At 37.6% G+C, this 807,836-nt stretch carries 756 protein-coding genes, 31 tRNA genes, 12 rRNA genes, 1 pseudogene, 10 riboswitches and 4 other annotated features (1 of these 814 running past the window's edge); of the genes and pseudogenes, 168 read left to right on the forward strand and 632 right to left on the reverse strand.

The features are described from left to right. On the forward strand, positions 1 to 442 hold the 3' portion of the coding sequence (gene clpP / locus MKY08_RS18270; RefSeq protein ID WP_024363901.1) for an ATP-dependent Clp endopeptidase proteolytic subunit ClpP. The gene continues 146 nt to the left of window position 1, outside the view; only the last 442 of its 588 coding nucleotides appear in the window; its start codon lies beyond the left edge, outside the window; the stop codon is at positions 440 to 442. 168 nt (positions 443 to 610) lie between these two features. On the opposite strand, the gene MKY08_RS18275 is transcribed toward clpP, so the two are convergent. The 29 genes from MKY08_RS18275 to MKY08_RS18415 form a co-directional block, all read right to left on the reverse strand. Further along, entirely contained in the window at positions 611 to 868 is a 258-nt protein-coding gene (locus tag MKY08_RS18275; RefSeq protein WP_024363900.1) for an HPr family phosphocarrier protein, read from the reverse strand. Between the two features lie 112 nt (positions 869 to 980). Further along, positions 981 to 1,928, reverse strand: a complete 948-nt coding sequence (gene whiA / locus MKY08_RS18280; protein ID WP_024363899.1) for a DNA-binding protein WhiA — start codon at positions 1,926 to 1,928, stop codon at positions 981 to 983. Positions 1,929 to 2,018: 90 nt separating this feature from the next. Beyond that, positions 2,019 to 2,990, reverse strand: coding sequence for a YvcK family protein (locus MKY08_RS18285; RefSeq protein ID WP_069514536.1), 972 nt, complete (start codon positions 2,988 to 2,990; stop codon positions 2,019 to 2,021). Between the two features lie 4 nt (positions 2,991 to 2,994). After that, on the reverse strand, positions 2,995 to 3,888 hold the full coding sequence (gene rapZ / locus MKY08_RS18290) for an RNase adapter RapZ (RefSeq protein WP_069514539.1): 894 nt from the start codon (positions 3,886 to 3,888) through the stop codon (positions 2,995 to 2,997). Positions 3,889 to 3,897: 9 nt separating this feature from the next. Continuing rightward, a complete protein-coding gene (locus MKY08_RS18295) occupies positions 3,898 to 4,365 on the reverse strand; it encodes an 8-oxo-dGTP diphosphatase (protein ID WP_069514543.1) in 468 nt (155 codons plus the stop codon). 581 nt (positions 4,366 to 4,946) lie between these two features. After that, positions 4,947 to 5,891 (reverse strand): thioredoxin-disulfide reductase, encoded by a 945-nt coding sequence (gene trxB, locus MKY08_RS18300; RefSeq protein WP_024363895.1) that lies wholly within the window; start codon positions 5,889 to 5,891, stop codon positions 4,947 to 4,949. Between the two features lie 105 nt (positions 5,892 to 5,996). Beyond that, positions 5,997 to 7,514 (reverse strand): tetratricopeptide repeat protein, encoded by a 1,518-nt coding sequence (locus MKY08_RS18305; protein WP_024363894.1) that lies wholly within the window; start codon positions 7,512 to 7,514, stop codon positions 5,997 to 5,999. A 90-nt stretch (positions 7,515 to 7,604) separates the two neighbouring features. Beyond that, complete coding sequence (gene hisIE, locus MKY08_RS18310; protein ID WP_069514546.1) at positions 7,605 to 8,222, reverse strand: bifunctional phosphoribosyl-AMP cyclohydrolase/phosphoribosyl-ATP diphosphatase HisIE; 618 nt, start codon at positions 8,220 to 8,222, stop codon at positions 7,605 to 7,607. Continuing rightward, on the reverse strand, positions 8,219 to 8,980 hold the full coding sequence (gene hisF, locus MKY08_RS18315) for an imidazole glycerol phosphate synthase subunit HisF (protein WP_069514549.1): 762 nt from the start codon (positions 8,978 to 8,980) through the stop codon (positions 8,219 to 8,221). Before hisF ends, hisIE begins: the two co-directional genes overlap by 4 nt. Beyond that, positions 8,974 to 9,606: an imidazole glycerol phosphate synthase subunit HisH gene (gene hisH / locus MKY08_RS18320; protein WP_069514552.1), complete on the reverse strand. Its 633-nt coding sequence runs from the start codon at positions 9,604 to 9,606 to the stop codon at positions 8,974 to 8,976. The genes hisF and hisH overlap by 7 nt, the downstream gene beginning before the upstream one ends. Continuing rightward, positions 9,603 to 10,202 (reverse strand): imidazoleglycerol-phosphate dehydratase HisB, encoded by a 600-nt coding sequence (gene hisB / locus MKY08_RS18325; RefSeq protein ID WP_069514555.1) that lies wholly within the window; start codon positions 10,200 to 10,202, stop codon positions 9,603 to 9,605. The genes hisH and hisB overlap by 4 nt, the downstream gene beginning before the upstream one ends. Positions 10,203 to 10,206: 4 nt before the next feature. Continuing rightward, the gene (hisD, locus tag MKY08_RS18330; RefSeq protein WP_069514558.1) at positions 10,207 to 11,481 is read right to left on the reverse strand and encodes a histidinol dehydrogenase; all 1,275 of its coding nucleotides are present in this window, start codon (positions 11,479 to 11,481) and stop codon (positions 10,207 to 10,209) included. An 89-nt stretch (positions 11,482 to 11,570) separates the two neighbouring features. Continuing rightward, positions 11,571 to 12,194: an ATP phosphoribosyltransferase gene (hisG, locus tag MKY08_RS18335; protein ID WP_024363888.1), complete on the reverse strand. Its 624-nt coding sequence runs from the start codon at positions 12,192 to 12,194 to the stop codon at positions 11,571 to 11,573. Continuing rightward, a complete protein-coding gene (locus MKY08_RS18340; protein ID WP_069514561.1) occupies positions 12,187 to 13,359 on the reverse strand; it encodes an ATP phosphoribosyltransferase regulatory subunit in 1,173 nt (390 codons plus the stop codon). Before MKY08_RS18340 ends, hisG begins: the two co-directional genes overlap by 8 nt. A gap of 667 nt (positions 13,360 to 14,026) precedes the next feature. After that, complete coding sequence (locus MKY08_RS18345; protein WP_024363886.1) at positions 14,027 to 14,569, reverse strand: acyltransferase; 543 nt, start codon at positions 14,567 to 14,569, stop codon at positions 14,027 to 14,029. 4 nt (positions 14,570 to 14,573) lie between these two features. Next, positions 14,574 to 15,215: a pyrophosphatase PpaX gene (gene ppaX / locus MKY08_RS18350; protein WP_069514564.1), complete on the reverse strand. Its 642-nt coding sequence runs from the start codon at positions 15,213 to 15,215 to the stop codon at positions 14,574 to 14,576. Between the two features lie 12 nt (positions 15,216 to 15,227). Further along, the gene (gene lgt, locus MKY08_RS18355; protein ID WP_069514567.1) at positions 15,228 to 16,049 is read right to left on the reverse strand and encodes a prolipoprotein diacylglyceryl transferase; all 822 of its coding nucleotides are present in this window, start codon (positions 16,047 to 16,049) and stop codon (positions 15,228 to 15,230) included. A 37-nt stretch (positions 16,050 to 16,086) separates the two neighbouring features. Next, positions 16,087 to 17,022: an HPr(Ser) kinase/phosphatase gene (gene hprK, locus MKY08_RS18360; protein ID WP_069514570.1), complete on the reverse strand. Its 936-nt coding sequence runs from the start codon at positions 17,020 to 17,022 to the stop codon at positions 16,087 to 16,089. 226 nt (positions 17,023 to 17,248) lie between these two features. After that, positions 17,249 to 17,575: a cytochrome c551 gene (gene cccB, locus MKY08_RS18365; protein WP_069514573.1), complete on the reverse strand. Its 327-nt coding sequence runs from the start codon at positions 17,573 to 17,575 to the stop codon at positions 17,249 to 17,251. Positions 17,576 to 17,625: 50 nt separating this feature from the next. Beyond that, positions 17,626 to 18,474, reverse strand: a complete 849-nt coding sequence (locus tag MKY08_RS18370; protein WP_069514576.1) for a YitT family protein — start codon at positions 18,472 to 18,474, stop codon at positions 17,626 to 17,628. A gap of 300 nt (positions 18,475 to 18,774) precedes the next feature. Next, complete coding sequence (locus MKY08_RS18375) at positions 18,775 to 20,004, reverse strand: HDOD domain-containing protein (RefSeq protein WP_069514579.1); 1,230 nt, start codon at positions 20,002 to 20,004, stop codon at positions 18,775 to 18,777. Positions 20,005 to 20,435: 431 nt separating this feature from the next. After that, on the reverse strand, positions 20,436 to 21,086 hold the full coding sequence (locus MKY08_RS18380) for a VTT domain-containing protein (protein WP_069514583.1): 651 nt from the start codon (positions 21,084 to 21,086) through the stop codon (positions 20,436 to 20,438). Between the two features lie 305 nt (positions 21,087 to 21,391). Continuing rightward, on the reverse strand, positions 21,392 to 22,939 hold the full coding sequence (locus tag MKY08_RS18385) for a fatty acid--CoA ligase family protein (RefSeq protein ID WP_069514586.1): 1,548 nt from the start codon (positions 22,937 to 22,939) through the stop codon (positions 21,392 to 21,394). Positions 22,940 to 23,080: 141 nt separating this feature from the next. Beyond that, the gene (locus MKY08_RS18390) at positions 23,081 to 25,021 is read right to left on the reverse strand and encodes an ABC transporter permease (protein ID WP_069514589.1); all 1,941 of its coding nucleotides are present in this window, start codon (positions 25,019 to 25,021) and stop codon (positions 23,081 to 23,083) included. Then, positions 24,993 to 25,769 carry an ABC transporter ATP-binding protein gene (locus MKY08_RS18395; protein ID WP_069514592.1) on the reverse strand — a complete coding sequence of 259 codons (777 nt, stop codon included), beginning with the start codon at positions 25,767 to 25,769 and terminating at the stop codon, positions 24,993 to 24,995. Before MKY08_RS18395 ends, MKY08_RS18390 begins: the two co-directional genes overlap by 29 nt. Before the next feature lie 12 nt (positions 25,770 to 25,781). Further along, positions 25,782 to 26,213, reverse strand: coding sequence for a hypothetical protein (locus MKY08_RS18400; protein WP_069514595.1), 432 nt, complete (start codon positions 26,211 to 26,213; stop codon positions 25,782 to 25,784). Between the two features lie 11 nt (positions 26,214 to 26,224). Further along, complete coding sequence (locus tag MKY08_RS18405) at positions 26,225 to 27,208, reverse strand: sensor histidine kinase (RefSeq protein WP_024363874.1); 984 nt, start codon at positions 27,206 to 27,208, stop codon at positions 26,225 to 26,227. After that, positions 27,208 to 27,912, reverse strand: coding sequence for a response regulator transcription factor (locus tag MKY08_RS18410; protein WP_069514598.1), 705 nt, complete (start codon positions 27,910 to 27,912; stop codon positions 27,208 to 27,210). Before MKY08_RS18410 ends, MKY08_RS18405 begins: the two co-directional genes overlap by 1 nt. 221 nt (positions 27,913 to 28,133) lie before the next feature. Beyond that, positions 28,134 to 29,126, reverse strand: a complete 993-nt coding sequence (locus tag MKY08_RS18415) for a lipoate--protein ligase (RefSeq protein WP_069514601.1) — start codon at positions 29,124 to 29,126, stop codon at positions 28,134 to 28,136. 142 nt (positions 29,127 to 29,268) lie between these two features. Here MKY08_RS18415 and yhfH point away from each other — a divergent pair, with 142 nt between their 5' ends. Continuing rightward, the gene (yhfH, locus tag MKY08_RS18420; RefSeq protein ID WP_069514604.1) at positions 29,269 to 29,394 is read left to right on the forward strand and encodes a protein YhfH; all 126 of its coding nucleotides are present in this window, start codon (positions 29,269 to 29,271) and stop codon (positions 29,392 to 29,394) included. Positions 29,395 to 29,771: 377 nt separating this feature from the next. Here the strand turns inward: yhfH and MKY08_RS18425 are convergent, their stop codons facing one another. The 6 genes from MKY08_RS18425 to MKY08_RS18450 all read right to left on the reverse strand — a co-directional run bounded on the left by MKY08_RS18425 (position 29,772) and on the right by MKY08_RS18450 (position 36,300). Next, positions 29,772 to 31,958, reverse strand: a complete 2,187-nt coding sequence (locus MKY08_RS18425) for a YhgE/Pip domain-containing protein (protein ID WP_069514607.1) — start codon at positions 31,956 to 31,958, stop codon at positions 29,772 to 29,774. Positions 31,959 to 32,060: 102 nt separating this feature from the next. Beyond that, positions 32,061 to 32,630 (reverse strand): TetR/AcrR family transcriptional regulator, encoded by a 570-nt coding sequence (locus tag MKY08_RS18430; protein WP_069514611.1) that lies wholly within the window; start codon positions 32,628 to 32,630, stop codon positions 32,061 to 32,063. A gap of 123 nt (positions 32,631 to 32,753) precedes the next feature. Beyond that, entirely contained in the window at positions 32,754 to 33,263 is a 510-nt protein-coding gene (locus MKY08_RS18435) for a FixH family protein (RefSeq protein ID WP_069514614.1), read from the reverse strand. Positions 33,264 to 33,266: 3 nt separating this feature from the next. Beyond that, on the reverse strand, positions 33,267 to 34,655 hold the full coding sequence (locus MKY08_RS18440) for a HAMP domain-containing sensor histidine kinase (RefSeq protein WP_069514617.1): 1,389 nt from the start codon (positions 34,653 to 34,655) through the stop codon (positions 33,267 to 33,269). Continuing rightward, a complete protein-coding gene (locus MKY08_RS18445) occupies positions 34,652 to 35,335 on the reverse strand; it encodes a response regulator transcription factor (protein ID WP_081328071.1) in 684 nt (227 codons plus the stop codon). Before MKY08_RS18445 ends, MKY08_RS18440 begins: the two co-directional genes overlap by 4 nt. Then, on the reverse strand, positions 35,332 to 36,300 hold the full coding sequence (locus MKY08_RS18450) for a YncE family protein (RefSeq protein ID WP_256093283.1): 969 nt from the start codon (positions 36,298 to 36,300) through the stop codon (positions 35,332 to 35,334). Before MKY08_RS18450 ends, MKY08_RS18445 begins: the two co-directional genes overlap by 4 nt. A 183-nt stretch (positions 36,301 to 36,483) precedes the next feature. Here MKY08_RS18450 and MKY08_RS18455 point away from each other — a divergent pair, with 183 nt between their 5' ends. Then, a complete protein-coding gene (locus MKY08_RS18455) occupies positions 36,484 to 37,569 on the forward strand; it encodes a glycosyltransferase family 2 protein (protein WP_069514619.1) in 1,086 nt (361 codons plus the stop codon). 914 nt (positions 37,570 to 38,483) lie between these two features. Here the strand turns inward: MKY08_RS18455 and hemY are convergent. From hemY to hemE, 3 genes are all read right to left on the reverse strand, one after another. Beyond that, a complete protein-coding gene (gene hemY, locus MKY08_RS18460) occupies positions 38,484 to 39,914 on the reverse strand; it encodes a protoporphyrinogen oxidase (RefSeq protein ID WP_069514622.1) in 1,431 nt (476 codons plus the stop codon). A gap of 14 nt (positions 39,915 to 39,928) precedes the next feature. Continuing rightward, entirely contained in the window at positions 39,929 to 40,849 is a 921-nt protein-coding gene (gene hemH, locus MKY08_RS18465) for a ferrochelatase (protein ID WP_069514625.1), read from the reverse strand. A gap of 122 nt (positions 40,850 to 40,971) precedes the next feature. Further along, positions 40,972 to 42,024, reverse strand: coding sequence for a uroporphyrinogen decarboxylase (gene hemE / locus MKY08_RS18470; protein WP_069514628.1), 1,053 nt, complete (start codon positions 42,022 to 42,024; stop codon positions 40,972 to 40,974). Positions 42,025 to 42,257: 233 nt separating this feature from the next. On the opposite strand from hemE, the gene MKY08_RS18475 reads away from it, so the two are divergent. Together MKY08_RS18475 and MKY08_RS18480 are read left to right on the forward strand one after the other, a co-directional pair. Further along, positions 42,258 to 42,773: an antibiotic biosynthesis monooxygenase gene (locus MKY08_RS18475; protein ID WP_069514631.1), complete on the forward strand. Its 516-nt coding sequence runs from the start codon at positions 42,258 to 42,260 to the stop codon at positions 42,771 to 42,773. A gap of 22 nt (positions 42,774 to 42,795) precedes the next feature. Beyond that, positions 42,796 to 43,956, forward strand: coding sequence for an amidohydrolase (locus tag MKY08_RS18480; protein WP_069514634.1), 1,161 nt, complete (start codon positions 42,796 to 42,798; stop codon positions 43,954 to 43,956). Positions 43,957 to 44,029: 73 nt separating this feature from the next. Here the strand turns inward: MKY08_RS18480 and MKY08_RS18485 are convergent, their stop codons facing one another. Together MKY08_RS18485 and MKY08_RS18490 are read right to left on the reverse strand one after the other, a co-directional pair. Then, positions 44,030 to 45,214 (reverse strand): ABC transporter permease, encoded by a 1,185-nt coding sequence (locus tag MKY08_RS18485; RefSeq protein ID WP_069514637.1) that lies wholly within the window; start codon positions 45,212 to 45,214, stop codon positions 44,030 to 44,032. Continuing rightward, positions 45,198 to 45,947, reverse strand: a complete 750-nt coding sequence (locus MKY08_RS18490) for an ABC transporter ATP-binding protein (RefSeq protein ID WP_069514640.1) — start codon at positions 45,945 to 45,947, stop codon at positions 45,198 to 45,200. The genes MKY08_RS18485 and MKY08_RS18490 overlap by 17 nt, the downstream gene beginning before the upstream one ends. A gap of 104 nt (positions 45,948 to 46,051) precedes the next feature. On the opposite strand from MKY08_RS18490, the gene MKY08_RS18495 reads away from it, so the two are divergent. From MKY08_RS18495 to MKY08_RS18520, 6 genes are all read left to right on the forward strand, one after another. Continuing rightward, complete coding sequence (locus MKY08_RS18495; RefSeq protein WP_069514643.1) at positions 46,052 to 46,465, forward strand: HIT family protein; 414 nt, start codon at positions 46,052 to 46,054, stop codon at positions 46,463 to 46,465. 179 nt (positions 46,466 to 46,644) lie between these two features. Beyond that, positions 46,645 to 47,181, forward strand: a complete 537-nt coding sequence (locus MKY08_RS18500; RefSeq protein WP_069514646.1) for a tryptophan transporter — start codon at positions 46,645 to 46,647, stop codon at positions 47,179 to 47,181. Positions 47,182 to 47,388: 207 nt separating this feature from the next. Beyond that, on the forward strand, positions 47,389 to 47,784 hold the full coding sequence (locus MKY08_RS18505) for a YtxH domain-containing protein (RefSeq protein WP_024362292.1): 396 nt from the start codon (positions 47,389 to 47,391) through the stop codon (positions 47,782 to 47,784). Positions 47,785 to 47,940: 156 nt separating this feature from the next. After that, positions 47,941 to 48,501 carry an HTH-type transcriptional regulator Hpr gene (locus MKY08_RS18510; protein ID WP_029747195.1) on the forward strand — a complete coding sequence of 187 codons (561 nt, stop codon included), beginning with the start codon at positions 47,941 to 47,943 and terminating at the stop codon, positions 48,499 to 48,501. A gap of 121 nt (positions 48,502 to 48,622) precedes the next feature. Continuing rightward, positions 48,623 to 49,168: a DUF3267 domain-containing protein gene (locus MKY08_RS18515; protein ID WP_069514649.1), complete on the forward strand. Its 546-nt coding sequence runs from the start codon at positions 48,623 to 48,625 to the stop codon at positions 49,166 to 49,168. Positions 49,169 to 49,238: 70 nt separating this feature from the next. Continuing rightward, on the forward strand, positions 49,239 to 49,424 hold the full coding sequence (locus tag MKY08_RS18520) for a hypothetical protein (RefSeq protein ID WP_010857338.1): 186 nt from the start codon (positions 49,239 to 49,241) through the stop codon (positions 49,422 to 49,424). A 181-nt stretch (positions 49,425 to 49,605) separates the two neighbouring features. Here MKY08_RS18520 and MKY08_RS18525 read toward each other — a convergent pair whose 3' ends face one another. Beyond that, the gene (locus tag MKY08_RS18525) at positions 49,606 to 49,713 is read right to left on the reverse strand and encodes a YjcZ family sporulation protein (RefSeq protein ID WP_080647610.1); all 108 of its coding nucleotides are present in this window, start codon (positions 49,711 to 49,713) and stop codon (positions 49,606 to 49,608) included. 142 nt (positions 49,714 to 49,855) lie between these two features. On the opposite strand from MKY08_RS18525, the gene MKY08_RS18530 reads away from it, so the two are divergent. Next, entirely contained in the window at positions 49,856 to 50,812 is a 957-nt protein-coding gene (locus MKY08_RS18530) for a peptidylprolyl isomerase (RefSeq protein ID WP_069514651.1), read from the forward strand. A 55-nt stretch (positions 50,813 to 50,867) separates the two neighbouring features. Here the strand turns inward: MKY08_RS18530 and yhaM are convergent, their stop codons facing one another. The 3 genes from yhaM to MKY08_RS18545 are packed head-to-tail and all read right to left on the reverse strand — an operon-like array spanning position 50,868 to position 55,914. After that, positions 50,868 to 51,806 carry a 3'-5' exoribonuclease YhaM gene (gene yhaM / locus MKY08_RS18535; RefSeq protein WP_069514654.1) on the reverse strand — a complete coding sequence of 313 codons (939 nt, stop codon included), beginning with the start codon at positions 51,804 to 51,806 and terminating at the stop codon, positions 50,868 to 50,870. After that, entirely contained in the window at positions 51,803 to 54,694 is a 2,892-nt protein-coding gene (locus MKY08_RS18540) for an AAA family ATPase (protein WP_069514656.1), read from the reverse strand. Before MKY08_RS18540 ends, yhaM begins: the two co-directional genes overlap by 4 nt. Positions 54,695 to 54,699: 5 nt before the next feature. Continuing rightward, positions 54,700 to 55,914 (reverse strand): DNA repair exonuclease, encoded by a 1,215-nt coding sequence (locus MKY08_RS18545; RefSeq protein WP_069514659.1) that lies wholly within the window; start codon positions 55,912 to 55,914, stop codon positions 54,700 to 54,702. 288 nt (positions 55,915 to 56,202) lie between these two features. Here MKY08_RS18545 and MKY08_RS18550 point away from each other — a divergent pair, with 288 nt between their 5' ends. Next, the gene (locus MKY08_RS18550; protein WP_024362299.1) at positions 56,203 to 56,388 is read left to right on the forward strand and encodes a YhzD family protein; all 186 of its coding nucleotides are present in this window, start codon (positions 56,203 to 56,205) and stop codon (positions 56,386 to 56,388) included. 224 nt (positions 56,389 to 56,612) lie between these two features. Here MKY08_RS18550 and MKY08_RS18555 read toward each other — a convergent pair whose 3' ends face one another. After that, on the reverse strand, positions 56,613 to 57,395 hold the full coding sequence (locus MKY08_RS18555) for an enoyl-CoA hydratase (RefSeq protein WP_069514662.1): 783 nt from the start codon (positions 57,393 to 57,395) through the stop codon (positions 56,613 to 56,615). Positions 57,396 to 57,533: 138 nt separating this feature from the next. On the opposite strand from MKY08_RS18555, the gene MKY08_RS18560 reads away from it, so the two are divergent. After that, the gene (locus MKY08_RS18560) at positions 57,534 to 58,496 is read left to right on the forward strand and encodes a rhodanese-related sulfurtransferase (protein WP_069514664.1); all 963 of its coding nucleotides are present in this window, start codon (positions 57,534 to 57,536) and stop codon (positions 58,494 to 58,496) included. 61 nt (positions 58,497 to 58,557) lie between these two features. Here the strand turns inward: MKY08_RS18560 and MKY08_RS18565 are convergent, their stop codons facing one another. Beyond that, on the reverse strand, positions 58,558 to 60,222 hold the full coding sequence (locus MKY08_RS18565; RefSeq protein ID WP_069514666.1) for an FAD-binding dehydrogenase: 1,665 nt from the start codon (positions 60,220 to 60,222) through the stop codon (positions 58,558 to 58,560). An 812-nt stretch (positions 60,223 to 61,034) separates the two neighbouring features. Here MKY08_RS18565 and serA point away from each other — a divergent pair. Next, positions 61,035 to 62,642 (forward strand): phosphoglycerate dehydrogenase, encoded by a 1,608-nt coding sequence (serA, locus tag MKY08_RS18570; protein ID WP_069514668.1) that lies wholly within the window; start codon positions 61,035 to 61,037, stop codon positions 62,640 to 62,642. Between the two features lie 454 nt (positions 62,643 to 63,096). On the opposite strand, the gene MKY08_RS18575 is transcribed toward serA, so the two are convergent. The 13 genes from MKY08_RS18575 to MKY08_RS18635 all read right to left on the reverse strand — a co-directional run bounded on the left by MKY08_RS18575 (position 63,097) and on the right by MKY08_RS18635 (position 77,505). Further along, on the reverse strand, positions 63,097 to 64,572 hold the full coding sequence (locus tag MKY08_RS18575) for an aldehyde dehydrogenase (RefSeq protein ID WP_081328072.1): 1,476 nt from the start codon (positions 64,570 to 64,572) through the stop codon (positions 63,097 to 63,099). 13 nt (positions 64,573 to 64,585) lie between these two features. Next, on the reverse strand, positions 64,586 to 64,783 hold the full coding sequence (locus tag MKY08_RS18580) for a 2-hydroxymuconate tautomerase family protein (RefSeq protein WP_069514674.1): 198 nt from the start codon (positions 64,781 to 64,783) through the stop codon (positions 64,586 to 64,588). Between the two features lie 16 nt (positions 64,784 to 64,799). Then, a complete protein-coding gene (locus MKY08_RS18585; protein ID WP_069514677.1) occupies positions 64,800 to 65,591 on the reverse strand; it encodes a fumarylacetoacetate hydrolase family protein in 792 nt (263 codons plus the stop codon). A 20-nt stretch (positions 65,592 to 65,611) separates the two neighbouring features. Then, the gene (dmpG, locus tag MKY08_RS18590; protein ID WP_069514680.1) at positions 65,612 to 66,625 is read right to left on the reverse strand and encodes a 4-hydroxy-2-oxovalerate aldolase; all 1,014 of its coding nucleotides are present in this window, start codon (positions 66,623 to 66,625) and stop codon (positions 65,612 to 65,614) included. 15 nt (positions 66,626 to 66,640) lie between these two features. Then, entirely contained in the window at positions 66,641 to 67,525 is an 885-nt protein-coding gene (locus tag MKY08_RS18595; protein WP_069514683.1) for an acetaldehyde dehydrogenase (acetylating), read from the reverse strand. Positions 67,526 to 67,527: 2 nt separating this feature from the next. Further along, positions 67,528 to 68,316 (reverse strand): fumarylacetoacetate hydrolase family protein, encoded by a 789-nt coding sequence (locus tag MKY08_RS18600; RefSeq protein WP_069514686.1) that lies wholly within the window; start codon positions 68,314 to 68,316, stop codon positions 67,528 to 67,530. A 10-nt stretch (positions 68,317 to 68,326) separates the two neighbouring features. Next, positions 68,327 to 68,806, reverse strand: coding sequence for a flavin reductase family protein (locus tag MKY08_RS18605; RefSeq protein ID WP_069514689.1), 480 nt, complete (start codon positions 68,804 to 68,806; stop codon positions 68,327 to 68,329). Between the two features lie 92 nt (positions 68,807 to 68,898). Next, positions 68,899 to 69,864, reverse strand: coding sequence for a catechol 2,3-dioxygenase (locus tag MKY08_RS18610; protein ID WP_024362311.1), 966 nt, complete (start codon positions 69,862 to 69,864; stop codon positions 68,899 to 68,901). Between the two features lie 20 nt (positions 69,865 to 69,884). After that, positions 69,885 to 71,423 carry a 4-hydroxyphenylacetate 3-hydroxylase N-terminal domain-containing protein gene (locus tag MKY08_RS18615; RefSeq protein WP_069514693.1) on the reverse strand — a complete coding sequence of 513 codons (1,539 nt, stop codon included), beginning with the start codon at positions 71,421 to 71,423 and terminating at the stop codon, positions 69,885 to 69,887. A 170-nt stretch (positions 71,424 to 71,593) separates the two neighbouring features. Then, on the reverse strand, positions 71,594 to 73,378 hold the full coding sequence (locus MKY08_RS18620) for a XylR N-terminal domain-containing protein (protein ID WP_069514696.1): 1,785 nt from the start codon (positions 73,376 to 73,378) through the stop codon (positions 71,594 to 71,596). Positions 73,379 to 73,673: 295 nt separating this feature from the next. Then, positions 73,674 to 74,462: an HAD family hydrolase gene (locus MKY08_RS18625; protein ID WP_069514698.1), complete on the reverse strand. Its 789-nt coding sequence runs from the start codon at positions 74,460 to 74,462 to the stop codon at positions 73,674 to 73,676. Positions 74,463 to 74,620: 158 nt separating this feature from the next. Further along, positions 74,621 to 75,757, reverse strand: coding sequence for a glycerate kinase (locus tag MKY08_RS18630; protein WP_069514702.1), 1,137 nt, complete (start codon positions 75,755 to 75,757; stop codon positions 74,621 to 74,623). Positions 75,758 to 75,999: 242 nt separating this feature from the next. Next, complete coding sequence (locus MKY08_RS18635) at positions 76,000 to 77,505, reverse strand: coproporphyrinogen III oxidase (RefSeq protein ID WP_069514705.1); 1,506 nt, start codon at positions 77,503 to 77,505, stop codon at positions 76,000 to 76,002. Between the two features lie 178 nt (positions 77,506 to 77,683). On the opposite strand from MKY08_RS18635, the gene MKY08_RS18640 reads away from it, so the two are divergent. Next, complete coding sequence (locus tag MKY08_RS18640) at positions 77,684 to 78,061, forward strand: hypothetical protein (RefSeq protein ID WP_141705618.1); 378 nt, start codon at positions 77,684 to 77,686, stop codon at positions 78,059 to 78,061. Positions 78,062 to 78,213: 152 nt separating this feature from the next. Here MKY08_RS18640 and MKY08_RS18645 read toward each other — a convergent pair whose 3' ends face one another. The 3 genes from MKY08_RS18645 to MKY08_RS18655 all read right to left on the reverse strand — a co-directional run bounded on the left by MKY08_RS18645 (position 78,214) and on the right by MKY08_RS18655 (position 80,542). Further along, positions 78,214 to 78,876 (reverse strand): ribonuclease H family protein, encoded by a 663-nt coding sequence (locus tag MKY08_RS18645; RefSeq protein ID WP_069514708.1) that lies wholly within the window; start codon positions 78,874 to 78,876, stop codon positions 78,214 to 78,216. 163 nt (positions 78,877 to 79,039) lie between these two features. Then, entirely contained in the window at positions 79,040 to 79,384 is a 345-nt protein-coding gene (locus tag MKY08_RS18650) for a YlbF family regulator (protein WP_024362319.1), read from the reverse strand. A 15-nt stretch (positions 79,385 to 79,399) separates the two neighbouring features. After that, a complete protein-coding gene (locus MKY08_RS18655) occupies positions 79,400 to 80,542 on the reverse strand; it encodes a DUF445 family protein (protein WP_069514712.1) in 1,143 nt (380 codons plus the stop codon). A gap of 221 nt (positions 80,543 to 80,763) precedes the next feature. On the opposite strand from MKY08_RS18655, the gene MKY08_RS18660 reads away from it, so the two are divergent. The 4 genes from MKY08_RS18660 to MKY08_RS18675 all read left to right on the forward strand — a co-directional run bounded on the left by MKY08_RS18660 (position 80,764) and on the right by MKY08_RS18675 (position 84,334). Then, the gene (locus MKY08_RS18660; RefSeq protein ID WP_024362321.1) at positions 80,764 to 80,967 is read left to right on the forward strand and encodes a YheE family protein; all 204 of its coding nucleotides are present in this window, start codon (positions 80,764 to 80,766) and stop codon (positions 80,965 to 80,967) included. A 170-nt stretch (positions 80,968 to 81,137) separates the two neighbouring features. After that, the gene (locus tag MKY08_RS18665; protein ID WP_069514715.1) at positions 81,138 to 81,548 is read left to right on the forward strand and encodes a hypothetical protein; all 411 of its coding nucleotides are present in this window, start codon (positions 81,138 to 81,140) and stop codon (positions 81,546 to 81,548) included. A 459-nt stretch (positions 81,549 to 82,007) separates the two neighbouring features. Further along, positions 82,008 to 83,351 carry a hemolysin family protein gene (locus tag MKY08_RS18670; protein WP_256093288.1) on the forward strand — a complete coding sequence of 448 codons (1,344 nt, stop codon included), beginning with the start codon at positions 82,008 to 82,010 and terminating at the stop codon, positions 83,349 to 83,351. 74 nt (positions 83,352 to 83,425) lie between these two features. After that, positions 83,426 to 84,334 carry a cation diffusion facilitator family transporter gene (locus tag MKY08_RS18675; protein WP_069514721.1) on the forward strand — a complete coding sequence of 303 codons (909 nt, stop codon included), beginning with the start codon at positions 83,426 to 83,428 and terminating at the stop codon, positions 84,332 to 84,334. A gap of 58 nt (positions 84,335 to 84,392) precedes the next feature. Here MKY08_RS18675 and MKY08_RS18680 read toward each other — a convergent pair whose 3' ends face one another. Next, positions 84,393 to 85,139: an effector binding domain-containing protein gene (locus MKY08_RS18680; RefSeq protein WP_069514724.1), complete on the reverse strand. Its 747-nt coding sequence runs from the start codon at positions 85,137 to 85,139 to the stop codon at positions 84,393 to 84,395. Positions 85,140 to 85,230: 91 nt separating this feature from the next. After that, on the reverse strand, positions 85,231 to 86,157 hold the full coding sequence (locus MKY08_RS18685; protein ID WP_069514727.1) for a YafY family protein: 927 nt from the start codon (positions 86,155 to 86,157) through the stop codon (positions 85,231 to 85,233). A gap of 409 nt (positions 86,158 to 86,566) precedes the next feature. Between MKY08_RS18685 and MKY08_RS18690 the strand changes: the two genes are divergently transcribed. After that, positions 86,567 to 87,688: a response regulator gene (locus MKY08_RS18690; RefSeq protein WP_069514730.1), complete on the forward strand. Its 1,122-nt coding sequence runs from the start codon at positions 86,567 to 86,569 to the stop codon at positions 87,686 to 87,688. Between the two features lie 109 nt (positions 87,689 to 87,797). On the opposite strand, the gene MKY08_RS18695 is transcribed toward MKY08_RS18690, so the two are convergent. Further along, positions 87,798 to 88,445, reverse strand: coding sequence for a response regulator transcription factor (locus MKY08_RS18695; protein ID WP_024362328.1), 648 nt, complete (start codon positions 88,443 to 88,445; stop codon positions 87,798 to 87,800). Between the two features lie 13 nt (positions 88,446 to 88,458). Further along, entirely contained in the window at positions 88,459 to 89,574 is a 1,116-nt protein-coding gene (locus MKY08_RS18700; protein WP_081328073.1) for a GAF domain-containing sensor histidine kinase, read from the reverse strand. Positions 89,575 to 89,788: 214 nt separating this feature from the next. Between MKY08_RS18700 and MKY08_RS18705 the strand changes: the two genes are divergently transcribed. From MKY08_RS18705 to MKY08_RS18715, 3 genes are all read left to right on the forward strand, one after another. Further along, the gene (locus MKY08_RS18705) at positions 89,789 to 90,214 is read left to right on the forward strand and encodes a disulfide oxidoreductase (protein ID WP_069514733.1); all 426 of its coding nucleotides are present in this window, start codon (positions 89,789 to 89,791) and stop codon (positions 90,212 to 90,214) included. Positions 90,215 to 90,434: 220 nt separating this feature from the next. After that, on the forward strand, positions 90,435 to 91,274 hold the full coding sequence (locus tag MKY08_RS18710; protein ID WP_069514736.1) for an RluA family pseudouridine synthase: 840 nt from the start codon (positions 90,435 to 90,437) through the stop codon (positions 91,272 to 91,274). A 257-nt stretch (positions 91,275 to 91,531) separates the two neighbouring features. Further along, positions 91,532 to 93,712, forward strand: a complete 2,181-nt coding sequence (locus tag MKY08_RS18715) for a 5'-nucleotidase C-terminal domain-containing protein (RefSeq protein WP_069514739.1) — start codon at positions 91,532 to 91,534, stop codon at positions 93,710 to 93,712. Between the two features lie 49 nt (positions 93,713 to 93,761). Here the strand turns inward: MKY08_RS18715 and MKY08_RS18720 are convergent, their stop codons facing one another. Next, entirely contained in the window at positions 93,762 to 94,592 is an 831-nt protein-coding gene (locus tag MKY08_RS18720; protein ID WP_069514743.1) for an aldo/keto reductase, read from the reverse strand. 327 nt (positions 94,593 to 94,919) lie between these two features. Beyond that, positions 94,920 to 95,090 carry a hypothetical protein gene (locus MKY08_RS18725; RefSeq protein ID WP_176723252.1) on the reverse strand — a complete coding sequence of 57 codons (171 nt, stop codon included), beginning with the start codon at positions 95,088 to 95,090 and terminating at the stop codon, positions 94,920 to 94,922. 427 nt (positions 95,091 to 95,517) lie between these two features. On the opposite strand from MKY08_RS18725, the gene MKY08_RS18730 reads away from it, so the two are divergent. Together MKY08_RS18730 and MKY08_RS18735 are read left to right on the forward strand one after the other, a co-directional pair. Further along, positions 95,518 to 96,363 (forward strand): VOC family protein, encoded by an 846-nt coding sequence (locus MKY08_RS18730; protein ID WP_069514746.1) that lies wholly within the window; start codon positions 95,518 to 95,520, stop codon positions 96,361 to 96,363. Positions 96,364 to 96,375: 12 nt separating this feature from the next. After that, positions 96,376 to 97,410 carry an LLM class flavin-dependent oxidoreductase gene (locus MKY08_RS18735; protein WP_069514749.1) on the forward strand — a complete coding sequence of 345 codons (1,035 nt, stop codon included), beginning with the start codon at positions 96,376 to 96,378 and terminating at the stop codon, positions 97,408 to 97,410. A gap of 100 nt (positions 97,411 to 97,510) precedes the next feature. Here MKY08_RS18735 and trmL read toward each other — a convergent pair whose 3' ends face one another. Both trmL and queG read right to left on the reverse strand, forming a co-directional pair. Continuing rightward, positions 97,511 to 97,984, reverse strand: coding sequence for a tRNA (uridine(34)/cytosine(34)/5-carboxymethylaminomethyluridine(34)-2'-O)-methyltransferase TrmL (gene trmL / locus MKY08_RS18740; protein ID WP_069514752.1), 474 nt, complete (start codon positions 97,982 to 97,984; stop codon positions 97,511 to 97,513). Positions 97,985 to 97,998: 14 nt separating this feature from the next. Next, positions 97,999 to 99,129, reverse strand: coding sequence for a tRNA epoxyqueuosine(34) reductase QueG (gene queG, locus MKY08_RS18745; protein ID WP_069514755.1), 1,131 nt, complete (start codon positions 99,127 to 99,129; stop codon positions 97,999 to 98,001). A gap of 59 nt (positions 99,130 to 99,188) precedes the next feature. Between queG and MKY08_RS18750 the strand changes: the two genes are divergently transcribed. From MKY08_RS18750 to MKY08_RS18760, 3 genes are all read left to right on the forward strand, one after another. Next, positions 99,189 to 99,878, forward strand: a complete 690-nt coding sequence (locus tag MKY08_RS18750) for a phenylalanine--tRNA ligase beta subunit-related protein (RefSeq protein ID WP_069514758.1) — start codon at positions 99,189 to 99,191, stop codon at positions 99,876 to 99,878. Between the two features lie 13 nt (positions 99,879 to 99,891). Further along, complete coding sequence (locus tag MKY08_RS18755) at positions 99,892 to 100,401, forward strand: hypothetical protein (protein WP_024362339.1); 510 nt, start codon at positions 99,892 to 99,894, stop codon at positions 100,399 to 100,401. A gap of 281 nt (positions 100,402 to 100,682) precedes the next feature. Further along, entirely contained in the window at positions 100,683 to 102,257 is a 1,575-nt protein-coding gene (locus MKY08_RS18760) for a catalase (RefSeq protein ID WP_069514760.1), read from the forward strand. Positions 102,258 to 102,384: 127 nt separating this feature from the next. Here the strand turns inward: MKY08_RS18760 and MKY08_RS18765 are convergent, their stop codons facing one another. Beyond that, the gene (locus MKY08_RS18765; RefSeq protein WP_081328074.1) at positions 102,385 to 103,287 is read right to left on the reverse strand and encodes an LD-carboxypeptidase; all 903 of its coding nucleotides are present in this window, start codon (positions 103,285 to 103,287) and stop codon (positions 102,385 to 102,387) included. A gap of 119 nt (positions 103,288 to 103,406) precedes the next feature. On the opposite strand from MKY08_RS18765, the gene MKY08_RS18770 reads away from it, so the two are divergent. Further along, positions 103,407 to 104,285, forward strand: a complete 879-nt coding sequence (locus MKY08_RS18770; RefSeq protein WP_069514766.1) for a DMT family transporter — start codon at positions 103,407 to 103,409, stop codon at positions 104,283 to 104,285. Between the two features lie 42 nt (positions 104,286 to 104,327). Here MKY08_RS18770 and nagB read toward each other — a convergent pair whose 3' ends face one another. Then, on the reverse strand, positions 104,328 to 105,041 hold the full coding sequence (gene nagB / locus MKY08_RS18775; RefSeq protein WP_081328075.1) for a glucosamine-6-phosphate deaminase: 714 nt from the start codon (positions 105,039 to 105,041) through the stop codon (positions 104,328 to 104,330). Between the two features lie 196 nt (positions 105,042 to 105,237). On the opposite strand from nagB, the gene MKY08_RS18780 reads away from it, so the two are divergent. Continuing rightward, positions 105,238 to 105,981, forward strand: a complete 744-nt coding sequence (locus tag MKY08_RS18780) for an arylamine N-acetyltransferase (RefSeq protein WP_069514772.1) — start codon at positions 105,238 to 105,240, stop codon at positions 105,979 to 105,981. A 36-nt stretch (positions 105,982 to 106,017) separates the two neighbouring features. On the opposite strand, the gene MKY08_RS18785 is transcribed toward MKY08_RS18780, so the two are convergent. Together MKY08_RS18785 and MKY08_RS18790 are read right to left on the reverse strand one after the other, a co-directional pair. Continuing rightward, entirely contained in the window at positions 106,018 to 107,115 is a 1,098-nt protein-coding gene (locus MKY08_RS18785; protein WP_069514775.1) for an S-layer homology domain-containing protein, read from the reverse strand. Positions 107,116 to 108,097: 982 nt separating this feature from the next. Beyond that, positions 108,098 to 109,318: a helix-turn-helix domain-containing protein gene (locus MKY08_RS18790; RefSeq protein WP_256093289.1), complete on the reverse strand. Its 1,221-nt coding sequence runs from the start codon at positions 109,316 to 109,318 to the stop codon at positions 108,098 to 108,100. 136 nt (positions 109,319 to 109,454) lie between these two features. On the opposite strand from MKY08_RS18790, the gene MKY08_RS18795 reads away from it, so the two are divergent. Next, on the forward strand, positions 109,455 to 110,750 hold the full coding sequence (locus MKY08_RS18795; protein WP_069514781.1) for a S8 family peptidase: 1,296 nt from the start codon (positions 109,455 to 109,457) through the stop codon (positions 110,748 to 110,750). 510 nt (positions 110,751 to 111,260) lie between these two features. On the opposite strand, the gene MKY08_RS18800 is transcribed toward MKY08_RS18795, so the two are convergent. The 20 genes from MKY08_RS18800 to MKY08_RS18895 all read right to left on the reverse strand — a co-directional run bounded on the left by MKY08_RS18800 (position 111,261) and on the right by MKY08_RS18895 (position 119,015). Continuing rightward, a tRNA-Leu gene (locus tag MKY08_RS18800) sits at positions 111,261 to 111,341 on the reverse strand. A gap of 51 nt (positions 111,342 to 111,392) precedes the next feature. Next, positions 111,393 to 111,466 (reverse strand) — tRNA-Cys (locus MKY08_RS18805). A 7-nt stretch (positions 111,467 to 111,473) separates the two neighbouring features. Next, a tRNA-Gly gene (locus tag MKY08_RS18810) sits at positions 111,474 to 111,548 on the reverse strand. Positions 111,549 to 111,553: 5 nt separating this feature from the next. Next, a tRNA-Gln gene (locus MKY08_RS18815) sits at positions 111,554 to 111,628 on the reverse strand. 4 nt (positions 111,629 to 111,632) lie between these two features. Beyond that, a tRNA-His gene (locus MKY08_RS18820) sits at positions 111,633 to 111,708 on the reverse strand. A gap of 36 nt (positions 111,709 to 111,744) precedes the next feature. Next, positions 111,745 to 111,820: transfer RNA gene (locus MKY08_RS18825), tRNA-His, on the reverse strand. Positions 111,821 to 111,832: 12 nt separating this feature from the next. Beyond that, positions 111,833 to 111,906: transfer RNA gene (locus MKY08_RS18830), tRNA-Trp, on the reverse strand. 10 nt (positions 111,907 to 111,916) lie between these two features. Next, positions 111,917 to 112,000: transfer RNA gene (locus tag MKY08_RS18835), tRNA-Tyr, on the reverse strand. A 9-nt stretch (positions 112,001 to 112,009) separates the two neighbouring features. Beyond that, positions 112,010 to 112,085 (reverse strand) — tRNA-Thr (locus tag MKY08_RS18840). A gap of 12 nt (positions 112,086 to 112,097) precedes the next feature. Beyond that, positions 112,098 to 112,170 (reverse strand) — tRNA-Phe (locus MKY08_RS18845). Positions 112,171 to 112,189: 19 nt separating this feature from the next. Further along, positions 112,190 to 112,265, reverse strand: a tRNA-Asp gene (locus tag MKY08_RS18850). 5 nt (positions 112,266 to 112,270) lie between these two features. After that, positions 112,271 to 112,345: transfer RNA gene (locus MKY08_RS18855), tRNA-Met, on the reverse strand. A gap of 25 nt (positions 112,346 to 112,370) precedes the next feature. After that, positions 112,371 to 112,446, reverse strand: a tRNA-Val gene (locus MKY08_RS18860). 20 nt (positions 112,447 to 112,466) lie between these two features. Beyond that, positions 112,467 to 112,541: transfer RNA gene (locus MKY08_RS18865), tRNA-Glu, on the reverse strand. A gap of 25 nt (positions 112,542 to 112,566) precedes the next feature. Next, positions 112,567 to 112,658, reverse strand: a tRNA-Ser gene (locus MKY08_RS18870). Positions 112,659 to 112,663: 5 nt separating this feature from the next. Continuing rightward, positions 112,664 to 112,740: transfer RNA gene (locus MKY08_RS18875), tRNA-Asn, on the reverse strand. A gap of 18 nt (positions 112,741 to 112,758) precedes the next feature. Beyond that, positions 112,759 to 112,874, reverse strand: a 5S ribosomal RNA gene (rrf, locus tag MKY08_RS18880). A 116-nt stretch (positions 112,875 to 112,990) separates the two neighbouring features. Next, a 23S ribosomal RNA gene (locus MKY08_RS18885) occupies positions 112,991 to 115,918 on the reverse strand. Between the two features lie 309 nt (positions 115,919 to 116,227). Then, positions 116,228 to 117,779, reverse strand: a 16S ribosomal RNA gene (locus MKY08_RS18890). Together the 16S, 23S and 5S rRNA genes with 16 tRNA genes alongside form the textbook arrangement of a ribosomal RNA operon. Before the next feature lie 351 nt (positions 117,780 to 118,130). Continuing rightward, the gene (locus MKY08_RS18895) at positions 118,131 to 119,015 is read right to left on the reverse strand and encodes a nucleotidyltransferase-like protein (RefSeq protein WP_069509412.1); all 885 of its coding nucleotides are present in this window, start codon (positions 119,013 to 119,015) and stop codon (positions 118,131 to 118,133) included. Between the two features lie 150 nt (positions 119,016 to 119,165). Here MKY08_RS18895 and MKY08_RS18900 point away from each other — a divergent pair, with 150 nt between their 5' ends. Further along, the gene (locus MKY08_RS18900) at positions 119,166 to 119,519 is read left to right on the forward strand and encodes a YgzB family protein (RefSeq protein ID WP_024364572.1); all 354 of its coding nucleotides are present in this window, start codon (positions 119,166 to 119,168) and stop codon (positions 119,517 to 119,519) included. A gap of 81 nt (positions 119,520 to 119,600) precedes the next feature. On the opposite strand, the gene MKY08_RS18905 is transcribed toward MKY08_RS18900, so the two are convergent. The 5 genes from MKY08_RS18905 to bcp form a co-directional block, all read right to left on the reverse strand. Beyond that, positions 119,601 to 119,939: a hypothetical protein gene (locus MKY08_RS18905; protein WP_069509415.1), complete on the reverse strand. Its 339-nt coding sequence runs from the start codon at positions 119,937 to 119,939 to the stop codon at positions 119,601 to 119,603. A 66-nt stretch (positions 119,940 to 120,005) separates the two neighbouring features. Then, positions 120,006 to 120,371: a hypothetical protein gene (locus MKY08_RS18910; protein WP_069509418.1), complete on the reverse strand. Its 366-nt coding sequence runs from the start codon at positions 120,369 to 120,371 to the stop codon at positions 120,006 to 120,008. Positions 120,372 to 120,935: 564 nt separating this feature from the next. Further along, positions 120,936 to 121,379 (reverse strand): peroxide-responsive transcriptional repressor PerR, encoded by a 444-nt coding sequence (perR, locus tag MKY08_RS18915; RefSeq protein WP_024364570.1) that lies wholly within the window; start codon positions 121,377 to 121,379, stop codon positions 120,936 to 120,938. Between the two features lie 115 nt (positions 121,380 to 121,494). Further along, complete coding sequence (locus tag MKY08_RS18920; RefSeq protein WP_069509421.1) at positions 121,495 to 122,439, reverse strand: D-2-hydroxyacid dehydrogenase; 945 nt, start codon at positions 122,437 to 122,439, stop codon at positions 121,495 to 121,497. Further along, positions 122,439 to 122,912, reverse strand: a complete 474-nt coding sequence (gene bcp / locus MKY08_RS18925; RefSeq protein ID WP_069509424.1) for a thioredoxin-dependent thiol peroxidase — start codon at positions 122,910 to 122,912, stop codon at positions 122,439 to 122,441. The genes MKY08_RS18920 and bcp overlap by 1 nt, the downstream gene beginning before the upstream one ends. A gap of 131 nt (positions 122,913 to 123,043) precedes the next feature. Here bcp and MKY08_RS18930 point away from each other — a divergent pair, with 131 nt between their 5' ends. Both MKY08_RS18930 and MKY08_RS18935 read left to right on the forward strand, forming a co-directional pair. Then, entirely contained in the window at positions 123,044 to 124,330 is a 1,287-nt protein-coding gene (locus MKY08_RS18930; protein ID WP_069509427.1) for a glutamate-1-semialdehyde 2,1-aminomutase, read from the forward strand. A 320-nt stretch (positions 124,331 to 124,650) separates the two neighbouring features. Further along, a complete protein-coding gene (locus MKY08_RS18935; protein ID WP_069509431.1) occupies positions 124,651 to 125,739 on the forward strand; it encodes an aromatic acid exporter family protein in 1,089 nt (362 codons plus the stop codon). A gap of 118 nt (positions 125,740 to 125,857) precedes the next feature. On the opposite strand, the gene MKY08_RS18940 is transcribed toward MKY08_RS18935, so the two are convergent. The 18 genes from MKY08_RS18940 to mutY all read right to left on the reverse strand — a co-directional run bounded on the left by MKY08_RS18940 (position 125,858) and on the right by mutY (position 145,608). Further along, positions 125,858 to 126,898: a toxic anion resistance protein gene (locus MKY08_RS18940; protein WP_069509434.1), complete on the reverse strand. Its 1,041-nt coding sequence runs from the start codon at positions 126,896 to 126,898 to the stop codon at positions 125,858 to 125,860. 22 nt (positions 126,899 to 126,920) lie between these two features. Further along, the gene (locus MKY08_RS18945) at positions 126,921 to 128,552 is read right to left on the reverse strand and encodes a YceG family protein (protein WP_069509437.1); all 1,632 of its coding nucleotides are present in this window, start codon (positions 128,550 to 128,552) and stop codon (positions 126,921 to 126,923) included. A 26-nt stretch (positions 128,553 to 128,578) separates the two neighbouring features. Continuing rightward, complete coding sequence (locus MKY08_RS18950; protein WP_069509439.1) at positions 128,579 to 129,391, reverse strand: HAD family hydrolase; 813 nt, start codon at positions 129,389 to 129,391, stop codon at positions 128,579 to 128,581. 12 nt (positions 129,392 to 129,403) lie between these two features. Continuing rightward, on the reverse strand, positions 129,404 to 130,504 hold the full coding sequence (locus MKY08_RS18955) for a cysteine protease StiP family protein (protein WP_069509442.1): 1,101 nt from the start codon (positions 130,502 to 130,504) through the stop codon (positions 129,404 to 129,406). Next, the gene (locus tag MKY08_RS18960; RefSeq protein ID WP_069509445.1) at positions 130,504 to 131,865 is read right to left on the reverse strand and encodes a phosphoribosyltransferase family protein; all 1,362 of its coding nucleotides are present in this window, start codon (positions 131,863 to 131,865) and stop codon (positions 130,504 to 130,506) included. Before MKY08_RS18960 ends, MKY08_RS18955 begins: the two co-directional genes overlap by 1 nt. Next, positions 131,822 to 133,039 (reverse strand): HpcH/HpaI aldolase/citrate lyase family protein, encoded by a 1,218-nt coding sequence (locus tag MKY08_RS18965; protein WP_069509448.1) that lies wholly within the window; start codon positions 133,037 to 133,039, stop codon positions 131,822 to 131,824. Before MKY08_RS18965 ends, MKY08_RS18960 begins: the two co-directional genes overlap by 44 nt. 145 nt (positions 133,040 to 133,184) lie before the next feature. Continuing rightward, the gene (locus tag MKY08_RS18970; protein WP_025220601.1) at positions 133,185 to 133,760 is read right to left on the reverse strand and encodes a TerD family protein; all 576 of its coding nucleotides are present in this window, start codon (positions 133,758 to 133,760) and stop codon (positions 133,185 to 133,187) included. Positions 133,761 to 133,796: 36 nt separating this feature from the next. Next, positions 133,797 to 134,378 (reverse strand): TerD family protein, encoded by a 582-nt coding sequence (locus MKY08_RS18975; RefSeq protein WP_069509451.1) that lies wholly within the window; start codon positions 134,376 to 134,378, stop codon positions 133,797 to 133,799. Between the two features lie 31 nt (positions 134,379 to 134,409). Beyond that, positions 134,410 to 135,024, reverse strand: coding sequence for a TerD family protein (locus MKY08_RS18980; protein WP_069509454.1), 615 nt, complete (start codon positions 135,022 to 135,024; stop codon positions 134,410 to 134,412). Between the two features lie 370 nt (positions 135,025 to 135,394). Then, on the reverse strand, positions 135,395 to 136,288 hold the full coding sequence (gene nikC / locus MKY08_RS18985) for a nickel transporter permease (RefSeq protein ID WP_069509457.1): 894 nt from the start codon (positions 136,286 to 136,288) through the stop codon (positions 135,395 to 135,397). 15 nt (positions 136,289 to 136,303) lie between these two features. Further along, entirely contained in the window at positions 136,304 to 137,308 is a 1,005-nt protein-coding gene (locus tag MKY08_RS18990; protein ID WP_069509459.1) for an ABC transporter permease, read from the reverse strand. A gap of 246 nt (positions 137,309 to 137,554) precedes the next feature. Then, positions 137,555 to 139,171, reverse strand: coding sequence for an ABC transporter substrate-binding protein (locus tag MKY08_RS18995; RefSeq protein WP_069509462.1), 1,617 nt, complete (start codon positions 139,169 to 139,171; stop codon positions 137,555 to 137,557). A gap of 31 nt (positions 139,172 to 139,202) precedes the next feature. Beyond that, positions 139,203 to 140,183: a dipeptide ABC transporter ATP-binding protein gene (locus tag MKY08_RS19000; RefSeq protein WP_069509465.1), complete on the reverse strand. Its 981-nt coding sequence runs from the start codon at positions 140,181 to 140,183 to the stop codon at positions 139,203 to 139,205. After that, positions 140,158 to 141,171 carry an ABC transporter ATP-binding protein gene (locus tag MKY08_RS19005; protein WP_069509468.1) on the reverse strand — a complete coding sequence of 338 codons (1,014 nt, stop codon included), beginning with the start codon at positions 141,169 to 141,171 and terminating at the stop codon, positions 140,158 to 140,160. Before MKY08_RS19005 ends, MKY08_RS19000 begins: the two co-directional genes overlap by 26 nt. A gap of 328 nt (positions 141,172 to 141,499) precedes the next feature. Continuing rightward, positions 141,500 to 143,245 (reverse strand): ABC transporter ATP-binding protein, encoded by a 1,746-nt coding sequence (locus MKY08_RS19010; RefSeq protein ID WP_069509471.1) that lies wholly within the window; start codon positions 143,243 to 143,245, stop codon positions 141,500 to 141,502. A gap of 226 nt (positions 143,246 to 143,471) precedes the next feature. Next, complete coding sequence (locus MKY08_RS19015) at positions 143,472 to 144,023, reverse strand: DUF402 domain-containing protein (protein WP_024364550.1); 552 nt, start codon at positions 144,021 to 144,023, stop codon at positions 143,472 to 143,474. Positions 144,024 to 144,319: 296 nt separating this feature from the next. Beyond that, complete coding sequence (locus MKY08_RS19020) at positions 144,320 to 144,496, reverse strand: gamma-type small acid-soluble spore protein (protein ID WP_080653394.1); 177 nt, start codon at positions 144,494 to 144,496, stop codon at positions 144,320 to 144,322. Positions 144,497 to 144,576: 80 nt separating this feature from the next. Next, positions 144,577 to 145,608 carry an A/G-specific adenine glycosylase gene (gene mutY, locus MKY08_RS19025; RefSeq protein WP_069509474.1) on the reverse strand — a complete coding sequence of 344 codons (1,032 nt, stop codon included), beginning with the start codon at positions 145,606 to 145,608 and terminating at the stop codon, positions 144,577 to 144,579. A 229-nt stretch (positions 145,609 to 145,837) separates the two neighbouring features. Here mutY and MKY08_RS19030 point away from each other — a divergent pair, with 229 nt between their 5' ends. Beyond that, entirely contained in the window at positions 145,838 to 146,824 is a 987-nt protein-coding gene (locus MKY08_RS19030) for a metal-dependent hydrolase (protein ID WP_069509477.1), read from the forward strand. An 85-nt stretch (positions 146,825 to 146,909) separates the two neighbouring features. Here the strand turns inward: MKY08_RS19030 and MKY08_RS19035 are convergent, their stop codons facing one another. The 3 genes from MKY08_RS19035 to recX are packed head-to-tail and all read right to left on the reverse strand — an operon-like array spanning position 146,910 to position 148,309. After that, positions 146,910 to 147,179, reverse strand: a complete 270-nt coding sequence (locus tag MKY08_RS19035) for a YfhJ family protein (RefSeq protein WP_025220610.1) — start codon at positions 147,177 to 147,179, stop codon at positions 146,910 to 146,912. Then, on the reverse strand, positions 147,180 to 147,509 hold the full coding sequence (locus MKY08_RS19040) for a YfhH family protein (protein ID WP_024364546.1): 330 nt from the start codon (positions 147,507 to 147,509) through the stop codon (positions 147,180 to 147,182). Further along, positions 147,506 to 148,309 carry a recombination regulator RecX gene (recX, locus tag MKY08_RS19045; RefSeq protein ID WP_069509479.1) on the reverse strand — a complete coding sequence of 268 codons (804 nt, stop codon included), beginning with the start codon at positions 148,307 to 148,309 and terminating at the stop codon, positions 147,506 to 147,508. The genes MKY08_RS19040 and recX overlap by 4 nt, the downstream gene beginning before the upstream one ends. A 100-nt stretch (positions 148,310 to 148,409) precedes the next feature. Between recX and MKY08_RS19050 the strand changes: the two genes are divergently transcribed. From MKY08_RS19050 to rlmD (MKY08_RS19060), 3 genes are all read left to right on the forward strand, one after another. Beyond that, positions 148,410 to 149,306 (forward strand): TIGR01777 family oxidoreductase, encoded by an 897-nt coding sequence (locus MKY08_RS19050; RefSeq protein ID WP_024364544.1) that lies wholly within the window; start codon positions 148,410 to 148,412, stop codon positions 149,304 to 149,306. Between the two features lie 84 nt (positions 149,307 to 149,390). Further along, positions 149,391 to 150,209: a polysaccharide deacetylase family protein gene (locus tag MKY08_RS19055; RefSeq protein WP_069509482.1), complete on the forward strand. Its 819-nt coding sequence runs from the start codon at positions 149,391 to 149,393 to the stop codon at positions 150,207 to 150,209. A gap of 72 nt (positions 150,210 to 150,281) precedes the next feature. Next, positions 150,282 to 151,658: a 23S rRNA (uracil(1939)-C(5))-methyltransferase RlmD gene (gene rlmD, locus MKY08_RS19060; protein ID WP_081327874.1), complete on the forward strand. Its 1,377-nt coding sequence runs from the start codon at positions 150,282 to 150,284 to the stop codon at positions 151,656 to 151,658. Between the two features lie 613 nt (positions 151,659 to 152,271). Here rlmD (MKY08_RS19060) and MKY08_RS19065 read toward each other — a convergent pair. After that, on the reverse strand, positions 152,272 to 152,610 hold the full coding sequence (locus tag MKY08_RS19065) for a hypothetical protein (protein WP_069509485.1): 339 nt from the start codon (positions 152,608 to 152,610) through the stop codon (positions 152,272 to 152,274). A 507-nt stretch (positions 152,611 to 153,117) separates the two neighbouring features. After that, positions 153,118 to 154,314: an MFS transporter gene (locus tag MKY08_RS19070; RefSeq protein ID WP_256093129.1), complete on the reverse strand. Its 1,197-nt coding sequence runs from the start codon at positions 154,312 to 154,314 to the stop codon at positions 153,118 to 153,120. Positions 154,315 to 154,664: 350 nt separating this feature from the next. On the opposite strand from MKY08_RS19070, the gene MKY08_RS19075 reads away from it, so the two are divergent. Beyond that, the gene (locus MKY08_RS19075) at positions 154,665 to 154,850 is read left to right on the forward strand and encodes an SE1561 family protein (protein WP_069509488.1); all 186 of its coding nucleotides are present in this window, start codon (positions 154,665 to 154,667) and stop codon (positions 154,848 to 154,850) included. A 44-nt stretch (positions 154,851 to 154,894) separates the two neighbouring features. Here MKY08_RS19075 and MKY08_RS19080 read toward each other — a convergent pair whose 3' ends face one another. Further along, positions 154,895 to 155,695 carry a YwqG family protein gene (locus MKY08_RS19080; RefSeq protein ID WP_069509492.1) on the reverse strand — a complete coding sequence of 267 codons (801 nt, stop codon included), beginning with the start codon at positions 155,693 to 155,695 and terminating at the stop codon, positions 154,895 to 154,897. Positions 155,696 to 155,917: 222 nt separating this feature from the next. Here MKY08_RS19080 and MKY08_RS19085 point away from each other — a divergent pair, with 222 nt between their 5' ends. Both MKY08_RS19085 and MKY08_RS19090 read left to right on the forward strand, forming a co-directional pair. After that, entirely contained in the window at positions 155,918 to 157,453 is a 1,536-nt protein-coding gene (locus tag MKY08_RS19085) for a fumarate hydratase (protein WP_069509494.1), read from the forward strand. 356 nt (positions 157,454 to 157,809) lie between these two features. Next, positions 157,810 to 159,714: a heavy metal translocating P-type ATPase gene (locus MKY08_RS19090; protein WP_069509497.1), complete on the forward strand. Its 1,905-nt coding sequence runs from the start codon at positions 157,810 to 157,812 to the stop codon at positions 159,712 to 159,714. Positions 159,715 to 160,377: 663 nt separating this feature from the next. On the opposite strand, the gene MKY08_RS19095 is transcribed toward MKY08_RS19090, so the two are convergent. Beyond that, on the reverse strand, positions 160,378 to 161,301 hold the full coding sequence (locus MKY08_RS19095; RefSeq protein WP_069509500.1) for a YihY/virulence factor BrkB family protein: 924 nt from the start codon (positions 161,299 to 161,301) through the stop codon (positions 160,378 to 160,380). A gap of 24 nt (positions 161,302 to 161,325) precedes the next feature. Next, positions 161,326 to 161,652, reverse strand: a complete 327-nt coding sequence (locus MKY08_RS19100) for a YtxH domain-containing protein (protein WP_024364532.1) — start codon at positions 161,650 to 161,652, stop codon at positions 161,326 to 161,328. A gap of 180 nt (positions 161,653 to 161,832) precedes the next feature. Between MKY08_RS19100 and MKY08_RS19105 the strand changes: the two genes are divergently transcribed. Continuing rightward, positions 161,833 to 162,054, forward strand: coding sequence for a DUF1128 domain-containing protein (locus MKY08_RS19105; protein ID WP_024364531.1), 222 nt, complete (start codon positions 161,833 to 161,835; stop codon positions 162,052 to 162,054). Between the two features lie 88 nt (positions 162,055 to 162,142). Here the strand turns inward: MKY08_RS19105 and motB are convergent, their stop codons facing one another. Continuing rightward, positions 162,143 to 162,919: a flagellar motor protein MotB gene (motB, locus tag MKY08_RS19110; RefSeq protein ID WP_069509502.1), complete on the reverse strand. Its 777-nt coding sequence runs from the start codon at positions 162,917 to 162,919 to the stop codon at positions 162,143 to 162,145. Continuing rightward, a complete protein-coding gene (gene motA / locus MKY08_RS19115) occupies positions 162,903 to 163,706 on the reverse strand; it encodes a flagellar motor stator protein MotA (RefSeq protein ID WP_025220619.1) in 804 nt (267 codons plus the stop codon). Before motA ends, motB begins: the two co-directional genes overlap by 17 nt. A gap of 199 nt (positions 163,707 to 163,905) precedes the next feature. Between motA and MKY08_RS19120 the strand changes: the two genes are divergently transcribed. The 4 genes from MKY08_RS19120 to MKY08_RS19135 all read left to right on the forward strand — a co-directional run bounded on the left by MKY08_RS19120 (position 163,906) and on the right by MKY08_RS19135 (position 167,151). Further along, positions 163,906 to 165,141: an aminopeptidase gene (locus tag MKY08_RS19120; protein ID WP_069509505.1), complete on the forward strand. Its 1,236-nt coding sequence runs from the start codon at positions 163,906 to 163,908 to the stop codon at positions 165,139 to 165,141. 143 nt (positions 165,142 to 165,284) lie between these two features. After that, the gene (locus tag MKY08_RS19125; protein WP_255313775.1) at positions 165,285 to 165,419 is read left to right on the forward strand and encodes a hypothetical protein; all 135 of its coding nucleotides are present in this window, start codon (positions 165,285 to 165,287) and stop codon (positions 165,417 to 165,419) included. A 183-nt stretch (positions 165,420 to 165,602) separates the two neighbouring features. Beyond that, positions 165,603 to 166,163 carry a carbonic anhydrase gene (locus tag MKY08_RS19130; RefSeq protein ID WP_069509507.1) on the forward strand — a complete coding sequence of 187 codons (561 nt, stop codon included), beginning with the start codon at positions 165,603 to 165,605 and terminating at the stop codon, positions 166,161 to 166,163. Positions 166,164 to 166,401: 238 nt separating this feature from the next. Beyond that, complete coding sequence (locus MKY08_RS19135; protein ID WP_069509509.1) at positions 166,402 to 167,151, forward strand: class I SAM-dependent methyltransferase; 750 nt, start codon at positions 166,402 to 166,404, stop codon at positions 167,149 to 167,151. A 300-nt stretch (positions 167,152 to 167,451) separates the two neighbouring features. On the opposite strand, the gene MKY08_RS19140 is transcribed toward MKY08_RS19135, so the two are convergent. Both MKY08_RS19140 and MKY08_RS19145 read right to left on the reverse strand, forming a co-directional pair. Beyond that, positions 167,452 to 168,042, reverse strand: a complete 591-nt coding sequence (locus MKY08_RS19140) for a GNAT family protein (protein WP_051147783.1) — start codon at positions 168,040 to 168,042, stop codon at positions 167,452 to 167,454. A gap of 113 nt (positions 168,043 to 168,155) precedes the next feature. Beyond that, on the reverse strand, positions 168,156 to 168,983 hold the full coding sequence (locus MKY08_RS19145; protein WP_069509513.1) for a polyphosphate kinase: 828 nt from the start codon (positions 168,981 to 168,983) through the stop codon (positions 168,156 to 168,158). Positions 168,984 to 169,189: 206 nt separating this feature from the next. Between MKY08_RS19145 and MKY08_RS19150 the strand changes: the two genes are divergently transcribed. Next, entirely contained in the window at positions 169,190 to 169,903 is a 714-nt protein-coding gene (locus tag MKY08_RS19150; RefSeq protein ID WP_069509516.1) for a hypothetical protein, read from the forward strand. 27 nt (positions 169,904 to 169,930) lie between these two features. Here the strand turns inward: MKY08_RS19150 and map are convergent, their stop codons facing one another. Further along, the gene (map, locus tag MKY08_RS19155) at positions 169,931 to 170,686 is read right to left on the reverse strand and encodes a type I methionyl aminopeptidase (RefSeq protein ID WP_024364522.1); all 756 of its coding nucleotides are present in this window, start codon (positions 170,684 to 170,686) and stop codon (positions 169,931 to 169,933) included. A 542-nt stretch (positions 170,687 to 171,228) separates the two neighbouring features. After that, positions 171,229 to 171,789: an energy-coupled thiamine transporter ThiT gene (gene thiT / locus MKY08_RS19160; protein WP_069509519.1), complete on the reverse strand. Its 561-nt coding sequence runs from the start codon at positions 171,787 to 171,789 to the stop codon at positions 171,229 to 171,231. Positions 171,790 to 171,914: 125 nt separating this feature from the next. Continuing rightward, positions 171,915 to 172,022: riboswitch (TPP riboswitch) on the reverse strand. Positions 172,023 to 172,149: 127 nt separating this feature from the next. Between thiT and MKY08_RS19165 the strand changes: the two genes are divergently transcribed. Together MKY08_RS19165 and MKY08_RS19170 are read left to right on the forward strand one after the other, a co-directional pair. After that, entirely contained in the window at positions 172,150 to 172,482 is a 333-nt protein-coding gene (locus tag MKY08_RS19165) for a DUF4870 domain-containing protein (RefSeq protein ID WP_069509522.1), read from the forward strand. A gap of 28 nt (positions 172,483 to 172,510) precedes the next feature. After that, positions 172,511 to 172,633 (forward strand): hypothetical protein, encoded by a 123-nt coding sequence (locus MKY08_RS19170; protein WP_255313776.1) that lies wholly within the window; start codon positions 172,511 to 172,513, stop codon positions 172,631 to 172,633. 103 nt (positions 172,634 to 172,736) lie between these two features. Here the strand turns inward: MKY08_RS19170 and MKY08_RS19175 are convergent, their stop codons facing one another. The 16 genes from MKY08_RS19175 to MKY08_RS19250 form a co-directional block, all read right to left on the reverse strand. Further along, positions 172,737 to 175,817 (reverse strand): SMC family ATPase, encoded by a 3,081-nt coding sequence (locus MKY08_RS19175; protein WP_069509526.1) that lies wholly within the window; start codon positions 175,815 to 175,817, stop codon positions 172,737 to 172,739. Next, the gene (locus MKY08_RS19180) at positions 175,814 to 176,971 is read right to left on the reverse strand and encodes an exonuclease SbcCD subunit D (RefSeq protein WP_069509528.1); all 1,158 of its coding nucleotides are present in this window, start codon (positions 176,969 to 176,971) and stop codon (positions 175,814 to 175,816) included. The genes MKY08_RS19175 and MKY08_RS19180 overlap by 4 nt, the downstream gene beginning before the upstream one ends. Positions 176,972 to 177,378: 407 nt before the next feature. Then, positions 177,379 to 178,311, reverse strand: coding sequence for an SGNH/GDSL hydrolase family protein (locus MKY08_RS19185; RefSeq protein WP_069509529.1), 933 nt, complete (start codon positions 178,309 to 178,311; stop codon positions 177,379 to 177,381). A gap of 32 nt (positions 178,312 to 178,343) precedes the next feature. Next, positions 178,344 to 179,573, reverse strand: a complete 1,230-nt coding sequence (locus tag MKY08_RS19190; protein WP_069509532.1) for an aminopeptidase — start codon at positions 179,571 to 179,573, stop codon at positions 178,344 to 178,346. Between the two features lies 1 nt (position 179,574). After that, on the reverse strand, positions 179,575 to 180,723 hold the full coding sequence (locus tag MKY08_RS19195) for a DEAD/DEAH box helicase (RefSeq protein WP_069509535.1): 1,149 nt from the start codon (positions 180,721 to 180,723) through the stop codon (positions 179,575 to 179,577). 147 nt (positions 180,724 to 180,870) lie between these two features. Next, on the reverse strand, positions 180,871 to 181,572 hold the full coding sequence (locus MKY08_RS19200) for an amino acid racemase (protein ID WP_069509538.1): 702 nt from the start codon (positions 181,570 to 181,572) through the stop codon (positions 180,871 to 180,873). After that, complete coding sequence (locus MKY08_RS19205; protein WP_069509540.1) at positions 181,569 to 182,798, reverse strand: ATP-grasp domain-containing protein; 1,230 nt, start codon at positions 182,796 to 182,798, stop codon at positions 181,569 to 181,571. The genes MKY08_RS19200 and MKY08_RS19205 overlap by 4 nt, the downstream gene beginning before the upstream one ends. 88 nt (positions 182,799 to 182,886) lie before the next feature. Further along, positions 182,887 to 183,873 carry a C39 family peptidase gene (locus MKY08_RS19210; RefSeq protein ID WP_069509544.1) on the reverse strand — a complete coding sequence of 329 codons (987 nt, stop codon included), beginning with the start codon at positions 183,871 to 183,873 and terminating at the stop codon, positions 182,887 to 182,889. Between the two features lie 155 nt (positions 183,874 to 184,028). Further along, entirely contained in the window at positions 184,029 to 185,525 is a 1,497-nt protein-coding gene (locus tag MKY08_RS19215) for a long-chain fatty acid--CoA ligase (RefSeq protein ID WP_081327873.1), read from the reverse strand. A gap of 457 nt (positions 185,526 to 185,982) precedes the next feature. Beyond that, positions 185,983 to 186,555 carry a DUF305 domain-containing protein gene (locus MKY08_RS19220; protein WP_069509546.1) on the reverse strand — a complete coding sequence of 191 codons (573 nt, stop codon included), beginning with the start codon at positions 186,553 to 186,555 and terminating at the stop codon, positions 185,983 to 185,985. A gap of 93 nt (positions 186,556 to 186,648) precedes the next feature. Then, a complete protein-coding gene (locus tag MKY08_RS19225) occupies positions 186,649 to 186,918 on the reverse strand; it encodes a cysteine-rich CWC family protein (protein ID WP_342534136.1) in 270 nt (89 codons plus the stop codon). Beyond that, on the reverse strand, positions 186,918 to 187,118 hold the full coding sequence (locus tag MKY08_RS19230) for a gamma-type small acid-soluble spore protein (protein WP_069509548.1): 201 nt from the start codon (positions 187,116 to 187,118) through the stop codon (positions 186,918 to 186,920). The genes MKY08_RS19225 and MKY08_RS19230 overlap by 1 nt, the downstream gene beginning before the upstream one ends. Before the next feature lie 15 nt (positions 187,119 to 187,133). Continuing rightward, complete coding sequence (locus tag MKY08_RS19235) at positions 187,134 to 187,343, reverse strand: hypothetical protein (RefSeq protein ID WP_069509549.1); 210 nt, start codon at positions 187,341 to 187,343, stop codon at positions 187,134 to 187,136. Between the two features lie 297 nt (positions 187,344 to 187,640). Next, positions 187,641 to 189,113 (reverse strand): helix-turn-helix domain-containing protein, encoded by a 1,473-nt coding sequence (locus tag MKY08_RS19240; RefSeq protein WP_069509553.1) that lies wholly within the window; start codon positions 189,111 to 189,113, stop codon positions 187,641 to 187,643. A 213-nt stretch (positions 189,114 to 189,326) separates the two neighbouring features. After that, a complete protein-coding gene (locus MKY08_RS19245) occupies positions 189,327 to 190,775 on the reverse strand; it encodes a hypothetical protein (RefSeq protein WP_342534137.1) in 1,449 nt (482 codons plus the stop codon). Positions 190,776 to 191,505: 730 nt separating this feature from the next. Continuing rightward, a complete protein-coding gene (locus tag MKY08_RS19250) occupies positions 191,506 to 191,730 on the reverse strand; it encodes a hypothetical protein (protein WP_069509701.1) in 225 nt (74 codons plus the stop codon). A 161-nt stretch (positions 191,731 to 191,891) separates the two neighbouring features. Here MKY08_RS19250 and MKY08_RS19255 point away from each other — a divergent pair, with 161 nt between their 5' ends. Beyond that, on the forward strand, positions 191,892 to 193,565 hold the full coding sequence (locus MKY08_RS19255) for a ribonuclease J (RefSeq protein WP_069509698.1): 1,674 nt from the start codon (positions 191,892 to 191,894) through the stop codon (positions 193,563 to 193,565). 67 nt (positions 193,566 to 193,632) lie between these two features. On the opposite strand, the gene MKY08_RS19260 is transcribed toward MKY08_RS19255, so the two are convergent. Continuing rightward, positions 193,633 to 194,280 (reverse strand): restriction endonuclease subunit S, encoded by a 648-nt coding sequence (locus tag MKY08_RS19260; RefSeq protein WP_176723140.1) that lies wholly within the window; start codon positions 194,278 to 194,280, stop codon positions 193,633 to 193,635. Positions 194,281 to 194,492: 212 nt separating this feature from the next. Here MKY08_RS19260 and MKY08_RS19265 point away from each other — a divergent pair, with 212 nt between their 5' ends. Then, on the forward strand, positions 194,493 to 194,882 hold the full coding sequence (locus MKY08_RS19265; RefSeq protein WP_024364503.1) for a helix-turn-helix transcriptional regulator: 390 nt from the start codon (positions 194,493 to 194,495) through the stop codon (positions 194,880 to 194,882). A gap of 500 nt (positions 194,883 to 195,382) precedes the next feature. Here MKY08_RS19265 and MKY08_RS19270 read toward each other — a convergent pair whose 3' ends face one another. Then, positions 195,383 to 196,267: a radical SAM/SPASM domain-containing protein gene (locus tag MKY08_RS19270; protein ID WP_069509692.1), complete on the reverse strand. Its 885-nt coding sequence runs from the start codon at positions 196,265 to 196,267 to the stop codon at positions 195,383 to 195,385. A gap of 252 nt (positions 196,268 to 196,519) precedes the next feature. On the opposite strand from MKY08_RS19270, the gene MKY08_RS19275 reads away from it, so the two are divergent. Further along, entirely contained in the window at positions 196,520 to 196,966 is a 447-nt protein-coding gene (locus MKY08_RS19275; RefSeq protein ID WP_069509689.1) for a hypothetical protein, read from the forward strand. A gap of 79 nt (positions 196,967 to 197,045) precedes the next feature. On the opposite strand, the gene MKY08_RS19280 is transcribed toward MKY08_RS19275, so the two are convergent. From MKY08_RS19280 to MKY08_RS19290, 3 genes are all read right to left on the reverse strand, one after another. Then, complete coding sequence (locus MKY08_RS19280; protein WP_069509686.1) at positions 197,046 to 198,446, reverse strand: SpoVR family protein; 1,401 nt, start codon at positions 198,444 to 198,446, stop codon at positions 197,046 to 197,048. Positions 198,447 to 198,492: 46 nt separating this feature from the next. Then, complete coding sequence (gene yhbH / locus MKY08_RS19285; protein ID WP_069509683.1) at positions 198,493 to 199,662, reverse strand: sporulation protein YhbH; 1,170 nt, start codon at positions 199,660 to 199,662, stop codon at positions 198,493 to 198,495. Positions 199,663 to 199,819: 157 nt separating this feature from the next. After that, a complete protein-coding gene (locus tag MKY08_RS19290) occupies positions 199,820 to 201,715 on the reverse strand; it encodes a PrkA family serine protein kinase (protein ID WP_069509680.1) in 1,896 nt (631 codons plus the stop codon). Between the two features lie 205 nt (positions 201,716 to 201,920). Between MKY08_RS19290 and MKY08_RS19295 the strand changes: the two genes are divergently transcribed. Together MKY08_RS19295 and MKY08_RS19300 are read left to right on the forward strand one after the other, a co-directional pair. Beyond that, positions 201,921 to 202,916: a M23 family metallopeptidase gene (locus tag MKY08_RS19295; protein ID WP_069509677.1), complete on the forward strand. Its 996-nt coding sequence runs from the start codon at positions 201,921 to 201,923 to the stop codon at positions 202,914 to 202,916. Between the two features lie 625 nt (positions 202,917 to 203,541). Continuing rightward, positions 203,542 to 205,236: a methyl-accepting chemotaxis protein gene (locus MKY08_RS19300; RefSeq protein ID WP_069509674.1), complete on the forward strand. Its 1,695-nt coding sequence runs from the start codon at positions 203,542 to 203,544 to the stop codon at positions 205,234 to 205,236. 70 nt (positions 205,237 to 205,306) lie between these two features. On the opposite strand, the gene MKY08_RS19305 is transcribed toward MKY08_RS19300, so the two are convergent. The 6 genes from MKY08_RS19305 to MKY08_RS19330 form a co-directional block, all read right to left on the reverse strand. Then, on the reverse strand, positions 205,307 to 205,999 hold the full coding sequence (locus tag MKY08_RS19305) for a hypothetical protein (protein ID WP_069509671.1): 693 nt from the start codon (positions 205,997 to 205,999) through the stop codon (positions 205,307 to 205,309). 172 nt (positions 206,000 to 206,171) lie between these two features. After that, positions 206,172 to 207,662 (reverse strand): sodium:solute symporter family protein, encoded by a 1,491-nt coding sequence (locus tag MKY08_RS19310; protein ID WP_069509669.1) that lies wholly within the window; start codon positions 207,660 to 207,662, stop codon positions 206,172 to 206,174. 24 nt (positions 207,663 to 207,686) lie between these two features. Further along, positions 207,687 to 208,439, reverse strand: coding sequence for a 3-oxoacyl-ACP reductase family protein (locus MKY08_RS19315; protein ID WP_069509668.1), 753 nt, complete (start codon positions 208,437 to 208,439; stop codon positions 207,687 to 207,689). Further along, positions 208,429 to 210,177, reverse strand: a complete 1,749-nt coding sequence (locus tag MKY08_RS19320) for a HAMP domain-containing methyl-accepting chemotaxis protein (protein WP_069509666.1) — start codon at positions 210,175 to 210,177, stop codon at positions 208,429 to 208,431. Before MKY08_RS19320 ends, MKY08_RS19315 begins: the two co-directional genes overlap by 11 nt. Positions 210,178 to 210,285: 108 nt before the next feature. Then, positions 210,286 to 210,371, reverse strand: a riboswitch (cyclic di-GMP riboswitch). Positions 210,372 to 210,584: 213 nt separating this feature from the next. Further along, positions 210,585 to 210,779 (reverse strand): hypothetical protein, encoded by a 195-nt coding sequence (locus MKY08_RS19325; RefSeq protein ID WP_069509664.1) that lies wholly within the window; start codon positions 210,777 to 210,779, stop codon positions 210,585 to 210,587. 238 nt (positions 210,780 to 211,017) lie between these two features. Beyond that, a complete protein-coding gene (locus MKY08_RS19330) occupies positions 211,018 to 211,515 on the reverse strand; it encodes a DUF1456 family protein (RefSeq protein WP_069509663.1) in 498 nt (165 codons plus the stop codon). 194 nt (positions 211,516 to 211,709) lie between these two features. Between MKY08_RS19330 and MKY08_RS19335 the strand changes: the two genes are divergently transcribed. Then, positions 211,710 to 211,904, forward strand: coding sequence for an alpha/beta-type small acid-soluble spore protein (locus tag MKY08_RS19335; protein ID WP_029747426.1), 195 nt, complete (start codon positions 211,710 to 211,712; stop codon positions 211,902 to 211,904). A gap of 381 nt (positions 211,905 to 212,285) precedes the next feature. On the opposite strand, the gene MKY08_RS19340 is transcribed toward MKY08_RS19335, so the two are convergent. From MKY08_RS19340 to MKY08_RS19375, 8 genes are all read right to left on the reverse strand, one after another. Beyond that, entirely contained in the window at positions 212,286 to 213,533 is a 1,248-nt protein-coding gene (locus MKY08_RS19340; protein ID WP_069509662.1) for an MFS transporter, read from the reverse strand. Positions 213,534 to 213,628: 95 nt separating this feature from the next. Beyond that, the gene (locus MKY08_RS19345; RefSeq protein ID WP_069509659.1) at positions 213,629 to 214,663 is read right to left on the reverse strand and encodes a methyl-accepting chemotaxis protein; all 1,035 of its coding nucleotides are present in this window, start codon (positions 214,661 to 214,663) and stop codon (positions 213,629 to 213,631) included. A 36-nt stretch (positions 214,664 to 214,699) separates the two neighbouring features. Continuing rightward, the gene (locus MKY08_RS19350; protein WP_069509656.1) at positions 214,700 to 215,413 is read right to left on the reverse strand and encodes a hypothetical protein; all 714 of its coding nucleotides are present in this window, start codon (positions 215,411 to 215,413) and stop codon (positions 214,700 to 214,702) included. Positions 215,414 to 215,453: 40 nt separating this feature from the next. Further along, the gene (locus tag MKY08_RS19355) at positions 215,454 to 215,828 is read right to left on the reverse strand and encodes a hypothetical protein (RefSeq protein WP_069509653.1); all 375 of its coding nucleotides are present in this window, start codon (positions 215,826 to 215,828) and stop codon (positions 215,454 to 215,456) included. A gap of 148 nt (positions 215,829 to 215,976) precedes the next feature. Then, positions 215,977 to 216,064, reverse strand: a riboswitch (cyclic di-GMP riboswitch). Between the two features lie 182 nt (positions 216,065 to 216,246). Further along, a complete protein-coding gene (locus MKY08_RS19360) occupies positions 216,247 to 217,200 on the reverse strand; it encodes a tRNA-dihydrouridine synthase (protein ID WP_069509650.1) in 954 nt (317 codons plus the stop codon). Between the two features lie 255 nt (positions 217,201 to 217,455). Beyond that, positions 217,456 to 219,408, reverse strand: coding sequence for an LTA synthase family protein (locus MKY08_RS19365; RefSeq protein WP_069509647.1), 1,953 nt, complete (start codon positions 219,406 to 219,408; stop codon positions 217,456 to 217,458). A gap of 426 nt (positions 219,409 to 219,834) precedes the next feature. Next, entirely contained in the window at positions 219,835 to 220,818 is a 984-nt protein-coding gene (locus MKY08_RS19370; protein WP_069509644.1) for a bile acid:sodium symporter family protein, read from the reverse strand. Between the two features lie 11 nt (positions 220,819 to 220,829). Continuing rightward, positions 220,830 to 222,221: an FAD-linked oxidase C-terminal domain-containing protein gene (locus MKY08_RS19375; protein WP_069509641.1), complete on the reverse strand. Its 1,392-nt coding sequence runs from the start codon at positions 222,219 to 222,221 to the stop codon at positions 220,830 to 220,832. A gap of 228 nt (positions 222,222 to 222,449) precedes the next feature. Here MKY08_RS19375 and MKY08_RS19380 point away from each other — a divergent pair, with 228 nt between their 5' ends. Continuing rightward, positions 222,450 to 223,175 carry a FadR/GntR family transcriptional regulator gene (locus MKY08_RS19380; RefSeq protein ID WP_024364482.1) on the forward strand — a complete coding sequence of 242 codons (726 nt, stop codon included), beginning with the start codon at positions 222,450 to 222,452 and terminating at the stop codon, positions 223,173 to 223,175. 205 nt (positions 223,176 to 223,380) lie between these two features. Here MKY08_RS19380 and MKY08_RS19385 read toward each other — a convergent pair whose 3' ends face one another. From MKY08_RS19385 to MKY08_RS19470, 18 genes are all read right to left on the reverse strand, one after another. Further along, the gene (locus MKY08_RS19385) at positions 223,381 to 224,235 is read right to left on the reverse strand and encodes a malate synthase (RefSeq protein ID WP_069509638.1); all 855 of its coding nucleotides are present in this window, start codon (positions 224,233 to 224,235) and stop codon (positions 223,381 to 223,383) included. A gap of 817 nt (positions 224,236 to 225,052) precedes the next feature. Continuing rightward, positions 225,053 to 229,705, reverse strand: coding sequence for an AAA domain-containing protein (locus MKY08_RS19390; RefSeq protein ID WP_069509635.1), 4,653 nt, complete (start codon positions 229,703 to 229,705; stop codon positions 225,053 to 225,055). Positions 229,706 to 229,876: 171 nt separating this feature from the next. After that, positions 229,877 to 231,241, reverse strand: a complete 1,365-nt coding sequence (rlmD, locus tag MKY08_RS19395) for a 23S rRNA (uracil(1939)-C(5))-methyltransferase RlmD (RefSeq protein ID WP_069509704.1) — start codon at positions 231,239 to 231,241, stop codon at positions 229,877 to 229,879. 107 nt (positions 231,242 to 231,348) lie between these two features. Then, positions 231,349 to 231,471 (reverse strand): hypothetical protein, encoded by a 123-nt coding sequence (locus MKY08_RS19400; protein ID WP_256093130.1) that lies wholly within the window; start codon positions 231,469 to 231,471, stop codon positions 231,349 to 231,351. A gap of 12 nt (positions 231,472 to 231,483) precedes the next feature. Next, the gene (locus tag MKY08_RS19405) at positions 231,484 to 232,509 is read right to left on the reverse strand and encodes a cytochrome d ubiquinol oxidase subunit II (RefSeq protein ID WP_069509632.1); all 1,026 of its coding nucleotides are present in this window, start codon (positions 232,507 to 232,509) and stop codon (positions 231,484 to 231,486) included. After that, the gene (locus MKY08_RS19410; RefSeq protein WP_069509629.1) at positions 232,506 to 233,852 is read right to left on the reverse strand and encodes a cytochrome ubiquinol oxidase subunit I; all 1,347 of its coding nucleotides are present in this window, start codon (positions 233,850 to 233,852) and stop codon (positions 232,506 to 232,508) included. Before MKY08_RS19410 ends, MKY08_RS19405 begins: the two co-directional genes overlap by 4 nt. 338 nt (positions 233,853 to 234,190) lie before the next feature. Continuing rightward, positions 234,191 to 235,105, reverse strand: coding sequence for a diacylglycerol kinase (locus MKY08_RS19415; protein ID WP_069509626.1), 915 nt, complete (start codon positions 235,103 to 235,105; stop codon positions 234,191 to 234,193). Positions 235,106 to 235,217: 112 nt separating this feature from the next. Then, the gene (locus MKY08_RS19420; protein ID WP_069509623.1) at positions 235,218 to 235,781 is read right to left on the reverse strand and encodes a thioredoxin family protein; all 564 of its coding nucleotides are present in this window, start codon (positions 235,779 to 235,781) and stop codon (positions 235,218 to 235,220) included. A gap of 167 nt (positions 235,782 to 235,948) precedes the next feature. Next, complete coding sequence (gene gatB / locus MKY08_RS19425) at positions 235,949 to 237,376, reverse strand: Asp-tRNA(Asn)/Glu-tRNA(Gln) amidotransferase subunit GatB (RefSeq protein WP_069509620.1); 1,428 nt, start codon at positions 237,374 to 237,376, stop codon at positions 235,949 to 235,951. A gap of 1 nt (position 237,377) precedes the next feature. After that, positions 237,378 to 238,841, reverse strand: coding sequence for an Asp-tRNA(Asn)/Glu-tRNA(Gln) amidotransferase subunit GatA (gatA, locus tag MKY08_RS19430; protein WP_025220652.1), 1,464 nt, complete (start codon positions 238,839 to 238,841; stop codon positions 237,378 to 237,380). A 24-nt stretch (positions 238,842 to 238,865) separates the two neighbouring features. Beyond that, positions 238,866 to 239,153, reverse strand: coding sequence for an Asp-tRNA(Asn)/Glu-tRNA(Gln) amidotransferase subunit GatC (gatC, locus tag MKY08_RS19435; RefSeq protein ID WP_024364473.1), 288 nt, complete (start codon positions 239,151 to 239,153; stop codon positions 238,866 to 238,868). Positions 239,154 to 239,453: 300 nt separating this feature from the next. After that, positions 239,454 to 240,590, reverse strand: coding sequence for a CamS family sex pheromone protein (locus MKY08_RS19440; RefSeq protein ID WP_069509617.1), 1,137 nt, complete (start codon positions 240,588 to 240,590; stop codon positions 239,454 to 239,456). Between the two features lie 131 nt (positions 240,591 to 240,721). Next, positions 240,722 to 242,719 (reverse strand): NAD-dependent DNA ligase LigA, encoded by a 1,998-nt coding sequence (gene ligA, locus MKY08_RS19445; protein ID WP_069509614.1) that lies wholly within the window; start codon positions 242,717 to 242,719, stop codon positions 240,722 to 240,724. Between the two features lie 14 nt (positions 242,720 to 242,733). Continuing rightward, positions 242,734 to 244,986 carry a DNA helicase PcrA gene (gene pcrA / locus MKY08_RS19450; RefSeq protein WP_069509610.1) on the reverse strand — a complete coding sequence of 751 codons (2,253 nt, stop codon included), beginning with the start codon at positions 244,984 to 244,986 and terminating at the stop codon, positions 242,734 to 242,736. A gap of 31 nt (positions 244,987 to 245,017) precedes the next feature. Next, positions 245,018 to 245,707: a heptaprenylglyceryl phosphate synthase gene (locus MKY08_RS19455; protein ID WP_069509607.1), complete on the reverse strand. Its 690-nt coding sequence runs from the start codon at positions 245,705 to 245,707 to the stop codon at positions 245,018 to 245,020. A gap of 109 nt (positions 245,708 to 245,816) precedes the next feature. After that, positions 245,817 to 246,137 (reverse strand): YerC/YecD family TrpR-related protein, encoded by a 321-nt coding sequence (locus MKY08_RS19460; protein ID WP_004225717.1) that lies wholly within the window; start codon positions 246,135 to 246,137, stop codon positions 245,817 to 245,819. A gap of 16 nt (positions 246,138 to 246,153) precedes the next feature. After that, complete coding sequence (locus MKY08_RS19465) at positions 246,154 to 247,206, reverse strand: DUF3048 domain-containing protein (protein ID WP_081327876.1); 1,053 nt, start codon at positions 247,204 to 247,206, stop codon at positions 246,154 to 246,156. 86 nt (positions 247,207 to 247,292) lie between these two features. Beyond that, a complete protein-coding gene (locus tag MKY08_RS19470; RefSeq protein ID WP_069509601.1) occupies positions 247,293 to 249,014 on the reverse strand; it encodes an adenine deaminase C-terminal domain-containing protein in 1,722 nt (573 codons plus the stop codon). A 311-nt stretch (positions 249,015 to 249,325) separates the two neighbouring features. On the opposite strand from MKY08_RS19470, the gene MKY08_RS19475 reads away from it, so the two are divergent. Next, entirely contained in the window at positions 249,326 to 249,769 is a 444-nt protein-coding gene (locus tag MKY08_RS19475; RefSeq protein ID WP_069509597.1) for a YgaP-like transmembrane domain, read from the forward strand. Positions 249,770 to 249,853: 84 nt separating this feature from the next. Here the strand turns inward: MKY08_RS19475 and purD are convergent, their stop codons facing one another. The 30 genes from purD to MKY08_RS19625 form a co-directional block, all read right to left on the reverse strand. Next, complete coding sequence (gene purD, locus MKY08_RS19480; RefSeq protein WP_069509594.1) at positions 249,854 to 251,110, reverse strand: phosphoribosylamine--glycine ligase; 1,257 nt, start codon at positions 251,108 to 251,110, stop codon at positions 249,854 to 249,856. Between the two features lie 193 nt (positions 251,111 to 251,303). Then, on the reverse strand, positions 251,304 to 252,830 hold the full coding sequence (gene purH / locus MKY08_RS19485) for a bifunctional phosphoribosylaminoimidazolecarboxamide formyltransferase/IMP cyclohydrolase (RefSeq protein WP_024364464.1): 1,527 nt from the start codon (positions 252,828 to 252,830) through the stop codon (positions 251,304 to 251,306). 187 nt (positions 252,831 to 253,017) lie between these two features. Further along, positions 253,018 to 253,587, reverse strand: a complete 570-nt coding sequence (gene purN, locus MKY08_RS19490; RefSeq protein ID WP_069509591.1) for a phosphoribosylglycinamide formyltransferase — start codon at positions 253,585 to 253,587, stop codon at positions 253,018 to 253,020. Next, positions 253,587 to 254,642 carry a phosphoribosylformylglycinamidine cyclo-ligase gene (gene purM / locus MKY08_RS19495; protein ID WP_069509589.1) on the reverse strand — a complete coding sequence of 352 codons (1,056 nt, stop codon included), beginning with the start codon at positions 254,640 to 254,642 and terminating at the stop codon, positions 253,587 to 253,589. The genes purN and purM overlap by 1 nt, the downstream gene beginning before the upstream one ends. Before the next feature lie 188 nt (positions 254,643 to 254,830). Continuing rightward, a complete protein-coding gene (gene purF / locus MKY08_RS19500; RefSeq protein ID WP_069509582.1) occupies positions 254,831 to 256,255 on the reverse strand; it encodes an amidophosphoribosyltransferase in 1,425 nt (474 codons plus the stop codon). Then, on the reverse strand, positions 256,231 to 258,465 hold the full coding sequence (purL, locus tag MKY08_RS19505; protein ID WP_069509580.1) for a phosphoribosylformylglycinamidine synthase subunit PurL: 2,235 nt from the start codon (positions 258,463 to 258,465) through the stop codon (positions 256,231 to 256,233). The genes purF and purL overlap by 25 nt, the downstream gene beginning before the upstream one ends. Then, entirely contained in the window at positions 258,452 to 259,135 is a 684-nt protein-coding gene (gene purQ, locus MKY08_RS19510; RefSeq protein ID WP_025220660.1) for a phosphoribosylformylglycinamidine synthase subunit PurQ, read from the reverse strand. The genes purL and purQ overlap by 14 nt, the downstream gene beginning before the upstream one ends. Before the next feature lie 2 nt (positions 259,136 to 259,137). Then, entirely contained in the window at positions 259,138 to 259,386 is a 249-nt protein-coding gene (gene purS, locus MKY08_RS19515) for a phosphoribosylformylglycinamidine synthase subunit PurS (RefSeq protein ID WP_024364458.1), read from the reverse strand. A gap of 2 nt (positions 259,387 to 259,388) precedes the next feature. Then, positions 259,389 to 260,099: a phosphoribosylaminoimidazolesuccinocarboxamide synthase gene (gene purC, locus MKY08_RS19520; protein ID WP_069509579.1), complete on the reverse strand. Its 711-nt coding sequence runs from the start codon at positions 260,097 to 260,099 to the stop codon at positions 259,389 to 259,391. Positions 260,100 to 260,227: 128 nt separating this feature from the next. Further along, on the reverse strand, positions 260,228 to 261,523 hold the full coding sequence (gene purB, locus MKY08_RS19525) for an adenylosuccinate lyase (protein ID WP_069509576.1): 1,296 nt from the start codon (positions 261,521 to 261,523) through the stop codon (positions 260,228 to 260,230). Between the two features lie 13 nt (positions 261,524 to 261,536). After that, a complete protein-coding gene (gene purK / locus MKY08_RS19530) occupies positions 261,537 to 262,661 on the reverse strand; it encodes a 5-(carboxyamino)imidazole ribonucleotide synthase (RefSeq protein WP_024364455.1) in 1,125 nt (374 codons plus the stop codon). Next, a complete protein-coding gene (gene purE / locus MKY08_RS19535; RefSeq protein ID WP_024364454.1) occupies positions 262,658 to 263,146 on the reverse strand; it encodes a 5-(carboxyamino)imidazole ribonucleotide mutase in 489 nt (162 codons plus the stop codon). The genes purK and purE overlap by 4 nt, the downstream gene beginning before the upstream one ends. A gap of 213 nt (positions 263,147 to 263,359) precedes the next feature. Next, positions 263,360 to 263,458: riboswitch (purine riboswitch) on the reverse strand. Between the two features lie 92 nt (positions 263,459 to 263,550). Next, entirely contained in the window at positions 263,551 to 263,745 is a 195-nt protein-coding gene (locus tag MKY08_RS19540) for an NETI motif-containing protein (protein WP_024364453.1), read from the reverse strand. Positions 263,746 to 263,968: 223 nt separating this feature from the next. Continuing rightward, positions 263,969 to 264,084 (reverse strand): 5S ribosomal RNA (rrf, locus tag MKY08_RS19545). Between the two features lie 185 nt (positions 264,085 to 264,269). Then, positions 264,270 to 267,197 (reverse strand): 23S ribosomal RNA (locus MKY08_RS19550). 304 nt (positions 267,198 to 267,501) lie between these two features. After that, a 16S ribosomal RNA gene (locus MKY08_RS19555) occupies positions 267,502 to 269,053 on the reverse strand. A 410-nt stretch (positions 269,054 to 269,463) separates the two neighbouring features. Continuing rightward, positions 269,464 to 270,768 carry an NCS2 family permease gene (locus MKY08_RS19560; protein ID WP_069511267.1) on the reverse strand — a complete coding sequence of 435 codons (1,305 nt, stop codon included), beginning with the start codon at positions 270,766 to 270,768 and terminating at the stop codon, positions 269,464 to 269,466. Between the two features lie 130 nt (positions 270,769 to 270,898). Further along, positions 270,899 to 271,000, reverse strand: a riboswitch (purine riboswitch). A 1,020-nt stretch (positions 271,001 to 272,020) separates the two neighbouring features. Continuing rightward, positions 272,021 to 272,689, reverse strand: a complete 669-nt coding sequence (locus MKY08_RS19565) for an MOSC domain-containing protein (protein WP_069511271.1) — start codon at positions 272,687 to 272,689, stop codon at positions 272,021 to 272,023. A 193-nt stretch (positions 272,690 to 272,882) separates the two neighbouring features. Then, positions 272,883 to 274,436, reverse strand: coding sequence for a glutamine-hydrolyzing GMP synthase (guaA, locus tag MKY08_RS19570; RefSeq protein ID WP_024363990.1), 1,554 nt, complete (start codon positions 274,434 to 274,436; stop codon positions 272,883 to 272,885). Positions 274,437 to 274,591: 155 nt separating this feature from the next. Beyond that, positions 274,592 to 274,693: riboswitch (purine riboswitch) on the reverse strand. A 35-nt stretch (positions 274,694 to 274,728) separates the two neighbouring features. Then, positions 274,729 to 276,936 carry a transglutaminaseTgpA domain-containing protein gene (locus tag MKY08_RS19575; protein ID WP_069511273.1) on the reverse strand — a complete coding sequence of 736 codons (2,208 nt, stop codon included), beginning with the start codon at positions 276,934 to 276,936 and terminating at the stop codon, positions 274,729 to 274,731. After that, positions 276,933 to 278,114: a DUF58 domain-containing protein gene (locus tag MKY08_RS19580; RefSeq protein WP_069511275.1), complete on the reverse strand. Its 1,182-nt coding sequence runs from the start codon at positions 278,112 to 278,114 to the stop codon at positions 276,933 to 276,935. Before MKY08_RS19580 ends, MKY08_RS19575 begins: the two co-directional genes overlap by 4 nt. Continuing rightward, positions 278,111 to 279,055, reverse strand: a complete 945-nt coding sequence (locus tag MKY08_RS19585) for a MoxR family ATPase (protein ID WP_069511277.1) — start codon at positions 279,053 to 279,055, stop codon at positions 278,111 to 278,113. The genes MKY08_RS19580 and MKY08_RS19585 overlap by 4 nt, the downstream gene beginning before the upstream one ends. Positions 279,056 to 279,273: 218 nt before the next feature. Then, on the reverse strand, positions 279,274 to 279,951 hold the full coding sequence (locus MKY08_RS19590; protein WP_069511279.1) for an ABC transporter ATP-binding protein: 678 nt from the start codon (positions 279,949 to 279,951) through the stop codon (positions 279,274 to 279,276). Further along, positions 279,951 to 280,760, reverse strand: coding sequence for an ABC transporter permease subunit (locus MKY08_RS19595; protein ID WP_256093174.1), 810 nt, complete (start codon positions 280,758 to 280,760; stop codon positions 279,951 to 279,953). The genes MKY08_RS19590 and MKY08_RS19595 overlap by 1 nt, the downstream gene beginning before the upstream one ends. Beyond that, complete coding sequence (locus MKY08_RS19600) at positions 280,760 to 281,212, reverse strand: nitrous oxide reductase accessory protein NosL (protein WP_069511281.1); 453 nt, start codon at positions 281,210 to 281,212, stop codon at positions 280,760 to 280,762. Before MKY08_RS19600 ends, MKY08_RS19595 begins: the two co-directional genes overlap by 1 nt. Further along, positions 281,209 to 282,477 carry a NosD domain-containing protein gene (locus MKY08_RS19605; protein WP_256093160.1) on the reverse strand — a complete coding sequence of 423 codons (1,269 nt, stop codon included), beginning with the start codon at positions 282,475 to 282,477 and terminating at the stop codon, positions 281,209 to 281,211. The genes MKY08_RS19600 and MKY08_RS19605 overlap by 4 nt, the downstream gene beginning before the upstream one ends. A 60-nt stretch (positions 282,478 to 282,537) precedes the next feature. Further along, positions 282,538 to 283,182, reverse strand: coding sequence for a nitrous oxide reductase accessory protein NosL (locus MKY08_RS19610; RefSeq protein ID WP_069511283.1), 645 nt, complete (start codon positions 283,180 to 283,182; stop codon positions 282,538 to 282,540). A gap of 326 nt (positions 283,183 to 283,508) precedes the next feature. Then, entirely contained in the window at positions 283,509 to 283,829 is a 321-nt protein-coding gene (locus tag MKY08_RS19615) for an NAD synthetase (RefSeq protein ID WP_069511285.1), read from the reverse strand. Positions 283,830 to 283,983: 154 nt separating this feature from the next. Further along, positions 283,984 to 284,808, reverse strand: coding sequence for an ammonia-dependent NAD(+) synthetase (gene nadE / locus MKY08_RS19620; RefSeq protein WP_069511287.1), 825 nt, complete (start codon positions 284,806 to 284,808; stop codon positions 283,984 to 283,986). A gap of 15 nt (positions 284,809 to 284,823) precedes the next feature. Then, on the reverse strand, positions 284,824 to 286,293 hold the full coding sequence (locus MKY08_RS19625) for a nicotinate phosphoribosyltransferase (RefSeq protein WP_069511295.1): 1,470 nt from the start codon (positions 286,291 to 286,293) through the stop codon (positions 284,824 to 284,826). A gap of 311 nt (positions 286,294 to 286,604) precedes the next feature. On the opposite strand from MKY08_RS19625, the gene MKY08_RS19630 reads away from it, so the two are divergent. Together MKY08_RS19630 and MKY08_RS19635 are read left to right on the forward strand one after the other, a co-directional pair. Beyond that, complete coding sequence (locus MKY08_RS19630) at positions 286,605 to 286,946, forward strand: P-II family nitrogen regulator (protein ID WP_024363978.1); 342 nt, start codon at positions 286,605 to 286,607, stop codon at positions 286,944 to 286,946. Between the two features lie 13 nt (positions 286,947 to 286,959). Beyond that, positions 286,960 to 288,255 (forward strand): ammonium transporter, encoded by a 1,296-nt coding sequence (locus MKY08_RS19635; protein WP_069511296.1) that lies wholly within the window; start codon positions 286,960 to 286,962, stop codon positions 288,253 to 288,255. 92 nt (positions 288,256 to 288,347) lie between these two features. Here the strand turns inward: MKY08_RS19635 and MKY08_RS19640 are convergent, their stop codons facing one another. Next, positions 288,348 to 288,848 carry a methylated-DNA--[protein]-cysteine S-methyltransferase gene (locus MKY08_RS19640; RefSeq protein WP_069511297.1) on the reverse strand — a complete coding sequence of 167 codons (501 nt, stop codon included), beginning with the start codon at positions 288,846 to 288,848 and terminating at the stop codon, positions 288,348 to 288,350. Between the two features lie 121 nt (positions 288,849 to 288,969). On the opposite strand from MKY08_RS19640, the gene MKY08_RS19645 reads away from it, so the two are divergent. The 3 genes from MKY08_RS19645 to MKY08_RS19655 all read left to right on the forward strand — a co-directional run bounded on the left by MKY08_RS19645 (position 288,970) and on the right by MKY08_RS19655 (position 291,500). Then, on the forward strand, positions 288,970 to 289,701 hold the full coding sequence (locus MKY08_RS19645) for a phosphate ABC transporter ATP-binding protein (RefSeq protein ID WP_069511299.1): 732 nt from the start codon (positions 288,970 to 288,972) through the stop codon (positions 289,699 to 289,701). Then, positions 289,698 to 290,450 (forward strand): iron export ABC transporter permease subunit FetB, encoded by a 753-nt coding sequence (gene fetB / locus MKY08_RS19650; RefSeq protein WP_069511301.1) that lies wholly within the window; start codon positions 289,698 to 289,700, stop codon positions 290,448 to 290,450. Before MKY08_RS19645 ends, fetB begins: the two co-directional genes overlap by 4 nt. A gap of 75 nt (positions 290,451 to 290,525) precedes the next feature. Next, positions 290,526 to 291,500, forward strand: a complete 975-nt coding sequence (locus tag MKY08_RS19655; RefSeq protein ID WP_069511302.1) for a proline dehydrogenase family protein — start codon at positions 290,526 to 290,528, stop codon at positions 291,498 to 291,500. A gap of 313 nt (positions 291,501 to 291,813) precedes the next feature. Here MKY08_RS19655 and MKY08_RS19660 read toward each other — a convergent pair whose 3' ends face one another. The 11 genes from MKY08_RS19660 to MKY08_RS19710 form a co-directional block, all read right to left on the reverse strand. Further along, positions 291,814 to 292,530 carry a 3-ketoacyl-ACP reductase gene (locus MKY08_RS19660; protein ID WP_069511303.1) on the reverse strand — a complete coding sequence of 239 codons (717 nt, stop codon included), beginning with the start codon at positions 292,528 to 292,530 and terminating at the stop codon, positions 291,814 to 291,816. A gap of 85 nt (positions 292,531 to 292,615) precedes the next feature. Then, positions 292,616 to 293,221 carry a response regulator transcription factor gene (locus tag MKY08_RS19665; RefSeq protein WP_069511304.1) on the reverse strand — a complete coding sequence of 202 codons (606 nt, stop codon included), beginning with the start codon at positions 293,219 to 293,221 and terminating at the stop codon, positions 292,616 to 292,618. Positions 293,222 to 293,237: 16 nt separating this feature from the next. Beyond that, positions 293,238 to 294,188 (reverse strand): sensor histidine kinase, encoded by a 951-nt coding sequence (locus MKY08_RS19670; protein ID WP_069511305.1) that lies wholly within the window; start codon positions 294,186 to 294,188, stop codon positions 293,238 to 293,240. A gap of 343 nt (positions 294,189 to 294,531) precedes the next feature. Then, complete coding sequence (locus MKY08_RS19675; RefSeq protein ID WP_069511308.1) at positions 294,532 to 295,563, reverse strand: fatty acid desaturase; 1,032 nt, start codon at positions 295,561 to 295,563, stop codon at positions 294,532 to 294,534. 192 nt (positions 295,564 to 295,755) lie between these two features. Beyond that, positions 295,756 to 296,256 carry a GNAT family N-acetyltransferase gene (locus MKY08_RS19680; RefSeq protein WP_069511310.1) on the reverse strand — a complete coding sequence of 167 codons (501 nt, stop codon included), beginning with the start codon at positions 296,254 to 296,256 and terminating at the stop codon, positions 295,756 to 295,758. 217 nt (positions 296,257 to 296,473) lie between these two features. Beyond that, a complete protein-coding gene (gene metH / locus MKY08_RS19685) occupies positions 296,474 to 299,905 on the reverse strand; it encodes a methionine synthase (RefSeq protein WP_069511311.1) in 3,432 nt (1,143 codons plus the stop codon). Beyond that, on the reverse strand, positions 299,898 to 301,745 hold the full coding sequence (locus MKY08_RS19690) for a bifunctional homocysteine S-methyltransferase/methylenetetrahydrofolate reductase (RefSeq protein ID WP_069511312.1): 1,848 nt from the start codon (positions 301,743 to 301,745) through the stop codon (positions 299,898 to 299,900). The genes metH and MKY08_RS19690 overlap by 8 nt, the downstream gene beginning before the upstream one ends. Positions 301,746 to 301,835: 90 nt before the next feature. After that, positions 301,836 to 301,935: riboswitch (SAM riboswitch) on the reverse strand. A 125-nt stretch (positions 301,936 to 302,060) separates the two neighbouring features. Further along, the gene (locus MKY08_RS19695; RefSeq protein WP_069511313.1) at positions 302,061 to 303,449 is read right to left on the reverse strand and encodes a protoporphyrinogen oxidase; all 1,389 of its coding nucleotides are present in this window, start codon (positions 303,447 to 303,449) and stop codon (positions 302,061 to 302,063) included. A gap of 144 nt (positions 303,450 to 303,593) precedes the next feature. Next, complete coding sequence (locus tag MKY08_RS19700; protein WP_069511317.1) at positions 303,594 to 304,883, reverse strand: globin-coupled sensor protein; 1,290 nt, start codon at positions 304,881 to 304,883, stop codon at positions 303,594 to 303,596. A gap of 674 nt (positions 304,884 to 305,557) precedes the next feature. Continuing rightward, entirely contained in the window at positions 305,558 to 306,844 is a 1,287-nt protein-coding gene (locus tag MKY08_RS19705) for a tetratricopeptide repeat protein (protein WP_069511323.1), read from the reverse strand. 73 nt (positions 306,845 to 306,917) lie between these two features. Then, positions 306,918 to 307,931: a YdcF family protein gene (locus MKY08_RS19710; protein WP_069511325.1), complete on the reverse strand. Its 1,014-nt coding sequence runs from the start codon at positions 307,929 to 307,931 to the stop codon at positions 306,918 to 306,920. Between the two features lie 185 nt (positions 307,932 to 308,116). On the opposite strand from MKY08_RS19710, the gene MKY08_RS19715 reads away from it, so the two are divergent. Both MKY08_RS19715 and MKY08_RS19720 read left to right on the forward strand, forming a co-directional pair. Beyond that, positions 308,117 to 308,593 (forward strand): hypothetical protein, encoded by a 477-nt coding sequence (locus MKY08_RS19715; protein ID WP_069511327.1) that lies wholly within the window; start codon positions 308,117 to 308,119, stop codon positions 308,591 to 308,593. Beyond that, entirely contained in the window at positions 308,581 to 308,868 is a 288-nt protein-coding gene (locus MKY08_RS19720) for a DUF2653 family protein (protein ID WP_069511328.1), read from the forward strand. The genes MKY08_RS19715 and MKY08_RS19720 overlap by 13 nt, the downstream gene beginning before the upstream one ends. A gap of 260 nt (positions 308,869 to 309,128) precedes the next feature. On the opposite strand, the gene MKY08_RS19725 is transcribed toward MKY08_RS19720, so the two are convergent. From MKY08_RS19725 to MKY08_RS19745, 5 genes are all read right to left on the reverse strand, one after another. Further along, complete coding sequence (locus MKY08_RS19725; protein ID WP_069511329.1) at positions 309,129 to 310,748, reverse strand: S-layer homology domain-containing protein; 1,620 nt, start codon at positions 310,746 to 310,748, stop codon at positions 309,129 to 309,131. Between the two features lie 104 nt (positions 310,749 to 310,852). Next, on the reverse strand, positions 310,853 to 311,974 hold the full coding sequence (locus tag MKY08_RS19730; RefSeq protein WP_256093175.1) for an endonuclease Q family protein: 1,122 nt from the start codon (positions 311,972 to 311,974) through the stop codon (positions 310,853 to 310,855). Between the two features lie 117 nt (positions 311,975 to 312,091). Continuing rightward, the gene (locus MKY08_RS19735; protein WP_176723185.1) at positions 312,092 to 312,262 is read right to left on the reverse strand and encodes a hypothetical protein; all 171 of its coding nucleotides are present in this window, start codon (positions 312,260 to 312,262) and stop codon (positions 312,092 to 312,094) included. 167 nt (positions 312,263 to 312,429) lie between these two features. Further along, a complete protein-coding gene (locus MKY08_RS19740) occupies positions 312,430 to 313,212 on the reverse strand; it encodes an ABC transporter ATP-binding protein (RefSeq protein WP_069511336.1) in 783 nt (260 codons plus the stop codon). A gap of 5 nt (positions 313,213 to 313,217) precedes the next feature. Continuing rightward, on the reverse strand, positions 313,218 to 314,264 hold the full coding sequence (locus MKY08_RS19745) for an iron chelate uptake ABC transporter family permease subunit (RefSeq protein ID WP_069511338.1): 1,047 nt from the start codon (positions 314,262 to 314,264) through the stop codon (positions 313,218 to 313,220). Positions 314,265 to 314,411: 147 nt separating this feature from the next. Next, positions 314,412 to 314,606, reverse strand: a riboswitch (cobalamin riboswitch). 151 nt (positions 314,607 to 314,757) lie between these two features. Here MKY08_RS19745 and MKY08_RS19750 point away from each other — a divergent pair. Then, positions 314,758 to 315,354 (forward strand): YdhK family protein, encoded by a 597-nt coding sequence (locus MKY08_RS19750; RefSeq protein WP_069511339.1) that lies wholly within the window; start codon positions 314,758 to 314,760, stop codon positions 315,352 to 315,354. Positions 315,355 to 315,672: 318 nt separating this feature from the next. Here MKY08_RS19750 and MKY08_RS19755 read toward each other — a convergent pair whose 3' ends face one another. The 14 genes from MKY08_RS19755 to MKY08_RS19820 all read right to left on the reverse strand — a co-directional run bounded on the left by MKY08_RS19755 (position 315,673) and on the right by MKY08_RS19820 (position 329,443). Next, positions 315,673 to 316,365 (reverse strand): response regulator transcription factor, encoded by a 693-nt coding sequence (locus tag MKY08_RS19755; RefSeq protein ID WP_069511340.1) that lies wholly within the window; start codon positions 316,363 to 316,365, stop codon positions 315,673 to 315,675. A gap of 6 nt (positions 316,366 to 316,371) precedes the next feature. Next, complete coding sequence (locus MKY08_RS19760) at positions 316,372 to 317,736, reverse strand: HAMP domain-containing sensor histidine kinase (RefSeq protein WP_141705578.1); 1,365 nt, start codon at positions 317,734 to 317,736, stop codon at positions 316,372 to 316,374. 574 nt (positions 317,737 to 318,310) lie between these two features. Continuing rightward, positions 318,311 to 318,853, reverse strand: coding sequence for an NADPH-dependent FMN reductase (locus MKY08_RS19765; protein ID WP_069510958.1), 543 nt, complete (start codon positions 318,851 to 318,853; stop codon positions 318,311 to 318,313). 63 nt (positions 318,854 to 318,916) lie between these two features. Continuing rightward, on the reverse strand, positions 318,917 to 319,534 hold the full coding sequence (locus tag MKY08_RS19770) for a nitroreductase family protein (RefSeq protein ID WP_069510960.1): 618 nt from the start codon (positions 319,532 to 319,534) through the stop codon (positions 318,917 to 318,919). A 108-nt stretch (positions 319,535 to 319,642) separates the two neighbouring features. Continuing rightward, on the reverse strand, positions 319,643 to 320,626 hold the full coding sequence (locus MKY08_RS19775) for a ring-cleaving dioxygenase (RefSeq protein WP_069510962.1): 984 nt from the start codon (positions 320,624 to 320,626) through the stop codon (positions 319,643 to 319,645). A 51-nt stretch (positions 320,627 to 320,677) separates the two neighbouring features. After that, positions 320,678 to 321,112, reverse strand: a complete 435-nt coding sequence (locus MKY08_RS19780) for a MarR family transcriptional regulator (protein WP_069510965.1) — start codon at positions 321,110 to 321,112, stop codon at positions 320,678 to 320,680. 193 nt (positions 321,113 to 321,305) lie between these two features. After that, positions 321,306 to 321,773: a YusW family protein gene (locus MKY08_RS19785; RefSeq protein ID WP_069510967.1), complete on the reverse strand. Its 468-nt coding sequence runs from the start codon at positions 321,771 to 321,773 to the stop codon at positions 321,306 to 321,308. Positions 321,774 to 321,906: 133 nt separating this feature from the next. Further along, a complete protein-coding gene (locus tag MKY08_RS19790; protein ID WP_069510969.1) occupies positions 321,907 to 324,135 on the reverse strand; it encodes a YcdB/YcdC domain-containing protein in 2,229 nt (742 codons plus the stop codon). Positions 324,136 to 324,260: 125 nt separating this feature from the next. After that, positions 324,261 to 325,550 carry a glycoside hydrolase family 18 protein gene (locus MKY08_RS19795; protein WP_069511007.1) on the reverse strand — a complete coding sequence of 430 codons (1,290 nt, stop codon included), beginning with the start codon at positions 325,548 to 325,550 and terminating at the stop codon, positions 324,261 to 324,263. 113 nt (positions 325,551 to 325,663) lie between these two features. After that, positions 325,664 to 326,203: a hypothetical protein gene (locus MKY08_RS19800; protein WP_069510971.1), complete on the reverse strand. Its 540-nt coding sequence runs from the start codon at positions 326,201 to 326,203 to the stop codon at positions 325,664 to 325,666. Then, complete coding sequence (locus MKY08_RS19805; protein ID WP_069510973.1) at positions 326,184 to 326,747, reverse strand: hypothetical protein; 564 nt, start codon at positions 326,745 to 326,747, stop codon at positions 326,184 to 326,186. Before MKY08_RS19805 ends, MKY08_RS19800 begins: the two co-directional genes overlap by 20 nt. Then, entirely contained in the window at positions 326,747 to 327,256 is a 510-nt protein-coding gene (locus MKY08_RS19810) for an RNA polymerase sigma factor (protein ID WP_069510975.1), read from the reverse strand. The genes MKY08_RS19805 and MKY08_RS19810 overlap by 1 nt, the downstream gene beginning before the upstream one ends. A gap of 122 nt (positions 327,257 to 327,378) precedes the next feature. Beyond that, positions 327,379 to 328,113, reverse strand: a complete 735-nt coding sequence (locus MKY08_RS19815) for a hypothetical protein (RefSeq protein ID WP_069510977.1) — start codon at positions 328,111 to 328,113, stop codon at positions 327,379 to 327,381. Next, positions 328,106 to 329,443 (reverse strand): ATP-binding protein, encoded by a 1,338-nt coding sequence (locus MKY08_RS19820; protein WP_069510979.1) that lies wholly within the window; start codon positions 329,441 to 329,443, stop codon positions 328,106 to 328,108. Before MKY08_RS19820 ends, MKY08_RS19815 begins: the two co-directional genes overlap by 8 nt. 170 nt (positions 329,444 to 329,613) lie before the next feature. Here MKY08_RS19820 and MKY08_RS19825 point away from each other — a divergent pair, with 170 nt between their 5' ends. The 4 genes from MKY08_RS19825 (at position 329,614) to MKY08_RS19840 (ending at position 336,712) form a co-directional block, all read left to right on the forward strand. After that, positions 329,614 to 330,102: a hypothetical protein gene (locus tag MKY08_RS19825; RefSeq protein WP_069510981.1), complete on the forward strand. Its 489-nt coding sequence runs from the start codon at positions 329,614 to 329,616 to the stop codon at positions 330,100 to 330,102. Positions 330,103 to 330,608: 506 nt separating this feature from the next. Next, positions 330,609 to 332,357 (forward strand): methyl-accepting chemotaxis protein, encoded by a 1,749-nt coding sequence (locus tag MKY08_RS19830; protein ID WP_069510983.1) that lies wholly within the window; start codon positions 330,609 to 330,611, stop codon positions 332,355 to 332,357. A 187-nt stretch (positions 332,358 to 332,544) separates the two neighbouring features. Then, on the forward strand, positions 332,545 to 335,715 hold the full coding sequence (locus MKY08_RS19835; protein WP_069510985.1) for a non-ribosomal peptide synthetase: 3,171 nt from the start codon (positions 332,545 to 332,547) through the stop codon (positions 335,713 to 335,715). A 241-nt stretch (positions 335,716 to 335,956) separates the two neighbouring features. After that, on the forward strand, positions 335,957 to 336,712 hold the full coding sequence (locus MKY08_RS19840; RefSeq protein WP_069510987.1) for a GNAT family N-acetyltransferase: 756 nt from the start codon (positions 335,957 to 335,959) through the stop codon (positions 336,710 to 336,712). A gap of 179 nt (positions 336,713 to 336,891) precedes the next feature. Here the strand turns inward: MKY08_RS19840 and MKY08_RS19845 are convergent, their stop codons facing one another. The 5 genes from MKY08_RS19845 to groES form a co-directional block, all read right to left on the reverse strand. Next, positions 336,892 to 338,370: an MDR family MFS transporter gene (locus MKY08_RS19845; RefSeq protein ID WP_069510989.1), complete on the reverse strand. Its 1,479-nt coding sequence runs from the start codon at positions 338,368 to 338,370 to the stop codon at positions 336,892 to 336,894. A 724-nt stretch (positions 338,371 to 339,094) separates the two neighbouring features. Then, a complete protein-coding gene (locus MKY08_RS19850) occupies positions 339,095 to 341,152 on the reverse strand; it encodes a HAMP domain-containing sensor histidine kinase (protein ID WP_256093148.1) in 2,058 nt (685 codons plus the stop codon). Next, the gene (locus MKY08_RS19855; protein ID WP_024363935.1) at positions 341,139 to 341,825 is read right to left on the reverse strand and encodes a response regulator transcription factor; all 687 of its coding nucleotides are present in this window, start codon (positions 341,823 to 341,825) and stop codon (positions 341,139 to 341,141) included. The genes MKY08_RS19850 and MKY08_RS19855 overlap by 14 nt, the downstream gene beginning before the upstream one ends. Before the next feature lie 268 nt (positions 341,826 to 342,093). Beyond that, positions 342,094 to 343,728 (reverse strand): chaperonin GroEL, encoded by a 1,635-nt coding sequence (gene groL / locus MKY08_RS19860; protein ID WP_069510993.1) that lies wholly within the window; start codon positions 343,726 to 343,728, stop codon positions 342,094 to 342,096. 56 nt (positions 343,729 to 343,784) lie between these two features. Then, positions 343,785 to 344,069, reverse strand: a complete 285-nt coding sequence (groES, locus tag MKY08_RS19865) for a co-chaperone GroES (protein WP_024363933.1) — start codon at positions 344,067 to 344,069, stop codon at positions 343,785 to 343,787. A 173-nt stretch (positions 344,070 to 344,242) separates the two neighbouring features. Between groES and MKY08_RS19870 the strand changes: the two genes are divergently transcribed. After that, positions 344,243 to 345,007, forward strand: coding sequence for a CPBP family intramembrane glutamic endopeptidase (locus tag MKY08_RS19870; RefSeq protein ID WP_069510995.1), 765 nt, complete (start codon positions 344,243 to 344,245; stop codon positions 345,005 to 345,007). 37 nt (positions 345,008 to 345,044) lie between these two features. Here the strand turns inward: MKY08_RS19870 and tatC are convergent, their stop codons facing one another. From tatC to MKY08_RS19885, 3 genes are all read right to left on the reverse strand, one after another. Then, positions 345,045 to 345,866 carry a twin-arginine translocase subunit TatC gene (gene tatC, locus MKY08_RS19875; RefSeq protein WP_069510997.1) on the reverse strand — a complete coding sequence of 274 codons (822 nt, stop codon included), beginning with the start codon at positions 345,864 to 345,866 and terminating at the stop codon, positions 345,045 to 345,047. 20 nt (positions 345,867 to 345,886) lie between these two features. Further along, positions 345,887 to 346,102, reverse strand: coding sequence for a twin-arginine translocase TatA/TatE family subunit (locus MKY08_RS19880; protein WP_069510999.1), 216 nt, complete (start codon positions 346,100 to 346,102; stop codon positions 345,887 to 345,889). A 114-nt stretch (positions 346,103 to 346,216) separates the two neighbouring features. Beyond that, complete coding sequence (locus MKY08_RS19885; RefSeq protein WP_024363929.1) at positions 346,217 to 346,852, reverse strand: redox-sensing transcriptional repressor Rex; 636 nt, start codon at positions 346,850 to 346,852, stop codon at positions 346,217 to 346,219. Positions 346,853 to 347,147: 295 nt separating this feature from the next. Here MKY08_RS19885 and MKY08_RS19890 point away from each other — a divergent pair, with 295 nt between their 5' ends. Then, positions 347,148 to 349,091 carry an ATP-binding cassette domain-containing protein gene (locus MKY08_RS19890; RefSeq protein ID WP_069511001.1) on the forward strand — a complete coding sequence of 648 codons (1,944 nt, stop codon included), beginning with the start codon at positions 347,148 to 347,150 and terminating at the stop codon, positions 349,089 to 349,091. A 613-nt stretch (positions 349,092 to 349,704) separates the two neighbouring features. Here MKY08_RS19890 and tsaD read toward each other — a convergent pair. The 27 genes from tsaD to acpS form a co-directional block, all read right to left on the reverse strand. Then, on the reverse strand, positions 349,705 to 350,724 hold the full coding sequence (tsaD, locus tag MKY08_RS19895) for a tRNA (adenosine(37)-N6)-threonylcarbamoyltransferase complex transferase subunit TsaD (protein ID WP_029747360.1): 1,020 nt from the start codon (positions 350,722 to 350,724) through the stop codon (positions 349,705 to 349,707). After that, complete coding sequence (rimI, locus tag MKY08_RS19900; protein WP_024363926.1) at positions 350,724 to 351,176, reverse strand: ribosomal protein S18-alanine N-acetyltransferase; 453 nt, start codon at positions 351,174 to 351,176, stop codon at positions 350,724 to 350,726. Before rimI ends, tsaD begins: the two co-directional genes overlap by 1 nt. Continuing rightward, positions 351,166 to 351,876, reverse strand: coding sequence for a tRNA (adenosine(37)-N6)-threonylcarbamoyltransferase complex dimerization subunit type 1 TsaB (tsaB, locus tag MKY08_RS19905; protein ID WP_069511003.1), 711 nt, complete (start codon positions 351,874 to 351,876; stop codon positions 351,166 to 351,168). Before tsaB ends, rimI begins: the two co-directional genes overlap by 11 nt. Beyond that, positions 351,873 to 352,325, reverse strand: a complete 453-nt coding sequence (gene tsaE / locus MKY08_RS19910; protein WP_024363924.1) for a tRNA (adenosine(37)-N6)-threonylcarbamoyltransferase complex ATPase subunit type 1 TsaE — start codon at positions 352,323 to 352,325, stop codon at positions 351,873 to 351,875. Before tsaE ends, tsaB begins: the two co-directional genes overlap by 4 nt. Positions 352,326 to 352,436: 111 nt before the next feature. Continuing rightward, complete coding sequence (locus tag MKY08_RS19915; RefSeq protein WP_069511005.1) at positions 352,437 to 352,766, reverse strand: hypothetical protein; 330 nt, start codon at positions 352,764 to 352,766, stop codon at positions 352,437 to 352,439. 194 nt (positions 352,767 to 352,960) lie between these two features. Then, a tRNA-Asp gene (locus tag MKY08_RS19920) sits at positions 352,961 to 353,036 on the reverse strand. A gap of 136 nt (positions 353,037 to 353,172) precedes the next feature. Beyond that, positions 353,173 to 353,288: ribosomal RNA gene (rrf, locus tag MKY08_RS19925) — 5S ribosomal RNA — on the reverse strand. A 67-nt stretch (positions 353,289 to 353,355) separates the two neighbouring features. Next, positions 353,356 to 356,283: ribosomal RNA gene (locus MKY08_RS19930) — 23S ribosomal RNA — on the reverse strand. Between the two features lie 181 nt (positions 356,284 to 356,464). Next, positions 356,465 to 358,016, reverse strand: a 16S ribosomal RNA gene (locus tag MKY08_RS19935). A 214-nt stretch (positions 358,017 to 358,230) separates the two neighbouring features. Then, positions 358,231 to 358,304: transfer RNA gene (locus MKY08_RS19940), tRNA-Gly, on the reverse strand. 18 nt (positions 358,305 to 358,322) lie between these two features. Beyond that, positions 358,323 to 358,399, reverse strand: a tRNA-Arg gene (locus tag MKY08_RS19945). 24 nt (positions 358,400 to 358,423) lie between these two features. Further along, positions 358,424 to 358,509: transfer RNA gene (locus tag MKY08_RS19950), tRNA-Leu, on the reverse strand. Between the two features lie 69 nt (positions 358,510 to 358,578). Next, positions 358,579 to 358,651, reverse strand: a tRNA-Lys gene (locus tag MKY08_RS19955). Between the two features lie 15 nt (positions 358,652 to 358,666). Further along, positions 358,667 to 358,741: transfer RNA gene (locus tag MKY08_RS19960), tRNA-Gln, on the reverse strand. A 5-nt stretch (positions 358,742 to 358,746) separates the two neighbouring features. Continuing rightward, positions 358,747 to 358,822 (reverse strand) — tRNA-Asp (locus MKY08_RS19965). Between the two features lie 27 nt (positions 358,823 to 358,849). Further along, positions 358,850 to 358,921 (reverse strand) — tRNA-Glu (locus MKY08_RS19970). Between the two features lies 1 nt (position 358,922). Then, positions 358,923 to 358,999: transfer RNA gene (locus tag MKY08_RS19975), tRNA-Asn, on the reverse strand. A 92-nt stretch (positions 359,000 to 359,091) separates the two neighbouring features. Beyond that, positions 359,092 to 359,553, reverse strand: coding sequence for a SprT family protein (locus MKY08_RS19980; RefSeq protein WP_069509004.1), 462 nt, complete (start codon positions 359,551 to 359,553; stop codon positions 359,092 to 359,094). Between the two features lie 63 nt (positions 359,554 to 359,616). Beyond that, positions 359,617 to 361,791 (reverse strand): Tex family protein, encoded by a 2,175-nt coding sequence (locus MKY08_RS19985; RefSeq protein ID WP_069509001.1) that lies wholly within the window; start codon positions 361,789 to 361,791, stop codon positions 359,617 to 359,619. Positions 361,792 to 361,944: 153 nt separating this feature from the next. Next, positions 361,945 to 362,730 carry an RNA polymerase sigma factor SigB gene (gene sigB / locus MKY08_RS19990; protein ID WP_069508998.1) on the reverse strand — a complete coding sequence of 262 codons (786 nt, stop codon included), beginning with the start codon at positions 362,728 to 362,730 and terminating at the stop codon, positions 361,945 to 361,947. Continuing rightward, the gene (gene rsbW, locus MKY08_RS19995) at positions 362,708 to 363,178 is read right to left on the reverse strand and encodes an anti-sigma B factor RsbW (RefSeq protein ID WP_024361306.1); all 471 of its coding nucleotides are present in this window, start codon (positions 363,176 to 363,178) and stop codon (positions 362,708 to 362,710) included. The genes sigB and rsbW overlap by 23 nt, the downstream gene beginning before the upstream one ends. Then, positions 363,165 to 363,509, reverse strand: a complete 345-nt coding sequence (locus MKY08_RS20000) for an STAS domain-containing protein (RefSeq protein WP_024361307.1) — start codon at positions 363,507 to 363,509, stop codon at positions 363,165 to 363,167. The genes rsbW and MKY08_RS20000 overlap by 14 nt, the downstream gene beginning before the upstream one ends. Before the next feature lie 224 nt (positions 363,510 to 363,733). Next, entirely contained in the window at positions 363,734 to 364,084 is a 351-nt protein-coding gene (locus MKY08_RS20005; protein WP_008177055.1) for a type II toxin-antitoxin system PemK/MazF family toxin, read from the reverse strand. 4 nt (positions 364,085 to 364,088) lie between these two features. Next, positions 364,089 to 364,352 carry a hypothetical protein gene (locus MKY08_RS20010; RefSeq protein ID WP_080653282.1) on the reverse strand — a complete coding sequence of 88 codons (264 nt, stop codon included), beginning with the start codon at positions 364,350 to 364,352 and terminating at the stop codon, positions 364,089 to 364,091. A gap of 437 nt (positions 364,353 to 364,789) precedes the next feature. Further along, entirely contained in the window at positions 364,790 to 365,911 is a 1,122-nt protein-coding gene (alr, locus tag MKY08_RS20015) for an alanine racemase (protein WP_069508995.1), read from the reverse strand. Positions 365,912 to 366,231: 320 nt separating this feature from the next. Then, positions 366,232 to 367,377, reverse strand: a complete 1,146-nt coding sequence (locus tag MKY08_RS20020; protein ID WP_069508992.1) for an outer membrane lipoprotein carrier protein LolA — start codon at positions 367,375 to 367,377, stop codon at positions 366,232 to 366,234. Between the two features lie 88 nt (positions 367,378 to 367,465). Beyond that, positions 367,466 to 367,822 carry a holo-ACP synthase gene (acpS, locus tag MKY08_RS20025; RefSeq protein ID WP_069508989.1) on the reverse strand — a complete coding sequence of 119 codons (357 nt, stop codon included), beginning with the start codon at positions 367,820 to 367,822 and terminating at the stop codon, positions 367,466 to 367,468. Positions 367,823 to 367,886: 64 nt separating this feature from the next. Between acpS and MKY08_RS20030 the strand changes: the two genes are divergently transcribed. Then, a complete protein-coding gene (locus tag MKY08_RS20030) occupies positions 367,887 to 368,507 on the forward strand; it encodes a rhomboid family intramembrane serine protease (RefSeq protein ID WP_024361312.1) in 621 nt (206 codons plus the stop codon). Positions 368,508 to 368,631: 124 nt separating this feature from the next. Here MKY08_RS20030 and MKY08_RS20035 read toward each other — a convergent pair whose 3' ends face one another. From MKY08_RS20035 to MKY08_RS20070, 8 genes are all read right to left on the reverse strand, one after another. After that, the gene (locus MKY08_RS20035) at positions 368,632 to 369,207 is read right to left on the reverse strand and encodes a GNAT family protein (RefSeq protein ID WP_024361313.1); all 576 of its coding nucleotides are present in this window, start codon (positions 369,205 to 369,207) and stop codon (positions 368,632 to 368,634) included. Between the two features lie 115 nt (positions 369,208 to 369,322). Next, positions 369,323 to 370,795 (reverse strand): PH domain-containing protein, encoded by a 1,473-nt coding sequence (locus tag MKY08_RS20040; RefSeq protein ID WP_069508986.1) that lies wholly within the window; start codon positions 370,793 to 370,795, stop codon positions 369,323 to 369,325. After that, positions 370,788 to 371,267, reverse strand: coding sequence for a PH domain-containing protein (locus MKY08_RS20045; protein WP_081327862.1), 480 nt, complete (start codon positions 371,265 to 371,267; stop codon positions 370,788 to 370,790). The genes MKY08_RS20040 and MKY08_RS20045 overlap by 8 nt, the downstream gene beginning before the upstream one ends. A 270-nt stretch (positions 371,268 to 371,537) precedes the next feature. Continuing rightward, positions 371,538 to 373,079 (reverse strand): DEAD/DEAH box helicase, encoded by a 1,542-nt coding sequence (locus MKY08_RS20050; RefSeq protein WP_069508980.1) that lies wholly within the window; start codon positions 373,077 to 373,079, stop codon positions 371,538 to 371,540. 349 nt (positions 373,080 to 373,428) lie between these two features. Next, positions 373,429 to 374,121: an alpha/beta fold hydrolase gene (locus tag MKY08_RS20055; RefSeq protein WP_069508977.1), complete on the reverse strand. Its 693-nt coding sequence runs from the start codon at positions 374,119 to 374,121 to the stop codon at positions 373,429 to 373,431. Positions 374,122 to 374,274: 153 nt separating this feature from the next. Further along, positions 374,275 to 375,642 (reverse strand): UDP-N-acetylmuramoyl-tripeptide--D-alanyl-D-alanine ligase, encoded by a 1,368-nt coding sequence (murF, locus tag MKY08_RS20060; RefSeq protein ID WP_069508974.1) that lies wholly within the window; start codon positions 375,640 to 375,642, stop codon positions 374,275 to 374,277. A gap of 11 nt (positions 375,643 to 375,653) precedes the next feature. Further along, entirely contained in the window at positions 375,654 to 376,733 is a 1,080-nt protein-coding gene (locus MKY08_RS20065; protein ID WP_069508971.1) for a D-alanine--D-alanine ligase, read from the reverse strand. A gap of 202 nt (positions 376,734 to 376,935) precedes the next feature. Further along, positions 376,936 to 377,688 carry a hypothetical protein gene (locus MKY08_RS20070; protein WP_081327861.1) on the reverse strand — a complete coding sequence of 251 codons (753 nt, stop codon included), beginning with the start codon at positions 377,686 to 377,688 and terminating at the stop codon, positions 376,936 to 376,938. 171 nt (positions 377,689 to 377,859) lie between these two features. Here MKY08_RS20070 and MKY08_RS20075 point away from each other — a divergent pair, with 171 nt between their 5' ends. Then, complete coding sequence (locus tag MKY08_RS20075) at positions 377,860 to 379,047, forward strand: FtsW/RodA/SpoVE family cell cycle protein (protein WP_069508965.1); 1,188 nt, start codon at positions 377,860 to 377,862, stop codon at positions 379,045 to 379,047. A gap of 82 nt (positions 379,048 to 379,129) precedes the next feature. Here MKY08_RS20075 and MKY08_RS20080 read toward each other — a convergent pair whose 3' ends face one another. After that, a complete protein-coding gene (locus MKY08_RS20080; protein WP_004232019.1) occupies positions 379,130 to 379,267 on the reverse strand; it encodes an Lmo0850 family protein in 138 nt (45 codons plus the stop codon). A gap of 478 nt (positions 379,268 to 379,745) precedes the next feature. Between MKY08_RS20080 and MKY08_RS20085 the strand changes: the two genes are divergently transcribed. The 3 genes from MKY08_RS20085 to cls all read left to right on the forward strand — a co-directional run bounded on the left by MKY08_RS20085 (position 379,746) and on the right by cls (position 383,510). Next, entirely contained in the window at positions 379,746 to 380,906 is a 1,161-nt protein-coding gene (locus MKY08_RS20085) for an MFS transporter (RefSeq protein ID WP_069508962.1), read from the forward strand. 94 nt (positions 380,907 to 381,000) lie between these two features. Next, positions 381,001 to 381,798 carry a YwqG family protein gene (locus MKY08_RS20090; protein ID WP_069508960.1) on the forward strand — a complete coding sequence of 266 codons (798 nt, stop codon included), beginning with the start codon at positions 381,001 to 381,003 and terminating at the stop codon, positions 381,796 to 381,798. Between the two features lie 254 nt (positions 381,799 to 382,052). Beyond that, a complete protein-coding gene (gene cls / locus MKY08_RS20095) occupies positions 382,053 to 383,510 on the forward strand; it encodes a cardiolipin synthase (protein WP_069508957.1) in 1,458 nt (485 codons plus the stop codon). Positions 383,511 to 383,701: 191 nt separating this feature from the next. Here cls and MKY08_RS20100 read toward each other — a convergent pair whose 3' ends face one another. From MKY08_RS20100 to MKY08_RS20115, 4 genes are all read right to left on the reverse strand, one after another. Continuing rightward, entirely contained in the window at positions 383,702 to 384,472 is a 771-nt protein-coding gene (locus tag MKY08_RS20100; RefSeq protein WP_069508954.1) for a M15 family metallopeptidase, read from the reverse strand. Positions 384,473 to 384,812: 340 nt separating this feature from the next. Beyond that, positions 384,813 to 385,061: a hypothetical protein gene (locus tag MKY08_RS20105; RefSeq protein WP_069508951.1), complete on the reverse strand. Its 249-nt coding sequence runs from the start codon at positions 385,059 to 385,061 to the stop codon at positions 384,813 to 384,815. A 55-nt stretch (positions 385,062 to 385,116) separates the two neighbouring features. Beyond that, positions 385,117 to 385,878, reverse strand: coding sequence for a membrane protein insertase YidC (yidC, locus tag MKY08_RS20110; protein ID WP_025220710.1), 762 nt, complete (start codon positions 385,876 to 385,878; stop codon positions 385,117 to 385,119). A 223-nt stretch (positions 385,879 to 386,101) separates the two neighbouring features. Further along, positions 386,102 to 386,896, reverse strand: coding sequence for a helix-turn-helix transcriptional regulator (locus MKY08_RS20115; protein ID WP_069508948.1), 795 nt, complete (start codon positions 386,894 to 386,896; stop codon positions 386,102 to 386,104). 503 nt (positions 386,897 to 387,399) lie between these two features. Here MKY08_RS20115 and MKY08_RS20120 point away from each other — a divergent pair. From MKY08_RS20120 to MKY08_RS20130, 3 genes are all read left to right on the forward strand, one after another. Further along, positions 387,400 to 388,050, forward strand: coding sequence for a LytTR family DNA-binding domain-containing protein (locus MKY08_RS20120; RefSeq protein ID WP_024361329.1), 651 nt, complete (start codon positions 387,400 to 387,402; stop codon positions 388,048 to 388,050). 295 nt (positions 388,051 to 388,345) lie between these two features. After that, complete coding sequence (locus MKY08_RS20125) at positions 388,346 to 389,866, forward strand: succinate CoA transferase (protein WP_069508945.1); 1,521 nt, start codon at positions 388,346 to 388,348, stop codon at positions 389,864 to 389,866. A 112-nt stretch (positions 389,867 to 389,978) separates the two neighbouring features. After that, positions 389,979 to 391,130: an MFS transporter gene (locus MKY08_RS20130; RefSeq protein ID WP_069508942.1), complete on the forward strand. Its 1,152-nt coding sequence runs from the start codon at positions 389,979 to 389,981 to the stop codon at positions 391,128 to 391,130. A gap of 240 nt (positions 391,131 to 391,370) precedes the next feature. Here MKY08_RS20130 and MKY08_RS20135 read toward each other — a convergent pair whose 3' ends face one another. From MKY08_RS20135 to MKY08_RS20195, 13 genes are all read right to left on the reverse strand, one after another. Continuing rightward, entirely contained in the window at positions 391,371 to 391,682 is a 312-nt protein-coding gene (locus MKY08_RS20135; RefSeq protein ID WP_069508939.1) for a hypothetical protein, read from the reverse strand. A gap of 72 nt (positions 391,683 to 391,754) precedes the next feature. After that, positions 391,755 to 392,204 carry a GNAT family N-acetyltransferase gene (locus MKY08_RS20140; protein ID WP_069508936.1) on the reverse strand — a complete coding sequence of 150 codons (450 nt, stop codon included), beginning with the start codon at positions 392,202 to 392,204 and terminating at the stop codon, positions 391,755 to 391,757. A 328-nt stretch (positions 392,205 to 392,532) separates the two neighbouring features. Then, positions 392,533 to 392,814, reverse strand: coding sequence for a GNAT family N-acetyltransferase (locus MKY08_RS20145; protein ID WP_069508933.1), 282 nt, complete (start codon positions 392,812 to 392,814; stop codon positions 392,533 to 392,535). 135 nt (positions 392,815 to 392,949) lie between these two features. Beyond that, complete coding sequence (locus MKY08_RS20150) at positions 392,950 to 393,879, reverse strand: DUF1002 domain-containing protein (RefSeq protein ID WP_069508930.1); 930 nt, start codon at positions 393,877 to 393,879, stop codon at positions 392,950 to 392,952. 137 nt (positions 393,880 to 394,016) lie between these two features. Continuing rightward, positions 394,017 to 394,874: a S1-like domain-containing RNA-binding protein gene (locus MKY08_RS20155; RefSeq protein ID WP_069508927.1), complete on the reverse strand. Its 858-nt coding sequence runs from the start codon at positions 394,872 to 394,874 to the stop codon at positions 394,017 to 394,019. A 135-nt stretch (positions 394,875 to 395,009) separates the two neighbouring features. Continuing rightward, positions 395,010 to 395,429, reverse strand: a complete 420-nt coding sequence (mntR, locus tag MKY08_RS20160) for a transcriptional regulator MntR (protein WP_024361337.1) — start codon at positions 395,427 to 395,429, stop codon at positions 395,010 to 395,012. Positions 395,430 to 395,569: 140 nt separating this feature from the next. Continuing rightward, complete coding sequence (locus MKY08_RS20165; RefSeq protein ID WP_024361338.1) at positions 395,570 to 395,848, reverse strand: late competence development ComFB family protein; 279 nt, start codon at positions 395,846 to 395,848, stop codon at positions 395,570 to 395,572. Positions 395,849 to 396,018: 170 nt separating this feature from the next. Continuing rightward, positions 396,019 to 398,142 carry a heavy metal translocating P-type ATPase gene (locus MKY08_RS20170; RefSeq protein WP_069508925.1) on the reverse strand — a complete coding sequence of 708 codons (2,124 nt, stop codon included), beginning with the start codon at positions 398,140 to 398,142 and terminating at the stop codon, positions 396,019 to 396,021. Continuing rightward, positions 398,123 to 398,494: a metalloregulator ArsR/SmtB family transcription factor gene (locus MKY08_RS20175; RefSeq protein ID WP_069508922.1), complete on the reverse strand. Its 372-nt coding sequence runs from the start codon at positions 398,492 to 398,494 to the stop codon at positions 398,123 to 398,125. The genes MKY08_RS20170 and MKY08_RS20175 overlap by 20 nt, the downstream gene beginning before the upstream one ends. A 182-nt stretch (positions 398,495 to 398,676) precedes the next feature. Beyond that, a complete protein-coding gene (locus MKY08_RS20180) occupies positions 398,677 to 401,010 on the reverse strand; it encodes a penicillin acylase family protein (RefSeq protein ID WP_069509018.1) in 2,334 nt (777 codons plus the stop codon). Positions 401,011 to 401,240: 230 nt separating this feature from the next. Continuing rightward, complete coding sequence (locus MKY08_RS20185; protein ID WP_069508919.1) at positions 401,241 to 401,996, reverse strand: exodeoxyribonuclease III; 756 nt, start codon at positions 401,994 to 401,996, stop codon at positions 401,241 to 401,243. Positions 401,997 to 402,053: 57 nt separating this feature from the next. Then, complete coding sequence (gene murB / locus MKY08_RS20190; protein WP_069508916.1) at positions 402,054 to 402,968, reverse strand: UDP-N-acetylmuramate dehydrogenase; 915 nt, start codon at positions 402,966 to 402,968, stop codon at positions 402,054 to 402,056. Between the two features lie 289 nt (positions 402,969 to 403,257). After that, positions 403,258 to 403,563 (reverse strand): winged helix-turn-helix transcriptional regulator, encoded by a 306-nt coding sequence (locus MKY08_RS20195; RefSeq protein WP_069508913.1) that lies wholly within the window; start codon positions 403,561 to 403,563, stop codon positions 403,258 to 403,260. Positions 403,564 to 403,705: 142 nt separating this feature from the next. On the opposite strand from MKY08_RS20195, the gene MKY08_RS20200 reads away from it, so the two are divergent. Next, positions 403,706 to 404,569, forward strand: coding sequence for a VOC family protein (locus MKY08_RS20200; protein ID WP_069508910.1), 864 nt, complete (start codon positions 403,706 to 403,708; stop codon positions 404,567 to 404,569). A 704-nt stretch (positions 404,570 to 405,273) separates the two neighbouring features. Further along, complete coding sequence (locus tag MKY08_RS20205) at positions 405,274 to 405,384, forward strand: DUF5839 family protein (RefSeq protein ID WP_256093114.1); 111 nt, start codon at positions 405,274 to 405,276, stop codon at positions 405,382 to 405,384. A 273-nt stretch (positions 405,385 to 405,657) separates the two neighbouring features. Here MKY08_RS20205 and MKY08_RS20210 read toward each other — a convergent pair whose 3' ends face one another. Next, the gene (locus tag MKY08_RS20210; protein ID WP_158497910.1) at positions 405,658 to 405,834 is read right to left on the reverse strand and encodes a hypothetical protein; all 177 of its coding nucleotides are present in this window, start codon (positions 405,832 to 405,834) and stop codon (positions 405,658 to 405,660) included. A gap of 9 nt (positions 405,835 to 405,843) precedes the next feature. Further along, entirely contained in the window at positions 405,844 to 406,533 is a 690-nt protein-coding gene (locus MKY08_RS20215; RefSeq protein ID WP_025220721.1) for a hypothetical protein, read from the reverse strand. Positions 406,534 to 407,052: 519 nt separating this feature from the next. Between MKY08_RS20215 and MKY08_RS20220 the strand changes: the two genes are divergently transcribed. Next, positions 407,053 to 407,352, forward strand: coding sequence for a DUF2500 domain-containing protein (locus tag MKY08_RS20220; protein ID WP_256093113.1), 300 nt, complete (start codon positions 407,053 to 407,055; stop codon positions 407,350 to 407,352). Here MKY08_RS20220 and MKY08_RS20225 read toward each other — a convergent pair. Then, positions 407,345 to 409,705: a bifunctional 2',3'-cyclic-nucleotide 2'-phosphodiesterase/3'-nucleotidase gene (locus tag MKY08_RS20225; RefSeq protein WP_069508907.1), complete on the reverse strand. Its 2,361-nt coding sequence runs from the start codon at positions 409,703 to 409,705 to the stop codon at positions 407,345 to 407,347. The two genes, MKY08_RS20220 and MKY08_RS20225, sit on opposite strands and share 8 nt — an antisense overlap. A gap of 142 nt (positions 409,706 to 409,847) precedes the next feature. Beyond that, positions 409,848 to 410,054 (reverse strand): hypothetical protein, encoded by a 207-nt coding sequence (locus MKY08_RS20230; RefSeq protein WP_069508904.1) that lies wholly within the window; start codon positions 410,052 to 410,054, stop codon positions 409,848 to 409,850. Between the two features lie 113 nt (positions 410,055 to 410,167). On the opposite strand from MKY08_RS20230, the gene MKY08_RS20235 reads away from it, so the two are divergent. Further along, positions 410,168 to 410,986: a hypothetical protein gene (locus MKY08_RS20235; RefSeq protein WP_069508902.1), complete on the forward strand. Its 819-nt coding sequence runs from the start codon at positions 410,168 to 410,170 to the stop codon at positions 410,984 to 410,986. Between the two features lie 102 nt (positions 410,987 to 411,088). On the opposite strand, the gene MKY08_RS20240 is transcribed toward MKY08_RS20235, so the two are convergent. Both MKY08_RS20240 and MKY08_RS20245 read right to left on the reverse strand, forming a co-directional pair. Next, positions 411,089 to 411,715: an FMN-dependent NADH-azoreductase gene (locus MKY08_RS20240; protein ID WP_024361348.1), complete on the reverse strand. Its 627-nt coding sequence runs from the start codon at positions 411,713 to 411,715 to the stop codon at positions 411,089 to 411,091. A 278-nt stretch (positions 411,716 to 411,993) separates the two neighbouring features. Next, positions 411,994 to 412,701 carry a DsbA family oxidoreductase gene (locus MKY08_RS20245; RefSeq protein ID WP_069508899.1) on the reverse strand — a complete coding sequence of 236 codons (708 nt, stop codon included), beginning with the start codon at positions 412,699 to 412,701 and terminating at the stop codon, positions 411,994 to 411,996. A 124-nt stretch (positions 412,702 to 412,825) separates the two neighbouring features. On the opposite strand from MKY08_RS20245, the gene MKY08_RS20250 reads away from it, so the two are divergent. Next, positions 412,826 to 414,205, forward strand: coding sequence for an FAD-dependent oxidoreductase (locus MKY08_RS20250; RefSeq protein ID WP_069508895.1), 1,380 nt, complete (start codon positions 412,826 to 412,828; stop codon positions 414,203 to 414,205). A 177-nt stretch (positions 414,206 to 414,382) separates the two neighbouring features. Here the strand turns inward: MKY08_RS20250 and MKY08_RS20255 are convergent, their stop codons facing one another. Continuing rightward, positions 414,383 to 415,309 carry a manganese-dependent inorganic pyrophosphatase gene (locus MKY08_RS20255; RefSeq protein ID WP_069508892.1) on the reverse strand — a complete coding sequence of 309 codons (927 nt, stop codon included), beginning with the start codon at positions 415,307 to 415,309 and terminating at the stop codon, positions 414,383 to 414,385. 330 nt (positions 415,310 to 415,639) lie between these two features. Between MKY08_RS20255 and MKY08_RS20260 the strand changes: the two genes are divergently transcribed. Next, the gene (locus MKY08_RS20260; protein ID WP_069509015.1) at positions 415,640 to 416,443 is read left to right on the forward strand and encodes a GNAT family N-acetyltransferase; all 804 of its coding nucleotides are present in this window, start codon (positions 415,640 to 415,642) and stop codon (positions 416,441 to 416,443) included. A gap of 113 nt (positions 416,444 to 416,556) precedes the next feature. Here MKY08_RS20260 and MKY08_RS20265 read toward each other — a convergent pair whose 3' ends face one another. Beyond that, positions 416,557 to 417,423 carry a MurR/RpiR family transcriptional regulator gene (locus MKY08_RS20265; protein ID WP_069508890.1) on the reverse strand — a complete coding sequence of 289 codons (867 nt, stop codon included), beginning with the start codon at positions 417,421 to 417,423 and terminating at the stop codon, positions 416,557 to 416,559. Between the two features lie 369 nt (positions 417,424 to 417,792). Then, positions 417,793 to 419,007, reverse strand: coding sequence for an MFS transporter (locus tag MKY08_RS20270; protein WP_069508888.1), 1,215 nt, complete (start codon positions 419,005 to 419,007; stop codon positions 417,793 to 417,795). 204 nt (positions 419,008 to 419,211) lie between these two features. Here MKY08_RS20270 and thrC point away from each other — a divergent pair, with 204 nt between their 5' ends. Genes thrC through MKY08_RS20285 form a run of 3 tightly spaced genes read left to right on the forward strand, consistent with a single transcriptional unit; the run spans position 419,212 to position 421,872 of the window. Continuing rightward, positions 419,212 to 420,264: a threonine synthase gene (thrC, locus tag MKY08_RS20275; protein WP_069508886.1), complete on the forward strand. Its 1,053-nt coding sequence runs from the start codon at positions 419,212 to 419,214 to the stop codon at positions 420,262 to 420,264. Further along, a complete protein-coding gene (thrB, locus tag MKY08_RS20280) occupies positions 420,261 to 421,154 on the forward strand; it encodes a homoserine kinase (protein ID WP_069508884.1) in 894 nt (297 codons plus the stop codon). The genes thrC and thrB overlap by 4 nt, the downstream gene beginning before the upstream one ends. A 52-nt stretch (positions 421,155 to 421,206) precedes the next feature. After that, positions 421,207 to 421,872 carry a 2-hydroxy-3-keto-5-methylthiopentenyl-1-phosphate phosphatase gene (locus MKY08_RS20285; RefSeq protein WP_069508882.1) on the forward strand — a complete coding sequence of 222 codons (666 nt, stop codon included), beginning with the start codon at positions 421,207 to 421,209 and terminating at the stop codon, positions 421,870 to 421,872. Between the two features lie 49 nt (positions 421,873 to 421,921). On the opposite strand, the gene zupT is transcribed toward MKY08_RS20285, so the two are convergent. The 7 genes from zupT to MKY08_RS20320 all read right to left on the reverse strand — a co-directional run bounded on the left by zupT (position 421,922) and on the right by MKY08_RS20320 (position 429,182). Continuing rightward, a complete protein-coding gene (gene zupT, locus MKY08_RS20290) occupies positions 421,922 to 422,731 on the reverse strand; it encodes a zinc transporter ZupT (protein WP_024361358.1) in 810 nt (269 codons plus the stop codon). Between the two features lie 273 nt (positions 422,732 to 423,004). Next, on the reverse strand, positions 423,005 to 423,619 hold the full coding sequence (locus MKY08_RS20295; RefSeq protein ID WP_069509013.1) for a phosphatase PAP2 family protein: 615 nt from the start codon (positions 423,617 to 423,619) through the stop codon (positions 423,005 to 423,007). A 266-nt stretch (positions 423,620 to 423,885) separates the two neighbouring features. After that, on the reverse strand, positions 423,886 to 424,785 hold the full coding sequence (locus MKY08_RS20300; protein WP_069508880.1) for a hypothetical protein: 900 nt from the start codon (positions 424,783 to 424,785) through the stop codon (positions 423,886 to 423,888). 434 nt (positions 424,786 to 425,219) lie between these two features. Next, a complete protein-coding gene (locus tag MKY08_RS20305; protein ID WP_256093115.1) occupies positions 425,220 to 425,834 on the reverse strand; it encodes a response regulator transcription factor in 615 nt (204 codons plus the stop codon). Further along, positions 425,818 to 428,085, reverse strand: a complete 2,268-nt coding sequence (locus MKY08_RS20310; protein ID WP_069509010.1) for an ATP-binding protein — start codon at positions 428,083 to 428,085, stop codon at positions 425,818 to 425,820. The genes MKY08_RS20305 and MKY08_RS20310 overlap by 17 nt, the downstream gene beginning before the upstream one ends. A 23-nt stretch (positions 428,086 to 428,108) precedes the next feature. Further along, a complete protein-coding gene (comX, locus tag MKY08_RS20315; RefSeq protein WP_069508875.1) occupies positions 428,109 to 428,267 on the reverse strand; it encodes a competence pheromone ComX in 159 nt (52 codons plus the stop codon). Between the two features lie 12 nt (positions 428,268 to 428,279). Beyond that, positions 428,280 to 429,182: a polyprenyl synthetase family protein gene (locus MKY08_RS20320; protein ID WP_069508872.1), complete on the reverse strand. Its 903-nt coding sequence runs from the start codon at positions 429,180 to 429,182 to the stop codon at positions 428,280 to 428,282. A gap of 315 nt (positions 429,183 to 429,497) precedes the next feature. On the opposite strand from MKY08_RS20320, the gene MKY08_RS20325 reads away from it, so the two are divergent. Beyond that, positions 429,498 to 430,142: a hypothetical protein gene (locus MKY08_RS20325; RefSeq protein WP_069508870.1), complete on the forward strand. Its 645-nt coding sequence runs from the start codon at positions 429,498 to 429,500 to the stop codon at positions 430,140 to 430,142. A gap of 212 nt (positions 430,143 to 430,354) precedes the next feature. On the opposite strand, the gene MKY08_RS20330 is transcribed toward MKY08_RS20325, so the two are convergent. The 12 genes from MKY08_RS20330 to putP form a co-directional block, all read right to left on the reverse strand. Then, positions 430,355 to 430,669 carry an antibiotic biosynthesis monooxygenase gene (locus MKY08_RS20330; protein ID WP_024361366.1) on the reverse strand — a complete coding sequence of 105 codons (315 nt, stop codon included), beginning with the start codon at positions 430,667 to 430,669 and terminating at the stop codon, positions 430,355 to 430,357. Between the two features lies 1 nt (position 430,670). Next, positions 430,671 to 431,678 carry a siderophore ABC transporter substrate-binding protein gene (locus MKY08_RS20335; RefSeq protein WP_069508868.1) on the reverse strand — a complete coding sequence of 336 codons (1,008 nt, stop codon included), beginning with the start codon at positions 431,676 to 431,678 and terminating at the stop codon, positions 430,671 to 430,673. A 59-nt stretch (positions 431,679 to 431,737) separates the two neighbouring features. Next, positions 431,738 to 432,499 (reverse strand): ABC transporter ATP-binding protein, encoded by a 762-nt coding sequence (locus MKY08_RS20340; RefSeq protein WP_069508866.1) that lies wholly within the window; start codon positions 432,497 to 432,499, stop codon positions 431,738 to 431,740. After that, complete coding sequence (locus MKY08_RS20345) at positions 432,496 to 433,449, reverse strand: iron chelate uptake ABC transporter family permease subunit (protein ID WP_069508864.1); 954 nt, start codon at positions 433,447 to 433,449, stop codon at positions 432,496 to 432,498. Before MKY08_RS20345 ends, MKY08_RS20340 begins: the two co-directional genes overlap by 4 nt. Next, positions 433,442 to 434,392: an ABC transporter permease gene (locus MKY08_RS20350; RefSeq protein WP_069508862.1), complete on the reverse strand. Its 951-nt coding sequence runs from the start codon at positions 434,390 to 434,392 to the stop codon at positions 433,442 to 433,444. Before MKY08_RS20350 ends, MKY08_RS20345 begins: the two co-directional genes overlap by 8 nt. Before the next feature lie 288 nt (positions 434,393 to 434,680). Next, positions 434,681 to 435,736 (reverse strand): hypothetical protein, encoded by a 1,056-nt coding sequence (locus tag MKY08_RS20355; RefSeq protein WP_069508860.1) that lies wholly within the window; start codon positions 435,734 to 435,736, stop codon positions 434,681 to 434,683. Positions 435,737 to 435,800: 64 nt separating this feature from the next. Then, positions 435,801 to 436,910: an o-succinylbenzoate synthase gene (gene menC / locus MKY08_RS20360; protein ID WP_069508858.1), complete on the reverse strand. Its 1,110-nt coding sequence runs from the start codon at positions 436,908 to 436,910 to the stop codon at positions 435,801 to 435,803. A 21-nt stretch (positions 436,911 to 436,931) separates the two neighbouring features. Continuing rightward, entirely contained in the window at positions 436,932 to 437,756 is an 825-nt protein-coding gene (locus MKY08_RS20365; RefSeq protein WP_069508856.1) for a GNAT family N-acetyltransferase, read from the reverse strand. A gap of 15 nt (positions 437,757 to 437,771) precedes the next feature. Next, positions 437,772 to 438,899, reverse strand: a complete 1,128-nt coding sequence (locus MKY08_RS20370) for a M20 peptidase aminoacylase family protein (protein WP_069508854.1) — start codon at positions 438,897 to 438,899, stop codon at positions 437,772 to 437,774. A gap of 468 nt (positions 438,900 to 439,367) precedes the next feature. Beyond that, a complete protein-coding gene (locus MKY08_RS20375; protein ID WP_069509007.1) occupies positions 439,368 to 440,855 on the reverse strand; it encodes a peptide MFS transporter in 1,488 nt (495 codons plus the stop codon). A gap of 483 nt (positions 440,856 to 441,338) precedes the next feature. Next, on the reverse strand, positions 441,339 to 442,625 hold the full coding sequence (gene hflX, locus MKY08_RS20380) for a GTPase HflX (protein WP_069507985.1): 1,287 nt from the start codon (positions 442,623 to 442,625) through the stop codon (positions 441,339 to 441,341). A 275-nt stretch (positions 442,626 to 442,900) separates the two neighbouring features. After that, positions 442,901 to 444,388, reverse strand: coding sequence for a sodium/proline symporter PutP (gene putP / locus MKY08_RS20385; RefSeq protein ID WP_069507987.1), 1,488 nt, complete (start codon positions 444,386 to 444,388; stop codon positions 442,901 to 442,903). A 187-nt stretch (positions 444,389 to 444,575) separates the two neighbouring features. On the opposite strand from putP, the gene MKY08_RS20390 reads away from it, so the two are divergent. After that, the gene (locus MKY08_RS20390) at positions 444,576 to 445,736 is read left to right on the forward strand and encodes an SAM-dependent methyltransferase (protein ID WP_069507989.1); all 1,161 of its coding nucleotides are present in this window, start codon (positions 444,576 to 444,578) and stop codon (positions 445,734 to 445,736) included. A gap of 41 nt (positions 445,737 to 445,777) precedes the next feature. Here MKY08_RS20390 and MKY08_RS20395 read toward each other — a convergent pair whose 3' ends face one another. Continuing rightward, entirely contained in the window at positions 445,778 to 447,097 is a 1,320-nt protein-coding gene (locus MKY08_RS20395) for an FtsX-like permease family protein (protein WP_069507991.1), read from the reverse strand. Between the two features lies 1 nt (position 447,098). Then, positions 447,099 to 447,785: an ABC transporter ATP-binding protein gene (locus MKY08_RS20400; RefSeq protein WP_069507993.1), complete on the reverse strand. Its 687-nt coding sequence runs from the start codon at positions 447,783 to 447,785 to the stop codon at positions 447,099 to 447,101. A gap of 427 nt (positions 447,786 to 448,212) precedes the next feature. Between MKY08_RS20400 and MKY08_RS20405 the strand changes: the two genes are divergently transcribed. The 3 genes from MKY08_RS20405 (at position 448,213) to MKY08_RS20415 (ending at position 452,150) form a co-directional block, all read left to right on the forward strand. Further along, positions 448,213 to 448,833 (forward strand): DUF47 domain-containing protein, encoded by a 621-nt coding sequence (locus MKY08_RS20405; protein WP_024361381.1) that lies wholly within the window; start codon positions 448,213 to 448,215, stop codon positions 448,831 to 448,833. A 20-nt stretch (positions 448,834 to 448,853) separates the two neighbouring features. Beyond that, complete coding sequence (locus MKY08_RS20410) at positions 448,854 to 449,870, forward strand: inorganic phosphate transporter (protein WP_024361382.1); 1,017 nt, start codon at positions 448,854 to 448,856, stop codon at positions 449,868 to 449,870. A gap of 171 nt (positions 449,871 to 450,041) precedes the next feature. Then, entirely contained in the window at positions 450,042 to 452,150 is a 2,109-nt protein-coding gene (locus MKY08_RS20415) for an MMPL family transporter (protein WP_069507995.1), read from the forward strand. 55 nt (positions 452,151 to 452,205) lie between these two features. On the opposite strand, the gene MKY08_RS20420 is transcribed toward MKY08_RS20415, so the two are convergent. The 20 genes from MKY08_RS20420 to MKY08_RS20515 form a co-directional block, all read right to left on the reverse strand. Continuing rightward, the gene (locus tag MKY08_RS20420; RefSeq protein ID WP_069507997.1) at positions 452,206 to 452,811 is read right to left on the reverse strand and encodes an alpha/beta hydrolase; all 606 of its coding nucleotides are present in this window, start codon (positions 452,809 to 452,811) and stop codon (positions 452,206 to 452,208) included. Between the two features lie 18 nt (positions 452,812 to 452,829). Continuing rightward, on the reverse strand, positions 452,830 to 453,021 hold the full coding sequence (locus tag MKY08_RS20425) for a hypothetical protein (protein ID WP_024361385.1): 192 nt from the start codon (positions 453,019 to 453,021) through the stop codon (positions 452,830 to 452,832). A 19-nt stretch (positions 453,022 to 453,040) separates the two neighbouring features. Further along, positions 453,041 to 453,505, reverse strand: coding sequence for a hypothetical protein (locus tag MKY08_RS20430; RefSeq protein ID WP_069507999.1), 465 nt, complete (start codon positions 453,503 to 453,505; stop codon positions 453,041 to 453,043). A gap of 195 nt (positions 453,506 to 453,700) precedes the next feature. After that, positions 453,701 to 454,318, reverse strand: coding sequence for an NUDIX domain-containing protein (locus MKY08_RS20435; protein ID WP_069508001.1), 618 nt, complete (start codon positions 454,316 to 454,318; stop codon positions 453,701 to 453,703). A gap of 13 nt (positions 454,319 to 454,331) precedes the next feature. Then, a complete protein-coding gene (locus tag MKY08_RS20440) occupies positions 454,332 to 455,420 on the reverse strand; it encodes an AI-2E family transporter (protein WP_069508003.1) in 1,089 nt (362 codons plus the stop codon). 385 nt (positions 455,421 to 455,805) lie between these two features. Continuing rightward, on the reverse strand, positions 455,806 to 457,503 hold the full coding sequence (locus tag MKY08_RS20445) for a M3 family oligoendopeptidase (protein ID WP_069508005.1): 1,698 nt from the start codon (positions 457,501 to 457,503) through the stop codon (positions 455,806 to 455,808). Between the two features lie 81 nt (positions 457,504 to 457,584). Continuing rightward, on the reverse strand, positions 457,585 to 458,160 hold the full coding sequence (locus MKY08_RS20450; RefSeq protein ID WP_069508007.1) for a YdcF family protein: 576 nt from the start codon (positions 458,158 to 458,160) through the stop codon (positions 457,585 to 457,587). An 82-nt stretch (positions 458,161 to 458,242) separates the two neighbouring features. Then, the gene (locus MKY08_RS20455) at positions 458,243 to 459,985 is read right to left on the reverse strand and encodes a methyl-accepting chemotaxis protein (protein WP_069508009.1); all 1,743 of its coding nucleotides are present in this window, start codon (positions 459,983 to 459,985) and stop codon (positions 458,243 to 458,245) included. Between the two features lie 215 nt (positions 459,986 to 460,200). Continuing rightward, positions 460,201 to 461,949: a methyl-accepting chemotaxis protein gene (locus tag MKY08_RS20460; RefSeq protein ID WP_069508012.1), complete on the reverse strand. Its 1,749-nt coding sequence runs from the start codon at positions 461,947 to 461,949 to the stop codon at positions 460,201 to 460,203. Between the two features lie 90 nt (positions 461,950 to 462,039). After that, the gene (locus MKY08_RS20465; RefSeq protein ID WP_176723122.1) at positions 462,040 to 463,338 is read right to left on the reverse strand and encodes an arsenic transporter; all 1,299 of its coding nucleotides are present in this window, start codon (positions 463,336 to 463,338) and stop codon (positions 462,040 to 462,042) included. Positions 463,339 to 463,541: 203 nt separating this feature from the next. Further along, complete coding sequence (locus MKY08_RS20470) at positions 463,542 to 464,261, reverse strand: YebC/PmpR family DNA-binding transcriptional regulator (protein WP_069508016.1); 720 nt, start codon at positions 464,259 to 464,261, stop codon at positions 463,542 to 463,544. 220 nt (positions 464,262 to 464,481) lie between these two features. Further along, complete coding sequence (locus tag MKY08_RS20475) at positions 464,482 to 464,946, reverse strand: low molecular weight protein-tyrosine-phosphatase (protein ID WP_069508018.1); 465 nt, start codon at positions 464,944 to 464,946, stop codon at positions 464,482 to 464,484. A 59-nt stretch (positions 464,947 to 465,005) separates the two neighbouring features. After that, on the reverse strand, positions 465,006 to 465,614 hold the full coding sequence (locus MKY08_RS20480; protein WP_069508020.1) for a 1-acyl-sn-glycerol-3-phosphate acyltransferase: 609 nt from the start codon (positions 465,612 to 465,614) through the stop codon (positions 465,006 to 465,008). Between the two features lie 88 nt (positions 465,615 to 465,702). Continuing rightward, on the reverse strand, positions 465,703 to 466,533 hold the full coding sequence (locus tag MKY08_RS20485; RefSeq protein WP_069508022.1) for a putative RNA methyltransferase: 831 nt from the start codon (positions 466,531 to 466,533) through the stop codon (positions 465,703 to 465,705). Beyond that, a complete protein-coding gene (locus tag MKY08_RS20490; RefSeq protein WP_069508283.1) occupies positions 466,534 to 467,901 on the reverse strand; it encodes an MATE family efflux transporter in 1,368 nt (455 codons plus the stop codon). A 156-nt stretch (positions 467,902 to 468,057) separates the two neighbouring features. Next, the gene (locus MKY08_RS20495; RefSeq protein ID WP_069508024.1) at positions 468,058 to 468,825 is read right to left on the reverse strand and encodes a tyrosine-protein phosphatase; all 768 of its coding nucleotides are present in this window, start codon (positions 468,823 to 468,825) and stop codon (positions 468,058 to 468,060) included. Positions 468,826 to 469,394: 569 nt separating this feature from the next. Then, positions 469,395 to 470,354, reverse strand: a complete 960-nt coding sequence (locus MKY08_RS20500) for a cobalamin-binding protein (protein WP_081327827.1) — start codon at positions 470,352 to 470,354, stop codon at positions 469,395 to 469,397. A 1-nt stretch (position 470,355) separates the two neighbouring features. Then, positions 470,356 to 470,898 carry a hypothetical protein gene (locus MKY08_RS20505; protein WP_069508028.1) on the reverse strand — a complete coding sequence of 181 codons (543 nt, stop codon included), beginning with the start codon at positions 470,896 to 470,898 and terminating at the stop codon, positions 470,356 to 470,358. 153 nt (positions 470,899 to 471,051) lie between these two features. Then, a riboswitch (cobalamin riboswitch) is annotated at positions 471,052 to 471,255 on the reverse strand. A gap of 154 nt (positions 471,256 to 471,409) precedes the next feature. After that, the gene (locus MKY08_RS20510; RefSeq protein WP_069508030.1) at positions 471,410 to 471,955 is read right to left on the reverse strand and encodes a glutathione peroxidase; all 546 of its coding nucleotides are present in this window, start codon (positions 471,953 to 471,955) and stop codon (positions 471,410 to 471,412) included. A 267-nt stretch (positions 471,956 to 472,222) separates the two neighbouring features. Beyond that, complete coding sequence (locus tag MKY08_RS20515; RefSeq protein ID WP_069508032.1) at positions 472,223 to 472,771, reverse strand: hypothetical protein; 549 nt, start codon at positions 472,769 to 472,771, stop codon at positions 472,223 to 472,225. Between the two features lie 94 nt (positions 472,772 to 472,865). On the opposite strand from MKY08_RS20515, the gene ytvI reads away from it, so the two are divergent. Further along, the gene (gene ytvI / locus MKY08_RS20520; protein WP_069508033.1) at positions 472,866 to 473,924 is read left to right on the forward strand and encodes a sporulation integral membrane protein YtvI; all 1,059 of its coding nucleotides are present in this window, start codon (positions 472,866 to 472,868) and stop codon (positions 473,922 to 473,924) included. Positions 473,925 to 474,097: 173 nt separating this feature from the next. Here ytvI and MKY08_RS20525 read toward each other — a convergent pair whose 3' ends face one another. The 14 genes from MKY08_RS20525 to hmpA all read right to left on the reverse strand — a co-directional run bounded on the left by MKY08_RS20525 (position 474,098) and on the right by hmpA (position 490,286). Then, the gene (locus tag MKY08_RS20525) at positions 474,098 to 478,312 is read right to left on the reverse strand and encodes an S-layer homology domain-containing protein (protein ID WP_069508034.1); all 4,215 of its coding nucleotides are present in this window, start codon (positions 478,310 to 478,312) and stop codon (positions 474,098 to 474,100) included. 286 nt (positions 478,313 to 478,598) lie between these two features. Further along, positions 478,599 to 479,726, reverse strand: a complete 1,128-nt coding sequence (locus MKY08_RS20530) for an NlpC/P60 family protein (protein WP_069508036.1) — start codon at positions 479,724 to 479,726, stop codon at positions 478,599 to 478,601. Positions 479,727 to 480,049: 323 nt separating this feature from the next. Then, positions 480,050 to 482,035, reverse strand: coding sequence for an AarF/UbiB family protein (locus MKY08_RS20535; RefSeq protein ID WP_069508038.1), 1,986 nt, complete (start codon positions 482,033 to 482,035; stop codon positions 480,050 to 480,052). Between the two features lie 282 nt (positions 482,036 to 482,317). Continuing rightward, complete coding sequence (locus tag MKY08_RS20540) at positions 482,318 to 483,268, reverse strand: c-type cytochrome (protein WP_069508040.1); 951 nt, start codon at positions 483,266 to 483,268, stop codon at positions 482,318 to 482,320. Between the two features lie 452 nt (positions 483,269 to 483,720). Next, positions 483,721 to 484,428, reverse strand: a complete 708-nt coding sequence (locus MKY08_RS20545; protein ID WP_069508042.1) for a DsbA family oxidoreductase — start codon at positions 484,426 to 484,428, stop codon at positions 483,721 to 483,723. Positions 484,429 to 484,438: 10 nt separating this feature from the next. After that, positions 484,439 to 485,215 carry a sulfite exporter TauE/SafE family protein gene (locus MKY08_RS20550; RefSeq protein ID WP_069508044.1) on the reverse strand — a complete coding sequence of 259 codons (777 nt, stop codon included), beginning with the start codon at positions 485,213 to 485,215 and terminating at the stop codon, positions 484,439 to 484,441. 143 nt (positions 485,216 to 485,358) lie between these two features. Then, complete coding sequence (locus MKY08_RS20555) at positions 485,359 to 485,586, reverse strand: sulfurtransferase TusA family protein (RefSeq protein WP_069508046.1); 228 nt, start codon at positions 485,584 to 485,586, stop codon at positions 485,359 to 485,361. Between the two features lie 47 nt (positions 485,587 to 485,633). Then, complete coding sequence (locus tag MKY08_RS20560; protein WP_069508048.1) at positions 485,634 to 486,761, reverse strand: MBL fold metallo-hydrolase; 1,128 nt, start codon at positions 486,759 to 486,761, stop codon at positions 485,634 to 485,636. 160 nt (positions 486,762 to 486,921) lie between these two features. Continuing rightward, entirely contained in the window at positions 486,922 to 487,317 is a 396-nt protein-coding gene (locus MKY08_RS20565) for a DsrE/DsrF/DrsH-like family protein (RefSeq protein ID WP_069508050.1), read from the reverse strand. Between the two features lie 16 nt (positions 487,318 to 487,333). Then, entirely contained in the window at positions 487,334 to 487,888 is a 555-nt protein-coding gene (locus tag MKY08_RS20570; protein ID WP_069508052.1) for a sulfurtransferase TusA family protein, read from the reverse strand. A 77-nt stretch (positions 487,889 to 487,965) separates the two neighbouring features. Continuing rightward, entirely contained in the window at positions 487,966 to 488,262 is a 297-nt protein-coding gene (locus MKY08_RS20575) for a rhodanese-like domain-containing protein (protein WP_069508054.1), read from the reverse strand. A 12-nt stretch (positions 488,263 to 488,274) separates the two neighbouring features. Further along, positions 488,275 to 488,616, reverse strand: a complete 342-nt coding sequence (locus tag MKY08_RS20580) for a rhodanese-like domain-containing protein (RefSeq protein WP_024364588.1) — start codon at positions 488,614 to 488,616, stop codon at positions 488,275 to 488,277. A 44-nt stretch (positions 488,617 to 488,660) separates the two neighbouring features. After that, entirely contained in the window at positions 488,661 to 488,921 is a 261-nt protein-coding gene (locus MKY08_RS20585) for a metal-sensitive transcriptional regulator (protein ID WP_024364589.1), read from the reverse strand. 198 nt (positions 488,922 to 489,119) lie between these two features. Continuing rightward, a complete protein-coding gene (gene hmpA, locus MKY08_RS20590; RefSeq protein WP_069508056.1) occupies positions 489,120 to 490,286 on the reverse strand; it encodes an NO-inducible flavohemoprotein in 1,167 nt (388 codons plus the stop codon). 193 nt (positions 490,287 to 490,479) lie between these two features. Between hmpA and MKY08_RS20595 the strand changes: the two genes are divergently transcribed. Then, positions 490,480 to 490,917, forward strand: coding sequence for an Rrf2 family transcriptional regulator (locus MKY08_RS20595; RefSeq protein WP_069508058.1), 438 nt, complete (start codon positions 490,480 to 490,482; stop codon positions 490,915 to 490,917). 66 nt (positions 490,918 to 490,983) lie between these two features. Here the strand turns inward: MKY08_RS20595 and MKY08_RS20600 are convergent, their stop codons facing one another. The 7 genes from MKY08_RS20600 to MKY08_RS20630 form a co-directional block, all read right to left on the reverse strand. Next, positions 490,984 to 491,964: a GNAT family N-acetyltransferase gene (locus tag MKY08_RS20600; RefSeq protein WP_069508060.1), complete on the reverse strand. Its 981-nt coding sequence runs from the start codon at positions 491,962 to 491,964 to the stop codon at positions 490,984 to 490,986. Between the two features lie 22 nt (positions 491,965 to 491,986). Next, positions 491,987 to 492,439 (reverse strand): nucleoside deaminase, encoded by a 453-nt coding sequence (locus MKY08_RS20605; protein ID WP_069508062.1) that lies wholly within the window; start codon positions 492,437 to 492,439, stop codon positions 491,987 to 491,989. Positions 492,440 to 492,457: 18 nt separating this feature from the next. Continuing rightward, a complete protein-coding gene (locus MKY08_RS20610; RefSeq protein ID WP_069508064.1) occupies positions 492,458 to 492,835 on the reverse strand; it encodes a VOC family protein in 378 nt (125 codons plus the stop codon). Beyond that, entirely contained in the window at positions 492,832 to 493,266 is a 435-nt protein-coding gene (locus tag MKY08_RS20615; protein ID WP_069508066.1) for a DUF1801 domain-containing protein, read from the reverse strand. The genes MKY08_RS20610 and MKY08_RS20615 overlap by 4 nt, the downstream gene beginning before the upstream one ends. Positions 493,267 to 493,425: 159 nt before the next feature. Continuing rightward, positions 493,426 to 493,635: a YdeI/OmpD-associated family protein gene (locus MKY08_RS20620; RefSeq protein WP_069508068.1), complete on the reverse strand. Its 210-nt coding sequence runs from the start codon at positions 493,633 to 493,635 to the stop codon at positions 493,426 to 493,428. A 192-nt stretch (positions 493,636 to 493,827) separates the two neighbouring features. Continuing rightward, on the reverse strand, positions 493,828 to 494,232 hold the full coding sequence (locus tag MKY08_RS20625) for a GNAT family N-acetyltransferase (protein ID WP_069508070.1): 405 nt from the start codon (positions 494,230 to 494,232) through the stop codon (positions 493,828 to 493,830). A 102-nt stretch (positions 494,233 to 494,334) separates the two neighbouring features. After that, positions 494,335 to 494,829: a DUF1648 domain-containing protein gene (locus tag MKY08_RS20630; protein WP_069508072.1), complete on the reverse strand. Its 495-nt coding sequence runs from the start codon at positions 494,827 to 494,829 to the stop codon at positions 494,335 to 494,337. Positions 494,830 to 495,148: 319 nt separating this feature from the next. Here MKY08_RS20630 and MKY08_RS20635 point away from each other — a divergent pair, with 319 nt between their 5' ends. Beyond that, entirely contained in the window at positions 495,149 to 496,843 is a 1,695-nt protein-coding gene (locus MKY08_RS20635; RefSeq protein WP_069508075.1) for a methyl-accepting chemotaxis protein, read from the forward strand. A gap of 85 nt (positions 496,844 to 496,928) precedes the next feature. Here MKY08_RS20635 and MKY08_RS20640 read toward each other — a convergent pair whose 3' ends face one another. Further along, positions 496,929 to 497,684 carry an HAD-IIB family hydrolase gene (locus MKY08_RS20640; protein ID WP_069508077.1) on the reverse strand — a complete coding sequence of 252 codons (756 nt, stop codon included), beginning with the start codon at positions 497,682 to 497,684 and terminating at the stop codon, positions 496,929 to 496,931. A gap of 199 nt (positions 497,685 to 497,883) precedes the next feature. Then, positions 497,884 to 498,166: a binding site (T-box leader), on the forward strand. Positions 498,167 to 498,230: 64 nt separating this feature from the next. Between MKY08_RS20640 and MKY08_RS20645 the strand changes: the two genes are divergently transcribed. Next, complete coding sequence (locus MKY08_RS20645) at positions 498,231 to 499,802, forward strand: 2-isopropylmalate synthase (RefSeq protein ID WP_069508079.1); 1,572 nt, start codon at positions 498,231 to 498,233, stop codon at positions 499,800 to 499,802. Between the two features lie 191 nt (positions 499,803 to 499,993). Here the strand turns inward: MKY08_RS20645 and metG are convergent, their stop codons facing one another. From metG to rsgA, 4 genes are all read right to left on the reverse strand, one after another. Further along, positions 499,994 to 501,628, reverse strand: coding sequence for a methionine--tRNA ligase (gene metG / locus MKY08_RS20650; RefSeq protein ID WP_069508081.1), 1,635 nt, complete (start codon positions 501,626 to 501,628; stop codon positions 499,994 to 499,996). Positions 501,629 to 501,787: 159 nt separating this feature from the next. After that, positions 501,788 to 502,048 (reverse strand) — a binding site (T-box leader). Positions 502,049 to 502,142: 94 nt separating this feature from the next. Next, a complete protein-coding gene (locus MKY08_RS20655) occupies positions 502,143 to 502,796 on the reverse strand; it encodes an HAD hydrolase-like protein (RefSeq protein ID WP_069508083.1) in 654 nt (217 codons plus the stop codon). Positions 502,797 to 502,811: 15 nt separating this feature from the next. Further along, positions 502,812 to 503,237: a metallothiol transferase FosB gene (fosB, locus tag MKY08_RS20660; RefSeq protein ID WP_069508085.1), complete on the reverse strand. Its 426-nt coding sequence runs from the start codon at positions 503,235 to 503,237 to the stop codon at positions 502,812 to 502,814. Between the two features lie 70 nt (positions 503,238 to 503,307). Beyond that, the gene (rsgA, locus tag MKY08_RS20665; protein WP_069508087.1) at positions 503,308 to 504,378 is read right to left on the reverse strand and encodes a ribosome small subunit-dependent GTPase A; all 1,071 of its coding nucleotides are present in this window, start codon (positions 504,376 to 504,378) and stop codon (positions 503,308 to 503,310) included. 383 nt (positions 504,379 to 504,761) lie between these two features. On the opposite strand from rsgA, the gene MKY08_RS20670 reads away from it, so the two are divergent. Continuing rightward, complete coding sequence (locus MKY08_RS20670) at positions 504,762 to 505,844, forward strand: 3-oxoacyl-[acyl-carrier-protein] synthase III C-terminal domain-containing protein (RefSeq protein WP_069508089.1); 1,083 nt, start codon at positions 504,762 to 504,764, stop codon at positions 505,842 to 505,844. A gap of 1 nt (position 505,845) precedes the next feature. Next, complete coding sequence (locus tag MKY08_RS20675; RefSeq protein ID WP_069508091.1) at positions 505,846 to 506,388, forward strand: isoprenylcysteine carboxylmethyltransferase family protein; 543 nt, start codon at positions 505,846 to 505,848, stop codon at positions 506,386 to 506,388. Between the two features lie 265 nt (positions 506,389 to 506,653). Here the strand turns inward: MKY08_RS20675 and MKY08_RS20680 are convergent, their stop codons facing one another. Continuing rightward, positions 506,654 to 507,847: a GTP-binding protein gene (locus tag MKY08_RS20680; protein ID WP_069508093.1), complete on the reverse strand. Its 1,194-nt coding sequence runs from the start codon at positions 507,845 to 507,847 to the stop codon at positions 506,654 to 506,656. A gap of 174 nt (positions 507,848 to 508,021) precedes the next feature. Here MKY08_RS20680 and rpmG (MKY08_RS20685) point away from each other — a divergent pair, with 174 nt between their 5' ends. Next, entirely contained in the window at positions 508,022 to 508,171 is a 150-nt protein-coding gene (rpmG, locus tag MKY08_RS20685) for a 50S ribosomal protein L33 (protein WP_004231780.1), read from the forward strand. A gap of 257 nt (positions 508,172 to 508,428) precedes the next feature. Here rpmG (MKY08_RS20685) and MKY08_RS20690 read toward each other — a convergent pair whose 3' ends face one another. The 4 genes from MKY08_RS20690 to MKY08_RS20705 all read right to left on the reverse strand — a co-directional run bounded on the left by MKY08_RS20690 (position 508,429) and on the right by MKY08_RS20705 (position 510,835). Then, positions 508,429 to 509,214 carry a hypothetical protein gene (locus tag MKY08_RS20690; RefSeq protein ID WP_069508095.1) on the reverse strand — a complete coding sequence of 262 codons (786 nt, stop codon included), beginning with the start codon at positions 509,212 to 509,214 and terminating at the stop codon, positions 508,429 to 508,431. A gap of 14 nt (positions 509,215 to 509,228) precedes the next feature. Beyond that, positions 509,229 to 509,531, reverse strand: a complete 303-nt coding sequence (locus tag MKY08_RS20695) for a hypothetical protein (RefSeq protein WP_069508097.1) — start codon at positions 509,529 to 509,531, stop codon at positions 509,229 to 509,231. Beyond that, complete coding sequence (locus MKY08_RS20700; RefSeq protein WP_069508099.1) at positions 509,524 to 510,099, reverse strand: hypothetical protein; 576 nt, start codon at positions 510,097 to 510,099, stop codon at positions 509,524 to 509,526. The genes MKY08_RS20695 and MKY08_RS20700 overlap by 8 nt, the downstream gene beginning before the upstream one ends. A gap of 97 nt (positions 510,100 to 510,196) precedes the next feature. Beyond that, positions 510,197 to 510,835, reverse strand: coding sequence for a hypothetical protein (locus MKY08_RS20705; RefSeq protein ID WP_069508101.1), 639 nt, complete (start codon positions 510,833 to 510,835; stop codon positions 510,197 to 510,199). A gap of 222 nt (positions 510,836 to 511,057) precedes the next feature. Between MKY08_RS20705 and MKY08_RS20710 the strand changes: the two genes are divergently transcribed. Both MKY08_RS20710 and MKY08_RS20715 read left to right on the forward strand, forming a co-directional pair. Beyond that, on the forward strand, positions 511,058 to 512,077 hold the full coding sequence (locus MKY08_RS20710) for a hypothetical protein (RefSeq protein WP_069508103.1): 1,020 nt from the start codon (positions 511,058 to 511,060) through the stop codon (positions 512,075 to 512,077). 306 nt (positions 512,078 to 512,383) lie between these two features. Next, entirely contained in the window at positions 512,384 to 513,016 is a 633-nt protein-coding gene (locus MKY08_RS20715) for an exosporium glycoprotein BclB-related protein (RefSeq protein ID WP_069508105.1), read from the forward strand. Between the two features lie 86 nt (positions 513,017 to 513,102). Here the strand turns inward: MKY08_RS20715 and MKY08_RS20720 are convergent, their stop codons facing one another. From MKY08_RS20720 to MKY08_RS20775, 12 genes are all read right to left on the reverse strand, one after another. Further along, positions 513,103 to 513,615: a YfiT family bacillithiol transferase gene (locus MKY08_RS20720; protein ID WP_069508109.1), complete on the reverse strand. Its 513-nt coding sequence runs from the start codon at positions 513,613 to 513,615 to the stop codon at positions 513,103 to 513,105. An 87-nt stretch (positions 513,616 to 513,702) separates the two neighbouring features. Next, on the reverse strand, positions 513,703 to 514,359 hold the full coding sequence (locus MKY08_RS20725) for a hypothetical protein (RefSeq protein WP_069508111.1): 657 nt from the start codon (positions 514,357 to 514,359) through the stop codon (positions 513,703 to 513,705). Positions 514,360 to 514,365: 6 nt separating this feature from the next. Next, complete coding sequence (locus MKY08_RS20730) at positions 514,366 to 514,833, reverse strand: GNAT family N-acetyltransferase (protein WP_256093093.1); 468 nt, start codon at positions 514,831 to 514,833, stop codon at positions 514,366 to 514,368. A 90-nt stretch (positions 514,834 to 514,923) separates the two neighbouring features. After that, on the reverse strand, positions 514,924 to 515,703 hold the full coding sequence (locus MKY08_RS20735; protein ID WP_069508113.1) for an alpha/beta hydrolase-fold protein: 780 nt from the start codon (positions 515,701 to 515,703) through the stop codon (positions 514,924 to 514,926). Continuing rightward, positions 515,700 to 516,482 carry an ABC transporter ATP-binding protein gene (locus MKY08_RS20740; RefSeq protein ID WP_069508287.1) on the reverse strand — a complete coding sequence of 261 codons (783 nt, stop codon included), beginning with the start codon at positions 516,480 to 516,482 and terminating at the stop codon, positions 515,700 to 515,702. The genes MKY08_RS20735 and MKY08_RS20740 overlap by 4 nt, the downstream gene beginning before the upstream one ends. A gap of 29 nt (positions 516,483 to 516,511) precedes the next feature. Continuing rightward, positions 516,512 to 517,543 carry an iron ABC transporter permease gene (locus MKY08_RS20745; RefSeq protein ID WP_069508115.1) on the reverse strand — a complete coding sequence of 344 codons (1,032 nt, stop codon included), beginning with the start codon at positions 517,541 to 517,543 and terminating at the stop codon, positions 516,512 to 516,514. Further along, on the reverse strand, positions 517,536 to 518,543 hold the full coding sequence (locus tag MKY08_RS20750) for an iron ABC transporter permease (protein WP_069508117.1): 1,008 nt from the start codon (positions 518,541 to 518,543) through the stop codon (positions 517,536 to 517,538). Before MKY08_RS20750 ends, MKY08_RS20745 begins: the two co-directional genes overlap by 8 nt. A gap of 90 nt (positions 518,544 to 518,633) precedes the next feature. After that, positions 518,634 to 519,614, reverse strand: coding sequence for an ABC transporter substrate-binding protein (locus MKY08_RS20755; protein WP_069508119.1), 981 nt, complete (start codon positions 519,612 to 519,614; stop codon positions 518,634 to 518,636). A 327-nt stretch (positions 519,615 to 519,941) separates the two neighbouring features. Next, positions 519,942 to 520,775 (reverse strand): AraC family transcriptional regulator, encoded by an 834-nt coding sequence (locus MKY08_RS20760; RefSeq protein WP_256093094.1) that lies wholly within the window; start codon positions 520,773 to 520,775, stop codon positions 519,942 to 519,944. Then, on the reverse strand, positions 520,766 to 521,248 hold the full coding sequence (locus MKY08_RS20765) for a DinB family protein (RefSeq protein ID WP_069508121.1): 483 nt from the start codon (positions 521,246 to 521,248) through the stop codon (positions 520,766 to 520,768). Before MKY08_RS20765 ends, MKY08_RS20760 begins: the two co-directional genes overlap by 10 nt. 20 nt (positions 521,249 to 521,268) lie before the next feature. Then, complete coding sequence (locus tag MKY08_RS20770) at positions 521,269 to 521,838, reverse strand: nucleotidyltransferase family protein (protein WP_069508122.1); 570 nt, start codon at positions 521,836 to 521,838, stop codon at positions 521,269 to 521,271. Between the two features lie 43 nt (positions 521,839 to 521,881). Then, a complete protein-coding gene (locus MKY08_RS20775) occupies positions 521,882 to 522,679 on the reverse strand; it encodes an alpha/beta fold hydrolase (RefSeq protein ID WP_069508124.1) in 798 nt (265 codons plus the stop codon). Between the two features lie 114 nt (positions 522,680 to 522,793). On the opposite strand from MKY08_RS20775, the gene MKY08_RS20780 reads away from it, so the two are divergent. Then, entirely contained in the window at positions 522,794 to 523,249 is a 456-nt protein-coding gene (locus MKY08_RS20780) for a GNAT family N-acetyltransferase (RefSeq protein WP_069508126.1), read from the forward strand. A 54-nt stretch (positions 523,250 to 523,303) separates the two neighbouring features. On the opposite strand, the gene MKY08_RS20785 is transcribed toward MKY08_RS20780, so the two are convergent. Continuing rightward, complete coding sequence (locus MKY08_RS20785; RefSeq protein ID WP_038510005.1) at positions 523,304 to 523,663, reverse strand: nuclear transport factor 2 family protein; 360 nt, start codon at positions 523,661 to 523,663, stop codon at positions 523,304 to 523,306. A 575-nt stretch (positions 523,664 to 524,238) separates the two neighbouring features. Between MKY08_RS20785 and MKY08_RS20790 the strand changes: the two genes are divergently transcribed. Further along, positions 524,239 to 524,622: a DUF805 domain-containing protein gene (locus MKY08_RS20790; RefSeq protein WP_024360822.1), complete on the forward strand. Its 384-nt coding sequence runs from the start codon at positions 524,239 to 524,241 to the stop codon at positions 524,620 to 524,622. A gap of 185 nt (positions 524,623 to 524,807) precedes the next feature. On the opposite strand, the gene MKY08_RS20795 is transcribed toward MKY08_RS20790, so the two are convergent. Next, positions 524,808 to 525,767 carry a proline dehydrogenase family protein gene (locus MKY08_RS20795; protein WP_069508128.1) on the reverse strand — a complete coding sequence of 320 codons (960 nt, stop codon included), beginning with the start codon at positions 525,765 to 525,767 and terminating at the stop codon, positions 524,808 to 524,810. Positions 525,768 to 525,881: 114 nt separating this feature from the next. Here MKY08_RS20795 and MKY08_RS20800 point away from each other — a divergent pair, with 114 nt between their 5' ends. Next, positions 525,882 to 527,273 (forward strand): PLP-dependent aminotransferase family protein, encoded by a 1,392-nt coding sequence (locus MKY08_RS20800; RefSeq protein ID WP_069508130.1) that lies wholly within the window; start codon positions 525,882 to 525,884, stop codon positions 527,271 to 527,273. 132 nt (positions 527,274 to 527,405) lie between these two features. On the opposite strand, the gene MKY08_RS20805 is transcribed toward MKY08_RS20800, so the two are convergent. From MKY08_RS20805 to MKY08_RS20820, 4 genes are all read right to left on the reverse strand, one after another. Then, positions 527,406 to 528,191: a hypothetical protein gene (locus tag MKY08_RS20805; protein ID WP_069508132.1), complete on the reverse strand. Its 786-nt coding sequence runs from the start codon at positions 528,189 to 528,191 to the stop codon at positions 527,406 to 527,408. Positions 528,192 to 528,352: 161 nt separating this feature from the next. Further along, on the reverse strand, positions 528,353 to 529,984 hold the full coding sequence (gene abc-f / locus MKY08_RS20810) for an ABC-F type ribosomal protection protein (RefSeq protein WP_069508134.1): 1,632 nt from the start codon (positions 529,982 to 529,984) through the stop codon (positions 528,353 to 528,355). Between the two features lie 482 nt (positions 529,985 to 530,466). Further along, positions 530,467 to 530,847 carry a hypothetical protein gene (locus MKY08_RS20815; RefSeq protein WP_025220782.1) on the reverse strand — a complete coding sequence of 127 codons (381 nt, stop codon included), beginning with the start codon at positions 530,845 to 530,847 and terminating at the stop codon, positions 530,467 to 530,469. Positions 530,848 to 530,930: 83 nt separating this feature from the next. Next, positions 530,931 to 531,440 (reverse strand): DNA-deoxyinosine glycosylase, encoded by a 510-nt coding sequence (locus tag MKY08_RS20820; RefSeq protein WP_069508137.1) that lies wholly within the window; start codon positions 531,438 to 531,440, stop codon positions 530,931 to 530,933. A gap of 155 nt (positions 531,441 to 531,595) precedes the next feature. On the opposite strand from MKY08_RS20820, the gene MKY08_RS20825 reads away from it, so the two are divergent. From MKY08_RS20825 to MKY08_RS20835, 3 genes are all read left to right on the forward strand, one after another. Further along, on the forward strand, positions 531,596 to 533,188 hold the full coding sequence (locus MKY08_RS20825; RefSeq protein WP_069508139.1) for a sensor histidine kinase: 1,593 nt from the start codon (positions 531,596 to 531,598) through the stop codon (positions 533,186 to 533,188). Continuing rightward, complete coding sequence (locus MKY08_RS20830; RefSeq protein WP_069508141.1) at positions 533,185 to 533,895, forward strand: response regulator; 711 nt, start codon at positions 533,185 to 533,187, stop codon at positions 533,893 to 533,895. Before MKY08_RS20825 ends, MKY08_RS20830 begins: the two co-directional genes overlap by 4 nt. Positions 533,896 to 533,993: 98 nt before the next feature. Then, a complete protein-coding gene (locus MKY08_RS20835) occupies positions 533,994 to 535,316 on the forward strand; it encodes a citrate:proton symporter (RefSeq protein ID WP_256093095.1) in 1,323 nt (440 codons plus the stop codon). Positions 535,317 to 535,364: 48 nt separating this feature from the next. Here MKY08_RS20835 and MKY08_RS20840 read toward each other — a convergent pair whose 3' ends face one another. Then, positions 535,365 to 536,156, reverse strand: a complete 792-nt coding sequence (locus MKY08_RS20840) for a DUF2268 domain-containing putative Zn-dependent protease (RefSeq protein WP_069508145.1) — start codon at positions 536,154 to 536,156, stop codon at positions 535,365 to 535,367. 108 nt (positions 536,157 to 536,264) lie between these two features. Here MKY08_RS20840 and MKY08_RS20845 point away from each other — a divergent pair, with 108 nt between their 5' ends. Beyond that, positions 536,265 to 536,531: a hypothetical protein gene (locus MKY08_RS20845; protein WP_069508147.1), complete on the forward strand. Its 267-nt coding sequence runs from the start codon at positions 536,265 to 536,267 to the stop codon at positions 536,529 to 536,531. 74 nt (positions 536,532 to 536,605) lie between these two features. On the opposite strand, the gene MKY08_RS20850 is transcribed toward MKY08_RS20845, so the two are convergent. Continuing rightward, positions 536,606 to 537,298: a polysaccharide deacetylase family protein gene (locus MKY08_RS20850; protein ID WP_256093098.1), complete on the reverse strand. Its 693-nt coding sequence runs from the start codon at positions 537,296 to 537,298 to the stop codon at positions 536,606 to 536,608. A 704-nt stretch (positions 537,299 to 538,002) separates the two neighbouring features. Here MKY08_RS20850 and MKY08_RS20855 point away from each other — a divergent pair. The 3 genes from MKY08_RS20855 to MKY08_RS20865 all read left to right on the forward strand — a co-directional run bounded on the left by MKY08_RS20855 (position 538,003) and on the right by MKY08_RS20865 (position 539,397). Continuing rightward, the gene (locus MKY08_RS20855) at positions 538,003 to 538,305 is read left to right on the forward strand and encodes a DUF1805 domain-containing protein (RefSeq protein WP_024364002.1); all 303 of its coding nucleotides are present in this window, start codon (positions 538,003 to 538,005) and stop codon (positions 538,303 to 538,305) included. Positions 538,306 to 538,340: 35 nt separating this feature from the next. After that, complete coding sequence (locus MKY08_RS20860; RefSeq protein ID WP_069508150.1) at positions 538,341 to 538,991, forward strand: SIMPL domain-containing protein; 651 nt, start codon at positions 538,341 to 538,343, stop codon at positions 538,989 to 538,991. A 151-nt stretch (positions 538,992 to 539,142) separates the two neighbouring features. Further along, on the forward strand, positions 539,143 to 539,397 hold the full coding sequence (locus tag MKY08_RS20865; RefSeq protein WP_069508152.1) for a group-specific protein: 255 nt from the start codon (positions 539,143 to 539,145) through the stop codon (positions 539,395 to 539,397). Between the two features lie 83 nt (positions 539,398 to 539,480). Here MKY08_RS20865 and MKY08_RS20870 read toward each other — a convergent pair whose 3' ends face one another. The 3 genes from MKY08_RS20870 to MKY08_RS20880 all read right to left on the reverse strand — a co-directional run bounded on the left by MKY08_RS20870 (position 539,481) and on the right by MKY08_RS20880 (position 540,844). Then, on the reverse strand, positions 539,481 to 539,639 hold the full coding sequence (locus MKY08_RS20870; protein ID WP_069508156.1) for a DUF1540 domain-containing protein: 159 nt from the start codon (positions 539,637 to 539,639) through the stop codon (positions 539,481 to 539,483). A 104-nt stretch (positions 539,640 to 539,743) separates the two neighbouring features. Beyond that, positions 539,744 to 540,355, reverse strand: a complete 612-nt coding sequence (locus MKY08_RS20875) for a methyltransferase domain-containing protein (RefSeq protein ID WP_176723120.1) — start codon at positions 540,353 to 540,355, stop codon at positions 539,744 to 539,746. Positions 540,356 to 540,403: 48 nt separating this feature from the next. Beyond that, entirely contained in the window at positions 540,404 to 540,844 is a 441-nt protein-coding gene (locus MKY08_RS20880) for a VOC family protein (protein ID WP_069508160.1), read from the reverse strand. 163 nt (positions 540,845 to 541,007) lie between these two features. On the opposite strand from MKY08_RS20880, the gene MKY08_RS20885 reads away from it, so the two are divergent. Further along, on the forward strand, positions 541,008 to 541,424 hold the full coding sequence (locus MKY08_RS20885; RefSeq protein ID WP_256093096.1) for a hypothetical protein: 417 nt from the start codon (positions 541,008 to 541,010) through the stop codon (positions 541,422 to 541,424). A 266-nt stretch (positions 541,425 to 541,690) separates the two neighbouring features. Here MKY08_RS20885 and MKY08_RS20890 read toward each other — a convergent pair whose 3' ends face one another. Beyond that, positions 541,691 to 541,849: a DUF1540 domain-containing protein gene (locus MKY08_RS20890; protein WP_069508162.1), complete on the reverse strand. Its 159-nt coding sequence runs from the start codon at positions 541,847 to 541,849 to the stop codon at positions 541,691 to 541,693. Positions 541,850 to 542,442: 593 nt separating this feature from the next. After that, positions 542,443 to 542,544, forward strand: a riboswitch (SAM riboswitch). Between the two features lie 93 nt (positions 542,545 to 542,637). Between MKY08_RS20890 and MKY08_RS20895 the strand changes: the two genes are divergently transcribed. Beyond that, positions 542,638 to 543,375 carry a cyclase family protein gene (locus tag MKY08_RS20895; protein ID WP_069508164.1) on the forward strand — a complete coding sequence of 246 codons (738 nt, stop codon included), beginning with the start codon at positions 542,638 to 542,640 and terminating at the stop codon, positions 543,373 to 543,375. A gap of 136 nt (positions 543,376 to 543,511) precedes the next feature. Here the strand turns inward: MKY08_RS20895 and MKY08_RS20900 are convergent, their stop codons facing one another. Then, a complete protein-coding gene (locus tag MKY08_RS20900) occupies positions 543,512 to 544,285 on the reverse strand; it encodes a Cof-type HAD-IIB family hydrolase (RefSeq protein ID WP_069508166.1) in 774 nt (257 codons plus the stop codon). Between the two features lie 474 nt (positions 544,286 to 544,759). Between MKY08_RS20900 and MKY08_RS20905 the strand changes: the two genes are divergently transcribed. Both MKY08_RS20905 and MKY08_RS20910 read left to right on the forward strand, forming a co-directional pair. After that, the gene (locus tag MKY08_RS20905) at positions 544,760 to 545,455 is read left to right on the forward strand and encodes a DUF2225 domain-containing protein (protein ID WP_069508168.1); all 696 of its coding nucleotides are present in this window, start codon (positions 544,760 to 544,762) and stop codon (positions 545,453 to 545,455) included. A gap of 22 nt (positions 545,456 to 545,477) precedes the next feature. Next, positions 545,478 to 545,831 (forward strand): hypothetical protein, encoded by a 354-nt coding sequence (locus MKY08_RS20910; RefSeq protein WP_024364010.1) that lies wholly within the window; start codon positions 545,478 to 545,480, stop codon positions 545,829 to 545,831. 106 nt (positions 545,832 to 545,937) lie between these two features. Here MKY08_RS20910 and MKY08_RS20915 read toward each other — a convergent pair whose 3' ends face one another. Further along, positions 545,938 to 546,771, reverse strand: a complete 834-nt coding sequence (locus tag MKY08_RS20915; RefSeq protein ID WP_069508170.1) for a MerR family transcriptional regulator — start codon at positions 546,769 to 546,771, stop codon at positions 545,938 to 545,940. Between the two features lie 85 nt (positions 546,772 to 546,856). Between MKY08_RS20915 and MKY08_RS20920 the strand changes: the two genes are divergently transcribed. Both MKY08_RS20920 and MKY08_RS20925 read left to right on the forward strand, forming a co-directional pair. Then, positions 546,857 to 547,324 (forward strand): GNAT family N-acetyltransferase, encoded by a 468-nt coding sequence (locus tag MKY08_RS20920; RefSeq protein WP_069508172.1) that lies wholly within the window; start codon positions 546,857 to 546,859, stop codon positions 547,322 to 547,324. Continuing rightward, entirely contained in the window at positions 547,311 to 548,645 is a 1,335-nt protein-coding gene (locus MKY08_RS20925; protein WP_069508174.1) for an MATE family efflux transporter, read from the forward strand. Before MKY08_RS20920 ends, MKY08_RS20925 begins: the two co-directional genes overlap by 14 nt. A gap of 69 nt (positions 548,646 to 548,714) precedes the next feature. On the opposite strand, the gene MKY08_RS20930 is transcribed toward MKY08_RS20925, so the two are convergent. After that, positions 548,715 to 549,758, reverse strand: a complete 1,044-nt coding sequence (locus tag MKY08_RS20930; protein ID WP_069508176.1) for an AI-2E family transporter — start codon at positions 549,756 to 549,758, stop codon at positions 548,715 to 548,717. 446 nt (positions 549,759 to 550,204) lie between these two features. On the opposite strand from MKY08_RS20930, the gene MKY08_RS20935 reads away from it, so the two are divergent. Beyond that, the gene (locus MKY08_RS20935; RefSeq protein ID WP_069508179.1) at positions 550,205 to 550,597 is read left to right on the forward strand and encodes a RidA family protein; all 393 of its coding nucleotides are present in this window, start codon (positions 550,205 to 550,207) and stop codon (positions 550,595 to 550,597) included. A gap of 118 nt (positions 550,598 to 550,715) precedes the next feature. On the opposite strand, the gene MKY08_RS20940 is transcribed toward MKY08_RS20935, so the two are convergent. From MKY08_RS20940 to MKY08_RS21060, 25 genes are all read right to left on the reverse strand, one after another. Next, positions 550,716 to 551,324 carry a flavin reductase family protein gene (locus MKY08_RS20940; protein WP_069508181.1) on the reverse strand — a complete coding sequence of 203 codons (609 nt, stop codon included), beginning with the start codon at positions 551,322 to 551,324 and terminating at the stop codon, positions 550,716 to 550,718. A gap of 18 nt (positions 551,325 to 551,342) precedes the next feature. After that, the gene (locus tag MKY08_RS20945; RefSeq protein WP_069508183.1) at positions 551,343 to 552,284 is read right to left on the reverse strand and encodes a ring-cleaving dioxygenase; all 942 of its coding nucleotides are present in this window, start codon (positions 552,282 to 552,284) and stop codon (positions 551,343 to 551,345) included. Positions 552,285 to 552,547: 263 nt separating this feature from the next. Continuing rightward, a complete protein-coding gene (locus MKY08_RS20950; protein ID WP_069508185.1) occupies positions 552,548 to 553,111 on the reverse strand; it encodes a cupin domain-containing protein in 564 nt (187 codons plus the stop codon). 114 nt (positions 553,112 to 553,225) lie between these two features. Next, entirely contained in the window at positions 553,226 to 555,049 is a 1,824-nt protein-coding gene (locus MKY08_RS20955) for an IucA/IucC family protein (RefSeq protein WP_069508187.1), read from the reverse strand. Further along, positions 555,046 to 556,263 carry a type III PLP-dependent enzyme gene (locus MKY08_RS20960; protein ID WP_069508189.1) on the reverse strand — a complete coding sequence of 406 codons (1,218 nt, stop codon included), beginning with the start codon at positions 556,261 to 556,263 and terminating at the stop codon, positions 555,046 to 555,048. The genes MKY08_RS20955 and MKY08_RS20960 overlap by 4 nt, the downstream gene beginning before the upstream one ends. Continuing rightward, positions 556,256 to 557,038, reverse strand: a complete 783-nt coding sequence (locus MKY08_RS20965; protein WP_069508191.1) for an aldolase/citrate lyase family protein — start codon at positions 557,036 to 557,038, stop codon at positions 556,256 to 556,258. Before MKY08_RS20965 ends, MKY08_RS20960 begins: the two co-directional genes overlap by 8 nt. Then, complete coding sequence (locus tag MKY08_RS20970; RefSeq protein ID WP_069508193.1) at positions 557,025 to 558,818, reverse strand: IucA/IucC family protein; 1,794 nt, start codon at positions 558,816 to 558,818, stop codon at positions 557,025 to 557,027. Before MKY08_RS20970 ends, MKY08_RS20965 begins: the two co-directional genes overlap by 14 nt. Further along, a complete protein-coding gene (locus tag MKY08_RS20975; protein ID WP_069508294.1) occupies positions 558,784 to 560,478 on the reverse strand; it encodes an IucA/IucC family protein in 1,695 nt (564 codons plus the stop codon). The genes MKY08_RS20970 and MKY08_RS20975 overlap by 35 nt, the downstream gene beginning before the upstream one ends. Further along, a complete protein-coding gene (locus MKY08_RS20980) occupies positions 560,468 to 561,880 on the reverse strand; it encodes an MFS transporter (protein WP_069508195.1) in 1,413 nt (470 codons plus the stop codon). The genes MKY08_RS20975 and MKY08_RS20980 overlap by 11 nt, the downstream gene beginning before the upstream one ends. Then, complete coding sequence (locus MKY08_RS20985) at positions 561,874 to 563,229, reverse strand: diaminobutyrate--2-oxoglutarate transaminase (RefSeq protein ID WP_069508197.1); 1,356 nt, start codon at positions 563,227 to 563,229, stop codon at positions 561,874 to 561,876. Before MKY08_RS20985 ends, MKY08_RS20980 begins: the two co-directional genes overlap by 7 nt. Positions 563,230 to 563,236: 7 nt before the next feature. Beyond that, the gene (locus MKY08_RS20990; RefSeq protein ID WP_069508199.1) at positions 563,237 to 564,238 is read right to left on the reverse strand and encodes a hypothetical protein; all 1,002 of its coding nucleotides are present in this window, start codon (positions 564,236 to 564,238) and stop codon (positions 563,237 to 563,239) included. A 302-nt stretch (positions 564,239 to 564,540) separates the two neighbouring features. Continuing rightward, complete coding sequence (locus MKY08_RS20995) at positions 564,541 to 565,317, reverse strand: IucA/IucC family C-terminal-domain containing protein (RefSeq protein ID WP_069508200.1); 777 nt, start codon at positions 565,315 to 565,317, stop codon at positions 564,541 to 564,543. Positions 565,318 to 565,332: 15 nt separating this feature from the next. After that, positions 565,333 to 566,139: an ABC transporter ATP-binding protein gene (locus MKY08_RS21000; protein ID WP_069508202.1), complete on the reverse strand. Its 807-nt coding sequence runs from the start codon at positions 566,137 to 566,139 to the stop codon at positions 565,333 to 565,335. Positions 566,140 to 566,225: 86 nt separating this feature from the next. Next, positions 566,226 to 567,266, reverse strand: coding sequence for an iron ABC transporter permease (locus tag MKY08_RS21005; RefSeq protein WP_069508203.1), 1,041 nt, complete (start codon positions 567,264 to 567,266; stop codon positions 566,226 to 566,228). After that, entirely contained in the window at positions 567,259 to 568,275 is a 1,017-nt protein-coding gene (locus tag MKY08_RS21010) for an iron ABC transporter permease (protein ID WP_069508205.1), read from the reverse strand. Before MKY08_RS21010 ends, MKY08_RS21005 begins: the two co-directional genes overlap by 8 nt. A 173-nt stretch (positions 568,276 to 568,448) precedes the next feature. Beyond that, entirely contained in the window at positions 568,449 to 569,438 is a 990-nt protein-coding gene (locus MKY08_RS21015; RefSeq protein ID WP_069508298.1) for an iron-siderophore ABC transporter substrate-binding protein, read from the reverse strand. A 605-nt stretch (positions 569,439 to 570,043) separates the two neighbouring features. After that, positions 570,044 to 570,925, reverse strand: a complete 882-nt coding sequence (locus MKY08_RS21020; protein WP_069508211.1) for a hypothetical protein — start codon at positions 570,923 to 570,925, stop codon at positions 570,044 to 570,046. 8 nt (positions 570,926 to 570,933) lie between these two features. Further along, positions 570,934 to 571,182: a hypothetical protein gene (locus MKY08_RS21025; RefSeq protein WP_069508213.1), complete on the reverse strand. Its 249-nt coding sequence runs from the start codon at positions 571,180 to 571,182 to the stop codon at positions 570,934 to 570,936. A 287-nt stretch (positions 571,183 to 571,469) separates the two neighbouring features. Beyond that, a complete protein-coding gene (locus MKY08_RS21030) occupies positions 571,470 to 571,595 on the reverse strand; it encodes a hypothetical protein (RefSeq protein ID WP_255702602.1) in 126 nt (41 codons plus the stop codon). Positions 571,596 to 571,627: 32 nt separating this feature from the next. After that, positions 571,628 to 571,753 (reverse strand): hypothetical protein, encoded by a 126-nt coding sequence (locus MKY08_RS21035; RefSeq protein ID WP_255702602.1) that lies wholly within the window; start codon positions 571,751 to 571,753, stop codon positions 571,628 to 571,630. A gap of 32 nt (positions 571,754 to 571,785) precedes the next feature. Beyond that, positions 571,786 to 571,911, reverse strand: a complete 126-nt coding sequence (locus MKY08_RS21040) for a hypothetical protein (protein ID WP_255702602.1) — start codon at positions 571,909 to 571,911, stop codon at positions 571,786 to 571,788. Positions 571,912 to 571,943: 32 nt separating this feature from the next. After that, on the reverse strand, positions 571,944 to 572,069 hold the full coding sequence (locus MKY08_RS21045; RefSeq protein WP_255702602.1) for a hypothetical protein: 126 nt from the start codon (positions 572,067 to 572,069) through the stop codon (positions 571,944 to 571,946). Between the two features lie 32 nt (positions 572,070 to 572,101). Further along, positions 572,102 to 572,227 carry a hypothetical protein gene (locus MKY08_RS21050; RefSeq protein WP_255702602.1) on the reverse strand — a complete coding sequence of 42 codons (126 nt, stop codon included), beginning with the start codon at positions 572,225 to 572,227 and terminating at the stop codon, positions 572,102 to 572,104. Positions 572,228 to 572,262: 35 nt separating this feature from the next. Continuing rightward, positions 572,263 to 573,006: a S41 family peptidase gene (locus tag MKY08_RS21055; protein ID WP_069508215.1), complete on the reverse strand. Its 744-nt coding sequence runs from the start codon at positions 573,004 to 573,006 to the stop codon at positions 572,263 to 572,265. Continuing rightward, positions 572,999 to 574,591 (reverse strand): ABC transporter ATP-binding protein, encoded by a 1,593-nt coding sequence (locus MKY08_RS21060; protein ID WP_069508217.1) that lies wholly within the window; start codon positions 574,589 to 574,591, stop codon positions 572,999 to 573,001. Before MKY08_RS21060 ends, MKY08_RS21055 begins: the two co-directional genes overlap by 8 nt. 212 nt (positions 574,592 to 574,803) lie before the next feature. Here MKY08_RS21060 and MKY08_RS21065 point away from each other — a divergent pair, with 212 nt between their 5' ends. The 3 genes from MKY08_RS21065 (at position 574,804) to abc-f (MKY08_RS21075) (ending at position 580,293) form a co-directional block, all read left to right on the forward strand. Then, a complete protein-coding gene (locus MKY08_RS21065; RefSeq protein WP_069508219.1) occupies positions 574,804 to 575,676 on the forward strand; it encodes a hypothetical protein in 873 nt (290 codons plus the stop codon). A gap of 46 nt (positions 575,677 to 575,722) precedes the next feature. Continuing rightward, the gene (locus MKY08_RS21070) at positions 575,723 to 578,692 is read left to right on the forward strand and encodes a lantibiotic dehydratase (RefSeq protein ID WP_069508221.1); all 2,970 of its coding nucleotides are present in this window, start codon (positions 575,723 to 575,725) and stop codon (positions 578,690 to 578,692) included. A gap of 125 nt (positions 578,693 to 578,817) precedes the next feature. Beyond that, complete coding sequence (gene abc-f, locus MKY08_RS21075; RefSeq protein WP_069508224.1) at positions 578,818 to 580,293, forward strand: ABC-F type ribosomal protection protein; 1,476 nt, start codon at positions 578,818 to 578,820, stop codon at positions 580,291 to 580,293. Between the two features lie 92 nt (positions 580,294 to 580,385). Here the strand turns inward: abc-f (MKY08_RS21075) and MKY08_RS21080 are convergent, their stop codons facing one another. From MKY08_RS21080 to MKY08_RS21090, 3 genes are all read right to left on the reverse strand, one after another. Next, positions 580,386 to 580,889: a GNAT family protein gene (locus tag MKY08_RS21080; protein ID WP_069508226.1), complete on the reverse strand. Its 504-nt coding sequence runs from the start codon at positions 580,887 to 580,889 to the stop codon at positions 580,386 to 580,388. 33 nt (positions 580,890 to 580,922) lie between these two features. Further along, the gene (locus MKY08_RS21085) at positions 580,923 to 582,188 is read right to left on the reverse strand and encodes a histidine--tRNA ligase (protein WP_176723123.1); all 1,266 of its coding nucleotides are present in this window, start codon (positions 582,186 to 582,188) and stop codon (positions 580,923 to 580,925) included. A 609-nt stretch (positions 582,189 to 582,797) separates the two neighbouring features. Further along, complete coding sequence (locus tag MKY08_RS21090; RefSeq protein ID WP_069508230.1) at positions 582,798 to 583,319, reverse strand: GNAT family N-acetyltransferase; 522 nt, start codon at positions 583,317 to 583,319, stop codon at positions 582,798 to 582,800. A 191-nt stretch (positions 583,320 to 583,510) separates the two neighbouring features. Here MKY08_RS21090 and MKY08_RS21095 point away from each other — a divergent pair, with 191 nt between their 5' ends. Together MKY08_RS21095 and MKY08_RS21100 are read left to right on the forward strand one after the other, a co-directional pair. Continuing rightward, positions 583,511 to 584,218, forward strand: coding sequence for a DUF421 domain-containing protein (locus MKY08_RS21095; protein WP_069508232.1), 708 nt, complete (start codon positions 583,511 to 583,513; stop codon positions 584,216 to 584,218). A 109-nt stretch (positions 584,219 to 584,327) separates the two neighbouring features. Beyond that, the gene (locus tag MKY08_RS21100) at positions 584,328 to 585,770 is read left to right on the forward strand and encodes an MDR family MFS transporter (RefSeq protein ID WP_069508234.1); all 1,443 of its coding nucleotides are present in this window, start codon (positions 584,328 to 584,330) and stop codon (positions 585,768 to 585,770) included. Positions 585,771 to 585,844: 74 nt separating this feature from the next. Here the strand turns inward: MKY08_RS21100 and MKY08_RS21105 are convergent, their stop codons facing one another. From MKY08_RS21105 to MKY08_RS21175, 15 genes are all read right to left on the reverse strand, one after another. Continuing rightward, positions 585,845 to 586,213, reverse strand: a complete 369-nt coding sequence (locus MKY08_RS21105) for a hypothetical protein (RefSeq protein ID WP_069508236.1) — start codon at positions 586,211 to 586,213, stop codon at positions 585,845 to 585,847. A gap of 28 nt (positions 586,214 to 586,241) precedes the next feature. Then, positions 586,242 to 586,706 carry a hypothetical protein gene (locus tag MKY08_RS21110; protein ID WP_141705556.1) on the reverse strand — a complete coding sequence of 155 codons (465 nt, stop codon included), beginning with the start codon at positions 586,704 to 586,706 and terminating at the stop codon, positions 586,242 to 586,244. 102 nt (positions 586,707 to 586,808) lie between these two features. Then, positions 586,809 to 588,161: a GHKL domain-containing protein gene (locus MKY08_RS21115; RefSeq protein ID WP_069508240.1), complete on the reverse strand. Its 1,353-nt coding sequence runs from the start codon at positions 588,159 to 588,161 to the stop codon at positions 586,809 to 586,811. After that, positions 588,158 to 588,865: a LytTR family DNA-binding domain-containing protein gene (locus MKY08_RS21120; protein WP_069508242.1), complete on the reverse strand. Its 708-nt coding sequence runs from the start codon at positions 588,863 to 588,865 to the stop codon at positions 588,158 to 588,160. The genes MKY08_RS21115 and MKY08_RS21120 overlap by 4 nt, the downstream gene beginning before the upstream one ends. Positions 588,866 to 589,308: 443 nt before the next feature. Then, on the reverse strand, positions 589,309 to 589,914 hold the full coding sequence (locus MKY08_RS21125; protein ID WP_069508244.1) for a CDP-alcohol phosphatidyltransferase family protein: 606 nt from the start codon (positions 589,912 to 589,914) through the stop codon (positions 589,309 to 589,311). A gap of 11 nt (positions 589,915 to 589,925) precedes the next feature. Continuing rightward, on the reverse strand, positions 589,926 to 591,758 hold the full coding sequence (locus MKY08_RS21130; protein WP_069508246.1) for an aminotransferase class I/II-fold pyridoxal phosphate-dependent enzyme: 1,833 nt from the start codon (positions 591,756 to 591,758) through the stop codon (positions 589,926 to 589,928). A 42-nt stretch (positions 591,759 to 591,800) separates the two neighbouring features. Beyond that, complete coding sequence (locus tag MKY08_RS21135; RefSeq protein ID WP_069508248.1) at positions 591,801 to 593,060, reverse strand: hypothetical protein; 1,260 nt, start codon at positions 593,058 to 593,060, stop codon at positions 591,801 to 591,803. After that, a complete protein-coding gene (locus tag MKY08_RS21140) occupies positions 593,061 to 594,272 on the reverse strand; it encodes an ATP-grasp domain-containing protein (RefSeq protein ID WP_069508250.1) in 1,212 nt (403 codons plus the stop codon). Then, positions 594,269 to 595,486: an ATP-grasp domain-containing protein gene (locus MKY08_RS21145; RefSeq protein WP_069508252.1), complete on the reverse strand. Its 1,218-nt coding sequence runs from the start codon at positions 595,484 to 595,486 to the stop codon at positions 594,269 to 594,271. Before MKY08_RS21145 ends, MKY08_RS21140 begins: the two co-directional genes overlap by 4 nt. A 19-nt stretch (positions 595,487 to 595,505) precedes the next feature. Continuing rightward, complete coding sequence (locus MKY08_RS21150; protein WP_069508254.1) at positions 595,506 to 596,270, reverse strand: ParB N-terminal domain-containing protein; 765 nt, start codon at positions 596,268 to 596,270, stop codon at positions 595,506 to 595,508. A 103-nt stretch (positions 596,271 to 596,373) separates the two neighbouring features. Beyond that, a complete protein-coding gene (locus MKY08_RS21155; RefSeq protein WP_069508256.1) occupies positions 596,374 to 597,045 on the reverse strand; it encodes a ribulose-phosphate 3-epimerase in 672 nt (223 codons plus the stop codon). 212 nt (positions 597,046 to 597,257) lie between these two features. Then, positions 597,258 to 598,805 (reverse strand): SDR family NAD(P)-dependent oxidoreductase, encoded by a 1,548-nt coding sequence (locus tag MKY08_RS21160; protein ID WP_069508258.1) that lies wholly within the window; start codon positions 598,803 to 598,805, stop codon positions 597,258 to 597,260. Between the two features lie 488 nt (positions 598,806 to 599,293). Beyond that, a complete protein-coding gene (locus tag MKY08_RS21165; protein WP_069508260.1) occupies positions 599,294 to 600,916 on the reverse strand; it encodes an HAD-IIIC family phosphatase in 1,623 nt (540 codons plus the stop codon). A 120-nt stretch (positions 600,917 to 601,036) separates the two neighbouring features. After that, the gene (locus MKY08_RS21170; protein ID WP_069508262.1) at positions 601,037 to 601,279 is read right to left on the reverse strand and encodes an acyl carrier protein; all 243 of its coding nucleotides are present in this window, start codon (positions 601,277 to 601,279) and stop codon (positions 601,037 to 601,039) included. Positions 601,280 to 601,509: 230 nt separating this feature from the next. Further along, positions 601,510 to 602,280, reverse strand: a complete 771-nt coding sequence (locus tag MKY08_RS21175) for an AAC(3) family N-acetyltransferase (protein ID WP_069508264.1) — start codon at positions 602,278 to 602,280, stop codon at positions 601,510 to 601,512. 357 nt (positions 602,281 to 602,637) lie between these two features. Between MKY08_RS21175 and MKY08_RS21180 the strand changes: the two genes are divergently transcribed. Both MKY08_RS21180 and MKY08_RS21185 read left to right on the forward strand, forming a co-directional pair. Continuing rightward, entirely contained in the window at positions 602,638 to 603,300 is a 663-nt protein-coding gene (locus MKY08_RS21180; RefSeq protein ID WP_069508266.1) for an HAD hydrolase-like protein, read from the forward strand. Positions 603,301 to 603,749: 449 nt separating this feature from the next. Beyond that, entirely contained in the window at positions 603,750 to 604,991 is a 1,242-nt protein-coding gene (locus tag MKY08_RS21185) for an MFS transporter (RefSeq protein ID WP_069508270.1), read from the forward strand. An 823-nt stretch (positions 604,992 to 605,814) separates the two neighbouring features. Here MKY08_RS21185 and MKY08_RS21190 read toward each other — a convergent pair. The 15 genes from MKY08_RS21190 to MKY08_RS21260 all read right to left on the reverse strand — a co-directional run bounded on the left by MKY08_RS21190 (position 605,815) and on the right by MKY08_RS21260 (position 617,163). Continuing rightward, entirely contained in the window at positions 605,815 to 606,219 is a 405-nt protein-coding gene (locus MKY08_RS21190; protein ID WP_069508272.1) for a hypothetical protein, read from the reverse strand. An 825-nt stretch (positions 606,220 to 607,044) separates the two neighbouring features. Continuing rightward, positions 607,045 to 608,847 carry a glutamine--fructose-6-phosphate transaminase (isomerizing) gene (glmS, locus tag MKY08_RS21195; protein WP_069508274.1) on the reverse strand — a complete coding sequence of 601 codons (1,803 nt, stop codon included), beginning with the start codon at positions 608,845 to 608,847 and terminating at the stop codon, positions 607,045 to 607,047. 871 nt (positions 608,848 to 609,718) lie between these two features. Beyond that, complete coding sequence (locus MKY08_RS21200; protein ID WP_069508276.1) at positions 609,719 to 610,240, reverse strand: type 1 glutamine amidotransferase domain-containing protein; 522 nt, start codon at positions 610,238 to 610,240, stop codon at positions 609,719 to 609,721. 108 nt (positions 610,241 to 610,348) lie between these two features. Beyond that, complete coding sequence (gene glmM, locus MKY08_RS21205; protein ID WP_024364060.1) at positions 610,349 to 611,701, reverse strand: phosphoglucosamine mutase; 1,353 nt, start codon at positions 611,699 to 611,701, stop codon at positions 610,349 to 610,351. Positions 611,702 to 612,029: 328 nt separating this feature from the next. Further along, positions 612,030 to 613,073 (reverse strand): CdaR family protein, encoded by a 1,044-nt coding sequence (locus MKY08_RS21210; protein ID WP_069508277.1) that lies wholly within the window; start codon positions 613,071 to 613,073, stop codon positions 612,030 to 612,032. Next, positions 613,066 to 613,902 (reverse strand): diadenylate cyclase CdaA, encoded by an 837-nt coding sequence (cdaA, locus tag MKY08_RS21215; protein ID WP_103977773.1) that lies wholly within the window; start codon positions 613,900 to 613,902, stop codon positions 613,066 to 613,068. The genes MKY08_RS21210 and cdaA overlap by 8 nt, the downstream gene beginning before the upstream one ends. Before the next feature lie 149 nt (positions 613,903 to 614,051). Continuing rightward, positions 614,052 to 614,675, reverse strand: coding sequence for an anti-sigma factor (locus tag MKY08_RS21220; protein ID WP_069508279.1), 624 nt, complete (start codon positions 614,673 to 614,675; stop codon positions 614,052 to 614,054). A 13-nt stretch (positions 614,676 to 614,688) separates the two neighbouring features. Then, on the reverse strand, positions 614,689 to 615,252 hold the full coding sequence (gene sigW, locus MKY08_RS21225) for an RNA polymerase sigma factor SigW (protein WP_004225410.1): 564 nt from the start codon (positions 615,250 to 615,252) through the stop codon (positions 614,689 to 614,691). Between the two features lie 133 nt (positions 615,253 to 615,385). Then, positions 615,386 to 616,291, reverse strand: coding sequence for an arginase (gene rocF, locus MKY08_RS21230; protein WP_069508281.1), 906 nt, complete (start codon positions 616,289 to 616,291; stop codon positions 615,386 to 615,388). Positions 616,292 to 616,467: 176 nt separating this feature from the next. Then, positions 616,468 to 616,540, reverse strand: a tRNA-Lys gene (locus MKY08_RS21235). A gap of 12 nt (positions 616,541 to 616,552) precedes the next feature. Further along, positions 616,553 to 616,627 (reverse strand) — tRNA-Gln (locus MKY08_RS21240). A 20-nt stretch (positions 616,628 to 616,647) separates the two neighbouring features. Continuing rightward, a tRNA-Tyr gene (locus MKY08_RS21245) sits at positions 616,648 to 616,731 on the reverse strand. A 15-nt stretch (positions 616,732 to 616,746) separates the two neighbouring features. Beyond that, a tRNA-Val gene (locus tag MKY08_RS21250) sits at positions 616,747 to 616,822 on the reverse strand. A gap of 73 nt (positions 616,823 to 616,895) precedes the next feature. Continuing rightward, positions 616,896 to 616,970: transfer RNA gene (locus MKY08_RS21255), tRNA-Glu, on the reverse strand. 116 nt (positions 616,971 to 617,086) lie between these two features. Then, positions 617,087 to 617,163: transfer RNA gene (locus tag MKY08_RS21260), tRNA-Asn, on the reverse strand. Between the two features lie 269 nt (positions 617,164 to 617,432). Between MKY08_RS21260 and MKY08_RS21265 the strand changes: the two genes are divergently transcribed. Further along, positions 617,433 to 619,010, forward strand: coding sequence for an AMP-binding protein (locus tag MKY08_RS21265; RefSeq protein ID WP_069512200.1), 1,578 nt, complete (start codon positions 617,433 to 617,435; stop codon positions 619,008 to 619,010). 125 nt (positions 619,011 to 619,135) lie between these two features. Here MKY08_RS21265 and rrf (MKY08_RS21270) read toward each other — a convergent pair. The 3 genes from rrf (MKY08_RS21270) to MKY08_RS21280 all read right to left on the reverse strand — a co-directional run bounded on the left by rrf (MKY08_RS21270) (position 619,136) and on the right by MKY08_RS21280 (position 624,021). Beyond that, positions 619,136 to 619,251: ribosomal RNA gene (gene rrf / locus MKY08_RS21270) — 5S ribosomal RNA — on the reverse strand. A gap of 109 nt (positions 619,252 to 619,360) precedes the next feature. Then, positions 619,361 to 622,288, reverse strand: a 23S ribosomal RNA gene (locus MKY08_RS21275). A gap of 181 nt (positions 622,289 to 622,469) precedes the next feature. Continuing rightward, positions 622,470 to 624,021 (reverse strand): 16S ribosomal RNA (locus MKY08_RS21280). 271 nt (positions 624,022 to 624,292) lie between these two features. Here MKY08_RS21280 and MKY08_RS21285 point away from each other — a divergent pair. Further along, positions 624,293 to 624,949, forward strand: a complete 657-nt coding sequence (locus MKY08_RS21285; protein ID WP_069514379.1) for a hypothetical protein — start codon at positions 624,293 to 624,295, stop codon at positions 624,947 to 624,949. 45 nt (positions 624,950 to 624,994) lie between these two features. Here MKY08_RS21285 and MKY08_RS21290 read toward each other — a convergent pair whose 3' ends face one another. Further along, positions 624,995 to 625,669 (reverse strand): KinB-signaling pathway activation protein, encoded by a 675-nt coding sequence (locus tag MKY08_RS21290; RefSeq protein ID WP_069514376.1) that lies wholly within the window; start codon positions 625,667 to 625,669, stop codon positions 624,995 to 624,997. Between the two features lie 151 nt (positions 625,670 to 625,820). On the opposite strand from MKY08_RS21290, the gene gerD reads away from it, so the two are divergent. Next, a complete protein-coding gene (gene gerD / locus MKY08_RS21295; protein WP_069514373.1) occupies positions 625,821 to 626,432 on the forward strand; it encodes a spore germination lipoprotein GerD in 612 nt (203 codons plus the stop codon). 50 nt (positions 626,433 to 626,482) lie between these two features. Here the strand turns inward: gerD and MKY08_RS21300 are convergent, their stop codons facing one another. From MKY08_RS21300 to MKY08_RS21700, 81 genes and pseudogenes are all read right to left on the reverse strand, one after another. Then, on the reverse strand, positions 626,483 to 627,538 hold the full coding sequence (locus MKY08_RS21300) for a P-loop NTPase (protein ID WP_024364340.1): 1,056 nt from the start codon (positions 627,536 to 627,538) through the stop codon (positions 626,483 to 626,485). Between the two features lie 72 nt (positions 627,539 to 627,610). Continuing rightward, the gene (locus tag MKY08_RS21305) at positions 627,611 to 628,324 is read right to left on the reverse strand and encodes an N-acetylmuramoyl-L-alanine amidase (RefSeq protein ID WP_024364341.1); all 714 of its coding nucleotides are present in this window, start codon (positions 628,322 to 628,324) and stop codon (positions 627,611 to 627,613) included. Positions 628,325 to 628,506: 182 nt separating this feature from the next. Further along, complete coding sequence (locus MKY08_RS21310; protein ID WP_176723246.1) at positions 628,507 to 628,677, reverse strand: hypothetical protein; 171 nt, start codon at positions 628,675 to 628,677, stop codon at positions 628,507 to 628,509. Between the two features lie 194 nt (positions 628,678 to 628,871). Beyond that, positions 628,872 to 629,975: a Gfo/Idh/MocA family oxidoreductase gene (locus MKY08_RS21315; RefSeq protein WP_069514370.1), complete on the reverse strand. Its 1,104-nt coding sequence runs from the start codon at positions 629,973 to 629,975 to the stop codon at positions 628,872 to 628,874. A 19-nt stretch (positions 629,976 to 629,994) separates the two neighbouring features. Beyond that, positions 629,995 to 630,222, reverse strand: a complete 228-nt coding sequence (locus tag MKY08_RS21320) for a hypothetical protein (protein ID WP_069514367.1) — start codon at positions 630,220 to 630,222, stop codon at positions 629,995 to 629,997. A gap of 21 nt (positions 630,223 to 630,243) precedes the next feature. Beyond that, the gene (locus MKY08_RS21325) at positions 630,244 to 631,080 is read right to left on the reverse strand and encodes a carbohydrate ABC transporter permease (protein WP_069514364.1); all 837 of its coding nucleotides are present in this window, start codon (positions 631,078 to 631,080) and stop codon (positions 630,244 to 630,246) included. 1 nt (position 631,081) lies between these two features. Then, positions 631,082 to 631,966 carry a sugar ABC transporter permease gene (locus tag MKY08_RS21330; protein WP_069514360.1) on the reverse strand — a complete coding sequence of 295 codons (885 nt, stop codon included), beginning with the start codon at positions 631,964 to 631,966 and terminating at the stop codon, positions 631,082 to 631,084. Between the two features lie 216 nt (positions 631,967 to 632,182). After that, on the reverse strand, positions 632,183 to 633,538 hold the full coding sequence (locus MKY08_RS21335) for a sugar ABC transporter substrate-binding protein (protein ID WP_069514357.1): 1,356 nt from the start codon (positions 633,536 to 633,538) through the stop codon (positions 632,183 to 632,185). Between the two features lie 140 nt (positions 633,539 to 633,678). Next, entirely contained in the window at positions 633,679 to 633,933 is a 255-nt protein-coding gene (locus tag MKY08_RS21340) for a MurR/RpiR family transcriptional regulator (protein ID WP_024364349.1), read from the reverse strand. A 627-nt stretch (positions 633,934 to 634,560) separates the two neighbouring features. Further along, on the reverse strand, positions 634,561 to 634,953 hold the full coding sequence (gene rpsI / locus MKY08_RS21345) for a 30S ribosomal protein S9 (protein WP_004233744.1): 393 nt from the start codon (positions 634,951 to 634,953) through the stop codon (positions 634,561 to 634,563). 25 nt (positions 634,954 to 634,978) lie between these two features. Beyond that, positions 634,979 to 635,416 (reverse strand): 50S ribosomal protein L13, encoded by a 438-nt coding sequence (gene rplM / locus MKY08_RS21350; RefSeq protein WP_024364352.1) that lies wholly within the window; start codon positions 635,414 to 635,416, stop codon positions 634,979 to 634,981. 268 nt (positions 635,417 to 635,684) lie between these two features. Further along, positions 635,685 to 636,425, reverse strand: a complete 741-nt coding sequence (gene truA / locus MKY08_RS21355; RefSeq protein ID WP_069514354.1) for a tRNA pseudouridine(38-40) synthase TruA — start codon at positions 636,423 to 636,425, stop codon at positions 635,685 to 635,687. A 12-nt stretch (positions 636,426 to 636,437) separates the two neighbouring features. Beyond that, on the reverse strand, positions 636,438 to 637,235 hold the full coding sequence (locus MKY08_RS21360) for an energy-coupling factor transporter transmembrane protein EcfT (protein WP_069514351.1): 798 nt from the start codon (positions 637,233 to 637,235) through the stop codon (positions 636,438 to 636,440). Next, positions 637,232 to 638,104, reverse strand: a complete 873-nt coding sequence (locus tag MKY08_RS21365; protein ID WP_069514348.1) for an energy-coupling factor ABC transporter ATP-binding protein — start codon at positions 638,102 to 638,104, stop codon at positions 637,232 to 637,234. Before MKY08_RS21365 ends, MKY08_RS21360 begins: the two co-directional genes overlap by 4 nt. Next, positions 638,080 to 638,925 (reverse strand): energy-coupling factor ABC transporter ATP-binding protein, encoded by an 846-nt coding sequence (locus tag MKY08_RS21370; RefSeq protein ID WP_069514345.1) that lies wholly within the window; start codon positions 638,923 to 638,925, stop codon positions 638,080 to 638,082. Before MKY08_RS21370 ends, MKY08_RS21365 begins: the two co-directional genes overlap by 25 nt. Positions 638,926 to 639,326: 401 nt before the next feature. Continuing rightward, positions 639,327 to 639,707, reverse strand: coding sequence for a 50S ribosomal protein L17 (rplQ, locus tag MKY08_RS21375; protein ID WP_010860588.1), 381 nt, complete (start codon positions 639,705 to 639,707; stop codon positions 639,327 to 639,329). Positions 639,708 to 639,763: 56 nt separating this feature from the next. After that, positions 639,764 to 640,708, reverse strand: a complete 945-nt coding sequence (locus tag MKY08_RS21380; protein WP_004233733.1) for a DNA-directed RNA polymerase subunit alpha — start codon at positions 640,706 to 640,708, stop codon at positions 639,764 to 639,766. 139 nt (positions 640,709 to 640,847) lie between these two features. Further along, positions 640,848 to 641,237 carry a 30S ribosomal protein S11 gene (rpsK, locus tag MKY08_RS21385; protein WP_004233731.1) on the reverse strand — a complete coding sequence of 130 codons (390 nt, stop codon included), beginning with the start codon at positions 641,235 to 641,237 and terminating at the stop codon, positions 640,848 to 640,850. 25 nt (positions 641,238 to 641,262) lie between these two features. After that, positions 641,263 to 641,628 (reverse strand): 30S ribosomal protein S13, encoded by a 366-nt coding sequence (rpsM, locus tag MKY08_RS21390; RefSeq protein ID WP_024364357.1) that lies wholly within the window; start codon positions 641,626 to 641,628, stop codon positions 641,263 to 641,265. A gap of 24 nt (positions 641,629 to 641,652) precedes the next feature. Continuing rightward, entirely contained in the window at positions 641,653 to 641,766 is a 114-nt protein-coding gene (gene rpmJ, locus MKY08_RS21395; protein ID WP_000868344.1) for a 50S ribosomal protein L36, read from the reverse strand. 37 nt (positions 641,767 to 641,803) lie between these two features. Beyond that, positions 641,804 to 642,022, reverse strand: a complete 219-nt coding sequence (gene infA / locus MKY08_RS21400; protein ID WP_004233690.1) for a translation initiation factor IF-1 — start codon at positions 642,020 to 642,022, stop codon at positions 641,804 to 641,806. Positions 642,023 to 642,110: 88 nt separating this feature from the next. Next, a pseudogene (locus tag MKY08_RS21405) lies at positions 642,111 to 642,188 on the reverse strand (type I methionyl aminopeptidase); the annotation flags it as partial. Positions 642,189 to 642,437: 249 nt separating this feature from the next. Next, positions 642,438 to 643,091, reverse strand: a complete 654-nt coding sequence (locus MKY08_RS21410) for an adenylate kinase (protein ID WP_069514342.1) — start codon at positions 643,089 to 643,091, stop codon at positions 642,438 to 642,440. A 68-nt stretch (positions 643,092 to 643,159) separates the two neighbouring features. Beyond that, the gene (gene secY, locus MKY08_RS21415; RefSeq protein ID WP_069514339.1) at positions 643,160 to 644,455 is read right to left on the reverse strand and encodes a preprotein translocase subunit SecY; all 1,296 of its coding nucleotides are present in this window, start codon (positions 644,453 to 644,455) and stop codon (positions 643,160 to 643,162) included. After that, positions 644,455 to 644,895 carry a 50S ribosomal protein L15 gene (rplO, locus tag MKY08_RS21420; protein WP_054771430.1) on the reverse strand — a complete coding sequence of 147 codons (441 nt, stop codon included), beginning with the start codon at positions 644,893 to 644,895 and terminating at the stop codon, positions 644,455 to 644,457. Before rplO ends, secY begins: the two co-directional genes overlap by 1 nt. A gap of 34 nt (positions 644,896 to 644,929) precedes the next feature. Next, positions 644,930 to 645,112: a 50S ribosomal protein L30 gene (gene rpmD, locus MKY08_RS21425; protein ID WP_024364361.1), complete on the reverse strand. Its 183-nt coding sequence runs from the start codon at positions 645,110 to 645,112 to the stop codon at positions 644,930 to 644,932. A gap of 13 nt (positions 645,113 to 645,125) precedes the next feature. After that, positions 645,126 to 645,629 (reverse strand): 30S ribosomal protein S5, encoded by a 504-nt coding sequence (rpsE, locus tag MKY08_RS21430; RefSeq protein WP_024364362.1) that lies wholly within the window; start codon positions 645,627 to 645,629, stop codon positions 645,126 to 645,128. Positions 645,630 to 645,650: 21 nt separating this feature from the next. Continuing rightward, a complete protein-coding gene (gene rplR / locus MKY08_RS21435; RefSeq protein WP_069514336.1) occupies positions 645,651 to 646,010 on the reverse strand; it encodes a 50S ribosomal protein L18 in 360 nt (119 codons plus the stop codon). Positions 646,011 to 646,042: 32 nt separating this feature from the next. Beyond that, entirely contained in the window at positions 646,043 to 646,582 is a 540-nt protein-coding gene (gene rplF, locus MKY08_RS21440) for a 50S ribosomal protein L6 (protein WP_024364364.1), read from the reverse strand. A gap of 30 nt (positions 646,583 to 646,612) precedes the next feature. Next, the gene (gene rpsH / locus MKY08_RS21445) at positions 646,613 to 647,011 is read right to left on the reverse strand and encodes a 30S ribosomal protein S8 (RefSeq protein ID WP_008181717.1); all 399 of its coding nucleotides are present in this window, start codon (positions 647,009 to 647,011) and stop codon (positions 646,613 to 646,615) included. A 29-nt stretch (positions 647,012 to 647,040) separates the two neighbouring features. Then, entirely contained in the window at positions 647,041 to 647,226 is a 186-nt protein-coding gene (locus tag MKY08_RS21450; RefSeq protein ID WP_004233656.1) for a type Z 30S ribosomal protein S14, read from the reverse strand. A gap of 21 nt (positions 647,227 to 647,247) precedes the next feature. After that, a complete protein-coding gene (rplE, locus tag MKY08_RS21455; protein ID WP_024364365.1) occupies positions 647,248 to 647,787 on the reverse strand; it encodes a 50S ribosomal protein L5 in 540 nt (179 codons plus the stop codon). A gap of 29 nt (positions 647,788 to 647,816) precedes the next feature. Next, entirely contained in the window at positions 647,817 to 648,125 is a 309-nt protein-coding gene (rplX, locus tag MKY08_RS21460; RefSeq protein ID WP_004233652.1) for a 50S ribosomal protein L24, read from the reverse strand. A gap of 35 nt (positions 648,126 to 648,160) precedes the next feature. Next, positions 648,161 to 648,529: a 50S ribosomal protein L14 gene (gene rplN, locus MKY08_RS21465; RefSeq protein ID WP_004233650.1), complete on the reverse strand. Its 369-nt coding sequence runs from the start codon at positions 648,527 to 648,529 to the stop codon at positions 648,161 to 648,163. Positions 648,530 to 648,572: 43 nt separating this feature from the next. Beyond that, complete coding sequence (gene rpsQ / locus MKY08_RS21470; protein WP_024364366.1) at positions 648,573 to 648,836, reverse strand: 30S ribosomal protein S17; 264 nt, start codon at positions 648,834 to 648,836, stop codon at positions 648,573 to 648,575. 18 nt (positions 648,837 to 648,854) lie between these two features. Beyond that, on the reverse strand, positions 648,855 to 649,055 hold the full coding sequence (rpmC, locus tag MKY08_RS21475) for a 50S ribosomal protein L29 (RefSeq protein WP_004233646.1): 201 nt from the start codon (positions 649,053 to 649,055) through the stop codon (positions 648,855 to 648,857). Next, complete coding sequence (gene rplP / locus MKY08_RS21480; protein WP_010860599.1) at positions 649,045 to 649,479, reverse strand: 50S ribosomal protein L16; 435 nt, start codon at positions 649,477 to 649,479, stop codon at positions 649,045 to 649,047. Before rplP ends, rpmC begins: the two co-directional genes overlap by 11 nt. 1 nt (position 649,480) lies before the next feature. Continuing rightward, positions 649,481 to 650,134, reverse strand: a complete 654-nt coding sequence (gene rpsC, locus MKY08_RS21485; RefSeq protein ID WP_069514333.1) for a 30S ribosomal protein S3 — start codon at positions 650,132 to 650,134, stop codon at positions 649,481 to 649,483. 3 nt (positions 650,135 to 650,137) lie between these two features. Next, positions 650,138 to 650,482 (reverse strand): 50S ribosomal protein L22, encoded by a 345-nt coding sequence (rplV, locus tag MKY08_RS21490; RefSeq protein WP_004233639.1) that lies wholly within the window; start codon positions 650,480 to 650,482, stop codon positions 650,138 to 650,140. Between the two features lie 22 nt (positions 650,483 to 650,504). Next, a complete protein-coding gene (rpsS, locus tag MKY08_RS21495; protein WP_004233637.1) occupies positions 650,505 to 650,783 on the reverse strand; it encodes a 30S ribosomal protein S19 in 279 nt (92 codons plus the stop codon). A 60-nt stretch (positions 650,784 to 650,843) separates the two neighbouring features. After that, complete coding sequence (gene rplB, locus MKY08_RS21500) at positions 650,844 to 651,674, reverse strand: 50S ribosomal protein L2 (protein ID WP_024364368.1); 831 nt, start codon at positions 651,672 to 651,674, stop codon at positions 650,844 to 650,846. A gap of 47 nt (positions 651,675 to 651,721) precedes the next feature. Further along, complete coding sequence (gene rplW, locus MKY08_RS21505; RefSeq protein WP_036205532.1) at positions 651,722 to 652,006, reverse strand: 50S ribosomal protein L23; 285 nt, start codon at positions 652,004 to 652,006, stop codon at positions 651,722 to 651,724. Continuing rightward, a complete protein-coding gene (gene rplD, locus MKY08_RS21510) occupies positions 652,006 to 652,629 on the reverse strand; it encodes a 50S ribosomal protein L4 (RefSeq protein WP_010860604.1) in 624 nt (207 codons plus the stop codon). Before rplD ends, rplW begins: the two co-directional genes overlap by 1 nt. 26 nt (positions 652,630 to 652,655) lie before the next feature. Continuing rightward, positions 652,656 to 653,285, reverse strand: coding sequence for a 50S ribosomal protein L3 (gene rplC, locus MKY08_RS21515; RefSeq protein WP_069514330.1), 630 nt, complete (start codon positions 653,283 to 653,285; stop codon positions 652,656 to 652,658). Positions 653,286 to 653,331: 46 nt separating this feature from the next. Beyond that, a complete protein-coding gene (gene rpsJ, locus MKY08_RS21520; protein ID WP_004233624.1) occupies positions 653,332 to 653,640 on the reverse strand; it encodes a 30S ribosomal protein S10 in 309 nt (102 codons plus the stop codon). 351 nt (positions 653,641 to 653,991) lie between these two features. Next, positions 653,992 to 655,308 (reverse strand): Na+/H+ antiporter NhaC family protein, encoded by a 1,317-nt coding sequence (locus MKY08_RS21525; protein WP_069514327.1) that lies wholly within the window; start codon positions 655,306 to 655,308, stop codon positions 653,992 to 653,994. A 166-nt stretch (positions 655,309 to 655,474) separates the two neighbouring features. Further along, a complete protein-coding gene (locus MKY08_RS21530; protein WP_069514325.1) occupies positions 655,475 to 657,454 on the reverse strand; it encodes an ABC transporter permease in 1,980 nt (659 codons plus the stop codon). Further along, entirely contained in the window at positions 657,444 to 658,205 is a 762-nt protein-coding gene (locus MKY08_RS21535) for an ABC transporter ATP-binding protein (RefSeq protein WP_024364373.1), read from the reverse strand. Before MKY08_RS21535 ends, MKY08_RS21530 begins: the two co-directional genes overlap by 11 nt. Positions 658,206 to 658,301: 96 nt before the next feature. Next, complete coding sequence (locus MKY08_RS21540; protein WP_069514391.1) at positions 658,302 to 659,318, reverse strand: sensor histidine kinase; 1,017 nt, start codon at positions 659,316 to 659,318, stop codon at positions 658,302 to 658,304. A 6-nt stretch (positions 659,319 to 659,324) separates the two neighbouring features. Further along, a complete protein-coding gene (locus MKY08_RS21545; RefSeq protein WP_069514389.1) occupies positions 659,325 to 660,008 on the reverse strand; it encodes a response regulator transcription factor in 684 nt (227 codons plus the stop codon). Between the two features lie 100 nt (positions 660,009 to 660,108). After that, entirely contained in the window at positions 660,109 to 661,296 is a 1,188-nt protein-coding gene (tuf, locus tag MKY08_RS21550) for an elongation factor Tu (RefSeq protein ID WP_024364376.1), read from the reverse strand. Positions 661,297 to 661,431: 135 nt separating this feature from the next. Then, a complete protein-coding gene (fusA, locus tag MKY08_RS21555) occupies positions 661,432 to 663,510 on the reverse strand; it encodes an elongation factor G (protein ID WP_025220845.1) in 2,079 nt (692 codons plus the stop codon). A 42-nt stretch (positions 663,511 to 663,552) separates the two neighbouring features. Further along, a complete protein-coding gene (rpsG, locus tag MKY08_RS21560) occupies positions 663,553 to 664,023 on the reverse strand; it encodes a 30S ribosomal protein S7 (RefSeq protein WP_024364378.1) in 471 nt (156 codons plus the stop codon). Between the two features lie 149 nt (positions 664,024 to 664,172). Continuing rightward, positions 664,173 to 664,592, reverse strand: a complete 420-nt coding sequence (rpsL, locus tag MKY08_RS21565) for a 30S ribosomal protein S12 (protein WP_010860613.1) — start codon at positions 664,590 to 664,592, stop codon at positions 664,173 to 664,175. A gap of 98 nt (positions 664,593 to 664,690) precedes the next feature. Further along, entirely contained in the window at positions 664,691 to 664,939 is a 249-nt protein-coding gene (locus tag MKY08_RS21570; RefSeq protein WP_024364379.1) for a ribosomal L7Ae/L30e/S12e/Gadd45 family protein, read from the reverse strand. Between the two features lie 135 nt (positions 664,940 to 665,074). Beyond that, positions 665,075 to 668,761, reverse strand: coding sequence for a DNA-directed RNA polymerase subunit beta' (gene rpoC / locus MKY08_RS21575; protein WP_069514322.1), 3,687 nt, complete (start codon positions 668,759 to 668,761; stop codon positions 665,075 to 665,077). A 199-nt stretch (positions 668,762 to 668,960) separates the two neighbouring features. Continuing rightward, entirely contained in the window at positions 668,961 to 672,536 is a 3,576-nt protein-coding gene (rpoB, locus tag MKY08_RS21580; protein ID WP_176723245.1) for a DNA-directed RNA polymerase subunit beta, read from the reverse strand. A gap of 241 nt (positions 672,537 to 672,777) precedes the next feature. Then, positions 672,778 to 673,380 (reverse strand): class I SAM-dependent methyltransferase, encoded by a 603-nt coding sequence (locus tag MKY08_RS21585; RefSeq protein WP_069514314.1) that lies wholly within the window; start codon positions 673,378 to 673,380, stop codon positions 672,778 to 672,780. Between the two features lie 74 nt (positions 673,381 to 673,454). After that, positions 673,455 to 673,814, reverse strand: coding sequence for a 50S ribosomal protein L7/L12 (gene rplL, locus MKY08_RS21590; RefSeq protein ID WP_010860618.1), 360 nt, complete (start codon positions 673,812 to 673,814; stop codon positions 673,455 to 673,457). 73 nt (positions 673,815 to 673,887) lie between these two features. Continuing rightward, complete coding sequence (gene rplJ, locus MKY08_RS21595) at positions 673,888 to 674,388, reverse strand: 50S ribosomal protein L10 (RefSeq protein WP_024364383.1); 501 nt, start codon at positions 674,386 to 674,388, stop codon at positions 673,888 to 673,890. A 32-nt stretch (positions 674,389 to 674,420) separates the two neighbouring features. Further along, positions 674,421 to 674,567, reverse strand: a sequence feature (ribosomal protein L10 leader region). A 57-nt stretch (positions 674,568 to 674,624) separates the two neighbouring features. After that, positions 674,625 to 675,323, reverse strand: coding sequence for a 50S ribosomal protein L1 (gene rplA, locus MKY08_RS21600; RefSeq protein ID WP_024364384.1), 699 nt, complete (start codon positions 675,321 to 675,323; stop codon positions 674,625 to 674,627). A gap of 118 nt (positions 675,324 to 675,441) precedes the next feature. Continuing rightward, positions 675,442 to 675,867, reverse strand: a complete 426-nt coding sequence (gene rplK, locus MKY08_RS21605; protein WP_004233593.1) for a 50S ribosomal protein L11 — start codon at positions 675,865 to 675,867, stop codon at positions 675,442 to 675,444. Between the two features lie 231 nt (positions 675,868 to 676,098). Beyond that, on the reverse strand, positions 676,099 to 676,632 hold the full coding sequence (gene nusG / locus MKY08_RS21610; protein ID WP_069514311.1) for a transcription termination/antitermination protein NusG: 534 nt from the start codon (positions 676,630 to 676,632) through the stop codon (positions 676,099 to 676,101). A 312-nt stretch (positions 676,633 to 676,944) separates the two neighbouring features. After that, positions 676,945 to 677,130 (reverse strand): preprotein translocase subunit SecE, encoded by a 186-nt coding sequence (gene secE / locus MKY08_RS21615; protein ID WP_004233589.1) that lies wholly within the window; start codon positions 677,128 to 677,130, stop codon positions 676,945 to 676,947. A gap of 48 nt (positions 677,131 to 677,178) precedes the next feature. Continuing rightward, complete coding sequence (rpmG, locus tag MKY08_RS21620) at positions 677,179 to 677,325, reverse strand: 50S ribosomal protein L33 (RefSeq protein ID WP_080653390.1); 147 nt, start codon at positions 677,323 to 677,325, stop codon at positions 677,179 to 677,181. Positions 677,326 to 677,402: 77 nt separating this feature from the next. Beyond that, positions 677,403 to 678,050 (reverse strand): RNA polymerase sporulation sigma factor SigH, encoded by a 648-nt coding sequence (sigH, locus tag MKY08_RS21625; protein WP_024364386.1) that lies wholly within the window; start codon positions 678,048 to 678,050, stop codon positions 677,403 to 677,405. Between the two features lie 68 nt (positions 678,051 to 678,118). Beyond that, a complete protein-coding gene (locus tag MKY08_RS21630) occupies positions 678,119 to 678,631 on the reverse strand; it encodes an NYN domain-containing protein (protein WP_024364387.1) in 513 nt (170 codons plus the stop codon). Positions 678,632 to 678,633: 2 nt separating this feature from the next. After that, entirely contained in the window at positions 678,634 to 679,386 is a 753-nt protein-coding gene (rlmB, locus tag MKY08_RS21635) for a 23S rRNA (guanosine(2251)-2'-O)-methyltransferase RlmB (RefSeq protein WP_069514308.1), read from the reverse strand. Further along, complete coding sequence (locus MKY08_RS21640; RefSeq protein WP_069514306.1) at positions 679,386 to 679,805, reverse strand: Mini-ribonuclease 3; 420 nt, start codon at positions 679,803 to 679,805, stop codon at positions 679,386 to 679,388. The genes rlmB and MKY08_RS21640 overlap by 1 nt, the downstream gene beginning before the upstream one ends. Before the next feature lie 5 nt (positions 679,806 to 679,810). Further along, positions 679,811 to 681,211, reverse strand: coding sequence for a cysteine--tRNA ligase (gene cysS, locus MKY08_RS21645; RefSeq protein WP_069514303.1), 1,401 nt, complete (start codon positions 681,209 to 681,211; stop codon positions 679,811 to 679,813). After that, positions 681,208 to 681,858, reverse strand: a complete 651-nt coding sequence (gene epsC, locus MKY08_RS21650) for a serine O-acetyltransferase EpsC (protein WP_069514301.1) — start codon at positions 681,856 to 681,858, stop codon at positions 681,208 to 681,210. Before epsC ends, cysS begins: the two co-directional genes overlap by 4 nt. A gap of 182 nt (positions 681,859 to 682,040) precedes the next feature. Next, positions 682,041 to 682,259 (reverse strand) — a binding site (T-box leader). Between the two features lie 49 nt (positions 682,260 to 682,308). Next, positions 682,309 to 683,769, reverse strand: a complete 1,461-nt coding sequence (gene gltX, locus MKY08_RS21655; protein ID WP_069514298.1) for a glutamate--tRNA ligase — start codon at positions 683,767 to 683,769, stop codon at positions 682,309 to 682,311. A gap of 124 nt (positions 683,770 to 683,893) precedes the next feature. Then, complete coding sequence (gene ispF, locus MKY08_RS21660) at positions 683,894 to 684,370, reverse strand: 2-C-methyl-D-erythritol 2,4-cyclodiphosphate synthase (RefSeq protein WP_024364393.1); 477 nt, start codon at positions 684,368 to 684,370, stop codon at positions 683,894 to 683,896. 423 nt (positions 684,371 to 684,793) lie between these two features. Then, positions 684,794 to 685,489: a 2-C-methyl-D-erythritol 4-phosphate cytidylyltransferase gene (gene ispD / locus MKY08_RS21665; protein ID WP_069514295.1), complete on the reverse strand. Its 696-nt coding sequence runs from the start codon at positions 685,487 to 685,489 to the stop codon at positions 684,794 to 684,796. A 12-nt stretch (positions 685,490 to 685,501) separates the two neighbouring features. After that, a complete protein-coding gene (locus MKY08_RS21670) occupies positions 685,502 to 686,587 on the reverse strand; it encodes a PIN/TRAM domain-containing protein (RefSeq protein ID WP_069514292.1) in 1,086 nt (361 codons plus the stop codon). 301 nt (positions 686,588 to 686,888) lie between these two features. Further along, positions 686,889 to 688,265 carry a DNA repair protein RadA gene (gene radA / locus MKY08_RS21675; protein ID WP_069514289.1) on the reverse strand — a complete coding sequence of 459 codons (1,377 nt, stop codon included), beginning with the start codon at positions 688,263 to 688,265 and terminating at the stop codon, positions 686,889 to 686,891. Between the two features lie 110 nt (positions 688,266 to 688,375). Continuing rightward, entirely contained in the window at positions 688,376 to 690,820 is a 2,445-nt protein-coding gene (locus MKY08_RS21680) for an ATP-dependent Clp protease ATP-binding subunit (RefSeq protein ID WP_069514286.1), read from the reverse strand. Further along, positions 690,810 to 691,919: a protein arginine kinase gene (locus tag MKY08_RS21685; RefSeq protein ID WP_069514283.1), complete on the reverse strand. Its 1,110-nt coding sequence runs from the start codon at positions 691,917 to 691,919 to the stop codon at positions 690,810 to 690,812. The genes MKY08_RS21680 and MKY08_RS21685 overlap by 11 nt, the downstream gene beginning before the upstream one ends. Next, positions 691,916 to 692,458, reverse strand: a complete 543-nt coding sequence (locus tag MKY08_RS21690; protein ID WP_069514281.1) for a UvrB/UvrC motif-containing protein — start codon at positions 692,456 to 692,458, stop codon at positions 691,916 to 691,918. Before MKY08_RS21690 ends, MKY08_RS21685 begins: the two co-directional genes overlap by 4 nt. 13 nt (positions 692,459 to 692,471) lie before the next feature. Further along, positions 692,472 to 692,942: a CtsR family transcriptional regulator gene (locus MKY08_RS21695; protein ID WP_024364400.1), complete on the reverse strand. Its 471-nt coding sequence runs from the start codon at positions 692,940 to 692,942 to the stop codon at positions 692,472 to 692,474. Positions 692,943 to 693,190: 248 nt separating this feature from the next. Then, positions 693,191 to 693,496 (reverse strand): DUF4870 domain-containing protein, encoded by a 306-nt coding sequence (locus tag MKY08_RS21700; RefSeq protein WP_069514277.1) that lies wholly within the window; start codon positions 693,494 to 693,496, stop codon positions 693,191 to 693,193. A 123-nt stretch (positions 693,497 to 693,619) separates the two neighbouring features. Between MKY08_RS21700 and MKY08_RS21705 the strand changes: the two genes are divergently transcribed. Continuing rightward, on the forward strand, positions 693,620 to 694,297 hold the full coding sequence (locus tag MKY08_RS21705) for a class I SAM-dependent methyltransferase (protein WP_069514274.1): 678 nt from the start codon (positions 693,620 to 693,622) through the stop codon (positions 694,295 to 694,297). A 161-nt stretch (positions 694,298 to 694,458) separates the two neighbouring features. Continuing rightward, positions 694,459 to 695,421 (forward strand): magnesium/cobalt transporter CorA, encoded by a 963-nt coding sequence (corA, locus tag MKY08_RS21710; RefSeq protein WP_069514272.1) that lies wholly within the window; start codon positions 694,459 to 694,461, stop codon positions 695,419 to 695,421. A 195-nt stretch (positions 695,422 to 695,616) separates the two neighbouring features. Here corA and MKY08_RS21715 read toward each other — a convergent pair whose 3' ends face one another. Then, on the reverse strand, positions 695,617 to 695,826 hold the full coding sequence (locus MKY08_RS21715; protein WP_024364404.1) for a hypothetical protein: 210 nt from the start codon (positions 695,824 to 695,826) through the stop codon (positions 695,617 to 695,619). Between the two features lie 320 nt (positions 695,827 to 696,146). On the opposite strand from MKY08_RS21715, the gene MKY08_RS21720 reads away from it, so the two are divergent. Further along, positions 696,147 to 697,457 carry a globin-coupled sensor protein gene (locus MKY08_RS21720; RefSeq protein WP_069514269.1) on the forward strand — a complete coding sequence of 437 codons (1,311 nt, stop codon included), beginning with the start codon at positions 696,147 to 696,149 and terminating at the stop codon, positions 697,455 to 697,457. Between the two features lie 50 nt (positions 697,458 to 697,507). Here the strand turns inward: MKY08_RS21720 and MKY08_RS21725 are convergent, their stop codons facing one another. From MKY08_RS21725 to adh, 5 genes are all read right to left on the reverse strand, one after another. Then, positions 697,508 to 697,987 carry an acyl-CoA thioesterase gene (locus tag MKY08_RS21725; protein WP_024364406.1) on the reverse strand — a complete coding sequence of 160 codons (480 nt, stop codon included), beginning with the start codon at positions 697,985 to 697,987 and terminating at the stop codon, positions 697,508 to 697,510. A gap of 69 nt (positions 697,988 to 698,056) precedes the next feature. After that, complete coding sequence (locus MKY08_RS21730) at positions 698,057 to 699,484, reverse strand: aldehyde dehydrogenase family protein (protein ID WP_069514265.1); 1,428 nt, start codon at positions 699,482 to 699,484, stop codon at positions 698,057 to 698,059. A 40-nt stretch (positions 699,485 to 699,524) separates the two neighbouring features. Beyond that, on the reverse strand, positions 699,525 to 700,493 hold the full coding sequence (locus tag MKY08_RS21735) for a DUF4003 family protein (RefSeq protein ID WP_069514262.1): 969 nt from the start codon (positions 700,491 to 700,493) through the stop codon (positions 699,525 to 699,527). A 326-nt stretch (positions 700,494 to 700,819) separates the two neighbouring features. Then, the gene (locus MKY08_RS21740) at positions 700,820 to 701,182 is read right to left on the reverse strand and encodes a DUF779 domain-containing protein (protein ID WP_069514259.1); all 363 of its coding nucleotides are present in this window, start codon (positions 701,180 to 701,182) and stop codon (positions 700,820 to 700,822) included. Between the two features lie 21 nt (positions 701,183 to 701,203). After that, entirely contained in the window at positions 701,204 to 702,724 is a 1,521-nt protein-coding gene (gene adh / locus MKY08_RS21745; RefSeq protein WP_024364412.1) for an aldehyde dehydrogenase, read from the reverse strand. A gap of 242 nt (positions 702,725 to 702,966) precedes the next feature. Here adh and rluF point away from each other — a divergent pair, with 242 nt between their 5' ends. Together rluF and MKY08_RS21755 are read left to right on the forward strand one after the other, a co-directional pair. Continuing rightward, the gene (rluF, locus tag MKY08_RS21750) at positions 702,967 to 703,668 is read left to right on the forward strand and encodes a 23S rRNA pseudouridine(2604) synthase RluF (protein WP_069514256.1); all 702 of its coding nucleotides are present in this window, start codon (positions 702,967 to 702,969) and stop codon (positions 703,666 to 703,668) included. A gap of 22 nt (positions 703,669 to 703,690) precedes the next feature. After that, positions 703,691 to 704,410 (forward strand): hypothetical protein, encoded by a 720-nt coding sequence (locus MKY08_RS21755; protein WP_069514253.1) that lies wholly within the window; start codon positions 703,691 to 703,693, stop codon positions 704,408 to 704,410. Positions 704,411 to 704,803: 393 nt separating this feature from the next. Here MKY08_RS21755 and MKY08_RS21760 read toward each other — a convergent pair whose 3' ends face one another. The 7 genes from MKY08_RS21760 to MKY08_RS21790 all read right to left on the reverse strand — a co-directional run bounded on the left by MKY08_RS21760 (position 704,804) and on the right by MKY08_RS21790 (position 710,909). Beyond that, entirely contained in the window at positions 704,804 to 705,301 is a 498-nt protein-coding gene (locus tag MKY08_RS21760; protein WP_069514250.1) for a cupin domain-containing protein, read from the reverse strand. Between the two features lie 124 nt (positions 705,302 to 705,425). Next, entirely contained in the window at positions 705,426 to 706,133 is a 708-nt protein-coding gene (locus MKY08_RS21765; RefSeq protein WP_024364416.1) for an ABC transporter ATP-binding protein, read from the reverse strand. Further along, the gene (locus MKY08_RS21770) at positions 706,133 to 706,912 is read right to left on the reverse strand and encodes an ABC transporter ATP-binding protein (RefSeq protein ID WP_069514247.1); all 780 of its coding nucleotides are present in this window, start codon (positions 706,910 to 706,912) and stop codon (positions 706,133 to 706,135) included. The genes MKY08_RS21765 and MKY08_RS21770 overlap by 1 nt, the downstream gene beginning before the upstream one ends. Further along, positions 706,912 to 707,847: a branched-chain amino acid ABC transporter permease gene (locus MKY08_RS21775; protein WP_024364418.1), complete on the reverse strand. Its 936-nt coding sequence runs from the start codon at positions 707,845 to 707,847 to the stop codon at positions 706,912 to 706,914. The genes MKY08_RS21770 and MKY08_RS21775 overlap by 1 nt, the downstream gene beginning before the upstream one ends. A 13-nt stretch (positions 707,848 to 707,860) precedes the next feature. Next, entirely contained in the window at positions 707,861 to 708,736 is an 876-nt protein-coding gene (locus tag MKY08_RS21780) for a branched-chain amino acid ABC transporter permease (protein WP_024364419.1), read from the reverse strand. 205 nt (positions 708,737 to 708,941) lie between these two features. Continuing rightward, complete coding sequence (locus MKY08_RS21785; RefSeq protein ID WP_024364420.1) at positions 708,942 to 710,162, reverse strand: ABC transporter substrate-binding protein; 1,221 nt, start codon at positions 710,160 to 710,162, stop codon at positions 708,942 to 708,944. A 318-nt stretch (positions 710,163 to 710,480) separates the two neighbouring features. Continuing rightward, the gene (locus tag MKY08_RS21790; RefSeq protein WP_069514244.1) at positions 710,481 to 710,909 is read right to left on the reverse strand and encodes a hypothetical protein; all 429 of its coding nucleotides are present in this window, start codon (positions 710,907 to 710,909) and stop codon (positions 710,481 to 710,483) included. 78 nt (positions 710,910 to 710,987) lie between these two features. Here MKY08_RS21790 and MKY08_RS21795 point away from each other — a divergent pair, with 78 nt between their 5' ends. Beyond that, entirely contained in the window at positions 710,988 to 712,415 is a 1,428-nt protein-coding gene (locus MKY08_RS21795) for a deoxyribodipyrimidine photo-lyase (protein WP_069514241.1), read from the forward strand. A 137-nt stretch (positions 712,416 to 712,552) separates the two neighbouring features. On the opposite strand, the gene MKY08_RS21800 is transcribed toward MKY08_RS21795, so the two are convergent. Beyond that, positions 712,553 to 713,149: an SAM-dependent methyltransferase gene (locus MKY08_RS21800; RefSeq protein ID WP_069514237.1), complete on the reverse strand. Its 597-nt coding sequence runs from the start codon at positions 713,147 to 713,149 to the stop codon at positions 712,553 to 712,555. Between the two features lie 455 nt (positions 713,150 to 713,604). Here MKY08_RS21800 and MKY08_RS21805 point away from each other — a divergent pair, with 455 nt between their 5' ends. After that, positions 713,605 to 713,940: a heme oxygenase gene (locus MKY08_RS21805; protein WP_024364429.1), complete on the forward strand. Its 336-nt coding sequence runs from the start codon at positions 713,605 to 713,607 to the stop codon at positions 713,938 to 713,940. Between the two features lie 126 nt (positions 713,941 to 714,066). On the opposite strand, the gene MKY08_RS21810 is transcribed toward MKY08_RS21805, so the two are convergent. Continuing rightward, positions 714,067 to 715,083, reverse strand: a complete 1,017-nt coding sequence (locus MKY08_RS21810) for a YeiH family protein (RefSeq protein ID WP_069514235.1) — start codon at positions 715,081 to 715,083, stop codon at positions 714,067 to 714,069. 113 nt (positions 715,084 to 715,196) lie between these two features. Here MKY08_RS21810 and MKY08_RS21815 point away from each other — a divergent pair, with 113 nt between their 5' ends. Continuing rightward, positions 715,197 to 716,084, forward strand: coding sequence for a LysR substrate-binding domain-containing protein (locus MKY08_RS21815; protein WP_069514232.1), 888 nt, complete (start codon positions 715,197 to 715,199; stop codon positions 716,082 to 716,084). 36 nt (positions 716,085 to 716,120) lie between these two features. On the opposite strand, the gene MKY08_RS21820 is transcribed toward MKY08_RS21815, so the two are convergent. Then, on the reverse strand, positions 716,121 to 717,041 hold the full coding sequence (locus MKY08_RS21820) for a LysR family transcriptional regulator (RefSeq protein WP_069514227.1): 921 nt from the start codon (positions 717,039 to 717,041) through the stop codon (positions 716,121 to 716,123). A 134-nt stretch (positions 717,042 to 717,175) separates the two neighbouring features. Here MKY08_RS21820 and MKY08_RS21825 point away from each other — a divergent pair, with 134 nt between their 5' ends. Further along, the gene (locus MKY08_RS21825; RefSeq protein WP_025220869.1) at positions 717,176 to 718,366 is read left to right on the forward strand and encodes a coenzyme F420-0:L-glutamate ligase; all 1,191 of its coding nucleotides are present in this window, start codon (positions 717,176 to 717,178) and stop codon (positions 718,364 to 718,366) included. A gap of 179 nt (positions 718,367 to 718,545) precedes the next feature. Here MKY08_RS21825 and MKY08_RS21830 read toward each other — a convergent pair whose 3' ends face one another. From MKY08_RS21830 to MKY08_RS21865, 8 genes are all read right to left on the reverse strand, one after another. Further along, complete coding sequence (locus MKY08_RS21830) at positions 718,546 to 719,715, reverse strand: amidohydrolase (protein ID WP_069514225.1); 1,170 nt, start codon at positions 719,713 to 719,715, stop codon at positions 718,546 to 718,548. A gap of 28 nt (positions 719,716 to 719,743) precedes the next feature. Then, positions 719,744 to 721,156, reverse strand: coding sequence for a TIGR00366 family protein (locus MKY08_RS21835; RefSeq protein WP_069514222.1), 1,413 nt, complete (start codon positions 721,154 to 721,156; stop codon positions 719,744 to 719,746). Between the two features lie 317 nt (positions 721,157 to 721,473). Beyond that, on the reverse strand, positions 721,474 to 722,211 hold the full coding sequence (locus MKY08_RS21840) for a DUF4184 family protein (RefSeq protein WP_069514219.1): 738 nt from the start codon (positions 722,209 to 722,211) through the stop codon (positions 721,474 to 721,476). 244 nt (positions 722,212 to 722,455) lie between these two features. Continuing rightward, positions 722,456 to 723,211 carry an amino acid ABC transporter ATP-binding protein gene (locus MKY08_RS21845; protein ID WP_069514216.1) on the reverse strand — a complete coding sequence of 252 codons (756 nt, stop codon included), beginning with the start codon at positions 723,209 to 723,211 and terminating at the stop codon, positions 722,456 to 722,458. A gap of 13 nt (positions 723,212 to 723,224) precedes the next feature. Continuing rightward, the gene (locus tag MKY08_RS21850; protein ID WP_069514213.1) at positions 723,225 to 723,926 is read right to left on the reverse strand and encodes an ABC transporter permease subunit; all 702 of its coding nucleotides are present in this window, start codon (positions 723,924 to 723,926) and stop codon (positions 723,225 to 723,227) included. Between the two features lie 12 nt (positions 723,927 to 723,938). Beyond that, positions 723,939 to 724,646 (reverse strand): amino acid ABC transporter permease, encoded by a 708-nt coding sequence (locus tag MKY08_RS21855; protein ID WP_069514209.1) that lies wholly within the window; start codon positions 724,644 to 724,646, stop codon positions 723,939 to 723,941. Positions 724,647 to 724,760: 114 nt separating this feature from the next. After that, positions 724,761 to 725,630, reverse strand: coding sequence for a transporter substrate-binding domain-containing protein (locus MKY08_RS21860; protein ID WP_024364439.1), 870 nt, complete (start codon positions 725,628 to 725,630; stop codon positions 724,761 to 724,763). 35 nt (positions 725,631 to 725,665) lie between these two features. Then, positions 725,666 to 726,832, reverse strand: coding sequence for an acyl-CoA dehydrogenase family protein (locus MKY08_RS21865; protein WP_069514206.1), 1,167 nt, complete (start codon positions 726,830 to 726,832; stop codon positions 725,666 to 725,668). 281 nt (positions 726,833 to 727,113) lie between these two features. On the opposite strand from MKY08_RS21865, the gene MKY08_RS21870 reads away from it, so the two are divergent. Further along, positions 727,114 to 727,863 (forward strand): hypothetical protein, encoded by a 750-nt coding sequence (locus MKY08_RS21870; RefSeq protein WP_069514203.1) that lies wholly within the window; start codon positions 727,114 to 727,116, stop codon positions 727,861 to 727,863. A 115-nt stretch (positions 727,864 to 727,978) separates the two neighbouring features. Here the strand turns inward: MKY08_RS21870 and MKY08_RS21875 are convergent, their stop codons facing one another. After that, complete coding sequence (locus MKY08_RS21875; protein ID WP_069514201.1) at positions 727,979 to 728,353, reverse strand: VOC family protein; 375 nt, start codon at positions 728,351 to 728,353, stop codon at positions 727,979 to 727,981. Positions 728,354 to 728,592: 239 nt separating this feature from the next. Here MKY08_RS21875 and MKY08_RS21880 point away from each other — a divergent pair, with 239 nt between their 5' ends. Then, positions 728,593 to 730,542: a methyl-accepting chemotaxis protein gene (locus tag MKY08_RS21880; protein ID WP_069514198.1), complete on the forward strand. Its 1,950-nt coding sequence runs from the start codon at positions 728,593 to 728,595 to the stop codon at positions 730,540 to 730,542. Positions 730,543 to 730,851: 309 nt separating this feature from the next. On the opposite strand, the gene MKY08_RS21885 is transcribed toward MKY08_RS21880, so the two are convergent. Further along, the gene (locus MKY08_RS21885) at positions 730,852 to 731,274 is read right to left on the reverse strand and encodes a VOC family protein (RefSeq protein ID WP_069514195.1); all 423 of its coding nucleotides are present in this window, start codon (positions 731,272 to 731,274) and stop codon (positions 730,852 to 730,854) included. 291 nt (positions 731,275 to 731,565) lie between these two features. Here MKY08_RS21885 and guaC point away from each other — a divergent pair, with 291 nt between their 5' ends. Continuing rightward, on the forward strand, positions 731,566 to 732,549 hold the full coding sequence (guaC, locus tag MKY08_RS21890; RefSeq protein WP_069514193.1) for a GMP reductase: 984 nt from the start codon (positions 731,566 to 731,568) through the stop codon (positions 732,547 to 732,549). A 216-nt stretch (positions 732,550 to 732,765) separates the two neighbouring features. Here guaC and MKY08_RS21895 read toward each other — a convergent pair whose 3' ends face one another. After that, a complete protein-coding gene (locus MKY08_RS21895) occupies positions 732,766 to 732,990 on the reverse strand; it encodes a phosphate-starvation-inducible protein PsiE (RefSeq protein WP_069514190.1) in 225 nt (74 codons plus the stop codon). A 263-nt stretch (positions 732,991 to 733,253) separates the two neighbouring features. Here MKY08_RS21895 and psiE point away from each other — a divergent pair, with 263 nt between their 5' ends. Further along, complete coding sequence (gene psiE, locus MKY08_RS21900; RefSeq protein ID WP_069514187.1) at positions 733,254 to 733,703, forward strand: phosphate-starvation-inducible protein PsiE; 450 nt, start codon at positions 733,254 to 733,256, stop codon at positions 733,701 to 733,703. Positions 733,704 to 733,722: 19 nt separating this feature from the next. Here psiE and MKY08_RS21905 read toward each other — a convergent pair whose 3' ends face one another. Then, complete coding sequence (locus MKY08_RS21905) at positions 733,723 to 734,976, reverse strand: GNAT family N-acetyltransferase (RefSeq protein WP_069514184.1); 1,254 nt, start codon at positions 734,974 to 734,976, stop codon at positions 733,723 to 733,725. A gap of 332 nt (positions 734,977 to 735,308) precedes the next feature. Between MKY08_RS21905 and MKY08_RS21910 the strand changes: the two genes are divergently transcribed. Next, the gene (locus tag MKY08_RS21910; RefSeq protein WP_069514181.1) at positions 735,309 to 736,319 is read left to right on the forward strand and encodes a hypothetical protein; all 1,011 of its coding nucleotides are present in this window, start codon (positions 735,309 to 735,311) and stop codon (positions 736,317 to 736,319) included. Between the two features lie 280 nt (positions 736,320 to 736,599). Beyond that, positions 736,600 to 737,742 (forward strand): fused response regulator/phosphatase, encoded by a 1,143-nt coding sequence (locus MKY08_RS21915; RefSeq protein ID WP_069514178.1) that lies wholly within the window; start codon positions 736,600 to 736,602, stop codon positions 737,740 to 737,742. A gap of 104 nt (positions 737,743 to 737,846) precedes the next feature. Here the strand turns inward: MKY08_RS21915 and MKY08_RS21920 are convergent, their stop codons facing one another. Both MKY08_RS21920 and MKY08_RS21925 read right to left on the reverse strand, forming a co-directional pair. Then, positions 737,847 to 738,701, reverse strand: a complete 855-nt coding sequence (locus MKY08_RS21920) for a protein-glutamate O-methyltransferase CheR (RefSeq protein WP_069514175.1) — start codon at positions 738,699 to 738,701, stop codon at positions 737,847 to 737,849. Between the two features lie 9 nt (positions 738,702 to 738,710). Further along, positions 738,711 to 741,458 (reverse strand): CHASE3 domain-containing protein, encoded by a 2,748-nt coding sequence (locus MKY08_RS21925; RefSeq protein WP_069514172.1) that lies wholly within the window; start codon positions 741,456 to 741,458, stop codon positions 738,711 to 738,713. A gap of 349 nt (positions 741,459 to 741,807) precedes the next feature. Here MKY08_RS21925 and MKY08_RS21930 point away from each other — a divergent pair, with 349 nt between their 5' ends. From MKY08_RS21930 to MKY08_RS21965, 8 genes are all read left to right on the forward strand, one after another. After that, positions 741,808 to 742,998: a M14 family metallopeptidase gene (locus tag MKY08_RS21930; protein WP_069514168.1), complete on the forward strand. Its 1,191-nt coding sequence runs from the start codon at positions 741,808 to 741,810 to the stop codon at positions 742,996 to 742,998. A 176-nt stretch (positions 742,999 to 743,174) separates the two neighbouring features. Next, positions 743,175 to 743,504 (forward strand): PadR family transcriptional regulator, encoded by a 330-nt coding sequence (locus MKY08_RS21935; protein ID WP_069514166.1) that lies wholly within the window; start codon positions 743,175 to 743,177, stop codon positions 743,502 to 743,504. Beyond that, on the forward strand, positions 743,501 to 743,908 hold the full coding sequence (locus MKY08_RS21940; protein WP_024364301.1) for a permease prefix domain 1-containing protein: 408 nt from the start codon (positions 743,501 to 743,503) through the stop codon (positions 743,906 to 743,908). Before MKY08_RS21935 ends, MKY08_RS21940 begins: the two co-directional genes overlap by 4 nt. A gap of 2 nt (positions 743,909 to 743,910) precedes the next feature. Next, positions 743,911 to 744,570, forward strand: coding sequence for a hypothetical protein (locus MKY08_RS21945; protein ID WP_069514163.1), 660 nt, complete (start codon positions 743,911 to 743,913; stop codon positions 744,568 to 744,570). 33 nt (positions 744,571 to 744,603) lie between these two features. Further along, positions 744,604 to 746,082, forward strand: coding sequence for a serine hydrolase domain-containing protein (locus MKY08_RS21950; RefSeq protein ID WP_069514159.1), 1,479 nt, complete (start codon positions 744,604 to 744,606; stop codon positions 746,080 to 746,082). A 93-nt stretch (positions 746,083 to 746,175) separates the two neighbouring features. Further along, entirely contained in the window at positions 746,176 to 746,589 is a 414-nt protein-coding gene (locus MKY08_RS21955; protein ID WP_069514156.1) for a MarR family transcriptional regulator, read from the forward strand. A gap of 174 nt (positions 746,590 to 746,763) precedes the next feature. Then, positions 746,764 to 747,429 (forward strand): hypothetical protein, encoded by a 666-nt coding sequence (locus MKY08_RS21960; protein WP_069514153.1) that lies wholly within the window; start codon positions 746,764 to 746,766, stop codon positions 747,427 to 747,429. After that, positions 747,429 to 747,701, forward strand: a complete 273-nt coding sequence (locus MKY08_RS21965; RefSeq protein WP_256093270.1) for a hypothetical protein — start codon at positions 747,429 to 747,431, stop codon at positions 747,699 to 747,701. Before MKY08_RS21960 ends, MKY08_RS21965 begins: the two co-directional genes overlap by 1 nt. Before the next feature lie 65 nt (positions 747,702 to 747,766). Here MKY08_RS21965 and MKY08_RS21970 read toward each other — a convergent pair whose 3' ends face one another. Then, positions 747,767 to 748,975: an MFS transporter gene (locus tag MKY08_RS21970; protein ID WP_069514148.1), complete on the reverse strand. Its 1,209-nt coding sequence runs from the start codon at positions 748,973 to 748,975 to the stop codon at positions 747,767 to 747,769. 209 nt (positions 748,976 to 749,184) lie between these two features. On the opposite strand from MKY08_RS21970, the gene MKY08_RS21975 reads away from it, so the two are divergent. The 5 genes from MKY08_RS21975 (at position 749,185) to MKY08_RS21995 (ending at position 754,330) form a co-directional block, all read left to right on the forward strand. Beyond that, entirely contained in the window at positions 749,185 to 749,901 is a 717-nt protein-coding gene (locus MKY08_RS21975; protein WP_256093269.1) for a cytochrome c biogenesis protein CcdA, read from the forward strand. A 14-nt stretch (positions 749,902 to 749,915) separates the two neighbouring features. Further along, positions 749,916 to 750,449, forward strand: coding sequence for a redoxin family protein (locus tag MKY08_RS21980; protein ID WP_069514142.1), 534 nt, complete (start codon positions 749,916 to 749,918; stop codon positions 750,447 to 750,449). Between the two features lie 18 nt (positions 750,450 to 750,467). Next, positions 750,468 to 751,580, forward strand: a complete 1,113-nt coding sequence (gene msrAB, locus MKY08_RS21985) for a bifunctional peptide-methionine (S)-S-oxide reductase MsrA/peptide-methionine (R)-S-oxide reductase MsrB (RefSeq protein ID WP_069514139.1) — start codon at positions 750,468 to 750,470, stop codon at positions 751,578 to 751,580. A gap of 249 nt (positions 751,581 to 751,829) precedes the next feature. Continuing rightward, positions 751,830 to 752,597 (forward strand): response regulator, encoded by a 768-nt coding sequence (locus MKY08_RS21990; RefSeq protein WP_069514136.1) that lies wholly within the window; start codon positions 751,830 to 751,832, stop codon positions 752,595 to 752,597. A gap of 2 nt (positions 752,598 to 752,599) precedes the next feature. Then, on the forward strand, positions 752,600 to 754,330 hold the full coding sequence (locus MKY08_RS21995) for a sensor histidine kinase (RefSeq protein WP_069514133.1): 1,731 nt from the start codon (positions 752,600 to 752,602) through the stop codon (positions 754,328 to 754,330). Positions 754,331 to 754,412: 82 nt separating this feature from the next. Here MKY08_RS21995 and MKY08_RS22000 read toward each other — a convergent pair whose 3' ends face one another. After that, complete coding sequence (locus MKY08_RS22000) at positions 754,413 to 754,631, reverse strand: hypothetical protein (RefSeq protein ID WP_069514130.1); 219 nt, start codon at positions 754,629 to 754,631, stop codon at positions 754,413 to 754,415. Positions 754,632 to 754,796: 165 nt separating this feature from the next. Further along, positions 754,797 to 754,946: a hypothetical protein gene (locus MKY08_RS22005; protein WP_235617058.1), complete on the reverse strand. Its 150-nt coding sequence runs from the start codon at positions 754,944 to 754,946 to the stop codon at positions 754,797 to 754,799. A gap of 232 nt (positions 754,947 to 755,178) precedes the next feature. Between MKY08_RS22005 and MKY08_RS22010 the strand changes: the two genes are divergently transcribed. After that, positions 755,179 to 755,670: a hypothetical protein gene (locus MKY08_RS22010; protein WP_069514125.1), complete on the forward strand. Its 492-nt coding sequence runs from the start codon at positions 755,179 to 755,181 to the stop codon at positions 755,668 to 755,670. A 151-nt stretch (positions 755,671 to 755,821) separates the two neighbouring features. Here MKY08_RS22010 and helD read toward each other — a convergent pair whose 3' ends face one another. Further along, on the reverse strand, positions 755,822 to 758,146 hold the full coding sequence (gene helD / locus MKY08_RS22015) for an RNA polymerase recycling motor HelD (protein ID WP_069514122.1): 2,325 nt from the start codon (positions 758,144 to 758,146) through the stop codon (positions 755,822 to 755,824). Between the two features lie 461 nt (positions 758,147 to 758,607). Here helD and MKY08_RS22020 point away from each other — a divergent pair, with 461 nt between their 5' ends. After that, on the forward strand, positions 758,608 to 759,240 hold the full coding sequence (locus MKY08_RS22020) for a TetR/AcrR family transcriptional regulator (protein WP_069514119.1): 633 nt from the start codon (positions 758,608 to 758,610) through the stop codon (positions 759,238 to 759,240). Positions 759,241 to 759,348: 108 nt separating this feature from the next. Further along, the gene (locus MKY08_RS22025; RefSeq protein ID WP_069514117.1) at positions 759,349 to 760,083 is read left to right on the forward strand and encodes a glucose 1-dehydrogenase; all 735 of its coding nucleotides are present in this window, start codon (positions 759,349 to 759,351) and stop codon (positions 760,081 to 760,083) included. A 168-nt stretch (positions 760,084 to 760,251) separates the two neighbouring features. On the opposite strand, the gene MKY08_RS22030 is transcribed toward MKY08_RS22025, so the two are convergent. Beyond that, the gene (locus MKY08_RS22030) at positions 760,252 to 761,322 is read right to left on the reverse strand and encodes a DUF2920 family protein (RefSeq protein WP_069514114.1); all 1,071 of its coding nucleotides are present in this window, start codon (positions 761,320 to 761,322) and stop codon (positions 760,252 to 760,254) included. Between the two features lie 309 nt (positions 761,323 to 761,631). On the opposite strand from MKY08_RS22030, the gene MKY08_RS22035 reads away from it, so the two are divergent. Genes MKY08_RS22035 through MKY08_RS22050 form a run of 4 tightly spaced genes read left to right on the forward strand, consistent with a single transcriptional unit; the run spans position 761,632 to position 763,077 of the window. Beyond that, complete coding sequence (locus MKY08_RS22035; protein ID WP_069514112.1) at positions 761,632 to 761,997, forward strand: DUF2085 domain-containing protein; 366 nt, start codon at positions 761,632 to 761,634, stop codon at positions 761,995 to 761,997. A gap of 18 nt (positions 761,998 to 762,015) precedes the next feature. Beyond that, positions 762,016 to 762,297, forward strand: a complete 282-nt coding sequence (locus MKY08_RS22040; RefSeq protein ID WP_069514109.1) for a zinc ribbon domain-containing protein — start codon at positions 762,016 to 762,018, stop codon at positions 762,295 to 762,297. A 15-nt stretch (positions 762,298 to 762,312) separates the two neighbouring features. After that, complete coding sequence (locus MKY08_RS22045; RefSeq protein WP_069514107.1) at positions 762,313 to 762,732, forward strand: hypothetical protein; 420 nt, start codon at positions 762,313 to 762,315, stop codon at positions 762,730 to 762,732. An 18-nt stretch (positions 762,733 to 762,750) separates the two neighbouring features. Beyond that, on the forward strand, positions 762,751 to 763,077 hold the full coding sequence (locus tag MKY08_RS22050; RefSeq protein ID WP_069514104.1) for a zinc ribbon domain-containing protein: 327 nt from the start codon (positions 762,751 to 762,753) through the stop codon (positions 763,075 to 763,077). Positions 763,078 to 763,232: 155 nt separating this feature from the next. Here the strand turns inward: MKY08_RS22050 and MKY08_RS22055 are convergent, their stop codons facing one another. The 13 genes from MKY08_RS22055 to MKY08_RS22115 all read right to left on the reverse strand — a co-directional run bounded on the left by MKY08_RS22055 (position 763,233) and on the right by MKY08_RS22115 (position 778,554). Then, positions 763,233 to 763,442 carry a TM2 domain-containing protein gene (locus tag MKY08_RS22055; protein WP_069514101.1) on the reverse strand — a complete coding sequence of 70 codons (210 nt, stop codon included), beginning with the start codon at positions 763,440 to 763,442 and terminating at the stop codon, positions 763,233 to 763,235. Between the two features lie 261 nt (positions 763,443 to 763,703). Beyond that, on the reverse strand, positions 763,704 to 765,413 hold the full coding sequence (locus MKY08_RS22060; RefSeq protein ID WP_069514098.1) for an ABC transporter ATP-binding protein: 1,710 nt from the start codon (positions 765,411 to 765,413) through the stop codon (positions 763,704 to 763,706). After that, positions 765,406 to 766,146 (reverse strand): MerR family transcriptional regulator, encoded by a 741-nt coding sequence (locus MKY08_RS22065; RefSeq protein ID WP_069514096.1) that lies wholly within the window; start codon positions 766,144 to 766,146, stop codon positions 765,406 to 765,408. The genes MKY08_RS22060 and MKY08_RS22065 overlap by 8 nt, the downstream gene beginning before the upstream one ends. Before the next feature lie 225 nt (positions 766,147 to 766,371). Further along, a complete protein-coding gene (locus MKY08_RS22070; protein ID WP_069514093.1) occupies positions 766,372 to 768,687 on the reverse strand; it encodes a hypothetical protein in 2,316 nt (771 codons plus the stop codon). Between the two features lie 209 nt (positions 768,688 to 768,896). Then, entirely contained in the window at positions 768,897 to 769,376 is a 480-nt protein-coding gene (gene rlmH / locus MKY08_RS22075; RefSeq protein WP_069514090.1) for a 23S rRNA (pseudouridine(1915)-N(3))-methyltransferase RlmH, read from the reverse strand. Between the two features lie 90 nt (positions 769,377 to 769,466). Beyond that, positions 769,467 to 769,631: a CxxH/CxxC protein gene (locus MKY08_RS22080; RefSeq protein ID WP_036205521.1), complete on the reverse strand. Its 165-nt coding sequence runs from the start codon at positions 769,629 to 769,631 to the stop codon at positions 769,467 to 769,469. Between the two features lie 262 nt (positions 769,632 to 769,893). Next, positions 769,894 to 771,192: a trypsin-like peptidase domain-containing protein gene (locus MKY08_RS22085; protein WP_069514087.1), complete on the reverse strand. Its 1,299-nt coding sequence runs from the start codon at positions 771,190 to 771,192 to the stop codon at positions 769,894 to 769,896. Positions 771,193 to 771,376: 184 nt separating this feature from the next. Then, positions 771,377 to 772,165, reverse strand: coding sequence for an MBL fold metallo-hydrolase (locus MKY08_RS22090; protein WP_069514084.1), 789 nt, complete (start codon positions 772,163 to 772,165; stop codon positions 771,377 to 771,379). 2 nt (positions 772,166 to 772,167) lie between these two features. After that, a complete protein-coding gene (yycI, locus tag MKY08_RS22095; RefSeq protein ID WP_069514081.1) occupies positions 772,168 to 773,001 on the reverse strand; it encodes a two-component system regulatory protein YycI in 834 nt (277 codons plus the stop codon). Then, positions 772,988 to 774,304: a two-component system activity regulator YycH gene (yycH, locus tag MKY08_RS22100; protein WP_069514079.1), complete on the reverse strand. Its 1,317-nt coding sequence runs from the start codon at positions 774,302 to 774,304 to the stop codon at positions 772,988 to 772,990. Before yycH ends, yycI begins: the two co-directional genes overlap by 14 nt. Next, entirely contained in the window at positions 774,301 to 776,166 is a 1,866-nt protein-coding gene (gene walK, locus MKY08_RS22105; RefSeq protein WP_069514076.1) for a cell wall metabolism sensor histidine kinase WalK, read from the reverse strand. Before walK ends, yycH begins: the two co-directional genes overlap by 4 nt. Positions 776,167 to 776,171: 5 nt before the next feature. Then, a complete protein-coding gene (gene yycF / locus MKY08_RS22110; protein WP_024364334.1) occupies positions 776,172 to 776,885 on the reverse strand; it encodes a response regulator YycF in 714 nt (237 codons plus the stop codon). 202 nt (positions 776,886 to 777,087) lie between these two features. Further along, entirely contained in the window at positions 777,088 to 778,554 is a 1,467-nt protein-coding gene (locus tag MKY08_RS22115; RefSeq protein WP_069514074.1) for a M23 family metallopeptidase, read from the reverse strand. A gap of 401 nt (positions 778,555 to 778,955) precedes the next feature. Between MKY08_RS22115 and MKY08_RS22120 the strand changes: the two genes are divergently transcribed. Continuing rightward, the gene (locus MKY08_RS22120; RefSeq protein ID WP_176723247.1) at positions 778,956 to 779,768 is read left to right on the forward strand and encodes a YitT family protein; all 813 of its coding nucleotides are present in this window, start codon (positions 778,956 to 778,958) and stop codon (positions 779,766 to 779,768) included. Positions 779,769 to 780,050: 282 nt separating this feature from the next. Here MKY08_RS22120 and MKY08_RS22125 read toward each other — a convergent pair whose 3' ends face one another. The 12 genes from MKY08_RS22125 to rpsF all read right to left on the reverse strand — a co-directional run bounded on the left by MKY08_RS22125 (position 780,051) and on the right by rpsF (position 791,563). Then, positions 780,051 to 781,340, reverse strand: coding sequence for an adenylosuccinate synthase (locus MKY08_RS22125; protein ID WP_069514068.1), 1,290 nt, complete (start codon positions 781,338 to 781,340; stop codon positions 780,051 to 780,053). Between the two features lie 189 nt (positions 781,341 to 781,529). Continuing rightward, the gene (gene dnaB / locus MKY08_RS22130) at positions 781,530 to 782,891 is read right to left on the reverse strand and encodes a replicative DNA helicase (protein ID WP_069514065.1); all 1,362 of its coding nucleotides are present in this window, start codon (positions 782,889 to 782,891) and stop codon (positions 781,530 to 781,532) included. Between the two features lie 13 nt (positions 782,892 to 782,904). Next, on the reverse strand, positions 782,905 to 783,351 hold the full coding sequence (gene rplI, locus MKY08_RS22135; protein WP_069514063.1) for a 50S ribosomal protein L9: 447 nt from the start codon (positions 783,349 to 783,351) through the stop codon (positions 782,905 to 782,907). After that, the gene (locus MKY08_RS22140) at positions 783,348 to 785,321 is read right to left on the reverse strand and encodes a DHH family phosphoesterase (RefSeq protein WP_069514061.1); all 1,974 of its coding nucleotides are present in this window, start codon (positions 785,319 to 785,321) and stop codon (positions 783,348 to 783,350) included. Before MKY08_RS22140 ends, rplI begins: the two co-directional genes overlap by 4 nt. Before the next feature lie 14 nt (positions 785,322 to 785,335). Continuing rightward, positions 785,336 to 786,277, reverse strand: a complete 942-nt coding sequence (locus MKY08_RS22145; protein ID WP_069514059.1) for a YybS family protein — start codon at positions 786,275 to 786,277, stop codon at positions 785,336 to 785,338. A gap of 259 nt (positions 786,278 to 786,536) precedes the next feature. Then, complete coding sequence (locus MKY08_RS22150) at positions 786,537 to 787,229, reverse strand: ATP-binding cassette domain-containing protein (RefSeq protein ID WP_081328063.1); 693 nt, start codon at positions 787,227 to 787,229, stop codon at positions 786,537 to 786,539. Next, positions 787,222 to 788,508, reverse strand: a complete 1,287-nt coding sequence (locus MKY08_RS22155; RefSeq protein WP_069514057.1) for a hypothetical protein — start codon at positions 788,506 to 788,508, stop codon at positions 787,222 to 787,224. Before MKY08_RS22155 ends, MKY08_RS22150 begins: the two co-directional genes overlap by 8 nt. Beyond that, positions 788,505 to 789,437, reverse strand: coding sequence for a hypothetical protein (locus MKY08_RS22160; protein ID WP_069514055.1), 933 nt, complete (start codon positions 789,435 to 789,437; stop codon positions 788,505 to 788,507). Before MKY08_RS22160 ends, MKY08_RS22155 begins: the two co-directional genes overlap by 4 nt. 290 nt (positions 789,438 to 789,727) lie before the next feature. After that, positions 789,728 to 790,147 carry a hypothetical protein gene (locus MKY08_RS22165; protein WP_081328062.1) on the reverse strand — a complete coding sequence of 140 codons (420 nt, stop codon included), beginning with the start codon at positions 790,145 to 790,147 and terminating at the stop codon, positions 789,728 to 789,730. Positions 790,148 to 790,379: 232 nt separating this feature from the next. After that, positions 790,380 to 790,616 carry a 30S ribosomal protein S18 gene (gene rpsR / locus MKY08_RS22170; protein WP_010860721.1) on the reverse strand — a complete coding sequence of 79 codons (237 nt, stop codon included), beginning with the start codon at positions 790,614 to 790,616 and terminating at the stop codon, positions 790,380 to 790,382. Positions 790,617 to 790,663: 47 nt separating this feature from the next. Beyond that, a complete protein-coding gene (ssb, locus tag MKY08_RS22175; protein WP_024364645.1) occupies positions 790,664 to 791,236 on the reverse strand; it encodes a single-stranded DNA-binding protein in 573 nt (190 codons plus the stop codon). A gap of 36 nt (positions 791,237 to 791,272) precedes the next feature. After that, entirely contained in the window at positions 791,273 to 791,563 is a 291-nt protein-coding gene (gene rpsF, locus MKY08_RS22180) for a 30S ribosomal protein S6 (RefSeq protein WP_024364644.1), read from the reverse strand. A 173-nt stretch (positions 791,564 to 791,736) separates the two neighbouring features. Between rpsF and MKY08_RS22185 the strand changes: the two genes are divergently transcribed. Continuing rightward, positions 791,737 to 792,300: a DUF3267 domain-containing protein gene (locus tag MKY08_RS22185; protein WP_069514053.1), complete on the forward strand. Its 564-nt coding sequence runs from the start codon at positions 791,737 to 791,739 to the stop codon at positions 792,298 to 792,300. Positions 792,301 to 792,325: 25 nt separating this feature from the next. On the opposite strand, the gene MKY08_RS22190 is transcribed toward MKY08_RS22185, so the two are convergent. From MKY08_RS22190 to MKY08_RS22205, 4 genes are all read right to left on the reverse strand, one after another. Continuing rightward, the gene (locus MKY08_RS22190; RefSeq protein WP_069514050.1) at positions 792,326 to 793,366 is read right to left on the reverse strand and encodes an acyl-CoA dehydrogenase family protein; all 1,041 of its coding nucleotides are present in this window, start codon (positions 793,364 to 793,366) and stop codon (positions 792,326 to 792,328) included. 170 nt (positions 793,367 to 793,536) lie between these two features. Then, positions 793,537 to 794,637, reverse strand: coding sequence for a redox-regulated ATPase YchF (gene ychF / locus MKY08_RS22195; RefSeq protein WP_024364641.1), 1,101 nt, complete (start codon positions 794,635 to 794,637; stop codon positions 793,537 to 793,539). 357 nt (positions 794,638 to 794,994) lie between these two features. Then, on the reverse strand, positions 794,995 to 795,195 hold the full coding sequence (locus tag MKY08_RS22200; protein ID WP_069514382.1) for a DUF951 domain-containing protein: 201 nt from the start codon (positions 795,193 to 795,195) through the stop codon (positions 794,995 to 794,997). A 1-nt stretch (position 795,196) separates the two neighbouring features. Continuing rightward, positions 795,197 to 796,078 carry a mechanosensitive ion channel family protein gene (locus MKY08_RS22205; protein ID WP_069514048.1) on the reverse strand — a complete coding sequence of 294 codons (882 nt, stop codon included), beginning with the start codon at positions 796,076 to 796,078 and terminating at the stop codon, positions 795,197 to 795,199. Between the two features lie 93 nt (positions 796,079 to 796,171). Here MKY08_RS22205 and yyaC point away from each other — a divergent pair, with 93 nt between their 5' ends. Next, positions 796,172 to 796,804, forward strand: a complete 633-nt coding sequence (yyaC, locus tag MKY08_RS22210) for a spore protease YyaC (protein WP_081328061.1) — start codon at positions 796,172 to 796,174, stop codon at positions 796,802 to 796,804. Here yyaC and MKY08_RS22215 read toward each other — a convergent pair. From MKY08_RS22215 to rpmH, 11 genes are all read right to left on the reverse strand, one after another. After that, positions 796,721 to 797,437, reverse strand: a complete 717-nt coding sequence (locus MKY08_RS22215) for a DUF554 domain-containing protein (protein WP_069514045.1) — start codon at positions 797,435 to 797,437, stop codon at positions 796,721 to 796,723. The two genes, yyaC and MKY08_RS22215, sit on opposite strands and share 84 nt — an antisense overlap. Positions 797,438 to 797,511: 74 nt before the next feature. Further along, a complete protein-coding gene (locus tag MKY08_RS22220; protein ID WP_069514042.1) occupies positions 797,512 to 798,363 on the reverse strand; it encodes a ParB/RepB/Spo0J family partition protein in 852 nt (283 codons plus the stop codon). After that, on the reverse strand, positions 798,356 to 799,117 hold the full coding sequence (locus MKY08_RS22225) for an AAA family ATPase (RefSeq protein ID WP_069514039.1): 762 nt from the start codon (positions 799,115 to 799,117) through the stop codon (positions 798,356 to 798,358). The genes MKY08_RS22220 and MKY08_RS22225 overlap by 8 nt, the downstream gene beginning before the upstream one ends. Positions 799,118 to 799,349: 232 nt before the next feature. Next, positions 799,350 to 800,249 carry a nucleoid occlusion protein gene (gene noc, locus MKY08_RS22230; protein ID WP_069514036.1) on the reverse strand — a complete coding sequence of 300 codons (900 nt, stop codon included), beginning with the start codon at positions 800,247 to 800,249 and terminating at the stop codon, positions 799,350 to 799,352. Positions 800,250 to 800,429: 180 nt separating this feature from the next. Continuing rightward, positions 800,430 to 801,146: a 16S rRNA (guanine(527)-N(7))-methyltransferase RsmG gene (rsmG, locus tag MKY08_RS22235; RefSeq protein WP_069514033.1), complete on the reverse strand. Its 717-nt coding sequence runs from the start codon at positions 801,144 to 801,146 to the stop codon at positions 800,430 to 800,432. A 135-nt stretch (positions 801,147 to 801,281) separates the two neighbouring features. Next, positions 801,282 to 803,177 carry a tRNA uridine-5-carboxymethylaminomethyl(34) synthesis enzyme MnmG gene (mnmG, locus tag MKY08_RS22240; protein WP_069514030.1) on the reverse strand — a complete coding sequence of 632 codons (1,896 nt, stop codon included), beginning with the start codon at positions 803,175 to 803,177 and terminating at the stop codon, positions 801,282 to 801,284. Between the two features lie 27 nt (positions 803,178 to 803,204). After that, positions 803,205 to 804,590 carry a tRNA uridine-5-carboxymethylaminomethyl(34) synthesis GTPase MnmE gene (mnmE, locus tag MKY08_RS22245; protein WP_069514027.1) on the reverse strand — a complete coding sequence of 462 codons (1,386 nt, stop codon included), beginning with the start codon at positions 804,588 to 804,590 and terminating at the stop codon, positions 803,205 to 803,207. A 301-nt stretch (positions 804,591 to 804,891) separates the two neighbouring features. Further along, a complete protein-coding gene (gene jag / locus MKY08_RS22250) occupies positions 804,892 to 805,701 on the reverse strand; it encodes an RNA-binding cell elongation regulator Jag/EloR (protein WP_069514025.1) in 810 nt (269 codons plus the stop codon). After that, the gene (gene yidC / locus MKY08_RS22255; RefSeq protein ID WP_024364630.1) at positions 805,698 to 806,468 is read right to left on the reverse strand and encodes a membrane protein insertase YidC; all 771 of its coding nucleotides are present in this window, start codon (positions 806,466 to 806,468) and stop codon (positions 805,698 to 805,700) included. The genes jag and yidC (MKY08_RS22255) overlap by 4 nt, the downstream gene beginning before the upstream one ends. Before the next feature lie 240 nt (positions 806,469 to 806,708). Beyond that, positions 806,709 to 807,053: a ribonuclease P protein component gene (gene rnpA, locus MKY08_RS22260; RefSeq protein ID WP_069514022.1), complete on the reverse strand. Its 345-nt coding sequence runs from the start codon at positions 807,051 to 807,053 to the stop codon at positions 806,709 to 806,711. Positions 807,054 to 807,147: 94 nt separating this feature from the next. After that, the gene (gene rpmH / locus MKY08_RS22265; RefSeq protein WP_004233310.1) at positions 807,148 to 807,282 is read right to left on the reverse strand and encodes a 50S ribosomal protein L34; all 135 of its coding nucleotides are present in this window, start codon (positions 807,280 to 807,282) and stop codon (positions 807,148 to 807,150) included. Positions 807,283 to 807,836: the final 554 nt, after the last annotated feature.

Genomic DNA, 807,836 nt, shown 5'->3' on the forward strand with positions numbered 1-807,836 from the left:
ATTCTTAGAAGCAGAAGATCCAGATAAAGATATTTCTCTTTATATTAACTCACCAGGTGGTTCGATTACAGCTGGTATGGCAATCTACGATACAATGCAATTCATCAAGCCAAAAGTACAAACAATTTGTATTGGTATGGCTGCATCTATGGGTGCTTTCCTGCTTGCTGCTGGTGAACCTGGTAAACGTTATGCATTACCAAATGCAGAAGTAATGATTCACCAACCACTTGGTGGTGCACAAGGTCAAGCGACTGAAATTGAAATTGCGGCAAAACGCATTTTATTCCTTCGCGAAAAATTAAATGGTATTTTATCTGAACGTACAGGTCAGCCATTAGAAGTCATTTCAAGAGATACTGACCGTGATAACTTCATGACAGCTGAACGTGCGAAAGAATACGGCTTAATCGACCATATTTTTGTACGTAACGAACGCTAATTAGAAAAACCGCTAAGCTCAAATGACTTAGCGGTTTTTTTAATGGGTGCTAGGCTCTCACGTAAGACATAAAACATCCGCTCACTAGCGAGAGTCGCAACTTTCATTTGTGTCCGCCCAACGGCAATATCAAAAACCTCTAAGCTCTTATGACTTAGAGGTTTTTGATTAGTCTTCCTTTTCAATAAGCGCAGCTAAGGATGAAACCGCTTGCTCTGCATCGCTACCTTCACTGCTTAAAACAACCTTCGTGCCTTTTGCAATGGCTAAGCTCATTACACCCATAATGGATTTGGCATTTACTTTTTTATCGTCTTTCTCAAGAAAAATATCAGCGCTGAAACGATTTGCTTCCTGTACAAACAACGCTGCTTGTCTAGCTTGAAGTCCTAATTTTAATTTTACCTGGACTGTTTTTTCAGTCATTCGCAATACTCCCCTTCACTACCGTTCATCTATTAGTATTATATTACCTCACTTAACAGCAGAAGAACAATAAGCGATTGTGCTTGCTTTCATATCAAATACGCATGAAAACTTAACCGCCTATCTTTTCACCTCTTCTTAATGCATCTGCTATTTCGTCTATTTTACGCAATCGATGATTGACTCCTGATTTACTAACCGTTCCACTTGATACCATTTCACCAAGTTCTTTTAACGTCACATCTTGGTATTCCACACGTAGGCGTGCAATTTCGCGCAGTTTTTCTGGCAACTGATCCAAGCCAATGGAATTTTCGATAAATCGAATATTTTCTACCTGACGCAGTGCAGCACCTATCGTTTTATTCAAGTTTGCTGTTTCACAGTTGACAATCCGATTCACACTATTGCGCATATCGCGTAATATACGAACATCTTCAAATTTCATCATGGCTTGATGGGCTCCGACAATATTTAAAAAGTCGGAAATCTTTTCCGCTTCCTTTAAGTATGTCACAAAGCCCTTCTTGCGTTCAATGGTTTTTGCATTCAATTCAAATTCGTTCATTAAATCCATTAATGCCTCACCATGCTCTTTATACAAAGAATAAATTTCTAAATGATAGGCAGACGTTTCTGGATTATTTACCGAGCCACCTGCTAAAAACGCTCCACGTAAGTAGGCTCTTTTATGACCACTCTTTTTAATCAGCTCTTTAGAAATCGTATGATTAAATTGAAAATCATCTGAAATAATAGCTAAATTAATGAGCAATTCACGTGCACCCTCACGTACACGACATATATATACATTATTTTTTTTCAATCGCATTTTCTTACGTACAAGTAGCTCCACATTATATGGATACAACTTCTTCATTATCGTATAAAGCCTTCGTGCGATTGCAGCGTTTTCGGTTTGCACGTCTAAGCTAAGTTGTTTGTTAGCAAAAGATAACGAACCATTCATACGAATTAACGCGGATACTTCCGCTTTCATACAGTAATCGTCCGCTTCTACCTGTGTAAGCTCTTTTTTTGTTTCTGAAGCAAATGACATAGCACGCCCCCCTTTCGACCTTTATTTCTATGTATATGTTCATCTTACCATATACAACAAGCATTCTTTAGGACTCTATTGTAGGCTTCCTTACTTTTTGGGTAAGATTTTTGCATAATCCACAAGCCATTTTGCAACATTTGCCGCATTATGGCGAACTGTCCCATCAGGTCGAATGGTTGCAATATCTCGTTTAATAACTTCTAATCCCATACTTTCAAGCTTTCCAACATCAAATGTTACGGGCTCTGCACATTCTTCTTTATACAGTTCTTTAACAGGATGTGGCAGTTGCTCATCATTGACTAAAATAGAATCGATAAAAGAATTACCAACATGCTTGTGTATTGCTTGCACATGGTCCCCTGCTGTATAGGAAATTGTCTCACCTTTTTGAGTCATTAAATTACATACATAAATTTTGCGGCCCCTTGCTTTTACAACAGCCTCCCCAATTGCTTTCACAAGCAAATTCGGAATAATACTCGTATATAAGCTTCCAGGTCCTATTAAAATATAGTCTGCCCGATGAATTGCCCGTATTGCTTCTGGTAGCGGTTGCACATTTTCAGGCACTAAAAAAACGCGGTTAATGCGTTTTGATGCTGTCGGGATTTTAGACTCACCTTCAATTATTACGCCATCTTCTAACTCGGCATGTAAAGTAATCTTTTTATTAGCAGCTGGAATCACTCGCCCATGTACTTTTAGCACTTTTCCCATCTCACTAATAGCATGGCTAAAATCCCCAGTGATATCTGTTAAAGCCGTTAACATTAAATTACCTAAAGAATGACCGTTCAAATCATCTGATACTGAAAAACGATATTGAAACATTTGCTCAACAAGTGGCTCCACGTCTGATAATGCAGCGATGACATTGCGGACATCCCCAGGTGGGGGAATATCATAGTCATCACGTAGACGTCCTGAGGAACCACCATCATCCGCAACTGTTACGATTGCAGTGATATCAAACGGGTGATGCTTTAAACCACGCAGTAACGTGGAAAGGCCAGTACCACCACCTATTACAACTAGCCTTGTATGCTTTTTCCCCATTCACTCAATCCTTTCTTCGATTGATGTCACGGTGCGATATCACAGCATTTTCATTTTTGGCTAAGCAAGCACCAAAATATTCTGCCAACGTCACCGAACGATGCTGTCCTCCTGTACAACCAAAAGCAATGACAAGTTGTGATTTCCCCTCTTGTTTATAAAGCGGTACCATAAATTCAAACAAATCCGTTAGTTTTTGAATTAGGATTTGTGTATCCTCTAACGCTAATACATAAGAAGAAACTTCTGTTTGCAAACCTGTTTTATGGCGCAATTCCTCCACATAATATGGATTTTTTAAAAAGCGCACATCAAATACTAAATCTGCATCTATTGGCATACCATGTTTAAATCCAAAGGACATAATATTAATTGAAAAAGTATGATCTGCATCGCTTGCAAATTCATTGACAATTTTCTCGCGTAACTCTTTTGGTTTCATGTTGGAGGTATTATAAACAAATTTAGCGCGGCCCTTCACTTCAGATAGAAGTATACGTTCTTGTTTAATACCATCTAAAGGTAAACCGGTTACAGCTAATGGGTGTGCACGTCTTGTTTCCTTATATCGTCTTACAAGCGTCTGATCATCAGCATCTAAAAATAAAATCCGCGCAACAATATCGCCTTCTTTTAATATATGGTCAAGCGCACCAATGAGCGAATCGAAAAAGTCACCGCCACGCATATCCATGACCGCGGCAATACGTGTAATATTTTTACCTGAATCTCTAAGTAAAGTTAAAAAAGTTGTGAGTAACGCTGGTGGTAAATTATCAATACAGTAATACCCTAAATCCTCAAAGCTTTGAATAGCTACGGTTTTTCCAGCTCCAGACATTCCTGTAATAATGACCAATTCATGTGTACATTGTTGACTTTCAACCACCACTGTCATGCAGCTCCTTTATTGTTCTATTGATATTTGTATTTTTTCATAAAGTAATTCAAAATCCTTCGTGTATTCGAATGTACCGTACTGAATGCCTGATTGTGATACAGCAAATTGTAAATTTGTTCGGTCACCTTCAGCCATTGGCAAATGTTTCAAATCCTCAATTGGGTGCCATGCAAGCTTACCTTCTCTTGTTTCTTCGAATGGTACACCTTCTATATCCTTCGCTACAAAAGTATACAACATCCATTCATCTACCTTAACGTTATCTTCTTTAATAACCATCGTATAGACACCTTTTAAATGCGCTTTCAATGGGATTACATTTGTTTCTTCCTGAAACTCACGTAATGCGGCCTCATAAATAGACTCACCGCTCTCCATTTTTCCGCCTGGTGCTACATACCAGCCACGTCTCGGCTTTTGAAGTAATAATACTTGGCCGTCTTTTACGGCGATCAAGTTTGCAATTCTTTGCATAGGCACACCTCTAATCTCTTTTGCATTCTATTTTTTATTATAGCAAGACCTATCAGAGTTTGTCCTCATTTCACAACTATGGAATCTTGCGCAAAAAAATGATTATATCAACTTAATCCAAAGGGTTTTGAATTCATGCAGAAAAGGTAAACACATCTTTCAATAACCATTATTTTACACTACCCCTTATACAACTAGTATACAGTTTTCTACTGTAAGACATGACATATCCAAAAATAATAAGCATTACTATTGCGTAAAAAACCACTTCGCTTCCCGCGGGTACGACCTAAGCCACAGGAGTCTAAGTGGATTTAGCTACTTGCAACGCTTTAAGAATTCAGAATTGTTTGGGTGTCTGGCACTAAAAATAGGTTGCTCCCACCTGATTTAGGCGGAAACAACCTACTAAAAAAATAAAAGGGGGATTGCTAATTACAGTATTTATATTACACCTTTTATATGTCATTCAAGTTACAGCAATATTAAAACCGTATTAAAAATTTGTATTTTTTTCCGGTAATAACGGCCAATTACAATACACTTTCACAATTGTTTAGACCGTCACTTGGTATAACTTATTATGCGTTAATTTTTTCTAATAACTCTTCAACATAATGTTGTGCTGCTTGCGCTGCAATACTGCCATCGCCAGTCGCAGTAACGATTTGACGAAGCGTTTTTTCACGCACATCCCCAGCAGCAAAAATACCTGGTACATTTGTTTCCATATTGTCGTTAGTCACAATATAACCAGCTTCATTTAAAATGCCTAGAGATTCAAAAGGTTTTGTTAATGGCAACATCCCAATGTAAATAAATACGCCATCAGCCGCAAATTCAGATTCTGTGCCATCGACAGTTGATTGCAATGTAACGCTGCCTACTTTACCATCAGCTTCGTTAATTTCTTTCACTGTTGCATTCCAAATGAAATCAATTTTGTCGTTTGCAAATGCACGATCTTGTAGAATTTTTTGTGCACGTAATTTATCACGACGGTGAACAATTGTTACTTTATCAGCAAAACGCGTTAAATACACACCTTCTTCAACAGCAGAATCTCCGCCACCTACGACAACGAGATTTTTTTGTTTAAAGAATGCACCATCACATACGGCACAGTAGCTGACACCACGTCCACCAAGCTCTTTTTCGCCAGGTACACCCATTTTTTTATATTCTGCACCAGTAGAAAGGATAATTGAGCGTGTTTTATATTCCTTAGCACCAGATTTTATCGTTTTATATTCTTCACCATCAATGATTTCTGAGACATCACCGTAAGCATATTCAGCACCAAATTTTTTCGCATGTTCGAACATTTTAGTAGATAGCTCAGGCCCTAAAATAGTATCAAATCCTGGATAGTTTTCTACTTCTTCCGTATTCGCCATTTGTCCACCAGGGATACCACGTTCAATCATTAATGTTGAAAGATTTGCACGTGATGTATAAACAGCCGCAGTCATTCCGGCAGGACCTGCACCAATAATTACAACATCATAAATTTTTTCTTCTGACATACTTACTTCCTCCTAAACTTGTAATACTTTTTTATAATAACGTTCAGTATGTTCATCGTATGTGAAAGCTTGAAGTTATTCAACTAAGTTGCTCACAACTTCAATTTAACTCGTTGGTAAGTACATTAATATTTCATCTATATATTTCGATAATGTTGCTACAGATATGCCATATTGCTCTGCGATTTCTTTTTTCGTCACCTTCAGCATGCGAGATGAGCGGAATAAAAAGTCATTTGCACCTGCAATAGCAGCCGGATTTGTAAAGCGATAATTTTGACTAAGTGCTTGTTCACAAAGCACGAACCACATTTGGAACATCGGTGCGACGATTGTCGTCAATTTTCCATAGTGCTCCAACAAAATCTCGGGTACACGTACGGCTCTTAAAAAACTTGCCTCTACTTTGTTTTTCTCATCAAACTGATGGCCTAGTGCATAAGCTAAAAAAAGCTTTTCAAAAGCACCAAATTGCTCTACATCTATCCATTTAGGATGCGCAATGATTTCCTGCTTATGCGCTGTTCCTCGTAATAAAAATAAGCCAAATAAACGATCACTTATATACTCACTTTCAAGCTTCGCTACAATGAAGTCACGATCATGCTCTAATGCGTCAAGCTCATATGTATTTTCCTGCTGACGCCAAGGTTCAAAACCTTCTTTATCTGGATCTAACTCAAGCAACTGCTCCCAAGCATTTTTGGCAATATCATCGTAACCAGAAAAGTAGGCCGCATGAGATAACCAAAAGTAAAACCCTGGATCACCTAAATAACCACGCTTCTGCATGCTTCGTAGCCATTTAAATGCAGTTTCATATTGACCAATCAGTGCAAGCGTTGCGCCCAATTTGTAACGATGATCCCAAGCATAAGGTTGAATTTTCACCAATACTTCTAAAAGAGCATTTAATTCCTCATCATTTTTCTCATAGTAGGCAATAACCGTTAGATTACACAATGCATGGAGATTCCCTTTATTCTCACGCAAAACCGTGTTCAAAATCGCTTTAGCCTGTTCCGCTTCACCTACATAAAAATAAGCTAAAGCTAAATTATTGTACGCTGACCAAAATTCCGGTCTATCTTCTACTAATTGTTCTAAAATATTGATTGCTTCTGGAAAGTCACCCTTTTCCATGCAACGACGTGCTTGCTCCTGACGATATAAATCCTCGCCACTGCCCTCAAGCTCTTCATATTCATTGTGCTCAAAAGCAACAAAGTCTAATATCTCTGCCGCTTCATCCGCATATGCACCCTCAGGTTCCATTTCTAAGTATTGCTCTGCAAAGCGTTTGGCATCTTGAATAATGCCCACACATCCTGATACCTCAGCCATATAAAAAATAATTTCCGGCTCATTTGGGTCTAATTGATAGGCACGACGAAGCAGATCATAGGCTTCCTCAAAACCTTGACCTTCTAACTCTACAATCGCTAATTGCAATAAAATCATTGGATCATCTGGACTTAAATCTACAGCACGTTGTAAGTATTTATAGGCTTTGTCCATTTGACCACTATTCATTGCTTGAATTGATTTTTTATAATAATAGTCGCCTGTTGGAATGAACGATACGACATTCGTTTGCTTCTCTTTTTGACGTTTCTTTTCCAAAATATTTCCTCCGAAACAAGAAATAAGGAACGCATTATACGTTCCTTTTTACAGTAACTTATATTATACCATACAATAAGCGATATGCTGTTATTTCTCCTCGTGACGTTTTTCCAACACATGTAATACGTCAAAAACATTTACTTTTTGTTCTTGCAGTAAAACTAATAAGTGGTAAATTAAATCAGCCGCTTCCCATTTCACTTCTTCTGCATCACGATTTTTTGCACCAATAACTACCTCTGTAGCTTCTTCCCCAACTTTTTTACAAATTTTATCGATGCCTTTATCGAATAAATATGTAGTATATGCACCCTCTGGCATTTCTTGCTCACGTTTTTCAATTACTTTAACTAGCTCAGGGATAATACTAACCGAACCAACTTTTGCTTTTTCTTGCAGTACCTTCGTAAAGCAAGATGTTGTGCCATTGTGGCATGCAGGACCAGCAGGAAGTACTTCTACAACTAATGCATCGCCATCACAGTCTGCTTTAATGGACACTACTTTTTGTACGTTACCACTCGTCTCTCCTTTATGCCAAAGCGCTTCACGAGAACGTGAGTAAAACCATGTTTCGCCTGATTCTAATGTTTTTTCTAATGATTCTTTATTCATATAGGCTACAGTTAATACTTCTTTTGTATTGGCATCTTGCACAACTGCTGTCACAAGACCTTTATCGTCAAATTTAATGTTCTCTATCATCTTACTGCCACTCCTTTTTCACGTAAGTATTGTTTTACTTGCGCTACACTCGTTTCTTTGTAATGAAAAATGGATGCTGCAAGTGCTGCATCAGCATCAACATCGTCCGCTAATACTTCGTAAAAATGTTCGGCATTCCCTGCACCACCACTTGCAATGACTGGGACTGTCACGGCCTGTCGTACAGCCTTCGTTAAAGCTAAATCAAAGCCAGATTTTTCACCGTCTTGATTCATACTTGTTAATAAAATCTCACCAGCACCTAAACGGACAGCTTCTTTTGCCCACTCTATTACTTGCCAAGATGTTTTGTTGCGACCACCGTGTGTATAGACCATCCACGTGCCATCTTCTTCACTATAGCGCGCATCAATGGCAACAACAATACATTGTGCACCGAAATAGTCAGAACCTTCTTTAATCAGCGCTGGGCGTTCTAAGGCAGAAGTATTAACAGATACTTTGTCAGCTCCAGCGCGTAAAATACGCTTCATATCCTCTAACGAGCGAATACCGCCACCAACAGTAAATGGTATAGCTAGTGTCGCCGCAGTTTGGCGCACTACATCGACCATTGTTTCACGGCCTTCATGCGATGCGGAGATATCTAGGAAAACAAGCTCATCTGCACCTTGTTCATCATAAAACTTTGCAAGTTCTACCGGATCTCCTGCATCACGTAATGATACGAACTGTACACCTTTAACAACTCGTCCTTCCTTCACATCAAGACATGGAATAATACGTTTCGTTAGCACGCCGCCACCCCTTTTAACCATTGTTCTAATAAGTACACGCCTAACTCACCCGATTTTTCAGGATGGAATTGCATACCTGTGATCGAGCCTTTGGCAACAATCCCTGGGACTTCAATGCCATGGTAGTCAGCATAGGCCACTAGTTCTGTCGGTTCAATATTCGTCGCATAAAAAGAATGAACAAAATAAACGTGCTCGGCAGGTGCCTCGTCTTTGAGCCATGCTGGTCGATTTGTCACAATTAATTCATTCCACCCCATATGAGGCACTCGATAAGACTGCTCCCCCTGAATGCCGCTAAAACGTTGAATGCTACCTTTGAAGAAACCTAGTCCCTTCGTAGGTGTCACCTCTACGCTTTCCTCAAATAATAACTGCATACCTAAACAAATACCGAGCAATGGTCGACTTTCTGCTTGTACTTTTTGTAAATAGCAATCTAATTTTGTTTCAGCTAAACGTTTCATAGCATCGGGGAAAGCGCCCACACCTGGCAGTAACAGGGCATCAGCTTTATCTAGTTCCTGTTCTTGTGCTGTTACAATGACTTCACAGCCAAGTCGTTTTAGTGCTTGTTCAACACTAAATAAATTACCCATCCCATAGTCAATGACACCTATTTTCACGTTAACAGCCCCTTTGTAGAAGGTACACCTTTAACGCGAGGATCAATTTCAACTGCCGCATCAATGGCACGAGCTAATGCTTTAAAAATAGCTTCGATAATGTGGTGTGTATTATGACCATACGGTACGATAACGTGGACATTCATTCTTGCTTCAAGTGCGAATTTCCATAAAAACTCATGCACTAGCTCAGTATCAAAAGTTCCTACTTTCTCTTTTAGTTCAGGCACACGATACTCTAAATGTGGACGATTTGAACAATCGACAACAACTTGTGCCAGTGCATCATCCATTGGTACAAAGGCATTACCATAACGTTTAATGCCTTTCTTATCGCCGAGCGCTTGACGAATGGCTTGTCCTAATACAATGCCAAGGTCTTCCGTTGTATGGTGATCGTCAATATGCGTATCACCGTTCGCTTGAATTGTGCCATTAAATAGACCATGTTTAATAAATAAATCCAGCATGTGATCCATAAAACCAACACCAGTTTTGATATCCGCTTTGCCCTCGCCATCTAAGTCAATGGCAACTGAAATTTGCGTTTCATTTGTTTTGCGTTCTACCTTTGCGTAGCGTTTCTGTTCTGTCATCGTATTACTCCTTTTCCCATCCACGAGATTCTACAGCACGAGCATGGCCCTCTAAGCCTTCCATCCGAGCTAAGCGTGCAATTTTCGGGGCGTTCATTGCCCAAGTTTTTTCAGTATAATAAACGATGCTCGATTTTTTTACGAAGTCATCTACATTTAAGCCACTTGCAAAACGCGCTGTGCTGTTTGTTGGTAGCACATGGTTTGTGCCAGCAAAATAATCTCCAACAGGCTCGGAGCTATATCGACCGATGAAAATACCACCTGCATGGCGCACTTGCTCTGCCACCGCTTCGGCATTTTTAGTCACGATTTCTAAATGTTCAGGGGCTAATGAATTAATTGCCTCCACTGCATCTGACATCGTTTCAGCAATATAAATCGCGCCAAAATTTTCGATTGAGGCACGCGCTACTTCTTCACGTGGTAAAGTCGCTAATTGTCTTTCCACTTCAAGTGCTACATCGTGAGCAAGTTGCTCAGACGTTGTCACTAAAATGGCGCAGGCCATCTTATCGTGTTCTGCCTGTGATAATAGGTCTGCAGCTACCTCATCTGCAAAAGCTGTTTCATCTGCGATTACGGCAATTTCACTTGGTCCGGCAATCATATCAATCGCGACCTCACCAAATACTTCGCGTTTAGCAAGTGCAACGTAAATATTACCTGGACCCGTTATTTTATCGACGGCTTGAATTGTTTCCGTTCCATAGGCAAGTGCTGCAATTGCCTGTGCCCCGCCAATTTTATATACTTCTTCCACACCTAAAATATGAGCTGCGGCCAGTACACCAGCAGGTAATTTCCCGTCACGCCCCGCAGGTGATGTGATAACAATTCGCTTAACCCCAGCTACTTGAGCAGGAATAACGTTCATCAACACGGAAGAAGGATAGGCCGCTGTTCCTCCTGGAACGTAAAGACCTACTGCATCGAGTGCAGTAATTCGTTGCCCAAGCCAAGAGCCATCCGCTAATTCCAAACGATAGCCAGAACGTTTTTGTTGCTCATGATAAACGCGAATATTGTGGGCAGCTTCTGTTAAATCTGCAAATAATTGCGCGTCGATTGCCCCTACTCCCTCTTCAATCTCTGCCTTTGTAACACGTAAATTGTCTGGAGCAAAGCCATCCCATTTTTCTGTATATGTACGTATTGCGCTGTCACCTTGTGCTCGAACATCTGCCAATACTTGTCGTACAATTTTTAATTGTTCTTCGTTGCCACCTTCAAGTGGTCGTTTCAAGGAAATACCTTTTGCTAACTTTGTGATTTTCATGGAAAAAGTCTCCTTTAAATTTCTAGCTATTCGTGCAGTTCCTTTTCGCAACTTGCGTCTTTGCAGTTATTACGATGAAACAACATTCATTAGTCGACACACTTCTTTAAACGTTTCACCAAATCGATTATGCGATCACCTTTCATGCGGTAACTTACTGGATTGGCAATTAAGCGTGATGACACTTCCGTAATATACTCATACTCAACTAAGCCATTTTCTTTCAACGTACGTCCAGTTGATACGATATCCACAATACGGTCCGCTAAACCAATCATTGGCGCAAGCTCAATCGACCCATTCAATTCAATAATTTCTACTTGTTCGCCAATTCCTTTATAATACTTCATGGCAATGTTCGGATACTTCGTCGCAATGCGTGGCGCAAGTTCGTTCATCGTCGTATTCGGTAAGCCAGCTGAAGCAATATAGCAAGTACTTATTTTCAAATCAAGAAGCTCATGTACCACGCGCTGTTGCTCCAGTAAAACATCTTTGCCAGCAATTCCAATATCGGCTACACCGTGCTCAACATAAACAGGCACATCCATAGGTTTCGCTAGAATAAAACGAATTTTCTCTTCTGGGATTTCGATCATTAATTTACGCGACATTTCAACCTCTTCTGGTAAATTAAAGCCCGCTTCAATAAGCATTTGGTATGCCTCTTCAAAAATGCGCCCTTTCGGCATAGCAATGGTTAATTCATTCACCGCGAATTTCCTCCTGTCCAACAACAACTACCTTTGTAAAATGCGTTAAAAAGGCTGCTTCATCAACTAAACTACTTCTCAACTGTAAAGTCGCTTGTGTACCCACTGCTCTTAAAGCTTGTATTTTTTCTAGAGCCTCTTCAAAATTTTCTTCCTCGAATAGCACCACAATGGCTTCTTCCTTGTCCGAAGCTTGTGCAGTAATCGTTTCTAATAATCTATCTACACGAATGCTAAAGCCTGTAGCACCGACCTTTGAACCAAATACTTCAAGCAAACCGTCGTAACGGCCACCATTTCCTAATGGGAAACCACTGCCTGAAGCAAATACTTCAAATAACATACCTGTGTAATAGCTCATATGGCTTGAAAGAGTAAAATCAAATGCGACATACTGTGCAAGATCAGCGACTTCTAATAGTTTTGCAAGTTGTTGCATATATTCTAATGCGTCATTTTTACGCACATATTTTTCAATATCGCGAATTTCCTTTAAGGTCATTGCCTCTTCAATAAACTGTAACAATGCATCTGATTTTGTTTTTGGTAAATCAAATGATGCAACCGCCTCCTCAAAGCCTACATAATTTCGTTGTACAAGCAGTGTACGCAGAACATCTTCTTGTTCGATGCTTTCTGTATAGTCCTGCAAAATACAATTCAAGACACCTGCATGGCCTATTGTGACTTTGAAATTTTCTAATCCAAATTGTTTTAATAACTCCATTGCTGTAACGATTACTTCAGCATCCGCAAACACGGAATGATCACCTATTAACTCAATGCCCATTTGCTCAAATTCTGCGGGACGTCCACCTTCTGTTTCCTGTGCACGAAATACACTTGCAAAGTAAGCTAAGCGCAGCGGTATCATTTCTTTTAATAATTTTGAAGTGGCTACTCGAGCAATCGGTGTTGTCATATCAGGACGTAGGACGAGCGTATTGCCCTGACTATCTACAAGCTTAAATAAATGCGCATCGGAAATTGCAGATGCTTTCCCTACCGTATCGAAATACTCTACTGTAGGCGTTTTAATAAATTCATAGCCTCTTGAGCGTAAAAAATTTCGACCTGTATGTCTTACAGCTTCTACTTTTTCATAAATTTGCGGAAATTTATCACGCATACCAAGTGGCTTTTCGAACATTTTAATCGACGACATGTGGACACTTCCTTACGTTTCACTTTAATTCACTAGAGTATTAGAGAATTAGAATATGAAAGTATTTTAACTCATTCCTTCAGTTCAGTCAATGTTTTACACATTAAATTCACAAATAATTTCAATACTTCTGTTAATTATACACCTATTTATATAAAGTGGAACTTTTATCGAGACTATTGCCTCACTTATTTAGGGGGACATCAAAGTGCGGACATCACTGTAAATTTAGCTCATCTTGCTTTGGCAAAAATATAATAATTGGAGGCGAAACGAGTTGAGGGTTGCAGCCTTATTGTGCTGAACAGAAAGCACCGCCATAGCGGACAATAACGGCATAGCAAAAAAAGAGGTTGGGACATTACTAAAAAAATTTAAAGAACAGAGGAAAGGTGTTCATAAATTTTTGCGATATGGAGAACTTAGCTTTTCTTGCTTTTGCAATAAATAAAAAATTAGAAGTGTTCACTAGTTGTTGGTAGCGAAGGCGTTGACTCCTGCTCAGAACGCGCACAGCGTAAGACGCTGGCATTCCGCGCGTTAGCGAGGGTTGCGGCTTACGTGTGTGCCCGCGGAAAGCACCGCCGTAGCGGACAACAACGAACGGCATAGCAAAAAAGTGTTAGATTGATTTGCAGTCAATCTAACACTTTTCATCTTCATTATTTTACTTTTTCGGCGTGCACCATTGAACAACTTCACTTCGTTTGCGCTCCGCCATCTGTTCCGCAGTGTAAATAATTTGCATCGGGTTGCCACCTGCTAGACAACCAGCTGGTACATCCTTATGTACGAGTGTTGCCGCAGACACAATAGCACCGTCCCCTATTGTCACTCCTGGTAAAATGGTCGAATTGGCACCAACCATTACTTCATTGCCAATATGGACATCTCCTAAACGATACTCTTCAATTAAGTATTCATGCGCTAAAATTGTCGTATTAAAGCCAATGACTGTATTATTGCCGACATGAATACGCTCTGGAAACATCGTATCTGGCATGACCATTAAAGCGAAAGACGTTTGGTCACCAATTTTCATTTTTAAAAAAGTACGATACAGCCAGTTCTTCACGCGTAAAAAAGGTGTGAAGCGTCCAATTTGAATGACAATGAAGCACTTCATCACCTTCCAAAAGGACACCGTATCATATACATTCCATAGCGAGTTTGCTCCTTCGACACGATATCTTTCCGTTTTACGCGCCATGCCATTACCCCTCTTTCACAATAGCAAGTAAATCCTTCATATGGTGCAATAGATATTCTGGCTTAAACTGCTGTAAATATTGCTCCCCTTTAATGGACCATGCGACACCCGCAGCTCTTACACCCGCATTGTGTGCAGCTTCAATATCATGCGAATTATCACCAATCATAATGGCGTCTTCCTTTGCGACACCAAGACGTGTAAGAGCAAGTAAAACTGGCTCTGGATCAGGCTTCACATGTTGGACATCATCGGTTCCCACTATCACCTCAAATAGATGACTAGCACCTAGGATGTTTAACCCTCGATCAATCATCGCATTGCGCTTTGTTGAGACGATGGCTAATTTAATCCCCATTGACTTTAATTGCTCTAAAGTTGACACAACATCAGGAAACTCTGTGACAAGCTCATCATGATGCGGTTCATTCCAAGCGCGGTATTTTGCTATCATTTCATCTTCTTCTCCTGGCGTTAAAACACTAAATGTCTGTTTTAATGACGGACCCATGAATTTCAAGCAATCTTTTGGCGAATATTGCCCGGGAAATCGTTCTTCTAACACGTGCATAAATGATTGAATGATTAAGTCATTTGTATTTAACAATGTACCATCAAAATCAAAAAGTAATGCTTTTACAGCCATATGACACACTCCTTACTTATTGTCCAAATATTTCACAGCAGGCTTTACTTTCAATCTTCGGTAAATAATTGCCCCAAGACCTATCACAATGCCGATAATGGAAACAACTTGTGCTGAACGTAAGTCTCCTACTAAATAAAGACTATCCGTACGTAAACCTTCTATATAGAAACGACCAATTGAATACCATATTAAATAGCTAAAGAAAATTTCACCACGATTTAAATTCACTTTTCGTAATACCAGTAATATTAATAAACCGATGAAATTCCAAACAGATTCATATAAAAATGTAGGATGTACATATGTGCCTAGTTCTTCAATGTACATTTGATTAATAATCCAATCAGGTAGCATCAGGTTTTCTAAAAATGAACGTGATACAGGTCCGCCAAATGCTTCTTGATTCATAAAGTTGCCCCAACGACCAATAATTTGACCAATCAAAATACTCGGTGCTGCAATATCAGCCACTCGTAAAAAGCTTACCCCTTTTATCCGCGTAAATATGTAAGCCGTCGCAAATGCACCTAATAGCGCACCATGAATCGCAATACCGCCATTCCAAATTTCAATAATATTGCCTGGATTTTCACTATAATAATCCCAACGCATAGAAACATAATAGATGCGCGCGCAGACGATGGAAATTGGTACTGCCCATAATAATAAGTCAGCTAGAAAATCCTCAGGTAATCCGCGTTTTACCGCCTCTCTTTGTCCAACAAAATATGCTAATATTATCCCCGATACAATTAAAAGTCCGTACCAACGCACAGGAATTGGCCCTAAATGAAAGGCGATCGGGTTAATATCTAATAGTAATAAATCCATCTTATGCTCCTCTCAATATGTTACAATCCATTTCCGATTAATCATCTAACTCATCTGATGAAGCAATAACTTCATCTAAGCGTCTTGAAAACTCTTCCGCTGCATTGACACCCATTTTCTTCAAACGGTAATTCATCGCCGCTACTTCGATAATTACGGATACATTTCGTCCAGGTCGTACTGGGATTGTGAGTTTTGTTAGTTCCGTATCAATGATTTTCATTTTTTCTTCTTCTAAACCTAAACGATCATAAACCTTGTCTGGATCCCATATTTCTAACTCAATAATTAAGGTAATACGTTTATATGGTCGTACGGCACTTGCCCCAAAAAGTGTCATGATATCGATAATACCAATACCTCGTATTTCCAATAAATGTTCTAATAGCGGTGGCGGACTCCCTATTAAAAAGTTCTCCGACTCTTGACGGATCTCCACACAATCATCTGCAACTAATCGATGCCCTTTTTTTACAAGTTCGAGAGCTGTTTCACTTTTCCCAACCCCGCTTTTTCCGATAATGAGCACACCAATGCCATATACATCGACTAACACACCGTGTGCCGCTGTCATAGGTGCTAAACGTCCCTCTAAATAATTGGTTAACCTACTCGAAAATTTCGTTGTTGTCATGTGAGTTTTAAATACGGGTACATGCTTTTCGTTTGATGCTTGTATAAGCTCCTCCGGTACTTCTAAATCACGCGAAATAATAATAGCAGGCGTATCCTGTGAACATAGCAAACGCATGCGTTCAAGTTTAACATTCGCTGGTAACATTTCAAAAAAGGAAAGCTCTGTTTTCCCTAGTAGCTGTACTCGATTAGCAGGATAATGCGTAAAATACCCAGCCATTTCAAGCCCCGGTCTAGAAATATCACTTGTGGTAATTGTTCTTCCTATACCTTCCTCGCCGCCTAATAACTCTAGCTTAAATTTTTCCATTACATCCCTTGTCAATACTACGACCAATATTTGCAGCCTCCATTCAAACGAATTGAATATTGTTTTATTTTAGCATGCCTATGTATAAAAGAAATGAATTTACACTTGCGTGCATGATTATTAGTAACACTATTATACTTAGTTCTAGTTAAAGGTGGTACATAACAAATGTAAAACTATTTCAGAAAGCTTATGCACATGATAAAAATAGAAAAACTAGCGGTCTCCAGAACCGCTAGTTTTTTTCATTCTATTATTTTTGTGTAGCTAACCATTTTGCAACGGCTTCAGCATCTGCACCTTTAATAAGTCCAGCTGGCATAGCCCCACGGCCATTGTTAATTACGTCTAAAATTTCTTGCTCAGATAAACGAGAACCTACATTGTTTAGTGCAGGTGTATTACCCATACCTTGTAGCTCGCCACCGTGACAAGAAACACATGATTTCATTGCGATTGCTTTACCGTCTGGTTCAGCAGCAGTATCTTTGTTACCTGTAGCTGCTTTATCTCCGCCACCACCACATGCTGCTAAGAAAATCGCTGAACCGAACACTAATGTTAACATTGCTTTTTTCATTAGTACCCCTCCTAAGTAAATGAATATCTTTCCAAGCTATTATACCAAAATTATGCACGTTTGAAACCTTCGCCTAACACCTCATAAGCATCAGAAACAATGACAAACGCTGATGGATCAACGTTTTTAATGAGTTGTTTCAGCTTTGTGAACTCTGTTTGATAGACAACGACCATCAGAACTGGTCGTGCTTCTCCTGTATAACCGCCAATTGCAGGTAACTTTGTCACACCACGATCAATTTCGGCATATATCGCATCACGCACTTCATCTTGTTTTAACGTAATAATATAAACCATTTTCGATTGACTAAAACCTAGCTGGATAATATCAATCGTCTTCGTTGTGACATACAGTCCGATTAACGCATAGAGCCCTTTTTCTAAGTCAAAAACAATTGCCGCACTAATTGCGATAATTCCATCAATTAACAGTACACTTGTACCAAGCGATAATCCGGTATACTTTGTAATAATTTGGGCTAGTAAATCAGTGCCACCAGTAGAAGCATTCCCCTTAAAGACAAGTCCTATTCCTAAGCCAACTACAATTCCGCCAAAAAGCGCACCAAGTAAAGGATTATCTGTCCACGGCTCCCAGTGATTTGTCAATAACACAATAAACGGTAATGTTATTGTCCCAATAAAAGATTTTACGCCAAACTTTTTACCCAGTATTATTACTCCTGCTAGAAACAATGGGATATTAAATGCATATTGTACAAGGCCAGGATTCCAACCAAATAAACCATGTAATATGGTACTTATGCCACTAACTCCACCTGACGCTACTTGATTTGGTAGTAAAAAGACATTAAAACCTATCGCCACAACTGCGGCACCAACAATCACATAAACATATTCCACAATACTTGCCCTTACATCTTGTGTTTGATTCATTTCCTCACGCCCACTCAACTATCAGATTTTTCTAAAGATGACGACATGATTATAGCAAATAGTTTTAACGTTGAGAACTTCATCATGATAAAGAGAAAGTAGTTGGAATAAATGAGAAAAAGTGCTAGATTGATTCCAATCAATCCAACACTTTTTCTAAGCCGTCGATGTCCGTTACAGGTGCACTTTCCGCTCCGCACCGTAATCCCTTCTTGTGGCGCAATACCTTCCAACAGGAGTCAACTCTTTGCTACAAGTAACTCCTATAAGGAAGAATGTTTTTTCTGTAGTTTGCCCTAATTATAATGATGTTTCAGCCCATTCTAGTGCTTCATTATATAAAAGATCGATGCTTGCCATTTCAATATTGATTTGTGGTGCTAATTCTTCTAATCGTTGCCAATCTAATTTTCCTAGTGCAATACTAAATTCAAGATAAGGTGTCATCTCTGTTTGACCACCTAATATTGTTTCTGTAATCGCCTCTGAAAAAGGTAATTGTTGCAAAATAACATTCATCGGTCTTTGTAAAATCGCATCGATCAATGAAAACATCCCAACTAAAAAGTATTCAGAAAAGTTTTGCTTATAGGATCGCTTTGCTAATTTTTCACAAACCTTTGCTCTGAACAAAGATGTTCGCATCAACTCTTGAAAAAGATCTGTATCCGCCCTGTCATCGAATTCACGCAGAGCTAGTAAATAAATCCACTTTCGAAGATTTGCTAAGCCAAGTAATAAAATGGCTTGCTTAATGGAGCGTATTTTCGATTTTGAACGTTTACTAGAATTATTGATCATTTGTAATAATTTATACGTCAACGATATATCCCGTTCAATATTTTCTGCTAACAGATGAACGTTCGGCTCTTCTTCCTTTAAGAGCGAAATTATATGAAAATATTGGATAGCATTTGCGGGAATATCCATCGCTTTAATGATTTGAGGTTGCTCAAAAAAGTAACCTTGAAAAAACTCATAGCCTGAATGCTTGGCGACTCTATATTGCTCTTGTGTTTCCACTTTTTCCGCAAGCAATTTAATATGGGGGAAATTTTCCTTTACCATATTTTCAATTTCCATTCTTTCAACTAAAGAAGATATTAAAAAATCCACTTTAATTAAATCAATATGCGGGAAAAGCTTATCATATATTGGTGCATTTTCTTTTAAAATAAAATCATCTAACGCTATTTTAAACCCATGCGACTTCAGCTCAATGACACGCTTAACTAGATTTGGTGTTAGTGGTACATCTTCTAAAATCTCGATTACTACTTGTGAAGGATCTAAAAATTCATCGATGGAACTCATAAGCAAGTTTTCCGTAAAATTAACAAAACAAGGCTTACCTTTCGTCACCTCATCAATACCAATTGATAAAAATGAGTTCACTAACACATCCACTGTTGCAGCATCTGAATCGACATCAGGAAATGAATTTACATTTTTGTTTCGATATAACAACTCATATGCAACGACCTGTTCGTGAAGATTAAAGATTGGCTGTCTTCCGATGAATACTTCCATTTCGTTGCCCCCAATTCACCATTTTCTAGTAATTATTATAGCACTTTTCATTACCTTACGCTTATTTTTTCAACACTATAATAAATTTTTCTTATCGATAAACTAGCATTTACCTATAAAATTGGAATTTTATTACTTAAAAAGATAAAGCAGTACTAATTTATGCATTTATATTAAAAATTTGCTTTCACTTTTCACTTGCATACCACTACTATTTTGCATTGTTATAGTAAATTTTTAAGATAATGTATTTTTTTATATTGGTTCTAAGAAGATGCACCCTTTATGTAACTAACTTCATTTTTCCTCCTGCTATGGAATATAACAAAAAGCCCTACCATCCAAAATAGTGGTAGGGCTAGCCGGTGTAAATAATGCTTCACATAAATTTCTTTTAGTGTCAGCTCGCAATTGTTATCTGAGGCATCTTTTTATTTTCCACCAAATTTAGATTTAAGAGCACCAATAACAGCCGGTACGACTGAGATAACTATGATTAAAATAAGAACTACCGAGAAGTTATCTTTAATAATTGGAATATTCCCAAAGAAATACCCAAGGAGTGTACAGCTGAATACCCATAAAACAGCTCCTACAATGTTGTACAGTAAAAAGTAGCTATAATGCATCTTACTTGCCCCTGCAACAAACGGAATAAACGTACGAATGAAAGGCATGAAACGAGCAATTACAATTGTTTTGCCACCATGCGTGTTAAAAAATTTCTCCGCTGCTTCCATACGTTCTTTTTTAACGATACGGCCTAAAAAACTTTTCGGAGGAATTGATGTCCCAACTTTATGACCGATATGGTAATTCATTGTATCGCCTAAAATTGCTGCTGCCAAAAATACAGGAATTAGTATCCATAAGTCAAAGGCGCCCATTGCGGCTGTTAATGTTCCACTGGCGAAAAGTAATGAGTCACCCGGTAAAAATGGGAAAATGACAACACCTGTTTCAACAAAGACAATGGCAAATAAAATAAGATAACTCCAATTACCAAAATCACGAATGATTTCTTCCAAATGCACATCAATATGCATTATAAAACTTATTAACTCTTGAATGAGTCCTATCATTGGTTTTGTATGCTCTCTTTCAATTTAATTTTTCTTAATAGCTTGGACGTTGTTGCGCACAAAAGGGTTCCAAAACAATACAACAAAGTATACAAGTTACTACTCCCCTACTATATGACAAGCCCTTTTAAAGTATGTAGAAGTATTACACATGACTGATTTTATCACTACGGCTCTATGCACTCAACTTATTTCGCCGTAAGTGCCAGACACCCAAACAATTCTGACAATTCAAAATGGTAGCTGTTCCAAAACCAACAAGCCCACCACAAACTTTCTGTGGTGGGCCTGACTTATCAATTCGTTTATACTTTTTCTTTTAAAGTACGACGCAAAATTTTACCTGTTGTATTTTTCGGTAGCTCATCCAATATTTCTACAACTTTTGGTACTTTATATTTCACCATATGCTTTGCACAATATGCCAAAATATCATCTGTTGTCGTTGCCGCTACTTCTTTGAGTACTATATACGCATGTACTGCTTCACCAAAATTAGGGTCTGGATAGCCAACAACTGCCGCCTCTACGATATTATCATGTGCAAACAATACTTCCTCTACTTCTCTCGGATAGACATTATAACCGCCAACAATAATCATATCCTTTTTACGATCGACGATATAGAAATAACCTTCGTCATCCACTTTTGCAAGATCCCCTGTATAAAGCCAACCATCACGAATGGCCATCGCCGTTTCTTCAGGCATTTTATAATAGCCTTTCATGACATTTGGACCACGAACGACTAACTCACCAACTTCACCGACAGGAACATCTATGCCATTAACATCGACCACTCTATTTTCAACGTTATTAATAGATGTACCGATAGAGCCAGCTTTTCGTTCACGGTCTAATGGATTAAAACATGTAACTGGTGAAGCTTCTGATAAGCCATAGCCCTCTGATACACGTACATTAAATTTCTTCTCGAAATTATGTAATAGTGCAACAGGTAATGATGCGCCTCCTGAAATGGCTAAACGAATGGTTGAAAAATCTTCCGGCTTGCCTTCTGGTAATAAATACAAAAAGTTATACATCGTAGGCACACCCGCAAAGACAGTTGCCTGTTGCTCTCTGGCCAATGTGAAAATTTCACTTGGGCTAAAGCGAGGTGTAAGCAAAACGGTTGCTCCACTAATTAATGGTGCATTGACTACAACTGTTAATGCAAACACATGGAAAACTGGTAATGTTGCAATAATCCGATCATCTGCTCGATACCCTAAATACGTTGAGACATCACGTGCATTTGAATAAACATTTCCGTGAGTCAGCATGGCTCCTTTTGGATTGCCTGTTGTTCCCGAAGTGTATAATATAATGGCCGTGTCATCTGGTGCTACGTCTGCCGGTTCTAACGATCCCGAAGCACTTGCAATAATATGTGAAAATAAATGTGTTTTCGCTTTTGCCGCTTCCGATAAAGCAGCTATTTTTTCAGCTACATCTGCTGTTGTTTCACAAACGACAAATGTCACTACTTCTGGGAATGCCTGTACACCTACTTCTACTAATGGAAGCAGTGCATCGAGTGCAATAACCGCTTTAACATCGCCATTTCGTAAAATATAAGATATCTCATCTGGCGTATAGATTGGATTCACAGGAATTGCTGTTGCTCCTAGACGCAGCGTTGCATATAAAGCGATTAAATAATGTGGCGTATTGCCGAGTAAAAACGCCACATGGTCCCCTTTTTGTACCCCTAAATCTTGTAACCCCTGTGCAAAGCGACCAACTGTGTGCTCAAATTCCCCATAGGAGGTATCTTTCCCCATAAAATGATACGCAATTTTTTCCGGCTGCTCTACTGCTTGTTGACGAACACATGAAACTAAATTCAATTACACCATCCCCTTATCGTATAAAATGAATCGTTATTCAGTAATATTATATAAGAAATATATCTAAAAAACAATGAAACTTTTTATTTCGTGTCAATATTACCTTTAAAAAAATCATTTTTTTCTCTTTTGTACGTATTTTTAAGAACGGATATGGGAGATGTAACGCCAACGAATTAAGTAAAAATAGATAACTTGTATTAGGACAAAGAAGCCAAATGCAAAGAACACTTCTTTCACAATTGAAATATTGGCAATGTCCTTTAAAATGCCCTGCACCATAAAGAAAGCAAAGCCACTGTGCATCATAGCAACGCCCCAAGGTAAGAAAAATTGTGGGAATAAATGACGGTTGACTAGCTTTTTCAACTCAATATCTGTTAAGCCCATGCGTTTTAACACATCAAATTTCCGCTTTTCTCGTTCAAGTGAGGTATGCAATTTAAAGTAAATAAAACTACCAGCAGCTAATAAAAATACAGTGGCCACTAAAACACCAACTAATGTAAATAATGAGTAGGTAGCTAATATATAAGAATAATTTAATCCTGCATTTTCAAAATAAAATGGACTATGCTTGCCCTTCTTTATACTATAAAAATATTCCGTTGAGGCAACATCCACTATGTCCTTGCCAATTTCCTTCGTCTCCATCCACTGTGGAATATCAAATGTAAATAAATGATAGACTGGTTGGACAACGCCCTTACTAGTAATCGGCTTTACAAGCTTCACAAAGTCTTCATCACTAATCACAATCGAGTTTACACTAACAATGGAACCTGGGAATACGATTTTAGGATAAACACTATCAATGGTAATAGGAATGTCGTTTTCTTCTAAAATTGTATGGACTACTATATTTTTAAGTTTTTTCAAAGACTCTTCGGAATATGGTATAAACACTGCCTCACCAGACGCCAAATCAATTAACGGATAGTTAAAAGAAGACAACAAGACATTCATATCAGATTCGCGAAACACTTCTACCTCATTATGTGTAAAGGAGGATGTTTGCTTCACAACAAGAAAACGGGATAAATGATAGGATAAGCCCTTATCTTCTAACTGCATACGCAAAGAATTAATATGTTCAGCCTCAAACGGATTATTAATATCCCCTTTATAAATAAGCCCCAATGGATTTAATCGGTCATATTGCGTCGTATAAGAAGACATTGTAGCTAAAACACCGACTGATAAAAATGCTAGTGTCGAAACCATTGTGACAACGAAAAACATTTTCACATTATCCATCATAATATGTGTCTGCTCGGCTAACGATAATAAGCGATAACGTCGCCAATGAAATTTACGTTTCCCTCGTGCAATTTCTAAAAAGAACGGTACTGAATCACTAAAAAAATAATACGTTCCAAAAGTTGCCGAGAAAGGTATCAATAACGTTAAACCTATCATCGTTGTATGGGAAACGATAACTGCCAATGCATACGTTGCTAAAATCAAAACAACTCCATATGCTGCGCGAATCTTTGAATAACTAGCTACACTAGTTAAATAATCATTTCCTTTGATAAGATCTCGCAATTTTCTCTCACGTGTAAAATATACGCTAATAAACGAAATAACCACAAAAGCACTAGTGAAGACCCCTATCGTTAGTAAAAAAGGTTGCCAAGATACATAGAGCGGCAAATTCTCTAAATGTAAAATTTCTCGAACAATCATAAAGAAAAACTTAGAAAATGAGAAGCCAAAAATAATGCCCACAATAATCGAACCAGAGCCAATAATCATTGTTTCTAAAAAGACAAGTTTGTTCATTTGGCGCTTTTCCATACCAAGATGCAATAAAATAGCAAACTCATGGGATCTCGCCTCTAAAAAGGCACTCATGGAATAATATAAAAAGAACAAAGTAAAGAGGACAAGTACGATTTCTGCACCAATCATGCCGACTAACGATACTTCTCCTAAAATACCTCGTTCAATATCTGGATGAAACATCAGCATTGAATAGATAAAAAATACAGCCACAGAAAAAAAGCTTGCCATAAAAAAGGCACCGTAAATACGGCTGTTCCGTACGACATTACGGTAAGCGAATTGTCGAAAGGTCACCTACTTGCCCTCCTCCTAGTAAGCTCAATACATTTAAAATCCGTTGGAAAAACATTTGACGTCGATCATCCCGATAAATCTCATTGAAAAATTCTCCATCCTTAATAAAGAGCACACGATCACAATAACTTGCGGCGATGGGATCATGTGTCACCATTACGATTGTCGTTTGTTTTTCCTTATTAATTTTGGTTAATATTTCAAGGACATCACGAGACGAATTCGAATCTAAATTCCCTGTTGGTTCATCCGCTAAAATAAGGCTTGGGTTGTGAATCAGCGCCCGTCCAATAGCGGTTCTCTGTGCTTGTCCACCTGAAATTTCATTTGGACGCTTATGCAAAAAGGACGTTAAATCAAGCTTTTCTACAATACCTGCAAGACGCTCCTCCATTACTTCTAATGGTTGCTGATCGAGCGTTAACGGCAATACAATATTTTCTTCAACCGTAAGCATATGCAATAGATTAAAATCTTGAAATACAAAGCCGAGCTGTCTTCTTCTAAAATAGGCAAGCTCTGTCGCATTTAACTTATGCGGGTTCATGCCATCTAAGATGATTTCCCCACTTGTTGGTTCATCAATTGTAGAAATCAAATTTAATAACGTCGTCTTGCCGCTTCCTGATGGACCCATTACCGCTAAAAACTCGCCTTGTTCAACTTCAAAGCTTAATTGATTGAGTGCACGATGCGTCACCTTGCCCTCATATACTTTCGTAACATCCTTTATTTCTAAAATAGGCATACTTTGTTCACCTTATTTCTCGATTAATTCCATAGATTTTGGTAAAAGCCAATTGAATACCACCTCAAAGCCAATTTGAAAGTGCGGTTCTATTACGGCTGAAGCATTCTTTCCTTCTTCTTGCACTAGACTAAAACAATGTTCTCCAACTACGACATCCCATGCATCTAACTCACCTTCAATTATTTCACCATAAACTGAATAGTGCCCACTATACATCACTTGCTCGCCTTCAACTGGAAAAGCATTTAGGAGACTTGGTTTATGTAAGTTTAGCCCAAGTGCATCGCAAAAATGCACAACTTCATCTTGTAGGAATAAGCTAGCCTGACGGAAATTTTCACAAAACAAACAGTCACAAAGTTCTGTGTGTGACGCGTACAACTCCTTCGTTTTTTCTAATTCAATATTTAATACCCAGTCTTCAATCCGTACTTCTCCCATTTCTGCTCCCCCTAATTTGTAAATGTCACGGTGACAATCGTACCTTTGCCTACTTCTGATGTAATGTCCAATTGATGCCCTAATTTTCCGCAGATTTCCTTTGCTAAATATAAGCCCATACCTGTGGATTCCCCAGTTTTACGCCCATTTTCACCCGTAAAAAAAGCTTTGGTCACACGTGAAAGGTCAGAAGCAGGAATACCAATTCCTTCATCACAAATCGCTAACTGAATATGATCATCTTGTTTAATGGCAGACATTACGATTTTTTTATTCTCTTCAAATGTATATTTCACTGCATTTGTTACAAATTGCCCGATGATAAATCGAAGCCACTTTGAATCACTTGCTACGATAATGTCGTCCTCAATATGGATTTCCGGAAAAACACGATTCGTAATAAATAAACGTTTATTTTCATTAACAGTTGCAGTGACAATTGTTTTTAACGGAATTTGTTCGACTTGCATATCCTCTTCAAAGTTTTCTAGACGTGCGTTAACAAGCACCATATCCAATCCTCTACGTAAACGATCTATTTCCTCTTGCACATTCTTTTTATCGAGAGGGCGCTCATCCTGCAACAGCATCTCAATGACAGAAATAGGCGTTTTCATTTGGTGTACCCATTGATTCATAAATTGATCGTGGCGCTTTTGACTAGCATACAAGGAATGAAGCTCATGCTGATAGAGTCGGTACAGTTCATGCATATATTTTTCAACTTGCACGGCTTCTGGTGTCTTGGCATTTTTTTGTAATACATCTTCCATTGATTTCGGAAGATGTAATATTTTACCCAAATAACTTTGGCGCATTAAATAACGAATAAGTAAAAATGAGCATAGTAATACCAAGCTTATACTTACAGAATAGATAGCCGTATCGACGTTACGAAAGCCATCGAGCCAGTACAACACCATAATAAAACCGACTAAAATCAGTTGAAAAATAAAAAATGTTGCATAATCACGTAAAAATAATTTCCAGCCCATTACAACTCACCCGCACTTAATATAAAACGATAGCCTGCTCCGCGAACCGTCTCAATTGTTGACGAAATATGATAATCAGCTAGCTTCTTGCGAACACGTGTCATGTTCACATTTAACGTATTTTCATCGACAAATGCTTGATCGTCCCATAGCTCCTCTAACAGTTGCTCACGCGTAACTACTTTAGGTGCATGGCCCATTAACAATTCTAAAATAATACATTCTTTTTTCTGTAATGGAATTTCTAACTCATTTTTGTGCAGCTCCATTCGCTCTAAATGCAGTATAAGCTGTCCTTGTTTAATCGTCCGTTCTTCTTGTCTAGCGGCATATTCTCCATATGTACGACGCAAGTGACTACGGATTTTAGCGAGAACGATTTCGTAATTAAATGGCTTTGTAATAAAATCGTCACCCCCATTTTCAAGCGCAAAAATTTGATCCATTTCGCCAGAGCGCGCTGAAATGAAAATGATGGGACATGTTGTATGTTGACGTAGCTGACGACACCAATAATAGCCGTCATACGCAGGTAAATTTATATCAAGCAATACCATATGTGGATTAAAAGCTGTAAATTCTTCTATTAAGTGGTCAAATTCTTGAATCGTTTCCACTTCGTATTGATATTTTCTTAGTGTTTCTGCAAGCAATGATGCAATCTTCACATCATCCTCGACAATAAATATTCGATGCTTCTCCATAATGACACTCCTTTCTATCATATATTGTACCAAAAAAAGGCTACGCGCCCTAATTGCGCGTGCCCTATTTATTGTGAATATATTGGTAACATCATTTTCAGTGATTTCATTATATTTAGCCTTGAAATTTTTCAGCAATATAACTGCCATCACATACGCCAAGTTAGGCTAAAATATCTTTTTTAGGAAAAGGCATTCGCCAACTATTTTTTGTCTACTGTTTAATAAATTAACTGTAAAAACTCTTCTGTAGCAATGCCACCAAAGTATGTTGGGATATTAATATCCGCTAAAGACTTCGCAATCGCAGCACGATCATAGTTTGTACCAACTAAGCGTTGCTCAACATCTGCAATATCGCCTACACCGAAGAAATCACCGAATATATGTGCTTCTTCAATTACACCGTGATTCACTTCTAAGCGAATGTCAATCCCACCTGAAGGGAAACGATGTGTTTTTTGAATATTAAAGCGAGGAGATTTACCGTAGTTCCATTCCCAAGTTTGATAGCGTTCAGCAGATAATTGATGAATATTTGCCCAGTCTTCCTCTGAAAGCTCATAATAGCGAATGTTTTCTTCTCCACCGAAAATGGATTTTAAAATTTCTAAGCGGAATGCTTCAACCGTCATTTTGTCCTCTAAAAACTCGGAAATATTGGCTACACGTGAACGAATGGATTTAATACCCTTTGATTCAATTTTATCTTTCTTTACTTTCAATGCAGATACAACTGCATCTATTTCTGTATCAAACAGTAATGTCCCATGACTAAACATACGGCCTTTAGTAGAAAACTGCGCATTACCAGATACTTTACGTCCTTCAGCTAAAATATCATTACGACCTGATAGTTCAGCATTTACGCCCATTTTTGCAAGCGCGTCGACAACTGGCTGTGTGAATTTCTTATAATTCATAAAGCTATCGCCATCGTCCTTTGTAATAAAGCTATAGTTCAAGTTTCCAAGGTCATGATACACCGCACCACCACCAGAAAGGCGGCGCACAACGATGATACCATTATCTTCAACATAATCTGTATTAATCTCTTCAATCGTATTTTGGTTCTTCCCAATAATAATAGATGGCTGATTTATGTAAAATAACAGCACCGGTTCCTTCTCTACATCCATTGTCTTTAGTAAATACTCCTCAATGGCAAGGTTAATGCGTGGATCATGAATCCCTTTATTATCAACGAAAATCATAGTCGTTTCCTCCTTCACAAAATATCCATATTTTATTTTAACGTAAATTAGGCATTTTGTGTTGACGAAACGCATCTGTTATAATACACTAGAAAATAATAAAACAGTAATAGTACAGATGAACTTAAAGGAGGAGTCCACAATGTTAGAAAACGTAGTTGAATTTTTCAAGAACTTACCTGCAAAACAATGCACAGAATGCGGTGAAAAGATCGAAGAACAAAGCGAATGCTACAGCAACACTTGTGAAAAATGTAACTGCCTATAAGCATTTGCCTATGCTGTAACGTCATTTCGTGCCCCACACGAACTAATAATGACACCACTCATCATACATTTATGATGAACCATTAATTAAATCTCTTACACTTACACAAAACAGCAGCTGATACGCTCATATCAGCTGCTGTTTTACTTTAAAATGAAATTGTTTGAGTGACTGGCGCTTTTACATTTTCCGTGGGTACGTTGTAAGCCGCAACCTTCGCTATCGCGCGGTTTGTTGCGTCTTACATTTCGTGCGTTCCCACAGGAGTCTTCGTGGATTTTTACGATTTAGGAGCCTATATTATGCTAGGTGCCAAATTGTTTGAGTGACTGGCACTAAAAAACACCCACCAAGTAAATGGTGGGTGCAAAGTGTTGTTAATCTTCCGCTACTTTTGAGTAACGTTTTGTGTGTAATAACATGAAATAACCAAAAGTAATGACTAAGAACACAATTAGGTAGCCAAATAACATACCGTAGTTTTGCCATAAATATGTCATGTCGCCTGTTGAGATGCTTGCTTTAAACGCTTGAACAGTATATGTCATTGGCAATAATTTATTGAATACTTGCAATGGTGATGGAATCAGTTCAAGTGGGAATGTACCCGCGCTTGTTGTAAGCTGTAAAATCAGTACAACAATGGCAATGAAACGACCTGGATCACCGAAAATAGAAACTAACATTTGAATTAGAGCTAAGAACACATAACTTGTTAGTAACGCCGTTAATACAAAGTAACCTAAATTTTGTACTTCAAGACCTAATCCCCATTTTACAATGGCAACTGTTAATAAAGTTTGCACTAAACCTACGAATGCAAGGACTGTCACTTTACTTGTAAACCATGATGCGCCATTTTTCGGACGAATTGCTGGTTCTACAAGTGGGAATACGATTGAAATTAGCAATGCTCCAACAAATAATCCAAGTGAAATAAAGTAAGGTGCGAAACCTGTACCATAGTTTGGAACATGGTTGATTGATTCTTTTTCTACTTCAACCGGACTACCGACCATATCATATGTGTCATTATTTGCATGTACTTCGTTTGCTTTTTCACTAGCTTCACCTAATTTGCTAGATAATGTCGCTGTACCATCGGCAAGTTCAGTTGAACCATCAGCAAGTGTTGCAGAGCCTTCTGCTAACTCGCCAGATTTTGAAGCAAGTGTTGAAGTACCTTTATTCAATGTTGTTGTACCACTCGCTAAGTCATTTAATCCTGAAGCTAATGTTTGTGAACCAGCAACAGCTGTGTTTACACCTGCATGTAATTCACCTAGTTTACTAGCAAGAGTTGCATTACCAGCTTGAAGGCTTTGTGCACCTTGCACTAGTTCATTGCTTTTTGCTGCTAATGCATTTGCACCAGCTAAAACATCTTTTTGACCTGCTGCTATTTGTGATGAACCACCGCTAACTTGGTTAGCACCAGCTTGTAATTTTTCAGTACCTGCTGCTAATGCATTTAAACCATTATGCACATTGGTACTACCAGCTTGTAGCTCAGCTAACGTTTGTTTTAAAGCAGCGGCTTGCTCTGCTGGCATTGCATCAATTGTACTTTTTAACTGTGCTGTTAAAGCCGCAATACCCGCTTCCACTTGTGCAGAACCAGTAGATAACTGATTTGCTGAACTGTTTAGCTTACCAGCATTTTCAGCAACTGATGTTGCACCGGCAATGATTTGCTGTTGTTTTTCAGTTATTGTTGTAAGACCTGCTTCTACTTTCGCTACACCTTGTGTGTATTGAGATAGACCTTGTTGAAGACTTGTTGCACCGTCAGCCGCCTGCTGTGCACCTTGCTGTAACTGCACTGTACCGTTTTCTAATTTCACAAGACCACTTGATAAGTCGTTAGCACCAGTAGCCGCTTTCGCTGCACCTTTGGTAATTTTATCTGTCCCATCAGAAAGTTCGATTGTGCTAGAAGCTAACTGCTCTAAGTATCCTTTTAAATCTTTTGCTCCATTTGCTACTTTTTGAGCGCCTTCGTCTAACTTAACAGAACCATCAGCTGCTTCTGTAAAGCCATCTCCCATTGTGGCAATAGAATCAAATAATTTTTCTGCATACGTAGCAGAAACTTGCGTATTTACTTCCGCACGAATGCGATCCATTGCTGTCTCGCCAATTTGTGCTCCTAAGAAGTTCAAGCCTTCATTCGGAATATAATTCATTACTAATTTAGAAGGTTTATCATCAAGTAAAGTCGTAGCATGTTCTGAGAAATTTGTTGGGATTTCTAAAATCATGTAATAGTCTCGACCATTTAAACCTTTTTCTGCTTCTTCTTTTGACACTTCTATAAAGTCAAATTGCTTACTATCGACGAGTTTGTCGACTAAGGTATTTCCTAAGTCTAACTTCACTCCATCCATTTCTGCACCCTTATCATCATTAACAATCGCTACCGGCAAATTAGACATACCTGCATATGGATCCCAAAACGCCCATAAAAACATGCCTGCATACATGACCGGAATAAATAGGACAGCGATTATTGAAACAAGCATTTTTCTTGTTTTAAGGATTTTCAGCCATTCAGCTTTAATCATATTTTTTCTCACTCCTATACTTGTTGACCGAAAACGTCATTTGGTCATTTTACTGCAAAAAAATCGCAAACTTCATCATGTGTAAAATTTGTAGATTTTTTCTTAAAGAACGAGCCCTCGAAAGATTGTCTCCTTGAAAAGATTGAGTATCTTTTCTTCTGGAATCATGTCGCCATGTAGCTCATGCCAATCTACTACGAACGCTAAATACGCTTTTAATAACAGGTAACTTACTAACTCTGCATCACAATCTCGAATTTCACCTTTATCAATTCGTCGTTGAATTAATGTTGCTACATAAGATAATATTTCAGACTCAATGCGAATTAGAACTTGTTTGACCGCTGGCGTACGTAATTCTTTTTCTTCTTCTATTAACTTTGCAAATAAAAGATGCTTCTCACGGAACTGTAGCATTTTCATCAAAGCATGATGCGCATTATCCATAAAGCTTGCTGATACATCCAACACTGCATCCGCTTCCGCCTTCATCTCACGTACAAGTGACATCGCAATCTCTTGAAATAAAATTTCTTTATTTGCAAAGAATGTATAAATCGTTCCTTTACCGACATTCGCAATTTTCGCCACTTGTTCCATCGTCGTTGCTTTGTAGCCAAACAACGTAAATGATTTTGCAGCTGCTTCAATAATTTCCTGCCTACGATCCATTTGTGACATCCTTTCCTGTTAAGTTATGTACACCTTTTGTACACTGAAATTAAATAATGACCAGAAAACCATTTCGGTCATCTGGTCATTATAATATTCCTATTTTAAAAATAATGCAAGCTTTTAATGATGATTTTTTTCATTTTCTTGTTGCTCTGTGCCCTCTGATGAATCTGTACCTTGATTTGGCATGTTCATATTGGCTTTTTCATCTTCTTGAATTACTTTTGTCATATCAGGTGTACCAGCAGTAATTTGCTGTTTCGGCATATTATGAATGCCATTAGCTGTAGTATGTGCAAACATATAATATACGCCGTCATGATCGAATGTTGTCTGGGCTTTATAGACGCCATCTTTCTCTAATTTACCTTCTAACATTTGACCTTCATCGCGTTTACCTGATTCCCACACTTCGAATTCTACGATTGCATCATCAATATTTTTATCACCTTGCGTAACGTGAGCAGCAAGCTCTATCGGAGCATTAATTGCTACTTCTTTTGACGTTAAAATGTCTACTTCCAACATTTGAGGCTCCTCTAATGCGGCAGGTGAAGCCGGTTCTTTCTTATCCCCACACCCAACTAATAATGCGGGTACAGCTAACAATGTCAAAATCCATTTCTTCATGTTCTATTCCTCCATTAACGGCATCGTAATCTTTACTGTTGTACCTTTATCTAATTCACTTTCGATTTCAATTTTACCATGTAACTGCTTTAATAATTGTTCCACTATAGATAGGCCTAAACCACTACCACCATCTGCACGACTGCGCGCTTTATTAACACGATAGAAACGCTCTGTCACATGTGATAAATCTTCCAGCGGTATACCAATGCCATCATCCTTTATCGTAATAAGTGCATTCCCATTATTTTCGACTGAGACAATGTCCACTTTTGACTGTTCATAAGAGTAATTAATAGCATTTTCGATAATGTTAATAAATATTTGCTTAAGCTTCACTTCATCCGCTTTGACAATTAGTTCATCATCTACATTAAGATGCAACGTAATATTCTTTTTTTGAGCTTGATGCATTAAAATTTTTCGTACTTCCCGTAATGTTTCTGCAAGTGGAATCGGATAAAGGGCAATATCCTTTTGTTCATTTTCCATTCGAGCAAGTTGAAGAAGCTCATTTGTTAAACGTTCCATACGATTTGCTTCTCGCACGATTAACTGAATGGTCTCTTGTTTTTGCTCTTCTGCAATAATACCATTTTGCATTGCTTCACTATACCCTTTTACATAGCTAATAGGTGTTCGTAATTCATGAGAAACAGTTGCTAAAAATGTTTTTTGTACTTCATCTTCACGTTGTATAGCCTCCGCCATGCCATTAAAAGTGCTGGATAGTTTACCTATTTCATCACTAGATTTAACAGGCACTCGTGTTTCATAATGTCCATACGACATTTGCTCCACTGCTGTTTGCAAGTTATTTAATGGGCGCATAATACGTTGAATTCCTTTAAATACAAAGAAGCTCATCACAATCAAAAAGACAAATGCGCTCAAAAATAAGAAAATGACTTCTTGGCTTGCTAACTCACTGATTTTTGCTAATGGGAAGTAAATATAAATAATGCCCTCTAGCCTGTTTTGATCTACTAAAGGTAGTACAACTGAAATAAGTTGCCGATCGAACCGAGGCTCATAGCCAATCTTTTGCACATAATTACCTTCTAGCAATTGTTGCCGTTCTTCTGCGCCTATCAATGTTTCATAATCAATATCAAACGGAACACATGCACTAAGTTCACGTGGATTTCTAACAGCAAAAATATTTAAATTAGAATAATTATTATAATGTTCAATATCAGCAATAAATTCATCTGTCACTTTGCCACTCGTATACATTGTTTGTAACTTTGTACCGACCTCGATCATCATGCTTTCTGTATCTTCCACATAAAGCTGTTCATATAAAAAATCAGTCAGAACATACATAAAAACAACTGTAATAATCAAAAATGCAAATATTAGTAGCCAAATACGTGTGGAAATCTTTTTCATTCGCCAGGGTCAAAGCGGTAGCCTACTCCCCAAACGGTTTGAATATACCCTGCCGCTTCCTTTCCAAGCTTCAAGCGTAATGTTTTAATATGGGTATCAACCGTTCTTGTTCCCCCTAAATAATCTATATCCCAAATACGCTCTAACAATTGTTCACGTGAATAGGCATTGCCTGGATTTTTCATAAATAAATGTAATAATTCAAATTCCTTTAAAGTTAACGGAATCACTTTTCCTTCAACAGAAACTTTCCGAGAAATTTCATCTAATTTAATGGACCCAAAGACAATAATTTTTTGCTGCAAATCGGTTATATTCGAACCACTTCTTCTTAATACAGCATGCATTCGTGCCACTAGTTCATCATTTGTAAACGGCTTTACGATATAATCATCTCCACCGAGTGTCAGACCCTTTACTTTATCCTCATTCGCATCTCTTGCCGTTAAGAAAATCACAGGGACATTCGACATCGCACGAATACTTTGACAAACTGTAAAACCATCTTCATGCGGCATCATTACATCTAATAGAACTAAGTCAATTTTTTCCCGCACAATAATATCGTACGCCTCAGTTCCATTTGCAGCTGTAAAGGTCTCGAACTTGGAATTATTGAGCATCATCTCGATTAAATTACGCATATCTTGCTCATCATCAACAATTAATACCGTTGTCACTTTTCTTCCTCCCTTACTAACAGTTGAAATGCACCTTTACCAACATCAACTGTTTTTTGTACCTGACCGTCTTTTATAAAATATAATGTGTGGTCGTCATAGCCAGCTACAACAATATAATTCTTAAATTGATTTACAACAAATGGATTAGCCCCTACCTCTTTATGCCATTTTACCGTTCCATTAAAATCAACGACATATAATTCATTATGACCATGGCTGACCACTAACACATTATCTTTCGTCTTTGTTAAACCTACTGGCATTAAAGGCATTTCTATTTCACCATGAACAGCACCCGTTGTAAGATCATAACGCTTCACCGAACTATTCGGTTTGCTGCCTTCACCATGTCCACCAATCCATAACTCATTTGTCTCTTCAATAATGACAATCCCATGTGACGATTTTTCTATTGGCCACTGTTGTTCTATCGTTAAATCCTTAATGGATAACACGGATAGTTTGGTGTCTTTATAGTTCACGACATAAAGCTTATCTTTATACGTTGCCATCGACATCGGATAGTTGCCAAGTCGCTGTGAAGCAAGTTCATTGCCTTCCACATCAAAGCTTGTCACTGTATTCATCTTACTATTCGTAATAAAAAATTGTTTGAACTTCGGCGCATAATACACATTGGTCGTGCCAATTTCTACTTTTTTTGAATAGAGCTTTTTACCTGTCGAAAGTGCAAAAACATCTATTTCATCTAATTGATGACCATATAGTAAAACTCGGTCCTTATCGAGGAGTATTGCGCCTGTATAGGCTTTGTCAAATGTCCAAGATGCAAAAACTCCACCCTGATCATCAATAAAATCAAGCGATGGTTCTTGAATATTGAGAGACGCAATAAAATGCTGATTACGTTCAATTGGCTCAAAAGATATCTCTGTACACCCTGCTAACCAAATAATTTGTATAAAAGAAAAAATGAAGAATGCCCATTTTTTCAAAATCATCACCTCTGCCCTCTAACTATACTTCACATTTGTGAAATCCGCGTGAAACTTGGAAGGTAAATTTATGACACATTCCCAGCTGATAACAGCGCGTGTTTCCTATCAATAGCAAAAGACTTAAGCATCGCAAAAAAGCCTATTCACACATATACTACAAAGATTATCGTAAGGAGGAATCACATTATGGTAACCATTAGTTTATGTATGATTGTGAAAAATGAAGAAGATGTTATTGCCAGATGTCTTGAATCAGTAAAGGATTTAGTTGATGAAATAAATATAGTAGATACTGGCTCCACCGACAATACAAAGAAAATTGTAAAACAGTTTACTAATCGTATTTTTGAATTTGAGTGGGTGCATCATTTTGCCCAAGCGCGAAATTTTTCATTCCAACAAGCTACACAGGACTATATTCTTTGGTTAGACGCTGATGATGTGTTATTAGCGGAAGATCAAGAGAAATTTAAAGCCTTAAAGGAATCTTTAACACCTGAAATTGATGCTGTCTCGATGAATTATTATTTAAGCTTTGATGCCGAAGGAAAAGTGAATTCTTTTTTAAGAAGATATCGATTAGTTAAAAGAGATAAGCAATTTAAATGGATTGGAGCAGTTCATGAATATTTAGAGGTTAGTGGACATCTTTACGAAAGTGATGTCGCTGTTAGCCACTTACCACTTCATCATGACCACCAGCGGAATATTACTATTTATAAGAAACTCCTTGAATCAGGTGAAGCATTAACTCCACGTGACACATTTTATTATGCCAATGAATTACTAGATCATAATGAAATTGAGGATGCAATCTTTTACTATGAACTTTTTTTAACATCAAAACGTGGTTGGGTAGAAGATAATATTCAATCTTGTTTTAAACTAGCAGACTGTTACACGACTTTAAATGATAAAGAAAATAATGTAAGTTCTATTTTAAGAAGCTTTGAATATGATATCCCACGTCCAGAGGCATGCTGTAGGCTTGGCCATCATTTTATGGAACAAGCGAAAAATCAGGAGGCAATCTTTTGGTATGAACAAGCATTGACAATAAAAACAAAACCAAACGCTCCATTTCTAAATACAACTTTTACCACGTGGTTACCTCATATACAACTTTGTGTCCTCTATGACCGTTTACAACAATACGAATTAGCCAATATCCATAATGAATTAGCACGAGCCTACTTACCGAACGATGAAAAAATCCTACACAACAAAAACTATTTTGAGCAGATGTTTAAAAAGATACATGATAACAATTAGATTAACTATTAATTCAGAAGTATATACCAAATTCAGGGGATTTCTAGTTTTATAAGAAAGTCTCTATTGGGCCGACTGGTCCTACGGGCGACACTGACGCTACGGGGGCGACGGGACCTACAGGGCCTGCTTTTACAGAAGGTTTCTCTGCATTTTTAAATACTCTATCTGTTAGTAACTCTGCTACCTTAACTAATTGGAGTGTAGCCTCACCTTATTTCACAACACCTGCATTTAACCCAACAACTGGTATATTCACGGTTCCAACAACTGGAAGGTATTGCTTTGAAGCAACAATTAACTACTCAACAGTAGCTGCCATCAGTCTGGGCATTGGCGCAGGTGTTAACCCCTCATTTACAATTCGTAGAAATACAACAACTAATTTAATAAGTGGTTTATTCCCAGTATTAAATTTAGCTGTTACCCTTTTAACTATTAGAGCAGTTCTCGGTAATGGTACTGTTACATTAGCTGGAGAAGTCAATTTGAATGCAGGCGATTTGATTGATCTATTTTATGATGCAAATGGATTAAGCATTGCATTGACCTTAGGGGGCGCTAACTCAGGTGGTATTGTTTGGTCATGCCACAGAATTTCTTAATTGCTAGACATAGTCTATTCTATGTTCAACAACTCCTATCACTTTTAAGAAAGATGGAAATATACTAATCCATCGTGCTCCCATCCTGATTAACATTCAGTTTCTTTTCAATAGATACTAATTTTTTGGCGCCTTAAAATTGCCATGCTAATTTTAAGGCGCCTTTCTTTATTTCAACATTTAAGTAATCCAACACTGTGAAGAACAAAAGAAATGCTTTCAATGATTGCTACTATGATTATTTAAACAAATACTTAAAAAAACATCCTATCAAAAAAAGTAGTACAAATGTAAATTTGCACTACTCTTTTACTGTTCCTGTTTAAACATATTACTTAAAACTTCATTTGCCACTTTACAGCCTTGCTCAACACATTCCGGAATTGAAATTCCCTCAAAAGAGCTACCTGCAAGTTTAACTGTTGGAAAGTGTTCATAAAGTTCTTCCTTTACACGAGCAATTTTCGCTTCATGTCCAACAGTATATTGTGGCATAGCGTTTTTCCAACGAGAGACAACGGTTGTCACGGGTTCACCGTCTAGCCCTATTGTATTCTTTAAATCTTGTAATACTGTCTTTTCAATCTCTGAATCAGATAAGGCAACTATTGTTTCATCACCGACACGACCAATATAACTACGTAATAATACATAGCCTTCAGGGGTAGCATTCGGCCATTTTCGGTTAATCCACGTACAAGATGTTATTGAAAAATCACTATTTCTAGAGACAAAAAACGAAAGTGCATCTAAGTCTCCAAGCTGCTCTTTTTTAAATGCCATTGTCACTGTAGCAATAGTTGCGGCTTTCATCGTATTTAACTCTGTCAAAAGCTGATGCTTATTAAACATCTTTTGTGCAACATTAAATGGTGTTGCGATAATAATTGCATCTGCTGTTATATGCGAAAAATTATTTAGTACGACTTGCACAGCACCATCTTTACCATGATCAATTTGTTCTACTTTCGCACCCTTCATAACTGTCCCTGGAAGTAGAGATTCTTCTAACTTTTCGATAAGTGTCTCAAGTCCATTTTCAAAGGTTTGAAAAATTCCCTTATCCTTCGTTATCTGATTGTAACTTAGAAAATTTGTCCCTGATTTCTTCATACCTAAAAGCAAACTACGATATTTTTGCTCCAATTCGTAAAGCTGTGGAAATATAGAGCGCATACTTAATTGTTCAATATCCCCCGCAAAGGTTCCTGCAAGTAAAGGTTCCACTAGGTTTTCTACAACCTCTGCGCCAAATCTTCTTCGAAAAAATTCCCCTAATGGCTGGTCGTCATCCCGTGCAGAACGCGGGAGAATAAAATCTCCCGCTGCACGAATTTTTCCACTAAGTGAAAACAAGCCAGATGTAATGAATGACGAGATATGTGGCGTTGCTCCTGACATCAGACTGCTCGGAATAGGGTACAATTTACTTCCTACAGCTACATAAGTAGGTCCCGAATCTCCGGTAATCATCTCATGTTCAATACTAAGCTCTTTTGCCAATGCTTGCACATGATTTTCACGATCGAAAAAGGATTCTGGTCCACGCTCGATAATAAAGCCGTCTTTTCTAAGCGTTTGGATTTTTCCGCCAAGACGTAATGACGACTCGACAAGTACGATATCTACCGGCAATTCTTTTGTACGCGCTTGTTTTTGCATATAGAACGCAGCTGTAAGGCCTGTAATGCCACCGCCAACAACAACTACCTTTCGTCTTTTTTGAGTCACCAACATCATCACTTTCTTTTCGCTTAGCTTAATTTTTTATGAATGGCATCTACCATCGCATCAATAAATAATGGATGTGTATTTGGCATTGCAGGACGATAATAGTTAGCACCTAACTCATCGCAAACAACTTTACATTCATAATCGTTATCGTAAAGTACCTCTAAATGTTCTGTTACAAATCCTACTGGTGTGTAAACAAATGAACGGTACCCCTTTTGCTCATAAAGATCACGTGTTAAATCTTGTACATCTGGACCAAACCATGGCTCTGGTGTTTGTCCTGCTGATTGCCAGCCCACTTCTACATTTTTCACACCCGTAGCTTCTTGAATTAAGCGAGCTGTTTCTATTAATTGGTCTTCGTAAGGATCGCCTAGTTCTTTAATTTTTACTGGAAGTGAATGCGCTGATACGATTAAGCAAGCCTTCTCGCGTTCTTCAGCAGACATAGCATCGAATGTTTCGTTCACTTTCTCCTTCCAATATTCAATAAACTTAGGCTCATCATACCAAGACTCAACAGACGTAATTGTTAGGCGTTCACCTGCTGTTTCCGCTGCGCGGCCATTGTATGATTTAATAGAGAATGTTGAAAAATGTGGTGCTAAGACGATTGATACGGCTTCTTTAATGCCCGCAGCGACCATTTCCTCCACAGCATCCTCAATAAATGGATGAATATGCTTTAAACCAATAAATAGCTTGTATTCTACCTCATCTTGCACTTCATTTAAACGTGCACATAAAGCTTCAGCCTGTGCTTCTGTTGCAGCAGCCAGTGGTGATAAACCACCAATTGCCTCATAGCGACTGCGTAAATCTTCTAAATGCTCGTCAGATGGTTTACGTCCATGACGAATATGTGTGTAGTACGGTTCAATATCTTCTTCTTTATAGGGTGTACCATATGCCATCACTAATAAACCTTTAACTTTTTTCATAGTCCTTTTCACCTCTAAATAATTGTTAAGCTATATTTTTTGTATGGTTTCTATACGTTAACAACAACTACATCAAAAGAAGTGTAATCGTTTAGTTAAATTTGCTTTTTACTTACACTACTTTACGAATGTGCTTGAATTTGTTGGGCACTATATTCATGAATAAGTGTTGTTAAACGTTTTAATACGGCTGGATCAACCTCTGGGAATACACCATGGCCTAAATTAAAGATATGACCTGGCACCTCTAAGCCTTGATCGATAATATCTTTTGTTCGTTTTTCAATTACTGACCAATCAGCCAGTAATAATGAAGGATCTAAGTTTCCTTGTACTGGTTTTGTTATACCTTTTGCGCGCGCTTCTTTAATCGGTAAGCGCCAATCTAAGCCTACTACGTCGATTGGTAAATCATGCCATTCTTTTACTAAATGGCTTGCACCTACACCGAATTGAATAAGTGGTACATTTTCTTTTTTTAACTCGCCGAAAATACGTGTCATTACAGGTTTAATAAAGACACGATAGTCTTCAACACTTAAAGCACCTACCCATGAGTCAAATATTTGGATCGCTTTAGCACCTGCTTCTACTTGTGCAGAAACGTCCGCAATAATCATATCTGCTAATTTATCCATTAGCGCAAACCATGCTTGTGGTTCTGAAACCATAAATGATTTTGTTTTATTATAGTTTTTAGAAGGTCCGCCTTCAATCATATAGCTCGCTAATGTAAATGGCGCTCCTGCAAAACATATTAATGGCACATGAAGTTGTTCTTCTGTTAGTAATTTTATTGTCTCTAATACGAAAGGTGTATGTTCCTTTGCATTGAACTCACCTAATTTTTCTACATCTGCTACTGAGCGAATTGGATTAGAAATAACTGGGCCTACACCCGCTTTAATTTTCACATCTATACCGATACCTGGTAGTGGCGTTACGATATCTTTATATAAAATTGCAGCGTCCACATTGTAGTTTTCTACCGGCAAACGTGTTACATACGCACAAAGCTCAGGTTGATGTGTAATTTCTTCTAATGAATATTTTTCTTTAATTGCACGATATTCTGGCTGAGAACGACCTGCTTGTCGCATATACCAGACTGGTGTATGTTCAGTCCTTTCTCCTTTTGCAGCACGTAAAAGTGTATCATTAAAATGTGTTGTCATTGATTATTTCCTTCCCCTCGATGAAATTCAAATCTTAAAAAATCACTTGTTTATTCCATTATTATTGATATCCGTTTTCAATAGTAAACGCTTCCTCTGCTATTGTATAGTTTTCCTCATGAAATGTCATAAAATTGTTCTTTCTACGCGCCTTCTTTTTTGACAAAGCGTTCGACTTGCACTTAAATGGAGTTAATCACGTAATTTTAGCTATTTATAAGGAGGGCAAAATAATGTATATTTATTTAACTTCTGGCACAGGAGAATTTATGGAACAGGTGAAAAATAAGTACCTTGATGAGCAAATGATTTTATTGCACGGAGAAGGAAATTCTGTGCTTATACATGAAACAGAAGGAAAATCTGTTTTTGCAACGCCACGTAAATTCGAAGTATTGGATTCTGTAAACAAATTAGAAGAACGCGGCTTCTTTGTCTTCAACAATATTCCTGTTACTGATGAAGGTCGTCCTGTTTTTGAACATCGTTTTTTAAATCGCGCACGTGCAATTGAGGACGAGCCTGGTTTTGTGGCATTCCGCCTACTACGCCCATTAAATGGTGACACGTATATTGTCATGACACAATGGAATGGACCACACTCATTCGAAGCATGGAAAAGCTCACAAGCTTATAAAACAGCTCATGCCCAACGTGAAGAGCCGACTGGCGTGCGACAACAAAATATTTTTTCTGCCGCTTCCTATGTTTCAACATATAGCGTTGCCCCTCAAGAAGAAGAGGCTTAATTTTTAAAAGGAGCACTTATTTATGAATCAACAATTACTCGAAAAAATTGATGCTCATTTTGAAGAAATGGTGGCGATTCGCCGCCATCTACATATGCATCCAGAACTAAGCTTCCAAGAACAAGAAACAGCCAATTATATTATGCAATATTATCAAAAGCTCGGTGTCCCTGTTGAACCAAATGTTAGCGGTTACGGACTAATCGCGCGCATTAAAGGGAACAAACCTGGTAAAAGAATTGCCTTACGTGCAGATTTTGATGCACTTCCTATCCAAGATGAAAAGGACGTTCCTTACAAATCGACAGTAGCTGGTGTTATGCATGCTTGTGGTCATGATGGGCATACCGCTACATTATTAATCATAGGGAAACTTTTATGGGAAATGCGCGATGACTTAGCAGGAGAATATGTGCTGATTCATCAACATGCTGAAGAAGCCGATCCAGGTGGTGCTATCGGTATGGTACAAGCAGGTGCACTGAACGGGGTTGATGCTATATTTGGAACACACCTATCATCAAATCATCCAACGGGTATGATTGGCTACAGGGTTGGTCCATTAATGGCGGCAGTTGATAGTTTTGAACTGAAAATTCAAGGTAAAGGTGGACATGGCGCACACCCTCATCAAACAAAAGACGCTATTGTGATTGGCTCACAACTTGTTATGAACTTGCAACAACTTGTGGCACGCCGTGTAGCGCCAACTGAGTCAGCAGTTCTTACAGTTGGCTCATTCGTTGCTTCGAATGCTGATAACATTATTGCAGATACAGCCTATTTAAATGGAACAATCCGTACTTTTGACAAAGAGGTACGTGAAACGATGGAGCGTGAATTTAAACGGGTTGTACATGGTACTGAAATTGCTCAAGATTGCACGATAGAACTTGATTACCGTCGAGGCTATCCAGCCATTGTCAATCATGAAAAAGAAACATGTTTTGTTCGAGATATCGCGCAAGATATTTGCGATGTTGTTGAAATACCAGCTACAATGGGCGGAGAAGATTTCGCGTACTATTTAGAGGAAAAGCCAGGGACATTTTTCTTCACAGGAGCTGCTCCTACTGAATATGCACCACATCATCATCCAAAATTTGATATTGATGAAAAAGGTATGCTTGTCGCAGCAAAAGTTATGTTAAACGCTGCGCTCGAATATCAATATGTAAAATAAACAAAAAGCTCATTTTACCTACGAAAAATAGGGAAAATGAGCTTTTTAACATTGCCACAAACAAACATCCTTTTTAAGACTTAGACATCTTGGCAGTCAATTCACTTATTACAAAGATAATGATTGGTGTCACATAAAACATCGGCTGTGTCACGCCACAAAGACCAACAATGACAGCTTGAGCAATCATAGTCAGGCGCACTAGTTGCTGAACGGCAACTTTACGTGCATTTTCTGGCAATGGATAAAGCATGTCCATACGGAATTCTCCGCTAGCTATTAAAGCTTGCTTTAACTGAATCGTCGTCGCAAAGCTAAGTGCACCCGCCACAATCCATGTTACCAATGGGATATTGACAAAGGCTGCAATTACGGCTGAGATAACCGTTAATCGAAGCCATAAATAAAAATGATCGTCTGTACGAATAAACGTACGGAACACTAAATACTTTTGAGCATTGCCCTTTTGGTAGGGAATAAAATTGTAAAACCAGTCAAGCCACGCTCTCCGTCGAATACTTCCATGCAGATGGGGTACATCTGTGAAATAATTTGCAAAACGGTAGAAACTCATCATGCGATTTTGTTCTAGTTTTACAAAATGTTCATACGGTACAGGCTCATTCGCACATTTTTTGCGAAACACCAATACATAGATACATCCGATGACCGCCACAACGAGTGCTAAAAGAAGCTGCATTTGAAGCCCCATATAAACGGTTACACCAAATACGATCGCGCGTACTAATCGATCGACCCATACATAGTGACCACGTTCACTATAACGATAACTAAATTCTCCCTGTACACTTACAAATTTCAAGGCGATGACAATAAAAAATATGGACCAAATATTAAAAGTTGTTAACTCTGTGACAGCTTTTATTAACGGAATACTAATGATATAAACAATTGCCACAATCCAAACTTGTGACCAAAATGTCCACGCTAGCGCCTTTTTAAAATACTGTGACATTTTTGATTCTAATGGCAATAAATATACTTGGTCTGGCTCGCGCAATAATGTTGTTGGGCGGCTAAATGCTAATAGTATACCGATTATTAAAGCAATGAGCCCTTCCGCCGGAAAATCTGTTTCTACGATTTTCAACCATTCACTATATTGATAGCCCCCGGCTCCAACAAGAAATACAAGTACAATCGCTATATGTCCAGTGAAAATAAACTGCATATATTTTTGTACTTCACTGATATAGTGCATGAAGCGCGAGGACCATACATCACGCATGTTCTTCATGGTCCCGCTCCTTCGTCATAGCAATATAGAGGTCATCTAACGTTGCATGAGGCATTGCAAATGCTTTACGTAAATCAGCCATCGTTCCTTGCGCTCGCACTCTTCCTTCATGCAATAAAATAATGCGGTCACAATGTTTTTCGGCCGTCGATAAAATGTGCGTAGACATTAAAATCGATGCCCCCTCTTTTTTCTTTGTATCCATTTGATCTAGCAATGATTGAATACCAAGCGGGTCGAGCCCAACAAACGGCTCGTCTATAATATAGAGGCTTGGATTAACTAAAAACGCACACATGATCATTACTTTTTGACGCATCCCTTTAGAGAAATGCGATGGAAACCAGTTTAAACGCTTTTCCATTCGAAATTCTTTTAACAATAGTTCAGAACGGGCCGCGAGTGTAGCCTCATCTAAACCATAGGCCATTGCTGTTAATGCCAGATGTTCACGCAATGTTAACTCATCATATAAAACTGGTGTTTCAGGAATATATGAAAATGCTGTTCGATACTTGTCCGTGTTTTCTTTTAACGTTACGCCATTTAGACGAATGTCGCCTTCTTTTGGAAGCATTGTACCTATGATATGTTTAATGGTCGTACTTTTACCTGCACCATTTAAACCTATTAGCCCGACAAGTTCTCCTTTACCTATTGTAAATGACAAATCTTTAATAACAGGCTTTTTCGTATAACCACCTGTCACATGTTGCACTTCTAATACCGACATACCCTCACTCCTCTTCTAGTTATTATTTTATCAAAAATTAGCAAATGATTCAGTTATGAGTATGATAGAATAAACTTACATATTAAATAAGGGGGATTTTACGAATGAGCGATTGCCTATTTTGCAAAATCATTGATGGAACAATTCCAAGCACAAAAGTATATGAAGATGAACAGGTCTATGCATTCACGGACATTGCACCTGTTGCAAAAGGTCATACTTTATTAATACCTAAACAGCACTGCCAAGACCTATTTGAAATGCCTGAAGATGTAGCGCGTAATTTATATGCGGTCGCACCTAAGCTAGCCAATGCCATTAAAGCAGCATTTAACCCAATTGGCATGAATACTATTAATAACAATGGTGCAGCAGCTGGACAAACTGTTTTCCACTACCACTTACATTTTATTCCGCGTTATGACGAAAAAGAAGGCTTAGGCTTAATTTGGCAAACACAAAAATATACCCCAGCGCAATTGACAGAAGTTGCCGACAGCATTAAAGCGAATCTTTAATGCATTCTTTGGTGCCAGGCACGCAAACAATTTGCATACATGAATGCTGGTTACAATTGGACATGAAACGCTATTGTCAAACGAACAATTTTAGCGTACAATCACTAGTAAGTTTCGCTAACGGTCAAGAGGACACGTTAGGAGATGACTAGATTAGCATAGTTGAGGAGAGATTAGAAATGAATACAAAAAATTTAGTGTTAATGGCACTCTTAGTTGGTGTCGGTGCTGCCCTTTATGTGGTCACACCAGGTATGGTTAATGGCATGAAACCTGACTTCATGTTAACAATGATGTTTATCGGTATTTTATTGTTCCCTACAATAAAAGAAACGTTTTTACTTTCCTTGTCAACAGGGGTACTATCAGGTTTGTTTACAACTTTCCCAGCAGGCTTTATCCCAAATATTATTGATAAAGCAGTTACTGGATTTGCGTTTTTAGCAATACTGATCGTGCTGAAAAAAGTCGTGAGTCATTTTGCTGTATCAGCTATTTTAGTTGGGTTAGGTACCATTTTATCAGGTACAGTCTTTTTATCCGTTGCCCTTTTTGTGTTTAACGCAAACGTCGGCGCAACATTCACAATGTTATTTGTTGGTGTTGTCATACCAGCTGTTGCATTTAACGTTGTAGCTTTTGTGATTATCTATCCAATCGTTGCAAAATTAGTGAAACGCTCTAAATTCAACACGGCCATTTCACAAGCTTTATAACAGCAGCAGCTATTGCTTGTTGCTACACTTTTTAAACGAACAATGAATACAGGTACGAACGTAAGACGTTTCAAGCCTAAATATAAGGGAAGAAGCTAAAATGTGAAGCAAAATCACTCGTTTAGCTTCTTTTTTCTTTTTGAATCTATAGATTTCATGGTTTAATAGAGGAAAAGATAACAAATATAGAAATGAGGGTACTTAATTATGAAAGCAAGACCATTTTTACTCGGATTAACAACAGGCATTATTGGTGGCGCCATTGCGGTCCTTTTTTCAACACCTCAATCAGGCCAACAATTACGCACTACTTTACTGTCCAACACAGATAGTGCAAAAGAAAAGCTTCAAGATGTAAAATATCAAGTCAACAACGTGAAACAATCTGTTAGCACATTAACAAATGAAGCGAAAAATAATATACCACAAATAATAAATGATCTAAAACAGTCGATTACTACTTTCTCACAGGAAATCGAACCGACAAAGAATAATTTACAACAAGAAATAGAAGCATTACAGAATTCAATTAACGAAATCGAGAAAAACATTGCACAATTTACCGACAAAAAGAAAAAACCACAAGAAAAAGTGCAGGCATAAAGTTTCATAAGCCGAAATAAAACCGCATTTTTTTATCAAAAATATTCATCAAAATATTATTTTTTAACCACTTTTCAATTTTTTAATTTTTCTAACTTTAAACTTTTTTTCTTTATTGCTATAATAATTTTAAAACGTTAAAGAAAGCAGCAGGTGATGGCTTTGTCAGAGGAATTATACACGCAAAAAGAAGCGATGCTTTACAGTCAAAGAATTGCACAGTTATCAAAGGCCTTATGGAAAGCAGTTGAAAAGGATTGGCAACAGTGGATTAAACCTTATGATCTAAACATTAACGAGCACCATATACTGTGGATTTCCTATCATTTAAAAGGGGCTTCCATTTCAGATGTAGCAAAATTTGGCGTAATGCACGTTTCAACCGCTTTTAACTTCTCTAAAAAACTAGAAGAACGTGGATTACTAAAGTTTTCGAAACGTGATGATGACAAACGTAATACTTATGTAGAGCTCACTGAAACAGGGACAGACCTTATTATTGAAATGAATAGCAATTATCATAACACATATCATTCTGTACTTGAGGGCTCGTTAGCGTTAAAAGACTTATATGGTCGCTTCCCGGAATTTTTAGATGTGATGGCTGTTATTCGTAATATTTATGGTGAAGACTTTATCGATATTTTTGAACGCTCATTTCAACACTTCCGTGATTCCTTTGACACGTTAGAAGAACGTTCAACTGTAAAAGGATAAATGTATGTTAAAAAGGAGGCGTTTCAGAAACATTTCTGAAATACCTCCTTTCTCTTGCATTCTGTTAGAAATCAATTTACATTAAATAGGACCCTTCCCTATTATGGAGTTGATATTGAACATGCATTGCTGGAAAATTTTAAACCTCGAACATCATTATGGCACGACACGTATCATCATGATGGCTGTAATCGTCTTTCTATCTGTCTTTTCAGTGTCCTATGTGACATTTAATTTATTCAATGATGAGTACTATACTGACCATTTATTCTGGCTATTTGTGGTTGCTGTACTTGCTCTTTACCCTATCCATAAATATATACACTTTCTCGCATTATTTGACTTACGCCAGCATCTCAAATTACGTGTCCGTACCCAATTTTACGTTATTCCTGTACTACACATGCGTATTCGAGAGCCCTTATCAAAAACTAGATATATTTTTGCATTGCTTGCACCCTTTATTGTGTTAAATACAAGTATCGTTATCGGTACATGGCTATTACCTGCCTATACACATTATGGAACATTACTTTTAGCGTATCATTGCAGTTTATGTTTAATTGATATTCTTTACGTGAAATATTTATTGAATTCACCTAAAGATGCCCAAATCGAAGAAACACCGAAGGGCTATGAAATTTTAGTACCACCTACGATTCATTGATTCGCTTGTACTTGTGTTTTATTGAAGTTTTTTGATATGCTAATAATACTGAAAGAGGGGAGGAATAGACTTGCTATTAATGATTGTAGTTCTATTCTCGGTATTCTATTTATTTCAAATTAACCGCATGACATACGCACTGTGCATGCGACGTGAAATTCCCGAAGAAAACCAACCAAAGATATTCCGAACTATCAATATACTTATTACAATTTTACTTGTATCATTTTATGTTGAAATTTTATTTGCTGTCTAATGAAGACGCATCCGCGCCCGTCCGCACGCGGGTCTTTATTTTTAAAATAGTGAAACAGCTATCGGTTTTAAGTGACGCCAAAATTCTTTTGGCCTCGACCCAAGCGTGCGGTGCGAATGCCTAGATATTGCTAAGAAAAGCTAAGGAAAAATATATCCTTAGCTTTTTGGCATTTTATTAATTAGTATAGGAACGCTGCACCAACAATAATTAATAAAATAAATAGCACAACTAATAAAGCAAAGCCTGAGCCGTAGCCACCGCCACCACCGTATCCTCCGTTGCTCATAACTTCACCCCCTTTCTTTTCTATATCCTATGCGCGTTGAAATTTGAAATTTAGGCTATACTCAAGGGGGAACCATTTTGTTTTTAAAACGTTTATGTTATAGTAAAAAATGGACGAAACGAAATAAGGAGAGAATATCCATATGAAAAAGACTGTATTATCTTTAACATTAGCAGCCTCAATTTTAGCTCTTGGTGCTTGTAGTGGAGCTGATAAAGCGTTAGTTACATCTAAAGTAGGCGATATTTCAGTATCTGATTTTAACGACAAAGCAAAGACTTTAACAGGCTCTTATGTATTACAACAGATGGTGACAGAAAAAGTATTAGCCGACAAATATGAAGTGACTGATAAAGAAATTAAAGAACAATACGACGCAACAGCATCACAGTTTGGTGATAGCTTCGCACAAGCACTTGCTGAAAACGGCTTAACAGAACAAGGCTTTAAAGATTCTTTACGTGTACAACTGCTTCAAGAAAAAGCTTTAAAAGACAAAGCGATTAAAGAAGAAGACGTAAAAAAATATTATGAACAAATGAAAACAGAATTAAATGGTCGTCATATCCTTGTAGCAGATGAAAAAACTGCGAAAGAAGCTATTGAGAAAATCAAAGGTGGCGCATCTTTTGCTGATGTTGCAAAAGAATACTCAACTGATACTGGTTCTGCAGCAAAAGGCGGCGAGTTAGGTTGGTTTACTGTTGGCTCTATGGTAGATGAGTTCAACGATGCTGCTTATGCACTTCCATTAAATACATTAAGCGAACCAGTTAAATCAAGCTACGGCTATCACGTAATTGAAATTACGGAAAAGCGCGATGTAAAAGGTGTTGGCTCATTTAAAGACGAAGAAGATAAAATTCGTACAACAATGATTAACAAATTAACACAATCTGGTGAAGCTCAAACATTGCTAAAAGACATTGTTGCAAAAATGGCAAAAGATGCAGACTTTAAAACTTCTGATAAAGAATTAAAAGATGCATTACAATCATTTACAACAACATCGGAAGAACAAGCAAAAGCGGCTGAAGAAGCTGCTAAAAAAGCTGAAGAAAAAAGCAAAGACGAGTCTACTGATAAAGAGTCTAAATAATCATGGATTTACGATAGAAAAAAGGGTTACGCTGATAAAGCGTAACCCTTTTTGTTTACTGAATACTTGGCTTGTAAAACGAACGATTATCGAGCGGGAATAGTCGCTCTGTAAATTCTCCAGGAGCCGTTTTACCCAATGCTCGCGTAAGCATATTCATTTTCGCATCAATATTATCAATATAATGTAAGATTTCTGCTTCTTGAATCATCGGTTTTTTCGGACTGCCCCATTCTTCTTTCCCGTGATGTGAAAGCACTAAATGTTGTAAAAGCATCACTTCTTCGCCTTCGATTCCAAGCTCACTTGCAATTTTAGCTATTTCATTGACCATAATGGTAATATGACCAAGTAAATTCCCTTCCACTGTGTACATTGTTGCCACAGGTCCAGATAATTCAACAACTTTTCCTATATCGTGTAAAATAATACCCGCGTATAATAAATCTCGATTTAACGTTGGATATAAATCAGCAATTGCTTTTCCTAGTCTCAGCATCGATACCATATGATCCAGCAAGCCAGAAGCATAATCATGATGGTTTTTTGTTGCTGCAGGATATACTAAAATAGCATCCTGGTGCTTTTTAATAGCTGCACGTGTAATACGGGAAATATTCGGGTTTTTAATATCAAAGAAAAATTGTGTTAATTCTTCGTAAAGCTGTTCTTTTGGAGTAGCTGCCGAAGGAACTAAATCATTAACTGCAATTCCCTCCTCTGGTTTTGCCACACGAATCGTTTTAATACGTAATTGATTTTTACCACGATAGTCGTGAATTTCTCCACCTACATGAACAATCGCCTCTGCATGATACATTTTTTCATGCTCTTCGTTTGTGTCCCATAGTTTCGCCTCAATATCTCCACTTTTATCTTGTAGTAATAGTGACATAAATGGCTTACCTACAGTAGTAACCCCTTTTGTCGACTGTTTAATTAATAAAAATTGATCAACTGATTCTCCTACTTGGAGCGTCGTAATACCTTTCATGTGGACGTCACTCCCCTTTCATTTGCTAGTGCTCCTAGATCGACAATTTGTTCTTTTTGCCAAAGTTCGAGCATCCCTTCATGGCAAGTAAAATATAAAATTTGACGTTCATATCCTACTTCTTTCATTAATTGTACCATTTTGTTTGTACGGTTTCGATCAAAATGGACAAAAGGGTCATCCATTATAAACGGAAATGGTGCTGAAGTTGCAAGGGTTTTCGCAAGTGCCATTCGCAGTGAAATATAAGCTTGCTCCTTTGTAGCTTGTGATAATTCTGCTACATGATAGCGTAAGCCAGAAACGGCTTGTGCTTCAAAATAGCCTTCTTCATGAATAAAGAGCTTATCGTAACGGCCAGCTGTTAAGGAATTGAAAATAGCATTTACCTGCGTAAGGACATGTGGCAATTTCTCCTCACGTAGGCGGAATAATGTTTCATGAATTGCGGTTGCTAACATTTTTTTACTAGCCCATTGTTCTATCAGTTGTTGCAATAGTGCTTTTTCTTGCTCAAATTGTTGCAGCAATAGTCCATATTTTTCGTCGTTGAGCAATTGTTCTTTTTCAATCTGCAATGTAGCTCGCTCTTCTAGACATTGATCAATTGTCACTTGAAGGGCATTGCGCTCTTCTTCTACAGCTTGTATTTTTTCATGAAGTTGTTCCCCATTTAGCAAATGCTCTTGCTGCTGTATCTCTAGAGAAGTTAACTGATTTTGAATCGTTTGTAATTGTCCTTGTAGCTTTTGTTGCTGCTGAAAGAGCTCAAACGTCTCATAAAAAGCATGTTCTGAATTGACGTTTGCGCTAGTAAATAACTGTTTTATTTGCGATTCATAGTTTTGCAAAAGTGATTGTGTCTCTTGCTTTTTTGAAAGTAGATGGGCAACTTGTTCTGTTGTTTGTAACATTTGTTGTTGTGCCTGCTGAATCGCTAAGTAGCTTGTGCGCAGATGCATAAAAATTTCCTGCTCACTATATTCATTTTTTAAAACTTGCTGTACCGCTTCATAAAGCTCGTTTTTTTCATTTTGTATCGCATGCAAAAGCTTGAATGTGCTCCTTTGCTTTACGTCCATTTCCTGTACAGCGCGAATGCGCATAAACAACTCCGGCAATAAAGTCCTTGGCACATTTCCTTCTAAATGAAAACGCCGCAAAAAGTTTTCCAGCATTTGATTTGCTTCAGCGCTTGTTTGTTCAGCTTGTTGAATTTTATGTTCGAGCTGTGCATACTGACGTTCTTTATCGCGTTGTTGTTCATTAGCTACTATCCACCGATCCTCAAGACGCTGTTTGTTCACAAGCAACTGTTGAACTACGTGTTCTTCTTGCTCTAATTCCTTTAGTAAGTGGCTATTACGCTCTAGCGGCTCTTCTTCCACTTGTTTAGCATGGTTTAAAAACAATAAGAATAATAAGCCTAAGATGGCTCCTATTACAATGACCGCCCAATTCTTTTCAACAACACCATAAACAACTGCCACAATACTTATAGCTAACACGAGATAAATAAAAAGTATTGGTTGCTTCGGTTTCGAGCGTTGTAACTGAACATGCCGTAATTGTTCCAAGCGCCTTTTTTTCTGGGGCCACTGTGCTAAAATATGTTCTTCTTCAGCGGTTAATGCCTCCTGTTGAAGCTGCTTTTTCTGTCGAGCAATGTTATCTAATTCCGCATGTATTTGCTCTAATGATTGTAAATAAAACTTCAGCTCTTCTTCTGTTGTATTTAAGACGGTCAATTGTCGTTGAAATTGTTCCTCTTGTTGTAATGATACAGTTCCCTCCAGAAGTATTGCTTGCGCCTCTTTTTCTTGCACACCTAATAAACGAAACTGGGCTTCGATGTCTTGCTGTAGGACAAATAGCTCGTCCTTTAAGTTCTGTTCTTTAACAACAAGCTGATTCCACGTTGCTTCTTTATGCATCAGCCTTGTTATTTCTTCAATGGTCTGTTCATCTGCGGTCAATTGTAGCTTACTTTGTAGTGCTTGATATTGGTCCTCTAGTTGCGTCAGTTGCAACGTTTCATGCGTCAGTCGATCTTTTAACTGTTCATAGCGTCTAATTCCTTCTGGAGGGAATTGAACAGGTGCATTGCTATTCAGTGACTGCTGTAGCTTATCTTGCTGTTCAATCAGTGGCAGCGCTTGTTTCATGATAGTGAGTTGTTGCCATTGATGTTGCAAAGTTTTTTGCTGGCCGTATAAATCCTTTAGCTGGTGTTCGAGGTGCTGTAATTTAAGCGATTTAGCTTCAAAGGTCTGAATGGTCGCCTGTTCTTTTTTAATGGTCTTTTCAAGCTGCTTTAAATGCTCAATCTTTTGATTTATAAGTGGCAGCTTACCAGATTTTTTAAAAAGCTCGCCAGCATCTTTGTCTACTTTCTTTTCAAGTGCAGATAGTTGATGAATACCGGTCGTTCCCGATGCGAGCAATAAATGCGTCAGTTCATCCTCCGACATTTTTTCAATGCCTTGTAGTTCATGAATGGAAAAAGAGAAAATAGCTTCGAATGATGCGCGTGAATAGCCATATAAAAGCTTCGCTAACAGTTCCTCATGCCCCTTTGTACCATCTGCTGTATAAACTGTGACATCGCCCGTTGCCTTTCCTTTTACACGTTCAATTGTACACTGACCATAGATTGGGTGTTGAATGGTCAACTGACCGCCAAATTTCGGTGATGTTTTCGGCTCATATTTCCGCTGGCTTTGCTGCTTTGTTGGAAAACCAAAAAGCATCTGCAGTATAAATTGCTGGATTGTCGTTTTCCCTGCTTCATTCATACCGTAAAAAATGGTCACACCGTCTTGGAGAGAGATGGTGATATTTTCATGTTTACCAAAGCCGTAAATGTGGATTTTCTGTATCGTTAACAAAGTTCTCACACCCTTTGAATTTCATCCGCTAATAACGCCTGCGCCTCAAGCTTCAAATGCTTAATTTCTCGTTCCGTTAAAGGTTCAACAAATCTCGCACCACTCGCATGTTGGTACAAATCCTTTAAAATATCCTTCCACTCCGTAATGTCCCATTGATCCATAACACTTATTACCGATTCTGTTATAGCTGTCGGTTCAGAAGATGCTGTACTCTTATGGATAAATAGTTTTTGCACCCACCCCATCGGTTCAATGCCATCCTCTGCTTCGCGAATGGTTTCTAGCCATTCATCTATTGTGGCATGTTCAAATAATGCTTCAGCCTCATCATCTATATGGTTTAGGTGCAAGTCAATAACAGAGGCACCATATTCCATACGATTAATGGCGATGGCCTCCTCGCATTTTTGCAGTAACTCGTTGGCATGCATTACATTTGTACAATCCACTTCTACGACGTTATAAACAACAGCAGAGGTTGGTACAAATGTTAAATTAGCAGAGGTTTGTGACAAGGTTACATCGTAAAATCCTTTTATGCCTTGTTCATTACGATGGCGGCTTTGAATATTGCCCGGATAAACTATTGGCGGTTCTTTGTGTAATAACTGTCGTTTATGAATATGCCCAAGCGCCCAATAATGATATCCTTTTGCAAGAAGTTGCTCTTTTTTAAATGGTGCATAGACCGCGTGAGTTGAATCACTAGCTTCACTGCCATGCAACATACCTATATGGATAGCATGCTGATCCTGCGCAACTGGATAATGGTGGATCATCGCTTCCTTTACATGACGCTGACCATAGCTGAAGCCATAAATATTTACCTGCTGACCACGAATTTTTAATTGCACAACACTCGTATCTGCTGGTAATTCGTAAACATTGCTCGGCAAGGCAAAGCGTGTCCAAGAACCGTTTAAATGATCGTGATTGCCATAGCTGACAATAACAGGGATGTTATGCTCAAAAAGTGTTTCCATTGCTGATTGAAAACGTCTTTGTGCCTGTAAACTGCGATTTTCTCCATCATAAATATCACCAACAATAAGCAAGAAATCCGGTCTTTCTTCGATTGCCCTATGAATAATTTTATTAAATGCTTCAAAGGTACTTGCTCTAATTTTCTTAAGATTATTGTCAGGTAATCCAAATAAGCCTTTAAAAGGACTATCTAAATGTAAATCTGCCATATGGAAAAAACGAATTGCGGACATCTAATCACCTCTATAAATAAATGGAATCTCATAATTAAGTCTAGATTTTGATTTTGCTTGTAGATTTGTGCTATCTACAGAAAGGATGAATCAAAAGCGAATATTTGTTCTATTTTATCATACTTCCTACAATATGAGAAACGAATTCATGTAACAGCCCTTCTTGAGGTTGTACTAAATTTTCCACAATTTTCGTAAATTATCGAAATATTCGCTAGATATACCGTGAAGTTTATATTTCTTCTATGTATAATAGAGATATAATTTAGTAAAGGGTGGGGTTTGTGTATGAATAATTATCGTTTTACAGCTTTTGAGAAAACTGGGGAAACTTTGTATGATGAAACTTGGACATTTGAAAACGATGAAGCAGCAAAAGTAAACGGTCAACAGCAAATCGAAGAAAAGGGAGTTGCGGAAAAAACACACCGCCTTGTGAACTCTTCAGGAAAATTAATATTATTCCATGTTTAATTGATGACGCATGTCACATTGTAATCAGCTATATTTGTGAAAATAGGTAAGCCCCGCCACTTCGCTTTTTGTGGTCGAGCAACGAGCATTCTCTCCTTGCATCATGCATGCAATGGAATCTCGTTGTCTCGCTACAGAAATGTTCGTGGCGGGGCTTACGTTGTATCATTTATTCTTTTCGAAAATGTTAAGCTGTGACCTATATCTTTGATTACATAAATGCCTTATTGTCCTACAAAGACAGGTGTTCTTTTTTCAACAAATGCATGAATGCCTTCTAAATGATCTGCCGTTTTTCGCATAGCAGATTGCCCTTGAGCTTCCATCGCTAAAACGCTCTCTAATTGAGGCATATTCTGACTATGCAAAATTCTTTTTGTCATAATCATTGACGCAATTGGTGAAGCAAGCATCTTTCCTACTAACTGATCAGCCACTGCAAAAACCGACCCTTCAGGTGCAACATAATCAATTAAGCCTACACTATGTGCTTCCTCGGCTGTTAGCACTTTTCCTTCCCAAATCATTTGTTTTGCCTTTACAGTGCCAATTCTTTCCTTCATAAAGAAATGACCTCCACCATCTGGTATTAAGCCAATCCCGATAAAGTTCATCGCCAGCTTGCTATTTTCACAAGCAACGATAATATCTGCACCAAGTGTTAAACTAAATCCTAACCCCGCTGAAGCACCATGAACTGCAGCTATCACAATCATTGGTAGTTGGTAATAAGCCTTAACAATTCGGGTTAAATAGCCCATTGCCTCATCAATATTTAACGGCTTATGAGGATCAAGCATTGCCTTAATATCCCCGCCCGCAGAAAAAACTTTACCTTCCCCGCGAATAACCAAAACCTGTATTTCCTGTTCTTGCTGTAATGCTTCAAAACACTCTGCTAATTCACGCATCATCACATCATCCATTGCATTCATCGCTTGTGGTCGATTGAGCGTTAATGTTGCACGACGCTCTAATTTTTCTAATGTAATTGTTGAAAATTCCATGTCCACACCCCCAAATATGAATAGTCATTCACTATGTACTATTCGGCTTTTTTTGGAAAACTCCTTCTGTTCTACGCAAAATAGCGGTTGTTATGCTATATTTAATGTCGAATAATGAAATTAAAGGTGGGTATTTTTGTGACACAAAAGGACTTTCGTGTATTACTTTATTATAAATATGTTGCTATCGAGGATCCTGAAGCATTTGCAGCAGAGCATTTAGCATTCTGTAAAGAACTTGGATTACTCGGTCGTATTTTAGTAGGATTAGAGGGCATTAACGGGACAGTTTCTGGTACGGTTGAACAAACGGAACAGTATATGAATCATATGGAGGCGGACCCTCGTTTTAAAGATATTATGTGGAAAATCGATGAAGCAGAAGGACATACCTTTAAAAAAATGCATGTACGTCCTCGCAAAGAGATTGTCCACCTAGGGCTAGAACAGGATATTAACCCATTAGAAATAACGGGCGATTATTTAACACCTAAGGAATTTATGACGCGTATGCAGAAAGATAATACCGTTATTATCGATGCACGAAATGATTATGAATTTGATTTAGGACATTTCCGCAATGCTGTGCGTCCAGATATCGAAAACTTCCGCGATCTTCCTGCTTGGATGGAGGAACATAAAGAGGATTTTGTTGGTAAAGACATTTTAACTTATTGCACAGGTGGCATTCGCTGCGAAAAGTTCTCTGGTTGGTTAAAGCGAGAGGGCTACGGTGAAAGTGTCGGTCAATTACATGGCGGTATTGCCACGTATGCTAAAGACCCTGACGTTCAGGGACAATTATGGGATGGACAGATGTTTGTTTTTGACCGCCGTCGCAGTGTGCCGATTAATCAGGTAGAGCATGTGATTGTTGGCAAAGACTATTTCACAGGAGAGCCAACAGAGCGTTATACAAATTGCGCTAATCCGGAATGTCATAAATTAATGCTATGCGAGGAAAAGCATGAGGCATTTTATATGCGCAGCTGTTCAGATGATTGTCGTCGCGCCAAACGGAATTTCTTTGTTGAAGAAAATGGCTGGACAGAAGAGCAAGTGGAAGAACAAATCGCAAAAATTGCACAAGTTCAACGTTAAATTGTTTGAGTGACTGGCACTGCGGGCAAGCGACTTACATTTCGTGCTTCCCGCAGAAGCCCTAATTGTGTGAGTGACTGGCACCGGCTAAATAACGTCCTACTTGCCGTCCAGTGAATAAACATCCGCCAACAAATGTGCCTTCCAACGCGCGGTATCCGTGTACCCCACCGCCACCGAAACCACTCACTTCTCCAGCTGCAAATAACCCTGGCACTGGCAGTCCGTCCATACCAATTACAGCTCCATCTAAATTGGTTTGTAATCCCCCTAATGTTTTACGGGTTAAAATATTTAAGCGCACTGCAATTAGTGGCCAATTTTTTGTATCTAACATTTTATGAGGCTTTGCAACGCGCACGATCTTATCACCAATATAATTTCTCGCTCCGTAAATAGCATTCACTTGTACATCCTTCGTAAATTTATTATCCATTTCGCGATCTCGTGCTAGAATTTGTTCCTTAATTTTTATAAAATCAAGCAAGTCATTACCTGCAAGTTTATTCATACCATCGACGAGTTGCTTTAAATCGTTCGCTATAACAAAGTCCTCACCATGATTTTTGAATGCTTGAATCGGCGCAGGTGGACCAGGCAATATACGTTTCAGCAACTGCGGGATGCTTCTATTTGTTAAATCTGGATTTTGCTCTGAACCCGATAAAGCAAACTCCTTTTCAATAATTTTCTCCGTTAAAATAAACCATGAATAATCATAACCTGTTTTTTGAATAGCCTCTAATGTGCTTAATGTATCAAACCCTGGAAAGTTGGGTGTCCCAAAGCGATTTCCCTCGGCATCAAACCACAAAGAAGATGGGCCTGGTAAAATACGAATACCGTGATTGGGCCAAATTGGATCCCAATTTTTCAATCCCTCTGTATAATGCCACATACGATCACGATTAACGATACGACCACCTACATGTTCAGTAATTTCTAGCATTCGGCCGTCTACATATGCTGGCACACCACATACCATATTTTTTGGTGGTGCCCCAAGTCGAGCTGGCCAATTTTTGCGCACTAAGTCAACATTGGCACCAATACCACCACTTGCTACAATAACCGCATCTGCTTCATAGGAAAATGCACCAATACCAAGACGCGAACTTTGCTCTCCACGTTGGGCAAAGCTTTCTGCTAAAATTGTGCCACTTATCCCTGCAATTTTGTCGCCTTTTTGTATAAATTCATCGACACGGTGCCTCGGCTTAAAGTCTACAAAGCCTACCTTAATCGCTTTTTTCACTTTATCGGCAAATGGCTTTACAATCCCTGGACCTGTGCCCCACACAATATGAAAACGCGGAACTGAATTACCGTGACCACCTGCTAATGAGCCCCCACGTTCAGCCCAACCAACAACAGGGAAAAACTTTATTCCGAACGATTTAAGCCAAGCGTATTTTTCTCCGGCAGCAAAATCTACATACGCCCGTGCCCATTTGTAAGCCCATGCATCCTCATCTTCCAATCGGTCGAAACCAGCAGTCCCTAGCCAATCCTGCCATGCAAGTTCTTTACTATCCTTAATGCCAAGCCTCTTTTGCTCTGGTGAATTTACTAAAAAGATGCCACCAAAAGACCAAAATGCCTGACCCCCCATCGAATTTTCCGGCTCCTGATCTACTAACAGTACACGCTTCTTCGCATCTATTAATTCACAGGCGGCAACAAGTCCAGCCAGTCCAGCACCAACAATCGCTACATCGTATTTCATGCCCACACCCCCTAAAATCTAAATCCACCTTTCTTTACATACATTCTTCTCTTGTGGTTGCTTTACCTCCTAACTTTTTATTAGTTTGTAAAAAATGTTTCAGCACAAAATTGTTCGCCTTCCGCATCAAAATAAAGAAAGTTTATTGGAAAAAATCTATTATATTCCAATAATTATTTATTGTTTTTTTATCATTTCATTCTCTAGAAATCCCCATGTCACCTGTCTTGACAGATTCGTTAGCGCTTACATTGTCCTCCGCAAAAAGACGAACGTTATTAAATTAAAAAGTTAATATAGTTCGCATTTAGGTATTTTTCAGACTTTTGAAGTGAAGAATTTTAATCTTTTTTCGATTTATTGTTGACAAAGGTGAACAATAAGGATTATGATGTTATCAAATTTAATCACACAAAAATATAACGACGGAGACACGCTAGTCGAAAGAAAATCCAAAGAGAGCTGATGGTTGGTGTAAATCAGTGATTTCTACGATATAGTTCCACTCCCGAATAGATAAGCCGAAACTGTCAAAGTAAGCCTATCCGTCACATGCACGTTACGCATATAGCTAAGACTGCAACGGAATCTTTTCGTTCAGTGATTAAGGGTGGTACCGCGAACCTATATTTATTCAGCCTTTCGCCCCTTACGACACAATACCTGTGTTTGTAAGGCGTGGAGGGCTTTTATATTGTTTCGAATAAAGAAAGGAGATTGTTTGCATGCTGTAAGATGCCGCAATATTACAAAATCCGGACTGTCCCATATAGACACCACTAATAATTTTATTTAAAAGGAGCTAATTACAAATGACAACTGCAACAAAAACTATTAACGTATTTATCGCTGACCCACTAAGTGAAGATGGTATTTTCCCACTACGCCAAGAGAAAGATTTAAACTTAAACGTTATTATTGATACTGGGCTAGCACCAGAGGAATTAATTGCAAAAATCGCTGATATCGACGTATTACTTGTGCGTTCTCAAACTACTGTGACACGTGAAGTAATCGAAGCTGCAAAAAATTTAAAATTAATCGGACGTGCCGGTGTAGGCGTTGACAACATTGACCTAGCTGCTGCAACAGAGCATGGTATTATCGTAGTAAATGCTCCAGATGGTAACACAAACTCTGCAGCTGAACATACAATCGCCATGATGACTTCTCTTGCTCGTCACATTCCACAAGCTTTCAACACACTGAAAAACGGTAAATGGGACCGTAAATCATATGTTGGGGTTGAGCTTAAAAATAAAACATTAGGTGTTGTTGGTTTCGGTCGTATCGGTGTAGAGGTAGCTTACCGTGCAAAAGGGCAACGTATGAATATTATGGCATACGATCCATTCTTAACTGATGAACGTGCAATTGAATTAGGTGTGACAAAATCTACTGTAGAAGAAATTTGTGCTGCTGCTGATTTCATTACAGTACACACACCATTACTTCCTGAAACACGTAACCTTATTAACAAAGAAAAATTCGCTATGATGAAAGATGGCGTACGCATCATTAACTGCGCACGTGGTGGTATCATCAATGAAGACGATTTATATGATGCGATTGTAGAAGGCAAAGTAGCAGGTGCAGCACTAGACGTATTCGTTTCTGAACCAGCAACTGATCATAAATTACTAACTTTACCACAAGTAATTGCAACACCTCACTTAGGTGCATCTACAATTGAGGCGCAAGAATCTGTAGCGGTTGACGTTTCTAATGACATTATTAAATTCTACAAAACAGGTACAGTGACAAACCCAGTTAATATGCCTTCAATTCCAAAAGAACTTCTTGCACAAGTAGAACCTTTCTTTGAATTAGCTGAAAAACTTGGTTCATTCTTATCACAAGTAACAGTAGAACCAGTAAAAGAGATTAACTTATCTTATGCTGGTGAAGTAGCAAATTACGACGTACGTCCATTAACTTCTAATGCTTTAAAAGGATTACTAGCTAAAAACCATGGTAACCACGTCAATGACGTTAATGCTCGCTACTTATCTGAACGTATCGGCATGAAAATTAACGAACATAAAACTACTACTGCTAAAGGCTTCACAAGCTTAATTACGATTGAAGTAAAAACAGCAAATGAAACACATACAGTAGCTGGTACATTACTAAATGGCCTTGGCGCACGTATTGTAAAAGTAGAAAACTACGTAGTAGACGTTGTACCAGAAGGTCACCTTCTTTACATTAAAAACACAGATAAACCAGGTGCAATTGGACGTGTGGCAACGAAGTTAGCTGAAAAAGACATTAACATCGCTACGATGCAAGTGGGACGCGCTGAAATTGGCGGAACAGCTGTTATGATGCTTACTATTGATAATGTTGTGACAGAAGAAGATTTAGCATTCGTTGCACAACTTGAAAACATCGACGAAGTAAAAGCAATTGATCTTTAATCATTAAAATACGTAGAAGCTGGGACAAAAGAGAAAAAGTGTTAGATTGAACCCAATCAATCTAACACTTTTTTGCTATGTCGTTGTTGTCCGCTTCGACGGTGCTTTCCGCGGGCACACCGTAAGCCGCAACCCTCGCTAACGCGCGGTCTGTTGCGTCTTACATTGCGTGCTGTTCCCACAGGAGTCACCGCCTCCGCTACCAACAACTAGTGAACACTTCTAATTTTTTATTTATTGCAAAAGCAAGAATAGCTAAGTTCTACATAATAGCAAAAATTTATGAACACCTTTCCTCTGTTCCTTAAATTATTTTAGTTATGTTCCAACCTCTTTCTAATTCACAAAAAAGCGTTTATTGTTGCGAACAGGTTTGGACAAAAAGAAAAAGTGTTAGATAATCTAACACTTTTGGCTATGCCGTTGTTGTCTGCCTTACTTTTTGTTTGGGATGTTATTTTAACGCAATACAAATATTTTTTGCTTCGGTGAAAAATTCTAGACTATGGTGACCACCTTCACGCCCTACGCCGCTCTTTTTAAAACCGCCAAACGGGGCACGTAAGTCGCGTACAAACCAGCAATTGACCCAAATTGTTCCCGCCCGCACATCATGTGAAATACGATGTGCACGTTGTAAATTTTCCGTCCAGACCACTGCATTCAATCCATATTCTGTGCCATTTGCAATCGCTAATGCTTCCACTTCTGTGTCAAATGGAATAATCGTAACGATTGGCCCGAAAATTTCCTCTTGGCAAATACGTGCTTGAGCATTTTCCTGCAAATATATAGTCGGTTGTAGGTAATAACCCGTGCTTAAATGTACTGGTAATTCAGGACGTTTGCCGCCATAAATAAGCGTCGAGTTTTCATATTCAGCAATGCTTAAATAGCTAGTTACTTTGTTGTAATGGGCTTGACTTACGACTGGCCCCATATTCGTTTTAGCATCTTGCGGATCGCCAACAACTAATGCTGCAGCCGCTTCTTTAAAGCGTGTGAGAAATTCATCTAAAATAGTACGCTGCACTAAAATACGTGATCCTGCTAAGCATACTTGACCCGAATTCATAAATGCTGCCTGAATGGAGACAGGAATGGCCTTATCTAAATTCGCATCTTCAAAAATAATATTAGCTGCCTTTCCACCTAATTCAAACGAAACCTTTTTTAATGAATCTGCACCATTTTTCATTATAGCTTTCCCTGTTGTTGTTTCCCCCGTAAAAGAAATTAAATCAACTTCAGGATGCGTCGTCATAAATTCTCCTGCTGACTGAACACCAAAGCCATGCACGACATTAACGACCCCATCTGGAATACCAGCCTGTTGTGCAATCTCTCCAAGTAACGATACGGTTAATGGAGTAATTTCTGCTGGTTTAATAACTGCCGTATTCCCTGAAGCTAAACAAGGCCCAAGCTTCCATGTTGTCAGCATAAAAGGTAAATTCCATGGAGTAATTAATGCAGCCACCCCAACTGGCTCATACCGCGTATAATTTAAATACGCATCGTCCATTGGATATACCTCACCACCTTGATGCTCCATAAAATCCGCAAAAAACTTTAAATTTTCTGCTGCCCGTGGTATTTCACGCTCTAACGCTACTTGGTAAGGCTTCCCTACGTCTAATGCCTCTAAGCGAGCTAACTCTTCTTTGCGTTCGATGATGATTTCAGCCATCCGACGAATTTTTGCACAACGTTCCGATAGTGGCATCGTGCGCCAAGGTCCTTCTTCAAAAGCTTGACGTGCAGCTTCACAAGCACGATCCACATCTTCAAAACTGGCTTCGTGAACTTTTGCAATAATTTCCTGAGTCGCTGGATTTTTCACCTCAAACAATGTTTGAGAAGAAGATTCTACATATTCTCCATTTATGAATAGTTTAACTTCCTTCAATTTCGTTTGTGTATTTGCCATGATAGACCACTCCTTACTCTTCATTTTGTCGACGTTGGATGGACTTTCCTGCAATCCCCCAATGAGAACTTGGGATTTCATTTAAACATACACGAACCGTTTCCAGTGGAGCATCAAGTACCGAAGAAACGGTTTTACTCATTTCTTCTATTAATAGTTCCTTCTGTTCTTTCGTTCGCCCCTCAATAAACGTTACTTGAATAAATGGCATCTCGGCTCCTCCTTATTTATCGCTCTACTTGAACGGATAATGATTCCATTCCGTCAAAACTGACAGTAAAGCTATCTCCTGCATGCATTGTGGCAGAACCTGTTAATGCGCCACTAAGTACAATATCTCCTGCTCGAATATGCTGACCACGGGCAATTAATTTATTCGCCATCCATGCAATGGCTCTTGCTGGATGCCCCATAACGGAACCTGCTGTACTCGTCGCAATCATTTCATCATTTTGTGTAAAAATACAGCCCATATTAACCAGATCCACTTCATTCACTGCATATTTTTGCGAACCCACTATGTAGCGAGAGGAAGAGGAATTATCAGCGATTACATCTGGCAATGTAAAATGGAAGTTTAAATAGCGACTATCAATTATTTCCATGGCAGGTGCAACATAGGCAGTTGCTATCAGTACGTGCGCGACAGTCACTACTGGGCCGACTAAATCTTCCTTAAACACGAAGGCAATCTCTGGCTCAATTTTGGGGTGAATAAGTGATTTTAATGATATTGGATGTTGGGCATTGACCGCCATATTCGCTAATAACACGCCATAAGTAGGCTCATGCACTCCCATCATTTGCTGTTTAGCTTTGCTTGTTAAACCGAGCTTAAGTCCCGAGATGGATGTTTGCTCATGTTTGCACTTTAGTTCAATAAGTTTGTCTTGAATATCATAAGCTGTTTCAACGGTTAATTCTGGATAGCGCTCGACAAACTTCGTAACCTCATACACATCCCGCTCTGCTAAATACAACGCATATGCAATTTGATCTAGCGTATCGGTTTTCATCATCGCTCGTTCCTCCATTCTCTTTATACTGACTGTTTCACATCTGCTATGTTACGTGCAATCTCTGCTATTAAATCTTCCTGACCACCTACTGCTTTCATTTTGCCAAGTTCTACTAAAATTTCGCGTTCATCTACGTTATATTTTTTCGCTGCTTCTTGAGTGAATAGTAAAAAGCTTGAGTAAACGCCTGCATAGCCCATCATTAAGCTAGACCCTGTTATTTCCTGTGGTCGTGGCATAAATGGCGCTACGACTTCATTGGCAACGTCGATTGTTCGATATAAATCAATGCCTGTTTCATAGCCTAGACGGTCGAAAACCGCTACCATTACTTCTGTTTGAGTATTTCCACTACCAGCACCTAAACAGCGTAAACTACCATCCACATACGTAGCACCTGCTTCGACTGCAGCCATCGTATTTGCCATAGCAAGTGATAAATTATTATGGGCATGGAAGCCAATTTCGCAAGAAACATGCGATTTTAGTGCAGCTACCCGCTCTTTCACCTCATGGGGGAGCATGGCACCTGCTGAATCTGTCACATAGATAATTTCAGCTCCATAACTTTCAAATAATTTCGCCTGCTCCACTATTACTGACGTCGGAGCCATATGTGCCATCATTAAAAAGCCGACTGTTTTCAATCCTAATTCTCGACTTAAATAAATATGTTGACCAGCAACATTTGCCTCCGTGACATGCGTTGCAACCCTCGCCATGGTAGCGCCCACCTTCACAGCATTTTTTAAATCTTCCTTTAGACCAATTCCAGGTAATATTAAGACTGAAATTGCCGAATCACCACATTCTTCTTTTGCCGCCGCTATTAACTTCAGTTCATCCACTTTCGAAAAACCGTATTGCAAAGAGGAACCACCTAATCCATCCCCATGGGAAACCTCAAAGTATTTCACTTTTGCTTCTCCTAAACCTCTTGCAACATCTCGCACTTGCTGCTCCGTAAATGCATGGCGCATTGAATGACTGCCATCCCTCAATGTCACGTCTAAAACGGTTAGTTGTTTTGTCATCATCCTCACCTCCAATTAGTTCGACTTGACTGTTCCATGTTGCAGCTTAGCCATTTGATTTCCGACTTGCACTGCTGCCGCTGTCATAATATCGAGGTTTCCTGAATACGGTGGGAAAAAGTCTCCCGCCCCCTCAACTTCCAAAAAAACTGATATTTGTTGACCTTCAAAAATAGGCGCACTCGTCATGCGATAACCCGGTACATATTGTTGTACAGCGTTCACAATCTCTTCAATAGCCTTTGTAATTTCCTCTTCCTTGCCACCTTCATTCACTAATACATGTACGGTGTCACGCATCATAATTGGCGGCTCTGCGGGATTTAATATAATAATGGCTTTCCCTTTGTTTGCACCGCCTACTTCCTCTAGCGCACTAGCTGTTGTGCGTGTAAATTCATCAATGTTAGCCCGTGTGCCAGGCCCTGCACTTTTACTCGCCACCGTTGCCACAATTTCTGCATACGTAACATCCACCACTTGATTAATGGCATACACAATAGGAATCGTCGCTTGCCCCCCACAAGTCACCATATTGACATTGTCAACCGCCACGTACTTTTCCAAGTTTGCACACGGCACAACAAATGGACCAATAGCCGCTGGTGTTAAATCGACTATCTTTTTGCCAAGTGCCAGTACTTGTTCACTGTGCGCAGTATGGGCATTAGCAGTTGTTGCATCAAACACAATATCGAAGAGCTCTGGGCATGCAACTAAACCCGCAATACCATTTGTAATGGTATGATAGCCACGATCCTTCGCACGCTGAATGCCATCCGATGTAGGGTCTATTCCCACCATTACACTCATCGTTAAATACTCACTGCGCTCAATTTTGTACATTAAATCTGTCCCAATATTTCCAGAGCCTAAAATGGCAACTTTCAATTTGACCACTTTTATTTCTCCTCCTTTCTTCGAAACGTGGCGGAAACAGCACCAAGATGAGCAAAGTCCGCTGTAAAACTATCTCCATCTTCTATCGTTACGGCTGATGTTAATGCGCCTGCTAAAACCATTTCCCCTGCTTGCAAGCCAATATGGTATTTACTTAGCTTATTAGCAAGCCATGCTACTGCCCGTAGTGGATTTCCCATTACAGCAGCCGCTGCTGCACTATCAAAAAGCTCGCCATTGCGATAAACATTCATACCAATATGCGGTAAATCTACCTCAGTCAATTTTGTTGGTGTGCCGCCAATAATAACCATTGCGGAAGAACCGTTATCTGCTACTGTATCTTCAAAATTAATTTTCCAATCGGTAATACGACTATCAATAATTTCTAAAGCTGGCACAATATAATCTGTCGCTTCGATAACATCCATCTCCGTAATAGAGGGCCCATATAAATCCTTCTTCAAGATAAATGCTATTTCAAATTCCAACTTTGGCTGAATAAAATGATTGAGAGAAATGGTTGCACCGTCCACCTCAACCATATCCGATAAAATATGACCGTAATCTGGTTCTGTTACTTGAAATTGTTGTTGCATCGCCTTGCTTGTTAAACCTATTTTTTTACCGATAATTTGTTTGCCCATTTGTTGCTTTGCTGCAATTTGAAGTAATTGAATCGTATAAGCGTCATCGACAGTAATATCTGGTACAGTGGACGTTAATGGGGCAATAGGTCGCTTTGCTTCTTCTGCTTCTAATAACTTCTTTGCATAAAGTTGTCTATCCATTGTCAACCTCCTAAGCCTGCATTGTTGTTTCCACTGCAAGTGAGCCGTATCTTCCATTGAAAAATAGTAACGGCTCTCCATCTTCTAGTTGAATGTCCTTTACACTGCCGATAAATAAAGTGTGGTCGCCTTCAACATATGTGCTCGCTACCTCACAGCTAATTTGTGCAAGCGCGCCCTCAATTGTCGGGGCCCCTTGTAAATCACTGAATTGGACCTCGCGCTTTTCTTTTATTTGGCCGGCAAATAACATAGATAATTCTTGCTGTTGTGCAGATAATATATTGACTGTAAATGTCCCACTTTGCTTGATATGCTCCAGCATTGAAGCCTTCTCCCCAATCGAGATCACTACTAGTTTTGGATTAAGTGAAACAGACATGAACGCATTTGCCGTCATGCCATGAATAGTGCCATTCACATTTGTTGTAATGACAGTTACACCTGTTGCAAATTTCCCCATTGCATTTCTAAAAAGACGATCATCCATTACATAACCTCCTCATCAATTAGTGCTGTCTCAAATACTAAAAAGTAGTAGTTAAGACAGCTATTTAGGCACGCTATTTATTACTCATCTATTTATTTCACTGGAACTTTCACTGCACGATCAGGTGTGCCATATAAGAAATACTCATTAGGTAGAGGTGAGCCATACCAAATAATCGCCTCGTCTAACTCATTTTCGCGCCAAGTGATTGGCTTCCAGTCAGGGTCGAAAATAAGATAACCAGAGTCACCAAATAATTCTACTCGGTTTCCACCAGGCTCCATTACATACATGAAATACGCTTGACTTACACCATGTTTTCCTGGGCCCGCTTCTATTTGAATTCCGTTTTCTACGAAAATATCCGCTGTATCCATTAAATGCTGTGGATAGCCATACCAAAATGCAATATGATGGAAGCGACCACTATTACCAGTTTGATCGTTCATTAATGCCACTTCATGTACTAATGGGCTCACACTCATCCACGCACCAATTTCTTCATTATTATTCAAGACAATTTGTTCACGTAGCTTAAAGCCTAAATGTTCAGACATAAATTCACGATTTTTTGCTACATCTCTACACATTAAGTTGATATGATCTAAACGTCGGGCAGGGACACCCATTAATGGTCGTTTTTGTGGACGGCTTTTTAATAATGTTTTTTGATCTTCCGCTGGCTGGAAATAATCTACTTCCCACAAAATTTCTTGTTTATGACCATCAGGTGTAACAAATTGATAAGCACGACCATGCCCTAAATCGCCATCAATCCAACCTTTTCCATAGCCGCTTTTCTCTAACGATGCAACCCTTCGTTCTAACGCTTCAGGTGAACTCGCACGCCATGCCGAATGTCCAAGACCTGCTTCTTTACCTTCTGTTAACTTTAATGTGTGATGATAAAAATCCTCGTACCCTCGTAAATAAACCGATTGCCCCTCACGCGCAGTAATTTGTAAGCCCATATAGTCGGTGAAAAATTTTAAAGATTCCTCTGGTTTCGGTGTAAAAAGCTCCACGTGCGCTAATTGTGCTACATCAAAATTTGTCATCCATCATTCCCCCTGATTTTTTATTTATTTGTAAAGTAATTCACATCATCCGGATTTACCCAAGTCGGGTCTGTCCAACCCGTTAAATCATAATCAGCCATACATTGCTCAGCAAAAGCGATAAACTCGTCTGTTTTCCCGCTTCCCTGTGCACCAAACAACGTTTGTAATCTTATGTCTTCATGGTTTCCAGCGTAATTTCGTTCATATAGCTCACTTCGACCACCGAATTCTGTACCAATGGCATCCCACAGTAGCTTGATTGTTTTAATTTTTTCAAGAGCCTCAATACCATTTGAACCACGATAAAGCTTATCCAATGTTGGACGGAATTCCTCATTTAAAAAGTCTCTAGCACTGGATGGCTGCACAATTAAATTCCCTGCTACGATTTGCTGGATGATGCCTTTAATCTTCGGCCAGCCTTCCTGCAAAAATACGCGATAGGCTAAGCCACCATTTAAATTTGGAATGACAATGCCATTCTCTTTTTTCTCTGGATTCAGCGCCATCGCATCGCTTAATGACCAGAACATATGACGCCATGCCATAATCTCACCAATATGCACTTGAACACCTCGGAATTGATCCGTACCTGCTGTCTTTAATGCCTTTAGCAAGACACCGATAATAAAATCTAATTTCACAGCTAAGCGTGTGACACCTTGGAACGTAAAGCGATTAATGAAACCGCTTTCTACAAAGAATGAAGTCGTCTTCTGCATATCTTCATAAATTAAAATATTTTCCCACGGAATAAGAGCTTGTTCGAATACAAGTACTGCGTCATTTTCATCGAAGCGGCTACTTAATGGGTAATCAAACGGACTTCCCATAATCGCAGACGTCATTTCATATGAAGCACGGCTTATAAGCTTCACTCCTGGTGCATCCATAGGTGCAATAAAAACCACCGCAAATTTTTTATCTTTGATAGGTAAACCATACGTACCAACGAAATTGTAGTTTGTGATTGCAGAGCCAGTAGCCACCATTTTTGAACCACTGACGATTAAGCCCTTATCCGTTTCACGCTCTACTTGAATAAATACATCGCCGACTTCATGCACGTCTTTATGGCGGTCCACTGGTGGATTGACAATGGCATGATTGAAAAACCAATTGCGCTCTTGTGACTCTTTATACCAACGCTTTGCATTTTCTTGAAAAGGTGAATAGTATTCGGGATTTCCTCCGAGCGTTGCAAGGAAGGATGCTTTATAATCTGGTGTGCGTCCCATTTGTCCATAAGTCAGTTTTGCCCAAGCAACAATTGCGTCTCGCCCTTGAATTAAATCATCTGCGCTCCGTGCTGCTCGGAAATACTTATGTGTATAACCCCCGCTCCCCGTATCCGTTTCACAAGTTAAAATATCTTTGTATTGCGGGTCATGCATGGCATCATATAAACGTGAAATCGATCGTGCTGAATTTCGAAAAGCTGGATGTGTCGTGACATCCTTCACACGTTCACCATGTAACCAAATTTCCCGACCATCCTTTAAACTTTCTAAATATTCCTGCCCTGTCAATGGCTTCGTACCTTGTTGAACAACCATTCTCTTCCCTCCTACAAATCTTTTTTCTTGTTTGACATGTCTATTTCAATTTAATACTTTTTGAATTTTTAGATAATTAACAAAAAGTATAGTCTTCTCTTTTTTTTCTTTAAAATTTGAAAGAAATTTTCGTATAAACTAGAAAAAGCCAGCAAAATCGCTGACTTTTCTCACTTTTTATTTTCTAAAGTTTTAATTGCATAATAAATTTTCAATGCCAAATGACAGCGAAAACGGCCATCCCCTGTACGCATGTCTTCCTGCAATAATGATTCAATTTTTTCCATTCGATAACGAAAACCAGGGATTGATAGATTCAAAGCTTTTGCAGTTTTATTGACGTTACCGCTATGGTTTAAAAAGACTTCTAACGTATGGACAAGTGTTGCATGATTTTGCTCATCATATTCTAATAACTGACCAAGTACCTCTTTGTAAAACTGTAAAAGCTCTCTTGGATTTGTCGTTTTTAAAAATAACATAATATGTTGGAAGTTTTCGTAAATGGCCGCTTGTGACTGTTGTGGCGCTGCGTAACGTAAAAATTGGCATATTAATTTCGCATCGTTATAGCTATTCCCGATTTCTTCTAACTTCTCTGCATTTTTTCCTACGCCTATTTGGAAAGTTGCTTGCTTAAAGCGCTCCATTACCCTTTTCGATAAGGCACTAAGGAAGTTCGACATATATTGAACATCTTTCTTGCAGTCTTCAAGAATAAGCAGTACTTCCTGATTTTTAATAAAGCACTCCACGTTTAAATACTCAGTCGCTAAAAAGCTATGCACTATTTCTGGTTCTTCATGTTCCATTGTTATAACGATAACACGATTATTTTTACTCGGATCAAAATAAAAAATATTTCGTGCTTTTTTAATAAGCTCCTCCGAGAGAGCTTGTTGACTCATAACTTCATCTAAAAAATCCGATTTTTTCTTCCACTGCGATTGTGCAATTTGTATTTGCGTATATAAATAAATCGAAAAAACCGTTACAGCACGTTCAATAATCATTTCCTGTTCACGTGTTAATGCTTTGTGACTTAAAATTACCAATGTACCCAATTGTTTTTTCATCGTCATAATATCATATTCATGGCGAAACTCTTTTTTCTTACGACTCGCTTCTATATAAACTCGTTCATCGTCTTCATGCATAAAATAGTAACCAATTGGTTTCATTAAGTATCTTCGTTCCACAGTTACACTGCATTGTAACGCATCACTTAACAGGTATAACAGCTGGTTTAATGTATATCCTTCAAGCATTGCATGTGTCATTTGTTTATGAATTGTGTCTGAATGCACAATGGAATTATTAAGACTTTTTAACTCATTAAATGTATTATCTAATTCATCAGCTAACGAAGTATCTTGAAAGTAGCGCAATATTTCCAACTGTTCTTCAGTAGCGTGCTCCTTTGTCCGTACAACAAATTTACAATAATCATCGCATTTCCCTCGACATTTCTCCTCAAAAACGACAATCTCTTTTGGATACGTTTTGGCTAAAAATCCTGCTACATAACCGATTAATGTCCAACAAACACTTTCATCACTAAAACCAAAATGGCGGACATGTTCCTCTGCCTCGTAAGAATGAAACCATTTCCCTTCCATTTCGAACTTATCATTAGTTATTTCCAATACATCAATTTGTACACTGACAACGCCCTCTAATGTATGAATGGCAGCCCCAGCCCTAATTAACTCTTTTAACTCTTTCCAGTTGTACATTTTCTCGATAGAGCCACCAGCACTGTAGCCACATGCCCAGCCATATCGTAATAAAAAACCTTTTGCACGCTCCATATTCAAGGTTTGAATAATATCACGTCTAAAAAAGCCAAGCGCTTCAGCTGACTTTAAAATCATTCGATTCCCATTGAATTTTATAATGCCTGAGCGTGGATTAATATCTATAGCATTTTCAAACACTAAACGATTTGCTTTCATGAATAGGCACCCCCATAAACATGCTGTTTTCTCCCATCATGTTTTTACTGTCTACACATTTTCCCTTACTACTACGATTTCCCATACGAATAAGTAAGCGTTTTCTTGACATTAAACAAAGAAGAGCACAAAAGCGTTGCCAGATAGATAATTCGAAGATTTAAAGTGTTTAAGTTTACTAACAATCATAGTATATTTTTAGTTTTCAGACAATTTAAATTACTAGACGCCAAAATGTTTGCATAAAAAAAGTACTGACCATTTAAGAATCAGTACTTAAAAAATAGTAAAGATATTAAAGTTCTTGTACAAGCTTTAATAAGGCTGTTAACGAATCTACCTCAAAGGTTGGTGTTACATTCCCAGTTAGTTTGTTGTTTTCACGGTTAATCCACACATTGCGCATGCCCACTCGAGAAGAACCTAAAATATCCGTATTTAAGTTATCGCCAACCATAATAGCATCGTTAGCAGTAATGCCCGCCGTTTCCATTACATGCTCAAAAATAGAGGCATCAGGCTTTCCTTTACCAAAGTCACCAGAAATAATGATATGGTCGAAGTACGGTGCGATTTCAGGTGTAATTTCAAGCTTTAAATTTTGTAAACTTGGTGCACCGTTCGTTAGTAATATCAGTTGATATTTGCCTTTTAGCTCATCTAAAACTGCAAACGTATCTTCGTATAAAAAAGGTGAAACTTTGCGTTCAGCTACAAAGCGTTCTCCTAGTTCAGCACCTAACTTTGCATCGTCTATACCAAGTGCCGCTAAACCCTTTGTCCATGCTTCAGTACGATAACCTGGCACAAGTTCTTTCATTTTTTGAAAAGAATCAGTAGGGTCATCAAACGTTCCCCAAAGCCCTTCAAAAGGGTTAATACCGATTAACACTGTATAATCATATGTTTCGTAGCCCTCATAAAGTGCACGTGCTTCTTTGCGCACAGCTTCCTCTAATGCTGCTGAATCCACATTATGTATTGTCGCTGCATATTCACATGTTTTTTCAAAAGCTGTTTTAACAGATTTTTTGTCCCATAACAACGTATCATCCAAATCAAAAATAATTGTATTAATTGACATAGTGTCAGCTCCTAGCTTCTTTTCTACTTGAACAAAAAGCATTCATATCGCTTATTTTAGCATATTTTCAAAATAGTTAGCATAGCTTTTTGAGCAGGTTCTCGCTCCTACAAACATCATAATTGTTTGCGTGACTGACACTGAAATACAACATCTACTCATCCGCCATTTTTCATGTAATGCTCAACTAGTTGTTTTGTTTTCATGCGAATGAAACGATATGGTTCTTGCATTGCCTGCACAACAGTAGTCGATTCATCTACTAGTGATTCCACAACGGTAAAATGCTCCAGCAAAGCAGGCTTATGTTCTTCATCAATAGCACCAGACAATAGCACGACATGTGCATTTGTTGATTTTGCAGCTAGTGCTACCCCCAATGGCGCCTTTCCATGTAATGTTTGACGATCCGATTTCCCCTCACCAGTAAAAACTATTTGAGCGTCTAGTAGATGCCTTTTTAACTGTACAGCCTCTAACACAATATCTATGCCTGCTTGGAAAGTGCCATTTAAAAAGGCAATTAATGCGCCACCAACGCCTCCTGCCGCACCAGCTCCTTTATAATCGTGTAAACGAATGTGAAATTGTCTTTCTACAATATCTGCAAAACGTTTCAAACACTCATCAAACAAAGCAATTTCATGCTCTTTGACACCCTTTTGCGGACCAAAAATTGCTGTAGCTCCGCGCTCTCCAACCAAAGGATTATCCACATCACAGGCAATAGTAAATGTTGCATCAGACAGACGTGCATCGAGTTGACTACTATCAATGGATGCTAAATCTAGTAATCCCGACACGCCATTAGCAATGGATGAACCATCACCTTTCCTAAATTGCAGCCCAAGTGCCTTTAATAGACCAATACCCGCATCGTTAGTAGCACTGCCACCAATACCGATAATAAACTGACGAAAACCTTTATCCAGTGCAGCCTTAATTAACTGCCCCGTGCCATACGTTGATGCGAGCTCTGGGTTTTTTTCGCTGTCCTGCAACAGCAGAATACCCGAAGCTTGTGCCATCTCAATAACACAGGTTTCATCATCCCCAAGCACTCCATAGTTTGCTTTAATCATTCTACCTAGCGGATCAAGTACACTTGCTGAAATATATCTCCCGCCCGTTGAAGCAATAAGTGATTCTAATGTACCCTCTCCTCCATCCGCTATTGGTAAAATAACGGTCTTAATTGTTTGATCTACATCCAAGACGCCTGCCTGCATTGCATTTGCAACCTCAAATGCAGATAATGTACCTTTATAAGAATCTGGACAAATAATGACTTTCATTTTATACCCCCACTCTGTTCATATTTTCCTTCGTGTTAGCAATCAGACAATCCTATAAAATATTAAGCGCTTACAAATTATTATAATGATAATAAATTCAGAAAACATTAAAATGACCTGCACATTTCGTTGATTCCTAAGGGAAGGTTGTGCAGCGATTTGTCCTGCCTTTGTGGCGATTCACAAACTTTTAAACAGCAAAAAGTGTTAGATTGGTCACAATCAATCTAACACTTTGCTCTTTATGCATGATATAAATCATTTAATAGCTCAATTTTTTTACCTATGGCTTCTTCAAACGTCATGATATAAGCCGCCGGATCTTTTGGATTATGGAACTGTGTAATCTTCCCTGTCTCAGGGTGAACAAATTTAGAAGATGCTCCGCAGCCAATACCTAAAATCGTCTGCACTTCCTCCATAATGACAATATTATAAATGCTTTCTTCGCCTGCTTTACTATAGCCTACATTTTCTAAATTACCTAAAATATTTTTTTGACGGTATAGATAATAGGGAACATAATCATTTTCCTTCGTCCATACTTGTGCCATCTGCATCATTTCTGCTACCGTATCGCGATCAGCTACTTTATATTTATCTTTATTACGCGTCATTTCTGAAGCACGCTTAAAGGATAGCGTGTGCACAGTTAACGACTCTGGTTGCATTTTTGCGGATTCCTCTAACGAATGTTGGAACTCCTCTGTCCCTTCATTGGGCAAGCCAATAATTAAATCCATATTAATATTATTCATACCGGATTCACGTGCTAACCAAAACTTATCAACCGTTTCTTGTACCGTATGATGGCGTCCGATTGCCTTCAGTGTTTCATCTGTATAAGACTGCGGATTAACACTAATTCGATCAATGCCCCATTTTTTTAAAACAGCTAATTTTTCTGGTGTAATCGTATCCGGGCGACCAGCTTCAACTGTTACCTCTCGAATCGTTTCAGGATGTGGGAAAGCGTCATACATCGTTTGATATAATGCGTCCATTTCATGTGCTTCGATTGAAGTTGGTGTACCCCCGCCCCAATAAATAGAAGTTATGGTCATATTATTTTCTGTCAGCCATCTACCCATTTCACGTAATTCAATGTGTAGTCCATCTAAAAACGTGGTTACACGCCCCTGCTTACGATTACTACCAATCGCATAGGCTGGGAAAGTACAATAAGCGCATTTGGTTGGGCAGAACGGAATGCCAATATAAACGCTAATCTCTTTCCCGATATGATCTAAGTCAGGAATTGTGACTAACTGTCGTTCAACAATGTTTTTCAACAATGCTACCTTTTCCTCTGACAATCGAAAATCACGAATTAACACTTCCGCAATTGCTGCGTCATCCATACCAGCCTTACGGAATTTATGATAGAGCTTTGTCGGACGGACACCTGTTAAAATACCCCATTGTTGATGCATCCCCGTATGTTGCTCGAGCACATCTAAAAATACATGCGATAATGCACGTTTCATACGTATATTTTGCTCACGTCCAACAGCTTCTGTCGCATATTCAATATGGTAATCATTTGTATAGCGTTTACCATCAACCTCTAATACCGCGCTTGTATAGACAGTAAAATTAGCATCAACGCGGTAACTGAATGCAACGGACATCTCGGCTTCTTGTGCATTTGTACTTAACTTCGAATCCTCAAAAAATAAATTCGCAATATGATTTAACACGCGAATCCAATCTTCAGGATACTTTTGATCTATTTGAATAATTTTCATCGTATTCGCTCTCTTCTTTCAATATTCCAATGTACTTTGTTCAATAAATGGATTGCCTCAATAGTTTAACAAATTTTATTAATGATAAGCAAAACTGCCATAATAACAGAATATTCCGTCTAATGATAGACATATTAAGTACTATTACTTATAATTTTTAAAAAAGGTGGTGTTGATAGTGGTTCTAGTTAAAGACAAGTATTCTCCTGTTTCTAGCTTCATTGAGCAATTAGAAGTGGCTTTCCATCATTTTGATTTACAACGCTGTGATGAAAAAACTCTGTATGTGACCATATTACTGAAATATCGTGGGCAAAAAGTTCTTTGTGATTTGATTTATCTTATCAATCAACAAGAAATGTACGGTGCTATCTCTATCAACGAGCATTATAAACACGCCCGAAACTTTATTCAACAACATTTTCGCCATATCCTTCTCTATTCGGATGAATTACGTTTAGCTAAAAACTTTATGCATACATTTCATTTCAAGCAAGCTTTACAGCAATTCGCCAAAAAGTATCCAAAGTATATAACAAATAAACAACTCGTATAGGGCAAGTAAGAAAGCACGAAAACTCCTACCTAAAAACATCCCAAGACTCAATATGTATGGTCAATAAAAAGACTGAAGACAATGTCAAATTTCTTTGACCTAATCTTCAGTCTTGAGAGCTATCAGTAATTTTGACACTGCTCTCTAGTGTGTTATTCCTTTATCATTTCACTCACTCCTGTAATATCAATACCGTTTAATGCTTGTGTAGCCAATCTGTCCGCTTCAGTATTTTCTTTTCTTGAAATAAGTTGATAGTCTGCTTGCAGACCAAGCTCGCTTAGTTTTGCATCAATTTTATCTGCCCAGCCTGACAAATCCTTTTCCAGAGCTGGCCACTCGCCAGTTAGCTGATTAATAACTACTTGCGAATCGCCTACAATCTGTATCGGTAAATGGTGAGCATTTAATAATTCAAGCTCTACTAAACCTAAATATAGCGCGGCATATTCTGCCTCATTATTTGATTTAAGTTCCGAAGAAAATGCATTTTTTCTTAATCTATAAGGCTTACCATTTTGCTCATAATAAATAGCACACCCAAGACCAGATTGTCTCGTTGCACGGTCAAAGCCCCCATCAAAATAAACAGTAATGTTATGAGGTTCTGTTTCAACTTCCTTTAAATATGCCTTAAGCTCCTTAATAGACCAGTTCGTATCCTGACGGTCAATAAATTGTAGTGATTTGACACGTCCAGTACGTTCCATATCCTCTGCCAACAATAAAGCTTGTGCTGCCGGCATTTCTTCTGACCTTAATACTGTTCCCGCACCCTTTGGTGTCTTATAAGCCCATTCAATTAAAACATGCATGACATTCCCTCCTTAATATATAACCTACGATTAGCTAAAGTGAAAACGTGTCCCGAATAGCCGAGACACGTTTTCCTACTTACTTTGTTATATGTGCAAATAACCGTTTATTTATTCGTCGCAACACGTAACAGACTATCGACAACTATTTTTTCTGACTTACTTACATGCCTTCATACAACGACTGTATCGGTTTTACTAAAATGCGATTTACTTCTTCGATTACACCACTAAGCTTCATCTCTGCCTCCAGCATCGCTACAATTTTCTCATTTTGTTGCGCAAGCTGAGCAGTTTTTTGTGCATAAATCAGTTCATCTTCTTGTAAATCCTCACCAGCCATTTGTTTTTTCTGTAAATCCACCTGAATTTTGCGGAAGTTTTGGAATAACTTTATCGCATCTTCATCTGCTTTCACGACAGCTACTGCCGCTTCCAATGCTTTAAACTCCTCTGTTTTACGGAAAGTAGCCTCCAAAGCATTAATTTCATTATAAATATTAACCATTCTTATTTCCCCTTTCTAAATCAAGTAGACAATTAAACCTTGCACAATACCAATTAAACCACCAAGAACTGCACCTAGCACTGTAATCATTTTAAATTCACGTTTGGAAATACCAAGTACAAGCTCTTCTAGTTTCGATACTGGGAATGAATCCACTTGTTCACGAACTACTTCTTGTAAATTTAAACGTTTTAGTACATCTTCTAATTTATCTTCCGCTCTAACAAATGCTTTATCAATTACTTGAGGTATTACCGTTTCCCTCATCCAAGAACTACCTGTTGGCCAATAATAGGAAATAGGATGCTGTAAGCGTTCTGTTACTGCTAATTGTTCTTTTACATAGCTTTGTAAATTTGCCAATATCGGTTCAAAGTCAATATCCCCTAAATAATCCATAGCTGGTCGATCCTTTAACTTCTCCCACTCTTGCGTAAAAATGTTTGTCAGAAGCGATGTTGTACCTGGGGCTTGTAAAAACTTTACAAGCTCGCGTTGTACTTTGCCGACAAGTGATGAGGAATCCCCTAAAAACATATTAATCATACCGCCAAGTGACCCTTTTGACGATAAAAAGTCATCAATCATTGCTTTTATCGTCATCTCGCCTGCGGGTGATAAAAAATACTCCTCACCCTTCTCTAAAATATGTCCCACTGCTAATGGAATTTTAGCATCAATCGTATTTTGGATGTCCTCCGATAACAGTGTACGAATTGATCTCGTAGATAATGTATTCTTTACTGATTCAAATTGTCCCGCTACAATTCGTTCTACCTTTTGTTCAATAGTGGCAGGCATATTGGAGAAGCCTGCTAAATCTAACCAGTCCTGAATTGTTTTATCGTTCGTGAAAAATGTCTCTTCCACTTTTACTTGTGCAAATTGTTCAACTTTATCTTGAATATCTTTAGAGAAAAATTTCTTTCTAAACGTCTCAGGTGTTAATAAATAATTTACAACTGTAAGACCAAGTTGTTTCGCTAGTTCATCACGTCTCTTTGGAATAAGACCCGGTGTAAATGGTACGCGCCAATTTTTAATATAGATCGCTTCGTGCGGTCGAAAAAGCATTTTAATCGCTAGATGATTTGTTATACCACCGATTGCGGCGCCGATAATTGCCATAAATAATAATGTCACTAAAAAATTGTCCATTAGCATCCTCTCATTTCAATCGTATTCACATTTGGCGTAATTTGTCGCCTATTGCACTCATTATAGCAGAGCAATGAAATCCAACGAAAGAAATACCCTCCATTTTATTACGACAAAGCATAATTGTTCCTATCAAAACATCATCCGATATTGTTTAGTTGCAATATTACCACTATCCTTGAATAATATTAAATACATATCATTAGAAGTGGGGTTTGTATATGATTCAGCATTTTAGCTTTAAACCTTTATTTGAAAATACACAGCTTCCTGGATGGGCCATTTCCTTTTTCTATCAACGTGAACGTTACGCGGCAGAATATTTAAAGGATGGCGTCATCCAATGGATTGGTCCTATTCCTCCACATGAAGAAGATGTTAAAAAAATGATTCATGAGTTAATGCTCTTCCATATTTATGACTAAAAAAACCAATATATTTTTGCCTTTGTCTAATTAAAAACGCCTAATTTTTACTATTAAAAACACTGCTATTATACGAAAAGTGTCTGTTTATATTGATATTCCTGTATTTTTCTTATACATTTAATAAATGAATTTAATTCTAAATGTTTTATATGCAGGGGGCTATTTCAATGAGTAAAGTCGCACTTTCTGATGACTTAAACAACTATAATACAAAAGCATTAATTCGCGCTAAAGTAAAAGAACTTTTTTCCGAATTTTCCGCAAAAATTTTCGAGTTAGTCGATGAGTCTAGTTCAATCGATAGTAAAAAATTTGAAGCACTATCTGGATACAGTAGTAATTTTTACAGTGAGTATTGCAGCCAACTAAAAGCTATTTTTGAATCTCCAAGTGCTATAGGAAAACGTTCCATTAAACATTTATACTTATCTTACAATGGGAAACAGTATATCCTAACACAACAAGGACTAACAGAAAAGGCTCCTATCACCATCTCCACACACTTAGACACGATTCCTTTAAAAGAAACTGTTCATGATGTGGAAAAAGCTTGTCTAAAGTTGCGCTTCCAACAGTAAATAATTATTGCCTTTTTAGAAATACATATTATAAAAGTGTCCGTACATGTGCTTCTCGTTCGCGCAAAAAAGGTTGCCTCATATGAGACAACCTTTTTTTGTTGCATATTAAAATAATTCATTTAAAAAAATCCGCAAGTAAAGCTCTCTTGAGATTTTTGACGTGTCGTTTTATATGAGATGCAAATGCTTCTTTCTCTAAACAAACTATCCTTGCTCCATTTAAAGTTAGCATAATGCCAATTGATTTTCAATCATTTGTCATCTGAAAGTATCCGTTTTCTTTATTCGCAAATTCATCTTAAAATAGTATAAAAAAGTCGTTGTCAATATTTGTGTTTTAGTTACAAATAACTTATGATTAAAACATCCAACAATTTTTTAAATCATAGGAGGTGTACACTTTGTTTACTTCCCTCATTTGGGCGGGGACAAAGGAATTATTTGGACGGAGACATATTGGAAATAACCATTAGGTTGGCGGCATTCGCCCTACTAATTATAATGACAGGATTTTTCGTTGCAACTGAATTTGCAATCGTAAAAGTGAGAACTACCCGCATCGATCAATTACTCGCAGAAGGACATAAAAAAGCGAAAAATGCAAAACGTGTTGTATCGGATTTAGACGAGTACTTATCTGCATGTCAGTTAGGTATTACCATTACAGCACTTGGACTTGGCTGGCTAGGTGAACCTACATTTGAAATCATTTTACATCCAGTGTTCGAGTTTCTAAATCTGAGCGGTAGCATAACATCTATCCTTTCATTTATACTTGCATTCTCAATCGTCACGTTTATGCATGTAGTTATTGGGGAATTGGCGCCAAAAACTTTAGCCATCCAAAAAGCAGAATTTGTAACATTAAACTTTTCTGGTGCATTAATTTTATTCCACAACATTACTTATCCAATCATTAAATTATTGAATGGCTCTGCACGTGGTTTAACAGGTCTATTCGGTCTTAAAATGATGTCAGAATCAGAAGTTGCACATACTGAAGAAGAATTGCGCATGATTTTGTCAGATAGTTTAAAAGGTGGAGAAATTAATAACGCAGAATATGAATATGTTAACAGTATCTTCGAGTTCTCAGATCGTCTTGCAAAAGAAATCATGGTGCCACGTACTGAAATCGTCGGTATTGAGAAAGAACTTACGATTAAAGAAGTATTTGATTTAATGGGTGTGGAGCAATATACTCGTTATCCAATTATCGACGGGGATAAAGACCATATTATTGGTTTAGTCAATATGAAGCACTTATTAACTGCTTATATTAAAGACCCTGCAAATGGTGATAAATTAGTAATTGACTATATGCAACCGATTATTCGCGTGATGGAAACTACGCAAATTAACGAATTGTTACTCAAGATTCAACGTGAACGTATTCATATGGCTATTTTAATGGATGAGTATGGTGGTACATCAGGTCTTGTAACCATTGAAGATATTATCGAGGAAATTGTCGGGGATATTCAAGATGAGTTTGATGAAGATGAAATTCCAGAAGTGCAGGAAATTGCAGAAAATCATTTTATTTTAGATGCAAAAATGCTACTAGAAAACGTCAATGATATGCTAGGTACTGACATAGAAGATGATGATATCGATACGATTGGTGGTTGGTTCATGACAAAGCGTTTTGATGCAATCGAAGGTGATAGCATTGAAGAGCAAGGTTATGAATTTACAGCAAAAGAATTAGATGGTCACCACATATTATACTTAGAAGTTCTGAAATTACCTGAACTTGATTTAACAAATGAAATCGAAGAATCGAAAGACGATAAATAAAAATGCAAAACGACTCCCTTTCATATAAGGGGGTCGTTTTATAATGCCCGAAAGTTTTGCGAGGAGGAAACAAAATGGAGCTCTATACAAATTTACGTCAAGGGGAAAAAGGAGCTTGGCTATCAATTGCCACTTACTTAATACTGAGCTCAGTAAAACTAACAATTGGCTATATCGGAACATCAGAAGCTTTAAAAGCAGATGGATTAAACAATACAACGGATATCATCGCATCCATTGCTGTTTTAATCGGCTTACGCATTGCTCAAAGACCTCCAGATTCAAATCACCAATATGGTCATTTACGAGCTGAAACTGTTGCGTCACTCGTTGCCTCATTTATTATGCTAATCGTCGGCTTACAAGTTTTAATTGCTTCTTTACAAGGACTATGGGAGCCATCTGGCACAACACCATCTTTGTTAACAGCATTTGTTGCAATCGGAAGTGCAGCCGTCATGTATGTTGTCTATCGTTATAATTTAGCGCTGGCAAAAAAAATACGAAGTGCGGCTGTAAAAGCTGCTGCCTATGATAATCGCTCGGATGCGCTGGTCAGTATCGGTACAGCCATCGGGATATTCGGAGCAATTTTTGGCTTTCCAATTATTGATACATTAACAGCCCTTGTTGTCGCTTTTCTAATAATTAAAACTGCTGTAGAAATATTTTGGGAAGCAGTTCAAAGTCTTACAGATGCCTTCGATATTGATGAAGTCGAGACATTATCGGTATTAATTCGCAATGTTAGTGGTGTTATTGAGCTTTTAGATTTCAAAGGGCGTGCGCATGGGAATATGTACTTTATCGATGTAACAGTGACTGTCAATCCTTATTTAAATGTCTTTGAAAGTCATCGTATTACAGAGGAAATAGAACATACCATTATGCGCGAAAATCGCTTTTGTCAGGTGCTTGTGCATATTGAACCGCATATCGAAGAACTACCTCCAACAAGCAAAAGCCAGTCACCTACCATTTGATGGTAGGTACTGGCTTTGTTGTATTATGTCACTCGCGTTTTAACTAGCAGTATTGTATTTACTTAATTGCAATATAAATATCCACCTGTGCCTCATGAGACTGGGCACATCGTTCATCATACAATTCAAAGTCTCCACTATACGTTCGTTCTACTTCCGTAGTATTGGCAAACCAAGCCCAAATATCTTGCCAAGCTTGGATTACAATATCCGGCATTAGCCCTTTTTCTGAAGTGAACACTAAATATTTTGATGCGGGAATTGTTTTTATCACCATACCTGTTGGAACTTCAACGTCAGCCGATACCTCCACTCCAAGCGTGAGTGTATATTCTCCGTTCACATCTGTTTCGTAATCTGAATACAGCCCATACATGCCGGCATTGTTTTGTGGACTTGGTAGTTGACCTGCAATATCTTGCTGGTAATAAGTGGTCCATAATTGCGGTATTTTCGCTTGTGTCGTGATTTCGTTCGCATTATTCGTTTTTGCTGAAATCCCAGCGATATGAAAGCTTTGTTTTTCTTTCATAACAGGTTGTTTGCCAGTATCTGTTCTCCATCTTTTTAAACGTGGTAAAAAGGAAGCTAACATTTGTCGTGCTTCTTCTTCTGCCATCCCATCTTCCTTTAAATGAGGTACACATATGTCAATCATTTCATGAATAGTTACATTCGGCTGTTTAAACGCTCCTAATTCGTAACAATATGTGCAATAGTCCCGACAAACTTGCCCTTCTTTTTCTGTTCCAAATAATTTTTCATGCACTAATGGCATCCCACAGCTTTGGCAATAACTTTGCATAGTTTACGTCCACCCTTCGTTTAATTTGTTATTACTATAACAAAGCAAACTTGACATCTGTATGTCATCTATTGAAAGGACAAAAATGATTTTACCTATTATTTGCTGTATATATTTCGACGATTTCTTGTGCCCGTTTTTGCACGATATCAACTAAGTAAGGTGGGTCAAGAAGCTTTATTCGATTACCAAAGCTTAGCAAAAAGCCATAGAGCCATTCATCTTCCGGCAATGCAACTTGCACGATGGACTTCTCATAATCTATCTGTTCCACACCAAATGTTTCCTCCATTAATGTTAAAATCTGTGCATCAAATGACAGTGTGAGCTCTACTAAATTTTCTGGTTGTTGCCATGCTTTATCCCAAGGAAGATTAGATAAATGTACTTCCTTTCGTTCAAAACTGCGTTGCTCCTCTTTAATTTGCTTCATTCTTGATATTTTGAATAAGCGAAAACCGTTTCTTAATGTGCAATAGCCGTAGATATACCACATTTTGCCCTTTTGCACTAAAGTGTGCGGCTCTATTATTCGATTGGTCATCGTACCATGAGTAGTCGAATACAAGAAGCTTACACAATGCTCGCCCTCGATTGCTTTTTTCAATAATGTGATTTGTTCTTTTAATAGTACATTTTGTCCCCATGGACTAAGATCAATAAAAAAATGATCAATGGATTGTTTTACTTGCTCATCTGCTACACCAGTTAATTTTTCTAAAACAGCTTTGGCGTGGGCATCCTCATAGGAGGTTAAAGCACTTTTAAGAGCAATTGAAAGAGAGGTTAGCTCTTCTTTTGTTAATACTTGTTTATCCATTCGATAGCCTTCCATTAAACTTATTCCGCCATTAACCCCTTGTTGGCTTAAGATTGGAACCCCCGCACAGCTCAGGGTTTCGACATCCCGATAAATGGTTCGAACAGATACGTCAAATAACTCGGCTAATTCCTGTGCTTTTACTTTTTTACGATTAATTAAAATCATTGTCATCGTGAGTAAACGATCTACTTTCATTTCTTCAACCCCTCAACTTTGTACATTTTTTTAAATCACACACTACTTTTCCACAACAAAGTAATTTTCAATTACTTATATCCTATTATTTTTAAGTATTTTTTAAGTACCTTTTGAGTTTTCTTTAAGTCAAATGTACTATAATAACGGCTATTACATAATACAAGCATTAAAAAGGTTTTATAAAATAAGAAAAAAAACAAACTTTAACCCTTCAATCAAATTTCTAGTTTAACTATTATATTTTTATTTTTTCAAAATAGTTTAATTATAAACGCTTATACAATTATTTCAATTCTCTTAACAGTACATAAAAAACTTCTATCCTCTATATAAGGGGAGACCTTTTCAAAAACAATGAACTAGAGTTTAATGGTTTTCAATTTAATTGTATAAAGGAGATTTTGATGTGATTCGAGCCGTTTTAATAGACAAAGAACCTCTAGCTTTACACTATTTTCAAAATAAGCTACAAAACTTTCAACAAATAGAGGTTACTAAAACCTTCACTAGTGTAAAGCTATTTTTAAATAGCCTTCCATCACTGGACTTTGAAGTCATATTTTTAGAAATAAAGCTTGATGAACTGAATGGGCTTGAAGTTGCTGATATTATCAAAAGCAATCGACCACATGTAATTGTTATCTTTATTACTTCGTATTCAGATTTTGCCATACAAGCATATGAAATTGGAGGACTTGATTATTTACTTAAACCGATTAGCCTAGCACGATTAGAAAAAACCGTATCACGTATTGAACATGAATTTTCTATGCAACAGTTGGTACATCAAACTTCTAATACTACGTTAAACGTCCAATGTTTTAATCAATTCGCTACCTATAGCAACAATAGTCTCGTTTCCTTTAAAACAGAAAAAACAAAGGAATTATTTGCTTATTTCATATTACATCCAAACATGCCCATTCATCGGGATGTTCTCATTGAAATTCTTTGGCCAAATTTAGATTATGTTCGCGCAAAATCGAATTTGCATACAGCCTTATCCTATTTAAGAAAAACGTTAAATAATTTGGGTTATTCCAATTGTATTATATTTTCAAATAAGTATTATGTTTTTGAAAAACCGAATATTATGTGTGATTTATATGACTTCCAAGATTATTTTAGTGATTTCAAGAAGTTAGATTGCCCCCCTCTGTCATTAATCAATCAATGCCTTACCATCTATAAAGATGGGCTACTCATTTTTGATGATTATGAATGGGCTACTGCAGACAGAGATAAGCTAACTAAATCCTACATAGAGTTATTGGAAAAAGGCTTTCAAATTAGCATAATGAATGAAACAGAAGTGGCCATAGATTATCTGAATCGCTTATTAGAGTTCGACCCTTATAATGATTATAAAATCGAACAATACTTACAACTGTTGATTGATGCAGGAATGCAAAAACAGGCTCACTCTGTTTTTTTAACCTACGAACAAAAATTAAATGAAGACTTGGCCCTTACACCTAGTACTACATTGCAAGAAATGTCGAACAAATTATTTAGTCATAATCAATAAACTTATATGAACGACATGGTGACTCTTTGCAAAATGCACATAGCAAAAAGTGTTAGATTGATTAACGGCAATCTAACACTTTTTCGCTTTTGTCCCATTTCTGGTTATTCTACTGACCACTGCCCTCTGTCAATCCATGCTTTACTGCATAAAGCGCAGCCTGCGTCCGATCTTGTACTTGTAGTTTTGTAAAAATATTTGAAATATGTGTTTTCACTGTTTTTTCCGTAACGAATAAAGATGATGCAATTTCTCGATTGCTTTTTCCCTTCGTCAGTTCAGCAAGTACATCTTGCTCACGCGGGGTTAGTGGATTTAAGACATGTAGTGCATTTTCTGATTGTTGTCGATCCATTTCAAGCGTCGATGTTGCTTCAGGGTGCAAAGTATGTTCCCCTTGCATAATGCGACGAATTGATAATACTAATTCATCGGGCTCAATATCCTTTAGCTGATAGCCTGCTGCTCCAGCTTCCATAGCTGGTACAACATGATCACGGTCAGAAAAACTCGTCAACATTAAAATTTCGATTTGTGGAAACTTAGCTTTTATACGTTTCGTTGCTTGAATACCATCCATTTCTGGCATTACTAAATCCATTAAGATAATATCCGGCTGTATACTTTCAGCAAGTGCGACCGCTTCCACACCATTTTTCGCTTCCCCTACCACTTCAATATCTTTCTGTGTCTTTAAAAAAAATAATAATCCTCGTCGGACTACATGATGGTCATCTGCAATTAGTACACGAATCATTTTCGTTCCCCCCTCAATACGGTAAACGAATTAGCAGTTCCGTTCCCTTGCCAATTTCGCTTACCCAGTCAGCAGTACCTCCTACCGATTTAGCCCGATCCTTTATCGATTGTAAGCCCATGGATAGAAGCTTCGTATTATGATCAATCACAAAGCCTCGTCCCTCATCACGAATAACTAATAATATATCCGTAGCTGTGACAGTAATATAAAGTGCCACCTCAAGTACTCCAGCATGGCGACGGACATTATTAAGTGCCTCTTGTGCCACACGAAATAATGTTTCTTCAATACGAGATGGAAATTGCAGTACGCCTGATACGGTAACATGAAGCTTTAAGCCAAGCATTTCTGCATACACTTTTATCGCTTCTAGTAACCCATTTTCCAAGCCTTTTGGTCGTAGCTGCCATATTAGTGCACGCATTTCAGTTAAAGCATCTTGTGTTAAATGTTGAATTTCCTTAAACGTTTCCTTTACTTCACTATCGTTGCTCATTTCAATGCCAGCCCTCGCCGTTAATGTCACGGAAAATAATAGCTGGTTGACAGAATCATGTAAGTCACGTGCTAATCGGTTACGTTCTTTCACAAGTGCCATTTCCTGCTCCTGTTTGGTCAATAATATCCGTTTAATAGCCGAGCCCATTTGAAAGGCAACTGATTCAAGTAAAGCGAGCTCCTCCTCTGAAAAACGCACCGTATTTTTGGATGCTACATTCAAGACACCAAAACGTTCCTGCCCCGATTGAAGAGGTACTGTTGCATGATGTGTGATACCATCGTGATCGCCAACATTCGCAGCAATTGCACTTTCAATACGTTGACATTCAATAATGTTCGAAGCCTTTTTTAACTCTTCATTGCGATAGCGGGAGACACACCAACAACCACCCTTTTTTAAATAGTGACAATTTTTATATTCAAGTGCCTCGGGCAAATTTTCATGGACAACGAGCTCTGATCGTCCCTTTTCGTCAATAAAGAATATCCAGCCTGTTTCGAAATTGGTGCCATTTAAAAACTTTACTAGTGCGCCTTTTAGTGTTGTGACGATTTCTGTTTCTTCGTTCAATAATTCAGCAATTTCCTTTAAAATACTAATATTGGAGTGCTCGTTCTCTCTCACAAAAACACCTCTTTTTATTGGCATTACTTCTAATAATGATAACATTTCCAAGTCGCAGGTGTCTGCCTAAGCCATTCATACTTTAGACTGAATTTCCAACGGATTTCGGAATGATATGAGCGTTTTGGCTGGTTATAATTGAAACATTTTACTTCTAAATTCAAAACACATATAATCTTAACAAGTACAGCGTTATAATAAAGGGAGTTTTGATATGTCTAAAAAAGAGGAAAATAGTTTATTATTTATTTGGATAGTGTCCGTCGTTGCAACACTCGGTTCTTTATATTTTTCTGAAATTCGTCATTACGAGCCTTGTAAAATGTGTTGGATTCAACGTATATTTATGTATCCAATTGTAATCATGACTACTATAGCCCTTATTCAAAAAAATACACGTATTGCGGTAACAACAGCCGTCTTTGCTATAATGGGAGGTACAGTATCACTTTATCATTATGGTATTCAGAAACTAAGCTTTTTAGCTGCATCTGCCCCATCTTGTGGTGCCGTATCTTGTACAGGTCAATACATAAACTGGCTTGGGTTCATTACAATCCCGTTTTTGGCCCTAACTGCATTTATTTTAATTGCAGGAGCTAGCTTCTATTTACTAAAGGCTTCTAAAGCTGCAAAGTAATCCAACTTAATGCGTAAAGCTCTCTTTCATGTAAGTATATTGTTTGAAAGACAGAACAACATAAGAAAATTCGCGCTATGCCTGCGGGACTGCGATTCAAGCTAGATTATCTAGCGGCTTTAACATTTGTTTCGTGTGAATCACCTGCGGAAATGGAGCGGATTTTTTTGTATCAAAAACAAGGGTATCTAAATAGACCCTATTCCACGGAGGAAAATCGATGTTTCAATATGAAATAAAAGACAGTAATATCACAGTTGAGGAGCTTTTGCGAAATCATTGGCGACTGGGAAAAAAGCTAGTACATGAATTACGTATGGCAAAGGCTGTCACAACAATAGATGGTGAGCCCTTACTTTGGAAGGAGCCACTTCCAGCAGGAACCATGTTAAAATTTACATTCCCAATCCCAGCTTCTAACTATAAACCAACACCTGTTTGTGCAATTGACGTTGTTTATGAAGATGATCACTGTTTAATTGTCTCTAAACCAAAGGGTATGTCCACCCATCCAAATGATGACTACGATACACATACTTGTATGAACCATGTAATGGCTCATATGAAAGAGCAAGGCCTTCACTATGCAGAGCATGTGCATCGTCTAGATAAGGGCACTGAAGGTTTATTATTAGTTGCAAAACATCCTCTAGCCAAATCCATTTTTGATCGGATGATTGAAGAAAAGACGATTATTCGTACGTATGCTGCCGAGGTACAAGGCAATCTTCGCTCCACATCTGGTACGATTGCTGAATCTATTGGGAAAGATCGTCATCACCCAACACGACGCGTCGTGTCAAATACAGGTCAACGTGCCGTCACACACTATGAAGTTGTAGCACGCTATAAACATTCTTGTGTTGTCCATCTTGTCCTAGAAACAGGTCGTACACATCAAATTCGTGTACATTTGGCGCATATCGGTCATCCTATTATTGGCGATACAATGTACGGTGCACGTGAAACGGCAAGTGGTGACTATGAACTACATGCTATCCAATTAGAATTTGAACACCCATTTTTAAATAAGCTCATTTTAGTGAAAGACGAATCATAGCAACCTCATCGTAGTACAAACCTGCTCAAGGTTTGTGCTATTTTTTTATGGAAAAATTCCAAAAATAAAAATATCCATTTTTAATATTTATTTCAAATTAAAATATGAATTTATGAATTAATAATTACTTCACCTATTTTTTACAATAATTTTAATATTTATTTTTCCAATATTGGTAATGACGATGAATTTCTTTCATGTTAGAATAGAGTAAATTGTCAGTCATCTGACATATACATGAGGGAGGAATTCATTATATGAAATGGGTTAAAAGTATTGCAGCAACAACTCTAGCTGCCAGTTTGCTAGCTTCACCAGGCTTTGCGGCACATGCAGCAGAAACAGCACCAGCTGCTACAAAGGAAGGCTTTAATTTAACAATTTTACATTCTAATGATACACATTCGCACGCTGAATATGCTCCGCAACGTACAACAAAAATTAAAGAGTTACGTGCAGCAAATCCAAATTCACTTCTATTAGATGCAGGTGACGCATTAACTGGTACGCTTTACTTCAACGAATTTACTGGAGAAGTAGAAATGAAGTTAATGAACCTAATGGGTTACGATGCGATGACTTTTGGTAACCATGAGTTCGATTTAGGGTCAAGCCCAGAAGGTCATGCTGCTCTTGCAAAATTTGTTAAAGGTGCTGAATTCCCATTACTTGGAGGCAACCTCGACTTCTCAAAAGACCCATTATTTGATGGCTTACAATTCCAAACAGTAACAAAAGACTTCCAAAACGGTAAAATCTATAACGGCATAATTAAAGATGTTGACGGTGAAAAAGTTGGTATTTTCGGTTTAACGACAGAGGAAACACCATCTATTTCAAGCGTAGCAAACGTACAATTTGCAAACTATATCGACTCTGCAAAAAAAGCAGTAGCTGAATTTGAAAAACAAGGTGTCAATAAAATTATTGCCCTTACTCATATAGGCTATGACGATTCTGCTGATTGGGATAATGATAAACTACTGGCATCAGCAGTAGAAGGTATCGACGTTATTGTAGGTGGACATACACATACAAAACTAGATAAAGCTGTGAAAGCAGATACTTCATTTAAAAATCCAACAATTATTGTACAAACAGGACAATTTAGCGAAAACTTAGGTGAGCTTGATTTAACTTTTGATGATAACGGAGCTGTTGTTGAATACTTCGGCCAATTACATGCTTTAAATAATAAAGAAAATCCTGTTGCCGAAGATGCTGATACAACTAAACTATTAGCGCCTTATACTGAAAAAATTGCAGCAGTTAAAGAACAATCCACAGGCAATACAGCAGTATCAGTACTTGATGGTAATGGTAAACGTGGACTTTGGGGTGTTCGTGCTGGTGAAACGAATCTAGGTAACGTTATTACGGACGGTATGCTTGCTGGCGCTAAAAAAATTGACCCAGAAGTACAATTCGCATTCCAAAATGGTGGCGGTATCCGTGCGAGCATTGACGCGGGAGATATCACTGTTGGTGAAGTAATGACGGTAATGCCTTTCGGTAATGCACTTGGTATCGTAAAATTAACAGGTGCTGAACTCTATAAAATTGCTGAACATAGCGTAAAAGAGTTCCCGAAAGAATCAGGTGGCTTCCTACATTTCTCTGGTCTACAAGTAGAGTTTGATGGAAAAGCACCTGCTGGCAAACGTGTTCAATCTATTAAATTAAACGGTAAAGAACTTGATAAAGCAGCTTACTATAAAGGTGCAACAAATACGTTCACTGCTAAAGGTGGCGATGGCTATGAAACACTTGCAAAAGCTTATGCAGACGGCCGTGTAAGTGAACCTGGTACAGTAGACTTTGAAATGTTCATCGATCACTTAAATTCACTTAAAACAGTAGACGCTAAAGTGGAAGGACGCATTATCGCAACAATTCCATTTACGGATATTGCTAAAGGTTCTGAAACAGAAGGTTACGTGCGTGATCTTTACTATCGTGATTTAACACAAGGTACATCGGCAACAACCTATTCGCCAAATGCTAACTTAACTCGTGCACAAGCTGCATCATTTATTGCGCGTGTCTTAAAACTAGAAGCAAAAGGTACAACAACATTCTCTGATATTACTAGTTTAGAAGCAGCGACTCAAAAAGAGATTACAGCACTTGCAGAAGCTGGCATTGTACAAGGTCAAAATGGCAAGTTCAACCCTACTGCAAAAGTAACGCGCTCTCAACTTGCATTAATGTTTGCACGTGCCTATAACTTACAACATGATGCAAAAACTGGTTTAACTGCTGGTTTCAGCGATATTTCTAAATACAATAAAGAAACACAAAATGCTATCGCACTTTTGCAAGATTTAAAGATTGCTAGCGGTTCAAATGGCAAATTCATGCCAAGTAACAATGCGACACGTGCGCATATGGCAAAAATGCTATCAAACTACATCCCTTATGTAAAAGAATCGAAATAACATGAACAAAATCCCGCTTCAACTAGTTTGATAGCGGGATTTTCTATAGTTAAAAATTAAATTTGAAATTATCTGGATCTTGACCAAAACGATGATCACGATTTAATGTTGTCATTTGATCCATCTGAGCCTGCGTTAATTCAAAATCGTATATTTGTGCATTTTCCTCAATACGACTGGCTGTTACAGATTTCGGAATAATCAATGTATCTTTTTGCAAATGCCAACGAAGTACGACTTGAGCCGCTGTCTTCCCTATTTCTTGAGCGATTTCAAGAATAGTAGGATTATCAAGCACACCCCCACGCCCTAGTGGTGACCATGCTGTGACTGCAATTCCATGCTCTGCACAAAATGCCTTTAATGCCTCTTGTTGTAAGTATGGATGTAATTCAACCTGATTGACCATTGGCGCGATATTGGCTTTTGATAATAATTTTTGCAAATGATGTTCATGGTGATTCGACACACCTGTTGCTCGTATTAACTTCTCATCATACAAACGCTCAATAGCTCTGTATGTTTCTTCAAATGTTTCAGGCACTGCCCAATGCGTTAAATATAAATCTAAATAATCCATATTTAATTTTTTTAGTGACACTTCAAAGGCACGCAGCGTTGCATCATAACCTTGGTCCGTATTCCAAACCTTTGTTGTGACAAAAATATCCTCGCGCTTAATGCCTGAGTAACGAATCGCCTCACCCACTTCTACCTCATTACCATATAACGAAGCAGTATCAATTGCACGATAACCCACTTTCAATGCCTTATCAATCGCCTGTAGCGTTTCATCGCGTTCCGTCATTTTGTATACGCCTAGACCAAAGCGAGGCATTTCAATACCATTTGTTAACGTTTTTGTTGATTGTATATTCAAAAACATCAGCCCCTTTCTTTTCCTAGTTTCATTATACAAAAAATTGGATTAAAAATAATACCATTCGTTTCTGTTGTAGAATTCTTTCTGCGTGCGCAAGGATTATTCTCATTCAGTGGGATTTACTCCTGCTTCGCGGGTATTCTCTCCTTTTCCGCGGGTATTTACCTCTATTTCGCGGGTATTCTCTCCCTTTCCGCGGGTATTTACCTCTGCTTCGCGGGTATTCTCTCTCATTCCGCGGGTATCTCACCTCAATCGCGGGGCTTTACCTCTATCCCGCGGGTAATCCCCCTACTCAAGCAGGTATTTCCTTTGATCTTCTACCTATTGTTTGTCTTCGGGTTCATCATCTACTTGAATTGGGTCTGCAATGCGTTCATCCTCGGCAAGTTCAAGACCATCTCGCAAATGCTCCATTTGTTTGCCTAGATCTTGCAACTCTTTAAAATTTCTAGCCATTGTCCCGTTTTCTATATTAGGAGCCTTCTTTTCCATTTTTATCACCTCTGTTATAGTTTTCCCGAAATATTAAAGTCTGAACCATTTCTGACATATTTTATTCAGCAAGGTCGTTTCATTTTTATAATAGATAGGCTATACTAAAAAGAGATTGCTTATAAACATGAGGAGGGTTCTTCCATGAAGTTATTATTAATTATTGGTGTAACTGTTGCTTTCCTAGCTGCTATTTTCACTGCTGGGTACGAAGGCGACTACAAAGCGGACAAATAATACTCCAAGAAAATCACTAAGTATATTTTAATACTTAGTGATTTTCTTATTTTAAAGAAGTAGCCATTGCGGTTACTTCTTTTTTTTCGATCAATTTAACTACTTGACTTCCATCACTTTATAAAATATACTTACTTACATTAAGTAACTTGATAATTAATGATAACTAAAGTATTGGAGGAATACTATCATGCATTTTCATGAACAACCGAACACATATGTCACAAATGTTGAAGTTAAAGTAAGTGATTTACAACAATCTTTAATATACTATCAAGACATTATTGGCTTTAAAGTTTTACAGCAAGAAGCGAATCGAGCTACATTAACTGCTGACGGTAAAACAGCATTGCTTACAATTGTTCAACTGGAAACAATTGAACAAAAAACGAGCTCAACAAGTGGACTTTATCACTTTGCACTACTATTACCTACACGCCGTGATTTAGCAAATATCATTACTCATTTCCGTCAATCAGGCGTTTACTTTGGTGCCTCTGATCACGATGTAAGTGAAGCACTTTATTTACGTGATCCAGATGAAAATGGTATTGAAATTTATGTAGATCGTCCTGAAAGTGACTGGACTTGGCGCTCAGACCAAGTGCATATGGTAACTGAGCCGCTTAATATTCCTTCTATATTGGCAGAAGATGATGGACAATGGCATGGTTTACCTGCTAATACGGTTATGGGGCATATTCATTTATCGGTTTCAAGCTTAGTTGCAGCCGAAACGTTCTATACAAAGGGCTTAGGCTTTGACATTGTCACTCGTTATGGTGAGCAAGCATTATTTATTTCTACTGGCCGTTATCACCATCATATCGGTTTAAATACTTGGTATTCTGAAGGTGCACCAAAACTTGGGGAAAATCAAATTGGTCTAAAATCTTTTACACTGCGTCTAGATAATGAAGAGCAGGCAAATACATTAAAAGCAAACTTGCGACAATTAGGTGCGCCTGTTACTGATATAGAGGGTGGTTTCCAAACAGAAGATCCTGCCGGGAATGTTATTTTGCTGAAATTTTAAGGAGGCTATCGTATGGAATTTGGTATTTACACATTGGCAGATATCGGACAAAATCCGGTGAATGGCTATATGCCAACTGCTAAAGAACGCCTCGATGAAGTAATGCAATACGGACAGCTAGCAGATGAAGCCGGTCTTCACGTATTTGGTGTGGGTGAACATCATCGTTTAGATTATGCTATTTCAGCCGTACCAGTGGTATTATCTGCACTTTCCCAGCGGACAAAAAACATTCAATTAATAAGTACGACGACTGTACTTAGCACGGTCGATCCAGTGCGCTTATACGAAGATTTCGCAACACTGGATTTACTGTCAAATGGTCGTGCAGAAATTGTTGCTGGACGAGGTGCATTTATCGAATCGTTCCCTTTGTTTGGTTATGATGTAGATGATTATGATGCACTATTTGAGGAACATTTAGCCTTACTGTTAAAGTTAAACCGAGAAGAGCGTGTAACGTGGAGTGGCAGCTATCGCAAACCGCTTCAACATGCTGACATTGCACCACGTGCTAGTCGTGAAATCCCCATTCATATCGGTGTGGGTGGAACGCCTGAAAGTGCTAGTCGAGCGGGTCGTTATGGCGTTGGCCTAAACTTAGCCATTTTAGGTGGGGATCCAAGACGTTTCAAACATTTGGTTGATATTTACCGCGAAGCATTGCTCACAGCAGGACACGATGAGAATAAAGCAAAAATCACTGTTTCAGGGCACGCATACTTTGCTGAAAATTTAGCACAGGCTAAGGATGAATTTTATCCACATTACTCAAATTATTGGCACTATGTTAATGCACAACGTGGTATGCGCTATCATTTATCTAAAGAAGGCTTTGACAATATGACAGCTGGTCAAAATGCGCTATTTGTTGGTAGTCCAAATGAAATTATTGAAAAAATATTAATGCAGCATGAAATATTCGGTCATTCACGTTTTATGGCACAGCTTGATATTGGCGCAGTACCATTCAAGCAGGTAGCGAAATCTATTGAGCTACTTGGCACTCATATTATGCCCGCAGTCAATAAAGCACTAAAAAAATAAAAGTGGTGCCAGGCACTAACACAATTTCCATGCAAAACGGGCATCTGCGACATAACAAAAAGCGTTCGAAACAATCGAACGCTTTTTTTCTCGCTTTTTATTAGTGTAACCCTGGGTAGCCCTGTTGTCGTAAAGCCTCGTAAATAACAATTGCGGCTGTATTCGATAAATTTAGTGAACGCACATGTTCACTTTGTGGAATGCGTAAACACATTTCTTTACGCTCATAGGCAAAATCCTTTGGCAAGCCTGTCGTTTCTTTTCCAAACATAAAGTAAATATCCCGATCCTTATCACTAAAATCATGCGTAGTAAACGGTTCTTCACTATACGTTTCAATTAAATAGACATCCCCATTTTTTGATACTTCTAAAAAATCCTCAAGGGAATCGTGGTACACCACGTTAACACTATGCCAATAATCCAAGCCAGCACGTTTTAGCATTTTATCGTCGGTTGAAAAGCCAAGCGGCCGTATTAAATGGAGTGAGGTATTCGTACCAGCACAAGTACGTGCAATATTGCCTGTATTTGCTGGTATTTCTGGTTGATATAAAACGATATGCAATGGCATAACGAAACACTTCCTTAGCTAAAAAATTGTAAACCTTTGTTTATTTCCACGAGGACTTCCTCATCTTGTTCTTGATCCTGCGCAGCGAGTAAAGCATTTTCCGCCTGCTCTCCACCAATCTTCCCCAATGCCCACGCCGCTGTCCCTCGAATAACTGGTCGCTCATCTTTTTCGAGAAGCTCAATTAAATCAGGTACTGCTGCGTCCTCTTTAAAATGCGCTAGCGCTAATATAGCATTGCGTTGAATTGGTTTTTTTCCTCGCCATGAGCCTGAAACATGACCAAACTTTGCTTTAAATTCTCGATTAGAAATCGTTAAAAGTGGTGTTAGTAAGGGTTTTGCAAGCTCTGGATCGGGTTTAAATTCCTCATGTATCCAATTGATTTTGCCTTTATTTTTTGGACAGACTGTTTGACAAGTATCACAGCCATATAGCCGGTTTCCTATATGTGAGCGGAATTCATCCGGGAGGTAACCTTTCGTTTGCGTTAAAAAGGCGATACAACGCTGTGAATTAAGTTGTCCCCCTTCGATTAACGCACCTGTTGGACAAACATCCAAACATAAACGGCACTCCCCACACTCGTCCTCCATTGGCTTGTCCGGTGCAAATGGGATATTTGTCACTAACTCGCCCAAATAAACATATGAACCAAACTCCGGTGTTATAATCGAGCAGTTTTTCCCGCTCCAGCCAATACCTGCACGCTCCGCCACCGCCCTATCTACAAGCGCACCTGTATCAACCATTGATTCAATCCGTACATTGCTCACTCGTTCCTCCAGCCAAGCTTTTAATAATGCTATACGCTGTCGTAATGCTGTATGGTAATCGACGCCCCAAGAAGCTCTGCAAAATATCCCACGTCGAGCCCCCTTTTTACCAGCAGGTGCGTCCTTCATCTTTGAAGGGTATGCGACGGCTATCGCAACAATACTTTCCGCACCTTCTAATAATTGAAGTGGCTCCGTACGTTTTTCAATATCGCTCTCTTCAAAACCTGATTGGAAACCAAGCTCCTGCTGGCGACGCAGTCTATTTTTTAATTCTGTAAAGGGAGCTGCCGTTGTGAAGCCAATCTTATCAACGCCAATGGACATTGCATACGCCACAAACTCTCGTTGTAGGTCATGTATGTTCATTTTATTTCCAACTCCTTACATGATATAATAATAAAAACAAATAAAGTAGGTGATTTTTTATGGAAGTCTCACTTAATCCATCGTTGTTAACGCAACTTCCAGAGCTGAAAATCGGCATTATTAATTATACCAAAATTGTCGTAGCAGAATCGCCCCAAATGATTAAAGGTCGCCTGCAATTATATCAGGAAAACCTCTATTTAGAAATGCAAGATCAACCTGTAACCGAACGTGAAGGTATTGCAGAATGGCGACAACTTTGGAAACAACTTGGCGCTGATCCGAACCGTTATCGTCACTCGGCAGAAAGCTTAATGCGTCGAGTGAGTAAGCAAAACTATTTAACACCGTTGCATTCTGGTGTTGATTTAAATAATTTTTTCTCCCTACAATACGAAATTCCAGTTGGTATTTATGATATAGCTCACCTAAAAGGAAACATCGAAATTGCACTTGGCAATGAGGAAACAGGCTATGAAGGTTTAAATGGGCGCTTCAATACGCTCAATCATATTCTGTTTAGTCGAGACGAGGAAGGGCCTTTTGGTTCACCATTCGTTGATTCACAACGTACAGCTGTCTCCGAAGCAACAACTGAAGCGCTCCATATTTTCTATCTTCGCCCTTCCCTTGCAACTGTGGATGCACAAAAGCTTCTTGCCTCTGCGGGAAAAATGTTCAACCAAATTCATGGTGGAGACTATCAAATTGCCCTTTTAACGAATGCAACACCATCTACTACACTATAAAGGAAGTGTTTTCATGATTAATCTTGCAGAAGCAGTTAAACTAAAAAGTATTTTAGCTAAGAAGGTTCAAGAACTTATTAATGAATTACATCGCAGTTCTTTTGTCACTGTTGAAAAAGGACAAGCTCCTAAAACGAGTAATCGCGCAATGGCTGTTATTGAAAGTGAGCTAGCGCAAGTACGCCTTGATATACGCACATTAGATCGCCTTGTCTATGAGGCGAATATTCAGAACAAAGTAGACTTTAAAGGCGAGCAACTTGCACTTGTAGAGGCAATTGAACTGGCTTCACAACTTCGCGCTGAAGCTGAACTTTGTAAACACTTGGGCACACATGAAAAAGAAACTGTACGTATGGGCTATGGTGAAGGTACGATGTTATATGAAATTGCCATGTTCGAGCCAGATGCATACCGTGAACGTTCGCTTCAACTAGAAAAAGATGCACATAAGCTCTCTAATTTGATTAATGCCAAAAACTATAGCGTTGAAATACAATTTGACGATTCTCGCTATTTCTAAACTCGGGGCGGTGAGACTCCAAACCGAGTCGGATGTGCTGTTTTCAAAACTACTTTAATGTAGACTTAAAACTTAGATCAACCAATGACATGTGACCAGTTACTTTATGACCGATGACCTATCACCAACTATTGGCAATGGCATGAAAAAACTCAATCAGATGAATTGGAAATCGCCATCCGAAACTCTCTTACACCTTGTGTGTAAGAGAGTTTTTTTATGTCTATTATGCCAATCAATTGGACAAACTTTGTTTAGTACAATTGGAAGGAGCAATAGTCATGAACCATTCTCATGAAAAAGATGATACATTAACCAATCGCCAAGGTCACCCAGTTACCAACAATCAAAATTTACGAACAGTCAGCAATCGAGGGCCAGCAACTCTTGAAAACTATGATTTCCTTGAAAAAATAAGTCATTTTGACCGAGAGAGAGTTCCTGAACGTGTTGTGCATGCTCGTGGTGCTGGAGCACATGGCTACTTCGAAACATATGGAGTTGTTGGCGATGAGCCTATTTCTAACTATACAAGAGCAAAAGTATTTCAGAATAAAGGCAAACAAACGCCTGTTTTCGTCCGCTTCTCTACGGTTATTCATGGTGGACATTCGCCGGAAACATTACGTGATCCGCGCGGCTTTGCTGTCAAGTTTTATACAGAAGACGGAAACTGGGATTTAGTTGGCAACAATTTAAAAATCTTCTTTATCCGTGATGCCATGAAATTTCCAGATATGATTCATGCTTTTAAGCCAGATCCTATTACAAATATTCAAGACGTCGAGCGCTTCTTTGATTTCTGTGCAAGTTCTCCTGAATCCTTCCATATGGTCACTTTTATTTATTCACCTTGGGGCATTCCTGCCAACTATCGCATGATGCAAGGTTCTGGAGTCAATACGTATAAATGGGTAAATAGTGAGGGCAAAGCAGTCCTTGTGAAGTACCATTGGGAGCCATTACAAGGCATTAAAAACTTAACACAAAAAGAAGCAGAAGAAATTCAACAAAAAAATTTCAACCATGCCACACAAGACTTATACGACGCTATTAAACGTGGAGATTATCCTGAATGGGAGTTAAATGTACAAATAATGGAGGATGGCCCTCATCCAGAGCTTGATTTTGACCCACTGGATGATACGAAGCTATGGCCGAATGACAAATTCCCTTGGTATCCAGTCGGAAAAATGGTATTAAATAAAAACCCTGAAGACTATTTTGCCGAGGTAGAACAAGCGACTTTCGGCACAGGTGTCCTCGTTGATGGGTTGGATTTCTCAGACGATAAAATGCTCCAAGGGCGTACTTTCTCTTATTCTGATACGCAACGTCATCGAGTGGGTGCCAACTATTTACAATTACCAATCAATGCTCCGAAGAAACGAGTAGCGACCAACCAAAGCGGTGGGCAAATGATGTATAAACGAGATTTAGCACCAGGACAAAATCCACATATTAACTATGAGCCATCAATGTTAAATGGTTTAAAAGAAGCTACCCAAACGGCGAAAGAATACACACCATATATTGAAGGCAATTTAGTGCGCGAATCCATTGATCGCCAAAGTAATACGAAGCAAGCTGGTGAAACTTATCGTAATTTTGAACAATGGGAACGTGACGAATTACTAGCAAATTTAATTCGGGATTTATCCGCATGTAATACAGCTATCCAAGAGGCGATGATTGCATTGGCTGCTGAAGCAGATGAGGAATATGGACGCTTACTAAAAGAAGGTTTACAAAAGGCACAGCAAAACGCTTCGTCTGCAAAGCCTCTTGGTAACATTAACGGTGATAATGCACCAAAAGACGCAGTCGATAAAGGCCACGATGCCGAACCTTACTAAGGAGTGCCAGTCACCCACAAAATTTTACGCACAAAAAAGTAGCCGCAACAAATCGCGTGTAGCGAGAGTTGCGGCTTTCATATTGCTCGAGTGCCAGTCACCCTCACAATTCGAACAATTCAAACACTTAATAGACGCCTGGTAAAATTCGAAGCACTTTTTCTTGTGCATCTAAAATGGCATCGACCCCTAATGGGATGGCAATATTCGTCGTTTCATGCCCTATTTTAAAACCAGCTACAACAGGTATTTCTAAATCACCAAAATATTCTTGCATTAACACTAGAAGAGCCTCATCACTTGCTCCTGTTTCTGTAAAGGAGCCAATTACTACCCCCGCTAATTGTTCCAGCTTTCTAGCTTGTTTTAACTGTTGCAACATCGAATCAATACGTGGAATTGTCTCTGCAATATCTTCTATTAATAAAATTCTGCCTTCAGTCCGAACCTCAAATTTTGTGCCTAAAGTGCTGACTATTCGACGTAAATTACCACCAATAATTGGTCCACGTGCAAAGCCAGGGGCAACTACATTTAATGGGGATATAGCCTCTGTATACTGTATTTCAATCGGAGAAAACAGCTGTAAAAACATTTTTTTCGATAACTCATCCATGCTATTGGCAGCCATTAGCATCGGCCCATGAAACGTCACGATATTTGCATACTCATTAATAGCACAATGCAAATAGGTAAGATCAGAAAAGCCCCAGAAAATTTTTGGATTTTCCGCTAGCAACTCATAATCAATCTTTCCAGCAATACGAGCAGAGCCATAGCCACCCTTTACGCAAAAGATGGCCTTCACGTCAGGATCTTGAACCATAGCATGAAAGTCCGCAAGTCTTACGTTATCACTACCTGCTAAATAGTCATGTTTTGCCGTTATCGTATCCCCTATTTTATAGCGGAGACCCAGCTCATCTAAAAAGGCTAAAGCATTTCCTAATTTCTCTGGCTCAACAAGGCTGGACAAACATACAATGCCAACTGTATCCCCTTTTTTTAAATGCGCTACTGTACTTATCACTTTACTTCCTCCTATTCTTTCTCTCATTCTAGCATATGGATATATGTAGCATTGATTATTCACTCCCTTAATGCCTATAATTGACATTAGTATTTTAAATTAAAAGGAGTTATCGCTTCATGAAAATCCCACCATATGCGTTATTATTACTTGCTACCGTTCTATGGGGTGGTAATTTTGTCATTGGCCGAGCCGTGAGTGGCAATATCCCACCCTTTACATTGGCTTTTCTTCGTTGGTGTGTCGCCTTTATCGTATTTTTACCGATTGCTTATCGCAGCGTAAAACGTGAGTGGCACATGCTCAAAGAACATTGGAAAATTGTCCTTATACTAGCCTTTACTGGTGTGGCAGCTTTTAATACGCTCGTCTATATTGCTCTCCACTATACAACTTCTATCAATGCATCATTGATGAATTCTTCGACACCCATTATGATTTACATACTATCCTTTATATTTTTGAAGGAAAAACTCTCGTCATTCCAAATTCTTGGAACTGCACTATCACTTAGCGGTGTCCTTTTTATTATTTCAGGAGGTTCGTTTGCAAGCTTAGTCGATTTTACGTTCAATAAAGGGGACTTAATTGTTGTCGTCGCCGTTTTCTGTTGGAGTATTTATTCACTTCTTGTAAAACATTACGCGGGTCGTTTACCAGGACAGTCAACATTTCTTGTCACAATCTTTATTGGTGCTGTCATGCTCTTGCCATTTTACCTATACGAAATCACAACAATGACCAACGCTATACACTGGCACTGGTCAACGATTGCCGCTATTCTATATGTAGGTATTTTTGCTTCTATTGTAGCATTTCTATGCTGGAATCATGGGGTCGTACAACTTGGCGCGAATAAAGCAGGTATTTATTTAAACTTTATTCCGGTCTTTGCCTCTATTTTTGCCGTGCTTTTTTTAGATGAGCAACTACATATTTTTCAAATTATCGGAGGACTTGCCGTCGTAGCAGGTGTCCTATTATCAAGTAAAAAATAAAATAAGCGTAGACTTCAAAAAAGGAGTCTACGCTTGTTTCTTTTATTTTGTACCGCCGTAAATAATCGTTACATTTGGATGATTTAATAATCTGCTAGCTGGAAAAGCTTCAGTCACTTCTCCACCTTTTAATTTTTCAATGGCTTCTAATTTTTTTTCACCAAATGCGATGAGCACAATCGCCCTTGCATTCATGATAGATTGAATACCCATTGTAATAGCATGAGTAGGCACAGCTTCTGGATTGTCAAAATAAATAGCATTTTCAGTTCGTGTTGATTCTGTAAGCTCTACAATGTTTGTCAGTGAATCAAATGATGTACCAGGCTCATTAAAACCTATATGTCCATTTACCCCTATTCCAAGCAACTGTAAATCAATCCCACCTGCTTCGGCAATTTGCGCATCATATGCCACACACTCGGCTTCTAAATCTGTTGCCTTGCCGTTTGGTAAATGTATCTTTTCTTCGTTAATATCCACATGAGTAAATAAATTTTCATGCATGAACGTCCAGTAGCTTGCTGGGCTATTTTGTTCTAAGCCCACATATTCATCTAGATTAAATGTTGTAACTTCCTTGAAAGAAATATCACCAGCTTGTTGACGCTTAACTAATTCCTTATACATCCCAACTGGTGAACCCCCTGTTGCAAGCCCTAGTATGCTAGCTGGTTTTGCTTGTAGTTGCTCAGTAAAAATATGTGCAGCTACGTTACTCATTTCATCATATGAATTTACTTCAATCCATTTTATTTCATTCTTCATTTATATACCTACCTTTAGAAACGTTATTTTTAACTAAAAATGGGAAATTCATTACGAACTAGTAGTGAATATATTAATTTTACAAGTTATTTAGCTCTATTTCTATTATTTTCTTTCTCTATTTTTCACGTGTATTCTAGTGCTATTTCGGTTATGTTAATTAGTAAGGAAGTGAGGCGATTTTATGAATGCTCAAATTCAACAATATTTAAAATTCATTCAATTTCAAGGATCTTTAGAGCCGTCTATCAAGCTACTTGGTCAATTACAAACGAAACATCTACATACCATTCCCTATGAAAATTTAGATGTTGCTTTGAAACGTGACATTTCCTTTGCTATCCCGGATATTTTTCAAAAAATTATTGTTCAACAACGCGGAGGCAATTGCTTTGAACTTAACATTTTATATAGTTGGCTACTTCGAGAACTCGGTTTTTCTGTAACAAATCGCTATGCGCAATTTTGGCGTAATACGGATGATAGTACACCGATTGAAGAAGTTCCCATGCATCAGCTACTCCTCGTTCAATTTGACGGCATAGCTTATATCTCGGACGTAGGTGTAGGTGCTTTAGCTCCGTGTAAACCAGTGCCTTTAATTGCACATCACGAACATCGCGAAGGCAATGAGCTTTACAAAATTGAATGGCATGACACATACGGTTGGATGCTGTATGAGCAAACATCACACAATTGGCGCCTACTGTACAATTTCACGGATAACGGGAACGATGCCAATTTTGCACCACGTCTTTCTCAACAAAAGAATAAAATCGCCATGATTCGCACCCCTACTGGTCGACATACGATGTTCAATAATGAATTTCGTATATACGAAGGGCAATCATTAACAACTTATACAACACAGACCGATAAAGAATGGCTACAAGCGCTTAAACGTTTTTTTCATATATCGCTTACTTAAAAAAGGATGCATTTTTCAATGCATCCTTTTCAATCTTTAATTTGCTGTTCGTTTTAGTAACTCATAAACAACTTCCCCATTGTGAAGTTCCTTAACTAAGCCAATACCATCTACAAAATAATACGTCTTCACTACATCAATATATTTAAAGCTTTCTTCTAATATTGCTACATTTTTATAGTTAACACCACCTGCTCGAACTGTTCCATCCGTCGTTTGGACGGTAATGCGATTGCCGTTTACAGGACGTTCATCGTCTTCATGAACTATCACGCCAATTCTTAGTGGTAGCCCTATATAAAAATCGTAATGTGAGCTATACTCCTGAGCGATTGCTTGCGCATATACTGAGCCATCATAATATAATAATTCATCATAAAACGGCTTATTATTAGTCATATTCGTAATTGTCCAAACATCATTTTTATTATCATTATGACTATATTGATAATTTAATGTATATCTTAGACCATCATCAGGTGAATAATAGGCATAAGTATAGGTATAGGTATAGGCAGGATCCTTTAATAAATTGGGATTTGAAAGAGTTAATGCACGAGCTACGAATGCTGAAAAATGGGCTCTTGTTAATGGCAATTTTGGTTTAAATGAGCCATCTTGATAACCGCTCGTAATATTATTGTTCGCTACCGCTAAAATTTCTTTATAGCCCGGTGTCTTTTCTGTAACATCTGTAAAATAATATGGGCTCGTCGTTCCCTTTAATTTAAAAGCTCGTTGCAAAACAATAGCCATATCTGCTCTCGTCAACGTGCCGTTTGGATTAAACTTTTTAGTTGCATCAAATATTCCAGCATTTTGTGTCGCAGCAATCTCCTTATAGTAAATATGAGATGTCGGTACATCTTGATACTTCGGATTTTTTACATTCGTTGTTTTTAAGGCTAACGCACGTGATATCATAACAGCTACCTGTGCCCTTGTGACATATTCATTTGGCTTAAAAGTACCATTAGGATACCCTTTAATAATCCCCCGCTCTACTAAATAATCTATTTCCGTACTTAACGTATTGTCTGATGATACATCTTTAAAACTAGCTGCATAAACAGGCTGAATCTGGAGTATCCCTAAAATTAAAACTACAATCAAAATCTTACTTATTTTTTTCATACTTTTCCCCCTATATTTACTTCCATCTTTGTTATCCTATTCATCAAGTAAAATAAATATTAACTAAAAGCTGTTTTGAAGAGTTGCATTGCATTAGTGTCCATATACCCAAGTCATCATATATTTACACTTCTAATTGCGTACATAGCTCTTCTAAAGCAAAATGCCCCTGCAATACGTTGCAAGGGGTGTTGATAGATCTATTAAGTTTTGTAGTTTTTATATAAATCAAAGCCTAGCAAATTATCACTCTAGCTTCCCTTATTAGTAAGAGAGATTATTTACTTCATCAACGCCATTCCCCATTTGCCTTAGCAGAACTACTCTCACTACTTCCACAAGCAGTTAGTAGAAATATCTCTTTTTATACATAATATACCTAAATAAACATTTAAAATATATTGTACCATAAAAACTAAATTCTTGTTTTGGAGTAAAATGATAAAATATGGATTTGCAATATCCGCTAACTAGCTATGTTCTAGCTAGCTTTATGCACTTAGTAATTTCTTGTAATTTTTTATACCATTTAAATGTGAGTTGCGTTTAATTCTTATAATCCCCTTGATGTTTAACTACCTCTTGTAATAAGACGATTCCTTATAAAACAAAAAAGAGTTCTCAAATTAATGAGAACCCTTAATACATATGCAATTTTTTGGCCCTAAGGCAATTGGCGTTTAATCCCGGTTGCTACGTCTTTAATACGAGAATTATACCCACTGAGGCTCAATATAAAGCCTACAAAGTACATGCTGCTACGTTTATCTTATCCAATAAAATGGCAATTTTTCAGTTGCGAAGTGCCTCACATTTCGAGTTTAAAAAACACTGTTCCTCAATCATAAGATAGAGCTACTACCTTCTACCACTCTTGCCTTTTATAAAACCGGTGGATGAATTGGAACAGATATAATTATTACTGCAGCACTCAGTATTAAGATTGATAATCCAACATTTTTCTTCATATTCACACTCTCCTTTAGATTTCAATAAATTGCATAGCTTTCTCAAACTGCTTTTCTTGTCGATAATACTCTCCCAATAAATTAGAAAATTGTTGGTGCATTTCTTTTAATTCTTCATTATCTGCTGTAAATGGAATTAACCTCCCTTCTAAAAAATCCATTGCTTTCTTTTTTTCTTCTCCTAGCAAATATAAATAAAAAGTAGCAAATAAATTAAAACTTAATTTTTTCTTATTTTTTGCTTCTTCCTTTAGAATAGTAAAGGTTTTTATACTTTTTTCCGTTTGTTCTAAGCGAAATTGTGTAACACCTAAATTATATAAGCAAAGCAGATAATGATCACAGTTCTTTGACATTAAAGAAGCGCTTTTTTCAAAGTAAATTAATGCATTTTCATATTCCCATCTCATTTGGTACAAATCCCCCAAATTGTGATATATAGCAGGTAATAGCTGCTGTTGCTGTAATAGCTCCGCATTTCTCACTAAATGTTCATAGATTTCGATTGCTTCGTGAAACACTTTTCCTCGAGAGTAATTGAGTGCCAGAGACATTAATGTAAAAACAATTCTCTTAAAATTAAATTGGTCCTTATAGAATTGAAGAGCTTTTTTCCCATAAATAATTGCTTGGCTTGGTTCTTCTAACCGCCCTTTTATTAAAGCGAAATGATAGTAAAACTCTCCTTCTAGTGACCCTAGTTCTGGATGTATTTGAAGTATTTGAGTTAGTTCTTTAGCTGCTTCCTCATATTTACCTTTTGTAATTAAAACTAATGCATAATAATATGAATGTAAATACCTTTCATGTTGGGAAAAATTTTGTCGGTGGGCATTTAGCCATCTTAATTGATTGTCTGCTAATTTGTGCTCTTTAACAAACACATAATAACGTAACTTATAAAGTTCATATAAATAAATAGATTCTGTAAAACCTATTATTTCTTCATATTCTTTTAATTTGCTCATTGTCTCTTTTACTTTCTCATTCTCTAGGTAATTTATATGTTTTTGTAAATCATTTAATAGGCAAATAATATTTTGTTCGTTATTCTCTACATCGTGAATACTAATATTTAATCGTTCTAGCAGTAGACGTATTGTCTCGCTATTTGCTTCTTTATTATTATTCTCAATTTTACTTAAATGAGGAATCGAGCAAATCCCCATCGCCACTGAATTCTGTGTCATTCCTAGCTTTGTACGATAGTACTTAATTAATGAACCTATCTTCATTTTCATAACCTCCCGTATCGAATGACTATATTTTACATTTATTATAATCATAATTTTCCCAATAATCAAAAAACCTAAATTATGGTAGATTCAAATTGTAGTACTATAACTTAAATTTGAAAAGGGGTTGGAATGAATGAAAAAAGTGAAAAGTACGTTGCTAAGTCTTTTGATTGCAGGATCAGTAATAAATCCGGTGTACGCAACAGCGATGGATAGCGAAGATAGCTCAGGAAACGACGGTGGTCAGGAGAAATTCCGTGTTTATGTTGAGACAAACAAAAAATCAGAAAAATCAACATTAAAAAATCAATATTCTGTTCGTTGGGAATTAACAGAGAACGGATTTTCAACTGATATGAATGAAAAACAATTCGAAGCATTACAGAAGAATAAAAATTACACAGTTACAAAAGTTCCTATCGTTACATTAGATACGATAGGTTTGGAAGACGATAGTATGGTAGAAAATGAAACCCTGGATTTGGTAACTTCTTTAAGAGCTTCTCAACAAATACCTTGGGGAATTAAAGCAATTTATAACAATGATACTTTAACATCGACAACTGGAGGAAGTGACATTAATATTGCTGTACTCGATACGGGTGTAAATACTTCTCATCCTGACCTTGTCAATAACGTAGAGCAATGTAAAGACTTTACAGGTGCGACAACACCCATTAACAACAGCTGTACAGACAGAAACGGACATGGTACACATGTTGCTGGTACGGCCTTAGCTGATGGTGGAAGCGATCAAGCAGGCGTTTACGGTGTAGCTCCAAATGCTGATCTTTGGGCTTACAAAGTGTTATTAGATAGCGGCTCTGGATACTCAGATGATATTGCTGCTGCTATTCGACATGCAGCAGATCAAGCAACAGCTACTGGTACCAAAACTATTATTAGTATGTCTCTAGGTTCTTCAGCGAATAATAGCCTCATTTCAAGTGCTGTCAATTACGCATACAGTAAAGGAGTTCTAATAGTAGCTGCAGCTGGTAATTCAGGCTATGCGCAAGGAACAATTGGTTATCCGGGGGCATTACCAAATGCAATCGCCGTTGCAGCTTTAGAAAATGTACAACAAAATGGGACTTATCGTGTAGCTGATTACTCTTCACGTGGTTATATATCTACAGCTGGAGATTATGTAATCCAGGAAGGTGATATTGAAATCTCAGCTCCTGGCTCATCCGTTTATTCTACATGGTATAATGGCGGTTATAATACAATTAGCGGCACATCAATGGCTACTCCTCATGTCTCTGGTTTAGCAGCAAAAATTTGGGCTGAAAATCCGTCATTGTCTAACACGCAACTACGTTCTAACTTACAAGCGAGAGCACAATCAGTAGATATTAAAGGTGGTTATGGAGCTGCTATAGGTGATGACTACGCTTCAGGATTTGGATTTGCTCGCGTTCAATAATTTTAAAAGGTGAAGCATACTAACATTAGTAATACAAACCATCGCTTTGGTTTGTATTACTATTTTCTTGGTTCTAAACGTATTCACCAGTACCCCTATGCACAATGAATCTTTGTGATACTTATGACGACGTATCTCCCATGTCTCTTTGCGTCATTTGCGCTTACATTCCTTTGTTCGGTCTATTCATAAGGCAGAGGCATGCTATGCTGCCGAATCAAACATACAATTATCCTCTTTTATTAAATCCAATTAAAAAGCCCATGTTTATTTTTCAAACATGAGCTTTTTTAGTTTGCTCTCCTTTATCGATCACATTTTCTCGGATTGCAGCTTGTGTAAAAACTTGTGTAAAATGAACCTGCCTGTGTGTAAAATGTGTGTAAAAAGATTTCGATTCTTATCGTTTCCTATCGTAACCCAAGAAATGTAAAAAGCTCACAAACCCTGTTCTATCAAGGTTTGTGAGCTTTCTAATCTTACTAAACGTAACGTATATGTACGTGATGATACCGGTGGTCGGGGTCGAACCGACACTCCAAAGGAACACGATTTTGAGTCGTGCGCGTCTGCCAATTCCGCCACACCGGCATAATACTTTAGAGATAAAAAAAATCGGAGTATCCGATTAAGAAAAAAATATGGAGGCGGCAACCGGATTTGAACCGGTGATAAAGGTGTTGCAGACCTGTGCCTTACCACTTGGCTATGCCGCCATATTATTGGAGCGGAAGACGAGGTTCGAACTCGCGACCCCCACCTTGGCAAGGTGGTGTTCTACCACTGAACTACTTCCGCATAAATGGCTGGGGTACTAGGATTCGAACCTAGGCATGACGGAATCAAAATCCGTTGCCTTACCGCTTGGCTATACCCCAACAATGGGGCGACTGATGGGAATCGAACCCACGAATGCCGGAACCACAATCCGGTGCGTTAACCACTTCGCCACAATCGCCATTGCTTTATAGTTATATTTTAATTTTATAGTAAATGGGGCGACTGATGGGAATCGAACCCACGAATGCCGGAACCACAATCCGGTGCGTTAACCACTTCGCCACAATCGCCATAAAATTAATTGGCAGGGGCAGTAGGAATCGAACCCACACCAAAGGTTTTGGAGACCTCTATTCTACCGTTGAACTATGCCCCTATAAAAAAACTGGTGGAGGGGGACGGATTCGAACCGCCGAACCCTAAGGAGCGGATTTACAGTCCGCCGCGTTTAGCCACTTCGCTACCCCTCCGGGAAAACATGGTGCCGGCTATAGGAATCGAACCCACGACCTACTGATTACAAGTCAGTTGCTCTACCTGCTGAGCTAAACCGGCAAAAAAACATGATGGGTCAGGACGGAATCGAACCGCCGACACTTAGAGCTTCAATCTAATGCTCTACCAACTGAGCTACTGACCCATGTTTATTATTTTAAAAATGGCGGTCCCGACCGGGATCGAACCGGCGATCTCCTGCGTGACAGGCAGGCATGTTAACCGCTACACCACGGGACCATTTTTGGTTGCGGAGACAGGATTTGAACCTGTGACCTTCGGGTTATGAGCCCGACGAGCTACCACTGCTCCACCCCGCGATAATGCTATTTTGATTTTTAAAAATGGTGGAGGATGACGGGCTCGAACCGCCGACCCTCTGCTTGTAAGGCAGATGCTCTCCCAGCTGAGCTAATCCTCCATCTGGGTATTCGTTATAAATGGTGACCCCTACGGGATTCGAACCCGTGTTACCGCCGTGAAAGGGCGGTGTCTTAACCGCTTGACCAAGGGGCCTTTAATGATTGGAATCCTAAAGTGCTGGCGGAGAGTAAGGGATTTGAACCCTTGAGACAGTGTTAACCGCCTACACGATTTCCAATCGTGCTCCTTCGGCCACTCGGACAACTCTCCAAGAATGGCTCCGAAGGCAGGACTCGAACCTGCGACAACCTGATTAACAGTCAGGTGCTACTACCAACTGAGCTACTTCGGAATAATTTTAGTATGTATAGCCTAGCGACGTCCTACTCTCACAGGGGGAAGCCCCCAACTACCATCGGCGCTAAAGAGCTTAACTTCCGTGTTCGGTATGGGAACGGGTGTGACCTCTTTGCCATCATCACTAGACTATTTGAAAGACATTACCTATTATAACATATATCATTATAATTACAAGTATTTAAGAAATACTTTTTTATTCTTTCAAAACTGGATAAACGGTGCATTGAAATGTTTCAAACTTTTTGGTTAAGTCCTCGATCGATTAGTATTCGTCAGCTCCATGTGTCACCACACTTCCACCTCGAACCTATCTACCTCATCGTCTTTGAGGGATCTTACTTACTTGCGTAATGGGAAATCTCATCTTGAGGGGGGCTTCATGCTTAGATGCTTTCAGCACTTATCCCGTCCACACATAGCTACCCAGCGATGCCTTTGGCAAGACAACTGGTACACCAGCGGTGTGTCCATCCCGGTCCTCTCGTACTAAGGACAGCTCCTCTCAAATTTCCTACGCCCACGACGGATAGGGACCGAACTGTCTCACGACGTTCTGAACCCAGCTCGCGTACCGCTTTAATGGGCGAACAGCCCAACCCTTGGGACCGACTACAGCCCCAGGATGCGATGAGCCGACATCGAGGTGCCAAACCTCCCCGTCGATGTGGACTCTTGGGGGAGATAAGCCTGTTATCCCCGGGGTAGCTTTTATCCGTTGAGCGATGGCCCTTCCATGCGGAACCACCGGATCACTAAGCCCGTCTTTCGACCCTGCTCGACTTGTAGGTCTCGCAGTCAAGCTCCCTTGTGCCTTTACACTCTACGAATGATTTCCAACCATTCTGAGGGAACCTTTGGGCGCCTCCGTTACCTTTTAGGAGGCGACCGCCCCAGTCAAACTGTCCGCCTGACACTGTCTCCTGCCCCGCTAAGGGGCATGGGTTAGAATTTCAATACAACCAGGGTAGTATCCCACCGACGCCTCCTTCGAAGCTGGCGCTCCGAGATCTCTGGCTCCTACCTATCCTGTACAAGTTGTACCAAAATTCAATATCAGGCTACAGTAAAGCTCCACGGGGTCTTTCCGTCCTGTCGCGGGTAACCTGCATCTTCACAGGTACTATAATTTCACCGAGTCTCTCGTTGAGACAGTGCCCAGATCGTTACGCCTTTCGTGCGGGTCGGAACTTACCCGACAAGGAATTTCGCTACCTTAGGACCGTTATAGTTACGGCCGCCGTTTACTGGGGCTTCAATTCGCAGCTTCGCTTGCGCTAACCACTCCTCTTAACCTTCCAGCACCGGGCAGGCGTCAGCCCCTATACGTCACCTTACGGTTTTGCAGAGACCTGTGTTTTTGCTAAACAGTCGCCTGGGCCTATTCACTGCGGCTCTCATGCGCTTGCACGCTCAAGAGCACCCCTTCTCCCGAAGTTACGGGGTCATTTTGCCGAGTTCCTTAACGAGAGTTCTCTCGCACACCTTAGGATTCTCTCCTCGACTACCTGTGTCGGTTTGCGGTACGGGCACCTCTCACCTCGATAGAGGCTTTTCTTGGCAGTGTGAAATCAGGAACTTCGTCCATACGGACTCGCCATCACAGCTCAACGTTACAGTGTGCGGATTTGCCTACACACACGCCTTACTGCTTGGACGCGCACAACCAACGGCGCGCTTACCCTATCCTACTGCGTCCCCCCATTTCTCAAACGGTGAGGAGGTGGTACAGGAATATCAACCTGTTGTCCATCGCCTACGCCTATCGGCCTCGGCTTAGGTCCCGACTAACCCTGAGCGGACGAGCCTTCCTCAGGAAACCTTAGTCATACGGTGGACGGGATTCTCACCCGTCTTTCGCTACTCATACCGGCATTCTCACTTCTAAGCGCTCCACCAGTCCTTCCGGTCTGACTTCAACGCACTTAGAACGCTCTCCTACCACTGACATCGTAGATGTCAATCCACAGCTTCGGTGAATCGTTTAGCCCCGATACATTTTCGGCGCAGCGTCACTCGACCAGTGAGCTATTACGCACTCTTTAAATGATGGCTGCTTCTAAGCCAACATCCTGGTTGTCTGTGCAACGCCACATCCTTTTCCACTTAACGATTACTTTGGGACCTTAGCTGGTGGTCTGGGCTGTTTCCCTTTTGACTACGGATCTTATCACTCGCAGTCTGACTCCCGTGTATAAATATCTGGCATTCGGAGTTTGTCTGAATTCGGTAAACCGGGATGGCCCCCTAGTCCAAACAGTGCTCTACCTCCAGTATTCTCATCACGAGGCTAGCCCTAAAGCTATTTCGGAGAGAACCAGCTATCTCCAAGTTCGATTGGAATTTCTCCGCTACCCACACCTCATCCCCGCACTTTTCAACGTGCGTGGGTTCGGGCCTCCAGTAAGTGTTACCTCACCTTCACCCTGGACATGGGTAGATCACCTGGTTTCGGGTCTACGACCACGTACTAATTCGCCCTATTCAGACTCGCTTTCGCTGCGGCTCCGCCTTCTAAAGCTTAACCTCGCACGTAATCGTAACTCGCCGGTTCATTCTACAAAAGGCACGCTATCACCCATTAACGGGCTCTAACTACTTGTAGGCACACGGTTTCAGGATCTCTTTCACTCCCCTCCCGGGGTGCTTTTCACCTTTCCCTCACGGTACTGGTTCACTATCGGTCACTAGGTAGTATTTAGCCTTGGGAGATGGTCCTCCCGGATTCCGACGGAATTTCACGTGTTCCGCCGTACTCAGGATCCACTCTGGAGGGAATAAACTTTCGACTACAGGGCTTTTACCTGCTCTGGCGGACCTTTCCAAGTCGCTTCATCTAACTCATTCCTTTGTAACTCCGTATAGAGTGTCCTACAACCCCAAGAGGCAAGCCTCTTGGTTTGGGCTCTTCCCGTTTCGCTCGCCGCTACTCAGGGAATCGATTTTTCTTTCTCTTCCTCCAGGTACTTAGATGTTTCAGTTCCCTGGGTCTGCCTTCAAGACGCTATGTATTCACGTCAAGATACTACGCGATTAAACGTAGTGGGTTCCCCCATTCGGAAATCTCCGGATCAAAGCTCACTTACAGCTCCCCGAAGCATATCGGTGTTAGTGCCGTCCTTCTTCGGCTCCTAGTGCCAAGGCATTCGCCGTGCGCCCTTAATAACTTAACCTATCGGCTTCCAATCCACTGCGCATTTCGTTGTCAGCTTCTCTCGTTCAATCAGTCACGTACGTAAGTACGCTCCTTCATTCACTCATTCGCTTCCTAGAACTGCTTGTGTCTTGAAACCCTATTATTAGTTATTAAGCCTAAAAAACTTAATTTAAAAAATAAATGTGTTTGTTACAATTTCAATGTCGTTTTATCCAGTTTTCAAAGAACAAGTTTTGAAGTATTTCATCGTAATGATGAACCTTCAAAACTGAACGCAAAACGTAATCTTACAAACCCAAGGTTTGTATTCCGAAAATATCCTTAGAAAGGAGGTGATCCAGCCGCACCTTCCGATACGGCTACCTTGTTACGACTTCACCCCAATCATCTATCCCACCTTCGGCGGCTGGCTCCAAAAGGTTACCTCACCGACTTCGGGTGTTACAAACTCTCGTGGTGTGACGGGCGGTGTGTACAAGGCCCGGGAACGTATTCACCGCGGCATGCTGATCCGCGATTACTAGCGATTCCGGCTTCATGTAGGCGAGTTGCAGCCTACAATCCGAACTGAGAACGACTTTATCGGATTAGCTCCCTCTCGCGAGTTGGCAACCGTTTGTATCGTCCATTGTAGCACGTGTGTAGCCCAGGTCATAAGGGGCATGATGATTTGACGTCATCCCCACCTTCCTCCGGTTTGTCACCGGCAGTCACCTTAGAGTGCCCAACTAAATGATGGCAACTAAGATCAAGGGTTGCGCTCGTTGCGGGACTTAACCCAACATCTCACGACACGAGCTGACGACAACCATGCACCACCTGTCACCGTTGTCCCCGAAGGGAAAACCATATCTCTACAGTGGTCAACGGGATGTCAAGACCTGGTAAGGTTCTTCGCGTTGCTTCGAATTAAACCACATGCTCCACCGCTTGTGCGGGCCCCCGTCAATTCCTTTGAGTTTCAGTCTTGCGACCGTACTCCCCAGGCGGAGTGCTTAATGCGTTAGCTGCAGCACTAAGGGGCGGAAACCCCCTAACACTTAGCACTCATCGTTTACGGCGTGGACTACCAGGGTATCTAATCCTGTTTGCTCCCCACGCTTTCGCGCCTCAGTGTCAGTTACAGACCAGATAGTCGCCTTCGCCACTGGTGTTCCTCCAAATCTCTACGCATTTCACCGCTACACTTGGAATTCCACTATCCTCTTCTGCACTCAAGTCTCCCAGTTTCCAATGACCCTCCACGGTTGAGCCGTGGGCTTTCACATCAGACTTAAGAAACCACCTGCGCGCGCTTTACGCCCAATAATTCCGGACAACGCTTGCCACCTACGTATTACCGCGGCTGCTGGCACGTAGTTAGCCGTGGCTTTCTAATAAGGTACCGTCAAGGTACAGCCAGTTACTACTGTACTTGTTCTTCCCTTACAACAGAGTTTTACGAACCGAAATCCTTCTTCACTCACGCGGCGTTGCTCCATCAGGCTTTCGCCCATTGTGGAAGATTCCCTACTGCTGCCTCCCGTAGGAGTCTGGGCCGTGTCTCAGTCCCAGTGTGGCCGATCACCCTCTCAGGTCGGCTACGCATCGTCGCCTTGGTGAGCCGTTACCTCACCAACTAGCTAATGCGCCGCGGGCCCATCCTATAGCGACAGCCGAAACCGTCTTTCAGTATTGTCCCATGAGGAACAATAGATTATTCGGTATTAGCCCCGGTTTCCCGGAGTTATCCCAAACTATAAGGTAGGTTGCCCACGTGTTACTCACCCGTCCGCCGCTAACGTCAAAGGAGCAAGCTCCTTCTCTGTTCGCTCGACTTGCATGTATTAGGCACGCCGCCAGCGTTCGTCCTGAGCTAGGATCAAACTCTCCATAAAAGAAATTTGATTAGCTCAAATTGTTTTGCTGGCATCAATTTTGATGTCCAAAATTTTGTTTCGTTCACTAACAAAGTTAGTTAGTAAAAACTATATTGATTACGTTTTGCTTGTTCAGTTTTCAAGGTTCATTTTGTTTCGTCGTTTTTCAGCGACTTCTTTATATTAACATCTCATTCAATTTGTGTCAACAACTTTTTAAAAGTTTTTTTCACTAATTTTCTCGGATGTTTCTGTTACGTCTTAGCGACAATTAATATAATACAATATCAGTATATTAAACGTCAACACTTTTTTCAAAAAAATATCGAGGTACATTTTTATACCTCGATTACTAGCATACTACAAGGTTTATTCAATTTCTATAGACTCTTTATTCACCTTATAATGTCGATGAAATATCATCTCACTTTTTGCAACGACAGGGTCAATCAAAATGTAGCCTTTCCCCACTAAATATTCTACGAATACTTCTAAGTCAACAGAATAGTTTACAAGCTCATGGTGATCATGTAATTCCTGAATAGTCCATGACTCTTTTGTTTGCATTACTTCTAATATATGTTGCGCTCCGTCATGTGTACGTGAATGAATTAAAAACTCACTTGCTAAAAATAGAAGCTCTAAACGCTTTTCAATTGGTTCACTGCTCATAACTAGTTCTTCGTAGAGCTTGTAAATGGCTGGTTCAATTTTTTTCACTTGTGCCCAGACTGTAACTTCTGGATATAACCCACTATCTATAATGGACAATCGCCCTAAATGATGCAAGGAATCCACTACATGATTGTATGCATCAAGGTAACTACCCTTATCAAAATATTCTTTTCCTTCTAAGTAACGTCGAATTAACTTTGAGAATTGAATACCCGTTTTAATTTTCCGACCACTAAACGGAAACTCTTGCAGTTCAATTTTTAGTTTATGAAGGAACTCATTGCGATCAAACAACACTCTGCCAAAGAAAATCCAATCAACGACTTTTTTATTAGAGCCGATTAGTAACCACTTCCGTAACAATTTTTCTGTAACAGTATGTAAGGCTACCTTATTTCCCTCATATAAGTAGTGCTTTGTATAAACAGGCTGATCCGCTTCCTTCACGATAATTAGTAATACCGTATCAAATGTGTCAGTAACATTACTTTGCTCTTCACGTTTCTCCATTAAAATAACACCTAATGTATTAGACTGACTCGCGCGTTCTTGATATATAGGACGCAATACTTGCTCCATGTTCAGCCCTCCTCTATTTATTGTAAGACCTTTATTTCGTTAAAATTTCGACATACTCTAAAACTATTCCTTCTTTGACTCCTACTCAAAGCTAAAATACTTCGTTCTTATATGTTATAGTAGATTTTAGATTGGGAGGCAAGATATTGTATGAAACCTTACAAAAGTAAAATTAATAAAATCCGTTCATTCGCATTAGCACTTATTTTTATCGGCTTTGTTGTTATGTATGGGGGGATATTCTTTAAAAACAATCCCATCCTTGTCTTAATCTTCATGACACTTGGTTTACTATGTATTATTGGTAGTACAGTTGTCTATGCTTGGATTGGTCTTCTGTCTACAAGAGCCGTTCAAGTAGAATGCCCAAATTGTCATAAACATACGAAAGTTTTAGGCCGTGTTGATATGTGCATGTACTGTAATGAACCGTTAACACTTGATCCTACACTTGAAGGAAAAGAGTTTGACCAATCTTATAATAACAAAGCAAAAAAATCCTAGCCCTCATTGAAGAGCTAGGATTTTTTATTTGTTCTAACTGAAAGCAACATGGGGAATACTTTCTCCACATCACTATTAACTTTATCCTCTACCAACAATGACAGTGATCGTATGATCTAGCTTACCATCACGATAGACAAAAACATTCGCTGTTGTTGAAAAATATGTAATTAACCTACCAGTGGATGTTACAGATATAGAATTATTACTAGTAACATAAGTCATACCAGGCTCATGATAAGTTAATTGGTAATTACTACTGTTAGTAGGTACTCTAACTGTATAATCTCTGATATTAAGTTTTATTACTGCTTGTACTGAGCGTTCGTTACTAGCAGCCTTGGCTTCCGGTATTCCAAAAGAAAGTCCTGAAATACTCACTAATGTAATCATTGATAAAAGAAATACTTTAAATTTCATTTAAAAACCTCCTATTCAATTAATCTTCCTTTTTAATTGATAGTGGATTGAGATTTTTAATGGGTATTATATGCTTACTATATATTTAGAAATTTGTTTCTCCTTTTGACCAGCTATACCAGTTTTGAAAAATTGCTGCTGGTTCTGCCTGTCATCGAATGATTTTATCATTTGCTCTACTAATTTTTGCGTAATCATAGCATTTACGTCACCAGAAGACTGTTCTTTTTCTTCATGTTTAGAAATCTTCACTTCTCTAACAATTACTTTTTCACCATTTTCCTTCGTTACTATATGTCGTACATAACCATTTTCTTTTTTTATTTCGTATGTTGCTTTTCTTTTTTTGTTTGTTAGAAATAAATCATCCGATAAACTTTCTTCTTTATTTAATGTACTAAGGTAATTACTACTCCCTAAATGTACATTCATTATATCCCTCCTACTAGCTTTCCTAACTCAAAATGGATGAGGTGCTAAAAATTTCAGTAACTTAGACTTTTGAACCCAACTTTATATAAAAATCTCAATCAACATAAAAAACCTTGCTTTAGTACTTTCTCATAGCAACTTTACACGTTGAAATAGTGTACTGCACAGCTAAGTATTATACTTGTGAAGTCAATACTCTTAACTACATATAACTCCAACTCCCTCCTTTTCAAAATAGAGTTCTTATTTTTGAATGTCACCAACTCCTTTTACTATTTCCTTAACTATTTTTTATCACAAAACATCAATATTGTAAATATTCAGTTTATTTAATTTGAAAATAATCGCTTTTTCCTATTCTTTATTAAACATCTAACTGTTTTTCCTATATACACTATTTTTTAATTGTTCTTTTATTCTACATCAATAGTTTTAATCCAATGATAAAAAGTGTATTAACATTCGGAATTATTCGCCCCATCATAACAAAAAAGCAAGCGAGCTATTGCCCACTTGCTTTTTAATCGTTCTCATCTATGAATTTATGTGAAATCCCAAGAAAACTTACTGTACTTTCGCTTCAACATCTTTACATGCTGGACATGTGCCGTATATTTCTAGACGGTGTGAATGCACATCAAAGTCTGTTACTTGAGAAGCGAAATGTTCGATTTCATCTAAACCTGGGTAATGGAAATCGACAATCTTACCACAGCATTCACAAATCATATGATAGTGATCGTTGGTCACAAAATCAAAACGGCTAGAAGCATCCCCATACGTCAACTCTTTCACTAATCCTACTTCCCTGAAAACTCGTAAATTATTGTAGACAGTTGCCACACTCATATTCGGAAATTTCCCTTCAAGTGCTTTATAAATTTCATCGGCAGTTGGATGTGTCATAGATTGAATTAAATATTCTAAAATAGCATGACGCTGAGGAGTAATGCGCACACCAGTTGTTTTTAACGTGTCAAGTGCATCCTGTAAATGCGGTATAGACATCGTCATGCACCCCTTTTCATAAGTATTATTAATTTATAATTGTTACAATTAGTGTATCGAATTAAGCTAACATCTGTCAACATTCGCCTATGCGTCATCTAAATTAAATTACAATTTAATAGCCCCTCGACAAATCCATAACATTTTCTAAAGCGGTATCTCCATCCAACCATTTCGTCAAACTTGGCTTAAAAATATCTAAGCTACGCTCTACATAACGTGAAGAATGACTTGAAACATGTGGTGAAACAATTACATTCGAGTATGACCATAAAGGATTGTTTGCACTAAGTGGTTCTTCTTCAAACACATCTAATACGGCATAACCAATCTCACCCGCTTCAATAGCACGAATAAGAACTTTCTCATCTACTAAATTTCCACGACCAAAATTCATGAAAATGGCATCGTTTTTCATAGCATTAAAATGCTCATCCTTCAATAAGTGCGTAGTATCCGGTGTTTTCGGTAAGACAGAAAGAACGATATCCGCCTTAGGCAAAGCTTCTGTTAACTCGGTGAAATTCACCATCTCATCCATATAAGGTGCTGCATTGCCTGAACGGTTACAGCCTATTGTTTTTACCCCAAACGCTTGTAGTAACCGACCTACTTCCGATCCAATGGCACCCGGTCCTAAAATAAGTGCTGTAGTATCTCGTAATTCCGTTTGCTTTCCTTTTTTCGACCATTCACTTTTCTTTTGTTGTTCATACATCCATGGCAATGCACGCTTAATGGCTAAAATATGAGCAAGTATTGACTCGGCCATCGGTGTTTTATGAATCCCTCGCACATTAGATACTAAAATATCGCGATCAATAATGGCTTGTGCTGGCATTTTCTCTACACCTGCCGAAGCAACAAAAATCCACTTTAGTTTTGTAGCATACTGTATATTGGCATCATTTAAATCTTCACCATATGTAACCAGTACATCTGCTTTTTGTAATTCATCCGTAGATAAACGATTTTCAAATACAAAATCACATTGTGGGAATTCCTCTACTAACGGTTTACGTAAATCTGGTCTTGGCTCAAACGTAAAATAGATTCTCATTAGTGCTCCTCCTGCTTAGCTAAAAAAGCGTAAACTTCTTCAATATGATTTTTCACACGCACTTTCCGCCATACCTTTACAAGCTTACCTTCCGTATCAATTAAAAAAGTAGAACGTTCGATCCCCATATATTCACGTCCATACATTTTTTTTAAGACCCATACACCATAAGCCTCAGCTACAGCGTGATCCTCATCCACTAAAAGAGAAAATGGCAGCCCATGCTTATCAATAAATTTCGTATGCTTTTGAGCATCATCAGGGCTCACACCTAATACAACTGCATTCAACTGACTAAAGTCATCGTGCTTATCACGGAAATCACAAGCCTCTGTCGTACAACCTGGTGTCATATCTTTCGGATAAAAATACAAAATAACATATTTGCCTCTGAAATCTGCTAATTGCACTTGCTCCCCCTTGTCATTAACAAGTGAAAAATCCGGTGCTTTCTGTCCTTCTACTAAAGTCATATTAAACTCCTCCTTTGCATGTCTTATTTTACTCTAAGTCACAAATCAAGTCATATCCCTTATTTTCTTTGGATTTCTTACACTGATAGGTCTACAATAGATTAAGTATAATGACTTAGGAGGCAATATTAATGAATCACTCAAAATCAGAAGCAGTACACGAAGAAGCGCTTTTGCATATCGTTGGTGGTGTGAACAGCCCTTCTCGTTCTTATAAAGCAGTAGGTGGTGGCTCCCCTGTTGCAATGGCCCGAGGAAAAGGAGCTTATTTCTGGGATGTTGACGGCAACCGTTATATTGACTATTTAGCTGCATACGGTCCAATTGTTACAGGGCATGGACATCCACATATTGCGAAAGCAATTTCTCATGCTGCTGAAAACGGTACATTATTTGGGACACCAACTGAATATGAAGTAACTTTCGCAAAAATGCTAAAAGAAGCCATTCCTTCAATGGATAAAGTACGTTTTAATAACTCTGGTACAGAAGCGGTCATGACAACGATTCGTGTTGCTCGTGCTTATACTGGCCGTACAAAAATTATGAAATTCGCTGGCTGTTACCACGGTCACTTTGACTTAGTATTAGTAGCTGCAGGTTCTGGCCCAGCTACATTAGGCACACCAGACTCAGCAGGTGTAACGACTGCGACTGCTGAAGAAGTGATTACCGTACCGTTTAATAATCCACAAGCTTTTACTGAAGCGATGGATGCATGGGGCGATGAAATCGCTGCTATTTTAATAGAGCCAATTGTCGGCAACTTCGGTATTGTTGAACCAAACCCTGGATTTTTGGAGTTAGTGCACGCTACAGCTAAAGAAAAAGGGGCACTTACGATTTATGATGAGGTTATTACTGCATTCCGTTTCCATTACGGTGGCGCACAAACGCTACTTGGATTAACACCTGACCTTACTGCATTAGGAAAAGTCATTGGTGGTGGTTTACCTATCGGTGCATATGGTGGTCGCAAAGAAATTATGGATACCGTTGCCCCACTTGGACCAGCATATCAAGCAGGGACAATGGCAGGAAATCCAGCATCGATGCAAGCAGGTATAGCATGCCTAGAAGTATTAGCAACTCCAGGCATTTACGATGAAATGGATCGTCTTGGTGCTATTTTAGAATATGGTATTTTAACTGCAGCCAAAAAACACGGTGTCACAATCACTTTAAATCGTCTAAAAGGTGCACTAACAATTTACTTTACAGATGTAAAAGTTGAAAACTATGAGCAAGCAGAAAGCAGTGACGGAGAAATTTTCGGTCGATTCTTTAAATTAATGCTTAACCAAGGTATTAACCTTGCTCCATCAAAATATGAAGCATGGTTTTTAACTACAGAGCATACAGAAGCAGATATTCGTGAAACAATCGAAGCTGTCGACTATGCATTTTCACAGCTTTAATAGAAACAAAAAAGGCGACACTCATTTGAGCGTCGTCTTTTTTTTATCCTGTTATACAAATCTATGTATTTTATAGAAACTTCCTTCTATAATGTAAAGAAGCATCCATTACCCTCGGCGTAAATACGTCCAGTTTTTTGAGTCTATCCCGAAAAGCTCAAGTAAAAATCTGCGACATCCGCGAGGTCTTTAACTTGATTGAGCAGATGTTTAAATTTACTGATGCCAGTGTATAGACATGATTGTCCACTGTTATTGAAGTGGTGAACTGCTGCTGAAGCAAGTTAAAAATTTTTGACAGAAAGGACATCGTTTTTTTTATGAAATTAGGTGCCCGCGTATTTAAAACTGGTGTAGCTATTGTCTTTGCGTTATTTGTTGCTGAGCTCCTGCAATTACCGTCTCCAGTTTTTGCTGGAATCGCAGCAATCTTTGCCATTCAACCGTCAATTTATCGCTCCTATCAAACGATTGTTGAGCAAGTTCAAGCCAACGTTATAGGAGCTACCATTGCAGTTATTTTTGGTTTACTTTTCGGCCATCACGTTGTGGCTGTTGGCATTGCAGTCATTACAGCAATCGGCATAATGTTAAAATTCAAGCTTGAAAAGTCTCTTTCCTTAGCACTTGTATCAGTTGTAGCTATTATGGAAATTCAAGGCGATGACTTTCTGACATTCGGTCTTATCCGCTTTCTTACCATTTTAGTTGGGGTTTTAGCAGCATTTGTCGTCAACCTTGTGTTTTTGCCACCTAAATACGAAGTAAAACTTTTCCGCAAAATTTACTTTTTACAGGATGACATTATCCGTTGGACGCGTTTAGCTGTTCGTCAAGCCTCTGAACATACGTCTACTAAAACTGCTTTAAGCAAATTTAAAGACCGTATGCTGCGAGTGGACACACTCTATGATTTTTTCAAGGAAGAACGCAATTACTTTAAAAATAAAAAATTTGTTAAAGCACGGAAATTAGTTGTCTATCGCCAAATGATTACAACTTCTAAAAAAAGTTTAGAATTGTTACAACGGTTGCATAAGCATGAAAATGAATTGGCACAACTGCCGACTCAATTTCATTTAATGATTCAAGAACGACTGGACTTCCTGCTTACCTACCATGAGCAACTGTTACTGAAATATACAGGGAAATTAAAGCCTGAGCATTCAGAATGGAGTAAGCATATCGACTACATTCAGCGCAATCAGTTAATGGAAATTTTCATCAATCAAATAACCTATGCACACGCAGAAGGAGATACGGAATTTTCTAGCTATCATCTCCTTTATATTTTATCGCGTATTCTAGATTACGAAGAAAACTTAGAACATTTGGATACGCTCATTGTGTCATACCAAAGCCATCATGGTGAAGAAATCAACTTAGAAATCGAAGAAGAATTTATTTAATTTAAGTGCCAGTCACTCACACAATTTCCCCGAACAACGCAAATAAAAGCCGCAACAATCCGCGTGACAGCGGAGGTTGCGGCTTTTTGCTAAGTGCCAGTCACTCACACAATTATTGTTAGGCTTCACTAGTTAAAGCCATTAGTTGCTGCTCTATTTGTTGGCGCTTTGTTGTGTGCTCGGCGCGTAGTTGACGGTAACTTGCAATACCAGTAATGATTGTCTCCCACATTTCTTCAAGCGTCAGTGTCGGCTCATTTTGTTGCGCATGCATTATACTCTGCGTAACAGTATTGCTGTTTGTTTCACCATATTGTTTCATACGTTTTTCAAAAGCGGCTGCCGATTTATCTTGTAGCTGTTGGCGTTTTTCATTTACTGCATTCATAATCCCCATCTTAAATACAGGAATGGTCGTGACAAAAGCTCCGTTTATTTGCTCCATTAATGCGCTATTGCCATTGCGTAACATATCAATTTGTGTTGCCCCTAAAATAGCTACCATACGCGATTTCTCAAGCTCATCAATTTTTTGGGCAAGTGTTTCGGCAATCGCTTGTAACGTTGTAAGCTCCATTTGAGAGATTTGATTTCCTGCTTCACTTTGTTTTTCATACATCGGAATTAATGTTGTCTTGATTTCCTCTAGCTTCATTTCTGCTGCTACAATGTATTTTTCAAGCTCCAGATAGTATGTCAAATTTTCGTTATACAAACGAGCAAGCATCCGATTATCATTCGCCAATGCTTCTTCCATTAGAACAAATTGATAATGGATTTTTTCGATATCTCTGCCAAGACGATTATATTTAGCATACAAATCTTCTTTATTTCTTGGTGCTCGTTTAAACAGTTTACTAAAGAAACTTTGTTGCTCCATCACTTCTTTTTTATCGAATTGCTCCATCAAGGCTTCAAGCTGCTTTAATAAGTCATTCGATTCATTTACTTTTGACTGGGCAATTGTTCTTAATATTTGATCGGAGAATCGCGAAAGCTTAATGGCAGGCTCTTTACCAAGCTCTGTTAGTTCTATTTTATTTTTCACATTAATATGATTGGCAATATGCTGAACTTCAGGACTTTGACATAGCTGTTGTTTTGTAAAATCTGCGGTTTCTGCTGTCAATCGTTCTATAGTTATTGCGCTATTTGACATCAAGTTCCTCCTTTCCAAGCAGTCAGAAGAAACGGTTAAACAATTTTTTAATCATTTTATCCGGTTTTGACTTTTGCTGCTTTGGCTCTTCAAATTGTAAGTCAAACACCATATGCTCTAAACGATGCCCATCAAACGTATCCTCTAGTAAGTGCTTTTCTATATCAAGCTTTCCTGTTGGGTTGTAGAAAATAATATCCACACCAAAGCGATTTAAAAATGCAAATAATGCAATATCTTCGCGGGACAATGCCGGTTGCTGAGGTGATTGATAAAGCACCAACTTTGGTACTTCCTGTGCATAATCAAAGCTTTGTAACAGGCGCAATATTTCCTTTGGGATCATCGTCATTTGCTTAAATAAAAATAATTGCAAATCATATGGCGACTCATTAGGTTGTCGTTTAAGCAATGGCTGTTCACAAGAAGTTTTAATCGTATGAGCAATGGCTTGTTGTAACTCCAGTGTTAACTCCCCGTATTGCCACCAATCACTTTGCAAGATGCGCTCCGTAGATAGCTCACCATTTACTAAACAATGTTTATAGTGAAAATGGAAATTCGCTCTGCTCGTTTTAGCATACGGAAATTCCTGTACAAATACAGTTTGCGGGCTAGCTAGCAACTGATGCATATTGGCCCAATACTCTTCACGTCTACTAGAAACACCGCTTATTTTGGCGAAAATAACAGGAATAATTACTTTATCTCGGAGAGCCTCAAATTTCGGACGAACCATTGCCTTTTCGTTAGCATAAATAAAAATATCATCATAGGTCATACGTAATGTTAATGATTGTGGCATATGATCTTTAAATTGCCAAGGTCGATAAACACCCGATTGATGGTCATGCATTAAATGCTCGTAATGTTGGCTAGAACTATAGCCAACAGTTGCTTGACGCTCTCGTAATTTATCAGGAAATGGTTGTAACGCTGTTTGACTGACGTAGGCGTACGAAACAGAAAATGCATCAGTAGGATCTACTGTTGCAAACTCATCAATCGCTGATGGATGGAAGATTAACACATCACAGCCCAGCTCCATTAGTAATAGAAGAAAATAGCACTGACTCATTGTTGTCTCACCATACCAAACAACCTTAGGAAAATCATCTGTCGGCTTCATCGTTTTTGTCCACTGAATCCAATGATTTTTTAGCCACTTGACCATATCTATTAAAAAGCGTCGGAAATCATTGGCAAGTAAACCGAGTGATTGCTGCTCTCGAAAGCGTTCCACTACACGCATCGTCACTAGCTGTAAATGGCGATTCATTGAAGCATCATCGTGCTTAGGAATGAGTTGATGACCATACATCATGGCAATCAGTCGATTTATAGACAAGCCTTTAGGGGATTGCTGATGTTGCTCTAAAATCGTTTGCAATGCTTGAAAATCCTTTTGCTCAATATGTTTATTTAATTCTTCACTTAATATATGAACATTGGGATTTTGGGACATTGTATATAAGGAATTAAAATAATCATCTTCTTCAATCGGTACGCCCAATATACGAACAGCGATACGACTAAAACGGACCTGCTGTGGTGTCACCTCGTAAACTGTTCGCACATTCGCTGAATCTTGGAAGGCTTGTAGCCAATCATAAGAATCTCTTTCTAAAACAGATTCAATTGTGACTGTTTGCATACAAGCGTCACCTCCTTACATCATACTTACACAATTGGTTGCTTATTAGCCAATTGTAAAACATCCTCGAGTAAATATTTCGTAAATGCTTCACCACTATGAGCCGAATACATTGTGTTCTTTAGTATTTGTGGTTGTTTGTCTTTTAAATCACCGTGATTTGGTGTATAGCCTTTATCAGCAATAGCGAGCATGCCGTAATCCATTATGGAATCGCCTGCCGCCACGTGCATATTATATGTACAATGCTCCTTCAAATACGAGATTGCAGCTTCTTTTGTAAGCACTTTTGGCAAAAAATATAATTTTCTTCCTTGCAGCAAGACGTGCCAACCATGGACTGCAAATTCATGAATCATTGCTTGCACTTCGACATCCTGTATAACATTGACATCGACATAATGGACATAAAATAGCTCATCAACATAAAACGATTGTTGAAGCCATTCATCTGATTGGTAGCTATTAAATTTGCGTACCAAATCCGCCTTTGGAATAGAGGAATCTTCTATTCTTTTACGTAATATTTTTGACCATTCCTTATTAGGATGTCCCTGTTCTATTATTGTACCGCCATTGCTCGTAATTGCAAAAGTAGGACGCAATTCCTTTATAACATGGATGCGTTCATATTGATGCACTGCTCGTGTTGTAACTGGTACGAATAAGGTTTGTTGGTGAACTTGCTGCAATAATGACATCGTAACTTCCGTCATCATACTAAGGCCCACTCCTTCTTTTCGTTCAGCTATAATCGGTGCTGTTTTCGATGGGAATTTCTCCATCATGCGCTGGGAGTAAATAAGCGTACGATCTAAATCTGATGTAAATAGTAGCATGTCTTCTCTCCTCTACACTTCTTTTATTAAACCACAGCATGCATAGGACATTTGTGGATATTCTTCAATTTGAACATTTTTTTCTTTCGCTAATAGTAAAATGTGCGCCAATTCCTGGACATATGTTGGGTTAACCAAAATTTTCCACGGGACTCTTCGAAGTAAGACGCGCGTTGTTTCGCCCACGCCTGGCTTTACAAGATGATGATTGGTAATGCCATACTGTTGTTGAATAGCCACAACCGATTCCATTCCTTGCCATGTAATAGCAGATGATTTTCGCTCACAAAGTTGTTGCGCTACATCCTTCTGCACTTGTGTAAAATGGGCACTAATACGGTCTATATAGAAATTGGATACGTCGGCATCTTGTAGTTCTTTATAATATTTCGCCCCATGAAAATCATTGACATCCATAAACTGCTCATTCCATACCGTACGGCTCACTAAACCTGAAACCGTTGAATTTAAACATGCGGAAGGTATTAAGAAATCTGCTCGCGTGCCATAAATGGCTGCACAATGTCCTGGATCAGCAAGCACAGCTAATGTAGCATCCAGTTGTTGAATATTTTGTTCATTATAGCTTGCACACGCTTGTTGTAATTCCCTTGTTATGGCCCCTTTCCCTGTCCAACCATCAATAAATTGGATGCGTGCATGTGGGTGCTGAGTAAATATATATCGAATAGCAGTCTCATCAATACCACGACCACGAAGAATCGATATCGTATAATGCGGAACACTGACGTTATAATGCATTTTTATATATCGTTTAATTAAAATACCTATTGGCGTTCCTGCTCTCGCTAAACTAACAAGCACTAAATGCTCTAAACCTTGACGTGCTACAATTTGCTGTGCCACCACACCAACAGCTAGTGCAATGCGTTCTGCATAGTCTTCCAATGTTTGATAAAACAACGTCATGTACGCTTCGGAAGGAAGATATTCTACAGGCAACATTTCTGAATAATGTGTCCCCGATTGAATAAGTCGTTCCCGCTGTTCATTATCTATTTCTAAGCTTATGTTACTAATATCTCGTAGCAAAAACACAACATCTTCTGAAGAATAGCTTCCCATTTTATCTGGTTGTTTTATTTCATGCATTATATAGTCCCCCAGTCGTGCATACAAATAACGTAAATATTTGCGTTACTCACTGCCTTCAATGCTTGCACTGTCCTTGCAACGACCTCTTGATTGGCTATACGTTCTATGACTAAAAAAAGTTCCGAATACGGATGACTATGTAAGTTGTATAAGTAATTTTCGACACCATTATTTTCTGGACTTTCGAAAGCTATTTTATCAGTAATTGTGTAGGAAGGGTCATCTGCACAATAAATAGGACTACGTGTTGTTGATTGGAAATATACTTCCTGTCCTAAACAAGTCGCTATTTGCATTGGCACATACATAAATTCACCTGTCCCAATGACAAGTGCTGGACCACCTGTACGAAGTGCTTGTAATTGAGCCGCGATGGCTTGCAGTGTTTGCTTTTGCGCAACATGCTGCTCGGCTGTTATCGTGAATCGACCTGTCGCTAACATGTATGGCGCTCTATTGATAACACCATTTTCAGCAATAGAATGGTACTGTTTTTGTTCGACTACCTCGTCCACCGACAGCAAAGTTATGTCAGCTGTTTGCGGTAATGTAGCTGCTACTTGGTTGCTTGTTAAAAGCGGTGTACCATCACAAGTAAAGTGCCCAGACATAATAGCTACAAAATCTATTGTTATCCCCCATTGCGTTTCTAGCTGAGCAAATATTGCTTGTTGTTTAGATGAACGCCAATCTAAAATTGATAATACCGAATAGCGTTGGACATGAGGGAATTTTCGGTGCAAGGTTTCGATAATATTTACTACGGTATTGCCCGTCGTTATTTCATCATCAATAAGCACAATCTGTTTTGCTTGTAGCAATTTTTCTGGTTGTTCGCAATATACTCGATGACTTGTGGCATGTGAATGTTCTTCTTCAAATGTAACAAATGGTTCAAGCTCTGGCACTAGTTCACGCGTCGTATGAATATACGTAGCATTAGACTTAAAAACATTAAATACTGCATGCCCTAACGCTGTTGCTGTTTCAGCAAAGCCAATAAATAAAACATCTTCTGCTAGTTCCAAACTTTGTTCTTCCACTTGCTGTAAAGTCTCTTGCACATTATGTCTATTTTGAATAGCCTGTACAACGGACTGTACTAACAAAGACTCTTTTCCTGTCAATCGCTCATAATACATCATAGCTAGTAAAGCCCCTGTCAGTACCGGTACTTGTGGCTGGACTGCTAAATGCTTACCAAGAACTGTACTAACAAATAAAAACTGTCTCTTTTTATTAATACGTGTCGCCATTTTAAATAAATCTGTTATGGCAAAATTATAAGGATTGTCGGTAATCTCAATTGCAATTTTATAATCCTGAATAATGTTCAACTTGTTGTCGAGCTTCGTCATCCGTCGTTCCCCCTACTGTTGTGTTCAATAAAAGAGAGGCAAAATTTGCAGATTCATTGTATACACCGTAAATATGTGCTTGGCGTAAAATTTGCTGCGCCCATCTCATATGTGGTTTCATTTCATTCATTTTATTGGCATAATGGCTTTTTAAAACACCCTTTTGCCCATTATTATTTTCAACAATACTGATGGCATCTAAATATTCCTCATACGAAACAACATATAAAGCATGAACAATTCGAATATGGCTAGGATGAATAATCGTTTTACCCAAAATACCATTTTGTTGATCTAATAGTACTTCCTTCATTAGGCCATCTAAATAATCATCGAGTAGTGCCTTACGGGCAAACAACGCTCCTTGTTCACTGAACGGAGTGGCTCTTAGCGTTGGCTTTAATACACGCTCATTGCTGAAATATTCCCAAACTGGACCGGAAATAACAAAGTCATCTTCTTCACGTCCAAGTACATTGATGATATCCGCAATGCAATCTCGAATTACCGCAATATCGTAAATGGTTGCGTCTACTCTGCGCCGAATTCCGTAAATTCCACAAAAATCGGTCGCACCAATACGGACATTTAGTACACGTTTTCTGTATTGACGAAGTACGTCTTTAATTGCAAATAATGCTGTCATGCGCGACTCCTTATATAAGATGTCCTGACTTTCCAAAATCGGCATCCCATATAACGTTAGTTGATGCTGTGCGATTGTTTGCTCTAGTATTTCAAAATAAGCTCTCCCTTGTACTGCTGTAAATTTAGGAAACACGTATCCTGTAATCACTTCTTGACGCTTTCCTAATTTAGAGGTTAAAAGCTTAAATTGCTCAACACTACGCACACGAATAAAAAGAAGCGGTAAATCTTCAAGTAAAATATTCTTTTGAAGATATAAAGTATAAAGCGTATTTATATCTTCTATAATTTTTTCTTCACAGCTTGTTAACTCTGCATCCCCAACGGCATCTTCTAAATCGATAACAAGTGACTTTAACTCTTGATATTTTTGCGATTGTATCATGTCAATAATGTTAGGCATAGACGCAGGCATATATAATGTTGCACCTAATGCATAGGACAAAATATTAGGTGAATCTAATTTCGTAAATTTGTGTGGTTGTTGATAAAAAATCGTCTCCGCTTCTGTTGCAAAATATTGCATCCAATTCTCTCCCCATTTAAGAATGATTTTGTAAAAAAGACACTGCATCAACCTGTTTTATACAGACTAATACAGTGCCTTCCATTACGTCGCTTTCCCTATTCAATTCACAATCGCAACCATCTAGTTATAAATGGTATTTTAATTATTGCAGTCCATAAGCATTAATTAATGCAGCTAAACCACCTTGATAGCCAGAGCCAACAGCAGCAAATTTCCACTCGCCATTATGTCGGTAAAGCTCACAAAATACGACCGCTGTCTCTATGCTGAAATCTTCACCTAAATCATAACGAAGTACTTCTGAACCGGATTCTTCGTTCGTTAATCGAACATAAGCGTTTAGTACTTGTCCAAAGTTTTGACGGCGACCTTCCGCATCATAAATTGTCACGGTTACAACAATTTTTTCGATTTGAGGAGACACTTGTTTTAAATTAACAAGAATTTTTTCATCGTCTCCATCACCTACACCAGTACGGTTATCACCCATATGCTGAACAGATTTGTCTGGACTTGTTAAATTATTATAGAAAATAAAGTCTTGTTCATTACGGCATTTTCCCGATGCATCTAACAAAAATACAGATGCATCTAAGTCAAAGTCATTTCCTCCATCGAATTGTTTAACATCCCAACCTAAACCAATACCTACATTATTTAAGCCTGGGTCTTGCTTCATTAAATCAATGCGTTGTCCTTTACTTAACTGAATACCCATTTAGAAGAAACTCCCTTTCTCATATAAAGTTAAAAGTTAGTTTACGCTTAAACCATAATCATTACAAAGTGCCGCTAAACCACCTTGGTATCCAGCACCAACTGCGTTGAATTTCCATTCACCATTGTGACGGTATAGTTCTCCGACAACAACAGCAGTTTCAATACTAAAGTCTTCACCTAAATCATAGCGCACGATTTCTTCATTCGTCGCAGCATTAATAATGCGGATAAATGCGTTCGATACCATACCAAAGTTTTGGCTACGTGCTTCTGCATCATGGATTGTAACGGTGAATGCTAGACGTTGCACATGGGCAGGTACTTCTTTTAACGAAACTTTAACGATTTCGTCATCCCCTTCACCAACCCCTGTTAAGTTATCGCCAGAGTGTTCAACAGAACCATTACCACCGATAGTATTGTTGTAGAAGACAAAATCATTTTGGTCTGCTACTTTCCCTGTATCAGCAAGTAAAAAAATAGAAGAGTCTAAATCGAAATCATGTCCGCCATCGTACTTATTCGTATCCCAGCCTAAACCTACAATAACATTTGATAATCCTGGATTTGTTTTTGTTAAATCAACTTTTTGACCTTTTTGTAATGAAATACCCATTTGTATTCCTCCTCAAATTTATTATTTATAATTATTGATATCTTCGAACTACATCACCAAGTTTTACATCATTTGTACCGTTACCAATAGCGGCAAATTTCCACTCGTTGCCGTGACGATAAATTTCACCACATACTAGTGTTGTTAAATTCGAATAATCATCACTTAAATTATAGCGAATTAATTCATTACCTGTCTTGTCATCGTATACGCGAATATACGCATTTTGAATCATACCGAAATGTTGATTACGACCAGCTGCATCATAGATGTTTACAACAAATACTAATTTATTGTATTGTGCAGGCACAGCTCCTAACTCCACTGTAATGACCTCATCATCACCTGCACCATCACCTGTTAAATTATCGCCAGAATGCTTAACTGATCCGCATTTACTTGATAATTTCCCGAAGTAAACGACGTCATCTCCTGCCACTATACGATCATCTTGCAACATTAAAACTGAAGAATCACAGTCAACATCTCTGCCTCCTGATCTACCACTAGAAAATAACCCTCCTAATAAGCCACCACTTTTTGTTTGGCCTACCGGATCCCATCCTAAGCCTACTTTAATTTTATTTAAACCAGCATTGCCTTTTGTTAAATCTACACGCTGTCCCTTTTGTAAATTAATCCCCATGTTAAAGCCCTCCTTAATTTGAATACTTGCTAAAAAATCGTGAATAGTATTTTAAATATGTTGATTAACAGGTTTTAGCAATTCCAATAATAGAAACGTTCAGTTACTGCTTTCTTGCGGAAGTCGAATAACTTTTCGATACATATCGTCATCGTACGATTCATTTTCTTAATCAACTGTTCAATACACTGCTTTAAATTCTTCAATTTAAAGCTATTACGTCAAATAGTATGTATATCAACATACATTAAGTCTAAAATAATATTACATAAAATTCAAATAATGGCTCCACATGAAAGTAGATTTTTGTATTTCCTTTTTTTGCTAAATAAAAACCTTCTAGCTTTTCAGTAGAAGGCTCTTTACCATATTAGCTTTTCATTTTCGGATCGAGCGCATCCCGCAGACCATCTCCCATTAAATTAAACCCTAATACCGTCAGCATTATAGCTAACCCTGGGAAAATCATCGTCCATGGTGCTTTAAGTAAGTAGATACGCGCATCGGCTAGCATTTTTCCCCATTCAGGTGCGGGTGCCTGTGCCCCTAATCCAAGGAAACCTAGAGCAGCCGCTTCAATAATTGCTGTCGCAATTGCAAGCGTCCCCTGCACAATAATCGGTGTCATCGAATTGGGTAAAATATGTGAGAATAAAATACGTGAATCACGCATCCCTATCGCTTTGGCAGCTACGATATATTCCTCTTCTTTTACACTCAATACTTTTGAGCGAATTAAGCGCCCAAAGTTTGGTACATTAATAATCGCAATGGCAATTAATGCATTTTGTAATGATGGTCCAAGTACAGCCACTACAGCAATCGCTAATAGAATACTAGGAAACGCCAACATAATATCAAAAATTCGAGAAATAATCGTATCAACCCATTTGCCATAATACCCTGCAAGAATTCCAAGTAAGCTCCCTACAATAACTGAAAGAATTACAGCAAAAAATCCAATTCTTAACGAAATACGGGCACCATGAATAATTCTGGAGAAAATATCTCGTCCAAAGTCATCTGTTCCAAACCAATGTGCACTGGAAGGTGCCAATAATCGCTTCGATAAGTCCTGTTCATTGATTCCTTGTGGCGCAATGGAAGGGCCAAAGACAGCAAGAACAATAAAAAATATGACAATACCAGCACCAACAAGGGAGATTTTGCTTTTTCTAAAGCTGCGCCAGCCCTCTCTCCAAGGACCTGCCGCCCGCTCTTGACTCGCCATTGCTTCTTTTTTTATATCTATCGCACCAGTCATTATTGCATCTCCCTCCTATTTGTATTTAATGCGTGGATCTATCACAGTGTAAAGCAGATCAACAATTAAATTAATCATAATGAAAATAAAAGCAACTACTAAAATACCTGATTGGATAACTGGATAGTCTCGGAACCCGATTGCATCATAAATATAACGACCAATGCCAGGCCAACTGAAAATTGTTTCTGTTAAAATGGCGCCACCAAGTAGCAGCCCTGTTTGTAAACCAATAACTGTTAACACTGGAATAACAGCATTTTTTAATGCATGTTTATAAACGACAATAAACATTTTTTGTCCTTTTGCTCTAGCTGTTCGAACATAATCAGAGCGCATGACCTCAAGCATAGACGAACGGGTAATCCTTGCAATAATCGCCATAGGAATCGTGGCAAGCGCCACCCCTGGTAAGATTAACCGCTTTACCACTTCTGTAAATTGGTCAAATCTGCCTTGTATCAATGTATCTAGCAAATAAAAATGCGTAATCGCGGTTATCGGGTCTCGTACATCATTACGTCCAGATGTAGGCAACCAACCAAGCTGAATGCTAAATGCCCATTGTTCCATCAAACCTAACCAAAATACCGGAACAGATACACCAATTAACGCAACAACCATAGCAATATAATCAAACCATGAATTTTGGAACCAAGCTGAAATAATACCTGCATTGACACCAATAATGACTGCTATAATCATTGCAAATATCGCTAATTCCGCTGTTGCCGCTAAATAAGGAAAAATCTCTTGTGACACAGGTAACTTTGTACGTAATGACACGCCTAAATCGCCCTGAAAAATACCACCCAAATAGCCAAAATATTGTGTGTACCAAGGCTTATCTAATCCTAAACTTGCGTTTAATGCCTCAACCGCCTCTTTCGTCGCCTGCTGCCCTAAAATAACTTGTGCAGGATTACCAGGAATTAGACGAATGAGCATAAAGACGATAAAAGTCATTCCAAGCAAAACTGGGATTAATTGAAATAAACGTCTTCCCATATAGTGAAGCATTTTCTTCACCTCTCTGTAATTTTCTAATTATACTTTTGCTACGAAAAGCATGGAGTCTATACACATACTGTAGAAAGGGACAGCTTTCAACAAACGATAGACGTTTAGATGGTTTGTCTGTCATACAGAAAAACGGGTTGCGACAAACATAGTCACAACCCGTTTTTACAACACTAGACAAAGTCCAAAGCTGTAAAAATCTTGTTACGTCACTATGAGTAGCGACAATTTTTATTTCTTAATTGTTTAATTCATATCTACTGCTTCTAAACGATCAGAACCAGTTGGATGTGCAAAGTAATTTGTCACTTTTGTACTTGCAGCTAAGATAGGAATAGAGTGTGCTAGTGGAACCCAAGGCGCATCTTCAGAAATAATTACCTGCGCTTGTTTGTAAAGCTCATTACGTTTGTCTTCATTCACTTCTGTTTGCGCAGCAACTAATAATTTGTGTAACTCAGGGTTGTCGTAGAATGTGTAGTTGTTTGAACCGATATTATCAGCGTCTAATAATGTGTAAATAAAGTTATCAGCATCGCCGTTATCACCTGTCCAACCAAGTAAGAACGCATCCGCTTCACCATTTTGAGCTTTTTCTAAATACGTAGCCCATTCGAATGAGACGATTTTAGATGGAATTCCGACATCAGCTAAATTCTTTTGAATCGCTTCTGCAATTTTTTGACCATCTGGCATATACGGACGTGGTACTGGCATTGCCCATAGCTCAATTTCTTTGCCATCATAACCTGCTTCTTTTAGCAATGCTTTTGCTTTTTCAGGGTCATAAGCATAGCCTGTAATATCATCATTATAGCCAGCAATAACTGGTGGCATTGGATTTTTCGCAGGCTCAGCTAGACCTTCATAGAACGCATCTACTAACGCTTGCTTATCAATAGCATAGTTTACAGCTTGACGAACTTTAACGTTATCGAAAGGTGGACGTGTTACTGTTAATCCAAGATAGCCTACGTTCATAGATGGACGCTCGATTAATTGTAAATCGCCATTTGTTTCAATCGACCCTTTATCTGATGGGCTTAAGCCATCTACTACATCTACCTCACCATTATTTAGCGCATTTAAGCGTGCTGAGTTATCAGGGATCGAACGGAAAATTACTTTATCTAATTTTGGTAACCCTGCAATACGATAATCAGGATTTTTTTCAATTGTAATAGAATCATTACGTGTCCAATTTACAAATTTGAATGGACCTGTTCCAACTGGTTTATCAATTAGTGCATCGTCATTTGCTTCAAATGCTTTTGGAGAAGCAATAGCAAATGGCGACATCGCAAGGTTTTTCAAGAATGGTGCTTGTGGTTGTTTCAACTTAAAGACAACTGTATAATCGCCTTCTGGTGTAATAGATTCAATGATTTGCTCCCCGCCCATCGTAAATTGAGACATAAAGTACGGGAACTTATCTGCACCAGCTTTCCAGCGCTCAAAGTTTTTTGCAACCGCTTCTGCATTAAAATCTGAACCGTCGTGGAACTTTACACCTTCTTCAAGCTGGAATGTGTAAGTTAAGCCATCATCTGAAGCTTCCCATGATTTTGCTAAACCAGGCTTTAAAGTAACATCTTGTTCTCCGAAATTAATAAGTGTTTCATAGATATTCACTGTTACTTTAAAAGATTCACCTTCTGTTACTGTTGCAGGGTCAAGAGCAGTGGAGTCACCACCACGACCATATACTAATGTTTTTTCACCGCTGCTAGCTGAATCGCCGCCAGTTGACGTATCTTTCGAACCTGTATCCTTGCCATCAGAGCCAGAATTACACGCAGCTAAGATTGTCGAGAGAACAAGGATTAGCATTACGCTTAAAGACCAAAGCTTCTTTTTCTTCATCTATTTTCCCCCTAAAACTTTTTTATATCATTCAATGTTGAATGGCATCATAAAGATGACAAGCAACATAATGACCCGGTTTCACTTCTTGCATGTTCGGTACAACGCTTGAGCATTGTGCTTTCTTAAACGGACATCTTGTATGGAATGCACAACCACTTGGCGGATTGGATGCACTCGGAATATCTCCAGCTATAATAAGCTGCTCACGTTCAAAAGTTGGGTCAGGCACAGGAACAGAAGATAATAATGCCTGCGTATATGGGTGGAGCGGCTCTGCATATAAATTTTCACTTGCGGTCAGTTCTACTAATTTACCTAAGTACATAACCCCCACACGATTACTAATATGGCGCACAACACCTAAGTCATGTGAGATAAAAATATAGGTAAGCTTTAGTTCCTTTTGCAAAGATTGCATTAGGTTTAAAACTTGAGCCTGAATCGATACATCTAACGCTGAAACAGGCTCGTCCGCAATAATTAAACGAGGGTTGGTCATCAGCGCTCGCGCAATGCCAATGCGTTGTCTCTGTCCTCCACTAAATTGATGGGGATAGCGTTTTACATGATATTCATTTAAGCCAACAATTTTAAGCAGCTCGATTACTTTCTGCCTGCGTTCTTTGGAATTGCCCATTCCATGCACAATAAGTGGCTCCTCTAAAATCTTGCCAATCGAATGACGTGGGTTAAGTGAAGCATATGGGTCTTGAAAAATCATTTGGATATCTCTTCGTGCTTTCCGCATTTCACTATTCGATAAGGAAGAAAGCATTTTGCCACCAAATTCAATGTTTCCAGCAGTCGGTTCAAGCAAGCGCATTAACAGGCGACCTGTCGTTGACTTACCACATCCTGATTCGCCCACAATCCCTAATGTTTCCCCTTCAAATACTTCAAAGGATACATTGTCCACCGCTTTTACATCCCCAACTTGCGTATTAAAGAATCCTTTGCGGATTGGAAAATATTTTTTTAACCCTTCAACTTTCAACAGCACTTTCGACATATTGGTTCACCTCCTGTTCTTCCATTAAAAAGCACCTTGCTCTATGTTGCTCTGTCGCTTCAAATAAAGGTGGTGTTTGTTGTAGGCAACGTTCCATTGCAAATTCACAGCGTGCTGCAAAACGACAGCCATCTTTTATCGTGCCTGGCCTAGGTACACTGCCAGGTATTGAGTACAGGCTATCTTTTTTGTAACGCATATCTGGTACAGATTTAATGAGTCCTTGTGTATAAGGATGCTTAGGATTTTTAAACATTTCTTGAATAGGTGCTTCTTCAACAATTTGCCCTGCGTACATAACAATAACGCGTTCGCAAGTTTCTGCTACGACCCCTAAATCGTGCGTAATTAATAAGACAGCCGTATTCATACGCTTGTTCAAATCTTTCATCAGTTGCAAAATTTGTGCCTGAATCGTCACATCAAGGGCAGTCGTCGGCTCATCGGCAATCAGTACCTTCGGGTCACAGACCAATGCCATAGCAATCATCACTCGTTGGCGCATCCCACCTGATAGTTGATGAGGATAATCCTTTAGTAGTTCCTCTGCACGTGGTAATCCAACTAGTTTCATAATTTCTACCGCCCGCGCAAAAGCCTTCTTTTTCGACCACTTGGGATTATGGATTAAAATAGCTTCTTTTAATTGCTCGCCAATTGTAAATAGAGGATTTAAGGAAGTCATTGGCTCTTGAAAAATCATCGCTACATCCTTACCACGCACTTTTTGCATTTGCTTATCCGTTAATTTCGCTAAATTTTTGCCATCTAACAGTACTTGTCCACCTGTAATTTTTCCAGGTGGTGAAGGAATCAATCCCATAATGGATAAAGATGTCACACTTTTCCCACTACCCGATTCCCCAACAATCCCTAAAATTTCCCCTTCATGGACTGAAAAATCAATATCGTCAACGGCAGGAATCTGTCCATCATCTGTGAAAAACGTTGTTTGTAAACCTTTTACTTCTAACAGCTTTTTTCGCATGTTCAACCGCTCCATCCTACCAATATTTTTAAAAAATACAAATTTATTGAATATTATATACTAACTATCTCTAAATTCTCTATTTTCAGATAATTCTAACCAAATATTTTCTCTCTTTCAATCATTATTATTCTGCAAATCACATATATTTTCTACATTTTTCTCCCCCTCCTCCAAAAACTTCTGTTAAATCGATAAATTTCCACAAAAAAAGACTTCCAGAGTATTAACAATGGAAGTCTCTTTTGAGGTGTCAGGCACGCAAACAATTCGGAACTTAAACCCAAACCAAAGGGAAAATCATCGGCATCCGTATATCGTTTAATCCTTAATCTAAATGTTGTACTTGGAATAAATTATAGTAAGTGCCTTGCTTCTTCATTAGTTGTTCATGATTACCTTTTTCTATTAATTGTCCATGATCAATAACAAATATATTATCAGCATGTGTAATGGTTGAAAGTCGGTGCGCAATAATAATCGTTGTGCGATCATGCACAAGGGCATCTAATGATTCTTGAATAAGTGCTTCACTTTCCAAATCTAGCGCTGATGTTGCTTCATCTAAAATTAAAATCGGTGGGTTTTTTAAAAATACACGGGCAATAGCAACACGTTGCTTTTGGCCACCCGATAATTTTACGCCACGCTCTCCTACCTTAGTGTTATAACCATTTGGTAAGTTCATAATAAAGTCATGTGCATTAGCCGCTTTGGCAGCTGCCATTACTTCCTCATCTGACGCTCCTGGTTTCCCCATCAAAATATTTTCCTTAACTGAATCGCTAAACAAAATATTATCTTGAAGCACAATGCCAATTTGAGCGCGCAATGAATGGATTGTGACATCTTTAACATTATGTCCATCTACAAAAACCGCTCCATCTGTTGCATCATAAAAACGAGGGATTAAACTAATAATGGTAGATTTCCCACCGCCACTCATCCCAACAAACGCAACCGTCTCCCCTGGTTTTATGGTGAAGTTCATGTTTTTTAAAATTGGCGAACCATCCACTTCATATTGAAAGGCTACATTTTCAAATCGCACTTCACCTGATGCTCGCGGTAATGTAAGGGCATTTTCCTTATTTTTCACTTCATAAGGCTCGTCTATTAGTTCAAACATACGATCCATCGAAGCGATAGATTGGGTTAACGTTGTAGATGAACTTACTAAACGACGAAGTGGTCCGTAGAGACGCTCAATATAAGCGATAAAAGCAACCATCGTTCCTAGTGATAATGGGCCATTTATCACTTGATAGCCAGCATAAGCAATAACAAGTAATGGTGCCACGTCCGTAATCGTATTGACTACCGCAAAGGACTTGGCATTCCATTTTGTATGATCAAGTGCTTTTTCAAAAAACTCGCCATTTGCTTCATTGAATAACTGTTGTTCATGTTTTTCTAGCGTAAAGCTTTTAATAATACTCATTCCAGCTACTCGCTCATGTAAATAACTTTGCACACCTGCAAGTGCCTGTGAACGGTTACGTGTTAAAGTTCGTAGTTTACCAAAGAAGAACTTTACACTAATTGCATAGAATGGGAATGCAATTAATGCGACAAGTGTCAGTTTGACATCCATTGCTAGCATAATACCTACCGCAATGACAATTGTTGCAAAATCAAGCCAAACATTCATTAAACCGGTCATAACAAAGTTTTTCGTTTGTTCCACATCATTAATAACACGTGAAATGACCTCGCCAGCTCTTGTATTTGCGTAATACTTCAGGCTTAGTCGCTGTAGATGCGCATAAATTTCTTTTCGGATATCAAAAAGTACCTTATTACTCACATGCTGTGCAAAGTATTGACGGTAGTATTCTATTGGTGGACGTATAACGAAAAATACAATAATTGTTCCACCTAGCCAATAAAACAATTCCTTTGTTTTTTCTGTATCCGTTAAATCCTCAGCACCAATAATATCATCAAGTACTATTTTTATAAGCAATGGAATAAATAACGGAATCGCAAATTTCACAATACCAATTAATACGGTTAAAAGTATTTCCCATGTATATGGTTTGACAAAACGCATATAACGCTTTACGCTACCCAATTATCATCACTTCCTTATTCGGAAACCACTTTTCAATGGCTTTCTACATTCAAAAAGAAACAGACATTCAATATTGAATGCCCTTACGTATTATAGCAATATTTAGCATGAAGTACAGTGAGTAAAACTTTTGCGCTAACTATTTTTCGCTTTCATCGCAATCTCTCTTTATAAAATACCCTTTACATGAAAAAAAACACCCATTAGTTAAACTAATAGGTGTTAGTTACTGACAATCATCTGCTTGCATATCGAGCTGAAACTTATAACGATTCGTCCAAGCATCGATAAAATCAGGTGCAAAAGGCCCTCTTTTTTGTTGTATCCAGCTAATTAATTTTTCGACATTGCGCTTTAAAATTTTATCGATTACATCTGGGTAAGACATTTCCTGTCGATGTTGTTCATATTCATCTTCATCTAAAAGGGTATACGACATATCCGGAAAAACCTTAATATCTAAATCGTAGTCAATATATTTAATGGCATTATTATCGAAAACAAATGGTGAGCTTAGATTACAATAATAATACACACCGTCCTCACGCAGCATGCAGATGATGTTGAACCAGTGCTCCGCATGGAAATAACAAATAGAAGGCTCTCTCGTTAGCCACGTACGACCATCGGATTCTGTCACAAGTGTTCGTTCATTCGCACCGATTATAATGTTTTTCGTCCCTTTTAAAACCATTGTTTCTTGCCAAACACGGTGGATGCGGCCGTTGTGCTTATAACTATGTATTTGTATCGTTTCTCCTTCTACCGGTATTGCCATTTTTGAAGCCCACCTTTTCGTCTATGCTACCTAAATCTAGCAGTCTCTAGTATATTATAGCAATCTGTACGCGAAAGGTGTAGTTGAAAACTACAAATTTCACTGTGTCATGTTATTTATGTACAAATTTTCGTAAATTAATAGCAATTTCCATCATAACAAAAACCTTTGGAATTTTTTATCTTTCTATATAAACGTTGTCATAAGGAATAGAAAAGGGCTGCCCTTTTCATCTTTTCGATTGTTAGACAGCCCCTTAGAAGGTAAATGCAATTATGCAGTTACAAAGTGAGAGATTACTCGCTCGCGTTTTGGTTATTCTTAGCGTATTTGCCTGAAGCTTGAGCTTTATTCTGCTCAGCTTTAGCATTTTGCTTTTGCACTTCGTTGAAGTCTGTTTCATAACCAAACTCTTCACTTTGGCGTTGCATGTTTTTATTTGCTTGTTGGTTGTTGTTTTGATTTTTCTTCATCAGTCATTCACCTCCACGCTAATTATTGTGTACAGAGGTGATTACTTTTATGCTCCTAATTTTTTTAATTTTCATTTCCACTATTTAATCGCTTGCCATATCTTCAGCATAGGTACAGGCATTGGTAATAATTCTATTTGCTCACGTGTCAGCCATTCACCCTTCTCACCTGTTTTACTCTTCATATAATAAGCATTCACATGCCAAGTTAAATGAGAGAAGATATGCTTAAATGTTAAAATTTGCTGGTGTGCTTGGACATTTAAATCATGATGGTGAGCAAATTTTATCAATGAATCATCTTCTTGTTCCACCATTGGAAACTGCCACATATTCGCGAGTAATCCTTCTTCCGGACGCTGCTCCATCAATATCCGTCCATCTTCATCCTCACAAACATAGACATCGTATGAGATATGCTTCATCTTTACTTTTTTAGATTTAATAGGCAGATTTTCGGGTTCACCCTCGTTAAAAGCTGTACAGTATTCTCGGACGGGACATAATAAACACTTTGGTGAAGTTGGGGAACAAATAAGTGCCCCAAGTTCCATTAAGCCTTGGTTAAAAGAAGATGCATTTTCAGGATCAATTAGTTCTGCAACAGCCGCTTCAAAAATTTTCTTTGTTTTTGGAAGTGCAATATCATCATGGATATTAAGGACACGACTTAAAACACGCATAACATTACCATCAACTGCATGCTCGGGCTTATTATAGGCAATACTTAATATAGCGCCTGCAGTATAGGGACCGATTCCTTTTAGTTTTGAAATTTCATGCCGATTATCAGGTACAATTCCCCCGTAACTTTCTAAAACCTCACGCACACCTGCTTGCAAATTCCGTGCTCGTGAGTAATAACCGAGGCCTTCCCAATGCTTTAATAAATATTCCTGTGGTGCCTCTGCTAATAATTCTAGCGTTGGAAAGCTTTCCATAAAGCGATTATAATAAGGAATTACTGTGTCAACTCGTGTTTGCTGTAGCATAACCTCAGAAACCCAAATTTTATAAGGGTCCTTTGTATGTCTCCATGGTAAATCTCGTTTTTCTTTTTCGAACCATTCGACTAAAGATTGTCGAAATTCTGTTACATATGGATAATTCACAGTGACCTCCCGTGTTTTTACGATTTAATTTATGATAAAAAGGGTATACAATTAAGAAAAGCTAATTCGCATAATATGACAAAAACGTATTTTTAATACGGTATCATTTACCGTATTATGTGAATGAATACTTAGCGATAGAAAGGTAAACTGTATAAAGCAATACCAATATTGAAATATACATGTATGCATTGTACGCCTTTTTCACGCATGCTAGGAGTGGATAATTTTGGATTCAGGTACACATTTCGTTATGGGCATAGCACTCGGAGGTCTCGCTTTAGCTGACCCAGTAGTTGCAAATCATTCAATGACCTTTACCGCCGTCATGGCTGGTACCATTATCGGCTCACAAGCACCTGATGTTGATACGGTCTTAAAGCTTCGCAATAATGCGATTTACATTCGACATCATCGCGGTATCACCCATTCAATTCCAGCTGTAGCCATCTGGCCAATTTTAATTACAATAGTGCTATCACTAATTATTCAAGACGCGAATGTGTTGCATTTATGGCTTTGGACATTTCTTGCAGTAGCCATTCACGTTTTCGTTGATATTTTTAATGCATATGGAACACAAGCCATTCGTCCATTCTCTAGAAAATGGGTTGCACTTGGTGTTATTAATACATTCGATCCGATAATATTCACTCTCCATTGCCTCGGTATATTACTATGGGCATTTGGGGCAAATCCAGTTTGGACATTTAGTGTCATGTATGGCATTATTATCGTCTATTATATTTTACGATTTGCTGTGCAAAAAGCGGTTAAAAAAGCCGTTCATAATACCATACAGGATGAAGATTATGTTATTGTAGCTCCTACAATGCGATTTTTTCACTGGCGCATCGCTGCAAAATCTAAAACGCATTACTATGTTGGTCGTGCGTATGGGCGAACAGTTAATATTTACGATAAATTTGAAATCAAACCATTACCGAAAACACCGACTGTTGAAGCTGCTATGAAAGACCCGAATCTCGATGCCTTTGTGTCATTCTCGCCATTATATCGATGGGAAATTTCAGAGCTTGAAAACGGCTTAACAGAAGTAAGGTTAATTGATCTTCGTTACCGTAGTGACAATCGCTATCCTTTCGTTGCAGTCGCTCATTTAAACGATGCCAATGAAATCATTACCTCTTACACTGGTTGGATTTTCACCGAAGATAAACTTCAGAAGAAATTACAAATTGGCGCTAGCAATTAAAGAGTCTACACAAAGCTAATAAAGCCGGGGTATCCTACTAAGGAACACCGGCTTTATTGCTTTTTTAACCTATTCCGTTTTCGATTTATTGTACGATATCGTCACTTGTATCCAGTAAATGAGCGTATTTAGGATTGCGCCCTGCAAATAGATGGAGCTTATCACCATAGCTGCCGATTAATTGGCGCACTAACGTTTCAGTATAGTCAGCCCCTCGGTAATTGTAGCCCGCTTTGGCAGACGAGGATTCAAAATCACTCCAAAGAAGCTCCACCCAAACTCGCGCACGACCTACAGACATTTCAGGGTTTTTTGCCAGTAATTCTGTTGTTAGTTTGTCAATTTTTTCTTGCATTTACTTGCCCACCTTTATTGGTGATAATATAGAAACGGGTAAGGCTTCCTGATATTTATCGCCGCCAAGACGATGCCCCCAAGCAAATCGTCCTTTTAAATAATCCACTTGAAAAAAGTTATTGTCAGAGCCGTCAATGCGGTACATTTCCCCTGGAACAATCGTATCTAAATCGACTAAATAAGCTGCTGCCATTAAAGCTTTACGTTCGTAAACTGCAAATTCATTGAGTATGCCTAGTTGTTCCGCTTTGCGAGCCTTTTCTTTAAGCTTAGCTACTTCTTCACGTAATTCATGTTCTGTCATTGCAGCATAGTTTTTGTCATTCATTCTTCATTCTCCTTCTCTTCAATAAAACGATCTATAATTTCTACAGGAAATCCCTTTTGATAAAGCGCCTGCTTCGTTTTCATTTTTAATTCATAACCAGTATACTTCGCGGCATATTTTTTCCAAACTTTTTCGCCTTGCACATCAAGCAATGCCTGCCATTCATCTTCTGCTTGTTCGATTTCTATCTGTCCAAGTACTTCATCTACAATAGTAAATGAATACCCTTTTCGCATTAAAAAATCTTGAATTTTGGCCTTTATTTGCGATGGTGTTTTCTTTTTTTCAGAACGAATTACTTTTTCAGCAAGCTGTGTGGCAAGCTTAACTTGTTCCTCATGGCTAAATGTTTCCAGTACTTCATCTTGCAAACTTTTATCGATTCCCTTTTTCATAAGATCTTGTCGAATAGCTCGCGGGCCTTTTTTCATGGTAGCTTTTTTGGTATTTAGCAATGCTTTTGAATAAGATTCATCATTTAAAAAGCCATATGATTTTAACTTTTGGATAGCTTCTAATATGACTGCTTCGCCGAACTCTAGTGAGCTTAACTTTTTCTTCACCTCATGCTCACTTCGCATTTGATAGGATAAATAATTCAGCCCTTTATTAAACGCCTTACGAATTTCATCTTCATAGGCAATTTCCTGAATATCAAATTCTTCGAGTACCTTCCCTTTTGTCAAACCAAATTGTATGAGAATTGCCTCATCTACTGGGAAAGCGTATTCCTCGTTCAAATATATATTATAACGTTCTGGATTGTTTTTTTGACGTGCAATTTTTGTAATAACACGCATATGAAACCACTCCTTTGCCTAAACATTATAACATCTTTTTCTTTTTTTCTATCTTTGTGTATAGTTGAGTTACATCTATTTGGAAAAAGGAGGGGTTCTTATGAAAATCGTTATTGCGGGCGGTACTGGTTTTGTTGGGAAAGCGCTAACCAAATTGTTACAAGAGCAAGGCCATGAACTATTTGTCTTGTCACGCAGCAATTCTAAATACGAAAATGGCATTCATTATGTCCAATGGCTACAAGATGGCGCACGACCAGAAAAAGAATTAGACAATATTGATGCATTCGTTAATTTGGCTGGTGTATCACTAAATGACGGCCGTTGGACAAAAAAACAAAAGAAGGCGATTTATACGAGTCGGATGGATGCTACATTAGAAATCGTTCGGATTATAGAGGAACTAGATAAAACGCCTGAAGTACTTGTAAATGCCAGTGCAGTTGGCATTTATCCACCTTCCATAGCGACAACCTATAGTGAAAATTTTAAGGATTATGCAACTGATTTTTTAGGATGGACCGTTCATGATTGGGAACGCCATGCTTTGCGAGCTGAAAAACTAGGCGTTCGTGTAGCACTCGCACGCTTTGGCGTTATTTTAGGTCGTGACAATGGCGCGTTGCCTTCCATGCTATTGCCTTATAAATTGCATATAGGCGGAACGATTGGTTCGGGTGAGCAATGGCTATCATGGGTCCATATCGAGGATGTGGCACGTGCCCTTTATTTTGCGATTACAAATGCGTCCATCAGCGGACCATTTAATGTCACAGCTCCTTATGCTACACGCATGAAGGAATTCGGACAAACTATCGCACAGGTAATGAATCGCCGTCATTGGTTGCCAGTCCCGAGTTTTGCCATGCGTTTAGCTCTTGGCGAACAAAGTATGCTTGTCTTAGAAGGCCAGCATGTATTACCAACAGTTTTACAAGCGCACAACTTCGAATTTCAATTCCCACATTTACAAGAAGCACTTGAAAATTTATTATAAAATCCGTGTGCAAAGTGCGACTTGAAGTAGGATAAATTTTAAAAAGTAACGCATCCTAAACGAAAAGGAAAGGATGCGTTTTTTATGTGGAAACAACATATTGTAGGTGCGGTAATTGCTACATTTATTATTGCCGCAGCAATTAGCTTTAATCCATACTTTGCTTCAGGCTCAGATGAATATCATTGGGGCATTAAAAAAGCACAGAATGGCGAACCAGCACAAGCAGGAGCACAACTTGACAAGCTACTCGACCAATATGGAGCAATTTATAAAGGAAAACCCGATAAAAAAGTTGTTTACTTAACATTCGATAATGGATACGAAAATGGCTTTACTGAAAGTATATTGGATACGTTAGAAAAAGAAAAAGCGCCAGCAACTTTCTTCTTAACCGGTCATTATTTAGAAAGTGCTAGTGACCTTGTTAAACGTATGGTACAAGATGGTCATACTATCGGCAACCATTCCTATGGTCATCCCAATATGGCTAGGTTAACGAGAGATGGTATGCGTGCAGAATGGCGTAAATTTGATGGGAAATTACGTGAATTAACCGGCATTGACCGTACAACATATGCCCGCCCACCAGAAGGCATTTTTAATGCGAAGTTGTTGGAAGTCGGCAATGCTGAAGGCTACCGTCATATTTTCTGGTCTGTCGCTTTTAAAGATTGGCTAAAGGATGAACGCCGTGGAGCAGATTATGCGTATAATTCGTTAATGGAGCAACTTCACCCTGGTGCTGTCATTTTAATGCATACAGTAGCGCAAGATAATGCAGAAGCACTTCCTTTATTTATTGCTGAAGCGAAAAAGCAGGGCTATACATTTTTATCGCTCGATGATTTAGTATTGGAGTATGAAGATTTCCCTGTCACTATGCAATCGTCCACTCCTTAGTTATAATGGGGAGATGATATCAGCATGTTATCAGTAACTACGTGCTGTACAAAGTTAAAGGACGTGGATCGCTTGACGCAACAAACAACGATGGAAGTGGGACAAAAATTCCCATTAACGATAAAGAGACTTGGTATTAATGGCGAAGGAGTGGGCTTTTACAAACGCAACGTTGTCTTCGTAAAAGGCGCAATTCCAGGAGAAGAAATTACTGCTCAAGTTACAAAAACACAACAAAATTTCGCAGAGGCTGAAATCCTGGCGATTCGCAAAGCATCACCGCATCGTCAGGAAGCACCTTGCCCTGTTTACAATGAATGCGGCGGTTGTCAGCTTCAACATATGACATACGAAAAACAACTTCTTGAAAAACGTGATATCGTGATGCAAGCTTTAGAACGCTATGCTAAGCCATTAGCTGCATCTGTAGAAGTTCGCCATACACTGGGTATGGATAACCCATGGCATTATCGCAACAAAAGCCAGTTCCAAGTTCGTAAAGAAGGTAAACGTGTTTATGCAGGTCTTTTTACTGAAGGCAGCAACAAGCTACTGAATATTAACGATTGTCTTGTACAACATCCAATCACATCGAAAATTACAGTGGCAACACGTAAAATCTTACAAAAACTAAATATTACGATTTACGATGGTCGTACGCTCGATGGTTTAGTGCGTACGATTGTTGTCCGTACAGGGATTCGTACAGGTGAAACGCAAGTCGTGCTTGTAACGACACGCAAAGAAATTCCCCACCTTGCTGAGCTTATAACACGCATTAAAAAAATCGACCCAAGTATTGTGTCGATTGCACAAAATATTAATCGTGAAAAAACTTCTCTAATTTTCGGTGATGAAACGATTGTGCTGGACGGCAAGGAAACAATTCATGAGGAGCTTGGGGAATTAGCCTTCGACCTTTCTGCTCGTGCATTCTTCCAATTGAATCCAACACAAACCGTACATTTATACAATGAAATTAAAAAAGCAGCTGCATTAACAGGTAAAGAAACGGTTGTTGATGCTTACTGTGGTGTGGGAACAATTGGTTTATGGTTAGCTGATCAAGCGAAAGAAGTTCGCGGTATGGATGTTATCCCAGAGAGCATTCAAGATGCTCGAACAAACGCGCGCAAGCATGGTTTTAAACATACGAAATACGCGGTGGGCACTGCCGAAAGTGTCTTAGCGAAATGGCGCAAAGAAGGCTTTACGCCGGATGTCATTACAGTCGATCCGCCGCGCACAGGCCTTGCTCCAGAATTTATTCGCACTGTTCTAAAACTAAAGCCAAAACGTTTTGTCTATACTTCTTGTAACCCCTCTACACTGGCTAAAGATTTACAGGAATTATCAAAACTTTATGATGTGGAATATATTCAGCCCGTTGACATGTTCGCACAAACTGCTCAAGTTGAGTGCGTTGCAAAGCTTGTGTTAAGAAAATAAACCAGTTAGAGCATCTCTAAGTTTTTTGAGATGCTCTTTTAGTTTAAATAAGAAAAAGGGCTTCTTTCGCAGAATTCAGGTCTCCCACCAGAGAATCAACTCTCCTTTCCCGATACCAAAAATGATTTCACTCCTTAAAACTATATAACAACTTCAGAAGGTAGGTGTAGACTGCCTCTTGTATAGATAATCTCTCCTCTAGGTTCCTAATTCTCTCCAAAAATCAACGCTGAAAAAAAACTAATCATTATGCAGTTTTCATAGATTGGCGTATTTTTTTACTCTCAACTATGTAATAGAGTATTTTTTTACTCTCAACTATGTAATAGAGTATTTTTTGACCTCAAGCATTAAAACTTCATATAACATTTCTTGCATTTTATTTTTCAATAAGTCAAAATATTTACAAACAAAAAAGGGAGGGTACATTAAACCATTCCTAGATAGAAAAATAGGATCTTATAATATCGCACATTATAAAAATAAAGCCTCATTTATGGCAGATTATGTAGTAAAGGAGCTCTAAAAGCTAAATGGACTGAATCTGAAATAGTTACACTTTTTAAGTGTCTTCTCTTCAGGATTCACTTCAAACAGTTTTTAGAGTTTCTTTTTATTTTAACAAGGTAAAAAAACCACTATCTTTTAAAGCATAATGCTCAGTCTCTTTATTACATTCAAAAGAATATGCAATAGAATTTTCATGATCAAACTCTAAATAAAATTTTAAGCTCTCAAAATTACACAATATATTGCTAAAGGTTTCAACACTTCCAAAATCTTTATTTTGTTTATATATTTCTATGGATTTTTCTAACGATTCTCTTAATATAGCCCTAGCTGCTTCTGTAAGTTCTTCTTTTTTTAAAGATTTAATCGTCCTTTGAGAATCATCTAATAAATCCATTATCTCACTGGCACTTAAAAGGTCTGAGTTACGCATAATTTTCAAGGAATATCCTCCTTATTCTTAATTAAATCTTTTAACCATAATATCACCAATTACTAGTTAATTCTTGTTACTATTATATTTCACACTCGCTTTCGCAAAATCACTTCCTGCATCTGCGGGTATTCACTCTGCTTTCGCGGGTATTTCGCTCCATTCCGCGGGTATTCACTCTGCTTTCGCGGATATTCCCTCTCACTCCGCGGGTATTCACTCTAATTTCGCGGGTACTCCACCCCATTCCGCGGGTATCACTATTTATCAAATGGATTCCCCCCACCACGCGGGAATTCCATTTAATTCCTTATATATCTATCAACTATCTAATTGCTTTTATAATAGCTTATCTGTATAATATATTGTTAGGTGCCAAACCTACGTGGCATGGACGGAACATCCGTGTCACACCGAAAAACGCCATTACAGCACGGATTTGCTGGGCGTTTTTTGTTTTATGAGCGGGAGATGAGCCCCGCTCTTTTATTTTTGCATATAAAAGCGACCATGACGTTAAACCGTCACTGGTCGCTTTTTTTTATGTTTCCCGAATATCATTAAAACGATTGCCACAGTTAGTAAGAGCAACGCCACAAGTAAAAGGAAGCTATAATTTTTTACAAACTCTAAATAAACCCCGCCTAAAAACGGTCCTGTTAAACTACCGATGCTTAAGGCAATTCCACAAAGTAAGTTGCCAGTCGGTAATAGTTCTTTCGGCGTTAAATCCGCCATGTATGTAATTCCAAGAGAAAACATCGAACCAACCAATGTACCTGCAAAGAAAAATACGATTGCTACCGCTAATGGTGAATGCTCTAAAAAACTGGCCACACTAAAAAGGATAGCTCCTCCAAATGCTCCAGTCATCAAGATATTTCGCCGTCCAATTTTATCGCCCAGTGCGCCAAGAGGAACTTGCGTTAAAATACCTCCAAAGGTAAAGACCGATAAAATAATGGGAATCATATCCACATCAAAACCTTTACGCAAGGCGTATACTGGAAATAAAGCATTTAACGACGATTCTAAAAAACCGTAAACAAAAGGGCCTAAAAATGCAATCCACCCAAATACAATAGCCACCTTATAGCGATTCCATCCTCTTGCATTCATATCACCGGTTAGACGCTCTGGCTTCTCGTTGCGTAATAAAAATACAAATGACCATGCAAATAAGCACATAATCGACGACACAATAAACGGCAATGGTTCAGCAATTTGTATAAGCTTTACCATCAATGGCCCTACCGCAAAACCTGTGCTAAAAGACAACCCATAAATAGCCATGCCTTTCCCTAAACTTTTATGATCAGCTGTGCTTGTAATCCATGTTTGAGTTGCATAATGTAGCGCATGATCGCCTACACCGATCAGCAAACGCAACACGAACCAAAATGTAACACTTTTCCATAAAGGAAATACAAGGAGTGAGACAAATACAAGTGCACCACCTATTAAAATAATTGGTTTGTAGCCCCATCTTCGTAAAGGTTGTTCGATAAACGGTGAGATTAATAAAGTTCCTATGTATAGACCTGTCGCATTTAAACCATTTAATGCAGAGGATACACCGTCACGTTCAAAAATAATAGAAATAAGTGGCAGTAGCATTCCTTGTGAAAACCCTGATATAGATACAATTAACACTAGGATTGCAAACCTTTTTTTGCTGTAATCTGAGAAGTAAGTCATTTTTTCCTCCAACATCAAGTCATCTTCCACATAACAGCATACCAAAAAGCCTTAGCGCTCACCACATGTGATTTTACGCTAAGGCTTAACTAACACTTATCTCCATTCAATTGTATAAACACGAATTTCGGCTTTTTATTTGCCGATTACTTGTTTAAACTCCCTCCTTTTCGAGTTAGAGTTCACCGTTTAGTACCATCAGCTCCTTTACTATTTCTTAAAACAACTTTAACATACAACATCAATATTGTAAATATTCTGTCTATTAATTTTTCAAAATAATCTCTAAGTCCTAGGTGTTTACCTAGGCATTGAAATTTAGTCCTAAATCAGCTACGATGTAAGGGACGAAATGAGGTGTATGTATGTCAAAGCCAATCACTGATAAAGAGCAACAAGTAACTTACTTAAAAGAACGTCTTGAAATGTTTTTAGAAGTATTAGATGCCATCGACCCAGAAACGACTGAATTACAGGATATTGATCGTCTAATTGAAATGATGGATGATTTAGAAGAGAAAATGGAGCAATTCAACGCTCGTGAACAATAATGACACGCAAAAGCAAGCGAGCAAATAATTTGCCCGCTTGCTTTTTAATGACAATCCCAATTATAAACAACCTGACTAAAATCTTTATTTTTAAGCTCTTCTTCTGTAATAAAGAAATTGCCAACACCGCAATCTCCCCACAATATATGATCTCCTTCACTATCTATTTGCAATAACAACGTTGTAGAATCGTTATAATCGCCATAAGCTCTAGGATCATCCTGTGTAAAGAATGGATATCCCCCCATTTTATGCCCTGCGCCAGATAATACATCATACAATACATCTGCTAATTCTTCGTCTTCTTCAATAGCCGCTAAGAGACTTGCGTACTTTTCATCGCTTCGAAAATCACCCATTGATAAAGGTTCAAATTTTGCTTTAAAGCTTAATGCCAGTTCTTTCTCTACAGGAAAATACATTTCTTCATCCTCATTTTCGATAAATGAGAAGTCTTGCACAAGTTGCGATTCATCATCAATGATTGTATCGTGGAAAATAACGCGAAAACCCGCTTGATTTTTCCCATTATCGAAATCCATCCCTAAGACATCATCATAACCGTCAATATAAAATTGCAATATCCCCTGCTCTGGGAAATGAGGCACGTGCTTAGGAACATCCGCAAAATTAATTTGTGCTAAAAGCTTTAATGGTTGTTGTTCCTCGTTTTTAGGATATTCCATAGTCAGTGGAAAATATGGATTCCCTGCTAATTTACTTGCAAATAAAGTCGTTTCCTTTTCATGCGCTTCCATTACAACAACAGGACTCATGGTTCCTTCTATTATATTTCGATATGATTCAACTTCCTTTGGTAACTTTAACGAAATTGTTTCTGACATGAAATATCCTCCTTGAATTAAAGTTAATTCCATTATAGAACAAACGTTCCCGATAAGCAATTACTCTCTTTGAACATTTAATGGCAAATTACGAAACATTAGAATTCTATAAAGTTATTCGCTAATTCCTACCACAATTACATGCACTCTTTTTTTCATTAGTGGAAAAGAGTATAATGGTTCGTGGAAATAATTAAATTTTCTATGGGGGGCAATACCAAAATGAATCTTCAAACTTTGGAGAAAAGTCTATACGATTTAATTACAGAAACGTCAACAAACTTACCAAAAGATGTACGTCGTGCCATTAAAAAAGCGAAAGAAGCTGAAAATGCAGGCACTCGTGCAGCAATGAGTTTAGAAACAATCTCTAATAATATTATTATGGCAGAAGACAATGTATCACCAATCTGTCAAGATACTGGTCTACCAACATTTAAAATCTACACTCCTGTAGGTGTAAACCAATTAGAGATTAAAGAAGCAATCAAAAAAGCAATTAACGATACAACAGCCGATGCAAAATTACGTCCAAATGCTGTTGATTCTTTAACTGGTGCAAACAGTGGCAACAACCTTGGTGATGGACTACCAGTTATGAAATTCGAGCAATGGGAAAAAGACTATATTACGATTAAATTAATTCTTAAAGGTGGCGGCTGTGAAAATAAAAACATCCAATACAGCTTACCATGTGAGTTAGAAGGTCTTGGTCGTGCTGGTCGTGACTTAGACGGTATCCGTAAATGTATTCTACACTCTGTTTACCAAGCACAAGGTCAAGGCTGTTCTGCAGGCTTCATCGGCGTAGGTATCGGTGGCGACCGCTCTTCTGGCTATGATTTAGCAAAAGAGCAATTATTCCGTCATGTGGAAGATACGAATGCAAATCCTGATCTTGCAAAATTAGAAGAATATGTTGTAAAAACTGCCAACACTTTCGGTATTGGTACAATGGGCTTCGGTGGTGAAGCAACTTTACTTGGTTGTAAAATTGGCGTTATGCACCGTATTCCTGCATCATTCTACGTATCAGTAGCCTATAACTGCTGGGCATACCGTCGTATGGCAGTTGATATTAATCCAGAAACTGGCGAAATCATTAACTGGCACTATCAAGAAGGCGAAAAAATTACATTTAAAGATGAAGTTGCTGCAACAGCAGAAGAGACTTCTACAAATGTTGTAGAACTAACTGCACCGATTACAGAAGAACAAATTCGTTCACTTAAAGTAGGTGACGTTGTGTCTATTACTGGTCGTATGTACACTGGTCGCGATGCAATTCACCATCACTTAATGAGTCACGATGCACCAGTTGATCTGAACGGACAAGTTATTTATCACTGTGGTCCTGTAATGGCTAAAGATGAAGAAGGTAACTGGACAGTGAAAGCTGCTGGTCCAACTACTTCTATCCGTGAGGAGCCATACCAAGGAGATATCATGAAAAAATTTGGTATCCGTGCTGTAATTGGTAAAGGCGGTATGGGTCCAAAAACACTTGCCGCTTTAGGTGAACACGGTGGGGTTTACTTAAATGCAATCGGTGGTGCCGCTCAATACTACGCAGACTGCATTAAAGGTGTAGATGGTGTAGACTTAATGGAATTCGGTATTCCAGAAGCTATGTGGCATTTAAACGTTGAAGGGTTCACAGCCGTTGTAACAATGGACTCTCACGGTAACTCGCTTCACGCTGATGTAGATAAATCTTCTCTAGAGAAACTTGCGCTACATGCAGAAAGAGTCTTCTAAGCTAATAGCACATTTTTAACGAAAAGATTTACCTGTAACGAACACAAAATATAGAGGCACAGAATATTCCTAGTGAATATACTGTGTCTTTTTTTGCGCTAGATAAACCCCTATTTTTTCTTGAACAAGCTCACTATTTTATCAGTATATTGATTTGTAACTCCCCTAAACCAAATATTTCAAAGGACTTTTTATTCTAATTTAAATTTATTCCTTTCTTTTTCCAAACAGCTTTGTTATAATAATTCTAAATTAAGAAGGACTTGATTGAAAGTGGTTATCAACTACAGAAACGCTTGTTTTTCTTTAATTTATAAGGTTTTTGATATTGATTTTCATTATCAGGGGGGATTTAGATGGAGTACTCTAATCGAGAAAATGTTGGATTAATTGAGAATATAAAAGTGCACGCTGAACTAATTGCTGCTATTATGGCAGGTTTATTTATCTTGCTTGCATGGCGTTTAGATACAAATGATCAAACAACTGCTTCAGTTCTTTTATATATTGTTGCTTTTTGTGTTGGAGGATTTGCAAAAGCAAAAGAAGGCATCGAAGAAACTATAAAAGAAAAAAAATTAAACGTAGAGTTACTAATGATTTTAGCTGCAATTGGCTCAGCAGCTATTGGCTATTGGACAGAGGGAGCCATTCTTATTTTTATCTTTGCTGTCAGTGGCGCTCTAGAAACATATGCTATGAACAAAAGTCACCGCGAAATATCTGCACTCATGAATTTACAACCTGAGGAAGCTTGGTTAGTACGCGGTGGGTTTGAACCGATGAAAGTCGCTGTCTCAACACTAAAAATTGGTGACCATTTACTGATTAAACCTGGTGAACGTGTCCCAGCAGACGGTATTATCTTTAAAGGACAGTCTTCTATCGATGAAGCTGCTATTAGTGGTGAGCCATTACCGATTGCCAAGTTCGAAGGTGACGAAGTATTTGCAGGGACAGTTAATTTAAATGGCGCGATTACTATGGAAATGACAAAACCAAATTCCGAAACATTATTCCAAAAAATTATTATGCTTGTTCAAAATGCTCAAAGTGAAAAATCACCTTCACAGCAATTTATCGAAAAATTTGAAGGTACTTATGTAAAATTCGTGTTACTATCTGTTGCACTTATGATGTTCCTTCCCCACTTTTTAATCGGTTGGGACTGGACGACAACGTTTTATCGAGCAATGGTACTTTTAGTAGTGGCATCTCCATGTGCACTGGTTGCATCCATTATGCCTGCCACATTAGCAGCTATTTCGAATGGCGCGAAAAACGGGATACTATTTAAAGGTGGCTTACACCTCGAGCACTTAAGTGCGTTACGTGCATTAGCAGTCGATAAAACAGGAACTTTAACACAAGGTAAACCAATCGTAACAGACTTCATCGTACGCGATGGTTTAAATCAAGAAGAAACATTAGCAATTCTTGCAGGTATTGAAGCTCAATCAAACCATCCTTTAGCACAAGCGATTACTACCTACGCTAAAGCACAACACATATCACAGTTTGCGCAAGCAACGATTGAAGATATCCCTGGCTGGGGCATGAAAGGCTTTGTTAATGGAACAGAGTATTTAATAGGTAAACCAGATTTTGTTGGAAGTGAAGAAGCTAACACATTCGCAAATAACGCATTATCAAAGCTTTCTGCTGAAGGTAAAACAGTAATTTTTATACGTGACAAGGAAGGTATTGTCGCACTTGCTGCATTAAAAGATACGGTTCGTGATGAGGCAAAAAAAGCTGTCGCATTGTTAAAAGAATTAGGAATCGATGTTATCATGCTGACTGGCGATAATGAGAAAACGGCTAAAGTTATTGCAAAAGAGGCAGGCGTTACTGAATTTGTGGCAGAATGTCTTCCTGAAACAAAAGTGACGGAAATGAAACGCCTCCTCGATCAACATAAATATGTAGGGATGGTTGGTGACGGTATCAATGACGCACCAGCATTAGCAACAGCCACTACTGGTATTGCAATGGGCGAAGGGACAGATGTTGCCTTAGAAACAGCAGATGTCGTGTTAATGAAAAATGATTTATCTAAAATTGCCTATGCGGTTCGTCTTTCTCGCAAAATGCAACGAATCGTGAAACAAAATATTTTCTTCTCTATCGGCATTATTGTTTTATTAATTGCCTCTAACTTTTTACAAGTTGTCGATTTACCACTAGGTGTGATCGGTCATGAAGGCAGTACAATTCTCGTTATTTTAAACGGCTTACGAATGCTTAATAAAAATGTATAGAAAAGGTGGTCTCAAACCGAGACCACCTTTTAAAGTGTCATCCAATTCATAAAAATAAACTACTGCCATTGATTTTCGTTACGGGTTGCTCGCTTTCCGCGGGCGTGGCTTAAGCCTCCTCCTCCACTGCGCTACGTGCGGGGTCTTAAGTCTCACGTTTGTCCCGCAGGAGTCGAGCAACCCTTCACTACAATCGCAAAGTTTGTATCTGCTAGCATATGTGGGTGCCAGTCACTCACACAATTTTACTAAGTAAAAATCCACGTAGACCCCTGCGGGAACGCACAGAACGTAAGACGCTGGCATTCCGCGCGTTAGCGATGGTTGCGGCTTACGTCGTGCCCGCGGAAAGCAAGTGGATTTTTGCACTTTAAGAAGACTCCCTAGTGCCAATCACTCACACAATTTTCTGCGATGCGTGATTAGTTGATTGGAGTGAAAGGCGCGACACTCCAGCAGGAACAGCACGAGCTGAAAATCCATTTTTGCGGCGACAGCCGCAAAAATTAGTTGAAGCCGTGCCTGCGGAAAGGAAGCGCATGGAACGGAAATCAACGGTGTGCCTACGGAAGCATCCATTGTATCTATATCCACGCATAGCAAAAAGTGTTAGATTGATTGCTGTCAATCTAACACTTTTTCTCTTTTGTGCTACTTTTACAGTTATTTAATAGCACCTTCAGCTTTAAGCAATGCTCTCTTTTGCATCGTGGCATTTAAGACACCACCAAAAATTAAAATCATCCCAGTAAAATACAGCCACAGCATTAATATAATAACGCCACCAATACTACCATATGTAGCAGAATAGTTTCCAAAATTACTAATATAGAAAGAAAAACCATATGTCACAAGCAACCATGCGAGCGTCGAAAACATTGCGCCTGGCCAAACACCCATTAATTTCAATCGAGGTGTCGTATTCGGTACTAACCAGTAAATTGCCATCAACACTACAAAAATAAGTAACGGTGGCATCGACCAGCGAATATTGCGCCAAAGGGATTCAAACTCATCTTCAATACTAACAATTGAAAATAAAAAATGACCAATTTGCTGTCCAAAAACAGGTAATAAAAGCGCGACTGCTATTACAATTACTAAAGCTATAGTAAATACAAGAGAGAGCCCTCGATCTATAAAGGTCACCCTATTTTCGGTATCGTACGCTTTATTTAAAGCTCTTAATAACGCATTGATTCCTTTTGACGCAGACCAAATCGTCCCAAGTACACCAATTGATAATAGGCTGCTATTACGGTTCGTTAGCACCTCATTTAATGTACTTTCTATCAACCTGTATACTTCATCAGGCATCAAATTAACTAAAAACGAATAAACTTGCGTTGTTTCTAAATTTAAATATGGCAAAAGCGTTACAAGGAAAATGAGTAGGGGGAAGAAAGATAGCAAAAAGAAATAAGCAAGTTGCGCCCCGAGCGCCGATATTTCAACGCGTTGTATGCGAAGCATTAAATCTTGGATAAAGCCTTTCGATGTCATCACATCTACCATATCTTCATTTGGCGAAAAAAATGCTTTTACTTCCGCAAATGAAGAACGTATGGATGCTTTTTTCTTTTCCATTTAATTCCCTCCTTGAACTACAGCCTATTCTTTTTCTGGTGAGGTAAAGGCTGTTTTTGTATCGCTAATCATGCCTTGAATAGTGGAAGGTAATTCTTTAAATTCATCAACTTTCTCAGCTATTGTATTGACATTTTCTGATACGCTATCACAAAGTACTTTAGCTGCGATTACTTTTTCCTCAATTAAATCTTGCAGTTCATTACGATGCGATGCGTAATATGATACTGCTTCCTTCATTTTTTTAGTAGTAGCGACAGTTTTCTCTCGTGTAGTACGATCAAACATGCTTAATGCAGCACCTACTGCAGCACCTACAACGATGGATGCTAATAATTTACTTTGTCCCATATTTTATATACCCCCTGCTTGTGTAATGTTTATTCCCTTTTTTATTATAATTAAACAGCTTACTGCCCTTATTCTACCCAATTACAGTCTATTTTTAAAGCAACGCACAATTACAGTGTTGACATTTTTTTTATTCAATGAAATGATATTGGCTAGGATTATGAAAGGTAGGTTAATTGAATGGATTTATCTATATCGTCAAAAGAAAACGTTATTTATATGGTCGATCAAATGAAAGATAAGCTTCGCATGGTCAATGTAGATGCCATGAAATCAGAGAATTTTGATGAAGCAAATTATGAAGATTTAGTCTATCTATACGAAATGGTTATGAAACGTGACACATTTAGCCCTAGTGAAATGCAGGCTATCGTTGCTGAATTGGGCTCTTTACGCAAATAATAGCAATGCCCTATAACCTTCCCTCTCTACACTAAAAAAGCTATTAGCAAGGACCTTTAAGTCATTTGCTAATAGCTTTTTCTTTTGACTACTGCGTATTTTTCGCAGCAGAGCCATCTTCAGCAACAAGTGGTTGAATTAATACTTCCACACGACGATTTTTCGCGCGCCCTTCAGCCGTATTATTTGGTGCAATGGCTTTATATTCCCCATACCCTTTTGCACTAAAATAAACCCGATCAAGTTCTGAATTACTATTCACTAAAACCTTTAAAAAATTCACCGCTCGCATTACCGATAATTCCCAGTTTGAAGCGAATTCAGGACCTGTTTGTGGTACGTTATCTGTATGACCAGTAATGACAACACTACGTGCTGGGTCAGACACTAATACTGCTGCAAGTTCACTAGCAATTTTGTTATACTCTGGCTTAATAGTAGCTTTACCTGGATCGAACAAAATGCTATCGCGAATTGTAACAAGTAAACCTTCATCTGTCATTTCTGTCGCGAATTGACCTTCCATCTCATTGACTGCAATAAAATTATCGACACTATCTTTAATTTCAGCTAGCTCCTGTTGATCTTTTAAATACGCTGAGTTTTGCTGTGGCTGTTGCGGTGTTTCATCATTCTTTGCATCTGGTGTTTGCATTGGAGATGGTTGTTCTAAAAAGCTCGACCCACCATCAAATATTTGATTAAACACTGCCGACATACGCTCTAATTTTTCTTGGTCAACTGAACTAGATGCAAAAAGTACGATAAATAACGCCAGTAATAACGTTAAAATATCAGCATATGGTACTAACCAAGACTCATCAACATGATCTTCATGCTTTTTTTTCTTAGCTTTCTTTGCCAAGGCCGCCCGCCCCGCTTTCACCCGTAATTTGACGACGCTCTTCCATCGTTAAATAAGAAGATAATTTTTGTTCAATAACACGTGGCGCTTCCCCCTCTAATACAGAAAGAATGCCTTCAATCATCATACGTTTTTGCTTTACTTCAACTGCTGATTTACGTTTTAACTTGTTGGCAAATGGATGCCATAACACGTAACCTGTAAAAATACCTAATAATGTTGCCATAAATGCACCTGATATAGCATGACCTAACTTATCAATATCATTCATATTTCCTAATGCTGCGATTAACCCTACTACCGCACCGAGTACCCCTAATGTCGGGGCATATGTACCTGCTTGTGTAAAAATAGCCGAACCACTTATATGTCGTTCTTCCATCGCTTCTACTTCTTCCGTTAATACATCACGGATATAATCTGCGTTTTGACCATCAATTGCTAATGTAAGACCATTTTTTAAAAATGGATCTTCAATTTCTGAAGCCTTACTTTCTAGCGCTAACAATCCTTCACGACGAGCTAAATCGGCCCATTGTGAAAACATCTTAATAATTTCAATATCATCTGCTAGTTTTGTTTCTTTAAAAAGAATTTTAAATAGCTTTGGTACCCGCTTTAGTTCCTTCATAGGAAAGGCAATTGTTACAGCAGATATTGTACCGAAGATGATAATTAAAATAGCCGCTGGATTGTAAAAGGCACTTAAACTTACTCCCTTTAACACCATCCCTGTTAATAGTGCAACTAGCGCTAAAATTATCCCTACTACTGACGATAAATCCATATTAGAACCTCCAAATCTTCTATACTTACTTATTTTCGTCCTATTTTCCATATTTTAAATAAACATATTATATAGTATAAATGTATTTCATTATTTTTTCGATGAAATAAATGCTTTTTATTCACATTTCGACCATATTTGATTATATTGAATTAAGAATAATACACTAAATTGTCTATTATCGAAAGGAGTTAAGAATTTGTTATTATCATTTGACACAAAATTACTAAGATATGCCGAATTAGCCGTGAAAATAGGAGTAAATATCCAGAAAAATCAATACCTTTATGTGAGTTGTTCGACCGATAACTTAAAATTAGCTGAAATAATTACTAAAATTGCTTATGAAAATGGTGCAAAACAGGTTTTTGTTGATTTATCAGATGATCGACTTGTGCGCACACGTTATGAAAAAGCTCCAAAAGACTCATTTGATTTTTATCCTCCATGGAAAATTCAAGAGCGTGAATGGCTTGCAGAGCAAGGTGCTGCCTTTTTAAGCATCGTTTCACAAAACCCAGACCTCTTAAAGGATATCGATCATGAAAAAATTATGACTTTCCAAAAAGCATCAGGTCAAGCACTCGCTAACTACTATACTATGATGCGAGCAGATAAATTTAGCTGGACAGTAATTGCTGCTCCTTCTAAACAATGGGCAGCCAAAGTATTTCCATATCTACCAGAAGAACAGCAAGTTGAGGCATTATGGGAAGCAATCTTTGCTGCTACACGCACAGACCAAGATGAACCGGTCAATGCTTGGAAAACTCACGACGAACAGCTACATAACAAAGCCGACTACCTAAATAAGAAACAATTTAAGTTCCTGCGCTATCAAGCTCCGGGAACAGATTTAACAATTGAGTTACCAAAGAAGCATATTTGGACAGGTGGCAGTAGTGTCAATATATATGGCAATACATTTATGGCAAATATGCCAACAGAAGAAGTTTTTACAGCCCCACTCAAAACAGGTGTCAATGGCTTTGTCTCAAGTACGAAACCTTTAAGCTATAGTGGCAATATTATCGACCAGTTTACATTAACATTTAAAGATGGTCGTATTATCGATATACAAGCACAGCAAGGACAAGATATTTTAGCATCACTTGTTGCAACAGATGAAGGTGCACAGTATCTTGGGGAAATAGCACTTGTTCCCCACCAATCGCCTATCTCACAATCCGGATTATTATTTTACAATACATTATTCGATGAAAATGCCTCTAACCATTTAGCTATAGGTAATGCCTATTCCTTTTGTATAGAAGGTGGCAAAGAAATGTCATCAAAAGAATTGCTGTCTCACGGTCTAAATCAAAGTTTAACGCATGTTGACTTTATGATTGGCTCTGCTAATATGGATATTGATGGCATCGCAGCTGATGGTCAAATTGAACCAATTTTCCGCAATGGCAACTGGGCCTTTTAAGTAAATAGTCAGTCCTAATAATATTATTCTAGGCTAGGTATCTTATGGATGTCATAAATTATCCTTACATTTTCCTAGCAACCTATTGTATAATTAGTGTAGTTCATATAGTAGATTATTGTAAGTAGAGAGGAGCTTTTATAATGTTCATTACAACTGTACTTGGCTTTTCAGCCGTATTATTAATTTCTATGGGATTCTTTATCCACTATCTACAAGTTGGCTTAGATAGCAAATCTTCTGTAACTGTAGATCCACAACCAAAAGAAAAATATTAATCATATAAAAACAGCTACTTCAAGTAGCTGTTTTTTTTATTTATAAATATGTCATATTAGATTAGCTAAATAATTTACCAAACTCCTTTTTTTTTCATGAAAATTGCGTGAATATTGTCATTATTATTTGCATATTTACATTTTTGCTCTAAAATATTTCATTAGGGAAGGGAGCAAACTTTCATGACAATGTTAAAAGAGATTTTAAAGTTTAATGAAGATTTCGTTCAAGAAAAAAAATATGAGCCTTTTATTACAACTAAGTACCCAGATAAGCGTATCGTTATTTTATCTTGTATGGACACTCGCCTTGTAGAACTATTACCAAAAGCGATGAATTTAAGAAACGGCGACGTTAAAATTGTAAAAAGTGCTGGTGCTTTAGTGAGTCACCCATTCGGTGCAGTAATGCGTAGTTTACTCGTTGCGGTTTATGGATTGCAAGCTGATGAAGTGTATGTAGTTGGGCATTATGACTGTGGTATGAGCGCAGTTGATCCAGATGCAATGCTTAACCAAATGGTAGACCGAGGTATTAAAGAAGAAACCATTAAGATGATGGAGTACTCTGGTATTGATTTAAAAGATTTCTTACGTGGTTTCGGCGATGTAGCAACAAGCGTGAAGAAAAGTGTCGATACAATTCGTAATCACCCGTTAATGGTTGATAGTGTCCCTGTTCACGGTTTAGTTATTGACCCAAATACTGGTCGCCTTGATTTAATTGACGACGGTAGTAAATAAAACGATAACGCCAAAGGCATAGTTTTTGGCAGAAAAGCTTTCTATATAATTAAAAAATGTGTCTATCGTTTCGAATTATCGAATGATAGACACATTTTTTATTGGCTTTTGTTATATTATATCGCTGTAAATAATGTAGTAGACATTCCTTTTATTGAACATATCTTGCGTTTCACACAATAATTAGGTAAATTTATGTAATAATACTATAAAAAGTAAACTATAATTGGAGGACAATATGTATACTTATCATTCGATTTCAGCAGAAGTTTATAATCTAGATAAACCAATCGGCACATCATTCGGTGATGTCGAATATTATAGCGACAGACTTCAGCATGTCAAAGGAAAAATATTAGAACCAGCTGTTGGAACAGGGCGTATTTTAATTCCTTTACTTGAACAAGGTTTTGCTATTGAAGGCTTTGATTTATCCGAAGAAATGTTAGACTACTGTCGAAGCAATCTACAAGAGGCACAGAAAGAAACAACTATTTATCAAGCAAATATGGAGACATTCCAATCTGATCAACTTTATGAAGCAATCATAATCCCTACTGGAACATTTTTATTAATTACTGATGATGAAAAAGCTATGACTAGTCTATCTAATTTTTATCATCATTTAGAACCAAATGGAAGATTGATAGTCGATATATTTTTGCAACCAGATTTTCATGAAGGCAGCTCTCAATATCGAACGTTTACAAATAAGCAAGATGAATTGATTACATTGCAAATAACACAATCTGCAATCAATTATATTGAACAAACGACAACTACCCACCATCGCTATGATAAATGGAAAGAAGGCAAATGTATCGAAAGCGAATTTGAAATATTCACCTTAAAATGGTATGGAATTCAAGAATTTAAAAGGCTTTTAATGCAAATTGGCTTTAAAGATATCGTTATTTCATCTGATTATTGTTATAAGCAATATCCTACAAATCGAAATCAAACCATCACCTTTGAAGCTGTTAAATGATTTTGCTAGTTTAGGTTCTAAAAAATAAAATGTAACAAAGGTGTTAGTACAATTAACGAAACCTTAGCTATTCATTCTTTAATTAGAAGTGAGCATTAGTTGTTGGTAGCAAAGGCGGTGACTCCTGCTCAGAACGCACACTGCGTAAGACGCGGGCATTCTGCGTGTTAGCGAGGGTTGAGGTTTACTGTGCTGAGCGGAAAGCACCGCCTAAGCGGACAACAATGGCGCAGCAAAAAAGTGTTAGATTGATAGCAGTCATCTAACACTTTTTGTACTTTATTATAACTTGTTGTGTGTTCATGATGATGGCTCTAGGCGAGCATACATATAGTGATCTACCCATTGCCCATTGATATACAGTAATTTTCTTAATAAGCCTTCTCGTTGAAATCCTGATTTCTCCAACACCCGAATCGAAGCGTTATTTTCAGTCGATACATACGCCTCCACACGATGTAGCCCTATTTGTTCAAAGGCAAATTGTACAACCAATTCTACCGCTTCTGTTACAATTCCTTTTCCTATATAGATTTCATCCATCGCATAACCAACAAAGGCGCTTGAATACGGTAAACGTTTGATAGCATACAACGCAATGTGACCTATTAAATTATTTGTACCTTGCTCATATATCCCGAAAGTAAATTCTCTCTTTGAGCTCATTAAATATAAACTTTCTTGGATTTTTTTATATTGTGCATCAACTGTATAGTATTCAGGACGCTGTAACGGTTCATATGTAGACCAAAAATATTTGTTTCGGCTTACAAGACCCGTTAAACTTTGTGCATCTTTTTCTTGGAATGTGCGAACGTAGCATTTCTCCCCCTGAATCGAGACCACATTTCCACCCTTTTTCCTTAATAAATTCCAAATTTTTAGCACCATTTCTCTCCACAAGCCTTCCGATAATTGTCAGTACATGTTCATTGTATGTAAAAAAAGATGCTGCTACAACCAAAACAGCTCCTGTCTTGTTATCACAGCATCAATCATATTATTTATTTATTTTTCACTTGTTTTTTTGGTTGAATTTGTAACAATTCAATACTGGACGATTCAGCATCCTCTAAATCGGACTTATCTAAAACATTTGTTAAATGTAAACCACGCTTTTGTGCCTCGCGTTCAATATGTGCAAGCGTTTCTTGTAGCACTTGTACACGTGCATGTTTTTTATCGTTTCCTGCTACCAAAACCCATGGCGCATTTTTCTTGTCTGTTTTTTCAAACATATCATTCGCTGCTGCGATATATTCTGGTGTTTTTTCGCGATTTCTCCAGTCCTCATCTGTTAACTTCCATGATTTATATGGATCTTGCGCACGCTCATTAAAACGCTTCAATTGCTCTTCGTCTGACACATGTAACCAGAATTTTATAACAATGTAATCTCCAGCCGTTAAAATTTTCTCAAAGTTGTTAATCTCTTCATACGCACGAGACCATTCTTCTTTATTTGCAAATCCTTCGATACGCTCTACTAGCACTCGTCCATACCAAGAGCGATCGAAAATGGCAATTTGGCCATGTTGCGGTAATTTTCTCCAAAAACGTTGCAAGTAGTTATAGCGTAATTCGTGAGGCTGTGGTGCTGAAATTGGATGAACAACGTAACCCCTAGGGTCTACCCGCTCAATAAGACGTTTAATGGCGCCTCCCTTACCAGCAGCATCCATTCCTTCAAATACTAGAATAAGGCCGATTTTATTATTTAGTAAAAATTGCTGTGCATTTAACATTTCATATTGAAGTACTTTTAATTTCTTTTTATACATTTTTTTATCTAGTTCAATCGATAGGTCAAGATTTTTTAGATTTTGAGTCATTAAAATTCCACTCCTTCAAATTGGATATTTCTATTGTACTAAAGAAGTATTTGGATGCATATCCAAATGGTAAATTGTAGATAATTTCAACAAATTCACTTGATACATTGTAAGGATTTTCCGCTATAATAAAATAGATATTCTGTGACAGTCCTATACTTATTTGTCTTTTCCCTATACAATTTAACACGAAGGGAGAGGAAACCTTGCCTAAGTTTATTTTAATGACAATAACGTATATTGTCTCACTCATCCTAACCTTTTCATCCTATTTTATAAAAATAAATGGTCAATCTTCGTTAGAAATCTCAAATCGTTTTCCCGTAATGTTTGCACCTATTAATATTAGTTATATGATATGGATAGTCATTTACATTTTGCTCGCTTATTGGTTAGTTATGAATTTTAAAAAGACAACTATAAAACAGACTGTTCTCTTTAGCAATGTATGTATATTACAAGCGATTTCTATTTTATTTTGGCATTATGAATTATTCATAGTATTTTTCATCTGTACAGTAATGTTAGTACTATACTTATTTTTCCTTTACAATACGTACTCACATTCCAATAATGCATTATCTGGCCGCCTACCGATTTCACTTTACTTTGCTTGGTCTACATTTTTATTGATGACAAATACGAGTTTTACGTTAACTTCATATGAATGGAATGGCTTCGGTCTTAGCAATCCACTTTGGGCAGTTATTTTACTGACAATTGGTGTCGTAATCGCCTTACATATACGTTATCATCATTTTGATATTGTCTATCCTAGCGTTTTTATCTGGGCATTCATTGGCATTGCATTTCATAATCATCTTGACGAGTTGCTTGTGACGACCGCAGCCTTATTTTTATGTGGTGTGCTTGTTGTTGGTATTCTATTCGTCAAAAAAAAACCTGCTTACCAAAAATAAATCGGTAAGCAGGTTTTTTATTTCGTCTTATTGCTCATCTAATGAAGTTAAAATGATTGGTTTGTCTTTTGTTACAATAATCGAATGCTCAATTTGGGCAACTAAAGATTTGTCAGGCGTAATAAATGTCCAGCCATCGCCAGCTTCAACGATATGCTCTGCTTTTGCTGAAATAAACGGCTCCACAGCTAACACCATGCCCTCTTTCATAATTGTTGAATCCCACGCATCGTAATAGTTTAAAATGTGGTTTGGCTCATCATGTAATGAACGACCTAATCCATGACCCGTTAAGTTCATAATAACTGTTAAGTCATTGGCATAAGCCTCACGCTCTACCGCTTTCCCAATTTGGTTTAATTTCGAACCAGCTTTTACTTTTGTCATTGCACGATCAAACGCGCTTTTTGCTACGCGACAAAGTTTTTCTTTATCCTCATAACCTTCCCCTACTACAAAAGAAATACCTGTATCTGCAAAGTAACCATTTAAAGAGCCGGATACATCAATATTAACAATATCCCCCTCTTTAATAATACGTTGTCCTGGGATACCATGGGCAACTTCTTCATTGACACTAATACAAGTGTAACCTGGGAAATCATACTCTCCCTTAGGACCTGAAATAGCTCCTGCTTCAGCAAACATGCGTCCTGCAATTTCATCTAATTCAAGTGTTGTCACACCAGGTTTTGTAGCTGCTTTCATCGCCTCACGAATTTCCGCACAAATGCGACCAATTTTTTTAAAGGCTTCAATTTCTTCTTGGGTTTTTACAATCATTTTTAACGTCCCTTTCATCTAATATCTACTCTTTAATATAACATAACTTTTTATGTGCATAACGCCAAAAGCTTTAATTATTCTATGCCAATAGGATTTCAATAGTGCTCCTCATAGAAAAAACAGACGATTTTAACAGTCTTTAGACCTTAAAACCGCCTTTCTCTAACGCGCTATCTACAGTTAAAACGGTAGTTCTCATTATAAAAAAATGTGGCTGAGACAAAAGAGAAAAAGTGTTAGATTGACTGCAATCAATCTAACACTTTTTTGCTATTCCGTTGTTGTCCGCTACGGCGTTGCTTTCCGCGGGCACACCGTAAGCCGCAACCCTCGCTAACGCGCGGAATGCCCGTGTCTTACATTGTGTGCTGTTCTGAGCAGGAGTCACCGTCTTCGCTACCAACAACTAGTGAACACTTCTAATTTTTTTTATTGCAAAAGCAAGAATAGCTAAGTTCTCCATATAGCAAAAAATTATGAACACCTTTCGTCTGTTTCTTAAATTTTTTTAGTTATGTCCAAGCCTCATTTCCATTCATTTATAATTTTCGTTGCATTAATTGTGGCGCCGCTGTAAATAATAGAACACCGACAATAGCGGTTAAAATAGTTGCTGGTAACATATATGTTCCATTATAGATAATTGAATAAATCCATGCATTTTGATCGCCCGCATACTCCGCAAAGAATACTGCACCTGCAATTGTGTGTGCAAGATAGCGTAAAAAACCAGCTAGCACCGTACCAATCACTATGTACAGAGCCATTTTCTTTTTGTTGAGTGCTGTTGCGGCTTTTAATACAGGTTCACGAACGATTGCCGCTAAACCTACTACAGTAAAGGCTACCCCGTAATCTAGTAATCCTTGAAGCCAGTGCACAATATAAGCACCAAACATTGTTTGCATCACACCAATCAATAGACCTGTTGTAAGCCCTGACAAGAACCCCCAACGAAACGCCATTAAAATTATTGGTATCATGACTAAGCTTACCGAGCCGCCTTGTGCCCATACTTTAAAGGAAACTTGATCGAGCACAAGTCCTACCGCTGCGAAAATTGCAATCTCCACCAGCATGAGTAATCTTTTTTTGTCCATACTATTATTCTCTCCTTTGTTCCGATGTAGGATACAAGAGCAGGAATAGAAAACAATTATTTGGATATGCATCTCAATCCGGCATAAAAAAACGATGCCAGGACAGAGCCTCACATCGTAAAAGTGTCGGTTTCTATCCACATCCCTACGCAAGTGTTAACTTACAGGTTCAAAGAGTAAAGGCATTACGTGCCCAGTCTCAGCTGACATCATCAGCTCCCCTTGTGGTCGTTACATCTCATTTTTATTGAACACACTCATTGTACGCAACCACCTTTGCGATTACAACCTTTTCCTCAATTATTTTTTTTGAAACTTTTACGCTTTCTATGCGTAAATATTAAAAAGGGAGGAACAATTATGGAGAATCAAAAAGTTTTATCTGCGTTTAGTTATCTCAGTATTTTTATTGCACCATTTGTCGTTCCATTAATCGTTTACTTTGTTTCAAAAGATAGTGAAGTCAAAAGACATTCCATTCGGGCACTTATTTCTCACTTAATTCCGTTAGTCTTGGGTATCATTTTCTTTTCTATCTTTATATTTTCTACAATGTCATTGAACACGTTTGATCCTTCTTCAAATGGGAATACATTTATTATCATTTGGTTTGCTTCATTTGCAATTTATTTACTCGTATCATTAGGTATTGTTATTTGGAATATTGTGCAAGCTGTACGAGTTATACGTTAAAATTTAGTACGAAGGAGATGTCATATTCATGAAAGTATCCAAAGTAGTGAAAACCGCTATAAAATTTGCACCTATTGTCATTCCTATTGTCAAAAAAGTAGTTGCTGCAAAAAAAGGGACAACACCCTACGTATCAACACGTAGAAAATAAGCGCAATGACTTCTTTTAATTGTTTGAGTGACTGGCACACAAAACCCACTTACACCATAGAGTGCAAGTGGGTTTTTATTTAGAATTGTTTGGGTGACTGGCACTACTTTACTTCAAAGTGCGTTGTACTATGCCCACTTAACGTTTTTTCAACATGTAAAACAGCTGGCATTGCGGCTTTTAACTCGGCGACATGTGAAATAACACCAATCATTCTTCCTGAATCTTGTAAATCAATTAACGTATCAATTGCTTTATTTAACGCTTCCTCATCTAAAGAGCCAAAGCCCTCGTCGATAAACATCGTTTCAATTTGAATATTCCCTTGGAAGCTTTGAATAACATCTGCCATACCTAATGCAAGACTTAATGACGCATTAAACTTCTCCCCACCAGATAATGTTTTTACATCTCTTAATTGGTCCGTATAAGCATCATACACATCTAACCCTAACCCACTTTGCTTGGCATGCTTCTCCAAGCGATCAGAGCGCCGCAATTCAAACTGTCCATTTGATAAATGGAATAAACGAAGATTGGCTGCTGCTGTAATCTTATCTAAATAATTGATTTGAATGTAACGCTCAAATGACAGTTTTTTTGGATTTTGCCCATTCAACACGGTGTAAAGTTCTTTTACACGACCTGCTTCTTTTTCGAGTATCCGTATTTCCCTCGCTGTTTCATCAACTTTAACAATAAAGTCAGCACATGCAGTTGCATAATTTTTCGTCTGTTGTAATATTTTAAATGCCTCTTCAGATGTAGCTCGCAGCATCTCAAGCTTGTCTTCTAATATCGTTAAATTTTGCTTCTCTTTTCCTTCAAGATGTTGTGCTCCATCTAAGATTTGTTGCTGTAAAGAATGCTGTTGTAAAGCGTAATCACGGCACGCTTTACGTAATTCCTCGATTTGTACAATACTTCGCTTTGCCGCCGCATATGCTTCATATGTTGTAAAACCAACATTGTTCATGTTTGTGACAAATTGTTCTCGTTTTTCATTCAGTTTGTTTTGCAATTCCTCATATGCTTTTTTCGCCAGTTCTTCTGCTATAGCTGCCTTATGTGACGCTTCTTTTGTTGCTTGTAGATTATGCTGACTTGCATTCCATGCTGCTTGTAATGCATTCTTTTGCGATTTTATATCTTCCATTGTTTGCTTTAATTGTTGCAATGACTTTACATGTTCAGGAATGTATTTTTGTTGTTCTTCCACAATTGCTTGCTGTTTAATTAATTCTTTCGACTGCTCAGCAAAATAGTGCTCTAACTGGACTTGTTTGTGTTGCAATTGTTCATTTCTTGCCAGTTGCTCTTTTAGCTTAGTCCGTGCGATAGATAGTTGATCGTTAACGATTTTTAAGACAGTAACTTGTTGCTCAATGAATTGTAATGAAGTTGTAAGTTCTACTCGATCAGCTAGTGATATATGGCTAGCTTCTACCTGTTCAGCCACCTCTTGAAGCAATTGTTTTGTTGTTTTGACTGTCGCTTCTTTTTCATAATAATTTCTCTCATTTGCATGAGCTGTCGCGCGGATTGTTTCCAGCTCCACTTCATCCACGACCGCTAGTGGCTCACTATGTGTTAAGTGGTGTGTTGTACTGCCACAAACTGGACAAGCATCGCCATCCTTTAACTTGGCTGCTAAAATACTTGCCTGACTGGTAATCCATTGTTGTTCCTTAGTCTGTAGTGCTTTGTTACTTTCTTGAAAGAGCTGTTGCGCCCTTTGAAGTGCTTGCTCAGCTAGCTCACTCGCTTGCTCATATTTTTCCAATTGAGCTAATAATGTCACTTGTTCTTTAAGCTTAGGAAGTTGTTCTAAATAACCTGCATAGGGCTCCATTTGTTTTTCATATTGCTCAATGGTAGTTGTTAACTCTTGAAGTTGGGTTTGCTCTTTTTCTAAAATGTTTAGATTATCTGCTACTGCACGTTTAGCATTTTCAACAAGTTGTTGCGTTATTTCTAGTTGTTGCTGATTATGCTCAAATGCCTCAAACTTCGGTAACAGCGCTAATAGCTGCATTTCTTGTTGCAATATTTGCTGACGCGCTGGTTCTTTCGCTTCTTCCTCTGAAAATAATTGCTGGGCTATTGCTAGTTGTGCCAAAGCGTTTTGATGATTTATTGTAGCTTGCTGATAAAGTTGTTCCTTATGATTTTGCTCTGTCCGTAATTCTACACACTGTTGTTCAAAAGTAAGAAGACGCTCCGCTTGTTCAGCTAATTGTATTTCCTGTTCCTTGGCTGTATATAAATGTTGTTGTTGTAACAGCATTTGCAAACGGGCTTGTCGTTGCTCCTGTTGCTCGAACTGCTCGTTCAGAGCTTTTGCCATACTGTAATATTCTTGTTCTTTTTGATGATGCGCATAGGCTTCTTCATAGCGTAACTGTTCCGTTTGGATACTAGCATTATAAAAGAATTGCTCTTCTTCAAGGGCATTTTTTAGTTGGTGCATATTATCCGTATTATTGCTAATACAAGTAAATAATGTTGATGACCGCTGTGGTAATGCACCTGCAATTTGTCCAAGTAAATGTTCTTTCAATTGCTGGGCACGCTCGACATCCTTTTCGGCTTCTTTCCTTTTGATATCTAGTTTTTTAGTCATTGCGCTAAAACGATCTGTTTTAAAAATTTTACGTAAAATGACTTCTTTATTGGAGGAATCAGAAGTTAATAATTTGCGAAATTCCCCTTGGGGCAACATCACAATTTGACTAAACTGATCTTTTGTTAGCCCTATAATTTCAAGCAGTTTTTTATCTACTTCATTTGTTTGCTGCTTCTCCACTATACTAAAGTCAAATTTACCATCTTTTATTTCTGCTAATTCAACTTTTCTTCCTGTGACACTTTTATTTTTTGCTTTAATATGACCCGGCTGGCGTAAAATGTGATACACTTTACCGCGCATTTCAAAAACCAATTCTACTGCGGTGTAAACATCATCCGCAGCAAAGCCGCTCCGAAGCATAGCTGTATCCTGACGATCTTCACCGCTTCCTGCACCATACAGCGCATAACAAATCGCATCAAAAATCGTCGTTTTCCCAGCGCCTGTTTTGCCTGAAATAGCAAATAAACGGTACTCTCCAAGCTGTTGGAAGTCAATCACTTCTGTATGTTTATATGGACCGAAAGCAGTAATCGTTAACTTGAGTGGTTTCATCGAACTGCCTCCCGTTCCTCATCTAATAATTCTTGTAGCATTTCTAAAAACAAGCGCTCGGTTTCTGGATCAGGTTGATCGCCCAAAACGTCTGCATAAAATCCACGAAACAAGTCAATATCCTCTACTTTTTCCGTTTCAACAGCTTGTATTTCTTGGGCTACTTGTATTCGTGATGCTTTACGTTCAATATGCATTGCATGTGGAAAAACGGTACGGATTCGCTCCATCGGTGAGGCTACAGGTGTCGTGTCTGTTAAACGCACAAAGACATAATCATCACATGGTGGTAGTTTTAATAAATCATCCATGAAGCCTTCTACCACTCGTAGATCACGTCTTGGCACAAGCTTGCGTTTGTTCACCTCTACATGTCCATTAGCATCTAGCTCTACAATTAAAAAGCCTTTCTCATGTAAATGTTCCGACAACGAATATTTCAACGGTGAACCTGCATAGCGAATTGTGTTATTCAGTACAAAGTGGGCTTTATGCAAATGGCCGAGTGCCGTATAGTTGAAATGTTCAAATAAGGCAGCGTCCACGCAATCTGACCCACCGATGGATAGCGGTCGTTCCGAATCACTTGTATTTTCTTCTTCAAAGCCATATTTCGTCACAAAAGCATGTCCAATAAAAATATGACGCTTTGTTGTATCCATCGTTTGCTTAATATGGGCGATGATTTTTTGCATTGCATCTTGATGTGACTGAATCGTATCATCTTCTAAAATCGTGCGTACGGAGGCTGGTTCTGCATATGGCACTAGGTGAAAATGCACCTCACCGAATTCATCTGTTAGGACGATTGGTGAATGTTCTTTTGTGAATTGCCCTACGATATGTAACCCACTATCCCGCATTAAACGACTACCAAAATTTAATCGTCCTGCACTGTCATGATTTCCGGCAACTGCTAACACCGGAATTTTCTTTTCAAGTACAATTTCTGCGAAAACATCGTTTAATAAGTTAACGGCCTCTACAGGTGGCATTGAACGATCATATAAATCGCCTGCTACAATAATTGCATCGGGTTGTTCTTCTTCAATCGCTTGCAAAAATTGCTGTAAAATATAACGCTGATCCTCGGTCATATAGATACCTTGTACAAGTTTTCCTAAATGCCAATCGGCTGTATGGAATATTTTCATTGTCTATGCACCTCCTGTTTTTCTTTTCTTTTATTTTATCATGCCTACAACTATATTCTTGTTTTAATAGACCATCTTTTATTTGGTAATTGTTTGGGTGACTGGCACTCGTTATATTCAGAATTGTTTCGGTGACTGGCACTCGTTATATTCAGAATTGTTTCGGTGCCAGACACTTGTTAAATTCAGAATTGTTTCGGTGCCAGACACTTGTTAAATTCAGAATTATTTCGGTGCCAGACACTTGTTAAATTCAGAATTGTTTCGGTGCCAGACACTCAAACAGAGACACTCAAACAGAGGTACTCAAACAGCGGCACTAAAAAAGTATGCTAAGTTGTTTAAATTGCTCCCAATAGGTGGCAATTTATGTACTTAGCATACTTTTGTTCTTGGTGTTTTTCCACTTAGATTCTTAGTGGCTGTAAGGACTGATTGGCTCTGACCTTTTCTATAAAAGTAGCATAGCCAATAAAACCTTGAATGCTTCTGACGGTTGCGACTTTCTCTTGTTGTTCCGCTACAGATTTTTCGTTGGACTCTGCTTGTTTCTCCATTATTTCCTGAAATGTCATGGGGTTCGGCTTAGGCAACTCTGTAGTAGAAATAGCTAAGCCATCACTACCGCTATACGATTTTAAAAAGGCATTTGCCATTTGTCGATATCCTTCAAAATTAGGATGGACATCTGCTATATTTGGCAAGTAGTGAGTAGCTTGCAATCCAAAAGTATCGTAGACATTAACATAAGTCATCCCTGCCTGTTCAGCTTGTTGTTTTAGAATCGTATTTAACTTTAAGAGCTGTGCATTCGTTCCCTCTTTTTGAGTAGCATGTACATTGGGGTAGGCAAAATAATAGCCCATGACATAGACTTTCGCATTGGGTGCGCGTAATTTCAGCTCAGCTAATAAATCCGTCAGATTTTTTCGTGCAATATTTAACGCAAAATCTACTTGAAGCTGTGAAAATGTTAACGTACCAGCTGATGGGTTAACCTGCACAAGACGTAGTAAATCATTGGCACCTGCGGAAATAGTAATCAGCGTTGCATTGGCTAGTAGCGCGCTTGCTTCTTCAGACTGAACACGCTCTAAAACATCTGCCGTTGTAAAACCAGGAAAAGCGAGCTGCTTTGTATAGTGATTCAATTGCCCAATCATTCCTAGCCGCATCGCAACCAAATCGCTATAGCCTGCATCAATTTCCTGATACGGTGTTTGACCAGCCGCCAAGGAATCCCCAAGTGCTACATAATTTTCACCACGTGCAAAGGCAGATGAAACACCAAGTGTTAACGAAAGTACAGTTATACTTACTAGGCTTATTAGTCGTTTCATCTGCTCACCTCACAATCAATGTCGTTAGTCTATTAAAAAGCCCAGCTACCTTTACGGAAAATTGGCTCCACAGTACCATCTGGTAAAATACCGTCAATATCCATGTCGCCACTACCAATCATAAAGTCCTCATGTGTTACGGAAATATTGGCACCTAATGCTTCAAGTTGACCATTTTCTAAATCTCTTCCACCTTCTAAACAAGTTGGATACGCTTCACCAATCGCTAAATGGTTGGATGCATTTTCATCAAATAATGTATTAAAATATAAGATCTCTGAAGCTGAAATTGGGGATTCATGTGGGACAAGTGCAACTTCTCCTAAATAACAAGATCCTTCATCGACAGCGATTAACTCTTGCAATAAATCATGCCCAACTTGCGCTTGTGCATCAATAATTTTTCCTTCTTCAAAGGTAAGCTTAAAGCCATCAATAATATTGCCTTGGTATACTAATGGCTTGGTATTACTTACATACCCCTCGACACCTTGTTTCATTGGTAAGGTATACACTTCTTCCGTCGGCATATTAGCGATAAATACTGTACCTTCAGGTGTTTTGCTACCACCCGTTAACCATTTATGCTGTGGTGCTAATGCAATCGTTAAGTCAGTGCCTGGTGCAGTATAATGTAGTTTTGCATATTTTTTATTGTTTAATAATGCAGCTCGTGATTCTAAGTTTGCAACATGTGTACGCCAGTTTTCAACTGCATTGCCTTCACCAATATGCACCGTTTTAAAGATTGCTTCCCATAGCGCTGGTACTTGTTTTTCCACTGCTAAATTCGGGAATACTTTTCCTGCCCATTTGGCTGATGGTACAGCTACAATCGACCAAGCAATTAAATCCTTCATCACCGCATTACGATAGTTTTTCAATGCAGCGCCTGATACTTTTTGGTGTGTGGCTAATCGCTCAGCTGGAATACCCGTTAATTTATCTGGATCTGCAGCATCAATCCATAATAATGCCCCTTTGCGTTCGATTAACTCATCACGCATTTTAACAACCCATTCTGGGAAACGATTAAATTCTTCATCAGACGCATGCTCGAAATAAGCGCGATCCATTTCATCATCTGAAAAATTCACATGAACTCGACCAGCTCCAGCCTTGTATGCCTCTTTCACTACTAAACGCGCAAAGTCTATTGCTTCCACCGATGTATTGACTAATAAATATTGCCCTGGTTGAATATTGACACCAACCTTCACCGCAAGCTCAGCATATGCTTGTAATTTTTCTTCAAATGTCATATTATTTCCCTCGCTTTTGTCCAATTGTTTTTGAATTACCTTCTACTAGCTTGCCATCGTGCCATATTTTTTGCACAGGTTTGCCAGGAACTTCACGCGTCCACTTTTTATAAGTTTTTTCATCGTTGTATGATAACAACGTAAGGACTTCACCATCTGCTCCCGCTCGACCAGTACGGCCTGAACGATGCAAATACTGTTCAATTGTACGTGGTACATCGACATGAATAACATGTGTTAAACCGGCAATATCTAAACCACGTGCGGCAATATCCGTGGCGATTAAAATACGCGCTTCTCCTTTACGAAATGCATCTAATGCTTTTTTACGTTCTTCTTTTTTCATATCAGAATGTAAAGTGACAATTGGCGCTGAACGATATTGTAACTTCGTTTCTTTCATTAATAATTGATCGATATTATTGACGAAAGCAAGCGCACGTAATCCTTCTGTATGCGCCATTCTACGTAATAAGTCCGTTTTATCACGCTCTTCTACTTTCACAAATGAATGGACAACTTTGCCAACCTTCACCATATCTTCAGGTTTAATTTTGAAACGTAAAGGTTCAAACATCATACGGCTAGCGACCAATTCAATTTCCTCCGTAATTGTTGCAGAAACTACAACTACTTGGCGTCCGTAAGCCGCACCTTCGATAAATGACTTTACAACAACGCGATACTCGCGGCTCAATAGCTGATCGCATTCATCTAAAATAACGGTTTCAATTTCTTTTAACTTCAATTTCCCTGAACGCACTAATTCATTTAGACGACCTGGTGTACCAACTACGATTGTCGGTTTTTTCTTTAACTTCTCGATTTGTCTTGCAGAGTTTGCTCCGCCAATTAGTTGTTGTACTGTAATATCAGTACCTGCAATCCATTCCCGGATGACCTCGACGATTTGCATTGCTAATTCTTGAGACGGCGCAACAATCAGTCCTTGTGTTTGCTTTTTCGCCCCATTTACTTTATTTAGTAATGGCAACACATAAGCCAATGTTTTACCTGAGCCTGTCGGGGATTCTGCTACAATATCTTTGCCTTCAAGCATTGCTGGAATCATTTCTTCTTGAATTTTCATCGGTTCTTCAAAGTTCCATTTTGCTTGTAATTCTTCTTTTAATAAATTAATTACTGACATGTTAATTCCCACCTTATTATCCTGCTTGACACTAGTTTAACACACTAACTGTGCACAAGCATTTTCCTGCTAAATAGATTGTTCGCGTTATTTTCATGTAGGCCTGTATGGAAAAGGCTCACCCTTTTTCAACAGGTGAGCCACATGTTATTCCACTAATTCATAACCACATGCTACAATAGCACATTCCGCTAAAACGATTAATGAATCTATATATTTATCACTTAATTTTAAATCTCGATTGACGATAGATAACTCTGTACATCCTAGCACGATACGATCACAATTTAAAGCCAACATTGCCTCTTCGATAGGCAGCCAATCTTCTTTCCTTACATCTTTGCCAGCTTTCACATAATCGTAAATGATTGACATCACTTTTTCTTTCATATGATTATCTGGTATAACTGGTGTAATGCCATATTCCTCTAAAGCGCTTTGATACATACCTGAAGTTAACGTACCGGTTGTCGCTAAAATACCAACGCGCTTTGCCCCTAAATCATGCGCACGTTTCGCTGTTTCACGAATCATATGTAACACAGGAACTGGAGAGCCTTGCGCTAATTCATCGTAAAAGGTATGCGCTGTATTACACGGAATAGCAATTAAATTCGCTCCGACCGAAGCTAGTTTTTTCGCATCCTCCACTAATACTGGAACAGGGTTTTCCTTTGTATTATCCAAAATAAAGGCCGTTCGATCAGGAATATTTGTATCATTGTCAATAATAGTATGGACATGCTCCTGATCTTTTGTTGCCTTTGTACGTCTTACAATCATTTCGCCAATAAACATTGTTGCCAGTGGACCAACGCCACCAATTATACCTAGAGTTTGTTTTTTCATGAGTTAGACAGACCTTTGTTGTTAAAATATTTCTTATATTTGCGATAAAAGCTTAAGTTTTCAAGCGTTACATTTAACCAACGTTTCGCATTCATATCTTTATAATTAAAAATAGAATCTGTTGCTAAACCTTGGCGAATTAAACTTTTAGCTTCAATCACAAGCTTTTCATTTAATACGTATTTAAATAATACACCATTTGGCACAATCGTCCAGAGGTGCTTGTTCTGCACATATGTAAGCTGTTGTTTACTCCCTCGAATAAAATCATCCGCTACATACTGCATTAAATTATAGCCGCTTGCCGTCACATAATAATTCGAAAGTTCATTATGTAATTCTATACTTAGCAATTTGTACAACCCATCACGTTCATCAAATTTCATATCGAATGTAGCAAAGCCTTGAAATTTTACCGCCTCTAGAAATGTTTTCACACATTCCATTAGTTCTTTGTCGTAAGTCGTTATAATGGCGACATAACGCCCAATACCATCTGGTGAATGCTCTTCTAAAATTGGGTTCCCTACAGATAGTAGCTTGACTTTGTGATCTTGTCCAACATAAGCATTCACAACACGCATATTAGCATCTTCGCCTGGAATATATTGCTGAACCATTAAGTCATCGCGATATGCTGACTCCTTATAGATTGCTTGGAAAATAGCATCTTTTTCTTCTTCATTTTGTGCAATATATACCTTTTTCTTACCAGGGAAAATACAACTTGCGTACTTCGTCATATTCATCGGCTTAATGACAACTGGATAGTCAAGTGTCTTCAATTCCTCGTAATCATTGACCGTACATACATGCATATCAGGATAATGGAACCCATACTGCTCACATAGCTGATACATGCTTTCTCGGGTTAATAATTGATTGGCAAGCGGTGCATCGACATAGGGAATTACATAATCATCACATAGCTCCGCTTTATGCTGCACAATTTTCTTGACGTAAAACTCATCACAGGCTAAAAGCAATAACTTCTTTTCGGAAAATTCTTCAGCAATGGCTTGTAAAGCAACAACAAAGCGCTCTTCAATATGTAATCTTGGTACTTCACGGAAAGTTAATAAATCACTTTGGTGAATTCTTTCCATATTCGTATGATTTAATGCAAGTGGTTTAACGCCATAGGACTCGTAAAATGCTCGTGCCATGCCGTAAGCATTCATTTCATCGCCCAATAAAACTGGTAAAAAAGTGTGCTCAATGGCCATTCTACTCAACTCACTTTAGCTTTTTTATTTATTAGTGTAACATACTTTCGTGCAATCCAAGCTGCGCTCTGTAGTACTTCTCCATACATTATTTATGAACCGCTACCGCTTGCATATTTAGCTCCTGATAGCTCTTGAAAAATTCATCTACATTGTATGAAACATTGCCCTGCAATGGATCCATTACGACAACTTGCTTATTTGAATAACCGGTTAATACGACAGCATGTAAATTTATGTATGCATCACGTTTCAGCGTTTCTCCTTCATAAATCCATCCTTTACTGCCAGTTGTTTTAGGTGTCGATAAATCTAGTGTTACCCATACAACAACCGGTACCCCCTCCTCTACAAGCTCTAAAATATCACTTTGTGATGCCCCGCTCATATTCGTTACCCGCAAGTTGGATTGCTTATCTGCAATCACCGCTTCTGCCGCTTTTACAATTGGCGCAGCAAAGACATACATACCATTGGCCTTATCACGCGGATTTCCTGCGTAGGCAACAGCTGGATTCGGCCCATATCGCTGACCACCTGCTGTATAAATATTCTGTTTAGGCAAATAGCTATCCGCCATTTCAAGCTTTGTCACATCCATACCATAATAATTTAAAACTGCTGTTAGTGAGGTAATTTCACAACCTTGGGGAAGTTCTGGCTTTTGCATAATGACTGGAACTGCTAGCTCCTGTTCTGCTCTAGATGAATGTGCTGGCAATCGGTAATAGGGCTTGGTCACGTCATACGTGAATTTTTCGATTGTCGTATAGCCATCATTGTCACCTACGTTATTAAGCGTTGTTGCAGTAATCGTATATTCCCTACCTTCTACAAGATTTGTAAAAGTAGCTTCTCCCTCATCAGAGCCCATCGCTTCTTCGATTTTCTTACCAGACTCCACATCTGTCAGTTTTATATATAAATTAGGAATCGGTGCACCACTATTAAATTCTACCGTCAAAACTGTTAATTCATTTTTAGGTCGACTCTGCTTTGTAAATTGATTACAACCAGAAAGTAGCATGATAATCATAATCCCTACTATTAAAAGACGTTTATAATCCCTCCACAAGACAAATTCCGCTCCTATCTTTCGAAGAATTAGGCAATCTTCTATACTATTTTTACTATTTGTCGTAGTCTCATTATACGCTAATTTAGTAGGTGTTCATATTTTATCCTGCTACTTTTCAATGATTAGACAAAACTAGTGCACTTACTGCTACTTTAAGTAGTTGCTATTTTAGGTCGTAGTGTATGTTTTAACACCTTTCCCGATGCATTGCGCGGTAGCTGCGCTAAAAATTCAATGTCAAAAGGTACTTTATATTTGGCAAGCTGTGTTTGACAATACGCTAAAATCGTAGCCTCCTCTAACACCTTTCCTTCCTTTAATACAACAAAGGCTTTTGGTACTTCCCCGTATACTTCATGTGGTAAACCGACAACTGCTGCTTCTAAAATTTCTGGCAGTTGATATAAAACTTCTTCAATTTCAATTGGATAAATATTTTCCCCACCACGAATAATCATATCTTTTTTGCGATCCACTATATATAGGTAACCTTCTTCATCGAACCTTCCTAAATCACCTGAATAGAGCCAGCCATCTCGAATTGTTCGAGCCGTTTCTTGCTCATTGCGTAAATACCCTTTCATAACCTGTGGCCCTCTCACGCAAATTTCACCAACCTCGCCTGCTGGTACAGTTTCTCCCAAACTATCAACTACACGAACTTCTGTCTGTGCTAACGGTTTGCCGACTGAACCGATTTTCGTCAATGCATCAGCGTCTAACAATGATGTAGCAGCTGGTGAATTTTCAGTTTGTCCATATAAATTTTGCACGTTTACATTCGGTAATGCCTCTTTCACTTGCTTGACAAGTTCATATGGCATCGGAGCCGCCCCATAACATAATAGACGTAAATCGTTAAAACTATGATTCTTAAATGCTGGTGTATTTAATAGGATTGTATACATGGAAGGGACACCAAAGAATATTGTCGCCTGCGTTTTAGCAAGTTGCTCTAATGTATTTATAGGTGAAAAACTTTCCTCTATCATTACGGTTCCACCTTTATAAAACATCGGCATCGCAAATACATGCAGTCCCGCACAATGAAACAATGGCGTACAAATAAACATCCTATCTTGAGCTGTCATATTCATCGATGCTGACCAAATAGCCGCCGTCGATGCAATATTTTGATGCGTTAGCATGACACCTTTCGCCTTGCCTGTCGTACCGGACGTATACATAACAACTGCCGTATCATTCGCATGTAATGGGATAATTGTTCTTTGAACCTGACAGTCTTCAATAACCTCTTTCATTTCCTTTAAGCCGATTATATGTTGAAATGGATAGCTAACATCCGCTAATATTTCGGCTATTCGCTCATCATAAATAAGCCCTTTTGCTTCAGAGTGTTTGACAATAAAGTCTACTTCCCGTGCTGCTAACTTCGTATTAATAGGCATTACAACAAAACCGGCTAACTGAATACCCATGTAAGCAATTAAAAATAAATCAGAATTAAGTGTATATAATGCAATGACATCGTCTTTTTCAAAGCCCTGTTGTTGCAAATACGCAGCAAATCTTTCTGTATGCTTATAAAACTCACTATACGTTACTTTTTGTTGTGCATAAATTGTCGCAATAGCATCTGGTTGCTGTGTAGCATAATGTTGTAAAATATCCGTCATAAACATCGTCATCATAAACCCCCTCATTATTTTTCGTTACTAATCTTGTCCATTCCCTTACAAGTAATAAAAGAAAATTATACTAACAAAATTCAGAAAATTTAGATTACATAAACTATTTTAACAAGCTAGTGACGTTGAAGCAATTTTCTACACATTCAAAATATGTAAAAGATGCCACAGAATATTCTTCGACGTATTATTTTTTCGTTTGTTTAGAACTAGATAGAAACAACAAGTGCTTTCATTGTTTTGAGAAAAACGTCTACTGAAATTAAATCAAAAAGGAATCTATTTGCAGTTGACTAGTAATGGAAGTTTTCACTAGTGGAATAGCGGCTATAACTAAAGCTATTGATTATATCGAAGCCAATTGCCAATACTGTGAAAAATTTCTTTTCTAGTTTATTTTAGAAATTCATAATATTTTAAAACGCTAAAATTGCGAACAATTTTAGCGTTTTAATTTTTAACAATCTTGTAGCCCATCAAGTAATTTTTGCATTTCATCAATTTGACAACATAGTGTTTGAATCATGCATTGAAGTATTGGTATTAACTCTTGGCATATGCAGAATCTTAAAACATTTTGGGCGAGTCGTACACCTGCTTGATGGTGAACAATCATATCTTGTAGATAATTTACATTGATGCTATTAGAAGTTGGTGGTGAGCATAATGCTTGGAACATTGTTTCAGCAATATCTTTAAATGTACACATATATTCATATAATTCATATTCTGAATTTTGGACAATACAGCATCTGTTTTGTATTGCTTCTAAACTATCTACTATTTCAGTATGCGTTTTGATCACTTCTAATGCGAAATTTTGAACGGGGATATTCGTTGTATATTGCAAAACATTTTCGGACATTTTAATAGCGGCTACTTGATGTGGAATAATTTGTTTGATGAAATTTTCGGATATGCTACATGTTATCGTGACATACGTCATCCCTTGCATCATCTTGTTGATTATTCTTTTGTTTTCCTCTAAATATGCCTGTGTTACATTACTAAGTGGAATTGGTTTGGTCATTAGACACACTCCTTTCAGAGTAATGTATGCCAAATAGGTTGTTGTGTGATAGACATTTGTACCACCAAAATCGGTAATAATGCCAACGATTATCTATATCTCTTTATATGTATGTAAACAATTTTGACAAATGCACTTTTTAGGTTCCTTAGAGATTGCCTTTATAATACCTTCCGGAAATTTTTCCGTCATACACCAGCATGTCTTTTGACCTTCTACTACGCCACAATGATTTTCTTTCCGACATATTGGGCAACGCTTTTCTTCATATTGCACTTCCAACACACTCCTTTCCATAATCATTGTACTGTACAAGAAAGGGAGTACGACATACATTTCTGTTCGCACTCCCTTTATTATCATTACTTGCGCATAGATTGATTTATTTCCGCCTTCACTTCTTCACTGTTTGTATCACTATATAGGGCAGTACCAAACCCACCGTTCTTTGCTAAAACCTCTTTTACTTCATTATAAGATAAACCCGCTTGTGCATTTTTACGTTTTACTTCACTAATATTTGTACTGGACACCGTAAGCTGTTCTTCATTTATATTATGCAAGGAAACCCATCCTTTCTATAATTCATCAGGCTGCATTTCAATCAGTTCGTCTCCCTCTCTCTTCACTCTTTTATTCAGTTCTTCAATTGGGATAATATCAACCGTTTGCATATCTTCATGCAAGTCAAAAATGCTAATTGTATCCGAATCAACCATATCTGGCTTGTCCTTACTTGATAAATTCATAAACTTTCTCTTCTCATGTGGCACATTTTCTTTGTCCATGTTTGCTCACTCCTTTTCCATTAATGTGTGTAAACATGCAAAGATTATGCGTTTTATATTGTGACTGTTTTATCTACACGATGATATTCGTAAATTTGGATGACCGGTGAATTTAGATAATAAAGAAACGTATAAAATAGAACAAATCACTGGATAACAACTAAGTAGTTATAAAAAAATTTAGACGTGCAACTACTACTGTAAATATTAATCAAAAATTAGGGGATCATTATTTTTCACATCTATACTAAGATGTTGAAGGGGAATCTAAATATACATAAGCATATTGCGATTACGCTAAAAAACTATAAGTTCAGTATATTTAGTCATTTTTTTATTTAAAAGTTCATTTATTTTATAATCAAGTTTGGTCTTATCAGCGTTACTTAATATAGGGGAAATGGTTAAGCTTTCAACACCTTCGAAAAGACTATTGTTGTTTTCCATATTTATTAACAAATCATACTCTTGATAAAATATATTCTTTTTGAAAGCGTAAAGGTTCAAAGAATATGTTTGTATATTTGTTCCGTATTTAAATGTTAGGTATTCTGAAATACTTTCTTGTTCAATTTCAGATTCAGTAATAATCGCTATCGATACAGATTGTATCTTTTTTATTCTAAGTTGGCTTATTGAAAGAAAATAGTAAAGCGCAAATATATCAATTTCTTTTATTTCAGGAAGAAAATTATACTGCTTAAAAAACTTTAATGCTGCTTCTTTTACAAGAGCATAAAAAGGATGATCTTTACAAATATTTATGTAACCGCTTAACCCATTTAATCTATTATTAGTTCCTAAACGTAAATCAATATAGTAGAGTTCAGTATATCTACTTAACCCTTCAACGAGTCTTATGTCCGAAGAGAAATTAAAATAAAAATTTTCAGATATATTATCTAAAAAATCAAAAATCATACTATAACGCAAATTAGTATCTTTTACAGAATATATTTCATCTATTGTTGCCTTTCTTTTGCGTATTAAATAATTATATAAATTCGTTGCATAATAAATAATCTCATATTGTTTAATGTTTTTGTTCATATAATTTGGAAAAAAAGATTGTAGCTTTTTCGTTATATTTATATAAAGAGAGTTTTCTTCAGTAGGGAAATTTTTATATTGTATATACTTTGAAAGTCGATTCCTAATATGCATAATCTCCATGGAAATTGACAATTTCCGTAGACCTTGTGGTGTCAAGTTGAAATTATTCTCAACACAAATTTCATCAATTTTCTTCACAAAGAGTTCCTTGTCAAAAAATCTTATTTCTGATAAAGAACGAGATAGATAAAAATCATAAAATTGTTGCATCAAATTTCTAATATTTTTCTCATCACCTTGAATCGTTAGCACAGGGGTAGTAACTAATGTCAATTTATATTCTTGAAGCCATTCTTTAATTACTTTAAATTTACGGTATACTGTGGATTTGCTCATATTTAGAATAGTTGTTAGTTCATTGACGGAGTATATATTTTTTTCAAAAAGTAACATGATTATTTTAAAAAACACATTGTCTTTATAAAGAATTTTCAACGCATCTTCTATTAGTGAAGGAGAAATTATATCTAAATGGGCTTCCCCAGATTTTATAAAAAAATTTGTGTTACTTAATACCTCCATTAAAAAATGGAGTTCTTTTTCTATAGTTGATCGTCCAACTTGTAAATGTTCTGCCAATTCATCAATCTTTGCTTTTCCACTTTTACAATAAAGATAAATCAGTATTTTTTCTGGTCGATCTAAAAACCTTTCCATAGTCCATCAGCTCCTTTTTTATTTTATCAATAAACTAAAATTTAAAATTAAAACACTCCGATACTAAAAGTTTCTTAAAAAATATAAAGACAAAGCCATTAGCGACTTTGCCTTTATATCGAGGGTATAGATAGTAGTTTATTGCAATATTAAAGTAATTTTATTGTAATTTTCTGAAGATGAATTTTTGTTGCATGTACTGCCTAATTAATCTTAATCCTCATCCTCTAATAATAGTTCCCACTCAATATCTAACACAATCTCTTTTGCGTCCTCCTCCGATAAATCTCCTAGTAACGCATCTGCTAGTTCTGCTTCTGCCTCTTCCTCTAGCAAATCAACAACTAGTTCTGCTTCCTCCTCCGATAAATCTCCTAGTAACGCATCCTCTAACGCAGCTTCTGCCTCTAGCAAATCAGCAACTAGTTCTGCTTCCTCCTCCGATAAATCTCCTAGTAACGCATCCTCTAACGCAGCTTCTGCCTCTAGCAAATCAACAACTAGTTCTGCTTCCTCCTCCGATAAATCTCCTAGTAACACATCTACTAGTTCTAAGTCATCCTCTGTTACTTCTGGTGTTGTTGTTACTTCTGGTGCTGTTGTTACTTTTGGTGTTGTTGTTACTTCTGGTGTTGTTGTTACTTCTGGTGCTGTTGTTACTTTTGGTGTTGTTGTTACTTCTGGTGCTGTTGTTACTTCTGGTACTGTTGTTACTTCTGGTACTGTTGTTACTTCTGGTGCTGTTGTCACTTCTGGTGTTGTTGTTACTTCTGGTGCTGTTGTCACTTCTGGTGCTGTTGTTACTTTTGGTGTTGTTGTTACTTCTGGTGCTGTTGTTACTTTTGGTGTTGTTGTTACTTCTTGTGTTGTCGTTACTTTTGGTGCTGTTGTTACTTCTGGTACTGTTGTTACTTCTGGTACTGTTGTTACTTCTGGTGCTGTTGTTACTTTTGGTGTTGTTGTTACTTCTGGTACTGTTGTTACTTCTGGTGCTGTTGTTACTTTTGGTGTTGTTGTTACTTCTCGTGCTATCGGTGTTGCTGGTTCATCTTTAATAAAAAAGACTTCGTTTTCGCCAATATTACTTGCTTCAAGAGCTGCCAGCAGTTTAGTAATATCAAATGTTTCTCCATATCTATTTACTACCCACTCGACAAATTTATTGTTCTTACTTAGAGCTTTCAGCTTCTCTTCAACACTGTTTTCTGAAAGAACCAAGAATGTAATTAACAGCTTAGTCTTCTCCGAATCTCCATAAATTTTTACCGTATGGTAATTCAACTCAATAGGAGTAACAGCACCCTCCTTAAGCACATCAAATTTCCCGACTGGTTGTAATTTTTTATGAGCATCTGCTCTTTGACGTTCGGCATCTGGTAAATCTGTTAAATCATAGATGATATATGTCCCCGTTACTCCTACTGTCATCTCATCAGTCGCTAGTACTCTTGTATAAAATGCACCGCTTGGTTCATGAACTAAACGATAAGTTCTGTTCTTCCATTGATGATTAGTTACTTCTTCACCGTCTACCAACATTTTAATGTCAATGGATTTAGGAGAGGCTTCAGTGGCAATTGGAGCTACTATTGCTGGTGTTACTACTACTGCTGCTGCTGCAAAAATTGCTGGTGTTTTATATCTTTTTTTCTTTCTTTTCATCTCTACATGTATCCTTTCCTTATTTTCATTGTATTTCTGATAGAAAGAATATAATAAAATTTTCAGATCACGTAAGACCTTCTTTTTTTATTTTTATTTTTTTTTTGAGACAATTAAATAAAAGTTAAACAGATTTTTTATATTAAATATTACAAAAAAAGGTTTATATTAATTTACAATTACACTTTTTAAATACAATTACTTATAACTATTTTTTTAAGATTAAAATCTATTGATATAAAAATCATATTTTTTAATTTGAATTTTTTTTTTGATAAAATGTGAAAACATATTTAAGATTGAGCATTTACATGTGAAAAAAATAAAAATAAATTTGCTTTATTCGTGGAATGTAGCCGCAAAAGTAATTAAAAAACGTGGATTGGTATAAGAAAATTTGGATTGTCATTACCATTGGAGAAGTAAGAAGGAGGATTTGGTCCAATACATAAACTGGACTTTAAAAAGTCCAGTTGCTATAGGTTAAATAATAGCTAATACAAGTTATTCAAACATATAGGATAAACTCACATCACTTTGCTTTTTATACATTATAAAGGCTCAAGCGCTTCCCTCTTTCTATAATTCAACAGGCTGCATTTCACTCAGCTCATCTCCCTTTTCACCTTTTTATTGAGCTCTTCACCGTTTGCATATCTTCATGCAAGTCAAAAATGCTGATTATATCTGAATCAACCATATCTGTGTAAACATCTAATGATTATGTGTTCTACATTGTGACTGTTTTATCTACACGATGATATTCGGAAATTTGAATGACCCGAACATCCCTTGTATGCAATTCATGATAAATCCCTCTGCTATCCGTAAAGGTAATATATTGATCGCGCTCACTTTCAACCAATTGTTGCGCTTTTTCCTGTGACTCTATATGGATAAATCGTCTTACATAATGCAGCTCATCAAAGAAATAGGTTATTTTAAATTCTTTCATTATAAACAACTCCTTCATTCATGCACTTATCATATCCAATCTTGAATTCGTCATCCTCTGTCAGCTTTTACTGACAAGTTTGAATACCTTCAAAAGTATAAGATTGGAGACTTAAGCAATACTAAAAATTATCGTAATACATTTATACGGAGGTAATAACATTGACTGTAACAAAAAATGCATTATCTATTTTTGCTCTTGGTGGCATCAATGAAATCGGTAAAAATATGTATGTTATACAATACGCTGACGATTTGTTAATTGTCGATTGCGGTGCGAAGTTTCCGGATGAAAGCCTACTTGGTATTGATCTAATCATTCCAGATATCACTTATTTACAGGAGCATAAAGAAAAAATAAAAGGATTGATTGTTACTCATGGACACGAAGATCATATAGGTGGCATTCCATACCTCTTAAAAAAAATAAATGTTCCTATTTATGGTACTCGTTTTACATTAGGCTTAATCGAACTAAAACTAAAGGAACATAAACTTTTAAGAGAGACAGAATTAATTGAGATTGGCTCTGATTCAGCTTTACATTTCGGTCAAATTGACGTTAGTTTTTTCAGAACAAATCATAGTATACCTGACTGTCTAGGAATCGTTTTTCAAACACCCGAAGGAAATGTTGTACACACGGGCGATTTCAAGTTTGATTTAACACCTGTAAATAATCAATTTGCTGATATTCATAAGATGGCTGAGGTTGGTACACAAGGTGTATTAGTATTAATTTCTGAAAGTACCAACGCTGAACGACCGGGCTTAACACCGTCAGAAAAACTGGTAGGTCATCATATTGAAGAAGCCTTTCTACATGCTGAACGCAAAGTTATTATTTCTACCTTTGCTTCCAATGTGAATCGTATTCAGCAAATTGTAGATGCCACAATCGTAACGAATCGTAAACTAGCACTATTAGGTCGCAGCATGGTAAATGTTGTAGATGTCGCTTTAGAGCGAGGATATTTAACAATACCGGAAGATTTGTTAATAGATGCCCGTGAAGTAAAGTACCTCCCACCAGAAGATGTCGTTGTTTTATGTACAGGTAGTCAAGGGGAACCATTAGCAGCTCTTGCCCGCTTAGCTAGTGGCAACCATCGAGAAGTGAAGATTTTACCAGATGATACCGTTATTTTAGCCGCCTCTCCAATACCAGGAAATGAAAAAGGTGTTTCTCGAATTGTCGATAATTTATTTCAGCTTGGGGCTAAGGTGATTTATGGTTCATCCAGTAACACTGGCATGCATGTTTCTGGACATGGTTATCAAGAAGATTTAAAACTAATGCTGACACTAATGAAACCGAAGTTTTTTATTCCGATTCATGGTGAATTTCGCATGTTACACCAACACCGTTTGTTAGCAGAATCTGTTGGTGTTAAAAGAGGACATACCTTTATTATTAAAAACGGAGACGTTGTCGATATTGAAAATGCTAAAGCGAGGCAAACGCGAAAAATTCCATCTGGCGATACGTATGTAGATGGTATTGGCATTGGAGAAGTTGAAGGCATCGTATTACGTGACCGTAAACAACTATCAGAGGATGGAATGCTCGTTATCGTGTTAACGCTTAGTAAGGCAGATGGGTCGATTATTTTAGAACCTGATACCATTTCACGGGGATTTGTTTATGCTAAAGAATCAGAGGATCTTCTTCTTAAAGTAAATGTTCTTGTAAAAGCAACCATTGGTGAACTACAAGAGGAAAGCAAGCAGCAACTGTTTGTTTTAAAACGGGAAATAAAAAAGGCTGTCGGCCAGTATCTTTTTTCACAGACGAAACGTAAACCAATGATTTTACCTATTATTATTGAAATTTAACTATTTAAAAGTCGGTGTAAGCTTCACTTCTTTAGTGATTACACCGACTTTCTATTTTATTTGCCTATTAGGATGTATTGTTCAACCGAAATAGCTCTCCAGTAAAAATTTTATGCAGTGTGTAATTATAATACATTTGTAGTTGGTCAAAGCCGTCATTTAACTGTCTAGTATGTTGTTCTGTTTGCTGCGCAATATTACGAATATGCAGTGGTAACTCCTCTACAGCCGTTAGTAAAGATTTTTTATTTTTCAATAGTTGTTGACTTGTTTTTAATAGTTTGACAATGTTCGTTTGCATTTCAAGTGAAGGTATATCTATTAGAATATGATGCAACTGTCTCCAGTCTGTATTTGGTTGATACCAACTAAAAAAATAGTATAAATAATCGCTTAAAATAATGGACTCATTTGGAATAATCGCGACAACGTCATGTGCTATATACGCTACATTTTCACATTGAAATATATGTTTGTTAGCACCATCTAGGCTATTTTTTTCAAATACAATTGTTTTTGCGGGAACCTTCGCCCATTTCCATTGATTTATCGCACTATCCAATTGAGATAGTGGACGAATATCTTCGCCAAGAGACAACCATTTTAACTTTTCTGCGGTAATAAGCGGTTGATTTACTTTTGAGAAATTTGGAATATAAGGTGTTGTTCTAGCAACAATAAGAGCTATTTCATCTAGTCTATAACGCTTCAACACGTTTAGATCCTCCATTCTTCACAATATGCCATCCTCACATAAATAATTGTTAACGCCTGATTTCAGTGAATAAAATGATAGATATTTCCTCAATTAGCATTCATATAGTGATTATTGTACCATTTTAATGTAATATTATCTACATTGTATAACTTTAATGGTATATGCATTTTCTTTGTTTTTCACTAGCTTTTTACATAGAGGTGAATGATATGTCAGACTTTTTAAAGCTAGTAGGTGAACAACTCCGTATCATTAGAGTTTCCAAAGGGCTTAGTCAAGAAGAAGTTGCAGAGAGAACGGGGAAGTTAGGTTTTAGTAAAGGTCGCATTTCAAATATTGAGCATGGGCAATCTAATATTACGTTAAGTACATTGGAAATGCTTATGAAGGCGTTAGATATTGCACCTGAAGAACTCTTTAATTTCCAACGATTATCGGGTGTTACTGATATTGAAGAGAAAAATCTTATGCTTGACATTCATCGCTCATTATTAAGAGAGCGCAATTTAGACGAAGTAAAATATGTAGTACGCATCACAAGAGATTTTCTAAATACCATTGATGCGCAAACAAAGAAAAACAGCTCTAATGTTGAATAACATTAGAGCTGTTTGACTGTAAACGCGGGTTGCCTTGCAAGATTTAAAGTGTTGATTGATTTCCGCTACGGGTTGCTCGCTTTCCGCGGGCGTGGCTTAAGCCTCCTCCTCCGCTTCGCTACGTGCGGGGTCTTAAGTCTCACGCTTATCCCGCAGGAGTCGAGCAACCCTTCACTACAATCGCAAAGTTTGCATCTGCTAGCATATGTGGGTGCCAGTCACTCACACAATTTTACTAAGTAAAAATCCACGTAGACTCCTTTCGGGAACGCACAGAACGTAAAACGCAACAAACCGTGCGTTAGCGAGGGTTGCGGCTTACGTCGTGCCCGCGGAAAGCGAAGTGGATTTTTGCGCTGCACCAGTCACTCACACAATTTTCTGTGAAGCGTGATTAGTGGATTGGAGCGCATGCAACGGACAGCAACAGCTCACGTCGTGCCCGCGGAAAACTACCGTCAGTAGCGAACAGCAACGGTCACAGTACTCTAATCCCTCCCCTATTCTCCTTCCATCCCAAACTTCTGTCGATAGCCACATTTTCTACATAGCTCTTCGACCGCTTCTCGTCTTGAAAAGCCTTCTACTATATTATTGGCACGCTCACCTTCTACAATTTCACTAAAGGATTGCTCATGAACATTGCCTAAGTTAATAACACCCTCTCCATCAAGGCAGCAAGGTACAACTGTGCCATCTACAAGAATAGCTGCTTGGCTACGTAACGCATGGCAAAAGCCTTTCCCTTCATCCTCTGGAGCAAGTAGACTTGGCCATCTAAATTCATGGTCTTGATTTAAATAAATATTGTTCGCAATTTTTACACCCTTACCAGGCTGCACTTTTTCTTCGATTCGAAAATCGAGATTATATTCATTTTCTATAATTTCAAGCGTCTCACGGTTTCTTCTTGCGGCTAAATCTGAAATATGATCCTGTTGTAAATTCCACAAACGATACGAAATAATCGTATTAAATTTGCTTGCTTCACGCACAAATTCTAAAATATCCCCTAAATATTTTTCACGATTTTCAGACCCCTCATGCCCATCAAAGCTGTGTAATGAAAAATTGATTTGACGTAATGCAGGCTTTCCTAGTAGCTTTTCGCGATTTTTTTTAATCAGCGTACCATTCGTTGTAATATTGACCTTAAAGCCTTTTTCATGAGCCGCATCCAAAAGCTGATGAATACGTGGATGTAAAAGTGGTTCACCCTTTACATGCAAATAAATGTATTTCGTATGTGGGCGTATTTCATCCAATATTTTATTAAATTGTTCTACCTTAATAAGTCCCTTTGCACGCTCAGTTGGCGGGCAGAAACTACAAGCTAAATTACAAACACTTGTTATTTCTATATAAACCTTTTTAAATGTTTTCAACGTTTATTCACCGTTCCAGTTCCATAGATATTCATATAATCTTATTCATTTTAACAAATTTTCACGATGGCGCGCAGAAATTCATGATGGATACCCTAAATGGAATGTTTGTATCATGACTTTTTACTACTTTCACACATAGCAACAAATAATTTTCTTCATATTCTCTGTCGATATAAGGCTACACGTACAAGTAAACTTTTAATAATTTAATACTTTAATAATAATACTGAAAAGAAAGGAGTGGAAACTATGACAGGTTTTTATAATTCTCCAAAACATTCAAATCACTCGGAGGATCCTGAAAGAGAAAGCTCTAATAAACAAGCGAAAAATAACGTAACAATAAATATTACATTTAATATTGGCAATACCGAAAACCATTTTGAGCAAAGGGCTGAAGGTGGCGGTCAAATTAATAAAGATGTTGGAACAAATGCCAACCAAGGTGGGCAAAACGCTCTAAATCACAGTCAAACTAGAAATCTAAATTCTCAGTTTGCGGATGGCAATGGCAGAAGTGGAATTGCTGGAGATGATAACGATGAGGCGGGTGGACAACAAGGTATTAAAGTTCGGGATAGTTTAGTTATTGATAGCGATATCCATTCGCACGCTAGTCAGTCTCAAGATGTTGAAGAAGGGCTACTAGATACAGTACCTGAAGAACAACCATCTAACAGCGACCACAATGAATAAAAGTTCGAAGCCATTGCTAACTAAAAAAGTAAAACTTCTATCTGTAGGTACTTTCATCCTACCTGATAGAAGCTTTGCTTTAAACAGAACGCTTATAATTTTTTGTACCATCATACGAATAAAGCATTGGCTTTCCTTCAACATACGTCTCTAAATGCACAGGACGCCCCCACAATTGATAAATATATGGCAAGACATTTTCTAAATAATGTGGATCTAGTTCCGTTCCTTCATAACCATGTACCAAATATAATTCACCATTTCGCAGGTAATCGCCATTTTTCACAACGATATATGGGAATCCTCCATTAACGCGCATCGAGACAAGCTGGTCACGCACCATTTCATGATCCTTATCTGTTATACGATATTCATTGCCCTTTTTTTGAAACAGATACAAATCTTCTTGCTTTGCTAAATCCTTTGTTAAATAGTTGCGAATAAAGGAAATATCCGATTCAATTTCTCGCACCTCAAACATCTTTTCACGCCCTGTGTTCGGTAGAACGCCTAATCTGCGCATTTCTTCACTTGGGTTATTATAGCGTTTTTCAATATCCTCAAATATTTTCAAACCTAAATAATATGGATTAATCGATGTTTTTGATGGTTGCACAACCCCTGCGTTTAATTTGGCATATTCAATTGTCTCCACTGTAGTTAAATTAAGTTCGCGCATAATTCGTTGATGCCAATAAGAAGCCCATCCTTCATTCATTATTTTGGTTTCTAATTGCGGCCAAAAATATAACATTTCCTCACGCATCATCGTTAAAATATCTCGCTGCCAGTCCTCAAGCTCCCGACTATGCTCCTCAATAAACAGTAATAAATCTTTTTCCGGTTTTAATGGAAACTGTTTAATTTTTCTACGTACTGGTCTCTGCTCTTTTTCTTTAGTATCTAAATTCCAAAGATCATCGTACGGTGATTTGGCAGTAATCACGTCTTCTTCATCTTGTTCATCATCTTCGGATGACAGCTTTGGTCTTAATAAGGAAGGGTCGATATGTTCTTGAATGGCTAAAATCGCATCTAAAAACTGTTCCACCTCTTCCTTGCCATATTCTCTTTCATAACTGGCAATACGCTCTGCTGTCGCTGTCATACTCTCGACCATATCGCGTCTTGTATTAGAAAATCGCACATTGTTTTTAAAGAAATCACAGTGCGCTAATACATGCGCAATAATTAGCTTATTTTGTGTAAGTGAATTCGTATCAAGTAAAAATGCATAGCACGGATTGGAGTTAATAACGAGCTCATAAATTTGACTTAATCCTAAATCATATTGCAGTTTCATCTTATGAAATTGCTTGCCAAAGCTCCAGTGGGAAAAACGAGTAGGCATACCATATGCGCCAAATGTATAAATAATATCTGCAGGACATATTTCATAACGCATCGGGAAAAAATCTAAACCAAACCCTGTTGCAATCTCTGTTATTTCATCAATCGCACGGTGAAGCTCCTTCTCCATTTTTCAGCCTCCTCCTTTCGGAAATGAATGCTTAGCACCTTCCAATTTAATTTTCATTTTGCAATTCAGTTTTTTGGAAAAAGCTTTTTAAGGCATCATAGACATCGCCTTTTTTCTTTAAAATATGATATCTAAATTTGGGATCATCAATTTTTTTATACGTATACATTAGCGTCGAGAAACGGTTATGCTGATTTACTTCTCCATAGCCAAACATACTTGATACTTCCATTAATTCACTCACGAGTTTTAAACATTTTTCATTATCCATCGAAATGTTTTCGCCATCCGAAAAATGAACAGGGTAAATATTGTAACGACTTGGGTTATATTTATCGCGTATTAACTCTAATGCTTTTATATACGCAGATGAACAAATCGTTCCACCACTTTCTCCCTTTGTGAAAAACTCTTCTTCTGTCACCACTTTTGCCTCTGTATGATGGGCAATAAACTCTATTTCCACTGTTTCATATTTCGAGCGTAAAAATCTTGTCATCCAAAAGAAAAAGCTTCTTGCACAATATTTTTCAAAAGTGCCCATGGAGCCACTTGTATCCATCATTGCAAGCACGACTGCCTTCGATTCAGGCTTCTCCACTTCATCCCATGTTTTAAAGCGTAAATCATCATTATGAATAGGCGTAATTTGAGCATTCCCTTCCATGGCATTGCGTTTGATCGCATTTAAAATGGTACGCTTCTTATCAACATTGCCCATAAGCCCTTTTTTCCTTATATCATTGAATTCAATTTTTTCGGTTTTAATATCTGCTTTTTCTTTTTGCTGTAAATTAGGGAGTTCTAGCTCTTTAAATAACACATTTTGCACTTCTTCCATACTGACTTCTGCTTCATAATAATCTTGACCAGGCTTGTCACCAGCTTCTTTTCCATTGCCATTGCCTTGATCGCTCTTGCTACCGTCACGTGCAACAACATCCCCCACACTACTATCACCTTGTCCTTGACCGACATGCTTTGAATTATCATAGTTATATCGAATTTTATATTCATCGAGGGAGCGTATAGGTATTTTAATAACCTCTCGGCCATTTGACATAACAATACTTTCCTCACTTACTAAATCGGGTAAATTGTTTTTAATCGCATCTTTAACCTTTTCCATATGACGTTGTTGGTCTTGGTGCCCTTTACGATGGAGGGACCAATTTTCCTGAGAGATGACAAATCGCTTATTTTCGTTTTCAGTCATTTTTATCCTCACCCATCTATCAAATTCGCTTTTTCTATCCTATGCTAGCAATCAGCTTTCTTGAACTTTTTAGAGAAATAAAAGGAGTGCCCTAAAAATGGGACACTCCTATACCGACGATTCATTACGCCCCTGCATAATTGTCACTGACACTAAGTTAGCGGTTTAACAAACTACCTACATATTGTAATAATTCATTCGCTGAAGTTGTGTTATAGCCATGCTCATCCACAAGCCTTGCTACAACTTCATTAATTTTCTTCAGTTGTGACTCATCAGGCATTTTTGAAGACGTTGTAATTTTCACGACATCTTTCAAATCAGCAAATAGTTTCTTTTGGATTGCTTCTCGTAATCTCTCATGAGAATTATAGTCGAAGCGCTTGCCATTTCTTGCATAAGCTGAAATGCGAATTAATATTTCCTCACGGAATGCTTTTTTCGCATTTTCAGAAATGCCAATTTGCTCTTCAATGGAACGCATTAGCTTTTCATCTGGATTCATTTCTTCGCCAGTTAGGCGATCAAATATTTTGTTTTTATTACAAAACGCCTCTACATTATCGAGGTAATTATTCATTAATGTTTTGGCAGACTCTTCGTACGAGTAGACAAATGCTTTTTGCACTTCATTTTTCGCAATTTCATCGTACTCTCTTCTTGCAACAGCAATATAATTCATATATTTTTCTCGATCTTCTTGAGATATAGAAGCATGCTGATCAAGACCATCTTTCAGTGCGCGTAACACATCCAATGCATTAATCGATGGTATTTCTTTGCGAATGATTGCTGATGAAATACGGTTAATAATATACCGTGGATCAATACCGTTCATGCCTTCGTTAGGAAACTCTTTTTTCAGCTCCTCTAAGTCAACGGAATTAAATCCCTCCACATTTTCTCCGTCGTACAAGCGCATTTTTTTAATAAGATCCACACCTTGTTTTTTCGGAACTTCTAGCCTTGTTAGGACCGAAAAGATTGCTGCGGCCTTCAATGCATGTGGCGCAATATGAACATGAGCCATATCACTTTCATTAATCATTTTTTCATAAATATGTTCTTCCTCGCTCACTTTTAGGTTATATGGAATTGGCATAACAATAATGCGCGAGTGTAACGCTTCGTTCTTTTTATTCGAAATAAAGGAACGATATTCCGTTTCGTTTGTATGAGCAACAATTAATTCATCGGCACTTATTAAAGCGAATCTTCCTGCCTTAAAATTCCCTTCTTGCGTCAGTGACAACAAATTCCATAAAAACTTTTCGTCTAATTTCAGCATTTCTTGGAATTCCATCATTCCTCGGTTCGCCTTATTTAACTCTCCATCAAAGCGATAAGCACGAGGGTCCGACTCTGAGCCAAATACGCCAATCGTCGAGAAATCAATGCTCCCCGTTAAATCTGCAATATCTTGAGATTTTGGGTCAGAAGGTGTGAAAGTTCCTATGCCCACACGTTTGTCTTCAGAAAAAGTGATACGCTCAATAATGACATTTTCAATACGTCCATCGTATTCTTTTTCAAGACGCATCGTATTTAAAGGCGATAAGCTGCCCTCAATTCGTATTCCATACTCTTCAAAAAATTCATTTCGTAAATGATGTGGAATTAAATGCAGCGGGTCCTCATGCATTGGACATCCCTTAATTGCATAAACTGCTCCCTCTTCCGTGCGCGAGAATTGTTCGAGCCCTCGCTTTAACAATGTTACGATCGTTGACTTCCCTCCACTTACAGGCCCCATTAATAATAAAATCCGTTTTCTAACATCTAATCTTCTTGCTGCTGGATGGAAATATTCCTCCACCAGTCTTTCAATTGCTGATTCAAGCCCAAAAATTTCTTTTCCGAAAAATTGATACATCTTTTGCCCATCGCGTTCCTCTACACCTGCGCTTTTAATCATATTGTAGACGCGAGAATGGGCTGTTTGAGCAACTTCAGGTCTTTCCTTTATGATGCGTAAATAATCTGCAAATGTACCTTCCCACTTCAGTCGATTTTCTTCTTCGCGATAGCTCTTCACTTTATCTAAAATGTTGATAGCCTTCCCTCCATTCTTTCAGGGCTTGATTTATAACATAGTATGAAGTTAGATACATTATGATACCCATTACTTTTTCATTGAATTAGTTTCTTCTTATTGTTCAAGTTTTTTTCTCGCTACATAAAAGGGATTTACTGCATTTAAAGTGGACTTATGAAATATAAAATTTCGGTTATTCTATCTGTAGAAAGGAGGTCCAATTTTGAATCGTTATTTAATTTTTCTTCTGACATGTATGCTGCTGTGGAGTTATTTTTCTCCAACGGTTACACTGGCAAATGAAGGACCGAGTAATGAAGAAATTTTACAACAACGTATGTCCTATTACGTACAATTCGATGAATTACTAATTCCATGGCATTTTTTAGCGGCTATCGATCAATATGAGCGAAATCTTCAATCCGTTCGTAAAGATATTCCGAAGCGAGATGGCTTCATCGCCATTCAATTTTCTGATGAGTATTGGTCCGGTGCATTAAATCCTGTCAAGGAAGATACGATACCTGAAACAATCAGTTATTTTGGTGGAATGGGACTTGATGGCAACGGTGATGGAATTGCAAGCCCTTCAGATGATGTAGATGTGATCTTCTCCATGGCTAGTTTTATAAGTCAATTTGGTTCTACAGATGAAGACTTTAAACTTGCTTTATGGGAATACTACAAAAGTGAAGAAGCCGTTAATCAAATTGTCACGATTTCAACTTTGTATAAACATTTTAAAACGACTGAGTTGGATGCCCATACATTCCCGATTCCAACACGCTCCGATTACAGCTATAGAGGTACTTGGGGTGATAATAGAGGTTGGGGAGGCAGGCGAATCCACGAGGGAACTGACATTTTTGCAGGCTACGGGACACCTGTACTGTCCACCTCCTATGGTGTAGTCGAAGTTAAAGGCTGGAATCAATTCGGAGGTTGGCGAATTGGCATTCGCGATAATCATAATTCTTATCACTATTATGCCCATCTCGGGAGCTATCATAAGGAAATAAAGGTTGGAGATGTTGTAGAACCAGGGCAAGTACTCGGTTATGTCGGCAGCTCAGGTTATGGAAAAGAAGGCACATCTGGAAAATTCCCTCCACATCTTCATTACGGTATTTACAAATTTAATGGTCGAACAGAATGGGCATTTGATCCATATCCATCTTTACTGCAATGGGAGCGTCAAGCAAAAAAAGATAAGCAGTAAAGAACTCAAATGCTCCATTCACAGCGAAATCAGATGGAGATACGTCTATAAGACAAGGCAAGAAGCTGGGACAAAAGAGAAAAAGTGTTAGATTGATGGCAGTCAATCTAACACTTTTTTGCTTCGGCTGTGCTTTCCGCTCAGCACAGTAAGCCGCAACCCTCACTAACGCGCAGAATGCCCGCGTCTTACGCTGTGTAAGTTCTGAGCAGGAGCCACCGCCTCCGCTATCAATAACTAATGAGCACTTCTAATTTTTTTATTTATTACAAAAGCAAGAATAGCTAAGTTCTCCATATAGCTAAAATTTATGAACACCCTTCCTCTGTTCCTTAAATTTTTTTAGTTTTGTCTCAGCCTCTTGCAGTTTTTTGATATCCCCTATAGAACTTCTAAAAAAATGTATAGTATTGTCAAATTTATTTTTTCTAAAAACACCATGACAATAGGTAAATAGACACACGTTTTTAGCAAACAAACAAGAATATTTGAAAAATATGAATTTAATTATGCCAAAAAACCTTTTTTAGTATTTTCAACAAAAAAATTCTACTTTTCTTTTGAAATAGTAATAAAATAAATAGAGTAGGATAAGTTTTAAAGAAAAAGCTAAAGGATGGAAAAAATGAATCGTTTATTTCAATTTAAAACAATTAAAGCACGTTTATTAAGTACATTTATTATGTTATTAGTATTATTTGCTTGTTTTACTACGTATACTTATTTTTCAAATACAAACATGGAGAAACAGGCTAAAGTCCTCGTTGAAGAAGATTTAATGGTGTTAACTGCAAGTAAAAATCTAGCAATGTCTACGAGTGTCCGATTATCTGCAGCCTTAAGTTATGTTGTATCTGGTGATGAAAAATACATAGAGACGTTTAATGAATACCGTAAAATTGCTGAAGATAATAACCTTATCGTTGAAAAGTATGAAAATACGCCAGAAAGAAAAAAGCTGGTAGAAATGGCTCGTGAATGGAGCAACCGAGTAAATAGTGAAGTATTTGAAGTATACAAGCAAGGTGATAAACAATTAGCATTAGAAAATTTAACAGCTATCAATCATCTTGTAACTGAAGTGCGTGCTGGCTATGAAGAAGTAGCTGATAAACGCGCAGAAGCCATTACGAAGGTCGGCAATGATGTCGTATCAACAAGTTCAAGCAATAAAACAATCGGGGTTATTGCAAGTATCATCTTATCCCTTGCAGGAATTCTTATCGCTATTTTTACAGCAAGTAGAATCTCTAAGCCTATTTCTATAGTTTCCCATCGTATGAGGGAATTAGCTGATGGAAATTTACGCAATGAAAAATTCACCGTAACCCATCAAGATGAAATTGGTCACTTAATGCTTTCTGCCAATGACCTAAATGAAAAATTAAAAGATACGATCAGCTCTATTCATAATGTATCAGAAACGGTAGCTGCAAGCAGTGAGGAATTAGCGCAATCTTCTAATGAAGTTCAAACAGGTACAGAACAAATTTCTTATACAATGCAAGAGCTTGCCACTGGAACAGAAACACAAGCCTCTACAGCTAGTGATTTAGCTGAAACCATGACAACGTTCCAACGCCATATTCACGAAACAACGCAAGAGGGTATTGAGTTGAAAGAGCATTCGGGGCAAGTGCATGAATTAACAAACACAGGTAAAACATTAATGGTTCAATCTACACAACAAATGGCAACTATTAATGACATTGTGTTAGATTCCGTAAAAAAGGTAGAAGGTTTAAACGAACAGTCTGCTGAAATCTCAAAGTTGGTTTCTGTAATTGATGAAATTTCTAACCAAACGAATTTGCTTGCTTTAAATGCTGCCATTGAAGCCGCACGTGCAGGAGAGCATGGCAAAGGCTTTGCAGTGGTTGCCGATGAAGTGCGTAAGCTAGCAGAACAAGTACAATTCTCTGTGACAGATATTTCAACAATTGTTCATCGTATTCAAAGCGAAACAGGCAATGTAACAAATTCCCTTCAATCTGGTTATGAAGAAGTAAGAAAAGGAACAGCACAATTAAATCAAACAAATCATACTTTCGATCAAATTTCCCAAGCGATAGAGGATATGAATAACAATATTAATGTGATTTCAAATAACTTAACAAAAATTTCCCAACATTCCGAAGCGATTAATGGTTCAATTGATGAAATGGCTTCTATTTCACAAGAATCCGCTGCTGGTGTTGAGCAAACAACGGCCACTGTTGAAGAAACGGCAGCAACAATGGATGAAATTTCAAAGAGTGCCAATCAATTAGCTGAAATGGCTGAAGAGCTAAACACACAACTACAAAAATTCACACTTTAATACAAGGAAAAAGCTATCCGAATGTCTTCGTGATAGCTTTTTTATTAGGCTAGATTACATCTAGTATAGGTTATTGCCAATGTCGGATAGGTACTCTCTCTAATTCATAGTGCTTAATAATAATACTGACTTTTTGATACCATTGTTCACACAATGCCATTGCTTCGATATACGTATCATCTTCTATTGAAATGCCATCCTCTTGTTCTAAAAAGGTATACTCTATAATTGGATCGCTTAGATTGTCTACCACCATTTTTAAAGCTAATTGCGACACTTCTTGTTCCTCACACGCTTCTTCCTCAATCTCCGCTTCTTCTACTAAAACACGGTTTTCCCCCTCTAGTAAAGAGTCACTAAACAAACCATTACTAGTTCTTGCCACAATATGACCGTCCTCTACAATCGCTACCTCATAAATTTCATTAAAACAGACTTCTTTCTTTGCTACTGCAGCTTCCCAATCTTCTCTAACTGCCAGTATAAGTGTTTTGGTTTGCTCATTCAGTAATAATGCATGTAAAGCATCATTTGCGATGGTGGCATGGGTATGAGGGATATTCTTTAACTCTTCTTCACTTGCACTTTTAAGCTCTGCCATCATTCTAAAAGTATGATATTTCCATTTAATATAACGTATTACGCCAATGATGACTAAGGTTATGCCAATTAAAAAGTACAATTTTTTTATCAGTTCAGCATTCATTGCCATTGCTAAAAACAAATATATCGTACCTAACAATACTAGAAAGATTGTTTTCATTATTATCCCACTTTCAACAAATTAATAGATAGGGAAAATACATCTCTATAGTAGAAATCTTATTCAGCTATCTCTCTTTTCATGCTTCATTTTTGGATAATAAAAAACACGAAACACTGCGTATTGCAGTGTTTCGTGTTGTTGAACATGTCTTTTTAAGATAAAAACAAGCTTATTGTTTCATTAGCTCATCCTTACTACCTACATTATCTAATGTTTTATCTTTTTCAATTTTATGCATATCAAGCACATGTTGTGAAGGAGGCACAAGCAAACTGACAATTACAATCGTTATACCTGAAATGACAACTCCAGAGAAAACAGGTGCCTGCCATAATTCGTTTATTAAACCTATAAAGCCTTCAGACTGTATGGATAAACTAGGTACAAAAGTTAGTGTTGTGATTATATAATAGATAAGCCCGACCGATATACTTGCCCAGACAGCTGGCGTACTGACCCGCTTCCAAAATGGACCTAAGACAATTGGCCAAAAAATCGTCACGAATATTACGTCCCAAGCTAAGTAAGCTAAATCAATTACTTTTTGAAAGCTAACTGCCAATATTAAGCCTAATACTGCACTGCTTAAAATCACAAGTCTAGAAAATCTCAATAAAGTTTTAGGATTAGGATTACGATTAATAAAGTCTAAATAAATATTCTTTGTGATAATACCAGAAGTTGCAACGTAACATGCGGCAACAGTCGACATTCCCATCGCTGCCATTGCCGTTAAAAAGATTGCAGCTAAAAGAGGAGGAAAGTATCCTTGTGCAAATGCTAGCATTAACGTTTCAGGATTTGTGCTATTAGGATAAATTGTCTTAAATGCTTCACCTAACATACCTGGAATCCAACTAATCGCTATAATAACGAGACCAGCGATAATCATACTGCGTTGTGCTACTTTCGGGCTTTTTGCGGCCGCCACCCTTTGACCTAAGTCAACAGCAGGGATGTCACCAAGCGCTAATACAAGATATAACGTCCAAAATTCAGCTCCAGCCTTATTAAACAATTCACTTATATTCCACCACTCTGGATTAAACGTCACATCAGGATAATAAATGAACACAAAAATGGTAATTCCTAAAATACCAGCTACTGCTAGCGCACCTTGTACGATTTCTGTGTAGGCTACAGCCCATAAACCGCCAATTACTGAATACAGTGCTGTTAACGATACAAATAATAATGCTGCTGGAACAAAATCTATTTGCAGCAATTGTTGGATAATATACGTTCCACCAACAGTTAAAGCTGCTGCATTAAAGATCCCAAAGGCGATAGCCATTACAATCCCTGTATAAGCCCCTAACTTTTTACTACCATATCTTAAGCCATAGTAGTCTGCTAATGTCCATCCTTTTAATCTTCTAAGCGGTTTTGTCCATATAAGCGCACCAAGAATCATACAGGTACCTAAACCACCCATAGTCGCTGATCCCTCAAAGCCACCACTCGTATAACCAGAGCCGACAGCGGCAAAAAAGAACGGAGCGGCTAATAAAGCCGCAATTAAACTTCCCGTAACTACTGAGAGAGGCATACTCCAACCGGCTACGATTAAATCTTCTGCCGTATTCACGCGCTTATACCCCTTATAACCAATATAATAAATAAAAATTAAGTACAAGCTAAAGATTAAAATATTCAACATTTTTATTGCTCCTTAGTTCTTACATTATCCATTCATTACTACTCCACCATTAGGCGTTAAAATTTGACCTGTATAGAAATCAGCATTGTCAGAGGCTAAAAAAAGTACACTTTTTGCGATTTCCTCAGGCTGTGCCAAGCGTTTTAATGGATACTTTGCGGATTCCTCTTCAATATAGTTCTCTCCAAATTCTTGTAGGATATCTGTGAGTGTCCCACTAGGAGCTACAGCGTTTACTAATATGTTGGGCGCTAATTCTCTTGCCAAAGCTTTTGTAAATGCATTAATGCCGCCTTTTGCAGCTGAGTAATGCGTAAACTCTTCACAACCTAAACTACCAATATCTGAAGAAATATTAATAATCTTGCCTTTGTTTCTTTCCTTCATGCGTTTCGCTGCTTCTCGGCAGTTATAAAAACATCCATAAAGATGTACTTTAATCATCCTGTCCCATTGTTCGTCTGTTAAATCTAGCACGCTAGAAGCTTGGGCAAATCCTGCATTATTGACAAGAATATCAATCTGCCCTAGATGCTTGTCCATGTATCGGAACATGTCCTGTACTTGATGAGAGTCTGATACATCAGCACGGTATTTATAAGCACGCACACCTAGTTTTTCAGCCTGTGCTCGCACTTCTTCTGCTTCTTGATCGTCACCAATATAGTTAATGAATACATTGGCACTTTGTTTTGCGAATGCAAGTGCAATTGCTTTTCCGATGCCCTTACTAGAACCCGTAATCAGAACATTTTTTTCTGCTAAATTATTTTCCATTTTCATCATTCTCCAATTTGAATTTTGCTACAAGTGCTTGTAATTCTTGTGCTGTTATTCCTAAAGAAGAAGAAGCCTCTTTCACTTCTTGCATCGTCGTTAATTGTTCCTGTGTCGCTTTTGAGACATTAGATGAAAACTCTGATGAAAGCTCCGCTGATTGTTTAATGTTATTTACAGACGCTGCAACTTCTTCCGACGAAGCAGATATTTGCTGAGAAGCTGCTGAAATTTCACGAATTTGACTTGCGACTTCTTCCGATGATGTAAGAATTTCTTTAAAGATCTCCCCTACTTCATCTGTATATTCCATACCAGTTTTTACATCTGCTTTTCCTTTTTCCATCACAACAATGGAAGCATTTGAATCGGATTGAATCGTACTAATAAGATTATAAATTTCTGTTGCTGATTGGGATGATTGTTCTGCCAACCTTCTCACTTCATCTGCTACAACTGCAAACCCTTTACCATGTTCTCCTGCTCTTGCTGCTTCAATAGCCGCGTTTAGAGCAAGTAGGTTAGTTTGATCCGCAATTGCTGTAATAAGACTCACAATATCGCTAATTTTATTCGTATTAACATGTAAGCCATTAATCGTTTTGCCAATTTGTTCTACTGAACCATTAATTAGCTCCATTTGGGATATAACTTGTTGCACGACTTTATCTCCACGTTCAGATGCAAGAGACGCTGCTATAGATGATTCGGCAGCTGTATTTGCTGAATCGGCTATTTGTTGAATTCCTGTTGCTGTTTCCTCCATAGCTGCAGCAGTTTCTTCTGTCATTACCATAGCTGCTTCCGCATTCTCATTTATACGTCTCATATCCTTTGCAATATCGGTAGAACTGTTATACGACTCTCCTGCATTGACAGTTAACTGACTTGCAGCAGAAGAAACATGATTAGAAGTATTTCTAATATTTAAAATAATATGTTGTAAATTGGTAACCATCGTTTGAATAGATTGCGATAAATTCCCTATTTCATCTTTCGTAATTTCTAATTCAACATGATGCAATTCACCATTTGCCACTTGATTTGCAACATCGACTACTTTCTTAAGAGGCTTTAATAGTCGATCGATAATTATGTAAAGTAAAATTAGTAAAATAATCAAACCAACAACTGCGATTGCAATTTGTTTTGTCATGCTTGTTTTGATGATCGTATTTATGTAATCTGCGGAATAATCAATACCTAACAAAGCAATTATTTTGCCATTATCATCTTTAATAGGGGTAAATACTGTTCTCCAAGCACCATATTGATCTTCGAATACGTTCGTCACTTCAGACTGATTATTGTCAATTGCACGCTTAGCTGTTGCTACATGTTCATCTGCTAACTCTTCGAAAATCTCACCAGCTTCATATACCTCATTCAAGTTGGATGTATACCCTATCGGATTAACACCTTTATCTTTCATATCCCAAATATAACTCCAGCTCATTATCCCTTGCTCTTCTTGGATCATGTCTAGCTGTTTTTGGAGATTTTTAAAATCGGGATTACTTTCCCCTTTTTCAGTTAATAAATGTTTAATCTGATCACTATCGAGATTCATAGCTGTCAATATACCAACACTTTTTAACTCTTGTTCCAAATCTACATTCATTCTTTTGTTTAGCTCACTAATACTTTGCGTTGTGATGATAGAAATCAACAGTAAAACAATAATAGAAACTGTAAGTAATAATTTGTTTTTCAATGAAACATTTTTTAAAAATTGCATTGATAGTTCCTCCTCTTTATATTTTATAGGTCAAAAAAAAAATAACCTATTTCAAAAGAAATAGGTTATTAAAGATAAAAAACCAATAAATCCCAATAACGACTAATCTTTTGCAACCCAGCCGTCATAGCGCCATCTGCCTTAGACCTGTAGCTTTGCGTCTCTACCTTTCAGTAGATTTGCCCTTATTTCTCCTCAAATTAACATAATAGTAAAAAATAATCAATATAGCTTACGAAAATACTATTTTGTCCATGCTCTTATTTTACTACTTCTGTACAAACAATGAAATAATTACTATGTAAAAATATTCTTTTTTATTGTAAAAAAATAAGCAGCGACAACGTAAACATACGTTATTGCTGCTTAAATTTCTGATAAACACTTACCCCTAAATGTTTATTCAATTATGCAAGTTGTGTTACGAGTAAGACGGATGGAATAAAGGATAATGCAAAAACGCACATATACCATACAGAAGTACGGCGTAATGAAAAACGAACTTTTTTGCGTTCTGCGTAAAAAATGTCTAACATAACAGCAACTATTAATGGAATACTAATGCAAGAAATAGCAATTAAAATAAGATCAAAAAATATCATAAAAAGCACCCCTCTGTTCATGAACATTTCTTTTCCCTTTGTGACAACTTTGTGTCAATTTAATTGTACACAATTCCGTCACATTTATCAACAGTTAAAAGAAAATAATGGTGATTTTACAATTTATTTTTTATTGCTTTTATTTATATTATGTATTTCATCATCCAATACAAACAAAGGCGGGATGCTTACTGTAAGTAAGCATCCCACCACAATTCACTATAAAGAAAATTAATACTTAATCTCTATATTTATATGTTAACCCTTTTAAAAAGTTTCTCACAAAGCGATCGCCACATTCTTTATAATTGCGGTGACTAGGATTTCTTAAAATCGCACCTAGCTCACCTTTCGATACTGTTACGCCACCTTCATATAAGATATCAAGCATATCTTCCGTTGTTAAAGCCATTGCAATTTTTACTTTTTTCAAAAGCATATTATTCGGACTTTCTTTCCCTGTAACCGGTGGTGGTCCTTCTTGTTGACCTTGTTTTGATTGTTGAGGGCCACGTTTAAATGTAATTAAACCATTTAAAAATGCCTCTACCATTTTATTATTACATTTAATGTAATTCTCTGGGATATCTTCTTCATCATCTTTAATTTTGATAAGCATGTTTAATACATCCTCTTTTGTGTATTTCATGCCACCCAGCTTAAAAATTTCTACCATATCCGTATTTTTAATATCTAGTGCATATCGTAAACGAATCAAAATATCATTATTCGTCATCTCAAAACCTCCTTGATTTTCTTGCAAAACCTTAATTTAAAAGAGCCAGGCTTTATTATAACAGAGTAAAATGTATTTTTAGCTAGCTTTGTGATTATTCCTCACCTATAGTATCTAGATTGCACATTTCCTTGTTTTTAAATGTATGAAAATCAAACTGCCGACCATTCTAATAGCACAAGGAGGTGAGAAAAATGGCTAATAAAAATCGAAGTTCCAATAAACTTCAAGTTCCTGGTGTACAAGAAGCTGTTAATCAAATGAAATATGAAATCGCACAAGAGTTCGGCGTACAACTTGGGCCAGATGCTTCTTCTCGCGCGAACGGTTCCGTAGGTGGAGAAATCACGAAACGACTTGTAGAAATGGCTGAAAAAAGACAAAAATAAATAAAAGGTGCCAGGCACTAAAACAATTCAGAATTGTTTTAGTACCTGGCACTTACTTTCTTGCTCCTTTTATCATGACGAAGATGAATGCTAATAAAAGAATAAGTAATGCACCTATAATTACGTATCCGACCATACTTGTTATTCCCAAAACACTAATACTCCTTCCATACGTAAAGCGGAACGAAAAATTCCCCATTGTAGAACCGCTATATTTCCACTTTAGTTTACTTATTTAAAATACCCTTCTACTTCTATTTCTTCAACTAAACTGCTCTATTAGTATAATAAATTCAACGACTACAGCTTTCTATTCATTCACAGTAATTTCATTTTTTCCGATAAACACAATTTATAAACTTTTAATTATAGATTGTATCTTTAGACGCTACGCTTTTCCTTAAAGTACAGCACACCAAACAAACCAATGATGGAGAAAAGAACTGGCACAATAAAGCCATAGTAGTAGCCATCATCTACGTAACCTGAAACAGATTGAAAATGATCTAATAAATAACCAAAAATAATGGGTAGCAAAACGGCACTTAAAAAGCCTCCCGTATTGGCAAATCCAGAAACTACTCCCGCTTCGTGTAAAGGGAAAGATTGCCGTACAGCAGCAAAAGTTAATGCACTTGCCCCGTATCCAAAGCCGATAATAAAAAATAGTACTAACAGCAAGAAAAAAGCTGGATGTCCATTGCATATAAGAAACGTACACCAACTAAGTAAAACAATACTATGCACGACAATATAGGGCCTTTTAATGGTATCTAGCTTGCTAGCCAGCCAACTAGTTAGAGGAGCTCCGATTAGTGCCCCTATAAGACCAACCATAATCAATTGGCTTGCATCCGAACGTGTCATTTCATATATAGTCATACCGTATGGTACAGCCCAGGAACTGATAAATCCTACATACCCCCCTACTACACCAAAATGACAAAAAAATAGAGCCCATGCTTGCGGATGTGAAAATATTCTTTTCAGTAATACGGATGTTTTATCATGTTGTTCTTCATCGGTTACAAAAATTTGCTCGTTGATAAAGCGTGTTTTAGGCTTTTTGACAAGTACAAAATAAAGGACAAAGCCACACAAGCTTAATAGTAGTCCTGCGCTACAAAAAGCCATCCGCCAACCTAGTAAATCAATCCACGTGGAGAAGGGGACTGTCGCCAATAAAAACCCTAGACTCCCAGTCATACCTGCCAGACCAATTAACCGTACAAACTCCTTACGATGAAACCATTGTGCCAAAATTAGCACCATATTAACCCAAATCGTTGCATCTCCTATGCCGGTCAGTATTCTCGAAAAAAATAGCATGAGTTCATGGGTGCTAAGGCTATAAATGATTGTACCTAACCCTGTAAGTGTCGCCCCTAAAATTAAAAAAGTATTTGGACCGTAGCGATCAGCCAATATCCCCATTGGTACTTGTAAGCTTGTATATACAAAAAATTGGATACTTGTTAACAAGCCAATCGTTGCTGCCGTTACCTGAAAATCGCTCATTAATTGGTCTGTAATTAATCCTGGCGCTGTGCGTTGACTCGCCATTAACAAATAAGTAAACAATACAACAACAAATACAACCCATCTGTATCTGCTATTTTGTTTGTCCATGGATATCTACTCCCATTAGCTTTTACTAGAATATATGAAAGAGTGCCAGACACTAAAACAATTTTGAATTGTTTTAGTGTCTGGCACCGATTTCTCTATATTTTTAAGCTGACAAGGTTTCCTGCTTCTTGTACTAATTTATCCATTGTACTTAATTCGTCATCGCTAATTTCAACTAACTCTTCAAACATTTCCACAGATTCACGCGAAATGAAAGAAATGTCTCTCATTGCCACCATGATTTGTTGAGAGCTTGAAGATAATTCTTCTGTACTTGCAGATGAATTCGCATTATTTTCAGCAATAATTTTTGTCGTTTCTACAATTCTTTCGAACATCGTACCAATTTCTAAAATGGTAGTATTCGTTTGTGCAAACTCTTCTGTTCCTTGCTTCATAGATGTAACAACTCGATCCGTCTCTACTTGAATATTTTTTACGATATTCGATACTTCAGCAGCGGACTGTTGTGACTGTTCTGCTAATTTACGAACTTCATCAGCTACTACAGCAAACCCTTTACCATGTTCACCTGCACGAGCTGCTTCAATAGCTGCGTTCAATGCTAATAAGTTGATTTGCTCCGAAATCCCCGTAATTACTTTGACAATCTTGCCAATCTCATGTGATTTTTCTCCAAGGATGTTGATTGCATCAAATGTTGTATTAATCGTTTGATCAAATTGCTCCATTTTCACCATCGAATCTTTTAGCTTTTCGTTACCTTCTTGCGTCAATTCTAACGTCGTATTCGATTGTTCTGAAATTTGGTTTGATCTAATAGATAATTCTTCGATAGCCACTGTAATGTCTTCAATCGAAGTTGAACTTTCTTCAGTAGCTACTAATTGTTTTTTTAATCCTTTTCCTACCTCATCAATGGCGGCTCTAACGATATCAGCCTTTTCCGCTGCATATTCTCCATGTTCAACAAGGTTTTGACCTTTTTCATTTATATTTTTTTCGTATAGATGTAATTGCTCTTTTAATTGACTTGCAGATAATTCCTCTGCCCCGTTTGTCACTTCACTCTGACTATCGGCCTGGCGTTTAAGCGAAAAATATCGGTAAGCAAAATACAAGGACGTGCATAATAAAAATACTATAATCACTAGCATAATAGCATCCATGATATAAAAATCTCCTATTCTCTCAACCTATGATGTTTATAACTCTTTTACAATAATGTAAATTCCATCAGCAACGGACGCTGGGATATCGTTTAAATGCTCATTTGTTTCGTATTTATGAACAATGAAATCCCCTTCGACATTTACATATTTTTCAAATCCATGATACTTCTGTAACAAAGTCATTGACTTTGGATTTGTAGCTTCAGCTAACACAAGTCTTAACCCTTCTTCAGATGCTTTTTGAACTAAAATATCACCTAACGTTTGTACAATTTCATGGCGATTGTGCTCAGCTATAACTCCTAATAAAAATAAATGCAGCACTTCATTATCTTCCATTTCTTTCCCATAACGTTGTTTATAGTCATTTAGGAAACGAACATCGATATCCACTAAGACATCCATCACAATATTCATATCAGAAAACGTACCACTAAAAATATCACCTTCATGTATTTCCAGTGCGTTTGTATCACCAACTAGAGCGCCTACGACATTGTGCTCTGCATCAAGCGCAACCACACAGTATCCTTGATGCACATTGTCTTCAATGTATTCCTTCGTGAATTGGTAGAAATCATCATAAGGCAATTTTAAAGAGTACCCGATTATCGGCTCTTGCACCCATTTACCGGCTACATCTACTCCAACAAATGTTTTAGCTAAACATGTTGCCGCTTTTTCAATTAAATCTGGTTGGTCTTTTGTAATGATTTCATATGTATATACATCTTGTAATGTTGGCATCATAAATTCCTCCAAAATATGCTTCTAGTGATTTTAAAAACTATCGTGTTGCTAATTGTGATACATTGTCAACTACTGTTCCTGGGAAATTCACTCCCTCTAAAGCATTTCTCACTTGCACATAGGCAATTTTAGAGGATGGATTGACGATATAGATATCTTTGAAGCCAAGTGATGCATAAAACATTAATGTTTGCCCTAGCTCCGCTGAAACTTTAGATGGAACAGGTGATTGATACGTTGCATCAACTACAAAGGTATAGGATTTTTTTGGTACTTTCGCCACGGTTTCTTCCAAATCTTTTATATATTCCTCTACAAGCTCTGTTTTAATAAACCCGTGAACTTGAACGTGTACTTCTTTTTTGGCTTCATAAATCGCCATATTATATTTCGGTTTATCAACGACTAACATTTTTAATCTCCTTTTTCATATAGTTTTTTTACTATCCTATACTAATAAGACTTTATTAACGCTATAGTTCTTTAATTCGTCTCCTTTTAGGAAAATAAAAACTACCCTTATTATAAAAATTAAGAGTAGCCAAATAATCGTTTATTATTTTGGCAACCCGACTATCATAATCCCAATAGGATTTTAGACTCGTAGCTTTGCGTCCTTACCTTTCAGTAAGTTTGCCTTTTCATTTTCTTAAAATAATAATAACATTATTACAATTTTACATTATAAATTACATGTCAATTTTTGTCGACACTAGTAGTATTATCTAAAGAATATTAGGTAAATATAAGTAATATTAAGATACTATGTAGTAAGAATGTAGTACGTGCCAGTCACTCAAACAATTTAGAATTGTTTGAGTGACTGGCACCTATTCAAATTGATTAAGCAATTCGCGTACTTCATCTGTTGTCTTTGTATTCATCAACTGATTTCTTAATTCGCTTGCCCCGCGGAATCCTTTAACATAGATTTTGAAAAAGCGATGCAACGCAGTAACTGAACGTGGTAACTCCTCGGCATATTGATCTTGAAGATCAAGCTGTAATCTTAAAAGATCAAGATATTCTTTACTACTGTGTTCCTTCGGCTCTTTTTCAAAAGCAAATGGATTTTTAAAAATACCTCGTCCAATCATCACGCCATCCACACCATATTGTTCAACTAGCTTCATACCTGTTGTACGGTCAGGGATGTCTCCATTGATTGTTAATAGCGTATTTGGTGCAATTTGATCTCGCAATTTTTTAATTTCCGGAATTAGCTCCCAGTGTGCTTCTACTTGGCTCATTTCTTTTCTCGTACGCAGATGGATTGATAGATTGGCGATATCTTGTTTTAAAATATGTGTAAGCCATTCCTGCCACTCATCCACTTCCGTGAAACCAAGTCTTGTTTTCACACTAACAGGTAGTCCACCCGCTTTCGCTGCTTGAATAAGTTCCGCCGCAACATCAGGACGTAAAATAAGACCGCTTCCCTTGCCTCGTGATGCCACATTCGGAACAGGACAGCCCATATTAATATCAATACCTTTAAAACCAAGCTCCGCCATGCCTATACTCATTTGTCGGAAATATTCAGGATTATCTCCCCATATATGCGCAACCATAGGCTGTTCATCTTCAGTAAAAAGCAAACGTCCTCGCACACTTTTCTGACCCTCTGGATGACAATAGCTATCCGAATTTGTAAACTCGGTAAAAAATACATCTGGTCTACCTGCTTTACTTACGACATGACGAAACACAACATCCGTCACATCTTCCATTGGAGCAAGTACAAAAAATGGTCGCGGTAAATCCCGCCAAAAATTATTCGTCATATTTTAATTCAAACCCTCTCATTATAGGATATTCGGTTATACACTTATCCCCTAAAACTTAATTGCTTCAAGCAATAAAGTCATTATAATAGTATAACCTAGCTTTTGTAATTTATCTTCACACATAACTAGATTTTCACTTTTTAAAAATCCGGCAATACAATAAGCAAGCAGTGAAAAGGCAGTCCAAGCTAACGGTACAATATCATAATCTTCTTGATATCAAACACATTATCTTGAACTGCCTACTAATTATTATTTAGCTTCTGTACTCTCATCTTTGTTGTAATTGTACTTTGAAGGATCTACTGGCGTGTAACCTGTTGGTTTATAAAATCGCAGTAAATCACCATTCACTACTTTGTCAGATAAGCCTAATTTAAAATCTACTTCTTTTTTAATAGCTTGAGCTGCCTCTGATTGGCTATCATCTAGTGGTAATCCTGTTTTATTATCATAAAATTTTTCATTAATTGAATAAATCTTAGGACTCACAAAATCGCCATTTCTAAATGGCACAATTTCATTATGCTCTTCTGATAATAAGTCTGAGCCGAATTGAATAAAGTTTTGTGTATCAATTCCTAGTAAATGTAAAAGCGTTGGAAGCAAGTCTGTTTGACCACCATACGTATGGTTGATACCACCTTGCATACCTGGAACATGAATAAATAATGGGACACGTTGTAAATTAGCACTTTCATATGGTGTAATTTCTTTCCCAATAACTTGTTCCATTGCTGCATTATGATTGTCTGAAATACCATAATGGTCACCATAAAGAACAATCATTGAATTATCATATAAACCTGATTCTTTTAGTTGATTAAACATTTGTTCAATTGCTTCGTCGGCATAGCGTGCTGTTTGGAAATAGTTATCTACACTTGCATCGCCCGTATTCGCTTTATCAATTGTGACTAAGTCCTGATTCATTTTATACGGATAATGGTTCCCTACCGTAATTAATTTTGTATAGAACGGTTGTGGTAAGGAATTTAAAAAACTTTGCGATTGTTCAAAGAACGGTTTATCTAATAAACCATATTCAGCCATATTATCTGAAGAAGCTGTGTCATAATAACTTGCATCATAAAACTTATCGAATCCAAATGATTTATAAATAACATTTCGGTTCCAGAAGCTTCCGTTGTTACCGTGGAAAACAGCCGATGTATAACCATAATCTTTTAAAATACTAGGTGCTGCTTGATACGTATTTTGTGCTTTTGTAATATAGGCAGAACCTTGTGGTAATCCGAATAAAGAGTTTTCTAACATAAATTCTGCATCAGACGTTTTACCTTGACCTGTTTGATGGAAGAAATTATCGAAATACAATGTATGATTATCTTTTGCTAATGAATTTAAAAATGGTGTAACTTCTTGACCGTTTAATTTATAGTCAATTAGGAAGTTTTGGAATGATTCTAAGTGTAAATAAATTACGTTCATTCCTTTTGCTGCACCAAAATATTTTGCATTCGGATTAGCATAGTTCGATTTTGTATAGTTAATTACTTCGGTAATATCACTACTATCAGCCAATGCTCTTTGTGAGGAAGCTTTCATCGTTTCTACTGAGTCATAAATCGTATAGTTATACATACCTAAATATTTCACAATATAGTTTCTATCAAAACCTCGCGTTAATAGTTGAGGACGACTAGCCTCAGCTAATCCTAAATTGACAACGGATACGATTAATGCAAAAGCAATAATCGCCATTGCTTTTTTATAACCAAATGATTTTGTTTCTTTTGGAACTTTGCTTGAGAATCGTAGATAAAACATGACAACGACATCCACAAAGAACAAAATATCATAAGGTTTTAATAATGAAAGAATACTACCACCTAAATCGCCAAAGTTTTGCGTTTGGAAAATGGTCGGTAACGTAATAAAATCACTAAAAAATCTGTAATACACTACATTGGCGTATAAAAGAATTGACATAAGCGTGTAAATAACAAGCAGTAATGTATATCTTTTCTTTCCTCTAATTAAAAAAGCAATCCCTAAAAATAGCATTGCTGAACCTAGTGGATTTAAGAGTAATAGGAAATGTTGAAGTACTCCTTCTACACCTAAATCAAATTGTGCTGTTTGCGTGATGTATGTTTTCATCCATAACATGACGACAGCTACTATATATATCCCTAAAAAGCTGTTTAATAAGTCACTTTTTTTACTTATTAGACTTTTCATTTCTGCACCTACCTATTACTTATTAATTGAAATCTAGTGTTAGATTGTTCGTATAAAATTCGGAAATTATTACTTCACTATAGCTTTTTTTCGGTAGCTAATGTATAATACTCCCGTTTTTGTACTTCTGTCAAGTTGTTGACGATATTGCAAGAGAATAAGTTTCGTTTCTCTCTAGTTGTGCAGTTCCTGCCATAAAATCACCCTGCAAACGTTAGTTTTACTAACATTTACAGGGCAATTTAAGCCAAACTATGCTTTGTGTCTTCTTAAACATGATGAATAACTATTTATAAACGACCATACTAATTACTAAAATGGATTGCTCAAGTTTTTGATGTGATTGGAACGAGCAAAAAGAAGAACGAATTCCAGCAAAATTGGAATTCGTTCTTCTCTTATTATATTGATAACGTCTACCATCTTTTATACTTGTGTTTCGACGTTGCTTTCTTGTATTTTTTCACTAAGCTGATGTTTAATGTTTTCCGTTTTTTTCGACCAATACGTGGCAAGAATTGGACCAGAAATATTATGCCACACAGCACCAAGAACACTCGGCAAGGCAGCTAACGGACCAAAATGGGCAGTGGCTAATGCTACCCCAAGACCAGAGTTTTGCATCCCCACTTCAATGGAAATCGCTCTCCGATTACTTTCATCAAGTCCTAATAGTAGCGCTGTTAAATAGCCAAGCAGCAGTCCAAATGCATTATGAAGCATTACTGCCGTAAAAATAATAAACCCTGCCGATGCAATGCTATCAACATTGCCAGCAACAACTGCAGAGACAATAATGATAATAGCTACTACTGAGATAAGAGGAATGACATTAATGCTCTTTTCCACAATCTGTGGAGCAAATTTTCGTATGACGATGCCTAAAATAATCGGCAAAATAATCACTTGAATAATAGAAGTAAACATTGCCATTGGATCGACCGGCATCCATTTACCTGCAAGTAATAGTAGTATGAATGGTGTGGCAATTGGTGCTAATAACGTTGAAAAAGAAGTCATCGTAATGGATAACGGTACATTGCCCTTCGCTAAATACACCATAACGTTCGAAGCAGTCCCCCCTGGAACTGAACCGAGAAGAACAAGCCCTGCCGCTAATTCTGCGGGTAAGTTCATGATATAGGCAATGGAAAAAGCAGTCAGCGGCATAATAAGATATTGAGCACAAACACCAATAATAACGGGCACTGGATTCGTTAAAATTAATTTGAAATCAACCGCTTTCAACGTTAGTCCCATACCAAACATAACGATGCCGAGCAATATTGTAATATAGCCCCCAAATAGTAAAAATGGGTCGGGAACGATAAAAGCAATAACAGCTATGCAGATGACCCATAGCGCAAAGTATTTTCCAGCTATCGTACTAATCGCTTCTAATATTTTCATATTCCCACTCCCTATTTCTTTATTTTTAATATTTTATTTGGATTCAACAGTGCATCCGGATCAAGCGCTTGTTTAATCTTTTCCATCACAAGCAGTGCTTTCCCATGTTCTTTCTCTTGGTATTTCTGTTTCCCTATACCGACACCATGCTCTCCTGTACAAGTTCCCCCTCGTTCAAGCGCATACATAACAATTAATTCATTAAATTCATCCGCCTTTGCTATTTCATTAGCATCCTGCATATCAATCATTAAAAGAACATGGAAATTGCCATCACCGACATGTCCAACAATCCCCCCTGTAAGGGCAAACATATTCAGTGTTTTTCTCGCATGTTCAATAGCCCCTGCTAACTCAGAAATCGGTAAACAAACATCTGTCACCATCAGTTTTTTTCCTGGATGTCCATGGACATAGGCGTAAGCTAAATTATGGCGAGCTTCCCATAGCTGATTTCGCGCTGCATTGTCAGTCTCAAAATCTATATTTTGACAATTATGCTCTGCTACAATTTCTTTCATAAAATCAACGTCTTGCTTTAAACCAGCTTCATTTCCATGAAACTCTAAAAATAAAGTTGGTTGCTCCTCATAAGCTGTTTTACTATGCAAGTTCACTTGTTTCATAGAAGGTTCATCAACCAGTTCGACTCTTGCGATTGGAATTCCGGCCTGTAAAATACTAACGACTGCTTCGACTGCATCATTGACTGTTTTGAAAGATGCTCGAGCAGCCATGACATATTCAGGAAGTCCATAAACTTTTAGCGTCAATTCCGTAAAGCAACCGAGCGTTCCTTCAGACCCTACAAAAAGACCGTTCAAATGAAAGCCAGATGAAGATTTTTCCGCTAAATTACCGGTATGAATAACCGTACCATCTGACAGCACAACTTCTAAATCTCGAACTTGATCGCGCATTACTCCATATTTAACAGATGTTGTGCCACTCGCATTTGTCGCGGCCATTCCACCTAGTGTTGCATCTGCCCCAGGGTCCACTGAAAAAAACAAACCGTATTTTTTTAACTCTTTATTTAACTGCGAACGCGTTACCCCTGGTTGAACTTTTACGAGAAAGTCCTTCTCCCTCACTTCTACTATGTTGTTCATTTCTGAAAAATCAATGGTAATCCCTTGTTCATAAGGAATTACATGTCCTTCTAAGCTTGTTCCTCTGCCAAATGGGACAATTGGAACTTTGTATTGATTTGCAATAGTTAGTATGTGACTCACTTGTTCAGTTGTTGTTGGAAACACAACGATATCTGGCAAACTAGCTTGATGATAAGATTCATCACTACTATGTTGTTCTAATATTGTTTGATTAATCGTTACTTGGCTTTCTGACAGAACACCTTGTAGCGCGCTCACCAATTGTTCATTTGTTGCACTTGCTATCATTTTATTCTCCCCTTCTTTTCTCCCATTTTCCCAAAGTCATGAATGATAAATAAATAGGTTATACCAATCTTCATAAATATTAAAATTGGTCCAACCATTTTTTATTATACTTAATATTCAGAAAATATCAATAATTAATAATTTTCTTTCATTGCTAACGAGGTAGGAATTCTGTATGATTAAAGCGTTTATACTTTTACTATGTAATTGAGGGGAAGGACATAGGAAATGCTGCAACCAAAGAAAAAAGCTTATCAAGTTATTGTAGATCAAATACAGGAATATTTTTTAAATGGAGAATTACAGCCTGGAGAAAAACTGCCGACGGAAAGAGAATTAGCGAGTCGCTTTAATGTAAGTCGAACTTCGGTTAGAGAGGCACTGCGAAAGCTTGAAATAAAAGGAATTATAGACATTAAACAAGGCAGTGGCAGTTTTCTGAAATCACCTGAATGCCATTCATTAGGACAAGAGCTTTCCTCTACCATTTTAAAAACAGAAAAAAAACTTATTTATGAAATGCTAGAGCTTCGCCAAACACTTGAAGTAGAATGTGCCTTTTTAGCTTCACAACGGGCCACTTCTGAAGATTTAGAACGAATTGGGCAAGCATTGGAAATGATGAATCAAGTTAAAAATGACGTGGAACTAGGCATTCAAGCTGATTTAAGCTTCCATATTAATATCGTTCTCGCTGCTCACAATTCAATCTTCTCGCAATTATTCCAAACCCTTAGCGAACATATGCAAGATACAATCCGTGTGACCCGAACACAGCGCTTGAAAGATTTAGACCGTACGCAAGAAACTATAGATGAACATAAAGAAATTTACTTGGCCATTGCAGCCGGCGATGCCAATCAAGCCAAACAACTAATGGAAAAGCATATTAAACAAATCCGAAGAGAATTGACCGCCTCCCTTTTCAATCATATTGGCGAACAACATAAATAAACTACATCTACTCAATAAAAAAGCCACGGATTGATATTAAATCCTTGGCTTTTTTGACAAAAACTAAAAATACATAAATCAGTAGATCTTATTTATATTTCATACAAAAAAAAAACGAATCCCATTAATAAGAATTCGTTTTTGATAAAAGATTGTATAAAAACATGTCAGTTCCCTGTCATTCTTATTATCTTTGGGATAACGTCTAAATACGCAATAATGTCCCATTCGGCTTTGGTAAATCATGAGCTGTTATCTGATTCATTTTACAAAAATGTTTTAAAAATTGTTGTGCAAGTTCTCGTTCTGTTGGTTCACTTTTCAATGAAACGATATCAAGTAAAATTTGAGCCATCCATAAATTATCAAAATAACGGTATTTACCTGTATTCCATGTCATTTTGTTAGGGTATTTTTTATCTATATAATATTTCCAAAAAAGCAGCTGATTCGATTCCTGTTCTGTAAGTTGGAGTCTGTATTTTGAATGGGCCGGAATATTCCCATCTTCACACAGCTTACCGATAAAATCTTCATTCACCATATAGACACCTAAAATACGTCTGTCTTTTTCTGACATGCCGGAATCTAATGCTGTTAATAGGACAGCGCTATTTTGGTGCATGCGGTTAGGTTTGTTTGGCTTTCCTTTGTTATTACCACTTTTTATAGCGCTTAAAAAAACCTTCCACTCTAACAAAGAACTAGTCTGTTCTTCTGTGTCACATTTAAAAACCATTTGAGATTCTGGATGCAGTTTATGATGTTTCATCAGTTTTTCGTGTTCTAAGCGAAGTTTTTGGTTTCTTCGTTGCAGTTTTTTTTCTTCTTCCTTCCTCATTTCTTCTTCCTTACGTTCAATTTCCTTTTTTTGTATTATTTTTTCAATTAACTGAGCATCACTTTTATCATGTAATTTTAAGTACTTTCCAAATACATCAGGAAAAACAAACATTTTATTTTCTGATGCAAAATGTATTTCAATAATGGACTCATTATGTTTAACGATACTACCCATGCCAAAACGCTTATGTGTAACTTTTTTATTAATTAGATTCATTATTCTAGTCCTCCTTATGGAATAAAACCTCGGTTACTATTAGATAGTCAATTAATTATTTAATTCAACTACCTACCTCAAAAAGCCCACATAACTGTTTTTTTCTTCGTCTTAATAAGGGATATTAAAAAAACGTATCCAAATTCTATCTGCAAAAAAGGTCAGCGGAATTCGAAATACGATTTAAAAAAACAATTATAAGACTATTATAACATTTTTTTAAAAAATCACAAACTTATTGTTGACAACATATTTTATTATGAGGTAAAATTAAAAATTATTCTCTAAATCCTCATGAAATTAGAGTCTTATAAAAAGTCACAAAGCTTCTGAAAAGCCCCTATAAAATGCAACTGATTTCCGGTGTTAAGCATAGGAAATCTTCATAAAATAAATCATATAAGTAGTTCCTTTCCTAGAAAGAACGGGAGGAAATCTATGTACTAATTCTATAGGCTGAACATTCACATTTCCCAATTAATTTCCATATAAAAAAGACCCCAATTTCGCAAAAGTTATTTGCAAAATCAAGGTCTGTATTGAAAATATCTACTTTTTCAAGTTTTATAGGAATGCTTTTAAATTTTTCGAATCAATCAATAATTAGATGTGTCCCCTGTATATTAAGCTAACGCCAACCACGCAACTGCCTCGCAATGTGGTGAGTGCTGAGCGTGGACATTTTAAAAATCAGGATGTAGTAGAATCACCTTAAAATAATAATAACTCATCTGTATCATCAATATTACTTCAAAATTTCACTTGTAAAATCTTGTTTACCTTATAAATCGTATTACAATACATCAGGTTTACAATTTTATATCGAAATAACCCACACAGACATGCCTTCTGAAATATCCAATCCATCTTGATAAAATGTAGTTTGAATACCTTTAGGTAGGATATATTCTAGTTCTCTTTGTAACAGCCTTGAACCTACCACATAAAGCTTATCTGTTAATGGTCGGTCCTGTAAAACTTCAAAACCTTCCATTCGTAATAATTTTTTCACATGATTATAAAGTTCGGTTTGATTACTAGCACAGTCAGTTGCAACAATACCTGCTGCTACTTCTTTTGTTCCTAGGTCGATTTGTTGCTCTGCTGTTTCTACAAATGGATAAATACCCATTTCTTCTAATGTAGCCCATAACGACTCCAAAGCTTTTTCTTGATTGTGATAATATTTACTTCCCAATATACGCCAAAATCTCCAGCCCGCTCGTTGTAATATCTTCTCTCGTTGGAAGTCTCGTTCTGTGTCTTCAGGTGAAGTATGCCAATAGTCTCCGTCACATTCAACCGCTAATCTTGTTTTTTCACCTACAACTACTAAGTCAATACGATAGCCATTCACTTGATATTGCGGGATGACCTTATATCCTTTAACTGTAATAGCATCAAATACACTTTTTTCGAATTCACTTTCGCATAACATACGATTCGACTCATTTTCTTCCTGTATTGGATTTGCTACATAAGACAATAGCTGGTATCGTAAACATTCTCGATTAGAAATATCATTTATCGTAATAGAATGCATTAACCATAATTGATCTTTAGCTCGGCTGGCTGCAACATTAAATCTTTGACGAGCACTTTCACTAGTTAATGCTGTTATACGTTTTTCACCTTTTGCTGCTACCATTGAAAGGAAAATAACATCCCTTTCATCTCCTTGGAAACTATAGGCATCGCCACATATAATATGGCGTTCCTCCATCACTTCTGCTCCTATTGTTTTCAATAATTTATTTTGAATATACTTGGCTTGTCCGATACCTAGTAATGAAATAACCCCAAATGTTTTACCTTCATACTGAGGATTTTCAAGACACCTTGTTATTTCTTCAACAATTGCATCAGCTTCTACTTCATTCAGTGCATTTTGCCCTGTTCCTTCACGTACACCGTGTGGTAAATATTTAGTCTTTATTGGTTCCAGACGATCTGCTGGATATTGTCGTAAAGGAATTAAAGGCCTGTCACTATAAGAAATTAAATTAGAAAATCCAATAATCTCCGGCATACAACGGAAATGTTCACGAAGCGTTATCGTATCTTTAAACATGATGTAACATATATCGAAAAATGAATTTTTAATATTTAAGTCAAACCCAAAATCAAAATCAATTTCTTTAAAATATCTTGTCTGTAACTTCTTCACATCATCTTCGTCAATGCCTATTATTGTTGGACTAATTTGTTTATCGTCTCCTACAATAATCATTTTCTTAGCAATATATTTTAATAGCAATGCTTCATGCCAAGACTGACTCGCTTCATCAATAATTACTACATCAAATAAATTAGGTTTAATTTCAAAATTATCGAATACTTGATTCATTGGCATAATCCAGGCCGGAATTGCCCCCATACATTTTTCCATATGCATTTGTGCTTCCATTTGATATCTCGCAGCATTTTTACCTGTACCTTTTCCGACATTTTTAACAGATTTCATCCATGCTTTTAAATGTTGACTTTGCAAATCATTCATTGACTTCAACATATTAATCCATGCTTTTGTAGAACCAATTTCAATGATTGTCTGCTTTATTTGCATTTCAAGTTCATCATATTTTTGGGATAACACTTGTTCATTCCGTAACAAGAATGCTTCCATCCAATTTTTCACTTGTTTATGAACAAAGGCTTTTTCCCATTCTAAAAGTCGTTTTTGCCATACTGTATCATCCATAGATTCAATAAAGTTAGTACCCACTAATGGTGAATGAGCTACTAACTTATTTTTAAGCTCGATTACAGTTTCATCACGTTTCTTAACTTCTTGATATAGTACATATTTTTCCCACACTCTCTGTACTAAATCACTATTTCTTGCACGTAAAGCATCTAATAACTCATTATATAATGAGTGTGTTTTGTCTGTTATAACTTCTTCAATAGATTTACCAATATCATTAAACTTAGTGTTCATCTGTAATAGTTGCTCTTCTATTTGAACAATTTGGATATTATTTTTTAATTGTTCAATAAAGGATTCATCAAAACCATTTGGCGAAATTACTTCAAATTTATTTAATACGCCTTCTCGCCATTCATGTATAGCATCTATAATATTTAATTGTTCAACAATGGACTGCACTTCCTGTTTTAATGTTACCGGCTGCATTAAATGTTCATCTATAAACAATGGTACTAATAATTCTTTTAATTTCTGTTTTGCACTTTCTTGTAAGACAAATTTATTTAATAGGTAAATTTGTTCTGGTGTTTTTAATAACTTAGCGTTATAAGTTATAACGCTAAGTTGATCTTTATATTGTTTTACAACTTTCGGCTTAATTAAAAATTTACCTAAATTACCGCCTTGATCTAAGTGATTTGTTAAATCCGCGGTCATAACTTTCAAAGTTGCTAATGAAATATCTTTTACATCAAATAAGGATGCTTCTACTTCGTTTTCATATTGTAAATATGTACTTATTGCATACTTTAATTGCTCGTTATACTCTTTCCAATTCATTCCTCGATTAATAAATACATCGTTTAAAGTATTTCCTAAAGCTGGATATGTTTTAAATAATAGTGACTGCTTCAAAGAACTATATCGTTCAAATTCGGTTAACAACTCCGACTGTTGCTCATATGTCAACGATTGCGTTATTTCGATGAGGCTTTCATTTTTGGCTATTTCTAATTCTTTTAGATTTTCAAATAAACGTGATTCTTCATTAAATAGCGATTCAATGTTTTGGATTTCGTTTGCGATAGATAAATTCGGATAATCAAATATTTTATATTCATCAACTATGTCTTCAAAAGTAGCATTAAGTTGGATAATCCCTTGAATTAATTTCTTTTCTAATTGCCAATAATCTTCTGATGTATCTAGAGTGACATTTGATGTATACCATTTATATTGATCATCTAATGCATGAATTTGCTTTACGATTTGCTGCGCAGTACCTGCATACGATTTTGAAAAATGATGTTCATATGTTTCTTGTTCTCTAATTTCGAGCAATTCGGTTTTCGTTTTATTTAATATTCCTTTTAATTGCTTCAGCTGTTGTTCCTTTTGTTCAACAACTAGCTCTTTCTCCCTTAAATCAAATCGTTCTTTATTTACCGAAATGGTGCTTACTACTTTTTCTAAGTCTTTAATGGAGCTAGAATCACCACCTAAGTAACTTACTGTTAATGCTTGTAAATCTGTAGGTAGCTTGCTTTTTAAGACACTTAACGCTTTAGCTGTTTGACTTGTAATTAGCACTCTGTTCCCTGTCGATAATAAGTGTGCAGTTAAATTCGCTATCGTGTGAGTTTTACCTGTTCCTGGAGGCCCTTGAACTAAAACATTGTCCTTGTTCGATAAGGATTTAATAATTCGTTCCTGCTCTTCATTCGACGGAAGAGGAAAATAAAATGGATTGCTTTTTGGTAACGTCACTTCATCATTTTCAGTCACTTCATATTCGTGAATTTTGCTTTTTTCCACTTGTTTATAATTAAACATATTCGCTAAATTGGCTGGCACCTTTACACTATCATCACTTAATTGTTGAACTGCAACTTCACATGCATTTTGAAAGCTTTTTTGTGTTTTCTTTCTTACTATAAATGCAGGGCTATTGGATATTAGCAGCGATGCACCATCTTTTATACTAGGAATCGCTAAAGAATCATGATATTGACTACGAGAATCTAAAGCATTAGCAACCGTCTTTAATATCGCTTCCATTTGCGACATGACGCTTTGTTCTTCATTGATTTCATTAATCAATTGTTGAACTTCATTGTGATCCGCTTTTTGTAACTGATTTTCAAGTGATAGCATATCTTCTTCATATTCAATTGCAAGACCTTTCGCACCATCTTCAATAATAAAAACTGCCTTCTCTTTATCAAAATGCAACTCTACTTTGTTAATTAATACATGCCTCTCAACGGATTGCTTCGGCAGTTTCCACTGTAACAATCCTACTCCTACAATTAACTCAAGTGATTCAGCATTAGTTTGCAATAATTGATGAATCTTAAATAATCTATCATATAAATCCTGAATCTTTTTAACACGTTTTGTTTCTTCAACATGTTTTTCCCATATATTCTCAATAAATTCTTCACGTGCTTCTCTTAAGTTTGGAAATTCATCAATTGTTATCTCAACTATTTCAATTTCTTTATCATCATTTACAACTTGTTGATTTTTCACATCAATCTTTTCGTACGTAAGATTATAAAAATTAATATTTATCCAATCTTTTAATTCATTAGGAAGTACCGGCTCTTTAGGCTTTATAGGCTTTTTGACCGTAAGCCAATTACTAGTATCACTTCTAAAAAAGTCTGTTGTCTCTTGTTCATTTGGAATATCTTTTTCAATCCAAATTATATCCTCATAACTTCGGTAAGAAGATATAGGACGCTGCTTTAACCTCGATAAATCATTTATGTATTGAATTAAATTCGCTGCTTTATTATTAATTGTTAAAGTCTCCAACATTTCTCCCCCTTAAATTAGGTAAATTAGATGATATTACTTTACATAATTTTATAACGTTTCTATTATACATCAAATAATAAATACCTATTTCCTGTGATTTAAAAGCAAAAAAGCAGTTCGGACAATCTCATTAATATTAAGATTGTCCGAACTGCTAAATTTATTTTATTAAACCAACTCCAACCGAGCTACAGCCTCACAATGTGTAGAGTGCGGGAACATATCAACTGGTTGTATTTCTTGTGTTTTGTATCCGCCATCTTCTAAGATGCGTAGGTCGCGTGCGAGTGTGGCTGGGTTACATGATACGTATACGACTCGTTTAGGACGCTGCTCTAAAATTGTTTGTAAAAGGGCTTCGTCGCATCCTTTACGTGGTGGGTCGACAACTAGGACATCCGCTTCTTTGCCCTCTTTATACCAGCGTGGAATAACTTCCTCTGCTGGGCCTGCCTCGAAGTACGTATTGGTAAAGCCGTTCAGCTCTGCATTGCGTTTTGCATCTTCAATAGCTTGGGGTACGATTTCAACACCCATCACCGCTTTTGCTTTTTGTGCTAGGAATAAAGAGATGGTACCGATGCCGCAATAGGCATCTATGACACGTTCATGTCCTTGTAAATCAGCATAGTCAAGCGCTTGCTTGTAAAGCACTTCGGTTTGCTGCGGGTTTACTTGATAGAAAGAACGTGCTGAAATTTCAAAGCGTACATCGCCGATAGCGTCAATAATGACGTCTTTGCCCCAAAGGTTAATCGTTTCATCACCAAAAATAACGTTTGTTTTATCGCTATTGATGTTTTGCATAATGGATGTAACATTTGGTACTAGCTTTACTATGCTCGCTACAGCGGCTTCTTTTTGCGGGAATTTTTTCTTTTTCGTCACAAGTACAACCATGACCTCACCTGTTGCACGTGCTGTACGGATTACGACGTGACGTAGCATGCCTTCATGTGATGCCTCATTGTATGGTTGCATGCCGATAGCTGTTAATTCTTTTTTGAGACCAGAAAGAATTGCGTCCGCCTCGCCTGTTTGAATGAGACAACGATCCATATCGACAATCGTATGCGATTTTGTTTTGTAAAATCCAGCAATCACTTGACCGGCGTCATTTGTGGAAAATGGAATTTGGGCTTTATTACGATATTGCCATGGTTCCGCCATCCCTTTCACAGGTAAAACAGGTGCGTCGATTTTGCCTAGACGTTGCATAACATTGCGCACCATATTTTCCTTCCACTTTAACTGACCTTCATACGATAAGTGCTGTAACTGACAGCCCCCACATTGCTTGAAATAATCACAAGGTGCTTCTACTCGATCAGGTGAAGGCTTTAAAATATCCAAGACTTTTGCAAAGCCATAATTTTTTAATGTTTTTAAAACATGTACTTCTGCTGTTTCATTCGGTAAAGCCCCTTGAATAAATAATGGATAGCCGTCGACTTTTGCGACACCATTGCCATCATGTGTTAAATCTTCTATATAAACTGTTAGTTGGTCATTCTTTTTTACGGGTGCTGACATTCGTACATCCTCCATTTCAATCTCCTTATTGTAGCATGTGATAGCGGAGGAAAAAAGAACAAGGCTTGAATTTATAAGGTTGTACTAATTTTGCTAAAAAAGAGCCGCTATTCGCGACTCCCTTTTTTATTTTTTCTTACATAATCATCTTTTGGTGCCCACCAAAACATAATTAAGATACTAATAATGACGACTATAAATGGCGCATAAAATATTTCGATTTGTTCCATACCTATATCCCCCTATGCATGATGGTCTTCTTTTCCTGTCACGTAATTTTTGTTGAATAGGAATAATTTCAACAATAAATAAAGTGAAGGCAGAAGCAAGCATAATCCTAAAATAAAGACGATGACTAATGCAACGGCCATTTGCGTGCTTGTGAAGCTATCGTAAATTGTTAAATACGGATACAGTAAATATGGATATTGTGCAATGCCATAGGCGAAAAATGCTACCGCAAACTGAGCGATTAATAATCCTACTGCAAGACCGTAATTTTTTCGCATCCATAGTAATATCACTGTAATGATAAATAATACGGCGGAAATAGCAAACATCCACCATAAATCAACCATATTCTGATAGCTTTCAGGGTTAATGGATTTCATCTCATACATAATACCAAGTGCACTAATCATTAAAGGCGCTGCCCAAATAAGGGCGTATTTTCGCATTAAATTTGTAGCCTCTACATCGGTTGCTTTATGTGCATACCATGTTAAAAATACTGCGGATATATAGAGAACTGCCGCTATACTTAATACGACAATACTCCAAGCAAATGTACTTGTATATAATGTCCAATAATTTAATACAGGTTGCCCTTCTACAATGTCTACATAACCACCACCTGCAATAGCAAAGACAACAGAGAGCGATGCTGGAATTAATAAACCTGATACGCCATATGTCAGCGTGTAACCAATATGGCCGCGTGCACCGTACGCCTCAAATGCATAATACGACCCTCGAATTGCCAGTAACACTAATGAAATGCTGACTGGAACAAGCAAGATTGTTCCATAGTAGAAGGCGGTTTGTGGAAAGAATCCTACAATCCCTACAAAGAAAAATACTAAAAAGACATTTGTTACTTCCCATACAGGCGATAAATAACGCTTAATAATATTGGTTATGACATGATTTTTTCCAATAAGTAAACTGTAAGCATTGAAAAAACCTGCCCCAAAATCAATAGATGCCACCATCACATAACCGAAAAGGAATATCCACAAAACTGAAATTCCTAAAACCTCTAATGTCATATGATGTCACCGCCCTTTTCTGTATGTCGATCTTCAATTTCACGTTCAATTGGATTCTTTTTAAACATACGCACTAATACGACTGTACTTCCTATTCCAAGTACGGTATACACACCTGTAAATAACAGCATCATCAAATCTACATGATCGCTCGTTGTAGCGCCGTCTGGTGTGCGCATAATACCGTATAATATCCACGGTTGACGTCCAACTTCCGCAAGCCACCAACCGGCTTCAATCGCAATAATTGACAGTGGTGCACCTGCAACAATAATCCATCTAAACCATCGAGTATGAATAAAGCGCCAACCACGGGGTTTTCCTACTACGTAAAGGAAAGACACTAATACCATAAACATGCCGATAAAGACCATGATATTAAAAAGATAGTGTATATAAAGCGGTGGTCTGTCTTCTTCCGCATATTGATCTAAACCAATGACTTCTGCATTTGGATTATTGCGTGCTAGTATACTTAAAGCATAAGGAACCTTGATGGCGTATTTAACTTCTTCGCCGTCCAAAACACCGAACAAAATCAAAGATGCTTTATCTGTTGTTTCAAAATGCCATTCAGCCGCTGCTAATTTTTCTGGTTGGTATTCCGCTAAGTATTTACCTGAGAAATCGCCTATAATTGCTGCAGCAATGGATGAAACTAAACCGATTTTCATCAATAAAAATAGAGACTTTTTATGGTAAACATGATCTGAGCCTTTGAGCATACGGTAGCCTGCAATGGCTGCCAAGACGAATGCTGATGTCATATAGGCTGTTACAAGAACATGCGCAACTTTTGTTGGCATGGCTGGGTTAAACATCGCTAGAAATGGTTGAATATTTACAAGCTGTCCGTCCACAATATCAAAGCCTTGAGGTGCATTCATAAAGGCATTTACCATTGTTATAAAGACAGCTGACATAGATGCACCAACTGCAACAGGTATTAGGAGTAACATATGCTTTTTCTGGCTATCAAAGCGATCCCATGTATATAAATAAATTCCTAAGAAAATGGCTTCAAAGAAAAATGCAAAGGTTTCCATAAAGAGCGGTAATGCTATCGTTTGCCCTGCAAGTTGCATAAAATTCGGCCATAGTAACGATAATTGCAATCCAATAGCTGTTCCTGTTACGACTCCTACAGCAACGGTAATGACGAAACCTCGTGCCCAACGTCGCGCCATCAAAATATAATGTTCATCATTCTTTTTATATCCAGTCCATTGTGCGATCATGATCATTAACGGCACACCGACACCAATCGTTGCATAAATGATGTGGAATGATAACGTAAGCTCCGTTAACGCACGACTCCAAAAGACTGCTGATTCATTAATCATCTCATTGCCCTCCTAACTTCCAAATATTCTTCCAAGTATGGAAAGTAGCATGATAATTGCAACACCAAAACTTAACCAAATAAGCTTCTTTTCCTGTGACTTATACAACTGCACCACTTCCTTTCCCTTTCCCATACCCATATTTTCCACTATTCCAACGAAAAAAACCTTTATAATGGTCCGATATTTCGGCCTATTATAAAGGTTTCAAATTTTGTTCAAGTAATATACGCACATTTGCCAAACATTTTTCTTAATTCGTTCACAACCCTTCATTATATGGGAATAAAATACAAAAAGCGTAAATTTATAAAATAAAATTTACGCTTTTTGTTAATCTAAATACGGTCTTCCTCACGAATATCTTCAATTGGGACAAAAATTTCAATATGGCGCTTTAAGTTTTCAAAAGTCGCAGGCGCATCTCCACCATATTCACCATCTAAATTTAAATGAACTTCACTATCCGTCGTTACTTTTACGACACTTGCTTTTTTATAAATAACACGATCATCCTTTAAATGTTCGCCTCGTAAAGCCATTGCTGCAAGTTGAATAAATTCTGGCAAGCTTACTTTTTTTAATACTAATAATGTGAAGTATCCATCGTTTATGCTCGCATCTGGTGCAAGCTTTTCAAAGCCTCCTACTGAATTCGTTAAGCCACATAAAAACATCATGGCATCGCCATCGAATACTTCACCATCATATTCAATACGCATATGTGATGCCTTAATAGATGGAATCATTTCAACTGCTTTTAAATAGTAGGCGAGCTGTCCAAGCATTGTTTTCATTTTGCTAGGTACTTCGTACGTTAGCTCTGTAATACGTCCTCCAGCAGCAATATTGATGAAATAGCGTTCTCCATTTAACAATCCAACATCAACTGGTAAGGTATCGCCTTTAATAATAATATCAACAGCTTCATCAATATTTCGTGGTATATGGACAGCACGTGCAAAATCATTCGTTGTCCCCATAGGAATTAGACCAATCTTCGGACGTTTTTCGAATTGGCCTACACCAGAAACAACCTCATTTAACGTCCCATCGCCACCAACTGCTATGATAATATCAAATCCACGTTCTACTGCATTTTTTGCTGCCTCTATTGCATCACCTTCACAAGTTGTTGCGTGACAAGATGTCTCATAGCCTGCTACCTCTAGTTTCTCCAATACTTCTGGTAGATGCTTTTTAAACACTTCTCGCCCAGATGTAGGATTATAAATGATTCTTGCTCGTTTCATAACATACCTTCCTGCTTCATAAGATTCTAATACTTTCAACGAATTTTTCGTTGAAATGTTGCACTACTATTACTACGCCAGCCCAAACACCACTGTCGCTAAGTAAAATGTTTTATTTTTGTAATGCTGCTGTTACATGTTTTTTGAAATCTTCATATACATAAGTCCAATTTGTTTTGTTGGTAATATTGTCTTCACGAATTTCAGCGTAAAGCGATTTTTGTGCTTCCTCAAAATTCGGGTCTTCTTTATCTGGCAACGTCGCTCTTTTGTTCACAACAATGTCCTGTAACTCTGGCGCACGTGGTCCCCATTTACCTATCACTTGTCCTGACTCGTTTAATAAAATATACATCGGAATCGCGCGTCCACCATTTGTTAAATAACGGTCGATTAAATCCGTATCTGCATCACGGAAAACTGTGCGCATATCTAATCCTGCTGCTTCTGCAACACGACGAATAATTGGATTATTTAGCATTGCATCCCCGCACCAATCTTCTGTAATGGTTAAAATTTTTGGTTGCTTGTCCTTCAGTAACGTTACAAAACCATCGTTTGTTGGCACTTCAAAACCATCATAAATTACAAAGCTATCTTCTTTTAGCGTCGTCATCTGATCCATATATTGTTGAATTGAAATGGCTTCTTCAAAATATTGTTGCTCAGTTTTCATATACTATCCCCTTTTTAAGTGATGTGATTGTTTCTATTCTATATTTTGCTATGAATACTCATTTTAGACAACTATTAAGTGCTACTTTTTGTTAGTATGTATAGTCTTTCCATTTAAAAAGTCAAGAAAGTGAAGACACTTTCTTGACTCATTGTAATAGCAAAAAATTAGCGTTTAGCAATTTCTTGTTGTAATAATTTATTAACCATTGGTGGGTTCGCTTGGCCTTTTGTCGCTTTCATAATTTGACCGACTAAGAAGCCAATTGCACGATCCTTACCATTTTTAAAGTCCTCGATTGATTGTGCATTGTTATCTAATACTTCTGTAACAATTGCTAATAAGGCACTCTCATCTGAAATTTGAACTAAACCTTTTGCTTTTACGATGTCATTAGCTGAACCGCCGTTTTCTACTAATTCAGCAAATACTTTTTTACCGATTTTAGAAGAAATTGTACCGTCCGTAATTAACTTCACCATACCAGCAAGGTTTTCTGGTGTTAACGCTGTATCTTTAAGATCCTTTTGTTCAGCATTTAAATAAGCTGAAACATCGCCCATTAACCAGTTAGCTGAAAGTTTTGCATCTGCACCATCAGCTACCATTGCTTCAAAGAAATCTGAAATTTCTTTAGAAATAACAAGCACGCCCGCGTCATAAGGTGTTAAGCCTAATTCTTCAACATAGCGTTTTTTACGAGCATCTGGCAGTTCAGGAATTTCTGATTTCACGCGCTCTAACCATTCATCGTCGATTGACAGGCGCACCAAGTCAGGCTCTGGGAAGTAACGATAATCATCTGTTCCTTCTTTCACGCGCATTAAAATTGTTTTACCTGTTTTTTCATCAAAGCGACGTGTTTCTTGATCAATCACGCCACCTGAAAGTAATACGTCCGCTTGGCGTAACTCTTCGTGCTCAATCCCACGACGTACGTAGTTGAATGAGTTCAGGTTTTTAAGCTCTGTTTTAGTACCGAATTCCTCTTGACCATATGGGCGAATCGAAATGTTGGCATCACAGCGCAGTGAACCTTCTTCCATTTTACAGTCTGAAACATCTGTATATTGGATAATGGATTTTAATTTTTCAAGGTAAGCATACGCTTCATTTGCTGTGCGAATATCTGGCTCAGACACGATTTCTACAAGCGGTGTCCCTTGACGGTTAAAGTCAACAAGTGAGTGGTCACCAGCATGCGTTAGTTTACCAGCATCTTCTTCCATATGAAGACGTGTAATACCGATACGTTTTGTATAACCATCTACTTCAATATCAATCCAGCCGTTTTTACCGATCGGCTTATCGAATTGCGAAATTTGATAAGCTTTCGGATTATCAGGATAGAAATAGTTTTTACGGTCAAATTTTGTTTCTTGTTCGATTTCCATGTTTAATGCTAGTGCTGCACGCATTGCGAAATCTACAACGTTTTTATTTAAGACAGGTAGGACACCAGGGTAACCTAGGTCGATTACTGTTGTGTTTGTATTTGGTTCAGCACCGAAGTGAGCTGGCGCTGGCGAGAAGATTTTTGAGTTTGTTTTTAACTCAACGTGTACTTCTAAACCAATGACTGTTTCAAAGTTCATGTTATTTTCCCTCCCAAATTTGAGGAACTTCTTTATGGAACGCAGTAGCTTGCTCGAACGCATGCGCTACACGGTAAATTGTTGCTTCATCGAAGTATTTACCGATAATTTGCAAGCCTAATGGTAAACCATTTTCAAAACCACATGGAATTGAAATTGCTGGTACACCTGCTAAGTTCATAGGAATTGTTAAAATATCGTTGGCATACATCGTCATCGGATCATCTACATTTTCACCAATTTTAAATGCTGGTGTTGGTGCAGTAGGTCCAATGATTACATCAAAGTCTTCGAATACTTTGTCGTAGTCTGCTTTAATAAGTGTACGTGCTTGTTGCGCTTTTTTGTAGTAAGCGTCATAAGTACCTGCGCTAAGCGAGTATGTTCCTAGCATGATACGACGTTTTACTTCATCACCAAAGCCTTGCGCACGTGTTTCTTTGTAAAGGTCCATTAAGTTCGTCACGTTTTCAGCACGGAAGCCATAACGGATCCCATCGAAACGAGAAAGGTTTGATGAAGCTTCAGAAGAAGAAAGGATATAGTAAGCTGCAAGCGCATATTTAGAATGAGGAAGTGATACTTCTTCTACTGTTGCACCTAAGCCTTTTAGTACTTCTAATGCATCCAGTACGGATTGACGTGCTGCTTCGCCAACACCTTCACCTAAAAATTCTTTTGGTACAGCAATACGTAAGCCTTTGACATCGCCAGTTAGTGCTGCTGCGAAGTTTGGTACTTCTACATTTGCTGAAGTTGAATCGTTAGGGTCTAAGCCTGAAATGGCTTCTAGTAGAAGCGCATTGTCTTCAACATTACGTGTAATTGGTCCGATTTGGTCTAATGAAGAAGCAAATGCCACAAGTCCAAAACGAGATACACGACCATATGTAGGTTTCATCCCTACGACACCGCAATATGCTGCAGGTTGGCGGATTGAACCACCTGTATCTGAACCAAGTGAAAATGGCACTTCGCCTGCTGCTACTGCTGCTGCAGATGCACCTGATGAACCACCTGGTACGTGGTTTAAGTTCCATGGATTTTTTGTTGTTTTATAGTATGAGTTTTCATTTGAAGAACCCATTGCAAACTCGTCCATGTTTAATTTACCGATTGTAATCATGCCCGCTTCGCGTAGCTTATTCACGACAGTTGCATCGTATATTGGCATAAATCCTTCAAGAATTTTAGAAGCACATGTTGTTTCTAAGCCTTCTGTTACGATATTGTCTTTCACGCCAATAGGAAGACCAAAAAGTGGTCCACGTTTTTCAAATGGTACTTTGTCCATTTCAGCTGCTTGTGCAGTTGCTTTTTCTTCGTTTGAAGCAAGGAAAGCTTGTACATCGCCGTCAAGCTTTGCCACTCGTTCATATGCTTCTTTTGTTAAGTCAGCGATTGTTAGGTTACCAGCTTTAATATCAGCTTGTAGCTCCTTTGCTGAACGTTCAAATAACGTCATGAGGAATCCTCCTATGTTTTAGTATTACATGATAGCTGGTACTTTTACTTGACCATCTTCTTGTTCTTTTACATTTAACATCATTACATCGCGGTCTAAACCTTTTGTTGCCACGTCTTCACGCATTACGTTTACTAATGGTAAAACGTGTGTTGTTGGTTCAACATTTGTAGTATCTAACTCGTTTAACTGCTCTGCAAAGTCAGTAATTTTCCCAAGTTGCTCAGCAAATTTTTCCGCTTCTTCTTCTGTAATTGCAAGACGTGCTAAATTCGCAACGTGCTTAACCTCTTCTTTTGTTAATTTTGCCATTGTTCACACCTCCGAATACTATCCAATTCATTGTTTTTATTGATAACAATAGGGTTGAATAAAGTTAACCATGCCCATTATCATAACATTTTTCCTACTAAAAATCACAACTTTCACCAAAAATATAGAAACTTTCACTACTATGACAAAGTGTTGTCTTATGATGTCTGCTATTGTTGAAATGGACAACATCATCCATAGCGGATTTCCGTACTCTAAGGTCCTCATTGCAATAAAGAGCAACAAATACCATTGGATATTAGCACATTAAAAAATAGCCAGCACAAGGCTGACTATTTTTTACTCATACACGTGTACATATGGGTCTTTATCATTCGCTTCTTTCATAATTAAAGCTTCTGGACCATTAACCGATGTAATGCTCACTTCGACATTGATATTATCAAATTGATTGATAAGGACGCCCGTCAAATATTGTGTAAAACCTATAATTTCAGCCGTGCCGAAAAATTGGATTGGAATTTCAATTGAGAGCTTTTGTATTTTTTTATTTTGATAGAAGCCAGTGCCAATTACACTTGTATAGTTAGAAAAATATTTATCAACATCTTGTTTGAAGTTTTTAAAATTATTACTTACATCTCGATAAGCATCATGTGTGTCATCTGTAGGGAACATCACATATTCTTCATCAAGCGCCTGCCAATCGCCAATATCATTTTGCCCTTCTTTGGCAACACCATAAGTAAAATAAGTACCTGGAATTATTTCATTGCGCGCTCGCTGTTTAAATAGCCCAACGACAATCGGTACATCTTTTAGTTCATCACGTGTACGCATACGGGAAACGATTTCAGCCGCCATCTTTTTGCCTTGTTCAATAAGAGCAGACTCCGGAATAGGCTCCTCGTAATACTCCCCATATTGTTCTTTCTGATAATAATAAATAGAATTCAAAGCGAGCCCGATGGAAATACCACCTAGTTTTACTTTGTTATCATCCGTTTTCTTTAAGTAGTTTTGCTCTACAATATGGGCTAAATAAATAGGCGCTTTTGTTGCACGTTCTTCTGGCGTCATGGCGTCTGTTGTCGGAGGGTTTAACCCATCCTCCGTTTGTGAACTACGCGCTAACCAGGAGCTTACTGTGCTTTCAGCTAAATATTGCCCTTCTTGGAAGTAATAATTTTCTGTGTCAAACTCATTTTGAGAAAGACGCATTAGCCCTGTTTCAACTTCCTTCATATCATACTTCGTGTAAATATTCGAAACAACTAATCCACGGCTTGCACTTTCTTTATATGGAATGAGTGTTTTATAAAAAGATTCATCAATCTGTAGACTAGGAATAATCGTTGTTTCCGCTTTTTCCTGTTGCGTTTCCTGTGTAAGCTCTGTCTCCTTCTTATTCGAAGGCACACAGCCGACTAGCATTGCAGCAGCTACAATTGCTGGAATGAGTCGAAATGACTTCATTATGTTAGTACCCCTTTACTAATATCAGATTCGTCTTGGACAAATTATATTTGACGCCACTAATTTTTGGGCGCAAATATTCTTCATGCTTTACTGTTTTCTTGCGTTATGAAACTTTACTTTAAATGATGTTAAGTCAGTTGCTCAATTAGGTCATCTTCGTTCCAAATTTCAATGCCTAGTTGTTGTGCTTTCGTTAGTTTGGAACCCGCATCCGAGCCAGCAATAACAAGGTCTGTTTTCTTACTAACACTGCCTGTGACAATTCCACCTAACTCTTCTATTTTCGCCTTTGCATCGTTCCGTGTCAATTGCTCAAGTTTACCAGTTAATACGATTGTTTTCCCTGCGAATGGATTGTCTCCAACGATTACTTCTACCTTTTTGCCTTTATACGTCATATTGACACCCGCTTCAGCAAGTCGCGTAATAACAGCACGAGCATCTTCATTAGCAAAATACTCAACGAGCGACGAGGCCATTTTATCGCCAATTTCATGAATCGCAACAAGTTGTTCCTCAGATGCAGCCATAACCGCCTCCATCGTCTCAAATTCCTCTGACACGATTTTCGCTGCCTTTTCTCCAACATGTCGTATCCCTAACCCAATCAATAGACGTTCCATCGAATTGTCCTTAGATGCTTGAATAGCTTTCACTAGGTTGGTAGCTGATTTCTCACCCATTCGTTCCAACTCTACTAATTGCTCCACTGTTAACTGATATAAATCGGATACATCATGAATTAAATCAGCGCGCAACAGTTGCTCGACAACTTTCTCTCCAAGCCCATCAATATTCATGGCGTTACGGGAGACAAAGTACTTGATGCTCTCTGCAATTTGGGCAAAACAAGCTGGATTCACACAGCGTAAGGCAACCTCCCCCTCAATTCGAATAAGCTCACTATCACATACCGGGCAATTTGCCGGCATTTCGTAAGGAATTGAATCTTCTGGACGTTGCTCTAATAATACCCCGACTACTTGAGGAATAATATCCCCAGCTTTTCGGATAATGACGGTATCTCCAATGCGAATATCCTTCTCGCGGATTAAATCTTCATTGTGTAGGGAGGCGCGTTGCACTGTAGTTCCAGCTACCAGTACGGGTGCTAAAATCGCAGTTGGTGTGACAACGCCAGTGCGCCCTACTGTTAAATGAATATCAAGTAATGTTGTGACAACTTCTTCTGCTGGGAATTTGTAGGCAATTGCCCATCTTGGACTTTTTGCCGTATAGCCGAGTTCATCTTGCTGTGCAAAACGGTCGACTTTGATAACAATACCATCAATTTCATAGGCTAAATTCGGTCTGTTTTCTGTCCAATATTCAATAAAGGACAATACTTCCTCAATGGACGCGCAACGTTGACGCTCCTTATTTGAAGGGAAGCCGATTCCTTCTAAATAATCTAGCATTTCGCCATGTCCATCAATTCCGTACGCCTCACCATCTCCCCCAATTGCATAGATAAAGGTTGATAATTGACGACTTGCGGCAATTTTAGGATCTAATTGACGCAATGAGCCAGCGGCGGCATTGCGAGGATTTGCAAATAATTCTTCGCCATTTTCCGCTCGCTGGGCATTCAATTTTTCAAATGATTTTTTAGGCATATAGGCTTCGCCACGTACTTCAATCGTAATTGGTTCTTTTAAGCGCAGTGGCACAGCACGAATCGTTTTTAAATTTGCTGTTATATCTTCCCCTACAACGCCATCACCGCGTGTAGCTCCTTGTACAAAAACACCATTTTCATATTTTAATGAAATAGCAAGACCATCTATTTTTAATTCGCAAACATAAGAAAAGCGATCGCCGATTGCTTGACGAATTTTACGGTCAAACTCTTGTAAGTCCGCTTCATTAAATGCGTTTGACAGACTTAGCATCGGATAATCATGCGTCACTTTTTTAAATCCTTCTACGATTGCACCGCCTACACGCTGTGTCGGAGAATCAGGATAAATAAGTGAAGGATTCGCCTCTTCTAATGCAATGAGTTCATGTAATAGTTGGTCATATACACTATCTGCAACTAGAGGATTATCTAGCACGTAATACGCATGCCCATATTCATGCAATAATTTATTTAACTCCGCTATGCGCTGTTCAATTTCATTCATTTAAGTTCCTCCGCTTACGCTTTTTCAATAGGTGCAAATTGCGCCAATAGTCGCTTAATACCGATTGGTTGTGGAAATGCGATATCAAGTTCTGTACTATCACCTTCACCTTTTACGCTAACAACCATACCTGTTCCCCATTTTTTATGAATCGCTTTATCCCCAGCCTTCCAACCGAATTGGTCGCCTCCAGTTGCTTGCAGGCGTGCAGTTGCTGGTTGTGTATGCTGGTGCGCGCCAAGTGTGCGTTTTGAATACCCACTAGACGAGCGATTACTTGATGCAAATGGTACTTCAGGTTTTGAACCACCTTTGGAAATTGACTCTAAAATGTCCTCTGAAATTTCACGTAAGAAACGGGAAGCATTGTTAAAGCTTGAACGACCAAAAATCGTACGAGATTGTGCACATGTTAAATACAACCGTTCCTCTGCCCGTGTAATGCCAACATATGCCAGGCGTCGTTCCTCTTCCATTTCATCGTTGTCATCTAAAGAACGAGAGTGAGGGAAAATATTTTCTTCCATGCCAATAATGAAAACGACGGGGAATTCTAATCCTTTTGCGGCATGCATCGTCATTAAAATAATATTTCCTTTTGATGCATCTTCCTTGTCAAGCGCATCGATATCGGCAATCAGAGCTAAGTCCGTCAAGAAGGCGATTAAGCTCTTATCTTCACTGCGTTCTTCAAACGCTTTTGTTACAGATAAAAATTCCTCAATATTTTCTAAACGACTTTCCGCTTCAATGGACTTTTCGTTTTGTAACATCGCACGATAGCCTGATTTCTCAATTACTTGTTCTACGATTTCCGTCACAGATAAGTAATTTTGCATTTCCGTAAAACCTTTAATCATGGCATAAAAATGTTCTGCTGAAGCAGCAGCTTTTCCTGTTAGTCCCATAAAGATTAGATCATTCATCGCATCAAAAATGGAGCGATCCTGATCAATTGCATAGCGTGCCATTTTTTCAAATGAGGTAGCACCAATACTGCGCTTCGGTTCGTTGATAATACGCGCAAGCGATAAATCATCGTCATTGTTGGCGATTAGACGTAAATACGCCAATAAATCCTTTATTTCTTTACGGTCATAGAATTTTGTACCACCCACAATTTGATACGCCATATTGGACTTCACAAGCACTTCTTCCATCACACGAGACTGTGCATTTGTACGGTATAAGATGGCGAAATCATCAAATGAACGATTTTCCTTCTCCATAAGCTGTTGGATTGTTTGCACGACAAACTGCGCTTCTTCCTGCTCATTATATGCTTTATATAAAGCAATTTTTTCACCATGTGCATTTTCTGTGCGCAGCTCTTTCGGATAACGGCTTGTATTATTTTGAATGACGTCATTTGCCGCTTGGAGGATGCGCTTTGTAGAGCGATAATTTTGCTCTAGCATAATGACCTTAGCATTTGGATAATCTTTTTCGAACGATAAAATATTGCCAATATCAGCGCCTCGCCAACGATAAATGGATTGGTCGGAATCCCCTACGACACAAATATTTTTAAATTTTTTCGCAAGTAATTGCACTAATAAATATTGCGATTTATTAGTATCTTGATATTCGTCAACATGAATATATTGAAATTTATTTTGATAGTATTCTAATACTTCAGGTACTCGTTTAAATAAGGTAATCGTTGTCATGATTAAATCATCAAAATCTAGTGACTGATTGCGTCGTAATCTTTTTTCATAGCCTTTATACACACGGGCAACCGTTTTTTCATACGGATTATGTTCATTGATTTGCGCTGCATATTCATCTGCAGTTATGCATTCATTTTTTGCTGAACTAATCGCATTTAAAATAGCACGTGGTTCAAAACGCTTAGGGTCAATATTTTCATCTTTTAAAACATTTTTAATAACTGATAGCTGATCTGTCGAATCTAAAATCGAGAAGTTGCGTGAAATACCTAGTTGCTCGATATTACGGCGCAAAATGCGTACACACATCGAGTGAAATGTGGATACCCACATGCTGTCGCCCGTTCCATTTCCGAGAATACCATCTATCCGCTCTCTCATTTCACGAGCAGCCTTATTCGTGAACGTAATTGCTAAAATCTTTGATGGGTATACTTCTTTTTCTATGATTAAGTACGCAATACGATGTGTTAGTACTCTCGTTTTGCCCGAACCAGCGCCTGCCATAATAAGCAATGGGCCTTCAGTTGTTTTCACTGCTTTTTCCTGTTCGGGGTTCATACCTACTAATAAGTTTTTTGTTAAATGCTCCATTTCGCACCGCCTTACAAACATTTGTTCTTAATTATATCGCATTTTTTACAGCCTTAACAGTCGAAAGTGCAGCTTTTAAATCCTCATATATAATATTTCCCACAACTACAGTATCAGCAACTTGTGCCATTTCAGCAGCTTGCTTAGAAGAAGTTATGCCACCACCGTAAAAGAGCTTTGTATTTTGCAATTCACTTTTCACCGCACGCACGATTTCAATATCGCCATATTCTCCGCTATATTCTAAATAAAATACAGGCAGTTTAAAGAAGTTTTCTGCCATTCGTGCATAGGCCACTACATCATCCGTCGATAAATCGGTATTCGCTTGTGTTACTTCTGCAACTTTACAATTTGGATTTAAAATACAATACCCTTCAGCTACTAACTCATCCCAAACCATAATATCGCCATATTCTTTAATAGCCTCATGGTGTAAATTTTTAATCCATTTCGGGTCATCACTATTTAACACCGTTGGAATAAAATAATAGTCATAGCCAGGCGTTACTGCATCAATTGTTGAAATTTCCAGCGCTATTGGTACTTCAAAGCGACGCACACGGACAAGCAAATCTAATACGCCATCTAATGTTACGCCATCTGTGCCGCCAACCAAAATAACATCCGTTCCAGATTCACAAATTTTTTCTAGTGCTTCATCCGATATGTCCTTTGCTGGGTCTAACTTGAACACATGTCTCCACTCTAAATAATCCATCTATTTTACCACCTATCATTTTCTATCTATTCGTTTACAAGTATAGCTTATGGCTCTCTACAAAAAAATATAAAAGACTGAGCAGAAACTCTACCCAGCCTCTTACCTACTATTCTTTTGGTGCTTGAAACGGCTTTTCATCTGGATACAAACGACCTAACATTTCATCATATGTATCGTTACCATAATCAAAGCAGCGACGTACACGAGAAATTGTTGCAGTACTTGCCCCTGTCTCCTTTTTAATGGATTCATAGGTTTTCTTTAAACGTAATAAATGTGCTACCTCAAAGCGTTGTGCTAGTGATTGAATTTCACTAATCGTACATAAATCATCAAAAAATTTATAGCATTCTTCAATGTCCTTCAGTTCTAGTACTGCTTTAAATAACTGATCTGTTTGATGCCCTCGAATTTTTTCGATTTGCATACAGTTTTCCTCCCTCTTAAGGCTGCGTTTTCACCATTGCTTGTAACCCTGGTGAAGCTGGTACGAAATGAATCCATGACTTTCCTGGAACGAGCTTTACTAGGTCACCAGATTCTTCGACAGCCATTGGTAATCCATCGATATTAGCCCATTTTACTTCTCTTAAATAACCATTTTGAAATACATACGCATTTCCACCAGAGGTTAAATCAATATCTTGACGACCTACATTATCAATTGTTTGGTGATTCATTTCAAAAAATAAAACATTTGCAAATGATAATGCTTCGCCTGTCAACATATCTTTCGTTTCCACGCCTGCCGATTGTCGTCCATAACGATTTGTTTGATGATCGTACACATACGTATTGTGGAAATAATTACTATTCCCATAGCTAATGTCAACTTGACTTGTTTCAACGCCTATTTTACCACGTTCATCGGCTTCATAAAAAGCCTGATGCACTTTTTCACTGTAATTCATTGAAGCGCCTACTTTTTCGGCACCTTTTAATATATTTTCAGAGGTAATATAAGAGTTATGTGGCGCTACGCGATCATTCGAGCGTTTAAACAGTGTACCATCGTAATTCATACCATTTATATTATCCACGACATTATTGCTAAGCATTGATTTTGCCTCTGGACTGTAGCCATGTGCAACATAAAATGCCCCAAAACCTTTTGCCATATCTACAAAATATGAACGTGCACTTCGTACTGGGCCAATGTTTTCTGGTAAATCGCTTTGATAGACTGCTAGTAAACGCGTAACGTCTCCTTCAGCTAGCATTTCATAAATAATATCTGCTGATGCCAAACCTGATTGAGGGCGTGCGGCAGGATGATTATTAATGGTTACTATAATTGGACGCTGTGTTACTTCTTCTTCAACATTCTCTCCTGTTAACGGAGCCACAAATGTCTCTTGCTTTGCAGGCTCTTCGATAGCTGGCTTGTCATCTACTTTCGTTGCTCCCTCATCTGATTCAGACGCATCTTTTGAACATCCACCGATGAACAAGGCGCTTAATGCTAAGCCAACTAGTAGTTTTTTTGATTTTAACACTTGCATTACTCTCCTTTAGTCAATGCCGCTCTGATGTAATGTCTACTTGCTGGTGCTCTGGCGCTACATAAATTGTACTACTTTAACTACCGCATTACTGCTGGTAATAATAATTTATTCTTCAGGACATCAAAAATCCCTTTTGGTGTTATTCGAATATACGGCAAATGTGTAGATTGTAAAAATAGCAAAGTATAAATAGCGTCTCCTAAACGATAGCCACGTTCTGCCAATGCTTGTTTTAAATCAAGCTCTTTCACTGTCAGTTCCTCCATATTCCCTTGATACAGAATACCACCGATAGTTAACGGAACAGATGCTACGACCTCTCCTTTTTCTACAAGCACAATGCCTCCACGCATTGCCTTCATCTCTTCAAATGCCTTTTGCATATCGTCTTTATTTTTCCCGATAAGCAAAATATCCCCAGTATTTGAATAGGAGGAGGCAAAACCTTGAACGTTTGTGGCAAAACCTTTAATCATCGTATTAACATGCCAGTTACCATTTCGATTAATCAGCATTAAATAACTTTCATCATGGTTTGCAAGCTGCCCTTCTCGTGTAATCAATGAATTATAAGGTTTCGTTATAACGTCATTCACTAATTCAATTCCAAATGGCATTGAAAATTGGAAATCATGAGAAGTTAGCGAAAAGTCCAAATCAAAAGAAGGAATTGCTGAATAATCTATGTCAGCAAAACGATGCACCCGTTCGCCATCACGCTTTAACCAAACACCTTTTGATAGTACACTTTCCGGTATTGGATGATATTCATCTTGTAGAATATTTAGTGAGGCAAAGCGTCCCGTCGCAATAAAACCATGTAAGTTTGACATATTGTAATAACGCGCAACATTGTAGGATGCCATTTGGTAAGCATCGATTGGTGAAACTCCTGCATCTAATGCGACTTGAATACATTTATCCATCACACCATCCTGATGGAATGAAGGCGTTGAGCCATCCGTTGTCATCATGAGATGGTCGAATATCGGTAGTTGTTTTTCTACGATTCCTTTCAATAGATTTGGTAAATCTGGACGAATCGAAGAATGACGAAGCGTTACCGCAAATCCTTGCATAATACGACGTTCTACTTCTTCCACCGTCATGGCTTCGTGGTCTCCATCTGCACCAAGTAATTTCATCCGCGCTAAAGTGCGCTCTGATGCGCCTGGAAAATGACCTTCAATCTTTTTGCCATATCCTTTCGCCATTTGCATGCGATAAAGCATTAAATCATCACCATGTAGTAAGCGTGGCCAACCCGTTAGCTCTCCACCTAACAATACATCGTCACGTTCTAACCATTCTAAAATAGAAGTGTTTGAAAAAATTTCTTCCTCTTGCTCCATTTCAGTTTGTGAATCAAAGCGCGTCCACCAATAGAACGAAAACGGTAATTTCTTTAAGTCATCTAATATTGAAAACGCTTTCTTGTTTTCTAAAGATAAGACGAAGCTTAAATTATCCGATATAAAAGCTGTAGTTCCAAGTTGCCCACAAAAATCAGCAAAGGATTGAGGATGATACAACTGGAACGGATGAACATGTGGTTCAATGTAGCCAGGTACAATCGTTTTATCCGAACAATCCACTATTTCTGTTCCATCTATTAATGGAGGCATTTTTTCTCCCGCATAAACGATACGGTCTCCTGCAATCCAAATATTCCCTATCACCCATTGTTTCAGCATGCTATGTAAATAACGTGCATTTTTTAAGACAATATTAGGCGATTTTTTGCCATCTATAACAGCTAAATGCTGACGCAATTCCGTAATTTTCCATACCGGATCCATGTAAATCGCTCCTTCCTAATTTGCGTAAAATTTCATTGTGTAATTCCTACTTGAATTCACATACTACTACTGCATAAACGCTTTTGCATTCATTGTGCATATGGATGTATTGGCGTTCGCATTTTGAATAGGACTCACAAGTTGACGCCTTTCAAAATCCGAGCCATGTTCATCTTCATTTCAGATTATCTGCAACATGAAGCAAAATAATGCTTTATGCAATCATCTTGTTTTAATCGTAACACAGCACTTTCATAAAGCAAAGTGCACCCCGCTTTATTTTTTCCACTATGACTAAAGGAGGAAACGATATGATGCAACAAGCAAATCTTAGTGATAAAAATGCCTTTTGCCGCTTTGCCCTTGGCACAAGTATGACGGCATTTGGTATCGCTAAAGTTTCAAGAAATCCTAACTGTTTGAAAAGTCGACTGATGATCGCATTAGGGGCAATGAAAATGGCTGAGGGTATTTTTAAATATTGTCCTGCAAAGGCAATGTTAAACTCAAATGTGGAAACTGCCATGAACACCTCTATGCAAAGTATGTTCAGTGGGCAAAATTCTATGTCTTCTGAACAAAATCCAATGTCCTCTGAACAAATTGGTAAGCTTATGAAGGATTTCTCCTCTGCGATTACTGGTAACTCGTCAGATATAACTGCAAGTTCTTCTAACTCATCTGACACCAGCACTTCAAACCAACATTCCTCGGACAGTAAAAATTCTACAACAAAAGCACAAAATCCTTCTTAGTCAAAGAAGCCGTCTCAATACAAATTTGAGACGGCTCCTTACTTTTTAGAGAAATGAAAAGTCTATGAAAAATATTTGTAAATGTTATTTAAATGTACGCCAGCCAATATCTTTGCGATAGAAGAAGTTGTTCCATTCAACTGTGGCAATACCAGCATACACTTTTTCTTGTGCTTCTTGTAAGGTAGATGCTTTTGCAGCGACAAGTAAAACACGCCCACCATTCCCTACATACTTTCCATCTACAAACTTCGTACCTGCATGGTAGACTGCATGTGAAGCTGATAATGTTTCTAAGTTCGGTAACGCATTTCCTTTTTCCACATCACCAGGATATCCTTCAGCAGCAATAACAACACCTAACATCGCTTCATTTGACCATTGCAAATCAAATGGTTTTTCCTCCATTAATGCGTTCATAAAGGCACCGAAATCGGATTGCATGCGTGGCAGGACGACTTGAGTTTCTGGATCACCGAAGCGCGCATTGAACTCGATTACTTTAGGACCCGTTTTTGTTAAAATGAGACCTGCATACAAAATACCCGTAAATGATACCCCATCTGCTTCCATTCCTTTAACAGTCGGCTCAACTACTGTTCGATAGGCGACATCCACTACGTCCTGCGATATTTGTGGAACAGGAGAATATGCACCCATGCCACCTGTGTTTGGCCCTTTATCGCCGTCATATGCTCGTTTATGGTCTTGAGCAATCACCATTGGATAAATTTGTTCTTTATGTACAAAAGACATAAAGGAGAATTCTTCACCATCAAGGAATTCTTCAATCACGACACGAGATGAAGACTCCCCGAAACGCTGATTCCCGATCATATCCTGTACGGCATCAATCGCTTCTTCTTCTGTCATAGCTACTACTACACCTTTACCAGCCGCTAAGCCATCTGCCTTAATAACAATTGGTGCACCTTGGGCTTTAATATAGTCAATCGCTTTTTCTGATTCTGTAAATGTTGCATGTGCAGCCGTAGGAATATGATATTTATTCATAATATCTTTGGCATATGATTTACTACTTTCAATTTGCGCTGCTGCCTTCGTTGGACCAAATACGCGTAAGCCACGTTGCGTAAAGAAATCAACAATCCCTTCTGCAAGTGGTTGCTCTGGACCAACAAATGTTAAATCTACTTCGTTTTCTTTTGCAAATTGTGCAAGTCCTGCAAAATCCATTGTGTCAATCGCAACAACTTCTACATCTTCTCGCATCCCATCATTACCTGGCGCTACGAATACTTTTTTTACGGACGGAGAAATGCTAAATTGTTTGGCAATTGCATGCTCACGACCGCCACTTCCTATAACTAATACGTTCATAATTAGTGAATCCTCCTCTTTAAGAGTAAGAGCTGTCTAATAAGCGGCTCTAAGTAAATCCTTCGAATCTCATGTGAGTTAGAGCATTTATATGCTTTTATAGAAAAAATAGTATACTAGAAACGCTCCCAGTATACTATTTTCCTTATTAGGACAAACCCTTTATTATTTGTATATTTTTATATAGCGATGATTAATGCTTGAAGTGACGTACGCCTGTAAACACCATTGCAATGCCGTACTCATTTGCTTTATCAATCGAATCTTGGTCTTTAATAGAGCCACCTGGTTGAATAATGGCTGTAATTCCTGCCGCATGAGCCGCTTCTACTGTATCACTCATAGGGAAGAATGCGTCAGATGCTAAAGCAGCACCTTTTGCTTTATCGCCAGCTTGTTCGAAAGCGATTTTCGCAGCACCTACACGGTTCATTTGACCAGCGCCAACACCTAATGTCATTTGAGAATCTGTTACAACGATTGCATTTGATTTTACATGTTTAACTACAGCCCAGCCAAGTTGTAATGCTTCCCATTCTTTGTCAGTAGGCTCTCTATCTGTCACGACTTTAATGTCTGCATCACCAAAGCCATAGCTATCTGGCTCTTGTACAAGTAAGCCACCTTCAACAGAGACAACGTTAAATTGATCTTTTTTAGCTTGCTCAAATGGAATTGTTAATAAGCGAATATTTTTCTTTTGTGTAAGAATGTCTAATGCTTCTTGCGTGAAAGATGGCGCAATAATTATTTCTAAGAAAATATGGCTTAACTTTTCTGCCGTTGCCGCATCTACTTCCATGTTCAATGCAATAATTCCACCAAAAATAGATGTAGGATCGGCTGCATATGCTTTGTCAAAAGCTTCTTCTAGCGTTACACCTGTACCAACACCACAAGGATTCATATGCTTTACAGCAACTGCTGCAGGCATTTCAAATTCTTTGACGATTTGAAGTGCGGCATTACCATCTTGAATGTTATTGTATGATAATTCTTTTCCGTGCAATTGCGTAGCATAAGCTAATGAGAAATCCGAACCAAGACGTTTTTGATAAAACGCTGCTTTTTGATGAGGATTTTCACCGTAACGTAAGTTTTGCTTTAATTCATAAGTAAGCGTTAAGCTTTCTGGGAATGCTTCCTCTGTTAAGTGATTGGAAATATAAGAATCATACGCTGCTGTGTGACGGAAAACTTTTGCTGCTAGCTTACGACGCGTTTCAATCGTTGTAGCACCCGTTGCTTTCAGTTCTTCTAATACAGTTGCATAGTCATTGCTATCTACAATTACTGTTACATATTGATGATTTTTAGCTGCTGAACGTAGCATTGTTGGACCACCAATATCTATATTTTCGATGGCATCATCCCATGTTACATTAGGCTTTGAAATTGTTTCAACAAACGGGTAAAGATTAACACAAACAATTTCAATTGGTTCAATTCCATGCTCATTCATTTGCGCTTGATGAGAAGCATCATCGAATTTCCCTAATAGTCCACCGTGGATCATTGGATTTAAAGTTTTTACACGCCCATCTAAAATTTCTGGGAATTTTGTTACTTCATCCACTGCTGTTACTGCGACATTATTGTCCTGTAACATTTTTTTGGTACCACCAGTTGATAAAATTTCATAACCTAATGCCACTAATTCTTTTGCAAATTCTAAAATACCATCTTTATTGGAAACACTGATTAATGCACGTTTTGTCACAACGAAATCCTCCTAATTTGTCTCGTGTAAAACCACGAATTATCGATCCATCTTGATTTAGCGGCGTTAGGTGCTAATTGAACGACTCGTTCTACTTGAGCGGAGTTCATCATGATTTGAGCGAATCTTACAGGAACAAATAACGTTTCCTGTTACAATGAGCCAAACCTAACTACCTACCAATCCATTACTTTAATAATTGTTGTAATGCTTTTGTATATAACACATGCTCTTGCTGATGAATGGCCATTTCAGTTGCCTCACGATCACCTTCGATAACAGCAACGGCAGCCTGTGCAATAATAGGCCCTGTATCCATGCCTTCATCTACAAAATGCACTGTAACACCCGTCACTTTCACACCATGTTTGATTGCTTGTCCAATAGCATCTTTTCCTGGGAAGGATGGTAACAATGAAGGGTGGATATTCACAATACGCTGTGGATATGCCGCCAATAATACTTCGCTAATTAGACGCATATACCCTGCAAGTACAATCCACTGCACACCACATTCACGTAAGGCTTCAATAATCGCCGTTTCGTAGTCTGCTTTCGATGCAAATTCTTTTGGATTTAAAGCTAGGACGGGGATACCAAATTTTTCAGCACGCGTCACAACAAATGCAGCAGGCTTATCTGTCACAACAAGCTCCACTTTAGCATGTAGTTCGCCACGTTTAATCGCTTCTTGAATTGCTTGAAAATTACTGCCGCTCCCTGAAGCAAAGACGGCAATTTTTACTGGTGCAGTCATTACACTAAGCTCCCATCATGTGAGCCGTTAAATACAACGCCCTCGCCTTTCACAACGCGACCGATTTTGTATGCTTTTTCACCATTTGCTTCTGCTGTAGCAATGACTTTATCTGCTTCTGCTGCTGGTACAGCCAATACGAAACCAATGCCCATATTAAAGACATTATATAAATCCTTATCTTCAAGCTGACCTTTTTCTTTTAAAAATTCGAAAATACGAAGAACCGGCCAAGAACCTAGGTCAATTTCTGTTGCTAAGCCTTCTGGCATCATACGTGGTAAGTTCTCATAGAAGCCGCCACCTGTTACATGTGCACAACCATGTACATCTGCCGCTTTTAATGCTGCTAGAACTGGTTTTGCATATAATTTAGTTGGGACTAACAGTGCTTCACCAATTGGGCCTAAATCTTCGAAGCCTTCAACAACTGCATCCACTGCATAGCCGTTGTCAGCAAACACGATTTTGCGCACTAATGAATAGCCGTTCGAATGGACGCCACTTGACGCTAATCCAACAAGCACATCACCTTCAACGATTTTTTCACCTGTTACGATTGCTGATTTTTCACAAGCGCCTACAGCAAATCCTGCTAAATCATACTCATCTTCTTCATAAAGACCTGGCATTTCCGCAGTCTCACCACCGATTAAAGCAGCACCAGATTGCACGCAGCCATCTGCAACACCTTTGACGATTTGTTCGATTTTCGCTGGTTCTGCTTTACCAAGTGCCACGTAATCTAAAAAGTAAAGTGGTTCTGCACCTTGCGCTACAATATCATTTACACACATAGCAACACAGTCCACGCCAATTGTATCGTGCTTGTCTACCATGAAAGCTAATTTTAATTTTGTCCCAACACCATCTGTCCCTGAAATTAAAACAGGTTCTTTAAGATTTAGTTCTGACAAGTCAAACATACCACCAAAGCCTCCAAATGTACCCATCACACCTAGTCGATTCGTACGTTCAACGTGAGACTTCATTCGTTTAACAGCTTCGTAGCCCGCTTCAATATTTACACCTGCTTGTTCATATGCTTTTGACATGCAGAGATCCTCCTTTAAATTAATTCAGCACAAGTCCCTAACTTTTACATATAGAGAGTCGTACAAAATTATGTTCAACATCATGCTGGGAATATCAATCCTAACTCAATGTCATTTTCACCTTTAGAGGATACCCAACATCGTTTGAATGTGGGTACTCCAACAAGGCTTTATTGATTAACATACACTTAGCGTAACAGTTCTTTTTCGTGTGGTAAGATTGTATCTGGGAAAATTTCTGTTGGGTATTTGCTTGTAAAACATGCTAAGCAAAGACCTTTATTTTCATCCTCAAATGGACGTGCGATCGTTTCGACCATGCCTTCAACTGAAAGGAATGTTAGTGAATCAGCACCAATTGCGTCTCTTATTTCATCCACACTATGACTTGAAGCAATCAGCTCTTCATGTGTCGAAGTATCAATACCGTAATAACAAGGGTCCGTCATTGGTGGAGAAGAAATAACAACATGCACCTCTGCTGCACCTGCATCCTTTAGCATTTTGACAATACGGCGTGATGTTGTACCACGAACAATCGAATCATCCACCATTATAACGCGTTTCCCTTTGACAACTTGCACAACAGGTGACAGCTTCATTTTTACACCACGTTCACGCAATTCTTGGGTCGGTTGAATGAATGTACGACCAACATAGCGGTTCTTTATTAACCCTAGCTCATATGGAATACCGCTTTCTTCAGCAAAGCCAATTGCTGCTGAAATACTTGAGTCAGGTACACCAGTTACGACATCCGCTTCAATATGTGCGCATTCACGTGCGAGTTGTTTCCCCATACGTTTACGTGCCATATGCACATTAATGCCATCAATATCTGAATCAGGACGTGCTAAGTATACATACTCCATCGCACACATTGCGCGATTTTCCATATCTGCAAAACGATCTGATTTTACACCTTCATCGTTTATTATTAATAATTCACCTGGTTCCACAGAACGTATAAACTCTGCTCCTATTAAATCAAAAGCACAAGTTTCAGAAGCAACAACCCAACCGTCTCCTAGTTTTCCAAGAGATAGAGGACGTAGACCATGTGGATCACGTGCAACAAGCATTTCATCTTTGGTCATAATTAAGAATGAATACGCTCCCTTTAATAACGAAAGGGCATTTTTCACCTTTGCTCGGAATGGTGAATGCGAGCTTTTCTTAATAAGATGCGCTAACACTTCTGTATCTGAGCTAGAGTGGAAAATACTACCTTGACGCTCTAAATACTGTTTTAAGTGTGTCGCATTGACTAAGTTACCGTTATGAGCAATTGAAAGGCTACCTGTTGATGAATGAAATAGTAATGGCTGTACATTTTCGATTCCGCCACCGCCAGCAGTCGTATAACGAACATGGGCAATTGCCGCTTTTCCGTCCACAGCTTTTAATTTCTCTTCGTTGAAAACATCATTTACTAATCCTTCGCCTTTCACCGCGCGTAGGTGTAGACCGTCAGAAACGACGATACCAGCACCTTCTTGTCCACGGTGTTGAAGAGCATGAAGCCCGTAATAACTAAGGTGTGCTGGATTTGGGTTACCCCAAATACCAAACACCCCACATTCTTCGTTTAAGCCTCTGAGTTCAGCAAGCATGGGATTGCTCCTTTCCAATTAGAACGGAATTCCTCCACTGTACCTTCTACAAGCACACCGTTGTCACCGTTGATTTTAACAAGCGCATCGTTTGTTACGACACCGATTTTTTGTGCATCTTTTACAGTTTCTACAAATGCAGCTGCATTTTCTTCTTTGACTGTTACAACGAAACGGGATTGTGTTTCACTGAATAAAGCCGTTGTTGCAGAGCCTGTTAGTGTCACATCAATGCCTAAGCCTTGTGCACCAAATGTCGTTTCTGCAAGTGCTACAGCAAGACCACCTTCTGCTACGTCATGTGCAGATTGTACAAGTCCAGCTTTAATTGCTTTCAACAATGCTTGTTGACGAGCTGCTTCTACTTCTAGGTTAATAGCAGGTGCTTGCCCTGAGATGACACCGTTATTTAATAATTTTTGAAGCTCTGAACCACCAAATTCAGTATTCGTTTCACCGATAACAAATACTACATCGCCAGCTGCTTTCACATCTTGCGTTGTTACATGTGCTAAGTCTTCGATTAGACCTACCATACCGATTGTTGGTGTTGGATAAACTGCTTCTCCGGAACGTTCATTGTATAAAGAAACGTTACCACCGATTACTGGTGCATTGAGTGCAGTACATGCTGCTGAAATACCATCGGCAGATTTTTCAATTTGCCAGAAAATTTCTGGTTTCTCTGGATTACCAAAGTTTAAGCAGTCTGTAATAGCAAGTGGTGTACCACCCGTTGCGACAATATTACGCGCTGCTTCTGCTACTGCAATCGCCCCGCCCACTTCAGGATCAAGGTAAATGTAGCGAGAGTTACAGTCTGTTGTCATCGCAAGGCCTTTATTTGTGCCACGTACACGGATAACTGCAGCATCTGAACCAGGTGCCACAACTGTTGATGTACGAACTTGATAATCGTATTGATCGTAAACCCATTCTTTTGAAGCAATCGTAGGTGCTTTTAACAATGCGTTTAACGTTTCTTTATAATCTGTTACAACTGGTTCTGCATTGTCCATTGCTTGGAACTGTGCGTAGTATGCAGGCTCAGCAGATGGCTTATGATAAACTGGCGCATCTTCTGCTAATGCATCTGCTGGTACATTCGCTACAACTTCACCTTTGTGAAGTAAACGCAGCATTTTATCATCTGTTACAACACCAATTGCTACTGCATCTAAATCATATTTATCGAAAATCGCTTTAATTTCATCTTCGCGACCTTTTTTCACGACTAATAACATACGTTCTTGAGATTCAGATAGCATCATCTCATATGCAGTCATACCTGTTTCACGTTGTGGTACTAAATCTAGGTTCATTTCTACACCAGAACCAGCTTTAGAAGCCATCTCTGCTGAAGATGAAGTAAGACCCGCAGCACCCATATCTTGAATACCAACTAACGCATCAGATTTTACAACTTCTAAACAAGCTTCAAGTAGTAGTTTTTCCATAAATGGGTCCCCTACTTGCACAGCTGGACGTTGATTTTCTGATTCCTCTGTTAATTCTTCAGAGGCAAACGTCGCTCCATGGATACCGTCACGACCTGTTTTTGCTCCTACGTACATCACTGTATTTCCTACACCCGCAGCAATACCGCGTTGAATATCCTTGTGGTCAATTAGCCCAACGCACATTGCGTTTACTAATGGATTACCTTCGTAGCAAGGGTCGAATTGAATTTCGCCACCAACAGTTGGAATCCCGATACAGTTACCATAGCCAGCAATACCAGCAACTACTTCTTCGAATAAATATTTACCACGTGCAGATTTTAACTCTCCGAAGCGTAATGAGTTTAGCATCGCAATTGGACGTGCACCCATTGAGAATACGTCGCGAATAATACCACCAACACCTGTTGCTGCACCTTGATACGGCTCGATTGCCGAAGGGTGGTTATGTGATTCCATTTTAAATACAACGGCTTGCTCATCACCAATATCTACAATCCCTGCGCCTTCACCAGGACCTTGTAATACTTGTGGCCCTTTTGTTGGGAATTTACGTAATACTGGTTTTGAATTTTTATATGAGCAGTGTTCAGACCACATTACTGAGAAAAGACCTGTCTCTGTCCAGTTTGGTAGGCGACCGAGAATACCTTCTACCATTGCAAATTCTTCGTCTGACATCCCCATTCCAGCGTATAGCTTTTCATCTTTAATTTGCTGTGCTGTTGGCTCAAACTTAGTTGTTGACATGATTTTCCCTCCACTGCTTCACAATTGATTTGAATACTGCTAGACCATCGGCTCCGCCCACAAGTGCATCGACAGCTCGTTCTGGGTGAGGCATCATTCCTAATACATTTCCGCGCTCGTTAATAATCCCTGCGATATCTTCTAAAGAACCGTTTGGATTTTCTCCTGAGTATGTGAACACAATTTGATTGTTATCTTTTAGTTTTTGTAATGTTTCCTCGTCACAATAATAGTTACCTTCACCGTGTGCGATTGGAATATTGATTACTTGACCTTGCTCATATTGATTTGTGAATAATGTATTGTTGTTTTCAACTTTAAGCTGTATTGTACGACACATGAATTTTAGGTTTTTATTGCGAAGTAAAGCACCTGGTAATAAGCCTGCTTCTGTTAGAATTTGGAACCCGTTACAAACGCCTAAGACTGGCTTACCCGCATCTGCTGCCTTTTTTACTTCTGCCATAATATTGGATTGGTTTGCCATAGCGCCACAACGTAAATAGTCACCATAAGAGAAGCCACCTGGTACTAGAATACCGTCAAAGCCACTTAAATCCGTTTCTGCGTGCCATACATATTCTACTTCTTCACCTAGTTCGTCTTTAATCGCATGATACATATCGATGTCACAGTTTGACCCAGGGAATACGAGTACTGCGAATTTCATGATTAGTTAGCCTCCTCGACTTCGTAACGGTAGTCCTCAATTACTACATTTGTTAAAACTTTTTCACACATTTCTTTCACTAGAGTATCAATATCGCGCGCTGAATCTCCGACAGTTAGTTCAAGATATTTACCGATACGTAAATCTTCTACTTCACCGTAGCCCATTTTCGCTAAAGAACCTTGTACTGCTGAACCTTGTGGATCTAGAATACTCTCACGTAATGTTACGTAAATTTTAACTTTTTTCATTGTTATTTGCCTCCGAGTCTAGAAAGAATAATAGTGTATACTTCAGTTAAATTACCAAGGTCTCGACGAAAGACATCTTTGTCCAACTTTTGCTTTGTTTTTGTATCCCAAAGTCTGCATGTATCTGGTGAGATTTCATCTGCTAGTAATACATCTCCGTTCGTATCACGGCCAAATTCTAGTTTAAAGTCAATTAGCGTAACATCCACATCAGCAAAAATCGGTTGCAATACTTTGTTAACAGCTAATGCACCGTCATACATCGCTGTTACTTCTTCTGATGTTGCAAGGTCAAGTACATCAATATGCTCCGTTGTAATAAATGGATCGCCTAATGCATCATCCTTATAATAGAATTCTACGATTGGACGCTTTAATGGTGTGCCTTCTTCTAAACCAAGGCGTTTTGCTAAGCTACCTGCAGCTATGTTACGAACAACAACTTCAATTGGAATGATTTCAACCTTTTTCACTAGTTGTTCTGTAGCAGATAATTGTTTTACGAAATGTGACGCAATTCCGTTAGCTTTTAATTTTTCGAAAATTAATGAGGTAATGCGATTATTTAAAACGCCTTTCCCGTCAATTTCCTCTTTTTTCTCACCGTTAAATGCTGTTGCACTATCCTTATATTCAACTAAAAGTATTGTAGGATCTTCCGTTGCATATAATTTTTTTGCTTTACCTTCATACAAAAGTTGGTCTTTCGTCATTTCGTCATTCCCCCAGATTATTATGAAATACGCCTCGACGTATTGATGTTATGGATTTTGAATCTTGAAGTATGATTCAAAACCCGTAACATCCGTCGTGGCACTAACTGTCTATCGATTCAATAATATTAGTTAAGTCCAAGACGTTCAAAAATCATATCTACATGCTGTAAGTGGTAGTTGTAATCAAAGCAGTGATCTAACTCTTCCTTCGTTAAATAAGAAGTGATTTTTTCACTTGCATCAACTAATGTACGGAATTGTACTTGCTCGTCCCACGCCTGCATCGCTAATGGCTGAACTGTATCATACGCTTCCTCACGTACTAATCCTTTATCGATTAGTGCTAATAAAATTCTTTGTGAGTAAATCAGTCCAAATGTACGACCCATATTACGTTTCATGTTTTCAGGGAATACTGTTAAATTTTTCACGATGTTACCGAAGCGGTTTAACATATAGTTCAGTGTAATTGTTGCATCCGGTAAAATAACTCGTTCCGCAGATGAGTGTGAAATATCACGCTCATGCCATAACGCTACGTTTTCGTAAGCTGTTACCATGTAACCACGCATTAAACGTGACATACCAACCATATTTTCAGAGCCGATTGGATTGCGTTTATGCGGCATAGCAGATGAACCTTTTTGTCCTTTTGCAAAGGCTTCCTCTACTTCTCGTGTTTCAGACTTTTGCAATCCGCGAATTTCAGTTGCGAATTTTTCAATTGATGTTGCAATTAATGCAAGAGCGCCTAAATATTGTGCATGGCGGTCACGCTGTAATGTTTGTGTAGAAATAGGTGATGCTGCGAGCCCTAATTTATCACATACGTATTGTTCAACGCGTGGATCGATATTTGCATATGTGCCAACTGCACCAGACATTTTACCTGTTTCAATTACTGTGGCAGCTGCTTCAAAGCGTTCTAAGTTACGTTTCATTTCTTCATACCATAAGCCTAATTTTAAACCGAACGTTGTTGGTTCAGCATGTACACCATGTGTACGACCCATCATAACCGTATGTTTATGCTCTTTCGCTTTTGCTGCAATAATATCAATAAAATTCACAATATCTTTTCGTAAAATATCATTCGCTTGTTTAATCAAATAAGAAAGGGCTGTGTCAACCACGTCTGTTGAAGTTAAACCGTAGTGCACCCATTTACGCTCTTCGCCAAGTGTTTCAGATACAGCACGTGTAAATGCCACTACGTCATGACGCGTTTCTTTCTCAATTTCTAAAATACGATTTACATCAAATGAAGCATTTTCACGAATTTTAGCTACATCTTCTTTTGGAATATCGCCAATCTCCGCCCAAGCTTCACATGCTAAAATTTCAACCTCTAACCAAGCTTGGTATTTATTTTGTTCTGTCCAAATTGCGCCCATCTCGGGTCTTGTGTAACGTTCAATCATTGCGTATCTCCTTCTATTCTGACCAAATGCCAGAACTTTCGATTTGTTGTAATGTTGCTTCTAAATCTTTTGTCATAATCGTTACGTGGCCCATCTTACGGTTCACCTTAGCTTCAGCTTTCCCATAAAGATGCAATGACCATTCAGGATATTTTGCAATTGAGTTACTAAGTGGCATAACATGCTGCCCTAATACATTCACCATTATTGATGGTGCCCAAAGTTGCGGTTTGCGCAATGGCCAACCACAAATAGCACGGATATGCTGATGGAATTGTGATATATTACATGCCTCTATTGAATAGTGACCAGAATTATGAGGTCTCGGTGCTAGTTCATTAATAATAATTTCGCCGTTTTCTAAAACGAACATTTCTACCGCCAGCGTCCCTACTAAATTTAAGTAATCAGCTATTTTTATAGCCTCTTGCTCAGCAGACTGTGCTGTCATCTTTTCGATACGAGCAGGTACAATTGTTTCGTGTAAAATATGATGAACATGAATATTTTCACCAACAGGCTGACAATATAATTCTCCATCACCGTTTCGCTGTACAATAACTGATACTTCTTTCACAAAAGGTACAAACCCTTCAGCAATACATTGTGAATGAGCGAAAAGCCCTTCTGCTAATGGTAAATCCGCTGCTGAATTTAGAAGCTGCTGCCCTTTGCCATCATAGCCACCTCTTGCAGTTTTTACGATACACGGATAACTGATCTTGTCAATACTCGCGACCAATTCCTCATATGTATTAGCTACTATATAAGGAGCTACTGGACAGCCAGCTTTCACAATTGCTTCCTTCTCAGTCACACGGTTTTGTGTAATGCGTACTAATTCAGCTCCTTGTGGTACGTAAGCCATTTGAGTTAATCGTTTTAAACCATCGTAATCGATATTTTCAAACTCATACGTAATAACGTCACTGACTTCTGCAAGTTCCTCTAATGCAGCCTCATCATCATAAGGTGCCACAATTCGAATATCTGCAACCTGTCCACATGGTGAATCCATTGTCGGCTCAAGAACAGCTATTTTAAATCCTGCTTCCTTTGCAGCAAGTGCCATCATACGGCCAAGCTGTCCTCCTCCGATAATACCTATCGTTTGTCCTGGATAAATAATTTTTGTCACACTAAGTCACCTGTGCTTTCCAATACTTGTTGCTTCGTCGCCTCGCGTCTAGCATCTAGTTTATTAGCAAGCTCTATGTCTGTTGTCGACAAAATTTGCGCTGCAAGCAAACCTGCATTTGTTGCACCTGCTTTTCCGATTGCAACAGTTGCTACAGGTACACCACCTGGCATTTGTACAATTGATAACAGTGAATCAAGACCATTAAGTGCACGAGATTGTACTGGCACGCCAATAACAGGTAATGTTGTTTTAGCTGCTACCATACCTGGTAAATGTGCTGCACCTCCAGCACCTGCAATAATCACTTGAATACCTCGCCCACGTGCTGCTTCAGCGTACTCAAACATTAAATCAGGCGTACGATGTGCTGATACTACTTTTTTCTCGTACGGTACTTGTAATTCATCTAAAATATCACACGCATGTTTCATAGTTTCCCAGTCACTTGAACTACCCATAATGACACCGATTTTCGGATTCATGAATTGTCGCTCCTTTTAAACGATAGAAAAATGATCGATTATTGTGCAAGCCTCTATTATTCAATAGTCACTGCATTTCTTTACTTTTTGAACAAAGAAAATCCTCAAATAAGCTACTCTCTACACATACACGTGAAAGCAGCTTACTTGAGGACTTATTATGAAAAGAATATGCAGATTTAGACATCTGTACACACACCTTCCCGTAACATGCCAAAAGTTGCTTTCCCGCATAGTCCAGCATTTACGGTGCCGGGTAGAGACACTAGAGCCAATTCTCTAGCATATATGAGGGATTTAATTGTTTTCCTTATCACATTTTAACAAGTGAAAACACTATCGTCAATGCAAAAATGCGAACATTTTATTTTCACCATTAAATATCGTTCGGTTTTAAGTCATATTTAGTCAGAATCTTGACATAACATCGCTTTAAATTGTATTTTTTGACGTAAATACGTTGGTTCGCCATTTACTAGATGAAAAATAGGCTCTTCCTTCCGTCCCATCGCCATATATCCATCTTGACGCATTCTCTCCAAACATTGTTCGATTGTTTCATTTTCTTCTACTTCATACCAAATTTGCTTTTTGCCCAAACTGCTCTTCCTTCCAATCCATGTCATGATTGTTCTTCCTTACTTGTAATCCATTATACCCGATAAAGCACTTCAAAAATGCACGAAATTGTAACAATTCGTAATCATAGTAGCGTTTTATATCCATATTTCAAGCTTCACAATTGTATAACTGGTACCTTTACATAAAAACATTATAGAGAAAACAAAAAAACCAAGGAATATATCCTTGGCTTTTAAATTTGCCTAGCGACGTCCTACTCTCACAGGGGGAAGCCCCCAACTACCATCGGCGCTAAAGAGCTTAACTTCCGTGTTCGGTATGGGAACGGGTGTGACCTCTTTGCCATCATCACTAGACTATTTACGGCTTTCAATATACATCGTATTTCTTTGTCAGCTTCATTCGTTCAGTCAGTCACGTACAGATGTACGCTCCTTCCTTCTCTCAATTGCTTCCGCGAACTACTCGTATCTTGAAACCCTTTTATGAAAGGTTGTTCTTTCAAAACTGGATAAACGGTGCATTGAATGTTTCAAACTTTTTGGTTAAGTCCTCGATCGATTAGTATTCGTCAGCTCCATGTGTCACCACACTTCCACCTCGAACCTATCTACCTCATCGTCTTTGAGGGATCTTACTTACTTGCGTAATGGGAAATCTCATCTTGAGGGGGGCTTCATGCTTAGATGCTTTCAGCACTTATCCCGTCCACACATAGCTACCCAGCGATGCCTTTGGCAAGACAACTGGTACACCAGCGGTGTGTCCATCCCGGTCCTCTCGTACTAAGGACAGCTCCTCTCAAATTTCCTACGCCCACGACGGATAGGGACCGAACTGTCTCACGACGTTCTGAACCCAGCTCGCGTACCGCTTTAATGGGCGAACAGCCCAACCCTTGGGACCGACTACAGCCCCAGGATGCGATGAGCCGACATCGAGGTGCCAAACCTCCCCGTCGATGTGGACTCTTGGGGGAGATAAGCCTGTTATCCCCGGGGTAGCTTTTATCCGTTGAGCGATGGCCCTTCCATGCGGAACCACCGGATCACTAAGCCCGTCTTTCGACCCTGCTCGACTTGTAGGTCTCGCAGTCAAGCTCCCTTGTGCCTTTACACTCTACGAATGATTTCCAACCATTCTGAGGGAACCTTTGGGCGCCTCCGTTACCTTTTAGGAGGCGACCGCCCCAGTCAAACTGTCCGCCTGACACTGTCTCCTGCCCCGCTAAGGGGCATGGGTTAGAATTTCAATACAACCAGGGTAGTATCCCACCGACGCCTCCTTCGAAGCTGGCGCTCCGAGATCTCTGGCTCCTACCTATCCTGTACAAGTTGTACCAAAATTCAATATCAGGCTACAGTAAAGCTCCACGGGGTCTTTCCGTCCTGTCGCGGGTAACCTGCATCTTCACAGGTACTATAATTTCACCGAGTCTCTCGTTGAGACAGTGCCCAGATCGTTACGCCTTTCGTGCGGGTCGGAACTTACCCGACAAGGAATTTCGCTACCTTAGGACCGTTATAGTTACGGCCGCCGTTTACTGGGGCTTCAATTCGCAGCTTCGCTTGCGCTAACCACTCCTCTTAACCTTCCAGCACCGGGCAGGCGTCAGCCCCTATACGTCACCTTACGGTTTTGCAGAGACCTGTGTTTTTGCTAAACAGTCGCCTGGGCCTATTCACTGCGGCTCTCATGCGCTTGCACGCTCAAGAGCACCCCTTCTCCCGAAGTTACGGGGTCATTTTGCCGAGTTCCTTAACGAGAGTTCTCTCGCACACCTTAGGATTCTCTCCTCGACTACCTGTGTCGGTTTGCGGTACGGGCACCTCTCACCTCGATAGAGGCTTTTCTTGGCAGTGTGAAATCAGGAACTTCGTCCATACGGACTCGCCATCACAGCTCAACGTTACAGTGTGCGGATTTGCCTACACACACGCCTTACTGCTTGGACGCGCACAACCAACGGCGCGCTTACCCTATCCTACTGCGTCCCCCCATTTCTCAAACGGTGAGGAGGTGGTACAGGAATATCAACCTGTTGTCCATCGCCTACGCCTATCGGCCTCGGCTTAGGTCCCGACTAACCCTGAGCGGACGAGCCTTCCTCAGGAAACCTTAGTCATACGGTGGACGGGATTCTCACCCGTCTTTCGCTACTCATACCGGCATTCTCACTTCTAAGCGCTCCACCAGTCCTTCCGGTCTGACTTCAACGCACTTAGAACGCTCTCCTACCACTGACATCGTAGATGTCAATCCACAGCTTCGGTGAATCGTTTAGCCCCGATACATTTTCGGCGCAGCGTCACTCGACCAGTGAGCTATTACGCACTCTTTAAATGATGGCTGCTTCTAAGCCAACATCCTGGTTGTCTGTGCAACGCCACATCCTTTTCCACTTAACGATTACTTTGGGACCTTAGCTGGTGGTCTGGGCTGTTTCCCTTTTGACTACGGATCTTATCACTCGCAGTCTGACTCCCGTGTATAAATATCTGGCATTCGGAGTTTGTCTGAATTCGGTAAACCGGGATGGCCCCCTAGTCCAAACAGTGCTCTACCTCCAGTATTCTCATCACGAGGCTAGCCCTAAAGCTATTTCGGAGAGAACCAGCTATCTCCAAGTTCGATTGGAATTTCTCCGCTACCCACACCTCATCCCCGCACTTTTCAACGTGCGTGGGTTCGGGCCTCCAGTAAGTGTTACCTCACCTTCACCCTGGACATGGGTAGATCACCTGGTTTCGGGTCTACGACCACGTACTAATTCGCCCTATTCAGACTCGCTTTCGCTGCGGCTCCGCCTTCTAAAGCTTAACCTCGCACGTAATCGTAACTCGCCGGTTCATTCTACAAAAGGCACGCTATCACCCATTAACGGGCTCTAACTACTTGTAGGCACACGGTTTCAGGATCTCTTTCACTCCCCTCCCGGGGTGCTTTTCACCTTTCCCTCACGGTACTGGTTCACTATCGGTCACTAGGTAGTATTTAGCCTTGGGAGATGGTCCTCCCGGATTCCGACGGAATTTCACGTGTTCCGCCGTACTCAGGATCCACTCTGGAGGGAATGAACTTTCGACTACAGGGCTTTTACCTGCTCTGGCGGACCTTTCCAAGTCGCTTCATCTAACTCATTCCTTTGTAACTCCGTATAGAGTGTCCTACAACCCCAAGAGGCAAGCCTCTTGGTTTGGGCTCTTCCCGTTTCGCTCGCCGCTACTCAGGGAATCGATTTTTCTTTCTCTTCCTCCAGGTACTTAGATGTTTCAGTTCCCTGGGTCTGCCTTCAAGACGCTATGTATTCACGTCAAGATACTACGCGATTAAACGTAGTGGGTTCCCCCATTCGGAAATCTCCGGATCAAAGCTCACTTACAGCTCCCCGAAGCATATCGGTGTTAGTGCCGTCCTTCTTCGGCTCCTAGTGCCAAGGCATTCGCCGTGCGCCCTTAATAACTTAACCTGCAGCTTCCGATATACATCGTAATCCAGCGTCAGCTTCATTCGTTCGGTCAGTCACGTACAGAGGTACGCTCCTTCTCTCACTCAATCGCTTCCTTGTCTTACTCGTATCTCGAAACCTTCATTTGTTATTAAGCCTATAAAAAACTTAAAAAAATAAATGTGTTTGTTACAATTTCAATGTCGTTTTATCCAGTTTTCAAAGAACAAGTTTTGAAGTATTTCATCGTAATGATGAACCTTCAAAACTGAACGCAAAACGTAATCTTACAAACCCAAGGTTTGTATTCCGAAAATATCCTTAGAAAGGAGGTGATCCAGCCGCACCTTCCGATACGGCTACCTTGTTACGACTTCACCCCAATCATCTATCCCACCTTCGGCGGCTGGCTCCAAAAGGTTACCTCACCGACTTCGGGTGTTACAAACTCTCGTGGTGTGACGGGCGGTGTGTACAAGGCCCGGGAACGTATTCACCGCGGCATGCTGATCCGCGATTACTAGCGATTCCGGCTTCATGTAGGCGAGTTGCAGCCTACAATCCGAACTGAGAACGACTTTATCGGATTAGCTCCCTCTCGCGAGTTGGCAACCGTTTGTATCGTCCATTGTAGCACGTGTGTAGCCCAGGTCATAAGGGGCATGATGATTTGACGTCATCCCCACCTTCCTCCGGTTTGTCACCGGCAGTCACCTTAGAGTGCCCAACTAAATGATGGCAACTAAGATCAAGGGTTGCGCTCGTTGCGGGACTTAACCCAACATCTCACGACACGAGCTGACGACAACCATGCACCACCTGTCACCGTTGTCCCCGAAGGGAAAACCATATCTCTACAGTGGTCAACGGGATGTCAAGACCTGGTAAGGTTCTTCGCGTTGCTTCGAATTAAACCACATGCTCCACCGCTTGTGCGGGCCCCCGTCAATTCCTTTGAGTTTCAGTCTTGCGACCGTACTCCCCAGGCGGAGTGCTTAATGCGTTAGCTGCAGCACTAAGGGGCGGAAACCCCCTAACACTTAGCACTCATCGTTTACGGCGTGGACTACCAGGGTATCTAATCCTGTTTGCTCCCCACGCTTTCGCGCCTCAGTGTCAGTTACAGACCAGATAGTCGCCTTCGCCACTGGTGTTCCTCCAAATCTCTACGCATTTCACCGCTACACTTGGAATTCCACTATCCTCTTCTGCACTCAAGTCTCCCAGTTTCCAATGACCCTCCACGGTTGAGCCGTGGGCTTTCACATCAGACTTAAGAAACCACCTGCGCGCGCTTTACGCCCAATAATTCCGGACAACGCTTGCCACCTACGTATTACCGCGGCTGCTGGCACGTAGTTAGCCGTGGCTTTCTAATAAGGTACCGTCAAGGTACAGCCAGTTACTACTGTACTTGTTCTTCCCTTACAACAGAGTTTTACGAACCGAAATCCTTCTTCACTCACGCGGCGTTGCTCCATCAGGCTTTCGCCCATTGTGGAAGATTCCCTACTGCTGCCTCCCGTAGGAGTCTGGGCCGTGTCTCAGTCCCAGTGTGGCCGATCACCCTCTCAGGTCGGCTACGCATCGTCGCCTTGGTGAGCCGTTACCTCACCAACTAGCTAATGCGCCGCGGGCCCATCCTATAGCGACAGCCGAAACCGTCTTTCAGTATTGTCCCATGAGGAACAATAGATTATTCGGTATTAGCCCCGGTTTCCCGGAGTTATCCCAAACTATAAGGTAGGTTGCCCACGTGTTACTCACCCGTCCGCCGCTAACGTCGAAGGAGCAAGCTCCTTCTCTGTTCGCTCGACTTGCATGTATTAGGCACGCCGCCAGCGTTCGTCCTGAGCCAGGATCAAACTCTCCATAAAAGAAATTTGATTAGCTCAAATTGTTTTGCTGGCATCAATTTTGATGTCCAAAATTTTGTTTTGTTCACTAACGAAGTTAGCTAGTAAAAACTTTATTGATTACGTTTTGCTTGTTCAGTTTTCAAGGTTCATTTCGCTAGTTACTAACAAGTAACTTTTTATAATTTAACATACATTCAATATGATGTCAACTATTATTTTCTCACATTGTGTTGTTCACATGTTTCGTAACAACGTGTTTAAATATAACATCTCGTATCATAGTTTGCAAGTGTTTAATTGAAATAAAACTATTCAGTCAATAATAACTAGTAGTTTCTTCTATAGTATATTAAGTGTCAGGTACTCAAGCAATTTCGAATATAAAGCTCCTCTTCGTTTTCACAAAGAGGAGCTTTATCGTCTTTACATTATCGAACCCAGATAAAGTATGCAAGGAAGACAAAGAACAATCCGTACATCATTGGGTGAACTTCTTTTTTACGACCTGCTAAAAGCATTGTTACAGGATAGAATACGAAACCAATTGCAATCCCTGTTGCAATTGAATAACCAAGCGGCATCATTAATACTGTGAAGAACGCTGGAACTGCAATTTCGAATTTATCCCATTCAATTAAACGTAATGATGAAACCATTAATACACCTACGATAACAAGTGCTGGTGCTGTTACCGCTGAAGTAACAACAGCAAGTAATGGTGAGAAGAATAGCGCGATTATGAATAGCACTGCTGTAACAACTGCAGCAAAACCTGAACGGGCACCTGCTGCTACACCTGAAGTTGATTCTACATAAGCAGTAGTTGTTGAAGTACCAAATAACGAACCAATTGTTGTAGCTAATGCATCCGCCATAAGTGCACGGCTTGCGCGTGGTAATTTATCGTCTTTTACTAGACCAGCTTGAGTAGCAACAGCCATTAATGTCCCTGCTGTATCGAAAAAGTCAACGAATAAAAATGTTAGTACTACGACTAAAAATTTAACGTTTATTAAAGAATCAAAGTCATTAAAAATCGGTTTAAGTGCAACCATAAATGTTGAATCTACACTTGGAATTGCTGATACAACCGATACAGGTGGTGCAATGACACCTGTGATCATACCAACGACCGCTGTAATAACCATCCCTAAGAAAATACCGACGCTGCGGAATTTTAAGATAAGAATGACAGAAATAATAATACCGAACACCGCTAAAAGAGTTGAACCTGTAAATGCACCTAATGTTACTAAAGTTGCTGGACTATCTACAACGATACCCGCTCCTTGTAACCCTACGAATGTAATAAATAAACCAATACCAGCTGATACTGCATATTTAAGTTGTGCTGGAATTGCATTAATAACTGTTTCACGAATACCTGTAAGTGAAAGGATAATAAAAATAATCCCTGAGAAAAACACACCTGTTAACCCAGTTTGCCAAGGAATACCATACGCTCCTACTACAGTGAAAGCAAAGAATGCATTCAATCCCATACCTGGGGCTAATGAGATTGGGAATTTAGCGAAAATACCCATAATCAAAGAACCGACTGCTGCTGCTAATGCTGTTGCTACGAATACAGCACCTTTATCCATTCCTGCATTTTCCAGAATACCTGGGTTAACCGCTAAAATATAAGCCATGGCAAGGAATGTTGTAATACCACCAATTATTTCGCGGCGATAATTAGTACCTAATTCATCGAACATGAAATATTTTTTCATTTTTGAAAGATCCTCCGTATTGTCGTCTTCAATACCGAAAACAAAAAAGACACGCTGACTACTCTACTAGTCGCATGTCTACGATACATTTCAGCACTCATAATGTGTGAAATAAATTAGTTACTATACATTCGTATAAAACTAAAATCGTAGTCAAGTTATTTACGGTAACTTGGTAGAAACTCACGGGCCTTATCCCCGACATTATACGACGACTTATTTAATTTACAATCGTAATATATCATTTCGTTTTTTAGATTTCAACCCCATTTCCGAACATTTCTTATAAAAAAAATACGAAAGTTCGTATAAAATACGGAATTAATGTTCAGTTTTTGGAAAAAACACAGAAAAATAAAGAAAAAGAACTCTTTTTCTATGAGTTCTTTTTAGCGTTAGCACTAAAGTGCAAAGAGCATCGCAATACAATTATTAAAGATATGGAGGGTAATTGAATACACGATATTAAAATTTGATTTGTAATAAATCACCCCAAAGATGAGCCCAGAGTAAAAGTAAGGTATCACTTGAACAATTTCTGAAAAGCTATGTACATGTAAAAGGCCAAATAAGAAACTCGAAATTCCAATCGAGAAATATACCCCTATCTTTGTCTTTAACTTTTTCAGGATGATTTCCCTAAATATTATCTCCTCATTCACCGGCCCCAGCAAAACGACTGGAAACAAAAAGATAAATAGCATCATACCTTGCGCTATCTGCAAAACATGGTTGACGCTAGATTGATTTGACGAGTTAGCAAAGGAATCAACCAATGGATCTATAAACATTACACCTAGATATAGTAACAACAATCCAACAATAAACAATTGAATAAATTTTAAAGGTTTGTTTCGAATATCTTTCAAACCAAGAATTATTTGGCTATGTAATGATATAAAGGCTATGATGCAAACCATTCCATGTGCAAGACAAAATAGCATTAAGAAAGTATTTAGTTCAGTCTGATTAGCGGGCGAATTAAAAAGCTTTGGCAATACAAGCACCAGTGATATGTAACTAAATAAAATCACGCTATACTTATATTTTCGTAACATCATAACCATTCCTTTCAATTTTTTCACTACTCATTACTACACAAACAATTATAGTTTTTAGACGATTTTATTGTAATAACATGCTATTTAGGATGCAATTCATTTGATAGTAAGCTAATCGTTTGAAATTCCTTACATAAATAAGAACCCCCCTATAGCCTAAAAGCTAAAGGGGGTTCTTATACTTTTGTGCTTTACTTCCCTACTCGACTCTGCAACGACTGAATCTTTTTTCCTAACTTTTGTTGCCAATCTAACGCTAATGCATCCACCGCTTGAATGTTCTTCATCGCACCTACATCATTGTTTTTATAATAGACTTCGTTGCAATATAAAACAGATATACCCGCAGGATGTCTTTCAATCAATTCAATCGTTGAATCTGCACTGATTGTTCCCTCGATTAGCACACGTGCAAGGTAGCCCGTATATCCCGTTTCAATTAAACGTTTGAGCAATATATCTGCCTTTGCATATCTATCAATCGTGCTACACGGAATACGCCCTTGCGTAATTTGAATAACAGCATTTCCAATTTTATAAGTATCTCCTATACAAACATCCGCTTCCAACATGTTCGTTACCGTTAAATTCTCACCGAATGTTGCAGTCGGCAATTTTTTTCCTAGTTCTTGTTCCCATTGTATGTAATGCTCTGCAGGATATAAACAAACAGCACGATCAGGTCCACCATGATGTTTTTTATCTGCTACATCATCTCCCTCAAATCCACTCTTTCCCAAATAAACTTCTTGTACTTCTTGTTTTTCAATTCCTGTTATCATTGATCGCCCGTTGCTATAGTTCAATTCTTTTGGCATACCGACAGCTAATGTGTGAATCGTCGCAATACTTTTCTCCATTTTCATCCCCCTCAATTAAAAGCCAACGTCATTTCATAAACTTAGTTTACTACATCCAACACTTTTCCAGCAATTCCACTCTTTCTACAATGGTTTATGGTCTGTCTCCATGTTACACCCGTCATTCCCACGCAACAAAAAAAGCCCTAAACCCCTGTGTTATCAGGGCATTTAGGACTCTTGCTATTTGCGATTATTCCCACTCAATTGTTGCTGGTGGCTTCGATGTAATATCATACAGCACGCGGTTTACGTGTTTTACTTCGTTTACTAAACGTACAGAGATTTTCTCTAGTACGTCCCAAGGGATACGTGCCCAGTCAGAAGTCATACCGTCGATAGACGTTACAGCACGGATACCGATTGCGTAGTCATACGTACGAGCATCGCCCATTACACCTACTGAACGAATATCAGGTAATACCGTGAAGTATTGCCAAATGTCACGATCAAGACCAGCTTTTGCGATTTCTTCACGTAAGATGAAATCAGATTCACGAACAATTTCAAGTTTTTCTTCTGTTACTTCACCAAGTACACGAATACCTAAACCAGGACCTGGGAATGGTTGACGCCAAACAATTTTTTCATCTAGACCAAGTTCTAAGCCAAGTGCACGAACTTCGTCTTTGAATAATGTTTTTAATGGTTCAATTAATTTGAACTGCATGTCTTCTGGAAGACCGCCTACATTATGGTGAGATTTGATTGTTTGCGCAGTCGACGTACCAGATTCAATAATGTCTGTGTATAACGTTCCTTGTGCAAGGAAATCCATACCTTCTAATTTTGAAGCTTCTTCATCGAATACGTAAATAAATTCGTTACCGATAATTTTACGTTTTTTCTCTGGATCAGATACACCCGCAAGTTTGTCCATGAAGCGTTGACGTGCATCGATTTTAATTAGGTTCATATCGAAATCTTCTGTGAAAGTTTTCATCACCTGTTCAACTTCACCTTTACGGTTTAAGTTGTGGTCTACGAACATACAAGTCAATTGGTCACCGATTGCTTTATGAATAAGCACTGCAACAACAGAAGAGTCTACCCCACCTGAAAGTGCACATAATACTTTTTTATCGCCAACGATTTCGCGAATTTTAGCAATTTCGATTTCGATAAAGTTTGCCATTGACCAATCGCCTTTAGCGCCACAAATATCGAATACGAATTGACGTAGTAAATCATTACCATATACAGAGTGACGAACTTCTGGGTGGAATTGTACTGCATATAGTTTACGTTCTGCGTTTGCCATAGCAGCGATTGGACAAGATGCACTTGTTGCAATGATTTCAAAGCCAGCAGGTACTTCTGTTACGTGGTCGCCATGACTCATCCAGACGATTTGTTCTGTTGGTAAATCACCGAATAATTTATTAGCAGCCGTTACTTGAACTTCCGCTTTACCGTATTCACGTGTTTCAGCGCCTTCTACTTTACCGCCTTGCGTATGCGCCATTAATTGCATACCATAGCAAATACCTAGGATTGGTAAACCTAATTCGAAAATAGCTGGATCTACATGGAATGCATTGTCATCATAAACAGAGTTAGGACCACCTGAAAAGATAATACCTGCTGCATTCATGTCTTTAATTTCATCTGCTGTAATCGTATGTGGGTGTAATTCACTGAAAACACCAAATTCACGGATACGACGCGTAATTAATTGGTTAAATTGGCTACCGAAGTCTAGAACGACGATTTTTTCTTGCTCTTTTAATAAAGGGCTTGCTGACAATATTTCCACCTCTTCTTCTATTTTTAAAGGACGTTTTCATATGTTCAAAGAAAAACGCGTATGAAAGTAAAAAAAACTTCCTACGCGTCCATAAGCTCTTGATATATAAAGGGGAATGCGTAACAAAGAAAAGTGATGTATAAAACTTCTCACCTAGCCAAAACATTCACCTTCATAGAGAAATCATTTACGGTGATTTCGTAGAAACATCCGAACCCTATTTTCGAACTTATATGAAAGCCATCCTAATCATATATAATTTTTTTCATTTTACTCTTTGTACCCATTAAAATCAACCGATTGTGCGATTGATTAAATATTCCCAACTTTCCCGCAGTTTAACGAAGTCAACATCTTGTGCATTCTTGCCATAAATATGTTGCTCGTATACGGCCGTTAACTTTTGCATCTCTTCTGTCTCTAACGATGCATCTACCCGTTCAGCAAACGCTCGCAATGTTTCGCCATGTTTTCGTTTTAAACCAATGCGCCCTAACTGCTTCGTTAATGCTTGATAGGAAGCATCAAAACTTGACCAATCCGCTTCTTTTTTGCGATAGACACGCACCTGCATTTTAGGAATCCATGTTTTTCGTTGTACAAATAAAGCCACACCAATAATAATGAGTAAAGCCATTAGCGTGAACCAAACATATTTTAACGATTTCACCCAAGCCCATACACGGTCTAAGCTAAAAGCTGAATTGTTAGCTGTTTGCTCTGTTGGTTGCTCTTTCTTTTGCTGTTGCGCTGGTTTTTCTTCTGGTTGTAGTACTTCTTCTTGCTGAGGTTGATTTTGCTGTAAATCATAATCAATATTCACTGTACCAGAAAAGCCAATTGTCGGTTCAAACTCTATCCACCCTGTGCCTGGAACATATGCCTCTACCCAAGAGTGGGCATTGTCATTCGTCACTTTATATTCACGCAGACCATTTGATAACGCCCCTGCATCACCTGGTGCAAAACCTTTCACCCAGCGAGCGGGAATGCCGATAGAACGGAGCATAACAACCATGGATGTAGAAAAGTTATCACAGTAACCTACTTTTGTATCGAATAAAAATTGATCTACATAATCTTGTTTTTCAGCAGGAATAGCTGCTGCTTTTTTATCGTATCTATAGTTTCCCTTTGAAAAATAGCCTTCCACTGCCTTTATTTTTTCGTATACAGAGGCTTTATCACGCGTTATATCGAGCGTTAAATCTTGTACACGCTGTGGAAGTGTGTCAGGTAATTGTAAAAAACGATTATAAGAAGGATCTAATGTTTCTAACATAGCTGGTTCAGACATTTGAAGCTGTTGCAAACTATAGTTTGGCTCACTATAAGTGATCGTATAATTAGACAGTAATTTATTACTACCATTATCCGTCGTCACCAATTCGCCACTCGGTTGTTTTGTTACTATTTTTTCGGTTTGTCCATCTTGAATATACAAGGTAGGGTCCTCTGCCGAAACGGATAACATGCCATATGTTTGAATTAAAAATGGCATAGGGACAGCCATATCCATTTGAATTTGCCGCTCATTTTCTCGTGGCCCAACCTGTAAGGATGTATAAATTGGGGTATCGTTTTCAAAAACAGCTTCCCCCATATATTCACCTGATAACACCCAGCCTTTCGATGTATACGTATCTTTAGTATCAATACGCCAATAATGGCGATCACGTGAGGTTGCCGTAAAAATTAATGTATTATCTCCTTTATACGGCCCACCTAACCTACTGTCATCATCACTATAGCCAACTGTTCTTTGTCCATCTCCTACACCATCTTGCCCTGTAACGCTTTTGATAAACGGTACTGGATCAGCCCATGTAGGTCCTGCTTTTGGTAAATAGAATGCCACCATACTGACAAGTGCCACCGAAATAAGCATTGGTAAAACAATTTTCCACTTTCTAAGCATATCACTCGGTGCATCGAGCTGAAGTCTTAAACGTTTTAAAAAAAGTACACCCGTCATAATTAGACCAAGCACAATTACTTTAATAATAGCTAGCTTTCCATTATATTCGCTAAACGTATCAAGTGTCGCGATGAAAAATACGGTTAGTACGAAGAAGTAGAAAATATTATGATGCACTGTAATCCAGTGGTGAATTAAATAGATTAACATCCAAATCAACGCTAAAAACAATACTGTTCTAAATGCATCTGATACTTGTCCAAAATTCCCTGAAAAAATATTCACCATGTTCCACGTCACTTCATTCACTAAAAATGGAATGGTGTGTCCTGAAAAAAACGGATTCTCGCTATAAACAAATATAACAAACCATGTAATATAACCTAACTTTATAAGCCCGGACAATAACGGTCGAACTTTAAATAAAGAAAGCACTAGTGCTAAGCCGATAAAAACTAGAAACAACTGACTTAAACCTGTATTGGTTAATTGCATAACTGGTGTTAGCCACTCACGTAATATAAAGAAAATAATGACGTACGCGAAAGCTAGCTCAATAAAATGTTCTAGTGATTTTTTCACGGCTTCATCACCTCCGTGAACAAGTGGTAATAATCTGTTTGGTTTACATGTACGACTTGAATATGTTTATAACGCTTTGTTACATCAGAACGTGCCTGTGTCTCTTGAGATACTACAAAACAAATACAACTTTTCACCGTATTACCTAAAGTATGTAGTAATTCATCTGATATATCACTCGTAACATATAGAAGCGTTGCCACACGCTGAAGGACTTGGGTATCACGCAATTGATATTTGGCATTTTCAACAGGTTTGACACAAGCTAAATGATGCATCACTCGATCTAATTGCTTTTCACCTTGGATGGAAGAAAACACTTTTGTTTTTACACCTGTTGAAACAAAGGAAATATCCCCACGCCCTCGTACAATCGCACTAAGCATTGAAGCGACCAACTCCACCTTCTCTTCAAATAACGGAGAAGGACCTACATCGAGCATTAACATCAATTCCTGTGATTGACGATCTTCAAATTCCTTTGACTGAAGTGTTTGTGTTTTTGCAAAAGACTTCCAATGAATCCACGAAAAGCGGTCACCTGGTACATATTCGCGTAAACCTATAGCCATTGATGTGTCCTTCACAATGGAATAAGGGGTCATCATGGACCCAACATCTAATTTTGTTTGTAATGTAGCATATTTTATATCATGCACTCTCGGATAAACTAGAACGATTTGTTCTTTTTCTACCAAAATGCGCTTCTTTGCCCATCCGAAAAAATCATGGAAGATGATTTGCGCACCTAAATAACGATGCTCACCACGTGACAAGCTTTCAAGTGTGTAACGCCAAGTAAACGTTTTTTTTAAACCAACGAATTTTATGGCGTCTTTCTCTTGAACCTTTGACTTCACTAGCATCTCGCTACCAACAAGTTCTTCCATCAGCATATACGCAAATGGAAAACGCGTTTTTCTTTCTACACTTATTGTCACCTGAACCGATTGTCCGCTTTCTACATGAGAAGGTTCAATTTTGCGCTCTACACTGTATATTTCCTCCCGCACAAGTTGGAATATAAAAGCATACAACAAAAATGGACTTACCGTAAAAAAGACAAACCAGCTGACAAATCCACCTTGAAACATAGCATAACAAAACGTAATAAGTATCAGAAAGCTCACTAATAGAAAATGTTTACTTTTTTCAAAAAGGGCTCGCCATTTCTTCATTGCTCTGCTAACCTCTTCGTCGGTACAGGCGTTTTCGCAATAATACGTTCAATAATTTCTTCTGCTGTTACATCATCATAACGCGCATCTGGCTTGAGCACTAATCGATGGCTAAAGACATAGGGCGCTAAATATTGAACATCGTCCGGTATCACATAGCTGCGACCTTTCATAAATGCATATGCCTGAGATGCTTTCATCAAAGCAATAGTCGCTCGAGGACTAACCCCTAAATACACGTAGCTATTTTCTCTCGTTTGAGAAGCCAGTTCAACCATATAATTTTTAACGGAGTCCTCCACATAAACACCTTGCACAAGTTGCTGTAATTCAATTAATTGTGCGACCGAAAGCACAGCATCAATTTTTTCAATAGACTTGCCATTTTCAGCACGACGCAGTATTTCTACTTCTTGCCCTCTCGTTGGATAGCCCATTTTTATTTTTAGTAAAAAGCGATCTAGCTGCGCCTCTGGTAAAGGATACGTACCCTCGTGTTCGATAGGGTTTTGCGTCGCCATAACGAAAAATGGCTGATTAATCATAAGTGTATTGCCATCAATAGTAACAGACGCCTCCTCCATCGCTTCAAGTAATGCCGATTGTGTTTTCGGTGACGTTCTATTAATTTCATCAGCCAAAACTACATCGCCCATAATCGGCCCTGGACGAAATTCAAATTCCATTGTTTTTGGGTTATAGATTGAAACGCCTACAACGTCTGAGGGCAGTAAATCGGGAGTAAATTGAATACGTTTGAATTGGGCATCGAAGGATTTAGCAAGCGCACGTACCATCATGGTCTTACCAACTCCTGGCACATCCTCAAGTAATACGTGTCCCCTTGCAAGCAAGGCTACAATGCTAAGTTCTGCTACCTCTCTCTTTCCTATCATTACTTTCTCTATATTTTCTAATACCATTTGGATTTGTAAATTCATAAAACAAAAAACCTCCCATTTTCGCTAACTAATTATTTGAATTGCACGATAATTTAGTTCAAGCATATCGAAAACTGTTTCGTAACACAATTAATGTGCCATTATCCAGTTAAAATCATAAATTAACATATTTTATATGCCTCTATAAAAAGAGGTTTGTTTGATGTTTCTTATCAAACAAACCTACCTAATAGTATAACGTTTCATTTACAAAAATGTTACAGATTTAATTTTTTCAACCATAAACTCTCTAGTGTAGCAACATTTTCATTTCTCAAAATTTCTTTTAAGTCTCCTGAAAGTAATATATTCCCTTCATGTAACACTAACACATCGTCCGCTACTTCCTCTACAAATCCTAGTAAATGTGTAGAAAATATCACTGTATTGCCCATTTCCTTTTGTTCCAGCATCATTTTTTTCAGCTCTGCAATCCAAAATGGGTCTAGTCCATTCGTTGGTTCATCTAAAATAAGGAGCGACCCCGCACCTAGTAAACTTTGTGCAAGATTTAACCGTTGCCGCATTCCCTTCGAAAACTGTTGAACCCTTTGCTTTCTAACGTCCCACAAGCCAACACGTTTCAATACTTGCTCTTGCTCTTTTTTATCTATTCTTTTCAAAGAGGACAGTAACTGCAAAACTTCTGCTGCCGTTAACATTGAGGGAAAATCTACATCATCTGGCATATAACGAATCGCCTGACTCTCCTGCCATTTCAGCTCCCCTGACATCGGTTTCTCCTGTCCAGTTAACAGGCGAATAAGCGTACTTTTCCCTGCTCCATTACCACCTGCTAACGCTAAAATACGCCCTTTTTGCACAGTAAAGGATACGTCTTTAAGCCCTCTATTATTTTCATAGACATTCGATAGATGATTCGCCTCTAGTAACACTACCGCTTCTCCCCTTTCTTTAGTCTCCTTGCAGTAAAGGCAAGCGGTAAAGCTACCCACAAACATGTTACCAATCCATATACCACATAGCCCAATGGTGATGCATAAAATGCTGTCACACTATAAAAAGATGGACCAAGCACACTGGCCTGTTTTGTAAATATAAAGTAACCAAAGCGCAACCATTCTACAGGATTAATATGCATAACAATAATCGTTAGCTTTTGTAAAAGATGCCCTGCAACTACTGTGCCAATTGCCATTAAGGCATACGACAGAAGCAATAAGAAAAATGACCATAAAACTAACGACAGCGATAGCGCAAATAATCTCGTTTTCGCTACCGCCCCAATAGCTAGCGCTAAGGAAGTAAAAATAGCAATGCATAATAATGTTAGACTTATAAAAATAAACGGCAAACGTACGCCACCAAGTAATCCGCCAAGTGCTAAAACAACACCAAACGCCACCATCACGATTAATAAAAAGGCAATAACAGTAGCTAAATACTTTCCAAAAATATATTGTTTACGCGTCATCGGATAAGTTTTTAATAAAGAAAACCACCCTGTCTCTATATCACCAGCAATACTCATACTGCCAATTGTCAAAATAAATAGAGGCAATAAAAATAAAAGGACATTTAAAAACGAAGCGGTTTGACGAGTAAAACCTTCTACATCAGGCAGTGCCATTTGCTGGATAACTATAATCGATGTAAAAACAAAAGTGAAGAGTAAGCCAACTAATTGCATCCACCGACTGCGCAACATTTGTTTCAATTCAAGTTTGATGAGCATGCTGTACATCACTGATGAATCCCCCAATTAAAATCGCTTAAATCCTCATAAGTAAGCACTTGTCCCTTACCTTCAGTAGCCATCCACGATTGCGCAGCTTCTTGCGTTTCGAAAGCAAGTACACCATAATTCATCGGCGTCCAATAATCTTTGTTGTAGACAAACGTCGCCTTCGAAACATCAATCCATTTATTCTCTTTTGCATCCTTAATGAATGCAGCTCCAACCTCTTCGTCCCCATTTGTCGCAATATACTCAATTAAACACCCAATATCATCAAACATTTCATAGTCACCATTTTTCAAGGCAATTTGTCCGGCATACTCGTTATGCACAATTGACATATTACAAACTTTACAAACATCGGTTTCATTGACAATGTCACGTGGTTTAAACGTTTTTTCGCTACACCCTACAGCCAGTAAACAACTAACGCAAATTATTAGTATCCACTTTTTCATTCCATCAAACCTCTTTTCCATAGCCATACACTACTTAAAATAAAAAATAGACCTAGCAAAAACTGTGCTATATCCATATCTGCTTTTTTTACACTTTGGTCTTTCACCAGTTTCGGCGTTTCATCAACAAGCACCGTCCTCGCACTTTTATTGATTTGCTGATCCAGTGAAGTTAGTAAAACAACACTTGGTGACGCTACAAAATATTGATACACTGGCTGTCTGACCATCCATTGTCCAAAGCTAGATACAGCGACATATGGAACATCGCCAGTACCGTCATTTTTTAAATCCGTTCCAACATAATCATCATAATAATTACTCGCTAACTGAAAGCCTTGTTGATCGGAGCGAGCGGTTAATATATTGCCAGTAAACTGATTATTTTGCACAACTGTTTGGTCATCTACCTTTGTTCCTTCAATGGCCGTTTGATTCATTTGAAAATGATTATGCATAATTTGAACCTCTGCACTTTTTTGTAATGCAATGGCCGTTCGATTGTTCTTCATCGTATTATAAGCAAGGTCTGCACGTTGCACATCATATAGCAATGCTCCGCTGCCATTCATATCGTTATGATTGATGACTAGATTGTCCTTAATCGTAATGCCGCTGGTCATCATCACCATCAATCCTGTTACATTGCTCGCATACGTATTGTTTAGAGCTTTAGCATTTTCAGTATACATAAAATGCGTACCATAACGGCTATTCTCTACTGTATTGCGTTGAACAACAATGCCGTCAACCTCTTCTACGTAAATACCATCTTGCACTTGTTTAATATTACTATCTTCAACCACTATCTTCTCGCTTTGATAAATAGCTATACCATTACCCTTTTTCGAATAATGCGCCAAAGTGCCAACTATTTCAACATGTTGGATGTGGACATTTTCGCCGTGTTGAATATGCATAGCACTATGCACGTCGTTAATTTTCAATTGTCGTAGCACAAGACCTTCCACCTTACTAGCAACAATTCCCTTTTTTCCCGATAGCGTCATATTGTCAATCATTACTGCGTCTGCACCTTCAATACGAATTGCTGGTTCTTCCCCAACGGCTGCAATCTCTGTGCCTTTTTCTCCACGCAATGTAATGTTTTTTGTCACAATTAAATTCCCTTTATAATGACCTGCTGGAATGTTGACGACTGCCCCAGGTTCCGCTCTGTCGATTGCCTCCTGTATATCAAATTTTGCATAGGCAGTCGAACTTATACATAGCAAAAACAATAAGACACATCCTATTTTTTTCACCTTTAGTACCTCCAAGTTCAGTAAGAAAAGACTAGAGGAAATTCCCCTAGCCCTTCTGTATTAATGATTATGGTCATCACTTTCATGATTCATCTCTTCCATATTCATTTTATCGGATTCTCCATTAGCTTCCTTTTCAGCGTTTTCTTGCATTTTCTTTTTACGGCGCTCTAATGCATCGTCTTTAATTTTTTGTAATTCTTCTACATGCGCTTTTGGATTTTCAGCTAAATACTTGTCTGCATCCGCTTTGTTAATGAAATAGATATATCCCCAGTTCATTGGTGATTTTAAATCTGTTTTCACGATTGTGACATCTTCGACCTTCGCCCAATCTTTTGTATTATAATCACGTACAAACTTATCATTTTTCTCGTTATTCGCTACCTCTGCATTGACTAAACAGCCAATGTCATCATAAAACGCAATTGTACCATCTGCTTTAATCGCTTGAGCAGAAAATACACCCATTTCATGGTCTTTCATATAAACCTTCATATTACACATTTCGCAAACTGTATCTTCTTGTGGTTCTTGTAATCGTGGATCTACTAAAGAAGCAACTTGCACTGATTCATCTTTCACTTCAGACTCTTTCGATGCAACTTCTGAATTCGCTTTTTCTTCCTTCACTTCTGCCTTTTCAGTACCACACGCTGTCAATATTAGTAACGTAGCTAGTACTGGTAACCATAATTTCTTCACTATTGCTCCCCCAATTCTTTTCTGTTACTACCTAGTATTTTACAGATCAGATGTGAAATAAGATGAAAACCTCTGTGAAGATTCGGAAAAATCTATATGACTACTTTGCGAACGTCTTGAAGTCAAAGTATTCTCTTACAAACTAAAACGATTAAAAAAGCGAGGACAAAAGAGAAAAAGTGTTAGATTGACTGCAATCAATCTAACACTTGCCGTTGTTGTCCGCTACGGGCGGGTCTTTGATTCACTGACTTTTACTGGCGATTGGTTGGTGTTCTTTAGTAAAGTCGCCACAATCAACAACCCATGTTCTCGAACTTGTTTTGCTATATAGAGGTACGGTAACTATTGTGGCGCTTCTTTAGCTTACTAAGACGACTCAGTTTTCCAGCTGTTTCATTTAGTTCATTGTGAATTTGAACATTGCCTCCGCTTTCCGCAAAAATCGGTTCTAGCTGATTAAAACGTTGTTGCTGCATTGGCCTCTTATTACTTGATTGCTTTTGTTCTTTATTTTTTTGCAAACTTTTTTTAAATTGTTGCTGTGTATGGTGGCTAAAGTTATGACTAATATCACCAGCATGTAAATACTGTTGTTCATTACGAAAAGTGCTACCTGTCGTCGCATTTACTCTAGAAGTCCTCATAATTAGTTACCCTCCTTTTCATTTTACTTACTTTATAGGTATTTATATCGACATTATATGCAAGAAATTAAGCAAACAGAACCAAATATATAAAAAAGAATAGAATTATTCAAAAAGTATCTATCACTTTTGAACAACTCTATTCTCGTAAGCGTTACTTCCAAAAATTATCAAAAATTGTAATTGGCATATGGCGTTTATGTTGAGAGCGTAAATAATGTTGCTCTAATCGTTCACGAGCATCGTCAGGAATTTGCTTCCCTTCTAAATAATCATCAATTTGCTCATAAGTTACTCCAAGCGCCACTTCATCTGGCAATGATGGACGATGTTCTTCCAAGTCAGCAGTCGGAACTTTTAAATACAGATGCTCTGGACAATCAAGCGCCGCTAATAATTGTTTCCCCTGACGCTTGTTCAGACGGAAAATAGGCATTAAATCGGCTCCACCGTCACCATATTTTGTAAAGAAACCTGTAATTGCCTCCGCCGCGTGGTCTGTTCCTAACACAACAGCACTATTCATAGCAGCGATAGAAAATTGTACTTTCATGCGTTCCCTTGCTTTTTCATTACCTTTTACAAAATCACTAAGCACAACTCCAGCATCAGCTAAAGCACGAACACTAGCATCAACCGCTTCCTTAATATTGACCGTGTAAGTAGTCGTAGGCTTAATAAAATCAATAGCGTCCTGACAGTCTTGTTCATCCTTTTGGATACCATATGGTAAACGCACTGCCCAAAACGAATACTTTTGCTCGCCCGCTTCCTCATTTAACTCATTAACTGCTAGTTGAGCTAATTTACCGGTTAACGTAGAGTCTTGACCACCTGATATACCAAGTACAAACCCTTTTACAAAGCTATATTTTTGTGCATATACCTTCAAAAAATCAATGGATTTACGAATTTCTTCCTGTGCATCAATTGTTGGCAAAACTTTTAATTCGGTAATAATTTGCTGTTGTAATGCCATAACCTCTTCCACTCCTTAGTCTTTTACAATTCGATCGACCATTTCTCGTACTTCTTCAATATTTCGCATTTTATTATCCCAGCATTTTTGGCTTAAATCGACTGGATATTCCTCTGGATTCATAGCACGTTTATATTCATCCCATAGCAATTCTAAATTGTCAGCTGCATAATTACGCATCTCTTCTAACGTTGGATTGTCATAAATTACGTCCCCATTATTAATGACATGCTGATGCAAATTTTTCGCCTCAAAATTCGTGACAAATTTTGATACGAATGTATGAACAGGGTGGAACATCTTTATTCGCTCTTCGGATTGAGGGTCTTCGTCATACATCGTAATGTAATCACCCTCTGCTTTACCGTTTTTACGGTCAATAATACGATAAACACTTTTCAAACCAGGAGTTGAAACTTTTTCAGCATTAGCAGAAATTTTAATCGTGTCCTCTAGCTGGCCTTCATCATTTTCAATAGCGACCATTTTATAGACAGCCCCTAATGCAGGCTGATCGTAAGCTGTAATTAATTTTGTACCAATTCCCCACATATCTACGCGGGCACCTTGCGCTTTCAAGTTTAAAATCGTATATTCATCTAAATCATTAGAGACAACAATTTTGGCATCATGGAAGCCTGCTTCATCTAACATACGACGTGCCTCTTTTGACAAGAAAGCAATATCGCCACTATCTAAACGAATACCAATAAAATTAATTTTATCACCAAGTTCTTTTGCCACTTTTATCGCATTCGGCACTCCAGATTTCAGCGTGTTATAGGTGTCCACTAAAAATACGCAGTTGCGATGACGTTTCGCATAAGCGTGAAATGCATCATAATCATTTTTGTAAGCCTGCACAAGTGCATGAGCATGAGTACCAGCTACCGGAATGTTAAATAGTTTTCCTGCACGCACATTACTAGTTGAAGCAAACCCTCCTATAAAGGCTGCACGAGTTCCCCAAATAGCCGCATCCATTTCTTGCGCTCGACGTGTACCAAACTCCATCGCCATTTCATCTTTAACGATTTGCTTAATACGACTTGCTTTAGTGGCAATTAGTGTTTGGTAATTGACAATATTCAATAGCGCCGTCTCAATTAGTTGTGCTTCAACTAAAGGTGCCTCAATGCGTACAATTGGCTCATTGGCAAAAACGAGCTCCCCTTCCACCATTGAATACATATCGCCTGTAAAGCGAATATTTTTTAAATAGTCAATGAAGTCTTCTTTATATCCAACCTCTTCACGTAAATACGCGATATCTGACTCACTAAAGCGAAAATCTCGTAAATACTCAAGCATGCGTTCCAATCCAGCAAATACGGCAAAGCCATTTCCAAATGGTAATTTTCTAAAATATAATTCAAAAATCGCTTTTCTATTATGTATGCCATCAGCCCAATAAGACTCTGCCATATTAATTTGATACAAGTCTGTGTGTAGCGCTAAGCTGTCGTCAGCATAGTTCGATCTCATAGGAATCCCTTCTTCCACTTTCATAATTAGTCCTAGTATACACTATATACCCAAAATCTTGCGTTTTACACTTTTCCGTACCTATGTTAGGTTTCCTAACATATATAGTCAGAAAATTTTGAACAGTTCACATTTTAGACACAAATTTTAGCACCGCTTTCATTCCTTTTATATATAGCTTTTTAGTAAACTACTACGAAAGACGAAATATATCATGTAATATAACCTAACATAGTAATAAAAAAAACAATTGCGCCATTTATCGACTCGCTATAATATGTAAATTAAATTTACGCAAGGAGCTGTTGTGAGTGAAAAAAATAGAGGCCATTATTCGTCCGGAAGTTTTTGGGGCTGTACGAGACGGACTTGCAAAAGTAGGCATTGCAGGTTTAAGTATTTCTGAAATCGCTGGCTGCGGTCGTCAATTAGGTCATACAGGTTTGTTTCGAGGCAATGCCTATGAAATTGAGTTTTTACCAAAATTGAAATTAGAAATGATCATCGATGATGAAAAAGTTGATGCTATTGTGGAAGTTTTATTGCGCGATGCTGCAACTGGTAAAGTTGGAGACGGGAAAATTTTCATTTATCCAGTAGAACAGGCAATTCGTATCCGTACTAAAGAAGTCGGATCAATTGCTGTAGAATAAGGGGGAGATAGTTATGGATGACGTTATATTATCTGTAAATTTAGTTTGGATTATGCTTGGTACAATTTTAGTATTCTTTATGCATGCAGGTTTTGCAATGGTCGAGGCAGGTTTTACTCGTTCTAAAAATGCAGTTAACATTATTATGAAAAATTTCTTAACCATATCGCTTGGTGGGATTGTTTATTTCCTATGTGGATATGCCATTATGTTTGGCGACACAGCAGGAGGCTTCTTCGGAACAAGTGGTTTCGCTTTAAATGGTGTAGATGACCTCTCCTTCTTTATTTTCCAAACAATGTTTGCTGCCACAGGAGCGACTATCTTATCTGGTGCAGTAGCAGAACGTACAAATATTTTTGCTTATATCGGTGTCATTATACTGATGACAATACTTGTTTATCCTGTAGTAGGACATTGGGTATGGAGCGGTCAAGGTTGGTTAACTGACCTCGGCTTTATCGATTTTGCTGGTTCTACTGTTGTCCATTTAACTGGTGCAGTAGCTGCGTTTATAGCAGCCATAATGGTTGGACCACGTCTAGGTAAATACGAAAATGGACGTGTTAACGTTATTACTGGTCATAGTATTCCTATCGGCGCATTAGGTGTATTCTTACTTTGGTTCGGTTGGTTCGGCTTTAATGGTGCCTCTACGTTAGCAGCAGACCCTGCACTTGTTCCAACAGTAATTGCCAATACATTTTTCTCAGCAGCGGCTGGCGTTGTTGCCACTGCATTCTATACAAATTTCCGCTACGGTCACATTGATGGCTCCTTAACTCTTAACGGTGCATTAGCAGGTCTCGTAGGCATTACTGCTGGTGCTGCAAACGTCAGCATTGTTGGTTCACTTATTATTGGTTTAATCGCAGCACCATTATTAGTAGAAGGTGTCCGTTTTATTGAATGGAAGTTAAAAGTAGATGATCCTGTAGGTGCAATTGCTGTTCACGGTATTTGTGGTATTTGGGGTACACTTGCAGTTGGGCTATTTGATGTTGGTGGTCAAGGTCTGTTCTACGGTGGTGGCATTAGCTTACTAGGTATTCAGGCTATAGGTGTGATTGCTACAATTGCTTGGGTTAGCGTTACTGTCACAGCAGGCTTATATATCATTAAAGCATTTGTCCCTTTACGTGTATCAGCAGAAGAAGAAATTACAGGTCTAGATGTGATCGAACATGGTACACCTGCTTATGAATACCAAGAGATTTTTAAAAGCTCCGCTATACAAGGTGAAACATTTGCACAACGTTTAACTCATATCGGCAAAACACAAACAAACGTGACCGAAAAACATGTCTAAAAAATAGATACGTTATCCATTAAAAGGCACTAGAAACTGTTAGCTATCCGTATCAATTTGCGCGGATCTCTAGCAGTTTCTTTTTGTTATATTTATTCTCTCTCTAAATCAAGTAAGAACTGTTTCATCGTTAACCCACTGCGAAAGCCTGTTAGCTTACCGTTCTTCCCAATTACACGGTGGCACGGAATAATCGCTAATATCGGGTTCGCACCAATTGCACTTCCAACAGCCCTCACAGCCTTTGGATTGCCTATTCGCTCTGCAATAGCAGCATATGTTGTAGTTGTTCCATAAGGAAGTTCTTTGAGTGCATCCCAGACAGCTAGTTGAAATGCTGTTCCTTTCACATGTATCGGTAAATTAAACTCAGTCAGCTCTCGATTAAAATAGGCTGTGAATTGCTTAACATAAGGCTTAAGCTTTTCACTGTTTTCTTCAAAACTGTAGCCTTTAAAGTGCTTTTGAGCCCACTTTTCCACCTCATCAAATGCTGTATTGGGTGTGCCAAGATAGACAAGCCCTTCATTCGCCGCAATAATATACATCTCGCCTTGTGCGAATGTTAGTGTATCTACATATAAAATAGTCATTATAAAATTCTCCTTACACATAATGATTAGCAGTATACTGCAAAAAGGTAAAATAACTGTAGTTAACAAATATTTCATGCTACAGTTATTTTACCTATTAGCATAAAGGAGTTTCAACTACATGACTACGATATACGAGCCCGCTATCCATCTTCAACAAGTGAGCTTTTCAGTAAAAGATAAGGCTATTTTAAAGTCAATTACCGGTTCATTTCCTAAAGGGAAAATTACGACGCTCGTTGGCCCATCTGGCGCTGGCAAAACAACCTTATTAAAAATGTGTAACGGACTATTGTCACCAACTGACGGGCTTATACTCATTGACAATCAAACAATCACTACCTATGAGCCAACTACATTAAGAAAGCATGTCGGAATTGCCCTTCAAGCAGCACCTATGATTGCTGGGACTGTATTTGACAATTTGGCTCTTCCACTCACTCTACAAGGTAAAAAGCTCACACAACAAGATGCCATTCAATATTTACTAGATGTCGGGCTCGATGCTAGTTTTTTACACCGTGCCACTAATGAATTATCTGGTGGACAACGTCAAAAGGTATCCATTGCACGTACCCTCATTAACCAATCTTCTATATTATTGTTAGATGAGATTACTTCTGCATTGGATCGTCAATCTGTACAGGATATTGAGGCACTTATCGTATCATTAAACAAAAATTATAATGTTACGATCATCTGGATTACCCACAATTTACAGCAAGCGCTCTCGATCGGCCATTACACATGGGTCATGATGGATGGAGTGCTTATTGAAACAGGTGAAAGCTCGTTATTGAAAGCCCCTACTAACCCAAGAGTCGCTGAATTTATACAGGGGGTAAACGCATGACTTATACTTCACTTTCGCTAACATTAATTTTTGTTTTAATCCCGCTAGTACTATCAAAGACTTTTAAGCTAGGGCTTGAAAAAGACACAATTATTGCAACGATTCGCTCAATTATTCAATTGCTTGCAGTCGGCTATATTTTAAATTTCGTCTTCGATGTAGGGAGTATTATATATATTTTTCTAATGGTGGCATTGATGATTGTGGCTGCCACTTTAAATGCCCGAAAAAAGGGAAAAGGTATTAAGGGTATTACATGGAAAATAGTGTTTACGCTTGTAATGGTGGAAATTGTCACACAAGGCGTTTTACTCGGTTTCGATATTGTTCCTACAACTGCACAGTATATTATTCCTATTAGCGGAATGCTAATTGGCAACTCCATGGTACTATCTATTTTATTTTTAAATCGCTTTACTGCGGAAATTACAAGTCACGAAAATGAAATTGAGCTCATCTTATCGCTAGGAGGTACACCTAAGCAAGCCATTCATCGCCAATTAATCAATGCTATTAAAGCGAGCATGATCCCTACCATCGAAAGCCAAAAAACGATTGGGCTTGTTCAATTACCAGGTATGATGAGTGGCCAAATAATTGGTGGTGCAGACCCTATACAGGCAGTACAATTTCAATTATTAATTATTTTCGCCCTGTTAACAACAGCAACATTATCGAGCATAATGATAGGTTTTTTAAGCTATCCTGCGCTTTTTAATGAAAGGTTACAATTGTTGGAAGTTGAATAATTGTTTTCGTGATATCATGACAATTACTATAAATATGTTATACTAGTAAGAAAAATGCAGTGAGGAGAATGACCCATGTTATTACGCGATTTTTTCATCCAATTATCTGAAAACCAACTATTAAATAGTACTGCTAAAAAATACGGCTTAAAATTAGGTGCCCAAAGTGTGGTAGCTGGTACTAATATAGAAGAAACAATTGCAAGCATCAAAGATTTAAACGCACATAATATCTCTTGCACAGTGGATAATCTAGGGGAATTTGTTGCCAATGAAGAAGAAGCGACAAAAGCTAAGGAACAAATCCTCGCTGTCATTGAAGCCATTCATGAAAATGGTGTGGATGCGCATATTTCGTTAAAACCATCTCAATTAGGTTTAGACATTGATGTTGATTTTTGCTATGACAATCTATATGAGATTGTAGAAAAAGCAGCAGCTTATGATATTTTTGTTAACTTTGATATGGAAAATTACGGTCGTCTACAAACATCATTTGATATGGTGGAAGAACTTTCAAAAACATTCAATAATGTTGGAACGGTAATCCAATCATACTTTTACCGAGCTAAAGACGATATCGAAAAATTCAAAAACTACCGCTTACGGATCGTAAAGGGTGCATATAAAGAGCCTGCTGATGTAGCTTTCCAAGATAAGCTAGATATTGATTTAAACTTTATCGAATTGATTGAATATCATTTATTACACGGCAAATTCACATCGATTGCGACACATGACCATAACGTCATTGCGCATGTTAAACGCTTTGTTGCAGATAATAATATTCCACTCGATAAATTTGAATTCCAAATGTTGTACGGCTTCCGCACAGATATGCAAAAAGAGCTGGCGAAAGAAGGCTATAACTTCTGTGTTTACGTACCATTTGGCGAAGATTGGTACGGTTACTTTATGCGTCGTTTAGCGGAACGTCCGCAAAACCTTAACCTTGTTACAAAACAAGTATTTACGAAAAAAACGAATACCGTTCTTGCCGTAGCAGCTGGTGCATTCGTACTTGGACGTTTAACAAAGCGTAAAAAGTAATAAAAAATCTTGTAGAAAAACTTATAGCGCTAACTATTGCCGTTGATTTCCGCTACGGGCGGACGCTTTCCGCGGGCACACCGTAAGCCGCAACCCTCGCTATCGCGCAGGTTGTTGCGTCTTACGTTTTGTGCTGTCCCGCAGGAGTCGCCCACCCTCCGCTCCAATCAACTAATAAATGCATTTAACTTAGTATCAAATAACATTTCTTAACTATAAAAATAACAAGAGGCATCAAGAGTGAAATCTTGATGCCTTTAATCTTGTCACCATTTTTGGTAACTCTTTTTTTCATTTGATGGACAACAACTTTTTAAGGATTTGTTGACCAAAGGCCTGCATGTTTTAACACAACACGTGGATGTAATTTTAATTGAGCGACCATTAAGTCTGCTAAATCTTCCGCTTGCATAACCTTTTCCGGATTACCATCAGTTAATTGTAATTCCACTGCCATATCCGTTGCAACCGTACTTGGCGTTAATGTCACAACACGAATGTTATGTTTGCGAACTTCTAACATCAGCGATTCACTCATACCAATAACAGCCGCTTTCGAAGCACTATACGCACTCGTAATTGGAGCACCCTTTTGACCAGCGGTAGATGAAATATTAATAATATCTCCGGAAGAACGCTCAATCATTTCAGGTAGGACGGCACGTGTTGTGTAATATACACCTTTGACATTTACATCTACAATATTAGTCCAATCTTCAGGTGAAAGATCTAAAAACTTACCGAATTTTGAAATACCCGCATTATTTACTAAAATATCGATTGGTCCTAACTCAGCACGAATACTTTCTACTGCTGTTGTGATAGATTGTAAATTCGCTACATCCGCTGTAGCTAGTGCCACCTTGACATCATACGCCTTTAATAAGTCAGCAACCTGTTGTAAATTTTCTAATGTGCGTCCTACAAGCCCAACATTAATGCCCTCTTTCGCAAAGGCGATGGCTGTTGCACGGCCAATACCACGACCTGCACCAGTTATTAAAGCTGTTTTACCAGTAATCGTTTGCATATATCTTGCTCCCTTATAAGTAGTGATAGAAAAATCTCTGTTGTTTAGCATACCTATTCATCCTTGAAAAGTACATTCAGAAGACTTATTTATTCCATCCTTTTTCCTTAAAGCGTGCAATCGCTTCAATCCGATTGCCCACATGAAGCTTCTCTAAAATGGTGGAAATATAGTTACGTACAGTTCCTGCCGATAAAAATAACTCAGCCGCAATTTCCTTCGTCGTTTTACCTTCTGCCACAAGTGTCAACACTTGACTTTCGCGCTCAGTTAACGGATTCTCACTATCATCCTCATAGACAAAGTCAACCAGCTCGGGTGCGTAAATGCGTTTGCCATCGACAATTGTTCGAATGGCACTAACCAATTCTTCGATAGGACTATCCTTTAGTAAGTAACCTCGTACACCTGCTTTTCTTGCTCGTTCAAAGTAGCCAGGTCTTGCAAAGGTTGTTAATATAATAACTTTACAGTCAGAACCATGTAATTCTTCAGCCGCATCAAGCCCAGTTTTCACCGGCATTTCAATATCCATAATACAAATATCCGGCTGGTGCTCTGCTACAAGCACCAATGCTTCCTCACCATTTTTGGCTAAACCGACAACTTCCATATCTTCCTCCATACTAAGTAAGGAACGAAGTGCGCCTAACAGCATCCCCTGATCTTCAGCGATTACAATTCGTATCATGTCATAACCCTCTTTTCTATAGGTTCTTCAGATTTTCTGCAACCTTTTGATGTGTAATGGTCACTGGAATCGATACCGTTAAAGTAGTGCCATTTTCACTTTCTATTTTAAATGTGCCATTAATAAACTCTAAACGTTCGCGCATCCCTTTTAAGCCGTTACCTGTTTTCAATGCCTGTTTTTTCGTAATGCCTTGTCCATTATCACGAACAATCAAGTGTACTTCTTTAAAGTTTTGGTGGAAGGCTATTTCACATTTGGTTGCGCCGCTATGTTTGACAATATTCGTTACGGCTTCCTTCAAACACATAGACAACACATTCTCTACAAGTGGTGGGACACGTAAGGAGTCCTTATCCCCCTCAAAAACAAATTCCATTTCAGCCGCTTTTAAAATTTGAGAAATACGCATAAGCTCATCTTCAAATTTATTTGTCCGCATATCCGATACTAATTCTCGTACCTCTTTTAAAGCAATACTAGCTGTTTGACGAATATCTTTTATCTCGATTAATGCTTGCTGAGGATCACGTGCAATAAGTCTAGAAGCTAAATCGCTTTTTAAGCCAATCATGGATAATTTTTGACCGAGCGTATCATGTAAATCTCTTGCTATACGTTGCCGTTCCTCAAAGACAATTAATTCGGCAATTCGTTCGTTTGCAGTTTCTAATTGCCCTTCTAAATTTTCACGCTTATTTTTCGAATAAATTGTTAACGGTAGAAGCACCACTGCCAAAATCGTTAAAACGACAAATGGAAGCTGTGATAAAAATAAATGTAGCTCAACAAAGAAACCAAATCCTGTAGATATCACAGTAAAACCGATATGAAGCCCATACATTATGTAAAAGCCAACAGGTCTACGGATATTTCCAATGAAAAAGGCTGTAAAAATCGATAAATACACATAGCCGAACAATATAGTCAACGTAATATTAATGACCATCTCAAAGCTAATCCACATATAGACAAGCCCGTTTTTAGCGTTCACAGAAAATCGGTAAAAAATAAAATAGAGCATTAAAAAAGTAATGCCTATTGATATTTCAATATACGATGATTTTCTAAATATAAAGAAAAACGGGAGAAAACAAAAAATAATCCATAAATAAACGCTGAGCATAGGACTATTCGGAATGATACTATGCCGTTTCCTCATCATAATCTCACGCTCTTTCCTACTTTTCCCTATATTATATCAAGAAAAGCATATTTGCGCCCGTCCATTGCCATACAGTGACTTTCATACGAGCCTATCCTTATTTATGTAAAACAGCCACCTCCTAAGAAGAGATGGCTGTTTACGACTAAGCAGCAATACTGCCTTTCGTTTTTCGTTTTATAATTTCATTGACTTCTTTAAAAGAGACAAATTTGCCAAGTTCTTCATCGTATAATTTATAGCGTAACGATTCTAAGCTTGTACGTAACGTAATTGTAGTAGCCGTGTGTAATGGTGGCGTTTCTTTATGCGCTTTTTCAAGATTATAGTTCGGTACACGCGGAGCTAAATGGTGCACATGGTGGAAGCCGATATTACCTGTTATCCATTGTAATAACTTCGGTAATTTGTAGTAAGAACTACCTTCTACTGCGGCTTTCACATAATCCCATTCAGAGTCATGCTCGAAATAAGAATCTTCGTACGTATGTTGGATATAGAATAACCAAATTCCTAATGCACCAGCAATAAATAAAGTAACACCCTGAACTAATAAAAACGCTTGCCAACCCATAGAGTAAATGAGTCCTGCACAAATGCCAGCAATAATAATATTTGTTAAATGCGTATTCATACGCTCTTTTTGCTTCGCATCTTTTCGGTTAAAACGATTTAAAACTAATACCATATATAAAGGACCTAAGCCGAACATTACAAGTGGATTACGATAAAAACGATACCATAATCGTTGACCTTTAGAAGATTGTAAATATTCTTCTACTGTCATCATATCAATATCACCAATACCGCGCTTATCTAAGTTCGAGCTTGTTGCATGGTGAATTGTATGCTCACGCTTCCATTTTTCATAAGGGAACGATGTTATTACCCCAGTTAATAAGCCAACCCAGTCGTTTGCCTTTTTACTTTTGAAAAATGAACCGTGGGTACAATCATGGAAAATGATAAATGTTCTTACGACAAAACCAGCAGAAATAACACTTAAACCTGCAGTTAACCATGGCGAAACATCCACTAACATATAACCAGCAATCCATAGGACGATTAACGGCGCTATTGTGTTAACCATTTGAAAAACACTTTTACCTGTGTCCGATTTCGCAAATGGCGCTACATCTTGGCGCAATTTTTTCGTTTTTTCTTTATCTATTGCCATTCCTTTTTCCCTCGTTTCCTTTTGCTTATGATCTCATCATAAAACAAGAGTATAGCGAGCAACAGACGCAAACATCATAAAAAGCATATGACATTTGTCATACTTAAAAGACAACTCTATAAAATTTCGCTCTCCGCTAAGGTTATTTCAGCACGTTAGCGATGCTGATGTTACTTGATTAGCGCTGCCTTATTACTTTTTAGGTCCCGTTAAATGCAATTGATAAAATACTAAATCCAACCACTCTTCAAATTTGTATCCCGCATTTTTAATTGTCCCTGCATATTCAAAGCCTAGCTTCTCATGCGCCTTAATACTGGCAATATTTTCGCCATCGATACCGGCAACCAAAGTCTTCACACCCTGTTTCTCTGCGATATCAATCAATTGATGCATTAACTTACTGGCAATGCCTTTCTGATAATGGTCCTTGTGTACGTATACCGAATGCTCCATCGTATGCTTATAACCTGGATAAGGGCGGAACTGACTGTAATTTGCAAAACCCGCCACTACTCCATCTTCCTCAAAAACTAACAACGGGTTACCCGCTGCTTGTTGCGCATGAAACCATTGCTTTTTTTCATCTAGCGATTGTATTTCATACCTATATACCGCTTTACTCGTTAAAATAATATCGTTATAAATAGCTAAAACCTCAGGTAAATCTTTTTCTTCCATAAATCGAATCATCCAGTTCACGTCCTCACCTAAAAAGAAATAGAACCCCACCGATAACAGCAGGGTATGCATTGCACAAATAGTCCATTCGACAAGCCACAAAGGAAACACGGATTTTGAGCAGGCTTGGATATTGCCCGTTCAAAATCCGTAATATCCGTTGCTCACATGTACTTTAATCGTTGACCGTTAAAGCGTTCTTCATAAAGATAAAGCATTTTTAGCAAAATTACACGTTAAAATATCTCGCATCTGGGTGCGCGAAAACTATTGCAGATACGGAAGCTTCTGGCTCCATCATAAAGCCTTCTGTTAATTGAACCCCGATATCTTCTGGTTTGAGCAAACCAAATAATTTCTCTTGGTCCTCCAAATTTGGACATGCAGGATAGCCAAATGAGAAACGTTGCCCTTGATATTTCGCAGCAAAACGGTCACGCATCGTGAAATCTGTGTTGTCAGGGAAGCCCCATTGATCACGAATTTCTTGGTGCATACGTTCCGCAAAGCCCTCGGCAAGCTCAAGAGCCGTTGATTGAAGGGCATGACTTTCAAGGAACTTCCCTTCTTCTTTTAATTGACGAGCTGTCGCCATTACACCTTGACCAGCTGTGACAACCATCAATGCAATATAGTCCATTTCTCCACTTTCTACAGTTTTCAAGAAATCTGCTAAACACATAAATGGTTCCACCTGTTGGCGAGGGAAAGTAAAGCGTTCAATTTCCGTTTTACTATCGGCAGGATCATAAACGATGACATCATCTCCATCAGCTTGTGCTGGGAAGAATTGATACAAGCCTGAAGGTTTTAATAGATCACTTTGTAAATAATCATCCACCAATGCTTTTAATTCTGTTGCTCGCGCATCCCCTGCATCTAGTAATTGTTGCACTTGTCCTTTTAGTCCTAAGTGATGACCTAGTAATGTTCGCATATTGACATATGGATATAGATGCGACACCGAGTAATCCTTTTTCACATGACGGCGAACATCCGCTGGCAGGAACACCGGTGCATCTTTCACAGTACGTACAGGCTTCACTGTAATTTCTTTCGCAGGTCGTGCTGCACGTTTCTCATCTGCTTCTAATCGTTTTTGGCGGGACTCCGCTATTTCAGCTAAAAAGTTTTCTCGCGTCTCTGTACCCATTAACAGATTCACTTGCTCTAGCCCTTGCATCGCATCTTTAGAGTAAATAACAGGTCCTTCATATTCATTGGCAATTTTCGTTTCTGTAAAGCGTCGAGACAATGCTGCGCCTCCTACTAGAATCGGCACATCAATGCCAGCAGCCTTAAAGTCTTGTGCGGTAATGACCATCTGCTGAGCGGATTTAACGAGTAAGCCAGATAGTCCGATGAAATCAGGTTTTTCTTTACGAATCGTTTCAATTAACTGAGCTGGCGTGACTTTAATACCTAAATCAACGACTTTGTAGCCATTATTACTTAAAATAATATCTACTAAGTTTTTGCCAATATCATGGACATCACCTTTTACAGTGGCAAGCACCATTTTACCTTTGCCGGCACTGTCCTCATTTTTCTCCATAAATTGCTCAAGATGTGCTACAGCAGCCTTCATAACACCCGCTGATTGTAATACTTCTGCGACGATAAGCTGATTATCGTTAAATAAACGACCAACCTCAGCCATCCCTTCCATCAGCGGCCCATTAATAATATCCAGCGGCGCCTCAAAAATTTCACGAGCGGCATCTAAGTCTTCAATAAGCCCCTCTTTTGTTCCTTCTAAAATATAGTAAGCTAAGCGTCCTTCCACCGTTTTCGGAATATCCGCTTCTGTTTTCTCTTTCTTTTTATCACGATAGAAATCAGTGAAAACCGCTAATGTTTCATCATTTGTATTAAACAATAGATCATTTGCTAGCTTAATTTCCGCTTCAGGAATTGATGCATAGCGCTCTAATTTCTCTGTGTTTACAATCGCGTAATCCAAGCCCGCCTGTGTACAGTGATATAAATAAACAGCGTTAAGAACTTCCCGACCAACTGGTGGTAAGCCGAAAGAAATATTACTGACACCGAGTACCGTTAACGTACGTGGCATTTTTTCTTTGATAAGACGAATGCCCTCGATTGTTTCAAGTGCTGATCCAATATATTGTTCATCTCCAGTACCTACCGGGAACATTAACGGGTCAAAAATAATATCTTCTGGCGCTAAGCCCCATTTCTCCGTTAATAATTGGTAAGAACGCTCAGCAATTTCTAATTTACGATGACGATCTACTGCCATCCCCTGCTCATCAATCGTACCAACAACTAAAGAAGCACCATATTTTTTCACTAATGGCATTACGGCGTCAAAACGTTCTTCTCCATCCTCTAGGTTAATAGAGTTAATGATGGCTTTCCCTTGAGAAAATTTCAAAGCTTCCTCAATTACTTTTTCATCTGTGGAGTCAATAACGAGTGGAACCTTAACTTTTTTCACAACTTCCTGCATAAAGCCACGCATATCCGCCAATTCATCTCGGTCAGGGTTCGCTAAACAAATATCGATAACATGTGCACCATTTTTCACTTGCGCACGTGCAATTTCCGCCGCTTCCTCATATTTACCATCAATGATTAAATTTTTAAATTTTCGAGAGCCAATAACATTTGTTCGTTCCCCAATAAATAATGGACGCATTGAATCATCGTACACTAAAGGTTCAATACCAGATACGACATGACCATGTGTAGCTTCAGGCAATTGACGTGGCTTTTCGTCCTTCAGTACTTCTCTAATTGCTGCAATATGGGCTGGTGTTGTCCCACAACAACCACCGACAATATTCAGCCAGCCTTTTTCAGCAAAACCTTTTAATTTTAGTGATAAGGATTCGGGTGATTCATGATAGCAACCTTCCTCATCTGGCAAACCAGCATTTGGATAACAGCTAATATAACCAGTAGAAAGCTCCGCTAATGAACGAATATGGTCAGTCATAAATTCTGGACCAGTTGCACAGTTTAAACCGACTGAAAGTGGCTTAATATGTTCGATTGATATGTAAAAAGCATCAATAGTTTGCCCTGCTAATGTTGTACCCATCGGTTCAATCGTCCCGGAAATCATAACAGGCAATTCTTTGCCCGTCTCTTCAAACGCACGTGACACCCCTAGTGTCCCTGCTTTTACATTGAGCATATCCTGACTCGTTTCAAGTAGCAGTACATCTGAACCCGCTTCAATTAAAGCCTTTGCCTGTACATAAAAGTTTTCTTCTAGTTCATCAAAGGTAATACCGCCAGTGACTGATAATGTTTTCGTTGTTGGACCCATCGCTCCCGCAACGAAACGTGGCCATTCTGGAGTAGAAAACTCATCTACTACTTTGCGTGCAATTTCCACAGCACGTTTATTAATCTCTTCTGCCTTAGCCCCAAGATTATATTCGTTTAATACGAGAGGTGTACCGCCAAACGTATTTGTACAAATGATATCCGCACCAGCTTCTAAATATTTTCGATGAACCTTTTCAAGCACATCGGGTCTCGTTAATACAAGATTCTCGTTACAACCATCAAGCTCCTCACCACCAAAATCTTCTGCTGATAAGTTTTCATTTTGAAGCATTGTACCCATTGCGCCATCCAGAATTAAAATTCGTTTCTCTAGTTGCTCTTCAATCAAGTGCTTAGCCATCTATACTTACTCCTTTTTTCTGTTCATCCAATTGTCCGATAAATTTCATTAATTCAAGCGTCATATCATAGCGTAAAAACGGTGTAATTAAATAAATACCATTGAAATATTCTGCCGCTACTTCTACTAACTCTTTGGCAATTGCAATCCCTTCTAATGTTGAACGTTCTTTATCTTCACCACACGCCTTCATACGTGATAGTGCATCGTCTGATAATTTAATCCCTGGTACTTCATGGTGTAAAAACTCGGCGCTCTTATAGCTCGTTACTGGCATAATACCGATATAAATTGGAGCATCTAAATGCTTTGTTGCCTCATAAATTTCTACAATTTTCTCTTTTGTATAAACAGGTTGTGAAATAAAGTAATCTGCACCATGTTCGATTTTTTTCTCTAAGCGAGCTACTGCCCGATCTAATACACGAACATTCGGGTTAAATGCTGCCGCAACAGAAAAGTTTGCTTTCTTACGAAGTGGCTTACCAGAAAATGATATCCCCTCATTTAACTGTTTAATTAATTGAATAAGCTCCATGGATGAAACATCATAAACACTTGTGGCACCTGGGAAGTCTCCTACCTTTGTGGGATCTCCAGTAACCGCTAAAACATCATGAATGCCAAGTGCATTTAACCCCATTAAATGGGACTGTAGGCCAATTAAGTTACGGTCACGGCACGTAATATGCGTCAACGGTCGTACACCATGTGTTTCCTTTAATAGCGCACCCATAGCGACATTACTAATGCGGGGAGATGCAAGCGAATTATCAGCCATCATCACGACATCTGCGCCTGCGTCGTATAATTTTTTTGCCCCTTGAATAAAACCATCAATTTCTAGATGTCTCGGAGTATCTAACTCTACGATAACCGAGCGTTCGCGCTTCACCTTTTCATGTAGCGGTTCATATGTCGCAGGTTCCGCTTCCCGTACAATCTCTACTTTTTCAGGTTTCGTATACTTTGCTTCAACAGGCGTTAACTCTTCTAAATATTTCTTCGCAGCTGCTATATGCTTAGGTGTTGTACCACAACATCCACCGATTAAACGAACACCTTGGTCACGCAATGCAACTGCTGCACGTCCAAAATAATCAGCTTCTGACTCATACACGACACGCCCATCCTCTAAATCTAGTAGCGACGCATTTGGATATGCTGACATAAATGCTTTATCAGGAATCTCCACACCTTCAAATGCTTGAATTGTATGATGGGGACCTAAACGGCAATTGACGCCTACTACATCTGCACCAAGAGCTTGTAACTCATGTAATGCTTGATTTAACGTCATTCCATTTTGCAACACACCCGGCTCATGCATGGATACTTGTGCAATAATTGGTAGCTCTGTTTTACCACGTAACATTTTTAATGTTGCACTTAACTCTTCAAAATCATAATACGTTTCAAGTAAAAGACCATCAGGATTGCCTGCAAGTAACACATTTGCTTGTTCTTCAACAGTCAATAATATTTCCTCTAATGTAGCATCACTTTTACGAATGCCACGGATGCCCCCAATTGTCCCTAAAACAAATTGCCCGCCATCAGCTGCCGCTCGTTTTGCAATCGTGATTGCCGCTTCATTAAATTGTTGAACCCGTGATTCTAAGCCGTAACGTGCTAATTTAATCGCATTTGCACCGTAAGTATTGGTCTGAATGACATCTGCACCAGCAGCTATATATTCTCTATGAATTTTTTCAATTAACTCCGGTCTCTGTACATTCATTTCCTCATGACAGTACTCTAAGCCGTAGCCATATAATACAGTACCAATGGCTCCATCCGCGGTAAGCACATGTGTTTTTAACTTTTCTAGCAATCCCATAAATCGTAGCCCTCTCTTTCCTTGTATCCAAAATATAAAAAGCCTTCTTTTACAAAAAAGAAGGCTTTAACGAATCGCAATTGTTGTTCCTTCTCATCTTCGACCAAAAAGGTCTTCTGGATTTAGCACCTGACATAAGTTGGTTGCTGAAGCTTCATAGGGCCAGTCCCTCTGCTTCTCTTGATAAGAATGTAGTATGAATTTTTCAAATAATTAAAAGAATCATATCGTTTACAGACGATAGAGTCAAGACTATTTCACTTAACAAAGGAGATTTCTCCCGAAAAAAATATTATTTTAGTTTTAACTTCACTGTTATTCTAGTTTTTCCGCAAGCGCTTCGCCTATTTTTTTACCATTTTGAATACAAGCACCAATACCTACCCCGAAATATGAGCAACCTGCTATCGATAAGTTGGGATACCGTTCTGCAAGCTCCGCTGTTAAGCCTTTCAACGCCTCATGATGTGCCAAATCGTATTTTGGCATTTGATCGATCCACTTGGCTACATTTACAACCATTGGTTTTTCATCAATGCCTAAGCTTTTCTTTACATCCTCTAATGCTACAGCTGTCAATTCTTCATCTGTCATCATACGTAATGTTTCGTATGCAGGGTTAATGCTTTTATAAAAGAGGCGCACAAGCAATTTACTATTAGCAGATGTATGTTTCCATTTTCGGCTTGTCCATGTTGCGGCATTGCATTGTACATTCGAGTTATGTGACACAATAAAGCCTGTCCCATCTGCTGGTAGCACTGCATCCGGTACATCAAAGCCTAAGTATATGGTGATGGCAGAGGCTGTAGTAAATTCTTTAAAATAGCGATTCAAAGATGGGTCCTGTAATAAGCTCTGTACGGCTTCATTTGGCAGTGCTAATACTACGTGCTCAGCCTCAAACTTCCTCCCATCTGCTAATGTGATTGTATAATGTTTTTCCTGTTTTTTTACATTGGTTGTTGCTACGCCTTTAATAATTTCTACATTTGTTAACGTTTCTTCAAGACGATTGATAAGTGACGATAAGCCCTGTTTAAACGAAATAAACTTTTTGTTGGAAGCTTTCACGAATTGTTCGCGATTTGCCTCAAAACCTTTAATAATACTACCGTACTCATTTTTATAGTCGATTATGTACGGTAAGGTAGAAGCTATCGACAGTTGATGGAGGTCACCCGAGTATACCCCAGCTAATACTGGTGCAATTTGATTTTGTACAAGTTCTTCCCCTAAGTAATATGTTAAAAACTCACCGATTGAGCTGTCCTTAGTAAAGCTTTTATTCGGCATTGTTAAATCTTGCAATGCTATTTGTTTACCAGCTTCTGATACTAGCGTACTTGCTTCAAGAGACGCTAAACTCATTGGAATACCGAATGTTGAATCAGCGGGTATTGCATGTAATTCGTCGTTTGTATAGATATAAGATATCCCTGTTTCGTTGTACACTAGCTCCTGTTCAAAATTAAGCTCCTGCACCAGCTCCATGACCCCTTTATGACGAGCCACAATTGAGTCAGCACCCGTTTCCATAATGAAGCCTTGCTCATAAGCGGAATGTAACTTACCGCCTAAGTATGGATTTTTCTCAACAAGCACTAGTTTGACATCTATGTTTTTCTGCAATACTTGGCGCTGTAAATAATGCATCGTACATAAACCAGTAATGCCGCCACCTAATACAACTATTGTTTTCATGAAGTATCGCCCCTAATTCGTTATTTCTCTCCTTATTAGTATAAACTTTTTTCACAAACAATTACGTTCAACCCATTACAAATTTAGCAACACTATAAAGTGTCAGGCACTCAAACAATTTCAAATTGTTTGAGTGCCTGACACCTAGTTTAAGTTTTGTGCGACATTTGCTAATTTGTCAGCTGAATTTGTTACCTCATTAAATGCTTGCCCAAGCTCATGAAGGACCTGAACAACGGCCTGAACCTCTTTTTCCATAAGGTCATTTTGACACTTAGCTTCTGTCATCGCATCTAATATTTTGTTAAACTGTCCTTCAGTTTGAGCCATATTCTCCTCACCTGAAGCAACCTCTGTCTGAATATTACTAAGCGAATATGCCAGTTTAGACGTTCGCTCTGTTGTTTTTTCTAATAATTTTGCAACGGATGTAACAGATTCTTTTGTTTGACTAGACAATTTACGTACTTCCTCCGCAACAACACTAAAGCCTTTCCCCGCCTCTCCAGCGCGGGCTGCTTCAATAGCCGCATTTAAAGCAAGCAGATTTGTTTGATTGGCAATGTTCGTTACAACATTCATAATCGCTTCCATTTCTTTCGACATATCCGTCAATTGTTTAATATTATCCGTAATGTCATCCACTGATTGAATAATGTTACACATATTTTGAGATTGATGTTGTAAGCATTCGCGACCTTCTATTGCTTGACTTTCTGCTAACGTACTCACCTGAAGCGATTTTTTCGCCAATTGCTTAATTTCATGTGATTGATTATTTAATAGATGGAAAGAGGCATTTGTTTCTTGTGAAATGGTCGCTAATCCTTCTGACGATTCCACAATTTTTTTTTCAACCGCTTCTTTCTCACGTTCAACGTTTTCCTTCAGTTGCTCAATTGTACTTTCAAACGCTTCTAATACAAGTTGTTGCTCGAAATTAGAAATTTTAGAAATTGCTCGTATTGTATTCAATTGGTCTTTCGGATGCACTACATGTTCTTCAACTAAATCAATAAATGACATGGTTAAATCTTGGAAAGCACAAATATACCATTGTGTTCTCAGTCCGATATGTACGTGCACTTTTGCAATACTTACTCGTCTTTTATAAAATTCATCATCAATTGTACCGTTAAACATTTCAATAATATGACGACGCAATGTGACCTTCAATTTATCCACAGAACTATGTTTATTAATAATATCTACTAAACTATGCTCAGTTCCAATCATTTCATAAAACCGGTCAACGATGTGATTTATGTTGTCCTCAACAAATGGTTTAAAAGCTTTTAAATATTGTAAATCTTCTATTGTCAAATTTAGCATTTCAATTTGCTTAACCAGTGTTCGAGAGTTCGGAACATCCATTGTCACCGAGTATTGCTGTAAATCTAACGTCATTGCCTTTTTCTGTTTTTGAAAAATCACACTTTTCCCTCTTTCATTACGTGTTCTTTTGAAAAGCTGAGCAAAAATCCCATTCCGTTTACCCAAATATATTGACAAATCTATGAAAAGATACCACAACTATTAATAAATTTACAAGAAAATAATATAACAAAATAACATCATAATAATCAGTAATTCATCATTTTTCATTATTAAAATCACTCATATACATTATACATTTTTAATATAATTGTCAATTTATTATATCCTATATTTTACCATTTAATAACATACAATTTAAACGTAAACTAAATGGTTTTCATCTGTTAAATTGCATTAAAACGCTGTCACAATTTTTTTCAGTAGCTATTTCTACGGTATTTATTAGAATTTACGTATTCCGTCTGCAACACTACATGTAATATTAAGTATCTGTAATTTCAATATCTCCCCTTCGACCATTTATTAAGAGTCCTTTATCCTGTTTTTTTATTTAAAAATGAATAAAATTAACCATTGTAAATTTTGTTAATAAATAGCATAAAATAACTATTTTACTAATAGCCCCCCTGTAAAAATAGACTCTATCCCATATCATTTTTCTATGTATAGATGTATGATCGCTATTTGCCCTTCCACTACAATAAAAAACCGCAACGGCTAGTTCATAGCTAACCATTACGGGTAAATTTCAGTATCATAAAATTTAAAATTTAAAGCTTTTCTAATTCTTCAAGTAAAACGGTTGCCTCTTCTATACCTGATTCTGCTGCAAGTCCATACCATTTTTTGGCCTCTTTTATATTACGCGGTATTCCCTCACCTTTGTTATAAATATGGCCAAGCTGCAATTTTGCTTCAGGGTCTCCTTGGAGTGCGGCTTGCTTGAACCAATGAATCCCTTTTTCAATATTACGAATCCCCGTTAAACCCTTGCTCCAAATAAAGCCCAAATCATAAAATGCATCTACATGATATTGTTCAGCAGCTCTTTCAAACCAATATAAGCCACGATTGATGTCCCGAGCTTGCCCTAAGTGACCTTCTAAATAAATTCCACCTAGTCTGTATTGCGCTTCAACATAACCTGCCTCAGCCGCATTTTTATAAAAGGCAAATGCTTTCTCTTCATCTATCACAACACCTAATCCTTGTTCGTGCATAATACCTAATGTAAACATTGCCTCTGCTACCCCTAGTGCGGCAGCAATCTCGAACCAATGTTTAGCAAGTGACATATTTTCGGGTACACTCTCACCATTAAAATACATATCCGCTAAGTTATTTGCCGCATCTGCATGCCCTTGTTGCGCTGCAGCTTCGTATAACTTAAAGGCACGATCATAACTCTCTTCTACACAAATTCCTTCAAAATAATAGTTACCAAGAGCATATTGGGCATTGGCATTATCTTGTTTTGCCGCTAATTCAAACCACTTCATCGACTTTTTCGGTTGGAAAAATGTATCCTCATTTGCACTATAATATTCTCCAAGTTCAAATTGGGCATCTGCATCTTGTTCTTCAATCGCAGCTTTGTATAAATCAATGATTTCTTCATGGTCTAAATCTTCTTCTTCAAAAACAGCAACTGCTTCGTCCTGTTGTGTAAAATACCATTCCAGTACATCGAGGACATCATCAACAACCTCCGTTGTATAAGCTAACTTCTCTAAGGAAGTAATTTGCCATATTAAAATATATATTGGAAGTGGAATTGCCTCACGCAATACATCATCATATTCTGCTAGCAGCGTTAGTACATTGTCTTGCACTGTTTGTGTTTGCTCCGGATGTACAATTTGTAAGTGTCGCTGTTGTTTTTTTCTTAGCAATCCCTGAATAACTTGATAGAGCATCTTTTGCAAGGTTGTCAGTTGTACTTCATCCAATACGAGTAAAGTGAGGTTTTGCGCAAACCATGTATTCTGTATATTTGTTAATTGTTGTAAGGACTGCGTTCGCTCCTTATTTTGCTTTGCTAAAAATTGCCCATACATTTCATTTCCCCCCTTGCACACTATGTAAATAAACTGCCTTGCTATTATTATATGGAAGGCAGTTCAAGAATGGTTACACATATGCTCTTAACATTAGTCCTACAAATAACGTAATGATGAAAAAGAGCGTTATATGTCCCCATTTATACATTTCTAACAAACCGATAAATTCACGAGTAAAAGCGTTAGGTATATAATATAAAGCCGTTTTAGAGCCTACACCTTGTGCATCAAGCTTTGCCCTTCTTGCATAAATACTTGCTCGAAACACATGAAAATTATTCGTAACAAAAAGTGAACGGTACTTTTTCCCTTGTGCGTGCGCATCCATGATTGCTTTAGAGAAAGCCATATTTTGCTCTGTATTTGTCGACCGATCTTCCATCAATATTTTCCGATTCGGTATTTGGTGTTTATCTATCATATATGTTTCCATCGCCAACGCTTCTGAAACTTGTTCATCACGCCCTTGCCCACCCGAGACGATAATGAAAGGTCGCTCTCCATATTTTTTATATTGCTTGGCTGCCTCATCTAAACGGCTCGCTAAAAGAGGAGGAACTTTATCACCAATAAGGCCAGATCCCAGCACAAGAATATAATCAGGTTCATATGTTATCGGTGCAAAATGATAAATGATAGCGTAAACCATCACACTTGTATATAAAAATACCGGATAAGCAAAAATCAAAAACGCATAAAAGAAAAGAATATGCCAAAGAGGATTTTCAATATTCGTAAAGAATACGAAAACATAGCCAATCATCATTGCCAAGAAAGCCAATCCAAACACAGCTAATAGTAAATTTCGAAATCTTCGTCCTTCTTTTTCAAGCAAGATTTTACTATTGAAAAACATCGCAATGGATAGTAATAACATGATACCTGGTATAATACCGAACAACGTCATGATGCCCATTTTGGACACAATACCTTGTTCGTTAATCAATAAATCATTATGTGTTGTCATACCTACAAATACATTCAACCCTATTAAGCCTAGAACGACAGCGTTAATAAAACGCCTTTTTTCCGTAATAAATAGCATTAAAAATACAGAAATTAATAATGTCATTGTTGGAAGCACTGCATTTACTCCTTTCCTTCCTTTCTATTCCCATTCAGCAGTATGCTGACACTACTTGTTCATATATTGCAAATTTCCTAAATGACAGGTAGTGAATATTTTATTTTTCACTATAGTTCATGTAAAATTACTATTAAGAACTAGTTTATGACAAAACAAAAAAAGATTTTGGAGGAATGTAAGTAATGAAAAAAATTCTTGCTGCTCTTTTTGCAGCGACACTAATGTTTGCATCAGTTGGCGCAACACTATTAATATCAGACACACCAACTGCAGAAGCGAAATCATATAAGTCAGGTAAAAAAGGCTTCTCAAACAACAACAATAGCTCAAATATCCAAAAATCTCAGGATAATTCTAAAGACCAAAATAATGCTACAACAAATAAAAATAATACGACGTCTACAAACAAAACAGATTCAACTACTGTAAAAAAAGGTGGCTTTTTCTCCGGCGGCCTTATGAAGGGCTTAATGCTAGGTGGTTTAGCAGGTTTACTATTCGGTAGTCTATTTAGTAGTCTTGGTATGCTTGGTAATATTTTAGGCTTATTAATTAATATCGCTGCTATTGCTGTAATTGTGATGCTTGTCGTTAAAATTATCAATATGTTTAAAGATAAAAAACGTAAAGAACAGGAAGCTACACAATGGCACAAATAATTAACGAGCAAGATATTATTAATGCAATTTGTCTTTCACAGGCTTATCATAAAAATGTTCGCCCTGAAGACGTACTTGTTGAGCTAACTTACGAAGATGAGACTGGCTTCGGCGCGGAAGTCGAAATAAACGGTCAAATCGAAGTATTGAATACCGCTGCTATGATTGGCGCATTACGTGTATGGATTAAAGATGTTCTACACGGCGATCCTTTCTCAACTGGTATTGAGCTTATATTAGATGATGAAGAAGGCATTATTGCCAAACTATCATAGTGTCTAAACCATTAGGTCTTTTGAGTTTGTCCAGATTATGCAAGCATTAATCTGTGCCATCTAGTGAAAGACCACTCATAGTTCAGCGTTGATTTGACACTTATCCCTGACTTATTGAAGTAGAGTACCTCTACTCACTATGAAAACAAATAGCCGTTCAATAAATCTTCTTAATGGATTTATTGAACGGCTTTTTTTAATAGTTAGCTTAACCGTAATGACCTCTGATAGATTCGCTTTCAAGAAGTTCCTGATAAGGTTTATTTCAAACGTTCACTAAAGTTCACTAATATTTTAGCAGCATGGCTTCTCTTTGTTGAGGCTTCAGGAGAAAATCTTCCTTCACTTCCTGCAACAATACCAAGCTCATACAGCATTGTGATCGCATTTTTCGTTTCCTCATTGTAGCTAGTTATATCGGTAAACGGTGTTTGATCTTTCACCACATATGTTTGGTTAAACTGTTTTTCATAAGCACGATTCATCATTAATGCTAATTGCGCGCGCGTAATAGGCTGGCTTGGATTAAACTTGCCATCAATGCCCTTCACAAGACCATGTGCATAAGCAGCGGCAATTTCTGACTGCGTTTCGGCATCATAGCTCGCTATATCTGTGAAAGGCGCTTTGCTAGTTGTTGTTAAACCTAAGCTTCTAACAAGCATGGCTGCTGCTTGAGCGCGTGTAATATTTTGTTCAGGTCTAAAAGTACCATCAACATAGCCCTTCATAATGCCTCTTTCAGCCGCTTTGTGAATGAACTCCCTTGCCCAATGATTTTCTATATCTAAAAATTGGACTTTACTGCCTGTTGTAAAACTTGCTGTTGGACTTTGAACACTTTCATTACCAGCCGCATCTAACGCTTTTATAGCAACAGTATATGCAGTATTTTCTGCTAAACTATCAAGTGTGATAGCAGTTTGATTGGCATCGACCGTAGAATAGAGCTTATTATTCAAATACACATGATAGTTCGTAACACCTTCATTATCAGTCGCCGCCAGCCATTTTACAGTCGCCGCTGTACTACTATTGACATTGACTTGGATTGCTGAAGATGCATCCCATAGTGCACTTGCTTTTATAGCTGGTAAAAATGCCTGCTTTGCTACCGCTAAATAACCTGCTTCACTTAAATGAATGTTTTCTGGATTTGGCAAAAAGTTAGGTACATCTTTCGCTACTACGTCATATGTTGGCACAAATATTGCCCCTGCTTTTTCAGCAGTTGTTTTAATAGAGGCATTCATGATACCTAAAAGCATTTTAAACTGTGTTTGCAAGTCTTCGCTATAATAAGGGAAAGAATTATAATAGCCCATCACATAAATTTGTACCTGTGGATTTAACTTTTTTATTTCATTGATTATTGCCCCTATATTATTTATAGCTTCTTGGGATACCTTTATAATGGCGGCTGTATCAATACCAGTTGTTGACGATTGTTTTAAAATTGGCAATAAATCATTAGCACCAGCAGTTAACGTAATCAGCTCTGCTTCTTGAATTGAAGTTCTAAGCTTTGCACGGTCGTTTGTATAACCAAATCCCGTCACTGGTTTTTCTACATCATTTTGTAAGTCTGCTAACACATTTTTAGTTGTATACCCTGAATAGGCAAACCCTTTATTATAGGATGTAAGTAAACCTTCTTGTTGTAATGCTTGTGCTACAAAATCTGTATAGCCTAAGCCAATGACGCCTACTTCATTCATACCATGTGCTAATGAATCACCTAACGCTATGTAATCAGCCTGTACAACCCAGCTTGGCGCTATGTGATCTTCTTTATTTTCCGCATTCGCACCTACAGGTATTGTTAATTGTAAAGCTAGCATGCTAGCAGCTAAAAAACGAAATTTTTTTGAAAATTGCATATACCCACTCCTCCTGCTCATCTACTAATTACTAGTTTACTAGATTAAGGATAAAAGTGGGTGCATTATATTGTAAATACTTTGGCTTGCATTCTTTTCCTGCTCTATTTATGCTGTACCTTTCCATAGACACCTCCACCACCAACCTCGATATGTAATTGTCCCGTTCTCGCTAAATCAATCATTGTAGCTATTTTATGTGGCACAATTTCCTCGAGTTGCTCGGTCGTGATACGGTGTAAAATAGTCATTTCAGTCCCAAATGCATGTAATAGTCTTTCCATCATTTTCGGACCTAAACCTGGTATAAAATCGAGTGGAACTTGATGGATGTAAGGTGGTCTCTCACGTTCATCAACATACGGCTCTGATAGTTCCTTAATACGTGTCGCAACACCTTTAATAATTTTCGTACTTGCACAGGATGGACAAAGGGTATCATCTGCACTTAACTGTTTACCACAATTAGCACAAACAGTTTGATAATATTTGCCGAGCAATGGATTTAACCCATAATTCGCCACTACTGCCCGCCCGTCCTGTTCATGGAGCGCCATCTTTAATTCGCTAAAATTAGCCGCCATTAATTTTAGTTTTTGATATTCACGAGCCATTTTCCCAAGCGAATGTGCATCAGAGTTTGTAACAAATGTATAGGCTTGAAGTTCTTTTATGTTTTTGACCATATTAGTATCAGAACTTAAACCAAGCTCTATAGCATCTATAAGCTGTGGATTGAATACTTCTGTTAAGCTTACATGAACACCTTTTCCAAATAAACTTTTAAATGGCGTAAAAACATGTGCTGGAATAAAAAGGCCTCCTAATTCCCGCACTTTTTGTTGTACAGCTCGACCTTCACAATAAATACGTTGTGAACTTAAATGAATATTTTTCATATACTGGCTCATCCAATTCGAAAAATTCTCCATCACTTGAATAGTAGGGAAATAAGCTAGCACATGAATTGGTCCATAGCAGGAGCTATCATATATTTCGATTTCAGAACCTGGAATAAGCGTTGTTCCTTGAAACCGGAGTCCACCTTGCGATAACTCCTTTAGTTCGCCTTGTTGTAACATTATATTCATTTCAGCAATGACTTCTGGTGAATGACAATCAATAATGCCGATAATATCAAGCCCTTTTTTGGCGCTAGCCATCTCTAAAATCCGTGCTAATGTTAACGTTTTACTCCCAGTAATTTTCACTGCGCGCCCACTCATTGTTCGTCCAATATGAATATGTAAATCTGCATAATAGTCATGAAACAATGTACACATCTCCTTTTGTTTTATTATAAAATGAAAAAACCTTACATTGCTGCAAGGCATTTTCATGCATTAGGATGGATGGTTTTGATGTGCGCCTTTATCAGTCTCGTACGAACCTGAACCTTGGTTTGGCATTGCCGCTGCATCATAAGCAACTAATGTAACGCCAATTTTCTTTTCGAGTTCATTAATTTTTTCAAGCTGTGTGTGATCTAATTGTGCAAATTTTACTTCTTCCATATTCATCACGCATCCTTTCAAAAATAACGTTCCCCGAATATCTCACAACTATACAAACGACCATTGGTAATTCCTTTAATTATATTGCCTAGTATGTACATACTAAAAAAGCATTCTACAGCGGAAAAGTCCACAGTCTTCGTACCCTTATGCTACGTGGAAATTGTTCAAAAATTGTTTGAGTGACTGGCACTTAAATAGGTTAAATAGGGTTTGCCTGTTAGTGGGTGTGTTCGAATATCAGCGCATACTCCAAAAACATCACGCAGTAGCTTAGGCGTTAACACTTCTTCTGGCGTACCATATTGAACGATACGTCCTTGTTGTAAAACATAAATGTAGTCGCAGTACATTGCTGCCATATTTAAATCATGTAAGGCGGCGACAACCGTCAAATGCAGTGTTTGAATTAAATCCATTAGTTGTAATTGATGCTGGATATCTAAATGATTTGTCGGCTCATCTAAAATAAGTATCTGTGCTTGCTGTGCAAGTGCACGCGCAACCATTACTCTCTTTTTTTCCCCTCCAGAAAGGGAACTAAAACTACGTGTTTCTAAATGGGCAATACCTGTTTGAGACAAGGCTTCTTTTACAATATTAAAGTCATCCTTATTGTCCAGCTCAAAAAGCTTTTTATGCGGCGTTCTTCCCATACTCACTAAATCTTTTACTAAAAAGTCGAACAACACAGGCGTTTCTTGACTGACAACTGCTAATTTCTTTGCAATGACTTTACTCGATTGCTTAAAAATATCTTGCTCATTTAATAGCACTGTACCGTTTTCTGGCTTTAATAAACGATACATATTTTTTAGCAATGTAGACTTTCCACTTCCATTAGGACCAATTAACCCAACAAACTGCTTATCTTTTATTTGTATACTTACTTTCTCTAATATGCATTGATCATGAATGGAGAATGATACATCCTTTGCTTCTAATGTCATAACCTTTAATCTCCTTCACCAAATGAATAATTGTTTCGACGTAATAGCCAAATTAAAAATGGTCCTCCACAAAAAGCAGTAATAATACCAATCGGCATTTCTTCTGGGGCTATCAATACACGCGCTAACGCATCAGCCCAAACTAGAAAAATCCCCCCTAACAATGCACTTATGGGGATAACATGTTTATAATTAGAGCCAACTAGCAAGCGTACGATATGCGGAATAATTAAACCAACAAACCCGATGGAACCACTTACTGCAACGAGCACACCTGTCAGTAAAGATACGAGTACTATTAGCTGTATGCGAAACTGTTGAAGATTCACCCCTAACGTGACGGCCGCTTCTTCCCCAAGTAGTAATAAATTCAGATTTCGATAGTATAGCCACAACAACCCAAATACGCTAAAAAAGACAATGACTGGAATTAATAAATTACTCCATTTTGCTCCTGCGAGACTGCCTAACATCCAATACATAACGGCCTTCATACCGCCTTCTTCCTTAGACATCATTAACATAAAATTCGAAGTAGCGGATAAGATAAAGGACACCGCCATCCCCGCTAGTAAAAGGCGAAAAATCGAAATACGGCCTCCTACACGCGACAACAAAAATACCAAGACAATTGCCATAAAAGAACCTAAAAAAGCTGAGACTGAAAGGGCGTAGATGCCTAAAAATGAAAACGCCCCTAAAATAATGACAGCCGTTGCGCCCACTGTTGCTCCCGAAGAAATACCTAAAATATACGGATCGGCTATCGAATTACGGACTAGTGCTTGAACAGCAGCACCAGCAACCGCTAAGCCTGCACCAACAACAGCCGCTAGGATAACGCGAGGAACACGGATTTGCCATATAATAATCTCTTGCGAGCGACTCCAATCCGCCTCTACAGAACTAGAAAAAAATGGCATTTTTGAAAGAATTACCTTCCATACATGTAACGGCGTAACTGACACAGACCCAATCATAATGGCCACTGTCATAGACGCAATAAGCGCTAGAAAAAGGGTCAAAGAAAATAACATAAATTTTTTATTCATTTGGTTATGAACTCCTTATCAATCATGATAAAGACGAAGCAATAAAAAAGGGCATTCTACGCATACATGCATAGAAATACCCTTAGCTAAACAAATTAGGAGAAATATCCATCAATTGTCCGTAATTGCTTGCATCCTCGTGGGCATTACAGGTATGAACTAACTGGCAGGTCTCCTGGCTTCGATTCATCGTATCTACGATTGCCTTCCCATTTAAAAACAGTGGCTACAATATCATAGAACTCCTCGTTACAGTTGCGGGACAGCGTCGGATTTACACCGACTTCCCTTTTAAGTGATGCTCGTATTTACAAGCGTCACACCATTAGTATCTGAAATTTTAAAATTATGACGATTCTATCATACATCATTATCGTAGTCTATTATTTCCTTCATTTAGGAATCTAACTTTCCTCTTTTCAAACTAAATCCATTATTTCTGCACATTTACTTGTTACATTAAAGACACATCAAATCGAAGGAGGAAATTCATATGGTGGTAAATAAAAATCGGCTCCTAATGATAGTGGCAGCAATTGCTTTACTAATACTTTCAGCTTGTGCTGATAATACAGCGAAATCAGAATCTGCTCATAGCGACAAAACAGACCACGGCGAAGAGATGGATCATGGGGATGAAATGGATCATTCCATGATGAATCATTCAAGCTCTGGTGAAGTTCCAGCCACTTTAAAAACAGCCGAAAATCCAAAATTCCCTGTCGGCAGTAAGGCTATTCTTACAGATGGCCATATGTCAGGAATGACAGGAGCCGAAGCGACAATTGTCGGCGCTTACGATACGACAGCATATATTATTTCATTTGAGCCTACTACTGGTGGTAAGACAATTGAAAATCATAAATGGGTGATTCATGAGGAATTAATCGACCCAGGTGAAGCACCTTTATCACCAGGAACAGAAGTAAAAACTGATGCTACCCATATGACAGGCATGGAAAATGCGACTGTACGCATTGATGATGCCGTACAAACTACTGTCTATATGGTCGATTTTGCTTTAACAACTACTGGTGAAGAAATGAAAAATCATAAATGGGTGACTGATAGCGAGCTAGCGACAAAATAATGAGGTTGGGACAAAAGAGAAAAGGTGTTAGATTGATGGCAGTCAATCTAACACCTTTTTTGCTACGCCGTTGTTGTCCGCTACGGCGGTGCTTTCCGCGGGCACACCGTAAGCCGCAACCCTCGCTAACGCGCGGTCTGTTACGTCTTACATTGTGTGCTGTTCTGAGCAGGAGTCACCGCTTCCGCTACCAACAACTAGTGAACACTTCTAATTTTTTATTTATTGCAAAAGCAAGAAAAGATAAGTTCTCCATATAGCAAAAATTTATGAACACCTTTCCTCTGTTCCTTAAATTTTTTTAGTTATGTCCCAGCCTCATTCTAAAACCTTTTTGTCACCGCTTTTATGCCATTTATAGCCGATTCCCCACACTGTCTGTAAATAATCATCCACTGGAAAGCCACTTTTTCGAAGCTTATCCCGTAAATTGCGGACATGTGAATCAATCGTTCGGTCTTCAATTGCTACATTATATCCCCATACAGTGTTGATTAAATGTTCTCTTGAGAAAACTTTATTTTGATAATCAAGAAATAAGGCTAACATCGAAAATTCTTTTGGCGTTAAAGAAATCATCTCTTGGTGAAAAGATAACTCAAAGGATTCTTTATTTAAGCGTAGCCCTTCGAAATTAATAACGATTTCTTCAGCCTTTGTTCTTCTTAAAACAGCCTGTATACGCGCTAACAATTCTTCCTCATCGAAAGGCTTTAAAATATAGTCGTCAGCTCCAAGATTTAACCCTTTTATAATATCAGCCTGTTCCCCTTTTGCCGTAAGCATAATCACCGGCACGTCCCAAAACTTCCTTATTTCCTGGCATACTTGCCAGCCATCCATATCAGGCATCATTATGTCTAACAGCACTAAATCGATATGATGTTCTTCTAAATATTCTAAAGCATCTCTCACAGACGACCTAGCAATGCAATGAAAAGAAGGTTCAAGATACAGGGTCAGTAACTCTAACATCCTTGGTTCATCGTCAATTAATAATAATGTTTTCATTTGTTCCTACTCCTTAAACAATAATTTAAAAGTAGTCCCTTTGTTTTCCTCACTAACAACGGTAATTTCCCCTCCATGTGCTTGAACGAGCTCCTTTACAATGGCAAGTCCTAATCCTAAACCGCCATTGGCACGCGTACGAGATTTATCTACCCTATAAAAACGTTCAAAAATATAAGGTAAATCCTTCTGTGGAATTCCTTTTCCGGTATCTTTTATAATGATTGATACGCAATGATTGTTTCTTTCCACTTGTAAGAAAGTCGAATCGCCTGAGGAACAATAAGTCAGCGCATTATTTAACAAATTCAAAATAATTTGCTCCAATCTTATTGTATCAGCCAATAAAGTTAGGCCCGCTTCACATTGCACAAAAAGGTCAATGTGTTTTTCATGAAAAGCAGGTCTTAACTTTGCCTCAATACTTGCCACAAAGTCATCCAGATGAAGACATTCTTTGTTTATAACAAATGCGTTTTCATCCATTTTTGCTAAATCAAATAATTCTTTTATTAACCGTGATAATCGATTCGTTTCCTCAATAATAATACGTAAATACTTTTGACGATCTCGTTCCGATAAATCTCGTTTATAAAGAATATCTGTATAACCTTTTATAAACGTAATCGGTGTTCGCAGCTCATGAGCAATACTCGATAAAAATTCCTTCCTTTCCTCTCGTAAATGATTTAAGTCATCAGATAAAAGTTGAATAGCATTCGCAAGATCACTTAATTCATCTTGACCATTTGTTGAAAGGTCTACTGTAAAATCCCCATTACTCATTTTTAATGTTGCTTCTTTCATTTCAATTAATGGACGAGCTAGCTTTCTAGATAACACAATAATCACTACAATGGTCACCAATCCCGACACAAGCCCAACAATTAGAAAGTGTTTATTTAATCGCTCCATTAAGGCATGGATAGAATCTGTATTTTGGAACATAAAAACATAGCCAATGGTCTTTTGCTGTTTTTGAATTGGACTAACGGTCGCTATATACTTTTCATCTTGCCAATTGTTCTCTAGCACCCGACCATCATAAGGTACGCTTGCTCCAAGCTTCTGTAAATATGCTTTTATATCAAGGTGTTGCGAAGAAGTAGCTAAAATTTTGCCAGCACGATCTGTTATGACAACGTCTGTATTATCTCGGGATTCCATTAATAATATATGTGATAACGTTTCCTTTTCGAAATTTTGCTCCAATATCTTTCGATGCGAATTACCCGTTGTCTGCAAGTTTGTTAATTCTTCATCAACTCTCGAATTCGTCAAAGAAAGATGCAAAAATAACATCATAAACGTTTCTATGCAAAATAATGTGATAAAAAAGATAGTACCAAGCTTTAGTGAAAGTTTTTTCATCCTTTAACCACCTATAGTTCAAAATGATAACGTGTAAATGTGAAGATTTTATGCAGAAGAAAGATACTTCTATTAAATAGTATAAAATAAAAACTACATGCTCATTGATTTTTCACCCTATGTAGTACCTAATGCAAATAAGAATGAGCCATATATTAGAAATATATAGGAGGTACGTTTTGCTCGACTCCTGCTGGAAAAGCATGACACTTTAGAGCCTGTACAATGCCAACAACCCTAAAAAAGAATGGGGCTGGACATAACTAAAAAAATTTAAGAAACAGACGAAAGGTGTTCATAATTTTTTGCTATATGGAGACCTTAGCTATTCTTGCTTTTGCAATTAAAAAAATTAGAAGTGTTCACTAGTTGTTGGTAGCGAAGGCGGTGACTCCAGCTCAGAACAGCACATAATGTTAGACGCTGGCATTCCGCGCGTTAGCGAGGGTTGCGGCTTACTGTGCTGAGCGGAAAGCACCGCCGTAGCGGACAACAACGGCATAGCAAAAAGTGTTAGATTGATGGCAATCAATCTAACACTTCTTCTCTTTTGTCCCAGCCGCATTCTTTTTTATTAAATATAATTTTTAACCCAATTTAAAAAGTTTTCAAATACTGAATCAAGGAATTTCACAGTTCCTTCATCTGTTAAATTACCTTCTGTATCAAATTTTGTATGAACAGCGCCAATATAAACATCATTACCACTTAATAATGGTGAATTAATGCCAGGAGAGAATAAAATATCTCGTAAATGTAATTGTGCTTTAACCGTTCCTAAGTTCCCCATAGATGCACCCATCATAAAGGAAGGTTTGCCAATCATTACTTTATCCACACGTGATAGCCAATCTATCGCGTTTACCATAACCCCTGGCACCGTTCCGTTATATTCTGGTGTGATCCACAGTACCGCGTCTGCCGCTTTTACTTTGGCTTTGAAATCCAAGACCGTTTGTGGTGCTTCATTTTCAATATCTTGATCGTACATTGGTAAATCTCGTAAGCTTAATACTTCTAGTTCAAACTTTTCTGTATAACGTTTTTGTATAAACTTTGCTAATTGCATATTATAAGATTCTTTACGGATACTACCTACGATTGCTACTACTTTCACGATATTTCCTCCTAAATGGTTACTGTTTTTAATATTGGTTAAGCATTTATATTTTATACTGCACTAATAATAAGTAGTAAACTCTTCAACTGGTTTACGATACCCTCTTAAACTCTGACTGCTTTCCTTTTCCTTACCGATTGTCATCATCAGTACAATTTCATGTGTTGCTGGCACATTGAATAGTGCACGCATTTGTTGTTGATCGAAGCCAATCATCGGACATGTATCCCAGCCGCGATTTTTAGCTGCTAACATAAAGAGCATAGCCGAAAGTGATGCATTACGAATGGCATCCTCCTTCATAAACGCTTCGCCACGTTCTTCGTAAAATTTCGTATTATCGTCTATAAGATTGTCAAGCTCACAGTTTGTAATAATACCTAAATCAACCATACCTTGACTAATATGAGCCGTTTGCTTGTAAGCTTCTCTATCTCCTAATACTAAAATCACACCGGACGCTGAATGTACTTTATATTGCCCATATGCAGCCTCACGTACTTTTTCTTTTAATTCTTGATTTAACACAACAATATATTCCGCGTGTTGCAAGTTGAATGCTGAAGGTGCAAGCTTTACATCTTCTAAAATGGGACGGATATCCTCCTCCGTCATTGTAATTCCCTCTATAAAATTATTTGCCGATCGACGTTTATCTATTAACTTTGTAAACTCCATTCTGACGTCCTCCAGTCATTCATTTTGCTTCGGTAGTACTGTGTACATTCATAATCAAGACCTGACTAGCATTTACTTTCCAATTGCTTAATGCACAGAGGAAAGTTATTATTCATATTCTTTCTCGAATGGTATCGTACTTCTAACAGTATCAATTGGTCGAACAAGTTCTTCTATTTGTGCACGCTTAGGCTCTAGGAAAGGTGGTAATGATAATTTTTCACCCAATGTTTCATAAGGTTCATCTCCCATAAAGCCAGGTCCATCTGTCGCCCATTCAAATAAAATTTGAGGTGCTACACGTGCATAGAGCGATTCAAAGAAATGACGGTTAACGTAACCAGACGTATTAAAGCCAAAGCCTTCTAAACGTTCTGTCCATTCATCTAGAACAGCTCGATCTGCTACACGGAATGCTGCATGGTGCACTGTACCAAACCCTTGACGGGCTACTGGTAAGATTGTGTTATATTCTACAATAATTTGTGCACCGTTCCCTCCCTCTCCTACCTCAAATAAGTGGAAGTCTCCTTCTGCTGCTATTTCTGTGAAGAGCATTACTTTTTCTAACATTTCTTTAAAATAAGTAAAATTCGCAACACGCACAAATATTGGCCCTAATCCAGTAATAGCATATTCAAGGGGGATAGGACCATCTTGCCAAGGTGTACCTGCGGCAACGCCTTCGTTGTTTTCATCAGATATAAGTTGATACTGTTGATCGTCAAAATCAACAAACGATACGGTCTGCTTACCAAACTGTTCTTTAATGCCTGTATGTTTGATATTTAAGCGATCAAATCGCTTTACCCAATAAACTAATGCTGCATCCGTTGGTACTCGAAATGATGTTTTGGAAATTTCATTTGTTCCATGTACACCTTTTGGTATGTTCGGGAAGTCAAAGAATGTCATATCTGTACCTGCACTACCCTTATCATCTGCAAAAAATAGGTGATATGTTTGTATATCGTCTTGATTGACTGTTTTTTTTACTAGACGCATTCCTAGTACATACGTGAAAAATTTATAATTTTCTTCAGCACTACTTGTTATCGCTGTTACATGGTGAATCCCTTTTAAATGATTCATAATTAAAAGCCTCCTATTTATCTCGAAATCGAGATATATGTGTAAAAAATTTTATTTATTAATAGCATTAAGACCGACCTTTTTTAAAGCCATATTCATTATTTCCAACTCCTGCTGGTCCAATACTTGAAAAATTTCATTTATCTTCTGTTCATGGAGCGGGAAAATTCTATCCATTAAAACCTGTCCCTCATCTGTTAACACTGCATACGTGACACGTCGGTCATTAGCACAAGCTCGTCGACAAACAAAATCTTTTTGCTCCAGCTTATCAATCACATACGTAATACTACTACTTGCAACTAAAATTTTCTTACCAATTACTTGAATAGGCTGTTCGCCATTATGATATAAAAAATCTAGTACCCCAAATTCCGTTTGGTTTAAATCGTACTGAAGCAAATCTTTTTTGGTTGCATCCTGAACAGATTGATAAGCGCGGAACATAATCGTAAAAGCTTTTAAATACCGATTTTCTTCCTTCATAAGATGCACGCTCCTAATTACCTCGAAATTAAATATCTTTAATTCGAGATAATAATATCATAAAAATATCCTGACAGCAATCCTTTTGTCTAAAATTCTTCCTGTGGCATTTACACTGGACTCCAATTGAGTATAAAAGGCGTTGCAAAACATAGAAAATGCCCTATACATATTACCGTATAAGGCACGTCTATTACTTCAATCGTTTAAACTCTTTTTCTGTTCCATCCGCAAATTCCACTTCTACCTCAATGGATTGGTAATCATCTTTAATATTAAATACTTTAATAACCTGCTCAATTACTTCATCATTCGGTGTTGTTGAATCAAACGTTAGCTGCTTCAATAATGGTTCGACCTTCGTATAAGCCTCATCACCTTGTATTCTTTCATTGTTGCGATCATCTTTTAATTTAACCTCTAAACCGGTCTTCTTATTTTCATATTCAATTTCATAAGATTCTGTTGGCGAATAATCGACATCCAATGCAAATTCCAAAAAGTTAAAAGGTACTTGGTCAGTGACATTTTCGCCAGCTTGTTGATTTGTATTTTGCTCAGTTGGAGCATTTGCAGGTACGTCTTTTACCTCATCTTTATTACAACCATAAAGTAAACCTGTCGCTAATGAGAATACTAATAAGTTTTTATAAATTCGCATTATTTTCACTCCTTTTCTTGCATGTATTCTTCCCTAAAACCGCTCCAATTAAACGGCAAAAAGGTATCTCTTTAAGTCAAGAGATACCCTTTTCCTCCATCCTAAACAGATGGAAGAATTCATTCAAATTGTCCTAGTAGAAATTACGACTAGCATTATTTTCATGAATAGCACGAGCTAAGCGAAGTGTTGACACAGCTAAGTCAGCATAACTTACTTCTGCAGTGGCATTAAAGTTATTTTGTTGTGCATCAATTAACCCCATCGCGCTTGCTAATGCAACATATCCTGTATATGCTGGATCGATAGTGCTTGCATCTGCGAAGTTTAATTTATAAATATCGCTATGCTTAGCAGCACTTTCTAAACGTAATACTCGGATATACCATTCAGCAAGTTCCTGACGAGTCAATTTCGCATCGACAGCAAATTCATTTGCTGGTTGTAATACACCCAATCTTACAGCTTGCTCAACCACTCCGTATAACGGATGTTTCGCATCAATATTACTAAAGGATTGAGGCGCTTCATCTTCATTTCCATATGTTTCGAAATATCCATATGTTAATGATTTAAGCATAATTTTCAATGCCTCACCTTTTGTCACAGATGTATCAGCATTAAAGCTTGCTGGATCTTTTACTTCCAACACATTTTGAGCTAATAAGTAATTTAGTTCCTGTCCAGCCGTTGGGTGTGAAATTTGAGGTTTACTATTTGAATCATCTACACTATTCACCCATTTGCCAGTAGTTGCATCAATTTGATTGAAAAGGCTACCTTCATAAGTCGGTGCATACACTAAATCATAGTGATTATTATCCTCTTTATCTTGCTTTGTATACTGTAGTTTTAGTTTTAATGCATTACTAAATGTTTCCTTCACTTTATCTGCTGGTACAGCCTTACTTACAGCCGGCCAGTTATCAATTTTTTGTTGGTTAATTGATAATGAGCGCAATGAACCGTCTGATCCGATGCTTACATAAATTTCATCGCCAACAACAGCAATTCCATTGACTACGCGTGGGAAAGAGAAGCTATATTGCTTGCCATAACTATCATAAGCAAAATCATCTAAAGGTTTTGCATAGTTATGAATATAAGACGGAGCCCACTCTTTTAAGTAGTCGATTGCTTTTGCCATCGCAGCATCTTTAGTAATTGTTTCTGCTTTTTTATCTGATACCATGAAGTCTCTACGTACGTCATAGAATTGCGTAATTTCACCAGTTGCTTTGTTAATTTCAAGTGACGCACCAGTGCCACCACTATCATAATTATACATATAGTTTACAGAGTAGAGTGTGTCACCGTTTTCATTTTCTCTTTCATCAATCATCTCAATTTGCAATTTCGCCTTTTCAGGGTCCACTTTTAAGAAGGACTTTGCAAATTCCTCAACTTCTTCAATTGTCATGCCGCTTTTTCTCGGAGCAAGTTGTTCTGAAGAAAGCTTTTCAACACCCTTAGCTTTTGGTGCTTGCGATACGAAACCATTCGCTGTTTGCCATTGACCAGTTAATGCATTTACACCAGAGAAGCTTGATGTTGGCACATACACTAGTTTGACATTACGTTTTTCAGATTGGAAATTATAGTCTACATAATAACGTAGCTCAACAGCAAAGTTCTCACGAATTTGTGCAAGCACATCTTGCTCACTCTTTTTCTTTTCTAAGCTATCGAATGTTGCTTTAGAAGATACATCTGAATTGCGATATACTTGTACAACTTCTCCATTAGCAAGCACGCCGATAGAAATGAAATGGTCACTAATTGCCACACCGTTTTGTGTTGGTGCATACGTATAGGAATAAGTAATTGGTTCTGATAATGGACGAGTGAAATTATAACCGTAAAGATAATCATATTCATCTTCTTGCAACTTATAATTTGCTGTATTCGGGAATTTCTTTAAGAAATCCTGTGCAATTTTTTGTGCATCTTCTTTTGAATATTTTGCAGGATAGAGCGCATCTGCAACATTCGCTGGCTGGTAATAGAAGTTTTCTAGCTCTAAATTATCGCCCTTAAATGTGATGCTACCATAGATATCTTTACCATTCACCGTTTTATGGAAGCTCAATTCATAACGAACAGTTTTATCATCGTTATAATAATGACCACTTCCAGTATAAAAATCATTGTCTGTTAAAAAATTGAACTTTTCTGGGAAAAGCTCACGTAATTTTTTAATAAGTGTGCTTTTTGTTACTTTTGTTTCAGTAGAGGCTACTTGAATCTCAATTCTCTCTGGAGCATCCTTAACATTAGCAGAAGCTTGTGCCATTGGAGAAAGAACTCCGACAGAAAATGCAGTAGACGTTAAGATAATTCCTAACTTTTTAAATTTACCCAAAATATCCCTCCTAAATTACAATTTACCATAATTATATATCATATTACCAAATTAGGGAATAGTATTTACAGATTATTTCCAATTAGGTGAGAAATAGATTAGGTATAACCTTATCCCTATCATTGTCATTTTTTCACCACATCAAAATTCGAACCTATCAATAGCCAATTTTGCGGGAACGGTAGCCCTAATTTCCAATAGCCTATACCTCTAAGCTTGTACTGCTTAATTAAATTGAATTTTGCTTGAATCGATCGCGCATCTTCAAACCAGACTACATGCGCTCTTCCTTGCTCGTCGTAATAGTCAAAGAAAGGTGCTTGTGCATTCCAATCATACTGAATCGCTGCATTATATTTTTTTGCAATCTCAATAGCCCTCTGCGGACTGACGGCCTCTGCATACGGACCACCCTGTACAAACGGCAATGTCCAATCGTAGCCATATAGGTTTTGCCCGAGCAATATTTTACTTGCTGGCATTTCCGATACAGCATACTTCACAACAGCTTCCACTTCCCTAATTGGTGAAACAGCCATTGGAGGACCAGCGGAATAGCCCCACTCATAGGTCATCAGCAAAACAAAGTCCACAATCTCACCATGCGCTTTGTAATCATGTGCCTCAATCCAAGGACCTCGCTGATTAGCACTTGTTTTCGGGGCTAGCGCTGTCGACACCGTATATCCCTCGGCATGGAACTGCTTGACTGCTCGTCTTAAAAAATTGTTATACGCTTCTCGTTGATCGGCTGGTAAGTTCTCAAAATCAAAATGTATATCTTTAATGCTTCCTACGCGCTTCGCTTCATTAAGAATGTTGTCAAAAAGTACATCTTGCACAGCGGTACTTTGGAAAATATCCCTTGCTAGGTCTCCGCTAAATTGAAAGTTCTCTAAGTTAGATACAACCATAGCCAGAGCTGCACCTGTATCATTTGCAATTTCAGTCACACCATTTATCGGTGGTTTCTTTAGTGTTCCGTCCCTCTGTACCTCATAGCTAAATAATGCAAGATACGTTAAATATGGCGATGCTTCTCTTGCTTGGCTTAATAGCGCCTCACTTACCGCTGTTCCTCTTGGCTCTAAATATGCCAATGTCTCTGCTTTTGTTTTCGGTGCTGGCGGAATATAAAGACGCAAACCAACTGATAAAATTTGGTTGGGATGAATACCATTGACCTGAGCAAGTGTTAAATAATTGATGCCAAAGCGTTGCCCTATCGACCATAAGCTATCCCCAGGCTGTACATAATAAAAGCTACCTACGATTGGAATGACGAGCGCTTGCCCAACAACTAATCGATTGGGATCTGGAATTTGGTTGGCATCTACTATACTTTGAACAGTTGTACCATATGCCTGTGCAATGCCATATAAGGACTCCCCTGCCCGTACAACATGTATTTGAATGCGATTTGCCTCCTTTTTACGTAATGAAACCATAGCTATAAAGCTTATGATATAAAACAAGAAAACATGTCATTTTAGAGTGTCAGGCACGCAAACAATTCTCACACAATTTGTTATCGTGCTAGGTTGCTTTTAAAGTATTTAGTACCTGAACGGCAATAAAAGATGAACAGTATAAAAGCTATAAGCTGTAGTAGGATACTTGTAGTAAGCGCCACCTCTTGCATATTGGCATCTAAGTTAATAGCAAATGATTGTATAACAAAACCCCATAGCATAAGCGTCATATATATTTGATACGTTCTAAATGTTTTCGCCTCGAAAGCTTTATTTTCATGAATATGCAATAATAGTTGAAATAGAAAATACATAAAAAGTATCAATAAAAATTGAAGCAACTGTACTCCAATTTGTCCCAACAGCAATGTCCCCGTCCATTGGTCCAGTTCCACAACAAAAGACAATACAGTTAAAACTATTGCAAAGTTCCTCGTCCAATACTTTAATTTACGAAATGTTGGCAATAGATGAATGCCATAAGCAAAAAACATATAACCAAAGAAATCAGGAAAAATGTCAGGTAGTCCAAAAAATTTTAAATCTAAAAAAATAAAACATAATCCATTATATAAATTACTGTAAGGATCTTTCATCAACATTCCCCTCCCGCAATTGTTCTAAATCTCGATTAAAAAGTGATAGCAATAGCTCGCTGTCCCCTTCTAAAAATTTACTCGTACTGGAAAAATAAGTATCATGTTGAGACGGCATCACAATCGGTTCAGCTACACGCTGCCAATTAGCGTACACGAGGTTCCCCACCCATACTCCCAATGACAAGGCAAATGTCATAAAGACAAGTTTCCCTTTTGTATAACCTTTGCTAAACACAAAAACAATAAATAGCACTAGAAAGAGCAATACAAATAACCCTCCTGTCAAAAACATTGTTTTCTCTTGATTGATAATAGGTAATGCCGCACTCCTTATATCTAAAGATTGACCTGTGGTAATCATCCATAAAAAAACAAAAATAGCTATGGTCATAGGGACAGTAAGAAGTGTTGCGACAGTTATTTTTTTTGTTTTTAATTCCGGATTGTTTCCTAACTTTCGACGTAGGCTGCTTGAAAATGCTTGCTCTGGTTCAATATCGGGACGATTTTTTAATGTATCAAATAACTTACGGTCTTCCATCAATTTTTCCTCCCTACTTTTTTACGAAGTCTTGCCATTGCACGATGAAAGTCAACGCGTACCTTCACTTCAGAAATACCAAGAATAGCTGCTGTTTCTTGAATTGTGTAGTCCTTTAACATACGACATATTATGATTGTCCGATCATGTGACTTTAATGTCATTAATGCTTGCTGTACCATTTGCCATTGCTCGTTTTTTTCAACTATAGTAGGAGGTTCTATGCCTTCTGTTAAAATAGGTTGTTTAATCAGTTTCTCTGTCAATAAACGCTTAATCTTTTGTTTTCTATGTATATCTACTGCTGTATTCCGTGCAATCGTTAAAATCCACGTTTTTACCTTCTCTCCATCCTTTAAATGGTGTAATTGTTTAAGTACTTTTAAAAAAGTTTCTTGCGTGATATCTTCCGCTTCTTGTTTGCTATTTGTATAATAAAGGGCAAAATGGTAGACATCACGATGATAGGCATCATACAGTTGCTCAATCTGTAATTGATTTTTATGCAAAACTTCACCCCGCTTTCTACATTCCTCAATAAGTCGTTAGTATCCAATATTTGTTACACATTTTATAAAAATTTTATATCATTAAAAAAACCTCTCCATTTTCTATGAGAGGTTGTTGTCCATTATTTACCCACATTGGACGTAATCATTTCAAATAATAACGGTACATTTGTACCGCGTTGCAATGAGTTACAGCCCTTCGTTAAGTGCGTCCAGCTTTCTTTCATCTTTTCCCTATAAGTTAGTGTTCCATCAACGGGCAAAAACTCCGCAAGATATTCTTTAATAGAGCCCGATAAATTATCCATAAATTCATCTGCTTTTTGCACTTTTTCTGTTGCGACTTCATTGCGCTCATTCCATAACACATGCTCTAAATTCGTAGCAAAATAAAAAAGTTGATACGGGACTTTTAAACGCTCAATACTAAAATGGTCATTGGCAAGCAAAATCTTAACGTTATTCGCTTTCATTTCATTTCGCTGTTCGATTTGCTCTTTACGCCTCTCTGTTTTTACAAATATGGCATCTTCTGTGTAAAATAAATTTTGTTCCATATCTGATTTGATTTTGACAAACTCCGGGGCGATAAAACAACCATCTGCATCTGTAATATGAATAACTGCCGTTAAATCTTTTGCTAAAAACTTATACTTTTCAAGATAGTTATGAATGACTCGGCTAACACTATTTTTAATATTGGGGATTCTCTTTTTTGCATCCCACTTCGTCAAAATATCCTCTCGTTGTACATCAAAGCGAATCGTCGAATCAGTAAAATGTTCATCCAAAAAATCTTCTAAAATAATTTGCTCTGTTTGACCTTCAACAATAACTAATAGTACTTTTCTAGTCATGTTGCACACCAGCTTTTCTAAAAGCACGTTTAATTTTGAACGTTTTCGTTTCTTTATACACTTCCTCGTCCTGTCCGCCAAGCTGTATCGCACGCAAATAGACATCTCGCGCATTATTGACTTCTTTGATGCCCTTTAGCTGCATATATCGATCATTCTCATTTGTTGTTGTAAACCATAAGTTTTTAATCGCAAGCACCTCTAACACCCGTAAATTATGGGACGTAAAAATAAGCTGGCCTTTTCCGCCCTCATCAATCACTGTTAACAACTCACCCAACAAATATTCAAATACACCAGAATCTAATTCATCGATTACGACACATGCAGTCGGATTATTATAAACAGCTATTAGAACGCTAAGCACAGCAATGATTTTCAAAATTCCTTCCGATTCAGTTCGTAACGGTAATTCCCGCTCACCGCGTTTCGATAAGAACTCAAAACGTATGCCTTTTTCACCGTTATCTAATAATTGCTCTGTAATAACGTGAATTTTAATCGTTAGCCCTGGAATAATGGTCGACAATACTTGGTTGCTTTGCTCAATGACTTCACATAATACATTGAAAGCATTCTCTGGCAATAATGCTGGTCCTTTCAAATCGTAAGGAATCGAGCCTCGCGTTTTTTCTAAATGAATACTAAAAGGCATAATACGCTCTTCAAATAAAGGTGCAATATTTTGGTTATTAATAACATGTAAGTCCCGATTAAAGTCGACTGCTATATTACGAAGCAATTCCATTTCTAATTCTGATAGCTTTTCTTGTAGCAACGGCTTTAAATCTTTATGGAAGACAAAAGACATATATTGTTTTCGTGCTAATTGTTGAATAACAAGCGTCTTTATACGTATCTTTTCACTCATATCTCGTAAAGAGCTTTTTCGAATTTGAACATCCTCATCTGCGACACTTACTAACACTTTTGAGCGTTTTCCTTTTTCATCTTCCCTGTAAGTCAATCGCTCCGCAATTATGAACAGTCGTTTTTCATCTTCTTGCAATGTTACAGAATAGTTGACAAAAAATGTTCCGAATTGGTTGTCCACTAGAAATTCAAAAACCAAACTAGCGGTTTTTTCTCCTGCCATAATTAAGCGTTTATCTTGTGATGGCAATTTTACTTCAGCAATCCAACCAGAAATAATTGTCTTCAACAAACTAAATGCGTCGACAATAGTTGTTTTCCCTGAACCATTTTGCCCATACACACCCACAACATTTGCTGTCATAAGCGAAGCAAAATTCACGGCTAATGTGAGCTCACCATTTCGAACATTTCTTAGATTTTGGATCTTTATTTTTTTTATTTTGATAATGGCCATTTCAAACATCCTTTTCAGTCATTTCTTCCTATTATAATTAAAATCGCTATATTTTATAACAAATATAACGATAATACCTGTTCTTTCTTATTTCTCTTATGCCATATGCCTATGACAAATATAATATGGGACATATGTTAGAAAAGAAAAATGAAGAAAGGTGTGTTCTATTGGTCTATCCAAGATTAGCCCCTGAAGATTTTAATCAGCAATTCCGACCTGGTATGAAAATATGGGTCACGCTTCCTACTGGTACTTATTCCGGTACATTAATTCGAACATTTGGAAAAGACGGAAGAACTGCAGAAATTCAACTAGATTCTGGACAAATTATAACAGTTGATGTTAATCAAATTGCCGCAGCAGGGACAGGTTTGCCTCCTGGCTCATATCCACCTCCTTACCCTCCACCATATCCACCTCCTTATCCATCCCCTTACCCTCCACCATATCCGCCTCGTCCACATCCACCACAACCGTACCCACCGCAACCATATCCACCATATCCACATCCGCCACAACCATATCCACCACGTCCATATCCACCGCAGCCATTCCCACCTCCTCCATATCCAGGCGGGCAATTACCAGGATTCCCTCGTTTAACACCTCCAGGTATTTCCGATATTTTACCTGGCATATTTGGTAATCCAAGATAAAAAAAGGCTTTCCATCCGTTCAGTAATGAACAAATGGAAAGCCTTTATTTTTTCTACATAGCAACGACCAACAGCAATTTGTCCCTTGGGTTGCGTATAATATTTGTCCAGAATAATAAACACTTTATTATAATAGCTAGTCCCAGAAACAAAATATACTATTATTAGCGCGTTTTCTATTAATTATGTGCATATACACCAATAATCATTGATACAAAAACACTATATATTATTACGCTCACCGAAATTTCACACTTTAAATAGGAGGATTTTTGGGTTGTGAATCGTATTTTTTGGCAGTATAGTTGATTAATGTTAGGGGATGAATGGATTATTTTACAATCAAAGAAATAATGATAAAAAAGTATAAGGTAATTCCATATATTTGAATATCATAACAGTCAATTGTAACATTGTACTATTCCCATTACACTTGACTTTCGCATTATCGGCCGTCCCTTTTTCGCTTGAAATATGTCTTGTATACAATTTTAGGAGGAAGAGATATGAAGAAAAATAAGAAACAGCAAATGTCGATTAGCAAGAAATTAACCGTCATCATGGTTAGTATTTTACTATTATTTGGGCTAGTGACTATGGGATTTGCCTATTATATAGTGAAAAATAGTAATTTAAAAGATATGGACCAATCTCTTTATGATAAAGGGATGATTTTATCTAAGACAATAGACCAAAAGACATTAAAATCCGTACTAGAAAGCCCAAATGCTGACAATAATGATGTCCTACATTTAACGAAAGAAATGGATGCCATTAACGAGGAATCAGACATTATTACCAATCTCTTTCTTATTACAGTAGATGGTGAAAATATTAACGCACCGGTTCTTTCAACAAGCGTACTTGAAGTAGGTGCAGAATATAACCAAGATATGGTTGCCATGGGACTTTCCCCAGATTTTCTTGCAAGAATAAAGGAAGTATTTGAAACAAAAGAAGCAACAGCTACAGATATTTATAAAGATGAGTTTGGAAGCTATAAAACAGGTCTTACGCCTATTTTAGATAAAGATGGTTCCGTTGTAGCTGCTTACGCCATCGATTATGATGTATCTATGGTAAATGCCAAAGCATTATCAGAAGCATTATGGATTCTTTTAATTACTGTACTATTCCTAATTGGTTCTTCCATCGTGGTTTATACACTATTAAGAAAGAAGCTAACACCTATCCAACAGCTATCTTTACAATCTAAAAAAGTTGCGGAAGGTAACCTAGAGCTTGAAGCGTTACCTGTTCACTCAAATGATGAAATTGGCGTACTAACAACTAATTTCAATGTTATGATTGACAGCTTAAAAACAGTTATTAAAAGTGCAACAAATGTTTCTTCACGTGTTTCAAACTCTGCACAAGTTTTATCAAGCAATATGCAAGAAGCAACAGATTCATACAATAATGTAGCGTCGTCAATGCAAGAAATAGCTAGTGGTGCTGATTTACAAGTGCAAAAGGCTAAAGAAAGTTCTATTACAATTGAGGAAATGAGTATTGGTATTCAACGCATTGCTATGACATCCAATCAAATTTCTGAATCTTCTATTTTAGCATCGGAAGAAGCTGAAAAAGGTAATGATTCAACAAGCAAATCTGTTGCACAAATGAATGCAATTAGTAAGGCAGTTAATCATTCCGCATCATCTGTAAAAATGCTCGGTGAACATTCCGGCAAAATCGAAGAAATCGTCGGCATTATCACAGGGATTGCTTCCCAAACAAATCTGCTTGCATTAAATGCTGCGATTGAAGCTGCTCGCGCAGGCGAAGCAGGAAGTGGCTTTGCTGTTGTTGCCGATGAAGTGCGGAAGCTAGCCGAACAATCAGAAGCTTCGGCAAGAGAAATTTCTACGCTTATTACTCGTATTCAACAGGATACAAATGAATCTGTAAAGGTCATGATCCATGCTGTAGAAGAAGTGGACAATGGCTTAATTATGATTAATGATTCCGAAAAATCATTTAGCCAAATTTTAACTTCAATTCACCATGTTACAGGGCAAATTCAAGAACTATCAGCAACGATTGAAGAAATGGCAGCAGGTATGGAAGAAGTTACTTCAGCTGTTCAAGATATGGAACACTTCTCAGTAAGTTCTCGAGACAACACAAGAGCAGTAGCCGAAACATCGGCTAGTCAGCTGAATACCGTGCAAAGAGTTTCAGAGGAAGCACAAGTACTATCTGATTTATCAAGTGAATTATTAACTGTTGTAAATACATTTATTGTAAAATAATGATGTACTAAAGCACGGCGAAAATAAATAAAGAGCAAGTAATCCTACAACCTTGTCGATGCGAAAACATCGGCAAGGCTGTTTGTTAAGAAAAAGTAGCAATGTCTAATCCTATCAATAATAAAGTTACTTCTAATTGCACTAAAGGGGCACAGTCCCCTACTTTCAAAAATAGGAGTTGTTATGATTGAATTTAAAACGAGACCTTGATTTATTTACAGCACATTATCAAACAAACACCCAAGAACAACAGACGTTACCAACCAATTGTACACAACTGTTAACAGAACAGGATAAAGTATTATATCAAGCTTTAAATCAAACAAAAGCCTTTTATGCGAAAGATCAAACAATCCCTAGTGTATTTTATCAATCAGCGGAACGATTCGCTGAAAGAATTGCCCTGTCTTTTAATGATGATCGGATCACCTATCGTCAGCTCAATGAACGCTCCAATCAAGTTGCCCATATGTTACTAGAGAATGGTCTCCAAAAAGGCGACAAAGTAGCAATTGTTATGGAACGTAGTCAGGAAACTATTATCAGTTTACTTGGCGTTCTAAAAGCAGGAGGTATTTACGTTCCAATAGATCCGAGCTATCCAAAAGAACGCTGTCAGTACCTTTTAAATGATTCAGGTGCACCATTCATTTTAATAAAAGAAGAACATACAGCGGTACTTACCAATTTATTACATAGCAATTCTCAATGTCGTACAGTGTTTACACTGAATTGCATGGAAATCACGTTTCCAAAAGACAATGTTTATATCGATCTCAGCCCTGCCGATTTAGCCTATATTATTTATACATCTGGCTCGACAGGCAAGCCAAAAGGCGTAATGCTAAAGCATGAATCTGTGATTAACTTAATTACTGATAATCAAAGAATCTACCAAGTAAGTAAATATGATGTCTTTTCGCAATTTATCTCCTATAGTTTTGATCCATCCGTCACAGAAACATTTACTGCTTTCTTTTCTGGCGCTCGATTACATATGCTCACAAGTATTGAGCGCATATCGATTGAAGCTTTCGCTGAGATGATTGCAAGGGAAAAAGTGACAACAGCCACTATTCCAAATGCATTCTTTACGCAGCTTGCAACGCATCTCTCCAGCGATTACCAATATCAATTATCATCTCTTAAATATTTGTCTGTAGGTGGAGAAGCCCTTATGCCTGCGGTTATACAAAAGTGGCGTGAAAAATTCGGAACAACAACTGCAATTATTAATGTATATGGACCGACAGAATGTACAGTGCTGTCTTCGTATTACAGAGTGCCGGATACTATCATCGAGCATCATGCAAGTATTCCCATTGGCAGACCGATTGCCAATTACGAGATGTATATTATTAATAACGACGGGCAGCTATGTCCTGCCAATGAAGCAGGTGAACTTTATATAGCTGGTGCAGGACTAGCTGCTGGCTATTTAAATAAGCCTGAAAAAACTGCTGAAGCGTTTGTCCCACATCTGTCAAATGAATGTGGGAAGTTGATGTATCGAACAGGTGATTTAGCTCGTTTATTGCCAAATGGTGTAATTGAATTTGTGGGACGCAAAGATTCTCAAATTAAAGTGCGAGGGTTCCGCATTGAGCTTGGGGAAATTGAAACGGTGTTAAGTAATCACCCTAACATCCAAGAAGCCGTAATACTTGCCAAAAAAAGGGATAATGGTAATACTAGCTTGTTTGCCTATTACACGGTATTCGGTGGTATGAAGGTAGAACAGGAAGCACTTCGACATTATTTAGCAGGTCTTTTACCAGACTATATGGTGCCTGAACGTTTAATTGAAGTGCAGGAAATGCCATTATCTCCTACCGGTAAAATTGATCGAAAGCAATTAGCGACACTTGAGGTAACAACACCGCTACCAAGTCATTATGACGCACCTGAAAACACAATACAGCAGCTACTAGCCAGTGCTTGGGAGCAAGTACTAGATGTTGAACGTGTTGGCATTCACGATAACTTCTTTCATATCGGTGGACATTCTTTAAAAGTACTTGAGATTTTAGTACATGTGAAAAAGCATATTCCATTTTTAAAAATTCAAGACTTTTTCCAATACCATACGATTGCTGAATTGGATAATTATATTAGTACGTATCAGCCTGAAACAAATGAGATATCCCAGCAAACAACTGACTTTGTACGGAAAGATTTAATGGAGCCAAGCCGTCTTACCACCGCTCATAATGTCACACCTTTAGCGATGAAAACGGTGCTGTTAACTGGGGCAACAGGTTATTTAGGTAGTCATGTGTTATATGAGCTTTTAATGAATACGAACGCACATGTCTATTGTTTAATTAGACAAAGTGCACAGACAACGCCTGATGATAAATTAAAAGATAGTATGTTATTTTATTTTGGACATGCTATTATCCCGATGCTGCAAAAACGAGTGACGGTCATCCAAGGCGATTTAAGTAAGGCAAAACTTGATTTATCTGTTAAAGACCACGCGCTTCTTACTGAAAAAATCGACGCAATTATTCATTGCGGTGCAGATGTAAGACATTTCGGAGCAGCAAGTCATTTTAACGATGTCAATGTGCAAGGTACTAGATATTTGCTAGAGCTTGCTAAATGTAAAGTGGGTGTACATTTCCATTATGTTTCAACAATAGGTATCCCCGAGGAGCTAGCGACAACGCAATGGGGAGACACTCAAGCACAGGGTGATTTCGATTACAATGTTGCACTTTCTAATGTCTATAACCAAAGTAAGTTAGATGCTGAAAATCTTGTTAGAAATGCAGTGAATGATAATATTCCTGTTTCAATTTACCGTGTTGGCAATTTAACATGTCATTCGCAGACAGGGAAATTCCAACGCAATATAGATGATAATGCTTTTTATCGTATGATAAAATCAATGCTTTATTTAGGAAAAACACCGTCAGCTCATTGGCATGTCGATTTTACGCCAATTAATTATGCAAGCCAAGCACTTGTAGCACTAGCCCGTCAGCCAAAATCAAATGGGCACATATTCCATCTATGTAACCCAGTACCGCTACTCTATCTCGATTTTGTTGAGGCCATCAAAGACATGGGATATGCGCTAGAAATTGTTACGACAAATGAATACGAAGATTGGCTATTACATTCGGAGCATCCAGAAGAACTACAAGATTATTTATCATTAGCCATTGCACAGCTTGACGGTGATGGCCCAAGCGATTCACCATTTATCATAAATAGTGAAAAAACACAGAACTTTTTAAAGCATACGGATATTACATGTGCAGAGCCTAATCCAGCCTTTATCCGTACAATGATTGCCCATGGCATTCAATTAGGGTATTTCCCTGAGCCAACGCTCGTTACAGTACGATAACGTAGGAATTTAATAAAGATAGCAACAGCTATACTTTTGCGTAAACCTACGGCAAAAGGCATCAAGATTTTTTCTCTCTTGATGCCTTTTGACTTTTTTAGATGCCAGTCACTTAGCTTGGAGCGAAGGTGTGCATCATTTAGAATTCCCTTGCTATCAAGTGCCATAGCATTCACACTAATAGCAACAAAGTTTCAATTGTTACCCATTCTCAAGTCATTCTATAATAAGGAGATTTACAATGAACGATATTACTTTTGAGCATATAGAAAAAATTGGCCATATCATTTATGAAGACGAAATGTATCGGCATGTGCATTATCCAGAAATGCTAAGCCGTTATGATAGTAATTTTATTTTATTTAAAACAATGCCTGCATTAACGACATTTAAGAAATTGGAGCATTTACTACGCTCCTATCATCAACAACATAATCAGCAACATTTAAAATTTATTTTCCCGTCTAACGAAAAAATTCCGAGCGATATTCACAGTTATTTAACGGATGAAAACTATGATATTGGATTTTTAGAGTTATATACAATTGAACCTAGCCATTTCCCTGCAAAGGTAAACGAGCATGTTGAAGTTCGACCTGTGACTGACGACAATTTAGAGGCATTTTTAACACTGCAGTACAAAGAAGATTTAAGATATGGTGAAACTTTTGCCACTGAAAAACAAGCTTTACTAAAACATCGTTTTCATGATTCGAAGAAACATCAACTCCTTGCTTACTATGAAGGCATCCCAGTTGGTTCTACAGAGCTAATTGAAGAAGATACGACAGTTGAAATTGATAATTTATTTGTACTAGAGGCTTTTCAACGGAAAGGAATAGGTACGCAACTTCAGCAATATGTAATGCAACATTTTCAGCAAAAAACCGTTATTTTAGTAGCAGATGGTGAAGATACACCGAGAGACATGTATCAAAAACAACATTATATTTATCGGGGTTTCCAATATGAAGTTTTAAAAGTTGAAGGTCAATAACTAGCTGTCTTTAGCCGATACTTCAGCATCACAATAAACTAGAAAAATGATTGCTAGATTACCGTTTTCTCTTTAATTAGCGTAAATGAAAAGCTTCTCAAAAAGTTGATGCAACTGATGAGAAGCTTTTATTTTTAACGTTAGCTATAGTATTTCTCGGTATTGCATCCGGTACTATGCTAAGATTTCGTTTCAGATTGTGTTTCTACTATTTCTTTGGGCACCGCACGATAAACAGTAAATGCCAATATAATCGCTACTATCGTGATAATAAAAGCAATGAGATAAACAAGTTCCACACCAGCAACCATTGCGTGACTAATTGTAGCCGGATCACTCGGATTTGTTGCCTTTTGTAAAAAATGATTTTGTTTGGCATTCATAATACTAATAAAAACAGCAACACCAATAGCGCCTACAACAGGCTGTAAAGTAGTCATCACTGCCGTTCCATGTGGATATAAAGATTTAGGCAGTTGGTTTAAACCATTTGTCTGAGCTGGCATCATAATAGCCGAGACACTTAGCATTAATAAAATATAGCATACTACAATTATCCAAATGGGCGTTTCAGCCGTTAACCTGCTCAAAGTAAATACTGTTCCGCTTAAAACAAGTGTTGCTGGAATCATTAATATACGAGGACCAAATTTATCGAACATTTGCCCCATAATTGGAGACATGAGCCCATTGAGTAAACTCCCTGGTAGTAATACGAGTCCCGCTGTTGCAGCCGTCAAAGCTAATGGTCCCTGCATAAATATAGGTAATATAATTTCTGATGCAAACATCGCCATAATAATAATCACAAACATAAATACAGCGTGTGTATACATTGGATATTTGAACACCCGTAAATCCATAACAGGCTCTTTTAGCTTAAATTGTCTTAAAGAGAACAACACAACACCTATGATTCCAATGATAATCGTCAGAAAAACGCTAGAACTAAGGAAACCTTTTTCACCAGCAGCACTAAACCCGTAAATAATTGCTCCAAACCCAATCGTTGAAAAAAGCAATGATAGAAAATCTATTTTAGGTTTTGTTACTTCCGAAACATTTGTTAAATACTTAAAGGCAAAAACAATTGAAAATATGGCAAAAGGAATAACAATAATAAATAGATAGCGCCAGCCTAAATATTCTACGATAACCCCGGATAAAGTTGGTCCAATTGCCGGTGCAAACGTAAACGTTAAACCTACAATGCCCATAACTTTCCCGCGTTTTTCTGGTGGATATAATAAAAGGAAAACATTAAATATAATAGGCATTAACAACCCAGTTCCAACTGCTTGTATTAAACGTCCTACCAATAAAACCGGAAAACTAGGTGCAATTGCACAAATAATCGTACCAATTGTGAACGTGACCATCACACCAAGAAATAATTGCCTTGTTGTAAACCACTGCAACATCAAAGCAGAGATTGGAATGACTATACCCATGACAAGCATAAACCCTGTTGCCATCCACTGAACGGTTGGTAACGTAATATGGAATTCATGCATTAATGTAGTTAAGGCTATGTTTAACAATGTTTCGTTTAAAACAGCAAAGAACGCACCGATTATTAATGACAGCATGATTGGTAATGTTTTAACATTGGGATCCTGTGATAGGAATTCATATTTCACCGTTTGATTTTGATTCATTTATTTACTCCTTACGAATAGTCATATTAAAAAATGCTTCATAGATTTCATTATGATAAGTAACCTATGCTTAAAAATTTGTATATTCAAAACAAATCCTACCCAATCATTCCTAGTTCATATACCATTGGGGAATTCACCACCTTGTATAGAGTCAGAGCATTTCCCTTAATACCCACTGTAGAAAACAAAAAGATCACAAACATCTGCCTGTGATCTCAAAAGTAAAGGAAAAAAACCGTCCTAATTTTATGAAGTTAGCCATAGGGCATAAAACACCTACTTTGATACCATCAAAAAAGGTGTAATTAGACAAAAATAAAAGAAAGGTTGAACAAAGTCGCCTTTCTAACATTGCATATTTTCCCATCGGTTAAACAATCGTTCCTATATTTCGAAGTGTGATATATGGGAAAGATCCATAAACTGATGGAATTGTATTTTCACAAATATGAAATGAGGTATATTAAAAAAAGACAGACTAATTCCGTTTACTCTGCATACACAAACAGAGCCTTTGACCATATTCAATTATTGGTTCAAAGTTTGGAATCGTAGTGTCATATTTAATAGTCCTCCTTTACGCATTTTATAATACATCACGAATTATAACGAACTTATTAACAGAAGTCAAAGATTTCAAGAACAAGAAAAAATTATTACAGTTGTTATTGGAGAACAACTGCAAAAGAATAGGACACACTTTATGCATCCTATTCCTTCACTATTTCAATTCATTTTGAAATTTCGGTAGGTAAATCATCGCTTTAAATAAATCGCCATCTACTTGAATGAAGAACTTTCCATCTTGGATTTGAATAAGGCTTTCAGCTATGGATAACCCTAATCCGCTACCTTGACTCGATCTAGATTCATCCCCGCGTGTAAAACGTTCCATAAGCTCATCGACTGAAATATTTAATTCATACGCTGAAATATTTTTAAATGTTACTAGTAGTTCATTACCTAAGTCTTCAACATCAATATATACTCTGGATGCAGGCAGTGCGTATTTAAAAATATTCGAAAATAAGTTTTCAATGGCGCGCCATAGAAGTTTACCATCAGCCTTCACATAGACTTTTTCCGTTGGGTGGGCTAACTTAAAATCTAAGGATGCCGCTTCGATTTTCTCATCCATCTCCCCTATACCTTGTTTTAGTAACGAAACGATATCAATCTGTTCTAATTGAACAGGCATACTGCCACTCGACGCTTTAGCCGCTTCAAACAAATCGTCCGTTAAAAGCTTAAGCCTTTTCGATTTTTGATCTAATACATCAATATATTCAGCAATTAATTCCGGGTCTTTTTCGATTCTTAATAAATCGACATACGTAATAATAGACGTTAATGGCGTTCTGATATCGTGTGAAACATTCGTAATAAGCTCTGTTTTTAAACGCTCACTCTTGATTTCACTATCCACCGACTTTTTTAAACCATCGGTAATGCTATTAATATTCATGGCAAGTTGGCTAAACTCCCCTTTTCCATCTACTTCAATTCGATGATGAAGGTCACCATTTTTAATTTGCTCTACGCCCTCTTTAATGAGATTAAACGATTTCACCTTTTTCATTGCCAACCAGGCTGCTACGCCTAGTGTAATAGGAAACATAAAAAACGTAGCCACTACTACTAAAGGATAGCCGATAACAAGTAACACAATTTTTACCGCTGTACTCCCATTATCAAATATGTTTTTCACCACAATAAAACATTTTTTAATAATTTGATAGATAAGTGTATGCTGCAGTAATGTTCGATTTTTAATATGCTTTACGAGTGATAAGACTAGCAGCAAAGCAATTATAAAAATAGGCACCGTCAGAAGCAAGTTCATCTTACGTAACACTTCAATAATCATAGCCATCCACATAGAGATTAAACATACGACGATCACAATATTTAAATCATTATATAATTTGTCCATAACATGTAAATGCAGTGCTTTATCTTTGAAAGACGTTCTGCCAATAACAATTATTAAATAAACAAAAGATACAATAAATCCTGCTAGATATAACATAAACTCGTTCAGTAAACGTTTGGCAATTGCTTTATCTTTTTGCCATTCCTGCATTTTTTGCTGTAAGAAAGATTCTTCAAACGCCACATAAATAACATCTGTTTGTGGATTTAACTGTTCCACTTCTTGTGTAACATAATCTACGTACTTACTTTTTCCTACTTCTGTTGGATACAGCTTCTGTTGATAATCATCAAATAGCATATAGGCGCCAAATGATGTAAATTGTTCTTTTTTATTTAGTTCACTATTGGAGAAGATATGTTCACCGTCACTTGCATAATAGACGATTCCTTCAGATGCTTCTAAAGTGTTGAGTAAACGATAAAAAACCCGTACTTGTTCCTTCGTACTTTCTTCTTTTTTGCTTTTGATGTCATCTGCATACTCTTTTTCATATATGCGTCTATTTTCCAACTCACTCATATTCCCATTGTATTTATATGAATATTGGAAATCATAATATAACTCTTCTTCAATTGCTCTTCTATCTTCTTTTGTTAGTGCCTTACCACTTAAAATATATTCTTCACTTTTATATTGTCCGATTAATTGCGCTAACGAAGCTATAATGCTATAACTTTCATCAGCGAATAATTGACTTTCAAAGTAATTATCTTCATTGATACTACTAAGATGAACATCATTTAATTCCATGCCCATAATAGCCTTCGCTGTACCCGTTAAACAAGCGATAGCAATTAGAAACACAATCACTTTTGTAATCAGTGCATGACTAATATTTCTCAACTTTATACCCAACTCCCCACACAACTTTTAAATACTTCGGCTCTTTTGGATTAATTTCAATTTTTTCTCGAATTTTCCGAATATGGACTGCCACCGTATTTTCTGGGTTAACGGCGCTTTCATTCCACACCTTTTCATAAATCTCTTCAATCGTAAATACTCTTCCAGTATTGGCTGTAAGTAGCTTTAAAATTTTATACTGTACTGGGGTCAAATGAACAGCTTGTTTATCAACCGTAATGACTTTCTTTTCATCATCAATCATAAGACCACCCGTTTGGAAAATATGGCTACTTACTTCCAGACTGCCAAATGCCGTATACCTTCTTAACTGTGATTTCACTCGAGCGACAAGTTCTAATGGATTAAACGGCTTTGCCATATAATCATCTGCACCAATATTTAAGCCGAGTATTTTATCATAATCCTCCGACTTAGCAGAAAGCATAATTAATGGAATCATATTATCTTGTCGAATCTTCATTGTCGCTGTAATGCCATCCATTTTTGGCATCATAATATCCATAATAATTAGGTGAATCACTTGCTCTTGAATAAGATCAATTGCCTCCACACCATTGTACGCTTTAAATACTTTATATCCCTCATTTTCTAAATAAACGCTTATTGCCCTTACAATTTCTTTATCATCATCACAAATCAAAATGTTCAACTACATTCAATCCTCCATCTCTTTAGGTTCCTGTAATCACTCCTAGTGGATTCGTATAAAAATATAATACTAACTAAATCTTAACAAACCCATGCACCAATTCTTAAGATTTTCTTATTGTTACCTATGTACGATCATTGTCCAGAACTGTTTTCATGGACATACAAAAAAAGAAGCCTCTCACAAGTTCCATGAACTTATGAGAGGCTTCGTTAAAATCCTAGCATTTCACCTATACAAACCCTTCTAGCAAGGGGCTGACGGCTTATTACATCATGCCGCCCATGCCACCCATACCGCCCATATCAGGCATGCCTGGTGCTGCTGGTTCTGGAATATCTGCTACAACCGCTTCTGTTGTTAAGAATAAAGCTGCTACAGATGCTGCGTTTTGTAGTGCTGAACGTGTTACTTTCGCTGGGTCTACTACGCCTGCTTCCATCATGTTTACCCATTCGCCTGTTGCTGCGTTGAAGCCAACACCGATTTCTTCGCGTTTTAAACGGTCTACAATGATAGAACCTTCAAGGCCTGCATTGTTTGCGATTTGACGAACTGGCTCTTCTAACGCACGAAGCACGATTTTCACACCAGTTGCCACATCACCATCAACTGCGTCAGCTGCTTTTTCAACTGCTGCATAGACGTTTAGAAGTGCCGTACCACCACCTGATACAATACCTTCTTCAACTGCTGCACGTGTTGAGTTCAGTGCATCTTCAATGCGAAGTTTACGCTCTTTTAGTTCTGTTTCTGTTGCAGCACCAACTTTAATCACTGCTACACCACCAGCTAATTTCGCTAAGCGCTCTTGTAATTTTTCTTTATCGAACTCTGAAGTTGTTTCAGCAAGTTGTGCACGGATTTGGCCTACGCGACTTTCGATTGCATCTGCGCCGCCAACACCTTCTACGATTGTTGTATTGTCTTTTGTTACAACAACTTTCGCTGCACGGCCTAGTGATGTAATATCAGCTGTTTTAAGGTCTAAGCCTAATTCTTCTGTAATTACTTGACCACCTGTTAAGATTGCAATATCTTCTAGCATTGCTTTACGACGGTCACCGAAACCAGGCGCTTTTACTGCTACAGCGTTGAATGTACCGCGTAGTTTGTTTACAACAAGCGTTGCAAGAGCTTCACCTTCAACGTCTTCAGCGATCATTAAAAGTGGACGACCTTGTTGTACCACTTGTTCTAATAGTGGTAAAACTTCTTGGATATTTGTAATTTTCTTATCTGTAATTAAAATGTATGGGTTCTCAAGAACGGCTTCCATTTTATCTGTATCTGTTACCATATAGTGTGATGCATAACCACGATCGAATTGCATACCTTCCACTACATCTAACTCCGTTGTGAATCCTTTAGATTCTTCGATTGTGATAACACCATCATTACCAACACGTTCCATTGCTTCTGCAATTAGTTGGCCTACTTCGTCGTCTGCTGCTGAAATGGCCGCAACTTGTGCAATTTCTTCTTTGTTGCTTACCGGACGAGAAATAGCATGTAATTCTGTCAGTGCTGCTGCTACCGCTTTATCAATCCCTTTACGGATGCCTACAGGGTTTGCACCAGCTGTTACGTTTTTCAGACCTTCACGGATAATCGCTTGTGCAAGAACTGTTGCAGTCGTTGTACCATCACCAGCAATTTCATTTGTTTTAGAAGCAACTTCTGCAACTAATTTTGCCCCCATATTTTCATATGGATTTTCAAGTTCAATTTCTTTTGCAATTGTTACACCATCATTTGTAATTAATGGTGAGCCGAATTTTTTTTCTAACACGACATTACGACCTTTAGGACCTAATGTCACTTTCACTGCGTTTGCTAATTTATCTACACCTTGAAGCATTAATGAACGCGCTTCTTCTGAGAATTTAATATCTTTTGCCATTTGAATTTACCCTCCTGAAATGGAATATTCGTTAAGCTTGATTCATATAATAATAATTATCCAATAATTGCAAGAATATCGCTTTCGCGTAAGATTAAGTATTCATTGCCTTCATATTTAACTTCTGTACCTGCGTATTTAGAGAAAATAATGTGGTCGTCAACTTTAACGTCAAGCTCTACACGTTGTCCGTTTTCTAAAACACGACCTGTCCCAACTGCTACTACTTTACCTTCTTGCGGTTTTTCTTTTGCAGAGTCTGGTAGTACAATCCCAAATGCAGATTTTTCTTCTACCTCGATTAGTTCGATGACAATACGATCTCCTAGTGGTCTTAACAAGTAAAACAACCTCCTATTAATTTAAATATTAGTTGAAAGTTTATTAGCACTCTATATCAACGAGTGCTAATACATTTATTATGATAATCAATCAATTCTTTTTTTGCAAGCAAGAACTTCGAAAAATTTTGTTTTCTTTCCATATTCCTCTACAATAGAAAGGAAGCTTATGAATGGAAAGGATTTTGACTGTGAATAATTCTCTAAAAAGCGTTCAGCATAAAAAAACTGCTCTGTATGTTTTAATCGTTTACATTATCATGCAAGTATCAGGTAGATGGTTGCTTTTACCGTTCCATAAATTTGTGATGAATACAACAGGCTTATCTCATGAACAAGCAGCTCCTATCACACAAGGCTGGTATATCGCACTCAGCTTTGCGATTGCATTGATTTTAAGTTTAATTTTAACCACTCGCGATAAAACGTTTTGGGATGTCTATCAAGGTAAAAAAGAGTCTATCCCACTTACAATTATGTGGGGCGTTTTAGGTTTCTTCCTTGTATTCTTCGGACAAATGATTGGAGCGGCTATTGAAATGGCCGTTTTTGGAATCGAGGGGGGCTCACAAAACACTGCTGATATCGTAGCGATAGCTAAAGGTGCACCCATTGCCATTTTAGCGATTGTTGTCTTTGGTCCAATTTTAGAGGAATTCGTCTTCCGTCGCGTTATTTTCGGCTCACTTGTTCAAACGACGAATTTCTGGGTGGCAGCCATTGTTAGTGCCATTTTCTTCGCACTGATTCATTTTGATTTTTCACACATCCTGTTGTATACCATTTGTGGTTTGATCTTTGCTTTCCTATACCACAAAACAAAACGGATATGGACATCAATTATTGCGCACATCATGCTAAATGGCTTTTTGACACTTGTCCAATTAAATGCTGAACCGTTGCAAAAGTTTTTACAAGAACTGCAAAAAATGCAATAAAAAAGCTGGATGTGGTCATCACATCCAGCTTTTTAAATTAGTCATTCATTTCTTCTATTTGTCGTTTTTGCTCAGCTAACAAACGCTCCACTTGCTCACGTTCTGCTGCTATCCGTTCTTCCTCTAACTGCATTGCTTCGGCTTGTAAAAATTTACGATAGCCCCTGCGCGCTATAATAATACTAATCTCATAAATTAAAAATAGCGGAATTGCTACAATAACGTTTGAAATAAAGTCGGGTGGTGCAAGAAATACCGCTATCACAACTAACACGAAATATGCATATTTTCTGAATTTCACCATTAATTCAGGATTTAATATACCTAAACGCGCTAAAAATAACGTTACAACAGGTAACTGAAAAACGATTCCGAAAGGCATAACTAGGCGAAACAAAAATGAAAAATATTCGTTAATACCAATTGTTTGTTGTATTTCTAAATCCGCAGATAAGCCCATCATAAAGTGCATAACATATGGGAATAGCACATAATAAGAAAATGATGCACCTGCTATAAATAGAATAAACGAGTATGGAATATATTTTAAAGTAGCCTTACGTTCTGTCTCATGTAAACCTGGTGTAATAAACAGCCAGATTTGATGAAGAAGCAATGGTGAACTTAAAACAAATGCTATAATAACCGTCACTTGCAAGTATACAACAAGTGGATCGGTCACTTTAAACGCGTTTAAAGTTAGTTGCTCTGCTTCTTTACTATATTGAATATATTTAATAATTGGTTCGGCTAGATAAAAGCCAACTATAAGTGCAATAACAAAGAAAACAGCACAAATTAAGAGCCGTTTTCTAAGTTCTACTAAATGCTCTGTAACAGTTAATTCTCTTGGATTCATATTAAATTGACATCCTTAACTTACTTAACGTTATCATTTTCTTTATGTTCAATTACTTTCTTTTTTGCATCATCATCGTCATCAGCTAGACCTTTTGTTGCATTTTTAAATTCGCGAAGTGTAGAACCCATAGCTTTACCTAGCTCTGGTAATTTCTTTGGTCCGAAAATTAAAATAGCAACCACACCGATAATAACTAGGCCAACTGGTGAAATAGCACTTAAGTGCACAACCATTACAGCCACCTCCTCTTATATATATCATTTTAACTTAAATTTTTAGGTTTGGCGAATTTATTTAGATAGTTTGAACGCCATCAATTGTAACTGTTTACAAAATTGTGAATGCACTTATTTATCGCTATTTCTTATTAAATATATAAGCGCTTGCAATTCAACTGATAAATCTATTGTTAATAATTTCATAGAATCGGGTACAGTAATTCGCTCTGGTGTAAAGTTTAAAATACCTTTTGCGTCCATTGCTGCTAAGCGATCCGCCATCTTCTGAGCAGAGCGTGAAGATACTGTTAAAATAGCTAGGTCTGCCCCGTATTCAGCATACTTTTCTTCTAGTAAATCGGGATGATACACAGGAATATTGCTGATCATTTTCCCTTCCTTTGGCGCCTTCGAGTCAAATGCCACCACAATGTGTGTATTATGATTTTTCTGGAAATTATACTTTAAAAAGGCATTACCTAAGTTCCCCACACCGATTAATGCTACTTTTGTTGTTTCATGCTGATCTAGTGTTTGACTAAAAAATGTCAATAGATGTTGTACATCGTAGCCATATCCCTTTTTCCCAAGCGCACCAAAATAAGAGAAATCACGACGAATCGTTGCAGAGTCGATTTTCATCGCTTCGCTCAATTCCTTCGATGAAATACGTTCCATTCCTTCTTGTGCAAAGTTTTGGATAAATCGATAGTAAAGAGGAAGTCTTTTAGTTGTGGCTTGTGGAATTTTCACTTCTTGTTTCAAACTTTTTCCTCCTTATAAACACATCAAATCCACCGAAGTGCATTTGAATATTCTTTTGAAACATGCTTATACAAATCAATTACACCGCAGTGTAATTGCGTCCAGATTCTTTCCAAGCTTATGCGGTAATCTGTGACATCCACTGGTGGATTTCCCTTTAGTTAACGGCGTTTTTTACGCCACTAACTAAAGAGAAATCGTTTCAATCTTACATGACAGCTTGGAATAAGTAAAGCACTGACATTGCAAGCAAATCCCTCATCATTTACACTAAGAATGAATTGAGGTGTCAAGAATGATTGTATTACAAGTCAATCAACTATATAAATCCTTTATTGCCGATGAAATTTTAAGTGGCGTAAAACTAGAAGTTCAACACCGTGATCGTGTCGCATTAGTAGGACGTAACGGTGCTGGTAAATCCACTTTACTAAAAATCATTGCCGGTCAATTGTCATATGATGCTGGCGATATTATCATTCCAAAAGGTGTACAAGTCGGCTATTTGGAACAACATGCTGGACTAAATTCTACGTTATCAATTTGGGACGAAATGATGACAATTTTCGAACCGCTTCTTTCACAAGAAAAAGCATTACGTTCCCTTGAACAAAAAATGGCTGATCCGGCCGTTTACGATAACTCTGACATGTATTCAAAGATAATGTCCGAATATGACCAATTACAACATGATTTTAAAGATGCAGGTGGCTATCAGTACGAGTCTGATACACGCTCTGTTCTTCATGGTATGCAATTTTACCCAGAGGATTATGAAAAACCAATTAGCTCCTTGTCAGGGGGCCAGCGAACTCGTCTAGCTCTTGCTAAGCTGCTACTAAGCAAGCCCGATTTATTAATTCTCGATGAGCCTACCAACCATTTAGATATTGAAACGCTATCTTGGTTAGAAAATTATTTAAAAGGCTATGAAGGCGCTATTTTAATTGTTTCCCATGACCGTTACTTCTTAGATCAAGTCGTTTCTATTGTCTATGAAGTATCTCGCCATCGCGTCACAAAATATACAGGCAACTATAGTGCCTATTTAGATGAGAAAGCAAAAAACTATGAGCGCGATATGAAAATGTTTGAACGTCAGCAAGATGAGAAAGCCAAGCTTGAGGATTTTATTCAAAAAAATATTGCCCGTGCCTCAACGACCAAAATGGCACAAAGCCGACGCAAAATGCTTGAACGCACAGAATGGATGGACTCCCCTGAAGGAGATGAAAAATCCGCTAGCTTCGGTTTTACAATTGAACGCCAAAGTGGTAATGATGTGCTTTCTATTGATGCCTTAGCTGTTGGCTACGGTGACAAACAAATTTCTAGTGGCATAACACTACGAACTTTTCGTGAAGACCGCATCGCATTAGTCGGACCAAACGGTGTGGGCAAATCCACATTATTAAAAACCATAGTAAAAGATTTGTCCCCACTTGCAGGGGAAATCCGCTATGGTACCAATGTGCAAATTGGCTATTACGATCAAGAACAGGCGAAACTATCTAGCAATAAAAGCGTTTTAAAGGAACTATGGGATGAATGGCCATTAATGAATGAAAAAGATATTCGCACTGTACTTGGTCGCTTTTTATTCAGCGGCGAAGATGTGGATAAAACGGTAAACTCTTTATCTGGTGGTGAGAAAGCTCGACTGGCATTGGCAAAGTTAATGATGCAAAAAGCGAATTTCTTAATTCTCGATGAGCCTACCAACCATTTAGATTTGGATAGTAAAGAGGTGCTAGAAAATGCCCTAATTGATTATCCTGGAACACTCCTTTTCGTATCACATGACCGTTATTTCATTAACCGAATTGCTACAAAAGTTGTTGAGCTATCTGGAGAAGGTTCTTTTGAGTATTTAGGTGATTATGATTATTATCTTGAGAAAAAACAGGAGCTTTACGAAATTGCTCAAATGAAAGCAGCTTCTCAGTCACAACTACAATCAACAGCATCTGAAAAGACCTCTACTTCAACAATTGATAAAGAGGCAAAAAAACGTGAACGCCAAATTAGAAGAACTATTGAAGAGCTAGAAGTTACCATGCAAAAGGCTTCAATAGAAATTGCTCGTTTAGAAGAAGCACTTTGCGATTCTGAAATTTTCACAGACCATGAGAAAATTACACAACTACAAAATGAGTTAGCTACTGTTAAAGAACAGCACGAAGTCATTGGAATGGAATGGCTTGAGCTAAATGAAGAGTTAGAAAATATTATTTTGTAAATCGTAAAGCAACAGTATAATCTTTTTAGTACTTGGCACTAAACATAAATACCTTGCATAATATACGCTCCAAATCATAAAAATCCACTTTGCTTTCCGCGGGCACACACGTAAGCCGCGGAGTCTTCGTGGATTTTTCCTTACAATTTTCAGAATTGTTTTAGTACCTGTCACCTTTAGCCATATGCTTGTCATATGGCTTTTTTCTTTACTCGCCTTTATTTTTCATATATATTGGTCAAGTGCTATTTTTCGACAAAAAATGCCCACAACTTTATACACACTATAAAACTAGTAATATCAACATATCAACAGACTTTTCCACACTGTCCACAATTTCAAATTATTTAATCCACATAGTTTTGTGTAAAATACGCTACTATATATAGAATAATCACAACTTATGCACAAGTTATCCACATTTTGTGCATAAGTACGAATGTTCGCAGTTTTTTCACATGTTTTTTTCACAGGTTCTGTGGATAATTTTCTGAAAAATTTGTCAATTACTCTTTTTCTATTATAAGTATATATTTTCTTACAATATTCAAGATTTTATACGTAAAAAAAGAGGATGCCCGAATAATAACTTGAGCCTCCTCTTTTCAATCTCTTAGTCAACCCACGATTTTAATTCCATACCTGGGCGACCATTCATCATCATATTTCCACGAATACCAGCTTCAAACATTGGTGTTGCGGCTGCTCCAATCATTGCTGCATTGTCTGTACACAATTTCAATGGCGGTACAAAAAATGGAATTCCCTCTTTTGCGAAAACCGTTTCAAGGGATGTGCGCAGTCCTTTATTCGCAGCTACGCCACCAGCTGCGATGACTTGTTTAACATTATACTCCCGCGCTGCACGCAATGTTTTAGCTGTTAGAACTTCCACTACACTTTCCTGAAAGCCCTTTGCAACTGCAGTTGGAGATATTTCTTCACCACGTTGATCCATATTGTGTTTATAGTTAATAACTGCCGATTTTAAACCACTAAAGCTAAAATCATACGAGCCTTCTTCAAGCCATACACGAGGAAAAGCAACGGCTTCTTGCCCTTCATGTGCTAACTGGTCTATACGAGGTCCTCCAGGATATGGTAAGCCTAGCACGCGTGCAACTTTGTCGTATGCTTCACCTGCTGCATCATCTCGCGTTTCGCCAATCACTTCAAATGAACCATGCTCTTTCATATAAACAAGCTCTGTATGTCCCCCTGACACAACAAGGGCTAGAAGTGGAAATTCCATCGGTTGGACAAGTGCGTTAGCATAAATATGTCCAGCAATATGATGCACACCTAAAATCGGTATATTATTGGCAAAGGCAAACGCCTTTGCAGCATTAATGCCAATTAAAAGTGCTCCTACAAGACCAGGCCCTTCTGTAACAGCTACTGCATCTAAGTCAGAGGGTTTCATATTCGCTTGTTTTAACGCCTCTTCAATAACAATAGTAATTTGTTCAACATGATGGCGTGATGCAATTTCCGGTACAACACCACCAAATCGCTTATGACTTTCAATTTGTGAAGCTACCACATTTGAAACAATTTCAGAACCATTACGAATAATCGCGGCTGCTGTTTCATCACAGCTCGATTCAATTGCTAAAATAACTCGATTTTCCATTATAAATTCACCCACATGACTAGGGCATCCTCCCCGTTATCTGTATAGTATCCTTTGCGTATGCCACCATCTTGAAATGCAAGCTTGCGGTAAAGGTTTTGCGCCACAGTATTGGTTTCACGTACCTCTAGACTCATCACGTCCATTCCATGCTCACGTGCAATACGCATCGCTTCCCGCATTAAGCCTTCTCCGATTCCTTGTCCACGAGCCGTCTCTAACACAGCCACATTGGTTATTTGCGCCGCATCTATAACCATCCACATGCCACAAAAACCAATTATAGTATTGTTTTCATCTACTGCTAAAACATAGTGTGCATATTGATTTTCATGCATCTCATAGTAAAAAGAATCCAATGTCCATGGTGTAGGGAATGTAGCAAGCTCAATCGCATATACTGCTGGAACATCCTCTGACACCATTTTACGATATACGATGTTACTGCTCATGTGTCTTCTCCTTTTGCTCCTTTAACCAATTCGCTTCAGCCTCAGCAATGCGTTTATATTGCGGTATAAAATGGTGAACTGCCTCAATACTCGGTAGCTCTTCAGCGCTCGCTAAAAGAATGGCTGCACTAGCTCGTGGCAAGTCTTCATGAAGAGCTGCACGACGCGCATTTACTCCAAGTACTTCAACAATTTTATCCCAAAATACATCGACATCAGTCCCTACAAATAATATAGGCGCATTTAAAGCCTTCAAACGGGCTAACAGTCCCTCTATATGATCATGATAGTCTTCTATAACAACATCCAGTTTTGTCCCTTTATAAACAGCTGTATATACATTTCCCCGACGTGCATCAAAGATAGGACAAATTAGTCCATCAAAAAGTGCTGCATTTGCTGCTAAAACTTTTAAACTTGAAACACCGACTAATGGCTTTTGAAGCGTCCACGCTAATGTTTTAGCAAGTGTTACACCAATGCGCACACCTGTATAAGATCCAGGTCCTTCTGATACAGCAATTGCATCTAGTTCATTTGGCTTTACACCTACATTTGCTAGTATCGTTTCAATTGCTGGCATGGCTCCTGCAGAATGCGTTAATTTTATATTTTGTACAACCTCGGCCATCACTTTTCCGTCCTTTACAACTGCAACAGAAAGTGGCGCATTAGCTGTTTCAATTCCCAACCAAATCATCTCATTAGCTCCTCACATAGTGCCTCGTATCTCTTTCCATAAGGCATTAACACAAATCGTCTTTCGTTTTCACCGATACGATATATTTCAATTCCTAAACGTTCCTTTGGTAAATCCTGTTCAATTAAATGGGCCCACTCAACAACAGATACCGCATCACCGTAAAATAGCTCATCCCAGCCGAGGTCCTCATCGCTCTCTGCCAAGCGATATACATCTAAATGATTAAAAGGTAAACGTCCCTCATATTGTTTTACAATAGTAAAAGTAGGGCTATTAACCGTTCTTGTTACTCCTAGCCCTTTTGCTAATGCTTTTGTAAAGGTGGTTTTCCCAGCCCCTAAATCCCCTTCTAATGTAATTGTATCTTGAGCCATCAGTAAATTTGCTAACTTAATGGCAAAGCGCTCTGTATCCTCTAGTGAATTCATTATTTTTTCAAATATCATCTCTATGTCCTCTCCTAGCTCATTACTTCTAGTTTACCGAAACACAAGCAAATGTTCAAAGCATCCAGTGATTTTCAAAAAATAAACACGTCTTCCTGATTGAAGACGTGCCTACTCTCTTGTTGAATATCCCTTTACAGCAATAACCTCTTTATTTACTAACTTATCATCTTTAAATTGAACTATGTATGCTTGTGTCATAAGAATTTCATCATTCCAACGATAATAATCATTTTCAATCATCTCACTAGCGTCCCCACCAGCAATTTCAACTACATCCATATACGTCATACCTTGTTTCAGTTGCGTAAATTCATGTTCATTCATATTTTTTTGCCAATGATATGAATTTGATTCCTCAATATCAATAATGGGCACTCCACAAGCAACCTTAAGTATAAAGATTAACCAATAGATACCGAAACGAAAAGCTATGAACATACCTCCGTCCTTGCAAAAACTCATACTGTCTATACATATGCACTGGACAACGATTTAGTGCATATCTTTTAGTATCCTCTATTTTCATTGGGCTATTGGCGTTTTCTCTCAGTCTAGTGGCGATTTCCTACGCACGCAAATAAAAAAAGTCCTTATGATTAATAATAATCATAAGAACTGTAATTTCATATAAATGGCGGTCCCGACCGGGATCGAACCGGCGATCTCCTGCGTGACAGGCAGGCATGTTAACCGCTACACCACGGGACCTCTTTAAGACATTTATTAATATAACACAAAAAATATAAAACTACAATATTATTTTTATTATTTATTAAAAAATAGTAAAAAATACCTCTAATATGGCAATAAAAAAACAGCCAGCACACGGCTAACTGTTTGAATTGCCTAGCGACGTCCTACTCTCACAGGGGGAAGCCCCCAACTACCATCGGCGCTAAAGAGCTTAACTTCCGTGTTCGGTATGGGAACGGGTGTGACCTCTTTGCCATCATCACTAGACAGTATTTAATTGAAAGATTATTCTTTCAAAACTGGATAAACGGTACATTGAATGTTTCAAACTTTTTTGGTTAAGTCCTCGATCGATTAGTATTCGTCAGCTCCATGTGTCACCACACTTCCACCTCGAACCTATCTACCTCATCGTCTTTGAGGGATCTTACTTACTTGCGTAATGGGAAATCTCATCTTGAGGGGGGCTTCATGCTTAGATGCTTTCAGCACTTATCCCGTCCACACATAGCTACCCAGCGATGCCTTTGGCAAGACAACTGGTACACCAGCGGTGTGTCCATCCCGGTCCTCTCGTACTAAGGACAGCTCCTCTCAAATTTCCTACGCCCACGACGGATAGGGACCGAACTGTCTCACGACGTTCTGAACCCAGCTCGCGTACCGCTTTAATGGGCGAACAGCCCAACCCTTGGGACCGACTACAGCCCCAGGATGCGATGAGCCGACATCGAGGTGCCAAACCTCCCCGTCGATGTGGACTCTTGGGGGAGATAAGCCTGTTATCCCCGGGGTAGCTTTTATCCGTTGAGCGATGGCCCTTCCATGCGGAACCACCGGATCACTAAGCCCGTCTTTCGACCCTGCTCGACTTGTAGGTCTCGCAGTCAAGCTCCCTTGTGCCTTTACACTCTACGAATGATTTCCAACCATTCTGAGGGAACCTTTGGGCGCCTCCGTTACCTTTTAGGAGGCGACCGCCCCAGTCAAACTGTCCGCCTGACACTGTCTCCTGCCCCGCTAAGGGGCATGGGTTAGAATTTCAATACAACCAGGGTAGTATCCCACCGACGCCTCCTTCGAAGCTGGCGCTCCGAGATCTCTGGCTCCTACCTATCCTGTACAAGTTGTACCAAAATTCAATATCAGGCTACAGTAAAGCTCCACGGGGTCTTTCCGTCCTGTCGCGGGTAACCTGCATCTTCACAGGTACTATAATTTCACCGAGTCTCTCGTTGAGACAGTGCCCAGATCGTTACGCCTTTCGTGCGGGTCGGAACTTACCCGACAAGGAATTTCGCTACCTTAGGACCGTTATAGTTACGGCCGCCGTTTACTGGGGCTTCAATTCGCAGCTTCGCTTGCGCTAACCACTCCTCTTAACCTTCCAGCACCGGGCAGGCGTCAGCCCCTATACGTCACCTTACGGTTTTGCAGAGACCTGTGTTTTTGCTAAACAGTCGCCTGGGCCTATTCACTGCGGCTCTCATGCGCTTGCACGCTCAAGAGCACCCCTTCTCCCGAAGTTACGGGGTCATTTTGCCGAGTTCCTTAACGAGAGTTCTCTCGCACACCTTAGGATTCTCTCCTCGACTACCTGTGTCGGTTTGCGGTACGGGCACCTCTCACCTCGATAGAGGCTTTTCTTGGCAGTGTGAAATCAGGAACTTCGTCCATACGGACTCGCCATCACAGCTCAACGTTACAGTGTGCGGATTTGCCTACACACACGCCTTACTGCTTGGACGCGCACAACCAACGGCGCGCTTACCCTATCCTACTGCGTCCCCCCATTTCTCAAACGGTGAGGAGGTGGTACAGGAATATCAACCTGTTGTCCATCGCCTACGCCTATCGGCCTCGGCTTAGGTCCCGACTAACCCTGAGCGGACGAGCCTTCCTCAGGAAACCTTAGTCATACGGTGGACGGGATTCTCACCCGTCTTTCGCTACTCATACCGGCATTCTCACTTCTAAGCGCTCCACCAGTCCTTCCGGTCTGACTTCAACGCACTTAGAACGCTCTCCTACCACTGACATCGTAGATGTCAATCCACAGCTTCGGTGAATCGTTTAGCCCCGATACATTTTCGGCGCAGCGTCACTCGACCAGTGAGCTATTACGCACTCTTTAAATGATGGCTGCTTCTAAGCCAACATCCTGGTTGTCTGTGCAACGCCACATCCTTTTCCACTTAACGATTACTTTGGGACCTTAGCTGGTGGTCTGGGCTGTTTCCCTTTTGACTACGGATCTTATCACTCGCAGTCTGACTCCCGTGTATAAATATCTGGCATTCGGAGTTTGTCTGAATTCGGTAAACCGGGATGGCCCCCTAGTCCAAACAGTGCTCTACCTCCAGTATTCTCATCACGAGGCTAGCCCTAAAGCTATTTCGGAGAGAACCAGCTATCTCCAAGTTCGATTGGAATTTCTCCGCTACCCACACCTCATCCCCGCACTTTTCAACGTGCGTGGGTTCGGGCCTCCAGTAAGTGTTACCTCACCTTCACCCTGGACATGGGTAGATCACCTGGTTTCGGGTCTACGACCACGTACTAATTCGCCCTATTCAGACTCGCTTTCGCTGCGGCTCCGCCTTCTAAAGCTTAACCTCGCACGTAATCGTAACTCGCCGGTTCATTCTACAAAAGGCACGCTATCACCCATTAACGGGCTCTAACTACTTGTAGGCACACGGTTTCAGGATCTCTTTCACTCCCCTCCCGGGGTGCTTTTCACCTTTCCCTCACGGTACTGGTTCACTATCGGTCACTAGGTAGTATTTAGCCTTGGGAGATGGTCCTCCCGGATTCCGACGGAATTTCACGTGTTCCGCCGTACTCAGGATCCACTCTGGAGGGAATGAACTTTCGACTACAGGGCTTTTACCTGCTCTGGCGGACCTTTCCAAGTCGCTTCATCTAACTCATTCCTTTGTAACTCCGTATAGAGTGTCCTACAACCCCAAGAGGCAAGCCTCTTGGTTTGGGCTCTTCCCGTTTCGCTCGCCGCTACTCAGGGAATCGATTTTTCTTTCTCTTCCTCCAGGTACTTAGATGTTTCAGTTCCCTGGGTCTGCCTTCAAGACGCTATGTATTCACGTCAAGATACTACGCGATTAAACGTAGTGGGTTCCCCCATTCGGAAATCTCCGGATCAAAGCTCACTTACAGCTCCCCGAAGCATATCGGTGTTAGTGCCGTCCTTCTTCGGCTCCTAGTGCCAAGGCATTCGCCGTGCGCCCTTAATAACTTAACCTAGTTATTAAGCCTAAAAACTTAATTTAAAAAATAAATGTGTTTGTTACAATTTCAATGTCGTTTTATCCAGTTTTCAAAGAACAAGTTTTGAAGTATTTCATCGTAATGATGAACCTTCAAAACTGAACGCAAAACGTAATCTTACAAACCCAAGGTTTGTATTCCGAAAATATCCTTAGAAAGGAGGTGATCCAGCCGCACCTTCCGATACGGCTACCTTGTTACGACTTCACCCCAATCATCTATCCCACCTTCGGCGGCTGGCTCCAAAAGGTTACCTCACCGACTTCGGGTGTTACAAACTCTCGTGGTGTGACGGGCGGTGTGTACAAGGCCCGGGAACGTATTCACCGCGGCATGCTGATCCGCGATTACTAGCGATTCCGGCTTCATGTAGGCGAGTTGCAGCCTACAATCCGAACTGAGAACGACTTTATCGGATTAGCTCCCTCTCGCGAGTTGGCAACCGTTTGTATCGTCCATTGTAGCACGTGTGTAGCCCAGGTCATAAGGGGCATGATGATTTGACGTCATCCCCACCTTCCTCCGGTTTGTCACCGGCAGTCACCTTAGAGTGCCCAACTAAATGATGGCAACTAAGATCAAGGGTTGCGCTCGTTGCGGGACTTAACCCAACATCTCACGACACGAGCTGACGACAACCATGCACCACCTGTCACCGTTGTCCCCGAAGGGAAAACCATATCTCTACAGTGGTCAACGGGATGTCAAGACCTGGTAAGGTTCTTCGCGTTGCTTCGAATTAAACCACATGCTCCACCGCTTGTGCGGGCCCCCGTCAATTCCTTTGAGTTTCAGTCTTGCGACCGTACTCCCCAGGCGGAGTGCTTAATGCGTTAGCTGCAGCACTAAGGGGCGGAAACCCCCTAACACTTAGCACTCATCGTTTACGGCGTGGACTACCAGGGTATCTAATCCTGTTTGCTCCCCACGCTTTCGCGCCTCAGTGTCAGTTACAGACCAGATAGTCGCCTTCGCCACTGGTGTTCCTCCAAATCTCTACGCATTTCACCGCTACACTTGGAATTCCACTATCCTCTTCTGCACTCAAGTCTCCCAGTTTCCAATGACCCTCCACGGTTGAGCCGTGGGCTTTCACATCAGACTTAAGAAACCACCTGCGCGCGCTTTACGCCCAATAATTCCGGACAACGCTTGCCACCTACGTATTACCGCGGCTGCTGGCACGTAGTTAGCCGTGGCTTTCTAATAAGGTACCGTCAAGGTACAGCCAGTTACTACTGTACTTGTTCTTCCCTTACAACAGAGTTTTACGAACCGAAATCCTTCTTCACTCACGCGGCGTTGCTCCATCAGGCTTTCGCCCATTGTGGAAGATTCCCTACTGCTGCCTCCCGTAGGAGTCTGGGCCGTGTCTCAGTCCCAGTGTGGCCGATCACCCTCTCAGGTCGGCTACGCATCGTCGCCTTGGTGAGCCGTTACCTCACCAACTAGCTAATGCGCCGCGGGCCCATCCTATAGCGACAGCCGAAACCGTCTTTCAGTATTGTCCCATGAGGAACAATAGATTATTCGGTATTAGCCCCGGTTTCCCGGAGTTATCCCAAACTATAAGGTAGGTTGCCCACGTGTTACTCACCCGTCCGCCGCTAACGTCAAAGGAGCAAGCTCCTTCTCTGTTCGCTCGACTTGCATGTATTAGGCACGCCGCCAGCGTTCGTCCTGAGCCAGGATCAAACTCTCCATAAAAGAAATTTGATTAGCTCAAATTGTTTTGCTGGCATCAATTTTGATGTCCAAAATTTTGTTTCGTTCACTAACAAAGTTAGCTAGTAAAAACTATATTGATTACGTTTTGCTTGTTCAGTTTTCAAGGTTCATTTTGTTACCGTTTGTTTCAGCAACTTTTATATCTTAACATCTTTCGTTAATGATGTCAACCCTTTTTTTAAAATGTTTTTTTTGGAGCGGGTGATGAGAATCGAACTCACGACATCAGCTTGGAAGGCTGAGGTTTTACCATTAAACTACACCCGCAATTATTAAAATGTATTATGGCGCGCCCGGCAGGAGTCGAACCCACAACCTTCTGATCCGTAGTCAGACGCTCTATCCAATTGAGCTACGGGCGCATGTGTTAAATAACTGAACTGACTTGGTGCGGCCGAGAGGACTTGAACCTCCACGGGGTTGCCCCCACTAGGCCCTCAACCTAGCGCGTCTGCCGTTCCGCCACGACCGCATTCAAAAAATAGGAACCTTCTTATTATACAATGATAATTCGAATTTTCAACCTTTTTCTTAAAAAAGATGAGCCATGAAGGACTCGAACCTTCGACCCTCTGATTAAAAGTCAGATGCTCTACCAACTGAGCTAATGGCTCATATTAAGAAATGAATGGCTGGGGTACTAGGATTCGAACCTAGGCATGACGGAATCAAAATCCGTTGCCTTACCGCTTGGCTATACCCCAATAAGTGGCGGTCCCGACCGGGATCGAACCGGCGATCTCCTGCGTGACAGGCAGGCATGTTAACCGCTACACCACGGGACCAATGTTACAATTATCTATTTATGAAAATGACCCCTACGGGATTCGAACCCGTGTTACCGCCGTGAAAGGGCGGTGTCTTAACCGCTTGACCAAGGGGCCATGGCTCCGAAGGCAGGACTCGAACCTGCGACAACCTGATTAACAGTCAGGTGCTACTACCAACTGAGCTACTTCGGAATAATCATATTGTGTTGTCGGCTTTATCTTGTCGACTTTTACTATTATAGGGATTAGCTGAATAAACGTCAACCCTTTTTTAAAAAGTTTTTTTACTCAACTATCATTAATTGCCCTGAACACTTGCCACAACAGTATCTGTTCACATTGAATCTAATTTTTCTAACATACCTTTGGTGACATTGTATACATTCATATGTATAGTGAGGGCGCTGTTTTTTGCTATGAGATTTAGGTATTTGCAACGCTGAACAAAATCGAGGGGCATTCACTTTTTTTAACAACTCTCGAAAATCTTTATCTCGATGTTGATAGCCCTTTCCTTCAAGGTGTAAGTGGTAATGACATAATTCATGAAGAATGATCCCCTCTACCTCTCTAACACCATACATTTCAAACGCCTTTGGATTGATTTCAATATGGTGGGATTGCAAAAGATAACGCCCACCTGTTGTACGCAGCCTTGGATTAAAGTATGCACGATGCATAAAGGGTTTATGAAAACTTTCTAATGAAATTCGACTTACAAGCTGTTGCAGTTCCTCATTGTTCAATTTCATCACCTCTAACAATAAGAATACCACACTGCGCAGTATAGACAGTGTGGCAAGAAATTATTACACTTCAACCATTTGTTTTTCTGGAGGAAGCATCGTTAATGAAATACGGCCTTTGTTTACTTCTATTTGTTCCACCCATACTGTGACAATATCACCTAATGCCACAACCTCTAATGGATGCTTAATACGTTTTTTTTGCAACTTGGAAATATGCACAAGCCCATCTTGTTTTACACCAATATCAACGAATGCACCAAAATCGACGACATTCCGTACAGTACCTTGTAATTCCATTCCTACTTGTAAATCTTCCATTTTTAAAACATCCGTTTTAAGTAATGGTTGTGGGAAAGCATCACGCGGGTCACGACTTGGTTTCATTAAAGTATCTACAATATCCTGAACAGTAACAACGCCAATCCCTAGCTTTTCACTTAACGCTTGAACATTAAGAGCTGCAATTGCTTCCTCTGCTTTTTGTGTTCCTAGTTCTTTTTTATTTATGTGGGCCGCTTCTAAAATTTGCTCTGCAATATTGTAGCTTTCTGGGTGAATACCTGTCGCATCAAATGGATTTTTCGCTTCAGGTACACGTAAAAACCCTATTGCTTGCTCGTACGTTTTTGCACCAAGGCGTGGAATTTTCTTCAATTGCGCACGAGTTGTGAATTGCCCATTCTCTTCTCGTACTTTTACAATGTTTTCGGCAACGGTTTTCGATAGCCCTGAAACATATTGCAATAAAGAGGCTGATGCTGTATTGACATCGACACCGACTTGATTGACCGCTGTTTCTACTATAAATGTTAATGACTCTGATAATTTCTTTTGAGAAACATCATGCTGATATTGTCCAACACCTACTGCCTTTGGCTCAATTTTCACTAATTCCGACAATGGGTCCTGCAAACGTCGTGCAATTGACACCGCGCTCCGTTGCTCTACTTGCAAATCAGGAAACTCAGCACGCGCAACCTCCGACGCCGAATAAACGGATGCACCGGCTTCGTTGACAATAACATAAGCTACATCTGTGTTCACTTCACTTAAAACATCGGCAATAAATTGCTCAGTTTCGCGTGAGGCTGTCCCATTACCAATCGCAATGATTGTAATAGGATATTTCGCTAAAATCTCTTTCACAACTGCTTTTGATTTTGCTACATCTGGCTTTGGTGGATGTGGGTAAATCGCCGTAACTTCTAGCATTTTACCCGTCTCATCAACAACAGCTAATTTACAACCCGTACGATAGGCAGGATCCACTCCTAGTACATACTTACCTTTTAAAGGTGGCTGTAGTAAAAGATTGCGGAGATTTTCCGAGAAAATATGAATCGCTTGCGCCTCTGCTTTTTCCGTTAATTCATTACGTAACTCTCTCTCAATCGATGGTTGAATTAATCGTTTGTAGGAATCCTCTATTGCAAGTTTCACCTCTGCAATGGCAGGTGAGAAACCTGTTGCTGGTATCCACTCTTTCCACATAATCATCAGTACTCGATCTATCGGTACTTGGATAGCAACCTTTATGACATCCTCCTTCTCCCCACGATTTACAGCTAAAATACGATGAGGAACAATGCGGTTAACAGGCTCTTCATATTCGTAATACATTTCAAAAACCTTTTTTTCATCTAGTTCCGCATTTTTTAAAGCGGTAGTCAGTATGCCCTCTTTCCAAGAAAAAGTACGGATTTTCTGCCGTATACTTGCATCATCAGCAAAGCGCTCTGCTAAAATGTCACGTGCTCCAGCAATTGCATCTTCCACTGTTGCAACATTCTCTATATCAACAAAATCTTGGGCTAATTGGACTAACGCTTCACTACGATACTCTAGTAGTAGATCAGCTAGAGGCTCCAATCCTTTTTCCTTTGCGATTGTCGCTTTCGTACGTCGTTTTTGCTTATATGGGCGATATAAATCTTCAACACGTTGTAATACCGTCGCCACTTGGATGGCATGTTCCAGCTCTGGGGTAAGCTTATCTTGTTCTTGAATTAAACGAAGAACCTCTTCTTTGCGTTGTTCAAGTTGCTGTATGTAATGATAACGATCTTCTACAGCTTTTATTTGTACCTCGTCCAAAGAGCCAGTAGCTTCTTTTCGATAGCGCGCAATAAACGGGACGGTGTTACCTTCATCCAGTAATTTTATTACTGCCTCTGCTTGATTTGGTTTAATTGCTACATCCTTTGCAATAAGCTGGTACATTTGTTTTTGTTCCACATTATCACTACCTTTTTTCTTTTCATTTTACCACTACACTTCAATAAAAAACCAAAGATAGTCTATCCACCAAGAAGGACAGCCAAAAATAAAAGGCGCTTATTGCTATTGGATTATGAAACCCTCTAGTAATAAACGCCCTAATGATAGGTATTACAGTGGCACACTTCCACTTGCAAGAATGACCTCCTGTAATTTCTTAATTGCTTTTCTTTGAATTCTCGATACATGCATTTGAGAAATACCTAATAGTTCTCCCGCTTCTTTTTGGCTCAGTTGCTCTAAATAAGTAAGCTGAATAATTTGTTTTTCTCGCTCATTCAAAACTTCCATTGCGTCTGCAACAATCATTCTTCTGTTGGTCATTTCATAACCTATATCTTCTTTACCCATAATATCAGATAACGTGACAGTACTTCCGTCATTATCTGATTCGATTGAATGATCCATTGACAGTGCTTGATAGCTTCGGCTCATCTCCATTGCCTCTAAAACTTCTTCCTCCGGTACCTCTAAACGCTCGGCAATTTCTTTAATGGAAGGTGAACGTTGAAACTCTATCGTTAACGATTCTACAGTCGTTTTAATACGTGGTCCTATTTCTTTAATTCGTCTCGGCACATGAACATCCCACGTTTTATCGCGTAAGAATCGTTTAATCTCCCCAATTATAGTAGGTACAGCAAAGGCCTCAAAACTGCGACCAAATGTAGCATCAAAACGTCTTATTGCACCTAGTAACCCCAGCATCCCAACTTGCACAATATCATCGTAATAAGATTTACCATATGAATATTTCCTTGCAATGGACTCTACTAAATTACGATAATGAATAACCAAATTGGTTTGTGCTTCTTCATCTTCTGTTGCTTGGTACAATTCTATCCACTTTAATACATCTTCCTTAGTAGAAGATTTATGTAGTGATTCTTTCGACATTTTTTTCCACCTGCTCCCTAGCGACGTACTTTGTCATGAAGACAGTTACGCCACCATCGTTATTAATCATCACCTCATCCATTAAAGTTTCCATTAAATAAAGCCCTAAACCGCCCTCTCTTAGCCCCGCAATACTGTCTCCCGGATGATAAGGCCCAATTTTCGTTTTAATCTCCTCAAAGTTAAAACTATTCCCATAGTCTGCAATCATCATTTCCAACTTATTTTCATAGAGGGCGCAACCTATGACAATTTCGCCTTCTTCAACATCTTTATACGCATGGTGCACAACATTTGTCACCGCTTCACTAACGGCGATTTTCAAATCTTCAATATCATCGTAGCTAAACCCTATGCGGTTAGCTAATCCAGAAACCGTTAAACGAATAACACTGACAAACTGCGGCTTTGCAGGAACCCTTATCTCAATATAATCAAATTCCTTCATTACTTAATTCCACCTTCTTATCAGTTTCAATATCCATCAGTTCACTTAAGCCAGTAATTTCAAATAATCTTTGTAATCGTTTAGATAGGCCTACAATTTTAACTTTACCTTCTTCACGTAAAGCTCTTTTATAAAAAGCTACTAAAATACCAAGACCCGTACTATCCATATAATTCACTTTCGATAAATCTAATTTAATCTCCATACCTTCTGTAATCTTAACCGCCTCTAGTTCCTCACGCAGACCAGAAGCTGTAAATGTATCAATTTCACCTTCAACATAACCATATAATTTTGTGCCATCTTTTTTAAAATTTACTACCATGTCCATACAGCCCACCTCCACCATATTTATTAGACTTTTCTTCTTTACCCGCATCTATCGGATGTTAAACATGATTAATTTTTTTTCTTCGCATAAATTTTATTTTTTTGAGTTACAAAAAACCAACGACAATTTTCTACAAACTTAAAAGGCAATAATGCTTGTAATGAAAAAAATTAAAAAAACATCAGGATAAATAAAATCCCTGATGCTCTATACACATATGTATATCAAAATTTAACAAGCCCCAAACTAATCATCAATGCTCCATCTACTTTTTCCATTACTGCATGATCTAGCTGCGTAATACGATCAGTCAATCTAGACTTATCAATTGTACGCACTTGCTCAAGCAAAATGACCGAATCACGTTCAAAACCGTACTTTTCAGCATTTATTTCAACATGTGTCGGTAATTTTGCTTTTTGAATCTGTGCAGTAATTGCTGCGATGATGACAGTCGGACTAAATCGATTTCCAATATCATTTTGAATTATTAGTACCGGCCTAGTGCCACCTTGTTCGGATCCAACTACCGGCGATAAATCTGCAAAAAAAACGTCACCACGTTTTACATTCAAAGTGTCATCCCCCGCTAACGAGACGCTCCACTGTATGTTGTGCTTCATATTCCGCGTGCAAGCATTCACTTGCAATCATCAGGTTAATATGAGACATCTCAACATATCCTTTCATCATAGCTTCCCGTATTTGATTTGGTTGCTCCTGCATTAAATTTTTGCGCGACAAAATACGCACAAAAGATTCACCTTCAATTACTTCCTTTGTTTGTAGAATCAGTCTATCTTGAATAGCAATTGTAGCTTCTCTTAACTTTTTCTCGTACACAGCAAGCACCTCCAACGGAACCATACACTTTTTCATTACTACCCATTCTACCATTGAAAGATATTGTTGAAAAGACATGAAATGACAAAATATCTGACAATTTGAAGGACAAGTTGTAAAATTTTGTAGGTTGTCGAAAGTATGTGCTGGTACCATACGTCATATTGACTTGGTGCCTGTTATTTAATTTCACTATACATAATCCACTAATCCGAACAGAATTGGGTTTCCTATTCACTGATTAATTTCGACAAATATTCTTTAACACGATTTGTCTAAATGTATTGCAAAATTATTTTCATTAAAAACTACTTGTAATAAAATCCCTTACGCGTTCCACCCAAAATTTGTCATACTCCTTATTTAACTTGACCAAAATTGAATAATTACTATTCACCCTCATTTTATGAAGCGAAGGGCTACTTGGTTAAACAAAGTTAAATGTAAATACGAGGAACTCTTGCTGTAATAATGCATGGTACTTCATAATTAATCGTTTCTAGCTTTGTTGCCCATTCATCTATTGAAATCTCTTCTTGCCCTTGACGACCAATGAGCGTTACTTCCTTACCTATAGCATATGCTTTTGGCAGCGCAACCATACATTGGTCCATGCAAATTCGTCCAACTATAGGCATTCTTTGTCCGTCTATTAGTACCTCTTGTCCTGCTAATTTACGAATTACTCCATCTGCATAACCTACTGGAATTGTTCCAATCCACATATCTGTTTGTGCAATGAATGTTGCTCCATAACCTACTGAATCTCCTGCTTTTAACTGTTTGACATGGACAAGCTCACTTTCAAGTGAAAAGGCAGGCTCCAATGGAAATGGTAAAATTCCCTCTACATAAGATGATGGTGCTAAACCATACATTGAAATACCATAACGTACAGCATCATATTGTAAACGATTATCCTTTACCAAAGCCGTTGCTGTATTGGATGCATGTACTAGTCTAGGTTTGTCAGGCAATATAGCAATGAGCTTTTCAAATAACGCTACTTGGCTATCAAAATAGGCTGTGTCTTCCTCATCCGCTGTTGCAAAATGAGTAAAAATGCCATCCAATTCTACATTATCTGTTGAATGGATGGTATGGTATAGCTCTAATAATTCGCTTTCGGTGCGTATACCAATTCTGCCCATTCCGCTATCTACCTTAATATGTAGTTGTAAAGGGTTTTCTTCCCCTGTTACCATTGTTGCAGCTTGCTGTACCCAATCACTTGAAAATACTGTAAGCGTAATGCGTTGTTGTGCTGCATAGGATGCAAATGATACTGGCGAGGCTCCTAATATGAGTATGTCTGGTTCTTCGAAATGTGCTCGAATATGTAATGCTTCATCTGGTGTAGCCACTGCAAGCATTGTAGCACCCGCTTCCAAAGCTGCTTTAGCAACTGCAATATCCCCATGTCCATAGGCATTTGCTTTTACGACTGCGATAACTTGTACACTTGGTTGGAGTAGAGCTTTTAAATTTTTTATATTTTGTTGGATTGCTTGTAAATCTACAATTGCTTTGGTTGGTCTGAAATGCTGCTGTGTCTCCATTAGAATACCCTCTTTTTTAGTTATTAAACCGTTATGTATAGGAAAAAACTCCATATAACATTAAATCCTAGCCTACTACTTGTCCGCCATTCGGATAATACATTGTTCTGCTTGTACATACCATTATATAAATTCGACAGCATGTTAATTTTTCCCTTTTTATTCCTATCAAAACTAGTTTTTCTTTTGCAAACCATACAACACGTTTCTATAAATAATCTCCACGGTTTCACATTACTATACATAAACCGCTAGAAACAATTTACTTTTATTGCCTAATAAGCTACAGCTCTCTTTTCAGAAAGCTGTAGCTAGAAAAATTACTTCATACTACTTATCGTCATGGAAGTCGCAACTTCCACCATTTCTTCACGTGTTAATTTACTAGAAGCTACGAAGAATGCGACGCCGTCTTTTTCCCAGCTAATGGACGTATCTGTAATCGCGCCAATTGTAAACCCTAAGTCAACAGGATCACCTGGTGAAGTAACTGGTAACATAGAGGACTCTTTCAAAACTGGTTGTTGCATAACTGTAAACGCTTTATCACCTTCAAACGTTAAAATAACTCGTTCCATACCACTATCACTAATGGCTTTTTCATCTGTCATTTTCGTGTTCTCAAAATTTACAACTGGATAATGCGTTTGGAATTCTTGATATTCAACCTCTGCACCGACTGCTTCTTTTTCACCATTTGCATCTGCTTGACCTTTAGCATCCGTTTCACCATCTGCTTCCGCTTGACCTTTTGCATCCGTTTCACCTTTTGCATCTTTATCATCTTTTGCATCTTTGTTTGCAGGTGCAGCTTGTTCGCCTTTTGAATCTTCTGTTTCAGTAAATTGTTCAACAGCATACTCTTTCGCAGCATGTTGTACACCTAGCTTAATATTATTAAATGTAATACGAATTTGCTCTTCTTTGACATCATTCATAATCACTACAGATGTAGGAAGCATCGTTTTCTTATCTACCGTTATAACTTGGTGAGGCATACTATTTTTATAGCTATTTCTAGTAGCCGCTTCAAATATATATGCTTTGTCCTCTTCTTTCATGACTAAATTTTTATCTTCAGCTAAATCTTCTGCTAATGCTCCGATTAAATACGCCTGACTATTTTTCTTTGGCCAATCGCTTTGGAATTTGTACATTTTGTTTAATGTTGGTGTAACCACAAAAACTCCATCAGCATTACGCACAATCATTTGCGATACATCTTTCCCACTTTCCACTACTTCCACTCGATAGAAATCAGGTTTAGTATGCCACACGGTAACATCATATGTTCTAGGTTCTCCACCTGATTTAATCTCCATCTTAGCGTCTAACTCATAACCATTCGTCTCTGACCACTTACCATTAACTTTCTTCAACACTTTTTCCTGTGAGGCTGTACCACACGCCGACAGAAGTAATATCGCACAAATTAAGACGAGCCAAGTAACTAAACGGTTGCCCACGCTTTCACCCTTTCTTCTTTCAAATCCACTACGACAATATATGAACCATATTTGTCAGTTATGTCATTTGATAAAAAGGCAATATATTTTATTCCATAAGTAATATTACTTGCGCGGCTGCATATTGCTTAGAATGTGTAATACTAACAAAGCCCTTTACAAGCTCTCCTTTAAAATATAAAACAGGGTTACCCGCTTCCCCTCTTAATATTTCAACATCTTGTAGCGCACAATCTTTCCCTATTCCGGTACCTAGCGCTTTTGAAAAGGCCTCTTTTGCCGCAAATCGCCCTGCTAAAAATTCTATTTTGCGAGATTCAGAATGCGCTGCAAATAGTGCACGTTCGTTAACTGATAAAATGCGGTCTATAAATTTATCTGTGCGTGTCATTGCTTTCACAATACGCTCAGTTTCTACAATATCGAGACCAATTCCTTTAATCATATGAACTTCTCCTTTTCTTATTTCCAAAAAGCCATGTATAATAATTGTAAATTGAGGTGGAGCTATGTTTAGTAGAACAGAAAATTTTAAGCAATATACAAGTTATTATCCTGTTGTTTCAACACTAATAGCAGTGAATCTTATTCTTTATGTATTAACACTTCTTCCAGTCATAGGAGAACTGCTGTGGAACTATGGGATTCAAGTCAATTTCCTTATACAAAGCGGTGAATGGTGGCGGATTTTCTCTGCGATGTTCTTACATGCGAACTTTATGCATGTGCTCTTTAATATGTTCTCCCTGTTTTTATTTGGGCCAGAACTTGAGAAAATTGCAGGTAAAGCACGCTTCATTACGATTTATTTATTATCGGGTATCGTAGGGAACATGGCAACCTTTATGCTTAATGACAGTAGTTATGCCAGCCTTGGCGCAAGCGGCGCAATTTTTGGTATTTTCGGTGCGTTTGGTGCACTTGTCTACTACACGCGTCGTACAATGCCAATGCTTCGTAAGCTTATTTTGCCGATTATCGTCATCAGTGTCATCATGACTTTCTTACAGTCTAATGTAAATGTTTATGCCCATTTAGGTGGCTTAGTGACTGGATTCCTACTCGGACTTATTTACCTACATCCTACAAGAATTCTAAGTTGGCGCAAACAAAGAATGGCAGGAAAATAGCTTGTAAAAAGAGGAGCTACCCCATCAGTGAGGTGTTAATCACTGCGGGCTGTTCCTCTTTTTTATAGCTTAACATCCCTAGCATTCCATTTTTCCTAAGGTAATTGACATACTATCGTTGAAATTATAGTACAACAGTAGCCTCTTTCGCCATTTTTATTTTTTTCCATTCTACTGCGGTTAGCCCATAGACAACCTGATCTACATAATGATCGTATAGCCATTCAGCATCTCTTAAACGCCCTTCTTCATTGAATCCTAGCACTTTAGGAATTGTCCGACTACGTATATTCCCCACTGCAACGCGGACTTCAATGCGATTTAACTTTAGATATTCGAAAGCAAAATCAATAAATGCCCTCATCGAATTTGTCACAAGCCCATTGCCAACAAACTCATTCCCTAACCAATAACCAATACTTGTCCACTTATGTTGCCAATTCACTTGATGATAACCAATGACCCCCGCTAGCTTACCATCATAATAAATTCCAGCCTGTATCCCATTATGGTCAGCATATTGTTGCATTGCATTTCGAACAAATTGTTCTGTATCTTTGACCGTCTTGACATTGTCTACAAAGGGTAACCACTCACGTAAAGTTTCTCTTGAACGGTCTGTTAGCGCAAATAACTCCTCTACATCATTTAAATCTAACATTTTTAAATAGGTGTGCTCATTTATGCTGTATCGAAACATCAAATCCACCCCTTTTTGTCAATTTATTCTATTATAAACGCATTTTTTCTAGATTTGTATATAAAAAAAGCTAATCTTTACATTTTTATGCAAAGATTAGCTAATCATTTTCTATTTAATGTTCATACCAAGTTAATATAGTTTCAGCATCTTGTTGTTCTAGGCTAGGTACATTACCTGTCATACCAGCCATTCCTGACATTACCGTTGCTTTTATAGACATGACTTGTTTACGCTTTTGGAAATACGTTTGACTACTTTCCATAGATTGTATACGTTTTTTCTCCATAAACAATGTAATGCGACTAAAAATCCGATATTGCATTGTCAATTGCTTGCCGTCAATCATGTAGCCCGCTGTTCTATGCTGCCACATACCAAGGAATACGATTAATGGAATTAGTAAGAATGCTAATAACCCGTAAGGATATAAGAAATAACTACTTGCCCCTATTATTGGTACGAGCCAAAAGAAATCAATGCGATAAAAAAATGGACGTGCACGTTTCGGAGCCTTTATAAATTCAGGATGCCAATTCATTTCAGGGAAAAGTTGTTCTAGCGTTTGTACACAATCTTGTTTTTTAATCAGTGGGAACAATGCAATTTTTTTATCTCCACCCTTTTCACCATTCCCCCCCGCACTCTCTACTACAACAGTAGCAAAGCCAAATATTTGTCGCAAAGGGTTTTCAACAATACGGATAGCCTGTATTCGATTTAATGGTAATGTAATTCTTTTCTTCTCCAGTAAACCTTTAGTAATCATTAACTTTTCATCTTCAATACGAACCGTATAATCGTAATAATTCACAAGTGTTATAACAACCGATAGTAGCCACGCAATAATTAGCACAAACATGACCATTAAAGCAACTAAGAATGCACCAATCTTCACAAAATCCGCCACTTCATGAAAGACCTCTTCATACGGGATAATATCCGAAAACTGTGAGATGACCGCTGCTACCCCTGATAAGACTACGCCTATCCCACCGGAAGTCGTTGCTAATACAAGTAAATCCCGCATCGACATACGATAAATAACAGGCACCATTCCTTCGTTTATTTGCGCATGTGATGGTTCCACGTCAAGGGATTGGGCGATTTGTGTTTTTGCTCGGCGCATTTCTTCTTCAATAACGTCAGCTGCTATTTTTTGAATAGCTGTTAACTCTACCTCTGGCTTGCCACCTTTATTGCCTGCTGTTTCAACTTGCACCTTGACTAAGCCAAATATGCGATGAAAAATACCTTCATGGTAATTTAAACTTTGAATACGCTCAAATGGAATATAACGCTTCTTTTTGACGAATAACCCGTACTTCACTCTAAGTTCGCCATCCTCAAACCAGTAAACAAAGGTACGCCACTTTACAATACCACCGATAAGCGCTAGTATTGCCCCTACCCCCCATACACCAAACAGTAATACGGTTTCAAAAAAATGTTCACTTCGGAAGTTCAAAGAAAAGTTAAAGCCATTACTAATAATGATAATGGCTACAGGTAAAATCATACTCTTCAGTGCTTTAACACTAGAGATAATCGCCGATACGGGGTGTAAACGATACACTTCGTTAGACATCATCTTCCGCCACCCTTGCTAATTCCGAAATACGCGCACGAAGTCCATCTGCTTCATCCATGACCAGTGCAGGAATTGTATGTACCGTAGCGGCTGTAGAAATTGAAATATTACCTAGGCTGTATCTTTTTAAAATGGGGCCTTGTGTCGTGTCAACATGTTGCACACGTACCATTGGTATTAATGTGCGTTTGACAACAAACAAGCCATGTTGAACTTCAATTTCATGTTCACGCACTTCATATCTCCAGCGTTCCCAACGAATTTTCGGGAATAAATACGCAGATAAAAATGCACTTAATAGAACAACAGCAATCGCGATAAAATAAATAAATGAAGGCCATTCATAATAATAAGTGCCGTAACAAACCAATGCTGCAATGACTAACAACAGCAATGTTTGTAACACACCATATAATCGCCATACTGTTAACCCTTTTCGGGAAATTCGATGAATTGGTTCTGCTCTCAAAATTGTTCCTCCTCTTTTCATTACCTATGTATACGTACGTAAATACCAATTTGTTTCAAATAAATCCATAGCCTTTTCATCATAGTTAACCGCCGTCTAAACATCTAGTATATCGCCTTTTTGGTATACGACGCTATAGTGAGATACTTATAGTGAGCCACTTCCGTCGCTCGCACACTCACTCCCTCTTCCAAACATTCCAAATAAATTAATTCAAATATAAATATAAAAAACCTTACAGTCAATTTGACTGTAAGGTTTGAAAGTTCATTAGTCTTCATGGCGACGTGGTGCACGTGAACGACCTTGTCCACCTTCACGACGAGCTCCGCCCTCACGGCGACCACCTTCACGACGGCCTCCACTGTTGCGACGATCGCCACCACTACCTTCACGACGGTTACCGCCAAAGCTACGACCACCACCGCTTCTGTTACGGCCATTACGATCGCCACCACGGCCACCACCGCCACCAGAACGCTCACGGCGCATTGGTAATGGACGTTCTTCTGTAATTGTAACAGGCGTATCATCCGGCTCTTTCGTTAATGAGCGTAATGCAGCTGCTACTACATCGATAGCATCATGGTTTTCAAGGACTTCTGTAGCTAATGTGCGATAATCACCTAAGTTATTATTGGCAATAAGACCTTCAAGTGTCTCAATAGCTAAACGTTGTTGACCTACTAAAGCTTCGTCATTTGTTGGCGGACGAAGTGGTGTCATACGTTTTTTCGTTGTTTCTTCAACAATACGTAAATAGCCCATCTCACGTGGAGTTACAAATGTTACTGCAAGACCTGATTTTCCGGCACGGCCAGTACGACCAATACGGTGAACGTAAGACTCAGGATCTTGAGGAATATCAAAGTTATACACGTGTGTAACGCCTGAAATATCTAGACCACGAGCTGCTACATCTGTTGCAACAAGGATATCAATTTTATTTTCTTTAAATTGACGTAAAACTGAAATACGTTTTGCTTGGCTTAAATCACCATGAATTCCTTCAGCAAGATATCCTCGGATTGATAAAGCTTGTGCTAGCTCATCAACACGACGTTTTGTACGTCCAAAGATAATCGCTAATTCTGGTTGGTGAACGTTTAATAAACGAGATAAAACATCAAATTTTTCACGCTCAGCAGCTTTCACAAAGTATTGATCAATGTTATCCACTGTTAATTCTTTTGCTTTAATTTTTACAATTTCAGGGTCACGCATAAATGTCTCAGCGATTTTACGGATTGCTGGTGGCATTGTTGCTGAGAATAATAATGTTTGACGTTCAGCAGGTACGTTTTCTAAAATTGAATTAATATCATCAATGAAGCCCATGTTTAACATTTCATCTGCTTCATCCAGTACAAGTGTTTGAACATCTTCTAGTTTTAAAGTACGACGATTAATATGGTCTAAAATACGACCTGGTGTACCTACAATAATTTGTGGTTTATTTTTCAGCGCACGAATTTGACGTCCAATTTCTTGACCACCGTAAACTGATAATAATTTTACACGCTTGTCGTAGCCGATTTTATATAGTTCTTCTGAAACTTGAATCGCTAATTCACGAGTTGGAGCAATTACTAACGCTTGGATATTAGGGTTTTTAGGATCGATTTTCTCGATAAGTGGAATACCAAAAGCGGCAGTTTTACCTGTACCAGTTTGCGCTTGACCTAATACATCGCGACCTTCAATGGCAAAACGAATAGTACCCTCTTGGATTGGTGTTGCTTCTTCGAATCCCATACGTTTTACTGAACGTAGTGTAGATTCACTAATATTTAATTCTGAAAAATTTGTCAAACTTCTCAATCTCCTTTTTTCCTTTTAAGTTGACAAATGGTTACATTTTCAGATGAAGTTGTCGGCAAATTCGAGCCTGTGTTGTGGAACGTTTCCGTTACTTAAAAATTCTCTCTACAAATGCTTCAAGTAGAGCTCTCTTATATGAAAAGGAAAGCCCGGTCTTTACCGAGCGGTTCAATTCTGCGTAATTATTCACTTAGAATAAAACCGTTGTGTTCAAAAAAAAGTACTCTTCAACCAAATTATGAAGAGTCTTCGCACAAAATGTATCCATTGCTTACACTAGTCTATCACGGGAATCAAACGTATGCAACGATAACGCATGAGTCGTAATAATCTGACTACTTTACATATCCTTTAAAAACGCTAAAACCTTCGTAAACCAATCAAAACAATCTTCACAATAACAAATATGATGTTTGCCATTGTTAGAAAAATACAACTTTTTATTTGTTGAAGCAAGCTGATCAAACAAATATTGTGCGGTATGATAGGGCACAATTCCGTCTAATTTTCCTTGAACGATATACACTGGAATTTTAATGTCTTGATAATATGGCGCTACCCTTTGTACGAGTTTCATGAACTCAATTGTAGCTGCTAAGGGGACGTTGTTAAACTTATGACGATATCTCAAAAACAGCTCATTATTCGAAAGGTTGCGATGATACGCCTCGGTTGCTAGCATTTTAAAATCTTTTACAAGTTGCTTAGGGCTAATATATTTGGCTGCAGCACTAAGCAGGACAAGCTTCTTCACCTTATAACGTTTCGCTAAATATAACGCAATAATCCCGCCCATAGAAAAACCAACGACAATCACTTCATCCACTTTTTTCGATAGCGCTCGAAAAGCTAACTCCGCATCCATTAACCAATGTTGTGCGGTAAAGCCTTTCATCTTTAGTTCTTCTCCATGCCCAGATAAGGTAGGTGTCTCGATTAGCCAATCTGTATTGGCTCGTAAATAAGCTGTAAACGGCTCTACCTCATAAGCACCACCCGAAAATCCATGAATGCATAATACACCTATCGTCATTACCCTCACCTCAAAAAGTGGCTGTTTTACCAGCAACATAGCGCACAAAACGCTTTCTATATGCTTTTTAATAAAGGGTAAAAATCATCGCACTGTAAACCAGAGCGGATTTTTACCCCAAGTAACAAATTCATTATGTCAAACAATCGCAAATCATGAAGTAAATGCTTGCAAAATTGTTTCTAGTTTCATACCACGTGATCCTTTTAATAATACAATGGATTTCTCTGTTGCCTGTTGCAGCTTTGCAATGATAGGCGCAAAATCAGCCTTATCGTATAGTAAATGGTCAGCGTCGAAACGTTCTTTCAACACCTCATACAAGAAAGCCATACGCGGACCGTACAAGCACACATAATCAATTTCACTTTCATGAATTGCTAATGATAACTCTTCATGGAAGCTTTTTTCATTATCCCCTAGTTCGAGCATATCACCTAAGACCAGCCACTTTTCAGGGCGAATAGTTGTTGTGGCTATAAACTGAATCGCCGCCTTTACCGACGTAGGTGCAGCATTGTAAGCATCATTAATAAATAATGCACCTTGATTTCCTTGTACTTGCTGCATACGCATATCCGTTAACGTTACGTCTTTTAAAGATGTACGAATTTGCTCATCAGTTAAACCTAGTTTTTGCGCGATAAGCATGGCAATTAAAGTGTTTTTCACCTGATGCTTCCCAAGAACAGAAATAAAGAAATCACCTTCAATAGCACCATGTGTTGTAAAACTACTACCACTTGCAGTTGCTTCAATATTTTCAGCATATAACAAATCGCCTGGTTCTAAACCAAACGCCTGTGCATTTAAATGTTGTTCTTTTGCAACAAGCTCATTTAATAATGGCTCATCACCATCATAAAAGAGCACACCGTCCTCTTGCATACCTTGTATAATTTCAAACTTCGCCTTTGCAATACCGGCACGCGAGCCTAAGTCTTGCATATGTGCCTCACCAATATTGGTAATTACTGTTATATGAGGACGGGCTAACTTTGTTAAAAACTCAATTTCCCCAAATCCACTCATGCCCATTTCAAGTACAGCAACTTCTGTATCCTCTTGGAGCTGTAAAATCGTAATCGGTAAGCCTAGTTGATTATTAAAATTACCAATTGTTTTTTGTACTTTAAAAAACGGTGCTAGTGTGCCTGCTAAAATATCCTTTGTGGATGTTTTACCATTCGATCCTGTAATACCAATAAAGGTCGCCTTATGCTCGTTACGATAAGCACGTGCCATTTGCTGTAACGCCAACTCTGAATCATCCACAAATAGTAAAGGAACATTCTTTGGCGGGTTTGGTTCATCTTTTTGCCAAAGCGAAGCACCCGCTCCTTTTTCAAAAGCTTGTTGTACAAACTTATGACCATTTGCCTGTTCACCGCGGAATGGCACAAATAAATCCCCTTGGCAGATTGTTCTTGTATCAATCGATATACCAGATACAATCGTGTCTCCGAAAGCTGGCACTTCATCATTTAACCATGCTGCTAATTCCTTTAATGTCTTTTTCACAATAATCCCACTCAGTCTTTTTTATAGTGAAGCTGTTGTTTTTCTTCAGAACGCTCAAGTGCTAGTGCAATCAGTCGATTAATAAGCTCTGGGTAACTTACGTTTGTATGTTGCCAAAGAAGCGGATACATACTAACAGGTGTAAAACCTGGCATTGTATTTACTTCGTTAATATAAATGGCATGATCTGCCGTGACAAAGAAATCCGCGCGTACTAAACCACTTCCATCTAAAATTTTAAACGCACTTTTTGCGTACTCTTTTAAGCTTGTCACAACTTCTGTAGGTAGTTCAGCAGGAATAATCAATGCTGTTGAACCATCCTTATATTTTGAATCATAATCATAGAACGCTGTCATAGGCTTAATTTCACCTGGCACAGATACTTCTGGAAAATCATTGCCCAGTACAGCTAATTCAATTTCACGTGCTACAATGCCTTGCTCTACCACAATTTTACGGTCGAATTGCAATGCTACCTCAATTGCTTGAATTAGTTCCTCACGGTTCGATGCTTTACTAATACCAACACTTGAGCCTAAATTTGCTGGCTTTACAAACATCGGCCAAGACAATTTCTGTTCACAACGCGTTAAAATAGCATCTTGCTCTTTCTTCCATTCACTACGAATGAAGTACGTATATGGCACTTGTGGTAAGCCAGCAATTTCAAACAATTGTTTCATAATCACTTTATCCATACCTGCAGATGATGCCAACACACCATTACCGACATACGGAAGATTCAACACTTCCAGTAAACCCTGCACAGTTCCATCTTCTCCGTTTGTTCCATGCAGTAAAGGGAAAATAACATCAAATTGGACCGCTGCCCCGCTTTTATCAATTAAAAACGCTGTAATATTATTTTCTAAAATAATGGCATCATCACCAAATTGCAATTCTTCAATGGAATTTGCGGGTTTTTCTAAACGCTCGCCACGTCGCCATTCCCCATCTGGTGTAATGTAAATCGGATATATCTCATACTCCTCGAAATTCAAAGCTCCAGTGACTGCACACGCCGTCGACAATGACACCTCATGCTCCGCTGACTTTCCGCCGTATAATAAACCGATTCTTTTTTTCATTTTTTGTGCCCTCCACATACTTCTTGAGTATTATTAGTTTATCACGAAACGGCTTGACAAATGACATAAAAATCTCACCGTAATTTGGACGGTGAGATTTGAGTGCCTTATTCATTCAAGTTGGTCACCCAAGTAAAATGACTGACTATCACTTTCTTGAGTTCCATTCCTATTTAGCTGGTGAAATACCTGCTAAATAACGTTAAATAATATGAATCAATTCATCGTGCTCGTTTTTCAAAATTGTATTTAAATCATCCCAGACCTCATCTGGAAAGGAATAATCTGATAAGTTACGTATTTCTATACCATATGCTGCTTTCGGCTTCTCAATGCGGTACAGCGACAATAATGCACCCTCTTTAGCAAAGGAGCGATAAGCACGCAAAAATTCCGGCGTAAGAGAAGGAATACTCGATTTTACTTTACGGCGCCAAAAACCTGTGCTTCGTTCTTTCTCTCGTATTAACGTATTAAACACATTAGCGACAAGCAAATCCGAATCACTTAAATGGCGAAAATAAATTTTCGTCATTTTCTCTACATCCGAAGAACAATAAACAAACCGATTTTGCAATTTATTAAAAAATGGCGAAGTAATCGGTTCTTTTTTATGGCTTATGTAAAGCAGTTCTCCCTGTTCCATCGGTGTCAGCTGATCTAGCCTCTTTTCATCCATAAAATCTACCCAACACAATTCTTTCGACTCCGTAGCTTTCTTTACAAAACGAGGAACTTCCTCATCTGGTATATAATCAAACTGTGTATGCATATTAAATGATCCATCTTCATAGGAATGCTTTAGTAATAGTAAGTGATGCAGTGGATCTAAAGCAGCCACAAATTGCGAGAATTTAAGCCCGCTAAATATAACAAATTTATCGACATCATTCATATGAACATATATATGATACATAAAATCTTCAGCTGACTTTAATTTCTTAGCCACATCCATCACCCCATTCTTCACTTTATTATAAAACTAAACATCATTTTTTGAAACATTTTATGCTATTTGTCGTCACAACAATATACTCAGGCGTAAAATTGTTTTTTGCGTTATAATGTTAATGTTCGACATGCGTCTGTGCGCAGATTTTAAACTATTTTATTTTAGGTGGCTTTTATGGAAAATAAACGAAATTTCGTGAACCGTTTTGACTGGACGCTCGCTTTTATACTTTTCACTTTTCTTGTCATTAGTTTATTAGCAATTGCATCCGCTCAAACTTCCGGACAATACGGTATTAATTACGTACCTTTGCAATTAAGATGGTATGTAATTGGTGCATTTATTATCGGTGTCATTATGTTTTTCGAGCCTGATCAATATAAAAAAATGGCTTGGTATATGTACGGAGCTGGAATTGCTCTTTTAGTTTTGCTTATTTTCATGCCGGAAGGTAAAGGTCAAATTGGTGAGCCAGTGAATGGTGCTAAAAGCTGGTTCCATACACCACTTGGTAATATCCAGCCCTCCGAATTTATGAAAACTTTTTACATCTTAGCGCTTGCACGCCTTATTAGTAAACATCATGAAGTCTACTCTTTAAGATCCATTAAATCTGACTTCATTTTACTAGGTAAAATCGCTATAACGTTGATTATACCACTTGGTATTATTATGAAACAGCCTGACCTTGGTTCAGCACTTGTTTTCTTTGCGATTACTGCTGCACTTGTTATCGTAGCAGGTATTTCTTGGAAAATTTTATTACCTACTTTTTTAGGTGGCGCTGTCGTCGGAGGAAGCCTCCTATGGATGGCACTTTACATGCAGGAATTTTTAGAAAAAACATTTGGCTTTAAAGCGTACCAGTTTGCCAGAATATACTCTTGGCTAGATCCATATTCGTATTCATCGAGTGATGGATACCATTTGATTACTTCCTTAAACGCAATTGGTTCTGGTGAAATCTTCGGTAAGGGCTTCCGTGGTCGTGAAGTGTACGTAGCCGAAAATCATACGGACTTCATCTTCACCGTTATCGGCGAGGAATGGGGGTTTATTGGTGCAAGTATAGTAATCTGTATTTTCTTTTTGCTAATCTATCATTTAACAAAAACTACATTATTATTGAAAGACCCTTTTTCAACTTATGTTTGTGCAGGTATTATTGCGATGATTACGTTCCATGTGTTCGAGAATATCGGGATGACAATTCAGCTCCTACCGATTACAGGTATTCCACTTCCATTCATCAGTTATGGAGGGAGTTCTTTAATGGGGAATGCACTGGCCATCGGGCTAGTCTTTAGCATGCGTTTCCACTATCGTACTTACATGTTTACAACGTATGATGAAGAGGATTAAAAAGTTTGAATACTAAATAAAAAAGAATGGATAGTCTCTCTATTTTCGAAAGAGAACTATCCATTCTTTTTTGTAAAATGAGTTAAGCTTGAACTTGCGGAGTTTGCGTTGGTGGTGTCAGCACTTTTAAAAGTTCAAGTCGAGACTTCGTTACAGTAGCCGTCACACCCAACTTCGATAAATTCGAAACAATCTTTTTCAAATCTACTTCCTTCGTCATACATTCCACCTCAATCTTTTCTCGATTTTATATAACGTTTTATTTCCAAAAAAGTTTCATTTTTTCTAAGTGTTAGATGTCAGACAAGTTTATCTGTATCTATCATACCATTTAACTCGCCTTTAATATTTTTCAATTTTGTTACAATGTAAATTATGTTTAAAGGTCACTTTTTTAGGCAAACAAAATACACTATAGAATAAAATTCGATAAATACATTATTAGCCCATCAAATCCATTCTATTCGTCGTTCTTCATTATTTTTTGACCAGCCAGCAGGAACAATCTTCTACTAAAAGAGGGAATGAAAGAAGGAATAAATATAGTGGATGAACCGTTACGCAAAATCATAACTTAACACAGACTAAATCAATCCTTATCTTCGTTTCAAACGCTTCCCCTACCGTTCCCTTGTAATAGCAAGAACAAGAGAGGTAGAATATACATACTGAAATATTGTAAGAAAGCAGGAAATTAAATGATAAAACCAATTTTACTCTTAATGTCAGTGCAATTTCTCGTCTACCTAGGCTTTGGAATTATTATTCCTGTCCTACCAGAGGTCATCGTCCAACACGATTGGCAAAACATCCATGTAGGCGGTTTACTGACAGTGTATTCTCTTGCAAGTTTTTTTACCGCACCACTTTGGGGAAAGCTTTCTGATAAAGTTGGTCGTAAGCAACTCATTTTAACGGGATTGGTAGGATTCAGTCTTAGTTTCATTATTTTTTCAATGTTCATTGATCATTTAACAATGTTATACGTATCACGTATCGTGGGTGGCTTATTCTCAGGTGCATTGTATACAGCTGTAACAGGCTTTATCGGTGACATGTCGAGCGAGGAAGATCGTAATAAGTACATGGGTTTTATGGGCATGTCCATTGGTCTAGGTTTTATCTTCGGTCCTGCAATTGGCGGCATGTTAGGTCATTATAGCTTGCAATTACCATTTATCGCATCAGCAGCTTTAATCGCGCTATTATTTATTTATGCAACTTTCGTCTTAAAAGAACCAGAAAAACGAAAAGATATAACAAAAAGAGCAATTGTCCCAAAAGGTGTTGGCAAAATGCTGCAATATCGTGTTCGTTATTTATTTATGTTCTCGTTCTTAGTGACTTTTATGCTCGCAGGAGTAGAAGCAACATTCCAACTTTTTCAAATTGATCGTATACAAATAACACCTTTGCAAATCGGTTATTTATTTATGTTTAGTGGCTTTGTAGATGCAGCCATACAAGGTGGCGTAGTTCGTCGCATTAAAAATGGCACAGAAACATCTTGGCTCATTGGAGCTCAAATCATTACAGCAATCGGTATGCTTTTATTTACTTTAACAGGCAATCTATTGATGGCAGGTTTTGCACTTTGTATCTTTACAGCCGGAAATGCCCTTGCAAGAACATGTGTCGTGTCATTATCCTCCAAAGAATCTGGCGGCCAATATGGGACAGCAGCAGGGCTTTCCTACTCAATGGATAATTTAGGGCGTATTCTCGGGCCTCTATTTTTCACATGGTTATTTACCGTGCAATCTAATCTTGGCTACTATATTGCTGCAGCTATCGCAATTATCTCGATTATTTTGATCTTTATTTATAAGGCTTCAAATAAAACTTTAAGACTTGAATAATTTTCGCACTATATGTCGTAACTAATAGCAACAAATGTATTTGTTAAACTTATATGACATCCATGTTTGAAAGCGTAAACTCGGAGGATACTGCATGAATAAAACAATAAATTTTTCTCTTCCAAGAGAGCTCGAACCATTACGTTCTGAAATTGAAGATTCGTTACTGTCTGTGATTACTATATCGCTATGTAAACGCTCAACTACAATAACAGAGAGTAAATTTGCCGGTGAACCTTATTTACCCTATTATCAAACAGTTCCAAAGGACATTACTGGTGAAACGATGCGTTTATTAGCTCAAATAAATTTTGCAGAAATACCGACAATACAAAATTTTCCTACACAAGGTATTTTACAATTTTTTATTTCATCTAATATTTTTACCAATGCGGCACATTATAAGGAAGACATTTTTCAACAGTTCTATAAGGTACGATTTTACCCAACATTAGAAACAAAAACAGCCATGCCAACGCAAGAAAAACCTTCTGTGACGTCAGATGATTGGTTTCCTATTAAAGAAGAGTTATCGCTACAATTCCACTTCACACAGGAACCTGTCTCGGCTTTAGATTATCGAGCTGTACACTATTTACCGAGTCTAATATGTACACCAAATCATGATGTTAATTTGCACGAAATTTACTTACAGCATTTTTTAGGAGCTGGCGCTAAAATAGGCGGATACGCATATTTTTTAGAGGAAGACATTCGGCACGAATCTCATCTGCTACAGAGATATGATGTACTTTTACTACAAATTGATTCCAATGACGAGTTCGGTATTATGTGGGCGGATAGTGGCGTAGGGAAGTTCTTTATCAATCGTGATAAACTTCTTCAACAAGATTTTAGCGATATACTATTTCAATGGGAACATTATGTATAACCTAGCCGATTCCCCTCTTTCTTTTTAAAATGAATAGATAACTAGCAGGCCCCAGCACTAATTTTTTGTGGTGGGGCTTGTCTGATTTTAATCATCGGTTCTAGCTGTACCCTTAAATCAAAAAATCAAAGGGATTGCCTCTACTTTTGATGGTATTTTTTTGTGATAATAACAAATCACTTACTGTCCTTTCTTTCCACCTGTGAAGTAAGCTATACTAGATATAATGTGAAATATAGTAAAGGGGTGCAGGAATGAGCATTTTTACAGATGTAGAATATCTAGTACCTTTAATTTTATTCGTAAATATCTTATCTGCGATGACAATTATATTTTTAGAGCGTAAAGATGCTAGTTCTACATGGGCATGGATTCTTGTCCTATTTTTCTTGCCATTAGCTGGATTTATTTTATATTTACTACTTGGCAGACAACTGCGCAGGAAACATTTGTTTCGTTGGGAAGGGCGCAAAGACATTGGGATTGATAATCTGATTAGCTATCAAATAGACACCATACGAGATAATACGTTCGAGTTTCGTATTGAAAATGCCGAAAATTATAAAGAAATGATTTATATGCATTTAAAAACAAATAATGCGGTATTAACCCAAGACAATCACCTTGCTATTTTTGACGATGGTGCAGACAAATTTGAACAGCTATTAAAAGATATCGAAGCAGCTAAAGATCATATCCATATTCAATATTACATCTTCCGCTTAGATAATTTAGGTACACGTCTTATTGACACAATGATTAAAAAGGCAAAACAAGGAGTCAAAGTAAGGCTCTTATATGATGAAATGGGCTCTCGTAATGTAAAAAGAAGACATTTTAAGAAACTCCTTGAAGCGGGCGGCGAAGTGGAAGTATTTTTCCCTTCCATATTCCCACTTCTTAACCCACGTCTCAACTTTAGAAATCACCGTAAAATTGTAGTAATTGACGGTCGTATTGGGTATATCGGGGGCTTTAATGTAGGAGATGAATACCTTGGCCTTCAAAAGAAATTTGGCTATTGGAGAGATACGCATTTACGTATTGAGGGAAGCGCTGTCCACCCACTGCAAACACGCTTTTTATTAGATTGGAATCAAGCGTGCGCACAGCAAAAGATGGGTTATTCTGATCGTTACTTCCCTGCTATCCCGAAAAAAGGTGATGTCGGTTTACAAATCGTTTCGAGTGGACCTGACTCTGATTGGGAACAAATAAAAATCGGCTATTTAAAGCTGATTAATATGGCCAAGAGATATATTTATATTCAAACCCCTTATTTTATTCCTGATATTAGTTTTTTAGACGCCATAAAAATTGCTACATTATCAGGCATTGACGTACGTATTATGATTCCTAATAAGCCGGACCATATGTTTGTTTATTGGGCAACATACTCTTACGTAGGCCAATTATTACGTGCAGGGGCAAAGGTTTATATTTATGAAAAAGGATTTATTCATGCTAAAGCTATTATTATTGACGATGAAGCATCTACAGTAGGAACAGCAAATATCGATGTCCGAAGTTTTAGTCTAAACTTCGAAGTCAATGCCTTCATCTACGATTCCAAAATTTCCCACCAATTAGCTGAGCTATTTGAAAAGGACATTTTAGACAGCACAGAATTAACTTGGGAAATGTATCAAAACCGTTCAAGCATGATAAAATTCAAAGAATCCATCTCACGCTTATTAACACCAATATTGTAATAATCCCTTTATTAATTGGGTACAAAAGAAAAAGTGTTAGATTGATTGCAGTCAATCTAACACTTTTTGCTATGGTTCGCTACAGTGACTACTTCCCTGTTACACTCTGTAACGTTGCGTGCGTTTTGAGCTAGAGACATCGCCTTTTTATTACTAACGCTCGCTTGAGGTTATGTCTCCAAGCTCTTTTTTTATTGTGCACCTAAATACTCTTCTAACGTACTATTCTGTTTTTTAATTTTCTTAGCAATGTCGATTCCAACATAACGATAATGCCAAGATTCATACATGTAACCTGTTAAATGCTCCTTATTTTGAGGGAACCGTAAAATGAAACCATATTCTGCAGCATGCTCGAATAACCATTTTCCTGCAGGTGTTTCACCAAACTCCTCCGTCAGCCATAAATCTTCTTTGCCAACTTCACCAATATCAAACGCTAAGCCTGTTTGGTGCTCAGAAAAGCCTGGACGTGCACTATAGCGGTCTGCAGCAGCCTGACCATCGCGCTTAACATAATTATTGTATAATGTTGTTTGATATTCATAAGAACGATATCCACTAAAAGCGACTAAGTTAAAGCCCTGCTGTTTAGCTTCTGCTATCATCTTATTTAACGCTTGACGTGCCTCTGGATTTTCACCAGGTGCAAATGTGGATGGTAGTGGATATTTTTTATTAGCTAGTAAAATACCATCAATATAAGTAGGCTCTGTCGGCATTGCTTGATTTGGGTAATAGCCGTTTTCGTCTGGCTGTTCTTGTGGTTCAGTTACATTTTCAGGTGTTTTTGGTTGCTCTTTTGTAGGATTGTCTTTTTTGCCTTGTTCTGCTACTGGTTGATTTTCATCTGACGCTACATTGACTTGATTATTCTTATATTTAATTACTATAAAAATAGATACGATCAGTGCCGCTGAAATAATAGCGCCAATAATAAGTGGTAGACGATTTTTTTTCATTTTTTTGCCCCTTTTGTGTAGATGCAGGGTTGCTAAACAAAACGAGATTTCAAAATCAGGTCGTTGCAATGGGAGTTTGAGCAACCCTAAGACCTTTAATCAATTACACCTCGGCGGAATGGCGTCAAGATTTTTTTCAAAACGACTCGAAAGGCTTTTTCTACATCTTTGACAGCCGCCAAGTATTTAACTTGTTTCAGCAAGGTTTGCCCTCACCGTTTGCGAGTACATACATGGCACTTATTGTATTGGAAAGGCTTCTGCCAAAGCAAGTTAATACACTATATTTTGATAGTTTTATTTTATCACTGTTCACATTTTTAAGTGTAGCTTTTCCCCATTATTCTGTAAAAATAATAATAAGCACCGCGATTGAAGCAATAGAGAAAAAGATTGCCATATACTTCATCCATTTCGCCTCTTTAACATATCCTTGTTCCTTAAAACTCTTCGCTCTAAAGCCGTTTGACAAGGCAAACATTATAGTCATTGCTAGCACCGCTAAATTAAAATGCCCGATAATAATGCATACAATGGCCGCAATACTAAATACTGCAACTAAAATTGAAGATATCCATTTTATATTCATGCTGTTTTCCTCCTAAAAAAAATCGAGGCTACAACGCGCCTCGACATTAATTCATTTATGATTCTGCTTTTTCGGGATGCTCCGAATAGTATTTTCGACCAATATACGTTTGAAGAATTAGTAATGCACCACTGACAGACCAGTAAAGAGGTAGTGCTGCCATAGAAGACATAGAAATAAAGACAATCATAATTGGCGAAATGTAAATAAACATCTTCATTTGCTTTTTTTGTTGCTCTGGTACAGTCCATAAAGAAACTCGTGCTTGTACCAAATAAACAATCCCCGCAATTATTGTCATCACAATGTCTGGTGAACCTAAGCTAAACCATAAGAACATATGTGATTTCACATCGGCAGAATATAAAATTGAGAAGTAAAGACCCATAATGATTGGCATTTGAATTAACATTGGTAAACAGCCCATATTTAAAGGATTAACACCATGTTTTTGGTACAACGCCATCATCTCTTGCTGATATTGCATTTGTTCTTCTTTTGTCTTTGCTTCCTTCATTTTTTTCTGAACGGCTTCCATTTCAGGTTTGAAGGCATCCATTTTCGTTTTCATCAATTGTTGCTGACGATAGTTTTTCAACATAATCGGCATTAAGACTAAACGGATAAGAACCGTGATAGCGATGATTGCTAAACCATAGCTACCTGAAAAAATATCATTTCCGAAAAACTCCAGTAAAAATTCCATAGGTTTTACAAAAACACTATAGAAAAAGCCTTCTTTGTTCTCAACTGCTTTACAGCCACTTAATACAAAAACAACAAGCCCAAGCATTGATAAAAGCTTCAAATTTTTCATTTTTCCACCTACTATTATTTTTCAACTAATGTGAAGTATACCTTATTAAGACTACCTTTATCAAATAGCAAGCGCTACTTATCAAATACGCTTAGGCGTTAAAGGAAGCGTGACACAATGGTAGTTTGTTCACATAAAAAAGATGCGCGCTTTAGCATCGCTAATACAATCGCATCTTACAGTATGTTCTTATTCATTGAGTGCCATTTATTGTCCCACAATATTAAGCGTTTTGCATCTCCGCCTCGTTCATTTCAAAACGGTAAAATTCATGATGCAGCTCATCACGAAAATGTTTAGGTGTTACTCCTGTATATTTCTTAAAAATACGCGTGAAGTAACTCTGATTACAAAAATGGAATTGGTCTGAAATGGATGTAATACTCTTATTCGTATGTCGTAGGTAATATTGCGATTCCTCTACGCGACGAACATTTAAATACTCGACCAATGTTATGCCCACATGTTCTCTGAAAATACGCGACAAGTGACTTGTACTAATATGGAAGTTATTCGCGATACTCTCCACTGTTAAATCATTCTCTAGCTCATCATTAATATACATAATCACTTTATTGACTGTCTGATGACGGAAAGTCGGTTGCTTTCTATCTGCGATAAAATACACAAAGAAATCAATTAAATCATCAGCAAATTGCAAAAATTCTGCGTCTTTCATCTGATTTTCAATCATATCATTACAAGCAATATTAAAAGCAAAGGCTTTCTTCGAAGGTACTTGATTGTCTAGCAATTTACGAGCAACAATCGACGACAAAACGGAAAAATAACCTCGCACTATTTTAATGACCTGCTTGCCAAAACGTATAGAAAGAATATCAATTAATTCATGCAAAGATTTTTTAGCCTTTGCAGATTCTAAATGGTAAATTTCAAATATTAATTTTGACTCAATATTAAAAAATTCTTCTACACCGATGTATTGGTTAATATTATCGATTTCTTGGAAGTATCTTTTTGATATCGTTTCTGACATAGAATGTTGATGTAGTTGCATAATCTTCCCCATCTTTCCTCAGAGTGCACGAATTACATTACAATATTTGACATCAAATTACAATTTCTAAATAAGAAAAAAGTATTTACTTATTTATCATATGAATTGAGTCCTATTACACAATTATATCTTGAATATAGCTTAAAAATAACCTAACTTAAACTCTAGTATTAAAAAAAATATACTTTAAAGTGAATTTTACCATATTCTGCGATTTCCTTTCAACCACATTTTGTACATCGTCCTAGTTCTAATTTATCATATAAATACAGTAGAAACCTTGTAAACTTATTAATAGACATTTAAATTTTACCATATACATATTAAAAATAATTAGTAATTAATTATAATACCTTGAATTTTATGTAAGTCAATTTTCATCTTTTTAATGTAGCAATCGACATATCTCTATTTTATTCCGAAATCTTCTCTATATAATTTATACGAATATGTAGTAAAATAGATGATAATACTATTTTTAAAAGTAAAATGAGGTGCTAATAGTGGATCCAAAGCAAATAGAAGAAATCATGGAGATTATAAAGGAGTTTTTCCCTGAGAATACTTCAATCGCAATTTCTGATACAAATGAATACTTGTACTACCAACCGAGCAAAAAAGTTGATTTAAAAATTAAGCCAGGTGACCCTATCAAAGAAGGCTCGGCTGCACACAAAGCTTTAAGCTATGGGCAAAAAATCAGCACCTATATCGAACCTGATGTATTTGGTGTTGCTTACTATGGCATGAGTATTCCTTTAATGGAAGAAGGCGAAACAAAAGGTGCAATTACAGCAATCTTCCCGCAAAAGCCATCAGCATTTTTAACAAACTACATCACGATTAAAATCGATGACTGTTGGTATCCGATTAAACATGATCAAGTGATTTATCTTGAAACACAGCTACGTAAAACATTTGTGAAAACAATGGGGCGCGAAGGTTATCACCGTTTAAACTTAAGTGATTTAGAGCTATTTTTAGCGCCAGATTCATTTATTAGATGTCACCGTTCATACATTGTAAACATCGATTATATTGATGAAATTCAACCAGATTCACATTCAACTTTCTTATTAATTATGAAAGATGGAACGCGTATCCCTGTTAGTCAACGCTACGCAAGTTACTTCCGTCGTTCTTTAGGCTTCTAATTTCTTAAGTACAGCAGGTATCCTCTTAAGGAGGACTTGCTGTACTTTTTTAAATTTAACGCTTACATAATACATAGCGCTACATTAAAACGTTTTCTCTGTCGAAAAAGCATTCTTCCGCTCGATTTTCCTTCGTTTACTTAATTTAATGCTATTTATAAAGTTTTTGTGACAAATTGGTGATAGTATTAATCAAATGGTTGGAGTCATACTACAACTAAATAAACAGAAAATTCTTACACGTTTTTTCTAGTTTTGTTATCGGTTTCCATCAAATTTAGGGGAGGATTTTTTAATGGATGCAATCATTCAAAAACGCTTAGGTAATAAGGAGCTTGAAAGCAAAGTCGTATCTGCTGATGTAGCTGCAGCACTTCTTTCTGACGGTGATGTAGTAGGTATGAGCGGATTCACTCGTGCTGGGGATGCAAAAGTTGTTCCTATGGCATTAGTGGAACGTGCTAAAAACGAAAAATTCCAAATTGATGTATATACTGGTGCTTCTTTAGGGCCAGAAGTAGATAAGTATTTAGCTGAAGCTGGCGTTATCCGTAAACGCGGACCATTCCAAGCTGACGCTGGTATTCGTAATCAAATCAACACTGGTAACGTAATGTACGTTGACGCTCACCTTTCTCACAACGCAGAGTTAGTTCGTCAAGGTATTATCGGACCAATTAAATATGCAATTATTGAAGCAGCTGCAATTACTGAAGATGGCTATATTATCCCAACTACTTCAGTTGGTAACTCACCAATCTTCGCTCAATACGCTGAAAATATTATTATTGAATTAAATATTTCTCACCCAGAATCATTAATTGGTATTCACGATATTTATGTTCCTGGCGAACAAGGTAAACGTGATGTTATTCCAATGACAAAACCAAACCAACGTCTTGGTGAGATTGGTATTAAAGTAGACCCTGCTAAAATTAAAGCAATTGTTATTTCAGAAGAGCCAGATGCACCTTCAATGATCGTGCCTCCAGATGAAGAAACTCAAACAATGGCTAACATTTTACTTGATTTCTTCCGTTCTGAAATCAAAGCTGGTCGCTTAACAAATACGCTAGCACCAATTCAATCTGGTGTAGGTTCTGTTGCAAACGCAGTACTTGATGGTTTTGCAGATTCTGAATTCGAACACTTATTTGTTTACTCTGAAGTACTACAAGATGCAGTATTTAATTTAATTGATGCTGGTAAAGTAGACTTCGCATCTGCAGCTTCTATCACACTTTCAGAAGAACTACAAAAACGTGTATTCGGCAACATGGAACACTATGCAGATAAATTATGCTTACGTCCACAAGAAATTTCTAACCACCCAGAGCTTATCCGTCGTTTGGGCTTAATCTCAATCAACACTGCTCTTGAGTTAGATATCTATGGTAACGTAAACTCTACTCACGTTTCAGGTACAAAAATGATGAACGGAATCGGCGGTTCTGGTGACTTCGCTCGTAACGCTCGTCTTGGTATTTTTGTAACAAAATCTTATGCAAAAGGTGGCGCAATTTCGTCAATCGTACCAATGGTTTCTCACGTAGACCATACAGAACACGATGTTGACGTAATCGTTACTGAGCAAGGTATTGCTGATTTACGTGGTCTTGCACCAAAAGAACGTGTACCTTTAATTATCGAGAACTGTGCACACCCTGATTACAAAGAGCAATTATGGGATTACTACAACCGTGCTGTAGAAGCAACAGGTAACCAACAAACACCTCATATTTTAGAAGAGGCTCTTTCTTGGCACGTAAACCTTGCTAAAAACAAAACAATGAAAAAAGAAATTGCTAAAGCTTAATAGTAGCAATTCTAGAACGCCTAATAAGTTGTTTTAAACTTATTAGGCGTTCTTTTTTTGTCGAAAATGGTATAATAAACCCACTATGTCGTAATAAGTAGTCGGAGGAGTTATGAAGAAATTTATCTATTTAATTATATTCTTTTCATTTTTTGACCTATTTACTCAGCTTCCTGTTATGAGTACATATGCAGAATCACTCGGTGCCTCTGCCTTTTTAACCGGACTTGCAGTTGGTATGTATTCTCTTTCTAATACATTCGGGAATATTATTTCGGGTTTTTTAACCGATCGTAAAGGACCCTTTGTTATTTTAATTGTCGGTCTGCTGGCAACGGGCCTATCATTAACATTATATAATTTAGTAGATGCACCGTTTGCCCTCCTCATTGTTCGTTTTATACATGGATTGGTTGCCGGCTTTATTGTTCCTGCGGCTTTTACATTTCTAGCTAATGCCACCGATCAAGAAAAGCGGGGCAAAGGTAGTGCCATTTCAGGTGCATTTGTAGGTATTGCGGCTATCGTTGGCCCAGCATTTAGTGGTATTTTAGCAAGTCGTACTAGTGTACCTTTTGTCTTTAATATCACTGCAAGTTTTATGCTACTGTTAGGTATCCTTTCTTTCTTTTTACTACATGCTAATCATGTCAAAAAGGACAAAACATCTTCTAAAACTTATATCCCAATAAGTGTATTTTTCCATAATATAGGTACGTTAAAGGCATTTTCAGGAGCATTCTTTTTAATGTTTTCCCAAGGTGTTATTGCTTATTTACTGCCTTTAAAAGTCCAAACTTTAGGCTTCGACTCACGCTTAAGTGGTACATTAATGAGTGCATTCGGTATTGTCGCTGTACTAGTCTTTATATTGCCGACAAATCGCATTTTTGATAAAGTAGCTCCGATAAAAACATTATCCCTCGGTATTGCTTTAATGGGCGTCAGTCAAATACTGATTAGTCAGGCTGATTCGAGTACTCTCCTTTATATAGCTATGGCTTGTTACGGTATTGGCTTCGGTTTGTTATTCCCATCTGTGAATTCGCTATTAATTGATTCTACGACAGTTGAAATCCGTGGGAAAGCATACGGCTATTTTTATGCATTTTTCTCATTGGGAGTTGTACTAGGCTCCTCATTGCTCGGATGGTTATCGCTCGGTGTAGTCAGTGGGTTTATATTTACAGGCATTATCTTAATCACCTTTGCTGGTATAACACTTATTCCACATAAAAAGAGGCAATCCCATACATCACTTTAAGTAGAGTATTGGACTTCCTATTTTTTTAAAACGTATAGTAGCAAGACTATTTCTTCTAACTAATACTGGCACTTTGCATTGTGCTATCTTTTAAAGCGTAAAAATCCACTTCGCTTTCCGGCGGGCACACCGTAAGCCGCAACCCTCGCTAACGCGCGGCTTGTTGCGTCTTACATTGCGTGCGTTCCCGCTGGAGTCTTAGTGGATTTTTACTTTAAAATTGTTTGAGTGCCTGGCACTTTACTTTTCTTTTTCTTGTATTTCTTCATTGTAGAAATGAACGCCTGTATGTCCTCCACCTTCAGAAACCATTTCATTGGAAGCTAGCTTTGTAGGCGCTGTACCCGCTTCAGTTACTACTTCGGCTGTGATACGCTCCGCAACTCGATCATCCATATCCACATTCGATGTATTCACAAAAGATCCTAGTTTAGCTTTCATACTGTTAAACATATCCATTGCTTTATCACGGTTTTCTTTTTTGCTTAAATAAGATGCTGCAAATCCTGCTAATCCCGCAAGCACAACACCTGTCCCTTTATTCTTTGCCATCATAAATCCCTCCTAAAAATATAGAAATTGGCCTTATACTATAGCTTTTCCCTATTCTTAGAGGACTAAACATTATTTTTTTGCTTGATATAGCATATCTATATGCGGCAGGCTATCGTAAATATACGGCGCAGAAACTTGTTGAAAGCCAAAAGAACTATAAAATTTTTTTAAATATTCCTGTGCTTGAATAAATACTTCTGAACCTGACCATCTGTCTTCAATTATCTCTAGAGCTAAGCGAATCATGTCTTTCCCAAGTCCAGTACCCCGCATTTCCTGACTTGTTATCACTCTACCAATGGATACCATTGTAAATTTTTCACCTGGGGGTAATATACGAGCATAGGCGCATAATTTCCCATTTTTAACATATGATAAATGTATAGAGTTTTGATCATGGTTATCCAAATCCTCATAACAGGTTTGTTGTTCAACAATAAAAACATTTACTCTTAGCTGAATTATTTTATACAGTTCTTCCGTCGTTAATTCATCGTACGTCTGTATTTTCCAAGACATTCACAATCACTCTCCTAGTCGATATTATCGCATAATTCGAATATTTTTACGTAATTCTTTATTATTTTGTACTTATTTATGATTAGTACTGACAATATGAGGGAAATAATGAAATAGTACAAACGATAGGAGGATGTTCTTTATGAAAGATTTAGATTTAGTATATGATTGGGTAGACATGGCTTCTTTAGTAGGTGGCGCAGGCTTTTTAACATTCCTTATTTACGGTATTGTTTTTCTATAATGGCGAAGATGGAAAAGTTCTATATTAAAACCTAAAAAGCAATCCGCATAGTAGCTCTAAGCTATTTAGCAGATTGCTTTATTTTTATTGCTTTACATCGTCATAAGCATCAGATTTTTCAAATGCTGCAACTACATACGAACAAACTGCTACCATTTTGTAATTATTTTCACGCGCATAATCTGCTGCACGATCTAATAATTTTTTGGCAACTCCTTGCCCACGGAGCTTATCTGATACATAAGTGTGATCCATGACCATTACTTGGCCTTCCTGTTTCCATGTAATTTCTGCTAACTGTTCCCCATCTTGCTTATAAACAAAAGCTAGTTTGTTTTCCGTTACATTTTGTAATTGGAATTCCATTTCTCACCACTCCTTTTTTTCATAGTACCATAGCTTTTTGCATTTTTACAAAAATAGTAGACGACGTATTGTTTAATAGTTCATCCATATAAAACAAAAAAGCTCCACTGCCATCTAGGGCAGAGAGCTTTTCAATTAGTTAAACCATGTTGAAATTGTATCTTTTAAATCTGCAAAGAAATTTTTCACACTCGTCCAGAAGCCTTCATCTTCCATCAGCGCGCCAAATTTTTCTTGTATTGTATTACTAATATCATCTAATTGCTCGGACCATTTACTAAAATCAATATCTAGATTACTAATTTTGTCCATCAAATCAACTAATAACTGACGATCTTGTTCACTTAAATTAATCTCTAATTTATCTAACTGCTCTTGGACGATTTTTTCCACGTCTTCACGCGTTGCCGGTTTTCGTTCAGCAATTTGCTTTTTGATTTCTGTTAGTAACTCCGCTACCTTCGCATCATCTACTCCTGCAGAATCAGCAATTGTAGTTGCGACAGATAGTTCTTCATTGGCAACGTCCGTACGCTCTATATCTAACGTTTTACCTGTTGTTACCTCATAGGCCTTATAAATACCAACAAGCGCAGAATGACCTGTTACAGCCTTTGGAGCGGCTACTTGCACGGTCGCATCTTCAATCCCCGCAGTCAACATGGCATTTGCATACATTTCTGACGTTACTTGTGTAATATTTGACGGTGTGACGATTTCAATAACTAAGCCTTTACCGGCATCCTTCCGTGTAATTTTGGCAGAAGAATACATACGCGAGCTTGCATTACTGTCTTTAATGTATTTAGCTAAGTCGTTCCCTGATACTGTTATTTCCTCAACTTCAGGATTTTCATTTACTTTTAACGATTTTTTCACAGAATCTTTTTCGGCTTCGGATAGGTTTGCACCATACACCACAATTGGTACACCTAGCTTTTCATCTATTGCATTTGGCGTCGTATTGTCAGGTGTCGTATTGTCTGCTGCAAATCCCGTTGTTGGTGCCAGCACACCAAATACTAGCATCGTAGCTACTAGTATTTTCCCCCATATTTTTTTCAATTTGTGTGACCCCTTTCGCTAGAAATCATTTAGCCTGTATAATGTATGTCATCATACAGTTATTAGTACGAAAAAATGACGAGAAGGTTTCTTTGCTTATCTCTCGTCATTTCCTTAGTATTTATAAAAGCTGCAAGTTAAATTTCTTCTGTCCAGCCATCTTGTTGTTTCACTTTACCAGCCTTCATAAGTGTACCGAGTGCACGTTTAAATGACGCTTTACTCATATTAAACATTTCTTTAATTTCATCTGGCGAAGACTTATCGCTAAATGGCATTTTACCACCAACATCCTGCAAATAGCTTAAAATTTGCTGTGCGTCTCCTGTGATACGTTCATGTTTACGAGGTAACAGAGAGCCATTCATTGAGCCATCTTCTTTAACTTCAATAATCCGTACTTCAACATCTTGTCCGAGGCGTGGTTCTGCATAGCGTTCTGATTCATGGACGAAAATACGATATGGTTTTTCTACACCTAGTAAAAATGATCCTACTGGCAATAAACGATAAGGACGGGCAGTAATATTTTTATTATGCATATCATCAAATGCACCTTCGTATAACTCTGAAATCTTTTCTTCTGTTACTAAACGACCAAATAAATCTCCATTGCGATCTGTTCGCAATGTCATATATAAATGGTCACCTGGCTCCGGCCATACTTCTTTTATCGCAGGTAGGTCCTCCGCTTTAACTAGCACTTCTCGTGAAGTACCAATATCAACAAAAGCACCTTCGCGCTCTACAACACGAAGAACACGTGCCCAGCCGTATTCGCCTTGGGCAAATGCTGGAATAGCAGTAGTGGCAGCTAAATCACCACGGCGATCCGCAAATAAAAATACTTCAATACGATCCCCAACAGCTAGTGGTTCTGTAACTTCTGAAGCATTTAATGGCAGTTCAACTACGCCATTTGTTAAGACCCATTTCGATACTTGTTGCTCTAATACAGTTAAAGTAACAACTTCACCTGATTTTAATTCGTTCATAATGTCTTCCTTTCCTTTTACCATCAATTTCGCAAATATAAAAGCCCCGCATACAACCATCATAGCTTAGCGCGGGTTCACACAACGAAACGTAGAGATTATCGTCTTTACATCCTTATGAATAAGCTATTCCCTCTATAGATTGTGTTGTGTTCTAGATGCTTCTAATTTTTTTGCGATATCTGGATTTTCTTCCATTACCTGCACAAGATCTGCAATACGATCAATTGAATTCCAACTCAAATGATGTTCAATTCCTTCTACATCATTGTAAATACGCTCTTCATCTACACCAATGATTCGCAAAAATTGCTCTAGCAGTTCATGTCGCTGCACAAGACGTTTCCCAAGTTTTTCTCCTCTTGGCGTCAATGTAAGCCCACGATATTTTTCATAAACTAAATAACCATCTTTATCTAATTTTTGAACCATCTTAGTAACAGAAGAAGGAAGAACAGATAATGCTTCAGCAATGTCAGACACACGAGCATAACCTTTATTAGCAATCAATAAATATATTTGTTCGATATGGTCCTCCATACTAGGTGTTGGCATATCTAATTCCCTCTCTTTCCTATTCTTACTCTTTAGTTTACTACAAGCTTGCCTTAAAAGTTAACTGAAAATACATAACCAAGATAAACACTTCCTTGAAACATAAATAGAGCCTACTTCAATGTAGAAGTGGGCTCTATCTAATGTCGAGGATGCTTATTTACCACATGTAATGCACGAATAATTTCTCTGTTAATCAGTTCAATATTCTCAGGAGTATTCATGGCTTTAAATGCTTCATCTCGCTCTTCCTTAGATGTAACATACTTACTAGGCAATGCATTTAATGCATATGCCACTGTTTGAAATTCACAGATTTGACATTTACAAAATGTTTGATATTCTGGTCCTCGCAGTAGAAAACTTACTAAACCACGCACAATTTCCTCTGTAACATTTACTAAAATAGGTTCTGACATATAAAACTTTCGCCTCATTTATAATGTATTGTTACATTTTTACTCAATTAATAATAGCGTGAAATTTAGCCCTTTTCAAGAATCGCTAGTAGCATCTATACAAGAATTATAAATATACATTACAAAGATTATTTACCTACAAAATTACACCAATCACATCATTATACCTATTATTTCTTCTGTTTTATAAGCCTTAAAGAATTAAAGACAACGAGTAATGTTGCGCCCATATCGGCAAAAATGGCAATCCATAATGTTAACCATCCTGGAATCACAAGCAATAAGGCAATTAATTTTAAGGCTAGTGCAAAAATAATATTTTCTTTAATAATTCGTAATGTTTTTCTGCTTAATGCCATTGTATAAGGTAGTTTTGTTAAATCATCGCCCATTAATGCAATATCAGCTGTCTCCAACGCAGCATCTGTACCCGCACCACCCATAGCGATACCTACATTCGCGGAAGCTAATGCTGGCGCATCATTAACACCATCCCCGACCATCGCAACTGCTCCGTACTGCGTGCGTAAGTCTTTAATAGCAGATAATTTTTCAGCGGGCAGTAAGCCTGCTCGCACATCACTCATACTTAAAGTAGTGGCAATTGCTTCAGCAGTTGATTTTGCATCACCCGTTAACATCACAGTATGTTTAACCTTTAAAGCACTCAACTTTTGCAGTACTTCTTTACTTTCAGTCCGTAATTGATCGGCAATCGCTATAATGCCAATAAAGTGCCCATCTTGAACAGCCGCTACTACGGTCTTACCCTGTTTTTGCAGTTTTTGAACCTGTTCTTTCATCATTTCATCAACTGGAGCTAATGTAGTAATCCAATTCATGCTACCGACATAGACCTTTTGACCATCCACTGTTGCATAAGCACCCTTACCTGTTACGGATTGAAAATCTGTAGGTATAAGCTCTGGCAGTTGTTTGTCATGTAATGCCTTTAAAATAGCTTTAGCTAATGGATGTTGCGATTGTTTTTCAACAGCAGCCACCAATTGCAATACATTTTCCTCTAGCATTTCCGTCGGAGTAAAAATATCTGTTACGGCTGGTGTACCCTTTGTTAATGTACCTGTTTTATCAAAGGCAATAGCATCTATATGGCCTAATTGCTCTAAATGAATACCACCTTTTATTAGAACGCCTTGTCTTGCAGCATTCCCAATAGCGGTTACGATAGCTACGGGAGTTGACACAACAAGCGCACAAGGACAACCAACCACAAGCACTGCTAATCCTTGGTAAATCCAATGTTGCCAATCCCCTACAAATAAAGGTGGCATAATCGCTACTAGCAACGCTACTAGCATAATAATGGGTGTATAGTATTTCGCAAAACGATCGACAAATTGTTGCGAAGGTGCCTTTTCAGCTTGCGCCTCTTCTACTAAATGAATGATTTTCGCAATCGTTGTATCCTCTACACGTTTCGTTACACGTACTTCTAATGCGCCTTCTTCATTTAACGTTCCAGCAAATACCTCGTCACCTACTGATTTATTGACTGGAATCGATTCTCCTGTAATAGCAGCTTGATTGACTGCAGATAGCCCAGTGAGCACAATGCCATCCATTGCAATTTTTTGACCTGGTTTCACGACTAAAATATCGCCAATTTCAATCTGGTCCGTTGCTAATTCCATCTCATGGTAATGCTCGCCATGCGCTCGTTTAATCGTGGCAGTTGGCGGAGCAATATCCATCAATTGACGAATTGATTGTCGTGCTTTATCCATTGAATACGCTTCAAGTGCTTCACTTACTGCAAATAAAAAGACAACAACAGCCGCTTCTTCCCACTCCCCAATAATCGCAGCACCAATTATTGCTATAGTCATAAGCGTCTTCATATCAAACTCAAATCGTGCAAGATTGCGTAAGCCTGTTTTAAATATCTTTACGCCCCCAACAAAAATCGCAATGATAAACATAGCAATCGTCCACAAGTCTTCTTCTCCACGAACAGAAGATAATAGATAGCCAACTACAACGAATAGCAGGGATACGCTAGCTAATATGTTCTCGGTTTTTTTATAAAAAGGAATGCTTGCTTCACTTGCTTTAGCCGTAGATTGTGAAACTTTAATGCCGTCAAATGCTCCTGCTTCTTCAATTTGATCGACGCTAACTGCTCCTACAATCGTGATTTTGGAAGCTCCGAAATTGACTTGTGCATCTTGTACTTCAGGTATCGCTTTGACATTTTTTTCGAATTTAGCTGCACAACTAGCACAGGACAAGTTTTGCAGTCGGTATTCTTGCTTAATCGGTGTTACTGCCATTCGAAATCCCTTCTTTCGCATGTTCATAAGCAATCGTTACAATTTGGTATACGTGTTCGTCAGCTAAAGCGTAATACATTTGCTTTCCCTTACGATGCGATTTCGCTAAACTATGATCTTTTAAATAACGTAAATGGTGTGATGCAGTCGCTACAGATGACCCAATTATTGTCGCCACATCACAAACACATAATTCATTCTCTACAGTTAAGGCATACGCTATTTTGAGTCTTGTTTCATCAGATAATGCCTTCAAGAATTTTGCTACACCTGATAAGTCAGGCATTTGCTGCTGAACCCTTGTCACCGCTTGCTCATTAATATGCGTCACTTCACAGACTTCTTTTGCCATTCCCTCACCTCATTCAAATACTCGTTTGACTGTTTTAAATATAGCATATTATTCCATCATATTCAAACGGGCATTTGAATGTATATGATTACTATCACGAAAATATAATTTAAATATGTTTTAAATTGTTTGGGTGACTGGCACAATAAAAAACCAGCGCAAGCTTTTCTTGCGCTGGCATTTTATTGTGCCTTTAATAATACTGTTTTACCTTTAATCGCTTCCTTGTTAACAAAGGTTTCGTGATAATTTCCATTTGCCCAGTCCATCACCTGATCTTGATACCAGTCCGATTTGACATGACCGCTTTGACCCGGTCCGACAATATGGTAAGCAGAGCTCAAATTACCGACATCCGCAACAAAACGCCACGATGCTCCATGATTTACGTTGCCAGCTAAATCATTATCGGCAGCCTGTACCGTCACCTTCGAGCCACCAATTGGCACCTTCTTCGCATTAAAGTATGCGGCAAATATCGGAGAAGCACTACCTAATGTGTGATCAAACGTTAATTGGTGGAAGTCACCCCATTGCCACTTCGACACATTTTTTCCGAACTGTCCCTCAATTTTTGCAACAGTACGCTCAAACGCCTCAAAGACTGTGGCATCAACACCGCCTTGCTCTTCAATCCAAACACTTTTCTCGCCTGCATATTCTTTACGTAGGAGTTGGTCCGTAATATTGAATTTCCCGTACATCATATTATACATATCCTCTGGCATCTGTTCCTTAAACAATACCTCTTGTATTTGTACCATTAACGTATGGAAGACTAACGGGGCTCCCAACTCTTTTGCATCTACCATATTCCAATCTTCTAATAACGCAATGACCTTTGCATATTTTCCGTTCTTATCCATCGTTTTGATAGATGCTAATAAATCCGGTAAAAATTCACGAGCATATAAATTATGTTGATCCATTTGTAAGTTCATCATATCTTTAACCGTTAATGAATCATTAGCCTCTAGCACTTCCTTAATTCGTTCAAAGCGATATGGCTGCGCCCAAAAATCCGTAATATGATACGGATATTCCTCACCAATTACTTCATTATTGGCGGTAGCAATAAAGCCCTCCTCTGGATTAACAACAGTCGGTAACTCATCCCACGGAATAAAGCCTTCCCAACCATAGTCACTTGAATCACCTGGCACAGGTAATTGTCCATCCCCTTGCTTTCTTAATGGAATTTGCCCATTAGCTTTATAAGCGATTGTGCCATCCTTAGATGCAAAAACAAAATTTTGGGCAGGCGCTTTAAAATCTTCTAATGCTTGCTCAAACTCATGCCAAGAGGAAGACTTATTAAAACCGAGCACTGCTCGTAATTCAGCGGTTGGTTGTAGTGCTGTCCACTGCATTGAAAACTGGGCAGAAGGTTCCGTTTCTTTAAATACTAGGTCTGTTATAATCGGGCCATGCCGTGTAACAAGGACTTCAAAATCTATCGTTTCGCCATCCTTTACCTTTATCGGTTCTTTGCGCACCTCTGCTTGTTCCCACTCACCGTCATAACGGAATTGTGTTGGATTATCTGGGTTTGGCATTTCAATATATAAATCTTGTACATCAGGGCCTACATTCGTTACACCCCATGCAATTTCATCGTTATGACCTAAAATAATTCCTGGAATGCCTGCAAATATAACACCGCTTACATTTTGCTCTGACGATTGTAAATGCATTTGATACCAAATAGATGGTGTACTTAGCCCCAAATGCGGATCATCTGCTAGTATCGGCTTACCTGATTTCGTTTTATCGCCAGATACAACCCAGTTATTACTGCCATTAAATTCATTTGGCAATAATGCAGGATTAAATTGCCCTGCCACTGAAACAGGATTTTCTTTATTTGCTTCTATAATCGATGACGCATTTTCAGGATACGTAATAAATAATTCCTTCGCCTTTTCTTCATCGAAGTTTTGTAAAGCCCAATGTCGGAAGGCGAGTGTATTCCAATTGCCCCCTAAATCGTATGCCATATATTTTCCGATGGTTAAAGAGTCTACAACCGTCCATTCTTCTGGCTCGTAACCTAGTAACGCAAATTCATAACTTAACGTATTCGTGCTCTTTGCCTGTTCAATAAAGGTGTTCACGCCCTCTGCAAACCATTCAAGCACTTGCTTGCTTTCGGCATCATACGCTGCCAATGATTTTTCAGCCGCATTTCGTAAACTAAAGGTACGGAAATACTTATCTGTATTAATCGTTGCCTCACCAATAATTTCTGACAGACGGCCACTTGCCTGCCTACGCGCTAAATCCATTTGAAACAGCCGATCCTGCGCCTGTACATAGCCTTGAGCACGATATAAATCTGCATCTGTCTCGGCAAATATATGTGGAACTCCTTTGTCATCCCTTGTCACCGACACATCTTCATCAAGCATGTTAACCGTGAGCTCTCCATCAATAATCGGTTTTGATTTATTCATAAACCACGTAAAGACAATGAAAGATGTTATGGCGACTACCGCCAACACACTAGCGATTATCATTAACCACTTTTTCCACTTAAACTTTCTCACCTTACAACCCCCTCTTAATGCAATATATTCTTTATTTGACGCATCAAATCCTTTCCTCACATCTGAATAACCTCCATTTTTAGCGAATTTTGCTGTATTACACATAATTTTTCTACATATAAACCTTTTGGACAAAAGTAAAAACCGTATGTCCTAATAGACATACGGCTCACATAGTTCGGTGTCAGGCACGCAAACAATTAAATAGTTAGTTGAAGCTCGATTGGGCAATGATCACTACCCATTATATGCGGATGCATAGTAGCTACTTCAATTTGGTCCTTTAAACGGGCTGATACAATAAAATAGTCAATGCGCCATCCAATATTTCGTTCACGGACTTTATTCATATAGGACCACCATGTATAATGATCAGTCACTTCAGGATGCTTATAACGGAAAGAATCAACAAAGCCACTTGCTAATAACTCAGACATTTTGGCACGTTCCTCATATGTAAATCCAGAATTGCCTACATTCGACTTGGCATTTTTCAAATCAATCTCAGCATGTGCGACATTTAAATCACCGCCATAAATAATTGGTTTTTTGGCATCAAGTTCTTTTAAATACAGCGCTAATCGCTCCTCCCACTCTAGCCGAAGCGGTAATCTTGCTAAATCGCGTTGAGCATTTGGTGTATAAACATTTACTACATAAAAGTTGTCATACTCCAATGTAATAATTCGCCCCTCGTCCTGCGATTCATCCTCACCCACACCGTAGTGCACAGCTAGTGGAGTATGCTTTGTAAAAATTGCAGTACCAGAATAGCCTTTCTTTTGCGCGTAATTCCAATATTGCTCATACCCTTCGAGTGCTAGTTCAACCTGCCCTGCTTGGCATTTTGTTTCTTGAATACAGAAAAAATCCGCATCCATGCTTTTAAAAAAATCTAAAAAACCTTTCCCTAAACAAGCACGTATACCATTAACATTCCAAGATATAAATTTCATTTGTTCACACTCCTCAAAAAAACGCCCTTCGCCATTAGCGAAGAGCGGCATTATTTTTTATAAGTCGTCACCGACAATTTTCACTTCTGTTTCTAAATCAATACCGAACTTTTCTTTTACCACTCGTTGTACCATTTCAATCGTTGCGATATAGTCAGAAGCTGTAGCATTTCCTTTATTGACAATGAAGCCGGCATGTTTTGTGGACACTTCTGCATCACCGACCCCTTTACCTTGTAGACCGCTATCCTGAATAAGCTTGCCTGCAAAGTGTCCTGGCGGGCGTTTAAAAACACTGCCTGCTGAAGGGTACTCTAATGGTTGCTTTGATTCACGTTGAAACGTTAAATCAGCAATCTTTGCATCAATTTCTTCCTGTACACCTTGAGCTAATTGGAACTCTGAAGACAGTACATAATAACCTTTTTTGGCAATGCTACTTTGACGGTAACCTAATTCAAGCTCTTCTTTTGATAGTATTAAAATATTTCCCTCTTTAGTTAGTACTTTAGAAGAAATAATAATATCCTTTATTTCGCCACCATAAGCGCCTGCATTCATCGCCATCGCTCCACCAATGGAGCCTGGGATACCACACGCAAATTCAAAACCGGTTAGAGATGCAGCAGCGGCTAGTTTTGATACGTCCTTAATTAGTGCTCCGCTTTGTGCGTAAACATGATCACCATTTATATGAATTTCATCTAAATGTGCAAATGTCACAACAATCCCGCGCATGCCTCCATCCCGGACAACCATGTTTGATCCATTCCCTAACATCAATAATGGAATATTATTTATATGTGCATAGCGAATAACTGCAATTGCTTCTTCCTCTGTTTCAGGGAGAACAAAAACATCCGCTTTACCACCTAATTTTGTCATTGTATAATGCTGTAATGATTCATCTAGCTTAATATTGGCTGGATTTATATTTTGTGCTAAATCCGCAGCCCATTGTTCTTTTGTCATGAGAGCTAATTCCTTTCTACCGTCCTTCTTACTCTACACTAGTATGGATTTAGAACCTCGTTTTGACAAGTAAAATGAAGGGTATTTTTTGCGCATTTTCGGGCAGCATCATGTCCTATTCAGTTATACGCTGCAATAATCAGTATATCCAGAACCTTCTAGCTACCCGATTATTTCAATAAAATCATCTATGAAAGATACGACTTTCATAGGATGGAGCTGCATCTTATGACGCTTTCACACTGAAATCACTGCACAAAAATTAACTTTGCAAATAATCTTTCCATTACTATAGCCAGTTAGTTGCCCATGACTCAATATTTCGAATAGCGCCTTCTAACGCTCGGCCTTTATCTGTTAAAGAATATTCTACACGTACAGGCACCTCTGAATATACTTTTCGTTCAACAAGCCCCTCTTTTTCAAGTTCCTTTAAACGCTCAGATAATAAACGACCACTTACAGGCAATGCCGATTCAATCTCATTAAAGCGCTGTGATCCGTCTAATAGTTGATATAAAATTAGCCCAGTCCAGCGTTTTCCGATTAAATCCATTGCCTTAGCTAAACGAGGACATAAAGTTGTCTCATTCATATTTTTTCACCTCTTATGTATTCTATTGTAACGATTAATTTAGCAAAAGTAAATTTAAAGTAACTTATTTACTTGACGTAACATGTTTACTATTTTATATTTAATTACAAAAAGTAACTTAAAATTGGAGGATTTATTGACAATGACCTATAAAATTGATGCACAATTAGAGTTAGAGCATTTACATTTACTTGTACAATCATTAGAGACAATGACTGATTTCTATAAAAAACTAGGGCTTCAAATACTTCATCACACACCAACACAAGTGTCATTTTCTATCCCAGGTAATACAAAACCTATTTTAGTATTGTCAACAGAAGAAGGGGTGAAGATTCGTCCACCTCGTACGACTGGTCTATTCCATTTTGCTATTTTAGTTCCTTCTCGACAAGACTTAGCTTATGTGATTGGCAACTTATTGAATACAGGTATACCTATAACAGGGGCTGGTGATCATATTTATTCAGAAGCGTTTTACTTAAATGATCCGGAAGGTAACGGTATAGAAATCTATCATGATCGCCCTCGTGCTGAATGGCTAAGTGATGGTCATGGTGGACTGATAACCGGAACAGAGGCTGTTGATATAGAAGGTTTGATGGCATTATATGACCGTCAGCGTCCTTGGACAGGTTTCCCTAAAGGAACTGTATTAGGTCATATGCATTTAAATGTGAGCAATATTAATGATGCAACAACTTACTTCTATATAGATGCACTTGGTTTTGATATTATGACTAACTTCCCTGATAGCGCACTATTCATGTCTGCTGGAGGTTATCACCATCATATTGCGGTAAACATCTGGCAAGGTGTCGGTGCACCAGTACCAACAAAAAAAACAACGGGTTTACTTAGCTATACATTATCTCTTTCTTCACAAGATGAATTACAGAAGCTACTGGCTAATTTGAATGACAAACAAATCCCCTATACATTTGAAAATGAACAGTTAGTAGTTGTAGATAACAATGAAGATGCAATGATTTTCTACGTTCGTTAATGATTTCAAATTATAATAAAACGAAAGATTTTCATTAAAAGTCATATCTTTATTAGGAAAATTGGCGTCATGTTGCGATTTATTATAGAAGTACCCTAATGAATTAAATACTTCTCGTATGGATGTATCACGTGTATTTAAAAGTTTCCTAAGCTCTTTTAACGACTTTTTACTTGCAATAAGCTCAGAAATATGGCCGTTTTTTTGTAAGCTCTAACATACTATTCACTCTCCTAATAGTTGATAATATATTAGTTAACTAATAATACTATTACTTTTCTCCGTGAAATGCACCCATTTCACGAAAAAAAAGAGTAGCGCTTTTTATATAATGATTCGTCAAAAACTAAAAGCTAGCTTGTACAAAACGTATTTGATGGTGAAACATTGGAGAAGCGTTTGAAAGCAATGGCACAAGGTTTGAATCGATTAATGAAATATAAAAAAGTATCTCAAAATATGATTGACTCATTCGATCAACAGAAGTAACCGTCAATAAAAAAAGATAGTTCGTATAATCAGCACATGCGTTAGGAAAATCAATAAAAGTTGATGATTGGAGAGAATATAGATGGAGAATAATACACTTTCTGGATTTCATATCTGAGGCATTGAAATTATATCCAAAGAAATATACGTGGCATATCCCTAAACATTTACGTGAATTTAATATTTAACCTGGTGATATTGTTGTTGTTGGAAAAGTGAAGTCACCCTTTTTAGTAGCAGAAGTTTTTCGGGAAGAATTAGAAGACACAGGAAAACGATATAAAAGAATTATAGGCGTTTTGGAAAAAGCGCCAGTAAAAAATTAAGTAAATAAAAAAAGATTGAGAGTAGCAAAAGCCGTTCTCTTTTTGTTTTGATAGGGGTTCATTTCTTATGTAAACAAAGTCGAAAAAATTGACTTTGTCTACTTCTTTGGTTTGAATCAAATATACAGCCATTGAACGGTCATTTTAAAAACTCTTTAATATCCGTGTTTCTTGAGGTGTTTTACATTAAGAAATGCTTTTAAGAATATAAAAGAGTGTCAGACCTTACTCATTTTCTACTTGAAAATTAGTTTGTCGACACTCTAGTAAATATTATTTTCGAAACATGATAGCAACAGCTAATGAAGATAAACCTACTACAATAGCTATTGGAATCGAACGAGCGGCTAATGCATCTGCTATATAATTTGATTGAATAACAATTATAAAACTGATCGATGAAATTATGAGTATAGTAAGCAAAAACCATTTAACGATCTGTTGAATCACTTTAAGAACCTACTTTCTATCAACTGAATAATGTTTTATAGCTGGTTTTCCTACACTACCGTAGTATGTTTTAGTCCATAACACACCATCCCAATTGGATCTGCGTTCTTGTACAATTTTTACTCTATGTGTGTGTCTTCCTTGCTTATAGTAAAAATCTCTACTAGAATAACCTGCGTTAGGACCCGATAAAACAACTTTTTCAGTTATTTTTTTGCTGCCCGATGCACTGAAACCGAAAGAAGATTTAACTGTTGGTAAAGCCTTACTCGGAATATCACTACTAAATGTGCCTGAAATAGTAGCTGATACCTCTATTGAACTTTCATAAGACATACCTCTTGCAACACTCATAATAAAATATGGTCTTGATAACCAAGACCAGCTTTGAGTTATACCCTGATCATAAACTAAATACGTGTCATATTCCCTATAATTGTCGAGTTTTTTGATTTCATCTAAGTTCTCTTCTATGTAGTATCCAATTAATACTTCGTAAACTCCATCATAGTTTTCTGTTACGGGTTCCGAAAGTTCAATATAGTTATAACCATCTAGAGTGCTTCCTGTCAGAAACTCAATTTCATTATCTGGAATTTTGTTATCCATGAAATTTGTTTCTGCTTTAGCAATATTAAGTGATCCAAATACAGTGAATATCAAAGTTGTCGCAATAATTAAAGACCAAATCTTTCTCATCATTACTACCTCCCTTTTTATTGAATCTCCTTTTTTTAAAAAGGTAACATGAGAATATTAAAAAAGTAATAATATTTTGTAAAGATTTTGTTACAGAATATTAGTAGAAAACACTATTTGTAGGAGGTCTATAATCGTTCTTTTGCAAAATAAGCTTTCTTTATCTCTACTTAACAACGCTAGACGATTCGTTTTGATGTATTGACTGCTCGCTGAAATCGCTGCATCTAATAATTGATACATAATCACTTCTAATCGCGCGTGAGACACCTCTACATTCGACGTTGATATAACAGCGTTTTGAGCCAAATTCTGATGTTTACTTAGATGTTTAAAGTCCTTTTTAGATTGCCATTTCATACGCAGTTAGACGGTAAATACTACTTAAAATACTTTCAAAATTAGCATGCTGCACATCAATGACACGACTACCACTATTCGTTTTCCTTAAATTATTTCCTTAATTTTTTTCATCGTCTTCGGTACATTTGCCTTCGTTATACTTAACGGCATTAGACAATGGGCAAAAATAATAATTCACCTGAATTAACAGTACCATCCAAAATTGTTATAAAAAGGACAGACACACGTGGCGGTTCAGGTAATACTAGTGCTCACACCTCCTACTATGTAACTTTTGAAGTTCAAAGTGAGGAACGTTTAGAGTTAAAGCTCGATGGTCGGAACTATGGACAGCTAGCTGAACATGACTTTGGCATACTACCGTTCCAAGGTACTCGCTTCAAAGCATTTGAACGCCAAAAAAGGAGAGCTACGATGAATAATCGTGCTCTCCTTTTGGTATGCAGCATTATTTAATTAAATATTTACCAAAGCCGCCTTCTGTATCACCAAGATATTCAATATTGCTACCAGCCGGAATGACTTTTTGGGCTTCCTTCGCTGAATGATAAATAATCTTCGTATTAGCTGGAAATGGTACAAATGACCAGTTATTATCAGCAGCAGGGTTAATCGTTTTGTTTGCCATAATATAGTCCACTACTGCTTGACGGTTTTCATAAGCATAGTTTGTTACATTTGTGCCTTCCGCGTTTTTAAATGTTGCCCCATAAGAACCACCAACACGATAATTGTTTGTGATGATAATGAATTCTCGCTCTAAATCAATTGGCTTGCCATTATATTGTACATTTTTAATGCGGTTTGCTTTGCTGTCTACAACATTACCACGACGATCGTATTTTGCTGGTGATGTTACATCAATTTGATATGTTAAACCATCTAATACATCAAAGTTGTAAGAACGTGCCTCAGCATCAATAATATTTTGTTCTTCTGTTTTCTTCGGATCAATTGTTGCGAAAATACCAGCAGCCATTTCTAACCATTCAATCGCTTGCGCACCAGTTACCTTAATTGTTGCAACAGTGTTATCGTAATGATAGATATCCGCCATGTTTTTAATAGCAAGTGGCCCTACAGGAATATTGGTGAAGTCCGCAGGGTTGTTGCGAGAGCCCGCTTTGAAAGGGGCACCCGCAGATAGGATTGGTGTATTTTCATCCGCAGTCCCTTTTAATTCTTTTTCAATAAACCACTTTTGAGCTTGTGTTACGATTTGAATAGAAGGATCATCTTGAACCATTGAGAAGTAACTGTGAATTGGTGCAGTTGTTTCACCAACAGCTTGACGAATATACGTTAATGTCCCTTCATGCGCTTCATTAATAGCGTTTAACACTGTTTGCGATGGTTTTAATCCTTCTTGTTTAATAGAGCGAATGGAGCCTTGTCCATCTGTCACAACCCACTTCGAATCTTGTTGTTCTAGTGTTAAATCAATCACGCCAAGGTGGCTACCATAACTACCTGCCATAACAGTAGGCACACCATTAATGGACCCTTTTTCTTGATCGACATTTTTAAGATCCTTGTAGTCGCCTGGGAATGTCAAATGTGAGTGACCTGTAATTAAAGCATCAATCCCCTCTATTTCAGAGATTTGGTATCCTACATTTTCAGCACCTTGCACATTTGTATCTTCGCCGATACCGGAATGAGAAAGGACTACAATGACATCTGCACCTGCTTTTTGCATTTCAGGAACAACTTCTTTGATTGCCTCTACAGGCTCCTGCATTTCTACTTTACCTTCTAGATGAATGGCATCCCATTCAATAATTTTCGTTGGTACAATACCCGTTACACCCACTTTAAGTGTATGTTTTTTACCTGTATTGTCTACCACCTCTTTATCAAGTAGAACAAATGGTGTGAACATATGTTTTTTTGTTTTTGCATCATACGTGTTGGCATTCACTACTGGATATTGCGCATCATTTAATACTTCTGTTAAAAAATCTAAGCCATAGTTGAATTCGTGATTACCTAAAGTACCACCATCATATTTTAGTGCATTTAAAGCGGCAATAGCTGGATGAACCTCACCTGGCTTTAACACATTTTCTAATGCTTTATAAGAACCTAGAGGCGTACCTTGAATTAAATCACCATTATCAAATAATAAGGTATTCGGATTTTCTGCACGTGCTTGTTCTATAAGTGAAGCCGTGTTCGCTAAACCGACGTCAGCAGATTCAGCATCTAAGTAGTAGTTATAGTTTGCTAAGTTAGTATGAATATCTGTTGTACCTAAAATTTGAAGAGCTACCGTTGTTGAAGTTGCAGGAGCTTTGTATTCAGCTACAAAACGGTCAACAATACTTTGCATCTGTTCAGTTGTTACATAGTCACGAGGACGAATGGTATTATCTTCGAAGCCTTGTAATAGATTTGCTGCTACAGCATTGGCTAAATCTTGCTTATGTGTTTCAGCTACTTGATCTGCGTCCTTGAATTTATCTAATTCACTAAGTGGCGCATTGTTTGTTACTAATCCACGGGCAGAAATTACAAAAGCTTGTTGGCGTGTTAATTTATCGTTCGGGCCAAATAATGTCGCAGTTTTACCTTTAATTAGCTTTAGTTCTACCGCTTTTTCCACATAAGGTGCTAAATCCTTAGGAACATCGGTAAAAGCAAGTGATGACCCGTCACCAAGCTCGATGTTCAAGCTGTCTACTAGTTCTTTTACATAATCTCCACGCGTTACATCATTGGATGCAGCACTAGCGGAAACGTTAAATGGAATAACAGTAAAAAGAACAAATAACAAGGCTAATACTGTAGTAATTATTTTCTTATTCATGTAACAACCTCCTCTTAATTCTACTTTATTCTATTATATGAATAAGTAGTTTTAAACTAATTATAGAACAATTTACAAATAATTCATACAATTGACCGATTATATAGACATGTAACAGGGACTTAATGGCTGTTTCCTACTTTTAAGATAACGATAGTGCCGTTACTCCACTTATACTCCAAATAATTATTATAAATGAGATTGTTAAAAAAATTTGTTCTTTCGAAATATCTGTTTGACCTTTACTAAGTTTCTTTAAAAGGTTAACAAGGCTCAAACAAAATATCATTCCATAGATCGGCATTAAATAAATAGAATTGAAGAAAAAAAAAGCAAGAAGTAATTCCATAATTAGACCTCCTACAAATAGTGTTTTCTACTAAATTCTACAACAAAAACCTTTATAAAATATCATTTTTCCGATATTCTTATAGTAAATTAACGAAAAAAGGAGGAAAAAATATGCTAAATAAGAAAACTTTATTTTGTTCTTTTCTTACACTCTTAGTATTCTTGAGTCTATCTTTTTTAAATGTTGAAGCTAAATCTGAGGACCCGCCTTTAACAAACGAAGACAAGAAGTATTTATACGAGGTTTTAAACTTCACTGATTTAGAAGTAAATACTATTCCTTTTGAAGAAGCAAAATTTCTAATAGAGAACCAAGCAACAATTGTTAGTGAATTCCACCAATTTTTTGATATGGATGACGTAGACTCAAATACTGATAAAGTTCCATCCTTCCGAATCTCAACAGGCGATTTAAGCTTTTCAGGGAAAATTTTAAAACTTAAAAATACAATCTCGGGCTATAATGCATTTTATGCTTATGCTACATATGATTGGTTAAAAAGACCCTTCTGGAAACTAACTGATAAAATATCAATTGGCTTCCCAACTAGTTTAGGTGTGTATATGCCTGCTAGTGGTGGTAATATTACAGGTCACCACGCTTCTCATTGGATTTACAATTCACAAACTGGTACGACTACTAACTATTACACGACAACAACAGTTTCTGACGCTGATCCATCTGGTGGTGTAGCATCTGCATTCAATCTTCATAACACAATTAATACTAACCATAGACTTCAAGGCCGTGTTTCTCAAACTTTCCACATTAAGACTTCATTAAGTGGTAAAGCAACTGTTAAGTTTGAATATGGACATAAAACAATCTCTGGATCACCTACTGTAAATTTAATTCCTTCTAGCGGTTTGGGAATTTCTCCATCAGGAAACATTGAGGTTAGGTCATATTATGCAAATCTTGATTACTAGTTAAAATACCTATTACAAAGAACACTTCACTAAACAAGAAAATGCCAAAATGCTTTTCAATCAGCATTTTGGCATTTTTTAATAACAACTATAATAAATTACTTACGCAGTTACAGTTTGTAGAGATTTTGCTACTTTTTTAACTGCTTCTAGGCCGTTTGCAATAATTTCTTCTGCTTTATCTTGTGAAGCATTATGACCTTCGATAATAACTTCTTCAATAATTTCCATACCGAATACGCCACCTACTACATTTTTAATGTAGTTTACAGACATTTCCATAGGTTGTGCTTCTGGTGCAGAATAGTAACCACCGCGAGCATTTAAAATTACAGCTTTTTTATCAGTCATTAGGCTAACTAATTGACCGTTTTCATCATATTTAAACGTGAAACCAGCTTGATATACATAGTCAATGAAAGTTTGTAATGTCGCTGGAATTGTTAAGTTCCATAATGGGAAAGCAAATACAACTACATCTGCTGCAGTTAGTGCATCCATCGCTTTTTGTTTTGCAGCTAATAGACGAGATTCAATGTCAGATAATTCTTCACCATTTTGAACTTTACCGAATGCATTGAAAAGATCTTGACCGAAATAAGGCATATCTTCAGCAAATACATCGAATGTTGTTACGTTTACATTTTGTACGTTTTCCATGAAAGTGTCGTACATTTTTGTTGAAATTCCGTCTGGGCGGTTGTTAGCTTTTACTACTAATACGTTCATTATATAATTTCTCCCTTGAGTTTCCTAAATTAATATCTCGAATTCAAGATATATCCTTATAATAAAAAAATTCCGATAAAAAGTCAATGTTAGGAGCCTCAGACTTTTGACTGAATCATTGTAAGTAAAATGCACAAACGCAATTACGCCTCGGCGTAATTGCGTCCAAATTTTTTTCACACTTGCTCGAATCGCTCATCTTTCAAATCTTGAACATCCGCCGGAGCTATTTAACTTGATTGTGCCAATTCAACATTTATAAAGGTTACAGAAGCAAGTTAAATCTGACAGCTATCATCTGTACAAACGCCTGCGTCTCCAGAGCCTTCCATCTTTAACCCTGGTTGTAAGCCTTCTTCCTCCGCTACTTTACGCAAAGTATTTTCAAACACTTCTTGCGGTTGTGCTCCAGAAATACCATATTTACGATTTAGTACAAAGAATGGAACGCCTCGTACACCAAGTTGAAGCCCTTCTTGTATATCTACTTCGACATCACCTTTAAATTCATCACTAGCAAGAACTTTTTCAATATCTGCACGCTTAAAACCAACTTGTTCTGCGATTGCCACTAATACCTCATCATGACTTATGCGCTTTCCATCGATAAAATAGCCATGTAACAGCGCTTCAACTAATTCACTAGCGTCACCTTGTTGTTCAGCCCATTTCACAAGTCGATGTGCCTTTAATGTGTTTTCTGCCATCATCTGATCAAAATTATAATGTAAGCCTACTTCTTTTGCGCGAGCTGTCACACCTTGTGTCATTTCTTTCGCTTTTTCTAATGTCATACTATATTTCTGAGACAAAGATTCATAGATCGACTCATTCGTATCTTCTGGTGTTGTCGGGTCAAGTTGATAGCTTTTATAAACAAGCTCCACTTGGCCTTCAAAGCCTGTATCCTGTATTGCCTTTTCCAATTGTTTTTTGCCAATGTAGCAAAAAGGACAAACATAATCTGACCAAATTTCAATTTTCATAAAAACACGCTCCTTTTGCTACATTGTAACGACACATGCTCTCTTCAAGCAATTTTTATGCTTCATTGCATAAATTTTCAAAGCTATCTCCATACTGAACGTAAAAACACTGTGAGGGTTATGTATGACACAATCTCTTTGGCTTGCAACAACCGACTCGGTTTCCTTGCCATCTTTAACAGCTTCGACTAAATGTGATGTTTGTATTATTGGAGGAGGATTGACTGGACTATATACCGCTTATGTATTAGCAAAAGCAGGTGTCGATGTTGTACTACTAGAGGCCAACTCAAAGCTTAGTCATGGTACGACTGGTCATTCAACAGGTAAATTAACTGCACAGCATGGCTTAGTCTACGCAAATCTTCTCGAAAAGCTTTCTGTAAATGATGCTAGGCTCTACTATCATTTAAATCAACATGCTGTAGAGAAAGCTTTACAATTCCTGCCTAAAGAGTCCATTCAGCCAGTTGACTCATACCTGTATTGTCAAACAAAAGAAGGCTACTCACAATTATTAAAAGAGTGGAATGCCTATAAAGTATTAAATGTAAAGGCAAAGATTACTTCTGAAACGGAGCTCCCTTTCCCTATTACAAAGGCACTTAGCATATCGCAGCAAGCTCAAATAAACCCTGTAATTGTAAGTAACTTTCTTATAAAAGAGGCATTATCAATGGGCGCGAAACTATATGCAAACACACGTGTCCAGCAATTACGGATAGCACAAAATGACTTACATACCGAAAAAAATATATCGGTTCAATATAATAAGCTTATTTTGTGCACACATTACCCAATTGAAGCATTCAAAGGTTTACAACTTCTCAAACTTTCTAATAACCGTTCTTATATGGTTGCCAGTAAAATAACGGAAACATACCAAGGACAGTATTTATCAGTTGATTTTCCTTCACGTTCTATTCGAACGACTACTATAAACGATGAGCACTATTTACTTCTTGGAGGGGCTAATCATATCGCAGGTGAAACGGCCAATACGAAGCCCTTTTACGATGCCATTCAAAATGAAATGAAAGTACATTTTGGGCAGGAACCACTTTATAGATGGTCGGCTCAAGATATCGAAACACCCGATATGGTGCCTTATGTCGGCAAAATTACGCAGTCCTTACCAAATGTCTTTATCGCAACAGGATATCGCAAATGGGGGATTTCTAATTCATTCGTCGCTGGAGATTTACTGTCTTCACTTATTACAGGTACTGCGAAGAACAACGATTCAAGTATGCTTTATTCGCCTGCACGTACAAAATTTGGTGCGCAGTTTATGCAAATGCTGAAAGTCGGAGGCTTTGTGGCAAAGGAACTAGTCACAGGCTATATTAAAAATGGAAATGCCCCGACTTGTACGCATTTAGGCTGTAAAACAAAGTGGAATGAAGCGGATGAGACATGGGATTGCCCCTGCCACGGTTCCCGTTTTAATGCCCAAGGTGAAGTGTTAGAAGGTCCAGCAGTTCAACCATTAAAGCTTGATTAATAAGGCACTGGTTGATGATAGCGTAACTAGTGATGCAAGCAGGAACGCACAAAACGCAAGACGCAGACATCAATGAAATGACATAGCAAAAAAGTGTTAGATTGATGGTAGTCAATCTAACACTTTTTCCCATTTTAGCCCAAGCTAATTCTTCAGTTTGGGCAATACTACACGATTTTATTTTAATGCATCCGTTAATACTGGAACGATTTGTTTTTTACGAGATACAACACCTGGTAAAACAACACGGTTGTTTGTCAGCTCTGCACCAAATGCTTTTGCTGCCGCTTCTGCTACTTGTCCTATTGCAACAGCTGTTGAATCATTATTTAAAATATCTGTTACAACGAAGAAGAATAAATCTAAACCATTGTCAGCAACATTTTTATTTAAAAGAATTTCTAATTCCTCTTGTCGACCAAGCACATCGTTAATATCAACAGCATTCACTTGGGCAACAACAGATTTATATTCACCAAACTGGAACTCTTTTGCATCTAAAGACAAAAGATCCTCTAAAGATTTATCTGAAAGATCAGCACCTGCTTTTAACATGGCTAGTCCATAGTCCGCAGCATCAACACCGGCGATTTTTGCAAGTTCCTCCGCAGCTTTTACATCCTGTTGTGTACAAGTTGGTGATTTGAACAGTAATGTGTCAGAAATAATAGCTGATAACATTAACCCTGCAATATTTGCTGGTATTACAACATCATTTTCTTTGAAAATTTTATTTAAAATAGTCGCTGTACAACCAACTGGCTCTGCACGGTAATACAATGGGTCAGCTGTTTGGAAGTTTGCAATACGATGGTGATCAATTACCTCTGTAATTTGTACTTCCTCAATCCCATCAGCCGATTGTTGGAATTCATTATGGTCTACAAGGATCACCTTTTCCGCTTCCCCTACTACAGAAGAAATAAAACGCGGTGCCTCAAAGCCAAATTTGTCTAGTGCATATTTTGTTTCATTGTTTAATTCGCCAAGACGTACTGCTTCAGCTTCTACTCCAATTTGTTGCTTTAAATATGCGTATACAATTGCAGATGTAATTGTATCTGTATCAGGGTTTTTATGTCCGAAAACTAAAACTTTGCTCATTAATACTTTTCCTCCTAAATGACTTCTACATTTTCATTTATTTTAACATAATTTATGAAAGAACATGATATAAAGTAAAACTTTCATCATACGCGACTTTTGAAAACTATGTTGTTGTTCATTCACGCTACACTATACTATAATAAAAGTATTTCACTCCATTTAATAGTTTATCTATTTTTTACCATGGATTTTTTTGATTTCCTATGTTAAACATAAATTTCCTTATTTTAGATAGATAGATAGTTGTGATTTTTATACAAGAAACGATAATTTTATGCTATTATCATGTAGTCAAAATTTTTAGGAATTACAGGAATGGGGATTGTGATGACAAAGAAGATGGAAAAAAAGTATATTCCTTTGGCAAGCTATTTTGACGTGGCTTCGCAAAGTGAAATTACTTTATCCTTTAGCGCATTAGAAAACATTATGGGACAAGCCTTACCCAATGCTGCTTATTTAAATAAGAGCTGGTGGAAAAAAACTAAGCCCCCTCTTACGCATTTTTTATCTTGGACAAATGCAGGTTATTATGTCATAGATGTCAAATTAGGTACAAGTGTCACATTTTCTCGCACACAGGAGAAAATATCGACGGATCATATTTCTGAAAATAACGAAAATACTTCTGCGTACATAATCCGAGCGATTGAAGCATCAGATGCTAGAGCATTTATTCTTTTACAGGAAGAAATCCTTCAACAAACTGACTTTTTGTATAATGTCGAAAATGAGTTAGAGCTAACTGTACAACAACTTAGAAAAAACCTAGCTTATTGGAAGCAATTAAAAAACCGTACAATTTTGCTTTGCATTTTAAATGGCACGTTTGCAGGTTATGCAGTAATTCATGGTTATAAGCACTCTAAAGCCAAACATGTTGCCTCAATCCACTTGGCTGTGAAAGAAGAGCACCAACGAAAAGGTATCGGCTCAGCACTTATGAAAGCAGTGGAAGATTGGGCTAGCCAAAGAAATATCTCTCGCCTCGAATTATCCGTTATGGAGCATAATGATGCCGCATTACAGTTATTTAAAAAACTTGGTTACGCACACGAAGGAACTCGCGTCAATGCTATTAAACTAAATGATACATTCAAGGCCGAATATAGTTTAAGTAAAATTTTATAAATTGTTTTTCAAGGATGTCTAATATTTTAGTTGGACATCTTTTTACTTTTCTCTACCTTGAGAACTAAAAACGTATAGATGAGCATATTACTCCATCTATACGCTATACTTTATCAAAATACTTGCTTTTCTCTTGCTACATCTAAAAATAATAAATTATTTTCTACTTGTTCATAAGATTGTTGATATTGAGCATATCGCTCTTTATCATGACTAACCATTTCCTCAATAAGAGCATGCATAAATGAAAATAGGACAGGTACCATATCTAAAGAGGATTGATTTTTTAAACCTAATGCAAATAAGGCACTTGCATAGTCTCTTATTGGTGACAACGCCGATCCTGTAATAGCAATAATTTTCACTTTTTTCATTTTCGCTATTTCAACAATCGTTTTCACATCATTGGAGTGTTTATCACACGAAAAAACAATTAATGTAGTACGTTCGCCCATGCTGTTGATTTGTTGAACAAGATCATCTGAATCTGTACGTAGTTGCTTTACATTTGGTCGTAAAGTTTTCAACGTATACGATAACCAATTAGCAATAGAGGCTGCTTGTCTTGTACCCAAAATATAAATTGTATCCGCTTCATGCATCCATTTAGAGCTTTTTTGAAGCACCTTATCGTTCACCAGATGTATTGTATCTTGAATGTTTTGCATATCACGTTGCATGATTTTAGCAAAGCTTGAAGTTCTTTGCTTGCTCGCCGTATATGTTTGTTGAGGAGGAACCCCTTCATGTTGTGAGTTTAAATAACTTCTAATCTCTTCTTGTAGCTCCACATAACCTGACAAATCCATTGCATAACAAAAACGAATAACGGTTGATTCACTAACATTTGCCTGTCTACCCACTTCAGCTGCCCCATTGGCAATAACGACCGTTGGATTACTCATAACAAATTGCGCAACTTTACGTTGTCCTTTTGACAGTCTTACAAATCTTTTCTTTATATTTTCATTTATACTCATTCCTAACAACCTTTCTTTCAAAGAAATTATCACGAATGGAGATTATTCCCTACTGACTCTAAATTCGATTAAAAATACAGTATCATGATTGCAATTTGAATACAATGACTTTTCAGAAAAATCTTTAATGTATTAACACACTAACGCACTAGTTCATAATAAAATGACATAAAATCTCTATATTTATCATATCCAAAGTATCTTTATCAACTTAGTAGTTGGATAACAAGTAATCTACGAATTGAAATTTTAACATATTTTAGAAACAATTGCATAAAAATAAATAAAACATAATTTTTATGTATTTAATAAAGCAGATTTCAAAAAAGTCTTGGATTCAAATTGAACCCAAGACTTTCCTTATGTTTACTATTCCAGTTCCATTTGTTTCGTTTCTGTGCCTAAAAATATGACACCAATAACCCCTATAATGATAGCACCACAAAAAATTGCAAAAATAAAACCGATATCATAGCCTGCTGTTAGTAATGATCCTACCAATAATGGACCAAAAATACCGCCAATTCGCCCAACTGCGGCAGCCATTCCTGCACCTGTACCACGAATAACCGCTGGGTACTGTTCTGGTGTATATGCATAGAGTGCTCCCCATGCGCCTAAATTAAAGAATGATAGTAGCATTCCTGATGTTAATAGCACTGCCATTGTTTCTGCATTACCAAAAATGAAAGCACTTACAGCGGTTCCAATTAAATAGGAAACAAGTACAAATTTACGTCCAAATTTTTCAATAAACCATGCCGCTGTAAAGTAACCCGGAAGCTGTGCTAAAGTCATAATCAACACATACTTAAAGCTAGTAATCATATCAAAACCTTTGCCGACCATTACACTCGGTAACCATAAAAACATACCGTAATACGAGAATACTACTGTAAACCATAGCACCCATAACATAAGTGTCGAGCGGGCATATTTTTTCGACCATACATCACGTATGTTGAGAAAGATGCTACGTTTTTTAGATTCAGCCTTCGCAGTAAACTGTGGTGAATCTGGTAAATGCCAACGCAGGTATATAGCGTACACTGCTGGAATTGCTGTTAACAACAAAGCGACACGCCAGCCCCATGTTGGGATAACAAAATAAGAAATCAGTGCGGCAATAAGCCAGCCTGCTGCCCAAAAGCTCTCTAGTAATACCACTACTCTTCCACGTTCCTTTGCCTCCACACTTTCAGAAACAAGCGTAGATGCTACCGGTAGCTCTCCACCGAGTCCCATCCCTACTAAAAAACGTAATGCCATAAATGCGATTAAAGTTGTTGTAAATGCCGAAATACCACTTGCCACAGAAAATAATATAAGCGTCCACATAAACACTTGCTTACGACCAACTTTATCTGCAAAAATACCAAAGAGGAGTGCACCAACTGCCATTCCTATAGAATTGATACTACCAATCCAGCCCATCTGGCTCTTAGTTAAATCCCAATCTACCGCGAGCGCTGTAATAACGAAAGATAAAATACCGACGTCCATTGCATCAAAGAGCCAGCCAACACCTGCTACACCCAAAAGCTTGTTACGTGATATAGATTGTTCTTGCTTAATTGTTGTCATCTTAACCACCTGTCTTTACACTTGACTTTACATTGCAAGTTTACTATACAGTTGTTTCAAGAAAGTGACAAGTAAAATTCAAATGACCGAATTGTTTAGACAATTTATTAATTGCTATTGAAAATATATGGTCATTTGCGTTAAAATGTCTCTTATACAAAAACAACTGTTCTTTCTATAAGAACAAAAGGAGATCGTTACGTTATGTGGAAAGGCCTTATTGAAGAATATAAACAATTTTTACCCGTAACAGAAAATACACCTGCTCTAACATTAAACGAAGGCAATACGCCTCTTATACATTTAGTTAATCTTTCTAAACAGCTTGGTATTGAGCTGTATGGTAAAATAGAAGGTGCAAATCCAACTGGTTCTTTCAAAGATCGTGGTATGGTATTTGCCGTAGCAAAAGCTATTGAAGACGGTAGTAAATGTGTTATTTGTGCCTCAACAGGCAATACTTCAGCTGCAGCTGCAGCTTATGCAACACGTGCAGGTATTCAATCTATTGTTGTTATTCCTAAAGGGAAAGTAGCCCTTGGTAAATTAGCACAAGCGACAATGTATGGTGCAAAAATTATTGAAATTGATGGTAATTTCGATGATGCTTTAAACATCGTGCGTCAAGTGAGTGAAACAACACCTGTAGCACTTGTTAACTCAGTTAACCCATATCGCATCGAAGGGCAAAAAACAGCTTCTTTTGAAATTGTAGATGCTTTGGGATCTGCTCCAGACTATTTATGCATTCCAGTTGGTAACGCAGGCAATATTACTGCTTACTGGAAAGGCTTTAAAGAATATAATGATGTCAAAGCTTCAGGTTTACCAAAAATGTACGGCTTTGAAGCAGAAGGTGCCGCAGCAATTGTAAAAGGTGAACCAATCGCTAACCCAGAAACAGTTGCAACAGCTATCCGTATCGGTAACCCTGCTAGCTGGCAGTATGCTGAAGCAGCACGAGATGAGTCTGGCGGCATTATTGACTCTGTAACAGACGAAGAAATTTTAGCAGCTTATAAGCTAATTGCAGGAACGGAAGGCATTTTTGTTGAGCCTGGTTCAGCTGCATCGTTAGCAGGTGTTATTAAATCTGTTGAAAACGGTAAAATTGCCAAAGGCTCAAAAGTCGTGACAGTCTTTACAGGTAACGGCTTAAAAGATCCTGACACGGCAATGAACGTTTCAACAGTAGACGTTGTTGCTCTAAAAAATGATGAAGAAGAAATCCGTAAATACATTGAGGGCGTACTATGAGTAAAAAGTGGCAAATCACCGTTCCTGGGAGCACAGCCAATTTAGGTCCTGGCTTTGATTCTATTGGACTCGGCTTGTCTCTTTACTTGAAATTAGATGTTTCCCTACAGGATAGTTGGGAGATTATACATCTCGATGACAACGGTCCTAGTGAATTTGAGCTTGAACAACATTTACTATACATTATTGCCAAAAAAATCGCTGATCAGTATAAGAAGAATTTACCTACTTGCCGTGTTGAAATGGCAAGCGAACTTCCTTTAGCTCGTGGTTTGGGCAGTAGTGCAGCCGTTATTGTTGCGGGTATTGAACTAGCCAACCAATTATGCGATTTGAAGTTAACTGTGCAAGATAAGTTAAATCTATCTTCTCAGATTGAAGGGCATCCTGATAATGCTACTGCCTCAGTACTTGGAGGCTTAACTATATCTTCAATGGATGAAAACGGTATTGTAGATACTTTCCATGTCAATGATATCAATGCTTCATTTGTTGTTTATGTCCCTGATGTGGAGTTGAAAACGAGTGAGTCTCGCTCGGTATTACCAAAACAATTTGATCGGGCGTATGCAGTACGTGCTTCTGCAAATGCAAATATGCTAGCTGCATCATTAATGGTTCGAGATTTTGAACGTGCTGGGCACTATATGGAAGCTGATTTGTTCCATGAGCCTTTCCGTTCAACATTAATACCACAGTATGCGGAGATTAAAGAAGCTGCTAAAGCAAATGGTGCATATGGTACAGCGTTAAGTGGCGCTGGTCCGACCCTAATTTCCATCATTCCTACTGCTATTGCCGAAGACTTTGTTGCAACAATGCAAGCAAAATTCCCAGAACATCATATCATTCTAACGAAGGCCGATGAGCATGGTGTACAAGTAATATAAATTTACAACGTCTACTTTAAAGTAGGCGTTTTTTCTTGAAGGAGGCTGTAACTTGAAACCAATTATATTTTGCGACTTTGACGGCACTATAACTGAAACGGATAATATCGTCTCACTTATGACGCATTTTGTCCCTGAACAATCTGAGAAAATTGCAAAGGCGATGATGGCCCAAACAATAAGCTTTAAAGACGGTATTACAGCTATGTTTGAACTATTATCAACTAACCAAAAAGACGACATCATTCAATATTTATTGGAGACCGCTGTTATTCGTGAAGGCTTTAGAGAATTCGTTCACTATGCACAGGAACACCATATTCCCTTTTACATTGTCAGTGGAGGGGTGGATTTTTTCATACAACCAATGCTTGAAAAGTTTGGTCCATTTTCAGGGGTTTATTGCAATAGTGCTGACTTTTCTGGAGAGCAAATTACTATAGTTTATCCAAATAGCTGCGATGCACAATGCGCAAAGTTTACAACCCAAAGTTGCGGATGCTGTAAACCAACTGTTATGCGTCAAATGGCACAGCCCGATCATTTCAAAATTGTTATTGGTGACTCTATTTCTGATTTTGAAGCTGCTAAACAAGCGGATTTAGTATTAGCTAGAGAACAGTTAATTGACCGCTGTAAAGATTTACAAGTTCCTTACGAGCCATTTAACACTTTTTATGATTGCTTGGAAACAGTTAAAAAATTAATAGAAGTATAAAAAAAGGAATCTAGCCGATATCCATTGACTAGATTCCTTTTTCATTTAATTATGCTAATAATACTAGACTAATAGCCATTACAGCCATTCCTGCAACTAATCCATACATCGATAAATGTGTTTCATCGTAGCGCTGTGCAGCGGGGAGTAGCTCATCTAATGATATAAAGACCATAATTCCGGCAACACCGGCAAATACAATCCCAAACATGACGTCTGTTAAAAAGGGCATTAATAGCAAATACGCTACTAGCGCACCAACAGGCTCTGCTAACCCGGATAAAAATGATAGTTTAAACGCTTTTCTACGATTCCCTGTAGCAAAAAAAATAGGTACTGATACAGCAATTCCCTCTGGAATATTATGAATGGCTACAGCAATTGCAATAGCAATACCAACATTCGGATCGTTTATGGCGGACATAAATGTCGCAATACCTTCAGGGAAATTATGAATCCCAATGGCAAGAGCCGTGAAAACGCCCATCTTCATCAGATGGTTTTCATCTACCTGTGGTTTTACGGCATTAACATCTTCAACAAGCTTAACCTCATGTGGATTAGTAGATTTGGGAATAAATTTATCAATCAATGCTATAAATAACATTCCGCCAAAGAAACCTGCAATCGTTAACCAATAACCATTTGTTGTGCCTAAAGCATTCGTTAAAGCATCTTTTGCTTTTACGAATATTTCCACAAGTGATACATAAATCATAACACCAGCGGAAAATCCAAGGGCTATTGATAAAAATTTTGTATTTGTGCGTGATGTAAAAAATGCTATTAAGCTCCCTACTCCTGTTGCAAGTCCAGCAAAAAGGGTTAACCCTAAGGCGAATAATATTGATCCTTCCAAGTCCTTCTTCCTTTTCTCTTTTTCTTATTGTACTCATCTTAGCTTAAAAGTTTCCTAGAAGCAATTCTTTTTTACTAGGTAAATATTCTATACAAAAACTTAATAAAATTTTCATTTAAAGGAAGTAGCTCATATAAAGGACTGTCTGAAAAAGTGCATACCATCATGCGCTATTCTATTACGTAAAATCCACTTCACTTTCCATGGGCACGTCTTTCGACTGGCACTACTAAAAAGAGCAGCACCCTTAGAAGGGTACTGCTCACATTAGCACTATTGTTTTATAGTATTCTTTTTATATAATCGTTTACGTCGCTCATACCAAAGTACACAAATGATAAACCATGTGTAACCGACGCACCAGCCAGCCAGTACATCGGAAGCAAAATGACGCGCACCTGCTATACGTGATAGACCAATCAGTATTGTTAGTACAATTGCCCCTACCCACAGCTGTATTTGACGTGCTTTGCTGTTATTTTCAGATAACAAATAAGCAACCGTAAACAAATATAAAATTCCTGACATGGCATGTCCTGATGGGAAACTAAACGATGTTAATTGATCTTCTATTTCTGGTCGAGGTCGTTGAATCCATTTTTTTAGCAATTGATTCAGTACATTACCTCCAGCAAATGTTAACAAAACAAATAGCATGCCTCGGTAATTTTTTACCCTCCATGCTAAATACACCATCAATATAAGTGCAACTGTAATTACAAAACTCGGCTCACCAATATAATGAAAAGCTTCGATAAACGGATTGCCAAATAATACGTCTGCCACTTTTGAATCAAAATTGAAAATCGTCTCACCTTGGTATGTTAACCGCAACATAAAAAAAGCTATTAGTGTTACTATTGCTAATGGAAATGCCCATTTTTTTATCAAAATTTCACCTCAAAAATACATTCACGATTTGTTTTTTCACATCATACCATAATTACGTGAAATAGAGGAGTATATGCATATATTTCGGCATTTATAGCATTAGTAAGCACTTAATATCATAAGCTAGCCGAATAGATGCTTCATTCGGTTTATTGAAGTAATTTGAAAGTGCTAATGCAACAATAAATAAAATAGCTATTATAGGTAGTATTTTTCTAAACAACACCAGCACTCTCCTAACCTCTGATATTTAATTCTTCAGACTATTTTAATAATACAGGATCAAATAACCAATCCTTCGGTCCAAAGTTTTGGTCTTTTTCCCCTCTCACTTCTCTAGAAATACGATTATTAATAATTAACTCTCTGAACTTTCTACTAAACAATGTTTTTCTGTACAGATATCTGCCATCATGGCTCCATTCAGAAGAATAAAATACATCACCATTTAATTTTAGTATATCGTTACGATCATAAATATCAGGACCATTAATGACACCGCTTAACCCACATTTGCAAGGCGGTTGTTCAGTAGCAAAATACAGTTTAATTCTTTCTGCACTACATACAGGCATTATCTGTGTTGGGATTATTTGATATGCCGGCTGTTTCCCAACTTCTGATCCGCTATGAATTACTTCTAATAGTTCATAGCCTTCAATTTTAGCTTGCTCCATTAGTGCCACTAATTCTTCGGAGGCTACCCAATACCCACTTACATGGACTAAATGACGATCCTTCATTTGCGATGTATCAATGACTAATGGTGATAGTTGCTCTTTTTCCATAAGACCACACTGCTTACAATACGTACTAATAGAAAATAAAGTGCCTTTATCATCTACAAACATCTCTGGGGAGTTACCCGTAGAATTTAAAGTAAATAATGGCGCTTGTTGATATTCGCTAGCCGAAAAATCAAAGTAAAAACGTTCTCCAATAGAGACAATCCCTAATTCATGTTCCAATGATTTATATAATGCTGCCACCTGCTCATACGTCACATCTTCATTTAAAGTAAAAATAGGATTAAAAGATGCCTTCAAATTTCTTTTTCTGATTTCAGGCGCACCTACCACAATACCATAGCGATTATAAACTTTAATGACTTGATCTTTATTAGATTCATCTATAGAGATTAAATTTTCAAGTTCTACTTTCAAATTATACGCCTACCTTTATTAAAGTTTTATCATGAATATGCTGTCTAGCTAGTAACATTACAAAAAAATCCACATTCTACTATATAAATAAAATAGAAATTTACTAATTAATAAATCCTACACTTACATTAATACTCACTATGGCAAATAAACTTAACTACGATTAAGTTAAGCGTACCAGTACTTATACCACCATTTCAATGTTGTGTTTACGCCACTTTTTTGGCGGACTTCACTGATTTTTTGGCGTGATTTGGCGGTAATACAAAAAAACACCGCCAAAATATGGCGGTGTTTAATACACCTAATAGGTATATAGAATTATAAATATAGTAAATTACCCTAAGTATACTATAGGTGTCTTGAGACACCCTAAAATACATCCTTTTGTAGTAAAATATAACAATTTTTATCAATTGTAGCATATTCTAAAACTAGAGTAAATTCATTCGTTCCGCAAGGTTTACTGCTTCTGTACGTGAATCTACATTGAGCAGGGAAAACAACTGTGTTAAATATCTTTCAGTTGTTCGTTGAGGAATATTTAATTCGATCGCTATTGCTTTATTTGTATGCCCTTTAGCAATCAACCTTAAAATTTTCTTTTCTTTTTCATTTAAATGTATATCGAGCTTTGCATCCTGCAATTTAAAGCGATTATCAAGAAAATCTAAGAAATTTTTTGGTAACACAATTTCACCATTGGCAATGGCTCGGACCGTCCGTAATATTTGTTCTTTAGATGCTGTCTTCGCTAAAATCCCCTCTATCTTTCTTTCCAAAATAAGTGGATAATAATCCGTAATATCATCCCCTGTATAAAGGATAATCGACGCGTCAACCTGTATAGCTTTAATATTTCGAGCTAAATGAATGCCATTTTCCAAAGGCATATTAATATCAATAAGATAAATATCATATGGCTTATTTTTTATTTTTGGAATGACAGAAGTTGCATCACTTTCCGTATCAACTAAAATATCTTCATTTTCTTTAAATAAATTTTTTGTTCCCTCTAACACAATAGGGTGATCATCCACTATGAGCATCGTTATCAAGTGTGTCACTTCCTTCTTTTACTGTAATTCTAATAAACATCCCTTTATTAATATGGGTTTCCATGTAAAAGTGTCCATTAAAGGCTTTGACACGCTCTTGCATACCACGAATCCCCATCGACTCTGCTACTATAATATCATTTACATTACAGCCTACCCCATCATCCTGATAAATGATTTCAAATCCATTGTCCATTTCCTTAAGGTGAATCTCAACTGTTGTCGCGTAGGAATGTTTCAGCGCATTGTTAAGTAATTCTTGAAATAGACGGTAAATCATTAAGTTCATTCGCTCATCCTCTAGATAGAGACGATCAATTGTATAGATTAACAAAAAGCTAGCTCTTTCTGTTACTTTTCGAATGAGTTTTTCTAAGGCAGCATTTAGCCCTAGTGTGTCTAATAGTGGGGGTTTTAGATTTTCACAATAAGCTCTTAAATCATGTAAAGATGTAACCATTTGTTGATGAATCTTTACAAGTTTTTGTTGAATTTCTAATGTATCTTTTGCATTTATTAAGACATCTATTTCTCGAGCAATATGGAGTTGCTCTTGTAAATTCGTATCATGCAATTCTTGAGCTAATTGATATTTTTCCTCTTCAAACCTTAACCACAGTAGTTTGTTTAGCCAAGGTAATTGACCATCATCTGCTTGCTTCATATGCTTTAGTTCCTCTAACAGTTCTTCCACCATTTTTGTATTTTCTATAAAATTATTTACATATAACAGAAGCAACTCGAGCCATAGTAGCTCTTCTTCTTTTAAATGAATTGAATTATTATGCCCCAATACTAAGGCTCTTTTGTAATGAGCATCTTGATGGAGGAAAGCTAGATAGACTTTGTCAAGTTTCCGTATTTCTCCTAGTTTTAAATCTTCCATTAACATAGGATTTATAGGAATCTTTCCCTCAACCGTTGAAGTAAATTGATTTGTGTCATAGTCATAGGTTAATACAAATACATGCTCAAGCTCAAGGTGCAGTGAAACTTCCTGTGCAAACCTTTCTAAAAGCTCATCTAATTTAATCGTTTTGCCAATTCTATCTACAGCAATATATAACTGATGTATATAATCACCTTTAGTAGAAAATAATATTTTGCGCTTGCGATAATCTACCTTCTCTTTTATGTAGAAAAGAACAACTAACGATAAAAAAGTAAACAATGAAATACCTGATATCACAGTCATCGTTAAAAATTTTCCAGCGATCCAATACAAACCAAAAGCAAACCACAAAGTAAATATTAAAGAAAATATTACATAGTACCGAAGTCTTGTAATGTGATATTCAATATCAAATAATCGTTCCGCTAGTTGAGTAAAAATAAAGCTAAATGGGATCAACAGTAAAAATAAAGCACTGATTTCAGCGGAAAGTATATATTGATTAAAAAATATAAGTGGAAATGCATAAAGAAACAAGAATGGAAGAAAAGGAATCATTACGCCATTTAACAAAATTTTCAACTGAGGTGATTTATATTTAAAATAGCTTAGCAATAAAATACCAAGTATAGTAATAAGAAAAAGTAAGAAAACAGTTAAAACAATATTTGAAAGGAAACCATGCAAGTCATAATAAATAATGCCAATGTAGCCAAATAGCATCGCTATAATAGGTAGTAGATAAAATAGTTTGATATTGTTAGAAAGTATCCAATTTGCCTTTAAAAAAACAAAATAATCTCTCAAGAAATGTAAAAACAATACTAAACATAATAGCATACTTCCTCGATTGACGATAATGCCTATACTGTTTAGACTGCCTGATGCGCCGCTACTAAGATAAGCTATGGAGACAGATAGCATAAATAAAATAAGCAATCTTAATAGCGAAGTGTTTTTTTGTTTACAATACAAATAAAGGACAATAAAAAATGTTAAAAAATAGTAACACCCTGGAATTACCAATACAAAATAAAAATGCTCAGTAAAATCTAAACTACTTACTTCTACGTCGATTGTTTGACCATCAGGCTTCAAAATAGTTAACGTATTTGCCGCCCTAATAACAAAATCATCTTTGACATAAGGAATTGCGTTAATTGGAACATTATCTATTTTTAAAATCATATCATTCGTCGAAATCTCTTGCCCATTCAATAATGGTCCATATGAATTTTCTACTACCCAGTTTCCATTTATTTCTTTAATATCTATACCCAAATAAGGCTTGCTATAAGTAACATATAGCAGGTAGAAACCTAGCAGAATGTAAACACTTATAGCAAGCATAAACCATTTTCGTATAATTATATTTAGTTCCAGATTGTATGTTGTAGACATAGTTCTTCTTCGAATGAGTCAAGTATAGCCTGTTGTTCAGTTGCTGAAAAACCAATTAATGCGACTTTCTGTTCTTTTAACAGTGATACTAGTGCTGGGTTTTGTTCTAGATACTGAATTACATTAATCATAAAAATCTCTCCTCATCTCATTAGTTTTATTAGGTATTCTTTACCTACTTTGTTTATAGCAACATTTTCGAGATTATTCAATGCTTTTAGCTTATAGAGGTTCTTAATCGTAATGGCATAACGTATTGCGCCACCATTTTGCAACTCATTTTCTATAGCATTTTTATCCAAAAATGTAACTATATCTTCATTATAATAGTTTATCACATATTTTGAAACACTATTATTTTGTGACATTAGATAAATAATTGGTAACGAATATTTTTTATTTAAAAGGTCATTCTTAGGGCCCCATGTTTTTAAACCTTGAATATCATTTTTTATTTGTTGAATAATACCTATATATTTTCCATAATCTTCTATTTCAGCAGTCATTTCTCCTTTGGCAAGTGCTTCACCGATAACACAACTCATTGCTGTTAGGGAACCTGATTTTTGATCAATCATTTGTAAATAGGATTGCTCATCTTGGCAATCATTGAGTACATCTAACTGCTGGCCACTAATACTTCGCAAAGCATATTCTTGTAATAATCGAAGGGCCATATTTTTATGTTCAAACGTAGTGTTATGTATAGCCTTAGATGACATAACGAGCATGGCTAATGCAACATTTAATGCAAGTTCGGGTGTTTTGCTCCAAATATAATCAGAATCCTTATCCTGTAAATCATCAATAATATCATAGGACAAAATTAGAAGTTCAATAGCTGCAGCGACTTTATAAATATCATCATTCAAACAATCTACAAATGCTTCATAATGCCAAAAACATAGTTTGCCAAACGAATAGCCTGTATCTACTTTTTCTGCTTTAAATCTTTTAAGCATTGTCTTTAATTCATCACCAAGCATTGCATCATTTTCAATAAGCATGTCTAAAGATTCATTAATGCGTCCATCTATATCCTTCAATAGCCCTCTTCCTCCTTAATTATATTATCAAATATTATATATATTATTGGTAATTAATTCTAGTATTTACAAGTTAAATGAATTAATGTCACCTTTTCTACTTATCACTAATAATAAAAACAAAAATACCGCCAAATAATGGCGGTATTTGAGAATAGCACGCCAGTTTTTTGTTAAAAAGTAGTAAAAAAAATGGCGGTATAATTACAGAGACCGCCATTTTTTTGGCGTTAACTGACCATTGAAATGGCGTCCGGACTGATGTTACGCTTAAGTTAGGTAAAATTAAAATTCTCCAAATTAGGAGTGATCGAAATGGCTAATGGAGTAAATAACACTATTCTAATACTTACAGAAACTTTTTCCTGCACAATTTATGTATCAGCAGAAGAAATCACTATTAAAAAACCTTCACACGAACAACAATCTATTGAACAACTAATTATTCAAGCAGAGCAACGAGCTTATCAAGAAACTTTAGCAGTATACAAACTTAAATCTACTCTATCCGACTCCATTTGTGATACATCTGGTTTTGAAGATACTTTTCAGCAAAAAATGGATGCTTATATGGCGCAATATAAGATTGTAAAAGTATCCGATGACGATTTGTTATTATTGTCTTTAGTGAGCCCTTTAACTTCTGGTTTGAATCTTCATACACCAATGATATATAAAGCTCCTCATTGTAGCATTATGTATGCTCGAGGAAAGCAAATACAATCTCTTAATAGCCATAGCATCGGCAGTAATACCGTAAAAAATGCAGACTTACCAACTGATGTTCAAAATACAGATTATATTGCCTCTACAAAGACTTTCAATTCTGTTACGAAGGCAAGTGAAGCTTATTATTACTGCCCAACTAATTTTACTGGATTATGCATTAATGAGAGCGGTATTTCTTTTAATATTACTTCGGCTTTCAACAGCTGGAATAAAACCTCCATCAAACATTAAACTGCTATTTCTAGTAAATACAACTTCATTAGGCTTCATAATGAATCGATTTTTATTGTTTACCTTATCATTTCACCCCTCAATTAAAAAACGGCGAGGTGTGGTGTGACACAAACAGAAACACCCTCTTGCCTACCTCTCCTTCGCACCCAATATTGATATATAAAGCAAAAAGAGGTGCCACAAATGACTTGTGACACCTCCCATTCTTATTAACCTTTTACATAGTAAACATCTTGTCCGCTTTCAATGATAAAGTCAGGTTTAGGCTTACCTGCATTTGCTTTATGACCAGCAATATGCTCAGGGCTCTTCTCCCAATTTTTCCATGCTTCTTCTGATTCCCAACGAACCATAATAAGCACTTCTTCATCGCCACGACGTACTTTTTTTACAAGGACTTGCTTGTCGATAAAACCTGGTTGTTGTTCAAGTAGTGATGGACCATCCTTTTTAGCTCCAAAACGCTCTACAACCTTATTGGCATTGCCTTCTGTAACGACCATACGTTTAATTTGAACAAACATATTAGTTAAACGCCTTTAAAATATCATCAGCTTTTGCAGTTTCTGATAATAAACCGCCACCTGATAGGTACCAATATTCTGGATTTAGATAGAAAATTTTACCGTTCTTAGCAGCGTTAGTAGCACTAACGATTTCATTTTCAATAGCAGCTTTCGTACCAGACTCACCTTCAGGGTTAACTGCCGCATCACGGTCAACTACGAATAACATATCTGGGTTTTTCTCACGTACGTACTCAAAGCTTACGTTATCACCATGTGTATCAACTTTAATTGTGTCATCAACAGCTTTTACACCAAATACATCATGAATAACACCAAAACGTGAACCAGGACCATATGCAGATAATGAACCTTCACTACCTAAAACGATTAAAGCTTTGTCTTCAGATGAAGCAGTTTTTGCTTTGATCTCTTCTACTTTCGCTTCATATGCAGCAAATGCATCAGCCGCTTCTTTTTCTTTACCGAAAATTTTACCAGCTAATTCAGTGTTTGTTTTGAATGATTCCATGAAATTCGTGTTATCTACACCAACGAATACAGTTGGCGCAATTTTAGATAATTCTGCGTAAGCAGCCGCTTGACGACCAGAAATAAAAATAATGTCTGGGCTCATAGAAGAAATTGCTTCAAAATCAGGCTCTTTTAAAGAACCAACATTTACATACGTAGTGTCAGCATATTTGCTTAAATAACTTGGTACTGCTTGTTGTGGCACACCTGCAACTTCAACGCCTAAAGCATCTAAAGTATCAAGGAAACCATAGTCAAATACAACAATATTTTTTGGTTGTTCTTTAAGTGTTACTTCTTCAAATGTATCTTCGCCCATTGTACTACCTGGGATTGTGATTGGGTAAGCAGCAGCCGCTTCACTTTGCTCTTCAGCGGGTTTATTATCTGTTGAACCTTTATCGTCTTCTTTTGATTCTTCTTTCGAACTACAAGCAGCTAATACTAAAAGCATCATTGCCATTAGCACAGTAAGTAATTTCCAATTCTTCATTGTGAAATGCTCCTTTAATGGTTTTTATATTTTTAGATAGGTATGACTATCTATTATTACTATGAGTTAAAATACACACAAATGCGACAGCCATTCTGCTCTTGAACAGGGATATCCATATCATAGATTTCCTTTAGTGCATCTGAGTTAATAATGTCATTCGTTGGACCATCTTTTACAACACGTCCATTTTTTAAAGCGACGATATAATCAGAATAGACAGATGCAAAGTTAATATCATGTAAAACAATGACAACCGTTTTTCCTAACTCATCGACCAACTTACGCAATATTTTCATGATTTGCACGGAATGCTTCATGTCCAAATTGTTAAGTGGCTCATCTAATAGAATATAGTCGGTGTCCTGTGCAATGACCATTGCAATAAATGCCCGTTGACGCTGACCACCCGATAATTCATCCAAGTAGTTATGCTGAATATCGTCTAAATTCATATATTGTATTGCCTCATCTACTTTTTGCTCATCCTCTGGTTTTAGGTTCCCTTTTGAATAAGGAAAACGACCAAATGATACGAGTTCGCGTATGGTTAGACGTACATTCATGTAGTTTGACTGCTTTAAAATCGATACGCGCTTTGCAAAGTCATCGGATTTCCAGCGACGCACATCCGACTTATCCAGTAGTACTTCTCCAGTGTCTGCATTCAGTAAACGGCTTACCATTGAAAGCAATGTTGATTTACCTGCACCATTCGGTCCGATAAAAGACGTAATTTTCCCTGGCGCAACGTCTACACTAACATCTTGAATGACAGGCTTTTTCCCAAAAAACTTAGAAATTTCTTTTACTTGGATCATCCTGCTGACCTACTTTCCTTCAATAATAAGTAGATGAAGTACACACCACCTACAAAGTTGATAATGACGCTAAGTGTTGTATCGAAGTTAAAAATACGTTCGACCATCCACTGTCCACCGACTAAAGCAACAATACTCATCACACAAGAGCCTGCGATTAACACAGAGTGCTTGTACGTCTTGAAAAACTGATACGATAAATTCGCTACGATTAAGCCAAAGAATGTAATAGGCCCAACAAGAGCTGTAGAAACGGCAATTAATATAGAAGATAGAATAAGCATGCGCTGTACAAGCTTATCATAAGGTACTCCTAGGTTTATCGCAGTATCACGACCAAGGGACATCACATCAAGTTGGCTCATATGACGCCATCCGTATACAAAAGTTCCGACAATCACAAAACCTGCTAACCATACTAAATCTGAATTCACATTATTAAAGCTGGCGAACATTTTACTTTGTAAGCTTAAGAACTCGTTAGGATCAATTAATACTTGGAAGAATGTTGTGACACTTCCTAAAAACGTTCCGACAATCATTCCGACTAGCAGCAGGAAGTAAATCGGTCGTTTCCCTTCTTTGAACAATACCCGATAGAAAATTAGTGCAAAAATTACCATAGCTGTAACAGCTAACAAGAAATTATATTGCGCGTTAATAACGAATATGGACATAGAACCAAAGAAGTAATAAATTATTGTTTGCACCATCATATATAACGCATCAAGTCCCATAACACTTGGTGTTAATATACGATTATGTGTAATCGTTTGGAATACCACTGTGGAATATGCAATGGCAATTCCCGTTAATGCCATCGCCACCACTTTAATGAGGCGACGAGGGAACGCATAATGATAGTTCCCATTTAGTTCATAAAAGACATACAGTAACATAGCAATTACTGCTAAACCTAGTAATATCAACATTTTGGTACGGTTACGCATATGCTCTCCCCCTAAACAACATAAATAGGAAGATGGCACTTCCGATGACGCCGACCGTCATACTAATCGGAATTTCATAAGGGAAAATCAAGACGCGTCCTAAAATATCACATAATAATAGGAATGACATTCCGAGTAATGCTGTATGTGGTAATGTCTTTGCAAGGTTATCCCCTTTGAATAGCGATATGATATTTGGAATAATTAATCCAAGGAAAGGAATCACACCAACAGTTAATACCACTGTAGTTGTTACGAGTGCTACTAACACTAGACCTAAATTCACAACGAATTTATAGGAAAGACCAAGATTTTTTGCAAAATCTTCACCCATACCAGCCACTGTGAAACGATTCGCATAAATGTAAGCTAAAATTAGAACAGGTACACTTATGTATAAAAGCTCATAACGACCTTTCATTATTAAAGAGAAATCTCCTTGTAACCATGCAGTAATGTTTTGGATTATATCTGCCTTATACGCAAAGAATGTCGTAATCGACGAAAGAATATTTCCGAACATTAAGCCAATAAGCGGTATAAAAATCGCATCTTTAAACTTTATTCGATTTAATATTTGCATAAACAATAATGTGCCGGCTAAAGCAAATATGAAAGCGAAGGAAATTTTTTGGAAGTACGTGACATTCGTAAATAACATCATTGAAATTAGGACGCCTAATTTCGTAGCATCTAAAGTTCCTGCTGTAGTTGGTGACACGAACTTATTCCTACTTAAGCTTTGCATAATTAAACCAGCAATACTCATACCTGCACCTGCTAGCAAAATTGCTACAAGTCTTGGTACACGACTAATAATAAATAGTCTAGTTTCTTCTGAACCGAAGTCTAATAAGTCACTTGGCTTAATATTTACTACACCAATGAATAGCGACACAATAGACAACACAACAGTTGCTGTTAAAAGATATCTTATTTTCATTGTAATCCCCGGTAGATTCATTTTTGCTTGTAATTAATTATCGGATGAAAATGATTATCATTACTCACGATTCTCATTATAAGCATCTTTCTATTATCAGTCAACCAACTATTGAGAATTGTTCTCGTTTTAAGTGGAAATACTTGAAAACTTTGATTTTTCAACAATAATATTGGCTAAACGACTTATTTTTTATTGCATTTCAACGCGCTCCCAAACCCGCAAGTTCCTCCAAAATAAAAAGGTAATTGAGAATGGCGTAGCTTTTCCTTCTCAATTACCTTTTAATTACACTACTCGTCTTATACCTCGTAGCCATGCAAAAATAATAGACCCCACCAAAATAAACCCTACATAGCCCATCACTGCATATAATTTTGATACAAGTGTCGTAAAGCCCACTAAGCTTGCCAAAAATCCTAAACCACCCATAAAAATTACAGCAACCTTAAAGCTAGGCTTTGTCGGTTTAAAAAATCGTACCGTAAATGAATAAAACATTCCTACCGCTGTATTGTAAATCATTCCTAATAATGAAAATGACATTAATAACCCTACGATTGGATGAATTTCATTTGCCAACGCTAACATTGGAATATCTACCCCGACAATAACGTTCATTTTAGCAAGAAGAGAAAAATGAATAAGTAGAATGAGCGCGCCTAACAACAGTCCACCAATAATGCCACCCATACCTGCAATTCGTTCATTACGGATTGCACCACACATCACTGTAAGGAGCGAGAAGCATACGCCGATATTAAAAGACATATAGAGCAAAGCCGTTACCCACCAGCTTTTAGAGGATGTTTGTAACTGCTGTTCTGCTATTGTTGCTTGCTCCGCAAACGATAAATCCATCGTAGCTATTGAATAGACTGCAATAATTGTTACGACAGCTAATAAATAAGGCGTTGCAATTGCAATAATATTAATAATGCTTTTTACATTCATCATTACTGTCATCATGGTAAGGGCAATCATACAAATGCTCCCCAGCCATACAGGTAGTCCAAACATTTGCTCAAAGGTAGCGCCAGCACCAGCAAACATAATGACTGATACACCAAACAAAAATAGCGATAACACAAAGTCCATTAAAAAGCCGATCGTATTACCTGAAATTTGATAAATCAAATCCTTATGAGACGTTGTCTGCAATCTCGAACTTATTTGTGCTATACACATTCCCACAAAGGCAAACCACAGTGTCGCCAAAAGAGCACCTAAAATCCCCTTATTGCCATAACTCGTGAAATATTGAATGATTTCTTGTCCTGATGCAAACCCCGCACCGACGATAATTCCTACATAAGCACCGCCGATTTGTAAGCTCTTTTTCAATCACTTCTCTCCTCGACTATTTATGCAATACTAACAATCATGATGGAAAATATGCCAAGCTCTATTACCCTTTATAGATTTTTTTGCTAATTGTTAATTTATCAATAATATCTAAATTCGGCTTATAGCCGATACCGATGCTCTGTGGCACACGAATATGCCCATCTTCTACTATGATTTCTGGTGTAACAATATCCTCGTACCAATAATGGCTAGAACCTGCGGTATCACCAGGCAGTACAAAATTAGAAAGCGCTGTTAAAGCGATATTATGTGCTCGTCCGATGCCCGCTTCTAACATACCCCCACACCAAACAGGAATAGCATGTTGTTGGCAATAGTCATGTATTTTTTTGGCTTCTGTTATGCCGCCTACACGCCCAATTTTAATGTTGATTACACCACAGCTACCTAGCTCAATTGCTTTCCTAGCATCTTCTAGTGATGTAATGCTTTCATCTAAGCAGATTGGTGTTTTCAACTGCTTTTGAAGCTTGGCATGATCGATAATATCGTCTGCTGCAAGTGGTTGCTCAATCATTAGCAGATTAAATGCATCCAGCTGCTGTAGCACTTCGATATCATTTAATGTATACGCTGAGTTTGCATCCGCCATTAACGGCAAATTAGGAAATGCGGCACGAATAGCCCGAATGACTTCGACATCGTAGCCCGGTTTTATTTTTACCTTTACTCGTTTATAGCCTTTTTCCACATAGTCCTTTATTAGCTCTAATAGCTTTTCAGTACTAGATTGAATGCCTACACTAATGCCTACATCAATAAGGTCCTTGCTTCCACCTAATGCATGGGCGAGAGATTGCTTTGTTTGCTGAGCATAAATGTCCCACACTGCACCTTCAATCGAGGCTTTAGCCATGCCATTACGCCGAATAGAGGCGAACAAGGTACTAACCTCATCTGGATGTGCAATGTCTTTATGTAGCAAAGCAGGCATTAAAAAGTCCTCTAACATATGCCACGTCGTTTTTAGTGTTTCCTCTGTATACCAAGGTGCTACAAAAGCAACTGTCTCACCCCATCCAATTGTGCCACTTGCATCCTTCACCTCTAAAAGCAATAGCTCTTTTTCGGCAACAGTACCAAAGCTCGTTGTAAACGGTGCCTTCATTGGCATTTTTAAATGCCTAATCGTAATTTCTTCTATTCTCACAAACGTCACTCCTTATCCATATTATAAAGCCAATAAAGAGCGTCTGACCAACAGATAAAAATGAACGTATTCTTTGTGCTTTTTCACACGAACAATTGCATATTCTTGCTCAAAAAAGGTTGTTAAAATCGTACGAATCTTATAACGCCAGTCCTCCGCTAATTTAGGACTCTCCACTTTTATCTTTTGCAAATGCTGTGGAATTGGCACTAAATAAGCGTCCTTATAAAATTGTTGCTTACTATCGAATTCACCATCTTGATCGAGCACAGGCAATCCGTCGACTGTCAGCGACCACGATGCTATTTGTTCTGCCACTTCTTCTAGCTCATCTAAACAATCGTCTGCATGATTGCGCTCAATCCACCATTCGACTGCAATCCTGTCCGAAGGTAGTCCATCATTAAAATCGTCTTGCAGTGGACCGTAATAATCCACCTCATACTGATTACTAAAAGCACTAAGCTTTAAGAACGTTAAATTTGCTAAACGCGCTTCTAATGGATCAATTAACCAGCGAACAAGTTGAAATCCGTTCTCTCTTGCATACTCTTGTTGGGCATGCTTCAATAGTTCTCCCACACCTTGTTCACGATATGTTTTGTCAACACCAATCATGTGTGAGTGTAAATACATTTTTCCGTCCAAATAGCCTACAAAGCAGTAATTAAAACCAATTAGCCGACTTTCAAGAAAAGCACCCAACAATAATCCACCGTTTTGTACAGCCGCTAAAATTTGATGCGATGGAATTGCCTGACTCCCCCAAATTTCAGCATTTAAGCATTGCACCTCAGCAATCTCCGCAGGTGTCATCATTTTTTTAATAACAACGTTTTTTAACATGTTCTGATGCCTCCTTTATGGTTCTAGTTCTAATGCTCCTAACACAGCGTTTGTCAGAATTTCGACTCCTGTTACAAGTCTTGCCTGTTTAAATTTCATTTTTGGATGATGTAGCCCTGGTGTTAATCCGCAACCTAGACCGAGCATAGTTGATTTTAAGTGCGGACGTTGCACCGCATAATGATGAAAATCCTCTCCTCCTGGGGTATGTACAGGCTTACGTAAATTAGACAATCCAGCAGCCTTTACAATAGCTTGCTCCATAATATATTGAGCCGTCGTATCTACCTCAGCAGCAACAATATTAGCAACTGTTCGTAATTCAATTTGCACTTTATGCAATATTTTTGAAGAATCAATTACGCGCTTTACACCTAGAGCGAGTGTCTCCATAACATCGTTGCGTTGTGCTCGTATATCAATAGTAAAGGCGGCTTTTCCCGGAATTATATTGCCTGAAGCTCCTCCTGCTTGAAATTTTGTCATCTTAATGGAGACAGGCACCATTGGATCTGTATGAATTGTACGTAAATCCTCTATTATCGTTGCCCCTACTTCAATTGCATTTACACCGAGATGCGGCCTTGCTGCATGGGCGTCCTCGCCTATGATTTCCCCTTCCAGTAAACGGGATGCGCCGTGATACAACGCTGCACAGTATGTACCATCTTCAAGCTCATGGACAGGTCTTAAATGGACGCCAAATAAATAATCTAAATCATCAATAATACCTTCTTCTAGAACAGCTAATGCGCCCGTTCCTTTTTCTTCAGCTGGTTGAAAAATAACACGTACTGTTCCTTTTAATAATTGAGATTGCTCTTTCAATAGTAAGAGTGCACCAATTGCCATTGTCATATGACCATCATGTCCACAGGAATGATTCGCTCTAAACTCACCATCTACTTCTTGCCATAATGCATCAATATCCGTACGTAAGCCCACTTTGGGATTTCCCTTGCCGATATCAACATAAAGCCCTGTACAATTTTTAAAGCGTTGTGGGGAAAATCCTTCACGCGTCAACAAATCAACAATATAATTTGTTGTCTCTACCTCTTTCCAGCTTATTTCTGGGTGTGCATGTAAATACGTGAAAATCTCCATTAATCTTGGCCTCAAACGATCCAATGCTTCTTTCATGACAACCACCCCCTTAAAATTGTTACTAGTAAGATTATTATAACGAAAAATAGTCCTATTCTACAGAAAATTAAATTATCTTCTAGCTAATAGACTACACAAAAGACAAAAAAGATGCGTAGCAATGTCTTTTAGTTTTGTTGCGACTGACGATGTATCCGCGGAAAACACCATTTTAGTGGACAACAACACTTTTCTCTATTATGCAAAATAAACGAAACCTTAGCTGTTTATTCTTTTGCAGTAAACAATAAATAGAATCTTGTACTAGTTGTTGGGAGTGGAGGCGGTGACTCCTGTGGGAATGCACGTAGCGTAAGACGCAATGAACCGCGCGCTAGCGAGGGTTGCGGCTTACGTGTGTGCCCGCGGAAAGCACCACCGTAGCGGACAAAACGCCATAGCAAAAAAGTGCTAGATTGATGACAGTCAATCTAACACTTTTCTCTATTATCCCAGCATATTCAACTAATTAATGCCTCGCATCGCTTTAGAAATAATCGGTGAAAGTACTAATAAGAGTATGCCAATAAGAATTGACAATGATCCTAAAAATCCGAAATATGTGAATTCACTTACAACCTCATATACCTTAACTAGTTGAGCGTTAATCGCTTGAGCCGCAGCACTAGTTAAAAACCACAGTGACATTGTTTGTGCAGCAAAAGCTTGTGGAGCTAATTTCGTTGTTGCAGACAGACCTACAGGAGATAATAATAATTCCCCAACTACTACTAAAAAGAATGATAATACTAACCACAACGGACTAACTAAAGCTTGTCCACCAGATAGATGTGCCGGAATCATCATCACTAAAAATGATAATCCTGCAAAGAATAGTGAATAAGAAAATTTACGTGGTGTGGATGGTTGCTTATCGCCCCATTTTAGCCATAACATCGCAAATAGTGGTGATAATGTAATAACAAATAAAGGATTTAGTGATTGGAACCAAGATGATTCCAACTGGAAGCCACCAAGATTTAACTGTGTACGCTCATCTGCATACGTCGCAAGGATTGTTGCACCTTGCTCTTGAATAGCCCAAAACATAACTGCCGCTAAAAACAGCGGAATGTATGCAAGAAGACGAGATTTCTCATCTTTCGTTGTTTTCTTACTACGGTACATATAAATAAAGAAAGCTGTTGGAATAAGCACCCCAAGAATAGTAATAAGTAAACTAAAGACATTCATCGTTAGCATACCAGTTTTAATGCCGATGCCACCTAAGACAAGAATAATTAGCGCTACAATAGCGAATTGTGTAAAGACTTTTTTACGTTCTTCTGGTTGTAACGGGTTATTTACTTGTAAGCCCGCTAATCCTAGATATTTTTTCTCTGTTACTTTAAAAACAATTAAACCAATTAACATACCAACGGCTGCTAAACTAAAGCCTAAATGGAAACTATACTTTTGTCCAATTGTTCCGACAATAAACGGCGCAATGAATGCACCCATATTAATGCCCATATAGAAAATCGAGAACCCTGCATCACGACGACTATCTGTTTCAGCATAAATATCCCCTACAATACTTGAGACATTCGGTTTTAATAAACCAGTACCGATAACAATAAACGCCATCGACACAAATAACATTGTCACACCGCCAGGGAATGCTAGCAGGAAGTGACCTATCATAATTAACACGCCACCATAAAAAATCGTTTTACGTGTACCTAAAAGTCGATCGGCTATCCAGCCACCAATAATACCCGACATATAAACAAGGGAACCATATATGGCCATAATGGAGTTCGCTGTACCGCGATCAAGACCTAATCCACCTTCATTTAATTCATAATACATGAAGAAAATTAGAATCGCTCGCATCCCATAGTATGAAAAACGTTCCCAAAATTCTGTGAAAAATAATGTAAAGAGCCCCTTAGGGTGTCCGACAAAACCATTTTGAGGGACGGATTTTACAATTTCATCTTTAGTAGACATAACAATATCCTCTCCCATTTTATTATTCCTTAAAAATATTATTACCCATTAGTAAGGATAAAAAACTATGTTTCACCATACTAAAGCGTTTTAGTCACTTTATCAAGAGTTTTAAAAAATGTTGAAAATTTATCAGTTTTCTCTATATTCAGATTGATTAGATGATATTTTCTTAAATATATTGAAATATCTACGTTTTCGCACTTTTTGCTTTATAAAAGAATAAAATATTAATATAATATTTCAAAATACTATATAATCAGAAAATATTTTTTTATGCAAATAAAAAAATCAATGGCGATAATCACCATTGATTGTTCATTATTTCAAAATGCATTATTACCAATTAATAGAAGTTATAACAAGTGCTTTGCGACCTTATCTCAACGCACAAGCTTTATTCCGTTATATGTGTCACTTCCATAGAAATAAGCTAAGCCCCTTTTCTAGCTACGTGTTAGCTCACTTACATTTAATTCTATGTTATTTAACTACAAAATGTTGATATTTTGCGTAATCGGCTTCTTTTGCTTCAAGCTTTAATAATGTCCCTGCTTCTTCATATGCCGTTTCATAAATCGTCGCATTTTCATTTAAATAAGAAACAACATTTCCTTGCTCATATGGAATAAGCATTTTACAAGTTACATAATCAGAAAAAATATGCTGACGTATAATTTGTAAAAGTTCGTCTAAACCATTGCCTTGCTTTGCAGAAATCCAAATATTGTCCCCACTGATAACAGGATACGGCACATTTGCTAAGTCCGCCTTATTATATACATAAATAGTAGGGATTCCCTCCACTCCAACCGCTTTTAACGTTTCATTTGTAACATCCATCATAAAGCCATGCTCTGCATTTGAAACATCTACAACGTGGAGCAATAAATCTGCATCCCGCGCTTCTTCTAATGTTGAACGAAACGCTTTTACTAGATGATGCGGTAACTTACTAATAAAGCCAACTGTATCTGTTAATAAAAACGATTTCTTATCATGTAATTCAATATAACGGACAGACGTTTCGAGTGTAGCAAATAGCATATCCTTCTCAAATACTTGTTTATGATCCTCTTGTCCAATTTTAGCAAGCAGCTGGTTCATGATCGTTGATTTGCCAGCATTCGTATAGCCCACAATAGACACAACGGGTACAGCATTTTTTCTTCTTTGTTTTCGTTGAGTTTCTCGTTGCTCCATTACTTGCTCGAGCTCTTTTTTTATTTTAGAAATTTGATCTTCAATTTTTCGTCGATCTAACTCAAGCTTGGTCTCACCTGCTCCACGGTTTTTAAAACCGCCACCAGTACCACCACCTTGACGGCTTAGGGAAGCATGTAAACCGACTAAACGCGGAAGCATATATTGAAGTTGCGCCAGCTCAACTTGCATTTGTGCTTCACGTGTTTTGGCACGGCGTCCAAAAATATCTAAAATTAACATCGTCCGATCAATGACTTTTGTCTCTAAATCGCGCTCTAAATTACGGATTTGTGAAGGTGATAATTCATCATTAAAAATCACAAGATTAGCTTGTGCTTCTTCATAAAAACTTTTTATCTCTTCGATTTTACCTGTCCCGACATAATGAGATGGTGTGACTCGCTCTAAATTTTGCGTGACGATACCCATCACTTCCACATTTAAAGCTTCAGCTAAATTAGTAAGCTCCTCCATCGAATACTCAAAATGTTTATCATTACGTAAATTAACACCAACTAATATGGCCTTTTCTAACAATACATCTACTTCTTTCAATTTATCCATTCACAATCCTCCCACCAACGCCTTGGTGTTGCTATAACAAATTTTCTTCATCTTACCATATAATACCCGAAACTGTGTCTTTTAGTCGGCAAGGATTCCTTCCACCGCAGCGTTATTTATATAGCACATACTTCAAAGTCGAATCATCAAAAATAGTCTGCTCATTATAAAAAAACAAATGCGCCCTAGACTAGAAAATTGGGCGCATGCTTTAATGTAGATAAACTATGTTTATTTAGAAATGAGTAAACGAACATTCGCTTACTCTTATCGACTTATCCTTGCTCTTTTTTTAACAATGTTTCGGTACGATCGAATTCTTCCTCAATTTCAGCATTTCTCTTATATGTCACCATACTTACAACAACGGCTACTATTAAACAAACAAAGAATCCTGGAACGATTTCGTATAAAGTAGTTGAAAGCAGCTTTATTTTGCCCCATATAAAGGCTGTTGCCGCACCTGTCACCATTCCACTAAGCGCTCCGTAATTCGTCAATTTCTTCCAATATAATGATAATAAAATTATTGGACCAAACGCAGCCCCAAAGCCAGCCCAAGCAAACCCTACTAAATTTAAAATGGAGTTTTCAGGGTTCCAAGCTAAAATTGCTGCAATAATGGCTACTACTAAAACTGCCATACGCCCAATAAACACATAATGTTTATCGTTTGCTGTTTTATTAAATAACGCCTTGTAAATATCTTCAACAAGTGCTGAAGAAGTGACAATTAATTGCGATGAAATGGTACTCATAATTGCAGCAAGAATAGCAGCCAGCATAATACCTGCGATAAATGGATGGAATAAAATTTGACCAAGTACAATAAAGACCGTTTCAGCGTCTTTTAATTCCCCTGCATTTTGTTGATAGTACGCTACACCTACTAATGCCGTTGCAAGGGCACCAGCAAGACTTAAAATCATCCAACCAATACCGATGCGACGAGCCTGTTTCGTTTCCTTTACAGAACTAATCGCCATAAAACGCACGATTATATGGGGTTGCCCAAAGTATCCTAACCCCCATGCAAGCGATGAAATAATCGCTGCAGCTGTCGCTGATGCTGGTAATAAACTTAAATGTTCTGGGTTTACCGTTTTAATGGATTCTACTGTTTCACTAAGACCACCCGTTAAAAATAGCCCAAATAAAGGTACTGTAATCAGTGCTAAAAACATAATAAGACCTTGTAAAAAGTCCGTATAACTCACCGCTAGGAAACCACCAAACAATGTATAGGCAACAACTACGCCTGATACAATCAATAAACCAGTATGATATTCGTACCCAAATGAGCTGTCAAAAAACTTACCGCCAGCTACCATACCTGAGGAAACATAGAATGTGAAAAACAATAAAATAATGAGTCCTGAAGCAATTCTGATTAATCTTGTATGATCACGTAAGCGATTATCTAAATAACTCGGTATTGTAATCGAGTCATTTGAAACTTGCGTATAAACCCGTAATCTTGGTGCGACAAACATCCAATTCAAATAAGCTCCTATTGTTAACCCAATGGCGATCCATGCTTCAACAAGTCCCGAAGCATAAATTGCCCCTGGAAGCCCCATTAAAAGCCAACCTGACATATCTGCAGCACCTGCACTCAACGCTGTAACAGCAGGCCCTAATGATCGACCACCTAGCATATAATCTGTTAAATTTGAAGTTTTAACGAATGCATACCACCCGATTCCGAGCATGACAATCATATAAATGATAATAGCAATAAGCTGATAAGTATTATCTGACATAAGCATTCCTCCTTTTCACCACTTTTTTTACATAGAATACTTTTCACTATTAATATACCGTAAAATGTTCAAAAACGAAAATCCATTTTCTGAATATTCGATTTACCGAATATTTGAAATGGAAACAACGTGAAGAAAATTGTGTTACACTAATGCCATCTATTACACAACAAAGAAGGCGAAACAAATGACATTTGAAGAAATGAAAACACTGCTTCTAGACCAGATTTCACAACAACAACTCATTGCGGCTACAATTAGTCAACCACGAATGAAGTCCAATGAAATAAAGCGTATTAAACTAAAGCCCATCATGTTGAAAGAAGCTTATCATATACAAATTGAATACCAATATGAGCGTATTTTAAAACATGAGAATGTCCTATTAGCCGATTTCCCGCCTAAGCTTGACCTATTTTTTACTGACTTCCGTCAAGCACATATCGACTTTAAAGAAGAAAAAGTACACGTGCAACTATCGAAAAAAAATAAAGTTTTATGGAAATCAGATAAAGCAGCTACTCCGAAGCAAGTAAACTTATCACATAATCGTAAGAAAAACTATTTACTTGATGAGTCCACGCCTTATCCTTTTTTAATTCGTTTAGGTGTACAAAGCGAAGAAGGAAAAGTAAAAAAACAAAAATACGATAAATTCAAGCAAATTAATCGCTTCATTGAATTTATCGACGATGCCTTAGCCTATTTACCAAAAAATCGCCAAGTCCGTATTTTAGATTTTGGTTCAGGAAAATCCTATTTGACGTTTGCCTTGTATCATTACTTAAAAATTGAAAAAGGGTTGGATATTCGCGTTACTGGCTTAGATCTGAAAAAAGAGGTAATCGAGGAATGCTCTCGTATTGCACAAGATTTAGGCTACGAGCAACTTGAATTTTTAGTTGGGGATATTAATGACTATAACGATGAATCGAATGTAGACATGGTCGTAACTCTACATGCGTGTGATGTTGCAACAGATATGGCATTATCGCGCGCAGTGAAATGGGGCGCAAGTGTTATTTTAAGTGTCCCTTGTTGTCAACATGAGCTAAACCGTCAACTTGATACACCGGCACTCGATGTCATGTTACAGCACGGTCTTGTTCGAGAACGTTTTGCAGCTCTCGCGACTGATTCAATTCGCGCTGAGATTTTATCACTTGTTGGTTATGAAGCACAGTTGTTGGAATTTATAGATATGGAGAACACACCGAAAAACATTCTAATTCGCGCGTATTATACTGGCAAAAAACCAACCGCACAACAACGTGCTAAGTATGATGCCTTTGTAACACTTTTGAATGCAAAACCATTTTTAGCAAATGAATTAACAGCTTATTTGTAAATTATGAAAACCCGAGGCGCATTATGTGCCTCGGGTTCTTTTTATAGCTCTTGTCGTAATGCTTGAATAACATCTATCTTCGTTGCTTTACGAGCTGGTCGGTAGCCTGAAATCATCGCCACACCAATACTGATGGCAGACGCAATGATAACAAGTTGCCATGGGATAAGTGAAAAAGTAATATCTGACGAACTAAAAGCATCCTCACCTGTCGCCGCTTTTAAAATTAATGGTAAAACTGCATTTGCTGTAAAGCTAATGACATATGAAATAATAACTGCAATAACGGTACCTAAAATGCCAATAAATGTGCTTTCCATTAAAAAGAGTCGTTGAATCAACTTTGGACTAGCGCCAATTGCCTTTAATACCCCAATTTCACGTGTACGCTCTGTAACCGCCATTGTCATCGTATTGAAAATCCCAATAGAGGCGATTAACACTGCAATGGTTCCAACAAAAATTAAACCAATTTTCAATACAAGGAAAAATATATCCATCTGATCCAATTGCTCCGTCACAGAGAACACGCTATAGCCCTTGTCTTTTAACTTTTCCAAAATAGGCTTTACATTTTCTAGACTATCCGCATAAATATTGAATTCCGTATTAAACACTTCATCTTCTGCTACTTTATCTAATGCTGCAAGGGTACTTCCTATCGCTGCTTTTTGCGTTGAATCCATATAGACGGTATTGTCAATCATCCAATCATAAGATGGTTTTTTTGTCACACCAACTATTGTATATTTCACCTTTTCAGTTTCAGACGCTCCATTGGAATTGGAAGCTAAAGATAATTCAATTTCTTTACCAATTAAAGACTTTTTATATCCTTCTTCACTACCATCGTAAAACGTTCCTTCTATTTCAGCCTTTTTGCTTTTTTCTTTAATGACATCTCGTTCTGCATCATTTAATAATGTTTGAGCAAAATGATATCCTACAATAATCTCATTTGACTTTGTTGGAAATTCCCCTTTTGCAAGCTTCCCAGTTACACTCTTAAAATCTGTCATATTCGTTATAACTAGACTTGAGTTTGTATCACGATCTTCAAAATATGAGTGCGCACTTGCATTAACTGCACTCGTTTCAAGCACTGTTTTAACATGGTCGATAGACTTGATTTCATCTTTCTGTTGCTCTGTAAATTGTGAGCCATCATATACTTGAATTTTAGTTATATTTTCATCTGATAGTATCTCGTTACGAATCGAATCCTGTAACCCAAACCCTACGGATGCAAGAACAATTAAAAATGCACACCCCATTGTTGCAGCAAGTACAGTCATAAATACACGTAATTTATTTTTCTTAATATGTTGGATAACAAAATCCAATTGGTCTTTCCATATCATGTTATTCATCCTCCTTCACAAGCTCGCCATCATACATACGGAAACGACGATGAGCGATTGTTGCCACTTCTTCATCGTGCGTAATAATGACAAAGGTTAAGCCAAGCTCACGATTTAAACTTTGAATAAGGAGTAAAATATCCTGCTCTGTTTCAGAATCTAGACTCCCTGTCGGCTCGTCCGCAAGCAAAATAGGAGGATTGGTAATCAGCGCTCTTGCAATACTTACACGTTGTTGCTGACCGCCTGATAATTCATTTGGATAATGGTCGGCCACTGTTGATAATCCGACTTTGTCCATTAATTTTTTCACTTTTTCTTTACGAATAGCTTTGCTTGCACCCTGTAATTTCAAAGGTAACTCTATATTCTCAAATGCAGTTAAACCCGGCATAAGTTGAAAGTTTTGAAAGATAAATCCGAACTGGCGCAATCGAAAAGCTGCACTTTCTGTTTCAGTGAGTTTCTCTGTCTGTTGTCCATTCACACGAATAGAACCTTGTTCAGCTTTCATAAACCCAGCTAAAATTTGTAGTAATGTTGATTTTCCAGAGCCACTCTTGCCCACAATTGCGACAATCTCTCCTTTTTTCACTTCAAAATTTACGCCCTTTAATACAGGTACATGTTTTTCCTTACCTTTTTTTCCAATTAAAAATGTATGTTGTAAGTTCTCGACTTGAATCATTTTTGACTTGACGCCCCTTTCTCTTACTTCTCTATTGTAGAAAACAATTCTTAATATTAACGAAGGATAAAAATGAAGATATTCTTAAGAAATTAGGGAACACTAAGAAATGTGAAGATATCTATCTTTACAATTCCTTTACAATTCAAAATCGACGACTTGTGAAAATTATGTCTTCCAAAGAGCACTCTCTGTACTAAACAGAATAGTTGAATTTAATGAAACCTTTATTATATAGGCATTTATGCTGTAATAATATAAATAAACACACGCTAACACTTAATATTTGTGAACAAAATGTATATTACAGGATTGTAAAGTTTTATATAGGAAAGATAAATTTTATGTAGATAAACGTAAGATTTTGTTATGATAGTAAAGTTTAAAGGTCGTTTATTTTATCTATATCCAGGAGGATTCTATTTACATGCTTAACTCAAAAAAACAAGACCCTTTCTTTGTAGCATTGCATAAAATTGCTGAAAATATGAGAGAGGCCGTACATTACGCAAATGATTTTCGTATAACAAGTGTAGCTGACTTAAAAGAGATTAGCATTACAATGAAAAATTACGAAACAGCTGGCGATAAACTCATTCATGAACTAATCGTAATGCTAAACAAATCATTTATGACACCGATCGAACGAGAAGATATTTTAGAATTCGCTATTCGTATGGACGATGTGTTAGATGGTACGGAGCATTGTATCGCCCACTTCGAAATGTTCTCCTTAACAGAAGTTGACGAATCAATGCGCATTTTCTTAGGCTATATTTCTAAAAGTGCCGACGAAATTGTTAAAGCAACTGAAGAGTTAAAGAAAAAGAATCTTATTGGCATGCGCCCACATGCCATTCTAATAAAAGACTATGAGCGTGAATGTGACGAAGTACAAAGAACTTCTATTAAGCAATTATTTTTAAATGAAAAAGATCCAATCCGCATCATTAAGTTTAAAGATATTTATGAACAACTTGAGGATATCGCTGATTATTGTCAAAACGTTGCCAACACAATGGAAACAATTATCATGCGTAACGCGTAACTAGGAGTGGGTCAAATACAATGAATACAATCATTATACTAACCGTATTGGTCGTCATCTTTGCCCTAACATTTGACTTTATTAATGGTTTCCATGATACAGCAAATGCTATCGCAACTTCGGTTTCCACAAGAGCATTGCCCCCACGTGTTGCCATTATTATGGCAGCGACGATGAACTTTATCGGTGCTATTACTTTCGTGGGTGTCGCAAAAGCTCTAACAAAAGATATTGTCGATCCATTCTCTTTAAATGCTTTTGAAGGAGATACAACTGGTTCTGTCGTTATATTAGCCGCATTAATTTCAGCTATTATATGGAACCTACTTACTTGGTACTTTGGTATTCCATCAAGTTCCTCACATACATTAATCGGTTCAATTGCCGGCGCAGCAGTTGCTTCTGCAGGCTTTAGCGTCCTTAATTATGGCGGTTTTACAAAAATCATTATGGCATTAGTATTGTCACCACTCATTGCAATTTGTGCCGGCTTTCTTATGATGACGCTGTTTAAATTATGGTTTAAAAACTTAAATTTATATCGTACGAATAAAGGCTTCCGGACAATGCAAATTTTCACAGCGGCTATCCAATCGTTTACGCACGGTACAAATGACGCCCAAAAAGCAATGGGGATTATGACAATGGCGCTAATTGCAGGAGGCTTGCATACTGGGGATGAAATTCCTTTTTGGATTCGAGCAGCGGCAGCTACTGCTATGGGTCTTGGTACTTCTATTGGTGGTTATAAAATTATTAAAACGGTCGGCGGTAAAATTATGAAAATCCGTCCTGTAAATGGCGTTGCAGCGGACTTAGCTTCTGCTACTGTTATTTTCGGTGCGACATTAGTACACTTACCAGTATCCACAACACACGTCATTTCTTCATCCATCATGGGTGTTGGTTCAGCACAACGAGTTCGTGGTGTTAACTGGGGAATGGCACGAAAAATTGTAACCACTTGGATTATTACAATGCCAATATCAGCTGTAATGGCATCCGTTATTTACTTTATATTATCTTTATTCTTTTAGAATTCACGGCACTCTCTGCTCACAGAAAGTGCCGTTTTTTCGGTGCCAGGCACTCATACAAATCTCACACAATTCTCACACAATATACTGCGAGCAGGATTTTCTACTTTGTCACACGACAAAAAGTGACACATCCTTTACACTAGTTTAAAAGGGGGATGCATTATCGTTATGAAAACTTTTTCAGCTTTTATCACTGCACATGCAAAAGCTATCGTTGCCATTTGGATTGTTATTTTTATCGCAATGGCTGTGTTTGCTATACAGCTTCCTAGCAAACTGCATGGAGATGGCTTTTTTGTTGAAGCTGATCATACCTATGTCACAAATGAACTAGCCAAAACATTCGACTTACCTGCAGAAACAATCATGGTTGTTTTTGATCAAGCAAGCAATAAAAAAATTGAAAACACCCTACAAAAGCTAGAGGACATTGAAGAAGTTCACTCTATTCAGTCACCATTGGATGATTCCACTTTACAAAAGAATGGCATTTCCTATGCCATGGTACATTTTAAAAATAACATTGATAATTTGCCTGCTATCGTCAAAGAGGTTCGTGCTTTAGTTGAAGATGAAGGGATCAGTGTAACTGGTGGTCCTGTGATTTCGGAGGATATTAATGAAGCTAGCCAAAAGGACTTAGCATCCGCTGAAGCCATTGGTTTACCAATCGCTATTGTTGTGCTATTACTTGCTTTCGGTACCGTTGTAGCTGCAATTTTACCAATTTTAATCGGAGTTGTTACCGTTGTCACAGCATTCGGACTGTTGACGCTACTAAGTGGTAGCGTTAATTTATCCATTTTTGTGTTAAATATTGTACCAATGCTTGGACTTGCCCTTAGTATTGATTTCGCCCTGCTATTTATTAATCGCTATCGTGAAGAGCGTAACCATTCAAGCATTGCCGAAGCTATACAAATCGCCATCCAAACAGCCGGTCGTTCTATTATTTTTTCTGCTGTTTGTGTCATGATTGGTCTTGGTGCCATGATTGTCATTGATGTAGAAATCTTCCGCAATATTGCCCTAGGTGGTACAATTGTCGTATTGTTTGCCGTGCTTTCCGGTCTCACTTTATTACCTGCGACAATGATGGTGTTAGGAGATCGCCTAAATAAATGGCGTATATTACGTGTAAAGCCAGGTGGCACGAATCGTTGGCACAGTTTTGCTGGCTTTGTTATGAAGCGACCTGTCTCTATTGTTATTGTCGCTTTATTATTACTTGGTATCGGGATGATTCCGTTAAAGGATATTAAACTTGCTATACCGCAAGTAGATTCTTTACCAACCAAATACGATGCCCGAGCAGCTTACGATAAATTAGATGAAACGTTTGGGCTCGGTGATACATCCGTTTTATATTTACTTGCAGAACGCCAAGATGGTTGGGAAGACGAGCAAGGAAGAAAGCTACTGTTTGATATACAAGAAAAACTGCTTAACGATCCGCTCGTTGATGAAGTATCAACGATTTATACAGCAGCCCAAATGAAATCACCAGAGGAATTAACCGCTTCCTTAAAAATGCCACAAATGGCAGAACAATTAAAACCAATTATTGATACTTTTTCAAAGGATACACAGCTATTTATTCCTATTACATTAAATGTAGCTGGTTCATCTTCAGCAGCACAGCAATTCGCCAGAACGTGGATGGACAAGGATTTAAATGTTGACTTCAAACTAGGTGGACAAGGGAAATTTAATCAAGAAATTTTTGATGAAATTGCTAGTAAAATAATATTTGCAGTTTCTATCATTATCGTGTCGACGTTCTTTATTTTGATGCTTGCCTTCCGTTCCATTTTAATTCCTCTCAAGGCAATCATTATGAATATAATCGGATTATCATCCGCGTTTGGCATACTAGTTTATATTTTCCAATATGGGCATTTTGGAATAGAGGCTGGAACAATCGTCCTTATTATTCCAGTTATCGTATTTTGCCTTGTATTTGGTTTAAGTATGGACTATGAAGTATTTTTAATCTCTCGCATACAGGAAGAATATCAAAAAGGGGCAGATAATACGCGTGCAACAGTGGATGGGCTAACATCTACTAGCCGTATCATTACATCTGCTGCGCTGATTATGATTGTTATTACAGGGGCATTTGCCTTTACTGATGTCATGCCTGTAAAGCAAATCGGTGTTGGTATTGCGATTGCCATCGCGATTGACGCGACCATTATTCGGCTTATGCTAGTGCCAAGCCTTATGAAGCTATTTGGTGATTGGAACTGGTGGCTACCATTTGCTAAGAAAAAGTAATGATGCACACAAAAAATCCGAGAACATGTAGTTACATTGTTCTCGGATTTTACGTTTAAAAAGATTGACGATACCACGCTCTTGCCGCCTCTACCTCTGGCATTGTGAGCTGATGTCCGTAGTTAAACCATGCTGTCGTTACATGAGCACCCGCTTTCGATAACAGCGACTCCAAATCTTCTGATTCCTGTGCAGTACACATTGGATCATTGGTTCCTGCACCTATAAATACCGGAATATTAGGTAACGCAGGTAGTTCGATGCCACGTCTTGGCACCATCGGATGATGTAAAATTGCCCCTGCTAATGCATCTTCAAAGTGGAATAATAAGCTTGCAGCAATATTGGCTCCGTTTGAATAACCAATCGCTACAATGCGCGTACGATCAAAACCATACTCCTCTGCTGCGGTTGCCAAAAAGCTTTGTAATTCTTGTGTACGGAAGATTAAATCTTCTATATCAAAAACACCTTCAGCTAAGCGACGGAAAAAACGAGGCATACCGTTTTCTAATACATTACCTCGTACACTTAAAATATTGGCTGTTGCATCAATTTCCTTTGCAAGACTGATTAACGAATGCTCATCCCCACCTGTACCATGTAATAACAATAAGGTTGGCTTTGTTTCATCTGTACCTTTATGAAATAAATGTTGCATAAACCCATCACCTTTCAATTATCTTGAATTCGAGATAATTGTAGCCTGTGGTAATATTAAATTCAAACTTTTTGACTTATTTATTTCACGGTTTTCACTATTTGGCTGTTCTTGATTATTTTTATAAAAATTTTGAATCGTAAAAACTGAAAATAAACATGCAATGACTAAAACAACAATTACAATCCCCACCAATTTTTTACCACTCATGTCGTTTCCCCCATATTACTTAGTTCTTTTTACGAAAGCCTTCTTCTAGTAAGTATTCTTTTGCAGCATCATATGTGCCAAAGGCTTCTTCTAAATTATCTCGATGATAGACATTCCAAGACCGTTGCTCAAACGCAAGCTCCAATTGATCGCCTTCACGATTACGCCAAGTTTCAATAATCGGCTCTTCTACTTCTTGTTCCTCGCCTAAATAAGTAATGGCATCTTCGATAATGGCACGCAACTGTTGCTCATCATAATCGCGAATATTGACTAATCCTTTATCATTTGCTTCATTTTCATAGCGCAATAAATCACCTACAAAGACAAAACCATTGCCATTTGGATGCAATTTTTCTACGACAATCGTCTTTTCAAACAAACTGTCCATATAATGATAATTCACTCGTTTCATCGAAATTTCTTTTTTCGTTAATTCGGAAAACGATTCAATTATCGCTTGTTTTTGTTCAAATGTTAGCATATATATGCTCCTTTTCTTTCATTGTAAATACAAGTATAGCTTATTTTCTACATAAATTAACATATAGACATAAAATGCTCATAAAAATAACTTCCATTCATTTCGAAGTTATCTTTATGAGCGTAAAGCATGCATACTGCTATATGCCATACATGCCAATGGTCATTTTCTAATTATTCAGGGCTGGTGACTTTTCTATCGATTGTACATTGCACTTTTGGCAAAGCGAATAACATCCGCCACATACAGCTCACGATACGGAACAAATTGTGCCGTACTGACAGGACGCACAAGTCGTGCTCGTTTCCCATCTGGGAAATATTCATATCCCTCAATATTTAGTGTGACAGTATTCCCTAAAAAGAATGCTTCGGCTTCATCAAGCTTTGCTCGAACAACTCCCGAAACTTCCTCATATTGTAGCTCAAATGCGTCCCAATTATCCTCAAACGGGTATAAATAGACATGACAAAATTCATTATCTATCATATTTTCAGATACGATGCTACAAGATGTCATCCCCATTTTGACGATGTCTTGAATATTGATTTTTAACCCCAATTCTTCTTTTACTTCGCGTATGCCCGCTTCTACTGTCTCAACCGCTAATAAATGCCCTGCTGCTGTTATATCTAGCAATCCTGGATAATCCTTCTTTTGCGCACTACGGATTTGGAAATAAATATAGTTCTCGTTGACAAGCCAGCAGTGAAATGTTTCATGCCACAAGCCCTTCTCATGTACTTCAGCCCGTGTAGCCGTTCCAATTTGTTCATGCTGCTCATTAAAAACTTTAACAATTTCTTGTTCCACTTTTATTCGACCCCTATACTGACTTCGTAGCCTTTTTCTTTATCGCATTTCGTTCATCATAAATATTCGAAACAATTACTTTTAGTACCGCATAGAATGGTACCGCAATAATAATCCCAATAAAGCCTGCTATATTACCTGCTGCTAAAATAATCGTAATAACTGTTAACGGATGGATATCAAGCGATTTCCCCATAACATTAGGCGTAATAAAGTTACTATCAATCTGCTGCGCAATAAGTGTAACAACGCATACCCACACAACAAGCATTGGATCTTGAATCACTGCTACAATGACTGCTGGCGCAAGGGCAATCCACGGTCCAATAAACGGAATCATATTCATAAAGAAAGCAAAAATCACGAGCAATAATGAATACTCTAAGCCAATTATTAAATACCCAACATACATGATAAGTGCTAGTAAAAAACTGATTTGCAGTTGCCCTTGAATATAGCTACGCAATACATCGTCTATTTCACTTAATGTCTTTTTAATCCATTCACGACGCTCGCCAGTAAAATATTTATAAATGGAAGGCGCAAATTTCTCATGGTCCTTCAACATAAAAATGAAGAAAAATGGAATTAAAATCGCTAGTAAAGAAACTGACACCAGTGATTGGATAAATGATACAAGCCATTTACTTGCTACGACAGCAATACTCTGTACAGAATTGGCTAGATTATCAATAAAATCGGTTATTTGCGGAGGTAAATTATCCTTATTGCTGAACAAGCTAAACACATAATCAGTTGCCTCTTGAATACTTGAACTAATCAGTGGTGCATTTTTTGCCAGATTATTAAGCTGTGTAGCAATCGGATTACCAATAATCCAACCAAAGCCGACTACTATGGCAATCAGTCCAACGACAATTGTTAAAATACTCGACCACCTTGGCCATCTACGCTTTTCTAAAAAACGTTGAATTGGCTCTGTCACATAATACAACACACCCCCAAGTAGTAACGGCACAAAAATCGCTTTTAAAATCATAGCAAGCGGTGTGAAAATCCAATGAATCTCTATAAAATATTTAAGTATTAGTAAAACTAGTAAAATCCCTATACCTACTTGGAACCATACCTTCCTCGTCACTTTCTTCACTTCCTTTTATCACAGTTACTGAAAATACTACTTATATATTAACCATTTCGCAAGTATCCTAGTATCTATTACAAAGATAACAAGCAAAAAAACAACTTATCTTGGACAATTTTTATAGAAAACACTCTCAAGTAGCTCCGTTGGGACAAAGAGAAAAAGTGTTAGATTGACAGCCATCAATCTAACACTTTTTCTCTATCGTTGATGTCCGCTACTGCGGTGCTTTCCGCGGGCACACACGTAAGCCGCAACCCTCGCTTACGCGCTGAATGCCAGCGTCTTACGCTGTGTGCGTTCTGAGCAGGGGTCACCGCCTTTTGCTACCATCAACTAGCGTTCTTTGCGGAACTTGTTCTACTAAGTCATAAAACAGGTTCTACAACTTTGTATCATCCACTGAATTTAAGTAATCCTCAATCACACCGATTACTGATTCTACACAGCCATCCTCAAACGGTGAAATTAGGCCAGCTTCCTTCACAAGCTTTGTAAATGACATAGAGCCGCCTAAGCCACATAAATGGATATAATCCTTCCAAGCAGCGTCAAACTCTTCACGTGAGCGTTTCCAGAATTGGAACGCACAGATTTGCGCTAATGTGTAGTCAATATAATAGAATGGACTTGCATAAATATGTGCCTGACGTTGCCATATACCACCTGACTCTAAGTAGCTATTGCCATCATAGTCACGGTGTGGTAAATAGGTTTGCTCGATTTTTTTCCATGCAGCTTTACGCTCAGCAGGCGTCATCTCTGGATTTTCATAAATAACATGTTGGAATTCATCAACAGCAACACCGTAAGGAAGAAATAATAAGCCACTGCTTAAATGTGTAAATTTATATTTCTCCGTGTCTTCTTTGAAGAATAGTTCCATCCAAGGCCATGTGAAAAACTCCATACTCATCGAATGGATTTCGCATGATTCATAGGTTGGCCATAAATATTCAGGGATGCCAATATCACGGCTTGAGAATACTTGGAAGGCATGTCCAGCCTCATGTGTTAACACATCAATATCACCTGATGTCCCGTTAAAGTTCGAGAAAATAAATGGCGAATGGTAATTTTCAATAAATGTACAATAGCCGCCACTTTCTTTCCCCTTTTTCGCTACTAAGTCCATTAAGTCATGGTCAATCATAAAGTTGAAAAATTCACCCGTTTCAGGAGATAATTCTTCATACATTTTTTTACCGTTTGCCACAATCCAATTTGCGTCACCTTTTGGCGTAGCATTACCTGTTAAGAAGTTTAACGCTTCATCATAAAACTTTAGTTCGGGAATCCCGATTCGCTTTGCTTGACGCTCAAATAGTTTTGTTGCAACTGGCACGATTAAATCACGCACTTGGTCACGGAATTTCTTAACCATTTCAGCATTATAATCAATTCGGTTCATACGGATATAGCCAAGCTCCACATAATTTTGATAGCCTAATTTTACAGCAATTTCATGACGCACTTTGACTAGCTCATCATATAAGCGATCAAATTCCGCTTCATGCTCAGCAAAGAAGCCAAAACGAGCTTCTGTAGCAGCCTTACGCATTGCTCGATCTGTCGATTCTGTATAAGGGCCTAATTGGGCTAGCGTTAATGTTTCGCCGTTAAAGTCGATTTGTGCTGAAGCAACTAGTTTATTATATTCTGATACTAGTTTGTTTTCCTTTTGCATTAAATCAATGACTTTCGGTGAAAATCCTTTAATTTGATAGGATGCTAAATCAAATAACTGTTGCCCCCATTTTTCCTCTAACTGCTCGCGGAATGGTGAAGCGATTAATGCTTTATAATATTCGGTTGTGATTTCTTCTAGCTCAGGGCCTACTTCATCAAAATAGTCACGTTCTTCTTGATAAAATGAATCGTGGGTATCAATCGATGCTCGAATGTAGACGAGGTTAGCCATTGTCGCATATTCATTACTTAGTTCATTTAATTTTTCGATTAGCTCGCTTTGTGCCTCAACCGTTTGTGCTTCTTTAAATTGCTCGATTAAAGCTAACTGTTGCTCTTTCATCGCCTCCACGTTCGGACGACTGTATACATAATCTTTAAACGTTGTCATAGAAGTACCCTCTTTCTGTCGTTTAGTCATTATATTTCTATTATATGCCAAATATATAAAGGAAAGAAAGTAAATATATTATTAATGACCAATGATATATGTTTTTAATAATGCCGCTCTTTCACGTAGTCTTAACTTCGCTTCCACAGATTTTGGGGTTTTGGCAACAACGACATCTGCCTCTAAATCAAGCTTCTTCGCTAAATACTTCGCTCGTTGTAAATGGAAATCATTCGAGACAATCGTAATTTGCTTTGTCCCTGCTGGTAGTAATTCTTTTGAAAATAATAAGTTTTCATAGGTCGATGTGGATTGCTCTTCCATTAAAATTCGTTCAGCTTCAATGCCCTTCTCTTCTAGGTAGGTAAACATTGCAGATGCCTCTGTTCTATCCTCATCTGTTCCCTGTCCACCCGAGACGATTACCTTAACATGTGGGTATTTATTGAGGTAGGTTACAGCCTCTTCCAATCTACTTTTTAAAGATAGTGATAATACACCACCTGGCTTTACTTTTGCTCCAAGCACGATAACATATGGTGCCGTTCCATCTGCAACTGGCTGTATGCCTTGTTTCAATTCCTGTCCTAACCATATATAAAGAGCACTACCTATACAAACAACAATTATAATGCCTCCCACTAGCCACCTTTTCACATGCAACACCCCTTTATACTAACAACGTCTTGCCTATAAAAAAGATGCTTGTACAAGGAATACTGTACAAGCATCTAAATGGTTATCTTATTGTAAAGCGTTGAATAGATTCCTGTAATGCTGAAATTTCGTCTGTTAAATCATTGGATGATTCGCTAACAAGCTGAATAGCTCTCTGTTGCTCGTCAACAGATGCCGTGACTTCTTCAGAGGAAGCGGCATTTTTCTCACTAATTAGCGCGATGCTTTCAATCGATTGCATAATATCTTCTTTAGAGCTATTTAAATATTCTACGCCCGCCGTCATCTCTCCAATATTTACTATAATCTCTCCGACAGACGCTTCTATTTCATTAAATGAAGATTCCATTATACTAACTGAATTATTTTGCTCACGGACAATGATACTTGTTTTTTTCATCTCATCGTTTACTAAGTTCGTTTCACTTTCAATCCCTCGTAACGTTGTGCGTACTAAATCTGTTGCAACAGATGTTTGATCTGCTAGCTTACGTACTTCCTCGGCTACTACAGCAAAGCCTTTGCCATGCTCCCCAGCACGTGCCGCTTCAATCGATGCATTTAATGCAAGAAGATTCGTTTGATCGGAAATTTCATTGATAGTGCCCACAATACCTTCAATTTCTCTTACTTTAACAATTAAGCTATTGAACACTGTTTGAACACTATTAATAAGCGCTGACGATTCTTGTGATTTGTGTTTTAAACTGTTTAAATTCACAAGCCCTTCTTCATTGGACTGTTTCATTTTTTGAGAAGCATCCAACATTAATTCATTTTTATCATGTAGCTCTACAATTTGCTGTGCAAATGCAATCGCTGTACGATTCGTATCTTCTGCATCTGATGCTTGTTTCACTGCTCCTCTTGATACCTCATTAATCGCTTTCACAATTTCATCACCGTAAGCATTAGTCTCCTCCGCAACGGCTGTTAAATTGGATGAAGTAGATTGAATTTCAACAATGGCTTCTTCAACATCTGTAATTAATGTCTTTAATTGATCTACCATTTCATTAAAGCCTGTGTTTAATTGCCCAATCTCATCTGATCGTTGTAGGTTTTCAATTTCTACCGTTAAATTACCTTGTGCCACTTCATGAACACGCTTCGATAATTTTTTAACCGGTAAAGCCAGATGTCTAGATACAAAAATTACAATAACGGTACCAATAATAATGGCGCCCAATAACGTTAGACCAATAACCAATAACAGTGAATTGGCTTCCTTATTAAAATCTTGCATATATGTACCAGATGCTACGATCCATCCCCAATGCGGATCTTTTGCAGAGTAAATGATTTTATCCGCTAATACGTCCTGACCTGGAAGTGTAAACTCATATTCCGTAAAGCCACCGCCTTCTATTGCTCGCTCGGTTACATCACGAATAAAGTACTTTCCACTGCTATCTTGATCATCCCACAAGTTATCCCCTTCGCGAGTAGGATGCGTTGTTAACGTTCCTTTGTCGTCTAAAACATAGATATAACCATACTCTCCTAGATTACCAGGATAATTTATTGGTCGTTTTCCCTCACTATCCTTTGGACCAAGCAGCGCTTCTCGTACTCTTTCCTGCGCAACCTCCAAAGGGATGTCACCTTTTTCTACACTTTCATTTGCAAGTTCGATTAATTGCAAAGTAGACTCAACACTATTTTGAATAACTTGTTCGCCTAAACCTTCCATACCATCCTTTGCTTTCCCATAACTGACTATACCAATGATTAAGCTCGGCACTATTAGTAATGCCATTGAAACGATAATTAATTTCCCCTGTATTGAACGTAAAAATTTCATGCTTTACACCCCTTTTTACTTCGTTCATTTAAAGCATTAATATTAATCTATATTATGGAATGGTTTTATAGTTTACACAATATGTATTTCACAATAAATGTGTAGAATACTCACCTTTTCGTTTAAATATGCTAATATACACATTTTTTCGCACAGAAAAAAAACTATCTTTCTACAGGGATACAATGCGTAGAAAAATAGTTTTTTGATATTCTTTATAATTTAAATGTATTAATCGCTTCAATTACTTCCTTAGATGTGCGTTCCAAAATTTCTACTACTTCATTTAATTCTGAAACCATTGCCACCTGTAAATCTGAAGCAGTTGCAACTTCTTTCGTACCTAAGGCACTTTGCTGCGCAATATTTTGCATTTGCTCTATCGTCGCTAAGATTTCTTCTGAACCGGCTGACATTTCTTCGATTACTGCAGAGTCATCTTGAATTTTATTGTTAACCATTGCAACCGATTGTAAAATTTGTGAAAGGCTTGTACCAATTTGTTGCACCGCTTCATTCCCCGCTTGCACATCTTCCGTACTTTGTGCCATTTCAGAAAGAGCACGGTCCGTAATATCTTTAAAGCTTACTAAATGTTTTTGAATATCATCAGCAGAAGTCTTAGACATTTCAGCCAACTTACGTACTTCATCCGCTACTACTGCAAAGCCTTTTCCAGCTTCTCCAGCTCTCGCCGCTTCAATAGCAGCATTTAATGCAAGTAGGTTTGTTTGATCGGCAATATTGGTAATAACTAGCACCATATCTTCAATTGAACGGAATTTATTGCCCATCTCTTCAACATGTCCTGCTGTACGCAACACAGAAGATTCAACATTTTGGATTTGCGAAATAACCTCTTGTGAATGGTTTACATTGGACTCTACTAATCCCGTCATGGCACTGGAAGACTCAGCGATTTCGGAAGTTGTATCAGCTAAACGTTGGATGCCAATGGACATTTCATTCATTGTTAACAAAACCTCATTATTGTTTTGCTGGTGCTGTTCACTACCTGCCGCAATTTCAATAATACGGTCTGCAATTTTTGAGTTTGATGCTTCAACCTGCTGTGAAGTAGCATCTATTTTGCCTACAACTTCTCGTAAAGCAACCGTGCGAAGCTGAATCGTTTGGAAAGTGTCTTTTAATTTTATCAGCGATTCCTTAAAAGCATTGGCGAAAACGGCAATTTCATTTTTACCTTTAAACTGTAGTTTTTCGACTGCTTCGGTTGCTTGAACAATATCACCGCGTGCAAAGCATTCAGCAGCTTCACCTAAAGAACTAAGTGGTTTTAATGAACGGTTAATATAACGATACATGATGTACATTCCAACCAGAGTTAATACTAACATAATCGCAATAAGGGCTGGTAAAACTGAAGTTAATACAGTATTCGTTACGCCACTTACTTGTGTCGCCTCAATATCTACACCAACAAAGGCAACAATCGTACCGGATTCATCTTTTAATGGCACCGTACCCGATAAATAATCTCCAAAGTCACTATGTAATATTGCGGAATAATAGCTACCTGTCGCCATTACTTTTTCAAGATCCTTATAGTAAGTAGAAGATGATTCCGAATTAATAGCACCTGCATTTTCTTGGTCATCATTAGGCATACCATCTACTAAAAATCTTACTTTCTGATCTTCCTTTGGTACCGCAAATGTATAAGCATAAAGCACGCCATTTTTTTCTCGTAAATCGTTTAATTGCTCTCTTAGCTCCCAGTAAAGTTTAGACTCCGATGGTTTTTTCGAAAGCTCAATATAATCGTCCGCATTTAACTGTTTTGCAATGTTTTCTGCTACCGCTACTGCCTGCGAGCCCATTGTTTTATTTACAGATGATTTCGCCGTGTAAATCGTCGTGACGATAAAACCAATTAATAAAGCGACTAATGTCATTAATGAAATTAAAATAATTTTATTACTTAACTTATTTGCTCTGCTCATATTTTTGGCACACTTTCCTTCTTCATTTTGCTAGTATAATAACTAATTATTACCTAAAAATTTATTTTTTCAACTATTTTGACTTTAATACTATAATATTATTACTACCCAAGCGCATAATGAGAGTAATGTAACAAGCAGTGTCGGGATCGTTAGGATAATACCTATTTTAAAGTACTGCCCCCAACTAATTTTAATACCTTTTTGTGCCAATATATGCAGCCATAACAATGTAGCTAAGGAACCAATCGGCGTTATTTTCGGCCCTAGATTCGTGCCTATAACATTAGCATAAATAAGTCCTGCTTTGATTGTTCCTGTTGCACTTGTTTCAGCAATAGCTAAAGCATCTATCATCACCGTCGGCAAATTATTCATAACTGCTGATAAAATGGCTGCTACAAACCCCATCGTTAGCGTCGCTACAAATAAGCCTTCCTGAACGGCATACTCTAACAAATCGGCTAACACCCCCGTAAGCCCTACATTTTTCAAACCATAAACGACTACGTACATTCCTATTGAAAAGAACACTATACTCCACGGGGCACCTTTCATAACCCTCTGCGTATCAATATTTTTACTTCTCTGTGCCAACCATAAAAAAATTATCGCAACACTACATAAAATAAATGACACTGGAATAATAAAATATTCACTAAATAAAAACCCAATTAATAATATTGCTATAACGTACCACGAGATGTGGAATAATTTTTTATCTCGAATGGCAACAGTTGGTTGAACCACCGCCTCCATCGAGTACTGCTTCGGAATAGCCTTTCTGAAAAAAACATATAGCACGAGTATACTAGCTATTAAAGAAACGATATTCGGCACTACCATATGCACCGCATATTCTGTAAAGCCAATATCAAAAAAATCCGCTGATACAATATTTGTTAAATTACTAATCACCAGTGGTAATGATGTTGTATCTGCTATAAATCCACTTGCAATAATAAACGGAAAAACTTTTTGCTCTGTTAAGTTTAACTTTCGTACCATCGCTAATACGATTGGCGTTAATATCAATGCTGCACCATCGTTCGCAAATAGTGCTGAAACAATCGCTCCTAAGCAACCTATATAGATGAATAAGCGAATGCCACTACCTCTTGCAAGTCGTGCCATATGTAATGCAGCCCATTCAAAAAATCCGATTTCATCCAAAATAAGAGAAATAATAATAATGCCTATAAATGATAATGTAGCATTCCACACAATGTCAGTTACCGCCACGACATCATGCCATGTTACAACCCCCAACATTAAGGCAAATGCTGCACCGATACAGGCAGACCATCCAATAGATAATTTACGTGGTTGCACAATGACTAAAAATAACGTCACTAAAAAAATAACGATTGCGAATAAGGTTTGCACAATTCTCCCCCTTAATAAATTTCCACATTTGCTTATCAATGCCCATTATCACCCGAGCATACGCAAAAAGCACCTTCTTTAACCTATGGTATCCACTGATTTTTAATCTTTATGAGACGAAACTCTTTTAGAGTTGGAGGGCTTTTTGCTGGAGTATGTAAAAACCAGTAGCAATGGTTTGCTACTGGCCTGACTGATAATAAAAACTATTCACCTAAATCAGCGTTATGGTAAACGTTTTGTACATCATCTAAATCTTCTAAAGCATCAATTAATTTTTCAAATTTTGCTACATCGTCACCTGTTAATGTAACTTCTGTTTGAGGAAGCATCGAAAGCTCTGCAACGGTAAATTCTTGAACACCTGCCGCCTTTAGTGCTTCTTGCGCAGCAAAGAATTGATCGGGCTCAGCGTAAACGATAACCGTCTCTTCTTCTTCAAGAATATCACGTGCATCGACATCTGCTTCCATTAAAATTTCAAGCACTTCATCTGCAGTCTTACCTTCTAAACCAATAACTGCTGTTGAATCGAACATATAGGCAACAGAACCACTTACACCCATGTTACCGTTGTTTTTACCAAATGCCGCACGTACATCAGATGCAGTACGGTTCACATTGTTTGTTAAAGCATCAACGATTAGCATTGTACCAGCTGGTCCAAAACCTTCGTAGCGTAATTCATCGAAGCTTTCGTCACCGCCACCTTTTGCTTTTTCGATAGCTTTTTCAATAATATGTTTAGGAACACTGTAAGTTTTAGCACGTTCAAGAACAACTTTAAGAGCGCGATTTGATTCAGGATCTGGTTCGCCTGATTTTGCTGCTACATAAATTTCACGACCGAATTTTGCATTAACACGACTTGTGCTTTGGTCTTTTGACGCCTTCTTTTCTTTAATATTGTTCCACTTACGACCCATTGTTTCCACTCTCTTTCAAAAATAAAGTTTATAAAATCATAGATGCACATCTACACATCTGCAAATGGTATTTAAATACTTTTCGTATCTTTACTCTGCAAATAATAACATATTGATGCTTCCAAAGCTAGATATACCAATGTTTAAGGTAATATTTTCACAAGGGAAAAATCACATAATATTTTCCATTTTAATACAAAAATAAGCGTAAAGTTAGTGCCTATAACTTGTTGTCAAACTTAATTTTTTGTAATAATGCCTGACAGCCCTCTAATACTAGTTCATAAGTTTCCTGAAAATCACCTGTATAGTATGGATCAGGTACATCCATTTGATGGTCCGTTAAATCTAAAAAACGAAAAATCTTCGGTGAATCAGGATTACCTAGCATCGTAAAAATATTACGTACATTATTTTCATCCATTCCTACAATATAATCAAATTGATCAAAATCATGCTTTTGTAGCTGTCTTCCTTGCATTCCCTTTGTCGCTATACCATATTCTCGTAACTTGTCTTGTGTGCCACGGTGGGGTGGCTCCCCGATATGCCATGAGCTTGTTGCAGCGGAATCTACGTCGATTTTGTCGGTCAACTGTGCTTTTTCTATTAAATCTCGCATGACTGCCTCAGCCATTGGTGAGCGACAAATATTCCCTAGGCAAACGAATAGTACACGTATCATCAAAAATACCTCCTACGACAAAGCACCCAAAATCAACGAGATTCTGAGTGCTTACTGTATTATTTTTTATCTGCTGCAATGCGTTTATTTAATTCTTCTGTTAAAGCTACTAACTCATGTTCAAGATGGTGTGTAAATTCCTCACGACCTTCTTTTCCCTTCCCTGTCACATAAAACGGCTCTCCATAGATAAGATAACCCTTTCCTCTTTTAAAGACATCGCCCGCATTTCGCGCTCCAACGTAAGCGGCTGGAACAATTTGAGTTTTGGACAGTTGTGCTATTGTGATGGCACCCTGCTTTAAATCTGTTCCTTCTGAATTACGCGTACCTGAAGGGAAAATCCCAACAATCTTTCCCTCTTTCAGCAGCTGTGAGGGAATTTTGATCACACTTGGTCCGGGATTATCACGATCAACAGGAAAGGCATTTAAATGATTAATAAGCCATCCTAGTCCTTTGATATCAAATAATTGCTTTTTCGCCATAAAGTGAATTTCACGAGGCATGACCGCAACACCTAAATTTAATATATCCACATATCCTGTATGTGTACACGCAATAATAAACCCACCATCCTTCGGTAAGTTATGCGCATCATATACACGAGCCTTTGAACCTGTTAATTTTAATATTAATTTGACAAGATTTGCCGTAAATTTATACACTGTTTTATTCCTACCTTATTCAATAGTTATTACTATTGTAATCGAAAAGTGCTATATATCGCAATTGCCCAAGTCAAATCTATCTGATTTATACCTGACCGATTAAGATATCCACATCAATCGTTATTTCCCTGACATCCACTTCTGCTTGCTGTGCTTTATGCCAGCCCATCGGCGTCATTTCTAGCAATGCTGGTACAAGCATTGAAGCAAGTGGAACCGTATAAGTAATGCGCTCTACTGTAACCTTTGTAAAACTTTCACGAAAGCGTTCGACCGTTTGCTCATTGGAGTACGTTTCTTGAGCCGAATCAGCGTAGAGTTGCGCTCGTAATTGTTGCAAATAACCACTTTGCGGAACCACTTTTATAACGCATCCTCCAGTTGTAAGTAGTCGTTTAAATTCTTCATAATTTGCTGGGGACAAAATATTTAATATGACATCGAAGCTATGCTTAGCAAAGGGACTTTTCGCTAAATCTCCTACACACCAAATTTGCTCTGGGTAATGGCGAGCAGCAGCAAGGATTCCCTCTTTTGCAATATCAATGCCTACACCGATACCATCTCTTTCAGACAGTATGCGAGCTAAATGCGAACCCTCTCCACAGCCGGTATCCAGCACCGTTTTTGCTTGTCCTATTAATTCTGCTATTTTCTCCTCTAGAGGATCGTACAACCCACTATCAATTATCTTTTTGCGGGATTCAAAAAGATCCTTGCTATATTTAGAGGTTGCTCCATGCGTTAGCATATTGACATAGCCTTGCTTGGCGATATCAAAAGAATGGTTTGCTGTACATGTCAACCTCCCTTGCTCATACACTTGCATGGACTCCTGACAAATTGGACAAGCAAATAGCTCAATATTTGCATTTATTAATGCCGCTCCTGCAGCTCGTTTAGAAATGGCTCCCATTTAATTTCCCTCCTTTTTTTCTGTTGGCGAAACAATGGCAAAACGCTCCCATTTTCTACTTTTCCACCTAAAGTATACGATAATAGCACGCATCCATTCATCTGCTGAAATAGCTAACCAAATCCCTACTAATCCCCAATCTAAAACAAATACAAATAAGTAGCCAAGTGGCAAACTCATACATACCATTGATAAAAAACCGATTTTGACAGGAAACCTTGCATCACCTGAAGCACGTAATGAATTAATAACGACGATATTCATTGTACGACCTGTTTCTAACAAAATACTTAATGCTAAGACAGATCCGCCGATCGCGATAATCTCTGGATTATCTGTAAATAAGCTCATGAACTGCGTACGGAAAATTGTGACAACACTCACCATAAGGATTGTGAAAATAAAAGCTGAGCGCACACTTATCCATAATTGATGATAGGCCTCATCTTTTTTACCTGCCCCCACATATCGACCTATAATAATCGCCGTCCCTGTACCGATTGCAACTGCAAATAAGTATGTAAACATTGAAATATTCATGGCATATTGTCTTGCTGCAAGCGTCTCAGCACCTATATAAGTTGCGTAATAAAGGAAGACAATTTGGCAAAATTGGTAGAGCACTTGCTCAAAAGCAGATGGTAAACCGATATTTAAAATTTTTCGGACATATTCTTTTGAATAGCTGAAATAGTATTCTATTTTCACACGTATCTCCATCACCTGATACAACAGCCACGAAAAAACAAGTACCGCCAATCCACGGCTAATAATGGAGGAAACCGCAGCGCCCTTAACACCCAATTCTGGCAGTCCAAAATTCCCAAAAATTAATCCGTAATTTAAGATGACATGAATAACATTCATTCCAAGCGAAACGTACATGGTCTGTTTCGTCCAACCATGGACACGAATAATGGCTGCTAACGCATTAATAATAGCCTGTAAAAAAATAAAACTACCTATAATGACTAAATAGCTTTGCGCATATTGCAAAACATCGCCCTTTAAATTCATCATCGTCATTAAATGGCTTGAGCCAAAGAAAAAAATCACACTCATAATAAGCCCAACAATTACGTTCATCGTAACGGCTAATGCCGAAATTTTTGTAGCCTCTAAATAGCGTTTCGAACCTAAATATTGCGATACAACAATTGCAGCACCATTGCCCACCACTTCAAGTATTAATATCGCAATATGAATATATTGATTGGCAGCACCAACACCTGAAACTGCATTATCCGACAAAGCACTTAACATAAATGTATCGGCTAATCCCATTAACATAAATAAAAAAACTTCCAAAAAGATCGGCCATGTTAAATGAAATAAACTAAACTGGTCGGTCGAATGTTTCTCTCTCATCGCATGTCCCAACTACTTCACTCTCTCTATCCATTACATAAAAATCTATTGTATCTTATCACAGATTGGCTTGTTGTATAGGATAGGTAATACAAAAATAATTGCATAGCTTACAAAAAAATCCCTCTCACTGCATGGCTGTGAAAGGGTGTCTTATTAACATAAGCAATATTCTTGTAATTGCTGTCGTTTTTCTGTTGTTAAGCCAAATTCTTGCTCTAAAAATACGTTTTTTGAACCGTATCGACTATCCATAGCATCAAAGGCGGCTTGCAAATAATCCTCGCGCGCTGACATTAGTGCGTGAAACTGCTGTAATTCATGATCATTAAAAGTATCTTGGATTGCCTGTGCCATGCGTTCTACCATTGGACGTAAGTAAATATTTGTTTCTAAATAGTCTTGCATAATGGTTTCCTCTGGCACATCTAATGCTAGCAAAATAAGAGCTCCTCCAATACCTGTTCGATCTTTGCCTACTGCACAATGATGAACTAGACCTAGATTATCTGGATTTTGGATGGTTGCCATTAATTTTTTAAATGATACATTGTTAAATGGCATTTGTGCATAAAAATCTCGGAACATCTCAGGACTTACAACTTTATAAAAATTGTGACCACCAGTATTTGTTGGCATCTCAAACGCATGATTTCCCTTTGCAGGAATTTGAATATACTTTGCATCCTTGAATGTTGGATTAGGGTTATTTCGTGCCTCGTGTTCATCTCGGTAATCAAAAATTGTTTTTACCCCTAATGTTTCAAAGCGCACCTTATCCGCTGGTGTCATCTTACCAAGTGCAGCTGAACGATATAGCAAGCCATTCTTTACGATACGACCATCCCTCGTCTTATAGCCACCCATGTCGCGGAAATTCAAGACTGCCTCAAACGGAATAACTTTCATGTCAAACTGTGTCATCCACTACGCCTCCCTTATGTTAGCAATCATTTCTACTTCTATTTTATAGAACAAACAAAGAGAATACCAATTATCCAATGCCTTATTTATTCAACTATATTTATTTTAAAACAGGAATAACGCTATTGTCCGCTTCGGCGAATACTTTCTACAAAGGAAGAAATGCCAGCGGGCAACAACGGCATAGCAAAAACAGATAATGGGACAAAAGAGAAAAAGTGTTAGATTGATGGCAGTCAATCTAACACTTTTTTGCTGCGCCGTTATTGTCCGCTTCGGCGGTGCTTTCTGCGGGCACACCGTAAGCCGCAACCCTCGCTACGCGCGGTCTGTTGCGTCTAACATAATGTGCTTTTCCCGCTAGAGTCACCACCTCCGCCACCAACAACTAGGGAACCCTTCTAATTTATTATTCATTGCAAAAGAAATAATAGTAAATATATTCTATATATTTTCTTAGCAAAAATTTATCAAAACCAATGTACCTCTATTTAAGATTTTAAGGTTATGTCCCAGCCTCTTTTCTCTTTCGCCTAAAGCTAATATGAAAGGTTCTTTACCGTTTATCCTTATTTAAATAACTCAGGATATACAGCTTTTGCAATCATCTCAACAGCTTCCCCGATACGAGGTCCAGGACGATTTGAAATATCTGTATCAATAGCATTTACTGCTTTATCTTGAATAGCTGTAATCGTATTCCATCCATCACGTCCTAGAATTTCCCCTACTGGGTCTTTTACATAGTTGACCGTTGTTAAAATAACTTGAGGGTTTTTCGCAATAACATCTTCCTCTGCAACCTTTACCCATCCTGTTTGGTCACCAAATACATTGTTGACATTTGCAGCATTTAAAATTTCCTGTTGGAAAGTACCAGCTGCTGTTGTATAAATATCAGGTTTTGGGCTAATTTCTAAGTAAACATTTTTTGGTGTTTCTACACTTTTTACTTTTGCTTGAACATCAGCAATTTTCGCTTTAATCTCTTTGTTTAATTGCTCGCCTTTATCTTGTACACCCATCACTTCAGCAAGTTGTTGAATATCTCCATAAACATCTTCAAATGATGCAGCTGATTGAATAACAAATACTTTCACACCTGCATCTTCAAGACCTTTTAGTGCATCTAGTGTCTCTTCATTTCCTGTAGAGTACGCAATGACAACATCTGGCTTTAAGGCTACAATTCGTTCGCTATTAAATGTCACTGAATCTGACACACGTTCGATGTTTTTTGCTTCTTCTGGGTACGTATCATATTCTGTAGCTCCGACAACTTTATCGCCAACACCTAGTGCAAATAAAATTTCTGTGTTACTTGGTTGTAATGACACAACAGTTTTCGGTACTGCATCAAATGCTACTTCTACATCGCGATCATCCTTAACTTTATAGCCACTTTGCTCAACTTGTTGGTCCGATTTAGATGTATCGTCATTTTTCGCTTTATCTGCTGTGCCGCATCCTGTCAATACAAGCGCAAGCATTAACACAGTAAGCCATTGGAATTTTAATAGTTTTTTCACTTTATTCATTCTCCTTCTTTTTCTTCATTGGATATGATTTGCTAATAAACGGGATTTCAGCGATTCCAGCCTGTTGATTCATGTAAACAGCCATAACAAAAAATACATTAGCTAGTAATCCTAAGTAGTCGAAAAGAATGGCCGGTACTTCCCTTTCCTCTGACACTTTATGTAGCACGCGGTACGATTTTTTTGCCTCACTCCGACATAAGTGAAGCGCAGTTGCAGCCCCCGTGCCTTGTGGCAAAACAAAATTTTGTATTTGTTCCTTTACATGTCCTACATAAAAATCATAACGATCACTGAGCCAGGACAAATCTTCTTCCGTTACCGCAAGTTTGCCACGTACCGAGCCGTTGACATGGTATGCCATTGGCAAAATAGTCAATAAATCTGCCCCGACTAGTTCAACTTCTTCGGCTTTTACAGCAGCCAATGCTACACCGATATGCGTTGTTAAACTATCTGTACGGATTTCAAAATCAACTGTAGATATTTTTTCACGCATGAATGGGTAACAAGAATAACGCGCATCTTTTTTCATCTGTAATCCCTTCTTTCTTTCATGAACAGATTTTGCTTAAAAGGTGCATAAAAAAACGTCGCTCCCTAGGGAACGACGAAAATAGCATATATAGTGTTGTCTAACGAAGACAGCTAATGTATTTGCCGTATATCCTCCTAGCTTCCGAAGAGTTTTTATACATTAAATAACGGTCGGTCTCCTGGCTCGTACAGTTAGCTACCTTCATTTCGTAGCGCTCATAAAGCCTTCCCATCCTGTTGTCTTTGGACAGTGGCATGTATTATGATTTTTGTACTTACAGTTGCGGAAACAGCTTCGGTCTTACACCGAATTCCCGATTATGCTAAAATTAGCACCATTATTCTGCAAGAATTATTCACTTGAATAGCAGTTTATCATATATGGATTTAAAAAAATAGTTATGAGATTGAAGTATAATCGAATATATCCACACCGTACTTAGCACTATTTCTACATAGTGACCAGCTATTCGTTATTCTTTCCTAATAATTCTGACTAAAAGAACTAGCTATAAAATTTTTTCAATTGCTTGCTCAATATCTAGTTGGGAATCAGTTGGTTCGAAGCGTTCAACTATATTACCTTGATTATCTACTAAAAATTTCGTAAAGTTCCAACGAATATTACGCCCATCTAAAAAGCTAGGAGCGATTTGGATAATTGATTCCGCTAACATCTTTTCCTGCATATTGGCTTTGCCGAATTCACGAAAATCTACTTCGTGCTTTAAATAATTGAATAATGGATGTGTCCCCTCGCCATTTACTTGAACTATTTCAAAGATTGGGAATGTTACCCCGTAGTTAATTTGACAAAGTTTAATGGTCTTTGCTCCATCTTCTGGGTTTTGTTCTCCAAATTGATTACAAGGGAAACCTAACACAATAAAATTATCCTTGCCATATTTATCATACATTTTCTGTAAATCTTCGAATTGATATGTAAAATCACATTGGTTGGCTGTGTTGACAATTAGCATCGTCTTTCCACGATAGGTTTCCATTGATAAAATTTCACCGTTTGGCTTCTTTACTAAATAATTATAAATACCCATTATCTCGACCCTTTCTACTTTCTATTTTTTTATATAGAATGACCAACTATAACCCCTCACCGTTATGTGAACAATTATGTTGCTTATTCCTCAACAAATGGTTTTGTCGCTTTTTTTGAAATCTAATAACTATTGCCTACTAAATCCCTCATAAGTAAATAAGACCTATATTCACATGAATCAAAAATACTGTTTTTTTTATTATAACAATAACTTTTCTTTCTTCAAAATAACACGCTCAACCATAAAAATAGCCATCTCGCTATGTTAACGGATGGCTGTTTTATATTTCTTTTTACATTTTGTATCTTGCTCTTCTTCAATTAATCTCATGGCAATATCCAACAATTTATGATCATTAGTAGCATCAAATAATTTCTTGAATGAGACAATAATATCATAACGAATAAGTGTTGGTTGTTTTTCATCCATACAAGTTTGGAACCTTTTTGCTAAATAAGAAACAATTAAATCTCTTTGAACCTGTCCTGCAAGTCCTATTTGCCAGATTGCTTGTAATGCCTGTCTTGCGGTTACTTTTCTTTCATCATACGTCACTGCCCAGATTTTTAGAAAATCATCAAGAACACGCTCTTCCGGATCACTCTTTGCTGCTAACGCACATAAAAACTGCGCAGCACGCGCACGCGCATGTCCATTATTATATGTAAGGGCTTTAACAAGTTGTTCCCAAACTGCATATGTCCAATCGACTGGCTCTTGCACAATCTTCATCAATTTTCTATAAGACTCGTATTCAATTTCACGGTCACGCTCTGTTAAATTACTAAAAAGCTCCAAAATCTCTTTTTCCATGATTTATCCCTACCTTCATTACTTTCAGAACGTTTTCAAATTTTAATTTTAATGTGTTACACTGTACTTAAATTAATGATAAAAAGGAGAGCTTATGAATAGATCTATAACTCGAAAGTTGATTATACGAACGCTAGCGATTATATGCCTCCTAGTAGCTGCATATTTTATCATACCAGTCTCCGTGCCCATACTATTAGCAGGTGTTACAGCTTTTTTATTGGAACCCATTGTCATGTTTTTTAAACGAAAATGGAAAATGTCTCGGAAAATAGCTGTTGCGTTTATATACATAGTAAGTGTTATTTTTATTTCTATTATCTGTTACTTTACTATTACACAACTAATGTCGCAAATAATTTCCATTTCCAAACAAGCACCTTACTATATTTCTAAGCTATCTGAGATGTGGGGGCATATGCAAGAGAATATTTCAAAATATACAGAAGACTTTCCGACTGAAGTGAGTTCCTCACTTCAAAAAACGGCAACCGACTTTATTAAGAAAATTGAAGAATCTTTTTTAAACTTCTTTAATTATACCAAAGTTACGACCTTCTTTTCACAAATTCCAAGCCTCTTTATTAGTCTTCTCGTTTATATGATTGCTCTATTTTTATTTATGCTCGATTTACCTAAATTAAAACAGATAACGTATAAATATTTAAAGCCATCAACAGAAAAGAAATTAAAAATTATTACGAATCGTTTAAAAGATGCATTTTTCGGTTTTATGAAGGCACAAGTTCTTGTTAGCTTTATTATTGCAGGAGTTACATTTGTTGGGTTACTCCTTATTCAACCAAAATTTGCGCTAACAATGACTTTTATTATTTGGATTATTGATGTTATCCCGTTCCTCGGCTCCATTATTATTTTAGCGCCTTGGGGAACTTACCACCTGTTGATGGGGAATACATCGATTGCCATTAAGCTCTTTGTTCTTGCAGCTATTTTATTAATTATTCGTCGAACTGTCGAGCCTAAAGTAATGGGCGCACATATCGGTTTATCGCCTCTACCAACATTAATAGCGATGTTTGTTGGTCTACAACTATTCGGTATCATCGGCTTACTTGTAGGGCCATTTGTTATCATCTTATTGTTTGCCTTAAAAGAAACAGGGGTTATTAAAATCAATTTTAAAATCTAGCAGATGTGTTTTGGAAGAGGGCGGGCGCCAAGTTGTAAGAAGTAACAAAACGTCGCTCGCAAATTTACAGCTGTGCTAAAGTCCTACCAACGAGAATTATAAAAATAAACACAGGGCACATTCTATTCATGATAAATAGAAGTGCCCTACATTATTGTCTATTCTCTACTGTTTTAATTAATAAGCTCCGCTTTCTTTAAGAAGCGTTCGATTATTACCGCTACTTCTGCACGTGATATGTTGGCAGTTGGCGCAATTGTTTTATTTTCTTTGCCTGTTACTAAACCTGTTTTCACTGCAACTGCAATAGGAGATTTAGCATATTCAGCAATTTGTCCTTCATCTTTAAACGTAGCTAAAATAGTTGTCGCTTCTTGCTCTGAAATCGTTTTATCTACATCGGTTAATAACAAAGCACGCGCTAAAATAGTCATTGCTTGCTGACGTGTAATTTTATCATTCGGCCCAAAGTTCCCATTGCTGTAACCTTGAATAAGCTTGTATTCACTTGCAGCATTGATATAGCTTGCATACCATGCATCTGTTGTTACATCTGCATAATGATTAGTACGATCATCTGTTTTTAAACCGAGCGCACGGACTATAATAGCAGCAAATTGTGCACGTGTTATATCTTGATTAGGTGCAAATATGCCCTCACGTACTCCATTAATAATCATTCGAGAGCCAAGATTATTTACAGCCTCTTTTGACCAATGATTGGCCACATCCTTAAATTCAATTGGATTCCAAACAAGAGCATACGTACTATTCGTTAAGCTATTAATCACCGCATAGTACTTTCCTTCTTTTTGTATTACCTTTGTCGGTACATGATGCGTTGTGCCGTCTTGTTTAACGACAATTCCTGTTGTAATTTTGCTTGCTTCTACGTCTTTTGGTACCGCTATAGTTCGTTGAACATAAGCATTGAAGCTTGTAACATCAACCGTTTTCATAGCACTTACCGCTTTTACAGTAAATTCAATAGGTGCAACCATTACAGAGAAGTTACCTTGTTGTGCCACATTTTCTACAAACTTCACCATATCGTTTGTAGGCTTCGCAATTTCAATTTGCACTTTAATATCTTCAAGTGCAATACCCTTGCCTATTTGCGTAGAAATAGCATCTATATTGATTTGTGAAGCTGGCAATGTGTAAGAAGCTGTTGGTGTTTGAATAACTACTATTGCTTGCTCATTCTGCATATTTTTTACCATTTGAGCATTTAATTCTCCAACAATGATATCAGCATCATTGTTTACAGGAATAGTCACTACAGCTTTATTACCTTCTGCTGCTAGTTTTTCTTGTAACTTTTTAGAATCTACCGTGACAGTCATTACTTTTTGAGACCCTACCTGTGTATTTGTCGCTTTACCAATGGCCTCTTCCTTACCATTAACAAGTACTTTTACTTCTTCTGTAGGAGTCGGCTTTGGAGTAGGTTCCGACGTTGACGGCGTACTAGAAGAAGAACCACCATCACCACTAGACATCACTTCCCACTTCGCATAGACCGTTGTATTGCCTACAATTCCTTTTGTAAAATCAAACAACTTTGTCAGTTCACGATCCATATACCAACCACCAAAAGTGTAACCAGCCTTCGTTGGATTTTCGCTTGGTTTTGTAGCGACAGCGCCCTCTTTTACTTTTTGCGCTTGCACTTTACTACCACCATTCACTTCAAAGGTAACAGTAAATTGTGGTACAACCGTTATTTCAAAATCAGTCGTAACTTTGCCTCCAAAGTCGTCTTCAGCAGTAACAGTAATGGTTGCTTGTCCGGCTGATAATGGGTTAATTTTTAGATTATTATCTTTGATTGAAACTGTTGCAATTGCTTCTTTATGTGAAGTTGCAGATAGTGTCAAAGAATCATTATCTAAATCCTTAAACGTAGTCGACAAGTCGATTGAGATAGCATCACCACCTGCAATACCTTGTTGATTTGCAATCGCTTCATTGACAGTAGGTATTTGGTTTTCTTGTACAGAAAAAACGACATTTCCTGTTGCTTCTTTCGGATCAATTAATCCAGAAGTTGTACCATCATCTACAATTGTATATTGAAAGCCCGCTTGACCTTTAAAATCCTTTTCTAAGGCAAACTTAATTTCATCATTTTCAATCGTTACGGTTCCGCCTACTGCATTATCAACAGATTTCACGCTAAGTTTTTGATTGTTTTCGTTTTCTGGACCTGCTTTATCATTACCAAGCAGCTCAGCAAACGTGATGATTTTAGCTTTAGCATTTTCTTTCACTGTTAGTGTATCATCTGTCGCGATTGGTTCATCATTCACTTCACTCACAGAAATAGTACCTTGCGCTGTATGACTTAAGCCACTTTCTGTTGCATCAAGTGCTGCAGCAACATCAAAACTAAAGACATCATTTGCCACTGAATTTAAATATTGTGTCGGCGTGAACTTTAAACCGCTATTCCCTTCAGCAATGGTAATAAAATCTCCATTTTGGATGACTGTTGTACCATCGTTTTTAAATAATGCCCCACCTTGAATATTGCTAATTTTCAGATGTGTAACGGCATTTCCATCTTCTGATGTAATAACTAATCCACTTTGCGTTTGACTATGTTCTGTAGTCGAAGCATTTGTAATAACTGGCATACTTGCACTTCTGATTACAGTTAATGTATACGTATTTTCAATACCATTGCTAGACTTTACAACGACAGGTATACTATTTTTCCCAACTTGGAGTGAAAGCTCATCAGATGGACTGTCACTCGTAACATCTGTATCTAGTACTTTTATTGTAGCGGCAGTATCCATTACGGTCGGTGTTACCTTTAACGAAGTGACTGCATTATCTACATGGACTGTATAGTCATTTGTGTCTTCTGCAAAAGTAGGGCTTAGCGTTCCTTCACTCACCGTTAAATTAGACAGTGTTGGTGGATTGCCCACTACAACATTACATGTTGCAAATTTTGTACCATCCTTTGTTGAAGTGACCGTAATGGTAGCGCTACCTTCTGCTAAACCTGTCACTAAACCATTTTGGTCAACTGTTACAATCGTAGGATCACTAGATACCCACGTTACATCTTGAAATGTTGTATTTGCAGGAGTAAATAAAGCTGTTAACTGTTTTGTTGCATTTGGTTTAAGCGTTATATTCGTTTGATCGAGCGCTAGATTAGTAGCATCAATATATAAATTTACTGGAAGATAACTAACCTTATTGTTTTCAACTGTTAAAATATCATTAACACCATCATTATTCATATCTTCTATAAATAGTTGCTCGATTCCCCCCCCACTTGTAGTAATATCAGGAGCGCTGTTAAATTGACCTACCCCATTATTAAGGTGAATATCTAATTTCTTTTGATTTGCATTATTTAAAGCTGTAAGAGCAATATCCTTATAACCGTCATTATTTAAATCACCAATTGCAATTGAACCATTTATAAATGCACTTCGACTTAATAGCGTTATATCAAAACCTGTATTCGCACTATTACGAAGTCCTACAGATATTTCAATTGATTTCGATGGGTAACTACCTCTCACTAATACAAAATCATCTTTTCCGTCTTGATTTAAATCATCTGAAGCAACATATAGTGCGGCTATACTATCCGATCTTTGAGGTACTGCTTCAAGGTGAAATGTACCATCGCCATTACCTAGTCCAATTTTAAATAAATCATTATGATTTTTATTATCTGTCGAACAAATATAGTCTAAATTATGATCACCATTAAAATCCCCCATAGAACAACTTTGAACTCCCGATAGAATATCTACACCCACACTCTCTATCAATGAGAATGAAGGATTATTTGGTGTACTATTATTAATGCCTACATATACTTTTTCAGTTTCAAACCAAATGATATCATTTTTTCCATCATTATTGACATCTCCCGTTTGCACACTCTTACCGTAAAAAGCTTTTGAAAATAGATTAAACGTAGATTGTTTCGTTAATGTTTGATTATCATGGTTCCATAAAATAATATTATTAGGGCTTTCTGGAACGCCATTTGGTCCGGCTGAAACAATATCCTGTTTACCATCACCATCTAAGTCAGTCATTGCTGTACTATAAAATTCATTCAGCTCCCGACTCCCATTATGTAATTGATAGGCAGGTACTCCTTTTAAATCGCTTAACGTAAAGGGTGTTAAACCCACCATTCCTGCCATGTGGAGTGTACCATCACTATCTTTTCCAATAGCTACTACTTTTTTTCCAGAGCCAATCGTTCTACCCGAAAATACCGCTTGTGGTTCTCCTAAAAATATTTGATTTAACGATGTTGCCTTTGCTTCTCGAGGTGCAATCGGAAGCAAGCTAAGTAGCATGATAAAAACAATAACAACATGTAACAATTTCTTATTCTGCATTCTATTTCTCCTCTTCTAGTTTATTTTTCTAAAATGAATGCCGTAATCAGCATAACAACTGAAACTCTCAAACTTCTCTCAAATAAGATACTTTAGCATTAATTTCATAGGAAATGATTATTACTTTTTACATTATCAATCTCTATTTAAAACCGTAAAAAGGACTTACATTTAATTAAATAGCCAAACAAAAATAGCATCTATTATCGTGATAATCCGATAATAGATGCTATTGCCTATTTTTATTTAACTTTTTTGCTATTTCATTCGTCTAACTGTTATAAGCTTATTGAATACGACCGAAGCCTACTAAATATTGGTTCCACCAATCAAGTGATTCGATCACTACGCCTTTATTTTGCGCATCAATCATTGTGTTATTACCAAGGTAAATCCCAACATGTGCTACGCCTGAACCATAGCTAAAGAATACTAAATCACCAACGCGAGCTTCACTTGCTGAAATACGTTGTGTTGCTAAGTATTGTTGTGATGCTGTACGAGGTAATGATACCCCAGCTTGCTTGTAAGACCATTGTACAAGACCAGAACAGTCAAAGCCTGTTGTAGGGTTACTACCACCCCAAACATACGCACGACCTAGGAATTGCTTGGCAGTTGAAATAGCACCACCTGAAGATGCTGTACCAGCACCAGATCCTACGACGATTGACTGTGGTTTGCCACCGTTATTGTTCACTTGTACAACAGGTGTAGCTGATTGAAGTGCACGTAAACGAGCCGCTTCTTCTTCAGCAGCCTTACGTTCAGCTTCTAAACGCTCTTCTTCTTGTTTCGTTGCAATTTGAGCCTTTAATGCAAGTGATTTTGCTTGGTTTTCAGCTTTTTTCACTTCCATTTCGCTTTCCTTTTGTTGAAGCTCTTGGAATTGTTTTTGAAGCTCTTTTTGTTTTTCATCTAATGTTGCTTTTTGTTGTTCTAATTTCGCTTTATCTGCTTCTTGTTGATTTACTAGCTCTTGGTCAGCATCCATTAATGTTTTAACCGCTACGACACGGTCCATTAAATCTGCAAAACTCTTTGCTTCTAGCACAACGCTTAAATAGACACCTACTGTGTTATCTTGTGCTTGATAAGCAGCCATACGTTCACTTAAAATAGCTGAACGTTGCTCAATGCGTTTTTCCGTTTCAACAATACCTGCATCTACTTCTTTGATATCAGCTTGTACTTGGTTAAATACTTTCACTTTTTCATCAATTTCTTGTTGTAGCTGTTGTAACTCTGTCTCTAATTTTTTTACTTCCGCATCGATTTTTGCTTTTTTCTCGATCATTTGCTGAGACGTTTCTTCAGCGTGTGCTTCAATCGGTTGTACTGTATTAAATAATAAGCCGCCTGCAAGTGCTAATGTTAGCACCATCGACTTACGCCATTTATTGCGCTTACCCATGAATCTTCATTTCCCTTCATCTATCAATTTCGCTCTTTATTTTCTTATGTAAATACTTGAACGATTAAATTAAGTTCTTATGTTTTTATTAGCCTTTTAAAGTTTAGCATTAATGCCGTAACTTTTATACTATTTCTCATCGTTTTAATAGTAAAGTAAAACTCGAAATATAATTGTAACATTGTATAAAACGCGACATTTTTCTACAAAACCTTTATATATAGCTATAAAATGACGTTTCCATCTACGAGTAGTCCATTTCACCTTGGTGTTTTGTAATCTTTTTGTAATATAAAAAAGGTAGGAGAATCATCCCCTACCTACTATTTCATTGAACGTAAAGCTTGAATGGACAGCCGTACTAATAAGATGGCACACAGAAATAACCCTAGGTATGCAGCCGTATTTAAATACACTGCATATGGTTCATGTATAAATTGAGAAATGGCTAACAACGCAACAGAAATGATTCCAAATGTAATACCAACAAGTAATAAGACAAAACGGGAAAATAGCTGAGTAATGAAACGAGCATTGTGGTCATCTGAAAAAATATCATGATGCAATATAATTTTTCCACTTTCTACTCGTTGAATTAGCTGATCGATACGCCTTGGCATTTTTCGTAAAGTAGGGATTAACATCGACAGTTCTTCCTGTATACGCTCTTTTGTTTCTAACGGTTCTTTAAACGGTCTTAAAAATGCAGCTCGCATATAAGATGCCGAAAAATCCTTCGCTTCTGTAAAAATATCAAATTGTGAATCAATTACACGCAATGTTCCATCTAGTGTTACTAATGATCGTAGCGCCAAACCAACAGAGGGATAAAACGCAAGACCAAAATCCCGTACCACTGTAAATAACGAATGGATTAGTTCTTCGGTTGGGATACGATCAACATAGGATATTTTCAGCAATATTTGATCCATTGCCTGCTCCACCCTAGCACGTTCCGCATGTTCTTTATTTTCTACGAGTAGCATTAAGCCATCGTATAAAATACCTGAATCATTTTGTTGGATACCTAGTAAAAATAGCTTTAACCCTTCTTGCTGAGTAGCACCTAGGCGTCCAACCGCTCCGAAGTCTAGCAGGATTGGTACTCCATCTGTCTCATCAATGTAAACATTCCCTGGATGTGGGTCCGCATGAAATATCCCTGAAAATAACATCTGCTCAAAAAAAGAATACAAAATTGTTCGTGCAAATTGGCTACGATCAATGTTTTGTCGTCGAAATTCAGATGCCCCTTCCGCCACGCTTTTACCACGAACGTATTCCATAACAATAATGTCTTCATCACAAAACTCTGTATATATTTTAGGGATGCGCACTTTATAATCGCTTTTAGCAAGAGCATTTGTTACCTGTAGTGTATTTCGTACTTCGATATCTAAATGAATTTCTTCCCTTAAACCATCCGCAAATCCACCAGCTAATTCTCGAAAGCCTAACGACTCTGCCCAAGTAGATTTGTTGGAAAACCAATTTGCAAATTCCTCTAAAATATCAAGGTCATCACGCATAATCCCCTTTACTTCAGGACGCAGTAGCTTCACCACAACTTCTTCGTAATTTTTCAGCCGTGCCTTATGTACTTGCCCGATAGAGGCTGCTGCTAATGGCTCCGTTTGAAAGTTAATAAATACATCGTCTACTGACCTTGGTAAGGAAGTTTCTAAAATCTTTGTAACCTGCTCATGCGGCAGAGGTTTTACACTTTGCTGTAGATGTTCTAGCTCATCAATGATAATTGGAGAAAATAATTCTTTACGCGTAGATAGTACTTGCCCGAATTTGACGAAAATCCCGCCGCATTGCTCTAATGTTGTTCTTAAGGCAATGGCAAGCTCCTTTTCATTTTCTCGTTGCCTCGCATATTTAATCGTTTGGACAATTCCATTTGTCACTGCAATTTTTAACACCTGACGTAATCGCTTCTGCTGACGCCAGTAGCTACGCAATCTCAATAAAATGGATTTTTGCCCATGACGTCGCTCCCCTCCCTTAATGCCAATTGGATCAAATAGTTCGAAAACAAGGTAGAGCAGCATGGAGATAAGGAGCATACTACCTATCCAAATAAGGGTGCTTACTTCCGTAACAGTTTGCATCATCGTTTCCGATAAAAAATCTCGATGGCGCAAGTAGGAATACCAATATACAAAGGACGTAAGCGTTACACTAATAACAACAGAGAGCACTCTGCGTACAAAATTTATATTAGAACCTATTAATCGTCCGCTAACAAAATAAATAATTCCTGCAACAAAAATAATTTGAATTAGTAACTTCAAATAAACCAACAAGTGCCACCTCCCGCTGTTTTTCCTAATACTGCTAGTATAACAAATTCATGAACGAACTTTCCTTTACTAGCCACTAACGACAAAAGAGGTTTTACAGAAACTTATCATAATTAGTTGAAGTCATTCCATTAGCATCTTTTATATAGTAGTTCTCTCCTAAAGCGAAAAAAATCCACTTCGCTTTCCATGGGTACATTGCAAGGCACAACAACTTGTGCCCTCCCAAAGAAATCTTCGTGGATTTTTAAATTTCAAAATTGTTTGAGTGACTGGCACTTATTAGTTCGTAGAGAGAACTTGCTCCCAATCAATTGTGCCATTTTTCACTTGTTCGCGTTTCTCTTTGTTCATTAAATCGTTAGGACGACCACCTTTAGGCCAGTCTTTATCGTGGTTGGCCCACTCCGGACGATCTTGCGATAAAATGTAAGCCGCTAAATCAGCAGCATCTTGATCGGATAACGTACCACCCGCTCCAACTGGCATATTGTTTTGAATGTAGCCAGCCATTTTAGACATACGTGCCATGCCCGCTCCATCATTAAAGGAATTTTCTCCCCATAATGCTGGACCTGTAGTAGCACCCGTTCCAGAACCATCAGCAGCGTGACAAGCAATACAAGATTGCGCATACAATTCTTCACCGTGTGCTACATCTGGAATAGGGACGCTTTTCATATTACTTGTGCCAGCCCATTCACGCTCTGCACCAATCGGCACGCCTTGTGAAATATAAGCAAAGTAGGCAACCATCGCTTCAAGCTCGTCACTATTCATATCAAATTTTTTACCGTTCATACTTCGCACCATACAACCATTAATTCGCTCTTCAATCGTTACAATGCCTCCAGAACGAGCAATATATTGTGGATAGTTAGCTGTGACACCAACTAGAGAAGATGCTTGTTCATCATACCCTGCACCTGCATGACAGCTTGTGCAAGATAGCTGATTTCCTACGTAATCATCTGCCGCAACATGCGTATTATTTACCAGTTCATAACCATATAAAATCGCTTCTTTCATCGGTCCATCCGGTACTTCTTCGATACTTGGTGGAGCGTAGACGACTTTTTGTGAATTTGCCGTCGTTGGTATTTGTGTTTTAACCGCCGCTTCGTTCGTCTCACCATTGGCGTCACCTAATATTTTGTCACTAATGGCTGCTCCAACAAAAAGAGTAGCAGCTATTAAGATTGTTCCTGCTATACCAGTTGTCATTTTCTTCATCACTAATACCCCCCTTTGTATGTTAATTTTATTCTAGCAAGATAATATATGGCAGGATGTGATTTTTCTCACACTTCGCAATTTTAGAACCATAAAGCCGATAAAAATGGAATTAATATACATAAATATTTGTACTATAACAACAGAAACAATGCTTAATACCCCTTGTGGTTTCCACCTTTATCTGCTAACACCATTGGATAAAAACCCAATGGCTTGCTTTGTGGCCTATTGTTCGGCAGGAATAATGCTAGCGCAGAGGCGACTCCTGCTCTGAACGCCTAAAACGTATGTCGCAAGCTTTCCACGCGCAAGCAGAGGGTTGCGGCTTACTGTGCTGAGCGGAAAGCACCGCCGTAATAGTCAACAACGACATAGCAAAAAAAGTGTTAGATTGACCTCAGTCAATCTAACACTTTTTCACGTTTGTGCAACAGCGTATGATGATGCACTTATAATTTACATGCACCATCAGCACAAGAAGCATCACCATTACCAACCATATTTAAAGTAGGTTTAATACCTGCAATTTCCGCAGCCTGATGCAATGTACGTACGAATACTTCATTCGGCTCAGCACCTTTAATACCGTAACGATTTTCAAAAACAAAGAATGGCACGCTTTGTACCCCAATCTGTTGCGCATCGTAGCGATCTTTATCTAACTCTTCCTTAAAAGCTTCATTTGTATTCAATACTTGTTGTGCTTCGGCAACATCTAAGCCTAACTCTTTAATAACCGCTAGCAACATGGCATCATCATTTAAATCTTTACCTTCCATTAAGTAAGCAGCCATTAACACATCTATATAAGCGGCTTCTTTCCCAAATTGCTTCGTCCATTTTGCCAAGCGGTGGGCTTTCTCTGTATGCACTTTTTTCATCTCAGCAAATTGATATGTGAGCCCAACTTCCTTTGCTCGTTCAGTAATACCAATTGTCATTTGTTCAGCTTCTTCACGCGTTACGTTTTGCTGAGCCATAAAATGTTCATAAAAACTTTGCCCCGTCTCTTTCGGTGCAGTAGGATCAATTTGATAAGATTTGTACTCTATCTCTACTTGATCAGTATATCCAGCCTCTTTTATTGCTCGTTCTAATTCTCTTTTCCCTATATAACAAAATGGGCATGAGAAGTCAGAAAACACTTCAATTTTCATTGTTATCCTCCTATAAAATATCCATCCAAATTTTAATAGCCGTTGCTAGAATCAAGACAGCTAATATCCCTTGTAATACTTTCGTATTTAAACTTTTCCCTGCTTTTGCTCCTAGTGGCGCTGCTATTAAACTTGCCACAATCATGATGGCTGCTGGATAATAATCCACTTGCCCCGTCATTAGCTTTCCTATTGTTCCCCCAATGGAAGAGATAAAGGTAATGGCTAAACTTGTAGCAATCGTCATTCTCGTTGGTATTCTTAGTACAACAAGCATGATCGGTACAAGTAGGAAACCACCTGCTGCTCCTACGATACCAGAACCAATACCAACGATGAATGCTAAAATTGCCGCTACGGGCTTATTAAAAGTAACATCATTCATTGGCTTATCGTCAATTTGCTTTTTAGGAATAAACATCATAATTGCCGCTATAAGCGCCAAAATCCCATAAACGATATTAACGCCTGCCTCCGATAAATATTGGGAACCAAAGCTACCGACAAAGCTACCTGCTAAAATTGCCCCACCCATATAAATAATCAGTGATTTGTTTAGATAGCCACCTTTACGATATGCCCATACCCCTGCAATCGAAGCGAAAAACACTTGTACAGCACTAATACCTGATACTTCATGTGCTGTGAATGCAGTAAATCCTAGTAAAGGTGGAATATATAATAGCATTGGATATTTAATAATCGAGCCTCCAATACCAAGCATACCTGAAACATAAGATCCTACAAAGCCGATTAAAAATATCGTAATAATCCATGTTATATCCATCTATTTTTCCTTCTTTCAAGTCGTTTACACCTTGTTGCTTAACGCAAAAGCTAAGTTCACCAAGGCTATTACTGCATTCGGCAAAATGCATTATAGAATGAAGTGGAAAGGTGAGTGTCCTGCTTGAACACTCACCCGTCTCATTACGCTTTTTGAATAAAGAATGTAATGACGCCCGCGTCTTCCGATTTATCTAAAATCGTGTGACCACCTGCATTTGCCCATGCAGGGATATCCGCTAAAGCCCCTTTATCTGTTACTTGTACTTCCAAAATCTCACCTGAAGCTAGTGTATCCATCGCCTTTTTTGTTTTTACGATCGGCATTGGACAAGATAAACCTGTTGCATCTAATTGTAAATTTGAGTTCATGTTAATCTCCTTTTAAATTGTTTGTAAATTGTTTGGGTGACTGGCACTTATCTTACTGCACAGCGGTTCGGGCCAATCTCCATTTCAGTTTGTTCCTCTATAGCTGGCGTTATTTTCCCCATATTCACTTGACGAATTTCTTGATATGCATTTGGTTGTGGTGGTAAGTTATCTGTCACAATGCTGCGGAATGTTTCAGCATCCTCAATATTTAAACCATGATTTTCAGCAAATAACTCTCCTAAACGTTTTGCTACAGTACCATCTTCATTTAGCTCATCAATAATCATAAAATGAGCAGGTAGAACAACTAAATCGTCCGATAATTCACGGTAACGTTTATAAAGCGTTTCGCGTAAATCACCAACCCAGTCCTCTGCAAGGCCTGCTAAATCAGGACGACCAATCGAATCAATAAATAAGATGTCCCCTGTTAATAAATATTTGTTATCTACAACAAACGACGTTGAGCCAATTGTATGACCTGGTGAATAAAGTGCACCTACATCAATTTTTGAAGCACCAATTTGCACCACATTGCCATCTACTAATGGCGTATAATCAAATACAACCTCTTCTGCATCTTTCGGTGGTAAATAATATGTTGCACCTGTTTGTGCTGCAATATGGCGTCCACCTGAGATATGATCCGCATGTAAATGTGTATCAAAAATGTGCTTAATTTGAACGTTTTTCTCTTTTGCAAAGTTTGTAAATACATCCGTGAAGCGTACAGCGTCAATTATTGCTGCTTCGCCTTCAGAAATAACCATATAAGATAGACAGCCTTTACCTAAACGAACGAATTGGTAAAGCTCACCACCACCTGTTAAATCGCCTACCTTAATCGGTTCTAAATATTCACTCCACGTCTTCATACCACCCTCTAAATAGGCAACAGTACGTCCAGCATCAGATAGCATCTCTGCCACCATCATTGAAGATCCTTCCTTTGCACAAACGACTAATACATCTTTGTCCGTAGGGATTTTAGGTAAAATTTCTGCGACACCATCTAATAGCTCAAAATACGGGATATTAAGGTATTCAAATTTATGTCCATCGATTTTCCAATCTTCAAATGCATCTGTATTACGTACATCTAAAATAAATAATTCTTTGTTTTCGATTACTTTTTTCGCTACTTCTGCAGCGCTCCATTTTAATACTGACACTTCGTTTACCCCCCAAGGTATTATTTCGTTGATTTTTTTAGCGGAAAGGACATGCCTCTCCGCTTGTTTGTATCTTCTAGTCAAAATGCATTGCACTACCGAATATATTCAGCATTCGGTTATCACTCACGATAAGCCATCTACATCTGTTGCAACTTAATTAGAACGTTAATGATGGTGCTGCATCTTTAGCGAATTCTAAGAATGTTACAGCTCCTCCAACCTCAATACCGTCTACAAAATCTTCTACTGTTAAGCCCATTACATCCATCGTCATTTGACACGCAATAAATTTAACACCTAATTCTTGTGCCATTTCTACTAATTGCGGAATAGCAGGTACATTCGCTTTCGCAAAACCTTCTGCAAAATGTTCCGTACCAGCTGGCATTGGTAAAGCATTCATGCCTTGCTTATGAATTAAATTTAATCCTTCGAATGTGAAAAAGATTGCTACTTCCTTGTCAGAAGCTGCCGCTGCTGTTGCGATATTGAACACCTTATACGCATCAAAAAGACCACCGTTACTTGCAATAATTGCTACTTTGTTTGACATAATAAATTCCTCCAATTTAAATAGTTTTAATTAATTCGCCCGTCCAAGATGTCATACCTGGTAAGACGTTAAATACTTTTGTAAAGCCATTTGCTACTAGCTTTTGTGCAGCTAAATCACTGCGAGCACCTGTACGACAAATCACATAAATTTCAAGATCTTTATCGAGTTCAGAAAGGCGCTCTTCAAGCTCACCCATTGGAATGGATTTCGCCCCTTCAATGTGACCGAATGCAAACTCCGCTTCTTCACGCACATCGAGGATAAGCCCATCTTTTCCTACGATTTGTTCCAGCTCAATTGTGGACTCAAACGTTTTTTCATTCGCTGACTCCTGCGCGCATTTACGAATGTAATGCTTAAGCACAGTATCTTCTTCCACTGTTCCGATATACTGATGCCCTACAGACTCAGCCCAAGCTGCGATATCGGCTTTCGAACCTTTATCTGTAGCTGAAACTTCTAAAATTTGACCATCCGCTAATTCAGCCATTGCCTTTTTCGTTTTAACGATTGGCATCGGGCAGGATAGCCCTTTGGCATCTAGTTGAAAATCTGCCTTAATACTCATAACTTCCTCCTTATACCTATAAGGGTATTATTTTTGCTAAAAAAATATAGAGTAGGGTATGCCCTCACTATAGACTATTACTGTACTTCGCCTTCCCATGCAAGCATGCCACCAACCATATTTGTTACATCAAAGCCTTGGCTTTCTAAAAATTGTGTAGCACGACCACTGCGAGCACCTGATCTACAAACGATAATATATGATTCATTTTTATTTAACTCGTGCATGCGAAACTCAAGTAAGCCAAGTGGCATATTCATCATTCCAGGAATATGTCCAGCCTGCACTTCGTCCACTTCACGAACGTCGATTATTTTTAACATCTGTCCATTTGCTAAAGCTTGTTGTACTTCTTTTGCTGAAATTTCCTTCACAATCGTTTCCTCCTAATAGGCGCTCATGCCACCACGGACATTTGTTACGCGCTCATATCCTAGTTTTTTCAATTGCTTACACGCCTGACTACTACGCATACCACTTTGACAAATAACAACAACTTCCTTATCCTTCGGTATTTTATCAAAGCTAGAGCCTAACGGAATATTTTTGAATTGCGGGATGTTGCGACCTTTGTATTCAGCTGGCGTTCGCACATCAATGAATACTTTATCTTTATCATTCAGCACATTTTTTAGTTGAGCTGTTGATATGGACTGCACTCCTTTTGCTGGCTTCATACGCCAAACTAAAAACCCAATCACAATAGCGATCATAATCCATGCTTCCAAGTATCACTACCTCCTATCTATATACTATAATGGGTATAATAAATTTATCTACTTTTTACGACCAAATCCATCGCTTCTTGGATGGCACTATTCATTTTCTCTGAATCCCCATCAGCAGTCGCAACACAATTCAGCAAGTTCTCACTGACAATAACACCTATCGTCCGATCAACTGCAGAACGCACGGCGGATAGCTGTGTAATCACATCTTTACAACTTTGTTCTTCTTCCATCATGCGTAAAATCCCACGCAATTGGCCTTCCATTCGTTTTACACGATTTGCTGTTTTAGCATCGTACGCCATTATGTGTACGCCTCCCTTCGAATTAAGTGATTCATCTTGCTTACGTGTTTTATATTATACCCCATTAGGTATAATGTCAACATGAAAGATCTATTTTTTTCTTAAAGCGCTTTGCATATAGATTTTAGAACGCAATGACATGAAAAAACTCTGTTACAAGTGCATAAAATGCAGCTTATAACAGAGTTCATTATAATTTTAGTTTGCTAATTGCATGGCAGGTCCAAAGAATTCATAGTGAATTTTTTCATCTTTAATACCAATTTCGTGGAGATTTTTAATTACCGCCTCCATAAAACCAACAGGACCACAGATATAAACGTCCGTATTATCTGGAATCTGTGCAGCCAATAATTCTTTCGTCAATAACTTATCCTCATCCGAATAAAGCGCTGTATAGGATGCATTCGGAAGCGCATTTACTTTAGCTTGGATGTCATCACTAAATGCTACTACTTTTTCATTACGTGCACATTGGATAAAATGCACTTCATTCACTGCATCATCCTTTAAAGATTGTAGCATACTGTTTAATGGTGTTACGCCGATTCCTCCACTAACAAATGTAATTGGAGCTGCAGTTTCTTCTAATACAAATAAACCTGCTGGCACACTTACATCTACTAAATCTCCAACTTGTAACACATCGTGAATAAAGTTAGATACTTTGCCATTTGGTGTATGATCGCTTTCCCGTTTTACTGAAATACGGTAGCCATCCTCAGCACTCGCTTGTGAAAGTGTATATTGGCGGTTTAATAAATATTCTTCCCCAGGTACTTTGACACGAATACTAATATATTGCCCTGGTTCATATGCCGGAAGTGGCGATCCATCTTCATTCACAAAGTAAATAGAAGTAACAAGGTCACTTTCAACTTCTTTTTTAGCTACTTTCAATGGTTTAAACATACGCCATCCACCATTATTTTCAGCTTTTTGATATAGATCTTCTTCTACTTGAATGAAAACATCCGCAATAACGCCATATGCTTCAGCCCATGCGTTAATAATATCATCAGTAGCTGCGTCACCAAGCACTTCTTTTATTGCTTTTAGTAAATGTTCCCCTACAATCGGGTAATGCTCTGGCAAAATTCCTAAACTACGATGCTTATGAGCAATTAACATAACTGCTGGTAAAATAGCTTCTAAATTTTCAATATGAACTGCTGCTGCATACACGGTATTTGCTAATGCAGTTTGTTGACGGCCTTTTTCTTGGTTTGTGTGGTTAAAAATATTCAGTAATTCTGGATGAGCTTGAAACATATTTTTATAAAACGTCTTAGTAATTTCTACCCCATGAACTTCTAATACGGGCACTGTTGCTTTAATAATTTGTACTGTTTCTTGTTTTAACATATCGCATACCATCCTTTCGTGATTACAATATAACGCTTACAATTCATTAAAGCAATATATAATATACATCTTTAACAAAATAGACAAATTTGATGTATTTGAAATACATGTTTTAAAAAAGCAATGATTTACAATAATTTAAGGTAAAAATGCTATAATTATTGAAGTGAATTACAGAAAGTAGGGTGTTCCAATGCGATTAACTTTATACACAGATTACTCCCTTCGAACACTCATTTATCTAGGTGCGAAGGAAGAGGGTCAACTATCAACTATTCAAGAAATTTCAGATGCCTATAATATATCAAAAAACCATTTAATGAAGGTGACACACCAATTAGGGTTGCTTGGTTACATCGAAACGATTCGCGGTCGAGGTGGCGGTATCCGTTTGGCAATCGATCCAAAGTCCATTACGATTGGTGAAATTGTACGCCATACAGAAGAAGATTTTCATCTTGTTGAGTGTTTCGACAAAGAAAATAACTTGTGTAAAATTGCACCTGAATGCCAGTTAAAAGGTGTCCTCTATGAGGCATTACAAGCCTATATGGCTGTTCTTGATCGCTATTCTCTTGACGATTTTTTACACTCCAAGGAGAAGTTAATGGCCTTGTTATTTGGTAAATAAAAATACCCGCTCAACAATTGTTGGTCGGGTATTTCTTTATGACAGTCTTATTCTAGACATTGCTTTTTATAATGCTTTTGAAAAGACAATCATATCTAATGCTCGTATGCCATTTTCATAAATGGGTTCAGGATACTTACTGAAAAAATTCTTTTCGATGGTATCCATCCGGAAGCCTGATTTTTGATAAAACGCAATATTGTTAATACTAGAATTTGCTGTGCCAACTAAAATATTTTCATATCCTTGTCCTTTACAAAGGGCAAAAATTTTGTTCAAAGCTTCCTTCCCAATGCCTTTGCCCTGAAATGCTTCCACAACCGCTATATTTTTCAACTCAATTGTTGCGTCTGACTGTGGAATAAGCAAGGCTGTGCCTGCCAATTTTTCACCGCATTTAATGGTGTAAAGTTCACCATCATTCATATATTGGCGAACGGTCATTTCACTTTCATCCGCTAGTAATAAATATGGTAAGTAGCTTTCACGGCTACCTTCCACTTTTTCTATTGTTGTATAATAACGTACAAAATCCACACGTTCAAAAACGTTTAATACGCAAGGTTGCTTTTCCTTCACTTCTAACCAAGAATGTTCCTGCGGAAACTCTTTTTCTACACCTAGACGAATAAAAGGCAACTTTTCCTGTGCCTTTTGTGAGCGAATATTGATCTTTCTAGCTCCTGCGAAAACGCGTTCAAGCCCTAAATCAAAAAAAGCAATTTCCAAAATGGCCTTTTTCGCTTCCTCATTGTAGCCTTTTCCCCAAAACTCATATCCTAGCCATGACCCTATATGACAACACTTATTTATATGGTCAATAAACATCAATGCTGTGACACCAATGAGTCGACCTTCCTCATTTAGCACAACACGAGGAACAGTCTTTCCTTCTTCCTCGTCTACACATTCACGTTTGATAAAATTAATGGTATCTTCCACTTTCCCAGCAGGTAACCCAAGCGCATCCCGAACCTGTGGCATTGAAGACAATGCATGCATTGCTTCAGCATATTTTATGTCATGCTTTACTAAAGTTACTGCCATATTCTTTTCTCCTTTTACGTATTTAGGTTTTACTATGCCAAACATGCATTGGACTTTTTGCTATATCCTCTACCGGCATATGAATCATGCGAAACACACGTTCTTCATTAATTTTCTGCAAATCTGCATAAACCTCACTTGAGCGACTTAAACCAACTGCCAAAGCATCAGCTAGTGAATTAGCATAATAAGCCTTGTCGACACCCGCCATTGCCATTGCACCGAAGCACATCGGACAAGGTGCCCCACTTGCATACATAACCGTGCCTCGTAAATCAATAGAACCGAGTTTTTCTTGTGCACGTCTTAAGGCAAGTAGCTCAGCATGACCTGTACTATCCGGACGCAAATGCAGTTCATTGACGCCTTCCCCAATGATTTCATCGCCCTTTACCAAGACAGCTCCAAATGGCTGACCGCCCTGTGCTATATTTTGAAGAGCAAGCTCCACTGCTCGCTCCATCCATTGATTCATATATACTCCCCCTGATATTTAATTATACGTAAGTTGCCACGATACACCGAAACGATCCTGAATCCAAGCAAACTGCTTAGAGAACCCATAGTTATTTAACGGCATTAACGCTTGTCCACCATCCACTATTTGTGCAACTAAACTCTCGATTTCTTCTATCGTCTCACACGCCAAAAAGATGGATATTGATGGAGTAAAGGAAAAGGCATGCTTAATTGAACTGTCATTCATCATAATTTTCAGACCTTTTAAATCGATTTCAGCCATTGCAATCTGTTGTGTGTCCTCCACATACGTTAAGTTTTCAATTGTTAACTCTGGGAACCATTGCTTATATTGCAAAATAGCCTCATGCGCCTGTCCTTGGAACATTAAAAATGTAGTAGCACTTTTCATTTATTCAACTCTCCCTCGTATCTAGTAACCCATTGTGCAGGGGTCATTTTGGAAACAAGTTCTCCAATCAAATCATATGGAATATTTTTTGTACTCGTAAAACGAATACAGCTTTTCCCCATATTTAGCTTAGTTGGTACACGCTTAGCATACTCCTCTTGAAACCAAGATAATAAAGCGTTATCTGCATAAATACCCATATGATAAACTGCTATATGTCGCTTTTGCGCTGCTAAGCTAATAAATGGTAGTGGTGTATTAGGTGTTACATGATAACCTTTAGGATATGACGATAACGGCACTACATAACTAATCATGTCGTAAGTCATTGTTTGTTCAAAGCCATCAGGAATATTCGTTGCTACTATGTCCGCAAGCTTTGCAAAACTATCTCGCCATTTTTCATCTACTTGTTCGATATATGCATGCATGAAATTCCCCCACTTTTTAATATTTTGATTCTAGAACGAATTAAAAATATTCCTTAATAGTAGTATGAAGCTTATTAGTTGGCAATAGTGACAGTGTCATTGCTACAACAATCGACAAAAGTTTCACGGTATGTAGCTTTTACCCCGAAAACCTTCTGCTCAACCATTGGCCTTTTCGGTAGTGTTCCTTCGTCTTAAAACCAGCCCTTGTGATTTCACGCAATCCGCTAAACGAGCTAGCCGTGTCTCTTGCTTTTTCGCACTATAAATGTATCGTGCCCAATCTTTTTGATATCCTGGCGTTAGCGCGTCATAAAAAGCTACATCATTTGGATTTTCTATCAGTATAGCGCGCAACAAAGGGACCATACGTTCATAGTCTCTTACACATTGGATCCTTACTGTCTTTTTCTTTGCTCTTCCGTCTTATGCAAAATGTCAGCATCCTTCTATTATGTACCCTAAATTTATCACAAAATATTAAAATTAACTCCTATTGTCCAAAATATGTACAAAAAAACGCTTGGATCAATTCACCAAGCGCTTTGTTCTTTCTTTTTCTTATCTTCCTGCTTGCATTGCATAATTCCTATAAACCATACCGTTCGTTTTCATCATTCCGAATTTTTCATAGTAAGGTACAAGGTCATCATCACAGCATAAATCAATCATATAAATCTCATCCAGTTCTTTTAGCATTCGACTTACTAATTCCTTGCCTATACCTTTATTTTTGTATTGTGGTAATACTTCCAATAATGGAACATAGGCAGATAAGACACCATCACTTATCGCTGTAATAAACCCTATCACTTCATTTGTGCGCTCATCAATCGCCAAAACTATTTTGCTGCTATTCTCCAACAATCGTAAATGGGTTTGTGGATTAGGTGGACTCGGCCAGCCTACAAAAAAACCATTTAACATATTTGAAGAAATACCTTCAAGTGAATTCTGATAAATCATTTTCTCAACTCCTAATATTTTGGACTATTAGTTAGCTGCAAAAAATCAATAGAACAGTAACAAGCTATTACCTCCAATATGTATAATGAAAACGTGCACTAGTTATTTAATCTTCGAAGAAGCAATTATACCTTTAATAATCGGGATACCTGTACCAATTAGCACAAATGGCAAGAACCACCAACCTAGTCCTTCGATTTTACCTAATGCAACAAGTACTATTTCACAAGAGATGATTGCAAATAAAATTAAGCAAAAGTTTTTTACTTCATTACATAATTTACGACTATTTAAATAAAATGCCTCAACGTTGTGCTCATCTAATCGCGTTGGATAATTATGCATATGTGGCGCTTTCTCAAGGAGCCCTAAAAATATCCACATAAAAATTCCGATACCTGGTAAAATAAATAGTTCTATTTTCGAACCCCATCGGTCAACCTCGCCCTTAGCATTAAAATGTGCTGGGATTTCTTCTGGTAAATTACCCCATTGAAAAATAATAAATAGGATGGATACAGTAAATAACCCGCAACCTATAACGTCCAAAGATTTTTCATACTTGGTTTTTGGTAATTTTAAAATTGGTCGATACATTGTCCCACATCCTTGGTTAACGTTTATGGTATGTATACGATTGTTTCAACTTTTTAGTTTCAATATATTTATATGAAAAACACTATCGCTTAATACCATTTGCTGTATTTTCATTCACTACTCACACAAAATAATACATAAAACTCCGCTTTAAGTAGTATAATCTATAACTTAATTCCCTCTTTATTTCATATTTTTCACTATGAATAAACTCATATTGCTTTTTAAAATCCAAATAATCTGATATAAATGGTATATATACATATTTCACCTTTTTGTAACATTTCTACTAAAATTACTAGGAAAGGACTTTTCAAACATGCGATTTACGATTTATAAAAAATTAATTCTCGGTTTTTTTATAGTTATATTAGTTTTAATAGGCACGATTGCCTTAAATTTTAAACAACTTAATTCAGTAAATGGCACTTATCAAGATTTACTCGAAGAACAAACAAAAAAGTCTATTAGTATACAAGAACTAAGAGTCATTGCAAAACAAGAAATAGTGAGTATGCGTGGCTATCTTTTACTTGGCGATAAACAAAATCGCGAAGGTAATAAATCCGCTCGTGAAGAATTCAAAACAAAATCAGAAAGTTTAATGGCTACATTAGAGTCAAAAAAATCAATTGAACTGTTAGAAGCCGTCAATAAAAGTGAGCAAAATGTTCAGCAATTCGCCGATCGAATGTTTTCATTAAAAGATGCTGGTGAAACAGAACAATATGAAAAATTAGATAGCACACAAGGACGTCTTATTTTAAAACAATTCGATGAGCGTGTTGAAAACCTTGCCAATTATCAAAGTGAAGCCGTAGAAGCAAAAATAGCTGCTACTTCAAAAGAGATTGATGCCATTAAGATGCAAATGATTTTGCTTGGTATATTTGCCGTGCTCATTAGTCTGATAATTGCAATGATTATGGGAACAATTATTTCTCGCCCTATTAAAGGTATGGCAAAAGCAGCACAAAAAATTGCTGAAGGTGATTTAACGGCTGAGCAAATTCGTATTAGAAATCGCGATGAAGTTGGTGATTTAGCATTAGCCTTTAATCAAATGGCCCAAAATTTAAAAAACTTGATTACCAATGTCAGTCAAAATACGGTGCAAGTAAGTGCCTCAGCAGCAGAGTTAACTGCTAGCGCAGATCAAACTATTCAAGCGACTGAACAAATTACTTCTGCTATGCAAGAAGTGGCAAGTGGCTCTGAAGCCCAAGGAAAAAATGCAACTGAAAGCTCGCAAGCTATGAAAAACATGACGAATGGCATTCAACAACTAGCATCAACAACTGCTGCTGTTTCTGAATTGGCTATTGAAACCAATACTGAAGCAAACAAAGGGAATGATTCGCTTCAACGTGTTATTTCACAAATGGATACAATTAATACTGCTGTCTTGGAGTCTGCAACTGTTGTCAAAAAACTAGGAAATCATTCTGTGGAGATTGGCAATATCATTAGCATTATTACTGATATCGCTGAACAAACTAATTTACTAGCGTTAAATGCTGCTATCGAGGCAGCTCGAGCTGGCGATCACGGTCGCGGCTTTGCAGTCGTTGCCGATGAAGTGAAAAAATTAGCTGAGCAATCTAAGAACTCTGCTGAACAAATTGCCGGTTTAATTTCTGAAATTCAACAGGAAACAAATCGTGCTGTCACTGTTATGGATACTGGTACACAAGAAGTTCAAGTTGGTATGAAGGTTGTTAAAGTGGCAGAGGAAGGCTTTTCAAAAATCGTTGACCTTATTGAGCAAGTTTCCAAACAAATACAAGAAGCAACAACTGTTTCAGAGGAAATGTCCTCAAGCGCTGAACAAATTTACGCATCCTTTGATGACATTGCGACAATTGCCCAAACGTCATCTTCGAACCTACAAAATGTTGCGTCTGCTTCAGAAGAACAACTCGCGACAATCGAAGAGGTTGCAGCTTCTGCCGCTACTTTATCGACAATGGCGGAAGAATTACAATCACAAGTTTCCAAATTTAAAGTTCAATAGCCAAATTGTGTGGGTGACTGGCACCCACACAATAAGCCGCAACTGTCGCTGTCGCGCCGTTTGTTGCGGCTTTTTTGTGTCCTATTCAGTGACTGGCACTCAAACAATTTAACCTTTGGATCATTTCAATTACTGCTGTTTCTTCACTTGGCACTTGTAATGTTGCAAGCTGGCCTACCTCATGCGCTCCAACACAAACACTGTCTAATGCTTTTACAAACATGGAGGCATCATTTGCGTCATTGCCAAAGGCGATAAATTGATTTTGTTCTACGCCTAATTTCTCCAAGCCTGTCCACTTATTAATTCCGCTTGGGCTTATATCTATTATGTTTTCCGATGCATGTTCATATATCGAAATCGGTAGCTTTTGTAGCTGCGCTACTATTTCTAAGTGATATGCACCAGGGAACAATACAATTTTTACGATGTCCTTTAGCTCCTGTAATGTCACTTGTTTTGCCAGCTTAAGTGGATCTAAATTTTGATAGATTGGATGTGTCTCACTACCTGTAAAGGCATAATCCCAATCACCGTCCACTAAGTAAGCTAATTGATAAGCCGTTATAATATGCTTAATGTCTTCAACAATATGTCCCTCGAATGCTACTATCTCTTTTATAGCCCCATCGACTGCAACAAATGCTCCATTACCTCCAACCATCGAAAATTGATGCATCGACTCGGGCAATATTGGTAACAAATCTCGAATCGGACGAGCAGAGGCAAAAATTACTTCATGTCCATTCTGTAAACAACTCTCTAATGCAGCTATAATACCAGCACTCAAAGGCTGACCTTTAAAACAAATCGTGCCATCTAAATCAAATACAAATTTCATTGTTTTACCTACTTTCGATGTATATAAAATCCCCCATATTATCTCATAAAATATACCTTTATTTGTTAAAAATAGCGTGTGAAGATCCGCTGATTCAAAACCTATTAGTACATTTCATCTTTAAAACAGAAAACAAATAATTTTTAGAATATTGTTGACATACTGAAAATATCCACGTATTATAACTCTCAACAACACATTGTAAGCAAAGATTGGAAGTAGTAGAAATGCTCGTGTACTTGTAGAGAGCCGGTGGTTGGTGAAAATCGGTAGACACACATTTTGAACTCATCCATGAGCTACTCCCTGAACCTCATCGAATAAGGCATACGATGCTTAGTAAGTTAAATGCCGGTTTCAACGTAAGGGATGTCGGTTTCCACCGTTATTGGGATAGACAGTGATAGCTGTCGATAAGGGGACTTTTTCTTGAAAGAAAAGGTCAATTAGAGTGGTACCGCGAGCAATAACTCGTCTCTATATTTTGATATAGAGGCGGGTTTTTTTTATTTTTTTTATTAATTACAACAAAAGGAGTGTTTGAAAATGGGAAGAAAAATTTGGGTGTTTGATACAACTTTACGTGATGGCGAGCAAGTGCCAGGGGCAAAACTAAACTTATACGAAAAAGTAGAGATTGCACAGCAACTCAAAAAATTAGGCGTCGATATTATCGAAGCTGGTTTCCCTGCTTCATCACAAGGCGACTTTGACGCTGTAAAAGCTGTCGCACAAAAGGTCGGCAATACGAATGACATTATGATTACAGCTTTAGCACGAGCAGTACAGGCTGATATTGATTCGGTATACAACGCTGTAAAATATGCTGAAAATCCAATGATTCATATGGTACTTGGCACTTCTGATATCCATGTTGAAAAGAAATTCAGTAAATCGAAAGATCAAATATTACAAATTGGCGTAGATGCTGTGAAATATGCAAAAACACTTTTACCGCAAGTGCAGTATTCAACAGAGGATGCTTCTCGTTCAGATTTTGAATATCTATGGAAAACGATTGAGGCAGTGATGAAGGCTGGCGCAACGATGATTAACGTGCCGGACACTGTTGGATTCGCTGAACCTGAGGAATTTGGCGCTATGATTTATAAGCTGAATGACCGCATGAAAAATCTAAATGACAGTGTTTTACTAAGTGTACACTGTCACAATGACCTTGGAATGGCAACAGCTAACACACTTGCTGCGATTAAAAACGGGGCAGACAAAGTCGAATGTACAATCAATGGTATCGGGGAACGTGCCGGAAATGCCGCACTCGAAGAAGTGGTTATGGCATTGAAAACACGCAGCTCCATCTACAATGCAAATACACGCATTAACACAAAGGAAATTATGAACACATCACGCCTTGTTTCTAGCTTTATGGGCTTAGATGTACAAGTGAACAAAGCCATTACTGGAGACAATGCATTTGCCCACTCTTCAGGTATTCATCAAGATGGTCTGCTTAAATCTCGCGATGCCTATGAAATTGTCCATCCTGAAGATGTAGGTCTGGATGATATGGAACTTGTTTTAACGGCTCGTTCAGGGCGCCATGCAGTAAAAAATGCACTGGAGAAGTTGGGCTTTTCAAATCTATCGAATGAAGAATTTGAAGGTATCTTTGACGGCTTCTTAAAATTAGCTGATGCCAAAAAAGAAGTTTACGACCACGACTTATATGTCATTGTAGAAAGTTATTATGAAAAGCATGATGCCAATCACGCCAATGCAACTCATTATAGTGAGCAATTTTTTGACATTGTCGATTTACAAGTCGTCAGCAATGCAAGCTTCCCTTCTGCTAGTGTAAAAATACGCAAAGGTGGCGAAGTATTAAAAGCTAGTGCAGTCGGTTCAGGACCGATTGACGCCTTGTATTCTGCCATTGCAGATATTGTACAAATAGATGTAAAACTTGTGGAATATAATATTAACAGCGTATCTCGTGGTAAAGAAGCGCTTGGTAAAGTAAAAATTACAATTGAGCACGAAGGCGCGAAATATATTGCAAAAGCGGCAGATACAGATATTTTAAAAGCTAGTGCAATGGCTTATATCAATGCTATCAACAGCATTGTTGTAGCGAACTTAACACCCGTTACAAACTAAATTTTTTAGGTGACAGGCACTCATACAATTCGCATACAATTCTCATACACTCACATGTGTTTTAAGGGAATATCCATGGAGACTTCAGCGGAATCCGCACAGAACATAAGCCGCCATAACCGCGCATTAGCGAGGATATGGCGGCTTATCATGTGCCCACGGAAAGCACAGTGCCAGTCACTCAAACAATTTTATTGACTGTCATTAACTAACTTTTGGTATTCTTCTTCAATTAGCCCTACATCAAGCCGTTCAAATAACGGTGTTACTTCGGTAATGCTTTTAGGTAGCTCTACTTGCTCATGCCACAGCAATTCGGTTATGCCTAACATGTTCCGAATTTTCTCTGTAGAGAACGGTAAAAATGGCTGTAGTACTTGACCTAAATTTGCAATCATATAAACGCATGTTGCGAGCGTTTGATGGCAATCTTCCAACTTGTCCTTTACTTGTAACCATGGTTGCTGTTCGTCAAAATAGCGGTTGGCTGCGCGAATATATGCAAAAATCTCCTCTAACGCTTGTTTAAAATGTCCCGCTTCAATCGCCACACCGACATCACTAAACAGTTGAATCGTTTGTTTCCTTACAGTCCCATCGACATCCACCTGAGGCACTTGACCATCAAATGACTTCTCGATAAACTTCAACGTGCGATTGACAAAGTTACCGTAAGCTCCTAGCAATTCTCCATTATGACTATAAATAAATTCTCGCCAAGAAAAATCAGTATCTCGGTTTTCCGGCGCATTCATTGTTAAAAAATATCGTATCGAATCTGCATCATAGCGACTTAAAATATATGGCACCCACACCGCCCAATTTTGACTCGTTGATAATTTTCGTTTCTCTAATGTTAAATATTCATTTGAGACAATATGTGTTGGCAATGCTTTTGCCCCAATACCCATCAAAATCGCTGGCCAAATAACTGTATGGAATGGAATATTATCTTTGCCGTGCACATAGTAAGCAATGGTTTCTTCATTCCACAAATCTTCAATGGCGATATTATGTTGTTTTGCCCATTCCATACTAGCTGTTAAATAGCCTGCCACCGCTTCAATCCATACATAAATTTTCTTCCCTTCAAAGCCCGGAACAGGTACGTCAACTCCGTTCGGTAAATCACGGGTAACAGCACGATCTGGTACGCCTTCCGCTAAGTAACGTTCAGTTAAGCCTAGTGCATTGTCTCGCCAGCGTTTATCTGCTTTTGCTTCAGCTAAAAACGTTTCAAGTCTTCCTTGAAATTGACTAAAAGTAAAGTAAAAATGTTCTGTTTCTCGGATAACAGGCTCATTGCCACAAATTTTGCAACGCTTATCAATTAATTCGAGTGGATCTAAAATTTGTGAACAATTATCACATTGATCTCCACGTGCCTTTGCCCCACAATTTGGACAAATACCTTCCACAAAGCGATCAGGTAAAAACTGTTTGTCCGTTTCACAATATGCCTGCTCAATCTTCTTTTTGTATAAATAATTATTTGCTAGCAGTTGTAAAAAAATAGACTGTACCGAATCATGATGGTGCTTTGCATCCGTTCTTGTATACAAATCATACGTAAATCCTAAGTCATGGAAACATTGTGTGAATTCATTATGGTATTGGTTTGCGATTGCTTCTGTCGTCGTATTTTCCTGTGCAGCTCGAATCGAAATTGGCGTACCATTACAATCACTTCCTGAAACATACAATACTTGCTCACCTTTTTGTCGGTAATATCTAGCCAAAATATCACCTGGTAATAATGCAGCGATATGCCCTAAATGCAATGAACCATTCGCATACGGCCACGCTCCTCCAATTACAATTGTCATCTTAAGTTACTCCCCTCAATCTTCCAAATTTCTTGTTATGCGGATAACATGTTACAACTATCTGCAACCTTATCTTCATTCAGCGCTTATTAGAATTTTTCTCCTAAATTTTAATAGCTAACGCTTTTTGAAGATAAAAAAAACGCCCTAATCATGACTGATTAGGACGAGTATACCCGTGTTACCACCTATATTTACAAATAGCTCACACTATTTGCCTTAATCAGTACGTCTTGCATTTAAATAAGAGATACTGCCGCTGTTGTAACGAGTGCCCACCTCGTCGTAATCTACTCGCAAAAAGCTTTCGGTACGAAGCTCAAAGGTCATTTTCAAAAGGGTTCATTTACCTCATTTCCACCAACAGAGGCTCTCTATTAAATGCTTGTCCAATTTACTTTTCCTTCTCAACGCTTTTATTATAGTTTGGCACTATTTTACTCTTTCCCCTTATGAAATGCAACGTAAACATTCACGAGCTTGCTATAGATGGTTGAAGAACAATAATACATTTTTATAAAATCGTCGCAAGTGCAGATGGTATTTCCTGTAGATTATCTATCACAATATGCGCCTTTTGTAATTCGGATTCTTGAGCAAAATCAAAGCGTACAGCGATTGAAAATAGCTGATTATCTCGTGCTGCTTGGATATCTGATGAACGATCCCCGACAACAGCGCCAGCTTGAATGGAATTTTCTTCGATTACACTTCTTACTAAATCAGATTTATGACCACTTGGAATAGACTGAATACTGTATGTTCCTTCTATAAAACGGTTCAGCTTATATGTTTCAACGATTGCTTGCAAGTACTCTTTTTGTCCGTTGCTCGCTATGTATAAATGATAGTCGTTTGCTAAAGTAGCGAGTGTTTGTTCTGCATTTGGATACAATGCGCCTTTGCCGTTTCGTATTAGCTCGATAAGCTTTTCATGAAATAAAACATTACTAGCTTCACGCACCTCTAATGTGTGCATAGGGCATAATGTTTCCCATACAACAGGCAATGTAACCCCCATAATTTCACGATATTGAGCAATGGGTGTTTCCCCCTGCCATAATCCCTTTGTACGTAGCACATCGAATGTCGCAGAAAGAGCCGGCTCCAAAATAAGATTTGTTTGAAATAATGTGCCATCCATATCAAAAATAATTGCTTTTTTCATATTACCACTCCTTTTTTAATCATTAAAAAACTCCATATGCGGTTTTTCTTTTTTATAGTAAGCTAAGCGATCCTGCAAAGTACCTGTATGGAATTCAAATTTATGACCATCAGGATCGGTGAAATAGATAGATTGTTTATCTAGCTCATCTCTTAGCCTACCCTCTAAAATATTGACTTTATAATGTACAAGCTTTTCATAGATAGTATCGAAATCTTTTGCATCAATAGAGAAAGCAATATGTGTATAGGATTGGTGAATGTCGTTACGTGGAATATCCGCTTCCTCATTTAACGCAAACCAAAGCCCATTTACATCAAAATAGGCAGTGCTTCTCCCTTTCACTAAAAGCTTGGCATCAAAAACATTTTGGTAAAACGCTATAGATTGCGCTAAATTTGAAACAGAAAATAAAAAATGATTAATAGTTTGTATAGTCATACTACATCTCCTCGAACAATTAGATAGCAACTCCGCAGTCATTGCGAAGTTGCTCCTTAACGTTTCTCGACTATTTCTTTCCCTTCTTTAACCCTTTCGCAATTTGCTTCCATTTGCGTTGCTCATTCAGTTTTGCTTGCACATTCGTTTTCCGCTCTATAAAAGCAAGTTCTTTTTGCAATTTAAAATAGCTTTGTAAGCGTGATGGTTCAAGCGTTCCATCTAAAATGGCTTGCTGTACAGCGCAATGCGGCTCTTTATGGTGGGTACAATCCCTGTAACGACATGTAGTCGCAAATTCTTCAATATCACGGAAACTAGAAGAGAGACTTTCACTTTGATCCCATAATTGCAATTCACGCATCCCTGGCGTATCAATTAAGCAACCGCCACTCGGCAGTACAATTAATTCCCGATGTGTTGTTGTATGGCGACCTTTAGCATCATCTTCTCGTATAGCTGAAACTTTCATCAGCTCTTCTCCATTTAAAGCATTCATTAAAGTAGATTTCCCCGCACCCGATGAACCGAGCAGTGCACCCGTCACCCCTTCCGTAAAGAGCATCTGAATAGCTTCTATCCCTTCACCTGAACGTGCACTAGTTACAAAAATATCTACTCCAAATGCGACATGCTCAACCTCACGTACCATGCTCGGTATATCCTCACATAAATCGGCCTTTGTTAGGACAACTACCGGCTTAGCCCCTGAATCCCAAGCGGCTACTAAATAGCGCTCTAAACGGCGAATATTAAAATCGGCATTTAAGCTCATGACAAGAAGAACGATATCAACATTTGACGCGACTATTTGTTCTTTTATTTCTAATCCTGCCACCTTGCGAGAAAAAACGGACTTGCGATTAAATAATTTATGAATAATCGCCTTTTCTTCTCCTGCCATCTTCTCCACTAGTACCCAATCCCCAACTGCTGGATAGTCTTCTCTAGCGAGTGATGTATACGCAAAATGCCCAGCGATGGTCGCTAACCATTCTCCTTCTTCAGCTAATACACGGTATGAATGTTTATGCTCCAAAGCAACCCTTGCAGGTACGCAATTTGCTAACTTTGTTTCCTCTTTAAAAGCAGTGAATTGCTCTTGAAAATATGTTGAAAAACCTAAAGTTGTTAAATTCAATTGTTAGTCCTCCTAAATGTGTCTATCCATTACGCCTCTTAATGCGTTACAAACATAAAAAAACTTTGCAACTGCATTTCGGCAGTTACAAAGTTTCACAGGCACGTTTAAGGGAATATACAAATATAGCCATTGCCACATAGTAGTATTTCACGCTACAAAGCAAGGTCAAATTGTATATTTTAGGCGTGTGAAATTGAACAAACCGAAATGCAGTTCGTTAAAAACGGCTCTATTCATCATGTCACATCACCTACTTCCAATTTAGATGTTTCCAATATATCTAATTTTTTCAAAATTGTCAAATCGTTCTATCGAAGCATGTATGCCCTTCCTATCTGCATATAATGTACAAGACCCCAATTTACGAAGGAGATGTTGAATTGTCAAAAATTATTTCGATCAGTACATATCAACCACCTTACACATTGCAACAAGCGAATGCAGAGGCGTTAACAAAGGAACTATTTTACGAAAAAATCCCCAAATTAGAGCGTTATTTAAAAGTATTCGATAGTGGTGGCATCCATACTCGCCATTTCTGTGTACCAGCCGAATGGCACCGCAATGAGCATACTTTTGAAGAGCGAAACAATCTGTATATAGCGTTAGCAACGCAATATAGTGTTGAGGTCATTCAAGCTTGTTTACAAAATGAATCATTTTTAGAAGCACCGATTTCTCCTAACGAAATAGATGCCATTATTTTCGTAAGTAGTACGGGCATCTCTACACCAAGCATCGATGCCAGAATTATGAATCAACTACCTTTTTCGGATCAGTTAAAGCGTATTCCTCTATGGGGGTTAGGTTGTGCTGGTGGAGCAGCTGGCATAAGTCGTGCCTATGATTATTGCAAAGCACATCCTCAAGCAAAGGTGCTTGTTGTATGTGTTGAACTTTGTAGCTTAACCTTTCAACAAAACGATTTTTCAAAAAGTAATTTAATCGGTGCATCCTTATTCGCAGATGGTGCAGCTTGCATACTCGTTTGCGGAGACGATGCAACAATACAGACGAAGAAAGCAGTTCCTTCGATTGTTACAACTGACTCGAAGTGGATGCCCGATTCGGAAAATGTGATGGGCTGGAATATAAAAAATAACGGGCTTCATGTCGTTTTCCAGAAAAGTATTCCAGCGATTATTACGAATTGGCTAGGCCCTTTCATTGAACAATTTTTAGTTGAACAACATCTTTTCAGCGAACAGCTCGATCATTTTATTGCACATCCTGGGGGTAAAAAGGTGTTAAAAGCCTATGAGGATGCGCTATATCTTTCTGAACAAAAAACCGACATTTCTCGGGAAATATTACGCAAGCACGGTAATATGTCCTCGCCTACCGTATTATATGTACTCGAACAATTTATGTTAAACGAAGGACATGTAGATGATATTGGGTTGCTTGTCGCCCTTGGTCCTGGCTTCTGTGCGGAAGTTGTATTACTTAAATGGAGGGAGTAGTATGCTATTTTACTTTATTTTAATTCTTGTAATTCTACAAAGATTAACAGAGGTTTTCATAGCCAAACGCCATGAAAAATGGATGCTTGCAAAAGGTGCCTATGAAGTAGGTGAATCACATTATTCCTATATGGTTGCCATGCATGTATGCTTTTTTCTATTTTTGATTATTGAAGTTGTTACAAATAATATTGGTCCATCGCCCTTATTTCCGTTATTTTTCTTATTATTTCTCTTAGTGCAAGCTTTACGTATTTGGTGTATCCGATCATTAGGGCCTTTTTGGAATACGAAAATTTTGATTTTACCAGGTGCAGAAGTTGTCAGGAAGGGACCCTATACATTTATGCGTCACCCTAATTATGCCGTTGTTAGTTTAGAAATTCTGCTGCTGCCTATTATGTTTCAAGCTTATTTTACAGCATTTTGTTTTACGCTCTTAAACATTACAATGCTGTCTGTACGAATTCCAATAGAGGAAAAAGCATTGCGAGATGCGACGAACTATAATCATGTATTTAAAAAGGATCTACCACAAAAGTAATGTGGTAGATCCAGCTTGTCTCCTACAGTAATCTATATTCCATGCATTATTACTAAATCCAGCGAGCCCGAACACTGCGCTTTTCAAAGGCAAGCGCCGAATCTCATTAATTGCGTTACGGGTTGCTCGCTTTTTTGCGGGCGTGGCTTAAGCCTCATGCTTTTCCGCAGGAGTCGAACAACCCCTTCACTTTGATTAAACGTTATAGTTCGTTAACTCCTATCATTAAAAGTAAGCTGAACAGGCAACCCACTATTTAGCCTCTTTAACTCCACTCCCAATTAAAAGGGTCCTCTAGCTGTTCCCAAGGCTCGGCAAACTCATTCGTTGTCAAAAGGCATGCATCGAGCTCTTTTGTAATTTCTTCTTGATCTAAGTCTATCCCTATAATGACTAACTGTGTCATACGGTCACCGAACTCTTCATCCCAATCGTCCAATACCTCTGGGCTTTGTAAAAAGACATCCTGTTGCTGTGCTGTAGGTAAAGCTGCTACCCAATAAGAAACAGGTTCAATTTTCGCAGACGAACCTGCTTGTGACAGCAATAATGCCACATCTTGATGCCTCGCACTCCAAATAATACCCTTGGCACGGACAATTGATGCTGGCATGTTATCACACCACTCTACAAAGCGCATTGGATGGAAAGGGATTTTACGCTTATAAGTGAATGAAGTAATACCGTACTCTTCTGTCTCTGGTGTATGATTTTCATGACCGAGTTCTAACTCTTTTAACCAACCTGCCGATTCTGATACTCTCTCAAAATCGAATCTTCCTGTATTTAAAATTTCAATTGGCTCTATTACCCCATTAATAGTACGAATAAGCTTTGCCTCAGGTTGTAGTGCTCGCAAAATACGTTCTAGTCTTTCAAGCTCCTCTTCTGTTACGAGATCACACTTGTTCAGCACTAAAACATCACAAAATTCAATCTGGTCAATTAATAAATCTGCTACATCGCGTTCATCTAATTCACCAACTGCTTCCTTACGCTCCAATAGACTTTCACCTGACTGAAAATCATGCCAAAAACGATTAGCATCGACTACAGTTACCATTGTATCGAGTTTGCAGAACTTCGTTAAATCAATGCCAAGCTCCTCGTCTAAATAACTAAAGGTTTGTGCAACTGGTATTGGTTCACTAATACCTGTCGACTCAATTAAAATATAATCAATAGTCCCTAGCTTTGCGAGACGCTCTACTTCTTGTAGTAAATCCTCACGTAGTGTGCAACAAATACAGCCATTCGAAAGCTCTACGAATTTTTCCTCTGTTCGAGAAATACCGCTCCCATTTGCAATCAACTCTGCATCAATATTAATTTCACTCATATCGTTGACAATAACAGCTACACGCATGTTTTTTTCATTTTGTAACACATGATTCATTATCGTCGTTTTACCCGAACCTAAATAACCACTTAATACAGTCACTGGAATTTTATTTGTCATTTTACAACCTCCATCAATATAAATCGTAATCATTACTATTTATAGTTTGTAATTTAATCATAAAAAATATAAAAATGCAATGCATAACTTTTTGTAACGCAAAACATTGACAATGGAATGTAAACATTATATTATCTAAAGCGTAATAATTACGATTTAAAAGGAGTCGATAAGATGCGTGTTCAAGTTACTTTAGCCTGCACTGAAACAGGAGATAAAAATTACATTACAACGAAAAACAAACGAAATAATCCTGAAAGACTGGAGTTAAAGAAATATTCACCCCGTTTGAAGCGTGTTACATTACACCGAGAAACAAAATAATAACAGCGCTTAATTTTGCGTAACATTTATAGAAAAAAATAGCTTAAGGCTGTGCCATGATGTTTGTACGCAGGCACACGATAAGCCGCAACTCGCTGGTTCACGTTAGTTGCGGCTTCCATTTGAGCATTTTGAGCAGCACTTCTATGTCCTCCATAATCAACTATTAGTGAGCCCTATCTTTTTTGATTTTACATAGGAGGATTCATCCATCCTTATTCCACATATAAACCACTTAAATGATGCCAGCACCTATTTTACATCGATTGATTGGCATTGATTTCTATAACAAGTTGGTTTAATTGTTGCTCTAAGTCATCCAGTATACGTACTTTCTTGTCTAGTTGCTCTTCAAAATCAATTGATTGAGCTATTATTTTCTCAATCTTAGCGTTTAACTCTGATAGTTGCATTGTACTTACAGTGGCTTTTTCATTCGATACGGCTTCAGCACTTGTGTTTCTATTTTTTATTTCCATTAACTCTATGGACAATTTATGGATTTCATCGTTTCTCTCTGCTAGTTCTTTAACTAAATAATCATAGACATTATTTGTGTCATCTTGCTGTAAAGTATCCATTATCGAATTCACTTTTGCATTGAGTTCTTTCGTAAATGTACTTAACTGTATTTCAAGATTCTCTATAGCACGCTTATCATCTACTGCTATATCCTGATGGGCCTGCTTACTTGTATACTGTAACTGTTTATTTTCTGTACGTAAGCGCTCTATTTCTTTTAATAGTAGTTCTATCGAGGCAATATGTTTTTGTCGTTGAATCTCTCTTTTTTGTCTATCTTCTTCATAGGCCTTTGACTCCTTTTCAAACGTTCTCTTCAATTTCATACGATCCATTGAAAGTTCTTTATTTTGCCTTGTCAGTCGGACATTTTCTCGCTCAAGTCTTAGTACGAGTGAATAATAATCGCTATCTCTAAGTCGATTTATTTCATTTTTATATTTCGCAAGCTCTGCTCTTAAAAAAATAATCATTTGCTGTAGCTGTATAGGATCGTTATTTTTAACGCTTTGATTATCCACGTTAGTACCTCCTATCACGATAACTTTTTCAAAAGATTCATTATTTCCTCAAACTGTACTTTCGTTTCCTCAATCAATTCATCTAGCTGTTTTACAATACTCAATTCAAATTGCCCACCGCCATTCTCTGCTGGTACTCCCTTGTTTCCGGATAGCAAGGAGGCAAGCAATAGTTGCAATGTGCTTTTTTCTAGAAAAGCAAAACTATTATCTTCCTCCTTTTTAAAGTCTGAGACATTTATAAGCTGATCCTTCATATATTGACGCACGATTTGCTCAAAACCTACCTCTAGTTTTTGTTCCTCTAATTCACTCATCTTGCCCCTCCTTTACACTGCCGATTCCATTAAGATTAATAGGATTTAGCACTAAGACTCCTTCTTGTAGCTCATCACAATATGTAAATCCCGTGATTGTACCAGCATAGGATAAATTATGGGACCATTTAATTTGGAAATTAGTAAATGAAATCGTCTCATTTGGCTCAATTGTTGTTTTCCCTAATGGTTTAAGCCAAAATTCTGTATTGTTAGAGGTATCATGTATTCGTTCCCAGCTACCAGAGACTTTTAAATTTTGATTAAAATGCTCATAAACATATCTTCCTGAGAACAAAAAAGGGGAATCTTCAGGTAGCTTTATACAAATATACGGGTTTGTTAGTGGTTGATTACCGATATTGCGAATATGATAAGAGCCGAGACATAGGCTTTCTTGGTCAGCATCATATGAAATATTTAGTGACGTTGTAAAATAACTAACGATACTTACTTCCTTTCTTGGGTCGAGCTCTTCCACCAGTCTTTTCATTTCATCGACATAGAATGCTGTTTGTTCTTTCAGCTTCTTTATTTTTTCTTGCACAGACTCTTTATGAATACTCATAATTATGGCCCCCTCGCCTATATAATAAGTAACCAAAATAAAAAAGAGAGGATAATCCTCTCTTTATGTTATGACAACTTCTTATGTGTTAGCACCATTACCCCATCGTTGGGAAAATAACGGAACATTGCTTTGGACGAACTGCAGTTGGACATGAGAATGGTAAATCCGCTCTTGGTTCGCAGAAATTTGCTAAAAACTCTACAGTAACTGGGAATGTAGACTGAATACTTTGACATACTGCTACTGTAATTGTTAACGCAGAAAATGTAATTGTTCCAGTACCAGCAGTAAGCGTACCTGTTGTGCACACGAAGCAATCTAAATCTGTATAAAGAATTTCAACATCTGTCCCTTTAGGTGCACATAGTGTAACTTGCTCACAACGCGATACAGGAATCTCACGACTTGTGAACATTGTTCCATTTGGTAAAGTAACAATAATCGTCAGAACAAAGTTCTTTTGAATATTTAAGTGTTGCAAACAAACTGTTGATCCATCAATTGAGAATTGACGGTTCTCACGACTTAAAATCACGATTGGGTTTGTTGCAGCTGGCGTTACTTTACATGTAACAGTTGCACCTTGTAAATTTGTTTGCGGTGTTACACCTGGGAAATAAATTTCGCCTGTTGGGGAAATATCAAATGATAATTCCTTTACGATCCAGTCATATACCTTATCGACATTTATACAAATTAGTTCGCGCGCCTGGGATGGCATATTATCTTGCATCCTTTTGACACCTCCATAAGTTTTTTATCTTTCGTTTGTATCATATGTTTTTTAGCGTTAAGTGCATGGGCTAACAAATAATTTACAGGATATTTATTCAAGAGATGTGTTGTCATGTAGTGAATAGAGTACTTTGCTTTCTTCACGGCTGATTACATGGTTTTGTAACAGAAAGTAAAGTTTTTTAATAAAATACTAATGGACTGAAAGGGGTGAAATGCAATGGAAGATTCGAAGTTGTACTCCACTCAAGACATTGAAAAATTGAAAGAAAAAATTGATGCCTATAGAGAAACGTTAACTACTTTAAAAGCGGGTACTTCAATTGAAGATTATTTATTCGTGAAGAATGAGTTTGAGGAGCTGAAAACGCAAATCGCCCATATAGAGGGCTTAACTGAAACAATTGATGATAAACAAAGCTTACAAATTAAAGAATACGAGGAACAAGTAAAGCAGCTTTCAATTCAAATACAATCCCTTAATCAAACAATAGAAGAAATGAATCAGGAAATTTTAGCCGTATTAAATAAAATAATAACGGTTGATAACCATGTAGTACCCACGCCAACAGATAATCATTTTACGAATGTTGATGAAAGCTCATTAAAAAATATTGCCAACCCTACAAAAAAGCTTTTAGAAGAAATTGCTCAAACAGCTGTACAACCATCATTACCTACAACCGAACCAACTTATCAATTTCTTCAAAGTTTGGCTGGCAAAGCAACAAATATAAACACCGGCATACATCTTCCACCTAATCCTAATCCTAATCCCGATAAGAAACATGAAGAACGTCATTTCAACCAGCATTATTTTCAATCAATTAATACCCATCCAAGTCATATTTATAACGGTTTATATAGAAACACTACCGCAGAATCGACGTTTCACTTTAAAAATGCAGCAGATACACAGGGGGTCCCTGTAAGCATCTTAGAAACAAATAGTTTAACAGCGCCAATAGCTAACGACTTGGTGCTAACAGAATCTTCTTCATTAGTTCAGGCAACGTTAGATACTCCAACCGTGCCTACTACTGAAGCTGAAACATTCGACAACCATGATTTAGTTATAGAAGAACATACGCCGCTTATAGCAAAGAATGAAGAAGCTAGCAACCAACTAGAAATTGTTGAAAAGGTAATGGTAGAAGAAGCAATAGAAGAAGTCATAGAAGTAGACCAGAAAAAAGAAAAAAATTCTTTATTTTTCAATCTATTTCGTAGACGTAATTAGTTTGAACGCCTCGGAGGAAAAACCATTCAATACCATGAAAATAGCCATTACAATTCCTATATGAAACGGTCCAATAAGTATTCACAATACCTATTGGACTTTTTCATGTCCACATTCCCCTCATTTACATTGATGATTGCGTATTTTTAGCTGTGACATTTATCAAATAGACGATAGACTTTCATGTTACACCATATAACCTTTCTTTAGTTTTTAATGAAGATAAAAATAGCTTTATGTATGTAGTTAATAGCCCTTTTACTCTATTCCTCTATGAATAGAATAATGAAGAAAGGAGGTGTAAATATGTTCTTAAATGATCCTATGTCTAATAGCGGATGTGGTTGCTCATCTAGAGGCAGTATGGAATGTAATGCATTAGGTCCATTTTTAGCGGTTGATGCTGCATGTATCACACCATCACAACCAGCTACAGGCGGTTCCATTATTCCATTCTCTTCTGGGATTACATCTGTTGTGTTAACTTCTTTAGCTACTGGGCTAATCGCTACACCATCTCTTATCGGATTCGGTACTGCAGTTCCTGGTGTAACGCTTGTAGGTAATACACTTGACTTATCAGGCGTTGTAACAGAGGCATTTACAGTACCACGTGCAGGTAGTATTACAGGTTTATCTGCATCATTCTCTGCTACAGTTGCCATTGCTCTAGTGGGCTCTACTACAGTTACTGCGACAATCTATCGTGCACCTGCTGGAAGTACGACTTATACTGCTACAGATGCTACAGTTAACTTAGCTCCAGCATTTACAGGAGCAATAGCACTAGGTGCTACAGCGTTTGGTTCAGGCAGTTTTGCACCTGTAGCAGTTTCTGCTGGTGACAAACTAGTAATGGTGTACTCCATTACTACAACTGGTGTAGCTGTTGCTCAAGTACTTACTGGTACTGCAAGTGCAGGTATTACAATTGTATAATTTGACACATGTTTAGTAGCATGCATTAACAAATAAATTAAGAGGCGACTTTCTCTCAAACGTGAGAAAAAGTCGCCTATTTTTATCTATTTTGCAAGTGCATTGTGTATATGAGCAAGATGATGCTTCCCATGCCAAGCGTACATAGCGAGTGCTTTTTCAAGCGTCATGAACCCGTTGTCTGGATGGTGAAATGCACTTTGTAATTGTTCATCGGTTAAACTTGTCAGCAAATAGACCCACCGTTCGTGTAAACTTTCTAGCAACTTGTAGGAAGTCGCAACTGGCATATCTGAATCAGGGAGCATTGCCCAATGTTCTTCATTATAGGGCTTAATTGTCGGTGTATCTTCAGTTAAAGCTAACTTAAAGCGAATAAAACTATTCATATGACTATCCGCTAGATGATGGACTAATTGTGTGACTGTCCAACCGTTCTCTCGATAGGATTTTGCTAATGATTGTTCACTTGCTCCACTTAATGCTTCCGCTAATTGCCTCGGCAATAAACGGATATCATCAATCCATTTCTGTACATGCTGTGCGGTCACTACTTCCGGAAATCGAAATTGTCCAATTGGATATCGTAAATCGTTCATTTAGCTCGCCCCCGTTTCTATTTCTAAATTCATTATACTACCAATGTAAAAGTTTCATTTCATTTTCATTTTAATTTTTATCGGCGATTACACTTTTTTATCAACGATTCCCCCAAATTCCACTAACGATAGTAATGGATGTGTAATCGCTACACCGAACTCCTCTTCAAATTGTTGCGCAGCCTCCACCATCGAAAGCTGGGCAACAGCAATTTGCAACTCATCACTCATTATTTCCCGGAAATATTGGATAATAGCATTGTTATACGCTGCCTTATTTCCTTGCATAATCAGATCAAATGTATTGTCTATTACCTTCACCTGTACATTGATGGTCTTCTTATGGAGCTTCGCATATTGGTAAAGTCTCTCCATCGTTCCATCTACCGTTGCAGGGTTTGTAAAAAGGATTGTTTGGGGTTGCGTCTCTTCACAAATCGTTTGAAAGAAAGGTTCATCTATTTTTATAATCGGTATAGACAATGACAGCTGTTGTTCCTTTAACAATGCAATGTAATTTGTACATGTAATCAAAATGACATCGACATTACAGCTTGCTATCCACTCCAATTGTTCTTTTACCTTTAAGGACAAATGATCAGTACCCTTTGTCACATGCTGAATGAGTCCCGGGTCAACAAAGTGCACTAGCTCTATCTCTTGAAAACCATTAAATGCTTGCTCTATGTAGTCTATATTTGAATGATGTGCATGCAAACAGCCTATTCTTTTTTTCAAATACATGCCCCCCTATAGTGTCTTCTCCATTGTTACAACAGGAAGCGAAATACCATTAAGATTTTCTGCCATCGTTTCTTTCGTAATAACATATCCCAATGAACGATATAATTCAATATTACGTGGTACACTCATACGGACTTTACATTCGCTTACACTTTTGCCTTGAGCACGTGCATAATTTTCTACTTCAGCTATCAATGTCTTGGCCAATCCTAGCCCTTGCTTTTCTGGAATCACCGATAATCGGAAGAAATAAATACCCTCATCATTCAACGTAAATCGGACCATAGCGACAGGTTCATTTTCCATATAACTAATAAATGCTTGCTCGCCATTATTTAGCGCCTGTTCAATTGAATCAACTGTTTCACCTAATGCACTAGATGGCGGTGTTGCATGTTCATATTCTTTAAAAGCTTGCATCATGACCTTATGCACTATGTGTGCATGTTGACTATCTGCTAAAATAACACCCACTTAAATCACACCTTTTTTGATTTTAAATACATATTATTGTATTTTTATCCAAAAGTAAACCGCATTACCTAAGATAATGCGGTTGCAAAATTAATTTTTATACACATAACGTATTGCTCTACTCATGACAGTAGGGACCACAGACGCATGATTTTCGCTCAATGCCTCATAAAAAACTATGTCCATTACTTGCTCCAGCTGTTCAGCCATTTGTCGCGCGTCTTCTACCATAAACGTTTCTAGTTCTCCCACGCCGATAAAGATTGTTTCCTTCACATGTTGGTGTGCTTCGATAAAAGCCTTTACTCTACCAAACAATTCATGTTCATTCCACCAGATTGAAGGGCTAATAGCGATATAATGTTGGAAACGATCTTTATCATTTAATAATTGCCATAGTGCAAAATAACCTGCTAACGAATGTCCAAATATGGTTTGTTGCTGTTTATTTACATGGAATTGTGCATACAGTTGCGGCTTTAATTCCTCCTGTAAAAAGCGGCTAAAGTTTTCTGCCCCTCCATGCTGATGATAGCCTTTGCCTTTAAATCTCGCAGGATAACTATACGTTTCGGCAGGTGCTGTAAAGTCGTAGAAACGGCGTTCATGCATATCAGCACGATGGCCAATACCGACAACAATGGCAGGTAATACCCCTGTTTTGAGCGCATTACGACTTTGTAGGCGTACGGCTTCCTTTACGTACTGGAAATATGACGAGCCATCTAATACATATATAACAGGAAATCCTTCTTTCGGAGCTTCCCCTTGAGGTACATAAACATTTATCGAGTACGTATAGTCTGCAAACATCGAAGTCATTTCATAGCAAAAAAAGTCAGATACATTGCCTACTTGTCCAACAGTCATTTGTCTCCCTCCTTTAACACATCATAGCCATAGCATACAGGGGTGTTTGTTGCAGGATCTTCCATAATTCTCGCGGAAATATTAAACACTTTGCGCATCACATCCGCGCATAAAATTTCCTGTGGAGTACCCGTTTCCACTACAGCACCTTGACGCATGGCGATTAAATGGTCTGAATATCGCGCTGCATGGTTAATATCATGTAAAACCATCACAATCGTACAGCCATGTTGTTCATTTAAATCTTTTACGATATCAAGCACTTCTAGCTGATGTGCCATATCCAAATAAGTCGTGGGTTCGTCTAGCAACAAAATACTCGTTTCTTGCGCCAAGGCCATTGCTAACCAAACACGCTGTCGCTGCCCTCCTGAAAGTTGTGCTAATTCCCGACTGCGATACTCCAATGTATTTGTAACTGTTAAGGCCCACTCAATCATTTTTTCATCCTTCTTCGTTAAACGATTGACATTATGACGATGTGGATAACGACCGTATGCAATTAGCTCCTCTACCTTTAACTGTCCTGGTGCAATCGGTGTCTGGGATAATATCGCTAACTTTTTCGCAATTTCTTTGGTCGATAAATTTTGCATATTTTGCTCCTGCAAATAAACGGTTCCCTGTTGCTTTTTTAAAATGCGTCCAATTGTTTTCAATAAAGTTGATTTGCCACAACCATTTGGTCCTATAATCGTTGTCACTTTGCCCTCTTCTATCGTTAAATTCAACCCTTCGAATACACGAACATGCTCATAACCAGAAGATAAATTTTCCATTCTGAATGCAATTTGCACACGATTTCCCCCTAAGCTTTTGACTTTACTAACAAATACAAAAAGTAAGGTATGCCAATAATGGATACAACAATACCTACAGCCAACTCTGAAGGTGCAAACACCGTTTTACCAATAAAGTCTGCTATCACTAATAAACAAGCCCCTATAAGAGCACTTACCGGCATAACATAACGATGTTGAATACCGACAAGTTGTTTGGCAATATGTGGCGCCATTAGCCCAATAAAGCCAATACTCCCCGAAACGGATACACAGGCACTCACTAAGCCAACACTCGCCAATAATAACTTCATTTTTTCCTTTTCCAACGCTATGCCTAAGCTCGTAATACTGTCTTCTTCCAATTGAAAATAATCGAGTAAATACGATTTCCGATAGACATAAAAACCTAGCAATAGGAGCCAAGGCAACATAGAGATGACAAAAATCCAATTGGCATTGTAGATAGAACCAGCCATCCAAACGGCAGCCGACTCATAATCTTGTGCATTCATTTTCAAAGATAGAAACAGCGATAACGCGCCAAAACCACTATTAATAGCAATCCCTGTTAAAATCAATCGTTGCATATCTAAATGACCATTTTTCATCGCAAAGGAGAAAATTAAAGCCGCGGCCATCGTACCACCAACAAAACCAAAAATCGGCATCATTAAAATGGATAACCAGCTACTGATATCCGCTGTGACCACACGGAACTGAAAGAAAAACATAAAAATAACAACCGCTGCACCCGCTCCAGCATTAATGCCTAAAATTCCAGGGTCTGCTAAGCCATTGCGTGTAATGCCCTGTAACACGACTCCCGCCATTCCTAGCCCTACCCCTACAAGTGCCGCGATGACTATTCGTGGGAGACGAAATTCAAAAATAACAAGATCAAATTTCGGGTTGGGTTCAATTCGCAAGAGTGTTTTTAGAACATCCATTACAGACATATCAAAAACACCATTTGTTATATGGAGATAGCTTGCCCCTAACATTACTAAAAGAAGTATAGTGACGACCGTAATTACTACACGGGAAGCTCTATTATGCATGCTTTTCACCTCCGTGCTTACGAACTAAATATAAGAAGAATGGGACACCGACCAGTGCAGTTAATACACCAATGGGCGTTTCAAATGGGTAATTGACATAACGACTAAGCACATCGCAAAGTGCTAAGAAAAATGCACCTATTACCGCTGCACACGGAATAATAAAACGGTAATCCACGCCAACAAGAAAGCGTGTAATATGTGGGATAACTAGCCCTACGAAAGCGATTTTTCCTACAAGGGCAACCGCAGTTCCTGTTAAACATACGACGGCAAGCATACTGACCATTTTTACTGCTTTTGTTTTTTGTCCGAGACCTATAGCAATATCATCACCTAATGCGGTAATTGTAATGGCCCTTGCTGAAAATAACGCCAACATTAGACCAATTAAGCCAAAAGGAACGGATAGTATGAGCATACTATTGTCGACTGTATGTACTTTTGTGTTATACCAAGCGCTAACCGTTTGTGATACTTGGAAATACATCGCAACGGCTGTCGCGATACTACTTAAAAATGTCCCAATAACCGTCCCTATAATAGCTAATCGAACGGGCGACAGCCCATTTCGAATAAGGGAACCGAAGCCGAAAACGATGCCAGCACCTAATGCTGAGCCGAGCATAGATAGCAATATCATTTGATAGTTTGGGAGTCCAGGAAAGAATACAATAGCTAATGTAATGACAAAGGCTGAACCATCATTAACACCCATTAAGGATGGCGATGCTAAATAGTTTCGAGTGATACCTTGCATAACTGCACCCGCTACTGCTAAAAATGCACCTACTAGCAATACGGCACAAATTCTAGGAATACGGCTAGTCCTTATAATTTGGTGGTCAATATTTGCAGGGTCAAATACTGTGATGGCTTGCCACACAGTTAAGACACTAATATCTTTGGTCCCGTACATAACAGCAATTAAAGCCACAATCGCAATGAGGAAAGGTGAAGCTACCAATATAGAGAACGATACTATGTTTGTTTTTTTCAATTGCTACACCTTTTTCTATTTATTCTTTATCTTATAAAAGGCTGGTAATAGCACGGTGATTCCACCAATTCTACTACCAGCCTATTTCATCTATTTAAGTAATTTCTCCATTGCAGCGTCTAGGAATTTCACTTTAGACCAAGCAGTACCACCTTGAGCTAGAGGCTCGATCGCATTAACAAAAATTTGTTCATTTTTAGTTGCCTTTAAGCTTGCAAAGATTGGGTTTTTTTGCAATTCTTCTAATGCTTTCGGAGCGTCTGTATTTTCAGATTCCTCAAATTGCAGGAAAATTGCATCTGGGTTGATGTCCGCTAACGTTTCAAGTGACAGTTCCGCTTGTGCCTTCGTCGTTGATAAAACATTTGGAACTGGTGCTCCTAAGTCTTCATAAAGCACAGGATTTAAGTAAACACCCGCAGGATAGATATACATAACGCCACCACGCAAACGAACAATTAACACCTGTTTGTCTGCCAGTTGCTCTTTAGATTTCACTTGAGCATCGGCAACCTTCCCTTCATAGTCTGCAATGATTTTTTTAGCATCCTCTTCTTTCCCAGTAAGCTGTGCGAGCAATGTTAAGTTTTCCTTCCAATTTGTTGAAATATGCGAGTAAGGAATCATTGTTTGAATTTTATTGAGCTTTTCAGCCGTTTCTTCAGGGAATTTGGACGTTCCGATAATTACGTCGGGATCCAGCGCTAAAATTGCCTCCGCATTTGGCTCCATTTTATTGCCTACTAGTTGGGCTCCTTCTAATTCTTTTGTAAGATAAGATGGAATTTTGCCACCAATCTCGAGTACACCCACTGGTTTAATACCGAGCATTACAGCATCTTCCATAGATTCTAAACTTGCCGCTACAATGTTTTTTACCTTTGCTGGTAGTTCATATGTTTCGCCTAAATATGTAATGTTTTGTGTTGTTGCTTGTTCTGTTTGTGTTTCTATGGAACTTGTAGCCGCTTCATTTTTTACTGCTGTAGACTCTGCCGATTTATCGGTATTACAGGCAGCAAGGGACAGTACTAAAAGTGCAGGTGCACACATTTTGATATATTTATTCACATTAAATCTCTCCTCATCATGGTCATCTAACAATGATAATGATAATCATTTTCATTAATAAGTCAATAGCTATCCTCCAATTAATTGATAGTCATTATCATTTACGTGTTCTATCCTACCAAAGAGAAAAATAGTTGTGAATGGACAATTTCATTTTCTATATGGACTTTTGCCGAAAATATATATCAAAAAGCCTGCACTAAAAGAGAAAAAGTGTTAGATTGACTGCAATCAATCTAACACTTCTGTTGTCCGCGGGTGTACTGGCGATTCACGGGCTTTTATTGGCGATTCAGAAACATTTATTGGCGATTTTCCCCGTCTGCTTTATACATATTTGGCTTCTTCCATCATTAATTTTCGAAAGGCTGTTGGAGACATGCCCGTGGTTTTTTTAAATACCCGGCTAAAATAAAAGCTATCAACATAGCCTACACATTCAGCAATTTCAGCCACTGTAAAATTGCAATATCTTAGCAAGTCTTTTGCCCGTCGTATACGGTATTCTGTTAAATAGCTACTGGGATTCATGCCCGTATGTTGTTCAAATAGATAAGCTAATCTTCGACGCTCGACACCGAATGCTTGCGCAATATTCGATACCGATAGTGGTCTCGCATAGTACTCGTGTATGTATTGAACGACTTGCTCCATCATTTCATTTGCCGAATCAAGAATCTTCATCTTTGCTGAAATTAATATAGCTTCCACTAAATTCATAAATATTGCCTTGGATTTCAAAATCGCCATACTACCTGGCATGGCATAGCTTTCTTTTAACTGTTGTACAAGATTAATAATATTTGAATAATCTCCAGTATGAATGGCGAAATGCTGATTGGCTAATGAGAAAGGCACCATGTCTTTTGATGGTATATAATGAACCACTGCGTACTCCCATATCTTATCGCCAGTCGCTTGAATTTCAATGGGCATTTGTGGTCCTGCATGGACAACCATTCCAGGCACCATCGCATAAGGTGTCCCATTAAAACTAAAAGACGCACTTCCAGCCAATGGGAATACTAAACCACATTTCCCAGGCGCAGTAGTACGTCCTGTATCCTTTCGTCCTGGCTCCATTGTATTTGTAAAAATATCAATAAAATTGACAGTTGCTTGTGCATAATAATCAATGATTTGATTTATATTTATGTCCATTGCTTTTCACCTATGTTTAGCACACTTTGTACTTGTAAAAAATGATGCTGATCATGTTCTACCAATCCAGTAAAATAACTGTAAAGTGTAAGTTCAGAGCAACCAATCTTAAAACTTTGTTGCCACTGTTGATCCGGTAAATCGTGAAGCGCTTGTAACAGTAAACGCCGACACTTCAGTAATGTCTGCACTATTTGCGCTTTGCTTTGTAAGCGGCTACTACTTGCTGCTTGAGCATTCATCTGTTCTACATTTGGTCCTTTTGGTAGCTGATTTTTTGAAAATAAAAAGGGCAAACGTTCGTTTAATATAAATTGATCCCACGGAATGAGATGCCCAATAACCTCCGCTACTGTCCACTTCCCTTGCTGGATTGGCATGCGCCACTGTTGCTCCGTAACATCTAACAGGTGCTCTAACCACAATATAGATTTTTCATAATGCATAAGTATTTGCTTTTTTTCTTGATGCAATCTCTTTTCGCCCCTTTAGCCTATCGTGTCGTTATAAATAGTTTTGGCCAGTTAGATTGCCACTGTTTATTATCAATCCTCTTTTGATAAATCTCATGCAGTTGTGTATGTTTATAAAAGAACGGGGTCGGTGCTACAATACCCGACAGTAAATGCTGTATGCCATAAGGTACAGCCAATTCCAGTACACCTTTTGTAAGCCTTACACCAATAGCTGTTGGGATTTCCGGAAAATGTGCCATGCCATCAATAGACGATTGATAGGGTTCACTAGCGTTTACGATATGCATTCTCGCCTGATTTTTCACAGACCACGGTTCTTTTGGTAAGAGTTCCAATAAATGCTGTTCATAGTGCTTCTCTTGTTCTTCTGAAATTAGTTGCTTATCAAAATAAATAACATCAATATCAGCTAAAGGCGTTCTATCTTGATAGTCATGCAAATAATCCCACACCTTGGAACGAATAAAGCCAGCACAAACCCAACTGTCTGGTAACTGTTGTTGTTCCACACAACGCAAAATTTCCATCATCCACGCATCAGATTCAATCAACGTTATTAAATCTCGTTCTGTTTGTAACTTTTTCATTTATTTTAAACCCCTATTTTAAATGTACAGCTACGATGATTCTTTAGCCATTGTTTTTAGCAAGCCATGCTGTAATTTTTTCTGCTACCTGCTCAGGTGCATCGCGGAAAATATCATGCCCTGCATTCGGAACAGGCTCTACCTGAACATTGCTTACTTTTGCTTGGAAATCCGCTATACTTTTATTTCTTACTTGTTCCAGTTCAGCAGGTTTTGTAGCACTTACCAATAAAGTTGGACACTTGACATGCTGAAGTATGTGACAAATGGGTTCAGCATCAAGCCCTTTAATTAGCGATTGTGCTGTAAACGTAGAAAGAGCTAGTCTTATTTCGCCATCCAATTCTTTTACTTGTGCACGCGAAGCAGCTTCCAATTTAGCAGACCAGCGTGAAAGCTCCTCTTTTTCCGATTGAAAAAATTCATCCCAAGAGGAGAATCTAACATCGTTACAGAAACTTTCAATGTTCTGCAATTCCATTTCTACTGTCATCCCCATATCTTGTGAACTTAAATAGCCACCATCTAATAAAATAAGACCAGCTATTTGCTCTGGAAAAGTAGCTGCGTAATGTAAAGCTAAATCTGCACCTAAAGAATGTCCGATAAGATAAAATTTTTTATTACCTAACTTTTGGGTTAGCATCTTGTCGATTGATATTGTGACATTTGATGGGAGATAAGCCTCTTCTTCTGTCAAGGCTGATGCATACCCATGTCCAGGTAAATCAAATGATACGATATGATATGCTGGTAAATAATTTGCTAGTTCGCCAAATGCTAGACCCGTACTACCAAGACCGTGAAAAAAACCAAAGTTGGATGTTGGGCGTGTCCCCATTGATAGATTTCTTGCTGCAAGTTTATAGCCTCCCCAAGTTTATTATTGCTTATTGATGTTTCCATTAATTACAATAATAACCGTATCTATTAACTTTTCAAAGGGGTGGCGAAAATGAAGATTATTTCCATACGCAAGGAGCCAAGCTATGCTGAAATGGCGATCCGATATATTCAAAGCAAATGGGCAAGTGAGGAAAGTATGATGCTCTATGAGGATTGTATTGCCCATTGCATCGATGCACAGGCACCTCTCCCACAGTGGTATGTATTAATGAATAATGATGAAATCATCGGCTGTGCTGGTTTAATTACCAATGACTTTATAAGTCGGATGGATTTATATCCTTGGGTTTGTGCGGTGTATATTGAGGAAAGCCATCGTGGTCATGCCTATGGTGCATTACTATTAGAGCAAGCTAAAAAGGATGCAAAGCAACATGGTTTTCCACAGCTTTATATTTGTACGGATCATATCGGTCTATATGAGCGCTATGGCTTTTCCTATATCGGCACTGGCTACCATCCTTGGGGAGAAAGCTCTCGCATTTATGCAGCAACTCTAGATTAAAAAGGTTGCTGGCAATTGCCATTGCTACGAATTCAAGTGATTGTAAAGGTCGCCTTAGCTACTTAAATGTTCGTGAATAAGCTTCCACTCATTATTCATAACAGTAAAAACATTCGTTGCTCTCCCGCTACCTGATACAAATGTGCCATTATGATAGCCTTCATAATGGTATGTATAGATACATGTAGCGGCATTTTCATCAGCAGTAAGCCATTGTACATTGGTTGCACGATATACCTCATCTTGAATAACATGCCATGCATGCTTGAAATAAGCTTCTATTTCTTCTAGCGACGTGCATGTTCGATCCGTAAACCAATAAACCGCCTGTGGATGTAATAATGCTTTGACGTTATTAAAATCATGTGTATTTGTTGCATCAATATAACGTGATAAAGCTTGTTGATAGCCCATTTTTATACCTCCTTCTGCAAAGTTGTATAGGGTATAATTGAGTTGTTTTCTGACAAAGTAGTTACTTGTTCAAGAATTATTCATTCACCAATTTTTTACTGTTGATACTAAAACTCATTTTTATTCTTCGTTCTCTGTTTTCATGTACCTCTTCGCCTTGTACTAGTCTAAGCGCAATTTTACTATCATCATCTACTTCTAAATAACCATTTTACTATATGACAAAGAAAAACATGAGCACTAGAAACGGTTTTCTAACCATGTATCTACTGTAATAGATACATGGTATTCTAGTAGTTCTTCAACATTATTCTAATTGACTTATATTGTATTTAGTATAACATATAATACATATTAAGGAAAAAATGCAACCTTTTTCATAACAAGCATTATTAAGATTAAGAAAGAAGTTGATTTATTGAATTTCAACCATTAAAAATAATGATTAACAACCTTTGGGAACAACAACCCTTTCTTAAGTGAAAAGTCTATGTTAGATGAAACAATTAAATTCTCTATACATCCTTCTCTCTTAAATATAAACTATTTTAGATTTCTAGTAAGGAGACATTTTGATGAAGTGGTTTGTACATGCCTTGAAGAACACATTCAATTTTAGTGGTCGCGCTCGACGACAAGAATATTGGATGTACTACCTTTTCGGAATTATTATTTCATTTGTAATAGTAATGATTGAAGAGATGCTAAATCTCAAATTTTCACCAGAGGTGGGAATACTCAGCACGTTGTTTGGAATAATCTTTATGATTCCTAGTTTGTCTGTGACGGTCCGCCGTCTTCATGATATAGGGCGCAGTGGAGCATGGATTTTAATCATTTTCATCCCCTTTGGCGCAATCGTACTATTTGTATTTACAGTGCTTGATAGTCAGCCACAGACAAATCGTTGGGGTCCAAGCCAAAAACCTTTACAGTCGGATTCTTCATATAGTGTGTGAGTATCTACATAGTCTAAACATACTTGCAAAACATAATATTCTATGAACATATGAGCGTCCTTGCGGTTGCACGGGCGTTTAACTATACATATTATTCTATAACGTCATTGTAAAATTCCATCCATTCAATGCACTTTTCTCCTATGTTTCAACTTTCAAAACACCCTCTGGAATAATTTGTTTCATCAATAGCCTTCACTGCTATCTAGTAACGATGTACTCAACATATCTGTTACTGCAGAATATAAGTTTTCTGGGTTTTCAGCAAGACGATGACACAAGTATAAATACCACTCTTGCCCATATGGCAGATATACCTTACAGTTATATCCCTTTCGTTGTAAACTTTGAATTAAGTCTGGACGAATGCCATAAAGCATCTCGATTTCTACATTTGATTGTTGAAAATAGTGACGTTGTTCCATCTCTTGTATAAGCACTTCATCATGGGTTGCTATTGAAAGAGGATGATTCCACTTGATTAACTGATCTATAAATTGTAGATAACGATGATTCAATGCTTCTGACCTCTCCATTGCAATAGTACTTGGCTCTTGAAATGCCCCTTTGACCAATCTTATCTTTCCAGGATATTGAACAAGCTCTTGTAAATCCATTTCAGTGCGGTATAAATGAGCTTGTACTGTAATTCCGATATTGTCGTATTGCGCTGCTATCTTTTTATAAATGTCGAGAATAGCATCCGTTTTTGAAGATTCCTCCATACTAACCATTAAAATAATGCCATGCGTATTAGCATGCTGAACAAGTTGAAGCAAGTGATTATAAGCAATTTCCTTGTCTATAGATAGTCCTATATGCGATAAATCAAACGATACGGTTTGCTTCAAAGACAGCGCACCCATTCCGTCAATTAGCGACATAAATTCCTTCATAGCCTTTTGACATTCCTCAAGATTCACAGTATTTTCGCCTATAAACTCCAGTGAAACTTGATAATCTTTGGCTAATAAATTTTCTGCTACAGCAATGGCGTCTGCTCTAACTTCCCCTGCCACATACCTTCTTGCAGCTTTTAACAATAATGGATACAGCTCTTTCGATTGTTGGAATGCATCTTTCATTTGATTATTTCTTGCAGCCGACTTCAATGCTTCAATAACTAACTCGTGTGGTTTTTTCATCTATTCATCTCCTGTTTATTATTTAAAATTACTCTATCATGGTAATATTGGTAAAAATAGAGCCACTTATTATACTTTTTGACGGTACCAATTTTATAAAGGAGTAAAACAAATATGCTATGGATACCTATAAATAGAGCGTTAGATATACCATTAAATAAACAGGTCTATCAACAAATTCGTGAAAAAATTTTAAATGGAACATTACAAGGCGGCGAGAGATTGGCTTCAACACGTAAACTTTGTTCTGAATTAAATGTTTCCAGAAATGTCATATTAGAAGCCTATGAGCAACTCGTGGCAGAAGGATTTTTAGTTTCCTATAGAGGCTCTGGTACATTTGTTGCCGATGGTGCCTGCTTAGCTCAACCTAGCAAAGAAACTTTCCAAAAAAAGATAGAAGATAAAACAGCAGCATCAAAAATTGATTTTCGTTCGGGCATACCTGCGTTAGACTTATTTCCCCGGAAAACATGGGCAAAATTATCTCATACTATATGGAACGATACGAATCCTACCATTTTTGGTTACGATCAACCCGAAGGTCGATATGAATTAAGAGAAGTATTAGCTAACTACTTACTGCGGACAAGGGGTGTTGACTGTCATCCAGATCAAATTGTTATCACCTCTGGCGCTACACAAGCATTGACTGTTATCGCTAGATTATTTTTGTCAGCAAATGATGAAGCGATTATGGAAGACCCTATTACAAATGATATTCAAACGATATTTAAATCTTCTGGAGCTTCTATTTATGCCATTCCTGTCGATCAATGCGGTATGCGAACAACCTTACTACCGCAAGATAGACAGCCAAAATTCGTCTTTATTACCCCTTCTCATCAGTTTCCATTAGGGGGTACTTTACCAATCCAACGCAGAATTCAATTAATAAACTATGCAAGGCACAAAAAATGTTATTTGGTAGAGGACGATTATGATAGTGAATTTAGATATGAAGGTCCTCCTGTAAGTTCATTGCAAGGATTAGACCCCCATCGTGTGCTTTACATTGGATCTTTTAGTAAAATTCTTTCACCCGCATTAAGAATTGGTTATTTGGTTCTCCCACTAGACCTTGTTGAAAAATGCCGTCAGCTTAAATGGTTTTCAGATTTACACACGCCTTCGATAGATCAGCTTATTCTTGCTCGTTTTATTAAAGAGGGTTACTTAGAACGACATATTGCAAAAATGAAAAAGTATTATAAGAATAATAGAGATTTTCTTATCCAATGTTTACATACAACTTTTTCAAATAAAATAAAGATTTTAGGCTATTCCACTGGATTGCACCTCGTTGTAGAAATGCAAAACATCCATTTCTCAAGTGCATTACTTGAAAAAATCGAGCAATTTGGTGTGAAAGTATATCCCGTAGAAGATCATTCCATTAGTAAAGGGAAACATAACGATCAAATTATATTAGGATTCGGACATTTAAAGAAAGATGAAATACAAGAAGGCATAACGCGTTTATTTCGTGCAATCTTTCATAAGTAAAAAGAAATGGCTGCTCTTAACACCAAGTTCGCATAACTTTTCCCATCTGAATATGCATAATTGACATGGCTATTACAAAAGCTGAAAAGTCATTAAAAACCCCTGAGCATACTTGTGCTCAGGGGTTACTTATTATTGCTTAAAAGCTGTTGCAATTGCAAGTGCCTTCATTGGGTCCTTGATGGAATCAAGCGTATAGATAAGCTTTCCATCCTGCCATACGATTAAGTTTCCTGTTTTATAAACATCTAAATGTAACATACCGTGTTCATGTGGGATTGGAAGTGTATGGGATTCTAAATATTGTACTGCTTGTTTTGCCAGCTCTACTCCAGCTTCTGGATTATCTGTTCGGGTATGAGTTGCTAATGCCCATCTTCCCTCATTCCAACCAGTCCATAACGAGCCCGCGCCTGCATCCTGATAACCAGTCATATTGAACCCAAGCGGAACTTGTTGTCCTCCATTTTTACTAAATTCTTCATAAGCAATCTGTTCGCTTGCCTCATCTATACTGTCATAGAGCTTTACAGTAAGCTTGGCAATCGCAGTTGCCGCTGTCGCATTTTTTAGCTTTACATCATTAACCGGAAGATACTCTTTACTTTCTAGAAATAGAACTTCGGCTTGTTGTTCTTCACTTTTAGTTGTTGCGGTTAAAAAAGCTCCTTCCGTTAGTGGAAGATTCGTTGGCAAAACAATGGCTAGTTCTGTTCCAAGCTGCTCCTTTATCGTTTTCAATGCTTCTGCCTGCGTGAGAGAAGAGACTGTGTCTTTAGATGTTGTTTCAGAAATACAAAGTTTATTTTCGTTCCATTGATGGTCTTGTTGTGAATCTTGTTTACTATTCGTATCTCTTTCAGTACATGCGCTAATCATACTAATCGTTAGTATGGTTATAAAAAATAATTTTTTCATCTAGACACCTCAATATTTGCTTTTTATCTATTACGTCCTATTTTTTCGAGTGTGCCCGAAGATCTATAACATCAATAAGAGTCTCCCCACTTTAAAAGTCGAGCAATTGATTACTGAAATTACGTTAATGTTCCCCACTTTTTGCTGTCTTAAACGTCAAACTAACGGAGTTCATTAATTTGCTTCGTCAACTCATTAAATTTCCGATCAAGCACAGCATATTCCTTATCTTTGGCGGTTAGAAAGCTGAGTTTACCAAGTATTTCTTGCCTTTCATTTTCTAACTTTAGCCGTTGTGCACTTGTATCATCTTGTTGCTGTGGTATGCTCTCTCTCCATTTTTTAACAATTCCTTTATTTTCAAGCTGCCACACAATATTTGTTGTTTTCTCAATAAAATAGCGGTCATGCGATACAACGAGCAATGTACCTGTATAGAGCTCCAAAGTTTTCTCTAATTGCTCTCTTGAAGGCAAATCGAGATGATTCGTTGGCTCATCTAAAATTAGCACATTCTTTTCTTCTAAAATATACGCCATCAGCTTACACTTTACACGCTCGCCCATACTCATATTGCCAATAGGTGCTGTCCAATGACTTGCAGTAAATCCTAAATGTTTCATGACATTGCGGACTTTCCCTCTTTCCTCGAACGTCTCCTTGTAAAAATATTGCTCTGGTGTAAGATGTAGTGGCAAATCAAATACATCCTGCGTTAAATAGCCGATAGTAGCTGCAGGTGATATCCACAAATCGCCATTTGCTTTTTCTTGTCCTGTCAGCACCTTCAACAAAGTCGTTTTGCCGCTACCATTTGGCCCTGTTATGGCAATTTTTTCACCAAATTGTATTGTCATAGTTAGATCTTGAAATATAAGACGCTGACCAAACGATTTTGTTACATGCTTACATTCTAAAAATCGTTTGCCTACTCGCTGGTTTGTCTCTACTGAAAACCGCACTTCCTCTTCTTGCTTAGGCGGCTCAACTTTGCTCTTTGCTAACTCCTTTTCCAAGCGCTTTTTCTTTGATTTTACTTGTGCATCCATTCGTTTTGCTTTTACTCGGTAAAACTCTTTAAAGCTCTCCTGCTTGGTCGATTGTGCATGTGCCTTTTGCGACCAAGAGGATAGCTCATTCATCTGCGCTTCAATCCGTTCAATATTCTTTTGCTGCTTATCATAGGCACGTTGTTGCGCTAACCTTTGTTGCTCTCTAGCCGCTATATAACTTGTATAATGCCCATTATGTTCTAGTAGTTTACCATCTTCCAAAGACCATATTTTAGTAGCGACTTCGTCTAAAAAATAACGATCATGAGAAACAACAATAATTGTACCATCATATTTTTTTACTTGAGCGATAAGCATCGCTGTACTTGTTTCATCTAAATGATTTGTCGGTTCATCCAACAATAATAATTGCGCATGTTGTGAAAAACCTCTTGCTAGTCGCCTTTTTAGCTTTTCTCCACCGCTTAATGCTGCAAACTCGATGTTTGGCACATGCCATTTAGCAAGTAAATCTGCTTCTTCTGCGCTTACTTCCCAACTGTCTATAGTTGCTTGCTCTTGTTCCACATAGGCCATTTTAACATGCTGTAACGGCACTAACTGCCCTGCCGTAGGAGTTAGTATGCCTTGAATAAGCTGTAATAATGTCGATTTGCCAGCTCCATTTTTTCCTATAATCCCAATGACTTCACCTTGTTTTACTGTAGCCGTCACCTGTTCAAAAATTTGTATGTCTCCTACCTCATACTGTACATTCTGTATTTTTAAAAGTTCTTTCATTTTATCCGTTCCTCTCTATATAGAGGGACAAAAAAATCCCTCCAATTATTTTGGAAGGATTAGTCGCGAAATATCAAACACAAAAAAGCTCAATGTTTGAGCCTTATTATGAGATGCTCCAATACTAAAAATGCCACACCAAGCGCAGTCGTACGGTAATTTGCATTTTTAGTATACGTTCAACAATAGCAGACGTTTGAGCCTACAATCGTGTACATTATGGAAAATGGGCAGACTAATCCTATTTTTGATTCATTGAAATATACATTTCATGTGCAAAAAATAAGATTAGTTAATCATTAGCCACCCATCGTCCCTTCATGTTTAGTTACAATTATTGTAACATCAATTACTTAAAAACAGAATACATTCGCTTCGTATTTTCATCTCGCGTCTTTTAGAAATTTGCTAAGGAACAATGCCCACTTAAATTTCGGCAGTTTTCTACATGCTCCACCCGAATCCCTTACGATTGAAATCCATTATCTAAAACATTCAAACGAAAGAATATGATCTCTCGTTAATGTACGGAAACGCCATCCATATCTATTACTCCAGCGGAATCCCGCAATAAATTCTCTACCTATGACCGTAGGGAAAAACCAAAAACTTCTTCCGTTGTTCATCCATAAATACGTGTTTCTAAATAAACACGATTGAATGCCATTTGAGCCACCATGCCACGCGGGCATAGGTGGCGCAAAGTTTGGTGGAGCACTCATTGGCATTTGCCCAGAAGACGGTGGTCCAAAGTTTGGTGGTTGGCCCATATTTGGTGGTGGTCCAACTGGTGGAATACCTGGAACATTCCAACTTGGACCTCTGAAATTTTCCCCATAATTATTATTTGGATATAAATTCAATACAAACTCCCCCCTTTTACATACTTCACTATATGTAAGGGGGCGAAAGTCGCTTGAGCAATTAGCCTACCATATAACGATGTTTACGTTAAATACGATTGCATCACGCGCCAATCCGCTAACTTTTCGTCGAAGGATTTTATATTTTTCCCAGGGATTGGGCTAGTCGATGGCATCTTTTGATAGGCTCGTTCATCTAAAACCTCAACACCAATATGCTTTTTAAACACTTCAAAAGCTTTCCCACCATTAAAGAGCACAAGTTCTATATTGGGATACTGTTTAAAAAGCGTTTTAAAATCATTTGGTTTTTCATTGCGAATGGCGGCATCTAAGCTACCCTTGCGTTCACACGATTCGATAGTATCCCAAAGACCAATCCCATTTTCCTTTAACAACTCTATTCGCATTTTATAATCTTCCGGTATTGTTCTCTTTACTATCTGCCCAATAATAGCCCAAAAGTGATTGCGCGGATTGCCATAATATTGCTGTTTCTCTAATGATAGCTTTCCTGGCATTGAGCCAACAATAAGCACCTTTGTTGAAGCATCAACAACAGGTGGCAGTACATTTTTCACTTCATTTGACATAGCCATCACTCCTTGCTTTTATTGTTACACTAAGTTGTTACAAGGAAACTTAGCCACTATAAAATAACTCGAACTCTTTATTTGGTGTATGCTATTCTATTCCCAAATACACTCTTTTTACAATATGGCAAACAAAAACTATCTAGAGGTGAAATATGAGAAGTTTATTCCAGTCTCTAACAGTTAAAATGATTTTTTTAATGTCGATTTTAATTTTAATGATATGCGGGCTCTTTATGTATCTATTACAAGAACATATACGAGATACAACAGAAAAGCAAATAGGCGTGGAAGCATTAAATATTGCCAAAACAATCGCTTCCATGGAGGAGATTATTACAGCATTCGAGCAAGAAAATCCAAGTGACATGATCCAACCTATCGTCGAACCTTTAAGAGAGGAGATAAATGCTGCATTTATCGTAGTTGGCAATGCACAAGGTGTCCGTTATTCCCATCCAGAAAAAGATCGAATAGGACATTACATGGTCGGCGGGGACAATGATGCCGTATTACTAGATAAACAAGCCTATATTTCTAAAACGGTTGGTTCATTAGGAGAATCTATTCGAGGTAAAGCCCCTATTATGATAGACGACAACATTATTGGTGTTGTTTCTGTCGGGTTTTTAACCGTGCATATTGATACAATCATCAAAGACCATCTTATGAAGTGGCTCAACTACACAATTACTATTCTCTTCATAGGTATACTTGGGGCAATTGCCATCTCTCTTTATATTAAAAAATTATTATTTAATATGGAACCAATCCAAATTGCTAAATTATATCAACAAAACAAAGTGATTTTAGAAACGACGGAAGAAGGGATTATTGCTGTTGATCATTTAAATCAAATTACCACTATTAATAAAAGTGCATACGCAATGCTAGATTCTACTCACAATCAATCAATTTCAGCGTGGATGGGAACTAAAATCGAGCAGATTTTCACACCTAAAATCGTTGCAGAACAACATATTCATAACTTAGAGCTAACACTAAATGAACATATTATCATCTTAAATAAAGCGCCTTTAGTGGAAAAGAAAAGGAAAATAGGTTCTTTATATACCTTTAGAAAAAAAGTAGACATCCAAAAAATTATTGATGAACTGAAACAAGTCAAACAGTATGCCAATATGCAACGCGCCTATACACATGAATTTGCGAATAAGCTTCATATTATTCTAGGTTTGCTGTTTTCTAAACATTATAATCAGGCAATTGAGTACATTAAAGAACAACGAAATATTCATCTTAAACAGCAGGCTTTTCTAAAAAGTAATGGAACATCCCCTCTACTCTTAGCATTAATTCAAGGAAAACTGGCAGAAGCAACGGAACTGGGCATTAAACTTGAGCTGAAGGAAATTCCCCCATCTATGAAATTATCTAAACTTCAGGAAGATGCTATTCTTACAGCACTTGGCAATGTTCTTCAAAACGCTATTGAATCTTTAAAAAACTTGGCGTCCTCCGATAAAATAATTCAATTATCTATTAACGATTATAAAAATCATTATTTATTGGAGATTCAAGATAACGGCCCCGGTATTGACCACAAGTTGTACGATAAAATTTTTGCAAAAGGTTTTTCAACGAAGGAAGGCTTAGATCGAGGACATGGCTTAACAATCAGCAAAAAAGCTCTTGAAAAAATAAATGGAGATATTTTATTAGATGCTGGAGATTTATCAGGAGCGTGTTTTTTAATTATCGTTCCTAAAGGAGGTAAGCGCTTATGACTGCAGCCTGCACAAGTGTATGGATTATAGAAGATGACTTTAGAGTTGCAAACATTCATGCAGATTATGTTCATTCAATAGGTGGTTTTATCGTTACTGAAAATTTACGGACTGGGCAAGAAACAATTGAAAAGCTCAAACAATCCACCAACTTGCCAGCGATTATTTTAACCGATTTGTATATTCCTGATGTTGAAGGGAGCTCTTTAGTACACCATATACGGCATCATTATCCTGCCATCAAAATAATCGTTATTTCTGCTGCAACAGAAAGAGATTTAATAAAAGAGATCATAGATTTAGGCATATTAGATTACTTAATTAAACCTTTTGAACAACAACGACTTCATCAAGCGTTTACAAAATATTTGCATGCATTCCATTTATTTCAACACACATCAAACTTCACGCAAGTTGACCTTGATTCCATATTTTATCGTGAATCAACTGCTACAGAAGATACCTTTGTAAAAGGCATTGATTTACACACATTACAGGCGGTTAAAGAGGTCTTCGAAAAATTAACAACCAAGGAACTTACAGCCTCCCAACTGAGTGAAATAATCGGTTCTAGTCGTTCAACTGCCCGCCGCTATTTAGAATACTTAGTTGGTGAACAGTTTTTGTACATCAAACCGATATACGGAACAATCGGTAGACCTGAAAGAAAATATATATACTATGGAACTTATGAACAAAATGAATAGTATGTATCTTATCTAACATATGACCATATTATTCCCTCCCTATTTACAGCATGCTACCTTTTAGTAGTCAGAATAATCAATTAAAGGGAGGGGTTTTTTTGAGCTTAAGTATCCTTGGTTTCATCACCATTATCGTTATTATTGCCTTATTAATAAGTGGGCGTGTCTCGCCGCTTGTTGCAATGGTTATTCCACCGATAATCGCTACCTTTATCGCTGGCTTTCGTTTCGAGGAATTAGGGGAATTCTTTAGTTCCGGACTAAGCTCTGTGATGAACGTAGCGGTAATGTTTATCTTTGCTATTATCTTCTTTGGTATTATGCAGGACGTTGGATTATTTGAGCCATTGATCAACAAAATGATTGCGCTTACAAAAGGGCGTATTGTTGTCGTTGCTATTGTAACTGTACTAATTGCTGTTGTGGCTCAACTAGACGGGTCTGGTGCTTCTACATTTTTAATTACGATTCCAGCACTATTGCCTTTATATTTACGCTTGCGCATGAATCCATACTTATTACTTTTATTAATTGCTGGAGCTGCAGCAGTGGTGAACATGGTTCCTTGGGGAGGTCCATTAGGGCGGGTGGCTTCCGTGTTAGAGGTGGATATCACTGAACTATGGTATCCGTTAATACCCATTCAAATCATTGGTGTTCTATTAATGTTAGCTTTAGCCTTATACCTTGGCTTTAGAGAAAAGCACCGTATCTTAAAGCAATACGGCACACTTGATTTTACGCATGACGACCAACATATTACACAAGGTGTTGTGTCATCCGAAGTAGACCTATCTTTACGGCGACCAAAACTATTGTGGGTGAATGCAGTAATTGCTGTCATGGTAATCGGGGTTTTAGTCGCGGGTATTGTACCGGCAGCATTAGCCTTTTTAATCGGGGTAGCCATTGCTCTGCCAATTAATTATCGTACACCTAAAGAACAGATGGAGCGCGTGCGGACACACGCTCCGAATGCGTTAACGATGGCGTCGATTATTATTGCAGCAGGCTTATTTTTAGGCATACTAAATGGCACAGGCATGTTAAATGCTATTGCCAATAATGCCGTCAATATTTTACCGTCAGCACTATCATCTTATTTGCATATTATTATCGGTATATTAGGTGTACCCTTTGATTTATTATTAAGTACGGATGCCTATTATTTCGCCTTGTTCCCTATAGTTGAACAGATTGGTTTATCTTTTGGTATTGACTCTCTCTCCACTGCATATGCGATGATTATTGGTAATATTGTCGGTACGTTTGTTTCACCACTTGCCCCTGCTGTCTGGTTAGCTTTAGGCTTATCTGGTTTAGAGATGGGGAAACACTTAAAATACTCTTTCTTTTGGATGTGGGGGTTAAGCATTGTTTTACTAGGCATTGCAATCGCGATAGGGATTATTACCATATAAATTAGCAGTGACCAGTTGTCGACTCGTGTATCGACAACTGGTTTTTAGTTATAACGAAAATATAGAACCCATAAGTATTGCTTCAGAATGTTTTTCATGTAATTTATTTGATGCATGCTTTTGTATATATGTTCGGACCATTTCATAACCAATACAGTAACCTATGTGTGAAGGAAGCTTCCCACCATATAAAAACTCAATATGATGATCTAAGCCCTTAACATTCATGTTAGGCAAAAAATATGTCTTCCATATAGCTAACATTTTGTCCGTAGAATAATCTTTCAACCAAGGCGCTAACCATTTGGCACCGTATAATTCCTCCACTGCACATTCCGCTAAGCCCTCTATAATTAATGAATCTAATAGCGTTACTTCCTCTAGTGATTTGTTTAAGTACCATAGTCGACAAACATGATTATACTCATGTGCAAATAACGCCTGTAACTCTTGCTTTTCCAATTCTCCTATAAATAAAAACAGAGCATCTGGATACGCAACTCCATTTTTATTTGTGACGCTTTGCTCCTGTGTGAGAGGAAAAATATAGATAGGTATATCAGGTCCGCCCCATTTCTTCTTTAAATAGAACAATTCTTCTCGTACAATTTGCCATGCATTTTGGTCTTGTAGTTTTTTCATATCGATATTTTCATGTGCTCGAAACAGCCCTTGTTGCTGTAATTCAAATTGGATTTGTTGTGGCGTTCCACCTTTAAAATGGTCTAGTAATCTACTACAAAGAATTGAACATTGTAAATCTTCAAACGCTCTACTATGCGTCAATTTTTGACTAGTTTTGAACTCATGTAGCCAATCATCTGTTGATATCACCGACATTCACGCACCCCCTTGCGATAGCTTATGTTCCAATAGACAATCGGCTAGTGATAAATGTATGCAACGGCATATATTAACTTGTAAAGACGTAGAAAGGAGGAGATTCTTGTGAATCCAACTGATTGTTATAATCTTTGCTGTAAATATCACGGTAAACGTGTAAGAATTACTGATACATCTGGCAATGTTCATGTTGGAGAAATAACGAAAGTGGATAGAAAACAGGTATGGATTCTACCTGATAGACAATATAGAGGATATGGTTTAGGTTTTTGGGGTTGGGGCTTTAGACCAGGATTTGGCGCTGGACTTGGCATTGGTTTTGCATTTGGAGCAATTGCCGGTATTGCGTTGGCACCTATATTATTTTTCTAATCTATAAATACCTAGAATATCCGCTTCTTATAGAGAAAAATAAGCCATTTCATTATTTTGAAATGGCTTATTTTTTATTGAATTTTCTCTTGTTGCTGCTTTTTTTCAATTAATTCGGATACAGTTACAAATGTATAGCCCTGTTTTTTTAAAGTTGGTATGATTTCTTCTAGAGCTTTAATCGTTTGTGTGCGGTTGCCGCCTCCATCATGAAACAAAATCACATCTCCCGGTTTTGTTCCACCTAACACCTTTTGGACGATTTTATTTGTCCCTGGTTCTTTCCAATCCTGTGTATCTTGATGCCAAGACCACATGACTACCTTGTAACCGTTGTTTACCGCAGTATTGATCATCTTTTCAGTGTAATTGCCACCTACAGGACGGAATAAAACAGGAGAAAAGCCAGTAATACTATAAATCATCTGGTTTGTCTGCCTTAGTTCTTCCTGTAAATCAGGAATTGAAACTTTATACGGGTGAGAGTACGTATGATTGGCTAATTCATGCCCCTCTTTATAAGTTCGTGAAACAAGCTCTGGATACTTTTCTGCATTTTGACCAATAATAAAAAATGTAGCCTTTGCTTCATACTTTGCTAAAGTATCTAGAATTTTTGCGGTGTATTTTGGATGTGGACCATCGTCAAAAGTTAAGGCAACGATTTTATCCTTTGTATTTATATCCCAAACAACTTCACCAGTCTTCTCATATTCACTACGCCCTTTTTCTGCAGAGGTACGCATGTCTGTCAAACATAACGACATGATTAATAAGCAAACCGTCAAAAACAATACATTTTTACGTATCACAGTATCACCTCCCATGTTTCATTCGCATATTTCAGCTCATCTTACTATTTACGAAAGCCGCTAAATTATACTTTTGAGGTGCTACCTGTTTTTACTTAAACCCTTTAAAAAGATATGTTAAAAAACCAATTAGCAAACAGTATCTTCATTGATTCACAGTTTTTTACTTAAATTTATTTCGATCATCTTTATTTTTAAATACTTTTCATTTACGCAACGTCAAATTATGAACGAAATGTGAAACCTTTCATATAGCCCTTTATTTTTTTGAAAATCAGTGTAGAATAAAGGGCATAACTGATATATAACAATTATTCAAAACAACAAAACTGTTATACTACAAATTGACAACAAAGGGGATTTTACAATGTGGGTTATTAGCGTTAAAAAATATAAAACAAACAGCTATGCTTTCATATACAAAATAATCAGTGCCTGGCACTGACACAATTTATATATAGAGAAATTAAAATCCACGTAGCCTTTCTGCAAAAAATGCACGATACGTAAAACGCAACAAGCCTCGCAATAGTGAAGGCTGTGGCTTTTTTCGTGCACGCAGAAGCACAGTGGATTTTTTTCGCTTTAGAATTTTAGTAGAAATATTGAACACCTTTTTATCTATTGCCATATGTATAGAGAGAAAAGGAGTGATGTTCATGGTGACAATTGAACCTATTATGATTAAAGGTCATTTTTTCACTGCTGTGATTGTGCATTTACCAAAAACAACGTTATTAACTATTTCTAATGATACAGGCTACATCATGTGTGGTGCATTAGATGTCGGTCTTTTAAATAGTCGCTTATTAGATCGAAAAATTGTGGCAGGTCGAGCGGTTGGTGTGAAAACGATAGATGAGCTCTTAACCGCCCCTCTTGAATCTGTTACATTTGAAGCGGAGCAACTAGGTATATTTGCAGGAATGACTGGTGTAGAAGCATTGTTAAAAATGATTTAACACACGCTACAAACCAGTCGGGAGGTGGAATTCAAATGTATTACACACATGCCCAACCACAAGTACCCCATACATCGCGAATAATGACCGTTACCGGAAATGGAAAAGTAGTCGCTAACGCTAGTTATGTCCAGCTTCAAATAGAGGTAACAACACAAGACGAAAGTGTACAACAAGCGCAACATCAAAATACTAGCTCTATGAATCGTGTTATTCATGCTCTCTTGGCGTTATCTATCCCGAGAGAAAACATTCAGACCGCCGCCTATACGATTACACCTATTTATGATTATGTAGAAGGTAAACAAATGTTTAAAGGCTATGAAGTAGTAAATGCTATCACGGTAAAAATACCTGATACTAATCTAGTAGGAGCTGTTATTGATACAGCTGTCGAAAATGGAGCAAATCGGATTTCCTCCATCCAATTTAAAATAGACCATGCGGATGAATACTATCAGCAAGCTCTCAGCTTAGCACTTCATAATGCACAAATGAAGGCGAAAACAATCGCGCAAACGATGCACTTATCTGTACAGCCACAACCGATTGAAATCGTCGAAGAAAACGATCATGCCCCTGTGCTTTATAAATCAATGGCAATGGCTGATTCATCCATGACAACGCCCATTGAGCAAGGTCAACTAACGATTAGTGCAGCTGTTCGCGTTACATTTCAATACTAAAAAACAAAGCCAGACTCCATTCACTTTGATGAAGTCTGGCTTTTTACTTGTCTCGTTATGTGAGCTTCGAGCGAAAGTAATCACTCATGAACTGTAAACGACCTTCATATATTTATTGAGGATAAAAAGTTGATGTTTAAAGGAGGATATGATGCAAGCTGAAAACAAACGCCTACGAATAATTCAACATCTTGCTCACGAAATTATGGATGAGATGAACACTAGGAGAGAACCGATGGAGCTTGATACATTAATTCCTGTGATTGATAATTTATCGCGCGCCATTGGTGACTTAACGGATGCATTTGGCAATTATTCATTGGATTATGTAGAGGAAAAAGTAAAAAATGCACATACCCTATTGTTCAAGAGAGACAAAATAGATATGTACCAATTACGACATTAGAAAACTTCCGCCATCGCAAAAAGTGTTAGATTGATCTCAATCAATCTAACACTTTTTCTCTTGTGCCCCGGCTTCTACCGTCCTTAATGCTCTTCAGGTGTAAATGTTTTGCAATCTGTTTCTTCACTATTGGATGCCTGCTGACCCTTTTGACTTACAACGTAAATAGCTTCTGCCGTACATTTATTTCCAGAGCCCCAATACGTGCAGTTATTGACTTCACATAAAATCTGTTGTGCCATCGTATCACACCTCCTCTTTTGTTATCCTTAACAAAATTGGTGTATTCAATACTTCAGCTAAGAAATAAACCCAAAATTAACCTAAAGTAAAACTATCACTGTATTTACAATGCTCTTTTTATAGCGACTAGTTTATTGGCTGCGTGACAATGTCTTATATTATTTTCGTGCCGATCTTCAAATTGATAGGAGCGATAAAATGCAATGGACCATTGCTCGTATAATTCTCTAATCTCCCCCTCTTGACATATGCCTTTAACAAACGGTGCTAAATCTTCTGGAATGTCAACTTCGTCTGTAAATACAGTAATAATATTGATGCCCTCTATTTTTGTATACTCTTGCATTAACTGAATAATACGATGCCAATCTTCGCGCGCTAAAAAATGAAATAGGCCATGTGAAATGATGCAATCATAAGTATCGCTAAACTGATATGTAGTAATATCTTGAACGTCTGCCTGCAAATTATGTAATTGGTGCAACGCTTTGTATCTATTTATTTTAGCAATACCTGCCTCTGAAATATCAATGGCTTCTACCTTAAACCCCAGCTGTGCTAAATAGACGGCATGTCTACCATCGCCACATCCTATATCTAAAATGCGTGCATCCGCAGGTAATTTTTTTGCCCATTCAACTACTTCCTCACTAGGATTACCAAAGGCAAAATGCGTATCTGCTAAGTACTCGTTTTCCCAAAATGGTTGCTGCACCATATCAACTCCTCTGTAAACTAGTTAAATTTTTACGCACGCTATTTATTATTTAATAATTAACATATCTGTTTCATCAAATTCCCACATATCGCCATACGCCACTTCCCAATAATAGCCGTTGGGATCTTGGAAATAACCACTATACCCTCCCCAAAACACCGTTTCAGGCTCTTTCACAATGTTTGCTCCAGCTTTTTTTGCTAGTGAAAAGATATCATCGACTTCTTCTTTAGATTTTCCATTATAGGCAAGCGTAAAGCCCGTAAAGTCGGTGCCTATTTTTGGTGGGTTTTCTTCATTTATATCCTTTGCTAATCGTTCTATAGGAAATAGAGAAATTTTTGTTCCTCCATTATTGAAAAAAATCACATCAGGATTTGTTTCATCTCCATAGACAACCACCTCAAAACCAAGCCCTTCACGATAAAATGCAAGCGACTCAACCATACTTTTTACACCCAATGTAATTAAATTTAAACGATTCATGCAATAACCCCCTTTTCTCAATATCTATTACTTATTCTATTTTTTCTTTCAATTCCCTTTTATGCAAATCATTATCTATACCTTATGCTCCGTCTTGAAAGAAGAACAGCCTCACACAAAACGTTATGTAACTACATAAGATACATAAGATATTAGCAAATGGATGGGAGGAAATCCGCTGTATTACAATCCTTATCCGTATTATGTTTATAACCATTATCCAAATTGGGGAATGTCTATCCTACCTACACCCCATCATGTCCCTAGACAACTTGCCATGCCTACCCCGACAACAAGCCCTTATCCGCCTATTAATACCATAAAATTAAAGACATCAGCAAAAGGGATGCAAACAATTATGCAACAAGTGCAATTACTGACAGAGAAAATTGAGGGCTCTGATCAATTTGCACATGATCTTAAAAACGCTGCACAGCTTTCCAATCAAGATGAAGTCCAAAAACTTATTTCTTCTGCTGGAATTACAACGAAGTTTGAAGCGAAATATACACCAGATAATATCCGCATCGTTTTGAAAGAAGGTGGGTGTTGTAGTTTAGCGTTAGTGCTATATTGGTGACGAAGAAAGGCTTGCTATTTTCATATCTATATATTCTTATAGAACCCGTAAACTATACTAGAGTAGTTGGTATCCCTCATTGGATGATATATGGAAAAAGGTAAAAAATACACATACCCTATTGTTCAAGAAAGACAAAATAGATATGACCAATTACGACATTTGAAAACATCCTCCGTAGCATACATTAACGCAAAGCAAAAAAGTGTTAGATTGATTGTCGTCAATCTAACACTTTTTCTCTTGCGCTCCGGCTTCTACCGGCCTTAATGCTCTTCAGGTGTAAATGTTTTGCATCCTGTTTCTTCACTATTGGATGCCCGCTGACCTTTTTGACTAACAACGTAAATAGCCTCTGCAGTACATTTGTTTCCTGAACCCCAATACGTGCAGTTATTGACTTCACATAGAATCTGTTGTGCCATCGTATCACACCCCCCTCAAATCTAGTTAAAATTATTCTAAATAATCAAAGGTAACATTTCAATAATCAAGCTAAAAATCAGGGTTATTTAACTACAATTTTCAAAATAATTCAAAATAAATATATTTACTGAATTATTAATTATTATATAAAATTTATATTAATTTGCTGACATTTCAAATTATTTGATATTTACCGACTATTGATGAGTACATTATTTTTTTATCATAAGGCATACAAGTATTCACTATATAGTTCCAACTAAAAAAGCACCCCCGCGTGGTCCTGCACCTCTAAAGTTAGAGTCAAGTATCTATTACTTATTCTATTTTTTCTTTAATCCCATTTTATACGTAATCATTTTAAATAAGCTTCATGCCCTGTTTTGAAAGAACGAAAGCCTACAACACAAAACATTATCATACTACATAAGATACACTAAGAGATTAGCAAGTGGATGGGAGGAAATCCGCTGTATGACAATCCTTATCCGTATTGCTATTTTTTATACCTATGTACTCCTATAGAACTTGTAAACTATAGTTGATTATGCTAAAGTAATTGGTATTACTAATTCTGAAAATTCATATATTTTTCTTATCAAGAGAGATGGAGGGATTGGCCCTATGAAGTCTCAGCAACCAGTCTAAGGCATGGTGCTAATTCCAATTGGCGAGATTCGCAAAAAGATGAGAAGATTGACTTCAGTTACACGAGAGTCCTCTTCTACAAGTAGGGCTCTTTTTTTATTTTTACACTACACATAGTAAGAGAAAGCGGGGAATAAAAATGACAAATGAACTTTTACAAACATTGCAACTATTAAAATCAAAGCAATGGGTTGACTTAACACATACTTTCGGACCTAACTCACCACATTTCTTTATGTTTGATGATGCGAAGTTTGAAACGTTGTTTTCTCATGATGATGGCTTCTTTGCACAACAATTTACGTTTCCCGGGCAATATGGTACACATATTGATCCACCCATTCACTTTGTTTCAGATACACGCTACTTGGAAGAATTAGCATTAAAAGAACTTGTCCTTCCACTTATTGTTATTGATAAGTCCAAGGAAGCCGCATCGAACCACGATTTCACTTTAAGTGTACAAGATGTACTTAACTTCGAAGCGGAATATGGAAAGATTGAATCCGGAACATTTGTGGCACTGCGAACTGATTGGAGTAAACGCTGGCCGGATAAAGAATTATTTAGTAATAAAGACAAGGATGGTCACAACCATATTCCTGGATGGGGATTAGAAGCATTAAAGTTTTTATTTACAGAGAGAAATATAAGCGCCATTGGTCATGAAACGTTTGATACGGATTCAGCGGCTGATTTTCGAAAAAATGGTACGTTAAATGGCGAATACTTCGTACTGGATCAGGATACATACCAAATTGAGCTAATGACAAACTTAGACAAACTACCACCAAAGGGTGCCGTCATTTTCAATATTGTGCCAAAGCCTGAAAAAGCATCTGGTTTCCCCGTACGCTCATTTGCTATTTTGCCTTAGTTACAAAAAGGTCTGCTTCAAAGCAGACCTTCTTGTATGTAGATATCTACTACCCTCATTTCCTGTGGGGCTTTTTTCTCTCCATGTTTATCCCGCTAGAGTCGCCATGACCAATAGCAAAGATGACATTTCTTTTTTAAATCAACTGTAGTTTGCGCAAGGTGTAATCAATGCCGCCTTTATTCGATGCCATCGTGACCTCATCCGCAATATTTTTTAAGGCTACACTTCCATTGCCCATTGCAATACCATATCCAACTTGCTTTAGCATTTCCATATCATTCTCTCCATCCCCAAAAGCAATCGCCTCTTTTGGATGTAAGTTAAAATAGCTAAGTACAGCTTCAACAGCAATTGCTTTTGATACATCCTCTTGTAAAACATTCGTAATCATAGGATGCCATCTTTCAAACTTCAAATTTGGAAATTGTGTTCTATACTTTTTCTCTACCTGTTCATTTACATATAAACACATTAAGTAAACTTGCTCATTTAAAATATTTTCATTGACGGGCGGATATTGTCTTAAAGACAATGTCTCATTCATTGCCTTTAGTGTTTCACGGTGCTGTACATTATTCATCGATAATTGATCAGTGAAAAATGACAGGCTATTATGATGGTCGTCTGCAAAAGCCTTAACACTTTGTACAATGTTTTGAGCGATGGGGCTGGCATAGATTATTTGGTCTCCGTGCCGAACATAAGCACCATTCGCCGTAATAAATGTATCAATCCCTAATTTATATAAATCCTGACACATAGACAGTGGTCTACCGGTTGCAGCAACTAACCGAATCCCTTTGTTTTTTAGTATATGTAAAGCATTCTTTGTACTACTTTCAATACAACCATCCTCATAATTGATCAAAGTACCATCTACATCAAAAAATACGATTTTACAGTCCATACATGTATGCGCTCCTTTTAAATTAACTATCAATGATTACCATTATTTTACGCCAAAATAGGATAACCGTAACGTACGCATTCTTTTTTTATGTCCACAAAGTTACTTTATATTAAGCATAATATTGAATAGTAAAATTATCCTATATGTATTATAATAAACCTACTAAAAGATGAATAAAAAAATGCACACTAGGTATGTCTGACGTAATTTTAACAATGTAGGCGTAACTATTTAACTTTTACACATATACCACCGATAAATACTATTGCTAGTGTATTTAAACTAACATTCACTTTACATAAAATTAAAACAATTTATTTGACACTACTTTAATAATGCTAAAGGATTATATCAATAAACATAGAATTGCTAAAATAGCCGAAAATTCATTAAATATATTGAACGAGTGTTACCTCCATTTAAGTAGAACTAAAGAAATGTTAAAAACTCGACACAGAGGAGTTGATTCATATGGGTTTTAATATTTACTACTACGAAAGTAATGTGGACTGCAAATTTTGCAAAAAGCAATATACAACATATAAAGTACGTCCGAATCGTTATAAAGTAGTCGAAGAACAAACGGATTTTATGCCCGTTTACGAAGGCTTAAATCCATTGCTGTATGAAGTTGCCGTATGCCCACATTGTGGATATGCCTACCATAAATCTATGACGAGAACTTACGGACCTTTCATGCTACTTATCGATGAACTGTATATTAAAGAACTACAAAAGCCTATGAACATCTGTCAAGAACGGACTATAGATGATGCTATCATAAGCTATAAATTAGCCTACCTCGTTGCCAAGGCTTCTATGGAAGAGGCACTATTAATGGCTAATATCGCACTGAAAATAGCCTGGCTTTACCGTCTAAAAAATGAAAGCGAATCTGAAATTCACTATTTATATGCTGCAAGAGATTTTTACAGTAAATCTTTTGCATCCAATCAAGAAGGCAGCGAGCGAATTCAATATTTACATGCAGAATTAAGCCTTCGCCTCGGTGATATAGGGGAAGCGAAAAAAGGATTCTCTCGCTTGATTGCGGATCGCAGTGTTTCAAATAAATATCGAAAATTAGCACGCAATCGTTGGGAAAACTACAAATATGACGAACACCCTAACAATGACGTTGAAAATAAAGAAGAAATCATTAAATAACTAGATAAGGGAGAGGAATAAAATGCTACTTTTCGAAAAAAAAATAGACGCTCGAGAAGAGGATATTTTCTCGGAATTACATCATTTTTTACTACGGAAAAATAATCGTCAATTAACAAATGATGAAATTGTTGCATTAACAGGTATTTCATCTGACTTACTTTATAAATGGGTAAAGACAGGAAAATTAAAAACATCTATCTTCCCTAATCTCGGTGCACCATGTGAACGTTGCGGTAAAATAACACAAGCTAAAATTTGTGTTAACTGTGCCTCAACTATCGTTAATACTTTAAAACAAGAAGAAAAAGACGAAGCATGGTTTAATAAAATTCAACGCAACAATCCAAGAGCTAACGCTTACCATTACAAATAAACTTGCATGCAACTGCTAAGCGCTTTTACAAATAAAAAGAATCTACTCACTTTGCGGGTCAGCGGCCGCAGTGTCGTAGATTCTTTTTAGGTAAGCATCCATTATGCTAGTTCGCCTTTTTTGTTATTTCCATCATAATTTTTGTTACATACTCTTCTTCTCGATTTTTAATCACCGCATCATAAATATATTCCTCATATACGTACTGCCCCAGCTCATAGCCTCTTTCATCCATAACCTTAAATAATCGTTCGTACGTTTGTCCAAGTTCTGTTGATAGCCCGAGATGATAGCCAATAATAAAGTCCCCTTCAATCGCCTTAAAATAAGGATGCCCTTCCTGCGGTTGTGGTTGCTCCATATACAAGTAACAATAATTATCATAGTTACCCGCTAAAACTTGCTCTCTTCTAGTAATGCCACCAATCGGATAACCTGTATCAAGCTGCGAGCGATCCAATTCATCAATAAAATCCGAGACCGCCTTAACAAACTGTTCTTCAGTGGCATCTTCGATATTTTTACTTAAATACAATGTTTCCTCTGGAAAATGACCAATCGTAATACTATCAAAATCTGTATGCAAGGCTTCCTCTGTTGTTTCAATTTTCACTTCTATAATACTCTCTATCATTTCGAGCTCTTGGCGTTTCTTTGCTACAAGCGCTTTTTGCTGATGCATTAACTCTAAAAAATTTTCAGGCGATTTATCTGCCATATACTTTTGGATATCTTTTAACGACATACCGACTGTCTTTAATAATTCAATTACGCTAAAAAAATCATACTGGGCAATTGTATAATAACGATAATCTTTATGGTCTTTCATAATCGGTGATAAAAGATCGATTTGATCATAGTAAATCAGTGTTTGTTTATTAACCTTACACAGTTTGGCAAATTCACCAGTTGTAAAATATTTTACATTTTTATTAAGCATTTTTAAGTTTCCTTCCTTGACTATATAGTTACTATATACTTTAGATTGTAGCTATCCACAATAAATTTAGAAAGGTTTTGACATTATGTTCACGGAAATACGTGACATCACAGCTTTAAACAAAGAAAACGTATTAGCATTACACATTGCTGCTAATCAGCAGGACTTTATTGAAACGACACAGCAATGCCTAGACGAGGCAGCATCTGACCGACGCTTTATACCCGTTGGATTATATAGGGAGGATACCTTAGTCGGCTTCGCAATGTATGGTTTGTTTCCTCATGAGGATGGGTCACAACGAGTATGGCTTGACCGTTTTTTAATCGATGAACGTTATCAGCATAAAGGGCTCGGAAAATACTTTTTGCAACAGCTAATCGATTTTTTACAGGCAACATACAATTGCGAAAAAATATTTTTAAGTGTTTATGACAACAATAAAGTAGCCATTCATCTCTATCAACTATTTGGGTTCGTCTTTAATGGGGAACTCGATGAAAAGGGCGAAAAAGTAATGGTAAGAGAGGTACGTACTCATGACGACCATTAATCCCATTGAAACAAGACCCTTAAGACCATTATTTCTTTCTTATTTGTTCCCAGCGATGATTGGTATGCTACTGATGTCAGTAAATATTTTAGTCGATGGTATTTTTGTCAGTCATGGCGTTGGCCCAACTGCTCTAGCAGGCGTCAATATTGCCGTTCCGATTTTCTCCATCTTATTATCCATATCTCTGTGGATTGGTATGGGCGGTGCAACATTGTACTCCATTTCACTTGGAGAAGGTAATAAAAAACGCGCACATCAACTTTTTACACTTTCGTTTACAACGATGCTGGCGGTAGTTTTAACTTTAGTGCTACTACTTTTATTAAATTTAAAGGAAATTGCCTATATTTTTGGGGCAAGTGATGTGACTTATCCTTATGTCCAAGAATACTTGCATGTCATTTTGTTATTCGGTGTCTTTTACACAATCGAAAATTTATTAAGCATTTTCATTCGAAACGATGGAAACCCAAAGCTTGCCATGATGGGTTTAATCACAACATCTATTTTAAATATCCTTTTAAACTACGTATTTATTTTCGTACTCCATTATGGTGTAAAGGGTTGCGCGTTAGCAACAGCAATCTCTACTATCATCGGTATGTCGGTACTATGTCTCCATTTCTTCCGAAAGCAGTCTGAATTAAAATTTGTCTCTACTTTTTTCAACGTATCCGATTTGAAAAAAATATTCGCCATCGGTTTACCTAGCTTTATTGTAGAAGCTTCCATGGCGTTAATCGTGATTTTATATAATGTATCGTTTCTGCACTATTTAGGAGCAAACGGTGTGACAGCCTATGCAATGGTTAACTATATTCATACGGTATTATTAACTGTGTTCTTAGGCATTGGTATGGCACTCCAACCTCTAGTCAGTTACCACCACGGTGCCAGATTAAAAAAACGTTTACTCGAGCTTTTGAAGATTGGCTTAGCTACCGCTCTTATACTCGGTTTAAGCATTGCCATTATTGCGATGCTATTTCCTTCTCAATTAATGGAACTGTTTGGGGATAGTAAAATTGAAATTCGCACAATGGCAACGCAAGGCTTTGTCCATTTTGCAATTGGCTACGTTTTCTTAGGTATGAATATGGTGCTTGCAGAATTTTTCCAATCCATTGAAAAAATTCGTCTTGCAACAACGATTATGTTACTACGCAGTATCATTCTATTTATTCCAGCACTCCTCTTGCTACCTAAATTATTCGGCGCGCAAGCAATTTGGTGGACTTTCCCGGTTGCTGAAGGCATTACAGCATTGCTCATTCTCTTATTTATTAAAAGAAAGCCACGCGCGTTTTATTCAAACTAGTGGGTAGATTGTTGGCGTGCCTGGTACCTAAAAAGGAAGCATGCGCATAAAGCGATGCTTCCTTTTAGTTTACTTATGTTCATTGATAGCTATAGATTGTTTGGTTTCCTCCTCTAAAGACGTTACACCTAAAATATCGAGCAGGAACATAAACAATGGAATACCGATAATTAATCCCCATACCCCGAGGAATTGCTCAGAGAATAGGATGACGATAAATGTATAAAAAATAGGAAGATTTGTTTTGGCAGACATAAGCTTTGGATTTAAGAAATAAGCCTCAATCGCATGCAACACCACGACAATAATCAGAATGTAAGCAATGTACATCGGTCCACCTATGCTATAAGCAATAATGCTAAGCGGGACTAATGAAATAATTACCCCTGCTACAGGAATTAAACCAAGAATAAAAAGCATTATTCCTAGTGCAATTAAGTGTGGGAAGCCCATGATAGAAAGAGCAATTACGGATAAAACACAGTTTACTGCAGCAATGATAAATTGCGCTTCAATTACTTTTCCAAAAGAACGAATAAATATTTTAGAGAAATATGTTAACTCGTCGTAAAGCGGACCAATTTTACTATCTTTAAATTTTGCAGTAAATTCAATAATTCGTTTCTTCTCCAAAAGGATGAACAAACTTAAAATAAGTGCAATGAACACGTGCAAAATGACTTTCCCAATGTTCGTTAAATTTTTTAACGTAAGGTCAACACCTTGTTCTAAATATTTTCCGAGTTCAATTTTCTCAAATGTCGGAGCCAAATATCTCGCAACCTCATTATCGTTCGGATTGAGATTAAAAGCTGCAATCAAATCAAAAAGCTGTGTAATTTGTTGGGTCACAACCGGCAAATACTTATAGATAACTGCAATAATCGCTGCCACAAGTAAGAGGTAAAGGGAGACAATCATCGCTTTTTCATTAATGGGTGCGATTCGTTTAAACTCTTTTGTCGCCTTAGTAGAAAGCTCATTCATTAAGTAGGTTATAATGAATGTCAGAAGAATAAGGTTAATCATACTCCGCATTAAATAAAGTGCAACAGCGATCCCAGCTAGAATAACAAAACGTTTAAATCCATTACTTCGAAAAAAATTACTCATGCATTCACTCCTTCTACAAAACGGCTTCGCTGCCTCTACTGCCAACTTACAGAACGCGAAATATATTAAGCAAGTAGAAAAAATTATTAGTTATCAATATTTATCATTTTCATGGTCCTTTGAGTTTAGGGGGATAAAAACCTCTGTTTAGAAGCGTGTTTCCATTACTCTATTGAATAAAACCAGTTTGGTGTTCTCTTCATCAACAACCCTATTTCTAGAAGTTCAATCCATTGTACATAGATTTTTTACACTTTTCGAATTAGAATGAAAGACAATACGATTAATGTGTATTGAAAGCTACATCAGCGTTATAGCCAAAATTTTAATAATTCTATTATACCCTTATAAACTATCATATCCAAAGCAACTTCTTTTGTTTTATGTTAATTTCAGTACGAAATTTCAGAAGTATCTCCAAATTAGAATAGGTAAGGAATGATTCGATGAAAATCTCAAGAAATCCAAAAGAAATTCACCCGCCTGTAGCTCCATATGTACACCAAATTGAAATAACTGGTCCAAACAGATGGCTCACATTTTCAGGTCAAATCGGAATGGCGTTAGACGGAACTGTGCCCGAAGATCCAATCATTCAATTGCAACTAGCGCTTAACAATATTAAAAAAAATCTTGAGTGTGCTGGCATGACTGTTGCTGATTTAACAAAGGTCGTATTTTATTTAGTTGGAGAATTTGACACAGCTCAAAGAAAGCACGTGATGCGTGACTTTTTTGGAGATCATTGTCCTTGTATGACAATGCTATATGTAGTAGCACTTGCTTCGCCAGTATTAAAAGTAGAAATTGATGCTTGGGCATGTCAGGAAATGATATAAAAGGTGAAAGAGGATTTATCCATTTAAGAAACAGGAAATGCTCGTGAATGGTTCGACTATTTTCTGTAGTAAGCCATTCACGAGCTATATATCTTCCCGAAAAATTTCCTTATTCACTTTATTGAGGACGTTCTATGTCAAAAATATCGCCGATTTTTGCGTAACTCGCTCCAGCTAATCGGCTCACCGCCTTTAACGCGCTAGCATCTATTCGTCCTTCCTGATAAATCACATCATCTAAATGGAATTGTACAATTTCGCCAATAAATAAATCGCCCGTCTGCTCTTCTTTATTCATTAAAGGAATACTTTGTACTAAGCGACATTCCATTCGGACTTTGGCCTCTTTAACACCCGGCACATTAATACGTTGACTGTCGATTACTGTAAAGTTAGCTCTTTCAATTTCACTCTCTGTTACCGGCAAAGAAGCAGCTGTTTCATTTACCTGGTTAACATTATCCTCATCTACAATATGCACAACAAATTGTTCTTGATACAAAATATGACGAGCGGTATCCTTTAAGCGCCCTGTTGCTCTTTGAATTGCTAGGGAAATCATCGGTGGATTCGATGACACGATATTAAAGTAACTAAACGGTGCGCCATTTATAATGCCCTGCTCGGACAAAGTCGTTACAAAAGCAACAGGTCTAGGAATAATGCTGCCAACTAATAATTTATAGTTTTCACGTTCTGTATTTTTCTTCGGATCAATTGAAATCAAACAACTTGCCCTCCCCTTTTATTCATCTAATGAACGTACTTGAATCGGGATTAACGCGCTTTCTAACTGTTCTCGATGTTGTTCATATTGCAACGGTAACATTAATTGACTACCCATTGTCTCCAATGTTTCATCATGCGCGAATCCTGGTGGATCTGTCGCAATTTCAAATAAAATTTCACCTGCTTCACGGAAATAAATAGCGTTAAAATAGTTACGATCCTTTATTTCTGTCACATGTTGCCCATGATTCATCACATACTCTTGCCACGCTAAATGATCTGCATTATCCTTTGCTCTCCAAGCAATATGATGGACTGTACCGACCCCCATGTGACCACGTACGCCTGATACCGTTTTTAAGTCTATAATATTTCCGATATCAGCGCTTGCTTTGAATCGAGCATAATCGCCTTCTGTTGCAATTTTTTCAAGCCCCATCACATCTCGTAATACCTTTTCTGTTTCTTGTGGATGGCTTGAATAAAGCGTTGCACCACCAAAACCTTTAATAGCAACTTCTGGTGTAACTTCACCAAATGTCCAATTATTTCGTTCACCTTCTGCACGTGCGACTAATTCAATATGAAGCCCATGTGGATCATCGAATTGAACAACTTGCTCTCCAAAGCGTTCGGCTTTTTTAAATGGAACAGAAAATTTTGCAAGACGATGAATCCAGAAAGGTAGTGCTCCTTCTGGTACAACGTATGTTGTTACACCAACTTGACCGTCGCCGATACGCCCTTGATAAGCATTTGGCCAAGGAAAGAACGTAATAATTGTTCCTGGCTTCCCAGCATTGTTACCAAAATAAAGATGATACGTGCCTGGGTCATCAAAGTTGACTGTTTGTTTTACTAACCTTAAACCTAAAACCCCCGCATAAAAATCAATATTCTCTTGTGGATGCCCTACAATGGCTGTTATATGGTGAATTCCTTCTGTATGTTTGCTCATAGTAACAACTTCCCTTCATAAATAAATATTCTCTTTGTATATGTTTTCTAACTACATGCTACTTCAAACTTCTAATAAAAGAATAATTTGCATATTCGATTTTTATCTCGAATTAATATATCTTGAATTCGAGATGATTATAACACGTAAATTTTAATTTCGTCAATATATCATCAAATAATTGATTTTAAGCTTGGCATAGTAAAAGCAGAGCTGCTATACATCAACAACTCTGCTTCTACTATGAAAAATTATTATCGTGATTAATTGTGTTGACCATAGCCTCCATGCGAAGCCATTGCATCCGCCTTTGTAGCATGGACAGTTCCTAATGGATGGTTAGGAGGAGCATAGATTGAAAACAGCTTTAATGGCACATTCCCTATATTGGTTAAATTATGCCAAGTTCCAGCAGGTATTACGATCGCGTAATCATCATGGACATTTTGTGTAAAGCTTAAATTTTCTTTACTCGACCCCATTTGTACAGTCCCATGCCCTTGTTCAATATAGACAAACTGATCGACATGTGGATGCATTTCTAAACCTACATCCTCACCAATATTGAGGCTCATTAACGTAATTTGCAAATGGCTTCCTGTCCATAGAGCAGTACGGTACGTATTGTTCCGCTTCGTTGCCTCCTCCATATTTACAACAAAAGGCTGTTGCCCATAATCGGTACTCATTTGACTGTTATTTCCGTTGACAGCTTGATATGGATAGGCACTATTCGGTAGTACTACTTCATATGGAGCAGGCCAGTGAACAGACTGATTTCCATAGCTATACATTGGTATATTGGCATAATAAGGAGCATAGTACATTTTCTCAATCCTCTCACAGATTCTAAAATTATTCTATGCAACTTATTGTCAGAATGTACCCAATCGTAGGAGAATATGCAAAATCCCAACCAATTTTGAGCAATATAATTCACATTATAAATTCCAAAATGGATTATACCCTTGCCCTTTTCCAGAAGGCATCGCCCCTGGCACACCATCCGCCTCTAACAGCGGACGAATAATCAGTTTTACTGGCCATTGTTGTTGCTCAAATAAAACTTTCCATAACCTTACTTTATCTGCTGCTGGAATATCAACAACTGTTACAGCCTTCATTAACGCCTGCTTCGTCGTATACCATAAAGTTCGCTCAGAAATAGAATATACTTGTGCAAGTGCCTCCATAATGGAAGCTAAATTTACTTGTGTCCCTAATGATTGGATATAAAAAATTAGCTTCTCCACACTTTCGTTATATAAACTGTTGGAATAACCTGGTCGAATATAATACTGTGGATCTTGAATATTATGGCGTTCTAAATAAGGCATATGAAGACGTACGGAGTCATGGTCTCTGAACAATAAACGATGGATTTGATTATTTTTTAATACCAGACAGCAATTTTGACCATGTATTTCAGGCAAAACCCCTACTTTGAATAATCGCATGGCAATTTCATAAAACATCGTTACCATTTCTGTATAAAAATCAATTACTTGCTGTTTTGTTAAAGGCTGGCCGAATAGTTCATCTAAATAATGATGACCTTTTAAATTTACGGCTAAAGATGACATAGGAATGATTTTATAGTTCTCATCTAATAGCTGCTTTGGATAAATGCGTATTTGCGCCGCTAGATGACGGGGATGGTCATCAAAAAGCCCCATTGTTTCAGGCATATACCCCCACCAATTTTGTTCTTCGCATAAAATAACCTTTTCCGTTAATATAGGGTCGCAAGAAATGGCTTGTCGTAGCAACTTTTCACCTGCTAGACCATTTAACAACTTAACAACAGGCAAATATCTCGATGCACCTAAAGAGAGTACACTTACTGGTAGTTTTAGCATCCTGCTTGACGGTTGATTAAAAGCTAAAGAACGGAAGGATGAAGTGGCACACAAATCGCCTGCTTTTGCTGTTAATATAACCATCGTTCCATCAGCTAGCTCCTGCTGAAAATCTTTTAAAATAATGTTTTGTAACTGCCATGGATGCACAGGCATCATCGTGTATTCACTTTGCCGTAAACCTCGTCGTTCAAATTCTTGCGTTATTTCATACTTTTGCTTGTCCTCAAGTAAATCAAAACATTGGATAGGTGTTTGTTCATTACCTTTTACGATCACATCATGACGAATGGCGACCCAACGAAGCGAAATGGGTTGATCAAATTCCGCCATATATTGTTGATAATCTTGCGCTGAAAATCCTATCTTAGCCTTTGCAAGTGGATGAAATGGACGATCTCGAAACGAAGCAATCAGCTCTCCTTTGACATGCCATTGGTAGGCTGTTTGAGGAGCTGATGCATCATAATTATTCATTTGTTCTATACTCAATGTTAATTGCTCAACAGCTACTATTAGGCCCTTTAAGAAATCTGCCACTGCTGGATGCTGGTAGGCTTTGGCAGAGAGACTAGTCTGCAAAATGGATGTGGCAAGCTCTTCAATTGAAACGATTAACTGCCATTGCCCAGCCACTTGTCGATAAATAGGAGAATGACGCACCCATTGCTCACCCTGCTTAAAGCTTTTTTCAACAAGAAAGCAAAAGTTTCCTATATAGACCTCTACCTCATGTGATTGATAGTGTGCAAATAAAGCGCCTATTTCTTTCGTTACATCTTGTAGGGATTGCTTTGAATACGTATCCCCGTTAAAGAACTGTTCGACTAAAAATGCATCCATTAAGTCCTTCATAATAATTTGTGTAGCTCTGTCACTTGCTGATACACTTTGCTGTACAATCATTGGATATGTCCTCCTTCGATATAATAAAATGCTGGATGAGGATGACCAAGAAAATCATGATGTGAAATTGTCCAACAATATGCACCTGATTTTTCAAAGATGACAATATCCCCTACACGAATGCAAGACATAAAAGCATCTGTATGCAATCGATCCTTTGGCGTGCATAATTCCCCAACAAGATGGACCTTCTTATTGTGCAAGCTAGGTCGTTGGAATGGATACGTCCACGTCTCACTAGCATAAAGCCGAAATGGTTGATTATGTCCCCATGAGGCTGGCAATCTATTATGATGTGTGCCACCTCTTACAACGGCAAAAAACTGTTGATGGGACTGTTTAATATCTAGTATTTCTGTAGCATAAAAGCCATAATCAGCAACGAGAAATCTCCCAGGCTCAAAAAAGAGTTGGATGCCATTTAAATCTTGCAAAATATTACTAGCTTGTAATAAGGACGTAAATTGTTGCCAGTCAAAAGATGGTCCTTCATTTTCATTATAGGAAACACCAAATCCACCCCCAGCATTCAGTACTTGCACATCTAATTGATACAAACGTTTCCATTCAAGTGCTTTTTGCACATAAAGTCGTACCATTTCTACATGTAATGCCGCATGCACATTATTGGATAATGAGTGAAAATGGAAACCTTTAATTTGTACAAGCTGTAATGGGTCTTGTCGTACAAGTGCAACCGCTTGTTGAATATCTGATTCGTCCAAGCCAAATGGACTGGCTGTACCTCCCATCGTAATTTTTGTTTCAGGAAGTGCATTTGTACGTAAATTTATACGCAATAAAATATCGACTTTTTTATTTAATTTTTGTGCGAGCATTTGAATACGTCGCAATTCTAATAAACTTTCGACATGAAGATATGTGACCTTTTGACGTATAGCCATCTCCAATTCAGCATCCTTTTTTCCAGGTCCGCCAAATAAGATTGGTACATCTTCGGACACTGCACGAACATTTTCTAATTCTCCGATGGAGGCGACTTCAAAGCCACGAACATATGGTAAAAGGGCTTTGATGATTCGTTGATCTGGATTTGCTTTAATCGCATAAAACAAAAATGTTTGCTTTGGCAAAGTTTGAAGCAATTTTTTTACATGTGCTTGAATACCATCTAGGTCGTAAATATAAGCACAAACAGGCGCTGTTTTATTAGTATTTAATGATTGAATAACAGCTAGTAACGAATCACTCATATAGACCTCCTGTTATATTTTGATAGTCCATCTTCTTTTGTCGATATGCTCGAAACGCTGTATTTCGGTCATCCCCTAGCACAAAGATGCGGACACCTTTTTCAGCCCACCGTCGATGCTGATCCTTCTCTCTCGAAACAGTCGCATACGGTATATGACACGCTTTTACAATGTCATATAACGCTTCAATAGCATTCTGCACTTGGGGATGTTCAATTTGCCAAGGTACGGCTAACGATTGCGATAAATCCGCCGCTCCTTCCAAAACAAACCCGACATGTGGTAGTGATATAATATCCTTACAATTGCGAATGCCTTCTATACTTTCAATCATTGGAATAATCATAATTTCTTCATTGGCGGCAGCAATATACTCAGTTAAAGGTTCTTTGGCAAAAGCAGCAGGGCGGCCACTATTTAAACTCCGGTGCCCAATGGGATGATAATAACTATACTCAATAACCTGTTCGACTTGCTCTTTGCAACTTACATGTGGAATGACAATACCCTGTGCCCCACAATCCAATACTTTTAATAGCGAAGTGCGTTCAATTTCTGCAATTCTTACAAGTGGGGTTATATCGAGTAGCTCTGCTGCACGAATCATATTTTCCAATATTTCCAAATCAATCGTCGTATGCTCTAAATCAATAATGACAAAATCAAATTCAGCGTGACCAATTAATTCGATTACACTTGGATGAGGAATCGAAACAAATAAACCATACACCGTTTGTTGACGTGTTATTTTATCCTTCAACTTATTTTTCTTCATTTTTCAAAAACTCCAATGCCTGTAATAAAGGATTTTGAGCCTTTCTAAAATACAATGTTTGATCTCCATAAATACGTCTTTTTGTCATTTCCTCGATTAAAGCATCAGCAGCAAATAAATCAAACGTTTGAAAACGTTCTTTATATTGAGGGTGTTGTTGTTGATAAGTTAAAATAACTTCCGTACATATGCGCCAGAAATCCTCTTCCCGCAATCCAAACTCCTCAAGCGTAAAACAAAGTTCAGTCATACAGATAAAGAAGAAAGCATCAAAAGTATAATCTCTTACCTCCGAAGCTTTAGCCGTTTTTAAAAACGAATAACGATTAAATTGCCGATGTGTGGCAGGCTCTGGATTTAACTTTGGCTCCCATTCCGGATGAAGGAGCTCTGAAGAACAAAACCTCACGCCATCATGTAAGTCCTTAACAATAATTCGATGTGGAAAATTATTTTTTAAAACAAGAATAATATTTTGCGCATGAGACTCTAACGCAATTCCGTGGACATAGAGTAAATGAACAATTGGCGTTACAACCGTTTCGATTAAGGCTCGGCTCCATTTTTCTACCCCATATAATGCAATCGCCTGCTGAATAAACGCCTCGCCGTTTTTTTGCTTATGCATCAATGCATTTAAAGGCCAAGCTTGTTCATCTTCTTGCAAGTATTGCGCAATATTTTCTCGATGGATTACACCTAAAGTTCCATAAGCCACTGCATATTGCATAACAGATAATTTTTGATAGCGGAAAGAAACCCCGATGGTCTCTTTTAAAATTTCAAACTGGCAATTTTTCAAGTATTCATCACTTTTAATGACTCGATCTAGCCAAGCACTAATAATAGGCGCATTTTGTGTCGTATGATGCGCTAAAATACGGCTAGTAGATGTATTTGTAATGCTAAGAGGTAATTTTAAATAACTCGCTTGTGCACTATGGCGATTGGATAACGAGCGAATGGATTGCTGTGCTCGATATGAGCTATCCGATTTCCCTAATATAATAATCGTCTTATCAGCTATTTGTGGGTAAAATACTGTCGCTATAATATGTTCGAATTGCCACGGATGAACGGGGAGAAAAACATAAGCTTGTTCATCTTCCTCTATTTGCGCTCGTAATTGTTGTTTAAAATGCGCTAACTCCTCTGGCTGTAAATGATGCTGATACATCTCATTGATTGCAGTTGGTTCTAATACGGCAATATCTACAAAATGCCGACGAACAGCAAGCCAAGTCAACGCGATATCCTGATTAAATTCAGGACCATACAAATGATTATCTGCCAAAGTAAAACCTACTCGGGATTTATAGCTTGGATGATACGGATGACCATCAATCATATGGCTTTCCAATGCCTCATAGTGCAAATCTTCCACTGGTATTGACGGTGGCTGACTGCTCTTTGCCTGACTATCCTTCACAAAGGTCTCCAATAATTCCTGAACAAATGTCTTCGTATGCTGACCGTCCAATGTCTGCTGAACGACTTCTTCCAGAAAAGTATAGATACTGACACTGGCATCTCCGTCTCTTTTAATGGAATATGGTTTTACTTTCACTCGACCGAATGACCATTTTTCCACTACTTCACATGTATAAAGGATCGTCTCTCCTTGAACGTTTAGTCCTTGGAAGGTATACTCTTTTCCATTTTTCGTTACTGGAATAATTTCCTCAAAAAGCAATGCCTCTAACGTTTGGCACTTCAATCGCTCCTGTACTGCCTTATAGGATGCTTCACTTACTGGCATGAAAGCTGTCATCAATTTCATACATTTCATTCCCCTTATACATAGCATTTTTAACTGCAACATATTCTGGTGTTTCACTTTTGCCAATTAAACAGCTATACAAATTTTTCTTAGCATAAAATACAGATGTCGTTAACAGATGGGCTACTAGCTCATTCTGTGTTTGTTCCCATTCTTCAAGTAGCATTTCTCGTACAATTTGCCAAAAATGGGCTTCACTTAACTGAAAATCTCTAGCAAGCGCATGTATAAATGACCCTAGATGATTTACCATGAAATAATACTTTGTCCTTGACCACGCCTGTTTTTTTTCATAAAACAAAGGTCCTTGTGCTTGTCTCTGTGTATCTACTTTTTCTTGTTCGATACTTACGCCTTCTAAATCCCGTATCCAAAAAATATGTGGTTTCCCTTCCCGAAGCGTTATAAGCGTATTTTGTAAATGGGCTTCAAAGTGAATGCCCTTTTTATCAGCGAGTCTAACAATGGGCAATAAAGAAATCGTTATATATTGTCGAAACCATTGCTCCACATTCTGCCCTTTCAACCATTCATAAAGTCGACAAGGCTTCCCTTGAATGGGCGCTTCTACTAAACTAGCAACAACATAAGTTGATTTTTCATCTAGCACCATTGGTCGATACGCCATCGTAAATAAAGCTGTTAAGGCTTCCTCTTCAAAACGGCACGTGCAGACACCTGTCTCATAAAGAACCTTTGTAGATTGCTCTTCTATAAAACAATCATGTGCTGACAAATAATGCGCCGCATCTAATGTTCTTGTCATTTGCTCTTGGCTATTAATCCTAAGCATATTGGTAATTTGAATTGACAGAGACAGCTTCAAATTACATTTAAATTGCGGAATATAGACTGTTCGAACAGATGATGTAGGATAACAAATAGGACCACTACTTCCTAAAAATCTAATTTTTTGTTGTCTTTCATATTCTTGCACTGCCTCTAGCGTTTGCACATAAGCATATTGCCAAGGATGCATCGGCAATATGCGATAATTATCATCATCAAATTCTAATTGCTGGCGAACATCGTATTCAAACTTTTGCAAAAATTCATGCGCTGCACTTTCAGTGACCCACGTTTCTTGAAAGATATCATATCGAACAGCAATATAACAAAGCGGAAAGGAAGTACGTAATTCAGGGCAATAGGTTGCTACTTCCCGTGATGTAAAGCCAACAGTATTTTTGGGATATGGATGAAAAGGATGACCATATATAAGTGATTGTTCGGAAGATAAGTAGTCATTTATAAAGTTGCTTGTTGCATGTTTCAAAAATACAGCCATGTTGCGATAACTATTTTCCACTCTAACTATAAAATCTTGTACATGGTCATATGTGATGGCTTTATTGTGTTGCAAGTATTCCTGAACAATTAATGAAGCTAGGAAGGTAAAGCTTAAAGCTTGGCCATTTTGCAAGGAAAAATACGCATATTCATGCTCACCATTTGGCGAATAAAAAGTAAACTTGCCAATAATCGTTTCATGACTTGCTTGAAAATGTAGAGAAAATGTATGATCCTGTCTATTAACCTTCAGTAGCTTTCTTTGATTCTCACAGCATTCTCGCAAATAACAATTTAACAACACCTTACAACTATAAATAGCTGCTTGCTTTTCATGATGACTTTGCAAAGCACTTTCTTTAATGAACACCAATGTCAACTCTCTTTCTTGTTATATATAATACAAAAGGAACAGTAACCAACATGATGCTCCCTAAAATCACACATTCCTCTTTAATTGCCATCCATTTTGCGTCTGCTACGGAAAGGCCTGCATTTATTAACATGCTCCATCTGAAGTCATAATAAATCGTTAATAGCATGACTGCAAACGACGAAGAAAACCGTTCAATCGTACTCGCTAAAGCTGAGCCTTCGTGTAACTCCTCTTGCGAAAGTGTATGAAGACCAATTGTTGTGACAGTCATATTCGAAAGACCTCCGCCTATCCCCCTGCCAATCATCAACAAAATCAATACGAATATGGATACAGACTTTGGTAAAAGGGAAAAGGAGATAATAGATATGGCGACAATCACGATGCCGACTACTATAAAATTTTTGGATTTCCCTTTATCCATCCAATGTCCTCCCAACCACATAAACAAACTTGTAAAAATGGCCGTAGGAATGAACATCGCACCTACTGCTGAAGATGGGAGTTGATATACTTCCTGAAATAGTAGTGGTAATACAAAAACTGCCCCAAGCATCACGACATCTTGTATTGCAGCAATTAGCACCGTGATGGCGAAGATTGTTTTGCGTTGTAATAACTTATAATTTAATAGCGGCTCGATTTTCTTATTTTCTAACTGAATAAATCGCATCAATAAAAGCAAACCACCCACTAGCATTATGACTAATAGCCAAGTAGGAAGAACCTGCTTTAGAAGCAGTTGAATGCTGACACTTAGCAGTAAAATACTTAGTACCATGTAAATAATGCCGAACAAATCCATCTCTTTTTTGCGCATAGCTTGATATGAATCAATTTGAGTAGCACATAAACACAACGATACAATTGCAAAAGGAACATTCAGCCAAAATAGATATTGTAATTGACCAAATTGAATAATAAGCCCTCCAACAGTTGGACCAATAATGGACGCAACTGTTAGCTGTATTCCCCAAATCCCCGCCACTCGTCCATGTACTTCTTTCTCGTAAACATCAAACAATAAACTGAGGGATAGTGGAATCATGATGCCACCTGCAATGCCATGAAGACTGCGGACAATCAACACCACTTGAACATATTGATCGAATAGTCCACCTATAATAGAAGAAAGTCCGTATATTGCAACACCAGCAATATACGCCCTTTTTCTGCCTAAGCGGTCTACGACTAATGGTGTGAGAGGCATAGTAATGGTCATTGATAATAGATATGCCAAAATGACCCAACCTGCCGAACTTGCACTAATGCCATATAGCTGCATAAAGCTCGGTAATAAAATATTAAAGGAACTATTTGTAAGTACGAGTGAAAAGGCAGCGATAAAAACGGCAAGTAAGGCTGAATGTTTCTTCATAGCTTGAATGTTTAACATAATGCATACAGCTCAACCGCTTGTTGTACAGATTCAGCAAAAATATCTAATACTTTTTCTGTTTCAGTTTTATTTATGATAAGAGGTGGTAAAAATCTTAGTACTGCCCCCTTACGTCCACCTACTTCAATAATTAATCCATTTTCAAAGCATTTTTTTTGAATCATAGCGGCTAATTCGCCATCTGGAGGATAGTGTCCAAGACGATCGAACGGCTTATTAGGATTAACAATTTCTACACCTATCATTAATCCTCTGCCACGAACATCACCAATCTCACTGTATAGTCGTCGCAATTGATGCAACCCTTCAAAAAATTGGGCACTTCTTTCTTCAACATTTTGCAATACACTCTGTTCGCGCACATATTTTAATGTTGCTAATCCTGTTGCCATTGCTAATTGGTTTCCTCGGAACGTGCCTGTATGCGCACCTGCCTGCCATTGATCTAAAGCTTCCTGATAAATGACGACAGACATTGGTAAGCTACCACCAATCGCTTTTGAGCATATAATCACATCAGGAATAATGCCTGCATGCTCAAATGAAAACATCTTTCCAGTCCTCCCTATCCCTGCTTGTACTTCGTCAATAATTAACGGGATATTTCGTTCTGCAGTTATTTTTCGCAATTGCTGTAGCCATATTACATCCGCTGGAACAACACCTCCCTCTCCTTGTACCGTTTCTACAATTACACAGCATGGATTAGCTACACCACTTTCACAATCGTCCAATAAATGCTCGATATATTGTGCACTAATCGTTGCAGTCATACCATTTCCCACACCAAATGGGCATCTAAATTCATAAGGGAATGGTAGAAAATGTACATCTGGCAGTAAGCTTTGCAAATGCTGTTTTTTAGATAGATTACCGCTCATGGACATTGTCGCTTGTGTGGAGCCATGATATCCCCCTTGAAAAGCTAAAATAGATTTGCCTTTTGTAGCATGTTTCACTAATTTAATAGCTGCTTCGACCGCATCTGCTCCAGTCGGGCCACAAAATTGCATTTTTGCGGTATGCTTCATTTCCTCTGGCAATACAGAGAAGATTTCTTTCATAAATTCTATTTTTAACGGTGTTGCTAAATCCAATGTATGAAGTGGTATTTGTTGATCCAATACTTCCCTGATAGCTGCTATGATGACATCATGATTATGCCCTAAGGCCAATGTACCCGCTCCAGCTAAACAATCATAATACTGTTTGCCTTCTACATCTGTCACAACCACACCTTGCGCTTTTTGTAAAATAAATGGGAAATGTCGCGAATATGCTCTTGCATTGGATTCACGCTCCTTTTGAAACATCAAATATTCTTCTTGAACATTCTCTGTTGCCATGTTGTCACTACTCCTTTTCTATATCTAATAGATAGGTTAAATATGATTCAGCTGCATTTTTCGTGCTTTTTGTAAAATAATTCGAGGGGTCCACCAAATCTGGCAAGGCATTTACTTCTAAAATGACGCCATTTGTTTGATCTAACGGTTTATCAATATGTAAACATCGAATGTCGATGCCTGCCACGTCAATTTGCAATGCTTTGGCTGCACGAATCGCCATCTCAATATTTTCAGGACAAATATCTGCTGTGCGATCTGTTATAACATCATAAAAGTCCGTTACTAACATATTGTCATCCACAAATAACTCTACTTGTTGACCCTTTACTAAAACATCATCAAGCGTAAGCCCCTTCCGATGTAATATATTTTGCAAGTCTATTGATTCTTCTTCGATTGCTTGATCATTTTCAGGCTCAAGCGTGTTTTTTTTCAATTGCTTATCATTTAAATCCTCTAGCAATTGACGAATAGTCGAATAGCCGTCACCTTCTATAAAAGCTGATCGGTATTCTAAAACACCAATCATCTCACCATCTATTACTAACACGCGATAATCATGTCCAACTACATATCTTTGAAGCATAATCTTTTGACTATATTGTTTAGCAACTATCACTGCTTGCTCTAATTGCTCTAGCGTCTTAATGCCAATGGTTACACCTAAACTACATTTAGCATTAATAGGTTTCACTACAACCGTTTTATTCTTTGTTAAAAATTGAATAGCTGGGTCTCCAACTTCCTCTACAATAAGCGTATCGGTAATAGGTAGTTTATTCCTTGCTAATAATTTGTTTGTCGCTTCCTTATTTTGTGCTAACAATCCACTTATCAACAACAACTGATGAGACCTTGATTTATTGATAATAACTGTTTTGTCTTTATAAGATAGTTCTAAAAAATCCTCACAATCTGCAAGTAATGGTGTACAAACTATGCCCATTTCCTGTGCTTTCTTTATAATGATTTGATTTTGTAAATTGCTTATTTGCTGTTGTGTCAAACCTACTCCTCCCACGAAAAATAATTGAGAACGATTATCATTATCAATTATATAATAACAATGTACGCTTCAATTTACAAGTTAATGTTAAAAAATAATCCACAATTTAGGAGGAAAAAGAAACACTTACTACTAATGCGTGGTTTAAATTCAAGCAATGTGGGGATTTCAACGCTTACTTCCTATAATTAATGCACGGGCACAAGGTGGCATGGCATTTTCTTGTGCCTTAGCATCAATTATCGACTTTTAAAGAAAGGAAAGTTTCATTCACTCTACAATAGAGATGAAAACCATTTATTTTACGTTGGCATTTTGGGGCATGATATACAATAATCATGTTCTTCTTCAGAGGTTAAATAATAATAACAGCAAGTTTTACGTAGTCTAATAGGCTTGTCGGTGCCTCTAGTCATAACTTTTGGCGTATTATATCGCGTAAACGGATTTTTACGTTCGCCAAAAATTTCACCTGGAGCTTCCGTCATAATGTATTGATAGTCTTCTTCTAAAAAGGCGATTTCCCTTTCACTTGCCCCTTGGCGAAATTGCGTTTCATAAAACCAGTGCACATACATAGCCGCATGCTCCCATAAAACCGCCTTTGAAACTTTAGCAGTAGTCGACAGCGCCTTCCATACCTTTGTCATATTATCAGCAAATAACGATTGGAGGATTTGGTCTCTCCATTCCGCTCTGCTTATTGGTAGAATTACTTGTGCATCTACCAGCGCTATTTTCGGGAGCCATAAATCTTCCTGATAGCTTGACTCCACACGAACATTGTCAATCGACATATTTATCCCCTTTTGGAGCATTGACATGGCAAATAGAGGTGTCGCCATTGTTAATACGCTATAGCGCTTTCCAAATAAAGAAGCTGTTATTATTAAAGAAGTAGAATTAAAAATAGGCGAAATGGTTTGTAGATATTGACGGCACTGCTCTCCACACAGCAAATCCTTGGATGAGATTGAATAGGGCGAAGCGGGCAAATTTGTCTCCGTGAAACGATAGTTCTCTGTCAGAATAGCAATATCTGTCGGCGTTAGTCGGTTATCATTCGGTACATGTAACATAAAAGTTCCTCCTGCTTAAGCTCTAAGACAGCACTTGATGCCCTTTCCATGCGGTACACATAACGGTGTGCCAAAAAGAGGATCGTTCATAATTGTGCAACCCATGCCAAATACATCCTTTACTAAATCAATTGTTATAATCTCATCTGGTCTTCCTTGTGCATAAATTTTTTTATCGCGCACAGCCACGATATGATGCGCATAACGACAGGCTAAATTTAAGTCATGCAAAACCATAACAACTGTACGATTTTCTTTGCTATTTAAATCGAACAATAAATCTAAAATTTCTACTTGGTGTGCCATATCTAAATAAGTTGTTGGCTCATCCAATAAAATCAAGTCTGTCTTTTGTGCCAATGTCATCGCAATCCATGCCCTCTGGCGTTGACCTCCAGATAATGCATTAACAGGGCTATTGGCAAATGGTGTCATCTGCGTTGCTTCCAATGCTTGATTGACAATCTGCTCATCTTCTTTAGACCATTGCTTAATCCAGCTTTGATGCGGGTACCTACCTTGTTTAATCAACTGTAAAACCGTTAAACCTTCAGGCGCTATTGGTCCTTGTGGCAATATCGCTAATCGTTTTGCAACTGCTTTTGTCGATAAATCTCGTATTTTTTCACCGTCTAATAATACATGTCCATCTTTCGGTTTTATAAGGCGTGCAAATGTCCGTAATAATGTCGACTTGCCACAGCCATTTGCACCAACTAAAACCGTAATTTTCCCCTCTGGTACTTGTAAATGTAAATCCTCAAGTATATTGGCATTCCCATAGGTAACTGTTAATGCATTCGCCTCTAGTACATTATTCAAAATCGTTACACCTCTTTCTCATATTGTACTGCTACATAAGAATCTATATAAAAATGTTCCTTATGTATCGTTCATTTCTAAACGTATTATGAATGTTGATTTCTTGTACGGAACAGTAAATAAATAAAAAATGGCGCACCAATTGCAGCAGTAAATACACCTGCTGGTAAATCTTTTGGCAAAAATAGTGTACGACCAACAATGTCTGCAAAAATTACGATAATGGCTCCGACCATTGCAGAAATCGGAATAAGTGCGGCAAATGAACGGCCCACCAGCATTCTACTAATATGAGGTGCTACTAATCCGACGAATGCTATTCCTCCTACAAAGGCAACGGCAGTGCCAGCTAACATAACACTAATCAACAAGAACAATAATCGGTAAACTTGTACCCGTACCCCTACACCTACTGCAACATCATCACCTAATTCTTTTACACTGATGACTCTTGCCATGACAAAAGTGAAGATACTTAAAACAATCACCCACGGTAGTAATAAGTAAACATCCTGCATATTTGCCCCATACAAACTACCTGTAAGCCATATATAAGCTCTTGTTGTGCGTACTTCTTCACCCATGACAATCAGCATTGTCACTATCCCTTTCGTAAGTGCCGAAATCCCAATACCGATTAACACCATTCGTATAGGCGTGACACCCTTATTCCAAGACAACAGATAGATAATAGCCGATACTACTCCCGCTCCTATAATGGCCGCTAATGGTAAGTAGTGTATGCTCACCGTTGCATATGTAAGAAATAACATTGCACCTACTGATGCACCACTTGTTACACCAATAATATCCGGTGCAGCTAAAGGATTTCGAATAATGCCCTGTAATATTAACCCTGATACAGCAAGCGCCATACCAACTAGCACGGCAAGCAATACTCTAGGGAGTCGTAACGTTTGGATTGTAAATAAATATTCACCTGTACCGTAGCCAAACAATTCCTTTAGTACAGTCACTGGATGTATAAAATCACTCCCTACCGAAAGCGCAAGCAAAATCATGCCACAAAGCAATATACAAAGAACAATAGTAACCATTGCTACTTTTTTTGATAGTTGAAAAGATATTTTATTTGATTTCGTTCTTACCGTTATATAATTATGCATTTTTCGCTAACCCCCTTCGTGCTATATAAATGAAGAAGGGTGCACCAATAAATGCTGTCATAACACCGATGGGCATTTCTAACGGCATAATCACAAAGCGAGCTGCAATATCTGCCAACAGTAGCAATGTTGAACCAATAACTGCACTAAACGGAATTATCCAGCGATAATCTGTACCTACTAAGCCCATCGCCATATGAGGCACGATTAAGCCGATAAAGCCAATGGAGCCAGCAACTGCGACTGATCCCCCAGCAAGCAAGATAACAATAATACCCATAACAACCTTTGTTAAAATCGTGCGTTGCCCTAAGCCTTTCGCAATATCATCTCCTGACTGCAAAATATTGATGGAACGCCCCATTAAAAAGGCCACACTACTACCTATTACAATGAATGGTAATACAGGTAGTAACATATTCAAATCTCTCCCTGAAACAGAACCCGCAAGCCAAAAAAGCACACTTTGTATACCCTGCTCATCAATCACCAACAATCCCTGTGTAAACGAGACAAACAATGCCGAAATAGCAGCACCTGCTAGCACAATTTTGATTGGCGTTAAGCCGTCTCTTCCTAAAGACCCTAAGAAAAAAACAAGAACACCCGCAACACCAGCTCCTAAAAAAGCAACCCACATATAATGGATTAACGAGTCCATAGAAAAAAATGTAATTGCACAAACAATAAAAAATAATGCGCCTGCGTTAACACCTAAAATATCTGGTGCGGCTAAAGGATTTCTCGTCAAAGCACGCATTAAAGCCCCTGCTATTGCAAGACTTGCTCCGACTACGGTAGCAACAACAGCTCTAGTGAAACGAGATGTTCGAATGATTACATGCTCCGCATTTAATGCATCATAGTTGAAAAAAGCATCATACACTAATCGAAATGGTATTGATGTTTGACCAAGAGCTACACTTAACATAAATGCCATTATCAGCAACACACAACAAATAATAAAAACACTTTTTTTCATTGAGGCACTGGTAAGCAAATTTTGCATTGAACTCCTACTTTCTTAACCTTATTTATGTCTTCTTCTAGCCACCTCTTGCATCTTCCCATATACAATAGATGAAGCATTGTTTAGAAATGAAGGGGCTCATCACTTTAGAGCCCCCTTTGATACAAAGAATTGAAATCCTTGCAATACTTTAATCGACTATATCTGCTTTCTTACTTTTCTAGCTCAAATCTGTTATAAATATCATCCAACATAATATTTGCACTTAAAATACCACCTGCAAAATTCCAGTACACCTCTTCCACACGATATACTTGGTCATTTTTAACCGCTTCAAGCTCTTTCCATAATGGATGGCTTGTCCATTCTTCTAATGTTTTTTTCGTTGCTTCATCCTCGATATAAAACATATAAATGACATCCGCATCCATTTGTGGAATGCTTTCTTTATCTGTAAACCTTAAAACGATAGGTAGCGGATTTTCCGTTATATTTTTTGGTCCTTTAAAGCCAAGCTCTGTTAAAATTTCACCTGCATAACCGGCTGGATAAACACGTGCGTGGTCAGCTCTAAAATTGACAACCGAAGCACTAATTGGCCATTTATCCCCTAGCTTATCTTTAATTTTTGTTTGGAAATCAGCTACACGACTTTCCCATGCTCCAAGTAGTTCTTTTGCTTTATCTTCTTTACCAGTCGACTCTCCGATTAAATTGATTGTCCCTTTAAAATCAAATACATCTTGGTGCACAACTGTCGGTGCGATTTGTGATAATTGTTCATAAATTTCCTCATGACGATTTTTCGAAGCAATAATTAAATCCGGCTGAAGTTTTGCAATTTCCTCTAAGTTAGGCTGTGTTTCTTCCCCTAAAAGAGGAATACCTTCTAAGTCCTTTTGTAAATACTCATAATATGGTGTATCTGCCCAAGATTCTACAACTCCTACAGGTTTGATGCCCATCGCTACAGCAACATCCGTAGCACCTTGATAAAGCGTAACGATTTTCGTAGGTGTCCCTTCGATTGTTGTTGTACCTAAGGAATGTGTCACTTCTCGACTGCTATTTTCAGTACTATTATTGTCAGTACTACTTTCTTGCGTTGTATTATTGTCATCCGCATTCGAAGCATCTTCAGATTCCTTATTTCCACATCCGACTAACACCAATGCAAATAACAACACTAAAAACATGACCATCTTTCTAAAGCTTATAAATTTAATAGAGTTCACTATAATTTCCTCCAATCAAATAATTAAACGACCGATAATGATAATCATTATCATTATAAATTTGTAAAGCATGAATTTCAATATATTTTTTAGAATATTTAGGATGTTTATTTTTTCCTTTAGTATGTATTATTGAAAAACCGTAATGAAAAAAAGGCAGAAAAATAAGTAGCCGAAGAAAAACAGACATGTTTCTCTCCAGCTACTTTTATTGTCCTTTTCCTATACATCATTGCTATGTTGCAAAAAGCTGCACACAATAGATAACCCCATAAATAGGAAGTGCGATAGATAAAAGAAAATACATCACCATTTCACCTTTAGTAAGCTTTCGTTTCCACTTCGTTAATTTAAGTTGTCGTCGGTAAATAAAACTAGAAAGTAAGATTATTAAAAAAGTGATATCTTTTATATTCTCTATAAAGAGATGCATCTCTTCTTCTCCCTTCGTTTTACAAAAGGCTCTCTATTTTATTTAATGACTACATAGCTAAAAAAAGAATCATCTATAATTTTAGATAAAAAAAGAGCATTGGGAATTTTATTATCCAATGCTTTATATATTTAACCTATTAACTTAAGCATTTATCCTCAATGCTTCGTAAAATTTGAGCGCTCACATTAAGGTCGCGAATATTCAATCTCATAGAGGTAGTATTTAAGTTCTTAAAGATCTTTAATACTGTTTTAAAAGGGTTATCAGCTAAACAAGCCTGATTACTAATTAACTCAAAAAAATCATATGGCTTATCTATTAATTGCGTATGCTTGTCTACAAAAAATATTGAATCAATTTTACTGACATTATCATAATACTTCCAACCAGGAACATCGCTAATATGAATTAACTCTGTCGTTAAACCTGTTTCCTCGATATGAAACGTTGGCATTTCACTAGGAATTTTTTCAACTATCTGTTTAAACTTATCTTCATAATACTCTTTTGTTGTATTTCTAAGGCCTATCGGTTTTTTAAAAGGCAGAATCTCTCCTGTTTCATTATCAATAACTAATAAATCATCACTAATTAAACTGTGACCATATTCCAATAATTCCATTATTAATGTCGTCTTACCAGAGCGACTAGGGCCAAAAATGGCAATTGTTTTATTATTAACCCTAATTGCACAACCATGAAAAAATGAATACTTATTTCTAAAGAAGGGTACTGTAATAGGCGGGAGAAATGTAGCCTCTTCAACCCACTTTTCAAGTGAATTTTCATCTGGTCCGTGAAGAATGACTAGTTTATCATTTGATAACATATCACTGACCATAATGTTATAAGAGGAACGATTCTCAATTTTAATATAATAAGCAATTGATGTTGTCGTATCATTATTTACGTACTCTCTATAAATATATGCTAATTGTTTCAATAAATACGAATCATTACTCTCTATATTTATTACATCACCGAAAAAGTTAAAATTAATCTTTAAACGCTCCAACATCAATCGACTCACGCATCACTTTCTAACATATTTTCAAAGTCCTTAATTGTTACCTCAACTTGCTGTTCAAACTCACTTAAATCGCCTTCAGGAATAGAGTATTCTTTCATTAGCTTATTTTTTATGTCTGCAAGTGATGTTCCGTTAATATGCATTTTAATGATTGATGATGCCGTTTCATTTAAAAATACTGGATCTTTCCCATCAATATCTACTACCGCTGTATTGCCAGTTTCAATATACTCATAGTTTTTCATCTTAATCCCTCACTTTTTTGATATTAGGCTGTGTTAAACGTATGTATTTAGGTTGGTTGAATACTTATTCTCCAGACTAAAATCATCAATAACCTTTAACACAGCCACTTCTTAATAACATTAATTTCTTGTAAGCTCCCCATGGTGACCACTACTATTGCTTGCGTATAGAGAAGATTCAATTGACGACATCCTATTATCAAACTTTTTGACTGATAAAGCCTTTATTTTAGGACAAATCCATTTCTTCATCTGATCACCTCTTCAAATCAGCTAAATTATAAAAATTAGTTACGTGTCAGTTCCCCACGGTGTCCACTGCTTGCGTATAATGCTGATTCGATTGATAAAATTTTATTATCGAATTTTGTGATTTGTAATGCGTCCATTTTTGGGCTAATCCATTTTTTCATCTGTCTCCACCTCCTTGTATTTTTGCGAACTATTAGTTACGTGTAAGCTCCCCACGGTGTCCACTGCTTGCGTATAATGCTGATTCGATTGATAAAATTTTATTATCAAACTTTGTGATTTGTAATGCGTCCATTTTTGGGCTAATCCATTTTTTCATCTATGTTCACCTCCTTATCATTTTGCGAGCTATTAGTTACGTGTAAGCTCTCCACGGTGACCACTGCTTGCGTATAATGCTGATTCGATTGATAAAATTTTATTATCGAATTTCGTGATTTGTAATGCGTCCATTTTTGGGCTAATCCATTTTTTCATCTGTCTTCACCTCCTTATATTTTTGCTGGCTATTAGTTACGTGTAAGCTCTCCACGGTGTCCACTGCTTGCATATAGTGCTGATTCGATTGATAAAATTTTATTATCGAATTTCGTAATTTGTAGTGCGTCCATTTTTGGGCTAATCCATTTTTTCATCTGCCTTCACCTCCTTATAATTTTGCGGGCTATTAGTTACGTGTAAGCTCCCCACGATGTCCACTGCTTGCGTATAATGCTGATTCGATTGATAAAATTTTATTATCAAACTTTGTAATTTGTAATGCGTCCATTTTTGGGCTAATCCATTTTTTCATCTATGTTCACCTCCTTTAATTGTTCTCATTGATAACTAAAGCATCATTATTTCAGGGGGCTTGTAGCTGCGGGTGTTAGCCATGCTTTTAATGGCATAGTAATAATTGAAATCAAAAGGAATATCGATATTAAAATCAGTTTCTATTTTCGATATAGGTATAAGAACTTTTTTATTGGGCGCGGTAATTTGTTTATAGATATACTCTTTTCCATAAGTCTTACTACCAATAATTGTGGTATTTTTGTCATCCTTGAATTTATCCGCAAATAACTCTGCAGAGCTACATGTTGAATTTGAGACGAGTATATAGATATGAGCAATTGAATATTTCTTACATGTGTGAACAAACCAATTATAGTAATTAATCATCTTCTGCAATTCCCCGCCGAAATTAACTCTTAAATCGACCACTATATTTTTCTTAAAGATTTGTTCATCTAATTTTGGAATGACATCAAAACTAATACATTGTAAAAACAAGTGATTATTACTAGTAAAATTTTCGTACACAATCTGGCTCCAATCGAAGTCTTCTAAAGTTAAAATCCACTGACTACCATTATCAAACTCCACTATGTTTTCCCCAATTGCCCAATTACTACTAACATCTGGTGCTTTACCGTTAGCTTTTACAATCGTATTGGATTGGATCTCTTTCGGTAATGGCGGATAAATATCTATTATGGATATTTTAGAATCACTTTTTTGGATTATAATTCCGAATTTTTCGAAAATTTTTTCCAAAGTTTCTTCCTCTATCGTGATTACTTTAGACATATGCCACAGACTCCTTATCGACATAACTTGTAAAATCGTATTTTATATCAAATTTGTCGTAGATATCCTCGGGTGTGTTGTGCGAAACAACAATGATTGTTTTATCTTTTATATTTAACAGCTCATCCCAAAATATTTGACTATTAAAACTATCAAGATTAGAAGTAGGTTCATCAAAAATTAAAGTCGATTTATCTGACATTAATCCTCTTAAAATAAGCAATCTTCTCTTTTCACCACTAGAGAGTTTTGTTACGTCTTCACTTAAAAGTTTCTCTTCTGACAAGAACTTCTTCATATAATTAAGTTCTTCTTCACTATACTCATCTCTCAATAAAATATTAAATATAGGTGAACCATCAAAAAGATTGTTGTCCGTCATGACGTACATAATATCTTTAAATGGATTACTATCAACCTTAAGACTATTGTTGTCATAACAAATTTCCCCAGTATGGTTGCTCTTTAATAATCCCAGTATGGATTCTAAAAATATAGATTTGCCTAAACCACTTTGCCCTGTAATAATATGTGTGTTGTTTTTTTGGAAAGTTACATCATTATAGTTGAAAACCGTATTATCAAATTTAAAGGATAATTTTTTAGTAGTAATTGCGTTATTATAGCTAATCGCTGTTTCAAGATTATCTGTTTCTACACAGATAATGGAGTTAATATCTTCTCTTAGTTTTTTCGTGCTGTTTATATTATTTATACTCCTTGATAGCGATAAAATCGGCATACTTAATTGCTCTACTAAACCTAAAAGGGTAATCGTAACACCAGGAGTAATATGACCTTTAATAATTAATAAAACCGATATCGCTAGAATTAAGAAATGAGAAGAATATGATAGCAAGGAATACATCGTATTTAATGTAATTCTATAATTCTCCGTTTTTAACCCCGCATCTCTTTCTTTATTAATTTCATTTCTAGACCTATTTCGAAAAAGGGCATCAGCATTTAAAATTCTTACGTACTTTAGATTATCTAATAGATTTTTAAAAAAGCTGAGGTTATCCCCTTTTTGGTTTAAAAAGCTTTTTTCAAGATTCGCCAGTTTATCTTTGAATAATTTAGTTACCAATAAAGGCAAAAACATAAAAGCAATTACAACCAAGCCAATATAGATATTAATAATAAGTAAAGACGTTGTAACGAAAACGATCCTTAGCGTTAAGTAAATAGCATCAAAAGAACTTCTATAATATTGATACTCTAAACTATCCACAACATTCGTTAACGCATTTAAGTTACTTTCATTTTTCACCTTTATATTTGAAAAGTCTCTTGTCTTTAATACGTTGTTAATAATTGAATTTTTAAGTTTTGCAAAAGTGTTTCTAATTAAATGATTTTCGTACTTCCATTCTAAAAAGTAAAATAGCACCTCTATTAAAATTAAAACCCCGAAAATCAAAATATACGTAGAGACTTTATCTAAATTTTGATCAAGTGCTCCTTGAAATAAATCTCCTTTAATAAATTGGATAATTGTCCCCATTAATGTTGAAACAATTAAAATAGAAATCAAAAGGAAAGTATTTCTATTTTTTATTCCAAAAATAATAGATTTTTTCAACCCCAAGTCCCTCCTAGCCTACTCATTAAAAAATAAATAGAGTAATTACGTAGAAAATATCAATCCATCCACCCATTTTACAAAACCTCCCTTCAACTTAAACTGTATTCTCAAATCGAATAAACGCTGTTGTTTATATGTCTGATAATAGAGAAATAAATTGATTGAATGGTAAAATGTATACAAATATATACATTTTAGGAGGTTTTACTATGTTTGGTCCTACAATTGAAATGATAAGAGAAGGTAAAAAGATTAAAATAAAGGATCTTTGTGATGGCATAGTGACCCGAGCTGCTTATCATCGTTTTGCCAGCGGTCAAACGGATACTAGTATCCATAATCTATCCTTATTTATGGATAGATTGCATATTTCTCCTAATGAGTTTTTCTTAATTCATAGCAACTATGCGAGTGATAAAGTAGTTTGCTTTTTAAAAGAATTATCTAGAGCATATAGGGTGCAGGATATTCAAGAATTGCGCTCTTTAAGGAAGAAACTAGAGGCAGATTTTACTGGTTTAAAACATGAACATATGACCGATCTTCTGAATTTCAGGATTTGTAGGTTGTTGGGGCAAGATATTGATGGCAAAAAAAGCAGTTTATTTAAGTATTTAATCAGCACTGAATTTTGGACTCATTATGAATTAGTACTATTTACAAATAGTATGTATGTTTTTTCATTAGAATTAATCGATGCTATTCTTATACGTTGTATTCAAAGGTTTAATAAATACAGTCAGACTCGACCTTATGGAAATGAAGGCTTTCGACTTGTAGTCAATGCATTAATTTTAGCCTTTGAACAAAAAGATTCATTTTACACTACTAAATGGATTGATTTATTAAACACCATACAACTAAATGATAGTGATTTCTTTGAAAAAGCACTGTTCAAAATATTTAAAGGGTTTTATAACATCACAATACACAAAGATCAAAATTCCATTTCAGAAGTAATAAAAACAATTGAGTTTGTTGGGCATATAGAAGCCCGCGAACATGAAGTTATGTTTAATCGAATGCTGGATTTCATACTTGAGCATAGCGGATTAGAGAAAGTCCATTCTTCAAAAACATAACTCAATTGATTACCTCTCTTAATTAAATAATTTTGAGGTGAATCACATGTATGAAATGATGCCCTATATCAATGTAAGAACAGCAAATCACTCAACTAATGAGGAAAATCAAGATCGTTGGTTTGATAAAAAACTTTTTACTAGTTCCCGTAGCTTATATCATCAATTGCAAAGGAACGAGAATTTTAACAAAGCCACACTAGCTAAAAGAAAATATTTAAATAGATCTAGATATAGAGCAACACCCTTCGGCTTATTTTCATCTGTCTACTTCAATACTATAGATGAAGTAAATCATTCAACAAATCAAATGATTATTCATCATGACTTTAAAGTATATACAAGTATTGATTCGGAATGGATTAGTAAATTTATTTCAACCTTAAAAAATGAAAATTTAGCAAGCTTACAGGTTACGTGGAATTCGAATGTGGTCTACCAAAATTCGAATTTTTTATACAATAACTGGACATTAGATGATAAAAAGAAGTTTAATACAAATAAAATTCAATTAAATACTCTATTAGAAGCGATTCAAGTCCATGCAAAAAAAGCTGTTACTATTGAAGAGTTAGCCAAAAAACTAGAAGAACAAAATGGTGTTCTTTTACCATTTAAAATTGTATTAAATGTAGTGAAACAATTGGTCCACGGTGGCTATTTGATTACGGATTTAGACAATTTAGCATTTATTCAAGACTTCGAACTTCTAATTCGCTATGTTGAAGAGAAAAATTATTCTTTCCCAAAAGATGCGATCAAGCAAATAAGAACTTTGATAAAAAATCAAAATAATTCTATAAGCAAGTTCAATATAGATACTGTAAACAAGTTGGAAAAACTATTAGCTTCAATTCATAATTGTGAATATTACCTTCGCTTTGATAGTGAAACTAACGTTATTAATCTTGATTTAGATAAAGGTCTTATAGAAAAAACACTCTTACCTTTCGTTAATTTCCTATCGACTTATGCAATACGGGTACCTGTAAGTGATAGATATCAAGCTGATATCCTTTTTTTTAAAGAAAAGTACGGAAATTCAAAAGTAAAGTTTTTAGATTTTTACAAAAACTATCAATTGATTCGAGAGAAAAATTGTTCGCTAGAACGCAAAACGTCAGATTTAGAGAAAAAAATAAAAATGCAATTATTAGCACTAACATCTACGGCAGCAAACAGACATTTAAAAGAAATCGACATAGCAAATTTGCATTTTGAAGACCTAAAAATAGAAAGCGAAATTTCTCCAGCAATACAAAGTTGTTTTTATTTAGAGAGTAATAATGGACAACTCAACTTTTCGCTAACCCCGTATGCTGGAAATGCGGGACTTGGACGTTTAGAAGGACGATTTTCATATATAAATCCAGCATATTTTACAACAATGAAAAATATTGAAAGAAGAAAAATTGCAGAAGCTAATACAGAGGTCATTACCGTTAAATATATGCCTAAAAATCAACACTACTATAATATTATGAATGATTGCTATGAAGGCAATTTAAATCTTCAATATGGAACTGCTGAAAATCATCAATCCGTTCCATTAGAGCACCTCTTTATTAGCATACAAGATAATAAATTAACACTTTCTGCATTATTAGATGACGGTACTGAAAAAATTGTAAAGTTTGAACAATATAATGTATCTAATATTGAACATTTTTCCCCACATATTTTAAATGACTTACTATTTTGGAGTAGCAATTACTATGCAAATATTATGTCGCTTCTATTCGATATTCAAAAAATACGAAAAGACTTTATTCATTTTCCAAAGGTTCTTTTTAAAGACATTGAATTAATCCCTCAATCTTGGCTAATTAAAAATTATATGGGAGATATACGCTCACAAGATCAATTTTTCAGCAAGTTTACCGAAATGAAAACGATTTATGAAATACCGGATTCACTTTTTGTTAGATGTAATGACCTAAGAATATTAATCGATACTAATCGTAAAGAGGATTTAGATATTTTATGGGATATTTATAAAACGGATAATTCTTTTACTATTTACCTTGAAGAAAATTCATTGAACTTAGCTAACTTCATTACGCTTGACTCAGAAGGCAACCATTATATGTCTGAGTTTGTTTTTAACTTTGTAGCACAAAAGATTAAGCCGAAGAAACTTGTCCAACTACCTTTGTTTCAAACAAAGGAAGAATTAAATTTAGAAAGAAAAGTTAACTGGCAACATTTTAATATTTATTTACCGCACGAACTCCAAGACGACTTTTTAGGCACTTATTTAAATGAGCTTATTAAAGAGCTAAAATCCAACGGTGCAATTACTAAGTCTTTTTACATTCGTTATTTTGATGATAGACATCATATAAGATTAAGAATTTCTCCTACTTCTCACTTTAATGGAATAGATGAATATCTAGCAAAAGGCATTATAGCTGGGGATATCATTGATTATAGTATAGGAAAGTATGACCCAGAATACGAAAGATATGGAGGATTGACTACCATGTCGGAGGCAGAGGATTTTTTCTGTGCTGATAGTTCTCTTATTCTTAGTTTATTAGCTTCCTGTTTAGGTAACGAAAAAATAGATAAAGTGGATCACGCTATCTATCTTGTGTTTAAACTACTATCTCTTCATACCAAAGATCTACATCAACAGTTCCGTATTATGGATGATGGTTATTCAAATAAGGACTTTTCAAAAGATTTCCGTGAAAACAGACATAAATATTTGGCATTTAGTGATATTGCTGCATCTTCAAATACTGATTTAACTGCACATCATTTTGCTTTCAACAAAGAACAACTGACCGACTGGGAGCTACAATTGTCTAACTATTTTAAAAAATTAATAAATGAAAACCGTTTTGATTTTAATATTATTCGAAGTTTAATACATATGACATGTATCAGACTGTTTGGTATTAAATCAGAAGAGGAAGAATTAGTTGGAAATATGGTTTGGAGAGTTTTAAAACAACAAATTGCTATAAAGAAGAAAGCCACTAACGCTACCCTTATTTTAAACTCAAACTAAAACAAGCATCATTCTACAATTTATATTTCCATGGAAATAATTTTCTCTTTTGTTTGCATGATATAAACGTTTTATTCAAAGAAGAGGAACATGCCATCTTCATTTTTGAGACTGGGGGGATAAAAATGGAAGAGCTTGCTTTAAAATTAAACAATGTTCAAATTAGTTTTGGGGACAAGGAAATTTTTGATACTAAGGAATTAACCGTTTATCAAAATGATCGCATTGGTATTGTAGGGAAAAATGGTCAAGGCAAAACGACTTTATTGAATATAATTGCAGGTACCATTACACCTGATAATGGAAAGATTGAACGATTTGTCGATTTCAATTATTTTCAACAAATCGGTGAGCTAAAGGAAGAAACGAATGCTGACTATCTAGATTCCCAATTACTTAGCCGCTTGAACGTTCCTACTAACAGCGTTGAAACACTTAGTGGTGGAGAACAATCCAAATTTCGTTTAGTTCAGTTACTATCTCAATATAAAATGGGTCTGCTGTTAGACGAACCGACAACGCACGTAGATAAAAATGGGATCGACATAATGATCGAAGAATTAAATTATTACTACGGTACTTTAATATTTGTCAGCCATGATCGCTATTTTATTAATGCAATCGCCACTAAAATATGGGAAATAGATAATGGGAAAATCAAAGAATTTAACGGCAATTACGATCAATATCTGGAACAGAAACAACAAGAGAAGTTGGAGTTACAAAGAAAATATCAAAAGGTCACAAAAGAAAAAGAACGATTACAAGAAGCCGTAGAAGTGAAAAAGAGTCAGGCAAAGAAAATTTCTATTGTTAGCGAAAAAAACAAACAACGAAATATTAAACCGAATCGCTTAGCTTCTACCAAACAAAAAGACACGGTTCAAAAGAGTATGTTGAAAACCGTGAAATCAATAGAGAAAAGAATGGATATGTTGGAGGAGGTTCATATTGAAAAAGAACCTAAACCAATTTCTTTTCCAATAGTGAAAGAACTTGAAATAAATAATCGTTTTCCGATAATGGGACATAATATCACCGTTACTGCTGGAGACAATATCCTTCTTGCAGAACAGGATTTCCAATTCCCACTTGGCAAGAAGATAGCTATAGTAGGAGACAATGGCGTAGGTAAATCAACTTTCTTACACTATATAATGAATAATCAAGATGGTATCACGCTTTCCTCAAAAATTGTATTTTGCACTTACAAGCAAATGGATTATAAAATGAGTGGGGACATAAGTATATTAGAGTATCTTATGAAGATGAGTGAGTATAAAGAAAGTTTTATTCGGGCGATTCTCAGTAACCTTGGCTTTGAAGAAGCCACTATTAGAAAACCTTTACATGCGTTAAGTGGTGGAGAAGTAACTCGAATTTCTTTGGCAGCCCTTTTTGCCAAACCTTCTAATGTCCTTATTTTAGATGAACCAACAAATTTTATAGACTTAGCTACTATTGAAGCATTGGAAAAATTTTTACTAGGCTATAAAGGAACAGTGCTCTTTACTACTCATGATCAGCTTATTGTGGAAAGAGTAGCTGACCAAATTTGGGAAATTAAAGATAAAACGTTACAGCTTATCAAGGAAAAATAAAATGGGCATCTAATGCATTAAAACCACCCGCGATGAGACGGGTGGTTTTAAGCTTGAGTCAAAGACGGAAGTGAAATCATAAGTTCTTTAAATTAGAAATATAACACCATCAATTCCTCGTCATAATAGTGCCCATTAAATTGAAGAGCTTTGCGTTCTAAGCCGTAAACCTCAAAGCCTAATGACTTATATAACTTTTGGGCTGAACTATTATCAGAAACAACTGTTAAGTTTATTTGCTCCAAACCTTCACAACATTTCGCCCTCTTTATTAGTTTGCTCATCAGTAATTTCCCTAATCCACGCCCTCTTCCTTCAGGTGCAACATACATGCCAAAAACATTCCCTTTATGACTCGTTTTCGGACTGTCTTCACGCACAAAAGTTACGATGCCAACCAACGAACCGTTATTATGAAAAGCACCGAGCACAAACTTATCGGTTGTTGCTTCTATTCGCTCTGCAACAGTTTGTAATGAAACGTTTACTTCACGCTCATATGTGGAACCAAATGCTTCCGGATTATTTTTTAATGCACTTAAACGCACTTCTTGATATACTTGTGCATCTGATTTACTTAAAATACGAATCTCCATAATCTATCCCCTTACCGTTCGTTATCGTTCCATTCATACATTGAAAATAAAAGTTTTAGTAGCGGTCTCCCCTGTCTGCATATTTTTTAGCATATAGTGATTTTGCGTTACTTCCTCTAGCCCCAACACAATAACAAAAGGAATGTTTTCACGATTTGCTTTATCCATCGCTTTTCTTAATTTTTTACCACTAAGCTCTACTTCAACGCGATAGTCTTTCCGCAATGCTTTTGCTAATACAAGAGACTCTACTGTTGTATTAATAGGAATGATATAAATATCAATTAATGTCTCCTGCTTTTTTTGTTCATCTAACATCATAGCTGTAAAAATAACATCTAACCCGAATGAAATACCGACCGTAGCGAACTTTTCTGTTCCCCCTAATAGCCCGCCAATCGCATTATCATAACGACCCCCGCTTCCTATACTGGATGTTATGCGACCATCCCGTACGAACATTTCATAAATTGTACCCGTATAAATTTCTAGCCCACGCGCAAGCAAAGGATTAAATAGACAATTTTCTGTAATGCCAAGCTTATTTAAATAGTGTTCTAATTCTTCCATTTCGGCTACACCTTCTTGAATCAGAGGCTCATCATATTGGCCGAAATAAGCAAGTGTATTTTTTCTATCGTCTTGTAAAAAATATGCGATTCGCTTTACAACAGCAAGTTGCAAACCTACCTCTGTTAACTCTGCTAAAACTGCATCATGACCTACTTTTTCAATTTTATCGAGTATTAAAATTACCCGACTTTGCACATCAGCATCTACACCAAAAACACCAAGTAAGCCAACTAATAGCTTACGATTGTTATATTGAATGACAACATCTTGCTCTAACTTTTCAAAAGCATCTAATGCCATCATCATCAATTCGGCCTCAGCTGCTTGTGAATCAACCCCAACAATATCTACATCACATTGTGTAAACTCGCGGAATCTCCCCGCTTTAATCGGGCCATCTCGAAACACTTTGCCAATTTCATAACGTTTAAATGGCATCGGTAATGTAGGGTTCATTGCAATGACCTTTGCGAATGGAATCGTTAAATCATAACGTAATGCTAGTTCACGTTCTCCTCGATCCGATAGCACATACATCTCTTGTAGAATTTCAGCACCTCCTGCGTATTTTGATGCCATTAAGCTTGTATAGTTTAAAATCGGTGTTTCAAGTGGTTTACACCCATATGTGATAAAAGTATCTTCTAACGTACGCCGAATTTTACGACGAATACGTTCTTGCTCTGGTAAATAGTCTTGGGTTCCTCTAACATTTTGATAATCCATTTTCTTCATCTTCATTGCTCCTTTTTTTAGAAAATAAAAAAACCGTACTAACATAAGCTCCAACTTCGGCTTAGTTATACGATTTCATGAGAAATAGTCTTCCTATTCATTATTAAAAAATTAATAAAGATAGCAAGACTAGTGGATATGATGATGTTGAGTTGCTGAAATTAGACGTTGTAAAACCGACATATAATCTCCTCCATTCAATTATTCGTAACTTTAAACTAAATGAATAATTTTGTCAATTCATTATTTTCTAATAAAAGGAATACCTAATGGAGATAGCACCCAAGAAGTGGCTGAGACAAAAGAGAAAAAGTGTTAGATTGACTCACTAGTTGTTGGTAGCGAAGGCGGTGACTCCTGCTCAGAACAGCACACAATGTAAGACGCGGGCATTCCGCGCGTTAGCGAGGGTTGTGGCTTACTGTGCTGAGCGGAAAGCACCGCCGTAGCGGACAACAACGGCATAGCAAGATTAATTACACTTCTAATTTTTTTTGCAAAAGCAAGAATAGCTAAGTTCTCCATATAGCAAAAAATCATGAACACCTTTCGTCTATTTCTTAAATTTTTTTAGTTATGTCCCAGCCCCTAGTTAAAACTTTATAGTAGCTTTTGATACAGTTCAAAATTCTCTAAACCATATTCACTATAACCTAAATCAACTGTATCAATATACGCAAAATCATATTTTCTATAGAGGCTGATAGCAGGTTGATTTTTTTCATATACATCCAAGCGAATTGCCTTTATATTCATGGCTTTACTATGCTCAATAATAAAATCCATTATTTTTTTGCCAATGCCCTTTTTTAGATAAGCCGGATGTACGGCAAAAGTATGTATAACCAAGATGTCTTCAGCATCTAAATGTATTTTCCAATCCACTTTCGAATAAGCCATTTCCTGTTCACGTCTTAAAATAACCGTCCCTGCAATATGATTTCCATCTTTCATCACATATAAATTACCTTCCTGTATGCCCTTAATTGCCGTTTCTTTTATAGGATATATTCCTTTTTTCCATCCAGGATAATTAATATGGGCATCAAGGTAGTCGTTTAACTCATTATATAAAGACTCTATTTCTTCTATATGACAATTCGTTCCCTTTTCTATCTTCATCGTTTCATTCCTTTGCTAGTTAGTTAATTATTAAACTTCATTATAGATTAATCTAAATTGGGTCACAATGATCATCCTACCACGGGTTGTGAAAGGACAGCGAAATGGAGGTTGAAATTTCTTTTAGAATGGGTAAAGGATACTACAAGCGGCGAGGAATGAAATTGAAAATCAACAGAGGAGTAGATGTCATGACATATATGAATATTGGATTAAAGTTATTTTTCGGGTTAATTGCTTTATTACTTGTGACACGTTTGTTGGGCAAAAAAGAAATATCACAGCTTACCCCCTTTGACTTTGTATATTCCATTGTTCTTGGCGGTATATTGGAAGAAAGCATCTATGATAACAAAATTTCAGCTCTTCATGTATGGTTCGCGGTTGCCGTTTGGGGAATGCTACTGTTCATCATCGAAAATCTATCGAAACGTTCCAATAAATTTAGAGTTCTTCTAAAGGGCGAAACATCAATTTTAATTAGAAATGGTGAATTTAATCTAAAAGAACTCGAAGCGAATCACCTAGAAATGGAGCAATTACGGATTATGCTACGACAGCAAGGTGTCTTCTCTCTTCGGGAAGTTTGTGATTTATACTTAGAGCCTGGTGGTACAGTTAGCTTAAAAAAATATGCTGAATTTGATACTGTTACACCAGCTATGCTCAATGTAAAAACGAAAAATGACACGATTAACTTCCTATTTGTGGATGAAGGAGAAATTAACGAAGAAATATTAAAGTATACTGGCAAATCCAAAGAATGGTTATATGATGAACTGCGCAAGGAAGGCTTCCCTACAATTCAGGATATCTTGTATGCGGAATGGTCACAGACAGATGGATTTTTTATCAAAACCTATACGAACAACAAAGATGGTATCCGCAAAGGAAATTAAAATCGTAGACTATGGCTTTTATCAAAGGGAAACTAGGTTTGTTATTTGGAAGATTTAAAGGTAATATATATTGAATAAATTTAACTGTATGGAAGTATAGAGGGAAACTATGAGAAAAAAAGTTATTGTGTCATTAATGTTAATGACATTCCTTTCTGCTGTAGAAGGAACCATTATTAGTACAGCCATCCCCCGTATTACAAGTGATTTGTCAGGTGTTGAACTTGTGAGTTGGGTATATGCCATTTATATGCTTGCCACCGCTGTTTCGACCCCAATTTACGGGAAACTAGCAGATTTATTTGGTCGTAAAAAAGTATTACTTATTGGCGCTGCCATTTTTTTAATCGGTTCGGCGCTTTGTGGTGTTGTGACCTCAATGGAACAGCTTATCATCTTTCGTGCCCTTCAAGGTCTAGGAGCTGGCGCTATTATGCCTATTACAATGACAATTATTGGTGACCTATATAGCGAAGTGAAAGACCGTGCAAAAGCGCAAGGATGGATTAGTGCCGTTTGGGGTGTCTCAGGTGTTATCGGACCATTAGTTGGCGGTTTTTTAGTTGACTCTCTTTCTTGGCGCTACATCTTTTTCTTAAACGTTCCTTTTGGCATTATCGCTTGCTTAATGATTGTCATTTATTACAAAGAATCTATTAGACCTGCCAAACATCATATTGACTATCTTGGTGCAACGGTGTTCTCATTAAGTGCAATCGCTCTACTTTATGCATTATTAACAGGGAGTAGCCAAAACAACTGGGGAGACATGTCCATTATAAGTCTCTTAATCTTTGCCGTTGTTTCATTTATTATTTTCTTATTGATAGAGAAAAAATCGCCGGAACCATTAATTCCGTTAGCCTTATTCTCTAACCGTACATTATCAACTATCAATCTATTAACCCTTATCTCTGGTGCTATGCTTATAAGCATTACCATGTATCTCCCTATTTGGAGCCAAGGAGTCTTAGGGAAAAACGCAACAGATGCCGGGCTTATTTTAATGCCCCTACCTGTTATGTGGACAGTTGGTACATTATTCTCTAGTAAACTAGTAGGTCGCTTCAATACGAAACAAATCATTCTACTTGGGGTTAGCGTGCTATCCGTTGCCGCCTTCTCATTATTTACATTATCGACAGAGTCACCCGCTTTCCTTATTTATGTTGGGGTTGGATTATTTGGATTAGGAATGGGGCTTGTGACGCCGATTTACATGGTAACGATTCAAACAGCGGTTTCAAATCAAACGCGCGGAACAGCCATTGGTTTAAATACATTTATCAATACATTTAGCCAAACGTTAGGAGCTGCAGTTTTCGGGGCGCTGTTCAACACGATGATCCATGCACAAGGTATTCAAAACCTAGATCTTGTATCTTCTGGCGGTCATACTGGAACGACTGCAAACACAGTAACCAATTCACAAGAGGCATTGGCTTCCAGTGTACATTTTATTTATATGGGTACTTTTATACTAGCACTCATAACGTTATTAATTGTTTGGTTCTTTTTAAAACCAGCCACACAACTAGTGAGCGATAAATAAACTATGAAGAGCTAGCAAACCCAGAAAATTTTACGAATTGTAAAGTTTTCTGGGCTTATTTACTATAAGCATTCCTATAATTGAGAACGAAGAAAGTGAAATTTTCGCATCGCCACATTTTGTTTATTGTCTAATTGCGCATTAATTTTTGTGAAATTAACTGAACGTAAGTTGCTTCTAGGATTAGATTGAAGCATTTCTTCTGCTGAGTAGTTATACGGATTTGCTGGCTCCTTCACACCATAAAATGGATTATAAGGATTAGCAGTAAATGAAGTAAGCGAGGCTGCTTTAGTATAAGTTTCTGATTTTTGCGCATTGTGCTTTTTTGCGATTGCATCCACATCAGACTTTTGTTGTTCTGTTAATTGGATTTTGGGATTGGATAATACAGATTGTGCATAATTAGCAGCAGTTGCACGATTGTTAGATATTATATACAAAAAATCATTCCTTTCGGATGTAGTAAGTTTAAAATTTGTTTCTTATTTGATTTAAATTGTTATAAAAACTGTAGAGATTAGCATTATTACTAGACATACTTTTAGGGTAATAAAAGTTACTAAGAAAATTTGACGCATTAAATGCACTAGCATTGAACCCATTTGTTAAAGTTGCGAAAGGGTTAGAGGAAGTTCCTAAATTAGTGTAGATACCTGACATTAATAAATCGCTAAAGCCCACACTATTCATACCCGCCGCACCAATTAATTTCCACATCTGATTATTTTGCATAGCTTGAGTATTTGATTTAGCAGCTTCCTTTGTAAATTGTTGTGTTGTCTCATTTAGAACCTCTTGAAAGGTCTTTTGTTGTTGTGCAGACAAATTTAATTTTGGATTGCTTACGACATTCGCTAAATAACTTTGAATAGGTAAATAACTATTAGTATAGATGGACATATAATCACCTCGAATTAAAATCTTACTTTTCATTTCGACGCAACTTATATGAAATGTTTCATTATGTCATGAAAAACGTTTTTTATGTCATGAACGAAAAATACTCTCGATGCTATGCATCGAGAGTATACAAGATTATGATTGCGCTTGAAATTGGAGCAAGATATGTAATTCAAACACTTCATGATTTGTGTTGATTTGAATAGCCCCGTTATATTTATTGGCAATGTCTTGTATAATTTGAAGTCCAAGTCCAGTTCCGCAACCTTGTTCATTCACAAAAGCTGCGATGGGATTTGTCATCATTAAGATATACGCACATTTATGCTGTGTCGATTGAATACTTATCGAAGCATTAGGTAGATTCTTGGTAGCAGTCAGCGCATTATCAATTGCATTATGCAGGATAATACAAAAATCATATACATCGCAATGTACATAGCTAGGATAGGAGAATGTTGACTCAATAACAACACTTTGTGCATGCGCTTTTTTTATTTTTTCTTGAATTAATATGTCTACAATCGCATGTCCTGTAATAGAAGAGGTCACTTTTGAATCCATTTGCTGTTGCATGCTGTTTAAATACATGCTAGCTTCTGTTAATTGTTTCGTTTCAATAAGCCTCTCAACCGTGGCAGAGTGATTTTTCACATCATGCTTTAACCGTTGCATGTCTTTGTATAGATTATCAATACTTTGAAGATGCGCTTGTAGCTGATGCGTTTGATTGACAAGCATTAGCTGCTTTTGCTGCTGTACACGCTGTAAATCAAGTTTTTGCACTAAAATAAGCACGCCAAACATCGCTGCGATGATGATGCAATTATGAATCCCCCAATATTTTAAAAACGAATCTATAACGCCTAGACCAATCTGTTCGTCAATGACTTGGTGATATTGATTCATCATAAAATAGCTCGACATCCCAATAAGGGGCGGTAAAATTAGTAGTAAAATTTCCCGATTTGCAAACGTTCGTGGATGCATGCGTATATATTTTTCGTAAAAATGGATGACACACCATAAGCCAATTGTATATAAAGCAAGTAACAAGAACATCAACCAAATAGAATAGCCGAGGTAACCGATTGTTACATCAACCAGATGAGGAATAATCCATTTTTCTACTAGATAAAACGATAGGTCACTAATTGGCCGATATAAAATAATAACAATTGTTGGCGCCATCCAACGTATTGAAAAATAAGTAATGACTATAAAAAACTTTAAATAGCTAGAAATATTTTTTATTGGTAGTAATAGTAAAAAGGCTGTTAATGACGCAAATAAATAGACACCAAAATTTGATATATCACCTATCAACCATTCTAGTACTATAACCGCAATAAAATAGCCCATTGCTATAATTAATAAATACGAATGCTGAATAAAAATACGACAAAAACGATAGAAAAAATAAGCTGTACAAACTTGCATTAACCAATTAAAAATTGTGTTCGTTATGTCAAAGCTATCATTACTCATGTATGTAGGTATCCTTTATGCTGGATGTAATGCATATAAGCTTGAAGGAATTGTGTATATTTCTTTTGCGAAAGTGTTAATATCGTTCCATTATCTAGTATGATTTGTTGCTTAGTATAGCTGGCAATATAGTTGAGGTTGACTAAATAAGAGCGATTGATTCGGTAAAAGCTGTTGCCGAGATTTTCTTCGTACTGTTTAAGTCGCCCTATAAATGTGTATAAGCCGTTTTCTATATGTACTGTTAGTTTACGACCCAAAACTTCAATGTAATGAATTTCGTGGTAAAAAACTTTGTGCAGGTCAAAGCCAGATTTAATAACAAGATAAGGCGCGTCAATCGACTGACTAGAACGATTTTTAAGCGCTGTATGTAATACCTCATACAATTTTTTCGTATCAAAAGGTTTTAATAAATAATGAAATGCTTGCACGTCAAATGCCTGGAAAACATACTGTTCGAAGGCTGTTACAAAAATAATCGGATTTACATGTTGGCGTGCTCTTAATTTTTCAGCTACGGCTATACCTTTTATATCGGGCATTTCAATATCTAAAAATAATACATCAAAAGAGCCGTCTTGCTTTAGTAAGTCATATCCATTTTGAAATTGCTTAATTTGTACGTTAGGGTAACGCACTTTAATTTTAGATGCAATCGCGTTCGTTATAGCTTTCTCGTCATCGCATATCCAAATATTCAAAAGCATCACCTCTCTTGTGTCGAAAGTCTATCATTAAAATAGAGAAAGTCAAATGAAGATTGCACAGCAAAAGGATGTATCCACTTACAAAACCCCTACTAAAAAATTGAATTTATATAAGTGTGATGTCTTGGAGATATATCTACAAAGAAGAGGATAATGCCAATAAAAAACTACACATGACACGGCGGCATGTGCCCTAACCGTCTATGTGTAGTTTTTTTAATATTTTCCAATCGTTCTGTTGTAGCTACCTTGATTTCTTCACCTAGTCATACTTTCGCTGAATGTTATTTCCTGAGTTTCACAATCAAAAAACACAAGTAAAGTAGGAAGTAGACCCCATTTTGACTTGTGTTTTGATTTAGAGCACTCACATTTGGAAAAAGTGTGCTTTTTCTATCTTTCAGACATAATATGAATTAATCTTACTGAATTCTTGCTTAGATAATGTAAAACAAATAATATAAAATTTCTATAAACAGACATGTTAAGAATATATAGAAGACCGGTCCACTGTTCGATTTTTTAATTCGAAGACTAGAACTTATATGTAATACCGGCACAATAATAGCATAAAAATATAAAAGAATATTATGATTAATAAATGAAACGATTATATATACAACCGCTAATATCAGAGGTGAATAAAATACAGGTAGCCCATAAAAATATCCCTTATCAGTTAGACCTACACAATTGTAATATGCTAATCGTAAGAAACAACTAATTACAATGATCGCCAATAAAATCGCCGATAAAATTGTTTCACCTGTGTAATAATAGATGAATATCCCAGGTGCTATCCCACTATGAACTAAATCTGCAAGTGAATCAAATTGACCGCCTATTTCCGATATAAGTCTATCTTGTTTTTTTCTAAAGCGCCTAGCCACTATCCCATCAAATATATCACAAGTAATTGCTAGTAGCATCATTAATATCGAAAGTTCCCAATCATTTAACACTGTAAATATGATACTAAATAACCCAGCCAGTAGACCAAGAGTAGTAACTATATTAGCCTTATCAAATAACAATTTTATCATTCTGTAACTCCTTAAACTGTTGTTAAAACTTGTTCATCTTGGAGCACTTTTTTTAAGGAATTAACAAGGATTTCATTGTCCTTTTGATTCCTTGAACTGACTCTAAAGAAATATATTGCATCCATTATTGATTTTCCTGAACATTCTTTAATATAAATATTATGATTTATCAATAATTTTGCAGCAAGGTCATTAGCAGTAATTTGTTTATTTTTGATTTTACACAATACAAAATTAGAATCTGTATCAAATACTTTCAACTCTTGGATATCTTTAAGTGAATCCACTAATTCATCTGTTTCTTTACGAACTATTTGACAGCTCTCAAAATAGAATTTTTTATACTGTGGTAAATTCATTAAAAATTCCTCGGCAAAGCTATTAATATTCCATATAGGCATTTTTTTTCTGATATTATTCAATAGTTCTTCATTTGATGAAGCTGCAAACCCTAGTCTTAAACCACCAATACCAAAAGTTTTACTCATACTTTTTAATATTAAAATTCTTGGATAGTTATTTAAATCATTTAATAATGTCTTAGATTCACTCTCATTAGAAAAATCAATAAAAGACTCGTCTACTATAATTATTGTTCCCTGTGCTTCTGTTTCACTATAAACTTTTAATATATCTTGTTTTGATATACTCTTTCCTGTAGGATTATCAGGTGTAATTAAAACTAGCGCTTGTATATTTTTTTCCTTTGCTATATCAATAATTTTATGTACATCCGGTTTAAATTCTTTTTCTTCAAGTAATTTATACGAACATATATTCCCTTCTTTGAATGCATTAGAATACTCATTAAAAGATGGATCTAGTAAAAGTACGTTACCTGAAAAAAGCTGCGGTAGTATCTTTATTAATTCCGAAACACCATTAGCCATGAGCAGATACTCAGCGTTTACGCCTAAAAATAAGGATAAATATTTTTCTATGGTCTTTGAATTAGAAGGATAATTTAATAATAAATCATCGAATCTACTCTTCATTTTTTCCTTTAATTCTTCAGGAGGAAAATGGAAATTATATATTAATGCTGCATCTTTTATTGGATATCTCCAATATCCTCCATGTTGCTGTTTAAGTATCTGGTGCTGTTTTGACATATTTGCAAATTGATATTCTCCAATACCTAAATCATATGCATTATCAATTTCAAACCAACATGTTGCAGGTACTTCGCACGCTAAGAGATTCAAATTATTTTTAGCATCTTTAACAAATATATCTTCATAGTAACTATTGATATTACCATTCTGAATTTCATTTTCTAATTGTTCTACTAAATATCCGTTAAATTCTTCGGAAAATTTATAAATATTAACCGTCTTATAGGGTTTTTCGATAGTTGAGCATGTTTTATTCTTTGTGGAATGAAACTGGACGATTTTATTTTCTAAATCCTTTTCAATATAAGTTCCTTCCAATAAATTAGTTAATGGAGAAACTAATATATAATTTTTACTGTTTTCTAACTGTACCAGATGATTCATTAACTCTTTTGTAAAGAAAATGTCCCCTTCAATTAAAGTAACTGATGAATTCAATTCATGGCGTGCTAACCACAGAGAGTAAATATTATTGGTTTTATCCCAGATATCATTTGTTATATATTTAATTTTAATTTTTTCTCTATATTTCTCTAACTCTTGCATTATTTTATATCCCTTATAGCCGATTATTATAACTACTTCATCATAGTGATAATCAATCAAATTATTAATAGTATTCTCAATTATACTAATTTTATTAACTTTTAATAACGGTTTAGGAATTTCTTCAGATAATGTTCCAAGTCGGCTTCCTCTTCCAGCGCATAACATAATTGCTTTTTTCATAATTTCCCTCTTTCTACATTAAAAGTTATTGAACCACTTATTCTAATCTACTAAACATTCAATCCTTGGGCCTACCTCATGCTGATAAACCCATACTCCATCTATTCTCCCTTTATAATTCAACTCTCCCCCATTCTCTGAGCTTGTTCTCAAACCAGATCCCAAACCGAAGGTGAAGAAATTATCTAAATATTCACCATTAGTAAGGATAGGGTTACAATTGTGATTAGTAATAATACTCCCATTTTCTTTAGCAAACGGAATAGCTCGACCAAAATTATCTATTATTTCAATAATATTACTTTTATAACCTGTAGCATTTATTACAATTTGGCTTGAATTAATAATATTATTATCCAGTTTCTCAACAGATTTCAGACAAATATTCGGATAGATATTATTCAAAACTTCTCTTCCAAGGGAAAAAGAATCATATCGAAGCCCTGAATATCTATTTATCCTCCCACTCAATTTACAAATATCCTCTGTTAAATCAACAGGGTAATGATCACTTGTTGCTTCATCTAAACTGTTATAAAACAATTTAATAGGAGACCGATGAATCAGTGTAATGTTAGATTTTTCTGGATTTAACAAAGAAAAATGATTTTTAAACCGATAGAGGCAAGAAAATGCACTATGTGAAGAACCAATAATAGAAATCTCTATTGGTTCTGTTCTATCTGCAATTAGTTCATGAATTTTTTCATCTTCTTTCCCTTGTAAAAACTCATTTGAATTGCATACAATTTTACCGTCAGGAAACTTATAATTTTTAAAAAGTGAAGTTTGTATTCCACCAATATTAAAAAAGATGTTTTTAGCAAGAATTTTTTTAGGAGCCCCTGGCGATAACAAATTTTGATAAGTTACCTCGAATTTATTATCTGTTCTTAACTTTATTTCTGTAACTTGGGAAGAAAGACATAATTCACTATTGGAATTATTAATAATCTTATTGCTAATAAATCTCCCTATATCAGAAAGAAAATCACCTACTAATGGCAAAGGGGGAGCAGTTAATTCATATTCTTTTAGTTTAGAATATGAACTTTTTTTATTTATAAACTTAAATAAATCACTATCGCAATTTTTGAAAATTTCAAAAAACACACTTCCTATTGAGTTAGCGGTTATTTTATACTCACCTAAAGCTCCTAACCCTACATTTAAACTTTTATCAATTGCAATAACACCTTTATTTAATAAAGAATCTAATTTATTTTCCTCTTCTAAATAGACTAACGGAGAAATATTTGCAGGTCCTGTTCCACAGATTGCTAGATGATATTCTGGTATCATTTATTTACCCTCCACTATTTCAATGCTTGAGTTAAAATAATCGATTATTTCTTCCAAATGCTTCTCTACTTCAATTGTGTTCTGTCCAGTAACAATGGCGTCAAAAAGTCTATCCATTGCTGAAGAAGCATTTTCAAGGATTTGGTTATTTTTATAATGCAAATTGTAATCTACAACCCAATTAAGTTTTGGAAGATTTTTAATATTTTTCACTACACCTTGTCTAGGGGGTATTAAAACCCATCCTCCCATTTTCGTGTTGGTGTGTTTACATCTATTTTCACTTCCACATAGAATTCTAAAATATTCACTAATAATGTCATAATGACAAACTTTTTTAATCGTAGGATAAATTTTAGCTCCACCAATTCTGCAAGCTATTTCATTTACCAAAATACTACCGTTAACGTCTACAAAAATTTCTGCATGGAAAATACATGTTTCGTTTTCACCCAAGGTTTGTAGACTTTTCAGTACAATTTCATTTATAGATTCTCTATAAATATCTTTTTCATCTACTAAAGTACTTACTAGGGGTTTATTTTCTTTAAATCCTAAACAAGAAGTTAGATATTTTGATACAAAAGTTGAAATTAGCTGATGTTGATGATATATACCATCAACATGATATAATTCGCCTTCGATTAATGATTCCACTAAAAAATTAGAACCTAAATTAGATAAAAAATCATTAGATTTCTCTAAAAATCGGTTTAATTCTGATTCATTGGTTATAACAGTAACACCTCTTGATCCTGCATCTCTTCGTGGCTTAATTACAATTTTATAATCATTTTCATCTGCAAACTGCATAATATCAGTTATGCCATAAACCGGTTTATAATTAGCAACTGGGACTTTTGATTGTATTAATTTATTTTTCATTGCTACCTTATCACGAAATTCCCAAGTTTGAATTTCATTTAAACCTTTTACTCCAATAAAGCTTCTAAGCTTTCCAGCTCTTAGTACATCCTTTTCTGAAAGAGCAACAATTTCATCAATTTGTATATGCTTACTCAATTCAATAACATCCAAAATAATTTTTTCATTATTATCATAATCATTATAAAAATTCAGTTCTTTATAATAAGATACATTTTTATATAATTGATAATTAGAAAACACATAAAGGTTACAATCATCATTAACCCATTTATAATATGTTATATGCTCTAATGGGAATCTATTTAATATTACGATATTCCTCAAAATTCACACCCTCTTATATCCAATTCAGAGAAAAACTGTTCTATATTTTCTTCGTTTGTCTTGACGGAATTTGCAATTGATATTGCATGCACAACTCTATCCTTATTTGAGATATTTATCTCAAATTTTTCATCCAAATTTTTATAAAACTTATATTCAATAATTGATGGATAATTGTTTATTTCTAGTTTTTTATAATCAGTAACTACCCCATCTTTTTTGGCTACTTTAAAACGAATTGAAGCAAATAAATCTGTAGAAGGAAGATATATTTCTCTTTTATAACCTAGTAATGATAATAAATATTCTTCAACAATATCTATTCCATATACTTGTCTAATTAATTCTGGAATTCTTCCTCCAGCAACACGAGGATTTGCCTCAATGAAATGAACTCCAGTGTCATTAACTTTTAGTTCAATATGTAGCACACCAAAGGTATAGTTAGAAATTTTTAGAAATTGGTTAACTTTGTTTTCAATCAACATTTTCTTTTTATCTGTCAGATTAGCTGGAAGATCGTGACCTATTTCGATAAAATTCTCAGTATATTTTTGAACAATAGAAATAATTTTTCCATTTAAAACTTCAACTGAATATTCAATTCCTTCTATATATTCTTCAATTAAAATTTCATCATGAACCTTTTGACCTGTATATTCCCCAATAGATAAAATTTCATCTATTGCTTTCAGTAACATATTTTTATCTGTACATTTTCTAACAAATGCACTACCAGTTAAGTTAACTGGTTTAACAACGACAGGATAATCTAAAGTGTCCTTTAAAAAAGGCTCGTCCCCATAATTAAAAATCTGATATTCAACATTATTTAAATTATGCTCACTTAAATATCTTCTAAAATCAGATTTACGACGTAATATTGAAATTATTTCATTATTCGGAGTATTTAACCCTAATAATTTTGCAGCTTTGGCAGCATATTCGGTAGAGTATTCATATAGGGATAATACAGCCTGTAAATCATAATCATTTTTAATGATTTTACATTGCTTTATTACTTCTTCGATATCATAAGAATTTACCTGTCTAATATCAACATTCTCTCTATAAAAATCTTCTAGTACCCAATCTGGTTGTAGATCTATGTTTGCTATAAATATAACAGGATGTATACCATGTTTCTTACAGGCTTTAACAAAATCCATCCCTGCTCCTGTTCTTGGTGTTTCAATTAACACTGCAGCTTTCATCTAAACTCCCTCTTCCGTTTTAAGAAATAGATATCACAGGGAAATCATATAATTGAGCCGTTAAGACTTTATTTGTGACTTTTCTCCATTCCTCTTCATCAAATTCTTCTAATATTTTTAATGGAACATCTAAATTTAGCACTCTAAAAGGGAAGTTAAATTTTGAGATTCCAGGTGGCATCAAGTTTCCTTTAAATGCATTTTCTACAATTACATCTAATGAGATACCATCATATTTGATCCAATTATTTTTTGATGGCATAGTCCGTTTTCTTGAAAAATTATCAGTTCCATAGGAATTGTATATCTCCAAAATATATTTATACATATCAAGGGCGTTACAATTTTTGCATGCTTCTAAATCCATAATCTTCTGATTTTTAATCTTATACGTTCCCATATAACCATGTTCTTCTTTGTCATTAGAATTAAGTATATTTCTTGGATTCCATGTGCTTTTTTTAATATCGTGATACCAGTAATCTAAAACAAAGTTATTTTTGTTCACAATCTGGATAGGAGCATATTTAAGTCCCAGTGCTTTTAAAGTTTCAAGTCTATGGTGCCCATCCAATACTAAATAGTAATTATCGACCTCAATACAAGGGATTGGATGTTTGATATGCTTACTCTTTTCAATACTTGCCGATAATTTCTTTATTCTCATTGGTTCTATTTTTTCATGTGGAATAAGCTTATCAATATCGATTAGAGCAAGTTCTATCCCAAAGTCACTTTTACAAATTTTTCTATAAGTTTGATTAAAAATATTATATAAATCCATAATTCTACTCCTCATATATTAGTGTTAAAAACACTATTCCAGTCTAAATACCTTTATATATGATAATTTGATAAACGAATTACTTATCTCGTTTCATAGTTCACTATTTCCCAATATCTGGTACTAAAGAACTTTTAATCCTCTTTAAAGTAAGACCAGGATTCTCTGTGTTAAATATCCCCGTACCGATAACAGCAGCGTGAATTCCACAATTAAACACTTCTCGTATGTTATGTTCCTTTATGCCGCCATCAACCATAACTTCTATATTATGCATCTGTCGGCAGTTGAGATTTTGAACCAATCTCGCTGCCTTTTGTAAACAAGAGTTGATTATGGGTTGCGCGGCGAGTCCAGGGTTAATAGTCATTATTAAAATTTGATCGATGTCGTCCCATAATTCATCCAATAAAGATAACGGAGTTCCTGGATTCAAAGCCACTCCTGCCCGAACACCCTTAGCCTTTATCTTCTTGATGCATTTCAATATATCTGGCGTTGATTCGATGTGTACAGTAAGTGAGTGTATCCCCAAATCTAAGAAGCTATCCATATGATCAAATGGGTTGTCACTCATTAAATGAATATCTACCGCTGTTTTAGTATTATTTACTAACTGTTCAACAAACTCCGTCCCTAGGGTGAATCCAGGAACAAAATGTCCATCCATAATATCAACATGATAGTAATCAGCCCCGTATTTATCCAATTGTTTGATTTGCTCTTTCAGGTTGAAAAAATTAGCACACATGATAGATGGTCCAATCTTCGTCATGGTAACCCCTCCTTAAATGTTCATTAGTACAAGTTAAGTTAGTTAAAAGTACAAAAGTTGGCGTTCATTTATTACTAAGGTAGTATTCCTATGGGCATTAAAAGTCAATCTAATTAACGATAGTAAAACACAGAGCATAGAAAATAATCCAATATGCAATTTGCGGAAGGTAAGTTAAGACGAATTATTGGGGTTCAATCCTTATAAATAAATTAATTGTCTTTGACCATTTCTAGAATAGAGACTTCGCCACGTTTCCCGGGTCCACTAGATATTTCTTTAATAAGATTAAAAGCAGCCCATTCTGGATGAATTGCTCCTTTCTTTCCCATTGGAGTGTTTGTTAAATCAGTTAATAATTTTTTAAAACGAGCTACAGTAAATTGAACATTAGGATACTCAATTGCAGATGTTCGTACTAGTCCTTCAATTGCACTTTTTGCCGCTACATAATGTGGCCAAACTGCCGTAGCTTCTCGTACTGCTGAAGAAGATATAAAGACTTGCTTACCATCAGATTGAGAAAGTAGAGGCATGAAAACTGCCATAGGAGTGCTAGCCATAGATATACTCTTAATTAAAAAGTTATGAATACGTTGTAAAGCAGTTGGTTCAATCCATAAAGGTAGTAAAGGCGGGGTAGCATTCAGAATTAAAAAATCTAGTTTCCCATAGTCTTCTATTAACTGATTTTTCAGTCTTTCGCAGTAGCTAATATCACTTATATCACCCGGTACAAGAACAATAGATCCCTTATAAGTACTAAATGAGTCTCTTAAATATTCCGCTTCCTTATGGCTCCTATGATAGTTAACTAATACAGTGCAACCTTGCATAACGAGTGCTTTTACAATAGCAGCTCCTAATCCTCGACTTGCACCTGTTACAAGGGCAACCTTCCCTTTTAAGAAATCAGTGGTATAGGAATTGTCTGTTACAGAATGATTTGTTAATAAGGACGCTTTCTCCCTTACAAATGATGTTAACTTTATAGAAGCATATTGCTTTTCTTTAATCGCTATGCTCCCTCCAACCTTCAATAACTTAAATCTTTTATCATAATTTTCCGAATACACATTGTAAGAAAATCCTGTATCCCAGCTATGCTCCAAATCATTGAACTCTATTTTAAGTTGAGAGAAAAGAGCTTCTTTACCAGGTATTTCCATTCCGGTGAGGTAGCTACAACACATTAAAGCCGAATATTGCCTCACAGATATTCCTTTATCCATTAAATCATATTGCTTTTCAAGTTTCTTAAAGGCTTCAAAGGACGGTGTGTAGTTGCCTTTGATGTTTATCTCATTTCCAAGTTCAGATGGGTCAATTATTGCTGGTTCACGTCTAGTTGATTCCCTATATTCAGAAGAATCAATCATCTTTCGCAAAGGTATTTCATTAATGCCTGCCTCTTTATACTCTATTGACAATTTTAATAATTGTTGGGAACCATCAACTACACTAATACTAACAAAGCGCGAATTCTTCTCTTGAATCTCTACTCGGTAATCTACGTCTAAAAATATTGGTCCAAAGAATTCCATGGAAATATCACTAGCAATATAACTATACTTTTTAGGTAAATAGCTTATGCTAGCAATACCACATAGGACACCAAATACTACAGGCTGCCCAAAAGGAGTTTTTCTACAATAATTTTGAGATAAGTGTAAAGGATTCCGATCGTGACTCGCCTGACTAAAAAGTTTCAGATCATCCATCGAAAATCGTAAATAATTCTGGCCATCGGTCTTGTTCATGATTAAAAAGCTCCTTAATTATATCTATATGGCGTATGCCCAAAAGACTAATAAACTTACTTAATGATAGTAGATTATTTAATATATTCTAATAAAACATTCTCATCAAAAATTGAGACATGTTGTGGAAATTCTACAAACTGCTAATTTATATGCTAGATCGATGTAATATAATTGGAAATACCACTTATCTTTATAATTTACTAAGCAAGTTGATACTACTGTTAGTGAATATAAAAGAAAAAGATTTAAGTGGTACTCTTATCCCAATTCCTAGCGCTTTCAAATAACTTTCTTTCAAAATCCATTTTTATAAAACCATGGATTCTGTTTATCAATTGAATGCTTACTAACAGGGGAAATTTCATTATCCGAATAGAAGCAATTCATAACAGTAAAATCAATATGTTCCATTAGCTCTACATCAACACCAATTGGCGAAATATCAAAGAACTTTTCTCTTGGTAAAAATTAAAGACATAATGCTATCAATTAGTTGCTAGCTTTAAACCTTCTATATATTCTTTTATAAATACCTCTACATCATGATTCTTACCATTATCCTTGTAGATATAGGTTAGCTCACGGTCTTTCAACTCTAGATTACTTAGAAGGTAATCCAACATCATCTTCTCAACATTTTTTCCTAAGGCACGGCATGACAAATAAAATCCTTCTATTATTAAGGAATCGTCCGTAATATTTATTATCATAGCTCCAACAAAGCCATAATCACCAAATTTATCCGATAATTCAAAACATCGGACCCAATAATCTGGCTGTTGAGAATAATAAATCACTTCTTCTGTAGAAATTTTCTTACAAGACAAGTTACATCTGTTAGTTCTATAAGAAAGTTGTGAAATTCGAGATGCTGTGAACTGTGTAACCTCACTACTAGCTAGTTTGATTTCAAGAGAATTAAGATACTCTTCATAATTAAAGTATTTCTCTCTTTCTTTTTTCCTTTTTCTTTCATTCTGATATGTTGAATTTCGCAACAAATCATCACCAGTTAGATTCGAAGTTTTAAAAAAACCACAGTTTTTTATGTGGACAGAGTATTCGTAAGGTCTTTTCACAGGTAGATGTATTGTAGTTACCTCTGGTAATGATTCACTAACTATTCCTATTTCAAACTCGGAATCATCAACGAAAACCATATCACTTAAAGAAATATTTAACTCATCTGAGATTTGTTTTATATTGTCTACTTTATTGTTCCAATTAATACGATAAGCGGCCACATGTTCTTCCTTTATAACCATAAATGGATGAGTTCTAATGACTTCCAACACTTCATCCTCATTATTTTTACTACATAATGTTAAAATTACACCGCACTGGTGAAGTTTTATCAATTCCTTTTGGAAATGTAAATATTGATTTCCAGGGAAAGTGGTGTCAAGCTTTATGCCATTCATTCCAACCTCTTCGAGTACCCCACCCCATAATACGTTATCGCAATCAAGTACGAGACACTTTTTATACTTTCCCAAAGTATCTCTTATAATATCGCAAAAAATTCGTGCAAGAGCTAAACTACCCTCAGTACTATATGGCAGATTAAATGCAAATTGCTTACGATAATCATAAAATTGTCCTTCGCCAACTTTCATAACTGCTTTATTCATATCAACCAAATAACACTTAGAAACATTATGCGGGATGCTCATCATACTATTTCGAATTTCAGAAACTATTTTGTCATCCAGAGGATACGACGTACTTTCCGGCAAAGTTACAAGTATGGGTTTATCATTATTCTTACGAATATTATTTATTGTTACATTAATTCGTTCGAGATCTCTTTCTTTAATTTCTTCTCTTGATTCATACGAGGATAGACATTCCGAAAAATCATGAATTAGTAATGTCCAATCGCTATTCAAAGTCACTTCTCTATTAGAAGAAAATAACTCATCGTAACTTTCCAAAATAATATTAGCCTGTATTGATAATTCTTCATTCATTACATATTTCAATGATTCTACAAATACTGGTTCGAGTGTAACATTACTAATAATTGAAATATTCGTCATTTGTGGAGATACAGACATCTCCCTTACTGCTTTCACAATATCTCCAAATTGTTTATTATATAAAGTCATTTTTACCCTCCTTAAGAAACATAAAATACTACTAAACTGACCCTAGGAACCCTCATCCATCATGCAACTAAATATTTCACCCTTCTTTAAGGGAATTCTATACATATGGATTACATCGATTTATAGGTATTTAAGAATTAGACTCTCAATTTTAGAAATTGTATTTATATTTTCATAGAAAAACTCTTCATCTTCTAATACTATATTGTAGGATTGCTCTATCATGGTGATTAAAGAAATCGCTTTTATGGAACTAAGACCTACCGCAAGTAAATCATCATTTATATCAAGCTTTTGTAGTTCATCTATATTAATATTTAATACTTTTGACAAAGTTGAAAATATTTGGAATCTAGTATCCAACGAAATTTCCTCCCATCTAAATTAAAGTTTTTATTGTATTGAAAATTGCATTAGAAATCATAAAATTGCACCTGATAGTCCTACTCTATCTTTTTCGCAATTCTACTTATTTTGAATTCTCTGACTAAAAAGCAGAGGGAATTAACCATAAGAGTATATAATGCTACACAAACAGAAACTTTCGACCCTATATACTCGCAATTCTCTCTGATACAGGCCATATAGCTCCCTTACTCATTAATGACATCAACGAAAAAATAGGGATCTGTTTTCAATTTTTGTTCTGCAATCTTAGCAATACTTTGACCATTAGCACTCTCAATTATTTTCCCGTTCAATGTAGACTTTCGTAACAAATCGCTATGCTGTAATTCTGTTCTTATCTTTTCAAATCTAAGGTTGGTTTTAGGTAAAGATTTTCGTACATAAAGTTGAAATGGCTGATCCGAAATACTATAGTCTCCAAAATCTATGGGATAAGTCCATTCAATATACTCGCGATATGGTACTAACTGTTTTTCCTCGACATTATGTATTAACGTACAATAACTCCAACTACATCCCAACATTACTATGCATGTATTTTCCCGCGACAATAACTCAACTGAAGTTCCCTTCCCATACCCAGAATTCCACCTAGAGTTTAGATAGTCATCCGACTTACGTCCTTTTACACAAAATGAAAACATGGGATTATGAGTTCGAGTAAACCCCAATTTTGTTTTTGCAAGAAATGCTAATGAACCCGTTTCAAAAGGGCTTGATTCGATGTTAAACATTTTGGTTTTTGAGAATGAAAACGTGAAACTAGGTATGACGATGGTTTTCCCTCGATCAAGCAAAGATTCTAGAAAAAGCATTACACCATCGACATATTCAATACATCGATTGAATCCTAGAGCGAAGAGATCCGAGTGAATAACAACTATTTCTTCGTCATCACGTATTAACGGCAACACACTAGTTAACAAGCTATCAGAAATTTGTACTGCAGAAAGCAATACTACACCCCCTTTAAAATTTTACAAACTACAAGTTTGAGCATAGGCTAATTGATTGTCAGTTACTTCATACTCATCTCATAAGAAGAATCCTTTATGCCTATTCCACACAACTAACACCCAAACAACAAACCTAATTATAACAATTTGTAAATAATTTTCAATAGATATTAAATATTGTAAAAATTTACTGCTTATTCTTAATTTATATTAAGCTTTATTTTTTTATTGTAATAAATTTTAAGAATGTGTTAAAAAGCTTAGGCCAATAACAACTACAAAAATAAAGTTTTAAGTGACCTTCTCGTTATGTTAAACTTTAGAAGTTATTCAAAAACATTAAAAAGGAGATAAAAAATGGTACAATCATTAATCTTTGATATGGACGGAACCTTATTCCAAACAGAGAAAATATTGGAATTATCACTAGATGATACTTTTACTTATTTACGGTCATTAAATGAATGGGATACAGTAACCCCTATTGATAAATACAGAGAAATCATGGGTGTACCTTTACCGAAGGTATGGGAAACCTTATTACCTAATCATTCTAATGAAATTAGAGAGCAAACTGATGCATATTTTTTGGAAAGATTAATTGAAAACATAAGAAGTGGAAAAGGTGCTTTATATCCAAATGTAAAGGAAGTTTTCAATTATTTAAAAGAGGTTAATTGTTCTATTTACATAGCGAGTAATGGTTTAACTGAATATTTAGAAGCAATTGTTAATTATTATAAATTGGATAATTGGGTCATTGAGACATTTAGTATTCAACAAATAGAAACGTTAGATAAAGGAGATTTAATTAAAACAATAATAAAAAAATATAATATAAAAAAAGCAGCCGTAGTAGGGGATCGTCTATCTGATATTAATGCAGCTAAGGACAATGATTTAATTGCAATTGGATGTAACTTTGATTTTGCAAAAAAGGAAGAACTTGCTCTGGCTGATTTGATAATAGATGACTTGATTGAGCTAAAAACAATACTCCCTAGAATAAAGAATTACTGAATAAAGTAACAGTAATAATTTCTATTTTTTCTTTATTTCTTAGTATGCTATGTTTCAATATTTTTGGTAGGTACTTTACTTTTAAATATAACCATATTTTAAAAGTGATACATGTGTTCATTGTTTGTTTAAAAAATTCAAAAACTCCGCAAAAAAACACTTGTTGATTAAGAACAATATTATAAAGAAAACCACTACCCTAAATTATGAATAGAGGGATTATTCTGGTGCTTAGAATAATCCATATTCAAATTTCTCTTGGAAAAAAGGGCTATTCTTTTGACAATGCAATTTCCGAAACGACATTTAAAGTATTTAAGGAAAAGGCCACTAAAGGAACGGGCTCCTCATATGAGGAGCTCGCTCTTTTAACTATATTCGAACTTAACGACAGACCTCATATAAATTATTAAGTAATGTTTATAAAATATAATAGGGGTGAAATATTATTGAAGTTCAAAGACCTACATATCAATATTAAAATCAGACTTTTCGTAAACTTCATTCAAAAACTTACTCAAATGACTGTATTTCCTTTTATGGCAATTTATTTTTCTAAATACTTTGGCTCTACTGTTGCAGGAATCTTAATGATTATAAGTGTAGTTGCTGCATTTTTTTCTAGTTTTTATGGAGGTTATTTTGCAGATTTATATGGTCGAAAAAGGGTGCTATTAGAAGGGGAGAAATATAGATTTCTTACCATGATACTTATGGCTTTTTTTAATTCACCTTGGTTATTCTCCCCAACAATTACTTTTATATTATTTGCTATAAATAATGTTATCGTTGGACTAATAACTCCTGCTAATGAAGCAATACTTATAGATGTAAGCACATCAAAAAATAGAAAATTGCTTTATAGTTTAAATTATTGGTCCCTTAATCTCTCGATTGCTTTGGGAAGTATGATTGGGGCATTTTTTTATAAAAACCATTTCTTTGATTTACTATTAACTACTTCACTTGCTTCTTTAATTACTTATTTTTTAGTTAAATTATATATTATTGAAACAAATCCACCAAAAATAAATCAAAAAATTAAAAAAGCAACATTAACGTCTATATTTGCCAGTTATAAACTTATTTTAAAAGATCGTTTATTTACAATTTATTTAATAGTAGGAATTCTTACGCTAAGTTTAGAATTTCAATTGGTTAATTTTATAGCTATCAAATTAAGTAATGAATTTGGAATTCAAAAGTTATTTGAATTACCGTATTTACAATTCGATGGTGTTAAAATACTAGGATTTTTAAGAATGGAAAATACATTATTAGTAGTAATTTTAGGTGCGTTAGTTTTAAAATTAACTGATAAACTGAACAACAAAATTATTCTATTTGTAGGTGTTGTTTTATTCACTTCAGGTTTTTCATTACTATCCATCTTCAACAATATATGTATATTAATATTAGCTACTTTTATATTTACTATTGGAGAATTATTGTATGTACCTATTCATCAATCATTATTAGCAGAATTAATAGATGATACTATGAGAAGCCAATACATTGCCGTAAATTCTCTTAGATCTAGAGGAGCGCTTATTATAGCATCTCTTTGCGTAACTTTAGGTTCATTTGTACCCAATTGGACTATGGCTCTCCTTTATATATCTTTTGGTGCTGTAAGCATTATTTTGTATAGTATTATCTTTTCAAACCTTAAAAATAAGATTGTTCATTAGAATATAGATAAAAGAAGAAGTGGCGTAATTAGAGTTCCTGTACGACATCACAAGGTAGGAGGGTTGAGGGTTCGAGTGCTCAATTCATATAGATATCGTGTAATTTTTGTATTCTATTTTTTTAGTTAAAATATCCTCTATAGAAGATTATTTCTTTTTTTATTATAATTGTTTCATGATATTTCCTGGGCAACTATTTCGTTCGTACAACTTTTCTAAAGCCCATATTTTTTGTGTAAATAACAATATTAGTAATAATTATTTGCTGTAATATTCAACTTTATTTGTTGCGTATTATAAAATTAAAAAACATTTTGAAATAAAATATAAACCTTGATACAGCAACGACTACACTGTACCAAGGTTTATTTTTGATGTCACAACATTTTATATATTTAAGAAAACTATATTTGTAAATTGTGACAGTATTGGTTTAACTCACTGTTGGTTTGGAATAAAGTTTGATTAAAAAATATCCCTCAATCCTTATCTAATAGCAACTTCAAAAACTCCATTTTGAAAAAAGATTGATCAAAATGAAGTTACTCTTTTTAGATAAGTATGAGATTTTTATAAAAAAGTTTGACCATTTTCCAGCTATGTTGTTCAATAATCGCGCACGATTATTTAATATTATAGCTTAAATCTTATTCAAGATAAGCCCCTTTACTTTAAGTCAATTTTGAGCAAGAAGTACTCATAAAAAAAACGCCATCCTTTCTGTAAATTCTACAAAAAGAATAAAGTTTTTTTCTGTTTGGAGGTATCCGAATGTTTTAACTTGAGAGGATAAGGACGAACTTCTATATATCAGGCGTGGTAACTAATCTACAATATCTACTGTTACATGCATATCATTGTAATCGCCATCACCAGCATCTTCAAACCCGAAGTTAAGATCATGTCCGCCACTGTTTGGACGTTCTTGCAAAGCACTTTGGATCCACGGTAAACTGCCCGAAGGTTCACCTCTTTTATGCCACCCAGAAACTATAAATGACTGATTTATACCCGTATTATTTTCGGGGGTAGAGAAATCGCTAAGGGATCTACGATAATTGCCTTTTTCAATAAGTAATGCTTCTGAACCCTCTGGATATATACACACAGCATTCTCCCAATTAGCATCAGCAGAAAAAGTAAAATTAGCACGCTTACCAGGTGGAACTATTACCTTTCCAACTTGGTTATTCATTAATGGATTACTTCTATCAGGACCAAAACCCATATAAATTCTCCTTTCTTTGTGTATTCACTTTAGTATGACTCGTGAAACTTTCCGTATGCATAGTAATAATCACCATACATTTTTTACATTTTCTTTTAAAATGTAACGTGAATATCCTATTTTCTTTTATAGGTGTGTTCAACAATCTGGTTCTTTAACGGAATAATCTTTTCACGATAAAAACACCCCTTTAGATAAAGGGGCATCCAAAGGGGGCGAAGCTTCGCAACATTTTAATAAACGTCGTGACTTTGTTTTAAACATCGCATCTTTTTTACAAACATCGCGACTTTATTTTAAATTCAAACTTCATGATGGTGAAATTCTTTGTACAAAGATTGGTGTAGGTGAGGATTCAAAAAATAAAGGCTTATTTTGGGCTGGTAACGCTGTTAATAAAGCTGTTAAGTTAAGTGATAAAGCTAAATCACCTGATCACATACTTATATCTGAATACGTATATAATAACTTAACAGATAAGGTTAAGTATGTTGAAAGAGAAAATTCAAATGGAACGAAGTATAAACAAGATATGTGGACTAAAGTTGCTTTAGATTTTACTTACAATGGAACGTTTGAAAATTATTATAAGACCAGCTATCATTGGACATTCACTTACCTTTAAGAATGAAACAGTAAATTATAGTGAGCATTGCATTTTAATTTATTTAAAAAGAGGACTAATAACTGTTAATAAACAGTTATTAGTCCTCTTTTTTCCCATACAGTTTTACATCACTACTAGGTTGTGTATGTCACGATTGAGTTGTGTACATCACGATTGAGTTGTATATGGACAAACTCACAGAACCTTAGCTCTAAGCCCTACTCCACCGTCACTGATTTCGCTAAGTTACGAGGTTTATCAACGTCACAACGACGATGTAGTGCCGCATAGTAGCTAATTAACTGTAATGGCACAACTGAAACAAGTGGTGTTAAGTATTCGTTAACATGCGGAATAACTAGACGGTCGCCGTCTTCGTCTACGCCAGCCATAGCGATAATGCATGGGTATGCTCCACGTGCAGCTACCTCTTTGACATTGCCGCGAATATTTAAGGCTACCGCTTCTTGTGTAACAAGGGCGAATACTGGTGTGCCTTCTTCAATTAAAGCAATTGTACCGTGTTTTAGTTCGCCACCTGCAAAACCTTCCGCTTGAATATATGAAATTTCTTTTAGTTTTAAAGCACCTTCAAGGCTTACACAGAAGTCGATATTACGACCAATGAAGAAAGCATTGCGTGCAATTTTTAAGTAGTCCTCTGCGATGTCTTCTAATACATCTTTTGCATCAATAATTGTTTGAATACCGTTGGCCGCAATTGCAAGCTCTTGTTTTAAATCAAATTCTAAGCCTTTACCGCTTGCTTTTGCTGTCACATATGCTGCTAGTGCAAGTACTGCCACCTGCGCTACATATGCTTTTGTTGAAGCTACAGCGATTTCAGGACCTGCATGTAATAATAGTGTATAATCTGCTTCACGTGATAGCGTTGAACCTGGTACGTTTGTAATCGTTAATGTTGGATACCCAAGCTCTTTAATTTTCACAAGTACTTGGCGGCTATCCGCTGTTTCACCTGATTGGGTAATAAAGATAAATAGCGGTTTTTCTGAAAGTAGTGGCATATTATAACCAAACTCACTTGAAATATGCACTTCTACTGGAATACCAGCCATTTTCTCGAAATATTGTTTACCGATTAAACCTGCATGGTAACTTGTGCCGGCAGCAATAATGTATAATCGATCGGCAGCTTGCAATGCTTGTAAAATAGCTGCATCAATTGTTAAATCGCCATTTTCGCCTTCGTATGCTTGAATAATTTTACGGATAACGGTTGGCTGTTCATCCATCTCTTTTAACATATAGTGAGGGTACGTACCTTTTTCAATATCGCTCATATCAAGCTCTGCTGTGTAAGGTGCACGCTCAACTACTGTGCCATCTAATTTTGTAATTTGCACACTACCTTTGTGCACGATAACGACTTCTTTATCGTGTAATTCCACAAATTGATCAGTTACTTGTAGCATTGCCATCGCATCCGATGCAACTACATTGAAACCATCGCCTACACCTACAAGAAGAGGTGATTTGTTTTTCGCCACAAAAATTGTATCAGCCGCTTCAGCATCTAATAATGCTAGTGCATAAGAGCCGTGTAGTAGAGATAATGTTTTGCGGAATGCCTCTGCTGTTTGCAGTCCATCTTTCACAAATAGCTCCACTAATTGCACGATTACTTCTGTATCCGTGTCAGATTTCATTGGGATGCCTTTTAAGTATGTTTTTTGTAATAAATGATAGTTTTCAATCACACCATTATGCACAATCGTAAAACGACCTGATGCGCTTTGATGAGGGTGCGCGTTTAAACGGTTAGGTACTCCGTGCGTTGCCCAACGTGTATGACCGATTCCAACCTTAGCCGCTACATCTTCGTCTACTGCTCCACGTAAATCAGCGATACGACCTTTTTCCTTGAAGATTGTTACGCCTTCTTCGTTGCGTACAGCAATACCTGCTGAGTCATAGCCACGGTACTCTAGCTTCTCTAAACCTTTTAATAAAATTTCCTTAGCATCTGATTCCCCAATATATCCTACAATTCCACACATATTATATTTCCTCCGATATTGTCATATTAACGCAATGACAAACTAGACCTCAGCCTATCGAATTTTTTCGGTGGGCGTAAACAGTGCCGCTTATTTTCAAATTGAAAATAAACATACTTATGCGCGCACGTCCTCAGACTATTTCAGCTATCTAAAATAGTGCTTTGCTCGATACGTGAAGTTTTCCTATTTATCTATTGCTCTACTTATACCTTCTCCATTTTCTGTACATTCAATCACTCAAATGCTTTCAAAATGAAAAATGACAATCGGGTATGTCGATCGGGAGGCATCCGCCGAATTTTCGATAAACCTCCACCTCGTCTGCTGAAGATGTCTTCGTCCAATTTCTTCAGCTCAGGCGCTATAATTGTTTTCCGATTTTTGTGCTACCTTTCCTCCTTTAGCACTTGCTTAGCGGACAAGGTTACCCAAGCCGTCAGCTTCTCCATAATACTCAATCATATGCTATTCGTCAAATTTTCGTTATTAAAAATAACCCTTAGCTACTCTTTTTGTGACAAACTACAAAGTGTAAGATGAAAAATGCCAGCATGATTGTATAACAATAGCAAAATGGCTGGGACAAAAGAGAAAAAGTGTTAGATTGACCACCATCAATCTAACACTTTTTTGCTCTGCAGTTGTTATCCGCTTCGGCGGTGCTTTCCGCTCAGCACAGTAAGCCACAACCATCGCTAACTTGTAGAATGCCCGCGTCTTACGCTGTGTGCGTTCTGAGCAGGAGTCACCGCCTTTGCTACCAACAACTAGTTTTTCTTTTTTATTTATAAGCGATAATTTATCAACACCAATGTACCACTATTTAAGATTTTAAGGTTATGTCCCAGCCTCTAAAAAAGAACGGCGACTAGCTCTCTTTGCTTGCAAGTAATTTCACAATTTCTCGGTTAAAAGCTGGTAAATCTTTTGGTGTACGACTTGTTACTAATTGCTTTTGGCAAACAAATACTTCTTCGTCATGGAAAATAGCACCTGCATTTTCCAAGTCTACTTGTATGGATTTATAGCCTGTTGCATCACGTCCATTTAATGTTTTAGCTGTAATCAGTAGTTGTGGCCCGTGACAAATTGCAAAGGTTGGCTTCATGTCATCCATAAACGTTTTGACGAAGGCTACAATGCGATCATCTGCACGTAAAATATCCGGTGAAAAGCCACCTGGAATAAACAGTGCATCAAACTCTGAAGCATGAACTTCCTCGATTCCCTTATCAATTTTTACTTTTTCACCATGTTTACCTTCAACTTCTTTTCCTGCTTCAATGTCAATTGTAATGACCTGATGCCCAGCAGCTTCTAATGCTGCCTTTGGACTTGTATACTCCACGTCTTCAAACATATCTGTTATTACTGTTGCAATTTTAGCCATATAAATTAAACACCCCTTGTTTATTGTGATGTTTTATACTTCCCTCCCTCCACTATTTCAAACATAAAAAAACGATCTCCCAATGATGAGAGATCGCGTAATTTATAATTATTCTGTTAAACCCATTTCCGTACGTACTACATTGGCAATACGTTCTACATAAATTTCGCAGTCCGTTTCTGTAGCAGCTTCCACCATTACACGCACAAGCGGCTCAGTGCCAGAAGGACGTACTAAAATACGACCGTTTCCAGCCATATCTGATTCAACTTCTGCTATTACAGCTGCAACCTTAGCATTTTCCGTCACTGCATGCTTGTCTGTTACACGTACATTGACTAATCGTTGCGGGAAGATAGTCATTTCTGCTGCAAGCTCTGATAACTTTTTGCCAGTAGCTTTCATAATACTAACAAGTTGAATACCTGTTAGCAAGCCATCACCTGTTGTATTAAAGTCTAAGAACACAATATGACCAGATTGCTCTCCGCCAAGATTGTATTCATTGGCACGCATTTCTTCTACAACGTAACGATCGCCTACAGCCGTTTGTACGCTGTGCATACCGTTTTCTTCAACAGCCTTGTAGAAGCCCATATTACTCATCACTGTTGAGACAATCGTTTGCTTTTTCAAACGACCAACCGCATTTAAATGTTTACCAATGATAAACATAATTTGGTCACCGTCAACAATTTTACCTTTTTCGTCTACTGCAATAAGGCGATCGCCATCTCCATCAAACGCTAAACCAACATCTGCACCTTTTTCAGTTACAAATGCAGCAAGACCTTCTGGATGTGTTGAACCAACACCGTCATTAATGTTCAGACCTGTTGGGGAAGCACCCATAGTTGAAATGTCTGCTTCTAAGTCGGCAAATAAATGAGTTGCTAATGATGATGTTGCACCATGTGCGCAATCTAGCGCTACATGAATACCATCAAATTCTTCATCTACCGTTTGCTTTAAGTATTGAATATACTTTTGTCCACCTTCGAAGTAGTCACTTACAATGCCTAGGTCTGCACCGATTGGACGTGGTAATGTATCTTCTTGTGCATCAAGAATGGCTTCAATTTCTGCTTCTTGTGCATCAGTTAACTTGAAACCATCGGGACCAAAAAATTTAATGCCATTGTCGGCTACTGGGTTATGTGAAGCTGAAATCATGACGCCTGCATCTGCACTCATAATTCGGGAAAGATAAGCAACACCTGGTGTAGAAATTACACCAAGACGCATTACCTCTACGCCGATTGATAAAAGCCCAGCTACTAGTGCACCTTCAAGCATTTCGCCTGAAATACGTGTGTCACGACCAATTAATACCTTTGGACGCCCTGTTGCATCCTTTGTTAAAACATAGCCACCTACACGGCCAAGTTTAAATGCAAACTCCGGTGTTAATTCACTATTCGCGACGCCACGGACGCCATCTGTTCCAAAATATTTACCCATTCTAATTGTTCTCTCCTTCAATGCAAGACGACCGCATCATGCTTATTTCCTGCGGACAATCGGACGGCTCGTCTGCTTACTTTTGGAAAAGTCTATTTTCATTCATCTACTAGTATTTAGGCCTCTTTAAATCACTTTCAGAGGCTCTAAGGCAAAAAGATGTTGCTACTCAAGTGTCGTACATTCACTATAACTGAAATATACAAGCGCTAACAATGTTAACTTGAGCTCTTATGTTCGTCAGCAATTTCGCTTTGCTGGATCACACAATTTGTAGAGACAGGAAATCTCATATATGAATCAAGTTAAAATTATAGTCAGTTATTGTTTAAGAATCAATATCTTCTGTTACAGGTTCAGGATTTGTCTCTTCAGGATTGGCGATAGTTTCCTTTTCTACCTGATCTACTTGATCTACCTTTTCGGCTTTCTCTGCCTTTGTAACATTCGCTTTAATTTTAACTTTCTGTTGAGATACTTTAGTCGCACCCTCCGGTAATTTCACATCAAATTCATACGTTTTGGATTCCGTAATTTTTGATAAATCCACTTCAACAGGTACTTCGGTTAAAACATCAATTATGGATTTCTTGCCAAATAGCCTTAAGCTAGTAGTATCAAGGGTTAATTGATTAATGGTAACCCCTTCTGCTGGTTTGCCCGTTTCCTTTATCGTAACAGGAAGTTCTTTGCTATATTCAGCAATATCTACCCGTACCTTAACCTGTTCTGGTTCTATTATCACATCTAATTTATTTAAATCGCGATCTAATACTTTAACAGCTGCTTCTTGAGAGAAAGGCTGTTTCAAGCCTTGTTCACCTGTTACAGTCGCTTTCACATAGCTAATGCTCTCAATAGCACTTTTTGCTCCCGTTACAAACACTGTTGCTGGGTTAGCAGACATTCCTTTTAAGTAATATCCTTCATCTATTAAACGATTATTCATTTCCGGATCTACACGGAACTCCTGCGTGACTTTTTCCTCTATATTTACATTCACTTTTGCTGGGTCTAGCGTCACTTGCAACTTATCAGAAATATTTTCGTATTGTAATTCTACGTTATGCTCACCAATTAATAAATCATTTAAATTTACAAATACAGAGAAATCTTTCACCGCTTTTGTCCGTAAAACGATTTGCATTGGTCCTTTAATCGTGACATTAACAGTTTTCGGTATACCCGTTACAATCAGACTATCATCATCATAATAAACATCAACGGGTACATCTCGAATCACTTCCATTTGTACATTCGTTGTCGATTTATTTGAAGAGGATAACTCAGTCCGAACAGAGAAAAATAGTAAGCAAGCTAGAAAAAGCGCAATGATTCGCAATACCCATGGGCTATCCATCATTTTATCCATTCTTTTTCCCCCTCCAAGTCAACTTAGAGGCTGCATTCGATTCTTGTGCTGATCCGAACCACATCTTGCGTAACAGTGTTTCGAATTCCTCTAGAGAAAGATTGCGATGTAGATTTCCATTTAACGTAATACTTATAGCTCCCGTTTCCTCTGATACGACAATCGTAATCGCATCCGTTACTTCACTAAGCCCAAGAGCTGCACGATGTCGTGTACCAAGTTCCTTTGAAATAAACGGACTTTCAGAAAGCGGTAAATAGCAAGCTGCGGCTGTAACCTTGTCTTTCTGCATAATGACTGCACCATCATGCAATGGTGTATTCGGTATAAAAATGTTAATAAGCAATTCAGAAGAAACTTCTGCATTTAGACCTATTCCCGTTTCAATATATTCATTTAAGCCTGTGTCTTTTTCTATAGAAATTAATGCGCCAATCCGGCGTTTTGCCATATAGCTAACCGACTTCTTCATGGCCTCAATTAGTCTTGTTTGCTCTTCTTCTTCTTGACTTGTCGAACGTTGGAAAAGCTTTCCTCGTCCAATTTGTTCTAGACCTCGTCGTATTTCTGGTTGGAAGATGATAATGATTGCCAAGAAACCAAACTCGATTACTTGCTTTAGCATCCACCCCAAAGTTTCTAACCCTAAAAAGTCTGTTGCGATACGTGCAATAATTATGACGAAAATGCCTTTTAATAGTTGGACAGCTTTCGTCCCTTTAATGAGGGTTAAAATTTTATAAACAACGTACCAAACGAGCAGTACATCTATGAAGTTAATAGCAATATTCACTGGTGTTAAATCCGTGAATTGTTCGATAATTTGCACGTGGCATCCCCCACTTTTCATTGCGAATCCATACACATTTAAGTATAGCATATTCTTTTCAAATGTAACTTTTTTCAAATGAAAAGTCTACCCATATGAGTAGACTTTTCATTCTCTACCGTGCACTACCATGTAGGACGTATAGAGTTCTATTTAGTTTCTTTTTCCTCAAATGTCATTGCAGCCTTAACTGAATTTTTGATGGTATACCATAACCATTCAAATGCTTCGTCAATTTCCTCGATATTGCCTGAAACGACTGCTGAAGATGCCATATACTGACCGTTAATAATCGTTACATTGCCATCTACTTCACCCTCAACAATTAAGTCGCCATTTTTGACGACGATATCGCCTTTTACGACCTCTCCTTCTGGAACAATAACCGTTTGTCCTTCTACAACGAGATTTGGTTGTTTAGAGACCGAGAAGTTTTGATCATCCATGAAACTACCTAATAAAGTAGCACTCATAAATAAACAGAAAACTGCTGCTGCCACAAAGAACGGATGACGACGAATCCATTTTTGCATACCTACACGACTTTTGGGTTTCGGTAAACGCGCCATCACCGCAGCTTCGAAATCCGGAGGTGCTGTAATATGGGAAGCACTCTTCACAAAGGCGATCGTTTCACTCAATTCTTGCATCAATTGCTTGCAATCACCGCATGATTGCAAATGTTGTTTTAACTCTTGCTCATGCTCACGACTAATGTCACCGTCTAAATAATCATGCATATAGTCAATAATATGCTCTGGACAAATATTCATGACGCTCCCCCTCCTACAGATTGTTTAATTGCTTTCGTAATGCTTCGCGTCCGCGGTGAATTCTCGTTTTCACTGTCCCAAGAGGCATATCCAAAATTTCACTGATTTCCTGTAATGATAATTCTTCGATATATTTCAATACTATAACTGAACGATATTTATCCGGCAATCGTCCAATCTCATATTGAATACGATCTTGTAGCTCCATCTGCTCTAACTGTTCCTCTGGTAGTTGGTCATCTGCTGCAATCTGTGAGTACATATCGAGTCCTTCTGTACCAGCTACCTCCGCATCTAAATAATAATCCGGCTTTTTCTTTCTTATACGGTCTATGCAGAGGTTCGTCGCAATGCGATAAAGCCACGTCGAAAATTTTCTTTTTTGATCAAAAGTATGCAAGTTCATATAAGCGCGAACAAATGCTTCTTGTGCAATATCCTCAGATTCTTGCTTGTTTCCTAACATTCGGTAGCATACTTGGTACAGTTTGTGCTGATAGAGACTCACAATATCGGCAAATGCGTTTTGATCGCCTTTAAGCACTTGTTTTATTCTCTTATTTACTAACGCATCCATTGTGTTTACTTCTCCACCTTTACAACTGTCTTATACTATACGACCCGACTATAAGAAAAGTTTCAATTTATATTCAATTATAACAAAAGTTTTTTAAACGATGTGACGATAAACAATTTTTTCACAATTTACATTAAACTAGTGTCTCACCAAACAAAGAACCTATTAATGCCACTGCTACATCTGCCGTTTTATTTTTCTCGTCTAGTATAGGATTCACCTCAACAAATTCAGCAGATGTTAGCATCCCTGATTCTTGTAGCATTTCCATTGCTAAATGACTTTCTCGATACGATATACCACCAGGCACCGGCGTTCCCACTCCTGGTGTATAAAGCGGATCTAGACCATCTAAATCTAATGATAAATGTAAGCCGTCTACTTTCCGTTCTTGTAAGTAAGCGATTGCATCTTCCATCACACGTGTCATACCAAGTCGATCAATTTCATGCATTGTATAGACTTTAATACCTTGTTGACGAATTAACTCACGCTCCCCCGGATCTACTGAACGTGCCCCGATAATAATGACATTTTCAGGCTTAACCTTTGGGGCATAATTACGAATTTTCACAAGACGTTCATGACCCAGCCCAATACTAACCGCAAGTGGCATGCCGTGAATATTACCAGATGGTGTTGTTTCAGGTGTATTCAAATCAGCATGTGCATCAAACCAAATAACACCTAGGTTTTGGAAGTGCTCACCCAGTCCTGCCAGCGTACCGATTGCAATACTATGATCGCCACCAAATACAAGCGGGAATTTTTTTTGCTCTAACACTTCATGTACTTGGTTAGCTAATGTAGTACTGATATCTATAACTTCCTCTAAATTTAATAGCTGTTTATCAATTTCTTTACTATCATGCTTTTGGCTAACAAGTATATCTCCCTGATCATGTACTTCGTGTCCGATTGCCTCTAATCGTTCTACAACGCCCGCATATCGAATTGCACTTGGTCCCATGTCAACCCCTCTTCGTGTTTGACCGTAATCGGTTGGTACTCCAATAATTGATACTTGTTGTTTATTCATGTTTTTATACCCCCTTTTGGTGATAAGACTATTGTAAAGCCTACAATACACTTGGCTCAACCCAACAAAAAACCGTATATTTATTCATTTAATAAAAAAAAAATCTCCTGCTGTTTTCAGCAAGAGATTAGTATCTGTAGTTAATGTTACACTTTTGAATTTAATATATAGAAAAGTGAGCCATGAAGGACTCGAACCTTCGACCCTCTGATTAAAAGTCAGATGCTCTACCAACTGAGCTAATGGCTCATAAAAGAAAAATGGCTGGGGTACTAGGATTCGAACCTAGGCATGACGGAATCAAAATCCGTTGCCTTACCGCTTGGCTATACCCCATTCATTTGAATAAATAAAACTGGTGGAGGGGGACGGATTCGAACCGCCGAACCCTAAGGAGCGGATTTACAGTCCGCCGCGTTTAGCCACTTCGCTACCCCTCCGAAAAAAACACTATATGGTGGAGGATGACGGGCTCGAACCGCCGACCCTCTGCTTGTAAGGCAGATGCTCTCCCAGCTGAGCTAATCCTCCATAGAAACAGGTGTTATTTCTTCACAGTTTATTTATCTTTTTAAGCCTATGCATTACTACGATGCTTTAAAAATGGTGACCCCTACGGGATTCGAACCCGTGTTACCGCCGTGAAAGGGCGGTGTCTTAACCGCTTGACCAAGGGGCCATTTACTATGTCTCAAACAAGACAAGTTTTATATTAACATCATTTTCGTTTTGATGCAAGTATTTTTTAAAAATTTCTTTTCAAAATTATAAATTAGTTAAAAAAGTGCAAAAAAATGGCTCCGAAGGCAGGACTCGAACCTGCGACAACCTGATTAACAGTCAGGTGCTACTACCAACTGAGCTACTTCGGAACAATACTATTTAATTTGGTTTTAACAACCTCTTAAGTACATTTATTATTATAGCAAGCATTCTAAATTATGCAATACTTTTTCAACAAAATTTTTTAATTTATTGCATAATTTTCGAATTCACGTCAATCTAACCCCGATAGTTCTCTATTAAATCTAATATTTCTATTTAATGTATCAAATATTCTTGCTGTATATTATTGTAATTGATAAAATATAAATAGTTTTACGAATTTTCTATTAAATTTGTTTTGGGGAGGAATGTTCATATGGTAACAAAGGATTTAATTGCACCAGAACTTTACAACATCACGGAGGAATTAGAGAAATTCTCCCAAGATAGTGATCGCCAAGCTATAAGATGGTTGGATGCACAACAAAACCGACGCACAATTTCTTATGCCGATCTTATTCAAAAAATGAATCAATACGCGAATGCTTTTACGGAGAGAGGATTACAAAAAGGGGATCGTGTTTTAGTCATTATTCCACGCCTACCAGAAGCTTATTTTGTTTTCCTTGGCTGTTTAAAAGCAGGTATCGTTCCGATCTCTTGTTCAGAGATGTTACGCGCAAGTGATTTAGAATATCGTATGGAACACGCTTCTGCAACCGCTGTTATTGCCTACGAAGCATTTACTAGTGAAGTAGATAAAATTACTTCTTCCGTAGCAGCCTTAGATAATAAATTAGTAATTGGCAACGCTACGCACAATTGGGTGTCTTTAGATGCATTAGCTGATAAGCAACCTACAAGCTTTACAGCCGTTGCGACAAAACGGGATGATATGGCATTTCTTTCTTATACTTCAGGCACAACGGGTAAACCTAAAGGGGTGGTTCACTCTCATGGCTGGGGCTATGCACATATTCGAACAGCTGCTTCCAAATGGCTTTGTGTACGTGAAGGGGACTTAGTATGGGCTACAGCAGCACCTGGCTGGCAAAAATGGATTTGGAGTCCATTTTTATCGACAATTATGTTAGGAGCAACTGCTTTTGTCTATCATGGTAGTTTTGAACCTCATACTTATCTTCAGCTTCTGCAGGACGAAAAAGTCAATGTGCTTTGTTGCACGCCGACAGAATATCGTATTATGGCAAAGATTGATAATCTTAAAGATTACAACTTAGCTGCATTAAGAAGTGCTGTTTCTGCAGGTGAGCCACTAAATCGTCCAGTTATCGAAACATTTATGAACAATTTCGGTCTGAAAGTACGAGATGGTTATGGACAAACGGAAAATACATTATTAATAGGTACGCTTGAAAACACAGAGTTACGACCTGGTTCGATGGGTGTTCCTACACCTGGAAATATTGTACGTATTATAGACCATGAAGGGAATGAAGCACCTGTAGGAGAAGTTGGAGACATCGCTGTTCATAAATCATCACCTGCCTTATTCAAGGAGTATTACCGTGAGCCTGAACGCACGCAAGCTGCCTTTAGAGGTGAGTGGTATATTACAGGTGACCAAGCAAAATGCGATGAGGATGGATACTTCTGGTTTGAAGGACGTGGAGATGACATTATTATCTCATCAGGCTATACAATTGGACCATTCGAAGTGGAAGATGCTTTAAATAAACACGAGGCTGTACAAGAATGTGCAGTTGTTGCAGCACCGGATGAAATTAGAGGCCATATTGTAAAAGCGTTTGTAATCTTACGTGAGGGCTTTAGAGGGCGTGATGAGGACGAATTAATAAAAGAGCTTCAGGAGCACGTTAAAGCACTAACAGCACCTTATAAATACCCTCGTAGTATTGTCTTTTTAGATGAGCTTCCAAAGACAACATCGGGCAAAATTCGTCGTATTGAATTACGTGCGACTACTGTTTAAAAAACAATTTTGGAGACATTTCACGCATTATGGTGAAATGTCTCCAATTCTTTTTCTATAGTCAGTTTTATATTTTAAAGAAATAAAAAAAGCCACTACTGAGTGTATCAGCAGCGACTTTTTGCGCCTAGCGACGTCCTACTCTCACAGGGGGAAGCCCCCAACTACCATCGGCGCTAAAGAGCTTAACTTCCGTGTTCGGTATGGGAACGGGTGTGACCTCTTTGCCATCATCACTAGACTATATTCGACCTCCAATACACGGCGTATTACTGTGTCTTGAAGCTCTCTTTTTAGAAAGGTTGTTCTTTCAAAACTGGATAAACGGTGCATTGAATGTTTCAAACTTTTTGGTTAAGTCCTCGATCGATTAGTATTCGTCAGCTCCATGTGTCACCACACTTCCACCTCGAACCTATCTACCTCATCGTCTTTGAGGGATCTTACTTACTTGCGTAATGGGAAATCTCATCTTGAGGGGGGCTTCATGCTTAGATGCTTTCAGCACTTATCCCGTCCACACATAGCTACCCAGCGATGCCTTTGGCAAGACAACTGGTACACCAGCGGTGTGTCCATCCCGGTCCTCTCGTACTAAGGACAGCTCCTCTCAAATTTCCTACGCCCACGACGGATAGGGACCGAACTGTCTCACGACGTTCTGAACCCAGCTCGCGTACCGCTTTAATGGGCGAACAGCCCAACCCTTGGGACCGACTACAGCCCCAGGATGCGATGAGCCGACATCGAGGTGCCAAACCTCCCCGTCGATGTGGACTCTTGGGGGAGATAAGCCTGTTATCCCCGGGGTAGCTTTTATCCGTTGAGCGATGGCCCTTCCATGCGGAACCACCGGATCACTAAGCCCGTCTTTCGACCCTGCTCGACTTGTAGGTCTCGCAGTCAAGCTCCCTTGTGCCTTTACACTCTACGAATGATTTCCAACCATTCTGAGGGAACCTTTGGGCGCCTCCGTTACCTTTTAGGAGGCGACCGCCCCAGTCAAACTGTCCGCCTGACACTGTCTCCTGCCCCGCTAAGGGGCATGGGTTAGAATTTCAATACAACCAGGGTAGTATCCCACCGACGCCTCCTTCGAAGCTGGCGCTCCGAGATCTCTGGCTCCTACCTATCCTGTACAAGTTGTACCAAAATTCAATATCAGGCTACAGTAAAGCTCCACGGGGTCTTTCCGTCCTGTCGCGGGTAACCTGCATCTTCACAGGTACTATAATTTCACCGAGTCTCTCGTTGAGACAGTGCCCAGATCGTTACGCCTTTCGTGCGGGTCGGAACTTACCCGACAAGGAATTTCGCTACCTTAGGACCGTTATAGTTACGGCCGCCGTTTACTGGGGCTTCAATTCGCAGCTTCGCTTGCGCTAACCACTCCTCTTAACCTTCCAGCACCGGGCAGGCGTCAGCCCCTATACGTCACCTTACGGTTTTGCAGAGACCTGTGTTTTTGCTAAACAGTCGCCTGGGCCTATTCACTGCGGCTCTCATGCGCTTGCACGCTCAAGAGCACCCCTTCTCCCGAAGTTACGGGGTCATTTTGCCGAGTTCCTTAACGAGAGTTCTCTCGCACACCTTAGGATTCTCTCCTCGACTACCTGTGTCGGTTTGCGGTACGGGCACCTCTCACCTCGATAGAGGCTTTTCTTGGCAGTGTGAAATCAGGAACTTCGTCCATACGGACTCGCCATCACAGCTCAACGTTACAGTGTGCGGATTTGCCTACACACACGCCTTACTGCTTGGACGCGCACAACCAACGGCGCGCTTACCCTATCCTACTGCGTCCCCCCATTTCTCAAACGGTGAGGAGGTGGTACAGGAATATCAACCTGTTGTCCATCGCCTACGCCTATCGGCCTCGGCTTAGGTCCCGACTAACCCTGAGCGGACGAGCCTTCCTCAGGAAACCTTAGTCATACGGTGGACGGGATTCTCACCCGTCTTTCGCTACTCATACCGGCATTCTCACTTCTAAGCGCTCCACCAGTCCTTCCGGTCTGACTTCAACGCACTTAGAACGCTCTCCTACCACTGACATCGTAGATGTCAATCCACAGCTTCGGTGAATCGTTTAGCCCCGATACATTTTCGGCGCAGCGTCACTCGACCAGTGAGCTATTACGCACTCTTTAAATGATGGCTGCTTCTAAGCCAACATCCTGGTTGTCTGTGCAACGCCACATCCTTTTCCACTTAACGATTACTTTGGGACCTTAGCTGGTGGTCTGGGCTGTTTCCCTTTTGACTACGGATCTTATCACTCGCAGTCTGACTCCCGTGTATAAATATCTGGCATTCGGAGTTTGTCTGAATTCGGTAAACCGGGATGGCCCCCTAGTCCAAACAGTGCTCTACCTCCAGTATTCTCATCACGAGGCTAGCCCTAAAGCTATTTCGGAGAGAACCAGCTATCTCCAAGTTCGATTGGAATTTCTCCGCTACCCACACCTCATCCCCGCACTTTTCAACGTGCGTGGGTTCGGGCCTCCAGTAAGTGTTACCTCACCTTCACCCTGGACATGGGTAGATCACCTGGTTTCGGGTCTACGACCACGTACTAATTCGCCCTATTCAGACTCGCTTTCGCTGCGGCTCCGCCTTCTAAAGCTTAACCTCGCACGTAATCGTAACTCGCCGGTTCATTCTACAAAAGGCACGCTATCACCCATTAACGGGCTCTAACTACTTGTAGGCACACGGTTTCAGGATCTCTTTCACTCCCCTCCCGGGGTGCTTTTCACCTTTCCCTCACGGTACTGGTTCACTATCGGTCACTAGGTAGTATTTAGCCTTGGGAGATGGTCCTCCCGGATTCCGACGGAATTTCACGTGTTCCGCCGTACTCAGGATCCACTCTGGAGGGAATGAACTTTCGACTACAGGGCTTTTACCTGCTCTGGCGGACCTTTCCAAGTCGCTTCATCTAACTCATTCCTTTGTAACTCCGTATAGAGTGTCCTACAACCCCAAGAGGCAAGCCTCTTGGTTTGGGCTCTTCCCGTTTCGCTCGCCGCTACTCAGGGAATCGATTTTTCTTTCTCTTCCTCCAGGTACTTAGATGTTTCAGTTCCCTGGGTCTGCCTTCAAGACGCTATGTATTCACGTCAAGATACTACGCGATTAAACGTAGTGGGTTCCCCCATTCGGAAATCTCCGGATCAAAGCTCACTTACAGCTCCCCGAAGCATATCGGTGTTAGTGCCGTCCTTCTTCGGCTCCTAGTGCCAAGGCATTCGCCGTGCGCCCTTAATAACTTAACCTAGTTATTAAGCCTAAAAACTTAATTTAAAAAATAAATGTGTTTGTTACAATTTCAATGTCGTTTTATCCAGTTTTCAAAGAACAAGTTTTGAAGTATTTCATCGTAATGATGAACCTTCAAAACTGAACGCAAAACGTAATCTTACAAACCCAAGGTTTGTATTCCGAAAATATCCTTAGAAAGGAGGTGATCCAGCCGCACCTTCCGATACGGCTACCTTGTTACGACTTCACCCCAATCATCTATCCCACCTTCGGCGGCTGGCTCCAAAAGGTTACCTCACCGACTTCGGGTGTTACAAACTCTCGTGGTGTGACGGGCGGTGTGTACAAGGCCCGGGAACGTATTCACCGCGGCATGCTGATCCGCGATTACTAGCGATTCCGGCTTCATGTAGGCGAGTTGCAGCCTACAATCCGAACTGAGAACGACTTTATCGGATTAGCTCCCTCTCGCGAGTTGGCAACCGTTTGTATCGTCCATTGTAGCACGTGTGTAGCCCAGGTCATAAGGGGCATGATGATTTGACGTCATCCCCACCTTCCTCCGGTTTGTCACCGGCAGTCACCTTAGAGTGCCCAACTAAATGATGGCAACTAAGATCAAGGGTTGCGCTCGTTGCGGGACTTAACCCAACATCTCACGACACGAGCTGACGACAACCATGCACCACCTGTCACCGTTGTCCCCGAAGGGAAAACCATATCTCTACAGTGGTCAACGGGATGTCAAGACCTGGTAAGGTTCTTCGCGTTGCTTCGAATTAAACCACATGCTCCACCGCTTGTGCGGGCCCCCGTCAATTCCTTTGAGTTTCAGTCTTGCGACCGTACTCCCCAGGCGGAGTGCTTAATGCGTTAGCTGCAGCACTAAGGGGCGGAAACCCCCTAACACTTAGCACTCATCGTTTACGGCGTGGACTACCAGGGTATCTAATCCTGTTTGCTCCCCACGCTTTCGCGCCTCAGTGTCAGTTACAGACCAGATAGTCGCCTTCGCCACTGGTGTTCCTCCAAATCTCTACGCATTTCACCGCTACACTTGGAATTCCACTATCCTCTTCTGCACTCAAGTCTCCCAGTTTCCAATGACCCTCCACGGTTGAGCCGTGGGCTTTCACATCAGACTTAAGAAACCACCTGCGCGCGCTTTACGCCCAATAATTCCGGACAACGCTTGCCACCTACGTATTACCGCGGCTGCTGGCACGTAGTTAGCCGTGGCTTTCTAATAAGGTACCGTCAAGGTACAGCCAGTTACTACTGTACTTGTTCTTCCCTTACAACAGAGTTTTACGAACCGAAATCCTTCTTCACTCACGCGGCGTTGCTCCATCAGGCTTTCGCCCATTGTGGAAGATTCCCTACTGCTGCCTCCCGTAGGAGTCTGGGCCGTGTCTCAGTCCCAGTGTGGCCGATCACCCTCTCAGGTCGGCTACGCATCGTCGCCTTGGTGAGCCGTTACCTCACCAACTAGCTAATGCGCCGCGGGCCCATCCTATAGCGACAGCCGAAACCGTCTTTCAGTATTGTCCCATGAGGAACAATAGATTATTCGGTATTAGCCCCGGTTTCCCGGAGTTATCCCAAACTATAAGGTAGGTTGCCCACGTGTTACTCACCCGTCCGCCGCTAACGTCAAAGGAGCAAGCTCCTTCTCTGTTCGCTCGACTTGCATGTATTAGGCACGCCGCCAGCGTTCGTCCTGAGCCAGGATCAAACTCTCCATAAAAGAAATTTGATTAGCTCAAATTGTTTTGCTGGCATCAATTTTGATGTCCAAAATTTTGTTTCGTTCACTAACATAAGATAGCTAATAAAAACTATATTGATTACGTTTTACTTGTTCAGTTTTCAAGGTTCATCTTGTTTCGTTTGTCGCGTCATCTCTTGACGACTTATACATAATAACATCGATTAATCATGAAAGTCAACATAAAATCATAAGTTTTTTTAAAGAGGTTATTTTGTCGTTTTAAAAATATAGAAATGGGGTCTTTATTATGATTCGTAAAACGTTGATATCACTGGGTTTAATAGTAATATTATTTGTCTTTATCAAACCGCTAAATTCTACGATGATTTCTGTATTTAATATCGCTAATGCACCAACTGTTGTAACAAAAGGGCATTATGGTACTTCTCTTATTGTCGAAATTTCTTTTTCTGATGACGCGTTGTTAGATTGGTTAAAAAACGTAAAAGCACCTTATCCGCTTCTACTTTTAGATGCTGCATGGATTGAGCGCTCACCAGAGCATATTAAAGTGATACAAGAGAGGAAACTACCTACAGGATTATTAGGTCCTGAAGATTCAGTAGAAAAACCAATAGATATTGCGTTAATACAAAAAGGCGTTGACACTTATGAAAAATATTTAAAGGCAACTCCGCTTTGGTTTGCCACAAGAAATCATCAATATTCTCAGGAATTGCAAAAGAGTTTATTTCAAAAACAAGTAAACATTCTGTCGCCGTCCCTCATTTGGCAAGGAGAAAAAACGCCTCAATTACAAAAAGGTGATTTTATATTTACTTCATTGCATCAAGACAGTAATGTTTCTTTTAAAGCATTAAATACTTTATTGCAACAAAATAAATTTATGTCTATAGAAGAAAATATATTCGGTTACTCTGTTCAATCTAAAAAAACCCCATAAAAAAGTAGCCTCAACTTTCTTTGAGGCTACTCAATTTTTCATTCATTATGCATTTTTGGCTTGATTAAGGCGCGCTTTTCGACGCTCTTCTAATTTTCGGCGATCTTCGTCAGATTTTGCATTGTATTTTGGTAATACTAATAATTGATATGCATTTACAGCTAGTAATGGGAATAATAATAAGGCAACATATTCGTTAATATTTTCATCACGTCCCATTAATGCGATTGTCCACTCTAATGTTGTAATAACAATCATAAAAAATAATGCAGACACTAAAACATGTTTTTTTCCTGTCATTTTCACTTTTTGCATGGCCGTTGCTACTGATGCAAATATTAAAACGACTAAAAGTCCCATATAGAATACCCAGCTTTGTCCATCTTTAACACCCGGTACAAAACGGAAGAACACAATATCAAAGATGGTAACAGCGATCAATAATAGCTGTACCCAATTCCATAACGTTAGCGTTCTAAAAATGTTAACACCTACTTGATGCAGTGTTAGATAGGCGAAAAACCCTGCTTGTGCAATAACACTCATTGTAAACCCTAGGAATACCATCCATAAAAGCCCTGCGAAAAATTCACCCCATTGACCATTTGCTACATATGGTTGAAAGAAGCTCCATCGAATAAATAAACTAAAAATTCCGTTGACTACGCCACCAACGAGCATTGCAAAGAAGAAAAACTTTGCCCAATTTCGTATCGTCACAACTCAAAGTCCCCCAATTTCTTCATATATCTGTAATCATTTTAACAATGCATTGTTAAAAAAGCTATTTCTCTTCGCAAGCAATACATAAAGTCATCATAAATGTGAACAATAATTGAAAGAGTCTATCTATAGAAAGGGCTGATATTACATGCGAAAATTGACTTTATTACTGATTTTAACGCTTTTTCTTGCTGCCTGTTCACAAGATAAAACCTCTACCATGTCTTATGATGAGATAAAAAAAATTATGATTGACTCTCTACAAACAGAGGATGGTAAAAAGGCGTTGCGACAGCTTTTAGAGGAGCCGAGTTTTCGTGAATTATTGATATTAGAACATGACGAAGTAAAAAAGGCTACAGAGGAAACATTGCTTTCTAAAGAAGCTGAGGATTTTTGGAAAAAGACTTTTGAAGATCCAAAATTTAAAGAAACTGTAGCCAAAAGTATGCAAAAGCAGCAACAGGATATTATGAAGGAACTCATGAAAGATCCTACTTACCAAAAGGATTTGGAATCATTCTTTGGTCAGCCTGATATGCAAAAGCAAATGGAGACGATTTTAAAATCCTCTACTCTTCGCAAGCAAATGGAGGAAGTCGTCAAGGAAACGATTGAAAGTCCACTAATGCAGGCGAAATGGCTGGAGCTTATCAAAAAAAGTGGTGAGAGTACTTCATCTGAGAGCGGCAACAAAAAAGAGGCTAGCGCTGACGGTGGCGGCAGCTCAGATAATGAAAAAAAGCAGAGCGGCCAATAGCTTCACAAATCAAAAAAGATTTCCTCAGCAATTTGAGGAAATCTTTTTGTTTATTTATTTAATTTTTGAATGATTTTCGTCGCAATATTGATATACGTTTGTCCTGTTGGATGCTTTTCTGCATACACGGAAGGCGCAAATTCCTCATCCGTCCAATCTGGCTGACCAAGTGGAATTTGTCCAAGTAGCTCTGTGCGTAGCTCTTCTGTTAACTTTGCACCGCCACCTTGACCAAATACAAATTCACGTTCCCCTGATTTCGACTCAAACCATGCCATATTTTCAATAACACCTAGAATTTCATGGTCAGTTTGTAAAGCCATTGCCCCTGCACGAGCGGCAACAAATGCTGCTGTTGGGTGAGGCGTAGTTACAACAATTTCTTTTGAAGAAGGTAACATTTGATGAATGTCTAAAGCTACATCACCTGTTCCTGGTGGTAAGTCTAATAGAAGATAGTCCAGCTCGCCCCATTCTACATCGCGGAAGAATTGATCTAATACTTTACCTAACATTGGTCCACGCCAAACGATTGGTGCGTTATTTTCAACGAAGAATCCCATGGAGATTACTTTTACACCAAAACGGTCAACTGGGAAAATACGATTGTCTACTACCTTCGGCATATCTGTAACACCCATCATGTCCGGTACACTGAATCCATAAATATCCGCATCAATTAAACCTACTTTTTTACCTAGACGGGCTAGCGCTACCGCTAAGTTAACAGATACTGTAGATTTCCCTACGCCACCTTTCCCGGAAGCAATTGAAATCACTTGTACTGTGCTTAGTGGTGATAAAATATCTTGCGCTTCTGCTTCTGTTGCTGTACCACGGAAACTTTGTAATTTTTCTGCCGATAATTCTTCAAAGCGAATACCAACCGTGTTAGCACCCGCTTCTTTTAATACATCTACAATCTTCATTTGAAGTTGCATTTGCTCAGGCGTATTAGTTTTAGCAATCGCAATTTTTACACTGACATGGTTTTTTTCTTCTTTAATTGCCACATTTGTAATACCGTCAGTTTCTGCTAATGATTTATGTAAAAATGGATCTTGTAGTTGTCCCAGTATTTCTCGCACTTGTTGTTCTGTTATCACGACGAACACTCCCCTTATTTTCTGTCAATGTTAGTATATCATAATGCTTTGATTTACATAGTAACTGTTGCTCTATTCAATTTTCCCAAGTAAGTAGTCTTCAATACCTTCAACGATAGCATCTGCCATTTTTTCTTGATATTTTTTATCGACTAATAGCGCACGTTCCTCATCATTACTGATAAATCCAGTCTCAACTAATGCGGCAGGTACTTCCGCTTTTTTCAGCAAGTAGATTTGTTTAATTGCCAACGCTTCACGATCTGTATTTTGTAATTTCGTACGAATCGATTGCTGAATGCTATTGGCGAGCAATTCCCCATCAGCATGTCCGTCTTTATGATAAAACACCTGTGCTCCACGCCATTTGGTCTCTGGAATTGCATTGGCATGAATCGTAATAAAAATATTCGGCTGTTCTTTTGCAACAATATCCTTCCTTAAAAAGATATCTTGCTTTTTGCGTTCCCTTAGTGTGCCAAATTTTTCTGATGGCGCGTGTTCATCAATAACATCTCCATCCTGTGTACGCGTCATCACGACTGTTGCGCCCTTCTTCTTTAATTGCTTCTCCACGTGCTGAGCAATTGCAAGTGTAATGTCCTTTTCAATTACTTCGCCCTTTGAAGCACCCCCATCCTGACCACCATGTCCCGCATCAATGACAATTTTCGTGCCACCAAGTGGGTCAGGTAAGAAGAAGTTGCGGTCCGAAGCATTCGTTTCATATGCCACGACCACTATACTCATTAGCATAATTACTCCTAGTGCAAGCCAGCGCTTCACCCATATCCACCACCCTTTAGTTATAGTGTACGAAGTTCGTGTTGGAACTATGCTAGAAAGTAAACAAAAAACTCCCAAGCAATTGCCTTGAGAGTTTAAAAATTTTTTAATTAGTTTAATGAAGGTACCCTGCTAGTGCGCTTTCTACACTACAGCGTGCAATTGCATCTTCCTATAGACAATTAACTTTCATCTTCCCATTTCAGCTTATTTTCTGTAGCAATTAAATCTTTAAAAACCTTGCCCTCAAAAACTAAACGATTATAATCGATTTGAATATCGAAAAGCCCTCCAAACTCTGATTCTGTAAATGAAAGTGATTCTATTTCTTTAAATATTTTTTCTCTTGTCATAGTATCTCTACTTTATAATCCTTTTTATAACATAAAAAATAATGAAGCATGCGAGCAAATACTTTGTAGCAATTTTTCTCTTCTTCATAGTCATAGGAAACTTCCACATCCTTTCCCTTGTTAAATCTATTTCAAAAAACACCTGCCAAGTATTTCACTAAAAGCCTGTGCTGGACATCACAGAGGCTATCTGTTTACTTTACAATTTCTGAAAGCCCTACTTTTCGATCTTCCAACATTGAAAGTGTACAAGCATCTGCTGTTGCAATGGCTTCTAAAGCGGCTTGTCCGTTTAAAAGTTTTTGAAACTCCTCGCTTACTTCCGCTCCTTGTAGCACTTGATGTAAGTACTTCATTTCTTTGTCTATTACAGAAGAAAGCCATAAAGGCGTTCTTTTCCCTGGTTTCCCATATTGGATAGCACCGTCCATTTCAGAACTATTATAAATTCTTGTCCGATCGTCATCTTCTTCTTGTGTTTCATGGATAAGAAAATGCTTCTCTTTGCCATCCACCTTTAACGTTCCTTTTACATTGTACATATCCAATTTTATGTATCCCTTTGTTCCTTGGATTAAAACATAATGTTCGCCATATCGAAATGCTGAACCCCACTCTAGTAGCGCAAACTTTTTATTCTCAAATTCTAAATTGACAAAAATCATATCATCTTCATTTCCAAAAAACTCACCTTTATGAGCAACGTTTCCGCCAATCATTGTTGCTTTTTGAGGGAGCCCACCCATAATAAATTGGATACAATCTAATTCGTGAATATGGTGATATAAATGCCCGCCTGATTTCTCTCTTATTTTTTTCCAAGACACTTCAGGCTGCTTTTCTTCCCAACCATTTCTTGCTGCATGACAAAACAAAATATCCCCGATTTCTCCATCATTGATTAGTTTCTTTGCATACTGCACACCATTGAAGAAATTCATAATATGACCAGCAAAAAATATCACGTTATTCTTTTTACAAGCTTCCACCATGTCTTTACAATCTTCATAGCATAAAGCGATAGGTTTTTCACAAAATACATGTTTGCCATTTTGAGCAGCCTTCACAACCGGCTCCTTATGCAAATAATTTGGCGAAGCTACAACAACACAATCCACATCTTCTCTTGTTACTAAGTCATCCAAGGAGGTTGAAACCTCTGCCTTTAACTCTACATTTACCTCTTTAGCATTCTCTGGATCATAAATGGCAACAATGTTAGCATCCTTGTTTTTTAGAATAGACCTTCCTAATTCCGCACCAAAGTATCCAGTACCCACTATTGCATAATTCACCACGAGTATTCCCTCCTAATCGTTATTGATATATATCTTCCAATGTTAATATTTCAAACTTTAAAACGTTCTTTAAATGCAGCTCATTGCGCGACCAAGAATCATATTTCTCATATTCCAAATTATCTGTCTGATAAACTAATTTAGCAGGATTTGAACTATCTTTCGCATATACTGGAGCACTTCCTAAAGTACTAAAAACGAAAAATAATACGATAATCATTATTTTAAATGTTCCGACTTTAAACATTAACATAACACCTCCATCTAATTATTTAACGGCACCTTCCGAAAGCCCACTTGCAATTTTATTTTGAATAAAAATGAAAAAGATAATCGATGGCAACACAACGATGACAGAAGCTGCCATCATATCTCCCCAATCCAAAATTTCCGAACCGTTTAATGATCTTAAAGCAACTGCAACGGTCATTTTGCTAGTATCATTAATTAAGATTAAGGCATACAAAAATTCATTCCATGCATTGATAAACGTATAAATGGCCGTAGCGACAATCCCAGGAGCTACGATAGGTAACACAACTCTAAAAAATATAGTAAATTTATTTGCTCCATCAATCTGGGCAGACTCTTCTATGCCAATGGGTACTGTTTGAAAAAACCCAACTAATAGCCATACCGCATACGGGACACTAAATGATAGATAAACGATAATTAAACCAATTAGACTATTACTTAGACCAATGGTTGCCATTACTAAAGAGTATGGAATGGCTAACAATATAGGTGGGAAAATATAAGTAGTGATTAATAATTTGGACATAATCGAACCCAATTTCGGAAAAAATCTCACTATTCCATACGCTGCTGTTGAGGAAATAATAATAGCAATGATCGTTGTACTTAAGGAAATTAACACACTATTTTTGATATTATCTATAAAATGTAAATCTCTAATAACGTGGATAAAATACTCTAATGTAAAGTCCTTTGGAAAAAATCTTGTTGGGAATTGCGTTAACTCACCTTTGCCTTTAACCGAGGAGAGGAAAATCCATACTAAAGGGAATACGGCAAGAATAGTAGCTATCACTAGCAATGCATGAGACAGAAACGAACTTACAATTGTTTTTTTATTTTTAACCATTTTATTTCGACTCCTTTTCCCATTTCCTAATAATATAGAAATAAAGTAAACAAATTGTTAAAAGGAATAAAAATAGCAATACCGTTACTGCTGAGGAACGTCCTAATAACTGTGTTCCCCAACCAAGGTTATAGGCAAAGATAGGAAGTGTCGTTGTGGCATTTGAAGGTCCCCCTCCTGTTAGTAAGTACACAATATCGAAGTTGTTAAATATCCATATTGTTCTTAATACGACTAATAAGCCAATGACTACCCGAATATGGGGTAACGTGATAAACCTAAATACTTGCCAAGAGGAAGCACCATCAATTCTAGCTGCTTCAAATTGTTCTTGAGGAACGGTTTGTAATGCCGATAATACATTCACCATGATTAAAGGTGCACCAAACCAAATATTGATTCCTACTAAACAAACAAACGCCCACGTACTATCGGTAAAAAAAGCAGGTGGATTATTCATCAATCCTAATTTTACGATTAAATTTGGCAAATAACCGTACACTCCGTTTAATATCCATTGCCATGAAAAGGCGATAACTATCGTTGGAAATGCCCAAGGTATAATAAGCAGTGTTCGATATAACCATTTAAATCGCTTTATTCTATGTATAGCTAGAGCTAAAATAAAGCCAACTAAAACTTGACCAACTAAAGAAAAGAAAGTCCATTTTAATGAATTAAAAAATGAGTTCCAAAAATCTGGGTCAGCTAATACTTTTCTATAATTCTCAAGACCGACAAATTGATAGTTCGATGATAATAAATTTTTCGTTGTAAAGCTGAAATAAATACTAGATAAAAATGGGTAGACAAATAGTAAACCGACAACTATTATTGCTGGCATTACAAATAGCCAGCGGGCGTAATCAAATTTCTTTATTAGCATGTTGACTCCTTTCTTTCAAAGCAAAAAGTGAAACTACTTTTTACTTTTGCGTGACTACTATGTCCAACGAACATTCAACTCCATTTTTCTTTCCAACATGTCTATTGGAAATCGGCAGACGATCGTGGGCAAGCAGAGCCGCTTTCTCGCTAACTTAGCCGTAGATTTTCTTTCCTTGCTTGTCCCACTTGAGTCGTCGCTTTCTTATACTTCCCTCTAATTTACAGCTACTGTTTCGAATAGATCATTGAGCTTCATTTCCGCTTTTTTTGCTGCTTCCATCGGATCTGTGCCATTTGAAATAATATCTTGGAACATTTCTTCAATAATATGTCGGTTCGTCATAATACCCGCTTGAATACTTGGACCATTCTCATAGCCAATAGCTGTTCCTTCTTTTACAGCTTTAGTAATTACTTCTTCAGCTTGTTCAAATTGCTTTCTTATTTCATTTTCTTTATAAGCAGGATTATCTGTAACATTATCAATCGTTGGTAACATGCCGACAGGTGTTGCATCTAAAAACTCAAGATAGTTGCCCTCTTCAAATAGCTTTTCTAAAAATGCCTTCGCGACATCAGCGTGCTTTGATTTTTTCCAAATAACCAAAGGTACGTTGGATGTTTCAATCCCGTAATCAGGGTCAGATTCATTTACTTTTGGAATAGGATACGCATCAATAGAATTTAACAATTGTGGGCTATTAGCTTGAACGCCGCCAATATGGAAACCTGAGTTGAAATCAAATGCTGTTTTTCCTTGGTAAAATAACGTAGCTTGTTGTAAAACATTGAAGTTTAAGGAGTCTTTCGGGGATATTTCTTCATACATTTTGATCCAGTATTTAATACCGTCCTGTGCAATCTTACTTGTTAAATCAGCTTTATAATCTTTCGTTAGTAAGCTTCCGCCAGCACTTCTTACATAAAAGTTGAGGAATCTTGTTGCCATAAAATCATTCGTCCCCATCGGAACAGACACTCCATAAACTCCGTCTTCCTTCATTTTCTTACTTGCTTCATATAATTGATCCCAAGTTTTGGGCACTTCTAAATTATATTTTTCCAATAAGTCAGTTCTAACCCACATTACTTGTGCATGTGAGTACAGTGGTATTGAATAGTAGTTGTCTTGCACTTTTGCTTCATCTAATGCATTGCTACTGAATTTTTCTTTACCTATTTTGTCAATCGTATCGTTGAGCGGGATTAATGCATCTGAATTTACCATCTCTATAACTTGATTAGGGAGCGCTGTGCTTATGTCCGGTACATTTCCTGAGTTTAAACCTGTTGTCCATTTTGTATAAAAATCATTCCATGAAAATGTTTCAATTTTTATGTTTACTTTTGGATGATCCTTCATAAATTCATATGCTGTTTTTTGTATGCTTTCTAGTCTAGGTCCTTGTGTAAATGAATGCCACATCACAATATCTCCTGATAATTCTTCGGAGGATTCTACTGATGCTTCCTCAGAGGATTCTGTCGCTTCACTTTCACTTTTAGATTTACAGCCCGCTGCTATAATAATTGAAATAAGTAGTATTGAGCAGAATAATATTTTTTTCATTTTGCTTAACCTCACTTTTTCGTATGATTGTTTAAGACGATTAAAACGCTTTCATCAATAATTGTTTTCACACCATATGCCCATAAATTTACGGATGAAAAATGCCCAAGCCAAAGTTCCATACAAATTAAGATACATTTTTATGTTCGTTGATTGTTTAAACTTTTGTGTATAGCAGCTCCTCTTTCTAACTCCATCTTCATCTCAATAAAACTTTTACAGCCTACTTTTTTACAAAAGCGAGTTATAGTTGCAGGTGAAGTATTCAATTCTTTTGCCAATACAGTTATATTTTCATTCTGTATGCTTGTTCTCTGAATGATGTAACTCGCAATAACTTGTTCTTTTTCCGTAAAGGAATGAAATTGATCTCGCATTCTATCCAAAAGATTCATATGTATACACCCCCTATCTAAACATTCATTACATAAAAGTGCTTTCAAAATTAAAATAATATAAAAAGAAATAATTTTCAATAATTAGAATTGTATGAAAAAAATTTTCATTAATACATTTTGAATATATTTCAGATAATAGTTGTTTGTCTCAACGCTATTACAAGTAATGTAAACACCAAAAACCACCCCTCAAACACTAAAAAAGTTTTGAAAGATGGTTTTTGTACTTTTATATAAGTTAGTCCGATTTTTTATCTTTAAATTTATTACGTAAAAATAAAGCAATGAGGAAACAAATGAAGTAGCCTGTATATCTAAACTGTTTTGATGTAGCAAAAATTTCAGTAGTTAAGAAATTAAAAATAACAAAGCATACTAGTAAACACTTTGCAGCAACGTCTCGCTTCTTTTCCATATTCATAAGAATGTTTCCACATCCTTGTCTACGTAAATTTTTAATCCCTAAATTCCTAGCATCTAATATTCTTTTTTTAGATTTTACTAAAGGTGGCGAATCTTTTTCAATATTTTTAATAATTCAATTTCATATACAATTTTCTAAACACAAAAAACCCTCTCCCACAAAAGTGGGAAAGGGTTTTGAAAACGTATAGAATCGGTTGATTAACGTTTTGAGAACTGAGGTGCACGACGAGCGCCGCGTAGACCTGGTTTTTTACGTTCTTTCATGCGTGAATCACGAGTAAGTAATCCAGCTGATTTAAGTGCAGCACGGAAATCTGGGTCTACTTGAAGTAGAGCACGAGCGATACCATGACGTACAGCTCCAGCTTGACCAGTGTATCCACCACCGTTAACGTTTACGTGGATATCATAGCTTCCTGTAGTTTCAGTAGCTACTAATGGTTGTTTAATTACTTCACGTAATGCAGCGAATGGTACGTATTCTTCGATTTCACGTTTGTTGATAACAATTTTACCTGTACCTGGTACTAAACGTACGCGAGCTACAGAGCTTTTACGGCGACCAGTGCCGATGTATTGAACTTGTGCCAAAGTAATATCCTCCTCTTAATTTATATTATCCGCGAAGCTCATATGCTTCTGGTTTTTGTGCAGCATGTGGGTGCTCAGTTCCAGTGTAAACGTTAAGTTTACCGAACATTTTACGACCTAAAGAGTTTTTAGGAAGCATCCCTTTTACAGCTAATTCGATCATACGTGTTGGGTACTTTTCTAACATTTCACCAGCAGTACGAGTTTTTAAACCACCCGCAAATTGAGTGTGGTGACGGTAAAGTTTACCCTCTAATTTGTTACCAGTTAAATGGATTTTGTCAGCGTTGATGATGATTACGTGATCACCTGTGTCAACGTTTGGTGTGAATGTTGGTTTATGTTTACCACGTAAGATTGCAGCTACTTCAGAAGCTAAACGTCCAAGAGTTTGGCCTTCTGCATCAACTACTAACCATTTACGGTCTACTTCGTGACCTTTAGCCATGAATGTTGTACGCATGTATATATCCTCCTAATCGATTCGATTACCGTTATTTTTCATTAGTCTACACTATAAGTTTCGGGGCTTATTTGTGGTGGTAATGAAAATACCATCTGTTATCATATAATGAATGACTTTTAAAGTCAAGTAATTTCATTAAACACCTGGTGAAGTTGTACAGGGTAACGTTTGGCATTTGCATTGTCCCTTTTCACCTAAAATTTTTTCTCTTTAAAGCGAATTGCCGCTTCTATAAAACATACCGTATTCTATTAAACAATCGACCTTAATAAAACACTTTTTCAAGGTATAAACCTTGTGGTGGCGCCGTTTTGCCAGCCTTATCGCGATTCATTGAAGCAACGACTAGCTCGACATTTTGCACTTCTCGACGTCCTATGCCCACTTCCCATAAAGTTCCGGCAATAATGCGTACCATATTGTATAAGAAGCCACTACCTTCAATCACCATATGTAGCTCTTCACCATGCCATTCAAAATCGAGCTTATGAACGGTGCGCACTTTATCTTGGACACTTGTATTGGCTGCACAGAAGCATGAGAAATCATGTGTCCCGATAATCGCCTTAGCCGCCTCCTGCATCGCTGTAACGTCTGGTTTAACCCCATTGGTCTCTACTGTGTAATATCGACGAAACGGGCTTTGTACAGGCTCACACGACCATATATAGCGATAGCGTTTTCCTGTTACACTATAACGCGCATGAAAGTCAGCTGCCACTTCCTCAATGGATAAGACACGAATATCTCTAGGAAGCTGTACATTCAACGCTTTCATGTATTTTTCTACCGGTATTGCAAGTGGCGTATCAAAATGCAGTGTTTGTCCAGTTGCATGTACTCTTGCATCCGTGCGACCACTTGCCGTTACTTTGACCTTGTTACCTTTATGCATAACGGCAAGTACACGCTCTACTTCAGCTTGTACTGTACGCTCTCCTGGTTGCACTTGATAACCAGAAAATTGCGTTCCATCATAACTAATAATTGCTTTTAATCGTCGCATCAAGCTACTCCTTTAACTTCTATAGAAAAATAATAAAACCGCCATTGCCGCGAGTAAGGCAAGCGCAAATGTATCGCCCATATCCCACTTGAGTTGACGATAACGCGTACGACCTTCGCCGCCTCGATATCCTCGCACCTCCATCGCGGTCGCTAAGTCCTCTGCACGTTTAAAGGCACTTACAAAGAGCGGTACTAACAATGGAACAACGGCTTTAATACGGTCTTTTATTGGGCCGGAAGATAAATCCGAACCACGCGCCATTTGTGCCTTCATAATTTTATCTGTCTCATCCATCAACGTTGGAATAAAACGCAGTGAAATGGACATCATTAATGCTAGCTCGTGGACAGGAACCTTGATTTTTTTCAATGGATTAAGCAATACTTCAATCCCATCTGTAATGGAAATTGGTGATGTTGTCAGCGTTAAAATGGATGTCATAAACACTAGTACAAGGAAACGTGTGGAAATATAAATCCCTTGGCGAACACCGCCCTCATAGATGGAGATAAACTTCCAATGAAATAGTAGGTCGCCTTCCTTGGTCATAAAAATATGCAGCAAGAATGTAAACGCCATTAAAAACAGCACGGGCTTTAGACCATTTATTAAAAAATACAAACGTATACGAGATACTAGAACAATGAGTAACGTAAAAGCTAAGAGCATTGCATATGTTATCGTATTATTCGCTAAAAATACGATAATGATAAATGCAAATACGAAAACGAGTTTAGAGCGTGGGTCAAGCTTATGAACAGGAGAATCTCCTGGCAAGAAGCGCCCGAATATCATTTTCTCCATCATGACTCTCCACGCTCCTCTCTTAATAATCGAGCCATTTCAATCGCTAGCTCCTCTTCAGTTAAACATACCTTTGCCAAAGATGTATTAATCATCTTTTCAACTTTTTGCTGAAAGCGCACAATCCGAGGCGGCTCTAAACGGAATTGTTTCAATGTCTCAATATCTTTAAAAATCTCACGCGGTGTTCCACTCAATACATTTTTGCCCTCATGCATAATGATAAGATTGTCCGCATAACGAGCTGCATCTTCCATACTGTGTGTCACAAGAATCGTCGTTAAATTACGCTCTTGATGTAATGTATAAAACATATCCATAATTTCCTTTTGACCACGGGGGTCTAGCCCAGCTGTTGGTTCATCTAAAACAATAACTTCTGGCTCCATTGCTAAAACTCCTGCAATTGCTACACGTCGCATTTGTCCACCAGATAAATCAAATGGTGACTTTTCCAACACATTTTCAGGTAGGCCGACTAAACGGACAAGCTCTCTAGCACGCGCCTCAGCCTCTGTTGCAGATACACCAAAGTTCATCGGCCCGAACATAATATCCTTTAATACCGTTTCTTCAAACAACTGATGCTCTGGAAATTGAAATACAATACCCACACGTTGGCGAACTGCTTTTAAATCCTTAGCCTTTTTACCTGCCTCCACTGTGCGATCGCCTAATTGCACAATGCCCGTTGTGGGCTTTAACAGCGCATTAAAATGTTGAAGAATGGTCGATTTACCAGAACCCGTATGACCAATAATTGCTTGGTACGTATGGGATGGAATCTCAAAATTCACATCGAATAATGCCCGTTTTTCAAAAGGTGTACCTTGAGAATAGGCATAGCTTACTTGTTGAAGTTTGATGTCCATAGATCATTCACCAACTCTTCTTCTGTCATATGTTGTCCCATTAACGGAACACCTTCCTTTTGCAATAACTTTGATAACTTCATGGCAAATGGTAAATCAAGCCCTAGCTCCGTTAATTTGTCCCCCAGTGAAAAAATTTCAGCAGGTGATCCTTCCGCAAACTTCTTACCATCGTTCATAAATAGTATACGATCAGCTAACATGGCCTCTTCTAAATCATGGGTAATGGATAACACCGTTAGCCCTGTTTCTGCGCGTAATGTTTGGACAGTTTGTAATACTTCGACACGGCCTTGTGGGTCTAACATAGATGTGGCTTCATCTAATATAAGCAACTTTGGCTTTAATGCTAATGCCCCTGCAATCGCAACACGTTGCTTCTGTCCACCCGATAAATGATGTGGCTCATGATCTAAAAAGTTACTCATCTTCACTTGTTCCAACGCGGCATGTACACGTTTTACCATTTCTTCAAACGGTATGCCGTTATTTTCAAGTGCAAAGGCAACATCATCTTGCACGGTTGCCCCTACAAATTGATTGTCTGGATTTTGAAACACCATGCCCATTTGTGAGCGGCATTCCCATAGGTTATCTTCATTTAAGACTTCACGCAGTATACGAACATCCCCCTGCTGCGGGAATAATAAACCATTCATTAATTTGGCGATCGTAGATTTCCCTGAACCATTATGACCAACGATGGCAATCCACTCACCTTCTTGGACGGCAAAGCTTACATTTTCAACAGCGTTTCGCAGCTCTTGATTTTCAGGTGTATATGAAAACGTCACATTATTTAACGATAAAATTTCGGGCATTTCTAGAACTCCTCTCTACATGCTCAGCTATACTAACTAACTTACACTTTTTTATGTATGAATTCTACTACAATCAATATGTCGGTATAAGAAAAGTGCCTACGCGCTTATTCTTTTATATTAAAAAAAGCACCATCAATTGGCGCTGTTTCGTTGTTCATTAAAATAATAATAAAAAAGCGCGCACCTCATTCGATAGAAATGCGCTAGTCGTTACATTTACAAGAAACACGGGTGCTCAAGCCCTAGCCTCTTTTGAATGAGGTGCGGAGAGCTAAACGAGACGCCACACAACAGTGTCCGCTCATCATAACGCTCAGCTTAATTATTTGTCGTATAAATCGTTTATAAAGAAAGAGGGTGGTGGTTCCACCCTCTTCACCACTTGTTTTCTCTTATGATTAAACTAATTCAATCACAACAACAGGTGCACCGTCACCACGACGAGGACCTACTTTAAGAATACGAGTGTAACCACCTTGACGTTCTGCGTAACGTGGTGCAACATCATCAAATAGCTTTTGTAGCGCAAATGAAGTTGTTTCGTTACCTTCTTCGTCAGTAGTTGTTACTAGTTCACGACGGATGAATGCAGCAGCTTGACGGCGTGCGTGTAAATCTCCGCGTTTACCTAAAGTAATCATTTTTTCAACAGCTTTACGTACTTCTTTAGCGCGAGCCTCAGTAGTTTCGATACGCTCGTTAATGATTAAATCAGTAGCTAAGTCACGTAACATCGCTTTACGTTGAGAACTTGTACGACCAAGTTTTCTGTAACCCATGGATGTTTCCCTCCTTTATAAAAAATATCTGATCTTATAAGTTTTGTTTAAATCGCTTAGTCTTCTTTGCGTAACCCTAAACCAAGCTCTTCTAACTTCGCTTTTACCTCTTCTAATGACTTACGTCCAAGGTTACGAACTTTCATCATATCGTCTTCTGACTTATTCGCAAGTTCTAGTACTGTATTAATACCAGCGCGTTTTAAGCAGTTGTAAGAACGAACAGAAAGATCAAGTTCTTCGATAGTCATCTCTAAAACTTTTTCTTTTTGATCTTCTTCTTTTTCGACCATGATTTCAGCAGTTTGAGCCTCATCTGTCATGCCAACGAAGATGTTTAGATGCTCGGTTAAAATTTTTGCTCCGAGCGAAATCGCCTCTTTCGGACCGATGCTACCATCTGTCCACACATCAAGAGAAAGTTTGTCGTAGTCAGAAGACTGACCTACACGAGTATTTTCCACTTGGAAATTGACGCGTGATACTGGAGTGTAAATAGAGTCGATCGGGATCACGCCGATAGGAAGATCCTCACGTTTGTTTTGATCAGCAGGAGTGTAACCACGGCCGCGTTGAGCGTACATACGCATACGTAAATGACCGTTTTTAGCGATTGTTGCAATATATAGATCTGGGTTTAAAATTTCTACGTCACTGTCATGTGTAATGTCAGCAGCCGTAACTGTTCCATCGCCCTTTACATCAATCTCAATAACTTTTTCTTCGTCAGAGTAGATTTTAAGAGCAAGCTTTTTCACGTTCAAAATAATTGAAGCTACATCTTCCACAACGCCTTCTACAGTTGAGAATTCGTGAAGAACGCCATCAATTTGGATTGAAGTGACAGCAGCTCCTGGTAATGAAGACAGAAGGATACGACGTAAAGAATTACCCAAAGTGTTTCCATATCCGCGTTCAAGCGGTTCTACAACAAACTTTCCATATTTGGAATCTTCGCTGATCTCCACCGTTTCAATCTTTGGTTTTTCAATTTCGATCATTTCATTTACCCTCCTTCAAAACATCGAATGTATAGGTTCTTTCCATCATAGATTCGATCGTCATTGACGTATCGTTTATTATCTGCACAAGACAGTCTGTACAAAAAATGATGTTCTCATACACTATGAGAAGCACCCATTACACGCGACGACGTTTTGGCGGACGGCAACCATTGTGAGGAACTGGAGTAACGTCTTTAATAGCAGTTACTTCTAAACCAGCAGCTTGAAGTGCACGAATTGCAGCTTCACGACCAGCACCAGGACCTTTAACAGTTACTTCCAACGTTTTCAGACCATGTTCAAGGGATGTTTTAGCAGCAGTTTCTGCAGCCATTTGAGCAGCGAATGGTGTAGATTTACGTGAACCACGGAAACCAAGAGCACCAGCACTTGACCAAGATACAGCGTTACCTTGCATATCTGTAATCGTTACAATTGTATTGTTAAATGTAGAACGAATGTGTGCAATACCAGATTCGATATTCTTTTTCACACGACGTTTACGAGTTTGTTGTTTACGAGCCATGTTAAGAAGGAACCTCCTTTACGTATTATTTTTTCTTGTTCGCAACTGTTTTACGAGGACCTTTACGCGTACGCGCATTGTTCTTCGTATTTTGACCACGAACAGGTAAACCACGACGGTGACGGATACCACGGAATGAACCGATTTCCATCAGACGTTTAATGTTTAATGAAGTTTCGCGACGTAAGTCACCTTCAAGTTTGTAAGAATCTAATTGTTCACGGATTAAGTTTAACTGATCTTCAGTTAAGTCGCGTACGCGTGTATCTTCTGAAATACCTGCGCCAGCTAATACTTTCTGAGCTGTAGTTTTACCAATACCGTAAATGTAAGTTAATGAAATTACCACGCGTTTGTCGCGAGGAATGTCAACACCAGCAATACGTGCCATGTACGTTGTGCACCTCCTTTAGAATCAACCTTGTTTTTGTTTGTGTTTAGGATTTTCACAGATTACCATTACTTTACCGCGTCGGCGAATTACTTTACATTTTTCGCAGATCGGTTTCACAGATGGTCTCACTTTCATCTAACCTAACCTCCTTAGTAGTCCGGAGCGCAAAAGATTATTTAAAACGGTATGTGATACGACCGCGAGTTAAATCATAAGGAGATAACTCGATAGTAACCTTATCTCCAGGTAGAATACGGATAAAGTGCATACGAATCTTACCAGAAACGTGTGCTAAAATCACATGTCCATTTTCTAATTCTACCTTAAACATCGCGTTTGGCAAAGTCTCAACAACTGTCCCTTCGACTTCAATTACATCATCTTTCGCCATCTACTCTGTCTCTCCTCTCTATATGCAAATTAAAGTTCTCATCGTTACATCAAACGGATATCTGCTGCAACTATAGAAGCAACCTCGTTTCAACATATGTTTGGATTGTATGAGAGATGTTTGAAAGACGCTCGTCTGGTTTCGCTTCACACAATCCACGGAATATACAGGACCAGTATGGGCACTGAATCTCCCATGTTTACACGAATACCGGAATGTCTTTGATGAGATATTCATACCCGTTACACAGATGCTTCCACGAAACCCATTATACTCTCTCAAAAGTCATGTTGCACTTTTTAAAAGAAATATATACCGGGCACAATATGCTTTTGCAACTCTCAAAAAAATTATGTTTCGGTGTTGCTCCCGCATGCCTCCCGCGGAAGCAGTATTCTGCGCCCGGAGCCGGGTATCAGCTGCGGCTGCCCTGTAAAAGAGCATCAAGATCAGCAAACACTTTATTAATATCTTGCTGTCCATCAATATTTGTTAACACACCTTTTGCTTCATAGAAGTCCAATAAAGGTTGTGCTTGATTCATATTTACTTCAAGACGGTTTGCAACCGTTTCAGGATTATCATCCGCACGTGTGTATAATTCGCCGCCATCTTTATCACATTTACCTTCCACAGCTGGTGGATTGAAAATTAAATGATAAGATGTACCGCAAGTTTTACAAATACGACGACCTGATAAACGAGCAATTAGCTCATCTTTTTCAACTTGAATGTTTAACGTATGTTCAATAGCTTTACCAAGATCAGCTAAAATGCTGTCTAACGCTTCCGCTTGAGGAACTGTACGTGGGAATCCATCTAATAGGAAACCTTTATCACAATCAGCTTTAGCAAGTCGCTCACGAACAATACCAATCGTTACTTCATCAGGTACTAGAGCACCTTGATCCATGAACGATTTAGCCTGTAAGCCTAGCTCTGTACCATCTTTAATAGCGGCACGGAACATGTCTCCTGTAGAAATATGAGGAATTGCGTACTTCTCAACAATTTTATCTGCCTGTGTACCTTTACCAGCACCTGGCAGACCCATTAAAACGATATTCATCGGAAATAGTCCTCCCACAAAAGGTTTGCTGATTTCAGGAAACGAAGAACGTTCCCTAAAAATCAACATTATTTCATAAAGCCTTTGTAGTGACGTTTAACAAGTTGTGATTCTAGCTGTTTCATCGTTTCTAGCGCTACGCCGACTACGATAATAATACTAGTACCACCGATTTGCACTGAGGCAGGTAGATTCATAAGGTTGATGAATATAATCGGCATTACTGCAATTACAGTTAAGAATATCGCACCAACAAATGTTAGTCGATATAACACGCTTGTTAAATACGTTTGAGTGTTTTCACCCGGGCGAATACCTGGAATGTAAGCACCTTGTTTTTTCAAGTTGTCTGCCACATTTTCTGGATTCACTTGTACGAATGCATAGAAATATGTGAATGCGACGATCAATGCAACATAAATCAACATTCCAACAGGTTTCTGATAATCGAACGTGTTTTCAATGAATGCTGTGATATCGTTTTGACCAAAGAACGCTGCTAACGTACGAGGTGTGACAAGGAACGCTACTGAGAAGATTACCGGAATAACCCCTGCAGCATTTACTTTTAACGGTAAGTGCGTTTGCTGACCACCAGTTTGTTGATTGCGTCCAGTAACTCGTTTTGCATATTGAATTGGAATTTTACGAAGTGCTTGTTGCACGTAAATAACACCAACGACAATTGCAAGTAAAATCAAAGCAAGTAATGCAAGGATGATAATGTTAATAAACAGTTTATCGCCTGCACCCTCAATTTGTTGTGCATAGATTTGGTTTATTCCTGTAGGTAATGCTGCCACGATACCTGCAAAGATTACAACAGAAATACCATTACCAACACCATGTGCGGTAATTTGTTCAGCAAGCCATACAAGGAATGCTGTACCTGCTGTCAATACAATTGAAATTGTAATATAAGTTAGAATTCCCTCTTCTTTAATCAAAGATCCACCGTACATTTTGTTGAAGCCAAATGACATGGCGAATGATTGGATAAAAGCAAGAATAATTGTAAAGTAGCGAGTAAATTGTGCAAGTTTACGTCTTCCGACTTCACCTTGCTTTGCCCATTCAGCAAATTTCGGTACTACGTCCATTTGCAATAACTGAACAATGATTGAGGCTGTGATGTATGGCATAATTCCCATCGCGAAGATAGAGAAGTTTTGCAACGCACCACCGCCAAAAGTATTGAGGAAACCAACGAGGTTAAACTCATCAGTTGCCTTTAATACAGTTGCGTCAACATTCGGTACTGGTATGAAAGTACCAATACGGAAAATAATTAACATTAAAAGAGTGAAGATGATTTTATTTCTTATATCTCGAACACGCATAAAGTTAGAGATTGTCTGAAACATTAAATCACCTCAGTAGTTCCGCCGGCATTCTCGATTGCTTCTTTTGCTGAAGCTGAGAATTTATGAGCTTTTACTGTAAGCTTTTTGTTAAGTGTTCCATTACCAAGAACTTTAATTCCAGCTTTTTCATTGCTCACAAGACCAGTTTCAAGTAATAATGCAGTTGTTACTTCTGCACCGTCTTCGAAACGGTTTAATGTGTCAAGGTTAACGATAGCGTATTCTTTACGGTTAATGTTCGTAAATCCACGTTTAGGTAAACGACGGAATAACGGGTTTTGACCGCCCTCAAAGCCTGGGCGAACACCGCCACCAGAACGAGCGTTTTGACCTTTATGACCTTTACCTGCTGTTTTACCGTTACCAGAACCGATACCACGACCAACGCGATTGCGTTGTTTACGAGAACCTTCTGCTGGTTTTAACTCATGCAGTTTCATAGTGGGTGGCACCTCCTTGTTCATTAATTAAAAATTAATTTTCTTTTACAGTAACTAAGTGAGCTACTTTATCAAGCATACCGCGAGTAGCTGCGTTATCAGCTTTCTCAACAGTTTGATTTAATTTACGTAATCCTAGAGCTTCAATAGTTTTACGTTGTGCCGGTTTAGAACCGATCACAGATTTTGTAAGGGTGATTTCTAATTTGTTAGCCATTATTATTCCCCCCTTATCCTAATATTTCTTCCACTGATTTGCCACGTAATTTTGCAACGTCCTCTACGCGTTTTAATTCAGTTAAACCTTGAACAGTAGCACGCACCATATTGATTGGTGTGTTAGATCCAAGTGATTTTGAAAGAATATCAGTAATACCAGCAAGTTCTAGTACGGCACGTACTGGACCACCAGCGATAACCCCTGTACCAGGAGCAGCAGGTTTGATTAGGATTTCTCCTGCACCGAAGCGACCAAGCACTAAGTGTGGAGTTGTTCCACCTACACGTGGCACTTCGATTAAGTTTTTCTTCGCATCTTCAACAGCTTTACGGATAGCATCTGGCACCTCTTGAGCTTTACCAGTACCGAAACCAACATGTCCGTTTCTATCGCCAACTACAACTAATGCTGTGAAGCGGAAGCGACGTCCACCTTTAACAACTTTAGCAACACGGTTAATAGTAACTACGCGTTCTTCAAGTTCTCCAAGTTTGTTTGCGTCAATTCGACTCATGAAATGTGTCCCTCCTTCTTATTAAAATTCTAAACCGTTCTCACGTGCAGCTTCAGCTAAAGCTTTTACACGTCCATGATATAAGTAACCACCACGGTCAAATACAATTGCAGTAATGTTTTTTTCCGCAGCGCGTTTCGCGATTGTTTCACCGATTTTTGATGCAGCTTCTACGTTGTTACCAGCACCTTCAAAACCTTTTTCTTGAGATGATGCGCTAACAAGTGTTACGCCTGCTACGTCATCGATAAGTTGAGCGTAGATGTTCTTGTTAGAACGGAATACGTTTAAGCGTGGACGCTCAGCAGTACCCGCGATTTTAGAACGAACTCGCGCATGACGTTTTTTACGAACTTGATTTTTATCCTGTTTCGTAATCACAAGGGTCACTCCTTTCTAATGCTTAAGCAGCATTATTTACCTGTTTTACCTTCTTTACGACGAACGTATTCGCCTTCGTAACGGATACCTTTACCTTTATAAGGCTCTGGTGGACGAACGTCACGGATATTAGATGCAAGAGCGCCAACGCGTTCTTTACTGATACCTTTAACGATGATTTTTGTATTAGTCGGAACTTCTACTTCAAGACCATCTTCTGGTGTGAACTCAACTGGGTGAGAGTAACCTACGTTAAGTACAAGCTTTTTACCTTGTAATTGCGCACGGTAACCGACACCGATAAGTTCTAATGATTTTTCGAAACCTGCAGAAACACCAGTAACCATGTTCGCTAAAAGCGCACGAGTTGTACCGTGGTTTGTGCGGTGTTCTTTTGAATCAGAAGGACGAGATACAGAGATCACATTACCTTCTTGCTCAATTTTCATATCTTGGTGGAAAGAACGAACAAGTTCGCCTTTAGGACCTTTAACAGTAACAGTGTTGTCAGCTGCGACAGTAACAGTTACGTTAGCTGGTACCTCGATAATTTTTTTACCTACACGAGACATTTAGTTGCACCTCCATTCATTTATTGCTAATTACCAAACGTATGCTAGAACTTCGCCGCCAACTTGTTTAGCGCGAGCTTCTTTATCTGTTAATAAACCTTGTGAAGTTGACACTAAAGCGATACCAAGACCGTTCAGTACTTTAGGAACTTCATTTGTTTTAGCATATACACGTAGACCAGGTTTAGAAATACGTTTTAGGCCAGTGATAACGCGCTCGTTATCTTTACCGTATTTTAAGAAGATACGGATGATACCTTGTTTGTTGTCTTCCACGTATTCTACGTCACGTACGAAACCTTCACGCTTTAAAATTTCAGCGATTTCTTTTTTCACGTTGGAAGCTGGTACTTCTAACTTCTCGTGACGAACCATGTTCGCATTACGAATGCGAGTAAGCATATCTGCAATCGGATCAGTCATTGTCATTACATTTACCTCCTTCCCAAATTAGGGGATTACCAGCTGGCTTTTTTAACGCCAGGAATTTGTCCCTTATATGCAAGTTCTCGGAAACAAATACGGCAAAGTTTGAATTTGCGATATACTGAGTGTGGACGACCACAGCGTTCACAACGTGTATATTCTTGCACTTTAAACTTTTGCTTACGTTGTTGTTTAACGATCATAGATTTTTTAGCCACGTTTTCGCCCTCCTTGTTTAATTACTTTTGGAACGGCATACCGAATTGTGTCAATAACTCGCGAGCTTCTTCGTCAGAGTTCGCTGTCGTTACGATCACGATGTCCATACCGCGTACTTTTGAAACTTTATCGTAATCGATTTCTGGGAAAATTAATTGCTCTTTAACACCAAGAGTGTAGTTACCGCGACCATCGAATGCTTTTTTAGAAACACCACGGAAGTCACGTACACGAGGTAATGCGATTGCGATTAATTTATCCAAGAATTCATACATACGCTCACCGCGTAATGTAACTTTAGCACCGATAGGCATACCTTCACGTAGACGGAAACCTGCGATCGATTTTTTCGCTTTAGTTACTACTGGTTTTTGACCAGTGATAATTGTCAATTCTTCTACAGCTGCATCTAGCGCTTTAGAGTTTTGAACTGCATCGCCAACACCCATGTTGATAACGATTTTATCAACTTTTGGAAGTTGCATAACTGATTTATATCCAAATTTGCTCATTAGAGCAGGAGAAACTTCATTTAAATATTTTTCTTTTAGGCGGCTCATGTGTGTACCTCCCTTCTTTTATTTACTAATTAGTCGATTACTGCACCTGATTTTTTTGCAACACGAACTTTTTTACCGTTTTCGATTTTATAACCTACACGAGTCGGCTCGCCAGATTTAGGATCGATTAGCATTACGTTCGAAACGTGAATTGCAGCCTCTTGGCTTACAATCCCACCTTGTGGATTCAATTGGTTAGGTTTAACGTGTTTTTTCACGATGTTTACACCTTCAACAAGAACGCGGTCTTGTTTAGGGAAAGCAGCTAGGATTACTCCTTCTTTGCCTTTGTCCTTACCAGTGATAACCTTAACCTTGTCACCTTTTTTTACATGCATGCTGTCGCACCTCCTTGATTGGCACTGTCATGAAATTAAAGAACTTCTGGAGCTAGAGAAACGATTTTCATGAAGTTGCTGTCACGTAATTCACGTGCAACAGGTCCGAAAATACGAGTTCCGCGTGGTGATTTATCATCACGAATAATTACACAAGCATTTTCATCAAATTTGATGTAAGTACCGTCTTTACGACGTACGCCTGATTTAGTACGAACGATAACAGCTTTAACAACGTCACCCTTCTTGACAACGCCACCTGGTGTTGCTTTCTTAACTGTACAAACAACGATATCACCGATGTTAGCAGTTTTACGGCCAGAGCCACCAAGCACTTTAATTGTAAGAACTTCACGTGCACCTGAGTTGTCAGCAACTTTCATACGACTTTCTTGTTGGATCACTTAGGTTACCTCCCTTCGGAAATTGGTTGTTCCGAAATAGTTATTAAATAATAACCGCTTTTTCTACAACTTCAACTAGACGGAAACGTTTAGTAGCTGATAGCGGGCGAGTCTCCATGATACGTACGATATCACCGATTTTCGCTTGGTTTTGCTCATCATGAGCTTTAAACTTTTTAGAGTACTTTACACGTTTACCATAAAGCTTGTGCTTTTTGTGAGTTTCAACTAAAACAGAAATTGTTTTGTCCATTTTATCTGAAACGACACGGCCCGTGTAAACTTTGCGTTGATTACGCTCAGTCATACTTGAAAACCTCCTTTATCAGTTATTTGCACTGATTTCTCTTTCACGAATAACAGTTTTCATACGCGCGATTGCTTTACGCACTTCACGAATACGAGCTGTGTTTTCTAATTGACCAGTCGCCAATTGGAAGCGAAGGTTGAAAAGCTCTTCTTTCAGTGATTTCACTTTTAATTCAATTTCAGAAGTGGCAAGGTCACGGATTTCATTAGCTTTCATTAGATTCACCACCAGTTTCTTGACGTTTTACGATCTTACATTTAACAGGAAGCTTATGTGATGCTAAACGAAGTGCTTCACGTGCGATCTCTTCAGATACACCAGCAATTTCGAACATTACTTTTCCTGGTTTAACAACTGCTACCCAACCTTCAGGAGAACCTTTACCAGAACCCATGCGGACTTCTAGAGGTTTTTTCGTGTAAGGTTTGTGCGGGAAGATTTTAATCCAAACTTTACCGCCACGTTTCATGTAACGAGTCATCGCGATACGTGCAGATTCGATTTGACGGTTAGTAATCCAGCTAGCAGTTTGAGCTTGTAGGCCCCATTCGCCGAAAGATACTTCTTTACCGCCTTTCGCTTCGCCACGCATGTTTCCGCGGTGTTCACGACGGTATTTTACGCGTTTAGGCAATAACATATTATTTGCCTCCTTCCACAGATTTCTTCGTAGGAAGAACTTCACCACGGTAGATCCATACTTTAACGCCTAATTTACCGTAAGTAGTGTCAGCTTCTGCGTGTGCATAGTCGATGTCAGCACGTAGAGTATGAAGTGGAACAGTTCCTTCACTATAGTGTTCAGCACGCGCGATATCAGCGCCACCTAAACGACCAGATACTTGTGTTTTAATTCCTTTTGCACCAGCACGCATTGTGCGTTGGATCGCTTGCTTTTGCGCACGACGGAATGAAACACGGTTTTCTAATTGACGAGCGATGTTTTCAGCTACTAGACGAGCGTCAAGATCAGCACGTTTAATTTCGATAATGTTGATGTGTACACGTTTACCAGTTAATTCGCCAAGGTATTTACGAAGGTTTTCAACTTCAGTACCACCTTTACCGATTACCATCCCTGGTTTAGCAGTGTGAATTGTAATGTTTACACGGTTTGCAGCACGTTCGATTTCAACTTTAGAAACAGAAGCGTCTTTAAGAGCCGTTTCAATATATTTACGCACTTTGATGTCTTCGTGAAGTAGAGTTGCATAGTCTTTTTCAGCGTACCATTTTGACTCCCAGTCACGAATAATACCAACGCGCAGTCCTATTGGATGTACTTTTTGACCCACGGATTAACCCTCCTTCTTCTCAGATACCACTAAAGTGATGTGGCTTGTGCGTTTGTTAATTGCGCTTGCACGTCCTTGTGCACGTGGACGGAAACGTTTTAATGTTGGACCTTCATCAACGAATACTTCAGAAACTACTAAAGAGTTGATATCTAGATCGTAGTTGTGCTCAGCATTAGCAACTGCAGATTTTAATACTTTCTCAACGACTGGAGACGCCGCTTTTGGAGTATGACGTAAAATTGCAACTGCCTCACCTACTTGCTTACCTCGGATTAAGTCTACAACTAGACGAACTTTACGAGGAGCGATACGTACTGTGCGAGCGATAGCTTTAGCTTGTGTCATTAGGATTTACCTCCTCTCAAAATTAGCGTCTTGTTTTCTTGTCGTCTGCACCGTGACCTTTGTAAGTACGAGTCGGTGCGAATTCACCAAGTTTGTGGCCTACCATATCTTCTGTTACGTATACAGGAACATGTTTACGTCCATCATATACAGCAATTGTTAGTCCGATGAAGTTCGGGAAGATTGTAGAACGGCGAGACCAAGTTTTAATAACTTGTTTCTTCTCAGAAGCCTCTTGTGCTTCCACTTTTTTCATTAAGTGGTCATCAACAAAAGGTCCTTTTTTCAAACTGCGACCCATGTAGGAACCTCCCTCCGTGATTCCACCACGGCTCTCACATAGAACCGTAGTTTAACCACTTTATTTTTTACGACTACGGATGATGAATTTATCCGATTTGTTTTTCTTATTACGAGTTTTGTAACCAAGTGCTGGTTTACCCCAAGGTGTCATCGGTGATTTACGTCCGATTGGAGAACGTCCTTCACCACCACCGTGTGGGTGATCGTTAGGGTTCATTACAGAACCACGAACAGTTGGGCGTTTACCTAACCAACGGCTACGACCTGCTTTACCGATGTGCACAAGTTCATGTTGTTCGTTACCAACTTGACCGATTGTAGCGCGGCAAGTAGCAAGAACTAAACGTACTTCACCAGATTGTAGACGAACGATTACGTATTTGTCTTCACGACCAAGTACTTGCGCAGAAGTACCAGCAGAACGTACTAATTGTCCACCTTTACCAGGTTTTAACTCGATGTTATGGATTGTTGTACCCATTGGAATGTTTGCTAATGGTAATGTGTTACCTACTTTAATATCAGCATCTGGACCAGATACGATTGTTTGACCAACCTCTAGACCTTTTGGTGCTAAGATGTAAGCTTTTGCTCCATCAGCGTAGTTAATTAATGCGATATTCGCAGAACGGTTTGGATCATATTCGATAGTAGCAACTTTCGCTGGAATGCCATCTTTAACACGTTTGAAATCGATAACACGATATTGCTTCTTATGACCACCACCATGATGACGAACAGTGATTTTACCTTGGTTGTTACGACCAGCTTTGCGTTTAGTTGGTTCAAGCAATGATTTCTCAGGCTTGTTAGTTGTAATTTCCGCAAAGTCTAAAGACGTCATATTACGACGACCATTAGAGGTAGGTTTATACTTTTTAATCGCCATTGTGTTTCCCTCCTTCTTGATTGTTCAAATCATAAATCCTTAAAGGATTACATTTCGAATAATTCGATGTCTTTGCTGTCCGCAGTTAGTTTAACAATCGCTTTACGACGTTTGTTTGTGTAACCACCGTAACGGCCAACGCGTTTGAATTTACCTTTGTAGTTAAGAACATTTACTTTCTCAACGTTTACGCCAAAGATTTCTTCTACAGCGTCTTTTACTTGAGTTTTGTTAGCGCGAGTGTCTACTTCGAAAGTATACTTTTTCTCTGCCATAAGTTCTGAAGAACGCTCAGTAATGACCGGACGTTTTAAAATATCACGTGCTTCCATTATCCAAGCACCTCCTCAACTTTTTCTACTGCAGCTTTAGTGAATACAACTTTTTCATGACCTAAAAGATCAAGAACGTTGATTCCGTTTGCAGTTAAAACTGTTACACCAGGGATGTTACGAGCAGATAATGCTACGTTTTCATCTAGGTCAGCAGTTACGAATAAAGATTTTTTCTCTAAAGAAAGATCTTTAAGGATTTTAGTAAATTCTTTTGTTTTTGGTGCTGCTAGTGTAAGAGCATCAAGAACTAAGAAGTTTTGTTCTACTACTTTAGCTGATAAAGCAGATTTAAGAGCTAAACGACGAACTTTTTTAGGTAATTTATAAGAATAGCTACGTGGAGTTGGACCGAATACGATACCACCGCCGCGCCATTGTGGAGAACGGATAGAACCTTGACGAGCACGACCAGTTCCTTTTTGACGCCATGGTTTACGACCACCACCAGCAACTTCAGAACGGTTTTTAACCTTATGATTACCTTGACGAAGAGAAGCGCGTTGTGCAACTACTGCGTCGAATAATACTGCTTCATTTGGCTCGATTCCGAAGATCGCTTCGTTTAACTCGATTTCACCAACTGAAGCACCTGTTTGACTAAGTACAGATACTTTTGTCATTCCTGTTTCCTCCTTTCTTGAAGTGATTAGTTAGCTTTAATTGCAGTTTTAACTGTAACTAGAGCTTTTTTAGAACCAGGAACATTACCTTTAACAAGTAGTAAGTTACGTTCTGCATCAACTTTTACGATTTCTAAGTTTTGGATTGTAACTACTGTGCCACCCATTTGACCAGGTAATTTCTTTTGTTTAAATACGCGGTTCGGAGCAACTGGACCCATTGAACCAGGACGACGGTGGTAACGAGAACCGTGGGCCATAGGACCACGAGATTGTCCGTGGCGTTTGATAACACCTTGGAAACCTTTACCTTTAGTAACTCCTGTTACATCAATTACATCGCCTTCTGCGAAAATTTCTACTTTGACTTCTTGACCAACTTCGTATTCTTCAACGTTCACGTTGCGGAATTCACGAATGAAGCGCTTAGGAGCAGTATTCGCTTTTGCTACGTGACCTTGTTCTGGTTTGTTAGAAAGCTTAACGCGCTTATCTTCGAAACCAACTTGGATAGCTTCGTAGCCGTCAGTTTCAACAGTTTTCTTTTGAAGAACTACGTTTGGAGTAGCTTCGATAACTGTTACCGGGATTAAATCGCCGTTTTCAGCGAAAACTTGTGTCATACCAATTTTTCTACCTAAGATTCCTTTAGCCATTTGTCACACCTCCTGTAAGTTTTAAAAAGTTATATTGTTTTTACCATTAAAGTTTGATTTCGATATCAACGCCAGATGGTAAATCAAGTTTCATTAACGCATCAACAGTTTGTGGTGTTGGGTTAACGATATCGATCAGACGTTTATGCGTACGCATCTCGAATTGTTCACGAGAGTCTTTGTACTTGTGAACAGCACGTAGAATTGTGTACACAGACTTCTCAGTTGGAAGTGGAATCGGACCTGATACACTTGCACCTGAACGTTTTGCAGTCTCCACAATTTTCTCAGCAGACTGATCTAAAATACGGTGATCATACGCTTTTAAACGAATACGAATCTTTTGTTTTGCCATTATTTTCCCTCCTTCTCGCCTATTTTCTAGACATTCTCCACGAAAATTCTCCAACGCACCGCCATGGCAAAGCGGCCGGGTGTGTCGGCAACCTCTCGTTTCATCGCAGTCAAAGACCAACATTCAACATTATATACAATAAAAAAAGAATAAGCAAGTCTTTTCGCTAAATTCTTTTAAATGTTGTAGATATTCTTTACTACTAATATTTCTCGCTTATTTAAGCCGTTTACTAGTATATATAATTTTCGTTGATTTTGCAACACATAACCTGTGCTATCTACGTTTTCGAACATTTCGAACAATTAACAAAAAAAGCAGTCTCTAAAATTTAGAAACTGCTTCTCAACATTATAGAAAGAATACACAGGCAATCCATCCAAATAGGACAAGTGGAATATTAATAAAGATAAACGTCGGTACACATGTATCCCAAATATGATTATGTTGTCCATCAACATTTAAGCCAGCAGTTGGTCCTAATGTTGAATCTGATGCTGGTGAACCTGCGTCACCTAATGCGCCAGCAGTGCCAATTAAGCACAATATTGCTAAAGGGCTCATCCCTAATCCTTGTGCTAACGGAACAAATAAAGTCGCAATAATCGGTACTGTCGCAAAAGAAGAGCCAATGCCCATTGTGACAACTAATCCAATCACTAGCATAATAAATACCGCCAAACTTCTATTGCCTTCAAGATATGCCAGAGAGCTTGTAATTAAATTATCTACATCACCCGTTGCATTGATAACGGAGGCGAATCCATTGGCGGCAATCATTACAAAGCCAATGAATGCCATCATCTTCATACCTTCAGATAGAATTTCATCGGCCTCTCTCCATTTTAGAGCACCCGTAAAATACATAATCATGATCCCTGCAAAGGCGCCAACAATCATGGAATCTGTTGCGATTTGCGCGATAAGTGAAACAATTAATGCTAGTGCCGTAGAAATAATAACTGTTTTACTAACATTCACATTTAAAGTCGCTGTTTCTACATCTGTATTTTTGTATTTACGTGGTTTGCGATATACATAGAATGCAATCCCTAGTCCTACTAACATACCGATAATAGGAATAGCCATTGCTACAGGTACATCACTTGCTTGTGCAACCATTCCGGCATTTGTAACTTGCGTTGACACAATTTCTTGGAAGATTGCTCCGAAGCCTGCTGGTACAAAACTATAGGTACCAATTAAGCCAACCGCAATTAGCGTTGCTATTATTCTACGATCCACTTCAAGCATATTTAAAACTTTTAAAATCGGTGGTATTAGTAAAGGGATAAAGGCAATATGAATTGGAATTAAATTTTGAGAAAAAATCGCCATGATAAAAATAAGGAGAAAAATTAATACTTTTACTAAGCCCTTCCTATTACTTGAACCATTTTTATTTAACACGTTTAACATACCCGCAATCAATAAGTCAGGTATACCTGTCTTCGAGATAGCTATAGCAAATCCACCAAGTAGACCATAACTAAGTGCAATAGTAGCACCTGCCCCTAACCCCTCTGTAAACGACTTAACAGTTGCTTGAATACCCATACCACTTGTTAAGCCCCCTGCAAAGGCTCCTAAAACAAGCGAAAGGACGACATTGATTCGAAGCAAACTTAATATTAACATGACAGCTACTGCCACAATTACTGCATTCATAAAGACACTTCACTTTCGTACACTAGATTATTAATATGTTAAACTTTAATATTCTGACAAACGAAAGTCAAGCTGTTATGAAATATTTCATTAAATTGAAACTTCAAAAAACAGCATGACCTGTATTAGATCATACTGTTTTTCAGAGTTTCTTCCTATTTAATAGTTATAATGATTCTCTTATTACTTTTTTATAATAACCTACCGAAAGGACTGCAAAAATTGCATATAATGCGATGTAACAGCTCATAGCAATCCATAATGGCGTTGTTAATTCCGAGCCAAATAAAAACCATCCTGATTTCACTGCAAAATAACTATGAAGTAGACCAATCAGTAAAGGAACACCAAAATTGAACGCTTGTTTCATAAAGATTCCCTTCATGATATCCCGTTCTGAGAAGCCAATCTTTCTTAAAATCGTATAAGCTCCTCGTTCCTCTTCTGCTTCAGACATTTGTTTGAAGTACAGAATGCTACCAGTTGTCATTAAAAATGCTAAGCCTAAAAACGCCGTCGTAAAAATTGTTAACCCAAGTGATTCAATATTTCCTTTGCGTTCAGCTTCAAATGACTTGATTTTATAATTTTGCGTATTGCCATCACTATCAAAAATAGTAATTGCATTTGCGCTTGATTCTTCATATAATCTTTCAGCTAGTGCCAGGTCTTTTTTTGACTTTAGTGTAATCGAAGTTTGTTTATGCCAAGGGAATAGTTTTGCTTGCGTTGACAATTTTTCAAACAACGCGTCAGACACTACAAAAATTGGACCTCCGCCACCAGACGTTACTGTACCACTAATAATACTTTCATCATGAATAGCTTTGACATGCAATGTTTCTTTAAGTTTACCTGCTGATACGACTAGATTACGATCCTTTTCTAATGGGAACATCTCCGCCATATAGCCACCATAGTTTGTTAAAATAACATCATTACCCGTAATTGTTGTATTTGGATTTCTACGTTGATAATCAGAAAGGGGAATGGTATAAATCGTGCCTTCCATGTTATAAAATGGACTATCTTTTTGTTCTTCAGCCATTAACTGAGCGATGGTAGCTGTAACTCCTTGTAAACGATATTCAACCTTATCATAAGCGATATTATTTGCCTCTAGTTTCTTTAAAAAGTCCTGTCCTTGCTCTTCATGTAAAATGTAATCTCCAGGTATTCGACTATAGGCTGACGCTTCTGAAGAATAATACGCAATATATGATAATGTGGTAATCCCAAGTGATACACCCGTTAAAACTGTAATCAGGGTCAATGATTTAGCATTACTTTTCATGCGGTGCATAATGGGTGTTAACGCTAAAACATCATGGACAGTCAAATGTCCATTTTTCTTTAAACGAACAACATTCAATATAAATGCTACAGAGAAACGGAAAACTAGGAATGTTCCCCCAATTGTTGTAGCCAAAATAATGATCATATTAAGAAATAAATTGCCTGCATTATTAATATCAAATAATTTCGTTGATGCATAGTAGCCATATACAATAAGCACAAGCCCTAAAAAGCCAATAACCATTTGTAATGGGTTGAAACGTTTCACACGCTCATCTGCTTGTTTAGCCGCGCTAAATAAGGATAGAAGCGATACACGGTGAATCATCCACGTCATTTGCAACAAAACGATTACTAATAATATAGCGAAAACAACGATTGATTGCTGTAATGCTTGTGTGCTAAAGGTCATTTTGACAAGCGTCTCTTTTTCAAGGATACGCAATAAAATCATGGAAATTAGGCGGGAGCTAAAGAAACCAACGAGTATCCCTACAGCGACAGCTCCTACAAATAATAGAATACTTTCTAAAGCCAATAAGCGCACAATTAGTCCCTTTGTCATTCCTATTAGCTGATATAAGCCAATTTCTTTACTGCGACGTTTCATAAATAGATGGTTCGCATACAACACGAAAAATAAAATAATAAAATACAAAATATAAGTTGCAGCTCCAAATCCTGCTGATGCTGTGCCACTCTTTTGAACGGTATTGAAAACTTCACCATTATGCTGTAATGTCACAAAAGAAAAATAGAGTGTCACACTAAATATAAGTGCAAAGAAGTATAAATAATAATGTTTCATATTTTTCTTCATACTTCGGAATACAAGCTTACTAAGACTCATAACCGTCACCGCCTAGCACACTTTGCGTATGCATGATTTCTTGGAAAAACGCCTGTCTTGTTTTATCACCTTTGTATAGTTCACTGTAAATTAGCCCATCTTTTAAAAACAAAACACGTGTACAGAAACTCGCTGCCACTGCATCATGCGTCACCATCATAATTGTCGCTTTCTTGGTTTCATTAATACTTTGCAAATTTTTCAACAGAGCTGTTGCTGATTTCGAATCAAGTGCACCTGTAGGTTCATCTGCAAAGACCATTGATGGATTTGTAATTAATGCACGCGCAGCCGATGTACGTTGCTTTTGACCGCCAGATATTTCATTTGGGTATTTATTTAATATATCTCCAATACCGAGTAAATAAGTAAGCTCTTTGACACGACTTTCTGCTACAGCTTTCGGTAACTTACTAATCGCTAATGGCAACAAGATGTTTTCCTTCACTGTCAAAGTGTCCAATAAATTATAATCTTGGAATATGAACCCTAGCTGTTCGCGACGGAAATTAGCTAAAGCCTTTTCTTTCATCCCTCGTAAGCTTTGACCATTTATTTCAATGACACCTTCCGTTGCAAAATCAATCGAACACAACACATTTAATAATGTCGTCTTCCCTGAGCCTGACGGACCCATAATGCCAACAAACTCTCCTTCATTCACTTCTAAATCTATACCCTTCAACACCTCTTGTGCCGTCGATTTTTTACCATATACTTTTTTTACTTTACGTCCAATTAAAACTGCCACAGGTTAACGCCCCTTTCTATACTACAAGTGTACCCTGTCTACACGTTCAATTCGTGCGTTTTACATGACAATATAAAAAGGTAGGTGACAATTTCGTCATCTACCTGTTAGTTTGGCATATTCATTTTGTAATGGGAATCGTAGCGTAAAGATTGACCCTTCCCCTACTACTGATTGTACACTAATACGAACGCCAATTTTTTGAGCAATGTTATGTGCTAAATACAAGCCCATACCCGTAGACTGTGCAGATTCTCTGCCTGCCGTTCCTGTATACGATTTTTGGAAAATCCGTGGCATATCATCTGGTCTAATCCCAATGCCATTATCCTTAATATGTAACAATGTTGCACCAGATGATTCGACTTCAGTAAAAATAAAGATTTCTGTATTGATAGGGCTATATTTAATAGCATTTGATAGAATTTGCCTTACAATGAACGCTATCCATTTACTATCGGTTAAAACCACTTCTGTTAATTCACCGACATCAAAGCCGATATCCTTTTCTAAGCACCATGCTTGCATCGCGCGGATTTCTTTGTAAACAACCGCCCGCAGTTCTATTTCACTTAAAAAATTATCCTTTTCAATCGTTGCAAGACGTGTTTGGTGTAATTGCTGATCGACAAGCAAATGCAACCTTAACCATTCGGTCTCTAGTTTCCTCCGCAAAGTCGAGTCTTCAATACGATCTAACATTAAATTTATAGTTGTTAAAGGAGCCTTCACTTCATGTACCCATGCTAGCAGCTCATCTGAATACTCCTGTAGCTGCACCTTCGCATGATTCAGCTCTGCATCCTTATCATAGAAGACGTCTTCAATTTTTCGGTAGTATGCCTCCTGAAAAGGAGATAGAGCTAAACTTCTAGCATGAGCATCATCCAGCCGGCTATCTACATTTCCCAGGAAATCTTTCAATTGACCAATTTCCTTTGTATACCGCCATAATAAAAAAATAAAAAACGTCACAACCATAATCATATTGACATACCAAATAGAGATGCCAACTAAACCAACGTCCAAAGAAAATAATAGGTTAAGCACGACAAGAAGAAAAACAAAAAAGCCAATCCATGCTAGCCGTTCTCTTATAAATAAAAATAGCATTCTCACTCACGTTACCTGCGTCACTGCTATATAGCCGAGCCCCTTTTTTGTCACAATAACATCCTGTAAGCCGATATCCTCTAGCTTAGCACGTAATCGATTAACATTGACTGACAATGTATTATCATTCACAAAGCGCTCATCGTCCCATAGTTTTCTCATTAAGTCCTCTCTAGAAACGATATGATTAGCCTTTTCCAATAAAACTCGTAAAATAAACAGTTCATTTTTAGTTAAGGAAACAAGCTGCCCATTATACATAATCTCACTACGCGCGTAATCCAAAACAGCCCCATTGAAACGCGTCACATCCATTGTTTCTTCAACATAGTCATAAGTACGGCGTAAAATAGCTTGAACCTTTGCAAGTAACACCTCCATATGGAAGGGTTTTTGTATAAAATCATCGGCACCCATCTGCATCGCCATTACCATATCCATTGGATGATCTCGTGAAGATAGAAAGAGGATCGGCACCTTTGAAATATGTCGTATTTCACGGCACCAATGAAAGCCATCATATGCCGGTAGTTGAATATCTATTAAAACTAGCTGTGGCTTCTCTTCGATAAAATCATCCATCACCTTTTGAAAATCAGTTGGACCTACAACACGTAATGACCATTGCATAAAGCGCTCTTCGATCATTGCAAAAATTGATGGATCATCTTCTATCAGTAAAACCTTCATTTCCATACGCTGACGCTCCTTTCACTTATATATTTTAACATAAAAAACCAATCTGTAAGCGTCCCTACAGATTGGTTTTGAAATTAGCCTAAGCTAAATATTATTTTTGGATAGAAGCAACTACGCCAGCGCCTACAGTACGGCCACCCTCACGGATAGAGAATTTAGTACCTTCTTCAAGAGCGATTGGAGCGATAAGTTCTACTGTCATTTCGATGTTATCGCCAGGCATTACCATTTCAACGCCTTCTGGTAAGTTACAGATACCTGTTACGTCAGTTGTACGGAAGTAGAACTGAGGACGGTAGTTAGAGAAGAATGGAGTATGACGGCCACCCTCTTCTTTTGATAAAACGTAAACTTCAGCTTTGAAGTTTGTGTGTGGAGTGATTGAGCCTGGTTTAGCTAATACTTGACCACGTTGGATTTCTTCACGAGCTACACCACGAAGTAAAGCACCGATGTTGTCACCAGCTTCAGCGTAGTCTAATAATTTACGGAACATTTCAACGCCAGTTACAGTTGTAGATTTAGCTTCTTCAGCGATACCTACGATTTCAACTACGTCACCAACTTTAACTTGACCACGTTCAACACGGCCAGTTGCAACTGTACCACGACCAGTGATAGAGAATACGTCCTCTACTGGCATCATGAATGGTTTGTCAGTTTGACGTTCTGGAGTTGGGATGTAAGAATCTACAGCGTCCATTAATTCAACGATTTTTTCTTCCCATTCTGGTTCACCTTCAAGAGCTTTAAGAGCAGAACCTTTGATTACTGGGATATCGTCGCCTGGGAAGTCATATTCAGAAAGTAGGTCACGGATTTCCATTTCTACTAATTCTAATAATTCTTCGTCGTCTACCATATCACATTTGTTCATGAATACTACTAAGTATGGAACACCTACTTGACGAGATAAAAGGATGTGTTCACGAGTTTGTGGCATTGGGCCATCAGCAGCAGATACTACTAAGATACCGCCGTCCATTTGTGCAGCACCAGTGATCATGTTTTTAACATAGTCAGCGTGTCCTGGGCAGTCAACGTGTGCATAGTGACGAGATTCTGTTTCGTATTCTACGTGAGAAGTATTGATTGTGATACCACGTTCTTTTTCTTCTGGTGCGTTATCGATATCAGCGTATGATTTAGCTGTACCACCCATTTTTTTTGAAAGAACTGTAGCGATTGCAGCAGTTAAAGTTGTTTTACCATGGTCAACGTGTCCGATTGTACCAATGTTAGCATGCGTTTTTGAACGGTCAAATTTTTCTTTAGCCATTAGAGATTGCCTCCTCGAAATTGTATGTTTTATTTGAAAATTTATAGAATGAATGCTGATAGAGAACGGGCCCATCCTCTATCCTGCAATCATAGCTTACAAATTAGTTATACTTTATGCAAGATGAAAATTCAATTATTCACCTTTATTTTTTTTGATGATGTCAGCAGCAATTGATTTTGGTACTTCTTCATAATGATCAAATGTCATTGAGAATACACCGCGACCTTGAGTTGCTGAACGAAGAGTTGTTGCGTAACCAAACATTTCCGAAAGTGGAACCATTGCACGAACAACTTGAGAGTTACCGCGAGCGTCCATACCCTCAACGCGTCCGCGACGAGAAGTGATGTTACCCATGATATCACCAAGGTACTCTTCTGGAATTACAACTTCTACTTTCATCATTGGTTCTAAAATTACAGCATCACATTGTTTAGCTGCTTCTTTAAGAGCCATAGAAGCTGCGATTTTAAACGCCATCTCATTCGAGTCAACGTCATGGTAAGAACCGAATACTAATTTCGCTTTGATGTCGATTAGTGGGTAACCAGCTACTACACCGCGGTCAAGAGAGTCACGAAGACCTGCTTCAACTGCAGGGATGTATTCACGAGGAACTACACCACCAACGATAGCGTTTTCGAATTCGAAGCCTTTACCTTCTTCATTTGGAGAGAACTCAATCGTTACGTCACCATATTGTCCACGACCACCAGATTGGCGAGTAAATTTACCTTGAACTTTTGCAGAGCTACGGAATGTTTCACGGTAAGATACCATTGGAGCACCTACGTTAGCTTCTACTTTAAATTCACGGCGCATACGGTCAACTAAGATATCAAGGTGAAGCTCACCCATACCTGAGATGATTGTTTGGCCAGTTTCTGTGTCAGTGTGAGCACGGAAAGTTGGATCCTCTTCTTGAAGTTTTTGTAAAGCTTGACCCATTTTGTCTTGGTCAGCTTTTGATTTTGGTTCTACAGAAAGAGAAATTACTGGTTCAGGGAATTCCATTGATTCAAGAATAACTAGGTTTTTCTCGTCACATAGAGTATCACCAGTAGTAGTATCTTTAAGACCTACTGCTGCTGCGATGTCCCCAGCGAACACTTTAGAAATCTCTTCACGAGAGTTAGCGTGCATTTGTAGGATACGACCTACACGTTCACGTTTACCTTTAGAAGAGTTTTGTACGTATGAACCTGCATCTAATGTTCCAGAGTACACACGGAAGAAAGTTAATTTACCTACGAATGGGTCAGTCATAACTTTGAATGCAAGAGCTGAGAATGGCTCTTCATCAGAAGATTTACGTTCTAACTCTTCGTCACCATCAACTGAAGTACCTTTGATTGCTGGTACATCAACTGGAGATGGTAAGTAATCGATAACTGCATTTAACATTGGGCGTACGCCTTTATGTTTGAATGCTGTACCACAGATTACTGGGTAGAATTCTACTGCGATTGTAGCACGACGGATAGCCGCTTTAAGCTCAGCAACAGTGATTTCTTCGCCTTCTAAATATTTTTCCATGATTTCTTCATCAACACTTGCAACAGCGTCGATTAATTTTTCACGGTATTCTTCAGCGATTTCGCGGTGCTCTTCAGGAATTTCACCTTCAGTTACTGCAGTACCTTTTTCATCGCCGTAGAAAGTTGCTTTCATTTCAACTAAGTCAATGATAGCAGAGAACTGATCTTCAGCTCCGATAGGTAATTGGATTGGGTGAGCGTTTGCTTGTAAACGTTCGTGTAGAGTACCTACTGAATACAAGAAGTCTGCACCTGTTTTATCCATTTTGTTAATGAATACGATACGTGGAACACCGTAAGTTGTAGCTTGACGCCATACAGTTTCTGTTTGAGGCTCAACACCAGATTGAGCATCTAGCACTGTTACAGCACCATCAAGTACGCGTAAAGAACGCTCTACTTCTACAGTGAAGTCTACGTGTCCAGGAGTATCGATGATGTTTACACGGTGGCCTGCCCATTGAGCTGTTGTTGCAGCAGAAGTGATTGTAATACCACGTTCTTGCTCTTGCTCCATCCAGTCCATTTGAGAAGCGCCTTCATGAGTTTCACCGATTTTGTGAATCTTACCTGTGTAATAAAGGATACGCTCAGTTGTTGTTGTTTTACCAGCATCAATGTGAGCCATGATCCCAATATTACGAGTATTCTCTAGAGAGAATTCGCGTTTCATTAGGTATTTCTCCTTCCATATTGGGCTTATGCTATGTTTAGATTACCAACGGTAGTGAGCGAATGCTTTGTTCGCTTCTGCCATTTTGTGCATATCTTCACGTTTCTTAACTGATGCACCAGTGTTGTTAGAAGCATCTAGAATTTCGTTAGCTAAACGCTCTTCCATAGTTTTTTCACCACGAAGACGAGAATAGTTAACTAGGTAACGAAGACCTAAAGTTGTACGACGTTCTGGACGTACTTCAACTGGCACTTGGTAGTTAGAACCACCAACACGGCGAGCGCGTACTTCAAGAACTGGCATTACGTTGTTTAGAGCAGCTTCGAATACTTCAATTGGATTTTCACCAGAACGTTCTTTAACTAGTTCGAACGCACCGTATAAAATCTTTTGAGAAGTACCTCTTTTACCATCAACCATCATTTTATTGATTAAACGAGTTACTAGTTTTGAATTATAAATTGGATCTGGTAACACGTCACGTTTGGAAACAGGACCTTTACGAGGCATGTGTTTTCCTCCTTTCGAATAATTATCGATTTTTTTTATAAACTTCGCCTAAAATGTCGTTATCACTACATTTCCACATCAGCTAGCATGATTGAAAATCGGTGATACCAACATCAGGCTCGTTATTCATTAACACTTAGCGTGTTAAATTATTTTTTTTCTTTAGGGCGTTTTGTTCCGTATTTAGAACGTGATTGTAAACGACCGTTTACACCAGCTGTATCAAGAGCACCACGTACGATATGGTAACGAACACCCGCTAAGTCTTTTACGCGTCCGCCACGGATAAGAACAACACTGTGCTCTTGTAAGTTGTGGCCTTCACCTGGGATATAAGCTGTAACCTCAATTTGGTTAGTTAAACGCACACGAGCGTATTTACGTAACGCTGAGTTTGGTTTACGAGGTGTCATTGTACCTACACGAGTACAAACACCACGTTTTTGAGGAGACTTAACATCAGTTAAAGATTTTTTAAATGAGTTATATCCTTTGTTTAACGCTGGTGATTTTGATTTCGTGATTTTAGATTGACGAGGCTTACGTACTAATTGGTTAATTGTAGGCATCGGTTTTTCCTCCCTTCATTCATTCACTATTAATACCACACATCCAGGTGGTTCATTTTTTGGGTAAAAACAAAGTCTTTGTGTTTTATACACAAAAACTAATCTACAGCAATAGCAACTACCGCAGCTCCAACATGGATTCCACAGGCTTTGCCCAGTTCCTTTTTGGACTCGACAAGAATAACTGGTATACCGATTTCTCTCGCGAAAGATATGGCCGAATCGGTTACCCAATTGTCTGCATCAAGTGCCACAAAAAGCTCTTTCACTAAACCAGCTTGCATTGCTTTTACTGCTTGCTTTGTACCAATGATTGTTTGACTAGCCCTTACTTTATCATAAGACATTTTCATATCCTCCGAAGTACAGACAGTTAACTATCAACCTTCAATATATTATCATTATCAATTTCTACTGTCAACTAATATCTTTAAAAAGTCCGAAGAGATGCGCTTTGTCATCTCTTCGGAGCTTTCTTTTAGTTATTCAGCAGAAACTAGATCTTCTGCGTCAAGCTCATCTTTTTCAATGCGGATTTGACGGTAACGTTGCATACCAGTACCTGCAGGAACAAGTTTACCGATAATTACGTTCTCTTTTAATCCTAGAAGTTCATCACGTTTACCTTTAATTGCAGCATCCGTTAACACACGAGTTGTTTCTTGGAATGATGCAGCAGATAAGAATGATTCTGTTTCTAATGAAGCTTTTGTAATACCTAGAATTACAGGGCGACATGTTGCAGGATTTTTGCCGTTTAGCACAGCATCTGCATTTGCCTCTGAGAATTGGTGGATATCTAATAATGAGCCTGGTAATAATTCTGTATCACCAGCTTCAATTACGCGCACTTTACGAAGCATTTGGCGTACCATTACTTCAATGTGTTTGTCTCCAATTTCTACCCCTTGCATACGGTAAACTTTTTGTACTTCTTTTAGTAAATATTCTTGAACTGTTGAAACGTCTTTTACTTTTAATAATTGTTTTGGATCGATAGAACCCTCTGTTAATACTTGACCACGTTCGATTGCGTCACCTTCGATGACTTTTAGACGTGCATTATAAGGCGCTTGGTATTTACGAGTTTCTACATCACCTTGAACGGTAATTTCTTTTAGACCTTCACGGATTTCAGTGATATCTGACACCGTACCAGCAATCTCTGAAATAACAGATTGACCTTTTGGATTACGTGCTTCGAAAATCTCTTGGATACGTGGAAGACCTTGTGTAATATCGTCTCCAGCTACCCCACCTGTATGGAATGTACGCATTGTTAACTGAGTACCTGGTTCACCGATTGATTGAGCCGCAATAATACCAACTGCTTCCCCAACTTCTACTTTTTCACCAGTTGCTAAGTTCATGCCGTAACATTTTTTACATACACCATGTTTTGTATTACATGTAAATGCAGAACGGATTGTTACTTCTTCGATACCAGCTTCCGTAATAATACGAGCGATATCTTGGTCGATTAAGCCGTCTTTTTCTAAAATAACATCGCCTGTTTCTGGATGGAAAATCGTTTTCTTCGTATGACGACCAACAATACGTTCGTCTAACGCTTCGATTAGTTCTGTACCTTCCATTAACGCTCCGATTGTTAAGCCACGGTCTGTTCCACAGTCATCTTCACGCACAATAACATCTTGTGCAACGTCTACAAGACGACGTGTTAAGTAACCTGAATCGGCAGTTTTTAGGGCTGTATCGGCAAGACCTTTACGCGCACCATGTGTTGAGATGAAGTATTCCAATACTGTTAAACCTTCACGGAATGAAGACTTGATTGGAAGTTCGATAATACGACCAGCCGGGTTGGCCATCAGACCACGCATACCTGCTAACTGTGTAAAGTTAGATGCGTTACCACGGGCACCTGAGTCAGACATCATGAAGATTGGGTTTGTTTTCTCAAGCGACTTCATCAGTTTTGATTGAATTTCATCTTTCGCTGCACTCCAGCTAGAGATAACACGGTCATAACGCTCTTCTTCTGTGATGAAACCACGGCGGAATTGCGCTTGAACTTTATCTACTTTCTCTTGTGCTTCAGCTAAGATCTCACCTTTATCTGGTAATACCACGATGTCAGATACACCAACAGTGATACCAGCGCGAGTTGAATATTTGAAACCTAAGTTTTTCATACGGTCAAGCATTTTAGATGTTTCAGTAATATGGAAACGTTTGAACACTTCTGCAATGATATTTCCTAAGAATTTCTTGCGGAATGGGTTTACAACAGGTACAGATGCAAAGTATTTGCGAAGGACCGCTGAACGTTGTGCGTCAACTTTACCTTTTTCATCTAATTGATTGTAAGCAGCATCTGCTTCAAGCTCTGCTAGAGTTTCTTCGTCAATTGTTAAGTTTACGAAGTATTTATCTGGTGTTACTTGCTCTAAATTGAAATCAGTCGGTTCATTAATGAACGGGAATGATTCAGGCAAGATTTCGTTAAAGATTACTTTACCAACCGTTGTTAGTAAGAACATATTATTTTGTTCTTCTGTAAACGTTGGATTGTGCAGTGAACTTGCTTTGATCGCGATACGAGTATGCAAGTGAACATGGCCAGTATCATATGCGATTAGCACTTCGTTTGGTCCATAGAAAATTGAACCTTCACCACGAGCATTTTCGCGCTCAAGTGTTAAATAATAGTTACCTAATACCATGTCTTGAGATGGTGTAACAACTGGTTTACCATCTTTCGGGTTTAGGATGTTTTGTGCAGCAAGCATTAGAAGGCGAGCTTCAGCTTGTGCCTCTGCTGATAATGGTACGTGAACCGCCATTTGGTCACCATCGAAGTCAGCGTTGTAAGCTGTACATACTAACGGGTGAAGACGAATTGCACGACCTTCAACTAGTGTTGGTTCAAATGCTTGGATACCAAGACGGTGAAGTGTCGGTGCACGGTTTAATAGTACCGGATGCTCACGGATAACATCTTCTAAAACGTCCCATACGTCGTTGTTTAAACGTTCGATTTTACGTTTAGCAGATTTAATATTATGTGCAAGACCACGTTCTACTAATTCTTTCATAACGAAAGGTTTAAATAGCTCAATCGCCATTTCCTTCGGTAGACCACATTGGTACATTTTTAAGTTTGGACCTACTACGATAACGGAACGACCAGAATAGTCAACACGTTTACCAAGTAAGTTTTGACGGAAACGACCTTGTTTCCCTTTCAGCATATGCGAAAGTGATTTTAACGGACGGTTACCTGGTCCAGTTACAGGACGACCACGACGACCGTTATCGATTAATGCATCAACTGCTTCTTGTAACATACGTTTTTCGTTTTGCACGATAATGCTTGGTGCACCAAGATCTAATAAACGTTTTAAACGGTTATTACGGTTAATTACACGACGATATAAATCGTTTAAGTCAGAAGTTGCAAAACGACCACCATCTAGTTGAACCATTGGACGAAGCTCCGGTGGAATAACAGGCAGTACATCTAAAATCATCCACTCTGGAGAGTTACCTGAGTTACGGAATGACTCTACCACTTCAAGACGTTTAATCGCACGTGTACGGCGTTGACCTTGTGCAGATTTTAACTCTTCTTTTAAAGAATGCGTTTCATCTTCAAGATCGATTTTACCAAGAAGCTTTTTAATTGCTTCTGCACCCATTGCAGCTTCGAATGTGTTACCGAATTTTTCACGGTATGCACGATACTCTTTTTCAGAAAGTAATTGTTTGCTTTCTAAGTTTGTAGCACCTGGTTCGATAACAACGTAAGATGCGAAGTAAATTACTTCTTCTAAAGCACGTGGAGACATATCTAAGATAAGACCCATACGGCTTGGAATACCTTTGAAGTACCAAATATGAGAAACTGGGGCTGCTAATTCGATATGACCCATACGTTCACGTCGAACTTTTGCACGTGTTACTTCAACACCACAACGGTCACAAACTACGCCTTTATAACGAACGCGTTTGTATTTACCACAGTGACATTCCCAGTCTTTCGTAGGACCGAAAATACGTTCACAGAATAAACCATCTTTTTCTGGTTTTAATGTACGATAGTTAATTGTTTCTGGTTTTTTTACTTCACCATATGACCAAGAACGAATCTTGTCAGGGGAAGCTAAACCAATTTTCATATATTCAAATTCATTAACGTCTATCAAGGAGCCTACCTCCCTCTAGTTATAGGTCTTTATAAAGACTCTTTTACGCAGCTCGACAATCGTTTGCCAAAATACTTTTGACAAAAGATTAAAAATAGATTGTTTTCATTCGTAAAGAAAGTCGGGCAGGGCGTTAAATCCTGCCCGACTAATTTGAAAAATAAGTTTGACCATATTCACACGAATGTGAACTTATCCATTATTCAAAAGACTCTACTGGCTCTTCTTCTGTTTCTGGCTGTGGCGCAATGTTAAGTGCGTCAGCAGGTTGAAGATCTTCTTCTTCGTCTAGATCGCGAAGCTCTACTTCTTCATCATTGATTGTTAACATCTTAACATCCATACCAAGAGACTGAAGTTCTTTAATCAATACTTTAAATGATTCTGGAACGCCTGGCTCTGGAACGCTTTCACCTTTAACGATAGCTTCGTATGTTTTCACACGACCAACAACGTCATCAGATTTAACAGTTAAAATTTCTTGAAGTGTGTATGCAGCACCATATGCTTCAAGTGCCCATACCTCCATCTCACCAAAGCGTTGTCCACCGAACTGCGCTTTACCACCAAGTGGTTGTTGTGTAACAAGTGAGTAAGGACCAGTTGAACGTGCGTGAAGTTTATCATCAACCATGTGTGCAAGTTTGATCATGTACATAATCCCTACAGATACACGGTTATCGAATGGTTCACCTGAACGTCCATCATACAGGATTGTTTTACCGTCACGGTTCATCCCTGCTTCTTCCATTGTTTCCCACACATCTTCTTCGTTGGCACCATCAAATACTGGCGTTGCCATATGAACACCCAAGTAACGAGAAGCCATACCTAAGTGTAGTTCTAAAACTTGTCCGATATTCATACGAGAAGGTACGCCTAGTGGGTTTAACATGATATCGACAGGAGTTCCATCTGGCATAAATGGCATATCCTCTTCCGGTAAGATACGAGAGATAACCCCTTTGTTACCATGACGTCCGGCCATTTTGTCCCCAACGCGGATTTTACGTTTTTGAACAATGTAAGCACGAACTAATTGGTTAACACCTGGTGGTAACTCGTCGCCGTCTTCACGGTTAAATACTTTCACGTCAAGGATGATACCGCCCGCACCATGTGGTACGCGTAATGAAGTATCACGAACTTCACGTGCCTTTTCACCAAAGATTGCGTGTAATAAGCGCTCTTCAGCCGTTAACTCAGTAACCCCTTTAGGCGTTACTTTACCTACAAGAATATCACCATCGCGTACTTCCGCACCGATACGGATAATACCACGTTCGTCTAAGTTACGAAGTGCATCTTCCCCAACGTTTGGAATGTCACGTGTAATTTCTTCAGGTCCTAATTTTGTATCACGAGATTCTGATTCATATTCTTCAATATGAACTGAAGTATATACATCGTCTTTTACAAGGCGTTCACTCATGATAACAGCATCCTCATAGTTGAACCCGTTCCAAGTCATGAATGCAACAAGTACGTTACGACCTAATGCAAGTTCACCTTTTTCCATTGATGGACCGTCTGCTAAGATATCACGAGGTTTCACACGTTCGCCAACTTTTACAAGTGGACGTTGGTTGTATGAAGTACCTTGGTTTGAACGAATGAATTTTTGTAATTTATATTTTGTTAAATCGCCTTTAACTTCTTTACCGTCGATTGTTTCAATGCGGCGTACGTGGATTGAACGAGCTTCTACATGCTCAACAATACCATCGTATTTTGCTACTACAGCCGCACCTGAGTCACGCGCATCTACGTGTTCCATACCAGTTCCGACGAACGGAGCTTCTGGATTTAAAAGAGGAACCGCTTGACGTTGCATGTTGGCACCCATAAGCGCACGGTTAGAGTCATCGTTTTCTAAGAATGGAATACATGCAGTCGCTGCAGAAACTACTTGTTTAGGCGATACGTCCATATAGTCCATTTGTGACTTGTTGAAAACAGTATTATCCCCACGGAAACGACCTACAACTTCATCGTTTACGAATGTACCATCAGGATTTAATAGTGAGTTCGCTTGCGCTACATAGTAGTTATCTTCTTCGTCAGCTGTTAAGTAATCAATTTGATCTGTTACTTGGCCAGTTTCGTGGTCAATACGACGATATGGCGTTTCGATGAAACCAAATTTATTTACTTTAGCGAAAGAAGATAATGAGTTAATTAAACCAATGTTTGGACCCTCAGGTGTCTCAATAGGACACATACGACCATAGTGAGAATAGTGAACGTCACGCACTTCGAAACCAGCGCGTTCACGTGTTAAACCACCAGGTCCTAATGCAGATAGACGACGTTTGTGCGTTAACTCTGCCAGTGGGTTTGTTTGGTCCATGAATTGAGATAATTGAGAGCTACCAAAGAATTCTTTAATAGATGCAATTACTGGACGAATATTGATTAATTGTTGCGGTACGATAGCGGCTGTATCATTGATAGACATACGCTCGCGCACTACACGTTCCATACGAGATAAACCGATACGGAATTGATTTTGTAATAATTCACCAACAGAGCGTAGACGACGGTTACCTAAATGGTCAATATCATCTGTTGCCCCTACTTGGTAAAGTAAGTTGAAGAAATAACTTACTGAAGATAGGACGTCAGCAGGTGTAATGTTCTTCACTTCTTCGTCAATGTAGGCATTGCCAATTACATTGATTTCTTTTTGAGCTTCATCTTTTGGAGCATAAATTTTAATAGATTGGATTGTTACGTCATCTTCAAGTACTCCGCCAACTTGTGATAAAGTGCGGTAGCCAATGCCTTTAGAAGAATCCTCTAGGTAAGGTAAAATCTTATCTAAAGTACGACGATCTAGCACAGTGCCCTTCTCTACTAAAATTTCGCCTGTTTCTGGATCAACAAGCGTTTCAGCAATCGTTTGGTTGAATAAACGATTTTTGATGTGAAGCTTTTTGTTCATTTTGTAACGACCAACATTCGCTAAATCATAGCGTTTAGCATCGAAGAAACGAGAGTATAATAAACTTTTCGCACTTTCTACTGTTGGTGGCTCACCTGGACGTAAACGCTCGTAGATTTCTAAAAGTGCTTTTTCTGTACTTTCAGAGTTATCTTTTTCTAGCGTATTACGTAAATACTCGTTATCACCGATAATATCGATAATTTCTTGATCTGAACCGAAGCCTAGTGCGCGAAGTAACACTGTTACTGGTAGCTTACGAGTACGATCAATACGTACATATACTACATCTTTCGCGTCAGTTTCATATTCTAACCAAGCACCACGGTTTGGAATTACTGTTGCACCGAAGCCTTTTTTACCGTTTTTATCAGTTTTATCATGGAAATACACACTTGGTGATCGAACTAATTGCGAAACAATAACACGTTCAGCACCATTGATAATGAACGTACCTGTTTCTGTCATTAATGGGAAGTCACCCATAAATACATCTTGCTCTTTCACTTCGTCTGTTTCTTTGTTGTAAAGACGTACTTTCACACGTAATGGAGCTGCGTAAGTAACATCTCGCTCTTTACACTCATCGACATCGTACTTAGGATCACCTAATGAATAATCGATGAATTCTAATGAAAGATTACCTGTAAAGTCCTCGATCGGCGAAATGTCACGGAACATTTCACGTAAACCTTCTTCAAGGAACCACTCGTAAGACGCCGTTTGAATCTCAATCAGATTTGGAAGCTCAAGCACCTCTTTAATACGCGCAAAGCTTCTACGCTGGCGGTGTTGTCCGTACTGAACTAGTTGACCTGTCAACTCATTCACCCCTCAATAAAGCGATATTAGGTCTTTGCAAAATCATCCAAATAGTGTATGATTTCGAAAGACAAAAAGAAAACGAGTCTTCAAAAGATCTCATTTTCGGTTAACTAAACTTATCTTGGCAAGTATACCCATATTAAATCATTCATATACCAAAAGGGCACACGACCTCAAAATAATATTTTTGCATTGTATCATATTATCATAGCCGTTTTGTCAAGTCAATATTTTATACATATTTCATTTATTTTTTTGCACGCACTATCCAGTAGCCTTTTTTCTTTTCCACAATATCGACTTCAGAAAATTTTTCCTCTAAATAGCTAACCGTTGATGGTGCACCTTGCTTCTTCTGAATCACTACCCATAGCTCTCCAGAAGTCACTAACTTATCATACGCACCGTCGTAAAAGCGGAAAACCGTTTCCTTTCCTGCGCGAATTGGAGGATTGGTTAAAATAGCTGCAGCTTTCGCCTCATCATCAACATTCGATAGTCCGTCACTTACAAATATTCGTACATTTTGAACACCGTTTACTTGCGCATTTTTTTGTGAAAGCGCAACTGCCCGCTCATTAATATCCATCATGAATACTATTCGCTCAGGATTTGTTTTGGCAATAGACAACCCGATTGGTCCATACCCACAACCTACATCGAAAATAGCACCATCCACATCTGGCATTTGAAACGCATCTATTAATACACGGGATCCAAAATCTACTTCGCTTTTACTAAATACACCTGCATCCGTTTCAAAGGAAAACGTATGCCCAAGTAACTTGAACGTCCAGTGACGAGGTTTACTTTCAGTTTGAGGCTTACTTGTATAATAGTGATCTGACATTTTCACGCCTCCTCAGAATGAAGAAAAAGCTCGCCATAATGACGAGCTTCCTTTTGTATAAAAGTAATACGAGATTACTTAACTTCTACAGATGCGCCAACTTCTTCAAGTTTAGCTTTGATTTGTTCAGCTTCATCTTTAGAAACGCCTTCTTTAAGAGCTTTAGGAGCGTTATCTACAACTTCTTTAGCTTCTTTAAGACCTAAACCAGTGATTTCGCGAACCACTTTGATTACTTTAATTTTTTCAGCACCAGCAGATGCTAATACTACGTCGAATTCTGTTTTTTCTTCAGCTGCAGCAGCACCGCCAGCAACTACTGCTACTGGAGCAGCAGCTGTTACACCGAATTCTTCTTCGATAGCTTTTACTAAATCGTTTAATTCAAGAACTGTCATAGCTTTGATAGCTTCTAAGATTTGCTCTTTGTTCATTATAATTTCCTCCTAATTGGATATGTTTTAGTTTTTTTGCGGTCAAGCCGCGGAAGTTATGCTACGTAAGAAATTACGCGCCTTGTTCTTCTTTTTGTTCTGCAACAGCTTTTGTTGCAAGTGCGAAGTTGCGCACTGGAGCTTGAAGTACAGATAAAAGCATTGAAAGAAGACCTTCGCGTGATGGAAGTTCTGCAAGTGCTTTAACATCTTCAACAGAAGAGATTGCACCTTCAATAATACCTGCTTTAATTTCTAAAGCTTCGTTTTTCTTAGCGAACTCGTTGATGATTTTAGCAGGAGCTACAACATCTTCAGTTGAGAACGCGATTGCGTTAGGACCAGTTAATACTTCATTGATTCCTTCAACACCAGCAGCTTCAGCAGCACGACGAGTTAAAGTGTTTTTGTAAACTTTAAACTCAACACCAGCTTCACGAAGTTGTTTACGAAGTTCAGTCACTTGTGCAACGTTAAGACCACGGTAATCCACTACTACTACAGAAGCAGCGCTTTGGAATTTTTCAGTGATTTCTTGCACTTGAGATTGTTTGTTTTCGATTGCTTTGCTCATGATGACACCTCCTATTAGAATGGGTCATTTATACCGACAAAAGAAAAGCCTCTGAGTCATATAGACACAGAGGCTGAAAGTCATCATCTTTAAAATAAGAATCCGAATTCCGATGTCCTCGGTAGGAACATTAAGTGACAAGTCACTCCTACTGTCTACGGTACAAATGGATGATTCACAACAGCATCCATCATACCAAAGATGCGGATAGCTGTCAACCGATTTATATAAATAAATTATTTTACTACTACGTTAGCAGCGTCAATTTTAACAGCTGGGCCCATTGTAGTTGTAACATTTACAGATTTCATGTAAGTACCTTTAGCTGCAGCAGGTTTTGCTTTTTGAACAACGTCAAATACAGTTAAGAAGTTTTCTACAAGTTTTTCTGTTGCAAAAGAAACTTTACCGATAGGAGCGTGGATAATACCAGCTTTGTCAGCGCGGTATTCTACTTTACCAGCTTTGATTTCTTCGATTGCTTTTGTTACGTCAAATGTAACTGTACCAGTTTTAGGGTTTGGCATTAAGCCTTTAGGTCCTAATACGCGACCAAGTTTACCAACTTCACCCATCATGTCAGGAGTTGCTACGATTACATCGAAGTCAAACCAACCTTGTTGGATTTTTTGGATGTACTCTGCATCGCCTACATAGTCAGCGCCAGCAGCTTCTGCTTCTTTAAGTTTTTCACCTTTAGCGAAAACTAATACGCGTTGAGTTTTACCAGTACCGTTTGGTAGCACTACTGCACCACGGATTTGTTGGTCGTTTTTACGAGTATCGATTCCTAAACGGAAAGCAACTTCTACAGTAGCGTCGAAGTTTACTGTGCTAGTTTTTTGAGCAAGTTCGATTGCTTCTTGTGCGCCGTATACGTTGTTACGGTCGATTAATTTCGCTGCATCTTGCAGTTTTTTACCTTTTTTAGCCATTATATATTTCCTCCTTGATTGTGGTTATAGCGGATTTTACCTCCCACGAATAAAGGTTGCGCGTTCACAAAGAAACTCCGCAACCTTCCAAAAAACAAAAACATCAAGTAAATGGGAATTAGTCTTCGATAACAATACCCATGCTTCGTGCAGTACCTTCAACCATTAACATAGCAGCTTCAACTGAAGCAGCGTTAAGGTCTGGCATTTTAGTTTCAGCGATTTCGCGAACTTTATCACGTTTAACCGTTGCAACTTTTTTACGGTTTGGTTCACCAGATCCAGATTGGATACCAGCTGCTACTTTAAGTAAAACTGCTGCAGGTGGAGTTTTCGTAATGAAAGTGAATGAACGGTCCTCGAATACTGAAATTTCAACTGGAATAATAAGACCAGCTTGATCAGCAGTACGCGCATTGAACTCTTTACAGAATCCCATGATGTTCACACCTGCTTGACCTAATGCAGGACCAACCGGTGGAGCTGGGTTTGCTTTACCAGCAGGGATTTGAAGTTTAACAACTTTAATAACTTTTTTAGCCACGAGACACACCTCCTTAAGTCCGTGATGTGGTAATTGGGTTGCCCCTCCCACTCAATATCTGTCTGTCAGCTAAGTGCCGATAACATTAAAATTATCATTACAGACGTCAACCGAAGTTTGACAGTCTGACCTTTGAAATGATACCACTTTTAATTTTTTTAAGCAAGTAGTAATTAACAAAATTTGCGATATACGCTCAACCATACACGAATTAGTTACTAGAATTTTAAATTATAATTTTTGAATTTGCTCAAAATCCAGTTCCATAATTGTTTCGCGACCAAACATATCTACAGATACTTTCAGTTTTCCTTTTTCAGCGTCAATTTCTTCAACACGCCCTTGGAAGTGTGCAAACGGTCCTTCTAATACTTCAACCGCTTCACCAACTGTGATATCAATTTCAACAACTTTTTCTGTCATGCCCATTTGTTGTAATAAACGATCCGCTTCCTCTGGTAATAGAGGTGTTGGTTTTGCTCCACCACCTGATGAACCGATAAAGCCAGTTACTCCTGGTGTATTACGTACAACATACCAAGAATCATCTGTCATAATTAGTTCTACTAGGACATAACCAGGGAAAACTTTACGCATCATTGTGCGCTTTTTGCCGTCTTTCATTTCTGTTTCCTCATGCTCAGGCACGATAACACGGAAGATTTTATCTTGCATTCCCATTGTTTCAACACGTTTTTCTAGGTTTGCTTTTACACGGTTCTCATACCCTGAATACGTATGAACAACATACCAATTTTTCTCCATAACTGCTAGGACTACTCGTCCGTCCCTCCCTTACTAATAAAAGTGAAAATGATCGCGATATGCAATTTTGCATCCTTTATTCTTTTCACAAGCTTCTCAATAGAAAAACATAGCTTTCGCCATAGCAAGCGAAAGCCCGATGATAAATACCTAATTAGCATAGTCATCTATCGCTACCAACATACTTTTACTAGTAGCACGCTTATCATAATGAGAACATTTTACTGCTCTTTACTTCATAAAACAAACGAAAAAACCCGTTATTGGAAAGGACGGGCTATTTTCAAAAGTATTAACATGCTCTTTTCTAATTTATAAATCTAAGTACCAGCGGAATAATGATGAAATACCTAAGTCTACTAACACAAAAAATAAAGCCATAATTACTACAGTTGAAATTACAACGACTGTATATTTCGTCAGTTCTTTACTTTTTGGCCAGCTAGTTTTTCGCATTTCCGACATTACGTCGCTGAAAAAACTTTTAATCTTACCCATTCTAGCCTAACCTCCGAATCAATCATATCTGTCTATTTACAAAATATTTTATAGCGTTTGTTTATGCACTGTATGTTCATTGCAATGCGAGCAAAATTTCTTTAATTCGAGGCGTACAGTAGAATCTCCCTTAGCAGGAAATGTGTAATTTCTCGAACCGCATTTTTCACAATTTAGCACGACTTTCTTTGTCATGTAATCACCTTTTTTGGCACTTTGTCTTTTAAAGACTAACACCTAAAATTGTCAATGTCAACAAGGGTAAGTGACCTCTACGACATTTCCTCGAGCACTAAATGACGCTCTAATTTCCGCTTTACTCGTTGCAAAGCATTGTCAATTGACTTCACATGACGATTCAATTTCGCGGAAATTTCATGATAGGATTGCCCATCTAAGTAGAGTGCTAGCACTTGCAGCTCTAATTCACTTAAAATCTCACTCATTTTTTCTTCTAAATAACCAAACTCTTCTCTATGAATCATTAACTCTTCTGGATCATCCATAATGGCACCTGTTAATACATCCATTAATGTACGATCAGATTCCTCATCAAAAATAGGCTTGTCTAACGAAACATAGGAATTGAGTGGAATGTGTTTTTGCCTTGTTGCTGTTTTAATAGCGGTAATAATTTGTCTTGTAATACATAACTCCGCAAAAGCCCGAAAAGAAGCTAGCTTGTCCCCTTTAAAATCACGGACAGCTTTATACAAGCCAATCATTCCTTCTTGTACAATGTCTTCTTTATCAGCGCCAATTAAAAAATAGGATCTCGCCTTTGCTCTTACTAGCAAACGGTATTTTGTAATTAAAAAATCCAACGCATCTGTATTACCTTGATGCACCATTTCAATAAGCTCTTCATCATTGAATCGTTCAAAATCTTGTGTCACTTGTACAATACTATTTTTAAACATGGTATCACCTCAGCTGCAACAGATAATTAGGAACAGTATAACGGAATTGGAAAATATCAGTCAATCAATCATTTCAAACCACGGCGCCACTTTTCAAAAGCGAGTGCCACATCTGGCTTTAGCTCTATGCGTGAAGGTGGCTTGCTATCCTGCTTACGTTTTACATCATGAGAAATTTTATGTTGAATAATGCTTAGATCAATTTCAAGCTCTCTTGCCGATTTGCGTAGTGCACCATTGCCAAAAATAACACTTTGTTCAGCCATATCGGAAGTCGCCACATGAATTTGAATATGTCTTGCTTTTAGTTCTTGTGTCATCTTTTCAATGCGTTCATCTGCTGTTTCATTTTTCCTTGTATAAATAATCTCGACGCCATTTTCTATATAAGATTGCTCCACACCCGGCACAAGATGGGCGTCAAAAACAACTATCACGCGCCACCCTATTGCCGCTTTATATTCAGCCATAAGCTCAATTAGACGCTTACGGGCATCTTCAAAGTTTGTGTCACGTAATGGACGTAGCTCTTTCCAAGCTCCGATCATATTATAACCGTCAACAAGCAAAATGTTCTTCATCGTTAATCATTCGCTTCTTGACGTTTACGGTACACTTCATACATTAAAAGCGCCGCAGCTACAGAAGCATTTAATGATGTGACATGCCCAACCATAGGCAGATGATATAAAAAGTCACATTTCTCTTTTAGCAGGCGCCCCATTCCTTTACCCTCACTACCAATAATAATAGCAAGTGGTAGGGTAGCATCCATTTTACGATAATCCGCAGAGCCTTTTGCATCCGTACCAGCAATCCAGACGCCACGTTCTTTTAACTCATCTACTGTTTGGGCTAGGTTATTAACACGCACGACAGGCACGTGCTCGATTGCGCCTGTCGACGCTTTCGCCACAACGGCTGTTAAGCTCACTGAGCGACGCTTTGGAATAATAATACCATGCACGCCAATTGCATCTGCAGTTCGCATAATAGAGCCTAAATTATGTGGGTCTTCTAACTCATCTAAAATTAAGAAAAACGGATCTTCTTGTTTTTTTTGTGCCGCTGCAAATAAATCGTCTAGCTCTGCATAGCTATATGCTGCTACAGATGCAACTATCCCTTGATGGTTAGCATCTGATAGTTGGTCGACCTTTTTTTTCGGTACAAATTGTACAATGATGCCACGTTCGCGCGCTAAATCAAGCAGTTCATTGACCCCTGATTTTTTTACACCTTCTGCAATCCATACTTTATTCATATCGCGGCCTGAACGAAGTGCTTCTAACACTGGGTTTTTACCGGCAATAATTTCACCATTTTGTTCTGCCATTATTTTGACACTCCTTTTAATTCCTCGATTATTTGAATAGCGTATGCAATGATGGCATAAACGCGTTCTAATTCACCTAGTAAATACAAGCTTCCAAGTACCGCTTCAAAGCCTGAACTATTGCGATAAGTTTGTACATCTGTATTTTTGGGAACAGAACCGGATTTGGCATTGCGTCCACGTCGGAACACTGCCAATTCCTGCTCTGTTAAAAAGTTTTCATCCATCATGCGATGTACAATTGTTGACTGTGCCTTTGCTGATACATAATGCGTTGCTTCTCTATGGAGTGTGTTCGGTTTTACGCGTCCGCTACGCAGTAAATACTCCCGTACCTTCTGTTCTAAAACCGCATCTCCCAGATAAGCAAGCGCTAATGCATTTAATTGCTTCACATCTTCATTTCGGAGTTTATCCAAGTTACTTACCCTCGTTTCCATCTTGTCCCTTGACGCGTATCCTCTAAAATGATACCTTGCGCTTGTAAATGGTCACGAATTTCATCTGAACGTGCAAAGTCGCGGTTTTTGCGCGCTTCTACGCGTTCTTGCAACAGTGCTTCGATTTCTTCGTCCAGTAGTTCTGCTTCTTTAGCAAATTCAATACCTAAGACGTCACCTAATACTTCAAAAGTTTCAACAAATGTTAATAACACTTTCTCATCCGTATTTGTCTCATTCAAGTAAATATTAGCAATTCGTGCTAATTCAAATAATACTGAAATAGCATTCGCCGTATTGAAATCATCATCCATCGCTTCCTCGAACAGCGCTTTTTGTTGAGCAATTTGACGGAGCCATTCCTCTGTGCAATCGCCGAGACTTGCAGTTGCAGATAGGCGATACTTAACATTGTTGTATGAAGTACGAATACGCTCTAAACCAGTTGCTGCGGCATCTACTAAGTCCTTCGCAAAGTTAATTGGGTGGCGATAGTGAACAGATAACATAAAGAATCGTAAAATTTGCGGGTCGATTTGTTTACGGATATCGTTCACGAGCACAAAATTACCAAGGGATTTTGACATTTTTTCATTATCGATATTAATATATCCATTATGCATCCAGTAACGCGCAAATGTTGTATCGTTATGCGCTTCGGATTGCGCTATTTCATTTTCATGATGCGGGAAAGTCAAATCTTGACCACCTGCATGTATATCAATTGTATCACCTAAATGCTCACGCGCCATCACAGAACATTCGATATGCCATCCTGGACGTCCGTTGCCCCAAGGACTTTCCCAATAGATTTCACCAGGCTTTGCTGCTTTCCATAATGCGAAATCTAATGCATCATCTTTTTTCTCGCCTGCTTCGATACGTGCACCAATTTTTAAATCATCTACCGACTGATGAGATAATTTACCGTAACCATTGAATTTTCGAGTTCGGTAATAGACATCCCCCGCTGACTCATATGCATAACCTTTGTCGATTAACACTTTAATAAAGTCAATAATATCATCCATATGATCCGTTACACGAGGATGGACATCTGCCTTTTTGCAACCTAATGCCGTCACATCTTCAAAATATGCGGCAATAAAACGGTCTGTCAGTTCATGAACTTCTTCTCCGAGCTCATTAGCTGCTTTAATAATTTTATCGTCTACATCCGTGAAATTTGAGACGAATTTTACTTCGTAGCCTTTATATTGAAAATAGCGGCGAACCGTATCATAGACAATTACAGGACGTGAATTCCCAATATGAATATAGTTATAAACCGTCGGACCGCAAACATACATTTTAACTTTTCCTTCTTCTAGCGGTACGAATGTTTCTTTTTGTCTTGTTAATGAGTTAAAAATTTGAATACTCATTGTTTTTCTCTCTCCTTTTGTAAGCGCCCGATTTCTTCTTGCAATGCTGCGATTTGCTTCTCGAAACCTTGACAACGTTCCTCTACAGGGTCAGGAATATTTTGATGGTCTAGTTTTCTCTCTAAACGAACACCATCTTTCATCACAACTTTACCAGGAATCCCTACTACTGTAGCGTTTGGTGGCACTTCTTTTAAAACGACTGAACCTGCACCAATTTTACTATTCTCACCAATTGTAATAGAACCTAATACTTTGGCACCAGTGGCAACTAACACATTATCTTCTAATGTTGGATGGCGCTTTCCTTTTTCTTTCCCTGTACCACCTAGTGTAACACCTTGATAAAGGGTAACATTATCGCCTATTTCACAAGTTTCCCCTATAACCACGCCCATACCATGGTCGATAAAGAAGCGTCGACCAATTTTAGCACCAGGATGTATTTCAATTCCCGTAAAGAAACGACTAATTTGTGAAATTACACGTGCGATAAAATAAAAACGTCTTTTAAAAAACCAATGGGCAATACGATGCGCCCATGTAGCATGCAGGCCTGAATATGTTAATACCACTTCCAGTACACTGCGCGCCGCTGGGTCATTCTCAAAAATAGTATCTACATCTTCCTTCATTCTTTTAAACATTAAAGCTCCCCCTTTTCGTTACAATGTGTGTCATGACCTCAACCTTGCGACCTTAAACCCTACACCCCCGCACAATGAATAGCCTTACAACCTATTGTTATTAGTAATGATTGCCCTCTTACATCTAACACTGAATTTTTTTGAAAAATAAAAAAGCGCCCCTATCATTCCCATAAAGGAATGACAGAGACGCTGAAATTTGCGCGGTTCCACTCTGATTGAAGGCAAAAGCCTTCCACTTTGGACGTCCTATAACGGGAACGAACCGATAGAGCCTACTAATGTTCAGCTCTATGCTCAAAGGTGCATTTCGGTTTTGCCTTGGCTCAGACCACTTTCAGCCGGTGATGGTCCTCTCTTTAGAGCATGCGCTACTTACTTCTCCTTATCAACGCTTTCACAATGTACATTCATTTTACATCGACAATATAAATTGTCAATAAAATTCTATTACTTCGCGTATTTTTCTACACGGTCAATTGTTTTCTCTTTACCAATTAAACAAATCGCATTCGGTAACTCTGGACCGTGTGTTTCACCAGTCGTCACAACACGGATTGGCATAAATAAATTTTTACCTTTATGACCCGTCTCTTTTTGTACAGCTTTGATAGCTGCTTTGACAGTTTCAGGTGTGAATTCTTCTAAATTTTCAAGTTGTGCTTTAAATGCAGCCATTACTTCCGGTACTTGCTCGCCAGCTAAAACGGCTTTTGCTTCTTCATCATATTCAATATGATCGTTAAAGAATAGGCGTGATAGGTCCACGATTTCAGCACCAAAGCTCATTTGTTCATGATAAAGTGCGATTAAATCTGTTGCCCAAGCGCGCTCTTCTGCTGTTAACTCTTCTGGTAATAAGCCTGCTTTCTGTAAGTGCGGTAAAGATAATGCCACGACTTCTTCTAAAGATAATTTTTTGATGTATTGATTATTCATCCAAGTAAGCTTTTGCTTATCAAACATAGATGGTGATTTCGATAAACGCTTCTCATCAAAGATTTTAATAAATTCTTCTTTAGAGAAAATCTCTTCTTCACCTTCAGGAGACCAACCAAGTAAAGCAAAGAAATTAAACATAGCTTCTGGTAAGTAACCAAGGTCTTTATATTGCGTTACGAATTGGATAATGGACTCGTCTCGTTTTGATAGCTTTTTGCGATTTTCGTTGATGATTAATGTCATATGTCCAAAGCGAGGATACTCCCAGCCAAATGCATCGAAGATCATCATTTGTTTTGGTGTATTTGATAAATGCTCTTCACCACGGAACACATGTGAGATTTCCATAAAGTGGTCATCTAATACTACTGCGTAATTGTAAGTTGGAATACCGTTTGCTTTCACAAGCACCCAGTCGCCCACATCTTTCGATTCGAACGCTACATGTCCACGTACTAAATCCTCAAATTCATATGTTACATTTTCAGGTACACGCATACGAATTGTATATTGTTCGCCAGCCGCTTCTTTAGCCGCTACTTCTTCCGCTGATAAATGACGGCAAGTTCCATCATAAGTAGGTGCTGCAACACCACGAGCTTTTTGTTCTTCACGCGATGCTTCTAATTTTTCTGATGAACAGAAACATTTATACGCTGTGCCTTGTTGTAATAACTTTTCAGCATGCTCTTTGTAAATATCTAAGCGCTCCATTTGACGATAAGGTGCATACGGACCACCAATGTCGATTGATTCGTCATATTCGATACCTAACCATTTTAAGTTATCTAACTGAGACGCTTCTCCACCTTCTACATTACGCTCAATATCCGTATCTTCAATACGTACGATGAATTTACCGTTATGATGTTTTGCATATAAATAGTTGAATAACGCTGTACGTGCACCGCCAATATGTAAAAATCCAGTTGGTGATGGCGCGTAACGAACGCGAACTTCTTTCGTCATAATTAAATGCCTCCTAAATATTCGTCTGAAAATAATTCCGACCTTATTAACTTTGTTCATTTTACCACTGTAGTATAGGAAATTAAAGTAGCGCGTGTTTTTCAAGTGGACACGCGCCATTTTTTTATTTTTTAATCAGTAAAATTGTTGCCATTGAAGCAATGCCTTCTTCACGTCCTGTAAAGCCAAGTCGTTCAGTAGTTGTCGCTTTTACATTTACTTGCGATGCATCAGCGTTTAATAGAGTTGCAATGCGATTTCTCATTTGTTCAATATAAGGCGCCATTTTCGGACGTTGTGCCATAATTGTGCAGTCAACATTGCCAAGCACATAGCCTTTGTCCTCAACGATTTTCCAAATATACTCTAGCAACTTTGCTGAATCGGCATCTTTCCATTCTGGATCTGTATCTGGAAAATGACGCCCAATATCACCTTCTCCAATTGCTCCCAGCGCAGCATCTGTTACTGTGTGCAATAAGACATCCGCATCTGAATGTCCTACTAGGCCCTTTTCATGTGGGATTGTAATACCACCAATAATTAGTGGACGCCCTTCTTCAAATGCATGTACGTCAAAACCTTGTCCTACTCGAAACATACAATACTGCCGTTACAACAGTGACCATTGCAACAGCATTCACCTGCCTTTTTCATTTTCTATTTATAGACAGTTTAACATATTTCCTAGGAAATTGAGCTGTCCGTAACGACTATAGTCAACATATTATAGTTTGTTCATAAACGTAAAAGAAAGTAGCTGGGGCATAACTAAAAAATTTAAGGAACAGAGGAAAGGTTTTCATATATTTTTGCTATTAAGGAGAAGAAATTAGCTATTCTTGCTTGTGCAATCAATAAAAAATTAGAAGTCTTCACTAGTTGTTGGTACGGTGGCGATGACTCCTGCTCAGAACTGCACACAATGTAAGATGCGGGCAACAAAGACATAGCAAAAAAGTGTTAGATTGATTGGGTTCAATCTAACACTTTTTCTCTTTTGTCCCAGCTTCTTTTAAAGCAATTACAAATTATTCCCCAACGCGCGTTTACGTAAAATAGCTTCACCAAAAAGTAAATCTTCTTTTGTTGTCATCTTTACGTTTTCATAGTTGCTTTCAACAATGTGCACCTCATGACCAAGTCGCTCGACTAACATCGCCTCATCTGTTCCGAGGAAGCCCACTTTCTCAGCAACATCTTCCGCTTCTACAATCAAATCGAACCGGAAGGCTTGAGGCGTTTGAATCATCCATAAGCTTTCACGGTCCACCGTTTCTTCAATGATGCCATTACGCACTTTTTTCATTGTGTCCTTTGCACGAACACCAGCGATTGCAGCGCCAAAGTTATGCGCACTTTGCACAAGGTTTGCAATAATATCGCGCGTAATAAATGGGCGTGCTGCATCATGCACTAAAACAATATCAACCTGCCCCATTTCTTTCATACAAGCGTGCACTGAATGCTGTCGCTCTGCTCCACCATCAGGCAAGCCTTTGACCTTAGAAATCCCATAGTTTTCTAGCATCTTTTGAATCACAGCACGTTCTGCTGGTTTCACCGCAAGCCAAATGCCAGTACAGTTTTCATCTTGCTCAAATACTTCTAATGTGTGTATTAAAATCGGTTTCTCTAAAAGCTCTAAAAATAATTTATTTCGCCCTGCTCCCATTCGCTTGCCACTTCCTGCTGCTGGAAGCACTACTTCATACTGCACATTCTCCACTTCCTAATCGTCCTTTGGCTTAGCAAAAATCATTCGACCTGCAGATGTTTGTAGAACGCTCGTTACAGTTACGGTAATAGCCTGTCCGATATAATTGCGGCCTCCTTCTACAACAATCATCGTGCCATCATCCAAATAGGCCACACCTTGGTTATGCTCTTTCCCATCTTTAATAACGACCACTTGCATATCTTCTCCAGGAATCACAACTGGTTTCACTGCATTTGCCAAATCATTAATATTCAGTACTTTCACTTGATGTAATTCACATACTTTGTTCAAGTTGAAGTCATTTGTCACAATTTGTGTATCATTATCCATTTTCTTTGCAAGACGTACAAGTTTTAAATCCACTTCCTGCACATCTTCAAAATCTTCTTCGGTAATTTCTACTTTTGTCATACGTTCATCTTGCAGTTTCTTTAATATATCCAAACCACGGCGACCTCTTGTACGTTTTAATGTATCGGAGGAATCTGCAATATGCTGTAGCTCCGTTAATACAAACTGCGGCACAACCAAAACGCCTTCAATAAAACCTGTTTCCGAAATATCCGCAATACGCCCATCTATAATAACGCTCGTATCTAGCAATTTATAACTACCGCGATTTTCTGGAACGTCAATTCCTTCAGTTGCTTTTTTCTTTGCATTATTCCCACGTAAGGTAAATAACTGAAGTAACTCATCTCGCTTTTTAAAACCAACACGGAATCCCAAATATCCAAGCACAAACGATAAGATAATCGGAATTACTTCTGAAATACCGCGAATTTGAACGCTATCAATCGCAAAGCCTAGGAAATAGGCTACGATAAGTCCTACAATTAGCCCAAGCGTACCAAATAATAAATCCCCAACAGGCACTTTAAAAAGCACCTCTTCCATCCAGCTAATTAGCCGAACAAAATAATCGGAAAAAGCAAATGATAATGTAAATAGTAAAAGCGCACCTAAAGCAACTGATACGTAAGGATTATCAAGCCAAGGATTAGATGATAAATGAAGCAATTCGTATAATGGCGGTAAGAAAACAAGGCCTAAAGCTCCTCCAATCAGTAAAAAAGCAATTTGAATAAATTTTTTCATACTGTCACCTCCAATTCTTATATTCGATTATACATATTTTACTGTAGAAAATCTTTTTTGAGCTCATCAAAACATTATTAAATTTCCTTCAGGTTATTGGACGTTATGGAAGGCTTAAGAGATGCCTAATTTCCACAATAATTGTTATCCAATTTCATGAAATTAATGATTGTTGCTCCTATGATGTAAAAATGCATGCTAGGATGTCGCCCAACATGCATTTATTTTAGTTAAAGTAATTTCATCATATAGCAACAGACGCCTAACGTGACGCTACATACAGACACAAATCTTCATGTCTTTATAGCTCTCTAAAGCAGGCATTTAATGCATCTTTAATTGTTTCCACACCAACAATTTCAATACCAGGCGGGAAATCCCAACCACCAATATTAGATGCAGGGATAAATGCTCGCTTAAATCCTAGTTTTGCCGCCTCTAACACACGTTGTTCAATTCGTGTAACACGACGAACCTCTCCTGTTAACCCTACTTCTCCAATAAAGCAATCTGTTCCCCGTACTGCCTGATCCTTAAAGCTAGAAACAATACTCGTCAAGACAGCTAAGTCAATAGCAGGCTCATCTAGCTTTACTCCGCCAGCAACTTTAATATATGCATCCTGTGCTTGTAACATGAGACCCATGCGCTTTTCAAGCACTGCCATAAGCAATTGCACACGATTTTGGTCCACTCCTGTTGCCATCCGTTTCGGATAATTAAAGCTTGTAGGGGTTACAAGTGATTGGATTTCTACTAAAATTGGCCTTGTTCCCTCCATTGATGCCACGATTGTTGAACCTGCTGCCCCTTGTGAACGTTCCTGTAAAAATAGTTCAGACGGATTCAAAACTTCCTTTAAGCCCCCCTGAAGCATTTCAAAGATAGCAATTTCATTTGTAGAACCAAAGCGGTTTTTTTGGCTCCGTAAAATACGGTGATTGTGATGTCGTTCTCCTTCGAAATACAGCACTGTATCAACCATATGCTCTAAAATACGTGGTCCTGCAATTTGCCCTTCCTTCGTCACATGCCCAACTAAGAAAATGGCAATGCCTTTTGTTTTCGCTATCCGCATTAGCTCCGCTGTACATTCACGTACTTGTGATACACTACCTGGCGCACTTGTCACCTCTGGATGGAACACCGTTTGGATAGAATCCACAATCACAAACTTTGGTTGTACATCGTCGATTGTTTGATTTAACAACTCTAAATTCGTCTCCGAATAAATATACAGCTCTTGAGATACAACCCCTAAACGCTCTGCACGTAGTTTCGTTTGTCGAATGGATTCCTCACCAGAAATATAGAGCACGCGATGACCTTTATTGGACAACAACGCAGACACCTGTAATAGCAATGTCGATTTTCCGATACCCGGATCACCCCCGATTAACACCAGAGATCCAGGAACAATTCCTCCACCCAAGACACGATTGAGCTCACCCATTTCTGTAGCGACCCGAGACTCCTCAGCCGCTTCTACTTGGATAATCGGTACAGCCTTTTGCGTGACAGTTGCAGAGTGCTGGAATGCCCCTCTTGGACCTTTCGCCACAACCTCTACTTCCTCAACCATTTTATTCCATTCACCACATCCTGGACAGCGTCCCATCCACTTTGCAGATTCATAGCCACAACCTGTACAGACAAATTTAGTTTTTTTCTTCGCCATCGTACCACCTCGAATATTTGTTCTTGTTTTCATTTTACATAAAAAAAGACAGCTTGGCACGGTATGCCTCGCTGTCTTGCAAATTTATGCTTTCCTAATAGAGTAATCGCTTATTTGGAAATTGAAACGCCTTCTTTTTTCTTCACGACGAATTCATCATTCACATAATCAATTACGACTTGGTTTCCTTTTTCTACATTGCCTTTTAGCAGTTCTTCCGACAGACGGTCTTCCACTTGTTTTTGCAATGCACGACGAAGTGGACGAGCGCCATATTGAGGGTCGTAGCCTTCCTCTGCAATTTTATTGAGTGCTGCATCTGTTAACTCTAACGTAATATCTTGTTCTTGCAAACGTTTTGTTAGTGTATTCGCCATCATTGAAATGATTTCTTTTAAGTGTTCTTTTTCTAATGAATGGAACACAATCATTTCGTCGATACGGTTTAGGAATTCAGGACGGAATGCTTTTTTCAATTCTTCAAGCATTGTGCCCTTCATATCTTTATGTTTCGACTCTGAGCTTCCTAAGCTGAAGCCAAGATTTTTTTGATATTTTAGCGCATCCGCACCAACGTTTGAAGTCATAATCACAACCGTATTACGGAAATCAACAACACGTCCTTTAGAATCTGTTAAACGGCCATCTTCAAGTACTTGCAGTAGAATATTGAAAACATCTGGATGTGCTTTTTCAATTTCATCAAGAAGCACCACAGAATATGGTTTACGTCGAACTTTTTCTGTTAACTGACCACCATCATCAAAGCCTACATAACCAGGAGGTGAGCCAACTAAACGTGAAGTCGAATGTTTCTCCATATATTCAGACATGTCAACACGAATCATCGCATCTTCATCACCGAACATTACTTCTGCCAGCGCTCTAGCTAGTTCTGTTTTCCCCACCCCTGTAGGACCGAGGAAAATAAATGAACCAATTGGACGTTTTGGATCTTTTAAACCAGCTCTTGCACGTCGAATTGCACGAGAAATTGCCTCGACTGCCTCGCCTTGACCTACCACACGCTTGTGTAATTCTTCTTCAAGATGTAATAGTTTAGCTGATTCTTCATGTGCAATTTTGGCTACTGGTATTCCCGTCCACATAGAAACTACTGCTGCTACATCATCAACTGTCACTTTCGATTCAGCTTTGCCTTGTTCTTCTTTCCATGTTTTACGTGTCATTTCAATTTCGTCTTTTAGCTTTTGCTCTGTATCTCTTAACGAAGCTGCTTTTTCAAATTCCTGACCAGAAACAGCCGCATTTTTTTCAGAGCGAACATTTTCTAGTTTATCTTCTAGTGCTTTTAAATTTGGTGGCACCGCAAATGAACGTAAGCGAACTTTTGAACCTGCTTCATCGATTAAGTCGATTGCTTTATCAGGCAAGAAGCGGTCTGAAATATAACGATCACCCATTTTTGCCGCTGCTTCAATTGCTTCATCTGTAATTTTCACACGGTGATGTGCCTCATAGCGATCGCGTAAACCATGAATAATTTGAATCGCCTCTTCAACAGTTGGTTCATCCACTTGAATTGGTTGGAAGCGGCGCTCTAACGCTGCATCTTTTTCGATGTATTTGCGGTACTCATCTAATGTTGTAGCACCAATACATTGTAATTCTCCACGTGCTAGGGATGGTTTTAAAATGTTTGATGCGTCAATTGCACCTTCTGCTCCCCCTGCACCGATTAACGTATGCAATTCATCAATAAATAAAATAACATTGCCTGCTTGTCGAATTTCATCCATCACTTTTTTCAAGCGATCCTCAAATTCACCACGGTATTTAGTACCAGCAACAACTGTCCCCATATCAAGCGTCATAACACGTTTATCACGCAAAATTTCTGGTACTTCGTTGTTAATAATTTGTTGTGCTAAGCCTTCTGCGATTGCCGTTTTACCTACACCTGGCTCACCAATTAGCACAGGGTTATTTTTCGTACGACGTGATAGTACTTCAATAACGCGTGTAATTTCCTTACTGCGACCAATCACAGGGTCTAGTGAACCTTCACGAGCAATTTGTGTTAAATCGCGTGCTAAGCTATCTAAAGTTGGCGTATTTGCAGCCTGCGTCGCTTGTTGTCCAGATTGTGCGTTGTCATTATTACCTAACAACAGTAATACTTGCTGACGAGCTTTGTTTAAGCCTACACCTGCATTGTTTAATACACGAGCGGCTACCCCTTCACCCTCACGAATAAGCGCTAATAGTAAGTGCTCCGTACCGATATAGGAATGACCTAATTTACGTGACTCATCGACAGATAGTTCAATTACTTTTTTGGCACGAGGCGTGTAGTGAACGATTGGTCCAACATCCTCTGTTCCTTTACCAACTAATTCTTCAATCCCAGCTTCAATCATTTGAGGGCTAATATCAATGGCTTCTAATGCTTTCGCTGCAATACCACCGCCCTCACGAATAAGCCCTAAAAGAATGTGCTCTGTTCCTATTGATTCGTGCTTCCAACGAATTGCCTCTTCCTGTGCAAGCTGTAATACTTTTTGTGCGCGTTGTGTAAAACGATTAAACATCATATGAATCCTCTCCTTTTCCCCCTATAGTAGGCTTACTCATTGTTTCTAAAAATAATGCCTCTCGCAGCATTTTTGCCCGAACGCGATCCCGTTCAGCAGGCGGTAAGGCTTCTCCTGCATAGTGCTGTAAAAATCCTGGTTGCATACTGACCACACATTCGTTCAATGTGGTTGCTTTAATATTATGAATCAACTGTAAATCTACACCTAAACGTACATTCGATAGACAGGTCGCAGCTTCCTCACTTGTTAAAATGCGCGCGTGCGTTAATGTACCCAACGCCCTGTAAATACGATCTTCTAAGGCAAGTTCCGCTTTTTCCATTAGCTTATTTCTTGCCTGCCGTTCTTTTTGAATAATTTTTTCTGCAACACTTTGAATGTCTGCTAAAATATCTTCTTCTGTTTTACCTAGTGTAATCTGATTCGACACCTGGTAAACATTCCCTAAATTTTCACTACCTTCACCGTATATACCCCTGACAGTCATCCCTAAACGCGTCATTGCATTGATAATTTGATTCATCTGACCTGTCAATGTAAGTGCGGGAAGGTGCATCATAACCGAAGCACGTAAGCCGGTACCAATATTAGTTGGGCAACTTGTTAAATAGCCGAAAGTATCTCGAAATGCGTATGGCAAGGCTCCTTCTAAGGCTCGATCAATTTTGTTTGCTTCCTCGTATGCCTTTTGAAGTTGAAAACTCGCCGTCATACATTGAATGCGTAAATGGTCTTCTTCGTTCACCATAATGCAAATTGATTCATCTTCAGACAGCAACATGGAGCCGACTTGCTCTTTTTTTGCAAGCTGTGGACTAATTAAATGCTTCTCAACTAAAATTTGACGTTGTAACGGTGTTAAATCTTTTATGGAAAAATAAGAATATCTTTCTTGAAGTTTCGGACTGTCTTGAATGGCATGTGTCACAGCTTGCTCTACTTGTAATGCTTCATTTTCTGAAAAAACTAAAGGGAAACGATAGCCATCTAAGTTTCGAGCAAGTCGAATGCGTGTACTGATGACGATATCTGAATAATCATCCTCCATTTCCATCCATGCAGGTGTAGCTCGCGCTAAAAACGATTCAATCATCATGACACATCACCACCTTCGAATTGTAGCTGCTGTTCGAGATTTTTTGCTTCGTCGCGAAGCTTCGCTGCTTCTTCAAACTGCTCCTCGTTAACAGCGGCCTTCATGCGTTTTCGAATATCTTCAATTTGCTTTTTAATGACAAAAACATTGCTTCGAGCACCAGGCATTTTACCTATATGCTGTGGTCCCGCTTGAATGCGATTAAATAGCTTTGGCAAATGCTCACTAAATGTATCATAGCAACTGGTACATCCAAATTTACCTTCTTTTAAAAATCGCTTATACGTAAATCCACATTGTGGACATGTTTGTTGCTGAGGTGGCGCTTGCTGTTTTTCACCAACTTTTTGCCATGTAGGTGAGCCAAACCAATTGGATAACAATTGTTGAATCGATACAGGCTCTTGTTTAAACTCTGCATGGAACGGATGGAACTGAGAGGCACAGACATCGCAATAATGGTGCTCCACCTTCTGCCCATTTTGAACTTGTGTCACAGTTACTGTCGCATTGCGCTGCTTGCAATGTTCGCAAATCATTTCCCTCACCTCTTTACTTTTGCTTTTCGTATTTTATAGTGGTTAACATCGCTCGCAAAATTTTCGCTCGAATGCTATCCCGTAAAGGTAGCTGCAAATCTAAAGTTGAGCGGTCAACCGCTGCTAACATTAATTTCGCTTCACGCTTTGAAATAACCTGCTCATCAATTAAACGATATACTAAATCTTCCGCCACTGTTTGCGAGGCTCCACCTTCAATTTGTAGGAGCACATCATCGATTAAATCAATTTGTGAGTTTGCACGGACACGTAAAATTCGAATGTATCCACCCCCACCTCGTTTACTTTCAACAAGGTAACCCCGCTCGGCTGTAAATCTTGTATTAATTACATAATTTATTTGTGAGGGCACACATTGAAATTTATCTGCAATTTCACTTCGTTTAATTTCAATATGCCCTTCTCCACCTAATTCAAGTACTTGCTTTAAGTAGCCTTCTATGATGTCTGAAATATTACGCATGTTAGGAATACACCTCGCTTACCTCACTGACTTTGACTATCTTTGACTATCTTTGAGTATATTATACAAAACGCTTAAAAATAATTGCAATTATTTCGCACAGAGAAATGTCTAAAGCAATTGTAAAAGCTGATTGGCTTCTAAATAATTTTAACCACTCGAAAAAGTACTTATCGTTTAATGTACCCTTTTTGCTTATAGAAAAAACGCAAGCATATGCTTTTTGCATATACTTGCGTCATTAAAAATTATACCCAGCGACCAACAATCGGATAACGCCAAGGTTCCTCTGAAATCGCCTTTACAATACCGATAATTGGTACGATGTATACCATAGCGATAAATACTAGTAAGAAAGGTAAACCAATTAATACAAAGCTTAAAATACTAGCAATTACAATTAGTACACCCATTACGACTTGGAACAATAAAGCTTGCACAGAAACGTTTTTCACTTCTTCTTCCGAACTAATTAAGAAAAATATAATCGGCACTAAAAATGGCGCAAAAAACGCACTGGCATGTATGATGACCTTAGACCATTTTGTTTCCATCTATTCAACCTTCCCTTTTTTCTGTCTTTATTATTAATACTATTATTTACGGAGCAATACGCTAAATAGTTTCAAATCGTTTCGACAATTTTAAAATTAATTTGAAAGGTATGTGATACACAGATGGAATTTAACAGCACGCTTGCGAACGAGTATGAAAAAGGCATTCGTCGTACTTTACCGAGTTACGATACAATGCTTCGTTTAACGAAAACTTTTTATCAATCCGCTTTACAAGAGAATGCTAGTTTTTTAGTTGTTGGTTCGGGCAGTGGCAATGAAATACTACAGTTAGCTGAACAAAGACCACAGTGGTCCTTTGTCGGTATCGACCCATCTGAAGCCATGTTGGAAATTGCAGAAAACCGTCTACACTCACTACCAAATGAGATTTCTTTACTACAAGGCACCATGCTCACTGCATCAATCCCTGCAACAAAGTTTGATGCCGCTAGCTGTATACTTGTACTTCATTTTATTGATACCTATGAGGAGAAACTTGCTACATTAAAAGGGATTGCAAACCATTTAAAATCTGGGGCACCCTTTGTGCTTGTTTCTAAATATGGACAGCTTGACTCTTCTGAAACAGAGCTACAGTTTGACCTATGGCGCGCATATTGGCTGCAGCACACAAAACTTTCTACTTCTGAATTAGCTAGCATGGAGCAGTCCATTCGCTCGCTTTCATTTATGCGGGAAGATGACATTGTTACGCTTTTACAGCAGGCAGGCTTTACACAGCCTTCACGTTTTTTTGCAACGACATTATTTGGTGGTTGGATATGCTATAAAGAGTAAGCTTCCATTCCTTCATGATGCATCCTTGCAACTTAGTGGTGTACTATTAAGTACATACTGGTACTAGATCTGACGTTCCAATGTCTCCTCTTACCTTTCACACCTTTGAAGGAGACTTCGTGCTTATTTAAAATGAGATAAACAGATTTGAGGTGAATGCCGTGATTCGCACGATGGCTATGACGAAAGATCAACAATTAATAAAGGACTTTCCACTTGATAACATTAAGCAAAACCATTACGAATGGTATTGGGTAGATTTTAGTTGCCCAACTACCGAAGAGGAACTATTGCTCGATACATTTTTTCACTTTCATCCACTTGCGATTGAAGACTGCTTAATGCGTTTACAACGACCAAAGCTGGATTTTTACGAAGACTATCACTTTTTCGTTATTCATAAATTGAATGAAGAAACGTTAATTGCTGAGGAATTAAATATTTTCGTTTCCGATCATTTTATTGTGACATTCCACAAAAATGAAGCACCTGAAATAGATAAAGTACAGAAGCTTTTAGAAGAGCAACCTAAGTATTGGGAACGCGGAACCTTTTTCCTTACCTATCAAACGATTGATAAAATAGTTGATAGTTATTTCCCTCTCGTCTATAAAATTGAGGACCATTTGAATGCACTTGAGGATGAATTAACTTATCAAAGTAATGTAAATGCAATGCAAATTGTTTTTGAATTCCGCAGTGATTTGCTCCATTTACGACGCACCATTTTACCAATGCGCGACCTATTATACCGAATACTTAATTCTTATCGCTTTGCCCTGAAAAAATCAGAAAGAGCCTACTTTGGGGATATTCACGACCATTTAGTCAAGCTTACGGAAATGGTCGAATCTAATCGTGAACTGACCGCAGATATGCGTGATAGCTATATGGCTATGAACTCTAGCCGAATGAATGGCATTATGATGATGCTTACGATTGTCTCCACCATTTTCATTCCATTAACATTTATAGCAGGAGTTTATGGCATGAATTTTGATAATATGCCTGAACTACATGGCCGTTACAGCTACTTTATCGTTCTCGGTATTATGCTATTGATTGGGCTATTTATGTTGGCATTTTTCAAATATAAAGGCTGGTTCAAATTGTTTAAACCGTAACTTAAAGCAGTAACAAAACAATTTTTTTGAAAAACAAAATCCGCGCATAGCTCTCTAGGGAAAATAGATATGAGGAACAACATCATACATTAGTACATGTTGTAACTCATGCTTTACCCACAGAAGGCGAAACGCGGATTTTTAATTTTAAATAGTTGGTTTTACTTGGGGAACTTTTAAATGTCTCCACTATAATTAATACGGACCTCGATCATCAACTTTATTTTCACCTTGCTGTGGGAATAAAAAGTATGCTAATACGCCCGATATTAGTGTTGCACAAATCGTTATTAATAGTTGGTTTAAGTCAGGTACCTCTGCATAATAGTTCGTTAACATATAAACAGATCCAATTGCTACAATTACCATCACAGGAATCACAAACTTAAAACGCTTCTTCTCCATGTCATACCTCCTCAATACGATTTCTTTCACATACATTTTTTGTTACGCTAAACAGTTCGTATTTTACATGTTTCCTAAATGAAATTCAAATTGCGCTTTATGAGCTAAAGGCTATTGCTTAAAAGTAAATCTGCAACATGTCAGCCCTGAATGTGAAAAATTATAGAAATAAACGAAATTTTTAACCAAATACACTACAAAAAATAGTAGAATAGATTAAATACCATATATTCACCAAATTTACAAACCTAACAATATGTACACAAAGAGTCTTCGATACCTATATTATTATGGATTTATAAAGAATGGAGCAGACAACAATGAGTTGGTTTTCAAAAAAGAACAATTATGGTTATTCAATTACACTAACAACTGAAGAGTATAAACAACACGTACAATTAGATGTTTCTAATCATCCTAAGTTACAAAAACAATTACAACTATTAGACTTAACTACTGAAGATTTAGCCATCATTAAACAATTGCAACCATTAGTGAAAAATGTTATTCCTGAAATGGTCGATCAATTTTATGCAGCGATTAGCTTAAGCCAAAATTTATTAGATATTATTAACAGAACATCACAAATTGACCGTTTAAAAGTGACTTTACATAAGCATCTAAGTGATATGTTCGAAAGTCGTATTAATGACGACTACATTAAAGAAAGAAAGGCAATCGCTGAGACACATGTTCGAATTGGGCTCCAATCAAAGTGGTATATCGCTTCATTCCAATCATTAACTTCGACTTTTACAAACTTTACGAATGATTTAGATATTTCAAAGCATGATGCTATCCGTGCCATCAATGCCTTTTGTAAACTGATTAACTTTGAACAGCAACTTGTTATAGAGGCTTATGAAAAAGAAGAAGAACGGATTCGTAGCGTTGCAGATAAAACGAAGCACGCACTTGTTACTACAATTCAAAGTACGGCAGAAGAGTTAAATGCAATCAGCGAAGAAACAGCTGCTTCCCTTTTAGTCATCTCCTCTCAAACGGATGATATTGCAGTAGCCACTAAACAAGGTTTGAACTTCGTTGCCGATACACAAGACAAATCTAAACGCGGACAGCAGCAATTACAAGAACAAAATGACTTAATACATGTTATTTTGCAAAGTGTTAATGGCCTTGAAGTAACGATGAACCAATTGCGTACGTCGTCTCAAAAAATCTCTGAAATTGTTGGACTTGTTACAGGTATTGCAGACCAAACAAATTTATTAGCACTTAATGCTTCCATTGAAGCCGCTCGTGCTGGTGAGCATGGCAAAGGCTTTGCTGTTGTAGCAGAGGAAGTCCGCAAGCTTGCAGAAGAAACAAAAAGCGCTGTGCAAAACGTGTCACACCTGATAAAAGAAACAGAAAGTAATATTTCAACAATGGCGAATTCTGTTATCAATGTGGACCAAAAAATCCAACATAGTGTTGATACACAAACAAGCCTCTCGAAATCATTTAATGATATTGCTGAAGCAGTATCAGGTATTCAACAACAATATGTAAACACGGCTAAGGATATTTCAGCCATTTCAAATTTAATTACAGAGCTATCGCAAGGGGCAACACTCGTCTCCTCTTCTTCTGACTCCCTCATTAATGTTGTAAATGAATTAAACATATAACACAACTGAAAAAGGAAATTGATCACATCGTATCAATTTCCTTTTCGTTTTTAATGTGCCAAAGCACGTTTTTGCTTGCGGTGCTCTCGTCGAGCCGGACCTGTTTCAAACAGCCGTTTTTCAGCATCCGTTTCCGGGAAAATAGCAGGAACAGCCTTCGGTTTACCATCATCATCTACTGCAACCATCGTTACAAATGATTCGGTTGTTAATTTTTCTTCACCTGTCTCAATGTTACGTGAAATAACACGGACATAGACTTCCATAGATGAACGTCCTGTGGATGACACAATACTTTCAATTTCAAGAATATCACCCACATGCGCTGCTGATAAAAAATCAACAGAATCAATGGAGGCAGTGACAACATGCCCTTTTGCATGCTTCATCGCTGTAATTGCGGCAATTTCGTCAATATAAGCTAACACTCTTCCACCAAAAATGGAATTATGATTATTAGTATCCGGTGGTAATACGAGACGCGTTTGAACCGTACGTGATTGGCTCATAGGTACAGCATTGGTTGTCATAGTTCTAGTTACTTCCTTTCATGTAATGTCCTTTCGTCATCGTATCGTAGAAAAAGAATGGATGCAAATTTAGAATGATTTTTTCATCGTTATAAACTTCATATCCGTCATTTCTTCAATCGCCCATTTAATACCCTCTCGACCGTAACCACTCATTTTCACACCGCCATATGGCATATTATCGACCCGGAATGTTGGAATATCATTAATAATAACAGCACCTGCTTGTAATTCATCGGCTGCACGTAATGCATCTGGTAAGACATTCGTAAAAATTCCTGCATTTAAGCCAAGTTCCGACTCATTCACTAGTCGAATTGCGTCGTCTAATGTTTCATATGAAACAATTGAGACGATTGGCGCGAATGTTTCCTGACAAACAATTTTCATATCGGCAGTCACGTTTGTCATTACTGTTGGTGTTAATGTTCGTTCTGTAAATGTTCCACCCGTAGCAACGACTGCACCTTGAGACTTCGCTTCCTCAATCCATTCACGAATACGACTAACTTCATTCGGATTAATCATGGCACTGACATCTGTATTTTTATCGAGTGGATCACCGACAACTAACTTTTCCGTTTGAGCTACAAATGCTTTTGTAAAAGCATCGACAATCGAGGCATGTACATAAATACGCTGAAGCGAAATACACACTTGTCCCGCAAAGCTAAACGCTCCGCTAACACAACGTGCGACAATTTTTTCAATAGGGGTCGACGGCTCAACAATCACCGCCGCATTTGAGCCTAGCTCTAACGTTACTTTGCGCAAGCCTACTTTTTCTTTTATGCTTAATCCAACCTTACCACTTCCGGTAAAGGTTACTTTTTTCACGAATGGATGGGTCACAAGTGTGTCACTTAGCTCAACACCACTACCCGTAACAATTTGTAGCACACCATCTGGTAATCCTGCTTCTTTAAATATTTCCGCCATTACAATTGCACTAAGTGGTGTTTGCTCTGCTGGCTTTAACACGACCGTATTCCCCACAGCAAGGGCAGGTCCCAATTTATGCGCAACTAAGTTAAAAGGAAAGTTAAACGGTGTAATGGCAGAAATAACGCCTAATGGCTCACGCTTTGTCCAGCCAATGCGGTCGCCAGCTCCAGGCGCAGCATCCATCGGTACCGTTTCCCCTTTCACCTGTTTCGCTCCTTCGGCTGCAAACTGATAGGTTGCAATCGTGCGTTCTATTTCAGGTAAACCTGCTGAAATAGGTTTACCCGCCTCTTGTGCTAAAATTTCGGCCAATTCGTCTTTTCGACGTCGCATAATGTCGACTACTTTATATAAAATTTCGGCACGGTCGTATGCAGTAGTTTGTTTAAATGAAAGAAAGGCATTTTGGGCACCTTCAATTGCTTGCTCAACATCTGAAACAGATGCCTTTGCAACCTTTGCAATCATCTCACCGTTATAAGGCGAGGTTAATTTATAGGTTTCCTTCGCTTCTTGCCATTGTCCATTTATCCAAAGCTTTGTTTCGTTCATTTTCAATACACCTCCGAATATTCTGTTCCTCTTTAGTTTATCATGAAGTGCTGGAATTTGACGCTACTGCTGCTGCGGTCATGGCGGATATCATCGCCGCCTGTTGTGCTTGAATTAGTAATTCAATAGATGACATAATTGCCATAGATAATGATTGTTGCACTTTAGCCATATCATAAATAGCCATTTGAACCGCCATAAACAACACAAATTCTTGATGCCACTTCAATAATTTCATTCCCTTTAATTCATGATACAAATCAATAATTTGCTGTAGCTGTCCTGAATTTAATTGAAGGATGGCTAAAAAACCGAGTAGTGGATAATGCATATACTTTATTTTGACACCTTGCTTCTTTAAATTATCGCGAATTGTCGCCACAGTAGATACAAGGTTACTGTCATATGTTGCAGATAAAAAGGTTAAAATTTGAGATAACCATTGTAGTTCATTTCCCGCACTAAATTGATACGTGCGTAATTCCTTATAATAACGATTCATCGTTTCTGCGCGTAAAACAACATCGTCATACGGGCTACTTAAAAGCACAGTATATGGGATATCATCAAAGGAAGTGAGAAAGCGGTGATGTTTGCGAATAGCTTCATATAAAGCTCTTGCCGTCTGTGCATGCGCCCTTTTGTCATTTTCATTTTCTGTTAAAAATTGAGCACCTATAAAACTAAAGTTTCCTCTTTTAAAATGAGCTTCTTTTAGTATTTTTTCGTTATTTAATAACGTCTTTACCGCCTGTTCGGTATTGTCTTGCTCCATCATATTGGCTGCTATGCTGAACCCTATTGATGTACGCAATGGCGACATCCATGATGTTTGATTCTTCATTTCTTCTATAACAGCTTTAAATTTTTCCGTATCAAACATTTTCCCTACTGCAACATATGTGCTGGCAATAGCTAAAATAATTTTGCGATCAACTGCCCAGCCTGCAACCTTCGATACAGCCTCTACCGTTTGTGTAAATTGGTTTTCAATTATAACAATATCCATCTTCCGCACACTCCTTTTCACTATTTACGTAATATTCTGTTGTAAAGATTCAATCTTTTTGTAACAAAAAACATAAAAAGTAAACTTAAATTAATGTAAGAATAAGGGATTATATGGTTAAATAACGATAATAAACGATGAATGGGGGGCTTTATTATGATTGAAAAAACCATAAAGAAATACTTATTCACCCAAACTTTACAGCAACGAATACAGCTTTATTTATTATTGCGAAATTCTACAACTAACGTAAGCCTACATACTCTTTTCCAAAAAAATTAGCATAAAAAAACAGCGACAAAAATGATTTTTGCCGCTGTCCCTAACTATTCGATTAAACCTAGCTCTTTTAACTCTTCTGTCGAAAAAGCTCTAGACCTTGTTAAAAATCGTTTACCTTCTACGCCTTCAAGAGAGAACATACCGCCTCTGCCGTCAACGACGTCTAAAATAATTTGTGTATGCTTCCAATAATCATATTGGTTTTTGTGCATATAAAATGGTGTACCCCCTACCTCACCTAAACATATATCCTGCTCACCTAATATTAAGTCACCGTCAGGATAACACATCGGAGAGGAACCATCGCAGCATCCCCCAGATTGATGAAACATAACCGGTCCATGCTTTTCCTTCAATAATTCGATTAGTGCCAGCGCTTCTTCTGTTGCTAAAACACGTTCAACCACGCGTTAGCACCTCCTTACTAATTAGAAGAAACCAAGTTTGTTTTCGTTATAGCTTACTAATAAGTTTTTCGTTTGTTGATAATGCGATAGCATCATTTTATGTGTCTCACGACCGATTCCTGACATTTTATAGCCACCGAACGCTGCATGTGCAGGATATGCATGGTAGCAGTTTGTCCAAACACGCCCCGCTTGAATACCACGTCCAAAACGATAAGCTGTATTCATATCACGTGTCCAAATGCCTGAACCTAATCCATACAAAGTATCATTGGCAATTTCCAATGCCTCTTCTTTTGTTTTAAATGTTGTCACTGCAACAACTGGGCCAAAAATTTCTTCTTGGAAGATACGCATCTTATTGTGCCCCTTGAAGACAGTTGGTTTAACGTAGTAGCCATTTTCAAAGCCTGCCCCTACATTATTTTTCTCGCCTCCAATTAGGCATTGTGCACCTTCTTGCTTACCAATATCTAAGTAAGACAGAATTTTTTCCATTTGCTCACTTGAAGCCTGTGCCCCCATCATTGTATTCGGATCTAATGGATTCCCAACTTGAATCGCTTCAACACGTTGTAATACACGCTCCATAAACTTGTCATAAATCGATTCTTGAATTAATGCGCGTGAAGGGCATGTACAAACTTCACCTTGGTTCAGGGCAAACAATACAAAGCCCTCTACCGCTTTATCTAAAAAGGCATCATCTTCATCCATAATATCTTCGAAGAAAATATTTGGAGACTTTCCGCCCAATTCTAACGTAACTGGAATAAGGTTTTGAGAAGCATATTGCATAATTAAACGACCTGTTGTCGTTTCACCTGTAAAGGCAATTTTGCCAATACGCGGGTTGGATGCAAGTGGTTTTCCTGCTTCTAAACCGAACCCGTTCACCACGTTTAGTACGCCTGGTGGCAATAAATCACCAATCAACTCTACTAATACCATAATGGATACTGGTGTTTGTTCTGCTGGCTTTAACACAACACAGTTGCCAGCAGCAAGGGCAGGAGCTAGTTTCCATACAGCCATTAAAATCGGGAAGTTCCAAGGAATGATTTGACCCACTACCCCAATTGGCTCATGGAAATGGTAAGCAACCGTATCATTATCAATTTGACTTAGCGCGCCTTCTTGTGCACGTAAAGCACCAGCAAAATAACGGAAATGATCAATGGCTAAAGGGATATCTGCATTTAACGTTTCCCGTACTGCCTTACCGTTATCCCATGTTTCGGCAACGGCTAACTTTTCTAAGTTTTGTTCAATACGGTCCGCAATTTTAAGTAAAATGTTAGCACGCTCTGTAGCGGATGTTTGTCCCCATGCATCTTTTGCGGCATGTGCTGCATCAAGTGCAAGTTCAATATCCTCAGCAGAGGAACGCGCTGCTTGTGTAAAAACTTGTCCAGTAACAGGAGTGACATTATCGAAGTATTGACCTTTCACTGGGGGTGTCCATTCTCCACCAATGTAATTATCGTATCTTTCTTTGAATTGAACTACCGATCCTTCAGTGTTTGGAAATGCATAAACCATTTTACTTCTCCCCTTTACACAAAATAATAGAAAATATCTAGAAAAATCGTAATTATATATCGAAATAACGATATTTTCATAGAAACCTTCTTACCCACTATATTGTCAGAAATGCATGATTATTTCAACTTTTTAAATTAAAATTTTGTAATATTTATTTTTAGTAGAAAAGCTTCTAGAATTCACGCTATAAACAACGATAGGGTATACTTAAGCTACGATAAAATGTTTAGGAGAACTATATGAGAATTAACAAATATTTAAGTGAAGCGGGCATCGTGTCTCGTCGTGGTGCTGATAAATGGGTCGAAGAAGGTAAAGTAACAATCAATGGCGTACTTGCTACTGTAGGCAGCCAAGTAGAAGCGGGCGATATTGTTTGTGTGGATGGCAAAGAGGTAAAAAAAGAAGAGCAACTGGTGTATATTGCCTTAAACAAACCAGTTGGTATTACAAGTACAACAGAGCGTCATATCAAAGGAAATGTCGTTGATTTTATCAATCATCCTCTACGCATTTTCCATATTGGTCGACTGGATAAGGAATCAGAAGGATTATTATTAATGACCAATGATGGCGATATTGTAAATAAAATTTTACGTGCAGAAAACCACCATGAAAAAGAATATATCGTACAGGTTGATAAGCCGATTACAGAACAATTTATTAAAAAGATGGCTGCTGGTGTTGATATTTTAGATACAACGACATTACCTTGCTACGTTGAAAAAATTTCAGATAAAGTGTTTAAAATTATTTTAGAGCAAGGCTTAAATCGCCAAATACGCCGTATGTGTTCAGCACTAGGCTATTCCGTTAAACGATTACAACGTATACGCATTATGAATATTAAGCTTGGCAATTTAAAGGTTGGTCAATGGCGCGATTTAACTGATAAAGAGCGAGCAGAATTATTTAAACTACTTCATTACACAGTAAAATAAAGCAATTGGGGGATTGGGAAAGATGCTTTCTATTCAAAGTACTGAACAACTTACGGGTGTACGAATAAGCGGTGACTTTTGGGATTTAGATGCCCTTATTCAAGCGATTTATCAAGTAACTGGCGATGAAAATAAATACTACGATTACCAAGGTGCGCGACTTCGCATTCTTGGTATTTGCCGTAATCTCCGTCAAGCAATGCACGGTGAGCATCAGCTTGAATTCGTGAGCAATGGACTGAACAAAAGTATACTTTCTCGACATGAAACGATTTTTCCAACTAAAAATGTCTACTACGGGACAGAAGTACTGTGGCCGGAGCTTCTTTTTACAGCCATTGCTTTAAACGATTTCATTCGCTTACATCAGGAATTGATTGATTCTTCCGATTGGAATGGTGATGTGGCATCGATTCGTAAATTCCAAGCAGCGGTTGCTGACTGTTTGGAGCAAGAGCTTACAGAAGATGAATTTTTAGTATTTTTAAGGATGATTCATTCTAAAAGCCCTTTAACCTTCCGCTATGCTACGCAGTATGTAGATGTACTAAATTTAGAATACATAGATTTAAATACGCAAACACGCAAAGCGCATTTAGCCTCCTTTGCGCTTCGTTTAATGTTAGAGGATGAGGAATATGTTGCACTTAAATCGCAACTAATAGAAGTTGCCAGTACGACAAAAAAAGCGCTACACGAAATTCCAATCAATGCAAGCTACCCTGAAGAAATTTTATGGTAATGGAAAGAGGGCTGGCACAAAAAGAGAAAAGTGGCTGGGACATAACAAAAAAATTTAAGGAACAGCGGAAAGGTGTTCATAAATTTTTGCTATTTGAAAAACTTAGCTATTCTTGCTTTTGCAATAAATAAAACATTAGAAGGGTTCACTAGTTGTTGGTAGCGGAGGTGGTGACTCCTGCGGGAACAGCACACAATGTAAGACGCAACAGACCGCGCGTTAGCGAGGGTTGCGGCTTACTGTGCTGAGCGGAAAGCACCGCCGTAGCGGACAATAACGGCGTAGCAATAAAAGGTGTTAGATTGACTGCCATCAATCTAACACCTTTTCTCTTTTTTACTGTGCAGTCGCTTTCTGCGGTCTACCTAGTGCTCTTTGCTAAACTCTTTGTGACTATTTAATCGTCTCGTAAGCCATTTTACGAATAACCGCTTCATGTTGCGGATAATCAGCTAAAAGCTCATTTTGTGTAAATAGCTCAAAGTCCTCAAAATCAAAGCCTGGTGCTACCATGCAGCCTACTAAACTAAATGTATTGGCATCCTCTACAGACGAACCGAAAATTGTATTTTTCGGCACCGCTACCTGTGGCACCTCACCCGCTTCTATATTTAAGCCTAATTTTTTTGCCTCATATGTACCATCAGGGTAAATCATATGTACCGTTAATGGGCTACCTGCATGATAATACCAAAGCTCATCTGATTTTAAGCGATGTAAATGAGAGATATCTTGCGAACGTAATAAAAAATAAATGCTCGTATAAATCGGTCGTTCTACATCTCTTACAGCTATTTCCTCTGTCGATTTAAACGTGGAAATATAGTATCCTCCCTCAGGATGTTGTGCTAATGCTAGTTTTTCAATAAAGTATTGTGCTGAATAGTGCATGCTAACCTCACTCCTTTTTCCCACCTTACCAAAAAAGAAAGGTTCCGCGCTACTTCCATCTATTATTGTCGTTCTACAACATGAAAAAGGGTATCTCGAATCCATTTCGAGACACCCCTTCCGATTACATACCACCTAAATATGCTGCTTTTACTTGTTCACTTTCTTGTAACTCTTTCGCTGTACCCGATAATACAATGCGTCCTGTTTCAAGTACGTATGCGCGGTCAGCTACCGATAATGCCATATTGGCATTCTGCTCTACTAGCAATACCGTTGTACCTTCTTTATTCACTTGTTCAATAATATTGAAGATATTTTTTACCATAAGCGGTGCAAGCCCCATTGAAGGCTCATCCATTAACAACAATTTTGGTTTTGCCATTAATGCACGACCCATCGCCAGCATTTGTTGCTCACCACCAGATAATGTGCCTGATTGCTGTTTACGACGCTCCAGTAGACGCGGGAATAACTCAAAGACATGATCCATATCTTTCTTTATGCCAGCCTTATCGTTACGCAAGTATGCGCCAAGCTCAAGGTTTTCCTCTACTGACATATTAGCGAATACACGGCGACCTTCAGGCACATGTGAAATACCTGATTTTACAATGGTTTGCGCAGCCTTACCTGCAATCGAGAAACCCTCATATTCAAGGATGCCCCCTTTAGGTTTTAATAAGCCTGACAAGGTTTTTAATAATGTACTTTTACCAGCACCATTGGCACCGATTAATGTGACAATTTCCCCTTCGTTAACTTCTAAAGAGACGCCTTTCAATGCTTGAATATTTCCATAGAATACATCAATATTTTGTACTTTTAGCATTAGCTGATAACCTCCTCACCAAGGTACGCTTCAATTACCTTTGGATTGTTGCGAATTTCTTCTGGTGTCCCATCAGCGATTAATTGCCCGTGGTCGAGGACGTAAATTCGTTCACATATCCCCATTACTAAGCTCATATCGTGCTCAATTAGTAGAATCGTTAATCCAAACTCTTTACGGATAAACGCAATTAGTTCCATTAAGTCGTGTGTTTCTTGTGGATTCATCCCAGCCGCTGGTTCATCGAGTAACAATAGCTTTGGATTTGCCGCTAATGCACGTGCAATCTCCAGACGACGTTGCATACCATACGGAAGGTTTTTTGCTAACTCATTCTTATAAATATCTAAACCAAATATTTTTAAGAATTCCGTTGATTGCTGTTCCATTGCCGCTTCACCTTTAAAGTGACTTGGCAAACGGAAAATAGATGACCACATCGAGTGTTTTGCTAAAGAATGGTTCGCTACTTTTACATTATCTAATACAGATAGTTCTTTAAAGAGACGAATATTTTGGAACGTACGGCTAATACCTTTTTGCGTTACTTGATAGGGTGCAAGGCCATTTAACTTTGATCCGTTAAATGTAATCGTTCCTTCAGTCGGCGTATACACACCAGTTAGCATATTAAAACTTGTTGTTTTACCTGCACCATTTGGCCCGATAAGCCCTACTAATTCACCTTGATTTAGGTACATATTAACGCCCTGTACCGCCTTTAAACCACCGAATTGAATACCCATGTTTTCTACTTTGATAAGAAGGTTTCCAGTCATTATTTTGTACCTCCTTTTTTACCAAACTTAAATAAATGCGTAATTTCCTTTGTCCCCATTAAACCGGTTGGACGGTATAGCATAACAATGATTAATACTAAGCTGTAAATGATCATGCGCGTTTCTGGGAAGTTCGCTAAGTATGTTGAAATCAACGTTAAAAATACTGCTGCAATAACAGAACCTGACAGACTTCCTAAGCCACCAAGAACAACGTAAATTAATATATCAAATGATTTTAAGAAACCGAACGTAGTCGGTTGAATAATGTAGAAGTTATGTGCAAAAATAGCCCCTGCAAGACCGGCAAAGAAAGAGCCAATCGCGAATGCTACAACTTTATAGTAAGTTGTATTAATACCCATGGCATCCGCAGCGATTTCATCTTCTCGAATCGAAATACAAGCACGTCCATGACGAGAATTTGTAAAGTTTGAAATCACTAAAATCGTTAATACAACACCTACGAATGCATATGTCCAATTCGATAAATATTTCACTTGCATCCCCGCTGCCCCACCGACGTAATCCGTATTTAAAAAGACAATACGAATAATCTCAGCAAAGCCTAGTGTTGCAATGGCTAAATAATCTCCTTTTAAACGTAGCGTTGGAATACCTACGATTAATCCAGCTACTGCTGCTGCAAGCGCCCCTAGGAAAATAGCTAACGGGAACGGCAGCATTAGCTTTGTTGTAATAATAGCTGAAATATAAGCACCAACTGCAAGGAAACCGGCATGTCCAATAGAGAATTGCCCCGTAACCCCGATAACGATGTGCAAGCTGACAGCTAGCATAATGTTAATGCACATGGTGATTAACATATTTTTATAGTACAAGTCAATTACTTCTGTTGTAATAAGTGCCTGAACAACCACATAGATGACTAGCGCTAATACTGCATAGCCCCAGAAAACTTTAGACTTCTTCATCATTACCGCTCACCTACACTTTCTCGCGGGCGTTTTTACCGAAGATACCCGATGGTCTGAAAATCAAGATTAAAATTAAAATGACAAATGCTGCTGCATCACGCCATAAAGAGAATCCAAGTGCACTTACAAACGATTCCACGACACCTAGTAACATGCCGCCAACCATTGCCCCCGGAATAATACCAATACCACCAAGAACCGCAGCGATGAACGCTTTAACCCCTGGAATAACACCCATTAACGGGTCAATTTTTGTATAATACACACCGAAGATTACACCTGCAGCTCCAGCTAATGCAGAACCTATAGCAAATGTTGCTGAAATGGTATTATCTACGTTAATCCCCATTAGACGTGCCGCATCTGCATCATGTGATACTGCGCGCATCGCCTTGCCAATTTTTGTTTTATGTACGATGAATTGTAAAAGAATCATCAGTACGATAGAGACAGATAAAATTAATATAGATGTACTGCTAATTTGAACACCAAAGACATCAAATGTTGTATTTTTAATGACTTCAGGATATGCTGCAGGCTGTGCCCCTCTGAAGAAAATTGTCGTATATTCGATTAATAGCGACACCCCGATTGCTGTAATTAAAGCAGCAATACGCGTCGCATTTCGTAACCGTTTATATGCTATACGTTCTATTAACACACCAAAAATTGCGCAAACTGCCATTGCTAATAATAATGCTGGTAAAAAGCCCAGCTCCCATTTAGCAATTGCGTAAAAGCCAATAAATGCCCCAATCATGAAAACATCACCGTGGGCGAAGTTAATGAGCTTAATAATACCGTATACCATCGTATACCCTAACGCTATTAACGCGTAGATACTACCTAGTGAAATACCATTCACAAGCTGTTGTATCCATTCCATGAGCGTTCACTCCTTTATTATTTTTTAAAGCATGCAAAAATGGGACCTATTTCTACATAGTGAAAGTGAATGCAGAAAAACTCGTGTCCCTCATAAAAAGTATTTCCGATTCCTTATGCTAGAATCTATGCTTTTTTTATTAGTCTAGTTGTCTATGAAAAAATAAAAGAGAAGGCAGGTTGCCCGCCTCCCCCTTGCTTAAAAATTAAGGATTAACTTTAGAGTTGAACACTTGTTTACCGTCTTTAAATTCAAGAACTGTTGCTGTTTTAATTGGGTTATGGTTTTCGTCAACTGAGAAAGTACCTGTTACTAAAGAAAGATCCTTTGTTTCAGCTAATGCCTTTTTAATTGCTTCACCGTCAGTAGACCCTGCACGTTTAATTGCATCTGCAATGTAGTAAACCGTATCATAGCCAAGTGCATTAAATGCATCCGGTGCTTTATCGCCATTAGCAGCTTTAAATGCTTTTACAAAGTCTTGAATTTTTTGATCTGGGTCTTCTGCAGAATAGTGGTTTGTGATGTACGTATTATTCAGTGCATCTGCGCCCGCTAACTCAACTAAAGTTGGCGAATCCCAACCATCTGCTCCCATAAGTGGCACTGTAATGCCCATTTCACGTGCTTGTTTAACAATTAGACCCACTTCTTCATAATATCCAGGGATAAAGATGAAGTCAGGATTTGATGATTTGATGTTTGTTAATTGCGTACGGAAATCTGTATCTTTCGCAACATAAGCTTCTTCTTTCACAACTTTTCCGCCATTTTCAGCAATCGTATCTTTAAATGACTTTGCTAATCCTTTTGCATAGTCAGAAGCGTTATCAGCAAAAATGGCTACGTTTTTCGCTTTCAGCTCACCCGTTGCAAAGTTTGCTGCGACAATCCCTTGGAATGGGTCAATAAAGCATGTACGGAACGCATATTCATTAACGCTTCCGTCATCATTTACTGTTACGTTTGGTGCTGTAGCAGCTGCACCAACTAAAGGAATTTTGTTATCATTTGCAATTTGAACTGTTGCAATGGTGTTACCAGAAGTTGCTGGAGACATCATCGCTACTACTTTATCTTGCGTTGCTAGTTTAATAGCCGCTGCTGTTGCCTCTGAGTTTTCTGATTTGTTATCTACTTTAATAAGCTCAATCTTCTTGCCATCAATACCGCCTGCATCGTTAATTTCTTTAACAGCTAACTCCGCACCTAATCCGATTGAAGAACCGTAAGAAGCTACGTTACCTGAAAGCTCCAAGTTTGCACCGATTTTAATTGTATCGCCATCTTTTGAGCCGCCTGATGATGAGCCGCCTCCCGAACTTGTATCACTATCTCCAGCACCGCAACCTGCCAGTACGCCTGCAAGAAGTGAAGAAGCTACTAGAAGTGAACCGAACTTTTTAAGCTTGTTGTTCTCTTTCATAATTTAATTCCCCCTGAAAATTCTCAAATATTAGATATTTCTGATAATTATAAACAATCTAAGGCTAATCCTCAATAGCAAAAATAATTATTTATAACTATCTAATTTTGAAGCTAGATAATATTCAATTAAGCCTTTTACATTGTAAAACATTCTTTATATTTAGTCTAGAGTGATTTTTCAGTATAATTAGTTATTTGTGAATTATCTATCAATTGTTGGTATAAATTTAGTAGAAAGCTATCATCCTTATTTTTTCGACGTTAGAAAAATAACGTCCATTTTGCAAAAATTGCTTTCCTTTTATAGTTTAACGGCTTATTTTTTTTTCAAAAAAACGCCTACCAGTACGCCATACAAAATATGACCAACAAGCCACCAACTAAATGCGTAGAAATCTGTAAAGTTCGGTGTTCGTGTTGAGAAGGTTGTTGTAGGAAACAACATACATCCTATAATCATTTGAAGTATGATACTATTTCTCATTAACGTACCATTATTCCACTTATACTTGTTTCGAAGGGTATATAATATGGCTGTTATGAACCACGAAATCACGAGATGGAAGGAAAATTCAATCACTTCTGGAAATCGATAATTTTTTAAAATCGGTATATAATCGACATTTAACAGTAATGTATAAACGCGGCTTCCTGTTAGATTTTCAACAACTTTAAAGAAAATACCAAATAAGCAACCTGCAACTAAGGATGCTAGCATTACTTGACGTTTGAATAGTGTTTTCATAATGTCCTCCTTGCTTTAATCCAACTTCTACTTACTTGTGCTAACGTATATTTTTAAACTATAAAAGGATGATTCAAAATGAATAAAAAAATAATTGTATTATTTCGTAATGATTTACGACTAGATGATCACCCCGCGCTCTGGCATGCAGCTAAATTAGGGGTCATTTTACCGGTTTATATTCATAATGAGCAATTTTCAAAGTGCAATACCGCTCAAAGTTTTTGGACGTACTATTCACTTCAGAATCTACAAGCGACACTTGATGACTATGACATGCAACTGATTTTACGAAAGGGTGAAGTCATTTCAGAAGTACTACAGTTAGCTTTAGATACTGAAGCAGACGCTGTGTATTTTAACGAGCGTTTTCTTCCAACTGAACGAAATGAAGATGAGCAGCTAACCAATATATTACAGGCTAATAATATTGAAGTAAAAGCATTCTATGGTGATGCATTATTCAACTTATCGAACATTCAAAATCAACAAAACAAGCCTTATGCCATTTTTACATCATTTTATAAGCGTTGTTTGCAGGAGCCCGTACGTCAACCGCTTGGTCAACCGACTAATATTAGAGCTTTTCCTACGAAGGTATCATCTCTAGCGTTAGAGCAATTGCAATTACTTCATGGTAATTGGTACCACAAGTTTCACCATTATTGGAAACCTGGGATAGATGGGGCAATGGAGCAGTGGGAGCTTTTCGTAGAACAAAGTTTATTTGACTACCACGATAAGCGAGATTACCCAGCCAAAGAAACCATTTCTAAAATGTCTCCATTTCTTGCAGTGGGGAACATTAGCATTCGCTTTCTTTGGGCAACATGCCAAGAGCTAATAGAAGATGAGGACAACACAATATTTAGTCAGCAGATAGAAAGCTTTTTAAGACAACTTATATGGCGAGAGTTTTCGATTTATCAACTATTGAACTATCCTACATTTTCTACTGATTCATTACGCAGTAATTTTCAACATTTTGGGTGGGAGCCTCATTCCATTCGTCTTGATGCATGGAAAACTGGACAAACTGGTTATCCTCTTGTTGATGCAGGGATGCGTGAGCTTTGGGAAACCGGCTATATGCATAACCGTGTAAGAATGGTTGTTGCATCTTTTCTAGTCAAACACTTATTACAACCTTGGCAAGAAGGTTATGCATGGTTTGAGCATACGCTTGTCGACTTTAATGCAGCAAATAATGCTATGGGTTGGCAATGGGTCAGCGGTACGGGTATCGACTCCGCTCCTTATTTCCGTATCTTCAACCCTTCGTTACAAGGAGAGAAATTTGATACAGATGGTGCTTATATAAAAAAATGGGTGCCCGAATTAGCACTTCTCCCTGCAAAGTATATACACGCTCCACAAACAGCACCAACGGCCATCTTGGAACAAGCCGGAATTACATTAGGTGATACCTATCCATTGCCCATCGTGGATCATAAAACAGCACGAGCCCGTGCATTAGAACGATACAACGCTATAAAAAAAGCTTAGAGCTACTCGTGCTCTAAGCGTCGAATGAAAGTGATTAAAAATAAACAATAAACATCATGTTTGCCATACTCTGCAAGAATAACCCGTGCGGAAAATCCATTTTTGTAGCGTCCGAAAGAGAACTTCTTGCACGGAAATTACTTTATTGCAAACACGCAAAGGCGTTCATTTATATTTGTTTCGTGTTCTAGATGCACCTCATGTATCAACTCAAAAGGGGTACCATGATGTAAAAACTGCAAATAATCGTACGGCGGATAGTATAAAATAATATGGATTTCGCGCATCTGTTGCTCATAAGACTTCCATATATTATGAATAACCGTACGAAATATATTAATGGAAAATGGATTAAAAAAGAAAAAAACATTATCACTTGGTTGTATGTTATAGTTTTCCGCAATTGTATGAACAAAAGAAATGTTCGCTTGTGAATCCTTTTTTCGGCAATAACTTTCCTTATTATGCTCTGCCTCTTTATAAAAACCTGCGTCCATTTCAACTCCAATTGTCGGAATGTGAAATTTATGATGAATATAAATAGGAACCCTGCCTTTCCCACAGCCCATATCAATAAAAACTGGATTTTTTGGCATCTCATATTGGGAAAATAATTGTTCTAAGCCTGTATATGGAGTTGGCTCGTAGCGATGGTAGTGAGCCAATTTAGGAAATCCATATTGTTCACCGACCGTATTAATGTGCAAAAATTTATCAAATTGTTGTTCATTCATCCGTTAGATACTCCTCGAAAAAAAAGAATGCTTTATTTTAGCATGTAAAAAACCAAACACGATATCCAAAAAATTTGGATATCGTGTATTTTATCGCTTCATCTTCTACCACTAATATTTTTATCATCACTTTCTCACCTCGCCAATGGCTTGTTGATTTTTTATGATAGCATTTATTTATGTCAACTAAATGTCAGCACGCACCACAAAAGAACACTAGGTATGTATATTTGAAAACAAGATGGTAACGATAGTTATAGAATGCCTACAACTACCTGGTTGAGCTATAATAGAGATAAAGTCGAATATTAGTCGTTCGAAATATCGTTTTCCTTTGCAATTTTGTTGACAATGACTTCCTAGGACACTTATCATTGATTGCGAATGATAATCATTGATAATTCATTCGATTTTGCTTTAATCTATCTTCAATAAAATGATTAGGGGGTATTAGTATGATTATTGTTACAAATCGTATTCAAGTAAAGCCTGGCTTTGCTGCGAAAATGGCACCAAACTTTACGAAGCCAGGTCCTCTGCAACAGTTTGAAGGCTTCCACAAAGTAGAGGTATTAATTTCTACAGATGATCCTACATATGACGAAATGAGCGTTAATATGTACTGGGAATCGAAAGAGCATTTCCAAGCTTGGCGTAATAGCGATGCTTTTGCGGCGGCGCATCACCGTCCTGAACCTGGCTCTGAAGGCGCAAAACCTGAGAACAGCCCAATTATCGGCAGTAAAATTGTCGTTGCTGAGCTGGCTTCTTCTATCGAAGCACAACGTTAAAAACAAATTGTAAACCTATTTAAATTATCTTCTGATTCTATCTAAAAAACCATGCATATTTCTAGAAAATATGCATGGTTTTTTCTTTGGTGTCAGGCACCCAAACAATTCTCAAACAATTCTTAGTCATTGAAACACTACTACTAAGAAATAACCGACGATTGATAAACATACCGAACCAATCAGTCCTGCGATAAAGGCTTTAATGCCTAATTGCTTAAATGTTTTCATTTCTACATTTAATCCTAAGCCTGCCATCGCCATAGCAATTAAAATATATGCGCAATTCACGACTGTTTGTGCAACTGCTGGTGGTACTATTCCTAACGAATTAATAGCGCTCATAACTAAAAAACCAAGAATAAACCAAGGAATTATAGATAACGAAAATGCTTTGCTTCCTTGTTCTTTGTTTCTTCTTTGATACATAATCCCGATTACAATCGCTACTGGTACAAGCAATGCGACGCGTGTTAATTTTACAATGACCGCCATATCCACAGCCTCATCGCCACCTGCGGCCGCTGCTGCAATAACGTGAGCTATTTCATGCAATGTACCTCCTGCAAAAATGCCATATTGTGTCGGTGTTAAGCCAATAAGTGAATACACCACTGTATAAATAAGTGTAAATACTGTGCCAAGCAAGGCGACAATCGCTGCACCTACAGCGGTTTCCTTTTCATTCGCCTTAATTTGAGGGGCAATCGCCACAACAGCCGCAGCTCCACAAATAGCTGTTCCACAAGCCGTTAAAATGCCGAGCTTTTTATCGACATGAAGTACCTTCGTTAACCAGTAAACGACAAAGAGGGCAAATACTAAATTGAGAAAGGCAATCAAAAAGACGCTCGCTCCTGCATGATAAATATCAGCTAAATTCAAGCGCATCCCCAGCAAAATAATACCTAGTCGCAATAGTTTTTTACTCGAAAAAGATATACCCGTTTGCCAGACATCAGGTACAGTAAATGTTGCTCGCCATACCATCCCAAGTATGATTGCTATTACAAGCTGGCCCAATATTGAGAAAAAAGGAAATGTCGAAATATACTTAGCCACTAAGGCAAGACCTAATGTCAATATAATCCCCTTGATAAATGGTGGCGCTAGTAAATTCTTTATCCCCTGTTGTTGATTCATGCTGTCCACTTCTTTCATTCTTGATGATTATACTTTATAAAAAAGTTAATCATCAGTAAAATACATATATATAATTACAATTATTAATTTTTCTAATAATAAGGGGGGATACGATGCAATACGATGCGTTAAAAACGTTCGTTACATTAGTTGAAATCAATAACTTTACGAAGGCCTCAGAAATTCTCCATATTTCTCAACCTAGTGTCAGTTTGCATATTAAAAACCTTGAACAAACGTTGCAGACTACTTTATTTATCCGCTCGCCAAAGTCTGTGCAAATCACACCAACTGGTGAGATTTTATATAAGCGTGCCAAACAAATTATGGCTATTGCTGAGGCAGCGAAGGAAGATATATTAGCTTATCACCATTCGATTCAAGGCACGCTCGTAATAGGGGCTAGCTTTACAATTGGAGAAAATATATTGCCTGCCATGTTGTCGAAACTTCAGCACAAATTCCCTCAATTAGAGCTACAAGTTATTATTGGCAATACCGATGAAATTATTCGATTTACTAAACTATTACAAGTAGATATAGGGCTTATTGAAGGTCAGGCACATGACAATGAGCTTATTATTCAACCTTTTATGGAAGATGAGTTATTTATAGTTAGCGCAAACGACCACCCCCTTGTTCAACAATCTGCTATCACGATTCCACAATTACAACGGCAACATTGGGTTGCACGTGAAGTTGGTTCAGGTACACGTAATTATTTAGACCATCTATTTAGAACAAACGGTCTTCAAGTGCAATCACTCTTAACCATTAGTAGCAACCAAGGTGTGAAAGAAAGTGTGATTGAAGGACTAGGCCTTTCTTTACTATCTGGCAGTGTAATTGAGCGCGACCTTCGAAATGGTGATCTTGCTATTTTGCCACTTGCTGAACAACGATTTATCCGGACATTTTCCTATTTACACTCTCCTACAATGAAAAACAAACGAAATGTCGATGCACTGATTGAATTGATTACAACGAAAAGCGAAGCATAAAAAAAGGCTTAGCAGGCTATCATCTAGTCGCTAAGCTTATTTTAAAGTTCGGGGGTTTATCTGCTTCCGAGCTTGTTTACGTTCAATAATCTCGATAAATTTTGTAGCAGCACGGGACAATGGAACACTTTTTAAATAACACATCCCAATACTACGATTTGGAATGCTTTCTACAAGTGGCAATTCATAAAGTAGCCCTCGTTGTAAATAATCCTTTGAAAATTCCTTTGTTACACACGCGATTCCTAAATTACTACGTGCAAATTCAAGCACTAAATCATGTGAACCGAGCTCAAACTCTGGTGCAATTTGAATACCTTTTGACATTAAATAAGTTTCAACATAGTTTCTCGAGTTCGATTTCTTCTCAAGAAAAATAAGGGGGAACTTTAATAAATCCGCAAAACTTAAGCTCTTTGACTTGAGCGTTTTATATTTCTCTCCACAGACGAAAATATCTTGAACTTCCGTGCACGCGGTTAATTGTAAACTGACATCTTCTATTGGGAAATTGCAAAGCCCGACATCAGCCTCACCAGATTTTATAAAGTTACATATTTCCGAAGTAGTGCCATTTAACATTTGCAATTTTATATTTGGATACATCGTATGAAAAGACTCAAGATATGGCATTAAAAAGAAGCGTGAAATTGTATCTCCTACCCCTATTTTCAATTGGCCTGTCGTTAAATTTTTAAATTCTAGTAGCTTTTCTTCCCCAGCATCTAAAAGACCTAATGCCGAATTAGTATATTCAAATAGCAACTTTCCTTCTGTCGTTAATGTGACGCCCTTTGGTGTTCGGTTGAAGAGTCTAGTGCCTAGCTCCCCTTCGAGCTGCATCATGGCTTGGCTAACTGCGGGTTGTGTCATAAATAAATCTTTAGCCGCCCTAGAAAAGCTACTATTTTTTGCAACGATACTAAAAACACGATATAAATCTAATTTCCCTATCATATAAGCTCTCCTTATAGCTATTATTTAAACTATTAATTTTACTTATATCATTAACTGAGCGTATAGTAAAATCATATTGGTTTTATTCATCTCATTAAAAATTAACATATAGCTATTTATAAGGAGAGATTATTTTGGAACGTGTAGTTGGAACAGTGGTAAGAGGTCTTCGTGGTCCGATTATTAACGAAGGCGATAACATCGAACAAATCGTTGTCGATACAGTGCTAAACGCTGCTAAAGTGGAAGGCTATTCAATTGAGGATCGAGATATTGTGACAGTAACAGAATCTGTTGTAGCACGTGCACAAGGTAACTATGCATCAATCGATGACATTGCAACGGATGTAGCAGCTAAGTTTGGTGATGATACGGTTGGTGTAATCTTCCCAATTTTAAGCCGTAATCGCTTTGCAAACTGCTTACGTGGTATTGCGAAAGGGGTAAAAAAAGTCGTTTTAATGCTAAGCTACCCATCGGATGAAGTTGGCAACCACTTAGTTGATATCGACGAACTAGATGTTAAAGGTATTAATCCTTGGACTGATACATTAACAGAAGCTGAGTTCCGCGAGCATTTCGGCTATAAAAAACACACATTTACAGGTGTAGATTATATTGAATATTACAAAGAATTAATTGAAGCTGAAGGTGCTGCTTGTGAAGTCATCTTCTCAAATAATCCAAAAACAATTTTAGCCTATACAAAAAGTGTACTAACATGCGATATTCACACTCGCTTCCGTACAAAACGTATTTTAACAACGAATGGTGCTGAAAAGGTATTTTCATTAGATAATATTTTAGCTGAATCTATTAATGGTTCTGGCTTTAATGCAGAATACGGTCTACTTGGCTCAAACAAAGCAACTGAGGAAAGTGTAAAACTATTCCCACATACGTGCCAACCAATCGTTGATGGCATCCAAGCAAAAATCAAAGAAGCTACTGGTAAAACAGTAGAGGTAATGGTTTATGGAGATGGTGCATTCAAAGATCCAGTGGGTAAAATTTGGGAGCTTGCTGACCCTGTTGTATCACCTGCCTACACTGCAGGCTTAGACGGTACACCGAATGAAGTAAAATTAAAATACTTAGCAGATAATGATTTTGCTGATCTTCGCGGAGAAGAATTAAAAACAGCTATCTCTGAATATATTCAAAATAAAGACGAAGATTTAACTGGTCAAATGGCTGCTCAAGGTACAACACCTCGTAAATTAACAGACTTAATCGGTTCTCTTTCTGACCTAACTTCAGGCTCAGGCGATAAAGGAACACCAATGATTTATATTCAAGGTTATTTTGATAACTATACAAAATAATACGCGATAACAACGATAAACACCCGCCTGCATAAGGTGGGTGTTTATTTTTGTAGATAGTTACTGCCGTTGATTTCCGCTGCGGGCGCTTTCCGCGGGCGTCTCCATACTTCACTCCAATTAACTACTAGATACTTTACACCAATACACTCAAACACCCACCCACACTGGTGATGGTTTTAAGGGCATAATGTCCGTGCGATTTTTTCAAAATAGCGAACACCATAAATCAAGGCATCCTCATCAATTTTAAAGCGAGGGTGATGCAAAGGATAGGCTTCACCAAAATCCTCATTATGAACCCCTATATACTGCATTGAAGAAGGAACAATCTCAGAAAAATCGGCAAAATCTTCTGTTCCAAACATTGGTGCCGGTAATTCCTGTACACCTTCTGCGCCTACAATATCCCCCGCTATTTGACGCGATAAAGCTGTAAGCTCCTTGTCATTGGTTACAGAAGGACAACCAAGCTCCCATTTAATATCTACCGTAGCACCGTGCATCGACGCTATACCTTTTACAATTTTCTCTAAATGATGACGAGCCTCGACACGTACTGTCGCATCAAGTGAACGAATTGTACCACCAAGCTCTGCTGTATCCGCAATTATATTTAAGGCTGTGCCACAATGAAATTTTGCTACCGTTAAAACTGGGGCATGAATGCTTGGTACTTTGCGCGACACAATAGTTTGCAATGCCACAACCATTTCTGACCCAATCAATAACGGATCAATTGCAACCTCTGGTGTCGAAGCATGTCCACCTCGACCGTAAATCTTAATCTCAAAATCATCTGCAGCTGCCGTAAACTTTCCATCCTTCATGGCAAATTGACCGACTTGATAATCAGGGCTTACATGTAATGCAAATGCATAATCTACATTATCCGCAACACCTAATGATACAAGTTGAGCAGCTCCCCCTGGCGTTACCTCCTCTGCATGCTGGAAAATAAAACGGATTTCACCATTGAAATCTGTTCCCCGCTCAGCTAATACTTTCGCAGCACCTAATAACATCGCTGGGTGTGCATCATGTCCACAAGCATGCATCACACCTGGATTTTTTGATTTAAATGGCAAATCAGTCTCTTCTTCAATTGGCAATGCATCAATATCTGCACGCAATAAAATCGTATGACCATGCCCCTCCGTCTTCATCCCTTTTAAGCATGCATAGACACTTGTTTCTGTTAAGCGTTTTACTTCTAAATGCGGGAATGTTATTAATTGCTCATAAATATACTGTGCTGTTTGATGCTCTTGATGTGATAATTCAGGATACATATGTAAGTGCTGTCTCCAAGCAATGACCTGTTGCTGTAAGTCTTTTGTTTCTATCATTTGTAAATCCTCCTATCATTCTACTAAGTTAAAACGGTCCATAATTCATAACGTGTGCAATAATTAATAACATAATGGCTAACGTCGTTTGAATAACGAAGTATGGGAAAACCCATTTAAACCATTTGGAAAATGGAATGCCTGCGATTGCTAAACCTGCTAACAAAACACCACTTGTAGGAATCACCATATTTGAAATACCATCTCCAAACTGGAAAGCCAATACGGCTGTCTGTCTTGTTACGCCAATTAAATCAGCTAACGGTGTCATAATGGGCATTGTTAAAGCAGCTTGTCCACTACCTGATGGAACTAAGAAATTTAAACACAGTTGTAGTAAGAACATACCTACTGCATTAATAGAAGCAGGTAATACACTGACTGCATTCGCTACAAAATGTAAAATTGTATCAATTAAGCCACCCGATGTCGTAATAACGAGGATTGTTTGAGCAAAGCCAATAATTAAAGCGCCCTCCACCATATCTCTAGCTCCTGAAATAAAGCCTTCAGCCATTTGATTTGGACTCATTTTACAAATTACTGACATAATGATACTGCTTAATAAGAATACGCCACCAATTTCACTGATATACCATTGAAACTTAATAACCCCGACAATTAATGCAACAAAATTCGCTAACAACACAAGCAAAGCCAATAAATGACGACCACTCATTTTAAAGTCTAACGATAGTTCCACAGTATCTTCTCTCTTAAACTTTCCATAGATTCCTTTCGCTGGATCTTCTTTCACTTTTTTTGCGTGTCGAATAATATAAATTACTGTTAAAAGATAAAAAACAACAAATACAATAATGCGATAAGACATGCCTGAATATATTGGCAGTTCAGCTATCGTTTGAGCAACGCCGATGTTAAATGGATTGGTAATGCCCGATGTAAAGCCAGTTGCTAATGTCCCTAGCATGACAATTGCAAATCCTGTAATGGCGTCCATTCCAAGAGCCATCGTTAATGGAATAATGATGGAAATATATACAAGTGTATCCTCTGCTGAACCGATTAATGTTCCTAAACTAGCAAAGATTAATATCAGAATCGGAATTAACACGTACTCCTTCTTACCAAACTTAGAAGCCATTACTTTAATAAATGAATCAATTGCTCCCGTCTTTTGCATAATACCAAGTGCGCCCCCAAATAAAAAAACAAATAAAATAATAGAAGCGCCTTCTAGCATCCCTAAATGGACACTATTGAATATTTCAAGGAAACCGACTGGACTCGAATCTATATAGTGAAATGATTCAGGGTCTACAACCATACGTCCGTTTATCTCAACTCGATCATACTGACCAGCTGGAATAATATACGTAAGGACACTCATAACTAAAATAATAATAAACATTAAAACAAACGCATTAATCCCCTTGATTTTCGGCTCTTCAATATTCTGATTCTCTTGTAGATTTGCCATCCTCTCTCCCCTTTGCATTCTTAGTCAAAATCTTAAAGTAGTAACTTGTTACAAATAAAACCCACTACACGCATCTTTCCACTATACGGAAATTAATTCCGATAAACGGAAATATATTAGTAAAAATATAAAAAAAGAAAACTTAAATGTCAATATTTTTTGATAATTCTGTTTAATAAAAAATTGAAATTTCATACATTATCTAGCGAAAATCTACTTGTTCATCCTCTTTTCAACAAACAGCGCTCAAAAATCAGCAACAAAAAAAGACTGTCCCATTTATCAGAACAGTCTCTTTAAAGATCAATCTCAATACTTTACCTTCTTAACCTATATTTTAAGTAGATTGATATGACGAATAAACTAATAAAAAAAGAATCAATCATTCTTACAACAAGAATGCCATAATTGAAAATTGGCACATAGTCTATGGCATACCAAATAAGCACCACGAAAGAGGTCATTATGAATAAAGATGACCAATAAATAATTTTATGTGTAACACCAACAGTAGCATTTCTATGTCTCTGAGATAATGCTCTGAAATACATATAACCAAATATCAAAATGAATCCCAGTAATGTACTACCATGTTGCAAAAACTTATACAAAGGTAGATCAAAACCATAAATACGATAGATTTTAGTAAATACTGTAGGGAAAGTAAGCACCATATAACCATTTATATGTGTAAAGGAATCCCATACGACATGAGTAAGCATGCCAAACAAGGCAGAATAAATAAACACGACTAATTTCAACAATTTATTGGAATCTACTCTATTTGTATAAGTATCTTGTAGTATATTAGGCAAATAATGAACGAAGGTTTGGTGTATAAAGAAATGATAGATAAAGTAGATGCAAGCTACTAACGGTAGATTGAACGTAATAAACCCCATAAAAGTATGACCTATTTCACCCTTAGGTTGGCCTCTTAGAAAATACTCAAAGTCTGGCGCCATACTACCTATAACCATTGCAGAAAAATGAATATACTTACTTTTTCTTGAGAACGGTAATACGGCAGCGGGATGTGCAAAAGTGAGTGGCATTGTTGTAAACCCCTTTTTGAAAATTTAGCTTTTGCTGTAAGTTCTCAAAAACTTTCCGAATGAAACTGTTGCTTAACTCCTTGTTATACCTACAAGAATTGAATCTCTTTTTTCAAGTAAAAGTATAAATTTTATAGTGAGTAATGACAAATAAAAACGAAAATCATCGGTCAGAAGAAAGATATTACAACAACTAGCGCTACATCCCTGCCACTAAAAACGTTTCATTAGTTCCAATGAAACCTTAAATATAAAATGTATAATCCTCTGGTATCACGCGCTTTAAAAACTTTTTCGTCCGCTCTTCTTTCGGGCTAACGAATATATCATGTGGGCTTCCTTCTTCGACAACAACCCCACCATCCATAAAAATAACGCGATTAGCCACATCCTTTGCAAAGCCCATCTCATGCGTTACAACTAGCATTGTCGTGCCCTCTTTCGCAATGTTCTTCATAACCGTCAATACTTCTCCCACTAGTTCTGGGTCAAGTGCAGAAGTCGGCTCATCGAATAAAATAATATCTGGGTTCAAGGCCACTGCACGGGCAATACCAACACGCTGCTGTTGACCGCCAGATAACTGACTTGGATAAGCATCATATTTTTCTGACAGCCCTACTTTATCAAGCGCTTTTTTACCAATTTCAATCGCTTCGGCCTTTGCTATTTTTCTGCCAATAACAAGTCCTTCTGTCACATTTTCTAAAGCTGTTTTATTCGTAAAAAGATTATAATTTTGGAAGACAAACGCAACACGTTGACGAATAGCATGGACGTCCCTCTTTTTGACATTTTGAAAATCAACATCGATCGTACCGAATGTCGCATGCCCTTGGTCGGCCTTTTCTAAAAAGTTAATGCAACGCAATAAAGTCGTTTTACCTGAGCCACTCGGGCCTAAAATCACAACTACGTCACCTTTATCAATCGATAAATCTACACCTTTTAAAATTTCATTATCGCCAAATGATTTATGAATATTTTTGATTTTTAACATGATGATTCACCCCTTAGGCATTTGCCACTTTGTATTTGCTCAAATATTGCTCGTATCGTTTAAACAAGTATTCAACCGTACTGCATAAAATTAAATACACGATGAATATATCAAGATATGCTTCTACGTAATTGTAGCCCACATTTGCAGCAACTTTTGCCTTCAATGTAATTTCTGGTAAGGACATCGCATATCCCAATGACGTCGCTTTTATTAGGTTTACTGTTGCTGTACAAATATTCGGCATCGCCACTACTAATGCTTGTGGAATAATAATTCGGCGATAAGCTTGAAATGTCGTTAAACCTACTGCATGTGCCGCCTCTAGCTGACCCTTTTCAATGGTACCGAGTGCCGAACGGAATACCTCTATTAAAATAGCTGTTGTACTAAAAGCAAACACGATAAATGCATACCAAATTGGATTGATTTTATAAATGTCATAGGTAATATGATATTTTTCAAAAACCATTTTTAAGATAAGTGGAATACTACTATAAATAATAAAAATCTGAATAATAATTGGCGTACCTCGAACAAAGGATACATAAATCTTTGCTAGATGATGGATGACTGGAATTTTATTAATGCGTGTTAGCGCTAATAAAAAACCAAGTGGAAGGGCAACGAGTAAAGCAACAACCGTTACAAGGAGTGCGATCGGTACGCCCGATAATGCTACAAAAAAGGTATCAACTAAAAATTGGTAGTTCATCATTACGCCTCCTTACGTTGTTTCTAACGTTCTTTTCCCCTTGCCAAAAAACTTTTCTAAAATAGCAAAGAATTTTTCAATCACAATTGATAGTACCCAATAAACAATCGCAAGTGCGATATAGATTTCCAGTGCATGGGCATTAATATTACTTGCAATAATTAAATTGGCCTTGCCCACAATATCAATTAACCCAATTGTGTAAGCCAATGCTCCTTCTTGTAATAGCGCAATCATGGCATTTCCGAAGTTTGGTAATGCGATCACAAGCGCTTGAGGAAAAATAATGCGGCGATAAGCTTGGAACGGCGTTAATCCTACACTAACTGCCGCTTCAAACTGTCCCTTATTAATCGCCAAATAGGAGGACCTAATCACTTCAGACATAATTGCTGCAAACTGCAATGTAAATGTCACGACGACGAAGAAGGCTGTCTCTATCGCATGAAGATTTAAACCGATGTTTTCTGCTAATGCAGGTACCCCATAATAAACAAGGAATAATAGAACAATTGATGGCGTACAACGCATAATAGTTGTATATAAATTCGCCATTTTTTGTAATACCTTCATTGAACTTAACTTTGCAGCGGCTAATAATAAGCCGAAGAATATACCTAGTACAATGGAAGACCCTGCAACTAAAAAGGTTACTTTTAAAAACGGCAATAATAAGGGAATAGCGTTCCAAATGTACGATGCATCAAAATACTTCTCCATTTCCTCACCAACTTTATCAATATCTTCACTAAAGGCAGCTAAATTTCAACGCCTTTGCTCTCCGTTTATTAAGAAAGACTGCTGAGTAACTTGACTCAGGCAGCCTTTTAAACATTATCGATTTACGTTTTCTAACACTTCAAATAAATCACGGCCATAAAACTCTTTACTTAATTCACTTGTTTTCTTTTGTTCTTTAATTTGGGCAATCGCTTTATCATAAGCATCCGCAAATTCTTGTTCTTTTTTATTGAACAGTGGCCATGTTTTAATCACTGCAAATTCGTTATAAACAACCTCATCCTTCAAATTATGATAAGCGCCATCGTCCGCTAATACTTGCTGCTTAAATGGACCTTCAATCATGACACCACCATCAACGCGTCCTTCATTTACCCATTGCACAACATCGACAGTAAAGGCATCACCTGCTTGTAATTTTACTTTGTTGTTAGGATTTGCTTTGTTGTACTCATCAATAATTGTATACTGGGCATTGTTAGCAGCAATCGGCGCTAATGAATAGCCTTTTGACGCAAAATCCGCTAATGTTTTAATCCCTTCATCTTCTTTGCGTAGCACTAAACCTGCACTACTTAATCCTAAAAATTCTTTAGGGAAAATGAATTTCTCTGTACGTTCCTGCGTGAAGAATGCATTTTTAACCCCAACTTGGTACTTCCCTTGCTCTACACCGATTAATAAGTCATCACTTGTAGTTCCAACATATTCGAACTTATATTCAGGTAATAGTTCATCTACTAGCTTCATTACTTCCACGTCGTAGCCTGTCGGATTACCTTTATCGTCAATATAGCTAATCGGCTTAGAAGCTTGATCGTATGCTACCTTCACAGTACGTACTTTAACCCCATCTTCTGTTTCATTTTTAGAAGCTTCGCCCGAACTGCATCCCGCTAATATAGCAAGAGAAGCCAACCCAACTGCTGCAATTTGAAATAATTTTTTCTTTTGTTTAAACATATGTCATTTCTCCTTCATCTCAAGTGATTGTATGATTACTGTTCAGATAATTTTTGTTGCTCAATGGCAGCTGTCGCTAATTTCAGTATCGTCATATCATCCATTGGTGGATTATGTAATCCTGCACGAACATTACGATAATAGCGTTGTAGCGGGTTTGTAAGCTGTAAACTTTTTGCTCCAACAACGCGCATCGCCTTATCCACGACATCAATCGCAATATTTGTCACCGTATGCTTGGCAACCGCCATTTCATTCGTTAAAGTATGGCGTCTAGTTGGATCATCATAAGCCTCGGCGACGCCATACAGGACAAAACGTGCCTGATGTAGCTTTAATTCAATGTCGCCTAATAACTGCTGTACATTTGGTAATGTGCTAATCGGGGCATTTAAACTGTTTGGTTGATGATGATTAGCAAAATGTAAAGCGTAATCTCTCGCTGCCTGTGCAATCCCTAAGTAAGTTGCAGGGATGTGCAAAATCCAGCCATTAATCTTGCCACCACTTGGATGACTCGGCAATTCTACTAAATGATGTGCAGGAACCACTACGTCCTGTAATACTAAATCATGACTGCTTGTGCCACGCATCGCTGACATTTGCCAGTTTTCTTCAATTGATAGCCCTGCTACATCTTTATGAATGAGGAAAAAGCCAATTTGCCCTTTTTCTTCAATCCAAGCAGACGTTAAAAAATAATCGAGTACGGGTGATGCAGTCGTAAATATTTTACGGCCATTTAATAACCAGCCATTCGCTGTCGATACGGCATTTGTTCCTGGACGGCCACCTCGCGTTGGACTACCAGTTGCTAATTCACTGACCGCTCGATTGATAATGGCACCTTGTTGTACTTTCTGTGCGAAATTTTGGAGTAGATCCTCAGTCCATAGCTTTTTGTCATATATTTCGCCAACAACACCTAATGTCCATCCAAGTGAAAGAGAGGCGTTTTCATCGTAACTAGCTAATGTTTCTTGAACGAGAATCATATCGTAAACAGATAATCCTTCTCCTCCATATTGTTTCGGTAAAGTTAGTTTTGGATAGCCGATTTGTAATAGCAGCTTATATGCCTCAAATGGAAACCGCGACTGTTCGTCGACTTCTACAGCCTCCGATTTGATTGGCTCTGCAATAGAAGCCAACTGCTCTAGCCAGTAACGCTGACGCTCCGTTTTAATAAATAACTCTTTCACAAAAATCTCCTTCTTCCCAAATTATATAAAACATATATATTTACTAAGAATTAACGGTTTAAAAAAATCTCTACCTACATTAAGTAGTGAGATAACTTGTGGTACTGAATTTTCTGATTCATTGACATTATAATACTTTCAACATAGTTAATTGTCAATGGGCTAATCACAAGTTTTTTAGTAAGTATTATAGGAATTATTGCCCTCTTTTATTTCACAACTTATTTTATGCACCAAGCTGTATTCAAAACATATGCTAACACTAAGAAAGAGGTGTATAAATGAACAATAATTTAAATTCATCTCCAAGTACTATAAACATGACACAAATGGCTCCTCAAATTATTCAAACAAAATTTGGAGATATTAATGGTGATGGTTTTTTTGAAACTGTATTTTTAATGGGTACTAAAACACCCGATAGTCCGCTCTGGAAAAACATTACACTTGTCATCTTTTACGGGCAGACACGGCAATTCGAACAAATCGGGCTGAAAGAAAACGTTGGCTATAGTCCTACCATTTTTCTAGGAGATTTTACTGGAGATCATATAGAAGATATTATGGTGATTTCTGATACTGGTGGTAGTGGTGGAATTATTAACGGTGAAATTTTTTCATCTATAAACGGCAAAGTACGTTCCATATTTGATACCGAGTCATTTAATAATAAACTAACTTACTCAGTCAACTACTTAAATAACTATAAAGCATCCGTGCGGAGTTTTAATCCTAAAAAGCAATATATTCTTGATTTACAATATAAAGGACCCGAGTACTTAGCGGAAATTTATAATCAAGATGGCACATTAAAGCAACCGATTGAAGGTTGGGTTGACCCTATTAGTGGCTTATATCCTGTTGATTTTGATCGCGATGGCACATATGAAATATTAGCTTATCAAGAAATTGCGGGCAGATATCATGCGGATGGTTTAGGATATGTTGAAAACATTTTAAAATGGAATGGTCGAGAGTTTGTCGTTGATCGACAATCTGTATCCATTTATGGTGAGGATTTAACATCGTAATGCTCATTAAGACCGGTAGCCCTCTAAAGATAAAACTACTATGCTAATTAGATTAAAAAAAATCCGTAGACAGCCCTACGGATTTTTAGTTATCAGGGATTTAAAGCCCCCTTTTTTATTTTTCCACTAAAGCGAAGTAATTGTTTTCAGGATCTGCAAAGTTAAACACTCTACCGATTGGCATCATGACTAAGTCCCCGACTTTAATTCCTTTCGTTTGGAAATCTTGATACATGTCAGTTATGTTATCGGCGTAAAACATAATAGAAGGTGTCCCTAAATTTAATTCCGGTTGCATTTTCGCAATTACTTCTTTATTGTGCAGTACAAATGACGTTTGGGCGTCCTTTGTCGGAGCAATTTCAATCCAACGCATCCCTGCTTCCGTATTATCAGCTACTACTACAAATCCTATTTTTTCAGTCCAAAACGCGACAGCTGCATCTTGATCATTTACATATAACATTACTTGTCCAATTTGTTGAATCATTACAAATTCCCTCCTCTTCTGAGCAATAGTATACATCAAATAGAACATTTCTATGTCTCTTAACAAAGAATCTTTTTAAAGGTTGGAGGATTTCTTCGATACGATCAATTATCTAAAAATAAAAACGGATAAGGACTTAACTTTTATTGTATTTTTGTTAAAATTAGCTAGTCGTCTATTATTTACCTTCTTGGGAAAAAGTATAGAACAATAAAACATTTTTAGTGAGGATAATACAATTGACAAAACTAAGTTTACGGAAAAAGCTCATTTTTTCATTCTTAGCAATGCTTCTCATTCCAACATTATTAATCGGTATCATTTCTTACCAAAGCGCAGAGAAGCAAATTTCTAAGGAACAACAAGCAAGTACAACTGAAAGTATTCGAATGCTTAATACGAATATTACTAGTACCATTAAGCCAAAGATTGAAGACATTCAATATTTTACTAAGAAACTTAATCAATCTTACTTACAAGAAAGTAAAGTGCCCGAGCTTAAATCACTATTTAAAGAGTACGTAAATATGCATCCAGAGATTGAACTTGTCTATTTTGGGACAAGTGAAGGCAAAATTCTCGATGAGCCCGCTCAACAATACCAAAACGACTTTGACCCACGAACAAGACCATGGTATACACAAGCAGTAAACAACAAAGGGCAGGTAGCGATTACAGCACCTTATATTTCACAAGGTACTGGTGACATGGTTATTACAATTACACAAGCATTGCCAGATAATTCTGGAGTCATCGGACTAGATCTCAATATATCTACATTAAGTGCCATTACGAATGATATTCGTATTGGAAAAACAGGCTTTGCCTCACTATTAGATGACAACAAACTCTATATTTCTCAACGTGGAAAAGAAAGTGGTTCCGAAGCTACTGAAAGTTATATCTCTAAAATTTATAAACAGGATAGTGGCACAATTATAGAAGCTGATCGACAGCTCCAATTTATCACAAATGAACTAACGGGTTGGAAGCTAGTCGGCACAATGTTCTCAGCCGAAGCAACAAAGGCGGCCGCTTCAACCTTTAATATGAACTTAATTATTATTGCGGTGTCCATTGTTGTGGGTGTGTTGTTTATGCTGGTCATGATCCGATCTGTCGTAAATCCAATTAATCGACTAAAACATAGTGCTTTAAAAATTAGTGAAGGCGATTTAACGGAGTTTATCGAAATTCACTCTAAGGATGAAATTGGCTTACTTAGTGAAGCATTTATTTCAATGAAGGTGAACTTGAAAAACCTTATTCGCAATGTTGACCGCAGCGTCCAACATGTACAAGAATCCGCACAAGGATTATCTGCCCACGCAGAGCAAAATATTGCTTCTTCTGAGCAGGTTTCACAAGCGATGCAACAAGTAGCGATTAGTGCAGAAAGACAGACAACAGGTATCGACCAAAATGCTATCTCTATTGAAGAAATTGCCCAAGGAATCGTTGAAGTAGCAGATAGCGCAATGCAAGTGACAGACCTTTCTAACCACGCGATTGTGCAAGCCGAAGAAGGTGGTCAATCTGTACAACGTACTGTAAATCAAATGATATCAATTAATGAATCCGTGACACAATCAGACAGAATGATTAAGTCCCTTTATGATCGTACAAAAGAAATTGGTTCAATATTAGAGATTATTAGTGCAATTTCAGACCAAACGAATTTACTAGCATTAAATGCTGCGATTGAGGCTGCTAGAGCAGGCGAGCACGGTAAAGGTTTTGCTGTCGTAGCTGATGAAGTAAGAAAATTAGCCGAGCAATCACATCAATCTGCTGAGCAAATTTCTTCGCTTATTACAGGGATTCAACAAGATACGGCTAAATCGGTGGAAACGATGATCAAAGCTTCTTCTGATGTACATGAAGGTTTACAGCTATCCGAAGATACAAGTGAAAAATTCGCGAGCATTACTGAAAGTTTACGTAATATTGCACCGAAAATGGAAGGTATCTCTGCATCTGCCCAAGAAATATCGGCTGTAGTGGAAGAAGTTACTGCAACGGCAATCGAGCTAACTGATCATGCTAAAATGAATGCAGCAGCCTCTGAAGAAGTTGCCGCTTCAACTGAACAAACATTGTCCTCCATGCAGGAGATGACATCCGCAGCTAAAGCTTTACTCGATATGGCGGACGAATTACAAAGCTTTGTAGGTCGTTTTAAATATTAAGAGGCTGGGACATAACTAAAAAATTTAAGGAACAGAGAAAAGGTGTTCATAAATTTTTGCTATTTATGTAGAACTTAGCTCTTCTTGCTTTTGCAATAAAGAGAAGTGTTCAAGCGGAGACGGTGACTCCGGCAGGAACAGCACACAATGTAAGACGCGGGCATTCCGCGCGTTAGCAAGGGTTGCGGCTTACGGTGCTGAGCGGAAAGCATCGTCGTAGCGGACAACAACGACATAGCAAAAAAGTGTTAGATTGATTAGGTTCAATCTAACACTTTTTCTCTTTTGTCCCAGCCTATTTCAATTTTCCTATTTAGCTTTTTCCTCATGGCTAAACTGCCACTCGATACCAAACTTATCTGTAAGTGAACCGTAACATTTACTCCAAAATGTTTCTTGAAGTTCCATCGTCACTTTGCCACCCTCTTTCAGTTTTTCAAACGCTTGTCGTAACTGCGCTTCATTATCTGTCACAACGGCTAATGTTACATTGTTACCAATAGTGAACGGTGAACCTGGGAATGTATCCGAAAACATTACCGTACTACCTAAAATGGATAAGCGTGTGTGCATAACGAGATTTTTTGCTTCTTCCGGTAATGGATAGCTTGGATCACTTGGCGAATCTCCAAATGTCATAATTTCTGCCTTGTTCGTATTAAAAACTTGCTCATAAAATGTTACAGCCTCTCGACAATTGCCATTGAAAATTAAGTACACCTCTACTGCCATGCTCACCACTCCTCTGTCATTTATGAAACAACTCTATTGTACTTAGATAACGAACGATAAGCTAGTCTTATCATTAGGAAATCCTCAATAGTTTTACTTCTTTTCCACTTATTATACAGTCAAAAAAGAGTGTGCTTTTCTACGTTTTAGTACCTTTCTTGTCTCCAACTGGCTATTTTTTATTTATTTTGATAAAATCTTTGACTTTTCATTCGAAATCATGTAAATTACCAAATGGCGAACAATTTAAAATAAACATCGAATAATATTCGTATTTTAGGAGTGTATATAATGGATAACGTATTTGACTATGAAGATATTCAACTAATTCCCGCAAAATGTATTGTAAACAGTCGATCAGAATGTGATACGTCTGTTACATTAGGCGGACACAAATTTAAATTACCTGTAGTCCCTGCAAACATGCAGACTATTATTGATGAAAGTATTGCCGCTAAGCTTGCTGAAAACGGTTACTTTTATATTATGCACCGTTTTAATCCTGAAACGCGTATTAGCTTCATTAAAGATATGCAAAGCCGTGGCCTAATTGCTTCTATTAGTGTCGGTGTAAAAGATGAAGAATATACATTTGTAGAAGAATTAGCAAGTGCTGGCTTAGTTCCAGAATTTATTACAATTGATATTGCACATGGTCATTCAAACGCTGTCATTCGTATGATTCAACATATTAAACAACATTTACCAAATAGCTTTGTTATTGCTGGTAATGTTGGTACACCTGAAGCAGTACGTGAGCTTGAAAATGCTGGAGCAGATGCAACAAAAGTTGGTATTGGGCCAGGTAAAGTTTGTATTACAAAAATTAAAACAGGTTTTGGCACAGGAGGTTGGCAGTTAGCAGCACTACGTTGGTGTGCAAAAGCTGCAACGAAACCAATTATTGCGGACGGTGGTATCCGCACAAATGGTGATATTGCAAAATCTGTACGTTTCGGTGCTTCAATGGTCATGATCGGTTCTTTATTTGCAGGTCATGAGGAATCGCCAGGTGAAACGATTGAAATCGATGGCAAAATAGTAAAAGAATACTTCGGCTCTGCATCAGAATTCCAAAAAGGTGAGAAGAAAAATGTCGAAGGTAAAAAAATGTTTGTAGAACATAAAGGTAGCCTAAAAGATACGTTAATTGAAATGCAACAAGACCTTCAATCATCTATTTCTTATGCTGGTGGCACAAAGCTAGAGGCTATTCGCAATGTAGATTATGTTATTGTAAAAAATTCAATTTTTAACGGCGATAAAGTTTACTAAGCACTATAAAAGTACCCGATAGGATAGACAATAATCTATCTTATCGGGTACTTTTCACTTTCATACTATTATGGCGAATGTTGATAATTCTACTAATGCACATGAAATATACCGTATACAAAGAAACAAGCCCCCACACTCAAAGCTCAGTGAAAGGGGCTTGCCTGTTTGAAGTACATCTTGATGCTTTCCGAATCGCCTTTAAAAGCTTAGATATTACAGCTTGTTGATCACAGCATGTAAAGTTTCTTGTAATTCTGCATCATAATCAGAAAGGTCCACAAGGTTACCTAAACGCTCACGTAATACAGGACGTTCAATGACTAATTTCTCGTCAAGAACTTGTACTAATAACTCAATAATAAGACGGTCACGAACATTTAACGCCTCTTCTAAACGCTCTGGTGTAATTTTTGCATCAGATTTTGCTGCTTTTGCCATTTAAAAAAACCCCTTTTATTTTATATTCATGCAACTCTATTTTATCATACAGCCTAAATTTTTTAAAAACTTTCTTTTACAATACTATACAGTTATTTACAGTATTACGCATCTTCTGTTTACGTTATCATGTTATATTCAATAAAAGTAAGAAAATACACTAAATAGCTCAAATTTTTATGAAAGTGCGATTCTCTTTACGACGTTTCATTCATATTATATAAGATAAATATTATGTTTAAATAAGAAGATGGAGGAATTACATGAATCAAAAGCATAATACGTATCAACAACTTGTCAAAGCTGTCCCAAAATCTTTACAATTATTTCTCAACGTCTGCCTTGTATTATTAGCACTTATATTGTCCTTCCTGCTGATGAAAGAGCTTATTGAGTTTCTAAACATCTTATTAACAGGCGGTACAAGTGACTATAAACTTTTCCTAGCAAATATTCTTATTTTCTTTTTGTATTTTGAATTTATTACAATGATTATTAAGTACTTTAAAGAGGATTACCATTTCCCGCTAAGATACTTTATCTATATTGGGATTACAGCGATGATTCGCTTAATCATTGTCGAACACGATCATGCCATTAACACATTAATCTATGCCCTAATTATTTTAATATTAATTATTAGCTATTTTATTATTAATATTACACCTTTAGAAAGACCCGTTCGTTCATCCATTCTAATGAAAAAGGATTAGCACTTACACCTTTCTACTATTAGAATGCTGTTACACACGTTGGTTTATTCAGCACAAAGAAGAATTTGTGCAATTCCTGTAAAAACTGTTCATCACTAACCTTTAGCATGCCGAGCATAAATAATTCTTGAACCGTCACCACGCCCATCACTAGCGAAGAAAGCTCCGCAATATCAATCGTCATTTCTACATCATAGTGTGCGTTTTCTAACATCTCCAGAACGCCATCTACCGCTCTTATTATAAGAGGCTTATTATTTTCTTCTAACAACGAATCACAAACAGTCAGCTTAAACGTTATATTGCTATTATTAAAATGATGTTGCTTTAGTTCCTGAAAGAAACCTTTTACATTGATTATCCGATACATTAAACCAATACCTACAATAGCATTGGCATGGTATACACTCGGGATTAAATGATTTGATTCATTGCGTACATCTCCTAAAAAGAAATGAATATTGTCATCCTGTGTATGCCATTCAATTCGATTTACTTGATCTGCCTGACTATTTAAAAACGTACTAAGCTCCAGTAAAGCCTCGGGTGTTTCATATAGAAATTCTTTTATAACCATATTATTCAGCAAAAAATTCGACTCACTTTGCTTTTTAAACGAAAATACGATATAGCCTTCTATATGGTCATCTTTGTCGACTGCAATAATATAGTTTTGTGAATTTTGAAAAATGTTATCCAACTCATGTTTTGTTTTTAAAAACATACCATGCTTTTTCAGTGCTATTCTGTTATAACAATCTTCCAGCAATTGCTGCTCCTGTTGATGTAAATATTTAAGATGCTGTTTGGTTGATCCTTTTGGAAAGCTTGATGGTTGCACGGAATATTGGTACATTTTCGGTCCATAGCCAAAGCCCATTTTTTTATAAAAATCAGGTCTAAATGGATATAAGGCAACGATGTGCACATCTTTCTCTAAAAAAATTTGATAGAAATGGTCGATTAGTTCTTTTGCAACTCGCTCTTTTTTATGCAGTAAGTCTACTGCAACTTGACCAACACCACCGATTGGAATGATATTCGAAAATAAGTTCATTTTAAAATCATGGAGACGCATACCACCCAATAAACTGTCATTTTCCCATAGTCCATAATAATTTATAGTTGGTTCATTGCTCATGTTATGCTTAAAAATGGAGACTAATCGCTCTCTTGTTTGTGGAGAAGTTTGCACAACTCCCGGATAAGCACCAATCACAATATCTACATATTTTAAAACTTCTTCTTCTTGAATTTTCTTTACTATTCGCATTTACACCCTCCTATTGTTCAAAAATTATTTGGCTGAATGCCATTTGCTTTCACATTAATTCCCGCCCCTATTAATAACATATATTACCACACACGATTCATTCCTGTATGATAACTGTAGAGCATTACAAAAACTGAAAAATGCGTGTCGATAAGAATGTGCCTTCCAAGGCAAGGTGCTGTTCGGTTCCCCCAAATATCAATACTTTCGCTGGGAAATGCAAAACAGGGACCATAGGAGTTGCCTCAAAAATGATGTGTTGAAACGCTATTTCATTTGCTTCTAACCACGTTGTTAGGGCTATATACATGACTATAAGGAGGATGACAAAGTTGGATTTAATTGATGCCTATATTTATGAAGTCGTTCGAAGGATTCCTAAAAATAAAAGGGACGCGATTGGAGTTGAATTAAAATCTACAATTGAAGATATGTTACCTGATGATTTTTCAGAATTAGAGGTAAAAGAGGCTCTTTTAAAACTTGGAGACCCAGCAAAACTTGCAGCGAGCTACCATGAGGGACCGAAATATTTAATTGGCCCTGAACTGTACAGCACTTACATGCAGACAATTAAAATAGTGCTTCCTTGGGCAATCCTTATTACAATAATTGTACTTCTTGTAAAAAGTATTTTTTCCTTCCCTGCGGATGGATTGCTGTTGTCTGCTATTATTCAAGCCATTTCTATAACGATTACCACTGTTATTGAAGTAATATTACAAGTACTGTTTTGGGTTACCATTGCCTTTATCATAACGGAACGCTATGGTAACACGAAAGATCCACTATTCTTTATGAAAAGCACTAAAGAATGGACACCGGAAGATTTAAAGAAAACAAAAATTATTCAAAAGGACAATTATATACCACTTACTGATATTATCTTTAGCATATTAGGAATAGCCATTTTTACATTTGTTTATTTGAATGCCGCTCATTTGATTGGAATTTACTCTTCGGATGAAAGAAGTGGCTTAAAATTTGTTATGCCTATTTTCAACCAAGATACCCTCTTGTCGTTTAGACCCATTATTTTATTTTGTATCGTTTTAAGTATGGCTTTAACCATTTATAAATGGAAGGTTAGACAATGGACCTTGCCGATTGCCATTATAAGTGCTGTTCTTCAATTTATTGGTACAATTGTGTTGATTGTCATGGCAAATCAGCCTGATATCATTCATAGTGCTGCAATACCCTATATGGCGGCCATTATGGAAACCACTTCTACAAAGATTTTGTTTACGCTAGATCGCATACTGCTTGTCGTCATTACCCTTACGATTCTAGCAAGTGCATTTGATATTTATAGTGGTTTTAAAAAGGCTAAAAAGCGCTAAAAATCTTTGTGAAAAATAGTTTAAATCACCAAACAGAAAGGGTAATAAATTAATATTGATTATTTTGCTATTTTTTCACTACTCGTCGTGATTTTCATCTATAGTAAACAGAGGTTTATCTATAAAAAAGCAAACTTATTTCCTAGTAAAATATATCTTAAATTCATTAAAATACCGTTATTCTCTACTATTTTGTATAATAATGATGTTAAGAGTATTTTTAATACAATTTATAATCTGCACTTCATCAATGGTTCAAGCAGAATAAGGGGAAAAAACTATGACAATTCTTCTTGTAGATGACAATGCCGTCAATCTATTCGTAATTGAAAAAATTTTAAAAAATGCAGGTTATGATAACTGTGTATCTCTTTCATCAGCTTATGAGCTTTTCGACTATCTTGAGTTAGATGCAAAAAATCCCGCAGGTACTTCTGTTGAGCTGATTTTGTTAGATATTATGATGCCTGAAATAGATGGGATTGAAGCTTGCAAACGGATAAAACAAAATGAAAAATTCAAAGATATTCAAATTATTTTCGTTACAGCATTAGAAGATAAAAACAAGCTTGCGGAAGCACTCGATATCGGAGGGGTTGATTATATTACAAAGCCCATCAATAAGACGGAACTGCTTGCAAGAATTCGTGTTGCTCTAAGATTAAAGGCTGAATTAGATTGGCATATGAAACAAGAAATGAAAATCAAGTATGAATTAGATTTAGCTACACGTGTACAACGCAGTTTACTAAGTGCACCTTTAACTGAAGATCATATTCAAATCGAGGTATCCTACCTCCCCTCTTCAAATTTAGCAGGGGATATGTACTATTGGTATAAAATTAACGATCACCGTTACGCGGTTATTTTACTCGATATGATGGGTCACGGTATACCAGCAGCACTCGTTTGTATGTTTATCTCTTCGGTCCTAAGAGAAGCGGTCAAACAGTTGGTGGAGCCCGAGCTCGTTATTAAGGAATTGAATCGTTATATGACGCTTCTACAAAATGCAAAGGAAGAAAATATTCATTACTTTACAGCTATTTACATAGTGATTGATACGGAACAAAAAACAATTGAATATGTTAACGCTGGCCATCCTGCTGGCTACGCACTTGTTGATGAAGCAACACTTGTTCCTTTAAACCAAGGAAGCTGCGCTGTCGGCTTTTTTGAAGAAATAAAGGTGCAAAAACAAACTATTAAATATCATAAGGATGTTCAAATTGTTTTGTATACCGATGGAGTTTTAGAAGCAATGGGACCCTGTGAAATAGAGTCTGAGAAACAGTTACAAAAGCTAACCTCAAGCAAATGGAATTATACACAATGTCTGATAGATAATTTACTACCTAAAGAAAAACAAAAAAATCAACCAGACGATATGTGTGTATTAATGATTCAAGCACAAGCAATGTAAACTTAGAAGACAACAAAAATCCGCATACACGCTGTTGCAGACAATCAAGCGTTTACGATTATCTGCAACAGAACGTATAGCGGATTTTTTGATATGGCTAACTTCTATTTTTTTTGATAAATTTTTTCAATGGCGACAGTTTCTTTATATTTTGAAATAATCCCTTCACAACGTAGCGTCTCCTTATCTCCTAAGCATAAAAACCCATCTTGGCATAGGCTATCGTAAAATAAATGATGTACTTGGCTTTGTAGAGCAGGAGAAAAATAAATTAAAACATTGCGGCAGACAATTACATGAAATTCATTAAAGGATTGATCTGTCACTAAATTATGCTGTGCAAAAATAATATTTTTTAAAAGTTCCGGATGGAAATAGGCATATTGATAGTCTGTTTTATAGTATTCCGAAAAAGCATGATTACCACCCGCAAGCATATAATTCGTTGTATATGCTTGCATTTTTTTTATTGAGAAAGCACCCTTTTTCGCCTTTTCTAACACATGCTCATTCATATCGGTAGCGTAAATCACAGACCTATCTATTAGTCCTTCTTCCTGTAATAATATAGCCATTGAGTATACCTCTTCGCCTGTAGCACATCCTGCATGCCATATACGAATTTCTGGGTACTGTCTTAAATAAGGAACAACTTCTTTACGGAACGCTTTAAAAAAGCTAGGATTACGAAACATCTCCGTGACATTGATAGAAAAATCATTCAAGAGCTGCTCCAAAAAACTTTCTTCATGTATCGCTTTTTCTTGTACTCGCGAAATCGTCGGTATATTACTCACCCTCATGCGATTATAAATCCGACGAGATATAGATGAACGATTATATTGTCGAAAATCAAAACCAGATAAACGATAGATGGCTTCAAGTAGTAACTCAATTTCCATATCTGCGTGCTTATTCATTTGTTGCTTTAGCTCAAAATTTTGGAATTGATTATCCATGCTTATTTTTTAACTCCCTTTAGAAACTAGCCATACGCGTAAGACCGATACTAATTGATCTAGATTTAACGGCTTACTAATATAATCAGATGCACCTGCTTCTAGAGATTTATCACGATCTGTATTCATTGCTTTTGCTGTTAAAGCGATAATTGGCAAATCTGTCAGCTTCATTTTCGTACGAATAATAGACATTGCTTCATATCCATCCATATTCGGCATCATAATATCCATCAGAATAAGATCTATTTTATGATTTTTCTCCATAATCTCTAAACATTCTAATCCATCTTTAGCAACGAGAATATTCATACCTCTTTTTTCAAGTGCTGCTTTCAATGCATAGATATTACGATAATCATCATCTACGATTAAAATATTTTTCCCTTGAAACACTTCTACTTCTTGTGGGGAAACCTGATAGCTTTCCTCTACTGGCTCTTCCACTTCTTCAACAAAGTCGTCGGCTTCCAGTGTAGCGACCACTTCAACATAAGCGGAATCTATGGCTGTCGTATTTAAGCCATTAGGTAAACTTGGAATAGTCAGCGTAAAGCTACTGCCTTTCCCTTCTTCACTTTGTAATGCAACCCAACCTCCAAGTAATTTTGCAAATTCCTTACAAATGGATAATCCAAGACCTGTTCCACCATATTTACGTACAGTAGCCCCATCTGCTTGTTGGAAGGATTCAAAGATTAGCTGATGCTTGTCCTTTGGAATACCTATTCCCGTATCAGATACCGTAATTTCAAGCCATTCTGTGCTTACTTCTTGCATATTAGTTGTTAGTTGTTGATGATCCAGCTGCTTAATATCTAAATGTACATAACCCTGTTCCGTAAATTTCAATGCATTTGACAATAAATTTTTTAAAATTTGTTGGAATCTCTTTTCGTCTGTATAGAAAATATCGACTACGTTTGCTGCTTTCGAAATATGCAATTCTAAATTCTTTTTCTTAGCTACTGGCGCAAAGACTTGCTCTAGTTGCATTGGCAATTCACTCATATTTACTTCGTCAAAAATAATTTCAATTTTACCAGCCTCAACCTTTGATATATCTAAAATATCATTGATTAATGCAAGTAGATCCTCACCAGAAGAATGAATGACTCTTGCAAATTCCATCTCTTCTTCCGTTAAATTATCGTTGCCATTCTCCGATAACATTTCAGATAAAATTAAAATGCTATTTAATGGTGTTCGTAATTCGTGGGACATGTTGGCTAAAAACTGAGATTTGTAATTAGAGTTTAATACAAGTTGCTCCGCACTATCTTCTAAATCTTTTTTTGCGCTCTCTAATTCTTTCGTTTTCATTTCAGCTTCTTTTGTTCTTTCTTCTAGCTGTTCATTGATCATCGTGAGCTCTTCTGTTTGCATTTGTAATTCTTCCGATTGCGTTTGTAGCTCTTCTGATTGGACTTGTAGTTCCTCTGTCATGGCTCTTGATTCATTTAATAGTCGAACAATTTCCATACGTCCTAAAATGCTGTTGACCGTTAATCCAAATGTTTCGATTACTTGGTTCACCAATTCCTGCTGTAACGCTGTATAACTCTTCATCGTCGCAAGTTCTACAACAGCTATAACCTCATCTTCGAATATAATAGGGAAAATAAAAATACTCTTTGGTGGCGCTTCACCTAAGCCTGTTCCGATTAAACGATAATCTTGCGAAACATCTTGATTAATGAAAACCTTTTTTTCAAGCGCACATTGACCAATTAAACCTTGTCCCATTTTAAATTGTACAATACCAACATTCTCTCCCACATCAGCAAAGGACGCTTTCTTCACAAAACAGACTTCGTTATTTTGCATTTCTCGCACATAAAATGCACCAAAAGACGATTGCGTTTTTTGCGCCATTTCTGAAAGAAAAGTTTCAGCCAATTTCGTGATAGCAGAAATACCTTGATATTTCGTAACGATTTCAGCGATATTAGCTTGTAGCCATTCTCTTCGCTCAAGTGTATCTAATAACTCATTTGTCGCATCTGCCAGCGCATTAATTTCGTCGTTCGTTTTAACGTGAATCCTTGTTCGATGGTTACCTTTTGAAGCAGCAATTTCTTGAATTGTTTGTGTGACCTCTGTTATTGTTTTAACGATTGAACGTGAAATCCCACTAGCTATAACAATCGCAATAAAAGATACAAGCACTAAGATGCCAAACAATGCCGTTGTTAAATTACTATTCGTCTTGTCTAACTGTTTTGCTTTAGCTTGCGTAAATGCGTTCTCATCTGCACGGAAAGCGTCAAACTGCTTTCGCATCGTGTCCATATCTTTGCGACCAACATCGACTTTAAAAAATTCTTGTAATGCTGCGGTATTCGTTTCTTTTTTTAATTTTATTGTCGGTTCACCAGATGTCGCTATCCAATGTTCTATCGTTGCCTTAATCGCATCTAACTTCTTTTGTTGATTGCCTCTATCCTCTAATAACTGATAGAGTTCATTATAGTCAATCTTCCAATTTTCTTCGGCATTTTCGTATGGCTCTAAATAGCTCGAATCACCTGTAATAATATAACCTCGTTGGCTCGTTTCCATATCTAAAATATATTTTTCAATACGATTAGTAAGTGTTTGAACTTGAGAATCATATTTAATAATAAAATTCCTTTCCTTTTGTAGGGAAGTAATTTGATTGTTTAATATAATCACTGAAGCAAGTAAACAAAGAATAATCACTACATAGCCGAGGGTAATCTTAGTCCGTATACCCATTTTCATTTTTTTATCCATTGTATTCCCTACCTTTGCCTGTCCTATCAATATATTAACAGTATAATGATGGAATTCAAATTGACAGAGTACCTTCACTTTTCATGACATCTAATTAAATTGCATATTTATAAATTTAGGAAATTTATTCTCCTCTACTTATTTCCCCCCATCAAAGCCATTTAATCTACTCATTTCAAAAATACCCGCTAACAATTAATGGAAATTTGTCTATTTATACATTTCTATTTATATTCATTATTTTGTCGACAAATTAAAGAAAGTCTTTGTTTTTAGAATTTGTTAATAAGCATTTTATAATTTCATATACATCTTATATTGAATGATTTTGAAATAAGGGGAGAAAAATGTGGATATATTTATTAGGCCTGGTGATTCACTGTGGTATTTCAGCGATTTGTTTAAAATACCCCTTCAACTACTCTTGGACTCCAATCGAAATATCAACCCTCAACTACTTCAAGTAGGACAACGCATTCAAATACCTGGTTATGTAACAACTAGTTATACCATTACCCAAGGCGACTCTTTGTGGCAAATCGCCCAAAGTAAAAATCTTCCGCTCAATGCCATTTTACTTGTCAATCCAGAAATCCAGCCAAGTCGATTACGCATTGGGCAGACAATACAAGTTCCTCAAAGGCTAACTTGGCGGCTCGTAAACGGCCAGCAAAATTATGATTACAGCATGATGATGAATGATATAAAAAAACTACAAACCGCCTATCCATTTCTTCAAAGCACATCCATTGGCAACTCCGTTTTAGCACAACCAATTCCTGAGATTTTAATTGGAAACGGCTCAAAACGCGTACATTACAACGGTTCCTTTCATGCAAATGAATGGATTACTACACCGACCATCATGACTTTTTTAAACGACTATTTACTCGCACTAACAAATCAAACGACCATTAGAGGGCTCTCGATGGGGCCACTTTATAACCAAACAACGCTATCACTAGTCCCGATGGTTAACCCCGATGGCGTCAATTTAGTTATCAATGGTCCACCAGCTAATGAAGCATTAAAAAATAAACTAATTGCTTGGAATAATAACAGTACAAACTTTTCTGGATGGAAGGCGAACATTAATGGTGTTGATTTAAACGACCAATTTCCTGCAAAGTGGGAGCTTGAAAATGCACGCAATCCACAAGCTCCAGGACCACGTGATTATGGAGGAGAGGCTCCGTTGACCCAGCCAGAAGCTATTGCTATGGCCGATTTAACAAGGAACAGCAATTTTGCTTGGGTTTTAGCATTTCATACGCAAGGCAAGGTCATTTATTGGGGATTTGAAAATCTTGAACCACCTGAATCACAAACAATGGTAGAAGAATTTAGCAGAGTAAGTGGTTATGAACCCATTCAATCTGCAAATAGCTATGCTGGTTATAAAGATTGGTTTATTCAAGATTGGCGCAGACCAGGCTTCACTGTAGAGCTAGGTAGCGGTACAAACCCGCTGCCAATTAGGCAGTTCGATACTATATACCAAGAAGCGTTAGGTATTTTTTTAGCCGGATTGTATTTATAACAACACATTTTGCTTTATAAACGTAACGAAGTCGACCATTCAGGATACTTGTCCTACTTGGTCGGCTTTTATTTTTTTATTTTTTCTATAAAGTACCAATTATTACTTTGACAGATAGAGTAATCTTTGCTAATATTACTCCATCAGATAGAGCAATAATTTTAAGTAGGTGACGTATGGTTCGAAGTGACATTATCCGTGGACACTTGGATTCAATTATTTTGCGGCTAATTTTAGAGAAGGATCGCTATGGTTACGAAATTTCCCAAGAAATAAGCATCCGGACAAATAATCGTTTTCAAATTAAAGAAGCAACTCTATACGCCGTATTTCAACGTTTAGAAAAAAAAGAAGTAATTGAAGCCTATTATGGCGATGTATCGCACGGAGGCAAAAGAAAATATTATCGTATTACCTCATTAGGCAGGGCTTATTTAAGCGAGCTTGTAAAAGAATGGGCAGAAGTGAAGGAAATTATCGACTTATTTATGGAGGGCTTAGAATGAAAAAAATTAAACATCATATTGATGAGCTATTTAAAGACATGCCACGCAATACTGAAACAGAAATGGTGAAACAGGAAATCATCGAAAACCTTGAAGAAAAAGTATTTTATTTAATGGAGCAAGGGAAGGAAGAAGAGGATGCCATCAATAAAGCAATCGTTGAATTTGGCGATATTGAAGATTTAAAAAAGGAATTGGGTGTAAAAGAGCCTGAAAAGAAAAGTATGGCTAAGTTAAATTTAGAATTTTCGCTATGGGGAAGTGGCTTAATAGCAGCGTTTTTTATTTTTATCAATCTTTATTACACACCCAATACAATTTGGGCAATCTACCCGATTTTCGCAATACTATGGTGGCCCCTTTCGATGTACTTCGTCTGGTCACGTAAGAAATGGAGTGAGTAAATATGAAACATTTTATTAGTTTTTCGGTTGTTGGCAGTTTGATGACTATGCTATTTTTAGGAATTGTTAATTATACAACAACCCCTCAAACAGTATGGTTTATTTACCCGTGTATATTGCTGTTGCTATGGCCAATCACTTTATATTTCATGTCAAAAAAACTATATAAACAATACGCCGTCATTTGTAGCGCCATGGTTATTGCTTTTCTCATTATTGAAAATCTATTGTATTCACCACAGCATTTATGGTTTATCTATGCTATTTATCCGATAGTATGGTGGCCCATTCTTATGTATTTAGAGGAAAAAGCGAAATCATTGAATATTGCACTGATTGGCTGTGCAAGCACCATCTTCTATTATTCATTCATTAATTTCATCATGTCCCCACAATATCCTTGGGCGATTTACCCAGCATTTTTAGTGATATGGTGGCCATTAGCTCTATATCATGCTCAAAAAAGGACGTTTGTTGCCTTCTCGGTTTATGCTAGCTTACACATCAGTATCTTTTTTATTATCGTCAACATTGTTTCTTCACCAAGTGTAATTTGGGCGATCTACCCAATATTCTTAGTTCTTTGGTGGCCATTAAGTATGTATTTTTATGTTTACAAAAGAAGACTTTATCAAAGTTCTACAATAAACAAAGATTATTAAACGACTACAATACAGTTAAAGGAATCATACTTTATGTATAAACAACAATCAGCTATACGGAAAATTTCCGCCATCTTCCTGCTCATACTATTCACTGTCAATGGCGTTGTATTTGCCAATAGCAATCCTGTCATGGATAAAGATAAAAACTTAGATATTTCTGCTATTGACGCATTTATGACAAAAGAAATTGACCGATTGCAGATCCCAGGGGCTTCACTCGCTATCGTTAAAGAAAACCAAGTTGAATATTTGCAAGGTTATGGTATTTCAAAACCTGATGGGACAAAAATGACACCACAAACACCTATCGTCATCGGCTCCGTTAGTAAATCATTTACTGCTCTTGCTATCATGCAGCTTGTGGAACAAGGGAAACTCCATTTAGATGATTCAGTGTCCTCTATACTACCAACGTTTCAACTTGCTAATAAAGAGGAAGCTAAAAAAATCACCATTCTACACTTGTTAAATCAAACAAGCGGTCTCTCTACATATGATGGTCAAGTATCAATATCCGACGGTGATCAAACATTACAAGAACATGTAAAAAGCTTAGCCACTATAAAGTTGGCATCACCTGTAGGTAGCCAATATGAATATTCGAATTTGAATTATAACGTATTAGGTGCAGTCATAGAGGAAGTTACAAATACATCCTATAAAAACTATGTAGAGGAACATATTTTTAAGCCGCTGGCAATGCACAATAGTTATGCAGATCCAAAAGATGATACCAACAATACTAGCGCTACGGGTTATCAAACTGTATTTGGATTTAAGATGCCTACAAAACAGTTAATCCATCGTGGCACTGTTTCTTCAGGATATCTTCTTTCTAGTGCTGAAGATATGGCAAATTACATGTTAGCGCACTTGAATAATGGTCACTTTAACGGGATAAACATACTATCACCAAACGCAATGAACAAATTACACCACCCTTTTGCATTTATCGGGGATAATACTTATTATGCAATGGGTTGGGAAGTAAAAAATACTATTATCTCCCATAATGGCTGGACAGAAAACACCTATTCAAAAGTGTTATTGGACAAAGAATACGGTATTAGTCTACAAATTAATGCGATGGATTATTTTAATTTAAATGAGTATGATGCCATCGTCAGTGGCCTTCATCAACTTGTTCACCAAGAACAACCCTCATTATCAAATAGTAAGCCATTTCTAAAATATATACTGTTCGATTTACTATTAGCGATCATGATTGCACTCATTGTTCGCTCTATCTATCAATTGTTTAAACGTAAAAAACCAAAAGTAACAACTTTCCATATGGCGTTTCATTGGTTCTCACTAGCCGTCTTTAACTTGCTGTTGCCTTCATTTGTTTTAATTCGTTTCCCGCAATTATTTGGTCCATTATCTACTGTAACTTTATTTGCACCTGGAATAGGACATTTGTTATTTATAATACCTGTATCGTTTTTAATAATAGGGGGCATCACGTTAGTTCAATACCTACTGAAGAAACCTGTACTAGGTTCATAAAGGTTACGTGGAATTTATAAATGGTTCACTTCACATAAATTATATATTTACTATATAATTTAATAAGTAAATATTTTAATGGGCTGTGATCATATGTCAAAAAATAATCCAATGCACGAAGTTGAAATCATCATGCGCGAAATGCTTGAAATACAGCAAAAATCTATGATGTTTGTGAATCTGCTGTCAGAAGGCGAAACATTATCTCAAAACCAACTTATCCTTCTTCTTCAGCTAAAAATCAACGGTGGTATGAAGGCAACAGAAATTGCTGATTTCTTCAGTGTAACCCCTGGGGCTGTTACATCTATGTGCGATAAATTGGAAAAGCTTCATTTTGTTCAACGCGTTAGAGAAAGTGAAGATCGACGTGTCGTAAACATGAAGTTAACGACAGAAGGAGAACAAAAAGTACAAGAAATTTTTTTAAAACTTCCACAAGAAAAACTAACAGAAATAGCAAATGTGTTAACGGATGTAAATCAGTTAATGCAAAAAATTTTTTAAGGATTTCAAACATTGAAATCCTTTTTTTATTGCCCTCATAACGGTATTTATTTTTCACCCATAGTCTAGGCAGTTTTTTTGTTCTTGACAAAATAGAGCGGCATATAATTTAATTAATATATGTTTTAATTATTGAAATATATATTAATTAAATTAAAAGAGGTGATAATTAGCATGACAAATGAACACATACCAAAGCAACGTAGTATTACGCTTACTAGTGGCAAAATTTATGATTTAATGCCCGACTGTGAACGGTTAAATATTCGCGGTGCAGTTGGTGTCCATCAACAAGTGAACTTAAAGACAATATCCACACATGGACATAGTGCCTTTCATTCCCGTGTTATTGCTCGTACTTTAAAAAATACAGGCTCTTGTAATATGAAAGATTATTGTGAAATAGGAGAGTTGACGAATGCGGGGAATTTAACCATTCGCTCTGGGGAAGTTTCGACTATTACGAGTACAGGAAAACTAACAATTGCACAATGCTTACATGCACAACAGTTCCAGGCAATCGGCTTTGTAAAAGCTCAAGAAATACAGGCATCACATTTTCACTTAAAATTGTCTGGTCCAAGTAGCATAACCCAACTCGTTGCAGATGACATCATCATAGAAAAAGATAAGTTCTCACTTTCCCTTCTTAGTAAAAAACTTCATTGTCATTCGATAAAGGGCAAAAATTTACACCTTGCTTACACAATTGCAGAGGTTGTAGACGGTACTGTTATTGAAGTTGGGGACCATTGTACAATACAGAAGCTTTATTACACAGAAAGTTATACCATTTCCCCCCTTGCGAAAGTACATCACATCATGAGGAGGGAACAATGATGAAAGTGTTTCGTGGATTTTTTTGTTCCTTAGCCCTTATTGTGCTTGCTGTTCTATACGTAGGATTGGTTGTAAGTGCCATAATATCCATACTTGCTGGTATTTTACGAACGGTAGGCATTGATGCAATAAAAATGAGCATTTGGCAAGGCATTGATCTTCCGGTTGCTTTCAGTATCCCTTTTGCACTCGTTATATCTGGCTTGCTGTTCTTTTGTTCGCTCTACATCAAACGTTCGATCACATTTTGTTTTTCAAAGCTAAAGTTTTAAAATGGGGAGTTGTGGTTTTAGTAAAGAGGTTCACAGTTTTATATCCTGCTTGAACCTCTTTACGCTTATATATTGGTCTTAATTTGCAGTGCCTGTTTATTCGTTGCAATATGGATCGCCATGTATAGGGCAAATACCAAACCAATTGCACCAAAAATAACAGCTACAAGCTGTAGAGAAAACCAGTCTGCCATTACGCCTAAACTAAACGTGAGTACAATTTGAATAACACTTTGCACAAGGCTGACAGCGCTACCGAATCGTCCCATTAAATGTGGTGGAATGTTTTTTTGGTAGACCGTATCAAATCCCGTATTGCTAAATGCCATAAAAACACCTAACGTGATAAAGCAACCTGTTGCAAACCAAATATTGCTGGACGCATAGAACAAAGTGTAGGATAACATCGTGCATGTTAGCCCAACTCCTATATAGGTAGTGATTGAAAATTTCTGTACTAATGCCATTGCCAATAACCCACCAACAATAGCCCCCACCCCTGCCACACTGACAAGTACGCCATACAAACTATCAGAAACTGATAAAACTTTCTTGATAAACGTCATTTCTTGCGAGTCTAATGCAAAAGCAACCATGAGCGCAATTTGATAGGCAATAAAAAATTTCAAAAATTGCCTTTGCTGTTGTATAAAAGTCCAAACGATTTTAAAGTCAGTTATCATTACTCGTATTGTAAGGACTCCCCGCGTCTCTTTCACTTCCTCTTCTAAATTCGGTAAAAGGGCAATCACCCATGCACAAACAAAAAATGTCACACTGTTTACCCACATTGCGATATTAATATTAAAAGTGGCAATAAGCACACCTGCAATGGCCGGGCCTAACATAAAAGAACCTGAATTGAATGTGCCTAGCAGTGCATTAAAACGTTGCTTATCTTCATCGTGCACGTATTTGGCAATATAATATGTACTACTTGGTCCAAAGAAACTACTAGCGATATTCGCTAAAAATAATAAGCCGTAGACAAGCCAGATAGATGTCATAAAGGGCATTAAAAAAACAATGAGTCCACGTAAAACATCCATCGCAATCATAATGTGTCTTTTATTTGACCGATCAATAATAGAACCTGCCACAAAATTTGTCAGGATGCGGGCAATCGGACCAACAATAAAGATACCTGCTACCGCTGTTGCTGAATACGTTAAATGCCAAACCATTAAGTTTAAAGCAACGAGATAAATCCAATTCCCTAAATAAGAAAAGCCAAATCCCCCTAATAACAAGCCATAGTTCCGAAAAATCTTCATAGCAACCCCTCCCCACTTTATCTTACCAAAATTTTGAAAAAACAGTGTTTTCGTTAATAGCTTCTTATCCTAAATGCACAAAATCCACTAAACTTACACACTTATCATTTTTACAAGATGATTTCTAAGAGTTTCATAAAATCATTCTATGTTGCTTTGCATTCACTTTTCTTACTATAAAACTATACAAGAAAGGTGGTGCTTCAATCGTGGACGGGCAGCTTTTATTCAGTACTGTTTTTATTGCGGGAATTCTTTCTTTTCTCTCCCCCTGCATTGTCCCTTTACTACCGGTTTATTTTTCAGTTTTGTCAACGAATGAAAGTGGAACTGCTATGCAACAAGGCTTCTCTATCGGTAAATGGCAAGTAAATACACATCTACTATTTAAAACGATTATTTTTGTTGTCGGTCTTTCGACAAGCTTTGTGATTTTAGGATTTGGCGCCGGTTTTCTTGGTTCGGTCATTAATACAGACTGGTTTATCGTCGTCTGTGGGGCAGTAGTCATTTTGCTCGGTCTACATCAAATTGGCTTCATTAAATTAGCCGTGCTTCATAAAGAAACGAAAGTGCAGCTAACACGAAGTAATAAACGTGACTTACTCGGCACCTTTCTTTTAGGTCTAACATTTAGTATGGGCTGGACACCTTGTATCGGACCAATTTTAGGAGCAGTGTTAGGCTTATCAGCAAGTGAGGGGCAAGCAACTTATGGGGCGCTGATGATGTTTTTCTATGCTCTTGGATTACTAATTCCCTTTTTAGTTCTTGCACTTTTCTCCGATTTCCTTTTACGACATGTTACAAAAATCAATAAACATACAAAGAAAATTAAAATTGCCGGTGGTGTCATGATTATTTTCATGGGGATTGTTTTAATGACAAATAATTTAAATCTATTATTAACATTCATTCCACAATAGAAAGGAGATTTAGTATGAATTATTTAAAACATCTTGTTATTTTGTTCGTAGCAGCCCTTTTTTTAGGGGCGTGTTCTGCAGATTCCAAAAATACAGCTACTACCACTGCAGCGGCTAGTAACGAGGGCATTATGGCCCCCTCCTTTAACTTAGTTGATGTTAAAGGGGATAGTTATAATCTTGCTGACTACAAGGGTAAAAAAGTGTACGTAAAGTTTTGGGCTTCGTGGTGCTCTATTTGTTTAGCTGGCTTAGAAGAACTAAATACATTGGCTGGTGAGGAACAGGATTTTGTTGTCTTAAGCATTGTTTCGCCGAACTTTAATAATGAAAAAGACAGTGATGCATTTATTAAATGGTTTAATGGAGTTGAAAACACTTCAAATATTAAAGTGCTATTAGATGAAGATGGCGCCATTGCAAAACAATACAATGTGCGAGCTTATCCAACGTCTGCCTATATTGGATCTGATGGCAAGCTAATCCAAACGCTCCCTGGCCATGTAGGCAATCCACAAATTATTGAGAAATTTAAAAGTATCCAATAATAAAGGGAGGAATCTCTAATGAAGATAAAATTATTTGGCGTATTAGTAAGTATCTTACTACTTTTATCTGCATGTTCAGCAGACACTTCTCTGTTAGCAAGTAATGCAAGTACCGCACAAGCACAATCTAAATATCCACCAAACCCTAACGTCAATGTCAGTTTTGATACAAATAATTTAAAAGATATTTGGCTTGCAGGTGGTTGCTTCTGGGGTGTAGAACATTATATGGCGCGTGTTTACGGTGTCTATGATGCCGTATCTGGTTATGCAAATGGCAACACAGAAAACCCAACCTACGAAGACGTCATTTGGAAAAATACTGGCCATGCAGAAACAGTTCATGTGCGCTATGACCCTGAACGTGTTGATTTAGAAAAACTATTAGCACATTTCTTTCAAATAATTGACCCAACGTTACTCAATCAGCAAGGAAATGACCGTGGTACCCAATATCGTACAGGTATTTATTATACAGATGAAGCCGACAAATCAATTATTGATAAAGTTATAGCAAAAGAACAAGAACGCTATGATAAGCCTATCGTGACCGAGGTGGAACCACTTGTGAACTTTACAATTGCAGAGGAGTACCACCAAGATTATCTTGAAAAAAACCCAGATGGCTACTGTCATGTAAAGTTTGATTCTTTGGAAAATCAAGAAATACCATCACTCATTGATCCTGCACGATATCCAAAGCCAAGCGACGATGAAATTAAAAAAATATTAACAAAAGAACAATATCGAGTAACACAAGGCAATGGTACAGAAATGGCTTACTCCAATGAATACTGGGATAATTATGATCCAGGCATTTATGTTGATATTGTTACGGGCGAGCCGCTTTTTTCATCAGCGGACAAATATGATTCGATGTGCGGTTGGCCAAGCTTTACAAAACCAATTGACCCAGCAGTAGTGCTTGAATATGAAGATACAAGTTATAATATGATTAGAACTGAAGTGAGAAGTCGCAGTGGTGATAGCCACCTAGGGCATGTATTTAATGACGGGCCTAAAGATCGTGGCGGCTTACGTTATTGCATCAATAGTGCTGCCATTAAGTTTATTCCACAAGCCGAAATGGAAGCAGCAGGTTACGGGTACTTAGTACATCTCACAAAATAATGCCGGTGCCAGTCACTTAAACAATTCTGAAACAATTTAAAAATCCACGTAGACTTTCGGAATGCACAAAAACATAAGCCGCAACAGGCTCGCGCGGTTAGCGAAGAATGTTGCGGCTTACGTCGTGCCCGCAGAAAACATAGTAGTTTTTTCGCATACCAAGTGCCCATCCACATCGCATGCATGCTTAGTTGTCAATGAATGAAGGAATAGCTCTTTTTTTATGAATGTTTTTAAAGAGGTGATGTCATGTATACATTATTGGTCGTCGATGACGAAGCTATTATCATTAAAGGAATTCGCTCATTTGTTCATTTCGAGGAGCTTTCTATTACAACGGTACTTGAGGCTTCAAATGGTGAAGCCGCACTTGAAATTTTCAAAAAACATAGCCCTGACCTTATATTAGCGGACATCAATATGCCGAAAATGAACGGTCTTGATTTTGCCATTGCGGCAAAGGCACTAAAACCAGATGTAAAAATTGCTATTATTACAGGCTATGACTATTTTGATTATGCTGTAACAGCGTTAAAGGCTGGCATTGATGACTATGTTCTAAAACCAGTCTCTAAAAAAGACATTCAAGAAACATTAAAAAATCTGATTGAAAAACGGCAAGCAACACAAAGCCAGCATGAAATATCGCGGCTTGTCGAAGGAATATTAAACGACACAAAAGTACATGATGATACGGGTTATAAAGCCAAAATTCAAAAGGAGATTGACCGCAATATTGCCAATGTCGATTTCTCTTTAAGCTACTTAGCAAAACAACTGGCGCTAAGTAATTCTTATTTGAGTAGCTTGTTTAAGAGCCTGTACGGCAAAAACTTTCAAGATTATATGCTCTCTATTCGCTTAGACCGAGCGAAAATTTTTTTACTTAGCACTGATATGAAAGTATATGAAGTAGCAGCAGCTGTCGGCTTTGACGACCCTAATTATTTCAGTGCCACATTTAAAAGGAAATTTGATGTTTCTCCGAATCAGTTTAGAGAAAAAATGAGGGAATAGTAATGAAGAAGTCCAATATGCTGAAAACTTTACGCATGCAAATAGCCCTTCACTATTTAAAAGCAAGTGGCGTTATTTTGTTATTAATGGGCGGCATTTTATATTATAGTATTTCCTCTGTTGTATTGAGTGAAGCAACTTCTAGTACGAAAACAGCAGTAGAAAAGAGCGGTATGTATATTGACCTTTATATTGAGCGCCTAAAAGCGGTGTCTGCTTTACTTGCTGAAAACCCTCAGCTTGTATCCTATTTTTCAAGTACAGAGCGCGATCCCGCTATGAAGCAAAATTTACTGTCGCTGATTCGGACAACGATGACAACCGATCCATTTATTCAATCGGTCGTTATTGTGAGTAAAGATGGGCAAGTACTTTCCAATGAAAAAGGGTTAATTATGAGTATGTCGAGCAATATGATGAAGGAACAATGGTATATGGCGGCTGTTAATAACGGTAGCAAGCCCGTTTTAACCTCTGCACGGATGCAGCATTTTTCAATGGATAAAGACAACTGGGTTATCTCGATTAGTCGCGAAATAAAAAATAATGAAGGGCAAAATATTGGCGTATTGCTTATCGATATCCAGTATAAAGTAATTGAAGACTTTTTAGCTAATTTAGATTTAGGGAAGAATGGCTTTTCTTTCATTATCAATGACCAAGGCGAAGTTGTTTATCACAGGGATACAGCGTATTTTGCAGACTCCATGAAACAACAACAATTACAGCAAATAATCGCCAATCAAGCAGGCTATGATAAAGAAAAAAATACGTTAACGCACACCTATAAGTTAATGAATGCAGACTGGACGTTTGTTGGTGTCTCTTCGCAAGATGGATTGTTAATGATTAAAAGGCAATTGCTCGAAATCTTTCTGTTAGTAGGAACTGTTCTCTTTATTATTGCTGCTGTTAGTGTTGCATTATTCGCTGGGCGCATTACGAAACCATTCCAACGTTTAGAAAAAGCTATGCAAACTATCGAATATGGCTTAAAAGAGGTGCCTATTGATGCCAAAGGATGCTATGAGGCACAAAGTTTAGCAAAACATTTCAATAGTATGATTGTCCAAATTGAAAAATTAATGCAAGAAATTACTGAAAAAGAGAAGCACTTAAGAGCGACAGAAATTAGTGCGCTCCACAGTCAAATTAATCCGCATTTCTTATACAATACATTAGATACAATTGTGTGGATGGCTGAGTTTAATGATAGTGAGAAAGTGATAGAAATTACAAAAGCACTCGCCCAGTTTTTCCGTCTTTCACTAAGTGGTGGAAATGAACTGACAACCGTAGAAAATGAATTAGATCATGTTCGTCAATATTTATTTATTCAAAAAGAACGTTACGGGGAGAACTTAAATTACACGATTGTCTGTGAACCAGCCATACGCAATGTACAACTGCCTAAAATCCTTTTACAGCCCATCGTAGAAAATGCTTTATATCATGGAATTCGAAGTCTTTCTCATATTGGTCATATTTATATTAGTGCAAAACTTACTGGTAGTGATGTAGAGCTTAGCGTCCAAGACAACGGACAAGGCTTCGACGTCAATAAATTAAGCAAGAACCCAAGTGAAAAGCGCACAAAACTTGGTGGCGTTGGCATTAAAAATGTTGATCAGCGCATTAAACTCTATTATGGACCTGATTATGGCATTACCATTGATTCGAGTATCGGCATCGGAACAACAATTTCTATTAAAATTCCATCAACACTAAAATAATAAGCTCATTCTTTTAAAAAGGACTAAGGTATAGACGCCTTAGTCCTTTAACTCAATGTATTGAATAGTTGTCAAATACAAACTAGTGCCATGCAGTCCGTTCGCTTACGGGTTGTCGTGCGGCATTTTCCCCTTGTGCTTCAGGAAAGTTATTTGCTTGTGCTATAGCCCCATCAAAATCAAACTCAGAGCCAAACTCTCCTTGATAGAGCTTCTTACCATTTTGATTGACTTCTTGTTTTTTCGCACTGAACTTGTCCTTGGCTTTTGCATTGTTACGATTTGTGTTTATATTTGACATAGCCATCCTCCATTGATTTTTATTGAAAAGGAATCGAACTGCGCGATTACTTTTCATCTTAAAGTTTGGCCAGGCTGATGGACTTTTATTTATACATGAATTCATTTATGCAAAAAAAGCACAGTCTGTACTTTTGCTTTTCTAGACGTTTAATAAAACTTGTATTTAAAACAAGTTAGCTAAAAAGTCTTGAACAGTTTTAGGTAACATTTGAAAGAATAGTCCTTCATATTTAATATCGAGCAGACCCGCAATAATAATAAGAATAACGATGAATGCTAAAAAGGGTTTCTTATTTTTAGAAATCCAATTCAAAAGGCTTCCCTCCTTAGAAAAATTACGTTTTAGTTCTAGATAAGTATATAGTGATTTAAGTAAAAAATATATTATTCCTTTGTATAAAAAAATAAAGCGACATATTTTGAGTCACCCCTAATAGGCTTGTTACATAGATTACAATGACACTGTATGAAGGGATGTTGAATTTCCTACAGGAAGTGAAGTTGCCTTCCATAATCGCTTATACTTTTTTAAGAAAGGAATGGCTATGGTCAATTTTAAATTTTTTCAAGGTATCGTTACACAGATAAATGATTTTGCTGTCGGACAGAATGGGGAAAATGAGGGTTGTTATACTTTAATGACTGTAGAAGACGGTGCTGGTGGCATCGTTAATTTTGTTATTTCACCTTCTACTTACTTTGTAAATCAAGAAATTGTGAGCCGTGGGGATCGCATTGTTGGGTATTATGATGGGAATGCACCTGCCCCAATGATTTATCCTCCCCAATATCAAGCACTAATCGTTGCAAAAGAAAACAGCTATCAAAATATAAAAGTCGACTTTTTTAATTCGCAATTGTTGAGTAGTGATGGGCAATTACAATTAAATATTGCTCCCTACACGCCAATTTTACTTAAAAATGGGCAACCGTTTTCAAAAAGCCCTGCAAATCGCACCCTTATTGTTGTCTATGGACCTACGACAAGAAGCATTCCCGCCCAAACGACACCGCATGAAATAATTGTTTGGTGTTAAGCTTTTACACAGCAAATTGAATAATGATGAAATTACCTATTCGATAAAAACCCACGCTCTTTCCACAGGCACAACGTAAGCCGCAACTTACAATTGTTGCGGCTTACATCCTGTGCGTCTTGGAAGGCAAATTGTTTGAGTGACTGGCACCTCAATTTTCCTGTATAGCATTGCGTAAAAGTGGGCTCGGTTCTCCTACGCTATATAGTTGCAAATAATGCATGGCTCTCGTGCAGGCAGTGTAGAAAACTCTACATAAACTGTCATCACCATATATGTGCTCAGATGCATCATAGATGATAACCGCTTCAAATTCTATTCCTTTGGATAAATAGGATGGAATAATGACGACACCTTGTTCGTACTCCGGTGAGCCATTTTTTATAAGCTTCACATCCTCAATATTGGTTAAAGCTTCATATGCATGTTTGCTTTCCTCAGCAGTTTTGCAGATAATGGCGATACTATTATAGCCGTCTTTTCGCAAAGCTTCGACTTTCGTTGTAATAGCATGATGTAAAGCTGCACGATCCGATAATTGTGTTAGCACAGGTAATGCGCCATCTCGTTCAAACGGCATAATGCGTTCGCCATTCGGCACTAGTTTACGTGTAAACTCGATAATCGGTTTTGTCGAGCGATAACTACGCGTCATCGTAATGACTTCTGTTTCATCAGGTCCATATAGGCTACTTAGAATATTAAAATCAATCATTTCGCTAGCATGTGCGAAGATTGCCTGATTAAAATCCCCTAGCACCGTCATCCTTGCAAAAGGAAATAAGCGTTTTAAAAACTCGAATTGAAATGGTGAATAGTCCTGCGCCTCATCCACAAGAATATGCTTGATTGCGCTATTCGTTTGAAAACCTTGAATCAATTCTTTCATCAATAAAAACGGAGTAGCATCTTCGTAATATAATTTATCTTCATCTAGCATCTCTCGCGTTACTTGGCAAATAGCCTCCCACTCTACTGGTGTTTCACCATCTACCCACTGTTTTATTTGCTCAGGTTCTATAAACAACCGCTTGTAGATTTCCTTAATGTCGATAAATTGTAACGCACGAATCCGTTTTCGCAATGTCTTCAATTTCTTAGATACAATCAATCGCGCGAGTTTATGAGGCTCCATCTCATAATCGGCTATCGTCTCTCTTACAAAGCCTTGCTTTTTAGCTAAATAGACGCGTGCCTTATGGTATTCTTCATTACTGAGCAACTCAATTTCTTCTTGCACCCATTCCTTTTTCCATTCAACTTTTTCGGTTTCTTTTACTTTCTTTAAAATCCATTCTGTTAATTTTTCCAGTCGATTATGGAAGTTAAGTGACGTGTCGTTACGATAAAATTGTTCCCCAATTTGTTGTGCAGTAAGTATCGGTTGTCCTCTGAAGTAAATGTCCTTGAATATCATGCCATTAAACTCTAACGACTTTCTGTACGCTTTAATAACTTCAAAAAAGCGCGTAGATGCTTTGAAGCGAATGTTCGCCACTCTTACACTATGCGTAGGCGTATGGGCTTCAGTTAAAACATATTCCAATTGTTCATACGGATTTTCAACATCGAACTCTTTACTTAGTCGGTGATGTAGGTACTCCTGAAACGTTACTTGCTGCATATTTTCTTCGCCCAGTTCAGGCAATACATTAGAGACATAGCTGTTAAACATAGCATTAGGTGAAAATAAGATAATTTGATCTGCATTCAGTCTGTCGCGGTATTTATAAAGCAGATAAGCAATTCGTTGTAAAGCTGCTGAAGTTTTCCCACTGCCAGCTGCTCCATGTACAATAAGCAACCTGCCTTGATCATGGCGGATAATTCGGTTTTGCTCCTGTTGAATCGTGGCGACTATACTTTGCATATGTTTGTTTGTACCTTGCCCTAGCACTTGCTGTAAAATTTCATCTCCAATTGTCAAACTTGTATCAAACATGGATTGAAGTACCCCTTCACGAATTAGGTATTGCCACTTTTTCTCTAATTCCCCGTAAATAATGCCTTCCGGTGTCGTGTACTGGGCAGGGCCTGGCATGTAATCGTAGTAAACACTCGAAATAGGTGATCTCCAATCGTAAATAAGGAAATCCTCCCCGCTTTTATCCATAAGCGATGAAATACCAATATAGACTTGTTCTTTCACTGACATACCTTCTCCTAAAAAATCAATTCGACCGAAGTAAGGCACTTTCTGCATCCGACGCAGTGTAGACAATCTTTTAGAAGCATGTTTGTGTGTGCTTTGACTGACAGACAGTGCTTGCGTTTCTTGTCTTAAGCCGATAATCGTCTCAAGGTAATCATCGAAGGTATCCATATTGACCTTAATTTCGTCCCAAAAATGTTTGCGAATATTTACTACTTCATTCTTACGCTGTAAAGTTTCTTTCTCCAACTTACTCAATTGCTCTGAAATAGTCTCCATAACAATGTCCAAACGTTGTTGCTCTTGCTGAAACTCCGACTTCATCGCATTCACTCCTTAAAAATTAAAGTATATGGGTTGACTTATGAAAAACAATGCTCTATAATTAAAATAGAGATATTATACACTTTTAAATATAAAGTGCCTATCTATATAAATTTAACACATGCTCACATTTTTATCAATGGATTGAGCATCTTTTCTATTTTTATAAATTAACATCGCAAACACTTCTAAGATGCCACTTAGAGGTGTTTTTTATTTAGAAAAAAGCACCGCTCTAAAAATTTAGAGCGGTGCTTTTCTATTTTAGCAACCCATGCATTCATTGCTTACTTTTTATTTTTGTGTACAAACCACACTACTACAAGCATAAAGAAATACGTAGAATTAGCTGCTCTTGCTTAGCCTTCGTACTAGTTACTGGTTTCCTGCAATGCGAGCACAAGTTGATAGCAAGTAAACATGCTACAATTAATGTAAGAAGAACAGTTGGAGTGACGAAAATGAGTAAACGAGAACAACAAAAACAACAACGTCGCCAAAATATTATCCAAATTGCCAAGGATTTATTTTTAGAGCAAGGCGTTCAAAACATACAGATGCAAGACGTGGCAGATGCCGCTGGGGTTGGGATTGCAACAATATTCCGTTATTTCCCTAAAAAAGAGTATTTAGTTATTGCAGCTTCCAATACTATTACGAATGAAATGGCAACAGATATAGGGAGGATTGTCGAGCAGACGATTCCAGCTTTTGAAAAAATCGAGCAAATTTTAGATTATTATATAAGTGGCACAAAGGACCCACAGCTACGTTTAGCAAAGTTTTTTGAGTCCTTTGATTTATATGAAAAAATAGCTGCTGAATCAACGGAGCAATATGCGGAATACTTATTTGCTCGAAGCAAATTAGCTAGCATTTTATTAGCATTAGCTGAGCAAGGCAAGCAAGATGGCTCATTAAGAACCGACATTGATTTAGATGTTTTTATTATAACGATGGTACAAAATTTTAGTTTATTTACATTTAAATCAAGCCTGACAACCCATGATACGAACCTCTCTTCATTCCTTTCAGCGGACAAGCAACTCGCGATGATAAAGGATGTATTTTTAACCTATATTCGACCACAATAATAGGGTAGTCGTTTGAATTGACATTCGAACTAGAAAGTTGTTAACTAGGAAGTATAAAGTGATAGTTAACTATCACATTTTAAAAATGACGTTTAGGGGGCTTTTTATATGAGTCGTTTATCAGGTAAAGTAGCAATTATTACAGGCGCTGCACAAGGTATGGGTGCTGCACATGCTAAATTATTCGTAGAGCAAGGTGCAAAAGTTATTTTAACAGATTTAAATGAAGAAAAAGGCCATGCATTCGCTACTGAATTAGGTGAAAATGCAATTTTCGTTAAACAAAATGTTACTTCTGAAGAAGATTGGGCTACAGTCATTGCAACTGCAGAAGAAAAATTCGGTCCAGTAAACGTATTAGTTAACAACGCCGGTATTACGATGGCGAAAAATATGCTTGATATGACATTAGAAGAATACCGACGCATTGTGGATATTAACCAAGTATCAGTATTTTTAGGTATGAAAGCGGTAGCAGCTTCAATGATGAAAGCTGGTAGCGGTTCAATCGTCAATATTTCTTCAATGAACGGTTTAGTTGCTGGTGCTGTAGGATATACAGATACAAAATTCGCAGTACGTGGTATGACAAAAGCAGCTGCAATCAATCTAGCACCAATGGGTATTCGCGTAAATTCAGTGCACCCAGGCGTCATCGCAACGCCAATGGTTGTACAAGAAGATACAAAAGCTGCAGTAGAAGAATTCTCTAAACATATTCCATTAAAACGTGTAGCACAACCAGAAGAAGTATCGAATATGGTGCTATTTTTAGCTTCTGATGAATCTAGCTATTCAACAGGTTCAGAATTCATTATCGACGGCGGATTAACTGCGCAATAATAAGTAATCCACAACTGAAAAAGTGTTAGATTGACAGCGTCAATCTAACACTTTTTTATTTCTTCATTATTGAGGATAAGCTGTAGTTAAGGGATAAATTATTATTAACATCTTTTACTATTCAAAGCATTCTAGTTTTTTATATATTTTTGTATCCCGAAACACATTTTAATTAATACTAAAAATTGGTAGACCCTGGCTAGTGTCTAAAATAAATTCTAAATCCCCAATTGCGAAATTCTTTCTTTTTTCTATTAATTCATCACTAGCTTTTTTTTCAAAACTCAACGCATAGTTGAATAGCTCTAAAAAGTCTGCATCTAATCCATGTTTATGTGATTTATACTTAATATTATCAATATCAGATTCAGTTATTAATATGTATTCAGCATTGCTTATATTGTTCATTAATTTTATCTTTTCTTGATAATCTACTAAATTATCATCTGTTCCTTGGAATGTTAGAATTTGCGCTTTATTTTCAAAGCCTTTATAGATTTCAAATAAATTGAGATTATCTTTGTTTTTTATAATGTCTTTTGCAATGTAATCAAATTCAATTAATAATTTCGAGTTTTCAAATCTATTAAATAACTGTCTATTCTCATGTAAGTATAATGGTTCTATCCAAGCACTGTTATCTATAATAAAAGAAAACGGTTCATACATTTTATTGCACAAATGCAATAAAAATGCTCCGTGAGAATGTCCATATCCAATTAATCGTTTAGTATCAAATTCAATTTTATTATCAACTAAGATAATTTTTAAAGCTTCAATGGCAGTTATAATATCTATAGCTTGCATAAAGCCCATATCATTAAATTCATCTAGGTCTTCTTGTAAATCCTCTGCAACTTGGATAGTTAGTTCTTTATTTGTTATTAATTCTAGTATTGTAGCTTTTTTGTCAGCTACTAATGCTAACTCATCTCTACTAAGTATTTCTTTAACTTTGGATTGATCTATAGAAATATTTTTTGCACCTTGCATAAATCTGTTTCCGAAATAATCACATTGCATTGTAATTAAATTATATTGATCAGCAAAGGTTTCACGCATCTTTTTATATACTTTAGAATCAACATTCCCTCCAAATCCAGGAACAAAAACGACAATACCAGTTTCGTTATTGGTGCCTTGTGTAGGTAAGGAAAAATCTATCCTTAGTTCTCTTCCATTTTTTCCATTATAAAGATTAGGGTGAGCAGATATTTTTATACTTTCAGAGTGTGCCATAATTTTCCCCCTTTTAACTAAGTACAATTATACATAATATTACTTATTTATAATATGGTTCTCAATAACCTGTTTAATTGCCTTTTTAGATTCATGGGAAAATTAAATTTCTTTTCAACAGCTCTAAATCAAATGGCATATTACATTTCAGAATAGCTAAAAACTTCTTTCAAACATCTATAATTTCGCAAAAAATTACTATGTATTATTTTACCTTACATTACAATAAAACTAAAATTATGTATTGTATTCACTAGTTTCCATTTTTGTTATATACTATACGCTAGAATAATAAAGGAGCTTACAAAAATGGCAAAAAATATTAATTTTTTATTGCAAGTTTTTTTCTTTTGCCATCAAAGACCAGACCGCTCATTCCATTATAAAGGGAAAAAGTTCCCTTTATGTGCAAGATGTACTGGGATGGCGGTAGGATATCTCTTATCCATCATGTTAGTGATACTTTTAGGTTTAATAGATTTGCGGATTATCATATTACTAATTTTACCAATGGCTATTGATGGTTTTGGACAATTATTTGGTAAATGGACAAGTACTAATAATAGACGGTTCCTTACTGGTTTATCGGGTGGTATCGGTATTATATATATTTTCTACATTATGGGTTACCAATTTTTTTTATTGGGTCAAAATGTTGGAAGAAATCTACAATAAATTATTGGAGGTACTATTATGTTTTGTAGAAACTGTGGCGAGCAAATTTCAGAACACGCCGAAATTTGTATTCACTGTGGTGTCCGAGTAAAAAATGCAGTTGGGGATGACAAACCAAACTGGGGTATTAACATTATTACACTTTGCTGTGTACCACTTGTTGGATTAATTATGTATTTTATTTGGAAAAATGAAAAACCAGTTGCGGCTAAATCCGCTTTAACATTCTTCTTCATTAGCATAGGAGTTATCGTATTATTCTATATCGTAATGTTCATTATTGGATTAGCAAGTCAATAGCACGAGGGCATAGTTATGTATTGTACTCATTGTAGTGAACCTATTGCTGCGTTAACGGAAATTTGCACGAAATGTGGTGTACGACCTTACGTCACTAAAAACTTCTGTCACTCATGTGGCTCTAAGGTAGATTGTAATCAAGCCATGTGTATTGCTTGCTGCTCTATGCTAAGAGAAATTAAGAAAACGCGAGGAGCAGAATCTTATCATCCTGCGATTATAGGGATTCTAAGCTTTTTCCTCGTTGGATTAGGACAAATAATAATGGGACAAATTTTTAAAGGGTTAGTTATGTTAGTTGTTTCTTTTATATTAACATTGATAACCTTAGGATTATCTTCTTTTATTATTACACCTATTAACGTGATCGATGCTGTCCTGATTGCAAATAAAAAACAACAAGGGAAGCAAGTTGGCAAATGGGAATTTTTTTAATATGTAGGGGGTTTTACGATGTTTTGTCCTAATTGTGGTTCTAGCATTGATGACAATGCCGAAATTTGTATACATTGCGGTGTTAACGTATTAACATTTCACAAACAAAAGACTGTAGCAAAAGAAGATGCACCAAACATTTGGATTAATGTACTCAGCTTATGCTGTTTCCCTCTACTTGGTTTTATTATCTATTTTGCATGGAAAGATACACAGCCAAAAGCAGCAAAATCAGCTTTGATATTCGCGGTAATTGGTCTAGCTCTTTCAATTATTGTAGCAATTATTTCATTTGTAATAGGTTTTGCAACAGAAATGATGAATGATAGCTATTATTACTATTAATTACAATAGAACACTAACTGTATGAAACAATTAAGAAGGGTAGACATTGAAAAGTCTCCCTTCTTTTAATGTATTGCTATAAATAAAAGCAACAAGCGTAAAATGTATGTACGAACTCATTGTTTTTTATTCACTATTCTACTTCTTATGCTTAATTAATTAGATTTAACAAGGTTGCCGTCTTTATCAGTAAATTTACCAACGATAATCATAATTAAGTCTACTAGTGTCCAAATACCTAAACCGCCTAATGTTATAAACATTAGTATCCCTGTACCAATCTTACCTACATAAAAACGGTGAACACCTAAACTACCTAAAAAGAAGCAAAGTAATATTGTTGCTACAAAACTTTTGTCTGACATGAAAATACCTCCGATAATTTTATAAATACTATAAGTTCCCACCAAATAATTATATTACATATTAAGGTTTTTTTAACATTTTTTTCTTATACCTTTTTCCTCATTTTTATAACCTGTTTCTAGTTATTCAGTAACTAGAATATGTTATATAAGTTCCAGTCAAACAGATATTTAATCCTATATATAACTATTAATACCTTATAAAATAAAAAAAGACATATTCATTTTTCTTTGAATATGTCTAACCAAGAATTCAATCTTTTACTGTGTCATTAATTTAATTAGCTGTTTATAATACGTATGATGTTCTTGAAGTTCCTCATGTTTTCCAGAACCCGTAATAAAACCATCCTCAAACACTAAAATTTGATCGGCATGTACAATTGTAGATAAACGGTGTGCAATAATAACGGTTGTACGTCCTTTCATAACATACTCTATTGCCTTTTGTACCGCTCGCTCTGAGTCATTATCAAGGTTAGATGTTGCTTCATCTAATAATAGTATGGCAGGATTTCGGAATAAAGCACGTGCGATTGCTATCCGTTGTCTTTGTCCCCCTGATAATTTAATTCCCCCTTCGCCTACTTCAGTATCTAATCCCTTTTCAAACTGTTGCACAAAATCCCATGCGTAGGCATTTTTTAATGCCTCTATAATATCTGTTTCTAAAACATCAGCTTTTCCATAAGTTACATTATCGCGAATTGTGCCATTCATCAGCGGAGCTTCTTGCGATACATATCCAAATAAGCTACGCCACTCCTTTAAATGGATTTGTTCAATTGGCTGTTTTCCAAATCGAATAGTACCCTCTGTAACATGATAAAATTGTTCTATTAATGAAAACATGGTTGTTTTCCCTCCGCCACTGGCACTAACCAATGCGGTTGTTTTGCCTGCTGGAATCGTAAAAGAAATACCTTTTAAAATTGGATTATCATTATATTGAAACACAACATTTTCAAAAGTAATTGACTCATCGGCAGACAAAATAGCATTTTTTCCATGTCCTTCAATTGGTTCATTTAAAATTTCTTGTAATCGTTCTGTCGCACCCATTGCCTTTTGGAGCGAAGTGAAAAATGTTGCCATTTGTGTAAATGGAATAATGATTTGCACAAGGTAAATAATGATCGCTACAAGTTCACCTGCAGTAATCGCACCTGTTGCTACTTTTGCGCCGCCATAGCCGAATAATAAAATGAGTACCACCATCATAATAAACGTCATAATGGGTGATAGAACGGCTAAAATTTTTGATTCTTTTAATCCAAATTGATACAAATGTTGGATTTTTTCTTCTCCATTTAGCTGCTCATAATTTTCTGTTTGCGACGTTTTCACAAGTCGTATATTCGTTAATACACGCCCCAACTGTCCTGTAAAACTAGCAAGCTCATCTTGATTTGCTCTCGCGATTTTATGAATACGTTGTCCAAGAGGCAAGGTCAATAAAATGGCTACCGGCACTGATATTAGCATCAATAATGTCATTTTCCAATCAATGATGATTAATATGATTACCGCACCCACGATGGCAAATAAGCCCGAAATAAAGCTAATTAAATGATCTGTAATAAGTTCCTTAATAACATTCGTATCTTGCGTAATTCTGCTCATGGTTTCCCCAGATTCATGTGCATCAAAATAAGGAATACGTAACCGTAAAACATGCGCCCATACCTTCATACGCAAATTAGCCACAATTCTTTCCCCAAGCTTACGCATCATATAAAACGTTACACCACTAAGTACAGCCTGGAAAATAAGAAATACACCTACTAATATAATGGACTGCCATGAGAAACCAATCGTTGAAAAATCATTAATCATTCTCATCGTAAATAATGGAACAGTCAATCCAATAAGTGTTTCAACAATACTCAGTAAAAGAGTGCCTATCGTCAGTTTCTTTGATAATCGATTACTATTCACAAGCTGCCAAATGCCTCGTACTGAATTATTCATTATCTTCCCCCCTATACACTCCTAGTCGTTCAGCCTGCGAAATAAACCATTCTTCCTCTTCCTTTGTAAAAGGTGTAGGAAACAACCAATCATTTAGCTCAATCTCTTCATATTCCTTTAATACTTCGACTAAATCTTCTACCATATCTTGTGGAATTAGTGATAATAGCTGCTCCATTAGTGCTTTCAAAGAATCATCTTGAATCGGTTGTATGTATGCCTGCTTCAATTGATTAGCTAAAGCCATGTATTTTCGATTAAATTCAATCATGTTTATTCCGGAAAAGTCGTATAGTCGCTCGATTAACTCATCAGGTAACTTACCTCGCCAATAGTCTCGTTGCTCATCCTCTTTGAGTAAGTTAAATATCATCGTTAAAAAAATGGATGTATCAATGGCTTCTTTTTGTTTTCCTATGTTAATCGCCTGATCCAAGCTCGTAATTACCCGATCGATTTGATTTCGCTTCTTCTCTAATTGGCGTTTTTGAAACATTAATGATTCGATTAACTGCTGTTCCCCGTTCTGTAAAATATCTTCTATCTCCTCCAAAGAATAATCTAAATATTTTAATGTGATGATTTTTTGAAGGGTCTCTATGTTACCGTCATTGTAATAACGATGCCCCGATTCTGAAATATAGCATGGTTCTATCAATCCCTTTTCACTATAAAACCGTAAAGTCCGTACTGTTAGCCCTGTCTTCTTTGCAAATTGACCGATTGAATACATATTTTCAGCTCCCTTTCCTCCAGTATAAAATCTACCGTTACGTCAGATGCAACTACTTTACTCAATAAATAAAAAAAGAACACCAGTTTCGTGTTCTTTAGTGAATGACAATCTATATATTATTACGATGATGATTATTGTTGTGAGCTTATCATCCGCATTTACTTGTGATACGGTTCAACGTAATGTGGCTAAGTGCGAGTTTTATATTAAATTATTTTGAATTTACACTATTCTTCTAGGATAACCTTCATAAATTTTAGTGAATTCTGATGTTTCAGTGTACACAAATCTTAAATATTCTTTTGAATTTTTTAGTTTAATGGCTCTTATAATTACTAGCGTATCTATTAATTTAGGAATATTAGCTAAACTATATTGAGATGACATACTAATACTAATACTTTCTTCCTTATAGTTTATATATGAACTATAACCTCTTCCAAAACTATCAATAATTGTTTCATTAAATTGATATACAATAGGATAAATACCGTGTTCTTCTAAAATATATCCAAGTTCATTTAAAGCATTACATGCTTTACTAATTTCTGTTTTATCGGGGAAATCCTCCCTCTTGTGTTCTATTCTATTTCTAATATTAGCAACGTTATTTTTCTCTAAGAGTATCTTAATTCTTCTAAGTAATTTATCTAAATTTATATATATTTCATCTGATAAATCTAATACTAACTTAGTATGACTAAATGGGAATACAAACAAATTCGTTCTTTCGATATATGATGGAATATCTTTTTCATTTCGTTTATAGTTATCACGCGTATTTAATAGTTCATTGCAAAAATCAGCAAGTATTTCAAACCCCATAATAAGAGGATAAAGGGTATTCTTACCACCTCTATCAAATACAATTGATCCATTATTTGTTACTTTTTTGTTACTTAACTGTTCAGACATAAATGTACGAGCTTGAATTATATTATATTTAAATTTTGTTTCTCCATAATGGTCTGATAATAATACCCATGTTATATAGGAGAGACTGGCATCTAATATTTCTTCTAACGATACAAATAGATTTACTGCAGCACTTCTAATTCGTTCTTTATCAACCTCATTATATGAATGCATTAAACTTGAAACTTTAGTGAAGCTTTCGAGACGATTCCAATATTTTTGTAAAGAGTCTGGAAAGGTATTAACATTAAAACCTAATTTCCATAGCAATCTATTCACTAAATTCTCTTCATCAGTATCATCCTTCGGGATATAAAAATCCTTTATCAATAAATAATCAAATGTAAATTTTATATGTTTAGGACTATCCAGAAGAAAATCTTTCACAATTTGCTTTGGATTCTCATTCATTAATAACTTTTCAAATTTATCATTAGTATCAATACCTTCAACTAATCTAAGTTTCCAATCTAACTCTTCCTTATCATTATAAATCTCCATGATTAAGTATTTTAATCTTAAAGTTGGTAAACCTTTATTTTTTGATATAAATCTAACACCTAAATTTGAAACTTCGCATTTTAAATTTAAAGAACCCCCTATTTCATATCCAAAATATGAATTTCTTATTTCTGTAATAGGAACTTTTATTTCTTCATTAAATATTAAATATTCTAAAGTTGAAATTATATCTATATTTTTAAAAAGTAATATAAGTTGAAAACATTCTGCTATAGTAAGTTGTTCAGAAATTTGTTCTGCAGATCCAGAAATTTTTCTATTTATTTCAGAACTCACAGAACGTTTAGACCTAAAATAAGAAAAACGATTGATTAGTTCTTTTAATAAAATTCTTAATTCACTCAAACTAAAAGCATTTATTAGAGCGAATGGTAAGTTAGATAAATCATGTTCTAGCATTAGATTATCTGAAGTATTTTTCTTTGATGATTCCTCTAATTCTTCAGGCAATCCTCTTATATCTAGGAAATTCGATAAATCTTTAAACTTTGATTTATTATATGAAGATGTAAGTTTTACAAAATGTAATTGATTACACGATAAACTATCACAGTGCCATAACGGAGCACTTTTAATTACAGGTAAAGATCGAGATTCTTCTGAATCCAAAAAACCAAATGGACCTACTACATTTTTCCCATATTGAAAAACACCTATAGGGGTATCATCCAAAAGTTTATTAGTTTGTTCTTGATTAAGTTTACTTGGTCTAATATCGAAATTTTCAAAGAATTTATCATATAGCATTCTCTCATATATCCATGGAAATCTAATATTACCTTTTATAACATCCTCTGATAAAGCATTCTTTAAACTGTTTATATCAGTTTTTTCTATATCAATTAAAAAATCATTAAAATAAAAAGCGTCTAAAATATTTAATTTACACTCAGATATTTTATATTCCTCATTATTAAGATATGATGAAGCTATTTCTTCACCTATTGAAGTCAATTCAATTGCTTCACCAATTTTTTGAGATGGAGAATAGTCTAGGGAAATAAATGATTTTGTAAAAAAATCACGTAAAATAAGAAGTTCATAAAGTTTACTTTGATACTCTGTTTCATTTTTTATAATTTCTTTTGAATCCGATACCATTTAATCACGCCCTTATCTCTTTATGGGTAAATTATAACAAATAAAGCGAGATTATATTAGTTGATTTCCTATATTCTCTTTTATAATTTGAAAATATTGTTAAAAACTTTAACCGAACACACTTTTCCAATTATTACAATTTAATATACTAAAAATCGACAACATTTATTGTGATGTCGATTTTTAGCAAACATATAAGCAAACCTCACTTACTTATGATAAGGCTCTCCCTTAATAATGCGAAAGCTTCGGTAAATTTGCTCAATCAAGACTAGCTTCATTAGCTGATGTGGTAATGTCATCTTGCCAAATGATTGTTTTTCGTCGGCACGTTTGAGGACGTCGTCGTGTAGGCCGAGTGAACCGCCTATGACGAAGGCAATTTTACTTTTTCCATAAGTCATCAACGACTCGATATCGGCTGCCATTTCTTCAGATGTTTTCATTTTGCCGTTAATGGCAAGGGCGATCACGTATGTATCTGGGCTTAGTTTTGCAAGGATACGTTCGCCTTCTTTTTTCTTCACAATTTCCATTTCTGCCTCGCTTAATTGCTCCGGTGCTTTTTCATCAGGCACTTCCGTTAACTCTATTTTGGCATAGCTACCAAGGCGTTTTACGTATTCGTCGATCCCCATTTTTAAGTACTTTTCTTTTAGTTTTCCGACTGATACAATTGTTATATTCACACGTTATCCACCTTTACATTTCATTTACAAACAAATTATCCACAAAAGTTATCAACATATCCACAAGTAGTTTCTATATATTGTGTAAAGTTATTTACTTGATACAATATATTCTGCTGGCTGTTCGCAGTAACTACATTTTGTGGATAACTTTTTTTCCTTTTCTACTTTATCCATAATTGGGAATACTTTTTGCTCCGCAACAAACATGTCTAAAGCGTGATCTATATGCTTTTCGCAACTGAATTTTTCCATTTTTTCATGTCTCCTTATTTTCCGAAATTTCCACAAACTTATTCACAATTCGGTCTATGTTATCCACAATCTATTGTAACAAAGGAATAGCAAGTAGGAAAGAAAGGCTTTCTCTCGCTACTTGCTGTGTAAAGTAATTATTCACAAATTTCTAGTTATCCACATCTATATTTGTAAATTCTCTTAGTAAAATACATCTTGCGGATTAATTTTTTAAATTAAAAATCGGTAGTAGATTTTACATCTACCACCGATTAGCTTATTACAATGAATCGCTATTTGTTAATGTTAGTGTTAATTCCACTAACTTACCTTCGCGGTATACTTTCATTGTTAATGTATCACCAATTTTTTTGTCGTTGTACAAATGCTTACGTAAATCAATCGAAGTTTCGATTTTTTTACCGTCCATTTCAACAATTACATCATATTGTTTCACGCCTGCTTTTGAAGCTGGTGAGTTAGCGATAACATCTGTAATGACAACACCTGTTGTAATTTCTTTAGGTAATTTTAATGTTTGTTGTTGGTAGTACGCTGGTACGTCTGTTAAATCGACTAATGAAATCCCCATCGTTGGACGTTTCATTTCTCCATTTTTCTCTAATTCCTGAATAATTGGAATTGCTGAGTTGATTGGAATTGAGAAGCCCAGACCTTCCACTGACGATTCGGAAATTTTCATGGAGTTGATGCCGATTAATTCACCAGCTAAGTTCACTAGTGCACCACCACTATTACCAGGGTTAATAGCAGCATCTGTTTGTAACACTTCTTGTTGCCAATCCGCAACCTTGTCGCCATTTAAATCAACTGGTACTGAACGGTCTTTACCTGAAACAACACCTGTTGTTACAGAGCCATAAAATTCTAAACCTAGTGGATTCCCGATTGCAATCACTGTTTCACCTTGTTTTAGTACATCTGAGTTACCAAATGTCGCCACTGTTTTAACATCTTTTGCACTGATTGAAATAACAGCTAAGTCTGTCCAAACATCGCTACCGACTAATTGTGCCTCTTCTTTTGAGCCGTCTTGCATTGTTACTTCTAACTGTTTTGCGCCTTCAATAACGTGATTATTTGTGACGATAAAGGCTGTATCACCTTCTACTTTATAAATAACACCTGAGCCGCTTCCTGTTTCTTTATCTTGGGTTGTTTGCTGATTCCAAAAACCGCCACTTGCCACTTCTTGAATATTGGTAATACCTACAACAGCACCTGATGCTTTTTCTACAGCACCTGTAACATCCGTTGTTACTTCGGTTGCAACCTGATTGATGGTTGTCTCATTTTTACCAGAACTACTTGTTGTTGTCCCCGGCATCTGATTGACAAGCCCAGGAAGCATTAGCCACACGAGTAATGCACCGATAATAACCCCTATTAGACCACTAAAGAAATAGCCACCTTTTCCTCCGCCGCCGTCTTTCTTTTTAGAACGCTTCGCTTGCATTTCTTTTTCCTCACGTTCCAATCTCTCCTGTAGAGGGGATTTTTGGATCTCATCATTATTTAGAAAATCACTGTTTTTATCATCATCATTTAAATAACTCATGTTCCTCATCCTTTCGTACAACTTCTATCTATTAATTCTTGCCTTTATCATACGATTCAAACATTAAAATTACATGAAAAATAAATAAAATGGGCATAAAAAATAGCTGTTCAATGCATTAACTATAAAATGCCATTGAACAGCTTTTCTTTTTTATATGAACGCTTGAAATCTTGATTTTTCTTTAAACCATTACTAGTTTTGTTGGCTCTTCAGCATCCGTATCTACTAAATGAACATACTCACCTGCGATAATCCCGCAAGATTGCAACGTTTGTGTCACACTCATGCGCGCAAGCTCTTTCATATTATTATCTTTACTTAAATGGGCTAAATAAATATTCGTTGGCTTCTCAAATACTACTTCGCTCATTGCAATAGCAGCATCTTCGTTCGATACGTGTCCTACATCACTCAAAATACGACGTTTTATAGACCACGGATAGCGCCCCATTTGTAGCATGTTAACATCATGATTACTTTCAAACACGAAGGAATCTGCGCCACGGATAATGCCCTTCATACGATCACTAACATAGCCTGTATCGGTAATGACCACGAGTTTACGACCATTTTCATGAAATGAATAAAACATCGGATCTGCTGCATCGTGTGAAACAGCAAAGGATTCTATAGCTAAAGAGCCAAAATGCTTCACCGTCTCCATTTCAAACTCAAAACGTTGCTCTAGCGGAATATCTCCTACGAGTCCATCCATCGCTTGCCACGTTTTAGCATTTGCATATACCGGTACATTGTATTTCCGAGCCAATACGCCAATTCCTTTAATATGATCACTGTGCTCATGTGTAACTAAAATGCCACTTAGCTGTTTCATATTGCGATCGATTTTTGTGAAGAGCTGCTCCATCTTTTTGCCACTTAAGCCAGCATCGACAATAAATGCATGATTATCGTTCTCTACATAAATCGAATTGCCTGTACTACCACTTGCTAAAACACTAAATCGCATCTTTAAACTCCCCAGTCTTCTTCTTCAACCTCTTGCTTGTCCTCTTGAATTTCAATAATCTTGCCTTCCACAGCATCAACAAAAAACTCTTCTATTTCACCGTCTTCTAATTTCACTCGTACTTCCCATGTTGGTAATAATACTTGTGTTTGCGTTAAATAGACAAGTGTGGAATAGCCTAGCTGCATCTTGTCAACATGTGAATCTGGCTTTAAAAGCCCTTTTGCGTATAATGCCTGTACCACTTGAATCGGTGGTAGCACACTTTGTTGTTGCTCCACTTCTTCAATACTATCAAGCATCGTTTGTTCATACATCGTTACTTCATCGTTGGCATTCCATTGTATTTTTAACAGTCCACTCTTATTGTAATAGAGCATTCGATTTTTTGTTTTTTGAAAGAAGATGGCTACACGCTCTTCGCGATTAACTTTCCATAATCCATAGGAACTGCCTTCTTTAATATTCGCTTGCACAAATTCTGTGAAACTGGCATCATCATTAACATTTCGCAATTTCACTGGATTTGCGAGAATGACATGCGCCTCTTTTCCTTCTAATTTTGCATCTAAATTATTTACGCGATGATTAGGATTGGTAAAATCAGCAGCCGTAAAAGTGTGGACTTTACCAGTAATAAAGGTAGCTGATTCCACATTATTCGGCAAAACACCATACGTAATATTATCCTCTTTTAAACGGGCATCTATCGTTTTCTCACCTGTTACTTCAACGCTTTGCGCCTCATTGTAACGATTTACATATAATGAGTATAAGAAAATATTTAAAATTAAAAAGACGACTATAAAAATGGATTTTGTTCTATTCCAATCCATTTTTTACACCCCCAAGCATTTCAGGTGTCAGTAAAACCCATGAACCATTGCGAATTACAAACCAGCTTGGTTCTAATGTAAATAATCTTAGATTTTCATCTTGTGTTAAATAATACCCAACAGCAATTTCATCGATATCTGATAATACAATATTATTAAGCTTATGAATTTTTTCAACAATTTCTGTACCCGATGGCAGTTCTTTTATCTCTTTTTCCGATATGTCTAAAGAAAAGTAAGGGCGTTTATAGCGGAAAATGCGTGTATCTCCCCATACCGTTGTTATACGAGTTGTTGCTTGATCACTATAGACAGGGAAACCTTGTAAATAAAGCTGATAATCTAATTGATTTTTACTCGGGTTGCCCGATACATAGCGGTAATCCGCCGTGAAGCCACCATGTTCGTTGATAAATTCAAAACTATCTTTAAAGAGTTTCGATGGCTCTATGCTTTCGCTACTTTCGGCTGCTGGATAGACATAAGTCAATGATTTAAACCTTGTATCCACAGTCATAAGAGACAAACCATCTGTATATTTTTCAAATGTCGCACTTTCTACATTACGCTGTACAACGTTTGGCTCTGAAAATAAGACATTTTTAAATAATTCAGGTGAAAGTTCATTCATATAATACGTATATTTTACGGATTCAATTGTATCATTTGGCACATAAAGCGACGTATAGCCATCTCGTTCCACTTCTTTATATGCACTATGCAGTTTGGATGGTTCAATAATATCTTTTGCAAATTGATTGGCATTTGTAATACTTACATGTGAGCGTAACAGTGATTTGTTAGAGCTACTAATGAAATACATTTGCACTTCTTTGTTAGCATAATTTGTCCAATCAATTATAATGCGATTAAACGTTGTCTCTGGTAACTCTTTTTCACCAAAGTTAAAAATTGTACCTAGCTCTGAAAAAGGAATTTCCCCAGCAAAAAATACAGTCATACGATTATTAGCACGTATCATCTCATTAACATTTGCTGGTGAAATATTATTGTTCACTCGAACTAGGTCTAGGATGTTCCAACCATGAAAAATATTCATAATATCTTTCATGGCACCGTTTGATACAGTACCTGTTAATTCTTCTTCACTACTATAAAGAGCTTTATACGGCTTAATAACATCTTCTATTTTCTTTTGTGTACCAATTAAAATTTCCTTACCTTCTGTTTGCTCAATTACTTTGTAATCAGGCGTATATGTCCAGATAATGAAAGTTAGCACAACACTTAGCATAACGAGTAGAAATAAAACAATGGATTTTACTGGTTCTATATATTTCATTCCCACTCACCTGCCTCGTCAAAATCGTCTAATTCAAATGGTAATGTGAAGAAAACGGTTGTCCCATATCCCTCTTCACTTTCAGCCCATATCTTCCCACCATGTGCCTCAATCATTTCTCGCGCAATCGCTAGCCCAAGACCTGTACCACCCATAGAGCGTGCCCGCGCGCGATCCACGCGGTAAAAACGGTCAAAAATACGTCCTACATTTTCTTTTGGAATACCCATGCCATCATCCGAAATCATGACCTTCAACGTATCTCCTTGGACGGTAAAACCAAAACGGACACTACCTCCATCTGGAGAATATTTTATTGCATTTGAGATCACATTATCAATTACTTGCGTCACCTTATCTGTATCAATTTCAACGTAATAGGATGTCTCTGGAAGTAATCGTTCGAATGTTACATTTTCTGATTTAGACATTTCAAAGCGATCGATAATTCGATTAAAGAATGAATTAAATAACACAATATCTGTATTCAATTTGTAATTACTACTATCCATTCGTGATAATTGTAGTAAATCATTTACTAAACGAATCATTCGCTCTGTCTCTGTTTGCGTAACATTTAAAAATGTAGGCGCTATATTTTCATCTTTCCAAGCCCCATCAATTAATGCCTCAAGGTAACTACGCATCGTTGTTAACGGTGTACGAAGCTCGTGTGAGACATTCGATACAAACTCTCTACGCTCCATTTCAATCTTTTCCTGCTCCGTAATATCATGAAGTACAGTAATTAACCCATTAATAAACCCTGTTTCTTTTTGAATTACCGAGAAATTGGCACGTAAAATATACGGTGCCTCTGCCGTACTAAAATCCAAGTTGACAGCATCATTCATATGGATTAAATCCTCAAAGCTATATTCTTGGTCGATGCCTAACACCGAAGCGATTGGCCGTCCCAATGTGATATCCCTCGAAATATGCAATAACTCTAAGGCTGGATCATTAATAAGAATAATACGTCCTTTACGGTCTGTTGCAATTACACCATCGGTCATATTACTAAGGACCGAATGAAGTTTCCGTCGTTCAGCCTCTGTCGTCGATTGAGACTCTTGCAATCGATTGGTTAAATGGTTAAACGTAGTAGCCAATTGTCCGATCTCATCGGTTCCATAAACTCGTACTTTACGAGAAAAGTTCCCTTTCGCCATGGCTTGTGCTTGTTTACGCATATCCGCAATCGGCTGCGTAATAGTGCGTGCTACTAAAATGCCTAAGAAAATAGTAACCACTAATGATACAGCAGTACCACCTAGGAAAATACGGTTAATATCACTCATCTGCTCAAAAACGGATTCAATATTTGCTTCAATGTAAAGCACCCCGATAATTTCATCATCAGGGCCAGCACCATCACGAATTGGCGTTGCTAACACCCATACTCGATTTCTCGTTTTATTGTCCAGTTTTATAAGATCAAATAGTGTTTCGGCTGATATTGCTCGACGGACAAGGTCTGTATTCGAACGTTGGCCTATTAAATTTTGATTATCTACTTCTGAAGTTGCAAGTATACGCTGTCTACTATCAATTACGCGAATTTCTAAAATATCGCCTGTCGAAACATCCTTCAACCCTGTGGAAAATTCTTTTACAATGGATTTCAAACTTTCCTCAAGCGAAGGCATACTTTCATCGCGTTCTTTTAAAATTTCTTCACGAATGCTATATTGCATCAAATCTACACGCTGAAAAATAGACTCTTGAAAATTACTTTTCAAATTTTCCTCTAGTTGCTTTGCAAAATAGATGCCTATAATTTGTAACGCCAACATAATCAACAAAATATAAATTAGTACAAGCTTGACATGAATTGATTTAAAGAAGCTTACTTTCTGCATTTCCTTTACTCCTGTTCAGGATTTCGTAAATAATACCCTACGCCACGTCTAGTGACAATCCATGCCGGATGACTTGGATTATCCTCTATCTTTTCACGAAGGCGACGAATCGTTACATCGACTGTACGTACGTCACCGAAATAATCGTAACCCCATACAGTTTGTAAAAGATGCTCACGCGTCATCACTTGTCCAATATGTTTTCCTAAATAATGTAGCAATTCAAACTCACGATGTGTTAATTCAATTGCTTCATCGCGCTTCATCACCTGATAAGCGTCAGGCTGGATAACAAGAGAGCCTACTACAATCTCATTGGATGTTTCCTCTTCTTCCTCTGCCGCAGGAGCTACTACTTGAAGGCGACGCATATTGGCTTTCACGCGTGCGATTAGCTCCCTTGTACTAAATGGCTTCGTTACGTAATCATCCGCGCCCATTTCTAAGCCTAATACTTTATCAATCTCTGAGCCTTTAGCGGTTAACATAATAATAGGGAAATCATATTTTTTTCGAATTTCTCTACAAACTTCCATACCATCTCTTTTTGGTAACATTATATCTAACAGCATTAAATCCGGCTGCTCTTCCTCAACCTTTTCTAATGCTTCATCTCCATCATACGCACAAATTACTTTGTAGCCTTCTTTAATTAAATTAAACTGTAAAATATCTGCGATTGGTTTCTCATCGTCAACAACTAAAATTGTTTTACTCATACATTCTCTCCCTTTCGCTATTCATCTATTCTAAACAATGTGTATTTGTAAAGTTACTACTCTTAACTCTAACATGCTTTTTGCTTCCATGCATTATTCACGAACAGTTTCCGTATTTCGACAATTATTTCTCGGGAAATAATGTAGATTTTTATGCTTACTATACAAAAAAGCAGCCCACTATTTGGACTGCCTTTTACAATTACTGACCTACATATGATAAAGGATTGACCAGCTCACCATTTTTCTCAACTTCAAAGTGTAAATGTGTACCTGTTGAATTTCCTGTAGAGCCCATAATTCCAATAACAGAACCTTTTTCAACAACCTGCCCAACACTAACCTTAATAGAAGATAAGTGTCCATAAAGCGTTGTATAGCCGTTTTTATGATTAATAACAATGCGATTACCATAGGTACCAGAAACGCCAGCAGCTACTACTACGCCATTATCTGAAGCTAGTATATTGTAGTTACTAGGACGAGCAATGTCGATTCCGCGATGGATATCACCCCAACGTTGTCCCATAGCACTAGATACATAGCCTCCTACTGTTGGCCAAACAAACTCGCCCGTTCCACGAGACGAGATTACTTTTGTACCTACTACTTCAATATGATCCACTGGTTGTTGTAACACTTTTTCTTCTAAAGCTACTTTAGAAGTGCGTGTGCCATTTTCAGTCGTGATTAAGTAAGAGGTTTCCTTTTTCCCGTTAACGCCTTGTTGTTTTATAACGGACTCCCCTTTGTACATTGTAGGGTCTTCTTTCATTACTTTTTTAAATGGAATTGTATCTGTAACGGTCTTTTCTTGTTTTACTTCAATGGTTACAAATGGTTTTGCAACCGTAACATTTAGTGCTTGTCCTATTTGTAACACTGTATCTACTGTCAGACCAGGATTTAATGCAATTAACTCAGCAGTTGTTAAATTATGCTTTTTAGCGACTGCTCCTAATACATCCCCTGATTGAATTTTATATTCCTTTTGCTCAAGGGATCCTGTCATTAAGTGTTTCACTGCCTCTTCAGGCGATACAATGGCATTAGGATTTACTTTTTGTGTTACACCTGAAACACCTTGTTTAAACACAATATTTAACAGGCGTGATTCACCAGACTGTAAAGCTGGTAATTCATTTATAGATTGTTGGTTTGCAAGTAAATCATCTAACGCTGGTTGAGAAACATATTGTAACTTTAATAAGCGAATTGTTTCTTCATAGGCTTTCGCATCTTTTAAAAAGGTGATTGGCTTATTATCTACTAGTAATGCAAAGGCAGGTGATTGTGCAACTAATGTTTGCTCTAATTTCGCCAAAGTTTCTGCATCCTTTGTTTCATTACTAAACACTTGCTCTGGTATTATTTTCACAACCGAGTTAGCATCGATTAATAAGTCTTTATACTGATTACTTGCTTGCTGTTCTTTCGATGCAATTATTTCTTGAACAGCTTTGTCATCAGATACAGCACCCATATATTCATTTTCTACATATACATGATATATTTTATTTAGTGTTTCTTTATGATTATTTTCTTTTGTAAAGCCTGCGCTTATTGTGAAACTAGCCATTAGTACCGCAATAATTGACACTTTTTTAAAAGAAGAAAAATTGTAGGTGAATCGATTGCTTTCTTCTTTTTTATTACAAGACGAACTCATCAATAAAGCCCCTTCCAACTTTAGCCTAACATAGGTTTAATTACCCACAAAGATTTTGCACCACTATAATGTACCATAAAGAAAATGGCGTTTGAATATTTTATCCCTTTTGTAATGAAAATGTATTATTTCTCTACTAATTGTTACATAAATCTTATATTTGATAATCTTATTCTCACTCCTTTTATTTTTAAATTAGGAAGTATTATCCTTATTATTTTGTTTTAAATGAGTATTTAAACATATTTCTTTTTACTTTTTCAATATTTCGATAAAATAGAGTAAGAGACGTATACTAGTTGATTGGAGCGATTGATTTGAGTGATTCACAGACCACTAAGGTAGCTAAGGCAAGGCAGCAAAAAAAGAATACAGTTCGGAAAATAACCGCCCGAATTGTTATGGTTGCCATAGGTGCCGTCATTATGGCATTAGGACTAGAGCTATTTTTAGTACCAAACCACATTATGGACGGAGGAATCGTTGGTGTTTCCATTATTACCTCGCATTTATTAAGCATACCCCTAGGTATTTTCATCTTCGTTTTAAACTTACCTTTTATCTTTTTAGGCTATAAACAGATTGGTAAAACATTTGCACTTTCTACAGGGCTTGGCATCACTGTGCTCTCCGTAACAACAATCTTCTTACATAATCTTGAACCATTTACAACAGACACATTACTTGCGACAGTTTTTGGTGGGATGATTTTAGGTATTGGTGTCGGTATCGTTATACGTTACGGCGGTTCTTTAGATGGAACTGAAATTTTAGCCATTTTATTTAATAGAAAATCTCCATTCTCAGTCGGAGAAATTATTATGTTCTTCAATGTACTGATCTTTACTATTGCGGGTTTTGTTTTCACATGGGAGCAAGCTATGTACTCTATCATTGCCTATTATATAGCCTATAAAATGATTGATATTGTTATACAAGGGATGGAAGAGTCAAAATCTGTTTATATTATCAGTGATGAAATTGAAGAAATTGGTCAAACTATTATGGACCGACTTGGTCGTGGGGTAACTTTTCTTCACGGGGAAGGGGCCTACACAGGCAACGACAAAAAAGTTATTTTTACCGTTATTACACGCTTAGAAGAATCAAAATTGAAAACAATTGTCGCGGAAATAGACGACCATGCATTCCTTGCAATAGGGAATATTGCAGAAGTTAAAGGTGGCCGCTTCAAGAAGAAGGATATTCACTAAAAAGCACAGCTTGGACAAAAGAGAAAAAGTGTTAGATTGACTCAAATCAATCTAACACTTTTTACTATGTCCGTTGTTGTCCGCTACGGCGGACGCTTTCCGCGGGCACACCGTAAGCCGCAACCCTCGCTGTCGCGCGGCTTGTTGCGTCTTACGTGCTGTGCGTTCCCGCAGGAGTCGCCCGCCTTCGCTACCAACAACTATAAGGTTCCATTCATTTTAAACAGTGGAGATTTACGAATACCGTTTTCCCTCTTTTTAAAATTGATCCTCGCCTCTTGATTATGCTTCCCAAATATCTACTAATACATTTGTTTGTTCACGACCAGGGCCGACAGAGAAGGTAGCAATTTGAATGCCCGTTAATTCACTTACACGTTCTACATAGCGTCGTGCATTCTCTGGTAACTCTTCTAATGTGCGGCAGCCTGTAACATCTTCTGACCAGCCTGGAAGCTCCTCATAAATAGGTTCGCATTGTTCAATAATATGAAGGTTTGCTGGGTACTCTGTAATTGTTTCATCTTTATATTTATAAGCTGTACAAATTTTTACAGTGTCTAAACCTGATAAAACATCGATTGAATTTAATGCTAAATGCGTAATACCACTTACACGACGTGAATGGCGAACGACAACTGTATCAAACCAGCCTACACGACGAGGGCGTCCAGTCGTTGTACCGTATTCGCGACCTACTTCACGGATTTGCTGGCCAACTTCGTCAAATAATTCAGTTGGGAATGGACCATCTCCTACACGTGATGTATAGGCTTTACATACACCAATAACACTTGAAACTTTTGATGGGCCAATACCTGCACCAATTGCGACACCACCAGCAACAGGGTTTGAAGAAGTAACAAATGGATAAGTCCCTTGATCGACATCAAGTAAAATACCTTGTGCCCCTTCAAATAATACTTTGCCACCTTCATCTAATACATCATTTAAAATTTTTGAAGTATCTGTAACATATTTAGCGATTTCTTGTCCATAACCGTAATATTCTTCGAAGATTTCTTCGAATGTTACACCTTCCACTTCATAAAATTTCTCGAACAACTTATTTTTAATTACTAAATTATGACGTAGTTTTTCTTCAAATACTTCTTTATCTAATAAATCAGCCATACGGATACCGATACGTGCTACTTTATCTTGATAGCAAGGTCCGATACCTTTACAAGTTGTACCGATTTTGTTATCGCCACGGCTTTCTTCATCTGCGATATCTTGTTTAATATGATATGGTAAAATAACATGGGCACGATTGGAAATACGAAGATTATCTGTATTGATGCCTCGTTCCTGCAGTCCTTTTAACTCTGTTACAAGCGATTTTGGGTTAACAACCATCCCATTCCCCATCACAGACGTTTTCTCTTTGTAGAAAATACCTGATGGGATTAAATGTAACTTATATGTTTCACCATTAATTTTAATGGTATGTCCAGCGTTATCGCCACCTGCAAAGCGGGCAATCGCATCTGCCTTTTGTGAAAGGAAATCTGTAATTTTACCTTTACCTTCGTCTCCCCACTGTGTTCCTACAACTACAACTGATGTCATAATCAGCACCTCCGTTAGATACGTATTGTATCTCATTAATCAAGCCGTAAATTATTGTAACAATGTTAGAAACAACTCGTCAATAAAAAAATAGTTAAAAACACGAACATAAAATCAATTACTATGATTTAACGTTCGTGTTTAATGACGGAATGGTATGAATATTATCTCTTTTCTAGATAAATATTACTAATCACGTGGTGGCGGTGGTGGCATTTGTGACCAATCCACGTTTATAAATTTATTGAATTCCTTTTTAAAAGCAAGTGTCACTGTTCCTGTAGGACCGTTACGCTGTTTAGCAATAATAATTTCAATCATATTTTTACTCTCGGACTCTTTATCGTAATAGTCATCACGATATAAGAAGGCAACAATATCGGCATCTTGCTCAATACTTCCTGATTCACGTAAGTCACTCATCATTGGTCGCTTATCCTGACGTTGCTCCACGCCACGTGAAAGCTGCGATAGTGCAATTACTGGTACCTTTAACTCACGCGCTAATCCTTTTAACGAACGTGAGATTTCTGATACTTCTTGTTGACGGTTTTCCCCAGGCTTCCCACTACCCTGAATAAGCTGTAAGTAATCGATTAGAATCATTCCAAGTCCATGCTCTTGTGCTAAACGTCTACACTTTGCTCGAATTTCATTGATACGGACACCTGGCGTGTCGTCAATAAAAATACCTGAATTCGATAAACTTCCCATTGCCATCGTTAGTTTACCCCAATCTTCGGTAGTTAAAGCACCTGTACGTAAAACTTGTGCATCAATATTTCCTTCGGCACATAGCATACGCATAACTAGCTGCTCAGCACCCATCTCTAATGAGAAGATGGCAACATTTTCACGTGCTTGCACAGCTACACTTTGTGCAACGTTTAACGCAAAAGCCGTTTTCCCTACAGAAGGTCGCGCCGCAACAATAATCAAGTCATTGCGTTGGAAGCCTGCTGTAATATGGTCTAAATCACGGAAGCCTGTTGGAATCCCTGTTACATCACCTTTACGGGATTGAAGCTGTTCGATATTATCGAATGTCTCAACTAAAACATCTTTTACATGTTTAAAGTCGCCAGCATTTTTTCGGTTGGCGACCTCCATCATTTTCTTCTCTGCTTCGCCGAGTAATGCCTCTACCTCGTCCTCACGTGTGTAGCCGTCCTCAACTATTTTTGTAGCTACACGGATTAAACGACGTAATAACGCTTTTTCCTCAACGATTTTGGCATAGTGAGCAACGTTTGCTGCCGTAGGGACAGCATTGGCGAGCTCTAGTAAATACGATAGCCCGCCAACATCCTCAATCTCTTTTTTTGCTGATAATTCCTCAGTAACTGTTACAACATCTATCGCTTTTCCTTGATCACTTAAACGCAGCATTGTCTCAAAAATCTTCTTATGGGCGTTTTGGTAAAAATCATCAGCTAGCAGAATTTCTGATGCTGTGATTAGTGCCTGTGGTTCTAGAAAAATTGCACCGATAACCGATTGCTCCGCTTCCCGGTTATGCGGTGGAACGCGGTCCATCATCGGTTCGTTCATGGATAGTCGCCCCTTATTCTTCCGTTACTTGTACTTTTAATGTCGCTGATACTTCGTGATGTAGTTTTACAGGTACATTTGTAAAGCCTAGTGCACGGATGCCATCAGGTAAAGTCATTTTACGTTTATCAATTTTAATGCCATGTACTTTTTGCAGTGCTTCTGCAATTTGTTTTGTTGAAACTGAACCAAATAAGCGTCCACCATCTCCTGATTTTGCTTTTAGCTCCACTGTTAATGCTTCTAGCTTTTCTTTTAAAGCTTGTGCTTCAGCTAATTCTGCTGCTGCGTTTTTTTCTTCTAGTTTCTTTTGACCATGTAATTGGCTCATTGCTTGTGCATTTGCTTCTGCAGCATAACCGTTTTTAATTAGGAAGTTTTGTGCATAGCCGTCTGCTACATTTTTTACTTCCCCTTTTTTTCCTTTACCTTTAACATCTTTTAAAAATACTACTTTCATAATTCAGAACTCCCTTCGAGTACCTCATATATGGCCTCTTCTAAATATTTTTTTACTTCACCAATGGAAAGTGCTTCTATTTGGCAAGCCGCATTTGTTAAATGCCCGCCACCGCCGAGCCTTTCCATGATAAGCTGTACATTTATTTCTCCTAATGACCTTGCACTAATGCCAATTTTACCATCTGCACGATGCGCAATGACAAAAGATGCGTTTACATCTTTCATCGTTAGTAAAATATCGGCCGTTTGCGCGATTAACACGGAATCATAAATTTTTGAATCTTCACCTACGGCTAGTGCAATGCCAGGCTTCACGAATTTCACAGTTTGCACAATTTTCGAACGTTCAATATACGTATGGATATCTTCTTTCAAAAGTCTTTGTACTAAAACTGTATCTGCTCCGTTTGTTCGTAAATAAGAAGCTGCCTCAAAAGTACGGGCTCCTGTACGAAGTGTAAAACTCTTGGTATCAACAATAATCCCCGCTAATAGCGCTGTCGCTTCGAGCATATTAATTTTTGCCCGCTTTGGCTGATACTCTAATAACTCAGTAACAAGCTCTGCTGTAGACGAAGCATAAGGCTCCATATACACAAGCGTTGGATTTTCAATAAAGTCTTCACTACGACGATGATGGTCGATTACGACTACCTTTTCCGCAAGCTTTAATAAGTATGGATCAATGACTAAATTCGGCTTATGTGTATCTACAATAATAAGTAAGGATTTTTCAGTCATTTTTGTAGCCACTTCTTCTGGCGTTAAGAAGTGCTCGTAGAAATCGGATTTACTTTCAATTTCATTCATTAAACGTGTGACACTACCGTTCAGTTCATCAAAATTAATGACGACATAGCCTTTTACATCATTCATTTGAGCCATTTTGCGAACCCCAACAGATGCACCAATAGAGTCCATATCAGGATTTTTATGTCCCATAACAAACACTTGGTCACTGTCTTGTATTAAATCACGTAGTGCATGTGAGATAACCCGCGCCCTAACACGTGTACGTTTTTCAACAGGGTTGGTTTTCCCTCCATAGAACTTGAGCTTTCCTGTAGGTTGTTTGATGGCTACCTGATCCCCACCACGACCTAAAACAAGATCCAGACTCGATTGGGCTAATTCACCAAGTTCCACTAGTGAAGAAGAGCCAGCACCAACACCGATACTTAGCGTTAGTGAAAGATTTTTTTGTGCTGTCTTTTCGCGAATTGTATCTAAAATAGCAAATTTTTTCTTTTCTAGTTCTGTTAAAATCGATTCATTTAAAACTGCTAAAAAACGATCCGATGAAATTCGTTTGACAAATATTCCGTGCTCCGCTGCCCAGTCATTGACAATAGACGTTACCATCGTATTAGTTAAGCTACGCGGCTGGTCATCCATTGCTTGTGTAATTTCATCATAGTTATCGACAAATAAAATAGCAATAACTGTACGATCTGCAAAGTATTGTTTTTCAATTGCAATTTGCTCTGTAATATCGAAGAAATATAGTAGACGCTCCTCTTCCTTGTAAAAGACACGATATTTACGATCACGAAGCGTAATCGTTGCTTCTTTTGTTTCCTCGGTCTTCATCAGTACGTAGATGTCGTCGGATATATTGACAATTCCTTCACCCACTAATGCCTCATTGTTTAATACATTTTGCATATATGGGTTTGACCACTCAATTTCGTATTCCTCATTGACGAGCAATATTCCAATTGGCATTTCAAGTAATGCCTCTTCCCCAACTTTTTTCATACGGAAGGAAATGGATTCTATATGCTTTTCGGTCTCTTCAAAAGTAGCTTTTTCAATTTTCCATGTGTAGGCCATTAACAATGCAAAGCCTACTCCATAGCCAATACCAATCGCGATATTCCAAATACAAAGAAGCGCGAACGTCACAATGCCAAAAATGGAAAGAACAAAAAGCGGATAGCGGATTGGTCGTTTTCTAAAAGTCCCCATTACTCATCAGCCCCTTATTCCTTAGTCTTCCCTTTCACAAGTGAACGCACGTCGAAACCTAAATCTACAATACCGAGTAAGATAATGAATGATGAAAGTGGAATAGCTAAAATGGTAGCTATCCATTTGACAACACTCGGCATTCCTTTCGTCGCAATGAAATAATGAATAAATGATATTCCTTGAAGTATTAGTAAAAGCCACAAAATATAAGACACATTTAATACAATAATATCTAGCATAGAGCCCGCTTCTGGACGTATAAATAGATTAATACATAAAATAATCATGTAGTACCATAAAATAGAGCGTGGAAGTCGCATATTTTCATATGCTGGGAATTTTGGTACTGCTAAACCTAATCGTTTTAAAATAGGTAAATTCAATGTAATAACAATAAATGCTATGGAAAATGCAAAGATTGTTACTGTCGAAGGTATTGTTAGCTCAATTGTGTTAAGCATAGCCTCCATTTGTTCAGGTTGAATAGCGATTTGACCTGTCATACTTTTAGCAAGCTCGTTGGATTGCTCATAACTATCTCGGGCAATTTTCAAGCTCATTTCAATCACGTTAATTCCCGCTAATTGCACATAGGCTAAATAGACAAGTGCTGACGATAAAAGTACCGCGATACCAGATGACATGAATAAATAAAGTTTGCTCTTCTTTAATTGAATTGCATTACCTATGATTACCCCAAGTAACGCCATAATAAAGGCGAATGGCAGCATAAACAGTCCACTCGTTAGCACAGTTAGTATACAACCTACAACTGCAACGAGTATTGATGAGGAACGCTTGTAATTTGCGCTATACCAAGCGATTGGTAATGGAGTAAATAGTAAGGCTACTAAAGAAATAATTGGTACATATGCTGAAGCAATCATTAAGATTGTAAACATTGCAACCATCATCGAGCCTTGTACAAGCGCCTTTGTTTGATTATTCGGCATTGAAAACCTTCCTTTTTATCAGTCAAACTTACTAAACTTTATTGTACCATTTTTTCACCTTATTGAACAAAAAACGCTAAGAACGTCTAAAGGCTTTTTGATGAAATAATGACAAAAGTGAAGTTTCCTTATCAAAATAGGATAATGGTATGGAATTTTACTATTTTGGAGCAAAAAAATCACCACAGATAAAGGCGAAATTAAAAAATGAGTCCGGTACAATACCGAACTCAAAATACCAAAATTCACTGAATAATGGCTACATATCACCCACCGTTTGGGCGTCCAAAAAAATCCCCTCCGAACTCATCCTATATTCTTTATCAGCATATTGAGAACTTAAGTGACTATGAGTAGCCATAACGATAGTCGTTCCACTTTCAGACAGCCTTTTAAAAAGGTGAAACACTAAAATTGTCGTATCGTCGTCCAATGACCCAGTAGGTTCATCAGCTATCAACAATATAGGCTTTTTAATCAGTGCTCTGATGACTCCCACTCGTTGTCTTTCTCCACCAGATAACTTGTCAATTTTCTTATCAAGTAAATGATTAATTTTTAAACAGGCACTTAGTTCATCGAGATATGCCGTGATTTGCTTTTGATTATAGTTGCCTAATAATAAAGGTACTAAGATATTTTCCCGAACTGTAAGGTTGCGAATCATTGGATTGTACTGTGATATGTATCCGATTCGACTGCCTCTTATTTCCGAAAGCTCATTAAGATTTTGGGCATGCATTTCTATACGATCCAAAATATAGTTACCACTATCCGCTTTTTCAAGTCCAGCCAATATATTTAAAAGTGTGCTTTTTCCAACGCCACTAGGTCCTTTTATAGAAATGAATTGATTGTTAACAATTTCTAAATTAATGTGATGTAATATTATTTTTTCATTATACGCTTTTACGATGTTCTCTAATGAAATAAAGCTTATGATTTTAATCACCCTTTAACTTTTCAATGACATTCGTCGTTGCTAATAATTGATTCACTAACATATAAACTACGACATAGAATACCAACCAAACCATGAACCCGGCAATTAACAAAATAGATAGTATAGTAAGGTCTTGCATAAATAGAACGGTGCACAACAATGCCAATCCAATACTCATACCATTGAGAATTGAAAATTCGAGTTGTATAGTTTTTTTGATTTTATTATTTGTAACCCCACTCATAATGAACACTAAATACATATCGAATTGTCTTTTTATTAAACTCTTAACGGACAAATAGAAAGCACACAATATGAAAATAAATACAACACCCGATATTGTAAAAATAAGTGTTTGATTGGCATCAACCATTTTGTATAAAAGATTCACTGATAGCGAATTCGCGCCAATAATTTGATAATTAGTGAAATTCGTAACTTTTCCTATGTCTGCAACTTCCTTTCTTACCTCAAGCGCGTTTAAGTTGGTCATTAAATGACCACCCATGTTACTTAATAGAAGTGCGCGAAAGAATATTTCATCTACCTCTGTTTTTTGTAACAACTTAGAAGGCTGTTCAGAAAGCGACATGGAAGGCAGTAGGATATAACGATTGAGTACTTGTTGGGGATTATGGTTAGTAAAAATAAATGCATTTTCCTTTGCAAAGCCAACTACTCGCCCTACAAATTTTTCATAATAGTACTGAAGCTCTAATTGGTCATTTAACTTAAAGTATTGACGATAATCAGAGCCAAGAATGACCGGTATTTCATTTTTCCCTGCTACGTAGACATAAGCGGAATCATCAAATGGCAGTCCTTCCATCAGTTCAACGTCATTATAATCAAAAACGGATTTAGTAATTTGTATCGATTTAGTGGTTTGATATAACGCACCTTCGTACTCATATATATCATTAGTAGCGCCCCATTCATAATAGGCGGAGAACTTCTTATCAGAGGGATATTGTTTTAAGCCTATTGGCTGCGATACGGCATTATAAAAGACCACTTTACTATTTTTAAATACCCGATTATTAAAATCATTGAGTAGATCATAGTTTTTTACATCTTTAAAAAATTCAATTTCTCTTTCACCGATTAAATCATCCGTAATCTGATAGATATTGTAGTTATGAAATTTACTGGCTGAACGTATTTCTATTTTTGAAATATTTATATTTACTAACAGTACAAATAAAACGACAGAAAATAGAAATGAAAGTAACCCTAAAAACAACGTAAACCATTTTTTATTTTTCAGTAGAAGTCTAGCTGTATTCAAAACGATCTTACTCCTTTTTTAATCAAGGACTTTGTCATGAGCAGACAGGCTAAAAAATACACTATAAATGTTACTAATATGTAGAAAACAGATACGTAGTACCACTGATTCCCCCAAATCGAATAGAAATGGTTAAACGCTTTTAATAATAAAAATGCCAATAACATTATCATGATTAGCGCAATGAATTCTAATTTAAACACTTTAAGAAATATAAGTTGCCATTTCCCTCCTGCTAAAAACAATATTTGAACAATGGATTTTTTACTTTGAATGGCATAAACGACTGTAACAGCTTGCGCAATAATGACAAATAGTAAAGAAATGATTAAGAATCCTTTCAATAAAATATTGGAAGTTAATATGGCAGTTCCTCTATCCTCTTTTTCAAGTAACTGATAACTCGTATTAGGAAATATTTTTTCAATTAATTGATGTGGTTTTCCACTTTCCACATTGAGAATAAACTTCGTTCCATTTTTCAAGTTGATTTGTTGAGACATGACTATATACCATGCCTCTCTATTTAAGTAAGAGGCTGGTGTGTCAAATTGTCCAATAACGAGGCTTTTCATATTTCTTGACAGTGCCTCTTCAGGAAAAACATTGCCTGTAATTATATAGTCTGTAGAGCGTGGTTGTTTTTGATAGTTTATAGGTGGCAACTTCATCGAGTTGTTCATATATATATATTTTAAGTGTGGATTGTCTAGTTTATATTGCATTAACAAATATGGTTCTTCTAAGTCGATGTCTAGAGAAGACTCTTCGGTATTAATAATGAATTCAACAGCATTTTTACTGATATAGCCATTGTTAATCATATTGGTATAGCTAACAGAGTCCAGTATATAAAGCAAGGAAGCGGCGCTAGTAAACAACAGGAACGTTAGTAACAAAAACCTACTAGATACTAAAGAGTTTTTCACTTTGTTTTACCTTCATTGTAAGAAAGAGGATGGGACAAAAGAGATCTAACACTTTTTTGCTGCGCCGTTGTTGTCCGCTTCGGCGGTGCTTTCCGCGGGCACACACGTAAGCCGCAACCCTCGCTAACGCGCGGAATGCCAGCGTCTTACGCTGTGTGCGTTCTGAGCAGGAGTCACCGCCTCCGCTACCAACAATTAGATAGCTAAGTTCTCCATATAGCAAAAATTTATGAACACTTTTCCTCTGTTCCTCAAATTTTTTTAGTTATGTCCCAGCCTCTTCATGTATGTTATTTTCCGTAGTAGGTTTTCGCAACCCAGTCTAAATCTCCAGGGTGCCAACCGCTAATTGCTTGTGTTGTACCGAGCCCCCATACACGGCCACTATCTGCTGCTACACTGCCCGTAATAGCCGATTCGTAACGAGCTCTAGAATAATGGTATACACCAGGCCAAGTCGTGTTTGCAATGACACGTTCATAAACTGCTGAACCTCTTCTAGTATAATCTTTTGTTGCCCTATGTACAGGGTTACTAGTAGCCAATGAAGAAAAACCACTATCTTGTCGTAAAGTAAAATAGCCCGTATCTTCACTCCACCCGCCATAAATCGTTGGGTCATCTAGTGTTACTGCATTTGCTGAAGATAACATTGTGCCGCTCATACTTAATGTAAATGCACCTACCAGCATCCATTTTGTAGTTTTCAAATTTAACACCCCTTGAATCACAAAATAAATTTTAAATTTTCAATATTATAATAATTTAAAATATAATTATCTGTCAATATTCTAAATTTAATAAAAATTGATAGTTTTAATAGTGATGTTTATTTAGACATCTATGTAAATCTGCCGCCGTTTTTGGGTGTTTGTTCTGTATCGATTTTCAAGGAAATAAAAAAGCACAACAAGGCATTAAACCTTGTTGTGCTCAATGATCTTATTTATCTTCAGATACGAATGGAAGTAATCCCATAATACGAGAAACTTTGATAGCTGAAGTTAATTTACGTTGGTACTTAGCGCTAGTGCCAGTTACGCGACGTGGTAAAATTTTACCGCGTTCAGAGATGAATTTTTTTAATAAATCCACATCTTTATAGTCGATATGCGTAATGTTATTAGCAGTGAAGTAGCAAACTTTACGGCGTTTGCGGCCTCCGCGACGTGGTGCCATAGTGATGTCTCCTCCTTATAAGTTTATAGTTTTTGTAGCTCGAAGAATTAGAATGGAAGATCGTCTTCTGATACTTCAATCGGTCCCTTGCTATTCGCAAATGGATCTTCGTCTACTCTTGTATAGTTCGGCTGGTTCATTGGTGGTTGATTTTGCTGATAAGAAGCACCGCCGCCAAATGAACCTTGCTGAGGCATCGCGCCACCATACTGTTGTTGTGGTTGTCCACCGCCATATGACGGCTGGCTATTAGCGTAAGATTGTCCACCGTATTGGTTCGATGCAGGAGCACCTCCACCACTACGAGGCTCTAAAAACTGTACGCTATCTGCCACAACATCAGTTGTATATACACGCTTACCATCTTGTCCTTCATAGCTACCTGTTTGGATACGACCTTCTACTCCAATCAAACTTCCTTTTTTCATGAAGTTCGCTAAGTTTTCAGCCTGTTTACGCCAAGCAACACAGCTAATGAAATCTGCTTCTTTTTCACCTTGTTGGTTTGAGAATGTACGATTTACAGCTACAGTAAATCGAGTAGACGCAATACCATTCGGTGTGTAGCGCAGCTCAGGGTCTTTTGTTAGTCTTCCAACTAATACGACACGATTTATCATCAGAATGCAACCTCCTTTTCAGCATTTTGTTTAAAATTATTTTGCTTCTTCGCGAACTGCAATGTGACGAATGATATCTTCGCTGATGTTAGCAAGACGTGTGTATTCGTTGATTGCTTCTGAAGGAGCGTTTACTTTCACGATTTGGTAGTAACCTTCGCGGAAGTCTTGGATCTCGTAAGCTAAGCGGCGTTTGCCCCACTCTTTTGCTTCGATGACTTCAGCACCGTTAGAAGTTAAGATTTCGTTGAAACGTTCAACTAAAGCTTTCTTCGCTTCGTCTTCAATGTTTGGACGTACGATGTACATTAATTCGTATTTTCTCATCTGTTTACACCTCCTTATGGACTCAGGCTCTCCTGTTTGCAGGGAGCAAGGAGTAAGTAATAAATATTACTCACATCAATGAATTGTAACACATTGGCATCTGTCTTTCAAGTCGCAATCAAATAATTCATTCGATATAATGAAGATTACTAATTTCATGAAGGAGGACTTCTATGTTACCCGATCAAAAACCCGAAGTAATTGAATTAGATATTAAGAAGCTAATGATGGATAGTGTTGTTATTACTAGTGGCCTCGCTATTTTATTTATTGCCATACAAGTCATATGTATGAAGGAGTTTCAAATTTCGGTTTGGCAAATGCTAAGTGGCTTTATCCTTTTTGTCATACTTTATATCGTGCTTATCATATTGCATGAAGCCTTTCATTTAATAGGCTTTATGCTCTTTGGTGGCGTGCCTTTTAAATCGCTAAAATATGGTATTAACTTAGAGCTTGGGGTAGCTTATGCAACGACCGACAAACCACTCCCTAATTATGCAATGAAAAAGGCGTTGTTATTGCCATTTTGGACAACTGGTATTATTCCAACCATTGCTGGCTTTTACTTTAATAGTACCGTCTTGCTACTTGCGGGTGCCTTTTTAATTGGCGGAGCAGTCGGAGATTTTGCCATGTATAAGGAATTGCGCAAATATCCTAAACATGCTCTTGTAGAGGACGATCCTCAGTTACCAAAGCTTTATGTTTATCCTCCACAGAAAACGGATAAGTAATGGCTATCTTCTAGGAGCTAAGTTGTTAGGGTGTTAAAAATCCATGTTGTGCAGCTGTACATAAATTTCTCCAAATGCGATTAATGGTTGCTGTTTCCATAATAGCGTCCATTCCGAGACTGCGAATAATATTATTGGCAATGTCCACACAGTCAGCTGCACTTTCTTTGCTCATTTCCGTAAACTGTTGGTATTCTTGCTCTGTCAGTTCAACTTCCTGTTTATGTTTTTGCCAATAGATTGTCAACATAGCGTAAAATTGTTCTTCAATCTGTTTAAAACGCTTTAGTTGTTGCATATAAAGAAACTGCAATGCGCCAATACGTTCTGTGCGATGGGATTCTTTATTTTTTCGTTCAATGACAGTAGCAGCCTCCTCTAAGAAATTCTCCGTAATGCCCAGACAAACACTTAAAAAAGAAGCTTCTGCAAAAGTGCCGAACGGAAAACGATAGACTGCATTATCATAATTATTTTTCCAAATACCTAATTGGAATGTTTGATCGAATGGTATCCATACATCTTGTACTCGAATTGTATGGCTTGCTGTTGCTTTTAAACCCATTGCTTGCCAATCATTGATAATTTCTACTTGCTCCCGGCTCACCGCGCAACTAATGATTTTATCTGTCAGCATACCATCTTCTTTAATAAAGCAATTCATGGTAAATGTTGTTGCATAGTCAGCTCCGCTACAATACTTCCACTGCCCTGTTACCGAATAACCGCTGTCCATTTTTACGGCTGTACCTGTAGGGTAGCCGCTCCCTGCTATTACTGCATCCCTTGGTGAAAAAATCTCTTCGGCTATTTCTTGCTTAAACGTTGGCGCAAACATATTACCGCCTGTTCCTATTGTCACAAGCCACCCAAAGTTCCCATCGATAGCAGACATGCGCTGAAAAACTTTTATTCCTTCGAGTAAGTCTAAATCTTTACCACCTAACTCTTTTGCTATAAACAATTTAAACAATTGTTGCTCATAAATGATTTCTAATATTTCTTGTGGTAACTTTCCTAACTGATCGATTTCTAAAGCCCGCTTTTTGATTTCTACTATGTTCATAATATCCCCCTTTAGAAATTGAAAATTCTGATATCTATATAACCAAAAATAGGCTATCCCAAACATGAAAATGATTCGCTAGGAGATAGCCTATTATGTTTTTATGAATATAAACTAAGTTCTGTTTGTATTTCATGAGAATTGCTTACATTCATAATGGCAATTTTAAATTAAACGTTAAAGCGGAATAACATGATATCGCCGTCTTGTACAATATATTCTTTACCTTCAAGACGTACTTTCCCCGCTTCTTTCGCAGCAGCTTGTGAGCCTGCTTCTACTAAATCATCGAAAGCAACTGTTTCTGCACGAATAAATCCACGCTCAAAGTCTGTATGAATAATACCAGCACATTGTGGTGCTTTCATGCCTTTACGGAATGTCCATGCACGTACTTCTTGGACCCCAGCTGTGAAGTATGTGGCAAGACCTAGTAAATCATATGAAGTACGGATTAGTTGGTCTAAACCTGATTCTTTAATGCCTAGTTCTTCTAAGAACATCGCTTTTTCTTCATCGTCAAGCTCAGAAATTTCTTCTTCTATTTTTGCACAAATTGTAATTACTTGCGCACCTTCAGCTGATGCATATTCACGTACCTTTTGAACATATTCATTATTATCTGCATCTGCCACTTCGTCCTCTGAAACATTGGCAACATAAAGCATTGGTTTAATCGTTAATAGGTGAAGACCTTTAATCACTTTTAGTTCGTCCTCTGAAAGTTCAGCAGCACGAGCAGGTCGTCCGTTTTCTAATTCAGCTTTGATTTTTAGAAGAATCGGTTCTTCAACCATCGCTTCTTTATCTTTTTGTTTTGCCATTTTACTTACGCGTTGTAAACGTTTATCCACTGATTCTAAATCAGCAAGTGCTAGCTCTAAATTAATTACTTCAATGTCATCAATTGGATCTACCGCACCTGACACGTGTGTAATATTTTCATCTACAAAGCAACGTACTACTTGGCAGATTGCATCTACTTCACGAATATGTGCAAGGAATTTGTTTCCTAAACCTTCTCCTTTAGAAGCACCTTTTACGATACCTGCAATATCAGTAAATTCAAATGCTGTTGGCACTGTCTTTTTCGGTATTACTAACTCTGTTAGTTTGTCTAAACGTGCATCTGGTACTTCAACAATACCTACGTTTGGATCAATTGTTGCGAATGGATAGTTGGCAGCCAAAGCGCCCGCTTTTGTAATTGCGTTAAATAATGTTGATTTTCCAACGTTAGGTAAACCAACGATTCCAGCTGTTAATGCCATAAATGGACACAACCTTTCTATAATCAGTTCAATTTTGTTCCTGTTAAACCACAGTATTATGACACTCTAACGCCCAATCCGTATTGAAGGAGACTGACATAAACCCGACACAAGCAATTCCACCCTACGTCATTTTGTCCGGATTTTTCCTTTGAGCTTGCTCGGCAAAAAGCTCTCTGTAAATCTGTCCATTCACTGGGGAAATTCACTTGATGCAATCGGGGTTTGAATCCCCCATGAATTTAAGTGCATAGTTGGTATTCATCCCCACGAACTTCTGTTGACGCAAGTTAAAGTTTTCTTTATAACCCTATCTATTATATTGATTCGCCCATAAAAAGTCTAATACACAAAAAGCTAGACTTCACTTGCACGCTTTATGACTTTCTTCATTTTTTTCTCAAATTCTCGACGCGGAATCATCACACTGTGCTGACATCCTTCGCATTTAATACGCACATCTGCACCCATACGAATAATTTTCCACTCATTTGTGCCACATGGATGTTGTTTTTTCATTTCGACAATATCATTTAGATCAAATTTTTTCGCTTCCATATTATTCACTTCTCCCATCATCTTTTCCACTTCCACCATATAACATCATTTTAGGATACGCCATAGGAATATCATGTTCCTCAAATAATTGTGTCACATCACGGCGAATTGTTCGAGCTACGCCATATTGTTGTTGTGGCAATGTTTCAGCAGCAATGCGAATCGTTACTTCTGTTCCTTTTACATTTTGGACGCCTAAAAAGGTAGGTACTGCCACTAGCTCTTTATGAATTTCGGGTAGTGTTTCTAAATACTTTTTAATAAGCCCTTCCGCTTTTTCGAAATTTGCATCTGTCGTCATTTGTAAATCTATAAAAATTTTCGAGTTATTGATAGAGTAGTTAATAACCTCTCCAATTGAACCATTTGGAATAATAAATTGCTCCCCAGTAGCACCATTAATCTTTGTTGTACGTAATCCTATCTCTACAACTGTTCCTTCCGCTGCGTTTATTTTAATATAATCCCCTACACCGAATTGGTCTTCAAAAATAATAAAAAACCCTGTAATTACATCCTTTACTAAACTTTGAGCACCAAACCCGATAGCTAAACCGACGATTCCCGCTCCGGCAAGTAGGCCCGCTACCTTAATGTTAAGTGAAGAAAGGATAGCTATAATTGCCGAAAAATAGACAACATACGAAATAACACTTTGTAATAATCTTGCAATTGTTCGTTGTCTGCGCTCTGAATGATTTAATGGTGAGCGCATACGTAGTAAAAATACTTTTTTAATAAATTTTTTACCTAATCGTACAGCTAACCACGATGCAATAAGGATTAATGTAATTTCAATCGTTACATCGATAACCTGATCCCAAAAGGCCTCCGACGTCAGTTGATCCCATTTTTTCTGCATTACTCTTGTGTTGAATTCCATTATTACCACCTCTTGAATAACTTGTTAAAAATTTGCGTATACTGCATAAAAATTGAGCACTTCTTCCAAATAAAAATGAAAGTGAGTTTTTTTATGAATACTATTCCAAATTTAGTACTGCCCTATTCGCTTCATCACGAAAGTAAAAATGCTGTTTGGCAATTGAGTACATTATTTTTAGAGTATATTCCTTTTCATCATGAACGTCTTATTTTTTGTTGTATCGGAAGTGATCGTTGTACTGGGGATACATTAGGACCATTAACAGGTAGTTTTTTGAAAAAGTCTGTTAGTTTCCCTTATGAAGTTGTAGGAACTTTAGAAAATCCATTGCATGCCCTCAACTTAGATTCAACCATACAGCAGTTACACCATCATACTACGAAACCTTTTATTATTGCGATTGATGCATGTCTAGGTAGTGAACAAAACGTTGGACATATTGCAGTGCAGAACGGACCAATATTGCCTGGGAAAGCGGTAAAAAAAGAATTGCCCCCAATTGGTGACATTTCCGTTAAAGGGATTGTCAATATTGGAGGCTTTATGGAAATGCTCGTGTTACAAAATACGCGACTGCATATCTCTTATGCAATGGCTGAAAAGCTTTCAAGAGCTTTACTGCTTGCTGCACATCGCTACTCATTGAAAAGGATAGATGATGGCAACCATGATGCCGGCAACGACAATACCCGGCAACAAGTTAGCAGCCTTGATCTTTGTTAGGCCTGCTATATTTAACCCTATCGCTAAAATCATAACACCACCTACTGATGTCATTTCTGTAATGAACATCTGTAGGGCGTCATCTGGGATATATGCACTGATGACGCCTGCAAAAATGGCAATTACCGCTTGGTATACAAATACTGGAACTGCTGATAATAATACGCCAATCCCTAAAGTAGAAGCTAAAATAATGGATGTAAAACCATCAATAATACCTTTTGTTATTAAGACATTATGATCCTGTCGTAGCCCGCTATCAAGTGCACCTATGATTGCCATTGAGCCAACAACAAATATTAATGATGCAGTTACAAAGCCTTCTGCAATATTAATTTGATTGTCATTCGTACGTCTTTTACTAAAAAGTGATTCAATCCACTGACCAAGTCGATTCATTTGCTTATCTAAATCTAGCCATTCTCCAATCACAGTTCCTACTACTAAACTGACCACTAAAATAATAAAATTATTACTCTCGAAGCCCATTTTGATCCCTAAAAGCGCGACAGATAAGCCAATAATCGATAATACAGAAGCTTTCATCGACTCAGGAATATTTTTAAAAATGCGCCCCACCAATGCACCGACTATAATCAACAGTGCATTAATTAATGCTCCTAAAATTACCACAAAAAGGCCTACCTTCTCTCTAGAAAAATAGAGAGCGCCTAGTATATTGGCGCTCTAATTACATTAGTGGACTATTAATCATCTTCTTGGATGTTTAATATTTCCAAAATACGTTCCAAATCATCTTCAGAGTAAAATTCAATTTCAATTTTACCTTTGTTATTTGCCTTTTTAATTTGGACGTTTGTTCCAAAATAATCACGTAATTGTGATTCTTTCGCTACAACAAAAATATCCTTCTTCTTCGGTTGCGATGTTTCACGTGAAACTTCTTCATTTAAACTTTGCACCAAAATTTCTACCTGACGCACATTCAAGCCTTGTTTAATAATCTTGCGTGCAACTTCTGGGATTCTTCTTTTATTTTTTAACCCAAGTAAGGCACGTCCTTGTCCCATTGATAATATACCTTCATTCATCAATGCTCGAACTTCCTCTGGCAAAGCTAATAAACGAACGTGATTCGCAATATGCGGCCTACTCTTACCTAAGCGTTTGGATAACTCCTCTTGTGTTAGATGTAAGTTTTCCATTAAACTTTGATATGCTTCTGCCTCTTCAATAACTGTTAAATCTTCACGTTGTAAATTTTCTAAAATAGCAAGCTCCATCATTTGTGAGTCCGTTAGCTCTTTCACAATCGCTGGCAATAATTCTAAGCCTGCTAACTGTGCCGCTCTATAACGACGTTCTCCTGCTACAATTTCATATTTCTGTCCTTTTTTCCGTACAGCAATTGGTTGTAAAATACCGTGTTCCTGAATTGAATCAGCTAATTCTTGTAATGTTTCTTCATCGAATATTTTACGAGGCTGAAATGGATTTGCGACTATTAGCTTTAGTTGTAGTTCTTCTACTTTTTCACTTTGTTCTAGCGATTCTCCTGGAAATAGAGCACCAATACCTTTTCCTAAACCTTTAGCCATTTTTTATCACTTCCCTCGCCATCTCTAAATAAACTTCAGCACCTCTTGATTTTGCATCATAAATAATAATAGGCTGTCCATGACTTGGAGCCTCACTTAATCGTACATTACGAGGAATAATCGTTTTATATACTTTATCTTGAAAATATTTTTTCACTTCATCAATTACTTGTAAACCTAAATTAGTTCTTGCATCAAGCATTGTTAATAATACGCCATCAATATATAACTGCTGATTCAAATGCTTTTGCACTAAACGCACAGTCGATAATAATTGACTTAACCCTTCTAATGCATAATATTCACATTGCACAGGAATTATCAGTGCATCAGACGCCGTTAACGCATTAATTGTTAGTAGCCCTAATGAGGGTGGGCAATCAATAATAATATAGTCATAGTCTTCTTTAATGTCTTGAAGTGCATGCTTTAAGCGTACTTCACGAGAAATCGTTGAAACTAATTCAATCTCTGCTCCCGCTAAAGAAATGGTCGCAGGGACGATTGATAGATTTTCAACATTTGTTTGTTGAACGACATTTTCAACGTTTTCGTCATCGATTAGTACATCATAAATACAACTTTGTATTTCTCCTTTATTAATGCCCAGTCCACTTGTTGTATTGCCCTGTGGATCTGTATCAATCAATAGCACTTTTTTTCCTAAATATGCTAGACAAGCGCTTAAATTGACCGATGTCGTTGTTTTACCTACGCCACCCTTTTGATTGGCGATTGCTATAATTCTACCCATTTAAAAGCACCTGCTTTCATCTATCAAAGTTTGCTTTGACAAATCCATTTGTAAAATCATTGTTCAATACCGTTATCTTACTTATCATTCTATCAAAAAAACTCAACAGAGTTGTATAAAATATTAAGAATATATACAAAAAAGGAGGCATCTTAGATTTATTTCTAAGATCCTCCCTTGTATTCCACATATAAAACTGCACAAATTACTTTTTTAATATAATTAAAATAAATTAAGATTTCTTCTTTTTAGGTATTTTTACTGTAATTTGATAGTATTCTTCTGTGTCTTCTTCTTCTGTCTTAACCGTTATACCACTTTTCGTCACCATTGATAGTGATTGTTTAATCGTATTTAAGGCTATACGGACATCTTTACTTATTGCTTTTCTTTTCGGCTTCACTTTTTTAGGAATCGCTTCTTCTTGATCCGCCGCTTCTGGATGTAATAATGCATGGATATGCTCTTCTAATTGGCGAACATTCCAATCATGCTCAATTGCTTGATGCAAAATCTCTAATTGTAATGTTTGATCTTTAATAGCAATTAGTGCACGGGCATGTCTTTCAGAAATTTGACGCTTTAATATAGCTTGCTGCACTTCTTCAGGAAGCTTTAATAGACGTAATTTATTGGCTACCGTGGATTGTCCTTTTCCTAGTCGTTGGGCAAGAGCTTCTTGTGTAAGCTCATGAAGCTCTAATAATTTTTGGTAGGCCACTGCCTCTTCAATTGCCGTTAACTCTTCACGTTGAAGGTTTTCAATTAATGCAATTGATGCTGTTTCCTTATCTGTTAAATTCCGTACAATTGCAGGAACTTCTGTCCATTGCAGCTTTTTCATTGCGCGGTAACGACGCTCACCGGCGATGATTTCATATTGATTGTTTGCTGTGCTACGTACAACAATTGGTTGAATCACACCATGGGTATGAATGGTTCTAGATAATTCTTCAATTTTTTCGTCATCAAAAATAGTACGTGGCTGAAAACGGTTTGGTACAATTTGATCGATTGGAAGCTTAATGACCTCTTCTGTTGCACGAACCGCCTCTGCTTGTTCTACTTCATTTTCCACAATAGGCTCTGCTTTATTTCCGCCTCCAAAAAAACGTGAAAAAGGACTTTTCATCCAAGTGGCACCACCTTTAAGTAACTATCTTGCTCTGTCTCATTCTATTATTATTTATTATATTTCCTAAAATGTATATAGTTCATAGATGTCATTTGCGTGAACCATCCATAACTAGTATGTATGCTCAAACTAGAGAAAATATTTTTCCAGTTTGAGAAGTTTCACATGAAACACTAATTATTGAATAGGTGTTTTATTTGGTACACCAGGCTTACGCGGATATTTTTTTGGCGTTCCTTTTATTTTATCAAAAACATATAAAGTACGTTCACTTTCTTCAACAGGTAAAGTAAAAGAATACTCTTCTTTTAATGTAACACCTAAAGTGACTAATGCTTTTTTGGCATCTTTTAATTCTTCTGGACCTGCCGCTGCCTTTAACGCAACAAAGTAACCACCCTGTTTTGCTAGTGGTACACATAATTCCGATAGTACAGATAAGCGAGCTACTGCACGGGCTGTTACAACATCAAATTGTTCACGATATTTGATATTTTGACCAAATTCCTCTGCACGAGCATGGACAAAATGCATATGATCTAACTGTAATTCTTCACTTAAATGATTTAAAAATGTAATGCGTTTATTTAAAGAATCTACAATTGTTACTTGTAAATGAGGGAAGCAGATTTTAATTGGAATACTAGGGAAACCAGCTCCAGCTCCTACATCACAAACGGTTGTTACCTGTGTAAAATCAAAATAAAATGAGGCACTAATAGAATCATAGAAATGTTTTAAATAGACACCTTCAAAATCTGTGATTGCTGTTAGGTTCATCTTTTCATTCCACTCGACAAGCAGTTCAAAATACTTTTTGAACTGTGCTAGTTGCTTGTCAGAAAGTTCTATCCCCTTGTCCTTCAATGCCTCAATAAATTGTTGTTCGTTCATGTAAGGTCTCCTTTAAAAAATGGCTCAATATTTGTTTGGACGCAAATAACAAAACGTTGAAGGATAACATAGCCTTAAAAATAGGAAGCGGGCACAATGGTATGCCCGCCTCTTATTCACTTTGTTGTTGCGCTATTATTCACCACTTACACGTGCGATTTTCCCTTGTTCAATGTAAACAAGTAGAATCGAAATATCTGCAGGATTTACCCCTGAAATTCGAGACGCCTGTGCAATGGAAAGCGGAATTACTTGTTTTAATTTTTGTCGTGCTTCTGTTGCAAGACCTGAAATGGCATCATAATCAATGTTCTCTGGAATTTTTTTATTTTCCATTTTATGAAGCTTTTCAACTTGTTGCAATGCTTTTTCAATATAACCTTCATATTTTAGCTGAATTTCAATTTGTTCTTTCACTTCATCGGAAAATTCAATTTCAGCTGGTATTAACGAAGACACTAAATCATAGTGCATTTCCGTGCGTTTTAATAAATCGGCGCCACGTATACCATCTTTCAGTTCACTACCACCTACAGAGCGAATGGTAGCTTGTGTTGTTTCGTTTGGTTTAATGATTACTTCACGAAGGCGTGCAATTTCATTTTCAATTAACGCTTTTTTCTCCATGAATTTTTCATAACGTTGCTGTGATATCATGCCCATTTTGTAAGCACGTTCAACTAAACGTAAATCTGCATTGTCATGACGAAGTAGTAAACGATATTCAGCACGAGATGTAAGGAGACGATATGGCTCATTTGTACCTTTTGTTACTAAATCGTCAATTAATACACCGATGTAAGCTTCTGAACGACTTAAAATCAGTTCTTCTTTACCAAGGACATTGGCAGCAGCGTTCATACCCGCCATCAAACCTTGAGCAGCTGCTTCTTCATAACCAGATGTTCCATTAATTTGACCGGCTGTATATAAACCTTTAATGCGTTTTGTTTCCAATGTTGGCCATAATTGCGTTGGAACGATTGCATCGTATTCGATTGCGTAACCTGCACGCATCATTTCCGCTTGTTCTAATCCTGGAATTGATTTTAACAAACGATGTTGCACATGCTCAGGTAAGCTTGTTGATAAACCTTGGACGTACACTTCTCTTGTATTGCGACCTTCTGGTTCTAAGAAAATTTGGTGGCGTGGCTTGTCATTAAATCGTACGACTTTATCTTCGATTGAAGGACAATAGCGCGGACCTGTTCCTTTAATCATCCCTGAGTACATTGGTGAAAGATGTAAATTTGCCTCAATAATTTCATGTGTTTGAGGGCTTGTATATGTTAGCCAACATGGTAGTTGGTCCATGATAAATTCAGTTGTTTCAAAGCTAAATGCACGTGGTACATCATCGCCTGGTTGTATTTCCGTTTTTGAATAATCAATTGTACGGCTATTGACACGAGGTGGTGTACCTGTTTTGAAGCGTACAAGGTCAAAACCTAATTCTTTTAAATTGTCTGCTAAGCGAATAGATGGCTGTTGATTATTAGGACCGCTTGAATATTTCATGTCTCCAATAATAATTTCACCACGAAGGAATGTACCAGTTGTTACAACTACTGCCTTGGCACGATAAATTGCGCCAATTTGTGTAATAACACCTTTTACTTCGCCATCTTCTATAATAAGCTCTTCTACCATTGCTTGGTGAATTGTTAAATTTTCATTTTCTTCTAACACACGTTTCATTTCGTGTTGGTAGAGTATTTTGTCCGCTTGGGCGCGTAATGCACGTACAGCTGGACCTTTCCCTGTATTTAACATACGCATTTGAATATGCGTTTTATCTATAACTTTCCCCATTAACCCACCTAGTGCGTCAATTTCACGAACGACAATCCCTTTTGCAGGACCACCGATGGATGGGTTACATGGCATAAATGCAATCATATCTAAGTTGATTGTTAGCATGAGCGTGTTGGCACCCATTTTAGCAGCAGCATAGGCAGCTTCTGAACCTGCATGTCCTGCCCCTATAACAATCACATCAAACGTGCCTGCCTCATATTGTGTTGGCATGCTCGTATCTTCCCTTCTCTAGTAGAATTATTTCCCTAAACAGAACTGTGAAAATAGTTGATTGATAAGGCTTTCTTGCACCGTATCTCCAATAATTTCACCAAGTATTTCCCAAGTTCTTGTTACATCTATTTGCACCATATCAACAGGTACACCAGCCTGTGCTGCAGCTAGTGCGTCCTCTACCGTCGCTTGCGCTTGGTGGAGTAATGCGATATGACGTGCATTCGATACATATGTTAAATCGCCCGCTTCAATTTGACCCCCGAAGAATAATGCAGCTATTGCTTCCTCTAATTCTGCTATTCCCTCTTCTTGTAAAAGAGAAGTGGTCACAATACGATGACTACCTGCTAATTCTTTTACACGGGCTAAATCAATTTTTTGCGGTAAATCGGTTTTATTGACAATAACGATATAATCCATCGCCTCAATTGTTTCGAATAGACGTTCATCCTCAATCGTTAATTCATCCGCATAGTTTAGTACGAATAAAATTAAGTCTGCTCCACGTAACGCCTCACGAGAACGTTCAACGCCAATTCGCTCCACAATATCTTCTGTTTCACGAATGCCGGCTGTATCGACTAAACGAAGTGGTACCCCACGTACATTTACGTACTCTTCTATAATATCACGAGTTGTACCTGCAATATCTGTCACAATTGCTTTATTTTCTTGGACTAAACTATTTAAAAGTGAAGATTTCCCTACATTTGGTCGCCCTAAAATAACAGTCGATAAGCCTTCACGTAAAATTTTGCCCTGAGAGGATGTTTGTAAAAGTTTAATGATTTCATTGCGTACCCATGTACATTTTTCAAGTAATACAGGCACTGTCATTTCTTCTACATCATCATACTCTGGATAATCTATATTAACCTCTACTTGCGCTAAAGTCTCTAGCAATGCTTGGCGCAAATCACCGATAAGGCGAGATAATTTCCCATCCATTTGACCAAGTGCAACATTCATCGCACGATCTGTCTTCGCTCGAATTAAATCCATCACCGCTTCTGCCTGTGATAAATCAATACGCCCATTTAAAAACGCACGTTTTGTAAATTCACCTGGCTCTGCCAATCTCGCCCCATTTGTTAATGCTAATTTTAATACGCGATTAACTGAAACGAGTCCTCCATGGCAGTTGATCTCTATTACATCCTCACGCGTGAACGTTTTTGGTCCTCGCATTAACGATAGCATTACTTCTTCTACTACCTCATTTGTTTTAGGATCTACTAAGTGTCCATAATGAATTGTATGTGAAGCCTGCTTCTTTAAACTTTTTCCACCAGGCGCTTTAAAAATCTTATCTGCAATAGCTACTGCTTCATCACCACTTAAGCGAACTATGGCAATAGCTCCTTCACCCATCGGTGTGGATATCGCAGCAATTGTATCGAACTCCATTGTATTACCTCCTTAACGTTATCCACATGTGGATAAATAAAACCGATCAACACTTTCTAACATCTTAGACTAACATATTTTCGAAAAAATCTAAAGTAAGGATCATTTCCAATTGTGGATAAATAAATTACTTAACCCTCATCATTTTCGCTTTAAAAGTTGCACTATCCGACATTTTCCGACTTGTCGTACTGTCACATTATCTTCCTGTTTCAGACAGTAAAAAAACGGTCACTTTATCATAACGATAAAATGACCGGTTTTTTTAGCATATGTCTGTATGCCTTTACGTAAAGAAAGTCTAAGCGTTCTTTACTGGTTCAATAACTAAATAGCGGTTTGGTTCTGTGCCTTCTGAATATGTTTCGATATCCAGACGATTCGCTAATTGATTATGAATAATTTTTCTTTCGTATGATTGCATCGGTTCAAATGCCACACGTTGATTTAACCGAAGTGCCTTATCAGCCATACGATCCGCCAGTTGCTCTAAAGCTTGTTGTCGACGTTCACGATAGTTTTCTACGTCTAATTTCACCATTAAGAACTGTTTAGCGGTTTTATTTAAAACGAGTTGTGTTAATTGTTGTAAAGAATTTAACGTTTGACCGCGTTTCCCTATAAGTAGTGCAGCCTTCTCACTTTTCAATTGAAACAGCACATATTTACCTTCACGGGCCGTTTCAATATCAAGATCTTGAATTCCCAATTGCTCCGCTATACTAACTATATAAGCTTTTGCTTCTTCAATTGGATTTACAGTGTTATCTTCTTCCTCTTTAATGGCTTGTTGAACAGCTTCGATGTCCATTGGTTGTTCCGAAACTTGTGAACTTAATTTTGCAACGTCATCCACTACTTTTTGTTCGTTCAATTGTTCTTTAGCCGTTTCGTCTTGCTCAGCTACTTTTACTATTTCTGTAGTTGGACGAACTTGTATTTCTTTTACAGTCACACGTACTTCTGCAGAACGTGCTCCAAAACCTAAAAATCCTTTTTTACCTTCTTGTAAAACTTCAACATCTACTTGTTCACGGGTTTTGCCAAGTTTCTGTAACGCCAATGAGATCGCTTCTTGTGTTGTTGCGCCTATTTGCGTAAGTTGTTTCACTTTTTAGCCCCTCCATTTTGAGCAGGTTGTGTTTTGTTGTTTTGCCAAGGTTTATAAATATACAGGTTTTGAAGAATCGAGATAATATTCCCGATTACCCAATAAAGTGATAATGCAGCTGGTAGTGCCATACCAAAACCGATAATCATGAATGGCATAATGTAAATCATAATTTTCATCTGAGGGTTGTCCATTGCTGGGCCCGTACGTAATACGAAAAATTGCATAATACCAGCAATTATTGCTAACGCTGGCGCAGGGTCTGCTAATGGGAAGATAAAGAAATTTCCTAAATCAAAAGCAGCTGTAGCGTTCATTCGACTAATTGCGTGATAAAAACCAATTAAAATTGGCATTTGAATGATTACTGGTAAACATCCAGCAACTGGGTTTACACCGGACTCACTCATCAGCTTCATCATTTCTTGCTGATACTGTTTCTGTGTTTGTGCATCCTTAGAAGCATACTTCTTCTGCAATTCCTTCAATTTTGGCTGAATTTCTTGCATTTTTTTCGAGCTCTTTGTCTGTTTAATCATCAATGGCAGTATTGCTAAACGAATAATAATTGTTACTGCAATAATCCCCCATGCATACGTACCAAGTAAATCAGCAAAATATTTTATCGCTGATACTAACGGCCAAACAATGAATTCATTCCAGAAGCCTTGGCTATCTTTGGATATTGGATCATTAAATTCTGTACACCCAGATAGTAGTAATGCTACTGATACTAGCGACAAAATTACCCAAAGTTGTTTTTTCAACCGTCTTCCCCCTACAAATACTATTCACTTTTCTAAAAATCTATATGCATTGTCTCTATTCAATTTTATTTTTTCAACTGAATAAAGTTATCAGTTATTTTATCATGCAAAATAGCTTTCACTCTACTAAATATGCCAATAAATATGTGCGCATGCAGTAAAGGTACTAACTACATTTACATAAGTTATTGTGGACCCTTTTAAAAGTGTACTTTATCGCCACTTTGGTTGCTGTATGTATTACGATTTCTTCAATACTCTAGCAATTCGTAGTACATGCTGCAAACTTTGTTTCACTTCATGAAAATCCATAGTGGCCGCCGGATGTCTGGCGATAATAACATAGTCCATATTCGCCTTTAATTCATCTTTTATCTCATGAATACTTTGTCGAATATAACGTTTAATTTGGTTGCGTGTTACCGCATTCCCAAGCTTCTTACTAACAGATAACCCTACACGAAATTCTGTTTGTCCCTCTTTCGGCAAAAAATAAACGACAAACTGACGATTCGCGAAAGATTTACCTTTTTTAAACACCTTTTGAAAATCCTCATTCTTTTTCACTCGTTGGCGTTTTTTCATTACTTTCACCTGCTACTGAATTATTCTTTTGATCCTTAACGGCTTCAAAAAATAAAGAAAAAAAAGACCACTGATGTGGCTCAGTGGACTTATTTTATGCTGATAAAACTTTTCTTCCTTTACGACGACGAGCAGCAAGAACTTTGCGACCGTTTTTCGTGCTCATACGTGCGCGGAAACCGTGAACTTTGCTGTGCTTACGTTTCTTTGGTTGGTAAGTACGTTTCATTGTATATAGACACCTCCTGAATGAAAGTTGAATTTTTCAACATACAGACCTGCATATTATATAAAGTAATTAGCTATTTTGTCAATGTATTTTATAAATTTCTTTCAATTCGCCAATTCTATGTTTATCTTTCCTTTCTTTTAAATTATCCACAGAATACTTGTTTTTTTTACACAGACTTGTGTATAGTATTTTTTGCATTATTTTTTATCCACAACGGTTATCTACAGCTTTTTCACATAAGCAGTGCTTGTGGACAACTTGAAAGTGAGTAAATCAAAGTTATGTGGATAAGTTTCATAAACTATTGAAATAGCTTTGTTTTTCTGATACGATTACTGTGCTTCACTTTGTTGAAAACTAAAACGAACTAATCTTTTATCCACAACTGTTGATATGCTGTGGATAATTTTTATCACAGCCTTTGGTTAAGTATTATCCACAACTTGTGATTTTGTGGATTAGTCGTAAAATGAACGTATTTACTTATCACATAAATGCACTATATTTTTTTATTGCTGTATATGTATTGAACTGTAAAGGAGAATAGCAGC

The sequence above is a fragment of the Lysinibacillus sp. FSL M8-0337 genome (assembly GCF_038593855.1).
GTDB lineage: Bacteria > Bacillota > Bacilli > Bacillales_A > Planococcaceae > Lysinibacillus > Lysinibacillus sphaericus_D.

Bases quoted from the DNA above. Each gene is read 5' to 3' on its own strand.
- MKY08_RS18525 (WP_080647610.1), bottom strand. From the start codon at position 49,713: ATGAGCAACGGAGGATACGGTGGTGGCGGTGGCTACGGCTCAGGCTTT.
- MKY08_RS22225 (WP_069514039.1), bottom strand. From the start codon at position 799,117: ATGGGTAGAATTATAGCAATCGCCAATCAAAAGGGTGGCGTAGGTAAA.
- radA (WP_069514289.1), bottom strand. From the start codon at position 688,265: ATGGCGAAGAAAAAAACTAAATTTGTCTGTACAGGTTGTGGCTATGAA.
- MKY08_RS20605 (WP_069508062.1), bottom strand. From the start codon at position 492,439: ATGAATCAATGGATGGAGCGAGCAGTGGAGCTTGCTCTTCAAAATATA.
- MKY08_RS20090 (WP_069508960.1), top strand. From the start codon at position 381,001: ATGAATAAAACAATAAATTTTTCTCTTCCAAGAGAGCTCGAACCATTA.
- MKY08_RS20840 (WP_069508145.1), bottom strand. From the start codon at position 536,156: ATGTCGGTGATATCAACAGATGATTGGCTACATGAGTTCAAAACTAGT.
- recX (WP_069509479.1), bottom strand. From the start codon at position 148,309: ATGCGTGTTATTACAAAAATTGCACGTCAAAAAAACAATCCAGAACGT.
- MKY08_RS18790 (WP_256093289.1), bottom strand. From the start codon at position 109,318: ATGAAGATAGGTTCATTAATTAAGTACTATCGTACAAAGCTAGGAATG.
- MKY08_RS21365 (WP_069514348.1), bottom strand. From the start codon at position 638,104: ATGGACATCAAACTTCAACAAGTAAGCTATGCCTATTCTCAAGGTACA.
- MKY08_RS18610 (WP_024362311.1), bottom strand. From the start codon at position 69,864: ATGACAAATTTTGATGTAGCACAATTAGCGCACGTGGAGCTTTTTACA.
- MKY08_RS21145 (WP_069508252.1), bottom strand. From the start codon at position 595,486: ATGAAAGCTGCAGTGTTAATTGAAACACCAAGAACAGGAGCAGGGATG.
- abc-f (WP_069508134.1), bottom strand. From the start codon at position 529,984: ATGAAAGAACTTTTAAAAATACAGAATGTACAGTATGAGGTAGGAGAC.
- MKY08_RS19830 (WP_069510983.1), top strand. From the start codon at position 330,609: ATGAAGAAAAATAAGAAACAGCAAATGTCGATTAGCAAGAAATTAACC.
- MKY08_RS18490 (WP_069514640.1), bottom strand. From the start codon at position 45,947: ATGTCGGTATTAGAAGTGCAACATGTGACAGGTGGTTATACGAAAAAG.
- bcp (WP_069509424.1), bottom strand. From the start codon at position 122,912: ATGACTTTAGTAGAAGGACAGAAAGCACCGGATTTTTCACTTGTTAAT.
- purL (WP_069509580.1), bottom strand. From the start codon at position 258,465: ATGTCAACAACTAAGTTTGAGCCAACAGCACAGCAAATTAAAGATGAA.
- MKY08_RS20510 (WP_069508030.1), bottom strand. From the start codon at position 471,955: ATGGGTATTTATAATTATTTAGTAAAGAAGCCAAACGGTGAAATTTTA.
- cccB (WP_069514573.1), bottom strand. From the start codon at position 17,575: ATGAAAAAAGCAATGTTAACATTAGTGTTCGGTTCAGCGATTTTCTTA.
- MKY08_RS21875 (WP_069514201.1), bottom strand. From the start codon at position 728,353: ATGATTCAACAAATTGGACAAGTAATGTTATATGTAAATGATCAAGAT.
- MKY08_RS18410 (WP_069514598.1), bottom strand. From the start codon at position 27,912: ATGGAGAAGCATCGAATATTTATTGTCGAGGATGATGTGAAGATTGCA.
- MKY08_RS21370 (WP_069514345.1), bottom strand. From the start codon at position 638,925: ATGCCCGAAATTTTATCGTTAAATAATGTGACGTTTTCATATACACCT.
- MKY08_RS19205 (WP_069509540.1), bottom strand. From the start codon at position 182,798: ATGGCCATTGAGCACACTTTTTTACCAGTTTTATTGGGCGATGAAATG.
- MKY08_RS22115 (WP_069514074.1), bottom strand. From the start codon at position 778,554: ATGAGTTCGTCTTGTAATAAAAAAGAAGAAAGCAATCGATTCACCTAC.
- MKY08_RS19730 (WP_256093175.1), bottom strand. From the start codon at position 311,974: ATGAGTGGGCGCGCAGTGAAAATTACTGGGAGTAAAACGTTAACATTA.
- rapZ (WP_069514539.1), bottom strand. From the start codon at position 3,888: ATGACAGTGGTGGTTGAAAGTCAACAATGTACACATGAATTGGTCATT.
- rpsJ (WP_004233624.1), bottom strand. From the start codon at position 653,640: ATGGCAAAACAAAAGATTCGTATTCGTTTAAAAGCGTATGATCACCGT.
- MKY08_RS18585 (WP_069514677.1), bottom strand. From the start codon at position 65,591: ATGATGAAAACCGATACGCTAGATCAAATTGCATATGCGTTGTATTTA.
- MKY08_RS22090 (WP_069514084.1), bottom strand. From the start codon at position 772,165: ATGCGATTTAGTGTTTTAGCAAGTGGTAGTACAGGCAATTCGATTTAT.
- MKY08_RS18930 (WP_069509427.1), top strand. From the start codon at position 123,044: ATGAATCACTCAAAATCAGAAGCAGTACACGAAGAAGCGCTTTTGCAT.
- MKY08_RS22190 (WP_069514050.1), bottom strand. From the start codon at position 793,366: ATGAACATAGTAGAAATCAAAAAGCGGGCTTTAGAAATCGATCAGTTA.
- MKY08_RS18430 (WP_069514611.1), bottom strand. From the start codon at position 32,630: ATGGATCGTAGGCAGGAAATTATTGAAGCAGCTGCAAAATCATTTACG.
- purB (WP_069509576.1), bottom strand. From the start codon at position 261,523: ATGATTGAACGTTACACAAGACCCGAGATGGGCGCAATTTGGACAGAA.
- MKY08_RS19460 (WP_004225717.1), bottom strand. From the start codon at position 246,137: ATGCAAATCGAAAAAATTCGAGGGCATCAAACAGATCAGTTATTTAAA.
- MKY08_RS19340 (WP_069509662.1), bottom strand. From the start codon at position 213,533: ATGGACAAACAAAATAGCAGATACAGATGGGTTGTATTTGTTGTTGTA.
- infA (WP_004233690.1), bottom strand. From the start codon at position 642,022: ATGGCGAAAGATGATGTAATTGAAGTCGAAGGGACAGTTGTTGAGACT.
- purC (WP_069509579.1), bottom strand. From the start codon at position 260,099: ATGACGAAAGACCAACTTTTGTATGAAGGTAAAGCAAAAAAATTATAT.
- MKY08_RS20955 (WP_069508187.1), bottom strand. From the start codon at position 555,049: ATGATTGTACAGCAAAGTGTATCAGCAAGTGACAGAGCTACACAAATT.
- MKY08_RS20245 (WP_069508899.1), bottom strand. From the start codon at position 412,701: ATGAAAATTGAAATTTGGTCAGATTATGTTTGTCCTTTTTGCTACATT.
- MKY08_RS21005 (WP_069508203.1), bottom strand. From the start codon at position 567,266: ATGCATAATTATATAACGGTAAGAACGAAATCAAATAAAATATCTTTT.
- MKY08_RS20950 (WP_069508185.1), bottom strand. From the start codon at position 553,111: ATGTACTATGCTCCTTATTATGCCAATATACCAATGTATAGCTATGGA.
- MKY08_RS20885 (WP_256093096.1), top strand. From the start codon at position 541,008: ATGGGAGGAAATCCGCTGTATTACAATCCTTATCCGTATTATGTTTAT.
- MKY08_RS18910 (WP_069509418.1), bottom strand. From the start codon at position 120,371: ATGAATGTACATTTAGGGAGTAGTAATTACCTTAGTACATTAAATAAA.
- rlmD (WP_069509704.1), bottom strand. From the start codon at position 231,241: ATGTCAGCACCCGTAAAAAAGAATGACCAACTAACAGTTTATATAGAA.
- MKY08_RS19715 (WP_069511327.1), top strand. From the start codon at position 308,117: ATGAAAAAAATTCTTGCTGCTCTTTTTGCAGCGACACTAATGTTTGCA.
- MKY08_RS20195 (WP_069508913.1), bottom strand. From the start codon at position 403,563: ATGAATGAGACAACTTTATGTCCTCGTTTAGCTAAGGCAATGGATTTA.
- MKY08_RS20100 (WP_069508954.1), bottom strand. From the start codon at position 384,472: ATGAAAAAAAATCGTCTACCACTTATTATTGGCGCTATTATTTCAGCG.
- MKY08_RS18415 (WP_069514601.1), bottom strand. From the start codon at position 29,126: ATGATTTTCGTTGATAATAAAGGGATTCATGATCCACGCATTAACCTT.
- MKY08_RS19305 (WP_069509671.1), bottom strand. From the start codon at position 205,999: ATGAAAACAATCTTTCTAGTATTGTTAGGTACGATATATTTGTTTTTA.
- MKY08_RS20065 (WP_069508971.1), bottom strand. From the start codon at position 376,733: ATGAAAAAAAGAATCGGTTTATTATACGGCGGAAAGTCAGCGGAGCAT.
- fusA (WP_025220845.1), bottom strand. From the start codon at position 663,510: ATGAAACGCGAATTCTCTCTAGAGAATACTCGTAATATTGGGATCATG.
- MKY08_RS18960 (WP_069509445.1), bottom strand. From the start codon at position 131,865: ATGACGAAGCTCGACAACAAGTTGAACATTATTCAGGATTATAAAATT.
- MKY08_RS19005 (WP_069509468.1), bottom strand. From the start codon at position 141,171: ATGCGAAAAAAGCTGTTAGAAGTAAAAGGTTTACAAACAACGTTTTTC.
- yhaM (WP_069514654.1), bottom strand. From the start codon at position 51,806: ATGAAAGGTATTACGACGCTCCAAGTAGGAGAATCAGTTGATCAATTT.
- MKY08_RS21160 (WP_069508258.1), bottom strand. From the start codon at position 598,805: ATGAACAAGACCGATGGCCAGAATTATTTACGATTTTCGATGGATGAT.
- MKY08_RS22035 (WP_069514112.1), top strand. From the start codon at position 761,632: ATGGCAAAAAATATTAATTTTTTATTGCAAGTTTTTTTCTTTTGCCAT.
- nikC (WP_069509457.1), bottom strand. From the start codon at position 136,288: ATGACTGGTGCGATAGATATAAAAAAAGAAGCAATGGCGAGTCAAGAG.
- MKY08_RS20865 (WP_069508152.1), top strand. From the start codon at position 539,143: ATGCAAGCTGAAAACAAACGCCTACGAATAATTCAACATCTTGCTCAC.
- MKY08_RS20040 (WP_069508986.1), bottom strand. From the start codon at position 370,795: ATGTCTAACGAAGTGTATCGTTTACACCCCGTATCGGCGATTATCTCT.
- MKY08_RS21180 (WP_069508266.1), top strand. From the start codon at position 602,638: ATGGTACAATCATTAATCTTTGATATGGACGGAACCTTATTCCAAACA.
- MKY08_RS20105 (WP_069508951.1), bottom strand. From the start codon at position 385,061: ATGAATATAAAATGGATATCTTCAATTTTAGTTGCAGTATTTAGTATT.
- MKY08_RS21340 (WP_024364349.1), bottom strand. From the start codon at position 633,933: ATGAATCTTTTGGATAGAATGCGAGATCAATTTCATTCCTTTACGGAA.
- MKY08_RS19705 (WP_069511323.1), bottom strand. From the start codon at position 306,844: ATGTATGGGCAATTTTTAGCAAAGCAAAATAAGGAGCGAACGCAGTCC.
- mnmG (WP_069514030.1), bottom strand. From the start codon at position 803,177: ATGCCAACACAATATGAGGCAGGCACGTTTGATGTGATTGTTATAGGG.
- MKY08_RS21070 (WP_069508221.1), top strand. From the start codon at position 575,723: ATGTATGAAATGATGCCCTATATCAATGTAAGAACAGCAAATCACTCA.
- MKY08_RS21150 (WP_069508254.1), bottom strand. From the start codon at position 596,270: ATGGATTTATATAATATTTTTAATCAAACTTATAGAAAAATTTGTAAA.
- rplJ (WP_024364383.1), bottom strand. From the start codon at position 674,388: ATGAGCAAAGCAATCGAAAACAAACAATCTCAAGTGCAAGAAATCACT.
- MKY08_RS20625 (WP_069508070.1), bottom strand. From the start codon at position 494,232: ATGATTTATCAGAATTCACTTGAAGGTATTTCTTCAAATATGTTAAAT.
- MKY08_RS18715 (WP_069514739.1), top strand. From the start codon at position 91,532: ATGAAATGGGTTAAAAGTATTGCAGCAACAACTCTAGCTGCCAGTTTG.
- MKY08_RS19275 (WP_069509689.1), top strand. From the start codon at position 196,520: ATGACAGGTTTTTATAATTCTCCAAAACATTCAAATCACTCGGAGGAT.
- MKY08_RS20880 (WP_069508160.1), bottom strand. From the start codon at position 540,844: ATGAATCGTTTAAATTTAATTACATTGGGTGTAAAAAGTATGGTTGAG.
- hisB (WP_069514555.1), bottom strand. From the start codon at position 10,202: ATGACAGAACAGAAACGCTACGCAAAGGTAGAACGCAAAACAAATGAA.
- MKY08_RS19165 (WP_069509522.1), top strand. From the start codon at position 172,150: ATGGAGAATCAAAAAGTTTTATCTGCGTTTAGTTATCTCAGTATTTTT.
- rplQ (WP_010860588.1), bottom strand. From the start codon at position 639,707: ATGGGTTACAGAAAACTTGGTCGTACAAGTTCTCAACGTAAAGCGATG.
- MKY08_RS19325 (WP_069509664.1), bottom strand. From the start codon at position 210,779: ATGATATTTTTTGATCTTATTTTAATTGCTATTTCTTGCATTAGTATT.
- MKY08_RS18975 (WP_069509451.1), bottom strand. From the start codon at position 134,378: ATGGGTATTTCATTACAAAAAGGTCAAAAAGTTGATTTAACAAAAACA.
- MKY08_RS20130 (WP_069508942.1), top strand. From the start codon at position 389,979: ATGAAGAAATTTATCTATTTAATTATATTCTTTTCATTTTTTGACCTA.
- MKY08_RS18485 (WP_069514637.1), bottom strand. From the start codon at position 45,214: ATGAAGAACATGCGTGATGTATGGTCCTCGCGCTTCATGCACTATATC.
- MKY08_RS20725 (WP_069508111.1), bottom strand. From the start codon at position 514,359: ATGTATTTGAAAAAAAGAATAGGCTGTTTGCATGCACATCATTCAAAT.
- sigB (WP_069508998.1), bottom strand. From the start codon at position 362,730: ATGTCGAAAGAATCACTACATAAATCTTCTACTAAGGAAGATGTATTA.
- MKY08_RS19625 (WP_069511295.1), bottom strand. From the start codon at position 286,293: ATGAGATCGAACTATGCTGACGACAGCTTAGCGCTACACACAGACTTG.
- rnpA (WP_069514022.1), bottom strand. From the start codon at position 807,053: ATGAAAAAACGCCAACGAGTGAAAAAGAATGAGGATTTTCAAAAGGTG.
- MKY08_RS20595 (WP_069508058.1), top strand. From the start codon at position 490,480: ATGCGATTAACTTTATACACAGATTACTCCCTTCGAACACTCATTTAT.
- MKY08_RS19815 (WP_069510977.1), bottom strand. From the start codon at position 328,113: ATGACTAGAAAAGTACTATTAGTTATTGTTGAAGGTCAAACAGAGCAA.
- MKY08_RS20140 (WP_069508936.1), bottom strand. From the start codon at position 392,204: ATGTCTTGGAAAATACAGACGTACGATGAATTAACGACGGAAGAACTG.
- MKY08_RS22030 (WP_069514114.1), bottom strand. From the start codon at position 761,322: ATGGCACACTCTGAAAGTATAAAAATATCTGCTCACCCTAATCTTTAT.
- MKY08_RS18675 (WP_069514721.1), top strand. From the start codon at position 83,426: ATGGAGCTCTATACAAATTTACGTCAAGGGGAAAAAGGAGCTTGGCTA.
- hemH (WP_069514625.1), bottom strand. From the start codon at position 40,849: ATGAAAAAAGTTAAAGGTTTATTAGTGATGGCATATGGTACACCCTAT.
- pcrA (WP_069509610.1), bottom strand. From the start codon at position 244,986: ATGGAGCATTTAACAAAAAACTTATTAGTAGGTATGAACCCCGAACAG.
- MKY08_RS22185 (WP_069514053.1), top strand. From the start codon at position 791,737: ATGTTACCCGATCAAAAACCCGAAGTAATTGAATTAGATATTAAGAAG.
- MKY08_RS21135 (WP_069508248.1), bottom strand. From the start codon at position 593,060: ATGATACCAGAATATCATCTAGCAATCTGTGGAACAGGACCTGCAAAT.
- MKY08_RS21025 (WP_069508213.1), bottom strand. From the start codon at position 571,182: ATGAAAAACTATGAGTATATTGAAACTGGCAATACAGCGGTAGTAGAT.
- MKY08_RS20610 (WP_069508064.1), bottom strand. From the start codon at position 492,835: ATGAAAAGTGCTACTACATTTTTAATGTTCCAAGGACAGGCGCATGAG.
- MKY08_RS18285 (WP_069514536.1), bottom strand. From the start codon at position 2,990: ATGGGGAAAAAGCATACAAGGCTAGTTGTAATAGGTGGTGGTACTGGC.
- MKY08_RS21845 (WP_069514216.1), bottom strand. From the start codon at position 723,211: ATGTTAAAAATCAAAAATATTCATAAATCATTTGGCGATAATGAAATT.
- MKY08_RS18495 (WP_069514643.1), top strand. From the start codon at position 46,052: ATGAGCGATTGCCTATTTTGCAAAATCATTGATGGAACAATTCCAAGC.
- rpmH (WP_004233310.1), bottom strand. From the start codon at position 807,282: ATGAAACGTACTTACCAACCAAAGAAACGTAAGCACAGCAAAGTTCAC.
- rpmC (WP_004233646.1), bottom strand. From the start codon at position 649,055: ATGAAAGCTAATGAAATCCGTGACCTTGCCACTTCTGAAATTGAATTA.
- rpsF (WP_024364644.1), bottom strand. From the start codon at position 791,563: ATGAGAAAATACGAATTAATGTACATCGTACGTCCAAACATTGAAGAC.
- MKY08_RS19690 (WP_069511312.1), bottom strand. From the start codon at position 301,745: ATGGGATTGCTAGAAAAGTTAAAAACACATGTGCTTACCGCGGATGGA.
- MKY08_RS20675 (WP_069508091.1), top strand. From the start codon at position 505,846: ATGCTATTTTACTTTATTTTAATTCTTGTAATTCTACAAAGATTAACA.
- MKY08_RS18645 (WP_069514708.1), bottom strand. From the start codon at position 78,876: ATGCATGTTTTAATTGAATGGGCTTATAAGACACCAAAGGGTGCGGGA.
- MKY08_RS18945 (WP_069509437.1), bottom strand. From the start codon at position 128,552: ATGCAAACAGTCACAATTGAATCTGTTTTAGAAAGAGATTCTTATGAT.
- hmpA (WP_069508056.1), bottom strand. From the start codon at position 490,286: ATGTTAAAACAAGAAACAGTACAAATTATTAAAGCAACAGTGCCCGTA.
- MKY08_RS21800 (WP_069514237.1), bottom strand. From the start codon at position 713,149: ATGAATGAACAACAATTTGATAAATTTTTGCACATTAATACGGTCGGT.
- MKY08_RS19375 (WP_069509641.1), bottom strand. From the start codon at position 222,221: ATGATAGCAAGTGCAACAAATGAACAATTGGTGAGCGCGCTACAAGGT.
- MKY08_RS22050 (WP_069514104.1), top strand. From the start codon at position 762,751: ATGTTTTGTCCTAATTGTGGTTCTAGCATTGATGACAATGCCGAAATT.
- MKY08_RS19250 (WP_069509701.1), bottom strand. From the start codon at position 191,730: ATGAAAGAATTTAAAATAACCTATTTCTTTGATGAGCTGCATTATGTA.
- MKY08_RS21090 (WP_069508230.1), bottom strand. From the start codon at position 583,319: ATGAAGATAGAAAAGGGAACGAATTGTCATATAGAAGAAATAGAGTCT.
- MKY08_RS19470 (WP_069509601.1), bottom strand. From the start codon at position 249,014: ATGGATCCGGTATGGAAAATTACGGAATTGCGTCAGCATTTAGCTGTT.
- trmL (WP_069514752.1), bottom strand. From the start codon at position 97,984: ATGCCATTGCATATCGTTTTATATCAACCAGAAATACCAGCAAATACA.
- MKY08_RS18680 (WP_069514724.1), bottom strand. From the start codon at position 85,139: ATGCAAAGTTATTGCCAAAGCTGTGGGATGCCATTAGTGCATGAAAAA.
- MKY08_RS19880 (WP_069510999.1), bottom strand. From the start codon at position 346,102: ATGGTTGTGCACTTAAGTGCTATTTCACCAGTTGGCCTAGTTATTATC.
- MKY08_RS20370 (WP_069508854.1), bottom strand. From the start codon at position 438,899: ATGAAAGAAGCATTGGATCGTTTGAGGCCAAGATTAATGGAGATTTTC.
- MKY08_RS20620 (WP_069508068.1), bottom strand. From the start codon at position 493,635: ATGGTCCCTTTGTTGCGCGCTATACTGATAGAAAATCCAAATGATGTA.
- MKY08_RS20825 (WP_069508139.1), top strand. From the start codon at position 531,596: ATGAGAAGTTTATTCCAGTCTCTAACAGTTAAAATGATTTTTTTAATG.
- MKY08_RS21040 (WP_255702602.1), bottom strand. From the start codon at position 571,911: ATGAAAAAATGGATTAGCCCAAAAATGGACGCATTACAAATCACGAAA.
- MKY08_RS20965 (WP_069508191.1), bottom strand. From the start codon at position 557,038: ATGAAGAAAAATAAGTTGAAGGATAAAATAACACGTCAACAAACGGTG.
- hemE (WP_069514628.1), bottom strand. From the start codon at position 42,024: ATGACAACACATTTTAATGATACACTTTTACGTGCTGCAAAAGGAGAA.
- MKY08_RS21410 (WP_069514342.1), bottom strand. From the start codon at position 643,091: ATGAATATCGTTTTAATGGGTCTGCCAGGTGCTGGTAAAGGTACACAG.
- MKY08_RS18780 (WP_069514772.1), top strand. From the start codon at position 105,238: ATGAATGCTCAAATTCAACAATATTTAAAATTCATTCAATTTCAAGGA.
- MKY08_RS19420 (WP_069509623.1), bottom strand. From the start codon at position 235,781: ATGAAAACTGAGCAACAATATTTTGAAGAAGCCATTTCAATTCAACAA.
- rpmJ (WP_000868344.1), bottom strand. From the start codon at position 641,766: ATGAAAGTGAGACCATCTGTGAAACCGATCTGCGAAAAATGTAAAGTA.
- MKY08_RS19565 (WP_069511271.1), bottom strand. From the start codon at position 272,689: ATGGAGAAAAGTATTGCGACGATTCACACATTAGCTGTCGGTATGCCA.
- rpsM (WP_024364357.1), bottom strand. From the start codon at position 641,628: ATGGCACGTATTGCTGGTGTTGACATTCCTCGCGACAAACGCGTGGTA.
- MKY08_RS21840 (WP_069514219.1), bottom strand. From the start codon at position 722,211: ATGCCACTCACTTTTGCACATCCCGCTGCCGTATTACCGTTCTCAAGA.
- MKY08_RS21585 (WP_069514314.1), bottom strand. From the start codon at position 673,380: ATGTCAGATCACTATTATACAAGTAAGCCTCAAACTGAAAGTAAACCT.
- MKY08_RS18530 (WP_069514651.1), top strand. From the start codon at position 49,856: ATGAAAAAGACTGTATTATCTTTAACATTAGCAGCCTCAATTTTAGCT.
- MKY08_RS19915 (WP_069511005.1), bottom strand. From the start codon at position 352,766: ATGTTCATAGCTTTTCGTTTCGGTATCTATTGGTTAATCTTTATACTT.
- MKY08_RS18900 (WP_024364572.1), top strand. From the start codon at position 119,166: ATGAAACCTTACAAAAGTAAAATTAATAAAATCCGTTCATTCGCATTA.
- MKY08_RS21330 (WP_069514360.1), bottom strand. From the start codon at position 631,966: ATGCTAATAAAGAAATTTGATTACGCCCGCTGGCTATTTGTAATGCCA.
- glmS (WP_069508274.1), bottom strand. From the start codon at position 608,847: ATGTGTGGAATTGTAGGATATATTGGGGAATCAGATGCTAAGGAAATT.
- rimI (WP_024363926.1), bottom strand. From the start codon at position 351,176: ATGAGCAGTAACATCGTATATCGTAAAATGGTGTCAGAGGATGTTCCA.
- MKY08_RS18980 (WP_069509454.1), bottom strand. From the start codon at position 135,024: ATGGGGATTAATTTACAAAAGGGACAGCGTGTAGATTTAACAAAAGGC.
- MKY08_RS20830 (WP_069508141.1), top strand. From the start codon at position 533,185: ATGACTGCAGCCTGCACAAGTGTATGGATTATAGAAGATGACTTTAGA.
- MKY08_RS19735 (WP_176723185.1), bottom strand. From the start codon at position 312,262: ATGGAAGAAGTAAAATTTGCACAATTAGATCACACACAGCTTGAAAAA.
- MKY08_RS20310 (WP_069509010.1), bottom strand. From the start codon at position 428,085: ATGCTTGCTATAAGTGTTTACATTCTGCTAGGTTTCTACCTGCTATAT.
- MKY08_RS19040 (WP_024364546.1), bottom strand. From the start codon at position 147,509: ATGAATGACAAAAACTATGCTGCAATGACAGAACATGAATTACGTGAA.
- mntR (WP_024361337.1), bottom strand. From the start codon at position 395,429: ATGCCAACACCTAGTATGGAGGACCATATCGAACAAATATATTTATTG.
- MKY08_RS20470 (WP_069508016.1), bottom strand. From the start codon at position 464,261: ATGGGTCGTAAGTGGAACAATATTAAAGAAAAGAAGGCGTCAAAAGAC.
- MKY08_RS18705 (WP_069514733.1), top strand. From the start codon at position 89,789: ATGTCTAAAAAAGAGGAAAATAGTTTATTATTTATTTGGATAGTGTCC.
- MKY08_RS20855 (WP_024364002.1), top strand. From the start codon at position 538,003: ATGGTGACAATTGAACCTATTATGATTAAAGGTCATTTTTTCACTGCT.
- MKY08_RS20700 (WP_069508099.1), bottom strand. From the start codon at position 510,099: ATGAGTATTCATAAAGAGTCTGTGCAAGAAAAAATAAAGAAGCTGAAA.
- fosB (WP_069508085.1), bottom strand. From the start codon at position 503,237: ATGACTATACAAACTATTAATCATTTTTTATTTTCTGTTTCAAATTTA.
- MKY08_RS18695 (WP_024362328.1), bottom strand. From the start codon at position 88,445: ATGATTCGTGTACTAATTGCAGATGACCATCATGTAGTCCGACGAGGA.
- MKY08_RS19085 (WP_069509494.1), top strand. From the start codon at position 155,918: ATGAATCTTCAAACTTTGGAGAAAAGTCTATACGATTTAATTACAGAA.
- nadE (WP_069511287.1), bottom strand. From the start codon at position 284,808: ATGGCATTACAACAGCAAATTATTACCGAATTAAAAGTTTTGCCAACA.
- MKY08_RS19125 (WP_255313775.1), top strand. From the start codon at position 165,285: ATGTTCATTACAACTGTACTTGGCTTTTCAGCCGTATTATTAATTTCT.
- purF (WP_069509582.1), bottom strand. From the start codon at position 256,255: ATGCTTGCTGAACTCAGAGGCTTAAACGAAGAATGTGGGGTGTTTGGT.
- MKY08_RS19130 (WP_069509507.1), top strand. From the start codon at position 165,603: ATGACAATGTTAAAAGAGATTTTAAAGTTTAATGAAGATTTCGTTCAA.
- MKY08_RS21045 (WP_255702602.1), bottom strand. From the start codon at position 572,069: ATGAAAAAATGGATTAGCCCAAAAATGGACGCACTACAAATTACGAAA.
- MKY08_RS21700 (WP_069514277.1), bottom strand. From the start codon at position 693,496: ATGGAAACAAAATGGTCTAAGGTCATCATACATGCCAGTGCGTTTTTT.
- MKY08_RS19050 (WP_024364544.1), top strand. From the start codon at position 148,410: ATGAAAATCGTTATTGCGGGCGGTACTGGTTTTGTTGGGAAAGCGCTA.
- MKY08_RS18295 (WP_069514543.1), bottom strand. From the start codon at position 4,365: ATGCAAAGAATTGCAAACTTGATCGCCGTAAAAGACGGCCAAGTATTA.
- MKY08_RS21630 (WP_024364387.1), bottom strand. From the start codon at position 678,631: ATGAAGAACATTTTGCTTGTTGACGGTTATAATATGATCGGAGCTTGG.
- MKY08_RS20705 (WP_069508101.1), bottom strand. From the start codon at position 510,835: ATGCAAGATAATATGCCATCCCAGGCGCGCGAACTAATTTGTATAAAT.
- MKY08_RS19180 (WP_069509528.1), bottom strand. From the start codon at position 176,971: ATGAAAATATTCCATACAGCCGATTGGCATTTAGGAAAACTTGTACAA.
- MKY08_RS21670 (WP_069514292.1), bottom strand. From the start codon at position 686,587: ATGAAAAAATTTATTCAAATTGCTTTTTTACTGATTGGAGGAGCTTTA.
- hflX (WP_069507985.1), bottom strand. From the start codon at position 442,625: ATGGATAAATTGAAAGAAGTAGATGTATTGTTAGAAAAGGCCATATTA.
- rplD (WP_010860604.1), bottom strand. From the start codon at position 652,629: ATGACAAAAGTATCTGTACTTAGTCAAACAGGTGCTTCAGTTGGTGAA.
- MKY08_RS19175 (WP_069509526.1), bottom strand. From the start codon at position 175,817: ATGAAACCACTCAAGTTAACGATTACTGCTTTCGGTCCATATAAACAT.
- MKY08_RS20270 (WP_069508888.1), bottom strand. From the start codon at position 419,007: ATGACAACAATTAAGCAAGAACAATCTATATCACGTAACAAGCTTTTG.
- MKY08_RS20720 (WP_069508109.1), bottom strand. From the start codon at position 513,615: ATGAACGATTTACGATATCCAATTGGACAATTTCGATTTCCGGAAGTA.
- MKY08_RS19665 (WP_069511304.1), bottom strand. From the start codon at position 293,221: ATGATACGAATTGTAATCGCTGAAGATCAGGGGATGCTGTTAGGCGCA.
- MKY08_RS18995 (WP_069509462.1), bottom strand. From the start codon at position 139,171: ATGAAGAAAAAGAAGCTTTGGTCTTTAAGCGTAATGCTAATCCTTGTT.
- tsaE (WP_024363924.1), bottom strand. From the start codon at position 352,325: ATGATATTTGAAAAAATAATGAATTCACTAGAGGATACAGAGCGCTTT.
- MKY08_RS20365 (WP_069508856.1), bottom strand. From the start codon at position 437,756: ATGTTAAAAAACGTTGTTATTAAAAAAATGATGACACCTGCGGAGATT.
- dnaB (WP_069514065.1), bottom strand. From the start codon at position 782,891: ATGAACGAACCGATGATGGACCGCGTTCCACCGCATAACCGGGAAGCG.
- MKY08_RS19105 (WP_024364531.1), top strand. From the start codon at position 161,833: ATGGATTTATCTATATCGTCAAAAGAAAACGTTATTTATATGGTCGAT.
- MKY08_RS21965 (WP_256093270.1), top strand. From the start codon at position 747,429: ATGAAAGTGTTTCGTGGATTTTTTTGTTCCTTAGCCCTTATTGTGCTT.
- MKY08_RS19090 (WP_069509497.1), top strand. From the start codon at position 157,810: ATGGAGTACTCTAATCGAGAAAATGTTGGATTAATTGAGAATATAAAA.
- MKY08_RS19745 (WP_069511338.1), bottom strand. From the start codon at position 314,264: ATGAATAAAAAATTTATGTTATTTTCTTTGACCCTTTTTCTAGCGCTT.
- MKY08_RS20330 (WP_024361366.1), bottom strand. From the start codon at position 430,669: ATGTTTGTTCAAATTAAACGTATGGTCGTTACAGAAGGCAATGCCAAT.
- MKY08_RS20925 (WP_069508174.1), top strand. From the start codon at position 547,311: ATGACGACCATTAATCCCATTGAAACAAGACCCTTAAGACCATTATTT.
- guaC (WP_069514193.1), top strand. From the start codon at position 731,566: ATGGATAACGTATTTGACTATGAAGATATTCAACTAATTCCCGCAAAA.
- MKY08_RS19600 (WP_069511281.1), bottom strand. From the start codon at position 281,212: ATGAAAAAGTGGATACTAATAATTTGCGTTAGTTGTTTACTGGCTGTA.
- MKY08_RS19355 (WP_069509653.1), bottom strand. From the start codon at position 215,828: ATGTTAGTCGTTGATAAACCGAAATATAATATGGCGATTTATGAAGCC.
- MKY08_RS19265 (WP_024364503.1), top strand. From the start codon at position 194,493: ATGTCAGACTTTTTAAAGCTAGTAGGTGAACAACTCCGTATCATTAGA.
- MKY08_RS20545 (WP_069508042.1), bottom strand. From the start codon at position 484,428: ATGAAAATTGAAGTGTTTTCTGACTTCTCATGCCCATTTTGTTATATA.
- MKY08_RS22145 (WP_069514059.1), bottom strand. From the start codon at position 786,277: ATGCCGAATAATCAAACAAAGGCGCTTGTACAAGGCTCGATGATGGTT.
- rpmG (WP_080653390.1), bottom strand. From the start codon at position 677,325: ATGACAAAGAAAGTCGTGCTAAATTGTGAAAAATGCGGTTCGAGAAAT.
- MKY08_RS21310 (WP_176723246.1), bottom strand. From the start codon at position 628,677: ATGACAAGAGAAAAAATATTTAAAGAAATAGAATCACTTTCATTTACA.
- MKY08_RS20910 (WP_024364010.1), top strand. From the start codon at position 545,478: ATGCTACTTTTCGAAAAAAAAATAGACGCTCGAGAAGAGGATATTTTC.
- MKY08_RS18785 (WP_069514775.1), bottom strand. From the start codon at position 107,115: ATGAAAAAAATAAGTAAGATTTTGATTGTAGTTTTAATTTTAGGGATA.
- hisD (WP_069514558.1), bottom strand. From the start codon at position 11,481: ATGAAAATCACAAAGTTAGCAAAAGGTATTTCCTTGAAACGACCACTT.
- MKY08_RS21715 (WP_024364404.1), bottom strand. From the start codon at position 695,826: ATGGAGAAGAAGCGTTTTAAGTTTGTGATTCCTGTGATGGTAATTGTA.
- MKY08_RS18630 (WP_069514702.1), bottom strand. From the start codon at position 75,757: ATGAAAGTCATTATTTGTCCAGATTCTTATAAAGGTACATTATCTGCA.
- MKY08_RS21925 (WP_069514172.1), bottom strand. From the start codon at position 741,458: ATGGATAAAAAAATGAAAATGGGTATACGGACTAAGATTACCCTCGGC.
- MKY08_RS21570 (WP_024364379.1), bottom strand. From the start codon at position 664,939: ATGTCTTATGATAAAGTAAGGGCTAGTCAAACAATCATTGGTACAAAG.
- MKY08_RS21360 (WP_069514351.1), bottom strand. From the start codon at position 637,235: ATGATGGAGAAAATGATATTCGGGCGCTTCTTGCCAGGAGATTCTCCT.
- ppaX (WP_069514564.1), bottom strand. From the start codon at position 15,215: ATGGCTGTAAAAGCATTACTTTTTGATTTTGATGGTACATTGTTAAAT.
- dmpG (WP_069514680.1), bottom strand. From the start codon at position 66,625: ATGACAAAACAACTAACCGTTTTAGACGTGACATTGAGGGATGGCAGT.
- MKY08_RS20155 (WP_069508927.1), bottom strand. From the start codon at position 394,874: ATGAACGAATTAAAATCAGGTGAAGTTGTTACTTTAACTGTATTAGAG.
- MKY08_RS20615 (WP_069508066.1), bottom strand. From the start codon at position 493,266: ATGCATGCATATATCGAACAAGTAGATGAAAAATGGCGAGATAGTTTT.
- MKY08_RS20735 (WP_069508113.1), bottom strand. From the start codon at position 515,703: ATGACTGTTGGACAAGTAGGCAATGTATCTGACTTTTTTTGCTATGAA.
- MKY08_RS20780 (WP_069508126.1), top strand. From the start codon at position 522,794: ATGAAGATTATTTCCATACGCAAGGAGCCAAGCTATGCTGAAATGGCG.
- MKY08_RS19245 (WP_342534137.1), bottom strand. From the start codon at position 190,775: ATGAAAAGAAAGAAAAAAAGATATAAAACACCAGCAATTTTTGCAGCA.
- MKY08_RS21200 (WP_069508276.1), bottom strand. From the start codon at position 610,240: ATGGCTAAAATTGCAACAGTAATAACAGATATGTTTGAAGACGTGGAG.
- MKY08_RS19385 (WP_069509638.1), bottom strand. From the start codon at position 224,235: ATGAATCTAATTAATAAAAAAGTTACACATAAGCGTTTTGGCATGGGT.
- MKY08_RS18955 (WP_069509442.1), bottom strand. From the start codon at position 130,504: ATGCATGAAATAAAACAACCAGATAAAATGGGAAGCTATTCTTCAGAA.
- yhbH (WP_069509683.1), bottom strand. From the start codon at position 199,662: ATGACTGAAAACGAAAATAAGCGATTTGTCATCTCTCAGGAAAATTGG.
- gerD (WP_069514373.1), top strand. From the start codon at position 625,821: ATGCGAAAATTGACTTTATTACTGATTTTAACGCTTTTTCTTGCTGCC.
- MKY08_RS20425 (WP_024361385.1), bottom strand. From the start codon at position 453,021: ATGAGTGGTAAAAAATTGGTGGGGATTGTAATTGTTGTTTTAGTCATT.
- gatC (WP_024364473.1), bottom strand. From the start codon at position 239,153: ATGGCAAAATTAACAAAAGAAGAGGTTAAGCACGTTGCGAATTTAGCA.
- MKY08_RS20185 (WP_069508919.1), bottom strand. From the start codon at position 401,996: ATGAAATTTATATCTTGGAATGTTAATGGTATACGTGCTTGTTTAGGG.
- MKY08_RS20325 (WP_069508870.1), top strand. From the start codon at position 429,498: ATGGCTAATGGAGTAAATAACACTATTCTAATACTTACAGAAACTTTT.
- MKY08_RS20345 (WP_069508864.1), bottom strand. From the start codon at position 433,449: ATGCGTAACCGTACCAAAATGTTGATATTACTAGGTTTAGCAGTAATT.
- MKY08_RS19235 (WP_069509549.1), bottom strand. From the start codon at position 187,343: ATGGACAAAGAAAATGTGCCACATGAGAAGAGAAAGTTTATGAATTTA.
- MKY08_RS21920 (WP_069514175.1), bottom strand. From the start codon at position 738,701: ATGGATAATCAATTCCAAAATTTTGAGCTAAAGCAACAAATGAATAAG.
- MKY08_RS20350 (WP_069508862.1), bottom strand. From the start codon at position 434,392: ATGAAAATAAGATATCTTTTAACAGCAACTGTTGTGTTGTCTATTGTG.
- MKY08_RS22120 (WP_176723247.1), top strand. From the start codon at position 778,956: ATGGTTGCCATAGGTGCCGTCATTATGGCATTAGGACTAGAGCTATTT.
- MKY08_RS21885 (WP_069514195.1), bottom strand. From the start codon at position 731,274: ATGGCAGTAGAGGTGTACTTAATTTTCAATGGCAATTGTCGAGAGGCT.
- MKY08_RS18575 (WP_081328072.1), bottom strand. From the start codon at position 64,572: ATGGCAAATACACAAACGAAATTGAAGGAAGTTAAACTATTCATAAAT.
- MKY08_RS21815 (WP_069514232.1), top strand. From the start codon at position 715,197: ATGCAATACGATGCGTTAAAAACGTTCGTTACATTAGTTGAAATCAAT.
- MKY08_RS19820 (WP_069510979.1), bottom strand. From the start codon at position 329,443: ATGGCCATTATCAAAATAAAAAAAATAAAGATCCAAAATCTAAGAAAT.
- MKY08_RS20070 (WP_081327861.1), bottom strand. From the start codon at position 377,688: ATGGATGTGGCTAAGAAATTAAAGTCAGCTGAAGATTTTATGTATCAT.
- MKY08_RS21530 (WP_069514325.1), bottom strand. From the start codon at position 657,454: ATGAGTCTTAGTAAGCTTGTATTCCGAAGTATGAAGAAAAATATGAAA.
- MKY08_RS19775 (WP_069510962.1), bottom strand. From the start codon at position 320,626: ATGAATCATTTAAAAGGGATTCACCATGTAACAGCGATAACAAGTAGT.
- ssb (WP_024364645.1), bottom strand. From the start codon at position 791,236: ATGATAAATCGTGTCGTATTAGTTGGAAGACTAACAAAAGACCCTGAG.
- MKY08_RS18345 (WP_024363886.1), bottom strand. From the start codon at position 14,569: ATGGCGCGTAAAACGGAAAGATATCGTGTCGAAGGAGCAAACTCGCTA.
- MKY08_RS19780 (WP_069510965.1), bottom strand. From the start codon at position 321,112: ATGAAGGAAGAAAATCGGTATTTAAAAGCTTTTACGATTATGTTCCGC.
- MKY08_RS21020 (WP_069508211.1), bottom strand. From the start codon at position 570,925: ATGTTGGAGCGTTTAAAGATTAATTTTAACTTTTTCGGTGATGTAATA.
- purS (WP_024364458.1), bottom strand. From the start codon at position 259,386: ATGAAAAAAGTTAAAATTTACGTAACATTACGTGAGAGTATTCTAGAT.
- MKY08_RS19870 (WP_069510995.1), top strand. From the start codon at position 344,243: ATGGAAAGGATTTTGACTGTGAATAATTCTCTAAAAAGCGTTCAGCAT.
- rocF (WP_069508281.1), bottom strand. From the start codon at position 616,291: ATGAATAAACAACAAGTATCAATTATTGGAGTACCAACCGATTACGGT.
- secE (WP_004233589.1), bottom strand. From the start codon at position 677,130: ATGGGTAAGATTAAAAGTTTTTTCAGCGACGTAATGTCGGAAATGCGA.
- MKY08_RS21870 (WP_069514203.1), top strand. From the start codon at position 727,114: ATGAACAATAATTTAAATTCATCTCCAAGTACTATAAACATGACACAA.
- MKY08_RS19400 (WP_256093130.1), bottom strand. From the start codon at position 231,471: ATGGAACAAATCGAAATATTTTATGCGCCATTTATAGTCGTCATTATT.
- MKY08_RS20905 (WP_069508168.1), top strand. From the start codon at position 544,760: ATGGGTTTTAATATTTACTACTACGAAAGTAATGTGGACTGCAAATTT.
- MKY08_RS21820 (WP_069514227.1), bottom strand. From the start codon at position 717,041: ATGATAGGGAAATTAGATTTATATCGTGTTTTTAGTATCGTTGCAAAA.
- MKY08_RS21970 (WP_069514148.1), bottom strand. From the start codon at position 748,975: ATGAAGATTTTTCGGAACTATGGCTTGTTATTAGGGGGATTTGGCTTT.
- rplO (WP_054771430.1), bottom strand. From the start codon at position 644,895: ATGAAACTGCATGAGTTAAAACCAGCAGAAGGTTCTCGTAAACAACGC.
- MKY08_RS19380 (WP_024364482.1), top strand. From the start codon at position 222,450: ATGCTGCAACCAAAGAAAAAAGCTTATCAAGTTATTGTAGATCAAATA.
- thrC (WP_069508886.1), top strand. From the start codon at position 419,212: ATGTGGAAAGGCCTTATTGAAGAATATAAACAATTTTTACCCGTAACA.
- MKY08_RS21265 (WP_069512200.1), top strand. From the start codon at position 617,433: ATGGTAACAAAGGATTTAATTGCACCAGAACTTTACAACATCACGGAG.
- MKY08_RS19890 (WP_069511001.1), top strand. From the start codon at position 347,148: ATGATTGTATTACAAGTCAATCAACTATATAAATCCTTTATTGCCGAT.
- MKY08_RS18750 (WP_069514758.1), top strand. From the start codon at position 99,189: ATGGAAGTCTCACTTAATCCATCGTTGTTAACGCAACTTCCAGAGCTG.
- MKY08_RS21780 (WP_024364419.1), bottom strand. From the start codon at position 708,736: ATGGAATGGATACAACAGCTTGTGAATGGTATTTCACTAGGTAGTATC.
- ychF (WP_024364641.1), bottom strand. From the start codon at position 794,637: ATGGCATTAACAGCTGGAATCGTTGGTTTACCTAACGTTGGAAAATCA.
- MKY08_RS20985 (WP_069508197.1), bottom strand. From the start codon at position 563,229: ATGGCAACAGAGAATGTTCAAGAAGAATATTTGATGTTTCAAAAGGAG.
- MKY08_RS19035 (WP_025220610.1), bottom strand. From the start codon at position 147,179: ATGCAAGAAAAAATTGACAAACTAACAACAGAATTACTGGCAAAAAAC.
- MKY08_RS18725 (WP_176723252.1), bottom strand. From the start codon at position 95,090: ATGGAAAAGAAGGCTCCTAATATAGAAAACGGGACAATGGCTAGAAAT.
- MKY08_RS21860 (WP_024364439.1), bottom strand. From the start codon at position 725,630: ATGTTTAAACAAAAGAAAAAATTATTTCAAATTGCAGCAGTTGGGTTG.
- MKY08_RS19655 (WP_069511302.1), top strand. From the start codon at position 290,526: ATGTTATTACGCGATTTTTTCATCCAATTATCTGAAAACCAACTATTA.
- MKY08_RS21810 (WP_069514235.1), bottom strand. From the start codon at position 715,083: ATGAATCAACAACAGGGGATAAAGAATTTACTAGCGCCACCATTTATC.
- purE (WP_024364454.1), bottom strand. From the start codon at position 263,146: ATGAATCCGAAAATCGGTGTCATTATGGGTAGTTCAAGTGACTGGGAA.
- rplB (WP_024364368.1), bottom strand. From the start codon at position 651,674: ATGGCGATTAAAAAGTATAAACCTACCTCTAATGGTCGTCGTAATATG.
- MKY08_RS20570 (WP_069508052.1), bottom strand. From the start codon at position 487,888: ATGAGTATTAAGGCAGATTTTCAACTAGATGCCAAAGGGCTATCCTGC.
- MKY08_RS20585 (WP_024364589.1), bottom strand. From the start codon at position 488,921: ATGGCGTACGATGCTAAAACAGCAAATCGTGTAAAACGAATGGAAGGC.
- MKY08_RS20485 (WP_069508022.1), bottom strand. From the start codon at position 466,533: ATGGGAGCCATTTCTAAACGAGCTGCAGGAGCGGCATTAATAAATGCA.
- MKY08_RS21960 (WP_069514153.1), top strand. From the start codon at position 746,764: ATGACAAATGAACACATACCAAAGCAACGTAGTATTACGCTTACTAGT.
- perR (WP_024364570.1), bottom strand. From the start codon at position 121,379: ATGTCTATACCGCATTTACAGGATGCACTTGACACGTTAAAAACAACT.
- MKY08_RS19000 (WP_069509465.1), bottom strand. From the start codon at position 140,183: ATGTCGAAAGTGCTGTTGAAAGTTGAAGGGTTAAAAAAATATTTTCCA.
- abc-f (WP_069508224.1), top strand. From the start codon at position 578,818: ATGGAAGAGCTTGCTTTAAAATTAAACAATGTTCAAATTAGTTTTGGG.
- MKY08_RS22065 (WP_069514096.1), bottom strand. From the start codon at position 766,146: ATGTATTCAATCGGTCAATTTGCAAAGAAGACAGGGCTAACAGTACGG.
- sigW (WP_004225410.1), bottom strand. From the start codon at position 615,252: ATGGATGCGTTAGTAAATAAGAGAATAAAACAAGTGCTTAAAGGCGAT.
- MKY08_RS22020 (WP_069514119.1), top strand. From the start codon at position 758,608: ATGAGTAAACGAGAACAACAAAAACAACAACGTCGCCAAAATATTATC.
- MKY08_RS18340 (WP_069514561.1), bottom strand. From the start codon at position 13,359: ATGTCGTCGATTAAAATGTTCGAAAAGCCACTTGGTATGCGTGATAAA.
- MKY08_RS19645 (WP_069511299.1), top strand. From the start codon at position 288,970: ATGACTACGATATACGAGCCCGCTATCCATCTTCAACAAGTGAGCTTT.
- queG (WP_069514755.1), bottom strand. From the start codon at position 99,129: ATGAACATACATGACCTACAACGAGAGTTTGTGGCGTATGCAATGTCC.
- comX (WP_069508875.1), bottom strand. From the start codon at position 428,267: ATGATTAATGTAATTCAGTATCTAGAACAAAACCCAGCACTAGTATCA.
- MKY08_RS19405 (WP_069509632.1), bottom strand. From the start codon at position 232,509: ATGACATTAGAGGTTTTAGGAATTTCAGTTTTGTGGATATTCCTTTTC.
- MKY08_RS20850 (WP_256093098.1), bottom strand. From the start codon at position 537,298: ATGTCGTTATGTTTGACAGACATGCGTACCTCTGCAGAAAAAGGGCGT.
- MKY08_RS19020 (WP_080653394.1), bottom strand. From the start codon at position 144,496: ATGAAGAAAAATCAAAACAACAACCAACAAGCAAATAAAAACATGCAA.
- purD (WP_069509594.1), bottom strand. From the start codon at position 251,110: ATGAACGTATTAGTTATAGGAAGTGGCGGTCGTGAGCATGCAATTGCC.
- rplW (WP_036205532.1), bottom strand. From the start codon at position 652,006: ATGGAAGCACGTGATATTTTAAAACGTCCGGTCATTACTGAGCGTTCT.
- fetB (WP_069511301.1), top strand. From the start codon at position 289,698: ATGACTTATACTTCACTTTCGCTAACATTAATTTTTGTTTTAATCCCG.
- MKY08_RS19310 (WP_069509669.1), bottom strand. From the start codon at position 207,662: ATGTTGAATATTTTAATCTTTAGCTTGTACTTAATTTTTATTTATTAT.
- MKY08_RS18655 (WP_069514712.1), bottom strand. From the start codon at position 80,542: ATGGACAATTTTTTAGTGACATTATTATTTATGGCAATTATCGGCGCC.
- MKY08_RS18395 (WP_069514592.1), bottom strand. From the start codon at position 25,769: ATGCCTATTTTAGAAATAAAGGATGTTACGAAAGTATATGAGGGCAAG.
- MKY08_RS20900 (WP_069508166.1), bottom strand. From the start codon at position 544,285: ATGGACTGTAAAATCGTATTTTTTGATGTAGATGGTACTTTGATCAAT.
- MKY08_RS20260 (WP_069509015.1), top strand. From the start codon at position 415,640: ATGACAAAGAAGATGGAAAAAAAGTATATTCCTTTGGCAAGCTATTTT.
- MKY08_RS21220 (WP_069508279.1), bottom strand. From the start codon at position 614,675: ATGAATATTTGTCCAGAGCATATTATTGACTATATGCATGATTATTTA.
- MKY08_RS21775 (WP_024364418.1), bottom strand. From the start codon at position 707,847: ATGAAGAAGTCTAAAGTTTTCTGGGGCTATGCAGTATTAGCGCTAGTC.
- MKY08_RS19750 (WP_069511339.1), top strand. From the start codon at position 314,758: ATGGTGGTAAATAAAAATCGGCTCCTAATGATAGTGGCAGCAATTGCT.
- MKY08_RS21210 (WP_069508277.1), bottom strand. From the start codon at position 613,073: ATGGATAAAATGATGGATAGCCCATGGGTATTGCGAATCATTGCGCTT.
- MKY08_RS19475 (WP_069509597.1), top strand. From the start codon at position 249,326: ATGATGCAACAAGCAAATCTTAGTGATAAAAATGCCTTTTGCCGCTTT.
- MKY08_RS21790 (WP_069514244.1), bottom strand. From the start codon at position 710,909: ATGAAAACACTATTCAAACGTCAAGTAATGCTAGCATCCTTAGTTGCA.
- MKY08_RS19760 (WP_141705578.1), bottom strand. From the start codon at position 317,736: ATGAAAAAACTTTCACTAAAGCTTGGTACTATCTTTTTTATCACATTA.
- MKY08_RS20640 (WP_069508077.1), bottom strand. From the start codon at position 497,684: ATGAAATTTGTATTTGATTTAGATGGCACGATTTGTTTTAAAGGTCAG.
- MKY08_RS18505 (WP_024362292.1), top strand. From the start codon at position 47,389: ATGAAAGCAAGACCATTTTTACTCGGATTAACAACAGGCATTATTGGT.
- MKY08_RS20515 (WP_069508032.1), bottom strand. From the start codon at position 472,771: ATGGAAAAAGAGATTTTGGAGCTTTTTAGTAATTTAACAGAGCGTGAC.
- epsC (WP_069514301.1), bottom strand. From the start codon at position 681,858: ATGTTTAAAAGAATGAAGGAAGATGTAGATACTATTTTTGAGAATGAC.
- MKY08_RS20775 (WP_069508124.1), bottom strand. From the start codon at position 522,679: ATGGGGACACGCCCAACATCCAACTTTGGTTTTTTTCACGGTCTTGGT.
- MKY08_RS19615 (WP_069511285.1), bottom strand. From the start codon at position 283,829: ATGAGGACTTCTAGAGTAAATGCGACGACAGGTAGCACTTTTCGTAAT.
- MKY08_RS19455 (WP_069509607.1), bottom strand. From the start codon at position 245,707: ATGGATTATTTAGAGTGGAGACATGTGTTCAAGTTAGACCCAGCAAAG.
- MKY08_RS20745 (WP_069508115.1), bottom strand. From the start codon at position 517,543: ATGCATAATAGAGCTTCCCGTGTAGTAATTACGGTCGTCACTATACTT.
- MKY08_RS18770 (WP_069514766.1), top strand. From the start codon at position 103,407: ATGAAAATCCCACCATATGCGTTATTATTACTTGCTACCGTTCTATGG.
- metH (WP_069511311.1), bottom strand. From the start codon at position 299,905: ATGGCTAAGCACTTGATTGAAGAGCAACTAGAGAAACGAATTTTAATT.
- tsaB (WP_069511003.1), bottom strand. From the start codon at position 351,876: ATGATTTGGTTGGGAATTGAAACAGCTAATGCGCCACTTTCTGTTGCA.
- MKY08_RS21320 (WP_069514367.1), bottom strand. From the start codon at position 630,222: ATGTTTAAAGTCGGAACATTTAAAATAATGATTATCGTATTATTTTTC.
- MKY08_RS18625 (WP_069514698.1), bottom strand. From the start codon at position 74,462: ATGTCAATTAATACAATTATTTTTGATTTGGATGATACGTTGTTATGG.
- MKY08_RS18370 (WP_069514576.1), bottom strand. From the start codon at position 18,474: ATGAATCAAACACAAGATGTAAGGGCAAGTATTGTGGAATATGTTTAT.
- MKY08_RS19190 (WP_069509532.1), bottom strand. From the start codon at position 179,573: ATGACATTTGAAGAAAAATTACAAGCATATGCTGAGCTTGCGGTGAAG.
- MKY08_RS22085 (WP_069514087.1), bottom strand. From the start codon at position 771,192: ATGAGTTATTTAAATGATGATGATAAAAACAGTGATTTTCTAAATAAT.
- adh (WP_024364412.1), bottom strand. From the start codon at position 702,724: ATGGTTTATGCATTTCCAAACACTGAAGGATCGGTAGTTCAATTCAAA.
- MKY08_RS18710 (WP_069514736.1), top strand. From the start codon at position 90,435: ATGTTTCAATATGAAATAAAAGACAGTAATATCACAGTTGAGGAGCTT.
- MKY08_RS20655 (WP_069508083.1), bottom strand. From the start codon at position 502,796: ATGAAAAAAGCAATTATTTTTGATATGGATGGCACATTATTTCAAACA.
- MKY08_RS19635 (WP_069511296.1), top strand. From the start codon at position 286,960: ATGGATGACGTTATATTATCTGTAAATTTAGTTTGGATTATGCTTGGT.
- MKY08_RS21055 (WP_069508215.1), bottom strand. From the start codon at position 573,006: ATGTCTAAAGTAATCACGATAGAGGAAGAAACTTTGGAAAAAATTTTC.
- rpsK (WP_004233731.1), bottom strand. From the start codon at position 641,237: ATGGCTCGTAAACAACAAACTCGTAAACGTCGTGTGAAAAAGAATATC.
- rplF (WP_024364364.1), bottom strand. From the start codon at position 646,582: ATGTCTCGTGTAGGTAAAAAAATTATCGAGGTACCAGCTAACGTAACT.
- purN (WP_069509591.1), bottom strand. From the start codon at position 253,587: ATGACTGCACCAGTAAAAATTGCCGTCTTTGCTTCAGGGAGCGGCAGT.
- MKY08_RS20525 (WP_069508034.1), bottom strand. From the start codon at position 478,312: ATGCAGAATAAGAAATTGTTACATGTTGTTATTGTTTTTATCATGCTA.
- MKY08_RS18545 (WP_069514659.1), bottom strand. From the start codon at position 55,914: ATGTCCGCAATTCGTTTTTTCCATATGGCAGATTTACATTTAGATAGT.
- psiE (WP_069514187.1), top strand. From the start codon at position 733,254: ATGAATCAAAAGCATAATACGTATCAACAACTTGTCAAAGCTGTCCCA.
- gltX (WP_069514298.1), bottom strand. From the start codon at position 683,769: ATGACGAAAGAAGTTCGCGTTCGTTACGCGCCATCACCAACTGGATTT.
- MKY08_RS18760 (WP_069514760.1), top strand. From the start codon at position 100,683: ATGAACCATTCTCATGAAAAAGATGATACATTAACCAATCGCCAAGGT.
- MKY08_RS18905 (WP_069509415.1), bottom strand. From the start codon at position 119,939: ATGAAATTTAAAGTATTTCTTTTATCAATGATTACATTAGTGAGTATT.
- MKY08_RS20600 (WP_069508060.1), bottom strand. From the start codon at position 491,964: ATGGCAGTAACTTTAGTAAAGCATGACATAAAATATGCTGAAGCAATG.
- MKY08_RS20390 (WP_069507989.1), top strand. From the start codon at position 444,576: ATGACATTTGAAGAAATGAAAACACTGCTTCTAGACCAGATTTCACAA.
- MKY08_RS20180 (WP_069509018.1), bottom strand. From the start codon at position 401,010: ATGATAATCGCTAGTGTGTTGGCGGTAGTCGCCATAACATCTTTCATT.
- MKY08_RS20035 (WP_024361313.1), bottom strand. From the start codon at position 369,207: ATGTTTCGATACAGCATAAATGAGCACACCTATTTAAAAATGTTAGAT.
- rplV (WP_004233639.1), bottom strand. From the start codon at position 650,482: ATGACACAAGCTAAAGCTATCGCTCGCACAGTACGTATCGCTCCTCGT.
- MKY08_RS20715 (WP_069508105.1), top strand. From the start codon at position 512,384: ATGTTCTTAAATGATCCTATGTCTAATAGCGGATGTGGTTGCTCATCT.
- MKY08_RS21855 (WP_069514209.1), bottom strand. From the start codon at position 724,646: ATGGAGAAGTATTTTGATGCATCGTACATTTGGAACGCTATTCCCTTA.
- MKY08_RS19055 (WP_069509482.1), top strand. From the start codon at position 149,391: ATGTGGAAACAACATATTGTAGGTGCGGTAATTGCTACATTTATTATT.
- MKY08_RS20680 (WP_069508093.1), bottom strand. From the start codon at position 507,847: ATGACAAATAAAATTCCAGTGACTGTATTAAGTGGTTATTTAGGTTCG.
- MKY08_RS21945 (WP_069514163.1), top strand. From the start codon at position 743,911: ATGAAACATTTTATTAGTTTTTCGGTTGTTGGCAGTTTGATGACTATG.
- MKY08_RS21110 (WP_141705556.1), bottom strand. From the start codon at position 586,706: ATGAAAAGTAAGATTTTAATTCGAGGTGATTATATGTCCATCTATACT.
- MKY08_RS22205 (WP_069514048.1), bottom strand. From the start codon at position 796,078: ATGGAATTCAACACAAGAGTAATGCAGAAAAAATGGGATCAACTGACG.
- thrB (WP_069508884.1), top strand. From the start codon at position 420,261: ATGAGTAAAAAGTGGCAAATCACCGTTCCTGGGAGCACAGCCAATTTA.
- MKY08_RS22040 (WP_069514109.1), top strand. From the start codon at position 762,016: ATGTTTTGTAGAAACTGTGGCGAGCAAATTTCAGAACACGCCGAAATT.
- MKY08_RS19410 (WP_069509629.1), bottom strand. From the start codon at position 233,852: ATGATTAATGAATCAGCAGTCTTTTGGAGTCGTGCGTTAACGGAGCTT.
- MKY08_RS18555 (WP_069514662.1), bottom strand. From the start codon at position 57,395: ATGGAATTTTCAACAATTACATTAGAAAAATTAGAGCGTCGTGCAACA.
- MKY08_RS20970 (WP_069508193.1), bottom strand. From the start codon at position 558,818: ATGAAATTGATGACAGCTTTCATGCCAGTAAGTGAAGCATCCTATAAG.
- MKY08_RS20980 (WP_069508195.1), bottom strand. From the start codon at position 561,880: ATGTTAAACATTCAAGCTATGAAGAAACATTCAGCCTTACTTGCCGTT.
- rluF (WP_069514256.1), top strand. From the start codon at position 702,967: ATGAGAATTAACAAATATTTAAGTGAAGCGGGCATCGTGTCTCGTCGT.
- MKY08_RS20960 (WP_069508189.1), bottom strand. From the start codon at position 556,263: ATGAGTGATTCGTTACTAGCTGTTATTCAATCATTAAATACTAATAAA.
- MKY08_RS19300 (WP_069509674.1), top strand. From the start codon at position 203,542: ATGAATCGTTTATTTCAATTTAAAACAATTAAAGCACGTTTATTAAGT.
- putP (WP_069507987.1), bottom strand. From the start codon at position 444,388: ATGTCAGATAATACTTATCAGCTTATTGCTATTATCATTTATATGATT.
- MKY08_RS19695 (WP_069511313.1), bottom strand. From the start codon at position 303,449: ATGAAAACAATAGTTGTATTAGGTGGCGGCATTACTGGTTTATGTACG.
- gatA (WP_025220652.1), bottom strand. From the start codon at position 238,841: ATGACGTTATTTGAACGTTCAGCAAAGGAGCTACAAGCTGATATTAAA.
- MKY08_RS20540 (WP_069508040.1), bottom strand. From the start codon at position 483,268: ATGAAGAAAATGACAACTGGTATAGCAGGAACAATCTTAATAGCTGCT.
- tsaD (WP_029747360.1), bottom strand. From the start codon at position 350,724: ATGGAAAATCGAGTTATTTTAGCAATTGAATCGAGCTGTGATGAAACA.
- MKY08_RS20335 (WP_069508868.1), bottom strand. From the start codon at position 431,678: ATGAAGAATTGGAAATTACTTACTGTGCTAATGGCAATGATGCTTTTA.
- MKY08_RS21325 (WP_069514364.1), bottom strand. From the start codon at position 631,080: ATGGTTAAAAATAAAAAAACAATTGTAAGTTCGTTTCTGTCTCATGCA.
- MKY08_RS21685 (WP_069514283.1), bottom strand. From the start codon at position 691,919: ATGATGATTGAATCGTTTTTAGCGCGAGCTACACCTGCATGGATGGAA.
- MKY08_RS18685 (WP_069514727.1), bottom strand. From the start codon at position 86,157: ATGAAAGTAGATCGTTTACTCACGATGACAATGATTTTAATTAATCGT.
- MKY08_RS21935 (WP_069514166.1), top strand. From the start codon at position 743,175: ATGGTTCGAAGTGACATTATCCGTGGACACTTGGATTCAATTATTTTG.
- MKY08_RS21850 (WP_069514213.1), bottom strand. From the start codon at position 723,926: ATGAACTACCAATTTTTAGTTGATACCTTTTTTGTAGCATTATCGGGC.
- murB (WP_069508916.1), bottom strand. From the start codon at position 402,968: ATGACAAAAGAACAATGGGCTGCGGATTTAGCACAAAATATAAATCCA.
- MKY08_RS21805 (WP_024364429.1), top strand. From the start codon at position 713,605: ATGATTATTGTTACAAATCGTATTCAAGTAAAGCCTGGCTTTGCTGCG.
- yycH (WP_069514079.1), bottom strand. From the start codon at position 774,304: ATGAAATATATAGAACCAGTAAAATCCATTGTTTTATTTCTACTCGTT.
- ligA (WP_069509614.1), bottom strand. From the start codon at position 242,719: ATGAATGAAATTGAACAGCGCATAGCGGAGTTAAATAAATTATTGCAT.
- MKY08_RS20240 (WP_024361348.1), bottom strand. From the start codon at position 411,715: ATGAACGTATTAGTAGTAAAAGCTAACAACCGCCCAGACGGAATTTCA.
- MKY08_RS20235 (WP_069508902.1), top strand. From the start codon at position 410,168: ATGCTAAATAAGAAAACTTTATTTTGTTCTTTTCTTACACTCTTAGTA.
- MKY08_RS18935 (WP_069509431.1), top strand. From the start codon at position 124,651: ATGAAATTAGGTGCCCGCGTATTTAAAACTGGTGTAGCTATTGTCTTT.
- MKY08_RS21115 (WP_069508240.1), bottom strand. From the start codon at position 588,161: ATGAGTAATGATAGCTTTGACATAACGAACACAATTTTTAATTGGTTA.
- rplP (WP_010860599.1), bottom strand. From the start codon at position 649,479: ATGTTATTGCCTAAACGCGTAAAATACCGTCGTGAACACCGCGGAAAC.
- MKY08_RS21065 (WP_069508219.1), top strand. From the start codon at position 574,804: ATGTTTGGTCCTACAATTGAAATGATAAGAGAAGGTAAAAAGATTAAA.
- alr (WP_069508995.1), bottom strand. From the start codon at position 365,911: ATGGAGACACAGCAGCATTTCAGACCAACCAAAGCAATTGTAGATTTA.
- MKY08_RS18480 (WP_069514634.1), top strand. From the start codon at position 42,796: ATGAATCAACAATTACTCGAAAAAATTGATGCTCATTTTGAAGAAATG.
- MKY08_RS20630 (WP_069508072.1), bottom strand. From the start codon at position 494,829: ATGTATCGACCAATTTTAAAATTACCAAAAACCAAGTATGAAAAATCT.
- MKY08_RS19740 (WP_069511336.1), bottom strand. From the start codon at position 313,212: ATGACATTAGAAGCAAAGGATGTATCATTCTCCATTCATGATCAATGC.
- MKY08_RS19140 (WP_051147783.1), bottom strand. From the start codon at position 168,042: ATGGTGCTAAAAATTTGGAATTTATTAAGGAAAAAGGGTGGAAATGTG.
- MKY08_RS22070 (WP_069514093.1), bottom strand. From the start codon at position 768,687: ATGGTATCGGATTCAAAAGAAATTATAAAAAATGAAACAGAGTATCAA.
- rpsH (WP_008181717.1), bottom strand. From the start codon at position 647,011: ATGACAATGACTGATCCGATTGCAGATATGCTTACTCGCATTCGTAAT.
- MKY08_RS20415 (WP_069507995.1), top strand. From the start codon at position 450,042: ATGAAAACTTTTTCAGCTTTTATCACTGCACATGCAAAAGCTATCGTT.
- MKY08_RS21125 (WP_069508244.1), bottom strand. From the start codon at position 589,914: ATGATAAAATTGTTATTTGATAAGGCTAATATAGTTACTACTCTTGGT.
- ispF (WP_024364393.1), bottom strand. From the start codon at position 684,370: ATGTTTCGAGTAGGACAAGGTTTTGACGTACATGCATTTGAAGAAGGG.
- ytvI (WP_069508033.1), top strand. From the start codon at position 472,866: ATGAATAGATCTATAACTCGAAAGTTGATTATACGAACGCTAGCGATT.
- MKY08_RS20410 (WP_024361382.1), top strand. From the start codon at position 448,854: ATGAATACAATCATTATACTAACCGTATTGGTCGTCATCTTTGCCCTA.
- rpmD (WP_024364361.1), bottom strand. From the start codon at position 645,112: ATGGCTAACAAATTAGAAATCACCCTTACAAAATCTGTGATCGGTTCT.
- MKY08_RS19315 (WP_069509668.1), bottom strand. From the start codon at position 208,439: ATGGAAAATAATTTAGCAGAAAAAAATGTTCTGATTACGGGTTCTAGT.
- MKY08_RS21980 (WP_069514142.1), top strand. From the start codon at position 749,916: ATGAATTATTTAAAACATCTTGTTATTTTGTTCGTAGCAGCCCTTTTT.
- MKY08_RS21995 (WP_069514133.1), top strand. From the start codon at position 752,600: ATGAAGAAGTCCAATATGCTGAAAACTTTACGCATGCAAATAGCCCTT.
- motA (WP_025220619.1), bottom strand. From the start codon at position 163,706: ATGGATTTATCGTCAGTAGTAGGGATAATTTTAGCGCTAGTTGCACTA.
- rplC (WP_069514330.1), bottom strand. From the start codon at position 653,285: ATGGCTAAAGGAATCTTAGGTAGAAAAATTGGTATGACACAAGTTTTC.
- MKY08_RS19800 (WP_069510971.1), bottom strand. From the start codon at position 326,203: ATGAAAGATCCTTACAGTAATTTATATAATGGATTATGTTTTATTTTT.
- MKY08_RS20785 (WP_038510005.1), bottom strand. From the start codon at position 523,663: ATGGGCTATCAACAAGCTTTATCACGTTATATTGATGCAACAAATACA.
- yycF (WP_024364334.1), bottom strand. From the start codon at position 776,885: ATGAGTAAAACAATTTTAGTTGTTGACGATGAGAAACCAATCGCAGAT.
- MKY08_RS22220 (WP_069514042.1), bottom strand. From the start codon at position 798,363: ATGGCTAAAGGTTTAGGAAAAGGTATTGGTGCTCTATTTCCAGGAGAA.
- MKY08_RS20000 (WP_024361307.1), bottom strand. From the start codon at position 363,509: ATGGACATGGTAGTAAATTTTAAAAAAGATGGCACAAAATTATATGGT.
- MKY08_RS20890 (WP_069508162.1), bottom strand. From the start codon at position 541,849: ATGGCACAACAGATTCTATGTGAAGTCAATAACTGCACGTATTGGGGT.
- MKY08_RS21705 (WP_069514274.1), top strand. From the start codon at position 693,620: ATGGAATTTAACAGCACGCTTGCGAACGAGTATGAAAAAGGCATTCGT.
- MKY08_RS21030 (WP_255702602.1), bottom strand. From the start codon at position 571,595: ATGAAAAAATGGATTAGCCCAAAAATGGACGCATTACAAATCACAAAA.
- rplA (WP_024364384.1), bottom strand. From the start codon at position 675,323: ATGGCTAAAAAAGGTAAAAAACTGCAAGATGCAGCGAAATTAATCGAC.
- serA (WP_069514668.1), top strand. From the start codon at position 61,035: ATGACAACTGCAACAAAAACTATTAACGTATTTATCGCTGACCCACTA.
- MKY08_RS19135 (WP_069509509.1), top strand. From the start codon at position 166,402: ATGTATACTTATCATTCGATTTCAGCAGAAGTTTATAATCTAGATAAA.
- MKY08_RS20860 (WP_069508150.1), top strand. From the start codon at position 538,341: ATGTATTACACACATGCCCAACCACAAGTACCCCATACATCGCGAATA.
- MKY08_RS19185 (WP_069509529.1), bottom strand. From the start codon at position 178,311: ATGAAACGACTAATAAGCCTAGTAAGTATAACTGTACTTTCGTTAACA.
- MKY08_RS22125 (WP_069514068.1), bottom strand. From the start codon at position 781,340: ATGACATCAGTTGTAGTTGTAGGAACACAGTGGGGAGACGAAGGTAAA.
- MKY08_RS21830 (WP_069514225.1), bottom strand. From the start codon at position 719,715: ATGATAGAAACAAAAGACTTACAGCAACAGGTCATTGCTTGGAGACAG.
- MKY08_RS21905 (WP_069514184.1), bottom strand. From the start codon at position 734,976: ATGCGAATAGTAAAGAAAATTCAAGAAGAAGAAGTTTTAAAATATGTA.
- MKY08_RS20080 (WP_004232019.1), bottom strand. From the start codon at position 379,267: ATGACGAAGGAAGTAGATTTGAAAAAGATTGTTTCGAATTTATCGAAG.
- MKY08_RS18795 (WP_069514781.1), top strand. From the start codon at position 109,455: ATGAAAAAAGTGAAAAGTACGTTGCTAAGTCTTTTGATTGCAGGATCA.
- MKY08_RS19220 (WP_069509546.1), bottom strand. From the start codon at position 186,555: ATGACCAAACCAATTCCACTTAGTAATGTAACACAGGCATATTTAGAG.
- MKY08_RS21335 (WP_069514357.1), bottom strand. From the start codon at position 633,538: ATGAAAAAAATATTATTCTGCTCAATACTACTTATTTCAATTATTATA.
- MKY08_RS20175 (WP_069508922.1), bottom strand. From the start codon at position 398,494: ATGGCAAAAGAAGTCTGTGAAGTGACGCATATTAATGAGCAAGCGGTG.
- MKY08_RS19360 (WP_069509650.1), bottom strand. From the start codon at position 217,200: ATGACGAATAATTTTTGGCGGGATTTACCGCGACCATTTTTTGTACTT.
- MKY08_RS19580 (WP_069511275.1), bottom strand. From the start codon at position 278,114: ATGAAGAAATGGCGAGCCCTTTTTGAAAAAAGTAAACATTTTCTATTA.
- MKY08_RS21540 (WP_069514391.1), bottom strand. From the start codon at position 659,318: ATGCTATTTTTATTTATAAGAGAACGGCTAGCATGGATTGGCTTTTTT.
- MKY08_RS21730 (WP_069514265.1), bottom strand. From the start codon at position 699,484: ATGAACGAAACAAAGCTTTGGATAAATGGACAATGGCAAGAAGCGAAG.
- MKY08_RS22060 (WP_069514098.1), bottom strand. From the start codon at position 765,413: ATGAATAATTCAGTACGAGGCATTTGGCAGCTTGTGAATAGTAATCGA.
- MKY08_RS19670 (WP_069511305.1), bottom strand. From the start codon at position 294,188: ATGTGGATTAGCTTTGAGATGGTCATTAATATTACGTTGACTATATTG.
- hemY (WP_069514622.1), bottom strand. From the start codon at position 39,914: ATGATGTTGGTGACTCAAAAAAGACGAAAGGTAGTTGTTGTTGGCGGT.
- rplE (WP_024364365.1), bottom strand. From the start codon at position 647,787: ATGAGCCGCCTAAAAGAAAAATATTTAAATGAAGTTTCTCCTGCTCTA.
- lgt (WP_069514567.1), bottom strand. From the start codon at position 16,049: ATGGATTTATTACTATTAGATATTAACCCGATCGCCTTTCATTTAGGG.
- sigH (WP_024364386.1), bottom strand. From the start codon at position 678,050: ATGTTTAAAAATAGTATTGTACAAGTGACACAAGATTTTGAACGATTC.
- MKY08_RS18990 (WP_069509459.1), bottom strand. From the start codon at position 137,308: ATGCTTCACTATATGGGAAGACGTTTATTTCAATTAATCCCAGTTTTG.
- MKY08_RS19675 (WP_069511308.1), bottom strand. From the start codon at position 295,563: ATGGCAATAGATAAAGAAAAAACGAAAAAATTGCGCCAAGATGTAGCG.
- MKY08_RS20445 (WP_069508005.1), bottom strand. From the start codon at position 457,503: ATGACAACGTTTAAAGATTATGTATACAGTCGTCCGAACGTGGAGGCG.
- MKY08_RS19095 (WP_069509500.1), bottom strand. From the start codon at position 161,301: ATGGAAAAGAAAAAAGCATCCATACGTTCTTCATTTGCGGAAGTAAAA.
- MKY08_RS19100 (WP_024364532.1), bottom strand. From the start codon at position 161,652: ATGGGACAAAGTAAATTATTAGCATCCATCGTTGTAGGTGCTGCAGTA.
- MKY08_RS19370 (WP_069509644.1), bottom strand. From the start codon at position 220,818: ATGAAAATATTAGAAGCGATTAGTACGATAGCTGGAAAATACTTTGCG.
- MKY08_RS21835 (WP_069514222.1), bottom strand. From the start codon at position 721,156: ATGGCAAATCTACAAGAGAATCAGAATATTGAAGAGCCGAAAATCAAG.
- cls (WP_069508957.1), top strand. From the start codon at position 382,053: ATGAGCATTTTTACAGATGTAGAATATCTAGTACCTTTAATTTTATTC.
- MKY08_RS18965 (WP_069509448.1), bottom strand. From the start codon at position 133,039: ATGCAATATTTTGCAACAGAAGCGGAGACGATTTTTTATCAACAACCA.
- MKY08_RS20820 (WP_069508137.1), bottom strand. From the start codon at position 531,440: ATGTCAAATGAAGTGAAAAATGTACTGCCACCTGTTGTTGATGCTTCA.
- MKY08_RS22010 (WP_069514125.1), top strand. From the start codon at position 755,179: ATGGTCAATTTTAAATTTTTTCAAGGTATCGTTACACAGATAAATGAT.
- walK (WP_069514076.1), bottom strand. From the start codon at position 776,166: ATGCAGAAAGTAAGCTTCTTTAAATCAATTCATGTCAAGCTTGTACTA.
- MKY08_RS18605 (WP_069514689.1), bottom strand. From the start codon at position 68,806: ATGGATGATCGTCTTTTTAGAAATGCAATGGGGAAATTTGCAACAGGT.
- MKY08_RS22055 (WP_069514101.1), bottom strand. From the start codon at position 763,442: ATGTCAGACAAAAGTTTTGTAGCAACAATATTACTTTGCTTCTTTTTA.
- MKY08_RS19785 (WP_069510967.1), bottom strand. From the start codon at position 321,773: ATGCGAATTTATAAAAACTTATTAGTATTCTCATTAGCGACAGGTTTA.
- MKY08_RS18650 (WP_024362319.1), bottom strand. From the start codon at position 79,384: ATGGTTAATATTTATAATGAAATTAATGCTTTGGAGGCTACTTTCCGT.
- MKY08_RS20475 (WP_069508018.1), bottom strand. From the start codon at position 464,946: ATGATACGTGTACTATTCGTTTGCCTAGGGAATATTTGTCGCTCACCA.
- yhfH (WP_069514604.1), top strand. From the start codon at position 29,269: ATGTTAGAAAACGTAGTTGAATTTTTCAAGAACTTACCTGCAAAACAA.
- MKY08_RS20805 (WP_069508132.1), bottom strand. From the start codon at position 528,191: ATGAAAAAATTATTTTTTATAACCATACTAACGATTAGTATGATTAGC.
- MKY08_RS18510 (WP_029747195.1), top strand. From the start codon at position 47,941: ATGGCTTTGTCAGAGGAATTATACACGCAAAAAGAAGCGATGCTTTAC.
- MKY08_RS20555 (WP_069508046.1), bottom strand. From the start codon at position 485,586: ATGAACTCAAATTTACAATTAGATGCAACAGGTTTATCTTGTCCAATG.
- hisIE (WP_069514546.1), bottom strand. From the start codon at position 8,222: ATGATAGAGAACATTAAATTTGACGATAAAGGTCTTGTGACAGCAGTT.
- MKY08_RS20490 (WP_069508283.1), bottom strand. From the start codon at position 467,901: ATGAGAGAGAAACATTCGACCGACCAGTTTAGTTTATTTCATTTAACA.
- MKY08_RS20255 (WP_069508892.1), bottom strand. From the start codon at position 415,309: ATGAGCAAAGTTTTAGTTTTCGGACATAAAAACCCTGATACAGATACA.
- MKY08_RS18450 (WP_256093283.1), bottom strand. From the start codon at position 36,300: ATGATTTTGAAAAAATGGGCATTCTTCATTTTTTCTTTTATACAAATT.
- rplM (WP_024364352.1), bottom strand. From the start codon at position 635,416: ATGCGTACAACATTCATGGCTAAAGGTCACGAAGTAGACCGTAAATGG.
- MKY08_RS21015 (WP_069508298.1), bottom strand. From the start codon at position 569,438: ATGGTCATGTTTTTAGTGTTGTTATTTGCATTGGTGTTAGTCGGATGT.
- MKY08_RS21785 (WP_024364420.1), bottom strand. From the start codon at position 710,162: ATGAAAGAGAACAACAAGCTTAAAAAGTTCGGTTCACTTCTAGTAGCT.
- MKY08_RS18275 (WP_024363900.1), bottom strand. From the start codon at position 868: ATGACTGAAAAAACAGTCCAGGTAAAATTAAAATTAGGACTTCAAGCT.
- MKY08_RS20340 (WP_069508866.1), bottom strand. From the start codon at position 432,499: ATGATCCAAGTAAAAGAAATTTCTAAGTTTTTTGGGAAAAAGCCTGTC.
- MKY08_RS21010 (WP_069508205.1), bottom strand. From the start codon at position 568,275: ATGCAAAATTTGCTTACCAGTGCCTCAATGAAAAAAAGTGTTTTTATT.
- MKY08_RS19015 (WP_024364550.1), bottom strand. From the start codon at position 144,023: ATGGCAATACCGGTAGAAGGAGAAACGATACAAATACATAGTTATAAG.
- rpmG (WP_004231780.1), top strand. From the start codon at position 508,022: ATGCGTGTTCAAGTTACTTTAGCCTGCACTGAAACAGGAGATAAAAAT.
- yyaC (WP_081328061.1), top strand. From the start codon at position 796,172: ATGAATACTATTCCAAATTTAGTACTGCCCTATTCGCTTCATCACGAA.
- MKY08_RS21690 (WP_069514281.1), bottom strand. From the start codon at position 692,458: ATGATTTGCGAACATTGCAAGCAGCGCAATGCGACAGTAACTGTGACA.
- rsmG (WP_069514033.1), bottom strand. From the start codon at position 801,146: ATGAACGAACAACAATTTATTGAGGCATTGAAGGACAAGGGGATAGAA.
- MKY08_RS18755 (WP_024362339.1), top strand. From the start codon at position 99,892: ATGATTAATCTTGCAGAAGCAGTTAAACTAAAAAGTATTTTAGCTAAG.
- MKY08_RS18405 (WP_024363874.1), bottom strand. From the start codon at position 27,208: ATGGGCTGGAAATTATTTTTACGTGATTATGCAACATTTTTTATTTTT.
- cysS (WP_069514303.1), bottom strand. From the start codon at position 681,211: ATGAGTATTCAAATTTTTAACTCATTAACAAGACAAAAAGAAACATTC.
- MKY08_RS19225 (WP_342534136.1), bottom strand. From the start codon at position 186,918: ATGATAATAAAGGGAGTGCGAACAGAAATGTATGTCGTACTCCCTTTC.
- MKY08_RS21190 (WP_069508272.1), bottom strand. From the start codon at position 606,219: ATGGGTTTTGGTCCTGATAGAAGTAATCCATTAATGAATAACCAAGTT.
- MKY08_RS19145 (WP_069509513.1), bottom strand. From the start codon at position 168,983: ATGACTCAAAATCTAAAAAATCTTGACCTATCGATTGAACTAGATAAA.
- tuf (WP_024364376.1), bottom strand. From the start codon at position 661,296: ATGGCTAAAGAAAAATTTGACCGTTCAAAAACGCATGCTAACATTGGT.
- trxB (WP_024363895.1), bottom strand. From the start codon at position 5,891: ATGTCAGAAGAAAAAATTTATGATGTTGTAATTATTGGTGCAGGTCCT.
- MKY08_RS21165 (WP_069508260.1), bottom strand. From the start codon at position 600,916: ATGACTTTATATAATAAACAATTTGGAGATATTGTGAAAGCAGTAAGG.
- MKY08_RS20455 (WP_069508009.1), bottom strand. From the start codon at position 459,985: ATGAAATTTTTACGTTCAATACAGGGGAAATTAATTATCGTTTCAATG.
- MKY08_RS21080 (WP_069508226.1), bottom strand. From the start codon at position 580,889: ATGGAGATTCGTATTTTAAGTAAATCAGATGCACAAGTATATCAAGAA.
- MKY08_RS19660 (WP_069511303.1), bottom strand. From the start codon at position 292,530: ATGCAAACGATTACTGGTAAAACAGCTTTAATAACTGGTGCAGGTCGT.
- rpsE (WP_024364362.1), bottom strand. From the start codon at position 645,629: ATGAGTCGAATTGACGCAAACAAACTTGGAGAACTTGAAGAACGCGTA.
- MKY08_RS18940 (WP_069509434.1), bottom strand. From the start codon at position 126,898: ATGTCAAATAGCGCAATAACTATAGAACGATTGACAGCAGAAACCGCA.
- MKY08_RS18565 (WP_069514666.1), bottom strand. From the start codon at position 60,222: ATGAAATACGATGTAGCGATTGTTGGTGCTGGACTGGCTGGACTTGTT.
- MKY08_RS20165 (WP_024361338.1), bottom strand. From the start codon at position 395,848: ATGTCAGAACCTATTTTAGTAAATGTTACAGAGGAAATTGTGCGTGGT.
- MKY08_RS19560 (WP_069511267.1), bottom strand. From the start codon at position 270,768: ATGAAAAAATATTTCATGTTCGATGAATTAGGTACTAATTATCGCCGC.
- yycI (WP_069514081.1), bottom strand. From the start codon at position 773,001: ATGGATTGGAATAGAACAAAATCCATTTTTATAGTCGTCTTTTTAATT.
- MKY08_RS21285 (WP_069514379.1), top strand. From the start codon at position 624,293: ATGATTCGTAAAACGTTGATATCACTGGGTTTAATAGTAATATTATTT.
- metG (WP_069508081.1), bottom strand. From the start codon at position 501,628: ATGACAATTGTAATTGGAGGAGCGTGGCCGTATGCGAATGGTTCATTG.
- MKY08_RS19330 (WP_069509663.1), bottom strand. From the start codon at position 211,515: ATGACGAATAATGATATTTTGATTCGTTTACGATATGCACTAGATATT.
- rpsQ (WP_024364366.1), bottom strand. From the start codon at position 648,836: ATGACTGAGCGTAATCAACGCAAAGTTTACACGGGCCGTGTCGTTTCA.
- gatB (WP_069509620.1), bottom strand. From the start codon at position 237,376: ATGAACTTTGAAACAGTCATTGGTTTAGAAGTACACGTTGAGTTAAAA.
- map (WP_024364522.1), bottom strand. From the start codon at position 170,686: ATGATTGTAAAAACCCAAGAAGAAATTGAAGCCTTTAAAAAAATTGGT.
- MKY08_RS18475 (WP_069514631.1), top strand. From the start codon at position 42,258: ATGTATATTTATTTAACTTCTGGCACAGGAGAATTTATGGAACAGGTG.
- MKY08_RS19280 (WP_069509686.1), bottom strand. From the start codon at position 198,446: ATGGAGAAGGAGCTTCACCGTGCGATTGATGAAATAACAGAGATTGCA.
- MKY08_RS19415 (WP_069509626.1), bottom strand. From the start codon at position 235,105: ATGAAACGAGCAAGAATCATTTATAATCCTACATCTGGGCGAGAAGTG.
- helD (WP_069514122.1), bottom strand. From the start codon at position 758,146: ATGAAGTCGGAGTTTCAGCAAGAGCAACAACGTTTGGACATTGTTATG.
- MKY08_RS20740 (WP_069508287.1), bottom strand. From the start codon at position 516,482: ATGGAAAATTTATCTTCTGGTTATGAGCATGTTCGTGTATTCGAAGGG.
- MKY08_RS18600 (WP_069514686.1), bottom strand. From the start codon at position 68,316: ATGGATAGACAACTTTATGCAAAGAAGTTATTAGAAGCAGAAGAAGCA.
- MKY08_RS18615 (WP_069514693.1), bottom strand. From the start codon at position 71,423: ATGGTTGTTCAACAAGGTACGAAGCCATTGACAGGGCAGGAATATTTA.
- MKY08_RS20565 (WP_069508050.1), bottom strand. From the start codon at position 487,317: ATGTCAAACAAAGTAGCAATTATTGCAAGTAACGGTGGTCTTTTTGAT.
- MKY08_RS21525 (WP_069514327.1), bottom strand. From the start codon at position 655,308: ATGAATGCAGTAATTGTGGCAGTAGCTGTCATGTTAATATTAAGTTTG.
- MKY08_RS20945 (WP_069508183.1), bottom strand. From the start codon at position 552,284: ATGAGCAAACATACAGAAGGAATTCACCATATAACAGCCATTGTAGGG.
- MKY08_RS20790 (WP_024360822.1), top strand. From the start codon at position 524,239: ATGAAGTGGTTTGTACATGCCTTGAAGAACACATTCAATTTTAGTGGT.
- MKY08_RS20405 (WP_024361381.1), top strand. From the start codon at position 448,213: ATGCTTAACTCAAAAAAACAAGACCCTTTCTTTGTAGCATTGCATAAA.
- MKY08_RS19840 (WP_069510987.1), top strand. From the start codon at position 335,957: ATGAACGATATTACTTTTGAGCATATAGAAAAAATTGGCCATATCATT.
- MKY08_RS21380 (WP_004233733.1), bottom strand. From the start codon at position 640,708: ATGATCGAAATTGAAAAACCAAAGATTGAAACGGTGGAGATCAGCGAA.
- MKY08_RS19805 (WP_069510973.1), bottom strand. From the start codon at position 326,747: ATGGAAGACCGTAAGTTATTTGATACATTAAAAAATCGTCCCGATATT.
- MKY08_RS19845 (WP_069510989.1), bottom strand. From the start codon at position 338,370: ATGAATCAAAATCAAACGGTGAAATATGAATTCCTATCACAGGATCCC.
- MKY08_RS19585 (WP_069511277.1), bottom strand. From the start codon at position 279,055: ATGAATTTACAAATCCAAATGGTATTAGAAAATATAGAGAAAGTAATG.
- MKY08_RS21050 (WP_255702602.1), bottom strand. From the start codon at position 572,227: ATGAAAAAATGGATTAGCCCAAAAATGGACGCATTACAAATTACAAAG.
- rplX (WP_004233652.1), bottom strand. From the start codon at position 648,125: ATGCATGTAAAAAAAGGTGACAAGGTTAAGGTTATCACTGGTAAGGAC.
- MKY08_RS20695 (WP_069508097.1), bottom strand. From the start codon at position 509,531: ATGAGTGAATTAGAGGAACAAAAACTAGAGGTAGGTTTTGAGCAAATC.
- MKY08_RS20170 (WP_069508925.1), bottom strand. From the start codon at position 398,142: ATGGCAGTAACACCGATTAAGCAAGAATACCGACTGCAAAACTTGTCC.
- MKY08_RS18970 (WP_025220601.1), bottom strand. From the start codon at position 133,760: ATGGGTATTCAGTTAAGTAAAGGACAACGCATTGATTTAATGAAGCAA.
- MKY08_RS20920 (WP_069508172.1), top strand. From the start codon at position 546,857: ATGTTCACGGAAATACGTGACATCACAGCTTTAAACAAAGAAAACGTA.
- MKY08_RS19200 (WP_069509538.1), bottom strand. From the start codon at position 181,572: ATGAAAAAACAAACTCTAGGTATAATTGGTGGCGTTGGTCCACTGGCA.
- MKY08_RS20075 (WP_069508965.1), top strand. From the start codon at position 377,860: ATGGAAAATAAACGAAATTTCGTGAACCGTTTTGACTGGACGCTCGCT.
- MKY08_RS20995 (WP_069508200.1), bottom strand. From the start codon at position 565,317: ATGTTACATGTACCGAATGATAACCGACTAACGCCGACAGATATTGCT.
- rpsR (WP_010860721.1), bottom strand. From the start codon at position 790,616: ATGGCACCACGTCGCGGAGGCCGCAAACGCCGTAAAGTTTGCTACTTC.
- MKY08_RS20030 (WP_024361312.1), top strand. From the start codon at position 367,887: ATGTTTAGTAGAACAGAAAATTTTAAGCAATATACAAGTTATTATCCT.
- MKY08_RS19755 (WP_069511340.1), bottom strand. From the start codon at position 316,365: ATGAAAACATTATTATTAATTGACGATGAACCAAGGATGTTAGAGTTA.
- MKY08_RS21155 (WP_069508256.1), bottom strand. From the start codon at position 597,045: ATGACGAAGATTGGACCATCTATCATGTGTGCTAATTTTTTCAACCTG.
- MKY08_RS19195 (WP_069509535.1), bottom strand. From the start codon at position 180,723: ATGTCAGTAATTAATTTATTAAAAGAAGAATTACAAGCAAAATGGAAC.
- MKY08_RS21545 (WP_069514389.1), bottom strand. From the start codon at position 660,008: ATGAAGGTTTTACTGATAGAAGATGATCCATCAATTTTTGCAATGATC.
- MKY08_RS18375 (WP_069514579.1), bottom strand. From the start codon at position 20,004: ATGGAAGTATTCATCGGAAGACAGCCAATCTTTAATCTTCACGAACAG.
- rplL (WP_010860618.1), bottom strand. From the start codon at position 673,814: ATGAACAAAGAGCAAATCTTAGAAGCTATCAAAGCTATGACAGTTCTT.
- MKY08_RS19070 (WP_256093129.1), bottom strand. From the start codon at position 154,314: ATGTTGGAGGAAAAAATGACTTACTTCTCAGATTACAGCAAAAAAAGG.
- rpsS (WP_004233637.1), bottom strand. From the start codon at position 650,783: ATGGGTCGCAGTTTGAAAAAAGGACCTTTTGTTGATGACCACTTAATG.
- MKY08_RS18455 (WP_069514619.1), top strand. From the start codon at position 36,484: ATGGTAACCATTAGTTTATGTATGATTGTGAAAAATGAAGAAGATGTT.
- MKY08_RS20400 (WP_069507993.1), bottom strand. From the start codon at position 447,785: ATGATTCAAGTCGAGAACTTACAACATACATTTTTAATTGGAAAAAAA.
- MKY08_RS19365 (WP_069509647.1), bottom strand. From the start codon at position 219,408: ATGAAAAGTCTAATAAGTAAAAAAAGTGACTTATTAAACAGCTTTTTA.
- rpsL (WP_010860613.1), bottom strand. From the start codon at position 664,592: ATGCCTACAATTAACCAATTAGTACGTAAGCCTCGTCAATCTAAAATC.
- MKY08_RS20125 (WP_069508945.1), top strand. From the start codon at position 388,346: ATGGATGCAATCATTCAAAAACGCTTAGGTAATAAGGAGCTTGAAAGC.
- MKY08_RS20055 (WP_069508977.1), bottom strand. From the start codon at position 374,121: ATGACGATAGGTGTATTATGCATTCATGGATTTTCGGGTGGTGCTTAT.
- MKY08_RS21035 (WP_255702602.1), bottom strand. From the start codon at position 571,753: ATGAAAAAATGGATTAGCCCAAAAATGGACGCATTACAAATCACAAAG.
- MKY08_RS21130 (WP_069508246.1), bottom strand. From the start codon at position 591,758: ATGAAAAAAGCAATTATGTTATGCGCTGGAAGAGGAAGCCGACTTGGA.
- MKY08_RS21915 (WP_069514178.1), top strand. From the start codon at position 736,600: ATGACAATTCTTCTTGTAGATGACAATGCCGTCAATCTATTCGTAATT.
- MKY08_RS21955 (WP_069514156.1), top strand. From the start codon at position 746,176: ATGTCAAAAAATAATCCAATGCACGAAGTTGAAATCATCATGCGCGAA.
- MKY08_RS20135 (WP_069508939.1), bottom strand. From the start codon at position 391,682: ATGGCAAAGAATAAAGGGACAGGTGTTGTGCTTGCGGGATTAGCAGGA.
- MKY08_RS22025 (WP_069514117.1), top strand. From the start codon at position 759,349: ATGAGTCGTTTATCAGGTAAAGTAGCAATTATTACAGGCGCTGCACAA.
- mnmE (WP_069514027.1), bottom strand. From the start codon at position 804,590: ATGGAGTTCGATACAATTGCTGCGATATCCACACCGATGGGTGAAGGA.
- MKY08_RS21100 (WP_069508234.1), top strand. From the start codon at position 584,328: ATGAGAAAAAAAGTTATTGTGTCATTAATGTTAATGACATTCCTTTCT.
- MKY08_RS18635 (WP_069514705.1), bottom strand. From the start codon at position 77,505: ATGAAAATTATTCAAATAGATCAAAAGTATCCTGAAGATTGGATTCGC.
- truA (WP_069514354.1), bottom strand. From the start codon at position 636,425: ATGCGACGATTAAAAGCAATTATTAGTTATGATGGAACGCAATTTTCT.
- MKY08_RS20420 (WP_069507997.1), bottom strand. From the start codon at position 452,811: ATGCAACATTTATTTCATAAAGGTACAGATGAAACAAAGCCAACCTTA.
- rpsG (WP_024364378.1), bottom strand. From the start codon at position 664,023: ATGCCTCGTAAAGGTCCTGTTTCCAAACGTGACGTGTTACCAGATCCA.
- MKY08_RS20460 (WP_069508012.1), bottom strand. From the start codon at position 461,949: ATGAGCAGAGCAAATAAGTTAAGTAATAAAATTATTTTAATTTCATTA.
- MKY08_RS21795 (WP_069514241.1), top strand. From the start codon at position 710,988: ATGAATAAAAAAATAATTGTATTATTTCGTAATGATTTACGACTAGAT.
- MKY08_RS20215 (WP_025220721.1), bottom strand. From the start codon at position 406,533: ATGAGAAAGATTTGGTCTTTAATTATTGCGACAACTTTGATATTCACT.
- MKY08_RS20935 (WP_069508179.1), top strand. From the start codon at position 550,205: ATGAAAATCTCAAGAAATCCAAAAGAAATTCACCCGCCTGTAGCTCCA.
- MKY08_RS20800 (WP_069508130.1), top strand. From the start codon at position 525,882: ATGCTATGGATACCTATAAATAGAGCGTTAGATATACCATTAAATAAA.
- MKY08_RS18580 (WP_069514674.1), bottom strand. From the start codon at position 64,783: ATGCCATTTATTCAAGTAACGTTTATTGAGGGGCGAACGAAAGAACAG.
- MKY08_RS22000 (WP_069514130.1), bottom strand. From the start codon at position 754,631: ATGTCAAATATAAACACAAATCGTAACAATGCAAAAGCCAAGGACAAG.
- MKY08_RS19725 (WP_069511329.1), bottom strand. From the start codon at position 310,748: ATGCAATTTTCAAAAAAATTTCGTTTTTTAGCTGCTAGCATGCTAGCT.
- MKY08_RS20915 (WP_069508170.1), bottom strand. From the start codon at position 546,771: ATGCTTAATAAAAATGTAAAATATTTTACAACTGGTGAATTTGCCAAA.
- nusG (WP_069514311.1), bottom strand. From the start codon at position 676,632: ATGGAGAAAAATTGGTATGTTGTTCATACGTATTCAGGGTATGAGAAC.
- MKY08_RS19240 (WP_069509553.1), bottom strand. From the start codon at position 189,113: ATGGAAAGGTTTTTAGATCGACCAGAAAAAATACTGATTTATCTTTAT.
- MKY08_RS20220 (WP_256093113.1), top strand. From the start codon at position 407,053: ATGGGCAAAAATAATAATTCACCTGAATTAACAGTACCATCCAAAATT.
- MKY08_RS18665 (WP_069514715.1), top strand. From the start codon at position 81,138: ATGAGTAAAGTCGCACTTTCTGATGACTTAAACAACTATAATACAAAA.
- MKY08_RS18425 (WP_069514607.1), bottom strand. From the start codon at position 31,958: ATGATTAAAGCTGAATGGCTGAAAATCCTTAAAACAAGAAAAATGCTT.
- MKY08_RS18380 (WP_069514583.1), bottom strand. From the start codon at position 21,086: ATGATAGGACTCATTCAAGAGTTAATAAGTTTTATAATGCATATTGAT.
- MKY08_RS18895 (WP_069509412.1), bottom strand. From the start codon at position 119,015: ATGGAGCAAGTATTGCGTCCTATATATCAAGAACGCGCGAGTCAGTCT.
- MKY08_RS18550 (WP_024362299.1), top strand. From the start codon at position 56,203: ATGAATAATTATCGTTTTACAGCTTTTGAGAAAACTGGGGAAACTTTG.
- groL (WP_069510993.1), bottom strand. From the start codon at position 343,728: ATGGCAAAAGATATTAAATTCTCAGAAGAAGCGCGTTCATTAATGCTT.
- yidC (WP_025220710.1), bottom strand. From the start codon at position 385,878: ATGAAAAATTTGAAGCTTTTATCAATGCTTGGGCTTGTTGTTTTTGTA.
- MKY08_RS20230 (WP_069508904.1), bottom strand. From the start codon at position 410,054: ATGGAATTACTTCTTGCTTTTTTTTTCTTCAATTCTATTTATTTAATG.
- rplI (WP_069514063.1), bottom strand. From the start codon at position 783,351: ATGAAAGTAGTATTTTTAAAAGATGTTAAAGGTAAAGGAAAAAAAGGG.
- MKY08_RS19335 (WP_029747426.1), top strand. From the start codon at position 211,710: ATGGCTAATAAAAATCGAAGTTCCAATAAACTTCAAGTTCCTGGTGTA.
- msrAB (WP_069514139.1), top strand. From the start codon at position 750,468: ATGAAGATAAAATTATTTGGCGTATTAGTAAGTATCTTACTACTTTTA.
- MKY08_RS18735 (WP_069514749.1), top strand. From the start codon at position 96,376: ATGGAATTTGGTATTTACACATTGGCAGATATCGGACAAAATCCGGTG.
- MKY08_RS21725 (WP_024364406.1), bottom strand. From the start codon at position 697,987: ATGACAACCAATGCTGTACCTATGAGCCAATCACGTACGGTTCAAACG.
- MKY08_RS19640 (WP_069511297.1), bottom strand. From the start codon at position 288,848: ATGACTATTTTATATGTAGATACACTAACATTCGCACAAGGCGAGATG.
- MKY08_RS20375 (WP_069509007.1), bottom strand. From the start codon at position 440,855: ATGTCTACTAAAGATGAAATTGTAAAATCCGTCCCTCAAAATGGTTTT.
- purM (WP_069509589.1), bottom strand. From the start codon at position 254,642: ATGTCAAAAGCATATGAACAAGCAGGTGTAAATATTGAAGCGGGCTAC.
- MKY08_RS18400 (WP_069514595.1), bottom strand. From the start codon at position 26,213: ATGGGAGAAGTACGGATTGAAGACTGGGTATTAAATATTGAATTAGAA.
- MKY08_RS21695 (WP_024364400.1), bottom strand. From the start codon at position 692,942: ATGCGTAATATTTCAGACATCATAGAAGGCTACTTAAAGCAAGTACTT.
- MKY08_RS20795 (WP_069508128.1), bottom strand. From the start codon at position 525,767: ATGAAAAAACCACACGAGTTAGTTATTGAAGCATTGAAGTCGGCTGCA.
- secY (WP_069514339.1), bottom strand. From the start codon at position 644,455: ATGTTTCAGACAATCTCTAACTTTATGCGTGTTCGAGATATAAGAAAT.
- MKY08_RS18620 (WP_069514696.1), bottom strand. From the start codon at position 73,378: ATGAAAGCAAATCGTTTAGTGTTTGAAAATGCTATAGATATTAATCCA.
- MKY08_RS20085 (WP_069508962.1), top strand. From the start codon at position 379,746: ATGATAAAACCAATTTTACTCTTAATGTCAGTGCAATTTCTCGTCTAC.
- MKY08_RS19720 (WP_069511328.1), top strand. From the start codon at position 308,581: ATGGCACAAATAATTAACGAGCAAGATATTATTAATGCAATTTGTCTT.
- tatC (WP_069510997.1), bottom strand. From the start codon at position 345,866: ATGAATCCAAGAGAATTAACTGTTACAGAGCATTTAGTAGAACTTAGA.
- thiT (WP_069509519.1), bottom strand. From the start codon at position 171,789: ATGGACAAAAAAAGATTACTCATGCTGGTGGAGATTGCAATTTTCGCA.
- MKY08_RS19770 (WP_069510960.1), bottom strand. From the start codon at position 319,534: ATGGAGTTTACAAAGTTAATAGATAAACGTCGATCGGCAAATAATTTT.
- MKY08_RS22080 (WP_036205521.1), bottom strand. From the start codon at position 769,631: ATGGAAAAATTCAGTTGCGAAAAGCATATAGATCACGCTTTAGACATG.
- whiA (WP_024363899.1), bottom strand. From the start codon at position 1,928: ATGTCATTTGCTTCAGAAACAAAAAAAGAGCTTACACAGGTAGAAGCG.
- MKY08_RS20930 (WP_069508176.1), bottom strand. From the start codon at position 549,758: ATGAGTAATTTTTTTCGAAGTAATGGATTTAAACGTTTTGTTATTCTA.
- MKY08_RS20530 (WP_069508036.1), bottom strand. From the start codon at position 479,726: ATGGGTAAGCGCAATAAATGGCGTAAGTCGATGGTGCTAACATTAGCA.
- acpS (WP_069508989.1), bottom strand. From the start codon at position 367,822: ATGATTAAAGGAATTGGTCTCGATATTGTAGAAACTGAGCGTATTGTG.
- MKY08_RS21095 (WP_069508232.1), top strand. From the start codon at position 583,511: ATGACATATATGAATATTGGATTAAAGTTATTTTTCGGGTTAATTGCT.
- MKY08_RS19350 (WP_069509656.1), bottom strand. From the start codon at position 215,413: ATGCCAACATTACAAGATGTATATACATATGAAATCATTACAAAAGAC.
- MKY08_RS20250 (WP_069508895.1), top strand. From the start codon at position 412,826: ATGACACAATCTCTTTGGCTTGCAACAACCGACTCGGTTTCCTTGCCA.
- MKY08_RS20265 (WP_069508890.1), bottom strand. From the start codon at position 417,423: ATGAGTATAAATGAAAATATAAAGAAAAGATTTGTAAGACTGTCAAAA.
- MKY08_RS18435 (WP_069514614.1), bottom strand. From the start codon at position 33,263: ATGAAGAAATGGATTTTGACATTGTTAGCTGTACCCGCATTATTAGTT.
- MKY08_RS20305 (WP_256093115.1), bottom strand. From the start codon at position 425,834: ATGCTCATAGTGGATGATCACCCTATTGTGTTAGAGGGAACAAAAAAT.
- MKY08_RS18920 (WP_069509421.1), bottom strand. From the start codon at position 122,439: ATGAGAATCTATTTTACGTTTGAGCCAAGACCAGATTTACGTAAACCG.
- MKY08_RS18515 (WP_069514649.1), top strand. From the start codon at position 48,623: ATGCATTGCTGGAAAATTTTAAACCTCGAACATCATTATGGCACGACA.
- MKY08_RS18730 (WP_069514746.1), top strand. From the start codon at position 95,518: ATGCATTTTCATGAACAACCGAACACATATGTCACAAATGTTGAAGTT.
- MKY08_RS20430 (WP_069507999.1), bottom strand. From the start codon at position 453,505: ATGCTAACATTTGAACAAAAACAAGCGATAATTGAATCGTTTTCCGAA.
- MKY08_RS21765 (WP_024364416.1), bottom strand. From the start codon at position 706,133: ATGCTAAAAGTACAAAATATTGATGTATTCTATGGAAATATTCAAGCA.
- MKY08_RS19320 (WP_069509666.1), bottom strand. From the start codon at position 210,177: ATGCAATTTTTAAAAAATGTTTCATTGAAAAACAAATTATTACTTACA.
- MKY08_RS21760 (WP_069514250.1), bottom strand. From the start codon at position 705,301: ATGCACTATTCAGCACAATACTTTATTGAAAAACTAGCATTAGCACAA.
- MKY08_RS21950 (WP_069514159.1), top strand. From the start codon at position 744,604: ATGTATAAACAACAATCAGCTATACGGAAAATTTCCGCCATCTTCCTG.
- MKY08_RS22140 (WP_069514061.1), bottom strand. From the start codon at position 785,321: ATGGGGACTTTTAGAAAACGACCAATCCGCTATCCGCTTTTTGTTCTT.
- MKY08_RS20760 (WP_256093094.1), bottom strand. From the start codon at position 520,775: ATGGACATAAATATAAATCAAATCATTGATTATTATGCACAAGCAACT.
- purQ (WP_025220660.1), bottom strand. From the start codon at position 259,135: ATGAAATTCGCAGTACTCGTATTCCCTGGGTCAAACTGTGACATCGAT.
- MKY08_RS20645 (WP_069508079.1), top strand. From the start codon at position 498,231: ATGGGAAGAAAAATTTGGGTGTTTGATACAACTTTACGTGATGGCGAG.
- MKY08_RS19595 (WP_256093174.1), bottom strand. From the start codon at position 280,760: ATGTACAGCATGCTCATCAAACTTGAATTGAAACAAATGTTGCGCAGT.
- MKY08_RS20550 (WP_069508044.1), bottom strand. From the start codon at position 485,215: ATGGATATAACATGGATTATTACGATATTTTTAATCGGCTTTGTAGGA.
- MKY08_RS21085 (WP_176723123.1), bottom strand. From the start codon at position 582,188: ATGGATTATCAAAATGTTAGAGGAACCCAAGACTATTTACCAGAGCAA.
- MKY08_RS21680 (WP_069514286.1), bottom strand. From the start codon at position 690,820: ATGATGTTTAATCGTTTTACACAACGCGCACAAAAAGTATTACAGCTT.
- MKY08_RS21755 (WP_069514253.1), top strand. From the start codon at position 703,691: ATGCTTTCTATTCAAAGTACTGAACAACTTACGGGTGTACGAATAAGC.
- MKY08_RS20870 (WP_069508156.1), bottom strand. From the start codon at position 539,639: ATGGCACAACAGATTTTATGTGAAGTCAATAACTGCACGTATTGGGGC.
- rlmB (WP_069514308.1), bottom strand. From the start codon at position 679,386: ATGGCAGAACAAAATGGTGAAATTATTGCCGGTAAAAACCCAGTGTTA.
- MKY08_RS18950 (WP_069509439.1), bottom strand. From the start codon at position 129,391: ATGCTACTATTTACATCAGATTTAGATCGTACGCTTATTTACTCCCAG.
- MKY08_RS19170 (WP_255313776.1), top strand. From the start codon at position 172,511: ATGAAAGTATCCAAAGTAGTGAAAACCGCTATAAAATTTGCACCTATT.
- MKY08_RS20200 (WP_069508910.1), top strand. From the start codon at position 403,706: ATGACCTATAAAATTGATGCACAATTAGAGTTAGAGCATTTACATTTA.
- MKY08_RS20635 (WP_069508075.1), top strand. From the start codon at position 495,149: ATGCGATTTACGATTTATAAAAAATTAATTCTCGGTTTTTTTATAGTT.
- MKY08_RS20225 (WP_069508907.1), bottom strand. From the start codon at position 409,705: ATGAATAAGAAAATAATTACTACAGTATTAGCCTTGTTATTTGTTCTT.
- MKY08_RS18660 (WP_024362321.1), top strand. From the start codon at position 80,764: ATGATTCAGCATTTTAGCTTTAAACCTTTATTTGAAAATACACAGCTT.
- MKY08_RS20505 (WP_069508028.1), bottom strand. From the start codon at position 470,898: ATGAAAAAAGATGCGCGTTATTCTTGTTACCCATTCATGCGTGAAAAA.
- MKY08_RS21720 (WP_069514269.1), top strand. From the start codon at position 696,147: ATGAGTTGGTTTTCAAAAAAGAACAATTATGGTTATTCAATTACACTA.
- MKY08_RS20770 (WP_069508122.1), bottom strand. From the start codon at position 521,838: ATGAAAAAGTTACAAACAGAACGAGATTTAATAACGTTGATTGAATCT.
- MKY08_RS20495 (WP_069508024.1), bottom strand. From the start codon at position 468,825: ATGACACAGTTTGACATGAAAGTTATTCCGTTTGAGGCAGTCTTGAAT.
- MKY08_RS19215 (WP_081327873.1), bottom strand. From the start codon at position 185,525: ATGACGATGTTTATGACGGATATTTTACAACATTATGCTACACAGCAA.
- MKY08_RS18440 (WP_069514617.1), bottom strand. From the start codon at position 34,655: ATGAAAAAGATTTCCACACGTATTTGGCTACTAATATTTGCATTTTTG.
- MKY08_RS20145 (WP_069508933.1), bottom strand. From the start codon at position 392,814: ATGGAATTCCAATTACAAAATGTAACGGAAAACAAACTAGCTTTTGTT.
- MKY08_RS21940 (WP_024364301.1), top strand. From the start codon at position 743,501: ATGAAAAAAATTAAACATCATATTGATGAGCTATTTAAAGACATGCCA.
- MKY08_RS19075 (WP_069509488.1), top strand. From the start codon at position 154,665: ATGTCAAAGCCAATCACTGATAAAGAGCAACAAGTAACTTACTTAAAA.
- rsbW (WP_024361306.1), bottom strand. From the start codon at position 363,178: ATGAAGGAATTTGATTATATTGAGATAAGGGTTCCTGCAAAGCCGCAG.
- MKY08_RS20395 (WP_069507991.1), bottom strand. From the start codon at position 447,097: ATGATATGGAAAGACCAATTGGATTTTGTTATCCAACATATTAAGAAA.
- MKY08_RS20115 (WP_069508948.1), bottom strand. From the start codon at position 386,896: ATGCAACTACATCAACATTCTATGTCAGAAACGATATCAAAAAGATAC.
- MKY08_RS22045 (WP_069514107.1), top strand. From the start codon at position 762,313: ATGTATTGTACTCATTGTAGTGAACCTATTGCTGCGTTAACGGAAATT.
- MKY08_RS18500 (WP_069514646.1), top strand. From the start codon at position 46,645: ATGAATACAAAAAATTTAGTGTTAATGGCACTCTTAGTTGGTGTCGGT.
- MKY08_RS19440 (WP_069509617.1), bottom strand. From the start codon at position 240,590: ATGAAGTCATTTCGACTCATTCCAGCAATTGTAGCTGCTGCAATGCTA.
- MKY08_RS21770 (WP_069514247.1), bottom strand. From the start codon at position 706,912: ATGACTGGAAACCTTCTTATCAAAGTAGAAAACATGGGTATTCAATTC.
- MKY08_RS19345 (WP_069509659.1), bottom strand. From the start codon at position 214,663: ATGGATGCTATTATGCTAGTGATTATAGTATTTTTATTATGCACGTCC.
- MKY08_RS19080 (WP_069509492.1), bottom strand. From the start codon at position 155,695: ATGTCAGAAACAATTTCGTTAAAGTTACCAAAGGAAGTTGAATCATAT.
- MKY08_RS19680 (WP_069511310.1), bottom strand. From the start codon at position 296,256: ATGATTCGATTTATGGAAGAAAAAGATTTACCTGAGGTTTTAGCTATT.
- MKY08_RS22200 (WP_069514382.1), bottom strand. From the start codon at position 795,195: ATGGAAGCGAAAAAATTTGATCTAAATGATATTGTCGAAATGAAAAAA.
- MKY08_RS20710 (WP_069508103.1), top strand. From the start codon at position 511,058: ATGGAAGATTCGAAGTTGTACTCCACTCAAGACATTGAAAAATTGAAA.
- MKY08_RS21990 (WP_069514136.1), top strand. From the start codon at position 751,830: ATGTATACATTATTGGTCGTCGATGACGAAGCTATTATCATTAAAGGA.
- MKY08_RS21735 (WP_069514262.1), bottom strand. From the start codon at position 700,493: ATGGATATTGTTATAATTGAAAACCAATTTACACAAACGGTAGAGGCT.
- glmM (WP_024364060.1), bottom strand. From the start codon at position 611,701: ATGGGTAAATATTTTGGAACAGATGGCGTCCGTGGCGTCGCGAATAGT.
- MKY08_RS21895 (WP_069514190.1), bottom strand. From the start codon at position 732,990: ATGGCAAAAGCAGCAAAATCTGATGCAAAAATTACACCAGAGCGTTTA.
- MKY08_RS20895 (WP_069508164.1), top strand. From the start codon at position 542,638: ATGACAAATGAACTTTTACAAACATTGCAACTATTAAAATCAAAGCAA.
- noc (WP_069514036.1), bottom strand. From the start codon at position 800,249: ATGAAAAGTCCTTTTTCACGTTTTTTTGGAGGCGGAAATAAAGCAGAG.